The organism is Micromonospora sp. WMMD1219 (genome assembly GCF_049315215.1).
Taxonomy (GTDB): domain Bacteria; phylum Actinomycetota; class Actinomycetes; order Mycobacteriales; family Micromonosporaceae; genus Micromonospora; species Micromonospora tulbaghiae.
Genome location: NZ_CP186057.1, coordinates 5343274 through 6032500, shown reverse-complemented (window position 1 = coordinate 6032500; position 689227 = coordinate 5343274). Strand labels below are relative to the sequence as shown.

Sequence of the window (689227 nt, the reverse complement as noted above, 5' to 3'; positions counted from 1 at the left end):
TGTGGGGCTGTGGGTTGTGGGTTGGTTGTTTGTTGAGAATTGCACAGTGGACGCGAGCATCTTTGTGGTCAAGTTGTCAAGGGCGAACGGTGGATGCCTTGGCACCAGGAGCCGATGAAGGACGTGGGAGGCCGCGATAGGCCTGGGGGAGCTGTCAACCAAGCTGTGATCCCAGGGTGTCCGAATGGGGAAACCCGGCATCAGTCATGTGATGTCACCCGCACCTGAACACATAGGGTGTGTGGGGGGAACGCGGGGAAGTGAAACATCTCAGTACCCGTAGGAAGAGAAAACAAATTAGTGATTCCGTGAGTAGTGGCGAGCGAAAGCGGATTGAGGCTAAACCGGCGGCGTGTGATACCTGTCAGGGGTTGCGTGGTCGGGGTTGTGGGACCCTGCTGGACAAGCTGACACTTGTTCGAGGAGTTACAAAGCCAGTGGTTAGTCGAACAGTCTGGAATGGCTGACCGTAGACGGTGATAGTCCGGTAGGTGAAAGCTGCTGGTCTTCTGTGGGTGTTCCCGAGTAGCGGCGGACTCCTGAAATCTGCCGTGAATCTGCCAGGACCACCTGGTAAGCCTAAATACTTCCTGGTGACCGATAGCGGACGAGTACCGTGAGGGAATGGTGAAAAGTACCCCGGGAGGGGAGTGAAATAGTACCTGAAACCGTTCGCCTACAATCCGTCGGAGCCTTGCGGGGTGACGGCGTGCCTTTTGAAGAATGAGCCTGCGAGTTAGTGGCATGTGGCGAGGTTAACCCGTGTGGGGGAGCCGTAGCGAAAGCGAGTCTGAATAGGGCGTTTTTAGTCGCATGCTCTAGACCCGAAGCGGAGTGATCTAGCCATGGGCAGGCTGAAGCGCGGGTAAGACCGCGTGGAGGGCCGAACCCACCAACGTTGAAAAGTTGGGGGATGACCTGTGGTTAGGGGTGAAAGGCCAATCAAACTCCGTGATAGCTGGTTCTCCCCGAAATGCATTTAGGTGCAGCGTCGCGTGTTTCTTGCCGGAGGTAGAGCACTGGATGGTCTAGGGGGCCCACAAGCTTACCGAAATCAGCCAAACTCCGAATGCCGGTAAGTGAGAGCGCGGCAGTGAGACTGCGGGGGATAAGCTTCGTAGTCGAGAGGGAAACAGCCCAGATCACCAGCTAAGGCCCCTAAGCGTGTGCTAAGTGGAAAAGGATGTGGGGTCGCATAGACAACCAGGAGGTTGGCTTAGAAGCAGCCACCCTTTAAAGAGTGCGTAATAGCTCACTGGTCAAGTGGTTCCGCGCCGACAATGTAGCGGGGCTCAAGCACACCGCCGAAGCTGTGGCATTCACATAATAACTTCGTATCTCCTTGATGGGATATGCAGGTGTGTGGATGGGTAGGGGAGCGTCGTGCCGGGGGTGAAGCAGCGGGGTGACCCAGTTGTGGACGCGGCACGAGTGAGAATGCAGGCATGAGTAGCGAAAGAAGGGTGAGAAACCCTTCCGCCGGATGACCAAGGGTTCCAGGGCCAGGCTAATCCGCCCTGGGTGAGTCGGGACCTAAGGCGAGGCCGAGAGGCGTAGTCGATGGACAACGGGTTGATATTCCCGTACCCGCGAAAGAGCGACCCTGACGAACCTCGTTGTGCTAACCACCCGAGCTGCCGGCGGTCTTCGGACCAATGGTGGGGAGCGTGGGAACCTGGCGGGTAGTAGTCAAGCGATGGGGTGACGCAGGAAGGTAGCTGAGCCCGGCCGGTGGTTGTGCCGGGGTAAGCGTGTAGGCCGGTGTGTAGGCAAATCCGCACACCATGAGGCTGAGACGTGATGCCGAGCCGATTCAGGTGAAGTCAGTGATCCTATGCTGCCGAGAAAAGCCTCTAGCGAGTTCTTAGCGGCCCGTACCCCAAACCGACACAGGTGGTCAGGTAGAGAATACCGAGGCGATCGGGCGAACTGTGGTTAAGGAACTCGGCAAATTGCCCCCGTAACTTAGGGAGAAGGGGGGCCGGAGACGTGAAGCCCCGCGCGGGTGGAGCGTTGTATGGCCGCAGAGAGCAGGGGGAAGCGACTGTTTACTAAAAACACAGGTCCATGCGAAGAAGTAATTCGATGTATATGGACTGACGCCTGCCCGGTGCTGGAACGTTAAGGGGACCTGTTAGCTCTTCGGGGCGAAGCGGAGAACTTAAGCGCCAGTAAACGGCGGTGGTAACTATAACCATCCTAAGGTAGCGAAATTCCTTGTCGGGTAAGTTCCGACCTGCACGAATGGCGTAACGACTTCCCCACTGTCTCAACCACAGGCCCGGCGAAATTGCATTACGAGTAAAGATGCTCGTTACGCGCGGCAGGACGGAAAGACCCCGGGACCTTTACTATAGCTTGACATTGGTATCTGAATTAGCTTGTGTAGGATAGGTGGGAGCCGGTGAAGTCCATACGCCAGTATGGGTGGAGGCAATCTTGAAATACCACTCTGGTTGATTTGGGTATCTAACTTCGGACCGTTATCCGGTTCAGGGACAGTGTCTGGTGGGTAGTTTAACTGGGGCGGTTGCCTCCTAAAGGGTAACGGAGGCGCCCAAAGGTTCCCTCAGCCTGGTTGGCAATCAGGTGTTGAGTGCAAGTGCACAAGGGAGCTTGACTGTGAGACTGACAGGTCGAGCAGGGACGAAAGTCGGGACTAGTGATCCGGCACTGGCATGTGGAAGCGGTGTCGCTCAACGGATAAAAGGTACCCCGGGGATAACAGGCTGATCTTCCCCAAGAGTCCATATCGACGGGATGGTTTGGCACCTCGATGTCGGCTCGTCGCATCCTGGGGCTGTAGCAGGTCCCAAGGGTTGGGCTGTTCGCCCATTAAAGCGGTACGCGAGCTGGGTTTAGAACGTCGTGAGACAGTTCGGTCCCTATCCGCCGTGCGCGTAGGATACTTGAGAAGGGCTGTCCCTAGTACGAGAGGACCGGGACGGACGAACCTCTGGTGTGCCAGTTGTCCCGCCAGGGGCACGGCTGGTTAGCTACGTTCGGAAGGGATAACCGCTGAAAGCATCTAAGCGGGAAGCTCGCTTCAAGATGAGGTATCCCACCCACATTGTGGGGTAAGGCCCCCAGCTAGACGACTGGGTTGATAGGCCGGAAATGTAAGCCCGGTAACGGGTTCAGTTGACCGGTACTAATAGGCCGAGGACTTGACTACCAAGCTGCTACGCGTCCACTGTGCAACTCTGAACAAACCACCACCCATCTGGGTTGGTTGACATGTTCATAGAGTTACGGCGGTCATGGCGGAGGGGAAACGCCCGGTCACATTCCGAACCCGGAAGCTAAGCCCTCCAGCGCCGATGGTACTGCACTCGGGAGGGTGTGGGAGAGTAGGACACCGCCGGACAATCTTCCAGTCGAGGGCCGCCCCAGCAGGGGCGGCCCTCGACTGCGTTAGCGTTCTCGGCGGAAACGGCATCAGGAAGGATGTGCCTGTGAGCTCAGGACCCCAGGGCGGGGACCGCCCCCGTCGTTACGAGGATCGCGCCGACCGCGGCCAGGGGCGTGGTGACGCCGGCCGCGACGGCCGTCGCGATGACCGTCCCTCGTACCGGGGCGGCCGCGACGACCGCCCGGGTGGCTTCCGTGGTGGTGACCGTGACAGTGGCGCCCGTGGCGGCGACCGTCGCGAAGGCGGTTTCCGCGGCGGTGACCGTCGCGAGGGCGGCGGGTTCCGTGGTGGCGACCGTGAGGGTGGCTTCCGCGGCGGTGACCGTCGTGAGGGCGGTTTCCGTGGCGGTGACCGCCGTGAAGGCGGCTTCCGTGGCGGTGACCGCCGTGAAGGCGGCTTCCGTGGCGGTGACCGTCGCGAGGGTGGCTTCGGCGGCGGTGACCGTCGTGAGGGCGGTTTCCGTGGCGGCGACCGCGAGGGTGGCTTCCGGAGCGGAGGCCGCGACGGCGGCGACCGTCGCGAGGGCGGGTTCCGCGGCGGTGACCGTCGTGAGGGTGGCTTCCGTGGGGGCGAGCGCCGTGAAGGCGGTGCCCGTGACGCTGGTTTCCGTGGCGGTGACCGTCGTGAGGGCGGCTTCGGTGGTGGCGACCGTCGTGAGGGTGGCTTCCGTGGGGGCGAGCGCCGTGAAGGCGGTGCCCGTGACGGTGGTTTCCGTGGCGGGGATCGTCGTGAAGGCGGATTCGGCGGTGGTGACCGTCGTGAAGGCGGTTTCCGCGGTGGGGATCGTCGTGAGGGCGGCTTCCGTAGCGGGGATCGTCGTGAAGGCGGATTCGGCGGTGGTGACCGTCGTGAAGGCGGCTTCCGCGGTGGTGACCGTCGCGAGGGCGGTTTCCGTGGTGGTGACCGTGACAGTGGCGCCCGTGGCGGCGACCGTCGTGAGGGCGGCTTCCGCGGTGGCGACCGTCGTGAAGGCGGCGGCTTCCGTGACGGTGGCTTCCGCGGTGGTGACCGTCGCGAGGGCGGTTTCCGTGGTGGTGACCGTGACAGTGGCGCCCGTGGCGGCGACCGTCGCGAAGGCGGCTTCCGTGGCGGTGACCGTCGTGAAGGCGGCTTCGGCGGTGGTGACCGTCGCGAAGGCGGCTTCCGTGGTGGCGACCGCCGTGAAGGCGGCACCCGTGAGGGTGGCTTCCGTGGCGGGGATCGTCGTGAGGGCGGTTTCCGTGGCGGGGATCGTCGTGAGGGCGGCACCCGCGAGGGCGGTTTCCGCGGTGGCGACCGTCGTGAGGGCGGCGGGTTCCGTGGTGGCGACCGTGAGGGTGGCTTCCGTGGCGGCGACCGTCGTGAGGGCGGTGCCCGTGAGGGCGGGTTCCGTGGTGGCGACCGTCGCGAAGGCGGTTACCAGGGCGGCGACAACCGCCGGGAGAGCTACGCCGGCGGCGAACGCCGTGAGGGTGGCTTCCGGGGTGGTGCCCGTGAGGGCGGTTTCCGTGGGGGCGACCGTCGTGAGGGCGGTTTCCGTGGCGGCGACCGCGACCGTGGCTTCCGTCGCGACGACCGGCAGCCGGGCGGCTACCGGGGCGAGCGGGACGGTGAGCGCCGTGGTTACGGCGACCGGCCGGGTGGCGACGACCGCCGGACTGGCAGCTACGGCCCGCAGCGGGAGCGCCAGGACGAGCGTGGCGAGAGGCGTACCGGTGAGGCGCCGGAGCTGCCCGACGACGTCGTCGCGAGCGACCTCGACTCGGCCGTCCGGGCCGAGCTGCTCTCCCTCGCCAAGCCGGTGGCGGAGACGGTCGCCCGGCACCTGGTCGCGACCGGTCTGCTGATCGACGAGGACCCGCCGCTGGCGCTGGCGCACGCCATGGCGGCCCGCCGGCTCGCCTCGCGGATCGCCGCAGTGCGGGAGGCCGTCGGGCTGGCCGCGTACCACGCGGGTGAGTGGCAGACCGCCATCGCCGAGCTGCGGACGTACCACCGGATGACCGGCCTGCAGAGCCACCTGGCGGTGCTGGCCGACTGCGAGCGGGCGCTGGGCCGGCCGGAGCGGGCCATCGACCTGTTCCGCGGCGCGGACCGGGACAAGCTCGACCAGGCCGTCGCGATCGAGCTGCTGATCGTGGCCGCCGGGGCGCGCGGTGACCTCGGGCAGAAGGACGCCGCGGTGGCGATGCTCCAGGTCCGCGAGCTGACCGGGGACTCGACCGAGCCGTGGGCGGCGCGGCTGCGCTACGCGTACGCGGACGCCCTGCTGGCGGTGGACCGGCGCGAGGAGGCGCGGGAGTGGTTCTCCCGGGCTGCCGACGTCGACTCCGAGGGGGAGACCGACGCCGCCGAGCGGCTGCTGGAGCTGGACGGCGTGGTCATCGAGGGCGACGACGAGCCGGAGGACGACGCGGACGCGTCCGAGCCGTCGGCCGAGGCCGCCAGCGACGACGACGAGGACGACGACGACCTCGACGACGACGACGATGACGACGACCTCGATGACGATGACGATGACGACGATGACGAGGACGAAGACGACGACCTCGACGACGATGACGACGACGAGGACGAAGACGACGACCTCGACGACGAAGACGATGACGACCTCGACGATGACGAGGACGACGCGCGGCTGAGCGGCGGCGGCGACGTCACTCCGGGTGCCGGCGGGGACGCGGCACGGGCCGGCTACCGGGACCGTGACGCCGGCGATCTGGCCGACGACGAGCTGACCGACACCGAGGCCGGCTCGCTCGCCACCAGCACCGCCACCACCCCGACCTTCGTCGCGGCGAACGAGGAACCGGCCACCACCGCACCGACCGGCACTGCCGAGGCCGCGGCTGCCACCCCGGCGGACGAGGCCGGCGGCGACCGGCCCGCGCCGGGTGACGCCGCGGGCGGCGAGGGCGAGGCGGCGGACCGCCGATGACCGGGTACGCCGGTGACTCCGCCTCCGGCGCGGATCGGGGACAACCCGACCGCGCCGGGGCGGGCGGCCCACTGGTCGAGGCGTACTCGCTTGTCGTCTTCGACCTGGACGGCGTCATCTACCTGATCGACCGGCCCATCCCCGGCGCGGTCGAGGCGGTCGGCCGGCTGCACGCCGAGGGGCGGGCGGTCGCGTACGCGACGAACAACGCCTCCCGCCGCTCCAGCGAGGTGGCCGACCTGCTCACCGGCATGGGGGTTCCGGCGCAGCCGGCGGAGGTGCTCACCTCTGCGGCGGCCACCGCCGAGCTGCTCCGGGACCGGCTGCCCGAGGGCGCGGCCGTGCTCGTGGTCGGCGCGGAGGCGCTGCGGGCCGAGCTGCGCGCGGTGGGCCTGCGGCCGGTGTCCACCGCTGACGAGGAGCCCGCCGCGGTGGCCCAGGGCTACGGCCCGCAGGTCGGCTGGTCCGACCTGGCCGAGGCGTCCCTGGCGGTACGGGCGGGCGCACCCTGGTACGCCACCAACACCGACCGCACCCTGCCCAGCCCGCGCGGCCCGCTGCCGGGCAACGGCTCGCTCGTCGCGGTGCTGCGTACCGCGCTGGGCCGCGACCCCGACGTGGTGGTGGGCAAGCCGGAGCCGGCGCTGTTCACCACCGCCGCGCGGCGCGCCGGAACCGGGCGCACGCTCGTGGTGGGCGACCGGCTGGACACCGACATCGAGGGCGCCCGCCGGGCCGGGCTGGACAGCCTGCTGGTGCTGACCGGGGTCAGCGACGCCGCCGAGCTGCTGGCCGCACCCGAGGAGCGCCGCCCCGCGTACGTCTCGTTCGACCTGGCGGGCCTGTTCGACCCGGCCGCGGTGGTGGCGGTGCCGGGCCGGGCGACGGCCGGCGGCTGGTCGGTGACGGAGTCCGGCGCGGACCTCGTGCTCGACGGCGCGGGAGCGCCCCTGGACGCGCTGGCCGCGCTGTGCGCGGTGGCCTGGTCGACGGCGGCCGGGCCGCGCGTGCGCGCGCAGTCCCCGGCGGCGGCGGAAGCGCTCGCCGCGTTCGGCCTCGACGACTGAGGCGCCGGGCTGCCGTCAGAGCAGCTTGCGGAGCTTCATCAGGTCGAACGGGTTCGCCTTGATCGACACCCGCCGGGAGGCCACCGCCGACATGACGTCGAGCCGGCCGTGCACCAGCGCGACGAGGTCGTCGCTGCCGGTGCTCAGCGCGATCTTCGCCTTCGGGTCGTCGCCGTCGGCCAGGTCGACCAGCCGGCCACCCTCCAGCCGCCCGTGGAACGCGGTGCCGAGGTCGGTGATCCGGCAGGCCAGGGTGCGGTCGAGGTCGATGCGGCCCTGTGCCTCGGCGTTGCGGTCCAGCCGCGCGGCCAGGTCCTGCAACGCCTGCCGGCACTCGTCCACGCTGGCCACATCGTCTCCTCACCACGAACCACGCCGTTCCCGGCACCGTACCGCAATGGGGCGTCCGGGGTGCCCGGTAGCGTGGCACCTGCACACCTCGCCCCGCGGAAGGACTCAGGCATGCAGGACGCGTGGCGCGCCTACCTCGAGCTGGCCATGGGCCTGACGGAGGCGCCCCGGAAGAAGGCACAGGACGCGGTCATGCGCGTCGTCGGCCAGGGCGGCGCGACGGCCGCCCAGCTCCAGACGCTCGCCGAGGAACTGGTCGCGACCGGCCTGGCGAACCGGGAGTCGCTGACCAAGCTGGTCCGCTTCGAGGTGGACCGGGCGCTGGGCGCGGTCGGGCTGGCCACCGCCGACGAGGTCGCCGAGCTGACCCGCCGGGTGCACGACCTGGAGCGGCAGCTCCGCGAGGCGCGCGGCACCCTCGAACCGGGCACCACGCGGCCCGAGCCGTCCGCCGGACCGGCCGGGACCGCCCCGGCGCAGACCGAGCCGGACGCCGCCGAGTCGTCTAAGGCGGGGTCGCCCGAGGCCGAGTCGCCCAAGAGTAAGTCGTCCAAGAGCGAGTCGTCCGAGGCCGGGCCGTCCGAGCCGGAGCCGTCCCACGCAGAGGCGGCCTCCGCCACGACGCCGCCGAACACCCCGGCCACGACACCGACGAAGGCCCCGGCGACGACGCCGTCGAAGGCGGTGGCGAAGAAGGCGGTGGCGAAGAAGGCGGTGGCCAAGAAGGCGATCGCGAAGAAGCCACCGGCCACGGTCTCCCGCACTCCGGACGCCGCGCAGGCGAAGAAGGCCACCGGGCGCCGGGCGGCCGGCTCGTGACCGCGCCCCGGCCCGGTCCGCCGCCGGGTCCGCGGCCCGGACCGCCCCCGGGGGTACGCCCCGCGCCGGTCGAGGAGGTCGGCGAGGCGCGGCACCCGGCGGTGGACGCCGCGGTGCTCGGCATGGCCAACGCCGAGGCGCTGGCGCCGGCCGACCAGATCGCCCAGTACGAGGCGGCGTACGAGACGCTGCGCGAGACCCTCGCCACCATCGACCAGGCCTGAGCAGAGGCGGAGAGACACCTGATGGCTCGTCGTACCCGGCTGGACGCCGAACTCGTCCGGCGCGGGCTGGCCCGCTCCCGCGAGCAGGCCGCCGCGCTGGTGGAGGCCGGTCGCGTCCAGCTGCGCGGAGTGCGGGCGCGCAAGCCCGCGGCGATGGTCGACCCGGCCGATCCGCTGCTGGTCACCGGCGAGGACCCGGCCGACGAGTACGTCTCCCGGGGCGGCCACAAGCTGGCCGGCGCGCTCGCCGCGTTCGCCCTCGGCGGCCTGACCGTCGCCGGCCGGCGCTGCCTGGACGCCGGGGCGTCGACAGGTGGGTTCACCGACGTGCTGCTGCGCGGCGGCGCCGCCGAGGTGGTCGCCGTGGACGTCGGCTACGGGCAGCTCGCCTGGTCGCTGCGTACCGACGAGCGGGTCCGGGTGTTCGAGCGCACCAACGTGCGTACCCTCACGCCGGAGGCGATCGGCGGCCCGGTCGACCTGACGGTGGCCGACCTGTCGTTCATCTCACTGCGGCTGGTGCTGCCCGCGCTGGCCGCGTGCACCGGCCCCGGCGGTGACCTGGCGCTGATGGTCAAGCCGCAGTTCGAGGTGGGCAAGGAGCGCGTCGGCGCCGGCGGCGTGGTCCGCGACCCGGCGCTGCGGGCCGAGGCGGTGCTGGACGTGGCCGCGGCGGCCGCCGGGCTGGGCCTCGGCCTGGCCGGCGTGGCGGCCAGCCCGCTGCCCGGGCCGAGCGGCAACGTCGAGTTCTTCGTATGGTTGCGCGGGGACGCGCCCGCCGCGGATCCGGAGCGGGTCCGCGCGGTGGTGGCCGCCGGCCCGCAGGGCGCCGCCGCGACGGCGGCCACGACCGAGGAGGTGTCCGGGTGAGCCGTACCGCGCTGCTGGTCACGCACACCGGCCGTCGACGCAGCACCGAGCACGCCCGCGCGGTGGCCGCCGACCTGATCGCCGCCGGGTTCGAGGTGCGGGTGGTGGCCGAGGAGGCCGACGACCTGGACCTGCCGGGCGTGGTGCCGGTGACCGGCCCGGAGGCCGCCGAGGGCGCCGAGATCGTGTTCGCGCTCGGCGGGGACGGCACGTTCCTGCGCGCCGCCGAGCTGGCCCGCCCGGCCAAGGTGCCGCTGCTCGGCATCAACCTGGGCAAGGTCGGCTTCCTCGCCGAGGCGGAGATCGACGATCTGGACACCGCCGTGCGTGACGTGGTCGACCGCAACTACACGGTGGACGAACGGCTCACCCTCGACGTCACCGCCGAGTTCGAGGGCGGGCCGACCATCGAGTCGTGGGCGCTCAACGAGATCAGCGTGGAGAAGGGCGAACGCGCCCAGATGCTGGAACTGCTCGTCGACGTGGACGGCCGGCCGCTGTCCCGGTACGGCTGCGACGGCGTGATCTGCGCGACCCCGACCGGCTCGACCGCGTACGCGTTCTCCGGCGGCGGTCCGGTGGTCTGGCCCGAGGTGGAGGCGCTGCTGCTGGTGCCGATCAGCGCGCACGCGTTGTTCAGCCGCCCGCTGGTGACCGCGCCCACGTCGACGTTCGTCATCACCGTCGACCCGTTCACCACGCTGGCCGTGCTCTGCTGCGACGGACGGCGCGTCTACGACCTGCCGCCCGGCGCCCGGGTCACGGTGCGCCGGGGCACGCTGCCGGTGCGCATCGTCCGGCTGCGGGCCCGCCCGTTCACCGACCGGCTGGTGGCCAAGTTCGACCTCCCCGTCCAGGGCTGGCGGGGCAACCGTCGCTGACCAGCGGCTCAGCGGAAATCTCCGTTCGGCCCACCGGTCCCGGCGCTCGCGCGCGTTACGGTGGGCGTACGGGCCGCGATGAGGTGAGTCCGGGCGCGGCGGTGAGGCCCGCCGCTTCCCGGATGCGGCCCACCTGTCGCGGGCTCGGCCAGGGGGTGGTCGGGGCCGCGACGGTCGGGACGCCGGAGCGACGTGAGCCGGCCGCGGCGGGCGGACCGGCACGCCGTGTCCGGTCGGGTGTCGACCCCGGCCGGGCCGACAGGTCGCAGGGCCGCCGCCGGAGGAAGCGGCGGCACGCGAGCTGGGCGACACGGTCTCCGGCGTCCCGGCCTCCACTCCGTCGTGCTCGTGTCCACTCGGCGACATGTCGCCGGTGCGGCGGCCCCTACCCGGTGACCCGGCAGCGGACGCCGTCGCAGACTCCGATCGCCGGCCTTACGAGGCCGGCCTCGGAGTAGAGGAGCGTCACATGCACCGGTTCCCCCGCTGGCTCGCCGCCGGCGTGGCCGGGGCGTTGGTGGTCGGGCTCGCCGTACCGGCGTCCGCCGTACCGCCCGCCCGGCCCGCCGGCCCGCCCCCGGGCACATCCGCCCCGGGTGCGCCGCCCGCCCGCGTCACGCTGATCACCGGCGACCAGGTCGAGCTGGTCCGGGCCGCGCCGGGCCGGATCGCCGCCACGGTCCACCCCGGGCCGGGCCGTGACCGGATCGTCTTCCAGACCACGCAGGTCGACGGCGGGCTGCGGGTGCTCCCCGCCGACGTCGTGCCGTACGTGTCGGCGGGCGTGCTCGACCCGGACCTGTTCGACGTGCAGGAGCTGGCCGAGCAGGGCTACGGCGACGCGGGCCAGAAGGCGCTGCCGCTGATCGTGCGCTACCGGGAGCCGGCCGCCGGGCGCGTGCGCCCGCTCGCCGTCGCCGCCGAGTCCCGTCCGCTGTCCAGCATCAACGGCGCCGCGCTGCGCGTCGACAAGGACGACCTGGGCGCGCTGTGGACGTCCCTGCGGCAGGCGCCGCAGGCCCGCGCCGCGGGTGCCGGAGCCGTCCGGCTCGGCGCCGGCGTGGAACGCGTCTGGCTCGACGGGCGGGCCCGGGTGGCGCTGGAGCACAGCGTCCCGCAGATCGGCGCGCCCGCCGCCTGGGCGGCCGGCCGCGACGGCGCCGGGGTGCGGGTCGCGGTGCTCGACACCGGCGTGGACGCCGGCCACCCCGACCTGGCCGGCCGGATCGCCGAGGCGCGCGACTTCACCGGCGGCGGCAGCGCCCGCGACGGCCACGGCCACGGCACCCACGTGGCGGCCACCGTCGCCGGCAGCGGCGCGGCCTCGGCGGGGCTGCGCAAGGGCGTCGCGCCGGGCGCGCGGCTGCTGGTCGGCAAGGTGCTCGACGACTCCGGCTCCGGCTACGACTCCGGCATCATCGCCGGCATGGAGTGGGCCGCGCGCTCCGGCGCGAAGGTGGTCAGCATGAGTCTCGGCGGCGCGCCCACCGACGGCACCGACCCGATGAGCCAGGCCGTCGACGACCTCACCGCCGAGACCGGCGCGCTGTTCGTGATCGCCGCCGGCAACGACGGCGAGCCGCGCAGCGTCGGCTCGCCCGGCGCGGCCACCGCCGCGCTCACCGTCGGCGCGGTCGACCGCGCCGACGTGCTCGCCGACTTCTCCAGCCGCGGTCCGCGGCTGGGCGACAACGGCCTGAAGCCGGAGATCACCGCGCCGGGCGTCGGCATCGTCGCCGCCCGCGCCGCCGGCACCACGATGGGTACGCCGGTCGACGACGCCTACACCCGCGCCTCCGGTACCTCGATGGCCACGCCGCACGTCGCGGGCGCCGCCGCCGTACTGGCCCAGGAGCATCCCGGATGGACCGCCGCGCAGCTCAAGGACGCGCTGGTGAGCACGACCCGGCCGAGCACCGGCGCGACGGTGTTCGAGCAGGGCGCTGGGCGGGTCGACGTGGCCCGCGCGCTGCGCCAGCGGGTGTACGGCACCGCCACCGCCGACTTCGGCCGGCTGACCACCGGCGGGCCGGCCGCGACCCGGACGGTGCGCTACGTCAACGGCACCGCTGCCGCGCAGACGCTGCGTCTCGCGCTGGAGCTGCGCAACCTGGACAGCGGCGCGGCCGAGACCGACGGCCTGACGCTCGGCGCCGCCACGGTGACCGTGCCGGCCGGCGGCGGCGTGGACGTGCCGCTGCGCGCCGACCCGGCCCGGCTGGACCGGGGCCCGCACGGCGGCTGGCTGGTGGCCACCGGCACGGACGGCGTGACGGTGCGCACCGCAGTCGGCCTGACGCTCAGCGGCCCGCAGCACACCGTGACGCTGCGCGCGCTGGACCTGGCCGGTCGGCCCGGACCGGCGCCGGTGGTGACGCTGTTCGGCGAACACCCCGAGTCGGACGCGCTGGGCTGGCTCGGCGGCGGCGACGAGTGGCAGATCCAGGTGGAGGAGGGCCCCTACCTGCTCCACGCGCTGATCGAGCACGGCGCGCCGCTGGACGAGCAGCTCACCCTGGTCACCGACCCGGAGCTGACAGTGGACCGGGACCTCACCGTGGTGCTCGACCCGCGGCGCGGCACACCGGTACGGATCGAGACGCCGAAACCCTCCGAGCAGCGGGCCATCCTCAGCTTCTACCAGCACCGGGTGTTCGGCAACGGCCGCCAGGTCGACCACGGCGTGATGACGTTCAGCACCGTGCAGCAGCTCAACGTCACCCCGACCCGGCAGGTACGCCGCGGCGAGTTCGAGTTCTCCTCGCGCTGGCAGCTCGTCGCGCCGATGGTCGACATCGACGTCAGCGGCGTGTCCGGCGCGCCGGACGTCAACCTGATGGGTCAGTCGCCGGCCCCGGCGGGGCGGCAGCGGCTGCGCCTGGTCGCGGCCGGCACCGGCGCGCCAGGTGAGCTGGCCGGGGTGCGGGGCGCGGCGGCGCTGCTCACCGCGTCCGCCGACCGGTCCGAGGAGGAGCAGGTGGCAGCCGCGGCGGCGGCCGGCGCGAAGGCGGTGCTGATCGTCCGGCCGGCGGACCAGAGCGCGTGGACGGTGTGGCGTCCGACCGGGGACCGGCTTCCGGCGCCGGCGCTTGCGGTGGCGTACGACGACGGGCAGCGGCTGCTCGCGGCGGCGCGTACCGGCCGGGCCCGCATCGACCTCACGCTCACCGTGGACAGCCCGTACCTCTACGACGTGTTCCAGGTGTCGCGGGGCCGGGTGCCGGAGCGGATCACCCACCGGGTGACCGCCGCCAACACGGCCGAGGTGACCGCGCGTTACGGCGACACCGGCGGCCTGGACTGGGCCACCGAGCAGCGGTTCGGGTGGCGGCCCTGGCAGGAGTTCTCCTGGAACGACGACCAGCGGATGGTGCGTATCGGGACGACCCGGCGGGAGTACGTCAGTTCCGGTGACTCGTGGTGGCAGCACCGGGTGCTGCACCGGCTGATGTTCTCCAGCATGGGGACGCTGACCGGCGGCCTGTCCGACCGGCCCCGGCGCTACGCGGCCACCGACCGGACCACCGAGTCGTGGCACGCGCCGCTGGTGCGCCCCGCGGTGCCGGCCGGTGCGGCCGCGCCGAGCCGGACCGCCGACACGCTCGACCTGCGGGTGGCCGAGTTCGTCGACGCCGACGGTCACGCCGGCGTGGACAGCCGCTCGGAGGAGCAGGACACGGTGACCCGCCGGGTCAGCCGGGACGGGCGGCAGATCGCCGACCTGTCCGACGGCTGGGCGCCGGTATCCACCACCGCGGGTCCGGCCCGGTACCGCCTCGACGTGACCACGGCACGGTCGTCGGCGGAATGGCGGTGGGCGACCCGTACCGAGACGGCGTGGGAGTTCACCTCGGCCCGCCCGGCCGGTGACGCGGCCCGGCCGCTGCCGCTGCTCCAGGTCGACTACCGGGTGCCGGCCGACCTGCGTGGTGAGGCGCCCGGCAAGCGGAAGCACACAGTCGGGCTGACGCTGCGCCACCCGGCGGGCCTGCCCGCGCCGGCCGGCGCGACGGTACGCGCCGAGGTGTCCTTCGACGGCGGACGCACCTGGCGCACGGCGCCGGTACGCGGCTCCGGCACCCGGTTCACAGTCGACGTCCCGGCCGGGCGCGGCACGGTGTCGCTGCGCGTCTCGGCGCGGGACCGGGCCGGCAGCACCGTGACGCAGACCGTGGTCGACGCGTACGGCCTGCGGTGAGACGCCGGGGCGGGGCGGTCCTGGGGCCGTCCCGCCCCGGCCCCGGTCAGATCCAGCCGCGCCGGGCGGCCTGGAACGCCAGCCCGGGCCGGGTGTCGACGCCGGCGGCGGCCATCAGGTCGGCCAGCCGCCGCTGCACGGTACGGCGGCTCACGCCGAGCTGTGACGCGATCGACTTGTCCGGCACCCCGGCCACGAACAGCGACAGCAGCCGTGCCTCGTCGCCGTCGGGCTGGTAGCCGGTGGCGGCCCGGTCGGCCGGCGTGCCGAGCGGCGTGGCCATCAGCCAGTGGCTCTCGAAGAGCGCGACCAGCGCGTCCAGCAGCTGACTGCGGCCGATCACCGCTGCGGTCGGCTCGCCGCCGTCGCGGTCGGGCACCAGCGGGCAGACCGCGGTACGACCGTCCACCACGGCCAGTCGAACCGGCAGCCGGTCCAGCACGCGGGCCTGCTCCCCGGCGTGTACGCCCCGCTCCACGTCGGCCAGCGCGCCCGGCTCCAGCAGCATCGCCCGTTCGTAGATGGCCCGGTAGCGCACACCGCGGGCGAGCGCGTCGAACTCCTCGACGTTCTCCGGCCCGGGCATCGCCAGCGGGTTCGCCCGGCAGAACCAGAGCACCTCCTCGCGCGCGCCGTTCTGCAGCTCGCGCAGCCGTTCGCGCAGCGCCCGCGCGCCGGTGACCACCTCGACCAGGTGCGCGGCGTCGTGGCGCCGCATCCCGGCCCGGTAGTCCTCGGCGAGCTGGGTCACCGCGGCGCGGGCGGACTCCAGCGCCGACTGGCGGCGCAGCAGCGCCTCACCGAGCGGCACGTCCGGCGCGAGCGGCCGCAGCGGCGCGTCCGGTCCCGGCCCGGTCGGCAGCACGAGACCCTTGTCCCGCAAGGCGTCCAGCCGGGCGACGACCTCTGCGCGGGGCCGCCCCAGCCGCTGCGCGAGCTCACCGACCCGGGCCGTGTTCGCCCTGACCAGGCAGCGGTAGAGCTCCTCCTCGTCCGGGGTCAGGCCGATCTCCTCCAGCACGGGGCTGAACTGTACGGGTGCCCGCGCCCCGCCCTGCCGGCTGGTCAACTGTCACAGGGCGGGGCTACTGTCGGGTGCTGTGCTGGAAGAGCTGCGCATCACCGGACTGGGCGTCATCGAGGACACGACGCTGCCGCTGGCCGCGGGGATGAACGTCATCACCGGCGAGACCGGCGCCGGCAAGACCATGGTGGTGACCGGCCTCGGCCTGCTCTTCGGCGGCCGCGCCGACGCCGGCCGGGTGCGCGCCCAGCCGGGCCGCGCCGTGGTGGAGGGCCGGCTACGCCTGAGCGGGCGGGTGGCCGAGTCGGTGCACGCCCGCATCGTCGACGCCGGCGGCGAGCCCGACGAGGACGGCTCACTGCTGCTCAGCCGCACCGTGACGATCGAGGGCCGGTCCCGGGCGCACCTGGGCGGGCGCGCCATGCCGGTGTCCACGCTCGGCGAGGTCGGTGAGCAGGTGCTCGCCGTGCACGGCCAGTCCGACCAGCTCCGTCTGCTGCGCCCGGCCGAGCAGCGCGCCTCGCTCGACCGGTTCGCCGGTCCCGAGCACGAGAAGCTGCTCGACGCGCTGCGCGAGACGTACGCCCGGTGGCGCACTGTCGTCGACGACCTGGCCGACCGGCGGCGCAACGCCCGCGAGCGCAACCAGGAGGCCGACCTGCTGCGCCTGGGCCTGGACGAGATCACCCGGGTCGACCCGCAGCCGGGGGAGGACGCCGAGCTGAAGGCCGAGGCGCAGCGGCTGGAGCACGCCGAAGGGCTGCGCACCGCCGCGCAGGTGGCGCAGCAGTGCGTGGCCGGTGGCGTCGAGACGACCGACGAGACGCCGGACGCGACGGCGTTGCTGGGCACCGCGCGGCGCACGCTGGAGGCGCAGGCCGGCACCGACCCGGCGCTGGGCGAGCTGGCGGCCCGGCTGGAGGAGGCGGCCACGCTCGTCACCGACGTGGCCGCGGAGCTGTCCACCTACCTGGCCGCGCTGGACGCCGACCCGGCCCGCCTCCAGACCGTCTACGAGCGGCGGGCCGCGCTGCGCGGGCTGACCCGCAAGTACGCCGACGACGTCGACGGCGTGGTGGCGTGGGCCGAGCGGGCGCGGACCCGGCTGTCCGATCTGGACACCTCCGACGAGCTGCTGGACGAGCTGGACCGCGAGGCGACCCGGCTCGCCGGTGAGGTGGCCGACCTCGCCGGCCGGGTCTCGACGTCCCGGCGCGAGGCGGCGGTCCGCTTCGCCGAGGAGGTCACAGTCGAGCTGGCCGGGCTGGCCATGCCGCACGCCCGCATCGAGGTGGCGGTGCTGCCGCGCCCGGCGGGCCGCTCCGAGCCGAGCCTGCCGGTCAACGGCGTCGAGACCGGCGTCGGCGCGGACGGCGCCGACGAGGTGGAGCTGCGGCTGCTGGCGCACCCGGGCGCGCCGGCGCTGCCGTTGCAGAAGGGCGCCTCCGGCGGCGAGCTGTCCCGGGTGATGCTCGCCATCGAGGTGGTCTTCGCCGGTTCCGGCGGCCCGCCCACGCTGGTGTTCGACGAGGTCGACGCGGGTGTCGGCGGCCAGGCCGCGGTGGAGATCGGTCGCCGGCTGGCCCGGCTGGCCCGCAGCCACCAGGTGCTCGTGGTCACGCACCTGCCGCAGGTCGCCGCGTTCGCCGACCGGCACCTCGTGGTGGCCAAGGACACCGGGGGAGCGGTCACCACCAGCGGGGTGCGCGTGGTGGAGGACACCGAACGCGCCCGGGAACTGGCCCGGATGCTCGCCGGTTTGCCGGACTCGGATCTGGGTATCGCCCATGCCGAGGAGCTCCTGGCCGTGGCGGCCAAGGAAAGACGTCCGTGACGTCCCTATTGTGAGCGCAAGCACACCGCCGCGGGTTCCGGTGTGCTTCCCTGGGTAGGCGGCCCTGCTCAGGCATGTCGCGACAGCAAAACCTGCCTCACATGCCAGGATGGTCACGATGCGTCTACCCACACTGCGCCGGAGCCGGAACCCGGAGCCGGGCTCCATCGTCGGCACCGCGCGCCTCGACCGCCGGACGAAACGGCTGGTCGGGCGCCTGCGACCCGGCGACATCGCGGTCATCGACCACGTCGACCTGGACCGGGTGGCGGCCGACTCGCTCGTCGCGGTGGGTGTGGCGGCGGTGCTCAACGCCAAGCCGTCGGTCTCCGGGCGCTATCCCAACCTCGGCCCGGAGGTGCTGATCTCGGCCGGCATCCCGCTGCTGGACGATCTCGGCGAGAGCGTCTTCGAACAGGTCCGTGAGGGCGACCGGGTCCGCATCGAGGGCAACACCGTCTTCGCCGGCGACGAGCCGGTCGCGCACGGCTCGTTGCAGGACGCCGAGACAGTCGCCAAGTCGATGGCCGACGCCCGGGAGGGCCTGTCGGTGCAGTTGGAGGCGTTCGCCGCCAACACGATGGACTACCTGCGGCAGGAACGCGACCTGCTGCTCGACGGCGTCGGCGTACCGGAGATCCAGACCCAGATCCAGGGCCGGCACTGCCTGATCGTGGTGCGCGGCTACGACTACAAGGCCGACCTGGACGTGCTGCGCCCGTACATCCGGGAGTTCAAGCCGGTGCTGATCGGCGTCGACGGCGGCGCCGACGCGCTGGTCGAGGCGGGCTACACCCCGGACATGATCATCGGGGACATGGACTCGGTCACCGACGACGTGCTGCGCTGCGGCGCCGAGGTGATCGTGCACGCCTACCCGGACGGGCGGGCGCCGGGCCTGGCCCGGGTCAACGGGCTCGGCGTACCGGCGATCACCTTCCCGGCGGCGGCCACCAGCGAGGACCTGGCCATGCTGCTGGCCGACGAGAAGGGCGCCTCGCTGCTGGTGGCGGTCGGCACGCACGCCACCCTGGTGGAGTTCCTCGACAAGGGGCGCGGCGGCATGGCGTCGACGTTCCTGACCCGGCTGAAGGTCGGTGGCAAGCTGGTCGACGCCAAGGGCGTCAGCCGGCTCTACCGGCAGAGCATCTCCGGGTCGTCGCTGCTGCTGCTGGTCCTGTCGGCGGTGGCCGCGATGGCCTCCGCGGTGGCGGTCTCCACCGTCGGGAAGGCGTATCTGGGCGTGGTCTCCGAATGGTGGGACAATTTCGTGTTCCAGCTCGGCCAGCTCTTCTAGCTCCCCGACGATCAAGAGGCTGCAAGCGTGATCAACTTTCGCTACCACGTGGTGTCCCTGACCGCGGTGTTCCTGGCGCTGGCGATCGGCCTGGTGGTCGGCACAGCCGCCCTCAACGGGCCGGTCGCCGACTCGCTCCGGGAGAACGTCAACGGCCTGCGCAAGGACAACTCGCTGATGCGCCAGTCGGTCAACAGCATGCAGAAGCAGCTGGAGACCGAGGAGGACTTCGCCGCCGAGATGGCCCAGCTCGTGCTGCCGGGCAAGCTGACCGGCCGCCGGGTGCTGGTGCTCACCCTGCCCAGCGGCCGGGACCAGGCCGAGGGCGTGGTGAAGATGCTCCAGACCGCCGGCGCCGACGTCACCGGCAGCATCGACGTGCAGGACAAGTTCGTCAATCCGGACAGCAACAACAACCTGCTGGAACTGGCGGTCACCGCGGCCCGGCCGAACAGCGCCCCCACCGGCAACCTGCCCGGCAACGGGCACGGCGTGGAGACCTCCAGCGCGTTGCTGGCCAACGTGCTGGTGGACCGCCCGGCCGGGAGCCCGCCGGTCAGCGACGCCGACCGGCGCGCCGTGCTGGAGCAGTACGCCACCGCCGGATACCTCACTCCGGCGGACCGGATCTCCACCGCCGCAGAGGCGGTGGTGATGGTCACCGGCCAGCCGTACGTGGACAAGGACTCGGCGAAGAAGGACGAGTCGGTGGTGAAGATCGCCGAGCAGTTCGACCGGGCCGGCGCGCTCGTGGTCGCCGGCATGGGCTCGACCGGCGGCAACCTCGTCTCCGTGGTGCGCGGCGACCCGGTGCTTTCGCAGACCATCTCCACCGTCGACAACGCCAACACCGTGCAGGGCCAGCTGGTCACCAGCCTCGCCCTGGCGCAGCAGCTCACCGAGAAGAAGACCGGCCAGTACGGCGTGGGCGACAACGCTGCCGCCCGGGTGCCTACACTGCCCCGGTGACCGCTCCGGGCCGCCCGGTCCGTGCCGCGTCGCGTTCGAAGTCCGGATCGAGGAGGTCCCGTGAGACTGGGTCGGCTGCTCGCAGTGGGCGCGGGGGTGCTGGCCGCCCGGTACACGCTGCGCCAGACGCGCACGTCGCCGGGCGGGCCGGCGCTGGAGCGCACCAACTACCGGGGCCGCACCGTGACCCTGGCCGCCGGTCCGGCCCTGGCCGTCGGCGCGGCCACCGGGGCCGCGCTGGGCGCCGGTAGCGCCCCGGCCGGCGCCGCCGCGCTCGTCGCCGGGCTCGGCGCGGGCGCTGTCGGCCTCTACGACGACGTGGTCGGCGCGCGCCCCGAACAGAAGGCCGCCAAGGGGTTCGCCGGGCACCTCGCCGCGCTGCGCGAGGGTCAGGTCACCGCCGGGATGGTCAAGGTCGCCGGGGTGGGCGTGGCCGGGCTGGGCGCCGCCGCGCTGCTCGCCGCCGACCGCCGGGTCGCCGCGCACCCGCGCCGCCGGCGCGCCGGGGCGTTCGGCCGAGGGCTCGACGTGCTGCTCGGCGCCGGCGTGGTGGCCGGCACGGCGAACCTGGTCAACCTGCTCGACCTGCGGCCCGGCCGGGCGTTGAAGTCCGGCATGCTGCTCGGCGCGCCGCTTACCTCCGGCCCGTACGGCGGCGTCGCCGCGGGCGCGGTCGGCGCGTCGGCCGCGCTGGTCGGTGACGACCTCGGCGAGCGGGTGATGGTGGGCGACAGCGGCGCCAACGCGCTCGGCGCGCTGCTCGGGGTGAGTCTGGCCGCGCGTACCGGGCCGCTCGGCCGGGCCGGCGTGCTGGCCGTGCTCGCCGCGCTCACCGCCGCCAGCGAGAAGGTCAGCTTCACCCAGGTCATCGCACGGACGCCGGGGCTGCGGCACCTCGACGAGCTGGGCCGGCTCCCGGACTGACGTGACGAAACCGGCTCCTCTCGCCGCCGCCGGCCGGGTCGCCGGGGCGGCCGCCCTCATCGCCGTCCTCACCGTCCTCAGCCGGCTCGCCGGCTTCGGCCGGACCGCGGTGTTCACCCGGATGCTGGGCCCCACCGATCTCGGCGGCGCCTACCTGGTGGCCAACTACGTCCCGAACTTCATCTTCGAGATCGTCGCCGGCGGGGCGCTCGCCAGTCTCGTCGTACCGCTGCTGGCCGGCGCCGTCGAGGCGGGTGACCGGCGCTCGGTGGCCGCCACCACCGGCGCGCTGCTGACCTGGACGCTGAGCCTGCTGGTTCCGCTGGCGGTGCTGCTGGCGGTGTTCGCCGACCCGCTGCCGGGCCTGATCGGAAACGGTCTCAGCGAGGCCCAGCAGGCGTCCGGCGCGCGGATGCTGCGGGTCTTCGCGCCGCAGTTGCCGCTGTACGGCGTGGGGATCGTGCTGACCGGTGTGCTCCAGGCGCACCGCCGCTTCGCTTGGCCGGTGATCGCGCCGCTGCTGTCGAGCGTCACGGTCATCGGCGTCTACCTGGGCTTCACCGCCGCCGAAGGGCGGCTGGCGACGATCGGGGAGGCCGGGCGCGGCGGTGAGCTGCTGCTGTCCGCCGGCACCACGCTCGGCGTGGTGGTGCTCTCGCTGTCGCTGCTGATCCCGGTGCGCCGGCTGCGGCTGCGGGTCCGGCCGGGCTACCGGTTCCCGGCCGACGCCCGGGCCCGGGTGGGCGGTCTGGTGGTCGCCGGGGCGGTGACGGTGGCCGCCCAGCAGATCGCCCTGGTGGTCGCGCTCAACCAGGTCACCTACGGCCGCACCGCCGACGTCAGCGTCTACAACCTCGCCCAGACCGTCTACTTCCTGCCCTGGGCGGTGCTGGCGGTGCCGCTCGCGGTGGCCGCGTACCCGACGCTCGTCGCGGCCCGGGCCACCGGCGACGAGCGCGCCTACCGGGAGACCCTGGCCCCGGCGGTACGCGGGGTCGTGCTGCTCAGCCTGCTCGGCGCCGCCGCGCTCGTCGGCACCGCCATCCCGGTCGGGCACTTCTTCTTCTCCGACCCCCTCGACGCGCGCACCGCCGCGGCCGGGATCGCCGGTTTCGCGCCCGGCCTGGTCGGCTACGGCTTGTTCGCGGTCCTCACCCGCGCGCTGTACGCGCGGGGCGAGACCCGGGCGGCCACCGTCGCCACCGCCGTCGGCTGGCTCAGCGTGCCCGTGCTGGCCGTTCTGGCCGCCCAGGTGGCGCCGCTGGCCGACCGGGTGCTCGCGGTGACGCTGGCGTCCTCGGCCGGCATGCTGCTGCTCGGCGCGCTGCTGATCGCCGCGGTCCGGCGGGCCGCCGGCGGCGACGCGCTGGCCGGGATCGGCCGGGCCGGGGCCGCCGGGCTGCTCGCCGCAGTGGTCGCCGGAGCGGGCGGGGCGGCCGTCGCGGCGGGACTCGCCGGGCTCGGCGACGGCACCCCGACGACACCGTGGGCCCTCGCGCAGGGCATGCTGTCCGGGGTCGTGGTCGGTGTCCTGTTCCTCGCCGTCGCCTGGCTGACCGACGCCCGCGACCTGCGGCCGCTGCTCGCGACCGTGACCCGCCGGCTGCGCCGGCGACGCCCGGCCGGCGGGGACGACGGCCCGCCGGCGCAGCAGCACCCCGGCGAGCGGGGTGACGGAAGGGAGACCGTTTCCTCATGACGGACGCCTCGCCGGCACCGCGCTGGCCCGGGTCGGTGGCCCTGGTGCTCGCCTCCAGCACCGGCGGGGTCGGGCAGCACGTCCGCTCGATCACCCGAGGACTGACCGAGGCCGGCGCGTCCGTACTGGTCTGCGGCCCGTCCGCGACCGAGGAACAGTTCGACTTCACCGGCGCCGGGGCCCGGTTCACGCCGGTGGAGATCCCGGCCAGCCCCACCCCGGGCGACGCGCGCGCGGTCACCGCGCTGCGCCGGGCGCTCGCGGACACGCCCGCCGACGTGGTGCACGCGCACGGGCTGCGCGCCGGCCTGGTCGCCGCACTCGCCCGCCCCGCCGCGCCGCTGGTCGTCACCTGGCACAACGCGGTCCTCGCCGGTGGCCTGCGCGGCGCCGTGTCCCGGCTGGTCGAACGGGTCGTCGCCCGGTCCGTGCGGGTCGCCCTGGGCGCCTCCGCCGACCTGGTCGACCGCGCCGCCGCGCTCGGCGCCGCCGACGCCCGCCTGGCCCCGGTCGCCGCGCCGGCGCTGCCCGCGCCGCGCCGCCGCCGCACGGCGGTACGCGCCGAGTTCGGCGTCGCCGCCGACCGGCCGCTGATCCTCTCGGTGGGCCGGCTGCACCCGCAGAAGCGGTACGACGTGCTGATCGACGCCGCCGCCCGCTGGCGGACCCGTACTCCCGCCCCGCTCGTGGTGATCGCCGGCAGCGGTCCGGCGTACCTGCCGCTGGCCGCCCGGATCTCGGCCGCCCGTGCGCCGGTGACGCTGCTCGGGCACCGCGGCGACGTGGCGGACCTGCTGGGCGCCGCCGACCTCGCGGTGGTGACCAGCGACTGGGAGGCCCGCCAACTGTTCGCGCAGGAGGCGCTGCGGGCCGGCGTACCGCTCGTCGCGACCGCCGTCGGCGGGCTGCCGGACCTGGTCGGCGACGCCGCCGTGCTGGTGCCGCCCGGCGACGTGGACGCCGTCGACGCGGCCGTGCGCGACCTGCTCGACGACCCCGTACGCCGGGCCGACCTGGGCCGGCGCGGCCTGGCGCGGGCCGCGACCTGGCCCACCGAGGCGGACACCGTGGCCGCGCTCGCCGGCCTCTACGCCGAGCTGACACCCCAGCTCTCGACCGGGAACCGCTGATGCTGCGCAGACTCACCCCGGTGCTGCTGACCCTGGTCGTGGTGGCGCTGGGCATCACCGCGCTGTCCGCCCGCCCGGACGACGGCGCGACCCGGCCGAACGCCGACTTCGTGGTGCTCGTCGGCGCGGCGGGCCTGCGGTGGGACGACGTCGACCCGGAGAACACGCCGACGCTGTGGCGGATGGCCGAGCAGGGCGCGATCGGGTCGCTCTCGGTACGCTCCGCGCACCGCCCCACCTGCCCGGTGGACGGCTGGCTCACGCTCGGCGCGGGGAACTTCGCCGCCTGGCCCGGCGCCCGCCCGGGCGGTGGCTGCCCGGCCGCCGGGGTGACGATCGAGCGGCCCGACGGCATCGGCGCGAACCTGCCCGACCAGGCCAGCGCGGTCGTGCACAACCAGGAGCAGCTGTCCTGGGGCACGACGCCGGGCGCGTTGGCCGAGTCGGTGCGCTGCTCGGTGGCGGTCGGGCCGGGCGCCGCCGTGGCCGCCGCCCGCCCGTTCGGCCGGGTCGACAGGTACGCCCCCTCGCTCCCCGAGAACCCGGCGGAACTGCTCGGCTCCTGCGTGCTGAGCATCGTCGACGTCGGCACCGTCGACGACGACGATCCGGCCGTACGGGCCGCCCAGGCGCGGCAGGCCGACGCCCGGCTGGCCCGGGTGCTCGCCGCCCGGCCGCCGCGCTCGCTGGTGCTCGTCGCCGGCGTGTCCGACACCGACTCCCCGTCCCGGCTGCACGTCGCCATCGCCGACGGTCCCGGCTGGGAGGGCGGCTGGCTGACCTCGCCCAGCACCGCCCGGTCCGGCTACCTGCAACTGATCGACCTGGCCCCGTCGGTGCTCGCCGTGCTCGACAAGCCGATGCCGGAACGGGCGTTCCTCGGCCGGCCCGCGGTGACGGTCGACGACCGGCCGGACGACCTGCGGGCCGCGATCGAGGCGCCGGCCGACGCGGACCGGGAGGCAGCGGCCCAGCGCCGCGTCGCCGGCTGGTTCTTCACGCTGCTCGCCGCCGCCCAGATCGCCCTCGCGGTGGCGGTGCTGCCGCTGCTGCGCCGCGCCCGCCGGCTCGCCGGACCGCACGGGCCGGAACCGGTGTCCCGGCGGATCGTCGCGGTGGTGGAGTTGCTGCTGATCGCCGCCGCACTGGCGGTGCCCGCGGCGCTGCTCGCCGACGCCGTGCCCTGGTGGCGCGGGGACCACGCCGGCCTCTGGTACGCCTCGGTGACCGCGCTTCTGATCGTCGGCGGCACCGCCGCGGTCCGGTTCAGTCCCGGGCACGAGCGCACGCTCGGTCCGCTCGGTGCGGTCGCCGGCCTGGCCACGCTCGTGGTCGGCGTGGACGTGCTCACCGGTTCCCGGTTGCAGCTCAACGGCGTGGTCGGCTACTCGGCGCTGGAGGGCGGCCGGTACGCCGGGCTCGGCACCGTCGGGCTGGGCGTGTTCATCGCCGGGGCGCTGCTGTGCGGCGGCTGGCTCGCCCAGCGGTTCCGCAAGGGCTGGCGGCCGATGGTGATGGTGACCGTCGGCGGGCTCGCCGTGGTGGTGGTGGGCAGCCCGTACCTGGGCGCCGACTCGATCGGCGCGATCGCGCTCACCGCCGGGGTCAGCGTCGCGGCGGCGATCTGCAGCGGCGGCTGGCTGACGGTGAGCCGGCTGGCCTGGGCCACCATGGCCGCGCTGGCGGTCACCGTCGGGTTCGCCCTGGTCGACCTGGGCCGTCCGGCGGACGAGCGCGGCAGCCTGGGCCGGTTCCTGGCCGCTGTGGGCGACGGCACCGGCGGGCTCACCGTGCACCGGTCCAGCAGCTCCAACATCCAGACGCTGGTGAACAGCCCGCTCACCGTGCTGGCCCTGGCCGGGGCCGCGCTGGTCTGGCTCGCGCTGCTCCAGCCGTGGGGCGGGTTGATGCGGCTGTTCGGCATCTACCCGGCGATCCGGGCGGCGATGGCCGGCACCGGCGTGGCCGTCGGGCTGGGCGGCGTCCTCGGCGGGTCGGCGCTGGACGTGGCGGGCGCGGCGGCGGCCCTCGTGGTGCCGATGGCGGCCCTGGCGGCGCTGCGGGTGCTCGACCACTCCACCGACCGCACGGTGCCCGACAGCGGCCGTGGCGGGGGCGAGACGGGCGCGGTCCCACCGGGCGGGCCGGACGGCTCCTCCAGGGGCGGCGCGGCCGGCGACGGCCCGGCCGCTGACCGTGCGAGTGGCGACGGTGCGGGTGGCGACGGTGCGGGTGGTGGTCGGTCGGCTGCCGAAGGCTCGGCCGGTGACGGTGCGGCTGGTGACGGTGCGGCCGGGGACGGTGGGGTCGGGGACGACGCCGGCGACCAAGGGGAGGCCGGGGAGCCGGCCGGACCGGGCGGGCAGGACTCCGCTGGCCCGGAGGCGCCGGACGGGCCGCGCGCCGCTGGCGCGCCCCGTGGGGCGCAGGTGCCCGCACAGCCGACCCCGGCGTCCTCGGAGATCCCCGCCGGTTGACCCGGGCCGCCCGCGCGGCCCGCCAGGTCTGCCGCCCCGCCGGTCCGGGGAGGTGGCGGGGTCGAGGCCCGGTGGAAGGCACCACATCGGCGAGCTGGTGTCGATCAAGGGCCCGGATCCGGGCCGAGGGAGGGCCGGCACCGGCCTCACGTGCGTCGACAGCGGGTGCGACGCCGGCTCACGGTCCGGATGGTGTTACCGTGGAATCCCGTGGATCGCGTGATCACTCTGCTGATCGGCACGGCGGTTCGCACGACCGCTACGGACGACACGGGAGCAGGCCTTGGCCCCAACAGCACGGACGACCAGGCACATTTTCGTCACCGGGGGCGTCGCCTCCTCGCTGGGTAAGGGCCTCACCGCCTCCAGCCTCGGCAGTCTGCTGACCGCGCGCGGACTGCGCGTGGTGATGCAGAAGCTCGACCCGTACCTGAACGTCGACCCCGGCACGATGAACCCGTTCCAGCACGGCGAGGTCTTCGTCACCGAGGACGGCGCCGAGACCGACCTCGACGTCGGCCACTACGAGCGGTTCCTCGACCGGGACCTCTCCGGCAAGGCGAACGTCACCACCGGCCAGATCTACTCGGCGGTGATCGCCAAGGAGCGGCGCGGGGAGTACCTCGGCGACACGGTTCAGGTCATCCCGCACATCACCAACGAGATCAAGGCCCGGATCCGCGGCATGGCCGACCCGGACGCCGACGGCCAGGTGCCCGACGTGGTGATCACCGAGGTCGGCGGCACGGTCGGCGACATCGAGTCGCTGCCGTTCCTGGAGTCGATCCGGCAGATCCGCCACGACCTGGGCCGGGACAACTGCTTCTACCTGCACGTGTCGCTGGTGCCGTACCTGGCGCCGTCGGGCGAGCTGAAGACCAAGCCGACCCAGCACTCGGTGGCGCAGCTGCGCAGCATCGGCATCCAGCCCGACGCGCTGGTGCTGCGCTGCGACCGGGAGATCCCGGACAAGGTCAAGGAGAAGCTGTCGCTGTACTGCGACGTCGACCGGGAGGCGGTCACCGCCGCGCCGGACGCGCCGAGCATCTACGACATCCCGAAGGTGCTGCACCGGGAGGGCCTCGACGCGTACGTGGTGCGCCGGCTCGGCCTGTCGTTCCGCGACGTGGACTGGACCCGCTGGGACGACCTGCTGGAGCGGGTGCACCAGCCCCGGCACACGATCACCGTCGCGCTCGTCGGCAAGTACGTCGACCTGCCCGACGCGTACCTGTCGGTGAGCGAGGCGATCCGGGCGGCCGGGTTCGGCCACCGCGCCCGGGTGCAGCTCAAGTGGGTGCCCAGCGACGACTGCGTGACCCCGGCGGGTGCCGCCGCCGCGCTGTCCGGCGTCGACGGCATCGTGATCCCCGGCGGCTTCGGCGTCCGTGGCATCGAGGGCAAGGTCGGCACCGCCCGGTACGCGCGGGAGAACGGCATCCCGCTGCTGGGCCTCTGCCTCGGCCTGCAGTGCATGACCATCGAGGTGGCCCGCCACCTGGCCAACCTCGACGGGGCGAACTCCCTCGAATTCGACGAGGAGGCGGTGCACCCGGTCATCGCCACCATGGCCGACCAGGAGGACATCGTCGCCGGTCGCGGTGACCTGGGCGGCACCATGCGGCTCGGTGCGTACCCGGCGAAGCTGGCCGAGGGCTCGATCGTCGCCGAGGCGTACGGCAGCACCGAGGTCAGCGAGCGGCACCGGCACCGGTACGAGGTGAACAACGCCTACCGCGACCAGCTCACCAAGGCCGGCCTGACCATCTCCGGCACCTCGCCGGACGGGCGGCTGGTCGAGTTCGTCGAGCTGGACCGCAACCTGCACCCCTTCTTCGTGGCCACCCAGGCGCACCCGGAGCTCAAGAGCCGGCCCACCCGTCCGCACCCGCTGTTCGCCGCGTTCGTCGGCGCGGCAGTGGCGTACTCGCAGGCCGACCAGCTGCCGGTGGACCTGGACGGCGCGTCGAAGAAGGCCGCCCGCGGCGGTGGCGCGAAGGCGTCCGCGAAGTGAGCGGCCGGTCCACGCGAGCGTGCGGGGAGGCGGCGTGAGCGGCGTCGAGCACCGGTACGAGGTGACCGGCCGCCGGGAGATCTGGTCCGGCCGGATCTTCTCCGTGGTCAGCGACGACGTCACCATGCCCGGCGGCGGCAGCGCGACCCGCGACTACGTGCGGCACGTCGGTGCGGTCGCGGTGGTGGCGCTCGACGACGCCGGTCAGGTGGTGCTGATCCGCCAGTACCGGCACCCGGTCGGCCGGCACCTGTGGGAGCTGCCCGCCGGGCTGATGGACGTCGGCGGCGAGGACCTGGCCGCCGCCGCGCTGCGGGAGCTGGCCGAGGAGGCGGACCTGACCGCGGGCCGCGTCGACGTGCTCGTCGACCTGCACAGCTCGCCCGGGTTCGCCGACGAGGTGGTGCGGGTCTTCCTTGCCCGCGACCTGGCCGACGTGCCGGCCGACCAGCGGCACGACCGGCACGACGAGGAGGCCGACCTCCAGGTGGTCCGGGTGGACCTGGACGAGGCGGTGCGGATGGTGCTGGCCGGCGAGATCACCAACGCGTCCTGCGTGGCCGGGCTGCTCGCCGCCGCCCGCGCCCGCGACACCGGCTTCACCGAGCTGCGCCGCCCGGAGGCGCCGCTGCCGCGCTGATCCGCAGACGACGAGGGGCCGCCCGGCGCGCAGTGCGCCGGGCGGCCCCTTCGGTTTGCCGCAAGTCAGTCGCGCAGCGGGCGTCCCTGCCCGTCGACACCGCCGTTGACGAGGATCAGGATGCCGTCGACGAGGCCCCAGATCGCGCCGAAGCCGCACGTCACGAGCGTGACGATGAGCTGGATGACACCGGTCTTGGTGTCGCCCATGTAGAACCGGCCGATGCCGAAGCCGCCGAGCAGGATCTGGAGAACACCCGCGACGACCTTGCTCTTGTCCGAGACGCCCTGCGGGTACTGCTGATAAGGAGTGGTCATGAGCGGACACAATAGTGATCGGTTCACGTCCTGTCGGCCTCGCCACCCAGCCGGTGGGAAGATGTCATCGAAGTTTGTCCTCTCGGCGGATGGCGTCTCCACCGGGCAGTCCGAGGCATGCCTGACACACCGTCAGGACCAGCGGGCACCGGATGTCACAGTGTCGCCGTCCGTGGGCTTCCCACGGGCCTAGACTGCCGCCGGCGGGACAGGAGGACCGCGCCGGCAACGGAGCCGGTGCGGCCACGCAGTCGGGGGTGAGCCGCCCCGGAGGAAGGTGTCTGCATCGTGAAGGTCGGAATCCCCCGCGAGGTCAAGAACCACGAGTACCGGGTGGCGATCACGCCCGCCGGAGTCAACGAGTTCACCCGCCACGGCCACGAGGTCTTCGTGGAGGCAGGCGCCGGAGTCGGTTCCAGCATCACCGACGACGAGTTCGCCGCCGCGGGCGCGAAGATCCTGGCCACCGCCGACGAGGTGTGGGACACCGCCGAGCTGGTGCTCAAGGTCAAGGAGCCGATCGCCGAGGAGTACCACCGGATGCGCGAGGGCCAGGTGCTGTTCACGTACCTGCACCTGGCCGCGTCCCGCGAGTGCACCGACGCGCTGGTCGACCGGAAGGTCACCGGCATCGCGTACGAGACGGTCGAGCTGCCCGACCGGTCGCTGCCGCTGCTCGCACCGATGTCCGAGGTGGCCGGCCGGCTCGCCCCGCAGGTGGGCGCCTTCTACATGATGCGCACCGGCGGCGGGCGGGGCGTGCTGCCCGGCGGCGTCTCCGGCGTGTACGCGGCCAAGACCGTGGTCATCGGCGCGGGCGTGTCCGGTCTGAACGCCGCCGCCATCGCGCTGGGCCTGCAGTCCGAGGTGCTGCTGCTGGACAAGAACGTGGCCCGGCTCCGCTCCGCCGACGCCATCTACCGGGGCCACCTGCAGACCGTCGCCTCCAACGCGTACGAGATCGAGCGGGCCGTGCTCGACGCGGACCTGGTCATCGGCGCGGTGCTGGTGCCCGGCGCGAAGGCCCCGAAGCTCATCTCCAACGAGCTGGTCTCCCGGATGAAGCCGGGCAGCGTCCTCGTCGACATCGCCATCGACCAGGGCGGCTGCTTCGAGGACTCGCGCCCGACCACGCACGCCGACCCGGTCTACAAGGTCCACGACTCGATCTTCTACTGCGTGGCGAACATGCCCGGTGCGGTGCCGAACACCAGCACCTACGCGCTGACCAACGTCACCCTCCCGTACGCCCTCGAACTGGCCAACCAGGGCTGGCAGCAGGCGCTGCGCAACGACCCGGCGCTGGCGCTGGGCCTGAACACCCACGCCGGCAAGGTCGTCTACGGCCCGGTCGCCGAGGCGCACGGCATGGACGTGCTGCCGCTGGACGAGGTGCTGAGCTGACCGAGACCGCTGTGCGCGCGGCCGGCGCGGAACCCGCGCCGGCCCTGCGCCGTGCGGTCCGGACCTACCTGGACCACCTCACCGTCGAACGCGGGCTGTCCGCGAACACGCTCGCCTCGTACCGCCGGGACCTGGACCGCTACCTCGCCACGCTGGCCGCGGCCGGGGTGGACGACCTGGCCGCCGCCGGGCCCGCGCAGGTCGAGGCCCACCTGGCCCGGCTGCGCGCGGGCGACGACGACCACCCGCCGCTCGCCGTCTCCTCGGCCGCCCGCGCGGCCAGCGCGGTCCGCGGCCTGCACCGCTTCGCGCTGCGCGAGGGACTGGCCGGCGCCGACCCCAGCCGCGACGTCCGCCCGCCCGCGCCGCCGCGCCGGCTGCCCCGCGCGCTGCCCGTCGACGCGGTCCTGCGGCTGCTGGAGGCCGCCGGCCCGCCCGGCGCCACCGGCGACCCCGCCGCCCGCGCGCTGCGCGACCGGGCGCTGCTGGAATTCCTGTACGGCACCGGCGCGCGCATCTCCGAAGCGGTCGGCGCCGCCGTCGACGACCTCGACCTGGACGCCGGCACCGTGCTGCTGCGTGGCAAGGGCGGCCGGACCCGGCTGGTCCCGGTCGGCGGGTACGCGGCCGACGCGCTGCGCGCCTGGCTGGTGCGGGGCCGCCCGGCGCTGCTCGCCGCCGGGCGCGGCACCCACGCGGTGTTCGTGAACGCCCGCGGCGGCCCGCTCACCCGGCAGGGCGCCTGGACCGTGCTGCGCAGCGCCGCTGCCCGCGCCGGCCTGCCGGTCGACGGACCCGATGCGGTCTCCCCGCACACGCTGCGCCACTCGTACGCCACCCACCTGCTCGACGGCGGCGCGGACGTGCGAGTGGTGCAGGAACTGCTCGGTCACGCCTCGGTGACCACCACCCAGGTCTACACATTGGTGACAGTGGAACGGCTGCGCGAGGTGTACGCGACAGCCCATCCCCGGGCTCGCTGAGCGCCGGCGTCGGGGGACCCGGCTGACGGGCGGCCGACACGCCGACCCGCTACCGAACGTGCTGCTGGCCGGTGGCGTACAGTCGGCATCGGCGCGGGCCTCCAGGTACGACGGACCGGGGGTGCGCAGCGGCGCCGCGAGGGACGTCGGACGGCTCCGACGCCGGGTGGTCGTCGGGAGGGGGCAACGAGGACATGGCAGGAAACGGTGACCGTGCCGAGACCTGGACGTCGGAGCTCCGTGAGCAGCAGGCGACGCTCGGTGCCGATCTCGGCCCCGCCGACCCGGCCGCGTACACCATGCGCAAGCCGATCCCCGAACCCATGCCGACCGACCGGCACGGCCCGGCGCGGATCATCGCGATGGCCAACCAGAAGGGCGGCGTCGGCAAGACCACGACGACCATCAACCTGGGCGCGGCACTGGCCGAGTACGGCCGCAAGGTGCTGCTCGTCGACTTCGACCCGCAGGGTGCCCTCTCCGTCGGGCTGGGCGTCAACCCGCACAACCTGGACCTGTCGGTCTACAACCTGCTGATGCAGGACGACGTCACCGCCGAGGACGTCCTGATCAAGACCGACGTGGCCGGGCTGCACCTGCTACCGGCGAACATCGACCTCTCCGCCGCCGAGATCCAGCTGGTCAACGAGGTCGCCCGGGAGATGGCCCTGGCGCGGGTGCTGCGCACCATCCGCAAGGAGTACGACTTCATCCTGATCGACTGCCAGCCCTCGCTGGGCCTGCTGGCGATCAACGCGCTCACCGTCGCGCACGGCGTGCTCATCCCGCTGGAGTGCGAGTTCTTCAGCCTGCGCGGTGTCGCGCTGCTGCTGGACACCATCGACAAGGTGCGCGAGCGGCTCAACTTCGACCTGGAACTCGAAGGCATCCTCGCCACCATGTACGACAGCCGCACCACCCACTGCCGCCAGGTGCTGCAGCGCGTGGTCGAGGCGTTCGGCGACAAGGTCTACCAGACCGTCATCACCAAGACGGTGAAGTTCCCCGAGTCCACGGTGGCCGGTGCCCCGATCACCACCCTCGACCCGGCCTCCTCGGGCGCGCGCAACTACCGGCAGCTCGCCCGGGAGGTCATCGCCGCCCAGGCGGACCGGTAGGTCGCACGCCGGCCGCCCGCCGCGTCGTCTACGGTTTCCCGGTGACCGCACCGCCCCTCGACCCGCCGCACGGCACCGGCGACGCCGCCGTCGCCGCGGAGCTGGCCGCCGAGGTCGACGGTGTGGTGCCCGCCGATCCGGGCACCGGCGAACAGACGAGTGGCTTCACGGTCCGGCTGGACAACTTCACCGGCCCGTTCGACCTGCTGCTCCAGCTGATCAGCAAGCACAAGCTGGACGTCACCGAGGTCGCGCTGCACAAGGTCACCGACGAGTTCATCGCGTACCTGCGCGCCACGGGCGACCAGTGGGACCTGGACGAGACGAGCGAGTTCCTGCTCGTCGCCGCCACCCTGCTCGACCTGAAGGCGGCCCGGCTGCTGCCCTCGGCCGAGGTCGAGGATGAGGAGGACCTGGCGCTGCTGGAGGCGCGGGACCTGCTGTTCGCCCGGCTGTTGCAGTACAAGGCGTACAAGGAGGCCGCCGCGCACATCGCCGAGCTGGAGGCGGTCGGCGGCCGGCGCTACCCGCGGGCGGTCACACTCGAACCGCGGTACGCCGAGGCGCTGCCCGACCTGGTACTCGGCATCGGTCCCGAGCGGCTGCGCAAGCTCGCGGTCAAGGCGATGAGCCCGAAACCGGTACCCGAGGTCTCCATCGCCCACGTGCACATGGTCCGGGTCAGCGTCCGGGAACACGCCGGCATCATCGCCGACCGGCTGCGCCGCGCCGGGATCGCCACGTTCTCGCTGCTCTGCGCCGACTGCGAGATGACGCTCGAGGTGGTGGCCCGGTTCCTGGCGCTGCTGGAGCTGTACCGGCAGGGCCTCGTCGCCTTCGTGCAGGAGCAGGCGCTGGAGGAACTGACCGTCCGCTGGACCGGCCCGGTCGACGGCGAGGCCGAGCTGACCGTCGACGAGTACGCCGGCAGCCCCGAACCCACGACCACGTCCGTCCCCGCCGCCCCGGCCGACGCCGCGGCTGCTCCGGCCGACGTCGGCGCCGGGGTGAGCGACGCCGCCGTGCCGGGCGACGTCGCCGCAGATGCCGCATCCGACGCCGCCGTGCCCGCCGAGGCGGCGGACGAACACGCACCGACGCAGGAGTGAACGGATGAGCGACCAGGAACGCCGCGACTCCCTGGCCGACCAGGCCGCCGCATGGGTGCCACCGTGGGAGCGCCCCGCCCCGCCCCGGCCAGCCCCGGACGATTCCGACGCACCGGCCGAGCACCCGGACCCCGACATCGCGGACACCACCGATTCCCGGGAAGCAGATCTCGACGCGACACCGGATTCCTCGGCGGATCTTGGAAGCGAAGGGCCCTCAGAGGGGCCCATTCCTTCCAAGATCGCCACGGTTCAGGGGGATCTTGGTACGGGGACGCCCCTTGGAGGGCGGGACCGTACCAAGATCTCGGCGGAGAGCGTGACGGAGGACGCGGAACAGCGGGCGAGCGGGGGAGCGGGTGCTGAGGGCGTACCCGCTAAGCGGGGACGGCGGCGGGCCGCGCCGGAACCGGTGCCCGCGCCGGTCCTGGACGACGCGGAGCTGCGCGGCGCCCTGGAGGCGATCCTGCTCGTGGTGGACCAGCCGGTCAGCGAGCTGGTCCTGGCCGAGATCCTCGAACAGGCCCCCGAGCGGGTCGGCGCGATGCTCGACGAGATCGCCGCCGGATACACGGCCGCAGGGCACGGGTTCGACCTGCGCCGGGCCGCGGGTGGCTGGCGTCTCTACACCCGGCCGGAATACGCGACGTACGTGGAACGGTTCGTACTGGACGGGCAGTCCGTGCGGCTGACCCAGGCCGCGCTGGAGACCCTCGCCGTGGTCGCCTACCGGCAGCCGGTGACCCGTTCGCGCATCTCGGCCATCCGGGGTGTCAACTGCGACGGGGTGCTCCGTACCCTGGTGGGTCGCGGCCTGGTCGAGGAGTGCGGCACCGAGGCGGACAGCGGTGCCTACCTCTACCGGACCACCACCATGTTCCTGGAGAAGCTGGGGCTGAACTCGGTGGACGACCTGCCGCCGCTCGCCCCGTTCCTCCCCGACGACGTAGAAGAGCTTGCCGATGCGACGCGATGACCGTGCCCCGAAGCCCGACGCCCCCGTGTACGAGGGCGCCGAGCGCCTGCAGAAGGTGCTCGCCGCCGCGGGGGTGGGTTCCCGGCGCGCCTGCGAAGACCTGATCTTCCGGCGCCGGGTCACAGTGAACGGGCGGGTGGCACAGCTCGGCGACAAGGCCGACCCGGCCCGCGACGTGATCGTCGTCGACGGGGAGCGGCTGCAGGCCGACGTCCGCCTGGTCTACGTGGCGATGAACAAGCCGCGCGGCGTCGTCACCACCATGGCCGACGAGAAGGGCCGCACGGAGCTCGCCGACTTCATCGGCGCGCGGCTGGAGCAGCGGGTCTACCACGTCGGGCGACTGGACGCCGACAGCGAGGGCCTGCTCCTGCTCACCAACGACGGCACCCTCGCCCACAAGCTCATGCACCCGTCGTACGAGGTACTCAAGACCTACCTCGCCGAGGTCGCCGGGCCGATCCCGCGCAACCTGAGCAAGCGGCTGACCGCCGGCGTCGAGCTGGAGGACGGTCCGGTGAAGGTCGACGGGTTCAAGCTGGTCGACACGCTGGGCAAAACCGCCCAGGTGGAGCTGACCCTGCACGAAGGGCGCAAGCACATCGTCCGGCGCCTGATGGCCGAGGTGGGACATCCGGTGAGCCGCCTGATCCGTACCTCGATCGGTCCGATCAAGCTCGGCGACCTGCGCACCGGGCGGATGCGGCGGCTGACCAACGCGGAGGTCGCCGCCCTGTTCAAGGCCGTGGGTGACTGACCCCGACGATCGGGGTACGGCTCCCGGTAGGCTTCGACGCGGTCCGCGGGCCGGCACACGCCGGCCCGGTGGGACGCCCGCGCGGCGCGGGCATGATTCAAGACGGAACATCCGCTCAACGGCGCCCGACAAACCGGGCGACCCGCGAGGTACGGGCTGAGGAGGACAACGGTGGAGGAAAACGTACCGGCCGGGCGATGCGTGGTCGCTGTGGACGGGCCGTCCGGTTCGGGGAAGTCCACCGTGTCGCGGCGACTGGCCACGGGCCTCGGCGCCCGCTATCTCGACACCGGCGCCATGTACCGGGCGCTGACCTGGGCGGTCCTGCGCTCCGGCGTGGAACTCACCGACACCGAGTCGGTGGCCAAGGTCGCCGCCGAGGCCGACCTCCGCATCGGCACCGACCCCCAGGGGTACGCCGTGACCGTCGACGGCACCGACGTGTCCACCGCCATCCGCGGCGCCGAGGTGACCAAGGCGGTGTCCGCTGTCGCCGCCGTCGCCGCCGTACGCGAGCTGCTGGTGGACCGGCAGCGGCGGGTGATCGCCGACGCGGGCCGGATCGTGGTCGAAGGCCGGGACATCGGCTCGGTGGTCGCGCCGGACGCGGAGCTGAAGGTTTACCTGACCGCCTCCGAGGCGGCGCGCGCGAAGCGGCGCAGCGCCGAGGACGCGGCCGACGTCGCGGCGACCGCCGCCGACCTGGCCCGCCGGGACCGGCTCGACTCGACCCGCAAGGTCAACCCGCTCCAGCAGGCCCCCGACGCGGTGGTGCTGGACACCACCGAGCTGGGCATCGACGAGGTCGTGGCTCGCTTGCGCGAGATGCTCACGGAGCGGGGCGTCGCGTGAGCGCGAGGAGTGAGCGGGTTGTGCGAGCCCCGCAGTCGCGAACGAAGGGCGGCTCGGCATGAGCGACAATGACTTCGGTGGCTGGGTGGAGTTGCGCGAGCCGGAGGCCGACTCCGGTGAGCCGACCGGCCCGCAGCCCGTCGTGGCAGTGGTCGGCCGCCCCAACGTCGGCAAGTCCACGCTGGTCAACCGCATCATCGGCCGCCGCCAGGCGGTCGTGGAGGACATCCCCGGCGTGACCCGGGACCGCGTGCCCTACGACGCGCAGTGGAACGGCCGGTCGTTCACCGTGGTGGACACCGGCGGCTGGGAGCCCGACGCCAAGGACCGGGCCGCGGCCATCGCAGCCCAGGCCGAGATCGCGGTGGGCACCGCCGACGTGGTGCTGTTCGTGGTGGACGCCATGGTCGGCTCGACCGACGTGGACGAGGCCGCGGTGAAGATGCTGCGCCGCAGCGCCAAGCCGGTGATCCTGGTGGCCAACAAGGCCGACAACACCAACATCGAGATGGAGGCGACCGCGCTGTGGTCGCTCGGCCTCGGTGAACCGTTCCCGGTGTCGGCGCTGCACGGCCGCGGCTCCGGCGACCTGCTCGACGCCATCCTGGACGCGCTGCCCGAGGCGCCGAAGATCGTGGAGAACCGGCCGCGCGGCCCCCGCCGGGTAGCGCTGGTCGGCCGCCCCAACGTCGGCAAGTCCAGCCTGCTCAACCGCTTCTCCGGCGAGGAGCGGGCGGTCGTCGACTCGGTCGCCGGCACCACTGTCGACCCGGTCGACAGCCTGGTCGAGATCGGCGGCGAGACGTGGCAGCTGGTCGACACCGCCGGCCTGCGCAAGCGGGTCGGCAAGGCCAGCGGCACCGAGTACTACGCCAGCCTGCGCACCGCCTCGGCCATTGAGGCGGCCGAGGTCGCCGTGGTGCTGATCGACTCCAGCGAGGTGATCAGCGAGCAGGACCAGCGGATCCTCACCATGGTCGTCGAGTCCGGCCGGGCGCTGGTCATCGCGTTCAACAAGTGGGACCTCGTCGACGGCGACCGCCGCTACTACCTGGACAAGGAGATCGACCGGGAGCTGCGGCGCATCCCCTGGGCGATCCGGCTGAACCTGTCCGCGAAGACCGGCCGCGCCGTCGACAAGCTCGCGCCCGCGCTGCGCAAGGCCCTGGCGAGCTGGGAGACGCGCATCCCGACCGCGCAGCTCAACCAGTGGCTCACCGCGCTGGTCCAGGCCACCCCGCACCCGGTACGCGGCGGACGCGCGCCACGCATCCTGTTCGCCACCCAGGCCGGGGCGGCGCCGCCGCGGTTCGTGCTGTTCACCACCGGTCCGCTGGACGCCGGCTACCAGCGCTTCGTCGAGCGCAAGCTCCGCGAGGAGTTCGGCTACGAGGGCAGCCCGATCGAGATCTCGGTACGCCCGCGCAAGAAGCTGGGCCCCGGCGGCCGGGGCAAGGCCCACGGCTGACGGGCTCTTCGCTGCACGCCACCCTCCTAGGACGCTCTAGGGGGTGTGGCGCGCGGCGCGGGAGGGGCCTCTGCGCACGGTGCGAAGATCCTGCGCTAAGCTGTACCGGCTGCCGCGGGGGAGACCTGGCGGGGGCATCGGGACGTGGCGCAGCTTGGTAGCGCACTTGACTGGGGGTCAAGGGGTCGTCGGTTCGAATCCGGCCGTCCCGACAGCACGAAAAGAGGCCGTCAACCGGGGTGAAAGCCCTGGTCAGCGGCCTCTGATTCGTATTGGGCTAGTGGGGATTTGCTGATCTAGACGGCGCGTAGCTGGGGACCACCTGGGGGCCGGCGGGCCTTCAAGTGGGCGCTGAGGGCCGCTCCGGCGTCCGTGATCGACTGCCGGTCGGGGTGTAGGTAGCGCTGGGTGTGGTCTGGCGGCGCACCGTCCACATCCACGTTTCCCGGTCGGTGTCCTCGGCCCGCACGCCGGAAACCTCGCCGATCCGGGCGGCGGCGCAGGGCGGCAAATCTATCCATGACGCAAGGTGTCAGGTTTTGGGTGGAGCATGGGTTCATCAGTCGGCGCCGGTGAGAGGCGCGGACCACGGCGCAGACAGATGCGGAGAGACAAGAACTTCATGCGCGAAACCCCAGAAGATCTCGAAAAGCTCCAAGCCCTCCTTGACGCCTCCCTCGCCGGCTCCACCTCCCACCTCCGCTCGATCATCAACACCGCGCGCACACTGAACGCGGAGCAGCTCACCCAGGTCCTCACCGGCATGTGCACCCTCGCTCTGTCCAGCGTGACGGCGAAGGGTGAGCCGCGGATCAGCGGTGTCGACGGGCACTTCCTGCGAGGCAAGTGGTACTTCGGCACGGCGCCCGACGCCGCCAAGGCGCGTCACCTCGCGGCGCGGCCCGCCGTCAGCGCCGCACATATGCGCGGTGAGGACCTCGGCGTCTTCACGCACGGCACGGTGGAGATCCTCAACCCCCCCACCGGCGACCAGGCCACGGACTGGCCGGACGTGCTCGCGTACTTGAAGGACTTCTACGGCGACGACCTCTTCGACTGGGACAACGACGTGGTCTACTACCGGCTGCATCCGCACTGGATGGCCGTCTATGCCCCAGACATCGCAAAGCTCACCGTGGCGTCCGAGCCCTGAGCCCAGGGCCTGCCCTGCCGATCACGGCCACCTTGGTGGATTCATCGAGCGGGACGCCACCAGGGCGTGGTGCCGCCCAGGTCGCGCTGGACGTTGGTGACGCAGTGGATGTCGCCACCGGCCGTACCGACGTAGTGCGGGTAGTCCCAGTCCTCGATCCAGCGGACGCGCACGCCGGCCCGCCCCAGCGCCTCCTCGGTGGCCCGCTGGAATACGTCGTACCCGCCCTGCCGCGGCCCGTGCTGGGCCGGTGCCAGATATCCGCCGGTGCCCGTGCTGATGCCGTTGGCGGCGTCCGGCAAGTACGTGACGGTCAAGTCCTTGGTCGGCGACGCCGGGCCCGGTCACGACAATTCAGTCGTCGAGCGTCTTCAACAGTCCAAGCGTGCGCGACTCGATCAGGCGGTAACCGGCTTCGTTCGCGATGCGTAGCGCGGCCTTGGCGTGCTCGCGAGCGACGTCGGGCTGCTCGGTGGCCAGGCACACCGCCGCGAGCCCTACCAGCGCACTCGCCTCGCACCACACGAACCGGGTCTGCCGGGCCAGGCCGAGCGCCAGGCGGTGTTCCTCGGCTGCCTCTGCCGGCCGTTCAGCGGCCAGCAGCACGCGGCCGTACGCCTCGCGTGCCCACGCCTCGGTGCCGGCGTCGCCGATCTCCTGCGTCAACGCCACTGCACGTCGCGCGTCGGCGCAGGCACCTGGTGCGCGGTCCGTCATCGACCACAACAACGCACGTCCGCTGAGCGCCGTCGCCTCGCCGTACTGATAGCCCAGATCGCGGTTGGCGACCAGCGCCCGGTCGTACAACTCCTCGGCGGCTTCCCGGTCTCCACGGTCGCGGCGGATGCCCGCGAGGTCAACCAGAAGTACCGCTTCGTTGTATCGTGAGCCGCTCCGTTCCGCGCAGGCCAGTGCGTCCCGGATGTGCTGGTCCGCCTGTGACAGCGCGCCGAGCTGCCAGTGTGCGAAGCCGAGGTTGGCGAGGGACATGGCCTCGCCGCCGTCGTTGCGGTATTGCCGGTTGAGCTCCAGGGATTGTCGGGCGCAGTCGATTGCGGCTCGGGGGTTGCCGAGGCGCTGGTGCACCGCGCTGAGATTGTTCAACAGGGCCGTGCGTCCCTCCCGCCACCGGTCATGGGCGTTGATGCGGAGGCCGTCGAGGAGGTGCTGGCGGGCTTCCTCGTATCGGCCGGCGGTGACGTGGGCGAGGGCGATGCTCAGGTGCATGCTGGCCTGGGCTGTCAGGTCGTTCGCGGCCTCCGCGGCGGCCAGCCCTCTGGTGGCTGCGGACAGCCACTCGGCGCGGCGTCCAAGCTGGTGGAACCAGGCGCGTAGGGCGTCGGTGAGCTGCCAGACAAAGCGTGCATGCCCGTGGTCGGCGGCGTGGTTGATCGCCGCGATGACATTGGCTGCTTCTGCGTCCAGCCACGCCGATGCCTCGTCGGCATCGGGAAACGATTGTTGCGGGGCCGGCCCGGGGAGCCTGAGGAAATGGGGGATGAGTTGACGTCCGGCGGCGTCGGCCCTGCTGCGATAGTGCTCAAGCAGACGCTGCCGGGCGTCGTGACGGGTGGTGTCGTCGTCCTCCGTGACGAGCCGGTCCACGGCGTACTGTCGGAGCAGGTCGTGAAACCGGTATCTGTCGCCTCCCTGATGCTCGATCAGGTGTGCGGACGCGAGGGCGCGGAGTGTTCTCGTCGCGACGGGGGGCGCGACCCCCTCGATCGCGGCCGCGACGTGGGCGGTGAAGCTGCCACCGGGGACCAGCCCGATGTGACGGAACATTCGTTGCTGAGCGGTGGGCAGGGCCCGATACGACATCGCGAAGGCCTTCGTGACCGCGCCCTCGTCGGCACCGTCGACGGTCAGGCTGGTGAGAGGACCGCCCTCGTCGAGTTCCTCGGCCAGTCCGGCGATGTGGGGATGGCCGCTCGTCTGCAGGTTCGCTGCCGCTATCCGCAGTGCCAGTGGCAGGTGCCCGCAGAGGTGGGCGAGGCGGGCCGCGGCGCCGGCCTCGACCCGAACGGCCTCGTCGCCGAGCATCGCCGCCAGCAGCCGTACGGAGTCCGTCGGGCTGAGCACGCCCAGCAGCAGAGATCGGGCGCCGGCCCGGACGACCAGCTCACCGAGCCGGCGACGGCTGGTGATCAGAACGGTGCCGCTGGGCGGGATCAGCGGTATCACCTGGTCAGCGTCACGAGCGTTGTCCAGCACCAGCAGAATCCTGCGGCCGGTCGTCGTCGAGCGGAACAGCGAGACCCGGCCGTCCTGATCGTCCGGAACGACGCGGGGGTCGACACCAAGCCCACCAAGTAGCTGTCCGAGCGCGGCGGACGGTGTGACGGGTGGGCGCTCGACGTCGAAGCCGCGCAGGTCGATGAACATCTGACCGTCGGGGAAGGCCTCACGTACCCGATGCGCCCAGCGCACCGCCAGCGCCGTCTTTCCGACTCCGGGGATTCCGCTGAGAACCCAGACCGTCGTGGCGCTGGATCCGCCCGACAGCTGGTCGAGACGGGTCATCTCGTCAGTTCTACCGATGAAACCCGGTACGTCCTGTGGCAGCTCTTCCGGACGGTGCGGGACGCTCGACAGTGCGTCGTCGCGTTCCGCCGGCAGTACCGGATCACCCCTGAGGATGAGCCGGTGCAGGCGGCTGAGCTCGCGCGACGGTTCCAGGCCGAGATCGTCGTTCAGCCGGGTGCGGAGATTGCGGTAGACCTCCGATGCTCGATCGGCCTGGCCCTCGAGGTACAGGGCTGTCATGAGCTGACCGACGAGGCGATGCCGGTAGGGCTGTCCGGCCACCTGGTCGGACACCTCGCGCACCACTCTCCTGGTGCGACCCAGCCGCAGCAGCGCGTCCGCCCGGTCCTCCGCAGCCGTCCAACGGGCCTCGATGAGACCCGAACAGAGCAGTTGGCGTCCGGAATCGTCGACGACGTCGAGCAGTGGCTCACCTCGCCACAGGTCCAACGCCTGGTCCAGCAATTCCACGGTGGTGAGATCGTCGGAAGAGCCTGCGGCCTGCTGGACGAGGGCGGAGAAGCGGTGTGCGTCGACCGTCGCCGGATCGGTGTGCAGCCGGTAGGCGCCGCGCTCGCTCAGCAGATGCGCGGATGCACCGATCTGCCGGAAGGTGGCCCGTAGGCGCGAGACCATGGCCTGCACCGTCGCCCGTGCGCTGGGTGGGGGCGCCTGCGCCCAGATCAGGTCGATGAGCCGGTCCGCAGGTACCGGTCGATTGGCCTCCAGGACGAGCGCCGCCAGGAGCAACCGGGGCTGTCGCCCTCCGATGGCGACGCGGACACCCTCGGACCAGATCTCCACCGGCCCGAGGACCCGAAACTCCATGTGCACCTTCCTGCCGTCGCTGCGTGTGCGGGCCGGCGCGACTCCTCTGCAAGCATTTTGCAAGATCGCTGCATGCGCCGGCCCTGATTATGGTCGAGCCCGCTGACGGTGAGCGGGCGGTACGAGCGTGCGCTTCGCGGCGCGGCCAGCACGGGGTGGCTGCGAACGACGAAGGGTGCGCAGAGTCCGGTGCGCTCATCCGGGGGGCGATGAGCGACGCGTCGCCGGGGTGCGAAGCCTGCTGGCCGAGCACAACGATCCACCGGCCGGACGCGCCGTCCACCGGCCGGCACCGGCACCGGCCGGTCATCCAATAGAGGGAGTGCGATGAGAGACCCCCTGGCCCTGCTCAGCGCGACAGTTGTGCTGGCAGCGGCCGTGCTGACCAGTGGCGCCGCGCAGGCGGCGCCCGATTCGGTCGCGGCGCCAGCCGCCGTGGGAGCCGTCGCGCCGCCGCAGACCGAGCCGCGAGTCGCCACCCCGCCGGTCCCGCAACCGACGCCGTTCAAGGAGGCGCCGCTGCGCACCGCCACCGGCAGGACGGCCGCCCCGCCCGACTTCGGCCCCGGGGAACGCGTGCTCTCGGCGTACCACCGGGGGAAGCTCTCCCGCGACGACGCGGTGCGGTACGGCCTGGGCGCGGTGCGCTCGCCCCGATCGGTGCCGGCGCACCTTCGACCGACCGGGGCCATCCACGACCCGCAGCGATATCTGACATACCTGTCGATGTTGGCGGCGAGCGCCGATCCGGAGGCGGCGCGGACGATCGCGCCAGATGTCGCGGTGCCCGCCGGCGCCGCGACGGCCGGCGGCTACGACGACTGCGCCGCCGAACCGTACGACTACCTCGGGGTCACCTATCGCTGCCGGGCGTCGGCCGGCGAATTCCTCGTCCTCTACAACATCGCCGGCGGAGGCAGGCCGGGCATCCCGGCGGACGCCAACCCGAACGGCCGGGCGAAGGCGGTGCAGCATCTGCTGAACGCGCTCTCGATCGCCGTCGACGAGTATCGCGAGATGGGCTATCCGCTGCCCGTGCGGGACGGCAAGCCCTGGGTGCTGGTCTACGGCGTCGATGAGATCCCGCTCGTCGGCGGGGCCGGCCTGCCGATCGACGCGCCGTTCGTCCTGCCGTTCGGCTTGAACCAGCAGGCGACCATGCTGGTGCCCAACGGGCAGGACGACTGGGACTACCTGCCGCGGCATGAGCTGTTCCACGTCATGCAGTACCAGTACTGGGATCGGTCCGACGTCGGCCTGGACTACCTGGCCCTCTTCGTGGGCGGCAAGGAGTTCGGCTCGATGAACTGGTGGATGGAGGCCACCGCGGAGTGGGCGACCCGCCAGACCTACGCCCGGGCGCCGTACGTGCCCATCCCCGGCGAGGAGAAGCTGTACGCCCGCAACGTCTACGACGTGCTCAGCAAGCCCGGGGCGGCACTCAACTCCTGGGGCGGGCTGGGCGGCGGTCCGCAGTATGGCGCGTTCCTGCTGCCGACCTACCTCACCGAGCAGGTCGATGCCTCCTTCGTGCGACGCACGTGGGAGAGCATCCGGGACCACGACCATCTGCCGATCGAGGCGATCCGGCACACCGCTGAGGGCTACGGCCTGAACTTCGCGGACATGCTCCTCAACTACCACATCGCCAACTATCGACTGGCCAAGGCGAACGCCGCGCCCGCCCCGACCGTGGACGCCTGGCGCATCTACGGCTACTCCGACTCCGACGCGAGCCTGTGGCGCAGCAACCTGACCGGCGCGAGCGGGACGAGCGGCGACGCCCTCGGGGGCGCCAGACCGGCCCGCAAGAGTCACTCGACGCCCGCCGGCGCCCAGGCGGAGTACCAGGACATTCTGCGTAAGGGCGGTGCTGTCTACCACGACTTCCGGGCGGTCAAGAACTCCGGCGACGTGAGCTGCGGATACTGCTCGACACTGATGGTGGACACCACCAGGGACACCAACCGCAGATCAGCCGTCGTCGTCTGGTCGCCGACGGGAAGCACCGGCACGCTGGCGAAGTACCCGAGCATCCACACCGTGCGCCATCCCGACGCGGGTGGACTGATCACGGTGCCGGACTTCGCGTACCCCATGGTGGCCACTCTGGTGACGGCCTGGACCGAACTGGACATCCACTCCGCCGACGCGGACAGCAGCCCGAAGACGTTCACCACGAATGTGGAGAGCGTGCTGCCACTCACCGCCCGCTCGTGTGCGCTTCGCCCGCTCTCGGTGCGCAGCGTCGAGACCACGGTCGAGCCGGAGGGCGCGTTCAACAGATACGCCGCCAGCACGCCGGACGGCTGGACCGGCGGCGACTCCACGTACTCGGTGAAGCTGCCCGACGGCCGGATCGTCTGGCTGTTCTCCGACACCTGGATGGGCCCGCTCAACAGCGACGGCACCCGCCCGGTGAGCGCCCCCCTGGTCAACAACACCTTCGTCGTGCAGAACGGCGCCAGCCTCACCACCTACCAGGGCGGCACCGCCGGGGCGCCGCGGGCGTTGATGCCGCCGTCCGGGCCAGGAAAGTGGTACTGGGTCGGTGACGGCCACCTCTCGGGCGGACAACTTCAGGTGGTGTACCAGGAGTACGAGCGTTTCGGCTCCGGCGCCTGGGACTGGCGGTTCAACCGCAACGTCGTCGCCAACTTCGCCCTGTCCAACCTGCGGACCCCGGTCAGCGTCCGGGAGTTGCCCTCTGCCAGCGGGGTCGCCTGGGGCTCGGGGCTGCTGCCGGCCAGCCGCAGCGGCGACGGCTACACCTACGTCTACGGCGTCGACGACTCCCCGATCAACAAGCAGATGCGCATCGCGCGGGTGTACGGCAGCGACCTCGCCAACGGCACCTGGCAGTACCACACGCCGTGGGGCTGGACGCTCCGCGAGCAGAACTCCCGCAACCTGCTGACCGGCATCGCCAACGAGTACAGCGTCAGCCCCTGGGGCGGACAGTACCTCCTCCTCAGCCAGGACAGCACCGAGGCGTTCAGCGGGCAGATCAACGCCTGGACGTCCTGCTCACCGTACGGCCCCTTCACCCAGAAGACCCCGGTCTACCGCATGCCGGAACCCGGCCCCTACGGCAGCTACTGGAACCCCGACGTCATCTCCTACAACGCCCACGTGCACCCCGCGCTCAGCTCGGGTGACACCTTCATCGCCTCCTACAACGTCAACAGCATGGACACCCGCGTCTCCCCGGACGCGGACCACTACCGCGATCCGGGCATCTACCGCCCCCGCTTCTTCCGATTCGTCCTCGGATAGCTACTGCGGTTCCGCCGGGCGTAGGACACGCCCGGCGGAACCATCGGGCATCACCGGTACCGGTGTGTGCCTGCAAGAGCGCGACCGCGACGTGGGGGCAGCGACCTCGACGACCTGCGGGACCCCCACGTCGCGGCGTGTCTGGGGGCCGCCGATGCCGGGCGTGCCCGACCCCGGCCACGTACCTGCTCATCGCCGGCGACCTGGCGCCCGCCGGCACCGCCGGTCTCGAACCAGGCCTGGTCACCGTCGAGGGGCGGGCCGACCGCGGCCGGCGACGCAGCCGGTCAACCGAGCCGGCCCACCCCGCAGTATGTGGCGAAACGGCGCGGGTCCTCGTCCGGGTCCACCGGCCAGTCGGGCCGCCACTCGGGCAGCTGCACCAGCCCCGGCGCGACGAGCGTGTAGCCGGTGAAGAGCCGTTCGATCTCGGGCCTGCTGCGCAGGGTCATCCGGGCGGTGTTGGCGTACCCCTGGTTGTAGGTGTCGCGTAGGGCCAGCGCCTCGGCACGCTCGTCGGAGGAGGCGTGCGACAGGGCGAGGTAGCTGCCCGGGGCGAGCCGGTCGCGGTAGTGGGCGATGATCGGCGCCGGGTCGGTCGTGAGCTGGTGCAGCACGCCGACCAGCAGCACCGCGACCGGCCGTTCGAAGTCGAGCACGTCGCGCAGCGCCGGGTCGTCGAGCACAGCGTCCGGCTGGGTGAGGTCAGCGTGCAGCACCACGGTCCGCGGGTCGTCGACGAGGAGGCGTCGGCTGTGGTTGAACGCCACGGGGTCGATGTCGACGTACGCGACAACGGTGTCCGGGGCGAGCTGGCCGGCGACCTCGTGCACGTTGCCCGCCGTGGGGATGCCGGAGCCGAGGTCGAGGAACTGCCGGATGCCTGCGTCGACGAGCGCGCGGACCGCGCGACGCAGGAACGCGCGGTTGGCCCGCATGATGTGCCCGATGTCGGGCATGGCCTTCTCCATGCGGGCCGCCAGCGCACGGTCCGCGGCGAAGTTGTGCGACCCGCCGAGGAAGTAGTCGTAGACCCGCGCAGGGCTGGGCGTGTCGAGATCCGGGGTGAGGTCCATGACACAAGTGTCAGTCGATACGCCTGTTCCGCGCTGGCCGGCGCGATCGGCGCGTGAGGTGTAGGCGCGATCTGCTCTTCGCTGTAGCGGGCAAGGGTGGGCGAGTTGGCGTCGTACTCGGCGATTGTGGTTCCGCCGGGCCCGTCCTGGCGACCGCGGTGGGCGTGCCGGTGTAGGCCTGGGCGAGAAGCGTCAGGCCGTACCTTGGCGGTTGACCCGCCCGTCCCGGGCCACCTTCGACCGGCTGTGGTCGCGCTCGGTGCCGGCTGATCCGGTCGCGGTGCGCTCGTGCCGCTGATTCGGGGAGTGCTCCACGGTGGACCCCTGCCGGCCCCGTGCTCCGCTGCCCGGGTGCCGGCGGCCCCGCGCCGACTCGCCACCGCTGTCATGCTTGTTGCGCTGTTGGCTTCCCATGCCCGGGGATACCCGGTGCCTGGGAGCCCATGCTTTCGCGCGACGGCTCGTGAAGGATGCCGCCCTCTTCGAGCATGACGGTCAGCGGCTGAACGGGCAGTTGCCGCCGACGCCCCGGTACCAGCCCTGTGAGGCTCAGGGGCCACCACTACACAACTCGGTCCTCGGAGCCTCTGCGATTCCGGATATTCACGCCCAATCCGGTGATAGCTCCAGATTTTCCGTGCCCCATCCGGCCCAGCCGGAACGCTCGACGGATGGAGCAGGGATCGGGAGGGCGGGATCTGGGGCGTCTGCTGTCGGTCAGGCGTGTCCTGTGGTCGCTGGTCGTCGGTGTTGTCGCCGGGACGGTCACCGCACTGACTGGGGCGCCGGAATTGACGCCGCTGGTGATCTGGACAATCGCGGCGGGCACAATCCTCGTGTGGGTGTGGCGGTCCTGCTGGCCGGCGAGCCCGCAGCGTACCGAGCAGCTTGCCGAGGCGGAGCAGCGCTCCCGATCCACCGACACGGCGATCCTGATCGCGTCCGTTGTCAGTCTCGCCGCCGTGGCCGAGGCGCTCGTCCGCGCCTCCGACCAGCAGGACGTGGTGGCTGTCGCGCTGGTGATCCTCAGCGTCGTTGCGGTGGTGCTGGCGTGGACGCTGGTGAACACAGTCTTCGCGTTCAAGTACGCCCGGATGTACTACTGCGACGACGGCCGTGGCATGGACTTCAAGCAGGACGATCCTCCGGCGTACGCCGACTTCGCATACGCCGCCTTCACCGTTGGCATGTCCTACGCGCCGGGAGAGAACGAACCGACCAGCAATCGCACGCGCCGGGTGGCGCTCGGACACGCGCTGCTCTCGTACACCTTCGGAACCGGCATCCTGGCCGTCGCCGTCAACCTGGTAACCAACCTGGGCCAGTCGTGACACACGGGGAATGTCCTTCGCGCGCTGTGGCAACGGAGCCGAGTGGGCGAAATCGACCCGTGCTTCGTCCATGCCGCGACGCGCGGCGGACATCCGCGCGGGCCGCACCAGGAGGGGCGAACGGCGGCGATCGGATCGAGGCTCCGACCGCCTGGGCGCGCCGCGTGACCGCGAGCGTGACGGATGGGAGTGCTTCGGTGAGGGTCGCCGGTAGCAGGAAAGCTGGTTGATGACCACGAGGATGGTCCCGGTGGTCGCGGTGGTCGCGGTGGCCGTGGTTGTCGCGGCGGGCCTGCTGTCCCGCGTGCTGTTCCGGCGTCGCGCTGCTGTTCGTAGTTACCGTTGGCTGCTTGCGCCGCTGTATCGCGCGTCCCGACGCCCTGCCGTCGCAGTGCTGCTTCTCGCGGCGCTGTATGCCGGGATCCGCGCGTTCCCAGGTTCGGGGCCTCGTGTCGTCCAGCGCGTCGTCGTGGTGCTGTTGGTCGCGGCCGTGACGTGGCTGGTGCTTCGCGCCCTGCACATCGCCGAGAGGGCCGCGTTCAGCCGGCTGCCGGGCGAGACACGGGCCGACCGCCGGGCCCGCCGCGCCCGCACCCAGATCCGACCGGTACGGCGCCTCACCTCGGTCGTGGTGACGGTCGTGGCGATCGGCCTGGTCCTGATCACGTTCCCGCCGCTGCGCACAATCGGGTTGTCCGTGCTCACCTCGGCGGGTGTCGTGGGCGCGCTGCTCGGGCTGTCCGCACGCACCGCGCTCGGCAATGCCTTCGCCGGCATCCAGGTCGCGTTCGCCGACGGACTTCACGTGGGGGACGTGATCGTGGTCGACGGGCAGTGGGGCCGCGTCGAGGAGGTGAAGCTGACGAACGTGGTCATCCGGCTCTGGGACGACCGGATGCTCATCCTGCCCACCACCTGGTTCACCGAGCACCCCTTCCAGAATTGGACCCGGCACGAGACGCGGGTGGTCGGCGAGACTCGGCTCCACGTCGATCACACCGCCGACCTGGACGACCTCCGCGCCGAGACGAGGCGGATCATCGAATCGTCACCGCTGTGGGATCGACACCAGTGGGTGCTGCAGATGGTGGATGCGACGCCCCAGACCGTCGTCGTGCAGGTCCAGGCATCGGCGGCCGACGGACCGAGCGCGTGGGACCTTCGCTGCGACGTGCGTGAGGGGCTCATTCGGTACCTGCGCGACCACCACCCCGAGTGGCTGCCCCGCACCCGCGGCGAGTTCCACCCCTGAGCCGCCGTCGAGGTCCCGAGCCTGCTTCTCAGTTCTCCGGCCGGGTACCGGTCGGCCGCCTGGGTGCCCCACCGCGCGCTCGAACCTCCGCCAGTCCCTGAGCAGAAGCAGGCCCTCCATGTGTGCTGTTCCGTCAGCTCTCGACGGCGATGGAACGATGGGCGCTCGCGCTGGATCTGCGCCGTGGCCCCGCTCCACCGCCGAATCGTCCGGACGCTACAACATCTCCAGCGGTTGCGGGCCGGCCGGCGGCGGGAACGCCGCGTCGAGTGCCGCCACATCCTCCTCAGCCAGATCCAGGTCGCGCGCTTCCGCGTTCTCCCGTGTGTGTTCGGGGTTGGACGACCGGGGGATGGCCGCTATCGCCCCCTGCCGCAGCAGCCAGGCCAGCGCGACCTGAGCAGCGGTGGCCTCGTGCCGTGCAGCGACCTCCGCGACCTGGGGGTGCCCGAGCAGCCTGCCCTGCTCGATCGGCGAGTACGCCATCACCGGGATCTGGTGCTCGCGTAGCCACGGCAGCAGATCGAATTCCGGACCCCGGCGGGTGAGGTTGTACAGAATCTGGTTGGTCGCGCAGGCGCCCCCGCCCGCCCCCAGGAGGTCCTGCATGTCAGAAAGGTCGAAGTTGCTCACGCCCCACTGCCCGATGTCACCGGCCTCGACGAGTTCGCCGAACGCCTCGACGGTCTCGGCGAGCGGATGCGCACCGCGCCAATGCAGCAGATAGAGGTCGATGTGGTCGACGCCGAGCCGTTGCAGGCTGCGCCGGCAGGCCTGCACGGTTTCTCGTCGGCTCGCATGGGATGGCAGCACCTTGTCGACCAGAAACACGTCAGCGCGTCGTCCGACGATCGCCTCGCCGACGAGCTCCTCGGAAGCACCGTCACCGTACATCTCGGCAGTGTCGATCATGGTCATGTCCAGGTCGAGCCCGGCGCGTAGGGCGGCCAGCTCATCCCGTCGCCTCGCGGGGCGCTCACCCAGGTACCACGTGCCCTGGCCGAGCACGGGCATCGTCTGGCCGGACGGCAGTTCGATCGCGTCGGCGGCGAGGGTCATGTCGTGACCTTTCCCGAGCCTGGGTACCAGTGGATTGTCGAGTGCCTTCCCGCCGGGACAGCAAGCACTCTCGAGGCAGGACCATTCCCGGCGCGGCGGCGAGCGCATGTCCGGACTGTCTGCCCTCGAACGCGTGCGTCGCCCTGTTCTACGGTGCCGACACCGGGAAGGCGGCCGCGACCGAGCGATGCGCCGCCGACCGGGCGGCACCGCGAAGGGAGGCCCGCAAGATGGCGCAGAGCCGGCAGCGACTGACCGGCAAGCGAGTCGCATGCCTCGCCGCCGACGGGGTAGAGGACGTGGAGTACACGCAGTCGAGGGCCGCCGCGGAGGTCAGGGAGCGGTCTGCAAAACCGCGTACGCCGGTTCGGATCCGGCCACGGCCTCGACTGCCATCCACTGCTGATTGTGGGCGGGATGCTGCCCGGGATGCCGCTGCCGCCGGTAGACGCATGGGGATACCGGGCCCGCGTGGTGCAGGTGGCCTCATTCTCGGCGGCTACCGCGACCGGTCCACGAGTGGTCGGCTTCCGGCTGAACGTAGGTGTTGCCGCCGCGGCCTGCCCCTCGGCCAGAGCCGCCCGCCGCATCGCGATCGCCGCGCAGTGTCAGCGGCATGAACGCGCACCTGATCAAGCGGTCCTGGCGACCGCGCCGCGCCTGGTCGGCGGTAGATGTGCGCACTGTCCCCGACTCCGTGGCCGTGCGTTATGGGTCGAGTGGTTCGATGACCTGTTTTCGGGCGTGTTGGTAGATGACGGAGCTGCGGAACCCGACGATCTCGCGGCGTCCGCTGAACTTGTCCATGAGGAAGGAGTGCAGGCTGTCGACGCTGGGGACGGCGACGTGGACGAGGAAGTCGTCGCCGCCGGCCACGACGTACACCGACAGCACCTCGGGCAGCTCCATCGCATATTTCTTGAAGCCGTCGATGACGGTGCGGCTCAGGGGCCGGACCTGCACGTGCAGCAATGCTTGTACGCCGCGGTTGAGGGCGGCCAGGCTGATCTCGGCGTGATAGCCGGTGATCACGCCGCGGTCCCGCAGTGCGCGCACGCGTTCCAGGCAGGTGGACGGCGCGATGCCGACCGCGCGGGCCAGTTCGCGGTTGGTCTGCCGCGCATGTGTCTGCAGGTGCTCGATGATCGCCGTATCAAGTTCGTCCACGACCGGGATCTTGTCATCTTCTCCGAACGATGTTCGCTTCGAGCTGGTCGGCGCCAACCACCTGCCTACTGTCGATCCCGTTCCGGCGAGCGCACGACAGGAGCCCTCATGGTCGCGACCCACCTCGACACCGAGTCCATGCACGAACACGTCGTCATCAAGCGGGGCGTACGATCCGGCCTGCCGATTGTTGTCGCGGTGCATTCCACCGCGCTCGGTCAGGCCATCGGCGGCTGCCGGATCGCGCACTACCCGCACTGGCGTGACGGGCTCACCGACGCGCTGCGGCTGTCGGCCGCGATGTCGGACAAATGCGCGCTGGCCGGGCTGCCCAACGGCGGCGGCAAGACCGTCGTCGCCCTGCCCCCGGGCAGGACACTCGACGCGGCCGCCCGTCGGGCGGTGCTGCATGACGCGGGCGACGCGATCGCCGGGCTGGACGGCGCCTATGCCACCGGACCCGACGTGGGAACCGGACCGGACGACATGGTCACGATCGCCGAGCGGACCCCGCATGCGTTCTGCCGACCGGTGCACGCCGGTGGCAGCGGCGACTCCTCCGGACACACCGCCGTCGGCGTCCTCGCCGCGCTGCATGCCCTGTGCGCCGAGCGATTCGGGTCAGCCGACCTGTCCGCGCGCAGCTTCGCCGTGCTCGGCCTCGGCCGCGTCGGCGGTCACGTACTGCGCATGCTCGCCGACGCCGGCGCGACCCTGGTGGCCGCCGACATCGACGAGAGTAGACGGATGCTCGCCGACACGGCGGGTGCCGCCTGGACCAGCCCGCAGGACTGCCTGACCGCCGAGGTGGACGTCCTCGTCCCCGCCGCCCTCGGCGGTCTGCTCACCCCGTACACAGTGCCGACACTGCGCTGCGCCGCGATCGCCGGCCCGGCCAACAACCAACTCGACATCCCGGCCACCGCCGACCTGCTGCACCAGCACGACATCCTCTGGGCACCGGACATCATCGTCAGCGCAGGCGGCATCATCCACGCCACTGCCGTCGAACTGCACCAGGAAACCTCCGCCCAGGCCACCGCCCGGGTTCAGGGCATCGCCGACACCCTCGCCGACATCCTGCGCACAGCCCGCGCCACCGGCTCGACCCCGGCCGCCGCCGCCCGCTCCCGCGCCCGCCACCGCATCGAACACGGCCGCCGCTGACACTGCCGCCACCCGACCGCAAGACAACGGCCAACCGCCACCGTTCTCGACGCAGCCGCACCACCGATACCCGGCCGAAGGCCCTTCCCGTCATGGTCAGGTGCACCGTTCTCGGTATGACAGCGCACAATGCCAGGCGCTACCAACACGCGACGGCGGCAGATGAGGGCAGTGCAGAGCGAGCGCTCCACCAGCTAGAGGCGGAGATGGAGCTGGGAGCTCGTTCTTGCCGAGCAAGCGCGCGTATCACGTTCAAGGAGCCGTGTCGCCATGCCGCGAGGCTGCTCAGCAGTTGGATTGTCGCTTCGCTCGCTGTCTGCCGAGGGCGGCCAAAACAGGCCCGAGCCCGGTCGCCCGCCGCAAGCCAGGCTCGAAACACCACGTCATCACCGACGGGGGCGGCATCCCACCCGCCGCGTCCCTGCCCGGCGGCAACCTCCACGACGTTGCCCAACTGCTGCCCCTGGTCGACAGGATCCCGCCGATCAGAGGCATCCGCGGCCGACCCAGACAGCGACCGAAACGCATCTACGCCGACCTTGGCTGACGGTGACTGCGGCGGACGGGTTCGGCCTGAGCAGGCACCAGGTGATGACCCGGGCGCGGTGGTGGCGGGGCGTCGGCTGAGCGCGACAGCCGCTCACCGCGAGCTCTCACCCGATATACGACCGGGCGGTGGCGTGCCGCGCACAGGGACCTGAGCGAGAATGGGCCGGTTCGAACTCCGCGCAACCCTGGAAGGACCCTCCCTTGGCCGGTGGACTCGTAGCCCTGCTGGATGACGTGGCGGTGCTGGCCCGAGCCGCTGCCGCGTCGATCGATGACATCGGGGCGGCCGCCGCGAAGGCCGGCGCCAAGGCTGCGGGCGTCGTCGTCGACGATGCTGCCGTCACGCCGCAGTACGTGCGGGGCCTGGCGGCCGAGCGTGAGTTGCCGATTATCAAGCGCATTGCCCTGGGGTCGCTGCGCAACAAGTTCTTCATCATCCTGCCGGCGGTGCTGCTGCTCAGTCAGTTCGTGCCCTGGCTGCTCACTCCGATCCTCATGCTCGGCGGCGCCTACCTCTGTTACGAAGGCGCGGAGAAGGTGTGGGCCAAGATCGCCCATCACGATGCCCACGGCGCGGGCGAGGAGAAGTTGCAGGACGAGACGACACTGGTCTCCGGGGCGGTACGAACCGACCTGATCCTCTCGGCGGAGATCATGGTCATCACCCTCAACGAGGTGATCGATGAGGCGTTCTGGTCCCGCCTGGCGATCCTGGCTGTCGTCGCCGTCGTCATAACCGTCCTGGTGTACGGCGTGGTGGCCCTGATCGTGAAGATGGACGACGCCGGGCTGCGCCTGTCGCAACGTTCCGGCGCCGTCGCCACGTTCGGCCGTGGTCTGGTGAGGGCGATGCCGGTAGTCCTCACCGTGCTGACGGTAGTCGGCACCGCGGCGATGCTGTGGGTGGGCGGGCACATCCTGCTGCTGGGCACGAACGAGCTGAACCTGCACTTCCTGTATGAGGCCGTGCACCACGTGGAGGTCGCCGCCCACGACGCCACAGGTGTTCTCGGCGGGCTCGTCGGCTGGCTCGTCAACACGGTGGCCAGCGCGATCCTCGGGCTGATCGTCGGAGCGTTGGTCGTGCTGGTCATGACTCTCACGCTCCACCGCCGCAAGTCCAAGCCTGCGGCTGCGACTGCGGCGGCCACGACTCGTACTGACGGCATCATCCCCGCGCCGCCGAGCCGTGCAGCTCAGCGTCGCGACGCTCCTGCAGACCGAGCGCCGCGCGGTTGACCGCAAAATCATCGCCACTCGACCACGGGGTCAGGCGTTCTGGTGCTGAACCGCGCTCAGTACTCCAGCCGCACCTGGCGGAGTCGGAGTCTTCGCTGGTAGTGGGCCGTTTTGGCGCGGTATTGGTGTCGCCGTCGCCATCGCGACCTACCGACACAAAGGCCGCGCCCTCGTCCGCGTCCCCGCAGCCACCAAGACCAGCAATATCGGGTTCGGCCCGGGCGGTTCTCGGGCCGGACGGGATTGGCGGGGCAGCCATCGGGGAGGGGAGCGGCCGTGTCGGGCAGGATAGCGGGGTGGCGGTGGGCTTGGACTGGGCGAGCTTCGAGCGCGTGCTGGTAGACGGCCTGGTGCAAGCCGTCCGGTCGACCATCGCCGAACATCCTGACGAGCGGTTCTACGCCGCGGCGTTGGACCGGATCTACCGCGAGACCGATGGCCAGATCAGCCTGCCCAGCCTCGCGATGAACAGTGTCGAAGCGTTGGCGCGGCTCCCCGCCGAGGAGCAGACGGATGTGCGGTGGAACGCCGCCGACTGGGACCACTACGACGACGAGTGGCTCGCCGAGGACCTGACCCGGGATTGGGCACGGCAGCTGACCGCGGAGGCCTGCCGAGGGACGCCCCGGCAGTGGGAGGCGACGTTCCGCCGGTACCTGTCGATGCTCGTGCGCGTGTGTAAGCGAGCCAGGGTCGCACTTCGCACCAGCGGCTTCACCGACCGGGACTTCGTGGTGCTGCTGCTCGACGACGAGTACCACGAGACGCTGATCAAACGCGTCCTCACCGAACGTGAGGTGAGCCGGCACATCCCTGAGTACGACCAGCGGGCGGTCGTGATGGCCCGGGTCGCCGCACTACCGGAGGCCGAACGCGCCGCGTACTACGTCGCCCGGCTGGACGCGTTTGACGGCCCGATCAGCGGCGAGGACGCCCAAGTGGCGCTGCGTGATTTCGGGCCGGCCGCGTTTCCCGCCTTGATCCCCCTGCTCTCTGCCAAGGACCGGGCGTGGCGGGCCGCCAAGCTGCTGGCCGACATCGGCCAACCCGACGACGGCGTCCTGCGGGCACTGCACGAGGCGCTGACCGAGCGGGAAGGACCGGACCAGTCGTGGGCGGGCCGTGCGCTGGCGCGGCTGGGCCGCCTCGATCTCGTGCTCGACCAGATCCACCGTCTTCCGCAGGAGGTTGTGATCACCGCCGTCGCCGCCCCGTACACCAGCTTCCGCAACCAGGCGGTCATCGCACGGCGGTTGGACTACCGGCCCTTGCAGGACGTCATCGAGCGCCGGCCGGCGTATGTGCCGGCGCTGGCCGAGGAGCTCAAGCCAGGGCGGGGGTACTGCGACATCACCGTCGACGAGGTCGACGAAGCGATCCGCGGACTGGCCTCGCCGCACGTCGTCATCCGCCGGCACGCGGTGTGCGTGCTCGGCGAACGGCGTCTCGGTGCCGCCGTCGCGAGGCGGGTCCTTCCGCTACTCGGACAGACGGTCAGCCAGGACCCGGACGCCACCGTGCGACGGCTGGCGATCCTTTCCCTGCGTGGCTGGCGCAAGGAGTCCTACCGGCACGCGAACGTGATCAGCGAGGCGCTCAACGACCCAAACGAAGACGTCCGCGAAACCGCCGCCTACTGGCTACGGGAACAGAACGGGCGACCCGCGTGACCGCGTAGGGGTTGAGCTGCCGGACCTGGAAGGAGCGTTAATTGGTGGACGAACGGACCCGCGGGCTTCTCGACGCCGCGGTGCGCGAACAGCTTGACACTCACAGCCGGGTCCTACCGCCATGGCGAGCGCACCCGGAGATCGAGAGGTACAGCATCGGCTGGCGCATGGGCGACGGCGAATGGCACCTGATGCTCTGGTGGCACTGGTGGGATTCCGCCCCCATGGACCAGGCGGCGCGAATCGCGTACTTCCAGGCCGACGAGCCGCCGCACCAGTGGCTGGACTGGGCTGCGGACCAGATCTGGCCGGATGAGGACTTCGGTGAGGCGAGCGTACGCCGCCTCGCCGCACACGGGATCGGTACGCGTCCGCTGTTGTTCCTGGACGTGGACGGAACACTCCTGCCGTTCGCCGGCGGCGCGTGGCAGATGGACGACGAACCCAACCCGTTGCTGGCCGGACTCAGCCCTGAACACGGCCGTCGCCTGGCCGCGTTGCCGTGCGACCTGGTCTGGGCCACGACCTGGATGGCCGAAGCGAACGAGGTACTCGCGCCGCGGCTCGGCCTGCCTCAGCTGCCCATCGTCGACTGGCCGGACGAAGATGACGACGACGGTCGGCTGCACTGGAAGACTCGCCACCTCGTCGAATGGGCCGCGGGACGCCGGTTCGTCTGGGTCGACGACGAGATCACCGACGCCGACCGGTCGTGGGTGGCCGCGAACCACAGCTCTCCCGCGCTCCTGCATCGTGTCAACCCACGCCATGGCCTCACCGATGCGGACTACAACACCATCGCAGGATGGCTGATGAAAGACGGCTCCGCATGCATGTACGAGGAGACCACGTCCTAGGACCTCTAGGGGGTGTGCCAGCAACCCCAGGCTCCAGTCGGTCGCTGAGTAACGATCGGCGGCAGATGCGTGCGACCGGAATCAGTTGAGGCGCGTCGCTCGGCGCTGGCTTGACAGGTCGGGAACCTGTTGGTGAGGGCGTACTCATGCGGAAGCGGCAGCGGTAGTAGGCGTCGCCGTGGTTGTGCTGGCCCTGCATGCGTCGGTTGCAGGCTGCGGAGTAGATGAGGCTGCGGAGCACGTACGGGTTGCGGGTGCGCTGCCGGACGTGTTGTCCGCGGGTTCCGGTCGGCATCCGGACGGGCCCGTGCGGCGCTCCGGGGTCGATGCCGGGCCGGCCGTCGGTACCGCATCTCGCCCTCAATCGATATCCTTCTATAAATGTTCGTGCGAGGGAGCCCATCGGGACGGCATTCGCCGTTCCTCGGAAAGGAGTGCGGATGAGAGACATGTTGCGGCGCGGTCCGCGATACGCGGCAGTGGTGCTCGGCGTGTGGGCGCTCGGGGTGAGCATGCTGCCGGCGTCCGCCTCCGGGGCGGATCCGACCCGGCCGGTGGCTCCGGCGTCGGTCCGGGCGCCGGAGGCGGCACAGTTCTCCGCCGAAGGCGTCACCACTGTGGGTGAACTGCGCACACTCGACACCACCCGCACCGCCGACCGGGCGGGTGCGCGTCAGCTCATCCGCCATCCCGGCGCCACGTACGTCAAGGTCCACTTCAGCGCCCTGCGGCTGAACGATGGGGACTACGTCACGGTGTCCAGCCCGGATGGCCGGGAGACCTACCGGTACGACCGGAGCCTCGACCGGGCGACCGGCTCGGACTACACCACCGACGGCGGGCCGGGCTTCTGGGCGATGTCCGTGACAGGGGACACCGCCGTGGTGACGCTGCACAGCGCGCGGCCCGGTCGCGCGGTCGTCGACATCGACCGGTTCTGGCGAGGGTACGACCAGGCCGAGATCGCCCAGCACAACTTCTCGACCACGTCCGTCTGTAGCACCGACGCCCGCCGGGACGTGGTCTGCTACCAGAGCACCCACCCCACCGAGTACGCCCGTGGGCGGGCGGTGGCACGGTTGCTCATCGGTGGCGGCGGACTGTGCACCACCTGGCGAGTCGGGAACACCAACCGAATGCTGACCAACAAGCACTGCTTCTCGACCCAGTCCGCGGTCAGCGCCAGCGAGGCGCAGTTCAACTACCAGTGCGCCACCTGTGGTGGCAGCAACCCCGGCCCGGGCACGAAGGTGAGCGGTGCGACCCTCTACCGGGTGAGCAGCGGTGGCTCGGGTGAGCTGGACTACGCGCTCTACTCGGTGAACAATTTCGCCGCGATCCAGGGGTTCGGCACGCTCTACCTGAGGACGACCGCGACCAGCACCGGTACGCGGATGTACGTGCCCGGGCACGGTGATGGCAGTCCGAAGCGACTGTCGATCTACGAGGACACGCAGAACGGCGGTGTCTGCACGGTGCGCAACGCGAACTACAACACTTGGAACATCAGTTACAGCTGCGATACCTCGGGCGGCAACTCGGGCTCCCCGGTACTCGACGCCAACCACCGCGTCATCGCCCTGCACCACCTCGGTGGGTGCCCGTCCAACCAGGGGGCGAAGGCACACCTGATCTACAACGAGATCGCCGGCCTGATCGACAACGGCTGACGGGCGCTTGCCGGTGGCTCGCCGACCGTACCCTGCGGGCGGGCCACCGGCGCGTCGCGTCACGCGCGGGCGGCTGGCTGTCCGGGCCCGACCGGTCGTCGGGCGCGGCGGTGTGGGCTCCCCGGCTGCCAGGCATCCCGCCGTGGTGCCGGTGAGCCGCCCGGGGCGCCTGGATCAGGCCCGCTGGTGGTTCGCCTCGAACCGCTCGCGGGTCAGGAACGCCAGCTGTGCCCGCTTGTCCGGCATGTCGATCTCGGAGGCAAATGCGAAGCCCTCGGTTCGTAGGCGTCGCAGCGCGGCCTCGTTGCGCACGTCCGGCTCGACCACGATGCGCTGCGCGGCGGGATCTCGCAGGAGGAAACGGGCCAGGGCTGGGCCGACGGCGGTGGTGAGGCCGCGGGCGTAGCGCCGAGGCGGGTTGAGGAGCAGGTGCATCCCGACGTCGCCGGGCTGCACTGGGTAGCGTTCACCGACCGGGTCCGCCTCGGGCTGGTAGGTCTGGAACAGCCCGACCGGTTCGCCGTCGAGCAGGACCAGGTATGCGTGATGGGTGTCCAGCCCGTCGAGGAAGGTGTAGATCTCGCGCACGTCGTCGAGGCTGTGTCCACCCATTCCCCAGAACGCGTTGCGGGGCAGGGTGACCCAGCCGTGCAGCAGTACGGCGTGCTGGTCGGGGCGCACCGGCTCCAGCGTCAGGTCGCCGAGGTCGGGAATCTGTTCCTGGTAGATCACGATCGTGTCCTCCTTCGGGGTTTCGGCGAGGGCGGGTGGGCAGAGCGGGATCAGGTCGCCGACGGCCCAGTCGGCCAGACACTGCTGGGCGCCAGCAGGCGCCGGAGACGCCCTGGACGCTGCGGGTATTCAGCCCTCGCAGCCGTATCGGCGAGGATCACCCGCCAGCCCTGGAGTGGCAGTTCCCTCAAGTGGCCAACTTAGGTTACCCTCACCTAACTAAGGTGGACCTTACATGGAGGGGCTCGTGAAACGGAACTGGGAGGGCCTGGTGCTCAAGGCCATGGGGGGCCGGGACTTCCGGCTCACCGTGCTGGGCACCGAGTCGGTCGATGGGCACTACCAGCGCCTGCTCCTTGATGACGGCGGGCTGCTGGCGGCCTGCGGCACGCACCCGACGATGTGGATCCGGCTCTGGTTCGACAACGACGGACGGGCCCACCAACGGGCCTACACAATCGTCGATCCTGACCCGGCCACCGGGCGATTCACACTCGAGTTCGCCGTGCATGAGGGATGCGCCGCCCGCTGGGCGACCACCGCGCGGGTGGGCGACACCATCGACGCGACCGTGCAGGGCAGTGCGTTCGCGCTGCCCGACCCGGTGCCCGAACACCTCTACCTCGTCGGCGACGCGGCCTCGCTGCCGGCGGTCAACAGCCTCCTCGACGCCGGCGCGGACATCCCGGCGACGGTCTGGCTCGAGTACGCCCACGAGGGAGAGAAGGCGCTGACCCTGCGCGCCCGCGCCCACCACGACGTGACGTGGGTGCGCCGCCGCGACGACGGCCGGCACTTGGTCGACACCGTCTGCACAGCGCTGCCCGCCGTCGGGACCGCGCACTACTGGGTGGCCTGTGAGGCGGCCAGCACTCGCGGCATCACCCGGCACCTACGGCGCACGCTCGGCGTGGGCAAGCACCAGCTCACTGCGCTCGCGTACTGGCGTGCCGCCTGATGGGCCGCCTCGGGACGCTCACCGCGCTCTACGTCACGCAGTATCTCGGCATCGGCTTCATCACGGTCGGAATGTGCCGAACGTGATCGCCGACGAGGTTCGGATGACCGCGGAGATCAGAGATGCGGAGACGGAACGCCTCCGTACCGCCGAGATGGCGGTCCGTGCCGCAGTGGACCGGATCGCCGACACCGGGAAGGCGGCCGCAAGCTCGCTGGCGCTGCTTGACCGGTGATCAGGTTTCAAGTGTCCAGCCGCGATGTGATCCGTCAGCTGATGTGCGACGCCTCTCCGCCAGGTGATGTGCGACCGAATCCAGCAAGCTAGGGGCGACAGGATGGCCGCCCACGCGACGTCCTGTCATGGCCGATACGCGGATGCTGTCCCGGTCAGGTGCTCGCAGGACGGCCAACCCGTCGGGGCGTCGCCCCGGTGAAAGTCACCGAGCAGCAGGCGGGCACCTTCGCGGACGACGTACCAGTCGGTCCTCGGGGAGCGGTCGAGGTTCTTGGCAAGCCACTGCCGTCGGTCCTCGTGTTCCCGCCTCAGATGGACGAGGTCAAGGTCCACGCCAGGTATCCCGCCGCGGCGCTCCAGCTCCTCGACCCGCTGCCCCATGGTGTTCAGCAGCTCGCGGTTGAGGGTGTGCACGGCCTCAAGGTATGCGGTGGTCGGGACGCTGATCCGGACTGAGGGGTCGGCGGTGAAACCGATCTCGCCGTCGTCCTCGTGCCGCCAATCCATGGTGATCTCGTCGCGATCGCCGCGGACGGTACGCCAGAACCGTAGCTCGGGAGGATTGCGCAGGTAACCGAAGTCCAGGCGGTGGTCGCCGTGCCAGATCGCGGCCGTGACGACTGGATGGTCGGGCACGTCCGCGTTCCCGTCGTCGGTCCGTTCCTCATCCGGTTCGGCCACGAACTCGAGCGGGTCACACGTCCACTGCCCGGGGTGGGAGGCGATGAATGGCTGCAGATCGTCGGGCACCGGCTCCAGCACCTCGGGTGTAAGGACAACGACGTCTTCCCAGAGCCGGGCCAGGTAGTAGTCGATGTAGGGATGCGGGTGAGCTTCCCGGCTGCGGCGCAGCAGCTCCTGCCCGCCTGCTTCGAGCCAGTACCAGCCCTCGGTGAGCCCGAACCAGTGGAGCTTCGGCTGGTCACTGCCCCACGGCGACACCTCGTCAAGTGGGTACAGCTCGAACCGGAACCTGATCATTAAGGCAGTATCCCGTTGACTGCCGAATCGCTTGCTCTCTTTAGCAAGGCGGCTCGGCCTGCTGGCGGCGCAAGCGTCGGCATCGGCCGGCGCGCCAGCCGATAGTTGCAGACTGCGCCGAGGGCTGGAACCGATACCTCCAGCGGGGATTTTCGACAGAGCTGGGCTTTGAGGCAGAGGAGCGGTACGTCGGCCGGTCGGGCGGATCGGCATCGTGGAGGTCACCGCACCTTTCTTGGCTGGACCTTCGGCGACAACGTCCAGCGCCTGCAGGGCCGCTGACCGGCGACACCACTCTCTCAGTCCAGCTTCGGTTGTTCGTACAGTTCGCGGGCGGACAGGTTCACCGCGCTGCCGTCTGCGAGGCGGACGGTCAGTGTGGTGGTGTTGCTGCTCGACTCGTCGAGGCCCTCGGGGTACCAGGCGCCGAAGTAACCGTCGCGAACGGTTGCCCGCGCCGTCCGTGACGAATGGCCATCCTTGGTCCGCAAGTTGATCTCCACACTCGTCACCTGTGAGCCGACGTGTCCCGCCATGATCCGCACGTAGCCTTCGTCGGTGCGGAGTTGACCCCACGAGTACAGCTCGACACCCCCGGCGCCGAGCCGCTCGGTGCTGGTCAACACGGTAAGGATGCTGGTGTTCGTCACGTCTCCGTTGCGGTCGCGGAAGCACGTCTGGCTTCCAGCCGGCGACACGGCGTTCACGTATGCGTACTCGCCGCGTTTTTCACCGATGACCACCCTTGCGACGCTCGCGTCCTGGGCAGGCAGGCATTTGGCGGCGAGGTCGCGTGCCTCGGTATCGGAGATCGGACTCGGCTCGGGCGTCCACGACGCAAACGCGGGACCAGCGTTGACAAGTGTCAGGGCGAAGGCGACAGCGGCGGCGAGCGCTCCGGCCGCGCCGGCGATCGCCAGGCGAGGGCGACGGTGCGGTGTGCGCGCTGGTGCCGGCCGTGGTCGCCGATCAGTGGCGACGATCCGCTCGAGCAATTCTCGCGCGGGTTCCTGCCCGACGCGTGCGGGCACCGGGACCGCGGCAGCGCGGATTGTCTGGTCGAGGACATCGTCGTGGGTCATGCGGAGCCTCCGCGTCGTGAAGGGCCGGCCGGTGCAGGGATGCTTGTGGGTTCGCTGTTCGGCCGCTGACCAAGATGCTGACGTAGGCGGCGGCGGGCACGCAGCAGGCGCAGGCTGAACGCGGGCCGGGAGATGCCCAGGACTTGTGCTGCCTGGGGCCCGGTGAGGTCTTCGATCGCGGTCAGCGTCAGTACTTCCTGATCGGCGGATGACAGGCGTTGCCAAGCCTTCACCAGGTCGATGCGGGTAGCCGCGAGGTCGGCCTCGGCGCTGTTCGGAGCATCGGGTTCCCGTAGGACGCGAAGCGCGAGGCTCTGCTGCCGCTGGTCGCTGCGCTGCCGATTGTGCAGAACATTGCGGGCGACTGTGAACAGCCAGGCGCGGGCCTCGCCGAGTGATTTCGGTACTTCGTCCAAGCGGCGCCACGCTATCAAGAACGTCTCGGCGACCACGTCTTCGGCGACGGCGAGGTGTGCACGGCGTTCGACGAAGAGCAGCAAATCGTCATACGCGGCCTCGAACAGCTCGCGGAAGGCGGATTCGGCATCCGCGGTCGTCGGATCCACGCTCTTCCTCGTGTTCGGCGCGTTTCGTCTGGTGGTCATTGTCGTCGCCGGTCCAATACGAAGCCGCGAACCAAGGGTGCGAGTGGGCGCTCGACGAAGCGATGGACAAGCCAGGCTGCCGCCAGCAGCCCGAGCACGGTGCCGCCGATCAGTATCGACGCGGGGAGGTTGGTTTCCTCGTACACGTTGCGGATCACGCTGTATCCGACGCGCGGGTGCAAGAGGTAGAAGGGGTAACTGAGTGCACCCGCGGTGGCCAGCCAGAGCATCTTTACCCGGTCGGTGTAGCCGAGCGCGATGAGGAGCATCAGAAGGTACACCCCGGTGAGCAGCACCGGTGCCGGCCAGACTGGCACCTGGAAGCCGGGCTTCAACTCCAGGGTCCGCTCGTGCACGCGCTGCAGGCTGACCAGCCACGCGGCGAGCAGCAGCAACCACAGCCATCGATCGGATCGGTTGCGGCGAAGCAGGAACAGGGTAATTCCGGCGACGAAGTACGGCGCGAAATCGGACATCACGACCTCGTCCAGGGCGGCACCCCGGAAAACGGGCATGACCACGGCGACGGCCAGCCACACGGCAGCGAATATTTTTGCTCCCCGGTCGGTCAGCTTGGCCGCAAGAATGCACGCCGCGATCAGATAGAACCGGAGCTCGATCCAGAGGGTCCAGTACACGGTGTCGACAAGCGGCGTGTTGAGGGGCTCCGCCAACATGGTCAGGTTGACCAGCACGCTCCACCCGTCCGGCGGAGGTGGGAAGGGCAGCCCGCCGCTGATCGGCAGCACTGCCGTTACGGCTGTCGTGGTCAGCACACACACCCAGAACGCCGGATAGAGCCGCGCGGCGCGGGAGGCAGCGAACTCGCGAACGGTGCGCCCCCAGCCGCTCATGAGGATCACGAATCCGCTGATCAGAAAGAACGTCTCGACTCCGAGGAAGCCATAGATCAGCACCGGTGCCGCGTCCGGCAGGAAGTATGCCGGCGGGCGCACCCCGTCCAACCTCCACGAGTCGCCGAAGTGGTATCCGGCCACCGCAAGAGCACAGATCAGCCGCAACCCGTCCAGCACGTACAACCGTGGCGCCCGCCCGGGAGGGCTGCTGACGGGCGGCGGCGTCGGCGCGCGGTCGAGCAACGCGGTCGTCATGCTCTGCTCCTGTCCTGGATACACGACTGCATCCAGGACAGACATGTGCAGCACCGCGCCGAGTGCTACAGGTGATCACCGTCACCATCCTTCGACGAAGTCGGGTCAGTGTCGCGAACCAGAACGCTGTCCCGCTGCGACAGGTGGGCATGGCCGCCCAGGACGACGCCGAACTCCTGGCCCTGACCGCAGGCGGCGACCGGAGCGCGTTCGAGGCGTTCTACCGCCGGCAACGCGGACGGACCGGTGACCTGGTCATGGAATGGGAGTTCAGCCCGAGCGGCCCCTGCACCGAGCCACGCGGCGACTCGATCGAGGTATGGGTGTGGCGCTTCACGCCCGTACCCGTGAAGATCCTTACCGTTGCTGGCTGGTTACTCGGGGCGGCCTCAGGGTGGTTGCTTGCCCGAACTGTCCTGCGTCTGGCGCACCGCCGCGCCGTGATCGGGCTGGCTGCCGTTGCGGGTGTACTCGCGCTGTCGACGGCTGCGACAGTCATTTTCACTACTCAGAATCTACTCGATCTGCCGATGCGCAACGGCCAGCCGACAGCGATCTGGACTGCCTACTTTCCGTTCCTCATGCCGTTCGGCTTCCAATTCGGGTGACGAGCGTCTGGGGGCGAGGGCGGCTGCGGCCATGAGGGCGCGCTTTCAAACTGACGGTTACCCTCCGTCGCGGCGCCGGCGCATTCGTGCGTGGAAGCCGTCGGCTGCACCGTCACGATCAGCCACGTCGATCTGATCGAGATGCGCGGTGGGCGTCCGGATCTGCGGGATCTGCCGCCTTCGGTGTGGTGCTTGAGCCCTGCCGACGAGCCGACGGATGAATGGCACACCGTGCGGCTACGCTGCGGGCCATGTCGACAAGAGAGGACCGCGTGTTCGATGCGGTGGTCCGACGTATCGCCGCCGGCGGGTACATCGACGAGGTGCCAGCCGGCCGGGTAGGGCCGCTCCGACCCGCGCCGCCTGCCGCAGTCGCGCAGGCCGAGCAACTGGCCGGACGATCACTGCCGTCGCTGCTGCGCCGGCTCTATCTGGAGGTCGGTAACGGCGGCTTCGGCCCCGGTTACGGTCTTCTCGGCCTCAGGGACGGACATCGAACTGGCGGCCTGGACGCGCTGACCGGACTCAAGGGCGGCGTCCTCATTTTGTGCGACTGGGGCTGCGGCATCAGCAGTGAACTCAACCTCGCTGACGGCCAGATTTGGGGCTACGACCCGAACCCGGCCCCGGACGGCGTGTCTTGCGCATTCCCGCAGCACATGACGATCGTTGACTGGTTCTCGAAGTGGGTCGAGGGCACGCTGTACCAGCCATGGCTGGTACAGGACCCGACGACCGGCGAGTGGCGCGGCGCAACCGACATCGAGTACGGGGAGATGATCGCGGAGGCTTTCGGCCCAAGCGGCGAGGAGGACTGACCGTGGACGCTGAGGGGGCGCAGCATGGTCGCATCCCAACGCCGCACAGGGGGCACGGCTCGATCCCGTGTCTATCAGATCAACGCGGCCCGTAGAGCGGGCCGCGCCAGTCGGCCAAGGGCGGTCAGTTGTTCCACAACCAGTTCGCGAACAACCCGCCACAGCACATTAGCGGCACCAGGAGCACTGCCATGAGCACGGCGATATGCGCACCCACTTGCAGCCGATCGCTCAGCGGGTCGTCCTGGTTCATGCCCGGAGTATGCCGGAGCGAGTTGACCTAAGACCTCGGCCTGGGCCCCGAACCCCGACCCTCAGAGATGCCGCCGAAGATCACCGCGCCGCGCGCCACAAGGGCTACCGCCCTCCCCGGACGGGGACCAGGTCGTTCGTCCGGTAGGGCGCTTTCCACCTGGACCCCCGTCGCTGCGAAGCCGGTCGCGAGCCCTAACGCGACGAGCAGAGCGAGCTGTAGGCGCCGGGGATGCTGCCCGATCAAGCGTCGCACAGAAGTCGATTGCACAGCGAGACTGATCACCCCGTACAAAAACGAGCAGGCACAGCGGATAGAAGAGAACGGCCGCGATGGAGGCTTGAACCACAGGGGCGGCCTGCTGGTGCCGCTACAGTCTTCGTTCAGCCGAGGACAGCGGCAGTGGCCGACGATGCCCGACAACCACGGACGGGCTGAACAGGCGCGTGACGGCTTGACCAGTCATCCGCGACCTTCTTCTAATCCCAAGGCACCCTGCCCCGGTCAGGGTCCTCCCTGTGGCAGCAGGTGGCGACTCCGACGAAGTCTGGCGGGTCTACGGTGCCGGCGGTGAACCACTCGGCGAGGTCGAGGAGCACGAATGCCCTGGCACCGGGGCAGGTTCAGACCTCAGCCAGCGTTCGAGCAGTTGCGACCGCTCTTTGATGAGTGGAACCGTGCGGTTGACTCCGGCGATCCGGAGCCGATCGACCAGGCGTACGAGACGATCCGCGCCGCAGTCACGATGACCTGTCCCGACGGCGGCCAGGTCCCCGAGTTCGTGCTTGGAGTCGAAGGTGACCAGGCGGGGTTTCGATGGCACGACGAGCCCCAAGCTGTCAGTCCGCCAGGTCGTCCTCGACCAGGTAGCCAACACCATCGCAGGTGGGGCAGGGCCCGAAAACGCTTCCCATTCCCTTACCCATGCCGCTGGTCTTCACCATGCCTGGAAGCCGCGCAGCCCCACGGCATTCCGGGCACCGGCGACGAACGCTCCAGCGAGACGCAGATGGCTGAGTGCCCTGAGGATCTGGTTCCACACTGTCGAGGGTATGCGTAGGGCCCACCGGGCCCAGGCGAGCGATCCGCATCTGGTCCGCAAGAGGCCGACGGACGACGGGGGAGCGGTGTGAGATGCCGAGAGGCGTTTCTGCTGTTGGAAGCCCGTCCACGCAGCTCGCCGAGTCGCCCGTCCTGATCTCATGATCCCTCGGTCGCAAGTTCGAGTCCCGCACGCGGTCGCAGCGGGTCCTATCGACCGATTCCCGTGGCGCACCTACGTAGCTAGCGTCCGTTCATGCCCCCCTCTCCTACGCCTCGGCCATGGATCCCGCCCCGCGATTCCGCCGGGACACCCCATCCGATGCCGGATGGCGGCCGCTCTGCCCCCGTTTCCTATCGAGCGGTGTACGTGTTGGCGGGCCTGGCGACGTTGTGTTGGTGCGGCGCGGCGTACGGCGGCCGGATTGTCTTTCTCGGCCGCGACATGGTCGAGGGCCTGCTGAGCTTCGTCGGACTCCTCTGGCTCGCCGCGTTCGAGATGCTCGCGTTGCTGTTCACCCTCACCACGGCTTTCGAACTGCGCCGGCGCAACTCGCCTCGTGCCGCCCTGGCGACCGGGCTGGTCGCAGTCGCCGGGGTGGTCGTGACGATCGTGTTCGTGCTCTGGGTCGCAACGGCGACAAGTCAGACGGGCCCGTAGCGAGGGTCGAAGCGAGGCTCGGGGATGGCATCGCCTCGGGTCGCTGCCGAGCCGTTCGGGACGCCGGACACGTCTGGGGCTTGCACCGGCTCGGTGATGTAGCAGGCGTCGGTGACGGTCGACGTCAAGATCGAACGCCACGGCTCGCTCGCCCAGACGCTCCGCCGACCGCTGGGACGCGCTCAGCACGGCAGTGGGATCCGGACCGACGGGGAGACGGTAGGATTTCGGCTCCTGCACGGAACGGGGCCGTGTTCGGCCGGTCGCGCCGATTCGGCCTCGCCGGGCGCCGTGGCGTCCGGGACGAAGGGTGGACACCCCGGATGCACCAGCGGATCCTGCTGCGAGCCCGCAAGGGCCCGTTCGACGTCGTCACCGCCGAGGAGACCTACGAGCGGGACTGGATCGGCAAGAACAGCGGCAACCTGGTCTTCAGCCACGCCGCGCACAAGCTTCTGGCCACCTCGGCGGCGGAGATCACCCCGTCGCGGTTCCGGGCGGACCCGCGCGATGCCGACGAGATCAACGAGAAGTACGACGTCTTCGTGATCCCGCTGGCAAACGCGTTTCGCCACGACTATGCGAACCGGCTGATGTCGATGACCCGGCTGATCGAGCGCCTCAAGATCCCGGTGGTGGTGCTCGGGGTCGGGGCGCAGACTGACGTGGACGGCGACCTGGAGTACCTGCGCCCGATCGACGAGCCGGTGAAGGCGTTCTGCCGGGCGGTGCTGGACCGGTCGCACAGCATCGGCGTACGCGGCGAGATCAGCGAGACCTACCTGCGTACGCTGGGTTTCTCCGCCGTCGAGCAGATCGGCTGTCCGTCGATGTTCCTGCACGGCGACAGCTTCCGGGTCGAGAAGGCGAAGGCGACCCTGGGCACCGAGGATCGGCTCGCGTTCGTCATCTCGCCATACGTCCGCGCGTTGGCCCCGATCGTCCGCCACCACCACCAGCGCTACCCGAACCTGCGCTACCTGGCGCAGGGCCTGTACACCCTCGGCACCCTGCTCTACGGCGACGCACCGAACTTGCGCGGCAAGACCGACGACATGCCGATCCACACCTCGCACCCGCTCTTCGTCGAGGACAAGGTGCGGATGTTCGTGGACCCGTGGCCCTGGATGGAGTATCTCGCCGGATTCGACTTCGCCTTCGGCACCCGGATCCACGGCACCATCACGGCGCTGATCTCCGGCACTCCCGGGTATCTCCTCCCACACGACTCGCGCACCCTGGAACTGGCCCGCTACTTCGACATCCCGTACCGGTTGATGCGCGACGTACCGGCCGACGTCGACGCCGCCCAACTCTACGAGGAAGCCGACTACACGGCCCTGAACGAGGGCCACAAGGAGCGCTTCGCGCGGATCACCGCGTTCCTCGCCAAGCACGACCTCGGCCTTTCGTTCGCCGACGGGGACAGCGCCACCCGCTTCGACGAGCAGGTCCGCCAGACCGTCTACCCGCAGGCGGTCCGGCCGGCCTCCGCCCACACCACCGACGAACTGCTGGCGCGCATGCAGTGGCTGCGGGACGAGAACCGGACGCTGCAGCAGAAACTCAAGGCACACCGCGCGCAGCCACTGCGCGAGCAGGTCAAGCAGGCGGTGGGCGGCCGGGTCCGCCGGATGCTGTCGCGCTGACCGTCGTACGCCTGCTCCGCAGCGGAGTAGCCGGCGCCGGCGCCGCGACGGTACCCGGCCCGGTGACCGGCGTCGATCACCCGCCGTCCGGCCCGGCGGATCGGTCAACCGGCCTGACGCGCTGCTCCCGCAGTTCGTCGGCGGCCGGCAGTTCCTTCACGCAGAAGGCAGTCAGCCCAGGATCGCTCGGATGACCGCGGTGTCCCCGTCCAGTGCCAGCAGGTGTACTACCCACCCTCCCGGTCCGGGCTCGGCTCCGGGTTGGTCGCATCCGACTCGCCCGCCGCCGTCGGCGTGAATCGCCACACTGCACCCGGGCCCTGCCATGAAGCCGCCACCGGCGCCCCTGCCATTGGCATCGGTCAGTCGCACCCGGGCACCGCCATCCTCCACGGAGGACGAGACCGTCCACTTGCCGAGCGGGAACTTGACCGAACGGGAGAAGGACACTTTGCAGTCGCCGTCGGCACACGCCGCGTACGTGGTGCCGCCCCCGCTCGGCGCCTCCGTCCTCTTTGCCGCTTTGGTCTCCGGTGAATCGTTCGCGATGGGGGAGGAGGATGCGGAAGGTCCGGCGTCACGGGGACTTGGGGAGGAAGGAGCGCGGGAGGCGGTCGCGGTAGCGGCGGTGTCTTGGCTCGACCACGTGGCGTCGGAGGACGATTCCACTTTGGAGTCGCAGGCGGCCACGGTCAAGACCAGCAGTAGCGCCCCGATCGCTGTGCGTTTGGTGGCGGAAAGTCGGCAATGCTGCATGCGCGGATTTTAGTGGCCCGATTCTGCCGGAGCCCCTGGGGTGGGACCACCCTGCCACGTCGATATCGAGGGGATGCGGACAGGCAGGGGCTCGATCGTGAAGATCGTCGTCATCGGTGGCAGGAGCTCGTCGGCTCCAAGCTCGTGCGAGAGGGTCGCCGGTGGCCTCCTTCCGAGAGGGTAGCGCCACCCGCTCCGAAACTTTCGGTACTCGTCCGGTCGGAAATCCACCCCGCCGTCCGGCGCTCCTGCTGGCAGCGAGGTCATTGACGGATGACGGGGCGGTTAGTAGCCTCAGCGCACAAAATCATGGCATGTAAATATCTCGATAAGTTTCGGAGGCGACGAGCTCACCGTCGGCGGGACAACGACTGACCCGTCGGTGAGGCCGCTCGCCGGATTCCGCCTGCGCGTCCGCGCCGGCGGGAACCCGCCACCCCCACCACCGCCGCTCACGATCACACCGCTGGAGGGCCGTTGAAACGCGTCCGGACCACCACCACAGCAGTCATCGCCGCCGCCGCGCTCCTCCTGGCCGGCTGTGGGGGATCAGACGGCAAGTCCGACCCGAAGACCTTCGAGTTCTGGTCGTTCGCCAACATCAACCAGAAGGCCGACGTCGACGTCTATACCAAGGCGCACCCCGATGTGCGCGTCAAGCTCACCGAGGTGGGCAGCACGACCGAGACCGCGCAGGCGCTCACCGCCGCACTGGCCGGTGGCAAGGTGCCCGACCTGGTGCTCATCCAGGCCGACGACCTGCCGAAGTTCATGCAGTCCCCGGACAACTTCGTCGACCTCACCACGCTGGGCGCGAACGACATCAAGGGCAACTACCTCGACTGGGTGATGGCGCAGTCGACGACCAAGGACGGCAAGATCATCGGCGTGCCGACCGACGTCGGCGGCTTGGCGGTGGCCTACCGTACGGATCTGTTCAAGGCGGCCGGCCTGCCCACCGACCGGGACGAGGTCTCCAAGCTCTGGCCGACGTGGGACGAGTTCATCAACGTCGGTAGGCAGTACGTCCAGAAGACCGGGAAGCCGTTCGTGGACAACACGCCGACCAGCGTCTTCTTCCAGGCGGTCAACCAGGGCAGCCAGCGCTACTACAGCGCCGACCGCCAGCTCGACTACGACAACGAGCAGGTCAAGGCGGCGTTCGACGTGACGCTGAAGGCCTTCGACGCGGGCATCTCCGCCAAGCAGGGGTCGTTCTCGTCCGGCTGGACCGCGGCCATGAAGAAGGGCGACTACGCGGTGGTGTGCTCACCGTCCTGGATGCTCAGCCAGATGAAGACGAACGCCCCCGAGACGAACGGCAAGTGGGACATCGCCACCATTCCCGGTGGCTCGGGGAACTGGGGCGGCAGCTTCCTCGCCATCCCCAAGCGCGCCAAGAACGCGAAGGCGGCGTGGAACTACATCTCCGAGATGCAGTCGCCGAAGGGCCAGCTGGACCACTTCCTGATGCAGGGGTCGCTGCCCACCACGCCGTCGGTCTACACCGACCCGCAGCTGGTCGGGAAGACCGACCCGTTCTTCAGCAACGCACCGATCGGCAAGATCTACACCCAGTCGGTGCTGGGGATCAAGCCCTTCTACTTCGGCCCGCAGGACGGCCCCATCGGCACCGAGTTCCTCAACACGCTCACCAGCGTCGAGCAGGGCAAGGTGGCCCCGGCCAACGCCTGGAACACCGCGCTGACAAACGTCAAGAACGCCGTACGGGAATGACGGAGGGCTGATGCGCGGCGGCCGGGTCCTGCCCGGCCGCCGCCCATCGGGAAGGTGACGCTTTGACCACCATGCTCGGCCCGGCCCCGGTCCCACCGGACGTCCGCAGGCCCGCTCGCAACCGGCGGATCCAGCAGGGCGTACGGGAGTTCCTGGCGCCGTACGCGTACATCTCGCCGTTCTTCGTGCTCTTCCTGATCTTCGGCCTCTTCCCGCTGCTGTTCACCTTCTACATCTCGCTGTTCGACTGGGATCCCATCGGCGAGCACCGTTTCGTGGGGCTGGACAACTTCTCCAGACTCCTGGACGACCCGCGCTTCTGGGGGGCGCTGCGGAACACGTTCAGCATCTGGGTGCTGTCGACAGTGCCGCAGTTGCTCCTGGCGCTCGGCCTGGCCCACCTGCTCAACCACGCGCGGCTGCGGCTCGCCGCGTTGTTCCGGATGTCGGTGCTCGTTCCCTACGTCACCTCGGTGGCGGCCACGACCATCGTGTTCGCCCAGATGTTCGACCGGGACTACGGCATGATCAACTGGTTTCTCGGGCTGCTGGGCTTCGACCACATCGACTTCACGGCGTCGCTGTGGGGCAGCCACGTCATGATCGCCACGATGATCGCCTGGCGCTGGACCGGATACAACACACTGCTGTACCTCGCCGCGCTCCAGGCGGTTCCCCGGGAACTGTACGAGGCCGCCGCCGCCGACGGTGCGAGCGGCTGGAGACAGTTCCTGCACATCAGCATCCCGTCGCTGCGGCCGATCATCGCGTTCACCGTCGTGACGTCGACCATCGGCGGGTTGCAGGTCTTCACCGAGCCGCTGCTGGTCAACCCGGTGGGCGGCCTCACGTGCGGGGCGGCACGGCAGTGCCAGACCGTCACCCTCTACCTGTACGAGCAGTCCTTCGGGCAGTTCCACTTCGGCTACGGCGCGGCGGTCGGCGTCGCGCTCTTCGTCATCGTGGTGGCCTTCTCCGCACTCAACTATCTGCTGACCACCCGAATCCGCTCGGAGCGCCCATGAAGCCCGTACCCCCGACCGCCGCGCCCAGGCGGGCCCGGCGGCGCCAGGCCAACCGCGTCCCGATCCCGGTGTACGCGCTGCTCACCCTCATGGCGCTCGTCAGCGTCTTCCCGCTCTACTGGATGTTCGTGGTGGCGACGACCGACTCCGCCACCGCGACGACTCTCCCCCCGACCCTCACGCCCGGAGGCAACTTCCTGCACCTGGCGGAGCTGGTCTTCACCATCGTGCCGTTCGTGCAGTCCCTGCTGAACAGCCTCATCGTCGCCGGCACGATCGCCGTGGGCCAGGCGGTGCTCTGCGCGTTGGCCGGCTTCGCGTTCGCCAAGCTGTCCTTCCCGGGCCGGAACACGCTGTTCCTCATCGTCGTGCTGACCATGACGGTGCCGGCGCAGCTGGCAGTGGTGCCGCAGTACCTGATCATCTCGCAGCTGGACTGGGTGGACAGCCTCCAGGCGGTGATCGTTCCCGGGCTGGTGAGCGCGTTCGGCATCTTCTGGATGCGCCAGCACATCGGCAGCACCATCGACGACGAGCTGATGCAGGCGGCGCGGGTGGACGGCGCGACCACCTGGCAGATCTTCTGGTGGATAGCCTTCCCGCTGGTCCGGCCGGCGGCGTACGTGCTGGGGCTGTTCACGTTCGTCTACGCGTGGAACGACTTCCTGTGGCCGTTCATCGTCCTGAAGTCGCCGGAGAACTACACCGTCCAGATCGCCATCAAGGCGCTGCAGCAGAACCGGGACATCGATCTGGGCCTGGCGATGTCCGGCTCCTTCCTGGCCACCATTCCGCTGCTGGTGTTGTTCGTCTTCGTCGGACGCCGTCTGGTGCAGGGCATCATGGAAGGCGCGTTCAAGGGGTGAGGTCCCGTGCCGGTCTGTCATCCGGCCGGCCGGTAGTCGAACCAGTCGAATGCGGCGGTTCCCTCGGTGACGTACATGCCGATGACCCGGCCGGTGAACCCGGAGGCGACCTCGGTGGACAGGTAGCGCCCGTCGAGTTCGGCCAGGGACGACCAGCCGTCGCCGGTCTCGACCTCGAACCGGATGGTGTCGCTGCCGGCAGCCGTGACGCCCAGGAGGCCCGCCTGCGCGAGATCGTCGGACGAGGTGACGGTCGGTGGCAGCACGTCGGCGGTCCGGGTGCTCAAGGCCACGGTCACCGCCCCCGCCGGCACGGGACATTCCCCGAACACCTGGCGGAACGGCCCCACCCGGCCGATGACCCGAGCCCGCCCCCGCGCGAGTTCCAGGTCGTAGTGGTGAGCCTCGTCGATCCTGATCGTCAGGCCGGCGCGGCCGGAGCCGGGATCGACGCGGGCGCTGACCCGGCAGTCGTGGTGCTGCTGGCGGCGGCCGACGACGGTGGCGCCACTGCGGTCGAGGCTGTCGCCGGTCGCGTGCAGGGTCAGCCAGCCGGGCCGGTCGGTCAGCGACCAGGCGGCTGCGGGCCGCTCGCGGGGAGAGATCCACTGTGGCCCCAGCCGGTCGTCGTCGAAGTCGTCCCGGTCGTCCCACCGGCCCGTCTCCGCCGGGCCGGTCGCGCACGAGACGGGATCGACCACCGGCCACCCGTCGACCCAGCGCACCGGGACCAGGAACGTCTCCCGCCCCAGGACGTGGTACGGCGGCCACTGGCCCCTCGGCCGGATGCCCAGCAGGACCATCCACCAGCTGCCGTCGGCGGCCTCGACCATGTCGGCGTGCCCGGTCGCCTGCACCGGCCGGTCGGTACCGCGATGCGTCAGGATCGGGTTGGCCGGCCCGGGCTGGAACGGCCCGCGCGGCGAGCGCGCGCGGGCGACGCTCACCGCGTGGCCGGTGTGGGTACCACCCTCCGAGACGAGCAGGTACCACCAGTCGCCCACCCGGTACAGATGCGGCGCCTCGGGGTACTGGCCACCCGTTCCCGACCACATCGGCACCGGGCCTTCGAAGACCTCTCCCGTACGCGGGTCGATCCGGTACGACTCGACCCCGGACACCGTCATCCAGCAGTTGCCGTCGTCGTCCCACGCCAGCGACGGGTCCACGTGCGGCAGGTCCAGACAGACCGGATCCGACCACGGGCCGGCGGGATCGGTCGCCGTGACGATCAGGTGCCGGTCGAGCGTGACGTTCGTCGTGACGACCCAGAACCGGCCGTCGTGGTAGCGGATCGTCGGCGCGTAGATGCCCCGCGAGGCGAGCGTGTCGGCGGGCAACCGGAGTTGACCGGGGCGGTCGAGCACGTTGCCGATCTGGCGCCAGCTGAACAGGTCGCGACTGTGGAAGATCGGAACGCCGGGCGTGTACTCGAAGCTCGAACACACGAGGTAGTAGTCGTCGCCGGCACGGCAGATGCTCGGATCGGGCCAGAAGCCCGGAAGGATCGGGTTGCGGTAGCCACCGTCGGCGGGCTTCGGTTCCATATCCGCTCCTTCTCGTACGGGCACGGCGCCGGCCGGTGGCAGGGCGCGCATCCGCACCGCCGGCCCGGCGTGAACTCCAGAACCAAGGATGAGGGATGAGGAGTCTCCGCCGCCGACTGTCCGGGCGGCTCCGCCGCGCGGCCCCGGACCCCTCGTACGCCTTCACTGTGCGGCGCGGGCTGCGCGTGCCGATGGACGACGGCGTCGAACTGATCGCCGACCTCTACCTGCCTGTCGGCCCGGTGGAACCGCCGTTGCCCACGATCGTCGTCCGCTCGCCGTACGGCCGGCACGGCTCGCTCACCCACGCGCCGGCGCTGGCCGGCGAGGGGTTCACGGTCCTGGTGCAGAGCTGCCGCGGTACGGGCGGCTCCGGTGGCAGCTTCCGGCCGCAGCTCGACGAGCAGCGCGACGGCATGGCCACCCACCGGTGGGTACGCCGCCAGCAGTGGTTCACCGGCACCGTCGCGACGTACGGGGAGAGCTACCTGGGCTACACCCAGTGGGCCGTGGCGGGACGGATGTGCCGGGACGACCCCGGTAACGCCCCCGATGCCCTGTGCCTGAACGTCACGATGGCCGACTTCGGTGCGGTCACCTGGAACAACGGCGCCTTCTCGCTGGGCGGCTCGCTCGGCTGGTCGCGCCTGATGGCCCTGCGGGGCATGCGCGGCGCCCTGGTCCGGGCGCGGCTCGCGCGGCGGCCGGACCGGAAGCTGGCCGAAGCCTTCGACGTCCTGCCCCTGTCCCTCGGCGACACCGCGGTGGCCGGCCACCCGATCGGCTGGTACCAGGACTGGCTGGCCCACGAGAGGCTCACCGACGACTACTGGACCCGGCAGTCGCACACCGCGTCGGTGCCCGACGTCACCGCACCGGTGTACATGGCCACCGGCTGGTACGACATCTTCCTGCCCTGGCAGCTGCGCGACTACGCCCGGCTCGCCGCGGCCGGTCGCCCGCCGCGGCTCACTATCGGCCCGTGGGGTCACAGCAGCGAGCAGAGCCCGTTCCTCGCCGAGTCGGTCGCGTTCCTCAAGGAACACTTCGCCGGTACGCCCGCGGCCCGGCCGGCGCCCGTGCGCGCCTTCCTCACCGGCGCGGAGCAGTGGCGCGACCTGCCCGCGTGGCCGCCGCCGGGCACCGCCGCGCAGCGGTGGTACCTGCATCCGGACGGGCTGCTCGACCCCGCCGCTCCCGACGGGGGCAGCACCCGCTACACCTACGACCCGGACCGGCCCACACCCGCACTCGGTGGTCCCGGCCTGGGCCCGGCCTCCGGGCCGGTCGACAACAGCGCCCACGAACGCCGTACGGACGTGGCGGTCTTCCGCAGTCCACCGCTGGACCACGCCGTCGTCCTCGCCGGGGAGCCGGTCGCCCGTATCCGGTTCCGTTCGACGGCAGCCAGCGCGGACGTGTTCGTCCGGATCTGCGACGTGCACCCGGACGGCCGCTCGATGACCGTGTGCGACGGCATCCGCCGCATCGGCGGCGTCGGCACCGTGGCGACCGACCCGCGGCCCGACGGGAAGGGTTACGTCGAGCTGGACGTGCCGCTGTGGCCGGCGTTCCACCGCTTCGCCGCCGGCCACCGCGTCGCCGTGCAGGTCAGCTCCGGAGCGCATCCGCGTTACGCCCGCAATCCCGGCACCGGCGAACCCGCCGCCACCGCTACCACCACGGTACGGGCGCAGCAGGAGATCTCCCACGACGGCGCCCACCCGTCCGCGATCGACCTGCCGGTGTGGACATGAACGGGCGCGCACGCGCCGCCCGCGGCACCGGAGGCACCCCCATCAATCGACAAGGAGGGCTCCCCGGATGACATCGGTATTCCATGTGGCGACCAGCGGTTCGGATCGCGCCGACGGCTGCGCCGAGCGGCCGTTCCGGACGATCGACCGGGCGGCCGGCGTCGCGCGGCCCGGTGACACGGTGGTGGTGCACGCGGGGGAGTACCGCGAGTGGGTCAAGCCACGCCGTGGCGGTCTCAGCGACTCCCGCCGCATCACCTACGAGGCGGCACCCGGCGAGCACGTGGTGATCAAGGGATCGGAACGCGTCACGGGCTGGGAGCCGCTCGGCGGGACGGTATGGCGGGCGGTCGTCGACAACTCGCTGTTCGGCTCGTTCAACCCGTTCGCCGAGGAGGTGACCGGCGACTGGATCGTGTACGGCAAGGATGCGCCGCGCAGGCACCTCGGCGACGTCTATCTGAACGGCCTGAGCTTCTTCGAGGTGGCGAGCCGGGCGGAGGTCGACGATCCGCCCCGGCGCACGGAGGTCGTCGACGACTGGACCAGGCTGCCCCGTCCGGTCGGCGATCCCGACCAGACCCGGCTCGTCTGGTACGCCGAGGTCGGTGAGCAGACGACGATCTGGGCCAACTTCCAGGGCGCCGACCCGAACACGGAGCTGGTGGAGATCAACGTACGCCGCAGCGTCTTCTACCCGGAACAGCCGCACCTGGACTACATCACCGTGCGCGGCTTCGAGCTGGCACAGGCGGCCAGCCCGTGGGCGCCGCCGACCGCCGACCAGCCGGGCCTGATCGGGCCGAACTGGGCGAAGGGGTGGGTCATCGAGGACAACGTGATCCATGACGCCAAGTGCTCGGCGATCTCGATCGGGAAGGAGGGGTCGACCGGGCAGAACCACTCGGCTCTGCGCGGCGACAAGCCGGGATACCAGTACCAGTTGGAGTCGGTCTTCGCGGCCCGCCAGATCGGGTGGGACCGGGAGCACATCGGCTCCCACGTGATCCGCCGCAACACGATCTACGACAGCGGCCAGAACGCGATAGTCGGTCACCTCGGATGCGCGTTCTCCACGATCGAGGACAATCACATCCACCGCATCGGCGTGAAGCGCGAGTTCTACGGTTACGAGATCGCCGGCATCAAGCTGCACGCCGCCATCGACGTGGTGATCCGGCACAACCGGATCCACGACTGCTCGCTCGGCACCTGGCTGGACTGGCAGGCCCAGGGCACCCGGCTCTCCCGCAACGTCTACCACGACAACTGCCGGGACCTCTTCGTCGAGGTCAGCCACGGCCCCTACCTGGTCGAGCACAACATCTTCGGCTCGCCCGCCGCGCTGGAGCTGTTCAGCCAGGGGGGTGCCTTCGTCTGCAACCTGATCTGCGGCACCGTGCGGCTGGAGCCGGTGCTGGACCGCGCCACGCCGTACCACCGGCCGCACAGCACCCAGGTCGCCGGGTACGCGGTGATCTACGGCGGCGACGACAGGTACGTGGGGAACCTCTTCGTGGGCGGCGACCCGGGCGCGGCCTACGGGACGGGCGCGGAGGGTGAGGGACCGCCGCTGGCCGGCACCGCCGGATACGACGGCCATCCGGCGTCGTTCGCGGAGTACCTGGCCCGCCTCGCCGACCAGCCGCCGAGCGACCAGCAGAAGTACGTCGAGGTGAGACAACCGGTGTACGCCCGCGCGAACGCCTACGCCGCGGGCGCCCGCCCGTTCGAGGGTGAGCGGGAGCCACGGGTGCTGGGCGCCGCGACGGCGACGGTCGTCGTCGAGGGCGACGCGGTCTGGCTCGTCACCGACCTTCCCGAGACGTTCGACGAGGCACGTGTCGGTGTGGTCACCGGCCGGGAGCTGGAACGGGTCCGGTGCGCCGACGCGGAGTTCGAGGAGGCGGACGGCAGCCCAGCCGTCATGGATATCGACCTCACGGGCGAGCTCCGGCAGCCGGACCGGGACGGCGCCGTCGGCCCGATCGCGGGCCTCGCGTCCGGGGCACGCCGTACACGCGTCTTCTGACGACGGATCCGCGTACGCGAAAGGAGACGGTGACGCCCGGCCGGACGTCACCGTCTCCGTCGACCTCAGCCGCGTGCGGCCCAGTCGCCGAGGGCCCAGTCGCGGACCTCGGGCATGTCCTCCAGGTGCTCCACCACGTACGCCTCGTGGCGGTCGAGCTGACTGCGGCACCACGCCTTGAGGTCCGCGGCACCGCGTGGCAGACGCTTGGCGTTGTTGATGGCGTCCATCACGAGGTGGTACCGCGACGCCTTGTTGCGCACCGTCATGTCGAACGGGGTGGTGGTCGTGCCCTGCTCGATGAAGCCGCGCACGCGGAACCGGTCCGCGTCCGGGCGGCCGTGGACGAGCTGGTGGATCGCGCCGGGATAGCCGTGGAAGGAGAAGACCACGTCGACGTCGTCGGTGAACAGCTCGGTGAACAGGGTCTCGCTCATGCCGTGCGGGTGGTCCTTGGGCCGGACCAGCGTCATCAGGTTGACCACGTTGACGACGCGCACCTTCAGACCGGGCAGCCGGTCGCGCAGGATCTGCGCCGCCGCGACCGTCTCCATGGTGACGACGTCACCGGCGCAGGCGAGGACGATGTCGGGGTCGCTGGTGCCGTCGTCGGTGCCGGCCCACTCCCAGATCCCCGCGCCACGGGCGCAGTGTTCGATCGCCTCGTCCATGGAGAGGTACTGCAACTGCGGCTGCTTGTCGATGACGATCAGGTTGATGTACGACCGTGACCGGAAGCAGTGGTCGGCCACCGACAGCAGGGTGTTGGCGTCCGGCGGCAGGTAGACCCGGGCGACGTCGCCGCGCTGGGTGAGCACCACCTGGATCAGGCCCGGGCCCTGGTGGGAGAAGCCGTTGTGGTCGTTGCGCCACGCCGTCGAGGTCAGCAGCACGTTGAGGCTCGGCACCTTCGCGCGCCACGGCAGGTGCTTGGCCTCCTGCAGCCACTTGCCGTGCTGCACCGTCTGCGAGGCGCTGACCATGGCGAACGCCTCGTAGGTGGCGAACATGCCGTGCCGGCCGGTCAGGTTGTAGCCCTCCAGCCAACCGTGGCAGTTGTGCTCGCTGAGTACCTCCATGACCCGGCCGTCGCGGCTGATCGCGACGTCGTCCGGCGTCACCCGCTCCATGAAGGCGCGGTCGGAGACGTCGAAGACGCCGCCGAGGCGGTTGCTGTTCGTCTCGTCCGGACAGAACAACCGGAACCGGTCGGCGTTGCGGGCGTAGATGTCGCGCATCATCTCGCCCAGCTTGCGCGTCGACTCGGCCCGCTGCCGCGCCGGCTGGGGCACCTCGATCGCATAGGAACGGAAGTCCGGCAGGTCCAGGTCCCGGGTGAGCAGCCCGCCGTTCGCGTGCGGGCTGGCGCTCATCCGCAGGTCGCCGTCGGGGGCCTGGTCCCGGACCAGCGCCACGGGCGCGCCGGTGGAGTCGAACAGCTCCTCCGGACGGTACGACCTGAGCCAGCGCTCCAGCAGCGCGAGGTGCTCCGGATTGTCCTTGACGCCGGACAGCGGCACCTGGTGGGAGCGCCACGTCCCGGTGACGGTGACCCCGTCGACGGCGTCCGGCCCGGTCCAGCCCTTCGGCGACCGCAGGACGATCAGCGGCCAGGTCGGACGCGTACCGTCCCAGGAGCCGTCACGGGCGGCGGTCTGGATGTCGCGGATCCTCGTCCAGGCGGTGGCCAGGGCGGCGGCGAAGCGGTGGTGCATTCCGGGCAGGTCGGAGCCCTCGACCTCGATGACGTCGTAACCGTGGCCCCGCAGCAGGTGGCGCACCTCCTCGGGGTCCTTGCGCCCCAGCACGGTGGGACCGGAGATCTTGGCGTCGTTGAGGTGCAGGATCGGCAGGACCGCGCCGTCGCGCTCCGGGTTGAGGAAGGACACGCCCTTCCAGGAGCCTTCCAGGGGCCCGGTCTCGGCCTCGCCGTCGCCCACCACCGCGATGGCCAGCAGGTCCGGGTTGTCCATCACCGCGCCGAACGCGTGGACCAGGACGTAGCCCAGCTCACCGCCCTCGTGAATGGAACCCGGGGTGGTCACCGACACGTGCGAGGGGATACCGCCGGGGCTGGAGAACTGCCGGAACAGGCGCAGCATCCCGGCCTCGTCCTGGCTGACGTCCGGGTAGATCTCGCTGTAGGTGCCCTCCAGGTAGCCGGCGGCCACCAGTGCCGGCCCGCCGTGACCCGGACCGGCCAGGTAGATCGCCTGCTGGCCGGTGTGCCGGATCAGCCGGGAGACGTGCGCGTAGATCAGCGACAGGCCGGGGCTGGTTCCCCAGTGGCCGAGCAGGCGCGGCTTGATGTGCTCAGCCGACAGGGGCTCGCGCAGCAGTGGGTTGCCCTGCAGGTAGATCTGACCGATGGTCAGGTAGTTGTTCGCCCGCCACCACGCGTCCAGACGGGCGAGTTCGGTGTCGTCGAGTTCGGCGAGCGTACGGAGTTCGGATTCGACCGCGGTCACCGTGCTTCCTTCCACTGATCTCGTCTTGTCCGGACCCAGCCTAGGCCCGGCGGCGCCCGGCCGCGGGGGGCCGCAGGCCGGAAGCCGCGGGACCTTCGGCCCTCGCCGGCGACCGCCGCGCACCGCCGGGCACATTCATGATGTTCGTTCCACGCGCTGCTTGATACCCAGCAGCATCCGGCGCTCCATGACCAGACTGCCAGGTTCCATCACCATTCGGTACGCGGTCCGGCCCGGCCCCGGACGCCCGGCCAGGGAGATCCGGTTGCGGCTGATCAGCCGGGTGCCCGCGCCGTACCGTCGCAGGTGGAAGCCCCACACCCAGGCGCCGTCGGCGGACCGGAACACCAGCGTCCGGCGGGGGTCGAGGATCTCCACGCGCGTGGCCGGCCCGCCGGAGCACTGTTCCGGTTCATGACCTCTCCCGCTTGAGCGAGGCGGCGGTCACCGCGGCGTCAGCCGGTGGTCGCCGGTCCGTGGTACGTGGCGCGCATCAGCTCCCGTAGGAGTCGTGGCGGGCCGGCGCCGTGAGACGGTTCTCCACCAGGGTTCCGATCATGCTTCCGCCCTCCACCGGCCCGCGCCCGTACGCGCCTGCTACGTGGCCTTGTGCCGGGACCGGCGAGGCACAGTCACGGCGCCGGCTGCGGCGCCGCGGCCGGCCCGCGCTTGGCCCGCTGGATCTGCTCGTAGACGCGCGTCCGCAGTTCGGTGAACCGGGGCAGGGCCCGGGTGGTGAGCTGATCGCGTTCCCGGGGGAGGTCGATCACGAGGTCCTCCTGCACCCGGGTCGGCGAGTTCGACAGGACGAGCACGCGCTGGCCCAGATACACCGACTCGTCGATGTCGTGCGTCACGAAGACGGTGGAGATGCCACGGGTCAGGTGCAGTTCGCGGACGAGATCCTCCAGGTCCGCGCGGGTCTGCGCGTCCACGGCGGCGAACGGCTCGTCCATGATCAGCACGTCCGGCTGGTACGCGATGGCGCGTGCGATCGCCACCCGCTGCTGCATCCCGCCGGAGAGCTGCCACGGATGGCTGCGCGCCGACTGCGGCAGGCCGACCGCGTCGAGGGCGTCGGCGACCGCCCGGGCACGTTCGGCGCGGGACAGCTTCTTGTGGCGGAGCGGAAGCTCCACGTTGCCCCGGACCGTCAGCCACGGATACAGGCTGCGGCCGTACTCCTGGAAGACCACCGCCATCGCCGGGCTCGGGCCGGTCACCGGCGATCCCTCCATCTCGACGAGGCCGCTGGTGGGCCGGAGCAGCCCGGCCAGGCATTTCAGGAGCGTGGTCTTGCCGCAGCCCGAGGGGCCGACGATGCACAGCAGCTCGCCGGGATCCATGGTGAAGCTGAGATCCCCGATCGCCTCGACCTCGCCCCGGCCGGACGCGTACACCTTCCGCAGGTGCTCGACCCTCAGCAGAGGGCTCCCGTCAGCCACGGCTCACCTCCTTCATTCCGTGGTACCAGCGCAGCACGCGGCGTTCGACGACACCGAAGACCACGGCGAGGACGACGCCGATGAGGCCGAGCAGCAGGATGCCGCTCCACATCTCGGCGATGAGGTAGTTCCGCTGGAAGTAGGCGATCCGGTAACCCAGACCGGCGGACGACGCGAACATCTCCGAGATCACCATGAGGATCAGGGCCACCGAGAGCGCCTGCCGTACGCCGGTCATGACGCGCGGGCTCGCCGCCGGGAGGATCAGCAGCCACAGCCGGTCCCACCGGGAGATCCGGAACGAGCGCGCGGTCTCCATCATCACGCTGTCGGTCGCCCGGACGCCGTCGATCGTGTTCAGCAGGATCGGCCAGATCGCGCCGGAGGTGATGACGACGACCTTCATGGTGTCGGTGATGCCGAGCAGCAGCATGGCGACCGGGATCAGCACGGGTGGCGGGATCGCGCGGAAGAACTCCAGCAGTGGTTCGAGGATCTCGCGTAGCGGGCGGAGCCGGCCGATGACGACGCCGGCGGCGACGCCGAGCAGGATCGACGCGAACAGTCCGATCAGGAGCCGGTACAGGCTCGGCAGGACGTCGTCGACGAACGCCGGGCCGATCCAGGTCTGCCGGAACGCGTCGAGGAGGGCGCGGGGGCCGACGAGGAACCGGTTCGTCGACCGGGTGGACCAGACGGCCCAGAGCCCCACGGCCAGGACGGGAAGCCCGACCGCGAACAGCACGTTCTCGGCGACCCGGACGCCCAGGTCGCGGGGACGGGCCCGGTCCGCGCCGAGGGCGGTCACCGGGCCGCCTCGTCGGCGAGCACCGACTGGTGCCAGGCCAGCGAGCGGCGTTCGACGAAGCGGAACACGACGTTCACCAGCAGGCCGAGGACCCCGGTGACCACGACGAGGCCGTACAGGCCGACGGCGTCCCCGGAGGAGCGGGACAGCTCGATCATGCGCCCGAGGCCGGGATTGCCGATCACCATCTCCGCGGTGACGGCCAGGATGAGCGCGACCGCAGCGCCGAGACGCAGCCCGGTCATCAGGTACGGCAGGGCGGTCGGCAGGACGAGGTAACGCAGCCGTTCGGCGCGGGTGAGGCCGAAACTCCGCGCCGTGTCGCGGGCGACGGTGTCGACGTCGGCGACGCCGTAGATCACCTGCACGAACACCTGCCAGAACGCGGCGTAGACGATGATGACGAGCGCGGCGCGCATCTGCAGGCCGAACATCAGCACGGCGAGGGGGATCAGCGCGACCGACGGCACCGGCCGCAGGAACTCGACTGTCGTGTGCGTCGCGCGACGCAGGAACGGCACCATCCCCACCACCGTCCCCAGCGCGAGGGCCGCGAGCGTCGCCAGCGTCAGGCCGATCGCCCAGGACGTCATGGTGAGCCGGAGCCGCCGCCAGAACGCCAGGTCGCGGAGCTCCTGGAACAGCCACCCGAACACGTCCGTCGCGTACGGCAGGTCGTGCGGGTCGGCCAGCCCCAGTGTCGGGATCAGTTGCCAGACGACGAGGAACCCCAGCAGACCCACGGCGCCCAGCAGGATCTTGCGCATCGGCCGGCTACTGCTGCTGGATGAGGCGGTCGAAGTCGGGTCGCCGGTCGAGGACGCGGTACTTCTGCGCCAGCGTCGCCAGTTGCTCCAGGCCGGCCCGGTCGAGTTCCCACCCGAATGCCGGGAGCCGTACCGAGTCCGCCACCGGCTCCGGCAGTTCGAGGTTGTCCTTGATGGCCTGGCGGAGGTCCTTCTCGTTGGCCGGATCCTTGGCCCAGGTGAGCGTCTTCTTCATCGCCGCCGAGAAGTCCGCGATCAGCTCGGCGTCGGAGTCCTTCAGCTTGCTCGACGTGATCGTCGTCAGGGTGGTGAGCCCGGGAACGGTGGCCTGGTACGGGGCGACCACGAGGACGTCACCGCGCTTGCGCATCTGGGTGATGAACGGCTCGGTCACCCAGGCGGCGTCGATGTTGCCGGCGGCGAGCTGGGCCGGCGCGTCCGGGAAGGCCACCTCGACGAACTTGATTTTGGTGGGATCGCCGCCGTCCTTCTCGACCGCCGCCATGATCGTGACGTCGCCGGCCGCGCCCAGGCTGTTGACCGACACCTTGCGCCCCGCGAGCTGGGCCGGCCGGGTGATACCGGACTTCCCCGACGCGACCACGGCGTTGATGTCGTCACCGTCGGCGTAGGACGACGCGTAGTTCCCGATGATCACCACACCGAGGTTCTGCAGATCGGCACGGAACGGGCCGAACGGCTGACCGATGGCGAAGTCGATGTCGCCGTTGATCAGCGCCGGGATGGCCTGTGCGCCGCCCTGTGCGGGCACCACCTCCACGTCGAGCCCCTGCTCCCGGAAGATGCCCGCCTTGATGCCACCCCACAGCGCGGCGGTCTCGCTGATCGGCAGCGCCGCCACGCGGACCTTCCGCAGATCGCCGCTCGCGCCGGGGGACGGATCGGTGGCGTCGGAGTCCGTACAGCCGGTCAGGGCGATCGTGAGGCCGGCGAGAACAGCGAGGGCGGTGACCTTCTTCATGGACGAGCCCTTCCGTGCGAAGCGCTGGTGCATCCGGAGGAGTGAGGGCCGGCGAGGAGAGGTGAACCATCCGACCGCGTCGATCAGCGTTATGCAGAGATGATTGATTGTCAAGAATTCCGATAAGACGAATCGCAATGCGGGACGAGTGGTCCGGCCGCGATGTGAATACGTCTTGACGCGTGACGATTTTGTGACCAAACTGTGTGGTTGGTGGCACGGTGGCGGAGGGAGCGACGACTTGGCGATCGTGATCGTGGGCGCTGGTATCGGTGGCCTGACCACTGCGCTCAGCCTGCATCAAGCCGGCTTCCGTGACATCGCCGTCTACGAGCGCGCCGCCGCGCTGCGCCCACTCGGCGTCGGGATCAATCTGCTTCCGCACGCCGTCCGGGAGTTGACCGAATTGGGCCTCGGCGAACGCGTGGAAAGGCTGGGCGCCGCACCCGGCACGCTTGCCTACTACAACCGTTACGGCCAGCAGATCTGGAGCGAGCCGCGCGGACGGGATGCCGGATATCGCTGGCCGCAGCTTTCCGTGCACCGCGGCCGGTTCCAGATGGAACTGCTCGCCGTGGTGCGGGAACGGCTGAGGGCCGGCGCGGTGCACACCGGGCACCGGCTCGTCGGCGTCCGGGACGGCGTCGCCCGCTTCGAGACGGCAGCCGGGGAGGTGAGCGTCGCGGGTGACCTGATCGTCGGAGCGGACGGCATCCACTCCGAGCTGCGCCGGCAGCATCATCCCGGCGAGGGAGCGCCACTCTGGAACGGGCTGACGCTGTGGCGGGGGACGGCGCGAGCGCCCGGATTCCTGGACGGGCGAACCATGATCATGGCAGGGGACGCGGAACAGAAGTTCGTCGCGTACCCGATCGGCGCCGGCCTGATCAATGTCGTAGCGGAGCGGCGCGGGCCCGGTTTCGCCGGGCCGAACGCGGACTGGAACCGGGCGGTCGACCCCGCGCCGGTCGTCTCGCTCTTCGCGGGCTGGCGTTTCCCGTGGCTCGACGTGCCGGAACTGCTGGCCGCCGCCGACGAGATCCTCGAATACCCCATGGTGGACCGCGACCCGATCGACACGTGGACCCACGGGAACACCACGCTGCTCGGCGACGCGGCGCACCCGATGTATCCCAACGGCTCCAACGGGGCGTCGCAGGCGATCCTGGACGCGCGTACCCTCGCCTTCCACCTCGCCACCGCGCCGACGGTGCGGGTGGCGCTCGACGCCTACGAGGCGGACCGGCGGCCGGCGACCACCGCGCTCGTGCTGAGCAACCGGCGGCAGGGCCCGGAACAGGTGATGGTGCTCGCCCGCGAGCGCGCGCCGGACGGGTTCGCGGACATCCACGACGTCATCGGACCGGAGGAGCTGACCGAGATCGCCACCGGATACAAGAAGGCGGCCGGCTTCCTGCCCGCCGACCTCAACGAACGGGCCTCCCTGACGCCGACGGTCTTCTCGGGCGTCCTGCCGTGACCGGCCCGGAACCGCCCGAGCTGGACGCCGCGCGACTGGCGTCGGTGATCTCACCGCTGCGCCGCACGCTGCTCGCCGCCGCCCGGGCCGCCGAGCACCTGCCGGAGATCCCGGACGCGCAGATCGAGATCGTGCGGGCCCTGCCCCGGGGCACCGTCTCCGGTCCCGGTGAGCTGGCCGAACGGCTCCGGCTGAGCCGCTCGACGGTCAGCAACCTGCTCACCACGATGGAGGGCAGGGGTCTCGTCGAGCGCCGCCCCCGTCCGGGCAACCACCGGCACGTCGAGGTCCTCGCCACCCCGAAGGCCCTCGACCTGTTCGACCGCTTCGACCTCGCGAGCGGAGACCTGGTCGCCCGCGCCGCCGCCACCCTGCCGGCGGCGGACCGCGCGGCCCTCGCCGCCGCGGTGCCCGCGCTGGAACGCCTCCGCGACGCCCTCGCGCAGCCCAAGGACACCCCATGAGTACGCGCCGACCCGCCGGCCGGACGCCGTGAGCGCCCCGCCGGTGCCCGGTCTGGAGGCTGCGTTCGAGGTGGAGGCCCGGCTCGGGGTGCTGGAGGACCACGGGACGACCCGCGCGGGTCACCGCCGTGTCGTGCCGATCGTCGGCGGCCGGGTCACCGGCCTGTTCGAGGCCGACATCCTTCCCGGCGGCGCCGACTGGCAGGTGGTCCGCCCCGACGGCGCGATCGAGATCGACACGCGCTACTCGGCGCGCACCGCGGACGGCGGTCACGTCTACATCCGGACGTTCGGCGTCCGCAGCGGCCGCCCGGCGGTCCTCGAAGCGCTGCTGCGCGGCGAGGAGGTCGACCCGGCCGAGTACTACTTCCGGCTGGGCGTACGACTGGAGACGTCGGTGCCCGCGCTGGCCGTGCTGGAGCAGTCCGTCTTCGTGGCGTCGGCGATCCGTGAGGCCGACCGGGTGCGCTACACCGCCTACCGCGTCACCTAGGAGTTCCCGACCGGCGCGTTGTACGCGTTCGCCCTCCCCGTGCCCGGCCGCCGTGATATCCCATCTACTATGCGCCTGTAGTAGACGCTGATGCCGGGCCGGACGAGCGGAGGGGGTGGGATGGGACGCGTACACCCGCTGCTGCGGTCGGCGCTGTTCGTCGCCGTGGCGTTCGGAGTGTTCGGGATGCACACCTTCGGTCACCCGGCCGGACCCGACGCCGCCCACGCGAGCGCCGTTCACGCGAGCGCCGCCCACGCCGGCACCGGCCACGCCGCCGGCACCGGCCACGAGATCGCCGCCGCGCCCGACGCCGCACCCGGAGACGGCGGCTCGCCCGGGCACCGCGACGGCCTGCACGCGTTCACCGTGTGCCTGGCGGTGCTGGGCGGCGCCCTGATCCTCGGCGTCCTGGCCCTGCTACGCCGACGCCGCCGGGGCGCCGGCACGCCGGCCGGCCCCTGGTCCCGGGTCAACCGCCCGGACCGGGGTCCACCCCGCCCGCCCATCGGGCTGCGACTGCGCGCCGCAACGGTCCTGCGCACGTGAGGAGAGCACGGTCCGGCGTCCCGCCCGGACCCGACGACTCCGTTCCGGCACACCTCACGACAAGGACCACGTACCGATGAAACCGACCATCCTGCGCCGCGCCGCCCTCGCGGGCGTCGCCCTGTCCGCCCTGCTCGCCGTCGCCGCCTGCGGCGGCGACGACACCGGCGGCATGACGCACGGCACCGGCAGCAGCTCCGCAGCGGGCGCCTCGCCCTCGGCCGGCGTCACCTTCAACGACGCGGACGTGATGTTCGCCCAGATGATGATCCCGCACCACCAGCAGGCGGTCACGATGGCCGACCTGGCCCCGACGCGCGCGAGCGACACCGAACTGAAGGACCTGGCCGCCAGGATCAAGGCGGCGCAGGATCCGGAGATCACCACCATGAAGGGGTGGCTCACGGCCTGGGGCAAGCCCACCGACCTGCCCGGCGACCACAGCATGCCCGGGATGAGCGCCACGCCCGGGCACGACATGCCGGGGATGACCTCGGGGATGCCCGGCATGATGTCCGAGCAGCAGATGAAGGACCTCGCCGCCGCGAACGGCGCCGCCTTCGACAAGATGTTCGCCGAGATGATGATCGCCCACCACGACGGCGCCATCGACATGGCCAGGACCGAGCAGGCCGACGGCCGCAACCCCGAGGCCAAGGCGCTCGCCGCCAGGATCGCGGCGGATCAGGCCACCGAGGTGCAGACCCTGCGGAAGATCCTCGACCGCCTGTAGACGGCCGGGTGCGGCCGGTCCCGGCCTCGGCGTCGGGACCGGCCGCACCGCCACGACACCTGACGTACCCTGACCGGCACGAAGGGAGAGCACGTGGCGGAACTGGGCAAACTCGAGTCGGCAGTGATGGACGTCCTGTGGCGTGCCCCCGAGCCCGTGCTCGTACGCGACGTCCTCGACGCGGTGACCACCGACCGGGCCCTGGCGTACACGACAGTCCTCACCGTGCTGGACAACCTGCACCGCAAGGGCTGGGCCGTACGGGAGAAGGACGGCAAGGCCTACCGCTACCGTGCCGCCGGCACCCGCGAGGAGATCATCGCGCGGACACTGCGCCGGGTCGTCGAGACGAGCACCCACCCCGACCTGGTGCTCCTGCACTTCGCCCGGTCCGCCTCCGACCACGAACTGCACATCCTGCGGCAGGTCCTGGACGAGCGGGAGTCCGGGGCGTGAGCCTCGCGCTCGCCCTCGTCACCGGCGCGGCGCTGGTCGCCTGCTGCGGCCCCGCCGTGCTGCGGTTGTGCTTCCGGCACGTCGCCGACCCCGTCGCGATGCTGCTCGGCTGGCTCGGCCTGATCGTCGCGGTGACCGCCACCTTCGTCCTCGCCACCGTGATGCTCCTCGCCCCGGGCAGCACCCGGCGGTGGGCGCTGCACGACCTCGCCCGCATCTGCTGGCACTGGGCGCAACCCAGCCGGCCGCCCGCCGTCGACGAGATCGCCGGGGCGGCCGCAGCGCTGGTCCTGCTGGTCGTGCTCGCCCGGTTCACGGCGACCTGCGCCCGCCGGGCCCTGCGCGCCCACCGTGCCCGCCGCGCCCACGCCGACCTGCTCACGCTGGCCGGCGGCCCGTCGGAGCGCGGCGAGGCGGCGGTGCTGTGGATCCCCCACCCGACCCCGATGGCCTACAGCCTCGGCGGATCCCGCGGGCTGACGGTCCTGGCCAGTGCCGCCGGTGACCTGCCGGCGGACCAGCTCGCCGCGGTGCTCAGCCACGAGCGGGCACACCTGCGAGAACGCCACCACCTCCTGGTGGCCGCCGTGGAAGGGCTCGCGGCCGCCGTACCGTGGCTGCCCCTGACCCGCCAGGCGCCCGCGGCCGTGCGCCTGCTCGTCGAACTGCGCGCCGACGCCGCCGCCGTCCGCGAGTGCGGCCCGACCGCTGTACGCGACGCGCTGCTGACCTTCGCCGGCGCGCCGCACCCGCCGTCCGCGCTGTCGATGGCCGGCGACGACGTGGCCATCCGGCTCCAGCGCCTCCAGGGGCGCCGCCCGCACCGCCGCGACCTGCTCGCCCGCGCCGTGCTCGCCTCGACCGCCCTGGCCGCCCCTCTGGGCGCCGGCGTGGTCACCGGCATCCTGTTCTGCCTGTAGACCCCCGGACCGCCCCGGCAGCGCGGGCGCGACCTACGTGCCGGCGTTCACCAGGATCGCGGTGGTCAGCAGGACGGCCACCATCAGCACCGCCTCCGCCAGCACCGTGCGGCGCAGGCGACGCATGCCGTCCGGGGTGGGATCGTCCAGCCGGGGTACCACCCGCCTGCTGTTGTAGAGCCCGACGACTGCGACGACCGCCACCAACGCGACCTTGACCAGGAGCACCTGCCCCCAACCGGTGCTCACCAGGTGAGCGGGCCGGTCCAGGATCGCCACCGTCAACGCGGCACCGGCGACGCCCGTGAGCGTCACCGCCGCCGTTGCCGGAACGGAGAACCGCACCGCCATCTCGGCCGCGCCCGTCGGCACACCGAGGCGCGCACGCCCCAGCAGCAGCGCGGCCAGGAGCAGAACCCCGCCGACCCACACCGACGCGGCGACCGTGTGCGCGACGTCCGCCGCCACGACGATGGCCCGTGGCCGGGCGGTGACGGTGTGCCCGTCGAACAGGAACGAACCGACCAGCAGCGCCACCGTGACGCCGAGGAGCACCGGCCGGACCGCTCGCGCGCGTACCCGTTGCGTCTCCTCGCCGCTCGCGTCGCCGGCGGGCGGCACGACCAGGGGGCGAGGGGCGGTCGGGATCGCGGCGACTGTGGCCACGGCGTGCCGCCCGGCCGCGTGCCGACCCCGGATCAGCGCCGCATCCAGGGAACCGGCCACGAGCAACCCGGCCGCGCCGGCGAACCGCAGACCCAGCCCGGCGGCCACCGGCGTACGGCCGAGCGCGGTCAACGCCTGCACGCTGACCGCCGAGGCGAGACCGTCCCCGCCGAACACCGCCGCCAGCGCCGCGAGTTCGAGCACCACGCCGGCCGCCACCGTCAGCCCGGCGGCCCGCACCCAGACCTGGACCAGCCGGATGTCGCTGCGCGTCCCCACCAATGTGGTCAGCGCGAAGACGAGACCGCCCACGCCGAGCAGGATCGCCCCGTAGGACAGCCAGCGCCCCGCCGTGCCGACCAGCCGCACCGGACCCTGGTCGGCGTCGGCGGTGTGACCCACTGCGTGAGCGCCGGAGTGGGTCGGTGGAGACGCCGACGGAACGCCCGGTCCACCGTGACCGGCGTGCCCCTGCGCACCGGCGGTGGGCCGAGGCGTGGCGGTCGCGCCCGGCGGCGCGGCGGCCGGGACCACGGTGAACGTGACGTCGCCGGTCAGCGGATGGGCGTCCGGGGCGGCCACGCTCCAGCGCAGCGTGAACTCCCCGCCGGTCAACGCGGCGGAGGGGTGGACCAGCCACGTACGGCCCCCGTCGGGGGTGTGACTGGTCACCGGGACGGCAGCGCCCTCGCGGGAGAGTTTGAAGCCGGCCGCTGTGGGCGTGCCGGGGGCGCTGAACGTCAGCCGGATCTCCGCTACCGCGCCGTCCACGCGTGCGCCGTCCGCCGGTACGACCTTGAGCAGCTTGAAGTGCGCGGCGGCGGGCGACGCGGAGCCGAGCACCACGAACACGGTGGGGCACAACGCCAGCCACACCAGCAGCACCCACCGGGCCACGCCGCGCGCCGGCAACCGATGACGCCGCGGGAGAGGCACTGATGGTCCCTTCGTCGGGGAGACCTGGACCCGACGCCCATCGCTCCGACCTGATGCGGTCGCCATCCTAGGGGAACTACTAAGAATTGGTAGTAGACCCCGACCGCGCCGAGGGCCGCGGTCAGCCGGTCGTCATGTACGCCAGGGCGCGCTTGTCCGGCTTCCCGCTGGTCGCCACCGGGACCCGGTCGATCGGCTGGATCGTCCGCGGGACCGACGCCTCGCCCAGCGCCTCCGCCACCACCGCACGCAACCGCCCGGCGTCCGGCACGCAACCGGCGGCCGGCACCACGTACGCGTGCACCGCCTCCCCGGTGACGTCGTCGGGACGGCCGACGACGTACGCCTCGGCGACTGTCGGGTCGGCGGCGAGGACCCGCTCGATCGGGCCGGCGTACACCAGGTTGGCCTGCACGATGACGACGTCCCGGATCCGGCCGAGCAGGTGCAGGTAGCCGTCGCCGTCCAGCCGGGCCAGGTCGCGGGTGCGGACCCAGCCGTCGGTGAACACCTCGGCGGTCTCGACCGGATCGTTCCAGTAGGCGGCGGCCTGCGCCGGTGTCCGGACGAACAGTTCCCCCTCGGTGGCGGGTCGGCCGTCGGCGTCCCGGATGGACAGCGTGGTCACCGGGGGAGGGCGGCCGACCGAGGCGAGCGCGGCCGGGTACGCCAGCATCTCGCCCGGCGTCACCATCGTGATCATGCCGGTCTCGGTCTGGCCGTAGCCGTGGAAGACGACGGGGCCGAGCACGTCGAGCGCCTCGGCGAGCCGGCCCGGTGGGAGCGGGGAGCCGGAGACCAGCAGGGCCCGCAGGCTGCTCAGGTCGGCCGGATCGGTGCGCTGGTCCCGCACGAGCTGGTTCAGCTTGCCCACAGTGATCACGCTCGCGGTCGCCCGGTGCCGGGCGATCATTCCCGGGAGGCCGGGGGGACGGGCCGCGACCAGGGTGCCGCCGGCGGCCAGGGTGAGGATGCCGTACTCCAGCATCACCTGGCTGCTCAGCGAACCGAAGACGAGGTAACGCTGGAGCCGGGTGGCGAGGTCCGCGACCGCCGGCGGCCAGCGATCCGGGTACGGCGCCCAGGCCGCGCTCATCGCCGCGTACGTCTGCGCGCAGCCCTTCGGACTGCCGGTGCTGCCGCTGGTCCAGATGATCCGGGCGACGTCGTCCGGGCGTCCGGCGGCGACCAGCGGCCTTCCGTCGTCGGGGGTGCGTGCCAGTCCGGCGACCCGGGCGTCGTCGACCAGCAGCGTGTTGCCGCCGAGCTGCCAGGCGCGGTGGGCCGGGGTCAGGTCGGGGCGGATCCCGGAGACCCGGGCGCCGACCGCGAACGCCGCGATGATCGTCGCGAACGCCTCCGCGGTGACGCCGAGCCGCAGGGCCACCCCGACGCCGGGCCCCGCGCCGGCGGCCCGGAGACCGGCCGCGATGCGGCGGACCATCCGGTACGTCTGGGCCGTGGTGACGGTCCGGTCGCCGTCCTCGAAGACGGGCCGGTCGTCACCGGCGGCGAGCAGGTCCAGTACGGGCTGCGGCCAGACCTCAGCCGGCATCGGAGAGCACGCCCTTGACGAAGAGCACGAGCGGCTGGTGGTGGACGTCCGGCAGGTTCCAGTGGTTCTCCAGGTTCTCCGCGAGGTGGTGCACGGCGACGACCCGGCCGCCACGGTGGACCCGGACGACCGGGTGCAGGTAGCTGGCGTCGTGCGCGTGCGCGGCGTCGTTCTCGGCGATCCGCGGCACGGTGATGTCGAACGGGTCGACCTGGTCGTGGTCCGGCCCGTACTCCAGCGTGACCACGAACGCGAACGGTTCCGGGCCCAGGCCGCCGTCGTGCAGGTACGCGACCGGCACCTCCTCGTGGTACCGCGCGGTGTCGCCGGAGATGACGACGACGTCACCGAGGACGGCGAACTGCTGCCACAACGCCGAGGTGCGGTTGATCCGCGCGATGATCGCGTCGGTGATCGCCTCCGGGGTGACCTCCAGTGGCGTGGCCGGCCAGGGCGTGTCGTGGTGGCGGGCGTCGAGGATCCGGTGCAGGGCCCGCACGCCGTACCGGAAGCCGTGGATGAACCCGTTCGTCGAGCGCTTGAAGTCGCGCTGCTGGGTGAGGGTGCCGGCGAAGTACAGGCCGGGGACGTTCACCGACTCGTACGCCGAGGTCTGCTCGGGGAAGCGGTCGTTGATGACGAGCCGGGGCCGGGCGGACGGGTCGAAGATGCTCGCGTCGAACCGGAATCCGGTGCAGAGGATCACCCGGTCGTAGTCGATCTGCCGGATCGCCTCGACCGTGCGGGCGTACCGGAAGTCGATCCGGTAACCGCCGTCGTCGCGCCGGGCGATCCGCTCCACGGTGCCGTCGAGGACCGCGTTCTGCGACTTGAGCTGGTACGTGTCGAGGAAGTTGTTGTTCACCGCACGCAGGTGCCCGACGTAGTGCGACTGCCACGCCAGCTTGACCGAGTGCGGGCCGGCGACGTGGATGACGGCGGCGGTCTCGACGAGCGCGTCGGCGGTCTCGAAGGCGGAGTTGCCCTTGCCGATGATGAGGACGCGCTGGTCGGTGAAGTCGTCCGGGTCGACGCTGACCGTGTCGTACCGTTCGGCGAGTTCGGCGCCCGCGATCGGCGGCACGTACAGCTGGGACACGCCGGTGGCGACGACCACGCGGCGGGCGGTGAGGGTGTCGTCGCCGGCGTGGACGGTGAACAGGTCGCCGTCGTGCGCGACCCGGGACACCCGGGTGCCGTACCTGACCCGCAGGCCGCGGGCGACGTCCGCGAGGTAGCGCACCAGGTCCGCGGCGTCCGGGAAGTAGCGCCGGCTGTAGTTCTTGAACAGCAGCGCCGGATCGTCGGTGAGCAGTGAGTTCCAGTCCGCGCGCAGATTGAACTCCGGGTCGTCGGAACCGGTCCAGACCTTGTTGATCGAGATGAGTTGCCGGTGCCGGGGGTAGGTGGTGAAGAACGTGCCCGGCGCCGGGCCGGCTTCCAGGACCAGATGGTCGCGGCCGTCGCGCTCGAGCAGGTGAGCGAGCTGCAACCCGGCCGGTCCGGCTCCGATGATCAGATAGTCGAGCGTCATGCGCCGCAACGTAGCGACCCGATCTCAGAGCGTTCTGAGAATTCGTCTCTAGGGTGCGATCGCATGACGACAGAGGTGGACTTCGATGTCCCACTGCGGATCGCCGATCTCCGCGCCGCCCGTGACCCGATCAAAGTCGTGGCCGGACCGCAGGTCCGCGACAGGGTCACGGCCGCCCGTACGTTCCTGTCCACCGTGCTCGGCGACGACCGCGCGGTGTACGGCGCCACCACCGGCTTCGGCGCCCTCGTCGGGTACGCGGGCCGCGCCGACCTGCGTGACCAGGCCGACAACACGCTCGCCCACCTCGGCGCCGGTCAGGGCCCGGACCTCGATCCGGAGGTGGTCCGCGCGACGCTGCTGCTGCGGGCCGCGTCGCTGGCCCGCGGCGCGTCGGGCGTGTCCCCGCACGTGATCGACGCCCTCGCGGCGATGCTCGCGACCACGTTCGTCCCCGCGATGCCCCGGCTGGGCTCGGTCGGCGCCAGCGGTGACCTGATCCCGCTCGGCGCGGCCGCCCAGGCGTTGCGGGGCCGCGGCCACGCCTACCTGGACGGGGTGCGGATGCCCGCGGCCGAGGCGCTGAAGCGGGCCGGGCTGGAACCCCTGCCGCTGGACGGCCGGGACGCTCTCGCCCTGGTCAACGGCACATCCCTGACCACGGCGGCGACGGCGCTGGCGCTGGACACGGTCCGCGCCGCGCACCGGGCGGTCCAGGTGCTCACCTGCCTGCTCGCCGATCTGCTCGGCAGCGACACGCAGTTCCTCGACGCCCGGCTGCTGCGCGCGTACGGCCATCCGGGCGCGGCCGACGTGGGCGCGCGGATGCGCCGGGTCAGCGACGGACTCGTCGCGTCCGGCACGCGCCCGTTGCAGGAGCCGTACAGCATCAGGTGCACGCCGCAACTGCTCGGCGCCGCCGAGGACGCCCTGCGCTACGTCGACGCCGTCGTCGCGGCCGACCTCGCGAGCGTCACCGACAACCCGCTGTTCTTTCCCGACGACGACCTCGTGGTGCACGGCGGCAACTTCTTCGGGCAGCCGGCCGCGTTCGCCGCCGACGTGCTGTCGATGGTCACGGCGCAGGTCGGGAACCTCGCCGAACGGCAACTGGACCTGCTCGTCGACCCGAACCGCAACGGCGGCCTGCCGCCGATGCTGGCCGCCGGGCCGGGCCGGCAGCACGGGCTCCAGGGGGTGCAGCTGGCGTCGACCGCGCTGGTCACCGAGATCCGCCGGGACACCATGCCCGCGAGCATGCAGAGCGTGCCGACCAACCTGCACAACCAGGACGTGGTCCCGCTCGGCACCCAGGCCGCGCTGCGGGCACTGGACCAGGCCCGGCTGCTGCACCTCGTCGTCGGGTCGCTCGCGCTGGGGCTGCGCCAGGCCGCGTACGTCGGGGCGCGTGAGCCGACCGCGTCCGGCTGCGCCGCGGCGCTCGCGGCGGTGGCCGCTGTCGTACCGCCGGTCGACCCGGACCGGCCGCTGGACGGTGACGTGCGGCGCGCGGCCGACGTGATCGCGGATTTCTCCGTTTCTTTCTCCTGAGAGTGGGCGCACATGACGCTTGACTACCTGATCGTCGGGGCCGGGCCGGCGGGCCTGCAACTCGCGGCTCTGCTGGAGGCCGACGGCAAGCGCGACTACCTGGTCCTGGAACAGGCGGACATCCCGGGGGCGTTCTTCGCCACCTTTCCCCGCCACCGGCAACTGATCTCCATCAACAAGCCGCACACCGGCTCGGACGACCCGGAGCTGAACCTGCGGCTGGACTGGAACTCACTGCTCAGCGACGACCCGGCGCTGCGGTTCACCGGCTACACGGAACGGTACTTCCCCGACGCCGACGTGATGGTCCGCTACCTGGCGGACTTCGCCGCGAAGACAGGGGTACGGGTCCGGTACGGCACCCGGGTGACGTCGATCGGCAAGGTCGACGGGGTGTTCGAGGCCCGGGCGGGGGAGGAGGTCTTCCGGGCGCGCCGGCTGATCGTCGCCACCGGCGTCTCCCAGCCGTACCGGCCGGAGATCCCCGGGCTGGAACTCGCCGAACAGTACGCGGAGATGTCCGTCGACCCGCGCGACTACGTCGACCAGAAGGTGCTGATCATCGGCAAGGGGAACTCCGCGTTCGAGACCGCGGACAACCTCATGGAGACCACCACGCTGATCCACCTCGCCGGGCCGGGTTCGGTGCGGATGGCCTGGCGTACGCACTACGTGGGTCACCTGCGCGCGGTGAACAACAACTTCCTGGACACGTACCAGCTCAAGTCGGCGAACGCGATCCTCGACGGCGACGTCAGGCGGATCGAGCGCGACGGTGCCGGTTACAAGGTGACGTTCTCGTTCTCCCGCGCGGACGAGGTGGTCAAGGAACTGCGGTACGACCGGGTGCTCGCCTGCACCGGGTTCGCCTTCGACGCGTCAGTCTTCGACGACACCTGCCGTCCGGCGCTCGCGATCCGGGACCGCTTCCCGGCGCAGACCCCGGAGTGGGAGTCGGTGAACGTGCCCGGCCTCTACTTCGCCGGCACGATCAGCCAGGAACGGGACTTCAAACGCTCGACGAGCGGGTTCATCCACGGTTTCCGGTATGCCGTCCGGGCGCTGCACCGGATCCTGGAGCGACGGTACGGGGACACGCCGTGGCCGGCGGAGAAGCTGGACGCCACCGGAGAGCTGATCGCCGACGCCGTCGTCGCGCGGGTCAACCGCACCTCCGCCCTGTGGCAGCAGTTCGGCTTCCTCGGCGACGTGGTCACGGTGGCCGGATCCGACGCGCGCTACCACGACGAGGTGCCGGTCGAGTACTTCACCGGCACCGGCCTGCGCACCGCTGACCACGACTACACGGACGCCTTCGTCGTCACGCTCGAGTACGGGCCCGAGCACGACCGGGTGGATCCGTTCGACGTCACTGTCAGCCGGATCGCCCAGGACGTCGCCGGCCAGGCCCACGACGCCGCGTACCTGCATCCGGTCGTCCGCCACCACCGGGCGGGCCGGGTCGTCGCCACGCACCACCTCGCGGAGAACCTGGAGAACCGGTGGGATCGGCCGGAGACCCACGTCGCGCCGCTGGTCGCGTTCGTCGACCGCTGCCTGAGCGGCGTCGAGGGCTGAGATGCGTCCGCTGGACGGCACCGCCCTGGACGGCCCGGCGCTGAACCTGGCCGAGCTGGCCGCCGACGCGCGGGGCCGCCTGGACCCGGTGCACTGGGACTTCTTCACCGGTGGGGCCGGCGATGAGCGCACGGTCCGCGCCAACGAGGCGGCGTTCGCCCGGCGCTACCTGGTGCCCCGCGTCCTGCGCGGCGCGGGCCGGCGCGACCTGGGAACCTCGCTGCTCGGCACGCGGATCTCGATGCCGGTGCTGATCGCGCCGACCGCGTTCCACCGGCTGGCCCACCCCGAGGGCGAGGTGGCCACCGCGCGCGCCGCCGCCGAGGCGGGCACGATCATGGTGGTCAGCATGGCGGCCACCCGGCCGGTCGAGCAGATCGCCGCCGCCGGAGGGCCGCTGTGGTTCCAGCTCTATCCGCAGGCGGATCTCGACTTCACCGCGTCGGTGGTGCGGCGGGCGGAGGCGGCCGGCTGCTCGGCCCTGGTCGTCACCGTCGACTCACCCGTGTTCGGCCGGCGGGAACGCGATCTGCGGCACGGCTTCGCCGACCTGCCGCCCGGGCTGGTCTGCGAGAACATGCGCGACGCGAGCGGCCGGGTGCGCGACATCGGGATGGACGCCGGGCTGGACTGGGCCCGGATCGCCTGGCTGCGCGAGGTCACCACGCTGCCGATCCTGCTGAAGGGGGTGCTGCATCCCGCTGACGCGGCGCTGGCCGTCTCGTACGGTCTCGACGGTCTGCTGGTCTCCAACCACGGCGGCCGGCAGCTCGACGGGGCGCTCGCCACCCTGGACGCGTTGCCGGCCGTCGTCGAGGCGGTCGGCGGTCGGCTGCCGGTGCTGCTCGACGGCGGCGTCCGCCGGGGAGCCGACGTCCTGGTGGCGCTGGCGCTCGGCGCGAGCGCGGTGCTGGTCGGCCGCCCGGTGCTGTGGGGGCTCGCGGTGGGTGGCGCCGCCGGGGTGCGCCACGTGCTCGACCTGCTGCACGCCGACCTCGACCGGGCGCTGGCGCTGGCCGGCGTCACCGGTCCGGCCGACCTGCGCGGTGACCTGATCGCCACGGTGGCATGCGGATGAACGTCCTGATCGCCCTGCCGATCCTGGCGGGGATCGCGTGGACCGTTCCGTACTGGCTGCCCCGGACCGTGGTCCGGCTGCGGGAGTGGGTGTTCGTCAAGGTCAACGGCGTCGAGGGCGTACCGGTGCCGGGCCCCACCGTCGGCATGGAGCACTTCGAGCGGGTGTACGCCGATCCGGCGGCGGACGGGCGCAGCCGGGGAGCCGGGTTGTCGGACCTGTTCTGGTACTGGCTGGCGCCCGGACCGCACATGCACCAGGAACATCTGGAGCCGGGGGAGCGCTACCGGACCGTGGCCGCCACGACGCGGCGGGTGCTCGCGGTACGCCGTCAGGGCTGCGACGACCTCGCGACCGCCGCCACCGGGCGGGTGCTCGACCGGCTGCCGGCCGGCCGGACCAGCCACGTACGGCTGCGCGACCTGATGATGCCGGTCTGGGCCGAGGTCTACTACGAACTCGTCTTCGGTGAGGCGTGCCCCCCTGACGCGCGGGCGTTGATCGTCGCCAACGCCGACGACGTGGTCAACGGGCTCAAGTGCACCGGCCTGCGGCACATGCGGCGGCGCGACCGGCTGACCGCCTATCTGCGCGACCGGATCGAGGCGGGTACCTGCCCGGTGACGCTGCCGCCGCCGTTCACCGTGCAGGAGACGGCCTGGTATCTCCAGGGCGCCTTCTTCAACACCGCCGTGGTGCAGATGTCCGAGGCGATGGCGCACGTGCTGCTCGCCCTCGCCACACATCCCGATCTCCAGCGAGGACTCGACGACGACGAGGCGCTGGACCGGGTGATCGACGAGACGCTGCGGGTGCATCCGCTCTTCGGCGTGGCGCACCGGATCACGTCGGCGCCGATCACGCTGCCCACCGGCGTGTCCCTGCCCGCCGGGACGGTACTGCTCTTCAACTATCTGGCGTTCCACCGCGGCGGAGCCGCCGGGGACGACCGGTTCGACCCGGACCGGTGGCTGACGCTCAGGCGCGGCGACGCGCACTTCATCCCGTACGGGGTCACCGCGAACCGGGCCTGCCCGGCCCGCGGCGTCGCGCCGGTGATGCTGCGCGCCGCGACCCGCGAGGTGCTGCGCCGGTACGTCCTGACCTCCTCGGCCTCGCACACCCGCTCGCTGCCCAGCCGCGGTCCGGCGTATCTGACTCCGGCCGGGTGCACCGGTCCGGGGCGGCTGCGGCTGGCCGCGATGCGGTCGCGGGACCGGTGGGCGGACGTGGGCCGCAGCGTCCGGCAACTGGTGTTCGGCACCTGGATGGTGCTCGACGCCCGCAGGCAGCGGTTGTGCACCGACTACTTCGAGAGGGCGGTCCGATGACACCAACGGAGCTGGCGCCGCGGTTCTTCATCGCGGTCACGGTGATCCTGATCTTCTGCAAGGGGGTCGCCTGGCTGCTCGGCAAGGCGGGCCAGCCCGCCGTGGTCAGCGAGATGCTCGCCGGCGTGCTGCTCGGCCCGTCGCTGCTGGGGCTCCTCCTGCCGGACGTGCAGAACGCCCTGTTCCCGGCCCCGCTGCTGCCGGTCCTCTACGTGGTGGGTCAGGTCGGCCTGGTGCTGTTCATGTTCCAGGCCGGGTACGCGTTCAGCGCCCACCGGGTCACCGGGCTGGCCGGCACCGCCGGCGTGATCTCCCTGGCCGGGGTCACCGCGCCGCTCGTGCTGGGGGTGCTGCTGGTGCTGGTGACGGCGGGCGCCGTGCCGATCCGGGCCGACGGGACGTCACTCGGGGTCTCGGCCGCGTTCGTCGGCGTCGCGCTGGCCATCACCGCGTTCCCGATGCTGGCCCGGATCATCACCGAGCACGGGCACGCCGGCACCCGGCACGGCACGCTCTCCCTGGCCAGCGGCGCGATCGACGACATGGCCGCCTGGATCATGCTGGCCGCCGTCCTGGCGTTCGCCTCCGGCGAGGCCGGCCCCGCGATCGTCACGGCCGGTGGAGCGGTCCTGTTCGGACTGGTGCTCTGGCTCGGCGGGCGCGCGGTCACCTCCACACTGATGACCCACCGCGCCCTGGGCGACCGCGCCCGGCTGCTCGGCACCGTCGCCCTGCTGTTCCTGGTCGCCTGGTACACCGACGAGATCGGGCTGTACGCGGTCTTCGGCGCGTTCGCGGTCGGCGTGGTGATGCCCCGCACCGACAACACCGACCGGGTCGTGGACACGCTCACCCCGGTCGCCGCGACGCTCTTCCTGCCGTTGTTCTTCACCTACTCGGGGCTGCGGACGGAGTTCGGGCTGCTCGGTTCGCTGCCGGTGCTGCTGTTCGCGCTGGCCTGCGTGGCGGTGGCGATCGCCGGCAAGTTCGGTGCCTGCTGGGCGGCGGCGAGGCTCCGCGGTGAGCCGTCCGGTGTGGCGCTGCGGGTCGGCGCGCTGATGAACGCCCGCGGCCTGATGCAGCTCATCGCACTGAACGTCGGGTTGGAGGCGGGCATCGTGAACCCGTCCCTGTTCACCGTGCTGGTGCTGGTCGCGCTGGTCACCACGCTGATGACGACGCCGGCGCTGAGCTGGATCGAGCGCCGGGAGGCGCAACGGCCCGACGACGTCCGCGCGCCCGCGCTGGCGGTTTCAGATAGTTGAAGATGCAAATACCGATGGTTGCATCGACTAGCATCTATGAGATCGTTAACACATGCGGGGCGGAAGATCGAACCGGCTGCTGCTGGTCGAGGACGACGCGGATCTGACCGAGATGCTCACCGAGACGCTGGGGCACGAAGGCTACCTGGTCGACCGGGCCTTCGACGGCCAGCGCGGGCTGCATCTCGGGCTGACCCGGTCGTACGACGTGATGGTCATCGACCGGATGCTGCCGGCGCTCGACGGCCTCGACCTGGTCGCCCGGCTGCGCGCCCGGGCGGTCCCGTCCCGGACCCTGATGCTCACCGCGCTCGGCACCGTCGACGACCGGATCGCCGGGCTGGACGCGGGCGCCGACGACTACCTGGTCAAGCCCTTCGACCTCGACGAACTGAGCGCGCGGGTGCGGGCGCTGTGCCGGCGTACGCCCGAGCCGACCGACGTGCTGCGCATCGGTGCCGGGGTGCTCGACCTGGGGCCACGCGAAGCGGTGCTGCCCGACGGCACCCGGGTGGCCCTGTCCACCCGTGAGTTCGAGCTGCTGCGTGTGCTGGCGGCCCGGCCGAACACGGTGCATCCGCGCGCGGTGCTGCGCCGCAAGGTCTTCGAGGAGGCCGCGGCGGCGTCGATAGTCGACACCTACGTCTACTACCTGCGGCGCAAACTCGGCCGCGCGGCGGTACGCACCGTGCACGGCCTCGGCTACCGCCTCGGCACGCTCTGATGGAGGCGGCCGAGCAGACGATCGTGCGGCGGACCCGGCTCCGGATCGGCCTGTTCGTCGGCCTCACCATCGGCGCCCTGCTGCTGCTGGCGGGCGGCATCTCCTACGCGGTCCTGGTCCGCGGCCAGAACGCGCAGATCCAGCGTGAGCTGGCATGGGGCACCGCACACGGCACCATCGCCGGCCCGCCCGCCTGCAGCTGGATCTTCGAGTACGAGGGCACCACGGTGCACACCGGCGCGAACCCGCCACCACCGGGCTTCCCGTTGCACGACGCGCTGGCCACGGTGGCGGCCACCGGGGCCACCGAGATCACCACTGTCACGCGTGACGGCACGACCTACCACGTCCGCACCGAGGCCCGCGGCGACGGTGTGGTCCAGGCGGTGTTCGACGCCCGTTTCCAGCTGTCCGACCGCCGGCACCTTTTGCTCGCGTTCAGCCTCGCGGCGGTGGTCGGGCTGCTCGCCGCCGTGCTGACCGGCATGGTCGTCGGCCGTCGAGCCGTCGCACCACTCGCGGAGGCCCTGACCCGGCAGCGCCGGTTCGTCGCGGACGCCAGCCACGAACTGCGAACCCCGATCGCCCAGGTGCACACCCGGGCCCAGCTGATCGCGCGGCGGGCGCGCCACGACGGCGCCGCCACGAACCTGGAGGACCTGGAACGGCTGATCGGCACCACCCGCCGGCTCGGCGAGATCGTCGACGACCTGCTGCTCTCGGCCCGTCTCGCCGCCGCTCCCGCCGACCGGGAACCGGACCCGCCGGTCGACCTCACCTCGCTGATCGGCGCGACGCTCGCCGCCGAGGCCGAACGTGCGGCCGAGCGCCAGGTGACCCTCACCCTGGACACCTCCGCCGGCCCGCTGCCGGTGCCGGGTGTCGAGTCGGCCCTGCGCCGGGTCGTCGGCGAACTGCTCGCGAACGCACTGGCCCACACGCCCGCGGGCGGCCGGATCGACGTGACGCTCCGGGCCGTCGACAACGTCGCCGAGATCGTGATCGCCGACACCGGGAAGGGCTTCGACCAGGCGGACGCCCGGCGGATCTTCGACCGGTTCCACCGCGGCGCGGGCTCCGGAGAGCGCCGCTTCGGCCTGGGACTGGCCCTGCTCCAGGAGGTCGTGACGAGTCACCACGGCACGATCGAGGCGGAGGGCCGGACGGGCCGGGGAGCCCGCTTCACGGTGCGCCTTCCCCGGACGCGATCGCCGGGCACCACGGGCCGGGCCTCGCGGATCAGGAACCTTCGGATGTGGCAGCTCGGCGCCGGTACGTGAGCGCCGGATCGTGGAACGCGTTCTCCGGCCCGCCGCCGGGAGGCCCGAGGTGCAGGATCGCGGTCGGCGCGTCGGCCAGGTTCCCGCCGGCCGGCAGCCGGGTCGCCGGGGGAGTCACCTCCGCCGCCGCGCCCGGTGCGCTCCTGCGCCGCACCAGCACCAGTGCGAGCGCGCCCAGGCCCGCGGCGACCAGCAGGCCGCCCAGGAGGAACATCGACGTACTGCCGCTCTCCTCGCCGGTGGCCCTGAGCGTGGGCGGCGCGGCCGCGGGAAGGTCGTCGCCGGCTGCCGCGGCGGGAGGGCTCGCCTCCTCGGCGGGCGACGGTGACGCCGTGGCCGGCGTGGCCACCGCGGCAAGGGTCAGCCGTACGGTGGCGACGTCACCGGCCCGGCCCCGCACGGTCGCGCGGGCGGTGCGGTAGCCGTCCATGGACGCGCGGACCGTGATGGACCCCTCCGCGATCGTCCGGCCGGCCCTGGAGGTGATCGAGAACAGGCCGCTGCGGTCGCTGGTCGTCCGGTACTCGTGACCAGCGCTGTCCCGGATGGTCAGGTCGGCGCCACCGATCGCCTTCCCGTCGGCGTCGCGGACCCGCCCGGAGACCCCGCTCACCCCGGCCGCCGGTGAGGCCCCGCCGGTGGACGAGGCACCCGCCCCGTGGACGTAGACCATCTTGTAGGCGTAGCTGTTCTGCCCGGCCAGCCGCACGCCGACCGAGATGTTGAGGCCGGTGGTCTCGCCCGGCCGGGCATCCGGGGCGACGAGTGTCGCGTCGAAGGTCCGGCTCTGGCCGGGACCGAGATTCGGCTCCGCCCGGCAGCCGGTGGCGCACCGCAGGCCGCCGCCCACCACCACGATCGCCGTCTCGGCCCGGCGTCCGTTGTTGGTGACGCGGAACTGCACGCGTACCGTCTCGCGGGGTTTCACGTTCTCCGCCGACACGCTCAGGATGCTCACCGTCTCCGGCGCGGCCGTCGCCGGTGCCGCCGCCACCGCGAGCGCCCCTGCGGCCAGCACGGCCAGTACGGCTGCCCGGGCCCGTCGGACACGTGAGCGCGTCGTCACTTCCCACCACCTTCGCCGAGAGCGGGCAACATCAGTCGATGGAGCCGGGGGCCACTATGCCCTGTGGCGGACGGGTCGCGCGACCCGCCCCGGCGGCCGCCCGCCCGGAGCGGGACCGTCCGGACGGGACGGACCGCAAGCGGGAAGAGGTTCCGGACCGGGGTCCGCTCCTACCGTCGAAGCCGTCCGACCGCTACGGCCCCGCCGTACGCGCCGATCCTCGGAGGCCCGATGTCCGACCGTCCTCGGCGGCTCCAGCCGGTGACCCCCACGTCGCTCGTCACGACGTGGAACACCAGTTGGCACCGCGCCGCGATCAACGTGTTCACGTTCGTCGTGCTGGCCCACTGGGCCGAGCACCTCGTGCAGGCCGCGCAGATCTGGATCCTGGGCTGGAGCCGGCCCGACGCGCGTGGCCTGCTGGGCATGCCCTTCCCGTGGCTGATCGAGTCGGAGTGGCTGCACTACGGATACGCCCTGGTGATGCTCGCCGGCTTCTGGCTGCTGCGGGACGGCTTCGTCGGCCGCGCCCGGCTCTGGTGGGGCATCGCCCTCGGCGTGCAGGTGTGGCACCACCTGGAGCACCTGCTGCTGCTCGTCCAGTCCCTCACCGGTCAGTACCTGCTGGGCCGCCCGGTGCCGACCAGCCTCGCCCAGGTCGTGTTCCCGCGGGTCGAGCTGCACCTGTTCTACAACGCCGTGGTCTTCGCGCCGATGGTGATCGCGATCGGTCTGCACCTGCGCCCCGCGTGGCACGAGCGGGCACTGATGCGGTGCAGCTGCCGTCGTCCCGCTCCCGCGGGGGCCTGACGTGCCCGCCCCCGCCGCCCGGCCGGCCCGCACCGGCTGGGCGGCCGGTGCGGCGGTGGCGGCGCTCGCGCTCGGCGTACCGCTGTTGAGCGTCCTGTCCGCCGCGGCGCCGGTCCGGATGGTCTCCGCGGCGCCCGCGGACCGGGCGGTCGTCGGCCGGCCGCCGTCGTCGGTCACGCTCACCTTCGACCGCCCGCCGGCCGGCTCCGGGACGCACCTCTCGGTCGCCGCGCCCGGGATCGCGCCGCAGGTCGGCCGCCCGGTCGTTCGCGGACGCCAGGTCAGCGTCGCCGTGCCGCCGGCCGGCGAGGGGACGTACCTGGTGGCCTATCACGCCGAGTTCGGCGCCGGCCGTGAGCTGGCCGGCACGATCCGGTTCGACGTACGCGGGGACGGGCCGCCGGCCGTCGTCGGCGACCGGCCCGACCCGCCGGTCCAGATCGACGCGGCGGGGGGCGGGCACTCGCACGGCGCGTCGGCCGAGCCGTGGGTGCTCGTGCTGCTCGGGGCCGACCTGCTGGTGCTGCTGGTCGTCGGACTGCGGCTGCTCCACCGGCGCCGGCGGGACGACCCTTCGCCGGGCAGGTGAGCGGCGCGCCGGGGTTGCACTGACTGATAGTCATACTCCACTATGACTGTTAGTCATACAGGGCGTCGGGCGGTGGCGGATTCCGTGCGCCGCCGTCCCGTCGGCTGATCGCCGCTCGCCCGCGGCGCATCCCGGCCGGCGCTGCCAGCCGGGTGGGGCGCGAGCCGCCGGGGAGGATCCGATGGTTGCCGCAGACAGGACGAAGCCAGAGGTGCCGGTGCTGCCCGGCCGGTTGCCCATAGCCGGGCACGCACCGCTGCTGATGAGCCAGGGGCTCCGGCTGATGGAGCGCGCCCGGGACACCGCGCCGGTGGTCCGGATCTACCTCGGCCGCAAACCGGTCCACGTGGTCAACGACGCCGACCTGCTGCGCCGCGTGCTGGTCACCGACGCCTCGGCCTTCGCCGGCAAGGGCCCCCTGGTCGAGAAGGCGAAACTCGTGCTCGGCAACGGCATCTCGTGCTCGACCGGCGACTTCAACCACCGCCAGCGCCGTCTCATGCAGCCCGCGTTCCACAAGGAACGCGTCGCGGGTTACGTCGACGTCATGCGCGCCATCGCCGGCGAGCGGATCGCCCGCTGGCGCGACGGCGACCGGGTCGTGATGGAACAGGAGATGCGCGAGATCGCCCTCACCGTCGCGGCCAAGGCGCTGTTCGCCTCCGACATCGGGCGGGAGGCGGTCGAGGAGTTCCGCACGTCGATCCCGATCGCGGTGAGCGGCGTGGCCGTCCGCACCATGATGCCGGCCCTCGCGGCCCTTCCCACCCCGGGCAACCGCCGCTTCGACCGGGCGCTGTTCCGGCTGCACCAGATCATCGACCGGATGATCCAGGCGTACCGGCGCGACGGCGTCGACCACGGGGACGTGCTGTCGATGCTGCTCGCGGCCCGTGACGAGGAGACCGGCGAGCCGATGCCGGACCAGCAGGTCCACGCCGAGGTGATGACCATCGCCACCGCCGCGACCGAGACCACGAACGGCGCCCTGGTGTGGGCGGCGTACGAGCTGGGCCAGCGGGAGGACGTCGAGCGCCGGCTGTACGAGGAGCTGACCGACGTGCTCAGCGACCGGCCCGTCACCGCCGCCGACCTGCCGAAGCTCGAGTACACCCGGCGCTTCCTCACCGAGGTGCTGCGGCTGTACGCGATGTGGGTGTTGACCCGCCAGACGACCCGAGCGGTCGAACTCGGCGGGTACGCCCTGCCGGCGGGCGCGACCATCATGTTCAGCCCGCAGGCGATCCACCGCGACCCCCGGATCTACCGCGATCCGCTCCGGTTCGACCCGGACCGGTGGCTGCCGGAGCGCGCGGCAGAGGTGCCCCGCAACGCGTTTCTGCCGTTCGGTTCCGGCCGCTACATCTGCATCGGCGAGCAGTTCGCCATGACCGAGATGCTCGTCGTCTTCGCCACGCTCGTCCGCCGGCTGCGCCTGCGGCCCGTACCCGGTCACGTCGTGAAGCCGTCGGTCGCCAAGGGCGGCCTGCCCAACAGCCTGCCCATGGTCGTCGAGTCACGTCGCACGTGAGACGTCGTGCACCAACCCAGGAGGAGACATGGCCGTTGCGGCCGATGAGCCCCGTTCACCCGTACGCCGGCGCTGGTGGGCGCTGACCCTGCTCTGCTTCGTGCAGTTCATGCTGGTCGTGGATGACACGGTGGTGAACGTCGCACTGCCGTCGATCCGCGAGGATCTCGGCTACTCGGCCACCGGCCTGGCCTGGGTGGTCAACGGCTACCTGCTGGCCTTCGGTGGGCTGATCCTGCTCGGCGGCCGTGCCGGTGACCTGGTCGGGCACCGCCGGGTGTTCCTCGCCGGTGTGGCCGTCTTCGCCGTGGCGTCGCTCGCCTGTGGCGTCGCGCAGGAGCCCTGGCAGCTGGTGGCGGCACGGTTCCTGCAGGGCGTCGGCGGCGCGCTGGCCTCGCCGACCGCGCTCGCCCTGATCACCCTGATCTTCGCCGAGGGCGCGGAGCGGGCCAAGGCCATCGGCCTCTGGGGCGGCATAGCGGCCCTCGGCGGCATCGTCGGCTACGTGCTGTCCGGCCTGCTCACCGACCTGGTCTCGTGGCGGCTGGTGTTCCTGATCAACCTGCCGGTCGCGATCGTCGTGCTCGCGCTGGTGCCGGCACTGGTTCCGCCCGCCGCGACGACCGCTCGCCAGCGGGTCGACATCCCGGGCGCCGTCACCGCCACGGTCGGCCTCGCAGCCCTGGTGTTCGCGCTGCTGGAGGCGCCCGGCGCCGGCTGGGGCAGCCCGCGCGCGCTCGTTCCGCTGGCGGTGGCCGTGGTGCTGCTCGCGGCGTTCGTGCTCCAGGAACGCAGGGTCGCGTACCCGCTCGTGCCGTTGCGGTTCTTCGCCAACCGCACCCGCAGCGCGGCGAACGGCACCATGATGCTCTTCACCACGGGCCTGTTCGCGATGTTCTTCCTGCTCACCCTGCACGTCCAGGAGCGCCTGGACTGGTCGCCGCTGCAGACCGGCCTGGCGTACGTACCCATGGCCGTGTGCCTGCTGCTCGGCATCGCGCTCTCGCAGCGCCTGGTCGGGCGCCTCGGCCCCCGGCCGGTGCTGCTCGTGGGACCGCTGCTCACCGCGGCCGGGCTGCTCTACCTGTCCCGGGTCGACGGGACCGAACAGTACCTGCCGGACATCCTGCCCGGCATGGTGCTCGTCGCGCTGGGCGCCGGGCTCGCCGTGCCGGTCCTCGCCACCGCCGCGATGTCCGCCACCACCGCCGAGGACGCCGGCCTCGGCTCGGGGATGCTGACCGTCGCCCAGCAGATCGGCGGTGCCGTCGGCCTGGCGCTGCTGGTCAGTCTCGCCGGGCTGAGGTCGCGGCAGATGGTCTCCGACGGCGCCGGCGAGGACGCCGCCGCCATCGGCGGCACGGTGCTCGCCTTCCAGGTCGCGGCCGTGATCCTCGTCGCCGCCGCGCTGCTCACCCTCGTCATCCGGCCGCCGCGCCCCGCGGCGTCGCCGGACCAGGCCGACAGCCCGGACCACACGTCGATCGGAGTGCCGTCATGAACCGTCTCGAGGGAAGAGTAGCGCTGGTCACCGGTTCCACCTCCGGCATCGGCCGGGCCATCGCCGCGGGATACGCCGCCGAGGGCGCCACGGTGGTCGTGCACGGCCGGGACAAGGAACGCGCCGACGCCGTGGTCGAGCGGATCTCGGCCGCCGGAGGGCGGGCCGAGGCGGTCCTCGCGGACCTGTCCCGCCCGGGGGAGGCCGGCCGGCTGGTGCGGGCGGTGCTGGACAGCCACGGCGGGGTCGACGTCGTCGTGAACAACGCCGGCGTGATGAGCATGGGCACCGCCGCCCAGGTGACCGAGGAGAACGTCGACGAGGTCCTGGCGATCAACTTCAAGGCGCCGCTGTTCGTCACCCGGGCCGCCCTGCCGTCCCTCGTGGAGCGTGGTGGCTCGGTCGTCAACGTCACCACCGCGGGCGCCCACCGGGGGTCCCCGGGCGGTGCGGTGTACGCCGCCGCGAAGGCGGCGCTGCACCTGCTGACGGTGAGCTGGGCCGCCGAGTTCGCCCCGCAGGGCGTACGGGTCAACGAGCTGATCCCCGGCGCGACCCGGACGCCGATGATGGAGCCGCTGCTGCAGGCCCCCGAGGTCCAGGCCATGCTGGCCCAGCGGATCCCGATCGGCCGGGTGGCGGAGCCGGAGGACCTGGTCGGCGCGGCCGTCTTCCTCGCCTCGGCCGAGGCGAGCTACGTGACCGGCGCGGTGCTCGCCGTGGACGGCGGCTTCCTCGCCGGCTGAGTGGCCGGGCGCGTCCGCGGCTGCGTGGCGGATCCGCAAGCCGGGAGAAGAATCCGGCACCCGACGGTGGCTATCAATGGCGAAGGGGCGCGACACCTGGTCGCGCCCCTTCGCCATCAGCCTCATGAAGGGACTGCCATGCGCCACGGCGTCACTCAGCACCGCGGCCTCCACGTGCCACCGGGGAACACCGCACAGCACGGCCGGTTCGGCCGGATGTTCCCCAACCTGCCGCCCCGCCGCCCGACCGGCCTGCCGCTGGCCGAGGAGTACGGACTTCCGGGTGGCCGGCTGGACGCGGGGGAGATCACCCCGGACAAACTGGGTCCGGTCGACACCGGCTTCGTCTACCTCGCCCAGTTCATCGACCACAACATCACCTTCGATCCCACCACCGTCCTGAACCAGCAGGTCGACCCGGAGGCGATCCAGGCGTTCCGGCCGCCGCGGCTCGACCTCGACGCGCTCTACGGCGCCGGGCCGACAGTCGACCCCTACCTCTACGACCAGGCGTCGCACGGCACCAAACTGGTGCTCGGGCCGGGCGGGACCGACTTCGCGCGTACCCCCGAGGGGGTGCCGCTGATCGGCGACCCGCGCAACGACGAGAACATGCTGATCGCCCACATCCACCTGGCGTTCATCAAGTTCCACAACCGCGTGGTGGACGGGCTGGCCGACGGCAGTCTCACCGACGCGGTCGGCGACCGGGTCCGGTCACGGCCGACGGCCCCGGGTGACGCGCCGGCCGGCCGGCTCGACGACCTGCTCTCCCTCGACAACTACTACAACGAACTCACCTACAAGGCGCAGCAGCTGGTCCGCTGGCACTTCCAGTGGATCGTGGTGCACGAGTACCTGCCGCTCTTCGTCGGGCAGCACGTCGTCGACGACATCTTCGAGAACGGCCTGCGCTTCTACGATCCCCGTCCGGTGCCGTACATCCCGGTGGAGTTCGCGGTCGCCGCGTTCCGGGTGATGCACTCGACGATCCTGCCCCGCTACCGGGTCAACGAGAAGTTCAGCGCGCCGCTGTTCCCGGCCGACCGGAACGCGCCGCCGAGCCCGCGGGCGGACCTGCGGGGCGGGCGGATCCTGCCCGAGCACTCGATCGACTGGTCGCTGTTCTTCCGGACCGACCCCAACCGGGTGCCGCAGCGGGCCAAGGCGTTCGGCGCCTCGCTCACCTCGGCGCTGCTCAACCTGCCGGTGAGCGCGGTGCCGGGAGCGAAGGAGGGCGCGCTCGCGAAGTCGCTCGGCTCGCTGGCCGTGCGGAACATGCTGCGCAGCGAGGCGCAGCAGCTGCCGTCGGGCCAGGACGTCGCACGCGCCATGGGTGAGGTGCCGCTCTCCGACGAGCTGCTGGAGTTCGACGGTCCCGCCTACCTCTGGTACTACATCCTGAAGGAGGCGGAGGTGCTCACCGGCGGGCACCGGCTCGGCCCGGTCGGCGGGCGGCTCGTGGCGGAGGTGTTGCTGGGGATCCTGAAGGGAGACCCGATGTCGTACTGCTCCGCCTATCCCGCCTGGCGGCCCACGTTGGCCGGTCAGAACGGCGTCTTCGGCATGGCCGAACTGCTCCGGTTCGCCGGTCTGGTGCCGGCCGGGCGCGGCTCCGGAGATTGACGGCCCGCCCACCCGTGTCCGGCTGGCGTGGATCGTGCGTCTCGTGCACTATGACTTTCAGTCATAGTGCACGAGACGTGAGCGCCCGGCCCCGGCGGGTGCGGGGCGGATCAGACGGAGGTTCCCTGTGGAACGTGTGACGGGCATCGGTGGTCTCTTCTTCCGGGTCAAGGACCCGACGGCGATGACGAAGTGGTACGTCGACCACCTCGGCCTCACGCCACCGCCCACTCCGGACGAGGATCGGGACTGGTGGCAGGAACAGGGCCCCACCGTCTTCGCGCCGTACGGCGCCGACGTCGAGGAGGAGACCGGGCAGGCGGTACGGCTCAACTTCCGCGTCCGGGACATGGCGGCGATGCTCGCGCAGCTGCGCGCCGCCGGCGTGGAGGTCAGCCCCGAGCCCGAGGACTATCCGGAAGGCCGGTTCGGCTGGGCGATCGACCCCGAAGGCAACCGGATCGAGCTGTGGGAGCCGGCCCCCGACCGGCTCAAGCCGCCGACGGGCTGACCGCCGGCGGGCACGACGACGGGGTGGGGCCGCCGAGGGCCCCACCCCTGTTTTCGACCTCGGATCAGGCCGCCCGCCTCACGGCGAGGGCGGTGAGGTCCGGTAGAGCCGGTTCGGAGTGTCGTCGAGGAAGTCGCGCGGGTCCAGCCGGAAGCCCGTGAAGCGGTAGGGCACGATCCGGTGTTCCTCGCCGGCCGTCCGCGGCTCGACGTGCTGGCGCAGCGCGTACCACAGGCTGACGTCGTTCTCCTCGCCCACCGAGGCGCCCGTCTCAGCCGCGTACCTCGAGGTCAGGACGCTGTCGTCGGTGCCGACCTCGTAGCCGTCGTCCAGGTTGCCCCGGTAGGGCGCGACCCAGAGGTCGGCGCTGCTGGTGCGGCCGTCCGGGCCGATGTTCGACCCCGGCAGCAGCTCGTAGGAACGGAGCAGGCCGTTGGGCTTGGGCGCGTCGCTCGCCACCCGCAGCCGGGAGCCGGGCTCCAGCGTGTAGGCCCCACGCGACACGTTCTGCCACTGGGTCGCGGCGGCCCCGCCCCGGGTGCCGAGCTGGACGGTGTTCCCGCCGATCGTCGCCACGTCCGGGTCGAGCCGGTAGTAGTGGTGATGGGTGTGCGGCAGGCCCGCCACCGGGCCGGCGGCCGGGCGCCCACCGACACCCACCGAGGCGGCGATGACGCCGTCCTCGAAGAGCTCCCAGCGGTGCACGTACTGGTAGTCGCCGGCCTGGAACTTCGCCCAGAAGGCGACCTTCGCCGGCTCGATGCCGCTGGGGCCGTACCGCTCGACGTGGACCGCGCCGGTCGGATTGGCGGCGGCGTCGTACTGGCTGTCGTTGGTGGCGATCGCCGACGGGGGCAGGTCGCTCCCGGCCGCGTTGGGCGCCGTGGGCAGCAGCGGCACCAGGGGCGACCCGCCGCCCCGGGCGCCGAGGCCGTTCTTGGTCACGCCGTGCGTCGGGCCGTGGTCGACCAGGGTGAAGGCCAGCTCGCCCCGGAACAGGACGGGTCGGCCGTCGAAGTGGGCGTGGGCGAGCCGCAGCCCGGTGCCCTGCATCGTGTTGATCGAGTATCCGAAGGTCCAGTTGGCGTGGGTGATGTAACCGCCAGGCATTGGTTGTCTCCTCGTCAGTTGTGGGGAGCCTGGGTCTGCGGCCCCGGCGCGGTGCCCCGCGCCTCGTCGGTCGAGACGACCTCGCGGGTGCTCAGGTCGACCGCCGCCTGCCCGACCCGGGTCGGCGCGTCACCGCGGGACCAGAAGTAGAGCTGGAAGAGCCGGTGGCCGAAGCGGGAGTTCTCCTCGATCTGGGCCGCCCGGGCCGGCAGGGCGACCATGTCGACCGGACCGCGGGCGCGCAGCGCCTCGTACCGGTCGTCGGCCACGACCAGCTCGTACGCCTCCTCCCGCTCCTCCGCGGTCAGTGCGGGCTGGATGCCCGGCCGTTCGACGATCGCCTCCACCACGCCGGCCCGCAGGTCCAGCACGGCGATGACGAGGACGCTGCGGTCGTAGTCGTAGATGACCGCCTCGGCGAGGCGGACCGACACCTGGGCGTCGGCGACCTTCTGCTCCTCCTCGCGGAACTCGATGTCGATCAGCCGGTGCCGGTTGCCGCCCAGACGCTCGGCGACCAGGGGGTCGGCGTCGATGGCGGCGGCCACCCGGTCCTTGATCTGGCCGAGCAGGTCGAGGAAGACGGAGGTGGAACCGGGCTGGTCCTGGACCAGTTCGAGAAGTTGGCTGACTTCGTGGGAATGCAGCAGTGCAGGCATTCTGTCCTTCCTCACAGTTGTGCGGCCGTGGGCGGGCGCTTCCCCAGGAAGATCGGCGGGGCCGCTCCTCAGCCGACTTGAAGAATCGTTTACCGATCTCCGTTCGGAGACGTGGCACACCGATCTCCCTCCATTGGTAGGTGCGCACCGCCCGTGCGGCTTCTTCCCCCTTGCTGCGCAGCCGTCCGCCGGCCGCCCGCAATCGGCCGGGTAAGCGCGGCAAGCTGCGAGAAGTTCGGTGACCGCGGTGGCCGTACGAATGGAGGAGCGGCACAGCAGAATAGGAGAGCCACGTGAATGACCTGCGCGTGTTCGGCGAACAACTCCGGACGTTGCTGAGTGGGCTGCTGGGATTCGGGGACCCCGGCGCTCCGGAGCGCAACAGCCGACTCATCCACCAGATTTTCGAGTGGTACAACCAGGGTGATCTCGACTCCATCGTGGAGAGCGTCACCGACGATTTCGAACTGCACGACGTGCCGGCCGGGCAGATCTACCGCGGGCCGGACGGACTGCGCCGCTGGTTCTCGATCTCCAAGACCGCGCTGCCCGAGGCGCGGCTGTTCATCACCAACCTGATCGCCGACGGCGAGAAGGTGGCCAGTGAGCACGCCGGCGGCGGTCTGCAGACCGGCCCGCTGGAGGTGCCGGGCGGCACTGTCCCGCCGACCAACCGGCTGGTGAAGGCCGAGGTGGCCGAGACCTTCGAGTTCCGCGACGGGCGGATCTTCCGCTGGCGCGTCTACTACGACGGTGCGGCGCTCGCCGCGCAGCTGCTGGGACCCGAGGCGGGCGGGTCCACCGCGCCCGCCGCCGGAGGGCCGGCCACCGCGTCGTCGACGCCGGGCACCACGGGCTCGTCCGCCGACGCGGCGGCCTCCCGGCCGGCACCGGGTGGCGCATCCGCTCGGGACTGACGCCGGACCCGCCGGGGCCCGTCCGTCCGGACGGGCCCCGGTCGCGCGTCTCAGCGGTCCTGCGGTCCCGGCGGTGCGGGGGGCCCGGCCGGCGTCGCCGGCGGGCGGAGACGTTCGAGTTCGGCCAGCACCGCCTCCACCGCGGCGGTCTCCGCGGCGTAGTAGGCCTGGCCCCACACGGCCACCAGATGCGGGTACTGGAAGTCGGGCAGCAGCCCACGCCCGACCTCGCCCAGGTCGGCGCGCTGCTCCCGGAGCCAGGACAGGTAGCCCCGCAACGCGCGGTGCAGCTCCTCCGGGTCCGCCTGGTGGCCGAAGAACAGACGCAGCATCACGCTGTGCTTGATCACCGGCGGATCCACCTCGTCCCTGCTCAGCCACGCCCGCAGGGCCGCCACCCCGGCGTCGGTGATCCGGTAGTACCGCTTGGTTTGCGAGCCGCGCTGCGTGTCCTGCCGCTCGCTGATGTAGCCCTGGGCCAGCAGCCGGCGCAGCTCGCTGTAGACCTGGCTCTGCGCCGGGCTCCAGTAGAAGAAGCGCATGTTCATGGACCACTTGCGCAGGTCGTAACCGGTCAGTTCGCGTCCGAAGGAGAGCAGGCCGAGAACCGCGTACGCGGTGGCCGGCAGGCCGGGCGCCCCGGGCCGGTGGGGATCTGCCACGATGTCCTCCTTGCGGTGGGCGGCTGCGGCTTCCACTATGACTATTAGTCCTAGTGCGGCGCTCGGCGGGATGCGAAGTTGCCGGAGGATCTTCCCACTTCGTGCCGGACCGCTCGGTGGAGGGAGCTGCCATGGCACCGGCACGTCTGATGGTGTCCACGACCGTCAACGCCCGCCGGTCGGCCGTCTACGCCGCGCTGACCGATCACGAGGCGTTGGCCGGCTGGTTCGCCGAGCGGGTGGAGACGCAGCCCGATGCGGGCTGCGTCCGTACCGATGGAAGCTTCACCCCGAGATGGGCCAGCGGCGCACTGCGGACGATCGACGCGCAACCGGGCCGGCGGCTGGCGCTCTGCTGGGAGGCCGGCGCCGGTTCGCCGGTGGAGATCGAGCTGGTGTCGGTGCCGACCGGGCGCACCGGCGTCCGGTTCGTCCAGTGGTCGCCTCCGGGCGGCGGCCCCGACGACCCCTCCGCCCTGGACTTCTGGTGCCTGGCCGCGGGCAACCTCGCCAACCACCTGGAGGGCCGCCCGGTCGTCCGGCACGACTTCGCCCGCCCCCGGCGCGGTACGGCCCGGGCGGAGGCGACACTGGCCGTCCCCGCCCGGCGGGTGTACGCGGCGCTGACCGTGCCGGCGGAGCTGGACCGGTGGATCGCCGCCACCGCTGTGGTCTCGCCCAGGGTCGGCGGCCGGTACGACTTCGGCTGGGGAGACGACCTCGGTCCCCGGTCGATCGTCGACCTGGAGCCCTCCCGGTCGCTGGCGTACACCTGGCGGGAGCGTGGGCACCGGGACAGCGTCGTGCGATGGACGCTGCGTCCCTGCGGGCGCGGCACCACCGTGCGGGTGCAGCACGACCTGGGCGGCCGCCCCGCCGATCGGCACCAGATCGGCTGGGAGAACTTCCTCATCGACCTGCAGCGGATGCTCGCCTCCGGGAAGGACTGGCAGCGCAGCGTCTGGCAGGACGAGCCGGTCCGCTGACGCGGCGCGGCCGCCGGTCGGCGGTGCCCGCCCGCACCGCGACGGGTCACCCCCGGCCGGCTACCGGGGACGTCCGGGTCGCGCTCACCGCCCAGAACCGGGACCGGCCCTCGCGCAGGTCGGCCTGCGCGGTGAGGATCAGTGCGAGGAGCTGGTCGGCGGCGGAGGGCGGGAGGTGGCGCAACGCATCGTGGCGCCGCCGGATCAGGGCCAGTTGCGCCGTGCGCAGCGCGTCCGCCGCCTCGACCGTGACGTCGACCGAGCGCGGTATGCCGAACCCGGCCTGCCGCAGGCGGACCTCCAGCCCGTCCCGGGCGGCGCCGCGGGGGCGGCCGGGTCGATGGTGGACCAGCTCGCCGAGCAGGATCCGTCCCCCGGGGCGCGTCGCGAGGGCGGCCTGACGCAGCACTGTTGCCAGGTCGTCCCCGGTGCGGGCCGGTTGCAGCACCAGCACCCGGTCGAAGGGTGGGCCGGAGGTGCCCTCCGACGCGGATCCGGCGATCCGCACGCGCGCGGCGACGTCGGGCGGCAACGCCCGGGCGCGGCGCCGGGCGTGACCGCGCCGGACCGGGTCCGGCTCCACCGCGGTCACCGCACAGCCCACCCCCAAGGCGAGGTACCGGGACGTCTCACCGCCGTCGGAGCCGAGGTGCAGGACCCGGTCCGAGGCGTGCAGCGGCAGTTCCCCGACCGCCCGGTCGAGCAGCGCCGGACCGGCGTACGAGCCGAACTCCCAGCCCCGGTGGGCCGGCCCGAACCAGATCAGCCGCCACAGGCGGTCGGTGGCCCAGTCACCGGGCCAGGCCGGCACGGCGGCGGCCGGCACGGTAGCGGCCGGTGCGGTGGCGGCCGGTGCGGCGGGCTCGGGCGTGCCGGTCACGAGATCCCCTCCCCGTCCGACGGCGCGCCCCAGCTCCCGGTGAAGACGATGTCCGCCAGCGGCAGACGGGAGCGGGGCAGGGGAGTCCGGGAGGGGTCGGCGGTGGCCCGCCCAACGGCGAGTACGACGAACGGCTCGAACTCCGCCGGCACCTCGAACGCCGCCACCAGGGCACGACGGCGGAACCCGCCGAGCTGCACGGTGTGCCAGCCGGTGGCCCGTGCCTGCACGCTGAGCCGGGCGACCGCGAGACCCAGCTCGTACTCGGTGCCGAGCAGCGGAGCGCCGTCGACGCCGCGGACCTGACGCAGGGCCAGGACCAGCGCCCCGGCGTCGCCGGCGATCGTGCGGTTCGCCGGGGTGAGCGCGCCGTGCATCTCCTGGAAGGCGCGGTCGCCGTTGCGCCCGACGACGAAACGCCAGGGCTGCCGGTTCCAGCTGGAGGCGGTCCACCGGGCGGCCTCCAGCAGCCCCGCCAACCGGGTCCAGGGCAGCGCCGACCCGTCGAAGATCTGCGTGCTCGCCGGGGGCGTCAGTAACGGGTGCACCACGCCGTTCGTGGCCGAAAGTCCATTCACGCGCGGAGATCCCTCCCTGGCCGGCCAGCCGGACACCCGGCGGTTCCGCACCATTCAAGGCCGCCGGGCAACGCCGTTCCACTCGAATCTTGCTCAAACGTCGTCCGTCGATACGAGCAAGATCCGAGAAGTTCGCGCTCGCGTCGTCCCGGTACGAATTGATCGCTGCGCCGGCATGCCGCCGCAAGCCAGTGACGTGTGATTCAGGGAGGTTTGGCGTGCGATTCAGTTCAGCGGCCCGTCGCCGATCCGATGGGCCGGTCCGACGCGACCGGCCGGTGTCGTGAAGCGGGCGGCCCGCGGCGCAGGAATCGCCGGCGCGGGAACGGACGGATTCCGCCTTCGGCTTCTCGCCTCCGATCCGAACGGTTCCGGGGACGGGGCGATATCGCCCGACGGAACCAGATTCGTCGCCTCCTCCAAGCGAAACGGATCGGTCAATCTATGGTTCTTCGATCTGCGTTCCGGGAAATGGCAGCAGGGCACCTGGGGTTCCGGTGACGACATCGAGGCGCAGTGGTCGCCGGACAACGAACAGTTGGCCTTCACCTCCTCCCGCGGTGGTCACAAGGCGATCTGGCTGTACCGGCTCAGCGACGGCCAGACCCGCCAGCTGACCTCGGCCGGACACGAGGAGGAGTACCCCTCCTGGTCCCCGGACGGCCGGACCGTCGCCTACGTCGGCGGGCCCTGGGGCAGGCGGCACTTCCTGGTGGTGCCCGCCGACGGCGGCGCGCCTCGCCGGGTGACCGCCGAGCCTGGCCGCGCGGGCGCCTGCTCCTGGGCGCCGGACGGACGCTGGCTGGTCTGCCACTCGTACGACACCGGCGCGGGAGCGGTGTGGTTGCTGGACAGCCGGACCGGGGAGGCGATCCCGGTCACCGACGGCTCCTCGTGGGACTACAAGCCGACCATCTGCCCGACCCGGCCGGCGGTCGCCTTCTCCCGCAGCGACGAGGGGCGGTCCGTCATCTGGGTGCAGCGGCTCGCCGACGGGGTGGGCCGGCCGCTCGTCGTCACCGGCGCGGACGACCGGTGGCCCACCTGGACCCGGGACGGGAACCACCTCTTCTTCCACCGGCTGGTCGACGAGGGCGCGGGCATCGCGGTGTGGGACCGGCGGACGAAGGCGGTGCGGGAACTCGTGCCGGCCGAGGAGAAGCCCCGGTACGCGTCCTTCGCGCCGGACGGCCGCCGGATCGTGTACGGCACCGAGGCGGACGGGCGTTCGACGCTGCGCATCCTGGACCTGGCGACCGGGGTGTCCCAGCCGGTGCCGGCCGGCGAGGCCGCCTTTCCCTCCTGGTCCCCGGACGGCCGGACGATCGCCTGCGCGCTCCGGCCCGATCCCACCTCGCGATGGGAGATCGCGACGGTCGACGTGGCGGGCGGTCAGCCGCGCGTCTGGACCGCGGACCGTGACGACCTGCGGGGACTGCATGCGCCCGTCTCCTTCGCACCGGACGGGCGGCGCCTGGTGTTCCGCAGCGAGACGGAGCCGTTCGAGGCGAACCTGCTCGTCCTCGACCTCGACAGCGGCCGGATCACCAACCTCACCGACGACAGCTGGTGGGACGAGGCGCCGGCCTTCACCCCCGACGGGCGCGGCGTCGTCTTCATGTCCACCCGGGGAGGCAACTGGACCTGGGGCTTCTACCGCATCGACCTGGACAGCGGGGAACTGCTGACGCTGGCCGGGCCGGACTACGTGGAGCGGAACAACCCGCGGTCCACGGCGGACGGCCGGATCCTGTCGACGATGGTCGCCTCGAAGGTCGAGGAACTGTACGAACAGCTACCCGACGGCACCGGCCGGGTGGTGACCGAGGCGGGGCCGGGCGTCCGCTACCCGGTGCCGTCCGCAGACGGCGAGCAGGTGCTCTTCACCCGTACCCGCACCACGGTCGAGTACTGGCTCGCGGAGAACGTGTGGGCCGCCGACTCACCGCTCGCGCCGCTCGGCCGCCCGCTGGTCGCCGCGACCGCGCCGGCGGGGGTGATCGAGCAGCCGCCGCTCGGTCCGGTGCGCAGCCCCGTCGACACCCGCCGCAGATGACGGATGTGACGCCGTCCCATCCGGTCGGGTGGGCGATGACCGCGCGATCAGCCGACGCGTGTGACAGGAGGAGCAGGAGATGACCGGAGCACCGCCGGGGGCGTCGCGGGAGAACGCCGCCCCGGACGAGGACGACAAGAACCGCATCTACGACACGGTGACCGGCCCGCTCTGGCGGACGACCGTCTACGAGCCGGTCCACGGCGGGTGGGAGTTCACCAACATCGCCGGGGCACCGCTGCTCGACGACGTCGCGGCGACCTTCCGGGTCGGTCCGCTGACCCATGTGCTCGAACTCTGCTCCGGCACCGGCGCGGTCGCCCGGTACCTCAACCAGCGGACCGGGTGCGCCGTCACCGGCGTGGAACTGAACGCCGCCCAGCTCGCCTGCGCGCGCCGGGCCCGCGCCGAGGCCGGCCCGGGGGCGGCGCGGGTGTCGTTCGTGGAGGGCGACGTGACCCGGTGGCAACCGGACCGGCTCTACGACCTGGCGCTGGTCGTCGACTCGCTGTCCCTGCTGTCGGACCCGGTGGCGGCGCTGCGCAACGCCCGCCGGGCGTTGTGCTCTGCCGGGTGGCTGGTCTTCGCGGACACCATGGCGGGGCCGGAGACGACAGCGGCGACGCAACGCCGCGCCTGGGACCTCGACGGGCTGCGCCCGCTGCCCGGCGGTTCGCGGTCGGACGACCTGTTCACCGCGGCGGGCCTGGTGGACGTGCACCTGGTCGACGCGACCGACATCGCCGTCGCCTGCTTCCAGACCATCGCCGACGCGACCACCGAGCGGGCCGGCGAACTCGCCGCCGTGGTGACGGCGGAGGAACTCGCGGACTGGCGCACATCCACCGACTTCTACCTCGACGCCTACCGGAGCGGGCAGCTCACGTACTGGCACGGGCTCGCCCGTCGGCCCCGCCGGGCCACCGCCCGCCAGGCGGCCTGACCCGCCCTCGACAACGAACGGAGCAGACATGATCTTCAAGCGTGAGCCCGTCATCTTCCAGGTGGCGCTCTTCGCCCTGTTCAACCTCCTGGCCGCGTTCGGGGTGATCGGGTGGTCCTGCGCCCAGATCGCCGCCGTGAACGCCGCTGTCGCCGCCGCCTTCGGCGTCATCACCCGCGGGCTGGTGACGCCGCTGAGCGACCCCCGGGACGCGTACGGCCGGCGGCTCGCCCCCGCCGGCGGGGGGCCGGACGACGATCGGTCCCACCGGTGACGAGCGGCAGGCGACAGGGGCGTCTGTTCGTGCCGCCCCTGTCGCCGGCGCTCGTCGAACTCGCCGGACGGCGACACCGGCGCGGGGAGGTGACCAGCCGGCTGACCCTGCAGACCCGCGCGCTCGCCTTCGTCGAGGGCTACCGGCTGCGCCGTGCCGGACGCCACGACATCCACGACGAACTGGCGCTGATCGAACCCGTCAACCGCGGGTTCGCGTACGAGGGGGCCGCACTGGCCGCGGCCCTGGCCGACCTCGCCACGCCGCGGAGGGCCGCGGCGCCGGGTAGCCGGGACGGCCGGCACACCCGGCTGGGACACCTGCTCGACGGCCCCGGGGCGGGCTTCGTCCACCTCATCCACGTCGGGGCCGGCTGGTCGGCCGCCGTGCTGCCCTGGCGGACCGTCCACCGCCGGCTGCCGCTCGACCCGCTGCTGCGCTGGCTCGTCCTGGACGGCGCCGGGTTCGCCCGCGGCTTCTTCGGCGGGCCGGGCCTGATCCGCCGGCTGGCATTCCGGCCGGACCGCGACGATTCCGTCCAGACGGTGCTCCGGCAAGGGTTGGGCCGCAGCCTGTGGTTCGTCGAGTGTGGTGACGTCCCCGCGATCGGCCGGCGGATAGAAGGGTTCCCACCGGACCTGCGGCCCGAGTTGTGGGCCGGTGTCGGCCTTGCCGTCTGCTACGCGGGCGGCTGCTCGGACCGCCAGTTCGAACACCTCCAGACGCTGGACGGCCGGGAACGCGCCGCGCTGGCCCAGGGCGCCGCCTTCGCGGCCGAGGCCCGGCGCACCGCCGGTCATGTGCCCGCACACACGGCGGTGGCCGTGGCCGCGCTCACCGGCGTACCGGCCGACACGGCCGCCAACTGGGCACGGGACTCCCGCGATTCCGCCCTCGCCCTCGGCCCCGAGATCGACTCCTACCGGTGGTGGCAGCGGGAGATCCGCCGCCGGGCAACCGCGGCGGCCGGCTGAGCCTCGGCTCCACCGGCCCCGACCCGCACCCGCCGGCGGCGCCCGCCGCCACGAGCAGGGAGAAACCCCATGTCCTTGTCACCGCGTCGCATGCTGCCCGGAGCACTGGTGATCGTGCTGGTCGCCGTCCTCGGCGTGCTCACCGTCCGGCCGTCGCCGAGCCCTCGCGAGGCCGCCGTGCTGGCCGCCCGCTTCGCCTTCGACGTACGCCCGCTGAACACCGCCCCTGCCGGGGCCAGGAACGTTCGTGAGGTCGCGCCCGAGCTGTCGGGCATCCGGTCCTGGATCTCCGCGGTGGGTGCCGCGGTCGCGCTGCTCGACGCCGACGGCAACCGGCGTCAGGACGACGTGTGCCTCGTCGATCCGCGGGACGACTCGGTGCGGGTCTTCCCGGTGCCCGGCACCGGGAAGCGCTATCCGCCGGCGTCACTCGCCGCGCCACCTGGCCCGATCGACCGCGTCGCGCCGATGGGCTGCGTCCCGGCGGACCTCGACGCGGACGGCGACAGCGACCTCGTCGTCTACTACTGGGGCCGCTCCCCGGTGCAGTTCCTGCGGGTCGCCGACGGATGGCGCCCGGTGGAACTGGTCCAGCCGCCGCAGGTGTGGAACACCACGGCGCTCGCGGTGGGCGACCTGGACGGTGACGGCGCGGCCGACATCCTGGTCGGCAACTACTTCCCCGACGGTGCCCGGGTGCTCGACCCGAAGGCCGCCGGGGACGGGCGCATGCGGATGCAGGCGGGCATGGCGGACGCCGGGAACGGCGGCACGAACCGGGCCTTCCTCTCCCGCCCCGGTGCCCCCGACACGGCGCCGGCCTGGCTCGACGCGTCCACCGGCGTGCCCGACCGGGTCGCCCGCTCCTGGACGCTCGCCATCGGGATGCAGGACCTCACCGGGGACCTGCTGCCGGAGGTCTACCTCGCCAACGACTTCGGTCCGGACCACCTCCTGGTGAACCACTCCCGGCCGGGTCGGCTCGACCTGCGCCCGGTCCGGGGCGAGCGGACCGCGCTGACGCCGAAGTCGAAGGTGCTGGGCCGGGACTCGTTCAAGGGCATGGGCGTGGCCTACACCTACCCGGACGGCGCCGACCTGCCGACCATCGTGGTCAGCAACATCACGACCCCCTGGGGGCTGCAGGAGAGCAACTTCGCCTTCACCCCGGACGGCGAGGGCTCCGACCTGCTCGACGGCCGGCTGCCGTACCGGGACCGCAGTGAACCCCTGGGCCTGTCCCGCAGTGGCTGGGGCTGGGACGTCAAGGCCGTCGACTTCGACGGCGACGGCACCGACGAGTTGTTCCAGGCGACCGGCTTCATGGCCGGGGACCGCTGGCGCTGGCCCGAACTCCAGGAACTCGCGATGGCCAACGACCAGGTGCTCCAGCACCCGTGGGCCTGGCCGCACTTCCGCCCCGGTGACGACGTCTCGGGCCACCAGGCCAACGTGCTCTGGACGCGGGGGCCCGACGGCCGGTACGTCGACGTGGCCGCCCGGAGCGGGCTCGGTCACCTCGACGTCAGCCGCGGCATTGCCGTCGGCGACGTGGACGCCGACGGCCGCCCGGACGCGCTGGTGGCGAACCAGTGGCAGGACAGCCGGCTGCTGATGAACCGCTCCCGGTCGGCCGGCCGGTCCACGCTGGTCCTGCTGCGCGCCGGCGCGGACGGACGGCAGCCCACCCCCGCACTCGGTGCCTCGGTCGTCGTCCGGCCCGGAGAGGGCCGGCCGGCCCTTCGCGCCCAGCTCTATCCCAGCAACGGCCACGCCGGCGCCTCCAGCACGGAACTCTTCTTCGCCGTCGACCGGGAAGCCCCGTACACGCTGTCCTGGCGGACGGCCGGCGGGGTGCGGACGGCGGAGGTGCGGCTGGCACCGGGCCGGCACGAACTGGTGATGCACGACGACGGCCGGGTGACGACACGATGAGGGCCCGCACGAGCCGGCCCGTCGCGACACCGGCCCACGTCGACCCGCCGCGGACCGCCGCCGTCCGTCCGCCCGGCGGACGGGACCAGGACCCGCTGCCGGGCGGGCCGCCGGCCGCGGGGGACACGCCCCGCCACGTCATCAACGCGACGAGCGTCCTGGTGCACCCCGGCCTCGGCCGGGCCGTCCTCTCCGGTTCGGCCCGGCACGCGGTGGCCGTGGCCTCCGGCTGCACCGACCTGGAGTACGACCTGCACAACGGGCAGCGGGGGCGGCGCGGCCGGGAGACGGTCGCCGCCCTGCTCGCCGCGGTGCCGACGGCGGCCGCGGCCTACGTGGTCAACAGCAACCCGGCCGCGCTGGTGCTCGCCGCGACGGTGCTCGCGCCCGGCCGGGAACTGGTGATCAGCCGGCGGGAGCTGTACGAGATCCGGGACGGGTTCCGCCTGCCCGAACTGCTCACCTCGACCGGCGCCCGGCTCTGCCCGGTCGGTACGGCGGACGGGGCGGTGCTGGAGGACTACCGGCAGGCGGTGTGGTCCGGCACCGGGTGCGTGCTCACCCTGGTGCCGGGCCGCTCCGCCACCGACGTCCCGGCCGACCGGCCGGACGTGGCGGCCCTGGCCGGCCTGCACGTCCCGGTGATCGCGGACATCAGCTCCGGCCTCCTGCGTCCCGAGCCCGCGCTGCCCGGTGAGCCGGACGCGGAGACCGCCCTGCGGCAGGGCGCCACGCTGGTCACCGCCAGCGGCGACAAGTTGCTGGGCGGTCCGCAGACCGGGCTGCTGCTCGGCGACCGGGCGGTGATCGAACAGGTGCGGCGACATCCGCTCGCCCGGGCGATGCAGGCGGACAAACTGGCCCTGGCCGCGCTCCGCGCGACTGTCGCCCACGGCGGCACCCCGACGCTCGCCGCCGTCCGGGCCGCTCCCGACGACCTGCGGGCCCGGGGCGAGTCGCTCGTCGGCGCGCTGCGGGCCGGGGGAGTCGCCGCCGAGCTGGTCGAGTCCCACGTCACGGTGCTCAGCGGCGCCAGCACCCGGCTGCACAGCTTCGCGGTGGCGGTCGACCAGCGGCTCGCCGGCCGGCTACGCGCGGGAGACCCGGCCGTGGTGGGCGACCTGCGGGACGGACACCTGTTGCTCGACCTGCGCTCGGTGCCCGCCGGCAACGACACCGACCTGGTCGTGGCGGTGCTCGCGGCCGCGTCCCGGCCTTGATCAGGTAGGGCAATCCGCGAGAAGTCGCCCCGGCACGCCGACGCATAGAAAGGAGGAACCCACTCCCCGCTGACGGAGGAAGCCCATGACCGGTTCGGCACGTCTCGGCCGTTGCGCCCGGCATCTGCTCGCGGGCGCGCGGACGAGTGAGCGGGACCCACAGGACCTGCTCGCCGCCGCCGACCGGTTCAAGGCCCGCCTGGTGCGTCTGCTGTACGCCCAGCCGGCGGCCCGGACCAGACTGGCCGGCGTCCGGCACCACCTGCTCGACGTGGAGGTGGTGCCGGCGCCGGCCCGTTCGTGGTTCCGGACGTCCCGGCGGTACGCCGGCACGGCCCGGATCCGGCTCTACGACTACGACTCGGACCTGTTGCTGGAGTTCTTCCTCGACCTGCCGTCCGGCCGCCTCACGGCGGTCACCGGACGGACCCGGGCCCGTCCGCCACTGACCCGGTCCGAGCGGGCCGAGGCGCTCGACCTGCTCCGGAGGGCCGGCCGCCTCGGCCCGCTCGCCGAGGCGAGCCGATGGGTCGTGGTGCCGAGGATCTCCCGCGCGGCGACCTGCGCGGGCCACCCGCGCCGGGGCCACCGGCTCTACACGTTCTTCTTCTGGTCGGCGACCGACCGGCCGGTACGGCTCGGCCAGGCGTCTGTCGACCTGAGCGCGCGCGAGGTCGTCGGGGTCCGGGAGGCGGAGGCCGTCGGGAGGTGGGAGATCCGACCGTACGCGTGACCACGCAGCCAGAGAGAGGGATCCACCATGTACGCAGCCCCGCCGAGCCCGTCCGGGCGGTCGAGTTCCGATGACCACGGACCGTGGTAGGCACCGATGTCCACCTCACAAGTCCGCGACCGCCGCCGCTTCGCACCGGAGCGCGAACCACGGGCCGCCCGGGGTGGTGACCACCTCCGCCGGCTGCCCGGTGGCCTGGTGCTGGCCGTCGCCGTCGCCGTGCAGGCCGCCGTGCTCTGGGCCGAACCCGGGCTGGTGATCGCAGAACTCGGGGCGATGCCACCGCGACTGCGGGAGGTGTTCCGTGTGCTCGCCCCGGGCCTCGCCACCGTTCTGCTCGCCGTGCAGGTGCTGAACCTGCTCGGCCGCCTACGCCGGCATCAGCGGCGGATCGTGGCCGCGGCGGCCGCCTGGTGGGTGTTCGCCGCGGTCGAGTCGATGCTCGCCGACTGGCGGTCCTCCGTCTGGCTCACCGAGCTGGCCCTCGCCTGGCTGGCGATGAGCTGCCTGCGGATCGTCGCCCGCGCGGAGGCCAGAGGCCTGTCGAGCGTGGCGCGAGGGAGGTGACCGGTGGACTGGCAGTCCGTGGGAACACCGATCGCCGCCGTCTGCACCGCGATCCTGACCTACCTGGGCACCCGGCACATCGCCCGGGTCGAACGCAGCCGTGAGGAGGCACGTCTCGCCGAGGCGGCACGCGACGAGGCCCTCGTCGTCGAGCAGGCCCTGTCCACGGCCCACGAGCAGGCCCAGGCCGCGATCATCATGGAGCGCAACGAGCTGCTGGAGCGCTGGCAGCGCACGCTCGACGAGGCACGTGACGACCGTCAGCGCCTGCTCCAGGAGCACCGGTCCGAGCTCGCCCGGGTCCGCCAGGAGACGCGGGACGAGGTGGCCGGCGTCCGGGAGAGCGCCCAACTGGTCATCGCCGACCTGCGCGGGCAGATCGTGCAGTTGCGGGCCGAGGTGCAGGCCGTCCGGGACCGGCATCGTCCCGGCCCGTCTGCCGGGGACTGACCGGCCCGCCCGGACGCCGCTACCGGCGCACCGCAAGGCGGAAGAAGTTCCCCACCACCCGAGCGATCTACAACAGACGTACCGATCGCCGCACGAGAACGGTCGCACCGGACCGATTGTTTCCCACTGTTCACGGGCGGGCGGTATCCGTCCCGAGAACATCCAGAGAGGAATGGCGCAGAAATGACAGAGGTACAGAACTTCGGCCGCCAGCTCGGCGACTTCCTCGGCGGCGTCTTCGCCGACGCCGCGGGCGGGGGAGCCGGTGTGTTCCGGCCCGACCCGCAGGCCGAGATCGAGGTCCGGCAGCTCCTCAACGACCTCCAGACCGCCTTCGCGGAGAAGAACGCGGACGCCATCGTCGACAGCCTGGCCGAGGAATTCACCACCTACGAACTCACCTCCGCCGAGGGGCACGCGGTGACCATCACCGAGAAGGCCGCCATGCGTGAGTACCTCGACACGCTGTTCCCGGCCGACGGCGAGACGCAGAACAAGTCGGTCTCGGTGAGCCAGGTGCTGGCCAGCTCCACCATCGGCCTGACCCGCGAGGACGGCGACGTCGTCATCGCCCGTACCGACGGCACCTTCGAGCACCAGCCGCTGCGTGCCTCGGCCGTGGCCATCCGCACGGCCGAGGGCTGGAAGTGGCTGCACTGGCACATGTCGGCCGCCGCCCCGCGCTTCCGGGTCAACGCCAACGGCGTGCGGATCCCGCTCGATGGCGCCCCGGCGACCGGCACCCCGGTCGCGGACTGACGTGTCCGCCGGCGGCTGCTCGTCCGAAGCCGCGGCAGAAAGGTGTGTGCAGTGAGTACCTCGTCAGGAAGTTCGCGACGGCAGCCGCCGGTGACCGGCGGCCGGACCGCCGGCCCGGATCCGGCCGAGCACGTCAACAACGGAGAGGAGAACATCTACCCGGGATACGTGGCCTGCTACAGCAAGGGGCTGCCGCACGACGACACGGGCGAGGTGGACCCGGAGGCGTACCGGCGGCTGCTGCGGGCGGTCAACAGCGCCGACCCGGCGGACTTCGAGTCGGTCCCGCTGGACCCGGCCGGCGCCCGCAAGCTGACCAATCCCCAGGGCGGGCTGGCGTCGAACGCCGACGGCATCGACACCACCTCCTTCACCGCGCCGCCGGCGCCCCGGCTCGACAGCCCGGAGAACTCCGGCGACATGGCCGAGCTCTACTGGATGGCGCTGACCCGGGACGTGCCGTTCGACCAGTTCGACACCGATCCGCTGGTCGCGTCGGCCGCCGCCGACCTGTCCCGGATGTCGGACTTCCGCGGCCCGAAGGAAAACGGTGTGGTGACCACCCGCACGCTCTTCCGCGGTGACACCCCGCAGGACCGGATCGGGCCGTACATCTCGCAGTTCCTTCTGCGCGACGTGCAGTTCGGCACCCATCACTACCCGCAGCGGCAGGACACCGTGCAGCCGGGGCGGGACTACGTCACCACGTTCCCCACCTGGCTCGCGGTGCAGCGGGGGCTGTCCCGGGGACTGGCCCCCGGCGACCGGAACCGGACCGAGACCCGGTACCTGCGCACGCCCCGGGACCTGAGCCACTACGTCCACTTCGACGCGGACGCCAGCCCGTTCCAGCCCTTCCTGAACGCCGGGCTGATCCTGCTGCGGGACCGGGCGCCGCTGGACGCGAACCTGCCGTACCACTGGTCCTCGAACCAGGACGGCTTCGCGACCTTCGGCATGCCGCACCTGTTCGACCTCGTCACCTCGGTCGCCGCCCGCGCGCTGCGGACCACGTGGTGGCAGAAGTGGTACGTGCACCGCAGGCTGCGGCCGGAGGCGGTGGGCGGGCGAGTCCACGCCCACCTGACCGGTCTGCACCGGTACGACTTCCTCGACCGGGAACTGCTGGAGTCCGAGGCCGTGCAGCGGGTCTTCGACCGTAACCAGAGCCACCTGCTCCCGCAGGCGTACCCGGAGGGGGCACCGACCCACCCCTCGTACACCGCCGGTCACGCCACCGTGGCGGCCGCCGCCGCGACGGTGCTGAAGGCCTGGTTCGACGAGACGGCCCCGCTGGCCGACCCGGTCCAGGCCGACGCGACCGGCACCGCGCTGGTGCCGTACGAGGGCGCGGACGCCGGGCAGCTCACCGTCGGCGGCGAGTTGAACAAGCTCGCCGCGAACATCGCCGTCGGCCGCAACATCGCCGGCGTCCACTACCGCAGTGACTACTCGGCGTCCAGCCGGCTCGGTGAGGCGCTGGCCATCGAGATCCTGCGGCGTCAGAAGTCCTGGTTCAACGAGGACCACTCGTTGACCCTGACCCGGTTCGACGGCACGTCCGTCACCATCTGAGCCCCGTCGCGCCGGCCGGTTGCTGTTCCCCTCAGCGCGCCGGCCGGCGCGGCGGCCCTCCAACCCGACCACCCACCGACGGAAACGGTGACCGCTGTGACGTCCGCTGCCGCGAGAGACCTCCGCCTGACGGCCCTGCGCCGCTTCGCCCTGTCCATCACGATCCTCACGGTGCTCGGTCACCTCTTCCTCGGGTTCGAGCAGGCCCCGGTGACGCCGGTGCTGACCCTCCTGCTGGGCTACGCCCTCGACCTGACCCTGGAGACGCTCGCCGCCCGGGCCGAGGGCCGCGCGCCCGCCTTCGCCGGTGGCTTCCGGCGGCTTGTGGACCATCTCCTGCCCACGCACATCGGCGCGTTGGCCTGCGCGATGCTGTTGTACGGCAACTCCTCGCCCTGGCCGTACCTGTTCGCCGTCGCCGCCGCGGTGGGCTCCCGCCACGTCCTGCGGATCCGGATCGACGGCCGTGCCCGGCACGTGCTCAACCCGTCCAACGCGGGCATCGCGCTGACCCTGCTGTTCTTCCCGTGGGTCAGCATCGCGCCGCCCTACCAGTTCACCGCCGGGGTCTCCGGTGCGCTCGACTGGCTGCTGCCGCTCGGTGTCCTGATGGCCGGCACGCTGCTCAACGGCAAGCTCACCGGGAAGATGCCGCTCATCCTCGGCTGGCTGACCGGGTTCGTCGCGCAGGCGCTGCTGCGCGCTCTCATCTTCGACCACGACTTCGTGGCCGCGCTGCTGCCGATGACCGGCCTGGCCTTCATCCTCTTCACCAACTACATGATCACCGACCCGGGAACGACGCCCCGTACCCGCGCCAACCAGTGGGCGTTCGGGCTGTGCACCGCGGCGGTCTACGGCCTGCTGGTGCTCGCGCACGTGTCGTACGGGCTGTTCCTCGCCCTGGTCATCACCTGCGCCCTGCGCGCGGGCCTGCTCCTGATCGGCCGCCGCCGGCCGGCCCGGGCCCGGCGGGTCCGGCTGCGGGAGGCGGCATGAGGCCGGGCGAACGGCAGATCGCTGTCGTCGGCCTGGCCTGCCGCTACCCGGATGCCGACGACCCGACACAGCTGTGGCGGTCGGTGCTGGCCCGCCGCCGTGCGTTCCGGGCCATCCCGGCCACGCGTCTGGACCCCGAGCACCGGCTCGGCGCGCCGCACGCGCCGGATTCCACGTACGTCCGCCGGGCCGGGCTGCTGCGCGACTGGCGCTTCGACCGCGAGGCCTTCCGCGTGTCCGGGTCGAGCTGGCGGGCCGCCGACCACACGCACTGGCTGGCACTGGAGACGGCGGCGGCCGCCCTGTCCGATGCCGGCTTCCCCGGGGGCACCGGCCTGGACGCCGACCGGGTCGGCGTGATCCTCGGCAACTCGCTCACCGGCGAGTTCACCCGGGCCGGCCTGGTACGGCTGCACTGGCCGTTCGTGCGCCGCTCGGTGGAGGCGGCGCTGAGGCAGACCGGAGTGGACGACGCCGTCGCCGCGCAGGTGCTCGACCAGGCCCGGCATGGCATCGCGGCGGCGTTCCCCGAGCCGGGCGACGAATCGTTGGCCGGGGCCCTGAGCAACACCATCGCCGGGCGGATCTGCAACCACTTCGACTTCCACGGCACCGGCTACACGGTGGACGGCGCCTGCGCGTCGAGTCTGCTGGCCGTCGTCACCGCCGCCAACGCGCTGCTCTCCGGCGAGCTGAACTTCGCGCTCGCCGGTGGCGTCGACCTGTCCCTGGACCCGCTGGAGATGATCGGCTTCGCCCGCCTCGGCGCGCTCGCCGACGGCGAGATGCGGGTGTACGACGAGCGGCCCACCGGATTCCTGCCGGGGGAGGGGTGCGGGATCGTCGCGCTGATGCGCGCCGACGAGGCGGAGCGGCGCGGCCTGCGCGTCTACGCGCGGCTGACCGGGTGGGCGACGTCGTCCGACGGCTCCGGGGGCCTGACCCGGCCCGACGCCGGGGGACAGGCGCTGGCGCTGCGGCGCGCGTACCGGATGGCCGGGCTGGCGCCGGAGCAGGTCGCCCTGATCGAGGGGCACGGCACCGGAACCGCCGTCGGCGACCGGGTCGAGCTGGAGACGCTGGCCGGGATCCGGCGGCACTCGCCCGGTGCGGCGGCGCTCGGTTCGGTGAAGGCGAACATCGGGCACACCAAGGCGGCCGCCGGCGCGGCCGCGCTGATCAAGACGGTCCTGGCCGCGTACCACCGGGTCCTTCCGCCGACCACCGGCTGCGAGACGCCGCACCCGCTGCTGCGCGCGCCGGAGGCCACCCTGCGGGTGCTCGACGAGCCGGAACCGTGGCCGGGCGGGCGACCGGCCGCCGGGGTGTCCGCGATGGGCTTCGGCGGGATCAACAGCCACGTGGTGGTGGAGCACGCCGATCCCGCCGCCGTGGGTCGCCGCCGCCTCCCGCCTTCGGCACGGTCCTGGTCCCGCCGTCCGGTACGACCGGAGATCCTGCTGGTCGAGGCGGCCACCACGGCGGAGCTGGCCGAACGGCTCGACCTGCTGGCCGGCTGGGGCGCGACGCTCAGCGACGCCGAGGTCGGCGACGTGGCGGCGACGCTCGCCGCCGCTGCCGGCGGCACGGCCGGAATCCGCTGCGCCCTGGTCGCCGGGGACGCCGACGAGCTGTCGGCGGCGGCCCGCGCGGCGGCCGGCCTGCTCGCCACCTGGGACGGGCGCGTCGTGGTGGACGAGACGGCGGGGGTGGCGTTGGGCGGCGGACCGCCCGCCCGGGTGGGCCTGCTCCTGCCCGGACAGGGAGCACCGGTGCGGTACGACGCCGGCCCGTTGGGCGCTCTGCTCGACGACCTGCCCGAGGGCCCGGCGGCCACCGGCGCCACCGGCACCGCGGCCGCCCAGCCGGCGGTCGTGTGGCAGTCGCTGCTCGGGCTCGCCTGGCTGGACCGGCTCGGCTGCGCCCCGGTCGGCGCCGTCGGGCACAGCCTCGGCGAGCTGACCGCTCTCGCCTGGGCCGGTGCGCTGGATCCGGGCCGGCTCGTCACGCTGGCCGCCGCCCGCGGGCGGGTGATGGAGCACAGCGGTGTGGCGGGCACCGGGATGGTGAGCCTCTCCGTCGACGAGACGCGGGCGGTTCGGCTGGCGGACGAGCACGGGCTCGTGGTCGCGGCGCTCAACGCCCCCGACCGTACGGTGCTCGCCGGGGCCGACGAGAACCTCACCCGGCTGGCGGCGGCGCTGCGCGGCAGCGAGGTCGAGACGATCCGGTTGCCGGTGTCGCGAGCCTTCCACAGCCCCGCGATGGAACCCGCGCTGCCGGCGTGGGCCGCCGAGCTGGACACTGTCGAATTCGCCCCACCGGCGCGGCCCGTGACGTCCACCGTGACGGGTGCGGACGTGCGGACCGTCGACGACCTGCCGGCACTGCTCACCCGCCAGCTCACCGCCCCGGTGCGCTTCGCCGCCGCCGCCCGCGACCTCGGCCAGCGGTGCGACCTGCTCGTCGAGGCGGGCCCGGGGACCATGCTGTCCCGGCTGGTGACCCGGTTCCTGCCGGTGCCGGCGGTCAGCCTGGACTGCGGCGGTCCGCCGCGCTCGCTGGCCCTGGCCACCGCCGCGGTCGTGGTCGCCGGCGCGGGCGACCTCGCCGCCTGGTACGACGGGCGGCCCTACCGTCCGCTCCGTCCCGGAGCGGCCATGACGTTCCTCAGCAGCCCGTGCGGAGCCGGCATCTCTCGCGCCGGGCTGCCGGGGTCGCGTTCCGCGTCCGCCGACGTGGAGCGCGACCCCTCTCCGGGCCGGGTCGAGCAGCCGTCGAGTGTCGCAGCAGCGGTGGTGAGGACCGCCTCCGCTCGACCGGCGCCGACCCCGCCCGAGGCGGACCCGGCCGGGTCGGTAGACCCGGCCGGGTCCGCTCCCCGGCCGGACGACCCGCTCGGCCGGTTGCGCGCCCATCTCGCCGCCGAGCTGGAACTGCCGGTGGCGGGCATCACCCCCGGCAGCCGGCTGCTCGGCGACCTGCACCTGAACTCGCTGCAGGTGGCCCGCACCGTCGCCGCGGTCGCCGCGGCCCTGGGCCGGCAGCCACCGGCCGCGCCCCTGTCACTGGCCGACGCGACAGTCGCCGAGGCGGCCGAGGTGCTCGCGCAGCTGCCCGCCGCCGGCGACGACGAGCCGCCGGCGCAGGGCCTCTCGCCGTGGGTGCGGCTGTTCCGGCACGACTGGGTCCCGGTGCGGGGACCGCTGTCCGGGCCGCCGGCCGCCGGCTCCGTGCGGTGGCGGGTCGAGGCGCCGGCCGGGCATCCCCTGCACACGGCCCTCCCCGCCGTGCCCGAGGCCACGGCCACGTCGCACGGCCTCGCCGTCGCGCTCGGCCCGGACGACGGCCCGGAGCAGGTGGCCGCGCTGTTGGCCCGCATCGCCGGGCAGCGGCCGGCCCGGCTGGCGATCGTGCACGACGACCACCCGGCCGCAGCCGCCGTGGGCCGGTCGGCGGCCGCGGAGATCTCCGGCTGCGCCGTGACCGTGCTCGACGTGTCCGCCGACGGGGACGCGGGTCCGCTGGCCGAGCTGGCGGTGCCGGCCGGGTACGCGGAGCTGCGGGCCGGGCCCGGCGGCGTCCAGCGGCTGGTGACCTCCGTGCACCGGCCCGCCGAGGAGACCCGGGAGGTGCCGCTGGGGCCCGGCGACGTCTGCGTCGTCACCGGTGGCGCCACCGGGATCACCGCCTTCGCCGCGGCGGCCGTCGCCGAGCGGACCGGATGCCGGCTGGTGGTTCTCGGCCGGCGTCCCGCCGAGGACGCCGAGACCGCTGAGGCGCTGCGCCGGCTGCGCGCGGTCCTCGGCGACGACCGGCTGCGCTACGAGCGCGTCGACCTGACCGATCCCGACGCGGTACGGGCGGTGCTCGGCGCGGACCGGCTGGGTCCGGTCCGGGCGGTGGTGCACGGGGCCGGGATCAACCGGCCGGCCCAGCTGACCGACGTCACCGCCGGCGACCTCCGCGAGCACCTGGGCGGGAAGGTGACCGGGCTCCGGTCGGTGCTCGACGCGGTCGGACCGGACCTGCGGCTGGTGCTCGCGTTCGGTTCCATCATCGGCCGGCAGGGGCTCGCCGGGCAGGCCGCCTACTGCATCGGCAACGAGTGGCTGCGGCACGACGTGGAACGGTGGGCCGGCGACCACCCGGAGACCCGGGTGCACCTGGTCGAGTGGTCGGTCTGGTCGGGGATCGGCATGGGGGTACGGCTCGACGTGCTCGACTCGCTGCGCCGGCGCGGGGTGGCCGGGATCGCGCCCGACGACGGCGTCGCGGCGCTGTGGCGGATCCTCACCGATCCGACCGCTCCGGTGACGGTGCTCTGCACCGCCGCCTTCCCCGAGTCCGGCACCCTGAGCCCGGCGCCCGCGCCCGGCACCCCGGAACCGGGACGGCTGCGCTTCGCCGAGTCGGTGGTCGGCCGCGTCGGACAGGTCGCCACGGTGACCGAGGCGGTGCTGTCCGTCGGGGCCGACCCGTACCTGCGGGATCATCGGGTCGGTGACACGCCGCTGCTGCCCGCCGTGCTCGGGCTGGAGGCGATGGCGCAGGTGGCGGCTTTGACCACCGGAAGCCGGGCCGGCTGGGCGATCCGCGGCGCCAGCTTCGCCGCGCCGATCGACGTCCCCGAGCGCCGGACGAGACGGATCCGGGTGGCGGCACTGGCCGCGGAGACCGGCGGGGACGTGGCGGTGGCGATCCGCGCGGACACCGACGGCTTCGCCACGGACCGGTTCGCCGGGACGGTCACCGACGCGCCGGCCCGGCCGGCCGCCGCTGTCACGGCGGACGATGCCGGGCCCCCGCCGGAGTCACCCGTGGACACCGGGCGGGAGACCGCCACCACGCATCAGTGGTACGGACCGGTGCTCTTCCACGAGGGACGGATGCGCCGCCTGACGCACGCCGGACCGGTCTCGGCCTTCGCGGTGCGCGCCACCGTCGACGCCGACGACCGGGACCGCTGGTTCGCCTCCTTCCTCGGGCAGGAGCTGCTGCTGGGCAGCCCGGGAGGGCACGACGCGGCGATCCACGCACTGCTCGCCTGCGCGCCGCACCGCAGGGTGCTGCCGGTGGGCGCGGCGGAGGTGGTCGTCTGGCGGCCGCTGCGCGGGCGGCTCACCGTCGAGGCCCGGGAGGTACGGCACAGTGCCGACGAGTACGTCTTCGACGTGGACGTCGCGCACGCCGGCGTACCGGTGGCCCGTTGGCGGGGTCTGCGGCTGCGGGCGGTCGGCGACAACCGGGAGTTCGCGGCGGCCAGGTCCGGCGGCCGGCTCGGCGCGGAGCTGGTGGGCCCGTGGCTGACCCGCCGGCTGATCGAGGCCGGCGCGGCCGACGCGGTCGAACTCGTGGTGGGGCCCGGCCGGCGCGAGGCGGACGGCGCCCGCCGGCTGCTGGCCCGGCATCTCGCCGTGCCCGAGGCGGACCTGGGCCGCCGGCCGTCCGGCGCGCTCCACGTCCCGGGCCGGTACGCCTCGGCGAGCTACGCCGACGGGCAGGTACTCGTCGCGCTGGCCGATCGTCCGGTCGGGGTGGACTGGGAGCCGGTGACCGACCGGCCGCCGGCCGGGTTGCTGGACGACGGCGCGCGGGCGAGCGCCGAGGAACTCGGCCGGCGGACCGGGGACGCCCCGGCGGTGGCCGCCACCCGGCTGTGGGCCGCCCGGGAGGCGCTGGTCAAGCTCGGCGCCGACCCGGACCAGGTGCTGGCGCACGGGGAGCCGGAGCCGGACGGCCTGCTCGTCTCGACCGGCCGGGACGTCACCGTGGTGACCGTGCCGGCCTGGGCCGACGGGGCGACGCGGGTGGCGGTGGCGGTGGCGACCCGGGCGGTGGCGTCATGACCGGCTGGTACGTCTACCGGCACGTGGTCACCCTGGACGAGACCAACATGGTGGGCAACGTCTACTTCGCGCACTTCCTGCACTGGCAGGGGCACTGCCGGGAGCGCTTCCTCGCCGACCACGCCCCGGCCGTCCTGGATCAGCTCCGCCGGGGCGAGCTGACGCTGGTGACCGTGTCGTGCGCGATGGACTACTACGAGGAGTGCTTCGGCCTGGAGGAGATCGAGGTGCGGATGAGCGCCGACGGCCGGGAGGGCCACCGGCTGAGCATGCACTTCGAGTTCGTCCGGGCGGGACGGGAGGTGGCGCGGGGCCGGCAGACGGTGGCGTGTCTGCGCCCCACCGCGGCCGGGCCGGTTCCCGTCGATCCGCCGGTCGACCTGCGGGCGGCCCTGGCGGCCTTCGCCGCCTGACGCGGTCGCGGCGCCCGACCCGGTGAACGGGTCGGGCGCCGCGGTGTCGGCACCGGTCGTCGGGTGACGGCCCGTCCTGCACGTCAGCTGCCGGTCGCCAGCAGCTGCGGCCGCCGGCGCTGGGCCAGGGCGAGCACCGACGAGGTGAGCTGCAGCGGAGGGTCGATCGGGCGGGGGCGCCGCAGCGCGACCTGGAAGGTCCGGAAGGTGCGCCCGCCGCGGACGACGATGGGTGAGCCTCCCGTGCCGACGAACTCCACCTGCCGGCCGTTGTCACCGAGCACGTCGGACAGCGTCGAGCTCTTGTCGAACCCGAGCGCCACGGCGTGGTACGCCCCGTCGGCCAGCGGCCGGATGCGGCTCAGACGGTTGGTCTCCAGCACACCGTAGGTCAGCGGGACGTCGTCGGGCTCTTCCGACCGGTACAGCGCCAGCACCGCGCACCCGCCGTCGCTCGGTCCCCCGGTGACGGCGCCGACCGGGCCCGGCGCGCAGTGGCGGTCGGCGGCCGGGTCGGTCAGCTCGCTCAGCCGTACCTGGCCGAAGACGGACATCGCAGACCGGAATCGACGCGGCGACATCCCGGTCAGCCGGGTGAACTGGCTGATGAAGGTGCCGAGACTGGAGTAGCCGACGGCCATGCAGACCTCGGTCACGGACAGGTCCGAGTTGACGAGCAGGTTCCGGGCCTGAGCCATCCGCAGCGCGGTCAGGAACCGCGCCGGCGTGGTGGAGGTGACGTGCCGGAAGACCCGGTGGAAGTGGAACGGGCTGAGCAATGCGGCCTGGGCGATGTCGGACAGCCGCTGAGGTTCCGAAAGATATTCAGTCATGTATTCGACGGCTCGGGTGACGGAATCCAGCCGGGCGGCGTCGGTAGGATTGCCGAGGCAGACGCCCAGGGTGCTGCACGTCATGAATTGGGCACAATCCATACAGTTCCCCCCCTGTCGCCATGCTTGATCGGCGGTGGTCATCGTATGGCCTCCCCTAGGATTTTCTTGAGCATCGGACGGTGGTCCGACGGAGTCCGTGCGGGCGTCTCCCCTTGACGCCGACCGGTTCTCATCCCGGGCACAAAGGCCCGAAATTCGTACACCTCCAGGCATGCGAGCGGGCGTTCCGCCGGCTGCGCCGCTGAGCGTTCAGTCAACAGCTCGTCACGCTGTGCGTATAGTCGCAATCTTGCTAATGTCCTCACCAATGGCGTGATGTCGACGGCGGAAAGACCTGACTGCGGCAAAGACACTGATTGTCGTCATCGGTCCGCCAAAGAATCCACAGATACGGCTCCGGGGCGGACGGCATTCGCCGTCCGCCCCGGAGACCAATCAGCTCAGTTCATCCAGTTGGTACGCGGGCAGAACTGCACGCCCGGGATGTCGGCGACGCCGTCCTGGTCGGAGTCGACGTCCCCGTCGCGCGTGGAGTAGATGTCGAGGGAGTTGACGTTGATCTTGCCGTCGCCGTCCCAGTCGACCAGCTTGCCCTTGAACGTGCCCACGATGAACGCGTTGGCGAGCGGACCCGTGGGGGTGTCCAGAGTGCCGAGGATGCTGTTGCCCGGGAACAGCACCTCCTCCAGCGAGCTGCCCGCCATGGTGTCGAAGTTGACGTACCCCCAGGTGTGCACGCGGCCCCGGACGTAGCGGATGGCCGACTCGCCCTTGATCTGGATCTGCGGGTCGAGCGTCCACTCACCGCTGCGCTTGGCCGCGACCATCTCGTTGCGGTGGCCCAGGCTGTCGTCGTCCGCGCGGCCGGACAGGAAGACCGGGCGCAGACCGCGGGACTCGAAGTAGAAGCTGCCCCGACCGGCGTTGGCGTGGTTCGTCAGACCCCGGAACACGAAGTTCTCGGTGTGCGGCGAGCCGTCGTCGTGCAGACCGGAGAGCGTCTTGCTGATGATCAGCTTCTGGTTGCGGGTGTCCACGTTCGGGCACGCGTGCGCCTGCCCGTAGCTTCGGGCGAGCCCCTGCGGGGACAGGGAGATCTTGCCCCAGTTGCGGCCCGTCTCGTCCAGGGCGACGTACACGTCGCAGTGGATGTTGAGCAGGATCGTCTCGTCGAAGGTCCGGTCGCCGTCCCAGGTGAACGACCGGTTGTCGAAGGCCGGCACGCCGGTGCGCAGCTCGGAGCTGAACAGCCGAGCCCACTCGCCGACGTCCGCGTCGTCGTCGTCGATGTGCCGCTCGATGACCTGCAGGGCCCGCGGGCCGCCGATCTTCTCCAGCGCCCACAGCGCGTTCCACCGCACCTCGCGGTTCTCGTCGCTGGCGATGCTCTCGGCGATCAGGTCGATCGTCCCGGTCAGCCGGCGGTCCATCGCCTGGTACAGCGACTGCTCGCGAACCATCGGGTCCGGGTGGTGCAGCGCCTCGTACGCCACCTGGTCGTCGGTGCGGATGTCGAGCCGGACGGCGTCCCGGTCCAGGATGTCGCCGAACTCGCTGTTCAGCAGCGCCGGGTCACCCTTGAGGTAATGCTCCCACTGCGGCGCGCGGTCCCGGCCCCCGGTGGACAGGCCGATGGATTGGAGCGTCATTTTCGTGATCACCCTTTCATCTCTGGTGATTGCGGTGCCTGTGTTATGCGTGCGGCGAATCCCGATGCGGAGCAGTCATCGGGGGTTCCGCCTCGGATGGCGAATACGGGCACCGGCTGCAGACCGAGTGCGAACCATTCGCGACCTCATTGCCGGTTCAGGATTCGGGCCGCAGGCGAAGTGCCATGAAGCCGCCCGGTGGCGGGAGGCTCCGCTGGCCGCTGCTCCACATGCCATGGCCCCGCCTGCGGTGGTGCCCCTCCAGGGTTGGCAGCGCGGCAGTGCGACGTCAACCGTGACGCGCAGCGCAGCAAGAACGCGTAACTGCGAATACCGCAGAACTGCGAATTCTTGCTCTCCTGCATTCCGGAAACGAATCCGGGGGTCGTCGCGAACTATTGTTCGCCCGTTGCCGAAGCCGGGGAGAAAGCCGTGCGGGAATCAATGTTCGTACGATGGTCACTCGTGGTCCGGGCGGGAACGGTCGCCGTCCTGCTGGTCGGCTGGACCGGCCGGCTCGGCGCCCGCCTGCTGGTCGGCGCGTTGCGCCGGAGCGGCGCCGGCCGGGTCGGCGCGCGGGAGCAGGTGGCGGACACGCTCACCGATGCCGTCGAAGGGCTCGGCCCGGCCTACGTCAAGCTGGGGCAGGTGCTCAGCACCCGTGCCGACGTGCTGCCTCCCCGGCTCTGCCGGAGCCTGTCCCGCCTGCACGACCGGGTGTCGCCGCCGTCCGACATCGCCGCCGTCGTCCGGACCGTGCCGCCCAGGCTGACCGGCTCCGTCGTGGGGGAGGCGTCCGGGCTGACCCTCACGGCGGCGGGCAGCATCGCCTGCGTCTTCCGGGCCCGGCTCCGGGACGGCCGCGAGGTGGCCGTCAAGGTGCGGCGGCCGGGAATCGACCGGACCATGCGGCTCGACCTGGCTCTGGTCGGCGCCGTCGCCCGCGCCGTGGGTCGGCTGCCGGCGCTGTGGCGGGTTCCGATCGCGGAGATCGTCGACCAGGTGTCGGCCGCCGTGTACGAGCAGCTCGACTTCGTCCAGGAGGCCCGGTCCCTGACCCGGTTGCGGCAGAACCTGCACACCCTGCCGGGGGTGCGGGTGCCGGCCGTCGTGCCCGAGATGTCCAGCCGCACGGTCCTGGTGACGGAGTGGATGGACGGGCTGGAACGCGACGCTCAGCCGACCGCCGCTCGCCGGGCGGCGGTGCTCAACGGGCTGCGGGCCGCCTACCAGATGCTCTTCCGGGACGGGTTCGTCCACTGTGATCTGCATCCGGGGAACCTCTACCTGATGCCGGACGGGACGGCGGTGATCGTCGACGCGGGCTTCGTCCGCTGTCTGACCGACTTCGCGCGCCGTACCTTCGCCGAGTTCTTCTACCACCTGGGCCGCAACGACGGGCGGCGCTGCGCCGAGGTCCTGCTGTCGACCGCCCGGGCGTCCGGCGACGGGTACGACCGGGACGGCTTCCGGGAGGACGTGGTCGCTCTCGTGGCCCGCAACAGCTCGGTCGCGGCCGCGGACTTCGACCTGGTGTCCTTCGCCGCCTCGCTCTTCGCCATCCAGCGCTCCCGCGGCCTGTACGCCGACCCGCAGTTCGTCTTCCCGATCCTCGCCCTGCTGGTGCTCGAGGGCTCGGTGCGCGAACTGGCACCGGACATCGACTTCCAGGCCGAGGCGGTGCCGTACGTGCTCCGCGGACTCCAGGAGACGGCGTCCGTGAGCACGCGCCCCTGATCCACGAGCTCCGGAAGGAGACCGGAACATGGAAACCCACGAGCACGTCGACGCGGTGGTCGTCGGCTCCGGATTCGGCGGCTCGGTCGCCGCGTACCGGCTGGCGGAGGCAGGCCGCCGCACCGTGGTGCTGGAGCGCGGGCGGCCGTACCCGCCGGGCGGCTTCCCGCGTACGCCGCAGGAGATGGGCCGGGCGTTCTGGGATCCGAGCGAAGGGCTGTACGGCCTGTTCGACGTGTGGACCTTCCGCGGACTGGAGTCGGTGGTGGCCAGCGGACTCGGCGGCGGGTCCCTGATCTACGCGAACGTCCTGCTGCGCAAGGACGAGCACTGGTTCGTCACCGACGAGCCGGTGCCCGGCGCCGGTCAGGAGAACTGGCCGGTGACCCGGGCCGACCTGGACCCGCACTACGACCGGGTCGAGCGGATGCTGGGCGCCAGCCGGTTCCCGGCCGAGCATCCGGCGTACCGCGCGGTGCCCAAGGCGGCGGCGATGAGGACGGCGGCCGAACGGCTGGGACTGGCGTACCAGCACCCGCCGCTCGCGGTCAGCTTCGCTCCGGGGCCGGGCGCGGAGCCGGTCCCGGCCGCGCCGATCACCGAGCCGGCCTACGGCAACCTGCACGCCGCGCCGCGCCGCACCTGCCGGCTGTGCGGGGAGTGCGACATCGGCTGCAACGACGGCGCCAAGAACACCCTCGACCACACCTACCTGTCGGCGGCCCGGTGGCACGGCGCGGAGCTACGGACCCGCGCCGAGGTCCGGACGATCCGCCCCCGGCGCGGCGGCGGGTACGAGGTCCGGTATCTCGTGCACGACCCGGCCGACGAGGACCGGCGGAGCGACGGCCGCGCCCGTCCGGGCCGGACGATCACCTGCGACCGTCTGGTGCTCGCCGCCGGCACGTTCGGCACCACGTACCTGCTGCTGCGGAACCGGCACCGGCTGCCCGCCGTCGGCCCGGCACTCGGCACCCGGTTCAGTGGCAACGGCGACCTGCTCGGGCTGATCCGGCCGCCACGCCGCGGCGACGGCATCCGCTTCTCGGCCAGCTGCGGGCCCGTCATCACCACGGCGATCCGGGTGGGGGACGCGCACGACGGCGACGGCTCTCCGGGTCGCGGCTTCTATCTCCAGGACGGCGGCTATCCCGGGTTCGTGGACTGGCTGGCGGAGTCGTCCCGGCTGTCCGGTGCCTCGGCCCGCCGGCTGCGGTTCGCCGTGGACCGGCTGTCGGCCCGGCTCACCGGCTCGCCCCGCAGCGGTCTGGGCGGTGGACTGGCCCGGCTGCTCGGCGACGGCCGGCTCTCCGCCGGCTCGCTGCCGCTGCTCGGTATGGGCCGGGACGTGCCGGACGGCGTGTTCCAGCTGCGCGGCGACCACCTCGACGTGGACTGGACGACCCGGACCAGCGCCGGCTACTTCGCCGCGGTCCGGTCCACCATGCGGGCGGTGGCCGACGTCCTCGGTGGCCGCTACACCGACAACCCGGCGTGGTGGCTGCGCCGGGTGGTCACCGTCCATCCGCTCGGGGGCGCGCCGATGGGCCGCCACCCGGGCGACGGGGTGTGCGACGGGCACGGTCAGGTGTTCGGTCATCCCGGGCTCTACGTGCTCGACGGCTCGGCGATGCCCGGGCCGGTGGGACCCAATCCGGCGCTCACCATCGCGGCCGTGGCCGACCGGGCGATGGACCGCCTGCTGGGGGAGCCGGCCGGGCGGTAGTGGCCGGGCCGCTAATCGGTTGCCCGCCACCATGGGGACTGCCTAGATTGCCGATCATGTACGACGTCGACCGGTATGCCCGATGAGCGGCCGTCTCCGCGAGATCGCCCGGCAGACGGTCGCGATCGCCGAAGCCGGACGCTATCGCAACGACGCCGGTGACGACGTCGAGATCGGGGCGGCGGTACGCGCCGCGGTCGCCGGCACTCGCGAGCACCTGCCCGACGAAGTCCTCCACCTCGATGGCGCGCGGCCGGGTGCCGGCGCCGTGGAGGTGACGTACGAGTCGACGTTGCAGGCCGCCCACCGGCTCGGGTCCGGCGCGGCGTGCCTGGTGTTCGCGTCGGCGAAGAACCCGGGTGGCGGGTTCCTGGGCGGGGCGCAGGCGCAGGAGGAGAGCATCGCCCGCTCGTCGGCGCTCTACCCGTGCCTGCTCGCGGCGCCGGACTTCTACGCCTTCCACCGGGCGCAGCGGGACCTGCGGTACAGCGACCGGGTCGTCCACTCCCCGGGCGTGCCGGTGTTCCGCGACGACAAGGGCAACCTGCTCGACCGGCCGTACACCACGTCCTTCCTGACCGCGGCGGCGCCGAACCTGGGCGCGATCCTGCGCAACCAGCCGGACCGCGCCGCCGACGTGCCGGCGGTGCTGGCACGGCGCGCCCGGCGGGTGCTGGAGGTCGCGGCCGCGCACGGGCACCGGACCGTGGTGCTGGGCGCGTGGGGGTGCGGGGTGTTCCGGAACGACCCGGCCACTGTGGCGGGCGCGTTCGCCGACGCGCTCCGGGTGGTCGACCGGTTCGACCTCGTGGTGTTCGCCGTTCGCGACGGGCTGCCGGGCACTCCGGTGTACCGCACGTTCGCGGAACGCTTTTCGGTAGGTTCGTCGCATGAGTGACGACACCTTCCGGTCGGTGGAGATCGAGCGCACCAGCGTGGGCAGATACGTCGCGCGCAACGCCCGTGGCGGCGAGCTGTCCATGGGTACGGGGGAGGACGCGACCTTCACGCCCGTGGAGCTGCTGCTCGCGGCGCTCGGTGGCTGCACCGCTGTCGACGTCGACCACGTGACCAGCCGTCGTGCCGAACCGAGCCGGTTCGCGGTCACGGTGACCGGCGACAAGATCCGCGACCCGGAGGCCGGCAACCGGATGGAGAACCTCACCGTCACGTTCGCGGTGACGTTCCCGGACGGTGCGGACGGCGACCGGGCCCGCGAGATGCTGCCACGTTCCCTGCGGCAGTCGCACGACCGGCTCTGCACCGTGTCCCGGACGGTGGAGCTGGGCACGCCCGTCTCCATCGTGGACGCGACGGCCGCCCCGGAGTGAATACCTTGACACCCGTCTATGTTAACGAGAACATTGCCGTAACTTGAAGGTAATGCCGTTGCCACGAGCGTCACGGGTGAGGCGAGCCGCCGCGGCCGGCCGGTGACGACCAGGCGCAGGAGGTTCTCGGTGACAGGGACCGCTCGGAGGACGCGGACGGCGGCGGTCGTGGTGTCGGCGGCGCTGGTCCTCGCCGCGGGGGTGGTGGCCGGGACGCCCCCGGCGTCGGCGGCGACGGTCGACACGTCAGCGTCGTACGTGGTCGTGAACCGGCACAGCGGCAAGGCGATGGACCTGTACGACTGGTCGACGGCGGAGAACGCGCCGGTGAACCAGTGGACGCGCAACGACCTCGCGGTGCAGCAGTGGCAGTTCGTGGACGCCGGCGGCGGGTTCTACAAGGTGCGGTCCCGGCACAGCGGGAAGGTGCTGGAGTTGCCGGCCGGCGGCGACGGCACCCAGCTCGTGCAGAGCACCGACCGCTCGTCGGCCACCCAGCAGTTCCGGTTGCAGGACTCCGCGGGCGGGTTCGTGCGGTTCGTGAACCGGCAGTGGAACAAGGTCGTCGACGTGTGGCAGTGGTCGACCGCCGACGGTGGCCGGCTGGCCGGCTACGCCGATCTCGACGGCGCCAACCAGCAGTGGCAGCTGATCCGGCTGGGCGGCGGCACGCCCACCCCGGCGCCCACCACCCCGGCGCCCACCACCCCGGCACCGGCCTACCCGCAGCCCGGCCGGGTGTCCGGCGACATCGGCGTCCACGACCCGACCGTGGTCAAGCGGCCCGACGGCACGTACCTCGTCGCGCACACCGGTGACAACGTCGCGCTGAAGACCTCCGCCGACCGGGTCACCTTCCGCAACGCGGGCGCCGTCTTCCCCGGTGGCGCGCCGTGGACCAGCACGTACACCGGCGGCGCGCGCAACCTGTGGGCACCGGACCTGTCGTACCGCAACGGGCGCTACCACCTGTACTACTCGGCGTCGACGTTCGGTTCCAACCGCTCGGCGATCTTCCTGGCCACCAGCACCACCGGTGTCTCCGGGAGCTGGGTCCACGAGGGACTGGTGGTCGAGTCGCGGACCACCGACGACTTCAACGCCATCGACCCGAACCTCACCGTCGACGACCAGGGCCGCTGGTGGCTCAGCTTCGGCTCGTTCTGGTCCGGCATCAAGATGATCCCGATCGACCCGGCCACCGGGCGCCGGCTCGGCAGCACCATGCACAGCGTGGCCGCCTACGGCCCCGGCATCGAGGCGCCGGTCCTGGTCAAGCGCGGCTCCTGGTACTACCTGTACGTCTCGTTCGACCGCTGCTGCCAGGGCGCCGCCAGCACGTACCGGATCATGGTCGGTCGTTCGGCGAGCCCCACCGGGCCGTTCGTGGACCGCGTGGGCCGGGACATGCTCGCCGGGGGCGGCACGCAGATCCTGGCCTCGCACGGCAACGTCCACGGCCCCGGCCACCAGGCCGTGCTCGCGGACACCGACGGCGACGTCCTCTTCTACCACTACTACGCCGACGACGGTGCGTCGCTGCTCGGCGTCAACCGCATCGGCTACGACGCCGCTGCCTGGCCCTACGTGTACTGAACCCGGCCACCTGGGAGGGCGCACATGTCGCCTCGGCACTTCCTCCACCCGGCCCGCCGCCGTACCGGCGAACCGGCCCGCCGGCGTCTGCGGCCGATCCTGGCCGCGGCGCTCGCGCTGCTCACCACCTCGGCCGGCCTCGCCGTGCCCGGCCCCGCGCGGGCGGCGCCGGCGGTGAACCACACCAACCCGCTGGTGAACCAGCGCGCCGACCCGCACATCGTCCGGCACACCGACGGCTACTACTACATGACCGCGACGGTGCCGCAGTACGACCGGATCGTGCTCCGGCGCGCCACCACCCTGCAGGGGCTGGCCACCGCCACCGAGACGACGATCTGGCGGCGGCACACCAGCGGCGAGATGGGCGCCCACATCTGGGCTCCGGAGATCCACTTCATCAACGGCAGGTGGTACGTCTACTTCGCCGCCGGGCGGACCGACGACGTGTGGCGGATCCGGATGTACGTGCTGGAGAACGCGAGCGCCAACCCGCTGACCGGCTCGTGGACCGAACGCGGCCGGATCACCACGCCGTGGGACACGTTCAGCCTGGACGCCTCGACGTTCGTGGTGAACGGGGTGCGGTATCTGACCTGGGCCCAGCAGGAGCCGGGCATCTCCACCAACTCCAACGTCTACCTCGCCCGGATGGGCGCCGAACCGTGGCAGATCACCGGCCCGGTGGCCCGGCTGGTCGTGCCGGCGTACGACTGGGAGACCCGCGGCTACCGGGTGGCCGAGGGACCGGCGGTGATCCAGCGCAACGGCCGGGTCTTCCTCACGTACTCGGCCAGCGCCACCGACGCGAACTACTGCCTCGGCATGCTCACCGCGTCGGCCGGCGCGAACCTGCTCGACGCCGCCTCCTGGAGCAAGAGCCCCACTCCGGTGTTCGCCAGCAACGCCGCCACCGGCCAGTACGGCCCCGGCCACAACTCCTTCACCGTCTCCGAGGACGGGCAGAGCGACATCCTGGTCTACCACGACCGCAACTACCGGGACATCAGCGGCGACCCGCTCGACGACCCGAACCGGCGGACCAGGATCCAGAAGCTGTACTGGAACACCGACGGCACGCCGAACCTCGGCATCCCCGTGCCCGACGGGGCCACCCCGGTCCGGTTGCGCTCGCACGATCTCACCGGGAGCTACATCCGGCACTACGACTACCGGGCCCGGGTCGAGCCGAACGTCACGAACCTCGCCGACTCGCAGTTCCGCATCGTCCCCGGTCTCGCCGGCGCCGGATCGGTCTCGCTGGAGTCGACGAACTTCCCCGGCTTCTACCTGCGTCACCGGGCCTTCGCCCTCTACGTCGAACGCGACGACGGCTCGGCCCTGTTCGACGGCGACGCGAGCTTCCAGCGCCGGCCGGGGCTGGCCGCCGCCGAGGGTCTCTCACTGGAGTCGCAGAACTACCCCGGCCGGTACGTCCGCCATCGGGACGGACTGCTCCAGCTCGAAACGGTGGGCACCGGCGCGGACCGGGGCGCCGCCACCTTCCACTTGGAGTAGGCGCCCGACAACCGCTGCGCCGGACTCGGCGTACCCCTTTCCCGGAGGTCGAACGATGCTCAACCCCGCAGTGACGGCACCGCCCGGCGCCCCACGGGGCCGGCGCCGCGCCGGCCTGGCGCTGGCCCTGGTGGCGGCGCTGGCCGCCGTGGCCGGCGCCGCCGTGGTGGCCGCGCCCTCGGCGCAGGCGGCCACCATCGACACCGGCGCCTGGTACGTGCTCGTCAACCGCAACAGCGGCAAGGTCCTCGACGTCCGGGACACCTCGACCAGCGACGGCGCGGCGATCCAGCAGTGGTCCCGCAACGACGGCGAGTGGCAGCAGTTCCAGTTCGTCTCCTCCGGCAGCGGCTACTACCGCCTGAGGGCCCGCCACAGCGGCAAGGTGGTCGACCTGTGGGAGTGGAACGTCGCCGACGGCGCGGAGTACCGGCAGTGGCCCGACCTCGACGCCGCCAACCAGCAGTTCCAGGTGCGCGACTCGGACAGCGGCTACATCCGGCTGATCAACCGGCACTCCGGGAAGGCCCTGGAGGTCTGGGAACGGTCGACCGCCGACGGTGCCCGGGTCAGCCAGTACGCCGACCTCAACGGCACCAACCAGCAGTGGCAGATGGTCCGGGTGGGCACCGGCGGCACACCGACCACCCCGCCGCCGTCCACCGGGTGCGGCAGCGGCTCCTACCAGGCCGAGGCGGTGCTCAACGGCGGCACCTGGACGGCCCGCAACGGGTCGTCGACGGTGTATTCGGGCGGGGACATGCTCGCCGCGATGCAGGCCGCGGTGAACTCGCTCTCGGCAGGACGGACCGCCAAGCAGCGGGTGGTGGTGCGCGGCTCCGGCTCGATGAGCGCCGGGTCGCGGTTGTCGCTGCCGTCGTACACGACGCTCGCGGTCTGCGGCACGATCAACGTGACCGGCTCGGGATCGGGCGACTACGCGCCCGTCTACTCGCGCGGGACCACCGACGTCGAGGTGCAGAACCTGACCCTCACCGGGGCGCCGCTGTACGGGATCTTCATGCGCAACGTGAACAACCTGACGCTCGGGCAGATCGACATGCGGCTGTCCGGCGGCCTGGGGGTGCGGATCGACAACCACGGCGGTGACCGGGCGGTCAAGGTGCGCAACGTGCGCATCGACACCGTGTACGTGTCCGGCACGGGCGCGCACGGCGTGGAGACGTACGGCGTGGACGGCCTGGCCATCGGCACCGTCACCGCGCGCAACACCGGCTACTCGGGTCTGCTGCTCAACGACACGATCAACGCCACAGTGGGCACCGTCGACGCGCAGGGCGCCGGCACCGGAACCGGGTACGCGGCGTTCCGGATGGCCAACCGCAACGGCCGGATCGGCAGCTCGTACCCGACGAACATCCGGGTCGGCACCGTGATCGCGTCCGGCGGTGGCCGGGGGGTCTTCTGCGTGTCGGAGTCCGGCGGCGCGGTCATCGACCGGGTGACGATCTCGAACACCGGGAACAACTCGATCCTCGTGGAGAACTGCTACAACGTCACGATCGCCGGGGTGTCCGGCACGGTGACGGGCGGCGGCGAGGTGCGGATCGCCTCGCGGGCCGAGTTCCCGATCTCCTCCGGCATCCGCTTCCAGAACCTGACGGTCACCAACACGAACATCACCCAGAGCCCGTGCGGCGGGGCGAACAACACGATCAGCAACGTCACACGGGTCAACTCGACGCTGACCTGGTGCTGACGATCCGGCCAGCCAGCACCATGGTCTGGAGGCTGAACAGCGTGGCGTTCTCGCCCAGCTCCGGCAGGTGCTTGCGCACCAGGTTGGTCATGGTCGAGAGGCGGCCGGGAACTGGGTATCGGGGAGTGGGTTCTGCTGACCTTGATCGCCGCCGCCGTGGCGTCGCGGGTCTGGTGGGCCCGGCCCGCCGGTGAACGGTGGCGTCAGCCGTGCCCGCGTACCAGGGGCAGGAACACCTCGTCCACGATCTCGACCAGCACCTCGTCGGGGACGGAGGGGACGCCGCGCATGGCGTACTCGGCGCGCAGCAGCATCATCGGTACCGTTGCCACCCGGTGACGGACGGCCGCCGCCGGCGCCTCGCCCCGGGCCGCGGCCCGTTCCAGCATCCCGATCCAGGCGCGGTCCATGGTGTCGGCGCCGGACCGTTCGCGCATGAGCGTGAGCAGTTCCGGGTCGTCGGCGGCGGCGGCGAGCAGGCCGCGCAGGACGGCCCCGTGCGGGGACGACCACGTCTCGTTCGCCAGCCGGAGCATCTCGAGCGCGTCGCCCCGCAGCGTGCCCGTGTCCGGGTCCGGCATGGCCGCGTCGGACAGGTGGCGGTACGCCGCGACGCCCAGCGCCGCCCGGTGCGGCCACCGGCGGTAGATGGCGTTCTTGTTGGTCCCGGCGCGGGCGGCGACCCGGTCCATCGTCATCCCCGCGTATCCGGACTCGCGCAGTTCCTCCGCCGCGGCCCGCAGGATCGCCTGTTCCAGTTCCTCGCCCCGTCGCCTCCTGCTCATGCCTTGCAGGGTACGCGGCGTACCTTATAGGGTACGGCGCGTACCCTGAGACTGGAGTTCTCGATGCGCGTCTTCGGCATGAACTACGACACCGGCTTCGTCAGCGCCGGATCCACCACCCACGAGCCGTTCGACCCCGACGTCGTGCGCAGCGACCTGCGTGTCATCCGCGACGAGCTGCGTTGCGACGCGATCCGCGTCACCGGCGGCGTGCAGGACCGGCTGGAGCTGACCGCGCGGATGGCGGCCGAGGCGGGGCTCGAGGTGTGGTACTGCCCGTTCACCAACGGCCTGGACCGCGACGGTCTCCTGGCGTTCCTGCTCGACGGCGCCGAGCGGGCCGAGCGGCTGCGGCGTGACGGCGCCCCGGTCGTCTACCTCACCGGTTCCGAGATCTCCCTGTTCACCGACGGCTTCCTGCCCGGCCGTGACCTGACCGAGCGCATGGCGGTGTTCACCGACCCGATGCGGATGCGGGAGGCGGTCCCGGCCGCGCGGGCCGCGATGCGCGACTTCCTCGCGGAAGCGGTACCCGCGGTGCGGGAGCGCTTCGGCGGCCCCGTCGGGTACGCCTCGATCCCGCTCGAAGACGTCGACTGGACGGCCTTCGACATCGTCGCCAGCGACGCCGGCTACCGCGACGCGACCAACTCCGCGGTGTTCCCGCAGTCCCTGGCGGCGGCCGTGGGGCAGGGCAAGCCGTACGCGGCGACCGAGTTCGGCTGCTGCACGTTCCGCGGCGCGGCCGATGTCGCGGGCGCGACGGAGCCGGTGGCCTACGACGAGCACGGCCGTGCGGCGAAGCTCACCGCGGAGCTGGAGCGCGACGAGGACGGCCAGGCACGCTACCTCGTCGACCTGCTGCGCGACTACGAGGCCGGCGGGGCGGAGGCGGCGTTCGTGTACACGTTCGCGAACCGGCACCTGCCGACCACCGGCGACCCCGGGCACGACTACGACCTGGCGTCACGGGGGATCGTGCGCGTGCTGCCGGACGGCTCGTGGACGCCCAAGGCCGCCTTTCACGCCCTGGCCGAATACGGCCGCGCCCGTGCGCTGAGCCGGACCGAATTCGGTGGTGGCGATCGCGGCGGGCGGGCAGGGTAGGACTGCACACCGGCGGCGAGCGCCGCCACGACGACGATCACCAGGAGAGACGATGCGAGCAGCTTCCACGCTTCGGACCCTTGCCCGTCCTACCGTGGAGCTCCGCCTTGGCCCTGTTGAACCTCGGAATCGTCGCGCATGTTGACGCCGGAAAGACCAGCCTGACCGAACGCCTGCTCTACGAGGCGGGCGCCGTGTCCGAGCCGGGCAGCGTCGACGCCGGCACGACCCGGACCGACTCGATGGACCTGGAACGCCGCCGCGGCATCACCATCCGCGCGGCCGTCACGTCGATCACCATCGGCGACCTGAGCATCAACCTGCTCGACACCCCCGGCCACCCCGACTTCATCGCGGAGGTCGAGCGGTCCCTGGCCGTCCTCGACGCCGCCGTGCTCGTGGTGTCCAGCGTGGAGGGCGTCCAGCCGCAGACCGTCGCGATCTGGCGGGCGCTGCGCCGCATCGGCGTACCGACCGTGTTCTTCTTCAACAAGGTCGACCGTGGCGGCGCCGACGTGGACCGGGTGACGGCCCAGGTGCGGCACCGGCTCGGAGCGCGGCCGGTGCTTCTCGGCACGGTCACCGGCCAGGGCCGCCGCGAGGCCCGGGTGCAGGCCGTGGACCTCGACGCCGAACCCGTGGTGGCGGAGGTGGCCGAGGTCGACGACGCGGTGGCGGCGCGCTGGCTGACCGACCGGCCGGTGCGCGTCCGCGACGTCCGGCGGGCGCTCCGCCGCGCCGTCCGCCGCGCCGAGCTGGTCCCCGCGGTGTGCGGTTCGGCGATCACCGGCGCCGGGGTACGCCAGTTGTGCGACGTCCTGGCCGACCTGCTGCCGCACGGCGAGACGCGGGACGGCCCGCCGGCGGGCACCGTCTTCGCCGTCGACCGGGACGGGCACGGCCGGCGCGTCTGGCTGCGGCTGTGGTCCGGGCGGCTGCGGGTGCGGGACCGGGTGCGGCTGCCCGGCGGCCGTCCGGAGCCGGTGACCGAGATCGCCGTCATCGAGCCCACCGGCGTGCAGGTGCGCCCGTCGGTCTCTGGCGGCCAGATCGCTGCGGTACGCGGGGTGTCGGCCCGGATCGGCCAGCACATCGGCGACCCGCCGCGGCGGCACGCCTACCGGTTCCCGCCGCCGACCCGGCAGGCGGTCGTCGAACCGGTCGAACCGGAGCAGCGCCTGGCGATGTTCGCCGGACTGGCCGAACTGGCCGACGAGGACCCGCTCGTGGACCTGCGCCTCGACGAGCAGCAGGCCGAGGCGGTGATCCGCCTGCACGGCGAGGTCCAGAAGGAGGTCCTCGCAGCCCTGATGGAGGACCGGTACGGCGTCCGGGTGCGGTTCTCCGGCACGCTCACCGCCTGCATCGAACGGGTCGCCGGCACCGGCGCCGCCGAGGAGCGGGTACGGGAGCGCGGCAACCCGTACCTGGCCGGGCTGGGGTTGCGCATCGAGGCCGCGCCGACCGGGCACGGCATCGAGTTCCGTCCCGGGATCGAGCCGGGACGGCTGCCACCGGCCTTCGTCGCCGCCACCGAGGAGGGCGTACGGGCCGCGCTGCGGCAGGGCCGGCACGGCTGGCCGGTCACCGACTGCACCGTCACCATGACGGCCTCCCGGTACTGGCCCCGGCAGAGCCGGCCGCACCAGAAGTTCGACAAGTCGATCTCGACGGTGGCGGCGGACTTCCGCAACCTCGCCCCGGTCGTGGTCGCCGCCGCGCTGCGGCAGGCCGGTACGCGGGTGTGCCAGCCGATCGAGCGGTTCGACGTCAACCTTCCCCGGCACACGGTGGAGACGGTGCTGGCGCTGCTCGGCCGGCTCGGAGCGGTCGTCCACGACACCGCCGTCGCGGGCGGATACCTGGAGGTGAGCGGCACCCTGCCGTCCGCGCGGGTGCCGCGGGTCGTCGCCGCCCTGCCCGACCTCACCGGCGGCGAGGCGGTCCTGACCACCACCTTCGACCACTACGCGCCGGTCAGCGGCGAGGAACCGCCGAGGCTGCCCCGGCGCGGGCCCGACCCGGACGACCGGGAGGCGTGGTTCCGGGCCGTACCGAGGTAGGCGGCGACGGGAGCGCTGCGGCGATAGGATCACCGGCGCCCGCCGCCGCCCGTACCCGTTGGAGCCCCGCTGTCAGCGCAGCCGGCCACCCACCCCGCCCGGCGTGTCCGCCGGGTGCTGGCCGCGGTGTGCCTGCTCGTCGTGGCCGGGCTGCCCGCCGGGTCGTCGGGCGCCGGCGCCGGCGGCACGGGAACGCTGCGGGTGCTCCAGATGAACCTGTGCAACAGCGGCCGGGCCGGCTGCTACACCGGCCGGGCCGTCCGCCAGGCCGCCGACGTGATCGCCGCCGAGACGCCCGACGTGGTCACGCTCAACGAGATCTGCCGCGACGACCTGGTGACGCTGGAGCGGACGCTGCGGGCCGCCCGTGCCGGTGGGACGGTGGTGTCCGCGTTCCAGGCCGCCGGTGACCGCCCCTCCCGCGGTCCCACCCGGTGCAACAACGGCGAGCCGTACGGGATCGGGCTGCTGACCCGCCTCGACGACCGTGACGCCCGGCCCTCGGTGCACCGGGGGACCTACCCGGCGCAGGACCTCGCCGACCCGGAGGAACGGGTCTGGCTGTGCGTCCGGGCCGCCGGACTCCACGCCTGCACCACGCACCTGGCGAACACCAGCGCCCAGGTCGCGCTGGCCCAGTGCGGACATCTGCTCGGCGCGGTGGTGCCGGACGTCCGGGGCGACGCCGGGAGCGCGCCGGCCGTCGTCGGCGGTGACCTCAACCTCCGTGCCGGTGGCACGCCGGACGTGCGCTCCTGCGTGCCGGCCGGCTACCGGCGGATCGACGACGGCGCCCGGCAGCAGATCGTGGCGTCGAGCGGCGTGACGATCTGCTGCCGCCGCGCGGTGGACATGCGCGGGGCGACAGACCATCCGGCGCTGGTGGCGACCATGATCCGTTCGTGGCCGGTGCCGCCACCGGGACGGTACTGACCGAGGTCTCCGGACGCGCGGCGAAATTGGTCCGCGGTCCGTGCAACTTCGCGGGCGGGCGCAGCCGTTCTACCTCCGTCACGAGGAGGCAGTCGATTGAAAGCCGAAGACGAACAAGCGTTCCGCGAGTTCGTGACGTCACAGATGGCGTCCCTGCGCAAGCTGGCGTACATGACCTGCGGCGACTGGCACGCCGCGGAGGACGCCGTGGCCAACGCGCTGGTCAAGCTCTATCCACGCTGGCGGAAGCTGGAGCGGCCCGATCTCTACGTCAAGACCATGGTCTACCGGGCTGCGATCGACGAGACCCGCCGGCCCTGGCGGCGCGAGCGGTCGGCCGGCGACGCCGTGCCGGACGCCGCGGTACGGGACACGGCGGCGGTGACGGACGAGCGGATGCGCCTGTGGGCGGCGCTCGAATCCGTCCCGGCGGGGCAGCGGGCCGCTGTGGTGCTCCGGCACTACCTGGACCTGAGCCTGGAGGACACGGCCGCCGTGCTCGACTGCACGGTCGGCACGGCCAAGAGCCAGGTCTCCCGTGGGCTGGCGAAGCTGCGCGAGTCACTCGGCGGCGAACACCTCAATCTCACCGGCAGGCCGATGGAGGAGTGGACGAATGCAGTTGCGTGAACTGGTGGACGCCGTGACCGGCGACGAGCCGCCGATGGGCCGTACCGTCGACGACATCGTCGCGGCCGGGCGGCGCGCCGAGCGGCGCCGCCGGAACCGGTTCGCGACAGCCGGCGCGGCGAGCCTCGTCGCGGTGGCGGTCGCCTCCGCGATCACGGTGCCGGTCCTGGACGCGAGGCGCACCTCCTCGACGCTGTCCGAGGCGCCGCGTCCGGGCGTCAGCCCCTGGCCGGACGCCTCGCCGTTCACCTTCACCTTCACCGGGTACGACGCCGGCACGCTGCACGTGCAGGACCCGATCGTCGTGTCGACCGCGTACCAGATCGCCCCCGTCTACTCCGACCGGCACACCTCGAACGACAGGCCCCTCACCGCGGACGAGGCCGAGTCGATGCAGCAGGAGACGACGGCCGCCGGGGCGAAGCCGAGCCTCTGGGCCTACCTGACCGTCTACCGGCCCGGCGCCTTCGCCCCGGCCGCGATCAAGGGCGGGCGGAACGTCATGGTGGCCGGACGCAGGGCGGTGCAGGCGACGCTGCCGTACGCCCTCGACCCGAGCCAGCCGCCGGAAAGGGGCAACAAGCTGTTCGCCTGGCAATACGCGAAAAACGCCTGGGCAGTCGTCACGGCGATCTCCGGCGACGAAGCGACGCCGAGCTTCCGCGACCTGAGTGGCCTGGTCACGGGCCTGAAGCCGGCCGGGCCGACGCCGGCTCCGCTGCCGTTCACGGTGGGCTACCTGCCGCGGGGTTACGTGCCGCTCCAGGTGGGCACGCACGCCCTGCCCGGCCTGAGCGGCATCGCCACCGCCCGCGCCGGTGACTACGGCGGCGCGACGTACACCAGGCCGCCCCTGCGCACCTCGGGCCTGACCGCGCCGTTCGACTCGGTCGAGGGCGGGATCAGGGACGGGTTCCACATCTTCGTCACGCCGAGCACCAGCTCCAACCAGTCACCGGAGCCCGGCGCGACGAGGTGCTATCCGGGTGCGGCCCGCAGAGGCGGGTTCTGCAACGTCTGGAGCGCCGACGGCAGTGTCGTGGTCCAGGTCAGCTCCGAGGGCGTCGGCGGCCGGCTGCCCCAGGCCGAGCTGCTGCGGATCGCCGAGGGGATCACCGTCGCCGACGACGTGCGGGACGAGTCGACCTGGACGCCCGCCGGGGACGCCCTGACACCCTGACCCCGGGGAATGCCCCGGTGACGGTGGGAGCGGCCGGACCGCTCCCACCGTCACCGCCTGATCTACAGGAACCGCCAGCGCTGGTGCGCGGCCCCGGTGTCGTCGGCGAGGACCGCCTGCGCGCCCTGGGCGCCGGAGCCGCCGCTGAGCCCGAGCACCCGGCCCCCGTTCGCGCACTGGATCCGGAACCAGCCGCCTCCGCCGTGCCGCAGCCGCCACCTGTGGTCGGCGGTGCCGTTGTCGGCCCACTGGACGATCCGGGCGCCGGCCGCGCTCGACCCGCCCTCGACGCCCAGCACCTTGCCGCTGTTGCCGTTGCGCAGCCGCAGGTAGCCACCGGTGTCCACGAGCGCGGTCCAGAGGTGGTCGGCGGTGCCGGTGTCGCCCCACTGGATGACCAGCCCGCCGTCGGCGGTGGACATGTTCTGTACGCCGAGCACCAGCCCGCTGCCGAGGTTCTGGATCCGCCGCGCTCCGTTGGGCAGGAACCGCCACTGGTTGTCCAGGCTCCCGTTGTCCGGGTCCTGCACGGCGAACGCGCCCTGGGCGGTCGAGCCGCCGGAGATGCCGAGCAGCTTGCCGGTGTGCACGTTGCGCAGCTTGTGGCTGCCGTCGCCGACGTCGACAACCGTCCACAGGTGGTCGGCGGTGCCGTTGTCCGCCCACTGCAGGATGCGGGCGCCGTCGGCGGTGGACATGTTCTCCACCCCCAGCACCTTGCCGCTGTTGACGTTGCGCAGCCGCAGCGCCGACCCGTCGACGACGAGCTGCCAGTCGTGGTCGGGGGTGCCGGTGTCGCCCCACTGCAGCGCGAGCCCGCCGTCGGCGGTGGACATGTTCTGGATGCCGAGCACGAGGCCGCTCGCCGCGTTGGCGAGCCGGAAGCTGGCCTCCCCGCCGCCGGCGCCCGCGCCGACCCGCCAGTAGACCGTGTAGTTGTGCCCGTGGGCGTCGTAGAACGGGCCGAGGTTCACGGTGGCGCCGTCCGCCCGCGCGGTGAACGCGAGGCTGCCGGCGCCGGTACGGGTCACCGAGGCGGGGTCCAGCGTCGGCAGGGCGCTCAACGTGGTGTTGCCGTAGTTGCCGGAGAGCACCACCGGCCCGTACGTGACGGCCTGCACCGCGGCGTCGTCGTTGGCGGCCACCGTGGCGACCCGCATCGGCAGCCGGACCGTGACCGTGTCGCCGGAGGTCCAGGCGCGGGTCAGCACGGCGTAGCTGCCCGGCGTGGTGGCGATGCCCGCCGCGACGCCGTTGACGCTGACGGACGCCCCGCTGGTCCACGCCGGGATCCGGATCCGCATCGTCCACGAGCCGCCCACCGAACCGGTGACGGTGAGCGTCGTCGTGTCGCCGACCGGGTACGAGGTGGCCTGCGTGACGGTGATGCCGCGCTGACTCCAGGTCAGCACCGAGGGGACGAACAGGTTGACCGTCAGCGTGGTGCCGTTGTGGAAGTAGATCGCGTCCGCGAGCGTCGTGTTGGTCTCCAGCCCGGTGCCCTGGCAGCACCAGAAGGAGTTGTAGTCGGTGCTCCAGGTGCCGCCGCCCCACGCCGGGCCGACACCGCGCCGCCCGCCCGGGTTCAGCGGGGTGAAGTAGGTGACGTGGCCGTGCGCGTCGGCCGGGTTCTGCTGGCCGATCATGTGGTTGAGCAGCGCGCGCTCGTAGAAGTCGGCGTACGCGACCCGGTCCGGGTCGAGCTGCCACAGCTCCCGGGTCAGCTTGAGCATGTTGTACGTGTTGCACGCCTCGCAGGTGTCGTTGCGCAGGTAGCCGGCGATCGCGTTCGGGGCGCGGAAGTGCTCGGCCTGGCTGTTGCCGCCGATGGCGTACGTGTGGGCGCCGACGGTGATGGCCCACGCGTTCGCGGCGATGTCCCGGTAGCGGGTGACGCCTGTCGCCTTGTACTCCCGGGCCGCGCCGATCCACTTGGGCACCTGCGTGTTGGCGTGCAGCCCGTTGAGCTGGTCGGAGTTCGCGGCGAGCGGGTTGAACACGGCGGCGTGGTCGAACCGCTGCGCGACGGTGAGCCACCGCCCGTCACCGGTCTGCTGGTAGAGGTCGGTCAGCACCGCGTTCATGCCGCCGAACTCGGTGCCGAGCATGGCCTGCATCTGGGCCGAGGTGAGCCGGCCGGTGCGCTGGTCGACCCAGCCGGCCAGCGCCAGCAGCACGTCCCGGGCCTGGGTGCTGCCGATCAGCCGCCACACGTCCAGCAGCCCGGCGAGCGTCTTGTGGATGCAGTAGTAGGGGACGTTGCCGTTGCTCAGCGTCCGGGCCTCCAGCGCGGTGAAGTCGGACTCGGGGAAGCCGGACAGGTATCCGGCGCTGAACCCGGCCGCGCCGTTGTTGGCCTGGCAGCGGGCCAGCTCGGCGACCATGGTGAGCGCCTTGTCCCGGCAGGTGGTGTCGCCGAGCACCGCCCACGCCTGTGCCCAGGCGGTCAGGAAGTGCCCCTGCATGTGGGTGCGGAACGGGAAGTTCGGCGCGTCCCAGCCGCCGTTGGCGGCGGCGCCGCCGGTGGACAGGCGGTGGTTGGCCCGGAAGTTGTAGAGCAGCCGGTTCACGTCGACGAAGCGCAGGTAGGCGACCGTACGGTTCTGGTTGTCCTGCCAGCGGCCGGCGGTCAGCCGTACCTGGCCCGGGTCGAACGCGTACGCGGACACGCCGATGTCGGGGCGGGCCGGTGGCAGCGCGGCGTGTGCCGTACCGCCTGCGGCGACGGACCCGGCGGCGGCGCCGGCGGTGGCCGCGACGGCTGTGGCAGCGGTGGTGCGCAGGACGAAGCGGCGGTTCACCAGGGGAGCGGGCATGTCGGCCTCCGTGGCGGGGGACGGTGGGGGACAGTGGTGGTGGCGAACGGTTACGCGGTGACCCGGAACGTGGCGTCCTGGCGGTCGATCGCGGGGGATCCGGCGCCGAGCGGGTCGATGCGCAGCCGGTAGTCGTAGTGCCGCAGGTAGCGGGTGGGGAAGTTGTGCGAGCGGAACGACGACCAGGTGCCGTCCGCCAGGCCGGCGGTGCGGTGGAACGTGGCGTCGGCACGGAACGTGGCGGTGCCGTCGTTCGGGTCGAGCCGGACCGCGTAGTCGTAGTGCCGCAGGTAGTTGCCGGGATAGTTGACCGACTCGAACGAGACGCCGGCGGAGTCGGCCAGGCCGGGGACCATGCGCCACATCTGGTCCTGGTAGGGGTCGAACGGGTACGCGTCGACGCGGGCGATCCGGTCGGCGTGCCGGACGTAGCGGTCGGGGAGGTTCGACGACTTGAGCCGGACCCAGTTCGGCGTGCCCCAGCGGTTGACCATGCCGGCGTACTCGGCGTCGCTGATGCCGATCATCGAGCCGTGCTTGGAGTTCAGCGGCGGGGTGTAGTCGCGCTGGTTCAGCGGCGTCCACGAGTTGCCCGAGATGGTGGTCGTGGACCAGGCGTAGTAGTCGTTGTTGACCGGGCTGAACGAGTCGCCCCACAGCCGCCAGCCGTCCTCGTTGGTGCGCAGCAGCAGCGGTGCCTCGATCGCGTTTCCCTGCCGCAGGCCGCTGGTGTACGTGGTGAAGCTGTTCGGCGCGCCGGTGACGGACCGGGCGCCGTACAGGTAGCCGTCGTCGAGGTTCTTGTAGTAGAGGTACGTGGTGCCGCCGTCGACGACCACGTCGCCGTCGAGCACGCCGAAGCCCGGGCTGAAGTAGACCTGCGGGGCGCTGACGGTGCGGAAGTCGCTCGTGTAGTTGACGAACAGCACGTCCCGGCCGTTGTTGGCGGAGTAGACGATCGCGTACTGGCCGCGGGCGGCGTCCCAGAACGCGGTCGGCGCCCACGTGTGGGTGTCGAGCGTGTGCATCCGGATGCGCCGGTAGCCGGTGAACGCGGTCAGGTCGGCCGAGTCCCACACGTGCAGGTACTGGCTGGTCAGCCCCCAGTTGGTGCCTTTGAGGTCGGTGGCCAGCACCACGAACGTCCCGTCGGTCCTGCGCAGCACGAACGGGTCGCGCAGGCCGAGCTGCCCGGCGGTCGGGGTGACCACGGGATTGTTCTGGTTCAGCGGGGTCCAGTTCAGGCCGTCCCGGCTGACGGCCAGGTGCAGGCCGTAGTCGGCGCCGACGCCGTTCGGCGTCTCGGTGAAGTACGCCATCGCGTAGGCGGTGTTCGGCGGGGCGAGTGCGCCGCGGGGCAGGCTGAGCGCGCCGGATGCGGCGGCGGCGGCGGACAGGGCGCCGACTGTGAACGCGCGTCGGGTCAGGGGCACGAGGGGGCCTTTCTCTGCGGGGGAGATGTCGGCCGAGTTAACGCTAACAACGCCCTCTAGCCTGGCGTTCACATAGCTGACTGTCAATCGATTCGCAGCGTTAACGCGGCCGGCCCGTCCGCCGGAGGGTGGCGGTCTCCACGAGCACGATGGCGATCAGCAGCGCGGCCATCAGCGCGGAGCCGGCCAGCAGCGGCAGCCGGTGGGCCAGCAGTCCCAGTGCCACCAGCGCCACCAGCCCGGCCGGCCGGTGCCAGGACACCCGGTGATGGACGGCCGCCGCGAGCAGGATCCAGCCGATCAGGAACAGCGCCGGGCCGCTGAGCGTCACCAGGAAAGCGGCCGGGTCGCGGGACAGCGGCTCGGCGATCATCACCTTCGCGCCGACGGCGGCGGCCACCACGCCCGCCACCATCACCAGGTGCAGGTAGCCGGCCAGCAGGCCCAGCCGGCTCCCGGCCGGCCCCAGCGCGTCGATCGCCGTACCGAGCCGCATGCCGCCCGGCACCAGGTAGAGCGCGCCGATGCTGACCGCGTTGACGAACACCAGCGCGAACGCCAGCGTCCGGTAGCTGTCGAAGCCGGTGGCGCTGTAGACGATGCCGGCGGACAGGATCAGCTCACCCAGCGCGATGATGTAGATCTGCTGGTAGCGCTCGGCCAGGTGCTCGCCGACGATCTGGAGGTCGCTCCACGTGGCGCGGCCCAGCCCGGGCGTCGGCCAGCGCAGCCGGGCCAGCACCAGATCCAGCACGACCGCCGCGGTCCAGAGCGCCACCTGCGCCGGACCGGCGAGCGCGCCGGCCACCCAGAGCACCCCGGAGACCGCGAACCAGATCGCCACCCGCAGGCTCCGCAGCCGCAGCGGATGCCCGCGCAGCGCCGGCAGCAGGAGGGCGGGCCGGCCGAGGTGGATCGCCACGTACGCGCCGGCGAACACGAGCGCGTGTCCGGTGTACGCGGTGGGTGCCGAGGCCGCCATCAGCAGGCCGCCGAACATCACCCAGATCAGCAGCGCGACGATCACCGGGGAGCGCGGGTCGAACCAGTCCGTCGACCACGCGGTCACGAACCACACCCACCAGATCGGTGCCAGCAGCAGGGCGGTCCGGAACGCCCCGCCGAGGCTGAGGTCGTGCTCCAGCGTCAGGGACAGCCGGTTCAGCGCGAGAAGGAACGCCAGGTCGAAGAAGAGCTCCAGGAACGACGCCCGGCGGGAGGCCTCACGTGGCCGCAGCAGATGTCCTCGCAGCCCACTCGCCATCCGGTCCCCTCGGTACGCGCCGTCGCCGACACCAGTCGTACCAGCCGGTGCGGCGCTCGCGCGGGCGAACGCGGCAGGGCGGGCCGATCGTCGTCACGGCCCGCCCGCGGCGGTCAGCGGTTGCGGTAGTGGTTCATCGCCAGGGTCACCCCGCACGCCAGCGCCAGCGCGCCGAAGGCGGAACCGGCCCACGGGTTGTCCAGGACGGCCGACAGCGTCACGTTGGCGGCCACGCTCACGATCAGCACCAGCCAGAGCAGCGGGCGCATCCGGGTGACCGGCGTCGGGGCTGCGGCGGTCTCGGCGGTACGGTCCAGGTCGTTCACGGCTGCCTCCTCGGGTGATCTCTTCTGCCACCACGCTAGGCGCGCGGCCGGCCGGGAACGATCCCGCCAGCACGACGGCCGGGGTACAGCAGGCTGTACTTTCCGCGTCCGGCAGTGACGGGCGGCGAGGGCGGTGACCTATGGTGGCGGCCGGGGGTGGGCCGGGGATGGAGTACGTGCGCAGGCGGTTCCGCGCCGCGGTGGACGCGCTGGAGCACCTCGTCGGCGGGCTCGGCACCGCCGTGCTGGCGCTCGGCGCGCTGCTCGGTCTGGTCGTCGTGGCCGCGGCCTGCGTCGGTGGGGTCGGGCTGCTGCTCGTACCCGGGATGCTGCGGGCGGTGCGGTCGGTGGCCGACCGCGAGCGTGCCCGGCTGTCCCGGTGGGGGTCGCCGATCCCGTCGCCCGGCCCGGCGCCGGAGGCCCTGCGCCCGGCCCTGCGCGATCCGGTCGTGCGGCGGGAACTGCGCTGGATCGCCGCCCACGGAACACTCGGCTTCGGTGCCGGGCTAATCGCGCTCGCGCTGCCGATCTACGCCGTGCAGGACATGACGTTTCCGCTGTGGTACCGGCTGGTGCCACCGGACGCGGGCGCGCCCGGGATCGGGTGGTGGCGCATCGACGGGCTCGGCGACGCGCTCGCGGTCGGCGTCCTCGGAGTCGGGTGGCTGGTCCTCGCGGTCGCGTCCGGCCCGGCGCTGGCGCGGCTCCAGGCCGGGCCGGGCCGCCGGCTGCTGCCCCCGCCGCCCGGTGTCGACCTGTCGCTGCGGGTCGCCGAACTCACCGCCACCCGGGCCGCCGCGCTCGACGCCCACGCGGTCGAGCTGCGCCGGATCGAACGCTCGCTGCACGACGGCACGCAGAACCGGCTGGTCGCGGTGAACGTGCTGCTCGGCGCCGCGCGGCGGGCGGTACGCCGTGACCCGGCACGCGCCGACGAGATCCTGGAACGCGCGCAGGACGCGGCCGAGCAGGCGCTCGGCGAGCTGCGTACGGTGGTGCGCGGCATCCTGCCGCCGGTGCTCGGCGACCGGGGCCTGGCCGGGGCACTCGACGGACTCGCCGCGGCGTGCGCGGTGCCGTGCCGCCTGTCGGTGGACGTCGACGTGCGCTGCGCGGCGTCGGTCGAGGCCACCGCGTACTTCGTGGTGGCCGAGGCACTGACGAACGTGGTCCGGCACAGCGGCGCGAGCGCGGTGGAGGTCGCGGTGCGCCGGGAGGGGGATCGGCTGCTCGTGACCGTCACCGACGACGGGCGCGGGGACGCCGACGAGACGCGCGGCTCCGGGCTGACCGGCATCCGCCGCCGGGTCGGGGCCTACGACGGGCGGATGACGCTGACGAGTCCACCGGGAGGACCGACGAGGATGCACGTGGAGCTGCCATGCGGATCGTGATCGCCGAGGACGACGCGCTGCTGCGCGAAGGGCTGGCGCTGCTGCTGCGCGCCGAGGACCTGGACGTGGTCGCCACCGCCGGCACACCGGGGGAGTTCCTGACCGCTGTGGACGACCACCGGCCGGACGTGGCGATCGTCGACGTGCGGATGCCGCCCACGCACACCGACGAGGGCATCGTCGCCGCGGTCGAGGCCCGCCGCCGCCGGCCGGGCCTCGCGGTGCTGGTCCTGTCCGCGTACGTCGAGCAGGCGTTCGCCACCGAGCTGTTCTCGGTCGGCGCGTCGGGGCTCGGCTACCTGCTCAAGGAGCGGGTGGGCCGGGTCGAGGAGTTCCTCGCCGCGCTGCACCGCGTCGCGGCCGGCGGCAGCGTGATCGACCCCGAGGTGGTCGGGCAGCTGCTCGCCCGCAACCGGCGGCCGGACACCGCGCTGGCCGAGCTGTCGCCGCGTGAGCACGAGGTGCTGGCGCTGATGGCCGAAGGGCTGGGCAACAGCGCGATCGCGGAACGGATGTTCGTCACCGAGGGCGCGGTGCACAAGCACATCCGCAACATCTTCGCGAAGCTGGGCCTGCCGCCGGACGACCGCGCCGACCGCCGGGTCACCGCCGTGCTGCGCTATCTCGACGGCCGGCGGTAGGCCCACGCGCGCAGGCGCGCCGCCTCGCGGGGAGGCGGCGCGCCTGCGGTGTCGACCCGGATCAGCGGCGGGTGCCGCACAGGGCGGCGTCGACGGTGCTGCTGACCGCATCCATCATCTCCAGGCCGGTCGGCAGCGCGGTCACCGCGACCACGGCGCTGCGCCCGTCCGTGGTGGACAGGTTGCGCGTCTCGAAGCCCTGGATGTCGCCGCCGTGCCCCCAGGCGTGACCGCCGCAGGGCAGCTCGTGCCGGGCGATGCCCAGGCCGTACTCCCAGACGCCGGTGGGCTCGAAATCGGGCGCCGGCACGGTACGCGTCATGGCCGCCTGCTGGGCCGGCTCGAGCAGCCTGCCCGCCAGCAGCGCCTCGAAGAACATCCGCAGGTCCGACGGGGTCGAGACGAGCTGGCCGGCGGCCCAGCCCAGCGACGGGTCCATCCGGGTCACGTCGACCCACGGCGCGCCCGGCTCCACCGCCACGTATCCGCGCGGCAGCCGGCCGGGCAGGTCCTGCTCGCCGGTCTGCGGCCAGTACGTGTCGCGCAGCCGCAGCGGCTCGATGATCCGCCGGGTGATCTCCTCGCCGACCGGGCGCTGGGTGACCCGCTCGACGATCAGCCCGGCCAGGACGAAGTTGGTGTTGCTGTACTCCCACTTCTCGCCCGGCGGGAAGTGCCGCGACTGGGTGAGCGCCTCGTCCACCAGCCGGCGCGGGTCGAAGTAGTCGCTGCGCCGGTCCACCAGGTCCTGCGCCTCGCTGAACACCACGTCGTCGTAGTCGGGCAGGCCGCTGGTCTGCTGCAGCAACTGGCGCACGGTGATCCGCCGCCCGTCGTTGCCGTTGCCGCGCACCATGCCGGGCAGGTAGCGCTCGACGGTGGCGTCCAGGTCGATGCGGCCCTCGCCGACGAGCTGGAGGACGACCACGGCGGTGAACGTCTTGGTGTTGCTGCCCACGCGCACCCGGGCGTCGCGGGGGATCGCGGCGCCGGTGCGCAGGTCACCGACCCCGGCGGTGTAGTCGCGCACCCGGCCGTCGCGGCGTACGGAGGCCAGCGCCCCGGGGAAGCCGTGCTCGGCGACCAGGCCGTCCAGTCGCTGCTGGACGGCGTCGCCGGCGGGACGCCGGGCGTCGGTGGTCGTGGCGGACGCGGCGGGCACACCCAGCGCGGCGACGGTCAGCAGGGCCGTGGCGCCGACGGCGACCGGGAAGGTACGGCGGATCATGGGAACTCCTCGACGGAGGTGAACGGGTACGGCCTCAAGCCTCGGAGAATCGGGCGCCACGCTCCATACCGCCTGCTGCCCGAAGCGGGGTAGCGCTGGCACTACTTGATGGCACCGGTGCCGCCGGTTAGGCTCCGCGCAGCGTCGCGTGCCGGTGGCAGACCGTGTCAGGCATGGAGGCGCCGGATCGAAGGGAGCACGACGATGACACTCGTCGTCCCTTCGCCCTCGCCACATGGCTGAGGGCGGACAGACCAGGCTGGTGGCCTGGAGCCGCGAGATGCGCGCCGTCCACGAGCGGCTGCGCGAGGCGCTGGAGCTGACCCGGCGGGCGCTCGCCGACGGTGAGCCGGCCCGCCCGGCGACGCGTGACCTGCTGTTGTACTGCCACGGGTTCTGCGCGGCGCTGACCGCGCATCACGAGGGCGAGGACCGCAGCCTCTTCCCGGCGATCGCGGCGCGGCATCCCGAGCTGCGCGCCACGCTGGACCGGCTGCGGCAGGACCACTCGATGATCGGGTACCTGCTGACCGGGCTGGGCGCGGCCGTGGCCCGCGACGCCCCGCCCGGCGAACTGGCCCGGCACCTGGAGGGCGTGGCGGCGATCATGGAGTCGCACTTCCGGTACGAGGAACGGCAGCTTCTGACGGTGCTGGAGACGCTCCCGCTGGACGACGACCCGGGCGACGTGTTCGGGCCGCTGTGACAGCCGTCGCGGCCCGGCGGGATGCGCACCGCCGGGCCGCGACCGGGCCGGGGTCAGTTCAGGCCGCAGGTGGCGAGCGCGTCCAGGTCGGGCCGCTGCGCGCCGACCCGGTTGAACGCGATCTCGATGCGGTCGAGCGCCGCGACGCGCTTGCTGCGCAGCGGGCCGAGGATCGCGTTGTCGACGAAGTTCGGGCCGCCCTCGGGGCGTACCGCCTGCCGGGCCAGCCGCTCGTTCTGCCGGGCGATCTCCTGGTCCAGGTTGGCCAGTTCCCGTTCCACCTGGGCCGCGGCCGCCGCGGGTACGGCGGGCAGCTTGTCGCGTACGGTCGGGCAGTTCACGGTCTGCGCGGCGGCGGTGGTGGCCGGGCGGCCGTTCTCGCCCGCCGACGCCAGTTGCAGCCCACCGGCGAACAACAGCGCCGCGAGGGCGCCCACCCCGCCGAGTTTCAGGACCGCGGTCTTGCGCGTACCCCTGGCCATGCACCTCTCCTCTGGTTGACCGGGAGACCCGGCGCGGCGGCTGCCGCCCCGTCTCCGCGGTGCGAAGTGACGACTGGAGGAATCTGCTCGTGCCCGCTCCGGCATCGCGGTTCCGGCCGATGTTCCGGTCGGCAGTGGATACGGGCGGCGCGTCGGCATCGTTCAGTGCGTACCGAGGTTTGACCGCATCGACGCCCATCGTTAGACTGCGCTGAAAGCGCTTACTGTGCGGGAGACGTGAGCGTTCGGCATGGCACTGGCGTCCGGGTATCAAGGCCCACCCCCGACACCGACCGGGCATCGGTGCCGGCGTGGGCACGGCACCACCACCCGCAGGAGACCAGCATGATCAACCGACACCGCCGTACGGTGTTGTGGACGTCCGCCGCGGCGACGGCCGCGCTCGCCGCGTCCGGCCTGACCGTCGGCGCGACCGCCGCCCAGGCGGCCGCCGGCTGCCGCGTCGACTACGCCGTCACCGCGCAGTGGGGCGGCGGCTTCACCGCCAACGTCAACCTGACGAACCTCGGCGACCCGCTCACCGGCTGGGCCGTCACCTGGACCTTCGGCGCCGGGCAGACCGTCACCCAGTCCTGGGGCGCCGAGATCACCGCCAGCGGCGCCTCGGTGCGGGCCGCCAACGTCAGCTACAACGGCAGCCTGGGCACCAACGCCAGCACGTCGTTCGGCTTCAACGGCACCTGGAACAACAGCAGCAACCCGGTACCCTCCGCGTTCGCGGTCAACGGCGTCACCTGCACCGGCGGCGTCACCCCCACCACCGGCACGCCGCCCACCAGCGCCCCGCCGCCGAGCACGCCTCCGCCCAGCAGCCCGCCGCCGAGCAGCCCGCCCCCGAGCACGCCTCCGCCCAGCACGCCTCCGCCGACCGGTGGTGCGATCTACGCCGCGCCGAACGGCACCGCCGGGGCCGCCGGCACCCAGGCCAGCCCCACCACGATCGCCGCGGCGATCACCCGGGTCGGCGCGGGCGGCACGATCTACCTGCGCGGCGGCACGTACAACCTGTCCCAGACGGTCACCGTGGCCGCCGGCAACAACGGCACGTCGAGCGCCCGCAAGAACCTGTACGCCTACCCGGGCGAGACGCCGATCCTGAACTTCTCGGCGATGAGCGAGGACCCGGCCAACCGGGGACTGGCGCTCAACGCCTCGTACTGGCACGTGCGCGGGCTCGTGGTGGAGCGGGCCGGTGACAACGGCATCTTCGTCGGCGGCAGCAACAACATCATCGAGCGCACGGTGACCCGCTTCAACCGCGACACCGGGCTGCAACTGTCCCGGATCGCCTCCAGCACGCCGCGCGACCAGTGGCCCGCGAACAACCTGATGGTCAGCGTGGAGTCGCACGACAACGCCGACTCCGACGGCGAGGACGCCGACGGCTTCGCGGCCAAGCTCACCGTCGGCGGCGGCAACGTCTTCCGGTACGCGGTGTCGCACCACAACATCGACGACGGGTGGGACCTCTACACGAAGTCCGACACCGGCGCGATCGGCGCGGTGACCATCGAGGACTCGCTCGCGTACAGCAACGGCACGCTGAGCAACGGCACCCAGAACGGCAACGGCGACCGCAACGGCTTCAAGCTCGGCGGCGAGGACATCGCGGTCAACCACACCGTCCGGCGCACAATCGCGTACCGCAACGGCAAGCACGGGTTCACGTACAACCGCAACCCGGGCACCATGACGATTTCGAACAACCTGAGCATCGACAACACCGAACGCAACTTCTCGTTCGACGCCGGCACCTCGGTCTTCCGGAGCAACACGTCCTGCCGCTTCGCCGGCAGCGGCTCCAACGACAAGACGGTCGGCAACGTGGACGGCTCGAACCAGTTCTGGTCCGGCACCAACGGCTCCCGCTGCGCCACGTACTCCGGCGCCCTCGCCTGGTCCTTCACCACCACCGACGGCCGCCTGACGGTAACCCTCGGAGGCCGCCCCGTCTCCCTCTAACCCGCCCTCTAACCCACCCCCTAACCCCCCGCCCTCACCCGGTCGATCATGAAGTTGGCGGCCGAATCGGAGATCGACATCGCCGTCAACTTCATGATCGACGGGGTGTGAGGGTGGGGTGGGACTAGGATCGCGGGCAGGGGCGGCTAGGTGGGGGAGCGTCGCGGGTGGGGTCGTCGCAGCTGCTCGTGGTGCTCGACCGGGACAGCCCGGTGCCGTTGCAGCAGCAGCTCTGCGACCAGATAAGCGGCTCCGTCCGCGCCGGCCGGCTGCGCCCCGGCGACCCGGTGCCGCCCAGCCGGGAACTGGCCCACCAGCTCGGCGTCTCCCGCACCGTGGTCACCCGCGCGTACGAGCTGCTGCGCGCCAACGGCGTCCTCACCTCCCGGCGCGGCTCCGGCACCCGGGTCAGCGACGCCCTGCCCGACCTGCCGCACCGCGACCCGCCGGCCCGCACCCCGCTGCGCCCGGAACCGCCGCTGCCGACCGACGCCGGCAGCCCGCTGTGGCGGCCGTGGGAACCGGCGCCCATGCACCGGCCGGACGGGGCGTACGACTTCCGGCACGGCACCCCGGCGCTGGCGAGTTTCCCGGTGGCGCGCTGGCGGCAGTCGCTCGCCACGGCGGTGAGCCGCGCCGACGCGGTGGCGCTGGGCTACGGACCGGCCGAGGGCTCCCCGGCGCTGCGCGCCCAGATCGCCGCGCTGCTGCGGCGCAGCCGGGCGCTCGACGTCGCACGCGAGCACACCATCGTCACCAGCGGCGCCACCCAGGCCATGGACATCCTGGTCCGGCTGCTCGTCGGCCCGGACGACGTGGTGGTGATCGAGGACCCCAGCCACACCGTGCTGCGGCAGATCTTCGGCTACTCCCGGGCCGCCGTGGTGCCGGTACCGGTCGACGAGGAAGGGCTGCGGGTCGGCGAGATCGAGGACCGGGTACGCGGCCACGGCCTGGACCCGGCCCGGGTCCGGCTGGTGTACGTCACGCCGTCGCACCAGTTCCCGACCGGGTTCGTCATGTCCGAGCGGCGGCGGCGGGCGCTGCTGCGCTGGGCGCGCGAGCACGCCGTCACGGTGCTGGAGGACGACTACCACAACGAGTTCACCTTCGCCGCCGAGCGGCTGCCGTCGCTGGCGGCCGACCCGCAGGGCGCGGACGTGGCGTACGTGGGCAGCTTCAGCAAGACGCTGTTCCCGTCGCTGCGCATCGGCTACGCGGTGCTGCCCCCGCACCTGGTCCGGCCGTTCCTCGGCATCAAGTGGATCACCGACCGGCTGACCCCGACGCTGACCCAGGAGGCGCTCGCCGAGTTCATCGACTCCGGCGCGTACGCCCGGCACATCGGCCGGATGGACCGCCTCTACCGGCAGCGGCGGGCCCGGCTGCTGGAGGCGCTCTACGAGCACTTCGGCGCCGGGGTACGCGTGTCCGGCGCCGCCGCCGGGCTGCACGTGCTGGTCACGCTCGGCGGCGCGCCCGGCGCCGGCGAGGCGGCGATCGTGCGCGCCGCCGCCGCGCGCGGCGTCCGGGTCTATCCCGCCTCCGGCTACTACGTCACCCACCCGCCGCCGGAGCCGACGTTCCTGATCGGGTACGCGGCGCTGCCCACCGCCCGGATCAGCGAGGGAGTGGCGCTGCTGGCCGGCGCGGCACGGGAAGCGACGGCTCGGTGAACCGGGGCCGGCGGAACCGGTCCCGCTGGGCGTACGGCACCGTGCAGTCGAACACCGCCTTCGCGGTGCGCCCGTCGGCGGACAGCGACCGGGAGTAGCCGGTGTGCTGGCTCGGGTCCAGCGGGAAGCCCTCCCGGTCGGCCAGGACCCGCAGATCCTGGTCCGCCTGGAACCGGGTCACCATGGCCCACCACAGGTCCTGGTCGGACTCCGCGTCGACGTCCTCGTCCACGCAGAGCACCAGCTTGGCCATCCGGAAGCCGTCCAGCACCGCCTCCGCCGCGTCCCGTACCGCGTCGTCGTCGGCCGGGCCGCGCTTGGCCGGCCACTGGAGCACCACCATGAGCTGGCCGCCGCCGGCGGTGTGGCAGTGCACGGCCAGCGCCGGCGTGCCCCGGCGGCGCAGCAGGTCCAGCACCGCGGCCTCCATCCCGAAGCCGAGCAGCACCGACTGCTCGTGCCCGGGGCCGGAGACGGCCTGGAGGATCGGGCTCTCCCGCGCGGTGATCGCGGTGACCCGGATCAGCGGCAGCGACGGGTGCGCGCGGCCCTGGTAGCCGAGGAACTCCGGGGTGGCGACCGCGCCGTGCCGGCTCTCCGGCGCGTGCTCGGCCAGCAGTTCGCCCTCGATGACGTACTCGGCGTGCGCGACGAACTCGGCGTCCACAGTGGCGCAGGGCAGCAGCTCGACCGGCCGGCCGGCGAGCGCCCCGGCCACCGCCAGCTCGTCGACGTCCGGCGGCACCAGCGAGGTGGGGCAGCAGGAGGACAACAGCACCGCCGGGCCGAGCCCGAGGTGGATCGCCACCGGCAGCGCCGCGCCCCGGCGCAACGCGGCCTGGTGGGCCAGTTCCAGGTCGCGGCCCGGCACCATCCAGATGGTCAGCGTGTCCGGGCCCTGGACGCACATCCGGTGCACGGACAGGTTGCGTACCCCGGTGTCCGGGTCGGTGGCGAGCACCGCCCCGAGCGTCAGGTAGGGGCCGGCGTCCTCGTCGGTGAGCACCGGCACCGGCAGCGCGGTGAGGTCCAGCGGCAGCCGGTGCCGGGGCCAGCGCGCCGGGGCGGCCGCGGGCACCGGCGGCCGGGGCGCGGCCACCGCGTCGAGCAGCCGGTGCGGCAGCTCGGCCGGGGTGACTCCGAGCAGTCCGGCGGCGCGGCGCCGGGTGCCGTAGAGGCCCATCAGCACGGCCCGGGTGGGGCCGTGCGCGGGGCGTACCCGGTCGAACAGCACCGCCGGGCCGGGGCCGGTGGGCGGCGCGGCGGGCGCGCCGGCCCAGCGGGCGTAGTGCGCCGAGACGCCGTAGCGGGCGGGCAGCTCCTCGGCGACGCGGACCAGTTCGCCGGGCAGCGGGTCGAGTGTGGCGAGCGCGTGCCGCAGGTCGACCGGCGCCCGGCCGCCGGTCATCGCCGCTCCGGCGCCGCCGGGGCGGCCGGCGCCGCCCCGGCGGCACGGCGGTCCGCCAGCATGTCCATCTGCATCCGGGTCAGCTCCTCGATCAGCGTGCGGTACGTGGCCACCGCGACCTCCGGCGGCATGCCGTGCCGGCCGGCCAGCTCGGCGACCCGGTCGAGCACCTGCCGGACCCGGCCCGGCGACCGCACGGCCGCCTCGTCGGACTTGTGCGCGGTCAGTTCCCGGACCACCCGGGTACGGACCGCCAGCAACTCGACGATGCGCTGGTCGAGCCGGTCCACGGCGGCCCGCAGCTCGGTGATGCGGGCCGCGCCGTCGGTCCCGGCGCCGGGCGCGTCGCTCACGGCTGGTCGACCCGGTCGACCACGAACACGACGGTGGGCTCGTCCGCGCTGCCCTGCGAGCGGTGCTCCTCGTCGTCCGGGATGACGAAGCCCATGCCCGGGCGGCAGGGCACCGAGCGGTCCCGGAAGTGGATGGTGAACTCGCCCCGCAGCACGTAGCCGGTGTGCCCGCGCAGGCACCAGTGGTGCTCGTCGAACCCGGCGGGCAGCTCCAGCAGGCGCAGCCGCTGCCCCCCGACGTACGCGATCTTGACCCGGCCCTCGGCGCCGGGCTTGTCCCACTTCTCCCACTCGGTGGCGGGGAAGTCGATGCCGACCGGGACGGTCGCCTGCTCAGTGGACATTCTCGGTGTCTCCTCTGGTCGGAAGGGATTCGGCGCGGCGGGGCCGCGGCACGCGTTCGTTGCGGTCCCGGGAAGGCAGCACCGGGCCGCCGGTGACCCGCTGGTGGCGCTTGAGCAGCTGCACCATGTCGACCATCCGGTGCACCATGCGCTCCAGCGCGTCGACGCCCTCGGGGTCGGTCAGGCCGGGCGTGCCGGTGGTGTTGCGCAGCAGGACCGGGAAGCCGCTGCCCACCAGGATCATGCGGTTGAGCAGCAGGTTGTTGACGATCTGGTTGTGCACCGACGAGTCGCTGTAGCGGCGGCCGGTGACGATGATGCCGCCCACCTTGTCGGCCAGCGGGCGGGTGAAGCGCAGATAGCCGACCCCGGCCCGCTCGATGAAGATCTGCATCAGGTGGGCCAGGCCGAACCCGTGCACCGGCGCGGCGTAGATCAGCCCGTCGGCGCTGACCATCTGCTCCACCAGGGCGGGGACGTCGTCGTCCACTGTGCACGGCAGCGTACGGCTGTTGCAGTCGCCGCACGGGCTGCACGGCGAGATCCGGTGCTCGCGCAGCCGGATGGTGCGCAGGACGGCCCCGCGCTCGGCGATCAGGCGTCCGGCGTGCGCGACCGCGAGGTCGGTGTTGCCGCCCGCCCGTTCGGAACCGTTGATGGCCAGGATGGTGGCTGCTTCGCTGGGCAATCGCACCCCCGAGAGCTCGTCGGCCGGGACGCGGCGCCGCACCGCGCCGCGTCCCGCCCGGTGTCAGTCCGTCAGCTTTCCGGCGAAGTAGTCGATGTACGCCTGCATGTCGAAGTGGCCGTGCCCGGACAGGGAGAACAGGATCGCCTTCTCCTCGCCGGTCTCCCGGCAGCGCAGCGCCTCGTCCACGGCGACCCGCACCGCGTGGCTGGACTCCGGCGCCGGCACGATCCCCTCGCTGCGGGCGAACCGTACGCCCGCCTCGAAGCAGGCGGTCTGCGGCACGGCCCGCGCCTCGATCAGGTCCACCTCGCGCAGCGCGCTCACGATCGGCGCCATGCCGTGGTAGCGCAGCCCACCGGCGTGGATCGCGGGCGGCCGGAAGTCGTGGCCGAGCGTGTGCATCTTGGCCAGCGGGGTGAGCCCGGCGGTGTCGCCGAAGTCGTAGTCGTAGCTGCCCCGGGTCAGCGACGGGCAGGACGCCGGCTCGGCGGCCAGGAACCGCGCGGTGGGACCGCCGTCGAGCTGGCGGCGCAGGAACGGCAGGGCCAGACCGGCGAAGTTCGAGCCACCGCCGGCCGCGCCGACCACCACGTCCGGGTAGTCGCCGGCCAGCCCCATCTGCGCCAGCGCCTCCTGCCCGATGATCGTCTGGTGCATCAGCACCAGGTTCAGCACCGAGCCGAGCGCGTACCGGGCGGCGCCGCCGCTGTGCAGCGCGGCCTCCACCGCCTCGGAGATGGCCAGGCCGAGGCTGCCGGTGGAGTCCGGGTCGGTGGCGAGCACCGCGCGGCCGGCCTCGGTACGGTCGCTGGGACTGGCGGTGACCGAGGCGCCGAACGTCTCCATCAGGCCGCGCCGGTACGGCTTCTGGTCGTAGCTGACCCGCACCATGAAGACCTCGCACTCGAGGTCGAAGTAGGCGCACGCCATCGACAGCGAGCTGCCCCACTGGCCGGCGCCGGTCTCGGTGGTCAGCCGCCGTACGCCGTCGAGCTTGCTGTAGTACGCCTGCGGGACGGCGGTGTTCGGCTTGTGGCTGCCGGCCGGGCTGACCCCCTCGTACTTGAAGTAGATCCGCGCCGGGGTGTCCAGGTCGCGTTCCAGCCGCCGGGCCCGGACCAGCGGGCTGGGCCGCCACTGCCGGTAGATGTCGAGCACCGGGCCGGGGATGTCCACGTCCCGTTCGGTGGAGAACTCCTGCGCGATCAGCTCGGACGCGAACAGCGGCGCCAGGTCGGCCGGTGTGATCGGTTCCCGGGTGCCGGGGTGCAGCATCGGCGGCAGCCCCTTGGGCAGGTCGGGAACCACGTTGTACCAGGTCGTCGGGATGTCACTCTCGGGCAGGACGAACTTCGTGGCGGTCATGGGCCTCTTCCGGTGAGGGGTCGGGCGGTCAGGGACGGGCGGGGGCCGGCGCGGCGGGCTCCGGCACCGGCCGGGCCTCGGGCCGGATCCGCAGCGCGGCGAACGCGAGGACGCCGGCCAGCGGGGTCAGCAGCAGCAGGAGCAGCACGGGCCGGTGGCCGTGCGCCTGCCAGACGAAGCCCAGCCCCATCGGCACCACCAGCCGGGCGGAGCTGAGCACGAAACCGTTGAGCGCCATGAAGGCGCTGACCCGGCGTGGTTCGACGTGGTCGGCGATGTAGGTGGGCACCACCACCGAGGCGATGATCTCGCCGAGCGTCCAGACGACTGTGGACAGCAGCACGGCGGGCAGCGAGAACGCGAACACCAGCACCGCCATCCCGGCCGACCAGAGCAGGCCGGCGACGACGAGCAGCGTGCGCGTCGGGTACGCCTTGATCCGCTTCTCGATCAGCATGCCGGCGCCCACCACGACGATGCTGTTGATCGTGTAGACCGCGCCGACCACCGCCATCGACGAGTTCAGCACCCCGGTGACCGCCAGCGGCAGCGTGTACTCCAGCCCGATCAGCGGCGCCACGTAGCAGAACGAGAGCACCACCAGCACCGCGACGTCCAGGTCGCGCCGCAGCGCCGCCCGGCGCAGCCCGGCCTTCGCCGGTGTCCCGGCCGCGTCGCGGCGGGTGTCGGCGGGCACGCTGAGCCGGATGGTGAGCGCCGCGAGCAGCCCGAGCAGGATGTTCCCGGCGAACATCAGCCCGTACGAGTACGCGGCGGCCAGGCCGCCCAGCAGCGGCCCGACGCCCATGCCGAGGTTGTTGGCGATGTAGCTGACCGTGTACGCGAACGGCCGCTGCTCGGGTTCGGCGAGGTCGGCGATCAGCGTGTTGGCCGCGGGCGCGAACATGCCCATGCCGACGAGCGCGACGAACAGCAGCGCCGCGTACGTCCACGGCGGGCCGTCCAGCACCGCCAGCCCCAGGTAGCCGGCCGCGTTGAGCAGCAGGCTGGACACCAGCGCGGCCCGCCGGCCGGCGCGGGCGCAGACCGGGCCGCTGAGCAGGCTCCCGGCGAGCAGGCCGGTGCTGCCGACCGAGATCAGCACGCCCGCCTCGCCGGTGCTCAACCCCCGGCTGCGCACCAGGTAGACAGCGAGCAGCGGGAAGACGAACATGCCCGCGCGGTTGATGAACGAGGCGAGCACCAGCATCCGCAGCGGGCGGGGCAGCGCCCGGAACCGGCTCAGCCACATGACGCCTCCCCGGCCGGTTCGGTACGCACCTGGAAGGCGTCCCGGATGGTCTTGAACCGGGCCCGTACGTCGTCGAAGTCCCGGCCCTCGCAGACGTACCAGCCGAGCACGTCGTTGGAGGCGGTCGGCGGGGCGAGCACGTCGCCGACGCCCTTCCACACGTCGGCGTCGAGGACCGAGTCCAGCGCCCGCAGCTCGTCGGCGGTGGTGATCGCGGTGATCCGGCCGTACCGGTCGGAGCAGAGGTATTCGGTGCCGGTCTCCGCGCCCAGCGCGGCGGCGGGCCGGTGCCCGGGGTCCAGTTCCAGCCGGCACCACTCGCCGGCCAGGTTGATGCCGCGCCCGGCCTCGATGGCCGGGACGATCGACCCGCCGCCGGCCCGGGCCGCCGCCTCGCCGAAGACCACCTCGCCGTCGTCGCGGAGGAAGAACTCCACGTGCGCGACGCCGGTACGCATGCCGAAGCCGCGCAGGAGCCCCGCGTTGGCGGACAGGATGCGCTGCTCCGCGGGGGTCAGGTCGTGCTTGCGGGAGATCGTGCCGCCGGGCTCGTCGCGGAACTCCAGCACCGAGTACGTGTAGCGGGAGAGCTGCTCGAAGACCACCTCGCCGTCGCGCAGCAGCGAGTCGACGTGGTACTCCGCGCCGCGGACGTACTCCTCGACCCGGTAGTCGTGGCGCGCGTCGGCCACCAGCGGCCACACCCGGGCCAGGTCGTCGGCCGAGTCCACCCGGTGGGTGTCGCCGCACGCCCAGCCGGCGTACGGCTTGACCACGACCGGCCAGCCCACCTCGGCGGCGAACTCGGCAACCGCGCCGACGGTGTCCGGGCGGCAGGAGCGGGCCACCGGCACGCCCAGCTCCACGGCGCGGCGGTGCATCACGTTCTTGTCCCGGAAGGCGAGCGCCTGCTCCGGGTCCAGGCCGGGGATGCCGTGGTCGCGCCGGCACCGCGCCGCGGTCAGCACGTCGCCCTCGAACAGCGGGAAGATCCGCTCGACCGGGCGGTCGGCGACGATCGCCGCGACCGCCGCCCGGACCGCGTCCGGGTCGTCCAGGTCGGCCCGGTGGCAGGACAGGCCGGTGGTCTCCGGCGCCGGCTGGCCGGTGGGCAGCAGCACCAGGCTGTCCACGCCGAGGTCGGTGGCGGCGGCGACCACGCTGCGGAACTGGGCGGCGTAGCGGCCGGCCGCGGGCCGGTAGACGATCAGGATCGCGCGGTTCACGAGCGGCCTCCCGGGGTGCCGGCGGGGCTGAGCGGGGCCTCGACGGCGAACACGGCGTCGCGGGTGTCCCGGTCCAGCACCGCCCGGTGCCGGGGCGCGGCGGTCAGCTCGCCGAGCACGGCGTCGAGCCGGTCCAGCGCCGCCTCCACCTGCGCCCGGCCGCCCGGGTGGGCCGCCTCGACGGTGAGCAGCAGCCGCCGCCGGCCCAGGTCGGTGCGGACCAGGTGGCCCTGGCGCCAGTTCCAGCGCCGGGAGTGGGCCCGCCCGTGGTCGTCGGCGTAGACGATCTCGCCCGGTTCGGGCCGCTCCGGCGCGTCGGGCGCGCCCAGCGGCAGGTACGTCTCGGTGCCGTCGGCCGGCCGGACGGCGACCGCCGCGATGTCGTCCACCGCGCACGAGGCCACCGGCAGCGCCGAGTCCAGCGAGACGGCGTTGCAGAGGTCCACGAGCGCGTTGATCCGGGGCAGCCGGTCGCCCCGGGCCACCCGCCGGGCGATCGACTCGGCGGCGCACGGGAACCGGTTCGGGTTCACCGCCACCGCCCGGTACGCCGCGCGCCACCCGGCGATGCCCGGCAGCTCGGACACCCTGGCCTTGTCCAGGCCGGCCCGGTGCAGCGCGTCCTCGGCGGCGGTCAGCCGCCGCGCCACGGCCGGGTGGGCCGGCCCGACCTCGATCGCCGGCACGGCGAGCAGGCCGAGGACGTAGTCCGGCACGCTCGCCGTCACCCGGTCGTCGATCCGGACGGACAGCCGGTCGGCGCCGTCGCTGAGCTGGGTCATCGTCATCCCCGTCGGTTCGGTTCACACGGTCGCCCCGACCGTACGAAGCGGCGCCGCCACCGGTTGTGGCCAATCCCCGCCGATCCGGTGAGGCCAATCCGGGACTGTGGGCCGCTTTGCCGTGCCGGCCGCATCAGGCCACCCCGGCCGGCCGGCGGTCCCGGTAGGCGGCGGCGTCCCCGGCGACCACCCGCCCGCCCAGCAGGACCATCTCGATCGCCTCCGGCCGCCCCAGCACTGTGATGTCCCGCGCCGGGTCGCCGTCGGTGACCACCAGGTCGGCCAGCCGGCCCGGCTGCACCGTCCCGGCCTCGTCGCCGCGCCCGGCCAGCCGCGCGCCGTTGGCGGTGGCCCAGGTCAGCACCGTCGGCGCGGGGATGCCGGCCATGCTCACGTACGTCTCCAGCTCCTCGGCGTACCGGCCGTGCGGGGTCCAGGCGAAGCCGAAGTCGTCACCGGCCACGATCGGGATGCCCATCTCCACCATCAGCGGCAGGATCCGCAGTGTGTTCTCCACCTCGGCCCGGAACTCCAGCGTCTCCAGGTATTCCGGGGTCTTGCCGTGCGCGGTGCCGGTGGTGAGCAGCCGGTGCGGCTGGTGCAGGCTCGGCACCACGAAGATGCCGCGCTCGGCGATCGCCTCCAGCGCCGCGTCGTCGGCGTACGTGGCGTGGTCGATCACGTCCACCCCGGCGGCGATCGCGTTGCGGATGCCGCCCAGCCCGCGCGAGTGCGCCCGGATCCGTACCCCCCGCTCGTGTGCGGCGCGGGCCGCCACCACCAGTTCCTCGGCGGTGAACAGCAGCTCGTGCGAGCGGCCGTTGGGGAACGTGTCGTCGCCGGTGGAGAACACCTTGATGATCTCGGCGCCCTGGGCGACCTCGGTGTCGACGTACTCGACCAGCTCCTCCGGGGTGTCGGCCAGCCGCATCAGGTCGGTGGGGATGCGCTGCTTGACCGCCGGATTACGCCGCTGAGGCGGCCCGGAGACCATCAGGTCCCGGCTGCACGGCGTGATCCGCGGTCCGGGCAGCCGCCCGGCGTCGATCGCCCGGCGCAGCGCCATGTCGATGCCGGCCACCGAGCCGGCGCCGACGAACGCGGTGTAGCCCAGCCGGAGCATCTCCGCCGCGTTCGCCGCCGCGCCCAGCGTCACCTCCGGGATCGAGTGCTTGAACAGCGTCTCCCGGCCGTCGAGCACGTTCAGGTAGGCGATGTGGGTGTGGCCGAGCGTCATGCCCGGCATCACGGTCCGCCCGTCCAGGTCCAGCACGTCGACGTCCGGGTCGTGCAGCGGCGCCTGCGCCTCGGGCAGCACCGCGACGATCCGCTCCCCGTCGAGCAGCACGCTGTGGTGCTGCCGGGACGCCACCCCCAGCCCTTCCTGGACGGTGGCGCGGTGCAGCAACGTTCGTCGGGACACGACTGTCACTCCGGTTCTCCTCGAAGGTGCGGGCGGCGGTGGCCGAAGAGCAGCCAGACGATCTCCGCGCCGGGGCGGCGGACCACCCAGCGCAGCGCGTGCCGGCGTACTCCCGGAGCGTTCGTCACCGCGAGGTCGGCCGCCCCGGCGGCGAGCAGCTCGGCGGCGTGCTGGGTGGACTCGGCGTCGAGCCACCGCATCGGACGGTCGCGCAGCGCGGGCGGGGCGAGGTCGGCGAAGATCCGCCGGACCTCCCACAGCGCGGCGACGGTGACCTCCCCGTCGCCGGGCGGCGCGTCCCGCTTCCGCGCCGCGATGCCGTACTCCGGGGTGGCCTGCGCGAAGTAGGCGTCCAGACGCAGGTCGCGGTGCCAGTGGAAGCGGGTGGCGCCCTGGTACGCGCTCGGCACCAGCGCCTGGTCCACGCGGCGTTCCACGAGCGCGCCGAGCACCTCGTCGAACGTGTCGCACAGCTCGATGCGCAGGCCGTGCCGCTCGGCCAGGAACGCGGCGGTCAGGTGGCTGGACGTGCCGGCCGGGCCGAGCGTCGCCACCGCCGTGCCGGGGTGGCCCGCCCACCGGTCCACCACCGTCCGCCACCGTCGCCCGTACGCCCCGGCGAGCGGCCCGGGCAGCGCGGGCACCGGCTCGGCGGCTCTGGTGTCGGGTGTCGCCGTGGTGTCAGGTGTCGTAGCCACGCCTGCCCGCCATCCGCCGGGCCACCCGGGTCTCGTGGTCGTCGGCGACCCGCCGGTCCACGATCCGTGCGGCCTTCCAGCTCACGAACGCCCCGGTGCTGACGATCGGGTCCAGCCCGTCGCTCAGCTCGACCTCCACCGGCACGCCGAGCGCGGCGGCGGCCCGCCGGCGCACCCCGTCGGCCACCGCGGCCGGGTCGTCCACCAGGTCCTTGAGCAGCTCCAGCCGGACGGTGAGCCGGTCGCCGCCGGCCGGGTCGTTGTCGATCACCACCTGGTAGCCGGCCGAGCCGGTGACGCCGGTGAGCACCGCGCTCTCGATCTGCCCGGCGGTACGCCGCTGCCCGCCCAGGTCGATGCGGTCGAGCGTCCGCCCGACGATCTGCACCAGGTCGCCGGGCATCTCGCAGTCGCAGTCCGACGCGCCGACCACCACCGCGTCGCCGGTGCGGTAGCGGATCAGCGGCTTCACGCCGTCGACCAGCATGGTCACGGTCAGCTCGCCGGTGCCGCGCGGGCCGTGCGACGCGCCGGTCTCCGGGTCGACCACCTCGATCAGGTAGTTGGTCTGGGACAGGTGCATCCGCTTGTTGCGGCAGGCGGTGGCGATCACGAACGCCTCCTGCGAGCCGTACAGGATGTTGTAGACGTCGGCGCCCCAGACCGACTCCAGGTTGTGCGCGAGCGCGGGCGTGCACATCTCGCCGGTGACGAACAGCAGCTTGACCGCGAAGTCCTCGCGCAGCCGGTAGCCGTGGTGCTCGGCGGCCTTGGCCAGCATCAGCGCCACGCCCGGCGTGCAGCAGATCACCTCCAGTTCCAGGTCCCGCATGAGCTGGAGGGCCTTGGCGAACCCGATCACCGGCGAGTACGGCCAGATCTTGGCGTTCATCGCGCCGGTGTTGCGGGCCACGTCGCCGAGCGTGTCGCCGAACGAGTGCACCTCCGTCGGGCCCATCAGCCCGACCCGGGGCGCCTGTTCGCCGAAGTGGTGGCGGAAGATCGACGCCCAGGACTCGGTGACGTGGGCGTTGCTGGCCACCACCTCGCGGCCGTCGCGGGGGCACGGCGTGGCGGGCCCGGTCGTGCCGGTGGTCTCGTAGAAGAAGACGGCCTCGGCCAGCGGGCGGCTGAGCACGTCGAGCATCTCCTCGCGCAGGTGCGCCTTCGTGGTGAAGGGCAGCCGGTCGAGCGTGGCCGGGGTGATCGTGGTCAGGTCGATCCCGGCGAGGTGCCGGGCGTAGAACGGCGAGCCGGTGCCGACCTGGTCGAGCACCCGGCGCAGTTGCCGGTCCCGCCAGTCACCGAGCTGCGCGTCGGTGAGCGTGCGGTCGTAGAACGCGCGGTGCAGGCGCAGGTAGTCGGCGGCGAAGCCGGCCGCCGGGCCGGTGGTGGGAAGCCACATGGATCGGGGTCCTCTCGGTGTGCGTCAGTGCAGGCCGCCGTCGACGTCCAGCACGGAGGCGGTGACGTAGCTGCTGTCCGGGCCGGCCAGCCAGGCGACGGCGGCGGCGATCTCGTCCGGGGCGCCGAAGCGGCCGGCCGGGATGCGGGCCCGGTAGTCGTCCCGGCGGGCCGCCGGGATCCGGGCGGCCATCGGCGTCTCGACCAGCCCGGGGGCCACCGCGTTGACCCGGATGCGGTGCGCGGCCAGCGCCCGGCCGAGGCTGCGGGTGAGCGCGACGACAGCGCCCTTCGAGGCGCCGTACGCGGCGTCCGGGCTGCCGATCCGGCCGCTGATCGAGGCGATGTTGACCACGGTGCCCGGACGTCCGGCGGCCACCAGCGCCCGGGCGTACGCGAGCGTGCCGAAGAACGTCGCGCCGAGGTTGGTGTCCAGCACCTCGGCGTACGTGCGCGGGTCGTAGTCGAGGAAGTCCCGGGCCGGGTAGACGCCGGCGTTGTTGACCAGCACGGCGGGCAGGCCGTGCCGCTCGTGCACGTCGTCCAGCAGCCGCTGCGCCTGCTCCGGCACGGCCAGGTCGGCGACGAGCGCCGCGTACGCCGACGGGTCGGCGGCCGGCTCGCGGTCGACGCTGAGCACCCGGTGCCCGGCCCGGGTCAGGGCGGCGGTGACGGCCCGGCCGATGCCGCCCGCGCCGCCGGTGACCACGGCGAGCGGGGGAGGGGAGTCGGACATGATCGGTCTCCGCCGCTCAGCCGGCGACCGGCAGCGCCGCCGGTACGCCGCGCAGGAAGTTGTCGAACAACCGCAGCCCGTCCTGGGTGGTCACGCTCTCCGGATGGAACTGCACCCCCTCGACGGCGAGCGTGCGGTGGCGCAAGCCCATCACGTAGCCGTCGTCGCCGGAGCGGGCGGCCACCTCCAGCGAGGGCGGCACCGGGTCGTCGACGATCAGCGAGTGGTACCGGGTGACGGTCAGCGGCGCCGCCGCCCCGGCGTAGACGCCCCGGCCGTCGTGCGTGACCTCGCTGGTCTTGCCGTGCATCAGGTGCCGCGCCACCGCGATCGTGCCGCCGTACGCCAGGCCGATCGCCTGGTGGCCGAGGCAGACGCCGAGCAGCGGCACCCGGCCGGCGAAGGCGTGGACCAGCTCGACGTGGCCGGAGTCGCCGGGGTGGCCGGGCCCGGGTCCGAGCACCACCGCGTCCGGGCGCAGCGCGGCGAGCTGCCGGGGGCTGCGCACGCGCGACCGGACCACGACCGTCCGGGCGCCGAGCGTGCGCAGGTACTGGTCGATGATGTGGGTGAAGCTGTCGTACGCGTCGACGAGCAGGACCTTCACGGCAGCAGCTCCTCGCCGGTCAGGGCCCAGTAGGCGGCGCTCATCTTGGCCAGCGTCTCCCGCCACTCGGCGGCCGGTGTGGAGTCGGCGACCACGCCGGCGGACGCCTGGGTGTGGTAGCGGTGGCCGTCGTGCACGACGGTGCGGATGCAGAGCGCGAGCACCGCGAACCCGCGGACGTCGACCAGGCCGATCGCGCCCGCGTAGATGCCCCGGGGTGCCGCCTCCAGCCCGTCGATGATCTCCATCGACCGCAGCTTCGGCGCGCCGGTCATGGTGCCGGCCGGGAACGCGGCGCGGACCGCCGCCCACACGTCGGCGCCGTCGTCGAGGCGGCCGGAGACGGTGGAGACCAGATGGTGCACGTACGCGAACGGCTCGACGTCGAGCATCGCGTCCACCGACAGCGTGCCCGGCTCGCAGACCCGGCCGATGTCGTTGCGGCACAGGTCGACGAGCATGACGTGCTCGGCGCGCTCCTTGTCGCTGGCCCGCAGTTCGGCCACCCGGCGGCGGTCGGTCAGCGGGTCGGCCGAGCGGGCGGCGGTGCCGGCGATCGGGCGCATCGACAGCCGGTCGCCGCTCAGGCGCAGGAACAGCTCCGGGCTGGCGCCGATCACGGTGCGCCCGGCCCAGGGCGCCAGGTACATGTACGGCGACGGGCTGCGGTGCCGCAGGCGCCGGTAGACGTCCAGCGGGGTGAGGGCGGTCTCCACCTCGATGCGGTGGCCGATCTGCACCTGGTAGCTGTCGCCGACCCGGATGTGCCGCAGGCAGCGCCGCACGCGTTCGGCGAACGTCTCCTCGTCGACGGTGTCGCGTACCCGGGCCGGCGTGGGCGCGGGTGGCGGCGGCTGGTCGCCGGGCACGCCGGTGAGCAGCCGCGTCACCGGCGGCGCCGGCTGCGGCGGGAGGTGCGGGCCGGTGGCGTGCAACTGGTGCGCGGTGCCGGCCCGCAGGTCCCACCAGACGGTGTGCCGGAACAGCGTCAGCGCGAACCGGGGGAGGTCGTCGTCGGCCCGGCCGAGGGTCAGCTCGTCCATGTCGCGGGCGGCCTCGTAGGCCAGGGTGGTGAGGAAGCCGAAGGCGAACCGGTCGGCCGGCACGGGCGTCTCGACGGTGAAGGCGCGCTGCACGGCGCGGACCACCGACCAGAGCTGCGCCGGGCCGGGCACGTGCCAGGCGGACGTGGTGCCCTGCCGCCGGGCCGGTGCGCCGAGGACGCCGGTGACCACCGCGCCCAGCGCGTCGCCCAGCGGCCCGGCGGCGGCCAGCTCGCACCCGTCGGCCAGGAACCGCAGCTCGGCGAGACGGCCCCAGCCCACCGCCGCGGCCTGCCGGTCGGCGGCCGGTCCGTCCAGGCTTTCGAAGAGGTACGCGTCGTGTGCGGCATGGCTTTGTGTCAATGCGGTGTACAACGTGAGTGGATCGATCGACGGCAGTGTGATTGAGGTCACGGAAATCGGAATTCGGCCGGTCGGCGTCGTGCGTCCCGGCGTCTCCGAACGGTGGTCTGCGGTTTCCGCGCCCACCGTGGTCGGCAATGAGGACACTGTGGAACCCCCCTTTGAGCAGCCCGGATGTCCCGCCGCGGACCGGCTGGACCGCGTTCGGTGACAGATCGGACTTCCCCCGTTGAAAAGGACGCGCGGCACCCCCCGGTTGCGGCCGGGAATCGGTTGCGGTCCCGGGAAACACTTTCACCAAGTGCGGTTCCCGCTGTCCATACCACTTCGGAGACCGGGGAGAGGACCAATCGGTGTGGCATCTGAATCTGTCAATTGACGGCGATGCGCGTGAAACGTTGTCGGCGCAGCTCCGCAACGCTCTGCGCGGGCGGATCACCGACGGCACGCTGCGCCCCGGGACGCGCGTGCCGTCGACCCGTCAGCTCGCGACGGACCTCGGCGTGTCCCGCACCGTGGTCGTCGAGGCGTACGAGCAGCTCTGCGCCGAGGGCTACCTCACCTCGCAGCGCGGCTCCGGCACCTCGGTGGCGGACTCCGCGCACGCCGGCGTCGCCTCCGCGCTCACCGCCGACGAGGCACCCGCGCCCGAGGTGTGGGACCTGCGCGCCGGCGGCACCGACGTGTCCACGTTCCCGCGCCAGGACTGGATCCGCTGCGTCAGCTCGGTGCTCCGCTCGGCCGGGCCGCAGGAACTGGGCTACGCCCCGCCGTCCGGCCTGCCGGCGGTCCGCCGCACGCTCGCCGGCTACCTGGGCCGGGTCCGGGGCGTCCGCGCCCGCCCCGAGCACCTGATGATCACCTCCGGCTTCGCCCAGGGGCTGGCGCTGCTCTGCCGGGTGCTGCGCGACCAGGGACACGAGGCGATCGGCGTGGAGGATCCCGGGCACCCGGGGGAGTGGGCGTTCATCGCCGACGCCGGGCTGCGGCCGGTCGGTGTGCCGGTGGACCGGGAGGGCATCCGCGTCGGCGAGCTGGCCGCGACCGGCGTACGGGCCGTGCTCACCACCCCGGCCAGCCAGTTCCCCACCGGTGCGCCGCTGAGCCGGCGGCGCCGGGAGCAGCTCGTCGACTGGGCGCGTGCGGTGGACGGGTACGTCGTCGAGGACGACTTCGACGCCGCGTTCGTGGCGCCGGCGCAGCGGATGCCCGCGTTGCAGAGCGTCGCGCCGGACCGGGTGGTGTACGCCGGCAGCGCCAGCAAGGTCCTCGCCCCGGCGCTGCGGCTCGGCTGGCTGGCCGCGCCGACCGGGCTGGCCGCCTCGATCGAGCGGGTCCGGGCCGGCTGGGACATCGGCTGTTCCGGGCTGGACCAGCTCGCCTTCGCCCGGCTCGTGGACACCGGCGCGTTCGACCGGCACCTGCGCCGGCTGCGGGCCGAGTTCCAGCGCCGCGGCCAGGCGGTACGCCAGCACATCGCACGCCATCTGCCCGGCGTGGCGCCGCTCGACGCCAGTGGTGGCCTCCAGACGTACCTGGTGCTGCCCCGCTGGTGCGCCGAGGAGTCCATGGTGGCGGCCGCGCGGCGCCGGTCCGTGCTGGTGCGCGGCGGCCGGTTCTACGCCCTGCGCGCCGACGACCGGCCCCCGGCGCTGGTCATCGGGTACGCCGGGGTGCGCGGCGCCGAGCTGGGGCGGGGACTGGCCGGGGTCGCCGCGGCCTACCGCGACGTGACCGCGCGCCACGCGCCGGGTGTCAATGTGCGGCGGGCCGCGGAATCCGACCGAAGGACCGGCTTGACAGCGTGATCAGCGCTTAGGTTAGCCTAACCTCCGTGACGAGCAGAACGGTGCGAGCCGACGGCTTGAGCGGCAGCGACCTGCGGCTGGGCTACCACGGCACGACGGTGGTGCACGACGCCGCCATCACGCTTCAGCCCGCGGCGGTGACCGCGTTGGTCGGCCCGAACGGCAGCGGCAAGTCGACGCTGCTGCGCGGGCTGGCCCGCCTGCACCCGCTGGAGCACGGCGAGATCGTGCTGGCCGACGGCACGCCGGCCCGGGCGCTGTCCGCCCGGGACTTCGCCCGCCGGGTCACGCTGCTCGCGCAGAGCCGCCCCACCCCCAGCGGGGTGACGGTGCGCGACGTGGTCGGGTACGGCCGGCACCCGTACCGCCAGCGGTGGCGCGCGAACGACCTCGACGGACCGGCCGCGATCGACCGGGCCATGCGGGTGACGGGCGTCGACGCCATGGCCGCCCGGCCGGTCGACGAGCTGTCCGGCGGCGAGCTGCAACGGGTCTGGCTGGCCACCTGCCTGGCCCAGGACACCGCGATCCTGCTGCTGGACGAGCCGACCACGTTCCTGGACCTGCGCTACCAGGTGGAGATCCTCGACCTGATGCGCGAACTCGCCGACACCGCCGGCGTCGCCGTCGGTGTGGTGCTGCACGACCTGAACCAGGCCGCGGCCGTCGCCGACCAGGTCGTGCTCCTGCACGAAGGCCGGGTCCGCGGCGCCGGCACGCCGCACGAGGTGTTCACCGAGGCGGCGCTCACCGAGGCGTACGGCATTCGCGTCGAGGTGACTGTCGACCCGGTCACCAACCTGCTCTCCACTCGTCCCGTCGGCCGGCACACGACCCGCGTCTCCGCCTGACCGACTCCTGCCCACAGAAGAGAAACCGATGTTGCGTACCCGCCTGACCCTGCTCGCCGCCGCCGCGGCCAGCGCGCTGCTGATCGCCGGCTGCGGCACCACCGAGGAGCCCGCCGCCGCACCGTCCCCCTCCGACGCCGCGTCCACCGGCCCGGTCACCGTCACCGACAGCCGGGGCAAGACCATCACCCTCAAGAGCCCCGCCACCAAGGTCGTCGGCCTGGAGTGGGGCGAGGTCGAGATGCTCGTCGGCCTCGGCGTGATGCCGGTCGGCGTGGCCGACCCGAAGGGGTACGCCACCTGGGTGACCGCCGCCCCGCTCGACGCGGGCGTCAAGGACGTCGGCACCCGGGGTGAGCCGAGCGTCGACTCCATCGTCGCGCTCCAGCCGGACCTCGTGGTGATGGAGGCCGAGCGCGGCTCCGCCGTCGTCACCCAGCTGGAGAAGTACGTCCCGGTGCTGGTCACCAAGGGCAGCGACGCGTCCGACAACATCGGCCGGATGCGCGCGGACCTGAAGATGATCGCCACCGCGACCGGCCGGACCGCCCAGGCGGACAAGCTGCTCGCCGACTTCGACGCCGCGCTCGCCGACGGCAAGAAGAAGATCGCCGACGCCGGGGCGGCCGGCAAGCAGTTCGCCATCGCCGACGGCTGGAAGGAGGGCAGCACCGTCTCGATCCGGATGTTCGGCCAGGGCGCGTTCGTCTCCCAGCTCGGCATCCAGCTCGGCCTCAAGAACGCCTGGACCGGCAAGACCGACGAGATGTGGGGCCTGGGCCAGACCGACGTCGAGGGCATGAACGTCCTCAAGAGCCAGGACCTGCACTTCTTCTACAACGCCTCGGACGGCAACGACGTGTTCGCCGACGGCCTCGCCGGCAACGCGATCTGGCGCTCCCTGCCGTTCGTCCAGCAGAACAAGCTGCACAAGATGCCCAACGGCATCTGGACGTTCGGCGGCACGCTGTCCGCCAAGCAGTACATCGACGAGCTGGTGAAGGTCTACACGGCTTGAGCGCGATGACCGCCCCCGCCCCGCCGGGGCCGGCCACCCGGCCGGCCCCGGTCGGGCCGCCGCCCGTCCGGCGCAGCCGGGTCGCCGGCGCGTTCACCCTCGCCGCCGTGGTGCTCGTCGCGATCACCGCGGTGCACCTCACCCAGGGCACGTCGTCGGTGGGGGCGCTGGACCTGCTCCGGCTGCTGACCGGCGGCGACGACGAGGCCGCCCGGATCCTCGTCGCCTCCCGCCTGCCCCGGCTGCTCACCGGCCTGGCCGTCGGCGTCGCGCTCGGTTTCGCCGGCGCGGCGTTGCAGTCGACCACCCGCAATCCGCTCGCCTCGCCGGACACGCTCGCCGTCAACGCCGGCGCGCACCTGGCGATCGTCGCCACCGCCGCGTTCGGGATCGCGCTGCCGGCGCTGCCCTCGGGCGGCCTGGCGTTCTGCGGCGGCCTCGCCGCCGCCTCCCTGGTCATGCTGCTCTCGGCCGGCGGGCAGGCCGCCACCACCCGGCTCATCCTCGCCGGCTCGGCCACCGCGATGGCGCTCGCCTCGCTGACCATGCTGCTCCTGCTGCTGTTCGAGCAGTCCACCATCGGCCTGTTCGCCTGGGGCAACGGCTCGCTCGTGCAGGGCGACCTCGCCGCGTTCACCCAGCTCGCCCCCGTGATCGGGGTCGCCGCGCTGCTGCTCGTGACGCTCGGGCACCGGCTGGACCTGCTCGCCCTCGGCGACGACACCGCCACCGTGCTCGGGCTCAACGTGCGCCGGACCCGGCTCATCGTGGTGCTGCTCGCAGTGCTGCTCTCCGCCGCCGCGGTCACCCTGGCCGGGCCGATCGGCTTCGTCGGCCTCGGCGCGCCGGTGATCGTCCGGCTGCTCGGCCGGTGGGTGCCCGAGGTGCACCGGCACCGCATCCTGATGCCGCTGGCCGGCATCGTCGGCGTCGTCATCGTGCTCGGCTCCGACGTGCTGCTACGCGCCGTGCTCGGCGGGCAGGCCGGTGTCGACGTGCCCACCGGCGTGGTGACCACGCTCTTCGGCGCGGTGCTGCTGATCTGGCTGGCCCGCCGCCACCGCGACGCCGGGCCGACCCGGCAGGCGCCCGGCGGCCACGCCGCCGTCCGCTCCCGCGGCTTCGTCGCCGCCGTCGTCGCGGCCTGCGCGGTCGTCGTCACCGCCGCGCTGGTGCTCGGCATGCTCGCCGGTGACACGTGGGTGCTGCTCGGCGACATCGTCAACTGGGTGCAGGGCCGCACCGGGCCGGCGTACACCTTCGTGCTGGACGCCCGCTGGCCGCGGGTCACCGCGGCGCTGCTGGCCGGGGCCGCGCTGGCCCTGGCCGGCACCACGGTGCAGGCGGTGTGCCGCAACCCGCTCGCCGAACCGGGCATCCTCGGCATCACCGGCGGCGCCGGCATCGGCGCGGTGTCGCTGCTGACGTTCGCGCCGATGGCCGGCGTGCTCGCCCTGTCCGGCGCCGCCGGTCTGGGCGCGGTCGCCGCGTTCGCGCTGGTCTACGGCCTGGCGCGGCGGCGCGGCCTCAACTCCGACCGGCTGGTGCTGATCGGGTTCGCGGTCTGGCAGGGCGGGACGGCGGTCATCACGTTCATCGTGGTCTCGTCCGACCCGTGGAACACCGGCAAGGCGCTGACCTGGCTGTCCGGCTCCACCTACGGGCGTACCGCCCCGCAGGTGCTGCCGGTGCTGATCGCGTTGCTGATCGCGCTGCCGGTGGTGGCCGCCGTACGCCGCGAGCTGGACCTGCTCGCGCTCGACGACGACACGCCCCGGGTGCTCGGCGTCCGGCTGGAACGCGCCCGGCTGATCGCGCTCGGCCTGGCGGCGCTGCTCACCGCCACCGCCGTGTCGGCAGTCGGTGTGATCGGCTTCGTCGGCCTGGTCGCGCCGCACGCGGCCCGCGCCCTCGTGGGCGGGCGGCACACCCGCGTCCTGCCGGTCGCGGTGCTGCTCGGCGCCACCCTGGTCAGCCTCGCCGACACGCTCGGCCGCAGCGTGATCGCCCCCGCCCAGGTCCCCGCCGGTCTGGTCACCGCCCTGATCGGCACCCCGTACTTCGTCTGGCTGCTGTGGCGTTCCCGCGCCGCGGCGGCCGCCCGTTAGCCCGTTCACCGACGTACCGCCCACCGGCCGTGAGAGGAATGACGCATGACCAGCACCCTGGCCGTCGCGCCCTGGCGAGTCTTCACCGTTGAGGTCCGCGCGCTGCGGCGGCTCGGCCCGTCCTTCCTGCGGGTGACGCTCACCGGCCCGGATCTGGACCGGTTCGCCGACAACGGGTACGACCAGCGGATCAAGCTGGCCCTGCCGCCGGTCGACGGGGCGCCGGGGGAGCTGCCCGACGGGCCGGACTGGTTCCCGCGGTGGCGTGAGCTGCCGGACGGGCTGCGCAGCCCGATCCGCACCTACACGGTGCGCGCGGTCCGGCCGGAGGCGTACGAGGTGGACGTGGACATGGCGCTGCACGGCGACGGCGGCCCGGCCACCCGGTGGGCACGGCGGGCCCGCCTCGGCGACCGGATCGCCGTCGTCGGCCCGGACGCCGGGTGGGACGGCCCGCACGGCGGCGTCGAGTTCCAGCCGCCGGCCGGCGCCACGCTGCTGCTCGCCGGCGACGAGACCGCCGCGCCGGCGATCTGCGCGATCCTGGAGCGGCTGCCCGCCGACGCGCGCGGGCACGCGCTGGTGGAGGTGCCGGAGACCGGCGACGAGCTGCCCTGCGCGGCGCCGGCCGGCGTCACTGTGACCTGGCTGCCCCGCGACGGCGCGCCGCACGGCAGCCGGCTCACCCCGGCCGTGACGAGCCTGGCCGGCCGGCTGGTGCCCGTACCGGCCGGGTCGGGCGCGCCGCCGCTGGCCGAGGTGGATGTGGACCGGGACATCCTCTGGGAGGTGCCGGAGCGGCCCGACGGCGCGGCGCTCTACGCCTGGCTGGCCGGGGAGGCGGCGGTGATCCGCGGCCTGCGCCGGCACCTGGTCACCGAGCGGGGCATGGACCGGTGCGCGGTGGCGTTCATGGGCTACTGGCGGGCCGGTCGCGCGGAGAACTGATCGTCCCCACCGCCGTCGAAGCGGGCCGGCGCACGGCGCCGGCCCGCTTCTTCGTCGTCCCGTCAGTCGCGCGGCGCGTACGGGGCGAGCGGGTTGACCAGCGTGCCGGCGAACTGCAACGCGGCCGACGGGTCGGACAGGTCCACCATCTGCTGGTTGTTGCGCAGCTGGAGCCGGTTGAGGCAGGACAGCGTGAACTCCGGCGCGAACAGGTCGTGCCGGCGCATCCGGTCGGCCAGGTGCGGCACCGTGGCGGCGTAGCCGGCGGCGCACTCGGCCACCGTGCGCCAGAACCCGTCCTGGTCGAGCACGCCCTGGGTGTGCAGGGCGGCGCTCAGGTGCCGAAGGAAGCAGTCGAACACGTCGGTGAAGATGGACAGGATCTTCTCGTCCTCCGGAATGGCGGCCCGGATCCGCCGCACCCGCTCGGGCAGGTCCGCGTCCGGGTCCATCACCACGATCTCCTCGGCGATGTCCTTGAACACGACCCGCTCCACCACGCCGCCGTCCAGCACCAGGATGACGTTCTCGCCGTGCGGCATGAACGCCAGGTCGTGGGCGTACAGGCTGTGCAGCAGCGGAACCAGGTAGGCGTCCAGGTAGCGGCGCAGCCAGTCGGCCGGGGCCAGCCCCGACTCGTCGATCAGCGCCGCGGCCAGCGAGCGCCCGTCCCGGTCCAGGTGCAGCAGCGAGGCCATGGTGGCCAGCCGCCGCCCGGGTTCCAGCCCGGGCACCGGGCTCTCCCGCCACAGCGCCGCCAGCATCTTGCGGTACGGGGAGTACCTGTCGGTCGCCGCCTCGTACTGGCGGTGCCGGTAACCGATCGCGGCCCGCTCCCGGATGATCGACAGGCCGGTGCGCTTGAGCACCGGGTCGCCCTCGATCAGCCCGGCCAGCCAGTCGTTGATGGCCGGCGTCGCCTCCATGTACGCGGCGGACAGCCCGCGCATGAAGCCCATGTTCAGCACCGACAGCGCGGTCTTCACGTAGTGCTTGGCCGGGTCGGTGACGTTGAAGAAGGTGCGGATGGACTGCTGCGCGAGGTACTCGTCCGGCCCCTCGCCGAGGCAGACCAGCCGGCGCGCGGCCACCTCACCGGCGAACGTGACGGCGAGCTTGTTCCACCACTGCCACGGGTGCACCGGGACGAACAGGTAGTCGGCCGGGTCCAGGCCCAGCCCGGTGAGCGTGGCGGTGAACCCGGCCAGCGTCTCCTCGCCCAGCTCGGCCCGGACCAGCGTGTCGTAGTCCAGGTCGTCGGCGCAGGTGAACGTGGTGTGGTCGCGGTGCGCGGCGAGCCAGAGCAGCCGTACCGGCGCGGCGGCCTCCGGGGCGTACGCGTGGTACTCGTGCACGCCGAAGCCGATGCGGCCGTTGTTGGCCACGAAGCAGGGATGCCCCTCGGTCATGCCGGTCTCGATCGCCTGGAAGTCGGCGGCGGCCAGCTCGGCGGCGCTCAGTGCGGGCTTGGCCAGCTTGTACGCGGTCCCGGCCAGCGTGGAGGTGATCTCCTCCAGGTAGACCGGCAGGATCGCGTCGGTGAGGCCGAGCGCGCCGCGCAGCTCCACGCACAGGTCGACGGCGTCGGGCGGCAGGTCCGCGCCGTCGCGGCGGCGCACGATGCTGTCCGCGTCGACCTGCCAGTGGTCGAGCGCCAGCCGCTGCGCGGCGAACCGGTACTCGACGGCGCCGTCGTCGCTGCGCACCAGCCACTGTCCCGGGCCGGCGGGCTCGGGGGTGATCAGGCGCTCGTGGGCGAACTCGGCGAGCGCCTTGCGCACCAGCAGCCGGTTGGCCGTCGCCCACGCCTCGGGGGTCAGGTGGTCCACGGATGCGCTGGCGTTCACGCCGGTGCCCCTTCCTCGCTGGCGGGCGCGCCGGTGGCGGCCCGGAACTGGTCCCGGGTGCAGACGCTGAGCAGCGCCTCCTTCTCGGGCTTGCGGATCGGGCCGACGACGGTGAAGCCGACTGCCGCGTTGAGCGCGTGCACGGCGGTGTTGCGCACGTCCGGCTCCACCACCACCCGGCGCGTCGCCGGGTCGGCGAACAGCCAGGCCATCACCGTGGTGATGACGGCCCGGGTGAAGCCGTGGACCGGCGTGTCGGCGGGCGCGCAGAGGAAGTGCATGCCCACGTCGCCGGGCTCCGGGTCGTAGAGATCGACCAGCTCGACGTGCGCCGGGTCGTACCGCTCGGCCAGGAACGCCGGGGTGCCGCGCCACGACCCGAGGTACGCGTCGTGGTGCGGGTGGTCGGCGATGCGCCGGTACTCGGCGGCGACGGCGTCCACGTCGGCGTCCTGCATGAGCCAGAACGCGGACTTGGGGTGGGTGACCCAGCGGTGCAGCAGCGCGGCGTCGGCGTCCGGGTCCAGCGGGCGCAGTGTGAACTCGCCGAGCGCGTCGTCGACGCGGGTGAACGCGGTCATGCCGGTCATGCCGGGGCCCCGGCCGGGGCGCCGAACTCCTGGAATGCGATGGTCTTCTCCACCGGGTAGTGCTCCCGGCCGGTCATCTCCCGGATCAGCCACGAGTTGCGGTACGGGCCCATGCCCAGGTCGGGTGAGGTGATGCTGTGCGTGTGGGTGCCGCCGTTCTGGAGGAACACGCCCCGGCCGGTGTGGTCGACGCTGTAGTTGCGGGCCACGTCGAAGCGGCCGTGCGCGTCGAAGCGGAGCCGGTCGCGGACCGGCGCGAGGAACTCCGGCACCCGGTAGTGGTAGCCGGTGGCCAGCACCAGTCCCGCGGTGTCGAGCGTGAACGCGCGGTCCTGCTCGGTGTGGCGCAGCCCGAGCCGGTAGCGGCCGTCGACGTACGCCGCCTCGACCAGTTCGGTGTTGGTCAGCAGGCGGCTCGGCACCGGCCCGTGCAGGCTCTTGGCGTACAGCAGGTCGTAGATGTCGTTGATCAGGTCGGCGTTGATGCCCTTGAACAGCGGCTTCTGTGCGGCCTCCAGCGCGTAGCGGGTCGGCTCGGGCAGCGCGTGGAAGTAGTCCACGTAGTCCGGTGAGGTCATCTCCAGCGTGAGCTTGGTGTACTCCAGCGGGAAGAACCGCGGCGAGCGGGTCACCCAGGTGAGCTGGTAGCCGTACGTGTCGATGTCGCCGAGCAGGTCGTGGTAGATCTCCGCGGCGCTCTGGCCGCTGCCGACGATCGTGATGCTGTCCTTGGCCTGCAGCGCCTCCCGGTGCTCCAGGTAGCGCGAGTTGTGGATCATGTCACCGCCGAGCCCGGCGCAGGCCGGCGGCAGGTACGGCGGGGTGCCGGTGCCGAGCACGAGGTGCCGGGCCCGGTGGGTGACCGGCCCGTCCGGCGTGTCCGCGTGCACCACGTACCGGTCGTCGCTCTCGTCGTACTCGACGGCGGTGACGGTGTGCCGGAAGCGCAGGTTCGGCAGCTTCCCGGCGGCCCAGCGGCAGTAGTCGTTGTACTCGGCGCGCAGCGGGAAGAAGCTCTCCCGGATGTAGAACGGGTAGAGCCGGCCGGTCTCCTTCAGGTAGCTCAGGAACGAGTACGGCGAGGTGGGGTCCGCGAGCGTGACCAGGTCGGCGATGAACGGCGTCTGGAGCCGGGTGGATTCCAGCAGCATGCCGGGATGCCAGTCGAAGCTGTCGCGGGCCTCCAGGAACAGCCCGTCGAGGTCGTCGATCGGCGCGGTGAGGCAGGCCAGGCCGAGGTTGTAGGGGCCCAGCCCGACGGCGATGAAGTCGTGGGTCGACATGTTCTCGTTCTCCTCGGCGGGGGTCAGACCGGGCAGGACAGCTCGGCGGCGGCCGCGGTCCGGGCGTACCAGGTGGCGTGGTCGGCGATGAGGTCCAGCACGTGGGCGATGTCGTCCACTGTGGTCTCGGGGTTGAGCAGGGTGAGCTTCAGGTGGTGGGCGCCGTCGACCTTGGTGCCGGCGACCAGGGCCGCGCCGGAGGCGGCGAGCGCGTCGCGGGCGTGCAGGTTGGCCTCGTCGACCAGGTCGGGCGCGAGGCCGGGCGGCCGGTACCGGAAGACCACTGTGCTCAGTTGCGACGGCGCGGCCACCTCGAAGCGCGGGTCGGCGTCGAGCCGCCGCCACGCCTGCGCCGCGAGGTCGACGACCTGGTCGAACAGCGCGCCGACCGCGTCCGGCCCCATGATCCGCAGGGTCAGCCAGAGCTTGCACGCGTCGAACCGGCGGGTGGTCTGGATGCTCTTGTCGACCTGGTTCGGGATGCCCTGCTCGACCGCGCGGGCCGGGTTGAGGTAGTCGGCGTGCCAGGTGGCGTGGCGCAGCGTCCGGCCGTCGCGGACCAGCAGCGCGCTGGAGCTGACCGGCTGGAAGAACGACTTGTGGTAGTCCACAGTCACCGACGCGGCCCGTTCGATGCCGTCGAGCAGGTGCCGGCGGGTGGGGGAGACCAGCAGCCCGCAGCCGTACGCGGCGTCGACGTGCAACCAGACGCCCGCGGCGGCGCAGATGTCGGCGATCTCCGGCAGTGGGTCGACGGTGCCGAAGTCGGTGGTGCCGGCGGTGGCGACGACGGCCATCACCACCTGGCCGTCGCGGTGGCAGCGGTCGATGGTGCGGGCCAGTTCGTCGGTGCGCATCCGGCGGGTCGCGTCGGTGGGCACGGTGAGCACCGCGTCGGCGGCCAGGCCGAGCAGCTTGGCGGCCTTCTGCACGCTGAAGTGCCCGGCCGCCGAGGTGAGGATGCGCAGCCGGGAGAGCACCTGCGGCCGGTCCGGCCGGCCGGCGGAGCCGCCCACCACCGTGCGGTACGCCTCCTCGCGCGCCAGCAGCATCGCCTGGAGGTTCGACTGGGTGCCGCCGCTGGTGAACACGCCGTCGGCGCCGGCGCCGAACCCGATGCGCCCGGCCGTCCACTCGATCAGGCGCCGCTCCATCAGCGTCGCGCCGGCGCTCTGGTCCCAGGTGTCCAGGGAGGAGTTGACCGCGCTGAGCACCGCCTCGCCGAGCAGCGCCGGGATGACCACCGGGCAGTTCAGGTGGGCCAGGTAGCGCGGGTGGTGGAACCAGACCGCGTCGCGCAGCCACACGTCGTGCAGCTCGTCCAGGGCGGCGTCGGTGTCGCCGAGCGGCCGGTCCAGGTCGATGGCGCCGATGAGCGGCGCCAGCTCGTCGGGGGTGACGCCGGTGAACGGCCGGTCCGCCTCGCCCACCCGGCGGGCGACCCGGTCGACGCCGCGCGCCAGCACGTCCCGGTACCGCGCGAGCGTGCCGGCGTTGAACAGGTGGCCGCGTGCCGTGGCGGCGGCGCGGCCGGTGTCGGTGGGCGCGGCGCCGGTCGGGCTCCCGATCGAACTCATGCGACTTCCCAGCGGTCGTACGGACAGGACACGCGGCGACAGCCGCGGCGATCAGGTTAGGTTAGGCTGGCCTAACTAGCAAGCACGACTCGGGGTGCTTTGTCCCGGATGCGCCGGTGGTTGGCGCCTTGGCCGCGTCGCGGTAAGGTCGCCCTCGGTTAGGGGAGGTTATCCTAAGTTGACTGTGGAGCGGAACCGGCGCCCGGCGCGCCGAGGCGGCGCGAGATGATGACGTACGTCGATCGCGACAGGTGGGGTGTGCCCCGGTTGTGGGCCGCCGACGTCGACGCGCTCGCGCGTCTGCAGGGGCGTGTCGCCGCGCTGGACCGGGCCTGGCAGATCAGCGTCGAACGATGGCGTGCCGAGGGCCGGCTGGCCGCCCACGTCGGCGCGGCCGAGCTGGCGTGGGACCGGTTCGCCCGGCGCGTACGGCTGGACGACACCGCCCGGCGCTGCTACGAGGGCCTGGACCCGGACACCCGGCGGTGGGTCGAGGCGTACGTCGACGGGGTCAACTCCGGACTCGCCGAGGGTGCCGCCGGCGCGCCTGAGTTCGCCGCCACCGGCACCGCGCCCGAACCCTGGCAGCCCTGGTCGCCGCTCGGCGTCTTCCTCGTCCAGCACGTGCTCTTCTCCACGTTCCCGAACAAGCTCTGGCACGCGCACGTGGCCCGCACGCTCGGCCCCGAGGCGGCCGGGCTGTTCGCGGTCGAGGGACCGGCGTCCTCCGGCAGCAACGCCTGGGCGCTGCCCGCCGACCCGGCCACCGGGCGCGGCCCGGTGATCGCCGGGGACCCGCACCGGCTGCTCGAACTACCCGGCGTCTACCAGCAGGTCCGGCTCGCCTGCCCGGAGTTCGACGTGATCGGCCTCGCCTTCCCCGGTGTACCCGGCCTGCCGCACTTCGGCCACACCGGCCACGTGGCCTGGGCCGTCACCAACGCGATGGCCGACTACCAGGACCTCTACCGCGAACGGCTGCGCCGCGACGGCGACCGCGTGCTGGTGCGCGACGCGGACGGCTGGACGCCCGCCGCGCGCCACGTCGAGGAGATCGAGGTCCGCGGCGGCGCCCCGGAGACGGTCGAGGTGATCGAGACGCCGCGCGGGCCGGTGATCGACCACGACCGGGTCACCGGCGACGCGATCGCCCTGCGCACGCCGAGCCGGGTCGAGGCCCGCCTCGGCTTCGAGGCGTTGCTGCCACTGCTGCGCGCCCGGCACACCGGTGACGTCGCCGAGGCGCTGCGCCACTGGGTCGAGCCGGTCAACAGCGTGCTCGCCGCCGACACCGGGGGCGGCGTCCGCCGCCTGGTCGCCGGCCTGGTCCCGGTACGCGACGAGCGGTGCCGCCGGGAACCCGTACCGGCCTGGGAGCCGGCCTACCGGTGGCGGGGCGACTACCTGCCGCTCGTGGACGAACCGGTCGACGGCGTGGCGGTGTGCGCGAACGACCGCCGCGAGGACGTGGCCGCACACGGCGCCGACTTCGCCCCGCCGCACCGGGCCCGCCGGATCCGGGAACTGCTCGCCCAGGGCGCCGGACCGTCCACGGTGCACACCGACGATCGGCTCCCGGCCGGGCCGCTGTACCGGCTGCTCGACCGGCTCGACCCCGGCCGGCTCGACGAACCCGCCCGCGCGCTGCTGCTGCGGCTGCGCGGCTGGGACCGGGCGATGGCGGCTGGCTCGGCCGAGGCCGGCGCGTACGCGGCCTGGCGGGCGGCACTCGCCCGGCGGTTGCGCGTACACCCGAGGTTGCGTGCCCTCGGCGAGCCGTGCGGTTTCGACGAGCTGTTCGCGCCCTGGACCGACCCGGCGGCCCGGATCGGCCTGGCGCTGGACCACCTCGCCGCCGAGTTCGGCGCCGGCCTCGCGGCACCGGCCGCCGAGGCGCTGGTCGAGGTGGCCGCCGGCCCGATGCCCGGTGAGTGGGGCGGCCGGCACCTGCTGCACCCCGTGCACCTGGGTGTCGCCCCGGCGGTCACCGACGCGGTCGCGGCGATGCGGCAGCGGGTGGCGCTGGCCGGTGACACCGACTGCGTGCTGGCCACGTCCAGCGTGCCGGGCGTCTCCGACGCCTGCTGGCGCGGCCCGGTGGCCCGCTACGTGTGGGATCTGACCGACCGGGCGGCCAGCCGCTGGATCGTCCCGTTCGGCGCATCCGGGCGCCCCGGCGACGCGCACTTCGCCGACCAACTGGCCCACTGGGCCGCCGGGACGCTGGTCCCGGTGCCCGCCGGCCCACTGACGGGAGACGAGTCGACGTGATCCACCTGGAACGGATCCCCGGCCTCGGCGAGCTGGCGCTGGAGCCGGTACGCCCCGACCGGCACGCCGAACTGCTGCACGGCTGGGTGGTCCGGCCCCGCAACCGGTTCTGGGGCATGGGCTCGCACACAGTCGACGAGGTACGCGAGATCTACGCGTTCGTCGACGGGCTGGACACCCACCACGCGTACCTGATCCGGCTCGACGGCGAGCCGATCGGGCTGTTCCAGACCTACCAGCCGGAGGCGGACCCGGTCGGCGACCGCTACCCGGTGCTGCCCGGCGACGTCGGGATCCACCTGCTGCTCGACGCGCCCCGGCGATATCCCGGTTCGCTGACCGGGGCGGTTTTCCCGGCCCTGGTCCGGTTCCTGCTGCGGGACCCGGCCGCGCGCCGCGTGGTGGTCGAGCCGGACGTCCGCAACGACGTCATGCTGCGCCGGCTGCGGATCGAGGGATTCACGCTCGGCGACGAGATCGACATGCCGGACAAACGGGCGAGGCTGGCGTTCCTCACCCGGGAACGGTTCGAGGCGGACCACCCGGCGGCGTGACGCCCCGCCCGCGTCAGGGCTCGACGGCGCGCAGCCGCCGGGTGAGGTCCCGCACCGTCTCGGCGTACGCCGGGTCGTCCTCGGACGGAAGGTGACCCTTGATCGGCGGCGGGACGCTGTCCCAGGGCGGCGCCACCAGGCTCTCCGGATCCCGGAGACGACGGTCCACGGTCGCCTCCGGGCCGGTGACGCGGGCCGGCTCGTCCGCGCGGTGCGGGGAGAAGATCCAGCCGCCCAGCGCGTCGGTGTCCCGCCACAGGTTGCGCCACCGCCAGCCGAGCCGGCCGCCGATCCCGCGCAGCATCTCGTCGCCGACGTAGGCGGGGAACAGCCGGGCGTAGAGCCGGCGCAGCGGCGAGCTGTATGTGAGCAGGGCGACCCGCGCGCTGATCTCCGCCGGCAGTTGCAGGACGGTGGCGGCGACCAGCACCGAGCCGTGGCTGTAGCCGGACAGCAGCACCCCGTTTCCGCTGCGCACCAGGTACGTGATGCGCCGGGCCAGCTCCGGCACGGCCCGCTCGGCGTAGCAGGGCGGTGCGAACGGGTGCGCGGCCCGGGGCCAGAACGTGGCGAGGTCGAAGAGCACGCCGACGTGGTGGCGGAACCCGGGACTGCGGTAGGCGAATATCCCGGCCACGACCAGGGCCAGCACCGCCGCCGAGAGCGCCACCCCGCCCACCTCGATGCCGAACATGACCAGCTCGGCCGGCACGTGCGTGCGGCGTTCCAGGGCCTCGCCCGGCTCGGGGCGGACCAGCGCCATCGCGGTGGTCGCCGCGCCCGCCCCGGCCATGACGGCGAACAGCACCGCCAACGGCACCAGCAGGTCGGTGAACCGGGCCCGCACGATCATCGTCCGGACCTGCCGCAGCCGGGGCGCCGCCTCGGCCGGCGGCGCCGGGAAGTCGCGCTCGACGACCGCCTGGGCGGCCCGGATCCGGCCGCGCCGGGACACCAGCGCCACCACGGCGGCGGCCGCCAGCGTGACCAGCAGGGCGCGGAAGAAACCGTAGATCGCCCAGGTGTACGCGCGCGCCGGACCCGGTATGTCGTCCGCCGGGGACACGCCCCGGTCCAGCAGGTCGGCGGTGCGCTGGACCAGCTCGGCGGAGTACGCCACCGCGAGCCCGCCCGCCGCCGCCGCGACCACGAGCGCGCCGAGCCCGTTCGGCGGCTGGTGGCCGCGTACCCGCAGCCGGTGCCAGAGCAGCACGGCCCCCAGGCCGCCGAGCAGGACCGCGTGCGTGACCAGCAGCCAGGTCAGGATCGAGCCGTAGCCGGGCAGGCCCCCGCCGGTACGCCAGCGGACCGGGGCGAACAGCAGGTACCCGGCCACCACGACGGTGAGCCCGACCGCGGTGCCGCGCAGCACCCGGGCGACCCGGTCGCGTCGCGGGTCGGTGGGCGCCCGGTCGACGAGCGGCGGCACGCAGACCAGGACCACGCAGGCGAGCAGGACCGCGCCGGTGACCGCCAGCAGCGCCGCCACAGTGGGCGGGACGCCCTGCGCGGCCCGGGCGGCGAGGAGACAGCCGTCGAGGGTGGCGAAGGCCGCCGCGATGTGGATCGAGCGCAGCCGGCCCATCAGCGGCTCGGTGTCCCACTGGCCGATCGTGCTCAACGGAGGGCCGGCGGATGCCCGCTCCGGCGCCCGGAACGCGGTGAACGAGCGTCCCGGACGCCGGGCGCCCCACCAGACCAGGCTCACCGCGGCGGCCGGCACCAGCGCCAGCACCACGAGCCGCAACCCGACCGGCCGCCCGCCCATCCAGGACAGCCACTCCCGGTCGGAGATACAGGCCGGCACGGACAGGCACTGCCAGGCCACCAGGTCCAGCGCCACCCCGGCGCCGGCGAGCACGTACAGCGCGGTCAGGCTCAGCCCGAGCACCCGGCACAGCCCCCGCACCACCGCGCCGCCGACCGCGTCCCCCGGCCGCATCCACACGGCCACGTTGAGCAGCATGAAGGGCATCAGGAACAGCAGCGACAGGGTACGCAGCGCGGTGCCGGACGGCAGGTCGTTCCACCGGTACGCCTCCAGCGTCACCCCGCCGGCGCCCTGCGCGTCGGCGAGCCCGGGGCGGGGCCGGTAGAAGCCCGCGCTGCGGTCGCCCGCGACCTGCCGGACCAGCGGCCGGCCCAGCACCTCGGCGGCGCCGGCCGAGGAGACGCCGTGCACCCGCAGCTCCACCACCTCGCCCGACGGCGCCTGTGCCCGCCCTGGTCCAGCCGTCATCGACCCTCCGCGACGTCCCGGCCGCCCACGCCGCCTGGCACGGCCCGCCCTCGGGTGGCGCAGCGTCCTACCCGGCCGGGCCGGTGGCAAACGCCCGTGGGCCCGGCGGGCGGCCCGTTCGAAGCCGCGCCGTCCGGGTAACCGCCGGCGGACGTCCTCGGACAAGGGAGCCCGCATGACCGGCGCATCGTCCCCGCGCGACGGCTTCGCCGTCGTGGAGATGTTCACCTCCCAGGGCTGCGACAGCTGCCCGCCCGCCGAGGAGGTGCTGTCCGAGATCGACCGGGACGCGCGTGAGCGCGGGGAGCGGGTCTACACGCTCGGCTTCCACGTCGACTACTGGGACCACCTGGGCTGGGCCGACCCGTACGGCGCGCAGGCGCACACGCTGCGGCAGGAGCGGTACGCGCGGACGCTGCGCACCGGCGGGCTCTACACGCCGCAGATGATCGTCAACGGAACGGTCGAGTTCGTCGGGTCGGACCGCCGGCAGGCCGGCTCGGCGATCGACGCCGCGCTGGCCGCTTCGCCCGGCACGCCGGTGACGCTGTCCGTCGTGACGGCCGACGCCGGGCACGTGGTGCTCGACTACGAGACCGGAGCGCTGCCCGAGCAGGCCCGGCTGAACGTGGCGGTGGTGGAGCGCGGCCTGGAGAACGACGTCCCCCGGGGCGAGAACGCCGGGCGGCGGCTGCGCCAGGACACGGTGGTGCGCGCGTTCTGTTCCACCGAGCTGAACGGGGAGCGGGGCCGGATGGAGATCGACGTGCCGGCGGCGCCCGACCCGCGCCGCGCCTCGGTCGTCGGGTACGTGCAGCAGGGCGACCGGGCGGTGGTCGGCGCGACCGCCGTCGACCTCGGCGACGGGAACCGCGGATGACCCGGGCCGCGGTGGCGCCCCGGCTGCCGCCGATCGACGTCGGCCGCTGGGTGAACTCCGCGCCGCTGACGCCGCAGGATCTGCGCGGACGTGTGGTCCTCGTCGACGTCTGGGAGTACACCTGCGTGAACTGGATCCGCACCGCCCCGTACGTGCGGGCGTGGCACCGCGACTACCGCGACCTCGGGCTCACTGTCGTCGGCGCGCACGCGCCGGAGTTCGCGTTCGGCCGGCTGCCGGAGAACATCGACCGGGCGATCCGCGACCACGGGCTCACCTACCCGATCGCGATCGACGACGACTACACGTTCTGGCGCGCCCTGCGCAACGACGCCTGGCCGGCGAAGTACCTCTTCGACGCCGACGGGCGGCTGGCCGACCGCTGGGTCGGCGAGGGCGACTACGACCGGACCGAGGCGCTGATCCGGCGACTGGTCGAGACCGCCGCGCCCGCGACCGCGCTGCCGCCGGTCACAGCGGAGGTGACCGCGTTCGTGACCGGCCCGCAGCCCACGTACGCCGGGATCACCCCGGAGACCTACCTCGGCGCCGACCGCGGTGTGCCCGGCACGTACGCGCTGACCGGCGACTGGCGGGTCGAGGGCGAGTACGTCGAGACCGGCGATGCCGGCGCCGAGCTGGTCCTGCCGTTCACCGCCGGTGAGGTGAACCTGGTGGCCGACCCGGGACCGGAGGGACCGGCCGGGATTCGGGTGCTGCTGGACGGGAAACCGGCCGCTGACGCGCGCGGAGCCGACGTGGGCCCGGACGACCGGGTCCTCGTCGACCGGGCGGCCATGATCCGGCTGGTCGACGGCGCGACGCCGGGGGAGCACCGGCTCACCCTGCGCGCCGAGCGGCCCGGCTTCCGCGCGTACGTCTTCACGTTCGGTCCCTGACCCGACCCGAGGAGGACAACCCGTGGCCGTCAAGACCATGACGCCGACGCGTACCGGCGCCGGCATCCGTGAGTTCCGCGTCGAGGTGCCGGAGGCGGACCTGGAGGACCTGCGGGTCCGGATCGCGGCCACCCGCTGGCCGGAGCGCCAGACCGTGGACGACCAGTCGCAGGGGGTGCCGCTGGAGACCAGTCAGGCGCTCGCCCGCTACTGGGCCACCGAGTACGACTGGCGCCGGGTCGAGGCGCGGCTAAACGACCTGCCGAACTTCGTCACCGAGATCGACGGCCTGGACATCCACTTCATCCACGTTCGCTCGCCGCACCCCGACGCGCTGCCGCTGATCGTCACGCACGGGTGGCCCGGTTCGGTGATCGAGCAGTTGAAGATCATCGGCCCGTTGACCGACCCGACGGCGCACGGCGGCAGCGCCTCGGACGCGTTCCACCTGGTGATCCCGTCGATGCCCGGCTACGGGTTCTCCGGTCAGCCGGACCGGCCCGGCTGGGATCCGCAGCACATCGCCCGCGCCTGGACCGAGCTGATGCGGCGGCTGGGCTACACCCGGTTCGTGGCGCAGGGCGGCGACTGGGGCGCGCTGATCACCGACATGCTCGGCGTGCAGGCCCCGCCGGAACTGGCCGGCATCCACACGAACATGCCCTGCGTGGTGCCGCCGGAGATCGACGCGCTGTTGCAGACCGGCATCACCGGTGTCAACAACCCGCTCGCGGAGCTGCCGGCCGGGCTGTCGGCCGAGGAGCGGGCCGCCTGCGAGCGGATCGACTTCTTCTGGAAGCACTCCGCGTACGCGCTGATCATGACAACCCGTCCGGAGACGCTCGTGGCGCTCGCCGACTCGCCGGTCGGCCTGGCGACGTTCATGCTCGACCACGACGCGGCGAGCCTGGACCTGATCTGCGCCGCCTTCGCCGGCCGGCCCGGCGGGCTGAGCCGCGACGACATCCTGGACAACGTCACGCTCTACTGGCTGACCAACACGGGCGTGTCCTCGGCCCGGCTGTACGCGCAGAACGCGCTGTCGTTCTTCGCCGCCAAGGGCGTCCGGGTGCCGGCCGCGGTGAGCCAGTTCCCGGACGAGATCCTGCTCGCGCCGCGCAGCTGGGCCGAGCGGGCGTACCCGAACCTGATCCACTACAACAAGGTGGACCGGGGCGGGCACTTCGCCGCCTGGGAGCAGCCGGAGCTGTTCGCCCAGGAGATGCGGGCGGCCTTCCGGTCGCTGCGCTGACGTCGGGACGGATGCGGCCGGGTGGGATGCCACCCGGCCGCATCCCCGGTTCAGACCTCGGTCAGCCGGACCGCGTCGGCGATGACCAGGCCGGCGGCGGAGCTCCACCGGCTGACCGCGACGCGGTTGGCGTCGCCGGCCGGCAGCGTGAACGTGCCGAGCGAGCGCCACTGCCCGCCGGTCGCCCGCTGGTCGACCACGACCGTCCGGTTGCCGGTGGTCGTGGCGACGATGTACGGCGTGGCCGCGTTGTAGCCCGCGTTCGCCGGCCACCACGCCTCGACCCGGTAGTTGCCGGTACGCGGGACGTTGAACTTGTACCAGGCCGCGTCGCTCGCGGCGACCGGGTCCGCGTAGCGGTAGTCGGCGCCGTAGCGCTGCCCGGAGTACGTCGAGGTGCCCCAGTTGGCGCTCGCGGTGAACCGGCCCGCGGTGGCGTTGTCCACGATCGACGTCCAGCCGGTGCCGCCGCCGGCCATCTTGGCGGCCACGTCGGCGCGCATCGTGTTCAGGTCGATGAAGGACGGGTCGATCTTGCCGGTGGTGCTGGTCTCCCGGTGTCCCCGGGCGTAGCTGGAGTCCCGGCCGAGCCGCTTGAGCACGGCGGCGGTGGCCGCGATGCTGGCGTTGTACTGGGCGGTGGTCATCCGCTGGTCGACGCCGTTGTAGTCGATCTCCCACCCGATCATCAGCGTGTTCCCGTCCCCGGCCGGGATCGGGCCGCTGCCGCCGCTGGTGCCGGCGTGGTTGCACCGGCCGGCGGAGATCACGTGGAACACGCCGTTGTAGTCCACGAGCGCCTGGCAGAGCGGGCCGGGCAGGTCGGAACGGCCGTTGATGCAGATGTTCAGCGCCGGGTGCGGGTTGGTGGCGCTGGAGGTGGCCGCGGTGTGGTGCCAGAGCACCCCGATCGGGTCGAAGGAGCCGGGGCGCATCCGGTTGAGCCAGTCGCCCTCGACCACGACCTGCACACCGGCGGCCCGCAGCACGTCCACGAGCCAGGGAATGGTGGCCATCACTGCTCCCCGAGCAGGTCGGCGAGGCACTCGGCCTTCGGCGCCGCGAGCGCCGTGCCGGGCCGGACGGCCACGGCGAGGGCGGCGGCCACCAGGGCGGGTACGCCGAGCAGACCTCGGCGTCGCAGACGGGGGGATCGTGACGTGGGCATGGCGCTCCTCGGGTGACGGCGCTTCACCGATCGACGGATGTGAGTGCGGGAACGCTATACCGGCTTCCGGCGTCTTGTCGATACCCTTCATTGATCGTTTCTTCGGTGAAAACTTTCGCCACCATCATCTGTCGTCATCCGTCGATGCGTGGTAGAAATCCTGCCCATGTCTCGCCGTCGAGCGAGGAATCCCGCACAGGAGGGGCGCCGATGAGAGCGATCGCCACGGCCCTGACGTTTCTCACCGTGGTCGCGGCCACGGCCGTCCCGGCAACGGCATCGGCCGTCCCGGCCCGGGCCGGGACACCGGCTGTCGCCGGCCCGCAGCCTGCCGCCGAGTCGCAGTCCGCCCTGGCCGCGGTCGGCCCGCAGCCCGGCACGTTCACCGGCAAGGGCTTCGACACCTGCACCGCGCCGTCGCAGGCCGCGATGGACGCCTGGCTCGCCGCCTCGCCGTACCGCGCGGTCGGCGTCTACATCAGCGGCGGCAGCCGCACCTGCGCCCAACCGAACCTGACCGCGACCTGGGTCGCCGACCAGACCCGCAAGGGCTGGCGGCTCATCCCCATCGAGCTCGGCTACCAGGCGCCGTGCGGCACCCGTACGCCGAAGATGTCCGCCGACGCGGCCACCGCCCGCGGGCAGGGCAGGACCGCGGCGGACAGCGCGGCCGCCGCCGCGGCGGCGCTCGGCATCGGCGCGGGCAGCACGCTCTACAACGACATCGAGCAGTACCCGTCGAACGCGAGCTGCCGGGCCGCGGTGCTCTCCTTCCTCTCCGGCTGGGTCGAGCGGCTGCACACTCGCGGCTACCTCGCCGGCATGTACTCCAGCGGCTCGTCCGGCATCACCGACGTCTGCGCCGCCTACCACGACACCCGGTACCTGCGGCTGGACCAGATCTGGATCGCCTGGTGGAACGGGGTCGCGGACACCGACGGGGGCACGTACTGCGCCGACGACCGCTACGCCGACCAGCAGCGCCTGCACCAGTACGCCGGCGACGTCACCGAGACGTGGGGCGGCGTGACCATGAAGATCGACCGCAACTACCTGGACGTACGGGCCGGTACGCCGCCCGCGTCGTGGAGCGTCACGGTCGACAACGCCACGGCGGGCGGGTTCACCGCCGGCGCGGCCTGGGGCACCTCCGCGTACTCCGCGCAGCGCCACGGCGCCGACTACCGCTTCGCGGCACCCGTGGCGTCCAGCGACGTGGCCTGGTTCCGGACGACCCTGCCCGCGACCGGCGCCTACGAGGTCTCGGTGTGGTACCCGGCCGACCCCGGCTACAACGACCGCACCCCGTACCTGGTGGCCACCACCACCGGCAATCGGACGGTGACCGTCGACCAGCGCGCCGGCGGCGGCCGCTGGGTCTCGCTCGGCGTGTTCACGCTCGCCGCCGGGACCGGGGACAAGGTCGGGGTGAGCCGCTGGAGCGCCGGGACCGGCTACGTGGTCGCCGACGCGGTACGCATCACCCGGGTCTGACGCCCGCACCCGTACGGATGCACTGCCGCTGTAGCCGCCCGGCCGGTCCGCCGGGCGGCTAGAACGGACGGTATGGCGGGGCGACGGGCGGTCTACGGGGACACCGGCGACGGCGGCGTGCAGCTCGCCGCCAGCACCGACAGGTGCACCTCTATCCGGATCACGTCCTGTTCGCCCCGGACGACCCGCCGGAGGATCTGCTCCGCTTCGACGCGGAGCTGATGCCGTTCGCCGACAACCCGCGACGGGGCGCGCTGGCGGTGGTCGACATGCAGAACGACTTCTGCGCCGAGGGCGGCTGGACCCACCGCTCCGGGCTGGACTACCGGGCCTGCCGGGAGGCCATCCCGGGGGTGGTACGCGCGGTCGAGGCCGCCCGCCGCCACGACATGTTCGTCATCTGGGTGTACTGGCACAACCGCCCCGACCTGCGCAACCTGGGCGCACCGACGCTGCACTCGTTCAAGCACACGCCCGACCAGTGCGGCATCGGCCAGCCGCTGGACCACGGGCGGGTGCTCACCGCCGGGGAGTGGGGCGCCGAGATGGTCGACGAGCTGAAGCCGCTGATCCGCGACGACGACGTCATGGTCGAGAAGGTGCGGATGAGCGGGTTCTACGGCACCCATCTCGACCAGGTGCTGCGCACCCAGGGCATCCACACGCTGTTCGTCTGCGGCGTCAACGCCGACCAGTGCGTCAGCACCACGATCGAGAGCGCCTACTTCCGCGACTACAACCCGGTCCTGGTCGCCGACGCCACCGCCACGTCCAGCCCGGCGTACTGCAAGGACGCGGTCGTGTTCAACACCAAGCAGTGCTGGGGGTTCGTCACGACCACCGACCGGTTCGCCGACCCGTCGCCCTACCGGCGGTGAGCCGGTCCCGGCACGGCGGGACCGGCTCACCCGGCCGGGTCAGTTCAGGTGCGCCAGCAGGGCCGTGGCCATGCCCTGCTCACCCCGGGCGTTCGGGTGGAACGGCGCGGCCGCGTTCTGCGGCACCAGCCCCTCCACCCAGCGGGTGCCGCTGCTCTTGCACGTGTCCCGGCCGATCGACGGCGTGTAGACGTCGGCGTAGCTCGCGCCGCCCGCCGCCGCGGTGTCGGCGAGCATCGTGTTGAGCGCCTTCTGGACGCCGCGCAGGTACGGCACGTCCTGGTAGGCGATCGGCACCACGGGCCAGCAGCCGTATCCGCTGTCCGGCAGGATCGCCGGGTACCCGAGCACCACCACGCGCGCGTTCGGCGCGGCCTGGCGGACCGCCCGCAGCACCGCCGTCACCTTCGGCGCGGTCGCGGCGATCCGGGCCCGCAACTGGTCGGTGCCGCCTGCGGTGAACCGGTCCTTGCAGGGTGACCCGAGCGGGCTGCTCACGCTCGCCTCGGCGCAGTCGCCGATGATGCCGGAGAAGCCGATGTCGTTGCCGCCGATCTGGACGGTCACCAGCGCGGTGGTCGAGGTGACGGCGTTGACCTGCGGCGGCAGCGCGATGCCCAGCGCGCCGTCGCCGCCGTACAGGATGTCCTCGGTGGTGGCGCCGGAGCAGCTCACGTCGGCGAAGGACGCCGAACCGGCGGACGCCGCGACCAGGGACGGGTAGTTGCGGTTGGAGCGCAGGCAGTTCAGGTCGACCTGGGTGGGGACGAGCGGGGCGGAGGTGTAGGAGTCGCCGAGCGCGACGTAGCGCCCGGCGGGTGCGGCGGCGACGGCGGGTGCGGCGGCGGCGAGCAGCACGCCGGCGGCGGCCGCGACGAGCGCGGTCATCCGGCCGGCGGTCCGCAGGAGCGGCAGGCGGGGACGGTTCATGGGGCCCTCCCGGAGGGGTCCTGGTGGTGGTGCTGGGATTCTGTCCGCGCCTGTGACATGCGTCAATATCGATAAGCCTCACTAAATCCCGTTCCGGGATGTGGTCCGCCGCCGCCCCTCCGGCCGGCCAGAGGTGTCGCGTACGTCACACTTTTCGGCGTCGGTGATGTCGGGTACTGGTCCGGCGCCGAACGGTCGATCCGTTGCGTCACAACGGTCCCCGGCGCGTCGCGCCTGATAGGCGGCCGGATGCCGGATCCGGGCACGCACGCACCGGAGTGACCCCGGCACGGCTGGTGAAGAACGCATCGAGTGTCGGCGATCGTGAATTTGCAGGCGTCATTACGCTGCGGGGTGGTTGATCGCCGGAACCACGGACGACAGGTGGAAGAACCTCAGATGAGTGACAATCACCCTCCCTACGGAGGCTATCCGGACCCGAACGCCGGAGCGTGGGGCAACCAGCCCGACCCGAACGCCCCGTACGGCGCGCAGCCGGCCTCCGGTGCGCCCTACGGTTCGCAGCCGGCGTCGGGCGCCCCGTACGGCGCCCAGCCAGGGTCGGGCGCTCCCTACGGCGCCCAGCCCGCGTCGGGCGCGCCGTACGGCGCTCAGCCCGGGTCGGGCGCTCCCTATGGCGCGCAGCCCGCGGCGCCGTTCCCCGGCCAGCCGGGCTACCCCGGGCAGCCGGCGCCGTACGCGCCCACCCCGCCCCCCAGCGGCGGCAAGAGCAAGGGCCTCATCGTCGGCCTCGCCGCCGGTGCGGTCACGCTGACGCTGCTGTGCTGCGGCGGCGGCCTCGCCTACGTCGCCTTCAACGGCGACGAGGAGGACCCGAAGCCGGTGGCCTCGGGCAGCGCCACCCCCGGGCCGGACAACAGCCCGTCCGCGACCCCCAGTGCGGGCGGGCCGGAGTCGACCGGGCCGGACGGGCCCACCAACAACGACTCGATCACCGCGCGTTACGCCAGCGAGATGTCGGCGGTCTGCGACGGGGGAGCGATCCTCAACGCCGCCCCGTACACCGCGCCGGCGGGTTCGAAGGCGTACGTCTTCTCCAACTCCCCGGACCGGCCGTCGTTCTGGTCGCAGAAGACGATCAGCTCGGCCAAGCCGTACTACGCGAAGTCGGCCGACTTCGCCACGGTGTCCGTCATCGGCTGCCTCAAGATGGTCGAGGGCAGCGAGGGCACGCCGAAGAAGTGCCAGTACAAGAACAGCGAGGACAAGGTCGTCACGGTCGACTACATCTCCTCGCGGTACACCCTGACCTTCCACGCCGCCAAGACCGGCGAGAAGGTCGGCGACGGCGGCACGGTGACCGCGCCCGCCGCCCGGTGCCCGAGCTTCATCTCCTACAACAAGGTGACGATGAAGTCGTACGCGTCCCCGGACAGCGGCACCATCGAGGCCGCGCTGGACCGCTTCCTCAAGTAGCCACACCCGGATCGCGGTGTGCGGGCCGGGCGGCCCGCACACCGCGGACGGCGGCTCAGGCCGCTGGCAGCGGCCGGCCGTGCGCGTCCACGCACTCGCGGGCGAAGATCCGCAGCAGCTCCGGCAGGTGGAAACGCTCGCCCGGGGCGCCGGAGTCGACCGGCACCAGCAGGTTGTGCTGGATCAGGCGCTCCACCATCCGGTTGGCCTGCTGCCGGGGCAGGCGCAGGATCTCCACCGCGCTGGACGCGGTGATGAACGAGTCGGCGCGGGCCAGCGCGTGCAGCGCCCGGCGGGCGTCCACGTCCAGCGCCTGGTAGCTGACCGAGAGGCTGTCGCGCACCGAGATGTCCCCGACGGACAGCTCCGACAGCCGGTTCTCCTCGTCCTCGAGATGCGCGGCGAAGCCGGGCAGGGCGACGTCGGGCTGGGTGACGAGCCGGCTGCCGACGATCCGCAGGGCCAGCGGCAGCTGGTCGCAGGCCGCGGCGATCCGGCCGAACACCTCCGGCTGCTCGCGTACCCGGCGCTCGCCCGCGATCGTGGCCAGCAGCTCCACCGCGTCGGCCCGGTCGAGCGAGCCGAGCGTCAACCGCCAGCCCACGTCCAGGTCCAGCAGGCGCTGCCGGCTGTTGATCAGCACCAGGCTGCGGCCCGCCCCGGGCAGCAGCGGGCGCACCTGCTGCGCGCAGTCGACGTCGTCGATGATGAGCAGCAGCCGCCGGCCGGCGAGCGCGCAGCGCAGCGCGGCGGAGCGTTCCCGGATGTCCTCGGATACGTCGGTGAGCGGCACGCCCAGCTCGACCAGCAGCTCCCGGATCAGCTCCCCGCTGCCGCGCGGCGGCTCGTCGCCGCTGTCGAAGCTGACGAAGAGCTGACCGTCGGGGAAGAGATCGGCCAGGTCGTACCCGCTGGTCACGGAGAACGAGGACTTGCCGACGCCCGGCGCGCCGGAGACGAGCACGACCCCGGCGTGCTCGTCGGCGTCGGCCGGGTCGGCGATCCCCTCGGCGATCGCGCGCAGCTGGCCCGCGGTGGTGTCCCGGCCGACCAGGGACGGCGGCTTCATCGGCAGGGCCTGCGGGCTCGGCGGCGGGCCGGGCGGCGACGCGGGTCCGGCGCCGGCGGCCGTCGGCCGGCCGGCCGGCGGGCGGGCCTCGGCGGAGTCCGCGTCCAGCGCCGTGTGGAGGGCGCCCTGGAGCGTGGGACCGGGGTCGACGCCCAGTTCGTCGACGATGCCGCGCCGGGCCTGCTGGTAGACGGCCAGCGCCTCGGCCACGCGTCCCTCCTGCGTCAGCGCGGTCACCAGCTGCGCCTGCCGGCGTTCGTCCAGCGGCTCCTCGGCCACCAGCCGGCGCAGCGACGGGATGACCCGGGCCGGCTGGCCCAGCCGCAGGCGCAGGTCGATCAGCTCGGTCGTCATCTCCCGGTGCTGCTCCCGCAACGCCGTTACGGTCGCGCCCAGGTCGGTGCCCGGATCCGCCAGGTCCTCCAGCGGGTGCCCGCCCCACAGCTCGACCGCCCGGTCGAACAGGTCGGCGGCGGCCTCCGGCCGGTCCCCCCGCGCGGCCCGGCGTGCCTCGTCGGCGAGACGCCGGAACCGCAGCAGGTCCAACTCGTCCTCGTCGACCCGCAGGTGGTAGCCGGTGCCGTCGTGGACCAGCCGGCCGGCCGAGTCGCCGCCGCGGTCCAGCGCCTGCCGCAGCCGGTGCACGTACGTGCGCAGGTTGCGTACCGCCGACGCGGGCGGCGAGTCCGGCCACAGGCCGTCGACCAGCCGGGAGGTGGCGACCGTGCGTCCCGGGCTCAGCAGCAGCACGGCGAGCAGGAGGCGGGGCTTGGTGCCGGTGAGCGTGACCGGGCGGTCGTCCACATGAACTGTCAGCGGGCCGAGAACACTGAACCGCATCGATGCATTCCCCCGCTCCGCAGTACCGTCCACAGTGTGGTGTACCGATGGATTTCCCACCTTCGGCTGGGGAATACCGCGCTCCCAGATGGTGCAAGTAGTCACCGATCGGTGTGTACTTCGTGACCCCGGGTGAGTTGCGCCGTCGCCCGCCGCGCCGCGTCGAGCACCGCCACCGCGTCCGCCACCCCGGCGCCCGCCGACCGGCCCTCCCGGACCAGCCCGGCGAAGTCCTCCGCCTGGCGGGCCAGGGCCGCGTACATGGTGGCGTCCCCGTCGGCCGGGTCGAGGAAGGTCAGCCGCTCGTGGTCCCGGGTGCCGAAGACCTCCACCGTCGCCATGTCGCCGCCCCGGTGGTGCCGGCCGAGCGAGACCAGCGCGGTGCCGCCGCCGGACAGGCCGAGCAACGCCTGGGCGCTGTCCACGTCCCGGCCGCGTACCGCCGGGTCGGTGACCGGCCCGGCCGGCTGCACCGCGACACGGTCGACCTCCTGCCCGGTCAGCCACCGGATCTGGTCGAACTCGTGCACGCCCATGTCCACGAAGATCCCGCCGCTGCCGGTGCGGAACGCCGCCGCGGGCGGCTCGCCGTCCCACTGCGCCGCGGCCACGAACAGGACCTCGCCCAGTTCGCCGTCGGCGATCCGCTCCCGCAGCCGGTGCAGCTGCGGGACGAACCGGCGCCAGTAGGCGACCTGGAACGGGATCCCGGCGGCGGCGGCCACCCGCCCCGCCTCGGCCGCCTCGGCCGGGTCGAGCCCGGCCGGCTTCTCGCACAGCACCGGCAGCCCGGCCTTGGCCGCGGCCGCGACCAGCGCGCCGTGCCGCCCGGTGGGCGCGGTCACCAGCAGACCGTCCGGCACGGCGTCCGTGAGCAGGTCCTCCACGCTCGGGTACGCCGGCAGCCCGGCCGCGGCGACCGCCTCCCGTGCCGCCGGAACCGGGTCGACCACGTACCGGATCCGGACCGCCGGGTGGTCGGCCAGGGCCCGCAGGTGGTGGTGGCCCATCCGGCCCGCTCCCACCAGCGCCAGTCGGAACTCATCGCTGCCGGTCATCGTCGCTTCCCCTCTCCTCGTCGGTGCCGTCGCGGCCGTCCGTGCGGCTGTCGCCCAGCCAGCCGGCCAGCGCGGCCACCACGGCCGGCGCGCCGGTGCCGAACACCTCGAACCCGTCGTGGCGCCACCGCCGGCTCACGCCGCCGGCGGCCTCCACCAGCGCGGCCCCGGCCGCGATGTCCCACGGCGCGGGGTCGAAGCTGAGGAACGCGTCCAGTTCCCCGCGGGCCACCGCGGCCAGGTCGCAGACGGTGGAGCCGGTGTTGCGCAGGTCGGCGACGCGCGGCGCGACGCCGACGAGCGCCTGGTACGCCCGCCGCCGCGGACCGGGCGCGTTCGGTACCGCGAACGCCACCAGGGCGTGCCCCGGCTCGGCCTCGCGGTTGACCGCGACCGGGGCGTCGCCGTCGAGCGCGCCGCCGTCGTCGAGCACCAGGCAGGCGCCGGTGGCCGGTTGCAGGACGGTGGCCGCGACCACCTGCCCGTCGCCCACGTCGCAGCCGGTCGCCACCGCGATGCTGACCGCGTAGCGGCTCGCGCCGTGGCTGAAGTTCAGCGTGCCGTCGAGCGGGTCGACGATCCAGCGCAGGCCGGAACAGCCGTCGCTGGCCCCGGACTCCTCGGCCAGGACGGCGTCCTGCGGCCGGTCGCGGGCGAGCAGGCCGAGGATGGCCCGTTCGCTGGCGTGGTCGGCGCTGGTCACCGGATCCTGGGCCGCGCCGCCCTTGTGTTCGGTCTGCAGGCCCCGGCCCCGCGCCTCGCGGATCGCGTCCGCACCGGCCCGCGCCGCGCGCAGGCTCAGGTGGCGCAGGTCGCCGGGAGCGGCACTGATGCTCATCGCGCCACCTGCGCTTCCCGCGGCGCGGCGAGCCGCGCGTAGTCGCCGTCCACGAACAGCAGCGGCGGCGTCGGCCGGAGCAGGCCCGCGGAGCGGACCTCGCCCATCAGCACCGCGTGGTCACCGGCCGGGTCGGCGGAGACCGCCTCGCAGCCGAAGTACGCCACCCCGTCGGTCAGGCGCGGGCAGCCGGTCGCCCGTTCGTGGTCGTAGGCCACACCCGCGAAGCCGTCGGCGCCCGCCGGCCGGCCCCGACTGGCGAACCAGGCCGCCTCCTCGCGCTGGTCGTCGCCGAGCACCGTCACCGCGAACCGGCCGGTACGCCGCACCGCGCCGAGCAGCCGGCAGTCCCGCCGGAGGCAGACCAGCAGCATCCGTGGCGACAGCGACACGGTGGTGAAGGAGTTGACGGTCATCCCCACCGGGCCGTCGGGTCCGACGGCTGTCGCCACGGCCACGCCGGTGGCGAAGCGCCCGGCCACCGAGCGGAACGCCCGTTCCTGGTCCTGTCCGTTCCCTGTGCCGGTCATCACCGTGCTCCTCTCGTCGCGCTGCCGACCAGGTCGGCGGTCCGGCGCCGGTCGGTCTTGCCGTTGGCGTTCGTGGGCAGGGCGGCCACGTGGTGGATCCGGGCCGGCACCATGTAGCCGGGCAGGCGGTCCGCGCACCGGCGGGTCAGCTCGTCGGTGATCCCGTCGGCGCCGGTGTAGACCGCCCGCAGGGAGACGTCGTCGCCCGCGCCGAACGCCAGCACCACCGCGTCCTGCACGCCCGGGTGGCCACGCAGGACCATCTCGATCTCGCCCAGCTCGATCCGGTAGCCGCGCAGCTTCACCTGGTCGTCCAGGCGCCCGTGGTGCACGAGCGTGCCGTGCTCGCGGCGGACCCGGTCACCGGTGCGGTAGTACCGGCGGCCGGCGTCCGTGACGAACCGGCCCTCGTCGTCGGCCGGGTCGAGGTAGCCGTCGAACCGCTGCGGCCCGTGCACGCACAGCTCGCCGTCGTCACCGCCGACCGTGCCGTCCTCCGCGCGCAGGATCGCGTCGAGCCCGGGGTGCGCGTCGCCGATCGGCACGGTGCCGTTCGAGGTCGCCGGCCAGGCCGCCGGATCCGCGGGCAGCCGGTGACCGGTACAGGTCACGGTCAGCTCGGTGGGACCGTAGAGGTTCTCCACCACGCTGCCCGGCGCCGCCGCCGCCCACGCCCGCGCCTGCTCCAGCGTCAGCGCCTCCCCGGCGAAGAGGCTGTGCCGCAGGCCGGGCATGGCGCCGGGGGAGAGCATCCGCATCCGGCGGGCCAGCGAGACCACCGAGGGCACCGAGAACCAGTGCGTGATCCGCCGCTCGTTGACGAACCGCACCGGCGTCAGCACCTCGTCCGGCTGCGGCACCACGAGCGTGGCGCCGCCACCCCAGGCGACGAACATGTCGAACACGGACGGGTCGAAGGTCAGGTCGAAGGTCTGCGACAGGCGGTCGCCCGGGCCGACCGGGTAGCGGTCCCGGCAGTGCGTGAGGAACGCGTCCACGTTGCGGTGGCGGATCGGCACGCCCTTGGGCCGCCCGGTCGAGCCGGAGGTGAACAGCAGGTACGCCACGTCGTCCGGCGCCACCGGGGCGGCCGGCGGCGGGACGCCCGGCGCGCCGTCGAGGCGTACCGTCACGGCGTCGCCCGCGACCTGCGCCGCCGTCGCGGCGCCGGCGTCGTCGACCACCAGCGCGTCCACGCCGGCGTCCCGGCACGCCCGGGCGGTGCGGGCCGGCGGGAAGGCCGGGTTGAGCGGCACCACCACCGCTCCGGCGCGCAGCGCGGCCAGATAACCGGCGTACGCGGGCAGGCTGCGGGCGGCCAGCAGGCCGACCGCGCGGGGGCGCCGGCCCACCTCGGCGTGGATGCGCCCGGCGAGGCCGTCGGCGAGGTCGCGCAGCCGGCGGTAGGTCACCGGCTCCCCGCCGACCTCCAGCGCGACCGCCTCGGGCACGCGTTCGACGGTCCGCTCGAACCAGGAGTAGAGACTCACGGCGTTGCTCCCTTCACTGTGCTGTCGTCGATCGGTCTTGCGGCGCCGCCGGCGTGGGACGCCGCGCTCAGGTCACCGCGCCCGCCAGTTCGTCGGCGTGGTCGGCGATGCCGGCGAGCATCGCGCCGGTGGCGCCACCGGCGATGCCGAACATGGCCGCCTCGGTGCGCAGCTGTGCCTCCCCGCCGTCGCGGAACGCGTCCGCGCCGCGCAGGCGCACCGCCTCGGCGGCGACCCGGTCCACGGTCTCGGCGGCGCTGACCTTCAGCAGCATCCCGGTGACCGCGGACGGGACGGCGGCCGGCGCGTCCAGCAGCGGCGCGCACAGCGCGTCAAGCTGGTGCGTGGCGACCAGGCATCGGGCGTACCGCTCGCGGACCGCCGGGCGGTCCCAGAGCGTGCCCGCCCCGGCCGGTCGCCGCCGCAGCCAGTCGCGCAGGCCCGCCAGCATCCGGTGGCACATCGCCCGGGCCCACAGCGCCCCGGCGACCCGTTCGACGCCGACCTGCCGGGCGAACCCGGCCAGCGCCCGGCCGGGGCGGCCCAGCACGGCGTCCGGGCCCAGCGCCACGCCGGCGAAGCGCAGGTGGCCCACGCCGGACCCGGCGAACGCCCGGCCGGCGGACCCGACCGTCACGCCCGGCGCGCCGGCCGGCACCAGCAGCCAGCAGAAGCTGGTGAAGTGCCGCGCCTCGCGGTGCCGGGCCAGCACGAGCGCCGCGTCGCAGCTCGTCGCGTTGGTGATCCAGTCCTTGCCGCCGTCCAGGACGGCGCCGTCGTCGCCCAGCTTCACCCGGGTCGCGGCGTCGAGCAGGTCCGAGCCCGACCCGCCGGCGTCGGTGACGGCCAGCGCCACCACCGTCTCGCCGCGCAGCATCCCGCGCCGCGCGCGCTCCGCCGGCCCGGTCGCGCCGGCCAGCAGCGGCAGCACTGTGGCGACCTGGACGCAGACCGACAGCGTCACGCCGAGCGGGCACCGGGCGTCCAGTTCGGTGAGCAGCACCGACAGCCGCCGGGGGTCCGGCTGCACGCCGTCCGGGTAGAGCGCCTCGACGATCCCGGCGGCGCCCAGCGCGCGCCACACGGCGCCGGGGTCGCCGAGGTCCACTCCGGACAGCGCAGCCCGCACGGAGGCGGCCTGGTCCCCGGGCGGCGGCATCGTCGGCGGCGGTGTCGGCGTCCTCGGCGTCGTCGGCTCAGGCAAGACGCACCCCCGGGTCGCGCAGCGACAGCGCCCCGTTGGCCAGGCGCAGCCGGTCGTTGGCGTAGTTCAGCGAGGCCGAGCGCAGATCCCGGAACGTGCGCTCCAGCGTCAGCGGCGAGTCGGTCAGGTAGCCGTGCCGCAGCCCCGCCAGCTCGACCAGTTCGTGCGCGGCGGCGAAGGACTCCTCGGCCGCGCGGATCTTCAGCGTGTTGAGCAGCATCTGCACCGGCGCCGCCGACATGTCCGGCGCGTCGGTGACCACCGAGACGGTGTGACGCAGCAGCGCGTGCGCCGCGTCCAGCCGGGCGCGGATGCCGGCCAGCCGCAGCAGCACCAGCTCGGAGGAGGGGGCGAACTGCCGCCGTCCCGCCTCGCTGCGGGCGTGCCGCAGCACCCGGCCGTACGCGCCGGCCGCCGCCCCGATCCAGGCCGCCGCCCAGCCGACGTGCGCCAGCGGCGCGAAGACGGTGGTGGCGATCTCCCGGAAGCCGCCGTGCTCGCCGACCACCTGCCACTGCGGCACCGCGCCGCGCAGCCGCATCGGCACGCTGTGCGTGGCCCGCATGCCCAGCGGGCGCCACCCGCCGGTCACCTCGATCTCCACCTGGTCCCGGTCGGCGTAGACCAGGTCCACCTGGGCGGCCGAGTCGGCCCCCGGGGCGCGGGTGGTGATCAGGAAGGCGTCGGCGTACGGGCCGCCGGTGACGATCGGCGCCTGCCGGTCGACGCGCAGCATCTCGCCGTCGTGCTCCAGCGCCGACTCGGCGGTCATCAGGTGACCGCCCTTGCCGGCCTCGGTGGTGACCGAGCCGAGATACCGCTCGCCCCGGGCCACCGCCGGCAGCACCTCGGCGCGCAGCTTCTCCCCGCCGTACGCGGTGATAGCGGCGACCTGCTGGCAGTGCATGGCGAAGACCATCGCCACCGACATGTCCACCCGGCCCAGCGCCAGCGTGACGTCGACCAGGTCCGGCAGCGTACCGCCGGCGCCGCCCTCGGCTTCGGGGACCAGCAGCCCCAGCAGCCCGGTACGGCGCATGGCGGCCAGCGCCTCGGTCGGGAAGACGGCGTTCTCGTCGGCCTCCCGGGCGTGCTCCGCCGCCACGTCGGCGACGGTCTCGACGGCCGGGGCGTACCCGGCGGGCGCGGTCATCGGGAACCACCGCCGACCGGGGTGCGCAGTTCCTCGACCACGCTCCACAGTCCACCGGCGGTGGCGAAGGTCGAGTCGACGAGCTTGTCGTCGGGCACGGCGACCCCGAACGTGTCCTCGATGGCGAACAGCAGCTCGATCTCGCGCATCGAGTCCAGGCCGAGGTCGCGCAGGCGGGACTCCTCGGTGATCTCGTCCGGGCCGGCGAACTTGAGGAACGGGCGGAGCAACTCGGTGAATTCGGCGTTCATTGACGTCACCTTTCTTCTCGGGTTTCGGCAGTGGCGCCCGGCGCGTCGACCGGGTGCCGCGTCAGGGTCAGCCGGGACGTCTCGACGACGCGGTCGCCGTCGCAGACGACCTCGACCGGCGCGGGGTGGCCGAGGAAGGCCAGCAGGCTGGCCGAGAGCCCGTAGGCCCCGACGTTCGGCACGGCCAGCACGTCGCCCGGCCGTACGTCGGGCAGGTTCGCGGCGCGGGCCCAGGTGTCCAGCGGCGTGCACAGCGGCCCGGCGACGATCGCGGCCTCCAGCGGCGGGCCGTCGCGGCCGTCGGCGGCGTGCAGGGCGGGTACGAGCGGCGGCAGCCGGCGCAGGCCGGACATCCCGCCGAGGTGGTTGATGCCGGACTCCAGCACCACCACCGGCGTGCCCTGCGACCGCTTGACGTCCAGCACGCGCGTCAGCAGCGTGCCGGCGGTGGCGGTGAGGAACCGGCCCGACTCGAAGGCGACTGTCGGCGCCCCGTCGCGCCAGCCGGGGAAGAGCTCGTCCAGGGCCGGGGCGACCCGGTCGGCGAGGCCGGTCAGGTCCGCGTTGTGGCCGGGCCGGGCGAACGGCGCGCCGAAGCCGCCGCCGAGGTCGAGCAGGGCCAGGTCGACGTCGAGCAGGTCCCGCAGCCGCCGGGCGGTACGCGCCGCGGCGGTGAACTGGGCCACCAGCGCGTCCACCGAGTCGACGTTGCTGCCGGTGTAGAGGTGGAATCCCCGTACCGGGGCCGACGGGCGGGAGCGGAACCGCTGGGGTTCCCGCTCGATCCAGTCGGCGTCGGCGCCGAACTGGGACGCGACGCCGGTCATGGTGAGCCCCTGACCCGGGTTGGGCACCCGGTCGTTGACGCGCAGCAGGCACCGCAGTTCCACGCCGTGCGCGGTGGCGATCCGGTCGGCCTGGTCCAGGCCCTCGGGCGAGTCGACGGAGAACCAGCGGACACCGGCGCGCACCGCCTCGGCCACCTCGGCGTCGCGCTTGCCCGGTCCGGTGTAGAGCATGCGGTCGCCCGGCACACCGGCCCGCAGTGCCGCGGCCAGCTCGCCCTCGGAGCAGATCTCCGCGTCGCAGCCGGCGGTGTGCAGCGCCGCCACCAGGGCCGGGTGCGGGTTGGCCTTGAGCGAGTAGAACAGCCGGCTCGGTGCGGGCAGCGCGGCGACCAGGGTGGCGTGGTTGGCGCGCACCCGGGCCAGGTCGTAGCGGTACGCCGGGGTGTCGAAGGGCAGGTCAGCCATCGTGCTCACCCGCCAGCCGGGCCAGCGCCCGCCGGTCCACCTTGCCGTTGCCGGTCAGTGGCAGGTCGGGCAGCACGACGCAGTGCGCCGGCACCTTCATCTCCTCCAGCTGTTCCCGCAGCCGGCGCAGCACGTCGGCGGGGGTCAGCTCGGCCACCACGAACAGCGTCGCGCCGTCGCGACCGTCGGCCGGCGGCAGCACCCCGGCCGCGTCCACGCCGTCGACCCGGTACGCGGCGGCCTCCACCTCGGTGGCGCTGACCCGGGTGCCCTTCTCCTTGTAGACGTCGTCGCGGCGGCCGGCGAAGTGGACGTACCCGTCGGCGTCCACGTGACCGTGGTCGCCGGTGTGCAGCTGCGGGAACAGTCCGTGGGCGCGGCGGAACCGCTGGGCGGTCAGCTCGGGCCGCCGCCAGTAGCCGGCCATCACGTGCGGGCCGCGTACCACCAGCTCGCCGCGGACGCCCGGAGGCTGGCGCCGCCCCTCGGCGTCCACCGTGAAGATCTCGGTGCCGGGCAGCGCCCGCCCGCAGGCGCCGGGCCGGCGCAGGTCGGCGTCCGGCGGCATGATCGCCGCGCGTTTGCACTCGGTGAGGCCGAACATGAGCTGGACGGCCAGGCCGGGCAGCAGCCGGCGCAGGCCGGCCAGCACCTCGGGCGGCATGGCCGCGCCGGTGTTGGTGAGCAGGCGCAGCGGCGGGCGGGGCGCGCCGGCCCGGCCGAGCAGCCGCAGCAGGTTGATCGCGAGCGACGGTACGCAGGGCAGCACCGTGGCGCCGGACTCGACAAGTGTCGCCAGCAGGCGGCCACCGGTGTCCCCGGCGTCGCCCAGGCGCAGCCGGGCACCGGCGACGGTGCTGAGGAAGATCTGGTAGAGGCCGTAGTCGAACGAGGGCGGCAGCAGGACGTGCACCACGTCGTCGGGCCGGTAGCGCAGCTCCGACTGGATCGCCCGCACCGCGAACGTGACCTGGGCGTGCGTGGAGACCACCGCCTTGGGCATGCCGGTGCTGCCGGAGGTGTAGATCAGGCAGACCGGGTCGACCGAGAGCGGGGCCGGGCCGGTGGGCGTGCCGCTGATCGCCGCGGCGGACGCGGCGCGGCGTGCCTCGTCCGCGCCGCGCACCGGGACGCCGCGGGCGCGGGACAGGCCGGCCAGGACCGGGTCGTCGGTGAGGACCAGGCCCGGCTCGGCGTCGTCGAGCACGTGGGCGAGGGCGACCTCGGGGGCCGGCGTGCGCAGGACGACGAAGACACCGCCGGTACGGGCGACCGCGTACAGCAGCGCCGGCAGGGTCGCGTCGGTGGGCAGCGCCACCAGCACCCGATCGCCGCGCCGGACGCCCTGCCCGCGCAGCCACCCGGCGAGGCGCAGGCTGTCCGCCCGCACCTGACGGTACGTGCGCTCGACGGTCCCGTCCCCGGCGGCGGGCGCGTCGGGGCGCGCGTCGGCGGTGCGGTCCAGCAGGTCGTGCAGGAGTTCGGTACTCATCGGGCACCTCCGGTGGCGGCGCCGAACATGGCGCACAGGGAGCCGACGTCGCGCAGGTCGGCCGCGGACAGCGCGGTGGCCGGAACCTCGACGCCGAGCCGACGTTCGACCCGGTCGATGACGTCGACCAGCCGGAACGAGTCGAAGCCGGGCAGTTCCCGGAGCACGTCGGTGGTGCGCAGGGCCGAACCGTCCAGGTCCAGGGTGTCGCCGAGCGCGCCGAGCACCGCCGCGCGTACGCCGTCGTCACCGGCCCGGTCCGGCGCGGCCGGTGCGGCGTCGTCGACGGTCCCGGCGGCCGGTCCGGCGATCGACTCCAGCGCGGCCAGGTGGTCGGCGATCAGCGCGCCGAGCGCGTCCGCCAGTTCCGGCGCGGCCGGCCGGCCCGCCTGGGCCCGCCGCAACGCCACGTAGCTGCGCGTGGCGAGTTGCTGCCAGCGCGCGGCCTGCCCGGCCAGCGCGGCGGCGGCCTCCGGCGCGACCGCCGCGAGCCAGCGTTCGTGCAGGTCGCGGGCGCGAGCCAGCAGCCAGACGTCGAGTACGAAGCGGTGCAGCCCGGCCACCGTGTCCAGGGCGGCGGCGGTGCGGGCCAGGTAGCTGTCGATCTCCGGGCGGGCCCGTCCGGCCCGGGCGGCGTTGCCGGCGAGCATGGCGGGCACGTCGATCGCCGGGGCCGGGTGCGCGGTCACCGCCAGTGTGTGCGCGCCCCCGGCCAGCGCCGCGTCGAACGCGGCGTCGGGCAGCCGCCACACACCGGGCCGTGCGGGCCCCCAGGCGGTGTCGTTGTGGTACGCGTCGACCACTGTGACCTCGTCCGGCCCGGCGGCCGTGACGAGGAAGCTGTGCCGCATGTGCTCGTGCTCGTGGTAGGGGCACCACGGCAGGTCGTACGCGTCGGCGGTGACGTAGAGCGGCTGGCCCGGGGCGCACAGCCGGCGTACCTGCGGGCCGTCGAGCTGCATCCACCGGCCCTCGACCCGCAGGCCGAGCAGGTCGACCGCCTCGGTGGCCCGGTCGTCCGAGGTCGCCTCGACGGTGACCAGGCCGTCCTGGTCCCGGGTGCGGAACCCGTACCGGGCGCCGAGGGCGAGGTGGCTGCCGGACCCGTTCGCGTGGTCGGCCAGCAGGGCGAAGCTCGTCTGGAGACAGTCCAGCGCGGTCGCGTGCAGACCGGTCAGGATCGGTGTCCACACCGGATCCGTGGTCGGCCGGTCGGGCGCGTTCGGGACGTGGTGGGACATGGGGAACTCCTCGATGCGGATACGTGGGGCGGGGCCGCCGGCGCGGAGGGTGCCGCGCCGGCGGCCGGTGCGAAGGTCAGCTGTCGGCGCGGCCGTCCAGACCGTTGGCCCAGGTGGAGAGCGCCTGCGCCTGCTCGGCCAGCGCGTGCTCGTCGGTGCCGATCGGGTCCTTGAAGAAGAACCCCAGCTCCTCGATCGGGCCGACGTGCCCGGCGCGGTGCGCCGCAGCGGTCAGCCGGGCCAGGTCGAGCACCAGCGGCGCGGCCAGCGTCGAGTCCACCCCGCTCCAGGTCAGCTGCATGGACATCCGGACGCCGAGGAACCCCTCGAACGAGACGTGGTCCCACGCGGTCTTGTGGTCGCCCAGGTCCGGCACGTTGTCGATGTGCAGCGGGGCCGTGACGTCCTCACCGAGCAGCGCGGGCAGCACACCCGACTTCGAGCTGAGCTTGCTGCGGGCGTTGCGCGGATCCTCCAGCGTGGCGCCGTCGCCGCCGCCGAGCAGGTTGACCCCGGCCCAGGAGAGCACGTGCAGGGCGCGGGAGGTGAACATCGGCGCCAGGGCGGTACGCAGCAGCGTCTCCCCGGTCTTGCCGTCGGAGCCGGCGAACGGCACGCGCTCCCGCTGCGCCATCATCTCCAGCGCGGGCAGCCGGGCGCCGGTGGACGGGGTGAAGTCGACGAAGCCGCAACCGGCCTGGAACGCCGCGTACGCGACCACCGAGCTGGCCGGCAGCGCCTTGTCGTCCGGGTCGGCCATGGCGCGGGTCAGCGCGTCCAGATCGTCGTGCTCGGGCCGGTGGTCGGCCGGCGGCTCGGTCGAGGACACGTTGATGACGACGACCCGGGACAGCCCGTTGCGGCTGCGGAACTCCTCGATGTCGCCGGCCAGCCGGTCGACCACCTCGGCCAGCGGTGCGGTCTCGGTACGCGCGTCGTATCCGGTGCGCAGGTTCTGCTCCACCTCGGGCAGGCTGCCGCGCACGGCGGCCAGCACGGGTGCCGGGATGACGCCGGAGTCGACGAGCGACTCGGCCTTCTTCTCCAGCGGCGTGTCGACGATGTCGTGCCCGCCGACGACCAGGTCGTTCCAGCTCGCCAGCGGCGCGTCGCGCAGCATGCCGGTGTCGGTGACGCAGCCGGTCGAGTCGGCCATGCCGGCGCGCAGCGCCAGCAGACCGGTGATCGCGGTGGTGGCGACCGAACCGCGGGCGCCGTTGAGCCACACGCCGACGGGCGCGTCCGTGTCGGGGGACGAGGTCGGGGCGTGCGTGGTCTCGCGATGGGTGACGGTCACGGGAAGACTCCTTCTGTGGGTGCGCCGGTGGCGGCGCGGATCAGCGGGCGAACACCTTGGCGACGGCGGCGGCGATGTCCTCCATGTCCTGTTCGGTGCCGAGGAAGGTGCTGTGGTGCGTCTGGACGGTGTGGGCGGCGAGCCATTCGGTGTTCGGGTACGTGCGCTCCCGGTGGATCGCCGCGAAGCGTTCGGCCAGCGGCGCGAGCAGCGGCTTCGTCCAGGGCTGGAGCAGCCGGCTGCGGTGCAGCGGCTCGTCGGTGCAGTAGAACCGCCGGCCCAGCTCGGCGGTGAGCGCGGCGGCCACGGCGGCGTTGTCCATGCCGGCCGGCAGCTCGTCGAAGACGATCGTGCCCTCGTAGATCGAGATGCGGGTCTGGTCCGCCGCGGGTCGCAGCAGCCGTACGCCGTCGACGCCGTTCAGCATCTCGCCGAGCAGCCGGTAGTTGTGGTTGCGGACGCCGTGCTGATCGTCCAGGGTGGTCAGTTGTGCGCAGGCCACGGCCGCGGAGAACTCGTTCAGGCAGAAGTTGGCGCCCTGCACGCCGGCGCTCTCCTCCAGGTCCAGTTCGCCGGCCGGCGTCCGGTCGCCCCGGTAGCGGCGCGAGTCGGCCCGCAGTTCCTGCAGCACCGGCGCGAGCGTGTCGTCGTCGGTGACCACGGCCCCGCCCTCACCGCAGGTGAGCACCTTGCCGTGCTGGAAGCTGAAGCAGCCGAGCCGGCCGAGCGAGCCGGCCTGACGGCCCTGCCAGGTGGCGCCGTGGGCCTGCGCGCAGTCCTCCACGACGGAGATGCCGCGCGGCCGGGTGACCGCGTCGAGTGCCGGCACGTCGGCCATGTTGGAGGCCCAGTGCACGGCGACCACCGCGCGCGGGTCCACCGACAGGTCGAGGTCGTCCGGCCCGACGCAGCCGGTGTCCCGGTCGACGTCGACGAGCACCGGGACCAGGCCGGCGCGCAGCGCGGCGGTCGCGGAGGCGGTCCAGGTCAGCGCCGGTACGAGCACCGTCTCGCCGTAGCCGAGGCCGAGTGACTCCAGGGCCACCACCAGGGCGCTCGACCCGTGGTCGACCGGTACGCAGTGGCGGGTGCCGACGTAGCGGGCGAAGTCGGCGGCGAAGCGGCGCTCGAACAGGCCGGTGTCGCCGACGGACGGGCTGCTGATCGCCCACCGGCCGCCGGTCAGCACCGCGGAGAGGTTGCCGGCGGCGTCCGGTGCGGGGATCGGCCAGCGTGGCCATGGACGGTCGGGTGGGCGGACCGGCCGGCCACCGTCCACGGCGAGCCGCCGGTCGAGAGGAATGGAGGTCGTCATGTCCTCGACCTTGATGGTCATCGATACATCAGCGGTACACGTGCGATTGCCGGGACGGCCGGCGCTGTGTATCGGCGTTGTATCCGGGTGGTCGAACCTCGGGGCATGAGCCGATCCGTATCGCCTGTGAGTGAACCGACCGAACCCCGCGCCGTCGCGCGTGGCGTCTCCGTCGTCATCCCGGTCAAGGACCGGGTGGCGGAGATGCGCCGCCAGCTCCGCAGCCTGCGTGACGCCGCCCCGAACTGCCCGGAGCCGGTGGAGGTGGTGGTCGTCGACGACTCGGCGCCCACCGCGGCCGCCGCGCACCGCGCCGCCTGTGCCGAGTACGGCGCCCGCTACGTGCGCGGGCCCCGGCACGTCGGGGCCAAACGGAACCTGGGCGCCCGGCACGCCCGGTACGACCTGCTGCTGTTCACCGACTCCGACTGCCGGGTGCCGGCCGACCTGATCACGCGGTACGCGGCCCGGCTGCGCGCCTCCGGCGCGGAGGTCGCCGGCGTCACCGGCCCGGTGATCGTCGAGCCCGGAGACAGCGCGTTCTTCCGCGTGATGCGCCGCTCCTACCTGCTGCTCGGCGACCTGACCCGCCCCCTGCACTACGAGCGCGTGTCCTGGGGCGCCAGCGCGAACCTGGCGGTGAAGCGCTCCGTCTTCGAGGCGGTCGGCGGATTCCCGGAGGACTCCCCGATGCCGCTGGGCGGGGAGGACCTGCACCTCGGGCTGCTCCTCACCGACGCCGGCTACGTGCTGCTCGCCGACCCGGACGGGGTGGTCACGCACGACACCGGCGTCGCCGACACGTTCCGCGCGGTCGCCTACCGGTTCACCACGTACGGACGCTCCGAACAGTGGCTCTGCCTCGCCCACCCGCACCGGCGCCGGTTCGTGCTCAACACCGCCAGCACGCTCGCCGTGACGGCCCTGGCCGGGCTGCTGACCGCCCGGCGCAGCGGGGGACGCAGTCTGCTCGCGGTGCCGGCCGTCGCGGCCGCCGTGATCGCCGCGAAGACACCCGGCCGGCTCGGTGGGGACCGGGGACCCCGCGCGGTGGCCGAGTCGATGGCCTGCGCGGCGATCGAGACGCTCTTCGACGGCGCCGCGTTCGTCACCTCGCTCCGGCTCGGCCGCCCCGACCTGCTCTTCACCGGCTTCCGCGCGCCGGACGAGGCGGACTACCAGCCGGACGTGGCCGATCACCGGCCGGACGAGGTGGACCGTCGACCGGCCCCGCCGGTGGCCGTGCCGCCGGTGGCGGCCTGACGGGGGGAGTGGCAGTGCCGACGACGTTTCCGCTGGCCCCCGGCCAGCAGATGATGTGGGAGTTCATGACCGCGCTCGACCCGGCGCACCCCGGCGCCTCACGGCTCGTGGTGGTGGAGTTCCGCCGGTTGCGGGGCACGCTGCGGGTCGACGTGCTGCGGCAGGCGATGCAGGACGTGGTGGACCGGCACGACGCGCTGCGAATGCGGTTCGACCGCATCGGCGTGGAGCCCGAGGTGCGGATCCTGCCGCACGTCGAGTCGCCGCTGGAGTACGTCGACCTGTCCGGGCTGCCGCCGGCCGAGCAGCAGGCCCGGGTCGAGCGGATCGCGTACGCGCACCGCAACGACGAGTTCGACCCCGGCCGGGCGCCGCTGTGGCGGGCCGCCCTGGTCCGGCTCTCCGAGACCGAGCACGTGCTCGCGCTGTGCTTCTTCCACATGGTCTCCGACGGCTGGTCGTGCCGCGTCGTGGTGGAGGACCTGTGCCACGCGTACGCGGCCCGGCTCGGCGCGGCCGATCCGCAGCCGCCGCTGGGCGTGGACCCCACCGCGCTCGCCGCGCTCCAGGAGGCCGAGCAGGCCGGCAACGGCGTCGACGCCGCCGCCCGGGCCGCGTACTGGCGGGACCGGCTGCGGCCGGTGGAGCCGTACCAGCTCTTTCCGGCGTCGCCGCCGGCGCCGGACGTCGCGCTCAGCGCCGAGGTGGCCACCCGCTTCGCGTTCCCGCCCGAGATCACCGCGCGGCTGCGCCCGGCCGCCCGGCGGGCCCGCACCAGCCCGTACGTGCTGCTGCTCGCCGCGTACCTGGTGCTGCTGTCGCGGCGGGCCGGCCGGTCCCGGGTGGTGCTGGGCACCACCACGCTGGGCCGGGAGAGCCCGCTGTCCCGGCAGCTCGTCGGGCAGTTCACCAACAACGTCTACCTGCCGGTCGACGTCGCGCCGGACGCGCCGATGAGCGCTGTGGTCGACGCCGCGCACGCCTCGCTGGCCGGGGCCGTCGCGCACGCCACCTCGTTCCACCGGGTGGCCCGGGCGGTCCGCCCCGACTTCGCGGCGATCCGCCCCTGGCCGGACAACCACCTGTTCGACGCCTGGTTCCAGTCCGCCGCGTCGGCGTCGCCGGTGCTGCACTGCCCGGGCCTGCGGGTGGAGCCGGTCGACATCACCGCCCGGGCCGCCCCCGGCACCCCGTCGCCGATGGTCGCCGCCGACGTGCCGCCCGAGTGCCTGCCCGTCTGGGTCAAGCGGGGTTCACCGATCGTCGTGGTGGACGACGACCGGGCCGGCGGCGTGGTGATCCGCAACCGCGGCGTCTTCGGCGACGACCTGGTACGCGGGTTGATCGACGACTACGTCGCGGTGGTCTCGGCGCTCGTCACCGACCCGGACACGACCCCGGAACGGGTACGCCTTCCTGACGGTGCGTGCTTCCTCGACCACGCGATCGGGTAGGAGATCCGACGGACCGATCGGAGAGAGGTACGACGACCATGACGGACACCTCGACGAACCAGCACACGACGGAGCAGCCCGCGCCGCCGGTGCCACGCTCGGCCGTACGGGCCCGCTGGTCGGTGGCGCTGCTCTTCGTCATCATGGGCCTGGCCATCGGCGGGTGGTCGGCCCGCGTGCCGGAGGTGCGGGACGCGGTCGGCGTCGGCAACACCGGCTGGGGCCTGGCCAACATCGCCACGAACGCCGGGGAGCTGGTCTCCCTGGTCGTGGTGGCGGTGCTGATCAGCCGGATCAACACCCGCCGGCTGGCGCTGGCCGGGGCCGCGCTGATCCTGGTCAACGCGCCGCTGCTGGCCGCGTCCACCACTGTGGTGGCGCTGGTCGGCGGGCTCGCGGTCTGGGGCTTCGCGGCGAACCTGCTGGCCACGCCGATGAACGCCCAGTCGGTCGAGGTGCAGAAGCGGTACGGGCGGCCCATCCTGTCCACCTTCCACGCCGGCTTCAGCATCGGCATGCTGGCCGGCGGCCTCTGCGGCACCGGCGCCGCGGCGATCGGGATGTCTCCGTCGGCGCAGATGGCGGTCACCAGCGTCCTGCTGGGCGCGCTGCTGGTCGGCACGCACCGCTGGCTGCCGGACACGCCCCGGCAGGAGACGAAGGACGGCGAGGAACGGCGACGGCTGCGCGACCGGTTCACCCCGCAGTTGCTGCTGCTCGCGGTGATCGCGTTCCTCGCCTCGTTCATCGAGATGGCCGGCGCACAGTGGAGCGCCCTGTACGCGACCGAGGTGGCCGGCGCCGCCGCGGTGCTCGCCGCGGCCACGTACACCTGCCTGTCGCTGGCGGCGACCGTCGCCCGGCTGTTCGGCGACCGGCTGGCCGGCCGGTTCGGGCGGATCCGCTTCGTCCGGCTGTCCGCGCTCGTCGCCACCGCCGGCGTGGCGCTGCCGGTGGCGTATCCCCATCCGGCCGCGGTGATGGCCGGCTTCGGACTGCTCGGCTTCGGCCTGGCGTGCGTGACCCCGACGGTGCTCGGCTTCGCCGGCGAGCAGCCCGGCCTCACCTCGGGTGAGGGCGTCTCGGTGGTGGCGATGGGCCAGTGGCCGGGCGCGTTGCTGGCGGCGCCGGTGATCGGCCTGCTCGCCGGTGCGCTGGACCTGCGCAGCGCGTTCGTGGTGGTGGCCGTGATGGCGGTCGCCGTGGTGGCGTTGATCGGGCGGGTCCGGGCGACGGCGTTGCCCGGCGAGAGCCCGGTCCCGCCCCGGCCGTGACGGCCGGGGCGGGGGCGGCGGTCAGAAGTCGTCGTCGAAGGTGACCGAGCCGGTCACCCCGACCTGGTACGCCGACACCCGGCGTTCGAAGAAGTTGGACAGCTCCTGCACGTCCTGCAACTCCATGAACGCGAACGGGTTGCCGCTGCCGTACATCGGGGCGATGCCGAGCACGGCGAGGCGCCGGTCGGCCACGTGCTGGAGGTACTCGCGCATGTCGGCCAGCGACATTCCGGGCACGCCCTGCCCGAGCAGGTCCTCGGCGAAGCTCACCTCGCACTCCACCGCCTCGGCCAGCATCTCCCGGACCTGCCGCTCCATCTCGTCGTCGAACAGGTCCGGCTCCTCGGCGCGTACGGTCTCCACCACGTCGAAGGCGAACGCCATGTGCATCGACTCGTCCCGGAACACCCAGTTGGTGCCGGAGGCCAGCCCGTTGAGCAGGCCCCGGGACCGCAGGAAGTAGACGTAGGCGAACGCGCCGTAGAAGAACAGCCCCTCGATGCACGCGGCGAAGCAGATCAGGTTGAGCAGGAACGCCCGCCGGTCCGCGCGGGTCCGCAGTTCCCGCAGCTCGAAGATCGAGTCGATCCACCGGAAGCAGAACTCGGCCTTGCGGGCGATCGACGGGATGTTCTCCACCGCGGCGAACGCGGCGAAGCGTTCCTTCTCGTCCGGCACGTACGTGTCCAGCAGGTTGAGGTAGAACTGGACGTGCACCGCCTCCTCGAACAGCTGCCGGGACAGGTAGAGCCGGCCCTCGGGGGAGTTGACGTGCTGGTAGAGGTTGAGCACCAGGTTGTTGGCGACGATGGTGTCGCCGGTGGCGAAGAACGCCACCAGCCGCGACACCAGGTGCCGTTCGGCGGGGGACAGCTTCGCCAGGTCGGCGAGGTCTCCGTGCAGGTCGACCTCCTCGACCGTCCAGGTGTTCTTGATGGCGTCCTTGAACCGGTCGAAGAAGCGCGGGTAGCGCATCGGCCGCAAGGTCAGGTCCATGCCGGGGTCGAGCAGCATGTGCCGGGTCGGTGCGGTGGTGGTCACTGGCATGCCTCGCAGCTCTCGGGGTTCTCCAGGGAACAGGCCAGCGCCTCGTCGTCGCTCACGGCGGAGACCACCCCGGAGACCGCGGCGAGCACCGGCGCGACGGTGGCCTGCTGGATGCGGGTGGCGGGACGGGAACGCAGGTAGTAGGTGGTCTTCAGCCCGGCCTTCCAGGCGTACAGGTACATCGAGGAGAGCTTGCCGATGGTCGGCGCGCTCAGGAACAGGTTCAGCGACTGGGACTGGTCGACGAAGGGCGCCCGCGCGGCGGCCAGGTCGATCAGCGCCCGCTGCGGCAGCTCCCAGGCGGTGCGGAACAGCTCCCGCACCGGCGCGGGCAGCTCGGTGATGTCCTGCACCGAGCCCTCGGCCCGCTTGATCCGGTCGCGGACCTGCGGCGTCCACAGCCCGCGCGCCTTCAGCTCCCGCACCAGGTACGTGTTGACCTGGAGGAACTCCCCGGACATGGTTTCGCGCTTGAACAGGTTGGACACCTGCGGCTCGACGCACTCGTAGCACCCGGCGATGGACGCGATGGTGGCGGTCGGCGCGATCGCCACCAGCAGCGAGTTGCGCAGCCCGTGCTCGGCGATCCGCTCGCGCAGCGCCGCCCACCGCTGCGTCTGCGCCGGCTCCGCGCCCCACAGGTCCGGGTGCAGGTCACCCTTGGCGGCCCGGGTCTGCGGGTACGCCGGATGCGGGCCGAACTGCTCGGCCAGCCCGGCGGAGGTCTCCAGCGCGGTCAGCAGGATCTCCTCCTGCACGCGGGTGGACAGCTCCCGGGCCTGGGCCGAGTCGAACGGCAGGCGCAGCGTGAAGAACGCGTCCTGCAGGCCCATCAACCCGAGCCCGACCGGCCGCCAGCGCGGGTTCGACGCCGCCGCCTGCTCGGCCGGGTAGTAGTTGATGTCGATCACCCGGTCGAGGAAGACCACAGCCGTACGCACGGTGGCGCGCAGCCGCTCCCAGTCCACCCCGTCGGCGGTGACGTGGGCGCCGAGGTTCACCGAGCCGAGGTTGCACACGGCGGTCTCGGTGTCGTCGTTCACCTCCAGGATCTCCGTGCACAGGTTGGACAGGTGGATCACGTTGCCCGGCTCACCGGTCTGGTTGGACAGCCGGTTCGCGGCGTCCTTGAACGTCATCCAGCCGTTGCCGGTCTGCGCGAGCGTGCGCATCATCCGCCCGTACAGGTCCCGGGCCCGCACCGTGCGGACCGCGTTCTTCTCGGCCGCCCGGTACGCGGCGTCGAACGCCTCGCCGTACAGGTCGGGCAGCTCCGGGGCGTCCGACGGGTCGACCAGCGACCACTCGCCGTCGGCCTCGACCCGGCGCATGAACTCGTCCGGGATCCAGTTGGCCAGGTTGAGGTTGTGCGTACGCCGCGACTCCTCGCCGGTGTTGTCCCGCAGCTCCAGGAACTCCTCCACGTCCGGGTGCCACGGCTCCAGGTAGACGCAGGCCGCGCCCTTGCGCCGGCCGCCCTGGTTGACCGCGGCCACCCCGGCGTCGAGCGTCTTGAGGAACGGCACGATGCCGTTGGACCGGCCGTTGGTGCCCCGGATCAGCGCGCCCCGGCCACGCACCCGCGACCAGGCGATGCCGATGCCGCCGGAGAACTTCGACAGCTTCGCCACCTGGTGGTACCGCTCGTAGATCGAGTCCAGCTCGTCGCGCGGCGAGTCGACCAGGAAGCACGACGACATCTGGGTGTGCCGGGTGCCGGAGTTGAACAGCGTGGGGGAGCTGGGCAGGTAGGCCAGACTGGACATCAGCCGGTAGAACCCGACCGCCTCGCCGGGGGTGCGGGACAGCCCGCAGGCCACCCGCAGCAGCCAGTACTGCGGCGTCTCCACCACCAGCCGCGTCTGCGGGTGCCGCAGCAGGTAGCGGTCGGCCACCGTGCGCAGTCCGAAGTACTCGAACCGCAGGTCGCCGTCCGGGTCCACGGCGTCGTCGAGCTTGCGGGCGTGCCGGGCCACGAACGCGGCCGTCTCGTCGCCGATCAGGCCCAGCCCGTGCGCGTACGCGATCGACTGGCTGAAGCTCGCCACGCCCTGGCCGCGGACCTCCTTGTCCACGTACGCGGCGAGCAGCCGCGCCGCCAGCTTCGAGTACTGCGGCTCCTCGCCGATCAGCTCCGCCGCGGTCTGGATCGACAACCGGTCCAGCTCGGCGGTGGTCGCCCCGTCGTAGAGCCCGCTTATCGTCTTGGTGGCCACCCGCAGCGGGTCCACCTCGTCCAGGTCGGCGACCCAGCGCTCGACCGCCCGGACGATCTTGTTGACGTCCACCGGCTCGGTGTCGCCGTCCCGCTTGCGTACCCGCATGGCCGGGCGGCGGGCCTCGGACCCGGCGGTCCCGGACGGGGGACTCTCCTGTACGACAGTCATGACCTCTCCTCGCTGTCACCGTCTGGAGACGGCGGGAGACGCCAACGGGCGCGGCACGGCCGGCCCGGCTGCTGGCGTCGGTCGTCCCGCGCGACCTCCGACCGCCGTACGCCGGAGGCGCACGGCGCGCTGGCAGGTCTTCGGACTCGCGGGCCCGACCGGGGTCGCCGGTCGCCTACCGGCCGTCGCTTCCCAGGCCGGTGGCCCAGTGCTGTTGACGGCTGTCGTTCCCACTCACCGCTGCGGGGCAGTCCCGGACTTCCACCGGGTTCCCTCTTGCCTCGGCCCCGCCCCGGAGGGTTCGGCCGAACCAGCTGCGGCACCACCATATATGGCGGTGAGGGCTTGCGTGCAACACCAGATGTCGTGTCGGCGTGTCGGAATGATCTCACCGTCCACAGTGCCCACCCCCGATTCGGGCGCGGCCCGGCGGGAGCGATACTCGGCGGTATGGGGAATACCGGGCGCCGCTGGGCGTGGGTGGCGGTCCTGCTCGTCGGCGTCGGGCTCCACCTGCTGGTGCTGGAGACACTCGCCGGCACCGGGACCGTCACGTTCGTACCGGCGCTGATCGTGCTCGGCGCGTCCGTCGCACCCGCCACGTTCCTGGCCTTCGCCCAGGGACGGCCGGCCCGCCGCCCGGTCCCCGGCTCCGTCGTCGGCGTCGCCGCGCTCCTCGGCGGTGTGATCGGCGTGGTCGCCGCCGGCTGGCTGGAGTACGGCACCCTGCACCGCCTCGGCGTCCTGCCGATGGCGCTCGTCGGCCTGGCCGAGGAGACCGCCAAGCTGATCGTGCCGGCCGGCATCCTCCTGCTGTGGCGGCGGCACCCGTCCCCGGCGCAGGGGCTGGTGATCGGCGTGGCCTCCGGCGCCGGGTTCGCCGCGCTGGAGACCATGGGCTACGCGTTCGCCGCGTTCGTCGGGTCGGAGGGCAACCTCGGCGCGGTCGAGCGGACGCTGCTGGTACGCGGTCTCACCGCGCCCGCCGCGCACCTGGCGTGGACCGGGCTGACCGCCGCCGCGCTGTTCACGTTCGCCGCCGCGCCCGGCGGCCGCAGACTGGCGGCGTTCCTGCTCACCTTCGCCGCCGCCGTCACGCTGCACACCTGCTGGGACACGTTCGGCACCCAGCCCGCGTACGTGTTCATCGGCGGCGTGTCACTGGGCTGGGTGCTGCTGCGCCTGCACCTGGACCGCGAGCGTCCGCCGGCGTCCGGGACGCCGCCGGCGTCGAACCGGGACCGGCCTCATGATCATCGCCAGTTCGCCGAGGTGGCGGGGTCGGAGCACTTCTGATGCCGCCACCCCGGCGTGGTGGAGTCGATCAACCGGCCTGGGCATCGCCGACCCCCGACGCGTCTCAGCCGGCGGCCAGCCGGACGCCGAGCGCGACGAAGGCGACAGCGCAGAGCCGGTCGACACGCCGCGACCAGCGGCTGTCGCCCCACCGGCCGGCGAACCGCCCGGCGCCCACCCCGAGCGCCAGGTCCACGGTGAGCTGCACCGCGACGAACATCGCACCGAGCAGCACCAGTTGCGCCGCCACCGGACCCGCCTCGGGCCGGACGAACTGCGGCAGGAACGCCACGCTGAACAGGATCATCTTCGGGTTGAGCAGGTTCGTCAGCAGCCCGCGCCGGAACGCCCGCCCGGCGCCGCCGTCCGGCCGGTCCGCCGGGGCGCGCCGGCCCGTGCCGCGCAGCGCCCGCAGGCCCAGCACGATCAGGTACGCCGCACCGGCCCACCGGATCGCGGTGAACAGCACCGGGGACGCGGCGATGACGGTGGCGAGCCCGGCCACCACGGCGGCGACGTGCACCGCCTCCCCGGCGGCGACCCCGAGCGCGGCCACCGCGCCGGCCCGCGGGCCGTACCGGGTGGCGTTCGCGAGCACGAACATCATGTCCGGCCCCGGGGTGAGCATGAGCACCACGATCGCGGCGAGGTAACCGGCGAGCGTGGCCGCCGACAGTCCGAGCACCGCTCAGCCCTCCCCGGCGCCGTCGAGCAGCGCCCGGCGCAGCGCCAGCCGGTGTTCGCGCCGGATCTGCGCCTCCCGGTAGCGCCGCCGGTCACCGTCGGTCTCGGCGTGCAGCGGCGGCACCGGCCGGGGCTGCCCGTCGTCGTCGACCGCCACCATCACCAGGTGCGCGGTGGCGACGTCGACCGGCGGCACCGCGCGGTCCCACCGGTCCGCGCTGACCTTCACCGCCACCTCCATCGAGCTGCGGCCGGCCCAGGTGATCCGGGCGTCCACGTGGACCACGTCCCCGACGCGTACCGCACGCAGGAACGCGGTCTCGTCGATGGCGGCGGTGACGGCCGGTCCGTCGGAGTGGCGGGCGGCGACCACGCCGGCGACCGAGTCGATCAGGTTGAGGATGCGCCCGCCGTGGACCGTGCCCATCAGGTTGGTGTGGTGCTGGTCCATGATCTGCGACAGGGTCAGGTGCGAGGCCGACGGTGGTCGGCCGGTGAGCGTGATGGTGTCGGGCACTGTGCGGTTCCGTCCTCGCAGAAGCGGACCGCCGACCGGCCGGGGTGTGCACGTCGAGGACACGCCGACGGCCCTGCGCACGACGTGTCACCCGCCCGACCCACCCGCGAGGTCGACGGCGGCGCGCACCGGTGGTACGCGCGACGCGGGCAGGTCTTCGGACTCGCGGGCGTGACACGAGGTCGCCTACTGGCCGTCGCTTCCCAGGCCGTGGCCCAGTGCTGTTGACGGCTGTCGTTCCCACTCACCGCTGCGGGGCAGTCCCGGATTCCCACCGGGTTCCCTCTTACGACACCCGGCCGTCGCCGACCGGGTGAACCAGCGCTTCCCGCAGCGTAGCCCAGCGTCCGAGGCCGGCGGCAACAGGCGTCAGGCCGGCGCCGATCCCGTCACAGCGGCAAGCGGCGCCGCGCCGAACGACACCGCGAACCGCTTGCACCAGATCGACACGCTGCGCAGACCGTCCAGGTCCACCGACGCCGGGACGTCGTACGCCTGGTCGCCGACGTTGCCCTTGAGCCGGCCCAGCTCGACCCAGCGGCCGTCGTCGAACACCTGCCAGCCGGCCCGGCCGGGCAGCACCTTCCGGTCGGTGAGCCATACCCGCAGGTCGGGTCCGTCCGAGGTGTCCAGTCCCCGCAGCAGAAGCTGCCGGCGGCCGTCCGCGAGGCGGACCAGCTGCGCCCGGCCGGACGTGTCGTGCTCGTGGGTGACGAAGTCACCGGCGGCGAGCACCACGTCGGCGGGCGGTGCGCCGGTCGGCGACGAGCTGGCAGTGCCGGTCGCCGGTGGGCCGGTCGTGCCGGCCGGCTGCGGCTCCGCCACTGTGGGCAGCGCCTCGCGCACCTCGCGGTCGGTCACCAGCCGCCACGGCTGGAACAGGTACAGGCTCACCCCGAGACCGGTGACGGCCACGACGGCGAGCACCGACAACACCACACGTCTTCTGCCCATGCCCCGACGGTAGGCGCGGACCCGGCGGAAAGATCTTTCCGTCCGCTTACGGCTCGACCGCGGGCCGCCGCACCGGAGGGCCAGTGGGTAGCGTCTGGCCCATGGGGCGCTACGTGCTCGTCGTCGACGACGACCGGACGGTGAGCGACGTCGTCCGGCGCTACCTGGAGCAGGACGGCTGCCGGGTCCGGCTGTCCTTCGACGGGCCGGACGCGCTCGCCGCGGCCGAGGAGGAGCCACCCGACCTGGTGGTCCTCGACCTGATGATGCCGGGTCTCGACGGCATCGAGGTGTGCCGGCGGCTGCGTCGCCGGCTGCCCGGCCTGCCCGTGGTCATGCTCACCGCGCTCGGGGACGAGGCCGACCGGGTCGCCGGGCTGGAGGTCGGCGCGGACGACTACGTGACCAAGCCGTTCTCGCCGCGCGAACTCGTGCTGCGCATCAGGTCGGTGCTCCGGCGTGCCGCCCCGCAGGACCGAGGGCCGACCGGGGTGCTGCGCGACGGGGACCTCACCGCGGACACCGACCGGCGCGTCGCCGATCGCGGCGGGCAGCCGCTGTCGCTGACCGTACGGGAGTTCGACCTGCTCGCGTTCCTGCTGGCGAACCCGGGACGCGCCTGGTCGCGGGCCGAGCTGCTGGACCGCGTGTGGGGCTGGCGGTTCGGTGACCAGTCCACTGTCACCGTCCACGTCCGGCGGTTGCGGGAGAAGATCGAGGACCACCCGGCGCAGCCCCGCCGCATCGTCACCGTGTGGGGCGTCGGCTACCGGTACGAGCCGTCGGACGCGTCCCGGTGAACGAGCTGCTGGTCATCGGGCTCTACGCCCTCCTCGCCGGCGCGGTCGTCGGCGCGCTCGGCGTCGGCGCGCTGCGGCTGGTGCGCCACCGGTCGATCCTCGCGCACATCGCGGTGCTGCTCGCGGTCACGATCGCCTCGGTGACGGCGGGCGTCACGGCCGTCGCCCAGGCCATGTTCCTGTCCGCGCACGACCTCCAGGTCGTCCTCGTCACGGTCGCGGCGTCCGCGGCGGTCAGCCTGGCCGTCGGGGTGGCGTTCGCCCGCCGGCTGGCGCAGGCGGCGGTCTGGGCCGACCAGGCCCGGCAGCGGGAACGGCAGCTGGAGGCCGGCCGCCGCGAGCTGGTCGCGTGGGTCTCGCACGACCTGCGTACGCCGCTGGCCGGGCTGCGGGCGATGGCGGAGGCGCTGGAGGACCGGGTGGTCGACGAGCCGGCGGCGGTGGCCGAGTACCACCGCCGGATCCGGGTCGAGACGGATCGGATGACCCGCCTGGTCGACGACCTGTTCGAGCTGTCCCGGATCAACGCCGGAGCGCTGCGGCCCGCGCTGTCCCCGGTGCCGCTCGGCGACGTTGTCTCCGACGCGATCGCCGCCACCGCGCCGCTGGCCGCCGACCGGCGGGTCCGGGTGCTCGCCCCGGAGACCGGCTGGCCGACCGTCCGGGCCGCCGAGGCCGAACTCGCCCGGGTCGTGACGAACCTGCTGGTCAACTCCGTTCGGTACACGCCACCGGACGGCACCGTGCGCATCGACGCCGGCCGGGACGACGACGACGCGTGGCTCGCCGTCTCCGACACCTGCGGCGGCATTCCCGAGGCGGACCTGCCCCGGGTGTTCGACGTGGCGTTCCGGGGCACCCGGGCCCGTACCCCCGCACCGGCCGGCGCCGACGAGGCGGCGCCGGCCGGAGGCGGTCTGGGCCTGGCGATCGTGCGGGGACTGGTCGAGGCGCACGGCGGGCGGGTGCACGCGCACAACGTGACCGGCGGGTGCCGGTTCGTCGTCCGCCTGCCGGCGGTCTGACCGCCCGGGGTCGCCGCCGCCGACGGGCGCGGCGGGCCGGTCAGCCGGCGTCCGGGGGACCGGTCTCCACCAGGCGTCCCTCGGTCAGGCGCAGCCAGCGGCCGACGTTGATCGCGGCGAGGAACCGCTCGTCGTGGCTCACCACCAGCAGTGCGCCCCGGTAGGCGTTGAGCGCGCTCTCCAGCTGACCGACGCTGACCAGATCGAGGTTGTTCGTCGGCTCGTCGAGCAGCAGGAGCTGTGGCGCCGGTTCGGCGCCGAGCACGCAGGCGAGCGTGGCGCGCAGCCGCTCGCCGCCGGAGAGCACTCCCACCGGCAGGTGCGAGCTCGGGCCGCGGAACAGGAAGCGGGCGAGCAGGTTCATCCGCTGCGCGTCGGGGGCCTGCGGCGCGAACACGGCGAGGTTCTCCGCCACGGTACGGTCCAGGTCCAGCAGGTCCAGCCGCTGCGACAGGTACGCGATCCGGCCCTCGGCGCGGGTGATCCGGCCGCTCTCGGGCTCCAGGTCGCCGTCGATCAGGCGCAGCAGCGTCGACTTGCCCGCGCCGTTGGCGCCGAGCAGGGCGATCCGCTCCGGGCCACGGATCGTCAGGTCGACACCGTCGGCGGCGAACAGCGACCGCTCGCCGTGCCGGACCCGGACCCGTTCGGCGGTCAGCAGCGTGCGTCCGGCCGGCACAGTGGTGGCGGGCAGCTCCACGGTGATCGTCTTCTCGTTGCGCAGCGCCCGCTCGGCCTCGTCGAGGCGGGCCCGGGCGTCGTCGACCCGCCCGGAGTGCATCTCGTTCGCCTTGCCCGCGGCCACCTGAGCGTTCCGCTTCAGGCCGCCGGCGACGATCCTCGCCAGCCCCGCGTTCTTCAGGTTGCGGGCGGCATTCCCGGCCCGCCGGGCCGCCCGCTCACGGGCCTCCTGCAACTCCCGCTTCTCCCGCTTGAGCTCCTGTTCGGCGCTGCGGACGTTCTTCTCCGCCACCTCCTGCGCGGCCCGCACCGCCGCCTCGTACGAGGTGAAGTTCCCGCCGTGGAAGCGCACCTCACCGCGGTCCAGCTCGGCGATGCGCTCCATCCGGTCCAGCAGCGCCCGGTCGTGACTGACCAGCAGCAGGCAGCCGTTCCACTGCTCCAGCACGTCGTAGAGCCGGTGCCGGGCGTCGAGGTCGAGGTTGTTCGTCGGCTCGTCCAGCAGCAGCACGTCGGGCTGCTTGAGCAGTTGCGCCGCCAGGCCGAGGGAGACCACCTGCCCACCGCTGAGCGTGTCCAGGCGGCGGTCGAAGGCGAGGTCGCCGAGCCCGAGCCGGTCGAGCTGGGCCCGGGTGCGTTCCTCGATGTCCCAGTCGCTGCCGATGGTGGTGAAGTGCTTCTCGTCGGCGTCGCCGGCCTCGATGGCGTGCAGCGCCGCGATCAGCGGGGCGATCTCCAGCACCTCGGCCACCGTCAGGCCGGCGGCCAGCGGCAGGCTCTGCGGGAGGTAGCCCAGCACGCCGTCGACGGTGATCGACCCGGCGGTGGGCCGGCGCTCACCGGCGATCAGCTTGAGCAGCGTGCTCTTGCCGGCGCCGTTCGGCGCGACCAGGCCGGTACGGCCGCCGCCGAGCGTGAAGGAGAGGTCCTGGAAGACCGGGGTGTCGTCCGGCCAGGAGAAGGTCAGGTTCGAGCAGACGATGAAGGAATGGGACATCGGGAAGACAACCTCGGAGTGAGGGCAGGCGGACCGGAGCCGCCCGGCAGGGGGACATGGTCTTGGAGAACGACGAGGCGACCACGGCGAACGGCGCTGATCCGCGCGCGCCGGTGGTCTGTCACATGCCCGGGCTCACCCGGAGATGTCGTCGTCACCCGCCATGTCTGATCTCCCTGCTTGCCAGTCCTGGACTGGATCACTCCGCTCCACCGTAGCACCGACGACGCTCGCCGGCCGGTCCCGCACACGGGCGTGCCGGAACCGGCAGGCACCGAGCAGCGCGTGACCTGCGTTACCTCTCGCCGAGACGGGAATGTGATCACCGGAGGCGTATTTGACTCAGGGTGTGAGTGCCGCACCCTCTCGCGCCCGGCCGCACGCCGACCGGGCCGGGACGCCCCAGAAGACCGATGCCACCCCGACGCCCACCCCGGGCGACCTGATGAGCCGCAGTCAGCGGCTCAAGCTCGTGCTGGTCCTCGGCTCGCTGATCGCTGTGGGTCCGCTGACCATCGACATGTACCTGCCCGCGCTGCCCGCCATCGTCAGCGACTTCGCGACCACGTCGGCGGCGGTCCAGCTGACGCTCACCGGCACGCTCGCCGGGCTCGCCATCGGGCAGTTGCTGATCGGGCCGCTGTCGGACGCGGTCGGGCGGCGCCGCCCGCTGATCGCCGGTCTCCTGCTGCACATCCTGGCGTCGGCGCTGTGTGTGGTCGCCCCGAACGTCGCCGTCCTCGGCGTCCTGCGCGTCGTGCAGGGCCTCGGTGTCGCCGCGACCGCCGTGGTGGCGATGGCGGTGGTGCGTGACCTGTTCAGCGGGTCGGCGTTCGCCACGATGCTGTCCCGGCTGCTGCTGGTGATGGGTGCGGCGCCGGTCCTCGCCCCGACGCTGGGCGGCGGCGTGCTGCGGTGGACCGACTGGCGCGGCGTCTTCGTGGTCCTGGCCGTCTTCGGGGTGCTGCTCGTCGCGCTGGCCACGCTCGCGCTGCCTGAGACGCTCCCACCCGCACGTCGCCAGCGCGGCGGCGTCGTCGCGACCGTGAAGACGTACGGCGGGCTGCTGCGGGACCGGGTCTTCGTCGGCCTGGTCCTGGTCGCCGGGCTCGCCATGGCCGCGCTGTTCGCGTACGTCGCGGGTTCGTCGTTCGTCCTCCAGGACACCTACGGGCTCGACGAGCAGGAGTTCGGCCTGGCGTTCGGCGCGGGCGCGGTGGGCCTGATCGGCGCCACCCAGTACAACGTGCGGCTGCTGCGCCGCTACCCGTCGCAGTGGATCCTGGTGACGTCGCTGGCGGCGGGCACGGTGGCCGGGCTGGCCCTGGTGGTGTTCGCCGCGACCGGCTTCGGTGGGCTGCCCGCCCTGCTCGTGTCGCTGTGGCTGGTGCTGGCGGCGGCGGGCCTGGCCATGCCGAACGCCCCGGCGCTGGCGCTGTCCCGCCACGGCGAGGCCGCCGGCACCGCGTCCGCCCTGCTCGGTGCGGTGCAGTTCGGCGTGGGCGCGGTGGCCGCGCCGCTGGTGGGCGTGCTCGGCACCGGCGCGGTGGCGATGGCCCTGGTGGTGGCCGGCGGGATGGTGGCGGCACTGCTGGTGCTGCTGGTCGTCGTCCGGCCGTCCCAGCTCGCCGGCCTGGAGGCGGTGCCGGCGGTCGCTGTCGCGCACTGACCCGGCCGCCCCGGATCGCGCCGGGTGCGCGTGGTGCCTACGCTGCTGCCATGAGCGCCCCGGCCCGCATCCTGGTCGAGGGCATCCACGGCTCCGGCAAGTCGACGCTCGCCGCGCATCTGGCGCAGCGGTTCGGCCTGCCCTGGCATCCGGTGGACGACCTGCTGTGGGAGCCGGGCTGGGTCGAGGTGCCGGTGGCCGAGCAGCGTCGCCGGATCGAGGCGGTCTGCCGGCGCGACAGGTGGATCGTCGACGGCGCGTACCACGGCTGGCGGGACGTGGTCCTGGGTCGCGCCGACCTGGTGATCGGCCTGGACTACCCGCGCGGCGTCTCGTTCCGGCGGCTGCTGCGGCGCACGCGGCGGCGGCTGGCGAGCGGCGAGCTGATCTGCAACGGCAACCGGGAGACGCTGCGCAGCGTGCTGTCCCGCGACTCGATCCTGGTGTGGCACCTGACCGGATTCGGCCGGGCGCGGCGGCGGATGCGGGCCTGGGCGGCCGACCCGGCCGGGCCGCCGGTGCTGCTGTTCGACGACCCGGCCGCTCTCGACGACTGGCTGGCGCGCGGAGCGCCGGTGACACCGTGGGCCGGGCCGGACCGGGGTGGCCCGCGGCCGCTGACGTGACTACATCGGGAAGCGGCCCTGACGCCACTGCCAGTGCCGGCCCGCCCGCATGTGGTCGATCACCGCGCGCTGGAGCACGGTGCGGCGCGGCAGCCGGTCCAGCGGCGTGCTGAGGCTGCGGAACACGAACCGCAGCACCTCGACGTCGCCGTCCGGGGTGTCCTGCTCCTGGTGGGGCTCAAGCGTGAACCGCCGCTGGAACCGGATGATGTTGGAGTCCTCCGGCAGGTATTCGCGCAACTGCGGGTCGAGCAGCCAGGAGCCGCAGGAGAACGCGGCGTAGTGCTCGCCGGGGAAGTGGCGCGGGAAGAACGCGCGTGCCCGCTCCAGCGACGCGTCGACCGCCTCCGGGGTCAGCGGTCCCGAGTCCGGGATGTGCAGGCCGATCGCGCCGTCGTCGCCGCGCTGGTGCTGCAGTCGGCCCAGGTCGTAGAGGCCACCGCGGGCGTGCAACGTCAGCCAGCACTGCATGATCGGCCAGCCCTCGCCGTTCATCCGCCTGTCGACGGCGAGGTTGTTGCCCAGGTCGGCAAGCGTCGCCCAGGACACGTCGTCGGGGACGCCGTGGTCGCCGTGGTAGGCCCGGACGACGTCGACCAGGGCGAGGTAGGCGTAGGCGTAGAGGTGCCGCCAGGCCGGACCGCGGTCCCGGGGCAGCGCCGGGCCGGGCGGCAGCCAGGCGAAGCCGCCGAGGTCGGCGCGGACCAGGGCGATCGAGCGGTCCAGCAACCAGCGCAGCTCCGGGGTCCACAGTGGCGAACCGGGTTCCGGCCAGCCGGCGAGGATCTCGGCGGCGTCGTCGGGGCGCACCGCGAGCCGGTCCAGCAGCGCTGGCGCGTCCGCCCGGGAGGGCAGCGGCGCGGAGGGCAGGTCACCGGCGAGCCGGTGCACCCGGTCGACCTCCTCGGCGGGCACGCCGAGCCGGCCGGCGACGTCATCGACATCCATGGCGGTGACGCTACCGGCCGGCGTCCGCCCCGACAGCCCCGTGCGGTGCTCAGCGTCGTTGCTGGCACGGCACGCAGAAGCGGGCCGAGGGCAGGATCTCCAGGCGGGCGGTCGGGATGTCCTGCCCGCATCGCTCGCAGACGCCGTACGTGCCCTCGGACATCCGCTTCAGTGCCTGGGCGGTGTCCGCGACCCCCTGCCGGGCGGTCTCGATCAGCCGGCGCAGCGTGTCCGGGTCGTGCCCGCCGTAGTCGGGCTGCCGCGTGTGCAGCGTCAGCTCGGTGAGCTGGTCGGTGTACTCGCCGAACTGCCGGTCCAGCAGTTCGCGCAGCGTGTCGGTGCGGTTGAGGGCGTGCGTCATGATCAGGCGCTCCTTTCCGGGCGGCGCTCGGTGTCGTGCGGGTGTCGCAGGGCCGAGATGGCGGCCATCCCGGCGCCGGTCAGCGCGGCGGTACGGGGTGACGCGGCGCGGTGCACAGTCGCGCCGAGCGTGGCGACCAGGCGGGCCGTCACGTCGGGCCGGGTGGCGCCGTCACCGATGACGATCGGGCCACGGGCCAGCGCGGCGCGGACCTGGGGCCGCAGCGCCGCGTCCTGACGCAGCTCGCGTACCAGCCGGGAGGTGGTGTCGGCGAGCATGGCGGCGGTCGTCGCGTGGTTCAGGTCCCGGGTGCCGGCCTCGGCCCGCCGGGCGGCCACCACCCGGCCGTCCTCCAGCAGCGCCACCTCGGTGAGCTGGGCGCCGATGTCGGCGACCAGCAGGGTGCCGGCGGCGGCACCGGCGCCGATGGCGCCCGCCCGGACGCTGTCGAGGAACAGCAGCCGGGACGGCGCGAGCACGGCGGTGAGCACCCGGCGGGTCGCCTCCTGCTCGGCCGGCGCGGCGAGCACCGGACGGCAGGCCACGACCAGCGCGCCGACCGGCACCGGGGTGCGGTGGTCGCGCAGGATCTGCCGCAGCTCGGAGACGCAGGCCGGACCGTCGACGATCCGGCCACGCCGCACGACCGGGCTGCGCAGGCCGTGGCCGAGCGGGACGCTCAGCGTCCGGCCCGGTCCCAGCCAGATCCGCAGCAGGCTGCTGCCGAGGTCCACGGCGAGCGGCGCCGCGTCGACTGTGACCGGCGGGCGGCTGCCGTGGGAGCGGCCGATCAGCATGCCGGTACGGGCCGGAGGACGAATGGCTGTGACAGGGTGCGGCATACCGACCTCTTTCGGATCAGGGTGCCCAACGGGCGGTGGACGGTGCGGGGAAGGGGCGTGGCCGGGGCAGCGGGCGTCGGATTCACTCGACGACGCCGGCGGCCGGGGGCTCAGACGCGCTTCTGGTCGCCGCTCGCAGATCGGGACGCGACGAGTCCGGCGAACACCGGTGGTGGAGCCATCGACGTGCGGGTCATGCTCACCACCTCCTCGCTGCTCGGGTACCGCCTCGGACCTCCAGCGTCGCCGGGAACACCACGCGCGGCAGTGCACGCCACCGGCCAACAACGGGAGCAATGATTGCCGGTGGCCGGAACCCGGATCCGCCCATACCCCGTGGCTATGGTTGACACATGGAGAACGCGAGCCCAGCTCGAACATCCACCGCGTCGCCCTGACGCCGGCCGGCTCCGGCGGGCCCGCGGCGACCGCGTCCGAAGGAGGTCCCCGTGATCATCGAACGTACGACCCTCCCCGGCATCGGGGTCCGGCACACGCTGACCACGGAGGAGGGCCGCCGGATCGGCGTGATCGACTACCAGGTCGGCGGCCGGCGCGACGTCGTCCACGACGACCCGGACGACCCGGACCGCATGGTCACGCTCACCCTCACCCGTGACGAGGCGTCGGCCCTGGCCAACCTGCTCGGCTTCCCGGAGCTGGTGGCCGTACCGGCCTAAGACGCCGGTCACACCGGCCGCGGCCCCTACGCCGGCAGCGGCCGGCGGGGCCAGTCCAGCGCCCGCGCGCCGAGCACGGCGGCGTGCAACGTGAACCGGTCCCGCGCGTCGGCGGGGTCGTAGCCGCTCAACGACCGGATCCGAGCCAGCCGGTAGGTGACGGTGCGCACCGACACGTGCAGCCGGCGGGCGGCCTCGGTGGAGACCTCGCCGCAGGCGAAGTACTCGTTCAGCGTGTCCAGCAGCGGCTCGGCGCCCCCACGCGCCTGGGCCAGCGGCGTCAGCACCGCCCGCACCAGGTCGACCATGGCGGGCTGGTCGCGCAGCAGCACCCGGTAGATCAGCAGGTCGTGCGCGTCGATCACCGACGCCTCGCTGTGCAGGCGCCGCGCCGTGGTCAGCGCCTCCCGGGCCTCCTCGTACGAGCGGGCGATGCCGTAGACGCCCGGGTGCGGGCGGCCCACCGCCACCTGCCACGGCCGGCCCCGCACCAGCCGGTCCAGCTCGCCGTGCATCAGCGTGCCCAGGTTGCCGGCCGGGCCGGCGCCGCGGCCCCGGTCGGCGGCCACCGGGTCCGCCGGGGCGATCACCACGAGCAGCCCCTCCTTGGTGGCCACCAGCACGTCCCGGTCACCGAGCCGGTCGAAGATGACCCGCTCCAGCGCGCTGATCGCCGCCTCCGTGTCCGGCAGCCGCCGTCCCGGCGCGGCCAGCGCGACCTGGTGCACCCGGGCCAGGTCCAGGCCGAACGGCTCGGCCCGCTCCACCAGCCCGCCCAGGTCGGAATCGCCGCGCAGCAGGTCGTCGACGAGTTCCCGGCGCAGCGACTCCTCGCGCCGGACCAGTTCCCGGCGGGCCACCGCGTACCCCTCGGCGAGCGTGGCCACCGCGGTGTCGACCACGTGCAGGACGGCGTCGGCGGCCGCGCGGACCGCCTCGCTGTCGTCGGACCGGTCCAGGTGGGGGAGCTGCCGCCAGACGCGCCGCGCCGCGGACAGGTAGAGGCGTACCGCGCGGCCGGCGGAGATCCCCTGCTCGGCCGCGCGCCGGCCCAGCGCGCCGACCGCGTCGAGTTCGGCGCGGCGCGGGCGGCGGCCGGTCACCGCCGCGTCGGTCAGCAGCCGCAGGTAGTCGCCGAGCAGCTCCACCGGCACGTCGCCGGCGTCGGCGCCCGCCGCGCGGGCCACGTCGGCCAGCCACTGCTCGTCCTCGCCGCCCGCGACCGGTGCCGGCCGGCGGACGCTGTCGGTCATCGCGGTCTCCCCGGACGGGGCCGGCACCGGACGCCGGCCCACCGCACCAGCCTAGGCGGCGGGCCCGCGTGCGCCGCCGGTCATCCCCGCGACAGTGGTTCCGCCGTCGATCACCAGCGCCGGGCCGGTGCGCCGCCCGCCCCGGGCGCCGCGGGTCAGCAGCTGCGCCGTCCGTGCCGGGTCGTCGCCGGCGGCCACCTGATCGAGTACGCGCAGCCAGCGCTCCCCGTGCGCGTCGGTGAAGCCGGTGCCGACGACGGCGATCCGGCGGCCGGTGACCGGGCCGGGCGCGGCGCGTTCGCCCGGCTCCGTCGACCCGATCGCCGGTCCCTCGGGCACTGCGGCGGGTTCGGCGCGGTGGCCGGCGGCGACGACGAGATCCGGCGAGCCGCACCGCACCGCCCGTACCGAGCCGGCTCGGTCCACGTCGACGATGGTGGCGCGCAGGTGGCCCGCCGGGGCGAGATCGCGGACCACCTTCTCCAGCGCGTCGACCAGGTGCGGCAGTGTGCGCCGCGGTCCGGCGGCGGCCCGGTGGAACGCCTGCTCGATCGCCCGGCGCCCGGCGGGCGTGTCCAGCGTGGCGCCGGTGACGGTGCCGAGCAGGACGCGCAGCCCGCCGCCGGGGACCGGGACGGCGGCGCCGATCTCCCCGGCGGTGCCGCAGATCGCCAGCGCGGCGCTCCCGGGACCGGCCGGCACGGTGAACACCGCGACGTCCGGCGGCGCGGCGGCGCGCGTCACGGTGGCGGTCCGCGTCCGGCGGCGGGCCCAGGCCAGGAACGGCACGGCGGCCAGGCTGGCCGCCGAGGCGAGCAGCGCCTGTGGATCAGTGCGGTGGCCGGGGATCACCGGTACGACGACCGACAGCGCGACCAGCACGCCCGCCCAGGCCGACACCAGCGCCGCCGTCCGGGGCCGGGCCGAGACGCCGAGCAGGCCGGGCAGCAGCACCCAGCCGACCGGCGTGCTGACCTCGGCGAGGCCCATCAGCATCGCGTTTCCGGTGGTGCCCGCCAGGGCGGCTCGCATCGGCAGCACGCCGACCACCCTATCGGGGCGCCCGCCGGACGCGACCGCTGTACCGGGCAGAGCAAATCTCACTCCTTACCCGAAACAGAGCGGAGCCGACACGACACGTTCGCGTGATTCTCTCGACATACCGCCTCGCCGCATCGCCGGTTAGGGTTGACGTACCGCAGGTCGATCTTGAGGAGTGTGTGTGCTGGTTCTGGTGGCGGTCCATGCGTTCGCAGCCTTGACCGCCCCCGTGCTGGTACGCCTCCTCGGCAGGCGGGCTCTCTATCTGCTGGCGGCCGTCCCGGCGGCGGCGCTGATCTGGGCGGTGACCCGTACCGAACCGGTCCGCGCGGGCCGGCCCGTCGTCGAGACCGTCACCTGGGTGCCGCAGCTGGGTCTGGAACTCGCGCTGCGCATGGGCACGCTGTCCTGGCTGCTGGTGCTGCTCGTCGGTGGGGTCGGCGCCCTCGTGCTGGCCTACAGCGCGCGCTACTTCCGGTCCGACGATCCCGGCCTCGGCCGGTTCGCCGCGGTGTTCGTGGCGTTCGCCGGCGCGATGCTCGGCCTGGTCGTCTCCGACGACCTGCTGCTGCTGTACGTGTTCTGGGAACTCACCACCGTCTTCTCCTACCTGCTGATCGGCAGCGACCCGACCAAGCGGGCCAGCCGCCGCGCGGCGATGCAGGCCCTGCTGGTGACCACGCTGGGCGGCCTGGCGATGCTCGCCGGTTTCGTGATGCTCGGCCAGCACGCCGGCTCGTACCGGTGGTCGGAGATCGCCGGGAACCTGCCCGAGGGCGGCTACCTCACCGTCGCGCTGGTGCTCGTCCTGCTCGGCGTGACCAGCAAGTCCGCGATCTTCCCGTTCAGCTTCTGGCTGCCGCGCGCGATGGCCGCGCCCACGCCGGTCAGCGCCTACCTGCACGCCGCGGCCATGGTGAAAGCGGGCGTCTTCCTGGCCGCGCTGATGGGCCCCGCGGTGGGCCAGGCCACCGTGTGGCGCGGCATCCTGCTGGCCGGCGGCCTGATCACCCTGTTCCTCGGCGGCTGGACGGCGCTGCGGCAGGTCGACCTGAAGCTGCTGCTGGCGTACGGCACGGTGAGTCAGCTCGGCCTGCTCATGGTGATCCTCGGCGCGGGCACCCGCGACACCGCGCTGGCCGGCGCCGCGATGCTGCTGGCGCACGCCCTGTTCAAAGCCACCCTGTTCCTCGTCGTCGGCGTCGTCGACCACGTCACCGGCACCCGCGACCTGCGCGAACTCAGCGGCCTGGGCCGCCGCGCGCCGGTGCTGGCGGCGGTCGCCGGACTCGCCGCCGCCTCCATGGCGGGCCTGCCGCCGCTGATCGGCTTCGTGGCCAAGGAGGCCGCGCTCGAGGCGTTCCTGCACGGCGGCACGACCGAACTGCTGGTGCTCGCCGGAGTGGTGACCGGCTCGGCGCTGACCGTCGCGTACACCGCGCGCTTCCTCTGGGGCGCGTTCGCCGCCAAGCCCGGCGTGAAGGAGACCCGGCCGCACCGGATCGAGCCGGCGTTCATCGGCCCGGCGGCGGTGCTCGCCCTCGCCGGTCTCGCGGTCGGCGTCCTCGCCCCGGCGGTGGACCGGGTGCTGGCCCCGTACGCCGACCAGTTCCCGACCGCCGACCCCGGCTACCACCTGGCCCTCTGGCACGGGCTGACCCCGGCGCTGGGCCTGTCGGCGCTCGCGGTGGCGGGTGGCCTCGGACTGTTCCTGCTGCTGCACCGGCGCCGGCCGTACCTGCCGCGGCTGCCCTTCGACGGCGCCAGCGGCTACGACCGGCTGGCCGGCGCGGTCGACCGCGCGGCGGTGGAACTGACCGGCGCCACCCAGCGCGGCTCGCTGCCGTTCTACCTGGGCGTCATCCTGCTGGTCCTGGTCGTGCTGCCCGGCGGCGCGGTGCTCGCCGGCGCGCCGTGGGCCCGGCGGTTCCAGCTCTGGGACACCCCGTTGCAGGCCGTCGCCGGCGCGGTCATCGTCGTCGCGGCGCTGGTGGCCGCGCGCGCCCGCCGCCGCCTGACCGCGATGATCCTGGTCGGCGTGACCGGCTACGGCACGGCGCTGATGTTCATCCTGCACGGCGCGCCCGACCTCGCGCTCACCCAGTTCCTGGTGGAGACCGTCACGATCGTGATGTTCGTGCTGGTGCTGCGCCGGCTGCCGCGCCGGTTCTCGGCCCGCCCGATCCGCGCCACCCGGCGGTTCCGCGTCGCGCTCGGCGTCGCCGTCGGCGTGGTCACCGCCGGCATGGCGTACGTGGCGGCGGGCAGCCGGACCGCGACGCCGATCTCGGTCGGCTTCCCGGACGAGGCGGTCTCCTACGGCGGCGGCAAGAACGTGGTGAACGTGACGCTCGTCGACATCCGGGCCTGGGACACGATGGGCGAGATCGCCGTGCTGGTGGTGGCCGCCACCGGCGTGGCCAGCCTGATCTTCCGCCGCTCCCGCGCGCTGGACCTGCGCAGCGGCATCCCCGGCGCCGGCCGGCAGCAGTCGTCGCGCCCGCGCTGGCTGACCGGCGGCGCGACCTCCCGGCAGCAGTCGGTCATCCTCCAGGTGGTCACCCGGCTGCTGTTCCACGCCATCCTGCTGTTCTCGATCTACCTGCTCTTCTCCGGCCACAACGCCCCCGGTGGCGGGTTCGCCGCCGGTCTGGTCGCCGGGCTGGGGCTCGCCGTGCGGTACCTGGCGGGCGGGCGTACCGAACTCAACGGCGCCGCGCCCGTGGACGCGGGCCTGGTGCTCGGCGCGGGGCTGTTCGTCGCGGTCGGCACCGGCGTGGCCGCGATGCTGCTGGGCGGCGAGTTCCTCCAGAGCGCGACGCTCGACTTCCACCTGCCGTTGCTGGGCCACGTGCACTTCGTGACGTCGGTCTTCTTCGACGTCGGCGTCTATCTCATCGTGGTCGGCCTCGTACTGGACATCCTGCGCAGCCTGGGCGCCGAGATGGACCGCCAGGAGGAGGTCGACGAACAGGAGACCGGACCGGCCGGCGTACGGGAAGAGGAGCTGGTGTGAGCCCGAACGTCCCCAACCTGGTCTACGTCGTGGTGATCGGCGTCCTGTTCGCCACCGGCGTCACCCTGCTGCTGGAACGCAGCCTCACCCGTGTCCTGATGGGGGTCATCCTGCTCGGCAACGGCGCGAACCTGCTGCTGCTCACCGGCGGCCGGGCCGGTGGCCCGCCGATCGTCGGCACCACCGCCCAGGAGGACATGTCCGACCCGTTGCCGCAGGCGATGGTGCTGACCGCGATCGTGATCACGCTCGGCATGACCGCGTTCCTGCTCGCGCTGGCCTACCGGAGCTGGCACCTCAACGGGCACGACGAGGTGCAGGACGACGTCGAGGACCGCCGGATCATGGAGCTGGCCGACCGGGACGAGGGCCCGGGCACCTCGGACACCGACGGCGTCGACACCGCCGACGGCAGCCCCGAGGCGCGGGTGCTCGCCGCCGGTGAGGCGGAGGCCGTCCGATGACCTGGCTCGTACCGCTGCCGGTGGTGATGCCGCTGCTCGGCGCCGCCCTCACCCTGCTGCTCGCCCGCCGGGCCCGCGCCCAGCGGTGGGTCAGCATCATCGTGCTCACCGCCACCGTCGCGGTGGCCGCGATGCTCCTGGTCCGCTCCTCGCTGGACGGCCCGCTCGTGGTGGAGGTGGGCGGCTGGGTGGCCCCGATGGGCATCGTGCTCGTCGCCGACCAGCTCGCCGCGCTGATGCTCGTGGTGTCCGCCTCGGTCACCCTGTGCGTGCTCGTCTACTCCATCGGGCAGGGCATGGCCGACGGCAACGAGGAGACGCCGCTGTCGGTCTACCACCCGACCTACCTGGTGCTGACCGCGGGCGTCTGCAACGCCTTCCTCTCCGGCGACCTGTTCAACCTCTACGTCGGCTTCGAGATCCTGCTGGTGGCGAGCTACGTGCTGCTGACGCTCGGCAGCACCGAGACGCGGATCCGGGCCGGCACCACGTACGTCGTGGTCAGCCTGCTCTCGTCGCTGATCTTCCTGGTGGCGATCGGCCTGGTCTACTCCGCCACTGGCACGCTGAACCTGGCGCAGCTCGCCGACCGCCTGGACGCGCTGCCCGACGACATCCGCCTGGTGCTGCAGGGCATGCTGCTGCTCGCGTTCGGGATCAAGGCGGCGGTGTTCCCGCTGTCGGCGTGGCTTCCGGACAGCTACCCGACCGCGCCCGCCCCGGTGACGGCGGTCTTCGCCGGCCTGCTCACCAAGGTCGGCGTGTACGCGATCATCCGTACCGAGACGCTGCTGTTCCCCGGCGGCCGCACCGCCGACCTGCTCATGGTGATAGCGGCGCTGACCATGGTGGTGGGCATCCTCGGCGCGGTGGCCCAGTCGGACATCAAACGGCTGCTGTCGTTCACGCTCGTCAGCCACATCGGGTACATGCTGTTCGGGGTCGGGTTGACCACCCCGCTCGGCCTGTCCGCGGCGATCTTCTACGTGGTGCACCACATCACCATCCAGACCACGCTGTTCCTCGCCGCCGGCCTGGTCGAACGACGCGGCGGCAGCACCGCGCTGGACCGCCTCGGCGGCCTGGCCCGGCTGTCGCCCCTGCTCGCCGTGCTGTTCTTCGTGCCCGCGCTGAACCTGGCCGGCATACCACCGTTCTCCGGGTTCCTCGGCAAGCTCGGCCTGGTCCAGGCCGGCGTCGACGACGGCGGGTTCCTGGCCTGGTCGCTCGTCGCCGGGGGACTGCTCACCAGCCTGCTCACGCTCTACGCCATCGCCCGAGTGTGGAACCTCGCCTTCTGGCGGGCCCCGCACGCGGACATGCCGGAGCCCGGCGACGCCGACCAGGCGGCCCGCACCGACGGCGCCGAGCAGCCGCACGACGGCCCGGCGCCGGCCGGGGCGGTGCTGCCCCGGCTGATGACGGTGTCCACTGCCGCCCTCGTGGTGCTCGGTCTGGCGCTGACGGTGGTGGCCGGACCGCTGTTCGACATCAGCACCGACGCCGCCGACGACCTGTTGCGCCGTGCCCCGTACGTGGAGGCCGTGTTCCCGGAGGGACCGCCGTGACCAGTCAGCCGAAAGCGCCACTGACCCGCCGTGACCGCTGGCGCAACCGGGCCATCGCGGTGACCGGCCTGGTCACCGTCTGGGTGCTGCTGTGGGGCACCTTCAGCTGGGCCAACGTGCTCAGCGGACTCGTGGTCGCGGCCGTGCTGCTGGTGGTCTTCCCGCTGCCCCCCGTCACGTTCGCCGGCCGGATCCGGCCGGTGCCGCTGCTGCGGTTCGTGGTCCGCTTCCTGTACGACCTTGTGGTGGCGTCCGCGCAGGTGGCCTGGCTGGCCGTCCGGTCCGAGCACCCGCACTCGGCGATCATCGCGGTGCCGCTGCGGGTGAACACCGACCTCAACCTCACCCTCAACGCCGAGGCCCTGTCGCTGGTGCCGGGCAGCCTGATCCTGGAGGCCGACCGGAGCACCGGCACGCTCTACGTGCACGTCATCGGCATCCGCAGCCTCGACGAGGTGGAGCGCTTCCGGCAGGGCGTGCTGGAGCTGGAGGAGCGCATCGTCGCCGCCGTCGGCTCGGCCGAGGAGCTGAGCCTGATCCGTCGATCCGTACCCACCGGCCCGTCCGGGTCGGTCGACCTGGAAGGAGCACCGACGTGACCGTCGTCGCCGTGATCGTCACCGCGCTGCTCGTCGCGGCCGGTGGGCTCACCCTCGTCCGCATCATCCGCGGGCCGTCGATCCTCGACCGGGCCGTCGCCACCGACGTGCTGCTCGCCGTCGCGGTCGCGGCCATCGCCACCGAGGCGGCCTACAGCCGGGACGCCACGGCGCTTCCGGTCCTGGTGGTCCTCGCCCTGGTCGGGTTCGTCGGCTCGGTGAGCGTCGCCCGGTTCGCGTCCCGGAGAAGCTCGAAGTGATGATCGACGCGATCCTGGACACCGTCGCCGGCATCTGCCTGATCGCCGGCGCCCTGCTCTGCCTCGCCGCGGGCATCGCGCTGGTCCGCTTCCCGGACGTGCTGTCGCGGATGCACGCGGCGGCCAAGCCGCAGGTGCTCGGGCTGCTGCTGGTGCTGCTCGGCTGCGCGCTGCGGCTGCGTACCGGCGTGGACATCACCACGCTGGTCCTGGTGGGCCTGTTCCAGCTCGCCACCGCACCGGTCGCGGCGCACATGGTCGGGCGGACGGCGTACCCGCACGACGACATCCGGCGCGATCTGCTGATCACCGACGAGCTGGCCGACCACATCGACCGGATCCGCGCGGACCGGGCCGGTGAGCCGGAGGAGACGTCGCCGGTCCACACGTCCTGAGACTCCGTACGAGCGCCGAGGCAGGGAGCCCATGAGCGGCACGGTCTACGAGAACGCCCGCATCCACACGCTCGACCCGGACCGCCCGTACGCCGAGGCGATGCTGGTCCGCGGCGAGCGGATCGTCGCCGTCGGTGACCTCGCCGAGTGCCGGGACCGGGCCGGCGGCGGCGCGCGCCGGGTCGACCTCGGCGGAGCGGCCGTGCTGCCCGGGCTGATCGACAGTCACATCCACGCGGCGTCCTACGTGCGCGGGCTGGACCAGGTGGACCTGCGCGGCACGGCGAGCCTCGACGAGGCGCTCACCCGGATCGCGCGGCACGCCGCCACGCTGCCGCCGGACGCCTGGCTGCTCGGCGGCGGGTGGGACAGCAACAAGTGGACCCGGCCGGTGCAGCCGACCCGCACCGACCTGGACCGGGTCTGCCCGGACCGGCCGGCGGCGCTGCCCAGCATCGACGGCCACACCATCTGGGTGAACACCGCCGCCCTGGCCCGCCTCGGCATCGACGCCACCACTCCCGACCCGGCCGGCGGGCAGATCGCGCGGGACGAGCACGGCGAACCGACCGGCATCCTGCGCGAGGCGGCGGCGGACGCGGCGTACGCGGTGGTGCGTTCCCCGCACGCCGGCGACCTGGTCGCGCAGTTGCGCACCCACCTGCCGCGGCTGCTCGCCGCCGGGCTGACCGGCATCCACGACCTCGACGGGCAGGACGCCCGCGCCGCCTACGAGACGCTGTACGCGCGCGGCGAGCTGCCGCTGCGGGTGCACAAGACGATCCCCGCGACGGCCCTGGACGAGGCGATCGACGCCGGCTGGGCCACCGGGGACGGCGACCGCTGGCTGAGCACCGGCCCGGTGAAGATCTTCACCGACGGCGCGCTCGGCTCACACACCTGCCTGATGACCGAGCCGTACGACGGGGAGCCCGGCAACCACGGCATCGCCGTCACCCCGGCCGAGGAGTTCGAGCGGCTGGTGGCGACCGCCGCCGGGGCGGGGATCGCGGTGGCCGCGCACGCCATCGGCGACGCGGCGAACCGGATGGTGCTGCGGGCGTACGCGCGCTGGCGCGAGTCGGCCGATCCCGGCGCGGTGGCGCGGCTGCGGCACCGGATCGAGCACACCCAGCACCTGCTGCCGGACGACGTGCCGCTGCTCGCCCGCTCCGGCGTGATCGCCTCGATGCAGCCCACCCACTGCACCAGCGACATCCCGCTGACCACCCGGATGCTGGCCGGCCGGGGCCTGGCCTCGTACGCGTGGCGCAGCCTGCTCGACGCCGGGGCGACAGTGGCGTTCGGGTCGGACGCCCCGGTGGAGGACCCCGATCCGTTCTTCGGCATCCACGCCGCGGTGACCCGCCAGCAGCCCGACGGCACCCCGCCCGGCGGCGTCGACTCGCACGAGCGGCTCGACCTGGACACGGCGTTGCGCTGCTTCACCGAGGCGGGCGCGTACGCCTCGTACGAGGAGCACCTGAAGGGCCGGTTGCGCTCCGGCATGCTCGCCGACTTCATCGTGCTGCCCACCGACCCCTACCGGGTCGACGCGGCGGAGCTGCGCGAGGTGACCGTGGCGCTGACAGTGGTCGGCGGCGTGGTCCGCTGGCAGCGCTGACCGTGTCCCGCCCGGACGCCGCTGTCCGGGCGGGACACGGCTCTCAGGCGCCCTTGACCCAGTCGAGGCTGAACCGGGCGAAGTAGATGCCGCCGGTGCCGCCCACCTCGTACAGGTTGCCGACCGTGCCGTCGGCCAGCACCGCCATCGTCGAGTACCCGGCGCCGCCGGGCTTGACCAGCGCCCGGGCCGGCCAGGTCGCGCCGTCGTCGGTGGACAGGCGGACCGTGAGGTCGTTGCGCGCGCTCGGGTGCGCGTTGTTGCTGAACAGCGCCGTGCGGGTGCGTACCGGCGCCCGGTTCGCGCCGACCTCGGCGGGCCGCAGGTAGGACATCTCGTCGGCGTTGCAGAGCGGGTCGGTCAGCACGGCGCTCGCCGTCGCCGGGCCGAACGTGGCGGCACCGTCGGTGGAGGTGGCGTAGAACCGGCTGCGGGTCGAGTTGTGCCGCATGTTCTGCACCACCGCGCCGGTGCCGCGCTCGATGGCCTTGCTCTCGTTGATGTTGCCACCGGCGGATCCGCCGCGCCGCCAGGTCGCGCCGTGGTCGTCGCTGTAGATGTTCGCGGCGTGGCTGGTGCCCGAGGCGTCCCGGTAGGCGATCGGCTGGATCAGGCGGCCGGTGCTGGTCTGGATGCCGTGGCCGGAGGAGAAGAACGCCTGCTGCCAGGCCGGGTCCTTGACCGCCGGGTTCAGCTCCACCGGAGCGCTCCAGGTGGCGCCGTTGTCGCGGCTGGTGATGTAGCGCAGGTGCATGCTGTTCGGGTCGTCGGCGGTGTTCAGGCCGGAGCCGCCGGACCAGAAGCTGATGCCGGGCCGGGGGGAGTAGGTGAAGAAGCAGTAGACGACACCGGTGGCGCGGTCGACGAGCAGGCTGGGGTCGCCGACGCCCTCGCTGGTGGTGGGCGGGGCGTGGATGACGCGGGGCTGCTCGAAGGTGCGCCCGCCGTCGGTGCTGCGGATCATCACGATCTGGATGTTGTTGGTGCCGCCGCCGAGGTCGTACGAGCCGTTGACCCGGGCGTCGGCCACGGCGATGACGGTGCCGTTGTTGGTGACGGCCAGGCCGGGGATGCGGACCGAGGCGACGGTGCCGTCGTAGCGGCCGTTCGCGCCGTTGAGGCCGCGGATCACGGTCTGCGTGGTCAGCAGCGTGGTGGTGGCGAGCTGCGGGTTGCCGGCGGCCAGGTCGCAGGAGGTGGTGCCGCGCAGCGTGGTGTCGAAGCCCGGCGCGGTGACCCGCAGCGTGTACGGGGTGCCGGCGCCGACGGTCCAGTAGTGCAGGAAGTTGCCACCGGCGGCGATGGTGCGGGTCCACGGCGAGCCGGTGCGTCCGGGCCAGGTGACTGTGAAGTCCCGGGCCGTCGTGGTGCGGTTCTCCAGGGCGAGCTGGAGGCGGCCGTTCGTGCAGTCGAAGCCGGCCAGCGCGGACATTCCGGTGCCGCAGTGGAAGATGCCGCTGGTGGTCTCGTCCAGGCCGGTCGGGGTCGTGGTGCGCAGCGTGTACGGCGTGCCGGGGGACAGCGTCCAGTACAGCTCGGCGTTGCCACCGGCGGCGACCGTGCGGGTCCACGGCGAGCCGGAGCGGCCCGGCCAGGTGACGGTGTAGGTCTGCGCCGTGGTGCTGCGGTTGTCGAGGTCGAGCAGCAGCCGGCCGGCGCTGCAGTCGGCACCGACGGTGGCGGTCACGCCGGCGGGGGCGGCGGCCTGGGCCGCGGTCGCGTGCAGTACGGAGAGGAGGGTGAGGGCGGCCACCGCGAGGACGGTTGCGCGGCGCGGTATGGCGCGGCGAGGGGACACGTGGTTCCTTCCGGACGGGGGAGGGGGAAATCGGACCAGCTATAAGACGTCAGATGTCCGATGTCTGCACGCTAGGCGGATTCACCCCGGCCCGTCAAGGATCGGTTCCGGTCGACGTCCCCGTCCGGCCCGGGGAGTCGTCAGCGGTCCGGCCCGGCCGTCTCGCCGAGCAGTGCCTCGCCCATCGCGGTGAGCCGGTGCAGCACCAGGTTGCCGTGCCGCTGGCTGGTGATCAGTCCGGCCTCGCGCAGGATGGTGGTGTGATGGCTGGTGGTGGCCGGCGAGATGCGGGCACGCCGGGCCAGCTCGCCGGTGGTGGCGCCGCTCGCGGCGGCGCGCAGGACCGCGACCCGGGTGTGGCCGAGCGGCGGGCCGAGCCGGCGTTGCGGGCCGGCCGGCGGCGTCGGTTCCGGTCGCTGCCGGCGCGCCGGGTAGACGAGCGTCGGCGGCAGGTCGGGATCGGCCAGCGTGATCGGCGCGTGCCAGCAGAAGTACGACGGGACCAGCGTGATGCCCCGGCCGTCGAGATGCATGTCCCGGTCCTCCGGGTAGCCGTGCACGGACAGCACCGGCGGATCCCACGAGGTCTCCGGGCTCAGGTCGTCGAGGATCTGCCCGGCGCCGCTGTCGAGGACCCAGGCTCCGCGCAGCGCCCGGTCGCCGGAGACGGCGGAGGTGATCTGCGTCCAGTAGGGAGCGAGTGCGACCCGGAAGTAGGCGCGCAGCGCGTCGCCGAGGCCGTGCCGGGCGGCGAGCCGGCCGGCCGCCAGATCGCTCATCCACGCGCCGTCGACGGGCGTCACCATCCGCCCGAGTTCGGTGCGGATCCGCCGGGTCGGGGTGCCGAGCACCCGGTCGATCCCCTCGTCGAGGTCGGCGACCGCGCCGGGTGTGAGGAAGTCCGGGAAGTAGCGCTTGAGCGGCGCGACGGGCAGGAGCCGCTCGCGGACGACCGGGACGAGACCGGCGCGCTCCAGGTCCGGACGGATCTGCCGGTGCCATCGGGCGTAGCCCGCGTAACCGGCCCGGGTCTGGAGGCGGTGCAGGCTACAGATGATCTCCCACAGTGGATCGGGCCGGGCCGCAAGCCGGGTGCTGCTGAGGTCCCCGGCCGTGAAGTGGATGCGTAGCGTCCCCATGACGCACAGTGTTCCGACGCGCGCCGCCGTGCTCAGTCTCGTCCACGACATTGACGTATATCACTGTAAGAAGGTAAGGCGGGGCGGCAGCCGGACGGCTGCCGCCCCGCGGTGTCTCAGCCCGCGCTGCAGCTCGTGCGCCACCGGTGGGAGGCGATGTTGTCGTTGGCGTTCGCCATGTAGCCGTCCCGGTTGGAGCCCCAGGTGAACCAGGCCCCGGTGAGGTTGTCCCACGCGTCGCCGGCGCCGAGACAGGCGTACGCACCGGTGTAGTCGGGGTGGATGTAGAGGGCGACCGGCCGGCCGCCGTTCGAGTCGTTCCAGGCCGAGGACGCCAGGTTGCGCATGCTGGCCCGGTTGTTGTTGTCGCAGTTGGCGTTCTCCGCCGTGTTGATCGTGTCCCAGTTGTTGTCGGCGTTGTACCACCAGCACCACCGGCCCGCCCAGTAGGCGTCCTGGCTGACGTACAGGTAGCCGCTGCCCGCGGCGGCGCGCTGCGTCGCGTCCGCGTGCGGGGTCGGCCGGGGCGCGGCCTGGGCGGCGGTGGCGGTGCAGGCCAGCGCGGCTGCCGCCGCGGCCACTGTGGCCAGCGCGGACCGTAGTGCTCTCATGGTGTTTCCCTTCGGTCGGGTTCCTTCCGTGGCGGGCCGCCACGGACGTCGTGGGGGTGGGTCAGCCGGCAGCCAGCACGGCGCGTGCCCGCGGCAGCGCGGCGGCCTCCAGGCGGAGCCGTTCGGTGACCTCGGTGCGGAACCGCCTGTCGAGGGCGCCCCGATGCTCGGCGTCGAGCCGCCGGGCGAGCGGGCCGAGCCCGGTCCGGGCCGCACAGGTCGCCTCGGCCACCGCCAGCCTGATCTCGCCGGGCGTGGCGGAGCCGGCTGCCGGCTCGGGCACCGACGCGCGGGCCGATGCCGGGTCGGCCACGTCGTGCCCGTCGGCGCGCATGCACCGCCGCCACGCCCGTACGCCGTCGGCGTAGCGGGGGTCGGCGAGCACCCGGCCGACGCGCAGGCCGGCCAGGTTGTCCGTGACCTTCGTGGCGCGGTACCAGCCGGGCAGGTCGCGGTAGAGCTGTCGCTCCGCCTCGGACGTGCAGCTGTGGCTGCTGCGGCGCAGCACGCCGCCGGCCGGCAGCGTCGCGCGCAGGGCGTCGGGCTCGCCGGGGTCGCCGTTGACCGCGCGTACGGCGGCGGCGCCGCGTTCCGGGGGCAGTTCCCGGACGTACCGGGCATTCGGGTCGGCCGCCATCGCCTCCTGGAGGCGGCGTTCCAGGGCGCCGCCGTATCCGTACCGGCGGGCGTAGGAGACGTCGTCGAGGACGTACGGGAACTCGCGCAGCTCCGGCACCGGCTGCCGGGGAACCGGCCAGTAGCGGAACCCGCGACGCTGCATGCAGTCGCGGATCAGCACCTGCGTGGCGGCGTACCGCACCTCGGCGGCCGGGGCGGCGGCGGGCGGGACCGGCACGGCGGCGGCACTCGCCGCGGGCGTGCGGTGAGTCTCGGACGGCGGCGCGACGTCCGGGCGCGCGCCCAGTGCCCCGGCCACCGCCGCCGCGAGGGCGGCGGGGACCGCGACGGCGTACCACCTTGACCGCGCTCGGCGCGACACCACCGCCATGACATGCACCTCGGCCGTCCGGGGCGCCCGATGCGCCCGTCAGAAGACAGCTTCGGCACGGGGCGTGCCCCGGGACAGAGACCTTCGATCAGGCTCGAACGACAGGTCCCGGCGTACGGCGGGTCAGGACTGCGCGGCGCGGGCGATGCTGGCCCGGATGGGCGCGTAGTGCTCGGCGACGGCCGAGCGCAGCGCCGTCGCGTCGGCGGCGGTGAGGGCGGCGACGATCGCCTGGTGCCGCTGGGCGGTGATGACCCGGTCCTCCGGCTCGGTCTGCAGTGTGGGTGCGACGATGGCCTGCACCTGCCAGAACGCCTCGGTCAACTGGACCAGCAGGTCGTTGCCGAGGGGTTCCATGAGCTTCAGGTGGAACGCGCGGTCGACGTCGAGGAAGTCCTCGCCCCGGGCGGCCCGGCTGTGCATCTCGTCGGCGAGCGCGGACAGCTCCGACCGGTGCTGCTCGTCGAGGGCGTCGATGACGGTGGCGGCCAGGCCCTGCTCCAGAGTCTGGCGGACGTCGACGACCTGGGCCAGTACGCGGTGGTCGTCCTCGCCGCTGAGCAGACCCCGGAACGTCAGGCTCTCCACCAGGGCGTTGAGGGACATCCGGCCGACGAACGTGCCGTGGCCGTGGCGTACCTCGACGATGTCGAGCGCGGAAAGGATCTTGACGGCCTCGCGGACGCTGGAGCGGCTGGCACCGACGGCCTCGCACAGTTCCGTCTCGGTGGGCAGGAGGTTTCCCGGCTTCAGGCGGTTGCGCAGGATGTACTCCTTGATCCTGGTGGCGACCTCCTGCCGGCGAGGGCTCGGCCGCTCGGCGCCGCGTAGCGGACTGGCGTCAATGGTCGTCATCTGCCCCTTGCCCTTCGTTCCCGAATCTGACACCCTCACCCTACCGGCATCAGACGTCAGACGTCATACACCTTATGCTTCACATCCCCGAGCGCGAGCGGTCACGCGAGCGCATGAAGAGCCTATGGAGGCAGCTACGTGAGCACCACCGGTAAGCCGTCGGGGAGCCGGCGCGTCCTGCGCGGCCGCGCCCGCTCCCTGGCCGTCGCCTCCCTCGCGGGGGGCCTCGCGGTCGCGCTGGCGGCCTGCAGTGGCGGTCCCGCCTCGACCAACGCCGTGGGCGACGGGAAGGGGGGCACGTCGATCGAGGCCACGCTGGCCTTCACGCTCTCCAGCGGTTTCGATCCCAGCAACGCCTCCTCGGCCGTGGCGACAGCGGTCAACCAGCACGTCTTCGAGGGCCTCGTCGACCTCGACCCGATCACGCGGGAACCCTACAACGCCCTGGCCAAGAGCGACCCGACCCCCGGGGCCGACGGCCGGACCTACACCGTGACGCTGCGTGACGGAGCGAAGTTCTCCGACGGCACCCCGGTCACCGCCGAGGACGTGGCCTGGTCCTTCACCCGCGTGCTCAAGCCCGCGGACCCGAAGGCGCCGCCGCTGATGCAGGGCTTCGTGTCGTTCCTCGACAGCGTCACCGCCAAGGACGCGACGACCGTCGAGTTCACGCTGAAGTACCCGTTCGCCCTGTTCAGCGAGCGGATCTCGGTCATCAAGGTCGTGCCCAAGGCCAAGACCGGTGACCCGGCCGCGGCCAAGGCGTTCGACACCGCCCCGATCGGCTCCGGCCCGTTCAAGGTGGACAGCGCGTCCAAGGAGTCCGGCGTCAAGCTGAGCAAGAACGCGAACTACAACGGCCCGCGCGCCGCCAAGGTCGAGACGATGACGTGGAACACCACCACCGAGGCGTCGGCCCGCGTGTCGGACCTGCAGGGCGGCCGGGTGCAGGCCATCGAGGCCGTGCCGTACCTGAACGTGGACTCGCTCAAGGACAAGTACACGATCGACGTGAAGCAGGCCTTCAACCAGGTCTTCCTCATGTTCAACAACTCCGCCGCGCCGTTCAGCGACAAGCGGGTGCGCCAGGCCCTGCACTACGCCATCGACAAGGAGGCGGTCATCAAGACCGCGCTCAACGGCTACGGCAGCCCGGCGACGAGCTACCTCGACGAGGGCAACAAGGCCTACCAGAAGGCCGCCACCGTCTACGACTACAACCCGGACAAGGCCAAGGCCCTGCTCCAGGAGGCCGGCGTCACCAACCTGTCGTTCCGGCTCGACACCACCGACAGCTCGGTGGTCAAGGACGTCGCCCCGCTGGTCATCGAGCAGTGGAAGAAGATCGGCGTCAACGCCACGCTGAACACCGTGCCGTCCTCGGCGATCTACGGCGACATCGTCCCCAAGGACACCTTCCGGGTGCTCATGGCCACCGGTGACCCGAGCGTCTTCGGCGTCGACACCGACCTGCTGATGCGCTGGTACTACTTCGGCGAGACCTGGCCGGGCCAGCGCTACCGCTGGAGCGACGCCGACCGCAAGGCCATGGGCGACCTGCTGGACAAGGCCGCGCAGACCTCCGACGAGACGGCCCGCAAGGCGCTGTGGAAGCAGGCCCTGGACATGGCGGCGGACCAGGTGCCGCTGTACCCGATCCTGCACACCAAGGTCGTCACCGCGTACGACCCGGCCAAGGTGGACGGCTTCTCCGGCGCCTCCACCACCGGCCTGTACTTCCTGGGCACCGGCCGGACCGGCTGAGCCCGCGCTCGGGGTTCCGGCCCCGCAGGCGTCCCGCCCGGCCCCACGTGACCCGTGCGGCCGGGCGGGGCGTCCCGGCGCCCCGCCACGAGAAAGAGAATCCATGCTGACCGTCCTGAACCTGGTCGCACGACGATTCCTGACGCTGATCCCCCTGGTGCTGGGCATCACGCTCTTCGTCTTCGTGATCATGCAGTTCTCCCCGATCGACCCGGCGTTGTCCGTCCTCGGTGACCAGGCCACGCCGGCGCAGGTCGAGGCGTTCCGCGCCGCCAACGGCCTCAACGACCCGCTGCCGTTGCGCTACCTGCACTTCCTCGGCGACCTCGTCCGCGGCGACCTCGGGATGACGTTCCCGCCGTCGGTCCCGGTCGCCGAGAAGATCGCCATGGCGCTGCCGCTGACCATCCAGCTGACCGTGCTCGGCGTCGTCGGCGCGCTCGTCATCGCCCTGGCCCTCGGCATCCCGGCCGCCCTGTACCGGGACCGCTGGCCCGACCAGGTCATCCGGATCGTCTCCATGGCCGGCATCGCCACGCCCTCGTTCTGGCTGGCCCTGCTGTTCATCCAGGAGTTCTCCGTCCGCCGCCCGATCTTCCCGACCGGCGGCTACGTCAACCCCGCCGACTCGGTCGGTCTGTGGTTGCAGTCGCTGGCCATGCCCGCGCTGGCGCTGGCCGTGCCGGTCGGCTGCTCGCTGGCCCGCATCGTCCGGACGTCGATGGTCGAGGAACTCGACAAGGACTACGTCCGCACGGCGATCGGCGCCGGACTGCCGCCGCGCGTGGTGGTCGGCCGCAACGTGCTGCGCAACGCGCTGGTCAATCCGCTCACCGCGCTCGGCCTGCGGATCGGCTACCTCATCGGCGGCACCGTCGTCATCGAGGCCATCTTCTCGCTGCCCGGCATGGGCACCCAGATCATGAGCGCCGTCCAGCAGAACGACACCGCGCTGGCCCAGGGCACCGTCCTGACCATCGCGCTCTGCTTCGTGCTGGTGAACCTGGTCGTCGACATCCTCTACCTCTTCGCCAACCCCCGACTGCGCGGAGGCCACTGATGCGCCGGTCCCTCACCACGCGGCTGTCCCGCCCCGGCATGGCCTTCGCCCGGCTGGGTGTCGCGGCCCGGTTCGCGCTCGGCTTCGTCGCGCTCATCGTCGTGGTCGGCGTGCTGGCCCCGCTGCTGCTGCGCCACGACCCCACCCAGACCGGGCTCGGTCCGGCGCTGACCGGCCCGAACGGCGACTTCTGGTTCGGGCTGGACAAGCTCGGCCGCGACGTGTTCTCCCGGCTGGTCGCCGGCACCCGGCGCTCCCTGATCGTCGGCTTCGGCGCGGCCGGCATCGCGCTGGTGGTCGGCGCGATCCTCGGTGCCGTCGCGGGAAGCAGCCGCACCGTCGTCGACGAGATCATCATGCGCTGCCTCGACGTGGTCATGGCCTTCCCCACGATCGTGCTCTCCGCGCTGCTGATCATCTCGTTCGGCAAGAACAGCCTGCTGGTCCTCGTGATCGCGATCGGCTTCGTGTTCACCCCGTCGGTCGCGCGCATCGTCCGCGCCAACGTGCTGTCCCAGTACGGCGAGGACTACGTGGCCGCCGAGCGCATCATCGGCGCCCGGCGACCGCACATCCTCTGGCGGCACGTCCTGCGCAACTGCGCCGCGCCGATCCTCGTCTTCGTCACCGTCATGGTCGCCGACGCGATCGTCTTCGAGGCGTCGCTGTCCTTCATCGGCGGCGGCCTCGCCCCGCAGGAGGCGGCCTCCTCGTGGGGCTCGGTGATCGCGTTCGGCAAGGAGATGGTGCAGATCGGCGGCTGGTGGGCCACGTTCTTCCCCGGCCTGCTGATCCTGCTCACCGTGCTGGCGCTCAACGTGCTCTCCGAGGGCATGTCCGACGCGTGGGCCGCACCGGCGGCGCGCCGCGCCACGTCCACCACCAGCGGTGACGCGCTGGAGCAGGCGCAGCCCGGCACCGGTGAGGTGGTCGAGCTGCCCGGCCTCGCCGAGGCGGCGCGGCGGCTGCGCGAACGCGCCCGCCCGCTGCCGCAGGGCCGGCCCGTCCTTCAGGTCAGCAACCTGTCCATCGGCTTCGAGGGCCGCCACCGCGGCGTGGACATCGTCGACGGGCTCTCCTTCGACGTCCGCCCAGGCGAGGTCGTCGGCCTGGTCGGGGAGTCCGGCTCCGGCAAGTCGCTCAGTGTCCTGGCCGTGATGGGCCTGCTGCCGAAGGGCGCCCGGGTACGCGGCGAGATCCGCTTCCAGGACACCAACCTGCTGACGCTGAACGCCAAGGGCCGCCGGGCCCTGATGGGGCGCGAGATCGCCATGGTCTACCAGGACGCCCTGTCGGCGCTGAACCCGGCGCTGCGCGTCGGCGCCCAGCTCGCCCAGATGATCCGGCGCGGCGGCACCCGCTCGGCCGAGGAGCTGATGCGGCTGGTCGGGCTGGACCCGCAGCGCACGCTCGCCGCGTACCCGCACGAGCTGTCCGGCGGGCAGCGGCAGCGCGTGGTGATCGCCATGGCGCTGTCCCGCGACCCGAAGCTGATCATCGCCGACGAGCCGACCACCGCGCTCGACGTCACGGTGCAGGCCCAGGTGATGAGGCTGCTGCTGGACCTGCGCGAGCGGCTCGGCTTCGCCCTCATCCTGGTCAGCCACGACCTCGCCCTGGTCAGCGACGTCTCCGACCGGGTCGTGGTGATGTACGGCGGGCAGATCGTGGAGACCGGCGTGACCGCCGACGTGATGGAGGCGCCCGCCCACCACTACGCCCGCGGGCTGCTCGGTTCCGTCCTGTCGCTGGAGACCGGCGCGGAACGGCTCACCCAGATCCGCGGCGTGGTGCCGTCACCGGCCGACTTCCCGAAGGGCTGCCGGTTCTCCGACCGCTGTCCGATGGCGACCGAGATCTGCCGGGACACCGCGCCCGCCCTGGAGGGCACGGACGGCCACGGGTACGCCTGCCACCACCCCGCCGTCACCGTCAGCGAGAAGGAGCCGGCCCGATGAGCGCCACCGCCGAGCACCGGCCGATCGCCGAGCTGAGCGACGTGCACGTGGTGCACGCCGCGCGCGGCGGCGGCATGTTCAGCCGGGACAAGGTCTACGCGCTCACCGGCGCCGACCTGGTGATCCGGGCCGGCGAGACGGTCGGCATCGTGGGCGAGTCCGGCTGCGGCAAGTCCACGCTCGCAAAGGTGCTCGTCGGCCTGCAACGGCCGACCAGCGGCACGGTGTCCTTCGCCGGCAAGGACGTGTGGTCGATGAGCACCGCCGAGCGGCGCGAGCACATCGGCGCGGGCGTCGGCATGATCTTCCAGGATCCGGCCACGTCGCTGAACCGCCGCATGCCGGTACGCGACATCCTGCGCGACCCGCTGGACGTGCACCGCCGGGGCACCCGGCAGCAGCGCGAGCAGCGGGTGACCGAGCTGATGGCCCTGGTGGGCCTGCCCCGCTCGGTCGCCGACGTGCTGCCCAGCCAGCTCTCCGGCGGCCAGCGCCAGCGGGTGTCCATCGCCCGCGCACTGGCCCTGGAACCGGGACTGGTCATCGCCGACGAGCCGACGAGCGCGCTCGACGTGTCGGTGCGGGCTCAGATCCTGAACCTGCTGCTGGACCTCAAGGACCGGCTCGGGCTGGCCATGGTGCTGGTCTCGCACGACATCCAGACCGTCAAGCGGGTCAGCGACCGGGTCGTCACCATGTACCTGGGCCGGATCGTCGAGCAGACGCCCGCCGACCTGCTGCCCGAGGGCGGCCGGCACCCGTACACCCGGGCGTTGTTCTCGGCCACGCCGGGCCTGCTGTCACCGATCGAGCCCATCCCGCTGGTCGGACCGGTCCCGTCGGCCACCCGGCCGCCGAGCGGCTGCCCGTTCCGGACCCGCTGCTGGGCCGCCACGGACGGCTGCGCCGTGGACATGCCGGCGCCGCGCCCCGCCGAGGGCGAGGGCCACGAGTTCCGCTGCCACCACCCGGTGCCCGCCGGAACCGCGAACACCGAACTGGTCGCGCTCGCCACCCCGGCGGCCGGCCGCACCACATCTGAGTCTGTCGAGGAGAACCTGTGACCACCCCAGCCCCGCGGTTCGCCGGAGTCGTGCCGCCGGCCGTGACCCCCCTGACCGAGGAGGGCGAGGTCGACGTCCGTTCCCTGGAACGGCTGGTCGAGTGGCTGCTCGACGCCGGTGTCGACGGCATCTTCGCCCTCGGCAGCTCCGGCGAGACGGTCTTCCTCACCGACCGGCAGCGGGACCTGGCCCTGGAGACCATCGTGAAGACCGCCGGCGGCGCCGTGCCGGTCATCGCCGGCTGCATCGAGCCCACCACCCGCCGGGTCGTGGAGCGGGCCGAGGCGTCCACCCGGCTGGGCGCGGACGGCCTGGTCGTGACCGCGCCGTTCTACGCCATCGTCGGCCCGCACGAGATCGAGCGGCACTTCCGGGCGGTCGCCGCGGCGGTCGAGCTTCCGCTGCTGGCGTACGACATCCCGGTCTGCGTGCACAGCAAGCTCTCCGTCGACCTGCTGACCCGGCTCGCCGCCGAGGGTGTGCTGGCCGGCGTCAAGGACTCCAGCGGCGACGACGTCGCGTTCCGCCAGCTCGCGCTCGCTGTCGCCGAGCGCGCGCCGGAGCGCGACTTCAGCCTGCTCACCGGCCACGAGGTGGTGGTCGACGCGATGATGCTCGCCGGTGGCTCCGGCTCGGTGCCCGGACTGGGCAACGTGGACCCGGCCGGATACGTGCGGCTGCACCGCGCCTGCGTGGCCGGCGACTGGGCGGCGGCCCGGCGGGAGCAGGACCGCCTGACCCGGCTGTTCCGCATCGTCGACGCGGCCGACCCGGCCACCTCGGCGGGCGCCACCCGGGGCGTCGGCGCGTTCAAGACCGCCCTGGCGCTGCTGGGCGTCATCGCCGGCAACGCGGTGTCGCTGCCGCTGCGGCCGCTCGACGCCGCCGAGACGGGCCGCGTGCGTACCCAGCTGGAACTGGCCGGGCTGCTCTGACCATGCCCGACCTGAGCACCACGGGCGCCGCCGACCTGGTCGCCGCGCTCGACATCGGCGGCACCAAGACCACCGCCGCCCTGGTCACCGCCGGGGGAGAGGTCGTCGGCCGGCACACCGCGCCGACGCCTGGTCGCTCCGGTGCCGCCGCGGTGCTCGACACCGCCGCCGGCCTGGTCGAGAAGCTGCGGGCGGACGCGCCGGGTGCCGTACGGGCGCTCGGCGTCGGCAGCGCCGGGGTCATCGACAGCGCCTCCGGCCTGGTGCTGTCCGCCACCGACGTGCTGACCGGGTGGACCGGCACGGACCTGCGCGGCGACCTGCGCCGGCGCCTGGGCGTGCCGGTCACCGTGATCAACGACGTGCACGCCCACGCGCTGGGCGAGGCGCGTCACGGCGCGGCGGCCGGCTACGACACGGTGCTCTACGTCGCCGTGGGCACCGGCGTCGGCGCGTCGTTCGTCCTCGGTGACGCGGTGCTCGCCGGCGCGCACAGCGCCGCCGGGCACGCGGGGCACCAGCCGTCCCCGTACGCCGGATCGCTTGCCTGCACGTGCGGCGGGCGCGGGCACCTGGAGGCGATCGCCGCCGGTCCCGCGCTCGCGGCCGAGTACGTCCGGCGTACCGGCCGCCCGGTGGCCGACCTGCGGGCCGTCGCCGCGCTCGCGGCGGGCGGCGACGAGACGGCCCGGGAGGTCGTCCGGCTGGGCGGCGCGGCCGTCGGTTCCGCCGTCGGCGGCCTGGTCAACGTGCTCGACCCGGCCGCCGTGGTGATCGGCGGCGGCGTCACCGGCCTCGGTGAGCCGTGGTGGCGGGCGCTGCGCGACGCGGTGCCCGCCGAGACGCTGCCCGGCCTGGCCGGCGTACCGGTCCTCGCCTCCACCCTCGGCCCCGACGCGCCGCTGCTCGGTGCCGCCTCGCTCGCCTGGAAGGTCTCATGAACGCGCTCGTCGACCAGCTCCGTCACCGCCTGGTGGTCTCCTGCCAGGCGTACCCGGGTGAGCCGATGCGCGACCCCGACACCATGCGCCGGGTCGCGCTCGCCACCGCACGCGGTGGCGCCGCCGGCATCCGCGCGCAAGGGCTGGCGGACATCGCGGCCATCCGCGCGGCGGTGGACCTGCCGCTGATCGGGCTCTGGAAGGACGGCGACGACGACGTCTTCATCACCCCGACGCTGGAGCACGCGCTGGCAGTCGCCGACGCCGGGGCGCACGTCGTCGCGCTCGACGGCACGTCCCGGCCCCGGCCGGACGGCCGTACGCTCGCCGAGACGATCGCGGCCGTGCACGAGCGCACCGGCGCGCTGGTGATGGCCGACTGCTCCACGTTCGACGAGGGTGTGGCCGCCGCCGCTGCCGGCGCCGACCTGGTCGGCACCACGCTCGCCGGGTACACCGCGTACACCACCAAGGGCGACGGGCCGGACCTGGACCTGGTCGCCCGGCTCGCCGCCGCGGTCGACGTCCCGGTGGTCGCGGAGGGGCGCATCCACACCCCGGAGCAGGCCGCGCAGGCGCTGCGGGCGGGCGCGTGGACGGTCGTGGTGGGCACCGCCATCACCCACCCGAGCACGATCACCGGCTGGTTCGCCTCGGCCGTCGAGGAGGCCGCGTCGTGCCGCTGACCGACCTCGACCTGGCCGGCTGCCTGGCGTACCGGCCGGAGCTGGACGTGCCGGCGGACCTGGACGCGTTCTGGGCGCGTACGCTCGACGGCGGCGACCCGGAGCGGGCGGTCTACGAACCGGTCGACACCGGCCTGACCCAGATCCGGACGTACGCCGCCACGATCCCCGGCTTCGGCGGCGAACCGGTACGCGGATGGCTGCAGCGGCCCGCCGGGGCCGACGGGCCGCTGCCCTGCGTGGTCGAGTACCTCGGCTACGGCCGGGGCCGCGGCCTGCCGCACGAGAAGCTGTTCTGGGCCGCTGCGGGCTTCGCGCACCTGATCATGGACAGCCGGGGCCAGGGATGGAGCGCCGCCACCGGCGGCACCCCCGACCCGCACCCCTACCCGGCCGGCACCGTGCCCGGCTTCCTCACCCGGGGCGTCGACGACCCGGCGGAGCACTACTACCGGCGGCTGATCACCGACGCGGTGCGCTTCGCCGAGGCCGCCCGGCGGCACCCGGCCGTCGACCCGGCGCGGGTGGCGGTGACCGGCTTCAGCCAGGGCGGCGGCCTGGCCCTCGCGGCCGGCGCGCTGTGCCCCGACGTCGTGGCGGTCATGCCGGACGTGCCGTTCCTGTGCGACATCCGCCGGGGCGTGCGCGTCGCCGGCCCGGACAGCCCGTACGCCGAGGTGGTCGAATACCTCGCGCTGCACCGCGGCCGCGCCGACCGGGTGTTCCGCACGCTGTCCTACCTGGACGCCGCCGTGCTCGCGCCGCGCGCGACCGCTCCGGCGCTGTTCTCCGTCGCGCTGCGGGACCAGGTCTGTCCGCCGTCGACCTGCTTCGCCGCCTACCACCGCTACGGCGGCGACAAGGACGTGCGGGTGTACGAGTTCAACGACCACGAGGGCGGCGAGGCCGAGCACCAGCGCGAACAGCTCACCTGGCTGCGCGGGATCCTGAGCGCCTAACGCGCGCGTTCCACCACGTAGTCGGTCAGCTCCAGCAGGAATCGGCCGTCCTCGGTGTCGGCCGCGGCGCCCAGCGCCCGCTCACCCGCACGCCGGGCGGCGAGCGCGAGTTCCCGGGCGCTGCGCCGCGCCGACTCCACGCAGTCGTACGCGAGCAGCCGCCCGTGCAGCCAGCGCACCTCGGCGGCGGTGCGCTGCGCCCGGGTACGGCTCAGCAACCGCACGAGCCGTTCGCGTTCCTCCGGCGTGCACCGCCGCATGAAGTCGATCAGGATCAGCGTGCGCTTGCCCTCCCACAGGTCACCGGCGATCTCCTTGCCGTACCGGGCGTAGTCGCCGGTCAGGTTGAGCGCGTCGTCCTGGATCTGGAACGCCGCACCCAGGTACCAGCCGTACCGGTCCAGCACGTCGACCGCGTTCTCCCGGCCGGTCGCCGCGAGGATTCCGGTGCGGCACGGGTAGATGCACGTGTACCAGGACGTCTTCTTCAGGCACATCCGGTAGTAGTCGTCCGCGTCCAGGTCGCACACGTTGTCGCGGATCCAGCCGATCTCGATCGCCTGACCCTCCAGCGAGTGGCGCATCATCAGCTCGGTCTCGGTGAACAGCCGCCACGCGATCCCGGAGCCGAGCGCCGCCCGGTTCGCGGCGAGCCGCCGCAGCGCCAGCAGGTTGGTCATGTTGCCGACGTTCAGCGCCACGCCGACGCCGTACTCGGCGTGCAGCGTCCGCCCGCCGCGCCGCTGCTCGCTTTCGTCCTGGATGTCGTCGTGGATGAGGAAGGCGTTGTGGAACAGCTCCACCGTCACGGCGGCGTTGAGGCCCACCGCGTCGCCGCCGCCGAACGCCCGGCACGTGGCCAGGCACAGCGCGGCGCGCAGCCCCTTGCCCCAGCGCCGGGGGTATTCCGCGACCAGGTCGTAGAGGTATCGCGGGCCGCCCTCGGGCACGTCGTCGAGCAGCGCGCCGAGGGCGAGCCCGCGATAGCGCTCCAGCATCCGTTCCACGTGCCCGCCGGCCACCCCGGCGGTCGGCGCCATCGCGCGGCTACCGGTCCGCCGGCCGCTTCGGGGCCGGCGACGCGAGCCGGTCCGCGAGCCCGTTGGCCACCTCGGGGGCCAGCCGCGCCAGATTGAGTACGGTGTCCAGGGCGTCGTGCGCGTCCGACGTGTACCGCCGGATCACCTCGCCGCGCTGGTCGTCAGCCATCTTCAACTGCCCGACCACGGTGTCGATGAGGGCGTGCCCGTCGGTGCGGACCCGCGCGACCAGTTCGTCGAACGCCTCCGGGTCGACCCGGCGGCTCTCGGTCAGCTTCTCCTCGAGTCGCCGTGCGCCGGCCAGCCCTGCCGCGAGTTCCTCCTCCAGCACCGTGGCCGCGTGGGTCACGGTCTCCGAGGTCTCCTCGGCCACCTTCTCGAAGCGCTCGTTCGCGCGCTCACGCTCACCATTCGCCATGTGCGCAGTCTCGACCCGGCCGCGAACGCAGGCCAGGCATGTGTCCAGATGGTGACTCACCGTGACAAGATTCGGATCCTTCACTGGGTACGGGTACTCAGCGCATCACCGTCCCATCGCTCATGTGTGGACGCTGCCGCGTCGACAGGATGCTTCTCATGGCCGAGACGCTGCACCGACACGCCGCTGCACGTACCGTCGACACGCCCCTGCCCGCCGAGGCCGCGCTGGCCCCCGCCGGCCGCGCGGTCGCCGCGCTGGCCCGGCTCGTCGCCCACCACCCGGCCGGCTGGCGGTGGCTGGCCCGGCGCCACCACCCGGTCCTCGACCGGCTCGCCGCCGCGAACGCGCGGTCGACCTGCGTGCGGGCCGCCCGGCGGGTGCCCGCCTACCAGGCGTTCCTGCGGGCCCGCCCGGGCGGCCTGCGCCGCCGGTTGCGGGACTTCCCGGAGACCGACAAGCGCGGGTACGTCATGGCGTACGACGCCTCCGCCCGCTGCCGGGACGGGCGGCTGCCGGAGCGCGGCGTGGTGGTCGACGAGTCGGCCGGATCGTCCGGGCGGCCGTTCAACTGGCCGCGCGGCGAGCGGGAACTGCGGGCGGTGCACCGGGACATCGCCGGCTACACCGGACTGGCGTTCCCGATGCGCCGGCCGTTCGTGATCAACGCGTACTCGATGGGCGCCTGGGCGACGGGCACCACCACCGGCGCGGCGATGGCCCGGATCGCGACCGTGAAGAACACCGGTCCGGACCTCGGGAAGATCGTCGACACGCTGCGCGAGTTCGGTCCCGGCCACGACTACCTGGTGACCGCGTACCCGCCGTTCCTCAAGCACCTGCGGGACCGGCTCGACGCCGAGGACTTCCAGTGGTCGCGGTACCGGATCTTCGCCAGTTGCGGCGGCGAGGGCATGACCGAGGCGCTGCGCGACTACCTGGAACAGCGGTTCGTGCGGGTGCGGTCGGCGTACGGCGCGTCGGACCTGACCATCGGCATCGGCGCGGAGACCCGGTTCACGGTGTGGCTGCGGCGGCGGCTGCGCACCGACGCGGGGCTGCGCGCGGAACTGCTCGGCCGCGGCGAGCAGCGGCTGCCGATGGTGTTCCAGTACAACCCGTTCGCCACCTACCTGGAGACCAACGAGCGGCGGGAACTGCTCTGCACCGTCACGAGCCCGCACGTGCTCCAGCCGCGGCTGCGCTACAACGTGGGCGACGAGGCGCTGCTGGTGCCGTACCGGCGGATCGTCGAGCTGGCCCACGCCGACCCGGTACGCCGCGCCGAGTTCCGTACCGCGGTGGCCGAGGAGCGGATGACGCTGCCGCTGCTGCTGTTGTTCGGCCGCAGCGACTCCACCGTGTCCTACCTGGGCGCGAACCTCTACCCGCAGGACGTCGAGTACGGCCTCTACACCGGCAACCCGTACGCCGCCGAGATCAGCCGGTTCTGCCTGACGCTGCACGAGGACGCGGCGCTGGAGACCCGGCCGGTGATCCACGTCGAGCTGCGCCGCCCGCTGGACACCGCAGCACGCGCGGCGCTCGCCGACGCCTGCCGCGACGGGGTACGCGCGCACCTGACCTCGGTGTCGCGGGACTTCGCGCAGTCCCTGGTGGAGGACCCGACCGCCGGTGACCTGCGGGTCCAGCTGCACGAACCGGACGGCGGCCCGTTCGCCGCCATGCAGAAGATCAAGAACGTCTACCTGGTGAGGTGAGTGATGCGTACCCGTGACTTCTCCCGCGCCCCGGCCCAGGCCCGCGCCGGCGCCATGTTCATCGGCGGCACCCGGTACGCGAACCCGCTGGTGCTGCTGCGCCTGGCCCCCGACTGGATCCGGATGGTGCGCGACATGCGCCGGATGTCCGGCTACTGCTGGCACACCGTCTACTGGCAGTTCCCGCTGACGCTCGGCACGATCGCGTTCTTCACCGACCGGGACGCGCTGCTGCGCTTCGCCCGGACCCGGCACCACCGCAAGCTGATGATGTGGCTGACCGACGGCACCCGCAACGCCACCGCCGGGTTCATCCGGCTCTACACCGCGTCCCCGGACGGCTACTCCAACGGCGCGTGGCGGGCCGAGGACGGCGCGATGGGCCACATCGAGCAGTTCACGCCGCTGGGCGCGGAGACGGCCGGACCGGCGGTGCGCCGGTGACCGGCCACCGCTTCGAGCGCGTCACCGGCCGGCGCGGCCTGCGCGACTTCCTCACGCTCGCCGACCGGCTGTACGCGGACGAGCCCCGGTACGTGCCGACCCCCCGGCAGCAGATCCGCCGCTGGTGGCGCGACGGCGTGCCGATGTACGTGCTGCGCGACGCCACCGGTGCGGTGGTCGGGCGGACCACGCTGCACACCGACGCGGACCTCGACGCCAAGCTGGGCCGCCGGTGCCAGCTGTTCGGGCTCACCGAGTTCACCGCGTCCGCCGCCGGGCCGCTGTTCGACGCGATCACCACGCACGCCACGCCCGGACGGGATCTGCTGTTCGGGCCGGTGGCGCTGCTGCCCAACCAGGCGGGCGGCGTGATCACCTCCGGGTACGCCGACCGGGGGTTCGTGGACAGCGCGTGGAACCCGCCGCACTACCCGGACGCGTACGAGGCGTACGGGTTCACCGGGCGGTTCGTCTCCGACACCTGGATCTGCCCGGTCCCGCGGCCGGCCGGACCGGCCCCCGGCCCGGGTGTCGAGCCCGACGGCGCCCGGCTGGAACTGCACCGGGGGAGCACCCGGCGGCTCGACGAGCAGCTCGGCCTGCTGCGCGGGATGCTCAACGACTCCTTCGCCCAGCTCGGCTACTACACGCCGATCTCGGCCGCCCAGCTGCGGCGGCAGACCGACGGGCTGGCGTACCTCCTGGACGAGTCACTGCTGCTCTACCTGACCCGTGACGGGCGTCCGGTGGCGTTCGTGCTGTGCGTGCCGGACATCAGCGACTTCCTGGTCGCGGTCCGCGGCGACCTGAACCCGGTCAACCAGCTCCGGCTGCTGGCGACCCGCCGCCGGTACCGCCGGGAGGCGGTGCTGATCGTCAAGGGCGTGGTGCCGGAGTTCCAGGGGCGCGGCTACCAGCGGCTGCTGTCCGAGCACCTGCACCGCAACCTGCACGCCGGTGGCTACACGGCGCTGCGCAGCACGTACGTCGGGCGGGACAATCCGGCGTCCGCGGCCCAGTACCGGCGCCTGGGCGGACGCCCGCTGCACGGCTACACGTTCTACGCCAAGGAGCGGTGAGCATGGACCTCGCCGCGTTCCACGCGCTGGAGCCGCTGTGCTGGCGGGCCCCGAGCGCGCACAACACCCAGCCGTGGCGGCTGCGCTACGAGCGCTGGGCGATCACCGTCGGCTGGGATCCGGCCGACGCGCTGCCCGCGGGCGACCCGACCGGGCGGGACCTGCGGCTGTCGCTGGGCGCGTTCGTGGAGACCTGCCTCATCGTCGCCGCCGACGCGGGGCTGCGGCTGGACTGGGCCGCCGACCACGACGAGTCCGACCGGCGGGTGGGACGACTGCGGCCGGGACGGCAGCCGTACCGGACGCCGTTCCGCACCGCCGACGTGTGGGACCGGCGTACCCACCGGGGCCGGTTCACCGGCGGTCCGGACGCCGACGTGGTCGCGGCCGTGGACGCGGTCGCCCGGCGGGCCGGTGGCGCGGTCCGCGTCGTGCCGGCGGCCGGGCGGCTGCGCGCGCTGCTGCGCACGGCCGACCGGCAGGTGTACGCCGACCCGGCGGTGGTCGCGGAGCTGCGCCGCTGGCTGCGCCTGGACCGGTCGGGCCCGCGCTACCGGACCGACGGGCTCAGTGACCGCTGCCTCGGGCTGGGCCGGGCGGCGGCCACCGGGCTGCGGGCGGCGCTCGCGGCGTACCCGGCGTTGCGCCCGCTGGGGCTGCCCCGGCTGCTCGCCGCCGCGAGTGGTGATCCGCTGGCGCAGGGCGGCGCGGTGCTGGCGCTCGTCGCCCCGCCCGGTCTGGACGCGGCCGGCCAGGTCGAGTTCGGACGCGTGCTGATGCGGATGTGGCTGACGCTGCACACGGCGGGGCTGGCCGCGCACCCGCTCAGTCAGCTGATCGACGTGGCCGCCACGCGGGACGCGCTCGGGACGCTGCTGGACGTGGCGCCGGAGCGCGTCGTGCACGTGGCCCGGGTGGGCCGGCCGGTCGTGCCCGCGCCCCGTTCGGCCCGGCGTGTGGACCACGGATCAGATCTGTTAGCGGTAACACCCCTTGACGCGGTGTCAGTTCATCCATGAGAGTCCATGTTGGCTGATGTGTCGCCCGGTCGGGAGCCCTGGGCGCGTAGTGGCAGGGAATGCGGCGTCCGGGTGCGCGAGAAGTTCTGTTAGCGATAACAGCGCCGTCGTGCACCCGGGCCCGCCTCTGATGCGCGCGGTTGGGAGAAACCATGTCCGAAGTGACACGACGAAACGTCATCAAGGCCACAGCGGCGGGCGCCGGCGCCGCGCTGCTGCCGGCCGCCTGGAGCGCCGCCGCCCGGGCCGGCTCGGCGGCGCCCCCGCAGGTGCTGGCCGCGAACGACCTGGCGCTCTGGTACGACGAGCCGGCCGGCACCGACTGGCTGCGCGCCCTGCCGATCGGCAACGGGCGGCTCGGTGCGATGGTGTTCGGCAACGTCGACACCGAACGGCTCCAGCTCAACGAGGACACCGTCTGGGCGGGCGGCCCGTACGACTCGGCCAACACGCGGGGCGCGGCGAACCTGGCCGAGATCCGGCGTCGCGTCTTCGCCGACCAGTGGACCTCGGCCCAGGATCTGATCAACCAGACCATGATGGGCAGCCCGGGCGGTCAGCTCGCCTACCAGACCGTCGGGAACCTCCGGCTCGCCTTCGGGTCGGCGAGCGGGGCGAGCCAGTACAACCGGACGCTCGACCTCACCACCGCCACTGTCACCACCACGTACGTGCTGAACGGCGTACGGCACCAGCGGGAGGTGTTCGCCAGCGCGCCCGACCAGGTGATCGTGCTCCGGCTGACCGCCGACCGGGCGAACTCGATCACGTTCTCCGCCACCTTCGACAGCCCGCAGCGGACTACCGTGTCCAGCCCGGACGGCGCGACAGTCGCGCTCGACGGCATCTCCGGCTCGATGGAGGGGGTCAACGGCTCGGTGCGGTTCCTCGCGCTGGCCCACGCCGCCGTCACCGGTGGCACTGTGAGCAGTTCCGGCGGCACGCTCCGGGTGTCCGGCGCCACCAGCGTGACGGTCCTGATCTCGATCGGGTCCAGCTATGTCAACTACCGCACCGTCAACGGCGACTACCAGGGCATCGCGCGCAACCGGCTCAACGCCGCCAAGAGCGTCGACGTCGACCAGCTGCGTACCCGCCACCGCGCCGACCACCAGGCACTGTTCGGCCGGGTCACGATCGACCTGGGCCGCACCGCCGCCGCCGACCAGCCCACCGACGTACGGATCGCGCAGCACGCGAGCACGAACGATCCGCAGTTCGCCGCGCTGCTGTTCCAGTTCGGGCGGTACCTGTTGATCTCCTCGTCGCGGCCGGGCACCCAGCCGGCGAACCTCCAGGGCATCTGGAACGACTCGCTGACGCCGTCCTGGGACTCGAAGTACACGGTCAACGCCAACCTGCCGATGAACTACTGGCCGGCCGACACCACGAACCTGTCCGAGTGCTTCCTGCCGGTCTTCGACATGATCAAGGACCTCGCGGTGACCGGCGCGCGGGTCGCCCAGGCGCAGTACGGCGCCGGCGGCTGGGTCACCCACCACAACACCGACGCCTGGCGGGGCGCGTCGGTCGTGGACGGCGCGTTCTGGGGCATGTGGCAGACCGGCGGGGCCTGGCTGAGCACGCTCATCTGGGACCACTACCTGTTCACCGGCGACCTCGGATTCCTCCAGGCCAACTACCCGGCGCTCAAGGGCGCCGCCCAGTTCTTCCTGGACACCCTGGTCGCCCACCCGACGCTCGGCTACCTGGTGACGAACCCGTCGAACTCGCCGGAGCTGGCGCACCACGCCGACGCCAGCGTCTGCGCCGGCCCGACGATGGACAACCAGATCCTGCGCGACCTGTTCGACGCGGCGGCCCGGGCGAGCGAGGTGCTGGGGGTCGACACCACCTTCCGGTCCCAGGTACGCACCGCCAAGGACCGGCTGCCGCCGAGCCGCGTCGGCTCCCGGGGCAACGTGCAGGAGTGGCTGGCCGACTGGGTCGAGACCGAGCGCACCCACCGGCACGTCTCCCACCTGTACGGGCTGCACCCCGGCAACCAGATCACCAAGCGGGGCACCCCGGCGCTGTACGAGGCCGCCCGCAGGACGCTGGAGCTGCGCGGCGACGACGGGACCGGCTGGTCCCTGGCCTGGAAGATCAATTTCTGGGCCCGCCTGGAGGACGGCGCCCGCGCCCACAAGCTGCTGCGCGACCTGGTGCGCACCGACCGGCTCGCGCCGAACATGTTCGACCTGCACCCGCCGTTCCAGATCGACGGCAACTTCGGCGCCACCTCGGGCATCGCCGAGATGCTGCTGCACAGCCACACCGGCGAGCTGCACCTGCTGCCCGCGCTGCCGCCCGCCTGGCCCGCCGGGCAGGTCGCGGGCCTGCGCGGCCGGGGCGGCTACACGGTGTCGCTGACCTGGAGCAGCGGCCAGGCCGACGAGATCACCGTCCGCGCCGACCGCGACGGCACGCTGCGACTGCGGTCCCGGCTGTTCACCGGGAGCTTCACCCTCGCCGACGTCACCGACGGCAGCACACCCGCCACCACCCGGCCGGAGTCCGACATCGTCGCGCTCACCGTCCGCGCCGGGCACACCTACCGGGCGGCGCGGCCCGGCGTGACGCCGTCGCCGACGGCCACACCGACGTCCACGCCGTCACCCACTCCGACCCCGACGCCGACCCCGACCACCAGCTCCCCGGCGCCGTCCGGCGCGCGTGCCACGTACGCGATCACCGGCTCCTGGTCGGGCGGCTTCCAGGCCGAGGTCACGGTGACCGCCGGCGCCACCGCGATCCGCGGCTGGACGGTCTCCTGGACGTTTCCGAACGGCCAGGTGGTCAACCAGATCTGGAGCGGCACGCACACCCAGAACGGCGCGAACGTGACGGTGCGCAACGTCGACTACAACGGCTCACTGCCGGCCGGCGGCTCCACCACGTTCGGCTTCATCGGCACGGCCGGCGGCACCAACAACCCACCGGCGAACATCACCTGTACGACCACCTGACCCGCGCGACGCGCCCCGCCGCGGCCAACCGGCCGGGGCGGGCGCACCGCCGGTCAGGCCAGCAGCGTCTCGCGCAGCCGCGCGCCCAGGTTCAGCTCGCCGACCACGCGGGGACCGGCCGGGTCGTACACGGCGATGCGGTGGTTGCGGCGCATCATCTCCCGTACCGCCGGCGGCAGCCGGGGTGGGTCGTCCATCGTCGCGAGCACCCGCGCGCCGGTGCCCATCAGCCGCTCCACGAGCCTCGCGCTGTCGGTGTCCACACGCACCCGGCCGAACTCCCAGCCCGCGGTGGTCAGGTCGAGCACCTCGAACAGGCGCGTCACGAACGGCTGCGGGTCGGTCACCCGGTCCAGCCGGTCGGCTCGCCCGCCGACCACCGCCACGGCGGCGCTGACCTGCGCGTACGGGTGCAGCCCGCTGGGTAGCGCGCCGAGCGGCCAGCGTAGCGCCGGCCCGGCCTCCTTCCACAGGGGCCGGTAGTTGCGGCGATGCACCAGCAGCCGCCGCCCGGTGCGCCGGAACACCTCCTGCGCCTGGCCCTGGAGGTCGGCGTGCGCCTGGTCGGCGGCCTCGCAGACGATCCCGGCGGCCACCACGAGACCGTCGTCATCGGACAGCATCCGGGTGATCGCGTCGGCCTGCTCCGGGAACCGGAGGCGGGCGTGCGCCCCGTAGGACCGCCGCACGTCCCGCAGCAGCTCCTGCTGACGTGCGGGGTCCAGTTCGACCCGTCCGCCACCGAGCAACCGCTGGAGCCAACCCATCGCGCCTCGCTTCCGTCGCCGTCTGCGGACCGGGCAATGCTAGTTCGTCGGCCGATGCTCGTATGGTGACGGGGTGACCGATCGATCCCTGACCCTGATGGCGGTGCACGCGCACCCCGACGACGAGGCGACGAGCACCGGCGGCGTCCTGGCGCGCTACGCGGCCGAGGGCGTCACCACAGTGCTCGTGACGTGCACCGACGGGGGGTGCGGCGACGGTCCCGGCGGGATCAAGCCGGGCGACCCCGGCCACGACCCGAAGGCCGTGGTCGAGATGCGCCGCGCCGAGCTGGCCGCCAGTTGCGAGGCGCTCAAGGTCACCCACCTGGAGACGCTCGACTACGGCGACTCCGGGATGATGGGCTGGGCGACGAACGAGGCGCCCGGCGCGTTCTGGAACACGCCGGTGGCCGAGGCGGCCGACCGGCTGGCCGAGCTGATCCGGCGCTACCGCCCCGACGTGGTGGTCACCTACGACGAGAACGGCTTCTACGGCCACCCGGACCACATCCAGGCCCACCGGATCACCATGGCCGCGGTCGAGCAGACCGGCATTCCGGCCAAGGTCTACTGGACCACCGTGCCGCGCAGCGCGTTCCAGCAGTTCGGCACCGTCATGAAGGAGATCGGGGTGGAGTTCCCCGAGCCGGAGGCGACCGACGAGATGCCGGCGCTGGGCCTGCCGGACGACGAGATCACCACCTGGGTCGACACCAGCGGCTACGGCGGGCAGAAGTTCGCCTCGCTCGCCGCGCACGCCAGCCAGGCGGAGAACATCTTCTTCCTGCGCCTGGGGCAGGAGCGGTTCACCGAGCTGATGGGCATGGAGACGTTCGTGCGGGTGCGGGACACCACCGGCGCGGCCACCCCCGAGGACGACCTGTTCGCCGGGTTGCGCTGACCGGTCGCCGGTCCGGTCCGGGGAGGTCATCGACTCACGTCGAGACGGTCTGTGCGGCCAGGTGCGCCAGCACGGCGCGGACGTCCCCGTCGGTCCCGGCCATGATCCGTCGTTGCCGGGTGGCGCCGGTGCCGTCCCGGCGCACCCGGTCCAGCTCGCGCCGAACCAGATCCAGGTCACCGTGGCGGGCCAGCGCGGGCGTGACGGTGACGACCAGGTCGTCGACGAGGTCCCAGGCCGGCCGGGGCCGACCGGAGCGCAGGTCCACGAGCTTGCCGTCGACGCCGTCGTGGGCGGCCCGCCAGTGCGCGGCGGCGACCAGGCAGTCCCGGATGCGGGGTGCCGGCACACCGGCGCGGACGTCGTCGATCAGGGTGGCCACGAGCGCCCGGACCAGCCCGGCGACCAGCACCGTGTCGTCGACTGTGGGGCACACGTCGCCGACGCGGACCTCCACCGTCGGGTACGCCGCGGACGGGCGGGCGTACCAGTAGACCATCGCGGCGTCGAGCATGATCCCGGCAGTGATCAGGTCCGCCACCGTGGCGTCGTAGTCGGCGGCGGAGTCGAAGTGCGGTGTCGGCCCGATGCTCGGCCACCGTTCCAGCTGCATCGAGCGCCAGCTCGCGTGGCCGGTGTCCCGCCCGTCGTGCAGCGGCGAGTTCGCGGTGAGCGCCTGCACCACAGGCAGCCACGGGCGCAGGTGGTTGCAGACCTGCACTGCCAGTTCCCGGTCCGGCACGCCGACGTGGACGTGGCAGCCGCAGACCGCCGGGTCGTGGGCCACCGGGCCGAACCGGCGGGACATGTCGTGGTAGCGCTGCTCGTCGGGCACCGTGCGGTGGGCCTCGCAGACCGGGGTGGCGCCGACCGCGACCAGCCGCGCCCCGGCCGCGTCGGCCGCCCGCGCGGCCGCCCGGCGCAGCGTGACCAGGTGCTCCCGCAGCTCCCCGAGGTCCGGGCTGACCGGCGTCACCATCTCCACCATGCTGTGCCGGAACTCCTGCCGGCTCTGCTCGCGGGCGGTGCCGGAGAGCGCGCCGCGCACCCGGTCGGCGACCGGCATGCTCTCGCCGGTGGCCGGGTCCAGCAGCAGGAACTCCTCTTCCACCCCGAGGGTCAGGACGGTGGGGATCTGCGGGGTGGTGGTGGCGGTGGTGGTGGGCCGCGGCCTCACCGACGGCTCCACCGGCACGGAACGGTCGGCGTGTCGACGTGAGGCGGAGTCATGTCTCGACGGTACGAGGGCGGAGGCCGGCCCGAGGCCGTTTCCGCCGACCACCGCCCCCGCGGGTGGCGGGGGCGGTGGCGGTACGGCGGCTCAGCAGTCGAAGTAGAGCGCGAACTCGTGCGGCGTGGGCCGCAGCCGGACCGGGTCGACCTCGTTGGCGTTCTTCCAGTCGACCCAGGTGGAGATCAGGTCGCCGGTGAACACGTCGCCGTCGAGCAGGTAGTCGTGGTCGGCCTCCAGCGCCGCCAGCGCCTCGGGCAGCGAACCGGGCACCTGCTTGACGTCGCCCCACTCCTCCGGCGGCAGGTCGTAGAGGTCCTTGTCGATCGGGGCCGGCGGCTCGATCTTGTTCTTGATGCCGTCGAGGCCGGCCATGAGCATCGCGGAGAAGGCCAGATAGGGGTTGCTGGACGGGTCGGGGACGCGGAACTCGACGCGCTTGGCCTTGGGGTTGCTGCCGGTCACCGGGATGCGGGTGCAGGCGGAGCGGTTGCGCTGGGAGTAGACCAGGTTGACCGGCGCCTCGAAGCCCGGCACCAGGCGGCGGTAGGAGTTGATGGTGGGGTTGGTGAAGGCCAGCAGCGACGGGGCGTGGTGCAGGAGGCCGCCGATGTACCAGCGGGCGGTGTCGGACAGGCCGGCGTAGCCGGTCTCGTCGTAGAACAGGGGTTCGCCGCCGCGCCAGAGGCTCTGGTGGGTGTGCATGCCGGAGCCGTTGTCGCCGAACAGGGGCTTGGGCATGAACGTGGCGGTCTTGCCGTGCGCCCACGCCTCGTTCTTGATCAGATACTTGAAGAGCTGGAGCTCGTCCGCCGAGTGCAGCAGCGTCGAGAACTTGTAGTTGATCTCGGACTGCCCGCCCGTGCCCACCTCGTGGTGCGAACGCTCGACTGTGAAACCGGCGTCCACCATCCGGCGGACCATGCTGTCGCGCAGGTCGGCGTAGTGGTCCACCGGCGGCACCGGGAAGTAGCCGCCCTTGTACGCGGTCTTGTAACCGCGGTTGCCGCCCTCCTCGATCCGGCCGCTGTTCCAGGCGCCCTCGATCGAGTCGATGTAGTAGAACGACTGGTGCGCGGAGGTCTCGTGGCGGATGGAGTCGAAGATGTAGAACTCCGCCTCCGCACCGAAGTAGGCGGTGTCGGCGATGCCGCTGGCGGCGAGGTACGCCTCGGCCTTCTTCGCCACGTTGCGCGGGTCGCGGGAGTACGCCTCCCGGGTGAACGGGTCGTGGACGAAGAAGTTCAACGCCAGCGTCTTCTGCGTGCGGAACGGGTCGATGAAAGCCGTCGACACGTCCGGCAGCAGCAGCATGTCCGACTCGTGGATCGACTGGAAGCCGCGGATCGAGGACCCGTCGAAGGCGAGACCGTCGGTGAACACGCTGTCGTCGAACGACTCGACCGGCAGGTTGAAGTGCTGCATCACGCCGGGCAGGTCACAGAAACGTACGTCGACGAACTTCACGTCCTCGTCGGCGAGGTATCGCAGGAGTTCCTCGGAATTGGCGAACACACGTCCTCCTGGCAGGCGTCGTTGATCCTGGCCACGTCCCGTGGCCGGACCGCCCGGGGACATGGCCCGTACCGCCACCGTACGACGGCTCGCCGTGCCCGGCTCGGCAACCGCCCATCCGGGTTTCCTTCGCCACATGCCGGGTAGTCGCCGTACCCGGCGGACCGCCCGGGAGACGACGCGGCGGGAGGTTGGCATGGTGAGTGCTCCGCGACTGACCGGTGGGCGCTGAGGTGTGCGGGATCAGCGGTGAGGCCAGGTTCGACGGGGCCACCCCCGACACCGACGCGGTGAACCGGATGACCGCGGCCATGCGCGCACGCGGCCCGGACGGCGAGGGCGCGTGGAGCGACGGCTGGATCACCCTCGGGCACCGCCGGCTCACCGTGATCGACCTGTCCGAGGCCGGCGCCCAGCCGATGGTCCGCGACGACCTCGGCCTGGCGCTGGTCTTCAACGGTTGCGTCTACAACTACCCGGAGCTGCGCGACGAGCTGCGCGCCGCCGGGCACACGTTCCACAGCACCAGCGACACCGAGGTGATCCTGGTGGCGTACGCGCAGTGGGGGGAGCGCTTCGTCGACCACCTGGTCGGCATGTTCGCGGTGGCGCTGGTGGACCGGCGGCGGCGCCGCCTCGTGCTGGCCCGCGACCGGCTCGGCATCAAGCCGCTCTACCTCGCCGAGTCGCCCGGCCGGCTCCGGTTCGCCTCCACGCTGCCGGCGCTGCTGGCCGGCGGCGACGTGGACACCGGCATCGACCCGGTCGCGCTGCACCACTACCTGTCCTGGCACTCGATCGTGCCGGCGCCGCGCACGATCCTGCGCGGGATCCGCAAGCTGCCGCCGGCCACCGTCCGGGTGGTCGAGGCCGACGGGCGCAGCCGCGAGCGCGTCTACTGGCGGCCCGAGTACCGGCGCGACCCCTCACACGACGGCATGGACGCCGCCGACTGGCGGGCCGCCGTCGGGGACGCACTGCGCACCGCCGTACGCCGCCGGCTGGTCGCGGACGTGCCGGTGGGGGTGCTGCTCTCCGGCGGCCTGGACTCCAGCATGATCGTGGCGCTGCTCGACGGCGCCGGACAGCACCACCTCCAGACGTTCAGCATCGGCTTCGACAGCCGCGGCGACGAGAGCGGCGACGAGTTCCACTACTCCGACCTGGTCGCCCGCACGTTCGGCACCGACCACCACCGCATCCGGCTCGCCGACGGCGATCTCGGCCCGGCCGTACGCGCCACAGTGGCGGCCATGACCGAACCGATGGGCAGCCACGACGTGGTGGCGTTCCACCTGCTCTCCGAGCAGGTCGCCCGGCACGTGAAGGTGGCGCAGTCGGGTCAGGGCGCCGACGAGGTGTTCGCCGGCTACGGCTACCACCGGCTGGCCGCCTCGGCCCGTGAGGACGCCGCGGCCGAGTTCACCGCCGCCTTCTTCGACCGCGACCACGCCGAGCTGACCGAGGTGGTGGAACCGGCGTACGCCTGCGACGGTGACGCCAGCGGCGAGCTGGTCGCCGCGGACCTGGCCGCGCCCGGCGCGCAGACCGCCGTGGACGCGGTGCTGCGCCTGGACACCCACCTGATGCTGCCCGACGACCCGGTCAAGCGGGTGGACAGCATGAGCATGGCGTGGGGGCTGGAGGTGCGCACGCCCTTCCTCGACCAGGACCTGGTCACGCTCGCCGCGGCGTGCCCGCCCGAGCACAAGCTGGCGCAGGGCGGCAAGGGCGTGCTCAAGGAGGTGGCCCGGGAGGTGCTGCCGGCCGAGGTCATCGACCGGCCCAAGGGCTACTTCCCGGTGCCGGCGCTGCGCAACGTCGACGGCCCCGTGCGAGAGTTGGTGGTCGAGGCGCTGGGTGCGCCCGAGGCGCGCCGGCGGGGGCTGTTCCGCCGGGCGTACGTCGACGAGCTGCTGGCCGAGCCGGACCGGGCCCAGGCCGCCGCCGGCAGCAACAAGCTGTGGCAACTGGGCCTGCTGGAGCTGTGGTTGCAGACGCACGGGGTGAGCTGAGCGGGGCGGGAGGAGCACGATGAAGTTCGTCATCGAGAGCGAGGCCGACGGCACTGTGGGATTCACCGTCGTCGGCGGCGACGGGCAGGTGCTCGCCACCGGGGCGCCCTGCCCGGACAAGGGCTCGGCGCTCGCCGTGGTCGGCGAGCTGATGCACGGGCTGGGCGACGCCTGCCTGGAGGACCGGACCGAGGCCGGCGCCGGGCCGGTGGCCGGCACCCGGACCGAGATCGGTGAGGACGACATGTCGGACATCGGCCGCTCCGGCATCCCGCCGGTCTGACCGCGGCACGTCCCGCCCGGCCCGCGAGCCCGGGCGGGACGGTGCGCTCACTGCTCGTCGTCGAGCACCTCTGTGTGGCCGTCGCGGGTGACTGTGGGCGGCAGGTGCTCGTCCGGCTGGGGCGCCTCGGCGAGCGTGTGGTGCGGGTCGCCGTCGGGCGAGAACAGCACCCGATCGGTCTTGCGGGTCTTCTCCTGCTCCTCCTCCGGCTCCGTCACCGCGTTCTCCCTCCGCTCACCGGCGCCCCGGGCAGGCCGCCTCTCGTCCCACGCTAAGCGCCGGACGGGCGCCGGGAGCGGGTTTCCGCGCGACGGCCCCGCTGTCACACGGCCGGACGGTACGGCCGCCGGGTGAGGCTCGCGTACGCCATCGTGGTCAGCGTGACGATGTCGAACACCGGCACGCCCAGCCGCGCCTGGATCCGGTGGGCGAACGGCACCAGGTCGGTGCACTCGACGACCAGCGCACCCAGTTCCGGATGCGCGTCGGCCAGCGCGTCGACCCGCTCGTCCACCTCGGCCGCGAGCCGTTCGACGTCGAGGGCGTCGCGCCGGCCCTCCAGCATCACCTCGCGGAACTCGGGCTGCCCGGCCATGCCGGTGACCGCCACCGGGACGTCGGCCGCGCCGATCGCGGCCAGGTGGCGCGGCGTCAGCGCCGCCTCGTCGGCGACCAGCAGCCCGACCGGGCGCCCGACCATCCGGTGCACCATCGGCAGTTGCACAAGGCTCGACGACCACAGCGGGACGCGCACCGCGGCGGCGAGTTCGGCCTGGAACAGCACGAGGAACCCGCACGCGCCGGTGATCCCGGCGACCCCGGCCGCCTCCAGGTCGCGGGCCGCGTCGACGAACGGTTGCAGCAGCGTCGGGTCGGCCTCGCGGACCAGCCGCTGCGGGGTAGCGCCCTGCACCACCCGGTAACGCACCGGGAAGTCGAACGTGTCCGGGTTACGGATGTGCCCGGGGATCTTGTCGAAACTGGTGTCGAGGCAGAGCACCCCGATCTCCGGCCGGTCGCTCATGAGATCCCCCTCTGGAAGCGGTCCAGGGCGAACGTGTCCAGCGGCAGGTCCGGCTCGGCGCCGGAGACGAGCTGGGCGAGCAGCTGCCCGCCGGCCGGGGCCAGGCCCATCCCGATGTGCCCGTGCCCGGTGGCCACGCTGACGTTGTCGTAGCCGTCGGCCCGCCCGATCAGCGGCAGGCTGTCCGGGGTGCACGGACGCAGCCCGCTCCACACGTCGAGGCGCCGGCCGGTGTCCAGCGCCGGCAGGTACCGCCGCGCGGTGTGCAGGATCCCGTCGACGCGGCGCGGCGAGATCGACGCGTCCAGCCCGGACAGCTCCAGCGTGCCGCCGACGCGTACCCGGTCACCCAGCGGCATCACCGCGACCTTGCCCTCGCTGAGCAGCACCGGCCGGGTCGGCGTGCCCGGGCCGGCGGGCAGCGTGACGGTGTAGCCCTTCGCCGGTTGCAGCGTCAGCCCGACGCCGAGCATCCGGGCGCAGGCCGCCGACCACACCCCGGCGGCGATCACCACCTCGGCCGGGCGCAGCTCACCCCGAGCCGTCCGCACTGCGCGTACCCGCCGTCCGGTCACGTCGAAGTCGCGTACCTCCGCGCCGGTGACGATGTCCACGCCCCGGGCCCGCAGCGCCCGCGCGAGCGCCACCAGGAACGCCGGGATGCGCAGCGCGGCGCCCTCCTCGTTGAGCAGCGTCCCGGCCACCGCGAAGTCGACACCGGGTTCCAGCCGGGCCAGTTCGGCCCGGTCCAGCTCGCGCAGCGGCACGCCGCGGGCGGTCGCGGCCGGGATCGTCCGGCGCGCCTTGGCGTACCCCTGCTCGGTGTGGCAGGCGAGGATCATGCCGCGTTCGGTGAGCGTCCCGGCCAGTTCGTCCTCGGCGCAGATCTCGCGCAGCAGCGCGAGGCTGCGCTGCTTGAGCGCGAGCAGCGTCTCGAACCCGGCGCGGGCGTGCCGTTCGGTGCAGTGCCGGCGGAAGTGCCACAGCCAGGCCAGCAGCGCGCCGTCGAGCCGGGGCCGGACCGCGAACGGGCTCTCCGGGCTGAGCAGCCAGCGGATCCCGGTGGCCGGCACCCCCGGCTCGGCCAGCGGCGCCGAGCCCTGGGTGCCGACGAAACCGGTGTTCCCGGCCGAGCAGGCCGCCGGGTCGCCGACCTCGCCCCGGTCCACCACAGTCACGGTGTGCCCGGCGCGGCGCAGGAACCAGGCGCAGCACAGGCCCACCACGCCCGCGCCGACGACCAGCACGTCGGGGTCGGTACGGGCCGGCGTCGTCATCTGTCGCCGCCGGTCAGAGCGTGACGACGAAGAAGCAGGTGGGCAGGTTCACCACGACCCGCTCCCAGATCTCGGCGCGCAGCGCCACCCCGGGTTCGGCGAACGTGCCCGGCGGCGGCTCGGCGAACCCGATCGTGGACCGGCCGGCGTCGAACAGCAGCGCGCCGTGGCCGAAGTCCCCGACGATCGCGGTGCCCGGGTCGACCAGCCGGGTACGGACGATGAACACGCCGTTGTCCTCCACGTCGCGCATCAGCGAGCCGCTACCCAGCAGCCGGTAGTAGTCGGCCGGGTTGATGATCAGCCCGTCGGCGGTGCTGCCCATCTGCTCGACCTCGTTGCACGCGGCCAGGACGGTGGACGCGAACGGTCCCGGGTCGGTGAGCCGGCCCAGGTCCGGCATGGTCAGCAGCCCGCCCTCACCGCGCAGGATCGTGTGGTTCTCGGCCGTCGCCAGCCGCACCACCAGCCGGTAGTCGATGAACTGCGCGAAGCTGACCGGGTCCTCCCACAGAGTGTCCGGCACCTGCACCCACGCGGTGGTGGTGAGCAGCGGCGGAATGGGGGAGCGGTGGAAGTGGTTCGCCGCCTCCCGGCGCAGGTCGGCGCCGTCCACCGCCGGGTCGTCCGGCCGGGGCGGGCTCTCGTGCCAGTAGAAGTCCTGCGGGTCCCGGGACAGGTCCACCACCTTGAGCATGTTCCGCGAGGGGTAGCGGGGCTTGCGCCGGGAACTGGTCAGCGAGTCGGTGATCGTCACGTCGTAGTCGACGCTCGTGTCGAAACCGTCCTTGGCGAACGCCTCGACGAACGTCGCGCCGGGCGACATCTGCGTCTTCCGTTCGGCGACCACCTCGGCGATCGTCCGCTTCACGGTGTCGGTGCGCTGTGACATCTGCTGTCCCCTTCCTCAGGCCGGCTTGCGGGCGACGAACATGCCCCAGCCGAACTCGCCCCTGTCGATCGCCGCCTGGATCTCGTCGCACGAGTCGGCGAAGCCGAGGATCCAGGTCCGCGCCGCCTCGTCCGCCGTCGTCTCCGCGCGCTCCCGGGCGGTGCGGCCCAGCACCCGGTACGTCTGCCTGATGTGCGCGTCGAGACTGCGCGCGACCACGTCCACGAACCCGGCCTCCGCCAGCGCCCGGCGGTAGCCGTCGAGCGAGTAGCCGTCGTTCCAGCGCACCCGGTCGTAGACGTGCCGGCGGGCCACCTCGCCGATCCGCTCGGTGGGCTGGAGGAAGTCGGACACCGCGAGCACCCCGCCGGGGGCGAGCACCCGGAACATCTCGGCGTGGCTGCGCGGCTTGTCCGGCACCAGGAACAGCGCGTCCTGGCTGACCACGTGCGTGAACGTGCCGTCGTCGTACGGCAGGGCGGTGGCCGAGCCGTGCCGGAACGACACGGGAAGCGAGGCGCCCCGCTCGGCGCGCCGCTGCTCGGCGAAGCGCACCCGCTCGATGCTCAGGTCCAGCCCTTCACCCCGGCACCCGGTGCGCTCGGCCAGGCGCAGCAGGAAGTTGCCGCAGCCGCAGCCCACGTCGAGCACGTTCGCCGAGGCGTCGATCCCGGCGTCGGCGGCGAGGATGTCGGAGGTCCGGTCGGCCGCCGCGTGGTAGTCGGAGTCGTCCTCCCCGGTGAAGTAGCCGGTGTGCAGCACGCCCTCGCTGTCCCAGAAACTGAGGTACGTCTGCGTGGTCTGGTCGAAGAACTCGGAGACGTCCCGCTCGGTGAACCGGCTGGTCGTGGACATGGGCACTCCCTTGTGCGGCGGTCGGTGGGTCAGGCGTAGGTGTCCTTGCGGACGCCGGTGAGGTGGGGGAGGTCGGGGCCGGTGGCGGAGGCGCCGCCGTCGATCAGGTGCACCCCGGCGGTCACGTACGACGCCCGCTCGCCGGCCAGGAACGCGGCCACCGCGGCGACCTCCTCGGGCCGGGCCAGCCGGCCGACGGCGCTGTGGTGACCCATCGCGGCCAGCCGCGCCTCGACGTCGCCGTCCGCGCCGGCGAGCCGGGTCGCGGCGCGTTCCATCGGCGGCGTACGCACCCCGCCGGGCGCCAGCACGTTGACAGTGATGCCGTCGCGGCCCACGTCGACGGCGAGGCCCTGGGCGAACCGGACCAGCGCCGCCCGGGTCACCCCGGACAGCACGAGCGGTCCGATCGGCACGCAGGCTGTCTCCGAGGCCACCAGCAGCAGCCGGCCCCAGCCGGCGGCGCGCATGTGCGGCAGCGCGGCCAGCGACACCGCTACCGCCGGCAGCAGCACCCGGTCGACGGCCGCCCGGTAGTCGTCGGTGTCGAATCCGGTGGCGGTGCCCACCGGCGGGCTGCCGCCGCTGACCAGCAGCACGTCCACCCCGCCCAGCTCGGCGGCTACCCGGTCCACCCAGCGGGCGGCGGCCTCGGTGTCGGTGAGGTCCACGCCGGTCGCGCTGACCCGGCCGGAGGCCACCGCCGTCAGCTCCCGTTCGGCGGCGGCCAGCCGCTGCGGGTCACGCCCGCAGACCGCCACGTGCGCGCCCTCCGCGGCGAACTCCTTCGCGCAGGCCAGCCCGATGCCGCTGGTGCCGCCGGCGACGAGCGCCACCCGGCCCTTGAGCCCCAGATCCACGTCCTCACCTCTCCGTCTCGCCGACGCGGGCCGCCGCGCCGCGGTACGCCGGGTCGCCGTCCGGCCCGCCGGACCGGTAGCCGTACCGGGTGGACAGCGGCCAGGCCAGCGCCGCCACTGCGAGCCGCTGCCGGCCGGTCAGCGTGCGCCGCCACCCGTCGTCGCGGTCGCGGATCACGGTCGGGCCGGTCCGGAACCGGTCCGGGTTGCCGGTGACCGTGTGGTTGCCGCGCAGCTCGACGGTCCGGTCCCGCACCGGGTTGGCCGCCGGGTCGACACCCACCAGCTTCAGCAGGGCGCCGATCGTGCCGGCCGGGTCGGCGGTGAAGTCCTCGTAGCGCAGGAACGCCGACCGGCCCGGGTACCGCCTGTTGATCGCCGCCGACGCGAGGTTGAACCCGTGCCAGTACGCGGTGCTGCGCGCCGCGGACATCGCGTAGACGTACTCCTTCGGCTCCCGCCACGAGTGCGCCACCGCGCGCGGGTCGCGCACCAGGTGCAGCCAGTACGCCTCGACGCCAGGCACGTGCGGCAGCAACGCCGACTCGCCGGGGATCTTGGTGCTGTCCACGATCACGCGGGCGCCGGTGCGCGCGGCCACCTCCCGGTAGACCGCGCCGAGCAGGTCGGCGTGCGCCCGGATGTCCGCGTCGTACGCGCCCCGGCGCAGCACCCGCCACGTGTGCCGGGTCCGCAGCCGCGCCCGTTGCCGGCGGATCACCTCCGCGGCGTGCGCGTCCGCCGGCATCCCTGCCGGACGACCCAGCGGCAGCACCGCCGACCACAGCGGACACGCGGTCAGCGCGGCGCCGCAGCCACACCTGTCGTTCACGCCGCGCCCGGTCGAGTTCTTCCACAGGAAGTGCAGCTCGCCGACGTGCACCACACCGGGTGCCTCACCGAGGACGTTGCCGATGATGGTGCTGCCGTTGCGGCACCAGCCGTTGACGCTCAGGACGGTCACCGGTGCGCTCATGCCGCGCGTACCTCCGCCGGAGCCGGCGCGACCGTGGGCCGGCCGATGCGCAGCGCCATCGCGGCGGCGAAGGCCGCGCCGGCCGCGCCCGCGACGAACACCGCCGGATAACCAAGACCGGCCGCGACCAGGCCGGTCGCCGGCCCCCACACCGCCAGCCCGAGATCCCAGAACGAGGTGTACGCCCCGATCGCCGCACCCTGCCGCGCCGGGTCGGTGCGGTTCATCACCATCAGCGCCAGCGACGGGTGCAGCAGGGAGAACCCGACGCCCATCACCACGCTGCCCGCCACCGCGACCGGCAGGTTCGGCGCGAGAGCGATGACCAGCAGACCGACCGCCTCGCCCACCCCGCACCAGGTGGCCACGCGGCGGGGGCCGAGCCGGTCCGGCAGGTGCCCGATGACCAGGCGGGTGCCGGCGTACACGGCGCTGAAGACGCTCAGCACCACCACGCCGTGGCCGATGCCCCGGGCGTCCAGGTGCAGTACGACGAACGCGGCCAGGCCCGCGTACCCGGCGGCGCCGAAGGTGAGCGCGATGCCGGGCAGCAGCGCCGGGCGCAGCAGCAGCCCACCGCCCTTGGCCGCCGGTGCGGTACGCGCCGGCGCGGGCACCAGCGCGACGAGCGCCGCGCCGACCGCCGGGGCGACCGCGCTGAGCACCCACACCGCCGCGTGTCCGGCCTGCTGCACGGTGGCGCCGAGGAACGTGCCGGCGGAGATGCCGCCCCACATGCTGACCCCGTACAGGCCGATGAGCTGGCCGCGCCGCTCGTGCGGGGCGAGCTGCACGATCCACACCGCACCGGCGGTGAACAGTGCCGCCTCACCGGCGCCGAGCAGGAGCCGGACCGCCACCAGCGCGGGCACGCCCAGCGGCGCCAGGTAGAGCAGGCCGCCGCCGGCCACCACGAGCGCCCCGGCCAGCATCACCGTCCGGTGGCCGTGCCGGTCGGCGAGCGCGCCCGCGACCGGCCGGACCAGCAGCGCGGTCACCGCGGTCACGGTGACCACCACGCCGACTGTGAGGTCACCGGCGTCGTGCCGCTCCCGCAGGAAGCCGGGCAGCACCGGGATCACCGCGGTCAGCCCGAGGTAGCCGGTGAACAGCCCGCCGAGCAGGCCGGCGAGCGCGAGCCGGGGCAGGGGCCGGGTCGGGGTCTGTGCGCCGGTCACGACCCGACCAGCGCGGTCTCACGGGCGGCGGCCACTTTGCGGACGGCGCGGACCAGGTCGTCGCAGTCCTCGGGCGTGAGGTTGGACGACAGCGGCACGTCGACGGTCTCGGTCAGCAGCCGTGCGGTGCGCGGCAGCGTCGCGCGGATCTCGCCCGGGTCGGCGCTGTCGTACAGGAACCGCCAGTTCCAGAACGCCCGGACGTTGAGGTCGTCGTCCGCGCCGATGTTGCGGGCGTCGATCCCCTCGGCCCGCAGCGCGCGGGCGAACCAGCCCGCATCGCCCCAGCCCGCGTCGCCGCCCGGCACGCGGAACACGAACGCCTCCCCGAGGTACGCCCCGGGCGCGACCGGCCGCCGGACCGCGATGCCGGGCAGCCCGGCCAGGGCGGCGCTGACGTGCGCGTAGTTGCGGTGGAACAGCGCCAGCCGCTGCGGCAGCCGGGTCAGCTCGGCGCGCAGCAGGGCCGCCCGGATCTCGTCCATCCGCAGGCTCAGCAGCGGCAGGTCCAGGCCGGTCAGCGGCGGCTCGCTGTGCGGGAAGTGCCGCCGCAGCCGCCCCTCGTACGCCCCGGACAGCGCCACCGCCCGCGCGAACAGCGTGCTGTCGTCGGTGATCAGGAAGCCGCCCTCGCCGCAGTTGAGCGCCTTGTCGGACTGGGTGCTGAACGCCCCGGCGGCCCCGAACGTGCCGAGCTTGCGGCCGTTGAGTTCGGCGCCGAGCGCGGGCACCGCGTCCTCGATGAGCGGTACGCCCATCTCGGCGGCGAACGCGGACAGCGCCTCGACGTCGGCGGCGAAGCCGCGCATGTGCACGACCATGACGGCGCGGATCTCGGGCCGCCAGCGGCGGCGCAGGTCGTCGAGGTCCATCCGCAGGTCGTCGTCGACCTCGACCAGGAATGGCCGGCAACCGGCCAGCACAATGGCGCTGGGGGTGGCGACGAAAGTGAATCCGGGGCAGGCCACCAATGACCCCGGCGGCACTCCGGCACCCATCAGGGCGAGCGCCAGCGCGGCGGTCCCGCTGGAAACGGCGAGCGCGTGCCGGGTGCCGAAATAACGACACAGGTCGTCCTCGAACCGCCCACATTCGGTTTCGTTTGGCGGGCGGTGGTCGTATCGGAAGTAGAGGTGACTGCGGACGGCGCGAATAGCGGCGTCCTCGTCTTCCGTGTGCACGAAGACCGCACCCTTGTCGTACGTCGGCCAGGGCGTGCCCCGCACCGGCTGGCCGCCGTGCAGGGCGAGCTGTTCGGGCAGCTCAGAGCCGTTCTGCACCGGCCTCGGCGGGCTCGATGCGGGAGCGTCGTTGTTCCCGTCCACCAGCGGACTCCTCGGGCGAGCGGCGACAATTCCTAGCGACTCGATAGGATTAACCGGGCGTGCGCCGGGCATGGTCGCCCGGCGGAATCGCAGTCCCGGCGCGATCCCGTCGAGGGGTAAGAAATGCCACCAGATCCGACATAGTTGGTACGTCGATCCAGCGAGAGTAATGATTGTCGTCGATCCCGTACTCGTCAACAGATAGACGTGAATATGTTCCGGCGTCGGTCCGTGCCGACAGTGGACTATGCGGAATTGTCGCTGCCGCCCCGCTGATCCATCGGCACGCCGGCGCCCCGGTGTCTCCGGTGCCTCCTGCCGCCGAACGTCGACGTCGTCTCGCCGCATCGCCCCGCCGCCCGGAACGCTCGCCGCCCGGAACGCTCGTCGGCATCGGGCCGGCGCCTCCTCGCGCCGGACCTTGCTCGCGTTGGGCGCCGCCGGGACGGCCTTGGCTGCCCCAGGGTCGGCTGCCCCGAGGTCGGCTGCCTCGGACCTCGCTGCGTCGACCTTGGCTACCTCAGGCCCCCGCTGCCTCGGATCTGGCTGCGTCGGGCCTGGCTGCGTCGGTCCTGGCCGTATCGGGTTTTGGTCGCGCCTGCCTGGCCGCGCCCGGCCTGCCGCGCGGGGATGCCGTCACTGACGGTAGCGAGAGGGCTTCCACGGTATAACTCACCTCGCGCCCTTTGCTCTGCAGCCATCGGCGCATCGGTGACTCATGGCCACCGCTGCGCATGTGGCTGCAGAGCAAAGGGCGCGCAGGGGTATGAGTGCCGCTGCCGACCTCTCCTGCGTTTCCGCTGCTCAGGAACGCGCTCTGAAGAAATCGGACCAATCGGCGTGGGGCCGCCCGTCACTCTGAGCAACTTGCGGCTTGACGAGAGGCGATATGACGCTAAGTCACGATCCTGCGCCAGCAAGGGGCACCAGGCCCGGCCGAACAACCAAAGGATCAGGCGGTCCGCCAGTCGCGGACCAGAGCGGCCACCGTGGCGTGCCGCTGCGCCGGATCGGGTCGGCCGGCCCGATCGGCGACCGCGCGCTCAGCGGCGGTGCCGCGCCAGCCGGGCGGGCCGTCGAGCAGGTGGTGCAGCGTGCGACCGAGCGCGTGGACGGTGGTGCGCTCGTCGATCGTCGCGCCCCGGGTCAGCTCCTCGGGGGACAGGTAACGACGGGATCCGGGCAGCCGGTCGGAGTCCAGCACGAACGGTCCCGGCCGGTACTCGTCCAGGTCGATCAGCCGCATCCGATGGGCGTCGAAGTCGTAGAGGAAACAGCCGTCGTACAGGTCGACCGCCACGTACCCGGCCGCGCTCACGGCCAGGTGCGCGTCGAGGATCGCGTCCAGCGCCGCGCGTACCTCGGTGACCGGCAACTGCTGGAAGCGCGCCAGGCCGCTCCGGTCGCTGCCACCGCCGGTGGTGGCGTGGTTGAGCACGACGCCGTCGTACCACGGGTACACCAGCGTCGGGCCGTCCGTGCCGTCGCGCACCAGCTCGGGCCGGACCACGGCGGGGTGCCGGACCGCGGCGTGCAGGCCCAGCGCACGGGTCAGCGACGCCCGCGCGTCCGGTGTTCCGGCCCGCTTGACGAACCAGCGGCGGCCCGCCGACTCCACGCCGTAGGAGACGCACCCCGAGTCCTGGTCGCCGAAGACCACGAACGCGGCGGCCGGGTCCAGATCCCACACGCGTCGAGGCTACGACGACCACCGCGCCGGCGGTGCCCGCCGGGTCACCGCGGTGGTGCCACCACCTCGATGACGTCGACCGGCGCGCGGCGCGGCGCCGGTGGCAGCTCCGCGTCCGGGCCCCAGCCCACGCGCACCACCAGGTACGCCTCGCCGATGCCGGCCAACAGGTCGCGCATCATCCGGCGCGGCCAGGCCAGCTCGACGGCGTCGCTGAGTGGGGCGCTGGCCAGCCCTTCGGCGGTGGCGGTGAGCAGCAGCGCCGACAGCGCCTCGCCGGCGCGCAGCCAGGCCGCCGGCTCGTCGGAGTCGCCGAACAGGATCAGGTACGCCGCGCCCCGGTCGAAGTCCGTGCCCGCGCTGAGCCCGGCCGCCCCGCCGGGGGCGTAGTCGCGCAGCGGCACCCGTCGCGGGGACGGCCGCACGGCGGTGGCGGCGGGCACCCCGTCGCCGCTGCCTGCCGGGCGGTGGGTCCAGTGGTGCAGCTCCTCCCGGTACGCGGGGTCGGCCAGCTCCGCGTCCGCCGCGCGCCCGGTGGACACGGCGAGCATCGGCATCTGGTCCGGCCGGACCACGTGCAGGTGCGCGCCCTCGGCCTCGACGGCGTCCCCGAGCCGGGCCAGCACCGCCTCCGGAACCGGCCGGTCCCCGTACGCGCGGCGGTCGGTGCGGCGGCGCGGGATGGCGTCGACCAGGCGGCCCGCCGGCACGTCCAGGTCGGCCGGGCCGGTGGTACGCACCCGGGCCAGCAGCGACGGTTCGGGCAGCCGCTCGACCACCGCCGTCCAGCCGAACGCCGCCAGTGACACGCGCGCGTGGTGCAGGGCGGCGCCGCAGCTCAGCATCAGCAGCCGGCCGTCCGGGTCGGTGTGGGCGAGCTGCCGGTCCGGGTCGGCGCGCAGCTCCAGCGCGTCGGCGGTGACCCGCCAGCGCCAGGGCTGGGTGTTGAACACCGACGGGGCGTGCAGGGACTGCCGGGCGGCCGCCTCCAGCACCCGTACCCTCGGGTCCTGGTCGGTGCGGGTCGATGAGCTGTTCATGGCGGCCCTCCTGGTTGCTCGTCCCCTTCCGACCCTGCCCGCCGCCGTCGCGGGCGGACAGGGCCGGAGGTCCCGGCCGCACCGGGCCGTGCGCCCCGGCGCGGCGTCAGGCGTCGTCCGGCTCCGGGGGTACGGCGAGAGCGATGGTGAGGTCGAGGACCGTGGCCGGGTCGTGCAGCCGGTCGCCGAACAGCTCCCGCAGCTTGCCCATCCGGTACCGGACGGTCTGCGGGTGCACGAACAGGTCGGCCGCCACCTCGTCGCGGCGTCCCTGGTGCAGCAGCCACGACCGCAGCGTCTCGGCCAGCCGGTGCGCGGTCGCCGGGGGCAGTGGGGCCAGCGGCGCGAGCGCCTGCGCGCGCAGGTCGGCGAGGGCTTCCGGGTCCATGCTGAGCAGCAGCGTGGCCAGGTGGCGTTCGGTGTCGACCGGTCCGGCGTCCGGCTCGCCGAGGCCGAGCGCGAGCGCCCGGGTGGCCCGCTGGTACGACGCGGCGACCCGGTGCCAGGGCCGGGCCGGGCCGAGCACCGCCCGGTGCCCGTGCAGCAGCCGGGTGAGCTGGCGACGCCGGCCGCCGTGCATGTCCGGCACCAGCAGTACGGCCAGCTCCTCGACCGGGCTCATGCCGGGCAGGTCCTCGCCGCTCTCCAGCGTGTACGGGCTGAGCAGCGCCAGCACCGCGCGCAGGTGCCGGCGGGGCAGCAGCACCACTGTGAGCGTCTGCGGCGGCGGCCAGTCGGCGCGTTCGGCGCTGCGCCGCAGCGACTCCTCCGGCTCGCCGGCCAGCAACTGCTGGGTGAGCCGTTCCAGGCTGCGGCGGCGCATCCGGCCGGCGCTGGCCAGCTCGTCGGCGTGCCCGGCCACGCTCGCCGCGGACAGCTCGTCGATGTAGGCGAACATCAGCTCGGCGAACTCGGCCACCGTCTCCGCGGCCAGCCCGCTGCGGACCGTGGTGGTGGACACCTCGCGCCAGGCCACCCGGGCACCCACCCGGTACGCGGCCAGCAGCGCGTCCATGCTGCGCCCCGAGCGGGCCTCGCCGCTGCCGAGCGCGTACGCGGCCTCCAGCGCCGGGGCCAGGGGAGTGCTCGGGTCGAACGCCTGGGTACCCTCGATGAGCTGGAGGAACGTTCCCAGCGCGATGCGTACCGCGTTTTCGATCTTCGCCCGCATGGCACCGGTGAGCGCGCCCGAGTAGTCCGGTACCTCGGCGGTGATCGCGGAGACCGTCCGCTCGGCCACCATCGGCAGCCGGGCGCGCAGCGTCTCCGCCACCCCGGCGTCGAGGTTGAGGTGCGCGGCGCGCTGCCCCGTGCCGGCCTCCGACGTCATGTTTGTTCCCTCCGAACAAAAACCCGCGACTGTTTCACCTTTGACGGTCAAGATGTTATGCGATCGGGCGGTCACGCTGGTCATATGACCACAACTGCCTCCCGCCGCCCTCAGAAGGTCACCTTCCGGGACAGGCTGCTGCGGCTGGCCGGAGCGGTCACCACACCGGTGCTGCCCGACGACTACCTCGACCTGATCGCGCCGCTTCGCGCCGGCGCCCCGCTGCGCGGCCGGATCGTCGCCGTGCGGCCGCAGACCCGGGACGCCGCCACGCTGGTGATCCAGCCCGGTCGCGCCTGGCAGGGTCACACGCCCGGGCAGTACATCCGCCTCGGCGTGGACGTCGACGGGGTGCGCCAGTGGCGCGCGTACTCGCTCACCTCGCCGCCGGACGCCGCCGACGGCCGGATCTCCGTCACGGTGAAGGCGATCCCCGACGGCAAGGTCAGCAACCATCTCGTACGCCGGATCCGGCCCGGCACGATCGTGCACCTCGACCAGGCCCAGGGCGAGTTCGTGCTGCCCGCCGCGACGCCCGAGCGCGTCCTGTTCCTCACCGCCGGCAGCGGCATCACCCCGGTCATGGGGATGCTGCGCTCCGGGCTGGCCGACCGGGCCGACGTCGTGCTCGTGCACTCCGCGCCCACCCGCGACGACGTCATCTTCGGTACGGAGTTGCGCGCGCTCGCCGAACGCGGCGCGCTGCGGCTGATCGAGCGGCACACCGACACCGACGGCCTGCTCGACGTCGCCGAACTGGCCGGGCTGGTGCCCGACCACCTCGACCGCGAGGCGTGGGCCTGCGGACCGATCGGCATGCTCGACGCGGTTGAGGGGTACTGGTCCACCAACGGCCTTCTCGACCGGTTGCACACTGAGCGGTTCCGCCCGACGGTGATCACGCCGGGTGAGGGAGGCACGGTGACCTTCACCGGGGCGGGGGTGACCGTCGAAGCCGACGGCGCCACCACCCTGCTCGACGCGGGGGAGAACGCCGGAGTGCTGATGCCTTCCGGGTGCCGGATGGGCATCTGCTTCGGCTGCGTCGTACCGCTGCGTCAGGGCGCCGTGCGCGACCTGCGCAACGGCGACGTCACCACGGCCGTACCGGGGGACGGCGTGCTGGTCCAGACGTGCGTGTCGGCCGCCGCCGGTACCTGCGACATCGATCTCTGACAGGAGCCACCCACGTGACCGTCATCCAGAAGAAGGCCGTCAACCCGATCGCCCACCTGAGCGCCGAGGACATCGAGATCATCGGCAAGGAACTGGACGCGATCCGGGACCGGGTCCTCGCCGACCGGGGGGAGCGGGACGCCCGCTACATCCGCAAGGTGGTCAAGACCCAGCGGACACTGGAGATGAGCAGCCGTGCGGTGCTGCTGTTCTCGCTGTTCCCGCCGGCCTGGGTCGTCGGCACGGCCGGCCTCACGGTCGCCAAGATCCTGGAGAACATGGAGATCGGGCACAACGTCCTGCACGGCCAGTGGGACTGGATGCGCGACCCGAAGATCCACTCCACCACCTGGGAGTGGGACCACGTCTCCCCGGCCGACCAGTGGAAGCAGTCGCACAACGAGCTGCACCACCGCTACACCAACGTGGTCGGCAAGGACAACGACCTCGGGTACGGCATCATGCGCGTCGACGAGGACCAGCCGTGGCACCCGATGCACCTCGGACAGCCGCTGTGGAACCTGCTCAATGCGATGTTCTTCGAGTACGGCATCGCCGCGTACGACATGGAGCTGGGCGACCACCTCAAGCAGCGCAGGCTCAAGGACCCGAAGTTCCGGGCCAAGGCCAGGGCCGTCGGGCGCAAGATCCGCCGCCAGGTGCTCAAGGACTACGTGGTGCACCCGCTGCTGTCCGGCCCGTCGTTCCTGTCCACGCTCGCCGCCACGTTCACCGCGAACCTGCTGCGCAACGTGTGGAGCCACTCGGTGATCATGTGCGGGCACTTCCCCAACGGCGTGGAGACGTTCGAGAAGACCTCCATCGACGGCGAGACCCGCGGCGAGTGGTACCTGCGGCAGATGCTCGGCTCGGCCAACATCAGCGGCAGCCGGCTGCTGCACATCATGACCGGCAACCTGTCGTACCAGATCGAGCACCACCTCTTCCCCGACCTGCCCAGCAACCGCTACCAGGAGATCGCCCCGCAGGTGCGGGCGCTGTTCGACAGGTACGGACTGCACTACACCACCGGCCCGCTGCCCAAGCAGGTCGCCTCCGCCTGGTGGAAGGTCATCCGCCTGTCGCTGCCCAACCGCAACGACAGCCGGCAGCCGGTAGCCCCGGCCGCGCTGGCCTCCTCCGGTACGGCCTGACCCGCCCGTTCGGTGCACGGCCGGTGAACGCCCACCGGCCGGCACCTGACCATCTGCTGCACTGTCGGCATCACCCCAGCTCAGAGCCGATTTCGCGGCCGTCGTGACGGTCCCGCGCCCCCGTACACTCGCGCCCGTCCGGGCGTACGGGTGAAGGGGTGGAACGCCGATGCGGCGCGACGACACGACGGGGCTCAGCCGGCGGGTGGTCATGCTCGTCGACAACGCGGTCGAGGGCGACTCGCGGGTGCAGAAGGCGGCCCGCTCGGCCGCCGACGCCGGCTGGGACGTCACGCTGATCGGCTGCGCCCACGTCGACGCCGAACGCCGCTGGCGGCTCGGCGACGCCGAGGTACGCGTCCTGCCGCTCACGGATTCACCGGCCGTCGTCTCCAACCCGCCCGGCGTGCCCGGGCTGCGGGCGCGACTGGTGGCCCGGGGCGGACTGCCGTTGCGCGCGGCCCGGCTGGCCCGCCGGCCCGTGGAACACGCCCAGGTCCGCTACTGGCGGGCCCGGCTGCGCGACGGGGCCTGGCGGCGGCTGGAACCGGGGCTCTGGGACTACGAACGGGTCGCCGGCCCCGTCGTCGACGCGCTGCGCCCCGACCTGATCCACGCGCACGACTTCCGGATGCTCGGCGTGGCCGCCCGCGCCGTGGACCGTGCCCGCGCCGCCGGGCACGACGTGAAGCTGGTCTGGGACGCGCACGAGTGGCTGCCCGGCGCGCGTCCGCGTCGCGACAACGCCCGCTGGTTGCCCGCGCACCTCGGCTACGTCCGCGAGTACGTCGGCCACGCCGACGCGGTGGTCACCGTCTCCGACACGCTCGCCGACCTGCTGGTACGCGACCACGCCCTGCCCGAGCGCCCGACCGTGGTGCTGAACGCCCCGGTCACCGCCACCCCCGACACGGAAGCCCCCGGCCTGCGGGAGCGCTGCGGTCTGAGTCCGGACACGCCGCTGCTGGTCTACAGCGGGGCGATGGCCGTCCAGCGCGGCGTGGACACGGTGGTCGAGGCGCTGCCGCTGCTGCCCGGCGTACACCTGGCGCTTGTCGTCGCCGACCCGGCCGCCGCCTACGTCCGCCAGGTCGTCGCCCGCGCGGCCCGGCACGGGGTGGGCGACCGGGTGCACGTGCTGCCGTACGTGCCGCACCGTCAGCTCGTCGCGTTCCTCGCCACCGCCGACATCGGGCTGATCCCGCTGCACCACTGGCCGAATCACGAGATCGCGCTGATCACCAAGTTCTTCGAGTACGCGCACGCGCGGCTGCCGATCGTGGTCAGCGACGTCCGCACCATGGCCGAGACGGTCCGGGCCACCGGGCAGGGCGAGGTGTTCCGCGCCCGCGACGCCGCCGACCTGGCCCGTGCCGTCCGGGCGGTCCTCGCCGACCCGGCCCGTTACCGCGCCGCCTACGAGGGCGAGGACTCCCCACTGCCCGGGTGGACGTGGGAGGCGCAGGCCGAACGCCTGGACGCCCTCTACCGCCGCCTGCTCACCTCCAGGGGCCATGGTCAACTCCATCTCGGCGAGGTGGCGGCATCCGAGTGCCCGTGACCCCGCCATTTCGGGGGAGTGGTGTTGATCTTTCTCGGGCACGGGCGGGCGGGAGGGCGGGGAAAAGGGCTGGGCGGGAGGGTGCGGACCGGGCTACCGTCGAGGCATGCAGAGCAGGCGCACCCTTACCGCCGCGGCCGCGCGAGCTTCCCGCTCGCCGGTTGCCGCCGCCTGACCTGCCCCACACCCACGCCGGCGACCGGAAACGGTTCGCCGGCGTCGTCGTGTCGACGCCAACGCGCGCGGCGGGCCGTCCGGTCACCCGTACCCGGAAGGCACCCGCCATGACGCCCGACGAGATCATCAGGATGTTCCTCGACCACTACCACCGGCACGGCCATCAGGACGCGCCGGAGAGTTCACTGGTCCCGCCACCCGGCGACCCGGTGCTGTTCACCACGTCCGGCATGCACCCGCTCACGCCGTACCTGCTGGGGCGCCCGCACCCGGGCGGACGGCGGCTCGCGAACGTGCAGCGGTGCCTGCGCACGACGGACCTGGACGAGGTGGGCGACGACACCCACCTGACCGTGTTCCAGATGCTCGGCTCGTGGTCGCTCGGCGACTACGACATCGCGACCAGCCTGCGCTGGGGCTTCGAGCTGCTCACCGGCGGGTTCGGCATCCCGGTGGAGAGGCTGCACGCCACCGTCTTCGGTGGCGGCAACGGCGAAGGGCCGGACGACACCGCGCGGGACACCTGGACCGGGCTCGGCGTGCCGGTGGAGGCGCTGGGCGAGGACAACTGGTGGTCCAACGGCCCGACCGGCCCCTGCGGACCGGACTCGGAGATCTTCGTGTGGACCGGCGACGGCCCGCCCACCGGCACACCCAGCACGAATGCGCGGTGGGTGGAGGTGTGGAACCACGTGCAGATGCGCTACCACCGGCACCCGGACGGCCGGCTCACGCCGCTGCCGGTGTCCAGCATCGACACCGGCATGGGCCTGGAGCGGCTGGAGATGGTGCTGCGCGGCGACCGGTCCGTGTTCACCGGCGACGGGCTGCGCCGGTGGGTGGACGCGGTGGGGGAGCGGTGGGACCTGCACGGCGAAGACCTGCGCGTGGTCTCCGACCACCTGCGGTCCGCGGTGGTCGTGCTCGGTGACGGGGTACGCCCCGGCAACACCGGCCGCGGGTACGTGCTGCGACGGCTGCTGCGCCGCGCGCTGACAGTGCTGTGGCGCGACGACCCGGCGCGCACCCTGGACGACCTGCCGCCCGAGCTGTATGCGGACACGCTGCGCCGCTTCCGCCGGCCGGTCGATCCGGGAACACCGGGCGCGCAGCCGGTCGACGTCGGCTCGCTGCACGCGACGCTCGTGGACGAGGAACGTCGCTTCCGCGGGCTGCTGCGACGCGGGCGGCCACTCGTGGACCGGGTACGGGCGCGCGGGCCGCTGACCGAGCGCGACTACCACTGGCTGCACGACACCCACGGGCTGCCCCGCGACCTGGTCGACGGCCTGCTCGCCGAGGCGAGCTGAGCGACGGCCGGGTGAGCGGCGGCCAGGACGGCCGGGTGAGCGGCGGCCAGGACGGCGGCCGGGCGAGCACGGGCCAGGTCAGCGGCGGCGGCTGAGCGGTGGCCGCCCGGCCGGGCCGGTGCCAGACTCGGAGGCGGACGCCACGCGAGGGAAGCGGACGCCGCCGCGAGGAGAGGGCTGCCGATGACCGAGGTTCGGCCGGACGAGGAGACGGTGCCGCTGCTCGGCGCCGAGGTGCGCATCGCCGACGCGGCCGGGCTGCTCGCCGCCGCCACCGACGGGCCGGTGGAGTTGCTGGTCGACGGCGACTTCCCGGCCCCGGTGCGGGAAGTGCGCTGCACCGTGCGCACCGACGTCGCGGACGGGCAGTCGGTGCACCGCTTCGAGGCGTACCTGCGGGTGGAGAACTCACCGGCGGGCCTGCTCGCCCTCGGTCTGGCCGGGCCGGTCGGCGTGCTGCTCGCCGAGCGGCTGGCCGCGCGCGGCGGCGACGGCCCGGCCGCCGCGGTGGGCCGGATGGCCGCGGAGGCCGGGCGGCGGATCTGGCCGCGACCGGTCGCCACACTCGCCGCGCCGCCGGGCGACGACGCCGGCCGGGAGGTGCTGCGCACGGCCCGGGAAGCCGGGCTGCGGCCCCGCGTCGACCAGGACACCGGCACGGTACGCATCCGCGCCGACGTGCCCAGCGCCGAGGTGGGTCCGGCGCACCTGCGGGCGATGCTGGGCCTGCTGCTGCAGGCCGTACGCGAGTTGTCCGGCGACAGCGACGAGCCGGCCGTGCTGCGCGGACGGACGTACCTCGTGGGGCGGCGACCGGTGACGGCGGCCGGGCCGCGCAGCGCGGCGGTGACCCTCGACCAGGTCGGCGGCCTGTCCGACGTGGTCGCGCGGTTCCGCGAGGTGGCGGTGTCGTTCCGGCACCCGGCGGCGATGGCCCGCTGGGGCGCGCGCCGGCCGCAGGGCATCCTGATGTACGGCCCGCCGGGCACCGGCAAGACCATGCTGGCCCGGGCGCTGGCGAACGAGGTCGGCGCGGACTTCGTGGAGATCCGTACCCCGGAGATCCTGGACAAGTACCTCGGCGGCTCGGAACGCAACATCAAGCGCATCTTCCGGGAGGCACGCCGCTACCGGCGGCCCACGGTGATGCTGTTCGACGAGTTCGACTCGATCATCAGCTACGCCGGGGCGGGCGGCGACGCGGCCAGCCAGGCGGTCAACGCGGTAGCGGGCATCTTCAAGCAGGAGATGAACACGCTGTTCGAGGAGAACCCCGACGTCATCGTGGTCGCCACGACCAACTTCCCGCAGCGCGTGGACGCGTCGCTGATCCGCTCCGGGCGCTTCGACCTGAAGATCGCCATTCCGGCGCCGGACGAGACCGGACGCGCCGAGATCCTCACCAAGATGGTCCGCGAGCTGATCGAACGGCACGAGCGGCCGGGTTTCAAGATGTTCGCCGACGACGTCGACCCGGCCGCGCTGGCCGCCGACACGGCCGGGCTGACCGGCGCGGACCTCCGGGAGGCGCTGCGCCGGGTGCAACTCGCCAAGGCGCTCCGGGAGGCGGCGGAGGGTGCGCCACCGGCTCCGATCGGTCAGGATGACCTGCGGGAGGCCGTCGCCGGGTTGCGCCGCGGCTGACCGGAAGGAGTCCACGTTGTCCTCGTCCGATCTGCTGCTGTCCCGCCGTGACCTCGCGTTCCTGCTGCACGACTGGCTGGACGTGGCGCGGCTGACCGAGCGGCCCCGCTACGCCGAGCACACCCGCGAGACCGTCGACGAGGTGCTGGACCTCGCCGCCCGGGTCGCCGCCGAACGCTTCGCCCCGCACAACCGGGCCGCCGACACCGGCGAACCCACGTTCGACGGGCAGCGCGTGCGGACCATCCCGCAGGTCAAGGCCGCACTGGAGGCGTTCGCCGAGACCGGGCTGCTCGTCGCCACCATGGACGAGTCGGTGGGCGGGCTGCAACTGCCGCACACGGTGGCCGCCGCCGCGTTCGCCTGGTTCCAGGCCGCGAACGTGGGCACGTCGGCGTATCCGATGCTCACCCTCGGCAACGCCAACCTGCTGCTCGCCCACGGCAGCGCCGAGCAGATCGACACCTGGGTACGCCCCATGGTCGAGGGGCGGTTCTTCGGCACCATGTGCCTGTCCGAGCCGCAGGCAGGCAGCTCACTGACCGACCTCACCACCCGGGCCGAGCCGCAGGACGACGGCACGTACCGGATCGTCGGCACCAAGATGTGGATCTCCGGCGGTGACCACGAGTTGGCCGAGAACATCGTCCACCTGGTGCTGGCCCGCATCCCCGGCGCGCCGGCCGGCGTGAAGGGCCTGTCGCTGTTCATCGTGCCGAAGGTGCTGCTCGACGACGACGGCAACCTCGGGCCGCGCAACGACGTGGTGCTGGTCGGGCTCAACCACAAGCTCGGCTACCGGGGCACCACCAACACGCTGCTGAACTTCGGCGAGGGCGTGCACCGGCCGTACGGGCGGGCCGGGGCGGTCGGCTACCTGGTGGGCCAGCCGCACCAGGGGCTCGCGGTGATGTTCCACATGATGAACGAGGCGCGCATCGGCATCGGGGCGGGCGCCACAGCGCTCGGCTACACCGCGTACCTGAAGTCCGTCGCGTACGCCCGGCAGCGCCCGCAGGGACGGCCGGTCGCCGACAAGGACCCGACCACGCCGCAGGTGCCGATCGTGGCCCACCCCGACGTACGCCGGATGCTGCTGGCGCAGAAGAGCTACGTGGAGGGCGCGCTCGCGCTGGTGCTCTACTGCGGACGGCTGCTCGACGAGCAGAAGACCGCGCCCGCCGAGGCCGACCGCGAGCGGGCGCGGCTGCTGCTGGACCTGCTCACCCCGATCACCAAGAGCTGGCCGGCGCAGTGGTGCCTGGCCGCCAACGACCTGGCCATCCAGGTGCACGGCGGGTACGGCTACACCCGCGACTACGACGTCGAGCAGCACTGGCGCGACAACCGGCTCAACGCCATCCACGAGGGCACCCACGGCATCCAGGCGCTGGACCTGCTCGGCCGCAAGGTCACCATGCGCGACGGTGCCGCGCTGGAACTGCTGCTGGAGACCATCCGCGGCACCGTCACCCGGGCGTGGAAGGCGGAGGGGTTCGCCTCGGAGCTGGCCGGTCAGCTCGGCGCGGCGGTGGACCGGATCGCCGTGGTGACGCGGCGGTTGTGGGCTCCGGGTGATCCGGAGCTGGCGCTGGCGAACGCCTCGGTGTACCTGGAGGCGGTCGGGCACGTGGTGATCGCGTGGATGTGGCTGGAACAGGTGCTGGTGGTGGAGGCGCTGGGGTCGCCGGACGGGGCCGAGGGGGAGTTCCTGGCGGGGAAGAGGCAGGCGGCGCGGTACTTCTACCGGTGGGAGCTGCCGAAGGTGGGGGCGCAGTTCGACCTGCTGGAAGGACTGGACCGGACCACGCTGGACATGCGCGAGAGCTGGTTCTGAACTGCTAGGGGTTGCGTGAGGCGGACGGGTGCCGTCACCACAGAGCCACTGCCACATACCTCAGCGAGCCGTGGATCTTGTTAACGACTCATCCAGTCTGCGTGCCGGGTCACGCGGGGGTGCCGGGTCACGCGATCGTCACCACGGTCGACGCACAGTTCGCTGGTCCCGTGGTCGATCCAGTAGGTCTGTCCGGCGCCGATGAAGGTGGGCTGTCGCAGGTAGAACCAGTGCTGCACCACGTTGACGAGGATCAACCGGTCCGCAGTCACACGCTCGGCCATCGCCCATCTCCTCAAACGCCATCGCGCCGCATTCGTACGCCTGATGTCGTCCTACCGTAGTTGTTCCTGACGATCAGGCGGCGCCACGCTTGCTGACCGGCCGGCGGCGCAGGCTCGGGTTGAGCAGGGCCGGGGGCAGGTAGGCCTGGTCGAGCCGGGTGACATCGGTGCCGGGCGCGACGATCTCGTCGATCCGGTCGAGGATCTCGTCGGTGAGCGTGACGTCGACGCCGGCGAGCAGGTCGTCGAGGTGCTCCATCGTGCGCGGGCCCAGGATCGCGCTGGTCACGCCGGGGTGTGCGATGGCGAATGCCATGGCGAGGTGGGTCAACGGCATGCCTGCCTCGTCGGCGAGCGGGACGAGTTGTTCGACGACGTCGATCCGGCGCTCGTCGGTGAGGTGCTTGGAGAAGCGGGCGCGGCGCAGGTCGTTCTGCTCGCCCTTGCGGACCCGGCCGGTGAGCATTCCCTGCCCGAGCGGGCCCCACACCAGCGTGCCCATCCCGTAGCGCTGCGCGGCCGGCAGCACCTCGCTCTCGATGCTGCGGTTGAGGATCGAGTAGGGCGGCTGCTCGGTGTGGAAGCGTTCCAGCCCGCGTCGTTCGGCGACCCACTGTGCCTCGACGATGTCGGATGCGGGCATCGTGGACGACCCGATCGCCCGGACCTTGCCACTGCGGATCAGGTCGGAGAGAGCGGAGAGCGTCTCCTCGATGTCGGTGTCGGGGTCCGGACGCTGGATCTGGTAGAGGTCGATGTGGTCGGTCTGCAGGCGGCGCAGGGAGCTCTCGACCGCGGTCATGATCCAGCGGCGGGATGCGCCTCGCTGGTTGGGGTCGGTGGCCGCGGTTGCGCCCGGCGTCCGGGGCAGCGTGTTCAGCCTCGGAAGGCCCACCTTGGTCGCGAGGACGACGTTGTCCCGGCGTCCCTTGAGGGCCCGGCCCACGATCTCCTCCGAGTCGCCGTACGCATCGGCGGTGTCGACGACGTTGATGCCCGCGTCCAGCGCCTTGTGAATGACCTTGATCGAGTCGTCAGGATCGGGGTTCCCGATCACCGTGGCGAACATCAGCGTGCCGAGCGCGTACGGGCTGACCTTGATGCCCGTCCGCCCCAGGGTGCGGTACTGCATGAGCGTCTCCCTGCGGTATCGTCGTATGCGGAATGTCTTTCCGGAACTATACGGAAAACCTTTCCGGAAAAGCAAGGGAGGCTTAGCTGTGCCCGACGACACACCAGACTTCGTTGTTCGCGAACGCGCCCCGCGTCGGAAGCGCACTGACGCACGCCGCAACATCGAGTCCCTGCTCGAAGCGGCGAAGACGGTCTTCAGCAGCGTCGGCGTCGACGCCCCCGCCAAAGAGATCACCGATCTGGCCGGCGTCGGCGTCGGCACGCTCTACCGGCACTTCCCGCAGCGCTCCGACCTGATCAAGGCCGTCATCGAACGCGAGATCGACGCCTGCGCCGACGCGGCCCCGGCGCTGGCCGCCGCGCACGAGCCGGGGGTCGCCCTCGCGAAGTGGCTCGATCGGTTCACCGCGTTCGTCGCGACCAAACGCGGCTTCGCCGCGGCCCTGCACTCCGGCGATCCGGCGTTCGACGGCCTGCCCGGATATCTCATGCAGAAGCTGGGACCGGCCCTCGAGGCCTTGCTCGAAGCCGCGACAGCCAGCGGCGAGGTCCGAGCCAAGATCAGTGCCCAGGATCTGCTGTACGCGGTGGCGAAACTCTGTGCGCCCATGCCCAACGAGGACCCCGACTACGGCCGGCGCATGGTCGCGCTCCTCGTCGACGGACTACGGTCCGGCGAATCCCCGCACTGACGTATTCACCGTCGGCCGGCCATGCGTGAAGCACCACGGTGCGCTCCGTCCCGCAGCCGATGCTAGGTTCGCCCGCATGGCGGTGCAGATCACGGCCGGGCAGTTCCACGCGGCCGACGGTGTCGAGGACTGGCGCTGTCTCTACCACGTGGTCTCGGCGTATTTCCGCACCGGCTCACTGACCAAGGGCATAGCGTTCGTCAACGAGGTCGGCCGGCTCGCCGGTGGCGCGGAGCAGCAGTACGTCAACATCGACCTGCGTCACGCCGGCGTCACCGTGTCCCTGTTGTCGCGCGACGTTGCGCTGGCCCGGCGCATCTCGGCTGCCGCCAGGGACTTGGACATCCCCGCCGACCCGACCGCCGTGCAGCTCGTCAACGTCACCCTCGACGCCCTGGTCGGGGCGGACGTGCTGCCGTTCTGGCGGGCGCTGCTGGGTTACCGCCAGATCGATGACGACTATCTGGCCGACCCGGCGCGCCGGGGTCCGGGCTTCGGGGTGCAGCCGATGGATGCTCGGCGTCCACAGCGCAACCGCATGCACCTCGATGTCGCCGTCCCACATGATCAGGCCGAGGCCCGCATCGCCGCCGCACTGGCTGCGGGTGGCCAGCTGGTCTCGGATGCGCACGCGCCGAAGTGGTGGATCTTGGCCGACGTCGAGGGCAACGAGGCGTGCGTCGCCACTTGGGTCGGCCGATGACAGCGGCCCAATGGCTTGACCGTCGGCCACACTCACGGCATGACAACGACGATCGTGCCGATAGCCATCGCCCATCCGGCGTTCGATCAGGTAGCTGCTCTGTTCGACGACTACCGGGTGCACTACGGCCAACCGTCAACCCCACAGATCACCCGCTCCTGGCTGCACGACCAGATCGCACAACAACGGATATCCGTCGCTGCCGCCGTCCGAGCTGACCGCGTCCGCGGCTTCATCACGGTCACGGTCACGCCGGCATCGCTCATGCTGGGCACCTCATGGTCAATCCGCGACCTCTACGTGGCCCCGCACCATCGCCGTAGCGGTGTCGCGAACGCCCTGCTCCAGCACGTCATCCGCAACGCCCGTGCCGCCGGTGCGCATCGCGTCTCACTCCAGACCGAGACCGACAACATCCCCGCCCTGACGCTCTACACCGAGATCGGCTTCCAGCCCGTCACCGGCCTGGAACTACTCAACCTCACCTTCGATCCCGCCCGCCAGGATCCAGGAGACGCGGCCTGACTGTTCCACCACCCGGCCTCGATCGAGGACGTACAGGGATGGGGTCGCAGACGCCTACCTCGGAGCCCTCCCATCGCGGTTCGCGACACGACAGCATGCAACGCACGCTCATCGGCAGGTGTGAAAGCTGGCGAGGGCTGGCGGCATCCGGCGTCTATGCCGGGGCGGGCGGGTTCAGCCACGCCATCGGTGCGCCGGTGAGGGCAGCGTCGGCGAGGCGGTGAGCGGAAGCGGTCTTGAGTGCCGCCCGCGAGCTGTCGATCCAGCGCTGAACGTCCGCGACTCCCTGGTGCCGGTACTCGACCGCTTGAACAAGGCACTCCAACTTGTCCGCGTCGCGGGCCACGACCGCCTCCAGGGTTTCCCCGGCCTCGTACTCGGCGACGGCAGCGGTGATCACGTCTGCGACGGCCGGCGGGCAGTCGGCGATCTGGTCGGCGGTGACGGCGGCGTTGGGCGCGGCGGTGAGGTAGCGCTTGGCGATGTGCGGGATGTCGGTGATCCGGGTTTCCTGCGTGTCGTGCAGGACGCACATCATCGAGACCCTAGCCGGGTCGGCGCCCTCCATGGCTGCGAGCATCATGCCGATGAGCGCTGTGCGGAACGAGTGTTCGGCGATCGACTCCGGGTGCTTCACGCCGGCGAACCACCATCCGGTGCGCGCTGCGCGCTTGAGCACGCCGGCCTCGAAGATGAAGCTCATGGCTCCCGCGTCAGGATTTTCGCTCATCGGAAGCGCCCTCTCATCAGGCGTGCTTGTCGACATCGCATCCCCTCGCACTTCTCACTCGATGGGGAGACGATAGACAAGGTCGTATCGGCCGCCTGGTAGCACGATGTCGGCCGTCTCCACCGGCGTGCGGCTCGCCGTGTAGGTGCGCTCGATGGTGTGCACGAACGTGCGGGCCGGCAGGTTGAGCGCCTCGACCTCGTCGGCGGTCGCCGAGCGAAGGCTGACACGCTCCACAACCTCGTCGACCCGTACTCCGATGGTGTCCATGCGTGCGACGACGCCCTTGATGTCGCTGTCCTCAGGCCACTCGACCGGCGTACCCTGGGTGACCGCAAGCGGTTCGTACGACACGGAGAGCTGTATCGGTTCGCCGTCGGCGAGGAAACGGTACGACGTCCGCATCACGGGCGCTCCCGGTTCGACGCCAAGCCGGGCGGCAGTCCGTTCATCGGCCTGTTCGTATCGGCTGTCGTGCTCCCACGTGCCCGACTCGGACGGCAACTTGGCTCCAGCGGGGAGTTCTCCGGACAGGATCGCGGCGCGAAGGTCCGCAGCGATCGTCAGATAGGCAGGCAGCGTTGACACGTCGACAGCACCTCCGGTCGGCCCAACCAGTCGACCACAGAGCACGGGGGAGTGGCAGGTAGGAGCGTCGATGCGAGAGCACCGATCCACGTACACTGGCGCACGGGTATGCCGGCTCACCAGCCGGTGCCGAAGTCCCAGCCCTCGTCCTGGGAGGCAGGCGAGACATGGCGAGCAAGGCCGACACGATCGGTGCCCGGATTCGCTACTGGCGGATGCGCCGTGGCGGGATGAGCCAGGCAGTCCTCGCTGGGCTCGCCGGAGTCAGCCAGTCCTACATCTCCCAGGTCGAGTCCGGCCGCAAGACGATCGACAGACGGTCCACCCTGGTCGCCGTCGCTGCCGCGTTGCAGATCACGGTCGCGGATCTGCTCGGTCAGGGCACCGAGACGGGCGACCCGGCACGCGAGCGCGCGGCGGAGTGCGTGCCGGCGATCTGGTCGGCGCTCATCGAGATCGAGGACGGTGAGCGGCGCCCGTCGACGCGTACGCCGGAAGAGTTGGCGGCGGGCATCGCGCGCAGTGAGCAGCTGCGCCATCGCTCGAACTTCCCGGCCATGGCCCAGATGCTGCCCGGCCTGCTGTTGGAGGCGGCTGCGGCGGGCGGACCGGCGCTCGCGCAGGTGGCGTACCAGGCGTCAGCCTGCCTGCGGCATCTCGGGTACCGCCACCTGGCGTTGAACGCGGCGCGGGTGGCGGTGGCGGCTGCGGAGGACGTGGAGGAGGCCGCGTGGCTGGGAGCGACCCGCTTCGCGTACGCGCAGAGCCTGCCGATCGAGTCGGCCCCACTGGCCGCGCGGGCGGCTGACCGGTCGCTCGCGGAACTTCAGTCCGCCGCCTCCGATGAGCGGGTCCGGCAGATGCTCGGCCAGTTGCACCTGTCGGCGGCTCTGGCCTCGACAGTCAGCGGCCGCCTCGACGCCGCGCGCGACCATCTGACCGAGGCCGCGCGGGAAGCGGCGACTTTGGGCGACCCCGCGGACGGCATGGGGTTCAACGGCTGCGGGTTCGGGCCGACGAACGTGACGCTGTGGGAGATGTCCATCGCGGCCGAGTCCGGTGAGCCGGGCCGGGTGATCGAGCTGTCCCGCACGGTACGGCCGCAGGTGCTGGCGGCGTCGATCCGGCAGATGTCGTACTGGCTCGACCTCGGGCGGGCACTGGCCGATTCCGGTCGCCGGGACAACGAGGCGATCGCAGCGTTCGTGCGCGCGGAGCAGGCAGCGCCGGTGCCGTTCTCGCTCAACCCGCTCGCGCAGGACGCCGTCGTCGCGATGGCGCAGCGGGCCAAGCGGCGGGCCGTGCCGAACGAGCTGCGTCTGCTGGCGGGGCGTCTGGGCATCAGCCTGGCGGCATAACCAGCGGTAATTTCTCCATCACCATGCGGCCTTAGTGTCCGTTTTCGGGTGAGGAAACACCTCATCCTGCCGAGCGCGACGCCGCACTCCCTGGTGGAGTGATCCGTCGCGCCGGAGCGGACGGAGGTGGTGATGGGCGGTCGGAACCGTTGGCGCCCCACGGGCCCGGAGAGGCAGAAAGCGGAATGGGAGGCGGCGAAGCGGAGGATCCTCGGGCTGGCCGAATCCGATCACACGCAGACGACACCATTCGACTCGACAGCGACGCGCGCGCACCGGGACGCGGACGTCGCCGCACCCTCCAGGTCGCGCAGGCGTCTGCCGTACGAGGGCTACCTCCTCGCCGTCGCGTCGACGCTCGTACGCCGGCATCGCCCGGCCTGGTCGTGGCGGAAGTGGCGGTGGGTGTGCCGGTGTGGTGCGGAGCTGCCGTGCCGCAACCGCCACCGCGTACCGATCAATCGCGGTCACTGGCCGTCGCAGGAGGACCAGTGAGAACTGCGGAACAGGCGATCCTGGCGGTGCACGTACGGGGTCTGGACGGGATGTGCGTGGGTTGTCGGCTGTGGTGGGCGCGGCTGACTCCGTACCCCTGCTGGCAGGTCGCGTGGGCGACCAGCCGGCAGGCGCGCGCGAGCGTCGCCCGCTTCCTGGGGGTGCGCGGGTGAGCACCCACGGGCCGGTGCTGCCGGTCTGGTCGTGCGGTGGGTGCGGTGCGCCGTGGCCGTGCGCGACGCGGCGGCGGGAGCTTCTTGCGGAGTACGAGGGTGCGCCGGTGTCGCTGGCGGTGTACCTGGGGGCGCAGTTGGTGCGGGCGACGGCGGACCTGAGCTGGGCGCCGGCCGGGACGTTGCACCGGCGGTTCCTGGGGTGGGTGCGGTGAGCGTGCTGCGGCCCGGCGACGAGAAGTTCCACTACAGCGACGGGTCGCACCGGTGGACGGCGCCGGATCCGGAGTACGACCAGGACGTGTGGGAGGAGCAGGTTCGCCAGCACAAGCTGGGTCACCTGCGTAACGAACGCCCAAGGGTACGCATCCGACGGATCGTTTGATTCCAGCCAGGTGCGAGACTGAGCGGGTGACTCACCCGCTCGCGCGCCGCGTCTACGACACCTGCCATCTCACCGGCCGGTTCGCTCTCCGCTCGGGGCAGGTCAGCGACGAGTACTTCGACAAGTACCTGTTCGAGGGCAAGCCGGAGTTGTTGCGCGAGGTCGCCGAGGTGATGGTGGCCCTGCTTCCGGAGTGCGACGTGTTGGCGGGGATGGAGATGGGCGGTATTCCGCTCGCCACGGTGATGTCGCAGCTGACGGGTCTGCCCACGGTCTTCGTGCGCAAGCAGGCCAAGGAGTAAGGCACCGCGAAGGTGGCCGAGGGTGGGCCGGTGGACGGTCTGCGGGTCGTGGTGATCGAGGACGTCGTGACCACGGGAGGCGCGCTCCTGGCCTCGTGCGGACACCTGCGGTCCGTCGGTGCACAGGTGGAGACCGTGGTCTGCGCCATCGACCGCGAGCAGGGCGGCCGGGAGAACCTGGCGGCCGAAGGGCTGCGACTCCGCGCCGCCCTCACCCGCCGGGACCTGGAAGCCGCACTGACGGTGTGAGGCTCGAACCGCAGTCTCTGCTAGGGCTGGGCCGGGCCGTTGCTGCCGTTGTACGAGTTCTTGGCGGCGACCACGGCCGCCTGGATGTGCTCGGGGTCGACGCCGTGGACGTTGAGCGGTGGGTGCAGACGCCGGACGAGTTCGGCCTCGATGTCCGCCGGATCGGGGTCCTCCGCCCAGGTCAGGCGCAGGTGCTCGTGCATCCACGCGGTCAGCCGTGCCTCGTCCTCGGGGACCAGGACGACCCGGTCGGTCCAGGTCGTCCGGTAGCCCTCGGACACGAGAAGACCGGCCAGCGTGCGGCGCAGCGTCGAGCTGCCCGAACGCCTCAGGTGGTTGCGCAGGATCCGGCCGCGCAGGCTGGTTGCTCGCCCGAGGTAGAGCATCCGCCGCGACGGGTCGCTGTCGTTCGGCGGTCCGGGGAGGTCGGGGAGGACCGAGGGAGCAGCCCACCAGGCGTAGACGCCGCTGCCGCGGGCCAGCCGCTTGACGGCGACATCGAGTGCGACCGGTGCACCGGAGAGCAACCGCAGGGCCTCGTCGAGCCGGTCTTCGTCGGTCGGGACGTCGGCGGGTCGCCGTTCGGGGAAGGTCACCGGGACCATCCTAGGCGCTTGGGGCATCGCGATCAGGTGGCAGGGCGACCAGGACGCGCAGCGCCGACGAACGACAGTGTCCATGTCGGTAGTCTGACCGGGTGAACCATGACGCCGCGTCGATCCTGCGTGGCCTCGTGGCGAACCGTCGTCCCACCCCACGAGCGATCAGCCGTGCCTCCGGCCGAGCTGAATCGACGATCCGGCAGCTTCTCAGTGGTGCCGTCCCGCCAGAAGCCGACGTCCTCCACGACATCGCTCCCGCATTGCAGATGCCGGTGGCGGACCTCTTGGTGATCGCTGGGTTGCCTGTCGCGGATGTCCCCGCGAGGGAAGGGGCCTACGCGGCGAGCCAGGAGATCGGCAGCCTGGTGGCTGTCGCCAGCCGGCTCTCACCGCAGCAGGTGCGGCAGCTGATCACGCACGCGGAGGACCAGGTTGAGTGATCTCTCGCGACGTCCTCGACAGGGGGAGCCGAGGTGACCGAGGTGCCCGCGCGATCCGCGGCGGATCAGCGCACCTGATCTCGGCCGGCGCGTCCCTCGACTTCTACGCTCCGGATGCACGCCGGTCCCTGACCTGGCGCGACGCTTCGGTGACGCCCGCATGAATCTGGTGTCGGCGTTCGTACCGATCTGGATCCTCACCGCGGTCGGCTACGCGGCCTGTCGCTGGGGCCTGCTGGGCGAGGCGGCGGCGTCGGTGCTCGGCCGGTTCGTGTTCCACCTCGCGATGCCGGCCGCCCTGCTCCTGGCCCTGGCGCGGATGCCGCTGTCCGGGTTCGCCGGCCGCTCGCTGCTCGCCTTCGGAGTGAGCACAGTCGCGGTGATCGGGCTCGGATGGGCCGGCGCGAGCCGGCTGTTCGGTCGCGAGCCCGGCGAACGGCCGATCTGGGGCATGTCCGCCGGGTACGTGAACTCGGCGAACCTCGGCATCCCGATCGCCACGCAGGTTCTCGGCGACGTGTCGTTCCTGGCGGCGGTGGTGCTGCTCCAGGTCCTGGTGGTGACGCCCGTGATCCTGGTCGCCCTGGACCGGCACAGCGACCCGGCCGGGCGGGTGCGGGTCCGCCGGATCGCCTCCCTGCCCGTACGCAATCCGGTGATCCTGGCGTCGCTGCTCGGTGTCGCGTGCTCGGCTGCCGGCCTGCGGCTGCCGTCGGCGGCCGCCGCGCCGCTCACCCTGCTGGCGGGTGCCGCGGTTCCGGCGGCCCTGGTCGCGCTCGGCGCGTCGCTGCACCGCACGGCGCCGTCGCGGTCAGAACCGGCCCGGACGGCCGGGCCGGCCGAGCTGGCCGCGATCAGCGCGCTGAAGCTCGTCGCGCAGCCGGTCATCGCGTACGCGGCCGGACTGGCCCTGGACCTGTCCGCGCCGCAGTTGCTCGCCGTGGTGGTGTGCGCGGGCCTGCCGACGGCCCAGAACACGTTCATCTTCGCTCAGGAGTACGGCGTCGGTGAGGCGGTGGCCAACCGGGCGGTGGTGGTGACCACGACGCTGTCGCTGGCCACCCTGGCCGCGACGGCGACGCTGCTCGGGTAGGTCGGCCGATCACCGCTACGAGGGGAACCGCCTCCAGTGCCCCTCGGAGACGACCTCGACGGTGCCGTCGGTCACCGTGATGGCCGTCTGGTCGTCGATCGCGTACGCCGGACCCGCGATCTCGGCCGCCCATCTCTCGGCAGCGGCCATGGTGTTGTCCGGTTCGAGGCCCAGGTGCGGGAAGATCGAGAAGTCGACCAGCCCCAGCGTGCGGTCGTCGGGTGCGGACTGCCACTCGACGAATTCCGTGCCGATCCGGGGGGTGAGCACCATGCTGCCGGCACTCAGCCCCACCCAGACGGTGTCGAGCAGCGACGGCAGGAGATCCGCCAGCCCGGACTGCCGCATCCAGTGGCACAGGTACGTCGCGTCGCCGCCGTGCACGAGCAGGACGTCGGCCTCGCGGACCCAGGGGACCCACCGCTCCTCGCCGATGCTCGGCAGTGCTGTCAGTTCGAGGACGCCCAGCGACTTCCAGCCCAGCCCGCTCATGGGTAGCGGCGTCTGACCGGTGATGAAGCGCCAGGCGGAGGCCGGTCCGCCCATCGGATAGGCCGCCGTGGGGATGCAGAGGGCGCTGGATTCGGCGATCGGCTTGCCCAGCAGGCCGACCAGCGCATCGTTGATGCTCGGATTCTGGACGCCCGCGGATGTGAGAAGTAGCTTCACGCTTGCCTCCGGTACGTAGCGGTCATGACGCTCTCCCCGGGAGTCGGGAGATCGGGTGCACGGGTATGCAGACCGGGGGCCGCAACGAAACTCATCGCTGTCGCGACCCCTCATACCCTCCGAGGACGTGGTGTCACTCGCGGATCTCCATCTCCGTCACCAAGCCGTCGTCGAGGCGGTAGACGTGCGTGACGGTGTGGTCGGCGAGCTTCGCTCCGGCCTTGTCGTGGACGACCTGATGAACGGTGACGGCGACGCGGCCGTCGGCCTCCGTGCTGAACGCGGTCGGCGTGACGACGGGCTCGAGCTGGTCCCACTGCCGGCGCCAGTAGGCGGCCACCTCGTCCCGGCCGTGGACGACGCCTCCCTCCCAGCCGTTGGGCCACGAGACGTCCGGCGTCAGGGCGGCCAGCAGCGTGGGGACGTCACGCCTGTTGAAGGCCGCGTAGAGGTTCGTGAGCAGGGCCTGGGAGGTGGGGCGCCTCGGCACATCCATCGAGCCAGCATGGCCGGTGGACGAGAGCGCATGAAGACCTCTTCGCGGTCAGCAGAACGCGAGCAGCGCCGGACGGTAGGGGGAGCGGTGTCGTCGACGTGGCCACGTGTGCTCACCGTCTTGTGCGGATGCGTCGTACCTCGACGTAGCGGCGGATCTTCGCTGCGGTTCCGCAGTCCTCCATGCTGCACCAACGACGGCTGCGGTTCTTGCTCTCGTCGATGAACAGGAAGCGGCAGCCTGCGCATCGCTTGATCCGGTCGAGCGCACCCGTGGTGAGAAGCTGGACCGCCGCGTGGACCACCGGCCGTAGGGGCCGGGCAGGCGTGTGGTCGTCCCGCCAGGACCAGGCGAATGTCTTCCCGCGCACGAGCTGTGCGTGGGCGAGCGCGTCGGCTTCGTCGTCGCGCAGCCGGGTCAGCGCCGCCACGCCCGGGTCCTCGCCGGCGGCCAGTGGCCGGAACACCTCGTCCAGGTAGTCACGGGTGCGCAGTGCCTGTGCGAAGGCGGTGTGGGTGCTGTCCGGACTGTCGCGGGACAGCCGGCGCAACGCCGCCGCTTGCGTCTCGGTGAGGGTGCCCGCGTACACGCTCCAGGAGATCAGCTCGGCGTAGCCGGTGAGCACGTCATCGTCCGGAGGCCCGTCGGGTGGGCCGGCGCGGGTGTTGAGGAAGTCCAGCGCGAGGTCGCCGCCCACCAGGCGCATCCGCGTCACCCCTGCTGTTTCCATCAAAGTCGACTTTACCAGTTGCCCCGGCGACGGGAACATTCTTAGAGTGTTTCCGTCATAGTTGGTTTAGGGGGTAACGATGGGTCAGGCGCTTGCACACCGGCGGGCAGTGGGAGCGCTGATCGGCCTCGCCGGCGGAACGTTCCTCTACACCGCAGCCGAGGCGCTGCCGATCGGGCTGCTGTTGCCGATGGGCGTGGACCTGGCCGTGCCACCGTCCCAAGTGGGCATGCTCGTCACCGTGTACGGCGCAGTGGTGATGGTCGCCTCGGTCCCGTTGACGGCGCTGGTGCGCAGAATCCCTCGCCGACGGTTGCTGTCGGCGCTCCTGGCCGGCTTCGTCGTCAGCAACGCGATCACGGTTTTCACGAGTACGTTCACCATGCTGATGGCAGCCAGGATCGCCACCGCCGCCACTCATGCGCTGTTCTGGGCGGTCGTCGTGCCGACCGCGGCTGAGCTGTTCCGGCCCGGACTGCACGGACGGGTGGTCGCGGTCGTCTTCGCCGGCGGCAATGTCGCTCTGGTCCTGGGCGTGCCCGCGGGCACCTGGCTGGGTGAACGTGCCGGCTGGCGGGCAGCGTTCCTGGCGGTGGCCGGGCTCGGTGTGCTCGTCCTCGCCGTGGTGGCCTGGTTGCTGCCGTCGACGGGGCCGGCGCAGGGGCACGCCGCCCGGGGCAGAACCCCCGACTCCCGCCGATTCTGGCTCCTGGTCGTCGTGGCCGTCCTGTCGACCGGCGGTGCCATCGCCGCCTACACCTACATCGCCCTGTTCGTCACCGAGGTCAGCGGATTGCCCGCCGCGTCGATCGCGACCATCCTGCTGGCGCGCGGCGTCGCCAGCGTCCTCGGCATCCTCGCTGCCGGACCGATCGTCGACCGCAGCCCGTGGTCCGCCCTGGTCGCGACCGTCGCACTGCAATGCGTGGCGTTGTTCGGCCTGTACGCGTTCGGCCACCACCCGGCGGTTGCCGTCGTCCTGATCGCAATCGCCGGACTGGGGTTCGCCGCGTTCACCGCGGCGCTCGGCGGACTCGTCCTTCAGGTGGCGCCCGGCCGCTCCGATCTCGCCGCCGCGACGCTGTCCGCCGCCGTCAACGTCGGCATCACCGGCGGCGCCTTCGTCGGCGGCCTCATGCTGGAAAGCCACGGTGTCGCCAGCACGATGATGATCGGCGCCCTGCTCGGCGCTGTCGCCCTCGCGCTCGCCCTCGGCGAACGACTCATCCCGCCGCCGCGCGGCGAGGGCGGTGCGGCGACGCCCGCGCCCGTGGGCCGCCGCGCCTCCCGGCCCGCGTCCCTTCCATAGGTGCGGACGTCCACCGATCGCGGGCGTGAGCGTGTCGGCAGCTCACGGCACGCTAGCTTGGGGGTACCCGAGGCAGAGGAGAGCCGGTGTGGGCACTGTGGTCCTGTACAGCTCGGTGTCGGTGGACGGCTTCGTCGCGGACGAGAACGACCAGCCCGGACCGCTGTTCGATTGGTTGACGAGCGGTGACGTCCCGCTGGACGACAGCGGCGCGCTGACGGTGTCGCAGACGTCCTACGACTACGTCCGGCCGTACTGGGACCGGATCGCCGTGACGGTCGTCGGCCGGCACGTCTTCGACCTGACCGGCGGCTGGGACGGGACGCCGCCGAGCGGGATCGACCACGTGGTCGTCGTGACGCACCGGCCGGCACCCGAGGACTGGAACGCCGAGGCGCCGTTCCACTTCGTCGACGGCGTCGAGGCAGCCGTGGCCAAGGCGCAGGAACTCGCGGGGGACCGCATCGTCGAGGTCGCCGCCGGCGACGTCGGAGGCCAGGCGCTCGCCGCGGGCCTGGTCGACGAGGTGCGCATGGACGTCGTACCCGTGGTGTTCGGGTCCGGGAAGCGCTTCTTCGGGTCGGTCGACGCGCAGCACCTCCTGGAGGATCCGGACGTGGTGCTCCAAGGCGATCGGGTGCTGCACCTGCGCTACCGGGTGCGCCGTTGACCGGCCGGACGGTGCGCATCCGGTCCACCGCGATCGGTGATCCACCGATCGCACCGAGGGTCAGAGCAGTGCGAGTTGGCCCGGCATCGGCTCGTCGTCGAGGCGAGCACCGAGCTGCCACAGCCGTAGCCGATCGTCCTCCTGATGGCGGGTGAGCCAACGGCCTGGCTGGTACGAGGGGTGGACGGCACCGGATCCCTGATGGTGCGGGTAGCGCACCTGGGACCGGCACCGGAGGCTGAGCGCCGACAGCAGCAGATGACCCTCGGCATCGTTCGGCGGGCCTTCGGTGCTCGGAGCGGCGAGGATCAGCTCCTCGCTCAGGAACACCGCCCGGTCCACGTGCCGGCAGCCCGCGAGGCCCGGTGGCGCGCCCGGCAGATCTTCGAGGTGCCGTGCTGTGACTACGGCGTCGGAGGCGATGTCGCGGACGGACAGGAAGCCGTCGAGCGTCTGGGTCAGGTAGTGGCCGCCGGCCGGGCTGAAACCGGCGAGATCGCCACCGGCCAGCGGCCGTGACACGATGCGCTCGGCGTCCAGCCTGATCAGCACGGCGCGTGACCGGTCGGGATCGAGCAACGTCAAGCCGGTCCAGACGCCCCCGGGTGCGTGCAGGAACCACGCGGCCCCGGGACCGGGCAGCGGCGTGCGATGGATCTCCGCGCCGCTCACGCCGTTGACGGCGACAAGTTCCTCGGTGTCGCCAAGACGGATCCAGAGGACGTGGTCGCCGTCGAGGTGGAAGTCGGCGCTGGCGCTGCCACCGAGCCGATCCCAGCTGCTGCGCCACCGCACCACGCCGTCGTGGCCGAGCACGACGATCTGGTGCGCGTCGCCCGCCGCGACGAGTCGACGGGTGGCGCTGACCTTCATCCGCGGGTCGTCGAGAGGCGCCGCGAGTCGCGCCACGCGACCCAGCTCGTGGTCGAACAGGTGCACAGTGAAACGGTCCTGTTCGGTGACCACCCAGCCGAGGCCGGTTGCCTGCGTGACATGTCGAATGCCGGGAAGCCGCACCTGGTTGATCAAGCGGGGTTGCATCGCGGCAGCATAGAACCACTTCGGCGAAACCGTCGGGCCGTCTGCGCTGCACACCGCACCCGTCGGACTCGGTTCAGCGTGGTCCGAGCCCGGTGCGCCCGTCGATCAGCTCGCGCACGGCGTCCAGGTGACCGGCGTGCCGAGCGGTCTCCTCGATGACGTGCAGAATGATCCGTCGCAGGTCGGTGGTCTGCGACGCCAGCGTCTCGTCGGGATGCCGGCCCGCGGGTGTCGCCGACAACGGGGCCGCGGCGATGATCGCGTCGGAGATGTCGCACTGGTCGCGGTAGAAGCCGAAGACCTGCCACGGCGATCGAGTCGTGCGCAGTGGTGTGTTCTCGTCCGGCCAGGGCAACGGCTCCACCGAACCGCGGAAGACCTCCTGGAACCAGTGGCGTTCGGCATGACCGAGGTGCTCCACCAGCCCGAGCGGCGACCATCCGGAGGGCAGGACCGGCGTGCGCAGCGAGGGCTCGTCCAGATCCGCCAGGATGGCCCGGATGCTGACACGCTGATATTCGAGGAACTCACACAGCGCGGCCTTCTCCATCTCGACCTTCATCACGCCGGCAGGCTAGCGGCCGGCACCGACAGTTTCGCCGGGGTCGTTCAGTCGATCGACGAGCCGGCAAGCGTCGATGGGAACATCGACCTCGAATCGATCGAGGAGAACCGCGAAGTCGGCCACGCGATTGACACGTCCGGGTCGGGACGGGCAAGGTTGCGGTCGGCCACGCGCACCGCGTGGGCACTCTGCATGAGGGAATGACGCCTGTGATCCGGGTAGGCCGAGCGGCCGCCTGAGTGTCGACCACGCGACGGACGACCGTCGTGTGCCTGCGGCACGGCGGGGCGGCCCGACGTTTCCTCCGCCCGTCGCAGCTTCTCTCATGCATCGAGGTCTCCCGTTGAGCATGGATGCCCGCATCCAACAGTCAGTCGTCGTCAACCTGTCGCGCCGGCCCGCGCCCGTCGAGGTGGGGCCGTTCGTGATCGGGCTGGACCCGACGACGACCAGCCCGTACGTCAACTACGCGACGCCGCGTCCCGGCGCCGCCGTCACCGCGGCCGACGTCGCCGCCCTGGTCGCGGCGTTTCACGCCGCCGACCGCAGACCCCGCCTGGAGTACGTCACCAGTTGCGTCCCCGATCTGGAGGCGCTGCTGACCGCCGCCGGCTTCACCGTGGAGGCCCGGCACACCTACCTGGTCTGCGTGCCGGACACGCTGGCGTCCCCACCCGTGCCGGACCACCTGAGCCTGTGCGAACCGGCTACCGATTCCCAGCGCGCGGCGCTGATCAGCGTGCAGAACGAGGCGTTCGGCGGCGATCCGGCCGTGTCCGAGGCCGACGTGGCTCGCCTGCGCCGCCAGCAGGACGCCGGCGGCGTGGTCGTCACGGCCGTCACCGAGGACGGTGGCTGCGCGGGCGGCGGCGGTGCGGCAGCGCCCGTCGGCGCGGTCAGCGAGGTGGCCGGCATCGCCGTCCGCGCGCCCTTCCGCCGCCGGGGACTGGCGTCCGCGATCACCGCCGACGTCACCCGGCGGCTGTTCGACGCCGGTGCGGAGGTCGCCTGGCTGGAGGCCGGCGGCGAGGATTCGTGGCGGGTCTACGAGCGCGTCGGCTACCGGCCCGGCGGTCGACGGCTCTACACATCGATGGACTGAGCCGCGCCGAGGCGCCCGGGCTGAGGTTCGACGACCGAGGCCCGGGCCACCGCGGCAGGCCGACCCTGCTGCGCCGTCCACCGCCGGCACGGGGCGGCGGTCGGTGCCCCCGTGCCGCAGAAAGGTCCAGGCCGGGGCGATCAGGATGGGGAGGGCAGGCGATGCGGCGTCTCGGCCCACGGGTACGACCCCGGGCTGTCGAGCAGGTGGTCCCAGATCACGCCGAGAGCGAAGGCGTGCCGGCCCAGCACTCCCTCGTGGCGCAGCGTGAAGCCGTCCGGGCCGGAGGTCAGCCGGACCGTGCTCAGCTCGCCGTCCGGCAGTGTGGCGAGCGGTTCAGGGAAGACCGGCCTGTCGGCGGTCGTCCACGTCCACCGCAGGGTCTCGTCGTCGACGTGCTCCAGCCGGATCGCCAGGTCGCCGGCCGGCAGCACCGTCGCGGGGACCTCGACGGGGGCGGGCCGGTGACGGACCACAGTCACCCGGTCCAGGTCCTCGCCGTCCTCGTCGTCCGCGACCAGGGACAACAGCGCCCACTCGGCGGCCTTCGCCGGTTTCTGCTCCCAATCGCGGTCATCCGGACCGGCCAGTACGGTGCGCCGTCGCGTCTCCTCGGTCACCGCCCAGATGTGCAGCTCGTGCTGCTCGGGCGGGTCCTGGTCGGTGCGTACCGACTCGTGCAGCCGGTTGCGGGCGTGAACCCGCACCCGGACCAGCCCGCGGGGGACGGTGAGGTCGGTGAGCGCGTCCGGGGGACCGCCCATGAGCCCGACGACCGACATCTCACCGAAGGGACTCCACAGGGTCGCCTCACTGATCGCGTCCCACCCGTCCTCGACCTCGGTCGGCGGGCCGGGCAGGACACGCGCACGCACCTCGATCCCACCGGTGTGGACGCCACAGAAGCCGGTGAACTGGTACGGCCCACCGACGTGCAGGAGCCCGTCACCGAGGGTGTAGATGGGCATGCCGGTCTCTCCCGGCACTGCGGACACGTCGTACTGGCAGTAACTGACGGACACCCGCGTCCAGCCGGACACCGGTTGCTCCCGTCGCTGCTCTGCGCGGTCCGCGTCGGCCATCGCCGAATCGTAGCGGCGTCCGGAGCGGACGGTGCCCCGCTGCGCGGCCGGCTCGGGAGTCTTGTCGGCTGGCCGCCGCCGCGCGCTACGGGTACACCTGGGCGGTGATCCTCATTCAGCGGATCCGCGTCCGGTGGACCGCCGCCGCCCGCGGCGCGCCCGCGGCGAACGCCCGCCGCGGCCTCGTCCGGGCGATGCCGCCGCCCCGGCCGCTTCCGGACGCCGAGGTGGTCGTCCACGACGTGCTCGCCGACCAGGAGGCCGGCTACGAACACCGGGAAGGGGTACGCGCCGGAGGCGTCGCGCTGGCCCGCGAGGTCGGACTGTGGCTCGGGCACGATCGGGCGTCGGTCGTCGTGGACCGGCTGCCCGGATCGGCGGCGTATCCGCGGGCGCCGGGGTCGGCGCGGCTGTTCACGCTCGCACCGGGACAGGTCGGCCGCTACCGGGCCAACTTCCGGTTCACCGGATGCGCGTGCAGCCCGAGCTGGTACTACGAGGAATGGCTCGTGCACGTGGGTCACGGCACGGGGGCGCCTTTCGGGTACGGCGAGCCGGACCGCGACGTCGACCACCGTGTCCGGCTGTACGGGGGCGCGCCCGCGCGGCTGCGAGACCGGCCAGTTGACTCACCCCGTCGCACGCCGCGTGAGCGGTGATCGAGCAGTCCGCCGGTTCGTGTCGAGCCCGGGAGAAGGTGGAGTGGTGGGCATCGCGTGGCGGCACTCGCCGGAAGGGCTGATCGCGCGCAGCACCGTCACGCTGAACCGGACGGACAGAGCCACCGCACGCGGTCACCGGCCACTCGCGGCGTCCGTGCGGTGTCACGAACGCGGCGTCCGATCCCCGCCGGACAGCCGGCCCGTTGTCGACCAGGCTTTCCACCATGAACAACGCACTTGACGGCAAGGTAGCTCTGGTCACCGGTGGTGGCCGTGGCATCGGCGCGGCGGTGGCCCTGCGCCTGGCCGAGGACGGCGCCGATGTGGCGCTGACGTTCCAGCAGAACCAGCGTCGCGCCGACGACGTGGTGGAACAGATCAAGGCTGTGGGACGGCGGGCGATCGCCGTGCGGGCCGACAGCGCCGATCCGGCAGCGGTGATCGCGGCGGTGGACCGGACCGCCGGTGAGCTGGGCCGGTTGGACATCCTGGTCAACAACGCGGGCGCGTTCCTGCTCGGGCCGCTGGAGCAGTTGAGTCTCGACGAGTTCGAGCAGACAGTCGCGGTGAACGTCCGGGCCCCGTTCGTCGCCTCGCAGGCCGCGGTGCGCCACATGCCGGCGGGCGGACGGATCGTCAACATCGGCAGCAACACGGCCGAGCGGGCGGTCTTCCCGGGCTTCTCGCTCTACGCGATGAGCAAGACCGCCCTGATCGGTCTGACCAAGGCGCTCGGGCGCGAACTCGGCGGTCGAGCGATCACGGTGAACCTGGTGAACCCCGGTGCCACGGACACCGAGCTGAACCCGGCCGACGGCCCGAACGCGGACACGATCAACGGTTTCACCGCGCTCGGCCACTACGCGCAGCCGGCCGACGTGGCCGCCGCCGTGGCGTTCCTGGCCGGCCCGGACGGGCGTTACGTCACGGGCGCGACGGTGAACGTCGACGGCGGATTCACCATCTGATCGGCTCCCTTCCCGGCGTACTGGCCGCGGCCCGTTTCCACTCGCCTCACCGGGGACGGGCCGCACCTGTCGGAGGCGACAGCTAGGCTGTTCCGGTGCGGAGGGCGGTGTACCGGGGTGGCCGTCGTGGCTGACGCGGACGACGTCCGCCGGGTGGCGCTGTCGCTGCCGCACGTGGTCGAGATCGACAGTGACGGCTTCGACTTCCGGGTCGCCGGCAAGGGGTTCGTCTGGTCGTATCCCGAGCGCACGCCCGGTCGGCCGCGACGTATCCGCACCGACATCGCCGTGCTGTACGTGGGCGACGAGGCGGAGAAGCAGGCGTTGCTCCTCGGCGAGCCCGACCTGTTCTTCACCACGCCCGCGTACGACGGGTCACCCCTGGTCATGCTGCGGCTGGCGCACGTCGGCGTCGAGCGTCTGACGGAACTGGTCACCGACGCGTGGCGGATGCGTGCCCCGGACTCGTCGACCGGTGACCCCGCGGCGGGCGCCGGCGCGTGACGCCGGCCGTCTCGGCGGCGGGCCACCGCCGGCCGCCCGCTATCCGTCGAGGATCTGCTCCCGCAGGATGTCCGCGTGCCCGCAGTGCTGGGCGAGTTCGCGCAGGACGTGGAGGTACACCCAGCGCAGCGGAAGCGGGCCCCGCCGGTGCCCGGTGAGGAGGTCGTCCAGACCCCGCGTGGAGGTCGCCCGGCGTGACGCGTCGCGGGCGTCGCGGTATGCCCGCCGGACGCCGGCGATCGTGTCGCCGTCGTCGAGGAGGAACGAGTCCTCGGACCGCTCGGGGATGCCGATCTCGGCACGCGACCGGCCCGTGACGGCCTCGTCGAACCAGACCTTCTCGACGAAGGTCGCGTGCTTCACCAGACCCAGCAGCGTGGTGCGGGAGGCCACCAACGACCGGCGTGCCTGCTCCTCGGTCAGCCCGTCCAGGCAGCGGTCGAGCGCGTCGCGGTGCTCGTCGAGGAACGCCTCGAACTGGGCCTGGATCGGCTGCGCGACGACCTCGGCGGAGAAGGTGGGCGGAAAGGACGGCATGGACCGAGCATTCCAGATCGACGCCCGCCGCCCGGCCGACGAACGCCGGACCGGTGTCGCGGGTGTCCTCGTGCGGGCGGATGAGCAGCGTTTCTCAGGCGGACCGCTGACGTGCCGCGACGATCTCGGCGTGGTGGGCGACCGCCCAGTCGGCCAGCGCGGAGAGCGGCTCCAGAAGGCTGACACCGAGTGGCGTCAGCCGGTACTCGACGCTCGGCGGCACCGTCGGGAAGACCTCACGTTCGACCAGGCCGTCGCTCTCCAGCGCGCGCAGTGTCCGGGTGAGCATGCGCGGGCTGATGCCCTCGACGGCCCGGTGCAACTCGTTGAACCGGTGCGGATGCCGGCCGAGCAGGGTGAGCAGCAACAGCGTCCACTTGTCGCTCGTCCGCCTCAGCAGGTCGGTGACCGGGCAGCGGTCGTACTCGCCGGCCGGAACCGGCACCGGCAGCCGGTGATCGTGCAGCGAGGCGCTCACATCGGTGTCACCTGTGGACATGAAAGTGCCTTCTTCCGCCTCCGCCGACCTGCTGCCCAGGATGAGGCAGGCCGATGAGCAAGACGATAAGGGGGCGACGTGGGCGTCGTGGTGGTCAGTGGCGGCACGAACGGCATGGGACGTGCGTTCGCCCTGGGGCGGGCCGAACGTGGCGACCGCGTCCTGGTGCTCGGTCGCAACCGTGAACGTGGCGAGACGATGGCCGGCGGCCTGATCGCCTTCCTTCCCGTCGATCTGTCCAGCATGGCCGAGACGCGGCAGGCCGTCGAGCACATCCTCGGCGAGCACCGGGTCGTGGACGCGTTGGCGCTGTTCGCGAATGCGGTGGCGCCGCGTCGCGTCGTGACGGTGGAGGGACTGGAGCGCACGTTCGCGCTCTACTACGTCAGCCGCTACCTGCTCAGTTTCGGTCTCCGTCCGGCCCTGGACCGGGCGACCGCACCGGTGATCGTGAACGTCGCCGGTGTCGGGGTCACGAAAGGCGGGGTGAGATGGGCCGATCCACAGATGACGGCGGGCTACTCGGCCGTCGCCGCGCAGTTGCAGGCCGGCCGGGCCAACGACCTGCTCGGCGTGGGCTTCGCCCAGCGGTCCGGTAGCCGCGCCCGATACGTGCTCTACCATCCCGGGTTCACCAGGAGCGGTGACCGTAGCGCGCTCCCGTTCGTGGTACGAGGGCTGCTCGCGGTGGCGGCGGCGGTCGCCGCCCGGCCCGTCGCGGACGCGGTGGCGCCGATTCACCGGTTCCTGGACGCGCCACCGACCGCGCCGGTGACCGCCGTCGACCGGGGGAAGCGGCTTCCGCCCGATTTCCCGACCCTCGACCCCCACGACGCCGAGCGGTTGATGGACCTCACCGAGAGGCTCCTGCGGTGAGCGCCTGTACGCGCGCCGCGCCGACGCTACGGCTGGAAGTACTCGGACATCATGTCGTCGACCCATTCCGGCTGGCGGACGTCGGCGGGGACGAACTCCTTCAGCACCGGCTTCAGGTCGACGACGGGCGTGCCCGACACCGCGTCGAGGCCCACCACCGTCAGCTCCCGGCCGTCGACGGACTCGATCCGGCAGCAGGTCACGCCGATGCGGTTCGGCCGGCGAGGGCCGCGACCGGCGAACACGCCCATCGGCGGCAGGTCGGCCCGGCCGCGGTAGGGGCGGGGTTCCCGGAAGTCGCCGCCGTCCGGGAACCGGTCGAAGACGAAGAAGACCTCCACATGGGAGAACTCATCCAGGCCCTGGAGGCACGCCTCGCCGAAGCGCTCGTCGACGACGATCGTGCTGCGGACGGCGCCCCAGTTGTCGCTGTGCTGGATGTCCGTCCGGTCGTTGCGGACCGTACCGATGGAAGTGATCTCGAAGTTGCGCACGATCGGATTCTCCGTTCCGTGTGGCCGGTCAGGCGGCGAGCAGCAGGGCGCTGATCACCAGCATCACCAGGGCGGTGGCGCCGTGAACGCCGTAGACGGCGGTCGCGGGGCCGTTGCTGCGGCGCACGATCAGCGCGTCTCCGACGGGTATGCCGGTGGCGGCGAGCATGAACCAGCCCAGCAGATGGGGTGTCGCGCCGACTACCAGGATGAGGATGAAGACGCCGGAGGCGATGTCGCGTACGGCCTTGACGGTCAGCCAGGCCCGGAAGGTCGGGTCCTCGGTCGGCGTGTCGGGGATGCCGAAGCCGGCGGCGCCCTGCGGCGCCCGGAAGGCGAGCACTCCCATGAGGACGCAGCCCGCGCCGATCAGCCCGGCGAGCACTGTGGCGACTGTGGTGAGCATGGACGGTGTCCCCTCGGTGACGGCGGCGGACGGCTAGCGGCGCTAGTGGTGAGAGCGACGATAGGTTGCCGACGACAGGATGTCTAGCGCTGCTAGGATCGGGTCATGTCCGCAATCAGCGAGCGCCGCGAACGTGAACGGGCGCAGCGTCATCGATTGATCGTCGCCACCGCGCGCGAGCTGGCCGAGACCGAGGGCTGGGAGGCGGTCACCACCAGGCGGCTGGCGGACCGGGTCGAGTACAGCCAGCCCGTGCTCTACAGCCACTTCGACGGCAAGGACGCCATCGTCGCCGCGGTCGCCCTGGACGGGTTCACCGAACTCGCCACCCACCTGAGCCGCGCGCGGCAGGCCGCGCCCGACCCCGGGCGGTCCCTGCGCGCCGTCTGCCACGCCTACCTGGACTTCGCGACCGAGCGGCCGGCCCTGTACGACGCCATGTTCGTCCTGCCCACCGAACTGCGGTTCGCCAGCGCCGAGACCCCGCCGCCGCTGCGAGCCTGCTTCGACGAGTTCGTCAGCTGCTTCGACCCCGCAGACGAGCGGCGGGAGCTGTCCGCGGAGGTCCTCTGGAGCGCGCTGCACGGCATCACGGTGCTGTCCCGCAGCGGCCGTGTCCCGGCGGGCGGGCAGGAGGAGCGACTCGACTTCCTCGTCGCCCGGTTCGGGACAGCCGAGGACGGGGCCGCTGGCCTAGGATCGTGATCATGGACGTTCTCCGATACGCGGCGTTCACCGCCGACCCCGCCGGTGGCAACCCGGCCGGCGTCGTCCTGGACGCGGCCGGGGTGGGCGACGCGGAGATGCAGCAGGTGGCGGCCGAGGTCGGCTACTCCGAGACGGCGTACCTCGTGCCCGCGGGCGGGGACGGGCGGTTCACGGTGCGCTACTTCAGCCCGAAGGCGGAGGTGCCGTTCTGCGGCCACGCGACGATCGCCTCGGCGGTCGCCTACGCGCAGCGGCACGGCCCCGGCGTGCTGCACCTGGACACCCGCGCCGGGTTGGTCGAGGTCGCCACGAGCGTGCAGGCCGACGGCACCACGACCGCCACGCTGACCAGCGTCGCGCCGCGCACCGTACCCCTGAGCGCCGGCGACCTGGCGGCGCTGCTCGCCGCGTTGCGCTGGTCACCGGACGATCTCGACGCGACGTTGCCGCCGCGTGTCGCGTACGCCGGGGCCTGGCATCCGATCGTGGCCGCCGCGACCCGCAAGCGCCTGGCGGACCTGGACTACGACATGGCCGCGCTGAGCGCGCTGATGGCCGAGCGGGACTGGACGACGATCGACCTGGTGCACCGGGAGTCTCCGCTGGTGTTCCACGCGCGCAACCCGTTCCCGCCCGGCGGCGTGGTCGAGGACGCCGCGACCGGGGCGGCGGCCGCCGCGTTCGGCGGTTACCTCCGCGAGTTGGGCCTGGTGCAGCCGCCCGCGACGGTCACCGTGCGGCAGGGCGAGGACATGGGCCGGCCGAGCCTGCTCACCGTCGGCATCCCCGCCGGACCGGGCGCCGGGATCGCGGTGACCGGCACCGCCGTGCCCATCCCGGAGGAGGACGTGCGGTGACGGGCAGCGGGCCACGCTCACCTACCGGCACCGGCCGTCGCGTGCCTTGACGAAGGCGTGCACCGACGCGGGCTGCCGCCTGTCGGATCCGGGGTGACTCGTTCGTAGTACGGGTGAGAGGCGGCCGCACCGGGCCGCCCGGACAAGGGAGTCATGGCATGCCGCGGTACCTGATCTCGTTCAACGACGGCGCGATGGACCACATCCCCGCCGAGGAGATCCCCCAGGTGGGCAAGGACGCGCACGCGGTCATCCAGGAGGCCGTGAACGCGGGTGTGTTCGTGTACGGCACCGGGCTCGAACGCCAGCAGGCGAGCATCGTGGGTACGGACGGGGTGGTCACCGACGGGCCGTTCCCGGAGACCAAGGAGGTCATCGGCGGGTTCGTGGTCCTCGACGTGTCCTCACGCGACGAGGCGCTGAAGTGGGCCGCCAAGATCGCCGTCTCGTGCCGCTGCGCCCAGGAGGTCCGGGAGATCATGCCCGACCCCGAGACGGAGGCGATGCTCCGCGCGGCGGGCCGGTGACGGGTCCGACGTCGACGCGATGACGGAGTGGGCGTGGCACCCGGACGGCAGCCACGCCCACCATGATCGCTAGCCTCGTGCGGTGAAACGTGAACTCGCCGCACTGTCCCTGCTGTTCGTCTCCGCGTGTGCACCAGCGGAGCCCGCGCCGTCGTCGTCCGCCGCTCCATCGTCGTCGCCCTCCTCCGCCGCGGCGGCGTCGGCCGCGCCGCAGGCCGGCTCGACCGCGCCCGCGGACAAGGTCGCGACCGGGGCGTGCAACATGGTGGCTCGGGTGATCGAGCAGCAGGACGTCCGCTTCACCTCGAACTCGCCGATCGCCCTGCGCGCCCGCCGGGCGACCGACCCGGGTGTCCGGGAGGCCGGTGAGCGACTGGCGGTGGTGACGAAGGAATCCGGAGACATGTTCATCCGGAACGACCCGAACGAGGACACCGGTCCGGTCGACGCGCGCATGGCCGAGGCACAGCGCGGGCTCCTCACCGCGTGTACGGCCCTGTTCGGTCCGCAGCCGTGGCCGTTCGCCCCGTCGCCGACAGCGAGCAGCTGAGCCGGGTGGTGCGCGGCGCCGGTCGATCAGATCGTGGGCGGACTGGGGTGACTGGCCGAGGCCGGCCGCGAAAACCGGTTGGCGGCTCCGGCGAGCGCTGTTAGCTTTCCGGTGGCCGTGCCGGAGGACGAGGGAGGTGGTACCCGTGACCGCAGTAACGACATGGGTGCTCCCCTCGGGGGTCACGGCCGGGCGATAGGTCGTCCGGGAGCGCCGTCGCACTCCCGAAAGGCACGACCATGCGATTCACCTCCGAACAGCGCCTCGCCGACGGCGTCCGCGAGCGTACGTTCACCCTCGGCGAGATCCCCGGCCTCCTGTGGACCCCCGCATCCGCGTCCGAGCCGGCCCCGCTGATCCTGCTCGGTCACCCCGGCGGACTGCGCCGGATGTATCCCCGCCTGGTGGCCCGTGCGGAGGGCTGCGTCGCGCAGGGCTTCGCCGCGGCCGCCATCGAGCTTCCCGGAAGCGGCGACCGCCCCGCGTCCGCCGCCGCCGAGCAGGCCCGCGCCGACCTGCGCCGAGCCCTGGCGGCCGGTGAGCCGGTCGCCGACGAGATCGTCGACCGGCTCGTCCTGCCGCTGGTCGGGAAGGCGGTCCCGGAGTGCCGGGCCGCGCTGGACGCCCTCCTCGCGCTGCCCGAGGTCGGAGGCCCGGTCGGGTACGCCGGCGGGGTGATCTCGATCGGCGTACGGCTGGCGCTGGTCGAACCGCGCATCGTGGCCGCGCTCCTGTTCGCCGGGAGCTTCGTGCCGCGCACCATCATCGAGGAAGCGCGGCGGGTCACCATTCCGCTGCACGTCCTGCTGCAGTGGGACGACGAGGGCAACGACCGGCAGATGGCACTGGACCTGTTCGACGCCTTCGGCTCCACCGAGAAGACGCTGCACGCCAACATGGGTGGGCACACGGGCGTTCCGCATTTCGAGGGGGACCCCGCGAACCGGTTCTTCGCCCGGCACCTGCGGTAGCGGCGCGCAAGCGCCGGACCCCGGCAGGACCCGCCGTTAGGGTGGGGCACATGGCGCCCGTGACCGGACTGGACCACGTCGTCATCGCCGTGTCCGACTGGCGGGGCGCCACCGACTTCTATCGCGACGTCGTCGGCGCCGAGGTGATCGGCGTCGGCGGCGACCGCGTCGCCTTTCGGGTCGGCCCCCAGCAGTTGAGCGTGCACGGGCCGGGGCTCGACCTCGGCGGCAACGTCGCGCGCGTCCCGGTCCGCCCGGGCAACAGCGACATCTGCTTCGTCTGGGCGGGACGGATCGAGGAGGCGGTGGCGCACCTGCGACGGCACGGCGTCGAGGTGGAGACGGGACCGGTCCGGCGGGTCGGTGCCGGTGGCGCCGGGACCAGCGTCTACTTCCGCGACCCGGACGGAAGCCTGCTGGAGTTCATCTCCTACCAGGAGACGCCGTGACGGTGGCCGGTCAGAGCGGGATTCACATCGGCCCGCCGACCGGCGACGCCCAGGTGGGGCGCCGGATCAGGCAGAACGGGTGGCCCGCGGGGTCGGCGTACACGTGGTCGCCCGGCAACCGCCGCGCGCCCAGAGCGAGCACCGCCGCACCCGCCGCGTCCTGGTCGTCGACCATCACGTCCAGGTGCATCTGCTGCGGCACCGCCGCATCCGGCCATGTCGGCGGCGTCAGCCCGGAGGCGCGCTGGAACGCCAGCCCGGACGCCGCAGTACTGGTCGACACGACGGCGAAGTCGTCGTCCGCGTACGTGATCGGGTCGCCGAGGACCGCGCTCCAGAACCGTGCCTCGGTCATCGGATCCGGGCAGTCGACGATCAGGTGGTGGAGCCTGCCGAGCGGCATCGCGATCACCTCGTCAGCTCAGCCGCAGGTCGTGCTCGTCGAGGGCGGCCTCGATGACGTCCAGCGCCTTCGGCCCCATGCCGTGCAGGCGGGCCAGCTCCGCTCGCGGCACCCCGGCGAGCCGGCGCAGCGTGGTGTAGCCGGCGGCGGTCAACGCCCGCGTGGCCGGTGCGCTGATCTTCGGCAGGCGGTCCAGGGACGACGTCATCGCCCGATGCTAGACCGCTAGGACCAGGCCCGATGCCCCTCCGGGCGCCCGACTGCCCCGGACGCGAACTCGTCCCCTTCAGATAGCCCTCAGGGCGGACTCGGGGAGAAGGCCCGAGGGGCATATCGGGGCGTTTCCGTATAGGACTCGGGTGGGGCGCCGCTGAAGAATCGACGAGCATCCACACACTGGGAGGTACCGTGTTCCGACGTACCGTGGCCGTCGCTCTGGCCGCGCTCACCGTCCTGGCGGGACTGCCCGGCGCGGCGCGCGCCGACGGTCCGCCGCAGCGGCTCGTCTGGGGCGAGTGCGCCGACGACCTGCCGAACGTCCCGCCGGACGAGCGCGTGCGATGCGCCCGGCTCCGCGTGCCGGTGGACTGGACCCGGCCGAACGGCCCGACGTTCGAACTCGCCGTGGCACGCCGGCTCGCGCGAGCGCCGGAGCGGCGGGTGGGCACGCTGGTCTTCGGGCCGGGCGGCCCCGGCGACTCGGGGGTGGAGCGCATCCGCAAGGGCGACCGGTTCAGCGGCGAGTTGCTGGACCGGTTCGACCTGGTCAGCTTCGACCCGCGCACCGTGGCCCGCACCGCCGCGCCCGTCTGCACGCCGGATCCGGCGCTGCGCAAGCCGCCCGTCCCGCTGACCGGCCAGGCCGACTTCGACGCCGCAGTGGCCTACAACAGGGCCCTGTGGAGCAGGTGCCGCCCGACCAGCCCGGTGTTCGACCACGCCGACACGCTCAGCACCGTTCGCGATCTCGACGCGTTGCGGCGGGCGCTGGGGGAGCGGCGGCTGTCCTTCCACGGCAGCTCGTACGGCACACTGCTGGGCCAGCAGTACGCCGAGCGGTACCCCGGCCACGTGCGGGCCGTCGTGCTGGAAGGCGTGTTCGACCACAGTCTCGACGTGCGGTCCTTCGTGCGGACACAGGCCGCCGCGTTGCAGGACTCGTTCGACGAGTTCGTGTCCTGGTGCGACGGGTCGGCGGACTGTGTGCTCCACGAACGGGACGTGCGGTCGGTGTGGGCGCGGGTGCTGGCCCGCGCGGACCGTGGCGGGTACGCCCCCCGTACCGCCTTCGACGTCACCGCCGTGGCACTCGGCCTGCTCGCCGGGCCGCGCTGGCCGCAACTGGCCGCGACCGTGCGGGACATGGACGCCGGCACGCCGCCACCGGAGGTGAACCTCCCGCTCTCGGTCGCGGCGTTCTGCGCGGACTGGCCGGCGCGGGTGCGCGACTACACCGACTACGCCGGCCTGGTCCGGGACGCCGTGGCAGTCGCCCCGGACGTCCGGTACGGCGCCGGTCTGCTGGCCGTGCAGACCTGCCTGGGCTGGCCGTCCCCGGTCCGCAACCCGCCGCGCGCGCTGAACGTGCACACCCGCACGCCGCTGCTGCTGCTCAACGCGCGGCACGATCCGCGCACCGGCTACGCCTGGGCGGAGAACGTCGCCCGGCAGTTGGGCCGGCACGGGCGTCTGGTCACCTACGAGGGCTGGGGCCACGGCACCTACCAGCGCACCGCCTGCACGGAGGCGGTGGTGGACAGGTACCTCGTCGACCTGACGGTGCCCGCCCCCGGCACGCGATGCCCGGCGAGCTGACCCGGCGCGCCGCTAGAGCGCCGGTCCCGGGTCCGACGCGCCGGCGAGCGTACGGGCCGCCGGGCGCCGGTGCGGCAGCGCCGCCAGGCCCAGCACGAGCAGCAGCAGGACCGTGCCGACCAGGAACGGCAGCGACAGGGCGGGCTGGCCGAGCCACTCCCACGGCACGTGCCAGCGCGGGTGCGGCTCGTCCAGGTGGTGCGTCAGCATCAGCGGCCCGCCGAGCAGGATCGGCGCGGCCCAGAACACCATCGCGACGCCGTACAGGACCTTCGCGGGCCCCTGCACCAGCGGGCGCCGTCCCTCGGTGCGCCGGCTGGCCCAGCCGAACAGGACCCAGCCGCCGGCCAGGCCCAGCACGAAGCCGAGCATCCCGGCGGGGTAGGCGGTGCCGGGGGTGGCGCGACTGAGAGTGACGTTCGTCGAGCCGTCGGCGGTGAGTTCCACGGCGAGGATGTGGTCGCCGCGTTCGGCGTACACGGTGATGTCGGAGGGGATGGACGCCGGGTCGCATTGCGGAGTGTCGGGCACGCAGTCGTAGGCGTTGGCGTAGAAGGGCTCGTGGCGCCTCCATCCGGCGGCGTCCAGGCGTTTCCGCAGGTCGGTGAGGCCGCCGGCCGGCGTCTGATCGAACGACGCGGTCAGCTCCGCCAGCGCGTACTCGCCGCCGTCGCCGAGCAGCAGCTCGGACAGGAGATCCTCGCCGAGCGGGTGCCCGTAGACGAGGAACACGGCGGGCGGATCGTCCCGGTCGAGGTGGCCGGCCTGCCGGTCCGGGTAGAGCTGTCCCACCACGGCGGCCAGGTCCCGGTGGTCGAGCGGACGGGAGCCGAGCCAGGCGAGCCAGGTGCCGAACGACGCGGCGAACAACCCGCAGACCACCGCGAAGACCGACACCCAGGCCACGACGGTACGGCTCGCCGGCCGTCCCAGCCGGGCGCGCAGACCGTGGCGTACGAGATTCGCCGCCACCCGGGTACGCCGGTGGGCCGCGCCGACGTCTCGTACCGTCTCCAGGATCTCGGCCCCGCGCGCGCGGCGGTAGTCACGGGGGTAGGCCAGCAGCAGCCAGCGGTGCATGGGTGTCTCCCTACGGGGCCGCGACGGTGGGGGTCAGGCGGTGCGGGGCCGCACGGCGCGCAGCCGGGTCTCGGCGGCGGACGCGAGCTGCCGCAGCCGCTCGGTCTGGCGTGCCAGCTCGGCCTGCCCGTCGGCGCGCAGCCGGTAGTACCGGCGCAGCCTGCCGTCGACCACCTCTTCGTGGCTGAGTTCGACGAGGCTCTGCGCGACCAGCCGGTCCAGGGCGGCGTAGAGCGTGCCCGGCAGCAGGTTGACGCGACCGCCGGACAGGCCGGCGACCTCCTGGATGATCCCGTAGCCGTGGCGCGGCTCGTCGGCCAGCGCGGTCAGGATCAGGAACGTCGCCTCGCGCATCTCACTCACCGAGGCAACATATACAGTCAATCAATACATCGTCAACGGTCGTCGAGCAGATGCCGTCCGGCCATGAAGGCGCGCAGCGTCCCGGCGTCCTCGGCGGACATCAGCCACCGGGGGATCACGGTGGCCGGCATCCGTCCCACGTACACGATCCAGAAGTCCGGGGTCTCGGTGACCCGCGTGACGCCGTCCCAGGCGATGCCGCCGGACTCGGAGCCGCTGCGCATCATGATGTTGCGGTCGTCGATGTCGTAGCCGCCCTCGACGGCGTAGCCGCCGGAGCGGCGCCGGGCCCGCCACCGCACCCACGGCGCGTACAGCATCGACAGCACGCCGGCCACGATGAACGCGGTCCACAGCGACGCGAAACGGTCACCCCGCTCCGACGCCTGCGAGGCGATCCACCCGATCACCCCGATCGCGGCGAGGGCCGCGCCGATGTAGCCGAACCGGCGCAGCCGGGCGGCGGCCAGCGCGGCGGCCACGCGGGCCGGATAGGCGGGGTCGGCCGGTACGGCGAAACGGATCTGCATCGGCACCGAGGACCACCCACCGGACTCGTGTTCGGGACGGCGGGAGCGCTGCCCCGCGAAGACGTGCGCTCCACGTTACCGGTGGCCGGCCGGGGTGCGGTTTTCCGCACCCCGGCGGCTGCGGCCGGCCCGCTCAGGTCGGCGGTCGACCTCATGGTCCGGAACACCGCGGCTCCATAGCGTCATCGGCATGATCCGTTTGTGGCACGTAGCCGGCCGGCTGGCCGAGGAATCCGATCCGCCGCGGGGTGGGCTGGCCGGGTTGGTGACCGATCTGATGGAGCGGCTCGGCGCTCCGGGCGCCGGCTTGGCGGTGGCGCTGGAGAACCTGTTCCCGCCCATCCCGAGCGAGGTGATCCTGCCGTTGGCGGGGTTCACCGCCAGTCAGGGCCGGATGAACCTGTTCGCCGCGATCATCTGGACCACCATCGGTTCGGTGGTGGGCGCGCTGGCGTTGTACCGCGTCGGCGCCGCGCTCGGACGCGACCGGGTCCGCGCGATCGCGGTACGGCTGCCGTTGATCCAGGTGAGCGACATCGACCGGACGGAGACGTGGTTCGCCCGGCACGGGGTGAAGACGGTCTTCCTGGGCCGCATGATCCCGATCTTCCGTAGCCTCATCTCCATCCCGGCCGGTGTGGAACGCATGCCGGTCCCCACGTTCCTGCTCTACACCACGCTGGGCAGCCTGATCTGGAACACCGTGTTCGTGATGTCCGGCTACCTGCTCGGGGAGAACTGGCACGTCGTCGAGCCGTACGCCGGGACGTTCCAGCGGGTCGTCATCGTGGTGTGCGCGCTCGCCGTCTCGTACTTCGTCGTGTCCCGGCTGATCAGGGCGCGCCGTCCGCGACCGGCGACCGAGCACGCCGTACGCGGCACGCTGTACGGAACCCCGCGCCGGCCGGACGACGGCCGGTGACCGGTGGCTAGGTTGGCAGGCGGCCGGACACGCGCCCGGCCGCCCGCCATCGACCCGGGACGACACGAGCCACGACGGGAGGCCCCGATGCCGGAGCACACGGTCCGCGGTCGGCGGTCGCGCCTTCTCGCCGTGGCCCGGCGAGGCCGGCCGGTGGCGGCCGTGGCCGTCGGAGTCCTGACCGCCGCGGCCGAGGCGCTGTTCCTGCTCCTCGCCGGGCTCGCCGTGGTCGCGGTCTCGCCGGCGCCGGCGGTCCGTCGCCGAGTCGGCGCCACCACCGTCCGGTACGCCCGGCGCGTCGCGGAGTGGGAGCGGCGACGCCTGGCGGTCGTCGCCTCGGAGGAAGTGCCACCACCGGTGCGGGCGAGCGGAGCCCGGGTCGTCGGCTACCTGGCCGCCCGGCTCCTGCCGGCGGCGCTCGGCGCGCTCACCGCCGGGCTGCTCGTGGTCGGCGTGGTGCTCGCCGCGATCGTGGTGCGCTCCTTCGTGGCGGGCACCATGACCGTCGCCGGGTTCCTGCTCCAGGTGCTGATCGGGGCCGCGCTGCTCGCGGTGAACCTTCAGGCGATGGCCGGTGTGGGCACGCTGGACCGCCGGCTGGCCCACCGCCTGCTCGAATCCCACACGCGCGAGGCGTTGCAGCGGCGGATCAGCGAACTCGCGGTCAGCCGGGCCGGCGTCATCGCCGCTGTCGACGCCGAGCGTCAGCGCATCGAGCGCGACCTGCACGACGGGTTGCAACAACACCTCGTCGCCCTCGGCATGCTGCTCGGGCGGGCGCGCCGCAGCCGCGACCCCGACAAGGCACGCGCGCTTCTCACGCAGGCGCACGAGGATGCCCAGCGTGCCGTCGACGAGCTGCGGGAGGTGGCCTGGCGGGTCTATCCGTCCGCACTCGACCACACCACCCTCGACGAGGTGCTGACCATGGTGGCACAGCGGTCGGCGACACCCGTCAAGATCATCTACGATGTGCCGGTCCGGCCCGCACGGCCGGTCGAGACCGTGCTCTACTTCGTCGCCTGCGAGGCCCTCACCAACGCCACCAAACACGCCCGTGCCACGCTCGTCGCGATCGAGATCGAGGCGCGGGACACGACGATCGGGATGCGTGTGCACGACGACGGCATCGGCGGCGCCGACCCGCACGGCAGCGGCCTGCAGGGGCTCGCCCGCCGAGTAATCGCGCTGGACGGCCGGTTCGACGTGCACAGCCCAGCCGGTGGACCCACCACGATCCGAGCGGAGCTGCCGTGCGCATAGTCCTCGCCGAAGACTCCACCCTGCTCCGCGAAGGGCTGATCCGCCTCCTGGCCGACGAGGGACACCAGGTGGTGGCCGCCGCCGCGGACGCCGACCAGCTCGTCGCCGCCGTCGACGAGCACCGCCCCGACGCCGTCGTCACCGACGTCCGGATGCCGCCCACCAACACCGACGACGGACTGCGGGCCGCGCTGGAGATCCGCCGCCGCTGGCCGCACGTCGCCGTGCTGGTCCTGTCCCAGTACGTCGAGAAGCGCTACGCCGCGAAGCTGCTCGCGGACCGGTCCGAAGGCGTCGGCTACGTCCTCAAGGACCGCGTCGCCCAGGTCGAGGAGTTCCTCGACGCGCTCGACCGCGTCGCCGCCGGCGCCACGGCGCTCGACCCCGAGGTCGTCCGGCAGCTCATGTCCGCCACGAGCCACAGCGACCCGCTGGGCCGCCTCACCCCCCGGGAACGCGACGTGTTGCACCACATGGCGCAGGGGCACACCAACGCCGCGATCGCCGGACGCCTGCACGTGTCGCAGAGCGCTGTCGAGAAGCACGTCAACACCATCTTCGACAAGCTCGACCTGTCCCACGTGACCGGCTACAGCCGCCGCGTCCTGGCGATCCTGCGCTACCTGGGCTCCTGATCCCGACCGGCTCGTGAAGGGGACGGCCGGTCAGATCCGGCGCAGCACCAGCGTCACGAACCCCAGCACGCCGCGGTATCCGCGCAGCCACTGGTCGCGGTGCTCCCGGGCGGCGGCCAGCGCGCCGGCGGCATCCGGGTGACCCGGGTTGTCCAGCGCCCACTCGGTCAGCGAACCGGTCCACGACCACTCGTAGTCGTCCCACTCGGCGGCGTCGCTGACGTGCGCGTACACCGGGGTCCATCCGGCCTGCTCGCCGGCCGCGACCAGACCGGCGAGGTCGGTGTGGTCCTCCGGCTTCGCGTCCAGCGCCGCCAGTGCCTCCGGCGTCGGCGGCACCTGCCAGAATCCCTCACCGACCATCAGGACGCCGTCGGCGTTCACGTGCCGGCCGGCCAGCTCCAGCGTGCCGCCGAACCCGCCGAACGCGTGCGTCGACCCGACGCAGAGCACCAGGTCGTAGTCGCCGTCCGGCACGTACGACCGGGCGTCGCGCTCGTGCAGCGTGAGCCGGTGGGCGAGGCCCCGCACGGCGGCGGCCTCAGTGGCGCGTTCGAGCGCGTGCGGGTTGAGGTCCACGCCGTCGGCGTGCCCGTCCGGGTGGTGCGCGAGTGCCTGCAACGCCCAGGCGGCCTCGCCGCAGCCCAGGTCGAGGATCCGGGCCGCCGGTCGGCGACCGGCCCGGCGCAGCAGCCGGTTGACGTTGACGCCGGAGAGCGGGGCCGCGATCGGGTGGTGCGAGTGCGCGATGCTGCTCAGCCGTTGACGGTCCATCGTCGCAGTCAACACGAGCACAACCGGATTGTCGTGCCGGTCAGGTGCGGCAGATGACCGTCGCGTCGTCGGTGGCGACGCCCTCGCGTGCCTCCGCCTCGCGCACCCGGCGGACCACCTCGGCGGGGCCGTCGGTCTCCAGCAGGCGCAGCAGCCCCGGCCAGTCGGTCAGGCCGAACGTGTCCACGAGGCGGCTCGCGCCGTTGCTGAGCAGCGCCGCCGTGCGTACGTCGTCGGCCGGGCACTCGCCGGTGACGGCCTCGTCCACCACCCGGGGGTCGTCCTTGGCGACCCAGAACCCGCCGGGGCTGTTCCGCCGGGCCCGCAACTCCATGAACAGCCGCCGGTACTCGTCGCCGCCCTCGGGCACGTCCCTCAGCCGCTCCTCGAAGGACCGGGCGATCACCACCTCCCGCGGATCGTGGGCGACGACGGGCTCGCCCACAGCTCGGCCGACCACCGCGACCGCGTCGCCGAGGACCAGGTGCTCGACGGTCCCGCCGGAGAACCGGAGCATCGCCACTGCGGCGAACGGGCTGATCGGGTGGGTGACGTCGCAGGTGTCGCGGTGCTGGTCGGTGACCCGCTCGATGCCCTCGGCCAGCACGTCGCGCAGGCTCCGATCCTCGGCCAGCGCCCCGAGCAGCGCGCCGCCGAGCCGGGTCGCGTACCAGGCGATGCCGTGGTGGCAGACCTCGTCCGCGCCGGAGATGCCACCGGCGCCGTCGACCAGGACCATGCCGCAGGGGACGGCGCCGGCGAAATCCTCATTGGCACGGCCGGGATGCCCCGCGTCGGTCGCCATCGCTACCCGCATGCGCCCCATCATGCCTGCGTCGGCGGCCACGCGGTGCCCCGCGAGGCTTGATCTCAAGCGCGGTTGAGGTCCTAGCGTCGTGCTCACCCGACCACTGCCGGAGGTAGACCACCATGACGACGCCGCACCTGTCCGACGCCGAACTCGCGGGCCAGCCGGCCGCCTACTGGACGGGCGTCGCGTACGAGTCGCTGATCGCCTTCACCCGCGCCCGGCAGGCCGAGCACGGCCTCACCCAGCCCCAGTTCTGGCTCCTGCGCAACCTGTCCCCGAACGACCTGCTGCCCGGCGGCGGCGGGCTGACCGTCCCCGAGCTGCGGCAGGCGATGGCCTCGTATCTGCGGGCCGAGGACGACCTGGACGCCGAGGCGGAGGTGCTGCGGCAACGCGGCTGGCTCAGCCGCGACGCGGCCGGCCGGCTGCGGATCACCGAGGCGGGGGAGGCCGCCCGGGACCGCCTCAAGCAGCACGCGCCGGCGATCCGCGCCCGGATCCACGAGGGCATCGACGACGCGGACTACGTCACCACGCTCAAGGTGCTCCGGCAGATGATCCGCAACACCGGCGGCACCGGGTAGCGAACCGGCCCGACTCAGGACGCCCGTAGCCGCCGGACGGCCAGGCGCACTCCCTGATGGAGCAGCACGCCGGCGCCGGTGTTGACGACGGCGAGCACTGCCGCGCCGAGCAGTCCGGCGCCGGCGTCCATCACGTCGGTCGCGACCAGCACGGCCGGCCAGCCCAGCGCCGCGACGGCGAGCGACGACCGCCACCAGCGCCCGAGGAGAACCCCGAACAGGATCAGCACCGGGATCATCGCGGACGACCTCCCACCGCCGGCTCGTTCGAGCGTACGCCCAGGCCACCCCCCGTCGGTCGTCGCGACTGCCGGAATCGGCCGTACGGGCACGCCCGGGCAGCCAGGATGAGGTGATGCGCGCCAGTCAGAAGATCCGCCACCGGCACGCCGACGTCGACGGCCTGGAGGTGTTCCTCCGCGAGGCCGGACGCCCCGGCGACCCGGCGGTGCTGCTGCTGCACGGATTTCCCAGCTCGTCGCACACGTTCCGCGAGGTCATGCCCGCCCTCGCCGAGGTCGCGTACGTGCTCGCGCCCGACCTGCCCGGCTTCGGGATGTCCTCGTCGCCCACCGTCGCCGAGTACGACTACACGTTCGAGAACCTGTCGTGGACGGTCGAGCGGCTCCTCGGCCGGCTCGACGTGAACCGCTTCTTCGTCTACCTGCACGACTTCGGCGCGCCGGTCGGGTACCACCTGGCCACCCGCGCCCCGGAACGGATCCGCGGCCTCGTCGTGCAGAGCGGCAACGCGCACGCCGACGGGCTCGGCGCGCAGTGGGACACCGCGCGGGCGTACTGGGCGGACCCGGGCGAGGCCACCCGCGCCGCGCTGCCGGACTGGCTGACCTTCGCCGGCACCCGGGACCAGTACCTCGCCGGGCTGCCCGATCACGTACGCCGGTTGCAGGCGCCCGAGGCGTGGCACCTGGACTGGGCGCGGATGACCCGGCCCGGCAACGTCGAGGCGCAGTTCGCGCTGTTCACCGACTACGCGAACCACGTCGCCCGGTTCGGCGAGATCGCCGCGTACCACAGCGCCCACCAGCCGCCGGCGCTCGTGCTGTGGGGCCGGCACGACGCGTACTTCGACGTGGACGAGGTGCTCGCGTACCACCGCGCGCTCGACCGGATGGACGCGCACATCTACGACGGCGGCCACCTGCTGCTGGAGACCCACGCGGCCGAGTGCGCCGCGCTCATGCGCGCGTTCGTGCGGGACAACTCGTGAGCCGGGCAGCCGCCGACCTGGAGCTGCCGTACGACCTGACGTCACGGCGCGGTCGGCGGCTTCGCCTTCTGCGGGTGGATCGTCTCGTGCCGGGCCAGCATGGCGACGAACTCCCCGATCTTGCGCTGCCGGGTCTCGGCGCGCTTGACCGCGTTGAGCCGGTGAATGAGCGAGAACCTGTTGGCGCTGGTCAGGACGTCGAACATGGCCTGGGCGGCGGGCTCGGCAGCGACGGCGGCGAGCAGGTCGGCGGGCACCTCGGCCTCCGACGGCGGCGCGTAGGCCGCCGCCCACCGGCCGTCCGCCTTCGCCGCCTCCACCGCGGCCCGGCCCGCGGGCGTCATCCGCCCCTCCGACTCCAGCCGGGCCACGTGCGCGACGTTGCGCTGCGACCAGGAGCTGCGCGCCCGGCGCGGGGTGTACCGGATCCAGGAGCTCTCGTGGTCGCGCTTGCGGCCCTGCCCGTCGATCCAGCCGAAGCACAGTGCCTCGTCGACCGCCTGCTGCCAGGTCAGCGTGGTGATCGTGCCGCCCTTGCGGCCCAGCGCCAGCCAGACACCCGGCGACGTGTCGTGGTTGGCGGACAGCCACGCGCGCAGCGCGTCCGCGTCGGGCACGATCAGCTCGTCCAGCTCGGCGGTTCCCATGACTCGCAGGCTATGCCGGGGGTACGACATCCGCGCCGGCCTGCCGCTCGTGCGACTGGCGGGCCGCCAGCAACTCGTCCAGGTGCTGCTCGCTCCACGAGCGGGCGGCCGCGACGAGCGTCAGCAGGCTGCGGCCCAGCGGCGTCAGCGCGTACTCCACGCGCGGCGGGTTCTCGTCGTAGGCCGTGCGTGTGACCAGCCCGTCGCGTTCCATCGCCCGCAACGTCTCGGCCAGCACCTTCGGCGTGATCGTGCGCAGTGGCACCCGCAGCTCGGTGAACCGGCGCGGCCCGTGCTCCAGGCACAGCACCACCATCGCGGTCCACTTGTCGCCGATCTGCAACGGCATCGTCCGCGACGGACAGGCGGGATCGAACATGTCCGGATCGAGCGGCGTCACCGCCCGAGCGTAACGCCGGTACCGTTGCGGTAACCGGCACCCGGCGCTCTAGCGTCGCGCCATGACCAGCATCGCCGTCTTCGGCGCGGGCGGCCGGGCCGGCCGCGCCGTCACCGCCGAGGCCCACCGCCGCGGCCACCGCGTCACAGCCGTCGTCCGCGACCCCGGCCGCCATCCCGACCTCACCGCGGCGGTACGCGGCGACGTCACCGACCCGGAGGCGGTCGCCTCGATCGGGTACGGGCACGACGCCGTCGTCCACGCGGTCAGCCCGGCCTCCGGGCCGGAGGCGCTCGCCGCGGCAGGCCCCGATCCGGAGTTCTTCGTCCGGGCGGCCGACGCGCTCCTGCACGGCCTGGCCCGCTCAGGTGTGCCGCGGCTCGTGGCGATCGGCCTGTTCGCCACGCTCACCGACGCGCACGGCCGGCCCCTCTGCGACGACCCGGCCGCCCTGCCCGCCGAGCTGCGGCCGTTCGCGCTCAGTCACGCCGCCGGCCTGGATCGGCTCCACGCGGCGGAGACCACAGTCGACTGGCTCGTGCTCACCCCGCCCGCCGCGCTGGACGTGGACGGCGCTCGCACCGGCCGGTACCGGCTCGGCGGCGAGCAGGCCCCGGAGTCGGCGCACCTGTCGTACGCCGATCTGGCGGTCGCGGTGGTCGACGAGATCGAGTCGCCGCGCCACCACCGCACCCGGGTCTCCGTGTTCGGCTAGCTAGCCGCCCGCGCCGTTGTGCCTCGCCACCAGGTCCGGCAGCTCGTCCAGCGAGTCGATGCGGAACAGGCACCGGCCGGCCACGTCCGGCATGTCGAGGATGTGGCCCCACGGGCCGCGCCGGATCAGGCACGCCGCCATGCCGGCGGCCATCGCCGGGGCGGCGTCGTTGTCCGGCCGGTCACCGACGTACAGGATCGCCGACGCGTCGCCGCCGCCCTCGCGGACGACCCGGGCGAAGAACTCCGGCGCCGGTTTCGCCACGCCCCAGGCCGCCGACGTGCCGATCACGTCCACCGGCAGGTCCAGTGCCCGCAGCGTCGCCTCGGCGTGCTCCGGCTGGTTGCCGGCCAGGCCGACGCGCAGTCCCTGCTCCCGCAGGGCGGCCAGGCACGCCCGCGCGTCCGGGTAGAGATCGTCGGCGCCGAACGACTCCGGGTCGCCGGCCGCGACCCGGCGCGCGAGTTCGGCGGTGAGATCGAAGCCGGGCCGGAACGCCCGGAACACCTCCTCGTAGTCCAGGCCACGGGCGATCACGGCGCCGAAGACGGCGGAGAACGTGTGTCGTGGAACGCCCAGCCAGTCCGCCCAGGTCGCGAACTCGCGCGTCTCGTCGAGGATCGTCCCGCCCACGTCGAAGAAGACCGCCCGGATCATCAGCGGATCGTACTGTCGTTGATCAGCCAGTGGGGGGCGCCCGGGTGGCGCAGACTGCCCGCATGAATCCCGCCTTCCTCCCCGAACCGCCGCAGAGCCCGGCGGCGAAAGCCGCGTACGAGGACGACCTCGCCGCCGACGGCTACGTCAACAACCTCACCCGCGTCTGGTGCTGGCGCCCGGACGTGCTGATGTCGTTCCAGAACACGCGCACCGAGTTGCTGCCCGAGTCCACGCTGTCCTCGCGGGAGGTCGCGGTGCTGGTCGCCGCCACGGCCGCCGCCCGGGGCGACTCGTACTGCGCGCTGGCCTGGGGCGCGCGGCTGGCCGGGATGAGCGACGAGACGACCGCCGCGGCGGTGCTGCGCGGCACTGAGGCGGACCTGTCCGAGCGGGAGACGGCGCTCGCCGACTGGTCCCGCCGGGTCGTTACGGACCCGAACGCCACCATCGAGGCCGACACGCAGCGCCTGCGCGACGCCGGCCTGAGCGACCGGGAGATCTTCGAGGCGACCACGCTCGTCGCGTTCCGGCTGGCCTTCTCCACAGTGAACGATGCGCTCGGCGCGCGACCGGACGCGCAACTGGCGGAGAAGGCGCCGCGGCTCGTCCGGGAGGCGGTCACCTTCGGCCGCCCGGTCTGAACGAGCGGATCCCGGCCCCGGGCCGCGCCTCGACCGGGCGGCCACGGGCAGCGGTCCGCCACGCGACCGGAGATCATCATCTGGTGACCGACACCGCCGCGTACACCTTGGCCGTTCCGCCGTTGTTCGCCGCCCTGGCCCCGGCGCGCGACGTCCTGATCGCCGGCGCCGGTGGCGGCTTCGACGTGTACGCCGGCCTGCCGCTGGCGCTGGCACACTTCTCCGTCGACCTGCCCCGGCTCGCCGCCCGCTGCCTCTACCTCGACCGGATCGAGAACACGATCGGGCGGCGTCAGGTCGTCACCCGCATCGAGGCGTTCCGCGACGAACTGCGGGCCACCCGGATCCCGCGGGCGTATCCGCACTGACGGCCACGGCATGTCGTACCGGTGTGAAAGGGTCCGGGCATGACGACGTTCGTGCTCATCCACGGTGGCGGGGGCAGCGCGTGGGACTGGCATCTGCTGGTCCCCGAGCTGGCCGCCCGGGGTCACGACACGGTGGTGCCGGAGCTGCCGATCGGGGACCGTTCGGCGGGGTTCGCCGAGTTCCGCCGGACGGTGGTCGACGCCGCCGGCGACCGCGACGACCTCGTGGTGGTCGGGCACTCGTACGGCGCGTTCACCGCACCGCTGGTCGCCGACCGGCTGCCGGTGCGGCTGCTGGTCCTGCTCACCCCGATGATCCCGCGGCCCGGTGAGAAGCCGGGGGAGTGGTGGGGCAACACCGGCTACCGCGAGCCGGAAGGGGTCAGCGAGGAGCAGCAGTTCTACAACGGCGTGCCGGCCGGGATCGTCGCCGAGGCGCCGTCGCACGGCCGGGAGCAGGTCAGCGCGGAGTGGGACGAGCCGTGGCCGCTGGCCACCTGGCCGGCCGTGCCGACGAGGGTGCTCATCGGCCGCGACGACCAGTTCTTCCCCGCCGACTTCCAACGCCGGGTGGCCGCCGACCGGCTCGGCGTGGTTCCGGACGAGATCGACGGCGGCCATTCGGTGGCGCTCAGTCGCCCCGGCCCGCTCGCCGACCGGCTGACCGCCTACCTGTCGGCCTGACCGTCCGGCCGCCGGGTTCAGGAGACCGCAGCGGCCGGGCGTGCGGGCTCCGGGTCGCGTGTGTGCCGGCGCGCCGGCAGCAGCAGCGGCGTGGCGAGCAGCAGCACCCCGGACACGGTGATCGCGGCGAGCGGGCCGACGACGGTGGCGAGGACGCCCCACACGGTCATCAACGCGGCCTGGGTGAGCCGGCCGGTGACGCTCCACGCGGTCAGGACCTGCGCGGTGTGCGCCTGCGGGGTCCGGCGCAGGCGCTCGGTCGCGTAGATCGGGTTGAACACGCCCATGCACGTGATGAGCACCGACTCGACGGCGATCACGGTCAGCAGTCCGGTGGTCCCCGGGTGGGTGAACGCGAGACCGAGCGGAACGATCGACCGCAGCCAGCCGGACACCGTCATCACCCGCTGCCGCCCGTACCGCCGCACCAGGCGCGGGCTCAGGCGTGCGCCGAGCACGCCGCCGAGCGCGGAGACGCCGAAGACCAGCCCGTACTGCCAGGCCGCCACCCGGTACTCACCCAGCAGGAGCACCGCCAGCAACGGCGCGGTCGCCATGATCAGGCCGCCGACCAGCACCGAGTTGAGGAACAGCCGCCACAGCACCGGGTCGCGGCGCACGAACCGCCAGCCCGCGCCCAGGTCGGCGGCCCGCGAGCCGCCCGCCGGGACGCGGGGCGCCGCCGTGTCGCCGGCCCGGATCCGCCGTACCGCGAGCGCCGACAGCAGGTGGCTCACGGCGTCGGCGGTGATGGTGACGACCGGGCCGAGCAACCCGACGAGCGCGCCCCCGAGCGGCGGCCCGGCCGCCGTCGCGGCCCAGCTCGTCGCCTCGAACCGCCCGTTCGCCGCCAGCAGCCCGTCACCGCGGACCAGGCTCTTCAGGTATGCCCCGGACGCGGCGGTGAACGTGATGCCGGCCGTCCCGCAGACCACCGCGACGACGAGCAACTGGCCGTAGGACAACACCCCGAGCGCGTACGCGGCCGGCACGCTCGCCAGCGCCGCGAACCGGACCAGATCCGTCGCGACCATCACCGGCAGCTTGGACCGGTACGCCACCCACGGGCCCAGCGGGACCGCCAGCACCGCCGCCACGGCGAGCCCGGCCGCCTCCAGGAGCGACACCGCGAACGCCGACGAATCCAGCACCCGCACCGCGATCAGCGGAAACGCGCCGAACGCCAGCCAGGTGCCGTACGTGCTCACCGCGTAGGCCGACCACAGCCACCCGAAATCCGATCCCCGTCTCCGCACGCCCCGCCCCCGTCGCCGATGCCCCGCGCATCAGACCGGCCACGCGGGTGCCGCAGCAAACAACCGCCGCCCGGCGCGCCACAACCATCGGCTGGACCCGCCTACTGTGGGCCGGTGGACAGCGAGGCGGTGCGGTCGTTCGTGCGGGCGGCCGAACTCGGGCAGTTCCGGCACGCCGCCGACGAGCTGGGCGTCACCCAGCAGGCCGTGTCGAAGCGGATCGCCGCGCTGGAGCGGGAGCTGGGAGTGCGCCTGTTCACCCGTACACCCCGGGGGGTCGAGCTGACAGGCGACGGCCGGGCGTTCCTCCCGCACGCCCGGGGCGTCGTCGCGGGCGCGGACCGCGCGGTCGCCGCGGTCCGGCCCGGCGCGCGGGCGCCGCGCATCGACGTGCTCGGCCTGCGCAGCGCGCAGGCCGTCCTGCTGCACGACTACTGGCGCTCGCACCCGGGCGTCGACCTGGACGTGGTGACGCTGCGGGTCGACGACCCACGGCAGGTCGCCGCCGCGGTCCGGGCCGGCGACGTGGACGCCGCGTTCCGCACCGTCACCGACCCGGCCGCGTTGCCGCCCGAGGTACGGATGGTCCGCGCCTTCGACTCGCCGCTGCAACTGCTCGCCGGGCCCCGGCATCCGCTCGCGTCCGCGCGCACGCTCACGCCCTCCCAGCTGCGCGGACACCGGCTCCGGGTGCCGGGCATCGTGCCGGGCAGCGAGTGGGCCGAGTTCTACGAGCAGCTCGCCGACGCCTTCGACCTGTGGGTGGACGCGACCGGGCCGAACTTCGGCACCGAGGTGCTCCTCGACACGCTCGCGGACTCGGCGGACGCGGCGACGCTCGTCGGCGCGCTGGACCGCTACCTCTGGCCCGGCGGCCACGACCTGCGCCGCATCCCGATCGCGGGTCCGGTGCTCGCGTACCCGATCAACCTCATGCTGCCCCGGACCGGCCCGCACCCGGGGCTGCGGCCGGTGATCCGCCACTTCGCGGGCCTCCCGGCGCTGACCGGGCCGGTCTGGCGGCCCTCGTGGGCCGGATGATCAGGGCTGCGACGTCCGCCGCGCCAGGTGGACCGTGACGTCGGCGGTGACCTCGACAATGCCGGGCAGGACGTCCCGGACGCGACGGAACACCTGCTCGCGTACGTGCGGCGGCAGTTCGAGATAGGCCGAGACGGTCGACAGGAGACCGACGTAGTCGTCGGCGCTGATCGTGATCCGCCGCTCGATCTCCGACTGGCGCACGTCGGCGAACCACTCGGACGCGCGCAGCTCGGTGCCGGGCCACTGCATGACGACCGCCGGCGGCGTGCCGTCCGGCGACGGGATCTCGTCGTCGGCGAGAAACTCGGCGCGGGCCGTGGCAACCGCGTCGCGCAGCGCCGGGTCGGCCAGCCGCAGCGGGCCGCCGAACGAGGCGAACACGCCACCGGGCGTGAGCAGCCCGGCGACCCGCTCCCACCGGCGGTCCGGGTCGGTCCAGTGCAGCGCCGCCGCCGCGTACACCAGGTCGTGCCGCTCGCCGGCGCGCAACTGCTCGAACGCGGCCTGCCGGACCCGGACGTCCGCGGGCACGTGCCGGCGCAGCTCGGCGAGCATCGCGGCGTCCGGGTCGGTGGCGGTGACCGCGATGCCGCGCCGGGCGAACAGCCGGGTGGCCTTGCCGGTCCCGGCGCCGATCTCCAGGGCGGTCCGGACGGGCCGGCCCGCGTACGCCAGCACCAGGTCGGCCAGTTCCTCGGGATAGCCGGGCCGGAACCGCTCGTACGCCTGCGCGGCCGCTCCGAAGCTCAACGCACGACCCGGCATGCCGGCCATCCTCCCACGATCAGCCCGTCGTCCCTACGCGTCCGGGTCCCACGCCGCGATCCGGTCGAGTACGCGCCGGTCGCCCTCGATGGTGAGCGCGTCCAGCGGTATCCGGCCGTAGAAGGCCAGGACCAGATCACCGGCGCTGGAACTGGCGACGGTGTCGGCCGGGCCCGCATCGGCTCCGGCGGGCAGGCGGGTGACCCGTACGCCGGCGGGGGAGAGCCGCACGCGCCACCATCCGCCCTCGGTGACGTGGTAGTCGAGGACGGCAGGCTCGTACGGCCACGGCACAGTGGTCGCGCAGCAGGTGGACAGGAAGTCCTCCACGCCGTCGAGGGCCACCTCGACCGGCACCGGCTGCGGTGCGCCCACGGTGAGCTGCGCGTCATAGGTGTGTACCGCGACCTCCTGGAGCTGATGCCGGGCGACGGCGCCGCAGTTCTGCGGCGACTGCGACGTGTCCCACCACGTCCAGCAGCCCCGATCGGGTCCGGCGTCGCGCAGCGCGACCAGCAACCGCTCGGTGGACTCGGCCAGCCAGTCCCGCAGCGCTGTGCGCTCCCGGGGCGCGCCCGGCCCGTCCGGCGCTGCCCGTCCGGACGCTTCCGGTCCGGCCGCGACTGTGGCCGCCCACGAGCGGCGTCCCTCGCCGATGTGCCGGGCCAGGTCGAACAGCGTCCACTCGGGGCAGGTCGGCACCGGCGCGTCGAGGTCCGGCGCGGCGGCGACCGCGTCCCGGAACGCGGCCGCCCGGTCGTCGATCAGCCGCAGTCGATCGGTAAACGTCAGGGGTTCGGTCACCCCGGCTGTCTACCACCGTGCCCGGAAGCCCGACAGCGAGTTTCGGCGCGCACGTGCGCGGCGACGGCGTCGGCCACCTGCTCGGCCGGGGCGGAGGCGTCGATCAGACGGGCGTCGGTCACCGACGCGAACGTGGCCAGTGCGCGGTCGACGTGGTCGTGCCGCCAGGCGCGCGCGCCGACCTCGACCTGGTCGGCGTCGATGCGGGCCCGCAACCGGTCCTCGGGGACCGTGAGCACGACCTCCCGGACGTCGACGCCTGCGGTGCGGATGCCGCCGAGGATCTCCGCGCGGTACGCCGGGTCGAGCAGGCTCATCGGCACGATCCAGACGCCCGCGTGGTGCCGGTCCAGCCCGGTGACCGTCTGCACGACGAGGTGACGCCACAGCGGCAGATCCTGGAAGTCTCCGGTGGGGGAGGCGACGAACGCGGTGAGCATCGAGCCGAGGAACTCCGGGTCGAACAGCCGCGCGTCCGGCAGCGCGTTCGTGAGCAGCCGCGCGGTGGTCGTCTTGCCGACACCGAACGCACCGTTGATCCAGACGATCACGCGATCATGATGCCATCGCCCGGCGGGTCCGACGTCCCCGTCAGGCGGCGAAGTCGACGCCGGCCAGCGGCACGCCCCGGTACGCGGCGAGGCGCTCGGCCTCCGCCACCACCGCGTCGCGTGCGCTGCCGGTGAGCTTGCGCCACTGCTGAACGGCGACGGTGAAGGTCCGGCCGGACTTGCGGGGCCGCCACGTGCCGGCCAGCTCCCCGTCGGCCAGCACCGCGCCGGGGCGGCCCAGTACCGGCCACAGCTCCTTGACGCGGGTCGCGTCCGGCACCAGCGTCGCCCGGTCCTTCGCCTGGAGGAACAGGTCGAACGGGCCGAGCAGGCGCGTCGTCGTGGTCTCGGCCGACGCCAGCGCGGCCTCGTCGGCGGCGAGCAGCCAGCGCGTCTCACCGTCGACGCTCACCTCGACCGTGTCGCGCGGCCAGCGGGCCTTGACCTCCTTGACCGGGGCGTCGAGGTAGTCGGCCACGTGCTTCGGGGTGGCCGGGCCGAGCAGCCGCAGGTAGGCGCGGACGAGGTCGAACCGGTCGCCGGGAGCGGCGGCCGGACGGAACCGGGGGATGCGTTCCAGGACCGGCGGCGACGTGTCGAGCCGCAGCTCCAGGCCGGCGCGCACGGCGGCCAGCCGGAACGGCATCTCGTAGAGGTGGGTCGCGTTGCACGGCCGGCAGAACCGCAGGTAGGGCTCCGGCATCACCTCGGCGAGCCGCCCGGAGACCTCACCCTTGACCGTCGGCGTGCGGACGATCTCCCGCATCCGCGCGGCCACCTCGTCGAGCGCGGCGACGATGCCGATGCCGGCCGCCTTCAACGGCTTCGCCGCGTCGTAGATGCGCTTGCCCGCGTCGGCGTCGGAGAACGGCTCGACCGCGGCGGCCACCGCGCCCACGTCGGCACGGCGGTAGAGGTGCGGGGCGCCGCGTACGGTCCAGAGCAGGACCAGGTCGTCGCCGGTCAGCGGAGCCACGTCGACACCGCGCGCGGCGAGCGCCCACCGGCCGCCGTCGGGGCCGGTGTCCTGCACGCCGATGTCGAGCACGGCGGTGCCGGCCAGCGAGCCCTCGGCCCGGTCGAGCTGCTGGGCGCGCACGCGGAAGGCCATGACCTGACGTCTGTCGACCATCGCCACAGCGTAGGCGCCGGCACCGACACGTCCGGCGCACCGACACGTCCGGCGCAGCGCGCGGGCCGGCGTGGCGCCGGGTGCCGTCAGCGGGCGGCGCGCGGCGCGGAGTCCGTCCGCCGGTCCGGGCCGGAGCGCTTGAGCAGGAACACCCCGCCGCCGATGAGAATGAGGCTGAACACGATTCCGAACAGGTTGCCCTCGGCGAGCGTGCCGAAGATGCCGAGCAGGCCGAAGATGACGGCCACACCCCCGACCAGACGCATGACGTAACGACCGACTGACTTGCCCCGTGAGTCCACCATGGATGCTCGTCTACCCCTGCCGCCAGGGCGGCAAACGGGCGGCCCGTCAGCGGGCGGCGAGCAGCCGTTCGCGGACCTCGCGGCGCAGGATCTTCCCGATCTGGGAGTACGGCAGCTCGTCGACGATCACGACGCGGCGCGGCACCTTGTACCCGGCCAGGTGGGTGCGGCACGAGGTCCGGATCGCCTCCGGCGTGCCGGCCACCGCCGGGTCGACCACCACCGCGGCGACGACCTCCTCACCGTCGTCGGTGGGCATCCCCACGGCGGCGGCCTCGCGTACGCCGGGGACGCGGCGCAGCGCCTCCTCCACCTCGGACGGGTAGACGTTGAAGCCGCCGGTGATGATCAGCTCCTTGATCCGGTCCACCACCGTCACGAAGCCGTCGGCGTCCATGGTGACGATGTCGCCGGTACGCATCCAGCCGCCCGGCAGCAGCACCTTGGCGGTCTCCTCGGGCCGGTGCCAGTAGCCGGAGAACACCTGCGGGCCGCGCACCAGCAGCTCGCCGGCCTCGCCGGGCGCGCGGTCGCGGCTCGGGTCCTCCGGGTCGACGATGCGCACGTCGGTGGAGGGGAACGGCACGCCCACGGTGCCGGGGCGGCGGGTCGGCGCGACCGGGTTGCCCACTGTGATCGGGGACGTCTCGGTCATCCCGTACCCCTCGACCAGCAGGCCGCCGGTCACCTGCTCCCACAGCTCCACAGTGGCCGGTGGCAGCGACATCGCGCCGGACAGCGCGTACCGGATGGAGGTGAGGTCGACGCCGCGTTCCCGGGCGACGGTGGCCAGCTTCGCGTAGACCGGCGGCACCGCCGGCAGGAACGTCGGCGGGCGGCGGCGGACCGCGTCGAGCACCTGGTCGGCGTCGAAGCGGGGGAACAGCACCAGCGTGGCCCCGATGCTCACGGCGAAGGTGAGGCAGAGCGTCAGCCCGTAGGCGTGGAACAGCGGCAGCACCGCGTACACCGTCTCCGCGCCGTCGCGCAGGCCCGGCACCCAGGCCCGGCCCTGCGCGGCGTTGGCGCGCAGGTTGCGATGGGTCAGCACCGCGCCCTTGGGCTCGCCGGTGGTGCCACCGGTGTACTGGAGCAGCGCCACGTCCCCGGCCTCCGGCGCGGGATGGCCGGCGGGCAGCGGCCCGGCGGCGGCGACCAGGTCCGACCAGGCCAGGGCGCCGGGCGCGGGGGCGGTCATCGCGGCCCGGGCGGCGCGGACCTTCGGCAGCGGCACCCGCAGCGCCCACCGCTTGAGCCGCGGCAGCGCCGCGGTCAGGTCGACCGCCACCACGGTACGCACGGCGCCGCGTCCCGCCACCAGCGGCGCGACCTTGTCCCACGCGATCGCGACCGTCGCACCGTGGTCGGTGAGCTGCCGGTCCAGCTCGTCGGCGGTGTAGAGCGGGTTGTGCTCGACGACCACCGCGCCGAGGCGCAGCACGGCGTAGAACGCGACCACGTGCTGCGGGCAGTTCGGCAGCACCAGAGCCACCCGGTCACCCGGGCCGACGCCGAGCCGCCGCAGCGCCTCGGCGGCGCGGGCCACCTGGTCGGCCAGCTCGGTGAACGTGGTGGTGGCGCCGTAGAAGTCGAGCGCGACCCGGGGACCGAACCGCCCGGCCGCCTCGGTGAGCAGGTCGACGAGTGAGCCGTCCGGCTCGGCGATCTCGGCCGGTACGCCGGGTGCATAGCTGCGGGTCCAGGGTCGCTGGGCGGTCGCGTCCATCGCCGTTACTCCTCGTCGCGCGGATGACGCCCCCAGCCTAACTTGACCGCCCGGTAACCTACGCTTACGTAGGTTGCCGGGTGGGTCACACTCTCCGCAGGTCAGCGTCGGCGGGTCGAATGCTGTTGCACCACCCGTCGACCCTTCACGATCGCGAAGATGATCACCGCGGCGAGCGCGATCACGCCGATGATGACGAGCCAGCGGACCGCCTCCAGCAGCAGCCCGAGCAGGATGAGCACACCGGCGACCACGCCGACCACCCAGAGCAACGCGCGCATGTCCCAGCCTCCCGTCGTACGGTGGGCCGTGCGCTTTCCCGCTGCTCGTGCGGGCATGCGCCGCCGGGTGGATCAGTGCCGGGCCACGTACACGGTGTTCGCCGCCTCCCGGCCCTGCAACGGGTTCGGGAACCGGACGACGTGCGCCACCGAGGTCGGGAACACCTCGGTCAGCGTGCGCTGGAACGCCGTGTCGGGCGGGTCGTTCGACCACAGCGCGAAGACGCCCTCCGGGTGCAGCAGCGCGGCCAGCCGGCGCAGCCCGTCGACCGTGTAGAACGGGGCGTGGCTTGGGTGCAGCACCTGGCGGGGGGAGTGGTCCACGTCCAGCAGCACCGCGTGGAAGCGGCGCCCGGGCTCGTCGGGGTCGAGGCCGCCGCCGGCGACCGCGGCGAAGAAGTCCGCCCGGACGAACCGGGTACGCGGATCGGTGGCCAGACCGGCGGCGAACGGCAGCAGGTCCCGGCGGTGCCAGTCGATCACGTCCTCGATCGCCTCGACCACCACCAGCGACCGCACCCGCGGATCCTCCAGCGCGGTACGCGCGGTGTAGCCGAGGCCGAGCCCGCCGACCACCACGTCCAGCGCGTCCCCGGTCAGCGGGGCCAGCCCGAGCCGCGCCAGTTCGATCTCCGCGACCGGGAAGGCGCTGGACATGAGGTACTCGTCGTCGAGCTTCACCTCGTACACCTCGGCGTCCAGCGCCGGGTCACGGCGCCGCCGCAGGCTGATCTCGCCGATCGGCGTCTCACGCCAGGCCAGTTCCTCGAAACGCGCGCCCACCCGGTGTCCTCTCCGCCGATCCGTCCCCGGATGCTACCGGCCGGTCCCGGCCCGGCCCGGCGGAACGGCGGCGGACGGCGGTCAGTCGGCGGGGCGGGTGGCCACCACGACGGTGTCCAGCGCGTCGACGGTGCCGCCGTCGGTGGCCGGCACCGGCCGGCGGGCCGTCTCGGCCCGCTGCACACGCAGCCCGGCCAGCCCGTCGACCACCGACTCCGGCGTGAGCAGCACGTCCGGGTCCTGCGGGCCGCCGATGCCGCCGGAGAGGTTGGCCAGATCGTGGCCCACCACCACGAGCGTGCCGCCGGGGCGCAACGCGGACTTCGCCGCGGCGAGCACCCCGGCGAACTCCGGCGCGGTCAGGTGCAGGTAGCTGATCAGCACCAGGTCGTAGCTGTTCGGCACCGGCCGGTACGCGGTCACGTCCGCCACCCGCCAGTCGACCGTCACGCCCCGCGCGGCCGCCAACTCCCGCCCCCGGTCCACGGCCACCGCGGAGAAGTCCACCGCGTTCACCCGCCAGCCCTGACCGGCCAGCCAGACCGCGTTGCGGCCCTCGCCCGCGGCGATGTCCAACGCTGACCCGGGAGTCAGCCCCGCGACCGACTCGACCACGAAACGGTTGGGCTCAGCGCTCCACACCAGTCCGGGCGTGTCGGCGTACCGGCTGTCCCAGGCGCTGCTGTCCACTGTGTTCCCTCCTTCGGCGGCCCCACACCGCCAAGGTGACCGTACCGGCCACGGCAAGCGCTCCCACGGCGAGTCCCCAGACCGGCGGCAACTGCTGCGCGAGCACGAACACGCCCATCACCACGACGAACCAGCCGAACCCCCGGCGCAGCAGGTCGGCCGGGATTCGCCCGGCGAGCCGGCCACCGAGCAGGCTGCCGACGACGGCGGCGGCGGTGACCCCGGCGGCCAGCCCCCAGTGGATTTGCACGCTGGACAGGTAGCCGGCCAGACCGGCGAACGACTTCATCGCGATGACCACCAGCGAGGTGCCGACCGCGACCGGCATCGGCAACCCGCCCAGCAGGGCCAGAGCGGGTACGACCAGGAAGCCGCCGCCCGCGCCGACCAGACCGGTGACCAGGCCGACCACCACACCGTCGACGATCACCCGCAGCACCGGCAGCTCGCACGGCGCCGGCCGGCCCTCGGCGGACCGGCGGCCCCGGAGCATCGCGACCGCGGTGGCGAGCATCATCAGAGCGAACCCGGTGAGCAGGACGCCCGCCGGGACGAACTCGGCCAGCCGCCCGCCCGCGTACGCGCCGGTCATGCCGGCCACGCCGAAGACGAGCCCGGTGCGCCAGCGGACCCGGTTCGCCCGGGCGTGCGGCAGCACGGCGACGGCGCTGGTCACGCCGACGACGAGCAGCGAGGTGGCGATCGCCTCCTTGGCGGGCAGGTCGGCCACGTAGACCAGCAGCGGCACGGCGAGGATCGACCCGCCGCCGCCGAGCAGGCCCAGCGTCACACCGATCAGCACCGCGCCGGCCAGCGTCAGCGCCAGCGTCGTCACCTGCGGCTCCCGTCGCGCAACTGCCCCACGATCGTGTCCAGGTCGCAGCTCGCGCCGCGGTTGTACGGCAGCTTGCTCAGCAGCATGCCCATGGCGCAGGTGTTGGTGAGCGCGGCGAACGTGAGGCCCGCGCCGATGAACGCGGCGACCCACTTCAGGCCGGGGACGAACACCGAACCGACGACGGCGGCGAGCACGATCGACCCGGCGACGAGGCGTACCTGGCGCTCCAGGTCCCAGCGGGCCCGGCCCTGGTTGACCGGGGCGTTCGTGGCCTGCCAGGCCAGCATGCCGCCGTCGAGCACCTTCACGTTGGGCAGCCCGACGGTGCCGAGCGCCTGACCGGCCTGGCTCGCCCGGACGCCGGAGCGGCAGATCAGCACCACGTCCTCGTCCAGGTGGCCGCGCAGCTCCGCGCGGTGCTCCCGGAGCAGGTCCAGCGGCACGTTGTACGCGCCGGGGATGTGCGCCGCCTCGAACTCACCGGGCGTGCGCACGTCGAGCATCCGGGGCGTACGGCCGGCGGCGATCAGCTCGCGCAGGGTCGCCGCGTCGATGGTGGTGGGGGTGGTCGTGGTCATGCTTCGGTCTCCTTCAGCGGGTGTTTTCGGGCAGGGTCCGGCGCCGGCCGGCGTGGGGACACGCCGGCCGGCGCTCGGGGAGAGGTCAGGCGGTGGGCGCCATGCGTACGCCGGCCGCCTCGGCCCGGCCGTACGAGTCGTCGATCAGCACCACGTCACGGCCGGCGTTGGCGAGCAGGGACGCGGCGGCGGTGGCCCGGTAGCCGGAGCCGCAGTGCACCCAGATCGTCCCGGAGGGGATGTCGGCGAGCCGCTTCGGCACGTCCGGCAGCGGCACGTGCACCGCGCCGTCGATGTGCCCGGCCTTCCACTCGTTCGTCATCCGCACGTCGAGGACGACCTGCGGCTCGGGCAGCCCGGCCGGGGTGTTCCCGGCCTGCGCGGCGGCGAGCGCGTCGAAGTCGGCCACGGGCAGCTCACGCAGCTGCGACGGGTCGGCGGTCCACTGCTCGGGCTCGCCGGTGGCCTGGGCGGCCGGGCGGTCGATGCCGATGCGGACCAGTTCCCGCTGGGCGTCGGCGACCTGCTCCGGGGTCTGCGCCAGGAACGTGATCGGCACACCCCAGTCGATCAGCCAGCCGAGCCACGTCGACATCGGCCCGTCCAGGCCGAGGCTGACGGTGCCGGCCAGGTGCGAGGCCGCGTACGCCTTGCGGTGGCGCAGGTCGACCACCCACTCGCCGGCGGCGATACGACGGCGCAGCTCGTCGGCGTCGGCGCGGGCCACCGGCGTGAGGTCGACCGGGGCGGGACCGGCCGCGTTCGCCACGCCCATGTGGGCGTAGTACGCCGGGTAGGCGTCCAGCCCGGCCAGCGTCTCGGTGACGAACTGGTCGGCGGCCAGCCGAAGCACCGGGTTGGCCTCCTTCTCCCGGCCGATCGTCGACTCGGGGGCGTCGGCCTGGCTGGCCGAGCAGAAGCTGCCGAAGCCGTGCGTGGGCCACACCTGCGCGCCGTCGGGCAGCAGGTCGGCCAGCTTGCGCGCCGAGGCGTGCTGGTGGTGCGCCAGCTCGTGCGCGTACTGCTGGCCGAGCAGATCGGTGCGGCCGGTGGTGCCGAACAGCAGCGAGCCACCGGTGAACACACCGGCCGGCGTCCAGCCGCCGTCGGTGGCCTCGTCGATGGCGTACGACAGGTGGTGGAAGGTGTGGCCCGGGGTGCCGATCACCCGCAGCCGCATCGTGTCCGACACCGGCACGGTGTCGCCGTCGGACACCGGGGTCCGGTCGAACTCGACCGTGTCGGCGGCGGCCACCAGGTACTGCGCGCCGGTGATCCGGGCCAGTTCCAGGCCGCCGGAGACGTAGTCGTTGTGGATGTGCGTCTCGACCACGTGGGTGATGCGTACGCCCTCGGCGCCGGCCAGGTAGAGGATGCGGTCGATGTCGCGCTGCGGGTCGACCACGATCGCCACCCGGCCGTCGGAGGCGAGGTAGCTGCGGTCGCCGAGCGAGGAGGTCGCGATGACGGACACGTCGAGGGTCATGCCGGTTCCTCTCATTGCCTATATACCCCGGGGGGTATGTGCGGGACAGTCTGCGGCCTGGGATCTCCAGGCAGGTGTTTACCCACCCGCGTCGCGGTCACGCGACCCGGGCGGGATTCAGCCGGTCAGGCGGGCGCCGTCAGGCCAGTGACAGGAAGAGCTTCTCCAGCTCCTCCTCGCTCATCTCCGGCTCCTCGCCGGCCTGGCGGGCGGCGTCGCAGTAGCGCATGCCGGAGGCAATGATCTTGAACCCGGCCCGGTCGATGGCCTTGGAGACCGCGGCGAGCTGGGTCAGCGCGGCGCGGCAGTCCTCGCCGTTCTCCATCATCTCGATGACGGCGTTGAGCTGCCCCCGGGCCCGCTTGAGCCGGGTCAGCGCGTCGCCGGTCATCTCAGGTCGAAGCTTCACGTCCCACCTCCTGCTCTCGAAGATACCCCAGGGGGTACCCGTGCCGCCACCCGTCAGGCGGTCTTGGCCCGGACCTCGTCCATGTCGAGGTCACGCACGGCCCGGATCAGCTCCTCCAGCCCGGCCGTCGGCAGGGCGCCCGGCTGGGCGAACACCAGCACGCCGTCCCGGAACGCCATCAGTGTCGGGATCGACCGGATCTGGGCTGCGGCCGCCAGGGCCGGCTCGGCCTCGGTGTCGACCTTGCCGAAGACGATGTCCGGGTGCTGCTCGCTGGACTTCTCGTAGACCGGCGCGAACGCCCGGCAGGGGCCGCACCAGCCGGCCCAGAAGTCGACCAGGACGATGCCGTCCCGGTTGACGGTCTCTGCGAAGTCGGTGGTGGTCAACGCCACGCTGGCCATCAGTACCTCCGTCGTTTCGGGTTCCGGCATGTGTAACACACCCCCGGGGGTATCCATTCCGCGTGGGTGCCCTGGTCGGCGCGCCTCGATGCAACTCCACCCTTGATGGGTCCGGCCGCCTGATCAACTCCAGTTCGGGGAGGTGGCCGGATCCGGGCCGGTGTGATGCGGCCACTTCGGGGAGGAGGTGTGGCGGGTGAGTGCTTCGGCGGTGGCGAACGCCGCTGTCCCATTGGGGTGCGGTTGCCTGTGAGGGGCTATGCAGGGCTCGGGCCTTGGCTGATGGCTGGGCTGCCTGTGCCGTACCTAGATCGGCTGCACTTCGGGGAGGTGGCCGGGTCCGGGTGGGTGTGATGCAGCCACCTCGGCGTGCTTGCGCTGGGACCCGGGCGCGGGAGTTCACCCCGGGGCGTGATCGACTCCAGTTCGGGGAGGTGGTGGGGTCCGGGGCGGTGGGATGCGGCCACCTCGGCGTACTGGCGGAGCGGGGTGACGACGAAGGGTCGATGAGGGACACGCAGGGTCGCCGGGGCATCGACGGAGCGCTTATTCTGTGCGCCGACCGTCCCGGCGGGAAGGGATCAGATGGCGTCGCGGCAGGACCAGCTGCACTCGTACCAGTTCACCGTCCAGCGGGCGGTCGCCGCGCTCGTCATGCGGGAGACGGACCCGCCGCAGTCGCCGTTCCGCCGGCTGGCCGGAGCGGGTCTGGCGAGCGTCCTGGTCGCGGCGATCGCGCTCGGCGGCGTCGCGCTCTACGGTCTGTTCACCGGCGGCGGTGACTCGTGGCGCGAGACCGGCGCGGTGATCGTGGAGAAGGAGTCGGGTGCGCGGTTCGTCTACCGCGACGACAGGCTGCACCCGGTGCTCAACTACGCCTCCGCCCTGCTGATCATCGGGGCGGAACGGCCGAAGACGGTGCTGGTCGGCCGCCGCGCCATCGACGGGGTGCCGCGCGGCCTGCCGCTCGGCATCGCCGACGCGCCGGACTCGCTGCCCGCGTCGAACCGGCTCGTCCGCGACGCCTGGACGCTCTGTTCCGTGGAGGGCGACGAGGCCGGGCGCGCGGAGACCGGTCGGCCGGCGGCGGGGCGCGGCGAGGCCCGCTCGGTGCTGCTGATCGGGCGGGAGGCCACCGGCGGCCGGGCGCTCGGCGATCAGGGCCTGCTCGCCCGGCATCCGGACGGCGGCCTGCACCTGCTCTGGCACGACCGGCGCTACCTGCTGCGCGATACCGACCGGGTGCTCGCCGCGCTCGCCGCCACCCGGGAACGGGCGGTGCCGGTGGCGGCGGCGCTGCTGAACACGCTCCCGGCCGGCGCCGACCTGGCCCCGCCGCCGGTGGCCGACCTCGGCGAGCCGTCCGAGCGGGTCACCGGCGCGAGCGTGGGCGACGTCTACCTGGTGCGCAACTCCGGTGGCGGACGGCAGTACGCGGTGGCCCAGCGCGGCGGGCTGGCGGCGATCACCGAGTTGCAGGCCGCGTTGCTGCTGGCCCGCACCGGCCAGCGGGATCCGGAACCGATCACGCTCGGCCGGTTCGCCGCGCTGCCGAAGCTGCCCGGTCTGGTGCCCGGCGGGCCGACCGCGCCGCCCGCCGTACCGCCCCGGCTGGCTGCCGCGGAGGGAGCGCTCTGCGCGCGGGCCGGCGACGACACCGGCGTCCGCGAGCTCCGCCTCGGCGTCACCGCGCCGGACCAGTCCGCCGCCGCACGCACACCGGGCGGCCGGGCCGGGCTCGCCGACGAGGTGGTGGTCGAGCCGGGGCGCGGCGCGCTGGTGGAGGCGGTGCCCGCGCCGGGCGCGACCGGCGGCGCGATCTGCGTGGTCACCGACCTGGGCCGGCGGTACGCGCTGACCGGCGCCGACGTGCCGGGCATGCTCGGGTACGCGGGCGTGCGCCCGGCGCGGTTGCCGGCGGGCCTGGTGGACCTGCTGCCGGCCGGCAGCCCGCTCGACCCGGAGGCCGCCCGCACTGTCGCCGCACCCGCCTGAGCGCCGGGTGGCCGGCTCGAACGCACCGGGCTCGAACGCACCGGGCTCGAACGCACCGGGCTCGAACGCACCGGGCGTGGGCCGCACCGGGCGCGGGCCGCACCGGGCGCGGGCCGCACCGGGCCGAGAAGGACGGCGGTCAGCCGGCGGGGCGGCGCAGCACCGTCACCGCGAAGTCGGCGTCGTCGCGCCACGGCCGCAGGTCCCAGGTGGCGAAGCGGTGCTCGGGGCGCAGCCCGGCGGCGATCGCGTCGGCGTCCAGGTCGGCCACCGGGTAGCCGCGGTCGGTGCCGAAGCCGACCACCACCAGCCCGTCCGGGCGTACGTGCGCGGCGACGCGGCCCAGCACGTCGCGTTCGGTGCCGGGCGCGACGAAGACCATCACGTTGCCGGCCAGCACCGCGGCGTCGAACGGCTCGGCCTCGCCCTGGGCGGCCAGGTCCAGCTCGGCCAGGTCGGCGACCAGGAAGCGGGGGCCGGGATGGTCGGCGCGGGCCGCCTCGATCAGCGTCGCGTCGGCGTCCACGCCCACGACGTCGTGCCCGCGTGCGGCGAGCGCGGCGGCGACCCGGCCGGTGCCGCAGCCGGCGTCCAGGACGCGCGCGCCGGGCGGTACGAGCGCGTCGAGCAGCCGCGCCTCACCGGCCAGGTCGGCGCCCTCGGCGGCGAGCTGACGGAAGCGGTCCACGTACCACTGCGAGTGGCCGGGCTTCGTGTCGGTCACCCAGCGGGTCGGCTTGCCCATGAGGCCACCGTAGCTGATCTTGCGTCAGCGGGTCAGGCGAGCGCCAGGAACGTGCCGGCGGCGAGCGGCCCGCCCAGCGCGACACCGGCGAGCACCTGCGGCCAGGTGTGGTCGCCCAGGCGTACCCGGGACCAGCCGACCGCCGCGACGAGCGCCCAGCCGACGTTCGCGGCCGGGCCGGCCAGCGGGACCAGCACGGCGACGGTGGCGGCGGCCACCGCGGCGTGGATGCTCAGCTTCCACCAGTGGTTCACCAGCGCGCAGGCCGCGCCGACCACGAAGACCACCACGATCACGGCGAACAGTTCGGCGGGTGCGCGTACCGCAGCCAGCAGCAGCAACCCGGCCGCCACCGAGGCCAGCCCGATCGACAGCGGCCGGGCCCGCTGGGTGCGGTCGCCGACGTGCCGGTCGGTGAGCCGTCCCCGGCGTACGCCGTGCACGAGCACGCCGATCGGGATGACGGCGCAGAACGTCAGCGCGATGCCGCCCCAGAGCAGGAACTGGCCGATCGAGTGGCTGACCCGGGCGGCGGCGATCAGCGGCAGCGCCGTGACCAGGACGGTCGGGGCGAGCACCTCGGTGAGCAGCCGGGCCGCCCGCGCGCCGGCCCGGCGCTCCCGTGATGCTCGCACCCGATCATCCTGGCACGGATGCTCAGCCCTTCTCGGCTCCGCTGGTGAGTCCCTCGGTGAGCAGCCGTTCCCCGGCGAAGAACAGCACCACGATCGGCAGCGTGAGGATGACCGATCCGGCCATCAGCACGGTCTTGGGCACCTCGACGCCGTCGGCCAGCAGCGACAGCCCCAGCGACACGGTCCACCGGTCCGGCCGGTCGACCAGGAACAGCAACGCGAACAGGTACTCGTTCCAGGCGATCATGAAGTCGTACAGCGCGACGGCCATCACCGACGGCGCGGCCAGCGGCAGGCTGACCCGGCGGATGATGCCGAGCCGGCCCGCGCCGTCGATCGCCGCCGACTCCTCCAGACTGACCGGAATCGTCTCGAAGTAGTTCTTCAGCATGTAGACCGACACCGGCAGCGTCTGCGAGATGTAGACGAGCACCAGGCCGGTCAGCGACCCGCGCAGCCCGGCCCGGGTGAAGACCACGAACAGCGGGATCGCGATGACGATCGACGGGAACAGGTAGACCGCCAGGAACAGCGCGCTGACCTGCCGGCGGCCGAAGAACCGCAGGCGGGACACCGCGTACGCGCCGGGAATGGCGATCACCAGGGTGAGCGCGGTGGCGGCCAGCGCCACCAGGCCGCTGTTGCGGATGAACGTGAGGAAGCCCTGGCCGCCGTCCGAGACGGACTTGAGGACCTCGGCGTACGTGGCGACGGTCAGCTCGCCGAACGGCACCCAGAGCGAGCCGGGGTCGAGCAGCAGGCGTTCGATCGGGCGTACCGACAGCACCAGCATGTACCAGAACGGCAGCAGCGTGACCACCAGGAACCCGGCGATCACCAGCCGGCGCAGCCAGCGCAGGCTGACCGTCTCGATCCGGTCCCGGTCCATCACGCCTCCCGTCGCGCGCCGAAGAAGCGCAGGTAGATCGCCACGAACACGAGCAGCACCACGGCCAGGACGACCGCCTGGGCGGCGGCCGCGCCGATGTCGGTACGGGCGGTGAGGAACTGGTAGACCCGCACGCTCACCACCTCGGTGCCGGCCGCGCCGCCGGTGAGCAGGTAGACGTCGTCGAACTTGTTGAACGTCATGATGAACCGCAGCACGCCGATCAGCGCGATCACCGGCATGAGCTGCGGCAGCAGGATGTGCCGGAACCGCTGCGTGGGTGTCGCCCCGTCGACCCGGGCGGCCTCCTCCAGCTCACCGGGCACCGCCTGGAGCCGGGCCAGCAGGAACAGGAACGCGAACGGGAAGTAGCGCCACGCCTCGAACGCGATCACCGTCCACAGCGCGGTGGACTCCTGGGACAGGAACGGCACCGGGGAATCCCAGCCGAGGAAGCGCCGCCCCCAGTCGTTGACGATGCCGAGCTGCGGATCCAGCATCACCTGCCAGACGAACGTCATGGCGACCACCGGCGCCACGTACGGCAGCAGCATCGACGCGCGGACCAGCGTGCGGCCCCGGAACGGCCCGCGTACCGCGAGCGCCGCCGCGAGGCCCACCACGATCGAGCCGGCGGTGCCGCCGACGCTGTAGAGCACAGTGGTCCAGAGCGTGCCGGCGAACCCGGGCGTGTGCAGCACCCGGTCGATGTTGTCCAGGGTCAGCTCGCCGAACAGGCCGGTCTTGCGCAGTGTCGCCAGGCGTACCCGCTGGAAGGCCAGCACCACCGTCCAGACGATGGGTATGCCGATCACCGCGACCACGACGAGCAGGGTCGGGGTGACCAGCGCGAGCCCGGCGCGGGACTCGCGGCGGCGCAGGGTCAGCGGGCGTCGGCCGGGTCGGCGGGGTCGCTCCGGTGCGGGGGAGCGGCCGGCCTCCGGCGCGGTGGTGGTCAATTGACGCCCTTGGCTATCGCCTCGACGTCCTTGCGGGCGCGTTCGGCGGCGGCGCGGGCGTCGGACCTGCCGCCGACGACGTCGGCGAGCGCCTTGGGTACGGGCAGCTCACCGAGGATGGCGCCGACGAGCTTGCCCTGGTTCTCGGTCAGGCCCCAGCGCTGGAACGTGTCGGGGCTGCGCCGCAGGGTGGCGAGCACGTCCTCGCCGTAGACCTCGGACAGCGGCTTCTTGGTGTCCACCCCGGCCGGGCTGGTGTTCCAGGCGGTCCGGAACTTCTGCTTGTCCTCCGGCGTGCCGGTGCGCACCGGGAAACGCCCCTCGGGGGACATGCCGAACCAGCGCGGGTAGCCGTCGGAGAGCATGTACTCCACGAACGACTTCGCCGGGTCGGCCGCGCCGTCGAGCACGGCCCAGGAGCTGACCTCGCCGTACTGGGCCGGTTCGGTGCCGTTCGGGCCCTTGATCGCGGTGACGAACCCGCTGTTCCTGGCGAGCCAGGCCGGGTCGGACTGGCACTGCGGGCAGGTCGGCCGGGCGTCGGCGCGCAGCCCGGCCAGCTCGTCCAGGATGAACGGTGACCAGATCAGCATGGCCGCCTTCCCGGCGAAGTAGGTGGCCCGGGTGGTGTCGACGTCCTGGGCGCCCTTGACCGAGTTGTTGCGCATCAGGTCGCCGTAGAAGCGGAACGCCTCGACGCACTCGGGGGAGTCGAGCGTGACCTTGCCGGAGTCGTCGGTGAGCCGGCAGTTGTTCGCCAGCGCCAGGTGCTCGAACGTCTGCTGGGTGAACACGTCGCCGGGGGAGGTGGCCGCGGTGATGCCGGCGACGCCGCCGGTGTTCAGCTTGGCCGCCGCGGCGGCGATCTTCTCGTACGTGTCGGGCGCCGGCAGGCCGGCGGCGGCGAACAGGTCCTTGCGGTAGACGAGCAGCTGGCCCCACCCGTCGCTCGGTACGGCGAGCTGCTTGCCGCCGTCGCCGGTGAGTTCCAGCGCGCGGGGCGTGAACGTGTCCCGGCCGAGCCGGTCGACGACGGCGGCGTTGGCGTCGGCGTCGACCAGTTCGTTGCTGGACAGCGTGCGCACCCCGGCCAGGGAGACCGAGCCGACCACGTCGGGCAGGTCGCCGGCGGCGGCGCTGGAGGCGATCAGGGACGGGAACTGGTCCTCGTTGACGGTGACCAGGTTGACCTTGACGCCGGTCTTGGCGGTGTAGTCGGCGATGATCGCCTTGGTGGCGGCGACGCGGTCCGCCACGTCTTCCAGGCTCCAGACGGTGATCTGGGAACTGTCGGATTTCTGCCCGTCGTCGCTGCATGCGGCCATGCCGGTCCCGGCCAGTGCCAGGATCAGGCTGATTGCGAGCCGCCGCGTGGAGGGTGATGACATCGGTGGCACTCCTCTCGAAAGAGCACGGCCTGCCGCTAATACCCATCGATTCATCAATCTAATCACATATGCCCATTTTTTAGGTTAGAATTGGGGTCGGCACTTTCCTCGGAGCGACGCCATGAGCAACTGGGTTGTCTCTCTGGCCGGGCCCCGGCACGTACGCCTGGAGCCCTGCCCCACGGACCGGCTCGGTCCGGGCCAGGTCCGCGTCCGCACCCGCTACTCGGGCATCTCCGCCGGCACCGAACTGACGCTCTACCGAGGCAGCAATCCGCGCCTGCGCAAGGACTGGGACGCCGGTGCCCGCATGTTCGTGCCCCGCCAGGCCACGCCCGCATACCCGGTGGTGGGTTTCGGATACGAGGAGGTCGGCGAGATCGTCGAGGTCGCCCCAGACGTGGCCGGGCGGCGGCCCGGCCAGCTCGTCTGGGGCATCTGGGGGCACCGCGCCGAAGCGGTGCTCCCCGCGACCGCGGCGCATCCGCTGCCACCGGGCCTCGACCCGCTCGCCGCCGTGTTCGCCCGGCCCGGCGCCATCGCGCTGACCGCCGTGCTCGCCGGTGACCTGCACCTGGGCGACTGGGTGGGCGTCTTCGGGCAGGGCGTGATCGGGCTGCTCGGCACGCGCCTGGCCGCGCTCTCCGGCGCCCGCGTGGTCGCCGTCGACCGGATGCCGGGCCGGCTCGCGCACGCCACCCGGCTCGGCGCCCGCCGGGTGGTCGACGTCGCCGCCGAGTCGCCCGCCGCCGCGCTGCGGGCCATAACCGACGGCCGGGGCGCCGACGTCTGTCTGGAGCTGTCCGGGTCGTACCCGGCGCTGCACGAGGCGATCCGGGCCACCGCGCACGCCGGCCGCGTCGTCGCGGCCGGTTTCTACCAGGGGTACGCCCACGGGCTGGAACTCGGCGAGGAGTTCCACCACAACCGGATCCAGCTCGTGGCCGCCCAGGTCTCCGGGCCGGACCCGGCACCCGGCACGGCCGGCCGGTGGTCCGGGACGCGGATCGCACACACCTTCATGGATCTGGTGGCCGAGGGCAGCGTCGACCCGCTGCCGCTGGTGAGCCACGTCGTCGACGCGGGCGCGGTGGCCGACGCCCTGGCGTTGCTCGACCGCGGTGACGGTGACGTCCTCCAAGTGGTGCTGAGGTTCTGATGGACATTCCGCTCTCGTGCCAGGAGCAGCTGCTTCCCGGCACCGACCTGACCCGGAAGTACGCCCTCGCCGTCTCCCTCGGCTACCAGGGCATCGAGCTGCGCGGACGCGGTGATCTCGCGTTGGCCCGGCGGCTGCCGGAGCTGCGCCGCGCCCGCGCCGCCGGCGTGGTCATGCCGACCGTCTGCGTCGAGATGGACCACTTCATCGGCGACTTCGACCCGGGCCGCTCCCGAGACGCGGTGGACAACCTGCGCTCCCAGCTCTCGGTGATCGCCGAGCTGGGCGGCACCGGCGCGATGACGCCCGCCGCCTGGGGCATGTTCTCCCGCCGGCTGCCCCCGTTCGAACCACCACGCTCGGCCGACGGCGATCGGCGGGTGCTCGTCGACGCCCTGGGCGAGCTGGCCGGGCACGCCCGCGCCGAGGGGGTCACCGTGTTCCTGGAGCCGCTCAACCGGTACGAGGACCACATGGTCAACCGGCTCGACCAGGCCGTCGAGCTGTGCCGTGCGGTCGGGTCACCGGCGCTGCGGGTGGCCGCCGACACGTACCACATGAACATCGAGGAGGACGACCCGCTCGCCGCGCTGCGCGCCGCCGCGCCGTACCTCGGGCACGTGCAGGTCAGCGACTCCAACCGGCACCAGCCCGGCGCCGGGCACCTGGACTGGGGTGCGCTGCTGGCCACGCTCGACGCGATCGGCTACACCGGCTGGCTGGCGCTGGAGTGCCGGCTGCGCGGCGAGCCGGTCGCCGCGCTGCGCCAGGCCGCCACCGCGCTGGCCCAGGCCCGTCCCCGGCGGGCCGCCGCATGACGCTGACCACCGGGGTACGCGCCGACGCCGACCGGCACGCCCGGCTGCGCCGCCTCGCGCTGGCCACCCTGGACGCCAACTGGGAACACGACCACACCGTGCCGTCGCGCACGCTCTACCCGCACCAGTGGAGCTGGGACTCGGCGTTCATCGCGATCGGCCTGGCCCACGTCCGTCCCGACCGGGCCTGGCGGGAGCTGCGCACGCTGTTCGCCGCGCAGTGGGTCGACGGGCGGGTGCCGCACATCGTGTTCAACCCGGCCTCGCGCGTCGGGCCGTACTTCCCCGGCCCGCAGTTCTGGGACTCGGCGCGCGCCGACGGGGCGCCGGCCCGGCCCACGTCCGGGATCGTCCAGCCGCCGGTGCACGCCCCGGCCGCCTGGCTGGTGCACCGCCGCGCGCCCGGTGAGGCGTCGGTGGCCGCACTGCGGCGGCTCTACCCGAGGCTGGTCGCGCAGCAGCGCTACCTGACCGGGCGGCGCGACGCCGGCGGGGGCGGGCTGGCGTCGATCGTGCACCCGTGGGAGTCCGGGCTGGACAACAGCCCCGCCTGGGACGCGCCACTGGCCGGGGTGCCCGCCGACGAGTCGGTGATGCGCGCGTACCGCCGACACGACACCGCGCACGCCGATGCCTCGCAGCGCCCCACCGACCTGGACTACGCGCGCTACGTCGCGCTGGTGGAGAGCTACCGGGCCGGCCGCTACCGGGACGAGGGACTGCTCGGGCGGCATCCGTTCCTGGTGGAGTGCCCCCTCGTCAACGCCGCGCTCGGCGTCTCCGAGTACGCGCTCGCGCGCATCGCCACAGTCATCGGCGCCGACCCGGGACCGCACCGCGACCGGGGCGCCCGCATCACCGATGCGCTCGTCACCCGGCTCTGGGATCCGGTCACCGGCACGTTCCGCCCCCGCGACGTCCGCGCCGACCGCCTCGTGCCGGCCCGGACCGTGCTCGGGTTGATGCCGCTCGCGCTGCCCGAGCTGCCCGCCGCCCAGGTGACCGCGCTGCTGGCCGAGGCGTGCTCGCCGCGCTTCGGGCTGGCCGCCCGGATGGACCGGCCACTGCCCACGTACGACCGCACCGCGCCGGACTTCGAGCCGCTGCGCTACTGGCGCGGCCCGAGCTGGATCAACACGGGCTGGCTGCTCTGGCAGGGCCTGCGGACGCACCGCCGCGCCGACCTGGCCGCCGGGCTGCGCGAGTCGCTGCTCGACCTGGTCGACCGGGCCGGCTGCCACGAGTACTTCCACCCGGACACCGGCGCCGGTCTCGGCTCACCGGCGTTCAGCTGGACCGCCGCGCTGGTGCTGGACGCGCTCGCCCAGGAGTGACACCGGTGGCGCCGGCACGAGCCGACGCCACCGGTACGTCCGGGCTCAGGCGATGCCGGCCGGGGTGCCGCCGCCGATGCGCAACGCCGCCATCGGCGCGTCGTCGATCGCGTAGCCGAGCGCGTCGACCACCTCGACCACGCCGCTGACCTGCCGGGTCAGCCGTACCGCGAGCTGCGCGGTGGACCGGCGTTCCACCTGGCCGGTGAGCGTCACCACGCCCCGGTCCACAGTCACGTCCACCACGTCGCCGGGGACGCCGAGGCTGCGCCACAGCACCTCCTCGACCACGTCGCGCCGGATGCCGGCGTCCGGGCGCAGGTGCACCTTGAGCAGGTCACCCCGGGTGACGATGCCGACCAGCCGGCCGAGGTCGTCGACCACCGGCAGCCGCTTCACGCCGCGCGCGTCCATCAGCCGGGCCGCCTCGACGATCGTCGCATCCGGCGCGACGGTGACCGGGGGAGCGGTCATCAGGTCGGCGGCGAGCGTCGCGCCGGCCTTCGCCCGCGCCTCGCGGCGGTGGCGGTCGGGCAGGATCCGCCGCTCCTGGGGCCGGCCCAGGAACTCCACCTTGTACATCAGGTCCGCCTCGGAGACCACGCCGAGCACCCGGCGGGTCTCGTCCACCACCGGCGCCGCCGTGACGTGCCGTCCGGTCAGCACGTCGACGATCTCCCGGTACGCCGTGCCCTCCCGTACCGACGCCACGTCCCTGGTCATCACGTCCTGCACCTGCCACGTACGCATGGCGAACCTCCCTGTTGTCCGCCTCCGACGCTAGGCGGCGGCGACGGGCCGGAGCAGGGGCGCAAAGACCAGGTGAGGGGGCCGGAGGTCCCGAATCACCCGGCCGCGACGGGCTCGGCGACCTCCTCGGCGGGCGGCTCGGCGGTCAGCAGCGCGGCCGGCACCGGCTCGACCTCCACCCGGCAGTCGTGGAACGTCGGCGCCTCGCCCAGGTCGGTGTCGCGGACGCCGGTGACCGCGTTGACGGTGGACCGGCCGGGACTGCGCCGCGCCCAGTACGCCTTGTACGTGAACGCCAGGCCCGGGCGGGCCGCCTCGTCGACGGCCACCGCGGCGAGGAACGCGCCCCGGTCGTTGTGCACGCGTACCGCGTCGCCGTCGGCGAGCCCGCGCGCCGCCGCGTCGGCCGGGTGCAGGTGCACCCGGGGCGGGCCGGCGCGGCGGGTGTGCCACGGCAGCGAGGCGAACGTGGAGTTCATCAGGTAGCGGTTGGCCGGGGTGAGCAGCGTCAGCGGGAACCGGCGGGCCAGCTCCGGGTCGGCCGCCTCGGCCGGCGGCGTGTACCCGGGCAGCGGGTCCACCCCGAGCGCGGCCAGCGCCGGGTCGTGCAGCCGGGCCCGCCCGTCCGCCGTGGGGAAGCCGCCCTCGGCGTACGGCGCGGAACCCACCGGCACGCCGGTGAGCCGGGCGTACGTGCGCTCGCGCAGCTCCTCGTACGTGATCGGGGCGCCGGCCAGCAACTGCCGGGCCAGGTCCTCGTCGCTGTCCCGGAACGCCGGGTGGTCGATCCCGAGCGCGGCGGCGATCCGCCGGAAGATCTCGGTGTTCGGCAGCGCCTCGCCGGGCGCGCGGGTCACCGGCAGGTTCAGCGTCGTGTAGTGGTGCCCGTAGGACGTCTGGAGGTCCAGGTGCTCGGGCTGCATGGTCGCCGGGAGCACCACGTCGGCGTAGTCGCAGGTGTCGGTCCAGCGCTGCTCCAGCACGACGGTGAACAGGTCGGCGCGGCGCAGCCCGGCCAGCAGCCGGGCCTGGTCCGGTGCGGTCGCCACCGGATTGGCGTCGAACACCACGAGCGAGGTGACCGGCGGGTCCGCCTCCCCGGTGAGCACGGCGGCCAGGCGGCTCATGTTCAGCGACCGGGCCGCCGGGGCGGGCATGCCGGCCGGCCGGATCACCGGGCCGTTGTCGACCGGGTGGTGGCCGCTGGTGGTCACCAGCGCCCCGCCGCCGGGGTACCGGAAGTCGCCGGTGACCAGCGGCAACGCGCAGATGGCCCGGATCGCCTGCCCGGCGCCGTGGTGCCGTTGCAGGCCCAGCCCGACCCGGATCGCGGTGGGCCGGGTGGTGGCGATCCGCTCGCCGAGCCGGCGGATGGTCTCCGCGGGCAGGCCGCACTCGGCGGCGGCCCGCTCCACCGGCCAGTCGTCGAGCCGGGCGGCCAGCTCCGGCCAGCCGGTGGTGTGCGCGGCCAGCCACGCCTCGTCGGCCGCCCCGGCGTCGCGGACGTGCCGCAGCAGCCCGAGCGCGAGCGCCGCGTCGGTGCCCGGCAGCGGCGCGACGTGCTCGTCGCTGCGGGCCGCCGTGTCGGTACGCAGCGGGTCGATCGTCACCACGTACGCGCCGCGCTCGCGGGCCTGCTGCACGAACGGCCACAGGTGCAGGTTGGTGACGAGCGGATTGGCGCCCCAGAGCACGATCAGTCCCGCCTCAACGATCGACTCCGGCTCGAAGCCGACCGAGGCGCCGTAGAGCGAGCGCAGCGCGGCCCGCGCCGCCGCCGTGCAGATGGTGGTGTCCAGCCGGGACGCGCCCAGGTGGGCGAAGAGCCGGGGCCCCATGGTCCAGCCCTGGACCAGTCCCATGGTGCCGGCGAAGTAGTAGGGCAGCACCGACTCCGGGCCGTGGAGTTCGATGCTCGCGCGCAGCCCGGTGGCCACCCGGTCGACGGCCTCGTCCCAGCTCGCCGGCCGGTACGCGACCCGGCCCGCGCCCTTCGGGCCGGTACGGACCCAGGGCGTGGTGAGCCGGTCCGGTCCGTTGACCGCGTCCAGGTAGCGGTTCACCTTGCCGCAGAGCGCGCCCCGGGTGAACGGGTGGTCGCGGTCGCCGCGCAACGCGACCGCCCGGCCGTCCTCGACGGTGAGCTGCCAGACGCAGGTGTCCGGGCAGTCCAGCGGGCAGGCGCCGGGGTGGGTGGTGACGGGTCCCATGCGCGGATGCTACCGACGCGACCGGCCGGCTGCCCTCCGGCTTTTCCGCCTCCCGGTGGGTGGGGCGTTTGGCCGGAGCGGGGGCGGGTACCCGCCGGGGCCGACCGGGTGGCGTGGTGCCCGCCGGCGGCGAGGGGAGGGGTGGGATGCGGTTCCCCCTGTTCGTCGAGGCGGTGGCGCGGCGGGCCGAGTTGCCCACCGACGAGGCCGCGACCGTTTCCCGTGCGGTGTTGCAGACCCTCGCCGACCGGATCACCGCGGACGAGGCGACGGACCTGGCCGCGCAGTTGCCGGACGACGTGGGCGGCTATTTGGAGCCCGGCGGCACGGCCACCACCGGCGGCGCGGTGGACTTCCTGTACCGCGTGGCCGAACGCGCGGCGGTGGACCCGGCGGTCGCCGAGGTGGGCGCGGTCGCGGTGCTCGCCACGTTGCGCGACACGGTGACGGTGGGGGAGTTCCACGACCTCGTCGCGCAGCTCCCAAAGGGCTTCGACGCCATGGTGGACCCCGTCCCACGGCCGCCGTACGATGTCTGAGCAGGCTCCCCGAGAGCGGGTTGAGCTGCGGCACCGAGGCCGTCTGCGGCGAAGATTCCACGGCCTGGAAGTATTTTCACCGTAAAATAACTTGTCGCCCGTCACGTACGCTGTAAATCGTCTACGCGCTAGAGGGATGATCGGACGAATTCCTCCGTCCGAGGTTCCAAGGTGCCGTCCCCTCTTCGGCTCAAGCCTCATCGCCGCTCTTCCGGCGCAGGAATCGAGCCATATTCTGCTTCCAATGTGAAGTCCTGGGGGGGATCAATGATCACATTCGTCGATTGCTGCCTGCCTGCCCTCTGTGGAGCGCAACCCGCATCCTGACATGGCAGAGACGATGATCATCAATCGTTTCGGCGCGATCTCGGCGGTACACGGCGGACGTCCGGCACTTCTCGGTGAGACCCACGAGGTCACCTACACCGAGCTGGCCGGGGCGGCCGGCGGACACGCTGCCGTGTTCGCCGCCGCGGGCCTGCGCGCCGGAGACCGGATCGCGCTGCTCACCGCACACGGTGCACCGACCGTGGCGGCGCTTCTCGGCGCCCTCGCGACCGGATGCGCGTACGTGCCGCTGGACCCGGGCTTCCCGGTCGCCCGGCTGCGCCACATGGTCGACGCCGCCGGCGTCACCGCCGTGGCCTGCGCCGCCGAGCACCGCGACCTGGCGTCCACACTGGCCGGCGAGCGCCCGGTCGTCGCGCTGGACGAGGTGCCGCCGGCCCCGCTGCACCAGGTCGCGGCCGACCCGGACGCGCTCGCGTACGTGCTGTTCACCTCCGGCTCCACCGGCGTGCCCAAGGCGGTCGGGCAGACCCACCGCAACCTCGCCCACGTCGTCGACAACCAGATCGCCGCGCTCGGCGCCGGCCCGGACGACCGGCTCAGCCTGCTCGCGTCGTTCAGCTTCGACGCCGCCATCCCCGACCTCTACCCGGCGCTGCTCACCGGCGCCGCCGTCGTCCCGGTCGACCTGCGCCGCCACGGGCTGGCGCACGCCGTCGACCAGCTCGACCGGCACCGCGCCACGGTGCTGCACTGCACGCCCACCGTCTACCGCTTCCTGCTCGACACGCTCGGCTCGCGCCGCCTGCCCACCGTGCGGGCGGTGCTGCTCGGCGGCGAGCAGGCCACCTGGGCCGACGCGGCCCGCGGCCGGGACCGGTTCGCCCCCGACTGCGTGCTCGTCAACGGCTACGGCGCCACCGAGATGACGTTCGCCGCCCGGCACGTGCAGCCGCTGTCCGAGGTGGACCCGGACGCCCGCGGGCCGCTGCCGGTGGGCGTCGCGTTCCCCGGCTACCGGCTGGACCTCGCCCCGGACACCGGCGAGATCGTGGTCCGCAGCCGCCACCTCGCCCCCGGCTACCTCAACCAGGACAGCGACCGGTTCGGCGTCGACGCCGACGGGGTGCGGTCGTACCGCACCGGTGACCTGGGCCGGCTGCTGCCCGGCGGGGAACTGGTCTGCCTCGGCCGGCTCGACCGGCAGGTCAAGGTGCGCGGGCACCGGGTCGAGCTGACCGAGATCGAGGCGGTGCTGTCCGCCCAGCCCGGCGTCGCGGGCGTCCGCGCCGTCGTCCGCGACGGCGAACTGCTCGCGTACGCGCGGCCGGCCGGAACCCGCCCGGACCCGGCGGTGCTGCGCGCCGCGCTGACCGCCGCGCTGCCCGGCTACGCGGTGCCCCGCGCGGTGGTGGTGGTCGACGAGTTCCCGCTCACCGTCACCGGCAAGGTCGACGAGCGGGCGCTGCCCGACCCGGTCACCGAGGTGCCCGCCGGCGAGGCCCCGGCCACCGACACCGAACGCGCCGTGCACGACATCTGGTGCGCGGTGCTGGGCCGCGACGCGGTCGCCCGCACCGCCAGCTTCTTCGACGTGGGCGGGCAGTCGCTGCTGCTGGGCCAGGTGCAGCAGCGCCTCGCCGAGCGGTTCGGCGTACGCCTGCCGATGCTGCGCCTGTTCGACCACCCGAGCGTCGCCGCCCAGGCGGCGCTGCTGGACGCCCCGCCCGACGCGGTCCGCGCGCCGGTGCTGCCCGCGCCCGCCGCGCCGGTGCGCGCCGCCCGCGAGTACACCGGCGACGAGATCGCCGTGGTCGGCGTCGCCGGGCGGTTCCCCGGCGCGCCCGACGTGGCCACGTTCTGGTGGAACCTGTGCACCGGCGTCGACTCGGTGCACGACCACACCGACGAGGAACTGGCCGCGCTCGGTGTCGGCCCCGCCCTGCGTGCCGACCCCCGGCACGTCCGCGCCACCGGCCGCCTCGACGGGGTGGCCGACTTCGACGCCGAGTTCTTCGGCTTCGGCGCCGACGAGGCGGCCCGGACCGACCCGCAGCACCGGCTGTTCCTGGAGACCGCCTGGGAGGCGCTGGAGGACGCCGGTCACGACCCGGCGCGCTTCCCCGGACTCGTCGGCGTCTACGCCGCAACCTCGGCCAACCGTTACTTCCTGTTCCACCTCATGGACAACCCGGCGGTGGTCGGCGGCGTCGACCCGGACGACTGGGAGGCCCGGCTCGTCGGCCGCCAGTTCACCGACCACCTGCCCGGGCAGGTGGCCTACCGGCTCGGCCTGACCGGCCCCGCGATGGCCGTGCAGAGCGCCTGCTCCAGCTCGCTCGTCGCGGTGTGCGTGGCCGCGCAGAGCCTCGCCGACTACCAGTGCGACCTGGCGCTGGCCGGCGGGTCCACGGTGATGTGGCCCCGGCACCGGTCGGGCGGGCTCGCCTCGCCCGACGGCCGGTGCCGCGCCTTCGACGAGGCCGCCGCCGGCTCCGGCTTCGGCTCCGGCGCGGGCGTGGTGGCGTTGCGCCGGCTCGCCGACGCGCAGGCCGACGGCGACCGCATCTACGCGATCCTGCCCGGCTGGGCGGTCACCAACGACGGCCCGGACCGGGCCGGCTTCGCCGTGCCCGGCCCGGCCGGGCAGGCCGCCGCCGTCGCGAACGCGCTCGCCACCGCCGAGGTCGCACCCGGCGAGGTCCGCTTCGTCGAGGGCCACGGCAGCGGCACGCCACTGGGCGACGCCATCGAGGTGGCAGCGCTGCACGAGGTGTACGCGGGCGCCGCACCCGCCGAGTCCACGGCGCTCGGCTCGGTGAAGACCAACATCGGCCACCTCGACGCCGCCGCCGGCATCGCCGGGCTGATCAAGACGGTGCTGGCCGTCCGGCACGGGGTGATCCCGCCGAACCTGCACTTCACCCGCCCGCACCCGGAGATCGACCTGGCCGCCGGACCGTTCTACGTGCCCACCAAGGCGCGGGACTGGCCGGACGACGGGCGCCGGGTCGCCGGGGTGAGCGCGTTCGGCCTGGGCGGCACCAACGCGCACGTCGTGGTGGAACAGCCGCCGCCCGCCGAGCCGGCCGACCCGCCCGGCGAGGGACCGTGGCTGCTGCCCGTCTCCGCGCGTACCCCGGCGGCGCTGCGGGCAGCGCTGGCCCGCCTGCGGAGCCACCTCGCCGGGGCCGCCCCGGCACTGTCCGAGGTGGCCGCCACGCTGGCGCTGGGCCGGCGGGCGTTCGCCCACCGGGCGGCGGTGGTCGCCGCCGACCTGCCGGCCGCCCTGTCCGCGCTGGACGTGCTGCTGGACACCGGCGCCCGCATCGCCGGTGACGGTGGACCGCTGCGTGAGACGGCCGCCGAGTGGGTCGCCGGGCGCGACGTCGACTGGCACGCGCTGCACCCCGAGGGCACGGTCCGGCGCACCGGACTGCCCACCTACCCGTTCCAGCGCCGCCGGCACTGGATCGACCCCGTGCAGAAAGGTCCGCGGTGAACTGGTTCGTCTCCGCCGGAAGCCGACCCGAGGCGCCGGTGCGGTTGTTCTGCCTGCCCTACGCCGGAGCGGGCGCCAGCGCGTTCCGGCGCTGGGCGGCCGAGTTCGGTGCGGACGTCGACGTGGTGCCGGTGCAACTGCCCGGCCGGGAGAACCGGATCACCGAGGACCCCCGCTTCAGCGTCGCCGAGGTGGCCGACGCCATCGCCTCCCGCGCCGACCGCCCGTACGCGATCTACGGCCACTCGATGGGCGGACGGCTCGGCTTCGACGTGGTCCGCGAGCTGCGCCGCACCGGCCGCCCGCTGCCGCTGCGGCTCTACGTCGGCGGCGCCCGCGCCCCGCACGTCGCCACGCCCGGCCCGTTCGACGGCCTGTCCCGGGCCGGCGACGACGAGCTGCTGCGCCGCCTCGGCGAGGGCGGCGGCCTCCCCGCCGAACTGCTCGACCACCCCGAGCTGGTGGAACTGCTGCTGCCGCTGCTGCGCGCCGACTTCGGCCGGGTCGACGACTACCGCCACGTGCCGGGTGAGCCGCTGCCGGTGCCGATCGTCGTGTTCGCCGGCCGCACCGACCGGGCGGTCAGCCGCGAGCAGAGCGCCGCCTGGGCCGAGCACACCGCGGCCGGGTTCACCCTGCACGAGCTGGACGGCGGGCACTTCTTCCTGCACGACCGGCTGACCGAGCTGGCCGCGCTGATCCGGGCCGACCTGACCGCCGCGCCCATCGACACCCGCCCCGGCACGCCGGACGCGGGTCCGGACCCGGTGCGCGCCGCCGGTCGCGGGACCGCCGGCGCCGCGCACCGGGTTCCGCTCGGCGACACCGGCTGGTCGGTGTGGCGCGACGCGATGCTGCGGACCACCGGGTTCCCGGCCGACGGGCTGGACCTGTTCACCGCGCCCCGGGCCGCCGCTGCGGCCGACGAACTGCTGGCCACCGGCGCCGGCGAGGACCGGTTCACCAAGGAGTTCGAGGAGGCGCTGCGCGCCGGCGCGCAGCGGTTCAGCGAGCTGGCCGCCGACCCGCTGCTGCGCGAGGCGGTCACCTGGCAGAACCGGGGCGCGCTGGTGGCGTTCGACGGGCTGGTGCGCGGCGGCGCCGACGCGGCCCGCAACGTCCGCCGCCGCGACCGGGAACGGGCGCTGCTCAAATACTGGCAGCGCTACTGCGGCAAGAACGAGACGGTCGGCTTCTTCGGGCCCAGCTGCTGGGTCACTGTCGATCCGGCGCAGCCGGAAGTTGCCCGGGTCAACCCCGGCGACGGGCTGACCCGCCGACGCTGGGTGTGGTTCGAGTCGTGGGCGCTGACCGCGTACGCCGAACGGATCGGCGCGGACCTGGCGGTCCGCCGCTGGTGGCCGCCCATGCTCCGTCCGCACCTGGCGGTCCGGGACCGGGCCGTGCTGCGACCCGGACGGCCGCCGCTGACGCTGACCCCGGTCGAGGCCGCGCTGCTGCGCGCGGCCGACGGACGCCGCCCCGCCGCCGACCTGGTCGCCGACCCGGCGATCGGGCTGCGCCGCCCCGAGGACGGCTACGCGCTGCTCGACCGCCTGGTGGAGCGGGAACTGATCACCTGGGACGCGGCCCTGCCGGTGAGCCCGGACGCCGAACGGGTGCTGGCCGACCGGATCGACGCGATCGGCGACGACCCGGCCCGCGCCGCCGCCCGCGCCGGGTTCGACCGGCTGCGCGCCGCCCGCGACGAGGTCGCCGCCGCGGCCGGCGACGCGGACCGGCTGCGGACCGCCCTGGACGCCCTCGACGCCACGTTCACCGAGCTGACCGGCGTGCCAGCGGTGCGCCGGGCCGGACAGATGTACGCCGGGCGCACGGTCTGCTACGAGGACAGCGCCCGGGACCTGGACGTGGTGTTCGGCGCGCCGCTGCTGGCCGAGCTGGCCGCCCCGCTGGACGTGCTGCTGCGCGCCGCCCGCTGGCTGGCCAACGCGCTCGCCCGCGCCTACCTGGACGTGCTGCGCGGCCTGTACGAGGAACTGCGCGCCGAGTCCGGCGCCCCAGTGCCGCTGGCCGACCTGTGGTTCCTCGCCCAGGGGATGTTCTGGGGCGACGGGGACCGGCCGGTCGACGCGGTCGCGGCGGACTTCGCCGCCCGCTGGGCCGGACTGTTCGGCCTGGACACGCTGCCCGCCGGCACCACCGACGTGCGGCTGCGCGCGGCCGACCTCGCCGGCCGGATCGACGCGGTGTTCCCCGGCGACGGTCCCGAGTGGTCCAACGCCGCCATGCACAGCCCCGACCTGCAGATCTGCGCCACCGACGCGGACGCGCTGCGGCGCGGCGAGTACACGATGGTGCTCGGCGAACTGCACGCCGCCTGGTCGTCGTTCGACTGCGCGGTGTTCACCCCGTCGCACCCGGACGTGGAGCGGCTGCGCGACGCGCTCGCGGTGGACATGGGGCAGCGGCGGGTCCGGCTGCTGTTCCCGGCCGACTGGCCGCGGCGGACCAGCCGTACCGCCGAGTCGCTGACCGGCCCGGCCGACCGGCACCTGGCGTTCCTCGACGCGCCGGGCGCCGACCCGGCCCGCGTGCTGCCCACAGTCGACCTGGTCGTCGACGACGTCGACGGCGAACTGGTCGCCACCGCCTCGGACGGGCAGCGCTGGCCGCTCGTCGAGATCTTCGCCGAGCCGCTCAGCGCGCACGCCGTGGACGGGTTCAAGCTGGTCGCCGCCGCGCCGTACACGCCCCGGATCACCGTGGACCGGCTGGTGCTGGCCCGGCAGACGTGGCGGACCACTGTCGGCGAGAGCGGCCTCGCCGTGCCCAACGGCGAGCGGGACCGGTTCCTCGCCGTCCGGGACTGGCGCCGCCGCCTCGGCCTGCCCGAGCAGGTTTACGTCAAGCTCGGCACCGAGACCAAGCCCTGCTTCGTGGACCTGTCCGCACCGGCGTTCGCCACCACGCTCTGCGCGATGGTGCGCGCCGCCCGGGTCGACGGCGGTGACGACGTCTCGTTCACGGTGAGCGAGATGCTGCCCGCACCGGATCAGGCGTGGGTGCCCGACGGGCAGGGCCGCCGCTACTTCAGCGAGCTGCGCCTGCACATCGCCGACGCCCGGCGGGAGGACCACCGGTGAGCCACCTGCTGCCCCTGGGCGAGACCGGCTGGTCGGTGTGGCGGGACGTGGTCCTGCGTACCGCCGGTTTCCCGGCCGCCGGGCTGGACCGGTTCGCCGCGCCGGACTGCGCCGCCGCCGCGGACGCGCTGCTCGCCGGCGACACCGGCCCCGAGGTGTTCGGCAAGGCGCTGGCCGAGGCGTTCGCCGATTCGTCGGCGGTGGCCGGCGAGCTGGCCGCCGACCCGCTGCTGCGCGAGGCGGTGACCTGGCAGAACCCGGACATGCTCATCGCGCTGGACGGGCTGCTGCGCACCGACCCGCAGGTCCGCAACGTCCGCCGCCGCAAGCGCGAGCTGAGCCTGCTGCGCTACTGGCAGCGCTACTGCGGCAAGGCCGAGACCATCGGCTTCTTCGGCCCGGTCTGCTGGGGCACGTTCGACACCTCCCAGCATGGCGTGCACACCGTGCCCGGTGACGCGCTCGTGCACCGGCGCCGGGTGTACTTCGAGGCCTGGGCGCTCATCGCGTACGCCGACCGGCTCGCCGACGACCTCGCGGTGCGCCGCTGGTGGGCGCCCGCCCTGCAACCGCACCTGACCGTCGCCGGGCGGGAACTGCGCTGGCCGCTGCACCCGCCGATCGCGCTCACCCCGGTCGAGGCGCTGGTGCTCGGCGCCTGTGACGGGCGCACGCCCGCGGTGGAGCTGGCGCAGCGGCTGTGCGACGCCGGCGAGGTGCACGGCGCCGACGACGTCTATCTGCTGCTGGACCGCTGGGTCGAGCGCGGCCAGCTCAACTGGGGCGCCAACCTGCCGATCGCGCCGGACGCCGAGCACGTGCTCACCGCGCGGATCGCCGCGATCGGCGACGAGCCGGTGCGCGCCGCGACGGCGGCCGAGTTCGGCCGGCTGTGCGCCGCCCGCGACGAGGTGGCCGCCGCGGCCGGCGACCCGGACCGGCTCGGCGCCGCGCTCGCCGCGCTCAACGCACAGTTCACCGCCGTCACCGGCCGCCCGGCCACCCGGCACAGCGGGCAGATGTACGCCGCCCGCACCGTCTGCTACGAGGAGACCGCCCGCGACCTGGAGTTCCGCATCGGGTCGGCGGTGCTCGACGCGCTCGCCGAGCCGATGGCGGTGGTGCTGCGTACCGCCCGCTGGTTCACCACCGAGGTGGCCGCCCGCTGCGGCGAGCTCTTCACCGAGCTGCACGAGGAACTCGCCGCCGACGGCGGGCCGGTGCGGCTGGCCGACCTGTGGCTGCTGGCCCAGGGCACGCTCGTCGCCCCGGACGGCCCGATCGGCCGGGCCGGCGCCACGCTCACCGCACGCTGGGCCGAGCTGTTCGGCCTGGCCGACCTGCCCGAGGGGCAGGCGGAACTGTGGCTGCGCGCCGCGGACCTGACCGAGCGGGCCCGGGAGCTGTTCCCGGCCGCCCGACCGGGCTGGCCGTCGGCCCGGCTGCACAACCCGGACGTGCAGCTCAGCGCCGCCTCCCCGGAGGCTGTCGAGCGCGGCGACTTCCTGCTGGTGCTCGGCGAGCTGCACCCGGCCTCGGTCGCGTTCGACAGCGCGGTGCTCAGCCCGTTCCACCCGGACCCGGCCGCGCTGCGCGCCGACCTCGACGCCGACCTGGGCCCGGTCCGGCTGCGGGTGCTCTGGCCGGACAGCTTCCCCCGCCGCACCACCCGCACCACGTACGCGCTGACCGGCCCGGCGGACCGCCAGCTCGGCATCGACACCGCGCACGGCGCCGACGTGGACCGCCTGGTCCCGGCCACCGCCGTGCTGGTCGAACGCACCGGCGACCAGCTCACCGCGGTCTTCCCCGACGGCGCCCGCTGGCCGCTGATGGAGGTGTTCGCCACGCTGCTCGGCTCGCTGCTGCTGGATGCGTTCAAGCTGCTCGGCGCCGCCGCGTACACGCCCCGCATCACCATCGACCGGCTGGTCGTGGCCCGGCGCACCTGGCGCACCACGGCCGGGGCGTGCGGGCTGGGCGGCCACCCCGACGAGACCGCCCGCTACCTGGCGGTACGCCGCTGGCGGGCCGAGACGGGCCTGCCCGAGCGGGTCTTCGTCAAGGTCGGCACCGAGGTCAAACCGTGCTACGTGGACCTGACCGGCCCGCTGTACGCGCAGTCGCTGTGCGCGATGGTCGACGCCGCGCTGCGGACCGGCCCGGACGTGCCGGTGGTGGTCTCCGAACTGCTGCCCGCACCCGCCGAGGCGTGGGTGCCCGACGCCCGGGGCCGCGGTTACGTCAGCGAACTGCGCCTCCAGATCACCGACCCGGCCGAGCACCTTGGAGCACTCCGGTGACCGACACCCTGACCGTCAGCGCCGTCCACGGCACCGACCTGCCCTGGCCGGACGCCACCCTCGCCGTCCTGATCACCGCGCAGGCGGCCCGCACCCCCGACGCGGTGGCGGTGCGCCAGTGGGACACCCGGCTCACCTACCGGCAGCTCGTCGACCGGGCCGCCGGGGTGGCCGCCGCGCTGCGCGGGCACGGCGTCGGCCGGGGCGACCGGGTCGGCGTGTGCGGCTCGCGTACCCCCGACCTGGTGGTCACGGTGGTCGGCGTGCTGCTCGCCGGCGCCGCGTACGTGCCGCTGGAGCCGGGCGGCCCCCGGGCCCGGCTGCGCGGGATCGCCCGCGACGCGGGCGTACGGGTGGTGGTCGGTGACGCGGCGGTCGCCGAGTTCGGCGACGAGCCCGGCGTGACGGCGCTCGGCCTGCCCGGCCCGGCCCCGCTCGCGCCCTGCCCGGCCCGCCCCGGCGACCCGGCGTACGTGCTGTTCACCTCCGGCTCCACCGGCCGCCCGAAGGGCGTGCTGACCACCCACCGCAACGCGGTCGAGTTCGTCACCGGCGTGAGCGCGCTGACCGGCGCCGACGCCTCGGTCCGCAGCCTCGGCATCGCCTCGCTCGGCTTCGACGCGGCCACCATGGACCTGTTCGTGCCGCTCACGCTCGGCGGCGCGGTGCAGCTGCTGGGCGCCGACGACCGGGCCGACCCGGTGCGGCTGGCCCGGTTCGTCGCCGAGCACGAGGTGACCTGGGGTTTCATCACCCCGACCGTGCTGTCGCTGCTGGACCCGGCCGGGTTCCCGTCGTGGCGGGTGCTGCTCTGCGGCGGCGAGGCGGTCCCGGCCGAGCTGGTCGCCCGCTGGGCGCCGGGACGGCGGTTCCTCAACGGCTACGGCCCGACCGAGACCACCGTGCTGGCGGTCACCTGCGACCTCACCCCGGCCGACACCGACCCGATGCCGATCGGCCGGCCGTTGCCCAACCACCGGGCGTACGTGGTCGACGCCGACCTGCGCCCGGTGCCGGCGGGGGAGACCGGCGAGCTGCTGATCGGCGGCCCCGGCCTGGCCGACGGCTACCTGAACCGGCCCGGCCTGACCGCCGAGCGGTTCGTGCCCGACCCGTTCGGCGACGTGGCCGGCGAGCGGCTCTACCGCACCGGTGACCTGGTTCGGCAGGGCCCGGACGGCCGGATCGTCTACCTCGGCCGCGCCGACCGGCAGGTGAAGGTGCGCGGCCAGCGCATCGAACTGGGCGAGATCGAGGCCGTGCTGGCCGCCTGCCCCGGCGTCGAGCGGGTCGCGGTGGAGGCGGTGCCCGGCCCGGCCGGCGCCGAGCTGGTCGCGTTCCTCACCCCGGCCGGCGCGCCGGACGACGACGAGCTGCGGGCGTACGCGGCGACGCGGCTGACCACCGCGATGCTGCCGGCCCGGACGGTGCGGCTGGACGCGCTGCCGGTCAGCGCCACCACCGGCAAGCTGGACCGGCCGGCTCTGCGCGAGCTGGCCGCGACCGCCCCGGCCGGGGTGGCCGACGCCCCCGCCGACGACGACCCGGTGACCGCCGCGGTCCGGCGCGTCTGGACCCGGCTGCTCGGCGCGGCGCCCGCCCCGGACAGCGACTTCCTCGCCGCCGGCGGCAACTCCGTCGCCGCGATGCGGCTGGTCGCCGCGCTGCGCGCCGAGCTGGGCCGGCAGGTCGACACGCGGGTGCTGTTCGCCGACCGCACGTTCGCCGCGCTCGTGGACCGGGTCCGCGCCGCCGACCCCGCCGGCGCCGACGGGCTCACCACCGGCAACCCGCCGACGCTGTCCCCGCCGCAGCGGCGGCTGTGGTTCATGGACCAGCTCGCCCCGTCCAGCGCGCCGTACAACATCGCCGTCGCGCACCGGCTGCGCGGGCCGCTGGACGTCACCGCGCTCGGCGCCGCGCTGCGGGCCGTCGCCGAACGGCACGACGTGCTGCGCTGGCGCATCCCGTGCAACGGCGGCGTGCCGTACGCGGTCCGCGAGGAACCCACCGACGTGGCGGTGCCGGTGGTCGACCTGACCGGCGCCGCCGACCCGGACGCCGAGCTGGCCGGCATGCTCGCGGCCGGCGCCGGGCACGCGTTCGACCTGGCCACCGGCCCGCCCTGGCAGGTGACCGTGTACCGGCTCGCCGCGCAGGAGCACGTGTTCGCGGTGACGGTGCACCACGCGGTCTTCGACGGCTGGTCCGAGGCGCTGCTCTACGACGAGCTGGCGCTCGCGTACGCCCGTGCGCTCGGCCGGTCCGTGCCGGGCCGCCCGCCGCTGCCCGCCACGTACGCCGACTACGCGGTGTGGCGCGCCGACCGGGACCGGCGCCGGGGCGAGACCGACCTGGCCTGGTGGACCGCGCACCTGGCGGGCGCGCCCACGGTGCTGGACCTGCCCCGCGACCGTCCCCGCCCGGCCGTGCAGACGTACGCCGGCGCGGAGGCCGCGGTACGGCTGGACGAGACCGCCGACCGGGCCGTACGCGACCTGGCCACCCGGCGCGGCACCACCGTCGCGGCGGTGCTGCTGGCCGCGTTCGGCGAGCTGCTGCGCCGGGTCACCGGCGGCGACGAGCACGTGCTCGGCGCGATCGTCGCCGACCGGCGGCTGGCCGCGTTCGACGAGGTGATCGGGTTCTTCATCGACACGGTGCCGGTGCGGGTCCGCTCCGGCGGCGCGAGCTTCGCCGAGCAGGTCGACCGGGCCGCCGCCGAGCTGCACGAGGTCACCGCCCACCCGGGCGCGCCTCTGGAACGCGTCGTCGAGGCGCTCGGCGTGGGCCGGGACACCTCCCGCGCCCCGCTGGTGCAGGTGCTGTTCAACGTGCTCAACTTCGTCGCGCCCCGGCTGACGCTCACCGGCCTGGCCGTCGAGCCGGTGCCGGTGCCCAAGCCCGGGTCGCCGTTCGACCTGACCGTCTACGTGGTGGAGCGCGACGGGCGGGCCGGCGTCGAGGTGGTGCACAACCCGGACCTGTTCACCGGCGAGCGGATCGAAGCGCTCCTGGCCGACCTGGCCGCCCTGGTCGGCGCGCTCGCCGCCGACCCGGACGCCCCGGCTGCCGAGGTCGCGCCCGAGCTGCCCCGCCCGGCGGTACGGGTCGCGGCGCTCGGCGCGATGAGCGTCGCGACGGCCGAACCGGCCCGCGTGCCGCTGCCCGCCGGCTCGGACGCGCTCACCGCGACCGAGGAGCTGATCGCCGGGATCTGGCGGGACGTGCTCGGCCGCGACCAGGTGGGCGTGAGCGACAACTTCTTCGACATCGGCGGCCACTCGATGGCCCTGGCCGCCGTGCACGCCCGGCTCACCGAGGCCACCGGCCGCTCGATCACCATGCTCGACCTGTTCCGCCACCCGACCGTGCGGGCGCTCGCCGCCAGCCTCGACGGGGCCGCCGACCGGCCGGAACTGGCCCGCGCCGCGATGCGCGCCGCCGCCCGGCGGGGCCGCGCCCGCCGTACCCCGCCACCCCGCCGACCTCACCCGTGACGCGATCCCTTGTGAATGAAGGAACCCCCATGCAGAACGACATTCCGGCCGACGACGGCGTCGAGCCCATCGCCATCGTCGGGCTCGCCGCCCGCCTGCCCGGCGCGGCCGACGTCGACGAGTTCTGGCGCAACCTGGTCGACGGCGTGGAGTCGACGACCGAGCTGACCCGCGAGGAGCAGCTCGCCCGCGGCGCCCAGCCGCAGGAGGTCGACGACCCGGGCTGGGTCAACCGCGCCCCGCTCGTGGACGGCTACGACGAGTTCGACGCCGGCCTGTTCGGGATGACCGCCCGCGAGGCCGAGATCACCGACCCGCAGCACCGGCTGTTCCTGGAGACCTGCTACACCGCGTTGCAGGACGCCGGCTACGACCCGGGCCGCTACGACGGCGCGGTGGGCGTGTACGCCGGCACCGGCGGCAACACGTACATGCACCGCAACGTGCTGCGCAACAAGCGGGTCGGCGGGAACCCGCACGGCGCGGTCTCGCTGGCCACCGGCAACTCGCCGAACTACGTGGCCACCAACGTGTCGTACCGGCTGGACCTGCGCGGGCCCAGCATGACAGTGCACACCGCCTGCTCCACCTCCCTGGTGGCGTTCCACCTGGCCTGCGAGGCGCTGCGCAACGGCGAGTGCGACATGGCCCTGGCCGGCGGCGTCAACATCGAGCTGCCGCACGTCGGCTACCTCGGCATGGACGGCTTCACCTCGCCGGACGGGCGGTGCCGGCCGTTCGACGCCGGAGCGAACGGCACGGTGTGGGGCAGCGGCGTGGGCGTGACGCTGCTCAAGCGGCTCTCCGACGCGATCGCCGACGGCGACACCATCCGCGCGGTCGTGCTCGGCAACGCGATCAACAACGACGGCGCCGGGAAGGTCGGCTTCACCGCCCCCAGCATCGACGGGCAGATGGAGGCCGTCGCCCAGGCCGTCGAGCTGGCCGGCGTCGACCCGCGCAGCATCAGCTACGTCGAGGCGCACGGCACCGGTACCGCGCTCGGCGACCCGATCGAGGTCGCCGCGCTGTCCGCCGTCTACACCAAGGACACCGACGAGCGCGGCTGGTGCGGCATCGGCTCGGTGAAGTCGAACATCGGCCACCTCAGCCAGCCCTCCGGCATCGTCAGCGTGATCAAGACGGTGCTGGCGATGGAGCACGGGCTGATCCCGCCGACCATCAACTACGAGACGCCGAACCCGGCCATCGACTTCGCCGACACCCCGTTCTACGTGGCGAACACGCTGACCAAGTGGGACACCGACGGCGGTCCGCGCCGGGCCGGCGTCAGCTCCTTCGGCATCGGCGGCACCAACGCGCACGTGGTGCTGGAGGAGGCCCCGGCCGCGGGCCGGGCCGAGCCCTCCGCCCGCCCGGCGCACCTGCTCCAGGTGTCGGCGAAGACCCCGACCGCGCTGGACACCGCCGTGCGGCGGCTCGCCGACCACCTGGAGAGCGGCAGCGACGTCGCGCTGGCCGACGTGGCGCACACGCTGCGCGTCGGCCGCCAGGTGTACGCCCACCGCGCCGCCGTGGTCGCGGGCGACCCGGCGTCCGCCGCCGCCGCGCTGCGCGAGCGGCGCAAGGGTCACCGGGGGGCCGCCGAGGGGCCGGCCCCCCGGGTGGCGTTCCTGTTCAGCGGCCAGGGCGCGCAGTACGCCGGGATGGGCGCCGAGCTGTACGCGCAGGACAGCGCGTACGCCGCCGCCGTCGACGAGTGCGCCGAGCTGCTCCGCCCCGAGCTGGGCCTGGACATCCGCGACCTGATCCTGGGCCGCGACCCGGAGGCGGCGGACAAGCTCACGCAGACCCGCTGGACCCAGCCCGCCCTGTTCACAGTCGAGTACGCGCTCGCCGCCGCCTGGCGGGCCGCCGGGGTGACCCCGGCCGCGATGATCGGCCACTCCATCGGCGAGTACGTGGCCGCGACGGTGGCCGGGGTGCTCGACCTCGCCGACGCGCTGCGCGTGGTGGCCGCCCGGGGCCGGCTCATGCACTCGCTGCCGGCCGGCTCGATGCTCGCGGTCACGCTGGACGAGTCGGAGGTGGCCGGCCGGCTGCCCGAGGGCCTGTCGGTGGCCACCGTCAACGGCCCCGGCACCTGCGTGGTCGCCGGTGAGACCGCGCTGGTGGAGGAGTTCGCGGCGAGCCTCGGCGGCAAGAACAAGTCGAAGGTGCTGCGCACCTCGCACGCGTTCCACTCGCCGATGATGGACCCGATCCTGGACGAGTTCACCGCGCTGATGGCGACGGTGCCGCTGCGCGCCCCGGCGGTGCCGTTCGTGTCGAACGTGACCGGCACCTGGATCACCGAGGCGCAGGCCACCGACCCGGCGTACTGGGCCGCGCATCTGCGCCGCCCGGTCCGCTTCGGCGCGGGCGTGGCCACGCTGCTCGCCGAGGGCACCTGGGCGCTCGTCGAGTGCGGCCCCGGCCGGCAGCTGGCCAACCTGGCCCGGATGCAGGTCGCCAAGGCCGGCGAGGCGCAGCGCGCGCTGACGCCGCTGGGCAGCCTGCCCGGCCCCGGCGAGCAGACCGGCGACGTGGCCGCGCTGCTCGGCACGGCCGGCGCGCTCTGGTGCGCCGGGGTGCCGGTGAGCCTCCCGGCCGACCCGCACGCGCGGCGGGTGCCGCTGCCCACGTACCCGTTCGAGCGGCGCCGCTACTGGATCGACCCGGACCCGGAGCAGGAGGTCGCCGCGACGCCCGCCGAGACCGGCCCCCGCCCGCTGCCGGAGTGGTTCGCGGTGCCGGCGTGGCGGCAGGCCCCGCCGGTCCGCACGGCCGAGCCGCTGGGCCGCTGCCTGGTGCTGGCCGACGGCCCGCGCGGCGAGGCGCTCGTGGCCGCGTTGCGCGCCGCCGGTGACGACCCGGTCGAGGTACGCGCCGGCGAGGCGTTCACCGCCACCGCGAACGGCTTCCGGCTGCGTCCCGGCGTACGCGCCGACGCCGAGGAACTGGTCGCGGCGCTCGGCACCGACCTGCCCCGGCGGATCGTGCACGCGTTCGCGCTCGACGGCGACCCGGCCGGCACCGACCCGGCGGCAGCCTGGGCGGCGCAGGAGCGCGGCTTCTTCGGCGCGCTGCACCTGGTGCAGGCCCTGGCCGGCGCCGGTCTGACGGCCGACGAGGCGGGCGTACGCCTGGACCTGGTCACCGCCGGCATCGGCGACGTACGCGGCGACGACCTGGTCCGCCCGGAGCACGCCACGCTGGCCGGCCTGGCCCGGGTGCTCCCGGCCGAGCTGCCCGGCCTGACCGTGCGGCTGCTCGACACCGACCCGGCCGCGCGCGGGGTGGCCGCCCTGGTGGCCGAGCTGCGCAGCCCGGTCGACGCGGAGCACCCGGAGGTGGCGCTGCGCGGCGACCGCCGCTGGCTGGCCGGCTACGAGCAGGTCACAGTGGCCGCCGAGGACGAGCCGGGCGTGCTGCGCGAAGAGGGCCGCTACCTGATCACCGGCGGTCTCGGCGGCATCGGCGTCACCCTCGCCGAGGACTTCGCCCGCCGGGCCCGAGCCAAGCTGGTGCTGCTGGCCCGTTCCGGGCTGCCCGAGCGCGACGACTGGGACGCCCACCTGGCGGTGCACGGCGGCGCCGACCGGGCCGGACGCGCCATCGCGGCGATCCGCCGGATGGAGGCCGCGGGCGCCGAGGTGCTGGTGCTGGCCGCCGACGTCACCGACGCGGACGACCTGCGCCGGGTCCGCGACGAGACGGAGCGCCGGTTCGGCGGGCTGGACGGCATCGTGCACGCCGCCGGTCTGCCCGGCGGCGGCATGGCCGAGGTGAAGGAGCACGACGAGGCGCGGCGCGTGCTGGCCCCGAAGCTGGCCGGCACCCTGGCGCTGGCCCGGGTCTTCGGTGACCTGCCGCTGGACTTCGTCGTGCTCTGCTCCTCGATCACCGCGGTGATCGGCGGGTTCGGCCAGGTCGACTACTGCGCCGCGAACAACTTCCTGGACGCGTTCGCGCGCTCCGGCACCGGATTCCGCGCGCCGGTGGTGTCGCAGAACTGGGGCGGCTGGGCCGAGGTCGGCATGGCGGTGGAGACCGCCGCGCCGGCCGCGTTCCGGGCCGCCGGGCGGGACACCGTGACCACCGCGGTCGACCATCCGGTGCTCACCACGATGGTCGCCGGCCCGGACGGCACGGTGCTGCACGGCCTCGTCTCGGCGGACACGCACTGGCTGCTCGACGAGCACCGGATCGGCGGGGTGCCGGTGGTGCCGGGCACCGCCCACCTGGAGTCGGTGCGCGCCGCCGTGGTGGCCGCGCTGCCCGCGCCGGGGCCTGATGCCGCGGTGGAGCTGCGTGACGTCGTGTTCCTGGAGCCGTTCTCGGTGCCGGACGGCACCGTGGCCCAGTACCGGGTCGAGCTGACCCCGGCCGAGGACGGAACCGACTTCACCGTCGCCAGCCTCGCCGCCGGCCACGCGCGCACCCACGTACGCGGCACCGCCGGGTGGACCACCGACGCGGCCCCGCCGGCCGCCGTCCCAGTGGTGGCCGGGCGGCGGGTCGACGACGACGCCTCGTTCGGCCGGGGACGCACCAGCATGCTCACGTTCGGGCCGCGCTGGGCGGCGCTGGCCGAGCACCACCTCGCCGACGGCGAGGAACTGGCCCGGGTGCAGGCACCCGCCGCCGCGCTCGGTGACCTGCCGTCCTGGGGCATGCACCCGGCGCTGCTGGACGTGGCGACCGCGTTCGGGCGCGGGCAGGGCTCCGGCACCTACCTGCCGCTGTCGTACGGCCGGATCGTGGTGCGCGGCGCGCTCCCGGCGACGTTCCACAGTCACCTGCGGCACCGGCCCGCCGCCACCGACGAGGTGGTCGCCGCCGACCTGTCGCTGCGCGACCCGGACGGCCGGGAACTGGTCGCGATCAGCGACTTCGTGCTGCGCCGGGTCGACCAGGACGCGGTCGCCGGCAACCTGGCCGAGTCCCCGGCGGCAACCGGTGACGCCCCGGCGCCGGTCACCGAGGACATCCGCCCGGTCGACGGCGCGGAGGCGTTCCGCCGCAGCCTGGCCGCCGGTCTCGGCGCCCAGGTGGTGATCGCCACCCGCACCGTCGCCGACATCCGGCGCCGGGCCGCCCGGGTCACCACCGACAGCCTCGCCGAGGAGACCGACGCGCCGGCCGGTACGACGGCCGCCACCGGCGGCGGTTCGGCGGCGCCCGGCACCGAACTGGAGAAGACGATCGCCCAGGTGTGGCGCGACGGCCTCGGCGTCACCGACGTCGGCGTGGACGACGACTTCTTCGCCCTCGGCGGCAACTCGCTGGTCGCCGTGCAGCTCATCGCCGCCATGCGCAAGGCGACCGGCGTACGGCTGCCGATGCGCAGCCTCTTCGAGACCCCCACGGTGGCCGGACTGGCCGCCCGGATCGAGGAGCTGCGCGCCGAGGCGCCCGCCGACGCACCGGCCGCCCCGGCGGCGATCCCGGCCATCCCGCGGCTGCCCCGCGGCTGACATCCCGACGCACACAAGGAGACACCGCACCATGAGCGAGACAACCGCGACGCTGCCGGTGGTCGTCGAGAGCGACGGCCGGGCGCTGACCGACCTGATCACGGCCCGGCGCGCCGAGCTGCGGGACACCCTCGTCGCCAGCGGGGGCCTGCTGTTCCGCGGCTTCGACGTGGGCGGCGTGGACGGCTTCGACCAGGCCGTACGCGCGCTCGCCGGCGAGCCGCTGACCTACACCGAGCGCTCCTCGCCCCGGCACTCCATCAAGGGCCGGGTCTACACCTCGACCGACTACCCGCCGGACGAGGAGATCTTCCTGCACAACGAGAACTCGTACCAGGCGCGCTGGCCGCTGACGCTGTTCTTCTACTGCGTCACGCCGCCGGACAGCCTGGGCGCCACGCCGCTGGCCGACGTGCGCCGGGTCTACGAGCTGATCGACCCGACGGTCCGGGAGGAGTTCATCAGCCGCCGGTGGATGCTCGTGCGCAACTTCCACGGCGACTTCGGCACCCGCTGGCAGGAGGTGTTCAACACCGAGAGCCGCGCCGAGGTCGAGGCGTACGCGGCGGACAACGGGATCACCGTGGAGTGGGTCGGCAAGGACGGCCTGCGTACCCGCGCGGTCCGCGACGTGGTGCACCACCGGCCCGGGTCGGACACCCCGCGCTGGTTCAACCACGCCACGTTCTTCCACCTCAGCACCCTGCCCAAGGACTACCAGGAAGGGCTGCTGGCCATGTTCGGCGCCGACGGGCTGCCGTCGAACACCTACTACGGCGACGGCGCCGAGATCCCCGCCGACGTCATGGACCACCTGCGCGCCGCCTACCGGGCGGCCACCGTCCGCTTCGACTACCAGCGCGACGACGTGCTGGTGGTGGACAACATGACCGCCGCGCACGGCCGGGAACCGTTCACCGGTCCCCGCAAGATCGCCGTCGCGATGGCCGAGCCGCACACCCCCGAGAACGCAGGAGCGAACTGACATGGCCGAACCCCGATTCCTGGTCGTCCGCAACGACGAGGAGCAGTACTCGATCTGGTCGGCCGACCGGGACCTGCCCGCCGGCTGGCACGACACCGGCTTCGCCGGCAGCCGCGAGCAGTGCCTGGCCCACGTGGACGAGGTCTGGACCGACATGCGTCCCCGCTCCGTGCGCGAGGCACTCTCATGAGCACGAGCCAGGAGTGGACGTTCCCGGCCTCCTACGCCCAGGAGCGGGTGTGGATGGCCAACCAGCTCGACGCCGGCTCGCCGGTGTTCAACGTGTCCTTCCCGTGGCTGTTCCCGGCCGGCGTGGACGCCGGCACGGCCGGTGACGTGGTCAACCGGGTGATCGCCCGGCACGAGGCGCTGCGTACCCACCTGCGGACCGACGACGGCGCGCTGGTGCAGGTCGTACGCGCCCACGAGCCGGCGCCGCTGCCCGTCACCGACGTCACCCACCTGCCCGCCGGTGAGCAGCGGGCCGAGTTCGAGCGCATCCGCGGCGAGATGGCGCGCCTGCCGATCCCGCTGGACGCGGCGCCGCTGTGGCGGGCCCGGCTGATCCGCATGACCGAAGGGCTCGCGCTGGCGTTCGTGGTGCACCACGCCGTCTTCGACAGCCACTCGGCGGTGCTGTTCCACGCCGAGCTGCTCGCGTTCTGCGAGGCCGCGCGCACCGGCGCCGAGCCCGCCGTGCCCGAGCTGCCCATCCAGTACGCCGACTTCGCGGTCTGGCAGCGCCAGCAGCTCACCGGCGAGGAACTGGACCGTCAGCTCGCGTTCTGGACCGGTCACCTGGCCGGCGCGCCGCCGGTCACCGGCCTGCCGCTGGACCGGCCCCGCCCGGCCCAGCTCGGGTTCGCCGGTGACGAGGTGCGCTTCACGCTGCCCGACGGGCTGCTGGACGGCGTCGGCGCGCTGGCCACCGGCGCGCAGGCCACCCCGTACATGGTGCTGCTGGCCGGTTTCGCGGCGCTGCTGTCGCGGATCTCCGGCGACGCCGACGTGGTGGTCGGCGTCTCCACCGCGGGCCGGGACAACCCGGAGCTGACGCCGCTGATCGGCATGTTCGTCAACCCGGTGGCGCTGCGCTGCGACGTCTCCGGCGACCCGACGTTCGCGGCGCTGCTGGGCCGCGTCCGCAACGGCCTGATCGACGCCATGGAGCACGGGCAGACGCCGTTCCAGAAGATCGTCGAGGCGGTCGACCCGCAGCGTGACCCGTCGGTGCAGCCGATCTTCCAGACCGCGCTGAACTGGATCCCGGACTCCGGCCTCGACCCGGTGGAGCTGGGCACCACGAAGGACGACCTGGCCTTCGACATCACCACCGGCGACTGCCGCCTGGTCTACCGCACCGAGCTGTTCGACCGGGCCACGGCCGAGACGGTGGTCAGCCGCTACGTACGGCTGCTCGCCGCCGCCGTCGCCGAGCCGGAGCGTACGGTCGGCGCACTGCCGCTGCTCACCGACGCCGAGCGGGAAAAGGTGCTCGACGCCTGGAACGACACCGCCCACGACGTGCCGGTGACCACTGTGGTCGACGAGGTGCAGCGGCAGGCCGCCGCCACCCCGGACGCGGCGGCGCTGGTCTGCGACGGCGTGACGCTCGGCTACGGCGAGCTGAACACCGCCGCGAACCGGCTGGCCCGGCTGCTCGTGGCGCGCGGTGCCGGCCCGGAGACCAGGGTCGCGCTGGCGCTGCCCCGCTCCTGCGACCTCGTCGTGGCGATGCTCGCGGTGCTGAAGGCCGGTGCCGCCTACGTGCCGGTGGACACCGCGTACCCGGCCGGCCGGATCGCGTACCTCCTGGCCGACGCCGCACCGGCGCTGGTGGTGACCACGCCGGACACCGCCGCCCTGGTGCCCGGCGACGCGCTGGTGCTCGACGGCGAGGTCGGCTCGGACCAGGCCGGCGACGACCTCACCGACGCCGACCGGGTCGCGCCGCTGCGCCCGGAGCACCCGGCGTACGTGCTCTACACCTCCGGCTCCACCGGCCGCCCGAAGGGCGTGGTGGTCGAGCACCGGGCGGTGACCGCGTACCTGGCGTGGGCCCGCGCCACCTACCCGGGGCTGTCCGGGGTGGCGCTGCTGCACTCGCCGGTGTCGTTCGACCTCACCGTCACCGGCCTGCTCGGCACGCTGACCGCCGGCGGCACGGTCCGGCTCGCCGCGATCGACGACCCGGCCGCCCGCGCCGGTGGCCGGCCGGCCTTCCTCAAGGTCACGCCGAGCCACCTGCCGCTGCTCGACGGCGAGCTGTCGCCGACGGCGGACCTGGTGATCGGCGGCGAGGCGCTGACCGGGGAGCAGCTCGCCGCCTGGCGGGCCGCGAACCCCGACGTGGCGGTGATCAACGAGTACGGCCCGACGGAGGCCACTGTGGGTTGCGTCGCGGCCCGGATCGCCCCCGGCGAACCGGTCCCGGCCGGTCCGGTGCCGATCGGCACGCCCACCTGGAACACCCGGGCGCTGCTGCTCGACGCCGCCCTGCGGCCGGTGCCCCCGGGCGTGGTGGGGGAGCTGTACGTCACCGGCACCCAGCTCGCCCGCGGCTACCACGACCGGCCCGGCCTGACCGCGGAGCGGTTCCTGCCCTGCCCGTACGGCCCGCCCGGCGCCCGGATGTACGCCACCGGCGACCTGGCCCGCTGGCGCGCCGACGGCACGCTGGACTACCTGGGTCGCCGCGACGACCAGGTCAAGGTGCGCGGTATGCGCATCGAGCTGGGCGAGGTCGAGGCGGCGCTGCTGGCCCACCCGGACGTGCGCGCCGCCGCCGCGGCGGTACGCACCGACGGCGGCGAGCCGGCACTCGTCGGCTACCTGGTGGGCCCGGCCCACGAGGACTCGGTCCGCGCCGAACTGGCCCGCGAGTTGCCCGCGCACCTGGTGCCGGCCGCCCTGGTCCGGCTGGACGCGCTGCCGCTGACGCCGAACGGCAAGCTGGACCGTGCCGCGCTGCCCGCCCCGGCGGCGGCCGAGCAGGCCCAGGACAGCTACGTCGCGCCCCGCACCGAGGCCGAGGGGCTGGTCGCCGAGGTGTACGCCGAGATCCTCCAGGTGGAGAAGGTCGGCGCCCTGGACGACTTCTTCGCCCTCGGCGGCAACTCGCTGCGCGGCATGCGGGCGATGGCCCGGATCCGCGCCGAGGTGGACGTCGACCTGCCCATGCGGGCGCTGTTCAGCAGCCCCGTGGTGGCGGACCTGGCCGCCCAGATCGAACAGCGGATCGCCGCCGAACTCGACGGGCTCTCCGACACCGAGGTCGCCGCGCTGCTCGCGGCGGAAGAGGGAACCAACTGATGACCGACCTGAAGGATCCGGCCCGCGAGGCGGCCCGGCAGGCGCTGATCGCCCGACGGCTACGCGCCCGCCAGACCGCTCCCGCGGCCCGGATCACCCCCCGCCCGTCCGGCGCGGAGGTGCCGCTGTCCTACGCCCAGGAGCGGGTCTGGTTCATGGACCAGCTCGCCCCGGGCGAGGCGGCGTACCACATCGCGGTGCCGCTGCGGGTGCGCGGACCACTGGACGTGGACGCGCTGCGTGCCGCCCTGACCGGGCTGGCCGAGCGGCACGAGTCGCAGCGCACCCGCTTCCCGGCCGACGCCGACGGCCGTCCCACAGTGGTCGTCGCGGACACCGCCGACGTGCCGCTCACAGTGGTGGACGCGCCCGACGAGGCCGCCGCGCAGGCGCTCGTGGACGCGGCGGCGGCCGAGCCGTTCGACCTGGCCAACGGTCCGCTGCTGCGGGCCCTGCTGATCCGGCTGACCGCCGAGGACCACGTGCTGTTCCTCGCCCAGCACCACATCGTCGGCGACGGCTGGTCGGTGGACGTGCTGCTGCGCGACCTGATCACGCTCTACCGGGGCGGCGAGCCGCCCGCGCTGCCGATCCAGTACGGCGACTTCGCCGTCTGGGAGGCCCAGGAGCTGGACGGTCCGCAGGCGCGGGCGCACGTCGACTACTGGAAGCAGCGGCTGGCCGGCATCACGCCGCTGGAACTGCCGCTGGACCGGCCGCGCCCGGCCACCCAGACGTACCGGGGCGACTTCGTCGAGTTCCAGCTCGACCCGGCCGCCACCGAGGCGCTCAACACGCTCACCCGCGACAGCGGCGGCACGCTGTTCATGACGCTGCTCGCCGCGTACCAGGTGCTGCTGGCCCGGCACGCCGGTCAGGACGACTTCGCGATCGGCGCGTCGGTGGCCGGCCGGTCCGCACCGGAGCTGGAGAACCTCGTCGGCATGTTCATCAACATGCTGCCGCTGCGCGCCGACCTGGGCGACGATCCGACGTTCACCGAGCTGCTGGAACGCACCCGCCGCACCGTGCTGGACGGGTTCGAGCACGCCGAGGTGCCGTTCGCCAAGGTGGTCCACGAGCTGGGCCTGCCGCGCGACGTCAGCCGCTCCCCGGTGTTCCAGGCCATGTTCGTGCTGCAGAACTACGAGATGGGCCGGTTCACCGGCGTGTCCCGCACCGACGAGGTCACGTTCTCCTGGACCCCGATGGAGTTGCAGGCCACCCGGTTCGACTTCGAGCTGCACGCGGTGGAGACCGTCGACGGGCTCTGGGGCAAGCTGGTCTTCAACACCGACCTGTTCGACCGGGTGACCGTGGAGCGGATGGCGCAGCGGTGGACCGCGTTGCTGGACGCGGTCGTCGCCGCGCCGGACACCCCGGTGTCCCGGCTGCCGCTGCTGCCCGCCGCCGAGCGGGACCTGCTCGCCGCCTGGAACGACACCACTGCGGACTTCCCGCGCGAGCAGACGCTGCACGGCCCGATCGAGGAGCGCGCCGCGGCCACCCCGGACGCGGTGGCGGTCACCATCGACGGGCACAGCCGCACGTACGCCGAGCTGAACGCGCAGGCCAACCGCGTCGCGCACCGGCTGCGCGCGGCCGGCGTCGGCCCGGAGACGCTCGTCGGGGTGTGCGCGGAACGCTCGGTGGAACTGGTCGCCGGGCTGCTCGGCGTGCTCAAGGCCGGCGGCGCGTACCTGCCGCTGGACCCGGAGTACCCGGCCGACCGGCTCGCGTTCATGGTCGGCGACGCGGACGCGCCGGTGGTGCTGGTCCAGTCGCACCTGCGCGACGTGCTGCCCGACACCGGCGCCACGGTGCTCGAACTGGACGACGCCGCAGTCTGGGCCGACCAGCCCGGGACCGACCCCGGGCCGACGGCCGGGCCGGAGCACCTGGCGTACGTCATCTACACCTCCGGCTCCACCGGCCGCCCCAAGGGCGTGCCGAACACCCACCGGGGCATCGTCAACCGGCTCGACTGGATGCAGAAGACGTACCGCCTCGGCGCCGACGACGCGGTGCTCCAGAAGACCCCGGCGAGCTTCGACGTGTCGGTGTGGGAGTTCTTCTGGCCGCTGCGCACCGGTGCCCGCCTGGTGCTGGCGAAGCCCGGCGGCCACAAGGACGCCGGCTACCTGCGCGACCTGCTGGTGTCCGAGCGGATCACCACCGCCCACTTCGTCCCGTCGATGCTCACCGTCTTCCTCGCCGAGGACGGTGTGGAGGCGGCCACCGCGCTGCGCCGGGTGATCTGCTCCGGCGAGGAGCTGCCGCTGGCGTCGGCGGCCGACTTCACCGCCCGGCTGCCCTGGTGCGGCCTGCACAACCTGTACGGCCCGACCGAGGCGGCCATCGACGTGACCGCCTGGGCGTGCGAGCCGGACCGGCTGGCGCAGGTGACGAGCGTGCCGATCGGCGCGCCGATCGCCAATCTGCGGCTGCACGTGCTCGACCCGTCCGGCGCGCAGTGCCCGGTCGGGGTGGCCGGTGAGCTGCACATCGGCGGCGTCGGGCTGGCCCGCGGCTACCACCGCCGGCCGGCGCTGACGGCGGAGAAGTTCGTCCCCGACCCGTACTCGGACGAGCCGGGCGCCCGCCTCTACCGCACCGGCGACCTGGCCCGCTGGGTCGTCGGCCCGGACGGCGCCGGGGTGATCGAGTTCCTGGGCCGGATCGACCACCAGGTCAAGCTGCGCGGCCTGCGCATCGAGCTGGGCGAGATCGAGAGCGCGCTGCGCGAGCAGCCGGGCGTCACCGAGGCCACGGTGATCGTCCGCGAGGACAGCCCGGGCGACAAGCGGCTCACCGCGTACCTGGTCGGCGCCGCGGAGCACGCCGCGCTGAAGGCGGCGCTGAAGGACACGCTGCCCGAATACATGGTGCCGGCCGCGTTCGTCACGCTCGACGCGCTGCCGCTGACCCCGAACGGCAAGCTGGACCGCAAGGCGCTGCCCGCGCCGGTGGTCACCCGCGAGGCGTCGGTGGCGCTGGTCGAGCCGCGCGACGACACCGAGCGGGCGCTCGCCGCGATCTGGTCCGAAGTGCTGGGCGTTGACACGCTCGGCATCGACGACGACTTCTTCGACCTGGGCGGGCACTCGATGCTGGCCACCCAGGTGGTCGCCAAGATCCGCAAGGCAGAGCTGGGCGGCCGGGCGGTCGGCGTGATGGACCTGTTCCAGCAGCGCACCATCCGGGACCTCGCCGCGTTCATCTCCGGTGACGCCGCGCACGAGGGGCCGCGCCGGCTGCTCTACGAGCTGACCAAGCCGATCCCGGCGGGCAAGCGGGTGCTGACGTACGTCTGCGTTCCGTACGGCGGCGGCAGCGCCATCGTCTACCAGCCGCTTGCCGACGCGCTGCCGGCCGGGTACGGGCTGTGGTCGCTGGCGATCCCCGGCCACGACGTGGGTCTCAGCGAGGACGCGCTGCCGTTCGACGAGCTGACCAGCCGGGTCGCCGACGAGATCCTGGAGCGGGTCGAGGGACCGATCGCCCTGTACGGCCACTGCGGCGTGGGCAGCGCCATCCTCGCCGACGTGGCCCGCAAGGTCGAGGCGGCCGGCCGGGACCTGGAGGCCGTCTACATCGGCGCCATGTTCCCGTTCGCCCGTCCGAAGGGCGTGATCGCGGCGCTCCGCGACCGCCTCGAGCGGCTCAGCAGCAACAGGCACTCGGCGAGCTGGCTCAAGTCGATGGGTGTGGACACCGACGAGCTGGACCCGGAGCAGGCCGACCGGATCATCAGCAACATGCGGGCCGACTCCCGCGCCTCGGAGGAGTACTTCACCCGGCTGCTGGACCAGCAGGCGGAGAAGCTCCGGACGCCGATCATCTCGGTGGTCGGCTCCGAGGATCCGGTGACCGACTACTACCGCGAGCGGTACGCCGAGTGGCAGTTCCTCAGCGACACGCTCGGCCTCGTGGTTCTCGACCAGGCCGGGCACTTCTTCCTCAAGTACCGGGCCGAGGAACTGGCCGAGATCGTCACCCGGGTGCACCCGGCGGTCGTCGCCGGTGACGTCGGCGCGCTGACCGCGGAGGCCCGGGGCGAGGACGCCGGGTGGGTGGTGGCCGACACGCTGCGGGTGGGTGAGGACCGCAAGCCCACCACCACGGTCAAGCCGAGCATGGGCCGGTTCATGGCCATCACGACCGGTCAGCTCATCTCCAGCACCGGTTCCGCGCTGACCGCGTTCGCGCTGCCGATCTGGCTGTTCAACCGTACCGGCTCGGTGGCGAACCTCGGCCTGCTGTGGGCGCTCGCGCTGATCTGTGGCGTGCTCATGCTGCCGGTGGCCGGCGCGCTGGTCGACCGGGTCAGCCGGCGGCGGATCATGATGACGGCGAGCTGCTTCGCCGGTTCCGTCCAGCTCGTGCTGGCCACCCTGTTGTGGACCGACAACCTGGTGCTCTGGCACATCTACATGCTGGTGGCGCTCAGTTCGGTGGCCGGTTCGTTCCAGCGGATCGCGTTCCAGTCGGCGGTGCCGCAGCTCGTGCCCAAGCGCTACCTCGGGCACGCCATGGGCATCACCCAGCTCTCCACCGGTGTGGCCACGCTGCTCATGCCGGCGTTCGCGGCCGGCCTGCTCGCCACCATCGAGCTGAAGGGCATCCTGCTGGTCGACGTGGCCAGCTACGTGTTCGCGGTGCTCACCCTCGCCGTGGTCCGCTTCCCGGACGCGCTGGGCTGGCGGCCCCGGGAACGGCTGCTGGTGGCCATCGCCAACGGCATGCGCTACTCCTGGCGGCACCGCGGGTTCCGGCTGATGCTCGGCTACTTCGCGCTGGGCAACATCTTCCTGGCGCCCGCGCTGGTGCTCATCACGCCGCTGGTGCTGTCGTTCGGCAGCCCGACCCAGGTGGCGCAGGTGGCGCTGGCCGAGGCGGTCGGCGCGGTGCTCGGCGGCGTGCTGATGTCGCTGTGGGGCGGTCCGCGCAAGCGCCGCATGATCGGCGTCCTGGTCGGCAACCTGGGCACCGCGATCGGTTGCGTGCTGATCGGCCTGGACGCGTCGGTGGCGATGATCTGCGTCGGCTTCTGCTGGCTGGCCATGTCGATGACCACCGCGCAGTCGATCTACGCGACGATCGTCCAGGTGAAGGTGCCGCAGCGCTTCCACGGCCGGGTGTTCAGCCTCAACCAGACCATCTCCTGGTCGACGCTGCCGATCGGGTTCGCGCTGCTCGCGCCCGGCGCCACCGCGCTGTTCGAGCCGATGCTCGCACCCGGTGGGGCGCTGGCCGGTTCGGTGGGCGCGGTGATCGGCACCGGACCGGGCCGGGGCATCGGTTTCGCGTACATCTGCTTCGGCGCGGCGCTGATCCTCATCACGCTCGGCGGTTTCGCGATCCGGCTGCTGCGCCGGTTCGACCTGGAGGTGGAGGACTCCCTGCCGGACGACCTGATCGGCGCCCAGGAGCGGGAGAAGCGCCTGGCCGCCAAGGCCGAGAAGAAGGAACTCGTCTCGGTCTGACCGTGTCGATCACGGAGTTCGCGTCGGTTCCGGGCACCCGGCCGACGCGAACTCCGTGATCACCGGGGCTAGCATCGGTGCGATGAGCGAGGACGTCACCGACGCGCTGCTGCGGGAGATGGGGCGCCTCGATCCGTGCGCCGCAGTGGTCGAGGCCGGTGAGCAGGACGTCGACGGGCTCACCGACTACAGCCCGGACGGTCACCAGGCCCGCGCTGACCTCGCCGCGCACACCCTGCGCCGGATCGAGGCGCTGCCCGCGACCCCGCTGCACGCCCACCTCGCGGAGCGGCTGCGCGCCCGGATCGCCTTCCACGACGCCGGGGAGGACCTGCGGGAACTGCACGCCGCGGCCACCGGCCCGCTCCAGCTCATCCGACAGTGCGTCGAGTCGGCGGTGCCGGGCCGCGACGCCGAGGGCGCGGCCTCCGAGGACGGCTGGGCCCGCGTCGGCGCCCGCCAGGCCGCGATCCCGGCGGCACTCGACGGGTACGCCCGCAGCCTCCTGCTCGCCGCCGCCCGCGGTCACCTGCCGGCCCGGCGCCAGGTGGAGCTGGTGACGCAGCGCTGCCGCGCCTGGATCGACGACGACACGACCCTGGTGGACCGGTACGGCGACGGCCCGCAGCAGCGGTCGTTGCAGGCGGCGGCGCGCGATGCCCAGGCGGCCTACCGGAGGTTCGCCGCGACGCTCACCGCGGACCTCGCGCCGCTGGCGCACGACGACGAGGCGTTCGGCCCGGCGCGGTACGCGCTCTGGGTGCGGGCCTTCCTCGGCGCGGAACCGGACCTGCGCGAGCTGTACGAGTGGGGCTGGGACGAGTTCACCACGATCGAGGCGGAACTCGTCGCCGAGGCGAGGGCCCTGGGCGGCACCGTGCCCGAGGTGCGGGACCGGCTCGACCGCCCCGGCGCGCCGGGCGTCGTGCACGGCCGGGACGCGTTCGGCGCCTGGCTCCAGGAGTTGCTGGAGGCCACCACCGAGCGGCTGCACGGCACCCACTTCGACATCCCCGCGCCGCTGCGGCGCATCGAGTCACGCATCACCGGGTCGGGCGGCACCGCCTACATCGGTCCGTCGCGGGACCTGACGCGGCCGGGCCGGGTCTCGTGGCTGCTGCCCGAGGGCCGGGAGCACTTCCCCACCTGGTGGGCGTACAGCACCGCGTACCACGAGGGCGTCCCCGGCCACCACCTGCACCTCGGCTCCGAGGCGTGCCGGGGCGGACCCGGGCAGCGGCTGAACCTGCTCGGCGGGCTCTCCGGCGCCCAGGAGGGCTGGGCCCTGTACGCCGAGCGGTTCATGGACGAGCTCGGGCTCTACGAGCAGCCGGGCGCCCGGCTGGGACACCTGTTCATGCAACTGCTGCGGGCGGCCCGGGTGGTGCTCGACATCGGCCTGCACCTACGGCTGCCGATGCCCTCCGGCGGCGGCGCGCCGTGGACGCCGGACGCCGCGCTGGACCTGCTGCGCGACCGCTGCCACCAGGGCCCGTACGCGCCTCTGGAGCTGGCCCGCTACCTGGGCCGGCCCGGGCAGGCGCTCACCTACAAGGTGGGGGAGCGGGTGTGGCGCGACGGCCGCGCGGCGTTCCCCGGCGACCGGCGGGCGTTCCACAACCGGGCGCTGGAACTCGGCTCGCTGGGGCTGGACCAGCTCAGGAGCGCGCTCGCCGCCTATCCGGCCTCGTCGGCGGGCAGCTCCTCCGGGTCGGCCACCCAGGCGGAGTAGACCGGCAGCGCGTGCCACGGGCCGCCGTCCGGGTCGGTGGTCACCGCGACCACCGCGTACGGGTGACCGAACCGCAGCTCCGCGACGCGGGCGACCCCCTCCGGCGGCAGCGCCGTCGCCCGGCCGAACGCGGTCACCGCGGCGGCCTCGAAGCCGTAGCGGCCGAACCGCGCCACCGCCGACTGCGCGGCGTCGAACTCCGGCCCGGTCAGGCCCAGCAGCTCGCCGAGCGCCCGCGCCGCCGCGTCGAAGCCGAACCCGGGCGCGGTGAGGTCGTGCCGGCTCTGCGCCGACCAGCACGGCAGCACTGCCGTGGCGCGTTCCTCCCGGCCGTCGGCCGCGTACGTCCGGGTCGGCTCCTCCCGCAGCGCCCACAGTGGCGTCTCGCCCAGCGGCAGGTCGAACAGCGACCGGTGACCCGGTACGGCGTCCGGGGCGAACGCGGCGGCGCTCGCCAGTTCCTGCGCGGCGGCCAGCACGTCGGCGGCCGGCACCTCGGGCGCGGCGGCCACCGACACCACCAGCATCCCGGCGCCGCCGTCGCCGGCCGGGACCGCGTGCACCGCCACGTCGCCGGCCCGGCCGGTGGCCGCCACCCAGCAGCGGTGCCCGGACGGCGGCGTGCGCAGCACCCACCGCAGGCGGCCCGACCAGGCGCTGCCGGCGCCCAGCTCCGCGCCTGGAGCCGTGTCGAACGGGTCGGCCCACGACACACGGGTCGCGAGCGCGTTGGCCAGGACCAGCAGCGTGTCCGGGGTGACGTCGACCGGGAAGCGGTCGATCAGCCCGCCGGTACGTTCGCGGGCCCAGGCGTCGAGCGCCGCCTGGTCCGGCAGCGCACCGCGCTCGGTGTCCTCCGGCAGGGCGGCCCGCCAGGCGGCCAGCTCCGCCGCGGGCGTGCGCTCCCACAGCGCGGTGGCGGCGGCGACCATCGGGTGCGGCGCGGCCAGCAGAGCCCGGGCCTCGGCCGCGGCGTCGTCCGGGTCGGCGCCGAGCGCCTCGGCCAGCGCCGCGCGGGCGTCGCCGGTGGCGGTCGGGCCGGTCAGCGCCAGCAGCAGCCAGGCGCCCAGCGGGGAGGCGACGTGGTGGGTGTCGCCGGCGGCGCGGTGCAGCCGCTCGGCGTAACGGGCCAGGGGTGCGCGCAGAGGGGTCACGGCTCCACTCTGCCCGGTGGCGCGCCCGGCGGCACGCCGCCGGTCAGGACCACAGCTCGAACGGCTCGTCGATCTCCGTCCCGGCCAGGAACGCCGGGAGCAGTTCCGGCAGGCGCCCGGGGTAGCAGCGCGGCCGCTCGGCGAGCACCTCGGCCAGCGGCCACCAGCGGAACCCGAAGTAGTCCTCCACCTCGTAGTCCAGCCGCAGCGCCGCGTCCACGTCCGGCCCGGGGCCGGGCAGCCGTACCGCCACGATCACCTCGTCCTGGAGGTGGCGGCGCTGCCGGTGCCGGAAGCTGGCCCGCCGCCGCCACGTCGGCGCGCCCACCTCGTCCGGGCCGATGGCGATGCCGGTCTCCTCGCGCAGTTCGCGGACCGCCGCCTCCCGGTACGTCTCACCGGGGTCCAGCCCGCCGCCGGGCAGCTCCCACCACACGCCGAGGTCCGGGTGATCCGGGTCGCGGGTGTGGAACAGCAGCAGGCGGTCGGCGGCGTCGAGCACCACCAGCCGTACCGCGCTGCGCTCGAACAGCGGCAGATCGTCGGGCAACTCCACGCTCCCAGCCTAGGCAACGGGGCCGCGCCGCCTCGCGACCGCCGCACACCTCCGACTAGGCTGCCCGCCGTGGCAGGTCTGTTGAAGAACGTGGCGTCGAAGCTCGGCCGGATCACCCGGGTCGTGCCCGCCCCCGCCCGCCCCGGCGGGCCGATCCCGGCCCAGGTCGCGCGCCGCCGCCAGGTCAGCGCGTTGCAGCGCCGCGAGCTGTCGTACGCCCCGGAGCCGGACGGCCACGCCGACCCGGGCGAGATCGTCTGGACCTGGGTGCCGTACGAGGACGACCCGCGTCAGGGCAAGGACCGTCCGGTGCTGGTGGTGGGCCGGCACAGCCGGACGCTGTTCGGGCTGATGCTGTCCAGCCAGAGCGACCGGGACGGTCAGCGGCACTGGCTGGCGCTCGGCCCGGGGGAGTGGGACCGGGACAACCGGCCGAGCTGGGTACGCCTGGACCGGGTGCTCACCATGCGCGAGGACAGCATCCGCCGCGAGGGCGCGGTGCTGGACCGGCCGCGGTTCGACCGGGTCGGGCAGGCGTTGCGCGCCGGCTACGGCTGGCGCTGACCGGCCGGACCGAGCCCGGCCGGCACCGCGACGAGCCGCCGGACCGGGCTGAGCGCCGCGCGACGAGCCGGGCTCAGCGCCGCGCGACGAGCCGGGCGGTGCCGGCTCAGCACTCCGCGACGAGCTGGCGGGCCGGGCGGGCGGGGCCGAGCGTCTTCGCCTCGTACATGGCCGCGTCGGCGCGGCAGAGCGCGTCGGCGAGCTGGGTGGGGCAGTGCACCGGTGCGAGCCCGACCGAGGCGGTGACCTGGATGCTGCGCGTGCCCAGCGGGATCGGCGCGGCGAGCGCCTCGCAGAGCCGCCGGGTGGCGTGCTCGATCCACCGGCGGTCGGCCGTGGGGCTGGCCAGCAGGCCGGCGAACTCGTCGCCGCCGAGCCGGGCGACCAGGTTGGGGCCGGCGAACGCGGCGAGCCGCTGCGCCACGCTGACCAGCACCTGGTCTCCGGCGGCGTGCCCGTAGCGGTCGTTGACCTGCTTGAAGTTGTCCAGGTCGAGCACGACCGCGACGAGTGGCTGACCGGCCGGGTCGGTGAGCAGTGCGGCGGCGAGCCGGAAGAACGCCCGGCGGTTGGGCAGCCCGGTGAGCGGGTCGTGGCTGGCGGCGTGCCGCTCGGCGGCCAGCTCGGCCTGCAACAGCTCGATCTCGGCTTCGGCGCGCAGCGCGCGGCGGCGTAACTGCCAGGCGGAGACGATCGCGCCCGCCGCGGAGATGCCGGAGGCGATGGTCATCGGATCCGCCAACGCGTCCTCCTCACCGCAGTCCCGAAGCCGCGCGGAGCGGCGTCCCCGGGGCCGGGCTCGGGTCACCGTGCGTGAACGAACCGGCACACCGTATTTCCGCTATCATGCTCTCTGTCCATTGCAGATGCAATAGCAGATGCACGTGCATCTCACTCCTCAGTCGACAGACGTCGCCACCCACCGCTCCTCCCCGCGGCCTCGGCTGGCTCATCCCGAAGGACGCCCATGCAGCAACCCCCGAACGGCGTGCCCGCGACCGAGTTGCCGCCGATGCGCTGGCTGAAGAGCCGCCGCAGCAACCCCAGCGGCAACTGCGTCGAACTGGCCGAGTTGCCCGGCGGTGGCGGCATCGCGGTCCGCAACTCCCGGCACCCCGAGGGCCCGGCGCTGATCTACACAGTGGACGAGATCGCCGCGTTCGTGCTCGGCGCCCGGGACGGCGACTTCGACCACCTGATCCCGCCGTCCCGTGCACGGGACTGACTCCGTCCGTCCGGAGGAGTTCACCTCACTGTCGGTTCATGGCATGCTTACTCGTCGGTCCGGGAGGGTGCCCGGCCGGGGCGGTCGGGATGCGAGGGCGGTCAGGTGGCGACGGTGCCCGTCGAGGGTGGTCCGACAAGCGGTCCGACAGTGCTGCGCATGCTGCTCGGCGGGCAGCTACGCCGGCTGCGGGAGAGCGCCGGGGTCAGCAGGGAGACCGCCGGCTGGGAGATCCGCTCGTCGGAGTCGAAGATCAGCCGGATGGAGCTGGGCCGGGTCGGCTTCAAGGAGCGCGACGTGGCCGATCTGCTCACGCTCTACGGCGTCACCGCGCCCGAGGACCGTGACGCGCTTCTCAAGCTGGCCCGCGACGCGAACAGCCCGGGCTGGTGGCACCGCTACGGCGACGTGCTGCCCGCCTGGTTCCAGTCGTACCTGGGCCTGGAGGCGGCCGCCGCGCTGATCCGCACGTACGAGGTGCAGTTCGTGCCCGGCCTGTTGCAGACCGCCGCGTACGCCCGGGAGGTCATCCTCCTCGGCCATCGCGGCGCGTCGGCGGCGGAGCTGGACCGGCGGGTGGAGCTGCGGATGCAGCGCAAGGAGCTGCTGCGGCGCGCGAACCCGCCGCAGCTGTGGGCGGTGCTCGACGAGGCGGTGCTGCGCCGCCCGATCGGCGGTGCCGCGGTGATGCGGGAGCAGATGGACGCGCTGATCGAGGCGACGTCCGGCCCGCACGTGCGGTTGCAGATCGTCCCGTTCGCCGCCGGCGGGCACGCCGCGGCCAGCGGCGCGTTCAGCATCCTGCGCTTCGGCGACGCCGACCTGCCCGACATCGTCTACATCGAGCAGCTCACCAGCGCGATCTACCTGGACAAACGCGACGACCTCGACTTCTACGCCGAGGCGATGGAACGGCTGTGCGTCGAGGCCGCGCCGCCGGAGCGGACCCCGGAGCTGCTGGCCCGCATGCGCGACGAGCTGTACCCGGCCTGACCGGGGCGGCGGCGGGCGCAAGAACGCCGGAACGGGACGAAACGGGGGCGCGGGTTGGTGCGGCCGGTGCCGCGCATGGCAGCCTGGTGAATTATGTCGCCGTTCACGCCCGCCCTGCGCCTGCACGACCGGTACGTCCTGCGCGAACGCATCGGCCTCGGCGGGATGTCCGAGGTGTGGCGCGCCGACGACGAGGTGCTGCACCGGCCCGTCGCGGTCAAGGCCCTCGCCGGGCAGCTCGCCGCCGACCCGCAACTGCGGGCGGTCATCCAGCGCGAGGCCCGCGCGGCGGCACGGCTCACCCACCCGCACGTGACTCAGGTGTACGACTACGGCGAGGCGACGCTGGACAGTGGCGTCGTGGTCCCGTACCTGGTGATGGAGCTGGTGGAGGGGCAGACGCTCGCCGACCGGCTGGCCGGCGGGCCGCTGGCCTGGCCGGACGCGGTCCGCACGGCCGGGCAGGTCGCCGGGGCGCTGGCCGCGGCGCACCGGATCGGCGTGGTGCACCGCGACGTCAAGCCGGCCAACGTGATGCTCACCGAGACCGGCGCGAAGGTGCTCGACTTCGGCATCGCCGCGCCCGCCGGCCCGCACCCGGTCACCGGGCAGACCGGCGCGCTGCTGATGGGCACCCCCGCCTACTTCGCCCCGGAACGCCTCGACCCCGGCCCGGCGAACCCGGCCGGCGACGTGTACGCGCTCGGCGTCCTGCTGTACCGCAGCCTCACCGGGCGGGCGCCGCTGCTGGTGCGCAGCTGGGACGACGTGCTGGACGTGCGGCGCAACCGTCCGGCGGTGCCGCCGCTGCGGGTGCCCGGCCTGCCGCCGGAGGTCGGCGACCTGGTCCTGGCCTGCCTCGCCGTGGACCCGCAGCGGCGGCCCACAGCGGCCCGGCTCGCCGAGCGGCTCGGCGTGGGCCGTCCGGTGGACCCGCCGACCGCGATCCTGCCCACCGTGGCGCCGGAGGCGCACCCGCCCACCCTGATCGAGCGGTCCCCGGCCGCCGCGTCCCGCCCGGTCCCGCCGGCACGTCCCGTCGCGCCGCCGCGCCCGGCGGTCTCGTCGAACCGGCTGCTCGGGCTGCTCGTCGCCGGCGCCGTGGTGCTGCTGCTCGCCGTGGTCGGCTCGCTGGTGTGGGGCGACGGCTCCGGCACCCCGCCGGCCGCCGCGCCCACCGCCGGCCCGTCGACCGGCGCCGCCGAACCGCCCGCCCCGAAGCCCACCAGCGCCGCGCCGCCGTCGACGGCATCCGAACCGGTGACGCTGCGTCAGCTCGGCGACCGGTTCGGTGAGCTGCTCGACCGGGCCGAGTCGATCGGCCTGATCGACCGCAAGACCGCCGACGACCTGCGGAAGAAGGCCGCCGAGCTGGACCGGGGCAAACCGAAGGACCGGGACAAGCGGGTCGAGGACCTGCGCGAGAAGATCGACGACGCGGCCGAGGACGACAAGATCGACCCGGTCACCGCCGCCGCGTTGCGGAAGCTGATCGACGGCTACGAGCGGCTGCGCGGCGGCGCCGACGAGGGCTGACGGTCACCGCAGATCGGCGGCCACCACCTCGCCGACGCGGGTGCCGGCACGGACCACCGGCTCACCCGCCGGTGACCAGATCCCGGAACCGCCCGCGGCGCGCGCGTACCCGCCCCCGGTCGAGCCGGCGAAACTCGCAGTCACCACCCACACGCCGTGCGCGGCGGCGACCCGGCGGGCGCGTTCGTCGGGCACCGCCGCGTCCTCGGCCGACTCCAGCACCCCCGCCAGGTAGGCGTCCGCGCCGAGCGCCACAGTCGCCGCCGCGTGTTCCGGCGTCCCCGTGTCCTTGCACACGGCCAGGCCCAGCCGCCAGCCGTCCACATCGAGCACCGCCGGCTCCCGGCCCGGTCGCATGTGCCGCGGCTCCGCGCCACCCAGGCACATCTTCCGGTACGCGACCCGCACGCCGTCGGCGTCGACCGCGAGGACCCCGATGTGCGGCCCGGGCACCGGCGCCCCGGCCAGCGCCAGCGCCCCGGTGTCGGCGCAGGCCGCCCGCAGCGGCGCGAGCCTCGGGTCGGCCGGGTCCAGCGGCGCGGCGGTCAGCTCGTACCCGGTCAGCGACATCTCCGGGAACACCACCACGCGGGCCCCGGCGGCGCGTACCGCGTCGGCGTGCCGGACGGCGTTGCCCTCGACGTCGTGGGAGCGGGTCAGCGGCTGGGCGACGGCGATCCGCAACGGCGTACGCATGCCGTACACGATAATGGTTTCCATGACGCGTGGTCGTCCGCGGCTTCGCCCCGTAACGTTGGTCCGATGATCGGAAACGCACAGCTGCTCACCGTCCCCCGGGTGAGCACCTCGCGGGCCGCGGAACCGACCGGCGACGGAGTAGCCGGCTGGGTCACCGGCCTGATGGAACGGCTCGGTGGTCCCGGCGCCGGCCTCGCGGTGGCCCTGGAGAACCTGTTCCCGCCCATTCCCAGCGAGGTGATCCTGCCGCTGGCCGGCTTCACCGCGAGCCAGGGCAGGATGAGCCTGGCCGGCGCCATCTTCTGGACCACGCTCGGGTCGATCGTGGGCGCGCTGGCGCTCTACTACATCGGCGCGGCCCTCGGGCGGGACCGGATGCGTGCGCTGGCCGCGCGGCTGCCGCTGATCAAGCTGGAGGACGTGGACCGCACCGAGGCGTGGTTCCTGCGCCACGGCGTCAAGGCGGTGTTCTTCGGCCGGATGATTCCGATCTTCCGCAGTCTCATCTCCATCCCGGCCGGGGTGGAACGGATGCCGGTGCCGGTCTTCCTGCTCTACACCGCGCTGGGCAGTCTGATCTGGAACACCACCTTCGTGCTCGCCGGGTATTTCCTCGGCGAGCAGTGGCACGTGGTCGAGGCGTACGCGGGCACGTTCCAGAAGGTCGTCATCGTGGCCGTGCTGGCCGGTGCCTGCTGGTTCGTGGTCAGCCGGGTCCGCCGCTCCCGGCGCACCGCGGGCGACGTGCCGCCGCAGCCGGAGCCGCAGCTCGAGCCGGAGCCGCAGGCGGCCCCGCAGGGCACCGTCTACCGGGGCGGCTGGTACGGCCGGGCGGAGGACTGAGGCCGGCTCAGCAGGGCGGGTAGAGCGGGCGGGTGCCGGCGCCGGCGGCCCGGGCGGCGTGGTCGCTGAACCGGCAGCCGAAGTCCGGCGCCGCCACCGCGCGCCGGTCGGTGACCGGGTCACCGGCCGGGCGCTTGCCGGTGCGGACCCAGCGGGCCAGGTCGTCCCAGGCGGCGCCGGCCTCGGCCGGGCTGAACTCGCAGTGCTGCGCGGTGCGCACCGCCCGCTGTACCAGCAGCCGGGAGCGGCCGTGCCGGGCCACGTCCCGGGCGTAGGCCTGCTCCATCCCGAAGGGCACGAACAGGTCGCCGAGCCCGTGCAGGCTGAGCACCGGCGCGGTGGGCCGCCCGGCGATCCGGGGCACCTCGGTCAGGCCGGGCGAGAGCCGCTGGCGCAGGTTCTCCGGCGCGACCCGCTGCACCGTGGCATTGAGGTTCACCGGCTGGTTCGGCGCGTACCGGGTGAACAGGTTCGTGGCGAGCTGACCGGGACGCCGGGCGGGGGAGCCGTCCGCCTCGCTGACGGCGATGCCGAACAGGAAGTCCTTCCACACCGCGAACGCGGCGTCGGCGCCCGGGCGCGGCCCGCCGGAGCGCTCCACTGTGACCGCGCGCAGCTGCTTGCCCCGGTCGTTGGTGGTGTCCGGGCCGCCCGGGGTCAGCCCGGCCAGGCCGAGCGTGACCTGGATCCGGGGCACCGCCGAGGTCAGGTAGTCGGCCGGCGTCGGGTACGCGCGCACCCCGGCGAGCGCCTGCGCGACCAGGTTGTAGTCCAGGAAGAAGTCGAACAGCTCCTGGTCGCCGAGCACCCCGCACATCGGCAGCGCCCCGGCGTAGTAGCCCGGGTACTGCTCCAGCGACCGGCCGATGACGTGGCCGCCCATCGACACGCCGGCCAGGAGCACCCGGTGCGGGCGCCGGACGGTACGGCTGAACAGGTCGGCCAGTGAGCGCGTGCCGCGTACGCCGGAGCGCACGTCGTAGCCGTTGCGGTCGTACGACGACGACGCCCACGCGTACCCCTGCGCCACCAGGCGCTGCCGAAGCTCGAAGGCGGGCGGCTCCGGCGACAGCTCGGTGCCCTGACCGCGGTAGCCGTGCGCCCACATGACCAGGTCGCCGTTCCAGCGCGCCGGGACCTCGATGATGTACCCGGCGTTCGCGTGCACGCCCTGCCGCACGGTGGTGGCGGCCCCGCCGACGACGAGCGGCGGCAGCGGCGGGTTGACGATGGTGTAGCCGGGCAGCGGGCCGCTGCCGTCGTCACGGCCGGTGGCGGCGGCGGGCGCCGCGCCGGTCAGGCCGAGCGTCAGCGCGAGGGCCGCGCCGACGGCGAGCAGCCGGCGGCGGACGGGTGAGGGCTGCATCGCTGCTCCCCGGGGACGGGTGCCACCCCGGGACGGGGGTGACGACGCGGGACGGATGCCTACCGGCCGGTAGCGCCCTGAACCTAGGCCGGGCGTCGAGAGCTGTCAATCGCTGACCGACCGCTCCGTCAGTGTCCGTCCCGCGGACCGCTCACACCAGCCCGTGCGCCAGCATCGCCTCGGCCACCCGCCGGAACCCCTGGATGTTCGCCCCGGCCACGTAGTCGCCGGGCAGGCCGAACTCCTCCGCCGTCGCCCAGCACCTGTCGTGCACGTCCCGCATGATCTCGCGCAGCCGCTGCTCCGACTCGCCGAACGTCCACGTGTCGCGGCTGGCGTTCTGCTGCATCTCCAGCCCGCTCACCGCCACCCCGCCGGCGTTGGCGGCCTTGCCCGGGGCGAACCGCACCCCGGCCCGGCCGAGGATCCGCACCGCCTCCGGCGTGGTGGGCATGTTCGCCCCCTCCACCACCGCGACGCAGCCGCCGGCGACCAGCGCGGCCGCCTCCGCGCCGCCGATCTCGTTCTGCGTGGCGCAGGGCAGGGCCAGGTCGCAGGGCACCTCCCACACGTTGCGGTCCGGGACCGCCACCGCGTTGCGCGCGTGCTCCGCGTACTCGGCCAGCCGGCCCCGGCGCTGTTCCTTCAGCTCGCGCAGCAACGCCAGGTCGATGCCCTTCTCGTCGACCACGTAGCCGCTCGAGTCGGAGCACGCCACCACCGTGCCGCCGAGCTGGTGCACCTTCTCGATCGCGTAGATGGCCACGTTGCCCGAGCCGGACACCACCACCCGCTTGCCCTCCAGGCTGTCACCGGCCTGCCGGAGCATCTCGTCGGCGAAGAACACCGCCCCGTACCCGGTCGCCTCCCGGCGCACCTGCGCGCCCCCGTACGCCAGGCCCTTGCCGGTGAGCACGCCCGCGTCGTACCGGTTGGTGATCCGCTTGTACTGCCCGAACAGGTAGCCGATCTCCCGGCCGCCCACCCCGATGTCACCGGCCGGCACGTCGGTCTGCGGGCCGATGTGCCGGTACAGCTCGGTCATGAAGCTCTGGCAGAACCGCATCACCTCGCGGTCGGAGCGGCCCTTCGGGTCGAAGTCGGCGCCGCCCTTTCCGCCGCCGATGGACAGCCCGGTCAGCGCGTTCTTGAAGATCTGCTCGAACCCGAGGAACTTCACGATGCCCAGGTAGACCGACGGGTGGAAGCGCAGGCCGCCCTTGAACGGGCCGAGCGCGCTGTTGAACTCCACCCGGAAGCCGCGGTTCACCCGTACCCGGCCCTGGTCGTCCTCCCACGGCACGCGGAAGATGACCTGCCGCTCCGGCTCGCAGACCCGCTCGACCACCTCGGCGTACTCCGGATGCCGGGCCAGGGCCGGACCGATGCTCTCCAGTACCTCGCGGACCGCCTGGTGGAACTCGGGCTCTCCCGGGTTCCGGGCGACCACGCCGGCGAACACCGACTCGACGGTCTCCGGCATCACGGGCACCTCCTCTCGCCTGGGACGCAGGCCCCCTGGCCTGCGTCGCCCCAGGATACGAACGGTCCGTGGGGTGGGGTTCACTGGTCCGCGTGGACGCCACCATCTGGACGACGGCGCGGGACGCGCGCGCCTGGCTCGACGCCGCGAACGGCCGCGGCGACACCGAACTGACCTGCCGCATCCTCAAGATCGGCGAGGAGGCCGGCGAGGTCGCCGCGGCCTGGATCGGCCTGCTCGGGCAGAACCCGCGCAAGGGCGTGACGCACACCCGCGAGGAGGTCGCCGCCGAACTTGCCGACGTGGCGTTCACCGCGCTGGTCGCCATCGAGAGCCTCGGCCTGGACGCGCACGCCGTGCTGACCGCGTGCGCCGACAAGGTGCGTTCGCGTACCGGAGTGGGAATGAACCGGGACGCCGACGCGGACGTATGACCCGGTGGGGACCGGCGAGAGGGGACGACCATGACCGCATCCGAGGACGACCCCGACCTGGCCCTGCCCCGCTGGTCCGGCGGAGCCCGGCTGCTGGCCGCCGCCGCGGTGCTGGTGGTGGTGCTCGGGGTCGTGGCGGTGGCGGTGACGCTGTCCAACCCGGCCCGCCTCGGTGTGGTCTTCTCCGGCGGCGCGCCGGCGTCACCGGTCACCGGGAACGGCGGCTCCGGCGCGGCGGGCGCCGCCGAGGTGGCCGGCGCCGAGACCGTCGCCGCACCCCGCGGCGACCGGCAGCGCGCCCAGTTCGAGCTGGTCGACGGGCTTACCCGGTTCACGCTGCGTGCCGCCGACCTCGGCGACGACCTCTACCGGATCGGCGCGCCGGACGGCTCGGGTGTGACCCCTCGCCCGCAGCTCGTCGGCGACCGGGTCCGGCTGCGGGTGGAGGAGAACGGCCGCCCCGGTCCGTCCGCCGTCGAGGTGGTGCTCAACTCCCGGGTCACCTGGCGGCTGCGGCTGATCGGCGGGGTCAGCGAGCAGCGCCTCGACCTGGGCGAGGCCCGGCTCGCCGGGGTCGACCTGGTCGGCGGCGCGTCGCGTACCCGGCTGCTGCTGCCGCGCATCGACGGTTCGCTCACCGTCCGGATGACCGGCGGGGTCAGCGAACTCACAGTCACCGCGCCCGGCGGGCCGCCGGCCCGGGTGCGGGTGGCCTCCGGCGCCGGCTCCCTGACCCTGTACGACGAGCGGCGCGGCGGGATCGCCGCCGGTGACCTCGTCAGCTCGCCGGGCTGGGACCGGGCCGCCGACCGGCTCTACCTCGACCTGGTCGGGGGCGCGAACGCGGTGAGCGTCACCGCGGAGTGAGCGTAGAGTCGGGCGGTGGACCGCACCGAATCCCTGCCCGCGCAGACGCTCCCACCGGGCGTCGGCCCGACCGACCCGGGCAGCGTGCTGCTGCCCGGCCACGACGTCCCGCTCGGCCGCTACACCACTGTGCGCCGGCTGCTGCCGCAGCGGCAGCGCCGGATGGTCGGTGCCTGGTGCTTCGTCGACCACTTCGGGCCCGACGACGTGGCCGACCGGCCCGGCATGGAGGTGCCGCCGCATCCGCACACCGGGCTGCAGACCGTCACCTGGCTGCTCGACGGGGAGATCCTGCACCGCGACAGCCTCGGCAACGTGCAGCCCATCCGCCCGGGCCAGCTCAACGTGATGACCTCCGGGCGGGGCATCGCCCACTCGGAGCGTTCCCCGCTGGTGCACCCGCCCCTGATGCACGGCGTGCAGCTGTGGGTGGCGCTGCCCGATCCGGCCCGGGCCGGTGACCCGGACTTCGCCCACCACGCCGACCTGCCCCGTCTCCGCGACGGCGACCTGGACGTCACGCTGCTCGTCGGCGACCTCGGCGGGGAACGCTCGCCCGCGGTCGTGCACACCCCGCTGGCCGGCGCGCAGATCGAGGTCCGCGGCCCGGCGCCGGCCACGCTGCCGCTGCGTCCGGACTTCGAGTACGGGCTGCTGGCCATGTCCGGCGCCGCCGAGTGCGACGGCACGGCGCTGGCCCCCGGCGCGCTGCTCTACCTGGGCCTCGGGCGGAGCGCGCTGACCCTGCGCGCCGAGCCGGGCACGCGCCTGCTGCTGCTCGGCGGCACCCCGTTCGAGGAGCCGCTGGTGATGTGGTGGAACTTCGTCGGCCGCTCGCACGAGGAGGTGGTGGCCGCCCGGGAGGACTGGATGGCCGGCCGCCGCTTCGGTGTGGTCGCCGACGACGCGGCGCCACCGCTGCCCGCGCCCGCGCTGCCCACCACCCGCCTCAAGGCCCGCGACCGCGGCGGCGACGTGCGCGGCTGACCGCCGTACCCGAATGCCGCGCCGTCGCCGGGGTAGACGGCGGCATGCCGACAAAGACCGCCCCGCGCGACGTCGCGGACAAGAAGCGGCTCGCCCGCCGGCTCGCCGGAGACGGCCGCGGGTTCGCCGAGTGCTTCGGGTTCCGGGTGACCAACAACCCGGCCCAGTTGTTCCAGGTGCTGTACCTGGCCGTCCTGCTGGCCCGCCGGGGCGACTTCCACCGGGCCGTCGACGCGGCCGGCGCGCTGCGCGACGCCGGCTGGGACACCGCGGCCCGGATGGCCCGCTCCCGGCACGAGGACCGGGTACGCGTGCTGCGCGCCGCCGGGCTGCGCGGTGACCTGGCCGGGATCGCCGACACCCTCGGCGACCTGGCCCGCACGGTCGTCGAGACGTACCGGGGCGACCTGCGCCGGCTGCGGACCGCCGCGCACCAGGACCCGGGCGAGGAACGGCGGCTGCTGACCGCGCTGCCCGGAGTGGACGACGAGGTGTGCGACCTGTTCCTGCGTGAGGCGCAGGCGCTGTGGCGCGAGGCGGCTCCGGTGGCCGACCGGCGGGCGCTCGCGGCGGCCCGGCGGCTCGGCCTGGGCCGCACCGCCCGCGACCTCGCCGGACTGACCGGCAGTGGCGAGTCGGAGCAACTGTCGTGGCTGGTCGGAGCGCTGGCGCGAGTGGACCTGGAGCGACGGTACGCCGAGGTGACCGCCTGAGCGCACGCGTGCGCCCGGACACACTTCCGCGATTCTCACCCGTTCGGCTGATGCCGCGTCGTATGATGATCGTGGCAGCGATGCCCGCCCGGTTCGGGCGAACATCTCACCGCTGCGCGGTCGCGACCCGGTTCGGGCGTGAACCGCGCAGGACAGGTGCTGCGTGGCGCCCCAGGTCGCGGTTCGTGACCCGGGGCGCTCGCCTGTCCGGGCATGCCGACCGCCCACCCGGGAGTGCGCACGACCGCCCACCCGCGACGATCGCACGCCGGGCTCGTCTCGGCACGCGCAGAGGCCGGCGGCCGTGTCGCCCGCCGGCCCGCGGCCGTGCTCAGATGCCGCGCAGGTGCTGCGACACGCGCGGGTGGTCGACCCGGGCCTGCGCCGCGCGCTGCGAAGGGCTCACCTCGGGAGCCGCGTCGATGCCGGCCGAGCGGGCCACCTCGGTGCCGTTGGCGTAGTCCACCGGGGGCAGCGCGCGCAGCGCCCGCAACACGTCCGGCGGCGCGCCCTCCCGTTCCGCCTCGCGGATGACGTCGTCCTTGCCGGCCGGGTAGTCCAGCGCGGACAGGTACTCAAGGACATCCGTGTAACTCGCCATGGGTCGGGCTCCTCGGGGCAGTAGTCGCGGTCGTGACCGGGCGGCGGTTACCCGTCGCGCCGCCGCTCACGCCCCCACGGGCGCAAATCCCGCTGCCGTGATCGCGCCGGTGGCCGGCGCCGTTTCCGGCGCGCTGTCGCGGGTAGCCGCGGTGGGCGCACCGAAGGGGGTACCACGGATGCACTACCTGACCTTCGTGAGCCGGGTCGCCCGGCTCACCGGCACCAGCGAGGACCGGGCCGCCACGCTCACCGGGGCCACGCTGGAGACGTTCGCCGAGCGGCTGACCGGCGGCGAGGTGCTGGACCTGGCCGCGCAGCTGCCGAAGCCACTGCAGGGGCTGCTCAGTCCGTATCCGCGCGACGAGGCGGCGGAACGCTTCGGGGCGGCGGAGTTCGTCGCCCGGGTCGCCCGCCGGGCGGACTGCGACGAGAACACCGCCCGGGACGCGGTACGCGCGGTGTTCGTCACGATGCGCGAGGCGATCCGGGGCGGGGAGTTCCAGGAGGTCGTGGTCCAGTTCCCGCGCGACTACCGGGACATGGTCGAACCGGCACTCGCCCCGGCCGCGGCGAACCGCCGCTGAGCCGGTTCGCGGGCGGTCAGCCGATCACACCGGCGGCGCGCAGCGCGGCGATCCGGCCGGCGTCGATCCCGGCGTCGGCGAGCACCTCGTCGGTGTGCTCGCCCGGCGAGGGCGGGGGGCGCCGCACCGAGGTCGGGGTGGCCGAGAAGCGCGGCGCCGGGGCGGGCTGGGTGACGCCGTCCGGCGCCACGAACACCTCCCGCGCACGCAGGTGCGGGTGCGCCGGAGCCTCGGCCCAGTCGAGCACGGGTGCCACGCAGGCGTCGGTGCCGGCCAGCAGTTCCGTCCACTCGTCCCGGGTCCGGGTGCGGAACAGCCGCGCCCACGCGGCCCGCAGCGCCGGCCAGTTCGCCGGGTCGTCCCGGTCCAGCGCGTCGTCCGCGGCGCTGCCGTCCGCCCCGGCGTCCTCGCCGCCCGGCGGGAAGCCGGTGAGCCGGACCAGTTCGGCGTAGAACTGCGGCTCCAGCGCGCCCACCGCGACGTACCGCCCGTCGGCGCACTCGTACGTGTCGTAGAACGGCGCGCCGCCGTCGAGCAGGTTCACCCCGCGCGGGTCCTGCCACAGGCCGATGCCGCGCAGGGCGTGGATCTGGGTGGCCAGCACCGACACACCGTCCACGATGGCCGCGTCGACCACCTGGCCGCCCGCGCCGCCGCGCACCGCGTACAGCGCCGCGACCACGCCGAGCGCCAGCATCATGCCCCCGCCGCCGTAGTCGCCGAGCAGGTTCATCGGCGGCACCGGGCGTTCCCCGGCCCGGCCCACGCCGTGCAGCGCGCCGGTCAGCGCCAGGTAGTCGATGTCGTGCCCGGCGCTGTGTGCCAGCGGCCCGTCCTGTCCCCAGCCGGTCATCCGCCCGTACACCAGGCGGGGGTTGGCGGCGAGGCAGGCGTCCGGGCCGAGGCCGAGCCGTTCGGTCACCCCGGGCCGGAAGCCCTCGACCAGCGCGTCCGCGCCGGCGGCCAGGGCGAGCACCAGGTCACGCCCCTCGGGCTGCTTCAGGTCCACAGCGATCGAGCGGCGGTTGCGGTTCAGCAGGTCGCCGGGGAAGGCGCCGAACCCGCCGCCGCCGGGCCGGTCGACGCGCACCACGTCGGCGCCGAGGTCGGCCAGCATCATCGCCGCGAACGGACCGGGGCCGATGCCGGCCAGCTCGATCACCCGTACGCCGGTCAGTGGTCCCTGGTTGGTCACCCGCGTCACCATAGGGGCCGGGATGAGCCGGCGCCATGCCCTCCGCCGCCGCACAGCGGTTGACCAGGGCAATCAACCGTGTCCCGACTTGGCGTCCGGTCGGGCGGTGACCTAGCCTTGTCCAGGCGAGGGGAGTACTTCCCACGAATCATTCCGGTCAGTACGGCAAGCCGCCGAGGCGAGCCCCGGGTGGTTGCCCACGAAAACGTGGGTGAAGGAGACCTCGAACATGACACGGTGTTCGAGGAGGCTCCATGCCCGAATTGTCGCCCCTGGCCGCGGCCGGGTTGTCGTCGGTCGGCACGCCCACGCTGTGGGCCGTGACGATCGTCGGCGTGCTCGTCCTGCTGGTGCTCGACTTCCTGGTGACCAGAAAGCCGCACGAGGTCTCGATCCGTGAGGCGCTCGGCTGGTCGGCCTTCTACATCGCCCTGCCGCTGGCCTTCGGCGCGTGGATCTGGTCCCGCTACGGCAGCCAGCAGGGCATCGAGTACCTCACCGGTTACCTGGTCGAGAAGTCCCTCTCGGTCGACAACCTGTTCGTCTTCATGCTGCTGCTGGCCGCGTTCGCGGTGCCCGCCGTGCTGGCCCAGCGGGTGCTGCTCTACGGCATCGCCGGCGCCCTGGTGCTGCGCGGTGTGTTCATCGCGCTCGGCGCCGCCGCGCTCCAGACGCTCGACTTCGCCTTCCTGCTGTTCGCGCTCATCCTGATCGCCACCGCGGTCAAGCTGCTGCGCGACGCCCTCTCCGGGCACGAGCAGGAGGTCGACATCAACAAGATGCGGTCGGTACGGCTGCTGCGCAAGATCATGCCGGTGGTCGACGACTACCACGGCACCCGGATGACGATCCGGCAGGCAGGCCGGCGGGCGCTCACCCCGTTCGCGCTGGTCGTGGTCGCCGTGCTGGCCACGGACATCGTGTTCGCCGTCGACTCGGTGCCCGCCGTCTACGGCATCACCGAGGACCCGTACCTGGTCTTCGCCACCAACGCCTTCGCGCTGCTGGGCCTGCGGGCGCTCTACTTCGTGCTGCACGCCGCGCTGAGCCGGCTCGTGCACCTCAGCTACGGCCTGGCCGCCATCCTGGCGTTCATCGGCGTCAAGCTCGGCCTGCACTGGGCGCACGGCATCTGGAAGGGCGTACCGGAGATCCCGACGCTCGCCTCGCTCGGCGTGATCATCGGCGTCCTGGTGATCGTCACCATCACCAGCCTGCGGGCCACCCGCAACAGCGGCGACGGCAAGCGCACGGTCGTGCACGAGGGGCAGGGCGGAGGTTCCGCCTGACTCGGTGGGAACCCCTGCCCCGGCGCGACCGGCGGTGGTACGACTGACGGGTGGGAATCGTCTCGCCCGGCTTCCAGGGCCGGCCCCGTTCGTCCGCACCCGACCTGCCGCCGGGGCAGTACCTCACCGAGGACTTCCCGGTGCTCTCCGCCGGCCCGACGCCACGTGTCTCCCTCGACACCTGGGAGTTCGTGCTGACCAGCGAGACCGGCGCGGAGTACCGCTGGTCCTGGGACGAGCTGATGGGCCTGCCGCAGGACACCCCGACCGTTGACCTGCACTGCGTCACCCGCTGGTCCAAGCTCGGCACCACCTGGCAGGGCGTCTCCCTGGACACGCTGCTCGACGGCGTCGACACCGGCGCCCGGTACGCGCTGGCCCACTCGTACGGCGGCTACACCACGAACCTGCCGCTGGACGACCTGCGCGGCGGGCGGGCCTGGGTGGTGCACACGTACGACGGGGGTCCGCTGCCGGCCGAGCACGGCGGCCCGGCGCGGCTGCTCGTGCCGCACCTGTACCTGTGGAAGTCGGCGAAGTGGGTGCACGGCATCCGGCTGCTCGTCGACGACCGGCCCGGCTTCTGGGAGACCGCCGGCTACCACGACTACGGCGACCCGTGGCGCGAGCAGCGCTACCAGGGCGACTGAGGTGACGGCGCAGACCGAGGGCCGCCGCGTCGCGCCGCTGATGTGGCGGGTCGCCCGGCTGATCGAGCGGCGGATCGAGACGCCCACCGCGCAGACGCTGGTGCTGGACGTGCCCGGCTGGCCCGGGCATCTGCCCGGGCAGCACGTCGACCTGCGCCTGACCGCCGAGGACGGCTACCAGGCCGCCCGGTCGTACTCGTTGGCCGGCCCCGCCGACGGCGAGCGGATCGAGGTGACGGTGCAGCGGGTGCCCGACGGCGAGGTGTCGCCGTACCTGACCGACACCTACGCCGAGGGCGACCCGCTGGAGGTACGCGGACCGGTCGGCGGCTGGTTCGTCTGGCGCACCGACGACACCGCGCCGGTCCTGCTGGTCGGCGGCGGATCCGGCGTGGTGCCGCTGATGGCGATGATCCGCGCACGCCGCGCCGCAGGCAGCCGCACACCGTTCCGGCTCGTCTACTCGGTGCGCACCCCGGACGACGTCATCTACGCCGACGAGCTGCGCCGCCGCGCCCGCGACGACCAGGGCCTCGACGTCGCGTACGTCTACACCCGGTCCGCGCCCGAGGGCTGGCGCGGCGAGCCGCACCGGATCAGCCTGGCCGACGTGAACAGCCACGGCTGGCCGCCCGACCTGGAGCCGCTGTGCTACGTGTGCGGCCCCACCGGATTCGTGGAGACCGTGGCCGACCTGCTGGTGGGGCTGGGCCACCCGACCCGGCGCGTGCGGACCGAACGGTTCGGCCCGACCGGCTGACGACCCGAGGAGGGCGTATGACCGACCTGTCGTACCTGGACGGCAACATGCTCGACGGGCCGCTGCGCGAGCTGTTCGCCGTAGACCTGAGCGCCACCACCGGCCGCTGTGACACCTGCGGGACGACCGGCCCGATGGCCGGGCTACACGTCTACTCGCACGCCCCGGGCCTGGTCGGGCGCTGTCCTGCCTGCTCCGGGGTGATGGTGCGGCTGGTCCGCGCGCCGCAGCGGGCCTGGCTGGACCTGCGCGGCACCACGTACCTCCAGGTGCCCATGGCGGCCGAGCAGGGCTTCCGCGCCGCGCCCTGACACCTGCACCCCGGCCGGGCCGCGCTCTGACGTCTGTGCCCCGGCCGGGCCGCGTCGCCCGCGCCGGCGCAGCCGCCCGACGAGCTGACCCACAGTCACCGGCACCACCGACAGCACGAGCTGACCGTTGCGCGGGTCGACGGTCGCCGCCACCCCGTACAGCCGGGCGCCGCGCCGCAGCAGCCGGGGCCGCCCGGCGGCGAGCCGCGGCGCGCGCACCGCGGCCCCGCCGCGCCCGTGCCCGCCGTCCACCTCGGCGCGCACCGGGTGCCGCTGCCCGTCGGCGGGGCCGGCGGTCAGGAGCCGGTCCAGCGCGAAGTCCGTGCGCAGCGTGCGGCCGGCCGGATCGCCGGCGTCCATCCGGGTGGCGCCCACGACCGGACCGGCCAGCATCCGCACCGGCCCGGCCTCCGCGGCGAACCGGGGGTACGGGCTGCGCGTGGTCACCGTCAGCGTGTGCCCGTCGGCCCAGCTCACGTCGACGGCGTCCAGCCGCGCCAGCCAGTCGGCGCGCACGTCGGTGACGTCGGTCCACCGCGCCGGTGCGCCCGGATAGCCCGCGTGCCAGCGGTCACCGGCGAACACCGTCGCCGGTACGCCCCGGCCGCTGTCCTGCTCGATGACCGCCAGCAGGTCGTCGACCCCGCCCGCGGTCACCGCGCCCAGGCGCAGCCGCGCCTCGATGCCGAGCCGGTCCCGCAGGCCGTCGGTGACGTGCCGCCGCACCAGCCGCGCGACCGTCGCGTGCACCCGCTCCTGCGCGGCCCGGTCCAGGTGCCGGAAGTCGTCGCCGACCAGGTTCGCCAGTTCCAGCCCGACGTGGCGGCGCAGCACCGCGTCCCGGCGCGCTCCGGCGGGGATCAGGTCGGCCACGTACGCGAACAGCCGCTCCACGCTGACCAGGCGCTGCTCGATCCGGCTGTGGTACGTGATGTTACGGGCGTCCAGCCGGCGTACTGCGTGGTAGTAGTCGTAGTCGGCGAGCACCGAGATCCGCCGGGCGTGGTAGCAGGCGGCGAGCGTGAACGGCTGGTCGCTGAGCACCGGCATGTCCTCCGGGAACCGCAGCCCGAGCCGGTCCACGAGGCCGCGCCGGAACAGCTTCGTGTTCGCCAGCGACCAGGGCAGCGCCGAGTCGAACAGGCTCACGTCGACCGCGTTGCCGCCGGCGAACACGTCGGAGAAGACGTGCCGGCCGTTGACGCCGACCACCTTGCCGAGCACCACGTCCGAACCGTACCGGTCGGCGGCGGCGACCAGACGTTCCAGGGCCTCCGGGCCGAGCCGGTCGTCCGAGCCGAGGAAGAAGACGTACCGGCCGGTGGCCAGGTCCAGTCCCCGGTTGCAGGGCGCCGCCGGGCCACCGGAGTTGGCCTGGTGGACCACCCGTACCGTGCCGGGATGCTTGGCGGCGTACCGGTCCAGCAGGCGGCCGCTGCCGTCGGTGGACCCGTCGTCCACCGCCACGATCTCCATCCGGTCCGGCCCGATGGTCTGCCGCAGCACCGAGTCGAGGCAGGACCGCAGGTAGCGCAGCGTGTTGTAGACCGGCACGACGACGCTCACGTCGGGGCGGCTCGTCGCGGGTGGGCGGTGCGTGGTCGGTGGGCGGTGCGTCGCCTCCTCGGCTGCCACTGCTGCTCCTTCGCGGTCGCCCGGACGATCCGGCGCGACCCAGCGTGGTGGAGCGAGCCGTCCGGGTGACGACACCGGCGTGACGGCGAGGTGACCGGCAGGCAGCCGTTGGAGACGCACGGAAGGGCCCGGCCCCGTGGTGGGGTCGGGCCCTTCCGGTGTGCTGTCACTCTTGCTTTGCAGCCGTGTGCGCGGTGGTGTTGGTCAGCTGGTGCTGTAGCCGCGGGTGGCGATCCAGTCGGCGAGGTTGTCGATGCTCATGCGGTAGGTGGCGGTGTTGGGGTTGGCGCTGTCGGCGATGGTGACGGTGTGGCCGTCGTCGCGGTAGCCGATGACGCTGATGTAGTGGCCGCCTTCGAAGGAGTGGGTTCCGCCGTCGGTGTCGGTGGCGGTGCCGGCGATGTTGGCGACCACGGCCCGGCCGGCGTCGACGGTCTTGACGACGTCGGTGCGCAGGGTGTCGGTCTGCTTGTCGTCGGCCTTGGGGGTGCTGATCTCGACGGACTTGTAGGCGTTGCTGGTGCCGGTCTCCTTGTTCAGCACGGGGGTGATGTCGTTGATGCTGTTGGTGCCGGCCTCGGTGGTGCCCATTTCCTTGGCCATGGCGTGCACGTCGATGTTCTTGCCCTGCACGGACAGGGCGTTGCGGGCGGCGGCGGGGCCGCAGAAGTAGAAGTTGGGCTGGGCCTCGTAGCGCACGTCCAGTTCCCGCTCACCGTGACCCTTGCGGTCGGCGACAGCGGCGGTGGTCTTCTCGGCGGGGGCGGCGTGGGCGGCGATCGCGGGTCCGGCGATGCCACCGGCGGTGGCGGCGATACCGGCAGTGGTCAGAACGGTCTTACGCAGCAGAGTGGTAGCCATGATGGTTGCCTCCCTGAAGTGGGGGATGACCGCGGCGGGGGTGCCGCGGAGGGGAAAAGTATTGGGGGGTGCCCGCCAGTAGGGGCTGGCGCGCGGGCGGCTGGGGGGCCTGCTCCGCGGCTCGGGGGTGTAACGACGGGCGGTCCGGGGCCATTCCCGGGGACGGCGGGGGTGCCCGTCGCTCGGGGATGTAACGACGACCGGGCCGGGCCGATTCCCCGACCTGCCGGGGTGCCGGGCGGGCCGGTGTCCGGCGCTCGACCCTGGTGCCTGGGCGGTCAGCCATGTACAACGCCCCGCGCCCGCCACCGATTCCACCCTCACGATGGCACCGACCACACCCACACCCCGCAACCGAACCGGACAAAAAACACCAAACCCGTCACGCCGCCGCACGGGCGAACTGCACCACCGCGCGATCTTGCACTTTGCTCCCCGACAAGCCCCCACAAAACGGACACCTCACGGGCATCAAACGCAAGATCGCGTGAGAGTCGGATGCCCGGGAGAGTGCACCCCGGGTGGGGCGGGGTGGGGGCGGTGTCCGAGAGTGGAGCGGTGCGAGATCTGCGCAGTGACGGACGCGTCGCCATCCGCCGTCCCCGTCCGGCCGACGAGGCGGAGTTCGTCGCCGCCGCCCGGCGCAGCCGCGACCTGCACCATCCGTGGCTGTCCGCGCCCGATGACGCGCAGCGGTACGCGGCGTACCTGCGCAAGATCCGGGCGCGAAACAGCTCCGGGTTCCTGTTCTGCGACCGGGCCAGCGGGCAGATCGCCGGATACGCGAACATCAGCGGCATCGTGCTCGGCGCGCTGCGCGGCGGTTACCTCGGATACGCGGCGTTCCGCCCGTACGCGGGCACCGGGCACACCTCGGCCGGGGTGCGGCTGGTGATCGAGTACGCGTTCGGGCCGCTCGGTCTGCACCGGCTGGAGGCGAACATCCAGCCCGGCAACGAGCCGTCGAAGCGGCTGGCGCGCCGGCTCGGTTTCCGGCTGGAGGGGTTCTCGCCGGACTACCTGTTCATCGACGGCGCGTGGCGCGACCACGAACGCTGGGCGATCACCGCCCCGGACGGTGGACCGGACGCCGGGGCGGTGACCGGCCGGCCTCAGCTACCGGGCTTCGGGAAGGCGACCGGGCTGCGGTGACCGTCCCGGTCCACCGCCCGCACGCCGAAGAACACGTTGTCCTTGGACAGGTCGATCGTCACCTCGGTGACGTCGCCGACCGGCAGCACCTTCTGCCACTGGTCGGCGGTGGTCTCCCGCCACACCACCTCGTACCCGGCCAGGTCCGGCTCGGGGCCGCGCTGCCACCGCAGCGTGGTGTCGTTCGTCAGGTTCGTGGTCACCACCGTGACGCCCTTGGGCGTACCAGGCGCCTGGGCCAGTGACCACAGCGTCGCGGCGTTCACCCGCGCCACCCGGGTGATGTAGCCGAAGTCGCAGAACTCGGGCAGGTCGCCGTACTGCACCCCGTCGACGACGCGTACGTCCTGGTGCTGGTGGGCGAAGTCCTCGTTCGGCTCGGTGAACCGGCCGGCCGGCCACCCCTCGCGCAGGAACGAGATGTGGTCGCTGCCGCGCAGGTAGCGGTCCCGCCGGTAGATCACGCGTACGTCCATGCCGGTGGCGGAGTTCTCGGCCACGTCGGTGACGAACCGGGCGAGCTGCCGCGACGGGGAGTCGTTCTCGCCGCCGACGGACTGCCGGACGCTCGCCTCGGCGGGGGTCTCGGCGGTCGGCACGCCCTCGGCGAACAACCGCACGGTACGCGGGTCGCGGGTGCCGTCGTCGGCGGTGCTGGACCCGACGATGTCGTTGCTGAACATGGCCTGGACGTCGGCACCGGCCGCCTTCAGCTGCGACGCCAGGTACGCCGAGCCGTACAGTCCCTGCTCCTCGGCGGCCACCGCGGCGAGCACGATGGTGGCCTCGGTGCGGCGGGTCGACAGCACCCGGACCAGTTCCATCACCACCGCCACGCCGGAGGCGTCGTCGTCGGCGCCGGGCGCGTCGCTGACCGCGTCCATCACGTCGGTCGCCCGGGAGTCGTAGTGGCCGGTGATGACGTACACCCGCTCGGGCGTGACGTCGCCGCGCAGGGTCGCCACCACGTTGGTGATGGTGGTCGGAACGGGGATGCGGGAGGCGGGCTGCTGCACGTACGACTGCAGTTCGACGCTCATCCGGCCGCCGGACGCGGCCGCGTACCCGGAGAGCTGGGCGTGGATCCAGTCGCGGGCGGCGCCGATGCCGCGTACCGGATCGGTCTGGCTGGACAGGGTGTGGCGGGTGCCGAACGCGGCGAGCCGGCGCACGACGGCCTCGATCCGGCGGCTGTCGATCTCGCGCAGCAGCGCGGTCAGCTCGCGGTCGGGCCGCTGCGGCCGGGCCGGACGGCCCGGGCCCGGGGGCGCGCCGGTCGCGGCGGCGGCCGGGGCGGCGGCGAGCGGGGTGGCGACGGCGGCGGCGGTGGCCGCGGCGGAGGCGGTGAGGAAGGTACGCCGGCTGGACCTCGTGGGCCGACCCTCGGCGGTCTCGTGGTTTCCCATCCCGGCATCCTCGCGCCGATCACGAGGAATGTCCATATAGCCGTCGATGGATGGATCATGGGCACGTTTGTCGCAGGTCTGCCCGGGAACGGCAGCAGGCATGACGAAACCACGGGTGGTGATCGTGGGGGCCGGGTTCGCCGGGTACCACGCGGCCAAGACGTTGCGCCGACTGGCCCGCGACCGGGCCGAGATCGTCCTGCTGAACACGACCGACTACTTTCTCTACCTGCCGCTGCTGCCCGAGGTGGCGGCCGGCGTGGTGGAGCCGACCCGGATCGCGGTGCCGCTCGCCGGCACGCTCGACGGCGTCCGCGTGGTGGTCGGTGAGGCGGACCGGGTCGACCTGCAGAACCGGTGGGTCGGCTACCGCTCGATCGAGGGCGAGCACGGGCAGCTCGCGTACGACCGGCTGGTGCTCAGCGTCGGCAGCGTCAACAAGCTGCTGCCGATCCCCGGCGTGACCGAGTACGCCCACGGCTTCCGCGGCCTGCCCGAGGCGCTGTTCCTGCACGACCACGTGGTCCGGCAGGTCGAGCTGGCCGAGCTGACCGAGGACCCGGCCGAGCAGCGGGCCCGCTCCACGTTCGTCGTGGTCGGCGCCGGCTACACCGGCACCGAGGTGGCCGCGCACGGGCAGCTGTTCACCGACCGGCTGATGGCCCAGCGCCCGCACCTGAACGTCCGGCCGCGCTGGATGCTGCTGGACGTGGCGCCCCGGGTGCTGCCCGAACTGGACCGGCGGATGTCGGTCACCGCCGACCGGGTGCTGCGCAGACGCGGCGTGGACGTGCGGATGGGCACCTCGGTCGCGGAGGCCACCCCGGACGGCGTGATGCTCACCGACGGCGAGTACGTCCCGACGTGCAGCCTGATCTGGTGCGTCGGCGTACGCCCCGACCCGTTCGTGGCCGAACTGGGGCTGCGCACCGAGAAGGGCCGGCTCGTGGTCGACGAGTTCCTCAACGTCCCCGGCTACCCGGAGGTGTTCGCCTGCGGCGACGCCGCCGCCGTGCCCGACCCGACCCGCCCCGGGCAGGTGTGCGCGATGACCGCGCAGCACGCCCAGCGGCAGGGCAAGCTGGCCGCGCACAACATCGCCGCCTCCTACGGGCAGGGCGTGCGCAAGTCGTACAAGCACCACGACCTGGGCTGGGTGGTGGACCTGGGCGGCAAGGACGCGGCGGCGAACCCGCTGAAGGTGCCGCTGGCCGGGCTGCCCGCCAAGGCCGTCACCCGCGGCTACCACCTGCTCGCCATGCCGGGTAACCGTCCCCGGGTCGCGGCGGACTGGGCACTGGACGCGACGCTGCCCCGGCCCGCCGTACAGCTCGGCCTGGTCCCGGCCAACGCGGTGCCGCTGGAGAGCGAGTCCCCGGAGCTGGCCCGCCGCCGCTGAGCGCCCCGCGCGCCCGCCGGCCGGCCCTCACCCACCGGCCGGCGGCCGTTGCGGCGCTCCCGCCGGTTCGCCGTCGGCGGGCTGCGGCAGGGCCTGCCGTCCGGCCGGTGTGAACTCGCGCAGCAGCACCTGCACGATGCCGGCCGCCGGGATCGCCAGCAGCGCGCCCACCAGCCCGGCCAGCTCGACCGACAGCAGCACGCTGACCAGCACCGTCAACGGGTTCAGCCGGACCGCGCGGGCCATGATGACCGGTTGCAGCAGATGGTTCTCCACCTGCTGGTAGACCACGAAGAAGACCAGCACCACGATGCCGGCGGTGGGGGAGTGCAGGAACCCCGCGCCGGTCGCGGCGATCGCACCGAGCGTGGCGCCGACGAGCGGGATCAGGTCGAACACGGCGACCGTCAGCGCGATCACCGCGGCGAACGGCACCCCGAGCAGGAACAGCACGACGAATGTCAGACCACCGCAGATCACGCTGATCAGCAGGTTGCCGCTCAGGTAGCCGGTGACGATCCGGGACGAGTCGCGTCCGATGCGCCGCAGCCGCGCCGCCGGGCCGTCACCGGTGAGCCGCAGCGTGGCGGCCACGATCTTCGGCGCCTCCAGGACCATCAGGTACGCCAGCACCACCACGGTGACCAGGGCGGCGACCGCCTGGACGACGCTGCGGACCACCCCGACCGTCGGGTCACCGAGCCGGGCGCCGAACCGGCGGAGCTGGCCGGGTTCGGCGTACCGGAGCAGGTGGAACCGCTCCAGCAGCCGCCCGAGCGGTCCCTGTCCGGCCTGCGCCTCGCGCACCAGCTCCGGCGCCCGGTCGGCGAACCGGCCCACCTCGTCCACCAGCGGCACCACGATCAGCGCGCCGACAGCGGCGAACAGCGCGAACGCGGCCAGGAACACCAGCAGCGTGGCGAGCGCGCGGCGGCGTACCCGACGTTCCAGCCGGTCCACGAGCGGTTTGAGGGCGACCGCGAAGAACACCGCCACCAGCCCCCACACCAGCACCCGCCGGGTGGCCCAGACCAGCGCCAGTCCGACCACGGTGGCGAGGACCAGACCGATCACGATCAGCGTCCGGCGCGCGGTGGACCGGTCCGAGGCGGCGCTCATCCGGCGCGGCTACCCGCGTCGCCGGTGCGGAAACGCTCAGCCCAGGCCGGCGTCGGTGACCGGGAGGGCGCCGGCGGCGAACGCGTCGAGCGTCGCGGCGTGCAGCACGATCCCGGGCACCGGGTCGGCGGCGACGCGGGGGGCGAGCCGAACCACCGGCAGCCGCCCGGCGGCGGGCGAGGCGGCCAGCACCACGTTGCCGTACCGGCGCCCGCGCAGCATCCGCCGGTCGGCGACCAGGCACACGTCGGCGAAGACCGCGCGCAGCGTGGCCACCTGCGCCCGGGTGTGCGCCAGCGGCGGCAGGTCGGTCAGGTTGATCAGATAGAGGCCGTCCGGGCGCAGCACCCGGGCGGCCTGGGCCGCGAACTCGAGCGCCGCCACGTGCGGCGGCATCCGGGCCGCCCGGTACACGTCGGCCACCACCACGTCGTACGCCCCGGACGGCTCCCCGGCGAGCGCCTCCCGGGCGTCGCCGAGCACCACCGCCACCTCGGGCGGCAGCGGTGGCAGCTTCCGCCGGACCAGCTCGACCACGGCCGGATCGCGCTCGACCACCCGCTGCGCCGAGCCGGGCCGGGTGCGCGCGAGCCAGCGCGGCAGCGTGAGCGCGCCGCCACCGAGGTGCAGCGCGGTCAGCGGCGCGCCGCGCGGGGCGGCCACGTCGATCGCGGCGGCGATCCGCCGCACGTACTCGAAGTGCAGGTACCGGGCGTCGGCCACGTCCACGTACGACTGCTCGACCCCGTCGGCCAGCAGCGTGCGCCCGGACGGGCGGGCCGGGTCCACCACGATCTCCAGGGTCTCGGCGTCGTCGTGATCCACGGCGGGACACGGTACCGCGCGGCCGCGGGCGGCCCCGGCCCGCGGGGGACCGGAGCCGTCCCGCCGCCGGGTCAGCCGGCCGCCATCCCGGCGCCGGCCTCGTCGACTGCCGCGTCCACCCGGTGCGCGAGGTCGACGTCCGCCGCCGTCACGCCGTCGACCTGCTGGGTCCGGACCGTCAGCACGGCGTTGTCCGGGTCCGGCCGCCCGATCTGCGGCGACCGTCCGACGTCGGACTTGAGCCGGTCCAGCCGGTCGAGCACCCGGTCCAGGTTGCCGCCGGGCAGCTCGATCGTCCGCACGAGCGACCGCCGGTCGCTGGACCAGTAGGGCAGCGTCGCCAGCGCGTCGCGCAGCTCCGCCTCGGTGAGCGGCGCGGTGGCCGAGGACGCGCCCACCAGGCCGCCGCCGAAGTCGGTCGGCCCGAGCAGGTCACGCAACTCGTCGGGTACGCGCAGCGACTCGACCAGATCCGCGTCGGCCGCGGCGAGCGCGGCGAGCGTCGCCTCGGCCTGGTAGCGCGCCTGCTCCGGGGTGAGGCGGCTGTACCGGCCGACCTCGGCCAGGAAGCCGGGCAGGTCGCGGCGGGGTTCCATGCCGTACACCGGCACCACGTCGTGCAGGGTCAGCGGCACCGCCTCCAGCAGCCGCTCCCGTTCCGCCTCGTCCAGCGCCCGGGCCAGGGCCAGCACGGTGCCCTCCGCCGCGACCTTGGCCGTGGAGAAGTCCACGCCGGCGCGCCGGCTCACGTCGTCGACGAGATCCCGGTAGGCCATCGAGACCCCGGGTGACGGCGCCGGGTCGGGCAGCGGGCGCTGGCGCTCCGCGACGGCGACCGGCGGCGGCGCGGGACCACCCCGGGTGGTGTCCGGCTTGTGCCGTCCGGCCGGCGGCGGGCCGGACCGGTCGTGCTGGTCCAGCGAGGTGACCTGCTTGGACGCGCTCAGGCTGGCGCCGGTCTGGCTCGGCCGCAGCCCTCGCTCGCGGGCCTCGCGGGCCAGGGTCCGGCGGCGCTGGTTGTCGCCCTCCATCTGCTTGCGCATCGTCGCACCTCGTTCCTGGTCGGTTGCGCTTGCGCCGACCGCGTTCCCGGCGCTGCCGGGAAGGTAACGGCGGACGGCCCGGCGGACGCTTCATTCGCTGCGGGTGAGGAGCGCTCACCCCGGCGGGCGGCAGGCTCGGACGGACCGGACAACTTCCGACGCACGCGGAAGGGCAGGTCGACATGAAACGGATCGTGGAGATCGTCCCCGCCCGTCCCGGCTGGTACGCCCGTTGGCGGATCGGCCCGGACGACACCCGCTCCTACCCGGTGACCCTCTGGGCCCTGCTGGAGCACCACGACGGCAGCGGACGCGAGGTGGTCGGCGTCGACTGTGTCGGGCAGTGGCCCGGGGCGGACGACGACGACATGAGCGGGGACTTCGTCCGTTATCTGTTCCAGACGCCCGATTCCGGCGCGCCGGAGGACGTCGAGCCTCCGCTCACGGGACAGTCGCGCGACGAGGCGCCGCACCGGCAGGCCGCGCCCGCCGCCTGAGCCATCCTCCTCGGCCCCCGGCCCCTGGTCCCAGGGTCGGGGGCCACCCCTGTCCGCCGGACGCTCAGCCCGTGTGGCGGGCGCCGCGGGGTCGGTCAGCCCACCTCGCGGGTCTCGCCGCTCAGGTCGCGCGGCGGGGCGGCCAGCAGTTCGGCCAGGCCGGTGCGGTCCAGCAGGTGCTTGATCTGCGGGTTCAGGTTCAGCAGGCGGATCGCCCCGGTGCCGGCCCGGTGGATCACCACGAGCGCGCTCAGGCCGGAGGAGTCGCAGAGGTGCACTCCGGCGAAGTCGAGTTCCAGCTCCTGGTGGCCGTCGCGGCGCAGGTCGGCGACGGCGTCGACGAGTTCCGGCGCGGTGTCGAAGTCCAGCTCCCCGGCCAGCCGCATCCGGGCGGAACCGGCGCCGAGCCGGTCCACCTCGATGGTCAACATCTGGGAGGGCACGCGTCCATGTTCCCAGCCGGGCGCGGCCGGGAAACCCCCGGGGTCACGCGGAAGCGGTCGAACCCGGCACCGGGTGGCCGGCGGCGTCGTCGACCGGCGAGCGGTCGAGCAGGCCGGTGACGCCGGTCAGGTCGAGGATCGTCTCCAGGAAGCGCGGAACCGCGCGCAGCTCGATGACGGTGCCGGCCTGCTGGCCCTCACGCCAGGCGTGCACGATCACGGACAGGCCGGTGCTGTCCATGAACTCCAGGCCGCCGAAGTCGAACACCAGCGTTGCCGGGCATCCGGCGAGCAGCTTGTCGATCTCGGCGCGCAGCGGGGCGGCGGTGGCGTACGCCAGGTCGCCGCCGACGACGACCACCGGGACGGCCGGGTCGGATCGATCCACGGAGATGCTCAGCGGGCTCGCCTCGGGCCTTCTCCGTTGAGGAACCACGTCACGCCTTTCCGCGGGGCTGCCGGCCGGGACCGGGTTGACAGGATCGTAACAACAGCGGCAGCACGTCGCTGGACGCGCGAGCGGGCCGGCAGCGCCGTGAGGTGGCGTTCCCGGCACACCGGCGTAGGGTGGGCGGTGAGACGTGACCACAGGCGCCGGGTCCGGCGCCCCCGGGTGTCGACGAGGAGAGTGGGGCTCAGCTGGTGACTGCTGCCGACGTCAGGGGTGCCGACCCGGGCGACGGACGGATCTCCACGCCGAGTGCCGCACGGGCCCGGGCATGGTCCGCCGCCGCACCGGCGCCGTCCGCCCTGCCGCCGCTGGCAGCCGACCGCGACCGCACCGTCCCGAACTGGTCCGAGGTGGTCGAGCACTTCCGCGAGGGCCTGGTCGTCTGCGACGGCGACGGTGTCGTCCGGCACGTGAGCCCGGTCGCGGAGCGGCTGATCCCGGAGGCGACGCCCGGGGAGCTGCTGGCCGCCGCCGGGCCGGCCCCGCTGCGCGGCGACGGCCCGGCCGAGTTCACCCACCACGGGCGGCGGCTGCGGGTACGCCCGGTCGCGTTGTCCCACCGCCGGCGCTGCTGGTACGTCGACGACGTCACCGAGAGCGTCAGCCGGGCCGACGCGCTGCTGGCCGAGCGGGCCCGTTCGGCGTTCCTCGCCGTGGTCGGCGAGAAGCTCGGCAACCCGTTGCACCCGGACCGGGCCGCCGCCGCGGTGGTGCGTCTGGCGGTGCCCACGGCGGCCGACGTGGCGGTCCTGGTGCTCGCCCCGCGCTCCGGGCGCGCCCGCTGGTGGCGGGCGGTACGCGCGGACGACCGCTCGCCGGTGGTGGACAGCGGGGTGCTGCCCGCCCCGGCGCTCCCGGCGGCCATCGAGGCCGGCCTGTCCGGCGCCGAGCCGCACGAGCTGGACTGGCTGGTCGAGCAGGCCGCCGAGGCGGGCTGGCTGCCCGGACTGGACGCCTCCGGCGCCACCGCGCGGGTGGTGCCGCTGCCCGGCCGGGAGGCACCGGCCGGGGCGCTGCTGGTGGTCCGGCGGGCCGACCGCTGGTACGACGAGGCCGACGTGGACCTGGTCCGCGCGTTCGCGGCCCGGGCCGGCGCGGCGCTGACCACCGCCATGCTCTACCGCGACCAGGCGGAGGTCGCCGACACGTTGCAGGCGAGCCTGCTGCCGGTCGAGCCGGCCCCCGCGGCGGGGGTGCAGTGGGGCACCGCGTACCGGCCGGCGCAGGCCGGGCTGCGCATCGGCGGCGACTTCTACGGCTCGCACCGGCTCGCCGACGGCGGCTCGGTCTTCTTCCTCGGTGACGTGTCGGGCAAGGGCGTGGAGGCGGCCGTGTTCACCGGCCAGCTGCGTCAGTGCCTGCAGGCGCTGCACCGGATCGAGACCCAGCCGGGGCGGCTGCTGAAGCTGCTCAACGACGCGCTGCTGGAGACCACGCAGGCGCACGGGCAGGGCCGGTTCGCCACCATGGTGCTCGGCGTGGCGCGACCGGACCGCGACGGCGGCCTGACGCTGACCCTGGCCGGCGGTGGGCACCTGCCGCCGCTGGTGCTGCGGGAGTCCGGCGAGGTCGAGGTGGTGCCGCTGCGCGGCATGCTGATCGGCGTGGTGCCCGATCCCCGCATCGGCGAGGTGACGGTGCAGCTGGCGCCGGGGGAGACCTGCCTGTTCTACAGCGACGGGGTGACCGAGGCGCGCGGCGGCCGGCGCGGCGACGAGCAGTTCGGCGCCGAGCGGCTGCTCAACGCGATCACCGGCTGCCACCGGATGCCCGCGCCCGCGCTCGCCGAGCGGGTCGAGCAGGTGACCTGCGACTGGCTCGCGCACGGCGACCACGACGACATCGCGGTGCTCGCGCTGCGGGCCACCGGCCCGGCCGGGCGGGCGCCGCGGCACCTGCACGCCGTGCCGGACCTGGCCGGGACCGAACGAACGAGGGAGTTGCCCGCGTGACCGTGCCGACCGTCGGGGCCGACCCGGGCCACGCCTTCGCCGGCTATCTGGAGTGCCTGGCCGACGCCGACGAGTCCGCCGCCGTGGCGGTGGCGCGCGGGCTGCTGGAGGCGGGCGTGCCGGCCGAGCGGGTGCTGCTGGACCTGGTCGCCCCGGCCCAGGCCGAGGTGGGCGAACGCTGGGCCCGCAACGAGTGGAGCGTCGCCCAGGAGCACGCCGCCACCCACATCAGCGAGCGGGTGGTGGCCGCGGTGGCCGCGTACGCCGATCCCCGCCCGACGCGCGGGCGGATCGTGATGGCCTGCATGGACGGCGAGTGGCACGCGCTGCCGGCCCGGCTGGTGGCCGAGGTGCTGCGGCTGCGCGGCTGGCAGGTCGTCTTCCTCGGTGCCAGCGTCCCGGCCGCGCACCTGGTGTCCTACCTGCACCGCTACGACGCGGAGGCGGTGGCGCTCGCGTGCGCCCTGCCGATGCGCCTGCCGCACGCCCACCGGATGGTGGAGGCGTGCCGCCGCTCCGACGTGCCGGTGGTGGTCGGCGGCCGGGGCTTCGGCGACGACGGCCGCTGGGCCCGCGTGCTCGGTGTGCCGTGGGCGCCCGACGCGCCGGCCGCGGCGGACCTGGTGGCCGACGAGCGGGCGCTGCGCGAGGCGCCGCCCGCGCGGCTGGACCACCTGGCCGACGACGAGTACGCCAGCCTGGTCAAGCGGCGCGGCGAACTGATCGACAGCGCCCTGGCCGACCTGCGGGAGCGGGTGCCGTCGACGGCCGACTACACCCCCGCGCAGCTCGACTCCACGATCAGCGACCTCGGCTACATCGTGGACTTCCTGGCCGCCGCGCTCTACGTGGACGACGCGACGCTGTTCACCGCGTTCGTCGAGTGGCTGGTGGAGATCCTGGTCAGCCGCGGGGTGCCGGCGGGCGCGGTGGGGCTGACTCTGGAGCACTATGGACAGCAGCTGCGCGACTTCCCGCGCGCGGCCGCCTTCCTCGACCGGGGCCGCGCACTGGTGGGCGGGCTGTCGGCGGCGGGCCGCTGACGGGCGCCGGGGCGGCCGTCCCATATACTTGCACCACTGCAAGGGTTTTCCGTGGTGGGAGCGAGGGGGGCCACTGTGACGTTCACCGTCACGTACGCCCAGCGGGACGGGAGCGGCGTCTGCCTCCGGCTGGCCGGCGAGCTCGACCTCGCCACGGCCGGAGAGTTGAACTCGACGATCGACCGGCTGGTCGCCGAGGGGCACCGCGAGCTGCTGCTCGATCTCACCGAACTGACGTTCTGCGACTCCACCGGCATCGCGGCCTTCGTCCGCGGCGACAATCTCGTCGCCGCCGACGGCGGCTGGCTGCGGCTCACCGGGGCGACCGGCCGGGTGGACCGGGTGCTCCAGGTGACCGGGCTGGCCGACGTGCTCCACCACGGCCGCGACACCGCCGACCCGACCGCGCCGGCCGCCTCCTGATCCGGTACATTTCCCCGCCAGCAGCCGGCCGTGCGGCCGGACGCCCTCCTCACCACGAAGCAGGTAAACCGATGGGTCAGACCAGTCCCAGCCCCGTTCGCATCCTGGTGGTGGACGACGACCCGGGCGACGTCCTGATGATCGAGGAGGCGCTCGCCGACTCGGACGTCGACAAGGTCATCGACGTGGTCGCCGACGGCCAGGAGGCGATGGAGTTCCTCCGCCGCGAGGGCCGGCACACCGAGGCGCAGCGCCCGGACGTGATCCTGCTCGACCTGAACATGCCCCGGATGGACGGGCGGCAGGTGCTCGGCGAGGTCAAGGGTGACGAGAGCCTGCGGACCATCCCGATCGTCGTGCTGACCACCTCCAACGCCGACACCGACGTGGTCAGCAGCTACACCCTGCAGGCCAACGCGTACGTGACGAAGCCGATCGACCTGGACGACTTCAACGACGTGGTGCGCCGGATCGACGAGTTCTTCGGACGGGTGGTCGTGCTCCCGAAGCACCAGTAGGAGCGGGAAGTCCGGGCCACCGCATCCTGAACATTTTGTGGGAACGGCCGCGCCCGGGAGCGCTTGCACCGCAGGATCGGCAGGTGGGGACGCACACCGGCTGCCTGGGGGGCGACGCATGAGGTTCTCGGTGGTGGAGACCGGCTACGACAGACGTCAGGTCGACGCCTGCCTAGACGAGCTGAGCCTGCGGCTGGGGCGGCTGGCGGCGCGTGCGGAGGGCGCCGCGAGGGCCGGCCGGGAGTGGGACCAGATCCGCTCGGACGCCCTGCACCTGTGCGACTTCCTGCATCGCCGTACCGCCCCGGTCGAGGGGGGCCAGTCCCGCCCGTCGGCCGCCGAACGGGAGGCCGCGGAGCTGTTGGCGCAGGCCCGCGCCGAGCTGGAGGCCGCGCGCGAGGAGGCCCGCCGGTTGCGGGAGGAGGCGTACGCCGAGGCGGTGCGGGCGCGCCGCGAGTTCGAGGCGGCCCTGCTGGCTCGCCGGCGCCGGGAGTCGCGGGTCGACGAGATCCTGGCCGGGGCACGGGGCGAGCGGGTCGCGGTGGACACGCCCACGGCCGCGGCGAGCGTGCGGCCCGGTGGTGCCGGGCGCAGCGCCGCCTGATTCGCGCCGGGTCAGACCAGCGCCGCCACCACGGTCGTGGCGCGCCTCTCGTGCCGGGCGTACGCGTCGGGGTAGGCGGACACCTGCACCGCCTGGGCTGCGGCGGTGACGCTCATGTCCTCCCAGCCCGGCACCTCGCGCAGCGCGGCGTAGAAGGCGCGGGCCGCGTACGCCGGCCGCATGAGCTGGGCGACAGTGCCCCAGCCGCTGCTGGGGCGCTGCTGGAACAGCCCGACCGAGTCGTGGTCGGAGCCGCTGCCCTGGTGCGGGTGGTCGAAGGACTCCGGCAGCACGTCGCTGGCCAGGTTGTAGAGATTGCTCTCCTGCATGGCGGTGGCCACTGCGACGACGAGGGCCCGGCGGGGCATCTTCATCTCCCGGCCCACGTCGACGATGGCCTTGGCGTTGTCCATCTGCCGCTGGTCCAGGCCGGCGACCGGCCGGGGGCGCTTGGGCGGTGCGGGCTTGCGCGGCGGCTTCTTCGTCGCCGGGGTGGCGCTGGGTGTGGGAGCCGGCGGCGGCAGGGCCGCGGCGGCCGGCGGCGCGACCCGGGTGAAGTCGCGGGAGGCGCGCTGGTCGGCGGCGGCCCGGTCGGCGACCGCCTCGCGTACCTCCAGGTGCGCCGGGCCGGTCTCGCCGACGCCTGCTACGCCGATCAGGCCGAGGCAGCAGGTGACGCCGGTGGCCACCGCGATCCGGCCGGGTACGGACCGGGCCGATCCGCGCCGTGGCGGTTCCGGGGCGCGGTGACGTCCCACTCTCCGTTCGGCTGATGCCGGGTCAATCGTTCGGCGAACCCGGCGGTTGGCGGGCAGCGGCTGATGATCGGGGTGGTCGGGATGCACCCGCCGAGGCTAGAAAGCTTCCGGCCCTTTGCCATCGGGGTGATTGGTGGCATGCGCCACAATCTGCCGGATTCGCGGGCCGCATTCGGGTTGGCAGATCATGAAAACCGCCAACCTCGCGTACCCGGAACAATGCCTATGTCGGTTTGGGCGGTGTGAAACGGACGTCGGGGTGAGCTGGCTGCGGCGGACGCCCGGCTCCTCCGTTCGGCCGAGGGTGCCCTGGTCGGGCGGCCCTCGCGCGGCGGCGGTCCGCCGACGGCCGGGATCGACCGACCGCGATCCGGCGGCTCCGGCGCCGGGGTTGTGGATCATGGCGAGGCCGCCGCGCGACGACCGGGGCGCTCGATACGATTCCGACGGTGACGGAGCGGATGGTCGACGAGCGCCCGCCCGGCCCCCGCAGCCGGCGCGGCACGATCCTCGTCGTCTGCGCCGTGCTGCTCGCACTGCTGCTGGCCGGGCACCGGGCGGTGCCGAACGTCAACGGCCTGGGCAGCCTGGTGGACAGCGTCACCCCGCTGCTCGGGATCGCCGTACCGCTGCTCGCGCTCGCGGCGCTGCTGCGCCGCTCCCGGCCGGCATTGCTGGCGGTGCTGCTGCCGGCCCTGGTCTGGGCCGGGCTCTACGGCCGCGCGTGGCTGCCCCCGGCCGCCGGCGCGGACGGCGCCGCGGTGCGGGTGGTCAGCCAGAACCTGCGCGTGGGCAACCCCGACCCGGCCGCCACCGTCGGCGCGCTCACCGGCGACGCCCCGGACCTGATCGGGCTCCAGGAGGTCGCCGACGGCGACCGGGTGGCGCCCGTGCTGGCCGAGCGCTACCCGCACCGGGCGGTGGTGTCGACTGTCGCGCTGTGGAGCCGGTGGCCGATCCGCGAGGCGCACGGCGTCGACACCGGGCTGGGCTGGGACCGCGCGCTGCGGGCCGTGGTCGCCGCGCCCCGGGGCGACCTGACCGTGTACGTGGTCCACCTCGGCTCCGCGCGGGCCGGGCACACCGCCACCCGGGACCAGACCGTCGCCGCGCTCGCCGACGCCGTGCGCGCCGACCCGGCCGACCGGCTGGTGGTGCTCGGCGACCTGAACACCGCAACCACCGACCGGGTCTTCGACCCGCTGACCCGGCTGCTCGGCGACGCCCAGGCCGAGGCCGGGCAGGGATTCGGGTTCACCTGGCCGGCGGAACTGCCGGTCACCCGCCCCGACCACGTCCTCTACCGGGGACTGACGCCGACCACCGCCGGGGTGCTGCGCACCCCGGACAGCGACCACCGGGCGGTGACCGCCGGTTTCCGCTGGTGAACGCTCAGTGCCGGCCGTTCTCCGCCGGGGTCACCGTGAGCCGGTGCCGGCTCGGGTCGCCGCTGGAGAACGGCCAGAGCCGGTCGGCGTACGCGACCAGGTCGGCCAACTGGTCCCGGGTCAGCCCCGCCGAGGAGATCTCGGCGTGCACGTCGGCCCGGTAGCGGCCGTCGTCGTCGCGGCCCAGCTTCGCCTCGGCGGTCACCTGCACGGTGTGCGCCTCGTCGGTGATCTCCCCGGCCGCCTCCACCGCCGCGTGGTGCAGGCAGGAGGCGAACGCCGCGGCCAGGAGCTGCTCCGGCGTCAGGCCGGTGCAGTGCGGCGCCAGCGGGGACGCCAGGGCGGAGGAGAGCCCGCCGTCGTCGGTGCGTACGTGACCGCCCGCCGCGGTCGCCGTGGCCGTCTCGGCCAGCCAGGAACTCGGATCCGGCATCGCGTTCCTCCCGTCACTCACCGGACCGCGTTCCCGGACCCCGAGCGGCGAAACCGCGCCCGGGCAGGCAGTAGGAGCGCTCAGCCGACCCGGCCGCTCGGCGCGGCGTCCACCGCCATCGCCTCGGTGGCCTCGGCGGCGGCCCGGCTGGTCCACGGCGACACCTGCGGCGCGCGCTGCCGGGGCAGCACCGCGGTCATCGGCACGTAGACCCGGGCGTCCACGGCCTCGGCCAGCAGCAACGCGGCCATCGGGCTGGTCGGCCGGGCGGACGGGTCGGCGTCGAGGCAGCTGCGGCACAGCTCGGCCACCTCGCCCGGCAGGCCGGGAACCTCGGGCAGCGGGCGGGGCGGCCGGCGGCGGCGCGACCCGAGCAGCTGGGTGGTGCTGCCCGCCTCGTACGGCAGCTCGCCGGTGAGGCAGTAGTACAGCAGCACGCCGAGGGCGTACATGTCGGCGGCCGGGGTGGCGGGCTGCCGGTCGAGCTGTTCCGGCGCCAGGTACGCCGGGGTGCCCACCACGACGCCGTCCGGAGTGCGGTCCGGCGCGCCGGCCGGGGTGGCGATGCCGAAGTCGAGCACCTTCACCCCGCACGGGGTGAGGATCACGTTCGCGGGCTTCACGTCCCGGTGCACGATGCCGTGCGCGTGCGCGGCGGCGAGCGCGGCGCACACCTCGGCGCAGACCCGCACCGCGATCCGCCAGTCCAGCGGCCCGCTGCGCAGGTGCGCGGCGAGCGTCTCGCCCTCGGCCAGCTCCATCACGATGTACGGCACCGGCCGCCCGTCCGGCAGCGTCGCGGTGCCGAAGTCGTGCACGCTCGCCACGTTCGGGTGCACCAGCCGAGCCGCCGAACGCGCCTCGTCCCGGATGCGTTCGACCGAGCCGGCGTCGCCGTCCAGCGCGGGCGAGATGAGCTTCACCGCGACGGTCCGGTCCAGCACGCGGTCGTGCGCGCGCCACACCTCCGACATGCCACCCAGGCCGGCCCGCTGTTCGAGCTCGTACCGCCCGCCCAGCGTCCTCATCGCCCACTCCTCGCCTCGTCCGGTGCCCTCCGGTCCCGCTACCCGGCCCCGGAGCTGTGCAAACCGCCGAGGGTACGCACCGCGGCGGGGTAGCTTCGCGGCGAGGGCGTCGACGGACGGAGGGCAGCGGTGGCCGTGGTGCGCGTACGGTTCGTCGGCGGACCGGCCGACGAGCTGACCCGGGAGCTGCCCGCCGGGCCGGACGGCGTGCCGCCGGCGCGGTGGGTGCTGCGTCATCCGGAGGAGCCGGCCGAGGGGGTGGCCGACCACCTCTACGAGCGCGACGACCACGCGTCACCCGGCGGCTGGACGATGCGGTACGTGCACACGTTCCCGTTCGGCGCGACCGAGTGAGACTCCGCAGCGGCCGGGCGCGAGGCGTCAGGCCGGCCGGACCCCGGTGGTGCCGAGGATGACCGAGGCGACCAGCTCGGGGTCGTCGTGCATCGGCACGTGCCCGCAGCCGGGCAGGTCCAGGTGCCGGGCGCCGGGCAGCCGGGTACGCGCCAGCGCCGCCTGCCGGTACGGCAGGATCCGGTCCCGCGTACCCCACGCGACGGTCACCGGCACCGTCGGCGCGCCCGCGTAGGCGTACCCCCGGCCGGCGCGGGCGACGGCGCGGAACGCCCGGGCCTGGCGCAGCGCGCGGGCGTCGGCGAGCGCGTCGTCGAGGGCCATCCGGTTGGGCCGGGCCAGGATCATGCCCATCGCCAGCATCCGCAGCGCGGGCGCGGCGAACAGGCGGCGCAGCACCGGTTCGGGCAGCCGGGCCGCGTTGCGGTGCAGGGAGAGCACGGTCAGCGCCCAGCGCAGCTCGCGCGCGGTGCAGAACCCGGCCGGCGACAGCGCGGTGGCCGAGGAGACGGCGCCGAGCGCGGCCAGTTCCAGCGCGATCGCGCCGCCGAGACTGTTGCCCGCGACGTGCGGGCGGTCCAGTCCGAACGCGCCGAACAGCTCGACCATGGCCGCGGCCAGCCCGGGCATGTCGGCGGGCAGCCCGGCGGCGGGCACCGGGGAGCGGCCGAAGCCCGGCAGGTCGACGGCGATCACGTCGTGCGCCTCGGCGAGGCGGTCCATCACCGGCCGCCAGGCGGCCCAGTGGTGACCGATGCCGTGCAGCAGCACCAGCGTGGGCCCGGTGCCCCGCCGCTCGTAGACGACCTCCACCGGCGCGCTCACGGCCGCCCCTGCGGCGTGCTGGCGCCGAAGCCCCGGCCCAGCGCCCGGGACTGCTCCTCGATCAACGGCACGGTGGCCCGGGCGGTGCGGCCCACCAGCCGGTCGGCCAGCGGGCTGACCAGCGCCGACCGCACCGCCTGGACGCCGGCCACGGCGCGTGGCACGTACACCCGGCGGCTGCGGCGCTCGATCGCCCGGACGAACGCCTCGGCGCACTCGGTCACCGTGGTGGTGCGCCGCAGCGGCCAGGGCAGCTTCGCCAGCGCGGTCTCGAAGGCCGGCAGGTCGGCGCGCGCCTCGCGGACCAGATCCGTGTCCACCCACGACGGATGGGCGGTGCCCACCGCCACGCCCCGGTGGGCCAGCTCCAGCCGGACCGCGTTGCCGAACTGCTCGACGCCGGCCTTGGAGGCGCAGTAGGCGGCCATGCCGGGCAGTGCGGCGAACGCCGCGGCCGAGGAGACGATCAGCAGGTAGCCACCCCGGTCGACGAGCGCGGGCACGGTCGCCGCCGCGGTGCGCATCACCCCGATCAGGTTGACCTCGACCGTACGCACCAGCGCCTCGACGTCGCCGACGGCGATCGTGCCGCGGTTGGCCACCCCGGCGTTCGCCACCACCGCGTCGATCCCGCCCAGCGTCGCCAGTGTCCCGTCCACCGCCGACGCGAGGGCGTTCTGGTCGGTGACGTCGGCGGCGAACCAGGCGTGCCCCGGGCCCAGCTCGGCGGCGAGCGCGGCGAGCCGGTCGGGTTCCAGCCCGACGAGGGACAACCGGGCGCCGCGGGCCGCGGCGAGGCGGGCGGTGTGCTCGCCGATGCCCCGGGCCGCGCCGGTCACCAGCACCACCTTGCCGGCCAACCGGCCGGAAACACGACCATCGATGGACATGCCGGGAAGTTACCACCGGGTAGCCCCGGTGCGGAAGACCCGGCCGCACCTGCCCGGATCGCCGCCGAACGGCGCGCACAGCTGGTACACAGGATCGGGACAGCCCGGCGACAGCGGGTCCGCCCACGATGGGGGCATGGTCATGAACGCGCAGTCCGCGCAGGGTCGCATCGAGCTGCGCCGACCGGACGGCGAACCGGTGCGGGTGCTCGTCGTCGACGACGAGCCGACGCTCACCGACCTGCTCTCGATGGCCCTGCGGTACGAGGGCTGGCAGGTCGCCACCGCCGGCAGCGGCATGGCGGCGGTCACCACCGCCCGCCAGTTCCGCCCGGACGCCGTGGTGCTCGACGTGATGCTGCCCGACCTGGACGGCTTCCAGGTGCTGCGCCGCCTGCGCGAGCAGTTCCCGAGCGTGCCGGTGCTGTTCCTCACCGCCCGCGACGCGGTGGAGGAACGCGTCGCCGGGCTCACCGTCGGCGGCGACGACTACGTCACCAAGCCGTTCAGCCTGGAGGAGGTCATCGCCCGGCTGCGCGCGCTGCTGCGCCGCTCCGGCTTCGCGGTCGCCGCCCGCCAGGAGGCGGTGCTCACCGTCGGCGACCTCACCCTCGACGAGGACAGCCACGAGGTACGCCGCGGCGACGACCTGATCACGCTCACCGCCACCGAGTTCGAGCTGCTGCGCTACCTCATGCGCAACCCGCGCCGGGTGCTCAGCAAGGCGCAGATCCTCGACCGGGTGTGGAACTACGACTTCGGCGGCCAGGCCAACGTGGTCGAGCTGTACATCTCGTACCTGCGCAAGAAGATCGACGCGGGCCGCGCGCCCATGATCCACACGCTGCGCGGGGCGGGCTATGTCCTCAAGCCCGCCGAGTGACAGGCGCGGCCGGCTGCGCCGCCGCCTCGCCGGGTGGTCGCTGCGCCGCCGCCTGGTGCTCGCCGTCGTGGCCCTGCTCGCGCTGGTCAGCATCGGCATCGGCGGCCTGACCACAGTCGCGCTGCGGCACTTCCTGGTCGACCAGATCGACAACCAGCTCACCTTCGGCGACCGGCGGCCCGCCGACTTCGAACGCTGGGCCCGCCGCGGCGTCGACCCGCCGCGCCCGGACCAGCGGCCCACCCCGCCGGACGCCGACGAGGTGGCGCCGGACCCCCCGGGTGGCTTCCCGCCCGGCTCGATCGCGGTCCGGGTGCCCGCCGCCGCCGAACCCGTCGGCCGGGTCCGGTCCGAGAGCGGCGGCAGCGAGGAGGTGCCCGCCGCCGACCTGACCGCGCTGGCCCGCGTACCCGTCGGCGACCGCCCGCACACAGTCGTCGTCGGCGACCGGGGGAGCTACCGCGCGATCGCGCTGCCGTCGCCGCGCGGCGACGGTGACGTCCTGGTCCTCGCGATCCCGCTGGCCCAGGTCGACGACACAGTCATGTGGATGCTCGTCGCGCAGGCCGGGGTGATCGGCGCCGGACTGGTCATCGCCGGCGCCCTCGGCATGCTCATCGTCCGGGTCACGCTGCGGCCGCTCAACCGCGTCGCCGCCACCGCCGCCCGGGTCACCGAACTGCCGCTGGACCGCGGCGAGGTCGCCCTGTCCGTGCGGGTACCGGCCGCCGACACCGACCCCCGCACCGAGGTCGGGCAGGTCGGCGGCGCGCTCAACCGGATGCTCGGCCACGTCGCCGCCGCGCTCGCCGCCCGGCAGGCCAGCGAGACGCGGGTACGCCAGTTCGTCGCCGACGCCAGCCACGAGCTGCGCACCCCCCTCGCCGCCATCCGCGGGTACGCCGAGGTGGCCCGCCGAGGCCGCCAGGAGGTGCCGCCCGACGTGGCGCACGCGCTGCGCCGTGTCGAGTCGGAGAGCACCCGGATGACGAGTCTCGTCGACGACCTGCTGCTGCTGGCCCGGCTGGACTCCGGCCGCCCGCTCGCCGCCGAGCCGGTCGACCTGACCGCCACGGCAGTCAACGCGGTCAGCGACGCGCACGTCGCCGGGCCCGGCCACCGCTGGCAACTCGACCTGCCCGACGAACCGCTCACCGTCACCGGCGACGCCCACCGGCTGCACCAGGTGCTGGCGAACCTGCTGGCGAACGCGCGCGTGCACACCCCGGCCGGCACCACCGTCACCGTCCGGCTCGCGCCCGCGCCCGGCGGCGTCGAGCTGCGCGTCACCGACGACGGGCCGGGCATCCCGGAGCAGTTGCAGCCGGAGGTCTTCGAGCGGTTCGCGCGCGGCGACAGCTCCCGCTCCCGCGCGCAGGGCAGCACCGGCCTGGGCCTGGCCATCGTCGCCGCCGTGGTGGAGGCCCACCACGGGCGGGTCGACGTGGTCAGCCGGCCCGGCCACACCGCGTTCACGGTCTGGCTGCCGGGATCCACAGCCGACGCATAGGCCGCTCACGGGAGCGGGCCAGCGGACCCGCCGAGGCTTGCCGGCATGAACCGAACCGACAGCCTGCCGACCGTGCCCACGGCCGCGCCACCCGGCACCGAGCCGGCCCCCGCGCCCGTAACCCCGCAGACCCGCACCGGCCGCGAACCGCGCTGGGCCCGGCCGGCCCTGCTCGGCCTGCTGGTCGTGACCGCGCTGCTCTACCTGTGGGGTCTGGGCGCCTCCGGCTGGGCCAACGCGTTCTACTCGGCCGCCGTGCAGGCCGGGTCGCAGAGCTGGACGGCGTTCTTCTACGGCTCGTCCGACGCGGCCAACTCGATCACCGTGGACAAGACCCCGGCGTCGCTGTGGCTGATGGCGCTCTCGGTGCGCGTCTTCGGCCTGAGCGGCTGGTCGATCCTCCTGCCGCAGGCGCTGCTCGGCGTCGCCTCGGTCGGCGTGCTGTACGCGACGGTCCGCCGCTGGTACGGCCCGGCCGCCGGACTGCTCGCCGGCGCGGTGCTCGCGCTCACCCCGGTGGCGACGCTGATGTTCCGGTTCAACAACCCGGACGCGCTGCTGGTGTTCCTGCTCGTCGCCGCCGCGTACGCCACGGTGCGCGCGGTCGAGACGGCCAGCACCCGGTGGATCGCGCTGACCGGCGTGCTCGTCGGCTTCGGCTTCCTCACCAAGATGCTCCAGGCGTTCCTGGTGATCCCGGTCTTCGCCGGGGTCTACCTGCTGGCCGCGCCGACCGGCCTCGGACGGCGGATCCGCCAGCTCCTGCTCGCCGGGCTGGCCGTGGTCCTCTCCGCCGGCTGGTGGGTGGCGATCGTCGAGCTGGTGCCGGCGAGCGCCCGCCCGTACATCGGCGGCTCGCAGAACAACAGCATCCTGGAGCTGACGCTCGGCTACAACGGCCTGGGCCGCATCACCGGCGACGAGGTGGGCAGCGTCGGCGGCGGTGGCGGCCGGCCCGGCGGGGGAGGCGGCGGACCGTTCTCCGGCCGGACCGGGCTGCTGCGGATGTTCGACACCGAGGTCGGCGGTCAGATCTCCTGGCTGCTGCCCGCCGCGCTGATCCTGCTGGTGGCGGGGCTGTGGCTGGCCGGGCGGGCGCCGCGTACCGACCGCACCCGGGCCGGTCTGCTGCTGTGGGGCGGCTGGCTGCTGGTCACCGGCCTGATCTTCAGCTTCATGTCCGGGATCTTCCACGCGTACTACACGGTCGCCCTGGCCCCGGCGGTCGGCGCGCTGGTCGGCATCGGGACCACCCTGTTGTGGCGCGCCCGCTCCGCGGCGGTCCGGTGGCGCCGGCTGGCCGCCACGCTGGTCCTGGCCGGCACGCTGGCGGTCACCGCCTGGTGGTCCTGGCACCTGCTCGGCCGCACCCCCGACTGGCACCCCTGGCTGCGCCCCACGGTGCTGGCCCTGGGCCTGACCACAGCCGCCCTCCTGGCCACCGCAGCGTTCCTCGCCCGCCCCCACCGGACGCCCTCCCCACCCTCTCCCGGCTCCCCACCCGCCCCGCCCGCCCCGCCCGCCCCGCCGGCCCCGCCCGCCCCGCCCGCCCCGGTGATCAAGGAGTTTGTGTCCGGAAGTGGCGTTCCGGGTGACGCGAACTCCTTGGTCAACTCCGAGGCGGGGGCGACGTCGGGGCACCGGGCCGGGTTTGCCGGGCGGGTTGCGCGGTGGGTCGTGCCGGTGGTGTCCGTCGCCGGGATCGCGGTGGCGCTGGCCGGGCCGGCCGCGTACGCGATGCAGACCGCAGCCACCCCGCACAGCGGCTCGATCCCGAGCGCCGGGCCGGCCGGAGCGGGCGGCTTCGGCGGCCCCGGCGGGCCGGGCGGGCCGGGCGGGCGGATGCCGGGCGGTGGGAACGGGCAGTTCCCGGGCTTCCCGGGCGGTTCGAACGGCACCGGTTCGGACGGCACCGGTTCGGACGGCACGGGTTCCGACGGCTCCGGCCCGGGCGGCGCCGGCCAGGACGGCGGGGCGAACGCCGGTGGGTTCCCCGGATTCCCTGGTGGTGGTTCGGCTCCGGGCGCGCCCGGCGGCACCGGTCAGGACGGCGGCACCGGTCAGGACGGCGGCACCGGGCCGGGCGGTGTGCCGGGTCAGGGCGGCTTCCCCGGCCAGGACGGCGGGACCAGGCAGGAAGGGCGGGGACAGCGCGGCGGGGGCATGGGCGGGCTGCTCGACGCCCGCGAGCCGAGCGCCGAGATGACCGCGCTGCTCACCGCCGACGCCGACGACTACCCCTGGGTCGCCGCCACTGTCGGCTCGAACAACGCCTCCGGCTACCAGCTGGCGACCGGCCGTCCGGTCATGCCGATCGGCGGCTTCAACGGCAGCGACCCGTCGCCGACGCTCGCGCAGTTCCAGCGGTACGTCGCCGACGGGCGGATCCACTACTTCCTCGGCGGCGGCGGGTTCCGCGCCAACGGCGGCAGCAACGCCTCGGCCGAGATCGCCGCCTGGGTCGCTGAAACCTTCACCGCGACCACCGTCGACGGCGTGACCGTGTACGACCTGAGCAGCGGAAAGCAGGGCTGAGCCATGACGGAGACGTACGCGCCCCGGGCCGCCGTGCAGGCCCGGCCCGCAGCCGGCAGCGCGGTGCTCGACGTGGTGGTTCCGGTGTACAACGAGGAGGGCGATCTGGGCCCCTGCGTCCGGCGGCTGCACGCGCACCTGACCGCGCACTTCCCGTACCCGTTCCGGATCACGGTGGCCGACAACGCCAGCGTGGACGGCACGCCGGCGGTGGCGCGCGCCCTCGCCGGCGAGCTGCCCGGGGTGGGGGTGCTGCGCCTGGACGAGAAGGGACGCGGGCGAGCGCTGCGCGCCGCGTGGTCGGCCTCGCCGGCGCCGGTGCTCGCGTACATGGACGTGGACCTGTCCACCGACCTGGCCGCGCTGCTGCCGCTGGTCGCGCCGCTCATCTCCGGGCACTCGGACCTGGCCATCGGCACCCGGCTGGCGCGGACCAGCCGGGTGGTCCGGGGCGCCAAGCGGGAGGTCATCTCGCGGGGCTACAACCTGCTGCTGCGCGGTGCGCTCGCGGCGCGTTTCTCCGACGCCCAGTGCGGGTTCAAGGCGATCCGCGCCGACGTGGCCGCCGAGTTGCTGCCGCTGGTACGCGACACCGGCTGGTTCTTCGACACGGAGCTGCTGGTCCTGGCGCAGCGGGCCGGGCTGCGCATCCACGAGGTGCCGGTGGACTGGGTGGACGACCCGGACAGCCGCGTCGACATCGTCGCCACCGCGCTGGCCGACCTGCGCGGCATCGGCCGGCTGGGCCGGGCGCTGGTGACCGGGGCGCTGCCGCTGGCGCGGTTGCGCGCCCAGCTCGGGCGCGGACCGCTGCCGACACCCCCGGCGCAGGTGCCGGCCGGGTTGCCCCGGCAACTCGCCCGGTTCGCCGCAGTGGGCGTGGCGAGCACGCTCGCGTACCTGCTGTTGTTCCTGCTGGCCCGCGGCCCGCTCGGTGCGCAACCGGCGAACCTGCTGGCGCTGCTGCTCACCGCGGTGGCCAACACGGCGGCCAACCGGCGGCTCACGTTCGGGGTGACCGGACGCCGGCACGCCGGCCGCCACCACCTCCAGGGGCTGCTGGCGTTCGCGCTCGGCCTGGCCCTGACCAGCGGCTCCCTGGCCGTACTGCATGCCACGACGCCCCCGAGTCGCGGACGGGAGCTGACCGTCCTGGTGGCCGCCAACCTTGCCGCGACAGCCCTGCGCTTCCTCCTGCTCCGCCTGGCCATGCACCACCGCCCCTGACCACGCCCCCGCCCCCGGCCCCCCAGGAACCTCCGTCGATCATGAGGTTGGCGGCGCGACACGCCGGGCGCCGACACCGTCAACTTCATGATCGACGGGGAGGGTGGCAGGGTGGCGGTGTGTACCGGGAGTGGGAGGCGGCGCGGATTCCGGGCGGGGTGCTGTGGAGCAGCGTGTCCGGCGGGGGCGAGACGCGGGTGCTGCCGGACGGGTGCCTGGACCTGCTCTGGTCCAGCCGGAACGGGCTGCTCGTCGCCGGCCCGGACCGCACCGCGCACCTGTCGCGGTCCGCGCCGGGGGACCGGTGGATCGGGCTGCGCCTGCCGCCGGGGACCGGCCCGGCCGTGTTCGGGGTGCCGGCCGAGGAACTGCGGGACCGCCGCGTACCGCTGGCCGACCTGTGGGGCCGCGCCGCCGCCGAGGTGACCGAGCGGGTCGAGACGGCGCTGGCCGCGCCGATCCGCGGCGACGGGCCCGCTACCGTCAGCGCTGCCGACGCCCACGCCGCCTCGGTGCTCACCCGGGTCGCCCGCGACCGGCTGCGCGCGGCCGGCGGCCCCGACCCGGTCGGCGCGCGGGTCGCCGCCCGTCTGGCCGCCGGGGCCACCGTCGCCGCGACCGCCGCCGAGGTCGGCCTCGGCCCGCGCGCCCTGCACCGCCGCAGCCGGGCCCTCTTCGGGTACGGCCCGAAGACGCTGGCCCGCATCCTGCGGATGCGCCGCGCCCTGGACCTGGCCCGCGCCGGTGCGCCGCTCGCCGAGGTGGCGGTGCGCAGCGGGTACGCCGACCAGGCCCACCTGACCCGCGAGGTGCGCGAGCTGGCCGGGGTGCCGCCGACCCGGCTGCTCGCCCCGGCCCGGAGCCGCCCGCGGGCGAGCTGACCGGCCCGGAAGCGGCCCGCGAGCCGGCTCGCGTCTACTCGGCCGTGGGCAGCGGGGCGAACAGGTCGACGCCGTTGCCGTCCGGATCGTGCAGGACCGCGTACCGCTGGCCCCAGAACGCGTCCCACGGCGGCAGCTCACCGTGGTGCCCGGCGCCGGTCAGCTCGGCGTACCAGCGGTCCACCTCGGCCGGGTCGGCGCAGCGGAAGGCCAGGCTCATCCGGTTGTTGCCGCCGGACGGGTCGAAGTCGGGGTAGAAGCTGCGGATCGTCTCGACCGTGTCCCAGGCCAGCCGTACGCCGTTCGGCAGGGTGGCCTCGACGTGCCCTTCGGTCTCGGCGCCGGCCGGGATCGGCAGCCCCAGCCGCCGGTAGAAGTCGAGCGTGGGCCATGTCGGTGACCACGGTCCCGACCAGATCGAACTGCGGTGTCATGCCGGCCACGGTAGGCGCGCCCGGCCTGGCCCGTCTTGAACGGATCGGACGGGGGACGAGTGGCCGGTGTGGCCGCGCGGCCGGTCGCCGAGACGTTACGGTGAGGGACAAGTCCGGCTTCGAGCAACAAAGCTCGTATTCCGGGCATGCTCCGATGACCGGCGAGGGAAGGAGAGTAGCCGTGACGCATCTGGCCTACCTGGACGCGGGATCCGGCAGTCTCATCGTGCAGGCGGTGGTCGGCGGGGTGGCCGGGGTGGCAGTGGCCGCCAAGCTCTACTGGCGCCGCCTGGTGTCCCGGTTCCGGCGTCAGCCCACCGACCAGGGCCCGGCGGCGTGACGATCCCCGACACCGGCGTCCGCGTCGAACCCGGCTCCTTCCGCGACCCCGGCAACCGGGTGTTCCACCGCGGCGACGAGGTGCTGCGCGGGCTCGACGAGCGCTCGGCCCGCGACTGGCGGGCGCTGGCGGTCACCGACTTCTTCCGCCAGGCCACCACCAGCGGGCAGATCGTCGGCACCGAGGAACTGACCCCGACCCCGGTCGACGCGCCCTGGACCGCGGTGCTGCGGCACGAACGGATCCCGTTCGTGTCGCACCCCTACGAGTGGTCGTACGCGATGCTGCGCGACGCCGCGCTGCTGCACCTGGACGTGCTGCGGGCCGCCCTGGAATCCGGCTTCACCACCAAGGACGGATCGGCCTACAACGTGCAGTGGCGCGGCGCCCGGCCCGTCTTCATCGACGTCGGCTCGTTCGAGGCGCTGCGCGACGGCGAACCCTGGGCCGGCTACCGGCAGTTCTGCCAGACGCTGCTCTACCCGCTGCTGATCCAGGCCCACCTCGGGCTGGACTTCCAGCCGTTCCTGCGCGCCCGCGTCGACGGCGTCGAGCCGGACCAGATGCGGCGGCTGTTCGGCGGCGCCCGGCGCTGGCGAGCCGGCGTGCCCACCCACGTGCACCTGCACGGCGCGATGCAGGCCCGCAACTCCGCCGCGAGCACCACCGACGTCCGCGCCCAGTTGCGCGCCGCCGGGTTCTCCCGGGAGCTGGCGCTGGCCACGGTACGCGGGCTGACGAAACTGGTCCGCCGGATCGACCACCGGCCCGGCGACAGCCACTGGTCGGACTACCAGCGCACCTGCGCGTACTCGGTGCCGGACCGGCAGGCCAAGGAGGAGTTCGTCGACCGGGCGGTGGCCGCCGTCGGCGGAGGATCGGCGCTGGACCTGGGCGCTAACGACGGCCGGTACGCCCGCATCGCCGCCCGGCACGCCGCGCACGTCGTCGCCGTCGAGCAGGACCCGGCAGTGGTCGACACGCTCTACCGCGCGCTGCGCGACGAGGGCGAGACACGGATCCTGCCGCTGGTGATGGACCTGGCCGACCCGTCGCCGGGCGGCGGCTGGCGCGGCGTCGAGCGGGCCGCGTTCGCCGACCGGGCCCGCGCGGACACCGTCCTGGCCCTGGCCGTGGTGCACCACCTGGCGATCGGGCGCAACGTGCCGCTGCCCGAGGTGCTCGACCAGCTGACCGCGCTCACCGCCACCGGCGGCAGCCTGGTGGTGGAGTTCGTCCACCCGGACGACCCGATGGCCCGCCGGCTGCTGGCGAACAAGCCGGACGGCCTGTTCCCGGACTACCGGCGGGACGCCTTCGAGGCGCTGCTGGCTCGCCGGGGCCGGGTGGTCGCCCGGACCGAGCTGCCGTCCGGCACCCGCACGCTCTACCAGGTGGTGGTGGGTGGCTGAGGACACCCTCGCACCACCCCGGGAACGCGCGGCCGGACCGGACCGCCGGGAGCGCCGGCCCTGGTGGCGGGCCGAGGCGGCCCGGCTGGCAGAGGTGACGGCACTGGTCGGGCTGGTGGTCACCCAGCCGCTGCTCGACGTGCTCGGCCGCAGCCCCGACTTCTTCCTGTTCCACCGCGCCTCCCGGGCCGACGTGCTGCTGCTGGTCGCCCTGATCGCGCTCGCGCCGACGATGGTGTTCGCGCTGCTCGGCGCGCTCGCGCTGCCCGCCGGACGCCTCACCCGGTCCCTCGTGCAGACCGCGTTCGTGGGCCTGCTGCTCGCCGCGCTGGCGGTCCAGGTCGGCCGGCACGTCACGCCGCTTCGGGGCGTACCCCTGCTTGTCGTCGCCGGTGCGGCCGGAGCCGCGGGCGCGGCCGCGCACCGGCGGTGGCGGGCGCCCCGGCGGGTGCTGCGGGTCGCCGCCGCCGGGCCACTGGTGTTCGTCGGGTTGTTCCTGTTCGCCTCGCCCGCGTCGGCGGTGGTGCTGCCGCGCGGTGAGGGGGGCGCGGCCGGTGTGGCCGGTGCGGGTGCGCACCCGCCGGTGGTCATGATCGTGCTGGACGAGTTGCCGCTGGTGTCCCTGCTCGGTCCGGACGGCCGGATCGACGCCGAGCGCTACCCGAACTTCGCGGCGCTGGCCGGCGGGTCGACCTGGTACCGCAACGCCACCGGCGTCAGCGGCTGGACGCCCTACGCGCTGCCCGCGATGCTCACCGGGCGCTACCCGGAGCGGGGGGCGGCGCCGCACTACTCGCAGTACCCGGACAACCTGTTCACCGCGCTCGGCGGCCTCTACCGGATCAAGGCCGAGGAGAGCATCACCCGGCTCTGCCCGCCGAGCCGCTGCGAGCAGGCCACCACGCCGGAACAGGGGCTCGGGGTGCTGGTCCGGGAGAGCGGCAAGCTGATGGGCCGGATCGCCGCGCCGGTGGACAGCCGGGTCGACCCGGAGGACTCCTACCGCGAGCGGACCGCCGCCGAGGCCGGGCTGGACGCCGCCGAGCCGGTGCCGGACGACCCGAAGTTCCGCTGGGACACGCTCGACGACAACCAGCCGGCCCGGTTCACCTCGTTCCTCGCCGGGCTGCGCCCGGACACCCGGCCCACGCTGCACTTCCTGCACCTGCTGATGCCGCACTCGCCGTGGGCGTACCTGCCGTCCGGGGCGCACTACGCGGCGCCGGAGGACCTGCCCAACGACGGCGCCGGCTGGGTCGACCTGGCCCGCGCCCGGCACCTGGCGCAGCTCGGCTACACCGATCGGCTGATCGGCGAGACGCTGCGGACGCTGCGCGCCACCGGCCTCTACGACAAGGCGCTGGTGGTGGTCACCGCCGACCACGGGGTGAGCTTCCGCCGGGACTGGCAGGGCCGGGGGATGGACGCCATCGACCACGCCGCGAACGAGGTGGCCTGGGTGCCGATGTTCGTCAAGGAGCCCGGCCAGCGCGCCGGACGGGTGGACGACCGCAACTGGGAGCACGTCGACCTGCTGCCCACGATCGCCGACGAGACGCACATGCGGGTGCCCTGGCGGATGGACGGCCGGTCGGCGAAGGCGGCGCCGCGCGAGCGGGCCGACAAGCGCTTCTACGACCGCCCCGGCCAGCCGGTCACCGTCACCGGCGGCGTGCCCGCCCCGCTCCCGCCGCTCCCGGTCGACCCGCTCGTCGGCACCCGGGTCGGGGACGTGCCGGCAGGCGGGTCCGCCACGGTGGCGAACCGGGACGCGTTCGACGCGGTCGACCCGGCCGGCGGCGGGCTGCCCGCGTTGGTCTGGGGCACCGTGCCGGACGACGTGCCCGACGGCACCCGGCTCGCCGTGGCGGTGAACGGCACGGTCGGCGCGGTGGTGCCCGTGGTGCCGCCGGACGCCGGTGGACGGCGCTTCGCGGCGCTGCTCGCCGACGACCGGCTCTTCGCCGCCGGAGCCAACCGGCTCGACCTCTACCGGGTCGGTGACGACGGGACGCTGCGGCGGCTCACGCTGTCGTGACGGACCTCCCGAACGTGCCCATGGCCGCGCTCCCATCCGGTTTCCGGACCGCCTGGCCGGGAAACAGGTGACGCACACCTCACCCTCAAACCATGACGAGCGGTGTTCTCCGCGCCGTGATTACGGTAGAAGCGAAGGCAATTCAACGAAGATCTTGCCGGCGAAGCGAGGAACAGATGACGGAAGTCAAGCTCGACCACCCCGGTGGGCAGCTGTCGATGCCGGTGCAGTCCGCGGTTGAGGGCCCCGCCGGGATCGGGGTGAGCAAGCTGCTCAAGGAAACCGGGATGACCACGTACGACCCCGGTTTCGTGAACACCGCGTCCTGCTCGTCCGCCATCACCTACATCGACGGTGATGCCGGCATCCTGCGGTACCGCGGCTACCCGATCGACCAGCTGGCCGAGAAGTCCTCCTTCCTGGAGGTCTCCTACCTGCTGATCTACGGCGAGCTGCCGTCCCAGACGCAGCTCACGGAGTTCAGCGAGCGGATCCGGCGGCACTCCCTGCTGCACGAGGAGATGCGCCGCTTCTTCGACGGGTTCCCCCGCGACGCGCACCCGATGGCCGTGCTCTCCTCGGCCGTCAGCGCCATCTCGACCTTCTACCAGGACAGCCTGGACCCGTTCGACTCCGAGCACGTGGAGATGTCCACGGTGCGGCTGATGGCGAAGGTCCCCACCATCGCCTCGTACGCGTACAAGAAGTCGATCGGGCAGCCGCTGCTGTACCCGGACAACTCGCTGGGCTACGTCGAGAACTTCCTGCGGATGACCTTCGGCGTGCCGGCCGAGCCGTACGAGGTCGACCCGGTGGTGGCCCGGGTGCTGGACATGCTGTTCATCCTGCACGCCGACCACGAGCAGAACTGCTCCACCTCGACCGTGCGGCTGGTCGGCTCCAGCAACGCCAACCTGTTCGCCTCGGTCTCGGCCGGCGTGAACGCGCTGTTCGGCCCGCTGCACGGCGGCGCCAACCAGGCCGTCCTGGAGATGCTCCAGAAGATCCAGGCCGACGGCGGCGACGTCCGCTCCTTCGTGCAGAAGGTGAAGGACAAGCAGGACGGCGTGAAGCTGATGGGCTTCGGGCACCGGGTCTACAAGAACTACGACCCGCGCGCCGCCATCGTGAAGAAGGCCGCCCAGGACGTGCTCGGCCGGATGGCCAAGCCGGACCCGCTGCTGGACCTCGCGGTGCAGCTGGAGGAGATCGCGCTCGCCGACGACTTCTTCGTGTCCCGGCGGCTCTACCCGAACGTGGACTTCTACACCGGCCTGATCTACAAGGCCATGGGCTTCCCGACCAAGATGTTCACGGTGCTGTTCGCGCTCGGCCGGCTGCCCGGCTGGATCGCGCAGTGGCGCGAGATGATCAACGACCCGGAGACCAAGATCGGTCGCCCGCGGCAGATCTACACCGGCGCCGCCGAGCGGGACTACGTCCCCGCCGAGCAGCGCTGACGCAACCCCGGCGAAAGGCCGCCGCCTCCATCCGGAGGCCGGCGGCCTTTCCCGTACGCGCCCCCACCCACCCCACCCCGCCCCACTCCCGCCGATCTTGCACTCCGCGCCCGGGCATTTCCGGGCATTGCGGCCCTCCTGGGGGCACCAAGTGCAAGATCGCGGGGGAGAGGGGGAGAGGGGGAGAGGGGGAGAGGGGGAGAGGGGGAGAGGGGGAGAAGGGCCGCTAGCGGAGGCCGGCGGCGGTGAGGAGGTTGCCCTCGGGGACTCGCGGGGTGGTGTGGCCGTGTGCCATGCGGTGCTGGGCGCGGGCGGCGGTGAACGCCGGGTCGCCGGCGATGGCGGCGGCGTACGCGGCGGCCGTGCGGGACGCGATGGCGGCCCAGCCGTACTGCTCGTGCACCATGGCGCGGGCCCGCCGGGCGAGCGCACGTGCCCGGTCCCGGTCGGACAGCAGCGTGTGCACCGCCTCGGCCAGCCCGTCCGGGTCGTGCGGGGCGAACGTCATCCCGGTGACGCCCGGCTCGACGATCTCGGCCAGCCCGCCGGTACGGGCCACCGCCAGCGGCGCGCCCGCGGCTGCCCCCTCCAGCGCCACCATGCCGAACGGCTCGTAGATGCTCGGCACCGCGAAGCAGTCCGAGGCGGCCATCACGGCGGGCAGGTCGGTGCCGCCGAGGAACCCGGGCATGCTCACAGTCGCGCCCAGTCCGAGGCGGTGCACCTCGGCCTCCAGGTCCGCCTTGTACGGCCCGTCGCCGACGATCACCGCGCGCAGCCCGGGGTGCCGGTCGCGCAGCCGGGGCAGCCCGGCCAGCAGGTGCTGCACGCCCTTCTCGTACACCAGGCGGCCGGCGAACGTGACCAGCGGGCCGTCGGCGGCGAACCGGGCCCGGGCGGCGGCGACCGCCGACGCGGGCACCCGCCAGCGGTGCGGCTCGACGCCGTTGGGCACCACGTCGACCCGGGCGGCGTCCACGCCGAAGAGCGCGCCCACCTCGTCGCGCATGTAACCGGAGCAGACGATCACCCGGCCGGACTCGCCGGCGAGCCAGTGCTCGACGCCGTGGATGGTGCGGTTCATCTCCTCCGGCAGCCAGCCCTGGTGCCGGCCCGCCTCGGTGGCGTGGATGGTGCTGACCAGCGGCACGTCGAGGTGCTCGCGCAGCGTCATCGCGGTGTGCGCGACCAGCCAGTCGTGGGCGTGGATGACGTCGTAGGAGCCGGTGGAGGCGGCGCGTAGCGCGGCCCGGGTCAGGGTGTGGTTGAACGCCATGGTCCAGGCCAGCAGCGATCCGGTGGCCAGCGGGAACCGGACCGGGTCCTCGGCGGCGCGGACCACGCGCACGCCGTCGGCGTACTCCTCCAGGGGAGCGCCCTCGGCGTGGCGGGTGACGACTGTGACCTCGTGCCCGGCGGCGGCCAGCGCCACGGAGAGCGCGTGGACGTGGCGGCCGAGGCCACCGACGAGCACCGGCGGGTACTCCCACGACAGCATCAGGATGCGCCGGGGCCGGGGCCCGGCCCCGGCCGGCGACGGGGGCGCCGGGCGGGAGGTGAGGGTGGGCCGGTGGAGCCGGTCCGTCGCGGTGGCGGGCTGAGCGCCGACCCGCAGAGTGGTCACGTCGATCTCCGTCCATGCATGGTGAGGCACGCCGGCATCGGTGGCGGCGACGAGCGGTGGTGAGGGGTGGCCGAACGGCCGGGCGGGCCCGCGCGCGCGTGGGCCCGGATCCAGGAAAGTCCATCTGCCGCCGGTCCGCATCTTGAAAAGGTCGATCGTGACGGATGACACCCGAACGTCTGTCCGGACTCAGGAGGGCGGATTCGGTTACGGTCCGAACGGGTGGATTGACGGGCGGTACGACGGGGCATCACCGGCGTGCGCATCGGCGGTGCCCCCCGCCCGATGCGCTCACGATCATGGGCCGAAGGAGCGACATGCAGGTCTGGCCGGGCGAGAGCTACCCCCTCGGCGCCACGTACGACGGGATGGGCACCAACTTCGCGATCTTCTCCGAGGTGGCGGAGAAGATCGAGCTGTGCCTGTTCGACGAGTGGGACATCGGCACCGAGCGCCGGGTGGAGCTGCGCGAGGTCGACGCGTACGTGTGGCACGCCTACATCCCCGGCGTCGAGCCCGGCCAGCGCTACGGCTACCGGGTGCACGGGCCGTGGAACCCGGCCGAGGGGCTGCGCTGCAATCCGCACAAGCTGCTGCTCGACCCGTACGCGAAGGCGGTCGACGGGGAGGTCACCTGGCACCCGTCGGTCTACGACTACGAGGTCGGCGGCGACCCGGACCGGATGAACACCGAGGACTCGGCGCCGTACATGCCGAAGTCGGTGGTGGTGAACCCGTACTTCGACTGGGGCAACGACCGGCCGCCGCGCACCCCGTACCACCACTCGGTGATCTACGAGGCGCACGTGCGCGGCCTGACCATGCGCCACCCGGGCATCCCGGAGGAGCTGCGCGGCACGTACGCGGCGATCGCCTCCCCGGTGATGATCGAGCACTTCAAGCGGCTCGGCGTGACAGCGGTGGAGCTGATGCCGGTGCACGAGTTCGTGCACGACCACCGCCTGGCCGACCTGGGGCTGCGCAACTACTGGGGCTACAACACCATCGGCTTCTTCGCCCCGCACCACGGCTACTCCGCGCTGGGCCGCCTGGGCCAGCAGGTGCAGGAGTTCCGGGGCATGGTCAAGGCGCTGCACGCCGCAGGCATCGAGGTCATCCTCGACGTGGTCTACAACCACACCGCCGAGGGCAACCATCTCGGGCCGTCGCTGAGCTTCAAGGGCATCGACACCCCGAGCTACTACCGGCTCTCCGAGGAAGATCGGCGCTACTTCGTCGACTACACCGGCACCGGCAACAGCCTCAACGTGCGCAGTCCGCACTCACTACAACTGATCATGGATTCGCTGCGCTACTGGGTCACCGAGATGCACGTCGACGGCTTCCGGTTCGACCTGGCCGCCACGCTGGCCCGCGAGTTCTACGAGGTGGACCGCCTGTCCACGTTCTTCGAGGTGGTGCAGCAGGACCCGGTGGTCGGCCGGGTCAAGCTCATCGCCGAGCCGTGGGACGTCGGCCCCGGCGGCTACCAGGTCGGCAACTTCCCGCCGCAGTGGACCGAGTGGAACGGCAAGTACCGCGACACCGTACGCGACTTCTGGCGCGGCGAGCCGGCCACGCTCGCCGAGTTCGCCTCCCGCATCTCCGGCTCCGCCGACCTCTACCAGGACGACGGCCGCCGCCCGTTCCACAGCATCAACTTCGTCACCTGCCACGACGGGTTCACGCTCACCGACCTGGTCTCCTACAACGACAAGCACAACGAGGCCAACGGCGAGGAAAACCGGGACGGGGAGAGCCACAACCGGTCCTGGAACTGCGGCGTCGAGGGCGAGACCGACGACCCGGGCGTGCTGGCGCTGCGGGCCCGGCAGCGGCGCAACTTCCTGGCCACGCTGATCCTGTCCCAGGGCGTGCCGATGCTCGGCCACGGCGACGAACTGGGCCGCACCCAGCGCGGCAACAACAACGCCTACTGCCAGGACAGCGAGCTCGCCTGGGTGGACTGGGACCGGGCCGACACCGAGCTGCTGGACTTCGTCCGCCGGCTCACCGAGTTCCGCAACCGGCACCAGGTGTTCCGCCGCCGCCGGTTCTTCACCGGCCTGCCGGTGGGCGGACGGGCCGCCGGTTCCGGGCTGCCGGACCTGGCGTGGTACACCCCGGACGGCCGGGAGATGACCGGCGAGGACTGGGGAAACGACTTCGGCCGCTCGGTCGCCCTGTTCGTCAACGGCGACGGCATCGGCGAACGCGGCCAGTACGGCCAGCGCCACCGGGACGACTCCTTCCTGCTGCTGTTCAACGCGCACGACGCGCCGCTGGACTTCACGCTGCCCGGCGAGGAGTTCGGCACCCGGTGGGAACTGGTGATCAGCACCGCGGAACCCGATCCGGAGAAGACGACGCTCGTCGAGGCGGGCGGCACGGTCTGCGTGCCGGACCGCTCGCTGCTGGTCCTGGAGAGGACGGCCTGAGCCATGCCCGACACCCCCCGCTCGACCTACCGGGTCCAGGTGCGGCCCGGCTTCGACCTAGACGCCACGGCCGAGCTGGCGGGATACCTCGCCGCGCTCGGCGTCACCCACCTCTACACCGCGCCCCTGCTCACCGCCACGCCCGGCTCCGCGCACGGCTACGACGTGGTGGACCACCGCGCGGTCAACCCGCAGCTCGGCGGCGAGGCCGCCCGGGCGCGGCTGGTCCGGGCGCTGCGCGCGGCCGGGCTGGGCCTGGTCGTGGACATCGTGCCCAACCACGCCGGGGTGGCCCGGCCCGAGGCCAACCCGGCCTGGTGGGACGTGCTGCGGCGGGGACGCGACTCGGCGTACGCGCGCTGGTTCGACATCGACTGGGACCGCGGCCGGCTGCTGCTGCCGGTGCTCGCCGACACCGCCGACGCGCTCGACGACCTGAAGCTCGTCGACGGGGAGCTGCGCTACCACGAGCACCGCTTCCCGGTCGCCGACGGCACCGGCGACGGAACCCCCCGGCAGGTGCACGACCGGCAGCACTACGAGCTGGTGAACTGGCGGCGCGGCGACGCCGAGCTGACGTACCGCCGGTTCTTCGCCGTGTCCGACCTGGCCGGCCTGCGGGTGGAGGACCCGGAGGTCTTCGACGCCACCCACGCGGAGATCCTGCGCTGGGTCGACGCCGGGGAGGTCGACGGCATCCGCGTCGACCACCCGGACGGGCTGCGCGACCCGGCCGGCTACCTGGCCCGGTTGCGCGCCGCCGCGCCGCAGCGCTGGCTGGTGGTGGAGAAGATCCTGGAGTACGGCGAGGACCTGCCCGACTGGCCGGTCGACGGCACCACCGGCTACGACGCGCTGGCCGCCGTGTCCGGGCTGTTCGTCGACCCGGACGCCGAACCGGAGTTCACCACGCTCGACGGCCGGCTGACCGGGCGGCACACCTCCTGGGCCGACCTGACACACGCCACCAAGCTGGAGGCGGCCACCCGGCTGCTCGCCGCCGAGCTGACCCGGCTGGCCGCGCTGGTGACGGAGCTGCCGGGCGAGCAGGTCCGCGCCGCCCTGGCCGAGCTGGCGGCGTGCTTCCCGGTCTACCGCGGCTACCCGCCCTCTGGCGCCCGGCACCTGGCCGCCGCCCGCAGCGAAGCAGGTCGCCGCCGGCCCGACCTGACCGGCGTGCTGGACGCGGTCACCGCCCGGCTGCGCGACCCCGGCCACGAGCTGGCCGCCCGGTTCCCGCAGTTCACCGGCGCGGTGATGGCCAAGGGCGTGGAGGACACCGCGTACTACCGGTGGAGCCGGTTCGTCGCCCTCAACGAGGTCGGCGGCAGCCCGGCCCACTTCGGCGTACCCCCGGCCGAGCTGCACCGCTTCGCCGCCACCCGGCACGTGCGCTGGCCGGCCAGCATGACCGCGCTGTCCACCCACGACACCAAGCGCGGCGAGGACGTCCGCGCCCGGCTCGCGGTGCTGTCCGAGCTGCCCGGCCGCTGGGCCGAACGGGTCGCCGAGTGGATGTCCCGCGCGCCGCTGGCCGACCCCGCGCTGGCCCACCTGCTCTGGCAGACCGCCGTCGGGGCGTGGCCGATCGAACGGGAACGACTGCACGGGTACGCCGAGAAGGCCGCCCGGGAGGCGTCGGTCACCACGAGCTGGGCCGACCCGGACGCGGCCTTCGAGCACGAGCTGCACGCCCTGGTCGACCGGATGTACGACGACCCGGAACTGCACGCCCAGATCACCGCGTTCGCCGCCGAGATCACCCCGCCCGGCTGGTCCAACGCGCTCGGGCAGAAGCTGGTCCAGCTCGCCATGCCCGGCGTGCCGGACGTCTACCAGGGCACCGAGCTGTGGGAGAACTCGCTCGTCGACCCGGACAACCGCCGGCCGGTCGACTTCGCCGTACGCCGGGACATGCTGGCCCGGCTCGACGCCGGCTGGCGGCCCGCGGTGGCCGGCGACGGCGCGGCCAAGCTGCTCGTGGTGTCCCGGACGCTGCGGTTGCGCCGCGACCGCCCGGACCTGTTCGGCGGCTACCGGCCGGTGCCGGCGCGCGGCCCGGCGGCCGCGCACGCGGTGGCCTTCGACCGGGGCGGCGCGGTCGCGGTCGCGACCCGGCTGCCGCTGCGGCTGGCCCGCTCCGGCGGCTGGCGGGACACGACCGTGTCACTTCCCGTTCATCAGTGCACCGACTTGTTCACCGGGCGGGTCTACAGTGGTTCTGAGCTGCTCCTTCATGATCTGCTGAGCACCTATCCCGTCGCCCTCCTCGCACCCACCGACTCTGTGGAGGCCGCCGCATGACCGAGTTCACGGTGTGGGCGCCCGAGGCCGCCCGGGTGCGGCTGCGCCTGCCCGGCGTCGCCGACCACGCGATGCGCCAGGGGCCGGACGGCTGGTGGCGGGTCGAGGTGCCCGGCGCCGGGCCGGGCACCGACTACGCGTTCCTGCTCGACGACGACGACCAGGCCCTGCCCGACCCCCGCTCGGCCTGGCAGCCGGCCGGGGTGCACGGGCCGAGCCGGCTCTACGACCACGCGGCGTTCGCCTGGACCGACGCCGCCTGGACCGGCCGGCAGCTGCCCGGCAGCGTGCTGTACGAGCTGCACATCGGCACGTTCACCCCGGAGGGCACGTTCGACGCGGCCATCGCCAAGCTCGACCACCTGGTCGACCTCGGCGTCGACATGGTCGAACTGCTGCCGGTGAACGCGTTCAACGGCGAGTACAACTGGGGCTACGACGGCGTCTGCTGGTACGCCCCGCACGAGCCGTACGGCGGCCCGGACGGCCTGAAACGGTTCGTCGACGCCGCCCACGCCAAGGGCCTGGGGGTGATCCTCGACGTCGTCTACAACCATTTCGGGCCCTCCGGGGCCTACGCGCCGCGGTTCGCGCCGTACCTCACCGAGCAGAGCAACACCTGGGGCCGCACCGTCAACCTGGACGGCCCGCACTCCGACGGGGTACGCCGCTACATCGCCGACAGCGTGCTGGGCTGGCTGCGCGACTACCACGTCGACGGGCTGCGGCTGGACGCCGTGCACGCCATGCCCGACGGCCGGGCCGTGCACTGGCTGGAGGAGGTCGCCGCCGAGGTGGAGGCGCTGTCCACGCACCTCGGACGCCCGCTGTCGCTGATCGCCGAGAGCGACCTCAACGACCCGCGCCTGATCACGCCCCGCGAGGCGGGCGGGTACGGCCTGCACGCCCAGTGGAACGACGACGCCCACCACGCGCTGCACACGCTGCTCACCGGCGAACGGCAGGGCTACTACGGCGACTTCGGCTCCCTGGAATGCCTCACCGACGTGCTGACCGGCGGGTTCTTCCACGCCGGCACCTGGTCCAGCTTCCGCGGCCGCAGCCACGGCCGCCCGGTCGACCGGCAGCGCACGCCCGGCCACCGCTTCGTGGCGTACCTGCAGAACCACGACCAGATCGGCAACCGGGCCACCGGCGACCGGATCTCCGCCACGCTGTCGCCCGGCCTGCTGCGCGTCGGGGCGACGCTGCTGATGACCGCGCCGTTCACGCCGATGCTGTTCATGGGGGAGGAGTGGGCGGCCTCCACGCCCTGGCAGTTCTTCACCAGCCACCCCGAGCCGGAACTGGCGACGGCTGTGGCCACCGGCCGCCGACGCGAGTTCGCCGGCCACGGCTGGGCCACCGACGACGTCCCCGACCCGCAGGACCCGCAGACGTTCCTGCGGTCCCGGCTGGACTGGGCCGAGCTGGACAAGCCGGAGCACCGCGAGACGTACGACCTGTACCGGCGGCTGATCGCGCTGCGCCGCTCCCGGGCCGACCTGTCCGACCCCCGGCTGGACCGGGTCGACGTACGCCACGGCGACCGGTTCCTGGTGATGCGGCGCGGCGACACGCTCGTGGTGGCGAACCTGGCCGGCCGGGCGCAGCGGATCAACCTGCCCGGCGTGGTACGCCGGGTGCTGCTCGCCACGTCCGAGGGGGTCACGGTCATGCGCGACGGCATCGAGCTGCCGCCGGAGTCGGCCGCGATCGTGGCGCTCTGACCGCTTGCCGGCGTCGATCTTGGACTTGTGGCGTCTCGAAGGTCCCACCTGTCCGGTTCGCGAACCACCACAACTCCAAGATCGGCGGAGCCGGGGGCGGTGAGTTCGCGGCGGGAGCGTGGTCCTACCTCCGACGGCCCGACCCTGGAGGTTCCATGTCCGACACGCTGACCCGCCGTGAGCTGTGGGCGCTTGCGCACGCCGAGCGCGCCGCCCTCGCCGACGATCTCGCCGGACTCGACGCGGGGCAGTGGGCCCGGCCCTCGCTGTGCGGCAGGTGGACGGTGGAGGAGACGCTCGCGCACCTGACGGCGGCGGCGAGCGTCGGCCGGGCCCGCTGGGTCGCCAGTGTGCTCGGGGCCCGGTTCGACTTCGACCTGCACAACGACCGGCGGCTCGCCGAGCACCGGGGCGCCGACCCGGGGGAGACGCTCGACCGGTTCCGCCGCATCGTCGGCAGCACCACGTCGACGTTCGGGCCGACCGAGGCGTGGCTCGGTGAGGTGGTCGTGCACGCCCAGGACATCCGGCGTCCGCTCGGCCTGACCCGTACGCCCTCGGTCGAGGCCGTCACGCCCGTCGCCCGCTTCTTCGCCGGCCGGGACTTCACGGTGGCCGGCCGCAGTGCGATCGAGGGCCTGCGGGTGGAGGCGACCGACGGGCCGTTCAGCGCCGGGGTCGGCCCGCTGGTCAGCGGCACCACTGTCGCGCTGATGATGGCGATGGCCGGACGGGCCGCCTACTGCGACGACCTCACCGGCCCCGGCGTGCAGACGCTGCGGGAGCGCTGCACGCCCGCCTGACGACGCCCGGCGGGGCGGAACGGGAGCGCTGCACGCCCGCCTGACGGTGCCCGGCGGCGGAACGCGGAGGGCCGTCGTGCCGGACGCCGGGCCCGGTGAGGGTCACGACCTCGGCAGCGTCAGGATCTCCGCGCCGTCGTCGGTGATGGCGATGGTGTGCTCGCTGTGCGCGGTACGGCAGCCCGTCGCGCTGCGCAGCGTCCACCCGTCGGCGTCGGTGACCAGCGTGGCGGTGTCCGCCATCACCCAGGGCTCCAGCGCCAGCAGCAGCCCGGGACGCAGCGTGTAGCCGCGCCCGGGCCGTCCGGTGTTCGACACGTGCGGGTCCTGGTGCATCGTCGACCCGACGCCGTGACCGCCGAACTCGGTGTTGACCGAGTATCCGGCCTCGGTGAGGACCGAGCCGATGGCGTGCGAGAGGTCCCCGACGCGGGCGCCGGGACCGGCGGCGGCGATCCCGGCGCGCAACGCCCGTTCGGTGGCGTCGATCAGCGCGACGCTCTCCGCGGGCCGTGCGTCGCCGACGAGGAAGCTGATCGCGGAGTCGGCCACCACCCCGCCCAGCGAGACGGCCAGGTCGAGGCTCAGCAGGTCGCCGTCGGCGAGCGTGTAGTCGTGCGGCAGTCCGTGCAGCACCGCGTCGTTGACCGAGGTGCAGATGTAGTGGCCGAACGGCCCGCGTCCGAAGGACGGCGCGTAGTCGACGTAGCAGGACTGCGCCCCGGCCTCGGCGATCATGCGCTGGGCCTGCCTGTCGATGTCGAGCAGGTTGGTGCCGACGGTGGTGCTGCCGCGCAGCGTCTGCAGGATGTGGGCGACCAGGGCGCCGGTGTCCCGCGCCCGCCGGACGTCGGTGGGGCTCAGGATCTCGATCATGCAGGCGCCTTCCTCGCGGAACCAATAAGTATCCCGGCCATGTTATCCCGGTATTAGAATCCTGGCATGGTCAGGTTGCCCCTCACTCCCGCCGAGGTCGAGCGCGGGCAGCGCCTCGGCGCGCTCCTGCGGCGAGCGCGGGGTGAGCGTTCGATGCTGCTCACCGCGCTCGACGCGGGCGTCTCCCCGGAGACGCTCCGGAAGATCGAGTCCGGCCGGGTCGCCACGCCGGCGTTTCCCACCATCGCGGCCATCGCCGACGTCCTCGGCCTCTCCCTCGACGAGGTGTGGTCGGAGATCAACAGGTCCGACGGCGCGGTGCGTCTCACGCCGTCCGAGCGGCGGCTGGCCTCGTAGGGCCGCCTCGCCGAGCCGGTGAGCATACTGAGTATGCTCCCACGCATGCCGCCCTCACGTCGCACCGTCGCCCTCGTCGTCCCCGTCGCCGGCTTCCTGCTCGGCTTCGGAGACTTCGTCTGGATCAAGTGGGTGCCGTTCCCGTTCGCCGAACTCGGCAACTCCACCGCCACCTGGGCGGTCGCCGCGTTCGCGCTGGGCTTGTGGATCCGGTCGGGCGCGGTGCGCGCCGCCGTCGCGGCCAGCGTTCTGCTCATCGTCGCGGTGCCCAGCTACTACCTCGCGGCGACGCTGCTCCAGGACGACGACCTCGCCGTGATCTGGTCGCCCACCTCGATCGTCTGGATGGCGTTCGGCGTGGTGGCGGGCGTGGTGTTCGGCGTCGCCGGCATCTGGGCACGGACCGAGGGATGGCGCCGCGTCGTCGGGACCGCGCTGCCGGTGGCCGTGTTCGTCGAGGAGGCGCTGCGGTTCGCGCTGAAGTCGCGGTCCGGCTATCCCGGCGCGTGGTGGAACGTGGCCATCGACCTCGCGCTCGCCGTGCTGCTGGTGGTGCTGGTCGGCCGGTCCGCCCGGGTACGGCTGCTCGCCGCCGCGGTGGCGGTCCCGCTGGCCGCGGCGGGCGCGGTCACGTTCTCCGCCGTCGCCGGCTGACCCCCGTTACCTTTTTGATCGTCCCCAGCCGGGGACTCCTCGGTCGCCCGGCCCGGTATGACTTCCTGCCCCTGTCGTTCGGATGATCCGGGGGGTGTTGTCGCCGGGTCGGGTGGCGTCGGTGGACCGCTGATAGGGACACGGCCACCCGTGTTGGGGTAGGTCTCTTCGTAACGTGGCTGCCGGCAGTCCGACGCCTGGATCAGCGGCCGAGGCCACGGACGATGCGTGGAGGCGGGTCTGGTGCACGACGGATACGGCGTCTACCTCGGCTTGGACGTCGGTAAGGGCGATCACCATGCGGTCGGGTTGGCGCCCGATGGCAAGCGGCTGCATGACGCGGCGTTGCCGAACACCGAGGTCCGGCTGAGGCAGCTATTCGGCAAGCTCGCCCGCCACGGTCGGGTGCTGGTGGTGGTCGACCAGCCCGCCTCGATCGGCGCCCTGCCCGTGGCGGTGGCTCGGGCGTGTGGGCATCAGGTGGCCTACCTGCCCGGCCTGGCCATGCGCCGCATCGCCGACCTGCATCCCGGCACCGCGAAGACAGACGCCCGTGACGCCTACGTCATCGCTGACGCGGCCCGCACCCTGCCCCACACGCTGCGGCGGGTCGACGTCGGCGATGAAGCCCTCGCGGAGCTGGAGGTGCTGGTCGGGTTCGATGACGATCTCGCCGGCGAAGCCACCCGCGTGTCCAACCGGATCCGTGGGCTGCTCACCCAGATCCATCCCGCTCTGGAACGGGTCCTCGGCCCTAAGATTCACCACAAGGCGGTCCTGGAGCTGCTGTCGCGCTGCGGCGGCCCCGTCGGACTGCGCAAGGCCGGTCGCCGCAAACTTGTCTCGATCGCCGCCGTCCACGCACCCCGCATGGGCGAACGCCTGGTCGAGCAGATCCTGACCGCCCTCGACGAGCAGACCGTCACCGTCCCGGGCACCCAGGCTGCGGAGACGATCCTGCCCCGCCTGGCTGACAGCCTCCGCGATGTCCTGCGACAACGCGACCAGACCGCCGGCGAGGTCGAGAGGATGCTTGATGCGCACCCTCTCGCCCCGGTCCTGACCTCGATGCCCGGCATCGGCGTCAGGACCGCAGCCCGGATCCTGCTCGAAGTCGGCGACGGCACCGCCTTCCCCACCCCCGGCCACCTCGCCGCCTACGCCGGCCTCGCCCCCGTCACCCGACGATCCGGCAGCAGCATCCGCGGCGAACACCCACCCCGCGGCGGCAACAAGAACCTCAAACGCGCCTTCTTCCTCGCCGCGTTCGCCGCCCTCGCCGACCCCACCAGCCGCGCCTACTACGACCGCAAACGAGCCGAAGGCAAACGCCACAACGCCGCCCTCATCTGCCTCGCCCGCCGCCGCTGCGACGTCCTGTTCGCCATGCTCCGCGACAAGATCCCCTACCAACCCCGCCCCACCAGCCCCGTCCCCGCTTGACGAAACCCATAGGGACACCCCCCCCCGCGACGGCAGGCGGGCCACCGGGCGGGCGGCGAGCCGGGTGACCACGCCGGAGAGGCGGCGGACCACCGGCCCGACCGGGGTCGGCGACAATGATCCGGGAACGGCGTGGTCCGGACGACGGGGGAGAAAACGGGTGATCCGACGGCAGGTGCTCGCGGCGGCGATGCTCACGGCGACGGGTCTGGTGGCCGGCTGCACGGAGAGCCGCCCCGAGGCCGCGTCCCCCACCAGCGCCCCGGCCACATCCACGCCGAGCGCCACACCGAACGCCACACCGAGCGCCGAGCCGGTGCCCGCACCGGCCGAGCTGGCGGCGCTGGAGCGGCGCTCCGGCGCCCGGATCGGCGTCTTCGCCGTCGACACCGGCACCGGGCGCACCCTCGCGCACCGCGCCGACGAGCGGTTCGCGTACGCCTCGACGTGCAAGGCGCTCGCGGCGGGCGCGATGCTGGCCGCCACGTCCGACGCCGAGCGGGACCGGGTGGTCCGCTACCGGCGGGCGGACCTGGTGGCGCACTCCCCGGTGACCGAACGGCACGTGGAGACCGGGATGACGCTGCGGGACGCCGCCGAGGCGGCGGTGCGGTACAGCGACAACACCGCCGGCAACCTGCTGTTCGACGCGCTCGGCGGCCCGGCCGGCTTCGCGCGGGCGCTACGGGAGGTGGGCGACCGGGTCACCAGGCCGGCCCGTACCGAACCGGAGCTCAACGCGGCCACGCCCGGCGACGAGCGCGACACCAGCACGCCCCGCGCGCTGGCCGGCTCGCTGCGGGCGTACGCGCTGGGTGAGGCCCTGCGGCCCGCGGACCGCGACCTGCTGCTCGGCTGGATGCGGGCCAGCACCACCGGGAGCGGGCTGGTCCGGGCCGGCGTGCCGGCCGGCTGGCAGGTGGCGGACAAGTCCGGCACCGGCGGGTACGGCACCCGCAACGACATCGCCGTGGTGTGGCCGCCGGACCGGGCACCGATCGTGCTCGCGGTCATGACCAGCCGCGACAGCCGCGACGCGAAGCCCGACGACGCGCTGGTCGCCCAGGCGGCGCGGGCGACGGTGACCGCGTTGCGCTGACGGGAGGCCCGGCTCAGGGGATCGGCCACTCGTGCACCGGCCGGTTGCTGTGCATCAGGTCGACGTAGTGGCGGACCACCTCGCGCAGCGCCGCCGGCCGGTCCATGTGGTCGGCCGACTCCAGCCGGTGCAGCGTCTCCACCTGCCACGTCGCGCCGTTGCGGCCGGTCAGGCAGCGCTGCTCGACGATGCCGAGCAGCCGGTCCCGTTCCGCCGGGTCCAGGCCCCACCGGTCCAGCCCGTGGTGGGCCATCGGCAGCAGCCGGCGCAGCACCAGCTCGGTCACCGGCAGGTAGCCCAGCCCGGGCCAGTACACCTGGGCGTCGATGCCGTGCCGGGCGCAGGCGTTGAAGTTCTCCTCGGCCGCGCTGAACGACATCTGCGACCACAGCGGACGGTCCGACTCGGCGAGCGCCCGCACCAGGCCGAAGTAGAACGCGCCGTTGGCGACCGTGTCCAGCACCGTCGGCCCGGCCGGCAGCACCCGGTTCTCCACCCGCAGGTGCGGCCGGCCCTTGAGCACGTCGTAGACCGGCCGGTTCCACCGGTAGATGGTGCCGTTGTGCAGCCGCAGCTCGGCCAGCTTCGGCACTCCGCCGCTGTGCAGCGTGGTGGCCGGGTCCTCCGCGTCGCAGACCGGCAGCAGCGCCGGGAAGTAGCGCACGTTCTCCTCGAACAGGTCGAACACCGAGGTGATCCAGCGTTCGCCGAACCACACCCGCGGGCGTACGCCCTGGGCCTTGATCTCCTCCGCCCGGGTGTCGGTGGCCTGCTGGAACAGCGGCACGCGGGTCTCGCGCCACAACTCCCGGCCGAAGAACAGCGGTGAGTTCGCGCCGAGCGCCACCTGGATGCCGGCGATCGCCTGCGCGGCGTTCCAGTAGTCGGCGAACTGCGCCGGGCTGACCTGGAGGTGGAACTGGGTGCTGGTGCACGCCGCCTCCGGCGTGATCGTGTCGGCCGTGGTGGCCAGCCGCTCCACCCCGCTGATCGCGATCGGCAGGTCCTCGCCGCGGGCGGCGAAGATCTGCTCGTTGAGCAGCGAGTACCGGGGATTGGCCGACAGCGTCTCGGCGGTCAGGTGCTCCGGGCGCAGCGTCGGCAGGATGCCGACCATCACCATGTGCGCGCCGACCGTGCGGGCCTTGGACTCGGCGGCGTTCAGGCTGGCCCGGACGTGCTCCTCGAACGCGGCGGTGCCGGTGCCGGCGAGCCGCCGCGGCTCGACGTTGATCTCCACGTTGAACTGGCCCAGTTCGGTCTGGAACGCCGGGTCGGCGATCGCCTCCAGCACGTCGGCGTTGCGCATGGCCGGGTCGAAGCCGTCGTCGACCAGGTTCAGTTCGATCTCCAGGCCGGTCATCGGCCGCTCCACGTCGAACCGGGACTCGCGCAGCATCTCGGCGAACACGTCCAGGCACCGCCGGACCTTCTCGCGATAGCGGGCCCGGTCCTCTCGGCTGAAGGTACGCACGCCGACGTCCTCGCCCATGGTCACCACCCTGTCACAGTTGGTTCTCCCCAACCTCGCACGGAGTGGCGGGTCAGGAAAGGCCCGGAGGCCCTTTTCTGTACCCCGTGGCGGCCCCGGTGATCCCCGTCGCGGGGCAGCGGGTTCCGTCCGGGCGGCCCGGCCCGGGCGGCTAGCATGGCCGCCGACGGCGAAGGGGAGTGGCTGATGCGCGACGGGTGGATCCGGGCGTTCGTGGTGGCGGCGTTCGCCGAGGGGTGCTCGTGGGCGGCGCTGCTGGCCGGCATGGCGGTCAAGTACGGCCCGCCCGGCAACGAGATCGGCGTGAAGATCTTCGGCCCCGTCCACGGTGCGCTGTTCGTGGTCTACGGCCTGCTGGCGCTCGTGGTGGCCCTGCGGCGCCGCTGGACGCTCGTGCAGACCGGGCTGGCCCTGGCCAGCGCGGTGCCCCCGTTCGCCACGGTGCTGTTCGAGCGCTGGGCGAGCCGCCGGGGCCTGCTCGACGCGCCGGCTCCGGTGGAGAAGCCGCTCACCCCGGCCGGTCGCTGACCGAGGCGAGGTCCTCCGCGAGGAAGCCGGCCAGCACGTCGGTCAGCTCCCGCGGCGCCTCCTCGGCCATGTGGTGCCCGGACGGGATCGACGCCGTCCGCACGTCGTCGGCCCAGTCGCGCCAGATCGCGGCCGGGTCGCCGTAGAGGTCGACCATGTCGTCGCGCTCGGACCAGGCGAACAGCACCGGGCAGCCGATCCGCCGCCCGGCGGCCCGGTCCGCGTCGTCCGCCGCCCGGTCCGGGCCGAGCCCGGCCCGGTAGTCCTCGCACATGGCGTGCACCGTGGCCGGATCGTGGATGGCGCGGCGGTAGTCGGCGTACGCCTGCTCGCCCATCTGCTCCGGTGATCCGCCGTACCAGGCGTCCGGGTCGGCGTTGATCACCCGCTCGGCCGGCTTGGCGAGCTGGCCGAGGAAGAACCAGTGCCACCAGCGGGCGGCGAACCGGGCGTCGCAGCGGGCCAGCGCCTCACCGATCGGCACCCCGTCCAGCACGCCGAGGCGGCTCACCCGGTCCGGGTGGTCCAGGGCGGTCCGCATGGCCACGTACGCGCCGCGGTCGTGACCGATCACCGCGGCCCGGCGGTGCCCGAGCACGTCGAGCAGGCCCACCACGTCTGCGGCCATCGCCCGCTTGGAGTAGACCGTGTGCTCCGGGTCGCTCGGCGGCTTCGACGAGCCGCCGTAGCCGCGCAGGTCCGGGCAGATCACCGTGTGCCGCGCGGCCAGCCGCGGCGCCACCCGGTGCCAGGTCGCATGGGTACGCGGGTGCCCGTGCAGCAGCACCACGGGCGGCCCGGAGCCGCCGTGGCGTACGCGCAGGCGGACCGCGCCGACGTCGATCTCGGTGAGCGTGAATCCGGGGAACATGGCCGCACCGGTGCCCACCGGCGGCCGGACGGAAACCCGCGCTACGTCAGCGCCGAGCAGGCGGCCACGCCGAGCAGCAGCACGGCGCCGAGCATCGCCTGGAGGAGCAGCGCCGGTCCCAGGTGCGACCAGAGCGTCGCGGTACGCGGCGTGAGCAGCTGACCGGTGGTCAGGTTGACGATCCGCTCGATCCGCGGCGGCAGGTCCTCGTCGCGTTGCGCCCGCAGCGTGAGCTGGACGTGGTCGCCGGGGTGCAGCGCGCTCTGCGGCAGGTGGCCGTGCAGTTCGACCTCGACCAGCCGGCCGGTGGCGTCGCGCACCCGGACCGGGGTGACCAGGAACTCCGGCCCCTTCTTCAGCTCCTTGAAGCTGCGCCGGGCCCCGCCGCCGCCACTGCTGAGCAACGCGCGCACCACCTTCAGCAGCAGCCCCACCACCCCCGCGGCGGTCAGCACCGCGACCAGCGCCGGCTGCCCGACCCGGACCTCCCGCGCGTAACCCTCCATCAACCGGACCAGACGCCCGGTGACGACGCGTTCCGCCGGGTGGACGACGCGTCGGGTGTACAGCTCCGTATCCATGTTCACCACCGAGAGTCCCGTTCCGTGCACAGATGGTATCGGCCCTTCGGGTTGAACGACGTGAATGAACGGTGGTCACGCCCGGGCGGCCGGCAGGTGAACTCCGCCGGGGCGCGGGTATGCGTGCGGCCGAGCCGGAAAGGGGTCGAGCATGCAGCTGTCCTTCCTGCGCCCGCTCTACGACCGTCCCGGGCCGTGGTGCTCGGTGTACATGGACGCCTCCCGCGACACCCAGGACGCGCGAGCGCAGGTCGACCTGCGCTGGCGGGCCCTCAAGGGCGACCTGCTGGGGCAGGGCGCCGACCCGGTCACCGTCGAGGCGGTGGAGGAGGTCGTGCGCCGGCACCAGCCGATGCCCGGCGACTACGGCATCGCCGTGTTCGCCAGCCGGGGCCGCGTGGTGCTCACCGAGTACCTGTCCGCGCCGCCGCTGCGCGACCTGGCGAGCTGGTCGGCGCTGCCGCACACCATGCCGCTCGTGGCCCAGCGCGGCGAGCAGGTGGCCTGGGTGCGGGTGCTGGCCGACCGGACCGGCGCGGACGCGATGGCGGTCAGCGCCGGCGGGGTGCCCCGGCGGGCCCAGGTGCAGGGCGGGCAGAGCCGCCAGCTGCGCCGGGTGCAGCCGGGCGGCTGGTCGCAGTCCCGCTACCAGCGCGCCGCCATGGAGGCGTGGCACCAGAACGCCGGTGACGCCGCGGCGGCCACCGCCGACCTGGCCGAGCGGGTCGGCGCGGACGTCGTGGTGGTGGCCGGGGACGTCCGGGCCACCGGCATGATCGCCGCCCAGCTCCCCACCCGCTGGCAGGACGTGCTGGTGCGCACCGACGCCGGGGCCCGCGACGTGGGCGCCGACGACACGCTGATGGACGACATCACGGTGCAGACCGTCGCCGAGGTCGCCGACCGGCGGATCGCCGCCGCGCTGGACCGCTTCGGCGTCCAGGAGGACGTCGGCGCCGGACTCGACGCCGTGGTCTCCGCGCTGCAACGCAACCAGGTCGACACCATGCTCATCGTGGACGACCCGTCGGCCGACGGCGAGCTGTGGGTGGGCCCCGAGCCGACCGAGATCGCCACCGACCCGGCGCAGTTGGCCGGCATGTCGGTGGCCGACCCCCAGCGGGTACGCGCCGACGCGGCGCTGCTGCGCGCGCTGATCGGCACCGACGCGGACCTCACGGTGCTCGCGCCCGAGGAGGCGCCGGAGCTGACCGACGGGGTCGGCGCGGTGCTGCGCTACGTCGACGCGAGCACGCCGGGGCGGGGCAATGGCTGAGCGCATCGTCGCCGACCTGGTGGTCGAACGCCTGCGGGCCTGGCGGGTACCGCGGGTCTTCGGCTGTCCGGGCGCGGCGATCGCCCCACTCGTGGGCGCGCTCGACGACGCGGGCGGGGACCCGGCTTTCGTCCCCGCCCGGCACGAGGAGACCGCCTCGTACATGGCCACCGGGCACGCGAAGTTCACCGGCGGCGTCGGGGTGTGCCTGGCGACCCAGGGCCCGAGCGCGGTGCACCTGCTCAACGGGCTCTACGACGCCAAGCTCGACAGCAAGCCGGTGGTCGCGATCATCGGCGAGGACGTCACCGGCCCGCTCGGCGGCGCGCACGAGGAGATCGGGCTGAGCCGGCTGTTCGGCGACGTGTGCAACCAGTTCGTCCGCTACGGCCGCAGCCCGGAACAGGTGCCGACGCTGCTGGACCAGGCGTTCCGTACCGCCGCGGCGACCCGCAGCCCGACCTGCGTGGTGCTGCCGCGCGCGTTGCAGGTCACCGCCGTACCGGATCTTCTGCCGCAGACCGCCGGGGTGGTCACCGCGACGCCCGGCGAGCCGCTGGCCCGGGTGCTGCCGCACGACGCCGACCTGGACGCCGCCGCGTCGCTGCTCGGCAACGGGCGGCGGGTGGCGATGCTCGTCGGCCAGGGCGCGCACGGCGCGGCCGAGGAGATCGTCGCGCTCGCCGACCGGCTCGGCGCGGGCGTCGCCACGTCGCTGCTGGGCAAGCCGGTCCTCGACGAGCGGCTGCCGTTCCACACCGGCGTGCTCGGCGAGGTCGGCACCACCGCCGCCGCGCAGCTCATGGGCTCCTGCGACACGCTGCTGATGATCGGCACCAACGACCCGTGGACCGACTGGTTCCCGATGCCGGGCCAGGTACGCACCATCCAGATCGACATCGACGGCCGGCGCATCGGCACCCGCTACCCGGTGGACGTGCCGCTCGTCGGCGACGCCGCCGAGACGCTGCGGGCGCTGCTGACCCGGGTGCCGGAGAATCCCCACCGCGAGTGGCGCGGCATGGTGGAGAAGATGGTGGACCGGTGGCGGGAGACCGCCGCCGAGCGCGCCGGCGCCCCGGCCGAGCCGGTCAACCCGCAGCTCGTGCTCCGCGAGCTGTCCGCCCGGCTGCCCCGGCACGCCGGCGTCGCCGTCGACGTCGGCTCGGTCATCTACTGGTACGCCCGGCACCTGGAGCTGCCGCCCGGGGTGCGGGCGCAGCTGTGCGGCACGCTCGGCTCGACGGGCTGCGCCCTGCCGTACGCGGTCGCGGCCAAGCTGGCCCGCCCGGACGAGCCGGTGCTCGCGCTGCTCGGCGACGGCGCGATGCAGCTCAACGGCCTGGCCGAGCTGATCACGGTGGCCCACCACTGGACGCGGTGGCGCGACCCCCGCCTGATCGTGCTGGTGCTGAACAACCGGGACCAGTCCGGCGTGGGCGGCGGGCGGACGCCCGGGGGGCGGCGCTCCGACGTGCCGTACGCCGGGTGGGCCCGCCTGCTCGGGCTGCACGGCGTCCGGGTGGACCGGCCGGACCTGGTCGGACCCGCCTGGGACGAGGTGCTCGCGGCCGACCGGCCGGCCGTCCTGGAGGCGGTGGTGGACCCGGCCGTGCCGCTGGACGCGCCCGAACCGGCGCTGGCCGACCTGCGCGGCCTGGTGACCGACGGGGACGCCGCCCGCCGGGTGCGGGAGCGGGTGATCCAGACCGAGGCCATCGCGGCGGACGAGGTCGTTTAGCCGGATCACTCCGGGGCACTGCGACCAGGCACAACCGTCCCGGGAGGTTCCATGTCCGTCGTCGCCGACCGTCGTTACGGCCCCGCCCCGCTTCCCACGGCGCGCGGGCCGGTCTCCGCCGGCCTGCTGGCCGCGCTGCGCGACGCTCCCCGGGAGCTGCCGGCCGGGCTGGGCGCCGCGTTCGACGCGGTGGCCGCGCCGCTGACCGACGAGGATCTCCAGCTCACCCTGTTCCTCTGCTACGAGCTGCACTACCGGGGCTGGTCCGGCGTCGACGAGGCGTGGGAGTGGGAGCCGTCGCTGCTGGCGCTGCGCGCCCGCGCCGAGCGGCCGTTCGAGGCGGCGCTGCGCGAGCTGGCCGGCCCGCCGCCGGCGGTGCTGCCGGCCGCCGTGCCGGGCGCGCTGGCCGACCTGGTGGCCGCCGACGACGGCCCGCCGCTGGCCGCCGCGCTGCAACGCCGCGCCGACCTCGCCCGGTTCCGCGAGTTCGTCACCCACCGCTCGATCTACCACCTGCGCGAGGCCGACCCGCACAGCTGGGCGCTGCCCCGGCTCGGCGGGCCGGCGAAGGCCGCCCTCGTGGAGATCCAGACCGACGAGTACGGCAACGGCCGGCTGGACCGGATGCACGCCGAGCTGTTCCGCACCACGATGGACCGGCTCGGCCTGGACACCGGTTACGCCGCCCACCTGGACCGGGTGCCGGCGGTGACGCTGGCGACGAACAACCTGATGTCGCTGTTCGGCCTGCACCGGCGGCTGCGCGGGGCGCTGCTCGGGCACCTGGCGGCGTACGAGATGACCTCGTCGCTGCCGAACCGCCGCTACGGCAACGGACTGCGCCGGCTCGGCTTCGACGCGGTCGCCACGCGCTTCTACGACGAGCACGTCGAGGCCGACGCCGTGCACGAGCAGATCGCCGCGTACGACATGTGCGGCGGGCTGGTCCGGGCCGAGCCGGTGCTCGCGTCCGACGTGCTGTTCGGCGCCGCCGCCGCGCTGGCCGTGGACGCCCTGTTCGCCGCGCACCTGCTCGACGCCTGGTCGGCCGGGGAGTCCTCACTGCGCCCGCCCACCCAGATCCTCGCCGCAGCCTGACCTCCGGCACCGTCCCCCGCGATCTTGCGGTTGCGGCCCTCGGGGTGCCCGGTTCGCGAGGTTTGCCGGGTGCCAAAGTGCAAGATCGCGGGGGAGGGGTCGCGGGGGTCAGGGCTCGCGGTCGCTGCCGGCTCGGAAGCCCGACACCTTGTGCGTGCCGTCGCAGAACGGCTTGATCGCGCTCTTGCCGCACCGGCACAGCGCCACGGTGCCCCGGCGCGTCTCGATCGGCGTGCCCTCGGGCGTGACGAGCGCGAAGTCGCCGCGCACCAGCAGGGGTCCGTCCCGGTACGGGGTGATGGTCGCGGCCGGGGTGCTCTCGTCGTCGGGCATGCGCGGTGCAGTGCCCGTCCCGGTCCGGCCCAAACCCGCACCCGCGCGCCGTTGCGCCCGCGACGGCGGGCACGCGGCGCGACGGCGTACCTGGGTGTCGCGGGCGGTGCCGTTACCGGGCGGGCCTTGGTCCTGACCCGTGGGGAGATGCCCCGTTTAGACCCCAGAGGGACGGGAAGCCGGGCCGCGTGGTGAGCGAACGAGTCGAACGGACGCCGGTCAGCGGCGCGGGGCTGCCCGTGGAGCGGGTGGTGGCGGCCGGCAGCGCCGCCCGGGTCCTGGTCGCCGCGACCGCCCGGGCGCTGCGCGGCGACGACTGCGGCGACCTCGGCCACCCGGGAGCGCTGTCCCGCCTCAGCGGCGCGCCCGAGCCGGTACGCCGCGCCGCCGCCGTCCGGGCCGCCGGGCGGTCGGCGCTCACCGCCGGCCAGATCGCCGCCGTGGACGCCGAACGGGTGGCCGGGTGGTTCGCCGGGCAGTACCCGGACCGGCGCTGGCCCGGCGTGGTGCTCGGCTCCCCGCACGGCGCCGCCGCCCACCTCGCGACGGCGCTCGGCGTGCCCTGGCTCCCGGCCGGGTTCGAGGTCGCCGGGCAGTGGCCCCGGGGAGCGGTGGACCGCCCGGACGCCGCGTTCGCGCACGGGGCCACGCTGGCCGCCCGGCTGCTCGACGCCAACCCGCGTGTGCACGTACGCCAGGTGCACTGCCCGGCCAGCCGGGGTGCGGCGGCCGGCGCGGCGGTGACGTTCGCGGTGCGCTGGCGCACGCTGCCGAAGGCGTACGCGCGCTTCCTGGCCGACCGGCTGGAACCGGCCGCGCCGGTGCTGCTGCTGCACGACGCCCGGACCTGGCCGGTACGCGACTGCGGCGACGGGCACAGCTTCCAGGCGGGGTCCCCGGCGGGCGGCCTGGACCCGGTCGACTTCCACCCGGACGCCCGCGCGCTGGGCCAGGTGCTGCGCGCGGCCGGCGGGGAGGAGATGCGCTGGGAGACGCCGGAGGTCACGGTGGCGGGCGCGTTCGCCGAACACGGCGTGGAGTCCGGTTTCGAGCACGACGCCCGCTGCTGGAGCGACCGGCACGGGCATCCGCTGCACCGGGTGGTCGTGCCGCAGCCGGACGCGCTGAGCGCGGTGACCGCCGACCTGTACCGGCGCTGGCTGCGGCGGGCCGGCAAGACCGGGAACCGGCTGGTGGTGGAGTGCGGCCGGCTGCTCGACCCGGCGCAGGTGCTGCGGGCCGGCCTGGTGCCCTACTGGTGCGAGAACGCCACCGCGCGCCGGGTCGCCGGCGTCGAGTGGTGGCTGGCCGGCAGCGAGCCGTTCAGCTCGGTGGACGTGCTGCCGGAGCCGCCGGGCCTGCGCTCGCCCGCGTACGCGGGGCTGCCCCAGTGGCTGGCGGTGGCCGGCTTCGGGCGCCGCAGGCGGGCCCTGGACCGGGGTGCCGCGCGCGGCTACCCGGTCGCCTCGGTACCCACCCGACGTGCCACGGAGGTGTTGCGCAACCAGCCCTGCGACCTGCCCGCGCCGCCGCCGCTGCGGATGGCCGAGGCCCTCACCGCGCTACGTGACGCGGGTGCGCACCAGGGCCTGCTGGTCTGCTGACCGACCGCCGGGAACGGCTGGCCGGCCAACCTGGCGAAACTTCCTCGCGATCCTGCGGTCCGTGATTGAGTACCTACGGAGCGGGAAGACCGCTCGCCGCGAAACGGCCCACGACGCCGTGCGGCGGGCAGCCACCGCTTTCGACGTATCCGTCACGTAACCCAACTTCCTCACCCGGTGCGTGGTCCGACCACGCGCACGACCGGTTCCGACCGGGCGGGGGCTCTTCGGCGAGGGGGCGCGGATGTTCGGACAGACCACCACACCCACACCACCGACCACCGACCGGGGTCTGGAGGACCTGGACGCGGCGGCGCTCGCGTACGCGGCCCGCATCGAGGGCCTGCCACCGGAACGGCGGCAGGAGGCGCGGGACGACCTGGTCCGGTTCGCGCTGCCGTTCGCCGGCCGGCTCGCCCGCCGCTACCGCGGGCGCGGTGAGCCGCTGGAGGACCTGGAGCAGGTGGCCCGTCTCGGCCTGGTCAACGCCGTCGACAGGTACGACCCGGAACGTGGTTCGTTCACCGCGTACGCGGCCATCACCATCGTCGGCGAGATCAAACGGCACTTCCGCGACCGCACCTGGGGCGTGCACGTGCCGCGCCGGCTGCGGGACCTGATCCTCGAGGTGGGACAGGCCACTGCGACGCTGACCAGCGAGCTGTCCCGTGCTCCCACGGTGGCCGAGCTGTCCGCCCGGCTGGAGACGCCGGAGGAGGAGATCCTCGCCGCGCTGGAGTCGGCCGCCGGCTACAGTCCGGCGTCGCTGAACGCGCCGGTGGGCGGGGAGAGCTCGGCCGAGTTCGGCGACCTGGTCGGTGAGTCCGACCACGCGCTGGAGTCCGTCGACGACCGGGTCACTGTGAGCGGTCTGCTGCACCGGCTGCCCTGGCGGGAACGCCGCATCCTGGCGATGCGCTTCTACGGCAACCAGACCCAGGCGGAGATCGCCGCCCGGTTCGGCATCTCGCAGATGCACGTGTCCCGGCTGCTGTCGCGGGCGCTGACCTGGCTGCGTCAGGCGATGCTCGCCGACGCGCCGCCGCCCTGGCAGAACGGCGCGGCCGAGGCCGAGCCGGGCAAGGCGCGGATCTCGGTGAAGCAGAACGGCGACCGGGTGGTCGTCGAGGTCGGCGGCGAGGTGGACCGGGCCGGCGCGGACCAGTTGCGCCGGGCGATGCTCCAGGCGGTCACCGGGCAACCCCGCGAGGTGGTGGTCGACCTGGTCGGCGCCGGTGGCTTCGACGCCGGCGGGATCGCCGCGCTGATGGCCGGCCGGGAGGCCGCCGCGCGTACCGGGGTGCCGCTGCGGCTGACCCGGGTGCAGCCGGCGGTGCGCCGCTCGCTCACCGCGGCCGGACTGCCGGCCGCCGACTGACCCACCGCACGTACCGCGCCGGCTCCCCACCACGGGGAGCCGGCGCGCGGCGTACGACGAGAGGGCCGGCGCCCGGGCGGCGCCGGCCCTCGTCCGGGTCTCAGTTCTCCGGCGTGTCCCCGTGCCCGCGCGGGTGCCGCCACCTGTCGTTCGGCTGCTCGTCGCGTTCGGCGTTGAGCGCGCTGCCCTCCGGCTCGTCGGTCTCCTCGAAGCTGGGCCGGCGCACCTCCTCCGGCGCCGGCACCTCCACCGGGCGGGCGCCGGACTGCGGCGCGGGCTGGTAGTCCACCGCCTCGGGGGCACCGTACGCGCCGCCGGCCGACGGCGACTCCGGCACGTGCCGCTCGTGGTGCATCTCCTCGCGGAACGACTGCGGCGGCTTGGTGGTGCGCTGCGGCAGGTCCCGGCCCAGGTCGGAGACGAGCGGGCCGTACTTGAGGTCGAACGCCGGCCGCTCGGAGCGGATACGGGGCATCCGGTCGAAGTTGCGCAGCGGCGGCGGGCAGGTGGTGGCCCACTCCAGCGAGTTGCCGAAGCCCCACGGGTCGTCCACGGTGACCATCGCGCCGTACCGCCACGACTTCCAGATGTTCCAGATCACGAACAGGGTGGACGCGCCGAGCACGAACGAGCCGATGCTGGAGATCGTGTTCAGCGTGGTGAACCCGTCGCCGGGCAGGTAGTCGGCGTACCGGCGGGGCATGCCCTCGTTGCCCAGCCAGTGCTGCACCAGGAACGTGGCGTGGAAGCCGATGAACATGGTCCAGAAGTGCATCTTGCCGAGCCGCTCGTCGAGCAGCCGCCCGGTCATCTTCGGGAACCAGAAGTAGAGCCCGCCGAACGCGGCGAACACGATGGTGCCGAAGAGCACGTAGTGGAAGTGCGCCACCACGAAGTACGTGTCGTGCACGTGGAAGTCCACCGGCGGGCTGGCCAGCAGCACCCCGGTCAGGCCGCCGAGCAGGAACGTCACCAGGAAGCCGATGGCGAACAGCATCGGCGTCTCGAACGTGAGCTGCCCCTTCCACATGGTGCCGATCCAGTTGAAGAACTTCACTCCCGTGGGCACCGCGATCAGGTAGCTCAGGATGCTGAAGAACGGCAGCAGCACCTGCCCGGTGGCGAACATGTGGTGCGCCCAGACCGTCATCGACAGCACCGTGATGGCGACCGTGGCCAGCACCAGCCCGGTGTAGCCGAAGATCGGCTTACGGGCGAACACCGGGATGATCTCGGTGATGATGCCGAAGAACGGCAGCGCGATGATGTAGACCTCGGGGTGGCCGAAGAACCAGAACAGGTGCTGCCAGAGCATCGGCCCGCCGGTGGTGGGGTCGTACACGTGCGAGTGCAGCAGCCGGTCCGAGGCCAGCGCCATCAGCGCGGCGGCCAGCAGCGGGAACACGAAGATCACCAGGACGCTGGTGAGCAGCGCGTTCCAGGTGAAGATCGGCATCCGGAACATGGTCATGCCGGGCGCGCGCAGCGTCACGATCGTGGTGATCAGGTTGACCGCGCCGAGGATCGTGCCCAGGCCGGACACGGCCAGGCCGACCACCCACAGGTTCCCGCCGACGCCGGGGGAGTGCTGCGCGGTGCTCAACGGCGTGTACGCGGTCCAGCCGAAGTCCGCGGCGCCGGCCGGGGTGGCGAACCCGCCCATGACCATCAGCGCGCCGAGGAAGTAGAGCCAGTACGCGAACGCGTTGAGCCGGGGGAACGCCACGTCGGCGGCGCCGATCTGCAGCGGCACCAGATAGTTCGCGAACCCGAAGAACATCGGTGTCGCGAACAGCAGCAGCATGATCGTGCCGTGCATGGTGAACATCTGGTTGTACTGCTCGGGGGAGACGATCTGCATCCCCGGCCGGGCCAGCTCCACCCGGATGACCATCGCCAGGATCCCGCCGACGATGAAGTACACGAACGACGTGACCAGGTAGAGCAGGCCGATCTGCTTGGCGTCGGTGGTGCGCAGCAACCGCCACAGTGCGTTGCCCTTCACCGCTTCCCGTACGGGCCCGGGGTAGCCCCCGAACCGGGCCGGCGCGAGGATCGCGGGCCCCCGGTCTCGTGCCGGTTCCGTGACTACCCGCTTGGGCATGGCATCTCACCCCGTGTGACGACAGACAGGACGGGCGGGCGTACCCGGCCCTCTGCCCATGTAACCAGGCGAGAGCGGAGAATTCGGTCAGTTCGCCGGGAGCATGGCCCAGACGACCTTGCCGGCGCCGACCGGGGTGCTGCCCCAGCGCTGGGTCAGCTCGCGCACCAGCATCAGCCCGCGGCCGCCCTCGGCACGCGGATCGCGGCTGGTCGCGGCGCGGGCGTCGGCCGGGCTGCCGTCCATCACCGCCACCCGCAGGTACGGCCGGCGCAGCGTCAGCGTCACCTGCATCGGGGTGCCGGCGTGCCGCACCACGTTGCCGACCAGCTCACTGAGCACCAGCGAGGCCGGGCCGGCCAGCTCCGGCACGTTCCACCTGCCGCACGCCTCGGTGACCAGCTCCCGGGCGCGACGGCAGGCACCGGCGACCGGCTCCAGCCGGACCCGCAGCCGGGGCGCGGCCGACTCGCCGGCCAGCGCCGTCGCCTCGGCGCAGTCCCGGCGTACCGGCACCACCCGGCAGGCGGTGGTCTCGTTCAGCCAGGCCGCCGTCTCGGCGCAGGGCGCGGCGAGCACCATCGGCACCGCCGGCCAGTCGGCGGCGCGCCGCGCGGCGGCGGCGAAGACGGACAGCGCCAGCGGCTCGCCGACCTCGATGTCCTCCAGGTCGACCACCAGGGCGTCCGGCTGCGCGGCGAGGCAGCGGTCGAGCACCTCGTGCACCGCGCGCATCGTGCCCAGGTCGAGCGCTCCGGCCAGCCGTACGACAGTGACCGGTGACTCGTCGCGGACCTCGCACCTGATCCGGGTCACCATCGCCGCCTCGTTTCCATCTCGTCGGGGAGGGTCGCCCGGCCGGGACGCTCGCCGCCTCCCGTTGCCGGAGGACTACGGACGTACCCGCGCCCCGGACCGGCGAAACCGGGCATCCGGGCTCCCGAGGCGCAGGTCAGCGGCGGTCCCCGCGCCGCGCCGCGACCAGGCCCAGGGCCAGCATGGCGGCGCCCAGCAGCAGGTGCAGCCACGAGTCCGCCCGGTTGACCGCGAGCACGTTCGCCGCGTCGCGCCTGTCGACCGCCAGCCCGTAGAGCCACAGCGCGAGGTAGACCGCGCCGGCGCCGACCAGGAACGCGCGGGCGCCCGCGACGGTGCGGGCCAGCACCAGCCCGGCCAGGCCGAGCACCAGGTGCACCAGGTTGTGCACGGCCGAGACCTGGAACACGCCGAACAGCCGGGCGCCGGATCCCGGCCCGGCGAAGCGCAGATCCGCGTAGTCGCTGGTGACGCCCGGCACGAAGCCCAGCGCGCCGAGCAGCAGCAGGAGCACGGCGAACCCGGAGGCGACCCGGCGTACCGGCGCCCGCCCGTCGGCCGGGTTGCGCCGCGCCCGGGAGTGCGCCATCGAGTTCGTCACGCCGGCCTCCTCGCCACCGCGGGAAGCGCCGGATTCCCGCGCCCGGCGGGGGCAAACGCCGGCCCGGCCGCGCGGGGCGGCCGGGCCGGCGACGCGCTCAGGCGGGCTGCAACGGCTTCGCCGCGCCCGTCCGGACCCGGTCGTACAGCTCCACGTACCGCTGCGCCATCCGGGCCGGGGTGAACCGCCGGGCCGCCTCGCGCCGGCACTCGGCCGGCTCCAGCCCGCCGGCGGCGAGGACCAGGTCACCCAGCTCCTGCTCGTCGCCGGTGAGCAGGCCGGTGCGGCCGTGCTCGATCAGCTCCGGCAGGCAGCCCCGGGCGACGGCGACCACCGGCGTCCCGAGCGACAGCGACTCGACCACCGCCGTGCCGCCCGGCTCCTCCCAGCGCAGCGGGAACAGCGACGCGCGCGCGGAGGCGACCAGGTCGTCGCGCTCCCGCCCGGCCACCGTGCCGACCCAGCGCACCCGGTCGCCGTCGACGTACGGGGCCACCTTCTCGTAGAAGAAGCGCACGTCCGGGTTCTGCCGGGCCTCGTCGCCGGCCGCGGCCAGATCCGCCGGCCGGTGGTACGGGCCAACCGGCCCGGCCAGCACCAGCCGGAACCCGGTCTCCTGCGCCAGCCGGGCGCCCAGGTCCTGCCCCTTGCCCGGGTTGATCCGGCCGAGGATCACCACGTGGTCGCCCTTCGCCACCGGCGCGTGCCGGTCCGCGTCGACCGCGAGTGGGGTGGACAGGTGCACGTGCCCCACCGAGTGCGCGCGCAGCGCCTCCGGCGCGCGCGCGAGCTGCGACGCGGACACGCCGTTGACCCGTACCCGGTCGCCGCCGTCGAGGTTGCCGTACAGCTCCGGGTGCTTGGCCAGGTCCCAGTGCAGCGTGTGCAGCACCGGCGGGGCGTCCGGGCCCATCGCGGCGAGCGTGGCCAGCCCGACCGCCTCCACGTGGTCGTGCACCAGGTCGATGTCGTCGCGGGCGTGCAGCGCCCGCACCACCCCGGACAGGTGCGCCTGGGAGACGCCGCAGACCTGGTTGTACGGCCGCTGCAACGCGTGGAACTGGCCGTCCGGGAAGACCGCGATCTTCTCGTCGACCGGCAGCGTGCTGCTCTCCACCGAGGCGAGCACCACCCGTACGCCCAGCCGGCGCAGCTCCGGCACCAGCGTGGCGATCACGTTCTCGATCCCGCCGTAGCCCGGCGGCGGCACGGACAGCCACGGCCCGGCGTTCATCAGCACGGTGAGCGTCATGCGCTGTCCTCTCTCCGAGTTTCCCCGCTCACGCGGCCGCCACCCGGCGGCGGGGAAGGCGGTGCCGCAGCTGCGCCAGCGGCGGGCGTTCCTGCACCGACACGTCGTTGACCACGATCTCGCGGTCCAGGTTGGGCAGCGTCTCCGAGCCGCCCCGGCGGAACTGGGTCAGCAGCGCGGTCGGCGCCACCCCCGGCGCCGCCCACCCGCGTCGTTGCAGCCGCGACCAGGCGGTCAGCATGATCTGCGCGGACATCCGGCCCAGCGCGGCGGTGTCCTGGTGCCGGTGCTTGCGCTCACCCAGGTCGACCTGGGCCAGCGCGTCCAGCCCGACCAGTTCCAGCAGGTCGATCAGCATGGCCGTCTCGACGCCGTACCCGGTGACGAACGGCACCCGCTCCAGCACCTCACGGCGGCCGGCGTACTCGCCCGCGAGCGGTTGCACGAAACCGGCCAGCTCCGGCCAGAACAGGTTGAGCAGCGGCCGGGCCATCAGCTCCGTCACCCGCCCGCCACCGTCGGGCTCCACACTCGTCGCACCGACCAGCGGCCGGTGGTAGAAGCCCTTGACGAACTCCACGCTCGGATCCGTCAGCAACGGCCCGAGCAGCCCGGTCACGAAGTGCGGCCGGAACTCGCGCAGGTCGGCGTCGACGAACGCGACCACGTCGCCCTCGGCCGCGGCCAGCCCCGCCCAGAGCGCGTCGCCCTTGCCGGTCAGCCGGGGCAGCCCGCGCGTCATCGCGTCCTGGCTGACCACCTCGGCACCGGCCGCGCGCGCCACCTGCGCGGTCCGGTCGGTGGACCGGGAGTCGACCACGATCAGCTCGTCGACGAGCGGTACGCGGTCCATCAGGTGTTCCCGGACTGTCGACACGATCGCGCCGACGGTCGCCTCCTCGTTGCGGGCCGGCAGCACCACGCTGACCCGGCTCGCGCCCTTGGCCCGTACCAGTCGTCGCGCCGGCCAGTCGTCGGCGGAGCTGGTGCGGTACGTGGCCCACGCCTCCACCACTGGTGAGACGGTCGAATCAGATTCCCGCACGGGCACCCCCATAGATGGTGGAATCGCGGACCATGGTTTTCCCAATCCCGCATCCGCGCTAACCGGATCTTGCCCATCATCCTGATCACCTGGCGCGTACCGGGAGGTTCCGGGCGGATGAACGTTGCGTTGCACACGCCGGCGGCGTTTGGCGCGACGCCGCCGGGGGGAGTGGTGTCCGCAGTCTTTCCAGTCGTGCGAGAGGTTGTGGTCCATGCGTACCTGCCGGGTGGGACTTGTCGGGGCCGGTGGGGTGGCGCAACGCCACGCCCGGGTGCTCACCGGTTTCGCGGACGTGGAACTGCTCGGCGTGACAGACGTCGCGCCGGAGGCGGCGGGTGCGCTCGCCGGCACGTACGGCGGCCGGGTGTTCCGCGACGTGGACGAGCTGCTCGCGGCCGGCCCGGACGCGGTGTACGTCTGCGTGCCGCCGTTCGCGCACGGCCCGGTCGAGGAGGCGGTGGTCGCCGCCGGGGTGCCGATGTTCGTGGAGAAGCCGGTGGCGCTGGACCTGGACACCGCCGAGCGGGTCGCCGCGCTGGTGCAGCGGCGGGGGCTGCTCACCGGCGTCGGGCACCACTGGCGTTACCTGCACGTGGTGGAGGAGGCCCGGCGGCTGCTCGCCGACCGGCCGGTGCGGATGGTCAACGGCGCCTGGCTGGACAAGGTGCCGCCGGTGGCCTGGTGGGCGCGGCGGGACCGCTCCGGCGGCCCGGTGGTCGAGCAGGCCGCGCACGTGCTGGACCTGGTCCGGCTGCTGGCCGGTGAGGCGGTCGAGGTGACCGCGTACGGCGACGGCAGCCCGCCGCCGGTCGAGGGCGCCGACATCGACTCGGTGACCGCCGCCACACTGCGCTTCGGCTCCGGTGCCGTCGGCACGCTCGCCGCGTCCTGCGTGCTCGGCTGGAAGCACCGGGCCGGCGTGGAGATCCTCGCCGACGGGCTGGCGCTGTGGCTGGCCGAGGACGGCCTGACGATCCGCGACGGCGACGGCGAGCGGCACCTGCCCGCCGACCCGGACGCCGCGCGGGTCGCCGTCGACCGGGCCTTCGTCGACGCGGTGTGCGGCCTCGGGGACGACGTCCGGGTGCCGTACGCCGAGGCGCTGCGCACCCACCGGCTGGCGCTCGCGGTGGCCGAGTCGGCGCGTACCGGACGGCCGGTGGCGCTGCCGACCGGGCCGGCGTCCCGGCTCACCGCGCCGGTCGCGGACGCGGGGGTGAGCGTCGATGCGTGACCGGGTGGTGGTGGTCGGCGGTCCCGGCCGGGTCGAGCTGGCCGAACTGGACGCGCCGGAGCTGCGCGAGGGCACGTTCCGGGTGGAGACGCTCTACAGCGGCGTGTCCGCCGGCACCGAACTGAGCTTCGTCAAGGGCACCAACCCCTACCTGCACGTCACCTGGGACGCCGCGCTGGGGCTGTTCCGGCCGGGGGAGGCGAGCACGCCGTACCCGGTGACCCGGCTCGGCTACATGCAGGTCGGGCGCGTCGTGGAGAGCCGCACACCGGCCGTCGCGGTGGGCGAGGTCGGCGCCATGACGTACGGCCACCGCAGCGGCTGGGTCGCCGACCCGCTGACCGAGCGGTTCGTGCCGCTGCCCGACGACCTCGATCCGCTGCTCGGCGTGTACGTCGCGCACATGGGCCCGATCTGCGCCAACGGGCTGCTGCACGCCGCCGCCGACCTGTGCGGCGCCGACGTGCGCACGCTCGGCGACGGCGTACGCGGCCGCCGGGTGGCGGTGGTCGGCAGCGGCGTGGTGGCGTTGCTGACCGCTCTGTTCGCCCGCCGCCACGGCGCCGCCTCGGTGGTCGTGGTCGACCCGACGCCGGCCCGGCGGCAGGTCGCCGAGGCGCTCGGCCTGGACACGCTCGACCCGGACGCGGACGACCCGGCCGTGGTGCTCAAGACGCGGTGGAACCACGCGGCCGGGGACCGGGGCGCCGACGTGGTCTTCCAGTGCCGTGGCCAGGACTGGGCGTTGCAGCTCGCGCTGCGCCTGCTGCGCCCGCAGGGCACGGTGATCGACCTGGCGTTCTACCAGGCCGGCGCGGACGCGGTCCGGCTCGGCGAGGAGTTCCACCACAACGGGCTGTCGCTGCGCTGCGCGCAGATCGGCCGGGTGCCGCGCGGGCTGGCCCCCACCTGGGACCGGGAGCGGCTGTCCGCGGAGACGGTGGAGCTGCTGCGCCAGTACGGGGACGTGGTCCGCAAGCACCTGATCTCGGCCGTGGTCCCCTTGGACGAGGCCCCCACCCTGCTGACCGACCTGGCCGAACGCCGCCGCACCGAACTCCAGGTCGTCCTGACGCCCTGACCCCCCGCCCCCGCCCCGTCGATCATGAGGTTGACGGCGACAAAACGGACACGAACTGCCGTCAACCTCATGATCGACGGGAGCGGGCCGGAAGGGGTGGGCCCGGCGCGCGGCGGGCGGGGGTCACAATCGGCTCCGGTTCGCGTACCGTTGCCGCTCATGGGTGTGTCGCAACGGTTGAAGACCAGGTTCCGCCGGTTCCTCCAGCGCCCGGGGACGACAGTCGACCTGGCGCCGCTGGAGAAGCTGCTGCCGGCGATCGAGGCGCGCGAGGCGGACCTGGAACAGCTCTCCGACGCGGAGCTGACCGAGGCCGCCGGCCGGGCCACGGGGTACGAGGAGATCTGCGCGATCGGCCGCGAGGCGGCCCGGCGCGGGCTCGACCAGCGCCCCTACGACGTGCAGCTGCTCGGCGCGATGGCGCTGCTGTCCGGCAAGGTCGCCGAGATGGCCACCGGTGAGGGCAAGACGCTCACCGCCACGGTCGCCGCGTACGGGCACGTGCGGCTGGGCAACGGCCCGGTGCACGTGCTCACCGTCAACGACTACCTGGCCCGCCGCGACGCCGAGTGGATGACGCCCGTCTACGACCTGCTCGGGCTGACCGTGGGCTGGGTCAACGAGGCGTCCACGCCCGAGGAGCGGCGCGCCGCGTACGCCTGCGACGTCACCTACGTCTCGGTCAGCGAGGCCGGCTTCGACTTCCTGCGCGACCAGCTCGTCACCGACCTGGCCGACCGGGTGCAGCCGCCGCTGAAGACCGCGATCGTGGACGAGGCCGACTCGATCCTGATCGACGAGGCCCGGGTGCCGATGGTGCTCGCAGGCGCGGTCGGCGGCGAGCAGGACCCGGTGCACGCGGCCGCCGCGCTGGTGCGCGGGCTGCGCAAGGGCAAGCACTACACCGTGGCCGAGGACGGCCGCAGCGTCGCCTTCACCTCGGTCGGCCTGGCCACCGTCGAGGCCAAGCTCGGCGGCATCGACCTGTACGACGAGGAGCACGTCGGGCAGCTCTCCGCGGTGAACGTGGCGCTGCACGCGCACGCCCTGCTGCACCGCGACGTGGACTACATCGTCCGGGACGACTCGGTCGAGCTGATCGACGAGATGCGCGGCCGGGTCGCCCAGCGCCGCCGCTGGCCGGACGGGCTTCAGGCCGCCGTCGAGGCGAAGGAGGGTCTGGACGCCACCGCCGAGGGCGAGGTGCTGGGCACGATCACCGTGCAGGCGTACATCGCGCTCTACCCGACGGTCTGCGGCATGACCGCGACCGCGGTGCTCGTCGGCGACCAGCTCCGCGAGTTCTTCGGCCTCGAGGTCGCGGTGATCCCGCCGAACACCCCCTGCGTCCGCGAGGACGAGCCGGACCGGATCTACGCCACCCGCGCCGAGAAGGAGGAGGCGCTGGTCGACGAGATCACGCGCTGCCACGAGGCGGGGCGGCCGGTGCTGGTCGGCACGCTCGACGTCAAGGAGTCCGAGGGGCTGGCCGCCGCGCTCAACGCCGCCGGCGTGTCCTGCGTGGTGCTCAACGCCAAGAACGACGACGAGGAGGCCGGCATCATCGCGGAGGCCGGCGCGTACGGCGCGGTGACGGTCTCCACCCAGATGGCCGGCCGGGGCGTGGACATCCGGCTGGGCGGCAGCGACCAGGCCGACCGGGACCGGGTGGCGGAGCTGGGCGGCCTGTACGTGATCGGCAGCGGCCGGCACGACAGCCGCCGGGTCGACGACCAGCTCCGTGGCCGGGCCGGCCGGCAGGGCGACCCGGGCGGGTCGGTGTTCTTCGTCAGCCTGGAGGACGACCTGGTGGTCCGGCACGCCGGCGACACCGTGCCGGCCTCGCCCCGGATGAACGCCGACGGCCTGGTCACCGATCCGCAGGTCGACTACGCGGTCGAGCACGCCCAGCGGGTCGCCGAGGGCGTCAACCACGAGATCCACCGCAACACCTGGCGCTACAGCCAGGTGATCGAGCAGCAGCGCAAGGCGCTCGCCGAGCGCCGGGAGCGGCTGCTGACCAGCGACATCGCCGCGCTGATGCTGCTGGAGCGGGTGCCGGAGAAGGCCGGCGAGATGGACGAGGACCTGCTCGCCGACGTGGCCCGCAAGATCGCCCTCTACCACCTGGACCGGCTCTGGGCCGACCACCTGGCCGAGCTGTCCGAGGTACGCGAGGGCGTGCACCTGCGGGCACTGGGCCGGCTCGACCCGCTCGACGAGTTCCACCGCAGCGCGGTGCCGGCGTTCAACGCGCTGGTGCCCGAGATCGAGACCCGGACCGTGGCCACGTTCGAGGAGACCGAGTTCGACGAGGGCTGGGAGCCGGACTCGTCGAAGCTGGTGCGGCCGAGCGCCACCTGGACGTACCTCGTGCACGACAACCCGTTCGGCTCGGAGCTGGACCGGCTGATCGCCTCGGTGGGCCGGCGGCTCATCTCCGGGTCGCGCTGACCCGCACCGAAGGCCCCTTCCGGTGCAACCGGGAGGGGCCTTTTTGCGCGGTTTCACCCGCGGTCTGCGAGGGTAGTAGGCCGGGGCCCACAGGAGGGACGGACATGGGACAGGCAACGGTGCCGGACGGGGAGACCGCGTGGACGTACGCGGGGACGGTGGAGGCCCCGGCCCGGTGAACCTCGACACGCGCCAACCCATGATCGACAACCTCGGTGTGCTGGAGACGGCCGCGCTGCTGCGCGAGCTGACCGCCGGCCTGATCGGCGTGGCCGGGTTCGACGAGGCGCTCGACCGCCTGGTCCGGATCGCCCGCGACGCCGTACCGGGCGTGGACTGCTGCGGCTTCACCGTGCTGCGCGCCGGTGAGCCCGCCGGGGTGGCCGCCTCCGACCCGGACCGGGCCGAGCTGGACGACCTGCGGCACGGCCCGGACACGCCGGCGATGACGGCGATCCGCCGCCGGGAGATGATCATCGCGGGCGGGCTCGCGGACGAGACGCGCTGGCCGGCCTGGAGCGAGCGGGCCCGCGCGCTGGGCGTGCACGGGGTGATCTCCGCCCCGGTCGACGTGGACGAGCAGGTCATCGGCGCGATCAACCTGTACGCCGGGTCGCCCGAGGCGCTCACCCCCCGGCACCAGCTCACCGCGATGCTGCTCGCCGAGCACGCCGGGCTCCTGCTGGCCGCGGCGCGCGACCGCGAGCGGGCCGCCAGCCGGGCCGGTGAGATCGACGACTCGCTGCTGGCCGAGGGAGTGGTCGGGCAGGCCGTCGGCGTGATCATGACGCAGCGCGGCTGTCCCGCCCCGGAGGCGCTGCGGGTGCTGCGCAGCGCCGCCTCCGCACTGGACATCCCGCTGCGCGAGGTGGCCGAGCGGCTCGTGCTGACCGTCTCCCGTCCCCGGGACAACTGAGCGACAGTCGTTTCGCCTCGCGGCGCCTCGGGTAGCACTCTGGACTGGTGAGCTGCGCCGACCTGGGGAGGAAGCGATGCAGAGCCGACTGCGGGTGCAGGGGCATCCCATTCAACCGATGCTTGTCACGTTCCCGTTCGGCCTGTTCGTGTGCGCCGCGATCTTCGACCTGGCCGACGTGGCCGGCGGTCCGGCGTTCCTCGGTGAGGTGGGCTACTGGACCGCCGTGGCCGCGCTCGTCGCCGCCGGGCTCACCACCGTCGCCGGTCTGGTCGACCTGTGGGACGTCCGTGCCGGGCGCACCAGCCGGACCGTGCTGACGTTCAACCTCGTCAACGCCGTGATGGCGGCGCTGTTCCTGCTGTCCTGCCTGATCCGGGCCAGCGCGCCGCAACGGGGCGCGACGGGTGTCCTGCTCGCCGCCGAACTCGTCGCGCTCGCGGTCGGCGCGGTCGGCGTGGCGCTGGGCGCGCGGCTGATGCAGCAGTTCGACCGGGTCCGGGCCGCCGAGCCGACCGGCTTCGAGACGTTCGGTGACGTGCCCGCCGGGGCCACCGTCGAGATCGCCCGCCCGCGCCGGTTCTGACCCCGCCGAAATCCGTTGCCGCGGCCGTCGCGGGACGGCAGGCTCGCGGGCATGGTCGGGACGTTCGAGGAACTCGTCGCCGAAGCCGAGGCGGCGCCGGTCGAGGGCTGGGGCTTCGACTGGCTGCGCGGCCGCGCCACCGAGGAGCGTCCGCCCTGGGGGTACGCGCGCCTGGTCGGCGACCGGATGGCCGCCGTGAAGGCGGCGCTGGACATCGACACCGGCGGCGGAGAGGTGCTCGCCGAGGTGCCCGTGCCGCCGCCGCTGCTGGTCGCCACCGAGGCGTGGCCGCCGAACGTGCCGGTGGCCCGGCGCAACCTCCGCCCGCTCGGCGCGTCCGTGGTGCGGGTGGGCGACCGCCCACCGCTGCCCTTCCGGGACGCCACGTTCGACCTGGTCGTGAGCCGCCACCCGGTGCACACCTGGTGGGACGAGGTGGCCCGGGTGCTGCGGCCCGGCGGCGCCTACCTGTCCCAGCAGATCGGCCCCGGCACGGTGCGGGAGCTCAGCGAGGCGATCCTCGGGCCGCTGCCGCCGCCGCAGCACCGCCACCCGGAGGTGGCGGTCGCCGACGCGCGGGCCGTCGGGCTCACAGTCGTCGACCTGCGCGAGGCCACGCTGCGGACCGTCTTCCACGACATCGGCGCGGTGGTCTGGTTCCTGCGCAAGGTGGTCTGGACGGTGCCCGGCTTCACGGTGGGCCGCTACCGGGACGAGCTGCGCCGCCTGGACGCGCGGATCCGGGCCGAGGGACCGTTCGTCGCGTACGCCCGCCGTTTCCTCATCGAGGCGCGCCGGGGCTGACCGGGCCGGGCGGGTGCGCCGCGGCGTGGTGTGCGGCCAGCACGTCGGCGCCGAAGTCACCGGCGGGGCGGCGCAGCACGGTGTGCGCGTGGTTGCCGTCGTCGGTCGTGTTGTCGTACTCGATCAGCAGATCCTCGCCCTGCACCCGGTAGTAGTGCCGCCGGCCCGGCTCTACCGGGCCGGCCCAGGCGAAGTGCAGCTCGCCGCCGTCGAGCCGGTCGGCCTCGCGGGCCGCCAGCTCCGGCGGCAGCCGGTCCAGGTAGAGCGCGACCAGCCGGTCGAGAAGCGCCCGGCCGGTCGGCCGCAGCCGCCCCCGGGGTACGCCGAGCGGGTCGAGCCGGTCCGGTGCGGCGGCCCGGGTGGCGCTGATGATGTCGGCGGGCGCCTCCTCGGCGATGATCGCGGCGGAGCGGCCGCCCGGTCCGAGCGCGTCGAGCAGTTCGCGGGCCAGGTCCTCCTCCGGGCCCAGGGGCCGGGAGACCGGGCGTCCGGCGTGCCGGACGGTGGCCGGGTTGGCGCCGAGGAAGACCGGCGCGGGGGAGACCCGGTCGTCGGCGACGGTCATGCTCACCGACAGGTGGTGTCCCTCGAACCGCCAGGCCCAGTCGTCGTCGCGGGCCGGGTCGCCGAAGACGGCCACCCAGTAGTCGCCGCTGTGCCGGCCGCGCCGCCAGTCCTCGGCCCGGTCCAGCACCTCCTCCAGGGCCATCACGGCCATGGCCTGCGCGTACGCGGCGGGGCTGAGCGCGGTGGCGAGCAGCCGGTGCGCGGCCTTGCGGGCGGTGACGTCCAGGCCGGCGAGCGCGACGCCGGGCCGGGGCCGCGGCCGGTACTCCAGCCACCGCCGGGCGGGCTCGTCGTCGAAGGCGTGCCGGGCGGCGTCGCGGGCCGGATCGTCCAGCGCCGACAGGAACGCCTCGGCCGCCGCACGCATCTGCTCGGGTACGGGATCCTCCACCGTCCCTGTATACCGCCCGCCGGTCATGCGCGGCCGAGCAGCGCCAGCATGTCGGGCAGCTCGAAGAACCGGGCGGTCTCGACCGCGGACGGGCCGCCGTGGTCCGGGTCGGCGCCGGCGTCGAGCAGCGCGCGGACCGCCGCCTCCTGGCGCCGGAACACGGCCGCGGCGAGCGCGGTCTGTCCCCTGTCGTTCACCCGGGCCGGGTCGGCGCCCCGGGCCAGCAGCGCGGCCACCGTGTCCGGGTGGGCGTGGTACGCGGCGAGGATCAGCAGCGTGTCGCCCTTGGCGTTGGTGAGGTTGACCGGCAGCCCGGCGTCCACGTTGGCCGCCAGCTCCTCGGTGGCGCCGGCCCGGGCCAGGTCGAACATCCGGTGGGCGAAGGCGATGGTCTCGTCGTCGAGTTCGTCGGGCATCCGCCCAGGCTATGGCGTCGCGGCCGGACGCGCCTGGTAGCTTGCGCAGCCGGGCACGGGAGGCGCACGCATGGACGATCGGGTGTACGTGGGCAACGCGGCGGTGGACGGCGCGACCGACGCGGGCTGGCTGCTGGGCCACTTCAAGCCGGCCGGGGACGTGCGGCACAGCACCGACGTGGAGGTGAAGTGGGGCGTGCACCCGGCGGGGGAGACCCGGTCCCGGTGGGCCACCGGTGAGCGGCGTACCGCCCTGCTGGTGCTGATCAGCGGCGCGTTCCGGATCGAGTTGCCGGACCGGACGGTGGTGCTGCGCGCGCCCGGTGACTACGTGGTGTGGGGCCGGGGCGTGGACCACTCCTGGTACGCCGAGCGGGAGTCCACGGTGCTCACCGTCCGCTGGCCGTCGGTGCCGGGTTACAAGGTGGAGCCGCCGGTGCGGCGGTGAGCGCGCCCCTCGTCCCAGCATCCGGTATTACCTACTAAACCGATAGGCTTTACCGTCTAAGCTGGGGGAGCACATCCGCTCCGCACCGTGAGGACGTCCCGCCCATGACCAGCACCGTTCCCGCCGACCTGCTCGCCGTCGCCGCCCGCTGGGCCGACCCGGACGGCTGGCCGGTGCCGCTGCGCTTCGAGGCGTCCGAGCGGTGGTACGCCCGGCTGGACGCCGGCGACGAGCACGAGGTGTGGGCGCTGAGCTGGCTGCCCGGACAGGGCACCGACCTGCACGACCACGGCGGCTCGGCCGGCGCGTTCCTGGTCGTGGCCGGCGTGCTCACCGAGGAGACGGTGAGCGGCGGGCGGCTGCGCCCGCACTGGCTCGCCGCCGGCGCCGGCCGGCGCTTCGGCGTACGGCACGTGCACCAGGTCACCAACCACGGCGACGAGCCCGCCGTCAGCGTGCACGTGTACCGGCCGGCGCTGACCCGGATGACCCGCTACCACCTCGTCGCCGGCCGGCTCCGGGTCGCCGAGGTGGCCCGAGCCGGTGTGGCCTGGTGAGCCGCCCCCACAACCCCGACGAACGGAAGGACGCCACGATGGCGCAGCAGACCCCGACCACCGCGACCGAGCGCTGTCCGGTCCCGCCGCCCGGCTCGCGGGGCATCGACGAGATCCTCGCCACCGCCCGGGCCCGCCTGCGCCGCCTCGACCCGGAGCAGGCCCACCTGGCCTGCCGGGGCGGCGCGCTGCTGGTGGACATCCGCCCGGCCGCCCAGCGCGCCGCGCAGGGCACCGTGCCCGGCTCGCTCGTGGTCGAGCGCAACGTGCTGGAGTGGCGCTTCGACCCGCGCTGCGCGGCACGGCTGCCGCAGGCGACCGGCTACGACGTCCCGGTGATCGTGCTCTGCCAGGAGGGCTACACCTCGTCGCTGGCCGCCGCCGCGCTCCAGGACATCGGCCTGCACCGGGCCACCGACGTCGTCGGCGGCTTCGCCGCCTGGCAGATCGCCGGCCTGCCCACCCTCGGTCCCACCCCGCCGACCCGACCCTCGTCCGCCGCGCCCCCGGTCACCGCCGGCGGGGCGCTCCGCTGACCGTCCCGCCGCACCCGGCGGGGCGGGGCGACCGCCCGCACAGGAGGCTCCCATGTCCGTCGTCGCCCTCACCACCCGTCCGGCCCGATCGGGCCGCCCCGACCGGGCCGTGCCGCCCCGGCCGCGTACCGCACCGACGCTCACCATCACGCTCGACCTGGGTGCCGGGCCGCTGACGCCGGGCCTCGCGCGCCTGGTCGACCTGCTCGACGAACTCGCCGCATCCGGGGAGGGGCTGGCCGTGTCCGGCGAAGGACCGGCCGGACCGGACGACCGCCCGGCCGCCCGTACCGTGCTCGGCCTGCGCCGCGGCGACGCGCCCGCCCCCGCGGCGCCCGCCCCCGGCGGCGTGCGCATCCTCACCGGCACCCGGCGCGTCCACCACGGCGGCGCCGAGATCCCGCTGACCCGCATCGAGTACGACCTGCTGCTGTTCCTCACCGAACATCCCCGCCGGGTGTTCACCCGACTGCAACTTCTCGCGAACGTCTGGGGCTACGAGCACGCCGTGGCGCGCACCGTCGACGTCCACGTCCGCCGGCTGCGGGCCAAGTTCGGGCCGGACACGCCGCTGGTGACCACCGTGTACGGCGTGGGCTACCGCCTCGCCGACGACGCCGAGATCGTCGTCGACCGCGACGCCTGACCTCGGCCGACCGGCACGCGGCGCACCCGGACCCGGGGTGCGCCGCGTTCACGTCTGCCGCTGATCCGCCATTGTGAACCCCCGGGGAGACCCCCCGTACCACCGCGAAACGGTGCTCTGCTGTAATCAACGGGCCTCGCACGCAGAGCGAGCGCACGGCTGCGATGTGTTCGTCAAATGTCACATTCATGCAACGCGGCCGCCCCTTGACCCTCGCAGAGACGCCGGGAAGCATCGATGAAGCGGCGTCCCGGGCCGTGGGGAGATACCCGGACCAGCCCAAGGAGGACCATGTCGGTCAGCCCCGCCTCGTCGCGCGCCGGATGGCATACGTCCCAACCCGCGGTCCCCGGTCGTCCCCCCGGCGGCCAGCGCCGTCCCGCCAACACCGCCGCCGCGCCCATGCTCACCGTCACCCTCACCATCCCCCTGGCCTGCGAGGAGTCGCTCACCCCGGCCGCCCGCCGGCTGCTCGACGCCGCCCGCGAGATGCTCGAACGCGGCGACGCGGTGGTCAGCGCGGGCACGGTCCCGGCCGAACGCCGGCCCGACGCCGTCCCGGCCGGCCGCGCTCCGGCGCGCCCGCTCGCCCCGACCATCCCGACCCTGCACATCCTCGCGTCGTCCCGGTCGGTGCTGCGTGACGGCGAGCCGCTGCCGCTGACCCGTCTGGAGTTCGACCTGCTGCTGCACCTGGTCGCCCACCCGCGCCGGGTGTTCACCCGGCTGCAACTGCTCAACGCGGTCTGGGGGTACGAGCACGCCGGCGTCCGCACCGTCGACGTGCACGTGCGCCGGCTGCGCGGCAAGGTCGGCGTGGACGTCCCGCTCGTCACCACGGTCTACGGCGTCGGCTACCGGCTCGCCGACGACGCCCGGGTCACCATCGACCGCACCGGCTGACCACCGGGACCACCACCCGCCGACCGCCGCCGGACGGAGCCCCGACCGCCCGGAGCGATCATGTGGTGGCCCGCCCGCCCGCGCGGCAGGATGGTCCGATGCGCGTGCGCCCGATCAGCCCCGACCTGCTCGTCACCGAGCTGGCCGAGCGTCTCGCCCGCACCGGGACGCCCGGCCGGCTGCGGGTCGCCCTGGACGGCCCGCCCGCCGCCCGGCCGGACGCGCTCGCCGAGGCGCTCGTCGACCCGCTGCGCGCCGCCGGCCGGCCGGTGCTGCACGTGCGCGCCGGCGACTTCCTCCGCCCCGCCTCGGTGCGCCTGGAGCACGGCCGCACCAACCCGGACGCGTACTACGAGAGCTGGCTCGACGAACCGGGGCTGCGCCGCGAGGTGCTCGACCCGGCCGGTCCGGACGGCTCCGGCCGGCTGCTGCCGTCGCTGTGGGACGCCGCCGCCGACCGGGCCAGCCGCGCCGCGTACGTGGATCTGCCGCCCGGCGGGGTGGTGTTGGTCAGCGGCGCGCTGCTGCTCGGCGGCGCGCTGCCCTTCGACGTCACCGTCCACCTCGTGCTCTCCCCGGCGGCGCTCGCGCGGCGCACCGATCCCGCGCTGCGCTGGACCCTGCCCGCCTTCGCCCGCTACGCCGACGAGGTCGTCCCCGCGTCCTTCGCCGACGTGGTGGTCCGGGCCGACGACCCGCGTCGTCCGGCCCTCGTCGAGGCCGCCTGACCAGGGGCTGCGGACTCATCGGAAACACTCAGGAAACAGCCGGTTTGGCCCGCCGTGGGCGGGGGTAATCGCCCGGCTCACAGAGCACGGGTGATCTCGTCGCCCGCGCTCGCACAGTCGGACCGGGTCCGGGGCGCTGGCCGCCCCGGTCCGGTATGAGGACGTAGGAAAGGCAGGCAGCGATGCTCGTCCACGACACGACAGCCACCGGCCGCTCCCAGGCGGAGGTCGACCAGATCCGGCAGTCCCTGCGGTCGCGGTACGACGAGCTGACCGCCGAGTACGAGCAGACCGTGGCGCAGAGCCAGGTGCTGCGGCTGGTCGAGGTCGGCGACACCGCCGGCGACGACCAGGCCGACAGCGGCACCAAGACCGCCGAGCGGGACACCGCGCAGTCGCTGCTGCGGACCATCCTGGACCGGCGGGCCCAGTTCGAGCACGCGCTGACCCGCCTGGACGAGGGCACCTACGGCTTCTGCGAGGGCTGCACCGCGCCCATCCCGGTGGAGCGGCTGGAGATCTTCCCGTCCGCCACCTCCTGCGTGGCCTGCAAGCAGACCCGGGAGCGGCGGGCGGCCTGAACGCCGTTCCGGTTGCCGGTCGGTCCCCGACGCGGTGAACTGCCCCCATGGGTGACATCAAGGTGGGCACCGCCTCGTGGACCGACCGGACCCTGCTCGACTCCGGCTGGTACCCGGCGAGCGCCGACACGCCGGAGAAACGGCTGTCCTACTACGCCCGGCAGTTCCCGCTGGTCGAGGTGGACGCCACCTACTACTCGCCGCCGGCCGAGCGGACCGCCCGGCTGTGGGCCGAGCGCACCCCGGCCGGGTTCACGTTCAACGTCAAGGCGTTCAGCCTGCTGACCGGCCACCCCACCCGCGTCTCCGCGCTCTACAAGGACCTCCGCCCGGACACGGACAAGCGCAACGTCTACCCGGACGACCTGCCCGCGCAGGCGTACGAGGAGGTCTGGACCCGGTTCCTGTCCGCCCTCGACCCGCTCGTCGAGGCCGGCAAGCTGGGCGCGCTGCTGTTCCAGTTCCCGCCCTGGTTCACCATCAAGCGGGCCAACAAGCAGTACCTGCTGGAGGTGGAGCGGCGGTGCGCGCCGCTGCGCCCGGTCTTCGAGTTCCGGCACGCGTCCTGGTTCGACGGCGACAACGCCGAGGAGACGCTCGGGTTCCTGCGCGAGCACGAGCTGCCGTTCGTCTGCGTGGACATGCCGCAGGGACACAAGTCGTCCGTCCCGCCGGTGCTGGCGGCCACCGCGGACCTCGCGGTGGTCCGGTTCCACGGGCACAGCGACAAGTGGACCAGCAAGGACATCCACGAGAAGTTCGGCTACGACTACTCCAAGCGGGAACTGCGCGACTGGGCGCCGAAGCTGCGCGAGCTGGCCGGCCAGACCGGGCAGACGCACGTGCTGATGAACAACTGCTACCAGGACTACGCGCAGCGCAACGCCACCACACTCGCCGGCCTGCTGGACGCCTGAGCGCCTCACCCGGTACGGGTGAGGCCCGCTCACCCGCCCCCGGCGCAGCATGGACCGTGGGCGCCGGTTCGGGCGCCGCGACGAGGAGGTGGGTCATGACGGTACGGGTGGTGGCGGACCGACGCCGCGGTGGCGTACTGCACGTGGTCGGCAGCTCCGAGGCGGCACGGCGGGGCGAGCGGCCCGGCCGGTTCAGCCCGACCCGGCTGTGGCGGGGCCCCAGCGGTCCGCCGCGCCGCGCCGACGACCGACGCTGGGAGACCGAAGCACGGGGGTGAGCCCGATGGCCGAACAGCTGTTGTCCGCGTTCGAGTCCTCGCTGGACAAGACGAACGTGATCCTCAAGGAGATCGAGTCCGCGTACGGCTGGCCGAAGGAACGGCGCAACCAGTCCTACGCCGCGCTGCGTACCGTGCTGCACCTGCTGCGGGACCGGCTGCCGGTGCAGGAGAGCACCGAGTTCGCCCAGCAGTTGCCGGTGCTGGTGCGCGGGATCTACTTCGACGGCTGGCAGCCGGAGAACGTGCCGATCAAGCTCAACCGCGACGACTTCCTGTACGAGGTGCGCCAGGGCTTCCCGTACGACGCCGAGGGCGGCGCGCAGCGGGTGGTGCAGGTCGTGCTGGACACGCTGCGCCGGCACGTGACCCAGGGCGAGTGGGAGGACGTGAAGGCCACCATGCCGGGTGACCTGCGTCAGATGATTCCCTGATCCGGCACCGGCCCGGCCCGTCCCGCCCCCTCGGCGGGGCGGGCCGCGGGCGTCCGGGACACCGGCAGCCCGGCCCGCCGGGTCAGCCCGGCGAACGCGACCGCGTCGACGATCGCCGCGCCGCCCGGGTCGTTGTTGAAGTAGACGTACGCCGGCTCGCCGTCGCCGAACGCCCCGGCCAGCCGGCGCACCCAGCCGGCCAGCGCGCCGCGTCCGTAGCGCGGCCACTGCCGTGCCCGGCCCTCGTGCAGCCGCAGGTAACCGAAGTCGGTGGTGCGCCACAGCGGGGTGACCGGCCGGCTGAGCCGGTCGGCCCAGACCAGCGCCGCCCGGTGCCGCTCCAGCACCCGCCGGGTGTCGTCGGTCCACCACGACGGATGCCGCGGCTCCACCGCCACCCGCACGTCGGCGGGAAACCGGCGCAGCACGTCGGCCAGCGCGTCCGGGTCGGCGCGCAGCGTCGGCGGGAGCTGCACCAGCACCGGCCCCAGCCGGTCGCCCAGCCCGGACGCCCGGTCCAGGAACCGGGCCACCGGCTCGGCCGGGTCGCGCAGCCGCTTCACGTGGGTCAGGTAGCGGCTCATCTTCACCGCCACGCAGAAGTCGCCGGGCGTGCGCTCCCGCCACGCGACGAACGTGTCCCGCTCGGGCAGCCGGTAGAACGCGTTGTTCACCTCGACGGTGGCGAACCGCGAGGCGAAGTGCTCCAGCCAGCGCCGCTGCGGCAGCCCGGCCGGGTAGAACCGCTCCCGCCAGTCCCGGTACTGCCAGCCCGACGTGCCGACCAGGAACATCGCCGCAGCCCTACTGGAGGTTGATCGGGAAGACCTCGAACGTGGCGCCGAACCGCGCGCCGAGCCGGCGCCCGGCCGGCCGGGCCATGCCCTCCAGGAACTCCTCGGCGTCGAAGCTGCCGTCGCCGAGCCCGCTCAGGTACGCCCCGTGCGCCCGCAGCGACGCCACGCCCCGCTCGAACGTGTCGCTCACGTCCACCCCGTGCCGGGCTGCCGGCGATCCGGCCGCCCACACCTCGCGCACCCGCGACCACGGCTGGACGCCGTCGGTGAGCTGCTCCGGGAAGATCCACCGGTTGCCGGCGTCGCGGACCGCGTCCAGCGTGGCCCGGCCGCAGGCGATGTGGTCGGCCTGGTTCAGCGCGTACGCACCGTCCCAGGTCTCCCGGAAGTTGTTCGTCAGCACCACGTCCGGCCGGTGCCGGCGCACCACGGCGGCGATCGCCCGGCGCAGCGGCACGCCGTACTCCAGCAGCCCGTCGGGCAGGCCGAGGAACTCGACGGCCGACACCCCGACCACGGCGGCGGAGGCGCGCTGCTCCTCCTCGCGCACCACCCGGGCGCGCTCCGGCGACATCCCGTCGATGCCCGCCTCGCCGCTGGTGAGCAGGCAGTAGACGACCTCCTTGCCCTGCCCGGTCCAGCGGGCCACCGCGGCGGCGGCGCCGAACTCCAGGTCGTCGGGGTGTGCCACCACGGCGAGCGCCCGCTGCCAGTCCTCGGTCAGCGGGGTGAGCGGCTCCGGCTGCGTCACGTACGTCTCCTCGCGTCGTCCTCCCGCCATCCTGGCATCCACCCGTCCCGGCCGCTTGCCCCGCGAACCGCCCGTACGGCGGCGTCCGGGCGTCTACGGTGTGGTTAGAGAAGATCGGGCGTGGGGTACCACCCGCTGCACACGGACCCCGGCACCACGCGGGGCGGCACACCGAGGGAGCACCCATGGCATTGAACGACGACGACATCCAGAGCAGCGGCGGCAGCGGCCTGGAGGGCCCGGCCGACGGCGGTGCCACCCCGGGTCAGCACGACGGTGGCGCGGACGGCGGCGCGGAGGGTCCGGCCGACGGCGGCGCGACCCCGGGTCAGCACGACGGTGGCGCGGACGGCGGCGCGGAGGGTCCGGCCGACGGCGGCGCGACCCCGGGTCAGCACGACGGTGGCGCGGACGGCAGCGCGGAGGGTCCGGCCGACGGCGGCGCGACCCCCGGCCAGCGCGACGGCGGCGCCGACGGCAGCGCCTGACACATGAGCACCACGCACGTCGACCCGCCGGGTGGCCACGGCCGCCCGGCGGTTCCGTTCTCCGCGACCGAGGCGCTGGCCCGGTGCGTGGCGGTGGAGCCGGCCAAGTTCGCCGCCGACCACTGGGGGCGCAGCCCGCTGCTGTCCCGCGCCGCCGAACTGCCCAACCCGGAGGGCTTCACCGACCTGCTCAGCCCCGCCGACGCCGACGAGCTGCTCAGCCGCCGCGGCCTGCGTACCCCGTTCCTGCGGGTCGCGAAGGACGGCCAGCTCGTGCCGGCGGCGCGGTTCACCGGCGGCGGTGGCGCCGGCGCCGAGATCGGCGACCAGGTCCTCGACGAGAAGGTGCTGGCGCTGTACGCCGACGGTGCGACGCTGGTGTTGCAGGGCCTGCACCGCACCTGGCCGGCGCTCGTCGACTTCGCCCGCGACCTGGGCACCGCGCTGGCCCAGCCGTTGCAGGTGAACGCCTACCTGACCCCGGCCGGCAGTCAGGGCTTCGCCACCCACTACGACACGCACGACGTGTTCGTGCTCCAGGTGGACGGGCGCAAGCACTGGCGGATCCACCCGCCGGTGCTGGCCGACCCGCTGGAGCGCCAGCCCTGGGGCGGCCGGGCCGACGAGGTCTCCGCGACCGCCGACGGGCGCCCCGAGCTGGACGTCGTGCTCGAACCGGGTGACGCGCTCTACCTGCCGCGCGGCTGGCTGCACAGCGCCCAGGCGCAGGAGTCCAGCTCACTGCACCTGACCGTGGGCATCCGGGCGCTGACCCGGTACGCCGTGGTCGAGGAACTGCTCGCGCTCGCCGCCGAGGACGCGCGGCTGCGCGCGAGCCTGCCGTTCGGGCTCGACCTGGCCGACCCGGACGCGATCGAGCCGGAGCTGACCGAGACCGTCGAGGCGCTGCGCGACTGGCTGCTGCGGGCCGACCCGGCGGCGGTGGCCGGCCGGCTGCGCGCCCGGGTCTGGCCGGCCGCCCGCCCGGCGCCGATCCGGCCGCTGGCGCAGGCGCAGGCGCTGGCCCGGCTCACGGCGGACAGCGAGGTGGCGGTGCGCGGCGGCCTGCGCTGGCAGCTCACCCCGGCCGCCGGCGGACGGGTCACGCTGCGCGTGCCCGACCGGACGCTCACGCTGCCCAGCACCTGCGAGGCGGCGCTGCGCGCGCTGCTCACCGGCGAGGTGACGCGGGTCGGTGACCTGCCCGGCCTCGACGACGACGCCGACCGCCTGGTGCTGGCCCGCCGCCTCCTGAAGGAGGCCGTCCTGACCCCCGCCTGACGGGCGCGATCATGAGGTTGACCGGCGGCGCGACGGCGTGTCGCGCCGCCAACCTCATGATCGACGGCCGGAGAGGGGGGCGTGGGGAGGGGTGGTCAGCGGGTGTAGGTCACTGTCAGCAGGAGCAGGGTCGTGACCAGGCCGGAGGCGGCCACCAGGATCATCGGGCGCGGGGTCAGCACCGCGTGGCGGCGGTCGGCCAGCAGCCGGGCCGGCGCCAGCCCGATCACCGGGCCGAGCAGCGTCACCACCAGCGCCAGCACCGGCAGGCCCACCGCCAGGTCACCGCTGGAACCGGCGGCCAGCGCCCGCGCACCCACCCCCAGCGCGTACGCCACCAGCGCCCCGCCGATCCCGCACGCGACCAGCAGCGGGTTCACCGAGCCGGGCAGCTCACCCGGCGCCCCGGTGCGGTCCAGCAGCTCCCGGACCGCCCGCAGCAGTGGCACCGGATCACCGGCGGCGCCGCGTACCGGGCCCGGCGGGTCACCGAGCCGCCGGGCGCCCATGCCCAGCCGCGCCCGCAACTGCGCCCACAGGTGAGTGACCTCGCCGTCGACGCGCTCCACCAGCCGGGACGCCTCGGCCACCTCCGCCTCGGCCTGCCGCACCTGCTCCTCCGCCTCGGCCACCGCCCGGCCGGCGGCGGCCACCTGCTGGGCGTACCAGGTGTGCGCCTCGGCCCGCTGGGCGGACACCCGGGCGGTCAGCTCGGCGAGCCGGCGGATCTGCGCGTTGTACGTCTCACTGGCAACCGGTTCGTTCATCGGGAGGGACCATAAGGGATGATCACCTGTCCGGTGCGGTGCACCGCCCGGTCGAAGTACAGACCGCGCCACGGCCGGGGATACCAGTCCGGCCCGCCGCTGCCCGGATACAGCGAGGAGCCCAGCTCACCACCCTGCACGTCCAGCGCCACCCAGGCGCCGATCTGATCCGTGCGCGCGCCCGCGCCGCCCAGGTCCACCCGCATCCGGGCCACTCCACGCCACCACGCCAGCACGTGCGTACGCCGTTCCGGCCCGTCGTGCAGGATCCGGCGCAACTGCTCCAGCCCGGTCCGCGTACCGGCCTTGCCGGCGAGCGCCGCGGCCGCCGCGTCCACCGCGTACAGCAGCAGGAAGTGCGGGGTACGCGCCGCACCCGGCGCGCCCAGCCCATCACCCACCTCGGCCATCAGCTCCGGCACCGTCTCCTCGTCGTACCAGGAGGCGTCGCCTTCCAGGTCCTCGTAGAGGGCGCGGGCGGCCGGGTCGGCGTCCGGGTCCAGGCAGGCGATCGAGAACCGGGCGGTGCCGGGCCGGTACTGCCGGGCCAGCGACCGGGCGGCGGCGTCGAGCACCGCGCACGCCTCGTCCACCCGGGTGCCCAGCACGGCGAGGTTGCGACCCGGCGCGCGGGGCAGCCGCAGCGCCGCCGAGCGGGCCTGCACGTCGATGATCTCGCCGAGCAGCGCCACCGGGCTGCGCGGCACGCCCTGCTCCGGCGCGGTCAGCGCGCGGAAGTCCGGCGCGTCGGCCAGCTTCGGGATCGCGTCGCCGTCGAACAGCCGGGCCGGCGCGGCGTCCTGCGGGCGCATCCGCCACAGCCGGTGCTGAAGCTCGCTCCACGTCTCCCAGTCGCTGGCCGACGGGATCCGGGCCACCTCGTTCCCCTCGGCCAGGCCCGACTCGGCGTTGATCACCGCGTGGTGGCGGGGCAGCGACTGCGCCGCGTCGTTGCGCTCGGCCAGGATGCGCAGCGCCTTCGGCAGCGCGATCCGCAGCGTGAACTGGGCGACGAGCGCGGGCCGGCCCCACAGCGCCTCGATGCCGCGCACGTCCTGCGAGGCGAGCACCAGGTGGATGCCCTGCGACCGGCCGCGCCGGGCCAGGTCCTCCAGCAGGTCGGCGGCCTCCCGGGCGACCACGTCCCGGCCGGCGAGCAGCGCCTGGAACTCGTCGACCACAGCCACGATGCGCGGCCAGTGCCCCGCCGGGTCCACCGCGCGCAGCTCCGCCAGCTTGGTGACCTCGTGCTTCTTCGCCGCGTCGGCGCGGCGGCGCAGTTCCTCGGCGAGGAAGCGCAGCAGCGCCAGCCCGAACTCCCGGTCGGTGTTCACGTTGATGCCGACCAGCCGCATGTGCGGCAGCCAGCTCGGATCGCGGCGGCCCTGCGCGAACCGGGCGAAGGACACACCCTCCTTGAAGTCCAGGAGATAGAACTCCAGCTCGGCGGGGGAGTAGCGGGCGGCGAGCGCGCCGATCCAGGCGAAGATCAGATTCGTCTTGCCGGTGCCGGACGGGCCGCCGATCAACGCGTGCGGCGGGTAGTCGCCGAGCGTGAGCAGCACCTGCCGCCCGTGCGGGCCCTCGCCGACCGGCGCGCTGAGCCCGTGCGCCGAGTCCTCCCGCCAGTACTCGTCCGGCGGCGGGAGCAGGTCGGTGAACGGCGTCGGCGGCGGGCCGGCGGCCACCCGGGAGGCGACGGTGCGGCACGTCTCGGTGACCAGGGCGGGCGGCGGCGGCGCGTCGAGCACCACCGGCAGCCCGGCCACCCGGGCGTCGTCCCGCTCCACCGTGATCCGGGTGACGGTCGGGTCGTCCGGCAGCTCGATGCCGCGGACCACCAGGTGCACGCCGCAGGCCGCGCCGGTACGTACCACCCGGTCGAGCTGGCCGCGCTCGTGCCGGGACAGCTCGTCGCCGCCGAGCAGCACCGCCACCCGCCACGGCTCCGGGCGGCGCCCGGTCGCGGCGGCCAGTTCGCGCAGCGAGCCGTACTCACCGGCGAGCACCGTGGCGTTGATCCGGCGGATCTGCTCCACCAGGTCGTCCAGCAGCCGGCCCAGCCCGCCCGGCCCGACGAACGTGAGCAGCCCGGCCGTGCCGAGCGGCGCGAACCCGGCCAGGCCGCCGCCCAGGTGTTCCGGGTCGTACCCGTAGAGCCGCACCGCGCCCGGGTCGGCCCGCCCGACCGAGCGCAGCAGCAGCGCGGGCACCACGGCGGCCAGCCCGTCCCGGTCGCCGCCGGCCAGGTGCGCGTGCCCGGCGTCCAGCAGCGGGACCAGCGCCGGCACCGGTTCGGCGCCGTCGAGGCGTACCGTGCCGACGCGCAACGCGCCGGGCGGCTCGGACCGGCCGGCGGGCGTGGCCTGCCAGCGGTCCCAGGGCGCGGACGCCGCGCCGGGCGCCTCCCGCTGTGCCGCGGCGGCGGCCCGGCGGGCCAGCTCGGCGAGGCGTGCGGTGTGCCGGGCGTCGATCTCGGCCAGGCGCCGGTCGCGGGCCGCGCCCACCCGGGCGGGCACCGCGGCGGCGGCCTTGCGGGTACGGGCCAGCCGGTCCCGCCCGGCGGCCAGCTCGGCCTCGGCGGCGGTGAGCCGGGTACGGGTGGCGCCCAGGGCCTCGGAGAGCATCCCCCGGACCCGCGTCACGAGTTGAGCGCGGACGTCAGCCACGGGACGGCTCCCGATCGTCGGTGTCCTTGGGCAGGTCCCGGCCGAGCCGGTCGAGCAGTACGCCGGCGAGCACGCCCGCGGTGACCGCCGGGTCGGCCGCGTGCGGCTGCTCCGCGTCGTCGTCGCGGCGCGGCGGGGGCATCCGGCACACCCGGGTCAGCAACGTGTCCAGCACCGGCCGCGGCAGCCCGGGCAGCAGGTCGCGGACCCGGGAGTCCAGCGCCCCGCGCAGCCGGGGCAGGTCGTCCGCGCGGGGCGGATGGCCGAGCAGCTCACCGGCCAGCTCGCGCAGCAGCGGCGGGGTGATCGCGGCCAGCCCCAGCCCCACGTCGGCGTGCGCCCGGCGCAACTCGCGGTGCAGCCGGTCCCGGTCGCCGGAGCGGATCCCGGCCACCACCCGGCGCAGCAGATCGTGGGAGTCCTCGACGCGCTCGTCCGGCTCGTCCGGCGCGCCCTCCCGGCCGCCGGTCAGCTCCGCCACCCGCACCGCCCACCAGCGCCGTACCGCCGGCTGCTCACCCGGTTCGGCGGCCGGGCCCGGCGCGGGCGGGTCCTCGCCGCGAGGCGTGTCGTGCCGGGGCGGCCGCTCACCCGGCGGCGCCGGCCGCGCGCCGTCCGGCGACAGCCCGATCGCGGCCAGGTACGCGGTGAGCTGCTCCTGCGCCACACGCAGCGCGTAGCCCGCGGTCTCGGCGTGCTCGGTGGCCGAGGACAGCTCCGGCACCCCCATCGGGTCGGACGACTCCTGGCGCACCCAGCGCAGCCGCTCCTGCGCCTGGCCGAGCTTCTCCAGCGCGGCGGCGAGCTGTGCCAGCGGCAGTTCCTCGGCGGCGGCGCGCACCTGCGCGCCGATGTCCTCGACGATGGACACAGGCCGGCCTCAGAGCGTCGCGACGTAGATCTGAGCCTGCTCCACCGCGACGAGTGTCGCGGCCAGACACTCCTCCAACTCCTGGCCGGCCTGTGTCAACGAGGCCTGGGCCGCCTCGACCGTCTCGTGGCCGCTGCCCTCCAGCGCGCCGGCCAGCGTCTGCTGCGCCTCGGCCAGCTTCTCGCCGGCCGCCTGCACCGCTGTCTGGCCGTCACCGATCTGCTGGAGAGCGACATCGATGGCGGCCTTCAGCTCGGCGACGCTCGCCACGGGGACCTCCTGGGGGCGGAAGAGATCTCCATTACAACCCATCCCGGCGGGTGGACGAACATCCACCCTCGCGGCGTTGCGGCCCCGGTGTCCGGTTCCGGCCCTGACGTGCGCGAAGAGTCCGGCACACGGGATCGGGCAGTCCCGCCGGCGGACTCCTCGGTCCTGCTGACGGGACCGGCTGACCTAGCGGACCAGCCAGCGCGGGCCGCGGACCTCCGCGCCCAGCGCGGCCACCCGCTCGCGCAGCTCCCGGTCGGCGGTGACCACCACCCGCCGCCGGTCCGGCGCGGCGGCGACCAGCTCGACCATCGTGTCGTCGCCGGAGCCGGGCGCGGAGACGACCTCCACGCCGGGCGCGGGCGCCACGTGCCGGGCCGCGCCCTCCACCACCAGCACCACCTGCACCGGCGGCGGCAGCTCCGGCGGCACCCCCGCCTCCCCGACGGGCGCCAGCGCGTCGCGCAGCCGGACCGCCGCGCCGGCCCGGTCCCGCCACCAGCCGTCCGGGCGCGAGCCCACCACGTTCGCGCCGTCCACGATCAGCAGCGGTCTGCTCTCCATGCCCCCAGCCTGCCATCCGGTCGCGTTTGTCGCGCCGACCGCCGGGTAGCCACCGCCGACCGTGCCGCGCGTGCCGGGTGCCGGTCGTGCCGACTGACTGCGGAGGACGAGATGATGGGACCGGGTGACTTCGGCAACGACCCCTGGGACGAGTTCCTGGCCCGATACTTCGGCCGGGGCGAGGGGGGACGCCGGCCGGCGCACCGGGTCGACATCACCCGCCTGATGACCGCCGACGCCCGGGAGATGCTCGCCGACGCGGCCCGCCGCGCCGCGCAGAAGCACAGCAACGACCTGGACACCGACCACCTGCTCTGGGCGGCGTTGCAGCGCGAGCCGCTGCGCGACCTGGTCCGCCGGGCCGGCGCCGACCCGGACGCGCTGCTGGGCGCGCTGGGCGGGCGCGGTGAGGGCGCGCCGCGCGGCGAGGTGCCGCCGAACCTGTCGCTGACCCCGGCCGCGAAGCGGGCGCTGCTCGACGCCCACCAGCTGTCCCGGGCGATGGGCGCCAACTACATCGGTCCCGAGCACATCCTGATGGCGTTGCCGCTGAACCCCGAGTCGCCGGCCGGCCGGATGCTCGCCGCCGGCCGGATCCAGCCCGAGTCGTTGCAGGCGGCCAGCGCCGAGCGCGGCGCGACGAACGCCCCGCGCCCGGACCGGGGCACCCCGACGCTCGACCAGTACGGCCAGGACCTCACCGAGCTGGCCCGGATGGACCAGATCGACCCGGTGGTCGGCCGGGCCGACGAGATCGAGCAGGCGGTGGAGATCCTGTCCCGGCGCACCAAGAACAACCCGGTGCTGATCGGCGAGGCCGGTGTCGGCAAGACCGCGATCGTGGAGGGCCTCGCGGAGCGGATCTGCGACGGCGACGTGCCGCAGACGCTGATCGGCAAGCGGGTGATCCAGCTCGACCTGTCCGGCCTGGTCGCCGGCACCCGCTACCGGGGCGACTTCGAGGAACGGCTGAAGAAGGTGATCGACGAGATCCGCGCCCACCGCGAGGAGCTGATCATCTTCCTGGACGAGATCCACACGCTGGTCGGCGCGGGCGGCGCCGGCAGCGAGGGTGGGATGGACGCCTCGAACATGCTCAAGCCGGCCCTGGCGCGCGGCGAGCTGCGGGTGATCGGCGCGACCACGCTCGACGAGTACCGGCGCAGCATCGAGAAGGACGCCGCGCTGGCCCGCCGGTTCCAGCCGGTGCTGGTGCCCGAGCCGACAGTCGACGACACCATCTCGATCCTGCGCGGCCTGCGCGACCGGTACGAGGCGCACCACCAGGTCCGGTTCACCGACGAGGCGCTGGTGGCCGCCGCAGAGCTGTCCGACCGGTACGTCACCGACCGGTTCCTGCCGGACAAGGCGATCGACCTGATCGACCAGGCCGGCGCCCGGGTGCGGCTGCGCACCCGTACCCCCGCCGAGGACGTGCGCGAGCTGGAGCAGCAGCTCGACGAGACGCGCCGGGACAAGGAGCAGGCGGTCTCCGACGAGCAGTACGAGCGGGCCTCCGCGCTGCGCGACCGGCTCGCCGAACTGGAGGACCAGGTCCGCCGCGCCCGTGGCGACGAGGGCCCCAACCACGTGCCCGAGGTGGGGCCGACGGAGATCGCGGAGGTGGTCTCCCGGGCCACCGGCATCCCGGTCACCCAGCTCACCGAGGAGGAACGCGACCGGCTGCTGCGCCTGGAGGGGCACCTGCACGAGAAGGTGATCGGGCAGGACGACGCGGTCACCGCCGTCGCCGAGGCGGTACGCCGGTCCCGTACCGGCCTGGCCGACCCGGACCGGCCGATGGGCAGTTTCCTGTTCCTCGGCCCGACCGGCGTGGGCAAGACCGAGCTGGCCCGGGCGCTGGCCGAGGCGCTGTTCGGCGAGGCGGACCGGATGGTCCGGGTGGACATGAGCGAGTTCCAGGAACGGCACACGGTCAGCCGGCTGGTCGGCGCCCCGCCCGGATACGTCGGCTACGAGGAGGCCGGCCAGCTCACCGAGGCGGTTCGCCGCCGCCCGTACGCGGTGGTGCTGCTCGACGAGATCGAGAAGGCGCACCCGGACGTGTTCAACATCCTGCTCCAGGTGCTCGACGACGGCCGGCTCACCGACAGCCAGGGCCGTACCGTGAACTTCAAGAACACCGTCCTGATCATGACCAGCAACCTCGGCTCGGAGCTGATCACCGGCACCCAGCGCACCGTCGGGTTCGCCACCGGTGCGCCCGGCGAGCAGGAGAGCGACGAGCTGCGGGAGCGGCTGATGCGCCGGCTGCAGGAGAACTTCCGCCCGGAGTTCCTCAACCGCATCGACGAGGTGATCATCTTCCAGCGGCTGGAGGCCGAGCAGCTGCGCCAGATCACCGGGCTGCTGCTGGAGGAGACCCGCCGCCGCATGCACGCCCAGGACATCCAGGTCGACTTCAGCACCGCCGGCGTCGACTGGCTCGCCGAGCACGGCTACCAGCCCGAGTTCGGCGCCCGCCCGCTGCGCCGGGTGATCCAGCGCGAGGTCGACAACCGGCTGTCCCGGATGCTGCTGGAGCACGAGGTCTCACCGGGGCAGAAGGTCACCGTCGACACCCGCGACGGCCAGCTCGTCTTCGACGTCGCCGCCGGTGAGCGCGGCTACACGCCGGCCACCACGTCCCATCCCCGATGACCGGCCGGGGCCCGTCCCGGCCGGACCGGGACGGGCCGTCACCGAAGGACCGGAGGGCGGACATGACCGAACCCGAGGAAGTCCCCGACGACACCGGGGCCGGTGAACCGATCGAGGCGGCCCCGACGGCGAACCCGGCCCGGGTGCGGGTGCCGCCGGAGGGCCTGAAACAGCACCCACCGAACGAGGGCGAGCCGGCATCCGGGCCGCCGCCGGGAGAGGAGGCGTGATGGTACGCGAGGCGCGACTCGACCCCGAGGTCGAGGTGATCTGGGACGACTTCCACGCCGAGGTGAACGTGCCCTCCGAGACGCTGCGGCAGTGGCTGCTGACCCGCGGCTCGGGGGAGGAGGCGTTCGGCCCGGATCCGGACCTCGACCTGCCCGAGCCGGGCCGTCAGATCCTCGCCGTGCTGCGCAAGCGCAAGGTGGACCTCACGCCGGAGGACATCGAGGTGATGCAGGAGGCGATCACCCGGATCCGGGAGCTGACCGCGCAGCGGCCACGCCGGGGCAACGCCGACGACGAGTGGCGGCACGCCCTGCTCGACCTCGGCCACGACGTACTCGTCGAACGCTGAGCCGGTACGACGGCGCCCGGGCGGACCACCGCCCGGGCGCCGCCGGCTACTCCGACTCCAGGCTGGGCAGCCGCAGCCCGGCCGCGTCCGCCGCGGCCTGCCGGTCGGCCCGGGCGCGTTCCTCGCGGCTGAGCAGGTTGGCGTACTCGGTCACGTCGGCCGGACCCGGCACCTCCGGCAACCGGCGCAGGAACGCCTCCACCTCGGCGGAGGCGCTGGTGTGCGCGGTGGCCGCCTGGCGCAGCAGCTCCCGCTGGTCGGCGGCCGGATACAGATCAGTCATGTCGCCGGTGATACCCGGGTTCAGGCGATTCGCACCCCGCCCGAGCCGTTGGGCTGCACGCCGAACTCCGGATGCGCCAGCAGCCACCCCAGGTATTCCGGATGGTTCGCCAGCGCGTCGGTGTACGCCGCGACCGCCGCCGCCAGCACCGGCTCGGCCACCGCCGCGGCGGGCACGTCCGGATGCCAGCCCAGCAGCAGCCGCCAGCGCAGCGGCGTGCCGGCGAGCCGGCGGGTGACCAGCCCGGCCACCGGACGGAACGTGGCCTGGCACAACGCCACCGCCTCGCCCGCGTCCACCAGGTCCAGCGCGGCCCGCACGTCCGCCTCGTACACCTTCTTCGGGGTGAAGCCGGCGCGGGCGCAGGCGGCGGCGAAGCAGTCGCCGAAGCAGCCGTCGCCGGGCGCGGCCACCCACCGCTCGCGCCGCAGGTCGACCAGGTCGACCTCGGCGTGGCCGGCCAGCGGGTGGGTCTGCGGCAGCAGCACGCAGATCGGCTCGACCGCCACCTCCCGCCAGCTCAGCCCGAACCCGGCCGACGGCGTCGAGTCGCCGCACACGCCGGTCAGCGCGAAGTCGAGCCGGCCACCGGCCACCATCTGCGCCAGCTCGTCCACCGACCAGGAGCCGTACGTGGTGATCTGCGCGTCCGGCCGCTCGGCGGCGAGCCGGTGCACCAGCCGGCCCAGGATCGGGCTGTTCACCCCGCCGAAGCGGTACCGGCGCAGCGGATCGCCCGCACCGGCCATCCGGGCCGCCTCGTCCCGCAGGCCCTTCATCGCCGGCAGCAGCACCCGCGCCCGGTCCAGCACCAGCTCACCCAGCGCGGTGGGACGGGCGCCGCGGCGGTCCCGTTCGAACAACGGCCCGCCCAGCGCCCGTTCGATCCGCTGAAGCTGGGCGGTCAGCGCCGGCTGGGCCAGGCCGAGCGCCGAGGCGGCCTTGGTGACGCTCCCCGTCTCCGCGATCGCGCAGACCACACGCAGGTGTCGCAGCTCCAGATCCATACCGTGACGGTAGGACCACGAACCGATACACGGAAGGGGCGATCGGCTCACCCCTCGCGCGGATGCTCCAGGTCGCTCAGCCGGGTACGCCGTCCGGTGACCGCGTCGCGCACCTTGTCCAGGACCCCGACCGCCGGTTCGACGATCTTGTTCCAGGGCGGGGTGGCGGGCGTGCCGGGGTGCGGGCGGGTCGGCGCCGCCTCCTCCGCGATCTCCCACCGGTTGCCCAGCCGGATCAGGTCGGCGTCGCTGGCCACCTCGCGCAGCGGCGTGACCAGCGCCGCGACACGGCTGACGTGCCGGCGGACCCGCTCGGCCACGTCCGCGACCGCCGGGTCGTCCGCCCCGGACAGCTTCTTGAGCGCGGTCAGCAGCCCGGCGTCGGCCTCGATCTCCCGCTCGACCAGCTCGGCGGCGTCCGGCATCGCGGCGCGGGCGGCCGGGAACAGGTACTGCTCCTCGGCGGACAGGTGCCGGGACACCGCGGCGGTCAGGACGTCGAGCACCTCGCGCCGGCCGGCCGCGTCCAGCGCCGGATCGGTGACCCGGTCGGCCAGCCCCAGCAGCGCCCGGTGCTCGGTGTCCACGAGGTCGGCGACGCTGCGCCCACCCGGCCGGTACGCGTCGTCGGCGGCGGGCGGCAGCGGCGGCAGGGGGACGGTCATGGTGCCCTCCTCGTGACGGCCGGAGTCGATGTCCGGGCGGTCCGGCGGTACCCGGCGCGGCGATCCGCGAAACCGCCGCCGTGCCACCGGCGGCCCGCGACCACCTCACCTGCTGGTATAAGGAAGCGATGACGAGCGACGCCGCCCCCGCCCGACCCGACGCCACCGACGAGGTCGTCGACCTCTGCCGCGACCTGCTGCGCATCGACACCACCAACACCGGCGACAACGACACCAGCGCAGGGGAGCGGCGCGCCGCCGAGTACGTGGCGGAGAAACTCGCCGAGGTCGGCGTCGACGCCGAGATCCACGAGTCGGCGCCCGGCCGGGCCAACCTGGTCGCCCGGATCCCCGGCACCGAGCCCGGCCGCGACGCGCTGCTCGTGCACGGCCACCTCGACGTGGTGCCCGCCGACCCGGACGAGTGGTCGGTGCACCCGTTCTCCGGCGAGATCCGTGACGGCTACCTGTGGGGCCGCGGCGCGATCGACATGAAGGACTTCGACGCCATGGTGCTCGCCGTGGTCCGTGACTGGCAGCGCACCGGCGTCCGCCCCCGGCGCGACGTCGTGCTCGCCTTCACCGCCGACGAGGAGGCCGGCAGCGACTACGGCGCGCACTTCCTCACCCAGCACCACCGCGACCTGTTCGACGGCTGCACCGAGGCGATCGGCGAGGTCGGCGGTTTCTCCTACTCGGTCGACGAGCAGCGCCGCCTCTACCTGATCGAGACCGCCGAGAAGGGCATCGACTGGCTGCGCCTGCGCGCCAGGGGCCGCCCCGGCCACGGCTCGATGGTGCACGACGACAACGCGGTCACCGCGCTCGCCGAGGCGGTCGCCCGGATCGGCCGGCACCGCTTCCCGGTGGTGATGACCGACACCGTACGGGCGTTCCTGGCCGAGGTGTCCGACGTGCTCGGCATCGAGATCGACCCGGACGACCCGGAGACCGCGATCGCCAAGCTCGGCCCGATCGCCAACATCATCGGCGCGACCGTCCGCAACACCGCCAACCCGACCCGGCTGGCCGCCGGCTACAAGGACAACGTCATCCCCGGCCGGGCCACCGCCACCATCGACTGCCGCAGCCTGCCCGGGCAGAGCGAGGAACTGGAGCGGCAGCTGCGCGAGCTGGTCGGGCCGGACATCGCCATCGAGTACGTCCAGCGCCAGCCGGCCCTGGAGACCACGTTCGACGGTGACCTGGTGGCGCGGATGTCGGAGGCGCTGCGCGCCGAGGACCCGGGCGCCCACCCGGTGCCGTACATGCTCTCCGGCGGCACCGACGCCAAGGCGTTCTCCCAGCTCGGCATCCGCTGCTTCGGTTTCGCGCCGCTGCGGCTGCCCGCCGACCTCAATTTCTCCGGCCTGTTCCACGGCATCGACGAGCGGGTTCCGCTGGACGGACTACAGTTCGGCGTGCGGGTTCTGGACCGCTTCCTCCGTACCTGCTGACCGCGCCCGCCGCGGCGCCGCCGGCGCGGAACCTCCCCCCATCGCGAAGGGACTGCCACACATGACCGACCAGCACGGTGAGCTGGACGCCGCCCTCGAGCGGGTGATCGACGCCGCCCGCGCCCACCTGGCCGCCGTCCGGGCCGCCCAGGGCCGGATCGACGACGACGCCGTCTGGCAGGCGTACGTCGCGTTGAACAACGCCTCGTTCGCCTACGACGAGCAGCTGCTCGACGCGTTCGGCGAGGTGACGCCCTGGGACGTGGAGTCGATCGACCCGGACGAGGCCGACGAGCGCTTCGGCGCCGTCGAGGGCGGCGAGCCCACCGACCCGCACCCGCGGGTCATCTCGGTGCGGCAGCGGCGCGACTACCGGGTGCCGAGCGTCGCCGCCCTGCTGCGCGCGGCCGAGGCGGCCCGCCGGGAGGGCACCCCGGAGGAGGACGAGCCGGCGCCGGTCGAGGGCGTCGGCGAGGCGGTGCTGGAGCTGCTGCAGAGCGGCGACGGCTCGCTGTCCGCGCTCGACGTGCCGGAGCTGGAGCCGCTGGACGGTGTGGTGATGGTCAGCGAGGTCGGCACCCCTGTCGACCTGGAGTCGTTCGACGACGACGACCCGGTCGGCCCGTTCCAGCCGGCCGCCGACGACCGGCTGGTCGGCCGGCTCGACGAGCACCCGTTCATGGAGCTCGACGAGGAGCACGACCACGCGCACTAGGCCGTGCGCGTCCCCGGGGCGGCGCCGCGTCGCGCGGCCCCGGGGACGGGCCCCTCGTCAGTACGACAGGCCCGGCTGCGACTGGTTGACCAGGCGGCGCCGCAGCACCACCTGCCGCGTGCCGTCCCGGTAGAGCCGCACCCGGGCCAGCTCCCAGCCGGAGAACTCGGCCTGGATCGCCAGCTGCGCCGCGGCGGTCAGCCGATCGACGTTCGAGGGCAACCGCAGCGGCGCGTATTCGTAGTCCATGCCCCTATGCTGCCCAGGTCGCGGGCCCTCCGCCACCCCCTGCGGGTGACCCGGATCGCCCTCACCCGGCTCAGCCGTCGCGCTCCGGGTAGCCCACCGGTACGGCCGACACGTCGTCCAGCGCCGTGACGATCTCCTCCGGCAGCGTCATCCGCTCCACCTGCAACGCGCCGAGCAGCTGCCCGACGGTGCGGGCACCGAGGATCGGCGCGGTCACACCGGGCCGGTCCCGCACCCAGGCCAGTGCCACCTCCAGCGGCGACACGCCCAGCCCGCCGGCCGCGATGGCGACCGCCTCCACGATGCTGGAGCAGCGCGGCTCCAGGTACGTGGCGACGAAACGCTCGAAGTGCGGCGACACCGCCCGCGAGTCGGCCGGGCGGCCGTTGCGGTACTTGCCGGTGAGCACACCCCGGCCCAGGGGCGACCAGGGCAGCACACCCAGCCCCATCCCCGCGCAGGCGGGCAGCACCTCCCGCTCCACGCCGCGCTCCAGCAGCGAGTACTCCACCTGCGCGGCGACCACCGGGGCGCGCCCCGGCCAGGCGGCCTGCCAGGCGGCGGCCCGCGCGGTCTGCCAGCCGGAGAAGTTCGACACACCCACGTAGCGGGCCTTCCCGCTGGACACCGCGTGGTCCAGGGCGGAGAGCGTCTCCTCCAGCGGGGTGTCCGGGTCGTACCCGTGCACCTGCCACAGGTCGACGTGGTCGGTGCCCAGCCGGCGCAGCGAGGCGTCCAGCGTGCGCAGCAGATGACCGCGCGAGCCGTCCCGGCGGCGGCTGCCCGGCCGCAGGCCCGCCTTGGTGGCGATCAGCAGCTCGTCGCGGTCCACCAGGCTGCCCAGCAGCGAACCGATCACCGACTCGGCGTCGCCGTCGGCGTACACGTCGGCGGTGTCGACGAGGTTGCCGCCCGCGTCGAGGTAGCTCTTCAGCTGGGCGGCCGCGTCGTCGGCATCGGTGTCCCGTCCCCAGGTCATGGTGCCGAGCGCGAGCCGCGATACCGCCAGCCCGCTTCGGCCGAGCGGTCGCTGTTGCATGGGTGAACCTTATTTCGAACCCGGCGTCACGGATATCCTCGCCGCAGTCAACTTCCCGCGCGACCTCCGCCCGGTGTGACATGTTCGGGGCGAGCCGGACGTCGAGGGCGCCACGCTCATTGCGTAACCTGATGCGACCTGTGGTGCGGACGGTGGGAGGATCAGTGCGACTCGGGCTCAACCTCGGATACCAGACGGCGTGGAGCACGCCGTTCGACCACCTGGCGCTGGCCCAGGAGGCGGACCGGCTCGGCTACTCGGTCGTGTGGGCCGCGGAGGCGTACGGCTCGGACTCGCCGAGCATGCTGGCCTGGATCGCCGGGCAGACGGAGCGCATCGACGTGGGCGCCGCGGTCATGCAGATCCCGGCCCGTACCCCGGCCATGACCGCGATGACCGCCGCGACAATCGACACGCTCTCCGGCGGCCGGTTCCGGCTCGGCCTGGGCGTGTCCGGCCCGCAGGTCTCCGAGGGCTGGCACGGCGTCCGGTTCGCCAAGCCGCTGGCCCGCACACGGGAGTACGTCGACATCGTCAAGCTCGCGGTGGCCCGCAAGGAGGTCGCGTACGACGGCGAGCACTACGCGCTGCCGCTGCCCGACGGCCCCGGCAAGGCGCTGCGGCTGGGCTTCCACCCGCCGCGCGAGCACATCCCGATCTACCTGGCCGCCGTCGGCCCGAAGAACCTGGAACTGGCCGGCGAGATCGCCGACGGCTGGCTGGCCGTCTTCTACTCCCCGGAGTTCGCCGAGGAGCACCTCGCCTCGGTCCGGGCCGGCCGCGCGGCGGCGGGCAAGGAGCTGGCCGGCTTCGACGTGGTGCCGTCCGTGCCGGTCGTGGTCGGCGACGACATCGCCACCTGCGCGGAGCTGGTCCGCTGGTACGCCGCGCTGTACGTGGGCGGCATGGGCAGCCGCAAGCAGAACTTCTACAACCAGCTCGCCACCCGGATGGGCTACGGCGACGCGGCCCGCGAGGTGCAGGACCTCTACCTGGCCAAGCGGCAGCGCGACGCGGCGGCCGCCGTACCGATGGAGTTCATCGACCGCACCTCGCTGCTCGGCCCCAAGGAGCGCATCGCCGAGCGGATGCGGGAGTACGCCGCCGCGGGCGTGACCACGCTGTCGGTGTCGCTGTTCGTGGCCGACCGGGAGAGCGGGGTGCAGACCCTGCGTACCGTCGCCGAGGCGCTGGAGCTGTCCGGAGTCGGCGAGTGACCTGGATCGAGGCCGTCGTCCTGGGCCTGGTCCAGGGACTGACCGAGTTCCTTCCGGTGTCCTCGTCCGGGCACCTGCGGATCACCTCGGCCCTGTTCTTCGGCCGGGACGCGGGCGCGTCGTTCACCGCGGTGACCCAGCTCGGCACCGAGGCCGCCGTCCTGATCTACTTCGCCAAGGACATCTGGCGGATCGTCCGGACCTGGTTCGTCGGCCTGGTCGACCGCTCGGTGCGTTCCAGCCTCGACTACCGGATGGGCTGGTACGTCATCGTCGGCACCATCCCGATCGGCATCTTCGGGCTGATCTTCAAGGACCAGATCCGCACCGCCGGCCGGAACCTCTGGCTGATCTCCTGCACGCTGATCATCGGTGCGATGCTGCTGGCCTTCGCCGAGTACTGGGGCCGGCAGACCCGCACGCTGGAGAACTTCCGGATGCGCGACGGCGTGGTGATGGGCTTCGCCCAGGCCGCGGCGCTGGTCCCCGGCGTGTCCCGGTCGGGCGGCACCCTGACCGCGGGCCTGCTGCTCAACCTGACCCGGGAGACCGCGGCCCGCTACTCGTTCCTGCTGGCCATCCCGGCCGTGGTGATCTCCGGCGTGTTCAGCCTGCCGGACGTGTTCGAGCCGTCGGCGCCGGGCACCGCCGCGCCGAGCGTGGCGCAGATGGTGATCGCGACGCTCATCGCGTTCGCCGTCGGGTACGCGGCCATCGCCTGGCTGCTGCGCTACGTCGCCCACCACACGCTGTACGTCTTCGTGCTGTACCGGGTGGCGCTGGGCAGCCTGGTGATCTGCCTCCTGGCGACCGGCACGATCAGCGCCACCTGACGCCGTCTCTGGCACGCGAGAAGGCCGGCACCCCGTTGGTTCGGGGTGCCGGCCTTCCGCTGTGTCTCACTTGTTCTCTCAGCTGTTCCAGTGTTCGGCGACGAGGTCGGCGGCCTGCTGCTCCCACTGGGCGTAGTGGTCCGGGTAGGCGGACACCTGGACGGTCTGGGCGGCCTTGGTCAGCGGCATGTCCTGCCAGCCGTCGACCTGCTTCAGACCCTTCAGGAACGCCGTGGTCGAGTACTCGGGGTCGGTGATCTGCTCCACCGTGCCCCAACCGGAGGACGGACGCTGCTGGAACAGGCCCTGGGAGTCGTGGTCGTTACGGTCACCGAGGTGGCCGAGGTTCTCCAGCTTCGACTCCTGCAGTGCGGTGGCGATGGAGACGACCGCGGCGCGTTCGTCCATGCCGGCCTTCTTCGTCGCGGCGATGATCGCCTTCACGTTGGCGGTCTGCTCGTCGTCGAGGTCGATGTGGGACTGGTTGCCCTGCACGCCGTGCGGGATCAGCGTGGCGCTGTCGAGCTTCGCGGCGGCCTGCGTCGTGGTGACCGCGGCGTCCCGCGTGGTGGGGGTGCTGGTGTCGTCGTGGTTGAGCGGGCCGGCGGCGAGGCCGCCGGCGACGGTCAGACCGGCGATACCGAGGATGCTCTTACGCAGGATGCTGTTCATGGTGGGCTCCGTTCGGGGGTCGACGCATCCGGGGGGATGCGTGGGCACCGTCAGGCGCTCAAGCAAGTCTGTTCGGGGGACCCGGCGTCTGTTCACGCGGCCCGCGGACGCCCTGGGGAGGCGTTGCGGGCTCGCTGGTTGCGCCGGAGACATGTCCAACGACCGCCGGCCCGGGATCATTCCCGGACGCTGCCGCCCGCGTGCTGCGGGTGCGGGGGCGCTGCTGCGGTCGTTCACCAGGTACAACGCCCCGCCACTGTCCCCGATTCCGCCGCCCGGGTGCCCCCGACCACCCTGAAACCGGACAGCCGACGCACCGCGGGACACCCGCCTCCCGGCCCTCCACCCCCACCCCCGACCGTGGCCCGCGAGGGTCGATCATGAAGTTGACGGCACCTCGCGTCCGGTTTGTCACCGTCAACTTCATGATCAATCGGAAGGTCGAGCCGCCGACGGCGGTCTCGAAGGGCTCGCGAGAGATCTTGGTACGGAACGGCCCCCGTAAGGGCGGGAACGTACCAAGATCTCCATCCTGCGGCGGCAGAGAGCCGGCGCAGGGCGAATGTCGGTGCGAGCGGGTCCCGGCGCACGGACACCACGGGAGATCTTGGAAGGAAACGGCCCTCATGGGGGCCGAAATCGTCCAAGATCTCCGGCTGCCGCCCAACGCGCCCCCTTGGGTGGTAGCGGGCCGCCGCTGCCTCGGGCTGCTGGTGTCGACCATGAGGTTGACCGGGATTGGTGTCCGTTTTGCCTGGTGCAGCTTCATGATCGACGCCGACGGGTGGAGGTTCGGGAACCGGTGTGCGGGGGCGGGGAGGTGGGGGGTGTCGTGGCGGGACGATCATCCGAGGGGCGTACCGCCTAGGGTGGTCAGCGTGGCGACCCTTCTGCTTCTGCGACACGGCCGGACCACCGCGAACGCCGACGGCGGCCTGGCCGGGCGGCAACCGGTCGAGCTCGACGACACCGGCCGCGCGCAGGCGGCGGCGGTCGGCGCGCGCCTCGCCGGGCTGCCGCTGGCGGCGGTGGTGACCAGCCCGCTCATCCGCTGCCGGCAGACCCTCGACCTGGCGCTGCCGGGCGTCGAGCCGGTGGTGGACGACGGGTTGATCGAGTGCGGGTACGGCGACTGGGAGGGGCAGTCGCTGAAGAAGCTGGCGAAGGAGCCGCTGTGGCCGGTGGTCCAGCAGCACCCGAGCGCCGCCGCGTTCCCGCAGGGCGAGTCGATGGCGGCGATGTCCGCGCGCGCGGTGGCCGCGGTACGGGCGTGGGACGCGCGGGTCACCGCCGAGCACGGGCCGGAGGCGGTCTGGCTGGCGTGCAGCCACGGCGACGTGATCAAGGCGATCGTGGCGGACGCGCTCGGCGTACACCTTGATCTTTTTCAGCGGATCGTGGCCGACCCGGCGTCGGTCACGGCGATCCGCTACACCCCGTTGCGGCCGTTCCTGGTCCGGCTCAACGACACCGGCGGTGACCTGTCGGCGCTGGTCCCGCCGCCGCGCAAGCGGCGCCGGCGCCCGGCGCGTGCGGCCGAGTCCGACGCGGCGGTCGGCGGAGGCGCGGGCGCGGCCGGGTGAGCCGGGCGTGCCGCGGCGCGTTCGCTCTGGGCGGATTCGGCGTCGGTGGGCTGCGCGGCGCTTCCACACGCCGGATAGGGTCGTGGGTATGACGCACCAGGTGCACGCCTTCGAGCCGCCGGAGCGGTTCGTCGCCGGTACGGTCGGCCCGCCGGGGGAGCGCACGTTCTTCCTCCAGGCGCGCGGCGGCGGCCGGCTGGTCAGCGTGTCGCTGGAGAAGGTCCAGGTGTCGTTGCTCGCCGAGAAGCTCGAGGAGCTGCTCGCCGAGGCGCAGCGCCGCTTCGGCGTGAAGCTGCCGGAGCCGGTCACCACGGTGACCGGCGACAACGAGCCGCTCGACACGCCGGTGGACGAGGAGTTCCGGGTCGGCACGCTGGGCCTGGCCTTCGACGTGGACACCGCCACGGTGGTGATCGAGGCGATCGCCGTCGGCGAGGCGGAGGTCGAGGTCGAGCTGGGCGACGCGGACGACGACGCCGACGAGGACCCGGACGAGCCGGACGACGACCTCGACCGCCTCCGGGTGCGGCTGACCCCGGAGGCGACCCGCGAGTTCATCGAACGCGCCAAGCGCGTCGTGAACGCCGGCCGGCCCCCCTGCCCGCTGTGCGGCCAGCCGCTCGACCCGGCCGGTCACCTCTGCCCCCGGCACAACGGCTATCACCGGTGACCTCGTCGGAACTGCAGCCCCGACAGGACGGCGCCGAGGCGCTGCGGCTGCTCGCCGACGGTGAGCTGACCCTGGAGGGGCGGCTCGTCGACGCCTCCAACGCGACGCTGCGCGGCGTCATCGCGCTCGGCGACGTGACGGCGCACTGCGTCTACAAGCCGGTACGCGGCGAACGCCCGCTCTGGGACTTCCCGGACGGCACGCTCGCCGGCCGGGAGGTGTCCGCCTACCTCGTGTCCCGGGCCACCGGCTGGGACCTGGTGCCCCCGACCGTGCTGCGCGACGGGCCGTTCGGTCCCGGCTCGTGCCAGCTCTGGATCGACGAGCCGGACGACGCCGAGCCGCTGGTCGGGTTCGTGCCGGCGCGGGAGATCCCGCCGCGCTGGTTCCCGGTGGCCGCGGCCCGCGACGACGACGGGGCGGCGTACGCGCTGGCGCACGCCGACGACCCCCGCCTGGCCCGGCTCGTCGTGCTCGACGCGGTGATCAACAACGCCGACCGCAAGGGCGGGCACGTGCTCGTCGGCCCGGACGACCGGATCTACGGCGTCGACCACGGCGTGAGCTTCCACGTCGAGGAGAAGCTGCGTACGGTGCTGTGGGGCTGGGCCGGCCGCGAACTGCCACCGGACGCGGTGGAGATGCTCGACGGCCTGGCCGGGCAGCTGCGCGGGCCGCTCGGCGAGGAGCTGGCCGAGCACCTGACCATCGGTGAGCTGGCCGCGCTGGCGGAACGGGTCGAGCGGCTGGGCGAGAGCGGCCGGTTCCCGCTGCCGCCGCAGGAGTGGCCGGCGATGCCCTGGCCGCCGATGTGAGCCGCTGTCGCGTTGATCACCCGTAGGGCGGCACCCGAGCGTCTGACGGATCGTTAGGCTGGCGGTCATGGAGTCTTGGGCGGGACATGACGTGCCACGGCTGCCCGGCGAGGGCGTGTCGCTGAGGTTGTACGACTCGGCGCGGCAGGGCGCCCATCCCAGCCGGCCCGAGGGCGCGGCCTCGATGTACGTCTGCGGCATCACCCCGTACGACGCGACGCACCTCGGGCACGCCGCCACCATGATCACGTTCGACCTGGTGCAGCGGATGTGGCGCGACGCCGGCCTCGACGTGCGGTACGTGCAGAACGTCACCGACATCGACGACCCGCTGCTGGAGCGCGCCGAGCGCGACGGCGAGGACTGGAAGGTCCTGGCCATGCGGGAGACCGCCCTGTTCCGCGAGGACATGGAGGCGCTGCGGATGATCCCGCCGGCGCACTACGTCGGCGCGGTCGAGTCGATCCCGGACATCGCCGAGAAGGTGCTGATGCTGCTCAAGGACGGCGCGGCGTACCGGCTCGACGACGGCACCGGCGACGTCTACTTCGACGTCGCCGCCGCGCCCCGCTTCGGCTACGAGTCGAACCTGACCCGCGAGCAGATGATCGAGCTGTTCGCCGAGCGCGGCGGCGACCCGGAACGCGCCGGCAAGCGCGACCCGCTCGACCCACTGCTGTGGCGCGGCGCCCGCGAGGGCGAGCCGTCCTGGCCCGGCGGCGACCTGGGCGCCGGCCGTCCGGGCTGGCACATCGAGTGCACGGTCATCGCGCTGAACCTGCTCGGCGACCGGATCGACGTGCAGGGCGGCGGCAACGACCTGATCTTCCCGCACCACGAGTGCTCCGCCGCGCACGCCGAGCGGCTGACCGGCGAGGCGCCGTTCGCCGACCACTACGTCCACGCCGGCATGATCGGCCTCGACGGCGAGAAGATGTCCAAGTCCCAGGGCAACCTCGTCTTCGTGTCCCGGCTGCGGGCCGACAAGGTGGACCCGATGGCGGTCCGGCTGGCGCTGATGAGCGGGCACTACCGCAGCGACCGCTCCTGGACCGACGAACTGCTCACCGAGGCGCAGGAGCGGCTGGGCCGCTGGCGGCGGGCCGCCGCCGCGCCGGCCGGGCCGTCGGGGGCGGCGTTGCTGGCCGAGGTACGCGAGCGCCTGGCCGACGACCTGGACACTCCGGGCGCCCTGGCGGCGGCCGACCGTTGGGCCGAAGGCGTCCTGAACGGCGTGACCGAGGACGAGACCGCTCCGGCCCTCTTCCGCGACACGGTGGACGCCCTACTCGGCATCGCCCTCTAGCCCCGGCCCTCGTCCGTCCGCCGAGCCCTGCCCCTCTCGCGCGGCCTCGGCCCTCCCGCGCCGTCGATCTTGAACTTGCTGCCCACGTTTCGTCGGTTTTGCCCAGGTTGGCGGGGTCCGTAAGTGCAAGATCGCGCCGACCGGGGGAGCGGGTGGAACGTGACGGGTGTGTCGAGGGCGGTTTGACACCCGTGGTGTTCCACTCAGGGGTGCCCGGCCCGCAGCCCTCGGCGATCTTGCAGTTGTGGCCCTCGGGATGTCGTGAATGCCCCGTCTGTCGGGGCGGAAAGTGCAAGATCGCCGAGTGCCGGGCGGGTGCCGAGTGCCGGGTTGCGGCGGGTCAGCCCAGGACCAGGCCGGGGTCGGGGTCCTGGTCGGGAGCGGGGGCGGGGATCTTGTACTCCTCGGTGAGCGTGGTCATCGGGCCGGGCCACGTGGCCTGGGCGACCTCGATCGGCTTGTGCCGCTCGTCGTAGGCGACGTGCAACAGGTGCAGCACCGGGGTGTCGGGGCGGATCTGGAGGATCTCCGCCTCCTCCCGGCTGGGTTGACGCGCGCTGATCGTGTCGGTGGCGGTGACGTACCGCCGGCCGATGACCTCCTCCGCCTCCTGGTAGAGCGGCCGGCCGAATGCCTCGGCCCGCTCCAGTGACGTGCCGGCGGTGTCGGCGGGCAGGAACCAGGACGCGCCGACCTCGACCGGGGAGTCGTCGGTGCGTACCAGGTGCCGCCGGCAGAGCAGCTCGGTGCCGTCGGCGACGCCGAACGCGTCGGCCACCTCGGACGGGGCGGGGGAGCGGCCGACGGAGACGAGCTGCTGGCGGTACCGGGCGGCCAGGTCGGTGTGGTAGCCGCGGAAGCCGCCGTACCGGCCCCGGGACAGGCGGTTGAGGCGGCGCCGGGTGCCCCGGACGTACGTACCGGAGCCGGGTTTGGTGATCAGGATGCCCTCGACCCGCAGCTGGTCGACGGCGCGCTGCACGGTCTGCTTGGCGACGCCGAACATCTCGGCGATGGCCGGGATGGACGGCAGCCGCTCGCCCGGCCCCCAGTCGCCGCGGCGCACCTGGGCCTTGAGCTGCGCGGCGATCTGCCGGTGCGGGAACTCGGCCGCGCCCGGGTTGATCTGCATTGCCCGCCTCCTCAGAACAGCTAGGTTCCTAGGATGCCCTAGAGGGTGTGACCGCACCACCCCGGACACGAAGAAGCCGGGCCCCGATCCGAGGCCCGGCTTCAGCAGAGCGAGAGCACTACCAGGAGCCGGCGGTCGGCCCGGCGGAACCGCCGCGGCGGCGCAGGTACTTCTCGAACTCCTGGACGATCTCGTCCCCGGTCAACGGGGTGATGCCGGCGTCGCCGACCCGTTCCTCCAGCTCACGCACGTACTCGCCGAGTTCGGCGTCCTGCTCGGCGGCGCTGCGCACCCGCTGCTCCCACTCGGCGGCCTCCTCGGCCAGGTCGGCCATCGGCACCGGCAGGTCGAGCACCTCCTCGACCCGGTGCAGCAGCGCGAGTGTTGCCTTCGGGCAGGGCGGGTTGTTCGCGTAGTGCGGCACGTGCACCCAGAACGACACCGCGTCGACCTCGGCCCGCGTGCAGGCATCGTGCAGCACGCCGACGATGCCGGTCGGCCCGTCGTACCGGGTGGGGGTGAGCTGGTAGCGCTTGGCCGCGTCGGCGTCCGACGCGCTGCCGCTAATCGGCAGCGGCCGGGTGTACGGCACGTCGGCCAGCAACGCGCCGAGCAGCACCACCCGCTCGACCTCCAGGCTGTGGCAGATCTCCAGCACCTGCTCGCAGAACGTCCGCCACCGCATGCTCGGCTCGATGCCGCGGATCAGCACCACGTCCCGCTCGGTGCCCTCCGGGCTGGCCACCATGAACCGCGTGGTGGGCCACTCGACGCGCCGCGTCTCCCCGTCGGCCATGGTGATCGTCGGGCGGCTCACCTGGAAGTCGTAGAAGTCCTCCGGGTCCAGCTCGGTCACCTCCCGGGCCTGCCAGACCTGCTCCAGGTGTTCCACGGCGGCGGTGGAGGCGTCGGCGGCGTCGTTCCAGCCCTCGAAGGCCGCGATGGCGACCGGCGAGCGCAGTACCGGCAGCCCGTCGAACTCGGTCACGCCGTCACCTCACCCTGCTCGTCGGGCGCGGCGTCGCCCCGTCGCACTGTCGCACCCCTGTTGTCCTTCACGTCCGTCAGCCTACGTGCCGCCGCGGGGCCCGGCCCGTCGGCCGCGCCGGTCGCCGGGTCGGACCACCCGGGCGAACCGGCGGAAAGGTGTACGCCGGCCCGGTGGGCAGAATGTGGGAAGGCCCGGTTCGGGTGACTCTGCCGCACTCGGGCGCACTAACCTGGGGCATGTGCCTATTTCGTTGCGTGACCTGCTGGCCGATCGGATCCTGATCGCGGACGGCGCGATGGGGACGATGCTCCAGGCCGCCGACCTCACCCTCGACGACTTCGACGGCCTCGAAGGCTGCAACGAGATCCTCAACGTGACGCGGCCGGACGTGGTCCGCGGCGTGCACGACGCCTACCTGGCGGCCGGCGCGGACTGTGTGGAGACCAACACGTTCGGCGCGAACCTGCCCAACCTCGCGGAGTACGGCATCCCCGGCCGCATCCGGGAGCTGTCCGAGGCGGGCGCGCGGATCGCGCGGGAGGCAGCCGACGCGTACGCGACGCCGGAGCACCCCCGGTTCGTGCTCGGCTCGATGGGCCCCGGCACCAAGCTGCCCACGCTCGGGCATGCGAGCTACGCCTCGCTGCGCGACGCGTACCAGGAGAACGCCGCCGGTCTGATCGCCGGCGGGGCGGACGCGCTGATCATCGAGACCTGCCAGGACCTGCTCCAGGTCAAGGCGGCGGTGGTCGGGTCGAAGCGGGCCCGCGCCGAGGCCGGCCGGGACGTGCCGATCATCTGCCAGGTGGCGGTGGAGACCACCGGCACCATGCTGCTCGGCAGCGAGATCGGCGCCGCGCTGACCGCGATCGAGCCGCTCGGCGTCGACCTGATCGGGCTGAACTGCTCGACCGGCCCGGCGGAGATGGGCGAGCACCTGCGCTACCTGGCGCGGCACTCGCGGATCCCGATCTCGGTGATGCCGAACGCCGGCCTGCCGGTGCTGACCGCCGACGGCGCGTACTTCCCGCTCAGCCCGGACGAGCTGGCCGACGCGCTGGAGCAGTTCGTCACCGACTACGGCGTGGCCCTGATCGGCGGCTGCTGCGGCACCACCCCGGAGCACATCCGGGTGCTGGTGGAGCGGCTGGGCGGGCGGGCGCCGGTGGCGCGGGAGCCGAAGCCGGAGGCCGGGGTCTCCTCGATCTACCACCACGTGCCGTTCGCCCAGGACGCCAGCATCCTGATGGTGGGGGAGCGGACCAACGCCAACGGCTCGAAGGCGTTCCGCGAGTCCATGCTCGCCGGGGACTGGCAGGCCTGCGTGGAGGTCGCCCGCAGCCAGGCCCGGGACGGCTCGCACCTGCTCGACCTCTGCGTGGACTACGTGGGCCGCGACGGCACGCAGGACATGCGTGAGCTGGCCGGCCGGTTCGCCACCGCCTCGACGCTGCCGATCGTGCTGGACTCCACCGAGCCGGCCGTGATCGAGGCCGGGCTGGAGATGCTCGGCGGCCGGTGCGTGGTCAACTCGGTCAACTTCGAGGACGGCGACGGCCCCGAGTCCCGCTACGCGCGGATCATGCCGGTGGTCAGGGAGCACGGCGCCGCCGTCGTGGCGCTGCTCATCGACGAGGAGGGCCAGGCCCGCACCCGGGAGTGGAAGGTACGGGTGGCCTGCCGGCTGATCGACGACCTGACCGGGCGGTGGGGGATGCGCCGGGAGGACATCCTCATCGACGCGCTGACGTTCCCGATCGCCACCGGGCAGGAGGAGACCCGCCGCGACGGCATCGAGACGATCGAGGCGATCCGGGAGATCGCCGCGCGCTATCCGGGCGTCAACTTCACCGCCGGCATCTCCAACGTGTCGTTCGGCCTCAACCCGGCGGCCCGGCAGGTGCTCAACTCGGTGTTCCTGCACGAGTGCGCCCAGGCCGGGCTGACCTCGGCGATCGTGCACGCCAGCAAGATCCTGCCGATGTCGCGGATCCCGGACGAGCAGCGCGAGGTGGCGCTCGACCTGGTGTACGACCGCCGTCGCGAGGGCTACGACCCGGTGCAGCGGTTCATCGAGGCCTTCGAGGGCGTGGACGCGGCATCGGCGCGCGCCACCCGGGCCGAGGAACTGGCCGCGCTGCCGCTGGACGAGCGGCTCAAGCGGCGGATCATCGACGGCGAGCGCAACGGCCTGGAGGCCGACCTGGACACCGCGATGGCGCAGGGGCGTACGCCGCTGTCCATCATCAACGACCTGCTGCTGGACGGCATGAAGGTGGTCGGCGAGCTGTTCGGCTCCGGCCAGATGCAGCTGCCGTTCGTGCTCCAGTCCGCCGAGGTGATGAAGACCGCGGTGGCCTACCTGGAGCCGCACATGGAGAAGACCGACGACGACGGCAAGGGCCGGATCGTGCTCGCCACTGTGAAGGGCGATGTGCACGACATCGGCAAGAACCTGGTCGACATCATCCTGTCCAACAACGGCTACGACGTGGTGAACATCGGCATCAAGCAGCCGATCAACGCGATCCTCGACGCGGCCGAGGAGCACCGGGCCGACGCGATCGGCATGTCCGGTCTGCTGGTCAAGAGCACCGTCATCATGAAGGAGAACCTGGCCGAGATGGCCTCCCGGGGCGTGGCCGAGCGCTGGCCGGTGCTGCTCGGCGGCGCGGCGCTGACCCGCGCGTACGTCGAGGACGACCTGCGGTCGATCTACCCGGGCCAGGTGCACTACGCCCGCGACGCGTTCGAAGGGCTGTCCCTGATGGACCGCGTGATGGCGGCCAAGCGCGGCGGCGCGCCCGTGATCGACCCGGAACGTGAGGCCGCACTGGCGGCCCGCCGGGAGCGCCGCGAGCGGCAGCGGACGCAGGTCCGCGAGGCACTGCCCGAGCTGGACGACGCGTCGGTCCGCTCCGACGTGGCGCTGGACGTGTCCGTGCCGAAGCCGCCGTTCTTCGGCACCCGCGTCGTCAAGGGCGTACCGCTGGCCGACTACGCGGCCCTGCTGGACGAGCGGGCCACGTTCCTGGGCCAGTGGGGGCTGCGCGGCGCCCGCGGCGGCAAGGGCCCGTCGTACGAGGAACTGGTCGAGACCGAGGGTCGGCCCCGGCTGCGGTACTGGCTGGACCGCCTGATCTCCGACCAGGTGCTGGAGGCGGCCGTCGTGTACGGCTACTTCCCGGCGTACTCCGAGGGCAACGACCTGGTGGTGCTGGACGAGAACGGGCACAGCGAGCGGGCCCGGTTCTCCTTCCCCCGGCAGCGCCAGGAGCGGCGGCTGTGCCTGGCCGACTTCTTCCGGCCCAAGGGCGACCAGCTCGACGTGGTGGCGTTGCAGCTGGTCACCGTCGGGCAGCCGATCAGCGAGTACACGGCGAAGATGTTCGCCGGCAACGAGTACCGCGACTACCTGGAGGTGCACGGCCTGTCCGTGCAGCTCACCGAGGCGCTGGCCGAGTACTGGCACCGGCGGATCCGGGCCGAGCTGGTGCTGCCCGGCGGCGGCACCGTGGCCGACGACGACCCGGCCGACCTGGCCGGTCTGCTGCGCACCGACTACCGGGGCTGCCGGTACGCCTTCGGCTACCCGGCCTGCCCGGACCTGGAGGACCGGGCGAAGATCGTGGAGTTGCTGGGCGCGGAGCGGATCGGGGTGCAGTTGTCCGAGGAGTTCCAGTTGGTTCCGGAGCAGGCCACCGACGCGATCGTGGTGCACCACCCGGAGGCGAACTACTTCAACGCCAAGTGACGCCGTCACCGTTCCTGAGCTGGGCAAAACGCTTCCGGCTCCCGGCTGGGCCGTCGCTAGGCCGTCTGGGTCGGTTGGGCCGTACCCGAAGGCGGCGTCGATCGCCCGGCGGGTACGGTCCTCGCTGGTCGGCAGCAGGTGGGTGTAGACCCGCAGCGTGAAGCACGGGTCGGCGTGCCCGAGGTACAGGGACAGCGCCTTGATGTTCTCGCCCGCGTCGAGCAGGACCGAGGCGTACGTGTGGCGCAGGACGTGCATGCCGTTCTGCCGGGTGTCCTCGATGCCGGCTGCCCGGATGGCTGGCTTCCACACGTTGGCGTTGAAGGATGGCCGGCTGATCGGGTCGCCGTTGGCGGTGCTCAGGTAGACCGTGACGGTTCGAGGTTCGCCGTCGGGGGTGCCCCACGGCAGGGTCACCGGTACGGGTCGATCTGCTCGGCGTGCTCACGAAGGCGTATCGCGACGGCGTCGGGAAGCGGGACCTCGCGCAGTTTGCCGCCCTTGGGCGGTGCGAACACCAACGTTACGCGCACGATCTTGGTCTGGCGGACGCGTGTCGCACATCAGCCGACGGAGGACAAGCGACTGTCGGCTGAGTGGACGCTCCTATTTCTGTCAAGAGAGCGGGTGGGCCGCGTGGGTCATGCCGCGCCGATCAGCAGGTGGCCGGTCGGGGAGTAGTCGATCTTCCAGTCGGTGTAGACGCCAAGGGTGCCATCCTGGGTGCAGCGGAGTCCGACGCTGACCCACTGGACTTCACCGTCGGCGCGCAGGGCGAACCCGACGGCGACCTGGAAGGCTTCGCCGCCGCATGGGCAGGCGCATTCCTCCGGGTCGGCGTCTAGCCAGTAGTCGGCACTGTCCGCGATCAAGGCGTGGTCGTTGCAGGTCAGACACCGTGTCTGTGCGCACCCGTTCTCGTCGTCGGCGAGGACCGCGAAGGTCTTGCCGCCGCACGGTTGGCAGATAATCTCCGTAACCCGAGCTACCGGGTAGCCGCCGGGCTGGTACTCGCGGAGGTAGTCGGCGAGGTCGGCCATGTCGTCGCCGCGCCAGAATGTGCCGGTGGTGTCGATCGCCACCGTTGCAGCGTGCCTGATCTGGCTAGTGGTGTCGAGACCGATGTTGGCTATGCGGAGTTCGTGAGCAGCCGGTAGGTGTGTCGGGTGATGTAGCGCTTCAGGCAGCGCATGATCTCGGTCTTGGTCTTGCCTTCTGCGGTGCGGCGGGTGACGTAGCCCTTGGTGGGTTGGTGGCAGCGCATGCGGACGAGGGTGATGCGCCAGAGGGCGCGGTTGGCGTCGCGGTCGTCGCCACGGTGTAGGCGGTGGCGGTCGGTGCGTCCGGAACTGGACGGATGGGGCCACGCCGCAGAGCCGGGCGAAAGCTGCTTCGGAGTGCAAGCGGTGAGGGTTGTCGCCGGCGGTGACGAGGAGTTGCCCAGCGGTGTCGACTCCGACGCCAGGCAGCGCGACCAGATCCGGGGCGGCGGCGGTGACGAGGGCGGCCAAGTGGCTGTCGAGGTCGTCGACCTCGGCTTGGAGTGCGAGCCAGCGTCGGGCGAGGCTGCGCAGCGCGAGCTTGGTGGCGGTCGTCGGGTCAGACACGGTGCCAGGCCCCAGAGCACCTACACGCAGGCCCTAGCGGAAAGCGTCTGGGCTCGACAGAGCTAGCCTTTCCGCCGGCCCACCTGCCTCGTGCCCGATCCGTGCCCGATGCAAGGGGCAACATCGGTTAACCACAGCTTGTCGCCGTCGCCCCTCCGCTCGCCAGCCAGCTAGCACCAGGCCTGAAACGTCGATCAATCCGATTCCCAAGCTGAGGGTGGCCCCGTTAGTCCTTGGGCTTCCACCAGGCCGCGAGTAGCCCTACGACGGCGATTAGGAAGAGACAGGCAAATCCCGCACAGAGCAGCAGGCCGAAGCCGGCGAAGGTCCCGAATTCCACGAGACGACTGTAGGTGAACCAGCCTCGATCAATCCCGCCCGGAGGCGGCCCGGAGGTTCGGGGCGCACAGGGGGCAAGACACCGCGAAGCGTCGTCAACTAACGACCAACGATGACAGCCAGAGCCGCCGTGTGAGCAGACGTCGAGCGCCGTTCCTACTGGTAGCGGGCTAGCGGCTCTAGGTTCCGCTTCGTCTCCTCGACGTATCGGCTCTGATCGTCGCTGGGTTGGCTGACGTGGGCTAGCCTGTATCCGATCTTCGAGAGGGTGGGGTGCGATGCGCCGCTGGGTTGTGACGCCCGCCGTGATGTTCCTCGGGTTGTTCCCGGCCGGCTGCGGCACATCATCGGTGGGCGCGCCGGGCCCGGTTGACAACACGGGGCAGGTCTGTAGCGACTTTCGCTTGGTCTTTGGCCGTTACTCGGACGGCGAATCTCCGGAGCGGCTTGCCTACGTACAGGCGGTTGAGGCGGACTACAAGGGCAACGGCGAGCCAGGCGCAGCAGGCGCGGCGAAGGTTGCCTACTTTCGGGCGTGGGCTCGCGACCTTCGCCCAGTCGCTGGCCGCGCAAGTAGCCCGGAGTTGAAGACAGCTCTGAACCGGGCGGCCGATGTTCTCGACGGGGCCGCCGATGGGCGCGCATTGACCGCTGCGGAGCTGAACAACACTTGGCAGCCGCTCCTCGACACCTGTCCGGAGTCGTCGCCCGATGCCTCACGCACCCGCTAGATGGGCTGCCTGGGGTGCTGAGCCACGTCCAGCAGGCGGGCCCCAGCCCGCACACGAGCGATGACGCGGTCAAGATCCGGAACATGCCCGGAATGATCAGACGCATCGCCGAAAGTTCGCCGACGCAGGCATTGGTAAGACGAATGGCGACCCAGCAGCAGCTACACCCTTCCTACCGTGTGCCTCAACGGCAGTGCGGGCTTACGCACGTTGATGCCCGGCCCGCGTGGGCCAGGCGGCGGAAGTTCACCCCGTCGCGTGGCGATCTCGTAGATGCTCTGGACGGTCCCTCCAACCAGGCCCATGCGAATCGTGACGTACTGATCAAGCTCGTAGACACAGTTGGCGCAGACCCACCTGTAGGCGGGCTTGTCCGTGCGGCAACCTTCGCCGCACCGTTCGCATGGCCGCTCCGTTCGTTCTGCCGGTGCGCTGACCGCGGCCGGCCCGACAGACTGCCCGGGTCGCCCGAGGGCTCTCCGCTCCCGCTGACGTTGCCGCTTGGTCGATGCCATGTCGCCCCTTCCGGTCGTTGATTTCATCCATGCTTGCAGATGGGTGTGACAGCGTGGATGAAGAACAACAGCCGTCGGCGTCAGGCCGTGGAACGTCGACCAGCGGTGCCTAAAGATGCTGGTCAATGCTCGGTGTTCGTTCAGCTCAAGTGCGGGATGAGTGGCCTTTGCCCGGTTGGCCTGGCATCCGGCGACAGTTCAACGCCAAGTGACGCCCCCGCCCCGCCTGAGCTGAGCTGACAAGTTCACGACACCCTGCTGGTCCGCCACCGGGCCACCGGGCCGCCGGGCCGGTCGAGCCGTGCCCGAGAACGGCAACGGAGCCCGGCCGGTGCGGTCCTCGCCGGATTCCGCACGTCGCCGTCGAAGGCTGACCGGCTGATCAGGGCTCCGGTGCGGGTGACGGGCATCGGCGCGGAGATCGGCGTCCGCGCGCTGAGCCGTACCGGGGCAGCCCAGCCACGGCTGTCCCCAGCCGTGCCGCGTCAGCGAGTGGGTGCGGACCGCCGGCTCCGCGAGGCCCTGGTAATCGTTGTATTTACATGCTCCGATCTATCCTCGGGATCTGACCCGGATGCAGAGGAGCCTCATGCGAGTCACCATCCGCGCGCTCGTGGCCGGACTGGCGCTGGCCCTCACGGCCGCGACCGGCGTCGCCGGAGCACCCTCCGCCGGCGCGGCCGTCGTCGACCCGGCCGACGAGTCGCAGGACTTTCCGTTCCCCGGCGCGGACGCCATCGCCCTGCACGACGGCTCCAACAAATACATCACCTACGGGGCCAGCAGCGGTGGCAAGAAGGTGCCCTACGCCATTTCGGGCTCCGGGGATGTCGTGGGCACCTCGCCGACAGTGGCCGGCGACGCCATGCCGAGCGGCGGCGGGGCGTGGGTCGAGGCCGGCTCCGGGATCTGGACGCCGGGGGCGTTCTACCACGTCAAGGACGGGGTCGGTCGCTACTACCTCTTCTACACGGCGACCCGGAAGAACGACGACGGCCGCAAGTGCATCGGAGTGGCTCGCTCCCAGAACCCGTACGGGGCGTTCACCGCCGAGGACCTGCCGATCGGCTGCCCGGACAAGGGCAGCCGGTGGGCGCTCGACGCGGATGTCACCGCCGGTCCCGCGGGTGCGATCTGGATGACCTGGCGGGACGGGCAGCGGGCCGAGGGGCAGGAGTCGGCGCTCTCCGTCATGATGTTGAAGATCAACGCCAACGGCGCCGTCGACCGCAACAGCGATCCGGTCGTCATCTTCCGCAGCGACAACCTGAGCTGGGTCACGTACCGGGAGACGAGCGGCGTCGCCGTGATCGAGAACCCGAGCGTGTTCTACCACAACGGTTCCTGGTATCTCTTCTACTCCGGCAACGCCTGGCGGGAGAACTACTACTCGACCGGCATCGCCTTCTGCGGCGACCGAATCGACGACGGACTGTGCTCGCCGATGCCCGGACCGAATCGGGCCTGGTTCTCCTACTCGGGTCCGGCCGCGCACCTGCCCGACACGATGCGCAAGTACTCGTTGCCGGGAAACAAGCGCGGGCCGGGCGCGATGGACGTCTACCGGGCCCGCGACGGCAAGCCGTGGGTGACGTGGAACTACCTCGCCGACGACAGCTCGGGGCGTAAGAGCCGGACCGGGCGTCTCGTCATCACCGGCTCCGGCTCCAATGCCGACTTCAGGGTGGAGCTCTAACGATTGTCCCGGACTGGGACCGCCACCACAGTGGCGGCGCCGGTCCAGTGCGCCCTCCAACAGGAAGGACCATTGATGAGAAGAACCTACCGAAACATCCGCCGCGCCATCGCCCTGATCACCACGCTCACGATAGCGACGCTCCTCCTGCCGGTCTCGCCGGCCGCGGCGGCGTCGACCTTCCAGGCCGGCCACCTGAACATCTACAACGGCCGAACCCAGGAGAAGTTCCTCCACGACCTGAACCTGATCACCTCGAAGGCCGACATGGTCGCGCTCAACGAGGTGGGTCCCCGCAGGGCCTTCCTGGTGGGCTGGGCTGCCGACAACGGCTGGACGTTCTACGCCCCGACTACTTCGGTGCACGCGGCCGGTGAAGCCCTGCTGGCCAAGAAGAGCATGTTCGAAGTGGTCGACAAGGGGTCGAAGTTCGTGTGCGACACCAACCCCGACGAGCCACCGCCGCCGCGCTACAACAACTGGGTCAAGTACCGGCACAAGGCGACCGGGCGGTACGTGTTCCACATCAACTTCCACGCCGTCGCCGGTATCGACAACAACGGCTGGCCGGAAGACCTTCCGCGTACCCGGTGCGCGGAGCAGCAGTTCGCGGAGATCAAGGAGCTGGCCCGCGAGAAGAAGGCCGAGGGGAAGGTCATCGTCAGCGGCGACCTCAACGTCGACTTCAGCGCCGACAAGGCCCGCGGGTACGAGAAGTTCCCATGGAAGGTCTTCGAGGCCAACGAGCTGCCGAACCTCCGCTCCGTCTACAACCTCTACGGCGAGAAGGGGACCGGCACGCACGGGAACCGGCACATCGACTACATCTACTTCTGGAAGCGGATCGAGAGCTCCCAGGCCATGTGGATGACCGACTACCGCATCGTCGGGGACACCAACTCCGACCACAAGGGTGTCGTGGCGGACTTCTCCCTCGCACCCTGACCGGCGGGACGAACGGGTCGGGCTCCGTCAGCGAGCGGTTGGCGGAGCTCCGACCCGGCGGAACGACGCCAGCCGTCACCGGTGTGGGCGAGGTGGCGTCACGTGTCGTAGAGCCCGTCCCACGGCTCGTGGAATCCGAGGCGATCCGGATACAGCTCGACCCAGTCGACGTGGCTGCCGTCGCCCGCCCGGTCGCCGGACTCGTCGACCAGACCGAACACGACGCCGTCCTGACGGGTCTGGAACAGTCGTACGGCGACGTCGCCGTACGACTTGCCGGGCAGGCTCGCGAGCAGCTCGTCGAGCGCCTCGCTCAGCGCACCTCGATCCGGAACCCGCGTGATGGTCGAGTTCCGGTACGTCCCGTCGTGGTCGAAGAGGTGCACGTACGCGTGGTGGTCCCACGCCGAGGCGAGGAACAGCCCTCCGTCGTAGCGGCCGATCGTGTCCGTCCGGTGGTCGGGCTCGTGCGCGATGGGAATCAGCCGGGGTACGGGCACGCGATCAACGTAGCGTACGAGCACGGGGCGCCCGCCGCGACGGCGGACGCCCCGAAGCGTCGACGCGTCGGTCAGCCGATCAGCGTCACCGAGTAGTCATACGTCGTCCCGGTCACCGAGTACGTCGCGGTCTGCCCGTTCTCGCAGTACGACACGAAGCTGCTCGGGGTCCGTTGCGCCCCGGCCACCGCGTCGACCACCGGGCGGACGTCGGACCCGACCGGCAGGGCGGTGGTGGTGAGGTCGATCGTCCGCGACTGGTTGATCGGGTAGGTGTCGGTGTTCGCCGTCTCCAGACCGTTGCTCGCCTGAACACTGAAGGACATCACGAAGGCGGCGTTGTTCACCACGGCGATGCGCTGCACGCAGGGTTCGGCCTGCGCGCTGGCCGCGGAGGCCCCAGCCAGTGCCGACGCACCGGCGGCGAGCGTCCCGACGAGTGCGGCTCCGACGAGCCTGGCGCGGAAGGTCATGGTGTCACCTCTCGGTCGTACGTGACGCCGGGCGCCGACTGGCGGCGCCCGGCGTGTGGTCCGTATCGAAGTGCCCGAGTGTTTTGGATCGAACCCTGTGGATCGCATCATTTTGTGGCGGGCTCACGACTGCGGGTCGGTCCGCCGGCTTGCCCGGTGCCAGACTGAGGGATCGATTTCGATGGCGTGCGAGCGTCCCGGCGCGAGGAGTCCGAAGTGGTGAACTCCGCCCTTTCCGCTGTCGTCCACGCGGTCGGAGCCGGCCCGACACCGTTGGCGGACTCGGCTCTCGACCCCGGCGCGGCATACTACACCTTCGTCGTCCTGTCCGGTATGTGCTTCGCGCCCATTGTCATGTCCGGGCTCGGGTTTCTCTGCGCTGCGGGCATCGGGCTCAGCCGCCGGATCGGTACGGCTGCCGCGATCGTGATCGTCCTGTTCTACGTGTTGTCGCTGCTCGGCAGTGCCTTCACCTGGCCCGAACTGGAACACCAGGGAAAGCCGGGTGAGACGCTGTGGCTGATCGTGATCGGCTGCGGCGGCTTCGTGGTGCTGCCGTGGCTCGTCGCGTTCGGCGGCACCAAGGTGGCCCTCCGCCGCCGCAAAGCCACGGCCGAGTAGCCGTCAGGCTCATCCCGGAGAGCTTGCCCGCAGGCTCCGCGTCAGGGCGGGGATCATCACCGCCGCCGCGACCAGGTGCAACCCGACCAGGGCGACGACGGTCGTCGCGGCCGCCCCGGCCAGGAACGGCGGCACCATCGACAGCGCGGTCAGCGCCACCGCCGTCCACGCGAACCGCCGCGCTGGACGCGCGCTGAACCGCAGCAGTACGGCGGCGACGACGACGCCCACGAGCGAGAAGAACCCGGTCACCACGGCGAACCCGCCCAGCGGGATGGTCTCGCCGCCGCCGTCGGGGATCTCGAAGTCCACACCGGCGGCCCGGGCCAGAGCGGCCGCGAGCGTGGTGACCACCATCGCGGCGAGCGTGGAGACCAGGCCGGTGACGGCGAGCCGCCGGAAGCCGCGCGGGCGGCCCACTGCGACGGCGGTGTCGGTGCTGCTGATCATGTCGTTCCTCCGGGCGTCGAGGTGAGGGGTGAGGATCCGCACCGTCGCGGTACGACGGCCGGGGTTGCGCAGCGCGCGTACGCCGGTGCCGCGCAGCCAGAAACCGGCGTCGCGGCCGAGGACCGGCCCGGGAGTGCCGTCGCGCAGCTCCAGCTGCACCCGTCCGCGGGTGACCACGCCGTACGCGTGGTGCCACCGGGCCGCGACCACCGGAACGCGCGCGCCGCCGGGCAGGGCGAGCGTCCGCGTGGGCACTACGGCGTGGGGTCGGCCGGGAGGCGGTCCGGCAGCCCGAGGCGCGGGAACTGGTCGGCGTGGAAGGTGACGATCTCGGTGATCGCCCCGCCGGTGATGCGCAGGGCGTCGACGGTGAGCGGCAGGTACGCGCCGTCGCGCTCCTGCCAGAGGTAGAACGCGACGGCGGGCTGCCGGTTCACGGCGGTGGGCACGGCCCGCAGGCTGCCCAGGCTCTCGAATCCGTCCGCCACCCAGTCGTTCACCACCGCGTCGCGGCCGATCTGCAGGCCCGGGGTGGGCGGCATCGAGCAGCGCACGTCGTCGCGCAGCATCGCGGCGAGACCGTCGACGTCCTTGGCGATGCTGGCGTCGGTGAAGCGGCGTACCAGCTCGCGGGTCCGGCTGTCCGTCTCGTCGCCGGTCCAGTCCTGCCGCTGCGCCGGCAGGTGTTCCCGCATGCCCGCGCGGGCCCGCTGCAACGCGCTGTTGACCGAGTTGACCGAGTCGCCGAGCAGCTCCGCGACCTCCTTGGCCGGCCAGCCGAGCACGTCGCGCAGGATCAGCACGGCCCGCGGGCGCGGCGCGAGGTGCTGCACAGCGACCAGGTACGCCAGCTCGATCGTCTCCCGCGCCACAGCGACCGTCTCCGGCTCGTCCGCGCCGGCGGCGGGCAGCTCGTCGAGCAGCCGGTCCGGGTAGGGCTGGAGCCATCGCACCTCGCCGCCGGTCGCCGGCTCCGGGCGGCACCTGGCGAGCAGGTCCAGGCAGGCGTTGGTGGCGATCCGGTACAGCCAGGCCCGGAACGTGGACCGCCCGGCGAAGGTCTCGCGCCGCCTCCAGGCCCGCAGGAACGTCTCCTGGACGGTGTCCTCGGCGTCCTCGAACGACCCGAGCATCCGGTAGCAGTGCACGTGCAGCTCCCGCCGGTGCCGCTGCGCCAGCCCGGTGAACGCCGGCTCGTCCATCTCGCCCAGACCGCTCACGCCCAGCTCCTGCAGCCGCGTGTCCGTACCCATGAGGTCATCCTTCCGCGTCGTCGTGTGTCGTCGTAGGTGTGACGGGTACGGGCGCGGAAACTCATCACGAGCGCCGGCCGTCGCGGTCCCGGACGTGACCCGCGGGACTACCGTGAGCGCCGTGCTGATCTCGATCGACCGCGACTCCGTGTGCATGGGCGACGACGTCGCTTCCCACCGCGTGACCCTCGACGTGGACCCCGACCGCACCCTCGGGTCGCTTCTGGCGCAGGCCCTGCGCGAATACCGCCTGGCCTCCGTCGGAGGTGAGGTCTCCTGGATCGCCGAGGTGAGCTACGGCGGTTACCGGCGGGACGAGCACGGCGTCGTGCACGCACCGGTTAGCCACGGACTCGCGCTCCTGCACGTGCCGTATCCGGACGGTGAGACGACGATCATCCCGTTGAGCAACCACTTCCTCGCGATGCCGCTGCGGGAGATGGCGGGGCGGGCCGGTGGGGGCGCGGTGACGTTGGACTTCCGCTATCTCAGCGAGGGAGCCCGCTGGCGTCCGGAGGAGTTCGTCGCCCGGTACGCCTGACGGCGCGTCAGCTCGTGCGCGGGGCGTACATGATGACCGCGACGCCGACCAGGCAGATGGCCGCGCCGACCAGGTCGTAGCGGTCGGGCCGGAACTTGTCGACCACCATGCCCCAGGCGAGCGACCCGGCGACGAACACGCCGCCGTAGGCGGCGAGGATGCGGCCGAAGTTCGGGTCCGGCTGGAACGTGGCCACGAACCCGTAGGCGCCGAGCGCGATCACCCCGGCGGCGATCCAGAGCAGCCCGCGGTTCTCCCGCCAGCCCTGCCACACCAGCCAGGCGCCGCCGATCTCGGCGAGCGCGGCGAGCAGGAACAGCAGGATGGACCGGACGACAGTCATGCGTCAGACCGTAGCCGGGCCGTGGTCCGGATCGGCGAAGGGCAGCGGGCAGCGGGAGCTGCCGGCGCAGGTGATCAGGTCGTCGCAGCCGGCCGAGATCGCCTCGCGCAGCGTGTCGCGGACGGTGGTGAGGTCCGCGAGCCGTCGCTCCACCTCGGCGAGCTTGTCGTGGGCCCGGGTCCGCAGGCCGGCGTCGTGCGGCCCGGCCGCCAGCAGGCCGGCGACCTCGGCGAGGGTGAAGCCGAGACGTTGCGCGGCCTTCACCACCCGCAGCAGGGTGACCGTCTCGGCCGGGTAGAGCCGATGCCCGCCGGGCGACCGCCGGGGCGCGGCCAGCAGCCCGCGCCGTTCGTAGTAGCGCAGCGTCTGCACGTTGACCCCGGCCGCGTCGGCGACCTGGCCGCTGCGCAGCTCCGGCTCGCCCATCACCGGCCCCGCGCGGCCGTCGCCCGCAGGGCAAGGGCATCGAGTACGACGACACGGGCGCCCGGGACGCGGATGTCGAGCCTCAGCGTGCCGCCGTCCGGGCGGGCGAGGTCGAACGTGAAGAAGGAACAGCAGGCCGACTCGCGGGCGATCAGGTCGCGGGCGGCCGGTTCGGCGGCGTCGTCGAGGTGCAGCCGCAGGTGCCGGGCGGTCGGCCGGTCGACGCCGCGCAGCGCGTCGCGGAACAGCGTGTCGAACTCGGCCAGCCGCAGCGGCCGGTCGGTGGTCGGCAGCGTGCAGGTGTCGGGCACCCAGGAGTCGTCGGTCACGCCTCGACGGTAAGCCCGTACCCCGGTACCGGATGCAAGTCCGGCACCGGAACGAAGCACACGCGGAATGGTCGCGCCATGCGGACACCCGGATGCCGCTGGCGACGCCCGGACGTGATCACCGGCCGCGACCTGCGGCGACGTCGGGAATACGGCTGTGCTCGGCGGCCCGGCGGGCTACCGTCACCGGAGTACGGGCCGGCGTGGGTCAGGCGCGCCGCGTCCACGCCCGCGCCGTCGGAGTTGACGTGGCGGAAACGCCCGCGGACGAGCATGGGTACGACGAAAGGGGCGGACATGACCGACGAGGTGACGTCGCAGGTCCCGCCGGAACCGGCTCCCGTGCTGACCACCACGCCCGCCGGCACGGGCCCGGTCGGACCGCCGAGCAGCCTGGACCTGTGGGCGCGCGCCCAGATGCTGCACCGCTGCTTCGGCGACGACGACGGCGAGCCGCACATCATGCGCGGCCTGGACTGACCGCGCCGGTCAGCGCACCGCCACACCGGCCCGCGCCAGCGGCTCCCACCACGACGCGAGGTCGGAAACAGGCTCGGCGCGCGTCATGTACTCCGCCAGCCGCCGCCGTTGCTCCGCGCTCGGCGCCGGTGAGACCGTGGCGCCCTCGCCGACCAGCGCGTACCGGCGGCCGTCGACGGTGAGCAGCATCGTGCCGAAGATCGTTCCCCGGGCCTCGACCCGGCCGGCGAGGGCGGCGAACACCTCCGCGCCGTGCCTGTCGCAGGCGCGCAGCCGGCCCTCGTCCAGCGTCAGCAGCACCGGTACGCAGCGCATGCCGTTCCAGAGGCTGCGTCGCCAGTAGACGATTCCCGCGTACGGCGGCTCCACGACGCCGACCGTACCGCTCCCGTGGCCGGTGAACGTTTCCCGGCGGCGGTACGTGAGAGCCGGTGAGTATCACCGGAGCCTGCCGGGGGTACTGCTGCGGGACACGGGTGCGACAGCCGGGAGGTCACGGTGGGGGACAGGGCGGGACGTCAGGGGCGCGGGCCGATCGCCGGGCTGGTGGTGGCCGCGCTGGTGGCGGCCGGCTGCATGGCCGGCGGTTACGACCAGGGCGAGCCGCAGCAGCCCGCACCCCCGCGTAGCGCGCAGCCCGAGTCGCAGACCACCCGCGCGGACGGCACGACGAGCGTCGCCGAGTTCAAGCAGGACATCCAGGACGCGGTCCGGCTGGCCGAACGCTACTGGGCGGAGCAGTTCCGCGCCTCCGGTCAGCGGTTCACCCCGATCCGGCGGGTGGTGCCCTACAGCCGCGAGGGCGAGGTGGCCTGCGCCGGGCAGGGGCTGCCGCGCAACAACGCGGTGTACTGCTCGGCCGGCGACTTCATCGCCTACGACGTGAACTGGTCGGTGGCGGCGTTCCGGCAGATCGGCGACGCGTTCCTGTTCTACCTGCTCGGCCACGAGTACGCCCACGGCATGCAGGTGCGGCTGGGCATCCGCTACAACTTCACCATCCAGCAGGAGTTGCAGGCCGACTGCATGGCCGGGGCGTACCTCGGGGACAGCGTGCGTTCCGGGGCGCTGGAGCTGGCCGACGGTGACCTGGAGGAGTTCCGGGAAGGGCTGCTCGCGGTCGGCGACGACCCCGACCAGCCGTGGTTCGCCGAGGGTTCGCACGGCACCGCCGAGCAGCGCAGCGACTCGTTCTTCCGCGGCTACGAGAAGTCGCTCGGCGCCTGCGGCCTCCGGTGATGCCGCGGGTCACCCCGATCGGGGACGGTGGCGGGCGCACCGGGCGCGGCTGGCAGGATCGGCGGGGTACGCGTACCGAAGGAGGCCCCCGCTGAGCAGCCCACACCCCGCCGCCGTGCTCTTCGACATGGACGGCACCCTGGTCGACAGCGAGAAACTGTGGGACGTCGCGTTGCAGGAACTGGCCGCCGTGTACGGCGGTGTCCTGTCCGACGACGCCCGCCGCGAGATCGTCGGCACCGGCATGGCCGACGCGATGCGGATCGTGCACGACGACCTGGGCCAGCCGGAGCGGGACGTGCAGGCCAGCGCCGACTGGATCAGCGCCCGGATCCTGGAGCTGTTCCGCACCGGGCTGCAGTGGCGTCCGGGCGCGCTGGCGCTGCTGCGCGCGGTACGCGACGCCGGCATCCCCACCGCGCTGGTCACCTCGAGCGGCCGGTCCCTGGTCGAGGTGGCGCTGGACACGCTGGGCCGGGACAGCTTCGACGCGGTGGTGTGCGGTGACGAGGTGGACGCGGCCAAGCCGCACCCCGAGCCGTACCTGACCGCCGCGCGGCTGCTGGGAGTGCCGGTCGAGCGGTGCGTGGCGATCGAGGACTCACCGACCGGCGTGGCGAGCGCGCTCGCCGCCGGGGCGGCGGTGCTGGCCGTACCGGCGGAGGTGCCGCTGGCGCCCGCCGACGGCGTACACCAGGTGGAGAGCCTGACCGGGGCGGACCTGGAGCTGCTCGCGGCGCTGCTCAACCGGTAGCGGAAAGGGCCCCTCCCGTCGGGAGGGGCCCTTTCCGCCGTGTCAGTCGTGGGCGATGGCGCCCAGGACGTTGATCCGCGCGGCGCGGATCGCCGGCAGCACCGCGGCGACCACACCGATGACCGCGGCCAGGATCAGGAACGTCACCATCTGACCCCAGGGCAGGATCAGGTCGGTGATGCCCTCGTCCTTGAGCGCCTCGACCACCGCCGCGCCGAGACCGGTGCCGACCACCACGCCGAGCAGCGCGCCGAAGATGGAGATCACCACCGCCTCGACCGTGATCATGCGCATGGTCTGGGCGCGGCGCAGGCCGATCGCCCGCAGCAGGCCCAGCTCCCGGGTCCGCTCCAGCACCGACAGCGCGAGCGTGTTGATGATGCCCAGCACCGCGATGACGATGGCCAGCGCCAGCAGGATCTGGATCATCTGGAGCAGGGAGTCCAGCTGCCCGGTCTGCTGCTCGATGAACGCGGCCCGGTCGGCCACCGACACCTCGGGACTGTCCGCCAGCAGCTGCTCGACCTGCGGCTGCACGGTGCCCACCGACGTGCCGGGGGCGAGCTGGAGGAAGCCCTGGATCGGCTGCGGGATGGCGAAGTCCGCCGTGGCCTGCGGCGGCAGCGTCACCGGGTTGGTCAGCTGCGAGCTCTCGTAGATGCCGCTGACCGTGTAGGTGCGGGCCTCACCGCGGGACAGCTGCACCGGCACCGTCGAACCGACGGCGAGGTTGCGTGCCTTCGCGGTGTCGGAGCTGACCAGCATCTGGTCCGGCGCCAGTCTGCTGATGTCACCGGCGGTGGCCTTCGCCCCGAAGATCTGCTGGAGCGCGGCCACGTTGCTCGACGCGGCAACCCAGGTCCGCTCGCCGCCGACCACCGCCATGTCGCCGTACTCGCCGCTGACCATCCGCACGCCCGGGATCGCGGCGGCCTTCTCCAGGACCGCCGGGTCGAAGCTCGCCGGGCGCGGGCCGGTCGTAGACCCGGAGATCACCAGCTCCGCCTTGATGTTGTCCTCCGCCAGCTTGCCGATGCTGCCCTTGGCCGAGTCCAGGATCACCGTCACGCCGGTGACCAGGGCGATGCCCACCATCAGCGCGGCCGCGGTGATCGCCGTGCGACGCGGGTTGCGGCCCGAGTTGAGCCGGCCCAGCTTGCCCGGCACCGACCAGGAGAACATCGCGCCGAGCAGCGCGACCACCGGCCGGCTGATCACCGGCGTCAGCAGCGCCACGCCGATGAACGCGAACAGCACGCCGCCGAGGATGGTCGCCAGGGTGCTGTCGCCGGCGTGCCCGCCGAGACCCAGGAACAGCAGCACCGCGCCGATGCCGGTGATCACCGCACCGCCGATGGTGACCTTGGTGAGCGGCCGGTCCGGCGTGGCGACGTCCTGCATCGCGGCGATCGGCGGGATGCGCGAGGCCCGCAGCGCCGGCAGCAGCGCGGCGATCACCGTGATCAGCATGCCGACCGCGAACGCGCCGATCACCGCCGAGGCCGGCACGCCCAGCCCGGCCAGGGTCAGACCCCCGGCGAGCTGACCGAACAGGTACGCCAGCAGCGCGCCCACGCCGATGCCGGCGGCGAGCCCCAGCACCGAGGCGATCAGGCCGACCGCGAGCGCCTCCAGCACCACCGAGCCGATGACCTGCTTGCCGCTGGCCCCGATCGCCCGCATCAGGGCCAGCTCACGGGTGCGCTGGGCCACGATGATCGAGAACGTGTTGAGGATCAGGAACGTGCCGACCAGCAACGCCACCGCGGCGAACCCGAGGAGGATCTTGTTGAAGAACGACAGCCCTTCCTTGAGGCCGGCCGAGGCGTCGGCGGCGAGCTGCTCGCCGGTCTTGACCTGGTAGTCGGAGCCGAGCGTGCGGGCCACCTCGTCGCGCAGCGCCTCCGGCGTGGTGCCGGCGGCGGCCTGGACGCTGACGTTGCTGAACACGTCCGGCTTGCCCAGCATCAGCTGCTGCGCCACCGGGGTGGTGAAGTAGACCTCGTTGGCGCCACCGATCGAGTCCCGGCCGCCGCTGTAGCCGAACACGCCGACGAGCGTGAACTCCTTCTTCGGGGCGAGGGTCAGCACGCCGACCCGGTCGCCGACCTTGACCTTGCCCGCCTCGGCCAGCGCGGTGTTGATCACGATCTCGTCGTCGGCCTGCGGCGCGCGGCCCTCGCGGATCTCCACCAGGTCGCTCTCACCGAGCCAGTTCTGGCCCAGCTGCGGCGGGCCGAAGGAGGTGACCACCTTGCCGTTGCTGCCGATCATGCGGGCGCCGTCGGCGGCCACCACGCCCTTGGCGTCGGCGACGCCGGGCACCGCCTTGATCCGGTCGAGCACCGACGCCGGCATCGGGGTGCTCAGCGGCATGCCCTCCGCGGTGGAGACGTCGATCTTCGGCTTCGCCTCGACGCTGACGTCGACCTCGGCGTACGCGTCGGCGAAGACCGCGTCGAAGGACCGCCCGAGCGTGTCGGTGAGCACGAACGCGCCGGAGACGAACATGACGCCGAGCACCACCGCCAGGCCGGACAGCAGCAGGCGCAGCTTGCGCGCCAGCAGGCTCTTGAGCGTTGCCCGCAGCATCAGTTGCCCACCTCGACCGGGGCGTCCAGCTTCTTCATCGTGTCCAGCACCGTCTCGGCGGTCGGCTCGATCAGCTCCGAGACGATCTGCCCGTCGGCGAGGAACACCACGCGGTCGGCGTACGCGGCGGCGGTCGGGTCGTGCGTGACCATCACGATGGTCTGGCCGTGCTCGCGGACCGAGTTGCGCAGGAACTTCAGCACCTCGGCGCCGGAGCGGGAGTCCAGGTTGCCGGTCGGCTCGTCCGCGAAGATCACCTCGGGGCGGGCGACGAGCGCCCGGGCGCACGCCACGCGCTGCTGCTGGCCGCCGGAGAGCTGCGCCGGGCGGTGCCCGAGCCGCTCCCGCAGGCCGACCGTGTCGATCACCGTGTCGTACCAGGCCGGGTCGGGCTTGCGCCCGGCGATCGACAGGGGCAGCAGGATGTTCTCCTGCGCGGTGAGCGTGGGCAGCAGGTTGAACTGCTGGAAGATGAAGCCCACCTTGTCGCGGCGCAGCTTCGTCAGGCCGGAGTCGTTGAGCCCGGTCACTGTGGTGTCGCCGATCATGACCGTGCCCTTGGTCACCGTGTCCAGACCGGCGAGGCAGTGCATCAGCGTGGACTTGCCCGAGCCGGACGGCCCCATGATCGCGGTGAACCGGCCGCGTTCGAACTCGGCGCTCACCCCCCGCAGCGCGACGACCTGCGCCTCGCCGCTGCCGTACACCTTCCACACGTCGTTCGCCCGGGCCGCGGCCTGCTGTCGGCCTACCGTCGCGGTCACGTCATCTACCTCTTCCGTCTGTCGTTCTCATGCCGCACCGCCCCCGCTGGTCGGTGCGGCGGAATCCATCCTCGAGGTCGGGAGCCCGAAAACCCTCCGACCTGGGGTGGAATCCGTGCCGATCTTCCGGTGAGGGTCGACCCCCATCCGGGCTCAGGGTGACCCCTGACCGGCAGGCGACGCCGACGTCAGGGCCTCACCTGGCGTGATGGTCAACACATCAGCCCCGCCGCTGGTCACGGTAGGTGACCCGCGCCACCTCAGCCGCCGGGACGGACCAGGCCCGTCTCGTACGCCAGCACGACCGCCTGCACCCGGTCGCGCAACCGTAGCTTCGTGAGCACGTGCCCGACATGGGTTTTCACGGTGGTCTCGCTGACCGACAGCACCCGGGCGATCTCCGCGTTGGACAGTCCGCGCGCCATGTGGGTGAGCACCTCACGCTCCCGGTCGGTCAGCGGTTCCAGCGCCCGCGCCGGCGCGACGGCCGGGTCCGGCAGCACCTGGGCGAACCGGTCCAGCAGCCGGCGCAGGACGCGCGGGGACATCACCGCGCCCCCGGCGGCCACCGTGCGGATCGCGGCCACGAGGTCCTCGGCCGGCACGTCCTTGGTCAGGAAGCCGCCCGCCCCGGCCCGCAGCGCCCCGACGACGTGCTCGTCCTGCGCGAACGTGGTGAGCACGAGCACGCGTACCGGCAGCCGGGCCGACACGATCGCCCGGGTGGCGGCCACCCCGTCCAGGCGCGGCATCCGGATGTCCATCAGCACCACGTCGGGCAGCAGTCGCCGGGACAGCTCCACCGCCTCCGCGCCGTCGCCGGCCTCACCCACCACGTCGAGGTCGTCCTCCGCGCCGAGCACCATCCGGAATCCGGTACGCAGCAGCGGCTGGTCGTCGGCGAGCAGGACCCGCACCGGCCGGGACACGGCGCCCTCGGTCATGCGTCCCCCTCGTCGTCCGGGCGGCGGTCCGGCCGGGCATCAGCGCACGCCCACGCCCACCCGGCGTGAACCGGGCCGCGGTAACCACCGTAGAGGGCGTCGCCCGCGCGGTCGCCGATCAGGCCGCCCCGATCCCGCAGGTTGGCCGGGCTCCGCGCGCCCGGCCCGCGCGGGATAGTGGGCGGTCTGTGTGCCGGGCCCGCGCGGGCTCGTGGGCGGTTTGTGTGCCGGGCTCGGGCGGGCTCGTGGGTGGTGTGCGGGCTCGCGCGGGATCGTGGGTGGTGTGCGGGCTCGCGCGGGATCGTGGGTGGTGTGCGGGCTCGCGCGGGATCGTGGGCGGTCTCTGTGCGGGCTCGCGCGGGATCGCCGGTCCCCACGGTGGCCCGGCATCGCATTCGTCCGCGGGGTGACCCGGCGCCCGGCTCGCCCCGCGGTGACCCGGTGCCGGACTCGCCCGGTTCGGGGAGCGCCGCGCTCCGCTCGGCGAGCCCGTCGCCGATGGTGGGGCACGCCGGCACCCATGATCGACTCCACTTCGCCGAGGTGGCTGCATCCCACCCCCGTCGACCCCGCCACCTCCCCGAGGTGGCGCGTCCCGCCCCGTCGACCCCGCTACCTCCCGGAGGTGGCGTGTCCCGGCCCCGTCGACTCCGCTACCTCCCGGAGGTGGCGTGTCCCGCCCTCGTCGACCCCAATACCTCTCGGAGGTGGCGTGTCCCGGCCCCGTCGACTCCGCTACCTCCCCGAGGTGGCCGCATCCCATCTCCGTCGATCCAAGCCACCCCGGCGAAGTGCCGCGCGTGCTCGGGGAGGTTGCGGCATCGCGCACCGCCCGATCCCGCCACCTCCCCGAGGTGGCGCGTCCCGCCCTCGTCGACTCGCCACTTGGGTGAAGTGGCCGGGGTGCCCGGTCGCCACCGATGGTGATCCGCGCCTGCTCGGGAAGGTTGCGGCATCACGCACCGCCCGACCCCGCCACCTCCCCGAAGTGGCCCGCATGCCCCACGGGGCGGGAAGCGGGCGGTCAGGTGGGGGTGGTTACCCAGCGGGATCGCGGGCGCTCTTGTGTGCTGGCCCTGCGCGGGATCGCCCGCTGATACGGGGCCGTCCGGCCAGGCGTCAGCCCGGGCACCCGCCGGCAGGAGCGGAGGTCACTCGTCGGCGCCGGGCGCTACCGGGCGGGAGCGGGCGTCCACCAGCGGGTCGGGTGCGGCGGCGGGCGTCGGGAACGGTGGCGGCGTCCCGCCGTAGCTCGGACACAGCGCCTGGTGGTTGCACCAGTCGCACAGGCGGCTCGGCCGGGGACGGAAGTCCTGCCGGGCGGTGGCCTGCTCGATCGCCCGCCACAGCGCCACCACGGTGCGCTCGAAGCGCACCAGTTCGTCGGCGTCCGGCGCGTAGTCGCAGACCTCGGCGTCCTTGAGGTAGAGCAGCCGCAGCACCCGCGGCACCACGCCCCGGGTTCGCCACAGCACCAGGGCGTAGAACTTGAGCTGGAACAGCGCCCGCGCCTCGAACGCCTCCCGCGGCGCCCCGCCGGTCTTGTAGTCGACCACCCGCAGCGCGCCGTCCGGCGCCACGTCGAGCCGGTCGAGGTAGCCCCGGATGAGCAGCTCGTCGTCGACCACCGCGGAGATCAGCGCCTCGCGCTCGGCCGGCTCCAGCCGGCGCGGGTCCTCCACCGCGAAGTAGCCGTCCAGCAGCGCCGTCGCCGACCGGAGGAACTCCTGCGGCCCGACGGCGTCGCCGTCGGCGAACAGCGTGGCCAGCTCCGGCTCCTCGGTGACCAGCCGGTCCCACTGCGGGGCGACCAGGTCACCGGCCGATTCCGGGGTGCGCGCGGGGGCCGGCAGGTCGAACAGCCGCTCCAGCACCGCGTGCACGAGCGTGCCCCGGGCCTGCTCGACGGTCGGCCGCTCGGGCAGCCGGTCGATGCTGCGGAACCGGTAGAGCAGCGGGCAGGTCTTGAAGTCGGCCGCCCGCGACGGCGACAACGAGGCCCGCACGGTGACCGGCGCCGGTGCCGCCGTCTGGCCGCCGTGACTGTCGATCATCGGTTCCGCCGTCATGCCCGGAAGGTTAGGGCACGCGTGTGACAGGACCGGCGTCGCCGCACCGGAGCATGATCCGCAACCGCGGCGCCCCCAGTCGTCCACGGCTGCGGGGCTCGCCGAAGCTCAGCTCACGTAGCATCGGGCCGGTGCAGCAGCGGAGCCGAGGACCCCGCCGGCCGGGGCTCAGCCTCGGCCGGGTCCTCGGGGTGCCGCTGCGCGTCGACGCCTCGATGCTGCTGCTCACCGTCGTGGTCACAGTGCTGTACGCGGCACTGGCCCGCCGCCAGCTCGACCTCGGCCCGCTCGGCGGCTACCTGGTCGGCCTCGGCTTCGTGATCTCGCTGCTCGGCTCCGTGCTGCTGCACGAGCTGGGGCACGCGCTGACCGCCCGCCGGTACGGCATCGGTGTGCGGGGGATCACCCTGGAACTGCTCGGCGGCTACACCGAGATGGACCGCGACGCCCCCAGCCCTCGGGTCGAGCTGCTGATCTCCCTGGCCGGCCCGGCCGTCTCCGCGGTGCTCGGCGCCGGCGCGGTCGCCGCCACCCTCGCCCTGCCCGCCGGCACGCTCGGCCACCAGCTCGCCTTCCAGCTCGCGGTGAGCAACGTGGTGGTGGCGATCTTCAACAGCCTGCCCGGCCTGCCGCTGGACGGCGGACGGGCGCTGCGCGCCGCTGTGTGGGCGCTCACCCGCGACCGGCACCGCGGCACCGAGGTGGCCGGCTGGGTGGGCCGGGCCGTCGCGCTGGGCACGCTGGTGCTGGTCGTGGTGCTCACCATGCGCCGGGCGCTGGCACCCCTGGCCCTGCCACTGCTGCTGCTCGTCGCGCTGACGCTGTGGCGCGGCGCCGGCCAGTCGATCCGGCTGGCGCGCATCGGCCGCCGGCTGCACCTGGTCGACCTGGCCAGGCTGGCCCGTACGGTGCTGCCGGTGCCCACCGGCACGCCGCTGGCCGAGGCCCAGCGCCGCCGCGACGAGGCGGGCACCCCCGAGGCGGCACTCGGCGTGGTCGACTCGGCCGGCCGTACCGTCGCCCTGGTCGACCCGGCCCGCGTCGCCGCCGTACCCCCGGAACGGAGGCCGTGGGTCGCGGTGGACGAGGTGGCCCGCGACCTGTCCGCCGTGCCGGCCCTGCCGCTCGGCGCGGACGGCGAGCGCGTGCTGGAGACCGTGCGCACCCACCCGGGCGCGCAGTACGTCGTGACGGCAGGCGAAGATGTGGTCGGCGTGCTGCACATCGCGGATCTCGCCCAGCTCCTGGAACCCGAACGGAAGACGAACACGTGACCGCAGAGATCTCCACCGTCCCGGCGTTGCCCCCGGTCCATCGCGGGCCGTTCCGGCCGGGCGACCGGGTCCAGCTGACCGACCCGAAGGGCCGGATGCACACCGTGACGCTGGAGCCGGGCAAGGAGTTCCACACCCACCGCGGGATCCTCAAGCACGACACCCTGATCGGCCTGCCCGACGGCAGCGTGGTCACCACCGCCGGCGGCGGCACCGCGTTCCTGGCGCTGCGGCCGCTGCTGTCGGACTACGTGCTGTCCATGCCGCGCGGCGCCCAGGTGATCTACCCGAAGGACTCGGCGCAGATCGTCGCAATGGGCGACGTCTTCCCCGGCGCCAAGGTGCTGGAGGCCGGCGCCGGGTCCGGCGCGTTGTCCTGCTCGCTGCTGCGGGCCGTCGGCACCGAGGGCGAGCTGCACTCGTTCGAGCTGCGCGACGACTTCGCCCAGATCGCCCGCCGCAACGTCGAGGCGTTCTTCAACGGCCCGCACCCGGCCTGGCGGCTGCACGTCGGCGACGTCGCCGACTGCACCGAGACCGGTTTCGACCGGATCATCCTCGACATGCTCACCCCTTGGGAGATGCTCGACATGGTCGAGCGGGCGCTCGTGCCCGGCGGCGTGCTGATCGGCTACGTGGCCACCACCCCGCAGCTGTCCGAGCTGGTCGAGGCGCTGCGCGAGCGCGGCGGCTGGACCGAGCCGCGCGCCTGGGAGTCGCTGGTGCGCGACTGGCACGCCGAAGGGCTCGCGGTGCGCCCGGACCACCGGATGATCGCCCACACCGCGTTCCTGGTCTCCGCCCGCAAGCTCGCCCCCGGGGTCACCGCGCCGCCGCGCCGGCGCAAGCCCAGCAAGGGCGCCGAGGCGTACGCGCAGCGCCGCGACGCCCTGCGCGCCGCCGCGGCCGCCCGCGCGGCGGAGGAGCCGGAGCAGTCCTGACCCCCGCCGCGCGGACGCGCGCGCACGGGCGGATCATGTGTGCCGGTGGGGACGACACCTGAGCGGGTGGAGACGGTGGCATGAGCGAGCGGATCGGGGCGCGCGTCGGGCGGCGCGCCCGTGCCGGTGACCGAAACCGATGGTGGCGCCGCGGCGCGGGTCGGCGGGAGGCGGCGTGAGCAACCCCGGCTACGGCAACGGCGACCTGCCCGCCGTCTTCCCGGACTGGTCGCCCTACACCGACCTGGAGTCGGCCGCCCGGGCGTACCTGCGCGACCCGGACATCGCGCTGGAGGCGCTCGACGGCGTGCTGCGCGGCGCGTCCGTGCTCGGCTTCACGCTGGAGCGCTTCGTCAACGAGGTGAACGGGGTGTGGCAGGAGGTCGTCGTCTGCGACGGCAGCCGGCTGGTGCTCTGGCACGGCGAGGACGTGCCGCCGGGGGAGGGGCCGCCCGGCGCGATGACCTCGTCGCTGCGGGTGGTGCCGCTGTCCACCGTCACCGAGGTCGGCTGCCGGCGGCGGCTCATGCGCGCCGACAACGGCACCGTACGGGTCGACAGCATCGACGTGTACCTGCTGCTCAGCTCACTCGACGAGGCGCCGCCCAGCGACGAGGCGGTCGGCGCGCCCCGGCACGACGCGCTGCGCTTCGGCAAGACCCTCGACGACGGCGGGGCGGGGCAGATCGCCCGGCTGGAGGAGTTCGCCCGGCTGGTCGCCTCGGTGGTCGGCCGGCCCCTGCTCTGAGGCGGACGCACGACGGGCCGGGGACCTGTCCCCGGCCCGTCGTGTCCGTCTCCGCTCAGTCCTCGGCCTCCGGGCCGGCCACCTCGACGCCGTCGCTGCCGCGCACGACGTGGATGCACTCGCCCGGGCACTCCTTCGCCGAGTCGATCACCTCGAGGCGCAGGTGCTCCGGCACGTCCACCCGGGCGCCGGGGGCCTGCCGCAGCTCGCCGTCCGGGCCCTTGACGTACGCCAGGCCGTCGACGTCGAACTCGAAGACCTCCGGCGCGTACTGCACGCAGAGCCCGTCACCGGTGCAGAGGTCCTGATCCACCCAGACCTGCAACTGGTCGGTCGCGACGTCGGTCACGAAGCACCCCCCATGTTCTCCCGTCCCACACTCCGACGGTACCCGAACGCCCGTACCCGCCCCGCGACCAGCCCTTCGCGATCAAGCTTCGGTGACGAGCGCGTTGCTGTGGACCGAATCGGGCTCATAGCGGCTAGTGTTAGGTCAGAACGTTCAAGCCCCCCGGGGAGGTGGGACGTGGCACGCAGCGACGACGCGGACTCGCGCGCCGCACGGTGGGAAAAGGAAGCCCACGATCTCTCCACGCAGGTCGCGTTCCTGCAAGAGGAACTCGCTCTGGTGCGGCGCAAGTTGACCGAAAGCCCCCGACACGTCCGGCAGCTCGAAGAGCGGCTGGCGGCCACCCAGGCACAGTTGGCGCGGCTGACCGAGAACAACGAACGGCTCGTGAGCACCCTCAAGGAGGCTCGCGCGCAGATCGTGACGCTCAAGGAGGAGATCGACCGTCTCGCCCAGCCGCCGAGTGGCTACGGCGTCTTCCTGGCCAAGCACGACGACGGCACGGTGGACGTGTTCACCGGCGGGCGCAAGCTCCGGGTGGCCGTCTCGCCCTCGCTGGAGGTCGACGAGCTGCGCCGTGGCCAGGAGGTCCTGCTCAACGACGCGCTCAACATCGTCGACGCGTTCGGCTACGAGCGGGTCGGCGAGGTGGTGATGCTCAAGGAGATCCTGGCGGGCCCGGAGGGCGCTCCGGGTGACCGGGCGCTCGTGGTCTCGCACTCCGACGAGGAGCGCATCGTGCACCTCGCCGAGACCCTGATCGGCAGCGCGATCCGGGCCGGCGACTCGCTCATGATCGAGCCCCGCTCGGCGTACGCGTACGAGCGGATCCCGAAGAGCGAGGTCGAGGAGCTGGTCCTGGAGGAGGTGCCCGACGTCAACTACGAGGACATCGGTGGCCTCCAGGCACAGATCGAGCAGATCCGCGACGCGGTGGAGCTGCCGTTCCTGCACTCCGACCTGTTCCGCGAGCACCAGCTCCGGCCGCCGAAGGGCATCCTGCTCTACGGCCCGCCCGGCTGCGGCAAGACGCTGATCGCCAAGGCGGTGGCGAACTCGCTGGCCAAGAAGATCGCCGAGCGGGAGGGGAAGGATCGCCACACCAGCTTCTTCCTCAACATCAAGGGCCCCGAGCTGCTCAACAAGTACGTCGGCGAGACCGAGCGGCACATCCGGCTGATCTTCCAGCGGGCGCGGGAGAAGGCCGGCGAGGGCACCCCGGTGATCGTGTTCTTCGACGAGATGGACTCGGTGTTCCGCACCCGCGGTTCCGGCGTCTCCTCCGACGTGGAGAACACCATCGTCCCGCAGCTGCTCAGCGAGATCGACGGCGTCGAGGGCCTGGAGAACGTCATCGTCATCGGCGCCTCCAACCGGGAAGACATGATCGACCCGGCGATCCTGCGCCCCGGCCGGCTCGACGTGAAGATCAAGATCGAGCGGCCGGACGCCGAGGCGGCGAAGGACATCTTCTCCAAGTACATCCTCGCCGGCCTGCCGCTGCACGCCGACGACCTGGCCGAACACGGCGGCGACGCCCAGGCCACCGTCGCGGCGATGATCGACGCGGTGGTCCTGCGGATGTACTCCGAGACCGAGGAGAACCGCTTCCTCGAGGTCACCTACGCCAACGGCGACAAGGAAGTCCTCTACTTCAAGGACTTCAACTCCGGCGCGATGATCCAGAACATCGTGGACCGGGGCAAGAAGATGGCCATCAAGGAGTTCCTCACCTCCGGGCGCAAGGGGCTGCGGCTCCAGCACCTGCTCGACGCCTGCGTCGACGAGTTCCGCGAGAACGAGGACCTGCCCAACACCACCAACCCCGACGACTGGGCCCGCATCTCCGGCAAGAAGGGCGAGCGGATCGTCTACATCCGCACGCTCGTCTCCGGCGGCAAGGGCGCCGAGGCCGGACGGTCCATCGAGACCGCCAGCAACACCGGCCAGTACCTGTAGTCCGGTCCCTCGACGAAGGCCCGTGGCGTACGCGCCACGGGCCTTCGCGCGTATCCGGGAGGGCCGCCACACCGGACCGGCGCTGCCGCCACGCCCCCTCGGCGCGTCACGCCGACTACGCTCGACGTGACGGGGACCGGGACGGCGAGCGGAGCGGGCAGGTCGATGAGCGTTAGACGGATCATGGGCACCGAGGTCGAGTACGGCATCTCCGTGCCCGGTCAGGCCGGAGCCAACCCGATGGTCACCTCCTCCCAGGTGGTCAACGCCTACGGGGCACGGCCGGAACTCAACCGGGGCGGCCGGGCCCGCTGGGACTACGAGGAGGAGTCGCCACTGCGCGACGCCCGCGGGTTCACCTACTCCGGCGCCGCGTACGACCCGGCCGAGGCGCTCGCCGACGAGGACCTCGGGCTCGCCAACGTCATACTCACCAACGGCGCCCGCCTCTACGTCGACCACGCCCACCCGGAGTACTCGACGCCCGAGGTGACGAACCCGCTGGACGTGGTGCGGTGGGACAAGGCGGGGGAGCGGGTGATGGCCGAGGCGGCCCGGCGGGCCGCGACCATCCCGGGCACCCACCCGATCCACCTGTACAAGAACAACACCGACAACAAGGGCGCAAGCTACGGCGCGCACGAGAACTACCTGATGCGCCGGCAGACGCCGTTCGCCGACATCGTGGCGTACCTGACGCCGTTCTTCGTCACCCGGCAGATCGTCTGCGGCGCCGGGCGGGTCGGCATCGGCCAGGACGGCGGCCAGAGCGGTTTCCAGATCTCCCAGCGGGCCGACTTCTTCGAGGTCGAGGTGGGACTGGAGACGACGCTCAAGCGGCCCATCATCAACACCCGCGACGAGCCGCACGCCGACGCCGACAAGTACCGCCGGCTGCACGTCATCATCGGAGACGCCAACCTCTCCGAGATCTCCACGTTCCTCAAGGTCGGCACCACCTCGCTGATCCTCGCCATGATCGAGGAGAAGGCGCTCGGCGCGGACCTGGGCATCGCCGACCCGGTGGCCGAGCTGCGCGCGGTCAGCCACGACCCGTCGCTCAAGCACCTGATGCGGATGCGCGACGGCCGCAAGCTGACCGCGCTGGACGTGCAGTGGGCGTACCTGGAGCGGGTCGGCTCCTTCGTGGACGACCGCTACGGCAAGGACGTGGACGCGCAGACCGCCGACGTGCTGCGCCGCTGGGAGAGCGTGCTGGACCGGCTCGGCCGGGACGCGTTCGAGTGCGCCGACGAGCTGGACTGGGTGGCCAAGCTGCGGCTGCTGGAGGGCTACCGGGAGCGGGAGAAGCTGGCCTGGGGCTCGCACAAGCTGCAACTGGTCGACCTCCAGTACTCCGACGTGCGGCCGGAGAAGGGCCTCTACCACCGCCTGGTGCAGCGCGGCTCGATGAAGACGCTGCTCACCGACGAGCAGACCCGCACCGCGATGACCGAGCCGCCGGAGGACACCCGCGCGTACTTCCGGGGCCGTTGCCTGGACCGGTACGCCTCCGAGGTTGTCGCCGCGAGCTGGGACTCGGTCATCTTCGACGTGGGCCGGGAGTCGCTGGTCCGGGTGCCGATGATGGAGCCCGAGCGGGGCACCCGCGCGCACGTCGGCGAGCTGTTCGACCGCTGCGAGAGCGCCAAGGATCTGCTGGAGACGCTCACCGCCGGGTGACCCCGATGCCGGAAGGCCCGCCGGGTGCCGGAAACGGGCACGCGACGGGCCTTTCGTCGCTCCCGCGAGGTAAGTTGATCGCAGGCGATCGTGGAGGAGGCACCACCATGGCGACGCAAGAGGGTGGGCAGACCCAGTCCGGCAAGTCCCGCGAGGAGGTCGAGGAGGTCACCGCGGAGGCCAACCCCGAGGTGGCTGAGCGGCACGCCGAGATCACCGAGGACGTGGACGACCTGCTCGACGAGATCGACTCCGTCCTGGAGGAGAACGCCGAGGAGTTCGTCCGGGGGTATGTACAAAAGGGCGGCCAGTAAGGCATATGTCCGTTTCGCCCATCAGGGCGAAGGGCAGGCCGTCAACCGCCGGCACCACGATGATCGCACCGGACGGGTGCGCGGGATAATCTGCTTCAACTGCAACGGTGGTCTTGGCCGGTCCCGGGACACTCCCGTGGGGCCGGCCGGGGCGATCACGTACCTGAGAGGAACCACGTGGCAGCGGGTTTTGATCCATCCGGGCGTCTTCCAGATGTGTTCACCAACGCGGGGACGTCCTCCTTCACAGCGTTCCTGAGCAAGGTGGCCCCCGAGATGCTGCCCGGCCGGCGGCCGCTGCCGCCCGGCATGGCCGCCGACATGGCGCCGCACGCGACCACGATCGTGGCCATCTCGGCCGCCGGTGGCGTGGTCATGGCCGGCGACCGGCGCGCCACGATGGGCAACCTGATCGCCCAGCGCGACATCGAGAAGGTGCACCCGGCCGACGCGTACTCGCTCGTCGGCATCGCGGGCACCGCCGGCATCGGCATCGAGCTGATGCGACTGTTCCAGGTGGAGCTGGAGCACTACGAGAAGATCGAGGGCGCGATGCTCTCGCTCGACGGCAAGGCCAACCGGCTGGCCTCGATGATCCGCGGCAACCTGGGCGCGGCCATGCAGGGCCTCGCCGTGATCCCGCTGTTCGCCGGCTTCGACCTGGCCGCGAGCGACCCGGCGCGGGCCGGGCGGATCTTCAGCTTCGACGTGACCGGCGGCCCGTACGAGGAGACCGGCTACGACGCCATCGGTTCCGGTTCGCTGTTCGCCAAGTCCGCGCTGAAGAAGCGGTTCCGGACCGGCCTGTCGGTCGAGGACGCGACGCGGCTCGCGGTCGAGGCGCTCTACGACGCGGCGGACGACGACACCGCCACCGGCGGCCCCGACCTGACCCGGCGGATCTACCCGGTCGTGATGACCGCCACCGCCGAGGGCACCCACCGGCTCACCGACGCCGAGACGGCGGCGATCGCGGAGAGCGTGGTGTCCGGCCGGATGGAGAACCCCGGCGGCTGAGGCCGCTCCCACCGTCCACCGAGTCAGCAGTCCCGCAGAAGGAGAACCGCCGCCGTGGCCATGCAGTTCTACGCCTCGCCCGAGCAGATCATGCGCGACCGCTCCGAGCTGGCCCGCAAGGGCATCGCCCGGGGCCGCAGCGCGGTGGTCCTGAGCTACGCGGGCGGGGTGCTCTTCGTCGCCGAGAACCTGTCCAGCACGCTGCACAAGGTCAGCGAGATCTACGACCGGATCGGCTTCGCCGCTGTCGGCCGGTACAACGAGTTCGAGAACCTGCGCCGCGCGGGCGTGCGGATGGCCGACCTCAACGGCCTCAGCTACGACCGGCGGGACGTGAACGGCCTGGCGCTGGCCAACGCGTACGCGCAGACGCTCGGCGCGATCTTCACGGAGCAGTCGAAGCCGTTCGAGGTGGAGATCTGCGTGGCCGAGGTGGGTGCCGCGCCCGAGGACGACTCCCTCTACCGGGTGACCTACGACGGCTCGGTGAACGACGAGCCGGGCCGGATGGCGATGGGCGGCCAGGCCGAGGCGATCAGCGGGGTGCTGAAGAACGAGCACCGGCCGGAGATGTCGCTGTCGGAGGCGGTCCGCGCCGCCATGAAGGCGCTGAGCAGCGTCGGCGGCGAGGGCGGGGCGGCGCGCACCATCGCCGCGAACCAGCTGGAGGTGGCGGTCCTGGACCGGCGCCGGGTGGGGCGTACGTTCCGGCGGGTGACCGGTGCGGCGCTGACCGCGCTGCTGGAGGGCGACGCCGAGGCCGACACCGCGCCCGCGCCGGGCCGGGCGAAGACGCCGGCCGTGCCGACGGAGGAGGCGAAGAAGCCGACCACGTCGGCGGGTTCGGCCGATCTGGAGGGCAACGCGGAGGACAAGCCCGCCGAGTGACGCGCGTTCACGGACCCCGCCGCCTCGCCGAGGTGGCGGGGTCTTTCGCGTACGGATGCCGCCACCTCGCCGATGTGCGCGGGGGAGATCGCAAGCGACGAGCGTCGGCGCTGCCCATCGGAGGCTCCGGGCGGCTAGTGTCTCATCATGGAGCGGCGAATCTTCGGCCTCGAAACCGAGTACGGCGTCACCTGCACCTATCGCGGGCAACGCCGACTGTCCCCCGACGAGGTCGCGCGGTACCTGTTCCGGCGGGTGGTGTCGTGGGGCCGGTCGAGCAACGTGTTCCTGCGCAACGGCGCCCGCCTCTATCTGGACGTGGGATCGCACCCGGAGTACGCGACTCCGGAGTGCGACTCGGTGACCGACCTGGTGGCACACGACCGGGCCGGTGAGCGGATCCTGGAGGGGCTGCTCGTCGACGCCGAGAAGCGGCTGCACGACGAGGGCATCGCGGGCGAGATCTACCTGTTCAAGAACAACACCGACTCGGCCGGCAACTCGTACGGCTGCCACGAGAACTACCTGGTGTCCCGGCACGGCGAGTTCGGCCGGCTCGCCGACGTGCTCATCCCGTTCCTGGTCACCCGGCAGTTGATCTGCGGCGCGGGCAAGGTGCTGCAGACGCCGCGCGGCGCGGTCTACTGCCTGTCCCAGCGGGCCGAGCACATCTGGGAGGGCGTCTCATCGGCGACCACCCGCAGCCGGCCGATCATCAACACCCGGGACGAGCCGCACGCGGACGCCGAGCGCTACCGCCGGCTGCACGTGATCGTCGGCGACTCGAACATGAACGAGGTCACCACGCTGCTGAAGGTCGGCACCGCCGACATCGTGCTGCGGATGATCGAGGCCGGTGTGGTGATGCGCGACCTGACGCTGGAGAACCCGATCCGGGCCATCCGCGAGGTGTCGCACGACATCACCGGCCGGCGCAAGGTGCGGCTGGCCTCCGGCAAGGAGGTCTCGGCGCTGGAGATCCAGCAGGAATACCTGGCCAAGGCGACGGAGTTCGTGGAGCGCCGGGGCGGCGACCAGACCGCGAAGCGGGTGGTCGACCTGTGGGGCCGGGTGTTGCGCGCGGTCGAGACCGGCGACCTGGACCCGGTGGCCCGCGAGATCGACTGGGTCACGAAGCTGAAGCTGATCGAGCGTTACCAGCGCAAGCACGACCTGCCGCTGTCGCACCCGCGGGTGGCGCAGATGGACCTGGCCTACCACGACCTGCGGCGCGGGCGCGGCCTGTACGGGCTGCTGGAGCGCCGCCGCGAGGTGGACCGGGTGGCCACCGACCCGGAGATCTTCGAGGCGAAGGAGACGCCGCCGCAGACGACGCGGGCGCGGCTGCGCGGCGAGTTCATCCGGCACGCCCAGGAGAAGCGGCGTGACTTCACCGTGGACTGGGTGCACCTGAAGCTGAACGACCAGGCGCAGCGCACGGTGCTGTGCAAGGACCCGTTCCGGGCCTACGACGAGCGGGTGGAACGGCTGATCGCCAGCATGTGATCGTGCGGGCGGCCGGTGCCCGGCACCGGCCGCCCGTCCACGGGTACGCTGGCGTCGCGATGAACACTTCCGAATCCGCCGGTGGGTCCGGCCGCGAGACGTCCTCGGGTCGTGACGGCACCGAGAAGCTCAACTGGATCGACCGCCGGCGGGAGAAGATCCGCGCCGAGATCGAACGCAACAGGCGCGGCGACTACACGGTGCCGACCTGGGTGCTGGCCGCGGCGCTGGTGCTGATCGTGGGCGCCTGGCTGGCGTTGATCCTGTTCCTCGGCTGAGTTCCGGGTGCGTCAGTTGTACGGCATCCGGGGGAACCAGCCGAAGCCGAACAGCGCCGGCACCCGCACGTCCCAATAGACGACCGTGAAGACGCCGAGCGCGACGAGCAGCGCTCCGGTGACCACGGCGGCGCGGCGGGGGTCGGCCATCCACGCGAGGAAGCGTCCCCGGCTGATCGCCACCGCGACGGCGAAGACGACTGTGACGAGCACGATGTTGCCCAGCGACTGGAGCGTGAACGCCAGCGCTCCGTAGAGCGGGTTGCCGGTGTCGACGGCCCAGTGGAACAGCTTGTTGAACATCGGGTAGGGCCGGCCGACGAGGAACCCGCCGACGAGCGCGCCGATCGTCACCACCCGGGCGACGGGCCGGTTCGCGAAGACGTCCGGCACCAGCTTGAGCGCGGCGAGCCCGAGGTAGATCAGGGCGAGCCCGATGACGCCGAAGACGACCGACGACTGGATGAGGCGTACCGGGACGCCACCGACCACGTCGGTGGACAGCTGGGGCAGCCGGTCGCCGGCCAGCACGCCGATGATGCCGTAGCCGGCCGAGACGGCGACCATGCCGAGGGCCAGCCAGCCGACCGGGCGCAGCAGGGCACGCAGCGCCGGCCAGGTGCCGCCGGCGGGGTCGGCGCCGGAGACCTGGCTCATCGGCCCGACCGAGGCCGCGACGGCGATGTTGCAGGCGGTGAAGGTGCCGGCGAAGCCGGAGACGAACGCGAAGAGCAGCCCGGCGGCGGTGCCGGTGATGGCGGTCTCCTTGGCGTCGTGGCCCAGCACGGTGTTCGCGACGTTGTCGCCGATGACCTTGTCGACCAGCTCGAACGACCACAGGACGGCCAGCAGCACGCCGGCTGCCGCGCTGACCAGGGCGAGTCGGAGCCGGTGCCGGGGGCGGTATGGGGAGATCCCGGCGTCGGGGGTCGCGTCCGGGAACTGTCGCAGTGTCATGAGGGGCCTCCTGAACGGCGGCCGCACGCGTTCCCCGGGCAGCCGGGAACGACGCCTGTCAGTGGGGAGTGGTGGGGCCGGAGTCGAGTACCCGGCCAGTATGAGGAGACCGGGCAGGGCCCTGGTTCTTCCATCATGCTGACCTGTCCGCGACGTCTTCTCCGTCGCCGGCGGCGACGGCACTCTGGACGGCGAGGCCGCCGGCGTCGCCGGCACGGACAGGGAGCGTGACGTCATCGCACACATCGATCTCGGGCTGGACGAGAAGGCACATCCGGGCATCCAGGGACCGCTGCGGTTCCGGCCGGAGACGGCGAAGCCGCTGGGCGAGCTGGCGGAGGTGCTGCTGCGCGCGCCGCATCCCACGTTGACGCCGGGCGAGCGGGAGCTGATCGCGGCGTACGTGTCCGGGCTCAACGACTGCGACTTCTGCTGCTCGTCGCACGCGGCGTTCGCCGCCGCGCAGTTGCCCGCCGGGATGCCGCTGGTCGACCAGGTCCGCGCGGACGTCGGCACCGCCCCGGTCGACGGCAGGCTGCGGGCACTTCTGCACATCGCCGCCGCGGTGCGCCGCAGCGGCCGGGAGGTCACCACCGGACTGGTCGAGGCGGCCCGCGCGGAGGGCGCCACCGACCTGGAGATCCACGACACGGTACTGATCGCCGCCGCGTTCTGCATGTTCAACCGCTACGTCGACGGGCTGGGCACGTGGGCGCCGCGGGATCCCGAGGCGTACGCGCGAGCCGCCGACCACCTCGTCGCGAACGGTTACCTGGCGATCTGACGGCGGCGCGGCTCAGCCGAGCAGGCGGGCCGCGTGCCGGCCGGCGGCGGCCGCGGCCAGGAAGTACGCGTGGTCGGCGTCCAGGCCCCGGCCCATCGTGGACAGGCCGACCGGGGCGGCCCGCAGCGCCGCGTCGAGGCCGTCGGCGGGCACCGTGACGATCGTGTGCCGGTCGGCCAGCGGCGCCACCGCCGCGGCGACCTCCGCCGCCAGGCCGGGGGGCAGGCCGTCCGGCACGACCAGCTCCGCGGGGGCCAGCGCGACCCGACCGTACGCGGTGAGGCTGTGGTGGGAGACGCCACGGTGCCGGGGGCGGGCGTCGGCGTCGGAGATGCGCAACGACCCGACCGGGCGCCCGCCCAGCGTGGCGACCGCGTTCACCGCCTCGCCGACGGCGACGCCGGAGAAGCCCCAGCGGGTGCCGGTGCCGAGGTTGCCCGGCCCCTGGGCGACGATCGTCAGGTCCGCGTCGAGCACGTGCCGCGCGGCGAGCAGACCGCTGTGCAGCGTGCTCGCCTCCAGGTCGCCGCCGAACGCCTGGCCCACGCTCACCGTGCCCACGAGGTGCCCGGACAGCCCGGCCAGCGTGCGGGAGAACCAGGCCGGCAGCGCCCCGCCGTCGGTCAGCACGTACGCCACCCGGGCGTCGGGCGCGTCGGCGCGTACGCCGGCCAGGATCGCGGGCAGCGCGGAGTGCAGGTCGGCGGTGACCACCGGCATGCCGTCCACGGTGTCGGCGGCGGCCAGCCGGTCGTGGTGCGGCGACGCCTCCTCGTCCACGCCGAGCAGGATCGGTTGCAGCGGCGTGTACCGGGCCTTGACCAGGTGCCCGGCGTCGCGGCTGTCGCCGGCCTGCGGCGGGTCCGGCGGCAGCCGGTCGGGCAGCGCCACGACCAGCGAGTACCCGCCGGTTCCGAGGCCCATCAGCAGCGCGCCGGCGTTGAGCAGCACCCGGTCGCCGGGCTCCGGCTCGCCGACCAGGGCCGGGTAGGCCAGGGCGCGCATCCGCGTGCCGTCGGGCAGGTCGACGTCCAGTTCGGCAGCGCCGGCCCACCGTCGCCGTACCGCCGTGACCGTGCCGGACCGCCATCGCACCATGCGGTGCACGCTATCGGCCGCCGCCGGGACGGCCCCCGGGCGGGTCAGGGGTTCCGGTCGTCGACCGGGCGGCCCGCCTCGTCCTGCGTGGTGCGGGCGGGCCGGCCGGGGGCGCGGGACCGGGTGGGGTCGAGGAAGACGTACGCGATCTCCGGGAAGTGCCCGGTGAGCCGGCGCTCGGCCTCGTCGGCGGCGGCCTCGATGTCGGCGCCGGTGGCGTCGTCGCGGAAGTCGACCTTGGCGGCGACGAGGATGTCGTCGGGGCCGAGGAACATGGTCATCAGCGTGTCGATCCGGTCCACCGTCGGCACGTCCGCCAGCTCCCGCTCGATGCGCCGGTGCAGCCGGTCGGACACGGAACGGCCGACCAGCAGCGAGATGTTGCTGCGCGCCAGCACGGCGGCGACGACCAGCAGCAGCACGCCGATGAGGATCGAGGCGATCCCGTCGTACAGCTCGTCGCCGGTCAGGTGCGACAGGGTGAGCCCGCCGGCGGCGATCAGCAGGCCGATCAGCGCGGCGCTGTCCTCCAGGAAGACCGCCTTGACCGTGGTGTCGGCGGTCAGGCGCAGGTAGCGGCGCGGGGTGGTGCCCCAGCGGCGCGACTCGCCGCGCACCTGCCGGACCGCCCGGGCCAGCGACACCGACTCGATCGCGAAGGAGACCGCCAGCACCACGTACGCGACGAGATACTCGCCGCTGTGCTCGTGCACCAGGATGGTGGTCACGCCGTGCGTGATGGCGAAGCCCGCCCCGGCGACGAAGGTGAACAGCGCGGCGAGGAACGCCCAGACGTAGCTCTCCTTGCCGTACCCGAAGGGGTGCCGGGTGTCGGCGGGCCGCGCGCCGCGGCGCAGCGCCAGGTAGAGCAGCACCTCGGTGGTGGTGTCGGCGAGCGAGTGGGCGGCCTCGGAGAGCATCGCCGCGGAACCCGAGATCAGGCCCGCGACCAGCTTCGCGACCGCGATGGCGAGGTTCGCCGCGCCGGCCACCACGACGGTGCCGACGCTCTCGCTCTTGACCTCCGGTTCCGCCATGCGATCACCCTATGACCGGTCGATGCCCGCCGCCGGGTGGGAAGACCCCCGCGCCGCGCCGCGCGGGTGCCCGCGCCGGACGCGCGGGCTGCTAGCGTTTGGGCGTGTCCCGGACCCGTACCGAACGCCTGGTCAACCTGGTGATCTGCCTGCTGTCGACGCGACGCTTCCTGACCGCCGCGCAGATCGCCGCGACCGTGCCCGGCTACGAGCACGACCCGGACGACGCCAAGGACCACGAGGCGTTCCAGCGCAAGTTCGAGCGCGACAAGGCCGAGCTGCGTGAGCTGGGCGTGCCGCTGGAGACCGGCACGGCGAGCGTCTTCGACGCCGAGCCGGGCTACCGGATCGCGCCGCGCGCGTACGCGTTGCCCGACATCCCGCTCGAACCGGACGAGGCCGCCGCCGTGGGCATCGCCGCCCGGCTGTGGCAGCACGCCGGGCTGGCCGCCGCCGCGTCGTCGGGGCTGGCGAAGCTGCGCGCCGCCGGCATCGACGTCGACCCGCAGGCCACGCTGGGCCTGGAGCCGATGGTCACCGTCGACCCGGCGTTCGCGCCGCTCACCGCCGCCGCGCGGGACCGGCGCGAGGTCAGCTTCGACTACCGCGTCCCGGACCGGGACGCGCCCACCCGCCGCCGGGTGCAGCCGTGGGGCGTGGTCTGCTGGCGCGGCCGGTGGTACGTCGTCGGCCACGACCTCGACCGCGACGCGACCCGCTGCTTCCGGTTGTCCCGGGTGGTCGGCACCGTCCGGGCGACCGGCGAGCCGGGCGCCTACGAGCCGCCCGCCGGCGTCGACCTGATCAGCCACGTGGCCCGCTGGTCCGGGCCGGTGGAGCGCACCGGCCGGGCCACGGTGCTGGCCACCCCCGGCCGCGCCGCCGGGCTGCGCCGCTGGGCCGTCGAGTGCCAGGCCGGCCCCGACGGGGACCGGCTGGTGCTGCCGTACGCCGACGCCGACTACCTGGCCGGCCAGATCGTCGGGTACGGCCCGGACGTCCGCGTGCTGGAGCCACCGGAGGTACGGGAGGCGGTCATCCAGCGGCTCAAGGAGGTCGCCGCCCGGCACGACGAGCTGGCCGTGACCGGGGGTGCCCGGTGACCCGCCCGGCGGCCCGCGCGGGCCGTGCCTCCGCCGACCGGCTGGCCCGCCTGCTCAACCTGGTGCCCTACCTGCTGGCCCGCCCCGGCATCGAGATCGCCGAGGCGGCGCACGACCTCGGGGTGACCGAGAAGCAGCTCCGGGAGGACCTGGAACTGCTCTGGGTGTGCGGGCTGCCCGGCTACGGTCCCGGTGACCTGATCGACATGGCGTTCGACGGTGACCGGGTGACGATCACCTACGACGCCGGGATCGACCGCCCGCTGCGGCTCACCCCGGACGAGGCGCTGGCGCTGGTGGTGGCGTTGCGGATGATCGCCGAGACGCCGGGCGTGGCCAACCGGGAGGCGGTCGAGCGGGCACTCGCCAAGATCGAGAACGCGGCCGGCGACCTGGCCGGCGCGCCTGTCGAGGTCCGCCTGCCCGGCGACTCCGCCCGGGTACGCGAGCTGCGCGCCGCCGTCGAGCGCGGCCGGGCGCTGCGGATCACCTACTACACCCCGGCCCGGGACGAGACCACCGAACGCACCATCGACCCGCTGCGGATGCTGATGGTCGGCGGCCGGGCGTACGTGGAGGCGTGGTGCCGCCGCGCCGAGGGGGTGCGGCTGTTCCGGGCCGACCGGATCGACGCGGTGACCGAGCTGCCGGAGCAGGCGGTGGTGCCGCCGCAGGCCCGCCCGCACGATCTCAGCGACGGCGTGTTCAGCCCGTCGGCCGACCTGCCGCTGATCACGCTGCGGATCGGCCGGGGTGAGCGGTGGATCACCGAATATTATCCGTGCGAGCGGGTCGTGGCCGACGGCGAGCAGTGGCTGGTGTCGTTGCGCGTCACCGACCTCGGGTGGGCCCGGCGGTTCGTGCTCGGGCTGGGCCCGGAGGTGACCGTGGTGGCCCCGGCCGAGCTGGCCGAGCAGGTCCGCGCCCAGGCCGTGGCCGCGCTCGACGCGTACGCCACCCCGGCCGGCAGCGCCGACCCGGCGGCCGTCGGCGGCACCCGATAGGCTGACCGCCGTGGTGACGTGGATCGTGCTCGGGGTCGTGGTGTTCGCGCTGGTCGTACTGGCCCTGGCGATCCGTCCGGTGGTGAGCCGCCTGCCCGGGCTGCGCCGTTCCGCGCTGGCGTTGCAGCGACGGGCGGTCGAGGCCGAGTCGCTGCGTGCGGCCGCCGAGCAGTTGCAGGCGCGGGCCGAGTCGCTCCAGGAGCGCGCCGCTGTCGCGCAGGAGCGGATCACGTTGATCAAGGCCAAGCGCGGCGACTGATCGACGGCGGTCGGCCCGGTGAGCGTCGTCTGCGCGTTCCCGGGTGGTTACGCGCAGGAATGCGCGGACCTGGACGGTTGACGGGACACTTCGGGTTGGTCGAAACTTCACCGATCGGGCCCGCACCGGCAGGCCCGCGGGGGTGGCAAGCCGCTGCGACACACGTACGATGGGCGACGACCCACCCCTCACCGACACAGAGCGACTGGAGCTTCCCATGGGTGCCCTCAAGCCGTGGCACATCGCCGTACTCGTGGTCGTGCTGATCCTGCTGTTCGGCGCGAAGCGGCTCCCCGACGCGGCCCGCTCGCTGGGCCGCTCGCTGCGGATCATCAAGGCCGAGACCAAGAGCCTGCACGACGACGACCGCGACCTCGCCGAGAAGGCCGACGCGCAGGCCGGCTACCAGCCGCTCCAGCCGCAGCAGCCGGTACAGGGGCAGCCGTACGTCCAGGGCCAGCAGCAGTACGCCCAGCAGCCGTACGCGCCGCAGCCGCAGCCGCAGCAGCCCGTGGCCCCGCCGGCCGACCCGGTGCAGCGCGTCCGCGAGAACTGATCCGAGAGGGCCTCAATCACCGTGGCCTTCGGGTTGAAGAAGCGCGGCCCGAGCAACTTCGCGCGGGCCGCCGACGGCTCGATGACGCTCATGGAGCACATCCGTGAGCTGCGTAACCGGCTGTTCCGCGCGTCGCTGGCGATCCTTGTCGGTTTCGGGTTCGGCGTGTGGCTGTCCGGGCCGGTGCTGCACATCCTGCAGAAGCCCTACTGCGACCTGCCCAAGGCGCGGTTGATCGACGGCAACTGCAACTTCGTCCAGCTCGGTCCCGCCGACCTGTTCCTGCTGCAGATGAAGGTGGCCCTCTGGGTCGGCCTGATCATCGCCGCGCCGATCTGGCTCTACCAGCTCTGGGCGTTCATCGCGCCGGGCCTGCACCGGCACGAGCGGCGGTACGCGTACTTCTTCACGGCGCTGGCGGCCCCGCTGTTCGCCGCCGGCGCGGTCCTGGCGTACTTCGTCACGTCCAAAGGGCTGGAGTTTTTGCTCAACGTCTCCGGCGGCGGCGACGTGACCACCACGCTCGACATCACCCGCTACGTCGGGTTCGTCACGAACCTGATCCTGCTGTTCGGGGTGGCGTTCGAGTTCCCGTTGATCGTGCTGATGCTCAACTTCGTCGGCATGGCCAGCGCCAAGCGGCTGCTCAGCTGGTGGCGCGTGGCGGTCTTCGTGTTCTTCGCGTTCTCCGCAGTGGTCACGCCGACGCCCGACCCGTTCGGCATGACCGCGCTGGCGATCTGCCTCTGCGCGCTCTACTTCGCCGCGGTGGGGGTGGCGTTCCTCAACGACAGGCGACGCGGTCGTGGGCGTGAGGCCTACGCCGGCATCGCCGACGACGAGGTGTCACCGCTGGACCTGTCGGACGAGCCGGTGCCCGCCGGTGGCCGGATCGAGGCGTCCGAGCCGATCGGCGCACCCGAGCCGATCGTCGCCCCGAAGCCGATCGAACGCCGCTACGACGACATGACCTGACCGATCCCGCGCACCTCCGGACGCCGTCCCCGCTCCACGGGGGACGGCGTCCGCGTCTCCGCACCCGCCCCGCGCCGCCCTTCCGAGAACGCGCAGACACCCCGCCCTGAGTCGATCTTGGACTTGGTGCCCCTCGGATGCCGGAAATCCGCACTTTGCCCGGGCCGAAACTGCAAGATCGCCGGGGGGCGAGGGTCGGGGCGGGGTGGGTCAGGTTAGGCGGTGGGCTGTTTCGGGGTGGGGTGGGGGGACGGACTCGGGGTGCAGGATCGCGGCTATCGTCTCGGCGCCGTCGACCAGGCGCGGGCCGGCGCGCACGATCAGCCCGTCCGCGTCCAGCGCCCACACCTGCGCGTCCGGGAAGTGCCCGGCCACCGCGGCGGCCTGCTCGGCCGCGCCGTCGAGGCGGAACCCGCACGGCGCGACCAGCACCACCTCGGGGCGGGCGGCCCGCAGGGCCTCCCAGGTGGTCGGCGCGGACCGGGCGCCCCGGTGGGTGGCGACCGGCTCGCCGCCGGCGACGTCGACCAGGTCCGGGATCCAGTGCCCGGCGCCGAACGGCGGGTCCACCCATTCGACCACCGCGACCCGCCGCCGGGGCCGGCCCGCCACCGCCGCGCCGACCGCCGCGAGCCGGGCACGCAGGCCGTCGACCAGGGCCTCCGCGCGATCCGGCACCCGGGCCGCCGCGCCCACCGCGCGGATCGACTCCAGCACGTCGTCGAGGGTGTACGGGTCGAGCGACAGCACGTCGGCCCGGCACCCCAGGTGCTCCACGGCGTCGGCGACCCGGCCCGAGGGGAGCGCGCAGACGCGGCAAAGGTCCTGGGTGAGGATCAGGTCCGGGTCCAGCCCGGCGAGCGCGCCGGCGTGCAGCGTGTAGAGGTCGGCACCGGCCGCTACCTGCGCCCGGACGTACGCGTCGATGTCGCCGGGACTCATGCCCCGGGTGTCCCGGCCGCCGACGACCACAGTGGTGCCCGACCGGTACGACGCGGGCACGTCGCACTCGAACGTGACGCCGACCAGGTCGTCGCCGAGGCCGAGCGCGTACACGATCTCGGTGGCGGAGGGGAGCAGGGAGACCAGCCGCATGCCCGCCATCATGCCCCGCGGACGGACCGCCCCGCCCCGGGGCCGGTCCGGTGCGGACATCGGGCCGCCCTCGGGCCTTGCCGGGACGCCGTACCCGCTTAGACTCTGCTGACTCCGCCGAGCCCCCCGGGCGGTGTGCCGGGGTGCGTCGGCGCCCCGTTCCGGTCAGCCCGTCTGACCTGCGCTCCGGAGAACCCGATGAAGAGCCGTACCGCCGCCGTCCTGACCGTCCTCTGCGCGGCCACCGCGCTCACCGCCTGCGGTGACGACGAGCCCGCGCCGAAGGGCCAGCAGGTGCCGGTGACCGCCACCGACACCAGCTGCGAGGTCACCACCACGCTGTTCACGCCGGGCACCGTCACGTTCACAGTGACCAACCGGGGTCAGCAGGCCACCGGGGTCTACGTCTACGGCCGGGAGGGTGACGCCTTCACGAAGGTGATCGCGGAGGTCGCGGACGTGCCGGCGGGCCGCACCGGCGACCTGCGCGCGTCGCTGCAGACCGGCACGTACGAGGTGGCCTGCAAGCCGGGCCGGCAGGGTGACGGCGTGCGGACCCGGATCACCGTCTCCGACGACGGCAATCTCGCCAGCGCCGCGGCCGAGGTGGCCTACGACCGGTCGGTGACGATCGAGCTGACCGACGACGCGATGAACGGCGTGGACGCGCTGATCGCCGAGCCCGGCGAGAAGCTCGCGTTCAAGGTGACGAACAAGACCGCCGGGGCCCGGACGCTGTACGTGCTCAACCCCGAGGGCAAGCGGGTCGCCGAGATGAAGGCCGAGGCCAACGGCACCGCCGAGACGGTGGTGACGCTGGGCGCGGCGGGGGACTGGTCGCTGAAGGTCAAGGGCGACGGCGTGCCGTCGGTGAGCAAGCCGTTGGTGGTCCGCTGAGGCGCGACACCGTCGATCAGAAGTCGGTCGATCCGGGTGCATCCACCGGGGACGGTCGGGGCGAAGCAATGGTCGTGACGACAGTCACGGACCTGGTCGCTTCGACGAAAGGCTCCCCGATGAACATCGCTCGTCTCGCCGCCCGGCTGGCTGTGGGCGCCACCGCCGCGGCGGTGGCCACCACCGCCGTCGCCGTGCCCGCCCAGGCCGGCGCCAAGCAGCCGGGTACGCGGTCGCTGGCGGCAGTGCTCACCGCCGACAAGAGCGGCTTCGACCGCAACTCGCGGGACTTCGACGTCCTCACGAAGGCGGTCCTGACGGTGTTGCAGGCCAAGCCGGACTCGCCGGTGAAGGTGCTCACCGACGGCACCGTCGCGCTGACCGCGTTCGTGCCGAACGACTACGCGTTCCGCGAGCTGGTGCGGGACATCACCGCCGCGAGGAAGCTGCCCGGCGAGAAGGCCGCGTTCGACGCGGTCGCCGGCCTGGGCGTGGACACCGTGGAGGATGTCCTGCTCTACCACGTCGTGCCCGGCGCGACGATCGACCGGAAGGCGGCGCTGAAGGCCGACGGCGCGGACCTGACCACCGCGCTCGGCGCCACCGTCGAGGTGGACGTGAAGCGCTGCTGGTACGGCCGCGAGGTGCGCCTGGTCGACGCCGACACCAGCGACCGCAACGCGCGGGTGGTTCGGTACGACATCAACAAGGGCAACAAGCAGATCGCGCACGCGGTGGACCGGGTGCTGCGCCCGATCGACCTGCCCTGACCCACCCCCGCCACGGCGCCCGGCACCCCCTGCCGGGCGCCGTCGGCGTGCGCCGGACATTCGCCGCCTGACCTGCCTCTGGTGGGCGGCGCGAGCCGTGCCGTACGGTGCTCGCCGTGACCGCGCACGATCATGTCCCGCCCGGCCCCGTCGCCGTGCTCGCCAACCCGACCGCGGGCCGGGGGCGGCACCGCGGACTGCTGCCCGGGATCCTGGAGCGCCTCGCCGCGGCGGGCCGCCCGGTCGAGCTGCTGCGCGCGCGTACCCCCTCCGAGGCGGAGGCGGCGTGCCACGACGCGGTCACCGGCGGCGCCGGGGCGCTCGTGGCGGTGGGCGGCGACGGCACGATGCACCGCGCGTTGCAGGCGGTCGCCGGCACCGACGTGCCGTTCGGGCCGGTCCCGGCGGGCACCGGTAACGACTTCGCGGTGGACACCGGCTTCCCGGCCGACCCGACGGCCGCCGTCGAGGTGATTACCGCGGCGCTCGCCGCCGGCCGCGCCCGGCCGGTGGACCTGGCGCGGCTGTCCCGGCCCGGGGAGGCCGACCGCTGGTTCGGCGCGGTGCTCGCGGCCGGTTTCGACGCGATCGTCAACGAACGCGCCAACCGGATGCGCTGGCCGCGCGGCCCTCGCCGGTACGACCTGGCGATAGTGGTGGAGCTGGCCCGGCTGCGGCCACGCCGCTACCGGCTGGTCCTCGACGGGGTGGCGCAGGAGGTGGACGCGGTGCTGGTCGCGGTCGGCAACACGGCCAGCTACGGCGGCGGCATGCGGATCTGCCCGGACGCGGACCCGCACGACGGCCTGCTGGACGTGGTGGTCGGCGGGCGCTTCGACAGGCGCACGCTGATGCGGGTCAAGCCGCAGATCTACCGGGGCACCCACGTCACGCACCCGCTGGCGCGCGTCTACCGGGCGCGGACGGTGGAGCTGGCCGCCGAGGGCATCACCACGTACGCCGACGGGGAACGCTCCCTCGACCTGCCGGTGACCGTCACCGCCGTGCCGGCGGCGCTGCGGCTGCTGCGCTGACCCCCGCCAGGTCCGCCTGAGACAGCTCGCCGGGAACGGCCGGCGGCGAAGGCGGAGGCGCGGCAGGAGGCGCCGCGGCGGCGCGGACCGCACCGGCGCTCGCGGCCACCACGAGCGCGATGGCGAGCACCTCGACCGGGCGCAACGCCTGGCCGAGCACCAGCCAGCCGGCCACCGCGGCGATCGCCGGGCCGAGACTCATCATCACCGCGAACGTCGCGGTCGGCAGCCGCCGCAGCGCGGCCAGTTCCAGGCTGTACGGCAGCACCGAGGCGAGCAGCGCCAGCCCGGTACCGAGCCCCAGCACCACCGGGTCGGCGAGGCGACCGCCGCCGGCGGCCAGCCCGAACGGCAGGGTGAGCAGCGCCGCGACGGTCAGGGCGAGGGCCAGCCCGTCGGCGCCGGGGAACCGCGCGCCGATCCGCGCCGAGCAGACGATGTACGCGGCCCACATGGCGCCCGCCGTCAGCGCCAGCGCGGCGCCGGCCGGGTCGAGCCGGTCGAACCCGCCCTGCCCGAGCAGGACCACCCCGGCCAGCGCCAGCGCGGCCCAGCACCAGGCGGCCACCCGGCGCGCGGCGATCACCGACAGCGCCAGCGGGCCGAGCACTTCCAGGGTGACGGCCGGGCCGAGCGGGATCCGCTCGATCGCCTGGTAGAAGATCGAGTTCATGCCGGCCAGGGCCAGCCCGAACGCCAGCACCGCCGCCCAGTCGCGGCGCCCGTACCCGCGTACCCGCGGCCGGCAGAACACGAGCATCAGCAGCGCGCCGATGGTCAGCCGCAGCGTCACCGCCCCGGCCACCCCGGTACGCGGGAACAGCAGCGCGGCCAGCGCGGAGCCGAACTGCACCGACAGCGCCCCGCCGAGCACCAGCGCGACCCCGCCGAGCCGTCCCGGCGCACGCGGCGGCAAGGGGTGGGCACCGGTCATGCCCCTGACGGTAGCCGGTGCGCCGCGACGGGTTCGCGCCGCTGGGGTGTGCGCTCAGGCGGCCCCGGCCAGGTCGAGCACCGCGCCGAGCCCGTTGGGGCGGCCGGCGTCGGCGCAGGGCAGCACCAGCACCCCGCACCCGGCCGCCACCGCGCCCGCGTCGGCCGGCGTGTCGCCCACCATGAGCGTGCGCTCCGGGTCGACGCCGAGCATCCCGCAGGCCCGCAGGAAGATGCCCGGGTCCGGCTTGCAGCGCCCCACCTCGTACGACAGCGCGTACGCGTCGACGAGCGCGTCGAGGTCCCAGGCGGCGAACAGCGGCCGCAGGTCGAAGCCGATGTTGCTGACCACCGCCACCTTCACCCCGGCGGAGCGCAGCGCTCCCAGCACGGGGGCGGTGTCCGGGTACGGCACCCAGCCCTCGGGCACCAGCACCCGCTCGTAGAGCGCGTCGGCGAACCCGTCGATGCTGGTGTCCACGGTCTCGGCCAGCCCGGTGTACGCGCCCCGGTGCGCGTGCGGGTAGAGATCGCGGTCGGCCCACAGTTCGGCCAGCCGGGGCGGCACCCGCGCCGGCAGCGGGCCGCCGGCACGCCCGGCGGTGAGCAGCCGGTCGGCCAGCGAGGTGGCCCGGATCCGGTCCAGCTCGACGCCGCAGGCGGACGCGGCGGCGAGCACCCAGGCCAGCGGCTCCTCCACCTGGGCGAGGGTGCCGTGGAAGTCGAAGAGCACCGCCTCCACCGGCCGGCGGGACGGGCCCGGGCGGACGGCGTCGTCGGCGCCGCTCGAGACGTGGGGCAGTTCGGTACGGTCCGGCACGTCGTGCACCCTACCGACCGCTCCGACCGTCCTGCCGGATGGCCTTGACCGGTACTCCTCGGCGGCACCGATTAATCTTGGATCCATGTCGAGCCCCGCCGAGCGGTACGCCGCGGCGCGCCGCCGGGCCGCGCAGGCCTCCGCCTTCCCGGCCCTGGACGAATTCTCGCTGGATCTCGGGTTCGATCTCGACGACTTCCAGCGCGAGGCGTGCGAGGCGCTGGAGCGGGGCAGCGGCGTGCTGGTCTGCGCTCCCACCGGCGCCGGCAAGACCGTGGTGGGTGAGTTCGCGGTGCACCTGGCGCTGCGCGGCCGGCCCGGCGGCGACGCGCCCGCCACCCGGCGCAAGTGCTTCTACACCACGCCGATCAAGGCGCTGTCCAACCAGAAGTACCACGACCTGGTGGACCGCTACGGCGCCGAGCACGTCGGCCTGCTCACCGGCGACAACGCGATCAACGGCGACGCGCCGGTGGTGGTGATGACCACCGAGGTGCTGCGCAACATGCTCTACGCCGGCTCGGCGACGCTGGAGGGCCTGGCGTACGTGGTGATGGACGAGGTCCACTACCTGGCCGACCGGTTCCGCGGCGGGGTCTGGGAAGAGGTGATCATCCACCTGCCCGAGTCGGTCACGCTCGTGTCGCTGTCGGCCACCGTCTCCAACGCCGAGGAGTTCGCCGACTGGCTGGTCACCGTGCGCGGCGAGACCGCGGTGGTGGTCTCCGAGCACCGGCCGGTGCCGCTGTGGCAGCACATGCTCGTCGGCAAGCGGATGTTCGACCTGTTCCACGACGCCGACGCGGCCCGCAAGCACGATGTGCACCCCGAGCTGCTGCGCTACACCCGGGACACGATGCGCCGGCTGGAGCTGGGCGAGGGCCGCAGCGCCGGTCCCGGCGGCGGGCGGCGCGGCCCCCGCTGGCGCGGCCCGATGCGCCCGGACATCGTCGACCGGCTCGACCGGGAGGGACTGCTCCCGGCGATCCTGTTCATCTTCAGCCGGGCCGGCTGCGACGCCGCCGTGCAGCAGTGCCTCGCCGCCGGGCTGCGCCTCACCTCCCCGGAGGAACGCGCCGAGATCCGCCGGGTGGTGGAGTCCCGGGTCACCGCCATCCCCGGCGAGGACCTGTCGGTGCTCGGCTACTGGGAGTGGCTCGACGGCCTGGAGCGCGGGCTGGCCGCGCACCACGCCGGCATGCTCCCGGCGTTCAAGGAGGTGGTAGAGGAGCTGTTCGTCCGCGGGCTGGTCAAGGCCGTCTTCGCCACCGAGACGCTCGCGCTGGGCATCAACATGCCGGCCCGCTGCGTGGTGCTGGAACGCCTCGTCAAGTTCAACGGCGAGGCCCACGTCGACCTCACCCCCGGCGAGTACACCCAGCTCACCGGCCGGGCCGGCCGCCGGGGCATCGACGTGGAGGGCCACGCGGTCGTGGTCTGGTCGCCGGAGACCGACCCCCGGCACGTCGCCGGGCTCGCCTCCACCCGCACCTACCCGCTGCGTTCCAGCTTCCGGCCGTCGTACAACATGGCCGTCAACCTGGTCGGCAGCGTCGGCGCGGCGCCGGCCCGGGAACTGCTGGAGTCCTCGTTCGCGCAGTTCCAGGCCGACCGGTCGGTGGTGGGCCTGGCCCGTCAGGTGCAGCGCAACACCGAGACCATCGACGCGTACGGCGCGGAGGCCGCCTGCCACCACGGCGACTTCGACGAGTACTTCGCGCTGCGGGTGGCCATCGCCGACCGGGAACGCGCCATCGCCCGGCAGGGGCAGACCCAGCGCAAGGCGGCGGCCGTCGCCTCGCTGGAGCGGCTGCGGGTCGGTGACGTGATCCGGGTGCCGTCCGGTCGGCGGGCCGGACTGGCGGTGGTGCTGGACCCGGCCACCGGCGGGTTCGGCGAGCCCCGGCCGCTGGTCCTCACCCAGGACCGCTGGGCCGGGCGGGTCACGCCCGGCGACTTCACCACCCCGGCCGAGGTGCTCACCCGCATCCGGGTGCCGAAGCACTTCAACCACCGATCGCCCGCGGCCCGGCGGGATCTGGCCGCCGCGGTCAGTGGCACCGGCCTGGACCGGCACGGCGGCCGGCGGGGCGGCCGGTCCCGTCAGGCGGCGGGGGAGGACCACCGGCTCAGCCAGCTCCGCGTCGAGCTGCGCGCCCACCCGTGTCACGCCTGCCCGGACCGGGAGGAGCACGCCCGCTGGGCGGAGCGGCGGCGCCGGCTGGAACGCGACACCGAGGAGCTGCGTGAGCGGGTGTCCGGGCGGACCGGCTCGCTGGCCCGTACCTTCGACCGGATCGTGGCGTTGCTGACGGCCCGCGGCTACCTGGCCGCCGACGGCGAGGTCACCGACGCCGGGCGGATGCTGGCCCGGATCTGGACCGAGGCGGACCTGCTGGTGGCCGAGTGCCTGCGCCGCCGGGTGTGGGACGGCCTGTCCCCGGCCGAGCTGGCCGCCGCCGTGTCGGTGGTGGTGTTCGAGGCCCGGCGGGACGTCGACGAGCGGGCGTCGCTGCCGCGCGGCGCGGTGGCCGACGCGGTCGACGAGACGCTCAAGCTGTGGGGCGACATCGAGGCGGACGAGGCGGCGCGCGGCCTGGCCGTGACCCGGGAGCCCGATCTCGGCTTCGCCTGGCCGATCTACCGGTGGGCGCGCGGCGAGGCGCTGGCGAAGGTGCTGGCCAGCGGCCACCAGATCGACGGGGAGATGCCGGCCGGCGACTTCGTCCGCTGGGCGCGCCAGGTCGTCGACCTGCTCGGGCAGGTCGCCGACTCGGGCGGCGCCTCGGCCGAGCTGCGCGGCACCGCCCGGCAGGCCATCGCGGCGGTCAACCGTGGTGTGCTGGCCTACCACGCCTCCGCCTGACGGTCACTTTCGGTCAGCGATTACCGGAAATCGACGCACCTCTGCGTCACGGCGGCACCACCCCGCGAATTGGCGGGGGGTCGATGCACGCCCTGGTCAGGGCCTATCCCATCATTGCCCGGGGCGCCGTGGGTCGCGCTGAGCCGAGGATGAGGGAAGGGCGTCGTGGGCGAGATCAATCACTTCGAGTACGGATGGATCACACCCGCGCTCAGCTACGCGTTGTCGGTGCTCGGCTCGGCGCTCGGCCTGGTCTGCGCCGGGCGGATCCGGACCGCCACCAGCGCCGGCCAGCGGGCCTGGTGGGGCCTGCTCGCCGCGTGGGCGCTCGGCGGCACCGCCATCTGGGCCATGCACTTCATGGCGATGCTCGGGTTCGCCGTCGGCGGCACCCGGATCCGCTACGACGTGCCGCTGACGGCCGCCAGCACGGCGATCGCGGTGGCGGCGGTCGGCATCGGGCTGGCGATCGTGGGCACCGGCCGGCTCGCCGCGCCCCGGCTGATCGCCGGCGGGTTCTTCACCGGCGCCGGGGTGGCGGCCATGCACTACACCGGCATGGCCGCCATGCGCCTGGACGGCTCGCTCGGCTACGACCCGCTGCGGGTGACCCTGTCCGTGGTCATCGCGATCGTGGCCGCCACGGTGGCGCTCTGGCTGGCGATGACCGTCCGCCGGGGGATCGCCATCGCCGCGTCGGCGCTGGTCATGGGCATCGCGGTCAACGGCATGCACTTCACCGGCATGAGCGCGCTGTCGGTGCACCTGCACGAGAGCCGCGGCCCGGCCTCCGGCACCGAGGTGAGCGGGCTGCTGGTGCCGATCGTGCTGGCGGTGGTCTTCGGCGTGGTCGGGCTCGTCTACGCGCTGCTCGCCGCGCCGTCCGACGACGACCGGGCCGGGGCCGCGTACGTCAGCGCGCGGCTCGACGAGGGGCCGCAGACGGTGGCCGCCGAACCCGCGCCGGACCCGGTCGGCCTGCGGGCCCGGTCGACGCTGGCGCAGCCCGGCGCGCAGTTCCCGTCCCGGCGGAGCACCGACCGCCCGTCGTGATCAACTGATCACGATCGGTCGCCGGCCAGTGCGTCGACGAGACGGCGGCACGAGCCGGCCAGGTTCCAGCGCTGCGCCAGCTCCAGCAGCCGGTCCGGGTCGGCGGGGGACGTGGGCAGTGCCGGGTCCAGCTCGGGCAGCGGCACGTCGGTGGCGACCCGAACCACCTTCGGCGCCACGGCCAGGTAGTCCCGGGCGGCGTCGAGCTTCGCCCGCAGCCCGGGCGCGAAACCGGAGCGGGGGTCGTCGAGCGCGGCCAGGATGCCGTCCAGCCCGCCGTAGCGGTCGATCAGCCGGGCGGCGGTCTTCTCGCCCACCCCGGCCACGCCGGGCAGCCCGTCGCTGGGGTCGCCGCGCAGCGCCGCGAAGTCGGCGTACCGGTCGGCGGGCACACCGTAGCGGGTGCGGACCGCCGCGTCGTCGCAGTCGTCCAGCTTGGCCACGCCCCGGCCGACGTAGAGCAGGCGTACCGGGTGGGCGTCGTCGACGAGCTGGAACAGGTCGCGGTCGCCGGAGACCACCTCTACCGGGCCCGGCTGGGTCACCGAGAGCGTGCCGAGCACGTCGTCGGCCTCGTATCCGTCGGCGCCCACGGCCGGGATGCCGAGCGCGTCCAGCACCTCCAGGATCATCGGCACCTGCGGGGACAGCGTGTCCGGCACGACCTCGCCGCCCTCGGGCGCGACCCGGTGCGCCTTGTACGACGGCAGCAGCTCCACCCGCCACGCCGGCCGCCAGTCGTGGTCGAGCGCGCAGATCATCCGGTCGGGCCGGCGGGTGCGCACGAGCTGGGCGAGCATGTCGAGGAAGCCGCGGACGGCGTTGACCGGCTGGCCGTCGCCGGTCTTCGCGGCCGACTCGGGAATGCCGAAGTAGGCGCGGAAGTAGAGGCTGGGGGAGTCGATCAGGAGGATCGGCTGTCGTTGTGCCACGCGGACAAGCCTTCCACAGCCCTGTGACGACATGGGGGAGGCGACCGCCGGGCCGGAAACCCGGGCGCGCGCGGGGCGCGGCATGAGCAGACTGGCGGGGTGAGCTTCGTACCCGGCCTGACCCTGGCCCGCCGGTTCCACGACGAGGTGGTGGGTCCGCTGCTGGCGCGGCGGCTGCCCGGCCTGCCGTACTCCGCCGGTCTGCTCGACGGCGGCTCCGAGCTGCTCGGCCTCGACACGCCCCGCTCCACCGACCACGACTGGGGTCCGCGTACCCAGCTCTTCGTGGCGGCCGCGCACGACGTCGCGCCGGTCCGGGCGGCGCTGGACGCGGAGCTGCCGGCGCGGTTCCTCGGCTGGCCGACCCGCTACTCAGGCGGGCCGGAGGCGCGCCTCGGCACGGTCCGCGCCGACGGCGACCGGCACGGCGTGACGGTGGACGAACTCGGCGGATGGCTGCGGGAGCGGCTCGGCGCCGACCCGCGCACCGGACTGACGGCGGCGGACTGGCTGGCGACGCCGACGCAGCGGCTGGCCGAGCTGACCGGGGGAGCGGTGTTCCACGACGGGCTCGACGGCGCGCTCACCGACGTCCGCGCCCGGCTGGCCTGGTATCCGGACGACGTGTGGCGGTACGTGCTCGCCTCCGGGTGGCAGCGGGTCGCGCAGGCCGAGCACCTGGCCGGCCGGTGCGCCGAGGTCGGCGACGACCTGGGCAGCCGGGTCGTGGTCGCCGGACTGGCCCGGGACCTGATGCGCCTCGGCCTGCTGCTGCACCGGCGCTGGCCCCCGTACGCGAAATGGCTCGGCACGGTGTTCGCGACGCTGCCGGACGCGGCGCCGGTGGTGGACGGGCTCGCCGCCGCGCTCGGCCCGGGCGACTGGGCGGCCCGGGAGCCCGGCCTGGTCCGGGCGCTGGAGACGGTCGCCGGCTGGACCAACGACGCCGCGCCGGCGCCGCCGGTGGACCCGGCCGCCCGGCCGTTCCACGACCGGCCGTTCCTGGTGCTGCACGCCTGCCGGTTCGTCGAGACGCTGCGCGCCGCGATCACCGACCCGCAACTGCGCGACCGGCCGCCGGTCGGCGCGGTGGACCAGTACGTGGACAGCGTGGACGTGCTGACCCACGCGGACCGTGCCCGCCGGGTGGCCGCGGCGGTTGTCGGCCCGCCGGCCGGGGCCTAGACTCCGATTCGAGTCGCATCGATCCGCGACTGTCTATCTCGTCTCCGAGGGTCCGGGCCGCCCATCGCAGGCGCCTCGCCGGCGAGAACGCCGCGCCACGCGGCGTTCCCACCATCCGAGGAGAACGCATGCTGTCCAGAAGGAGCAGACTCCGGCTGCTCGGTGCGGCGCTGGCCGCGGCCGGGCTCGCCGTCGGGGCGGCGCTCGCCGTCCCCGGGCCGGCCTCGGCCGCCGCGCTGACCGAGGTGACGAACTTCGGCACCAACCCGAGCAACCTGCGGATGTACCTGTACGTCCCGGACACCGTCGCGGCCCGTCCCGGCCTGCTCGTGGTGAACCACTACTGCACCGGCAGCGGCCCGGCCATGTACTCCGGCACCCAGTTCGCGGCGCTCGCCGACCGGTACGGCTACATCGTGGTCTACCCGTCGGTGACGCGCAGCAGCAAGTGCTTCGACGTCTCCTCGCCCCAGGCGCTGCGCCGCGACGGCGGCAGCGACCCGGTGGGCATCAAGTCGATGGTGGACTACGTGCGGCAGCGCTACCCGGTGGACTCGCAGCGGATCTTCACCACCGGCACCTCGTCCGGCGCGATGATGACGAACGTGCTGCTCGGCGACTACCCGGACGTGTTCCGCGCCGGTGCCGCCTTCGCCGGTGTGCCGTTCGGCTGCTTCGCCACCACCAACGGCTCCGAGTGGAACAGCGAGTGCGCCAACGGCCAGGTGCTGAAGACCCCGCAGCAGTGGGGTGACCTGGTGCGCAACGCCTACCCCGGCTACACCGGCCCGCGCCCGCGGATGCAGATCTGGCACGGCACCAACGACGAGACGCTGCGCTACCCGAACTTCGGCGAGCAGATCGACCAGTGGACGAACGTGAACGGGCTGAGCCAGACGCCGGCGTACACGGACAGCCCGCAGGCCGGCTACACGCGTACCCGCTACGGCGGCACCGGCGGCACCGCGACCGTCGAGGCGATCAGCATGCAGGGCGTCACGCACAACCTGCCGGTGGACGCGGCGCAGGCCATCCGCTTCTTCGGCCTGGACTCCACCGCGCCGCCGACCACCGCGCCGCCCACCACGCCTCCGCCCACCACGCCTCCGCCCACCACGCCTCCGCCCACCACGGCACCGCCCACGACGCCGCCCCCCACCACGGCGCCGCCGACCACGCCGCCGCCGTCGGGCGCCTGCCGGGTCGGGTACGTGGTGAACGCCTGGAACAACGGCCTGACCGCCGCCGTGACGATCACCAACACGTCCACCGCGGCGATCAACGGCTGGAACCTCGCGTTCACACTGCCGGGCGGTCAGACGATCACCGGAGGCTGGAACGCCACGTACAGCCCGTCCAGCGGCGCGGTGACCGCCCGCAACGTGTCCTACAACGCGTCGATCCCGCCGGGCGGCTCGGTGGACATCGGCTTCCAGGCCACCCACACCGGCAACACCGGCAGGCCCGCCTCGTTCACGCTCAACGGGAGCACCTGCACGGCCGCCTGAGCGGGGCCGCAGCGGCATCCCGGCCGCGCCCGTCCCGACCGGGGCGGGCGCGGCCGGGCATGACCGCACCGGCGGCGGGTACCCGTGCCGGACGGACACCGGCGGGAACCGAAGGAGCGGATATGAAGGTCCGAAGCTCCCTGCGCGCGCTCAAGCGCAAGGCCGGCTCGATCGTGGTCCGGCGCCGGGGAAAGCTGTTCGTGCTCAACAAGGCCGACCGGCGGCAGAAGGCCCGGCAGGGCTGAGCCCGATGGCCGACATCCTGATCACCGGGGCCGGCAGCGGGCTCGGCCGGGGCACCGCGCTCGGGCTGGCCCGCGAGGGCCACCACGTGATCGCCGCCGCGCAGGTCTGGCCCCAGGTCCGCGAACTGCGCGCCGAGGCGCAGCGGGCGGGCGTCGCGCTGGACGCGATCAAGCTGGACGTCACCGACCCGGCCGACCGGGCCGCCGCGGCCCGGCACCGGGTGGACATCCTGGTGCTCAACGCGGGCGTGCAGGAGGCCGGCGCTCTGGTGGAGATCCCGATGGACCGGGTCCGCCGGTCGTTCGAGGTGAACGTGTTCGGCCACCTGCACCTGGCGCAGGCACTGGTGCCGCCGATGCTGGCCCGGGGCGCGGGAAAGGTGGTCTGGGTGTCCTCCGCGGTGGGCGTGCGGACCCGGCCCTTCATCGGCGTCTACGCCGCCACCAAACACGCGATCGAGGCGCTGGCCTGGGCCATGAAGGGCGAGCTGGAACCACGCGGGGTACGCGTCGCGGTGATCAACCCCGGCCCGTACCGGACCGGCTACAACGACACCGGCGTGGAGACCATGTCCCAGTGGTGGGACGAGTCCGCCGCCCTGCTGCCCCGGCCCGACTTCGGCGACTACCTCGGCCACCAGCGCGATCCGCAGGAGATGATCGACGAGATGGTCCGGGTGGTGCCGGCCGGGGAGCACCCGTACCGCACCGCGTACCCGCCGTCGCTGCGCGACCAGCTCAGGGAGTTCGAGTCGCAGGTGTGGGACGCGACGTCGTGACGGCGGCGGCCGGTACGGCGTCCACCTCGGAGCGCCCCGCCAGGCGGGCGACGGCGGAGGCGGCCAGCGGGCGGTAGATCCGCACCGAGTCGGCGAGCGCGGAGAAGTGCGAACCCGAGTTGTCGCCGTGGTAGTGGGTGGCGATGTCCACCTGCTCGACCGGCACCCCGGCGCGGACCAGCCGCAGCAGCACCGCCATCTCGTACTCGAAGCGGTCACCCGGCACGGTGGTGAGCCAGCCGAGCAGGGCGGCCGGGTAGGCGCGCAGCCCGGTCTGGGTGTCGCGCACGTCGAGGCCGGTCGCCAGCCGGAACGCCACCCGGGTCGCCGCGTTGCCGAACCGGCTGCGCGCCGGGACCTCACCGTCGAAGCGGCGTACGCCGAGCGTCGGCGCCCCGGTGACGCGCATCCGTTCCGCCACGCGGCACACGTCGGTCACGCCGTGCTGGCCGTCGGCGTCCACACACACCACGTCGCGTCCGGGACGGTGCGCCGAGGCGTACCGGAAGCCGGTGCGCAGCACCACGCCCTTGCCCCGGTTGACCCGGCGGCGCAGCACCGTCGCCCCCTCGGCGCGGGCCGCGCCCAGCACCCCGGCGGCGGCCGGGCCGCTGCCGTCGTCGACGACGAGCACGTCCGCGCCGGGCAGCGCCGCCCGCAGGTCGCCGACCAGCGGCGGAAGCCGGTCACCGGGCCGGTACACCGGCACGAGCACGATCACGGAACCTCCCGGGTGGACTCGCCCGCCGGCACGGCCCGCCGGGTCGATCGAGGACCGTCGTACCCCGCGCCCGCTCCGGCGAATCACCGCCGGGGCGTGAGGCGTCCGATCCGGTCGGCGGCGCGGGTCAGCGTGCGCTCGCGGCGCAGCGACGCCTCCGGGGTACGCACGCCGAGGAAGCCGATCCGGCTGAACGCGCGGGCGGCCCGCTCCCGCCGGACGGGCACCGGGTCGGGCGCGGTCACCGGCACGTCGGCCAGCGCCCGGCCGGACAGCCCGAGCACGCGCGCGGCGAGCAGCCGGACGCGGGGCAGGTGCCACGGGTGGGAGACCAGCCCGAGTGGCCGCTGGGCGGTGAACTCCGCCGCGCCGAGCAGCCCGTCCTGGACGGTGTGCGCCAGGTTCTGCACGGTCGTGCGGGAGCGGGTCTCGGCGGCCGAGCGGGCGTACGCGTCGAGCCCGGCGTCGCGCGCCAGCGCCCGCATCAGCTCCGCCTCCCGGTATCCGGCGGGCGGGGCGGGCGCGCCGGCCGGGCCGTGCGGCCAGCCGCCGGTGAACACCACCCGGGCGTCCGGCGCGCGGCGGAACGCCTCGGCGTGCGCGCGGACGTAGGCCACCGCGGCCTCGGTGCGCGCGACGCTCTCCGCGGTGAGCCGGTAGCCGTCGTCGCCGGCCACCACCCCGCGCCCGAAGACCAGCAGCACTGTGGCGGGAGGCGTCATCCCTTCACGGTACGGGCCGGATCACTCGTCGTCCGGCGGCCAGGGCGGCGTGCCGACGCCGGTGATGCGGACGCCGCCCCACGGGTCCACCTCGGCCAGCCGGGCCCGGGCGACCCGTTCGCCGATCCGGACCTCCACGTCCCGGCGGCCGGAGCGCAGCAGCCGCACCAGGCGCGGTTCCGGCTCGACCCGCCCGGCCCAGTGGTAGCGGCCGTCGACCGGCTCGAACCGCCCGCCCGCGTGCAGCCGTACCGGGGTGCCGGCGATCTCGGCCGGGCCCTGCCAGGTCACCTGTCGATCCGTTCGTGCGCGCGGGTCAGCTCCGGTGGCAGGTCGGCGCCCCGGCGGACTCCCTCGATGCCGCTCCACAGCAGCGTGGTCAGGTATTCGGTGAGCGCGGCCCGGTGGATCGGCTGCCCGTGCGTGGTCCACCAGTCGCCGACCGCCTGCACGAACCCGACCAGCCCGTACGCCCACGGCTCGGCCGGGCCGGCGTCGAGGCCGAGCGCGCGCAGCCGGTCGCCGATGACCCGGGCCAGCCCGGTCGCGACCTGCCGGCTGGTGCCGGTGACCACCTGCTGGATGCCGGGATGCCCGGACTCGTGCACGAGGAACCGGTAGAGCGACGGCTCGTACTCCACGACGCTCAGGTACGCGTCGATCGTCGCCTCGACCAGCGCCCGCTCCTCGCGTACCTGCTCCACCGCGGGGGCGATGGCGGCCACCACGCGCGCCGCGACCACCTCGCTGACCGCCAGCCAGAGCTGCGCCTTGTCGGCGAAGTAGCGGTAGAGCACCGGCTTGCTGACCCCGGCGGTGGCGGCGACCTGGTCCATGTCGACGCTCGGGCCGTGTCGCAGCAGCGCCTGCACGGCGGCCGCGATCAGTTCCTGCCGCCGCTGTTCGCGGTGGTCGGCCCAGCGGTCGCGCCGCCCGCCGGAACGGGGTGCGGCCGGCTCCGGTGGGGCGTCGGGGCCATTGACATCGGTGGTGGTCCGTCGCATGCTACCACTCGTAACAGTTACTCGAAGTTACGTCAATATGGAGGGGTCATGGAGCGGACGACGGCCGGGTTCCCGCGCGAGGCGGTCGCCGATCGCCTGCTCTCCGCCTCGGTGCGCACCAGCTACGACCCGATGGTCGACATCGACTGGTCGGCGCCACCGGTGCCCGGCGCGTACTGGCTGCCGCCGACGCGCAGCAGTCTCTACGGCACGCCGCTGTGGGACGCCATGACCGAGGACCAGCGGGTCGAGCTGACCAAGCACGAGGTCGCCAGCGCGGCCAGCGCCGGGATCTGGTTCGAGACGATCCTCATGCAGATGCTGATCCGGCAGTACTACGACGCCGACCCGACCAGCCGGCACGCCCAGTACGCCCTCACCGAGGTCGCCGACGAGTGCCGGCACTCCATCATGTTCGGCCGGCTCATCGAGGCCGCGGGCGCGCCGGTCTACCGCGCCGAGCCGTTCGACCACCTGCTCGGGCGCTGGCTCAAGTCCACCGCGACCGGCCCGCAGATGTACGCGGCCATCCTGATCGCCGAGGAGATCCTCGACTCGTTCCAGCGCGAGATCATGGCCGACGAGTCGTTGCAGCCGCTGATCCGGATGGTGTCGCGCATCCACGTCGTGGAGGAGGCCCGGCACGTGCGTTTCGCCCGCGACGAGCTGACCCGGCAGGTCGAGGCGGCCGGGCCGGTGGCGCTGGCGTACGCGCGGATGGTGATCGGCCGGGCCGCGTACTCGATCACGCGGCGCCTGGTGCACCCGCGGGCGTACGCGGCGGTCGGGATCGACCCGGCGGCCGGCCGGGCCGCGGCGCGGGCCAACCCGCACTGGCGGGCCACGCTGCGCTGGTCCGCGCAGCGGATCGCCGACCACCTGACCGAACTGGGCCTGGTCGCCGGGCCGGGCCGGGTGCTGTGGCGCCGGGCCGGGCTGGTGGAGGGCTGACCGGCGGCGACCCGAAGGGGAAAGGATCGCCGCCGGCCGCCCGGTCAGGAGGTGGGGAAGTTGTCGGCGGTGCGGATGCGCTCGCGCATGTACGCGCCGGACTCGGTGAGCACCGACGTCCCGCCGAACGAGCCGGACGCGCAGGTGCCCGGCCGCAGTGCCGCCGAGCCCTCGGGGGCGTCGGAGAGCGTCCAGTTCGCATAGCTGATCTTCAACCGGTCGAGCAGGTCGAGCCAGGCGTTGCTGCTGGCGGTGTCGACAGCGCCGTCACCGGTGTACGTGACGGTGCCGAACTCGGTGACGAACAGCGGGAGCCGGCTCGCCGCCCGCTGCACCTCGTTGCGGTAGTTGTCCTTGTGCGACGCGGCGTAGAAGTGGAACGTGTACATGATGTTCTGCGCCCGCACCGGGTTGTTCACGATCTCGTCGGAGTTGCCGCCCTCGGACACGCCGAGCGAGGACCAGCCCCGGGTGCCGACGATGACCACCGCGTCCGGGTCGTTGGCCCGGATCACCGGGATGACCTGCTCGGCGTAGTCGCGGATGGTCGACCAGCTCACCCCGTTGGGCTCGTTGGTGATCTCGTAGATCACGTTCTTCTTCGCGGCGTTGCGCGCCGACACGTTGGCGAAGAACGTCTTGGCCCGGTCCAGGTTGTACATCGGGTCACCGGGCGTCAGCGTGTGGAAGTCGATGAGGGCGTACATGCCCCGGGCCTCGGCCTTGTCCACGAGCGTGTTCACCTGGTTGGTGAAGCCGGCCGGGTTGGTCTCGTAGCCCTGCTCCTGCACGTACATGGAGATGCGCAGCAGGTCGGACCGCCAATCGTTCGCGAGCACGTCCAGCGAGGCGTCGGTGTAGCAGTTGGCGAACCACTGCAACCCGTGCGTGCTCATGCCGCGTAGCTGGATCGGCCGCCCGTACTGGTTGCAGAGGTTGACGCCGCACACCTGGAGCTGGCCGTTGATCGCAACCGGCGTGGTGCCGGTCGGCGGCGGCGTGGTGGGCGGGGGAGTGGTCGGCGGTGGCGGGGTGCTCGGCGGGGGCGTGCTGGGCGGGGGCGTGTTCGTGCCGCCGGTGCAGACGGTGCCGTTGAGCGTGAACGACGTCGGGTTCGGGTTCGACCCGGTCCACGAGCCGTTGAAGCCGACAGTGGTGCTCGCGCCGGTGCCGAGCGTGCCGTTGTAGTCGAGGCTGCGGGCGGTGACCGCCGAGCCGCTCTGCTGCCAGGTGGCCGACCAGCCCTGCACCACGCGCTGGCCGCCGTCGGGGAAGGTGAAGCCCAGCGTCCAGTTGCTCACCGGGTCGCCGAGGTTGCGCACCGCCACGTTCGCGGTGAAGCCGCCGGGCCAGGAGTTGGTGGTGTAGGTGACGGCGCAGCCGGTCGCCGCCATCGCGTCGGGCGAGGGCAGGACGGCCACCGCCGCCAGGGCGAGCGCGCCGACCGCGCCGCCGGCGAGCAGGTGCCGCCGGGACGGGCGGGGAATCGAGAACATGCGGGAAGGTCCCATCGCTGGATGGTGATCGGACGGTGCCCGTCGTGAACCTGCCCGGAAAGCCCGACGCGGCGGCCTGGGGGAGCGCTCCCACGGCCGAGCGTAGAGGTGGATACCGATGCGTGCAACCGCCGCCGGTCAGCGGCCGCCGCGGCGCCCGCCGTAGAGCCGCAACGCGTTGCAGACGTCGTACACGCCCGGCACGTCCCACGCCAGCTCGGCGGCGACCAGGCGCGTCTGCGGGTCGGCCACCAGGCCGGCGAGGATGACCACCCGGTTCTGCACGGTCACGGTGATCTGCTGCCGGCGGGTGGTCCAGTCGGCGCTGAGCCGCTGGGCGACGAGCGACGCGAGGCGGGTGTCCGCGTCGTCGGGCTCCGGCCCGCCGCCGGTGAACGGGAACTCGGGGTACGGCCAGGGCATCACCACGGGGAGGGCTCCTTCTGTTCGGTCAGGACCGGTCGCCGGGACGCGGGGCCCGGCGCCGGGACGCGGCCGTCGACGACTGTGAAGACGCCGTCGAGCCGCATGGTGTGCAGCACGGTGAGCACGAACCGCGAGGGGGACAGCAGGCCCAGCCGCCGGCCGTCGCGCCGGGCGTCCTGGTGCGCGCGCACCAGCAGGCTGAGCCCGGCGGAGTCGATCACCTCCAGGCCGGACAGGTCGACCAGCTCCATGTCGTCGCGCCGGGAGCGCTCGTCGAGGGCGCGGCGGACCGCCGTGGCCGGGTCGACGTCGTGGGCGGCCGGTGTGCCGCCCACCTGCTCCAGGTCCTCGGTGCCCAGGCCGTCGTCGGCGATGGCCGCCCGGGCGCTGCACCGGGGGCAGTGGTGCGGTCCGGACGCGAACGGCGAGCCGACCCAGTCGTGCTCGAACACGAGCGTCCACACCACCTCGGCGTCGGGCAGCGTGGCGCCCGCGCCGGTGACGCTGTCACCGCAGCCGTCGCAGATGAGCATCATCAGGTGGTCCGCGGGTACGACAGTCACACCTCCTCCTTCCGCCGGCCGCCCGTGCCGGGAGGGGTCTGCCCCTGGGCCTCCGGCCGGCCGGCGGCGACCACCGCCAGCACGACCGCCACGGCGGCGAAGCCGGTCTGCACCATCAGCGGCAGCACCGGCGATCCGTCGGTGCGGTGGTCCACCAGCCCGACCACGATCGCGCCGAGCAGCGCGGCCGCGACGCCGAGCGCGAGTGTCAGCCACACCGGGACGGCCTTGCGCCCCGGCAGGACGAGGCGTCCCAGCCCGCCCACGGCCAGACCAACCACGAGCGCTCCGACGAGCGTGCTGCCGGTCACCACTCCTCCTCAGCGTGATGCGGACGCGACCCGGGCCCGGCCGCGCGCGGCCGGACGGGGCGTGTCGACGACGGGTACGGCACCGAGCCCGGAGTTCTCCAGGATGCGCCGGATCCGCGGATGCGGACTGCTCAGCGTGAGCAGACCGCCCTGGCGCGCCAGCCGGCGGTGCACGTCCAGCAGCAGCGCGACGGCGGCGGCGTCCACATGGCGGCACCCGGCGAGGTCGATCGTCAGCTCGCGGGGCCGGAGCGCGAGGATGCGGTCCATCACGTGGGCGACCTCGGGCAGCCCGGCGAGGTCCAGCTCGTCGGTGATGTCCACGCGCACGTGCGGCACCGCGGACTCCGGCGGGGACGGCAGGCTGGCAGGCATCGGGTCGCTTCCGTGACGGGATCGGGTCAGCCCCCACTCTGCGCAGGGATCTTGGAGGTCACCGGACGGTTGTATGACGGTTCGATGACAAAAACCACGAACGGCCCACGCGATTGGGCGACCCGTGCCGCGCCGGTCATGATGCCCATATGACGGCCGTACTGGTGATCGAGGACGACGACCGCATCCGGCTCGCGCTGCAGCTCGCCCTGGAGGAGGAGGGCTACGAGGCGTACGGCGCCCCGACCGCGGAGGACGGTCTGCGCCGGCAGCGGGAGAAGCCGGCCGACTACGTGCTCGTCGATCTGATGCTGCCCGGCATGAACGGGTTCGACTGCATCCGCCAACTGCGCCGCGACGACGACGTGCCGGTCGTGGTGATCAGCGCCCGCGACGACACCCACGACATCGTCGCCGCGCTGGAGGCGGGCGCCGACGACTACGTGGTGAAGCCGGTCGCGATCAAGGAGCTGTCCGCCCGGCTGCGGGCGCTGCGCCGACGCGTACGCACGGTGTCCGGGCCGGTGCCCGCCCAGTTCTTCGGCGACCTGGAGATCAGCGCGGAGGCCGGCGAGGTGCGGCGCTCGGGACAGCCGGTGCCGGTCACCCGCACCGAGTTCCGGCTGCTGTGCGAGCTGGCCGAGCACGCCGGCCGGGTGCTGTCGCGCCAGCAGCTGCTCAGCCGGGTCTGGGGTTACGAGACCGGCGACGAGCGGCTCGTCGACGTGCACGTGGGCCGGCTGCGGCAGAAGATCGAACCCGACCCGGCCAACCCGCGCCACCTGGTCACGCTGCGCGGCCTCGGCTACAAACTCCAGCGATGACCCGTCCCGGCCTGCGCGCCCGGGTCACCGCGGCGTTCGCCGTGGGGGCGTTGCTGCTGTCCGCGCTGATGGCCCTGTTCTCGTACGACCTGACCCGGCGCTCGCTGCTCGACGAGCGGGAGCGCACCGCGGTCCGGGCCGCCTACTACGACGCCGCCGTGGTCCGTTCCGGCCTGGACACCGGCACCCCGGACGTGGTGGCCGTGCTGCGCTCGCTCGACACCGGCAGTGCCCGCCGCCCGCTGCTGCACCTGCCCGACGGCTGGTACGCCCGTACCGCCGACGTGGGCGCCAGCTCCGTGCCGGTGGAGCTGCAGCGGATGGTGGCCGACGGCAAGCCCGCGGTGCAGCGCATCCGGCTCGACGGGCAGCCCGCGCTGCTGGTGGGCGTGCCGCTGCCCGGCGCGCTCGGCTACTACGAGCTGACCTCGCTGCGGGAGGTCGAGGAGACGTTCCAGGTGGTGGGCCTGGCGCTGATCGCGGTGGCGATCATGGTCGCCGGTGCGGGCGCGGCGCTCGGCTGGTACGCCACCCGGCACAGCCTGCGGCCGCTCACCGCGGTCGCCGACGCGGCGGAACGGATCGCGTCCGGCGACTTCGCCACCCGGCTCGACCCGACCACCGATCCCGACCTGACCCGCCTGTCCAGCTCGTTCAACGAGATGGTCGACAAGCTGGTGCACCGCATCGAGCGGGACCGGCGCTTCGCCGCCGACGTGAGCCACGAGCTGCGTTCGCCGTTGCAGACCCTGGCCGCCGCCGCGAGCGTGCTCAACCGCCGCCGGGAGCACCAGGACGAGCGCACCGCCACCGCGGCGGGCCTGGTCGCCGACGAGGTGACCCGGTTCCAGCGTCTGGTCGACGACCTCATCCAGCTGGCCCGCACCGAGCAGCCGGCGCACCGCGAGACCGTCGACGTGGTGGAGCTGACCCGGGCCACCTGCCGGGAACGGTCGCTGCCGGAGAGCCTGGTGACAGTCGACGGCGACGCCCCGCGCCTGTGGTGGGTCGACCGGCGCCGGTTCGCCCAGACGCTGCTGAACCTGCTGGAGAACGCCGAGCGGTACGGCGGCGGGCCGGTCGCGATCCGCCTCGGCGGGCGAGACGGCGTGGGCGTGCTGGAGGTCGACGACGACGGTCCGGGCGTGCCGCCCGGCGACCGCGAGATCATCTTCGACCGGTTCGTCAGGGGCCGGGCGGCGCACGACCGGGCCGGCACCGACGGCACCGGCCTCGGGCTCGCGCTGGTGGCGCAGCACGCCGCCGCGCACGGCGGTACGGCCGCGGTGCTGGACCGCGGGCCCGGCGCCCGCTTCCGGGTCGAGCTGCCCGGAGCGCTGCGATGAGCCGCCGGCGGCTCCTGCCCGGCCTGCTGGCGGCCGTGCTGCTGGCCGGCTGTGGGGTGCCGGTGGACGACGAGCCCCGCGTGGTGCAGACGCCGCCCGGCGCGTTCCCGACCCCCGCAGTCTCGTCGACCGCCGACGGGGACGGGCGGGTGGACGAGCCGTTCTGCTTCGTCCGCGACGACGGGCTGGTCGTGGTCAAGCGCCGGGTGGACGGGCTGCCCGGGGTGGACTCGCACCTCCAGCACCTGCTGGCCGGGCCGGACGGCGGCGAGCGCCGTCAGGGGTTGGCCACGGCGCTGCCGGGCACGGTGGCGGTGGCCGGGGCGACGCTGACCGGCACGCTGGCCACCGTCGACGTGCGCCAGGCCGGGGAGGAGACCGGCCGCAACGACGAGGTGCTCGCCTTCGGGCAGATCGTGTGCAGCCTCACTCAGCGGCCCGACGTGTACAGCGTGGCGTTCCGCCGGGACGGGCAGCCGCTGGAGGTGCCACGCGCGGACGGAAGCCTCTCCGCGCTGCCGCTCACCGCCGCCGACTACCGGCCGCTGTTACCTCGCTGACGCCCTTCCTCGCCGCTCTGTCCGGATATGAACCGAAATCTCCATCGTCCGTTCGGTTGATTTGGCGGTGACCTTTGGTCTAGTGTGGCTGGCACGACCGGTGTGGGAGGCCACCCGTTCTCCGAGGACAGGAAGGGCAGCATGACCACGATGACCATGGCATCGACCGCGACCGAGGTGCAGCGCGCGCCGCAGACCGGTGAGGAGAGCCGCGCCAGTGAGCTGATCGCGGCGCTCGCCGCGCTGCCCGCCGACCACCCCCAGCGGGCCGCCCTGCGCAACCAGGTCATCGAGGCGTGGCTGCCGCTGGCGAACCACCTGGCCGCCCGCTACAGCGGTCGCGGCGAGCCGGCCGGCGACCTGGCCCAGACCGCGGCGCTCGGCCTGATCAAGGCCGTCGACCGGTTCGACGCCTCGCGCGGCGTCGACTTCGCCGGCTTCGCCATCCCGACCATCCTCGGCGAGATCAAGCGGCACTTCCGCGACCGCACCTGGAACATCCGGGTTCCGCGTCGCCTCCAGGAGCTGCGGCTGCGCATCTCCGAGGCCAACAGCACGCTGACCCAGACGCTCAACCGGGCCCCGACCGTCGCCGACATCGCCGCCCACCTCGACGTCACCGAGGAAGAGGTGCTGGAGGGCCTGGAGGGCGCCCGCGCGTACAACGCGGTCTCGCTGTCCACCCCGATCGGCGACGGCGACAGCGCCACCGAGCTGGGCGACACGCTCGGCACCGAGGACAACGAGTACGAGCTGGCCGACCTGCGCGCCTCGCTCGGCCCGGCGCTCGCCACGCTCGACGAGCGGGAGCAGAAGATCCTCACGCTGCGCTTCTACGGCAACCTGACCCAGAGCGAGATCGCCGCCCGGGTCGGTGTCTCCCAGATGCACGTGTCCCGGCTGCTCGCCCGCGCCCTGACCAAGCTGCGCGGCCAGCTCACCGAGGCCTGAGCCACCCGTACCGCGACCCCCGCCGGCCCGGCCGGCGGGGGTCGCGTCGTGTCACCAGCGCGAGGGCGGAGGCGGCGGCACCACGGGCGGCCGGTCGTCGCAGGTGATGGTGTTCGGCAGCAGCCACGACGCCAGCCAGCCGCCGTCGTTGCCGCCGAGGTCGGTCAGGCCGAACTCCGACCCGGCCGGGGTGAAGTGGAACGACCCGCAGTTGTTCACGCCGACCGCGCCCACGTTGCGGGCGTCGACGTTCGCGAAGCTCGCCCCGCCCGCCGTACGCGCGCTGACCACCGACGTCCCGGTGCCGTCGACCCGGATGTCGCGGAAGCGGACGTTGTCGATGCGGACGCTGTCCTTCACCGGCCAGTCGCTGACCAGCATGATCGCGTTGTAGGTGCTGTCCAGGTACGCGTCACCGCGCACCTCGATGTCCGCCGCGTCGATGCTGCGGTCCAGCGCGTAGAACCAGATCGCGCCGAGGCCGATGTTCCAGTTCAGGTCGTACGTGCCGGCCCGGACCGTGGTGTTGCCGGTGATCCGCAGCCGGCCGGTGAACGGCTCGGCCCCGAACCGGGAGCCCACCTGGATCGCGCTGCCCTCGCGTACCGGATCGGCGATCAGGTTGTGCGCCACTGTGAGGTCGGCGCCGCCGTACAGCGCGATGCCGTTGGCGAGCACCGGAGACTGCACGGTGTTGTACGCGAACGTGTTCGACGCGTTGGCAGTGCCCTCCGACCACATCGCCAGCGCGTCGTCGCCGCTGTTGCGGACCACCGAGTTCGTCACCGACGAGTGCGTGACCCCGGTGTGGAGGTTCAGGCCGTCGGCGATCTGGTCCGCGATCACCGTGTTCGTGACCCGCAGGCCGGTCATCGGCCCGTCGAACCACATGCCCACCTTCGTGTGGTGCAGGTAGAGGCCGTCGATCGTGCTGCGGTTGAGCGCCCCGCCGACGGCGTTGACCTGGTCGGTGTCGATCCGCTCGCGTACGTCGCCCTCGATCGCGAAACCGGACAGGTGCACGTCGCTGCTGCCGCCGTCGGCGGCGTCGCGGCCGTAGAAGCCGACGCCGGTGTGGCGGGAGCCGTCGGGAGCGGGCGGGTCCAGCGCCACCTCGCGTCCCCGCACGACCGTGTACCAGCTGCCGGCCCCGGCGATCGTCACGTCGTCGACGACCACGTGCCGGTTGACCTGGTAGGTACCAGGCGGCAGGTAGAGCGGGCGGTCCACCCGGCGGGCGTACGCGATCGCGCGGTCGAACGCGTCGGCGGACTCCCGCCGGCCGGTCGGATCGGCGCCGAAGGACAGCGCGTTCACCGCGCGGGGGACCGTCCGGGGCGGTGCGACGAGGTGTGCGTCCACCAGGTCGATCACCGTCCACGCGGCGGCGGTGCCGCGCGGCGCGGTCAGCCGGACCACCTCACCGGCCCGGTGGGTACGGCCGAGCAGCATCCGCTGCTCGTCGTAGAAGTGGTGTGGCCGGAACGGCTTGGCGATCACCGGCGCGGGTGTGGTGGCGGCCGGGACGCAGGAGCACTCGGTGATCCACCAGTCCGGGTGCAGCAGGTCGGCGCCGGGGTCGTTGGTGAACGGGTACTGGTTGTAGAGCCAGGCGTACTGCGAGGTCAGCGTCATGGTGCGCGCGGGCGCGTGCCCGACGGAGACCCGCAGGGGCGCGGTGATCCCGCCGCCGCCGGGCGCGTCCGGGATGCTGTAGCGCACGGTGAGCGCGTTCGTGGACCGGGGGAGCGTCAGTTCGACGTACTGGCCGGGCAGCAGGCGCACCGCCCGGCGGCCGGACGCCTCACCGGCCAGTGTGTACGCCGACCGGTCCGGCCCGATCACGGTGCCTGTGGTGCGGCCGTGTTCCGCCTCCTGCTCGACGTAGTCCACCGTCGCGCCGCGACCGGCGACGAGCGCGGGGTCGAGCCCGGCGCGGGTCACCACGGGGGCCGGTCCGCGCGGCGGGCCTGCCGCGGCGGCGCCGGGTGGTGCGAGCAGGGCGGCGGCGACGACCAGCGCCGCGAGGATCCTCGGCACGCTCCGCGACATCGGAGCACCCACTTTCTCGGGGAGGGGTGGCCTCGGCGGCGCAGGCCATCGACAAGGTTCCTCATGTTATTCCGGCGTCCTGTTGACTTTCAAGCATCAATCTGCTCGCATCTTTCGGACCGATTGCCCGCCCGGACGGCAAGACCTGACCGCTCCGGCTGTTCATTTCTTGCAAGAATCCGACGTACGATTGCCGCCGTGACGAAGCGCCTGACCGAGGTTGCCCGCAAGGCGGGTGTCAGCGAGGCCACCGTGAGCCGCGTGCTCAACGGCCGCGGCGGCGTGTCCGAGGCGACCCGGACCGCCGTGCTGACCGCCCTCGACGTGCTCGGCTACGAGCGCCCGACGAAGCTGCGCGGCGAGCGCGCCCGCCTGGTCGGCCTGGTGCTGCCGGAGTTGCAGAACCCGATCTTCCCGGCGCTGGCCGAGGTGGTCACCGGATCGCTCGCGCAGCGCGGCTTCACCCCGGCGCTGTGCGCCCGCACCATCGGCGGCGTGCCGGAGTCCGGGTACGTGGAGATGCTGCTCGACCACCAGGTCAGCGGCGTCATCTTCGCCGGTGGCTCGTACGCCCTGGCCGACGCCTCGCACGAGCACTACCGGCGCCTGACCGACCGGGGCCTGCCGGTGGTGCTGGTGAACGCCGGTGTCGAGGAACTGAGCTTCCCGCGGGTGTCCACCGACGACGCGGTCGCCGTCGAGCAGGCGTACGGGCACCTGCGCTCCCTCGGCCACGAGCGGATCGGCATGGTGCTCGGCCCGGCCGACCACGTCCCCTCGCGCCGCAAGCTCGACGCCATGGTCCGGGCCGCCGGCTGGGGCGAGGACCGGTCCCTGGTGGAGCGGTCCAGCTTCTCCATGGAGGGCGCCCGGGTCGCCGCCACGAAACTGATCGAGCGCGGCGCCACCGGGATCGTCTGCGCCAGCGACGTGCTGGCGCTGGGCACCATCCGGGCCGCCCGCCGCCTGGGCTGCGCCGTACCGGCCGACGTGTCGGTGGTCGGGTTCGACGACTCGGCGTTCATGACCTGCACCGATCCGCCGCTGACCACCGTGCGGCAGCCGATCGAGACGATGGGCCAGGCCGCCGTGGACCTGCTGGTGACCCAGATCGACGGCGCCGGCGTACTGCACGACGAGCTGCTGTTCGAGCCCGAGCTGGTGGTGCGCGGCTCCACCGCTCCCGCCCCTCGGCGCTGACCCGACCCTCTCCTGCCTCGCCCCGCGTCCATCCAGGACCCGGGGCCGGCCGTCGTTCCCCGAGGTGACACCGACTCCGCGATCTGCGTGACCAAGTCGTGTTCTTGCGTTCTTGAGTCGGTATCTTGCTGTCGATGGTTCATGTCGTTACAGTGACTCCACTCACACCTGACCCGGGGCGCGGTTTCCGGAGGCAGGGCGCGCGCCGGTTGCCGTTCCACCACCGAGGCAGCCGCGCGGTCACCGCACATCAGTGAAGGCCATGGATACACCCGTTCCCGAAGGGATGGACAGATGTCCGTACCGCAGTATCGGAAGGTCGCGGCGCTCGCGCTCGCGGCCGGCCTCGGGCTCAGCCTTGCGGCGTGCTCCACCAAGAGCGACGACAGCAGCGACGCCGGCGGCAAGGTCACCATCACGGTCGACTGCCAGCCGGTCGGCGCGCAGAAGGAACTGCTGAAGAACTGGAACGACGACGTCGCCGAGTTCCAGCGGCAGAACCCGGACATCGTCGTGAAGAGCGTCAGCGTCGGCGAGCAGTGCAACAACCCGCCGGACTTCACCGCCCGCCTGGCCGGCGGCACCGTCACCGACGTGTTCTACGGCTACATGACCGACCTCCAGCAGGTGCTGGACTCCGGCCAGGCGATGGACATCGGCCAGTACGCCACGAAGGACACCATCCCCACCTGGGACAGCGTCGACCCGGCGCTCAAGGACGTCTTCACCGACGGCGGCAAGCTCTACGCCGTACCGGTGAAGAACTACTCGATGGGCCTGATCTACAACAAGGCGCTGTTCCAGCGGGCCGGGCTCGACGTGAACAACCCGCCGAAGACCTGGCCCGAGGTGCGCGCCGCGGCCAAGAAGATCTCCGCGCTGGGCGACGGCATCGCCGGGTACGCCGAGTACAGCGCCGGCAACACCGGCGGCTGGCACTTCACCTCGCTGCTCTACTCCCAGGGCGGCCAGGTGCTCAGCGCCGACGGCAGGAAGGCCGACTTCAACAACGCGATGGGCAAGCAGGTCCTGCAGAACCTCAAGGACATGCGGTACGGCGACAACAGCATGGGCAGCCGGCAGCTGCTCCAGTGGGGTGACCTGCTCACCAACGCCGGCGCCGGCAAGGTCGGCATGTTCATCGGCGCGCCGGACGCGACCCAGGCGATCGTCAGCCAGTTCCAGGGCAAGTACCAGGACTGGGCGATGGGCCCGCTGCCCGGCCAGGACGGGCAGGCCTTGGCGACGCTCGGCGGCGGCGAGGGTTACTTCTTCAAGAAGGGCCTGAGCCCCGAGCAGGTCAAGGCCGGCCTGAAGTGGCTCGCCTACCAGAAGCTGACCCCGGGCAAGGGCCAGTTCGACTACGTGCGCGCCAAGCCGCAGAACTACCCGGTCGGCCTGCCCCAGCCGCTGCTGTTCACGAACGGCAGCGACGCGCAGAAGCAGGAACTGGAGCTGCGCAAGGCCAACGCCAACGTGGACACCACCAACTTCGCGGTCTTCGAGGCCAACCCGGTGCCGATCAAGGGCGAGCCGCGCAACGCCCAGGCGATCTACGCGGTGCTCGACGCCGCGATGTCCGGGGTGCTGACCAACCCGAACGCGAACATCGACGCGCTGCTCAAGACCGCCGAGGACAAGGTCAACCAGCTGCTGGCCGCGCAGAGCTGACCCGACCGGAGGTGGGGCCGGCGCACCGGCCCCACCTCCCCGAGCACCGCAGGAGTCGCCTTGGCGCTCACCACCGCCCCCGGCGCCACCCGCCGTACCGGCCCCGTCGCCGTCGCGCACCGCCGGACGCCGCGCCGGTCTCGGCCGCAAGGTCCGGGACAACCTCACCGGGCACACCTTCCTCATCGGCGCGGTCGCGTGCTTCGCCGTCTTCTCCTGGTACCCGATGGTCCGCGGCGTCGTGATGAGCTTCCAGCGCACCCGCCGGGGCGAGACCACCTGGGTGGGCTGGGACAACTACAGCCGGATCATCGCCGATCCGAGCTTCTGGACCGCCTGGAAGAACACGTTCGTCTTCACCGGCCTGGCGCTGGTGCTCGGCTACCTGGTGCCGTTCTTCGTGGCGATCCTGCTCAACGAGCTGCGCCACGCCAAGGGCTACCTGCGGGTGCTGGTCTACCTGCCGGTGATGCTGCCGCCGGCGTCCGCGCTGTTCCTGTTCAAGTTCTACGCGTACGACCCGAGCGAGGCGGGACTGTTCAACGCGATCCTCACCGCGCTGGGACTGCCCACGTCGGAGTGGATGCAGTCGCCCACGATGACGATGCCGGCCATGGTGATCGCGTCGACCTGGATGAACATGGGCGGCGCGGTGCTGATCTACCTGGCCGCGTTGCAGAACATCCCCGGCGAGCTGTACGAGGCCGCCGAGATCGACGGCGCCGGGCTGTGGCGGCGCATCCTGCACGTCACGGTGCCGCAGACCCGGCTGATCCTGGCGCTGCTGGCGATGCTCCAGATCGTCGCCACCATGCAGCTGTTCATCGAGCCGCTGATCCTCGCCAACGGCGCCGGTACGCAGGACTCGGCGACCTCCGTGGCGTACCTGATCTACCAGCACGGGTTCTTCCAGAACGACCTCAACGGCGCCGCCGCGCTCGGCGTGATCATGCTGGTGGTGCTGGCCGGGTTCTCCGCCGTCTACCTGCGACTGACCGCGAGACAGGACTAGGACATGGCCGCCGACCTCACCACCCGCACCCTCGTCTCCCACGCCCAGCTGCGGCGCGGTCGTGGCCGCGTCCTCTACTGGATCGTGCTCTCCGTGGTCGTGGCCGGGTTCACGCTGGTGTTCCTCGGCCCGCTGTACTGGATGGTCACCGGCGCGCTGAAGTCCGGCCAGGAGATCGCCCAGACACCACCGACGCTGTTCCCGCGCGACCCGCAGCCGGGCAACTACGTCGACGCCTGGACCAATCTCGACCTGGCGAAACTGCTGTTCAACACGTTCTACTACGCCACCGGGGCGGTGCTGTTCCAGCTCGTCCTCGACACCGCCGCCGCGTACGCGCTGTCGAAGCTGCGCCCGGTGCTGGGCAAGCTGATCCTCGGCATGATGCTGGCGACGCTGATGATCCCGGCGATGGTGCTGATCGTCCCGCAGTACGTGACGGTGATCGACCTGCCGATCGTGCACGTCAACCTGCTCGACTCGCCGTTCGCGATCTGGCTGCCGCTGGTGGCGAACGCGTTCAACATCTTCCTGCTGAAACGGTTCTTCGACTCCATCCCGGAGGACCTGATGGCCGCCGCCGTGATGGACGGCGCCTCCCCGCTGCGCACGCTCTGGTCCATCGTCCTGCCGATGTCGCGTCCGATCCTCGGCGTGGTGGCGATCTTCGCGGTGACGGCGGTCTGGAAGGACTTCCTCTGGCCGAAGCTGGTCATGCCGTCACCGGAGACGCGGACCGTCAGCGTCGGCATCTACGCCTTCGCCGGCGGCACGCCGATGAACGTGGTCATCGCCGCGTCGGTGATCGCCGCGATCCCCACAGTCGTGCTGTTCCTGATCTTCCAGCGCAACATCATGTCCGGCCTGACCACCGGCGGCCTCAAGGGCTGACCCCGCGCCACCGCCCGCATCCGGGCCGCGAGCCCGCCGCAGCAGAACCGACCCGCAGAAAGCAGGTGCCCGTGTCCATGGCCGACAACAGCTCGTGGTGGCGCTCCGCGGTGATCTACCAGGTCTACCCGCGCAGCTTCGCCGACGGCGACGGGGACGGGATCGGCGACGTCGCCGGCATCCGGTCCCGCCTGGATCACCTCGCCGCGCTCGGCGTCGACGCGATCTGGTTCAGCCCCTGGTACCCGTCGCCGATGGCCGACGCCGGCTACGACGTGTCCGACTACCGCGACATCGACCCGGTCTTCGGCACGCTCGCCGAGGTGGAGGCGCTGATCGCCGAGGCGCACGCGCTCGGCATCCGCAGCATCGTCGACGTGGTGCCCAACCACTGCTCCGACGCGCACCCGTGGTTCCGGGCCGCGCTCGCCGGCGGGCCGGCCGCGCCCGAGCGGGAGCTGTTCTGGTTCCGCGCCGGGCGGGGACCGGGGGGTGACCTGCCGCCCACCGACTGGACCGGCGAGTTCGGCGGACCGACCTGGACCCGCACCACCGACCCGGACGGCACGCCCGGCGACTGGTACCTGCACCTGTTCGCCCCGCAGCAGCCCGACTTCAACTGGGACCACCCCCGGGTCCGCGCCGAGTTCGAGGACATCCTGCGCTTCTGGTTCGAGCGGGGTGTGGACGGCATCCGCATCGACTCGGCCGGTCTGCTCGTCAAGGACGGCACGCTGCCCGAGGTCCACCCCGACCGGCCGCACCCGTTCCGCGACCAGGACGGCGTGCACGACGTCTACCGCGCGTGGCGGCGCATCGCCGACTCGTACCCGGGCGGACGCGCGCTGGTCGGCGAGGTGTGGCTGCCCGACCGGCAGCGGTTCGCGAACTACCTGCGCCCGGACGAGCTGCACACCGCGTTCAACTTCGACTTCCTCGGCTGCGCCTGGGACGCCACAGCGCTGCGGGAGAGCATCGACGGCACGCTCGCCGCGCACGCCCCGGTCGGCGCACCGGCCACCTGGGTGCTGTCCAACCACGACGTCACCCGCCACGTCACCCGGTACGGCCGCGCCGACACCCGGTTCAGCTTCGCCGCCAAACGCGAGGGCATCCCCACCGACCTGGAACTGGGCACCCGCCGGGCCCGCGCCGCCGCGCTGCTGTCGCTCGCGCTGCCCGGCGCCGCCTACGTCTACCAGGGCGAGGAGCTGGGCCTCTGGGAGGTCGAGGACATCCCGTACGAGCTGCGGCAGGACCCGATGTGGGAGCGGTCCGGCCGGGTCGACCCGGGCCGCGACGGCTGCCGGGTGCCGCTGCCCTGGCAGGGCGACACCCCGCCGTTCGGGTTCAGCCCCGACGGCGCGAACGCCGTGCCGTGGCTGCCGCAACCGGCCGACTGGAAGGACCGCACGGTCCGCGCCCAGACCGGCGACCCGCACTCGATGCTGGAGCTGTACCGGGCCGCGCTCACGCTGCGCCGCGCCGAACCCGCGCTCGGCGACGGCACGCTCACCTGGCTGCCCGCACCGCACGGCGTGCTCGCGTTCGCCCGCGAACCCGGCTTCACCTGCCTGGTCAACCTCGGCGGCGCAGCCGTGCCGCTGCCCGCGCACGACCGGCTGCTGCTCGCCAGCGGCCCACTCGACGACGACCGGCTGCCACCGGACACCGCGGTCTGGCTGCGTACCCGGTCGGCCTGACCGCGGCGCCGGCGGCCCGTCCCGGCCCCCGCCACGCCGCCACCTGGGGAGGAGGAAGGAGAGGCAACGCCGCACGGGGGATCTGGCCACCGACGAAAGGGAGCACACCCCGCATGGCCGAGCACCGCACCGCGCACCGCCACCGCAGCACCGGCGTGGCCGCCCTCGCCGCCGCCGCGCTCGCCGCCTCGACACTCGTCGTCGTGGCGCTCACCACGACCGCCACCCCGGCGCACGCCGCCGGACTGTCCCCGTTCGACATCACCGGACGCGGCGCCACAGCGCCGTTCCGGGAGCAGGAGGCCGAACAGGCCGCGCACACCGGCACGAGGATCGGCCCCGACCGGCGCTACGGCACGCTGCCGTCCGAGGCGTCCGGCCGGGAGGCGGTCACGCTCGACGCCGCCGGCGAGTACGTCGAGTTCACGCTCACCGCCCCGGCGAACGCGGTCACTTTCCGGTACAGCCTGCCGGACAACGCCGCCGGCACCGGCCGCGACGCCACCATCGACCTGCGCGCCAACGGCACGCTGGTCAAGGCCGTGCCGGTCACCTCCCGGTACGGCTGGTACTACGGCGGCTACCCGTTCAACAACAACCCGGGCGACACCAACCCGCACCACTTCTACGACGAGACCCGCACCATGTTCGGCACCACCTACCCGGCCGGCACGAAGATCCGCCTCCAGGTCTCCTCGACCGCCCAGTCGCCGACGTTCACCATCGACCTGGCCGACTTCGAGCTGGTCGGGGCGCAGATCACCAAGCCGTCCGGCGTACTGGACGTGGTGACCGACTTCGGTGCCGACCCGACCGGCGCCACCGACTCGACGGCGAAGTTCCAGGCCGCCGTGGACGCCGGAAAGGCGCAGGGCCGGGCGGTGTGGATCCCGGCCGGCACGTTCACGCTCTGGGACCACGTGGTGGTCGACGGCGTGACGCTGCGCGGCGCCGGCCCCTGGTACTCGGTGCTCGGCGGCCGGCACCCCACCGACCGCAAGCGCGCCGCCGGCATCTACGGCAAGTACGTGCCGGGCGGCGGCTACTCCGGCGAGATCCGCCCGCACGAGGCCGGCGGACCCAGCCGCAACGTCACGCTGCGGGACTTCGCCGTCATCGGCGACATCCGGGAACGCGTCGACGAGGACCAGGTCAACGCCATAGGTGGCGCGATGACGAACTCGGTGGTGGACAACCTGTGGTTGCAGCACACCAAGGTCGGCGCCTGGATGGACGGTCCGATGGACAACTTCACCATCCGCAACAGCCGCATCCTCGACCAGACCGCCGACGGGGTGAACTTCCACTGGGGCGTCACCAACTCCACGGTCACCAACACGTTCGTCCGCAACACCGGTGACGACGCGCTGGCCATGTGGGCGCAGAGCGTGCCCAACGTCGGCAACTCCTTCACCCGCAACACCATCGGCGTGACGATCCTGGCCAACCACCTGGTCACGTACGGCGGGCGGGACATCACCATCGCCGACAACGTCACAGCCGACTCGGTCACCAACGGCGGCGGCATCCACGTGGCGAACCGCTATCCGGGCGTCACCGGGCCGACCGCCGTGTCCGGCACCATCACGGTGGCCCGCAACACCCTGATCCGCAACGGCAACTCCGACTACAACTGGCAGTTCGGCGTGGGCGCGATCTGGTTCTCCGCGCTCAACGAGCCGATTCAGGGCGCCACGATCAACGTCACCGACACCGACATCCTGGACAGCTCGTACGCGGCGCTGCACTGGATCGAGGGGCAGACCAGCGGCATCTCGTTCGACAACGTGCGAATCGACGGCGCGGGCACGTACGCGCTCCAGGTGCAGGCGCCCAGCCAGGTCCGGTTCACCAACGTCCGCGCCACCGGCATCGCCCAGTCCAACCCGATCCACAACTGCGTCGGCAGCGGCTTCCAGATCACCCAGGGCGCCGGCAACTCGGGCTGGTACACGCCCACCCCGTACTGCGGGCCGTGGCCGCAGCCGCAGTGGGGCAACGGCCCGTCCAGCCCGCCGCCCACCAGCCCGGCGCCGACCACGGCAACGCCGACGACAGCAGCGCCGACCACAGCGCCGCCGACCACGCCGCCGCCGGCCGGCGGGAACCTGGCCCTGGGCCGGCCGGCGACCGCCACCAGCACCACCCAGACGTACGCCGCCGGCAACGCCGTCGACGGCAACCCGGCCAGCTACTGGGAGAGCGCCAACAACGCGTTCCCGCAGTCGCTCACCGTCGACCTCGGCGCGTCCCGCACCGTCGACCGGGTGGTGCTCAAGCTCCCGCCCGGCTGGGAACGGCGTACCCAGACGCTGTCGGTGCTCGGCTCCACCGACGGCTCCTCGTACACCACGCTGGCCGCGTCGGCGGGGCGCGTGTTCGACCCGGCCGCGGGCAACACCGTGTCCATCGCGCTGCCGTCCGGCGACCGGCGGTTCGTCCGGGTCACGGTCATCGGCAACACCGGCTGGCCGGCGGGCCAGCTCGCCGAACTGGAGGTGTACGGCGGCGGCACCACCACGCCGACCACGCCGCCGCCCGCCACGACCCCGCCGCCCACCACCGCGCCGCCGGCCGGCAACCTCGCGGCGGGCCGTCCGGTTGCCGAGACCAGCCACGCCGACGTGTACGGCGCCGCCAACACCGTCGACGGCAACGCGAACACCTACTGGGAGAGCGCCAACAACGCCTTCCCCCAGTCGGTGACAGTCGACCTGGGCAGCGCCCGGCCGGTCGCCCGGGTGGTGCTGAAGCTGCCCCCCTCGGCAGCCTGGCAGACCCGCACCCAGACCGTGTCCGTGCTCGGCTCCACCGACGGCTCGTCGTTCTCGACGCTCAAGGCGGCGGCGGGCTACACGTTCGACCCGGCGGGCGGCAACAGCGTGTCGATCGCGCTGCCCGCCGGTGACCGCCGCTTCGTGCGGCTGACCTTCACCGGCAACACCGGCTGGCCGGCCGGCCAGCTGTCCGAGTTCGAGGTGTACGCCTCCTGACCCGGCGCGGCGGGGGCCGCCCCGGTCCCCGCCGCGCCACCGCACCCCCACCCCGAACGCCTCTCCACCTCCCCCGGGAAGAAGGTGTCCGTCCACCATGTCCAGACTCCGTACCGGAATCGTCGCGGTGCTCGCCGCGGTCGGCCTGGTCGTCACCGCGGCCCCCGCCCCACCGGCCCTCGCCGCCGGCGGCCCGAACCTCGCCGCCGGGCGTACCGCCACCGCCAGCAGCGTCAACGGCCCCTACGTCGCGGCCAACCTGACCGACGGCAACCAGGGCAGTTACTGGGAGAGCAGCGGCGCGCTGCCCCAGTGGGCGCAGGTCGACCTCGGCACCAGCCGCGCCGTCGACCAGGTCGTGCTGAAGCTCCCGGCGGCCTGGGAGGCACGCACCCAGACGCTGTCCGTGCAGGCAAGCGCCGACGGCAGCGGCTTCACCACTGTCGTCGCGTCCGCCGCCCGCACGTTCAGCCCGGCCGCCGCCAACACCGTGACGCTCGGCTTCACCGCCGCGAACGCCCGCTACCTGCGGGTCGTGATCACCGCGAACACCGGCTGGACCGCCGCGCAGCTCGCCGAGCTGGAGGTGTACGGCGCGGCCACCTCCTCGACCAACCTGGCGCTCGGCCGGACCATGACCGAGAGCGGCCACGCCGACGTGTACGGCGCGGGCAACGCCAACGACGGCAACGCGGCCACCTACTGGGAGAGCCCGAACAACGCGTTCCCGCAGTGGGTCCAGGCCGACCTGGGCGCCGCCACCAGCGTCAACCGGCTCGTGCTGCGGCTGCCGTCCGGCTGGGGCGCCCGCACCCAGACGATCACCGTGCAGGGCAGCACGAACGGCTCCACGTTCGGCACGCTCGTCGGGTCCGCGTCGTACGCGTTCGACCCCGGCGGCGGCAACACGGTGACTGTCACGGTGCCCACCGCGTCCACCCGCTACCTGCGGCTGCTGTTCACCGCGAACAGCGCCTGGCCCGCCGGGCAGCTCGCCGAGCTGGAGATCTACGGCCCGGTCACCGGCGACACCCAGGCGCCGGGCGCGCCGGGCAACCTCGCGTTCACCGAGCCCGCCACCGACCAGGTGCGGCTGACCTGGACCGCGTCGACCGACAACGTGGGCGTCACCGGCTACGACGTGTACGCCAACGGTGTGCTGCGCACCAGCGTCGGCGGCACCACGCTCACGTACACCGACACCCAGCCGGCCGGGACCACCGTCTCCTACTACGTGCGGGCCCGCGACGCGGCCGGGAACGTGTCGGCGAACAGCAACACGGTCACCCGGACCGGCAACACCGGCGACACCGTCGCGCCCACCGCGCCCGGCAACCTGGCCTACACCCAGCCGGGGAGCGGGCAGATCCGGCTGACCTGGACCGCGTCGACCGACAACGTGGGCGTCACCGGCTACGAGGTGTACGCCAACGGCACGCTGCGCACCACAGTGAGCGGGTCCACGATCACGTACACCGACAGCCAGCCGGACAGCGCCACCGTCTCGTACCACGTCCGGGCCCGCGACGCCGCCGGGAACGTGTCCGCGAACAGCAACACCGTCACCCGCACCGGCAGCACGTCCGGTGGCACCAACCTGGCGGTCGGCAAGCCCGCTACCGCGTCGTCGATGGTGCACGTGTTCGCCGCCGCCAACGCCGTCGACAACGACGTCTCCACGTACTGGGAGGGCGCGCCCGGCGCGTACCCGAGCACGTTGACCGTCGCGCTCGGCGCGAACGCGAGCATCAGCGCCGTCGTGGTGAAGCTCAACCCGGACCCGGCGTGGGGCGCGCGCACCCAGACGTTCCAGGTCCTCGGCCGGGAACAGTCCGCGTCCGGCTTCACCAGCCTGGCCGGCTTCGCGACGTACTCCTTCAACCCGAACAGCGCCAACACGGTGACCGTCCCGGTCTCCGCGACCGCCGCCGACGTCCGGCTCCAGTTCACCGCGAACTCCGGCTCATCCAACGGGCAGGTCGCCGAACTCCAGGTCATCGGCGTCCCGGCGCCGAACCCGGACCTCACCGTCACGGCGGTCACCGCCTCGCCGTCCGCGCCGGTGGAGACCGACGCGATCACGTTGTCCGCCACCGTGCGCAACGCCGGCACCGCGACCTCCGCCGCCACCGCCGTCACCCTCTACCTGGGTACGACGAAGGTCGGCACCGCCGCCGTCGGCGTGCTCGCCGCGGGCGCGTCGAGCACCGTCTCGGCCGACATCGGGGTACGCGACGCCGGCAGCTACCCGCTCACCGCGAAGGTCGACGAGTCGAACGCGGTGATCGAGCAGAACGAGGCGAACAACTCCTACACCAGCCCGACCGCGCTGACCGTCAGCCCGGTCGCCAGCTCCGACCTGGTCGCCTCCGCCGTCACCTGGTCACCCGGCACGCCGAGCGCCGGCGCCACCGTCTCCTTCGCGGTGACGCTGCGCAACCAGGGCACCATCGCGTCGGCCAGCGGCGCGCACGGCATCACGCTGACGGTGCGCGACCAGTCCGGCGCGGTGGTGCGCACGCTCACCGGCTCGTACAGCGGCACGATCGCCGCCGGGGCCACCGCCGGCCCGGTGTCGCTGGGCACCTGGACCGCCGCCAACGGCCGGTACACGGTGCGGGTGGTGGTCGCCGACGACGCCAACGAGCTGCCGGTCAAGCGGCAGAACAACTCCAGCGACCGGTCGCTGTTCGTCGGCCGCGGGGCCAACCTGCCGTACGACGCCTACGAGGCCGAGGACGGCACGACCGGCGGCGGCGCGCAGGTGATCGGCCCGAACCGCACCATCGGCGACCTCGCCGGGGAGGCGTCCGGCCGCCGCGCGGTCACGCTCAACACCACCGGCGCGTACGTCGAGTGGACCACCCGCTCGGCGGCCAACGCCCTGGTGGCCCGCTACTCCATCCCGGACGCGCCGGGCGGCGGCGGGATCGACTCGACGATCAACGTCTACGTCAACGGCGTGCTGCACAAGCCGATGAGCCTCACCTCCAAGCACATCTGGCTCTACGGCGCCGAGGCCGGGCCGAGCGACTCGCCGAGCGCCGGCGCGCCCCGGCACCTGTACGACGAGGCGAACGTGCTGCTCGACACCACGGTCCCGGCTGGTAGCCGGATCCGGCTCCAGAAGGACCCGGCGAACACCACCACGTACGCGATCGACTTCGTCGACACCGAACTGGTGTCGCCGCGCGCCAACCCCGACCCGGCCCGCTACAGGGTGCCGACCGGGTTCAGCCACGCCGACGTGCAGAACGCGCTCGACGCGGTACGGATGGACACCACCGGCACGCTGGTCGGCGTCTACCTGCCCGCCGGCACGTACGAGACGGCGCAGAAGTTCCAGGTGTACGGCAAGGCGGTGAAGGTCGTCGGCGCCGGCATGTGGTACACCCGGTTCCAGACGCCGCGCAACCAGCAGAACACCGACGCCGGTTTCCGGGTCGAATCCTCGGCCAGCGGCTCCACGTTCGCCCACCTGGCGTTCTTCGGCAACTACACCAACCGGATCGACGGTCCCGGCAAGGTGTGGGGCGAGCTGAAGGACGTGGACGACCTGACGCTCGACAGCGTCTGGGTGGAGCACACCGTCTGCGCGTACTGGGGGGTGAGCGTGGACGGGCTGACCATCCGGGACAGCCGGTTCCGCAACACCTTCGCCGACGCGGTGAACATGACCAACGGCAGCACGAACAACCTGGTCACCAACTCGGAGGGCCGCTCCAACGGCGACGACGCGTTCGCGCTGTTCTCGGCCACCGACCAGGGCGGCTCCGGCGGCAACCACGGCAACGTGTTCGAGAACCTGACCGCGACGCTGACCTGGCGGGCGGCCGGGCTGGCGGTGTACGGCGGCTACGACAACGTGTTCCGCAACCTCTACATCGCCGACCAGCTCACGTACTCGGGCATCACGATCAGCTCGCTGGACTTCGGCTACCCGTTCGTCGGGTTCGGCGCCAGCCCGCCCACCCGGTTCGAGAACATCTCGCTGATCCGCTCCGGCGGGCACTTCTGGGGCGCGCAGACGTTCCCGGCGATGTGGTTGTTCTCGGCGTCGAAGGAGTTCCGCGGCATCCGGGTGAGCGACGTGGACATCGTCGATCCGACGTACTCGGGGATCATGTTCCAGACCAAGTACAACGGCAGCCAGCCGGAGAACCCGATCACCGACACGGTGCTGACGAACGTGTCGATCTCCGGTGCGCGGCGCAGCGGTGACGCGTTCGACGCGAAGTCCGGCTTCGGCATCTGGGTCAACGAGATGCCCGAGGCCGGTCAGGGGCCGGCTGTCGGGTCGGCGAGGTTCACCAACCTCCGCCTGAGCGACAACTTCCAGGACATCCGCAACACCACGAGCACGTTCACCATCACCCGCGACTGAGATGGAAAGAAGGGGCCCCCTCAACGCCTCCGGCATTGAGGGGGCCCTTTCTTCACACCCGTGGAGGTTCGGCACTGGTCAACCCGGGTTCGCGAATTCAAACTCCGCTTTTGTCACGACTTCGCAGTGCGGAACTCACCGTCCCGTCGTGACTCATCGCACTGTGCCCGCGACTCCGCCATCCGCAGGATTGACGTCAACCGATCAGCCGGTGGAGGCACCCGACATGGACGAACGGTACGACTCGTACTGCGCGGTCGATCCGCTCTTCTACGACTCGCTGGCCGGCACCACGACCGAGGCCGGCGGCTACCTCACCGGTCCGGTGCCGCAGGGCTGGGAGTGCGAGGTCAAGGACGACTGGATGATCCACGGACCGGTCGGCGGATCCCTCCCCGCGCAGGGCTGGAAGATTCACGTGTCCGCCCGGCTGGACAACGCCGAGCGTGTGCTGGCCCGGGTGGCCGACTACTGCCGGCCCCGGGGCATCCCGTTCAAGCATCTGCGCGGCCCGCGCCTGCTGCTCATGCGCAACAGCAAGTACGCCCGGCGCGCCGCCAGCGGGAAGTTCGTCACCGTCTACCCCCGCGACGACGCCGAGCTGGAGCTGACCGCCAAGGAACTTGCCGACCTGCTCGCCGGTGAGCCGGGGCCGTACATCCTCAGTGACCTGCGCTACGGCGACGGCCCGGTGCACGTCCGCTACGGCGGTTTCGCGGCCCGCTACTGCGTCTCCGCGGACGGCCAGACGGTGCCGGCGATCGAGGGCCCGGACGGCGTCCTGGTGCCCGACCGGCGGGACCCGGTGTTCCACGTGCCGGAGTGGGTGACCCTGCCCGACTTCCTCGCCCCGCACCTGGCCGCCCGCAATGCGGCGACGACGACCGACCTGCCGTACCGGATCGAGAAGGTGATCCACTTCTCCAACGGCGGCGGCCTGTACGAGGCTCGCGACACGCGCACCGGGCGGCGGGTGGTGCTCAAGGAGGCCCGCCCGCACGCCGGCCTGGACGCGACCGGCACCGATGCGGTGACCCGGCTGCGCCGCGAGGCGGAGACGCTGCGCCGGCTGGCCGACGTGCCGCACCTGGTGCGGGTGCACGACGAGTTGAGCTTCGGCGGGCACGAGTTCCTCGCGCTGGTCTTCGTCGAAGGGCGGCCGCTCAACCAGGTGGTGGTCGAGCGGTACCCGCTGGTCCACGCCGACGCCGACGCCGACCGGGCCGACTACACCCGCTGGGCGCTCGACGTGCACCGCCAGGTCGCGGAGGCGGTCGCCGCCATCCACGCGCACGGCGTCGTCTACGGCGACCTGCACATGTTCAACGTGATGGTGGGCGACGACGGCGCGGTGACGCTCATCGACTTCGAGGTGGCCACCGACGTCGCCGAGGCGACCCGGCCCGCGCTGCGCAACCAGGCGTTCGCCGCGCCGCGCGACCGCACCGGCGTCGACGTCGACCGGTACGCCCTGGCCTGCCTGCGCCTCGCCCTGTTCCTACCGCTGACCGCGATGCTGCGGCTGGTCCCGGCCAAGGCGGCGCACCTGGCCGACGTGGTCGCCGAGAACTTCCCGGTGCCGCGCGAACTGCTGGACGAGGCGGTCGAGGTGATCGTGGGCGGACGCCGGGCGGACCTGCGCCGCGCCGTCACGATCGACCCGGACGACTGGCCCGGCCTGCGCGACCGGCTTGCCGAGGCGATCACCGCGAGCGCCACCCCGGACCGCGACGACCGGCTCTTCCCCGGCGACATCCGCCAGTTCGCCGGCGCTGACGGCGGGCTCAACCTGGCGTACGGCGCGGCCGGGGTGCTCTGGACGCTGCACGTCAGCGGCGCCGGCACCGACCCCGCGCACGAACGGTGGCTGATCGACCGGGCACGCCGCCCCGCCTCCGGCAGCCGGCTCGGCCTCTACGACGGGCTGCACGGCATCGCGTACGTGCTGGACCTGCTCGGTCACCGGGACGAGGCGGCGCGCCTGCTCGACCTGTGCCTCGACCAGCCCTGGACGGAGCTGCGCGACGACCTGACCGGCGGGCTGTCCGGCATCGCGTTGAACCTGGCGCACTTCGCCGCGCGCACCGGCGAACGGCGTTACGCCGACGCCGCCCGACGGGCCGTCGAGGTGGTGGTGGGCCGGCTCGGCGACGTCGACTCGGTCGCGGAGATCAGCGGCGGGCGGCACCCGTACGCGGGGCTGGCCCGGGGCGGAGCCGGCGTGGCGCTGATGCTGCTGCGGATGTACGAGCGGTACGGCGACGACGACCTGCTCGACCACGCGCGCATCGCGTTGCGCCAGGACCTGCGCCGCTGCGTCCGGCGCGACGCCGGGCACCTTGAGGTCAACGAGGGCTGGCGGACCATGCCCTACCTGGCCGAGGGGAGCGTCGGGATCGGGTTGGTGCTCGACCAGTACCTGCACCACCGGCCCGACGACGACCTGCGCGACGAGGCGGCCGCGATCCGCCGCTGCGCCGACTCCCCGTTCTACGCGCAGTCCGGCCTCTTCGCCGGCCGCGCCGGGGTCGTCGCGTACCTCGCCGAGCGGGGCGAGCGGGACGCGGCCCGACAGCAGGCCCGGCTGCTCGGCTGGCACGCCCTGCCGTACCGGGACCGGACCGCCTTCCCCGGGGACCAGCTCCTGCGGCTCTCCATGGACCTGGCCACCGGCACCGCCGGGGTACTCGCCGCGCTCGCCGCGACGCGGCCGGACGACGCGCTCCACCTGCCGTTCCTGACCCCGCTGCCCGACGCGACGCGCGTCGCGGGCGCGGACCGGACGGCCACCGACCCCCCGGCTTCCCCGGGGCGACCCCGCACCGACGTGACCGGAAGGAGGTGAATCGACATGGCTCTGCTCGATCTCCAGGGGATGGAGCTGCCGGCCGCCGAGCGTACCGGCGGTGGCAGCCAGGCCAGCCTGCTGCTCTGCGGCGACAGCTCGCTGAGCGTCACCACCTGCAAGTGATCCGTCCGAACACCGACGTCAACGTCACACGAGAGAAGTGAGGAAGCGACATGGCTCTGCTCGACCTCCAGGGAATGGAACTGCCGGCCGCCGAGCGTACCGGCGGTGGCAGCCGCGCCAGCCTGCTGCTCTGCGGCGACAGCTCGCTGAGCGTCACCACCTGCAACTGACGATCAGTCGCTTGGCCCCGGACCGGCGTGAGCCGGCCCGGGGCCCGCGGCCTTGGGAGGACCGATGACCCCCGCCGACCGGCTCGCGCTGCGCGCCGTGTCCTTCGCCGGGTGGTGGACACCGACGTTGGCGGTGCTCGCCGTGGTGGAGGCCGCGGCCGAACTGGCGCTCCCCGCCGTCCTGGGGCGCGCCGTGGACGCCGTGGTCGGCTCCGCGCCGCAGTCGTCGTCCGGCCGGTGGATCGCGTTGGTCGCCGCGCTGGTGCTGGTGCTCATCGGCACGCGGGCGGCCAGTGACTTCGGCAGCGGCGTGGCCGGGGCCCGCTCGGTGGCCTCGCTGCGGCACGCCCTGATCCGGCACCTCTTCGCGCTCGATCCGCGCACCGCGGCCCGCCGGCCGGTGGGCGACCTGGTCGGCCGGCTGGTCGGGCAGGTCGCCGACGCCGGGCAGGCCGCGCCGACGGTCGTCCTGGCCGGCAGCGTGCTGCTGCCACCGCTGGGCAGCCTGGTCGCGCTGACCCTGATCGACCCCTGGCTGGGCCTGACCTTCGTGGTGGGACTGCTGCTCCTGGCACTGCTGTTGCGGCGTTTCGTCAGCGAGGCGTCGGACGCGGTCGCCGGCTACCAGCGGGCGCAGGGGGATCTGGCCGGGCGGCTCGTCGAGGCGCTCGCCGGCGCGCGGACGATCGCCGCCGCCGGCACCGCCGAGCGGGAGGTCGACCGGGTGCTCGCTCCGCTGCCGCAGCTGCACCGCCACGGCGTACGCACCTGGCGGGTGCTGGCCGGGGCGTCCGCCCGGGGCGCGCTGCTGAACCCGTTGCTGCAACTGGCGGTCGTGGCGGTCGGCGGGTGGTCGCTGGCGGCCGGGCGGCTGACCCCCGGGGAACTGCTCGCCGCCCTCCAGTACGCGGCGATCGGCGCCGGGCTGGGCGCCGCGATCGCCGCTGTCAACACCGCCGTGCGGGTACGCGCCGGCTGCGCCCGGGCCGCCGAGATCCTCGACGAACCGGCCCGCCGGTACGGTGCCCGGGACCTGCCGCCCGGGTCAGGGCGGCTGGATCTGTGCGGGGTGCAGGTCCGCGGTGACGACGGCCGGCCGCTGCTCGACCGGGTCGACCTGCGGGTGCCGGGCGGGACGCTGCTCGCCGTCGTCGGCCCGTCCGGTGCCGGCAAGTCCCTGCTCGCGGCAGTGGCCGGCCGGCTGCGGGACCCGGACGCCGGCGAGGTACGCCTGGACGGTGTGCCGCTGCGCCAGTTGACGCCGGCGGCGTTGGGCCGGGCGGTCGGCTACGGCTTCGAGCGGCCGGTGCTGGTGGGGGAGACCGTCGGCGCGGCGGTCGGCTGCGGCGCCGACCCGGTGCCGCTAACCCGCGGGGCCCAGGTCCATGACGTGGTGCGGCTGCTGCCCGAGCGATACCGCACCCCGCTGGCCGGGCTGGCCCTCTCCGGCGGGGAGCGGCAGCGCCTCGGCCTGGCCCGCGCGTTGCGGGCCGAGCGGCTGCTGATCCTCGACGACGCGACGTCCAGCCTGGACACGGTCACCGAGCACAAGGTGGTGGGCGCGCTCACCGGCCCGGACGACCGGCGTACCCGGGTGGTGGTGAGCCACCGGGTCGGCACCGCGGCCCGCGCGGACCTGGTGGCCTGGGTGGAGGGCGGCCGGGTGCGGGCGGTGGCCCCGCACGAGGTGCTCTGGGCCGATCCGGCCTACCGGGCGGTGTTCCGGTCGTGACCTCGGTGGGCGCGACCGTCCGCGCCGCGCTGTCGGCGCGGCGTGGGCCGCTGCTGCGCCTGGCCGGCTGGTCGCTGGCCGAGGCGCTGCCGGCGGCGTTGACCGGCCTGCTGACCGCCCGTGCCGTGGACGACGGCTTCCTGGCCGGCCGGCCAGGCGTCGGGCTGCTCTGGCTGGGGCTGCTGGCGGTCGCGGTGCTCGTCGGCGCGCTCGGCACCCGGCAGGCGTACGGGCTGCTGGGTGAGGTGGTGGAGCCGTTCCGCGACGACCTGCTGCGGCGGGTGGTGGCGGGGGCGCTGGCCGGCGCGACGGACGGTCGGGCCGACGACGCGGCAGTGACCCGGTTGACCCACCAGGTGGAGATGGTCCGGGACACCTGGGCCGGCCTGATGATGGTGGTCCGGGGCTTCGTGTTCGCCGCCGGGGCCGCCGTGGTCGGCCTCTTCTCCCTGGCCGCCCCGGTCGCGCTGCTGGTGGCCGGGCCGGTGCTGGCCGGTCTCCTGCTCTTCGCGGCGGCGCTGCCGGCGATGGTCGCCCGCCAGCGCGAGTACGTCCTGGCCGGCGAGCGGCTCGGCCGGGACGCGATCGTGGCGGTGGCCGGCCATCGTGACGTCACGGTGAGCGGGTCCGGGGACCGGGTCGTCGGCTGGCTCGGGGGTCACGTCGACGTGCAGGCCCGGGTGGAGCGGCGCCTGGCCGTCATGGCTGCCGCGCGGAGCCTGAGCCTGGCCGTCGGTGGCTGGCTCCCGGTGCCGCTGCTGCTGCTGGCCGGCCCGTGGCTGCTGCGGCAGGGCCTCGGGCCGGGGGCGCTGCTCGGGGCGCTGGTCTACGTCGTCCGTGGCATCCAGCCGGCGCTGCACACGCTGTTCCAGGGGGTGGCCGCCGGCGGCCTCCGCTTCGTGGTCACCCTGGACCGGCTGCTGCGCACCTGCGTACCCCCGCCGGGGTCGGAGGGCGCGGCGGTCGCGTCGCCGCGCGACCCGGCCGCACCCGCGCTGTCGCTACGGGCGGTGACCTTCCGGTACGGGCCGCACGCCGAGCCGGTGCTGGACGGCTTCGACCTGACCGTGCCGGCCGGCGATCACCTGGCGATCGTCGGTGCGAGCGGAATCGGCAAGTCCACTCTCGCCGGGTTGATGGCCGGGGTGCTGCGTCCGGAGTCGGGCTCGGTCCACGTGTCGGGGACGTCGACCGCCGAGGCGGGCGCCGCCGAGCTGGCGGCCCACCGGGTGCTGATCCCGCAGGAGGCGTACGTGTTCACCGGCACGGTCCGGGACAATCTTCGCTACCTGCGGCCCGGCCTCGACGACGCGGCCGTCCTCCGGGCGGCGGACCGGTTGGGGCTGGCCGACCTGCTGGCCCGGCTCGGCGGCCTCGACGCGACGCTGCGGGCGGCCGACCTGTCCGCCGGGGAGCGCCAGCAGGTGGCCCTGCTCCGCGCCTGGCTGTCGCCGGCGCCGCTGGTCATCCTCGACGAGGCGACCTGCCATCTGGACCCCGCCACCGAGGCGCGCCTGGAAGCGGCCTTCGCCGCCCGACCCGGCACCCTCGTGGTGATCGCGCACCGCATCAGCTCGGCGGCACGTGCCCGCCGGGTGCTGCTGCTCGACGGCGGGCACGCCCATCTGGACAGTCACCGGGGACTGCTGGCCGTCTCGGCGGCCTACCGGGAACTGGTGGGCCACTGGGCGGGCGGCGGGTCAGATCCAGCCGGACTCGCGGGCGAGCCGCACGGCTTCCAGGCGGGTCCGCGCCCCGGTCTTCGCCATGACGTGGGACAGGTGGTTGCGGACCGTTCCGGGTGAGACGCCCAGCTTCTGGGCGATCTCCCGCACCGGGAGGCCCTCGGCCGCGACGTCGAGCACCTCCCGCTCGCGTGGGGTCAGCGGATCGTCGGCGACGTCGAGCGCGGCGACGACCAGGTCCGGGTCGAGCACCGGCTGACCGTCGGCGACCTGCCGGACCCCGTCGGCGATCCGCTCCGGTGGCACGTCGCGATCGAGGAAGCCGATCCACCCGTGATGCTCGGCGAGCACCGCCCGCATCCGTGCGGCGTGACGCCGGTCCACCAGCACCAGCACCCGGCCGCCGTGGTTGTCGTCGGCCGCGGCCGCGAGCGGGACCAACCGCTCCACCGGTACGACGTCGACGTCCACGACGACGACGTCCGGGCGCTCCTGCAGGAGCGCGGCGTGGACGGCGTCGGCGGTGTCCGCCTCAGCGACGACATCGATGTCGCCCTGTGCGGACAGCAGGTGGGCGAGCGCCCCGCGGACCAGCCGTCCCTCGAGGGCGAGCAGCGTGCGGACCATCTCGACTCCCAGCCACGGCCCCCCGCCTTCCTGACGTAACGTAAACATGCGATAACGAGCCGTCAGGAATCTTAGGGAAGTCACTGTCTCGGCGACACCCGCCCGCGCGTGTCGTCAGATCCAGCCGGCGTCCTGCGCGCGCCGCACCGCTTCCCACCGGTTCCGGCCCCCGGTCTTGCGCAACAGGCTGGACACGTGGTTGCGGACCGTGCCCGGGGCGAGGTGCAGCAGCGCGGCGATCTCCCGGCTCGGCAGGCCCTTCGCGGCGACGGCGGCGACCTCACGCTCCCGGTCGGTGAGCGGGTTGACCACGGTGTCGAGGGCGGCGAGCGCGGTCACCGGGTCGGTGGTACGGCGTCCCTCGGCGACCGCCCGCAGCCGGGCGAGCATCTCCTCCGGCGGTACGTCCTTGGCGACGACCGCGCGGGCGCGCAGCCGCAGCGCCGACCGCAGCATCCGGGCCGTCGGCCGGTCCGTCAGCACCACGACCGCGCAGTCCGGCACCGCGGCGCGCAGCGCCGGCACCACTGTCGACATCTCGTCCTCGGCGGTGAGGTCGACCAGGACGAGATCGGGGTGGGAACCGGCGAGGCGGCACATGTCGTCGGGGTCGGCGGCGCACTCCCGCACCACCTCGAAGTCGGCTGCCGCCGCGACCACTCCGGCCACGAGCGTGCGACACAGCCCCGGTCTGCCGAGCACGGCCACCCGAACCGCCGCGGCGGATCCGTGTGGAGTATCACTCACGGGACCACTGTGCCCGAGGCGAGCGGCACCGGTAACCCTACTCGGCCGTACGGTCGCGGTGTTCCCGTCATGTGGGCGGAGGCTCCGTCGCCCGGGTCGGAGTGTCCGGGATGGACGGGACCTGGGCTCGTCGGTGGGGGAGGGCGGTGGACAGGCGGCGGACCGCCCCGTCCATCTGCTCGGGTGGGGCGGCGGCGTAAGTGAGGCGCAGGTGCGGCGCGGGGGGTTCGGCGGCGTACCAGGGGCGGCCGGGGAAGACGGTGACGCCGGCCGCGGCGGCTGCCGCCGTCACCGCGATGTCGTCGGTGCCGTCGGGCAGCCGTACCCACAGGTGCAGGCCACCGCGCGGGACGGCGCGCGGGGCCAGCGACGGCAGGTGCCGGTCCAGCGCGGCGAGCAGCGCCTCCCGGCGGGCCCGCAGCTGTACGCGCAGCGTACGGCGGTGCCGGTCCCAGGCCGGCGCGGTGAGGAACTCCACGGCGGCCTGTTGCAGCGGCCCGGCGACGAAGAGGTCGTCGAGCAGGCGGGCGGCCCGCAGCCGTGCCCCGGCCGGTCCCCGCGCGCCGATCGCGGCGATCCGCAGGCCGGGTGCTGTGGACTTGGTGAGTGAACGCAGGTAGACGACGTGCCCGTCCGGGTCGTCGGCAGCCAGGGGTGGCGGTGCCTCGCCGTCGACGGTGAGGTCGCGGGCGTAGTCGTCCTCGAGCAGGAACGCCCCGGCCCCGCGGACCGCGTCGGCGACCTGGGCGCGCCGGGCGGGGGAGAGCGTCGCGCCGTGCGGGTTGGCGTACAGCGGCTGGCAATAGAACAGGCGGGCGCCGGTGCGGGCGAACGCGGCGGCGAGCTGGTCGGGGCGTACCCCGTCGGTGTCGGCGGGGACGGGCACCACCCGCAGCCCGGCGGCGCGCGCGGCGGCGAGCCCGCCCAGGTAGGTGGGGGACTCGACCAGCACCGTGTCGCCGGGCGTGGTGAGCGCCCGCAGCGTCGAGGAGAGGGCCGCCTGGCCGCCCGGGCAGATCACCATGTCCTCGGCGCGCAGGCCGCCGCCCGCCTCGTGGGCGAACCAGGCGCGCAGGTCGAGGCGCCCCTCGACCGGGCCGCGCTGCCAGGCGGCGGGCTGCCGGGCCGCGCGGGCGAGTGCCGCACCGAGCGCGGCGGCCGGCTGGAGGTCCGGGTCCAGATAGCCGCCGGTCAGCGGGATCGCGCCCGACGGCGGTAACGCCAGCAGCGCCTGCATCTCCTCCTCACCGCCCCGCCGCGAGCCCAGCGCGACGGTCTGCCACGACAGGTCCGCCCGCGGCGGGTCGGCGCGCCGGGCGGCCACGAACGCGCCGCGACCCGGCCGGGTCTCCACCAGCCCGTCCGCGACGAGCCGCCGGGTCGCCTCGGCGACTGTCACGGGGGAGACGTGATGGTGCGCGGTCAGCTCCCGTACCGACGGCAGCCGCGTGCCGGGAGTGGCGTCAGCGGCCAGCGCACCCAGATGCCGGACCACACGGTCGATAGCGCTACCATCGCTCATGACGGCACAGAGTAGCGCTACTACGCGCACGACGGTAACGGTGAGACCGGGCGCCGGGATCGCCCTCGGTGCGCTGGGTGTGCTGGCCTTCAGCATGTCGCTGCCGGCCACCCGCGTCGCGGTGCACACACTCGACCCCTGGTTCGTCGCGTTCGGACGGGCGGTCGGCGCGGCGCTGCTCGCGTGGGGCTACCTGCGGCTGACCGGCGCGCCGCGCCCCACCCGGGACCAGTGGCGACGGCTGTCGATCGTCGCGCTCGGCGTCGTGGTCGGCTTCCCGCTGTTCACCTCGCTGGCGCTCACCACGCAGACGTCGGCGCACGGCGCGGTGGTCGTCACGGTGCTGCCCGCCATGACCGCCGTGTTCGCGGTGCTGCGGGCCGGCGAACGGCCGCCGCCGCTGTTCTGGATTGCCAGCGCCGCCGGTCTGGCGCTGGTGCTCGCCTTCCTCGCCGCCGGCGGCTCGATGCGCGGCGCGCTGTCCGCGGCCGACGTGTTCCTGCTCGCCGCCGTGGTGCTCTGCGGCCTCGGGTACGCCGAGGGCGGCAGACTGGCCCGCGAACTCGGCGGTGCCCGCACGATCTGCTGGGCGTTGCTGCTGTCGCTCCCGGTCACCGTGCCGGTCACGGCGGTGGCCGCTCTCGTCCACCCTCCGCAGGGCGGCGTCGCCAACTGGGCCGGGTTCGGCTACCTCACAGTGGTGTCGATGTTCCTCGGCTTCTTCGCCTGGTACGCCGGGCTGGCCCGGGGCGGCATCGCCAAGGTCGGCCAGATCCAGCTCGTCCAGCCGGTGCTCACGCTGATCTGGTCGGCAGTGCTGCTCGGTGAGGCGGTCACGCCCGGCGCGCTGGTGGTGGCGGGTGCGGTGCTCGCCTGCGTCGTGCTCATCCAGCGCACCCGGGGCGGCACCACACCGGCGCGCGCCCCGGGCGGGCCGTCCTCAGCGGCCCGGCCCGCCCCGGGCGGGGCGTCCTCAGCAGGGCGCGATGGTGCCGGTCACGCCGGAGACGTACGCGTGGCTGACGAAGTGTCCTGACGCGAGGCGGTTCCACTGGGTGGTGGTGCGGTACGGGCCGCTCACCGACTGGCCGACGACCGAGCACTCGATCGGCACGTTGGCGTAGGTGGCGGCCAGGCCGACGACGGGGTTGCTCGTGCCGGGGCCGGAACGGATGTTGAGCGGACCGCTGCCGATCCGGCCCCGGGTGCCGGTGCCGGTCCAGAGGTAGGCGACGTCGACCCAGGCGTTGTCGGTCAGCAGCAGACCGTCCCAGAACGTGCCGTCGGCGAGGTCGATGCCGGCCGGGCTGCCCACCGTGCGCCCGAACTGGTCCCGGCCGCCGTTGTAGCCGCTCTGGTACGCGGCCTGCGCCTCGGGCCGGCCCTGCGGCAGGTCCTTCCACATCTCCCGGGTGCTGCTGGGGTTCCAGTAGTCGTCCCTGGTGTTCCACGGTCCGATGTCCCAGACCGGCGCGTACTCGCAGCGGCTGCGGGTGGTGGTGCAGACCCGGACGGTGTAGTCGCCGGTGTTCTTCGGCGCGAGGCCGCGGGCCGACGACAGCGCGACGAAGTGGTCCCGCGAGACGATCACGTGCCCGTTGGCGGTGGTGCCGCCGACCAGGCCCTCCCGGGTGGCGTACACCCGGTAGGTGAGGCCCGGGGTGGCGGCCGTGACGGCGGCGACCGAGTCGGCGACGAGCCGGACCCCGCGCAGGGTGGGCGTGGCGGACGGCCGTTCGGCGGTGAGCGCCACCCGGATCTGCACCCGGGTGACGGGCTGGTCGAAGACGGCCTCGCCGGACACGGACCGCCACTCGGTCCACGCGCCCGACCGCCAGCCGCGCGCCGCCACCTCGACGGCGCCGCCCCGGCCGGTTGTCGCGGCGATGTCGGCCCGGACCCGGTTGGCCGGCACGGCGAGCGGGTGGGGTGCGGTGACGAGCATGCCCTCGGCCGCCTGCCGGCGCTGGGCGGCCGGTCGGCTCGCCGCGCCGGCGAGGCGCAGTCCAGCGCCGGACCAGCGGACGTTGACGTCGTCGGAGTCGACGACCGTGAGGTCGGCGTTCCACGTGTTGCCGGTGACAGCCGGTTCCGCCAGGGGTGCGGCGGGCGCCGGCGAGACGGCCAGGACGGCGGCGATCGCGCCGGCGACCGCCGCCACCGGGCGGCTCGTACGGGGGTGGGGCATGGGCGCTCCTCGTGAGGGCATGAGGTAGACGAGCTTCGATCTATGGGTGGCGTGCAGGCAACCATCGATCACGCACCCCGTCAAGACGCCGCCCCGCGCGCCCGGACGCCCCGAACAGTGCAAAAAACCTGCAAACGCCAGCTCTTGCCTTCCTGGAAAGCGCTTTCATACGATTGCGTTACATCGATGTTTCATGTGCGATCCGGGCATCGCAGATGAACGACATTCGCCGGCGACGCGCCTGATCGCGTCGCGGCTCCTCATTATTCCCATTCGGTGACTGCCGCTGCTCGGCGGCAATTCCCGCATGCTCGAAAAAGGAATGAGGCGACATGAGAAGACCAGTCGCGCTGCGACTCCACGCGGCACTGGCCACGGCGGTCGTGGGAATCGCCGTCGCCGTGGTGCTGCCGTCCCCGCAGGCGTCGGCGGCGGCCGGCAGCGCCACCGGCTACGCCACCCAGAACGGCGGCACCACCGGCGGCGCGGGCGGGCAGACCGTACGCGCCACCACCGGCACCGCCATCCACGCCGCGCTGTGCGGCCGGGCCAGCAGCAGCACCCCGATCATCATCGAGGTGACCGGGACCATCAACCACGGCAACACCAGCAAGGTCTCCGGATCGAGCTGCAACACCGCCGACGGCGTGATCGAGCTGAAGCAAATCAGCAACGTCACCATCATCGGCGTGGGCAGCGGCGCCGTGTTCGACCAGCTCGGCATCCACATCCGCGACTCCCGCAACATCATCATCCGCAATGTGACGGTGCGGAACGTCAAGAAGTCCGGCTCGCCCACCTCCAACGGCGGCGACGCGATCGGCATGGAGAGCAGCGTCCGCAACGTGTGGGTCGACCACGTCACGCTGGAGGCGTCCGGCGGGGAGTCCGAGGGCTACGACGGCCTGTTCGACATGAAGGACGACACCCAGTACGTGACGCTGTCGTACAGCATCCTGCGCAACTCCGGCCGCGGCGGCCTCATCGGGTCCAGCGAGAGCGACCGCGGCAACGGCTACATCACGTTCGAGCACAACCTGTACGAGAACATCGACTCCCGTACGCCGCTGCTGCGCGGCGGCATCGCCCACATGTTCAACAACCACTACAACGGGCTGCACGAGTCGGGCATCAACTCCCGGGCCGGCGCGCGGGCCAAGGTGGACAACAACTACTTCCGCAACTCCAAGGACGTGCTCGGCACGTTCTACACCAGCGAGCGCGGCACCTGGCAGGTCAGCGGCAACATCTTCGACAACGTGACCTGGTCCTCGCCCGGCAGCGACAACTACCCCGCGGGCCCGAACGTGACCTCCACGACCACCGTGAGCGTCCCGTACTCGTACCGGCTCGACGCGGCGAGCTGCGTGCCGGACATCGTGCGGCAGACCGCGGGCGCCAACACCGGCCTGCGGGTGTCCGACGGCAACTGCACGCCGCAGTCTCCGGCGCCGACCACGCCGGGGCCGACCACGCCCGCACCCACCACGCCGCCACCCGGGACGACCACCCCGCCGCCGTCCGGCGGGACCAACCTGAGCCTCGTCTCCGGCGCCGGCGCGGACGGGTCCAGCAAGGCCGACGGCACCAGCTACGGCAACGTGCGCGACGGCAACCTGAGCACGTACTGGTCGCCGTCCGGGTCGACCGGCACCGTCTCGATCAAGTGGGGCTCGGCCACCACCGTGTCCCGCGTGGTCATCCGCGAGCCGTCGGGCACCTCGGGTTCGATCGGGTCGTGGCAGCTCGTCAACAACGACACCGGCGCGGTGCTCGCCTCCGGCAGCGGGGCCGGGCAGATCACGTTCGGCGCGACCTCGCTGAAGAAGATCAACTTCAAGATCAACAGCTCCGGCGGTACGCCGAGAGTCGGCGAGTTCGAGACGTACGCCAGTTAGCAGTCACACACGAGCGGGGGCGGCCGATCCGGCCGCCCCCGCCCTCGTGCGTGTCCCCGGTCAGAGGGTGAGCACGACCGTGGAGATGCTCCGCGCGCCGACGTTCACCGTCACCTGGTTGCCGTTCACGCCCACCGGCTGGCTCGCCGCGCTGGCGTTCTGCGACGTGGCCACGTACTCCGCCCGGCTGACGTTCTGCGGCGCCTGGATGACCGCGTTGTTCACCGCGCTGGTCGACCGGTTGAGGATCACCAGCGTGACCTTCCCGTCGCCGGAGTAGGCAGTCACCTCCAGCGGCGACGCCTTCGAGCTCTTGGTCAGGGCGACCCGCTGGTAGCCGGGCCGCACGTACTTCGCGTACTGAGAGAACGCGTACCCCCGCTTGAGCGGCGCGCCCGCCACGGTGCCGTACGCGGACTCCCCGTCACCGATGAACGAGTAGTAGCGCTTGCCGTACCACCAGACGTACGCGCTCCAGTTCGACTCCATCGACTTGTGCACGGTGCGCATGATGTCGTCGAGCGTCTCGTTCCAGACCGTGGCGTTGGCCGGGTTGCCCCAGATGTTCGAGCCGCCGCCGTCGGCCTCGTGCAGGTTCCACTCGGTCATCCACACCGGCTTGTTGTACTGCTGCGCCAGCGTGTACGGCTTCAGCCGGCCGGACGCCTCGGTGCCGTACAGGTGACCGCCGATGTAGCCGATGTTGTTGCGGGCCGCCGCGTCGTTGAGCGTCGGGTCGGTGTAGCCGTAGTTCAGGTTCACCGCCTCGGCGACCATCAGCTTGGTGTTCTGCACCTTGGCACCCTGCTCCCGCACGAAGGTCTGCAGCTCGGTGCCGCTCCAGTCCATCGAGTCGTAGTCCGGGTGCCAGTCCGGCTCGTTCTGCACGGACGTGACGTCGATCGTCACGCCCTGGTTGCGCATGTACTGGACGTAGCTGTTGAGGTGGCCGGCGTAGTCGTCGTAGTAGTCGGTGCGCAGCTTGCCGCCGTTGATCCGGCTGTTGTTCGTCTTCCAGGCCGCCGGGGCGGTCCACGGCGACGCCATGATCTTCACGTTCGACCCGTACGACTTCGCCGTCCGCAACGCGCTGACCTGGGTGCTCCACTCGCCGGACACCGGCGAGATGCCGGTACGCACGATGGACAGGCCGAGCTGGTTGGGACCGAGCCCGACGAGCGTCTGCGTCTCCGCCGTCGACCAGGCGCCGCCCCAGATCGACACCGCGGCGCCGAACCCGTCGATCGTCTGGTAGCGGCTGGCGGTGTTGACGGTGATGTCCGCCGCCCCGGTGGGCGGCGGGCTGCTCGGTGAGGTGGTCGGCGAACTCGTCGGCGAGGTGGACGGCGACGTGGTCGGCGACGACGTCGGCGTCGTGCCGCCGGTGCAGGTCACCCCGTTGAGCGCGAAGCTGGTCGGTGCGGGGTTGCTGCTGGTCCAGGCCCCGTTGAAGCCGAACGACGTGGTGCCGTTGGTGGGGATGGACCCGTTGTAGTCGACGTTGCGGGCGCTGACCGCCGCCCCGCTCTGCGTCACCGTGGCGTTCCACGCCTGGGTGATCGTCTGGCCGGCGGCGTAGGACCAGGTGAGCGTCCAGCCGTTGACCGGGTCACCGAGGTTGGTGACAGTGACGTTCGCGCCGAAGCCGCCCTGCCACTGCGACGACACGGCGTAGGTGACCGCGCATCCGGCGGCCGCCGCTCCGGCGGGCAGCGCCGCGGCCATCGCCGTCGACGCCAGCAGGACCGCGCCGGCCGACAACACCGCGGTACGGGTCGTCTGGTGCCTTCTCATCGGACCTCTCTCTCCTCGATCGGCCGGCTCAGCGCTGCAGGGTGAGCAGTCCGGGTCGGTAGGGCAGGAGGCCGTAGTCGCCGCCGGAGTTGGGGGAGCGGCCCTGGTAGAGCAGTTGGAGGTTGCAGGGGTCGACGGTGAAGGTCTGGTCGGCGGTGGTGCGGATCAGTTCGCCGTGGCTGATGTCGTTGGTCCAGGTGGCGCCGCTGTTGGCCTTGCCGGCGAACGGGTTGGATTCGGTGGCGGCCTGCGGGGTCCAGGATCCGTTGAGGCTGGTGGCGGTGAAGGAGCGGAAGTAGCGGCCCTGGGAGCCGATGGCCTCGACGATCATGAGGTAGCGGGTCTGGCCCTGCAGCTTGTAGACCTGCACGGCTTCGAACAGGTTGTTCGTCGAGTCCGACATGATGGTGGTGTAGTTGGAGCCGAAGCTGCCGGGGAAGTTGCTCAGCGGCATGCTGGAGCGGTAGATCTTGCCGTTGTCACCGGCGAAGAACAGGTACATGTTCTGGTCGTCGGCGATCAGCGTCTGATCGATCGGGCCGGTACCGGAACCGGAGATGCTGCCGGTGAACAGCGGCTGCGCCGACGACCACCCGTTCGGATTCGTCGGATTCGTCGAGGTCCGGTACGAGAACGCGGTCGGGCCCCACTGGTAGGCCAGGACCCAGATGTTGCGCGGCGCGAAGTAGAACAACGTCGGCGCCACAGTCCCCGACGACATCGCGTTCTGCGACGCCGAAGCCATCTGCGACCAGTTCGAGAACAACCCGAAGTTCATCGACCCCCACGACGACCCGGTGTCGTGCGTGGTCGCGTACACCAGGTGCTGCCCGTTGTAGGGCACCACTGTGAAGTCCTTCAGCGACACCCAGCCCGAGCGCGGCTGCGCCAACGCGCCAGTCGACGACCACCGGTACGACGACGGCAGGCTGCACGTGTTGCCCGGCGGCGGCGTCGTGGGCGGTGCGGTGGTCGGCGGCGCCGTGGTGGGTGGCGCGGTGGTGGGTGCGCCGGTCGGGCCGCCGGTCGGCGTGGTGGTGCCGCCGGTGCAGGTCACCCCGTTGAGCGCGAAGCTGGTCGGCACCGGGTTGCTGCTGGTCCAGGAGCCGTTGAAGCCGAACGACGTGGTGCCGTTCGTCGGGATCGACCCGTTGTAGTCGACGTTGCGCGCGGTGACCGCCGCTCCGCTCTGGGTCAGGCTCGTGTTCCACGACTGGGTCACCGTCTGCCCGGCGCCGAACGACCACGTCAGCGTCCAGCTCGACACCGGGTCGCCGAGGTTCGTGACGGTGACGTTGGCGCCGAAGCCGCCCTGCCACTGCGACGAGATCGCGTAGTTGACCGAGCAGCCCGCGGCGGCGGCCCCGGCGGGCAGCGCCACGGCGACCGACGCCGACGCGAGCAGCGCGGCACCGGCCGACGCCAATATGGCATTGACTCGTCTGGATCTGGACATGGATTGACCTCCTGCGGGGGCGGCGGCTCTGGCATTGGCGGTGGCGATTGTGTTGTGAGCGTTAACAGCCGCGTCAGGGATGGTACGGGAGCGCTCCCACGCACTCAACAACCCATTTCCGCACCCACCGCACCAGCCCTCACTGACCGCGCTCACCCCGCGCTCACCCCGCCCACCCGCGCGCCGGCGCGCGCCCGTACCCGTTGATCATGAAGTTGACCGCGTTCAATGCGGACAAATCCGCGGTCCAACTTCATGATCAGCGGGGTGAGGCGGGGTGGGGGTGGTCAGGCGGGGGTGCAGGGGGTGTTCTCTGTGGTGCAGGCCGTGGGGGCGTTGTGTGAGGGGTCGGGGTCGCGGACGTCGAAGCGGATGGTGGCGGACTCGCCGCCCGGCAAGGCGCTCCCGGTGAATGTGACCACCGGGCCGTCCTGTGTGGCCTCGGCTCCGCTCACGCTGCCCACTGTGGCGCCGTCGTGCAGCGTCACCGTGACCGTCCAGGTCGGACGCGGTGCCGGGCCGGGATTGCGCAGCACCACCTCGCCCCGGTAGCCGAAGACCCGGTCGGTGACCGTCTCGTACGTGGCGCTCAGCGGCGCCACCACCACGGTCGAGGGCGTCGGGCTCGGCGTACGGCTGGGGGTGGGTGACGGCGTCGGCGAGGGCGACGCGCTGCGGCGGCTGGCACTGGGTGTGGGCCGCGCGGTCGTGGGCCGGACGGAGGGCGCGGCGCTGGACGGCATGACCAGCGACGTCGTGGGCGCCGGCGCGGCCGGTGCGGGCGGCTCTCCGGCGGTGGCCCACACCGTCGCCCCGGCCGCGGCGGCGATCAGCGTCACCGCCCCGGCCGCCAGCAGCACGCGGCGCCGCCCGGGCCGGCGCTGGTCGTCGCCGAGCAGCCGGACCACTGGTAGTTCGGCAGTCAGTCCGCCCTCGGCGCGGCGCAGGTCGACGTTCTGGAACGCCAGCCAGTCGAGGATCGCCGGCAGCCGTCCGGTGACCGCCTGCTCGTGCTGCTCGGCGCGGGCGTCGGCGTCCCAGTCGCCCTCCTCGAGCACCTCGCGGACGGACAGCCGGGTGCCGTGGGCGGTGGGGGTCAGGTCGCAGGCGAGGCGGGTGGCCCGGCCGGCCTCCCGGCAGCGGACGACCAGCCGGTCCGGCGCGCGCAGCTCGACGGTCTCCACCTCGGTGTCGCCGTCGTAGCCGGGCAGCGCGGCGGTGGCCAGGATCCACCGGTCGGACCCGGGCGCGCTGTCGGCGAACCACTTGGCCAGCAGCGCGCGTTCCGTGAGCGCCCGCCAGATCCGGGCGGGCGGGTGGAACAGGTCGACCTCGGTGACGATCTCGATCACGCGGAGACTCTAGGGCCTGTGTCAAGGCCGATGGGGGGCACCGTCGCCGTCGTCGTGCCAGCGGGTCCGCCAGGCGGCCTCGCTCTCCTCGGCGCTGGCCTTCTCCTCGTGCATCAGCCGGCGCAACGCGACCCGGGAATCGGCGAAGATCACCAGCTCGGCCGCCACCAGGGCCACGCAGATCGCGGTGAGCAGTCCCAGCGCGCCGAGCGCCGGCAGGTGCCGGCCGACCGGCAGCGCCGCGGCGAGCAGGGCCAGGGCCCCGACCCGGGTCCAGGACAGCGTCCCCAGCGCGCGCCACTGGAACGCCATGTTGGCGGCGAGATAGACGAGCACGCCACCGAAGAGCAGTGGCACCGCCGGCCCGTGGCCGCGCTCCATCGCGCCGCCCGCCGGATCGGTGACGATCCGGACCAGTTCCTCGGCACCGATCGCGAACAGGATCACCCCGGCGATCATCGGCAGGTAGAGGTAGGCGTACGCGTCGCGGGCCAGCGTCACCCGCGCGTGCCCCTGGGCGGCGTGCAGCGCGATCCGGGCGGCCGGGCCGACCATGTCGAAGTGCGCCCACCAGAGCGCCGCGGTGAACAGGATGCCGAAGATCGCCGCCGGGATCGCCGGCCAGGTCACGGCCTGACCGAGCAGGTTGCCGCCGACGCCGACCGAGATGACCGACTCGCCGAGCGCGATGATCAGGATCAGGTCGTACCGCTCGGTCCAGTGCTCGGCCGAGGTGATCTTCCAGCCGTCGGTGCCGGCCAGCAGGCCGCTGCTGTACTGGATGGCCACCACCGCGATCCACAGCCCGTCGCGCAGCCACGGGCCGACCTCCGGCGGTACGCGCGGCGGCAGCAGCGCCGCCACCAGCAGCAGGGTGGCGGTGACCAGCGCCTCCGGCAGGAACAGCCGCAGCTTGCGCCGGGCCGGCGGGTCGTCGCGCGTGGCGTACCAGTACAGGGTGGTGTGCACGAACCGGATCACCACGTAGCTGATCGTGACCAGGATCGGCCCTGCGCTGCCCTTGCCCAGGTCGCCGAACGTCTGCGGCAGCGCGAGCGCGAACGTGAACAGCGCGATCATGCCGACCACCATGAGGATCGGCACGAAGCCCTCGCCGAGGCGCAGCCGGGCGGCCACCGCGCTGTGCACCACCCAGCACCACCAGAGCACGGCGAGCACCAGCAGCGCGTGCAGCAGTTCCCGCGGGGTCACGTTCGCGGCGGTGGCGCGCGTGATGATGAAGAAGGACACCACGAAGACGAGGTCGAAGAAGATCTCGAACCGGTCGACCCGGGTGGCGGGGGCGACGCCGGTCGCCGGCCCGAGCCCTTTGCGCCACCGGTCGCCACCCACCGGGCGAGTGTGTCAGGCCAGGTCAGGCCGGGTGTCGCTTTCGCCCGCCATTCCACCGCTCCGACGGGGGAGCGGCAGCCCTTGCCCGCTCAGCCGGCAGTCGGTGCGGCTTGGGCGAGTACGTCGCTCAGCACGTCGCGCAGCGACCGCCCCGGGTGCTCCAGCCACTCGTGCGCCGCGATCCGCAGGGACGCGAGGAACGCCGCGGCGACGATCCGCGCCCGCAGCGGCGCGTCGGGTCCGGTCAGCCGGCGGGCCAGCTCCTCAGCCATTTCCCGCTCCAGGGCCGCGTACGCTCCGACCTGGTGCGCGGCCAGGCTCGGGTGGCCGTGCAGCCGGCGGCGCCGGTTGAGCCACGGCTCGGCCGGGTCGTCGTAGCCGTCCTCGGCCTGGGCCAGGGCGGCCCGGGTCAGCGCCGCCCACGGCGACAGCTCGGCCGGCTGTTCCGCGACCAGCGTGAGGAGCCGGCGCAGCCGCACCGTGTCGCCGTGGAAGAGGGCCTCCTCCTTGCCGCCGAAGTAGTTGGAGAACGTCCGCCGGGAGACGTTCGCGGCGTCGGCGATCGCCTCGACGGTGATCCGGTCGGGGCCGTGCTCGACGGCGAGGGACAGCGCCGCCTCGTGCAGCGCCAGGCGGGTGGCCGCCTTCTTCCGCTCCCGCAGCCCGGTGCACTCCTCCATGGGCCAAGCGTAGGTGACCCATTTCTCAATGGGCAAACTTGCCTATCGGGCAAGGTTTAGTGTTGATTGCTTGAGGCAACGAAGCGGCCACCCGTATCGACACATCTGGAGGACGCGCGCATGAGCGCACCCACCACGACGGCTGAGGCCGCCCCCATGAGCAAGCGGAAGACGCTGGAGGCGCTCAGCGGCCTGCTGCTGGTGCTCTTCGTCGCCATGCTGAGCAGCACCGTGGTCTCGACGGCCCTGCCGAAGATCATCGGAGCGCTCAACGGCTCGCAGACGCAGTACACCTGGGTGGTCACCGCCACCCTGCTCACCGCCACCGCGACCACCCCGATCTGGGGCAAGCTGGCCGACCTGTTCAACAAGAAGCTGCTGATCCAGATCGCCATCGTGGTGTTCCTGGTCGGGTCGGTCGCGGCCGGCTTCGCGCAGAGCGCCGGGCAGCTCATCGGCGCCCGCGCGTTCCAGGGCATCGGCGTCGGCGGCCTCCAGGCGCTCGTGCAGGTCGCCATCGCAGCCATGATCCCGCCGCGTGAGCGCGGCCGCTACAATGGCTACCTGGGTGGCGTCATGGCGCTGGCGACCGTCGGCGGCCCGCTGCTGGGCGGCCTGATCGTGGACACCTCCTGGCTCGGCTGGCGCTGGTGCTTTTTCGTCGGCGTACCGGTCGCGGCCGTCGCGCTGTTCCTGCTCCAGATCACCCTGAACCTGCCCACCGTGCGCCGCGCCAACGTCAAGATCGACTACCTGGGTGCCACGCTCATCGCCGCCGGCGTCAGCGTGCTGCTGATCTGGATCTCGTTCGTCGACGACTCGTTCGCCTGGGTCTCCTGGCAGACCGGCGCCATGGTCGGCGGCTCGGTGCTGCTGCTCGCGCTCGCCGTCTGGGTGGAGGCGCGGGCCGCCGAGCCGGTGGTGCCGCTGCACATCGTCCGCGAGCGCACCACCGCGCTGGCGATCCTCGGCAGCCTCGCGGTCGGCATGGCCATGTTCGGCGGCGCGGTCTTCCTCGGCCAGTACTTCCAGATCGGCCGCGGCTACAGCCCGACCGAGGCCGGCCTGCTCACCATCCCGATGATGGCCGGTGTGCTGATCTCCTCGATCGTGGCCGGCCGGATGATCACCGCCACCGGGAAGATCAAGCCGTACATCGTGTTCGGGTCGGTCGTGCTGGTCATCGGGTTCGCCATGCTCGGCACCATCGACCACGAGACCTCGCTGGTCTTCGTCGGCCTCGCGATGTTCATCGTCGGCGTCGGCGTCGGCATGACCATGCAGAACCTGGTGCTCGCCGTGCAGAACACGGTCGCGCTCAAGGACATCGGCGCGGCCAGCGCCAGCGTGGCGTTCTTCCGCTCGCTCGGCGGCACCATCGGCGTTTCGGTGCTCGGCGCGGTGCTGGCCCGCCGGGTCACCGACCGGATCACACACGACCTCGCCGCGGCCGGCATCCCCACCTCCGGCGGAGGCGGCGGCAGCACGCTCAACCTCGACGCGCTCCCCGAGCCGGTCCGGCAGATCGTGCGGGCCGCGTACGGGGACGCAACGGGGCACATCTTCCTGATCTCGGCCGCCATCGCGGTGGTGGGTATCGTTGCGGCGCTGCTGCTGCGCCCGGTCACCCTGCGTTCCAGCCTCGACCTGCCGGACACCGGCCGTTCGGTGGCGGTGGGGGCGGACGCCGTCGACGGCGCGCCCGCCTTCGACGAGGTGAGCGTGGACTCGGCCGGCCGGGAGGAACGCGCCCGCCGCTGAGCCCGTACTCCCAGGGCCGTCGCCGACCCCGGCGGCGGCCCTGGTCCATGCGGGGACGAACCGAAGGAGGAGCCGTGGACGCCACGCGGACCGCGCCCGCCCGCCTCGCCACATGGCAGCGGGCCGCGCGCGAGCTGGCGCTCGTCGCCGTGCTCTTCCTGGCCTACAAGGCGGGCCGGCAGGTGGTCGCCGGGCACGCCGACGTGGCACTGGCCAACGGCGAGTGGGTCTGGCGGCTGGAGCGGCTGCTGCGCCTGCCCGACGAGACGCTCGTGCAGGGGCCGCTGCTGTCGCACGAACTGCTGGTGCGGCTGGCCAACTCCTACTACGCCTACGTGCACTTCCCGGCCACCGTGCTCTGCCTGGTCTGGCTCTGGCTGCGCCGCCCGGCCCACTACGTGCGGCTGCGGCGGGCCCTGGCGGCGCTGACCGCGGTGGCGCTCGTGCTGCACGTGTGCGTCCCGCTCGCGCCGCCGCGGCTGACCGAGCTCACCGGGCTGGTCGACACCGGCACCCGGTTCGGCCCGAGCGTCTACGGACCGCCCGACACCGACCAGCTCAGCAACCAGTACGCGGCCATGCCGTCGCTGCACGTGGGCTGGGCGCTGGCGATCGCGCTGGCCCTGACGGCGGTCACCGCCGGACGGCTGCGCTGGCTCTGGCTGCTCCATCCACTGGTGACCGCGCTCGTGGTGGTGGTCACCGGCAACCACTACTGGCTCGACGGCGCCGTCGCGGTGGCGCTGCTCGTGGCGATCCTGGCCGTGCTGCCGCGGCCCGTGCCGGACCCGCCCGTGCCGGTCTCGCCGGCCGGACCGGTGCGCCCGCACGTGGTGCCGGCGCCGCGCCGGGCCGGCCACCGCCGGAACCCGAAGGTCCCGGCGGCGGCCGACGTGCGGCTGCGGCCACCCGGCCGGGGCTGACCGCCGCTCAGCGCAGCGTGCAGACAGTGCCGTTGAGGCGGAACGCGCCCGGCGGCACGTTCGGCCCGCTGTACGCGCCGACGAAGCCCACTGTCGTGCTCCCGCCGCCGGCGGCGAGCCGCCGGTTGTCGTCGGTGGGTGTCACCCGCACGTCGCGGCCCTGCTGGTTCCAGGTGGCGCTCCACCCGCTGCTCACCTGCTGCCAGGCCGTCGGCCAGGTCCAGGTGAGCGTCCAGCCGTCGACGGCCTTCGCGCCCGTGTTGATCACCTCGACGTTCGCCACGTACCCGTTGCCCCAGTCGTTGTCGGCGTCGAACCGCACCGCGCAGGAACTCTCGGCCGGGCTGCCGGTGGCGAACGTCAACGGCGGGGACGACCACGAGACCCGCCCGGCGGTGTCCCGGGCGAGCACGTTGACCGTGTAGCGGGCGCCCGGTTCGAGGTTGCCGACTGTGAGCGACGTGCCGGCGGTCTCGCCGAGCTGCTCGCTCACCGCGCCGTGCTGGCGGTGCACCTCGTACTTGGCGATCGGCGCGGCACCGGGCGTGGCCGCCGGCCAGGAGATGGTCGCCGCGCGGTCGGTCACCGCGCTCGCCGCCGGCCGGCCGGGGGCGCCGGGCCGCCCGGCCGAGCTGCCGGCCGGTCGCAGCACGAGCGTGGTCAGCGAGTACGGCGGCAGCGTCCGCGCGGTCGCGTCGCCCGAGCGGGCGGTGCTGATCCCGGTCGCGCCGTTGGCGAACGTGTGCACTGTCGGCGCCTCGTCGGCCGGGGTGAACCCGGCGTAGTCGAGCGCCACCGGGTGGGCGGTGTCCGGGTCCTTGTTGAGCAGCAGGACCGCGACGCTGCCGTCCGGCCTGCGGACCGCGTGCGCGGCGACCAGCGGCTCGTCCGTCCCGGCGCGGACGAGCTGGTCACCGGGGCGGGCGAACAGGTTCATCATGGACAACGCGTGGTACGGCGCGAACGGGGTGTTGAACGCCGGCTGGCACACCTCGCCGTCGCTGGTGCAGTTGCCGCTGGACAGCAGCCCGAAGTCGCCGTAGTCGGTCTGCCCGGCCACCTCGGAGACGGTGCCGATGCCGTTGTGCACGTTCCACCACTGCACCGTGAACACGCCCTGCTCCAGCAGGCCGCTGTAGGCGTCGGCGAGGAACAGCGCGCCCGGTGCTGTGGTACGGCCGGCGTCCACGTTCAGCTCGGTGAAGCTGATCCCGATCCGGTCCGCGCCGGGGCCGGCGTACCGGGCGATCTGCTGGCGCAGCAGCCAGGCCGCGTCCGGCAGGTGGTTGGTGCGGGCCAGCGAGTCGGCCGCGCTGCCGCCCGGGTACCAGTGCACGTCCACGAAGTCGATCTTCGGACCGGCCAGGGAGAGCACCGTCTGGTTCCACGGACCCGGGTCGGAGCCGGCGGTGATGCCGTCCGGCCAGTTGCCGGGCATGGTGAGCACCGCGCCGACCTTGATGCTCGGGTCCACCGCCTTCATCGCGTCGGCGTACTCGATCACCAGCCGCGCGTACTGGCTCGCGCTCTTGTCCGGGTGGTCGTCGGCCTCCCAGGCGGAGCCGTAGTGGCCGTTGCCGTAGTTCTCGTTGCCGACCGTCCACCACTTGGCGCCGTAGCCCTTGGTGACGTTGGCGTAGCGGACCCAGGCCGCCGCCTCGGCGGGCGTGCCGGTGCCGTAGTTCGCGATGATCATCGGCTCGGCGCCGACGCGGCGGGCGCCGGCCATGAACGTGTCGAAGTCGGTGTTCGGCGCGACGTAGCCGCCGGGCGCGGTGTGCGTCTCCCAGTGGTAGATGTCGGCGTACGAGCCGCCGGGGTAGCGCAGCATCTTCACGCCCGCGGTCTTGAGCAGGTCGGACGTCTCGGCGGTGCCGAGCTGCGCGTCCCAGATGGCGTGGTTGACGCCGAGCGCGGTGGCCGGGACGGTGGCCAGCCCGGCTCTGGTGTTCACGGTGACGGTGACCGGGTCCGTGGGGTCGGCGGCGGCGACCGGCCCGCCGGCGGTGCCGAGCGCGGTGGCGAGCAGCAGCAGGCCGGCCGCGAACGCAGTGGGTCTTCTCATCCGGGGATGTCCTTCGGGGGGAGTGGGACGACGGGAGATGCCCGGTTCTGCGTCGTCCTCCCGGCGCCCTGACGGCGGCGGGATGCCCACGAACGACGATCGGCTCCGCGCGGCGAGCCATCGATCAGAATCATACGCCCGGAGCTCGGCGTGCAGGGCTTAATTTATAGACAGGAGTCTTTACTGTTAAGAATGTTTAATTTATGTTCGTGGCACCTTCCGATCCCCCCGAAGGAGTTGCCACCATGCGCCGAAGAATCACCCTCCCGCTGCTCACCGCCGGTGCGGTCACCGGCACGCTGGCGCTCGCCGCGCCCGCGCAGGCCCACGGCTACGTCTCCTCGCCGCCCAGCCGCCAGGCGCTCTGCGCGCAGAACCGGGTGCCCGACTGCGGGCAGATCAAGTACGAGCCGCAGAGCGTCGAAGGCCCCAAGGGCCTGCGGAGCTGCCACGCCGGCATCGCCCAGTTCGCGGTGCTCAACGACGACAGCCGCAACTGGCCGGCCACCTCGGTCGGCAGCACCGTCACGTTCACCTGGGTCAACACCGCCCGGCACGCCACCGCCAACTGGGAGTACTGGATCGGCGGCACCCGGGTCGCCGTGGTCGACGGCGGCGGCCGTCAGCCCGGCGCGACCGTGTCGCACACCGTCAACCTCGGCGGCTTCTCCGGCCGGCAGAAGCTGCTCGCCATCTGGAACATCTCCGACACCGCCAACGCGTTCTACTCCTGCGTCGACCTCCAGATCGGCGGCGGAGGCGGCAACCCGACCCCGTCGCCCACCCCGACGGCGGCGCCCACCACGCCCGCGCCCTCGCCCACGCCGACCCGGACCAGCACCCCGGCGCCGGGCGGCACCTGGACCGCCGGGCGGGCGTACCAGGTCGGTGACACGGTCACCTACGACGGCCGCAGCTACCGCTGCCGCCAGGCGCACACCGCGATCGCCGGCTGGGAGCCGCCGAACGTACCGGCGCTGTGGCAGCAGATCTGAGCCGGCGTACCCGCGCGGCGGAGCAGGCCGGTCCCCGGCTCCGCCGCGCGTCCGCCGCCGCCCGGCCGGTCGCGGTGGTGCTCGCCCTGGTGCTGGCCCTGACCGGGTGCGGCGGGCCGCCGGCCGCCGATCCGCCCTCGCCGGTCCCGTCCGCCACGGCCGCGGTCCCGTCCGGCGCGGACGCCACGACCAGCGGGATCGACGCGTTGTTCCTGGCCATGATGGTGGCGCACACCGAGCAGACGCTGGAGATCGTCGCGCTCGGGCTCGACCGCGCCACCGACCCGCGGATCCGTACGCTGATCGCCGCCGTCCGGGCCACCGAGACCGACGAACTGGCCACCATGCGCGGATGGCTGCGCGACGCCGGCCCGTCGGCCGCCGCCGCGGCCGCCCGGCACGACCACTCCGGGCACAGCGACGCCGCCGCCGGACTGGCCCGGCTGCGCGCCGCCGCGCCCGCCGACGCCGACCGGGTGCTGCTCGACGTGCTCAGCCGGCACCAGCGCACCGCGGCCGACCTGGCCCGCGCCCAGGTCGCCGCCGGAACGAGCGAGCGGGTACGCGACCTCGCCCACCGCATCGACCGTTCGCGTACCGCCGAGATCGACCTGATGGCCGGCCTGGGCTGAGCGGCCGGCCCCGCGAGGCGGCGGTGTGGGGCATGACCTTCGTCACGGTCGCGCCCGCCGACCACGCCCCGACAAGGCTGGCGAATCGGCGCGCACCAGCCCTTTCCGCGAGCCGCCGGACCGCTTGCGAGCCGGGTGCGGGGCCCGCTGCCGTGCCGCCGTGGCTCTCCCGTCGGCAAAACCGGCCGCGTCTCGTCCCAGGTCATGGCTACGCTGTCGCCCGGACGCCGCCCCGCCGCGCGTTCCGCCCGCGCTCCGCAGACGGCGCGCGGCGCCGCCACCGCCTCCCAGTGCCGGACCGGATCCAGGAGACCGTCAGTGACCCAGCAACCCGTAGCGACGTCGACGAAACTCGACGCCGCCGTACTCAAGGTGGCCGGCGTCGTCGTGCTCGGTGCGATCATGTCGATCCTCGACGTGACAGTCGTCAGCGTGGCGCTGCCGACGTTCCAGAGCGAGTTCGACGCCACGTACGCCCGCGTCGCGTGGACCATGACCGGCTACACGCTCGCGCTCGCCACGGTCATTCCGCTCAGCGGCTGGGCCGCCGACCGGTTCGGCACGAAACGCCTCTACATGGTGGCGTTGGCGCTGTTCACCATCGGCTCCGGGCTGTGCGCCACGGCCGACTCGATCGGCGAGCTGATCGCCTGGCGGGTCATCCAGGGCCTCGGCGGCGGCATGCTCATGCCGCTCGGCATGACGATCATGACCCGGGCCGCCGGCCCGCACCGCATCGGCCGCCTGATGGCCGTGCTCGGCATCCCGATGCTGCTCGGCCCGATCACCGGCCCGATCCTCGGCGGCTGGCTGATCGACGTCGCGAGCTGGCACTGGATCTTCCTGATCAACCTGCCGATCGGCGTGGTCGCCCTGGTCTACGCCCAGCTGGCGCTGCCCAAGGACAACGCCGAGCCGTCCGAGTCGTTCGACTTCCTCGGCATGCTCATGCTCTCGCCGGGTCTCGCGCTGTTCCTCTACGGCATCTCCACGCTGCCGGAGACCGGCACCGTCGCCGACACCAAGGTGTGGCTGCCGATGCTCGTCGGCGGCGCGCTCGTGGTCGCCTTCGTGCTCTACTCGTTCCGGCCCCGGCACCCGCTGCTGGACCTGCGGCTGTTCCGCAACCGCAACCTGACCATCGCCACCGTGACCATGTTCGTGTTCATCATCGCGTTCATGGGCGCGGGCCTGCTGTTCCCGAGCTACTTCCTCCAGGTGCGCGGCGAATCCACCCTGACCGCGGGCCTGCTGATCGCGCCGCAGGGCATCGGCGCGATGCTGACCATGCCGATCGCCGGCATGCTCGCCGACCGCGTGCCGGTCGGCCGGACGGTGCCGTTCGCGCTGGTGCTCATCGCGGCCGGGTTCTTCACCTTCACCCAGCTCGGCACCGACACGTCGTACTGGCTGCTCTGCGGCTCGCTGTTCGTGATGGGCCTCGGCATGGGCGGCACGATGATGCCGATCATGACCTCGGCGCTGAAGACGCTCAGCGCGGCGGAGGTGGCGCGCGGGTCCACGCTCGTCAACATCCTCCAGCAGATCGGCGGTTCGGTGGGCGCCGCGGTCATGTCGGTCATCCTCACCAGCGAGCTGAACGGCTCGCGGCCGATCCCCGGCGTCACCGACCCGGCCACCGGCGCGCCGCTGACCGAGGCCCAGCTCGCCATCGCCTCGCAGCAGCAGCCCGAGCTGATCCAGCAGTTCCCGGTGCCGCCGTCGCTGATCGAGCGCGGGCTCGACTTCGCGGCGAACTCCTTCTCCACCACGTTCTGGGTGGCCTTCGGTCTGGTGCTGCTGACCTTCATCCCCGCGGCGTTCCTGCCCCGCCGCCGGGAACCGTCGCACCTGCTCGACGGCGACGCGGGCGACGACAAGCGTCAGGTGCCGGTCCCGATCCACTGACCGCCGCCGTGACCCGGGGCCGGACGCGTGTGCGTCCGGCCCCGGCTTCTTGATCCGCCACCCCGGCGACGGCCTGCGCCTAGGATCGGAGACGGAACCGGAGGAAGGCGGGCCAGCGTGAGCGCAGACGACGCGCAGCGGTCGGCGCGACGGCGGAACCGGCTGCTGCTGGCGGGCCTGCTCGCCGTCGTCGGGCTGATCCTGCTGCTGCTCGGTCTCACCGTCGCCACCGGCACCGTCGCCGGCGTCGAGGTGGTGCTGGCGCTGTTGCTGCTGGTGGCCAGCTACGCGATCCAGCGCGTGGCCCGCCGCGAGACCGTCTACCGCGACGAGCGGCGCTGACCGGCCCGGCGCCCCGGCCGGGCTAGGCTGCCGGTGTGGATCACGAAGACCGGATTGCGCTGTTCCTCGACTACGAGAACCTGGCCCTGGGCGTACGCGACCATCACGGCGGCCGGCCGTTCGACTTCCGGCCGATCGCCGACGCGCTCGCCGAGCGGGGACGCGTGGTGGTGCGCCGGGCGTACGCGGACTGGTCGTACTTCGACGAGGACCGGCGGATGCTCACCCGCTCACACGTCGAGCTGATCGAGATACCGCAGCGGATGGGCGCCTCGCGCAAGAACGCGGCCGACATCAAGATGGCGGTGGACGCGGTCGAGCTGGCGTTCGAGCGCGGCTACATCTCCACGTTCGTGATCTGCACCGGGGACAGCGACTTCACCCCGCTGGTGCACAAGCTGCGCGAACTCAACAAGCGGGTGATCGGCGTCGGGGTGGAGAAGTCCACCTCCGCGCTGCTGCCGCCGGCCTGCGACGAGTTCCTCTACTACGACCGCCTCGAAGGTGTCGACGTACCGCCACCGGCCGCCCGCCGGGCGCGCCCGGCCCGTCCCTCACCGGTGGAGCCGGCGCCCGAGCCGGCGGTGGAGACCGCGGCCGAGGAGGAGTCGGCGCGGGACGTCGACACGCTCGCCGTGCAGCTCGTGCAGACAGTCGCCGGCATGCAGGGCAGCTCCAGCGGCGACGTGACCGCCTCCGCGCTCAAGCGCGCGCTGCTGCGCAAGGACCCCACGTTCAGCGAGTCCGACTACGGCTTCCGTACCTTCGGGGAACTGCTGCGCCACCTCGCGGCCCACAACGTGGTCGAGTTGGCCGCCGGGCCCGCCAAGGGCGACCCGGAGGTGTCGCTTCCCGAGCAGGGCGACCGGGAGGTCGCGTTCGGGCTGCTCCGCTCCGTGGTGGTGGACCTCGCCGCGGACGGCGGCGCGGTGGCGTTGTCCGGCCTGAAGGACCAGCTCCGGCGCGCCCGGCCCGACTTCAGCGAGAAGAAGCTCGGCTACCGCAGCTTCCTCCAGTTCTGCAAGGCCGCCGCGACCGACGGCGCGGTGGAGCTGCGCTGGAGCCCCGAAGACGGCGACTACCTCCTGACCCCCAAGACCCCATAACCCACCCCCACCCTCGCCCGCCCCGATCCCCGCGATCTTGCACTTGCGGACCACCCGAATCGGATGAATCCGGACGCTCGTCGGGCGGCAAGTGCAAGATCGACGGCGTGGTGGGCGGGCCGCCTCGGAGGAGCCCGAGGGTGGGGTTGCGGGGAGGGGTCAGGGTGTCGTGCCGGAACGGACGGTCGGGCCGATTCGTAGGCCGAGCAGGTCCAGGAGGGGCGGCTCGAATGAGGCCGTGGGGCTCGGCTCGCCGGTGGGGCCGGGCTCGCCGGTCGGGGCCGGGTCGCCCGTCGGGCTCGCGGTCGGCGCCGGGGTCGTCTCGTCGGCAGGAGGGCTGGACGGTTCGGCCGGGGGCGGCGGACGGCCGACGGCGTGCGTCGGCGACTGCCCGGCGACAGGCGGTGCGGTGGTGTGGACCCGCTCGCCCGACCACGCCGCCGGATTCGAGGGACGCTCCGGTCGCGGCGCGGGCCGGGTCGGCCGGGGCGCCGGGGGAGACGACGGCCCGACCGAAGTCACCACTGGCGGCGCCGAAGGCGCGGCCGTGGTGGCGGGAACCGCGGCCGGCCGGCGCGCCGGATCGGTCTGCCCGGCGGTGGCCGTCCAGGTGCCGGCCGAAGTGACGCCCAGCAGTACGGCCACCGCCGCGACGCCCGCCGCGGCCAGCCGCTGGGGGAGTGCCCGCTCGGCCGGGGCGTCCCACGGGCCGAGCGGCCGGGGCGGGCGGGGCCGGGCGGCCCGGTGGGCGGACCGCAGCGCCTCGACGTCCTCGACGACCGCCTGCCGCGTGCCGGTGGCGTCGGCGTGGGCCAGGGTGAGGTAGAAGCGGGCGTTCGCCGCGCCCGGGGCCGGCGCACGCAGGCCCGCCGGTGTGCCGCCGTCGGCGTCGTGCAGCAGGGTGACCGGACGGTCCGGGTGATGTCCGAGGCCGCGCAGATCCCGCAGCAGCCAGTCCCGCCGGACGTCGTGCCCGGCGAAGGCCACCCGCCGGTCGGTCACCACTGCGGCGCCGCTGTCGACCACGCGTAGTCCCGCCGGCAGCGGACCGTCGGCCGGGTCGAGACAGCCGGCGAGCGTGCGGCCCGGCGCCGGAAGCCCGGGCAGGTGCCGGGCCGTGGCCTCGACCAGGTCGACGGTGGGCAGGATGCGGTAGACGACCTCGCCGTCGTCCAGCGGCACCGGGAGCGCGGTGCCGGGCAGCGCACAGCCACGGAAGCCCGCCGCCTCCATCGACAGCCGGTCCAGGTGTTCGGCGCGGCGCCGCCAGATCCGGGCCGCGGCCTCGTACGCCTGGCGCCGGCGCTCGTTCTCGCGCCGTGCCCAGGCCAGCCGCCGTTGCGGATGAGCGCCGATCGCATCGGGTCGCCTCGCCGTCACACCTGGTACAACGCTCTCCAGAAAGCGCGGATACGTGAGCGCGGCTATCGTCCGGTTTGGGGGTGGTATGCCCGCGATTAGACTTCGGGCATGCCGCGGATCGTCCAGTTGCTGGCCTCGCCCGTGCACCGGTACGTGGGCCGCCCGGCGGACGGACCCGCCCCCGCGCCACCGGGCGAACTGGTCGACCGGGTGGAGCTACGAGCCGGGCTCGGCATCGTCGGTGACCGCTACTTCGGCCGCCCCGCGCACCGGCAGGCGAGCGTCACGCTGATCGCGCGGGAGTCGCTGCCGCCCGGCGCGGACCTCACCCAGCTGCGGCGCAACGTGCTGACCGAGGGCATCCCGGTGGACGAGCTGGTCGGCCGCGTACTCACGCTCGACTCCGGCGACGGCCCGGTCCGGCTGCGCGTGCACCGGGCCGCGCCGCCCTGTGCCTGGCTCGACGTGGTGGTCGCCCCCGGCACCTGGAAGGCGATGCGCCGACGCGGCGGCGTCCGGTGCGCCCCGCTCACCGACGGCGTCCTGCGGGTCGGGCCGGTCACCGTGTCCGTGGACGATTGACCCGGTTCGGGAACTTTCCCCACCCGAGGGCCGACCAACCGGGGGCGACCGGCACTCCGGCGCCGGCAGGAGGGACGCCAGGAATGAACCGAGCGGGGCGCGCATCCGTACCGTCCGGCATGAGCAAGCCGGACCGGCGGGCCGGCCGCGGATGAGCCCGGACGCCGACGACGAGCAGGTGACCGGGTGGGCGCGCCGCGCCGCCCGGGGAGACCAGCTGGCCGCGGCCGCGTTCGTCCGGGCCCTCCAGGCACCGGTGTGGCGGTTCCTCGCCCACCTCGCCGGGCCCGCCGAGGCCGACGACCTCGCCCAGGAGACGTTCCTGCGCGCGCTGCGCAGCCTGCCCGGCTTCGCGGGCCGGTCGTCCGCGCGTACCTGGATCTTCACCATCGCCCGCCGGGTCGCGGTGGACCACGTGCGCGCGGCGACCGCCCGGCCCCGGGTGGCCGCGCTGCCGGACTGGCAGGCGGCCGCCGAGGCGGCCGGCGCGGTGACCGGCGGCGGGGACGACGGCGTCGTGCTGCGCGGCCTCATCGCCACGCTGGCACCGGACCGGCGGGAGGCGTTCGTGGCCACCCAGGTGCTCGGCCTGTCCTACGCCGAGGCGGCCGAGGTGTGCGGCTGCCCGGTGGGCACCATCCGCTCCCGGGTGGCCCGCGCCCGGGAGGACCTGGTCGCCGCCTGGTCCGGCGACGCCCGCGACCGCCGGGCCCGCTGAGACCGCGACCACCGGGACCACGGCGAGGCACAGGTCCGCGCGGGGACCGTCAGGCGGCCCGCCGGTCGCGGGCCTGTGCGGGGTACGGGCCGGGCGGCACCAGCCGCAGCGACGGCGCGGCCGGTTCCTCGGTCCGCAGCGCCCACCGGGATCCCTCCGACCGGCGCTGACCGGGCGGGGTGTCGCCGGGACGCCGGCCGAGGCGGGACAGCACCAGCATCACGGCCCAGCCGACCAGCAGGAAGCCGTGGCTGACCAGCCGGGTCATCGCCACCTGCCCGGTGATCAGGTCGTTCACCGACAGCAGGACGAGCGTGGCGACGAACGCGCTGAGCATCGGCAGCAGGCCGGACGGGGCGGACCGGCGCGCCGCCACGTAGAGGAACCCGGCGCCGACCGCCACGTTCCAGGCCGCCGACTCGTGCCACAGGTGCTGGCCGGAGGCGTGCGCGTGCGTGACGACCGCCTCCCGGCCGATCTGGGCCAGGCCGAGTACGAGCTGCACCGCGCCGAGCAGGCCGAGCGCCCCGCGCAGCCCGAGCGTGATCCGGTGGCGGCGGCTGGGCCGGGGCGGGGGAGCGGCGGCCAGGACCGCGTCGACCAGGTCGGGCACCCGCGGGGCGAGCTGCGTACGGGCCCGCCGGGTCACCGACGCGGCCGAGTCGAACCAGCCGCGGCAGCCGGCGCAGCCGGTCAGGTGCGCCTCGGCCGCCTCGATCTCCGACTCGGACGCCTCACCGTCCAGCTGTGCCGACAGGATCTCCCGCCACTGCTCACACACCATGTAGGGATAGTCGTCGGGACACCTCGCCTGGTTCCCGGCGGGGTGCGGGTCACGTCCGCGCGGCCGGTGACCGTTCCGCCCACGCGTGCAGCGCGTCCCGGTCGCCGGCGGAGTCGAGGTTCAGCGCCGCCTCGATGAGCGCCAGATGGGTGAACGCCTGCGGGAAGTTGCCCAGGGCGGTGCCGTCGGGCGCGCGTTCCTCCGGGTGCAGGCCGAGCGGCCCGGCCCGGCCGGCGAGCCGGTCGAAGATCTCCCGCGCCTCGCCGTGCCGGCCGGCCAGCACCAGCGCGGAGACCAGCTCGAAGGAGCAGAGCAGGAATGCGCCCTCGGTGCCGGGCAGCCCGTCGTCGACCCGGTAGCGGCGGATCAGGTCGGGCGCGACGGCGAGGTCGGCCCGGATCCGCTCGACGGTGGCGACCATCCGCGGGTCGTCGCCGGGCAGGAACCCGACGAGCGGCATCCGCAGCAGCGACGCGTCCGGCTCGGTGTCGCCGTACGCCATGACGAAGCTGCCGGCGCGCTCGTCGTAGCCGCGGTCGAGCACCTCGGCGTGCAGCGCGTCACGTTCCCGGCGCCACCGGTCCACCGGGGCGGTGCGGTCACCGAGCAGCCCGGCGAGGCGGATGCCCCGGTCCAGGCAGACCCAGGTCATCACCTTCGAGTTGACGTAGTGCCGGCACGGGCCGCGGATCTCCCACACCCCGTGGTCCGGTTCCCGCCAGCGCTCCGCCATGGTCTCGACGTGACGCCGCAGCAGCGCCCACTGCGGGCCGGTCAGCTCACCGGTGAGCAACTGGTAGGCCAGCGCCGCGTCGAGGATGTGCCCGTACGTGTCGAACTGGATCTGGTGGGCCGCCTCGTTCCCGATCCGCACCGGCGCCGAGCCGGCGTAGCCGGACAGGTGCGGCAGCTCGCGCTCCTCGGTGGGGTGGCCGTGGATGCCGACGAGTGGGGCGAGCGGATGCTGCCGGGCGCAGACGCCGAGCAGGAATCGCAGGTAGCGGCGGCCCTCCTCGGCGTGGCCCAGGCGGAACAGCGCGAGCAGCAGCAGCGCCGCGTCCCGGTGCCAGGTGAAGCGGTAGTCCCAGTTGCGTACCCCGCCGATCTCCTCGGGCAGCGACGTGGTCGGGGCGGCCAGCAGCGCGCCGGTCTCGTCGTAGGACAGGCCGCGCAGCACCAGCGCGCTGTGCCGGACCGCGCCGGCCGCGAAGCCCGCGTAGTCGCCGCGCGCCGACCACGTCCGCCAGGTGCCGGCGGTCCGCTCGGTCAGCTCGCCGGCGTCGGCGAGGGCGGGCACCGGGTCGGCGTACCCGAGCAGCAGCGTGGCGTCCTGCCCGGCGCGCAGCTCCGCCTCGGCGACGAGCGTGCCGCCCTCGACGCTGACCGGCAGGTCGGTGTACAGCCGCAGCGGCGTGCCGTCGGCGTGCCAGCCGGTACCGTCGCGCCGCCAGCGCACCGGACGTGCCCCGTACCCGGGGCGGGGCGTCAGCTCGGCGCGGACCCGCAGCAGGCCGTCGGTGACCCGCAGCCGGCGCACCAGCACCCGCTCGGCGTGGATCGGCCGGTCGGCGGCACCGGGCCGGACCGCGAGCAGGTCCTCGCCGGCCGCCGCGCCGGACGGGCCGGCCCAGTCGTTCTCCAGCACCAGCGTGTCCGGCCGGTAGCGGCGCCGCGGCGCCGGGCAGCCGGCGACGGTGAGCGTGAACCGGCCGCCCGCGTCCCGGTCGAGCAACCGGGCCGCGACCGCGTCGCCCGCCGCGTCCGGTACGCAGAACCACTCGACCGCCCCGTCCGGCGCGACGAGCGCCGTGGTGTGCGTGTCGGACAGGAACGCGTACGTGTCGATCGGCGGGAACGCCGGCGGCGACTCGGGCACGGCGGTGACTACCCGGGGCGGGCACGGGTAAGCGGGCCGGGGAGGGCCGCTGTGACACGCGAGTTCGTGAACTGGTCCGGCAGCCTCCGCTTCACGCCGGCGGAGCGGGCCGAGCCCGCCGACGAGGCGGAGGTGTGCGCGCTGGTACGCCGCGCCCGGGAGAGCGGCACCACCGTCCGGCCGGTCGGCTCCGGGCACTCGTCCAGCCCGCTGGTGCGTACCGACGGGATCCTGCTGAGCCTGGACCGGCTGTCCGGCGTGATCTCCGACGACGGGCGCCTCGCGACCGCGTGGGCCGGCACCAAGCTCAGGGCGCTCGGCGAAGGGCTCTACGACGCCGGGCTGGCCATGGACAACCTGGGTGACGTCGACTACCAGTCGATCGCCGGGGCGACCGCCACCGGCACCCACGGCACCGGCATCGGCTTCGGGAACCTGAGCACGCAGGTCACCGGCGTACGCCTGGTCACCGGCACCGGCGACGTGCTGGACGTCGACGCGCGCCGCAACCCGGACCTGCTGCCCGCCGTCCGTCTCTCCCTCGGCGCGCTGGGCGTGGTCACCCGGATCACGCTCGACGTGCAGCCGACCTATCAGCTGCACCGCCGCTCCTGGTGCGCGCACCTGGACTGGACCCTCGACCACCTCGCCGAGCTCCAGCACACCAACCGCAACATGGACTTCTACTGGTACCCGCGCAGCGACCGCACGCAGATCCGGGTGATCAACCGCATCGACACGGACGCCGCGCCGGAGCGGGCGGAGGTCCGGTTGCCGGACGGCGAGCCCCGGCAGAGCCAGGTCGGGCCGACCCACCGCACCATTCCCCGGGACCGGGAGCTGCGCTTCGAGGAGATCGAGTACATGCTGCCGTCGGAGGCGTTCCCGGCCTGCTTCGCCGAGGTGCGCCGCCGGGTGCGCGACCGGCACCGCCGGGTGGCCGCCTGGCGGGTCCTCGTGCGCACCATAGCCGCCGACGACATCTGGCTCAGCAACGCCTACGGCCGCCCCACCACCACGATCGCCTGCCTGCAGAACACCTCGCTGCCGTACGAGGAGTACTTCCGGGACGTGGAGGCGGTGTTCCGGCACTACGGCGGACGCCCGCACTGGGGCAAGAAGCACTGGCTCGGCGCGCGGGACCTGCGTCCCCTCTTTCCCCGCTGGGACGACTTCCAGGCGGTGCGCCGCCGGCTCGACCCGGGCGGGGTGTTCCTCACCCCGGACCTGGCCCGCCTGCTGGAGGAGCAGTGAACGGGCCGGTCGGCGCCCGGATCTGGGTGGTGCCCGGCGGGCACGTGCCGTTCCCCGCGCACGGCCCGGAACCGGCGTTCACCGCCTTCGACCAGCTCTGCGTGCTCAACGCCGGCGACGAGGACGCCGAGCTGGAGCTGGACTTCTACTACCAGGACGCCGAACCGGCCGGGCCGTACCGGATACGGGTCGGTGCCCGACGCATCCGGCACGTACGGGTGAACGACCTGATCGACCCGGAGGCGGTGCGGCTGGACCGCCCGTACGGCTGCGTGCTGCGCTCCCCGGTCCCGGTGGTGGTGCAGTTCCTGCGCCAGGACACCCGGCTGCCCGGGGTGGTGGCGCTGACCGGCACGATGGCGTACCCCGGGTGAGGTTCGAGCGGGCGACCGCGGGTACCCGGGCGCATGCGGGATGCCGTCGACCGGGTACGCGACGCCGGGCGGTCGAGCCGCCGGAGGCTGCGCACGTACTTCCTCGTGGCGGTCCAGGCCGGCCTGGCCGCCGCGCTGGCCTGGACGGTGGCCCGCGAGGTGCTCGGCAACCCCGACCCGACGTTCGCGCCCGCCGCGGCGGTGAGCGTCATCGCCGCCTCGCTCGGCAACCGCACCCGGCGGACCGTGGAGCTGGTGGTCGGGGTGGTCCTCGGCATCGTCGTCGGCGACCTGCTGGTGCGTCTCTTCGGCACCGGCCCGTGGCAGACCGGCGTGATCGTGTTCCTGGCGGTCTCCGCGGCGGTGCTGGTCCGCGGCACCGGCGCGCTCGTCACCCAGGCCGGCGGTACGGCGGTCCTGGTCGCCACGCTGACCCCGGTGTCGCCCGACCTGGAGCTGCCCCGGACCGTCAACGCGCTCGTCGGCGGCGTCGTCGGCCTGCTCGTGGTGCTGGTGATCGCGCCGCTGAACCCGCTGCGCGCGGTCCGCCGCGTCGCCGACCCGGCGCTCGACACGTTCGCCCGCCAGATGACCGCGTCGGCGGAGGCGCTGGCCCACGCCGACGTGCGCGCCGCCGACGAGGTGCTGGCCCGGATGCGCGCCGCCGAGACGGAACTGGACCGCATCGACGAGATGGTCGGCGCCGCCGCCGAGGTGGTCCGGTTCTCGCCGGTGCGCTGGCGGCGACGGCGGGCACTGGCCGCGTACCGGCGCGGCGCCGAGCACCTGGACCGGGCGTTCCGCAACAGCCGGGGCATGGTCCGCCGGATCGGCACCGCGTTGCGGGACCGGGAGCCGGTGCCGCCGGAGCTGCCCGCCGCGCTGGAACACTTCAGCGAGGCGATCCGGCTGCTGCACCGGGCGTTCCTGGCCGCCGACGAGCCGGTCGCCGCCCGGGAACGGGTGCTGCGCGCGGTCCGCGCCGCGGGCGAGGCGTGCCGGCAGGACATCGGCTTCTCCGGCACCATCGTGGTGTCGCAGCTGCGGACCGTCGCCAACGACCTGCTGCGCGCCACGGGCGTACCCGCGGACGAGGCCCGCCGCCAGGTCCGCCGCGCGGCGGCGGCCCGCTGAACGGGCCGCTCACACCTCGGTCAGGCGGGACTTCTGCACCTTGCCCATCGCGTTGCGCGGCAGCGCGCCGACCAGCCGCACCTGCCGGGGGCGCTTGTGCGCGGACAGGTGCCGCGCCACGAAGTCGATCAGCTCCGCCTCGGCCACGCCGTCGCCGACCACGTACGCGGTCACCTGCTGCCCCAGGTCGGGGTGGGGCGTGCCGACCACCGCCGCCTCCCGCACCCCCGGGTGGGCCAGCAGCGCGTCCTCCACCTCGCCGGCCCCGATCCGGTACCCGCCGCTGGAGATCAGGTCGGTGGCGGCCCGGCCGACGATCCGGTGGGCGCCGTCCGGGCCGACCGTCGCGACGTCGCCGGTGCGGAACCAGCCGTCCGCCGTGCGGGTGGTCGCGTCGGCGTCCGGCCGGTTCAGGTAGCCGTCGAACAACGTGCCGCCGCGTACCTGGAGCTCACCCATCGCCTCGGCGGGCAGCGGGCCGCCGTGCTCGTCCACCACCCGCGTCAGCACGCCGGGCAGCGGCACGCCCACTGTGCCGGACCGCCGGGGACCGTCCGCGCGGGCGCTCACCGTCACGAGCGTCTCGGTCATCCCGTACCGCTCCAGCGGCCGGTGCCCGGTCAGCCCGGCCAGCGCCGCGAAGACCGGCTCCGGCAGTGCGGCGCTGCCGGACACCAGCAGCCGGGCGCCGCGCAGCGCCCGCGCCGCCGCCGGTCGCGCCGCGATCCGCGACCAGATCGTGGGTACGCCGAAGTACATCGAGGCGCCCGCCGCCGCGTACCGCTCGGGGTGGGGCCGGCCGACGTGGCGCAGCCGGCTGCCGACGCGCAGCGGGCCGAGCACGCCGAGCACCAGCTTGTGCACGTGGAACAGCGGCAGGCCGTGTGCCAGCACGTCGTCCGGGGTCCACGCCCACGCGTCGGCGAGCCCGTCCAGGCAGGCGGCGATCGCGCGGCGGGACAGCACGGCGCCCTTCGGCGCGCCGGTGGTGCCGGAGGTGTAGAGGATCAGCGCGGTGGCCGCCGGATCGGGCTCGGGGCGCCGGGTGTCCGAGCGCCGGGCCAGGTCCAGCGGCACGACCGGCAGCGAGCCGGCGTCGGCGTCCGGTGCGCCCGGCGCCGCCAGCAGCAGTTCCGCGCCGGAGTCGCGCAGGATGTGGTCGCGTTCCATCGGGCCGGCGTCCGGCGGCACCGGCACCACCGCCGCGCCTGCCAGCAGCCCGCCGACCACGCCGACCACCGTCTCCAGGCTCGCCGTCGCGGGCACCGCCACCCGGGCCGCGCCCCGCAGGTCGTCGGCGACGGCGGTGGCCGCCCGGCGCAGCTCCACCCAGGACAGCGACCGGTCTCCCACGCGCACCGCGCCCGGGCGGTCGTCGGTGGCCTCGGCGAGCCGGCTCAGCAGCGACACGGGCACCCCTCTCACCGGTACGTCCGCCCGGCGTGTCGGCGGACCCACCGTGACCGTAGCCGGGGCGGACACCCCGGCCCGGCGCGCCGTCAGGAATGTGTCATCGTGGTCGGCGGCGAGGGAGGGATGGGCATGTCGGGTCCGTTGCGCGGGGTGCTGGTCGCCGACTTCTCCCGGATCCTCGCCGGGCCGTACGCCACGATGCTGCTGGCCGACCTGGGCGCGGACGTGGTCAAGGTGGAGGCGCCCGGCGGCGACGACACCCGCGGCTGGCGGCCCCCGGTGCGCGACGACGTCTCCACCTACTACCTCGCGGTCAACCGCAACAAGCGTTCGCTGGTGCTCGACCTGACCGACCCCGGCGACCTGACGCTGGCGCACCGGCTGGCCGACCGGGCCGACGTGCTGATCCAGAACTTCCGCCCGGGCGCGCTGCGCCGCTTCGGCCTCGACCACGACACGGTCACCGCCCGCAACGCCCGCCTGGTGTACGCCTCGATCAGCGGCTTCGGCGCCGCCGGGGGCGCCGACCTGCCCGGGTACGACCTCATGGTGCAGGCCGCGGCCGGGCTGATGAGCCTCACCGGGGACGCGGACGGCCCGCCCTACAAGGCCGGGGTGGCCGTGTTCGACGTGATCGCCGGGCTGCACGCGGCGGTCGGGATCCTGGCCGCGCTGCGGCACCGCGAGGAGACCGGGCGCGGGCAGCACGTCACAGTGGACCTGCTGTCCTCGGCGCTGTCCGGGCTGGTCAACCACACCGGCGCGCACGTCGCGGGGGGAGCGGCACCGCACCGGATGGGCAACGCCCATCCGAGCATCGTGCCGTACGAGCCGCTGCCCACCGCCGACGGCGAGCTGGTGGTGATCGCCGGGAACGACGGCCAGTTCCGTACCCTCTGCCGGGTGCTCGGCGTGCCGGAGCTGGCCGGCGACGCACGGTTCCGCCGCAACGCCGACCGCACCGCGCACCGCGACGAACTGCGCCCGCTGCTGGTGGCGGCGCTGTCCCGGCGCGGCAGCGCGGAGTGGTTCGCCGAGCTGCGCGCCGCGGGCGTGCCGTGCAGCCCGATCAACTCGGTCGCCGAGGGGGTCGCGCTGGCGCAGGGGCTCGGCCTGGAGCCGGTGGTGACGGCCGGCGGGGTTCCGGGCATCCGCAACCCGATCGGCCTGTCCGAGGCGCCGCCCCGCTACGAGCTGCCGCCGCCGGGCCTCGACGAGCACGGCGCGGAACTGCGCGCCTGGCTCGCCGCCGAATGAGCTCGGGCGGGCAACCCGTCAGAGCGTCTCGACCAGGCGGAAGCGTTCCAGCACGGCCGGGGTGTCGTCGTCCACTGTGAAGCCGGGGTCGCCGAGCCAGCCGCGGTAGTCCTCGCCGTGCCAGAACCGCTCGTGGCCGGCCCGCCAGGCGGCGACCGTGTCGAACCCCTCGCCCTCGTCGCGCGCGTGGTCGAGATCGACGTCGCCGAGGCGGGCGACGCGGACCTCGACCAGCTCGATCACCGCCACCGGCCGGCCGTCGGAGTCGATCACCGCCGAGCGGGTGCCGAGGGCGGGCAGCGGCTCGCCGTCGATCTCGTAGTCCTGGAGCAGCCCGGTGGTGGTGGTCTTGCTCCCGTCGAGCACCGCGGCGACGAGCTGGTCGCGCAGCGGGCCGGGGAAGGCGAACTCGAAGGTGGGCAGGTCGGCGTCCATGCGCGGCAGCGTAGCCGGGTCACGCGGGGCGGGCGACCGCCTTCCGCGGCGCCCGGCCACCCAGCCCGGCCACCCAGCCCGGCCACCCAGCCCGGCCACCCAGCCCGGCCACCCAGTCCGGCCGCCCAGCCCGGCCACTCAGCCCGGCGGCGGCAGCGTCCGGTCGAGCCAGTCGAGCAGGACCCGCTCGTACTGCGGGCTGACGCCGTCCAGGTCCTCGCGCTCCCCGAGCGTCGGGGCGTGGTCGCAGCCGGCCAGCCGGGCCACCGTCAGCTCGGCGTCGCGGGCGCTCCGCCGCCACACCGCGAGGCTCTCCTCGATCGGGATCCACGCGTCCGTCTCGCCGTAGCAGAGCAGCACCGGGCCGGCCAGCCGTGCCAGGACCGGCGCCGGGTCGTAGTCCATGTCGGTCCAGGTGCCGGGCGTGGCGGGCAGTTCGTCGGGCAGGGACGCCAGCGGGAACCACTGGCGCCGGCCCGCCGCGTCGATCGCCGCCTGCGCCACCGGGCGGGCCACGTCGCCGCGCAGGTAGTCCTCGACGAGCGCGCGCAACCGAGTCAGTTCAGCCACGTCGGCCGGGCCGTACCCGTTGCGGCGCAACTGCTCGGCGGTGCCGTAGCGCATCTGCCTCGCGGGGCTCACGCCGCTGCACCCCACCAGGACCAGGAAGTCGACCGGGCACCGGGTGGCGGTCAGCGCCGCCGCCCACGCGCCCTGGCTGAAGCCCCAGAGCCCGACCGGGACCGCCCCGACGTGCCGGCGCAGCTCGGTCACCGCGGCCGACGCGTCCTCGGCCTGGTCGGCCAGCGGCACGTCGTGCCCGTCGATCCGGGGGCGGCGGTCGTAGCGCAGCACCGCGATCCCGGCCGGAGGCAGCAGCCGGGCCAGGTGCGCGTAGAGGAAGTGGGAGCGTTGCCCGGCGTGTGAGCCGTGCAGCACGACGAGGCCGCCGCGTACCGGCCCGGCCGGCAGGTCGACGACCGCCGGCAGTCCCGCCGCGCCGACCGTCGTCTCCATGCCGGGCAGTGAACCACGAGCCGTCCCGCCCGGTGGTCCCGGCCGCCGTCCGGGACACCCGCGTGCGTACGCTGACCAGGTACGTCGCCGCGACCGTGGAGAACCGCCATGACCAGCCCCGCACCCCGTACCGTCCGGGTCGCCCGCCCCGAGGACGTGGCCGCCCTCGTCGACCTGATCGAGTCGGCGTACCGGGGCGAGCGCAGCCGCCAGGGCTGGACCCACGAGGCGGACCTGCTGGCCGGGCAGCGCACCGACCCGGAGATGGTGGCCGCGGCGGTCACCGGCCCGGGCGGCGTGGTGCTGGTCGCCGAGCAGGACGGCGCCCCGGTGGCCTGCTGCCAGCTCGAACGCCGCGACGACCACGTCTACTTCGGCATGTTCGCGGTGGCCCCCGGCCGGCAGGGCGGCGGCCTGGGCCGGGAACTGCTGGCCGAGGCCGAGCGCTACGCGGCCGAGCAGTGGCACGCCGGCGAGATGCGGATGACGGTGATCGTCCAGCGCGACGACCTGATCGCCTGGTACGAGCGGCGCGGCTACGTGCGCACCGGCGAACTGAGCCCGTTCCCGTACGGCGACGAGCGCTTCGGCGTGCCGCTGCGGCCGGACCTGGCGTTCGAGACGCTGCGCAAGAAGCTCGGCTGACTCAGCCCGCCACATCCCGGCGGCCGTAGGCCCAGCCGCCCAGGGCCGCCAGGGCGAACGCCGCCGCGACGAGCACGCCCTGAGCCGTCCAGTTCGGCGCCGCGTCGGGCACGGCGGCGAGATGCGCGTACGGGGACAGCGCGCCGATCCAGGCGGGCGCGCGCACGCTCTCCGTCACCACCGTCAGCAGGAAACCACCCGCTGTGGGCAGCATGCCCAGCACGGGAACGAGCCGGGGCGCCGCGCCGACGGCGAGGGTGGCCGCCCCGGCGCCGAGCAACGCCAGCGGCAGCACGTTGAACGTGCCCGCCAGGGCGGCGGTGAGCGGCAGGCCGGCGCCGACCACCGTGGTACCCAGCCACGTCGCGAGACCGGCCGCGACCGCCAGCGCCACCGCCCCGGCGGACGCGCTGCCCACGTCGGCGGCGAGCAGCCGGACCCGGCTGACCGGGCCGGCCCGCAGCAGCGTGAGCCGGCCGGCGACCTCGGCGGCGACGAAGGCGTTCAACCGCGCGGTGGCGAACGCGCCGATCGGCACCGCCAGCAGCGCGAACAGCGTGGCCACGTACCCCCGGACCCGGTCGAGCCCGCCGAAGCCCGCCCGCGCGGCGAGGTCGGCGAAGGCGGGGTTCTGCTCCAGGAAGCCGGTCAGCGACGTGGCGAGCACGCCGATCAGCAGGAAGTAGGCGGCGACACCGGTGGCCCAGCCGGCGAGCGGACGCAGGGCGCGCCGCATCGCGAAGGCCGGCACCGAGTGCAGCAGGTGGCGTCGCGGTGCCCGGCCAGCCGGTGGGCGCAGCAGTCCGGCGCCCACGTCGCGCCGGGCGCACAGGGCCAGCGCCGCCCCGGTCAGCACGACGACGGCGGCCAGCGACACGAGCAGCGGCGCCCACCGGTTCTCGTGGTACGGGCGGGTGAGCGCGAGCGGACCGTACGGCGGCAGCCACCGCAGCCACGCCGCCGCCGGCCCGGAGTCGCCGGCCATCCGCGCCAGCAGACCGGCCCCGAGCACGGCCAGGCCGCTACCGGCCGCCCCCGCCCTGGTCGGCTGGACCTGGACGACGACCGCGCCCACCGCGACCGCGAACGCCCCGGCCGAGGCGAGACCGGCCCCGTGCAGCAGCGCACCCTGCCACGGCGTGCCGGCCGCCGTCAGCGCGGCCGCGAGCAGCGAACCGGCCACCGCCGACGTCGCCGTCAGCGGCGCCAGGTGACGCCGCAGCACCGCCGCGGGTGTCAGCCGGCCGGCGAGCAGCAACCCCCACCGGCCGGCCTCCTCCTCGCCCCGGGTCACCCGGACGGTCGCCAGCAGGCTCCACACGCTGACCAGCACGGCCAGCACCGTGCCGGTGCGCCACACGGTGAACCCACCGGCGGTGTCCAGGGCGACGGGCTCGCCGAACAACGTACGGATCGCCGGGTTGTGCGCCAGCGTCGCCAGGGCGGCGGCGTCCATGCCCTCGCCGACGGCGCCGGCGTAGGTGGCCACCACCAGGGCGGACATGCCGACGGTCACGCCGGTCACGACGAGGGCCGGCCGCCAGACGCCGCGGGCGGCGAGCAGGCTGACCGCTGTGCCGGCCGGGCGGGTCACGACTGCTCCCCGTAGTAGTCGAGGAAGATCTCCTCCAGGCTCGGCTCGCGCACGGTCAGCGTGGTGATCTCCGCGCCGGACAGGGCGCGCAGCGCGGCGGCGGGCGGGCCGGCGAGGGTGAAGCGCAGCAGTCCCTGCCGCTCCTCGACCGCTTCGACGCCGGGCACGCCAGCCAGGCCGGGCGCGGGGCCGGTGAACCCTACCGTCACCTCGCTGCGGTGCAGCCGCCGCAACTGCGGCACCGGGGCGATGTCGACGAGCCGGCCGGCCCGCAGGATCGCCACCCGGTCGCAGACCGCCTCCACCTCGGCGAGCTGGTGCGAGCAGAGCAGCACGCTCTGCCCGTTGTCCCGCGCCTCGCCCACCGCGCGGCGGAACTGCAGCTCCATCAGCGGATCCAGCCCGCTCGTCGGCTCGTCGAGCACGAGCAGCGGCGCCCGGGTGGCGAACGCGGCGACCAGCGCGACCTTCTGCCGGTTGCCGGTCGAGTAGGTGCCGGCCGGGCGGGACGGGTCGAGCGCGAACCGTTCGACGAGGTCGGCCCGGTAGCCGGCGTCCACGCCGGGACCGGTCGCGGCGAGCAGGTCGAGGATCTCCGCGCCGGTGAGGTGCGGCCAGAGCGCCACGTCGGCCGGCACGTACGCCAGCAGCCGGTGCGCCGCCCGCACGTCAGCGGCGTCCGCCTCGAAGATCCGGGCGACACCCTGGGTGGGACGGGCGAGGCCGAGCAGCAACCGGATCGTGGTGGACTTGCCGGCGCCGTTGGGGCCGAGGAGACCGACCACCTCACCGGCTTCGACGGTCAGGTCCAGGCCGTCGAGGGCCACCAGGCGGCCGTAGTGCTTCGTCAGATCACGGGTGTGGACGGCGGGGACTCCCATGGCGTGGCTCCTGGAGACGGCGGGACGACGACCGCCGACCAGGCTTCCCGGCACACCGCGCTCACCGTACTGCCGATGTCCCGCCCCGGGGAAGCCCCGCCCGTGGCGTCATGGCCCCACCGGCCGGTCGACCAGCGCCACCAGCTTCTTCGGGGCCAGCACGCAGTAGCTCTCGGTGAGCAGCTCGGCGACCTCGGTCCAGTCCGTGTCCGCGTCCAGCCGCAGCCCGACCACGTCGGCGGCCCAGTCCGGCTTGAAGAAGTGCGGCCCGGCCGCGAGCAGCCCGGCGATCTCGTCACCGGGGGAGCGGAACGTCATCACGCAGACCGGCTCGTCGGTCGCCGCGGCCCGCGCGTACGCCGCCTGGTGGCCCGGGTCGACGGTGAGCACGTGGGCGAACGTCCGGCTGCGGACGCGCCATCGCACGCCCACCCAGGCCGCTTCCTCGTAGGTCTCCGGCAGGCCGAGGCAGACCGGCCGCAGGCGGGCGAGGTGCTCGGGTGGGACGTCTCCGGGGCCGGTCATGCGCGCAGGCTAGCCGCAGCCCCCGACAATCCGGCCGCACCGGCGTGGCGGCCCGCCGCCGCGCGTCCGGGAAGGAAATGTCGTAGCCGGGGAGTACGACAGCGATGAGTTTCGGTGAGCCGCACGGTCATTGCGGGGAGAACCCCTCGGACGAGAGGACGAGACATGAGCGGCGTACGAGTACTTGTCGGCACGCGCAAGGGCGCGTTCATCCTGACCTCGGACGGCAGGCGCGACGACTGGACCGTCGACGGGCCGCACTTCGGCGGCTGGGAGATCTACCACCTGACCGGTTCACCCGTCGAACCGGACCGGCTGTACGCGTCCCAGTCCGGCGGCTGGTTCGGGCAGCTGATCCAGCGCTCGGACGACGGCGGCCGGACCTGGGCGACTGTCGGCAACGACTTCGCCTACAGCGGCGAGGTGGGGCAGCACCTCTGGTACGACGGCACCCCACGGCCGTGGGAGTTCAAGCGGATCTGGCACCTGGAGCCGTCCCGCCACGACCCCGACACCGTGTACGCGGGCGGCGAGGACGCCGCCCTCTACCTGTCCACCGACGGCGGTCAGAAGTGGTCCGAGCTGACCGCGCTGCGGCAGCACCCGACCGGCCCGTCCTGGCAGCCCGGCGCGGGCGGGATGTGCCTGCACACGATCATCCTCGACGCGGCCGACCGGGACCGGATCTACGTCGCGATCTCGGCGGCCGGCGCGTTCCGCAGCGACGACGGCGGCGCGAGCTGGCTGCCGATCAACAAGGGTCTGCGTTCCGGCGAGATCCCCGACACCGACTCCGAGGTCGGGCACTGCGTGCACCGTCTCGCCCAGCACCCGTCCCGGCCGGACACGCTGTTCATGCAGAAGCACTGGGACGTCATGCGCACCGACGACGCGGGCGCCAACTGGCGGGAGGTCAGCGGCGACCTGCCGACGGACTTCGGCTTCCCGATCGCGGTGCACGCGCACGAGCCGGAGACGGTCTACGTGGTGCCGATCACCAGCGACTCGCTGCACTACCCGCCGGAGGGCAAGCTGCGCGTCTACCGCAGCCGTACCGGCGGTGAGCACTGGGAGCCGCTGACCGAGGGGCTGCCGCAGTCGCACTGCTACGTCAACGTGCTGCGCGACGCGATGGCCGTCGACACGCTCGACCCGTGCGGCATCTACTTCGGCACCACCGGCGGTCAGGTCTACCACTCGGCCGACGGCGGCGACACGTGGGCGCCGATCGTGCGGGACCTGCCGGGCGTGCTCTCGGTCGAGGTCCAGGTGCTGCCGTGATCCGGGTGGTGCTGCCGGCGCACCTGAAGAACCTGGCGCACGTCACCGGCGAGGTACGCGTCGAGGTGGCCGGGCCGCCCACCCAGCGGGAGGTGCTCGACGCGCTGGAGGCCGCGTACCCGATGCTGCTCGGCACGATCCGTGACCGGCACAGCGGGAAGCGCCGGCCGTTCGTCCGCTTCTACGCCTGCGAGCTGGACCTCTCCAACGAGTCCCCGGACGACCCGCTGCCGGAGGAGGTGGTCGCCGGCAAGGAGCCGTTCATCGTGCTCGGCGCGATGGCGGGCGGTTGAGCGCCACGGCCGGCCGTTGAGCGGCACCACCGGCGGTTGAGCGGCACGACCGGGAACCGCGCTCGCCGGCGCCACGTCTGACCGGCATGACCCGTCACGGATACCGGACGCTCGGATGCACGCTGACCGTCACGCTGGCTCTCGCCGGCTGCACCGCGTCACCGCCGGCCGCCGACCCGCCACCCACCGGGCGGGTCGCACCGGCCGGCGGGCTGCGGCTGGTGGCGTTCGACGGCTGCGACGAGGCGCTGCGACAGCTCCGCACGGCAGCGAAGGCGGCGGTCGGCCCGTGGGGATTCGGCGCGGACGACCTCCGGCAGTTCAGCGCGGAACGGGCGACGGCGCTCGGCGGCGTCGCCAAGGACGCGAGCGGGGCGTCCGCGGCGGGCTACTCCGGCACCAACGTGCACGAGGCCGGCGTGGACGAACCGGACCTGGTCAAGACCGACGGGAAGCGGATCGTCACGGTCACCCGGGGCGTGCTGTCAGTGGTCGACCCGGCGAGCCGTCGCGTGACCGGCCGGCTGGCGCTCGATCCCGACGCCGAGCGGTTCTCCGGCGGCGAGGCGAGCCTGCTGCTGCACGGCGACCGGGCGCTCGTGCTGCTGCGCGCCGGCCGGACCGTCAAGGGCCCCGTACCGGGCAGGCAGACGCGCCCGGGCACGACCCCGCAGGCCCGGCTGGTCCTGCTGGACCTCGCCGGACCGCCGCGCGTGGTCGGGGAGTACCGGATCGACGGCCTCCTGGTCGACGCCCGGCAGTCCGACGCGACCGCCCGCGTGGTGATCCGGTCCGCGCCACGGCTCGACTTCCCCTACCGCTCCGATCGCAAGACCGACGCCCAGCGGATCGCCGCCAACCGCGCGGTCATCGACAAGGCCACGCTCGACGACTGGCTGCCCCGCTACGAGATCCGCGACGACGTGCGGACCGTCGGCACCGGACGGGTCGGCTGCGACCGGGTCAGCCGGCCGGCGGGCTTCTCCGGCGCGTCGATGGTGACGGTGCTCAGCTTCGACCTGGGCGCGTCCGCGCTCGGCGCCGGTGACCCGGTCACCGTGGCCGCCGACGGCGACACCGTCTACAGCAACGGCGCACGCCTCTACGTCGCCAACGACCAGCGCTGGCGGACGTGGCGTGGCGGGCCGTCCGCGGCACGCGACACCAACACCGAGATCTACCAGTTCGACACCGCGGCGGGCACGCCCCGCTTCGTCGCCGCCGGGTCCGTGCCCGGCTGGCTGATCGACCAGTACGCGCTGTCCGAGTGGGACGGTCACCTGCGCGTGGCGACCACGACGGGTGACACCTGGGGCCGGCGGACCACCTCGCAGTCCGGCGTCTACGTGCTGCGCACCGACGGCGCCACGCTGACCCGGGTCGGCGCGATCACCGGCCTGGGCAAGGGCGAGCGGATCTTCGCGGTGCGGTTCGTCGGCGGCACCGGATACGTGGTCACGTTCCGGCAGACCGACCCGCTGTACGGAGTGGACCTGCGTGACCCGGCCGCGCCCCGGGTCACCGGCGAGTTGAAGATCAACGGGTATTCGTCGTACCTGCACCCGGCCGGCGACGGCCGCCTGATCGGGGTCGGCCAGGACGCGACCGACCAGGGGCGGGTGACGGGCACGCAGGTGTCGCTGTTCGACGTGGCCGACCCGGCCCGGCCGGCGCGGATCGCCCAGCACCTCGTCGCGGGCGGCTGGTCCGAGGCGGAGAACGACCCGCACGCGTTCCTGTACTGGGCGCCGGAGCGCCTGGTGGTGATCCCGGTGCAGCGTCCGGGCGTGGTGACCGACCGGGCCGAGAGCGTCAAGGGCACGCCTTCCGGCGGTGTGCTGGCGCTGCGCGTCGGCGACAAGGGCTTCACCGTGGCCGGTGCGGTCGACCACCCCGGCGTCCTGGCCGACGACGGTAGGGAGTGGAGCCCGATCCGCCGCTCGCTGATGGTCGACGGCGTGCTCTGGACGGTCTCCGACGCCGGCCTCAAGGCGACCGCCCTGTCCGGCATGACCACCCTGGCCTGGGTGCCGCTGACCTGACGCCGACGACCGGGCCTCGCCGCGCCCACGAGTGCGCGACGAGGCCCGGTTCCCTCACTGTTCCAGCGCCGCCTCGGCCGCCGCGACCTGCGGGCCGACCCGCAGCGCGTACGCGACGACGCCGCCGAGGAGGAACGTCGCGGCGGTGGCCGCGGCGATCCGGTTGCCCGGTTCCTGCGCCATCCACAGCGCCGCCTGCCGCCATTGCGGCCCGCCCGGGACGGCCAGGAACGCCCCCAGGGCGGCCCAGGCGGTCGGCACCTGCCAGGCGGCCCGTGCGCCGGCGAGCGCGGCGCCGAGCCCGACCAGCCCGATCAGCCCGGCCGTGTTGCGGGCCAGCGCGGCCGGCGGCCCGAAGTCCGCGCCGAGAACACGGGCGGCGGCCAGCATCCCGACCACCGCCGCGCCGTACGCGAGCAGGTGCCCGGCCCGGCGCGGCGGCCAGGACCACGCGGCGGTCCGCTCCAGCGCCGGGTCGGTGCCGGCGAGCGTCGGCCCGAGCGGCGCAACCGCCAGCGCGGTGGTGAGCACGGCGAGGCCGGCGGGCACCTCGGGGCGGTCGGTGAAGCCGGACCAGGCGGCGGCCATCACCGCGACCGCGACAGCGGATCCGGCCAGGGCGGCGGGTAGCCGGCGGGACCGCACGTACAGCGGCAGCCAGCGGCTCATGGCGCGGCCCGTCCGGTGAGCGCCGGCATCAGGTCCGGCTCGCACCGCGCGGCCGCGTCCCGCAGCGCGGTGACCCGCCGCATCTGCTCCGGCTCGGGCAGCGCGCGCAGTTGCCGCACCCCGGCCCGGATCTCCTCCTGCTGCTCGTCGGCGTACCGGTATCCGGTCCAGGAGTCCCACAGCCGTACGGTCTCGGTGTCCAGCAGCCAGGCCGCGACGATCGCCGGGGCGATGTCGTCGCCGCTGCGGCCGCAGCCGGACCACATGGTGCCGCCGCCCAGGGCGATGCGCTCGGCCACGTCCGCGGCCCGGCCGGTGCCCGGGTCGACCTCGAGGAGGAACTGGACGGTGCCGGGTGCGGGCCGGGGCCGGTGCCACTGCTCGCTGTCGTTGCTGCCGATGGTGTCCAGCCGCAACTCCACCGCGCGGGTCGGTGCGTCCGGCAGCTTCGCCAGCGCGCGCAGCCCTCGGCGGGCCTCGGTGGTGACCTCGGGCAGCAGGTGCGCGTTGACGGCGGTGACGCACACCTGCGGCGCGCCGTCGGCGCAGACGTAGCGGCGCGCTCCCGGGTCGAGCTGCCAGATCCCGGCCGGGCCGGGCACGCCGATCAGCACGAGACCCGCCACGCCGCCGGCCAGGCCCGCGAGCGCGCCGGCCCGGGTCAGCCACGACCCGCCCGCCGCCAGGAGCAGGCCGGCGAGCACCAGCCCGGCCCCCAGCGCCAGCCGGCTCAGCAGCAGCCGGTCCGACAGCGTCTCCCAGGGCGTGTCCGGCGGCCAGTTGATCATGAGGGACACGTTCGACATCTTGCTGTCCGCACCCGCGAGCATGGACACGCCCTCCTGCGCGACCAGCGCGGCGGCGGCCAGCAGCGGGGGCAGCAGCGGTGAGGACCACAGGCGCCCGACGGCCGTGCCGCACCAGGCCGCGCCGACGAGCACCAGCACGTCGACCAGGGGCCCGGCGAGCCCCCGTACGCCGACGTAGGCGCCGCCGGTGGCGACCAGCGCCGCACCGCCGGCGAGCACGAGCAGGTGCGCGGCCGCGACGGCGACGCCGAGCGCGGTCATCGCCGGCAGCGTGCGCTGCCAGCGGGGCCGGCCGGTGCTGTTCATCAGCTCGTCGGCGCGGGTGCGCCGGTCCCGGCGGCCGAGCACGGCGCCGCCGGCCAGCGCCAGGGGCATCAGGAGGAACATGGCCGAGGAGTGCACGTAGCCCAGCCGCAGCCACTGTCCCTGCCAGAAGCTGTACATGCTGGCGACGCCGAGGATCCCGATGACGAGGAGCAGCACCGCCACGGCGGGCGCGTTCGAGCGGCGCAGTTCGAGACGGACCTGTCGGATCATCACGCGCCCCGGTGCTGCTGGAGGAGGTACGAGTAGCCGCGCTCGGCGGCGCTGTCGCCGACGCCGCCGGTCTCGCCGTGGCGGACCAGGTCGGCGGGCAGGCCCTGGAACACGCGGGCGCCGTCGTCCATCAGGATGACGTCGGAGCAGGCCGCCACCACGTCCTCCACCAGGTGGGTCGAGACCAGCACGCACGCGTCCGCGCCGAGTTCGCGGATCAGCTCGCGGAACTGGACCCGCTGCTCCGGGTCCAGGCCGACGGTCGGTTCGTCGAGCAGCAGCAGCTCCGGTTCGTTCACGATCGCCTGGGCGATGCCGGCCCGGCGCAGCATGCCGCCGGACAGCGACTTGAGCTTGGCGTCGGCCCGGTCGGTGAGGCGTACCCGGTCGATTGCCCGCTGGGCGGCGCCCGGCACCGCCGAGGCGGGCATCTCCCGCAGCCAGGCCACGTACTCGACGTACTCCCGGACGGTGAATCGGGGGTAGTAGCCGAACTGCTGCGGCAGGTAGCCGAGGCGGCGGCGCACCGGGCGCAGCTCACGGGTCGTGGCGGCGTCCGCGCCGAGCAGCCGCAGCACGCCGGCGTGCGGCTTGACCACAGTGGCGAGCGCGCGCATCAGCGTGCTCTTGCCGGCGCCGTTCGGGCCGAGCAGCCCGTGCACGCCGGTGCCGAGCGTCAGGCCGAGGTTGTCGACTGCGAGGTGCCGCCCGGCCTTCACCGACAGTCCCACCGCCTCGATCCGCCAGGCGTGCCGGGTCGGCGCCACCTCGTCGGCGCTCACTGCGCGTACCAATGTCGTCTCCTTCTCGGGGCAGGGTGGTCCGCGGCGCCGTCGGGGCGCCGTGGCGTGGTTCGGGGGGCCGGCGTCAGCCGGCGGGCCGCCGCAGGTGTTCGGCGCGCAGCGCGGTCAGCAGAGTGAACACGACGGCGGCCGCCGCCCAGGCGGGCATGGTGGCGGGCCGGAGCAGGGCGTCGGTCGCGGCGGCGGCGCGGGCCGCGTCGGCGCCGCCGATGACCGACACGGCCGCGACCGCCGCGAGCCAGCCGCCGCCGAGGACGGCGGCCGCGAGCGGCACGCCGACGCGGCTGCCGAGCAGCAGCGTCGCCGCGGTGAACGTCAGGCAGGGCAGCAGCCACAGCGCGGGGTTGCGGCCGACCGCCAGCCCGGCCACCGCGAGCACCGGCGCCACCAGGAGCAGAACCGCGAGGGTACGGCGCAGCAGCAGTTCCAGCCCGGCGCGGGCGGTGCCGGCGACCACCTCCCAGTTCGGGTTGGCGCGTCGCGACCAGGCCACCGCGAGCCCGGCCAGCGGCGCCACCGGCGCCAGCAGCAGCACCGCCGACGGCTGGTCCGGGTAGTTGCGGTCCAGCAGCACCGCGGCGAGGATCGCCGTGCAGGTCATGGCCGCCCAGGCCAGCAGCGACCAGTCGGTCCAGCGCAGCCACCACCGCCGCAGCGGACGCCGGCGCACCGGCCGTGGCCCGGTGCGGGCCTGTTCCAGGATCGCCTCCCGGGTGTCGCCGAGCAGGGCCCGCAGCGGCGGGGCGGCCAGCTCGCCGAGCCGGTCCCGGCACTCGGCGCAGCCCTCCAGGTGCACCTCGATGGTCCAGGCGGCGGCGTCGTCGGGGCTGCCCGCAGCGTACGCGGCCAGGGCCGAGGGGGGAACGTGAGCGGTCATGCCAGCGCCTCCCGTAGCGCGTTGCGGGCACGCCGCGCCCGGCTCTTCACGGTGCCTTCCGGCACCCCCAGCAGGACGGAGGTCTCCCGGACGGTCAGCCCGTCCAGGACCATCGCGGCGAGCACCGCCCGCAGCTCCGGTGCGAGGGCGTCCAGCGCGGCGCCCACCTCCGAGCCGAACGACCCGGCGAGCGCCTCGTCCTCGGCGGCCGGCGCGCTGCGTACCGGCAGCACGTCGGTCGGCACCTCCTGCACCCGGGCGCGGCGGCGCAGCGCGTCGACCAGGCGCCGGGCCGCGATGGTCCAGATCCAGCCGGCGGCGGAGCCACCCGGCGCGTCCGCGCCGCCTGCGGGACGGAGCCCGCTGAACGAGCCGGCGGCCCGCCACACCGTCAGGTACGTGTCCTGGAGGACCTCGGCGACGATGCCGTCGTCGGCGCACCGCCGCCGCAGCCGGATGGCGAGCCACGGCGACGTACGCCGGTACAGCTCGTCGAACGCGTCCAGGTCGGCGCGCGCGACCCGCCGCAGCAGCCGCTCCTCGTCCTGTTGGCTTCCTCCCACGCCTAGATGGTCGTTCACGGCACCTCTCACGGATCACGGCGCGGCGTGACCTGGATCACACCGCGCCGTGGGCAGGCGTCCGTCACTCCGGTGCGGCGAACGGTCCCTTCGGTCCGAACGCCAGCGCGGCGAACCGCTCGCCGATGCGGCGGTCGGCGGCCGGGTCGGGGTGCAGCTCGTCGGGCAGCGGCAGTTCGGCGTAGTCGGCCTCGCCGTACAGTTCCAGCCCGTCGAGGTAGTGCAGGTTCGGGTCCGCCGCGGACCGGGACGCCACGATCCGGGCCAGTTCGGCGCGGATGACGCGCAGCGTGAGCCGGCCGGTGGCCACCTCGGCCGGGTCGCCGGTGGCCCGGAACCGCACCCGCCCGTCGACGAACTCGACCGCGCCCGGACCGGGCGTGTCCTCCTGGATCGGGCACAGGATCGACGACACGACCAGCAGCGGGGTGTCCGGGTGCCCCTCCCGGACGGTGTCCAGGAAGCCGTGCACAGCGGGGCCGAACGCGCGCAGCCGCATCAGGTCGGCGTTCACCACGTTGATGCCGATCTTGACGCTGATCAGGTCGGCCGGGGTGTCCCGCATCGCGCGGGCGGTGAACGGGTCGAGCAGTGCGCTGCCGCTGAACCCGAGGTTGACCAGCTCCACGCCGGCGAGCGTGGCGGCGATCACCGGCCAGGTGCCGGTGGGGCTCTCCGCGTCCGAGCCGTGGCTGATCGAGCTGCCGTGGTGCAGCCACACCCGGCGGCCACCCGTGTCGGCCGGCTCGACCGGCGCGTCCGTGCGCAGCGCGACCAGCTCGGTGATCTCCCGGTGCGGCAGCCAGATCACCACCTCCTTGTCGGTGGCGGGCAGGTCGGTGAAGCGCACTGTGCCGACCGGACCCGCCTCGACGCCGGACGTGCCGGTGGCGAGGTCGATGGTCAGCACCTTGCCGCCGCCGGCGGTGGCCTGACCGGCGAGGCGGCCGTCGACGACCAGGTCGTAGCGGCCGTCGGGACGCGGCCCGGTGCCCCGGTAGACCATCTTCGTGGGCAGCACGTCCAGCTCGACTGTGGTGGCGCGGGTACGGAACACCAGCCGTACGCCCGAGGGCATCGCCTCCGCCGTCATCAGCTGCGGGTCGACGTTCTGCGCCCGGGCCCACGCGGGCAGCCGGTGCGGCAGCACCCCGTCCGCTGTCTGTTCCAGGTCGAGCGCGCCGCGCAGCAGGTCGGTGGTGATCGGGGTGGTGAGGTGCGGGGATGCCATGATCCCGATCCTGCCCCCGGAGCCGGGGGAGCGGCCACCTGATTTATCCGACAGGCCGGACTCGTCACGCCGGGTCAGTCGGCGAGCACCCGATCCACGTACCGGGCGGCCATGGTGGCGAGTACCCGCTCCGGGTCGGTGTCCCACACCTCGGCGTTGAAGATCTCCACCTCGACGTCGCCTGAGTACCCGGCGGCCTCCACCGCGCGGCGCAGCGGCGGGAAGTCGATGTGCCCGTCGCCCATCATGCCGCGCCCGAGCAGCACGTCGGCCGGCAGCGGGGTGAGGAAGTCGCACACCTGGAAGCTCGCGATCCGCGTTCCGGCGCGGGCGATCTGCCGCCACACGTCCGGATCCCACCAGACGTGGAACGTGTCCACCACGACGCCGACCTGCTCGGCCGGGAACGCCTCGGCCAGGTCGAGCGCCTGCCCGAGCGTGGACAGCACCGCCCGGTCGGCGCAGTACATCGGGTGCAGCGGCTCCAGCGCGAGGCGTACCCCACGCTCGGCGGCGTACGGCGCCAGCTCGGCCAGCGCGTCGGCGACCCGCCGCCGGGCACCCGCCAGGTCGCGGGAGCCGGGCGGCAGGCCGCCGACGACCAGCACCAGGCAGGCGGCACGCAGCGCGGCGGCCTCGTCGATGGCGCGCCGGTTGTCCGCCAGGGCCTCGATCCGTCCGGCCTCGTCGGCGGCGGTGAGGAACCCGCCCCGGCACAGCGACGACACTCGCAGCCCGGCGTCCGCGACGAGCCGCGCGGCGGCCGGTACGCCGATCTCGGCCACCGGCTCGCGCCACAGCCCGATCGCCGGGATGCCGGCGCGTACACAACCGTCGACCGCCTGCGCCACCGACCAGCGTTGCGTGGTGCGCTGGTTGAGCGACAGCCGCGCCAGCCGCGGGTCGGCGGTCATCCGGCCACGCCCGCGACGTCGAGGTACGCGCGCATCCGCCGCGCCGCCAGCTCCGGGTCGCGCAGCAGCCCGGCGGCGTCGGCCAGCCGGAACGCCTCGACCAGGTGCGGGACGCTCCGTGCGCCGTGCAGGCCGCCGACCATGGTGAAGCCGGGCTGCCGCCCGTTCAGCCAGGACAGGAACGCGATGCCGGTCTTGTAGTACGGCGTGGGCGGGGCGAACAGGTGCCGGGACAGCGGCACCGTCGGGTCGAGGACGGCGCGGAACCCGGCCGGGTCGTCCGCGTCGAGCCGTGCCAGCGCGGCCGACGCGGCCGGGGCGATCGCCGCGAACGCGCCGAGCAGGGCGTGGCTGAACCGCTTCCCGTCGCCCTCGATCAGCTCCGGGTAGTGGTAGTCGTCGCCGGTGTAGACCTTCACGGCCGGCGGCAGCAGCTCCCGCAGCCGCACCTCCCGGCCCGCGTCGAGCAGCGACACCTTCACGCCGTCGACCAGGTCGGCGTGGGCGTGCACCAGCGCCGCGAACGTCGCGGTGGCCTCGTCCAGGTCGGTCGAGCCCCAGTAGCCGGTCAGCGCCGGGTCGAACATGTCGCCGAGCCAGTGCAGCACCACCGGCGCCCCGGCCTTCCGCAGCACCCGTTCGTAGACGCGCAGGTAGTCCTCCGGGCCGGTGGCGAGCGCGGCGAGGTGCCGGCTGGCCATCAGCACCGGCGTGGCACCGCACTCCTGGACCACGGCGACCTGCTCGGCGTACGCGGCGACCACCTCGTCGAGCGTGGCGGGCGTGCCGGTGAGCTGGTCGGTGCCGGCCCCGGCGACGATGCGCCCGCCGCAGGCGGCGGCCTCGGCGGCGCTGCGCCGGATCAGCTCGCGGGTGGCCGCCCAGTCCAGCCCCATCCCGCGCTGCGCCGTGTCCATCGCCTCGGCCACACCCAGGCCCCACGACCACAGGTCGCGCCGCACCGCGAGCGTCGCGTCCCAGTCCAGGCGCGCCGGGCGGCCGGGGGAGTTGTCGGCGTACGGGTCGGCGACGACGTGCGCCGCCGCGTACGCGATCCGGCTGGCCGGCGGCGCGGACGGCCGGTGCCAGGCGGGCGGTTCCCGCAGCGTCAGCTTCTCGGTGCCGCCGCCCGGAACCGGCAGCGTGATCCGCGTGCTCACCGGGGGATCTCCTCGATCGGCACCCGCCGCCCCTCCCGCGCCGAGCGCAGCCCGGCCTCGGCCAGTTGCACGCCCCGGGCGCCGGCGAGGAAGTCCCACGGGAACGGTTCGTCGTCGACGACGTGCCGCAGGAACGCCTCCCACTGCACCTTGAACGCGTTGTCGTGCTCGCCGTTGTCCGGCACGGTCTGCCACTGCGCGCGGAACGGCTCGGTGGCCGGCAGGTCGGGGTTCCACACCGGCATCGGGGTGGCGCCCCGGTGCTGGATGCGGCAGTCGCGCAGCCCGGCGACAGCGCTGCCGTGCGTGCCGTCGACCTGGAACTCGACCAGCTCGTCCCGGTGCACGCGGACCGCCCAGGAGGAGTTGACCTGCGCGACGATGCCGCCGGCCAGCTCGAAGATGCCGTACGCGGCGTCGTCGGCGGTGGCCCGGTAGCGGGAGCCGGTCTCGTCGACGCGCTCGGGGATGTGCGTGGCGGTGACGGCGGTGACGGCGGTGACCGGGGCGATGATCTGCTCCAGCACGTAGTGCCAGTGCGGGAACATGTCCAGCGTGATGCCGCCGCCGTCCTCGGCGCGGTAGTTCCAGCTCGGACGCTGCGCGGCCTGCCAGTCGCCTTCGAACACCCAGTAGCCGAACTCGCCGCGCACCGACAGGATCCGGCCGAAGAAGCCGCCGTCCACGAGCCGCTTGAGCTTGCGCAGGCCGGGCAGGAACAACTTGTCCTGCACGACGCCGTTGCGGACGCCCCTGGCGGCGGCGAGCCGGGCCAGCTCCAGCGAGGCGAGGAACCCCTCGGCGAGCGGCTTCTCGGTGTAGACGTGCTTGCCGGCCTCGATCGCCGCGCGGATCGCCTTCTGCCGCGCGGTGGTCACCTGCGCGTCGAAGTAGATCCGGTGGGCGTCGTCGGCGAGCGCCGCGTCCAGGTCGGTGGTGTACGCCGACAGCCCGTGCCGCTCGGCGATCTCGGCGAGCCGGTTCTCGTCGCGGCCGACCAGGGTCAGCTCGGGCCAGATGCGGCTGCCGTCGCGGGCCGGTACGCCGCCCTGTTCGCGGATGGCGAGCAGGGACCGGACGAGGTGCTGCCGGTAGCCCATCCGGCCGGTGACGCCGTTGAGGATGATGCCGACGGACGTGCGTTCCACTGGGCCTCCCCGCAGGTGAATGCGCTTTCAGTAAGCGCTTTCAGGGTGCTACCGTAGCCACGCCGGAACACCGGGTCAAGACGTTCCGCAGGGAGACGCATCGATGTCGCACGTGACGCTGGAAGACGTGGCCAGGGCGGCCGACGTATCCCTGGCCACCGCCTCCCGGGCGCTCAACGGGCGGCGCGTCACCCCGCACCTGCACGACCGCGTCCTGGCCGCCGCCGCGCGCCTCGCGTACACCCCGAACGCCCACGCCCGCGCGCTGGCCGGCGCGTCCCGCCGCAGCGTCGGCGTCGTCTGCCACGACGTCACCGACCCCTACTTCGCCGCCGTCGCCGGCGGCGTCATGCGCGTCGCCGCCGACAACGACCTGCTGGTCATGCTCGCCAGCACGTTCCGCGACCCGGAACGCGAGATCGCGTACGTGTCGATGCTGCGCGCCGAACGCGCACCGGCGATCCTGCTCATCGGCTCCGGATTCGAGGACCCCCGCTGGGAGCGGGCCATGGCCGCCGAGCTGGCGCCCTACCTCGACGGCGGCGGCCGGGTCGCGGTGGTCAGCCGGCACCGCACCCTGAAGGTCGACAGTGTCCTGCCGGAGAACCGGGCCGGCGCCGCCGAGCTGGCCCGCGCGCTGCTCGGCCTGGGGCACCGCCGCTTCGCGGTGCTCTCCGGCCCGCCCGAGCTGACCACAGTCGCCGACCGGCTCGGCGGTTTCCGCGACGAGCTGACCGCCGCCGGCGTGACGCTCGACCCGGGCGCGGTGGCCGAGGCGGCGTTCACCCGCGACGGCGGCTACCGGGCGATGACCGAGCTGCTCGACCGCGGGCTCGACGCCACCTGCGTGTTCGCGTGCACCGACGTGATGGCCGTCGGCGCGTACGCGGCGCTGCGCGACCGCGGGCTGTCGGTGCCCGGCGACGTCTCGGTCGCCGGCTTCGACGACATCCCGGTCGTGCGTGACCTCACCCCGCCGCTGACCACAGTGGCGCTGCCGCTGCACCGCCTCGGCGAGGAGGCGATGAAGCTGGCCCTGACCGAGAACACCGCTCGCCGCCGCCGGATCGTGCGGCTGCCCGGCGAGGTGGTGCTGCGGGCCAGCACGGCCCCGGTCGCCTGAGCCCGGCCGGTAGGGTGCCGTCATGATCGAGGACGCCACGTGCCGCTGACGAACCCCTGGCTGACCGGACCGACGCCGACGCGGAAGCTGGACCGGGACCGACTCGCCGAACGCATCCTCAACCTGCTGTCGTCGCAGAACATGTGCGTGCTCGCCACCGCCGGGCCGGACGGGCCGCTGGCCACGCCGGTGCGCTACTACCCGCTCGACTTCACGCTCATGTTCACCGCCGCGCCGCGCTCACCGAAGATGCGCAACATCGCCGCCGACCCGCGCGTGTCGGTCGGCGTCTTCGCGCCGCTGGTCGGCCTGGCCAGCAGCCGCGGCGCGCAGGTGTTCGGCACCGCCCGGGTGCTCGGCCCGGAGCACCCCGACCGGGCCCGCCACTGGGCCGCGTTCCGCTGGGAGAACGAACACGCCGAGCGGGGCCGGTCGCTGTCCGAGCCGCCCGAGGACCCCCTTGTCGTGATCGAGGCCGACCGGATCGTCTACACCGAACACTGGCTGCGCCGCGAGGGCTACGCCCCACGCCAGCATTGGCGTCGCTGACGCCGCTCACCGTTCGCCGGTTCCACCCAGGCGCGCTAGGGACCGGCGGGGGAACGGGTGGCGCGCAGCAGATTGCCGGCCAGGCGCAGGTCCGCGCCGCCGACCCGGGCGAGCACGTCGATCCGTTCGACAGTGACGTGCGTCCAGTCCGGCTCGGGGAAGGCCCCGCGCAGGGCGTCGGCGTCCAGGCCCCAGCCCTCGCCCGCGTCCGGCGACACCGCCAGCACGAACACCGCACCGCCGGGCGCGGTCAGCCGTGGCAGCAGCGCCAGGTAGTCGCCTACGGCGGCGCCCCGCCGGTCCAGCGAGTGCAGCAGACCGGAGTCGAACACCGAGTCGTACGGCACCGGCGGCACCGGGATCGCCGTCGCGTCGCACACCTCGAAGGTCACCGGCAGGCCCGCCGCTGACGCCTTGGCCCGGGCCTGGTCGATCGCCGCCGGCGAGATGTCGACACCCGTCACGTCGTGTCCGCGGCGGGCCAGCGCGAGCGCCAGCTCACCGGTGCCGCAGCCGACGTCGAGCACGCGCGGGCCGCGTACCCCGGTGTCGAGGACCTCGGCGAGCGCCGGCTGTGGCCCGCCGATCTCCCACGGCGGCCGGTCGGCGTCGCGGTAGAGGCGGTCGTAGTGGACGTCGTCCGGCTCGTCGGTCATCGCGTACCCCCTCGGTCGGTGCCGGCCCGCCCCCGAGCGTGTCACGTCCGGCGGCGGCCGGTGCCCCGCCGGGGTCAGAACCTCAGGCGGCGCAGGTAGCGGTAGCCGACGGCGGCGGTCTGCTGCGGCGTCACATCCGGGGTGTCGTTCTCCACGATGTACTCCATGACCTGGTGCCCCCGGAAGATCCGCGCGAAGTCGATCATCCCGGTGCCCAGGTCGGCCATGTCGCCGGTGGCCGGGTCGCGGTCCTTGACGTGGTACTGCAACACCCGCTGCGGCGCCGAGCGGATCACGTCGAGCGTGAAGCCCTCCGGGTCGTCGACGCCCTCACCGGAGTTGATGCCGCCGGTGATTGCCCAGTAGATGTCGATCTCCAGGTGCACCAGGCGCGGGTCGAGTTCCTCGGTCAGCACGTCCCACGGCCGCCGGCCGTTGCCGAAGTCGGTGGTGAACTCGTGCGCGTGGTTGTGGTAGCCGTACCGCAGGCCCGCCTTGCGCGCGGCGGCGGCCTCGACGTTCATCTGCTCCGCCCAGCGCTTCCAGTCGTCCTCGCGGTCGGAGTTCAGGTACGGCACCACCATGAACCGCTGGCCCAGCGTCCGGGCGTTCGCGATCTTCTCCTCCAGCGCGGCGGAGTCGGCGGCGATGCCGTCGTGGCTGGAACTGGCCTTGATGCCGATGCCGTCCAGGAAGCGGCGCAGCTCCCGCGCGGTACGGCCGAAGTAGCCGAGTGCCAGCTCGACCCGCGGGTAGCCGATCCGGGCCAGGTGCGCCAGCGTCGCGTCGTAGCCGGGAGAGCCGTTCAGCGCGTCGCGGACGGTCCAGAGCTGGAGGCTGATCAGCTCCTTCGGCACCGGGCGCCGGCCGTGGTGGTGACCGCCGCCGGCTTGGGCGGCCGTCCCGCCGAGCCCGGCGGCGAGCCCGATCCCGGCCAGCGCCGCCAGGGAGCCGCGCAGCAGGTCGCGCCGGTCCAGCGACTGCCGCAGCGCGGCGTGTCCGTCGAATCCGTAGCACATGGTCGCACTCCTTCGTCGCCTGTGACCGACGCTACAAAAGGCATGTCGATATGTCTATGGCTTTCGGTGCCCTGAGTCGAACTTTCGATCGGCGCGGCGGAAAGTCGAGGCTGCGCGTTGCCGGTGCCGCGTGGCAGGCTCGGGACGTGGCCGCATACGACGTCGCTCTCGTCCTGCTCGTCGACCCGACCGGCGCGATCCTCATGCAGCATCGCGACGGCAACGCGCCCGTCTCGCCGTACCAGTGGAGCCTGCCCGGCGGCAGCATCGAGCCCGGCGAGACCCCGGAGCAGGCCGCCCGCCGCGAGCTGCGCGAGGAGACCGGGCTGACCGCCGGTGAGCTGCACCTGCTGTGGAGCGGCCCCCGCCCGCACGAGGAAGGCTTCGCGCACACCGTCACCGTGTACGTCTTCCGTGGCGCCACCGACGCCCGGCAGGAGGACGTGGTGCTCGGCGAGGGACAAGCGATGGTGTTCGTGCCCCGCGACCAGGTGCTCGACCGGGATCTGGCGGTCAGCGCGGCGAAGGTGCTGCCGCTGCACCTCGCGGAAACCGCCTAGCGCCCGGTCAACGCCCCGGCCAGCACGCCGGCGAACCGGGGGAGCAGCTCGTCGTCGGGCAGATGATCCGGGTTGATCTCGGTGACGGACAGCCCGGCGAACCGCGGGCTCGCCACCAGCTCGGCCAGCGTCGCCGCCGCCTCGTCGAGCCTGAGCCCGAACGGCTCCGGCACGTCCGCCAGCGGCGCGTCCACGAAACTCAGCACGTCCACGTCGAAGTGCACCACGAACCGATCGGCCGCGCCCTCGGCCACCGACCGGGCCCGGCGCGCCGCCGCCCGCGCGTCGGCGTGCACCTCCTCGGCCGGCACGTACGCGAGCCCCAGCTCCGCCACCAGCTCCCGCTCGTGGTCACCCCGGGGCAGCGAGTCCCCGTACACCACCACGCGCTCCGGCGACAGCAGCGGCACCGCCGGCCCGACACCCGCCACCTCGGGCAGCGTCCCCGGCAACCCGAGCATGTGCGCCAGCCCCATGGCGTCCAGGTTGCCGTTCGCGCGGGTCTCCGGTGTGTAGAGATCCGGACCGCCGTCCACGTACACCAGCGCGGGTGACAGCCCGGCCCGCGCGCAACCGGCGACCAGGCCGACAGTGACTGTGCAGTCGCCGCCGAGGACCAGCGGCGCGCGTCTCCGGCCCAGCGCCGCCGCGACCCGGTCGGCCACCGCCGAGGCGACGGCGGCCACTGCGCCCGCGTTCTGACCCCTCGGGTACGCCGGATCCGGCCGCCACCGGAAGCCCGGCACGTCACCGGCGTCCTCGACGTCGGCGCCCAGCAGGTCGAGCAGACCGGCGGCGCGCAGGGCGGCGGGTGCCCGCTCGATCCCGGGGGTGTGGGCGCCGGCGCTCGACGGCGCCCCGACGACCGTCCACTGACGATGATCCATCGCCCCACCCTAACCGCGGCCGGGGCGCACCACCGGGATCAGCGCAGCACGAGCAGGTCCAGGGCGTCGACGACCGGACCGTCGTCGGTCCTTGCTGCCTCGCGTAGCCGCTGGACGCCGGCGGCGTACTCCGCGTCGGTGATCAGCTGAAGCGGCGTGTGCGCCTCCCGGCGTAGGCCGGCCGCCGCCTCCCGCAGCGACGGCGCGGTGACCTGCGGAACCTGCTCGACCGCCGCGGTGGCAAAGCCGGCGGCGGCGAAGGCGGCCTCGACGTCGGCGATGCCGGGGTACGTGTCCAGCACGCGGATCGCCTCGGGGAAGTAGTCGAACAGCGTGATCGCCTCGTGCCGTCCGGCGAACGCGGACCGGATGAGCACCGGTGCGCCGGGCTGCAGCACCCGGCGCAGCTCGCGTGCCGTCGCGGCCAGGTCGGGCACGTGGTGGATGACTGTGGACAGCCACGCGCCGTCGACGCTGCCGCTCGCGAGTGGGATGCGTTCGGCGTCACCCGCGATCAGCGGGGCGAACGCGCACCGGGCGCGCATCGCCGCCGACGGCTCGACGGCGACCACCTCGACGCCGGGAAACCAGTCGGTGAACGCGCCTGCCCAGCTGCCGGTCCCGGCACCCAGGTCGAGCAGTCGCGTGCCCGGGCGCGGGGTGAGGTGGCGGGCGACGGCGGCACGCCAGGCCGTGAGACCGTCGTCGGTGAGGTGCCGGGTCGCGGCGAACGCCTCGGCGTCGGCGTCGTGGTACGCGATGCGGGCCATACTCGACAGCCAACTCCCCGGCGGGCTGCCGGGGCAAGCACTGTGACGCGTTACCTGCGGACCTCGGAGAGGGGTAGAGAGTGCGGTATCGGATCCACTTCGACGCCGAGGTGCCGGCGGACGCCCTGCGCGCGTTCCTGTTGTTGGAGTACGGCGTCGCGCCGGAGGCCGTGTACGTCGGGCGGATCGAGGACCGGACCGTCGACGATCCGCGACCGGTGGCGATGCTCAACCCGCCCGACCAAGACGAGGGCTTCGGGTGGATCCTCACCGGCGACACCGAACTGGCCGACGCCACCGGTCTGCGCGAACATGATTTCGCGGTCACCCTCGCCCGCGCGTTCGGCGTACGGGCGCTCGTCGACGACGGCGGCATCCATCCTGACCGGTGGGTGCTGGTGAGCGCCGACGGAAGCAGCGGCCGGGTGCTGACCGACTGCGACGCCGCCGCCGACGGGGACCTGCGGATCGTGCACGCGCTGGAACCGGTCAGTGGGGAGCCGCAACTCGCCGTCGTACCGCCGCCGGAGTGGGCCCGCGACTGGTGACCCGGCGGGTCCACCGTGCGGTCGCGTACCCGATGCTACCGGTGCGGCGCCGCCGCCTGGCGCCGGTCGCGGCGACGACCGGCGCGGGCGCCACCGTCCATCGGACAGGCAGACCATGGCCGCGTGACGGATCCGGTCGATGCCATGTGGTTGCTGCCCCGTGCGGAGGAGCTTCTTGTCCAGCAGCACCAGACCCTGGTGCTGCTTGGCTGACTCGCGGTTGCAGCAGTCCCGTTCGCCCGATCCTTCGCCCACGGCGGCAACACGACGCTGGGCGGCCGGTTCAGGGTGCGGCTCACCTCCTGACGCAGAAACCCGCTGTGGCGGTCACCGATCTCGTACCACTGCCCTTCGTGCGGCAGTATGTGCCCGCCCTCGACGGCGACCTCGGCGGTGACCCAGCGGGACACCGGCGTCGACGTCATCTCCTCGGTGCCGGCGTAGAGCGTCAGCGTGTCGTTACGCAACCCGGTCCACCGGTCACCGCCGAGGGCGTGGACGGCGTGCGACAGATTGGTTGCCAGGTCCAGGCCCAGGCCCAGGTCCGTGGTCAGGCTCGGGCGTTGCCCGGAGCGGGGTACGCGAACCCGGTACGAACCGACGTGCTCGACGTCGTCCACCAGGCTGCCCGCGCGCCCTACCTCGACCGGACGGCGGAGCTGACCGTGTACGAGCAGAGCTGGGCCAGCGCTGACACATTGGTCACCAGTCCCGGCGGCTCACCGGCAAAATCCTGAAGGAGGTGCACCATGGTCGAACCGATCTGGACCGCGGATGATCGAGGATCTGGCACCGGTCGGGCGAGCGGTGCGACGATCCTGACCGACGTCGAGGCAAGGAGACCCGAATGGACGACGACGCCGGGAAGCTGCGTGACCTCGCCCGGGAGATGGCCCACCTCGGCGGGACGGAGCTGCTGCGCCGTTTCGGCGACCACGGTCGGGTCGACTACAAGTCCTCACCCACCGACCCGGTCAGTGAGGCCGACCGGGCGGCGGAGGAGGCGATCGTGGGTCTCCTGCTTCGGCGTCGGCCCGGCGACGGCATCCTCGCCGAGGAGGGCAATGACCGGTCTGGCGACTCCGGGCTGCGGTGGGTGATCGACCCGCTCGACGGCACGGTCAATTACATCAGCGGCATGCCGTTCTGGTGCGTCAGCGTCGCCTGCGAGCGGGCGAGCACGGGCGGCTGGACGCCGCTGCTCGGGGTGGTCCACGACCCGGTGCACGACGAGACGTTTCATGCCGTCACGGGTAGCGGCGCCTGGCTGGGAGAGCGGCCGTTGCACAGGCCCGGCCGCAGTGAGTTGGGTGAGATCATCCTTGCCACCGGCTATGCCTACGACGTTGCGCATCGCAAGCACCAGTCCGAGGTCATCGCCGACCTCGCCGCCGACGTGCGGGGCGTACGGATGCTCGGCTCCACCGCCCTGGCGCTGGCGTGGATTGCGGCCGGCCGGATCGACGCCTACGTAGAGGACCGCGCCTCTCCGTGGGACTGGGCGGCCGGTCGGGTGATTGCCGCCGAGGCGGGCGCCTCGGTGGAGCCGCTCGACAGTGGTGTGCTCGCTGCGCCGCCGGAACTGGTCGGCCAGTTGCGGTCCCGCGTCAGGACCGAGGGCTGACCGGCAACTCGTAGACGGCGCGGTCCTTGCCAGCGCCCTTAAAATCCGTCAGCACCTGCACGCCGTCGACATCCCGGTTGCCGCGGACATTGTGAAAGCCGAGCGTGAGCCACGTCCGGTGCGCCGCGCGGTTCTCCGGCTCCGAGGTCAGGTAGAGCCGGCGGCAGCCCCAGTCGGCCGCACGGGTTCGCACCGAGTCGAGCAGCAGCCCGGCGACACCCCGCCGGCGGAAGTCCGGATGGACCATCACGTCCTGCACGTAGACGTCAGCCGGGTCATCCTGACTGCGGAATGCGATCACCGCGCCGGCCAGGGTTCTGTCCTCCAACGCCACCGGGCACGTCGACGAGAAGAGCCGCGCATACAGCCAGTAGTCCGACGAGGTGCGTGGCCGCACGAAAGGCTCACCCAGCGCCATCAACCGTTCCACATCGCCGGTCAGCTCCGACCGCAACGGGCTGACGATCACTGCGCCTCCTCATCCGGGCGGCGCACCGCCGCGACCAGTTGCTGTGCGACCAACTCGGGATCCAGTCCTTCGGTGACGCTACGGCCCACAATCAGGATGTCCCAGTTCGTACTGACCAGCACGTCCTGGTCACTCGGACCGAAGCCACCCGACACGGCCACCGGCAGCCGAGTCCACGACCGCATGGCCTGCACCCGCGCCAGTGGCCGGCGGGTGCCGACGCCGATGTCGATGTTGGTGGTAATCGCGAAGGCATCCACCCCGGCACGTTCCATGTCCCGCACCCAGGACTCCGACAGCGCGGTGCCCGGCACGTCCAGCATCAACGGAACACCGAGCCGGTGTCCCGCCTCGGCGGCGGCCGCCACGCTGGCGACGCTCGCCGGCCCGATCAGGAACACGACGTCCGCGCCAGCGCCGGCCGCCAACACGACCTGTTCTCGCCCCCAGTCCGCCGACATCATCTCCGCGACGACCACGACCTGCGGAACGTCGCGCTTGATGCGTTCGATCGCGTGGACCCCGTATTGCTTCACCAGCGGGTCACCGATTTCGACGAAATCGACACCGGCGCGACCGGCCGCGCGAGCCACCGCGACGGCCTCGTCGAGATCGGCCAGGTCCAGCGCCACCTGGAGCGTCCGGCCACCCCTCAGCCGCCGGAACGCCTCGCGCAGCACCGGCGCGTCCCAGGGCACCTCGGGTGCCCGGTCCCGCGCAGGATCGAGCGCCTCCGCTTCCCGTCGTACCAACCACGAGTCGGACTGTTGCCCCCGGCCGACGAGGCGTCGCCGTTGATCCGGGTTCATCGCCGTCCACCCGGTACGCAACTCCCGCAACAGACCGAACAGCGCCTGCTCCGCCACCGGCGTCACCGACGCCGGCCCAAGCGCCGGCACCAGAAGCCGTAGCCGCTCCACCAGCACCCCGATGTGCCGGGGTGGAGCCGTCCACGTCGGATCCGCCGCCATCACTCGGGCCGCCCGCCCCGTCAACTCGCTTCCTGGTTCCGCCAGGAGCGCGTGCAACACGCCTTCCCGGACGTGCCAGTTCGGGTCGGCCAACAGTCGCTCCGTGAGATCGGCACCCGCGGGCGCCTGCACCACCGGCAGCGCCCGGGCGGCTGCCGCCCGCACCTTGTAATCCGTGTCGTCACAAAGGTGTTCCAGCACCTGCGCAACCGCCGACGGAAACGGCGCGTCCTTGTCCCGCGCGCCGTCGGCCAAAGCGGCACGCACCCGCCAGTCCCGCGACGCCAACAGGTCCGCCAACCGGTCATCCTCGCCGGTGGAAAAGAGGTGCCAATGGCGGGCCACGAACGCGGCAAGCTCACCGGAGACAGCGCCACCCGGCACGAGCCACCGGTCCGGTTCCGCCTCGCCGGGGTGAGCGTCAATCGCCGACCGCACCTGCTGCCAGAGCTGCGAGCCGTACCGGTCGAGAACGCGCAGCAGCCATGGCCGGAAGCCGGCGCCAAGCGCGGTCGCCGTACGGTCCATGCCGAGCAAACTGCCGGCGAGGTCCACGTCGTCCTCCCGGAGCACCCGCTCCGCGGTGCGACGCAGCACACTGTCGGTGACGAATCGGGCATCGGGAAGCGCGAGCAGCAGTGGCACGGTGACCCGGCCGTCCACCGTCGGAGCGTTGAGGACCGCCGTGACCGTGGCCGGCGCGACTCGGTCCAGCGCGAGTGCGGTCAGCTCGCAGACCGACCGGGCCGTCGCCGATGTTACCGCCTGCGCGGCGAGCGTGTTGAAGGCCGCAGTCACCAGCGAGACGGATCGGGACTCACGCATGCGCCGGCTGATCACGGTGGCCAGGGCGAATTCCCGGATCACATCGTGGCCGAACTCGATCCGCCCACTGACTGGCGAGCGGACCAGCAGAGGCGCCGGCACCGCCAGGGAGCCATACGGCGGAGGGTCACTCCGGAGCCCTGGGGGCACCAGATCCGGACGTTCGCGTTCCGCCGCGCGCGCGAGCTCGTCCACCGCGCCTTCGCCGGGCGAGATGGCCCGCACACACCTGTCGATCAGGTCGTACGCGTTGATCTGAGCCCAGCCGATCTCACCGCCGGCCCGAAGCAGCCGCAGATGCAGCGGCGTCCGCACCAGTTCGCGCACGGCCGGGGGTAGCTCCGAGAATGCCGGGTCACCCGGTTGTCGGGATGCCTCCCAGGCCCGTCCCGCCTCCGTCATGCTCCAGCGTGACAGGTGGTGGGAGGCGGTCGCTCCCCGCGGCGCGTATACCGAGGCGGCCAACACGGGAAAGGGGCTCACGTCGATCTCAGGCGGTGTCCGGACGACCAGCATGAAGCGAAGCTGTGGCTCCACCACTTCGCGCAGCAGCGTGTCGATGTCCTGGGCCACGGCCGTCAACTGCCCGGTGTCGCGGATGCCGTCGACCACGATCACACAGCAACTTCCTGCGCTTCGCGCCGCAGCCTCGACCGCCAATGACGGGTCACCGGAGGCGGGCAACGACGCGTACCGCAGGATGCGTGCCGCCGGCGATCCCTGCTGAGCCAACCAGTGATCAGCCACGTGGAGCTGGAAGTCCGCTGTGTCCACCACTGCGGCGACGTGCTCGACGAGCCGTGATTTACCGCATCCGCCGGCTCCGACGAGCAGGTGGACCCGCGCACTGGAGCCGAGGAAGTTCGTCACGCTGCGCACGGCGTCCACCGGCACCTGGTACGGCGGCGTCCGGTCGCGATCGGCGCTCAATGCCGCCAGCAGCGCCTCCGTTCGGCGGCGGGAGCCTGGTCCGAGGGCGTCGGCGGCTTCTTCGGCAGTGGCCTGGACGCTGATGTGCTGAGCGATCAGGTCGACCTGCTGCTCGATGAAGGCGAGCCGCAACTGTTGCACGAGCGGGCCGAGGCTGCTGCCCGGGGCGAGCGAGTGGGCGACCATCGCCTCCCACAGCGCGGAGCTGAACGCGACGGCGAACGCGACCGGATCGACCGCCACCGTCGCAAGCGTCTCGTCCTGAGGGAGACGGCTGCGGAAGCGACCGGCCCAACGGTCCAGGCTCACCGACCGTCCCGTCCCGGCTCGCACTAGACCCGGCTGCACGATCCACCGCGGCACACCGTTCTCCGCGAAGAAGTCCAGGCAAACCAGCTCAAGCAGCTCCCGAGCGGAATCATCGGTGTCTGGTGTGACCACGGTCAACGCCTGGCGCAGCGCGGCGCGGCAGACCTTCTCGAGATCCCGGTCGAGAGCGGGGGAGCGGACAGCGGCGGTTGCTCGCCGACCGGCGGCAATACTGAGGCTGGTCAGTATCTCGGCGGCGAACTCAGCGATGAGCGACACACCACCCCCGATGGCTGAGGCTCCTTGCGTTCGACCTGGACCCTAATGTCCATCTCGGACGAGGTCCATGGATCGGTAGCGTCGATGTCAGCCGCCACTCGCTTCTTCTTCAGTCGCGCCGATCAGTGACGCGGATGGTGAGGATCGTGCCGTCCCGGCCGAGCGACACGACGCCGTCGCGCGGCCGGGATCGCAGCCACCGGCGGCGGACCAGCGGTGCCGTCCGGAGGTACGCGGCGATCTGGCCGTCCGCGAGCTGGCGGTACAGGCCGCTCTCCACGCCGCGGAACACCTCCAGAACCTTGCCGTTCGGCAGCGGTGCGCGATAGAGGGTGCCCCGGGCATGCAGGTCGTTCGCCACTTCGCGGGACGTGGCGGTGCTCGCGGCCCACGACGGGTCCAACTCGAACAGCCTCAGTTGGCCGTTGGAGGGCTCCTCGTCGCCACGTTGTCGAGGTGTCGCGTAGTCACGTGCGGTGGCGCTGTCGCCGGCGAACAGCAGCGCGGTGGCCGCCACCGCCCGGGTCAGGACTCGCGTGAACCAGCCGCGCTCCTCCTCGGGTACGTCGAACACCTCCGGTGCTCCCGGCAGCAGTTCGTCCACCGGCACCGGGCCGGTGGCGTCGGGTGGCCCAGCGTTCTCATCCACCGCCGGCCAGTTCCGTGCCTCATCGGCGTCGGCGGGCCGGGTGCGCCAGCGGTGGTCCTCCGGGCGATCGCGCAGCATTCCCTCGAAGTCGTCGGGATCGCCGTCCCACAGCTCGTCGTCGCCGGGCGGGTCGAGGACGTATGAGGTGATCCGCCGCTCGGTCAGGTGCGAGGCCACCATCAGGGCCGGTGGGCGCCGTCCACCAACGGCGAGGGTCCGCACCTGCACAGCGGCTCGGGCGAGCTGGCCGTAGGCGAAGCCGGGCGACTGGTGGGTGCCCTTGCATTCCAGCACCACGATCTTCATTCGGCTATGGCGGCCCGAACTGTGGTGCCCCACCAGGAAATAGTCCGGGCGCTTCTGACTCTTCGAGGTGCGCGCCACCACGCCGGCCCCGTCGATGAAGCCCGCCTTCAGGGCCACCTCCGCGTCCACGGCGAAGAAGGTCCAGCGAGGGTGTTGCCGTTGCAGCACCCTCTTTGCCACCACCAGGGCCAAGCCGATGCCCAACTGCTCGGACTGGGTCACCTTGTGGTGGTAGACGAGGCTCTGGGCCGACGGAGTCAGGCCGAGGAAACCGCGCTGCCGGTTCAACGTCGCGCAGTAACGGACGTGCGCCCAGTGCCGGGCGACCTGGGCCAACGGCGATGCGGTCAACAGCGTGGTCGCTACCCCGAGTTCGTGCAGCACCTGCGCCGGGCTGGTTCTCACGGTCGGGCCGATCGTCACGATGGTGGGCGCCTTGCCGTAGCGGTACGCGTCGTTTGTCCTGGAAGCTTCCTTGGCGTACTTCTCGACGGCGTCGACAACGCGGAAGGAGGATTCGACGACCAGTCTCGACGGCTCGCTGAGGGATCGTACGAGGGATTCGATGTCCACGCCCACCCCCGGTGCTGACGTACCGCTAGAGGTTGAGCACTCAGGGTCATCGAATGGTTTCGAAGTGTCAATAGCGTGACCGAGCCCCACGTCGGATCGCTCAAGTGACGAGAGCGTCTGCCTAGGATCGCTGCCGACGCGACCGTCTTGAGGGAGGGAACCGAAATTGCCGATGCGCACTATGCCGCCTGCAGATTCAGCGCGACAGTCCAGATCAACAAGAAGTGGTGCTGCACCTGCTCAGGGCGTGTCGCAATACTGTGAATCCGGACGGCACAAAAGCAGATTGCCCGGGGCGGGACGAAGGCCAAGGACTGGCAAGCGAGGGAGGGAGTCGCGACGTTCTGCTTCAGCGCCCCGACCGATCGAAGCAGGTTTCTCGACGAGGCGGAGCGGCTTCTGCCTGCCAAATCCTGGCGATTGATCTCCACTAGTGACAGCGACCCCGCGACAAGGCAGAGGTAGGCGAATCGTGGCGGGTTGCTGACGAGTCGCGTTCGCGACTGAAGAGCAGATCCACTCCGAGCGTCTGGTTGGCTGGCGGGATTACGCCTGAGACGATGGGAGCAACACATGGTTGCGGCGCACGAGACGACGCTGCGGGAGCTACTCGAGGGTGCCAAGCAGTATCGGGTGCCGCTCTACCAGCGGACATACTCGTGGGCCGACTCCCAGCTCAAGCGCCTCTGGGACGACATCCGCAAGCTCGCCGAGGAGCGCGTCGAGAACCCTAGCCTCACCCATTTCATCGGCTCCCTCGTGCTCGCTCCCAGCCCCACGCTCGGGCCTTCCGTCTCCGAGTTCCTGGTGGTGGACGGCCAGCAGCGGTTGACCACCCTGTCGATCCTGCTCTGCGCCATTCGCGACCACCGCGCGAAGCACGAGGATCCGGACCATCGGGATCGCATCGACCAGGAATATCTGATCAACAAGTACAAGCCGGCTCACCGATTGAAGCTCGTCCCCACCCAGGCGGACCGTGCCGCCTACGAGGCGTGCCTGGAGGCCACCCCGCAGGCCGGCGGCAGCGATCAGGTGGGCGCGGCGTACCGGTTCTTCGCGGCCCAACTCGTCGCCGTCGACGATCCGGACGACCCCATGGACATCGAACGCATCGAGGACGCGGTCATCTCGGGCATGGCGCTGGTCTCGGTCGTGGCCGGCGGCGGCGACAACGTCTATCGCATCTTCGAGTCGCTCAACAACACGGGCCTGAAGCTCACGCAGGCCGACCTGCTGCGCAACTACCTGTTCATGCGGTTGCCGACCCGAGGGGATGCGGTCTACGACTCGCTGTGGTTCCCACTGCAGAAGCAGCTGGACTCCGGAGAACTGGAGCAGTTGTTCTGGCTCGACCTGGTGCATCGGAACCCCGAGGTGAAGCAGACTGACACCTACGTCGGCCAGCAGGAGCGGCTCAACGGCCTCCACACCGAAGCCGAGATCGAGGCCGAGGTACGCCGCCTCTGTCGCCTCGGCGCCCTCCTACGGACCATCCTGCACCCCGACGAAGAGCAGGACTTGGAGGTACGGCGGCGTCTGGCCCGGCTCAACACGTGGGACACCACCACCGTGTTGCCGTTGCTGCTTCACCTGCTTGACCGCCGCAAAGAGGGCACGGCCACCTCCGACCAGATCGCCTCAGCGATGCTGTACGTCGAGAGCTACTTCGTCCGACGGTTGCTGATCGGCCGCGCCACCGCGAGCATCAATCGGGTGATGCTTCGCAGCGTGACCGACATGCGGAAGGACCTTCCGGTCGACGAAGCGGTGCGGACCTACCTGTCGGTCGGCCGGAAGTACTACGCCACCGACGCCAGCCTGCGGGAAGCGGTGCGGTCCATTCCGTTCTATCTGAACGGGCGCGCCACGCAGCGCAAGCTGGTCCTGCAGTGGCTGGAGGAGTCGTACGGCAGCAAGGAGCCGGTCGCGCCGGCATCCTTGACCATCGAACATGTGATGCCGCAGAGCCCGACCGCAGAGTGGCGGCAGATGCTGAGCGAGGACCTGCAGGGCGAGGAGAGCTTCGCCGAGGTGCACGAAGCCCTGGTTCACACGCTGGGCAACCTCACACTGACCGGCTACAACGCGGAACTGAGCAACAGCTCCTTCTTGGTCAAGCGCGCGCAGTTGGGCAAGAGTGGGGTCGCACTCAGTCGAGAGATCGCTGACCAGAAGCGCTGGGGACGCCCAGAGATCCATGCGCGTGCTGATGCGCTTGCAGAACGGATCATCACCACCTGGCCCGGGCCCACCGAGGCAGCCGGCAACAGGTCCGAGGTGCCATGGGATGTCATGAACACGGCGCTCGCTGCTCTGCCCGCCGGCTCCTGGACCTCGTACGGTGACCTGGCCGCGCTGATCGGCAGCCACCCCGTCGCCGTCGGCGCGCGACTGTCCAACCATCCCGCGCCCAACGTGCACCGGGTGCTGCAGGCTGAGGGCGTGGTCGCGCCCAACTTCCACTGGGCCGACCCGACCCGCACCGACGCCCCGCAGGACCTGCTGCGTGCCGAAGGCGTCGAGTTCGACAAGTACGGCCGGGCCAGCCAGGCCCAGCGCATCGGCGTCGAGGAACTGGCCCAGCTCGCCGGCATGCCGCAGCAGGACGATCCCGGCCAGCTTCTCCGGCCCCGATCGCGCCGGAGCAACTCGCTGGACGACCGGTTCCTCGAACAACTGACCGACCTCCAGGACCCGCAGGTCGCCCACGGCACCGTTGCGGTGCTCGAAGCCTGGGCCAGCATGGGCGGCACGCTGCTCTACGGCTCCGGCGGCGAGACATCATGTTTCCTGATGGCGCGCGGAAAGGAGCACGAACTCGGCAACATCTGGCCTGCCACTATCTATCCGAGCGGGAAGTTCGAGATCGTGTTCCAGCACCTGAGCACCCGACCGCCGTTCGACGACATCACGCTCCGGGAGCAGTTCCGTCAGCGGCTGGACGCGCTGCCGGGGGTGAAGATCGCCCCCGCCAAGCTCGCCCTCCGCCCCGGCTTCCCACTCGACGTCCTCGTCGACCTGCAGGCGCGGGAGGCGCTGATCGAGCATCTCCGCTGGTTTTACGGACAGATCACTCACGCCGAGGGCTGAGGCTGGTTCTATCATTCGGCCTCACCCCTTACGCCGCGCGTCACCCGTGGAGAGCCCTCGTGCCCCCAGCTCGCCTTCGCCAACACCTTCTGGTGTTCCCGCACGGCTTCGGGCATGTGGTGGTCGACGAGGCGCAGGACCTGCGCCCGGCGCAGCGGCGCGTGCTGCGAGCCGCCGTACCGCCCGGCCCCGGCAACCTCTTCATCACCGGTGACCCTCACCAGCGCATCTACGAATCATGGGTGTCACTGGGCTCGCTCGGCATTTCGGTGACCGGCGCAGCCGGCTGCGCGTCAACTACCGCAGCACCGATGAGATCCTCGCCTGGGCGACCCAGGTGCTTGTCGACGCCCGGGGCGGCGAACTCGGCGGCGACGGAAAGGACAGTCTCGCCGGCTACCGGTCGCTGCTGCACGGCCGTAAACCCGAGGCCCACGGGTACGCGTCGCCGCAGGCCGAGGTAGCGCGCTGGTTGAGCAGGTGCAGCACCTGGCGTTCGCCGCCAACGACCGACCTTGATAGGAGAGGCGTGAGAGAACCCCTCACTCTCACCCAGATACTGATGGTGCTCGACGACCCCCGGTCAATTGCCGACCTGCGGCGTTACTTCCTGGAAGCCGGTGACGAGGCGTATGCCGGCGGGCAGTTCGAGCGGCTCGGCGGTGGCGGAAGCCGCCCCGACATCGCCAACATCGTCACTGCCGCGGATCTCATCGCGGTGGAGTTGCTCAGCGTTCACCTTCCCCCGCATCGGTTGCTCGACCTGTTGCAGGGGCATCTCGGTGAGCGGCTCGCGGCCGAGTTGGCAAGGATCCCCGTAGAGGTCGAACTGAGGGACATGGATGCCGTTCCGCTCATCGCCGTGGGCGGCCCTGCCGACGTCGCGTGGCGAATGCTGCGCGACACGGACGGCATCGGCTGGGTCATCGCCGGCAAGTTGCTCGCTCGCAAGCGACCGAAGCTGGTGCCGGTTTACGACTCGGTGGTGGCTTGCGCGCTACGTACCGGCACCGGTTTCTGGGAGTGGCTGCACGGCAGGCTCCGGGAGGACAACGGCTCGTTGGCGCAGCGTCTCCGTGTGCTGCACCGGCAGGTCAACTTGCCTGCGGAGGTAAGCCTCATCCGTGTCCTGGATGTCGTGTTCTGGATGCGGCACCACCGCGAGCACCAGGGCGGTAATTGCCGGGGATTGGAGCTGTCGTGAGCAGTACGGGTACGGGGGGAAGCGGCAGGCAGCGAACCATCGCCGTGGGCCTCCGCGACGTAGGGCCCGAGAAGTATGCGGACATCGCGAACGCCGTGTGGATGTTGCTGGAGGCGATCGGCTGCGACTTCACCGTCACACCGGACGGGCAAGATGACGCAACCGCTCTCGACAAGCGCTGGGACGACTACAGCGACGTGTCGTGGAAGCACGGCGGCCGGGGTGGGACACCGCAGGCGAAGGCCGCCAAGGTCGATCGGCAGCGATAGGCAAAGCGGTAGCAGCCGATTACGCAGAGCTGCGACGTCACACATGGGCACCTCTCTGCAACTCCGAGACGTGTTGTTTCGATGTCTTTGGGGCTGGCAGGGGAGCGTCGTGCAGTTGCTGACAGGGGATCGCTCGCGGAAGTGGACCTTGACCAGATGTCGAGCGCTCTCGGCAACCACGGCGTGGCGTGGCCGTAGACCAGGTGGTGCTGCGTCGTCGTGGCGCCCATCCCGCACGAACGGTCCCACAACCAAGATCGGTCCGCGCGGACACCGATCATCGTCGATCGGGGGTCAGCGGCGTGCGCGTGCGCCACGTAGGGTGGGCTTCGGACGTCTCCCCGTTACCGGAGTGCATCTTGAGCCTCAAGTACTACCTCTACCTGTCGCATCTCAAGATCGGGCTCCTGGCGGCGCAGGTCGCCTCCTCCGCCCAGCACGAGACCGAGCTCGCCGTGGACCTGAAGGTCGTCCGCTACAGCCGCAAGGCGGTCCTGCCCGAGCGCCACGACCTCGACAAGCTGGAGAAGGTGATCCGGCACCTGCAGGACGCCGACCAGATCGGCGCCGCAGACGAGGAGCGCCCCTACGTCCAGGCCTGCCTGGAGATGCGCTGGCAGGTCTTCCCGACTGCCGGCATCGTGGTCTTCGCGGGGACGCTCGACGACCAGGTCGTCGTCCTCGGCGGGTCGGCGTCGCACGTGGTCGGTGGCGGTGACGCCGAACCGGTCGGATCGGTCCCGCCGTACCTGTTCCGCAAGCTCCAGGAACTGCGAGGCGACCCGGGCGAGTTCGACGACGAGCGCTTCCACGAGTCGCTGGCGCAGATCGGGGCCGCGCTCCCGGGGCCGGCGCAACGGGTCGAGTTCGTCGCGAAGCGGCTGGCCGAGAGGCCGGGCCCGAACGGCACGCTGCTGGGCAGCCCGATCTACGTGGCGCTCGTCGGCTAGGGCCTCGGCGTGGACGCGGGGCAGGTCATCCGGTGGCGGCCGGGGGAGACCGTCCTCGACACGTTCCGCATCGAGGAGGTCGTCGAAACCGGCGGCACGGGGTTCGTCTACCGCGCGCATCACCTCGGCTGGGGCGTCGACCTGGCGGTGAAGACGCCGCGCCCCGACCTGGCCTCGGCGCCCGGGATCCTCGACCTGCTCGCGCAGGAGGCGCAGGCCTGGACCGATCTCGACCCGCACCCGAACGTGGTCGGCTGCAACTATGTGCAGCGCGTCGGGGCGTACCCGGTGGTCTTCGCCGAATGGGTCGCGGGCGGTGACCTGACGGCGGCGGTGCGGGACGGGCGGTGCCGCGATCTCCCGCGGGCCCTGGACGTCGCGATCCAGATGCTGCGCGGCATCGGCCACGCGCACGCGGCAGGTCTGGTGCATCAGGACATCAAGCCCTCCAACGTCATGTACGACGGTGAGACCGCACGGGTGACCGACTTCGGCACCGCTAAGGCGAAAGCGTCCGTGTCGCACAGCGCAGCGGGTGGCGTAGAGACCTCGTACGCGACGCTCGGCGGATTCACACCGCAGTACTGCTCCCCCGAGCAGGTCGACCCGGACGGAAGGATCGGCCGGACCAGCGACATGTGGTCCTGGGCGCTGACGGTGATCGAGCTGCTGCACGGGCGCCGGCTCTGGAAGTGGGGACACGACGGTGCGGATGCGCTGGCGTCGCTACGCGGCGATCTCCCGCGACCGCTGCGCGACCTCCTGTCCGGCTGCCTGGCGCGCGACCCCCGGTCGAGGATCGGCGACACCGCCGAGGCGGAGGCCGTCCTGCTGGGCGTCTACGCGGACTGCACATCGGGTCCCTACCCGCACCCCGACCGGGTGCCGCCGTCTCTCAAGGCCGACGGCCTGTCCAACAAGGCGCTGTCTCTGTGGGACCTCGGCGACCAACGCCGGGCCATCGAGATGTTCGAGCGGGCCAAGGCGATCGACCCGCACAACGTCCGGGCGGTCTACAACCACGGGCTCCTCAGATGGGCCGACGGCATGGTCACCGACGAGACCCTCCTGTCGGAACTGCGCGCCACGGGCGACTCCTGGGAGGCGGACTACCTGGCCGCGATGGTGCACATGGAACGCGGTGACGGCGTCCTCGCGGCCCGGCACCTGGCTGAGGCGGACCGCAAGCATCCGGGTTCGCCGGAGATCGCGGCCGCGCGGGAGCGCTGTGCCCGACTGGAGCCGAGGGGCACGCTCGAGGTGTTCGGGCAGATGTCCGGCCAGGTCGTCGCGATGGCCTGCGATCACGACGCGACACACGTGGTGGTGGCCGAGAAATCAGGGCGGGTGCGGGTCTGGGACGCCTTCGCGGGCCGGGTGGTCGCGGAACTCGCCGCCTCCGGCCCGGCTCCCGTCGACGTCGCGATCGACCACGCCGGAGCGCGGATCCTCGTCTGCTACCAGGATTCCCGCGTCGAGCGGTGGCGGCTCGCCGACGGCACGGCCCACCTCGAAGGCCGGCTGGAGGGAGGAACATCCGTGGCGCTCAGCCCCGAGGGTGGCTTCGCGGCTGTGGGTACGGCCGACGGCCGCGTCCTCGTCTTCCGCACCGGCGCGTGGGAGCCGGTCGCCGGCATCCGGCCCCACGACGGCACAGTCACACGGGTGATCCTCGGCCCGGACGCCGAGGTGTGCGTCTCCGCCTCACTGGGCCGCCCCGGCTCCGCTGTCGACCACCGGGTGGAGCAGTGGTGGCCCCTGCGGGACACGAGGATGCGGGGCCTGCACCTACCCGCCGACGAGATGGACGGCGACGGCCAGAAGGTCGCCCTGGCGGCGGACGGGTCGACGGTCCTGAGGATCGGCTACCAGTCCCTGACAGTGGTGGACATGCGGGTCTGGGACGAACCGCGACGGTGGGAGGTCCCCTGGCTGACCGGTTACCGCATGCTCGGCGTCTCCGGCCGGGCCGGTTGGGCGCTGCTCGACCCCGGGACCGGCGACCTTCAAGTCCTCGAACTCGCCATCCGCCGATGCGTCCGCACCTTCCCGAAGGACTGGGCGCGGGGTTCGCGTCGCGACGCGACGGCGTTCAGCGGGGACTGCGGCTACGCGGTCATCGCCGAGTCGCACGGCTACAGCGGCCAGACCTCGCTCTCCCGCCTTCCCATGCCGCTCAGCGGGCACCTCGCTCCCTGGTCGTACGCGCCGCCCCGCCCGGTCGGTGCCCTCGCGCGCGACGAGCGGGCGTTCGACCAGGTCATGGAACGCGTCGAGGCGATGATCGCGGCCGGAGAGGATCGGCGCGCGGCGGACGCGATCCGCGAGGCGCGTGCCGTTCCCGGCCACGAACGTCACCCGCGGCTACGCCGGGCCTCCGGGGCCCTGGGCCGGAACCTGCGGCGCACCGGACTGACCGGCATCTGGCTGGAGCAGGAGCTGTCCGATGTCATGCTCGCCCGTGGCACCTTCGACGTCGGCGCCTCCGGCCGGTTGTTCGCCTTCCCGGCCAACGTCGACGAGGTCGAGATCTTCGACCTGGAGACGCTGGAGAAGGCAGGCGGGGTCACCGAGCGGCGGAACCCCGCCACCAGCCTGTCCTTCGCCAGGGGCGGCCGGGACGTGATCATCGGCTACTCGGACGGATCGGTGGCCTGCCACGACACCAGGACGTTCCAGCCCCGGTTCAAGGTGGCCGGCGCCCTGGCTCGCGACGACGGGAACACCACGCTCGACATCTCGGGCGACCTGTTGGCGGTCGGCTTCGGCCATGGATTGGCGACGGTGTGGTCGCTGGAGGCGGCTGCCTGCGTCGCGACGGTCCGCACCGGACCCGGCACGATCGTCGGCGTCACGGCTGACGAGGCGTCCCGCTCGATCGCCGTGCAGCTGCGAACCCACGACGCGGCCGCCGTGGAGGTCCGGTCGATGGACACCGGAAAGCCCGTGAAGACCTTTGCGGACGTCGACCGGCACACGGAGATCCGGTTCGCCTCCGGGATGCTGCTGCTGGCCGGGATGACCCGCCTGACCGCGTGGCGACCGGGTGACAGGCGCCCGTCGTACCGGCTCGACCGGGTCAAGCACAGCTCGTCGGCGGCGTTGGCCTTCACGGACTCCCGTCGGCTCGCCGTCATCGCCGGGCTGACCGGCTTCGTCGTGTGGGACGCCGCGAGCGGAGAGCTGGTGTTCGACGGGAGGGCTCTCGACGGCCCGGCCGGAAGCCTCTCCGGGGTCGAGGAGGTGGTGGTGTCGCCCGACGGGAGGTTCGCGGTGGCCGGAGACCCGGGAGAGCAGACCGTCGACGTGTGGGATCTGCGCGCCGGACGCCGGATCCGCTCCCTGCACGGTCACCACGTCCGGGTCAACGCGATACGCGCCGACGACGCGTTCGGCACCGTCGTCACCGGCGACCACCAGGGCAATGTCCGTATCTGGGGCCTCGATTGGGACTACGGAGAGTGATCCGATGACCGGACGCAGTCAGCACGAGGAACTGCGAGCCGCGTTCCTGGCCAACCGGGAGCGCGTCAGAACCTGGCTCGACGCCTGGGAGATCCCCGAAGTGGTGTGGACCGACGAGTTCAACGAGATCCCTCTGCCCTGGGTCGTGCGGGAGCAGGAAAGGCAGAGCTGGCTCAAGCGCCACGCACCCTTCCTGGACGCGTACGACTGGTTGTTCGTCGGACGGCCGCTGACCCCGGGGGTCCGCGAGGTGCGGGCACTGTGGCACTTCGGGCCGGCGCACCGGTTCGCGGAACTCGATCTGACGATCACCAGCGTCTGTGACCCCGAGTACCTGGCCGAGAAGCTGACCCTCGCGGTTCACCACGCCGGCTTGAAGGGCTGGC

Annotated in this window: 627 protein-coding genes, 2 tRNA genes, 2 rRNA genes, 8 pseudogenes and 2 riboswitches (1 of these 641 cut by a window edge); of the genes and pseudogenes, 361 read left to right on the top strand and 278 right to left on the bottom strand. The window is 73.3% G+C overall.

The features are described 5' to 3' along the window. The first annotated feature begins 66 nt into the window (after window positions 1–66). Both ACN27C_RS28140 and rrf read left to right on the top strand, forming a co-directional pair. Window positions 67–3175: ribosomal RNA gene (locus tag ACN27C_RS28140) — 23S ribosomal RNA — on the top strand. A 75-nt stretch (window positions 3176–3250) separates the two neighbouring features. After that, window positions 3251–3367 (top strand): 5S ribosomal RNA (gene rrf, locus ACN27C_RS28135). Window positions 3368–3461: 94 nt separating this feature from the next. On the opposite strand, the gene ACN27C_RS28130 is transcribed toward rrf, so the two are convergent. Beyond that, window positions 3462–5270, bottom strand: a complete 1809-nt coding sequence (locus ACN27C_RS28130) for a hypothetical protein (protein ID WP_422749249.1) — start codon at window positions 5268–5270, stop codon at window positions 3462–3464. Here ACN27C_RS28130 and ACN27C_RS28125 point away from each other — a divergent pair. Together ACN27C_RS28125 and ACN27C_RS28120 are read left to right on the top strand one after the other, a co-directional pair. After that, window positions 5193–5880: pseudogene (locus tag ACN27C_RS28125) on the top strand (Replicase polyprotein 1ab); the annotation flags it as partial. The gene ACN27C_RS28130 and the pseudogene ACN27C_RS28125 sit on opposite strands and share 78 nt — an antisense overlap. 445 nt (window positions 5881–6325) lie before the next feature. After that, on the top strand, window positions 6326–7396 hold the full coding sequence (locus ACN27C_RS28120; RefSeq protein ID WP_422749247.1) for an HAD-IIA family hydrolase: 1071 nt from the start codon (window positions 6326–6328) through the stop codon (window positions 7394–7396). Between the two features lie 15 nt (window positions 7397–7411). On the opposite strand, the gene ACN27C_RS28115 is transcribed toward ACN27C_RS28120, so the two are convergent. Continuing rightward, on the bottom strand, window positions 7412–7747 hold the full coding sequence (locus ACN27C_RS28115; protein ID WP_120570457.1) for an SCP2 sterol-binding domain-containing protein: 336 nt from the start codon (window positions 7745–7747) through the stop codon (window positions 7412–7414). A 111-nt stretch (window positions 7748–7858) separates the two neighbouring features. Here ACN27C_RS28115 and ACN27C_RS28110 point away from each other — a divergent pair, with 111 nt between their 5' ends. From ACN27C_RS28110 to ACN27C_RS28090, 5 genes are all read left to right on the top strand, one after another. Beyond that, the gene (locus ACN27C_RS28110; RefSeq protein ID WP_422749245.1) at window positions 7859–8566 is read left to right on the top strand and encodes a phasin family protein; all 708 of its coding nucleotides are present in this window, start codon (window positions 7859–7861) and stop codon (window positions 8564–8566) included. After that, a complete protein-coding gene (locus ACN27C_RS28105; RefSeq protein ID WP_073831637.1) occupies window positions 8563–8790 on the top strand; it encodes a hypothetical protein in 228 nt (75 codons plus the stop codon). Before ACN27C_RS28110 ends, ACN27C_RS28105 begins: the two co-directional genes overlap by 4 nt. Window positions 8791–8811: 21 nt before the next feature. Further along, the gene (locus ACN27C_RS28100; RefSeq protein ID WP_422749242.1) at window positions 8812–9660 is read left to right on the top strand and encodes a TlyA family RNA methyltransferase; all 849 of its coding nucleotides are present in this window, start codon (window positions 8812–8814) and stop codon (window positions 9658–9660) included. Then, window positions 9657–10541, top strand: a complete 885-nt coding sequence (locus tag ACN27C_RS28095; protein ID WP_013285580.1) for an NAD kinase — start codon at window positions 9657–9659, stop codon at window positions 10539–10541. Before ACN27C_RS28100 ends, ACN27C_RS28095 begins: the two co-directional genes overlap by 4 nt. A 469-nt stretch (window positions 10542–11010) precedes the next feature. Further along, on the top strand, window positions 11011–14739 hold the full coding sequence (locus ACN27C_RS28090; RefSeq protein ID WP_422749240.1) for a S8 family serine peptidase: 3729 nt from the start codon (window positions 11011–11013) through the stop codon (window positions 14737–14739). 46 nt (window positions 14740–14785) lie between these two features. Here the strand turns inward: ACN27C_RS28090 and ACN27C_RS28085 are convergent, their stop codons facing one another. Continuing rightward, window positions 14786–15760 carry a helix-turn-helix domain-containing protein gene (locus tag ACN27C_RS28085; protein ID WP_422749238.1) on the bottom strand — a complete coding sequence of 325 codons (975 nt, stop codon included), beginning with the start codon at window positions 15758–15760 and terminating at the stop codon, window positions 14786–14788. Window positions 15761–15839: 79 nt separating this feature from the next. On the opposite strand from ACN27C_RS28085, the gene recN reads away from it, so the two are divergent. The 9 genes from recN (at window position 15840) to ACN27C_RS28040 (ending at window position 28747) form a co-directional block, all read left to right on the top strand. Then, on the top strand, window positions 15840–17597 hold the full coding sequence (gene recN, locus ACN27C_RS28080; RefSeq protein ID WP_422749236.1) for a DNA repair protein RecN: 1758 nt from the start codon (window positions 15840–15842) through the stop codon (window positions 17595–17597). Between the two features lie 118 nt (window positions 17598–17715). After that, the gene (gene steA, locus ACN27C_RS28075) at window positions 17716–18894 is read left to right on the top strand and encodes a putative cytokinetic ring protein SteA (protein WP_120573844.1); all 1179 of its coding nucleotides are present in this window, start codon (window positions 17716–17718) and stop codon (window positions 18892–18894) included. Window positions 18895–18921: 27 nt separating this feature from the next. Next, on the top strand, window positions 18922–19863 hold the full coding sequence (locus ACN27C_RS28070) for a copper transporter (protein ID WP_422749234.1): 942 nt from the start codon (window positions 18922–18924) through the stop codon (window positions 19861–19863). 60 nt (window positions 19864–19923) lie between these two features. Then, window positions 19924–20787 (top strand): hypothetical protein, encoded by an 864-nt coding sequence (locus ACN27C_RS28065; protein ID WP_422749232.1) that lies wholly within the window; start codon window positions 19924–19926, stop codon window positions 20785–20787. A 1-nt stretch (window position 20788) separates the two neighbouring features. Beyond that, complete coding sequence (gene murJ / locus ACN27C_RS28060; RefSeq protein WP_422749230.1) at window positions 20789–22486, top strand: murein biosynthesis integral membrane protein MurJ; 1698 nt, start codon at window positions 20789–20791, stop codon at window positions 22484–22486. Continuing rightward, window positions 22483–23616, top strand: coding sequence for a glycosyltransferase family 4 protein (locus tag ACN27C_RS28055; protein ID WP_252453458.1), 1134 nt, complete (start codon window positions 22483–22485; stop codon window positions 23614–23616). Before murJ ends, ACN27C_RS28055 begins: the two co-directional genes overlap by 4 nt. Next, window positions 23616–26093, top strand: a complete 2478-nt coding sequence (locus tag ACN27C_RS28050) for a hypothetical protein (RefSeq protein WP_422749226.1) — start codon at window positions 23616–23618, stop codon at window positions 26091–26093. Before ACN27C_RS28055 ends, ACN27C_RS28050 begins: the two co-directional genes overlap by 1 nt. Window positions 26094–26376: 283 nt before the next feature. Then, window positions 26377–28107 (top strand): CTP synthase, encoded by a 1731-nt coding sequence (locus tag ACN27C_RS28045; protein ID WP_120570446.1) that lies wholly within the window; start codon window positions 26377–26379, stop codon window positions 28105–28107. Window positions 28108–28141: 34 nt separating this feature from the next. Next, window positions 28142–28747 carry an NUDIX domain-containing protein gene (locus tag ACN27C_RS28040; RefSeq protein ID WP_013285591.1) on the top strand — a complete coding sequence of 202 codons (606 nt, stop codon included), beginning with the start codon at window positions 28142–28144 and terminating at the stop codon, window positions 28745–28747. 65 nt (window positions 28748–28812) lie between these two features. Here the strand turns inward: ACN27C_RS28040 and ACN27C_RS28035 are convergent, their stop codons facing one another. Next, on the bottom strand, window positions 28813–29127 hold the full coding sequence (locus tag ACN27C_RS28035) for a TM2 domain-containing protein (RefSeq protein ID WP_254663846.1): 315 nt from the start codon (window positions 29125–29127) through the stop codon (window positions 28813–28815). 225 nt (window positions 29128–29352) lie between these two features. On the opposite strand from ACN27C_RS28035, the gene ald reads away from it, so the two are divergent. The 9 genes from ald to ACN27C_RS27990 all read left to right on the top strand — a co-directional run bounded on the left by ald (window position 29353) and on the right by ACN27C_RS27990 (window position 37943). Continuing rightward, a complete protein-coding gene (ald, locus tag ACN27C_RS28030; RefSeq protein ID WP_018788824.1) occupies window positions 29353–30468 on the top strand; it encodes an alanine dehydrogenase in 1116 nt (371 codons plus the stop codon). An 11-nt stretch (window positions 30469–30479) separates the two neighbouring features. Beyond that, window positions 30480–31451 (top strand): site-specific tyrosine recombinase XerD, encoded by a 972-nt coding sequence (locus ACN27C_RS28025; RefSeq protein WP_357896216.1) that lies wholly within the window; start codon window positions 30480–30482, stop codon window positions 31449–31451. Window positions 31452–31645: 194 nt separating this feature from the next. After that, entirely contained in the window at window positions 31646–32569 is a 924-nt protein-coding gene (locus ACN27C_RS28020; protein ID WP_013285595.1) for a ParA family protein, read from the top strand. A 41-nt stretch (window positions 32570–32610) separates the two neighbouring features. Continuing rightward, complete coding sequence (locus tag ACN27C_RS28015) at window positions 32611–33678, top strand: segregation and condensation protein A (protein WP_422749222.1); 1068 nt, start codon at window positions 32611–32613, stop codon at window positions 33676–33678. A gap of 4 nt (window positions 33679–33682) precedes the next feature. Beyond that, complete coding sequence (gene scpB / locus ACN27C_RS28010) at window positions 33683–34654, top strand: SMC-Scp complex subunit ScpB (RefSeq protein WP_422749220.1); 972 nt, start codon at window positions 33683–33685, stop codon at window positions 34652–34654. Next, window positions 34641–35411, top strand: a complete 771-nt coding sequence (locus ACN27C_RS28005) for a pseudouridine synthase (protein WP_030274358.1) — start codon at window positions 34641–34643, stop codon at window positions 35409–35411. Before scpB ends, ACN27C_RS28005 begins: the two co-directional genes overlap by 14 nt. A gap of 171 nt (window positions 35412–35582) precedes the next feature. Further along, window positions 35583–36263: a (d)CMP kinase gene (gene cmk / locus ACN27C_RS28000; protein WP_252453470.1), complete on the top strand. Its 681-nt coding sequence runs from the start codon at window positions 35583–35585 to the stop codon at window positions 36261–36263. Window positions 36264–36321: 58 nt separating this feature from the next. Beyond that, window positions 36322–37731: a ribosome biogenesis GTPase Der gene (gene der / locus ACN27C_RS27995; RefSeq protein ID WP_120570441.1), complete on the top strand. Its 1410-nt coding sequence runs from the start codon at window positions 36322–36324 to the stop codon at window positions 37729–37731. A gap of 138 nt (window positions 37732–37869) precedes the next feature. Further along, window positions 37870–37943: transfer RNA gene (locus ACN27C_RS27990), tRNA-Pro, on the top strand. A gap of 84 nt (window positions 37944–38027) precedes the next feature. Here the strand turns inward: ACN27C_RS27990 and ACN27C_RS27985 are convergent. Continuing rightward, a pseudogene (locus ACN27C_RS27985) lies at window positions 38028–38263 on the bottom strand (hypothetical protein); the annotation flags it as partial. A 69-nt stretch (window positions 38264–38332) separates the two neighbouring features. Between ACN27C_RS27985 and ACN27C_RS27980 the strand changes: the two are divergent. Continuing rightward, the gene (locus tag ACN27C_RS27980) at window positions 38333–38884 is read left to right on the top strand and encodes a pyridoxamine 5'-phosphate oxidase family protein (RefSeq protein WP_422749217.1); all 552 of its coding nucleotides are present in this window, start codon (window positions 38333–38335) and stop codon (window positions 38882–38884) included. Window positions 38885–38925: 41 nt separating this feature from the next. Here ACN27C_RS27980 and ACN27C_RS27975 read toward each other — a convergent pair whose 3' ends face one another. Both ACN27C_RS27975 and ACN27C_RS27970 read right to left on the bottom strand, forming a co-directional pair. Beyond that, complete coding sequence (locus ACN27C_RS27975; protein WP_422749215.1) at window positions 38926–39201, bottom strand: protein-arginine deiminase family protein; 276 nt, start codon at window positions 39199–39201, stop codon at window positions 38926–38928. Between the two features lie 37 nt (window positions 39202–39238). Beyond that, complete coding sequence (locus ACN27C_RS27970) at window positions 39239–42238, bottom strand: BTAD domain-containing putative transcriptional regulator (RefSeq protein ID WP_422749213.1); 3000 nt, start codon at window positions 42236–42238, stop codon at window positions 39239–39241. A 327-nt stretch (window positions 42239–42565) separates the two neighbouring features. Here ACN27C_RS27970 and ACN27C_RS27965 point away from each other — a divergent pair, with 327 nt between their 5' ends. Next, window positions 42566–45514 carry a hypothetical protein gene (locus tag ACN27C_RS27965; protein WP_422749211.1) on the top strand — a complete coding sequence of 983 codons (2949 nt, stop codon included), beginning with the start codon at window positions 42566–42568 and terminating at the stop codon, window positions 45512–45514. A gap of 287 nt (window positions 45515–45801) precedes the next feature. On the opposite strand, the gene ACN27C_RS27960 is transcribed toward ACN27C_RS27965, so the two are convergent. Then, window positions 45802–46590: an SAM-dependent methyltransferase gene (locus tag ACN27C_RS27960; RefSeq protein WP_357896193.1), complete on the bottom strand. Its 789-nt coding sequence runs from the start codon at window positions 46588–46590 to the stop codon at window positions 45802–45804. Between the two features lie 671 nt (window positions 46591–47261). Between ACN27C_RS27960 and ACN27C_RS27955 the strand changes: the two genes are divergently transcribed. Then, window positions 47262–47921, top strand: coding sequence for a DUF1345 domain-containing protein (locus ACN27C_RS27955; RefSeq protein ID WP_422749209.1), 660 nt, complete (start codon window positions 47262–47264; stop codon window positions 47919–47921). A 250-nt stretch (window positions 47922–48171) separates the two neighbouring features. Then, window positions 48172–49173 (top strand): mechanosensitive ion channel family protein, encoded by a 1002-nt coding sequence (locus ACN27C_RS27950; RefSeq protein ID WP_422749207.1) that lies wholly within the window; start codon window positions 48172–48174, stop codon window positions 49171–49173. Window positions 49174–49389: 216 nt separating this feature from the next. Here ACN27C_RS27950 and ACN27C_RS27945 read toward each other — a convergent pair whose 3' ends face one another. After that, the gene (locus ACN27C_RS27945) at window positions 49390–50232 is read right to left on the bottom strand and encodes an aldo/keto reductase (RefSeq protein ID WP_422749205.1); all 843 of its coding nucleotides are present in this window, start codon (window positions 50230–50232) and stop codon (window positions 49390–49392) included. 295 nt (window positions 50233–50527) lie between these two features. Between ACN27C_RS27945 and ACN27C_RS27940 the strand changes: the two genes are divergently transcribed. Then, window positions 50528–50618, top strand: a tRNA-Pro gene (locus ACN27C_RS27940). 322 nt (window positions 50619–50940) lie between these two features. On the opposite strand, the gene ACN27C_RS27935 is transcribed toward ACN27C_RS27940, so the two are convergent. Further along, a complete protein-coding gene (locus tag ACN27C_RS27935) occupies window positions 50941–51399 on the bottom strand; it encodes an Lrp/AsnC family transcriptional regulator (protein ID WP_121684717.1) in 459 nt (152 codons plus the stop codon). A gap of 108 nt (window positions 51400–51507) precedes the next feature. On the opposite strand from ACN27C_RS27935, the gene ACN27C_RS27930 reads away from it, so the two are divergent. The 6 genes and pseudogenes from ACN27C_RS27930 to ACN27C_RS27905 all read left to right on the top strand — a co-directional run bounded on the left by ACN27C_RS27930 (window position 51508) and on the right by ACN27C_RS27905 (window position 58551). Continuing rightward, a complete protein-coding gene (locus ACN27C_RS27930) occupies window positions 51508–52566 on the top strand; it encodes a Glu/Leu/Phe/Val dehydrogenase dimerization domain-containing protein (protein WP_422749203.1) in 1059 nt (352 codons plus the stop codon). Window positions 52567–52897: 331 nt separating this feature from the next. After that, window positions 52898–53110, top strand: a pseudogene (locus ACN27C_RS27925) (transposase); the annotation flags it as partial. Window positions 53111–53316: 206 nt separating this feature from the next. Further along, on the top strand, window positions 53317–54354 hold the full coding sequence (locus tag ACN27C_RS27920; RefSeq protein WP_121684720.1) for a DUF808 domain-containing protein: 1038 nt from the start codon (window positions 53317–53319) through the stop codon (window positions 54352–54354). A gap of 296 nt (window positions 54355–54650) precedes the next feature. Then, window positions 54651–56024: a DUF4303 domain-containing protein gene (locus ACN27C_RS27915; RefSeq protein WP_422749200.1), complete on the top strand. Its 1374-nt coding sequence runs from the start codon at window positions 54651–54653 to the stop codon at window positions 56022–56024. A 374-nt stretch (window positions 56025–56398) separates the two neighbouring features. Beyond that, window positions 56399–56881, top strand: a complete 483-nt coding sequence (locus tag ACN27C_RS27910) for an HAD domain-containing protein (RefSeq protein WP_422751683.1) — start codon at window positions 56399–56401, stop codon at window positions 56879–56881. A 440-nt stretch (window positions 56882–57321) separates the two neighbouring features. Next, a complete protein-coding gene (locus ACN27C_RS27905; RefSeq protein ID WP_422749198.1) occupies window positions 57322–58551 on the top strand; it encodes a trypsin-like serine peptidase in 1230 nt (409 codons plus the stop codon). A 174-nt stretch (window positions 58552–58725) separates the two neighbouring features. Here the strand turns inward: ACN27C_RS27905 and ACN27C_RS27900 are convergent, their stop codons facing one another. Then, entirely contained in the window at window positions 58726–59283 is a 558-nt protein-coding gene (locus tag ACN27C_RS27900; RefSeq protein ID WP_120570435.1) for a GNAT family N-acetyltransferase, read from the bottom strand. A 247-nt stretch (window positions 59284–59530) separates the two neighbouring features. On the opposite strand from ACN27C_RS27900, the gene ACN27C_RS27895 reads away from it, so the two are divergent. Both ACN27C_RS27895 and ACN27C_RS27890 read left to right on the top strand, forming a co-directional pair. Further along, window positions 59531–60241 carry a siderophore-interacting protein gene (locus tag ACN27C_RS27895; protein WP_120573840.1) on the top strand — a complete coding sequence of 237 codons (711 nt, stop codon included), beginning with the start codon at window positions 59531–59533 and terminating at the stop codon, window positions 60239–60241. A gap of 82 nt (window positions 60242–60323) precedes the next feature. After that, window positions 60324–60476, top strand: coding sequence for a hypothetical protein (locus ACN27C_RS27890; protein ID WP_422749196.1), 153 nt, complete (start codon window positions 60324–60326; stop codon window positions 60474–60476). 125 nt (window positions 60477–60601) lie between these two features. On the opposite strand, the gene ACN27C_RS27885 is transcribed toward ACN27C_RS27890, so the two are convergent. From ACN27C_RS27885 to ACN27C_RS27870, 4 genes are all read right to left on the bottom strand, one after another. Next, the gene (locus ACN27C_RS27885) at window positions 60602–61459 is read right to left on the bottom strand and encodes a DUF5984 family protein (protein WP_422749194.1); all 858 of its coding nucleotides are present in this window, start codon (window positions 61457–61459) and stop codon (window positions 60602–60604) included. 299 nt (window positions 61460–61758) lie between these two features. Beyond that, window positions 61759–62541: a hypothetical protein gene (locus ACN27C_RS27880; RefSeq protein WP_422749192.1), complete on the bottom strand. Its 783-nt coding sequence runs from the start codon at window positions 62539–62541 to the stop codon at window positions 61759–61761. After that, window positions 62538–63107 (bottom strand): RNA polymerase sigma factor, encoded by a 570-nt coding sequence (locus tag ACN27C_RS27875; protein ID WP_364809390.1) that lies wholly within the window; start codon window positions 63105–63107, stop codon window positions 62538–62540. Before ACN27C_RS27875 ends, ACN27C_RS27880 begins: the two co-directional genes overlap by 4 nt. 35 nt (window positions 63108–63142) lie before the next feature. After that, on the bottom strand, window positions 63143–64258 hold the full coding sequence (locus tag ACN27C_RS27870; protein WP_422749190.1) for an acyltransferase family protein: 1116 nt from the start codon (window positions 64256–64258) through the stop codon (window positions 63143–63145). Between the two features lie 71 nt (window positions 64259–64329). Between ACN27C_RS27870 and ACN27C_RS27865 the strand changes: the two genes are divergently transcribed. Then, entirely contained in the window at window positions 64330–64866 is a 537-nt protein-coding gene (locus ACN27C_RS27865; protein ID WP_422749188.1) for a hypothetical protein, read from the top strand. 251 nt (window positions 64867–65117) lie between these two features. Continuing rightward, entirely contained in the window at window positions 65118–65684 is a 567-nt protein-coding gene (locus ACN27C_RS27860) for a hypothetical protein (protein ID WP_147457883.1), read from the top strand. Window positions 65685–65808: 124 nt separating this feature from the next. On the opposite strand, the gene ACN27C_RS27855 is transcribed toward ACN27C_RS27860, so the two are convergent. After that, entirely contained in the window at window positions 65809–65937 is a 129-nt protein-coding gene (locus ACN27C_RS27855; RefSeq protein ID WP_255498986.1) for a hypothetical protein, read from the bottom strand. A gap of 1405 nt (window positions 65938–67342) precedes the next feature. On the opposite strand from ACN27C_RS27855, the gene ACN27C_RS27850 reads away from it, so the two are divergent. From ACN27C_RS27850 to ACN27C_RS27830, 5 genes are all read left to right on the top strand, one after another. After that, entirely contained in the window at window positions 67343–67639 is a 297-nt protein-coding gene (locus tag ACN27C_RS27850; protein WP_147457884.1) for a hypothetical protein, read from the top strand. A 323-nt stretch (window positions 67640–67962) separates the two neighbouring features. After that, window positions 67963–69288 (top strand): polysaccharide pyruvyl transferase family protein, encoded by a 1326-nt coding sequence (locus ACN27C_RS27845; RefSeq protein ID WP_422749185.1) that lies wholly within the window; start codon window positions 67963–67965, stop codon window positions 69286–69288. Between the two features lie 1233 nt (window positions 69289–70521). After that, window positions 70522–71781 (top strand): ABC transporter substrate-binding protein, encoded by a 1260-nt coding sequence (locus ACN27C_RS27840; RefSeq protein WP_350816681.1) that lies wholly within the window; start codon window positions 70522–70524, stop codon window positions 71779–71781. A gap of 71 nt (window positions 71782–71852) precedes the next feature. Continuing rightward, window positions 71853–72806, top strand: coding sequence for a carbohydrate ABC transporter permease (locus ACN27C_RS27835; RefSeq protein ID WP_422751682.1), 954 nt, complete (start codon window positions 71853–71855; stop codon window positions 72804–72806). Then, entirely contained in the window at window positions 72803–73672 is an 870-nt protein-coding gene (locus ACN27C_RS27830; RefSeq protein ID WP_422749182.1) for a carbohydrate ABC transporter permease, read from the top strand. Before ACN27C_RS27835 ends, ACN27C_RS27830 begins: the two co-directional genes overlap by 4 nt. 17 nt (window positions 73673–73689) lie before the next feature. Here ACN27C_RS27830 and ACN27C_RS27825 read toward each other — a convergent pair whose 3' ends face one another. Next, window positions 73690–75219, bottom strand: a complete 1530-nt coding sequence (locus ACN27C_RS27825) for a glycoside hydrolase family 43 protein (RefSeq protein WP_422749180.1) — start codon at window positions 75217–75219, stop codon at window positions 73690–73692. A 95-nt stretch (window positions 75220–75314) separates the two neighbouring features. On the opposite strand from ACN27C_RS27825, the gene ACN27C_RS27820 reads away from it, so the two are divergent. After that, complete coding sequence (locus ACN27C_RS27820; protein WP_422749178.1) at window positions 75315–76976, top strand: CocE/NonD family hydrolase; 1662 nt, start codon at window positions 75315–75317, stop codon at window positions 76974–76976. Window positions 76977–77043: 67 nt separating this feature from the next. Then, complete coding sequence (locus ACN27C_RS27815; RefSeq protein WP_422749176.1) at window positions 77044–79008, top strand: right-handed parallel beta-helix repeat-containing protein; 1965 nt, start codon at window positions 77044–77046, stop codon at window positions 79006–79008. A 65-nt stretch (window positions 79009–79073) separates the two neighbouring features. On the opposite strand, the gene ACN27C_RS27810 is transcribed toward ACN27C_RS27815, so the two are convergent. The 6 genes from ACN27C_RS27810 to ACN27C_RS27785 all read right to left on the bottom strand — a co-directional run bounded on the left by ACN27C_RS27810 (window position 79074) and on the right by ACN27C_RS27785 (window position 85478). Then, the gene (locus ACN27C_RS27810) at window positions 79074–81476 is read right to left on the bottom strand and encodes a phosphoketolase family protein (RefSeq protein WP_422749175.1); all 2403 of its coding nucleotides are present in this window, start codon (window positions 81474–81476) and stop codon (window positions 79074–79076) included. A 135-nt stretch (window positions 81477–81611) separates the two neighbouring features. Continuing rightward, window positions 81612–81854, bottom strand: coding sequence for a hypothetical protein (locus ACN27C_RS27805; protein WP_422749173.1), 243 nt, complete (start codon window positions 81852–81854; stop codon window positions 81612–81614). Window positions 81855–82108: 254 nt separating this feature from the next. Then, complete coding sequence (locus ACN27C_RS27800; protein ID WP_120570417.1) at window positions 82109–82921, bottom strand: ABC transporter ATP-binding protein; 813 nt, start codon at window positions 82919–82921, stop codon at window positions 82109–82111. Next, complete coding sequence (locus ACN27C_RS27795; RefSeq protein ID WP_422749170.1) at window positions 82914–83729, bottom strand: ABC transporter permease; 816 nt, start codon at window positions 83727–83729, stop codon at window positions 82914–82916. Before ACN27C_RS27795 ends, ACN27C_RS27800 begins: the two co-directional genes overlap by 8 nt. Continuing rightward, window positions 83726–84496, bottom strand: coding sequence for an ABC transporter permease (locus ACN27C_RS27790; RefSeq protein ID WP_120570415.1), 771 nt, complete (start codon window positions 84494–84496; stop codon window positions 83726–83728). Before ACN27C_RS27790 ends, ACN27C_RS27795 begins: the two co-directional genes overlap by 4 nt. A 7-nt stretch (window positions 84497–84503) precedes the next feature. Next, window positions 84504–85478, bottom strand: coding sequence for an ABC transporter substrate-binding protein (locus tag ACN27C_RS27785; RefSeq protein ID WP_422749168.1), 975 nt, complete (start codon window positions 85476–85478; stop codon window positions 84504–84506). A gap of 250 nt (window positions 85479–85728) precedes the next feature. On the opposite strand from ACN27C_RS27785, the gene ACN27C_RS27780 reads away from it, so the two are divergent. From ACN27C_RS27780 to ACN27C_RS27750, 7 genes are all read left to right on the top strand, one after another. Next, entirely contained in the window at window positions 85729–86958 is a 1230-nt protein-coding gene (locus ACN27C_RS27780; RefSeq protein ID WP_422751681.1) for a flavin-dependent oxidoreductase, read from the top strand. Further along, on the top strand, window positions 86955–87422 hold the full coding sequence (locus ACN27C_RS27775) for a MarR family winged helix-turn-helix transcriptional regulator (protein WP_120570413.1): 468 nt from the start codon (window positions 86955–86957) through the stop codon (window positions 87420–87422). The genes ACN27C_RS27780 and ACN27C_RS27775 overlap by 4 nt, the downstream gene beginning before the upstream one ends. A 28-nt stretch (window positions 87423–87450) precedes the next feature. Next, window positions 87451–87915: a DUF3237 family protein gene (locus ACN27C_RS27770; protein WP_422749165.1), complete on the top strand. Its 465-nt coding sequence runs from the start codon at window positions 87451–87453 to the stop codon at window positions 87913–87915. A gap of 120 nt (window positions 87916–88035) precedes the next feature. Further along, window positions 88036–88464: a DUF6153 family protein gene (locus tag ACN27C_RS27765; RefSeq protein ID WP_422749163.1), complete on the top strand. Its 429-nt coding sequence runs from the start codon at window positions 88036–88038 to the stop codon at window positions 88462–88464. Between the two features lie 76 nt (window positions 88465–88540). After that, a complete protein-coding gene (locus tag ACN27C_RS27760; RefSeq protein ID WP_422749161.1) occupies window positions 88541–89197 on the top strand; it encodes a DUF305 domain-containing protein in 657 nt (218 codons plus the stop codon). 93 nt (window positions 89198–89290) lie between these two features. Then, window positions 89291–89653, top strand: coding sequence for a BlaI/MecI/CopY family transcriptional regulator (locus ACN27C_RS27755; RefSeq protein ID WP_252448705.1), 363 nt, complete (start codon window positions 89291–89293; stop codon window positions 89651–89653). Next, window positions 89650–90573 carry a M56 family metallopeptidase gene (locus tag ACN27C_RS27750; RefSeq protein ID WP_422749159.1) on the top strand — a complete coding sequence of 308 codons (924 nt, stop codon included), beginning with the start codon at window positions 89650–89652 and terminating at the stop codon, window positions 90571–90573. The genes ACN27C_RS27755 and ACN27C_RS27750 overlap by 4 nt, the downstream gene beginning before the upstream one ends. 33 nt (window positions 90574–90606) lie before the next feature. Here ACN27C_RS27750 and ACN27C_RS27745 read toward each other — a convergent pair whose 3' ends face one another. The 3 genes from ACN27C_RS27745 to ACN27C_RS27735 form a co-directional block, all read right to left on the bottom strand. After that, on the bottom strand, window positions 90607–92175 hold the full coding sequence (locus ACN27C_RS27745) for a CopD family protein (protein WP_422749157.1): 1569 nt from the start codon (window positions 92173–92175) through the stop codon (window positions 90607–90609). Between the two features lie 121 nt (window positions 92176–92296). Beyond that, window positions 92297–93730 carry a class I adenylate-forming enzyme family protein gene (locus ACN27C_RS27740; protein WP_422749155.1) on the bottom strand — a complete coding sequence of 478 codons (1434 nt, stop codon included), beginning with the start codon at window positions 93728–93730 and terminating at the stop codon, window positions 92297–92299. Further along, window positions 93720–95264 (bottom strand): NAD(P)-binding domain-containing protein, encoded by a 1545-nt coding sequence (locus ACN27C_RS27735; protein WP_422749153.1) that lies wholly within the window; start codon window positions 95262–95264, stop codon window positions 93720–93722. The genes ACN27C_RS27740 and ACN27C_RS27735 overlap by 11 nt, the downstream gene beginning before the upstream one ends. Before the next feature lie 63 nt (window positions 95265–95327). Here ACN27C_RS27735 and ACN27C_RS27730 point away from each other — a divergent pair, with 63 nt between their 5' ends. From ACN27C_RS27730 to ACN27C_RS27700, 7 genes are read left to right on the top strand one after another with little or no spacing between them, the layout of a single operon-like run. Next, the gene (locus ACN27C_RS27730; RefSeq protein ID WP_120570409.1) at window positions 95328–96815 is read left to right on the top strand and encodes an aromatic amino acid ammonia-lyase; all 1488 of its coding nucleotides are present in this window, start codon (window positions 95328–95330) and stop codon (window positions 96813–96815) included. Window positions 96816–96827: 12 nt separating this feature from the next. Beyond that, entirely contained in the window at window positions 96828–98393 is a 1566-nt protein-coding gene (locus ACN27C_RS27725) for an NAD(P)-binding domain-containing protein (protein WP_422749151.1), read from the top strand. A 1-nt stretch (window position 98394) separates the two neighbouring features. Then, window positions 98395–99471: an alpha-hydroxy acid oxidase gene (locus ACN27C_RS27720; RefSeq protein ID WP_422749149.1), complete on the top strand. Its 1077-nt coding sequence runs from the start codon at window positions 98395–98397 to the stop codon at window positions 99469–99471. Then, window positions 99468–100802: a cytochrome P450 gene (locus ACN27C_RS27715; RefSeq protein WP_422749147.1), complete on the top strand. Its 1335-nt coding sequence runs from the start codon at window positions 99468–99470 to the stop codon at window positions 100800–100802. The genes ACN27C_RS27720 and ACN27C_RS27715 overlap by 4 nt, the downstream gene beginning before the upstream one ends. Next, window positions 100799–102067, top strand: a complete 1269-nt coding sequence (locus tag ACN27C_RS27710; RefSeq protein WP_422749145.1) for a cation:proton antiporter — start codon at window positions 100799–100801, stop codon at window positions 102065–102067. The genes ACN27C_RS27715 and ACN27C_RS27710 overlap by 4 nt, the downstream gene beginning before the upstream one ends. A gap of 52 nt (window positions 102068–102119) precedes the next feature. Next, entirely contained in the window at window positions 102120–102791 is a 672-nt protein-coding gene (locus ACN27C_RS27705; protein ID WP_120570405.1) for a response regulator transcription factor, read from the top strand. Beyond that, window positions 102791–104071: a sensor histidine kinase gene (locus tag ACN27C_RS27700; protein WP_120570404.1), complete on the top strand. Its 1281-nt coding sequence runs from the start codon at window positions 102791–102793 to the stop codon at window positions 104069–104071. The genes ACN27C_RS27705 and ACN27C_RS27700 overlap by 1 nt, the downstream gene beginning before the upstream one ends. Here ACN27C_RS27700 and ACN27C_RS27695 read toward each other — a convergent pair. Further along, window positions 104031–105137, bottom strand: a complete 1107-nt coding sequence (locus ACN27C_RS27695; RefSeq protein WP_422749142.1) for a carboxypeptidase-like regulatory domain-containing protein — start codon at window positions 105135–105137, stop codon at window positions 104031–104033. The two genes, ACN27C_RS27700 and ACN27C_RS27695, sit on opposite strands and share 41 nt — an antisense overlap. A gap of 231 nt (window positions 105138–105368) precedes the next feature. Between ACN27C_RS27695 and ACN27C_RS27690 the strand changes: the two genes are divergently transcribed. From ACN27C_RS27690 to ACN27C_RS27660, 7 genes are all read left to right on the top strand, one after another. After that, entirely contained in the window at window positions 105369–105947 is a 579-nt protein-coding gene (locus ACN27C_RS27690) for a hypothetical protein (protein WP_350817119.1), read from the top strand. Between the two features lies 1 nt (window position 105948). After that, window positions 105949–106536, top strand: coding sequence for a copper resistance CopC family protein (locus ACN27C_RS27685; protein WP_350817120.1), 588 nt, complete (start codon window positions 105949–105951; stop codon window positions 106534–106536). Between the two features lie 181 nt (window positions 106537–106717). Beyond that, complete coding sequence (locus ACN27C_RS27680; RefSeq protein ID WP_422749139.1) at window positions 106718–108067, top strand: cytochrome P450; 1350 nt, start codon at window positions 106718–106720, stop codon at window positions 108065–108067. Window positions 108068–108095: 28 nt separating this feature from the next. Then, on the top strand, window positions 108096–109568 hold the full coding sequence (locus tag ACN27C_RS27675) for an MFS transporter (RefSeq protein ID WP_422749137.1): 1473 nt from the start codon (window positions 108096–108098) through the stop codon (window positions 109566–109568). Then, window positions 109565–110314, top strand: a complete 750-nt coding sequence (locus ACN27C_RS27670) for an SDR family NAD(P)-dependent oxidoreductase (RefSeq protein WP_350817123.1) — start codon at window positions 109565–109567, stop codon at window positions 110312–110314. The genes ACN27C_RS27675 and ACN27C_RS27670 overlap by 4 nt, the downstream gene beginning before the upstream one ends. Window positions 110315–110530: 216 nt before the next feature. Continuing rightward, window positions 110531–111940, top strand: a complete 1410-nt coding sequence (locus tag ACN27C_RS27665; protein ID WP_422749134.1) for a peroxidase family protein — start codon at window positions 110531–110533, stop codon at window positions 111938–111940. A gap of 127 nt (window positions 111941–112067) precedes the next feature. Beyond that, on the top strand, window positions 112068–112451 hold the full coding sequence (locus ACN27C_RS27660; RefSeq protein ID WP_013285662.1) for a VOC family protein: 384 nt from the start codon (window positions 112068–112070) through the stop codon (window positions 112449–112451). 78 nt (window positions 112452–112529) lie between these two features. Here the strand turns inward: ACN27C_RS27660 and ACN27C_RS27655 are convergent, their stop codons facing one another. After that, a complete protein-coding gene (locus ACN27C_RS27655; RefSeq protein WP_350817125.1) occupies window positions 112530–113561 on the bottom strand; it encodes a hypothetical protein in 1032 nt (343 codons plus the stop codon). Window positions 113562–113575: 14 nt separating this feature from the next. Continuing rightward, window positions 113576–114220: a hypothetical protein gene (locus ACN27C_RS27650; RefSeq protein ID WP_350817126.1), complete on the bottom strand. Its 645-nt coding sequence runs from the start codon at window positions 114218–114220 to the stop codon at window positions 113576–113578. Between the two features lie 293 nt (window positions 114221–114513). Here ACN27C_RS27650 and ACN27C_RS27645 point away from each other — a divergent pair, with 293 nt between their 5' ends. Beyond that, on the top strand, window positions 114514–115137 hold the full coding sequence (locus ACN27C_RS27645) for a nuclear transport factor 2 family protein (protein WP_350817127.1): 624 nt from the start codon (window positions 114514–114516) through the stop codon (window positions 115135–115137). A 50-nt stretch (window positions 115138–115187) separates the two neighbouring features. On the opposite strand, the gene ACN27C_RS27640 is transcribed toward ACN27C_RS27645, so the two are convergent. After that, window positions 115188–115799, bottom strand: coding sequence for a PadR family transcriptional regulator (locus tag ACN27C_RS27640; RefSeq protein WP_350817128.1), 612 nt, complete (start codon window positions 115797–115799; stop codon window positions 115188–115190). A gap of 131 nt (window positions 115800–115930) precedes the next feature. On the opposite strand from ACN27C_RS27640, the gene ACN27C_RS27635 reads away from it, so the two are divergent. Continuing rightward, window positions 115931–116785: an SRPBCC family protein gene (locus ACN27C_RS27635; protein ID WP_422749131.1), complete on the top strand. Its 855-nt coding sequence runs from the start codon at window positions 115931–115933 to the stop codon at window positions 116783–116785. Window positions 116786–116831: 46 nt separating this feature from the next. On the opposite strand, the gene ACN27C_RS27630 is transcribed toward ACN27C_RS27635, so the two are convergent. Together ACN27C_RS27630 and ACN27C_RS27625 are read right to left on the bottom strand one after the other, a co-directional pair. Continuing rightward, window positions 116832–117665: a class I SAM-dependent methyltransferase gene (locus ACN27C_RS27630; protein WP_422749129.1), complete on the bottom strand. Its 834-nt coding sequence runs from the start codon at window positions 117663–117665 to the stop codon at window positions 116832–116834. Continuing rightward, window positions 117662–118243: a nitroreductase family protein gene (locus tag ACN27C_RS27625; RefSeq protein ID WP_350817131.1), complete on the bottom strand. Its 582-nt coding sequence runs from the start codon at window positions 118241–118243 to the stop codon at window positions 117662–117664. Before ACN27C_RS27625 ends, ACN27C_RS27630 begins: the two co-directional genes overlap by 4 nt. A gap of 538 nt (window positions 118244–118781) precedes the next feature. Between ACN27C_RS27625 and ACN27C_RS27620 the strand changes: the two genes are divergently transcribed. The 14 genes from ACN27C_RS27620 (at window position 118782) to ACN27C_RS27555 (ending at window position 136990) form a co-directional block, all read left to right on the top strand. After that, on the top strand, window positions 118782–120299 hold the full coding sequence (locus ACN27C_RS27620) for a peptidase S9 (RefSeq protein ID WP_358193372.1): 1518 nt from the start codon (window positions 118782–118784) through the stop codon (window positions 120297–120299). 79 nt (window positions 120300–120378) lie between these two features. Beyond that, window positions 120379–121242 carry a class I SAM-dependent methyltransferase gene (locus tag ACN27C_RS27615; protein ID WP_350817133.1) on the top strand — a complete coding sequence of 288 codons (864 nt, stop codon included), beginning with the start codon at window positions 120379–120381 and terminating at the stop codon, window positions 121240–121242. A 28-nt stretch (window positions 121243–121270) separates the two neighbouring features. Next, a complete protein-coding gene (locus tag ACN27C_RS27610; protein ID WP_350817134.1) occupies window positions 121271–121516 on the top strand; it encodes a hypothetical protein in 246 nt (81 codons plus the stop codon). A 29-nt stretch (window positions 121517–121545) separates the two neighbouring features. After that, window positions 121546–122490 (top strand): DUF1702 family protein, encoded by a 945-nt coding sequence (locus ACN27C_RS27605; protein WP_422749125.1) that lies wholly within the window; start codon window positions 121546–121548, stop codon window positions 122488–122490. 69 nt (window positions 122491–122559) lie between these two features. Beyond that, on the top strand, window positions 122560–124425 hold the full coding sequence (locus ACN27C_RS27600; RefSeq protein WP_422749123.1) for an FG-GAP repeat domain-containing protein: 1866 nt from the start codon (window positions 122560–122562) through the stop codon (window positions 124423–124425). Next, entirely contained in the window at window positions 124422–125645 is a 1224-nt protein-coding gene (locus tag ACN27C_RS27595) for an aminotransferase class V-fold PLP-dependent enzyme (protein ID WP_422749121.1), read from the top strand. Before ACN27C_RS27600 ends, ACN27C_RS27595 begins: the two co-directional genes overlap by 4 nt. A gap of 85 nt (window positions 125646–125730) precedes the next feature. Continuing rightward, entirely contained in the window at window positions 125731–126378 is a 648-nt protein-coding gene (locus ACN27C_RS27590; RefSeq protein WP_350817138.1) for a hypothetical protein, read from the top strand. A gap of 96 nt (window positions 126379–126474) precedes the next feature. Next, window positions 126475–126945 (top strand): hypothetical protein, encoded by a 471-nt coding sequence (locus ACN27C_RS27585; protein WP_350817139.1) that lies wholly within the window; start codon window positions 126475–126477, stop codon window positions 126943–126945. Window positions 126946–126948: 3 nt separating this feature from the next. Then, window positions 126949–127395, top strand: a complete 447-nt coding sequence (locus ACN27C_RS27580; RefSeq protein ID WP_013285678.1) for a hypothetical protein — start codon at window positions 126949–126951, stop codon at window positions 127393–127395. Window positions 127396–127578: 183 nt separating this feature from the next. Next, entirely contained in the window at window positions 127579–128154 is a 576-nt protein-coding gene (locus ACN27C_RS27575) for a nuclear transport factor 2 family protein (RefSeq protein WP_013285679.1), read from the top strand. 51 nt (window positions 128155–128205) lie between these two features. Next, window positions 128206–129729, top strand: a complete 1524-nt coding sequence (locus tag ACN27C_RS27570; protein WP_350817140.1) for a vanadium-dependent haloperoxidase — start codon at window positions 128206–128208, stop codon at window positions 129727–129729. Window positions 129730–129825: 96 nt separating this feature from the next. Further along, window positions 129826–130728: a hypothetical protein gene (locus ACN27C_RS27565; protein WP_422749117.1), complete on the top strand. Its 903-nt coding sequence runs from the start codon at window positions 129826–129828 to the stop codon at window positions 130726–130728. Then, a complete protein-coding gene (locus ACN27C_RS27560) occupies window positions 130725–136577 on the top strand; it encodes an SDR family NAD(P)-dependent oxidoreductase (RefSeq protein ID WP_422749115.1) in 5853 nt (1950 codons plus the stop codon). The genes ACN27C_RS27565 and ACN27C_RS27560 overlap by 4 nt, the downstream gene beginning before the upstream one ends. Then, complete coding sequence (locus ACN27C_RS27555; RefSeq protein ID WP_358193362.1) at window positions 136574–136990, top strand: acyl-CoA thioesterase; 417 nt, start codon at window positions 136574–136576, stop codon at window positions 136988–136990. Before ACN27C_RS27560 ends, ACN27C_RS27555 begins: the two co-directional genes overlap by 4 nt. An 83-nt stretch (window positions 136991–137073) precedes the next feature. Here ACN27C_RS27555 and ACN27C_RS27550 read toward each other — a convergent pair whose 3' ends face one another. Further along, a complete protein-coding gene (locus ACN27C_RS27550; RefSeq protein ID WP_422749113.1) occupies window positions 137074–137967 on the bottom strand; it encodes a helix-turn-helix transcriptional regulator in 894 nt (297 codons plus the stop codon). A gap of 359 nt (window positions 137968–138326) precedes the next feature. Then, window positions 138327–139535: a HEAT repeat domain-containing protein gene (locus ACN27C_RS27545; RefSeq protein WP_350817240.1), complete on the bottom strand. Its 1209-nt coding sequence runs from the start codon at window positions 139533–139535 to the stop codon at window positions 138327–138329. A gap of 465 nt (window positions 139536–140000) precedes the next feature. On the opposite strand from ACN27C_RS27545, the gene ACN27C_RS27540 reads away from it, so the two are divergent. The 7 genes from ACN27C_RS27540 (at window position 140001) to ACN27C_RS27510 (ending at window position 149163) form a co-directional block, all read left to right on the top strand. Further along, window positions 140001–141272: an ABC1 kinase family protein gene (locus ACN27C_RS27540; RefSeq protein WP_422749110.1), complete on the top strand. Its 1272-nt coding sequence runs from the start codon at window positions 140001–140003 to the stop codon at window positions 141270–141272. A 28-nt stretch (window positions 141273–141300) separates the two neighbouring features. After that, window positions 141301–142998, top strand: a complete 1698-nt coding sequence (locus tag ACN27C_RS27535) for a GMC oxidoreductase (protein ID WP_422749108.1) — start codon at window positions 141301–141303, stop codon at window positions 142996–142998. A gap of 82 nt (window positions 142999–143080) precedes the next feature. Then, window positions 143081–143896, top strand: coding sequence for a TIGR02452 family protein (locus ACN27C_RS27530; protein ID WP_364812547.1), 816 nt, complete (start codon window positions 143081–143083; stop codon window positions 143894–143896). Continuing rightward, window positions 143889–144329, top strand: a complete 441-nt coding sequence (locus ACN27C_RS27525; protein WP_422749106.1) for an OsmC family protein — start codon at window positions 143889–143891, stop codon at window positions 144327–144329. The genes ACN27C_RS27530 and ACN27C_RS27525 overlap by 8 nt, the downstream gene beginning before the upstream one ends. Before the next feature lie 129 nt (window positions 144330–144458). After that, window positions 144459–145925 (top strand): family 43 glycosylhydrolase, encoded by a 1467-nt coding sequence (locus ACN27C_RS27520; protein WP_422749104.1) that lies wholly within the window; start codon window positions 144459–144461, stop codon window positions 145923–145925. Between the two features lie 24 nt (window positions 145926–145949). Continuing rightward, a complete protein-coding gene (locus ACN27C_RS27515) occupies window positions 145950–147443 on the top strand; it encodes a family 43 glycosylhydrolase (protein ID WP_422749102.1) in 1494 nt (497 codons plus the stop codon). Window positions 147444–147498: 55 nt separating this feature from the next. Further along, window positions 147499–149163 (top strand): RICIN domain-containing protein, encoded by a 1665-nt coding sequence (locus ACN27C_RS27510; RefSeq protein WP_422749100.1) that lies wholly within the window; start codon window positions 147499–147501, stop codon window positions 149161–149163. A 203-nt stretch (window positions 149164–149366) separates the two neighbouring features. On the opposite strand, the gene ACN27C_RS27505 is transcribed toward ACN27C_RS27510, so the two are convergent. Next, window positions 149367–149948 carry a TetR/AcrR family transcriptional regulator gene (locus ACN27C_RS27505; RefSeq protein ID WP_422749098.1) on the bottom strand — a complete coding sequence of 194 codons (582 nt, stop codon included), beginning with the start codon at window positions 149946–149948 and terminating at the stop codon, window positions 149367–149369. A gap of 63 nt (window positions 149949–150011) precedes the next feature. Between ACN27C_RS27505 and ACN27C_RS27500 the strand changes: the two genes are divergently transcribed. From ACN27C_RS27500 to ACN27C_RS27480, 5 genes are all read left to right on the top strand, one after another. Beyond that, window positions 150012–151055: a hypothetical protein gene (locus ACN27C_RS27500; protein WP_422749096.1), complete on the top strand. Its 1044-nt coding sequence runs from the start codon at window positions 150012–150014 to the stop codon at window positions 151053–151055. Window positions 151056–151162: 107 nt separating this feature from the next. Beyond that, window positions 151163–153118: a GTP-binding protein gene (locus ACN27C_RS27495; RefSeq protein WP_422749094.1), complete on the top strand. Its 1956-nt coding sequence runs from the start codon at window positions 151163–151165 to the stop codon at window positions 153116–153118. A 114-nt stretch (window positions 153119–153232) separates the two neighbouring features. Further along, window positions 153233–154051, top strand: a complete 819-nt coding sequence (locus ACN27C_RS27490) for an endonuclease/exonuclease/phosphatase family protein (RefSeq protein ID WP_393155742.1) — start codon at window positions 153233–153235, stop codon at window positions 154049–154051. A 96-nt stretch (window positions 154052–154147) separates the two neighbouring features. Next, window positions 154148–154681 carry a SigE family RNA polymerase sigma factor gene (locus tag ACN27C_RS27485; protein ID WP_120570384.1) on the top strand — a complete coding sequence of 178 codons (534 nt, stop codon included), beginning with the start codon at window positions 154148–154150 and terminating at the stop codon, window positions 154679–154681. Further along, window positions 154668–155861 carry a hypothetical protein gene (locus ACN27C_RS27480; RefSeq protein ID WP_422749091.1) on the top strand — a complete coding sequence of 398 codons (1194 nt, stop codon included), beginning with the start codon at window positions 154668–154670 and terminating at the stop codon, window positions 155859–155861. Before ACN27C_RS27485 ends, ACN27C_RS27480 begins: the two co-directional genes overlap by 14 nt. A 62-nt stretch (window positions 155862–155923) precedes the next feature. On the opposite strand, the gene ACN27C_RS27475 is transcribed toward ACN27C_RS27480, so the two are convergent. From ACN27C_RS27475 to ACN27C_RS27460, 4 genes are all read right to left on the bottom strand, one after another. Then, a complete protein-coding gene (locus ACN27C_RS27475; RefSeq protein WP_422749089.1) occupies window positions 155924–158677 on the bottom strand; it encodes a beta-L-arabinofuranosidase domain-containing protein in 2754 nt (917 codons plus the stop codon). Between the two features lie 50 nt (window positions 158678–158727). Beyond that, window positions 158728–160110 (bottom strand): glycoside hydrolase family 43 protein, encoded by a 1383-nt coding sequence (locus ACN27C_RS27470; protein WP_422749087.1) that lies wholly within the window; start codon window positions 160108–160110, stop codon window positions 158728–158730. Window positions 160111–160210: 100 nt separating this feature from the next. Continuing rightward, window positions 160211–161374: a low temperature requirement protein A gene (locus tag ACN27C_RS27465; RefSeq protein WP_422749085.1), complete on the bottom strand. Its 1164-nt coding sequence runs from the start codon at window positions 161372–161374 to the stop codon at window positions 160211–160213. Window positions 161375–161487: 113 nt separating this feature from the next. Beyond that, window positions 161488–161700 (bottom strand): hypothetical protein, encoded by a 213-nt coding sequence (locus ACN27C_RS27460; protein ID WP_120570380.1) that lies wholly within the window; start codon window positions 161698–161700, stop codon window positions 161488–161490. 167 nt (window positions 161701–161867) lie between these two features. On the opposite strand from ACN27C_RS27460, the gene ACN27C_RS27455 reads away from it, so the two are divergent. Together ACN27C_RS27455 and ACN27C_RS27450 are read left to right on the top strand one after the other, a co-directional pair. Next, window positions 161868–163094, top strand: coding sequence for a sensor histidine kinase (locus tag ACN27C_RS27455; RefSeq protein WP_121682919.1), 1227 nt, complete (start codon window positions 161868–161870; stop codon window positions 163092–163094). After that, a complete protein-coding gene (locus tag ACN27C_RS27450; RefSeq protein ID WP_252448745.1) occupies window positions 163082–163735 on the top strand; it encodes a response regulator transcription factor in 654 nt (217 codons plus the stop codon). Before ACN27C_RS27455 ends, ACN27C_RS27450 begins: the two co-directional genes overlap by 13 nt. A gap of 61 nt (window positions 163736–163796) precedes the next feature. On the opposite strand, the gene ACN27C_RS27445 is transcribed toward ACN27C_RS27450, so the two are convergent. Beyond that, on the bottom strand, window positions 163797–164963 hold the full coding sequence (locus ACN27C_RS27445) for a serine hydrolase domain-containing protein (RefSeq protein ID WP_422749082.1): 1167 nt from the start codon (window positions 164961–164963) through the stop codon (window positions 163797–163799). Between the two features lie 235 nt (window positions 164964–165198). On the opposite strand from ACN27C_RS27445, the gene ACN27C_RS27440 reads away from it, so the two are divergent. Beyond that, the gene (locus ACN27C_RS27440; RefSeq protein ID WP_121682916.1) at window positions 165199–165669 is read left to right on the top strand and encodes a hemerythrin domain-containing protein; all 471 of its coding nucleotides are present in this window, start codon (window positions 165199–165201) and stop codon (window positions 165667–165669) included. 53 nt (window positions 165670–165722) lie between these two features. On the opposite strand, the gene ACN27C_RS27435 is transcribed toward ACN27C_RS27440, so the two are convergent. Beyond that, window positions 165723–166151 carry a hypothetical protein gene (locus ACN27C_RS27435; protein ID WP_422749080.1) on the bottom strand — a complete coding sequence of 143 codons (429 nt, stop codon included), beginning with the start codon at window positions 166149–166151 and terminating at the stop codon, window positions 165723–165725. Window positions 166152–166496: 345 nt separating this feature from the next. On the opposite strand from ACN27C_RS27435, the gene ACN27C_RS27430 reads away from it, so the two are divergent. Then, complete coding sequence (locus tag ACN27C_RS27430; RefSeq protein WP_422749078.1) at window positions 166497–168134, top strand: cellulose-binding domain-containing protein; 1638 nt, start codon at window positions 166497–166499, stop codon at window positions 168132–168134. A gap of 167 nt (window positions 168135–168301) precedes the next feature. Then, window positions 168302–169810, top strand: a complete 1509-nt coding sequence (locus ACN27C_RS27425; RefSeq protein ID WP_120570375.1) for a PLP-dependent aminotransferase family protein — start codon at window positions 168302–168304, stop codon at window positions 169808–169810. On the opposite strand, the gene ACN27C_RS27420 is transcribed toward ACN27C_RS27425, so the two are convergent. The 14 genes from ACN27C_RS27420 to ACN27C_RS27355 form a co-directional block, all read right to left on the bottom strand. Continuing rightward, window positions 169755–171218, bottom strand: coding sequence for a UbiD family decarboxylase (locus ACN27C_RS27420; RefSeq protein ID WP_047894680.1), 1464 nt, complete (start codon window positions 171216–171218; stop codon window positions 169755–169757). The two genes, ACN27C_RS27425 and ACN27C_RS27420, sit on opposite strands and share 56 nt — an antisense overlap. Then, the gene (locus ACN27C_RS27415) at window positions 171215–171571 is read right to left on the bottom strand and encodes a chorismate mutase (protein ID WP_422749075.1); all 357 of its coding nucleotides are present in this window, start codon (window positions 171569–171571) and stop codon (window positions 171215–171217) included. The genes ACN27C_RS27420 and ACN27C_RS27415 overlap by 4 nt, the downstream gene beginning before the upstream one ends. Further along, window positions 171568–171915 (bottom strand): cupin domain-containing protein, encoded by a 348-nt coding sequence (locus ACN27C_RS27410; RefSeq protein ID WP_013477221.1) that lies wholly within the window; start codon window positions 171913–171915, stop codon window positions 171568–171570. Before ACN27C_RS27410 ends, ACN27C_RS27415 begins: the two co-directional genes overlap by 4 nt. Next, a complete protein-coding gene (locus ACN27C_RS27405) occupies window positions 171905–172609 on the bottom strand; it encodes a flavodoxin family protein (protein WP_252448752.1) in 705 nt (234 codons plus the stop codon). The genes ACN27C_RS27410 and ACN27C_RS27405 overlap by 11 nt, the downstream gene beginning before the upstream one ends. 57 nt (window positions 172610–172666) lie before the next feature. Further along, window positions 172667–173971, bottom strand: coding sequence for a TrpB-like pyridoxal phosphate-dependent enzyme (locus tag ACN27C_RS27400; RefSeq protein WP_422749072.1), 1305 nt, complete (start codon window positions 173969–173971; stop codon window positions 172667–172669). Between the two features lie 28 nt (window positions 173972–173999). Beyond that, window positions 174000–175223: an MFS transporter gene (locus ACN27C_RS27395; protein WP_422749070.1), complete on the bottom strand. Its 1224-nt coding sequence runs from the start codon at window positions 175221–175223 to the stop codon at window positions 174000–174002. Next, window positions 175214–176449, bottom strand: a complete 1236-nt coding sequence (locus ACN27C_RS27390) for an ATP-grasp domain-containing protein (protein WP_357896046.1) — start codon at window positions 176447–176449, stop codon at window positions 175214–175216. The genes ACN27C_RS27395 and ACN27C_RS27390 overlap by 10 nt, the downstream gene beginning before the upstream one ends. Further along, the gene (locus ACN27C_RS27385) at window positions 176446–177231 is read right to left on the bottom strand and encodes a B3/4 domain-containing protein (protein WP_421500518.1); all 786 of its coding nucleotides are present in this window, start codon (window positions 177229–177231) and stop codon (window positions 176446–176448) included. Before ACN27C_RS27385 ends, ACN27C_RS27390 begins: the two co-directional genes overlap by 4 nt. Window positions 177232–177364: 133 nt before the next feature. Next, entirely contained in the window at window positions 177365–178663 is a 1299-nt protein-coding gene (locus ACN27C_RS27380) for an amidohydrolase family protein (protein ID WP_422749067.1), read from the bottom strand. Continuing rightward, on the bottom strand, window positions 178660–179352 hold the full coding sequence (locus ACN27C_RS27375; protein WP_422749065.1) for a prephenate dehydratase: 693 nt from the start codon (window positions 179350–179352) through the stop codon (window positions 178660–178662). The genes ACN27C_RS27380 and ACN27C_RS27375 overlap by 4 nt, the downstream gene beginning before the upstream one ends. Then, window positions 179336–180757 carry a phenylacetate--CoA ligase family protein gene (locus tag ACN27C_RS27370; RefSeq protein ID WP_422749063.1) on the bottom strand — a complete coding sequence of 474 codons (1422 nt, stop codon included), beginning with the start codon at window positions 180755–180757 and terminating at the stop codon, window positions 179336–179338. Before ACN27C_RS27370 ends, ACN27C_RS27375 begins: the two co-directional genes overlap by 17 nt. Window positions 180758–180781: 24 nt before the next feature. After that, window positions 180782–181492, bottom strand: a complete 711-nt coding sequence (locus ACN27C_RS27365; RefSeq protein ID WP_422749061.1) for an SDR family NAD(P)-dependent oxidoreductase — start codon at window positions 181490–181492, stop codon at window positions 180782–180784. A gap of 16 nt (window positions 181493–181508) precedes the next feature. Further along, window positions 181509–182099 (bottom strand): anthranilate synthase component II, encoded by a 591-nt coding sequence (locus ACN27C_RS27360; protein WP_121684130.1) that lies wholly within the window; start codon window positions 182097–182099, stop codon window positions 181509–181511. Beyond that, entirely contained in the window at window positions 182096–183505 is a 1410-nt protein-coding gene (locus ACN27C_RS27355) for an anthranilate synthase component I family protein (RefSeq protein WP_422749059.1), read from the bottom strand. The genes ACN27C_RS27360 and ACN27C_RS27355 overlap by 4 nt, the downstream gene beginning before the upstream one ends. Before the next feature lie 398 nt (window positions 183506–183903). Between ACN27C_RS27355 and ACN27C_RS27350 the strand changes: the two genes are divergently transcribed. Genes ACN27C_RS27350 through ACN27C_RS27330 form a run of 5 tightly spaced genes read left to right on the top strand, consistent with a single transcriptional unit; the run spans window position 183904 to window position 190238 of the window. After that, entirely contained in the window at window positions 183904–185313 is a 1410-nt protein-coding gene (locus ACN27C_RS27350) for a PLP-dependent aminotransferase family protein (protein WP_422749057.1), read from the top strand. Between the two features lie 41 nt (window positions 185314–185354). Further along, window positions 185355–186164, top strand: coding sequence for an ABC transporter ATP-binding protein (locus ACN27C_RS27345; protein ID WP_422751680.1), 810 nt, complete (start codon window positions 185355–185357; stop codon window positions 186162–186164). 28 nt (window positions 186165–186192) lie between these two features. After that, window positions 186193–187182 carry an iron-siderophore ABC transporter substrate-binding protein gene (locus ACN27C_RS27340; RefSeq protein ID WP_047891049.1) on the top strand — a complete coding sequence of 330 codons (990 nt, stop codon included), beginning with the start codon at window positions 186193–186195 and terminating at the stop codon, window positions 187180–187182. A gap of 5 nt (window positions 187183–187187) precedes the next feature. Further along, window positions 187188–189290: an iron ABC transporter permease gene (locus ACN27C_RS27335; RefSeq protein WP_047891050.1), complete on the top strand. Its 2103-nt coding sequence runs from the start codon at window positions 187188–187190 to the stop codon at window positions 189288–189290. 45 nt (window positions 189291–189335) lie between these two features. Then, window positions 189336–190238, top strand: a complete 903-nt coding sequence (locus ACN27C_RS27330) for a siderophore-interacting protein (protein ID WP_422749054.1) — start codon at window positions 189336–189338, stop codon at window positions 190236–190238. Window positions 190239–190300: 62 nt separating this feature from the next. On the opposite strand, the gene ACN27C_RS27325 is transcribed toward ACN27C_RS27330, so the two are convergent. The 4 genes from ACN27C_RS27325 to ACN27C_RS27310 are packed head-to-tail and all read right to left on the bottom strand — an operon-like array spanning window position 190301 to window position 195535. Next, window positions 190301–192085 (bottom strand): IucA/IucC family protein, encoded by a 1785-nt coding sequence (locus tag ACN27C_RS27325; RefSeq protein ID WP_422749052.1) that lies wholly within the window; start codon window positions 192083–192085, stop codon window positions 190301–190303. Next, window positions 192082–192666 carry a GNAT family N-acetyltransferase gene (locus tag ACN27C_RS27320; RefSeq protein ID WP_047891080.1) on the bottom strand — a complete coding sequence of 195 codons (585 nt, stop codon included), beginning with the start codon at window positions 192664–192666 and terminating at the stop codon, window positions 192082–192084. The genes ACN27C_RS27325 and ACN27C_RS27320 overlap by 4 nt, the downstream gene beginning before the upstream one ends. 5 nt (window positions 192667–192671) lie before the next feature. Then, complete coding sequence (locus ACN27C_RS27315; RefSeq protein WP_422749050.1) at window positions 192672–193958, bottom strand: lysine N(6)-hydroxylase/L-ornithine N(5)-oxygenase family protein; 1287 nt, start codon at window positions 193956–193958, stop codon at window positions 192672–192674. A gap of 23 nt (window positions 193959–193981) precedes the next feature. Next, window positions 193982–195535, bottom strand: a complete 1554-nt coding sequence (locus ACN27C_RS27310; protein WP_422749048.1) for a pyridoxal phosphate-dependent decarboxylase family protein — start codon at window positions 195533–195535, stop codon at window positions 193982–193984. Between the two features lie 228 nt (window positions 195536–195763). Here ACN27C_RS27310 and ACN27C_RS27305 point away from each other — a divergent pair, with 228 nt between their 5' ends. Together ACN27C_RS27305 and ACN27C_RS27300 are read left to right on the top strand one after the other, a co-directional pair. Further along, window positions 195764–197806 carry a penicillin acylase family protein gene (locus ACN27C_RS27305; protein ID WP_422749046.1) on the top strand — a complete coding sequence of 681 codons (2043 nt, stop codon included), beginning with the start codon at window positions 195764–195766 and terminating at the stop codon, window positions 197804–197806. Continuing rightward, window positions 197803–198360, top strand: coding sequence for a GNAT family N-acetyltransferase (locus ACN27C_RS27300; protein ID WP_120570358.1), 558 nt, complete (start codon window positions 197803–197805; stop codon window positions 198358–198360). Before ACN27C_RS27305 ends, ACN27C_RS27300 begins: the two co-directional genes overlap by 4 nt. 13 nt (window positions 198361–198373) lie before the next feature. Here ACN27C_RS27300 and ACN27C_RS27295 read toward each other — a convergent pair whose 3' ends face one another. Beyond that, complete coding sequence (locus ACN27C_RS27295; RefSeq protein WP_422749044.1) at window positions 198374–200599, bottom strand: hypothetical protein; 2226 nt, start codon at window positions 200597–200599, stop codon at window positions 198374–198376. Window positions 200600–200774: 175 nt separating this feature from the next. On the opposite strand from ACN27C_RS27295, the gene ACN27C_RS27290 reads away from it, so the two are divergent. Genes ACN27C_RS27290 through ACN27C_RS27280 form a run of 3 tightly spaced genes read left to right on the top strand, consistent with a single transcriptional unit; the run spans window position 200775 to window position 203630 of the window. Next, window positions 200775–201479, top strand: a complete 705-nt coding sequence (locus ACN27C_RS27290; protein WP_121684139.1) for a DUF1223 domain-containing protein — start codon at window positions 200775–200777, stop codon at window positions 201477–201479. Continuing rightward, entirely contained in the window at window positions 201476–202378 is a 903-nt protein-coding gene (locus ACN27C_RS27285) for a redoxin (protein ID WP_422749042.1), read from the top strand. Before ACN27C_RS27290 ends, ACN27C_RS27285 begins: the two co-directional genes overlap by 4 nt. Window positions 202379–202400: 22 nt before the next feature. Beyond that, entirely contained in the window at window positions 202401–203630 is a 1230-nt protein-coding gene (locus ACN27C_RS27280) for an epoxide hydrolase family protein (protein WP_350817174.1), read from the top strand. A gap of 50 nt (window positions 203631–203680) precedes the next feature. On the opposite strand, the gene ACN27C_RS27275 is transcribed toward ACN27C_RS27280, so the two are convergent. Both ACN27C_RS27275 and ACN27C_RS27270 read right to left on the bottom strand, forming a co-directional pair. Next, entirely contained in the window at window positions 203681–204646 is a 966-nt protein-coding gene (locus ACN27C_RS27275) for an N-acetylmuramoyl-L-alanine amidase (protein WP_350817173.1), read from the bottom strand. Further along, complete coding sequence (locus tag ACN27C_RS27270; protein ID WP_162959110.1) at window positions 204646–204798, bottom strand: hypothetical protein; 153 nt, start codon at window positions 204796–204798, stop codon at window positions 204646–204648. Before ACN27C_RS27270 ends, ACN27C_RS27275 begins: the two co-directional genes overlap by 1 nt. Before the next feature lie 210 nt (window positions 204799–205008). Between ACN27C_RS27270 and ACN27C_RS27265 the strand changes: the two genes are divergently transcribed. Then, window positions 205009–206292 (top strand): glycoside hydrolase domain-containing protein, encoded by a 1284-nt coding sequence (locus ACN27C_RS27265; protein WP_121684140.1) that lies wholly within the window; start codon window positions 205009–205011, stop codon window positions 206290–206292. A gap of 143 nt (window positions 206293–206435) precedes the next feature. Then, window positions 206436–207170 carry a cysteine hydrolase family protein gene (locus ACN27C_RS27260; RefSeq protein WP_422749038.1) on the top strand — a complete coding sequence of 245 codons (735 nt, stop codon included), beginning with the start codon at window positions 206436–206438 and terminating at the stop codon, window positions 207168–207170. A gap of 39 nt (window positions 207171–207209) precedes the next feature. Here the strand turns inward: ACN27C_RS27260 and ACN27C_RS27255 are convergent, their stop codons facing one another. Beyond that, window positions 207210–208100 (bottom strand): SGNH/GDSL hydrolase family protein, encoded by an 891-nt coding sequence (locus tag ACN27C_RS27255; protein WP_422749037.1) that lies wholly within the window; start codon window positions 208098–208100, stop codon window positions 207210–207212. A gap of 399 nt (window positions 208101–208499) precedes the next feature. Here ACN27C_RS27255 and ACN27C_RS27250 point away from each other — a divergent pair, with 399 nt between their 5' ends. Further along, complete coding sequence (locus ACN27C_RS27250; RefSeq protein ID WP_047891062.1) at window positions 208500–209537, top strand: hypothetical protein; 1038 nt, start codon at window positions 208500–208502, stop codon at window positions 209535–209537. 55 nt (window positions 209538–209592) lie between these two features. On the opposite strand, the gene ACN27C_RS27245 is transcribed toward ACN27C_RS27250, so the two are convergent. From ACN27C_RS27245 to ACN27C_RS27185, 13 genes are all read right to left on the bottom strand, one after another. Further along, complete coding sequence (locus ACN27C_RS27245; protein WP_357896014.1) at window positions 209593–211446, bottom strand: AfsR/SARP family transcriptional regulator; 1854 nt, start codon at window positions 211444–211446, stop codon at window positions 209593–209595. Window positions 211447–211547: 101 nt separating this feature from the next. Next, a complete protein-coding gene (locus ACN27C_RS27240) occupies window positions 211548–212504 on the bottom strand; it encodes a Gfo/Idh/MocA family oxidoreductase (RefSeq protein WP_121684143.1) in 957 nt (318 codons plus the stop codon). Next, window positions 212488–213342 (bottom strand): inositol monophosphatase family protein, encoded by an 855-nt coding sequence (locus ACN27C_RS27235; protein ID WP_422749032.1) that lies wholly within the window; start codon window positions 213340–213342, stop codon window positions 212488–212490. Before ACN27C_RS27235 ends, ACN27C_RS27240 begins: the two co-directional genes overlap by 17 nt. Then, window positions 213339–213872, bottom strand: coding sequence for a flavin reductase family protein (locus ACN27C_RS27230; protein WP_422749030.1), 534 nt, complete (start codon window positions 213870–213872; stop codon window positions 213339–213341). The genes ACN27C_RS27235 and ACN27C_RS27230 overlap by 4 nt, the downstream gene beginning before the upstream one ends. After that, on the bottom strand, window positions 213872–215362 hold the full coding sequence (locus tag ACN27C_RS27225; RefSeq protein ID WP_422749028.1) for an amino acid adenylation domain-containing protein: 1491 nt from the start codon (window positions 215360–215362) through the stop codon (window positions 213872–213874). Before ACN27C_RS27225 ends, ACN27C_RS27230 begins: the two co-directional genes overlap by 1 nt. A gap of 67 nt (window positions 215363–215429) precedes the next feature. Then, the gene (locus tag ACN27C_RS27220) at window positions 215430–216491 is read right to left on the bottom strand and encodes an acyl-CoA dehydrogenase family protein (protein ID WP_162959109.1); all 1062 of its coding nucleotides are present in this window, start codon (window positions 216489–216491) and stop codon (window positions 215430–215432) included. A 67-nt stretch (window positions 216492–216558) separates the two neighbouring features. Continuing rightward, window positions 216559–217719, bottom strand: coding sequence for an acyl-CoA dehydrogenase family protein (locus ACN27C_RS27215; RefSeq protein ID WP_120570343.1), 1161 nt, complete (start codon window positions 217717–217719; stop codon window positions 216559–216561). Further along, entirely contained in the window at window positions 217716–217970 is a 255-nt protein-coding gene (locus ACN27C_RS27210) for a phosphopantetheine-binding protein (protein WP_114920141.1), read from the bottom strand. Before ACN27C_RS27210 ends, ACN27C_RS27215 begins: the two co-directional genes overlap by 4 nt. A gap of 5 nt (window positions 217971–217975) precedes the next feature. Beyond that, window positions 217976–219223 (bottom strand): alanine racemase, encoded by a 1248-nt coding sequence (locus ACN27C_RS27205; protein WP_357895998.1) that lies wholly within the window; start codon window positions 219221–219223, stop codon window positions 217976–217978. After that, on the bottom strand, window positions 219216–220715 hold the full coding sequence (locus tag ACN27C_RS27200) for a class I adenylate-forming enzyme family protein (protein ID WP_393155799.1): 1500 nt from the start codon (window positions 220713–220715) through the stop codon (window positions 219216–219218). The genes ACN27C_RS27205 and ACN27C_RS27200 overlap by 8 nt, the downstream gene beginning before the upstream one ends. Next, window positions 220712–221956, bottom strand: a complete 1245-nt coding sequence (locus tag ACN27C_RS27195; RefSeq protein ID WP_120570340.1) for an acyl carrier protein — start codon at window positions 221954–221956, stop codon at window positions 220712–220714. Before ACN27C_RS27195 ends, ACN27C_RS27200 begins: the two co-directional genes overlap by 4 nt. Window positions 221957–222032: 76 nt before the next feature. Then, on the bottom strand, window positions 222033–223253 hold the full coding sequence (locus ACN27C_RS27190) for an inositol-3-phosphate synthase (RefSeq protein ID WP_120570339.1): 1221 nt from the start codon (window positions 223251–223253) through the stop codon (window positions 222033–222035). Between the two features lie 40 nt (window positions 223254–223293). After that, window positions 223294–224568, bottom strand: coding sequence for a DegT/DnrJ/EryC1/StrS family aminotransferase (locus ACN27C_RS27185; RefSeq protein ID WP_422749023.1), 1275 nt, complete (start codon window positions 224566–224568; stop codon window positions 223294–223296). Window positions 224569–224694: 126 nt separating this feature from the next. Between ACN27C_RS27185 and ACN27C_RS27180 the strand changes: the two genes are divergently transcribed. The 3 genes from ACN27C_RS27180 to ACN27C_RS27170 are packed head-to-tail and all read left to right on the top strand — an operon-like array spanning window position 224695 to window position 228559. Beyond that, window positions 224695–225831 carry a glycosyltransferase gene (locus tag ACN27C_RS27180; protein ID WP_244933373.1) on the top strand — a complete coding sequence of 379 codons (1137 nt, stop codon included), beginning with the start codon at window positions 224695–224697 and terminating at the stop codon, window positions 225829–225831. Between the two features lie 14 nt (window positions 225832–225845). After that, window positions 225846–227285 carry a condensation domain-containing protein gene (locus tag ACN27C_RS27175; protein WP_422749021.1) on the top strand — a complete coding sequence of 480 codons (1440 nt, stop codon included), beginning with the start codon at window positions 225846–225848 and terminating at the stop codon, window positions 227283–227285. 38 nt (window positions 227286–227323) lie between these two features. Next, on the top strand, window positions 227324–228559 hold the full coding sequence (locus tag ACN27C_RS27170; RefSeq protein ID WP_121684151.1) for an MFS transporter: 1236 nt from the start codon (window positions 227324–227326) through the stop codon (window positions 228557–228559). 21 nt (window positions 228560–228580) lie between these two features. Here the strand turns inward: ACN27C_RS27170 and ACN27C_RS27165 are convergent, their stop codons facing one another. Beyond that, the gene (locus tag ACN27C_RS27165; RefSeq protein WP_278090614.1) at window positions 228581–229609 is read right to left on the bottom strand and encodes a ribonucleotide-diphosphate reductase subunit beta; all 1029 of its coding nucleotides are present in this window, start codon (window positions 229607–229609) and stop codon (window positions 228581–228583) included. Further along, window positions 229600–231996 carry a ribonucleoside-diphosphate reductase subunit alpha gene (locus ACN27C_RS27160; protein ID WP_422749019.1) on the bottom strand — a complete coding sequence of 799 codons (2397 nt, stop codon included), beginning with the start codon at window positions 231994–231996 and terminating at the stop codon, window positions 229600–229602. Before ACN27C_RS27160 ends, ACN27C_RS27165 begins: the two co-directional genes overlap by 10 nt. 114 nt (window positions 231997–232110) lie before the next feature. Then, window positions 232111–232327, bottom strand: a riboswitch (cobalamin riboswitch). Window positions 232328–232446: 119 nt separating this feature from the next. On the opposite strand from ACN27C_RS27160, the gene ACN27C_RS27155 reads away from it, so the two are divergent. Then, window positions 232447–233292 (top strand): PrsW family intramembrane metalloprotease, encoded by an 846-nt coding sequence (locus tag ACN27C_RS27155; protein ID WP_252448787.1) that lies wholly within the window; start codon window positions 232447–232449, stop codon window positions 233290–233292. Between the two features lie 64 nt (window positions 233293–233356). Here the strand turns inward: ACN27C_RS27155 and ACN27C_RS27150 are convergent, their stop codons facing one another. From ACN27C_RS27150 to ACN27C_RS27140, 3 genes are all read right to left on the bottom strand, one after another. Further along, a complete protein-coding gene (locus tag ACN27C_RS27150) occupies window positions 233357–233977 on the bottom strand; it encodes a LysE family translocator (protein ID WP_358173506.1) in 621 nt (206 codons plus the stop codon). A 3-nt stretch (window positions 233978–233980) separates the two neighbouring features. Continuing rightward, window positions 233981–234493 (bottom strand): acyl-CoA thioesterase, encoded by a 513-nt coding sequence (locus ACN27C_RS27145; protein WP_030268885.1) that lies wholly within the window; start codon window positions 234491–234493, stop codon window positions 233981–233983. A 131-nt stretch (window positions 234494–234624) separates the two neighbouring features. Next, window positions 234625–234831, bottom strand: a riboswitch (cobalamin riboswitch). Window positions 234832–234862: 31 nt separating this feature from the next. Continuing rightward, on the bottom strand, window positions 234863–235447 hold the full coding sequence (locus ACN27C_RS27140) for a DM13 domain-containing protein (RefSeq protein WP_422749016.1): 585 nt from the start codon (window positions 235445–235447) through the stop codon (window positions 234863–234865). 101 nt (window positions 235448–235548) lie between these two features. On the opposite strand from ACN27C_RS27140, the gene ACN27C_RS27135 reads away from it, so the two are divergent. Together ACN27C_RS27135 and ACN27C_RS27130 are read left to right on the top strand one after the other, a co-directional pair. Further along, window positions 235549–236247 carry a response regulator transcription factor gene (locus ACN27C_RS27135; protein ID WP_120570328.1) on the top strand — a complete coding sequence of 233 codons (699 nt, stop codon included), beginning with the start codon at window positions 235549–235551 and terminating at the stop codon, window positions 236245–236247. Beyond that, entirely contained in the window at window positions 236244–237272 is a 1029-nt protein-coding gene (locus tag ACN27C_RS27130) for a sensor histidine kinase (protein ID WP_121684077.1), read from the top strand. The genes ACN27C_RS27135 and ACN27C_RS27130 overlap by 4 nt, the downstream gene beginning before the upstream one ends. Before the next feature lie 40 nt (window positions 237273–237312). Here the strand turns inward: ACN27C_RS27130 and abc-f are convergent, their stop codons facing one another. Continuing rightward, window positions 237313–238950: a ribosomal protection-like ABC-F family protein gene (abc-f, locus tag ACN27C_RS27125; RefSeq protein WP_422749013.1), complete on the bottom strand. Its 1638-nt coding sequence runs from the start codon at window positions 238948–238950 to the stop codon at window positions 237313–237315. A gap of 445 nt (window positions 238951–239395) precedes the next feature. Here abc-f and ACN27C_RS27120 point away from each other — a divergent pair, with 445 nt between their 5' ends. Further along, a complete protein-coding gene (locus ACN27C_RS27120) occupies window positions 239396–240619 on the top strand; it encodes a multidrug effflux MFS transporter (protein WP_121684075.1) in 1224 nt (407 codons plus the stop codon). A 50-nt stretch (window positions 240620–240669) separates the two neighbouring features. After that, a complete protein-coding gene (locus ACN27C_RS27115; protein WP_120570324.1) occupies window positions 240670–241245 on the top strand; it encodes an adenylate kinase in 576 nt (191 codons plus the stop codon). On the opposite strand, the gene ACN27C_RS27110 is transcribed toward ACN27C_RS27115, so the two are convergent. The 3 genes from ACN27C_RS27110 to ACN27C_RS27100 are packed head-to-tail and all read right to left on the bottom strand — an operon-like array spanning window position 241246 to window position 243396. Further along, on the bottom strand, window positions 241246–242193 hold the full coding sequence (locus ACN27C_RS27110) for an acyltransferase domain-containing protein (RefSeq protein WP_422749011.1): 948 nt from the start codon (window positions 242191–242193) through the stop codon (window positions 241246–241248). Window positions 242194–242242: 49 nt separating this feature from the next. Continuing rightward, entirely contained in the window at window positions 242243–242554 is a 312-nt protein-coding gene (locus ACN27C_RS27105; protein WP_358173479.1) for a TraR/DksA family transcriptional regulator, read from the bottom strand. A gap of 2 nt (window positions 242555–242556) precedes the next feature. After that, the gene (locus ACN27C_RS27100; protein WP_120570321.1) at window positions 242557–243396 is read right to left on the bottom strand and encodes a rod shape-determining protein; all 840 of its coding nucleotides are present in this window, start codon (window positions 243394–243396) and stop codon (window positions 242557–242559) included. A gap of 449 nt (window positions 243397–243845) precedes the next feature. Here ACN27C_RS27100 and ACN27C_RS27095 point away from each other — a divergent pair, with 449 nt between their 5' ends. Then, the gene (locus tag ACN27C_RS27095; protein WP_013285820.1) at window positions 243846–244076 is read left to right on the top strand and encodes a hypothetical protein; all 231 of its coding nucleotides are present in this window, start codon (window positions 243846–243848) and stop codon (window positions 244074–244076) included. Between the two features lie 26 nt (window positions 244077–244102). Here ACN27C_RS27095 and ACN27C_RS27090 read toward each other — a convergent pair whose 3' ends face one another. Continuing rightward, the gene (locus ACN27C_RS27090; RefSeq protein WP_422749008.1) at window positions 244103–245329 is read right to left on the bottom strand and encodes a PucR family transcriptional regulator; all 1227 of its coding nucleotides are present in this window, start codon (window positions 245327–245329) and stop codon (window positions 244103–244105) included. A gap of 51 nt (window positions 245330–245380) precedes the next feature. Further along, the gene (locus ACN27C_RS27085; protein WP_422749006.1) at window positions 245381–246370 is read right to left on the bottom strand and encodes a hypothetical protein; all 990 of its coding nucleotides are present in this window, start codon (window positions 246368–246370) and stop codon (window positions 245381–245383) included. Window positions 246371–246551: 181 nt separating this feature from the next. On the opposite strand from ACN27C_RS27085, the gene ACN27C_RS27080 reads away from it, so the two are divergent. Genes ACN27C_RS27080 through ACN27C_RS27050 form a run of 7 tightly spaced genes read left to right on the top strand, consistent with a single transcriptional unit; the run spans window position 246552 to window position 254296 of the window. Then, complete coding sequence (locus ACN27C_RS27080) at window positions 246552–249386, top strand: Na+/H+ antiporter subunit A (protein WP_422749004.1); 2835 nt, start codon at window positions 246552–246554, stop codon at window positions 249384–249386. Then, a complete protein-coding gene (locus ACN27C_RS27075; protein WP_422749002.1) occupies window positions 249383–249850 on the top strand; it encodes a Na(+)/H(+) antiporter subunit C in 468 nt (155 codons plus the stop codon). Before ACN27C_RS27080 ends, ACN27C_RS27075 begins: the two co-directional genes overlap by 4 nt. After that, window positions 249847–251418 carry a Na+/H+ antiporter subunit D gene (locus ACN27C_RS27070; protein ID WP_013477154.1) on the top strand — a complete coding sequence of 524 codons (1572 nt, stop codon included), beginning with the start codon at window positions 249847–249849 and terminating at the stop codon, window positions 251416–251418. The genes ACN27C_RS27075 and ACN27C_RS27070 overlap by 4 nt, the downstream gene beginning before the upstream one ends. Next, a complete protein-coding gene (locus ACN27C_RS27065) occupies window positions 251415–252017 on the top strand; it encodes a Na+/H+ antiporter subunit E (RefSeq protein ID WP_120570319.1) in 603 nt (200 codons plus the stop codon). The genes ACN27C_RS27070 and ACN27C_RS27065 overlap by 4 nt, the downstream gene beginning before the upstream one ends. After that, window positions 252014–252277 (top strand): monovalent cation/H+ antiporter complex subunit F, encoded by a 264-nt coding sequence (locus tag ACN27C_RS27060; protein WP_302906873.1) that lies wholly within the window; start codon window positions 252014–252016, stop codon window positions 252275–252277. The genes ACN27C_RS27065 and ACN27C_RS27060 overlap by 4 nt, the downstream gene beginning before the upstream one ends. Next, on the top strand, window positions 252274–252672 hold the full coding sequence (gene mnhG / locus ACN27C_RS27055; protein WP_121684067.1) for a monovalent cation/H(+) antiporter subunit G: 399 nt from the start codon (window positions 252274–252276) through the stop codon (window positions 252670–252672). Before ACN27C_RS27060 ends, mnhG begins: the two co-directional genes overlap by 4 nt. Window positions 252673–252703: 31 nt before the next feature. Further along, on the top strand, window positions 252704–254296 hold the full coding sequence (locus ACN27C_RS27050) for an amidohydrolase (protein ID WP_422748999.1): 1593 nt from the start codon (window positions 252704–252706) through the stop codon (window positions 254294–254296). Window positions 254297–254339: 43 nt separating this feature from the next. Here the strand turns inward: ACN27C_RS27050 and ACN27C_RS27045 are convergent, their stop codons facing one another. The 5 genes from ACN27C_RS27045 to ACN27C_RS27025 all read right to left on the bottom strand — a co-directional run bounded on the left by ACN27C_RS27045 (window position 254340) and on the right by ACN27C_RS27025 (window position 259708). Continuing rightward, on the bottom strand, window positions 254340–256049 hold the full coding sequence (locus tag ACN27C_RS27045; protein WP_422748997.1) for an exo-alpha-sialidase: 1710 nt from the start codon (window positions 256047–256049) through the stop codon (window positions 254340–254342). Between the two features lie 185 nt (window positions 256050–256234). Then, a complete protein-coding gene (locus ACN27C_RS27040) occupies window positions 256235–257233 on the bottom strand; it encodes a helix-turn-helix domain-containing protein (protein WP_422748995.1) in 999 nt (332 codons plus the stop codon). 116 nt (window positions 257234–257349) lie between these two features. Further along, on the bottom strand, window positions 257350–257844 hold the full coding sequence (locus ACN27C_RS27035; protein WP_120570314.1) for a hypothetical protein: 495 nt from the start codon (window positions 257842–257844) through the stop codon (window positions 257350–257352). A 61-nt stretch (window positions 257845–257905) separates the two neighbouring features. Beyond that, window positions 257906–258853: a hypothetical protein gene (locus tag ACN27C_RS27030; RefSeq protein ID WP_422748993.1), complete on the bottom strand. Its 948-nt coding sequence runs from the start codon at window positions 258851–258853 to the stop codon at window positions 257906–257908. Window positions 258854–258976: 123 nt separating this feature from the next. Further along, window positions 258977–259708 (bottom strand): FadR/GntR family transcriptional regulator, encoded by a 732-nt coding sequence (locus ACN27C_RS27025; protein ID WP_120570312.1) that lies wholly within the window; start codon window positions 259706–259708, stop codon window positions 258977–258979. Window positions 259709–259846: 138 nt separating this feature from the next. Here ACN27C_RS27025 and ACN27C_RS27020 point away from each other — a divergent pair, with 138 nt between their 5' ends. From ACN27C_RS27020 to ACN27C_RS26985, 8 genes are all read left to right on the top strand, one after another. Continuing rightward, a complete protein-coding gene (locus ACN27C_RS27020) occupies window positions 259847–261472 on the top strand; it encodes an ABC transporter substrate-binding protein (protein WP_121684063.1) in 1626 nt (541 codons plus the stop codon). A gap of 103 nt (window positions 261473–261575) precedes the next feature. Further along, entirely contained in the window at window positions 261576–262532 is a 957-nt protein-coding gene (locus tag ACN27C_RS27015) for an ABC transporter permease (protein WP_120570310.1), read from the top strand. Further along, a complete protein-coding gene (locus ACN27C_RS27010; protein WP_358193303.1) occupies window positions 262532–264490 on the top strand; it encodes a dipeptide/oligopeptide/nickel ABC transporter permease/ATP-binding protein in 1959 nt (652 codons plus the stop codon). Before ACN27C_RS27015 ends, ACN27C_RS27010 begins: the two co-directional genes overlap by 1 nt. Further along, window positions 264487–265554: an oligopeptide/dipeptide ABC transporter ATP-binding protein gene (locus ACN27C_RS27005; RefSeq protein WP_422748989.1), complete on the top strand. Its 1068-nt coding sequence runs from the start codon at window positions 264487–264489 to the stop codon at window positions 265552–265554. Before ACN27C_RS27010 ends, ACN27C_RS27005 begins: the two co-directional genes overlap by 4 nt. Then, window positions 265551–266489, top strand: coding sequence for a dihydrodipicolinate synthase family protein (locus tag ACN27C_RS27000; RefSeq protein ID WP_121684061.1), 939 nt, complete (start codon window positions 265551–265553; stop codon window positions 266487–266489). The genes ACN27C_RS27005 and ACN27C_RS27000 overlap by 4 nt, the downstream gene beginning before the upstream one ends. Before the next feature lie 2 nt (window positions 266490–266491). After that, entirely contained in the window at window positions 266492–267430 is a 939-nt protein-coding gene (locus tag ACN27C_RS26995; protein ID WP_422748987.1) for an ROK family protein, read from the top strand. Continuing rightward, a complete protein-coding gene (locus ACN27C_RS26990) occupies window positions 267427–268116 on the top strand; it encodes an N-acetylmannosamine-6-phosphate 2-epimerase (RefSeq protein WP_252448807.1) in 690 nt (229 codons plus the stop codon). The genes ACN27C_RS26995 and ACN27C_RS26990 overlap by 4 nt, the downstream gene beginning before the upstream one ends. Next, window positions 268107–269075, top strand: a complete 969-nt coding sequence (locus tag ACN27C_RS26985; RefSeq protein WP_422748984.1) for an acetylxylan esterase — start codon at window positions 268107–268109, stop codon at window positions 269073–269075. Before ACN27C_RS26990 ends, ACN27C_RS26985 begins: the two co-directional genes overlap by 10 nt. On the opposite strand, the gene ACN27C_RS26980 is transcribed toward ACN27C_RS26985, so the two are convergent. Together ACN27C_RS26980 and ACN27C_RS26975 are read right to left on the bottom strand one after the other, a co-directional pair. After that, the gene (locus ACN27C_RS26980) at window positions 269072–270115 is read right to left on the bottom strand and encodes a polyprenyl synthetase family protein (protein WP_357794034.1); all 1044 of its coding nucleotides are present in this window, start codon (window positions 270113–270115) and stop codon (window positions 269072–269074) included. The genes ACN27C_RS26985 and ACN27C_RS26980 overlap by 4 nt on opposite strands. Before the next feature lie 7 nt (window positions 270116–270122). Continuing rightward, window positions 270123–270533 (bottom strand): hypothetical protein, encoded by a 411-nt coding sequence (locus ACN27C_RS26975; protein WP_422748982.1) that lies wholly within the window; start codon window positions 270531–270533, stop codon window positions 270123–270125. 158 nt (window positions 270534–270691) lie between these two features. Here ACN27C_RS26975 and ACN27C_RS26970 point away from each other — a divergent pair, with 158 nt between their 5' ends. The 5 genes from ACN27C_RS26970 (at window position 270692) to ACN27C_RS26950 (ending at window position 277765) form a co-directional block, all read left to right on the top strand. Continuing rightward, entirely contained in the window at window positions 270692–272254 is a 1563-nt protein-coding gene (locus ACN27C_RS26970) for a phenylacetate--CoA ligase family protein (RefSeq protein ID WP_422748980.1), read from the top strand. A 3-nt stretch (window positions 272255–272257) separates the two neighbouring features. Continuing rightward, complete coding sequence (locus ACN27C_RS26965) at window positions 272258–272698, top strand: DUF4188 domain-containing protein (RefSeq protein ID WP_120573829.1); 441 nt, start codon at window positions 272258–272260, stop codon at window positions 272696–272698. Continuing rightward, window positions 272695–273777: a hypothetical protein gene (locus ACN27C_RS26960; RefSeq protein ID WP_422748978.1), complete on the top strand. Its 1083-nt coding sequence runs from the start codon at window positions 272695–272697 to the stop codon at window positions 273775–273777. The genes ACN27C_RS26965 and ACN27C_RS26960 overlap by 4 nt, the downstream gene beginning before the upstream one ends. Before the next feature lie 2 nt (window positions 273778–273779). After that, the gene (locus tag ACN27C_RS26955; RefSeq protein WP_422748976.1) at window positions 273780–274796 is read left to right on the top strand and encodes a nitroreductase; all 1017 of its coding nucleotides are present in this window, start codon (window positions 273780–273782) and stop codon (window positions 274794–274796) included. 152 nt (window positions 274797–274948) lie between these two features. Beyond that, window positions 274949–277765, top strand: coding sequence for a glycosyl hydrolase family 95 catalytic domain-containing protein (locus ACN27C_RS26950; protein WP_422748974.1), 2817 nt, complete (start codon window positions 274949–274951; stop codon window positions 277763–277765). A gap of 53 nt (window positions 277766–277818) precedes the next feature. Here ACN27C_RS26950 and ACN27C_RS26945 read toward each other — a convergent pair whose 3' ends face one another. Then, window positions 277819–278532, bottom strand: coding sequence for a hypothetical protein (locus tag ACN27C_RS26945; RefSeq protein ID WP_357138383.1), 714 nt, complete (start codon window positions 278530–278532; stop codon window positions 277819–277821). Between the two features lie 73 nt (window positions 278533–278605). On the opposite strand from ACN27C_RS26945, the gene ACN27C_RS26940 reads away from it, so the two are divergent. Further along, on the top strand, window positions 278606–279433 hold the full coding sequence (locus ACN27C_RS26940) for a PIG-L family deacetylase (RefSeq protein WP_151014046.1): 828 nt from the start codon (window positions 278606–278608) through the stop codon (window positions 279431–279433). A 34-nt stretch (window positions 279434–279467) separates the two neighbouring features. Here ACN27C_RS26940 and ACN27C_RS26935 read toward each other — a convergent pair whose 3' ends face one another. Then, window positions 279468–280610: a carboxylate-amine ligase gene (locus tag ACN27C_RS26935; protein WP_422748971.1), complete on the bottom strand. Its 1143-nt coding sequence runs from the start codon at window positions 280608–280610 to the stop codon at window positions 279468–279470. A 144-nt stretch (window positions 280611–280754) separates the two neighbouring features. Next, the gene (gene glnA / locus ACN27C_RS26930; RefSeq protein WP_422748969.1) at window positions 280755–282179 is read right to left on the bottom strand and encodes a type I glutamate--ammonia ligase; all 1425 of its coding nucleotides are present in this window, start codon (window positions 282177–282179) and stop codon (window positions 280755–280757) included. Between the two features lie 233 nt (window positions 282180–282412). Between glnA and ACN27C_RS26925 the strand changes: the two genes are divergently transcribed. Together ACN27C_RS26925 and ACN27C_RS26920 are read left to right on the top strand one after the other, a co-directional pair. After that, the gene (locus ACN27C_RS26925) at window positions 282413–284194 is read left to right on the top strand and encodes an N-acetylglutaminylglutamine amidotransferase (protein ID WP_422751679.1); all 1782 of its coding nucleotides are present in this window, start codon (window positions 282413–282415) and stop codon (window positions 284192–284194) included. Between the two features lie 19 nt (window positions 284195–284213). After that, complete coding sequence (locus tag ACN27C_RS26920) at window positions 284214–284477, top strand: hypothetical protein (RefSeq protein WP_422748967.1); 264 nt, start codon at window positions 284214–284216, stop codon at window positions 284475–284477. 47 nt (window positions 284478–284524) lie between these two features. Here ACN27C_RS26920 and ACN27C_RS26915 read toward each other — a convergent pair whose 3' ends face one another. The 12 genes from ACN27C_RS26915 to ACN27C_RS26860 all read right to left on the bottom strand — a co-directional run bounded on the left by ACN27C_RS26915 (window position 284525) and on the right by ACN27C_RS26860 (window position 296924). Continuing rightward, window positions 284525–284695: a hypothetical protein gene (locus ACN27C_RS26915; RefSeq protein WP_162959107.1), complete on the bottom strand. Its 171-nt coding sequence runs from the start codon at window positions 284693–284695 to the stop codon at window positions 284525–284527. A gap of 104 nt (window positions 284696–284799) precedes the next feature. Further along, on the bottom strand, window positions 284800–285501 hold the full coding sequence (locus ACN27C_RS26910; protein WP_422748966.1) for an aspartate/glutamate racemase family protein: 702 nt from the start codon (window positions 285499–285501) through the stop codon (window positions 284800–284802). Then, complete coding sequence (locus ACN27C_RS26905; RefSeq protein ID WP_422748964.1) at window positions 285498–286778, bottom strand: NAD(P)/FAD-dependent oxidoreductase; 1281 nt, start codon at window positions 286776–286778, stop codon at window positions 285498–285500. The genes ACN27C_RS26910 and ACN27C_RS26905 overlap by 4 nt, the downstream gene beginning before the upstream one ends. Window positions 286779–286791: 13 nt before the next feature. Beyond that, window positions 286792–287670, bottom strand: coding sequence for a family 3 encapsulin nanocompartment shell protein (locus ACN27C_RS26900; protein WP_422748962.1), 879 nt, complete (start codon window positions 287668–287670; stop codon window positions 286792–286794). 15 nt (window positions 287671–287685) lie between these two features. Beyond that, complete coding sequence (locus tag ACN27C_RS26895) at window positions 287686–288525, bottom strand: SAM-dependent methyltransferase (RefSeq protein WP_422748961.1); 840 nt, start codon at window positions 288523–288525, stop codon at window positions 287686–287688. Window positions 288526–288554: 29 nt separating this feature from the next. Further along, complete coding sequence (locus ACN27C_RS26890; protein ID WP_422748959.1) at window positions 288555–289385, bottom strand: SDR family NAD(P)-dependent oxidoreductase; 831 nt, start codon at window positions 289383–289385, stop codon at window positions 288555–288557. A 4-nt stretch (window positions 289386–289389) separates the two neighbouring features. Continuing rightward, entirely contained in the window at window positions 289390–290361 is a 972-nt protein-coding gene (locus ACN27C_RS26885; RefSeq protein ID WP_422748957.1) for a sulfotransferase, read from the bottom strand. Then, window positions 290358–291539: an MFS transporter gene (locus tag ACN27C_RS26880; protein ID WP_422748955.1), complete on the bottom strand. Its 1182-nt coding sequence runs from the start codon at window positions 291537–291539 to the stop codon at window positions 290358–290360. The genes ACN27C_RS26885 and ACN27C_RS26880 overlap by 4 nt, the downstream gene beginning before the upstream one ends. Next, the gene (locus tag ACN27C_RS26875; protein ID WP_422748953.1) at window positions 291536–292864 is read right to left on the bottom strand and encodes a DegT/DnrJ/EryC1/StrS family aminotransferase; all 1329 of its coding nucleotides are present in this window, start codon (window positions 292862–292864) and stop codon (window positions 291536–291538) included. The genes ACN27C_RS26880 and ACN27C_RS26875 overlap by 4 nt, the downstream gene beginning before the upstream one ends. 952 nt (window positions 292865–293816) lie before the next feature. After that, entirely contained in the window at window positions 293817–294554 is a 738-nt protein-coding gene (locus tag ACN27C_RS26870; protein WP_422748951.1) for a serine/threonine protein kinase, read from the bottom strand. Window positions 294555–294598: 44 nt separating this feature from the next. Further along, window positions 294599–295594 carry an Acg family FMN-binding oxidoreductase gene (locus ACN27C_RS26865; RefSeq protein ID WP_422748947.1) on the bottom strand — a complete coding sequence of 332 codons (996 nt, stop codon included), beginning with the start codon at window positions 295592–295594 and terminating at the stop codon, window positions 294599–294601. Between the two features lie 106 nt (window positions 295595–295700). Then, a complete protein-coding gene (locus ACN27C_RS26860; RefSeq protein ID WP_357895911.1) occupies window positions 295701–296924 on the bottom strand; it encodes a PucR family transcriptional regulator in 1224 nt (407 codons plus the stop codon). Window positions 296925–297008: 84 nt separating this feature from the next. On the opposite strand from ACN27C_RS26860, the gene ACN27C_RS26855 reads away from it, so the two are divergent. From ACN27C_RS26855 to ACN27C_RS26830, 6 genes are all read left to right on the top strand, one after another. Next, the gene (locus ACN27C_RS26855) at window positions 297009–298100 is read left to right on the top strand and encodes a ferredoxin reductase (protein ID WP_121684040.1); all 1092 of its coding nucleotides are present in this window, start codon (window positions 297009–297011) and stop codon (window positions 298098–298100) included. Between the two features lie 14 nt (window positions 298101–298114). Next, window positions 298115–299254 (top strand): fatty acid desaturase family protein, encoded by a 1140-nt coding sequence (locus tag ACN27C_RS26850; protein ID WP_357794083.1) that lies wholly within the window; start codon window positions 298115–298117, stop codon window positions 299252–299254. Window positions 299255–299423: 169 nt separating this feature from the next. Further along, the gene (locus ACN27C_RS26845; protein ID WP_422748944.1) at window positions 299424–300815 is read left to right on the top strand and encodes a glycosyltransferase family 4 protein; all 1392 of its coding nucleotides are present in this window, start codon (window positions 299424–299426) and stop codon (window positions 300813–300815) included. Window positions 300816–301099: 284 nt separating this feature from the next. Next, entirely contained in the window at window positions 301100–302302 is a 1203-nt protein-coding gene (locus tag ACN27C_RS26840; protein ID WP_422748942.1) for an alanine--tRNA ligase-related protein, read from the top strand. A 183-nt stretch (window positions 302303–302485) separates the two neighbouring features. Further along, window positions 302486–303946 carry an ATP-binding protein gene (locus tag ACN27C_RS26835; protein WP_422748940.1) on the top strand — a complete coding sequence of 487 codons (1461 nt, stop codon included), beginning with the start codon at window positions 302486–302488 and terminating at the stop codon, window positions 303944–303946. Window positions 303947–303962: 16 nt separating this feature from the next. Next, window positions 303963–305783 carry an acyl-CoA dehydrogenase gene (locus tag ACN27C_RS26830; RefSeq protein WP_422748938.1) on the top strand — a complete coding sequence of 607 codons (1821 nt, stop codon included), beginning with the start codon at window positions 303963–303965 and terminating at the stop codon, window positions 305781–305783. Between the two features lie 80 nt (window positions 305784–305863). On the opposite strand, the gene ACN27C_RS26825 is transcribed toward ACN27C_RS26830, so the two are convergent. Further along, entirely contained in the window at window positions 305864–306067 is a 204-nt protein-coding gene (locus tag ACN27C_RS26825) for a hypothetical protein (RefSeq protein WP_421500560.1), read from the bottom strand. A gap of 73 nt (window positions 306068–306140) precedes the next feature. Continuing rightward, a complete protein-coding gene (locus ACN27C_RS26820) occupies window positions 306141–307199 on the bottom strand; it encodes an aldo/keto reductase (protein WP_422748936.1) in 1059 nt (352 codons plus the stop codon). A gap of 88 nt (window positions 307200–307287) precedes the next feature. On the opposite strand from ACN27C_RS26820, the gene ACN27C_RS26815 reads away from it, so the two are divergent. The 3 genes from ACN27C_RS26815 to ACN27C_RS26805 all read left to right on the top strand — a co-directional run bounded on the left by ACN27C_RS26815 (window position 307288) and on the right by ACN27C_RS26805 (window position 309121). After that, window positions 307288–307893, top strand: a complete 606-nt coding sequence (locus ACN27C_RS26815; RefSeq protein ID WP_422748934.1) for a TetR/AcrR family transcriptional regulator — start codon at window positions 307288–307290, stop codon at window positions 307891–307893. 76 nt (window positions 307894–307969) lie between these two features. Then, a complete protein-coding gene (locus ACN27C_RS26810) occupies window positions 307970–308596 on the top strand; it encodes a VOC family protein (RefSeq protein ID WP_422748932.1) in 627 nt (208 codons plus the stop codon). Between the two features lie 39 nt (window positions 308597–308635). After that, the gene (locus tag ACN27C_RS26805; RefSeq protein WP_422748930.1) at window positions 308636–309121 is read left to right on the top strand and encodes a GNAT family N-acetyltransferase; all 486 of its coding nucleotides are present in this window, start codon (window positions 308636–308638) and stop codon (window positions 309119–309121) included. Between the two features lie 154 nt (window positions 309122–309275). Here ACN27C_RS26805 and ACN27C_RS26800 read toward each other — a convergent pair whose 3' ends face one another. Further along, window positions 309276–309851, bottom strand: coding sequence for an HD domain-containing protein (locus ACN27C_RS26800; RefSeq protein WP_422751678.1), 576 nt, complete (start codon window positions 309849–309851; stop codon window positions 309276–309278). Window positions 309852–309905: 54 nt separating this feature from the next. Further along, window positions 309906–310439, bottom strand: coding sequence for a UTRA domain-containing protein (locus ACN27C_RS26795; RefSeq protein WP_422748928.1), 534 nt, complete (start codon window positions 310437–310439; stop codon window positions 309906–309908). A 167-nt stretch (window positions 310440–310606) separates the two neighbouring features. On the opposite strand from ACN27C_RS26795, the gene ACN27C_RS26790 reads away from it, so the two are divergent. The 4 genes and pseudogenes from ACN27C_RS26790 (at window position 310607) to pyrE (ending at window position 313401) form a co-directional block, all read left to right on the top strand. After that, entirely contained in the window at window positions 310607–311797 is a 1191-nt protein-coding gene (locus ACN27C_RS26790; protein ID WP_120570270.1) for a helix-turn-helix domain-containing protein, read from the top strand. Window positions 311798–312045: 248 nt separating this feature from the next. After that, on the top strand, window positions 312046–312465 hold the full coding sequence (locus ACN27C_RS26785; RefSeq protein WP_422751677.1) for a hypothetical protein: 420 nt from the start codon (window positions 312046–312048) through the stop codon (window positions 312463–312465). A 211-nt stretch (window positions 312466–312676) separates the two neighbouring features. Further along, window positions 312677–312850, top strand: coding sequence for a hypothetical protein (locus tag ACN27C_RS26780; protein WP_162959105.1), 174 nt, complete (start codon window positions 312677–312679; stop codon window positions 312848–312850). Window positions 312851–312876: 26 nt separating this feature from the next. Next, window positions 312877–313401: pseudogene (gene pyrE / locus ACN27C_RS26775) on the top strand (orotate phosphoribosyltransferase). A 20-nt stretch (window positions 313402–313421) separates the two neighbouring features. Here the strand turns inward: pyrE and ACN27C_RS26770 are convergent. Continuing rightward, the gene (locus ACN27C_RS26770; RefSeq protein ID WP_422748926.1) at window positions 313422–314006 is read right to left on the bottom strand and encodes a GIY-YIG nuclease family protein; all 585 of its coding nucleotides are present in this window, start codon (window positions 314004–314006) and stop codon (window positions 313422–313424) included. A 92-nt stretch (window positions 314007–314098) separates the two neighbouring features. Here ACN27C_RS26770 and ACN27C_RS26765 point away from each other — a divergent pair, with 92 nt between their 5' ends. Further along, window positions 314099–314443 (top strand): hypothetical protein, encoded by a 345-nt coding sequence (locus tag ACN27C_RS26765; protein ID WP_422748924.1) that lies wholly within the window; start codon window positions 314099–314101, stop codon window positions 314441–314443. Window positions 314444–314603: 160 nt separating this feature from the next. Further along, a complete protein-coding gene (locus tag ACN27C_RS26760; protein ID WP_422748922.1) occupies window positions 314604–315536 on the top strand; it encodes an AEC family transporter in 933 nt (310 codons plus the stop codon). A gap of 15 nt (window positions 315537–315551) precedes the next feature. Here the strand turns inward: ACN27C_RS26760 and ACN27C_RS26755 are convergent, their stop codons facing one another. The 3 genes from ACN27C_RS26755 to ACN27C_RS26745 form a co-directional block, all read right to left on the bottom strand. Then, complete coding sequence (locus tag ACN27C_RS26755) at window positions 315552–316205, bottom strand: Type 1 glutamine amidotransferase-like domain-containing protein (RefSeq protein ID WP_358193263.1); 654 nt, start codon at window positions 316203–316205, stop codon at window positions 315552–315554. Window positions 316206–316338: 133 nt separating this feature from the next. After that, a complete protein-coding gene (locus ACN27C_RS26750; protein ID WP_422748919.1) occupies window positions 316339–316701 on the bottom strand; it encodes a nuclear transport factor 2 family protein in 363 nt (120 codons plus the stop codon). A gap of 112 nt (window positions 316702–316813) precedes the next feature. Then, entirely contained in the window at window positions 316814–317431 is a 618-nt protein-coding gene (locus tag ACN27C_RS26745; protein ID WP_422748917.1) for a CGNR zinc finger domain-containing protein, read from the bottom strand. Window positions 317432–317540: 109 nt separating this feature from the next. Here ACN27C_RS26745 and ACN27C_RS26740 point away from each other — a divergent pair, with 109 nt between their 5' ends. After that, window positions 317541–318740, top strand: coding sequence for an MFS transporter (locus tag ACN27C_RS26740; RefSeq protein ID WP_422748915.1), 1200 nt, complete (start codon window positions 317541–317543; stop codon window positions 318738–318740). A gap of 88 nt (window positions 318741–318828) precedes the next feature. Next, window positions 318829–319410 (top strand): dihydrofolate reductase family protein, encoded by a 582-nt coding sequence (locus ACN27C_RS26735; RefSeq protein WP_120570261.1) that lies wholly within the window; start codon window positions 318829–318831, stop codon window positions 319408–319410. A 60-nt stretch (window positions 319411–319470) separates the two neighbouring features. On the opposite strand, the gene ACN27C_RS26730 is transcribed toward ACN27C_RS26735, so the two are convergent. After that, the gene (locus ACN27C_RS26730; protein ID WP_422748913.1) at window positions 319471–320439 is read right to left on the bottom strand and encodes a hypothetical protein; all 969 of its coding nucleotides are present in this window, start codon (window positions 320437–320439) and stop codon (window positions 319471–319473) included. Between the two features lie 85 nt (window positions 320440–320524). Beyond that, window positions 320525–321001: a DinB family protein gene (locus ACN27C_RS26725; protein ID WP_162959104.1), complete on the bottom strand. Its 477-nt coding sequence runs from the start codon at window positions 320999–321001 to the stop codon at window positions 320525–320527. 364 nt (window positions 321002–321365) lie between these two features. On the opposite strand from ACN27C_RS26725, the gene ACN27C_RS26720 reads away from it, so the two are divergent. Beyond that, window positions 321366–322118 carry a GNAT family N-acetyltransferase gene (locus ACN27C_RS26720; protein WP_422748910.1) on the top strand — a complete coding sequence of 251 codons (753 nt, stop codon included), beginning with the start codon at window positions 321366–321368 and terminating at the stop codon, window positions 322116–322118. Window positions 322119–322258: 140 nt separating this feature from the next. Here the strand turns inward: ACN27C_RS26720 and ACN27C_RS26715 are convergent, their stop codons facing one another. Further along, window positions 322259–323200: a hypothetical protein gene (locus tag ACN27C_RS26715; protein WP_422748908.1), complete on the bottom strand. Its 942-nt coding sequence runs from the start codon at window positions 323198–323200 to the stop codon at window positions 322259–322261. A 104-nt stretch (window positions 323201–323304) separates the two neighbouring features. On the opposite strand from ACN27C_RS26715, the gene ACN27C_RS26710 reads away from it, so the two are divergent. From ACN27C_RS26710 to ACN27C_RS26700, 3 genes are all read left to right on the top strand, one after another. After that, window positions 323305–323859 (top strand): hypothetical protein, encoded by a 555-nt coding sequence (locus ACN27C_RS26710; RefSeq protein WP_422748906.1) that lies wholly within the window; start codon window positions 323305–323307, stop codon window positions 323857–323859. A 227-nt stretch (window positions 323860–324086) separates the two neighbouring features. Beyond that, the gene (locus ACN27C_RS26705; RefSeq protein WP_422748904.1) at window positions 324087–324830 is read left to right on the top strand and encodes an SDR family NAD(P)-dependent oxidoreductase; all 744 of its coding nucleotides are present in this window, start codon (window positions 324087–324089) and stop codon (window positions 324828–324830) included. Between the two features lie 126 nt (window positions 324831–324956). Continuing rightward, window positions 324957–325334 (top strand): MmcQ/YjbR family DNA-binding protein, encoded by a 378-nt coding sequence (locus tag ACN27C_RS26700; RefSeq protein ID WP_422748902.1) that lies wholly within the window; start codon window positions 324957–324959, stop codon window positions 325332–325334. Between the two features lie 39 nt (window positions 325335–325373). Here the strand turns inward: ACN27C_RS26700 and ACN27C_RS26695 are convergent, their stop codons facing one another. Both ACN27C_RS26695 and ACN27C_RS26690 read right to left on the bottom strand, forming a co-directional pair. Continuing rightward, window positions 325374–325871 carry a DinB family protein gene (locus tag ACN27C_RS26695; protein WP_422748900.1) on the bottom strand — a complete coding sequence of 166 codons (498 nt, stop codon included), beginning with the start codon at window positions 325869–325871 and terminating at the stop codon, window positions 325374–325376. A 94-nt stretch (window positions 325872–325965) separates the two neighbouring features. After that, complete coding sequence (locus tag ACN27C_RS26690) at window positions 325966–326370, bottom strand: winged helix-turn-helix transcriptional regulator (protein WP_422748898.1); 405 nt, start codon at window positions 326368–326370, stop codon at window positions 325966–325968. 78 nt (window positions 326371–326448) lie between these two features. Here ACN27C_RS26690 and ACN27C_RS26685 point away from each other — a divergent pair, with 78 nt between their 5' ends. Further along, window positions 326449–327246 (top strand): SDR family NAD(P)-dependent oxidoreductase, encoded by a 798-nt coding sequence (locus tag ACN27C_RS26685; RefSeq protein ID WP_252448877.1) that lies wholly within the window; start codon window positions 326449–326451, stop codon window positions 327244–327246. Window positions 327247–327272: 26 nt separating this feature from the next. Here ACN27C_RS26685 and ACN27C_RS26680 read toward each other — a convergent pair whose 3' ends face one another. Beyond that, complete coding sequence (locus tag ACN27C_RS26680) at window positions 327273–327740, bottom strand: SAM-dependent methyltransferase (protein ID WP_121683989.1); 468 nt, start codon at window positions 327738–327740, stop codon at window positions 327273–327275. 28 nt (window positions 327741–327768) lie between these two features. Further along, window positions 327769–328146, bottom strand: coding sequence for a DUF4267 domain-containing protein (locus ACN27C_RS26675; RefSeq protein WP_422748895.1), 378 nt, complete (start codon window positions 328144–328146; stop codon window positions 327769–327771). 105 nt (window positions 328147–328251) lie between these two features. On the opposite strand from ACN27C_RS26675, the gene ACN27C_RS26670 reads away from it, so the two are divergent. The 6 genes from ACN27C_RS26670 (at window position 328252) to ACN27C_RS26645 (ending at window position 332208) form a co-directional block, all read left to right on the top strand. Then, window positions 328252–328851, top strand: a complete 600-nt coding sequence (locus ACN27C_RS26670) for a TetR/AcrR family transcriptional regulator (protein ID WP_422748893.1) — start codon at window positions 328252–328254, stop codon at window positions 328849–328851. Between the two features lie 2 nt (window positions 328852–328853). Further along, on the top strand, window positions 328854–329711 hold the full coding sequence (locus ACN27C_RS26665; protein ID WP_422748891.1) for a PhzF family phenazine biosynthesis protein: 858 nt from the start codon (window positions 328854–328856) through the stop codon (window positions 329709–329711). A 158-nt stretch (window positions 329712–329869) separates the two neighbouring features. Beyond that, window positions 329870–330238, top strand: a complete 369-nt coding sequence (locus tag ACN27C_RS26660; RefSeq protein ID WP_091427285.1) for a YciI family protein — start codon at window positions 329870–329872, stop codon at window positions 330236–330238. A gap of 82 nt (window positions 330239–330320) precedes the next feature. Next, a complete protein-coding gene (locus tag ACN27C_RS26655) occupies window positions 330321–330788 on the top strand; it encodes a hypothetical protein (RefSeq protein WP_121683986.1) in 468 nt (155 codons plus the stop codon). Between the two features lie 239 nt (window positions 330789–331027). After that, window positions 331028–331759: an alpha/beta hydrolase gene (locus ACN27C_RS26650; RefSeq protein ID WP_422748888.1), complete on the top strand. Its 732-nt coding sequence runs from the start codon at window positions 331028–331030 to the stop codon at window positions 331757–331759. A 50-nt stretch (window positions 331760–331809) separates the two neighbouring features. Further along, complete coding sequence (locus tag ACN27C_RS26645; protein WP_422748886.1) at window positions 331810–332208, top strand: VOC family protein; 399 nt, start codon at window positions 331810–331812, stop codon at window positions 332206–332208. 22 nt (window positions 332209–332230) lie between these two features. Here ACN27C_RS26645 and ACN27C_RS26640 read toward each other — a convergent pair whose 3' ends face one another. Together ACN27C_RS26640 and ACN27C_RS26635 are read right to left on the bottom strand one after the other, a co-directional pair. Continuing rightward, window positions 332231–332611 carry a VOC family protein gene (locus ACN27C_RS26640; protein WP_422748884.1) on the bottom strand — a complete coding sequence of 127 codons (381 nt, stop codon included), beginning with the start codon at window positions 332609–332611 and terminating at the stop codon, window positions 332231–332233. Between the two features lie 13 nt (window positions 332612–332624). Further along, window positions 332625–332819: a DNA-binding protein gene (locus ACN27C_RS26635; RefSeq protein ID WP_091427275.1), complete on the bottom strand. Its 195-nt coding sequence runs from the start codon at window positions 332817–332819 to the stop codon at window positions 332625–332627. Between the two features lie 200 nt (window positions 332820–333019). Here ACN27C_RS26635 and ACN27C_RS26630 point away from each other — a divergent pair, with 200 nt between their 5' ends. Further along, a complete protein-coding gene (locus ACN27C_RS26630; RefSeq protein ID WP_422748881.1) occupies window positions 333020–334426 on the top strand; it encodes an alpha/beta hydrolase in 1407 nt (468 codons plus the stop codon). A gap of 12 nt (window positions 334427–334438) precedes the next feature. On the opposite strand, the gene ACN27C_RS26625 is transcribed toward ACN27C_RS26630, so the two are convergent. From ACN27C_RS26625 to ACN27C_RS26615, 3 genes are read right to left on the bottom strand one after another with little or no spacing between them, the layout of a single operon-like run. Then, window positions 334439–335506 carry a hypothetical protein gene (locus tag ACN27C_RS26625; protein WP_422748879.1) on the bottom strand — a complete coding sequence of 356 codons (1068 nt, stop codon included), beginning with the start codon at window positions 335504–335506 and terminating at the stop codon, window positions 334439–334441. 33 nt (window positions 335507–335539) lie between these two features. Beyond that, on the bottom strand, window positions 335540–335860 hold the full coding sequence (locus ACN27C_RS26620) for a PadR family transcriptional regulator (protein ID WP_422751676.1): 321 nt from the start codon (window positions 335858–335860) through the stop codon (window positions 335540–335542). A 41-nt stretch (window positions 335861–335901) separates the two neighbouring features. Beyond that, window positions 335902–336399 (bottom strand): YcxB family protein, encoded by a 498-nt coding sequence (locus ACN27C_RS26615; protein ID WP_121683978.1) that lies wholly within the window; start codon window positions 336397–336399, stop codon window positions 335902–335904. A 190-nt stretch (window positions 336400–336589) separates the two neighbouring features. Between ACN27C_RS26615 and ACN27C_RS26610 the strand changes: the two genes are divergently transcribed. The 3 genes from ACN27C_RS26610 (at window position 336590) to ACN27C_RS26600 (ending at window position 339219) form a co-directional block, all read left to right on the top strand. Beyond that, window positions 336590–337321 (top strand): DedA family protein, encoded by a 732-nt coding sequence (locus tag ACN27C_RS26610; protein ID WP_422748877.1) that lies wholly within the window; start codon window positions 336590–336592, stop codon window positions 337319–337321. A 162-nt stretch (window positions 337322–337483) separates the two neighbouring features. Next, window positions 337484–338584 (top strand): sensor histidine kinase, encoded by a 1101-nt coding sequence (locus ACN27C_RS26605; protein WP_422748875.1) that lies wholly within the window; start codon window positions 337484–337486, stop codon window positions 338582–338584. Further along, the gene (locus ACN27C_RS26600; protein WP_120570239.1) at window positions 338575–339219 is read left to right on the top strand and encodes a response regulator transcription factor; all 645 of its coding nucleotides are present in this window, start codon (window positions 338575–338577) and stop codon (window positions 339217–339219) included. Before ACN27C_RS26605 ends, ACN27C_RS26600 begins: the two co-directional genes overlap by 10 nt. Window positions 339220–339249: 30 nt before the next feature. Here the strand turns inward: ACN27C_RS26600 and ACN27C_RS26595 are convergent, their stop codons facing one another. Both ACN27C_RS26595 and ACN27C_RS26590 read right to left on the bottom strand, forming a co-directional pair. After that, window positions 339250–339993 carry an SAM-dependent methyltransferase gene (locus ACN27C_RS26595; protein ID WP_422748873.1) on the bottom strand — a complete coding sequence of 248 codons (744 nt, stop codon included), beginning with the start codon at window positions 339991–339993 and terminating at the stop codon, window positions 339250–339252. A 40-nt stretch (window positions 339994–340033) separates the two neighbouring features. Further along, on the bottom strand, window positions 340034–340810 hold the full coding sequence (locus ACN27C_RS26590; protein WP_422748871.1) for a hypothetical protein: 777 nt from the start codon (window positions 340808–340810) through the stop codon (window positions 340034–340036). Window positions 340811–340923: 113 nt separating this feature from the next. Between ACN27C_RS26590 and ACN27C_RS26585 the strand changes: the two genes are divergently transcribed. Further along, window positions 340924–341388: a MarR family transcriptional regulator gene (locus ACN27C_RS26585; protein ID WP_422748869.1), complete on the top strand. Its 465-nt coding sequence runs from the start codon at window positions 340924–340926 to the stop codon at window positions 341386–341388. Window positions 341389–341402: 14 nt separating this feature from the next. Here the strand turns inward: ACN27C_RS26585 and ACN27C_RS26580 are convergent, their stop codons facing one another. Continuing rightward, entirely contained in the window at window positions 341403–341627 is a 225-nt protein-coding gene (locus tag ACN27C_RS26580; RefSeq protein WP_422748867.1) for a hypothetical protein, read from the bottom strand. A gap of 116 nt (window positions 341628–341743) precedes the next feature. Here ACN27C_RS26580 and ACN27C_RS26575 point away from each other — a divergent pair, with 116 nt between their 5' ends. After that, window positions 341744–342619: an alpha/beta fold hydrolase gene (locus ACN27C_RS26575; RefSeq protein ID WP_422748865.1), complete on the top strand. Its 876-nt coding sequence runs from the start codon at window positions 341744–341746 to the stop codon at window positions 342617–342619. 41 nt (window positions 342620–342660) lie between these two features. Here ACN27C_RS26575 and ACN27C_RS26570 read toward each other — a convergent pair whose 3' ends face one another. Together ACN27C_RS26570 and ACN27C_RS26565 are read right to left on the bottom strand one after the other, a co-directional pair. Beyond that, window positions 342661–343266 (bottom strand): YdeI/OmpD-associated family protein, encoded by a 606-nt coding sequence (locus ACN27C_RS26570; protein WP_120570234.1) that lies wholly within the window; start codon window positions 343264–343266, stop codon window positions 342661–342663. Between the two features lie 10 nt (window positions 343267–343276). Further along, the gene (locus ACN27C_RS26565; RefSeq protein ID WP_244933364.1) at window positions 343277–343666 is read right to left on the bottom strand and encodes a winged helix-turn-helix transcriptional regulator; all 390 of its coding nucleotides are present in this window, start codon (window positions 343664–343666) and stop codon (window positions 343277–343279) included. A gap of 61 nt (window positions 343667–343727) precedes the next feature. Here ACN27C_RS26565 and ACN27C_RS26560 point away from each other — a divergent pair, with 61 nt between their 5' ends. After that, window positions 343728–344381: an NAD(P)-dependent oxidoreductase gene (locus tag ACN27C_RS26560; RefSeq protein WP_422748862.1), complete on the top strand. Its 654-nt coding sequence runs from the start codon at window positions 343728–343730 to the stop codon at window positions 344379–344381. Here the strand turns inward: ACN27C_RS26560 and ACN27C_RS26555 are convergent, their stop codons facing one another. Continuing rightward, complete coding sequence (locus tag ACN27C_RS26555) at window positions 344382–345038, bottom strand: HAD family hydrolase (RefSeq protein ID WP_421500593.1); 657 nt, start codon at window positions 345036–345038, stop codon at window positions 344382–344384. Between the two features lie 62 nt (window positions 345039–345100). Here ACN27C_RS26555 and ACN27C_RS26550 point away from each other — a divergent pair, with 62 nt between their 5' ends. From ACN27C_RS26550 to ACN27C_RS26540, 3 genes are all read left to right on the top strand, one after another. Further along, complete coding sequence (locus ACN27C_RS26550) at window positions 345101–345682, top strand: carboxymuconolactone decarboxylase family protein (protein WP_422748860.1); 582 nt, start codon at window positions 345101–345103, stop codon at window positions 345680–345682. An 83-nt stretch (window positions 345683–345765) separates the two neighbouring features. Further along, window positions 345766–346050, top strand: coding sequence for a hypothetical protein (locus ACN27C_RS26545; RefSeq protein ID WP_205776169.1), 285 nt, complete (start codon window positions 345766–345768; stop codon window positions 346048–346050). 39 nt (window positions 346051–346089) lie between these two features. Then, window positions 346090–346734 carry an alpha/beta fold hydrolase gene (locus ACN27C_RS26540; RefSeq protein WP_121683966.1) on the top strand — a complete coding sequence of 215 codons (645 nt, stop codon included), beginning with the start codon at window positions 346090–346092 and terminating at the stop codon, window positions 346732–346734. Window positions 346735–346751: 17 nt separating this feature from the next. On the opposite strand, the gene ACN27C_RS26535 is transcribed toward ACN27C_RS26540, so the two are convergent. Beyond that, complete coding sequence (locus ACN27C_RS26535) at window positions 346752–347990, bottom strand: MFS transporter (protein ID WP_422748857.1); 1239 nt, start codon at window positions 347988–347990, stop codon at window positions 346752–346754. Between the two features lie 114 nt (window positions 347991–348104). On the opposite strand from ACN27C_RS26535, the gene ACN27C_RS26530 reads away from it, so the two are divergent. Beyond that, complete coding sequence (locus tag ACN27C_RS26530; protein ID WP_422748855.1) at window positions 348105–349031, top strand: LysR family transcriptional regulator; 927 nt, start codon at window positions 348105–348107, stop codon at window positions 349029–349031. Here ACN27C_RS26530 and ACN27C_RS26525 read toward each other — a convergent pair whose 3' ends face one another. The 14 genes from ACN27C_RS26525 to trxA form a co-directional block, all read right to left on the bottom strand. Beyond that, entirely contained in the window at window positions 349032–349799 is a 768-nt protein-coding gene (locus ACN27C_RS26525; RefSeq protein WP_422748853.1) for a class I SAM-dependent methyltransferase, read from the bottom strand. Window positions 349800–349832: 33 nt separating this feature from the next. Then, window positions 349833–350603, bottom strand: a complete 771-nt coding sequence (locus ACN27C_RS26520; RefSeq protein ID WP_422748851.1) for a maleylpyruvate isomerase N-terminal domain-containing protein — start codon at window positions 350601–350603, stop codon at window positions 349833–349835. Continuing rightward, window positions 350600–351154 carry an AAA family ATPase gene (locus ACN27C_RS26515; protein WP_422748849.1) on the bottom strand — a complete coding sequence of 185 codons (555 nt, stop codon included), beginning with the start codon at window positions 351152–351154 and terminating at the stop codon, window positions 350600–350602. Before ACN27C_RS26515 ends, ACN27C_RS26520 begins: the two co-directional genes overlap by 4 nt. A 40-nt stretch (window positions 351155–351194) precedes the next feature. After that, window positions 351195–352286, bottom strand: coding sequence for a winged helix DNA-binding domain-containing protein (locus ACN27C_RS26510; protein WP_422748847.1), 1092 nt, complete (start codon window positions 352284–352286; stop codon window positions 351195–351197). A gap of 86 nt (window positions 352287–352372) precedes the next feature. Then, on the bottom strand, window positions 352373–352591 hold the full coding sequence (locus ACN27C_RS26505; RefSeq protein ID WP_013477083.1) for a hypothetical protein: 219 nt from the start codon (window positions 352589–352591) through the stop codon (window positions 352373–352375). Between the two features lie 46 nt (window positions 352592–352637). Next, a complete protein-coding gene (locus tag ACN27C_RS26500) occupies window positions 352638–354317 on the bottom strand; it encodes a long-chain-fatty-acid--CoA ligase (protein WP_121683961.1) in 1680 nt (559 codons plus the stop codon). A gap of 101 nt (window positions 354318–354418) precedes the next feature. After that, complete coding sequence (locus ACN27C_RS26495; protein ID WP_252448914.1) at window positions 354419–354598, bottom strand: hypothetical protein; 180 nt, start codon at window positions 354596–354598, stop codon at window positions 354419–354421. Window positions 354599–354670: 72 nt separating this feature from the next. After that, window positions 354671–355381 carry a spermidine synthase gene (locus ACN27C_RS26490; RefSeq protein ID WP_091427232.1) on the bottom strand — a complete coding sequence of 237 codons (711 nt, stop codon included), beginning with the start codon at window positions 355379–355381 and terminating at the stop codon, window positions 354671–354673. A gap of 81 nt (window positions 355382–355462) precedes the next feature. Next, the gene (locus ACN27C_RS26485) at window positions 355463–356071 is read right to left on the bottom strand and encodes a class I SAM-dependent methyltransferase (RefSeq protein WP_358193223.1); all 609 of its coding nucleotides are present in this window, start codon (window positions 356069–356071) and stop codon (window positions 355463–355465) included. Next, on the bottom strand, window positions 356010–356906 hold the full coding sequence (locus ACN27C_RS26480; protein ID WP_252448916.1) for a sulfite exporter TauE/SafE family protein: 897 nt from the start codon (window positions 356904–356906) through the stop codon (window positions 356010–356012). Before ACN27C_RS26480 ends, ACN27C_RS26485 begins: the two co-directional genes overlap by 62 nt. Continuing rightward, entirely contained in the window at window positions 356903–357487 is a 585-nt protein-coding gene (locus tag ACN27C_RS26475) for a rhodanese-like domain-containing protein (RefSeq protein WP_358173243.1), read from the bottom strand. Before ACN27C_RS26475 ends, ACN27C_RS26480 begins: the two co-directional genes overlap by 4 nt. A gap of 85 nt (window positions 357488–357572) precedes the next feature. Then, window positions 357573–358973, bottom strand: coding sequence for a rhodanese-like domain-containing protein (locus ACN27C_RS26470; RefSeq protein ID WP_422748843.1), 1401 nt, complete (start codon window positions 358971–358973; stop codon window positions 357573–357575). 139 nt (window positions 358974–359112) lie between these two features. Continuing rightward, the gene (locus ACN27C_RS26465; protein ID WP_422748841.1) at window positions 359113–359382 is read right to left on the bottom strand and encodes a metal-sensitive transcriptional regulator; all 270 of its coding nucleotides are present in this window, start codon (window positions 359380–359382) and stop codon (window positions 359113–359115) included. Between the two features lie 53 nt (window positions 359383–359435). Further along, window positions 359436–359786 (bottom strand): thioredoxin, encoded by a 351-nt coding sequence (gene trxA, locus ACN27C_RS26460; protein WP_120570220.1) that lies wholly within the window; start codon window positions 359784–359786, stop codon window positions 359436–359438. A gap of 585 nt (window positions 359787–360371) precedes the next feature. On the opposite strand from trxA, the gene eccB reads away from it, so the two are divergent. After that, window positions 360372–361781, top strand: a complete 1410-nt coding sequence (gene eccB / locus ACN27C_RS26455) for a type VII secretion protein EccB (protein ID WP_358173239.1) — start codon at window positions 360372–360374, stop codon at window positions 361779–361781. A 139-nt stretch (window positions 361782–361920) separates the two neighbouring features. Here eccB and ACN27C_RS26450 read toward each other — a convergent pair whose 3' ends face one another. The 5 genes from ACN27C_RS26450 to ACN27C_RS26430 are packed head-to-tail and all read right to left on the bottom strand — an operon-like array spanning window position 361921 to window position 366397. Beyond that, on the bottom strand, window positions 361921–362526 hold the full coding sequence (locus tag ACN27C_RS26450; RefSeq protein WP_422748838.1) for a class I SAM-dependent methyltransferase: 606 nt from the start codon (window positions 362524–362526) through the stop codon (window positions 361921–361923). A gap of 32 nt (window positions 362527–362558) precedes the next feature. Further along, the gene (locus ACN27C_RS26445) at window positions 362559–363161 is read right to left on the bottom strand and encodes a phosphatase PAP2 family protein (protein ID WP_422748835.1); all 603 of its coding nucleotides are present in this window, start codon (window positions 363159–363161) and stop codon (window positions 362559–362561) included. Between the two features lie 22 nt (window positions 363162–363183). Further along, a complete protein-coding gene (locus ACN27C_RS26440) occupies window positions 363184–364050 on the bottom strand; it encodes a carbohydrate ABC transporter permease (protein ID WP_422748833.1) in 867 nt (288 codons plus the stop codon). Beyond that, entirely contained in the window at window positions 364050–365009 is a 960-nt protein-coding gene (locus tag ACN27C_RS26435; protein WP_422748831.1) for a carbohydrate ABC transporter permease, read from the bottom strand. Before ACN27C_RS26435 ends, ACN27C_RS26440 begins: the two co-directional genes overlap by 1 nt. Further along, window positions 365006–366397 carry an ABC transporter substrate-binding protein gene (locus tag ACN27C_RS26430; RefSeq protein WP_350815652.1) on the bottom strand — a complete coding sequence of 464 codons (1392 nt, stop codon included), beginning with the start codon at window positions 366395–366397 and terminating at the stop codon, window positions 365006–365008. The genes ACN27C_RS26435 and ACN27C_RS26430 overlap by 4 nt, the downstream gene beginning before the upstream one ends. 121 nt (window positions 366398–366518) lie before the next feature. On the opposite strand from ACN27C_RS26430, the gene ACN27C_RS26425 reads away from it, so the two are divergent. Genes ACN27C_RS26425 through ACN27C_RS26415 form a run of 3 tightly spaced genes read left to right on the top strand, consistent with a single transcriptional unit; the run spans window position 366519 to window position 369708 of the window. After that, window positions 366519–367556 (top strand): zinc-binding dehydrogenase, encoded by a 1038-nt coding sequence (locus ACN27C_RS26425; protein WP_422748829.1) that lies wholly within the window; start codon window positions 366519–366521, stop codon window positions 367554–367556. Beyond that, a complete protein-coding gene (locus ACN27C_RS26420; protein WP_422748827.1) occupies window positions 367556–368374 on the top strand; it encodes a sugar phosphate isomerase/epimerase family protein in 819 nt (272 codons plus the stop codon). Before ACN27C_RS26425 ends, ACN27C_RS26420 begins: the two co-directional genes overlap by 1 nt. Beyond that, entirely contained in the window at window positions 368371–369708 is a 1338-nt protein-coding gene (locus ACN27C_RS26415) for an MGH1-like glycoside hydrolase domain-containing protein (RefSeq protein WP_422748825.1), read from the top strand. Before ACN27C_RS26420 ends, ACN27C_RS26415 begins: the two co-directional genes overlap by 4 nt. Before the next feature lie 45 nt (window positions 369709–369753). Here the strand turns inward: ACN27C_RS26415 and ACN27C_RS26410 are convergent, their stop codons facing one another. Together ACN27C_RS26410 and ACN27C_RS26405 are read right to left on the bottom strand one after the other, a co-directional pair. Then, window positions 369754–370458, bottom strand: coding sequence for a CBS domain-containing protein (locus ACN27C_RS26410; protein ID WP_120570211.1), 705 nt, complete (start codon window positions 370456–370458; stop codon window positions 369754–369756). Window positions 370459–370553: 95 nt separating this feature from the next. After that, window positions 370554–372668, bottom strand: coding sequence for a molybdopterin-containing oxidoreductase family protein (locus ACN27C_RS26405; protein WP_422748823.1), 2115 nt, complete (start codon window positions 372666–372668; stop codon window positions 370554–370556). A 146-nt stretch (window positions 372669–372814) separates the two neighbouring features. Here ACN27C_RS26405 and ACN27C_RS26400 point away from each other — a divergent pair, with 146 nt between their 5' ends. The 11 genes from ACN27C_RS26400 (at window position 372815) to ACN27C_RS26350 (ending at window position 402902) form a co-directional block, all read left to right on the top strand. After that, on the top strand, window positions 372815–373207 hold the full coding sequence (locus ACN27C_RS26400) for a DUF2267 domain-containing protein (RefSeq protein WP_120570209.1): 393 nt from the start codon (window positions 372815–372817) through the stop codon (window positions 373205–373207). A gap of 328 nt (window positions 373208–373535) precedes the next feature. Continuing rightward, window positions 373536–376997 carry an AMP-binding protein gene (locus ACN27C_RS26395; RefSeq protein WP_422748820.1) on the top strand — a complete coding sequence of 1154 codons (3462 nt, stop codon included), beginning with the start codon at window positions 373536–373538 and terminating at the stop codon, window positions 376995–376997. Continuing rightward, window positions 376994–380104 (top strand): thioesterase domain-containing protein, encoded by a 3111-nt coding sequence (locus tag ACN27C_RS26390; protein ID WP_422748818.1) that lies wholly within the window; start codon window positions 376994–376996, stop codon window positions 380102–380104. The genes ACN27C_RS26395 and ACN27C_RS26390 overlap by 4 nt, the downstream gene beginning before the upstream one ends. Then, window positions 380101–382407 carry a lantibiotic dehydratase gene (locus ACN27C_RS26385; protein WP_422748816.1) on the top strand — a complete coding sequence of 769 codons (2307 nt, stop codon included), beginning with the start codon at window positions 380101–380103 and terminating at the stop codon, window positions 382405–382407. Before ACN27C_RS26390 ends, ACN27C_RS26385 begins: the two co-directional genes overlap by 4 nt. Further along, on the top strand, window positions 382404–385907 hold the full coding sequence (locus ACN27C_RS26380) for an amino acid adenylation domain-containing protein (protein WP_422748814.1): 3504 nt from the start codon (window positions 382404–382406) through the stop codon (window positions 385905–385907). Before ACN27C_RS26385 ends, ACN27C_RS26380 begins: the two co-directional genes overlap by 4 nt. 29 nt (window positions 385908–385936) lie before the next feature. Continuing rightward, window positions 385937–391387 (top strand): SDR family NAD(P)-dependent oxidoreductase, encoded by a 5451-nt coding sequence (locus ACN27C_RS26375; RefSeq protein WP_422748812.1) that lies wholly within the window; start codon window positions 385937–385939, stop codon window positions 391385–391387. A 31-nt stretch (window positions 391388–391418) separates the two neighbouring features. Next, window positions 391419–392372 carry a TauD/TfdA family dioxygenase gene (locus tag ACN27C_RS26370; RefSeq protein WP_422748810.1) on the top strand — a complete coding sequence of 318 codons (954 nt, stop codon included), beginning with the start codon at window positions 391419–391421 and terminating at the stop codon, window positions 392370–392372. Between the two features lies 1 nt (window position 392373). Then, a complete protein-coding gene (locus ACN27C_RS26365) occupies window positions 392374–392562 on the top strand; it encodes an MbtH family protein (RefSeq protein ID WP_120570202.1) in 189 nt (62 codons plus the stop codon). Further along, entirely contained in the window at window positions 392559–395684 is a 3126-nt protein-coding gene (locus tag ACN27C_RS26360; protein WP_422748808.1) for a non-ribosomal peptide synthetase, read from the top strand. The genes ACN27C_RS26365 and ACN27C_RS26360 overlap by 4 nt, the downstream gene beginning before the upstream one ends. Further along, complete coding sequence (locus ACN27C_RS26355; RefSeq protein WP_422748806.1) at window positions 395684–401170, top strand: amino acid adenylation domain-containing protein; 5487 nt, start codon at window positions 395684–395686, stop codon at window positions 401168–401170. The genes ACN27C_RS26360 and ACN27C_RS26355 overlap by 1 nt, the downstream gene beginning before the upstream one ends. Window positions 401171–401252: 82 nt before the next feature. Next, window positions 401253–402902: a DUF885 domain-containing protein gene (locus ACN27C_RS26350; RefSeq protein ID WP_422748804.1), complete on the top strand. Its 1650-nt coding sequence runs from the start codon at window positions 401253–401255 to the stop codon at window positions 402900–402902. On the opposite strand, the gene ACN27C_RS26345 is transcribed toward ACN27C_RS26350, so the two are convergent. Continuing rightward, window positions 402848–404056, bottom strand: a complete 1209-nt coding sequence (locus ACN27C_RS26345; RefSeq protein WP_422748802.1) for a hypothetical protein — start codon at window positions 404054–404056, stop codon at window positions 402848–402850. The two genes, ACN27C_RS26350 and ACN27C_RS26345, sit on opposite strands and share 55 nt — an antisense overlap. Window positions 404057–404099: 43 nt before the next feature. Further along, entirely contained in the window at window positions 404100–404612 is a 513-nt protein-coding gene (locus ACN27C_RS26340; RefSeq protein WP_357895750.1) for an NUDIX hydrolase, read from the bottom strand. A gap of 69 nt (window positions 404613–404681) precedes the next feature. Between ACN27C_RS26340 and ACN27C_RS26335 the strand changes: the two genes are divergently transcribed. Further along, the gene (locus ACN27C_RS26335) at window positions 404682–405176 is read left to right on the top strand and encodes a type II toxin-antitoxin system PemK/MazF family toxin (RefSeq protein ID WP_357895747.1); all 495 of its coding nucleotides are present in this window, start codon (window positions 404682–404684) and stop codon (window positions 405174–405176) included. A 106-nt stretch (window positions 405177–405282) separates the two neighbouring features. Here ACN27C_RS26335 and ACN27C_RS26330 read toward each other — a convergent pair whose 3' ends face one another. Continuing rightward, on the bottom strand, window positions 405283–405918 hold the full coding sequence (locus ACN27C_RS26330; RefSeq protein WP_120570194.1) for a GGDEF domain-containing protein: 636 nt from the start codon (window positions 405916–405918) through the stop codon (window positions 405283–405285). A gap of 225 nt (window positions 405919–406143) precedes the next feature. On the opposite strand from ACN27C_RS26330, the gene ACN27C_RS26325 reads away from it, so the two are divergent. The 3 genes from ACN27C_RS26325 (at window position 406144) to ACN27C_RS26315 (ending at window position 408930) form a co-directional block, all read left to right on the top strand. Next, window positions 406144–406401, top strand: coding sequence for a DUF397 domain-containing protein (locus ACN27C_RS26325; protein ID WP_422748798.1), 258 nt, complete (start codon window positions 406144–406146; stop codon window positions 406399–406401). Window positions 406402–406506: 105 nt separating this feature from the next. Then, on the top strand, window positions 406507–407394 hold the full coding sequence (locus ACN27C_RS26320) for a helix-turn-helix domain-containing protein (protein ID WP_120570192.1): 888 nt from the start codon (window positions 406507–406509) through the stop codon (window positions 407392–407394). A 93-nt stretch (window positions 407395–407487) separates the two neighbouring features. Beyond that, the gene (locus ACN27C_RS26315; RefSeq protein WP_422748796.1) at window positions 407488–408930 is read left to right on the top strand and encodes a serine/threonine-protein kinase; all 1443 of its coding nucleotides are present in this window, start codon (window positions 407488–407490) and stop codon (window positions 408928–408930) included. A 3-nt stretch (window positions 408931–408933) separates the two neighbouring features. Here the strand turns inward: ACN27C_RS26315 and ACN27C_RS26310 are convergent, their stop codons facing one another. Beyond that, complete coding sequence (locus tag ACN27C_RS26310) at window positions 408934–409626, bottom strand: carbon-nitrogen hydrolase family protein (RefSeq protein WP_422748794.1); 693 nt, start codon at window positions 409624–409626, stop codon at window positions 408934–408936. A 66-nt stretch (window positions 409627–409692) separates the two neighbouring features. Here ACN27C_RS26310 and ACN27C_RS26305 point away from each other — a divergent pair, with 66 nt between their 5' ends. Then, the gene (locus tag ACN27C_RS26305) at window positions 409693–410472 is read left to right on the top strand and encodes a DedA family protein (protein ID WP_422748792.1); all 780 of its coding nucleotides are present in this window, start codon (window positions 409693–409695) and stop codon (window positions 410470–410472) included. A 7-nt stretch (window positions 410473–410479) separates the two neighbouring features. Here the strand turns inward: ACN27C_RS26305 and ACN27C_RS26300 are convergent, their stop codons facing one another. Beyond that, the gene (locus ACN27C_RS26300; protein WP_422748790.1) at window positions 410480–411838 is read right to left on the bottom strand and encodes an alpha/beta hydrolase family protein; all 1359 of its coding nucleotides are present in this window, start codon (window positions 411836–411838) and stop codon (window positions 410480–410482) included. A 151-nt stretch (window positions 411839–411989) separates the two neighbouring features. After that, complete coding sequence (gdhA, locus tag ACN27C_RS26295; RefSeq protein ID WP_121685649.1) at window positions 411990–413321, bottom strand: NADP-specific glutamate dehydrogenase; 1332 nt, start codon at window positions 413319–413321, stop codon at window positions 411990–411992. Window positions 413322–413413: 92 nt separating this feature from the next. On the opposite strand from gdhA, the gene ACN27C_RS26290 reads away from it, so the two are divergent. Genes ACN27C_RS26290 through ACN27C_RS26275 form a run of 4 tightly spaced genes read left to right on the top strand, consistent with a single transcriptional unit; the run spans window position 413414 to window position 416322 of the window. Further along, on the top strand, window positions 413414–413755 hold the full coding sequence (locus ACN27C_RS26290) for a MazG-like family protein (protein WP_252448963.1): 342 nt from the start codon (window positions 413414–413416) through the stop codon (window positions 413753–413755). A 30-nt stretch (window positions 413756–413785) separates the two neighbouring features. Then, window positions 413786–414622 (top strand): hypothetical protein, encoded by an 837-nt coding sequence (locus ACN27C_RS26285; RefSeq protein WP_422748788.1) that lies wholly within the window; start codon window positions 413786–413788, stop codon window positions 414620–414622. Between the two features lie 15 nt (window positions 414623–414637). Beyond that, window positions 414638–415609: a pirin family protein gene (locus ACN27C_RS26280; protein ID WP_422748786.1), complete on the top strand. Its 972-nt coding sequence runs from the start codon at window positions 414638–414640 to the stop codon at window positions 415607–415609. A 44-nt stretch (window positions 415610–415653) separates the two neighbouring features. Next, the gene (locus ACN27C_RS26275) at window positions 415654–416322 is read left to right on the top strand and encodes a hypothetical protein (RefSeq protein ID WP_121685643.1); all 669 of its coding nucleotides are present in this window, start codon (window positions 415654–415656) and stop codon (window positions 416320–416322) included. Window positions 416323–416653: 331 nt separating this feature from the next. On the opposite strand, the gene ACN27C_RS26270 is transcribed toward ACN27C_RS26275, so the two are convergent. Continuing rightward, window positions 416654–416923 (bottom strand): DUF2795 domain-containing protein, encoded by a 270-nt coding sequence (locus ACN27C_RS26270; RefSeq protein ID WP_091427162.1) that lies wholly within the window; start codon window positions 416921–416923, stop codon window positions 416654–416656. Between the two features lie 178 nt (window positions 416924–417101). Between ACN27C_RS26270 and ACN27C_RS26265 the strand changes: the two genes are divergently transcribed. Further along, the gene (locus ACN27C_RS26265) at window positions 417102–417509 is read left to right on the top strand and encodes a DUF2267 domain-containing protein (protein ID WP_120570183.1); all 408 of its coding nucleotides are present in this window, start codon (window positions 417102–417104) and stop codon (window positions 417507–417509) included. A gap of 16 nt (window positions 417510–417525) precedes the next feature. Here the strand turns inward: ACN27C_RS26265 and ACN27C_RS26260 are convergent, their stop codons facing one another. Further along, entirely contained in the window at window positions 417526–418716 is a 1191-nt protein-coding gene (locus ACN27C_RS26260) for a CaiB/BaiF CoA transferase family protein (protein WP_422748783.1), read from the bottom strand. 242 nt (window positions 418717–418958) lie between these two features. On the opposite strand from ACN27C_RS26260, the gene ACN27C_RS26255 reads away from it, so the two are divergent. The 4 genes and pseudogenes from ACN27C_RS26255 to ACN27C_RS26240 form a co-directional block, all read left to right on the top strand. After that, entirely contained in the window at window positions 418959–419993 is a 1035-nt protein-coding gene (locus tag ACN27C_RS26255) for a TerC/Alx family metal homeostasis membrane protein (protein ID WP_120570181.1), read from the top strand. Window positions 419994–420043: 50 nt separating this feature from the next. Next, a complete protein-coding gene (locus ACN27C_RS26250) occupies window positions 420044–420643 on the top strand; it encodes a sulfite oxidase-like oxidoreductase (protein ID WP_302907005.1) in 600 nt (199 codons plus the stop codon). 1 nt (window position 420644) lies between these two features. After that, window positions 420645–421403, top strand: coding sequence for a ferredoxin reductase (locus tag ACN27C_RS26245; RefSeq protein WP_422748780.1), 759 nt, complete (start codon window positions 420645–420647; stop codon window positions 421401–421403). A gap of 17 nt (window positions 421404–421420) precedes the next feature. After that, window positions 421421–421621: pseudogene (locus ACN27C_RS26240) on the top strand (DUF6510 family protein); the annotation flags it as partial. Here the strand turns inward: ACN27C_RS26240 and ACN27C_RS26235 are convergent. Both ACN27C_RS26235 and ACN27C_RS26230 read right to left on the bottom strand, forming a co-directional pair. Beyond that, window positions 421547–423349 carry a glycosyltransferase gene (locus tag ACN27C_RS26235; protein WP_422748778.1) on the bottom strand — a complete coding sequence of 601 codons (1803 nt, stop codon included), beginning with the start codon at window positions 423347–423349 and terminating at the stop codon, window positions 421547–421549. The pseudogene ACN27C_RS26240 and the gene ACN27C_RS26235 overlap by 75 nt on opposite strands. Before the next feature lie 204 nt (window positions 423350–423553). After that, window positions 423554–424210, bottom strand: coding sequence for a C39 family peptidase (locus ACN27C_RS26230; RefSeq protein ID WP_422748776.1), 657 nt, complete (start codon window positions 424208–424210; stop codon window positions 423554–423556). A 540-nt stretch (window positions 424211–424750) separates the two neighbouring features. On the opposite strand from ACN27C_RS26230, the gene ACN27C_RS26225 reads away from it, so the two are divergent. Beyond that, complete coding sequence (locus tag ACN27C_RS26225; protein ID WP_422748774.1) at window positions 424751–425362, top strand: GNAT family N-acetyltransferase; 612 nt, start codon at window positions 424751–424753, stop codon at window positions 425360–425362. On the opposite strand, the gene ACN27C_RS26220 is transcribed toward ACN27C_RS26225, so the two are convergent. After that, complete coding sequence (locus tag ACN27C_RS26220) at window positions 425323–426768, bottom strand: M20/M25/M40 family metallo-hydrolase (RefSeq protein ID WP_422748772.1); 1446 nt, start codon at window positions 426766–426768, stop codon at window positions 425323–425325. The two genes, ACN27C_RS26225 and ACN27C_RS26220, sit on opposite strands and share 40 nt — an antisense overlap. Window positions 426769–426868: 100 nt before the next feature. Between ACN27C_RS26220 and ACN27C_RS26215 the strand changes: the two genes are divergently transcribed. After that, window positions 426869–428167 (top strand): NAD(P)/FAD-dependent oxidoreductase, encoded by a 1299-nt coding sequence (locus ACN27C_RS26215; RefSeq protein WP_393155990.1) that lies wholly within the window; start codon window positions 426869–426871, stop codon window positions 428165–428167. A gap of 27 nt (window positions 428168–428194) precedes the next feature. Here the strand turns inward: ACN27C_RS26215 and ACN27C_RS26210 are convergent, their stop codons facing one another. From ACN27C_RS26210 to ACN27C_RS26200, 3 genes are all read right to left on the bottom strand, one after another. Further along, window positions 428195–429286 (bottom strand): AI-2E family transporter, encoded by a 1092-nt coding sequence (locus tag ACN27C_RS26210; protein WP_364809469.1) that lies wholly within the window; start codon window positions 429284–429286, stop codon window positions 428195–428197. 36 nt (window positions 429287–429322) lie between these two features. Beyond that, a complete protein-coding gene (locus ACN27C_RS26205) occupies window positions 429323–430111 on the bottom strand; it encodes a spermidine synthase (RefSeq protein ID WP_422748770.1) in 789 nt (262 codons plus the stop codon). A 71-nt stretch (window positions 430112–430182) separates the two neighbouring features. Further along, on the bottom strand, window positions 430183–431154 hold the full coding sequence (locus tag ACN27C_RS26200; protein WP_422748768.1) for a DUF2267 domain-containing protein: 972 nt from the start codon (window positions 431152–431154) through the stop codon (window positions 430183–430185). A 182-nt stretch (window positions 431155–431336) separates the two neighbouring features. Here ACN27C_RS26200 and ACN27C_RS26195 point away from each other — a divergent pair, with 182 nt between their 5' ends. Then, window positions 431337–431651 (top strand): hypothetical protein, encoded by a 315-nt coding sequence (locus ACN27C_RS26195; protein ID WP_422748766.1) that lies wholly within the window; start codon window positions 431337–431339, stop codon window positions 431649–431651. A 95-nt stretch (window positions 431652–431746) separates the two neighbouring features. On the opposite strand, the gene ACN27C_RS26190 is transcribed toward ACN27C_RS26195, so the two are convergent. Beyond that, window positions 431747–432094, bottom strand: a complete 348-nt coding sequence (locus ACN27C_RS26190) for an STAS domain-containing protein (protein WP_422748764.1) — start codon at window positions 432092–432094, stop codon at window positions 431747–431749. 43 nt (window positions 432095–432137) lie between these two features. Continuing rightward, the gene (locus tag ACN27C_RS26185; protein ID WP_120570169.1) at window positions 432138–432482 is read right to left on the bottom strand and encodes an STAS domain-containing protein; all 345 of its coding nucleotides are present in this window, start codon (window positions 432480–432482) and stop codon (window positions 432138–432140) included. Window positions 432483–432736: 254 nt separating this feature from the next. Here ACN27C_RS26185 and ACN27C_RS26180 point away from each other — a divergent pair, with 254 nt between their 5' ends. The 5 genes from ACN27C_RS26180 (at window position 432737) to ACN27C_RS26160 (ending at window position 437085) form a co-directional block, all read left to right on the top strand. Next, a complete protein-coding gene (locus tag ACN27C_RS26180; protein ID WP_422748762.1) occupies window positions 432737–434497 on the top strand; it encodes a PP2C family protein-serine/threonine phosphatase in 1761 nt (586 codons plus the stop codon). Then, window positions 434494–435540, top strand: a complete 1047-nt coding sequence (locus ACN27C_RS26175) for a cobalamin B12-binding domain-containing protein (protein WP_120570167.1) — start codon at window positions 434494–434496, stop codon at window positions 435538–435540. The genes ACN27C_RS26180 and ACN27C_RS26175 overlap by 4 nt, the downstream gene beginning before the upstream one ends. A gap of 75 nt (window positions 435541–435615) precedes the next feature. After that, the gene (locus ACN27C_RS26170; RefSeq protein ID WP_120570166.1) at window positions 435616–435963 is read left to right on the top strand and encodes an STAS domain-containing protein; all 348 of its coding nucleotides are present in this window, start codon (window positions 435616–435618) and stop codon (window positions 435961–435963) included. A 71-nt stretch (window positions 435964–436034) separates the two neighbouring features. Further along, window positions 436035–436481 (top strand): response regulator, encoded by a 447-nt coding sequence (locus tag ACN27C_RS26165; protein WP_120570165.1) that lies wholly within the window; start codon window positions 436035–436037, stop codon window positions 436479–436481. A 118-nt stretch (window positions 436482–436599) separates the two neighbouring features. Next, window positions 436600–437085, top strand: a complete 486-nt coding sequence (locus tag ACN27C_RS26160; protein WP_422748759.1) for an ATPase — start codon at window positions 436600–436602, stop codon at window positions 437083–437085. A gap of 11 nt (window positions 437086–437096) precedes the next feature. Here ACN27C_RS26160 and ACN27C_RS26155 read toward each other — a convergent pair whose 3' ends face one another. Then, complete coding sequence (locus ACN27C_RS26155) at window positions 437097–437930, bottom strand: hypothetical protein (RefSeq protein WP_422748757.1); 834 nt, start codon at window positions 437928–437930, stop codon at window positions 437097–437099. 362 nt (window positions 437931–438292) lie between these two features. Between ACN27C_RS26155 and ACN27C_RS26150 the strand changes: the two genes are divergently transcribed. Beyond that, window positions 438293–439231, top strand: a complete 939-nt coding sequence (locus ACN27C_RS26150) for an endonuclease/exonuclease/phosphatase family protein (protein ID WP_244933360.1) — start codon at window positions 438293–438295, stop codon at window positions 439229–439231. A gap of 4 nt (window positions 439232–439235) precedes the next feature. On the opposite strand, the gene ACN27C_RS26145 is transcribed toward ACN27C_RS26150, so the two are convergent. After that, window positions 439236–439664, bottom strand: a complete 429-nt coding sequence (locus tag ACN27C_RS26145; RefSeq protein WP_013285994.1) for an OsmC family protein — start codon at window positions 439662–439664, stop codon at window positions 439236–439238. Between the two features lie 80 nt (window positions 439665–439744). Beyond that, window positions 439745–440692: a serine/threonine-protein kinase gene (locus ACN27C_RS26140; RefSeq protein WP_252448998.1), complete on the bottom strand. Its 948-nt coding sequence runs from the start codon at window positions 440690–440692 to the stop codon at window positions 439745–439747. Window positions 440693–440821: 129 nt separating this feature from the next. Between ACN27C_RS26140 and ACN27C_RS26135 the strand changes: the two genes are divergently transcribed. Further along, the gene (locus tag ACN27C_RS26135) at window positions 440822–441046 is read left to right on the top strand and encodes a hypothetical protein (RefSeq protein ID WP_121685522.1); all 225 of its coding nucleotides are present in this window, start codon (window positions 440822–440824) and stop codon (window positions 441044–441046) included. Window positions 441047–441073: 27 nt separating this feature from the next. On the opposite strand, the gene ACN27C_RS26130 is transcribed toward ACN27C_RS26135, so the two are convergent. Together ACN27C_RS26130 and ACN27C_RS26125 are read right to left on the bottom strand one after the other, a co-directional pair. Further along, entirely contained in the window at window positions 441074–441871 is a 798-nt protein-coding gene (locus ACN27C_RS26130) for an alpha/beta fold hydrolase (protein ID WP_422748751.1), read from the bottom strand. Then, complete coding sequence (locus tag ACN27C_RS26125) at window positions 441868–442761, bottom strand: SDR family oxidoreductase (RefSeq protein ID WP_121685520.1); 894 nt, start codon at window positions 442759–442761, stop codon at window positions 441868–441870. Before ACN27C_RS26125 ends, ACN27C_RS26130 begins: the two co-directional genes overlap by 4 nt. Window positions 442762–442897: 136 nt before the next feature. On the opposite strand from ACN27C_RS26125, the gene ACN27C_RS26120 reads away from it, so the two are divergent. The 5 genes from ACN27C_RS26120 (at window position 442898) to ACN27C_RS26100 (ending at window position 449797) form a co-directional block, all read left to right on the top strand. Then, complete coding sequence (locus ACN27C_RS26120; protein WP_030269147.1) at window positions 442898–443644, top strand: response regulator transcription factor; 747 nt, start codon at window positions 442898–442900, stop codon at window positions 443642–443644. Further along, window positions 443622–445154 carry a HAMP domain-containing sensor histidine kinase gene (locus ACN27C_RS26115; RefSeq protein WP_422748747.1) on the top strand — a complete coding sequence of 511 codons (1533 nt, stop codon included), beginning with the start codon at window positions 443622–443624 and terminating at the stop codon, window positions 445152–445154. Before ACN27C_RS26120 ends, ACN27C_RS26115 begins: the two co-directional genes overlap by 23 nt. 45 nt (window positions 445155–445199) lie before the next feature. Beyond that, window positions 445200–447689 (top strand): ArnT family glycosyltransferase, encoded by a 2490-nt coding sequence (locus ACN27C_RS26110; RefSeq protein WP_422748744.1) that lies wholly within the window; start codon window positions 445200–445202, stop codon window positions 447687–447689. 3 nt (window positions 447690–447692) lie between these two features. Further along, the gene (locus ACN27C_RS26105; protein ID WP_422748741.1) at window positions 447693–448916 is read left to right on the top strand and encodes a dolichyl-phosphate beta-glucosyltransferase; all 1224 of its coding nucleotides are present in this window, start codon (window positions 447693–447695) and stop codon (window positions 448914–448916) included. Between the two features lie 119 nt (window positions 448917–449035). Continuing rightward, window positions 449036–449797, top strand: coding sequence for a helix-turn-helix domain-containing protein (locus ACN27C_RS26100; RefSeq protein WP_422748738.1), 762 nt, complete (start codon window positions 449036–449038; stop codon window positions 449795–449797). Between the two features lie 34 nt (window positions 449798–449831). Here the strand turns inward: ACN27C_RS26100 and ACN27C_RS26095 are convergent. Continuing rightward, window positions 449832–450231: pseudogene (locus ACN27C_RS26095) on the bottom strand (VOC family protein). A 181-nt stretch (window positions 450232–450412) separates the two neighbouring features. On the opposite strand from ACN27C_RS26095, the gene ACN27C_RS26090 reads away from it, so the two are divergent. From ACN27C_RS26090 to ACN27C_RS26075, 4 genes are all read left to right on the top strand, one after another. Next, window positions 450413–450571 (top strand): hypothetical protein, encoded by a 159-nt coding sequence (locus ACN27C_RS26090; RefSeq protein ID WP_018787270.1) that lies wholly within the window; start codon window positions 450413–450415, stop codon window positions 450569–450571. Further along, complete coding sequence (locus ACN27C_RS26085; protein ID WP_422748734.1) at window positions 450568–451983, top strand: methyltransferase domain-containing protein; 1416 nt, start codon at window positions 450568–450570, stop codon at window positions 451981–451983. Before ACN27C_RS26090 ends, ACN27C_RS26085 begins: the two co-directional genes overlap by 4 nt. Further along, entirely contained in the window at window positions 451976–454021 is a 2046-nt protein-coding gene (locus ACN27C_RS26080) for a sulfatase-like hydrolase/transferase (protein ID WP_422748731.1), read from the top strand. Before ACN27C_RS26085 ends, ACN27C_RS26080 begins: the two co-directional genes overlap by 8 nt. Before the next feature lie 176 nt (window positions 454022–454197). Next, window positions 454198–455481: a citrate synthase gene (locus ACN27C_RS26075; protein ID WP_120570152.1), complete on the top strand. Its 1284-nt coding sequence runs from the start codon at window positions 454198–454200 to the stop codon at window positions 455479–455481. Between the two features lie 226 nt (window positions 455482–455707). Here ACN27C_RS26075 and ACN27C_RS26070 read toward each other — a convergent pair whose 3' ends face one another. After that, complete coding sequence (locus ACN27C_RS26070) at window positions 455708–457105, bottom strand: glycosyltransferase family 4 protein (RefSeq protein WP_422748728.1); 1398 nt, start codon at window positions 457103–457105, stop codon at window positions 455708–455710. Window positions 457106–457422: 317 nt separating this feature from the next. Between ACN27C_RS26070 and glgX the strand changes: the two genes are divergently transcribed. The 4 genes from glgX to ACN27C_RS26050 all read left to right on the top strand — a co-directional run bounded on the left by glgX (window position 457423) and on the right by ACN27C_RS26050 (window position 464380). Beyond that, entirely contained in the window at window positions 457423–459543 is a 2121-nt protein-coding gene (glgX, locus tag ACN27C_RS26065) for a glycogen debranching protein GlgX (RefSeq protein WP_422748726.1), read from the top strand. A gap of 3 nt (window positions 459544–459546) precedes the next feature. Then, the gene (treY, locus tag ACN27C_RS26060) at window positions 459547–461847 is read left to right on the top strand and encodes a malto-oligosyltrehalose synthase (protein ID WP_422748723.1); all 2301 of its coding nucleotides are present in this window, start codon (window positions 459547–459549) and stop codon (window positions 461845–461847) included. Continuing rightward, a complete protein-coding gene (gene treZ, locus ACN27C_RS26055) occupies window positions 461844–463577 on the top strand; it encodes a malto-oligosyltrehalose trehalohydrolase (RefSeq protein WP_121685704.1) in 1734 nt (577 codons plus the stop codon). The genes treY and treZ overlap by 4 nt, the downstream gene beginning before the upstream one ends. Before the next feature lie 155 nt (window positions 463578–463732). Beyond that, window positions 463733–464380 (top strand): maleylpyruvate isomerase family mycothiol-dependent enzyme, encoded by a 648-nt coding sequence (locus ACN27C_RS26050; protein ID WP_422748721.1) that lies wholly within the window; start codon window positions 463733–463735, stop codon window positions 464378–464380. A gap of 102 nt (window positions 464381–464482) precedes the next feature. Here the strand turns inward: ACN27C_RS26050 and map are convergent, their stop codons facing one another. After that, window positions 464483–465256 (bottom strand): type I methionyl aminopeptidase, encoded by a 774-nt coding sequence (gene map, locus ACN27C_RS26045; RefSeq protein WP_120570146.1) that lies wholly within the window; start codon window positions 465254–465256, stop codon window positions 464483–464485. A 66-nt stretch (window positions 465257–465322) separates the two neighbouring features. Between map and ACN27C_RS26040 the strand changes: the two genes are divergently transcribed. From ACN27C_RS26040 to bla, 4 genes are all read left to right on the top strand, one after another. Beyond that, window positions 465323–465613, top strand: a complete 291-nt coding sequence (locus ACN27C_RS26040) for a helix-turn-helix domain-containing protein (RefSeq protein WP_120570145.1) — start codon at window positions 465323–465325, stop codon at window positions 465611–465613. A gap of 45 nt (window positions 465614–465658) precedes the next feature. Continuing rightward, on the top strand, window positions 465659–466267 hold the full coding sequence (locus ACN27C_RS26035) for a DUF6518 family protein (protein ID WP_422748717.1): 609 nt from the start codon (window positions 465659–465661) through the stop codon (window positions 466265–466267). 243 nt (window positions 466268–466510) lie between these two features. After that, window positions 466511–467710, top strand: a complete 1200-nt coding sequence (locus ACN27C_RS26030) for an IS110 family transposase (protein ID WP_230651872.1) — start codon at window positions 466511–466513, stop codon at window positions 467708–467710. Window positions 467711–467900: 190 nt separating this feature from the next. Next, window positions 467901–468809 (top strand): class A beta-lactamase, encoded by a 909-nt coding sequence (gene bla, locus ACN27C_RS26025; RefSeq protein WP_422751675.1) that lies wholly within the window; start codon window positions 467901–467903, stop codon window positions 468807–468809. Window positions 468810–468822: 13 nt separating this feature from the next. On the opposite strand, the gene ACN27C_RS26020 is transcribed toward bla, so the two are convergent. Beyond that, a complete protein-coding gene (locus tag ACN27C_RS26020; protein ID WP_422748715.1) occupies window positions 468823–470301 on the bottom strand; it encodes a glutamate--cysteine ligase in 1479 nt (492 codons plus the stop codon). A gap of 156 nt (window positions 470302–470457) precedes the next feature. Here ACN27C_RS26020 and ACN27C_RS26015 point away from each other — a divergent pair, with 156 nt between their 5' ends. Then, window positions 470458–470829, top strand: coding sequence for a DUF3817 domain-containing protein (locus tag ACN27C_RS26015; protein WP_121685700.1), 372 nt, complete (start codon window positions 470458–470460; stop codon window positions 470827–470829). Here the strand turns inward: ACN27C_RS26015 and ACN27C_RS26010 are convergent. Together ACN27C_RS26010 and ACN27C_RS26005 are read right to left on the bottom strand one after the other, a co-directional pair. Continuing rightward, window positions 470810–471700: an alpha/beta fold hydrolase gene (locus ACN27C_RS26010; RefSeq protein ID WP_121685711.1), complete on the bottom strand. Its 891-nt coding sequence runs from the start codon at window positions 471698–471700 to the stop codon at window positions 470810–470812. The genes ACN27C_RS26015 and ACN27C_RS26010 overlap by 20 nt on opposite strands. A gap of 41 nt (window positions 471701–471741) precedes the next feature. Further along, on the bottom strand, window positions 471742–472281 hold the full coding sequence (locus ACN27C_RS26005) for a hypothetical protein (protein WP_121685710.1): 540 nt from the start codon (window positions 472279–472281) through the stop codon (window positions 471742–471744). A gap of 151 nt (window positions 472282–472432) precedes the next feature. Here ACN27C_RS26005 and ACN27C_RS26000 point away from each other — a divergent pair, with 151 nt between their 5' ends. The 3 genes from ACN27C_RS26000 to ACN27C_RS25990 are packed head-to-tail and all read left to right on the top strand — an operon-like array spanning window position 472433 to window position 476396. Beyond that, window positions 472433–473557 carry a Vms1/Ankzf1 family peptidyl-tRNA hydrolase gene (locus tag ACN27C_RS26000; RefSeq protein WP_120570141.1) on the top strand — a complete coding sequence of 375 codons (1125 nt, stop codon included), beginning with the start codon at window positions 472433–472435 and terminating at the stop codon, window positions 473555–473557. Then, on the top strand, window positions 473550–475298 hold the full coding sequence (locus ACN27C_RS25995; RefSeq protein WP_120570140.1) for a thiamine pyrophosphate-binding protein: 1749 nt from the start codon (window positions 473550–473552) through the stop codon (window positions 475296–475298). The genes ACN27C_RS26000 and ACN27C_RS25995 overlap by 8 nt, the downstream gene beginning before the upstream one ends. 51 nt (window positions 475299–475349) lie before the next feature. Next, window positions 475350–476396 carry an iron-containing redox enzyme family protein gene (locus tag ACN27C_RS25990; protein ID WP_422748712.1) on the top strand — a complete coding sequence of 349 codons (1047 nt, stop codon included), beginning with the start codon at window positions 475350–475352 and terminating at the stop codon, window positions 476394–476396. A 108-nt stretch (window positions 476397–476504) separates the two neighbouring features. Here the strand turns inward: ACN27C_RS25990 and ACN27C_RS25985 are convergent, their stop codons facing one another. Then, a complete protein-coding gene (locus ACN27C_RS25985; protein WP_364809514.1) occupies window positions 476505–476729 on the bottom strand; it encodes a CDGSH iron-sulfur domain-containing protein in 225 nt (74 codons plus the stop codon). A gap of 188 nt (window positions 476730–476917) precedes the next feature. Here ACN27C_RS25985 and ACN27C_RS25980 point away from each other — a divergent pair, with 188 nt between their 5' ends. Both ACN27C_RS25980 and ACN27C_RS25975 read left to right on the top strand, forming a co-directional pair. Next, window positions 476918–478333, top strand: a complete 1416-nt coding sequence (locus ACN27C_RS25980) for a hypothetical protein (protein WP_422748709.1) — start codon at window positions 476918–476920, stop codon at window positions 478331–478333. A 244-nt stretch (window positions 478334–478577) separates the two neighbouring features. Next, entirely contained in the window at window positions 478578–479711 is a 1134-nt protein-coding gene (locus tag ACN27C_RS25975) for a SigB/SigF/SigG family RNA polymerase sigma factor (RefSeq protein WP_013477003.1), read from the top strand. Window positions 479712–479811: 100 nt separating this feature from the next. Here ACN27C_RS25975 and ctaD read toward each other — a convergent pair whose 3' ends face one another. From ctaD to ACN27C_RS25950, 5 genes are all read right to left on the bottom strand, one after another. Next, a complete protein-coding gene (gene ctaD / locus ACN27C_RS25970; protein ID WP_121685696.1) occupies window positions 479812–481815 on the bottom strand; it encodes a cytochrome c oxidase subunit I in 2004 nt (667 codons plus the stop codon). Window positions 481816–481902: 87 nt separating this feature from the next. After that, a complete protein-coding gene (locus ACN27C_RS25965; protein ID WP_120570135.1) occupies window positions 481903–482634 on the bottom strand; it encodes an ATP-binding protein in 732 nt (243 codons plus the stop codon). Window positions 482635–482767: 133 nt separating this feature from the next. After that, entirely contained in the window at window positions 482768–483220 is a 453-nt protein-coding gene (locus ACN27C_RS25960) for a DUF4383 domain-containing protein (RefSeq protein WP_121685709.1), read from the bottom strand. Between the two features lie 109 nt (window positions 483221–483329). Continuing rightward, window positions 483330–484484 carry a glycosyltransferase gene (locus ACN27C_RS25955; RefSeq protein WP_422748705.1) on the bottom strand — a complete coding sequence of 385 codons (1155 nt, stop codon included), beginning with the start codon at window positions 484482–484484 and terminating at the stop codon, window positions 483330–483332. A 28-nt stretch (window positions 484485–484512) separates the two neighbouring features. Next, window positions 484513–485541: a glucosyl-3-phosphoglycerate synthase gene (locus ACN27C_RS25950; RefSeq protein WP_199733273.1), complete on the bottom strand. Its 1029-nt coding sequence runs from the start codon at window positions 485539–485541 to the stop codon at window positions 484513–484515. 202 nt (window positions 485542–485743) lie between these two features. Here ACN27C_RS25950 and ACN27C_RS25945 point away from each other — a divergent pair, with 202 nt between their 5' ends. The 6 genes from ACN27C_RS25945 (at window position 485744) to ACN27C_RS25920 (ending at window position 492607) form a co-directional block, all read left to right on the top strand. Next, on the top strand, window positions 485744–486766 hold the full coding sequence (locus tag ACN27C_RS25945; RefSeq protein ID WP_120570132.1) for a Gfo/Idh/MocA family protein: 1023 nt from the start codon (window positions 485744–485746) through the stop codon (window positions 486764–486766). Beyond that, window positions 486759–487847, top strand: a complete 1089-nt coding sequence (locus tag ACN27C_RS25940; protein ID WP_120570131.1) for a zinc-binding dehydrogenase — start codon at window positions 486759–486761, stop codon at window positions 487845–487847. The genes ACN27C_RS25945 and ACN27C_RS25940 overlap by 8 nt, the downstream gene beginning before the upstream one ends. Window positions 487848–488006: 159 nt before the next feature. After that, entirely contained in the window at window positions 488007–490301 is a 2295-nt protein-coding gene (gene secA2 / locus ACN27C_RS25935; protein ID WP_120570130.1) for an accessory Sec system translocase SecA2, read from the top strand. A gap of 199 nt (window positions 490302–490500) precedes the next feature. Further along, window positions 490501–491217, top strand: coding sequence for a GAF and ANTAR domain-containing protein (locus tag ACN27C_RS25930; RefSeq protein WP_350817200.1), 717 nt, complete (start codon window positions 490501–490503; stop codon window positions 491215–491217). Between the two features lie 76 nt (window positions 491218–491293). Then, on the top strand, window positions 491294–491803 hold the full coding sequence (locus ACN27C_RS25925) for a DUF2231 domain-containing protein (RefSeq protein WP_121685693.1): 510 nt from the start codon (window positions 491294–491296) through the stop codon (window positions 491801–491803). 51 nt (window positions 491804–491854) lie between these two features. After that, complete coding sequence (locus tag ACN27C_RS25920; RefSeq protein WP_422748701.1) at window positions 491855–492607, top strand: class I SAM-dependent methyltransferase; 753 nt, start codon at window positions 491855–491857, stop codon at window positions 492605–492607. Here ACN27C_RS25920 and ACN27C_RS25915 read toward each other — a convergent pair. Together ACN27C_RS25915 and ACN27C_RS25910 are read right to left on the bottom strand one after the other, a co-directional pair. Next, entirely contained in the window at window positions 492585–493592 is a 1008-nt protein-coding gene (locus tag ACN27C_RS25915) for a DUF3500 domain-containing protein (protein ID WP_393156047.1), read from the bottom strand. The genes ACN27C_RS25920 and ACN27C_RS25915 overlap by 23 nt on opposite strands. Then, entirely contained in the window at window positions 493589–493981 is a 393-nt protein-coding gene (locus ACN27C_RS25910; protein ID WP_013476997.1) for an ankyrin repeat domain-containing protein, read from the bottom strand. The genes ACN27C_RS25915 and ACN27C_RS25910 overlap by 4 nt, the downstream gene beginning before the upstream one ends. A 70-nt stretch (window positions 493982–494051) precedes the next feature. Here ACN27C_RS25910 and ACN27C_RS25905 point away from each other — a divergent pair, with 70 nt between their 5' ends. The 10 genes from ACN27C_RS25905 to ACN27C_RS25860 all read left to right on the top strand — a co-directional run bounded on the left by ACN27C_RS25905 (window position 494052) and on the right by ACN27C_RS25860 (window position 500009). After that, entirely contained in the window at window positions 494052–494429 is a 378-nt protein-coding gene (locus ACN27C_RS25905) for a signal peptidase I (RefSeq protein ID WP_120570125.1), read from the top strand. Between the two features lie 104 nt (window positions 494430–494533). Then, window positions 494534–494986, top strand: coding sequence for a cysteine dioxygenase (locus ACN27C_RS25900; protein ID WP_422748697.1), 453 nt, complete (start codon window positions 494534–494536; stop codon window positions 494984–494986). Window positions 494987–495024: 38 nt separating this feature from the next. After that, on the top strand, window positions 495025–495522 hold the full coding sequence (locus tag ACN27C_RS25895; protein ID WP_393156050.1) for a rhodanese-like domain-containing protein: 498 nt from the start codon (window positions 495025–495027) through the stop codon (window positions 495520–495522). Between the two features lie 52 nt (window positions 495523–495574). After that, a complete protein-coding gene (locus tag ACN27C_RS25890) occupies window positions 495575–496168 on the top strand; it encodes a winged helix-turn-helix domain-containing protein (RefSeq protein WP_120570123.1) in 594 nt (197 codons plus the stop codon). Window positions 496169–496459: 291 nt separating this feature from the next. Further along, window positions 496460–497071 carry a winged helix-turn-helix domain-containing protein gene (locus tag ACN27C_RS25885; RefSeq protein WP_120570122.1) on the top strand — a complete coding sequence of 204 codons (612 nt, stop codon included), beginning with the start codon at window positions 496460–496462 and terminating at the stop codon, window positions 497069–497071. A gap of 98 nt (window positions 497072–497169) precedes the next feature. After that, entirely contained in the window at window positions 497170–497799 is a 630-nt protein-coding gene (locus ACN27C_RS25880) for a uridine kinase (RefSeq protein ID WP_422748694.1), read from the top strand. A 182-nt stretch (window positions 497800–497981) separates the two neighbouring features. After that, the gene (locus ACN27C_RS25875) at window positions 497982–498380 is read left to right on the top strand and encodes a TraR/DksA family transcriptional regulator (protein ID WP_013286049.1); all 399 of its coding nucleotides are present in this window, start codon (window positions 497982–497984) and stop codon (window positions 498378–498380) included. A 47-nt stretch (window positions 498381–498427) separates the two neighbouring features. Continuing rightward, window positions 498428–499297 (top strand): DUF72 domain-containing protein, encoded by an 870-nt coding sequence (locus ACN27C_RS25870; RefSeq protein ID WP_120570120.1) that lies wholly within the window; start codon window positions 498428–498430, stop codon window positions 499295–499297. A gap of 95 nt (window positions 499298–499392) precedes the next feature. Then, window positions 499393–499575 carry a hypothetical protein gene (locus ACN27C_RS25865; protein ID WP_013476990.1) on the top strand — a complete coding sequence of 61 codons (183 nt, stop codon included), beginning with the start codon at window positions 499393–499395 and terminating at the stop codon, window positions 499573–499575. Between the two features lie 5 nt (window positions 499576–499580). Then, window positions 499581–500009, top strand: a complete 429-nt coding sequence (locus ACN27C_RS25860; RefSeq protein WP_120573804.1) for a DUF2267 domain-containing protein — start codon at window positions 499581–499583, stop codon at window positions 500007–500009. Here the strand turns inward: ACN27C_RS25860 and ACN27C_RS25855 are convergent. Beyond that, the gene (locus tag ACN27C_RS25855; protein WP_422748691.1) at window positions 499994–500803 is read right to left on the bottom strand and encodes a DUF72 domain-containing protein; all 810 of its coding nucleotides are present in this window, start codon (window positions 500801–500803) and stop codon (window positions 499994–499996) included. The genes ACN27C_RS25860 and ACN27C_RS25855 overlap by 16 nt on opposite strands. 10 nt (window positions 500804–500813) lie before the next feature. Continuing rightward, a complete protein-coding gene (locus ACN27C_RS25850) occupies window positions 500814–501557 on the bottom strand; it encodes a PIG-L deacetylase family protein (RefSeq protein ID WP_422751674.1) in 744 nt (247 codons plus the stop codon). A gap of 185 nt (window positions 501558–501742) precedes the next feature. On the opposite strand from ACN27C_RS25850, the gene ACN27C_RS25845 reads away from it, so the two are divergent. Both ACN27C_RS25845 and ACN27C_RS25840 read left to right on the top strand, forming a co-directional pair. Beyond that, the gene (locus ACN27C_RS25845; RefSeq protein WP_013476987.1) at window positions 501743–502045 is read left to right on the top strand and encodes a hypothetical protein; all 303 of its coding nucleotides are present in this window, start codon (window positions 501743–501745) and stop codon (window positions 502043–502045) included. A gap of 3 nt (window positions 502046–502048) precedes the next feature. Next, entirely contained in the window at window positions 502049–503326 is a 1278-nt protein-coding gene (locus tag ACN27C_RS25840) for a cupin domain-containing protein (RefSeq protein ID WP_422748689.1), read from the top strand. 95 nt (window positions 503327–503421) lie between these two features. Here ACN27C_RS25840 and ACN27C_RS25835 read toward each other — a convergent pair whose 3' ends face one another. From ACN27C_RS25835 to ACN27C_RS25815, 5 genes are all read right to left on the bottom strand, one after another. Then, window positions 503422–504093: a hypothetical protein gene (locus tag ACN27C_RS25835; protein WP_120570115.1), complete on the bottom strand. Its 672-nt coding sequence runs from the start codon at window positions 504091–504093 to the stop codon at window positions 503422–503424. Next, on the bottom strand, window positions 504090–506762 hold the full coding sequence (locus ACN27C_RS25830) for an FtsK/SpoIIIE domain-containing protein (RefSeq protein WP_363606425.1): 2673 nt from the start codon (window positions 506760–506762) through the stop codon (window positions 504090–504092). Before ACN27C_RS25830 ends, ACN27C_RS25835 begins: the two co-directional genes overlap by 4 nt. Beyond that, window positions 506755–507633: a hypothetical protein gene (locus ACN27C_RS25825; RefSeq protein ID WP_422748685.1), complete on the bottom strand. Its 879-nt coding sequence runs from the start codon at window positions 507631–507633 to the stop codon at window positions 506755–506757. Before ACN27C_RS25825 ends, ACN27C_RS25830 begins: the two co-directional genes overlap by 8 nt. 9 nt (window positions 507634–507642) lie before the next feature. Next, window positions 507643–507903 carry a hypothetical protein gene (locus ACN27C_RS25820; protein WP_091428014.1) on the bottom strand — a complete coding sequence of 87 codons (261 nt, stop codon included), beginning with the start codon at window positions 507901–507903 and terminating at the stop codon, window positions 507643–507645. 186 nt (window positions 507904–508089) lie between these two features. Next, on the bottom strand, window positions 508090–508467 hold the full coding sequence (locus ACN27C_RS25815; RefSeq protein WP_422748683.1) for a hypothetical protein: 378 nt from the start codon (window positions 508465–508467) through the stop codon (window positions 508090–508092). Between the two features lie 111 nt (window positions 508468–508578). On the opposite strand from ACN27C_RS25815, the gene ACN27C_RS25810 reads away from it, so the two are divergent. The 3 genes from ACN27C_RS25810 (at window position 508579) to ACN27C_RS25800 (ending at window position 511708) form a co-directional block, all read left to right on the top strand. Then, window positions 508579–511128 carry an ATP-dependent Clp protease ATP-binding subunit gene (locus tag ACN27C_RS25810; RefSeq protein ID WP_422748681.1) on the top strand — a complete coding sequence of 850 codons (2550 nt, stop codon included), beginning with the start codon at window positions 508579–508581 and terminating at the stop codon, window positions 511126–511128. 62 nt (window positions 511129–511190) lie between these two features. Beyond that, window positions 511191–511358 carry a hypothetical protein gene (locus tag ACN27C_RS25805; protein WP_162959103.1) on the top strand — a complete coding sequence of 56 codons (168 nt, stop codon included), beginning with the start codon at window positions 511191–511193 and terminating at the stop codon, window positions 511356–511358. Continuing rightward, the gene (locus ACN27C_RS25800) at window positions 511358–511708 is read left to right on the top strand and encodes a DUF3140 domain-containing protein (RefSeq protein ID WP_120570109.1); all 351 of its coding nucleotides are present in this window, start codon (window positions 511358–511360) and stop codon (window positions 511706–511708) included. Before ACN27C_RS25805 ends, ACN27C_RS25800 begins: the two co-directional genes overlap by 1 nt. A 46-nt stretch (window positions 511709–511754) precedes the next feature. On the opposite strand, the gene ACN27C_RS25795 is transcribed toward ACN27C_RS25800, so the two are convergent. Genes ACN27C_RS25795 through ACN27C_RS25785 form a run of 3 tightly spaced genes read right to left on the bottom strand, consistent with a single transcriptional unit; the run spans window position 511755 to window position 513663 of the window. Then, the gene (locus tag ACN27C_RS25795) at window positions 511755–511991 is read right to left on the bottom strand and encodes a hypothetical protein (RefSeq protein WP_120570108.1); all 237 of its coding nucleotides are present in this window, start codon (window positions 511989–511991) and stop codon (window positions 511755–511757) included. A 20-nt stretch (window positions 511992–512011) separates the two neighbouring features. Next, window positions 512012–512998 (bottom strand): LysR family transcriptional regulator, encoded by a 987-nt coding sequence (locus ACN27C_RS25790; RefSeq protein ID WP_047893392.1) that lies wholly within the window; start codon window positions 512996–512998, stop codon window positions 512012–512014. A 47-nt stretch (window positions 512999–513045) separates the two neighbouring features. Then, window positions 513046–513663, bottom strand: a complete 618-nt coding sequence (locus tag ACN27C_RS25785; RefSeq protein WP_422748677.1) for a hemerythrin domain-containing protein — start codon at window positions 513661–513663, stop codon at window positions 513046–513048. Between the two features lie 128 nt (window positions 513664–513791). On the opposite strand from ACN27C_RS25785, the gene ACN27C_RS25780 reads away from it, so the two are divergent. Both ACN27C_RS25780 and ACN27C_RS25775 read left to right on the top strand, forming a co-directional pair. Further along, the gene (locus ACN27C_RS25780; RefSeq protein WP_422748675.1) at window positions 513792–515120 is read left to right on the top strand and encodes a M20/M25/M40 family metallo-hydrolase; all 1329 of its coding nucleotides are present in this window, start codon (window positions 513792–513794) and stop codon (window positions 515118–515120) included. A gap of 61 nt (window positions 515121–515181) precedes the next feature. After that, the gene (locus ACN27C_RS25775; protein WP_013286069.1) at window positions 515182–515835 is read left to right on the top strand and encodes a hypothetical protein; all 654 of its coding nucleotides are present in this window, start codon (window positions 515182–515184) and stop codon (window positions 515833–515835) included. Between the two features lie 57 nt (window positions 515836–515892). Here the strand turns inward: ACN27C_RS25775 and ACN27C_RS25770 are convergent, their stop codons facing one another. Together ACN27C_RS25770 and ACN27C_RS25765 are read right to left on the bottom strand one after the other, a co-directional pair. After that, window positions 515893–516084 (bottom strand): DUF5703 family protein, encoded by a 192-nt coding sequence (locus tag ACN27C_RS25770; RefSeq protein ID WP_030274256.1) that lies wholly within the window; start codon window positions 516082–516084, stop codon window positions 515893–515895. A gap of 70 nt (window positions 516085–516154) precedes the next feature. After that, window positions 516155–517123, bottom strand: a complete 969-nt coding sequence (locus ACN27C_RS25765; protein ID WP_013286071.1) for an aldo/keto reductase — start codon at window positions 517121–517123, stop codon at window positions 516155–516157. A 164-nt stretch (window positions 517124–517287) separates the two neighbouring features. On the opposite strand from ACN27C_RS25765, the gene ACN27C_RS25760 reads away from it, so the two are divergent. Both ACN27C_RS25760 and ACN27C_RS25755 read left to right on the top strand, forming a co-directional pair. Then, the gene (locus tag ACN27C_RS25760) at window positions 517288–518340 is read left to right on the top strand and encodes an LLM class F420-dependent oxidoreductase (RefSeq protein WP_422748672.1); all 1053 of its coding nucleotides are present in this window, start codon (window positions 517288–517290) and stop codon (window positions 518338–518340) included. Further along, complete coding sequence (locus tag ACN27C_RS25755) at window positions 518337–519173, top strand: undecaprenyl-diphosphate phosphatase (protein ID WP_252453980.1); 837 nt, start codon at window positions 518337–518339, stop codon at window positions 519171–519173. Before ACN27C_RS25760 ends, ACN27C_RS25755 begins: the two co-directional genes overlap by 4 nt. A 78-nt stretch (window positions 519174–519251) precedes the next feature. Here the strand turns inward: ACN27C_RS25755 and ACN27C_RS25750 are convergent, their stop codons facing one another. Next, the gene (locus tag ACN27C_RS25750) at window positions 519252–519845 is read right to left on the bottom strand and encodes a hypothetical protein (protein WP_422748670.1); all 594 of its coding nucleotides are present in this window, start codon (window positions 519843–519845) and stop codon (window positions 519252–519254) included. 869 nt (window positions 519846–520714) lie between these two features. Here ACN27C_RS25750 and ACN27C_RS25745 point away from each other — a divergent pair. From ACN27C_RS25745 to mshC, 4 genes are all read left to right on the top strand, one after another. Next, window positions 520715–521428, top strand: coding sequence for a histidine phosphatase family protein (locus ACN27C_RS25745; RefSeq protein WP_121685071.1), 714 nt, complete (start codon window positions 520715–520717; stop codon window positions 521426–521428). 88 nt (window positions 521429–521516) lie between these two features. Then, window positions 521517–522098, top strand: a complete 582-nt coding sequence (locus tag ACN27C_RS25740; RefSeq protein WP_013286077.1) for a DUF3090 domain-containing protein — start codon at window positions 521517–521519, stop codon at window positions 522096–522098. Further along, window positions 522095–522913, top strand: a complete 819-nt coding sequence (locus ACN27C_RS25735; RefSeq protein ID WP_091328289.1) for an SCO1664 family protein — start codon at window positions 522095–522097, stop codon at window positions 522911–522913. Before ACN27C_RS25740 ends, ACN27C_RS25735 begins: the two co-directional genes overlap by 4 nt. A 67-nt stretch (window positions 522914–522980) precedes the next feature. Continuing rightward, complete coding sequence (gene mshC / locus ACN27C_RS25730) at window positions 522981–524219, top strand: cysteine--1-D-myo-inosityl 2-amino-2-deoxy-alpha-D-glucopyranoside ligase (RefSeq protein WP_422748667.1); 1239 nt, start codon at window positions 522981–522983, stop codon at window positions 524217–524219. A gap of 340 nt (window positions 524220–524559) precedes the next feature. On the opposite strand, the gene ACN27C_RS25725 is transcribed toward mshC, so the two are convergent. Next, window positions 524560–525351: a GntR family transcriptional regulator gene (locus ACN27C_RS25725; protein ID WP_422748665.1), complete on the bottom strand. Its 792-nt coding sequence runs from the start codon at window positions 525349–525351 to the stop codon at window positions 524560–524562. Between the two features lie 118 nt (window positions 525352–525469). Continuing rightward, complete coding sequence (locus ACN27C_RS25720; RefSeq protein ID WP_422748663.1) at window positions 525470–526339, bottom strand: PAC2 family protein; 870 nt, start codon at window positions 526337–526339, stop codon at window positions 525470–525472. A gap of 241 nt (window positions 526340–526580) precedes the next feature. On the opposite strand from ACN27C_RS25720, the gene metH reads away from it, so the two are divergent. Then, window positions 526581–530096, top strand: a complete 3516-nt coding sequence (metH, locus tag ACN27C_RS25715; protein WP_422748661.1) for a methionine synthase — start codon at window positions 526581–526583, stop codon at window positions 530094–530096. A 192-nt stretch (window positions 530097–530288) separates the two neighbouring features. Here the strand turns inward: metH and ACN27C_RS25710 are convergent. The 4 genes and pseudogenes from ACN27C_RS25710 to ACN27C_RS25695 all read right to left on the bottom strand — a co-directional run. Then, window positions 530289–530408: pseudogene (locus tag ACN27C_RS25710) on the bottom strand (site-specific integrase); the annotation flags it as partial. Between the two features lie 329 nt (window positions 530409–530737). After that, the gene (locus ACN27C_RS25705) at window positions 530738–531178 is read right to left on the bottom strand and encodes a hypothetical protein (protein ID WP_350815729.1); all 441 of its coding nucleotides are present in this window, start codon (window positions 531176–531178) and stop codon (window positions 530738–530740) included. A gap of 47 nt (window positions 531179–531225) precedes the next feature. Continuing rightward, window positions 531226–531360, bottom strand: coding sequence for a hypothetical protein (locus ACN27C_RS25700; protein ID WP_422751712.1), 135 nt, complete (start codon window positions 531358–531360; stop codon window positions 531226–531228). Between the two features lie 142 nt (window positions 531361–531502). Further along, a pseudogene (locus ACN27C_RS25695) lies at window positions 531503–531703 on the bottom strand (IS110 family transposase); the annotation flags it as partial. A gap of 617 nt (window positions 531704–532320) precedes the next feature. On the opposite strand from ACN27C_RS25695, the gene ACN27C_RS25690 reads away from it, so the two are divergent. From ACN27C_RS25690 to ACN27C_RS25680, 3 genes are all read left to right on the top strand, one after another. Next, window positions 532321–532773 carry a hypothetical protein gene (locus ACN27C_RS25690; protein ID WP_422748659.1) on the top strand — a complete coding sequence of 151 codons (453 nt, stop codon included), beginning with the start codon at window positions 532321–532323 and terminating at the stop codon, window positions 532771–532773. 1104 nt (window positions 532774–533877) lie between these two features. Then, a complete protein-coding gene (locus tag ACN27C_RS25685) occupies window positions 533878–534984 on the top strand; it encodes a family 43 glycosylhydrolase (RefSeq protein WP_422748656.1) in 1107 nt (368 codons plus the stop codon). Between the two features lie 75 nt (window positions 534985–535059). Then, entirely contained in the window at window positions 535060–535929 is an 870-nt protein-coding gene (locus tag ACN27C_RS25680; protein WP_422748654.1) for an endonuclease/exonuclease/phosphatase family protein, read from the top strand. 98 nt (window positions 535930–536027) lie between these two features. Here the strand turns inward: ACN27C_RS25680 and ACN27C_RS25675 are convergent, their stop codons facing one another. Together ACN27C_RS25675 and ACN27C_RS25670 are read right to left on the bottom strand one after the other, a co-directional pair. After that, window positions 536028–536429: a hypothetical protein gene (locus ACN27C_RS25675; RefSeq protein WP_422748652.1), complete on the bottom strand. Its 402-nt coding sequence runs from the start codon at window positions 536427–536429 to the stop codon at window positions 536028–536030. A gap of 71 nt (window positions 536430–536500) precedes the next feature. Next, complete coding sequence (locus ACN27C_RS25670; RefSeq protein ID WP_120570096.1) at window positions 536501–536902, bottom strand: hypothetical protein; 402 nt, start codon at window positions 536900–536902, stop codon at window positions 536501–536503. Window positions 536903–537118: 216 nt separating this feature from the next. Between ACN27C_RS25670 and ACN27C_RS25665 the strand changes: the two genes are divergently transcribed. Continuing rightward, a complete protein-coding gene (locus tag ACN27C_RS25665; RefSeq protein ID WP_422748650.1) occupies window positions 537119–537523 on the top strand; it encodes a hypothetical protein in 405 nt (134 codons plus the stop codon). Window positions 537524–537532: 9 nt separating this feature from the next. On the opposite strand, the gene ACN27C_RS25660 is transcribed toward ACN27C_RS25665, so the two are convergent. Both ACN27C_RS25660 and ACN27C_RS25655 read right to left on the bottom strand, forming a co-directional pair. Further along, window positions 537533–538228, bottom strand: a complete 696-nt coding sequence (locus ACN27C_RS25660; RefSeq protein WP_422748648.1) for a DUF6069 family protein — start codon at window positions 538226–538228, stop codon at window positions 537533–537535. Beyond that, the gene (locus ACN27C_RS25655) at window positions 538228–539226 is read right to left on the bottom strand and encodes an RNA polymerase subunit sigma-70 (RefSeq protein WP_357793337.1); all 999 of its coding nucleotides are present in this window, start codon (window positions 539224–539226) and stop codon (window positions 538228–538230) included. The genes ACN27C_RS25660 and ACN27C_RS25655 overlap by 1 nt, the downstream gene beginning before the upstream one ends. Before the next feature lie 121 nt (window positions 539227–539347). Here ACN27C_RS25655 and ACN27C_RS25650 point away from each other — a divergent pair, with 121 nt between their 5' ends. Beyond that, on the top strand, window positions 539348–539767 hold the full coding sequence (locus ACN27C_RS25650; RefSeq protein WP_162959102.1) for a hypothetical protein: 420 nt from the start codon (window positions 539348–539350) through the stop codon (window positions 539765–539767). 7 nt (window positions 539768–539774) lie between these two features. Here the strand turns inward: ACN27C_RS25650 and ACN27C_RS25645 are convergent, their stop codons facing one another. From ACN27C_RS25645 to ACN27C_RS25635, 3 genes are read right to left on the bottom strand one after another with little or no spacing between them, the layout of a single operon-like run. After that, window positions 539775–540110 carry a YnfA family protein gene (locus tag ACN27C_RS25645; protein WP_252453798.1) on the bottom strand — a complete coding sequence of 112 codons (336 nt, stop codon included), beginning with the start codon at window positions 540108–540110 and terminating at the stop codon, window positions 539775–539777. A gap of 3 nt (window positions 540111–540113) precedes the next feature. Continuing rightward, window positions 540114–540536, bottom strand: a complete 423-nt coding sequence (locus tag ACN27C_RS25640) for a MerR family transcriptional regulator (protein ID WP_422748645.1) — start codon at window positions 540534–540536, stop codon at window positions 540114–540116. Beyond that, window positions 540536–540865, bottom strand: a complete 330-nt coding sequence (locus tag ACN27C_RS25635; RefSeq protein ID WP_120570089.1) for a hypothetical protein — start codon at window positions 540863–540865, stop codon at window positions 540536–540538. Before ACN27C_RS25635 ends, ACN27C_RS25640 begins: the two co-directional genes overlap by 1 nt. A gap of 297 nt (window positions 540866–541162) precedes the next feature. Between ACN27C_RS25635 and ACN27C_RS25630 the strand changes: the two genes are divergently transcribed. Further along, window positions 541163–541345, top strand: coding sequence for a hypothetical protein (locus ACN27C_RS25630; protein ID WP_422748643.1), 183 nt, complete (start codon window positions 541163–541165; stop codon window positions 541343–541345). A 9-nt stretch (window positions 541346–541354) separates the two neighbouring features. Here the strand turns inward: ACN27C_RS25630 and ACN27C_RS25625 are convergent, their stop codons facing one another. Continuing rightward, window positions 541355–541714 (bottom strand): hypothetical protein, encoded by a 360-nt coding sequence (locus ACN27C_RS25625; protein ID WP_422748641.1) that lies wholly within the window; start codon window positions 541712–541714, stop codon window positions 541355–541357. A 129-nt stretch (window positions 541715–541843) separates the two neighbouring features. Between ACN27C_RS25625 and ACN27C_RS25620 the strand changes: the two genes are divergently transcribed. Both ACN27C_RS25620 and ACN27C_RS25615 read left to right on the top strand, forming a co-directional pair. Continuing rightward, on the top strand, window positions 541844–542584 hold the full coding sequence (locus ACN27C_RS25620; RefSeq protein WP_121685083.1) for a neutral zinc metallopeptidase: 741 nt from the start codon (window positions 541844–541846) through the stop codon (window positions 542582–542584). 115 nt (window positions 542585–542699) lie between these two features. Then, entirely contained in the window at window positions 542700–543338 is a 639-nt protein-coding gene (locus tag ACN27C_RS25615; RefSeq protein WP_120570086.1) for an HAD family hydrolase, read from the top strand. Between the two features lie 42 nt (window positions 543339–543380). Here ACN27C_RS25615 and ACN27C_RS25610 read toward each other — a convergent pair whose 3' ends face one another. From ACN27C_RS25610 to ACN27C_RS25595, 4 genes are all read right to left on the bottom strand, one after another. Next, the gene (locus ACN27C_RS25610; RefSeq protein ID WP_422748638.1) at window positions 543381–545930 is read right to left on the bottom strand and encodes an ABC transporter permease; all 2550 of its coding nucleotides are present in this window, start codon (window positions 545928–545930) and stop codon (window positions 543381–543383) included. Then, window positions 545930–546694 carry an ABC transporter ATP-binding protein gene (locus ACN27C_RS25605; protein ID WP_121685085.1) on the bottom strand — a complete coding sequence of 255 codons (765 nt, stop codon included), beginning with the start codon at window positions 546692–546694 and terminating at the stop codon, window positions 545930–545932. Before ACN27C_RS25605 ends, ACN27C_RS25610 begins: the two co-directional genes overlap by 1 nt. Window positions 546695–546954: 260 nt before the next feature. Beyond that, on the bottom strand, window positions 546955–547638 hold the full coding sequence (locus tag ACN27C_RS25600; protein WP_120570083.1) for a response regulator: 684 nt from the start codon (window positions 547636–547638) through the stop codon (window positions 546955–546957). Window positions 547639–548789: 1151 nt separating this feature from the next. After that, a complete protein-coding gene (locus ACN27C_RS25595; protein ID WP_422748635.1) occupies window positions 548790–549707 on the bottom strand; it encodes a RecB family exonuclease in 918 nt (305 codons plus the stop codon). A gap of 215 nt (window positions 549708–549922) precedes the next feature. Between ACN27C_RS25595 and ACN27C_RS25590 the strand changes: the two genes are divergently transcribed. The 3 genes from ACN27C_RS25590 to ACN27C_RS25580 all read left to right on the top strand — a co-directional run bounded on the left by ACN27C_RS25590 (window position 549923) and on the right by ACN27C_RS25580 (window position 552670). Continuing rightward, window positions 549923–550981, top strand: coding sequence for a M50 family metallopeptidase (locus ACN27C_RS25590; protein ID WP_121685619.1), 1059 nt, complete (start codon window positions 549923–549925; stop codon window positions 550979–550981). Beyond that, window positions 550978–551922, top strand: a complete 945-nt coding sequence (locus tag ACN27C_RS25585; protein ID WP_120570081.1) for a tRNA (adenine-N1)-methyltransferase — start codon at window positions 550978–550980, stop codon at window positions 551920–551922. Before ACN27C_RS25590 ends, ACN27C_RS25585 begins: the two co-directional genes overlap by 4 nt. Window positions 551923–552097: 175 nt before the next feature. After that, window positions 552098–552670 (top strand): hypothetical protein, encoded by a 573-nt coding sequence (locus tag ACN27C_RS25580; RefSeq protein ID WP_120570080.1) that lies wholly within the window; start codon window positions 552098–552100, stop codon window positions 552668–552670. Window positions 552671–552725: 55 nt separating this feature from the next. Here the strand turns inward: ACN27C_RS25580 and ACN27C_RS25575 are convergent, their stop codons facing one another. After that, complete coding sequence (locus ACN27C_RS25575; RefSeq protein ID WP_013286103.1) at window positions 552726–553019, bottom strand: ferredoxin; 294 nt, start codon at window positions 553017–553019, stop codon at window positions 552726–552728. A gap of 177 nt (window positions 553020–553196) precedes the next feature. Here ACN27C_RS25575 and arc point away from each other — a divergent pair, with 177 nt between their 5' ends. The 8 genes from arc (at window position 553197) to ACN27C_RS25535 (ending at window position 560664) form a co-directional block, all read left to right on the top strand. Continuing rightward, on the top strand, window positions 553197–554978 hold the full coding sequence (gene arc / locus ACN27C_RS25570; RefSeq protein ID WP_091428079.1) for a proteasome ATPase: 1782 nt from the start codon (window positions 553197–553199) through the stop codon (window positions 554976–554978). Between the two features lie 165 nt (window positions 554979–555143). Continuing rightward, entirely contained in the window at window positions 555144–556661 is a 1518-nt protein-coding gene (dop, locus tag ACN27C_RS25565) for a depupylase/deamidase Dop (protein ID WP_121685617.1), read from the top strand. A gap of 107 nt (window positions 556662–556768) precedes the next feature. Further along, a complete protein-coding gene (locus ACN27C_RS25560; RefSeq protein ID WP_013286106.1) occupies window positions 556769–556975 on the top strand; it encodes a ubiquitin-like protein Pup in 207 nt (68 codons plus the stop codon). Further along, window positions 556953–557234, top strand: a complete 282-nt coding sequence (locus tag ACN27C_RS25555; RefSeq protein WP_358176021.1) for an endonuclease domain-containing protein — start codon at window positions 556953–556955, stop codon at window positions 557232–557234. Before ACN27C_RS25560 ends, ACN27C_RS25555 begins: the two co-directional genes overlap by 23 nt. Beyond that, window positions 557153–557992: a proteasome subunit beta gene (gene prcB / locus ACN27C_RS25550; RefSeq protein ID WP_199733259.1), complete on the top strand. Its 840-nt coding sequence runs from the start codon at window positions 557153–557155 to the stop codon at window positions 557990–557992. Before ACN27C_RS25555 ends, prcB begins: the two co-directional genes overlap by 82 nt. Before the next feature lie 54 nt (window positions 557993–558046). Beyond that, window positions 558047–558880 (top strand): proteasome subunit alpha, encoded by an 834-nt coding sequence (gene prcA / locus ACN27C_RS25545; protein ID WP_358194548.1) that lies wholly within the window; start codon window positions 558047–558049, stop codon window positions 558878–558880. A 147-nt stretch (window positions 558881–559027) separates the two neighbouring features. Further along, window positions 559028–560386 carry a Pup--protein ligase gene (gene pafA / locus ACN27C_RS25540; RefSeq protein ID WP_013286109.1) on the top strand — a complete coding sequence of 453 codons (1359 nt, stop codon included), beginning with the start codon at window positions 559028–559030 and terminating at the stop codon, window positions 560384–560386. 59 nt (window positions 560387–560445) lie between these two features. After that, entirely contained in the window at window positions 560446–560664 is a 219-nt protein-coding gene (locus ACN27C_RS25535; RefSeq protein WP_121685620.1) for a hypothetical protein, read from the top strand. 12 nt (window positions 560665–560676) lie between these two features. Here ACN27C_RS25535 and ACN27C_RS25530 read toward each other — a convergent pair whose 3' ends face one another. Next, window positions 560677–561621: a hypothetical protein gene (locus tag ACN27C_RS25530; RefSeq protein ID WP_422748629.1), complete on the bottom strand. Its 945-nt coding sequence runs from the start codon at window positions 561619–561621 to the stop codon at window positions 560677–560679. 235 nt (window positions 561622–561856) lie between these two features. Between ACN27C_RS25530 and ACN27C_RS25525 the strand changes: the two genes are divergently transcribed. Next, a complete protein-coding gene (locus tag ACN27C_RS25525) occupies window positions 561857–562405 on the top strand; it encodes a carboxymuconolactone decarboxylase family protein (RefSeq protein ID WP_358194564.1) in 549 nt (182 codons plus the stop codon). A 12-nt stretch (window positions 562406–562417) separates the two neighbouring features. On the opposite strand, the gene ACN27C_RS25520 is transcribed toward ACN27C_RS25525, so the two are convergent. Together ACN27C_RS25520 and ACN27C_RS25515 are read right to left on the bottom strand one after the other, a co-directional pair. Further along, a complete protein-coding gene (locus ACN27C_RS25520; RefSeq protein ID WP_422748627.1) occupies window positions 562418–563503 on the bottom strand; it encodes a DUF3866 family protein in 1086 nt (361 codons plus the stop codon). A gap of 44 nt (window positions 563504–563547) precedes the next feature. Continuing rightward, window positions 563548–564540 carry a cation diffusion facilitator family transporter gene (locus ACN27C_RS25515; RefSeq protein WP_422748625.1) on the bottom strand — a complete coding sequence of 331 codons (993 nt, stop codon included), beginning with the start codon at window positions 564538–564540 and terminating at the stop codon, window positions 563548–563550. Window positions 564541–564644: 104 nt separating this feature from the next. Between ACN27C_RS25515 and ACN27C_RS25510 the strand changes: the two genes are divergently transcribed. The 5 genes from ACN27C_RS25510 (at window position 564645) to tatC (ending at window position 568437) form a co-directional block, all read left to right on the top strand. Continuing rightward, window positions 564645–565643, top strand: coding sequence for a helix-turn-helix transcriptional regulator (locus ACN27C_RS25510; protein ID WP_120570075.1), 999 nt, complete (start codon window positions 564645–564647; stop codon window positions 565641–565643). Next, window positions 565640–566647: a helix-turn-helix transcriptional regulator gene (locus ACN27C_RS25505; protein ID WP_422748623.1), complete on the top strand. Its 1008-nt coding sequence runs from the start codon at window positions 565640–565642 to the stop codon at window positions 566645–566647. The genes ACN27C_RS25510 and ACN27C_RS25505 overlap by 4 nt, the downstream gene beginning before the upstream one ends. A gap of 10 nt (window positions 566648–566657) precedes the next feature. After that, window positions 566658–566906 (top strand): hypothetical protein, encoded by a 249-nt coding sequence (locus ACN27C_RS25500; RefSeq protein WP_120570073.1) that lies wholly within the window; start codon window positions 566658–566660, stop codon window positions 566904–566906. 217 nt (window positions 566907–567123) lie between these two features. Further along, complete coding sequence (tatA, locus tag ACN27C_RS25495; RefSeq protein WP_350816950.1) at window positions 567124–567462, top strand: Sec-independent protein translocase subunit TatA; 339 nt, start codon at window positions 567124–567126, stop codon at window positions 567460–567462. Window positions 567463–567483: 21 nt separating this feature from the next. Further along, on the top strand, window positions 567484–568437 hold the full coding sequence (gene tatC / locus ACN27C_RS25490; RefSeq protein ID WP_422748620.1) for a twin-arginine translocase subunit TatC: 954 nt from the start codon (window positions 567484–567486) through the stop codon (window positions 568435–568437). Window positions 568438–568647: 210 nt separating this feature from the next. Here the strand turns inward: tatC and ACN27C_RS25485 are convergent, their stop codons facing one another. After that, window positions 568648–569592: an ABC transporter substrate-binding protein gene (locus ACN27C_RS25485; protein ID WP_422748618.1), complete on the bottom strand. Its 945-nt coding sequence runs from the start codon at window positions 569590–569592 to the stop codon at window positions 568648–568650. Between the two features lie 138 nt (window positions 569593–569730). Here ACN27C_RS25485 and ACN27C_RS25480 point away from each other — a divergent pair, with 138 nt between their 5' ends. From ACN27C_RS25480 to ACN27C_RS25470, 3 genes are all read left to right on the top strand, one after another. Next, entirely contained in the window at window positions 569731–570429 is a 699-nt protein-coding gene (locus ACN27C_RS25480) for a hypothetical protein (protein ID WP_120570070.1), read from the top strand. 119 nt (window positions 570430–570548) lie between these two features. Then, on the top strand, window positions 570549–571199 hold the full coding sequence (locus ACN27C_RS25475) for a fasciclin domain-containing protein (RefSeq protein WP_233585716.1): 651 nt from the start codon (window positions 570549–570551) through the stop codon (window positions 571197–571199). A gap of 107 nt (window positions 571200–571306) precedes the next feature. After that, window positions 571307–572233 carry a diacylglycerol kinase family protein gene (locus ACN27C_RS25470; RefSeq protein WP_422748614.1) on the top strand — a complete coding sequence of 309 codons (927 nt, stop codon included), beginning with the start codon at window positions 571307–571309 and terminating at the stop codon, window positions 572231–572233. Here the strand turns inward: ACN27C_RS25470 and ACN27C_RS25465 are convergent. Together ACN27C_RS25465 and ACN27C_RS25460 are read right to left on the bottom strand one after the other, a co-directional pair. After that, window positions 572196–573167: an EamA family transporter gene (locus ACN27C_RS25465; RefSeq protein WP_422748612.1), complete on the bottom strand. Its 972-nt coding sequence runs from the start codon at window positions 573165–573167 to the stop codon at window positions 572196–572198. The two genes, ACN27C_RS25470 and ACN27C_RS25465, sit on opposite strands and share 38 nt — an antisense overlap. 54 nt (window positions 573168–573221) lie before the next feature. After that, window positions 573222–573986 carry an HAD family hydrolase gene (locus ACN27C_RS25460; protein WP_422748610.1) on the bottom strand — a complete coding sequence of 255 codons (765 nt, stop codon included), beginning with the start codon at window positions 573984–573986 and terminating at the stop codon, window positions 573222–573224. Between the two features lie 85 nt (window positions 573987–574071). Between ACN27C_RS25460 and ACN27C_RS25455 the strand changes: the two genes are divergently transcribed. Both ACN27C_RS25455 and ACN27C_RS25450 read left to right on the top strand, forming a co-directional pair. Next, window positions 574072–576852 carry a DEAD/DEAH box helicase gene (locus tag ACN27C_RS25455; protein WP_120570066.1) on the top strand — a complete coding sequence of 927 codons (2781 nt, stop codon included), beginning with the start codon at window positions 574072–574074 and terminating at the stop codon, window positions 576850–576852. A 165-nt stretch (window positions 576853–577017) separates the two neighbouring features. Beyond that, window positions 577018–577905 (top strand): MHYT domain-containing protein, encoded by an 888-nt coding sequence (locus ACN27C_RS25450; RefSeq protein ID WP_091428121.1) that lies wholly within the window; start codon window positions 577018–577020, stop codon window positions 577903–577905. 8 nt (window positions 577906–577913) lie between these two features. On the opposite strand, the gene ACN27C_RS25445 is transcribed toward ACN27C_RS25450, so the two are convergent. Beyond that, window positions 577914–578870 carry a 5'-3' exonuclease gene (locus tag ACN27C_RS25445; protein WP_357895592.1) on the bottom strand — a complete coding sequence of 319 codons (957 nt, stop codon included), beginning with the start codon at window positions 578868–578870 and terminating at the stop codon, window positions 577914–577916. A gap of 66 nt (window positions 578871–578936) precedes the next feature. On the opposite strand from ACN27C_RS25445, the gene ACN27C_RS25440 reads away from it, so the two are divergent. The 4 genes from ACN27C_RS25440 (at window position 578937) to ACN27C_RS25425 (ending at window position 582554) form a co-directional block, all read left to right on the top strand. Further along, a complete protein-coding gene (locus tag ACN27C_RS25440) occupies window positions 578937–580022 on the top strand; it encodes a DUF4037 domain-containing protein (protein ID WP_120570063.1) in 1086 nt (361 codons plus the stop codon). A gap of 128 nt (window positions 580023–580150) precedes the next feature. Then, entirely contained in the window at window positions 580151–581530 is a 1380-nt protein-coding gene (locus ACN27C_RS25435; protein ID WP_422748606.1) for a PHB depolymerase family esterase, read from the top strand. Window positions 581531–581652: 122 nt separating this feature from the next. Continuing rightward, a complete protein-coding gene (locus ACN27C_RS25430; RefSeq protein ID WP_091428126.1) occupies window positions 581653–581775 on the top strand; it encodes a ribosomal protein bL36 in 123 nt (40 codons plus the stop codon). Between the two features lie 5 nt (window positions 581776–581780). Beyond that, window positions 581781–582554: an SDR family oxidoreductase gene (locus ACN27C_RS25425; protein ID WP_422748604.1), complete on the top strand. Its 774-nt coding sequence runs from the start codon at window positions 581781–581783 to the stop codon at window positions 582552–582554. Here the strand turns inward: ACN27C_RS25425 and ACN27C_RS25420 are convergent. The 4 genes from ACN27C_RS25420 to ACN27C_RS25405 form a co-directional block, all read right to left on the bottom strand. Then, window positions 582514–583275, bottom strand: a complete 762-nt coding sequence (locus tag ACN27C_RS25420) for a glycosyltransferase family 2 protein (protein ID WP_120570060.1) — start codon at window positions 583273–583275, stop codon at window positions 582514–582516. The two genes, ACN27C_RS25425 and ACN27C_RS25420, sit on opposite strands and share 41 nt — an antisense overlap. An 83-nt stretch (window positions 583276–583358) precedes the next feature. Further along, window positions 583359–583997, bottom strand: coding sequence for a YdcF family protein (locus tag ACN27C_RS25415; RefSeq protein WP_358175995.1), 639 nt, complete (start codon window positions 583995–583997; stop codon window positions 583359–583361). Between the two features lie 21 nt (window positions 583998–584018). Beyond that, the gene (locus tag ACN27C_RS25410) at window positions 584019–584288 is read right to left on the bottom strand and encodes a DUF4873 domain-containing protein (protein WP_422748601.1); all 270 of its coding nucleotides are present in this window, start codon (window positions 584286–584288) and stop codon (window positions 584019–584021) included. Then, complete coding sequence (locus ACN27C_RS25405) at window positions 584285–585001, bottom strand: TetR family transcriptional regulator (protein WP_120570057.1); 717 nt, start codon at window positions 584999–585001, stop codon at window positions 584285–584287. The genes ACN27C_RS25410 and ACN27C_RS25405 overlap by 4 nt, the downstream gene beginning before the upstream one ends. A 48-nt stretch (window positions 585002–585049) precedes the next feature. On the opposite strand from ACN27C_RS25405, the gene ACN27C_RS25400 reads away from it, so the two are divergent. Continuing rightward, window positions 585050–585952 (top strand): AurF N-oxygenase family protein, encoded by a 903-nt coding sequence (locus tag ACN27C_RS25400; RefSeq protein ID WP_422748598.1) that lies wholly within the window; start codon window positions 585050–585052, stop codon window positions 585950–585952. A gap of 44 nt (window positions 585953–585996) precedes the next feature. Here the strand turns inward: ACN27C_RS25400 and ACN27C_RS25395 are convergent, their stop codons facing one another. The 5 genes from ACN27C_RS25395 to ACN27C_RS25375 form a co-directional block, all read right to left on the bottom strand. After that, entirely contained in the window at window positions 585997–587448 is a 1452-nt protein-coding gene (locus ACN27C_RS25395) for a cellulase family glycosylhydrolase (RefSeq protein ID WP_422751673.1), read from the bottom strand. 138 nt (window positions 587449–587586) lie between these two features. After that, entirely contained in the window at window positions 587587–587877 is a 291-nt protein-coding gene (locus ACN27C_RS25390) for a BON domain-containing protein (RefSeq protein WP_091428140.1), read from the bottom strand. After that, window positions 587871–588437 carry an STAS domain-containing protein gene (locus ACN27C_RS25385; RefSeq protein WP_120570054.1) on the bottom strand — a complete coding sequence of 189 codons (567 nt, stop codon included), beginning with the start codon at window positions 588435–588437 and terminating at the stop codon, window positions 587871–587873. The genes ACN27C_RS25390 and ACN27C_RS25385 overlap by 7 nt, the downstream gene beginning before the upstream one ends. Then, window positions 588434–588748, bottom strand: a complete 315-nt coding sequence (locus ACN27C_RS25380) for a hypothetical protein (protein ID WP_120573797.1) — start codon at window positions 588746–588748, stop codon at window positions 588434–588436. The genes ACN27C_RS25385 and ACN27C_RS25380 overlap by 4 nt, the downstream gene beginning before the upstream one ends. Before the next feature lie 9 nt (window positions 588749–588757). After that, window positions 588758–589123: an STAS domain-containing protein gene (locus tag ACN27C_RS25375; RefSeq protein ID WP_091428145.1), complete on the bottom strand. Its 366-nt coding sequence runs from the start codon at window positions 589121–589123 to the stop codon at window positions 588758–588760. 149 nt (window positions 589124–589272) lie between these two features. On the opposite strand from ACN27C_RS25375, the gene ACN27C_RS25370 reads away from it, so the two are divergent. The 4 genes from ACN27C_RS25370 to ACN27C_RS25355 all read left to right on the top strand — a co-directional run bounded on the left by ACN27C_RS25370 (window position 589273) and on the right by ACN27C_RS25355 (window position 592804). Continuing rightward, window positions 589273–589947: a response regulator transcription factor gene (locus ACN27C_RS25370; RefSeq protein ID WP_091428148.1), complete on the top strand. Its 675-nt coding sequence runs from the start codon at window positions 589273–589275 to the stop codon at window positions 589945–589947. Next, on the top strand, window positions 589944–591293 hold the full coding sequence (locus ACN27C_RS25365) for a sensor histidine kinase (RefSeq protein ID WP_120570053.1): 1350 nt from the start codon (window positions 589944–589946) through the stop codon (window positions 591291–591293). Before ACN27C_RS25370 ends, ACN27C_RS25365 begins: the two co-directional genes overlap by 4 nt. After that, window positions 591290–591853 carry a GerMN domain-containing protein gene (locus ACN27C_RS25360; protein WP_120570052.1) on the top strand — a complete coding sequence of 188 codons (564 nt, stop codon included), beginning with the start codon at window positions 591290–591292 and terminating at the stop codon, window positions 591851–591853. The genes ACN27C_RS25365 and ACN27C_RS25360 overlap by 4 nt, the downstream gene beginning before the upstream one ends. 141 nt (window positions 591854–591994) lie before the next feature. After that, complete coding sequence (locus ACN27C_RS25355; RefSeq protein ID WP_091428154.1) at window positions 591995–592804, top strand: SigB/SigF/SigG family RNA polymerase sigma factor; 810 nt, start codon at window positions 591995–591997, stop codon at window positions 592802–592804. Window positions 592805–592855: 51 nt separating this feature from the next. Here ACN27C_RS25355 and ACN27C_RS25350 read toward each other — a convergent pair whose 3' ends face one another. Beyond that, on the bottom strand, window positions 592856–594856 hold the full coding sequence (locus ACN27C_RS25350; RefSeq protein WP_364807345.1) for a glycosyl hydrolase family 28-related protein: 2001 nt from the start codon (window positions 594854–594856) through the stop codon (window positions 592856–592858). Between the two features lie 198 nt (window positions 594857–595054). Between ACN27C_RS25350 and ACN27C_RS25345 the strand changes: the two genes are divergently transcribed. The 12 genes from ACN27C_RS25345 to ACN27C_RS25290 all read left to right on the top strand — a co-directional run bounded on the left by ACN27C_RS25345 (window position 595055) and on the right by ACN27C_RS25290 (window position 615388). After that, entirely contained in the window at window positions 595055–596056 is a 1002-nt protein-coding gene (locus tag ACN27C_RS25345) for a LacI family DNA-binding transcriptional regulator (RefSeq protein ID WP_422748593.1), read from the top strand. Window positions 596057–596350: 294 nt separating this feature from the next. Next, complete coding sequence (locus ACN27C_RS25340) at window positions 596351–597727, top strand: ABC transporter substrate-binding protein (protein WP_422748591.1); 1377 nt, start codon at window positions 596351–596353, stop codon at window positions 597725–597727. 226 nt (window positions 597728–597953) lie between these two features. Then, window positions 597954–598739 carry a carbohydrate ABC transporter permease gene (locus ACN27C_RS25335; RefSeq protein WP_422748589.1) on the top strand — a complete coding sequence of 262 codons (786 nt, stop codon included), beginning with the start codon at window positions 597954–597956 and terminating at the stop codon, window positions 598737–598739. A gap of 3 nt (window positions 598740–598742) precedes the next feature. Continuing rightward, window positions 598743–599630 carry a carbohydrate ABC transporter permease gene (locus tag ACN27C_RS25330; RefSeq protein ID WP_091428165.1) on the top strand — a complete coding sequence of 296 codons (888 nt, stop codon included), beginning with the start codon at window positions 598743–598745 and terminating at the stop codon, window positions 599628–599630. A gap of 77 nt (window positions 599631–599707) precedes the next feature. Further along, window positions 599708–601333 (top strand): glycoside hydrolase family 13 protein, encoded by a 1626-nt coding sequence (locus tag ACN27C_RS25325; RefSeq protein ID WP_422751672.1) that lies wholly within the window; start codon window positions 599708–599710, stop codon window positions 601331–601333. 113 nt (window positions 601334–601446) lie between these two features. Then, window positions 601447–604326 (top strand): discoidin domain-containing protein, encoded by a 2880-nt coding sequence (locus tag ACN27C_RS25320; RefSeq protein WP_422748586.1) that lies wholly within the window; start codon window positions 601447–601449, stop codon window positions 604324–604326. A gap of 97 nt (window positions 604327–604423) precedes the next feature. After that, window positions 604424–608710, top strand: a complete 4287-nt coding sequence (locus tag ACN27C_RS25315) for a discoidin domain-containing protein (protein ID WP_422748584.1) — start codon at window positions 604424–604426, stop codon at window positions 608708–608710. 226 nt (window positions 608711–608936) lie between these two features. Beyond that, window positions 608937–611555 (top strand): class III lanthionine synthetase LanKC, encoded by a 2619-nt coding sequence (gene lanKC / locus ACN27C_RS25310; protein WP_422748582.1) that lies wholly within the window; start codon window positions 608937–608939, stop codon window positions 611553–611555. A gap of 6 nt (window positions 611556–611561) precedes the next feature. Beyond that, a complete protein-coding gene (locus ACN27C_RS25305) occupies window positions 611562–611681 on the top strand; it encodes a SapB/AmfS family lanthipeptide (protein WP_088974649.1) in 120 nt (39 codons plus the stop codon). A gap of 50 nt (window positions 611682–611731) precedes the next feature. After that, window positions 611732–611851, top strand: coding sequence for a SapB/AmfS family lanthipeptide (locus ACN27C_RS25300; RefSeq protein WP_088647629.1), 120 nt, complete (start codon window positions 611732–611734; stop codon window positions 611849–611851). 64 nt (window positions 611852–611915) lie between these two features. Beyond that, window positions 611916–613583 carry an ABC transporter ATP-binding protein gene (locus ACN27C_RS25295; protein ID WP_422748579.1) on the top strand — a complete coding sequence of 556 codons (1668 nt, stop codon included), beginning with the start codon at window positions 611916–611918 and terminating at the stop codon, window positions 613581–613583. Then, window positions 613580–615388 (top strand): ATP-binding cassette domain-containing protein, encoded by a 1809-nt coding sequence (locus tag ACN27C_RS25290; RefSeq protein WP_422748577.1) that lies wholly within the window; start codon window positions 613580–613582, stop codon window positions 615386–615388. The genes ACN27C_RS25295 and ACN27C_RS25290 overlap by 4 nt, the downstream gene beginning before the upstream one ends. Here ACN27C_RS25290 and ACN27C_RS25285 read toward each other — a convergent pair. The 3 genes from ACN27C_RS25285 to ACN27C_RS25275 form a co-directional block, all read right to left on the bottom strand. Next, the gene (locus ACN27C_RS25285) at window positions 615284–615895 is read right to left on the bottom strand and encodes a response regulator transcription factor (protein ID WP_422748575.1); all 612 of its coding nucleotides are present in this window, start codon (window positions 615893–615895) and stop codon (window positions 615284–615286) included. The genes ACN27C_RS25290 and ACN27C_RS25285 overlap by 105 nt on opposite strands. Before the next feature lie 114 nt (window positions 615896–616009). Next, on the bottom strand, window positions 616010–616642 hold the full coding sequence (locus ACN27C_RS25280; protein WP_422748573.1) for a LuxR C-terminal-related transcriptional regulator: 633 nt from the start codon (window positions 616640–616642) through the stop codon (window positions 616010–616012). Between the two features lie 67 nt (window positions 616643–616709). Then, window positions 616710–618164 carry a PLP-dependent aminotransferase family protein gene (locus tag ACN27C_RS25275; protein ID WP_422748571.1) on the bottom strand — a complete coding sequence of 485 codons (1455 nt, stop codon included), beginning with the start codon at window positions 618162–618164 and terminating at the stop codon, window positions 616710–616712. Window positions 618165–618204: 40 nt separating this feature from the next. On the opposite strand from ACN27C_RS25275, the gene ACN27C_RS25270 reads away from it, so the two are divergent. Then, entirely contained in the window at window positions 618205–619200 is a 996-nt protein-coding gene (locus tag ACN27C_RS25270) for a DMT family transporter (protein ID WP_422748569.1), read from the top strand. Here the strand turns inward: ACN27C_RS25270 and ACN27C_RS25265 are convergent. Then, entirely contained in the window at window positions 619138–620352 is a 1215-nt protein-coding gene (locus ACN27C_RS25265; protein WP_422748567.1) for a hypothetical protein, read from the bottom strand. The two genes, ACN27C_RS25270 and ACN27C_RS25265, sit on opposite strands and share 63 nt — an antisense overlap. A gap of 332 nt (window positions 620353–620684) precedes the next feature. Between ACN27C_RS25265 and ACN27C_RS25260 the strand changes: the two genes are divergently transcribed. Then, window positions 620685–622250, top strand: coding sequence for a pectate lyase family protein (locus ACN27C_RS25260; protein WP_030275171.1), 1566 nt, complete (start codon window positions 620685–620687; stop codon window positions 622248–622250). 60 nt (window positions 622251–622310) lie between these two features. On the opposite strand, the gene ACN27C_RS25255 is transcribed toward ACN27C_RS25260, so the two are convergent. The 5 genes from ACN27C_RS25255 to ACN27C_RS25235 all read right to left on the bottom strand — a co-directional run bounded on the left by ACN27C_RS25255 (window position 622311) and on the right by ACN27C_RS25235 (window position 628885). Continuing rightward, complete coding sequence (locus ACN27C_RS25255) at window positions 622311–624044, bottom strand: cellulose binding domain-containing protein (protein ID WP_358175967.1); 1734 nt, start codon at window positions 624042–624044, stop codon at window positions 622311–622313. Between the two features lie 28 nt (window positions 624045–624072). After that, window positions 624073–625500 (bottom strand): non-reducing end alpha-L-arabinofuranosidase family hydrolase, encoded by a 1428-nt coding sequence (locus ACN27C_RS25250; RefSeq protein WP_422748564.1) that lies wholly within the window; start codon window positions 625498–625500, stop codon window positions 624073–624075. Between the two features lie 287 nt (window positions 625501–625787). After that, window positions 625788–626852 carry an SRPBCC domain-containing protein gene (locus ACN27C_RS25245; RefSeq protein WP_350816584.1) on the bottom strand — a complete coding sequence of 355 codons (1065 nt, stop codon included), beginning with the start codon at window positions 626850–626852 and terminating at the stop codon, window positions 625788–625790. Between the two features lie 21 nt (window positions 626853–626873). Continuing rightward, window positions 626874–628205, bottom strand: coding sequence for a low temperature requirement protein A (locus ACN27C_RS25240; protein WP_422748562.1), 1332 nt, complete (start codon window positions 628203–628205; stop codon window positions 626874–626876). A gap of 89 nt (window positions 628206–628294) precedes the next feature. Next, on the bottom strand, window positions 628295–628885 hold the full coding sequence (locus ACN27C_RS25235) for a TetR/AcrR family transcriptional regulator (RefSeq protein ID WP_422748560.1): 591 nt from the start codon (window positions 628883–628885) through the stop codon (window positions 628295–628297). A gap of 120 nt (window positions 628886–629005) precedes the next feature. Between ACN27C_RS25235 and ACN27C_RS25230 the strand changes: the two genes are divergently transcribed. Together ACN27C_RS25230 and ACN27C_RS25225 are read left to right on the top strand one after the other, a co-directional pair. After that, window positions 629006–630646, top strand: a complete 1641-nt coding sequence (locus tag ACN27C_RS25230) for an MDR family MFS transporter (RefSeq protein ID WP_422748558.1) — start codon at window positions 629006–629008, stop codon at window positions 630644–630646. 74 nt (window positions 630647–630720) lie between these two features. After that, window positions 630721–631569, top strand: coding sequence for a phosphatase PAP2 family protein (locus ACN27C_RS25225; protein WP_422748556.1), 849 nt, complete (start codon window positions 630721–630723; stop codon window positions 631567–631569). A gap of 7 nt (window positions 631570–631576) precedes the next feature. Here the strand turns inward: ACN27C_RS25225 and ACN27C_RS25220 are convergent, their stop codons facing one another. Further along, a complete protein-coding gene (locus ACN27C_RS25220) occupies window positions 631577–633634 on the bottom strand; it encodes a cellulose binding domain-containing protein (protein ID WP_422748554.1) in 2058 nt (685 codons plus the stop codon). A gap of 245 nt (window positions 633635–633879) precedes the next feature. Here ACN27C_RS25220 and ACN27C_RS25215 point away from each other — a divergent pair, with 245 nt between their 5' ends. The 5 genes from ACN27C_RS25215 (at window position 633880) to ACN27C_RS25195 (ending at window position 638617) form a co-directional block, all read left to right on the top strand. Further along, complete coding sequence (locus ACN27C_RS25215; protein WP_043324278.1) at window positions 633880–634629, top strand: lytic polysaccharide monooxygenase; 750 nt, start codon at window positions 633880–633882, stop codon at window positions 634627–634629. Beyond that, window positions 634614–635261: a DUF305 domain-containing protein gene (locus tag ACN27C_RS25210; protein ID WP_393156157.1), complete on the top strand. Its 648-nt coding sequence runs from the start codon at window positions 634614–634616 to the stop codon at window positions 635259–635261. Before ACN27C_RS25215 ends, ACN27C_RS25210 begins: the two co-directional genes overlap by 16 nt. A gap of 318 nt (window positions 635262–635579) precedes the next feature. After that, window positions 635580–637169, top strand: coding sequence for a DHA2 family efflux MFS transporter permease subunit (locus ACN27C_RS25205; protein ID WP_120570030.1), 1590 nt, complete (start codon window positions 635580–635582; stop codon window positions 637167–637169). A gap of 117 nt (window positions 637170–637286) precedes the next feature. Further along, window positions 637287–637511 (top strand): hypothetical protein, encoded by a 225-nt coding sequence (locus tag ACN27C_RS25200; protein ID WP_120570029.1) that lies wholly within the window; start codon window positions 637287–637289, stop codon window positions 637509–637511. A 35-nt stretch (window positions 637512–637546) separates the two neighbouring features. Then, window positions 637547–638617, top strand: coding sequence for a PIN domain-containing protein (locus ACN27C_RS25195; RefSeq protein WP_120570028.1), 1071 nt, complete (start codon window positions 637547–637549; stop codon window positions 638615–638617). A 159-nt stretch (window positions 638618–638776) separates the two neighbouring features. Here ACN27C_RS25195 and ACN27C_RS25190 read toward each other — a convergent pair whose 3' ends face one another. After that, entirely contained in the window at window positions 638777–639997 is a 1221-nt protein-coding gene (locus ACN27C_RS25190) for a hypothetical protein (protein ID WP_422748551.1), read from the bottom strand. Window positions 639998–640087: 90 nt separating this feature from the next. Here ACN27C_RS25190 and ACN27C_RS25185 point away from each other — a divergent pair, with 90 nt between their 5' ends. Together ACN27C_RS25185 and ACN27C_RS25180 are read left to right on the top strand one after the other, a co-directional pair. Beyond that, the gene (locus ACN27C_RS25185; protein ID WP_121684925.1) at window positions 640088–640561 is read left to right on the top strand and encodes a molybdenum cofactor biosysynthesis protein; all 474 of its coding nucleotides are present in this window, start codon (window positions 640088–640090) and stop codon (window positions 640559–640561) included. A 151-nt stretch (window positions 640562–640712) separates the two neighbouring features. Continuing rightward, on the top strand, window positions 640713–641279 hold the full coding sequence (locus tag ACN27C_RS25180) for a sigma-70 family RNA polymerase sigma factor (protein ID WP_120570026.1): 567 nt from the start codon (window positions 640713–640715) through the stop codon (window positions 641277–641279). Between the two features lie 49 nt (window positions 641280–641328). Here ACN27C_RS25180 and ACN27C_RS25175 read toward each other — a convergent pair whose 3' ends face one another. Continuing rightward, window positions 641329–642063, bottom strand: coding sequence for a zf-HC2 domain-containing protein (locus ACN27C_RS25175; protein WP_350816595.1), 735 nt, complete (start codon window positions 642061–642063; stop codon window positions 641329–641331). Window positions 642064–642112: 49 nt separating this feature from the next. After that, the gene (locus tag ACN27C_RS25170; RefSeq protein ID WP_422748548.1) at window positions 642113–643939 is read right to left on the bottom strand and encodes a glycoside hydrolase family 15 protein; all 1827 of its coding nucleotides are present in this window, start codon (window positions 643937–643939) and stop codon (window positions 642113–642115) included. Window positions 643940–643990: 51 nt separating this feature from the next. Between ACN27C_RS25170 and ACN27C_RS25165 the strand changes: the two genes are divergently transcribed. The 3 genes from ACN27C_RS25165 to ACN27C_RS25155 are packed head-to-tail and all read left to right on the top strand — an operon-like array spanning window position 643991 to window position 646701. Further along, the gene (locus ACN27C_RS25165) at window positions 643991–645193 is read left to right on the top strand and encodes a D-arabinono-1,4-lactone oxidase (protein WP_422748546.1); all 1203 of its coding nucleotides are present in this window, start codon (window positions 643991–643993) and stop codon (window positions 645191–645193) included. Further along, complete coding sequence (locus tag ACN27C_RS25160) at window positions 645190–645567, top strand: sensory rhodopsin transducer (RefSeq protein WP_120570023.1); 378 nt, start codon at window positions 645190–645192, stop codon at window positions 645565–645567. The genes ACN27C_RS25165 and ACN27C_RS25160 overlap by 4 nt, the downstream gene beginning before the upstream one ends. A gap of 33 nt (window positions 645568–645600) precedes the next feature. Further along, entirely contained in the window at window positions 645601–646701 is a 1101-nt protein-coding gene (locus tag ACN27C_RS25155; protein ID WP_358176991.1) for an FUSC family protein, read from the top strand. Window positions 646702–646710: 9 nt separating this feature from the next. Here the strand turns inward: ACN27C_RS25155 and ACN27C_RS25150 are convergent, their stop codons facing one another. Beyond that, window positions 646711–648111 (bottom strand): acyl-CoA synthetase, encoded by a 1401-nt coding sequence (locus tag ACN27C_RS25150; protein WP_422751671.1) that lies wholly within the window; start codon window positions 648109–648111, stop codon window positions 646711–646713. A gap of 132 nt (window positions 648112–648243) precedes the next feature. Here ACN27C_RS25150 and ACN27C_RS25145 point away from each other — a divergent pair, with 132 nt between their 5' ends. Beyond that, on the top strand, window positions 648244–649371 hold the full coding sequence (locus tag ACN27C_RS25145) for a CaiB/BaiF CoA transferase family protein (RefSeq protein ID WP_422748543.1): 1128 nt from the start codon (window positions 648244–648246) through the stop codon (window positions 649369–649371). A gap of 18 nt (window positions 649372–649389) precedes the next feature. On the opposite strand, the gene ACN27C_RS25140 is transcribed toward ACN27C_RS25145, so the two are convergent. Beyond that, window positions 649390–649806, bottom strand: coding sequence for an ASCH domain-containing protein (locus ACN27C_RS25140; protein ID WP_422748541.1), 417 nt, complete (start codon window positions 649804–649806; stop codon window positions 649390–649392). A 138-nt stretch (window positions 649807–649944) separates the two neighbouring features. Then, a complete protein-coding gene (locus ACN27C_RS25135; RefSeq protein ID WP_422748539.1) occupies window positions 649945–650823 on the bottom strand; it encodes an alpha/beta hydrolase family protein in 879 nt (292 codons plus the stop codon). A 108-nt stretch (window positions 650824–650931) separates the two neighbouring features. Here ACN27C_RS25135 and ACN27C_RS25130 point away from each other — a divergent pair, with 108 nt between their 5' ends. Further along, window positions 650932–651468, top strand: a complete 537-nt coding sequence (locus tag ACN27C_RS25130) for a GNAT family N-acetyltransferase (protein WP_422748537.1) — start codon at window positions 650932–650934, stop codon at window positions 651466–651468. Between the two features lies 1 nt (window position 651469). Here ACN27C_RS25130 and ACN27C_RS25125 read toward each other — a convergent pair whose 3' ends face one another. From ACN27C_RS25125 to ACN27C_RS25115, 3 genes are all read right to left on the bottom strand, one after another. Then, window positions 651470–653062, bottom strand: a complete 1593-nt coding sequence (locus ACN27C_RS25125; protein ID WP_121684930.1) for a polyketide antibiotic transporter — start codon at window positions 653060–653062, stop codon at window positions 651470–651472. Next, a complete protein-coding gene (locus ACN27C_RS25120; protein WP_422748535.1) occupies window positions 653059–653943 on the bottom strand; it encodes an ATP-binding cassette domain-containing protein in 885 nt (294 codons plus the stop codon). Before ACN27C_RS25120 ends, ACN27C_RS25125 begins: the two co-directional genes overlap by 4 nt. 108 nt (window positions 653944–654051) lie before the next feature. Continuing rightward, entirely contained in the window at window positions 654052–654468 is a 417-nt protein-coding gene (locus ACN27C_RS25115; RefSeq protein WP_350816603.1) for an MmcQ/YjbR family DNA-binding protein, read from the bottom strand. Window positions 654469–654633: 165 nt separating this feature from the next. On the opposite strand from ACN27C_RS25115, the gene ACN27C_RS25110 reads away from it, so the two are divergent. The 3 genes from ACN27C_RS25110 (at window position 654634) to ACN27C_RS25100 (ending at window position 658084) form a co-directional block, all read left to right on the top strand. Beyond that, window positions 654634–655749 carry a WD40/YVTN/BNR-like repeat-containing protein gene (locus ACN27C_RS25110; protein WP_120570017.1) on the top strand — a complete coding sequence of 372 codons (1116 nt, stop codon included), beginning with the start codon at window positions 654634–654636 and terminating at the stop codon, window positions 655747–655749. Further along, on the top strand, window positions 655746–656042 hold the full coding sequence (locus tag ACN27C_RS25105; protein ID WP_018784437.1) for a MoaD/ThiS family protein: 297 nt from the start codon (window positions 655746–655748) through the stop codon (window positions 656040–656042). Before ACN27C_RS25110 ends, ACN27C_RS25105 begins: the two co-directional genes overlap by 4 nt. Window positions 656043–656128: 86 nt before the next feature. Further along, entirely contained in the window at window positions 656129–658084 is a 1956-nt protein-coding gene (locus tag ACN27C_RS25100) for a beta-propeller domain-containing protein (protein ID WP_422748532.1), read from the top strand. 54 nt (window positions 658085–658138) lie between these two features. Here ACN27C_RS25100 and ACN27C_RS25095 read toward each other — a convergent pair whose 3' ends face one another. From ACN27C_RS25095 to ACN27C_RS25055, 9 genes are all read right to left on the bottom strand, one after another. Beyond that, a complete protein-coding gene (locus ACN27C_RS25095; RefSeq protein ID WP_121684933.1) occupies window positions 658139–658753 on the bottom strand; it encodes a hypothetical protein in 615 nt (204 codons plus the stop codon). Beyond that, window positions 658750–660099, bottom strand: coding sequence for a hypothetical protein (locus ACN27C_RS25090; RefSeq protein ID WP_422748530.1), 1350 nt, complete (start codon window positions 660097–660099; stop codon window positions 658750–658752). Before ACN27C_RS25090 ends, ACN27C_RS25095 begins: the two co-directional genes overlap by 4 nt. Next, entirely contained in the window at window positions 660099–660893 is a 795-nt protein-coding gene (locus ACN27C_RS25085; protein WP_120570014.1) for an ABC transporter ATP-binding protein, read from the bottom strand. Before ACN27C_RS25085 ends, ACN27C_RS25090 begins: the two co-directional genes overlap by 1 nt. A gap of 73 nt (window positions 660894–660966) precedes the next feature. Continuing rightward, a complete protein-coding gene (locus ACN27C_RS25080; RefSeq protein ID WP_422748527.1) occupies window positions 660967–661779 on the bottom strand; it encodes a zf-HC2 domain-containing protein in 813 nt (270 codons plus the stop codon). Then, the gene (locus ACN27C_RS25075) at window positions 661776–662360 is read right to left on the bottom strand and encodes an RNA polymerase sigma factor (RefSeq protein ID WP_422748525.1); all 585 of its coding nucleotides are present in this window, start codon (window positions 662358–662360) and stop codon (window positions 661776–661778) included. Before ACN27C_RS25075 ends, ACN27C_RS25080 begins: the two co-directional genes overlap by 4 nt. Window positions 662361–662424: 64 nt before the next feature. Beyond that, entirely contained in the window at window positions 662425–663591 is a 1167-nt protein-coding gene (locus ACN27C_RS25070; protein ID WP_422748523.1) for an SGNH/GDSL hydrolase family protein, read from the bottom strand. 74 nt (window positions 663592–663665) lie between these two features. Continuing rightward, window positions 663666–664505, bottom strand: a complete 840-nt coding sequence (locus ACN27C_RS25065) for a sugar phosphate isomerase/epimerase family protein (protein ID WP_422748521.1) — start codon at window positions 664503–664505, stop codon at window positions 663666–663668. Further along, the gene (locus ACN27C_RS25060) at window positions 664502–665665 is read right to left on the bottom strand and encodes a dihydrodipicolinate synthase family protein (protein WP_422748519.1); all 1164 of its coding nucleotides are present in this window, start codon (window positions 665663–665665) and stop codon (window positions 664502–664504) included. The genes ACN27C_RS25065 and ACN27C_RS25060 overlap by 4 nt, the downstream gene beginning before the upstream one ends. Continuing rightward, entirely contained in the window at window positions 665662–666813 is a 1152-nt protein-coding gene (locus ACN27C_RS25055; RefSeq protein ID WP_422748517.1) for a Gfo/Idh/MocA family protein, read from the bottom strand. The genes ACN27C_RS25060 and ACN27C_RS25055 overlap by 4 nt, the downstream gene beginning before the upstream one ends. Before the next feature lie 103 nt (window positions 666814–666916). On the opposite strand from ACN27C_RS25055, the gene ACN27C_RS25050 reads away from it, so the two are divergent. Together ACN27C_RS25050 and ACN27C_RS25045 are read left to right on the top strand one after the other, a co-directional pair. Continuing rightward, the gene (locus tag ACN27C_RS25050; protein ID WP_120570007.1) at window positions 666917–667936 is read left to right on the top strand and encodes a LacI family DNA-binding transcriptional regulator; all 1020 of its coding nucleotides are present in this window, start codon (window positions 666917–666919) and stop codon (window positions 667934–667936) included. Window positions 667937–667975: 39 nt separating this feature from the next. Next, a complete protein-coding gene (locus ACN27C_RS25045) occupies window positions 667976–668485 on the top strand; it encodes a pyridoxamine 5'-phosphate oxidase family protein (protein ID WP_091427041.1) in 510 nt (169 codons plus the stop codon). A gap of 35 nt (window positions 668486–668520) precedes the next feature. Here ACN27C_RS25045 and ACN27C_RS25040 read toward each other — a convergent pair whose 3' ends face one another. Further along, window positions 668521–669141 carry a class I SAM-dependent methyltransferase gene (locus ACN27C_RS25040; RefSeq protein ID WP_422748514.1) on the bottom strand — a complete coding sequence of 207 codons (621 nt, stop codon included), beginning with the start codon at window positions 669139–669141 and terminating at the stop codon, window positions 668521–668523. A gap of 74 nt (window positions 669142–669215) precedes the next feature. After that, on the bottom strand, window positions 669216–670160 hold the full coding sequence (locus ACN27C_RS25035) for a sugar phosphate isomerase/epimerase family protein (protein ID WP_422748512.1): 945 nt from the start codon (window positions 670158–670160) through the stop codon (window positions 669216–669218). A gap of 146 nt (window positions 670161–670306) precedes the next feature. On the opposite strand from ACN27C_RS25035, the gene ACN27C_RS25030 reads away from it, so the two are divergent. Further along, window positions 670307–670720 (top strand): NUDIX hydrolase, encoded by a 414-nt coding sequence (locus ACN27C_RS25030; protein ID WP_358192603.1) that lies wholly within the window; start codon window positions 670307–670309, stop codon window positions 670718–670720. Here the strand turns inward: ACN27C_RS25030 and ACN27C_RS25025 are convergent. Next, window positions 670717–671607 carry an arginase family protein gene (locus ACN27C_RS25025; RefSeq protein ID WP_422748510.1) on the bottom strand — a complete coding sequence of 297 codons (891 nt, stop codon included), beginning with the start codon at window positions 671605–671607 and terminating at the stop codon, window positions 670717–670719. The two genes, ACN27C_RS25030 and ACN27C_RS25025, sit on opposite strands and share 4 nt — an antisense overlap. 38 nt (window positions 671608–671645) lie before the next feature. After that, window positions 671646–672377, bottom strand: coding sequence for a class I SAM-dependent methyltransferase (locus tag ACN27C_RS25020; RefSeq protein WP_422748508.1), 732 nt, complete (start codon window positions 672375–672377; stop codon window positions 671646–671648). Window positions 672378–672457: 80 nt separating this feature from the next. On the opposite strand from ACN27C_RS25020, the gene ACN27C_RS25015 reads away from it, so the two are divergent. Continuing rightward, window positions 672458–672925: a hypothetical protein gene (locus ACN27C_RS25015; RefSeq protein WP_422748506.1), complete on the top strand. Its 468-nt coding sequence runs from the start codon at window positions 672458–672460 to the stop codon at window positions 672923–672925. Window positions 672926–672960: 35 nt separating this feature from the next. Here ACN27C_RS25015 and ACN27C_RS25010 read toward each other — a convergent pair whose 3' ends face one another. Then, window positions 672961–673545: a DUF6119 family protein gene (locus ACN27C_RS25010; protein WP_358192608.1), complete on the bottom strand. Its 585-nt coding sequence runs from the start codon at window positions 673543–673545 to the stop codon at window positions 672961–672963. A gap of 227 nt (window positions 673546–673772) precedes the next feature. Here ACN27C_RS25010 and ACN27C_RS25005 point away from each other — a divergent pair, with 227 nt between their 5' ends. Further along, the gene (locus ACN27C_RS25005; RefSeq protein ID WP_358192610.1) at window positions 673773–674549 is read left to right on the top strand and encodes an inositol monophosphatase family protein; all 777 of its coding nucleotides are present in this window, start codon (window positions 673773–673775) and stop codon (window positions 674547–674549) included. Here ACN27C_RS25005 and ACN27C_RS25000 read toward each other — a convergent pair. From ACN27C_RS25000 to ACN27C_RS24990, 3 genes are all read right to left on the bottom strand, one after another. Next, on the bottom strand, window positions 674533–675018 hold the full coding sequence (locus tag ACN27C_RS25000; protein ID WP_358192612.1) for a GNAT family N-acetyltransferase: 486 nt from the start codon (window positions 675016–675018) through the stop codon (window positions 674533–674535). The genes ACN27C_RS25005 and ACN27C_RS25000 overlap by 17 nt on opposite strands. Further along, window positions 675015–678332 carry an orotidine 5'-phosphate decarboxylase / HUMPS family protein gene (locus ACN27C_RS24995; RefSeq protein WP_422748503.1) on the bottom strand — a complete coding sequence of 1106 codons (3318 nt, stop codon included), beginning with the start codon at window positions 678330–678332 and terminating at the stop codon, window positions 675015–675017. Before ACN27C_RS24995 ends, ACN27C_RS25000 begins: the two co-directional genes overlap by 4 nt. 109 nt (window positions 678333–678441) lie before the next feature. Next, entirely contained in the window at window positions 678442–679860 is a 1419-nt protein-coding gene (locus tag ACN27C_RS24990) for a hypothetical protein (RefSeq protein WP_358192615.1), read from the bottom strand. 573 nt (window positions 679861–680433) lie between these two features. Between ACN27C_RS24990 and ACN27C_RS24985 the strand changes: the two genes are divergently transcribed. Next, window positions 680434–682953, top strand: a complete 2520-nt coding sequence (locus tag ACN27C_RS24985; protein WP_358192617.1) for a GmrSD restriction endonuclease domain-containing protein — start codon at window positions 680434–680436, stop codon at window positions 682951–682953. An 11-nt stretch (window positions 682954–682964) separates the two neighbouring features. Here ACN27C_RS24985 and ACN27C_RS24980 read toward each other — a convergent pair whose 3' ends face one another. Then, window positions 682965–683174 carry a hypothetical protein gene (locus ACN27C_RS24980; protein WP_358192947.1) on the bottom strand — a complete coding sequence of 70 codons (210 nt, stop codon included), beginning with the start codon at window positions 683172–683174 and terminating at the stop codon, window positions 682965–682967. Between ACN27C_RS24980 and ACN27C_RS24975 the strand changes: the two genes are divergently transcribed. The 6 genes from ACN27C_RS24975 to ACN27C_RS24950 form a co-directional block, all read left to right on the top strand. Beyond that, window positions 683073–683417, top strand: a complete 345-nt coding sequence (locus ACN27C_RS24975; RefSeq protein ID WP_358010279.1) for a UvrD-helicase domain-containing protein — start codon at window positions 683073–683075, stop codon at window positions 683415–683417. The two genes, ACN27C_RS24980 and ACN27C_RS24975, sit on opposite strands and share 102 nt — an antisense overlap. A 98-nt stretch (window positions 683418–683515) precedes the next feature. After that, window positions 683516–684157 carry a DUF6308 family protein gene (locus ACN27C_RS24970; protein ID WP_422748500.1) on the top strand — a complete coding sequence of 214 codons (642 nt, stop codon included), beginning with the start codon at window positions 683516–683518 and terminating at the stop codon, window positions 684155–684157. After that, complete coding sequence (locus tag ACN27C_RS24965; protein ID WP_350816623.1) at window positions 684154–684426, top strand: hypothetical protein; 273 nt, start codon at window positions 684154–684156, stop codon at window positions 684424–684426. Before ACN27C_RS24970 ends, ACN27C_RS24965 begins: the two co-directional genes overlap by 4 nt. A gap of 359 nt (window positions 684427–684785) precedes the next feature. Further along, complete coding sequence (locus ACN27C_RS24960; protein WP_422748498.1) at window positions 684786–685376, top strand: DUF7019 family protein; 591 nt, start codon at window positions 684786–684788, stop codon at window positions 685374–685376. Between the two features lie 9 nt (window positions 685377–685385). After that, window positions 685386–688841: a protein kinase domain-containing protein gene (locus ACN27C_RS24955; RefSeq protein WP_422748496.1), complete on the top strand. Its 3456-nt coding sequence runs from the start codon at window positions 685386–685388 to the stop codon at window positions 688839–688841. A gap of 4 nt (window positions 688842–688845) precedes the next feature. After that, window positions 688846–689227, top strand: partial view of a hypothetical protein gene (locus ACN27C_RS24950; protein WP_422748494.1) — the 5' portion only. 230 nt of this gene lie beyond the right edge of the window; only the first 382 of its 612 coding nucleotides appear in the window; the start codon lies at window positions 688846–688848; the stop codon falls past the right edge of the window.

Excerpts from the sequence above, each read along its gene's own strand:
- ACN27C_RS28120 (WP_422749247.1), top strand. The coding sequence starts at position 6,326 with ATGACCGGGTACGCCGGTGACTCCGCCTCCGGCGCGGATCGGGGACAA.
- ACN27C_RS28110 (WP_422749245.1), top strand. The coding sequence starts at position 7,859 with ATGCAGGACGCGTGGCGCGCCTACCTCGAGCTGGCCATGGGCCTGACG.
- ACN27C_RS28100 (WP_422749242.1), top strand. The coding sequence starts at position 8,812 with ATGGCTCGTCGTACCCGGCTGGACGCCGAACTCGTCCGGCGCGGGCTG.
- ACN27C_RS28090 (WP_422749240.1), top strand. The coding sequence starts at position 11,011 with ATGCACCGGTTCCCCCGCTGGCTCGCCGCCGGCGTGGCCGGGGCGTTG.
- steA (WP_120573844.1), top strand. The coding sequence starts at position 17,716 with ATGCGTCTACCCACACTGCGCCGGAGCCGGAACCCGGAGCCGGGCTCC.
- ACN27C_RS28055 (WP_252453458.1), top strand. The coding sequence starts at position 22,483 with ATGACGGACGCCTCGCCGGCACCGCGCTGGCCCGGGTCGGTGGCCCTG.
- ACN27C_RS28050 (WP_422749226.1), top strand. The coding sequence starts at position 23,616 with ATGCTGCGCAGACTCACCCCGGTGCTGCTGACCCTGGTCGTGGTGGCG.
- ACN27C_RS28020 (WP_013285595.1), top strand. The coding sequence starts at position 31,646 with ATGGCAGGAAACGGTGACCGTGCCGAGACCTGGACGTCGGAGCTCCGT.
- scpB (WP_422749220.1), top strand. The coding sequence starts at position 33,683 with ATGAGCGACCAGGAACGCCGCGACTCCCTGGCCGACCAGGCCGCCGCA.
- ACN27C_RS28005 (WP_030274358.1), top strand. The coding sequence starts at position 34,641 with ATGCGACGCGATGACCGTGCCCCGAAGCCCGACGCCCCCGTGTACGAG.
- der (WP_120570441.1), top strand. The coding sequence starts at position 36,322 with ATGAGCGACAATGACTTCGGTGGCTGGGTGGAGTTGCGCGAGCCGGAG.
- ACN27C_RS27980 (WP_422749217.1), top strand. The coding sequence starts at position 38,333 with ATGCGGAGAGACAAGAACTTCATGCGCGAAACCCCAGAAGATCTCGAA.
- ACN27C_RS27970 (WP_422749213.1), bottom strand. The coding sequence starts at position 42,238 with ATGGAGTTTCGGGTCCTCGGGCCGGTGGAGATCTGGTCCGAGGGTGTC.
- ACN27C_RS27965 (WP_422749211.1), top strand. The coding sequence starts at position 42,566 with ATGAGAGACCCCCTGGCCCTGCTCAGCGCGACAGTTGTGCTGGCAGCG.
- ACN27C_RS27960 (WP_357896193.1), bottom strand. The coding sequence starts at position 46,590 with ATGGACCTCACCCCGGATCTCGACACGCCCAGCCCTGCGCGGGTCTAC.
- ACN27C_RS27955 (WP_422749209.1), top strand. The coding sequence starts at position 47,262 with ATGGAGCAGGGATCGGGAGGGCGGGATCTGGGGCGTCTGCTGTCGGTC.
- ACN27C_RS27945 (WP_422749205.1), bottom strand. The coding sequence starts at position 50,232 with ATGACCCTCGCCGCCGACGCGATCGAACTGCCGTCCGGCCAGACGATG.
- ACN27C_RS27930 (WP_422749203.1), top strand. The coding sequence starts at position 51,508 with ATGGTCGCGACCCACCTCGACACCGAGTCCATGCACGAACACGTCGTC.
- ACN27C_RS27905 (WP_422749198.1), top strand. The coding sequence starts at position 57,322 with ATGAGAGACATGTTGCGGCGCGGTCCGCGATACGCGGCAGTGGTGCTC.
- ACN27C_RS27885 (WP_422749194.1), bottom strand. The coding sequence starts at position 61,459 with ATGATCAGGTTCCGGTTCGAGCTGTACCCACTTGACGAGGTGTCGCCG.
- ACN27C_RS27880 (WP_422749192.1), bottom strand. The coding sequence starts at position 62,541 with ATGACCCACGACGATGTCCTCGACCAGACAATCCGCGCTGCCGCGGTC.
- ACN27C_RS27870 (WP_422749190.1), bottom strand. The coding sequence starts at position 64,258 with ATGACGACCGCGTTGCTCGACCGCGCGCCGACGCCGCCGCCCGTCAGC.
- ACN27C_RS27860 (WP_147457883.1), top strand. The coding sequence starts at position 65,118 with ATGTCGACAAGAGAGGACCGCGTGTTCGATGCGGTGGTCCGACGTATC.
- ACN27C_RS27855 (WP_255498986.1), bottom strand. The coding sequence starts at position 65,937 with ATGAACCAGGACGACCCGCTGAGCGATCGGCTGCAAGTGGGTGCGCAT.
- ACN27C_RS27845 (WP_422749185.1), top strand. The coding sequence starts at position 67,963 with ATGCACCAGCGGATCCTGCTGCGAGCCCGCAAGGGCCCGTTCGACGTC.
- ACN27C_RS27835 (WP_422751682.1), top strand. The coding sequence starts at position 71,853 with ATGCTCGGCCCGGCCCCGGTCCCACCGGACGTCCGCAGGCCCGCTCGC.
- ACN27C_RS27830 (WP_422749182.1), top strand. The coding sequence starts at position 72,803 with ATGAAGCCCGTACCCCCGACCGCCGCGCCCAGGCGGGCCCGGCGGCGC.
- ACN27C_RS27825 (WP_422749180.1), bottom strand. The coding sequence starts at position 75,219 with ATGGAACCGAAGCCCGCCGACGGTGGCTACCGCAACCCGATCCTTCCG.
- ACN27C_RS27820 (WP_422749178.1), top strand. The coding sequence starts at position 75,315 with ATGAGGAGTCTCCGCCGCCGACTGTCCGGGCGGCTCCGCCGCGCGGCC.
- ACN27C_RS27815 (WP_422749176.1), top strand. The coding sequence starts at position 77,044 with ATGACATCGGTATTCCATGTGGCGACCAGCGGTTCGGATCGCGCCGAC.
- ACN27C_RS27790 (WP_120570415.1), bottom strand. The coding sequence starts at position 84,496 with ATGCGCAAGATCCTGCTGGGCGCCGTGGGTCTGCTGGGGTTCCTCGTC.
- ACN27C_RS27785 (WP_422749168.1), bottom strand. The coding sequence starts at position 85,478 with ATGAAGAAGGTCACCGCCCTCGCTGTTCTCGCCGGCCTCACGATCGCC.
- ACN27C_RS27765 (WP_422749163.1), top strand. The coding sequence starts at position 88,036 with ATGGGACGCGTACACCCGCTGCTGCGGTCGGCGCTGTTCGTCGCCGTG.
- ACN27C_RS27760 (WP_422749161.1), top strand. The coding sequence starts at position 88,541 with ATGAAACCGACCATCCTGCGCCGCGCCGCCCTCGCGGGCGTCGCCCTG.
- ACN27C_RS27740 (WP_422749155.1), bottom strand. The coding sequence starts at position 93,730 with ATGCCGGCTGAGGTCTGGCCGCAGCCCGTACTGGACCTGCTCGCCGCC.
- ACN27C_RS27735 (WP_422749153.1), bottom strand. The coding sequence starts at position 95,264 with ATGACGCTCGACTATCTGATCATCGGAGCCGGACCGGCCGGGTTGCAG.
- ACN27C_RS27730 (WP_120570409.1), top strand. The coding sequence starts at position 95,328 with ATGACGACAGAGGTGGACTTCGATGTCCCACTGCGGATCGCCGATCTC.
- ACN27C_RS27725 (WP_422749151.1), top strand. The coding sequence starts at position 96,828 with ATGACGCTTGACTACCTGATCGTCGGGGCCGGGCCGGCGGGCCTGCAA.
- ACN27C_RS27720 (WP_422749149.1), top strand. The coding sequence starts at position 98,395 with ATGCGTCCGCTGGACGGCACCGCCCTGGACGGCCCGGCGCTGAACCTG.
- ACN27C_RS27715 (WP_422749147.1), top strand. The coding sequence starts at position 99,468 with ATGAACGTCCTGATCGCCCTGCCGATCCTGGCGGGGATCGCGTGGACC.
- ACN27C_RS27710 (WP_422749145.1), top strand. The coding sequence starts at position 100,799 with ATGACACCAACGGAGCTGGCGCCGCGGTTCTTCATCGCGGTCACGGTG.
- ACN27C_RS27705 (WP_120570405.1), top strand. The coding sequence starts at position 102,120 with ATGCGGGGCGGAAGATCGAACCGGCTGCTGCTGGTCGAGGACGACGCG.
- ACN27C_RS27700 (WP_120570404.1), top strand. The coding sequence starts at position 102,791 with ATGGAGGCGGCCGAGCAGACGATCGTGCGGCGGACCCGGCTCCGGATC.
- ACN27C_RS27690 (WP_350817119.1), top strand. The coding sequence starts at position 105,369 with ATGTCCGACCGTCCTCGGCGGCTCCAGCCGGTGACCCCCACGTCGCTC.
- ACN27C_RS27680 (WP_422749139.1), top strand. The coding sequence starts at position 106,718 with ATGGTTGCCGCAGACAGGACGAAGCCAGAGGTGCCGGTGCTGCCCGGC.
- ACN27C_RS27675 (WP_422749137.1), top strand. The coding sequence starts at position 108,096 with ATGGCCGTTGCGGCCGATGAGCCCCGTTCACCCGTACGCCGGCGCTGG.
- ACN27C_RS27670 (WP_350817123.1), top strand. The coding sequence starts at position 109,565 with ATGAACCGTCTCGAGGGAAGAGTAGCGCTGGTCACCGGTTCCACCTCC.
- ACN27C_RS27665 (WP_422749134.1), top strand. The coding sequence starts at position 110,531 with ATGTTCCCCAACCTGCCGCCCCGCCGCCCGACCGGCCTGCCGCTGGCC.
- ACN27C_RS27655 (WP_350817125.1), bottom strand. The coding sequence starts at position 113,561 with ATGCCTGGCGGTTACATCACCCACGCCAACTGGACCTTCGGATACTCG.
- ACN27C_RS27650 (WP_350817126.1), bottom strand. The coding sequence starts at position 114,220 with ATGCCTGCACTGCTGCATTCCCACGAAGTCAGCCAACTTCTCGAACTG.
- ACN27C_RS27635 (WP_422749131.1), top strand. The coding sequence starts at position 115,931 with ATGGCACCGGCACGTCTGATGGTGTCCACGACCGTCAACGCCCGCCGG.
- ACN27C_RS27615 (WP_350817133.1), top strand. The coding sequence starts at position 120,379 with ATGACCGGAGCACCGCCGGGGGCGTCGCGGGAGAACGCCGCCCCGGAC.
- ACN27C_RS27610 (WP_350817134.1), top strand. The coding sequence starts at position 121,271 with ATGATCTTCAAGCGTGAGCCCGTCATCTTCCAGGTGGCGCTCTTCGCC.
- ACN27C_RS27600 (WP_422749123.1), top strand. The coding sequence starts at position 122,560 with ATGTCCTTGTCACCGCGTCGCATGCTGCCCGGAGCACTGGTGATCGTG.
- ACN27C_RS27595 (WP_422749121.1), top strand. The coding sequence starts at position 124,422 with ATGAGGGCCCGCACGAGCCGGCCCGTCGCGACACCGGCCCACGTCGAC.
- ACN27C_RS27590 (WP_350817138.1), top strand. The coding sequence starts at position 125,731 with ATGACCGGTTCGGCACGTCTCGGCCGTTGCGCCCGGCATCTGCTCGCG.
- ACN27C_RS27585 (WP_350817139.1), top strand. The coding sequence starts at position 126,475 with ATGTCCACCTCACAAGTCCGCGACCGCCGCCGCTTCGCACCGGAGCGC.
- ACN27C_RS27575 (WP_013285679.1), top strand. The coding sequence starts at position 127,579 with ATGACAGAGGTACAGAACTTCGGCCGCCAGCTCGGCGACTTCCTCGGC.
- ACN27C_RS27560 (WP_422749115.1), top strand. The coding sequence starts at position 130,725 with ATGAGGCCGGGCGAACGGCAGATCGCTGTCGTCGGCCTGGCCTGCCGC.
- ACN27C_RS27555 (WP_358193362.1), top strand. The coding sequence starts at position 136,574 with ATGACCGGCTGGTACGTCTACCGGCACGTGGTCACCCTGGACGAGACC.
- ACN27C_RS27550 (WP_422749113.1), bottom strand. The coding sequence starts at position 137,967 with ATGACCACCGCCGATCAAGCATGGCGACAGGGGGGGAACTGTATGGAT.
- ACN27C_RS27545 (WP_350817240.1), bottom strand. The coding sequence starts at position 139,535 with ATGACGCTCCAATCCATCGGCCTGTCCACCGGGGGCCGGGACCGCGCG.
- ACN27C_RS27535 (WP_422749108.1), top strand. The coding sequence starts at position 141,301 with ATGGAAACCCACGAGCACGTCGACGCGGTGGTCGTCGGCTCCGGATTC.
- ACN27C_RS27530 (WP_364812547.1), top strand. The coding sequence starts at position 143,081 with ATGAGCGGCCGTCTCCGCGAGATCGCCCGGCAGACGGTCGCGATCGCC.
- ACN27C_RS27525 (WP_422749106.1), top strand. The coding sequence starts at position 143,889 with ATGAGTGACGACACCTTCCGGTCGGTGGAGATCGAGCGCACCAGCGTG.
- ACN27C_RS27515 (WP_422749102.1), top strand. The coding sequence starts at position 145,950 with ATGTCGCCTCGGCACTTCCTCCACCCGGCCCGCCGCCGTACCGGCGAA.
- ACN27C_RS27510 (WP_422749100.1), top strand. The coding sequence starts at position 147,499 with ATGCTCAACCCCGCAGTGACGGCACCGCCCGGCGCCCCACGGGGCCGG.
- ACN27C_RS27505 (WP_422749098.1), bottom strand. The coding sequence starts at position 149,948 with ATGAGCAGGAGGCGACGGGGCGAGGAACTGGAACAGGCGATCCTGCGG.
- ACN27C_RS27500 (WP_422749096.1), top strand. The coding sequence starts at position 150,012 with ATGCGCGTCTTCGGCATGAACTACGACACCGGCTTCGTCAGCGCCGGA.
- ACN27C_RS27480 (WP_422749091.1), top strand. The coding sequence starts at position 154,668 with ATGCAGTTGCGTGAACTGGTGGACGCCGTGACCGGCGACGAGCCGCCG.
- ACN27C_RS27475 (WP_422749089.1), bottom strand. The coding sequence starts at position 158,677 with ATGCCCGCTCCCCTGGTGAACCGCCGCTTCGTCCTGCGCACCACCGCT.
- ACN27C_RS27465 (WP_422749085.1), bottom strand. The coding sequence starts at position 161,374 with ATGGCGAGTGGGCTGCGAGGACATCTGCTGCGGCCACGTGAGGCCTCC.
- ACN27C_RS27455 (WP_121682919.1), top strand. The coding sequence starts at position 161,868 with ATGGAGTACGTGCGCAGGCGGTTCCGCGCCGCGGTGGACGCGCTGGAG.
- ACN27C_RS27450 (WP_252448745.1), top strand. The coding sequence starts at position 163,082 with ATGCGGATCGTGATCGCCGAGGACGACGCGCTGCTGCGCGAAGGGCTG.
- ACN27C_RS27445 (WP_422749082.1), bottom strand. The coding sequence starts at position 164,963 with ATGATCCGCCGTACCTTCCCGGTCGCCGTCGGCGCCACGGCCCTGCTG.
- ACN27C_RS27440 (WP_121682916.1), top strand. The coding sequence starts at position 165,199 with ATGGCTGAGGGCGGACAGACCAGGCTGGTGGCCTGGAGCCGCGAGATG.
- ACN27C_RS27435 (WP_422749080.1), bottom strand. The coding sequence starts at position 166,151 with ATGGCCAGGGGTACGCGCAAGACCGCGGTCCTGAAACTCGGCGGGGTG.
- ACN27C_RS27430 (WP_422749078.1), top strand. The coding sequence starts at position 166,497 with ATGATCAACCGACACCGCCGTACGGTGTTGTGGACGTCCGCCGCGGCG.
- ACN27C_RS27420 (WP_047894680.1), bottom strand. The coding sequence starts at position 171,218 with ATGACCGGCGGCCGGGCGCCGGTCGACCTGCGGCACGCGCTCGCCACA.
- ACN27C_RS27410 (WP_013477221.1), bottom strand. The coding sequence starts at position 171,915 with ATGTCCACTGAGCAGGCGACCGTCCCGGTCGGCATCGACTTCCCCGCC.
- ACN27C_RS27400 (WP_422749072.1), bottom strand. The coding sequence starts at position 173,971 with ATGACCGCCACGAAGTTCGTCCTGCCCGAGAGTGACATCCCGACGACC.
- ACN27C_RS27395 (WP_422749070.1), bottom strand. The coding sequence starts at position 175,223 with ATGTGGCTGAGCCGGTTCCGGGCGCTGCCCCGCCCGCTGCGGATGCTG.
- ACN27C_RS27385 (WP_421500518.1), bottom strand. The coding sequence starts at position 177,231 with ATGACCCAGCTCAGCGACGGCGCCGACCGGCTGTCCGTCCGGATCGAC.
- ACN27C_RS27370 (WP_422749063.1), bottom strand. The coding sequence starts at position 180,757 with ATGTGGCTTCCCACCACCGGCCCGGCGGCCGGCTTCGCCGCCGACTAC.
- ACN27C_RS27365 (WP_422749061.1), bottom strand. The coding sequence starts at position 181,492 with ATGTCCGACTCCCCTCCCCCGCTCGCCGTGGTCACCGGCGGCGCGGGC.
- ACN27C_RS27340 (WP_047891049.1), top strand. The coding sequence starts at position 186,193 with ATGTTGCGTACCCGCCTGACCCTGCTCGCCGCCGCCGCGGCCAGCGCG.
- ACN27C_RS27335 (WP_047891050.1), top strand. The coding sequence starts at position 187,188 with ATGACCGCCCCCGCCCCGCCGGGGCCGGCCACCCGGCCGGCCCCGGTC.
- ACN27C_RS27330 (WP_422749054.1), top strand. The coding sequence starts at position 189,336 with ATGACCAGCACCCTGGCCGTCGCGCCCTGGCGAGTCTTCACCGTTGAG.
- ACN27C_RS27320 (WP_047891080.1), bottom strand. The coding sequence starts at position 192,666 with ATGACCGCGTTCACCCGCGTCGACGACGCGCTCGGCGAGTTCACACTG.
- ACN27C_RS27315 (WP_422749050.1), bottom strand. The coding sequence starts at position 193,958 with ATGTCGACCCACGACTTCATCGCCGTCGGGCTGGGCCCCTACAACCTC.
- ACN27C_RS27310 (WP_422749048.1), bottom strand. The coding sequence starts at position 195,535 with ATGAGTTCGATCGGGAGCCCGACCGGCGCCGCGCCCACCGACACCGGC.
- ACN27C_RS27305 (WP_422749046.1), top strand. The coding sequence starts at position 195,764 with ATGACGTACGTCGATCGCGACAGGTGGGGTGTGCCCCGGTTGTGGGCC.
- ACN27C_RS27295 (WP_422749044.1), bottom strand. The coding sequence starts at position 200,599 with ATGACGGCTGGACCAGGGCGGGCACAGGCGCCGTCGGGCGAGGTGGTG.
- ACN27C_RS27290 (WP_121684139.1), top strand. The coding sequence starts at position 200,775 with ATGACCGGCGCATCGTCCCCGCGCGACGGCTTCGCCGTCGTGGAGATG.
- ACN27C_RS27285 (WP_422749042.1), top strand. The coding sequence starts at position 201,476 with ATGACCCGGGCCGCGGTGGCGCCCCGGCTGCCGCCGATCGACGTCGGC.
- ACN27C_RS27275 (WP_350817173.1), bottom strand. The coding sequence starts at position 204,646 with ATGGCCACCATTCCCTGGCTCGTGGACGTGCTGCGGGCCGCCGGTGTG.
- ACN27C_RS27270 (WP_162959110.1), bottom strand. The coding sequence starts at position 204,798 with ATGCCCACGTCACGATCCCCCCGTCTGCGACGCCGAGGTCTGCTCGGC.
- ACN27C_RS27265 (WP_121684140.1), top strand. The coding sequence starts at position 205,009 with ATGAGAGCGATCGCCACGGCCCTGACGTTTCTCACCGTGGTCGCGGCC.
- ACN27C_RS27255 (WP_422749037.1), bottom strand. The coding sequence starts at position 208,100 with ATGAACCGTCCCCGCCTGCCGCTCCTGCGGACCGCCGGCCGGATGACC.
- ACN27C_RS27250 (WP_047891062.1), top strand. The coding sequence starts at position 208,500 with ATGAGTGACAATCACCCTCCCTACGGAGGCTATCCGGACCCGAACGCC.
- ACN27C_RS27245 (WP_357896014.1), bottom strand. The coding sequence starts at position 211,446 with ATGCGGTTCAGTGTTCTCGGCCCGCTGACAGTTCATGTGGACGACCGC.
- ACN27C_RS27240 (WP_121684143.1), bottom strand. The coding sequence starts at position 212,504 with ATGACCGGCAGCGATGAGTTCCGACTGGCGCTGGTGGGAGCGGGCCGG.
- ACN27C_RS27235 (WP_422749032.1), bottom strand. The coding sequence starts at position 213,342 with ATGAGCATCAGTGCCGCTCCCGGCGACCTGCGCCACCTGAGCCTGCGC.
- ACN27C_RS27230 (WP_422749030.1), bottom strand. The coding sequence starts at position 213,872 with ATGACCGGCACAGGGAACGGACAGGACCAGGAACGGGCGTTCCGCTCG.
- ACN27C_RS27215 (WP_120570343.1), bottom strand. The coding sequence starts at position 217,719 with ATGACCGCGCCCGCCGGGTACGCCCCGGCCGTCGAGACCGTCGCCGAC.
- ACN27C_RS27210 (WP_114920141.1), bottom strand. The coding sequence starts at position 217,970 with ATGAACGCCGAATTCACCGAGTTGCTCCGCCCGTTCCTCAAGTTCGCC.
- ACN27C_RS27205 (WP_357895998.1), bottom strand. The coding sequence starts at position 219,223 with ATGGCTGACCTGCCCTTCGACACCCCGGCGTACCGCTACGACCTGGCC.
- ACN27C_RS27200 (WP_393155799.1), bottom strand. The coding sequence starts at position 220,715 with ATGAGTACCGAACTCCTGCACGACCTGCTGGACCGCACCGCCGACGCG.
- ACN27C_RS27195 (WP_120570340.1), bottom strand. The coding sequence starts at position 221,956 with ATGTCCCACCACGTCCCGAACGCGCCCGACCGGCCGACCACGGATCCG.
- ACN27C_RS27185 (WP_422749023.1), bottom strand. The coding sequence starts at position 224,568 with ATGACGACCTCCATTCCTCTCGACCGGCGGCTCGCCGTGGACGGTGGC.
- ACN27C_RS27170 (WP_121684151.1), top strand. The coding sequence starts at position 227,324 with ATGACGGACACCTCGACGAACCAGCACACGACGGAGCAGCCCGCGCCG.
- ACN27C_RS27165 (WP_278090614.1), bottom strand. The coding sequence starts at position 229,609 with ATGCCAGTGACCACCACCGCACCGACCCGGCACATGCTGCTCGACCCC.
- ACN27C_RS27160 (WP_422749019.1), bottom strand. The coding sequence starts at position 231,996 with ATGACTGTCGTACAGGAGAGTCCCCCGTCCGGGACCGCCGGGTCCGAG.
- ACN27C_RS27155 (WP_252448787.1), top strand. The coding sequence starts at position 232,447 with ATGGGGAATACCGGGCGCCGCTGGGCGTGGGTGGCGGTCCTGCTCGTC.
- ACN27C_RS27140 (WP_422749016.1), bottom strand. The coding sequence starts at position 235,447 with ATGGGCAGAAGACGTGTGGTGTTGTCGGTGCTCGCCGTCGTGGCCGTC.
- ACN27C_RS27135 (WP_120570328.1), top strand. The coding sequence starts at position 235,549 with ATGGGGCGCTACGTGCTCGTCGTCGACGACGACCGGACGGTGAGCGAC.
- abc-f (WP_422749013.1), bottom strand. The coding sequence starts at position 238,950 with ATGTCCCATTCCTTCATCGTCTGCTCGAACCTGACCTTCTCCTGGCCG.
- ACN27C_RS27120 (WP_121684075.1), top strand. The coding sequence starts at position 239,396 with ATGAGCCGCAGTCAGCGGCTCAAGCTCGTGCTGGTCCTCGGCTCGCTG.
- ACN27C_RS27115 (WP_120570324.1), top strand. The coding sequence starts at position 240,670 with ATGAGCGCCCCGGCCCGCATCCTGGTCGAGGGCATCCACGGCTCCGGC.
- ACN27C_RS27110 (WP_422749011.1), bottom strand. The coding sequence starts at position 242,193 with ATGGATGTCGATGACGTCGCCGGCCGGCTCGGCGTGCCCGCCGAGGAG.
- ACN27C_RS27105 (WP_358173479.1), bottom strand. The coding sequence starts at position 242,554 with ATGACGCACGCCCTCAACCGCACCGACACGCTGCGCGAACTGCTGGAC.
- ACN27C_RS27100 (WP_120570321.1), bottom strand. The coding sequence starts at position 243,396 with ATGCCGCACCCTGTCACAGCCATTCGTCCTCCGGCCCGTACCGGCATG.
- ACN27C_RS27090 (WP_422749008.1), bottom strand. The coding sequence starts at position 245,329 with ATGACCGACAGCGTCCGCCGGCCGGCACCGGTCGCGGGCGGCGAGGAC.
- ACN27C_RS27070 (WP_013477154.1), top strand. The coding sequence starts at position 249,847 with ATGACCTGGCTCGTACCGCTGCCGGTGGTGATGCCGCTGCTCGGCGCC.
- ACN27C_RS27050 (WP_422748999.1), top strand. The coding sequence starts at position 252,704 with ATGAGCGGCACGGTCTACGAGAACGCCCGCATCCACACGCTCGACCCG.
- ACN27C_RS27040 (WP_422748995.1), bottom strand. The coding sequence starts at position 257,233 with ATGGGGACGCTACGCATCCACTTCACGGCCGGGGACCTCAGCAGCACC.
- ACN27C_RS27035 (WP_120570314.1), bottom strand. The coding sequence starts at position 257,844 with ATGAGAGCACTACGGTCCGCGCTGGCCACAGTGGCCGCGGCGGCAGCC.
- ACN27C_RS27030 (WP_422748993.1), bottom strand. The coding sequence starts at position 258,853 with ATGGCGGTGGTGTCGCGCCGAGCGCGGTCAAGGTGGTACGCCGTCGCG.
- ACN27C_RS27025 (WP_120570312.1), bottom strand. The coding sequence starts at position 259,708 with ATGACGACCATTGACGCCAGTCCGCTACGCGGCGCCGAGCGGCCGAGC.
- ACN27C_RS27015 (WP_120570310.1), top strand. The coding sequence starts at position 261,576 with ATGCTGACCGTCCTGAACCTGGTCGCACGACGATTCCTGACGCTGATC.
- ACN27C_RS27010 (WP_358193303.1), top strand. The coding sequence starts at position 262,532 with ATGCGCCGGTCCCTCACCACGCGGCTGTCCCGCCCCGGCATGGCCTTC.
- ACN27C_RS27005 (WP_422748989.1), top strand. The coding sequence starts at position 264,487 with ATGAGCGCCACCGCCGAGCACCGGCCGATCGCCGAGCTGAGCGACGTG.
- ACN27C_RS26995 (WP_422748987.1), top strand. The coding sequence starts at position 266,492 with ATGCCCGACCTGAGCACCACGGGCGCCGCCGACCTGGTCGCCGCGCTC.
- ACN27C_RS26990 (WP_252448807.1), top strand. The coding sequence starts at position 267,427 with ATGAACGCGCTCGTCGACCAGCTCCGTCACCGCCTGGTGGTCTCCTGC.
- ACN27C_RS26980 (WP_357794034.1), bottom strand. The coding sequence starts at position 270,115 with ATGGCGCCGACCGCCGGGGTGGCCGGCGGGCACGTGGAACGGATGCTG.
- ACN27C_RS26975 (WP_422748982.1), bottom strand. The coding sequence starts at position 270,533 with ATGGCGAATGGTGAGCGTGAGCGCGCGAACGAGCGCTTCGAGAAGGTG.
- ACN27C_RS26970 (WP_422748980.1), top strand. The coding sequence starts at position 270,692 with ATGGCCGAGACGCTGCACCGACACGCCGCTGCACGTACCGTCGACACG.
- ACN27C_RS26965 (WP_120573829.1), top strand. The coding sequence starts at position 272,258 with ATGCGTACCCGTGACTTCTCCCGCGCCCCGGCCCAGGCCCGCGCCGGC.
- ACN27C_RS26955 (WP_422748976.1), top strand. The coding sequence starts at position 273,780 with ATGGACCTCGCCGCGTTCCACGCGCTGGAGCCGCTGTGCTGGCGGGCC.
- ACN27C_RS26950 (WP_422748974.1), top strand. The coding sequence starts at position 274,949 with ATGTCCGAAGTGACACGACGAAACGTCATCAAGGCCACAGCGGCGGGC.
- ACN27C_RS26945 (WP_357138383.1), bottom strand. The coding sequence starts at position 278,532 with ATGGGTTGGCTCCAGCGGTTGCTCGGTGGCGGACGGGTCGAACTGGAC.
- ACN27C_RS26920 (WP_422748967.1), top strand. The coding sequence starts at position 284,214 with ATGAAGTTCGTCATCGAGAGCGAGGCCGACGGCACTGTGGGATTCACC.
- ACN27C_RS26910 (WP_422748966.1), bottom strand. The coding sequence starts at position 285,501 with ATGAGCGACCGGCCGGAGATCGGGGTGCTCTGCCTCGACACCAGTTTC.
- ACN27C_RS26905 (WP_422748964.1), bottom strand. The coding sequence starts at position 286,778 with ATGACGACGCCGGCCCGTACCGACCCCGACGTGCTGGTCGTCGGCGCG.
- ACN27C_RS26900 (WP_422748962.1), bottom strand. The coding sequence starts at position 287,670 with ATGTCACAGCGCACCGACACCGTGAAGCGGACGATCGCCGAGGTGGTC.
- ACN27C_RS26895 (WP_422748961.1), bottom strand. The coding sequence starts at position 288,525 with ATGTCCACGACCAGCCGGTTCACCGAGCGGGACGTCTCCGAGTTCTTC.
- ACN27C_RS26885 (WP_422748957.1), bottom strand. The coding sequence starts at position 290,361 with ATGAGCGCACCGGTGACCGTCCTGAGCGTCAACGGCTGGTGCCGCAAC.
- ACN27C_RS26865 (WP_422748947.1), bottom strand. The coding sequence starts at position 295,594 with ATGAACAGCTCATCGACCCGCACCGACCAGGACCCGAGGGTACGGGTG.
- ACN27C_RS26860 (WP_357895911.1), bottom strand. The coding sequence starts at position 296,924 with ATGACGTCGGAGGCCGGCACGGGGCAGCGCGCCGCGCACCTCAACCTC.
- ACN27C_RS26855 (WP_121684040.1), top strand. The coding sequence starts at position 297,009 with ATGACCACAACTGCCTCCCGCCGCCCTCAGAAGGTCACCTTCCGGGAC.
- ACN27C_RS26845 (WP_422748944.1), top strand. The coding sequence starts at position 299,424 with ATGCGGCGCGACGACACGACGGGGCTCAGCCGGCGGGTGGTCATGCTC.
- ACN27C_RS26840 (WP_422748942.1), top strand. The coding sequence starts at position 301,100 with ATGACGCCCGACGAGATCATCAGGATGTTCCTCGACCACTACCACCGG.
- ACN27C_RS26835 (WP_422748940.1), top strand. The coding sequence starts at position 302,486 with ATGACCGAGGTTCGGCCGGACGAGGAGACGGTGCCGCTGCTCGGCGCC.
- ACN27C_RS26825 (WP_421500560.1), bottom strand. The coding sequence starts at position 306,067 with ATGGCCGAGCGTGTGACTGCGGACCGGTTGATCCTCGTCAACGTGGTG.
- ACN27C_RS26820 (WP_422748936.1), bottom strand. The coding sequence starts at position 307,199 with ATGCAGTACCGCACCCTGGGGCGGACGGGCATCAAGGTCAGCCCGTAC.
- ACN27C_RS26810 (WP_422748932.1), top strand. The coding sequence starts at position 307,970 with ATGGCGGTGCAGATCACGGCCGGGCAGTTCCACGCGGCCGACGGTGTC.
- ACN27C_RS26805 (WP_422748930.1), top strand. The coding sequence starts at position 308,636 with ATGACAACGACGATCGTGCCGATAGCCATCGCCCATCCGGCGTTCGAT.
- ACN27C_RS26800 (WP_422751678.1), bottom strand. The coding sequence starts at position 309,851 with ATGAGCGAAAATCCTGACGCGGGAGCCATGAGCTTCATCTTCGAGGCC.
- ACN27C_RS26790 (WP_120570270.1), top strand. The coding sequence starts at position 310,607 with ATGGCGAGCAAGGCCGACACGATCGGTGCCCGGATTCGCTACTGGCGG.
- ACN27C_RS26770 (WP_422748926.1), bottom strand. The coding sequence starts at position 314,006 with ATGGTCCCGGTGACCTTCCCCGAACGGCGACCCGCCGACGTCCCGACC.
- ACN27C_RS26760 (WP_422748922.1), top strand. The coding sequence starts at position 314,604 with ATGAATCTGGTGTCGGCGTTCGTACCGATCTGGATCCTCACCGCGGTC.
- ACN27C_RS26750 (WP_422748919.1), bottom strand. The coding sequence starts at position 316,701 with ATGGATGTGCCGAGGCGCCCCACCTCCCAGGCCCTGCTCACGAACCTC.
- ACN27C_RS26745 (WP_422748917.1), bottom strand. The coding sequence starts at position 317,431 with ATGGAAACAGCAGGGGTGACGCGGATGCGCCTGGTGGGCGGCGACCTC.
- ACN27C_RS26725 (WP_162959104.1), bottom strand. The coding sequence starts at position 321,001 with ATGGAGAAGGCCGCGCTGTGTGAGTTCCTCGAATATCAGCGTGTCAGC.
- ACN27C_RS26720 (WP_422748910.1), top strand. The coding sequence starts at position 321,366 with ATGGATGCCCGCATCCAACAGTCAGTCGTCGTCAACCTGTCGCGCCGG.
- ACN27C_RS26715 (WP_422748908.1), bottom strand. The coding sequence starts at position 323,200 with ATGGCCGACGCGGACCGCGCAGAGCAGCGACGGGAGCAACCGGTGTCC.
- ACN27C_RS26705 (WP_422748904.1), top strand. The coding sequence starts at position 324,087 with ATGAACAACGCACTTGACGGCAAGGTAGCTCTGGTCACCGGTGGTGGC.
- ACN27C_RS26695 (WP_422748900.1), bottom strand. The coding sequence starts at position 325,871 with ATGCCGTCCTTTCCGCCCACCTTCTCCGCCGAGGTCGTCGCGCAGCCG.
- ACN27C_RS26690 (WP_422748898.1), bottom strand. The coding sequence starts at position 326,370 with ATGTCCACAGGTGACACCGATGTGAGCGCCTCGCTGCACGATCACCGG.
- ACN27C_RS26675 (WP_422748895.1), bottom strand. The coding sequence starts at position 328,146 with ATGCTCACCACAGTCGCCACAGTGCTCGCCGGGCTGATCGGCGCGGGC.
- ACN27C_RS26670 (WP_422748893.1), top strand. The coding sequence starts at position 328,252 with ATGTCCGCAATCAGCGAGCGCCGCGAACGTGAACGGGCGCAGCGTCAT.
- ACN27C_RS26665 (WP_422748891.1), top strand. The coding sequence starts at position 328,854 with ATGGACGTTCTCCGATACGCGGCGTTCACCGCCGACCCCGCCGGTGGC.
- ACN27C_RS26660 (WP_091427285.1), top strand. The coding sequence starts at position 329,870 with ATGCCGCGGTACCTGATCTCGTTCAACGACGGCGCGATGGACCACATC.
- ACN27C_RS26650 (WP_422748888.1), top strand. The coding sequence starts at position 331,028 with ATGCGATTCACCTCCGAACAGCGCCTCGCCGACGGCGTCCGCGAGCGT.
- ACN27C_RS26645 (WP_422748886.1), top strand. The coding sequence starts at position 331,810 with ATGGCGCCCGTGACCGGACTGGACCACGTCGTCATCGCCGTGTCCGAC.
- ACN27C_RS26640 (WP_422748884.1), bottom strand. The coding sequence starts at position 332,611 with ATGCCGCTCGGCAGGCTCCACCACCTGATCGTCGACTGCCCGGATCCG.
- ACN27C_RS26635 (WP_091427275.1), bottom strand. The coding sequence starts at position 332,819 with ATGACGTCGTCCCTGGACCGCCTGCCGAAGATCAGCGCACCGGCCACG.
- ACN27C_RS26625 (WP_422748879.1), bottom strand. The coding sequence starts at position 335,506 with ATGCACCGCTGGCTGCTGCTGGCCTACCCCCGTGACTACCGCCGCGCG.
- ACN27C_RS26620 (WP_422751676.1), bottom strand. The coding sequence starts at position 335,860 with ATGCGCGAGGCGACGTTCCTGATCCTGACCGCGCTGGCCGACGAGCCG.
- ACN27C_RS26615 (WP_121683978.1), bottom strand. The coding sequence starts at position 336,399 with ATGCAGATCCGTTTCGCCGTACCGGCCGACCCCGCCTATCCGGCCCGC.
- ACN27C_RS26610 (WP_422748877.1), top strand. The coding sequence starts at position 336,590 with ATGATCCGTTTGTGGCACGTAGCCGGCCGGCTGGCCGAGGAATCCGAT.
- ACN27C_RS26595 (WP_422748873.1), bottom strand. The coding sequence starts at position 339,993 with ATGGACCGTCAACGGCTGAGCAGCATCGCGCACTCGCACCACCCGATC.
- ACN27C_RS26590 (WP_422748871.1), bottom strand. The coding sequence starts at position 340,810 with ATGCGGGTAGCGATGGCGACCGACGCGGGGCATCCCGGCCGTGCCAAT.
- ACN27C_RS26585 (WP_422748869.1), top strand. The coding sequence starts at position 340,924 with ATGACGACGCCGCACCTGTCCGACGCCGAACTCGCGGGCCAGCCGGCC.
- ACN27C_RS26580 (WP_422748867.1), bottom strand. The coding sequence starts at position 341,627 with ATGATCCCGGTGCTGATCCTGTTCGGGGTTCTCCTCGGGCGCTGGTGG.
- ACN27C_RS26575 (WP_422748865.1), top strand. The coding sequence starts at position 341,744 with ATGCGCGCCAGTCAGAAGATCCGCCACCGGCACGCCGACGTCGACGGC.
- ACN27C_RS26570 (WP_120570234.1), bottom strand. The coding sequence starts at position 343,266 with ATGGGAACCGCCGAGCTGGACGAGCTGATCGTGCCCGACGCGGACGCG.
- ACN27C_RS26560 (WP_422748862.1), top strand. The coding sequence starts at position 343,728 with ATGACCAGCATCGCCGTCTTCGGCGCGGGCGGCCGGGCCGGCCGCGCC.
- ACN27C_RS26555 (WP_421500593.1), bottom strand. The coding sequence starts at position 345,038 with ATGATCCGGGCGGTCTTCTTCGACGTGGGCGGGACGATCCTCGACGAG.
- ACN27C_RS26550 (WP_422748860.1), top strand. The coding sequence starts at position 345,101 with ATGAATCCCGCCTTCCTCCCCGAACCGCCGCAGAGCCCGGCGGCGAAA.
- ACN27C_RS26540 (WP_121683966.1), top strand. The coding sequence starts at position 346,090 with ATGACGACGTTCGTGCTCATCCACGGTGGCGGGGGCAGCGCGTGGGAC.
- ACN27C_RS26525 (WP_422748853.1), bottom strand. The coding sequence starts at position 349,799 with ATGCCGGGTCGTGCGTTGAGCTTCGGAGCGGCCGCGCAGGCGTACGAG.
- ACN27C_RS26510 (WP_422748847.1), bottom strand. The coding sequence starts at position 352,286 with ATGGTCGACAGACGTCAGGTCATGGCCTTCCGCGTGCGCGCCCAGCAG.
- ACN27C_RS26505 (WP_013477083.1), bottom strand. The coding sequence starts at position 352,591 with ATGGTGGACTCACGGGGCAAGTCAGTCGGTCGTTACGTCATGCGTCTG.
- ACN27C_RS26500 (WP_121683961.1), bottom strand. The coding sequence starts at position 354,317 with ATGGACGCGACCGCCCAGCGACCCTGGACCCGCAGCTATGCACCCGGC.
- ACN27C_RS26495 (WP_252448914.1), bottom strand. The coding sequence starts at position 354,598 with ATGCGCGCGTTGCTCTGGGTGGTCGGCGTGGTCGCCGGTGTGCTCATC.
- ACN27C_RS26475 (WP_358173243.1), bottom strand. The coding sequence starts at position 357,487 with ATGACCACGACCACCCCCACCACCATCGACGCGGCGACCCTGCGCGAG.
- ACN27C_RS26470 (WP_422748843.1), bottom strand. The coding sequence starts at position 358,973 with ATGACCCTCGACGTGTCCGTCATCGCGACCTCCTCGCTCGGCGACCGC.
- trxA (WP_120570220.1), bottom strand. The coding sequence starts at position 359,786 with ATGGCCAGCGTGGCGTTGACCACCACCGACTTCGCAGAGACCGTCAAC.
- eccB (WP_358173239.1), top strand. The coding sequence starts at position 360,372 with ATGGCGTCGCGGCAGGACCAGCTGCACTCGTACCAGTTCACCGTCCAG.
- ACN27C_RS26450 (WP_422748838.1), bottom strand. The coding sequence starts at position 362,526 with ATGGGCAAGCCGACCCGCTGGGTGACCGACACGAAGCCCGGCCACTCG.
- ACN27C_RS26440 (WP_422748833.1), bottom strand. The coding sequence starts at position 364,050 with ATGGACCGGGACCGGATCGAGACGGTCAGCCTGCGCTGGCTGCGCCGG.
- ACN27C_RS26430 (WP_350815652.1), bottom strand. The coding sequence starts at position 366,397 with ATGTCATCACCCTCCACGCGGCGGCTCGCAATCAGCCTGATCCTGGCA.
- ACN27C_RS26425 (WP_422748829.1), top strand. The coding sequence starts at position 366,519 with ATGAGCAACTGGGTTGTCTCTCTGGCCGGGCCCCGGCACGTACGCCTG.
- ACN27C_RS26420 (WP_422748827.1), top strand. The coding sequence starts at position 367,556 with ATGGACATTCCGCTCTCGTGCCAGGAGCAGCTGCTTCCCGGCACCGAC.
- ACN27C_RS26415 (WP_422748825.1), top strand. The coding sequence starts at position 368,371 with ATGACGCTGACCACCGGGGTACGCGCCGACGCCGACCGGCACGCCCGG.
- ACN27C_RS26410 (WP_120570211.1), bottom strand. The coding sequence starts at position 370,458 with ATGCGTACGTGGCAGGTGCAGGACGTGATGACCAGGGACGTGGCGTCG.
- ACN27C_RS26405 (WP_422748823.1), bottom strand. The coding sequence starts at position 372,668 with ATGGGACCCGTCACCACCCACCCCGGCGCCTGCCCGCTGGACTGCCCG.
- ACN27C_RS26400 (WP_120570209.1), top strand. The coding sequence starts at position 372,815 with ATGCGGTTCCCCCTGTTCGTCGAGGCGGTGGCGCGGCGGGCCGAGTTG.
- ACN27C_RS26395 (WP_422748820.1), top strand. The coding sequence starts at position 373,536 with ATGGCAGAGACGATGATCATCAATCGTTTCGGCGCGATCTCGGCGGTA.
- ACN27C_RS26375 (WP_422748812.1), top strand. The coding sequence starts at position 385,937 with ATGCAGAACGACATTCCGGCCGACGACGGCGTCGAGCCCATCGCCATC.
- ACN27C_RS26370 (WP_422748810.1), top strand. The coding sequence starts at position 391,419 with ATGAGCGAGACAACCGCGACGCTGCCGGTGGTCGTCGAGAGCGACGGC.
- ACN27C_RS26365 (WP_120570202.1), top strand. The coding sequence starts at position 392,374 with ATGGCCGAACCCCGATTCCTGGTCGTCCGCAACGACGAGGAGCAGTAC.
- ACN27C_RS26360 (WP_422748808.1), top strand. The coding sequence starts at position 392,559 with ATGAGCACGAGCCAGGAGTGGACGTTCCCGGCCTCCTACGCCCAGGAG.
- ACN27C_RS26355 (WP_422748806.1), top strand. The coding sequence starts at position 395,684 with ATGACCGACCTGAAGGATCCGGCCCGCGAGGCGGCCCGGCAGGCGCTG.
- ACN27C_RS26350 (WP_422748804.1), top strand. The coding sequence starts at position 401,253 with ATGAGCGAGGACGTCACCGACGCGCTGCTGCGGGAGATGGGGCGCCTC.
- ACN27C_RS26325 (WP_422748798.1), top strand. The coding sequence starts at position 406,144 with ATGCAGCAACCCCCGAACGGCGTGCCCGCGACCGAGTTGCCGCCGATG.
- ACN27C_RS26315 (WP_422748796.1), top strand. The coding sequence starts at position 407,488 with ATGTCGCCGTTCACGCCCGCCCTGCGCCTGCACGACCGGTACGTCCTG.
- ACN27C_RS26310 (WP_422748794.1), bottom strand. The coding sequence starts at position 409,626 with ATGCGTACGCCGTTGCGGATCGCCGTCGCCCAGCCGCTGACCCGCTCC.
- ACN27C_RS26305 (WP_422748792.1), top strand. The coding sequence starts at position 409,693 with ATGATCGGAAACGCACAGCTGCTCACCGTCCCCCGGGTGAGCACCTCG.
- ACN27C_RS26300 (WP_422748790.1), bottom strand. The coding sequence starts at position 411,838 with ATGCAGCCCTCACCCGTCCGCCGCCGGCTGCTCGCCGTCGGCGCGGCC.
- gdhA (WP_121685649.1), bottom strand. The coding sequence starts at position 413,321 with ATGCCGGAGACCGTCGAGTCGGTGTTCGCCGGCGTGGTCGCCCGGAAC.
- ACN27C_RS26285 (WP_422748788.1), top strand. The coding sequence starts at position 413,786 with ATGACCGCATCCGAGGACGACCCCGACCTGGCCCTGCCCCGCTGGTCC.
- ACN27C_RS26275 (WP_121685643.1), top strand. The coding sequence starts at position 415,654 with ATGCCGACAAAGACCGCCCCGCGCGACGTCGCGGACAAGAAGCGGCTC.
- ACN27C_RS26270 (WP_091427162.1), bottom strand. The coding sequence starts at position 416,923 with ATGGCGAGTTACACGGATGTCCTTGAGTACCTGTCCGCGCTGGACTAC.
- ACN27C_RS26265 (WP_120570183.1), top strand. The coding sequence starts at position 417,102 with ATGCACTACCTGACCTTCGTGAGCCGGGTCGCCCGGCTCACCGGCACC.
- ACN27C_RS26260 (WP_422748783.1), bottom strand. The coding sequence starts at position 418,716 with ATGGTGACGCGGGTGACCAACCAGGGACCACTGACCGGCGTACGGGTG.
- ACN27C_RS26255 (WP_120570181.1), top strand. The coding sequence starts at position 418,959 with ATGCCCGAATTGTCGCCCCTGGCCGCGGCCGGGTTGTCGTCGGTCGGC.
- ACN27C_RS26230 (WP_422748776.1), bottom strand. The coding sequence starts at position 424,210 with ATGGCTACCACTCTGCTGCGTAAGACCGTTCTGACCACTGCCGGTATC.
- ACN27C_RS26220 (WP_422748772.1), bottom strand. The coding sequence starts at position 426,768 with ATGGGAAACCACGAGACCGCCGAGGGTCGGCCCACGAGGTCCAGCCGG.
- ACN27C_RS26215 (WP_393155990.1), top strand. The coding sequence starts at position 426,869 with ATGACGAAACCACGGGTGGTGATCGTGGGGGCCGGGTTCGCCGGGTAC.
- ACN27C_RS26210 (WP_364809469.1), bottom strand. The coding sequence starts at position 429,286 with ATGAGCGCCGCCTCGGACCGGTCCACCGCGCGCCGGACGCTGATCGTG.
- ACN27C_RS26200 (WP_422748768.1), bottom strand. The coding sequence starts at position 431,154 with ATGCGCAAGCAGATGGAGGGCGACAACCAGCGCCGCCGGACCCTGGCC.
- ACN27C_RS26195 (WP_422748766.1), top strand. The coding sequence starts at position 431,337 with ATGAAACGGATCGTGGAGATCGTCCCCGCCCGTCCCGGCTGGTACGCC.
- ACN27C_RS26165 (WP_120570165.1), top strand. The coding sequence starts at position 436,035 with ATGGGTCAGACCAGTCCCAGCCCCGTTCGCATCCTGGTGGTGGACGAC.
- ACN27C_RS26160 (WP_422748759.1), top strand. The coding sequence starts at position 436,600 with ATGAGGTTCTCGGTGGTGGAGACCGGCTACGACAGACGTCAGGTCGAC.
- ACN27C_RS26145 (WP_013285994.1), bottom strand. The coding sequence starts at position 439,664 with ATGCCGGATCCGAGTTCCTGGCTGGCCGAGACGGCCACGGCGACCGCG.
- ACN27C_RS26140 (WP_252448998.1), bottom strand. The coding sequence starts at position 440,692 with ATGAGGACGCTGGGCGGGCGGTACGAGCTCGAACAGCGGGCCGGCCTG.
- ACN27C_RS26125 (WP_121685520.1), bottom strand. The coding sequence starts at position 442,761 with ATGTCCATCGATGGTCGTGTTTCCGGCCGGTTGGCCGGCAAGGTGGTG.
- ACN27C_RS26120 (WP_030269147.1), top strand. The coding sequence starts at position 442,898 with ATGGTCATGAACGCGCAGTCCGCGCAGGGTCGCATCGAGCTGCGCCGA.
- ACN27C_RS26115 (WP_422748747.1), top strand. The coding sequence starts at position 443,622 with ATGTCCTCAAGCCCGCCGAGTGACAGGCGCGGCCGGCTGCGCCGCCGC.
- ACN27C_RS26110 (WP_422748744.1), top strand. The coding sequence starts at position 445,200 with ATGAACCGAACCGACAGCCTGCCGACCGTGCCCACGGCCGCGCCACCC.
- ACN27C_RS26105 (WP_422748741.1), top strand. The coding sequence starts at position 447,693 with ATGACGGAGACGTACGCGCCCCGGGCCGCCGTGCAGGCCCGGCCCGCA.
- ACN27C_RS26075 (WP_120570152.1), top strand. The coding sequence starts at position 454,198 with ATGACGGAAGTCAAGCTCGACCACCCCGGTGGGCAGCTGTCGATGCCG.
- glgX (WP_422748726.1), top strand. The coding sequence starts at position 457,423 with ATGCAGGTCTGGCCGGGCGAGAGCTACCCCCTCGGCGCCACGTACGAC.
- treY (WP_422748723.1), top strand. The coding sequence starts at position 459,547 with ATGCCCGACACCCCCCGCTCGACCTACCGGGTCCAGGTGCGGCCCGGC.
- treZ (WP_121685704.1), top strand. The coding sequence starts at position 461,844 with ATGACCGAGTTCACGGTGTGGGCGCCCGAGGCCGCCCGGGTGCGGCTG.
- ACN27C_RS26050 (WP_422748721.1), top strand. The coding sequence starts at position 463,733 with ATGTCCGACACGCTGACCCGCCGTGAGCTGTGGGCGCTTGCGCACGCC.
- map (WP_120570146.1), bottom strand. The coding sequence starts at position 465,256 with ATGATCGAGATCCTGAGCCCCACCGACGTCCGGCGGGCGCGGGACACC.
- ACN27C_RS26040 (WP_120570145.1), top strand. The coding sequence starts at position 465,323 with ATGGTCAGGTTGCCCCTCACTCCCGCCGAGGTCGAGCGCGGGCAGCGC.
- ACN27C_RS26035 (WP_422748717.1), top strand. The coding sequence starts at position 465,659 with ATGCCGCCCTCACGTCGCACCGTCGCCCTCGTCGTCCCCGTCGCCGGC.
- bla (WP_422751675.1), top strand. The coding sequence starts at position 467,901 with ATGCTCACGGCGACGGGTCTGGTGGCCGGCTGCACGGAGAGCCGCCCC.
- ACN27C_RS26020 (WP_422748715.1), bottom strand. The coding sequence starts at position 470,301 with ATGGGCGAGGACGTCGGCGTGCGTACCTTCAGCCGAGAGGACCGGGCC.
- ACN27C_RS26015 (WP_121685700.1), top strand. The coding sequence starts at position 470,458 with ATGGCCGCCGACGGCGAAGGGGAGTGGCTGATGCGCGACGGGTGGATC.
- ACN27C_RS26010 (WP_121685711.1), bottom strand. The coding sequence starts at position 471,700 with ATGTTCCCCGGATTCACGCTCACCGAGATCGACGTCGGCGCGGTCCGC.
- ACN27C_RS26005 (WP_121685710.1), bottom strand. The coding sequence starts at position 472,281 with ATGGATACGGAGCTGTACACCCGACGCGTCGTCCACCCGGCGGAACGC.
- ACN27C_RS26000 (WP_120570141.1), top strand. The coding sequence starts at position 472,433 with ATGCAGCTGTCCTTCCTGCGCCCGCTCTACGACCGTCCCGGGCCGTGG.
- ACN27C_RS25995 (WP_120570140.1), top strand. The coding sequence starts at position 473,550 with ATGGCTGAGCGCATCGTCGCCGACCTGGTGGTCGAACGCCTGCGGGCC.
- ACN27C_RS25990 (WP_422748712.1), top strand. The coding sequence starts at position 475,350 with ATGTCCGTCGTCGCCGACCGTCGTTACGGCCCCGCCCCGCTTCCCACG.
- ACN27C_RS25985 (WP_364809514.1), bottom strand. The coding sequence starts at position 476,729 with ATGCCCGACGACGAGAGCACCCCGGCCGCGACCATCACCCCGTACCGG.
- ACN27C_RS25975 (WP_013477003.1), top strand. The coding sequence starts at position 478,578 with ATGTTCGGACAGACCACCACACCCACACCACCGACCACCGACCGGGGT.
- ctaD (WP_121685696.1), bottom strand. The coding sequence starts at position 481,815 with ATGCCCAAGCGGGTAGTCACGGAACCGGCACGAGACCGGGGGCCCGCG.
- ACN27C_RS25965 (WP_120570135.1), bottom strand. The coding sequence starts at position 482,634 with ATGGTGACCCGGATCAGGTGCGAGGTCCGCGACGAGTCACCGGTCACT.
- ACN27C_RS25960 (WP_121685709.1), bottom strand. The coding sequence starts at position 483,220 with ATGGCGCACTCCCGGGCGCGGCGCAACCCGGCCGACGGGCGGGCGCCG.
- ACN27C_RS25955 (WP_422748705.1), bottom strand. The coding sequence starts at position 484,484 with ATGACGCTCACCGTGCTGATGAACGCCGGGCCGTGGCTGTCCGTGCCG.
- ACN27C_RS25950 (WP_199733273.1), bottom strand. The coding sequence starts at position 485,541 with ATGGGGGTGCCCGTGCGGGAATCTGATTCGACCGTCTCACCAGTGGTG.
- ACN27C_RS25945 (WP_120570132.1), top strand. The coding sequence starts at position 485,744 with ATGCGTACCTGCCGGGTGGGACTTGTCGGGGCCGGTGGGGTGGCGCAA.
- ACN27C_RS25940 (WP_120570131.1), top strand. The coding sequence starts at position 486,759 with ATGCGTGACCGGGTGGTGGTGGTCGGCGGTCCCGGCCGGGTCGAGCTG.
- secA2 (WP_120570130.1), top strand. The coding sequence starts at position 488,007 with ATGGGTGTGTCGCAACGGTTGAAGACCAGGTTCCGCCGGTTCCTCCAG.
- ACN27C_RS25930 (WP_350817200.1), top strand. The coding sequence starts at position 490,501 with ATGATCGACAACCTCGGTGTGCTGGAGACGGCCGCGCTGCTGCGCGAG.
- ACN27C_RS25925 (WP_121685693.1), top strand. The coding sequence starts at position 491,294 with ATGCAGAGCCGACTGCGGGTGCAGGGGCATCCCATTCAACCGATGCTT.
- ACN27C_RS25920 (WP_422748701.1), top strand. The coding sequence starts at position 491,855 with ATGGTCGGGACGTTCGAGGAACTCGTCGCCGAAGCCGAGGCGGCGCCG.
- ACN27C_RS25915 (WP_393156047.1), bottom strand. The coding sequence starts at position 493,592 with ATGACCGGCGGGCGGTATACAGGGACGGTGGAGGATCCCGTACCCGAG.
- ACN27C_RS25910 (WP_013476997.1), bottom strand. The coding sequence starts at position 493,981 with ATGCCCGACGAACTCGACGACGAGACCATCGCCTTCGCCCACCGGATG.
- ACN27C_RS25905 (WP_120570125.1), top strand. The coding sequence starts at position 494,052 with ATGGACGATCGGGTGTACGTGGGCAACGCGGCGGTGGACGGCGCGACC.
- ACN27C_RS25900 (WP_422748697.1), top strand. The coding sequence starts at position 494,534 with ATGACCAGCACCGTTCCCGCCGACCTGCTCGCCGTCGCCGCCCGCTGG.
- ACN27C_RS25895 (WP_393156050.1), top strand. The coding sequence starts at position 495,025 with ATGGCGCAGCAGACCCCGACCACCGCGACCGAGCGCTGTCCGGTCCCG.
- ACN27C_RS25890 (WP_120570123.1), top strand. The coding sequence starts at position 495,575 with ATGTCCGTCGTCGCCCTCACCACCCGTCCGGCCCGATCGGGCCGCCCC.
- ACN27C_RS25885 (WP_120570122.1), top strand. The coding sequence starts at position 496,460 with ATGTCGGTCAGCCCCGCCTCGTCGCGCGCCGGATGGCATACGTCCCAA.
- ACN27C_RS25880 (WP_422748694.1), top strand. The coding sequence starts at position 497,170 with ATGCGCGTGCGCCCGATCAGCCCCGACCTGCTCGTCACCGAGCTGGCC.
- ACN27C_RS25875 (WP_013286049.1), top strand. The coding sequence starts at position 497,982 with ATGCTCGTCCACGACACGACAGCCACCGGCCGCTCCCAGGCGGAGGTC.
- ACN27C_RS25870 (WP_120570120.1), top strand. The coding sequence starts at position 498,428 with ATGGGTGACATCAAGGTGGGCACCGCCTCGTGGACCGACCGGACCCTG.
- ACN27C_RS25865 (WP_013476990.1), top strand. The coding sequence starts at position 499,393 with ATGACGGTACGGGTGGTGGCGGACCGACGCCGCGGTGGCGTACTGCAC.
- ACN27C_RS25860 (WP_120573804.1), top strand. The coding sequence starts at position 499,581 with ATGGCCGAACAGCTGTTGTCCGCGTTCGAGTCCTCGCTGGACAAGACG.
- ACN27C_RS25855 (WP_422748691.1), bottom strand. The coding sequence starts at position 500,803 with ATGTTCCTGGTCGGCACGTCGGGCTGGCAGTACCGGGACTGGCGGGAG.
- ACN27C_RS25845 (WP_013476987.1), top strand. The coding sequence starts at position 501,743 with ATGGCATTGAACGACGACGACATCCAGAGCAGCGGCGGCAGCGGCCTG.
- ACN27C_RS25840 (WP_422748689.1), top strand. The coding sequence starts at position 502,049 with ATGAGCACCACGCACGTCGACCCGCCGGGTGGCCACGGCCGCCCGGCG.
- ACN27C_RS25835 (WP_120570115.1), bottom strand. The coding sequence starts at position 504,093 with ATGAACGAACCGGTTGCCAGTGAGACGTACAACGCGCAGATCCGCCGG.
- ACN27C_RS25815 (WP_422748683.1), bottom strand. The coding sequence starts at position 508,467 with ATGGAGAGCAGACCGCTGCTGATCGTGGACGGCGCGAACGTGGTGGGC.
- ACN27C_RS25810 (WP_422748681.1), top strand. The coding sequence starts at position 508,579 with ATGATGGGACCGGGTGACTTCGGCAACGACCCCTGGGACGAGTTCCTG.
- ACN27C_RS25805 (WP_162959103.1), top strand. The coding sequence starts at position 511,191 with ATGACCGAACCCGAGGAAGTCCCCGACGACACCGGGGCCGGTGAACCG.
- ACN27C_RS25800 (WP_120570109.1), top strand. The coding sequence starts at position 511,358 with ATGGTACGCGAGGCGCGACTCGACCCCGAGGTCGAGGTGATCTGGGAC.
- ACN27C_RS25795 (WP_120570108.1), bottom strand. The coding sequence starts at position 511,991 with ATGACTGATCTGTATCCGGCCGCCGACCAGCGGGAGCTGCTGCGCCAG.
- ACN27C_RS25790 (WP_047893392.1), bottom strand. The coding sequence starts at position 512,998 with ATGGATCTGGAGCTGCGACACCTGCGTGTGGTCTGCGCGATCGCGGAG.
- ACN27C_RS25785 (WP_422748677.1), bottom strand. The coding sequence starts at position 513,663 with ATGACCGTCCCCCTGCCGCCGCTGCCGCCCGCCGCCGACGACGCGTAC.
- ACN27C_RS25780 (WP_422748675.1), top strand. The coding sequence starts at position 513,792 with ATGACGAGCGACGCCGCCCCCGCCCGACCCGACGCCACCGACGAGGTC.
- ACN27C_RS25775 (WP_013286069.1), top strand. The coding sequence starts at position 515,182 with ATGACCGACCAGCACGGTGAGCTGGACGCCGCCCTCGAGCGGGTGATC.
- ACN27C_RS25770 (WP_030274256.1), bottom strand. The coding sequence starts at position 516,084 with ATGGACTACGAATACGCGCCGCTGCGGTTGCCCTCGAACGTCGATCGG.
- ACN27C_RS25765 (WP_013286071.1), bottom strand. The coding sequence starts at position 517,123 with ATGCAACAGCGACCGCTCGGCCGAAGCGGGCTGGCGGTATCGCGGCTC.
- ACN27C_RS25750 (WP_422748670.1), bottom strand. The coding sequence starts at position 519,845 with ATGAACAGCATCCTGCGTAAGAGCATCCTCGGTATCGCCGGTCTGACC.
- ACN27C_RS25740 (WP_013286077.1), top strand. The coding sequence starts at position 521,517 with ATGACGCACCAGGTGCACGCCTTCGAGCCGCCGGAGCGGTTCGTCGCC.
- mshC (WP_422748667.1), top strand. The coding sequence starts at position 522,981 with ATGGAGTCTTGGGCGGGACATGACGTGCCACGGCTGCCCGGCGAGGGC.
- ACN27C_RS25725 (WP_422748665.1), bottom strand. The coding sequence starts at position 525,351 with ATGCAGATCAACCCGGGCGCGGCCGAGTTCCCGCACCGGCAGATCGCC.
- ACN27C_RS25700 (WP_422751712.1), bottom strand. The coding sequence starts at position 531,360 with ATGCGCTGCCACCAACCCACCAAGGGCTACGTCACCCGCCGCACCGCA.
- ACN27C_RS25690 (WP_422748659.1), top strand. The coding sequence starts at position 532,321 with ATGCGCCGCTGGGTTGTGACGCCCGCCGTGATGTTCCTCGGGTTGTTC.
- ACN27C_RS25685 (WP_422748656.1), top strand. The coding sequence starts at position 533,878 with ATGCGAGTCACCATCCGCGCGCTCGTGGCCGGACTGGCGCTGGCCCTC.
- ACN27C_RS25680 (WP_422748654.1), top strand. The coding sequence starts at position 535,060 with ATGAGAAGAACCTACCGAAACATCCGCCGCGCCATCGCCCTGATCACC.
- ACN27C_RS25670 (WP_120570096.1), bottom strand. The coding sequence starts at position 536,902 with ATGACCTTCCGCGCCAGGCTCGTCGGAGCCGCACTCGTCGGGACGCTC.
- ACN27C_RS25655 (WP_357793337.1), bottom strand. The coding sequence starts at position 539,226 with ATGGGTACGGACACGCGGCTGCAGGAGCTGGGCGTGAGCGGTCTGGGC.
- ACN27C_RS25645 (WP_252453798.1), bottom strand. The coding sequence starts at position 540,110 with ATGACTGTCGTCCGGTCCATCCTGCTGTTCCTGCTCGCCGCGCTCGCC.
- ACN27C_RS25640 (WP_422748645.1), bottom strand. The coding sequence starts at position 540,536 with ATGGGCGAGCCGGAGCTGCGCAGCGGCCAGGTCGCCGACGCGGCCGGG.
- ACN27C_RS25630 (WP_422748643.1), top strand. The coding sequence starts at position 541,163 with ATGACCGACGAGGTGACGTCGCAGGTCCCGCCGGAACCGGCTCCCGTG.
- ACN27C_RS25610 (WP_422748638.1), bottom strand. The coding sequence starts at position 545,930 with ATGCTGCGGGCAACGCTCAAGAGCCTGCTGGCGCGCAAGCTGCGCCTG.
- ACN27C_RS25600 (WP_120570083.1), bottom strand. The coding sequence starts at position 547,638 with ATGACCGAGGGCGCCGTGTCCCGGCCGGTGCGGGTCCTGCTCGCCGAC.
- ACN27C_RS25595 (WP_422748635.1), bottom strand. The coding sequence starts at position 549,707 with ATGACGGCGGAACCGATGATCGACAGTCACGGCGGCCAGACGGCGGCA.
- ACN27C_RS25590 (WP_121685619.1), top strand. The coding sequence starts at position 549,923 with ATGCTGCTGCTCACCGTCGTGGTCACAGTGCTGTACGCGGCACTGGCC.
- dop (WP_121685617.1), top strand. The coding sequence starts at position 555,144 with ATGAGCGTTAGACGGATCATGGGCACCGAGGTCGAGTACGGCATCTCC.
- ACN27C_RS25560 (WP_013286106.1), top strand. The coding sequence starts at position 556,769 with ATGGCGACGCAAGAGGGTGGGCAGACCCAGTCCGGCAAGTCCCGCGAG.
- ACN27C_RS25555 (WP_358176021.1), top strand. The coding sequence starts at position 556,953 with ATGTACAAAAGGGCGGCCAGTAAGGCATATGTCCGTTTCGCCCATCAG.
- pafA (WP_013286109.1), top strand. The coding sequence starts at position 559,028 with ATGGAGCGGCGAATCTTCGGCCTCGAAACCGAGTACGGCGTCACCTGC.
- ACN27C_RS25535 (WP_121685620.1), top strand. The coding sequence starts at position 560,446 with ATGAACACTTCCGAATCCGCCGGTGGGTCCGGCCGCGAGACGTCCTCG.
- ACN27C_RS25530 (WP_422748629.1), bottom strand. The coding sequence starts at position 561,621 with ATGACACTGCGACAGTTCCCGGACGCGACCCCCGACGCCGGGATCTCC.
- ACN27C_RS25520 (WP_422748627.1), bottom strand. The coding sequence starts at position 563,503 with ATGGTGCGATGGCGGTCCGGCACGGTCACGGCGGTACGGCGACGGTGG.
- ACN27C_RS25515 (WP_422748625.1), bottom strand. The coding sequence starts at position 564,540 with ATGGCGGAACCGGAGGTCAAGAGCGAGAGCGTCGGCACCGTCGTGGTG.
- tatA (WP_350816950.1), top strand. The coding sequence starts at position 567,124 with ATGGGTGCCCTCAAGCCGTGGCACATCGCCGTACTCGTGGTCGTGCTG.
- ACN27C_RS25485 (WP_422748618.1), bottom strand. The coding sequence starts at position 569,592 with ATGTCCGCACCGGACCGGCCCCGGGGCGGGGCGGTCCGTCCGCGGGGC.
- ACN27C_RS25480 (WP_120570070.1), top strand. The coding sequence starts at position 569,731 with ATGAAGAGCCGTACCGCCGCCGTCCTGACCGTCCTCTGCGCGGCCACC.
- ACN27C_RS25475 (WP_233585716.1), top strand. The coding sequence starts at position 570,549 with ATGAACATCGCTCGTCTCGCCGCCCGGCTGGCTGTGGGCGCCACCGCC.
- ACN27C_RS25465 (WP_422748612.1), bottom strand. The coding sequence starts at position 573,167 with ATGACCGGTGCCCACCCCTTGCCGCCGCGTGCGCCGGGACGGCTCGGC.
- ACN27C_RS25455 (WP_120570066.1), top strand. The coding sequence starts at position 574,072 with ATGTCGAGCCCCGCCGAGCGGTACGCCGCGGCGCGCCGCCGGGCCGCG.
- ACN27C_RS25445 (WP_357895592.1), bottom strand. The coding sequence starts at position 578,870 with ATGTCGTCACAGGGCTGTGGAAGGCTTGTCCGCGTGGCACAACGACAG.
- ACN27C_RS25435 (WP_422748606.1), top strand. The coding sequence starts at position 580,151 with ATGCTGTCCAGAAGGAGCAGACTCCGGCTGCTCGGTGCGGCGCTGGCC.
- ACN27C_RS25430 (WP_091428126.1), top strand. The coding sequence starts at position 581,653 with ATGAAGGTCCGAAGCTCCCTGCGCGCGCTCAAGCGCAAGGCCGGCTCG.
- ACN27C_RS25425 (WP_422748604.1), top strand. The coding sequence starts at position 581,781 with ATGGCCGACATCCTGATCACCGGGGCCGGCAGCGGGCTCGGCCGGGGC.
- ACN27C_RS25415 (WP_358175995.1), bottom strand. The coding sequence starts at position 583,997 with ATGACGCCTCCCGCCACAGTGCTGCTGGTCTTCGGGCGCGGGGTGGTG.
- ACN27C_RS25405 (WP_120570057.1), bottom strand. The coding sequence starts at position 585,001 with ATGCGACGGACCACCACCGATGTCAATGGCCCCGACGCCCCACCGGAG.
- ACN27C_RS25400 (WP_422748598.1), top strand. The coding sequence starts at position 585,050 with ATGGAGCGGACGACGGCCGGGTTCCCGCGCGAGGCGGTCGCCGATCGC.
- ACN27C_RS25395 (WP_422751673.1), bottom strand. The coding sequence starts at position 587,448 with ATGTTCTCGATTCCCCGCCCGTCCCGGCGGCACCTGCTCGCCGGCGGC.
- ACN27C_RS25375 (WP_091428145.1), bottom strand. The coding sequence starts at position 589,123 with ATGCCTGCCAGCCTGCCGTCCCCGCCGGAGTCCGCGGTGCCGCACGTG.
- ACN27C_RS25370 (WP_091428148.1), top strand. The coding sequence starts at position 589,273 with ATGACGGCCGTACTGGTGATCGAGGACGACGACCGCATCCGGCTCGCG.
- ACN27C_RS25365 (WP_120570053.1), top strand. The coding sequence starts at position 589,944 with ATGACCCGTCCCGGCCTGCGCGCCCGGGTCACCGCGGCGTTCGCCGTG.
- ACN27C_RS25360 (WP_120570052.1), top strand. The coding sequence starts at position 591,290 with ATGAGCCGCCGGCGGCTCCTGCCCGGCCTGCTGGCGGCCGTGCTGCTG.
- ACN27C_RS25355 (WP_091428154.1), top strand. The coding sequence starts at position 591,995 with ATGACCACGATGACCATGGCATCGACCGCGACCGAGGTGCAGCGCGCG.
- ACN27C_RS25350 (WP_364807345.1), bottom strand. The coding sequence starts at position 594,856 with ATGTCGCGGAGCGTGCCGAGGATCCTCGCGGCGCTGGTCGTCGCCGCC.
- ACN27C_RS25340 (WP_422748591.1), top strand. The coding sequence starts at position 596,351 with ATGTCCGTACCGCAGTATCGGAAGGTCGCGGCGCTCGCGCTCGCGGCC.
- ACN27C_RS25335 (WP_422748589.1), top strand. The coding sequence starts at position 597,954 with ATGGTCCGCGGCGTCGTGATGAGCTTCCAGCGCACCCGCCGGGGCGAG.
- ACN27C_RS25330 (WP_091428165.1), top strand. The coding sequence starts at position 598,743 with ATGGCCGCCGACCTCACCACCCGCACCCTCGTCTCCCACGCCCAGCTG.
- ACN27C_RS25325 (WP_422751672.1), top strand. The coding sequence starts at position 599,708 with ATGGCCGACAACAGCTCGTGGTGGCGCTCCGCGGTGATCTACCAGGTC.
- ACN27C_RS25320 (WP_422748586.1), top strand. The coding sequence starts at position 601,447 with ATGGCCGAGCACCGCACCGCGCACCGCCACCGCAGCACCGGCGTGGCC.
- ACN27C_RS25315 (WP_422748584.1), top strand. The coding sequence starts at position 604,424 with ATGTCCAGACTCCGTACCGGAATCGTCGCGGTGCTCGCCGCGGTCGGC.
- lanKC (WP_422748582.1), top strand. The coding sequence starts at position 608,937 with ATGGACGAACGGTACGACTCGTACTGCGCGGTCGATCCGCTCTTCTAC.
- ACN27C_RS25305 (WP_088974649.1), top strand. The coding sequence starts at position 611,562 with ATGGCTCTGCTCGATCTCCAGGGGATGGAGCTGCCGGCCGCCGAGCGT.
- ACN27C_RS25300 (WP_088647629.1), top strand. The coding sequence starts at position 611,732 with ATGGCTCTGCTCGACCTCCAGGGAATGGAACTGCCGGCCGCCGAGCGT.
- ACN27C_RS25295 (WP_422748579.1), top strand. The coding sequence starts at position 611,916 with ATGACCCCCGCCGACCGGCTCGCGCTGCGCGCCGTGTCCTTCGCCGGG.
- ACN27C_RS25285 (WP_422748575.1), bottom strand. The coding sequence starts at position 615,895 with ATGGTCCGCACGCTGCTCGCCCTCGAGGGACGGCTGGTCCGCGGGGCG.
- ACN27C_RS25275 (WP_422748571.1), bottom strand. The coding sequence starts at position 618,164 with ATGAGCGATGGTAGCGCTATCGACCGTGTGGTCCGGCATCTGGGTGCG.
- ACN27C_RS25265 (WP_422748567.1), bottom strand. The coding sequence starts at position 620,352 with ATGCCCCACCCCCGTACGAGCCGCCCGGTGGCGGCGGTCGCCGGCGCG.
- ACN27C_RS25260 (WP_030275171.1), top strand. The coding sequence starts at position 620,685 with ATGAGAAGACCAGTCGCGCTGCGACTCCACGCGGCACTGGCCACGGCG.
- ACN27C_RS25255 (WP_358175967.1), bottom strand. The coding sequence starts at position 624,044 with ATGAGAAGGCACCAGACGACCCGTACCGCGGTGTTGTCGGCCGGCGCG.
- ACN27C_RS25250 (WP_422748564.1), bottom strand. The coding sequence starts at position 625,500 with ATGTCCAGATCCAGACGAGTCAATGCCATATTGGCGTCGGCCGGTGCC.
- ACN27C_RS25235 (WP_422748560.1), bottom strand. The coding sequence starts at position 628,885 with ATGGAGGAGTGCACCGGGCTGCGGGAGCGGAAGAAGGCGGCCACCCGC.
- ACN27C_RS25230 (WP_422748558.1), top strand. The coding sequence starts at position 629,006 with ATGAGCGCACCCACCACGACGGCTGAGGCCGCCCCCATGAGCAAGCGG.
- ACN27C_RS25220 (WP_422748554.1), bottom strand. The coding sequence starts at position 633,634 with ATGAGAAGACCCACTGCGTTCGCGGCCGGCCTGCTGCTGCTCGCCACC.
- ACN27C_RS25215 (WP_043324278.1), top strand. The coding sequence starts at position 633,880 with ATGCGCCGAAGAATCACCCTCCCGCTGCTCACCGCCGGTGCGGTCACC.
- ACN27C_RS25185 (WP_121684925.1), top strand. The coding sequence starts at position 640,088 with ATGCCGCGGATCGTCCAGTTGCTGGCCTCGCCCGTGCACCGGTACGTG.
- ACN27C_RS25180 (WP_120570026.1), top strand. The coding sequence starts at position 640,713 with ATGAGCCCGGACGCCGACGACGAGCAGGTGACCGGGTGGGCGCGCCGC.
- ACN27C_RS25175 (WP_350816595.1), bottom strand. The coding sequence starts at position 642,063 with ATGGTGTGTGAGCAGTGGCGGGAGATCCTGTCGGCACAGCTGGACGGT.
- ACN27C_RS25155 (WP_358176991.1), top strand. The coding sequence starts at position 645,601 with ATGCGGGATGCCGTCGACCGGGTACGCGACGCCGGGCGGTCGAGCCGC.
- ACN27C_RS25145 (WP_422748543.1), top strand. The coding sequence starts at position 648,244 with ATGTCGGGTCCGTTGCGCGGGGTGCTGGTCGCCGACTTCTCCCGGATC.
- ACN27C_RS25140 (WP_422748541.1), bottom strand. The coding sequence starts at position 649,806 with ATGGACGCCGACCTGCCCACCTTCGAGTTCGCCTTCCCCGGCCCGCTG.
- ACN27C_RS25135 (WP_422748539.1), bottom strand. The coding sequence starts at position 650,823 with ATGGAGACGACGGTCGGCGCGGCGGGACTGCCGGCGGTCGTCGACCTG.
- ACN27C_RS25130 (WP_422748537.1), top strand. The coding sequence starts at position 650,932 with ATGACCAGCCCCGCACCCCGTACCGTCCGGGTCGCCCGCCCCGAGGAC.
- ACN27C_RS25120 (WP_422748535.1), bottom strand. The coding sequence starts at position 653,943 with ATGGGAGTCCCCGCCGTCCACACCCGTGATCTGACGAAGCACTACGGC.
- ACN27C_RS25115 (WP_350816603.1), bottom strand. The coding sequence starts at position 654,468 with ATGACCGGCCCCGGAGACGTCCCACCCGAGCACCTCGCCCGCCTGCGG.
- ACN27C_RS25110 (WP_120570017.1), top strand. The coding sequence starts at position 654,634 with ATGAGCGGCGTACGAGTACTTGTCGGCACGCGCAAGGGCGCGTTCATC.
- ACN27C_RS25100 (WP_422748532.1), top strand. The coding sequence starts at position 656,129 with ATGACCCGTCACGGATACCGGACGCTCGGATGCACGCTGACCGTCACG.
- ACN27C_RS25095 (WP_121684933.1), bottom strand. The coding sequence starts at position 658,753 with ATGAGCCGCTGGCTGCCGCTGTACGTGCGGTCCCGCCGGCTACCCGCC.
- ACN27C_RS25090 (WP_422748530.1), bottom strand. The coding sequence starts at position 660,099 with ATGATCCGACAGGTCCGTCTCGAACTGCGCCGCTCGAACGCGCCCGCC.
- ACN27C_RS25080 (WP_422748527.1), bottom strand. The coding sequence starts at position 661,779 with ATGACCGCTCACGTTCCCCCCTCGGCCCTGGCCGCGTACGCTGCGGGC.
- ACN27C_RS25070 (WP_422748523.1), bottom strand. The coding sequence starts at position 663,591 with ATGGCATCCCCGCACCTCACCACCCCGATCACCACCGACCTGCTGCGC.
- ACN27C_RS25065 (WP_422748521.1), bottom strand. The coding sequence starts at position 664,505 with ATGACCGCCGACCCGCGGCTGGCGCGGCTGTCGCTCAACCAGCGCACC.
- ACN27C_RS25050 (WP_120570007.1), top strand. The coding sequence starts at position 666,917 with ATGTCGCACGTGACGCTGGAAGACGTGGCCAGGGCGGCCGACGTATCC.
- ACN27C_RS25040 (WP_422748514.1), bottom strand. The coding sequence starts at position 669,141 with ATGACCGACGAGCCGGACGACGTCCACTACGACCGCCTCTACCGCGAC.
- ACN27C_RS25035 (WP_422748512.1), bottom strand. The coding sequence starts at position 670,160 with ATGTGCTACGGATTCGACGGACACGCCGCGCTGCGGCAGTCGCTGGAC.
- ACN27C_RS25025 (WP_422748510.1), bottom strand. The coding sequence starts at position 671,607 with ATGGATCATCGTCAGTGGACGGTCGTCGGGGCGCCGTCGAGCGCCGGC.
- ACN27C_RS25020 (WP_422748508.1), bottom strand. The coding sequence starts at position 672,377 with ATGGCCCGCATCGCGTACCACGACGCCGACGCCGAGGCGTTCGCCGCG.
- ACN27C_RS25005 (WP_358192610.1), top strand. The coding sequence starts at position 673,773 with ATGGACGACGACGCCGGGAAGCTGCGTGACCTCGCCCGGGAGATGGCC.
- ACN27C_RS24985 (WP_358192617.1), top strand. The coding sequence starts at position 680,434 with ATGGTTGCGGCGCACGAGACGACGCTGCGGGAGCTACTCGAGGGTGCC.
- ACN27C_RS24970 (WP_422748500.1), top strand. The coding sequence starts at position 683,516 with ATGGTGCTCGACGACCCCCGGTCAATTGCCGACCTGCGGCGTTACTTC.